The following is a 906096-nucleotide window of genomic DNA, read 5'->3' as shown; positions in this document are numbered from 1 at the left end:
CAAGCGCGTCCGTGGGGCGCTGGAGGCGGAAGGCAAGGGCGGCGCAGGCGAGAAGGCCGTGGCGAAGAACAAGTAGAATGCGAAGGACTGGGGCCGCGTTTTCTCTCGCGCACGCTTGATTACGTCAGGGAAGCGCACTCGTCAGGCTCCCTCCTCCCTTGCGGGTAGGGCAATCGCATATGGCCGTTTGAGGCAATCGGAGTTCCCACAAACTCGTCATGCCCGGGCTTGTCCCGGGCATCCATGTTCTTCGTTTCCACGCAAAGACCGGGCATCCACGTCTTCGTTTCCACGCAAAGAAAAGACGTAGATGGCCGGGACAAGCCCGGCCATGACGGCGCGGAAGAATCGGTTCAATCCATATGCGATTGCCCTGCCCTTGCGGGGGAGGGTGGGGAGAAGAGTGGCCCGGGCGTGAGTGTCAATGAGAAGTTTCTCCGAACACCATCTGCCAGCCCTTGCGGGTATCCATGTATTCCCGCACCTGCTTGATGCGGCCCGCCTCGACCACGAACACGAAGCAGTAGTCATTCTCATAGCGTCGGCCGCCCGGCACCGTCGCGCGCATGCGCTCCTCGACGATCACGCTGTCGCCGTCGGCATGAACGGCGCGGAACGCGATGTCGATCTCGGAGAACAGGCGGTGCATCTCGGTCGAGATGAAGCGGGCGATCGCGTCAGCGCCGATCATGTGGTCGGCGTGATCGAGCGCGACCGCGGTGGCGTTGCCGGCGGGCGCGATCCATTCGGCATCCGGCGCGAACAGCGCGGCAATCAGCTTGGCGTCGCGGGTCCTGAACGTTTGCCAGGCGTTCAGGACAATTTGCTTGCTGGCTTCCCTGGCTGCCGGGTTGGTCATGGCGATGTCTCCGGGTTGATCGATCGGATCGATCTAGGTCAGCGCTGCGGGTCGCGCTGGCCGGAATCGGACCTCATCATCTTGGACCGCTTTCCTTGATCGCGCGACGCGCTAGTCTCCGCCCATGCTCAGCTTCGATGTCTGCAACGCTGCGCGGCTGCGGCGCGACGCGCGCTATGACGGCCGCTTCTTCACGGCGGTGAGGACCACGCGGATCTATTGCCGCCCGGTCTGCCCGGTGAAGCATCCGCTGCCGCGCAACGTCACCTATTACCCGACCGCCGCCGCAGCCGAGGCGGCGGGCTATCGGCCGTGCCTGCGCTGCCGTCCCGAAACCGCGCCGTTCTGTCCGGCCTGGAACGGCACGCGCTCCACGGTTGCGCGCGCGCTGAAGCTGATCGACGGCGGCGCGCTGGAGCGCGGTTCGGTCGCTGCACTGGCCGACCGGCTCGGCATCACCGCGCGCCACCTCGCCCGACTGTTCGAGCGCCATGTCGGCGCCAGCCCGCAACAGGTCGCGACCACGCGTCGCGTGCAGCGCGCCAAGCGCCTGATCGACACCACCGACGACGCTATGACCGAGATCGCCTTCCGCGCCGGCTTCGGCAGCGTCCGCCGTTTCAACGCCGCCTTCGCTGACCTCTACGGCCGCTCGCCGTCGAGCCTGCGCGCGTCTTCGCGCGGGCGGAGGTGAGGGGACGAGAAAGGGGTGGATCGCGCCTAGCCATGCGGCAACGATTAGGTCAACCCACCTGACCATCTTTACCCATTGCGGCAGCTTGCCATAATCGTCTAGAACGACGGCGCACAGCGCGTTCCGGCAACGAACCGTCAACGGTTTTGGCCGAGGATTTGTGGCTCAAAAGGGTCCGGCAATGCTGATTCGCGGCCAAATCGAGGGGATTTCGGGGGAGACGGCTCGGGCCGCCGCCACGATCCCGGCCGCGTTGCTGCCCACCCTCCTTCTTGGCGGCCTTCTTCTTACTTGCCCCTGAGGGCCGGCTGGGCGCCATGCGCCTGGGCGCTCAGGGGTTGGTCGAGATCACCGGACCCTGATATCGCCCAAGTAATTGCTCAAGGAGCAACATGACGGGCGCAAAGCTTAAAGGAATTTCTGACATGGCCACCCAGAACAAGTCCGACAAGGACCGCGTCATCATTTTCGACACCACGTTGCGCGACGGCGAGCAGTGCCCCGGCGCGACCATGACCTTCGAGGAGAAGCTCGAGGTCGCCGAGCTGCTGGACGACATGGGCGTCGACGTCATCGAGGCCGGCTTCCCGATCACCTCCGAAGGCGACTTCCAGGCCGTCAGCGAAATCGCTCGCCGCTCCAAGAACGCCGTGATCGCCGGCCTGTCGCGCGCCCATCCGGCCGACATCGACCGCTGCGCCGAGGCGGTGAAATTCGCCAAGCGCGGCCGGGTCCACACCGTGATCGCGACCTCGCCGCTGCATATGCGGGTGAAGCTGAACAAGACCCCGGAGCAGGTGATCGAGACCTCGGTCGCGATGGTCGCGCGCGCCCGCAACCAGATCGACGACGTCGAATGGTCGGCCGAGGACGGCACCCGCAGCGAGATGGACTTTTTGTGCCGCATCGTCGAGGCCGTGATCAAGGCCGGCGCCACCACGGTGAACATCCCCGACACCGTCGGCTACACGGTGCCGGAGGAATACACCCACTTCATGAGGACGCTGATCGAGCGCGTTCCGAACTCGGACAAGGCGGTGTTCTCCGTGCACTGCCACAACGATCTCGGCATGGCGGTCGCGAACTCGCTGGCCGGCATCGTCGGCGGCGCGCGCCAGGTCGAGTGCACCATCAACGGCATCGGCGAGCGCGCCGGCAACGCTGCGCTCGAAGAGATCGTGATGGCGATCAACGTGCGCAACGACAAATTCCCCTACTGGAACAAGATCGACACCACGCAGCTCACCCGCGCCTCGAAGCTGGTATCGGCGGCGACCTCGTTCCCGGTGCAGTACAACAAGGCCATCGTCGGCCGGAACGCGTTCGCGCATGAGAGCGGCATCCACCAGGACGGCGTGCTGAAGGATGCTTCCACCTACGAGATCATGCGGCCGGAAATGGTCGGCCTGAAGCAGTCCTCGCTGGTGCTCGGCAAGCACTCCGGCCGTCATGCCTTCGTGCACAAGCTGGAGGAGATGGGCTACAAGCTCGGCCCGAACCAGCTGGAAGATGCGTTCACGCGCATGAAGGCGCTGGCCGACCGCAAGAAGGACATCTACGACGAGGACATCGAGGCGCTGGTCGACGAGGAGATGGCGGCGTCCCACGACCGCATCAAGCTGACCTCGCTGACGGTGATCGCCGGCACCCATGGTCCGCAGCGCGCGACCATGAAGCTCGACGTCGACGGCCAGATCAAGATCGAGGAGGCCGAGGGCAACGGTCCCGTCGACGCCGTGTTCAACTGCATCAAGCGCCTGGTGCCGCACGAGGCGAAGCTGGAGCTGTATCAGGTCCACGCCGTCACCGAAGGCACCGACGCGCAGGCCGAAGTCTCGGTGCGGCTGTCGCAGGACGGCCGTTCGATGACGGCACGCGCGGCGGATCCGGATACGCTGGTGGCCTCGGCCAAGGCCTATCTCGGCGCGCTCAACAAGATCGTCATGAAGCGCCAGCGCGATGTCCCGGCCAAGGCTGCGGGCTGACCAGCGAGATCGACCGACAAAGTTGAAACGCGGCGCCTCGGCGCCGCGTTTTTGTCAGGGCCCATCCAACCCCGTCATCCCCGCGCAAAGGCTTCGCCGTTGTCGCTGGGATGACGGTGACGAACTGCGCTCGTAACAACAGCTACGGGTGACCTGTTTGGGATGAAAACCGTCCAATTCAGTCATTCTTGGAATCATTTACCAATATTCCGCTCCATCCCGCACTGCTTTGGAATCTTCCGCGCCATCTCCAGCGCTACGCTGCGTTCTTTCCCGGGGAACGCCGTCCATGCCGATCTCCTCCATCGTGACAGACCTTCCGCGCGCCGCCACGCCGGCGGAGACCGCGCTGACGCGCCGGGTCGACCTGACAACGCTTCGCCTGTTCGTCGCGGTCTGCGACGAGCAGAACCTCACCCGCGCCGCGCAGCGCGAGGGGATCGCGGCGTCGGCGGTGTCGAAGCGGATGAACGATTTCGAGCTGGCGTTCGGCGTCACGCTGTTCAAGCGGCTCGCCAAGGGCATGGCGCTGACGCCGGCCGGCGAGGCGCTGCTGCACCACGCCCGGGTGACGCTGCTCAATGTCGAGAAGATCGCGGTCGAGCTGTCGGAATATTCGCAAGGCGTGCGTGGCCATGTCCGCATGCTCGCCAACCTCTCGGCGATCGTGCAATACCTGCCCGAGGATCTCTCCGCCTTCTTCGCGGCACATGAATTGCTCCGCGTCGATCTGCAGGAGCGGCCGAGCGGGCAGGTGGTGCGCGGCATCGAGGAGGGCGCGGCCGAGATCGGCATCTGCTCGGCCGAGGCCGACAGCCGCGCGCTCGAGGCCTTCCATTATCGCTACGACAATCTGGTGGTGGTGATGCGCGCCGACCATCGGCTGGCCGGCCGCGAGACATTGCTGTTCACCGAGACGCTCGATTTCGACCATATCGGCTTGCACACCGCGAGTTCGATCTATCTGCGCTCGCAATATGCGGCGACGCAAGCCGGCAAGGCGATGCGGCTGCGCATCAATGTGCCCGGCTTCGATGCGGTCTGCCGCATGGTGCAGGCCAATATGGGGCTCGGGCTGATCCCCGACCGCGCCTTCGAGGTGGTCGGCGCCGGCATGGGCCTTCGTGCGATCCCGCTGCGCGACGATTGGGGACGGCGCGAGCTGAAGATCGTGGTCCGCGACACCGCGCATCTGTCGGCAACCAGCCGTCTGATGCTGGACTATCTGCGGGCGATCGAAACGGATCGGGTCGGCCGGGTTGGCGGACGGGCCAGCTAAGCGATCAACGCGAAGCGTTTGCGCGGCGATCATGCTCGAACCTTGAGCCAAGGCGCGATGACGATCCGACCCAATCTCATCGCCCTTGCATGCGAGCGGTGAGATTTCCGGAACGTGAACACGAGCTGCGGCAATCTGTCACACGGATGTTGCGATCGGCCCCGTATGAGGAACCCATTCCAATTTTCAAAAAATGGGGGGCCTTCGCATGTTCAAATCGCAAACAACTCCGCAAACATCTCGCCGCGTCATTGTCCGGCGCCTGATCGCGGGCACGGCGCTCTCACCGGTGCTTTTTGCGGTCCATCCGGCGTTGTCCCAGACCGCGGGCAATCCGCACGAATTGCTGGTCGGCACCGCGGTCTACGCCGGCAACGCATCGACCGTCACCGTAGGCCAGACGCTGCCGACCGGCGCGACGGCTGTGGCGGACGGCAGCTATCCGGGGGTCTTCAACAACGTGGCCGTGGATTCGAATTTCGGCGTGACCGCGCCGGTGGTGATCAAGAAATTTCATCTGGAAGGCCGCCGGCTGCGCGAATTCGGCGCGCTGATCGTCCCGGCGGACGTGGCGGTGACGAGCTTCAGCTCCAAGTCTGAACTGTCGCTGCATTTGTCGCCCGACGGCAAGGCCGTGACGTTCATGGGCTACGACGCGGCGGTGAACCAGCTGGATGTTTCCAACTCCAATTCGCCGAACCACGTCGACCCCACTAATCCGGACACCGGCGTGCATGCGCGCGTGGTCGCGGAGTTGGATTTCGACGGCTCGCTGCATCGGACCAAGGTCAACGTCTACAGCGGCGACAATGGTCGTGGCGCGATCCGCGCAAACAAGGTCAATGGCACCCAGACCGACCAGTATTTCACGGTCGGCAATGCCGGCAACGGCAGCGGCACCCAGCCCGCGCTTGTCGTCAATGACACCGGCGTTCAACTTGCGACGCCCGGTGTCGATGGTTCCGACGCCGTGGTTGGCGTGCAGCAGGGCACGCCCGGCAGCAAGAATGGCTTCCAGTTCGGCTTCTCGGTTGCCCAGCTCGGCTTTGCTGCCGACAAGTCCGGCAAGGACGATAATTTCCGCGGCCTCGCGATCTCCGGCAACACGCTTTACGTCACCAAGGGCAGCGGCAGCAACGGCATCAACACCGTCTATCAGGTCGGCCAGCCGGGCGTGTTGCCGACGAGGGGTACGGCCGCGTCGACGACGTTCAGCATTCTTCCGGGTTTCCCGAACAATCCCTCGGCGAACTCCGGCGCGAGGGGCTTCTATCCCTTCGGCATCTGGTTCGCCAATGCGACGACGCTTTATGTCGCCCAGGAAGGTGATGGCAATCTCGCCGACGCGGCCACGTCGCCGACCGCAGGCCTTCAGAAATGGATCTATGCCAACGGCAGCTGGAGCCTTGCCTACACGCTGCAACAGGGCCTGAACCTCGGCACGCTCTATCATGTCAACGGCTATCCGACTGATCCGGCAACCGGCGGCCTGCGCAACATCACCGGCCGCATCAACCGCGACGGCACCGCGACGCTTTTCGCGGTGACGTCGACCGTGGGCAACTCGGTCGAGCCCGGCGCCGATCCGAATCAAGTCGTCACCATCACGGACAGGGTCGCGGCGACGACGCTTCCGGCGAACGAAGCCTTTGACGTCGTTGTGCCGCCGGCGTTCGGCATGGTCTATCGCGGCGTGTCGTTCGCTCCCGTCAATTGCGATGGCGATCACGGCCGGATGAAGGACAACGGCCGCGGCCACGACGACGGCAACAATGCGCAGGACGACGTCTGCGGCCCGACCCGGATTGCTGCGGGGCACTGATCGCCGCGACCCGGCGGAGCCTGTGCCGGCTACTTCCGGTCAGGCTTCGGCTGGATCAGGCGAGGCACGATCGGCTGAACCCGATCGCGCCTTCCGTATTGCACCAGCCTCACGATCTCACTGCAGAATCTTCATGCAGCAGGGGCCTTCCGGTTGCCGCTTCGCGGGTTAGGTAGTGGGGTGCGATTCACTGCAGCGGAGTGCCGGCGCGCATGATCGTGACGCCATTGGCCGTCCAGTGCATGCATCCGGGACGCTACACAGGGCAGGAGTGCGATGATGGCGGACACGATTTCCGGCATTCGAATCCCGGACAGCAAGATCGCGCGGGAGGCCGCCGAGTTGGTGCGGCAATATGAGACCGAGATGTTGTTCAATCACTCGGTCCGCGTGTTTGTGTTCGGCGCGCTCAAGGGTGCCAGGCAAAATCTGAAGTTCGACGCTGAATTGCTTTATGTTGCCGCGCTGTTTCATGATCTCGGCCTCGTCGATCATTTTCATACCGAGACCAAACGGTTTGAGGTCGACGGCGCCGATGCGGCGCGCAAGTTTCTCAGGAGCCGCGGCGTCGCCGAGCCCAAAGCGGACCTGGTGTGGGAGGCGATCGCCTTGCACACCACGCCCGGCATTCCGCAATACATGCGGCCGGAAATCGCGCTCACCAATGCGGGCGTATTGGTCGATGCCGTCGGCGTCGGATACGATGACTACACGGCTGAGCAGCGCGACGGCGTCCTTGCAGCGTTGCCCCGCGGCGATTTCAAGAACGAGTTCATCGAGGTTCAGACTTGCTCGGCCCTGAAGAAGCCGCAGACCACGTTCGGTACGGTCAATTTTGACTTCGTCGCGGAGCGCGATCCCACATTTCACAGGCCGAATGCCTGCACCCGGATCCGCAATACGCCGTGGCCGAGTTGAGCCGGACGGCGGACATCAGCCGCCGTCGAGCGCCGCCAGGCGCTCGGCTTCGGAGATGTCCTCGACCGTGTTGGCATTGAAGAACGGATCGAGCGGCTCCGCCGGCCACGTCACCGTTGCGAGCGGATAGCGTGCGGTCCAGCGGTCGATCTTGCGGAGGTCCTCGACGACCAGCGCGTGGCGCAACTCCTCACGCAAGGCGACGCGCCACAGGCCGATCACCGGATGCGACTGCCCGCCGGATGAAGCGACCGCGAACTCGGCATTCTGCGCTCGACGCGCTTCTTCGAGGCGCGTGACGAGGTCGCGCGGCAGAAACGGACAGTCGCCCGCGGCGCTCAGCACCCATTTCGCATCCGGCCGATGGGCCGCAACCCAGTCGAGCGCAGCGAGGATGCCGGCGAGGGGGCCGGGAAAGCCGGGCACGTCGTCGGCGACCACTTGCAGGCCGAAGGCAGCAAAGCGTGCGGGATCGCCGTTCGCGTTGAGGATCAGCCCGCTGCACTGCGGAGCGAGACGGTCGATCACCCGCTGCAGAATGGTGCGGCCCGCGATCTTGCGCATCGGCTTGTCGCCGCCGCCCATGCGCCGTGCGAGGCCGCCGGCGAGCAGCACGCCCGGGATGTTAGTCCCCGGAATGTCAGTCATGGTCGGTCTCGCCCTTGCGCTTGTGCCTGGCCGATTCCTCCTCGACGTAAGCGAGGTTCTGGTCGTAGACGATGCGCTCCTCGCCCGCGAGCGCGATGAAGCGCTTTCCGCGGGTGCGTCCCACCAGCGTCAGCCCGACCTGCCTTGCGAGATCGACGCCCCAGGCGGTGAAGCCGGAGCGCGACACCAGAATCGGAATGCCCATGCGGACGGTCTTGATCACCATCTCCGAGGTGAGACGCCCGGTGGTGTAGAGGATCTTGTCGCCAGGCTCGACGCCGTGGCGGTACATCCAGCCCGCGATCTTGTCGACGGCGTTGTGGCGGCCGACGTCCTCGGTGTAGCAGAGTGGTTCTCCCGCCTTGCACAGCACACAGCCGTGGATCGCGCCGGCCTCGAGATAGAGCGAAGGCATGGTGTTGATGGTCTGCGTCATCTGGTAGAGCCAGGAGGTGCGCAGCTCGGCCTTCGGCAGCGCGACGCTCTCGACGGCCTCTAGCAGATCACCGAAGGCGGTTCCTTGCGCGCAGCCCGAGGTCTGCGTGCGCTTCTTCAGCTTGGCCTCGAAATTGGTGTGATGTGCGGTCCGCACCACGACCACCTGGAGGTCGTCGTCGTATTCGACCTCGGTGACCACGTCGTTGAATTTCAGCATGTTCTGGTTCAGCAGATAGCCGAGCGCCAGATATTCGGGATAGTCGCCGATCGTCATCATCGTGACGATCTCCTGCGCGTTGAGGTACAGCGTCAGCGGCCGCTCGACCGGCACCTTGATCTCGGTCCGCACGCCGGTCTGATCGACGCCGACCACGCGCTCCGTCAGGCGCGGATCGTCCGGATCAGGAACAATGACGGGAGCTGTGGTTTTCTCGGGCACTACTTGACGTCCAGATGGGTTCACATGGCAACGCAGCTAGGGATATAAGCACGTTCGGAGACTGACTGGCGACTCTCCGCCGCGTCGCGGGAACTGCCATCGATCGGTCCGGCTTTGAGGATAACGCCGCAGTTCGCGATCCGGGTCGAACAAATCTTGTCGATGGCCGAGGACCGAGGGAGATCATGGCGCAACTATCGGACGATTGCTTTGCCTTCGGCGGCCCGATGATGTCGGTCGACGAAGCCGTCGCGATCATCGCCGCGCGGGTCAAGCCTGTCGGCGAGACCGAAACCGTTGCCCTGGTGGATGCGGATGGACGCATCCTGGCCGGCGACATTGTCGCGCCGCTTGCGCTGCCGCCGTTCAAGAATTCCGCCGTCGACGGCTACGCGGTATCCGGCGCGGAGCTGCCGGCGAGCGGCGAGCGCGCGTTCCCCGTTGCCGGACGGGTGCAGGCGGGCGCGTCGGCGCAGCCGGCGCAGCCCGGACAGGCGGTGCGGATCTTCACCGGCGCGCCGATGCCCGATGGCACCGACACCGTGTTCATGCAGGAAGACGTGCGGATCGACGATGCGGGAAACGTGATCCTGCCGTCCGGCCTGAAGGCCGGCGCCAATGTGCGCCCGAGCGGCGAGGACATTCCGCGCGGCCACGTCGCGCTGGCATCGGGACGGCGGCTGCGCCCGCAGGATATCGCGGTCGCCGCCGCCTTCGGGCTCATTACGCTCGATGTGGTGCGTCGGCTTCGCGTCGGGGTGTTCTCGACCGGCGACGAACTGGCCGCGCCCGGCAGCGCGCGCACCGAAGCGCAACTGTTCGATTCCAACCGCTTCATGCTGATGGCGATGTTGCGGCGGCTCGGTTGCGAGGTCGGCGATCTCGGCATCCTGCGCGACGAGCGGGCCGAGCTCGCCGCGGCGCTCAAGCAGGCCGCGCGGCGCTACGACCTGATCCTGACCACCGGCGGGGTCTCTACCGGCGAAGAGGACCACGTCAGGGCCGGCATCGAACAGGCGGGCTCGCTGGTGCTGTGGCGGATGGCGATCAAGCCCGGCCGTCCCGTGGCGATGGGCATCATCGGCGGCACGCCGCTGATCGGATTGCCCGGCAATCCCGTCGCGAGCTTCGTGACGTTCGTCCATGTGGTGCGACCGACGGTGTTGGCGCTGTCGGGCGCTGCGCCGTCCCCCTTGCTGCCGATGCCGGTGCGGGCCGCCTTCAGCTACAAGAAGAAGAGTGGGCGGCGCGAATATGTCCGGGTCTCGCTGCGACGGGCGGCGGACGGTACGCTGGAAGCGAACAAGTTTCCTCGCGAAGGAGCTGGCCTGCTGTCGTCGCTGATCGAGACCGATGGATTGGTCGAACTCGGCGAGTCGGTGGTGCGGGTTGAACCGGGCGATGTCGTCGGCTTTCTCGGCTACGCCGACCTGCTTTGAGAGCTGAAACGCGGTCGAGACCGTGCAGCGCGACGAGCGCGTGATAGCAAAATCAGATCGCCCGATAGGCAAACATTAACAATGGCCTACGCGGCAACCCGACGCTGCTAGAGGCGTTCTAAAATTGCTTGCCTCTGGCATACCAGAGAATAGAGTTCGTCGAAGCAGCGCAATTCGCGCAAAGCGTGGTTCCCAAGGCGAGGCTTTATGAGTGGAGACGACGTTCACAAGGTTCGTGCATTCGAGCATCCCGGACAGGGCAGGAAGCGAGCGAAGGCCACGCCCAAGGGACGCCAGGTCGACCCAGTGGCCGCCCATGAGATCGAGACGCTGCTCGGCGACCGCCCGCGTCGGCGCGACCTGCTCATCGAATATCTGCACCTGATCCAGGACAGGTATCACCAGATCTCGGCCGCGCATCTGGCCGCCCTCGCCGACGAGATGAAGCTCTCCTTCGCCGAGGTGTTCGAGACCGCGACCTTCTACGCCCATTTCGACGTGGTGAAGGAGGGCGAGCAGGATATTGCGCCGCTCACCATCCGCGTCTGCGACTCCCTCACTTGCGCGATGCTCGGCGGTGAACAGCTGTTGAAGGATCTGCAGAACCGCGCCGGCCCCGGCATCCGCGTGGTGCGCGCACCGTGCGTCGGCCGCTGCGACACCGCCCCCGCCGCCGAGGTCGGCCACAACTTCGTCGATCATGCGACCGTCACCAATGTGCTGGCGGCGGCGAAGAACGGCGACACCCATGTGCACCTTCCGCCATATGTCGACTACGACACCTATGTCGCCGGCGGCGGCTACAAGCTGCTGGGCCGCGTGCGCTCGGGCGAGCTGCCGAAGGACGATCTCCTGAAGGCGCTCGACGACGCCTCGCTGCGCGGCCTCGGCGGTGCCGGCTTCCCGACGGGGCGCAAATGGCGCGCGGTGCTCGGGGAGCCCGGCCCGCGGCTGATGGCGATCAACGGCGACGAGGGCGAGCCCGGCACGTTCAAGGACCGCTATTATCTCGAGACCGATCCGCATCGTTTCATCGAGGGCATGCTGATCGGCGCGCATGTGGTGCATGCCTCCGACGTCTATATCTATCTGCGCGACGAGTATCCGGCCGCGCGCGAGATCCTCGAGCGCGAGATCGCAAAGCTGCCGCCGGGCGGCCCGACGCTGCACATGCGGCGCGGCGCCGGCGCCTATATCTGCGGCGAGGAATCTTCGCTGCTGGAGAGCATCGAAGGCAAGCGCGGCCTGCCCAGGCACAAGCCGCCTTACCCGTTCCAGGTCGGCCTGTTCGGCCTGCCGACGCTGATCAACAACATCGAGACGCTGTGGTGGGTGCGCGACATCGTCGAGAAGGGCGCCGACTGGTGGAAGGGCAACGGCCGGCACGAGCGTCACGGGCTGCGCAGCTTCTCGGTCTCGGGCCGCGTCAAGAATCCCGGCATGAAGCTGGCGCCCGCCGGCATCACCGTGCGCGAGCTGATCGACGAATATTGCGGCGGCATGGCCGATGGCCATCAGTTCTACGCTTATCTGCCGGGCGGCGCGTCCGGCGGCATCCTGCCGGCGTCGATGGACGACATTCCGCTCGATTTCGGCACGCTGGAGAAATACGGCTGCTTCATCGGATCGGCCGCCGTGGTCGTGCTCTCGCAGGTCGATGACGTCAGGGACGCCGCGCTGAACCTGATGAAGTTCTTCGAGGACGAGAGCTGCGGCCAGTGCACGCCGTGCCGGGTCGGAACCCAGAAGGCAGCGCTGCTGATGCAACAGCCAGTCTGGAACCGGGCCTTGCTGGACGAATTGAGCCAGGCGATGCGCGATGCCTCGATCTGCGGGCTCGGACAGGCGGCATCGAATCCGCTGTCCTCCGTGATCAAATATTTCCCTGACGGCTTTCGTCCGCAGCAAGCCGCCGAGTAGGCGAGGCCGAGCAGACGAATTTCGACGAGGATTTGAATGAGCAACAATCAGAACTCAGGCCTGACGATTCCGTTCGAGCTCGACGGCAAGCAGGTCGAGGCCAATCCCGGCGAGACGATCTGGCAAGTCGCAAAGCGCCAGGGACGAGAGATTCCGCATCTGTGCTATTCGCCGGCACCGGACTATCGCCCCGACGGCAATTGCCGCGCCTGCATGGTCGAGATCGAGGGCGAGCGTGTGCTGGCGGCGTCCTGCAAGCGCACCCCATCGGTCGGCATGAAGGTGAAAACCGAGTCCGCGCGCGCGGTGTCGGCGCAAAAGATGGTGATGGAGCTGCTGGTCGCCGACCAGCCGGCGCGCGAGACCAGCCACGATCCGGATTCGAAGTTCTGGCACTGGGCCGAGACGACGGGCGTGACCGAGAGCCGCTTTCCCGCCGCCGAGCGCTGGGCGACCGACGCCAGCCATCCGGCGATGCGCGTCAATCTCGACGCCTGCATCCAGTGCGGCCTATGCGTGCGTGCCTGCCGCGAGGTTCAGGTCAACGACGTCATCGGCATGGCCTATCGCAATCACGATTCCAAGATCGTGTTCGACTTCGACGATCCCATGGGCGAGTCCACTTGCGTTGCCTGCGGCGAATGCGTGCAGGCCTGCCCGACCGGCGCCTTGATGCCGGCCGTGATGCTGGACGAGAAGCAGACCCGCGTGACCTATGCCGACAGGAAGGTCGACTCGCTCTGCCCGTTCTGCGGCGTCGGCTGCCAGGTGACCTATGAGGTCAAGGACGAGAAGGTGATCTATGCGGAAGGCCGCGACGGCCCCGCCAATCACAACCGTCTTTGCGTCAAGGGCCGCTTCGGCTTCGACTACATCCACCATCCGCATCGCCTGACCAGGCCGCTGGTGCGGTTGCCGAACGAAGAAAGATGCCAACGACCAGGTCGATCCGGCCAACCCCTTCACTCATTTCCGCGAGGCGAGCTGGGAGGAAGCGCTCGACATCGCGGCCAGGGGGCTCGTCAAGATCCGCGACGAGAAGGGCGTGAAGGCGCTGGCCGGCTTCGGCTCGGCCAAGGGTTCGAACGAAGAGGCCTATCTGTTCCAGAAGCTGGTGCGCACCGGCTTCGGTTCGAACAACGTGGATCATTGCACCCGGCTGTGCCACGCCTCGTCCGTGGCGGCGCTGTTCGAAGGCCTGAGCTCGGGCGCGGTTTCGGCGCCGTTCTCGGCCGCGGCCGACGCCGAAGTGATCTGGGTGATCGGCGCCAATCCGACCGTCAACCATCCGGTCGCCGCCACCTACATCAAGAACGCCGCCAAGCGCGGCGCCAAGCTCTATGTGATGGACCCGCGCCGGCAGACGCTGTCGCGCCACGCCACCAAGCACCTGCAATTCAAGCCGGGCAGCGACGTCGCGATGCTGAACGCGATGATCCACACGATCATCACCGAAGGCCTGACCGACGAGCAGTACATCGCCGGCTACACCGAGGGGTTCGAGGAGCTCAAGGAGAAGATCGAGGAGTTCACGCCGGAGAAGATGGAGCCGATCTGCGGCATCCCGGCGCAGACGCTGCGCGAGGTGGCGCGAACCTATGCGCGGGCGAAATCGTCGATCATCTTCTGGGGCATGGGCATCAGCCAGCATGTGCACGGCACCGACAACGCGCGCTGCCTGATTGCGCTCGCGCTGATCACCGGCCAGGTCGGCCGTCCCGGCACCGGCCTGCATCCGCTGCGCGGCCAGAACAACGTGCAGGGCGCCTCCGACGCCGGCCTGATTCCGATGTTCCTGCCGGACTATCAGCCGGTCGGGCGCGACGACATGCGCGGCGCTTTCGAAAAGCTCTGGCAGCAGGATCTCGATCCCGTCCGCGGCCTGACCGTGGTCGAGATCATGAACGCGATCCATGCCGGCGAGATCAAGGGCATGTATATCGAGGGCGAGAACCCCGCGATGTCCGATCCCGACCTCCAGCATGCCCGTCAGGCGCTGGTCATGCTCGATCATCTCGTGGTGCAGGATCTCTTCGTCACCGAGACCGCGTTCCACGCCGACGTCATCCTGCCGGCCTCGGCCTTCGCCGAGAAGGAGGGTTCGTTCACCAACACCGACCGCCGCGTCCAGCTCGCGCGCCAGGTGATCAAGCCGCCCGGCGATGCGCGGCAGGATCTCTGGATCATCCAGGAGATCGGCAAGCGCATGGACCTGCCGTGGAATTATGCCGGCGCCGGCGACGTCTTCGCCGAGATGGCGCAGCTGATGCCCTCGCTGAAGAACATCACCTGGGAGCGGCTGCTGCGTGAAGGCGCGGTGACCTATCCGGTCGACGCTCCGGACCAGCCCGGCAACGAGATCATCTTCACCACGGGCTTCCCGACCGCGAGCGGCCGCGGCAAGATCGTGCCGGCCAAGGTGATCCCGCCGGACGAGTTGCCTGACGCCGAATACCCGATGGTGCTCTCGACCGGCCGCGTGCTGGAGCACTGGCACACCGGCTCGATGACGCGCCGTGCGCAGGTGCTCGACCAGATCGAGCCGGAGGCGGTGGCCTTCATGTCGCCGAAGGACATGCGCAGGAAGCAGCTCGCGCCGGGCGATTTCATTCGCCTGGAGACCCGCCGCGGCGCCGTCGAGGTCAAGGTCCGATCCGACCGCGACGTGCCGGAGAACATGGTGTTCATGCCGTTCTGCTATGCGGAAGCGGCGGCGAACCTGTTGACCAACCCGGCGCTCGATCCGTTCGGCAAGATCCCGGAGTTCAAGTTCTGCGCGGTCAGAGCCGAGAAGATCGATATCCGGACCGCTGCGGAGTAGCGGTCCTGGGACGAAGCGTTGAGGACGAGCCGGCCGCGCCGGCTACTCGCTCGCCCGACACGGCACCGCAAGCACCGTCGATCGACGTCCGCTCAGAGCATAAGAGCGGGTGTCGCTGCGGTGGGCCCATGTTGCCCTTTGCCCCAAAGCGGACGGGTTTGAGAGTCCGGAAGTTGCCAATTCTACGAGAACTCGCGTATGCATGACATGCAGGATCGCAGTGTGAGAAATTCAAATGACGATGGAGCTGAGGGGCGCGAGAGGCGAGGGATTTGCGACAATTGCCGCTGATGGTCGCGTGCTGGATTCCTGGTTTCTTCGGCTACACCTGGTCGCGGAGGCCGACAAGACGGCAACGGTGCGGCTGGCAAGCGACGAGATCATCAGATCGTTGGGAGAGTCGGCGGACGGATATGCACGACACGACGACATTCGCAGTGTCGACATCGTTCCAATCCGTACAGAAATTGGCTCCCTTGCATCTGCGCCGACTGACGTGCACGACGCGTATCTTCGACTCCATCTGCTGAGCCACCGGCTCGTCCAGCCGAATTGCCTGAACCTCGAGGGAGTTTTCGGTCTTTTACCTAACGTTGCCTGGACGACCCTCGGTCCCTGTGAGTGCTCTCGTGTACCGGACGCGCGAATGGAAGCACGAAAGCATGGCCTCGCGTTCGAGGTGACAGGCGTGGATAAGTTTCCGCGCATGACTGATTATGTGACGCCTGCAGACGTGAGAATTGCAGATGCGGATCGCGTAAGGCTCGGAGCCCATTTGGCTCCGGGCACGACCGTCATGCATGAAGGCTTTTGCAATTTTAACGCAGGCACGCTCGGTCCCTGCATGGTCGAAGGCCGGATCAGCGCCGGCGTCGTTGTGGGAAGCGGCAGCGACGTTGGCGGCGGAGCCTCGATCATGGGTACTCTGTCCGGAGGAGGGAAAGAGAGGATTACAGTTGGCGAGCGCTGCCTGATCGGAGCCAATGCCGGTATCGGCATTTCATTGGGTGACGATTGTATCGTCGAAGCGGGCTGTTATGTCACGGCAGGCGCGCGCATCCTTTTGGAAGATGGCCGAGTGCTGAAAGCCAAAGAACTCTCGGGCCAGAAGGGCCTTCTTTTTCGTCGGAATTCCCAGAGCGGTGCTCTTGAGGCAACCAGACGCACGCCAAATTGGGACGGCCTCAACGCGCAACTTCACGGCTAAAGCATGATCCGGAAAAGTGCGAAGCGGTTTTCCGAAAAGATCATGCTCAAACAAAGAGCTAAGGCGCGATGACAATTCAACCTAATCTCATCGCGCTCTAGTCCCCGTCCGTCAGGGGACGATCGCCACTCGGAATGCGATCTGTTTGGCGTGATCGCTGTTCACCACCAGTATGGCCACCGCCACCCCTCATAGAGGCGCCACAACAACACCACGGGTGGGCCGTATGGATCGACCCGGTCGTCTTCAGGGCGATAACGATATCGTGGAACAATATAATAATCCCACGGAGTTGGCCTTATTACGGGCGTCGGGATAATAACCCTCCTTGGTTCATGAACGACTTGTGCCTTCCGCGCCCGGGCTTCAGCACCGGACGTCCCGAGGTTGCACAGCACGAGGGCCGCTCCGAGAGCGCACGCGACGGTCATTATCTTCATGCATCGGCCTCCTTGCCTGAGAGTGCAAAAGGACTCAAGGCAAGGCAAGCTAATTCGCTCTCGGCTGGCTTGAATGACCGCTTATGGCCCGTAGCTGACCTTTGCTCAGAAGGCTGCAATGCCCGCTTTCGGGAACGAAGCCGTCCAAGCGGCCACCGCGGCTCGGCCGCTGCCTTGCTGCACCCGCGGCAACCCATCCGAACGATCGGCCCGTGACCGGGATATGCTCGGATCGCGATTCATCTCGCGGAAGCCGGGGCGCGCACCCATGATCGATAGGAGTACGCGCCCCGGTTCGGCTCTAACTCGACAGGGTCTCAATAGTCCCAGGACACGGGCACCCAGCGGAAAGCGTCGCCGGCAACAGCGACATGACCAACGGACGGGAACGGCATATGCGTGGCCACCAGCAGTTCGCGGTTCACCGCAAGCTCCCGCAAAAGGTTGATCCGGACGCGGGCGGCTTCCTCGGGGTCGTGCTCGAAGCCGTTGTGCCAATCCGGGTGCTCGAACCCGACCGTGAACACGAGGTCACCGGCGAATGTCAGCCGGTCGCCGCCGGATGCCACGCGAACCACGCTATGTCCGGGAGTGTGGCCACCGGTGCGGCGGACTACGACGCCCGGCGCAACTTCGTGCTCATCTTCGAACGTCCGCAGCTGGTTGTGGTACTCGTTTGCGAACCGCTTGGCGGTGGCCCGAAGCGCGTCCGGGAATCCCGGCGGCATGGAGACGCGGGAGAAATCGGGCGCCTCCCAGAACTTGACCTCGGCGGCCGCCACATGGATCCGCAGGTCCGGACGCAGCCGGTCCTTCACGCCCTCGACGAGCAGCCCGCCAACGTGGTCCATGTGCATGTGGGTCAGCACCACGTCGGTCACGGATGCCAGATCGATGCCGGCGGCCTCCAGTCGCTTGACCGTCTGCCCGGCTCGCGGCAGGTGCAGGTCCGGGTCCAATCCGAGCCCGGCGTCGATCAGAATGGTCTGCCCGCCGCTTCGCACCACGACCACGTTCAGCGCCCAGTCGAACGCGTCCGGCGGCAGGAACATGTCGTCCAGCCAGGCCGCGCGGACGGCCGGGTCGGCATTGTGCGCCAACATCTTGGCGGGTAGCGGCAGCACGCCGTCGCTGACCACCAGCACGTCGATGTCGCCGACCTTCAGCGCGTAGCGCGACGGTACCAATTCGTCGGGCCCGGGCTGACCGGCGTGCGATGCGTTGTCGCGGTTCATGCTTGTCTCCTGAGTATTGCGGATCATCTGGTTCATCGTTGAAAACTCCTGCGTTCGATCCTGATGTTCGATCCCGGCGGGCCGCACCTTGTTTCCGCCCGTGGATTGGACATGGTGATGATCTAGCGGATCAGGTGTGGCGCTGCCCCAGAGCGGTTGCCGTCGCTGTAGAGCGATTGCTGCCAACGCATGCGCGCCGCCGCACGCGAGCGCCGGGGACGAAACGGGAGGCAGCAGGCCATCGCCATGCCCCTAGCCACATGCGACACTTCGGATTGGCGAAGCCGGTTCAACCCAGGACTAATATTTCCTCGTCGAGACCCCGGAATACGAACGTTCGGAGCAATTCATGGCCAAGCATCGGATCTATGCAACGAGCTTCGCAAGCGTCTACCCGCTCTATGTCGCGAAAGCGGAAGAAGGGACGCACCAAAGCGGAGGTTGATCAGGTGATCTCCTGGTTGACCGGCTACGGTCCGAAGGAGCTGGAAGCTCAGTTGGAAAAACAAACCGACTTCGAAACGTTCTTCGCAAAGGCGCCTGAAATGAATCCTTCGCGGGCCTTGATCAAGGGCGTGGTGTGCGGTGTCAGGGGTTGAGGAAATCAAAGAGCCGACCATGCGGGAAATTCGCTACCTGGATAAACTGATCGATGAGCTGGCGCGTGGAAAGGCCATGGATAAAATCCTGCGGAAGGAATGACGCCTGATCGACCGGATCCTGTCCGCGCGGCGAGACGACACTGGACTCTGATGCGTCGCCCGCAATGACGAAAGGACCGGTGAGGGCCGCTACCACTGAGTTGCCCGACGGCGCAAGCCTCCGCAGCAAAATATTTCGCTTTATCAGAAGCGCGGCTCGGTGTATGGTTTGTCCGTCTCACCCGATAGAGGGGCGCTTCGCGGTCGTCACGAACGTGGGTCGAGATGCGGTGGACGCCGATTGCGCAACTGACGAGTGCGCATGAAGCGGACGGTGAAGTCGTGTGGTCCTGACGCCCTAGCGGCAGGTGTCTCGTCGCAAAATGCGAATGCGCTTTGCGAAGGCGGTGACAAACAAGCCCAGTCTCGCCGGGGAGAGCACGAAATAAGCCGTAGCCCATCGCGCAGGGAAAGCCGGGTTGTTTCCGGTTACACCTGTGGTCCTACCCCAGAGCTTTCTACCCATTGCTCGGGGCCCATGGGTGCGATCGGCACCCGGCTTTCCCTGCGCCCTCTGCAAGCAAGAGGGCGAGACGAAAAGCAAAGCTCGGACGATTCATGTCGCGAGAATGCAAAGCTATGAGCACTGACAGCGCAACACACTCAGTGTCGTCCCGGCGAAGGCCGGGACCCATAACCACAAATGGGAATTGTCTTGCGCGACGTCGGAACCACGAGTCCCATTCACAACACCCGCTGCGGAGTATGGGTCCCGGCCTTCGCCGGGACGACAGCGGAGGACGCACCCCCCTCGGCACAAGCACGGGCGTCTCTGGAAAACCGGATCACCCGCATGCGCATGCGCGGGTGATGACACCGCGCTGTTTGACAGCTTGAATCGAGAACCATCCCCACCGTCGTCCTGGCGAAGGCCAGGACCCATTACCCCAAATCTCAATCATTGCGCGACGCTGGGGCCCCAATCCCTCTTACAATCACATGCGGTGGTTATGGGTCCTGGCCGTCGCCAGGACGACGATAAGTCCCGCCCGAAAGATCCGCCGCGCCATACGGTTCCTGTTTTCGCAGCGACGACAGCTGGCAAGAAACGCGCAGCATTCGCGCGCGGCGAACCCGCCATTGCCAAACCTCGCATTGACCTCATTACCGTGGCCGGGCACAGCGTGCAGGCGGTGTCATTGAACGGTCGCAAGAGCCGAAGGGAATACCGCCGCATCGGATTTTGCAGTGCAGCAATAGCGCAATTAGCCCCTGCTAAAGGGGCAATGGCAATGCTCGTTGCTTGTCTGTAATGGTGCGCACAGATCTCTCGGGGCCGGTGTTCGTGCTCCGCAATTACGCGGGAGGAAACATGCGTAAACTCATTTTGGCTGCGGCTTCGATCGCAGCCTTGACCTTTGTCGGGCCGGCGTCGGCGCAGTCACCGATCGTTCTCAAGTTCAGCCACGTAGTGGCCACCAACACGCCGAAGGGGCAGGCGGCCGAGAAATTCAAGGAGCTCGCCGAGAAATACACCGACGGCAAGGTCAAGGTCGAAGTCTACCCGAACTCCACGCTCTACAAGGACAAGGAGGAGATCGAGGCGCTGCAGCTCGGCTCGGTGCAGATGCTTGCGCCGTCCAACTCCAAGTTCGGGCCGCTCGGCATTCGCGAGTTCGAGGTGTTCGATCTGCCCTATATCCTGCCCGACCTGAAGACGCTGCGGAAGGTGACGGAAGGCCCGCTCGGCACGAAGCTGCTCAAGCTGCTGGATGCCAAGGGCATCACCGGCCTCGCCTATTGGGACAACGGCTTCAAGCAGATGAGCGCCAACAAGAAGCTGATCACGCCCGCCGACTACAAGGGTCTTAAGTTCCGCATCCAGTCGTCCAAGGTGCTGGAAGCCCAGTTCCGCTCACTCGGCGCGATTCCGCAGGTGATGGCGTTCTCGGAAGTCTACCAGGCACTCCAGACCGGCGTGGTCGACGGCCAGGAGAACACTTGGTCGAACATCTATACCCAGAAGATGCACGAGGTGCAGAAGTACATCACCGAGACCAACCACGGCTACATCGGCTACGTCGTGATCGTGAACAAGAAGTTCTGGGACGATCTGCCGGCCGACATCCGCGACCAGCTTTCCAAGGCGATGAAGGAGGCGACCGCCTTCAGCAACACGCAGTCGCAGAAGGAGAACGAGGACGCGCTGGCCGAGATCAAGAAGAGCGGCAAGAGCGAGATCATCAAGCTCACGCCGGAGCAGGACGAGGCGATGCGCAAGGCGATGGAGCCGGTCTACAAGGACGTGGCCTCACGCGTCGGTCAGCCTCTGATCGACGAGTTTCTCAAAGAAACAGGCCGCGGCCCGATGAACTGAGCGGCGGTCAGAAACCGCAAATGAGATGGAGCCGGCGGCCGGAGCGGCCGCTGGAAGGGGGCACGGCGCGGCGCATCCGCCCGGCCGTGAGGGGAGATTGATGCTGCTGCGTATACTTGACCGGCTCGAAGAGATATTGATCGCGACATTGATGGCGGCGGCGACCTTGCTGATCTTCATCGCCGTCATGCATCGCTACCTGATCGGCATCCCGTTCCTTTATCCGATCCTGTTCCCGATCGACCTGTCCTGGGCACAGGAACTCTGCATCTACATGTTCATCTGGATGGCGAAGTTCGGGGCCGCCTATGGCGTGCGGACCGGCATCCATGTCGGCGTCGACGTCGTGGTCAACCAGCTTAGATCGCCGTGGAAGAACGCAGTCGTCCTGTTCGGTCTGTTCTGCGGCGCGTTCTTCACGGCGGTGATCGGCACCATGGGCGCCAAGTTCGTGTGGGGGCTGATGCACACCGACCAGGTTTCGCCCGATCTCGAGATCCCGAGCTGGATCGTCTATCTCTGCATTCCGCTCGGCTCCTATTTGATGTGCTTCCGCTTTCTGCAAGTCGCGTACGCCTATTTCCGCACCGGCGAGCTGCCGCATCACGACCATGCCCATGTCGAGGGCGTTGAGGTCGATGCGCCAGGTGCTGGCGTCGCGGAGGTGACGCGATGACCAGCCTCATCATCTTCGGTCTCCTGATCTCGCTGATGCTGACGGGCATGCCGATCTCGATCGCGCTGGGTCTGACCGTGCTCAGCTTCATGTTCACGCTGACCGACGTGCGAACGGAATCGGTGGCGCTGAAGCTGTTCACCGGCATCGAGAATTTCGAGATCATGGCGATCCCGTTCTTCATCCTCGCCGGCAACTTCCTGACCCATGGCGGCGTGGCGCGGCGGATGATCAACTTCGCGACCTCCATGGTCGGACACTGGTATGGCGGGCTGGGACTTGCCGGCGTAATGGCCTGCGCGCTGTTTGCCGCGGTGTCGGGATCCTCGCCCGCGACCGTCATCGCGATCGGCTCGATCATGATGCCGGCGATGGTGAAGCAGGGATTTCCCAAGCGCTTCGGCGCCGGCGTGATTACCACGTCGGGCGCGCTCGGCATCTTGATTCCACCGTCGATCGTGATGGTGATCTATTGCGTCGCCACCGGCGGCAGTATCGCGCTCGATCCCGCCGGCCATCGGGTGTCGTCGGCGTCGGTTGGACAGATGTTCATCGCCGGCGTGATACCCGGCCTGATGCTGGCGACGCTGCTCGGGTTCACCACGTTCTACCGCGCCTGGCGCAACGACTATCCGCGGCTGCCGAAGGCGAGCTGGGCGGAGCGGGTCACTGCTTTCCGCAAATGCATGTGGGGATTGCTGCTGATCCTGATCGTGCTCGGCGGCATCTATACCGGCATGTTCACGCCGACCGAGGCGGCTGCGGTCAGCGCAGTCTATGCGTTCGTCATTGCCGTGTTCGTCTACCGCGACATGTCGCTGAAGGACGTGCCGAAGGTGCTGCTCGGCTCGGCCAACATGAGTGCGATGCTGCTCTACATCATCACCAACGCGGTGCTGTTCTCGTTCCTGATGACCTACGAGAATATCCCGCAGCAGATCGCGACCTGGATCACCTCGGTCGGTGTCGACTGGATCGTCTTCCTGCTGATCGTCAACCTGCTGCTGCTGATAGCGGGTAACGTGATGGAGCCGTCCTCCATCATCCTGATCATGGCGCCGATCCTGTTTCCGGTCGCGATCAAGCTCGGAATCGATCCGATTCATTTCGGCATCCTGATGACGGTCAACATGGAGGTCGGGCTGTGCCATCCGCCCGTCGGCCTCAACCTCTACGTCGCCTCCGGCATCGCCAAGATGGGGATCACCGAGCTGACGGTCGCGGTGTGGCCGTGGCTCCTGACCATGCTGATCTTCCTCGGCGTCGTCACCTACGTGCCGGAGATCTCGCTGTGGCTGCCGCGCTTGCTCGGAATGATCTAGCGCAAACAACAGGCATCCAAGGCGCGACCTCGCGCTTGGATGTTTCTGCGGTGCAATGAAAGCGGATTACATCTTGGTAACAGAGCTCTCTCTGTCCAATCCGTAAGTTGAAGGCGCGGGCGGGCGGCATCATCTTCGAGCAACCTTCAAAGGAGGTTCGTATGAAGAAAGTTCTGCTCGCCGGCATCGCGGCGCTCACGATTGCCGGTTCGACCGCGGTCTATGCCCAGCATCGTCCCTGGTTCCACCGCCACATGCGCATGAACCCCGAGGACCGCGCCGCCTTCGTCGATGCGCGGATCGCCGCCGTCCATGCCGGGCTGAAGCTCAACGCCGATCAGGAGAAGCTGTGGCCGCCGGTCGAGACCGCAGTGCGGGAATTCGCCAAGCTGCGCATCGATCGCGCCAATGCGCGGATGGCCGCCGAGAAGACCGATGCGGACAAGTCGCAGAAGCCGGATGATCCGGTCGCCCGCCTGCGCGAGCGGGCCGGCAACATGGCGGCGACCGCGACGTCGCTGAAGAAGATCGCCGATGCCGCCGATCCGCTCTACAAGACCCTGGACGACAACCAGAAGCGGCGGCTGAGCATGCTGACCCATATGGAAGGGCGCGGCTTCGGCGCCGAAGGCTGGCGCCGCCACCGCCTCGAGCGCGGCATGGATCGCTGGGAGCGCGGCGGCCGCGGCTTCGATCACGACCGTTTCGACCGCGACGACGGCCCTGATCAGGAGCGCTCCGGCCGGCTCTGAGCGCCGTCCGCCGGCACCTTCGCCAAGCCTATGAAAGGCCGCCGGATTCCGGCGGCCTTTCGGTTGTCAGAAAGTCGGGAAAACTTGCTTGAGCTTGCTGGACATCGGGGAATCGCTTTGCTAAACGACCGCTCTCTTGCGAGGGTCATTTCCGGACAAGTTCCGGGCGCATAGCTCAGTTGGTAGAGCAGCTGACTCTTAATCAGCGGGTCCCAGGTTCGAGCCCTGGTGCGCCCACCAATCTTTCATAGCTTAGGTTCGCCCTCGTAACGGTCATCCCGGCCAGCGGTCGCGTCTGTTCCGACAACCGCTATTGCCTGCTTCCTCACGCCGCTCCCTGATCCCTGCTCTCATGCTAGCGCGTGCGCTTCGCACCGGCTGGCGAATTGTCGGGGCATGTCCGCTATCTCGCGCGGAATTTCGATCGCCGCTCGGCCGCGGTCTGAATTTGACGAAGTTCACCACGACGGATCCGCGATCACTGCGCTGACAGGCGTTGGGGTGAAGGTGCGGGCTGAGCGCGGGGCGCCCTGCGGCGAGGGCGGTTGACAGGGGAGAGCGCCCACTTTAATCACCTGACTAATTAATCAATTAATTAAAGCCCAAAACCTAGGGAAAGAATCCGCCTGATGCTGGCCGGCCAGAGACATCCGAAGCTGCTTGCCCCGCGCGGCCGCGGCTTCACTTGGCTGGAAAACCAGGTGTTCGTGCATTCCGTGCGCAGCGGTCTCGAACAGGCTGAGCATGACCTTGCCGAGCCCGCCGCGCGCTTCGCCGAGCGCAACGTCGGTGTGATCACCGCGGGCAGACCGAACGCCGGAGCGACCGGCCATCGCGTCAGACCGTCGATCCCGGAACAAGCTGTGCAGCACCGCTGCAATCGCCCACGCGGTGCGCGCCGCGGACCCCTGCCGCCAAATCCCGCACATCAGTTCGGGCGCGCGAGCGATGCGCGCCTGGCCGTGATGTCGCGGATCGGCGTCTGCCGTCCGAAGCAGAGTGGGCTTCGTTCATCCGTATGGAAAATGAGGAGTGAGGCGTAAACGATGGGACGTCGATCTGAGGTACTGATGGCGCAAGAGACCGCCGGCACGGACAACCGGCGCGTGATCCAGGTGGTGTCGCGCGCATTCGACATCGTGCGTTGCTTCGAAGGTCGAAGCATACGCCTGGGAAATCGCGAAATCGCCGATCGCTGTGGTCTTCCGCGATCGACGGTCTCGCGTCTCACGCTGACCCTCACCCAGATCGGCCAGCTGATCTATCTGCCGCAAGAGCAGAAATATGCTCTCGGTCCCCACGCCGCCGCGCCCGGCGCGCCGTTGTTTGCGCAGGGTTGCGACAAGCCTGTCTGCGCCGACGAGCAGCAACTCCGGCAGGTGCCGCGCTTCGGGTACTTCGAAGATCAGCGCAACTCAATTGCCGAGCCGCTTGCAGTGACGCCACACCGTTGACGCCTCGCGGAAACGGTTGGGACTATCGGTACGAGCGCAAGCTAACGAAACATCCGAAGCAAAGGGAAACGCATGTCTGAAGCATACATTATTGACGCTGTTCGCACGCCGCGCGGCATCGGCAAGCCGGGCAAGGGGGCGCTGTCGCACCTGCATCCGCAGCATCTGGCCGCGACGGTGCTCGGCGCGCTCAAGGAGCGCAACAAGCTCGATACGTCGACCGTCGACGACATCATCTGGTCGACATCGACTCAGGAAGGCAAGCAGGGCGGCGATCTCGGACGCATGTCGGCGCTCGCGGCGGGCTACGATATCAACGCCAGCGGCACGACGCTGGATCGTTTCTGCGGCGGCGGCATCACGTCGGTGAACCTCGCGGCAGCGTCCGTGATGTCGGGGATGGAAGATTGCGTCATCGCCGGCGGCACCGAGATGATGAGCTATCAACAGACCCTCGCAGCCGAGCGCTCCAAGGCCGGGCAGCCGGCGCGGATGATGGGGTCGGGCAATCCGGCGCTCGACGAGATTCATCCGCAGTCGCACCAGGGCGTGTGCGGCGACGCCATCGCCACGCGCGAGGGAATCAGCCGCGAGGCCTGCGATGCCCTGGCGCTGACGAGCCAGCAGCGCGCCAAGCGGGCCATCGATGAAGGCCGCTTTGCCAAGTCTGTGATCCCCGTCCTCAACGACGACGGCAGCGTTGCCCTCAATCGCGAAGAATTCCCGCGCCCCGAGACCACGGCCGAAGGACTGGCTTCGCTGAAGCCGAGCTTCGAGCAGCTTGCCGATTTCGATCTCGGCAACGGCGTGACCTTCAAGAAACAGATCCAGCGCCGCTATCCGGACCTCGAGTGGAAGGGCGTGCATCATGCCGGCAACAGCTCGGGCGTGGTGGACGGCGCCGCCGCGGTGCTGATCACGTCGAAGGCATATGCCGAGAAGCACGGCCTCAAGCCGCGCGGCCGCATCGTAGCTTATGCCAATCAGGGTGACGATCCGACCTTGATGCTCAACGCGCCGGTTCCGGCGGCCAAGAAGGTTTTGGCCAAGGCCGGCCTGGCCAAGGACGACATCGACGTCTGGGAGATCAACGAGGCCTTTGCGGTGGTGGCGGAGAAATATATCCGCGACCTCCAGCTCGACCGCGCCAAGGTCAACGTCAATGGCGGCTCGATCGCGCTCGGCCATCCCATCGGCGCCACCGGCTCGATCCTGATCGGCACCGTGCTCGACGAGCTCGAGCGGCGCGACCTCAAGCGTGGTCTCGTCACCATGTGCGCCGCCGGCGGCATGGCGCCCGCCATCATCATCGAGCGCGTCTGATCGCGAAAGGATATTGCCATGAAACTCGATTCATCGGTCGCTGCCGTCGTCACCGGCGGCGCTTCCGGCCTGGGTGCTGCCACCTCGCGCGCGCTGGCTGCGCAAGGCGTGAAAGTCGCGATCTTCGACTTCAACGAAGAGAAAGGTGAGGCCATCGCCAAGGAAATCGGCGGTGTGTTCTGCAAGGTCGATGTCACCTCGGACGAGCAGGTCGATGCGGGCTTCGCCAAGGCCCGCGCTGCGCATGGCCAGGAGCGCATCCTGGTGAACTGCGCCGGCACCGGCAACGCGGTGAAGACCGCCGGCCGCGACAAGAAGACCGGCGAGCCCACCCACTTCCCGATCGACGCCTTCAACCGCATCATCCAGATCAACCTCGTCGGCACCTTCCGTTGCATCGCCAAGTCGGCGCAGGGCATGCTGTCGCTGGCTCCGCTGGAGCACGGCGAGCGCGGTGCGGTCGTCAACACAGCGTCGGTCGCGGCCGAGGATGGCCAGATGGGGCAGGCGGCTTATTCTGCCTCGAAGGCCGGCGTGGTCGGCATGACCCTGCCGATCGCGCGCGACCTGATGGCCGAAGGCATCCGCGTTAACACCATCCTGCCGGGCATCTTCAACACCCCGCTGCTGCAGGGCGCCCCGGAGAACGTCAAGGCCGCGCTCAGCGCGTCGGTGCCGTTCCCGAAGCGTCTCGGCATGCCCGAGGAATATGCGCATTTGGCGCTGACCATGATCACCAATGGCTACTTCAACGGTGAAGACGTCCGTCTCGACGGCGCCATCCGCATGGCCCCGCGCTAGGCAATTGCGCACGGCAACAGGAGACCAACGATGTCCGAAGAAACCCCGGTCCTCACTGAAGTCCGCGGACCGATACTGATCATCACCCTGAACCGGCCGGAAGCGAAGAACGCGGCCAACCTCGCCCTCTCCAAGGGTGTGGCCGCGGCGATCGACCGGCTTGACGCCGACGATTCCCTGAGCGTCGGCATCATCACCGGCGCCGGCGGCACATTCTGCTCGGGCATGGACCTCAAGGGGTTCCTGAAAGGCGAGCGGCCGTCGATCCCCGGCCGCGGCTTCGCCGGCCTTAGCGAGGCGCCACCGAAGAAGCCGCTGATCGCGGCCGTCGACGGCTACGCGCTCGCCGGCGGGATGGAGATCGCGCTGTCGTGCGACATGATCGTCGCCAACCGCAACGCCAAGTTCGGCATCCCCGAGGTGAAGCGCGGGCTGGCGGCCGCGGCCGGCGGGCTGATCCGCATGCCGCGCCAGATGCCGTTCCGTGTGGCGATGGAGTTCGCATTGACGGGCGAGTTCTTCGGCGCCGAACGCGCCTATCAACTCGGCATCATCAATCGCGTGACCGATGGCCCGGCGCTCGACGCCGCGCTTGAGCTCGCGGCAGCGATCGGTGCCAACGGCCCGCTCGCCGTCAAGGCATCCAAGCAGGTGATCGTCGAATCACGGCTCTGGCCGGAAGATGAGATGTGGAAGAGGCAGCAGGAGATCGTCGGTCCTGTCTTCGTATCCGAGGATGCCCGCGAGGGCGCGGCTGCCTTTGCGGAAAAACGCGCGCCGAATTGGAAGGGCAAGTAGGGCATCGCCTGTTTCGATGACGGAGCGTCGGTTTTGATTGCAGCAGAACCGGCGCTCTAAACTTTTTACCGATGCTTCGCCGCGCGCCGGCGGGGTTCCATGAGAGCGCTATTGGGTGATTGATGCGCAGCTTTACCGAAGACCAGGTCATTTTCCGCGACTCCTACCGCAAGTTCCTCGCCAGCGAGATCACGCCTCACATGGAGGAGTGGCGGGAAGCCGGCATCGTCGACCGCAGCGCGTTCAAGAAGGCCGGTGACCTCGGCTTCCTGATGATCTGGCCCGAGGAAAAATACGGCGGAATGGGCGACGAGGATTTCCGCTATGAGCAGATCATCATCGAGGAGACCGCGCGCTCGGGCTGCAAGGGCTGGTTCAACACGCTGCACAGCCGCTTGGTCGGTTCTTACTTCAAACGCTTCGGCACCGAGGAGCAGCGCGACCGGTTCCTGCCCAAATGCGTCAGCGGCGAGACCATCCTGGCCATCGCGATGACCGAGCCCGGCGCGGGCTCGGACCTCGCCGGCATGCGGACGACGGCGGAAGACAAGGGCGATCATTTCCTGCTCAATGGCTCGAAGACCTATATTTCCAACGGCATCAATTCCGACGTGGTGATCGTCGCGGCCAAGCTCGCGGGCGCCGAGAAGAAGCATGCCATGGTGCTCCTGATCGTCGAGCGCGGCATGGAAGGTTTTGAGCGCGGCCGCAATCTCAAGAAGATGGGCATGCCGGCGCAGGACACTGCCGAACTCTTCTTCAACAATGTGAAGGTGCCCAAGGCCAATGTGCTGGGATAACCCGGCAGGGGCTTTTACTATCTCATGGAAGGCCTTGCCGAGGAGCGGCTGATCTCCGCGGTCGGATCGATCGCCAATGGCCGCAAGGCGTTCGACATCACGCGCACTTACGTGATGGACCGCAAATTGTTCGGCCGGCCGCTCGCCGAACAGCAGAACACCCAGTTCCGCATGGCGGAGATGGATGCCGAAATTGATCTCGTGCAGGTCTATGTCGATCACTGCGTGGCCGAGCACAATGCCGGACGCCTGACCAGCAACATGGGCGTCAAGGCCAAGATGATGTCGTCGGAGGTCGAGTGGAAGATGCTCGATCTTGGCGTCCAGTTGCGCGGCGGCGCAGGTTACATGGATGAATATCCGATCAGCCGCATGTTTACCGACGCGCGCGTCAATCGAATACTGGCAGGAAGCTCCGAGGTGATGCGGCTGATCATCGGCCGCGATGTCTTCTCGGAGCACTACAAGAGCATTCTGGACTAGCCGGTCATCACGACCGGCTATCTGCCTCCGCTCCGCATCAGCCGCGGGCCTGCCGCAGGGGCTCGCGCGCATGCTCTTTCGAGCGCAGCAATGCATCGACGAAGATCGGCTCCCAGGAGCGGATGTGCGTGCGGAGCAGGGCGGTCAGCGCCTCGGTCTCGCCGGCGAGCGCGAGCTCGATCAACCGGTAATGTTCGGGCACTGACGCTTGCTGCCGCTCGTGGCCCGCGCGGGAGCTGATGCCGTAGAGCCGCATCTTGTCGCGCAGGCCCATCACCGTGTCGGTCAGCAGGTCATTGCCGGCGGCCGCGATGAACTCGCGATGATAGTTGCGGTCGGCTTCCAGATAGAGCTGGACGTCGTCGGTCTCGACGGCCTTGGCGATCTGGTCGGCCCAGCCGCGCACGACTGCCAGATCCTTTGGCGGATTGGCGGCGACCAGCACGGCGGCGTGCAGCTCGAGCACTTCGCGCATGTCGAACAGGTTGCGCAACTCGGTCAGCGTCGGCTCGACCACCTTGAAGCCGCGGTTGCGCATCGGCTCGACCAGGCCGCCGCGGCTGAGCTCGAGCAGCGCCTCGCGCACTGGCGTCGAGGAGACGCCGAGGCTCGCCGCGAGACTCGGCACCGAATACATCGTGCCCGGAAGGCTTTGCCCGGAAATGATCTCGGCCCGCACCCGCTGCAGCACCTGTTCTCGCAAATTCTGGTCCATGGGTGGTCGTGGCCGCCTCTCGTTGGGAACTCCGATTCGTCCCTGATTATTACTTAGCCTTGACGCGGCTGGTAGCGTATGACGTAAATGTGTAACGCATTACAAAAATGCGTCACATTGGGCGATCGGAAAGTGAGACGGCGGTGAAACAGCGGCTACCCGGCTATTGCACGCTTTGTCGCTCGCGCTGCGGTGCCGTCACCGTGGTCGAGGACGGGCGTCTTGTCGGTGTAGAGGTATTGAATAACCACCCGACCGGCGGCGCGCTTTGCGCTAAGGGCAGAGCGGCGCCGGAAATCGTCGCCAGCCCGCGCCGGCTGACCGTTCCGCTCAAGCGGACCCGGCCGCGCGGTGCCGCCGATCCGGGTTGGATCGAGGTGTCGTGGGACGAGGCGTTGACCGAGATCGCCGCTCGGCTCGGTACGATCCGCGCCGAGAGCGGCGCCGAAGCGGTGGCGTTCGGCGTCACCACGCCGAGCGGCACGCCGATGGTCGACAGTTTCGAGTGGGTCGAGCGCTTCATCCGCGGCTTCGGCAGCCCGAACCTGATCTATGCGGTCGAGATCTGCGGCTGGCACAAGGACTATGCGCACGCGCTGACCTTCGGCCGCGGCATCGGCTTTCCCGATTACGACAATGCGGATGCGATTATCCTGTGGGGCCACAATCCGGCGCGCACCTGGCTCGCGCAGGCAACGCGGATCGCCGATGCGCGGCGTCGCGGCGCCAAGGTCGTGGTGGTCGATCCCAAGCCGAACGGCTCGGGGCAGCAGGCCGATCTGTGGCTGCGCATTCGCCCGGGCGCCGATGGCGCGCTCGCGATGGGGGCGATCCGTCACCTCATCGTAACCGGCAGCTTCGATGCGGATTTCGTCAGCGCGTGGACCAATGGATCGCTGCTGGTCGATCGTGCCACGGGACGCTTCCTGCGCGCCGACGCGTTGTGGCCGGATGGCGCGCCGGAGGCTTTCGTTCGTCTCGATGCGTCGGGCGCGCCCGTGCCTTGCGACACGCGTTACGCGCCGGAGAGCTGTGGCCAGCTGCGTGGCGCGCTGCAGGTCCGCACACGCGACGGCGGGCTGATAGTGGCGGCTACCGCGTTCGAACTGCTCGTCGAGCGAGCCGCGCCTTACACGCCGTCGCGCGTCGCGGAGCTGACTTGGCTTCCTGTCGAGGACGTCGACGCGTTCAACACGCTGCTCGCTCGCCGGCCGCGGCTCGCCTATCATTCCTGGACCGGCGTCGGCCAGCACACCAACGCGACCGCGATCGAGCGCACGATCGCAACCTTGTATGCGCTGACCGGCGCTTGCGATCGGCTCGGTGGCAATCGCTGGCCGGTGCCGCCGCCGACCCGTGCCCTCAACGACTACAACATCCTGTCGCCGGAGCAGCAGGCAAAGGCGCTGGGCATTGCTGAGCTGCCGCTCGGCCCGCCGGCCAAGGGCTGGATCACGGCGCGCGATTTCAGCCGCGCCGTGCTCGACGGCGAGCCCTACCGGGTGCGCGCGCTGGTCGCCTTCGGCACCAACTTCGTCGTCTCGCAGGGCCACTCCGAGCGCAACCGCGCCGCGCTGAACGCGCTGGAATTCCAGGTTCATATCGACATGTTCATGAACCCGACCGCGGAGAGCGCCGATTTCGTGCTGCCGGCCAGCACGCCGTGGGAGCGCGATGCGCTCAAGATCGGATTCGAGATCACGCAGGAAGCTGTCGAGACGGTGCAGTTTCGCCCGCGCATGGTCGAGCCGGTCGGTGAGGTGAAGGCCGATTACGAGATCGCCGCCGCGCTCGCGCTCAAGCTCGGGATGGACGACTTGTTCTTCGGCGGCGACATCACGGCCGGCTGGAACTACCAGCTGGCGCCGCTCGGCATCGGTGTCGAGGATCTGCGCGACTATCCGGAAGGCCGCCGCTTCCCGCAGATCTTCCGCGACGAAAAATACGCCGCGGCGCGCGAGGACCGAACGGTTGCCGGATTCGCGACGCCGACGCGCCGCGTCGAGCTTTATTCCGAGCTGATGCTGGGACACGGGTATGATCCCTTGCCCGACCACGTCGAGCCGGTCGGCAGCCCGCTCACGGTAGCGCCGGACGCACGCTTTCCGCTCGCGCTTTCCACCGCCAAGAGCGGCTGGTTCGTTCACTCCTCTTATCGGCACGTCGCCTCGTTGCGGCGCAAGTCGCCCGATCCGGCCGTCGAGATCAGTCTGCAGCTCGCCGCGCGGCGCGGCCTTGCGGAAGGCGACTGGGCCGTGGTGGAGACGCATGGCGGTGCCGTACGCCTGAAGGTGCGCCTCAATGCGGCGCTCGACGATCGGGTCGTCGTCGCCGAATTCGGCTGGTGGGAAGACTGTCCGCCGCTCGGCCGCGAGCGTTCCGCGACGGCAGGCATCCACACTCGCAACATCAATGCCGTGCTGCATGACGATGCGCGCGATCCGGTCAGCGGCTCCGTCCCGCTGCGCGCGATCGTCTGCGACATCAGGCGCGACGGCGTTGCCAGTCGCGGCCTGTGGAGCGGTCAGCGGCGGTTCACGGTCGGCGCGCGTCGCACCGAGGCAGCTAACGTCATCGCGCTCAACCTGCTGCCGCTTGACGGCGGTCCGCTGCCCGACTTCCTGCCGGGCCAGCACGTGATGGTCTCGCTGCCCGGCGCAACGGAGGCGCGGGCCTATTCGCTGACCGGATCGGGTGATCTGCCGCATGCACTGTCGATTGCGGTGAAGGGACGCTTCTTCAATGAGGCACCGAGCGGCGACGCGCCGTTCTTCATGCCGGATCGTCTGCATCGCCTGGCCCTCGGCGACGAGGTCATGCTGGAGCCGCCGGGCGGCATCTTCACGCCGCCATTGAAGGGGCCGCGGCCGCTGATCTTCCTCGCCGCCGGCATCGGCATCACGCCGTTCATCAGCCATCTTGAAACACTGCAACGGATCGCCCCACAAGATCGCGTTGGCGAAATCCTGCTGCTCCACGGCTGCCGCAGCAGCGCGGAGCATCCGTTTGCCGAGCGGCTTGGGGAGTTGGAAGCCGGCATTCCGGGGCTGAAGCGTGTGACGTTCTATTCCGCGCCGTTCGCGCAGGACCCGATTGACTCGCATTCGTTGCGCAAGGGAAGGGTTGATCTCGGACAGGTCAAACCGCTGTTGGCGCGCCGGCCGCTGGTCTACATCTGCGGCTCGCCGGACTTCGTCGCGGCGCAGATCGAGGCTGCGGTGGCGCTCGGTATGCCGCGCTTCGACATTTTTGCCGAGAGCTTCGTGTCGCCGCCGTCGGTGCCGAGCGATCTTGCGCCGCGGACCGTCCGGCTTGCGGGCAGCAGGCAGAGTTTTTCCTGGCGGCCGGAGCAGGGGACGCTGCTTGATGCGGCCGGTGCGGCGGGCGTCGCGCTGCCGAGCGGCTGCCGTGTCGGGCAATGCGAAAGCTGCGCGGTTCAGGTCGTCGACGGCGAGTTCACCCATCTCGGCCCTGTCGATGGCAGCGAGGGACAGTGCCTCGCTTGCCAGGCCGTGCCGCTGACCGATCTCACGCTCGCGCTTTGATGACCAAACACAATTGAAGGCAGTAACCGCGTTACCGGAAGGGGATCAGATTGATGACGAATGCAACGCACGATCAAGCCGTGAGCTTACGAAAACCTGTCGCGGACAACATCATCGCGCGGTTTTCGCAAGCCCTGGTGGCGTTTGCGGAGCGCTGGTTTCCGGATGCCTACGTCTTCGTCCTGATCGCGGTGATTGCGGTCGCAATCGGCGCGATCCTGCATGGCGGTTCGCCGCTTGCAGTCAGCCGCGCCTTTGGTGACGGGTTCTGGAACCTGATTCCCTTCACGATGCAGATGGCGCTGGTCGCGATCGGCGGCTATGTCGTGGCGATGTCGCCGCCGGTGGCGGCCGTGCTGGCGCGGCTCGCCAGCGTGCCGAAGACCGGGCGCGGCGCCGTGGTTTTTGTCGGCGTGCTCAGCATCTTCCTGTCGCTGCTGAACTGGGGCCTGAGCCTGATCTTCTCGGGTCTTCTGGTGCGGGAGATCGCACGGCGAACCGACATCAGGCTCGACTACCGGGCGGCCGGCGCCGCAGGCTATCTCGGGCTCGGCTGCGGCTTCACGCTCGGTATCACCTCCTCGGCCGCGCAGCTGCAGGCCAATGCCGGCAGCATTCCGGCATCCCTCCTGCCGATCACCGGCGTGATCGGTTTCTCGGAAACCATCCTGACCTGGCAGAATATGGTCACCGTCGTGATGGTGACCGTGGTCTCTGCTGCGATCTGCTATTTCACGACGCCTGCGCCCGAGAAGGCCAGGACGGCGGAAGACCTCGGCGTTGCGCTCGGCGATGATCGCATCGAGGCCAGGAAGCCGGCGCGTCCGGGCGACTGGCTGGAGTTCAGCCCGCTGTTGACGATCCTGATCGCGCTCCTTGCCGCCGGCTGGTTGTGGCAGACGTTCCAGTCGGGCAATCCGTTGATCACGCTGTCGGGCCTCAACACCTATAATTTCGTCTTCCTCATCCTCGGCATCGTGCTGCACTGGCGTCCGCGCAGCCTCGTCGAGTCGTTCTCAAAGGCGATGCCGAGTGTCTCCGGCGTGCTGTTGCAGTTTCCGTTCTACGCCGGCATTGCGCAGATTCTGACCAAGGTCCCAAACGGCAGCGGCACCACGCTGTCGGACACGATCGCACACTGGTTCGTCGGTGCCTCCAGCAATTCCACCGTGTTCTCGTTCTTGGTCGGAATCTATTCGGCGCTACTCGGCTTCTTCGTGCCGTCGGCCGGCGGAAAGTGGATCATCGAGGCGCCCTACATCATGAAGGCGGCCAACGACATCGGCGCGCATCTCGGTTGGACGGTGATGGTCTACAACATCGCCGAGACGCTGCCGAACTTCATCAACCCGTTCTGGATGTTGCCGCTGCTCGGCATCCTCGGCCTGAAGTCGAAGGATCTGATCGGCTACACCTCGGTGCAGTTCTTCATCCATTTCCCGATCGTGATGCTGCTGGCCGCGATCCTGATGGCGACCTTCGCCTATCACCCGCCGATCCTGCCCTGAGCGACCATGGCCGGGCATCGGGATGCACGGTGCCCGGCCAATTCAGCGCTCCACGACCGTCACCACCAAAACTGTGCTGTTTTCTCGCTGGCCGCGAATGAGGCGTCGCGCCGGGCTCTTATCTTTGGTCAGCCATTTCATTGACCGCCGCGCGGTTCGGCCGGATATTGATGCGCGATATCCGTGTTGTCCAAGGTCACCGCAATGAGACACGACCACTGCAGCTTGATGTGCGACATGCGAAGCCGCATGCAGCATCGCTGCGTCTCGGCGGCGACCGGCGTCTGTTGTTGATCGCTTCAGTAAATCAAAGCACCCGACAATCAGATAGGAGCGCCGTAGTCCGGCGATCGAACACGCATGTCCCAAGCCCAAACCTCTCAAGCCTATGTCATCGAAGTATCGGATCGCACTGCCGGTATCGTCGTCAGCGACAACCGCGGCTTCTGCTTCTTCTCCTCTGACCGCGCCTTTGACGGCCTCGACGGTGGCTATTTCGGCTCCGCGCGCGCCGCGGAGCGCGCGGTGAGGGCGCACTTGCAGCGGCACCGCGAGGTCCGGGGCCGTGCGACGCGCGGTTGAGGCCGTTGCTCAGGAGGCCGCGGCGAGCGGCGGCGAGACCACCTGTGGCGCCTCGGGCGGCTGCGTGGCAGTCGTCGAGAGCTGGAAGCGGATGCCGTGCAACGAGCAGGTCAGCGGGATGCCGCGGAAATCGTCATGGAAGGCGCGGATCCGGCGCGCCAGTTCGCCGGCGCTGATGCCGGCGGGAAGCTCGCACATCTCGCGGTACATCTGTCGGGTGCTCTTGATTCCGCACCAGGCGATCTCCAATTCCGCCAGCGGCGTGGGATCGCAGGCGAGATCGCGCGACATCCGCCAGAACAGATGGGCAAGCCGCACATAGGCGATCTGTTCGAGCCCGCGCACGCTGATCTTGTCGGGAATGATGAAGGACTCGACCCCGACGATCGGGCCGGAATCGACGCGCGCGGCCATCACATGGGCCGTCGCGCCGAAGGTGCGGGCACCGTCATAGAGCGCGAAATGCGCCGGGGCCCAGCCGGGATATTGCGGCGGGCCGGGGTGGAAATTGTAGGCGCCATGGCCGAGCGTCGCCAGAATGTGCTCCGGCACGATGACGCTGGTGGTGAAGGCCAGCAGCCGGGCCTCGCGCAAGACCTCCGGCTCGATCGCCGCGAGCTCCTCGGCGGTCACCGCGCAGCGGAAGGACAGCGCCGGATTGTGCGCCTTCAACAGTTCGGTGAGCGCGAACTGCTGATTGGCGACGCCGGTAAGAAGGATGATTGTCTTCATGATGTCGATGTCCTTCCCTGGCTCTGTCTTCCCGGCGTCATCAGCCGTGCTGCCCGGCCATCACGACGACGCTGCCGGCATCGCGGGATTGGCCCACGGTGCGGAACAGGTCGGCCGGCAGCGTCTGCCACGGCGCGATCTCGATGATGCGGTTGTTCGCGCTTTTCGCGGCCGATTTCGCCGCGCGGATATCGTCCTGCCAGGGGCAGAGTGCGAGCTCGAGCCGGCCGAACCCGCCGCAATCGGCTGCGAACGCGCCGGTGACCGCCTCGATGCTGGCAGCCATTTCGCGTGCGTCGCTGGTCGCGATATCGCGCATGATCACGGTGATCGCATCATGCGAGGCCGCCTGCGACCGGATCACGATCATGGCGTCACGGCCGCTGCTGCGGCTGGCGCGCCGCGCGGCCCGCATCGCGACGCCGAATTCGGCGTCCGGTCCAAGATCGCTGCTGTCGGTGGGCAGGTTGTGAACGACTGTGGTGTGGCGGGGCGTGCCGGCGTCTTCGGCCGGAGCGTGGTAGGAGCGTGGCAGCCAGACGGTGTCGAGGGGCGCTTGCGAGGACGTCAGGCTCCAGGCCTGGTCGAGCAGATAGCCTTCCCAGATCGCAGGATAGGCGCTCGCGATGTGATGCCAGTTGCGCAGCACCGCTTCGGCGGCGGGCGAACGGCCGAGATAGAGGGTGCGCGCCGACATTTCCCACCGGTTCCATTTGTGGAGCGCGATGTCGCAATCAAGGTATGACGGCAGCACTGGCGGCTCGCTGAGGACTGCGTCGGCCTCGATGAAGAGCAGCGGCTCGCGATGCTGTTGCCACATCCGCAGCATGAAGCCGGATTTCTCGGCTGCGCGCATCTGCGCGCCGTCTGCGGTGTCGATCGGTGCGATATCGCAGGCGATCCGGAATTCGGCCAACTTGTCGCGGAGGGCGCGGGCATGATCGTCGCCGCAAGCGTGAGGGTAGCAGGAGACCACGCGCAGCGATGCCCCGGACCTCGAGCCTTGCTCGGGCGCGATCGGGCGCCAATTGAGGCCGCCCCACCACATCTCATGCGGGCCATCGAAGCTCGGCCCGATCGTTCCGAAGTCGGTCAGCTTGGATTTCAGGAAGTCGAAGGCGGGATTCTCGCCGAAGGGGACGACGACCGCGCAGTCGGCGCGAAGCGACCGGTAAAGCATCTCGGCGGCGGGGCCGCTCGGCGGCTCGACGAGAATGATGACGCCATGGCCCCTCGCGGGCACCGAGCCGGCCTGATGGACGACCGCGGGTCCGAGCCGCTCCGACAGCCATGCGAGCCGCCGGCGCTGCGCCGCGCTCATCCGGATGCCGTTCGCCGCCAGCAATTGGTCGAAGTTCGTCTGCAAGCCGTTCGCTTGCGCCGTGTCAGCCGAAATCATGCCCGCACTTCCCCTCGTTAACCTTCTACGTGCGGGGCGGCCAGATCAGGCGGACAAATCAGCTGTCGTTGCTCGTTGCCGACATCCCTTTGGCGTTGCGCCAGGTCAGCGTGGCCGAGGGGGCGCCGTTGCCGTCGCGGTCCGCGACCGCAAGGATGCGGTCATGGTCGAAGGCTGTCAGCGCGACCGTGTAGATGGCGACGTCGTCTTCGAAGCCGTCGACAGGGATGAGCAGCATGCCGTCGTCACTGCTAGCGCGGAAGTGACGGCCGCGCCGTTCGAGGCCGGCGTCGATGAGCCGTCCCTCGGCGATCGCTGTCACGTTCGAACCCTCGGCGGCTTTCGCGGCGCTCTCGCCGTATTGGACCGTGATGCCGTGGAGCATCCCGTCGCGGGTGAGCTTGGCCAGCGGCAGTGCGATGGTCGCGATTGCCATCCGGCGCGACAGCGGGATCCGCAGGCGAAGGTCGCCGAGCCCGGTATGATAGACGCTGATCGCCTCCAGCGACGCCCGGCCGTTTCGATCGAACAGACCGACCTGCAGCGTCCCGCACAGCGCTTCGCCGAACACATTCGCGGGCAGGCGGTTGGCGCCGAACAGCGTGTAGAGATAGGAGTGAGACGCCGATAGGCGCGCAAAGCAGCCCGCGAGCCACATCGGCGGTGCCGGAGCCGTGCAGGCGGTCATGAGGCCGCGGGCGATGATGCTATGATTGACGAAGTCGGCATCGAGCAATGGCGCCAGCGCCTGGGTGCCGAGATTGACGTCATGCTTGATGCCGCCGAGCAGCGCGAGCTCATCATCGTCCGGCAACAGCAGGAGGCGTCCGAGCACGGCGGCCGTCCAGCGCGCCGCGACCGCGAGGTCGGCATCGGGCTGCAATCCGTAGCGTGGTGCCAGCTCGCGGGCGCGCGAAACATAGGCCAGCGTCCCGGATTGCACCTCGGTCGCCAGCGCCAGCTGGGCGGCCGGGCGCTGATCGCCCTCGCGCAACACGTCGCCGTCGCGATAATCCCGCGCCGATCCTTCCGTAGAACAGCACAGCTGCTCCAGCAAAGCGACGTTGCGGATCAGCATGCGCTTGACGTGCGGCGTGACGACGCGATCCGAGATCAGGCCCTCCGCGGTGTCGTCATCGGCGATGTCGTCGAAGGCATCGTCAAGCGTCAGCAGATAGGCGCCGTGCAGGCGGATGCGGATGCCCTCGCGATCGAAAATTCGCCGCAGCGATTTCTGCACGCTTGCGGAATAGCCGAGGTCGGCCAGGATCAGATCGGTGCAGCCGTCGAAATCCCGGATATGCGCGCGAAGATAGGTCAGCAAACGGCCACGGACGCCGGCAGCGATATCGGTGATTTCGCGCGGCTCCATCAAATCGGGCAGGGCGTCGGCGAGTTCGCGGCCGCTCGCAATGCCGTCGGGAGACTGCGCGAAGAACTTCATCACGGCGGGCGGCCGCACCTTGACGATGTCGACAAAGGTCGCCGCGTCGATCCTGACGACCCGGCGTAGCAGTTCACACAGTGGTTCGAGCGTATCGGCGGACCCGACCAGGCTGACGCGACGATTGATCTCGATATAGGCGCCGGTCTCGCCGTGGTTTGCCTGCCAGACCCGATACGGCAGCAGGCCGTCGCGGCCGAGGAATCCGACCGCAACGCGCGCGCCCTCGCGAGCAAGCGCGGTGCGCCGCGCGGCAATGAATGCATCGAACGCCGCCATCACGGGGCCGAGCACGGTCACGCCGAGATCGAAAACGGGAGAATGCTCCTCGCTCTTCGCCGTCACCGCACGCCGCAGCGTGCGGGCGCCGCAATCGAGCCGCGACAGCTGATTGGGGCACAGCAATTCGAAGATCGATGTCTCGCGTTGAAACTTGGAGGCCAATGCCGCGCCGGCCTGCGGGTAGTAGCGCGGACGGATGCCGTGACGGCGCGCGCCCTTGATATCGGCGGCGTGGTTGTCGCCGACATGGAACGAGCTTGCCGCATCGATGCCTTGCTCGGCGAGATAGGCCTTAAACAACGCCTCGCTCTTGCTGCTGCCGTGATCGCAGGACGCATAGAGGAAATCCCAGCTCAGCCCGGGACTGCAGCAACGCAGCAGCTGCGCGAGCTGGTCGGTGCTCCAGTAGGTGTCGGAAATGAAGCCGACGCGAAAGCCGCCGCGCTTCATGTCCAGATATTGCTCGAGCATTTCGGGATTGGCGCGGCACAGTTCGAGTTCGGTCTCGAACTCGAGCTGTGCAAGATCCTGCAACGTATCGCGGCTCAGGCCGAACAGCCTGAACGGAAAGTAGTTGTAGATGTCGGCGATGCGCACTTCAGTTGAGCCGCACCGCTCCTGCGATACTTTGCGCGCCCGCGCTTCCGCCTGGATTCGATGCTGAACGAAACTGGCGGACATGTTCGGAAATTTTCCAGCAATGCAGGAACGCTGAAAAGCCCTTTCAAACACGCCATCTGGCGTCGTGCAGGCGCGAAGCAGAAATGTATCGAAAACATCGAACGACCAAGCAGAAACAATTTGCGCGCGGCGCGTCGCGTCGACCGTCATGATCGTCATGCGCAAAATTCCCGCCAGTCCTCAAGCGTTGAACGCGCGCGTGAGACAAATCAGGCGCGACAGTTCAAAAAAGTTGACGCGGGATTCGAAAACGCGCGCTTCGCGACTGACAGATTCAAAAAATCCGATAACGTCGAAACAGTGATTCGGAAAAAATTGCCTAGTCGCAATCGTCGAATGCAAGATGGCGACCAACGGCGATGAATCACTCGCATGCTCCGCGCATGCAGGTGTTCGCGTGGCGTTAGTTGGTGTGACAACAGCGTTTTCCGACGCGACGATCTCTTCCGCGGAAATGCGAGGCGATGCTGAACGACTGCTCCAAACTCCGTCGAACTTTTCCCTGCGCCTCCGCGCAGCGGCAGCTTTTGCCGGGCGGTCGGCAAAAAACATCCAGCTAAGCATTTGAAAAATAACGAAAAAAGTTCGCCTGGTTTGCGGGCCCCCTCCGTTCAACGCTCAGAAGCCGCATGGAATGTGTGCCAGCGGCGTTGGTTGGAGAGCGGCGGATGAGTTACGCGCTTGATATGAGGGCACCGGCCGAAGTGGAGGCCACGCCAGCCGCGGTTGCGCCGGCCGAAGCGGCTGCTCCCTGGAGCAACGTCCCCACCGTTGCCGATGCGGGCCCGCTCGACACCGTGGAGATCCACGACGAAGACAAGGAGTTGCTCGACCGCCTCGCCGCCGGCGACGAGACGGCGTTTCGTGCTCTGGTCGAACGTCACGTCGATCGCGCCTACGCGATCGCGCTGCGCATCGTCGGCAACGCCGCCGATGCCGAAGACGTCGTGCAGGACACGATGCTGAAGGTGTGGACGCATCGCGGACGATGGCAGCACGGCCGCGCCAAATTCTCGACCTGGCTCTACCGTGTCATCTCCAACCGCTGCATCGATCTGCGTCGCAAGCCGCGCACCGAGAACGTCGAGGCCGTGCCGGAAGTCGCCGACACCCAGCTCGATGCCTCCGCCGTGATCGAGCGCAACGAGATCGGCAATCTGCTGGAACTCGCGATGCAGCGCCTGCCCGAGCAGCAGCGCGTCGCGGTGATCCTGTCCTACCACGAAAACATGAGCAACGGCGAGATTGCCCAGGTGATGGATACAACCGTCGCCGCCGTCGAGTCGCTGCTCAAGCGCGGCCGCCAGCAGCTGCGCGAGATGCTGAAGCGGCACGAGCGCGACCTGCGCGGCGCGTTTACTGACTGCTAACCATAAATTCCGGCTTCTGAAGATTTTGCGCCTGACCACCGGCGGCCGACCCGTTTGATCGGGCGGACGGGGGCTGGATCCGCGTCACCTCTCTTCTTCACGATGCGGCATGCCATGCCCCATCAGCACAGGAGCTACTCATGCCGGCAATCTCCACCAACACCGCCGCGAACTCCGCGGTCCGCTACCTCAACATCAACTCGCAGCAGGAAACCAGCGCGCTGTCGAAGCTGTCGAGTGGATCGCGCATCACCTCGGCATCCGACGACGCCGCGGGCCTTGCGATCTCCACGCGCATCTCCTCGGACGTCACCACGCTGCAGCAGGCTGCGACCAACGCCTCGCAGGCGACCGCGATTCTCCAGACCGCCGACGGCGGCGCGTCGAACATCTCGGACATTCTCGCCCGTATGAAGTCGCTGGCGTCCGAATCCGCGTCGGGCACCGTGACCGACTCCAGTCGCGCCTATATCCAATCGGAATTCTCGCAACTCAACTCCGAAATCGACTCGATCGCGACCGGCACCCGGTATTCCGGCCAGAGCTTGCTCGATGGATCCAGCGTGTTCTCCTCTGGCGTCTCGGTGCTGGTCGGTTCGACCTCGGCCGACACCATCACGATCACGCTGACGAGCCTCACGGCCTCTTCGCTGTCCGTGACGTCGCTCGACGTGTCCAGCCTGTCGAGCGCCACCAGCGCGATGACGGCTCTCGACACCGCGATCGACAAGGTTTCGTCCGCACGCGCCGAGATCGGTGCTCAGGAATCCCGCTTCAACTTCAGCGCTGACTCGATCTCGACCCAGACCCAAAATCTGCAATCGGCCAACTCGGCGATCAAAGACGTTGATATCGCCTCCGAGCAGGCGACGCTGTCCTCGGCCGAAGTGAAGACCCAGGCCGCGGTCTCGGCTGAAACCGCGGCGAACCAGATGCCGCAGTACCTGCTGAAGCTGCTCGGCTAATTCGAAAGACCGATCGGGCCGGCATGATGCCGGCCCGATTCCTATTGCGGCGGAAGTGTCGACATGACGGTTAGTAGCGCCACCTCGAGCACATCAAGCACGACGTCGACCAGTTCTGCCAGCACGGTGACAACGACCGGCACGACCAATTCGACCAGCATCGATTGGGATGCCCTGATCGAGGCCGAGGTCAACGCCAAACTCGCAGCGGCGACCTCGATCACCACGACGATCACCGCGAACCAGGCCAAGATCACGGCCTATCAATCGCTGCAGACCGAGCTGTCGACGCTGGCGACCGGGTTGTCGTCGCTCAGCACCTCGATCATCAATTCGATCGCCACCAACGCGTTCGCCACCCGCGCAGCGACGATCTCGTCCACAGGTGACGTCAGCGCCTCGTCGGCGCTCAACATGAGCGTCAACAGCGGCTCGGCGACCGGCGATCACACGCTCCAGATCACCCAGCTCGCGACCGCGCAGAAGGTGATCGGCTCCTCGCAGTCGAGCAGCTCGACGGCGCTGGGCCTCTCCGGCACTTTCTCGCTCGGCCTGTCCGGCGGCACCAGCACGGCGATCTCGATCACCAGCGGCATGTCCATGCAGGATATCGTCGACACCATCAACGCCCAGACCTCGACCACCAACGTACAGGCTTCCATTGTGCAGGTCTCCAGCACGTCCTTCCAGATGGTGCTGACAGGCACGGAGGATGCCGCCGACATCACTTATTCGAGCACGTCCGGCGACGATATCCTGAACAAGCTCGGCGTGACCGACACGTCCGGAGCGTTCACCGACGTGCTGCAGAAGTCGCAGTCCGCGGAATTCACCCTCGACGGCATCGCGCTCAAGCGCAACACCAACGACATTTCCGACGTCCTGTCCGGCGTCACGTTCGACCTGCTGCAACCGACGCCGAGCGGCACTAGCCTGAACATCAGTATCGAGACCGACACCAGCCAGATCCAATCGGCCCTGGAGACCTTCGTCACGAACTACAATGCGTTTCGCGACGAGGTCATCGCCCAGTCGGCGCAGAATTCCGACGGCACAGCCGCATCGAGCGCGGTGCTGTTCGGCGACAGCACGATGCGCGATATCATGACCCAGCTGCAGCAGGTGCTCAGCGGCGCGGTCGGCGGCATGACGATGGCCGATCTCGGCCTGTCCTTCAACGAGAAGAACGAACTGGAGCTCGACACCAGCACGCTGTCGACGGTGCTGACGCAAAATCTCGCCGGCGTCACCCAGCTGCTGTCGGCGCAGACTACCACTTCGTCCAGCCAGCTCAGCGTGGTCAACACCGGCACATCGCCGCAATCCTTCACGCTCGACCTCACGGTGGACTCCACCGGTATGCTGACCGGAGCCTCGGTCGGCGGCGACAGCTCCGGCTTTTCGGTGGTCGGCAACACCATCATCGGCAATTCAGGCACGATCTACGCCGGCATGGCATTCACCTATACGGGCTCGACCTCGCAGTCGATCACGGTGACATCGTCGTCGGGTTTGGCGACGCAGCTCTACCAGCTCGCGCACACCAGTTCCGGCACCAGCGGTCAACTCCAGACCATGATCACCAACTTGCAGTCGCGCGACACCGACCTACAGTCCCAGGTCAGCGACATTCAGAGCAATGCGGCGACGTTCAAGGCTCAGCTGCAGGTTCAATACGCCAATTACCAGGCGGCCATCGAAAGCGCGAACAACACGCTGGGCTACCTGAAAGCACTCCTAGACGCATCATCGAGTAACTAATGACCCAGAACGCGACCGCCTACCAGGCCAACAACGCCTATCGATCCGCCGCGGTGGCGGTGCCGCCGCTGAAGGCGGTGGTGATGCTGTGCGACGGCGCGATCACGCTGTTGCAGAAGGCGCTGGACGCGCACGAGGCGAAGCGCTTCGAGGAAGGGCACAACTATCTGACGCGGGCGACCGCGATCCTGCGCGGGCTGAGCCACAATCTCGACTTCACCCGCGGCGGCGCGATGGCCGATCGTCTCTACCGCACCTATAACGCCCTGATCATGGCGTGCCTGCGATCCTACGGCCGGCCGCAGGCCAGGGAGAATTTTCGGCGCATCATCGCGAGCCTGGCGGAACTGCGCGACGCCTGGAAGTTCGTCGAGGCGACCGCCGGCAAGGCCGCCAAGGCCAGGGCACTCGACAAGACGCTCGAATCAGCCGCCGGCCGCTGAGCCCGGAGAGGCCAGCGAATCACCCGGCGAGGGCGGTTGGCCGGCGCAACAAGGGGCCTGGGCGGGCGCCCTGGTTGGGGAAAATAGCCGCCCGGCGAGCACCATGCTGGACCTGATGCGACAGCGGCGGAAATTGATTTCCGCCGTCCCGCGAATGCTTTATGACTGCCTTGGCGACGAGGCTGGATCTGCGCGCGCGATGGACGTTGCGACATTCGAAGACCTGATCGACCGGCTGGGGGAGGATCTGTCCCGCTGGCCCGACGATCAACGTCTTGGCGCCGCCCAGCTCCTGGCATCCTCGGCCGAGGCGCGGACGCTCTTTGAGGAGGCGAGCGCGGTACGCCGCGCGCTCGCGGCGCCGCCGGTTCGCGCACCCAAGGGTCTTGCCGACCGCATCGTGACCGCGGCGGCGAACTTGCGCCAGAAGCCCGCTTCGGGGCCTGCCTCGGCTGACGATCAGCCGGACGATGCCCAAGCACCGGACCAATCCGCACAGCAAGGCAAGGTGCTGCCTGCGCTGCTGCTGGCCCTCTGCCTGTTGCCCGCATTGACGCCGCCGGCATTGATGCTCGGTGAGGCGTATCTGCCGATCAGCCTTTCGCTCTAAAACGCTCCGCATTGCCGTTGCAGCTCCCCGCGGGCTTTCGCGGCGAGATGCTTGCGCACGCCTGCGAGCCATGAACCCGCCACGGACACGGCAATTTCTGCCGATTCATCAAGTGATTCCGGGTGGATGAATCCGCGCCTGAAATCGGCGCGTCATCCGTTTTATCTGCGAACGACATCACGACCCCAATGTTCCACCGCGTTCCGTCGCGCATTCCGCGGCGAAGAGAGCCTTGTCATGACCGTTTCCTCGGCAACCTCTGCTGCAACCTCTACCACGTCGAGCGCGTCGTCGAGTGCGTCGATGGGGATGAGCTCGACCGATTTCCTCAACCTGCTGGTCAGCGAGCTGCAGAACCAGAATCCGCTGGATGCGACCTCGACCACCGACCTCGTCAATCAGCTCACCTCCTACGCCAATTTCACCTCGCAGCAGTCGATCAACTCCAACTTGTCGTCGCTCGCGAGTTCGTTCTCGAGCCTCGTGACGCTGAACTCGGTGAACTACATCGGCCACACTGTCGAGGCGAAGTCGAACACGGCGGAGCTGACCAACGGCTCGGCGACGTTCGGCTACTCGCTAACCTCGGCCGCGTCCAACGTCGCGATCACGATCCAGGACTCCTCGGGCAACACGGTGTGGAGCGGCAAGGGGACCGGAACCGCCGGCTCCAACACCTTCACCTGGAACGGTCAGACCTCCGACGGCACCCAGCTCAAGGACGGCGGCCAGTACACGATTCAGGTGACTGCGACCGACTCCGCCGGAAACTCGCTGCTTAGCTACACCACGATGACGGGAACGGTGACCGGCATCGATGCCTCCGGCTCGACGCCCTCGCTGCTCGTGAACGGCGTCCCCGTCAGCGCCGCCAACATTATCGGCGTCACGTCCTGATTGCTTCCGGAGTAATATCATGAGTCTCACTGGTGCTCTTTCCTCGGCGATCTCGGCGCTCAATGCGCAGAGCCAGTCGCTGGCGATGATTTCTGACAACATTTCCAACGCCGACACCACGGGCTACAAGACCACGTCGGCGATGTTCCAGGATCTGGTGACCGCGTCGAACAGCGCCACCTCATACGCTTCCGGCGGCGTCACCGTCTCGGGCCGCGCCAACATCACCCAGCAGGGCCTGCTCGCCGCGACCTCCAACGCCACGGACGTCGCAATCCAGGGCTCCGGCTTCTTCGTCACCACCAACGCGACGTCCGGCGGCACCACCTCCTATACGCGTAACGGCGCGTTCACCACTGACAATCTGGGCTACCTCGTCAACAACGGAAATTACCTTGAGGGTTGGCGCACCGACGCCGACGGCAACATCATCGGCAATGCCTCCGCCGCGAGCCTTGGTCCCATCAACACCCAGGTCGCCTCGACCAGCGGCAGCGCCACCACCAAGACCACGATCGAAGCGAACCTGCCGTCGGATGCCGCGACCGGCGCCACCTACACCAGCTCGATGACGGTCTACGATTCGCTGGGTACGGCGAGCACGATCCAGATCGATTGGGAAAAGACCGGTGACAACACATGGAAGGCCAGCTTCGAGCAGCCCAAGCTCGCATCGGACTCCACGACGGCCAGCGCCGGCGCGATCACCGATACGGTGGCGATCACCTTCAATAGCGATGGTTCACTCAAATCGACGGTGCCGAGCCCGCCGACGATCTCGGTGACCGGTTGGACAGATGGCGCGGCCGACAGCTCCATTACGCTCAATCTCGGTACGGCCGGCAAGACCGATGGCCTCACGCAGTATTCGTCAGGCGAGACCACGCCGGCCGTCGACCTTACGAGCATCACGTCGGACGGTCTGCCCTATGGCAAGCTGAGCAGCATTTCGATCGGCAAGGGCGGCGTGGTCGACGCGACCTACTCCAACGGGCAGACGATCGCAATCTACAAGATCGCGGTCGCGACCTTCAGCGACCCCAACGGATTGAGCGCGGCCAGCGACGGCATGTACTCCGCGACGGCAGCGTCCGGCAACGCCACGCTGCAGACGTCGGGCAGCAACGGCGCTGGTACGATCTACGGCAGCGAACTGGAATCGAGCACCACCGACACCAGCGGTCAGTTCTCCAACATGATCTCGGCGCAGCAGGCCTATTCGGCGGCATCGCAGGTGATCACCACCGTCGATAAGATGTTCGATACGCTGATCTCGGCGGTGTCGCGATGATGACCGAGAAGTGGAATGACCGCTTGCTGGTCAAGCTTCAGCGGCTGCAGGCGAAGGCCGCCTCGGTCCGGCCGGACGACCGGGCGCAGCTCCGTGCGTTGCTCGACGATGTCGGAACGTTGCGGGACCAGCTGATGCGCGAATGCGCGCGGCTCGACCAGGAACTCAACCGGGCCGCGGTCCGGGTTACGGCAATCACCGCGTATGGACGCAGCGCACAATCGGTTCGCGCCCTGCGTCGCGGACACTAGCTTGAACGGGAGCGATGACATGACACCGGAACGCAACATCAAGATCAATCCCGCGGGCAATGACGAGCGCGCAAGGTCGTTGATCGCGCTGATCGACAATCTGATCGCGATCGTGAACGAGGAGAATGTCGAGCTCGCCAAGGGCTTGCCGGCCTCGCGGCTGAAGCAGGTCGACGAGAAGCACCGACTTGCCACCCTGTTCGAGCAATGTGTGGCGGAGGCGGTCGGCAAGACGGCAAATCTCAACGTCCAGGATCGCGTGCTGCGCGAGCAGCTCCTGGAGCGGATCCTAAGGCTGCGGGCAGCGATGGACGAGAATCTGGTGCGCCTGCGCGCGGCGATCGAGGCCAGCAACCGCCGGATCGAGGCCGTCATGCAGGCGATCCGCGAGCAGATCGCCGACGTGTCGCCTTATGGCGCCGGCGGCCGTCGCGTCACGCCGGCGATGTCCTATGGCACCAATGTGCGGGCCTGATCGGGCCGGCGCCGGAGGGAGTAGGCCGTGTCCTCGCTCGATATTGCACGAAGCATCGCATTCAGCGGGCTGTCGGCCACGCAGGTGCAGATCAGCGTAGCCTCGGCCAATATTTCCAATGCCGACACCAAGGGCTATACCGCGAAGACCGCCAATCAGAGCAGCAGCGTCACTTCCGGTGTCGGTACTGGCGTCACGATCACGGGGATCAGCAGCGCGGTCGACAAGCTGCTCCTGAAGTCGCTGGTCGGGGCCGATTCCGATCTCGGCGCCGCCGACACCACCAACAGCTTTCTGACCGAGCTCCAGCAGCTCTATGGCAGCACATCGAGCTCGGACAGCTCCACGACGGGAACCTCGCTGGCCAACACGATCGCGGCGTTGGAGTCGGCGCTGTCGTCGCTGGCGAGCACGCCGAGCAGCGCCTCGCTGCAATCCAACGTCGTCAGTGCGCTTGCGGCGGTGACGACGCAGCTGCAACAGACCTCGAGCGGCATCCAGACGCTGCGCTCCAATGCCGACCAGGACATCGCGTCGTCGGTTACCGACATCAACTCCGACCTGCAGCAAATCTCCGACCTCAACAAGCAGATCAAGCAGCAGGCGGCGGCCGGACAATCGACGGCTGATCTGGAGGACCAGCGCAACAGCGCGCTGCAGGATCTCGCGTCGATGATGAATGTGAGCTATTTCACCACGTCGACCGGCGATCTGCAGGTCTATACCGGATCGGGACAGGCGCTGGTCGATAGCACGGCGCATCCGCTGAACTATACGGCGCTGCCCAGCGTCACGGCGTCGACGACTTACAGCGCGGGATCGTTAAGCGGTTTCAGCGGCATCACCGTCAACGGCGTCGACATCACCTCGCAGATCTCCTCGGGCAAGGTCAGCGCGCTGATCACGCTGCGTGACCAGACGCTGCCGGCGGCGCAGTCGCAACTCGACGAGTTGGCTCAGCAGTTGACCGCGGCCGTCAACGCTGTGTCCAACCAGGGCACATCGGTGCCGCCGCCATCGAGCCTGACCGGAACCGGCACCGTGAGCAGCACGACGCCGCTGTCGGCGACCGGCACGGTGCGCATCGCGGTTGCGGACAAGAGCGGCAATCTGGTGTCCTACCAGGACCTCGATCTGTCGTCCTACGCCACGGTCGGTGATCTCGCCACCGCGATCAACGGTATCTCGGGTCTGTCAGCTACGGTCGATGCCAACGGACACTTGTCGATCTCGACGAGCACATCCGGCAACGGCGTCGCCATCAACGAGCTGACGAGTTCGGTCGGCAGTTCCGGCGAAGGCTTTTCGGATTACTTCGGGTTCAACGACCTGATCACCGGGACCGGCGCGTCCGACATCGCCGTGCGCAGCGACATTCTGAACGGCACGGCGGGGCTGCCAACGGCGACGCTCGATGCGTCATCCACTCTGACCGTCGGAACTTCGGTGCTGTCGCCGGGCTCGGCGACGGTGGTGAACGCGCTCTCGAGCGCCCTGACGGGGGCGACCAATTTCGGTATGGCGGGCAGTCTTGGCGCGACCACCGGCTCTTTCACGGACTACGCGGCCGCCATCGTCGCCAACGTCGCCGGCAAGGCGACCCAGGCGTCGGCGGCCTACACGGCCAAGGATACCGCTCAGTCGACCTACGCGAACTCGCTGGCGTCGCAGTCCGGCGTCAACCTCGACGAAGAGTCAGCCAATCTGAGTGCGTTGCAGAACAAATACGCCGCCGCGTCCCAGATCATTACCGCGATCAACGCCATGTTCTCGGCGCTGATGACCGCGATGAGTGCCAGCTGAGCCCGAGGCCGTCGTCATGATGATGCGTGTTGCCACCTTTGCTCAGTCGGACCAGATGATATCAAGCGCGCTGCGGGTGCAAGCGGTGATGGCCAACGAGCAGGTGCAGGAGTCCTCCGGGCTGCAATCCGAGGATTTCGGCGGCTATGGTTCCGGCGCCGGGCGCGTCATCAATTTGCAGGTTTCGGTGACGCGCGCGCAATCCTATATCGATGCCGCCACGCTCGCCGACAGCAAGGTCCAGGTGATGTATTCGGCGGTCGGCTCGGTGACGGACATCCTCACCCAGCTCCGGTCCCAGCTCAGCGCGGCCACCACCGGCAGCAGCACGGCGACGGCATCGGTGATCAACTATGCCCGGCAGGCCATGGCGCAGATGCAGGGGCTGCTCAACACTCAGTATGACGGCGAATATGTCTTCAGCGGCGCCCGCACCGACACCGCGCCTGCGGATTTGTCGAGCTTTGACACCGGCACCGGATCGCTGACGACATCAGACACCAGCTATTACAAGGGCGACAGCGAGATCGCGTCCGTGCGCGTGTCGGACAGCCAGTCGATCTCCTACGGCGTCACCGCGGACAATTCGGCATTCGAGGAGGTGATGCGCGTGCTGAAGTTCGTGGCCAACAGCACGACGCTGTCGTCGAGCGACGTCTCGCAGGCGCTCGACCTTGCGAGCAGTGCGCTGGATGCCACATCCACCGTGCAGGCAAAGCTGTCGACCGCGGCGTCGCAGATCGAGACCGCCAGCACCAACCAGAGCGATTATCAGAATTTTGCGAAGACGCTGTCGAACGACCTCACCAGCGTCGACGTCGCTGCCATCACCGCGCAGCTTTCGACCTACGAGGCGCAGCTCACGGCGTCCTATTCGGCGATCTCCAAGATCCAGAGCATGAATCTGGCAAGCTATTTGCGATAGCTATCGCCGGCATCACCGGTTCAGGATCTTCAGCCAGACATCGCCGAGGATGATCGGCTCGCGCGGCGGAAGCCAGGTGAGGCCGGCGGCCTTGCCGAGCTCCGCGATGGTGCCCTTGGCCTGCAGATCGGTGAGGACCTTGTTGACCGATTCCAGCAGTCCTTTGTCGGTTTCGAGCGCAACGTAGCCGCGGTTGGCGCCGATCGGATAATAGTAGCCCGAGGCCGTGATCCTGGTGTCGGGATGTTCAGCGCGGTAGGCATCGAAGCGGCGCAGGTCGAGCAGCGTGGCGTCGAATTCGCCGCGTTCCAGTTCTCCGAACAGGTCGCTGCGCCCCGGAACGAGGTGCGTGATGTCGTCGATCAGCTTTCCCTTGTCGAAGGTCATCAGGATGGCGTCGCCGAGCGATCCGCTTTCGATGACGAGACGAAGGCCGGCGAGGTCGCCGATGTCGGCGATCTTGCGCTCCTTGATCTTGTCCTTGGCCTTGGGACCGAGGACAACGGTCATCGGCGAATAGATGTAGGGTTGGCTTGGCGCCAGCACGCCGATCGGAATCCGCCGGCGGCGATCCTCGCGGGTAGCGCCGTCGAAGTCCGGCAGCTTGGCCGTCGTGACGCCGGGTGCCTTCAGCGAGTCCGTGGTAAGCGCGTAGCCGCCGACCAGCGAGCAGCGCCCGTCCGACAGCAGAGCATTGGCTTCGAGCGCGGGGCTCGAATCTTCATCGAGCTTGCTCTCGAACCACTGAATCTTGAGCGGCCGTCCGAGCCGCTCGGCAATGGCCTGCGCGAGCGCGACGTCGAAGCCGGCATCGGGCTTGCCGCGATGATGCGCCGACAGCGGCGGCAAATCCTCGTCGAGGCATACCTTGAGCGGTTCGTCGGCGGCATGCGCTGCCGCCGACATGGCAAGAAGCAGGGCTGACGCCGCGGCCGCGAGCAGGGCCCTCATGGGGTCCTCCGGCTGGACACGAAGGCCCAGACGTCGGCGATCTCCTGCTCGTTCAGGATGTCGCCCCAGGGCGGCATCTTGTTGTTCTTGCCGTTCTTCACCGTGGTGACGAAGCGCGCCTTGTCGTCGGGAATGGCGCGCAGGTCCGGCGTGATGGTGCCGGAGTTCATCAGATTGGGGCCGTGGCAGTGCGAGCATTTCTTGGCGTAGGTGACCTTGCCCTGGTCGGCCTGACCCTGAAGGTCGATTGCGGTTGATTGTTGTGCGGCGGCGGGGATCAGCATAATCACCGCCGCAGCGACGGCGGCGAAGATCGCCGCCGTCAACAGGGTTACTCGTTCAGTCACGTGTGCTCCGCGCTCAGTTCTTGACCGCAAAGACCCAGAGCGAGCCACCGGGCGGCACCTTGGCAAGCCGCTCGTCGCCGGAGAACAACGAGTAGACGCCGCCGTAGCCGCTCGTCACAGCAACATACTGCACGCCATCCTGCTGCCAGGTCACCGGCTGTCCCTCGATGCCGGACCCGGTCTGGAATTGCCAGAGCTTCTTGCCGGTATCGGCGTCGAAGGCCTCGAACTCGCCGGTCAGTGCGCCTGAGAACACGACGCCTCCGGCCGTCGACAGCACGCCCGAGAAGCGCGGAATGTCGCTCGGCGCTTCCCACTTCGATTTGCCGGTCATGGGATCGATGGCCTTGAGATGACCGCGCGGCCCGTCCCCGAACTCCCAGAGGTCGCTCAGATCCATGCCGAGATACCATTCACCCTGCTTGTAGGTGACGGGCTCGGTCTTGTACCTGCCGCCGAAGGCGAGCGTATTGGCATAGGCAAGGCCAGTTTGCGGATTGAACGACATCGGCTCCCAATTCTTGCCGCCGAGGATGGACGGATAGACCGTCACTTTCTTGCCCTCGCGGGCGTCCTTGGAAATGTCGGTCTCGATCGGACGTCCGGTCTTCATGTCGATCCCGGTCGCCCAGTTGACCTTCACGTACGGATTGGCCGCGAGCAGCTTCCCGTTGGTGCGGTCGAGCACGTAGAAGAAGCCGTTGCGGTTGGCATTCATCAGCGTCTTGGTCGGCTTGCCCTCGACGTTCACATCGGCGAGCACCATCTCGGCCACGGCGTCGTAATCGAACGGATTGTTCGGCGAGAACTGGTAGTGCCACTTGATCTTGCCGGTCTTGGGATCCATCGCCAGCACGGAGCAGGTGTAGAGATTGTCGCCGGGGCGCACCGCCGAATTGAACGGGCCGGGATTGCCGATGCCCCAATAGACCGTATTCAGCTCGGGGTCGTAAGAACCCGTGATCCAGGTCGAGCCGCCGCCGAGCTTCCAGGTGTCGCCCTTCCAGGTGTCGCCGCCGGGCTCGTCCGGCGAGGGGATCGAGTGGGTGCGCCAGAGGTGCTTGCCGGTCGCCGGATCCCAGCCGTCGATGAAGCCGCGGGTGCCGAACTCGGCGCCGGAGACGCCGGTGATGACGACGCCGTCGGCAACCAGCGGGGCCACCGTCATCGAATAGCCTTCCTTGATGTCGGCCGCCTTCTGCCGCCACAGCTCCTTGCCGTTCTTCGCGTCGATTGCAATCACGTTGGCATCGAGCGTCGTACGGAACAACTTACCTTCATGAATCGCGACGCCGCGGTTGATGATGCCGCAGCAGACGATTCTCGGCGTCTCGGCGGGATACTCGATCTTGCTCTTCCAGATCTGCTTGCCGGTCTTGGCATCGACTGCCATGGTGGCATTGTGCGAGGTCACGTAGATGACGCCCTGATAGACGATGGGCTGGGATTCCTCGCTGCGATCGTCATTGAAGCTGTAATTCCAGATCGGGACGAGGTTCTTGACCGTATCCTTGTTGATCTGGTTCAGCGTCGAGAACCGCTGGAGATTGTAGCCCATTCCATAATTGAGAACGTTCGACGTGTCGGTCGCACCCTTGACCAGCTGCTCGGTGGTTTGGGCGCTTGCACCATACGATGCAAGAATCACGAGGCTTGCGGCCAGCGCAATGCGTCTCATCCTATCCTCCCAATGAACTTTTTTCCGCACGCCTATTCCTGACGTTGCGGACGGAACCATCCGCCTGAAACCAAAACGGGTCAATACGAAAACGTGAACGAGCGCCCGCTAACCGCAAAAGACCGATCGGAAGCGTCAGGTCTTTCGCAGATGCGTTCGTGGCTTGCCGTCGCGTGGAATACGCTACACCAGCGCTCCGTCGGTATGCCGCGGCGCGAACGGTCAGCTGGACGGCGTAGGGGGACAGACACTCGGCCGCGGTTTCGCGCCCCGCTTGTCCGGCGGCACATTGCAATTATCGATACGCTGCTCGTCGGTCCATTTGCGGCCGAGCCGCTCCTTACCGGTGAGCACGCGCTGCTGCACCGCCTCCGCCGATGGGGCAGGGTGCCGGGTCTGCGCTGACACGGGCGTAAGCAGACCGAGCACAACCAGACAGCCCAATACGCTTCTGCAAATGTCGCTCATGATTCACCTCGATCATCCTGGTGCTATACGTCGGAGCTCCACAGGTGACCGGTCGGGAGGTCTCTTTCCACCCGAAAACCGACGAGGGCTCGCCCGTTGCGCCAGCTGTCGAACGTTCGCCAAGGCTGTTATGATGCGCTTTTCGTGGCGCGCTTCGCCCCGTCGCCGGAGCGGCACGCAAGGGAGATGAATGATGATTTCGCGCCGATCGCTTGCTCTGACTTTGGCCATGGCCGTTCTGTCGGCGCCCGCCCTGGCGGCATCCGGCCGCAAGGGCGCGCTGAAGATGCTCGATCCTGATAATGACGGTACGGTCGATCTCGCCGAAGCCAAGAAGGCTGCTGCCGACCTGTTCGCAAAGCTCGATCCCGATCGTGACGGCACGCTTGATGCGCGCGAATTGCGCGGACGGTTGTCGGCGAAAGAGCTCGCCGCCGCCGATCCTGACCGTGACGGGACGCTTACGCTGGACGAATATCTGTCCGTGGTCGAGCAACGCTTCAACGCGGCGAATCCCGACAAGGACGGAACGCTGGATGCGAAGGAGCTGAACTCGCGCGCCGGCCGGGCCCTGCTGCGCCTGCTCAAATAGCTTGCCTAGCGGGCGCATTCCGGGCGGATTGCCGGATATTGACGCAGGAATCCGCGCATAACAAAAAAAGTTGCGATTTCGCTCTTGGGCAAGACGCGGCTGGATGAATCGGGTCTCCTTGCCGTTGCGTCGCCGCCCGGCAGCCGGAAAATGCCCGACAGATCAGTGTCGGAGTTCCCGATGCCGGGCAGATGTTAGCGAGCCGTCGTCCGCTTCGGCATGTCCAGCAGCGAAGTCGGGTCCTTACCCGGCCGGCTTGCGCGCTGGAAAAGGCAGTCCTAGCTTGCCGCGCGGCGCGAGGCTTGCGCCAACTTATGACTTGGGAGAAGGAAATGGCTTGGAAAGCTCCGAAGATCGTGGAAGTGCCGGTCGGCATGGAAATCAACATGTACGCCTGCGCTTCGCGCAAGTAATCTTAAGACAAGTAACGCGAGACAGCCTGCCCGGCTCGTGCAGCCCGCTGCATCGAGCCGGGCAGGCGTCTTTTGTGGAAAGTGTCTTTTGCGGGCGCTGATGCGGCCGCTCGGCCAGCTTCCCTCATACCCTTCCCACAAGACCTTGAGACCGACACCACCTGCGCGATTGGCGGGCCTTGCTGCTTTGTCCTACAGTGTGGCCTGAGGCGGTGGTGCGGGGACGATGAATCCAAAACTCAGGACCGGGCGTTGGGCGGGGACGTTGTGCGCGGCGATTGCCGGCATCACGGCGGTGTTGCCGCCTGGCGCCTATGCCGAGGACTTTGATACCGAGCACATCTTCGGCTTCATGATCGGCTCCGACGTGGGCAATGTCGGCGAGCGTGAATTCCAGAGCCAGACCACCGGGCGCTTCGCCAAGGACGGCGGCCGGTATCGCACGCTCAATCAGGAAATGGAGCTCGAGCTCGTGCCCGCGCCGAATTTTCGTGTCGAGCTCGGAACGTCATTCAGCGCATACGACATCAACCGCGTTCCGGGTCTCGACGATCGGCGCCAGCTGTCGTGGCAGAGCGTCTCGGTCGATTTCCGCTATCGCTTTCTGAATCGCGAGGCGGCGCCCTTTGGCATGACGGTCGCGCTGGAGACGCGTGCCGATCGCGTCGACGAGACGACGGCCGCAGCCGTCCGTAGTTATGGCACCGAACTCACGGTCGCGTTCGACCGCGAGGTGATCCCGAATTTTGTCATCGCGGCCCTCAACCTAAGCTATGAGCCGGAATGGACGCGCACGCCGCGCACCGGCGCTGCGGATCAGGATGCCACCATCGGTGCCGCATTCGGCCTGATGGCCAGGGTGAAGCCGGATATCCTGATCGGCGGCGAAGCGCGCTATTTCAGGAAGTACGAGGGAATCGGCCTGGATGAATTGTCCGGGCAGGCGCTGTTCATCGGGCCGACCGCCTATTTCCAGCTCTCCGAACGTTCACGCCTGACCGCGACCTGGAGCGTCCAGGCGTGGGGGCAGCGGGCGGGGAGCAATGCCGCTCTCGACCTCGTCAATTTCGAGCGCCATCAGGCGCGGCTGGTGTACGGTTTGAACTTCTAGAGCGTGAAGCCTCTGGGACCGGGTTCCCCAACCTGTCACGGGGCTGTGAAACCAGGACGTGGCCGATTACGTATTTCGCCGTGTTATCTATTGCATGAGCACGCTTAGGGATCGCGCATGAACCCGATTGATCTGATCGTCACGGTATGTGCCGTGCTGTCGCCCGCCACCTGCGAGGAGCAGCATCTGGTGTTCAACTGGAACGGCTCTCTGCAGCAATGCGCCATGGCCGCGCCGCCTTACATCGCGCGGTGGGTTGGCGAACATCCGAAATGGACAGCGGTGCGCTGGCGTTGCGAATATCCGCACAGCAACGATCGGGCCGGCGCGGGCGGCGAGCTGCCGGCGGGTTAGCCTTTCTATTTGTTGCAGTCCTTCAGATCCTTGTCGGCGATCGAGAACACGGCGTCCGCCTTGATCTCGATGTCACGGGCGATGCACTGCCGCGCGTCGGGATAGCTGACCTTGGCGTCATAGCGGCCGGGCTCGACACCGGTGATGCGCAGCCGCTCGTCGTGGTCGACTTCCTTGTCCTTGTCGTTGAGCGTCTGGTTGGGACCCCACTCGTTCTTGCCTGCCGGCGACAACTCAAAGCTCGAAATCGTGGCGCTGGTCAGATTCCACAGCCGAATGCCTTTGCCCTTGCTTTGAGCGAACACTGTCACCGGCAGCACAAGCAACGCAACACCAACAGCGATCAACGCGCGCGACATCCAGCCTCTCCTTTATGCTTCGTCCAAGGATGACGGCGTCTCACATATTTGCAAGGTCCAACTGTGAGAGTTGCCGCTTGATTTCGTCGATCTCGGGCTCGCCGCGCGTCGCGCGTGGTGCGGCGATGGTCTCGACGTGAAGGATTCGGGCCGGCCGCGACGACAGGAAGAACAGGCGATCGCCGAGGCGAACCGCGTCGTCGAGATCGTGGGTGACGAGCAAGGTCATCATTTTCCGGCTGGCCACCAGCGTTGCGACCTGGTCGCGCAGCCGCCCCGCGAGCGCATTGTCGAGCGAGGCCAGCGGCTCATCGAGGATCAGGAAATCGGGCTCGATGGCGAAGGCGCGGGCCAGCGCGACGCGGCGGGCGAGGCCGAGCGACAGCTCCGCGGGAAAATGGTTGCGGTGCGCGCCCAGTTCGAGCACCTCGAACAGCGCAGAGAGCGTGCTGTCGCCGACATGCGGCGCGGCCAGCCGCACATTCTCCTCGACCGTGCGCCAGGGCAGCAGCCGCGGCTCCTGGAAGACCATGCCAAGGCGCATGCCCGGCGATCGCGTGACATGGCCCTGGTAGTTGGCGTCGAGCCCGGCGAGGATCCGGAGCAGGGTGCTCTTGCCGCAGCCTGACGGGCCGAACAGCACGCCGACCTCGCCGGCGTTCAGCGTGAAGGTGACGTTGTCGAGCACGTCGTGCCGCTTCCCGGCCGCGCTCGCAAAGCTCTTGCCGGTGATCTCGACCTCAAGCCGCACGGGGCCGCCACCGGTTTGCGCGGGCTTCGAACGGCTGCACCAGCAAGGTTTCGATGACGAGCACGACGGCGGCGAAGGTCAGGGAATAGGCCAGCAGCCGCGGCGTGTCGAACAGCTGGAAGGCGATGCCGATCTCGAAGCCGACGCCGTTCGGACGACCCAGGAGCTCGGCGACCAGCACGATCTTCCACACCAGCGACAGCCCGGAGCGCGCGGAGGCCGCGATATAGGGCGCAAGCTGCGGCAGCACGACGTGGCGGAAGGCGCGCCAGCGCGGCATCGCGAACACGCTCGCCATCTCGTCGAGCGAGCGGTCGAGCGCGCGCGCGCCCTCGCGCAAGGTGACGATGGCGGTCGGCAGCTTGTTGATGGCGATCGCCGCGATCGCGGCGGTCTCGGTGAGCCCGGCCCAGATATAGGCCAGTACGATCACGACCAGCGCCGGCAAATTGAGCAGCAGGATCAGCCAGGGATCGCCGAGGCGATTGGCAAGCGAGACGCGGCCCATCAGATAGCCGATCGCCGAGCCGAGCGCCATGGCAAGGGTGAAGGCCAGCGCGACCCGGGCCAGGGTTGCGCCGAGATTGATGAACAACGCGCCCGATCGGGCTTCGGCGACGAGCACCGACAGCACCGCCGGCGGCGCCGGCAGTTTCGCATCGCCGATCAGCAGCGAGGCGATCCACCAGGTCGCGATGAACAGCGTGAATGACAGGAGACGCAGCACCGCTAGTCTCCCGGAATCGCTTGATAGAAGGTGCCGGGATCGAGCTCGGTTGCGGAGCCGACCAGATCGCGGCCGCCGAGCTGCGCCAGCACGCGGTAGAGCACGCGCGCATCCGCCTCTTCGTCCGCGATAGGACGGCGCGGGATGCCTTCGCGGTAGCGCTCACGATAGGCATGCAGGGTTGCGGCATCCTGCGCACCGGTCAGCGGCGCGATCGCGTCCCATTCGGCATCCGAGGTCGCCAGAATCTCTTTCGCGGCGCGCGTCACGGCGATGAAGCGGGCCACCAGATCCTTGTTGGCGTTCGCCCAGGCTTCGTCGAACACGTAGCCAATCATGGCGATGCGGCCCTTGCTGCCGAGCTTCGGCAGGATGTCCTCGATACCGGCGAGGCGACGAAAACCCTTGGCTTCGAGCTGGGCGCAGAAATTCCAGAAATTGAGGCTCGCATCCATCTCGCCGTCGAGCGCCTTCGCGGCGATCAGGGGCGGTGCGCCATAGACGATGGTTGCCTCGGACTTCAGGTCGATCCCGTCCTGTTTCATGCGCGCCTGGAGCAGCAGCCAGCTCTTGTCGATCGCCCCGCCCGCGACGGCGAGCTTGCGGCCCTTCAGGTCTGCGAGCGTCTTGATTGGAGAAGCCGCCGGAACCATCACCGCGCCCAACGCGCTCGAATAGGGATAGAAAGTGAGCTTGGCGCCCAGCGCACGCTCGCGCGACACCCACAGCCAGTCCGACAGGATGATGTCGGCGCTGCCGGCGCGCATCGCGATCTTGCCAGCCTCGGTGCTGGCCAGCTCGACGACGTCGATCGACAGATTGGCCTTCTTGTCGAGACCATGGGAGCGAATGACGGCCAGTTCCCAGGCCAGCGTTCCGGTCTTCTGCGCTGCAACGCGGATGGTCTGCGCGTAGCACGAGGTGCCGAACTGCATGACCGCCAGAACTGCCGCAGCCAACACCGTGCGTACAGAGATGATCATCGTTTCTTGAGCCACTTCCCCGAATGTTTTCTTTTCTGATCAACATCCATAGCATAGCTTGCGGAAAGAGAAGAGGAAGCAGGACCATGGCAGGAGCTGGCATGCTACGACCGATTGTCGCCATCCTGGTGCTCGCCGGGACGGCCGTCAGCGTGCAGGCCCAGGAGATCAACGACTATCCGACCTCGGCGCGGGCTGAATATGTGTTCGGCTGCATGAAGGCAAATGGCGAATCCCGGCAGTCGATCGAGCAATGTTCCTGCTCGATCGACGTGGTGGCTTCGATCATACCCTACGAGCGCTATGTTACCGCCGAGACCGCGCTCAGCATGTCGCAGGTGCGCGGCAATCTCGGCGTCCAGTTCCGCACCTCGGAGCAGGCCGCGAACGCGCTCAACGACCTCAGGCGCGCCCAGGCCGAAGCCGAAGTCAGGTGCTTCTAGAGCATGATCCGGAAAAGTGCGCAGCGGTTTTCCGGAAAGATCATGCTTAAATGCCGGCTAAGGCGCGATAGCGATCCAACCTGATCTCATCGCATTTTTTGCGTCCGTCGTGAGATCGCGAGGCGTCAAGTGCCGGGATTCTCGACCTTCCATTCGTGCTCGAAAATATGCCCTTCGGTATCCTTGGCTTCGGCGCGGAAGCGCTTGGCTCCGTTCGAGACGTAGGTGAAGCGGACATTAGGATCCTCGGAAATCGAGATTCCGCCCTCCATCGCCAGCACCGGACTGTCGTCCTGCCAGATGTACAGCTCATTGACGAAGAAGGCCGGGATATAGAGCTGCGTGACCTGGTCCATCTGCAGGCCTGAATTATTCGGATGCCCGATCATGATCTGGGCTTCCCGCGTGCTGGTCGCAGGTCCCTGTTCGGACTTGGTGAATTGCCGATAGCGCATCTGGCCGAGCCGGTTCCTGGCTTCCTCGACGTTCTTGCCCGCCGGTGCCGAGCAGCCGCCGGAGGCTTTCACGTACGTCTTGGACACATAGAGCTGACCGTCGCTGAGCTCGGCGACCGCGTGGACATCGGTGTAGTTGTTGACGCGCACGCGTGTCGAGATCTCCGTGACGTTGGCGTCCGGCCCCAGCGTGAACTTCGTAGCCATCGGCGCCGGGTTCTCGTCGATCACAAGCGTGATCGCGACGACGCGGCGGCTGTCGCTCGGTTGCAGCTTGCTGCGCAAGGTCACCGGCACGATCGCCGCGTCCTCGGCGCGATACGGCATCTCGATGCCGATGACGGCGCTGCCGTCATTCATCGGACGGTTGCTGAAGATGTCCTGCACCAGGCCGGGCCAGGGATCATAGGCCTCTTCCGCGAGTGCAGCCGGTGTGCCCAGCGCGATCGTGAGCAGGCTTGCGATGCAAAGCAGGCGGGCGCGATGTCCGGTCATGTTCGCGAAATCCTATGCAGCCGCGTCATTATAGGACGATCCGCTACTCCCATTCAATTTCAGAGAATGCTGCAGTTGCGTTGCGGGCGTTGTAGTCGTCGAACAATTGCCAGCGCGGCCGCTCGGCGGCTGCGGCGTGCTCGGCCGCGGCGGTGATCGGCTTGCCGCTTGCGACCAGCGCGCGCACGTCCGCGGCCAACACCCCAAGGTAACGCCGCTCATCGGCAAGCGCTGCCGGCCATGCGCTCACGGGTCCGTGACCGGGAACCACGCGCTCGGCGGAGATCGCCGCGAGTGCGTTAAGCGCACGCAACCAGCCCTTGAGGCTGCCGTCGACCACGGGAATATGGATGAGAAACACCATATCGCCGGCGAACAGGGTCCTGGTTTGCTCGTCGAGGACCGTGAGGTTGTTGTCGCTATGGGCGGGCGGCCACGCCTTCAGGGTGAGGGCCCGTCCGCCGAGGTCGAGCTTCTGCGTGTCCGCGACCAGCACGGTCGGGGGGATGATCTTCACCTCGTCGATCAACGCGTCGCCTATGCTCCGGCGAAACCCGTCGAGGTAGAATTGTCCGCGCGCGGCCAGCGCGCGTGGCAGAGACTTATGGCCGACGAAGCTGGTCCCATCGCCGACGAAAGCCGCATTGCCGAAGCTGTGGTCGGGATGCGCGTGGGTGTTGATCACGTAGCGGATCGGCTTGTCGGTACGGCTGCGGACCGCGGCGAGCAGCTGTCGTCCTTCGCGGACGCTGCCGCCGGTGTCGATGACGGCGACGGCGCTGTCGCCGATCACGAATCCCACATTGGCGATGGCGCCTTCGTTCTCGCGCGTCATCAATGCGGTGACCCCGGTGTGAACGAATATTCCGGGAGCGACTTCGCTTACAGGCAATTCTGCCTCTTGCGCCCGCGCTATGGTCGGCGCCCAAAGCATCAGGAGCAGCGCAAGCACCGAACCGCCATGAGCCATGTTTCCGCCTCAGTTACTCCGGGACGCGCGATCGATGTCGTCGCGTTCCAGTTTGCGCTGCAGCAAGCAACGCGGCGTGGTCGCGATCATTATTCCTGTTGCACGTCATGGTGCGCCGGGCAATTGCTGGATGGCGGCGATCGATCCGATCAAGAGGAGACCGCGTAATGAGAATTGTCGGATGTCGTCCTGTTCTGCTCGCGCTTGTCGGCTTCATCGCCTGTCTGGCCGGCCGCGACATTGCGCGCGCGCAGGTCAATGATCAGGGCGAACTTTCCATCGAGCTCATCGATGCCCGCGTGCTGCGCGTCTGCGCTGATCCGCGCAATCTGCCGTTCTCCAACGAGAAGGGCGAGGGGTTTGAGAACAAGCTCGCGGAGTTTCTTGCGGACAAGCTCCAGAAGAAGCTCGACTACGTCTTCTTTCCGCAGGCCAGCGGTTTCGTGCGGATGACGCTGGGTGCGCATCGCTGCGACGTCATCATGGGCTTCCCGCAAGGCGACGATCTCGTGCAGGGCACCAATCCCTACTACCGCACAGCCTATGCGATCGTTGCCAAGCCGGGCAGCGGGCTCGACGAGGTCACGACGCTCGAGGACCAGCGGCTGAAGGGCAAGCATATCGGCATCGTGGCGGGAACGCCGCCCGCGACCAACATGGCCATCAACGGCCTGATGACCAATGCGAAGCCTTATCCGCTGATGATCGATACGCGCTACGATTCGTCGGCCGAGGCGATGATGAACGATCTCGCCAAGGGTGAGATCGACGCCGGCATCCTGTGGGGACCGATGGCGGGCTTTTACGCCAAGAAGGCCAACCCGCCGCTGCACATCACGCCGCTGGTGAAAGAAACCAGCGGGCCGAAGCTGGTCTATCGCATCGGCATGGGCGTGCGCCCTGCCGACCAGAACTGGAAGCGGCAGCTCAACAAGCTGATTCAGGAGAACCAGGGCGAGATCAACAAGATCCTGTTCGATTTCGGCGTCCCGCTGCTGGACGAGAGCGACCGGCCGATCGGGCCGGAGACCGCGACCAAATCACCATGATCAGGCTCGCGGCCATGCTTGCGGTGATGTTCGTCGCCGCTTCGCCTGTCCGCGCGCAGGACCCACCCGCAGAGCCGGAGAGCTATCGCACCGAGGACTACCGCGCGCCGGTGCCGGTGACGCTTGCCGGCGCACGGGTGCTCACGACCGCGGAAGCGGAAGCGATATGGCGCGACAAGTCCGCCGCGTTCGTCGACGTGATGCCGCGCCCGCCGAAACCGAACAACCTTCCCGCGGGCACGGTGTGGCGCGATGCGCCGCGCCGGAACATTCCGGGCAGCATCTGGCTGCCTGACACCGGCTACGGCACGCTGCCGCCGCGCCCACGGAGGATTATCTGCGACGCGGGCTCGTCCGCGCCTCAGGCGGCGACGCGACCAGATTGCTCGTGATCTACTGCCAGGAGAATTGCTGGATGTCGTGGAACGCCGCCAAGCGCGTGCTGTCCTACGGCTACCGCAACGTGGCGTGGTATCCGGAGGGAACCGACGGATGGGAGCGTGCCAAATTGCCGCTGGCGGACGCCGAGCCCGAGCCGCGCGAGGGAGAGCAGTAAGCCCGTCCTCGCGCGCCACGCGGGCCGTTACTTCTGCTTGTCGAGCTTGTTGATGGTCTTGCCGCCGTCGCTGTCCGTTGTGGTGAACGAGACCTTGTCACCGGCGTGGAATGCCTCCAGCGACTGTCCCTTCGGCACCTTGTATTCCTGGATCGCGCCGCCGGACGCGCCCACCGTGCCGCTTTGCATCTGCTGGATCGAGATGGTTCCACTCAGTCGGTCAATCTTGGTGACCATTCCCGACATGGATTGCTGGGCCAAAGCCGCTGTGGTGACCAGGCTCGCGGCGGCAAGGCTGGTCATGACGATCTTGGCTGCTTTCATGGAGGTCTCCCAACTTCAGATATAGTTGGGGACAACGAGCGGGCAGCGCAGTTTGTTCCGTGTCGGTGTGGCCCAAGAGATTGTTACCCAAAAGACCGTCAAAGCGGCGCGTTAACGATCCCGGGGCGATCGGTCGCAGGCCTCAATCGAGCTCCTGCTGGATGGTACGGCCGAGCGCGAACAGGCGCTGATCGATGGCGGTCGGCACCTCGCAGACGAATTTCACCACGCGCCCGCGGTCCTCGAAGATGCGGGTCTCCCAGACCAGTTGGTTGCCGAGCTCGTCGACCTTGGCCTGGTCCGGCGGTGTCGCGTCCTGCAGCGCCTGCAGCTTGAGCGTGTCGTCGCGGATCTTCTCCGCGGCCTCGCGCTGCTTGCGCATCACGCGCTCGAGCCCGTTCATCACCGAGGCGCGCTGTCCGTTCAGCGTATCGAACAGACCGGCAAACAGCAGTTTTCCCGCATTGGCCTTGTCGGCCGCGGCAGCTGACAGGAATTCGGTGATCTCCTTCTGCGCCTCCTCGAGCGGAACGCGGCGCGCCGCGAGCTTGATCGCGAGCGCGCTGACCTTGGCGTCGTCCTTCCATTTGTTCTGGACATCGTCGAGCGGCGGACCGGCCCACACGGCGGCCAGCGAGATCTCCGGCACCTTGGCCTGGGTACAGGGCCAGTCCGGATAGCGCGGATCGGCCGCCGATGCGACCTGGGTCGACAGAGCCATCGCGAGCAGCGCGCCCAGTCCTGTTCGCCAGCCCGTCATGCCTCGCCTCCGCCGGGTCCGCGGCGCACCAGGCCGCGCGATGGATCGTAAGCCAGGATCGCGCCGATCATGAACACGACGGTGCAGCCGCCGACCACCGCGAGCGAAACCCAGTTCATCCTGCCGTACAGCGCGAAGCGGATCAGCTCGACCGCATGGGTGAACGGATTGGCCTCGCAGAGATAGTACAGATAAGGGCTGCCCTCCTGCACCCGCCAGAGCGGGTAGAGCGCGGAGGAGGCGAAGAACATCGGGAAGATCACGAAGTTCATCACCCCGGCGAAGTTTTCCAGCTGCTTGATGCCCGAGGAGATCAGCATGCCGAGCGAGCCCAGCATCAGCCCGGACAGGATCAGCGCCGGCAGCACGGTGAGGTAGCCCCAGGGCGGCGGGGTGATGTCCCAGAGCCAGGCGATCAGCAGGAATGCGTAGACCTGGAGCAGCGACACTGCGGTGCCTGCGAGCAGCTTGCAGAACAACAGGAACCCGCGCGGCAGCGGGCTCACCAGGAGCGTGCGCATGTTGCCCATCTCGCGGTCATAGACCATCGAGAGCGAGGATTGCATGCCGTTGAAGAGCTGGATCATCGCCATCAGCCCAGGTGCGATATAGACCTCGTAGAGGATGTAGGTCTCGTAGGGCGGGATGATGGAGATGCCGAGCACCTGGCGGAAGCCGGCGGCAAAGATGAACAGCCACACCAGCGGGCGCACCAGCGCCGAAACGAAGCGCTCGCGCTGATGCAGGAAGCGCAGCCCCTCGCGCCAGACGATGCCGGTGAGGCAGACGATGTATTCCGACAGCGAGAAGCCGCTTCGCTCAGGCGTAACCGTCGTGCTGGTCATGACGGCGGTCTCCCCGCGAGTGTTGCCGTTCCGGTCAGGCGCATGAACGCGGTGTTGACGTCCTGAGCGCCTGCGTCCGCGATCACGCGTGACATCGGGCCGTGCGCCAGCATTCGGCCCTGATGCAGCACGACGAGGTCGTCGTTTGGCATGATTTCGTCGAACAGATGCGTCGCCCAGAGCACGCCGATGCCCTGATCGGTCACGAGCTGGCGGACATGGCTGATGATGTCGGCGCGCGCCTTGACGTCCAGGCCGACCGTAGGCTCGTCCAGCAACAGCAGCCGCGGCCGGTGCAGCAGCGCCCGCGCAATCTCCAGCCGCCGCATCTGGCCGCCCGAGAGATCGCGGACCTTGCTGCCGGCGCGCTCTTCGAGCCCGATGCGGCCGAGCAGTTCGGCGCTGCGCGCGGCGGCCTCACGGCGGCTGATGCCGTGCAGCGCGGCGTGATAGAGCAGGTTCTGCGTCAGCGACAAATCGAGATCGAGCGTACGCGGCTGGAACACGACGCCGAGCAGCCGCAGCGCCTCACCCGGCGTCCGGCTGACGTCGTGGCCGAAGATCTTGATCTGGCCGTTCTGGATGCCGAACAGGCGCGTGACGAGCGAGAACAGCGTGCTCTTGCCGGCGCCGTTCAGCCCAAGCAGCGCAGTGAAGCTCGCAGACTGAACCGTGAAACTGACATCGATCAAGGCGCGGCGCGGACCGTAGCTGTGGCTGACATTGCCGATCGACAGCGCCGGCTGCACGGCCGCGGCTGTTCCAGGGCCTGCATCCGGCGAGAGCTGGCTCGCGATATGGGCGTCGGTTGCGGTCATGGCTGCGCGATCGTGACGCCCCAGGGCAGTTCGCCCACCTGAATGGTCTTGATCACTTTTTGTGCGGCCACGTCGATGACCGAGACGTCGTTGGAGACACCGTTGGTAACCAGCAGATATTTTTCGTCCGGAGTGAAATCCATGTGCCAGACCCGCTGGCCGACCAGGAGATATTTGAGGACCTTGTGGCTCGTGCCGTCGACCACGGCGATGCGATTGGCGGGGCCGAGCGCGATGAAGGCGGTCTTGTCGTCCTTGGTCATGCCGATGCCGACGGGCTGGATCGCCTCTTTCCGCAGGCCGGGGATCTCGAAGGTGACCTTGCCGATCACCTCGTGCTTCCTGGGATCGATGATCGACACGGTCCCGCCGATCTCCGAGGATACCCACACTTCCGAACTGTCATGCTTGAACTCGGCGAAGCGCGGGCGGGCGTCGACCAGCACGTTGGCGACGATCTGGCGCGTGGCGGTGTCGATGAAGTGCGCCATGTTGGTCGTCTCGGACGTGTTGATCAGCGTCTTGCCGTCGGGGCTGATGGTCATGCCCTCGGGCTCGACGCCGACCTGGATGTCGCCGAGGCGTGCGCGCTTCTCGAGATCGATCACGGTGACCGTGTTGTCGTTCTCGTTGGCGACATAGAGGATCTTGCCGGCGGCATCCTGCGCGAACAGCTCGGGATCCGGCCCGGATGGCAAGCTGTCCACCACGCTTTGCGTCTTGGTGTCGATCACCTGGATGGTGTCGTCGTCGCCGACCGCGACCAGCACGAACTTGCCGTCGCGCGTGAAATCGATGCCGCGCGGGCGCTGGCCGACCTTGATGGTCTTGGTCACCGTCCAGCTGTCGGTGTCGATCACCGAGACCGTGTTGCTCTTTTCGTTCGAGACGTAGGCAACGAAGGCGGACGCCGGTGTCGCGGCAAGCCAAACGAGCATCCCGGTCAACAGACAGCGGCGCCACATGCGTTTCATCTCCCTCACTGCAGCTTGCACTTCGTTTCAGGCCGGTCAACTCCGAGCGTGTCTAGCTCGGAGACCTGGTGCAGGAATCCCTCCTGCGGCGACACCGACACCACCATGCGGCCGTCGACCAGCAGGATCGGCTGGCGCAGCTGCAAGTTCCAGTCGCGCAAGGTGAGCCGCGTGCCCTTGAACGCGGCGACCGAGAAGTCCTTGCCCTTGAGGAAGGCGATGACCTTCTTGGGGTCCCCCGAATTGGTGCGGGATGTGGCTTCCCCGATCATGCGCGCGGCGGTCCACGCCTGCATGTCGAGCGCGGTCATGCGGCGCATGTTCAGCTTGACGAAACGGTTCTGCATCTGGATCGCGCCCCACTGGTCCTGCGCGGCGTCCCAGCTGCGCGGCACCAGTCCGGCCGAGCCCGCGACGGGCCGCGCATCCCAGGTGCGATAGGGCAAATAGGCGCCGAACACCTCGCTCTCGTCGGCGGCGACCAGCACGTCATAGGCCGGCGCCTGCTGAGTGAAGACAGGCATCTGGCGCTGTATCAGTGTCACGCCGCTATCGGTACGGCGTGCACCGCCTTTGTCTTCGAAGGTGCGCTCCTGCACGATCTTGGCGCCGAACCGCGTGGCGGTGCGCCGGAGCGCATCGGCGAACAGCTTGTCCTCGTCATGGGAGCCGACCACGAGCAGCCAGCGCTTCCACTGCTTCCACACCAGGTATTGCCCGAGCGCGTCGGCGAGCATTGCCCGGGTAGGGGCGGTATGGATGACGTTGGCGCGGCAATCGGCCTCGCGCAGCCGCTCGTCGATGGCGCCGACGTTGAACAGCAGCGTGCCGCGGTCGCGCAGCACGTCGGCGACCTTGAGCAGGGCATCGGCGGGCAGGTCGGTGATGATATAGTCGTTGCGGCCGGCGAGGTCGGTCGCGACCTTGGCGACATCATCGCTGTCCTTGACCTTGACCTCGTCGAGCACAAAGCGCTGGTTGAGGAATTTCCCGGTGGTGTTGTTGTCTTCGATGGCGAGGCGCGCACCGGCAACGCCGTCATTTTCGGCCGGCTGCTCGACCAGCGACAGCGTCGATCTGGTGCCGGCGATGCCGAGATAGCCGATATGAACCTCGACGGGATCAGCCGCCAGCGCGCCGGTCGCTACCATGCTGAGCGCGATCGTGCCGATCAGCCATCGCAACATAACTCCTCCCGCAGTCTTTTTTCACTCGACATGGCGCGCGGAAATCCGGCCTCCGTGCCGTTGGCTTGCAAGATGCCGGAATTGGCCTAGCTTGCAACCCCGCTTTTTGTTGTTGCGACGTTACAAATTACGATTGGTTCACAATCATGAGATCAGCGTTTGCCTTCGCCGTTTCTTTGCTGGTGGTGTCTGCGGCGGTGGCGCGCGCCGAGCCGCCCAAGCTCGCGGTGTTCGACCTCGAGATGATCGACACCAGCCTGCAGGGGGAAGTGAGCGGGCCACGCAGTGATGAGCAGGCGCGGCTGCTCCGGGTCGGCGACCAGGTGCGCAAGGAGCTCGCGGACTCCGGCAAGTTCCGCGTGCTCGACATCGCGCCGGTCAATGCCGCGGCGCATGGCAGCAATCTTCAGGCCTGCGGCGGCTGCGATGTGAAGCTGGCCGGCGAACTGGGCGCTGATCTCGTGATGACGGGCGTGGTGCAGAAGGTCTCCAACCTCATCCTCAACATCAATCTCTATCTGCGCGACGTGCATAGCGGGCAATTGCTGGCAGCGGCGAGCGCCGACATGCGCGGCAACACCGACGAATCCTGGTCGCGTGCCACCGACTACCTCGTGCGCAACCGCCTGCTCGCGCCGAACTACGGCGCGCCGCAGACGCGATAGCCTGCGCGCACGAATGGACCTCCGTCATCCTGAGGTGCGAGCCTTGCGGCGCATTTGCGCCGCTGGGCGAGCCTCGAAGGATGAATCGGCCCGGTTACAGCCACACGTTGAAATTCGGGCCGTGCATCCTTCGAGACGGCCGCTTCGCGGCCTCCTCGGGATGACGGGATGAACAGACTGCGTGACGCTCAAGCCTTTAGCCGTGCCGCGTGCCAGCGCAGATGATCGGCCATGAAGGTCGAGATGAAGTAGTAGCTGTGGTCGTAGCCCGGCTGACGGCGCAGGGTGAGGGGGATGTTGGCCTTCTCGCAGGCGGCCTTCAGCAATTCGGGCCGCAACTGCTCGGTGAGAAAGCCGTCGGCATCGCCGTAGTCGACCAGCAGATCTGAGAAGCGGGCACCGTCCTCGATCAGGGCAACGGCGTCGTGCTTGCGCCACGCCTGCTTGTTGCTGCCGAGATACCCGCCGAGCGCCTTGATGCCCCAGGGCACCTGCGAAGGCGCCACGATCGGCGCGAAAGCGCTTGCCGCGCGAAACCGGTGTGGGTTGCGCAGCGCAACCGTCAGCGCACCGTGGCCGCCCATCGAGTGACCGAGGATCGACTGCCGCGTCGTGTCGACCGGGAACTGCGCGGCGATCAGCTTGGGCAATTCCTCGGTGACGTAGCTCCACATCCGGTAATTGGTCGCGAACGGCTGCTCCGTCGCATCGACGTAGAAGCCGGCGCCGAGTTCGAAATCGTATGAGTTGGCGGGATCGCCGGGGACGCCTTCGCCGCGCGGGCTGGTGTCCGGCGCGACGAAGATCAGGCCGAGCTCGGCGCAGGCTTTGCGGAATTCGCCCTTCTCGGTGACATTGGCATGCGTGCAGGTCAGGCCCGACAGATAGGTGACGACGGGCAGCTTGGTGCCGGCCGCATGCTCAGGGACGAACACCGAGAAGGTCATGTCGGTCTTGGTCTCGCGGCTTGGATGCCGATAGACGCCTTGCGTGCCGCCATGCGACTTGTTCTGGGAAACCGTCTGCATTGTCGTATTCCTTTTGGTTGGAGCGCTGCGTCAGGCGACGCCGCTGTCGATCGCCAGCCGCACCAGCTCGACGGAGGTTTTCACCCCGAGCTTCTGGCGCATGATGGACGAGGTATTGGCAACCGTCTTGTAGGACGATTGCACCAGCCAGGCGATCTCGGACAGGCTCTTGCCGGCGCTGAGCAGCCGCAGGATCTCCATCTCGCGCGAGGTGAGCTTGGAGAGCGGATTTTGCGCAAAGCCCGGCCGCGCAAACGCCACGTTGCGCGCGATCGCCGGCGGCAGATAGACGCCGCCATTGCCGACCTCGCGCACCGCTTCCACCAGATCGTTGGGATCGCCGGTCTTCGAAACGTAACCCTTGGCGCCGATGTCGATGGCGCGGGCGGCGAACACCGGGTCGTCGTTCATGCTGAACATGATGAGGCGCGCAGATGCATCATGCGTCAGGATGCGGCGCGCCAACTCGAAGCCGGAAACCGTCGGCAGGTTGATGTCGATCACGCAGAGATCGGGCTTCTCCGCAACGAACGTCCGTTCGCCGCTTTCGGCATCCGCCGCTTCCAGCAGCGTGATCTCGGGGTCGTCGGCGAACACGGTGCGGCAACCGGAGGCAACGATGGGATGATCATCAACGATCAGAATGCGCATGGCGTTGTTCCGGCGACCTGCTTCGATTCACTCATCATCACGTCGGTTTGCGCGAAGGACGGGTCGGTTCCGACCGGTTGTGCACCTCGTGCGGGATTGCGATAGGGTGCGATTAGATAGCCAGGCAAATTTGGCTGTCAACGATCCTCTCGGAGGAGGGATCGCGGTCGGGGGCAACGTCATGTGGCAAAAGCTATCTTTGCGCGCGCGGATCAACCTGCTGCTGGCGCTGATCCTGGCGCTTGGCCTCGGCATCAATATTGCGCGGCTCGTGCTGGAAGCCGGGCCGCGCGTGCAGGCCGAGGACCAGAGCGTGATCCGCCTTGCGCGTGAATTCGTTGCGACGATCGTGGCCGGTCTCGACGAGGCGCCGGATCCCGATGCGCGGCTCGATCAGATCGTCCACGACCTGAGCCGGTTGCGTCACGTCAGCATCACGCGGCAGGATGGCGCGACCGCAAAATCTCCTGACCGCCCCGAGGGCGCCGGCGATCCGCGCGCTCCGCCGCAGTGGTTCGTCGCCCTGGTTCATCCCGAGCAGACCGCGGTCAGCGTGCCGGTCTCGATCCAGGGCAAGCCCGGCTCGCTATTGATCACCTCGCATCCCGATGACGAGATCGCCGAGATCTGGGACGGCATCGTGACCCAGCTCGAGGTCGGCTCGGTGATCGCGCTCGCGCTGCTTCTGGTCACCATGCTGGTGGTCGGCCGCGCGCTGGCGCCGCTGGAGGCACTGTCGCAAGCCATGACCGGCATCGAGGCCGGGGACTACGACGCACGCGTCGAGCCCGGCGGATCGCCGGAATTGGCCGCGATCTGTGCCAAACTGAACCATTTGGCGGTGACCCTTGGCGATGCCGTGGAGGGCAAGCGGCAGCTCGCGGAGCGCGCGGTCTCGCTGCAGGATTCCGAGCGCAAGGAGATCGCGCGCGAGTTGCACGATGAGTTCGGGCCCTATCTGTTTGCCCTGCGCGCGCATGCCGGTGCGCTGACCCGGCTGTCGGAAGTCGAAAAGCCGGACCCTGCGGCCTTGCGCAAGCACGGCAATGCCATCCTCGAGCAGGTCAACGCGCTCCAGCAGTTCACGCGCCGGATCCTGGAGCGATTGCGGCCGGCCGGACTGGCCGAGCTCGGGCTGGCGGAAGCGCTCGGCGCGCTGGTGCGGCTATGGAGCGAAACGCACCCGGAGGTGGAGATCGAGAGCCGCATCTCGCCGGCGCTCGGCGGCACCGGCGAGATGGCCGACCTCACGATCTATCGCATCGTCCAGGAGGCGCTCACCAACGTGTTCCGCCATGCCGGCGCGACAGCGGTCGATATCACGATCGAACCGGCGGACCGGCAGGCCGGCCTACGCGGCAGCCGCGACTGCGCGCTCGTGCGGGTTCGCGACAATGGCCGCGGCCTGCTGAGGGATCACAGGCTTGGCCGCGGTTTGACCGGGATGCAGGAGCGGATCCTCGCGCTTGGCGGCACGCTTAACATCAATTCCAGCGATGATGGCGTGACGGTCGAGGCGCTCGTGCCAAAGGCCGCACAGTCCTAGACGATTGGCTGTTGCCAATATCTGAAAGCCGCCCAAGCCAGCGCCACTGCGCCGGCAATCCAGAGTACGACGATCGCGATCATTCCCGCCCGGCTGGTCGGACGCTGCAAGACGGCGCCGGCCTTGGCACGGCATTCCGCCATCACCTCGTCCGGCACGAGCGAGATCGCAAGCCAGATGCCGAGCGGCAGCAGGATCAGATCATCGAGATAGCCGATCACCGGAATGAAATCCGGGATCAGATCGATGGGAGACAGCGCATAGGCCGCGACGGCGACGGCAAGGGCCTTGGCATACCAGGGCACGCGCGGATCATGCGATGCGAGATACAGCGCAACGCTGTCCCGTTTGAGGTTGCGTGCCCAAACCTTGATCGAGGACAGCCTGGTTGAGGACAACTTGATTGGAGAAAGTCTGTTGGCGGACGGCATGGCGCAACGCCTGCACGTCGGACGGAACCGCTATTCCAGCACCACATCGGCCGGCATGCCGCCGTGCAGGCCCTTGTGGACGGAGGAGGGCGCGATGCCGAAGTATTTCCGGAACACCCGGCTGAAATGCGATGAGCTGGAGAAGCCCCACGAGAACGCGACGTCGGTGATGGTCTTGCCGGCGTGGGCCTCGAGCTCCTGGCGGCAGTTCTGCAACCGCGCCTGCCAGATGTAGTCGCTGACCGTGGTGCCGCGCTCCGAGAACAGCATGTGCAGGTAGCGCTTGGAGCAGCCGAGCTCGGCCGAGATCTGGTCGATGCACAGATCCGGATCGCGCAAGTGCTCGCGGATGAAGCCCTGGGCCCGTACATAGGTAGCCTCGGCGCTGCCGCGATCGAACATCGCGCCGGTCTCGCGCAGCGGCAACAGCAGCAAGTCGATCAGCGCATCAGCCACGCCGACGGCGTTGACCGGCGTCAGCGTCGGTGCCTCGCCGAAGGCGGCATGGACGAAATCATAGGCGATGCGGCCGGTGCCGTTGCGCGCCGACAGCTTGCACGGTGCCATCTTGGAGAGCTGGAAGCCGCGCTCCTTGAGCAGGTCCTTCGGCACGATGACAACCTCGTGCCGCGTCAGCGACGGGCTGATGATGGTGTGCGGACACGACACGTCATAGGCGAAGCAGTCGCCCGGCATGATGTCGAAGTGCAGGCCGTCCTGCTCGAAATGCGAGACGCCGTGGGTCTGGAACACGATCTTGATGTAGGGGTGCTCGCTCAGCTTGATCCGCGAGATGGTATGCGCGATCCGGTGCTGGCTTGCCTCGATCTGACACAGCTTCAGGCGCGATACCGTCGTGAAATTGACCCGGGCTTCGAGCGAGGATCCTTCCAGCGCATCGACGTCGAACTGGCCGCAAAGGTCAGTGAGCGCATCCGACCAGCGCTGAATTTGCCGCTTGGGCGTCAATCCGTTCGTGCTGAGAGAATGGACTGTATCGGACATCTTTCCAGCCACCGATTCGATCCCCACGTGACTGCTCACCGAGCTTAAGTCTGGCCCGGGATGATGCGCCTTCTCCCTGATTCTGAATAGCTTAGGGAGGCGGCGGGATTTCTTCCCGGTTAATGTCGGGTGATCCTCCGACTTAGTTCTGGGCTCGTCAAGCGCAACCTTAGCACGCGTCAATCTGGCATCCGGATCGCGCCGGCCGCGATTGATGCCCTGCAACATGAAGCAAGCTTTCCAGCCAATTCAGGGCCGGGCGACAAAAATCTGACGAAGCTTCGCTTTTGAGCAAACGGCTCTTCTCTTTTGGGCAAGTCAGCGCGCTTCAAGAGGACTACGACTGGGGCACCAAAATGGAAGAAGTGGGGCCGTTTCGGCGGAAACCCTTGAGCTCTTGAACCTGGGAGGAAATCCACGATGCGCAAGATGCTTTACGCGACCGGTCTTGGGGCAATGGCGGTATTTGCCGCCGGAGCGGCCAACGCCAATGACGAACTCCTCAAGATGTCGCAGAACCCGAAGGACTGGGTGATGCCGGCGGGTGACTATGCCAACACCCGCTATTCCAAACTGAACCAGATCAACGCTCAGAACGTCGGCAAGCTCCAGGTCGCCTGGACCTTCTCGACCGGCGTGCTGCGCGGCCATGAAGGCGGCCCGCTGATCATCGGCAACATGATGTACGTCCACACGCCGTTCCCGAACAAGGTCTACGCCATTGACCTTTCCAACGAGAACAAGATCGTCTGGAGGTACGAACCGAAGCAGGATCCGAACGTCATCCCGGTGATGTGCTGCGACACGGTCAATCGCGGCCTGTCCTACGGGGACGGCAAGATCATCCTGCATCAGGCCGACACCAACCTCGTCGCGCTCGACGCCAAGACCGGTCAGGTCGAATGGACGGTGAAGAACGGCGATCCCAGCAAGGGCTCGACCGGCACCTCCGCGCCTCTGGTCGTCAAGGACAAGGTCATGGTCGGCATCTCCGGCGGCGAGTTCGGCGTGCAGGCTCATGTGACCGCTTACGACATCAAGACCGGCAAGCAGGTTTGGCGCGGCTTCTCGGAAGGCCCGGATGACCAGCTCCTGGTCGACGACAAGACCACCGAGCTTGGCAAGCCGATCGGCAAGGATTCGAGCTTGAAGACCTGGCAGGGCGACCAGTGGAAGATCGGCGGCGGCTGCACCTGGGGCTGGATCTCCTACGATCCCGCTCTGAACCTCGTCTATTACGGGTCGGGCAATCCCTCGACCTGGAACCCGAAGCAGCGTCCCGGCGACAACAAGTGGTCGATGACGATCTTCGCGCGCGATGCCGACACCGGCATGGCGAAGTGGGTCTACCAGATGACGCCCCATGACGAGTGGGACTATGACGGCGTCAACGAAATGATCCTCACCGATCAGCAGATCAACGGTCAGCCCCGCAAGCTGCTGACGCACTTCGACCGCAACGGCCTCGCCTACACCATGGACCGCGAGACCGGCGAGCTGCTGGTCGCCGAGAAGTACGACCCGAAGGTGAACTGGACCAGCGGCGTCGACATGGACAAGAACTCGCCGACCTACGGCCGTCCGAAGGTTCTCGATGCCGCGTCGACCGACAAGGCCGGCGAGGACGTCAACGCGAAGGGCATCTGCCCGGCCGCGCTCGGCACCAAGGACGAGCAGCCGGCAGCCTACTCGCCGGACACGCAGCTGTTCTACGTCCCGACCAACCACGTCTGCATGGACTACGAGCCGTTCAAGGTGAGCTACACCGCGGGCCAGCCCTATGTGGGCGCGACGCTCTCGATGTACCCGCCCCCGGGTGAAACCCACATGGGCAACTTCATCGCCTGGGACAACAAGACCGGCAAGATCGTCTGGTCGAACAAGGAGCAGTTCTCGGTCTGGTCGGGTGCGCTCGCAACGGCAGGCGGCGTGGTGTTCTACGGCACGCTCGAAGGCTACCTGAAGGCGGTCGACGCCAAGTCCGGCAAGGAGCTCTACAAGTTCAAGACTCCCTCCGGCATCATCGGCAACGTCACCACCTATGAGAACAATGGCAAGCAGTACGTTGCCGTGCTCTCCGGCGTCGGTGGCTGGGCCGGCATCGGCCTGGCGGCAGGTCTGACCGATCCGACCGCAGGTCTCGGCGCAGTCGGCGGCTACGCGGCCCTCAGCAACTACACGGCACTCGGCGGTACGCTGACCGTGTTCTCGCTGCCGCAGCAGTGAGCTGAGCAACCTCGTTCCGGCGCATGGAGCGATCTCCATGCGCCGGTCCGTCTTCAATCTGCACGCGAGGATATGCTTTTGCGTAAGATCTGGTTTGTGAGTGCTGCGATCTTTGTCGTGGCAATGGGTGGAGTTGCCTCCGCCGAGGACGCTGGCGACCCGACCGCCGTCAAGTCCGAGGACGGCAAGTATCTCGACAAGGATGGAAACCCGACGTTCAAGGTTACGGCCGACGGCACGACGGACTGGTACACCTACTCCGGCTATCGCCGCTATCATTCGGAGTGCCATGTCTGCCACGGCCCCGACGGCATGGGATCGACCTATGCTCCGGCGCTGGCGAATTCGCTGAAGACCATGAGCTACGCGGATTTCATGGGCGTGGTCGCGAGCGGCCGCAAGAACATCTCGACCGCGCAGGAGAACGTCATGCCTGCTTTCGGCGACAACCCGAACGTCGCCTGCTACATGGACGACCTGTACGTCTATCTGCGCGCCCGCGCCAACGACGCGGTTGGGCGTGTTCGGCCGGCCAAGCACGAAGACAAATCGGAAGCCTATGGAAAGGCGGAAGACGCCTGCATGGGCTACAACGACAAGAAGTGAGCCCGTCCGGTGCGAACGAGAAACCTGTTTGACGTTTTGTGGAGACCAAGATGAAAACACGCGCCGCCGTCGCCTTCGAGGCCAAGAAGCCGCTCGAAATCGTCGAAGTCGATCTGGAAGGCCCAAAGGCCGGCGAGGTCCTGGTCGAGATCAAGGCCACGGGCATCTGCCATACCGACGCCTACACGCTCGACGGCTTCGACAGCGAGGGCATCTTCCCGTCGATCCTGGGGCATGAGGGTGCGGGCATCATCCGCGAGATCGGCCCTGGCGTGACCTCGGTGAAGCCGGGCGACCACGTCATCCCGCTCTACACGCCGGAATGCCGGCAGTGCAAAAGCTGCCTCAGCCAGAAGACCAATCTCTGCACCGCGATCCGCGCGACGCAGGGCAAGGGTGTGATGCCCGACGGCACCAGCCGCTTTTCCTACAAGGGCAAGCCGGTCTACCACTACATGGGCTGCTCGACCTTCTCGAACTTCACCGTGCTGCCCGAGATCGCGGTCGCCAAGATCCGCGAGGACGCCCCCTTCGACAAGAGCTGCTACATCGGCTGCGGCGTCACCACCGGCGTCGGCGCCGTCGTCAACACCGCGAAGGTCACGCCGGGCTCCAACGTGGTCGTGTTCGGCCTCGGGGGCATCGGCCTCAACGTGATCCAGGGCGCCAAGATGGCCGGCGCCGACAAGATCATCGGCGTCGACATCAACGACGCCAAGGAAGCCTGGGGCAAGCAGTTCGGCATGACGCATTTCGTCAATCCGACCAAGGTGGGCGGCGACATCGTCCAGCATCTCGTCGGCCTCACCGATGGCGGCGCCGACTACACGTTCGATTGCACCGGCAACACCACGGTGATGCGACAGGCGCTGGAAGCCTGCCATCGCGGCTGGGGCACCTCGATCATCATCGGCGTTGCCGAATCCGGCAAGGAGATCGCCACCCGCCCGTTCCAGCTCGTCACCGGACGCAACTGGCGCGGCACCGCCTTCGGCGGCGCGCGCGGCCGCACCGACGTGCCGAAGATCGTCGACTGGTACATGAACGGAAAGATCCAGATCGATCCGATGATCACCCACGTGCTCAAGCTCGAAGAGATCAACAAAGGCTTCGATCTCATGCACGAGGGCAAATCCATCCGTTCAGTCGTCGTATTCTGAAATCAAAACACCAAGCACTAGGAGGATAGGTCAATGACTGTTCATATCCACCCGTCGATCGACAACGGCATCAAGCAAGGCAGCGGCAACTTCGCCGGCGGCACGCTGGTCTGCAAATGCACGGACCATCCGGTCAAGGTCGGCATCAAGGGCGACGTCGCCCACAACCACGCCTGCGGCTGCACCAAGTGCTGGAAGCCGCAGGGCGCGAACTTCTCCGTCGTCGCCGTGGTGCCGCGCCAGAACGTCACCGTGCTCGAGAACGGCGACAAGCTCCAGATCGTCGATGCGGCGGCGGTGATCCAGCGCCATGCCTGCACCGGATGCGGCACCCACATGTACGGCCGGATCGAGAACAAGGGCCATCCGTTCTATGGCCTCGATTTCATCCATCCCGAGTTGTTCCAGGAGTCCGGCTCGGCAGCGCCCGGATTTGCCGCCTTCGTGTCGTCGGTGATCGAGTCCGGCGTCAAGCCGGCCGATATGGCCGGGATCAGGTCGCGGCTCAAGGAGCTTGGACTCGAGCCCTATGATTGCCTGTCGCCGCCGTTGATGGACGCGATCGCCACCCACGTGGCGAAGTCCAAGGCGGCCTGACGACGGCACCGTGCCAAAGGCGGCCTGACCGACTCGCCTTGACGAGATCCTGCGCCGGCAGAGGGTCTGCCGGCGAGGGATATGCTGGTAGTACCCGTGACCTTGAACCTTGCATGCCCTGCGGACGACCACAGGGCATGCATTTTATTTTCCGCTTTGCCCTCGTCCTTTCCCCGATCCTGCTGCTTTCGCCGGCTCGCGCCGCATCGCCGGAAGACCGCTATATCGCCGCGCGTGACGCCGCGATCGCCAAATTCGCCAAGCTGTCGAACGACAACAAGATCAATGAGGCCGTCGACAAGGCCGAGGCGGCCGCGCGCGACGAGCTGAAGGGGCAGCTGACGGCCATCCTGTCCCAGCCCGCCCGGCCGGGCTTTGCTCCCGCCCAGCTCAACCTCGACACTCTATATAAAGGCGATATGGGGTTCGGCATGCTGGACGGCCTGCGCTTCGATGCCGACACCGGCAGGGACGGGGCAAAGATCGGAGAAAAGCGTGCCGACGGCAGCTTCGTCGAGCCGAAAGCCCATATCATCGTCACCACCGAGTTCTCTGTTCACGCGCTGGCTGCACGAACACAAGACCTGGTGGGACAAGGGCAGCAAGAACCTGCCGCAGCAGGTCGATGCCGCCCTGAAGTTCGAGGGTCTCTACACCCAGGCGATCTCGACCGATGCTGCGGTGGTCAATTTCGACGACTTGCCGATCGCCAAGCCGGCGTCGGCCACCCTGGCTTACGGCTTCCTGGCCGGCCGCACCCAGGATTCGTTCCCCGACAGGGCCGACGAGGTGTTCGTGTCGGCGCTCGCCGGCGGCAAGATGTATGTCGCCTATGCCGAGATCGAGCCGGCGGTGCAAGTGCCGGCCTGCACCGCGATCCGCACCGACTACAACAAGAAGGCCGATGCGGCGGCCGAGAAGCTCGAGCGCAAGCAGATCAGCAGGCAGGCCTATGACAAGCTCGGCGACCTGCACCAACAGGGCGAGGATGCGTTCAAGCGCTGCTTCACCGAGCGCGCGCCGCAACAGCCGGCCTTCGCCGCGGCCACCAGGCAGGCCCAGGCACTGCTCGAGGCGGCGATCGGCAAATAGCCCGGCAAGCTATTCCCACTCGCCGAACAGCAGACACATCCACGCCACCTGCAGGATCGGCCAGGCAGCAAATGCGATACACAGCAGCCCATTGCCGAGCGGCTTGCCTTGCCGGCGCATCCGGATCAGGGAAGCGACCCCGAACGGAACGAGCAGAAGAAATGTCGGTGCGAAAATCGCGCCGTATAAAATGACGAGCTCCGCATGCGCGGCAATGCCGTCCTGCATGCTGGATTGCAGCAAGCAGAAGTAGATGACGAGGAGAACGGGGGCGAACAGGGCCGCCGATGCGGCCGGCGAAAATCCTGACGCAGCGATGCCGGGCATCAGCATCCATCGCCGGATGATGATCCACCCCGCTGAGAACATGATGATCAGCGGCAATCCCAGCTTCAACAGAACGTCTTGCGCGTTCAGGATGCTCGTCAGATAGAGTGCCAGAGGAATCTCCGTGAGATGCGATATGCGTGCCTCGATCGTGCGCGATTCACGCCGAGCCATCGCCGCCTCTCTTAACAAGATGGCGGCGGCCGTGATGGACTTTGTCGTGCAGGGTTTGTGCAGACGACGGAGAGAGGCGCCGCAAATTACGGCTGCGGATTTGATCGGCAGGCTTCGCGAGCCTATCTTCCCCGAAAGTTCAGCATCCCCGGGGAGACGCCATGACCGCCATCAGCCCGTTCCGCATCGCCGTCAGCGACGATGTCCTCGAGGATCTGCGTAGTCGGCTGCGCCGGACCCGCTGGCCGGATTCCGAGCTGGTCGACGACTGGAGCCAGGGCGCGCCGCTGCAATGGATCAAGGACGTCTGCCATTATTGGGCCGAGACCTATGACTGGCAGCAGCGCGAGGCGCGGCTCAACCGCTTCAGCCAGTTCACCACCGAGATCGACGGGCTCGACATTCATTTCATCCATGTGCGCTCGAAGGAGCGGTCCGCGCTGCCGCTGATCATCACCCATGGCTGGCCGGGCTCGATCGTTGAGTTCCAGAAGGTGATCGCGCCGCTCACCGATCCCGCCGCGCATGGCGGCAATCCTGCCGATGCCTTCCACGTGATCTGTCCGTCGCTGCCGGGCTTCGGCTTCTCCGCCAAGCCGAAGACCACCGGCTGGGGCGTCGACCGCATCGCCAAATCCTGGGCCGTCCTGATGCAGCGGCTCGGCTACGCCAGCTATTTCGCGCAAGGCGGCGACTGGGCTCCGCGGTCACGACTGCGATCGGCGGACAGGATGCGGCGCACTGCGCCGGCATCCACATCACGCTTGCGATGTCGACCCGGCCCAATGTCGAGGGGCAGCCGACGCCGGAGGAGACGAGGGCACTCAACGGCATCAAATATTATGCCGACTGGGATTCCGGCTACTCCAAGCAGCAGTCGACGCGCCCGCAGACGCTCGGCTATGGCCTCACGGATTCGCCGAGCGGGCAGGCGGCCTGGATCCTGGAAAAATTCTGGGCCTGGACCGACTGCAACGGCCATCCGGAAAACATCCTCGGCCGCGACGAACTGCTCGACAACGTCATGCTGTACTGGGTCACCGCGACCGCTGCGTCGTCGGCGCGGCTCTATTGGGAAAGTTTTGGGCCGGGCAAGCGAACCCCGCACAAGGTGAGCGTGCCGACCGGCGTTGCCGTGTTCCCCAAGGAGATCGTCACGCCGGTCCGCAAATGGATGGAGACAAACTTCACCAACATCCAGCACTGGAGCGAGATGCCGAAAGGCGGACATTTCTCGGCGTTCGAGCAACCCGAGCTGTTCATCGGCGAGGTGCGCGAGTTCTTCGGGAAGCTGCGCTAAGGCTGACGCGTATGTTGGTCTGAAGCGGTTTGTGACAGAATGCGCCGTGTAACGGAGGACGTCGGCGTGCTGCTTGATCCCCGCCACGGCGACTTTGAGGACAATGCCGCCAGCCCGGAACAGCGTTCGTTGTTCGCGATCTTGGGTAGCCTTCTGGTTGAGATAAGCCCGGCGAAACTGTTGTTCGCCTGGACGGTTTCGCTTCTGCTTCCGGGCGTGCTGCTCGGCCTTGCGCCACTGGTCGCATCCGCCTGGATTTCGAGCGTTTCGCAACACGCTCTTGCCCTGTCCGAAGTGGGCGCCGTGCTGGCGCTGATTGCGATCGCGGCGTTGGGATGGCTCGGCGGGCGACCGCTGCTTCAAATCGCGGAAACAAGCTTCTGGTCGCTGAACGCGCTCGCGGTTCAACCGAGTTATGCCTTCACGCGCGAGGCACTGGGCCATCTGGCGGAGCTGCTTTGGCGCACCGGCGCAACTCCTGCCTCTCGCACGAGGCTGCGCCGCGGTTGCTCGATCGGCGCCGGCATACTGCTCTCCGCGGGGGCGGCATTGATCGCGGCCCTGGTCTGGCCTGCCTCGCAATGGGCTGCGACCGTCAATGACCTTGTTCTGATCCATCGTCTGGTGTTGCCGACGTTCGCGAACGCCGTGGTGCTGGTGTCCTGCTATCTTGCGGTCGCGTCACTGGCCTGGAGCGTGGCCGATGCCAGTATGGAACAACCGGCCGACCTGGCCGGATTCGACGCGACGCCGTCCGGAGGCCGCTGCTGGCGCCTTGCACATCTATCCGATCTTCACGTGGTCGGCGAGCGGTACGGCTTCCGCATCGAAAGCGGGACCGCCGGTCCGCGGGGAAACGAACACTTCAATCGCGTGTTGGCTCGCCTTGCCGAAATTCACACCGTTGATCCGCTCGACCATGTGCTGATCAGCGGCGATATGACGGACGCCGGCCGGCCCGGCGAATGGGCGGAATTTCTCGATGCATTGGCAGGTCATCCCGAGCTCGCAGCACGCATCATCATGCTTCCGGGCAATCATGACGTTAACGTCGTGGATCGTGCCAATCCCGCGCGCCTCGACCTGCCGTTCAGCCCTGGCAAGCGGTTACGGCAGATGCGTGCCCTGTCGGCGATCGCGGCCGTCCAGGGCGATCGCGTGCGCGTCATTGACGGTTCCGGCAAACCGTCGGCCACGCTGAACCAGGCGCTGGCCCCTTATCGTGATCGGATAACACAGTTTGCGCAGCACGGGGGCGTGCGCCGCGCAGCGGCACTCCGCGGCCTGTTCGATGATCAATTCCCAATGATCCTGCCGCCGGACCAGGACGGTGGCCTCGGGATCGCCATTCTCAACTCCAACGCCGAAACCCACTTCTCCTTCACCAACGCGCTCGGTTTGGTTTCGGAAGCGCAAACGCGGCGGTTGGAGGCTGCGATCCGTCATTTTCCGACGGCATGCTGGACCATCGCGTTACATCATCACGTGATGGAATATCCCATGCCGGTGAAGACATTTGCCGAGCGCATTGGGACAGCCTTGATCAACGGCAGCTGGTTTGTACGCAGGTTGCAAAGGTTTTCCGATCGCTCGGTGGTGATGCACGGTCACAGGCATATCGATTGGATCGGTACATGTGGTGCGTCGAGGATCGTCTCGGCCCCGTCGCCGGTGATGGGGGCCGACGATGCAGCCAGCTATTTCTATATCCACAAAATGATGGTCGGCCCGGACCGGAAGCTCTGCCTCGCCGAGCCCGAGCGGGTTGAGATTGCCGCAGGCTAGGACGCTTCCGGCTTGTCTTGGTGCGATCCGCCACACAGATCGGCTATCCATGCGGCCGACGGACTCTCGGCACAGAAGGTCAGAATAGCGAGCGTGATCGGCACACCGATGAAGGTCCCGAACAGGCCCCAAAGCGAGCTCCAGAAGAAGATTGCAAACAGCACCAGAAACGGCGAGATCGACAATGTCGAGCCGGCCACCCGCGGTTCGACATAGCTGCCTACCACGAACTGGATGACGTTGAGACAGGCGAACACGCCAAACACCGCGGGCCAGCTCTCGAACTGCGTCATGGCCAGCAGCGTGGGGAACAGCGTCGCGATGAAAGGGCCGATGAAAGGAACGTAGTTGAGGACAAAGGCGATCACGCCCCATTCGAATGCGAATGGCAACCCGGTTACAGCGGCGAACAGGCCGACCAGGAGACCCGTGACCGCGCTCATCTGCGTCCGCACCAGCATATATTTGCGAAACTTGGCGGCCGTCGCTTTGCTGCCCTTGAGCAGGACGCGCGCAGCTGTGGGATTCTCCAACCGCTGGATTCGTCGACCAGCGTCCTCGACCTCGAGAAGTCCCAGCACGACATAGACCAGCGCGATGAGCCAGAAACTCAATGTGGTGTTGACGCGGCCCGTGACGTATTGCGTGGTGCGCAACAGCCAGCCGACATTGAAATGCTCCGCCCAGACGCCGGCGAACGAGACGCCATGGCCGTCGAGCCAGATCACCGCGGCATCGTAGAAGGCCTGATACCGCGCCGCATCCGCGATCAAGGAGCGCCCGACGCGGCCGAACCCCCATCCTGCCAGCGAGGCAAACGCGATGCAGGTGGCAACCGTAACAACGATGGTAATGGCGAGCGCGAGCAGTTTCGGCAGCCACGACTGCAGCCGTTGCTGAACGGGCCAGACGATCGCGATGATGAACAGAGCGGCCGCAAGCGGGGCGAGCACGCTGCGCACCTGAGCCACCGCTGCAATGACCAGCACCGCGGCGATGATGCCGGTCGTGATTTTCAACCCGCCAGCCATCCTTGGGTTACCCGATCTCCGTGAACGCAGACATTGTCAGTCTGTCTCGTAGCGCGACAAGACCGGGAAAATGGACCTGCGGCACAGCTACAGCAATCCTCGATAGATTCCCGGCGCGGAGCCTTCGATGGCCACCGCGCCGACAGCTTTCGTATAGAATTCCGCCGGCCCGACGCCGCCGATGATCGCGTAGCCGAAGCCCTGGTGCTTCATGTCCTCGAGGCAGGCGAACAGCAGCGCCTTGCCGATTCCGCCCTGCTGCGCCTTCGGCGCGACGCCGGTCGGACCGAAGAAGTTGCGACAGGCCGCGTCGTGGCAGGCGAATCCGAGGATCTTCTTTTGCTGGATCGCGATGAAGCAGGAGACCGGTTGGCGGCTGAACGCGACCTCGGTTTCGCTGGCCCACGCCTCGCTGAATGTCTCCCGCACCCAGGCCACAACCCTGTGCTTTTCCGGGGCGAGCGCGCGGCGCATGACAATTCCGGCCTTGAGCAATCGATCGTAGGCGGGCCGCGAATTGGGCAGGGCGTAGAGCTTGACGAGCATGTCCATCCGGCGAGCTTAGTTGAAAACGCGCCCCGCGGGCAAATCACGGGAGCAAGGTGGAGGCGCCGGACTACCATTTGCGTTGTTGCTTGTTCGCGGCCTTGTTCGAGGACATGGCTTCACGTGCAATCGCCCAGAAATACCCGCCGCAGAACGCAACAAATCGCGACAATCACGCCGGCGGCGATCAACTCTTGCATATCAGCGGTTCTCCAAGTAGCTGTATCTCGGATACGTGGGAAATATACCCACGAATATGCCGACGAAAAGGCAGACCGGTTTCGGGACGTAACGAGGCGGAGCGAATGCAATGGTGATGGTCAGCGCAGCAGACAGGCGTCTTCGGGCGATCGTCGCTCTCGTCGTCATGGCCGGCGTCGGTTCGGCGCAAGCCGCCCGAACTCCCGATGCTTCGGATGCCAGTGGGAGCACCGTCTCCATGCAGATCGATACGCGGAGCCAGACGTCCGCGATGGATGGCGTTGTCCGCGCCGTCCAGATTCCCAAGGGTGCTTCCGCGATCAGCGAAACCTACGGAGACTGGATCGTCAAATGCCAGCTCGACGGCGGGGCCAAGCTGTGTACCCTCGGACAGACACAACTCGCCAAGGAGACCAATCAGCAAATCTTCGCCATCGAACTGATTCCCAGGGACGGAAAGGCCGAAGGCAACATATTGATGCCGTTCGGGCTGAAGTTCGACGCCGGCGCCGTCCTCAGGCTGGACGGCAGGGATCTGGAGCAGACACGCTTTTCCACCTGCACGGCGCAAGGTTGCTTGCTGCCGGTATCCTTTCCCACGGTCGTGACCGACACTATCAGCAAGGCCAAAACGCTCACCGTTGCCGCGCAGAACATCAGCAACGGGCAGGCCGTCGTCTTTAACGTCCCCCTTAACGGCTTCGCCGCGGCGCTGGAGCGCACCATTCAGCTCGGAAGCTGAGCGGCGCGACGCTCCGTGCCCACCGCACGATGGCTGCGACAAATCACCCCGACGGGCAAAATCCCGCTTCCGTCGTCGGGCAAATCAGTGATCCAATTCCGCCCGTCTCACCCGATTGAGGGGCGCTTCGCGGTCGTCACGAACGTGGGTCGAGATGCGGTGGACGCCGATTGCGCAACTGACGAGTGCGCATGAAGCGGACGGTGAAGTCGTGTGGTTCTGACGCCCTAGCGGCAGGTGTCTCGTCGCGAAATGCGAATGCGTTTTGCGAAGGCGGTGACAAACAAGCCCAGTCTCGCCGGGGAGAGCACGAAGTAAGCCGTAACCCATCGCGCAGGGAAAGCCGGGTTGTTTCCGGTTACACCTGTGGTCCTACCCCCGAGCTTTCTACCCATTGCTCGGGGCCCATGGGTGCGATCGGCACCCGGCTTTCCCTGCGCCCTCTGCAAGCAAGAGGGCGAGACGAAGAGCAAAGCTCGGACGATTCATGTCGCGAGAATGCGAAGCTATGAGCACTGACAGCGCAACACACTCAGTGTCGTCCCGGCGAAGGCCGGGACGACGAATGGAGAAAGCCTGCGCCGGCTTTCGCTCTCAATCCCGATACGACGGATCTGCCCGGTCGAGCTTGCGCAGCAGCGCGGGCCAGGCGAGTTCGCCGTTGCGGGCGGCGCGGCCGGGCTTCGGCAGCATCCGCTCATAGGTGTCTTCGAGGATATTTTGCGGCGGATAGATCAGCTTGGTGTTGCAGGACAGCGCCATCACCTGGGTCTGGCAGGCGCGCTCAAGGCGGAACAGCACGTTGAAGGCGGCTGGCACGGTGCGGCCGACGACCAAGAGGCCATGGTTGCGCAGGATCATCGCCTCGTTGTCGCCGAGGTCGCGGACCAGGCGTTCGCGCTCGTCGACATTGTCGGCGATGCCCTCGAAGTCGTGATAGGCGATGTGCAGGAAGCGCATCGAGGTCTGTGCCAGCGGCAGCAGGCCGCATTCCATCGCCGAGACCGCCATGCCGGCCGGGGTGTGGGTGTGCGCGACGCAATCCATGTCGTGCTTGGCCATGTGGATGGCGCTGTGAATGACGAAGCCGGCCACATTGACGTCGTAGTCGGTCGCGTTGAGCAGCGTGTTGCCCTCGACGTCGACCTTGATCAGGCTGGAGGCGTCGATCTCCTCATACAGCATGCCGTAGGCATTGATCAGGAACTGGTCGGTGGTGCCGGGCACGCGGCAGGAGATGTGGTTCGCGATCATCTCGGTCATGCCGTACATCGCCGTCAGCCGATAACAGGCGGCAAGATCGACGCGGGCCTGCCACTCCTCGGCGCTCACCTGCTCGCGAACCGATTTGACGACCTTGATCGCGGGCGAGCTGACGGGGGGATTTATGGCGCTCTCTCCTTGAGAAATCTGCGGGGCCGCGGCCCGATCGTTGCGGCGGACCATAGCAGAATCCGCGCGGCGGCAAGCTGCGCTGCGCCTGCGTATTTGCAGGTCTGGCGGGCAAAAACCGAATGCGGATTGGCGCGCCGCGCGTTCAATGCCACAATGCGGAAAACAGCCGAGGCGCACCAAATGAGCGATCGCAAGATACGTATCGCCGTCCTGCATTTCTCCCACGAAACCGTCTCGTTCCTGCCGAACGAGACCACGCTCGACGACTTCATCTATCCGGGCTCGCCGGCCAGGGGCGAGGCGCTGCTGCAGTTCGATCCCAAGAACTATATGGGCGGCTTCGTGCAGGTGGCGCGCGAGTTCTCCGAGGTCGAGCTGGTCGGCATCGAATCCCCGCTCTGGCCGAAGACCTACACCGGATCCGGCTGGATCACCGAGGAAGCCTATCGCACCTTCACCGGCAAGATGATCGCCGGATTGAAGGAGGAGGGACCGTTCGACGGCGTCTATCTGTGCCTGCATGGCGCGATGGCCGTGCGCGGCGTGCCGCGTCCCGAAGCCGATCTGGCGCGGCAGGTCCGCGACGTGGTCGGCCGCTCCGCCTTCATTGCGGCGACGTTCGATCCTCACGGCAACGAGGATGAGGCGTTCCTCGAGCAGGCGGACATGGCGTTCGCTGTCAAATATTTCCCGCATTATGACGCGCATCTGCAGGGTGAACGCGCAGCGCGCATGCTGGTGCGAGCGATCCGCGGCGACTACAAGCCGGCGCACAGGACGATCAAGGTTCCTGTGATCTCGCCCACTGTGCTGCAATGGACCGGGGCGCGTCCGTGGATGGACCTCGTGCAGCGCGCGCTGATCTGGGAGGCGCGCGAGGTCGACGTCTACGTCAACATCTTCTTCGGCTTCCCGTTCGCCGACGTTCCCGATGTCGGCATGACCGTGCAGGTTCTGACCAACGACAATCCAAAGCTCGCCGAGCAGGTCGCGCGCGATCTCGCCGGCACGATCTGGCGGCTGCGCGAAGCCTTGCTGCAATCGACCAGGCTGTACGGCATCACCGAGGGTGTTGCGCTGGCCAAGCAGGCCGTCGCCGCTGGCAACACACCGGTGGTGCTGGCCGATCACAGCGACCGGTCGGGGTCGGCGACCTGGCTGCTGCGTGAGATCATCGCGCAGGACCTCGCCAACACCGTGATCGCGACCATTACCGACGCCAGGGCGACCGCAAGCCTGAAGGCCGCCGGCGCCAAGGCCGGCGATGCCTTCGACATGGAGATCGGCGGCCGCGCTGACGAGTTGGCGGGCGATCCGGTTTGGATTCAGGGCACGGTTTCGGCGGCGGGCGAGGGCTATGGCCAGTTCTGGGTCTGCGTGCGCTTCGGCCGCAACAATGTGCTGATCCTGTCCACCTATCTGGTGCAGGTTATGGAGCCGTTCTCGCTGAAGGCGCTGGTGCCCGACATCGGCGCCTTCGACGTGATGGCGATCAAGTCTCGGGTCCATTTCCGGCGCGGCTTCGACGACAATGGATTTGCCAAGACGATCCTCGTGGTCGAACCCGACGAGCCGTTCCTCGGCACGACGCGGCTGGACAAGCTGCCGTACAAGAACGTCGATCTCGCGCAGTTCTATCCGTACGGCAAACCGGCGTTTTTGGAGCCATCGTCATGACAGGGGAACGCTATCGCCTGATCGGCTCGACCGCCTCGCCCTATGCGATCAAGTTGCGCGCGCTGATGCGCTACCGGCGGATTCCGCACGATTGGGTGATCATGACCAAGGCGCTGCGCGAGGCGACCGCGCATCTGAAGCCGATGCTGATCCCGGTGCTGCAATATCCCGACGGCAGCTACCGCGGCGAGACCACGACGCTGGCCTATGATCTGGAAGTGCGCCACCAGGGACGCTCGGTGATCCCGGAGGACAAGGCGGTCGCATTCGTCTGCGACCTGCTTGAGGACCTCGCCGACGAATGGGCGGTGAAGCCGCTGTTTCTTTATCGCTGGTGGGATCCGGAAGATCAGGCCTATGTCTCGCGCTGGGCCGGCGAGGAGTGGTCGACATCGGAGGCCGAGGCCGGCAGCCGCGAGGAGATCGAAGAGTTCCGGCAGCGGCAGATTTCGCGCATGGTCATTCTCGGCGCGACGGATGAGAACAGGCCGCTGCTGGAGGAGAGCTACCGGCGCACGCTTGCGGCGTTCGAGCCGCATGTCGGCATGAAGAGCTATCTGTTCGGCAGCCGGCCGTCGCTGGCGGATTTCGCCTGGTTCGGCCAACTCAGCGAGATGGCGACCGACCCGACCCCGATGCGGATCATGCGCGAGCGTGCGCCGTTCAGCGATCACTGGGTGCGGCGGCTCGACGATGCGTCAGGTGTCGAGGGCGACTGGTATCGGCGTGAGCAGGCGCTTGGCGGGTTCGCCGAGGCGCTGCTGCGGATCGCCGGCGAACTTTATCTACCGTTCCTGGCCGCCAATGCGGATGCGTTTGCGAAGGGCCTCGAGCGGCTCGAGATCAATGTCTGGGGACTGCCCTATGCACTGGCGCCGTTCAAATATCAGGTCAAGTGCCTGCAGCAGTTGCGCGAGAAGTTTGCCGCGCTCGATGCCGGCGATCGCGCGGCGTTGCAGCCGGTGCTGGAACGCACCGGGTGCTGGGCCATTCTGGTTGGAGGCTGATCGATCAGCGACGATAGGCAGATTCGAAACGATCGGCGTCTACGTCTGGTGCCGGCTGCCAAGCGCGATCGCGATCGTCTCCGGCTGCTTGATCCGCTCGATCAGCATGTCGATGCGGTCGCCGCCCCAGAACAGCTCGCCGTTGAACACCATGCTGGGCACGCCGAACACGCCGAGCGCTTCGGCCTCGTCGATGATGCGATCATGTTCGGCGCGGGCAGGGCCGCGAACATAGGCCTCGAAGGTGTCGGCAGAACCACCGACCGCGGCGATCACGCCGGCAATCTCAGTCAGGTCGTCGATTTCCAGCTCGTGATTCCAGAACTTCCGGAACACCGTATCGTGATAAGGCCCGAACAGCCCGTGACGCTGCGCGAACAGCATCCCGGCGCTGGCGTAGAAGGCGTCGTATATCCGGCGCGGGCCCTTCATGGTCAGTCCCTGCGCGTTGGCGAACCGGCGCGCATCCATGTAGGCGTAGCGCACCTTGCGCCAGAAGTGCGGTGTACGCTCCTCGACCGTGCCCATGAATTCCGGAATGCGCAGCGTGTAGGGCAGCCATTCCAGCTCGACGCCGTATGTCTCCTCGAGTTCGAACAGCCCCTTGTTGGCGACATAGGCATAGGGAGACTTGTAGTCGGTGTAGATTCGGACCCGCGGCTTTTCCATCATCATTCCTCATCTCGTCGCGACAATTGTTCCCGATCCCGTGCGGGGGCGCAATGCGGCGTGATGAAGGGGAGGTCGCGGGCAAACGAACGGGCCCCGGTGCAGTCAAGCATCGCGGGGCCCTGCTACTTCGTTTTAGCGAAGGATGTCTGGTATCGACCAGTCGTGTTTCGGGACCTAAAAGCGCGTGGCCTTTGCGCTCCTGTCCTGCGGATATGTTCAGATTGTCGGTGGCGCACGCGGCTAGCAGCTGCTGTTTGCCTCAACGTGCACCGAGACCTTGCCGCTGAGCAAGGTCGCTGGCTTGCGCCGGTGGCGTCATGCTCCTCTCCAAGGGTGGGCCGACGGACATCTGTCCGCTTCAGCTGCCTGACGGCCGATCCCATAATCGTCCGTCAATTCCTGCGACGCGAGGAGCAAGCGCTCCAGCACCCCAACAGGTGCAGTCAGCGAAATGCTGCGGCAGTTATGGCCATCTGTCAAGTTAACGAGCGAGGGAATTCAGGTCAGGAGTCCTGTCGCGACTTGGTCTTTCGATATTGGGTGAAATCCGGATCGTGCGTCATCTTCCAATAATCGACGAAACGCCACGGCATCGCCGAGAACACGCGGCCACTGCTGTTGCGGTAGTAGGTGCTCATGCCTGGATGGGTCCAGATCATTTGCTCATGCTCGGCGTCGACGTCGCGGATATACGCGTCATGCGCGTCGGGATGCACGTCGATCGCGGCGATGTCTCGTTCGATCATGTCGACGAGACACGCCGAGATGTAGCGGCTCTGGCATTCCGACTGGAAAATGACGCTGCCGCCATGGGCCGGCCCTGAATTGGGACCGAGCATCAGAAAGAGATTGGGGAAATCAGGCACGGTGAGGCCGAGATAGGCGGTCGGATTGTCGTCGCGCCACGCCTGCTTGAGGTTCTTGCCGTCACGCCCGGTGATATTGAGACGCGCCGCCATCTCGGAGACTTTGAAACCGGTCGAGATCACGATGACGTCGTGCTGCCGCGATGTGCCGTCGGCGGTGACAATTCCGTCTGCAGCGAAATGGTCGATCTTGTCGGTGACCAGCTCGACATTCGGCCTGGTCAGCGTCTTGAACCAGTTGTTGTCGAGCAGGATGCGCTTGCCATAGGGCGGATAGGTCGGCACGCATTTCTCGATCAGGTCGGGTCGTCCCTGCAGTTCCGACAGGATGAAGTCGGTCAGCTCCTGGCGGTGCCGGTCGTTGCCCTTGTTGACGGCGCGCTCGGGATGCGGCCAGGCCGGGTCCTTGCGGAGGAAGGGCAGGAGGCCATCGCCGTAGCGCCAGAACATGTTGAAGCGATACCACTGCACATAGAATGGCAGATGCGCCAGCAGCCAGCGTGCGCCCTCGCTGATCGGGTCGGCATAGCCCTTCACCGGCCGAGCCCATTGCGCGCTGCGCTGGTAGACCGTGACCGAGGCTGCACGGCCGGCGATCGCGGGCACGAGCTGCATCGAGGTGGCACCGGTGCCGATCACGGCGACGTGCTTGCCCTCGACGTTGACGTCGTCGGACCACAATGCCGAATGCACCTTCAAACCCCTGAAGTTCTCGTCTCCCTCAAAGCGGGCCGGCAGAGGGTCATTGAGCTGGCCGATCGCGCTGACCAGCGCGGTGGATTCGAAGGTCTCTTCGCCGCGCGCGGTTTTCAGCGTGGAGATCCAGCGTCGCCTGCCTTCGTCCCAGCGCGAGGCGACGAGCTCGGTATTGAGGCGGACGTGCTGGCGGATGTCGTATTCGCGCACGACCTTCAGCAAATAGCCGAGCAGCTCCTCGCGCTGGCAGAAGTAGCGCGTCCAGGCATTGCGCGATCCGAACGAATACGAATAGGAGTGGTTCGGCGTATCGACGCCGCAGCCGGGATAGCGGTTGATCCACCAGGTGCCGCCGAGTTCTTCGTTCTTCTCGACGATGGTGTAGGGGATGCCGAGATGGCCGAGCGCCACGCCGAGCGCGATGGCACAGACGCCGGCGCCGACGATCAGCACGTGCTGGTCCGCAAGCTTCTCGTCGGAAGGGCGCGCCGTCCAGCGTGCCTCGCGCGCCACGAAGCCCATCTCTTCGCGCATCAGGGGCGCATATTCCGGCGCGACGTTCTCGCCGAGGCAGGCGCGCATCATCCTCAGCAGCAATTCCTCGCCGGGGTCGGTGATGACGGGCTTGGGGGTGCCGTTCGCGCACAGGTTCAGGACCGCGGCGCGGATCTCGTCCTGGATCTCCCGGGTAACCCCGGCCTCGGGATCGGGGATCAGGCGGATATCGCGCTTGGGCAGGTAGGGCGGTTCCAGCCACTTCTCGTCGCCGGTCATGTGCACCAGCACCATCAGCAGGCAACGGATATCGCCCTCGGCGATCGCGGAGGACAGATCGAGGTGTTTGCGCGGAAGCTCGATATTCATGCGTTGTCCTTAGCTGCGTGGGGCTTCCGGCAGGCCGCCATAGGCGGCCCAGGTGGTGCCTGCGATGTAGCCGGCATCGACCGGCAGGTTGATGCCGGTGACGCCGCTGCTCTGCGGGGAGAGCAGCCAGGCGATCGCCTGCGCCACTTCGATCGGCTCGACCAGCCGGTTCATCGCGGTCGGCCGCGCCAGCAGATCCTTGTTCAGGGCGCCCGATGCGATGCCGGCCTCGAGCGCTGCCGTGCGGGTGAAGCCGGGCGACACCGCGTTGACGCGGACGCCGGAACGGCCCCATTCGGCGGCGAGCGTCTGCGTGATCTGGATGACGCCGGCCTTGGCCGCGGTATAGGCGTGGATCGGGCCCGACGTCATGCCGGCCACCGAGGCGACGTTGACGATCGCGCCATGCCGACGCTTCGCCATGGCGATGCCGACGCTGCGCGCGACCAGGAAGGTGCCGCGCAGGTCGATATTGACCTCGCGGTCCCATTGCTCCATCCGCACCCGTTCGATCGAGTGCATCTTGCCGAACACGCCGGCGGCGTTGACGAGGCCGCTGATCGGACCATGCGCGGTCTCGATATCGGCAATGCCTGCGACAACGGCGCTCTCGCTCGCGACGTCGAACGGCGCCGGCCACAGGACGGCGGCTGTTCCAACCAACGGCTCGGGCGCGATGTCGACGATGACGACGCGATGCCCCTGATCGGCGAGCAGCGTTGCGGTCGCCGCGCCGATGCCGCGGCTGCCGCCGGTGACCAGGATGGTGCCCTCAGCGCTCATGATTTTCTTCCCTTGTCGCTGGTGGTGAACAGGCCGCGGGTGACCAGCTTGTGGTAAGCCGTGATCACATGATCGGGAACGGCGGTGACGCCGCTTTCCGAATAGGAATAGCGGCGGCTGAGATAGCCGCGCGCACCCATCAGCATATGGACGATCGCCTCGAATTCCTCATCGCTGTAGGCGTTGGTCGCACCCGCGGCCCGTGCGCGTTGCAGGATCCGCACATAGGCACTGGAGATGTTGTCGAGATGCTTCTGATACCCGGTCGGAGCGAAGAACTCGGCCTCGTTGAGGATGCGCAGAAATTCCGGCACCTCGCGGATGAAGTCGAAGAAGGCGGAGAAGCGCGCGATCTCCTGCCGTGCCGCATCCGCCGTGCCGGTGCGAGCGCGGATGAATTCGACCATGTCGAGACCGATCTTGGGCAGGAGCTGGTCGAGCAATTCCTGGCGGTTCTCGAAATGGTTGTAGAAGGTGCCCTGCGCGACGCCGGCCTGTTCGGTGATGCGGGCGACCGAGGCTTCGGCATAGCCGTATCTGCCCACGACCTTGGTGGCGGCCTCGAAGATCTTCTGCTTGGTCCAGGCGTTGCGCTCGACGCGGTTGAGCTTCGTCACCTTGGCGTTCACTTGCGTCATTCAGACGTCTCCAGCTCGGCGCGCAGCACGCGCTTGAGGATCTTTCCGCTTGGATTGCGTGGCAGGCTGTCGCGGACGACGAGCTGCCGCGGCACCTTGAAGCCGGCGAGCCGTGTCCGGCAGTGGTCGGTGAGACTGGGCAGGTCGAGCTTGGCGCCGTCAGCCAGCACGACGATGGCGACCGGCCGCTCGCCCCAGCGCGCATCGCGCAGGCCGATCACGGCGACCTCGCGCACCTCGGGCAGATCGTAGATGACGCGCTCGACCTCGGAGGAGGCGATGTTCTCGCCGCCGGAGATGATCATGTCCTTCTTGCGGTCGGTCAGGTACAGAAAGCCCTCGTCGTCGATATAGCCGACGTCGCCGCTGCGGAACCAGTCGCCGAAGAAGGCCGAGGCCGTCTTGTCCGGATCCTTCCAGTAGCCGCGCGTGATTTTCGGCCCCCGCAAGCAGATCTCGCCGTTGTGGCCGGCCGGCAGGCGCTTGCCGTCCTCGTCGCGGATCTCGATCTCGACATGGGCAATGGCGCGGCCGGTGGAGCCGATCTTCCCGATCTCGCGGCCGGCTTCCATAAAGGTGTCGCCGCCGACGGTCTCGGTGAGGCCATAGGCGTCGATATAGCGCGCGTTGCAGAAGTATTCGGAGAAGGCGCGGATGCGCAACTCCGGCGTCTTCTCGCCGCCGCCGATCGCCCATGTCAGGCTGGAGACGTCGTAGCGATCGCGGGTGGGACAGGTGAGCATCGCCGTGGTCATGACCGGCGCGAACCAGGCGGCGTTGAGCCTCTCGCGCTCGATCGCGGCGAGTGCAGGTTCAGGCTCGAAGGCGCGATGAATGCACAGCAAGCCGCCATGCCAGAGCACGGCGATGCCCGGCAGGTCGAGTGCACCGACATGATAGAGCGGGCCGACCACGAGAAGCCGCGTCTCGGCACTGAGGCCGAGCGCAATCGTCTGGTCGGCGGACTTCCAGTAGAAATTATCGTAAGAGAGCATCACGCCCTTGGGGCGGTCGGTCGTGCCCGAGGTGTACATCAGCCGCATCAGGTCGCGCGGCCGGCGCACGTGGATCGGCGCCGGCGCGATGTCGGGCGCAAGGTTGGCGACGCTGGACTGAGCGACCTCATCGAGCAGCACGACCGGTGCGCCGCCGGTTGCGATCGCGGCAAACTCCTCGTCGGCGACCAAGAGGCGCGCGCCGGCATTGCCGACGATGTAGCCGACCTCATCGCGCGAGAGGCGGAAGTTGATCGGCAAGAACACTGCGCCGAGATGACTGGTGGCAAACACCAGTTCGAGGAATGCCGCGCTGTTCTTCATCAATACGGCCACGACGTCGCCGGGCGCGATCCCGCGCGCCGCGAGCCAGCCGCCGACCTGCCGGATCCGCAGATCAAAGTCGGCGTAGGAGACGTCCTCGCCGCGATATTTCAGCGCACAGCAGTCCGGAGTCCGCCGGGCATGAAATGCGATGAAGCTGGAAAGGTTGATCATTTGCCGCCCGCGGGGCCGATTCCGGCGCCGTTTTCTCCCTGGATGAATTCTGACTCGTAATTCATCTTTGGCTTGACGTCACCCCCCTACCTCTGAAAACATCGTGGTCATGGAGACGGAACGATCTCCGGCAGGGATTTTGGGAACGCGAACCCGACAGGGAGGGGAATGATGAAGAGGACCCGGAAACCGGGCATCACCCGGCGCTCGACGCTGGCGCTGATGGGCGCCGGTGCGATGAGTGTTGCCGCGCCCTGGGTGGCGCGTGCGCAAGCCAAGACCATCAAGATCGGAATGCCGACGATCCTGTCGGGCCGCGTCGCGCAGCTCGGCACGTCCTCGCGCAATGCGGTGATGCTCGAGGTCGAGAAGGTCAACGCTGCCGGCGGTCTCGCCGGCCGGCAGATCGAGATGGTGATCCGCGACTCCAAGGGCCAGCCGCAGGAAGCGGCCCGCGTCGCGCGCGAGCTCGTCAACACCGACGGCTGCGAGATGCTGCTCGACGGCGAAGCGTCGTCGGGATCGTTCGCTGTTCACGAAGTGGCGCGCGATCTCGGCGTGCTCTGCATCCATACCTGCTCGGAAGCGTCATCGCTGACCGCCGATCCCAAGCAGCGCATTCCCAACGCGTTCCGTACCGCGCGGCAGGGCGTGCACGACTCCATCGTCGGCGGCAGCTATGCCGCGGCGATCGCCAAGGCGAAGGGCTTGAAGAAATGGGCGACCTGCTCGCCGGATTATGCCTATGGCCGCGACACCACGGCGGAGTTCACGCTGTACCTGAAGCGCTTCGCGCCCGAGGTCGAGATCATCAGCGAGTCCTGGCCGAAGCTGTTCCAGCCTGACTACACCGAGGTGGTGACGAAGATCCTGCAAGCCAAACCCCAGGCGCTCTATTCCTGCCTGTGGGGCGGCGATCTCACCTCCTATATCGACCAGGCCAACATCTACGCGATGTTCGGCCAGATGGAAGTGTTCGCGGTCAATATGGCTGACTACACTGCGCTCACCGTGGTGAAGAACCTGCCCAAGGGCATCCACTCCGGCAACCGTTACATCAAGACCTTCCCGACCACGCCGGAGAATGCTGCCTGGGGCGATGCCTACAAGGCAAAGTTCAATGAATATCCGACCAACTGGTCGTGGGAGAATGCCACCGCAATCATGTTCCTCAACGAGGCCGTCAAGAAGGCGAACTCGGCCGACGGCAAGAAGATCGCAGAGGTGCTGAAGGGCCTCACGATCAAGTGCCCGTTCGGTGCCGACGGCACCGTGACCATGCGCGGCGACGATCACACCCTCGTCGGCTACGCCATCGGCTGGGGCACGACGATCCCACAGGAGCCGTACGTGCCCGAAGTCAAGGCCGGGGACTGGAAGACCATCTTCGAGCTGGAAGCCGAGTGGAAGAAGAGCAAGGGCTATACCTGATCGGCATGTCGGGCGGCGGCGGCAATTTGCTGCCTCCGCCTCGCATCTGATGTTTGTCGCGCGCCGACGTTGCGGCCCGCCGTAATGGATGATTCTCCGTGGATCTCGATGCGCTTGCCGGCTGTCTCTCCAGTTCCGCATGCCTAGTGACGCAAACCACCAGCGGCCTCATCATCGGCATGCTGCTGTTCCTCGTCGCCGTCGGGCTGACGCTGATCTTCGGCGTGCTCAAGGTGGTCAATTTCAGCCACGGCGCCTTCTACATGTTCGGCGCCTATTTCGCGATGACGGCCTATCAGCTCACCGGCAGTTTTGCGCTGGCGATGCTCGCGGGCGCGGCCGGCACCGCGGTTCTCGGCCTGATCTTCGAGCGTGTCTTCATGAGCCGCGTCTATGGCGCCGACGTCCTGATGCAGCTCCTCGTCTGCTACGCCTTCGTGCTGATCTTCGACGACATCGTGCGCATCATCTGGGGGCCCGAGTTCAAGGCGATGGGCATGCCGGCGGCCTTCCAGGTGATGCCGCTGTTCATCGCCGGCGGCGTGGTGCCGCCTTATTATCTGTTCTTGATCGGGGTGGCGCTCGCCGCGGCGGTTGTTCTTGGCCTGGGGCTGGCGCGCTCCAGGATCGGCAAGGTGATCCGCGCGGCCGCGCACAATCCCGGCATGGTCTCGGCGCTCGGCATCAACACCGGCCTGATCTATGGCGGCGTGTTCGCGCTCGGCGGCATGCTGGCGGGGCTTGCCGGTGCGCTCGCAGCGCCGGTGCGCTCGCTGACTCCCGGCATGGGCTTTTCGGTGTTGATCGAGTCCTTCATCGTCACGGTGATCGGCGGCATGGGCTCGATCCTGGGCGCGCTGATCGGCGCGCTGCTGCTCGGCCTGATCCGTTCCTTCGGGTCGCTCGGATTTCCCCTGTTCACGGAAGGCCTGATGTATCTGTTCATGGTGATCGTGCTGGTCTCAAAGCCCACCGGCCTGTTCGGCAAGGAGGCGGCATGACCGAGCTGGAGGCCGGGCAGGGCACGCAGCCCCTCGATGTTGCCCGGATCGACGCCAGGCCGCAGCGTTACCGCGATGTCCTGATCGCGCTGGTGGCCTTTGTCGTGCTCGCGCTGCTGCCGTTCATCTTCGGCAGCAAGCAGCTGCTCGACTTCGTGATCCGCTGCGCGGCCTATGGATTGTTCGCGACGTCGCTCAACCTTCTGGTCGGCTATACCGGTTTGATCTCGTTCGGCCACGGTATGTTCTTCGGCCTCGGTGCCTATGGTTTCGGGCTGATGATGCAGAAGACCGGCGTGCCGATCCCGGTGGCTTTCGTCGCCACGCTGGCGATGACCCTGGTCGTCGCCGTAGTCATCGGCGCGATCTGCGTGCGGCTGAAGGAGATCTATTTCGCCTTTGTCACGCTCGCCTTCCAGATGCTGATCCACTCGACCATCCTGTCCTGGGCCTCGTTCACTGGCGGCGATCAGGGCCTGCGCGGCGGCATCCCGCGGCCCGTCTTTCTCGGCATCGATCTGTCCAATCATGTCCATCTCTATGTCACGAGCTGCGCGCTGCTCATCCTCGGCCTGCTCGCGATGCGCCAGATCGCGCAGTCGCCGTTCGGCTACACGCTGCGCATGATCCGCGACAACGCCGCGCGCGCGAGCTTCCTCGGCATCGACGTCTGGCGCGCAAAACTCACCGTGTTCGTGCTGGCCGCGCTGTTCGCCTCGATGGGCGGCATGGTGATGGCGCTGTTCGTGTCGGGTGCCTATCCGGAGTTCGCCTATTGGACGATCTCGGGCGAGGGCATTTTCATCAACATGCTCGGCGGCGTCTCGACGTTCCTCGGCCCGATGGTCGGCACCGTGTTGCTGCTTCTGCTCAACGACACCGTGACGCGGTTCACCGAGTATCATGGCATCGTGCTCGGCGTGGTTATCCTGTTCTTCGCCATTGGCCTGCGAAAAGGCCTGATGGACTTTGTCGTCGAATGGTTCGCGCAGCGTCGCGGAGAAGTCGGGGAGCGGGCGCCATGACTGCACAGATGCGGATCAGCGTCGTTACCGGCGGCGCCAGCGGCATCGGCGCGGCGTGCGTGCGTGAGCTCGCAGCGGCCGGTGATCTCGTCGCCGTCGTCGACCGCGACATCGCCAAGGCGCAGACGGTTGCGGCGGAAGTCGGTGGCAAGGCGTTTGCGGCCGACGTGGCGGACGAGCGCAGCGTCGAGGCCTGTGCGGCCGCGATCGAGCGCGACTGCGGCCCGGTCGCGGTGCTGGTCAACAGCGCCGGCATCATCCAGGTGCCGGCCCGTCCGCACGAGCTGCCGATGACCTCCTGGGACGACGTCGTGCGCGTCGACCAGCGCGGCACCTATGTCGCCTGTGTTGCCTTTGCGCGGCAGATGATCGCGCGCAAGCGCGGCAGCATCGTCAACATCGCCTCGATCGCCGGCATGCGCTCGATGCCGTTGCATGCCTATGCGCCCGCCAAGGCGGCGGTGATCGCCATTACCGAGTGCCTCGCTGCCGAATGGGGGACCTCCGGCATCCGCGTCAATGCCGTGTCACCCGGTTACACGCTGACGCCGGCCTTGAAGAATGCCATCGATCGCGGAGAGCGGGATGTTTCCGCGCTAGCAGCCAATGCCGCACTTCGTCGCCTCGTCGACCCCTCGGAAATTGGCCGCGTCGTCGCATTCTTGGCCTCCGATGCGGCTTCGGCGATGACCGGCGCCAATGTGCCGGTCGATTGCGGCTGGCTTGCCGGCACGTCGTGGAGCACCTATGGCGGCCTGCGGGAGGCGAGCGGCTAGCCATGCTGGAGATTCGCGGACTCTCGAAATCCTTTGGCGGCGTCAAGGCGACCGACAACGTCTCGCTCGACTTCGCCGACGGTTCGCTCACCGCCGTGATCGGTCCCAACGGCGCCGGCAAGAGCACATTCTTCAACCTGATCACGGGCGCGCTGCAACCTGATGCCGGGCAGATTTTGCTCAACGGCGTCGACATGGCGGGCAAGGCCCCGCCCGAGATCGTGCGGTACGGCATCGGCCGCGCCTTCCAGGTCGCGAGCATCTTCAAGTCGCTGACGGTAGAGGAAACCATGCTCGCCGCCGTCAGCGCCGATCAGCGCCGCGCCGGCGTGATGCATCGCCGGTTTCCGCTGGCCGAGACCCGCGACCGCGCCGAGCATGCGATGGAACTGCTCGGCCTTGCCGGTAAGCGCAACCGGACCGCGGCGACGCTGTCGCATGGCGACCAGAAGCTGCTCGACATTGCGCTCGCGCTCGTGCTCGAACCGAAGGTGCTGCTCCTTGACGAGCCGACCGCGGGCATGGGGCCGGAAGAGCGCTGGCGCATGATCGACAAGGTGCGCGAGCTCTGGGAGATCCAGAAGATCACCGTCGTCTTCATCGAGCACGACATGGATATCGTGTTCAAGATCGCACCCAAGATCGTCGTGCTGTGCTACGGCCGCATCCTCGCCACCGGCACGCCCGACGAGATCCGCAGGAATGATGCCGTAATCGAGGCCTATCTCGGCAGCGACGACCATTCGGGAGCGGTGGCATGAGCGCGCAGCCGGTGGTGCAGGTCGCCGATCTCGATGTCTATTACGGCACCAGCCAGATCCTGTTCGGCGTCGCGCTGTCGGTGCGGCAGGGCGAGACGATGGCGCTGCTCGGCCGCAATGGCGCCGGCAAGTCGACGACGATGAAGGCGATCATGGGGCTGGCGCCGCCGCGGCGGGGCAGGGTGAGCCTGCGCGGCCAGGTGGTCTCGGGAATGAGGCCGTATCACATCGCGCGCGCCGGCCTCGGCTTCGTGCCGGAGGATCGCCAGATTTTTCCGGAGCACACGGTGGAGGACAATCTCGTCATCGGGAAGAAGAAGGGACCGGACGGCCAGGACGAATGGCCGATCCGCCGCGTCTATGACGTGTTCCCGCTGCTCGAGCCGCTGCGGCACCGGATCGCCGGAAGGCTGTCCGGCGGCGAGCAGCAGATGCTGGCGATCGCGCGCACGCTGATGGGTAATCCGGCGCTGCTGCTGCTGGACGAGCCGAGCGAGGGGCTCGCGCCGATCATCGTGCAGCGGATCGGCGAGCTGTTGCGGCAGCTCCGCGGCACCGGTGCCACAGTATTGATCGCCGAGCAGAACATGCATTTCTGCCTGGGGCTCGCAAGCCACGCCACCGTCATCGACAAGGGCCAGATCGTCTACACATCCTCCATCGAAGAGCTGAAGGCCAACAACAATGTCCGGCAGCGCTATCTGGCGCTGTAGGGCATGATCCGGGAAAAGCGCGCAGCGGTTTTCCCTCGCGACAAGCGCGCAGCGTTTGCGCGGGGATCATGCCCAAAGGACAGGGCTCTTCGGCAGCGATGGGAGGACAAATGGCGGGCAAGCTGACGCCGACGCATGAAGCGCCGTATCGCGGGCTGAAGGTACTCGATTTCGGGCAGGGGATTGCCTCGCCCTATTGCGCGATGCTGCTCGGTGTCTACGGCGCCGACGTCATCAAGGTCGAACCGCCGGAGGGCGACTGGTCGCGCTATCTCGGCACGACCTACGGCAATCATACAACGCTGTCGGCAGTCTACAACCGCGGCAAGCGCAGCCTGTGCCTCGACATGAAGCACAAGGACGGGATCGCGATCGCGCAGCGGTTGGCGCGCGAGGCCGACGTGCTCATCGAAGGATTTCGTCCCGGCGTCGCGGAGCGGCTCGGGCTCGGCTATGAGGGCCTGTCGCGCGACAATCCCGGCCTGGTCTACCTGTCGGTCAGCGGCTTCGGGCAGAGCGGGCCGTATGCCAAGCGGCCCGGCTCGGATTCGGTGGCGCAGGCGTTCTCGGGGCTGGTCTCGGTCAATCTCGGCGCCGATGGCGTGCCGCATCGGGTCGGTACCACGATTTCCGACGTCGTCACCGGCGTCTATGCGTTCCAGGCCATCGCCACGACGCTATTCGCGCGTGCGACCGTCGGCACCGGCCGCTGGATCGACGTCAATCTCTGCCAGTCGACGTCGGCGCTGCTCGGCCACAAGGTGGCGGAGTTCATCCTCGAGGGCGGCGCGCCGCGCGCGCTGAACGTTCCGGCCGGCACCTACCAGACCCGGGACGGCTGGATGATGGTCACCCTGGTGAACGAGCCGCAATACAAGCGGCTATGCGGTGCGATCGGCCGTGAGGACCTCGCCGGCGACCCGCGTTTTGCCGACTTCGCCCGGCGCGCCGATGCTGCCGATGCGCTGATCCCGCAATTGCGCGAGGTGTTCCTGACCCAGGCGACGGACGCCTGGCTGACCCGGCTGCATGCGGCCGATATCATCGCAGAGCGGATCCTCGATCCCGGCGAATGGCTGCGCAACGCCCATGTCGAGGCGACCAGCGCGTCGGTGCGCCAGGACACACCCGGCGTCGGCGCGGTCTATTCGCCGCGCACGCCGGGGATCGCGAGCCTGTCCGAGGATCACCTTTGCCCCGCGCCTGACGTCGGGCAGGATAGCCGCGCCGTGCTGACGGAGGCTGGCTTCGGTTCCGCCGAGATCGATGGCCTGCTGCTCTCGGGCGCCGTGCGACAGGCCAAGAGCTAGGGAGGCAATACATCATGAGCACCGACCTCGTTCGTTACTCGGTCACCGACCAGATTGCGGAGATCGTGCTGGATCGGGCGCCGGTGAATGCGCTCAGCATTCCCCTGATCGACGCGCTGCTGGCAGCGCTGGCGAAGGCGCGCGAGGACGACGCGGTGCGCGCCGTCATCATCAGCAGCGCCTACAAGGTGTTTTGCGCCGGCCTCGATCTCGACATCGTCAGGGGCAAGCCCGCGATCGAGACCAAGACATTCCTCGAGCGGCTGTATTTCGCGCTGAACGATACGCAGTACCGCATGGGCAAGCCGACGATTGCGGCGATCGATGGCGCGGTGCGCGCCGGCGGCATGACGATCGCGATCTCCTGCGACATGATCGTCGCGGGCGATGGCTCGACCTTCGGCTATCCCGAGATCGATGTCGGCCTGATCCCGGCGATCCATTTCGTGCAGTTGCCGCGGCTGGTCGGAAAGCACCAGGCATTCGGCCCGCTGTTCCTTGGCGAGCCCTTCGATGCCGCGACCGCCTTTCGCATGGGCCTGCTCAGCGAGGTGGTGCCGAAGGGCACTGCGCTCGCGCGCGCCCGCGAGATCGCACGCAAGCTCGCGGCGAAATCGCCGATCGTGATGAAGATCGGCCGCGACGCCTTCATGCGTGCGGTCGATGCCGATTTCCGCCGCTCGGTGGAAAACACGGCGGAAAGCTTCGTTGTGGTCGCATCGACGGAAGATTGCCAGGAAGGGCTGAATGCGTTCGTCGAGAAGCGGACGCCCAACTACAAGGGACGGTAAATGGCAGGATTGTATTTCGAGGAGTTCGAGATCGGACAGGAATTCCATCACGAGTTCAGCCGCACCGTCACGGAGATGGACAACACCATGTTCAGCCTGCTGACGCTCAACCCGCAGCCGCTCCACATCGACGCGCATTTCGCCGAGAAGACCGAGTTCGGCCAGCGCATTTTCAACAGCCTTTACACCCTCGGCATCATGATCGGCATGACGGTCTATGATACGACCATGGGGACCACCGTCGCCAATCTCGGCATGACCGACGTCAAGTTCCCGAAGCCGGTGTTTCACGGCGACACGCTGAAGGCGCACACCAGAATCATCGGCAAGCGCGCCAGCAAGTCGCGGCCCACCCAGGGCATCGTCGAGTTCGAGCACACCATGACCAACCAGCGCGGCGAGGTGGTGGCGAGCTGCCGCCGCACCGGCCTGATGCACTGCAAGCCGAAGGCGTAAGCGATGCGATCGTTCCTGTTCGTTCCCGGCGACAGCACCCGGAAGTATGAAAGCGCGAAGAAGACCGCAGCCGATGCACTGATCCTCGACCTCGAGGATTCCATCGCGCCGGACCAGAAGGTGGTTGCGCGGGGCATCACGCGCCAGATGCTCGATGCGCGCAATCCGGAGCAGAAGCTTTATATCCGCGTCAACGCGCTCGACACCGATCTGACGCTCGGCGATCTCGCCGCCGTGATGCCCGGTAAACCCGATGGAATCGTGCTGCCGAAATGCGCCGGTGCCGCCGACGTCAACCGGCTCGCACTCTATCTCGACGCATTCGAGGCCGCCTCTGATATCGCGCAGGGCACCACGCGGATCGTGACGGTCGCGACCGAGACGGCGCGGGCGGTGCTGAAAATCCTCGATTTCGAGAACATGAGCCCGCGGCTGTGGGGCATGATGTGGGGCGCGGAGGATCTCGCGGCCTCGCTCGGGGCAACGCGCAACCGCAGTGACGGCCGCTATCACTCGCCCTTCATCCTGGCGCGCGATCTCTGCCTGATCGGCGCGGCCGCCGCCGGCGTCGTCGCGATCGACACCATCGCGACCGACATCAACGATCTCGATGCTTTGAAGGCCGAGGCGGTCGCCGCGCGCCAGGATGGCTTCCTCGCCAAGGCGCTGATCCATCCCAAGCATGTCGACATCGTCAACGCGGCCTTCGAGCCGACGGATGAGGAAATCGCATGGTCGGAGCGGGTGATCGCCGCGTTCGCCAATAATCCATCGGGGGTCGCCAAGATGGACGGCAAGATGCTGGACAAGCCGCATCTGCGCGCCGCCGAGAAGATCCTGGCGTCGCGCCGGAAATAATCGGGGAGGCCGGCTCGATACCGCGATGTTGCGCGATAGCGAGGCGCGGCTGCGGCGGTCGTTGACGATCGACTGAACCGCAGGAATCAAGAATGAGCGACGGCCGACTTGCCGTCCTGCTGCTTCGACCACGAGACGTAGTAGGCGACGGCCGTCATCGCCGCGATGCCGGCGATGCTGACCGCGACCTGCCTTGCCAGTGAGTATGGACCCGTAATCAGGATCAGGTGCGCAGCGAAGGAGAGGAAGACGCCTGCACAGAACACGGCCAGCCATTCCTCGCCACACTTGATGATCGGCTGCAAGGCGTGAGATCGCAAGTAATCCCAGTCGCGAGGCACTAGCCAGCTGAACAGGAATGTCAGGACCAGGAAATGCAGGATGCGATGAGGCGCGACATCCTCCCGGTCGTTTGGCAGCAGCACATCGCTCAGCCCGCTCGGCATCATTTGCGCGAGTGCCGGGATATCGCTGCTCGAGACAATCGTCAGGGCGAACAGCAGATACAGCAACGCCATGGCGCGCAGCGCGGGAGCAGCCTGCATCGCGCGGATCGCGGGCGCATATCGCGCGCCGATCAGCGCGAGCCAGCCGCCCATCATGAACAGCAATTGCCAGCAGAACGGATTGAGGTACCAGTCGCCATACGGATATGACGACAGGTTCCAGTCGAGCAGCCGACCGGCCGCATAGAGGGTCACGGATGCGACGACCGTCGCGTTCGGCACGTACAACAGCCCGAACACGATGATGGGCTGGAACGCCATCAGGGCAATAGTGAGTTGCAGTACGTCGAGGTTGAGCGGCTTGGCTTGCAGGAACAGGCCGTAGATCAACGTCCGGATCGGGTGATCGATGAAGCCGGTGATGTTGAACTCGCTGATGATCTCGGGCGCCGCGGTCCGGGTAGCGACATAGCTGATCAACTCGACATAGATCACGAACAGAACGATATAGGCGGCATAGAGTTGCCATACGCGCTTGAAGATGCGAGTTGCGGCGACCAGGAATCCACGTTCCAGCGTCATCCTGGCGTAGATGAGCGTCACTGCGTAGCCGCCGACGAATACAAAAAGGTCGGTTGCGCCGCTGAAGCCGAAGTTGCGCATGGTCAGCGCGCCGACGACGTTGTGCGGAATATGGTCCAGAAACAGAAACCAGTTTGCGATGCCGAGCAGCAGCGCGATCCTGAGATCGCCATCGGCTTTCGCGATCTCGGCGTTTGTTGTCGAAGTCATCTGAAGCTGAAATTTTGCCGGCCCGAGAAACGAATCGCCAATCTAGAGGGAACCCGCGCCTGGTCCGAATAGACTTTGCGTGAACCCTATCTAGTCTGTTTCGGGTTCCGGCCAAGTGGCCGGCTCAAGAAAGATCACGTTTTCGCAATCAACTCGTGAGCGGTGTCAGACCGGCTCGTGTTTGCGCAGGTCGCGGGCGTGATCCAGCGTATTGGCTTGCAGGTTCGCGCCGGTCAGGGGGAACTCAGGCAAGGCGGCCTCGGCCAGCAGGTCGTCCGTGACATCCTCGACCGAACGCTCGGCAATCTCGTGAATGAAGCTGATGTTCGTATATTCGCCCGAGGCGATTCGTGAGACGACGTCGCGTCGTGTGATTTCGGGATCGACGACCGCCTCGCGGCCGCGCCGCCCATATTCGATCATCACGACGAAATAATGCATTGCCTGATCGTTCGATGTTCTGACTGTCACCCATTATTTCCGATAATCGGAAGTATGTCAAGGTGAATTGTCGAAAACCGAAATTCAGGCATGCATGGCCGGACCGATTCATCCCGAAGGCGTCCGAATCGGTCCGGCCGGTCCCTGGAGCGGCGCGGTTACTTCTCGGACGATCGCCCGCCCTGCGTCCGGGCGGATTTGCGACCCTTCGCCGCCGATTTGCCGCGCAGCCTGTCGATCTGGCCGCGGGGCAGGGTGACGCAGATTTCGCCGATCCATTCGAGCTTTACGCCGTTGATCGGCTTGGCGTTAAAGCTCTTGAGGTTGACGGTGCCGGACGAACTGCCCCGCTCGATGGTCTTCAGATAGCGCTCGCCGGTCTTGAGGCGGACCACCGCCTCTTCGCCGTAGAAGCTCGACAGCGGATGGCGCTGGTCCTTGTAGACCACGATCACGTCGCCGCTCTCGTATTTGGGCAGCATCGAATCGCCCACGATCTCGAAAGCGACGGTCTCCTCCGTCATCGGGAACGGAAGCTCGATTTCGCCGAGACCCTCCGGCGGGACCTGCTCGAGCTCCGGCTGGATCGAGGCGCCGGCGCCGACCCGGCCCACGATCGGCACCGAATTCAGCTCCAAATACTCCATGATCGGGGCAATCTCGGATGCCTTGATCAACCTTATTCCGGACAGGATTTCGGAGACCGCCCCGGCCCGAACCCCCATCGCGCGGGCAAGCCCGCCTTTGCTCTTCCCAGTCTTTTCCAGTGCTCGTTCGATCAGCGCCGCGTCCAGCATGTTTCATCCTTTCCCAAACCCGGACACATTATATCCGTTACGATTATCAGAAACAAGCTTGACTTTTTCTTCGGAATATCGGAAGGTATGCGAGGCGCCGGCGGAATGACAGAAATGGGAATTTGGAATGGAAATGATGAACTGGCTGCCGGAGCATTCGGCAGCCCTGCAGGATCTCCGCGCCCGCGGCTTGTCCTATTCGGAAATCGCTGACACGATCAACGCTACCTTCAATACGGCCTATACGCGCAACGCGGCGCTCAGCCGAGCGCAGCGCATGGGGTTGGTGGGCCTCGAAAGGCTCGAGCCGTCCCTGCCGGGGCACCTCGATCCGCCCAAACCGTCCCTGCCGGAGCTCCCAAGGATCGGGCGGCTTCGTGAAGGGCGCGCCGAACTGACGCCGGATCTACTTCGCGGGCCAAAGATCTTCACTGAAACGGTGGAGATGCCGCAGCTTCGTTGCGCGGCGGTCGTGCCGCGGCATCTTTCGCTGCTCGACCTCAAGCCCGGAGACTGCCGCTATCCCTATGGTGGGGATAGCGACGGCGAGACAATGACCTTCTGCGGTCATCTGTGCCGGTCCGGTTCGAGCTACTGCACCCCGCATTTTCACCTGAGTCGCGATCCTGAGGCCACGGCGAGGCCGGTATTGAGCGCCGCCTGGCTTCAAGCCATCGGGGCCGGCTGAGGCAATTCATCCTTTGACCGACGGACGTCGGTCCGCAACCGCGACCGCGCGGAAGCCTCCGCGCGCCCATCATCAGACATTTTGGAGGTTACCAATGCCGGGAGGCAAGCGCCGGAAGCCATACGATCCCGCCGGGGCGCACGATCGACGTGCCCAGGATCTGCCCTTTAATGCCGAAGTGGCGACCGTCGAGGTCGACGATCCCCTTGCGCTCGACCGGGGTGAGAAGATCGTTGCCTTTCGCTCGATCCGCAACGATCCGCTTGGCCGGTTGCATGCGCATCGCCAGATCGACGATACGCAATATCGGAGTGGCCGGGCGTTCCAAAACGACTGGGAAAAGGCCGAGCGTGGGCCTCGCGCGGTGGATACGACGCGCGAATTCGTCGATGGCGGCCTGCGACGCGAGCCGATCACCGAGGGGCAGCGTCAGGCGACGCTGCGCCTCAATCGCGCTGAGTATGAGCTCGGCGCCGATGGTTCGGCGCTGGTGCACGATGTCCTGATCCTCGGCATGACCATGGAGCAGGTTGGACAGCGGCGCGGACTTTGTACGCAGCGCTGGCAGGACTATTTTGCGCGGCGTCTCAAGGAGTGCCTTGATCGGCTGGCGCTGATGTACGGGCTTGCGACGGCAAGCAGGGTTCCGGTGAAGGACCGTCCACGCTGATCTGACGTGATTACTGACGTGCCGGTTTGCCGCGCAGGAATCCGGCACGGCAGCAATTCATCGCATGACTGTGCCTTGCCTCACACTGAACTCCTTCCTTATGTGCGGTCGGGATTGGGCCCGGCCAAGGCTGTGAAGATGGTCGACATCGGCGCGGACTCTCATGTAACTTCCGTCGCGTCGACGACCTGCCTGCATTCGAGGCCTCTCGCGCAAGAAAGGGTCTGGTACGTCCACGCAAGGGAGTTCGCCGCGGCTACGCACCTGTCTACATCTTCTCTGCATCACGAACACCACGAGCAACGTGGATCGATGCCGACGCGGAGCCCAATCAAAATAACCCAAGGGAGAAACGACCGATGAATCACACTGGAAACTGCTTTTGTGGCGCCGTCGAACTCAAGGTCAGCGGGGAGCCTGAGGCAATGGGCTATTGCCACTGCCGTTCATGCCGTTCCTGGTCCGGTGGTCCGGTGAATGCGTTCAGCCTCTGGAGGCCCGAGGCGGTCGAGGTTACCAAGGGCGCCGACCACATCGCGACATTCGAGAAGACCGCGATGAGCCAGCGCAAATATTGCACAAAGTGCGGCGGTCACCTGATGACCAACCACCCGACGCTCGGGCTCGTCGACGTGTTCACCGCAACGATCCCGACGCTGAAATTCAGCCCAGGCGTTCACGTCAACTATTCCGAGGCAGTGCTGCAGATACGCGACGGCCTGCCGAAGTTGAAGGATTTTCCGGCTGAGTTCGGCGGCTCCGGCGAAATGATCGCCGAATAGCTCGAAGGCTCCCCATTACGAAAGCGGGTGGCGGCGGCGTGTCGCCACCCGCCTGCGTATGGGCTCCGCGCCCCACAGTTCGGTATCCGGCAGGCTTGCTTCGTATGCAAGGCGTCCGACCATGTCGGCGGCCGTCGGGTCGTCTTTGGCCATTGACAGCCATGTCGGACGAAGGTCCCGCTCTGCAAAATCCGGGTTTGGTTTTGCTGACGAGCTTCCGCTAAAAGGCGAGCAGTGCCGGTCTTGGCAGGGACCGTCGTATTTCGCCTGATAAAATAACAGAGGAAGCGTCAGATCATGACCAGACCAGAATTGCCGGGGCGCACGCCGCGCGGGGAGGGAGTTCCGACCGCGCTCGATGGTCTGCTGGTCGTCGATTTCACGCGCGTGGTCGCCGGCCCGGCCTGCACCCAGACGCTCGCCGATTATGGCGCCCACGTCATCAAGATCGAGAACCCCGACGGTGGCGACGACACGCGCGCCTATGAGCATGCCGAGATTGGCGGCGAAAGCGCTGCCTATCTCAGCCTGAACCGCAACAAGCGCGGCATTGCGCTCGATTTCAACAATCCGGCGGCGCTCGAGGTCGCGCGCGCGTTGATTGCCAAGGCCGACGTCGTGGTGGAGAATTTCTCCGGCGGGGTGATGAAGAAGTTCGGGCTCGACTATGAGTCGGTCGCGCCGCTCAACCCGCGGCTGGTCTATTGCTCGATCTCCGCCTATGGACGCAAAGGCGATTTCGCGCTGCGCCCCGGCTTCGATCCCATCACCCAGGCGGAAAGCGGCTTCATGTCGCTCAACGGATTTGCCGACGGCCCGGCGGTCCGTACCGGCCCGCCCATCGTCGACATGGCGACGGGGATGTCCGCCTGCAATGCCATCCTGATGGCGCTGCTGGCGCGGGACCGGCTCGGCCGCGGCCAGCATGTCGAAGTCGCTCTGTTCGACGTTGCGATGGGGATGACCGGCTTCTACGGCATGGCCTATCTCATCAACGGCGAAAACCCCGGCCGGTTCGGCAATTCGCCGAGCGGGTCTCCCACCGTCGGCGTCTATGAGGCCTCCGACGGGCCTCTCTACATGGCCTGCGCCAACGACCGGCTCTACCGCCGGCTCGTCACCGACGTGCTGGAACGCCCGGATCTCGTCACCGACCCCGAGTTTGCTCACCGCAAGGCGCGCACGGCCAACAAGGAGAAGCTGCGCGCGATCATTGCCAGCGTGTTTGCAAGCGATACGCTCGAGAACTGGATGGCGAAGATGAAGCTGGCCAATATTCCGGTCGGCTACCTCCGCACGGTCGAGGAGGGGTTCAATGCGCCTGAGGCGCGCGAGCGCCATCGCTTGAACCGGATTGCGCATCCAACCGCCGGCTCGGTGCCGAACATCGAGTCGCCGGTCAATATGAGCCTGACGCCGACCGTTGATCCTGTTGCGGCTCCGCTGCTCGGTCAGCATACCAAGGACGTGTTGAGCAAGACGCTCGGCTACGACGACCGGCGCATCGCCGCGCTGGCCGAGGCCGGCGCGTTCGGCAAGGCAGACAACACCGGCTAGGCCCTTTTCCGTTCCGATGGAATCGGAACGGGGCTCTGGCTTCTAGTTTGACGCGTTTCCTTGACGCGAACTAGGATCCGCTTCGCTCGAAAACGCTCCAGCGTGCTCAGCCTGCGCAAAAGATCAACTATTCGCAAAACAACCTGACAGCAGGCGAGAGGAAAGCCGCTCGCCTGGCGAGATGTCTTTCAGGCGTCGCAGGCCCCGGCGCGTCGCCGGCGGCCTTGGAGCTGGTCCGTTTCGGGAACTCAGTTCGGCTTGCTGCGCAAGTTGTTCCTTGGCATACTTTCAACTTCCTCGGGTTCCGCCCGATCAATCTCGAGGCGTGCCATCCGGAGGATGAGGGTTGCCGTGGTGAGGCCGAGGCGTTCGGCCTCTTGTGCTGCGGTGTCGACCTTCTGGGCCAAGCCTTCACGTTTACCTGGGTATGCCATTCGTAATCCTCACTTAAGGTGCGAGATGAAAAATCCCACATACGTTGCGGAGCTGCAGAAGAAGCTCGGAGCTCCATCGAGCGAAACACTGGAAAGCCTGCGACTGTTGAAGGCTTTCCTTCGACTTGCGCCCGACCAGCGTTCCGAGGTCATCGAGCTGGTCGAACGTTTGGCGGTTGAGCCGCCGCGCGATCCCTCACTGTCCTGAGGTGCTCGCAAATCCTTCCTGTGCGTCAGTTGTTCATCGGCTTGGCGGGTGTTTGCGTCGCGATCACGTAGATTGCGCCGCCCTCGAGCGCTTCGGATTGATGCCGGGTGCCGGCTGGCAGCAGGATGGTATCGCCGGCGCCGACCACCCGCTCGCCGCCATCCCAGATGAAGTTCAGCCGGCCGCTGATGATCATCAGGATCTCGTCGACTGGATGGGTATGAAACTGATGCACCTTGCCGGCCGCATCATGCTGCAGCTCGACCGAGCCCTGGGCCGGGAGCAAGTTCAGGATCTCCGGGTCGATAGCAAATTCAGTCTTCGTGCCTGCGATGATCTGGGTCATGCTGCCTGTTCCTTGTTCGCGATCGGTGGTGTCTTGTTCTGCGCGAGCTTGGCGAAGGGGCAGCCCGAGCTCGCGTTGTTGTCGTCGTGCAGGAAGTACTGCAGATACTCGCGGCCGTCGGTTGCGCCGTAGCGGCCAAGAAGCGGAGAGGGGCTCGCGCTGTCGTACGGGATCAGGCGCTTGCGCACCTCCGCGAACGCGGCGCTCGCAGCCTTCTCAGTCCCGAGGATCTTCTCGAACACCCAGCGCGGCTGGAACGTGAGCATGAAGGCGCTGGACCGGCGGCTCTGCCGCATCACATGCGCGGGCGTCGTGCAGACCACGAAGATCGGCTCGCCCGCAAATGAGAACTCCCACATCGGGTGGTCAATCTGTTCCGGAATCTCTGTTGGCCACGGGTTCTTGTCCAACCGCGCGAGCTGATCGAGCGTCAGCCACATCTTGCGATAATAGGCATCGAGCGTCTGCACCGGACGAGGCCGCGTGAACACGATCAACGAGGTATTGGGACCGAACGAGCGCGCCTGCGAGACATATTGCCCGAGTTGTTCGCCCAGCACCGCCACATCATACGGATCGAGGAAAAGGTAGCGGAGCTGATCCTGGCGATGTCCGGTCACACCGAACACGCAAGGGAACGGCCTTGCCTCGCTGCTCATCTGCGCTTCAAACTCGGAGAACATCACGCTCTGCCAGCTGCTGACCGGAAACTTTGACGCGACTTCGCCTTTTCTCAAGAACAAGCGCTCCATAACACCCCCTACACTCATAACGACACTAACGAGCTATCAACTTGCTTCTCATCAACAGCGGCCCGGCAATGCCCGGCAGCGACATGAGAAGCAGAATGACAATCAAGGCGCTGTAGCCGCCGTCGCCGATCGCGGCCGTGTTGTGTGCGGCGTCGGTCCCCGAGGCGTTGCTGGCGGCGAGCATCGCGAAGCCGATGATGGGCTGCGAGATGCCGGCGAAGATTCCGGCGGCAGTGGTGTTCACGGATGCACCCACACCGATCAGATCGGCGGTGTAGAGCTTCTTGACGCATTTCAACACCAGCGGGACGGTGCCGCCGGCGACGAGCCCCAAGGCAGTGAACACGACGGTGACATAGGCGAGACCAAACGTCTGGGCAATCGGCGGCAGCAGCATCGCGATCAGCAGCATGCGCAGCACGCAAATGCCGATCAGCGCGCGGTCAAGCGCCGCCGCGGCGCGATCGGCGGCGTGACCCAGGAAGATCGAGCCGAGCGCATTGCCGATCATGAAGGCGAGCAGGGGCGTGCCGGCCGCTGTCGGGGAGATGTGGAAGAAGTGCGCGACCATCGGAATGCCCCAGACGCCCGACAGCGTCGTCACCACCGCGAAATGCGACGCAAATGTCATTGCGCAACCCCAGTTCGCGACATGGGCCAGCGATCGCCGCGCGGCGATCACCACGCCCTTCAGCGTCTTGTTGCTGTGCGAGGCCGGATCGGGCTTGAGCGCGAGCTTGGCGAAAGCGAGGTTGGCGAGGCCAATGCAGGCGATGAACAGGAAGCAGGCCCGCCAGCCGAAGCCTGAGACCGCAGCTGCAAGGGGCGTGGTCGCGATCACGCCCCCGACATAGCCGGAGACCTGCGAGATGCCCGACATCATGCCGAACCGCTCATCCGCGAAGCTCTGTGCCACGAGCTTCAGGAGTGCGGTGAAGACCAGCGCATCGCCGCAGGCGACGATCAGGCGTGCAACAAAAACGTCGAGCAGGTTCGGTGCCAGCGCGAACGCGGCGCTGCCGAGCGAGGAGGCAATCATGCTGACGAGGACGACGCGCTTGACGCCGTAACGGTCGACCAGAAGGCCTGCCGGAATCTGCATCAAGGTGTAGCCCCAGAAGTAGCTTGAGGCGAGCATCGCAACGCCGGCAGCGTCGGTGTTGAAGTCGTGCATGAAACTGAGGCTGACCGACTGCGGCGATACGCGCTGCAGGAAGGCGATGGCGTAGGCGATGGCCACCGCCGTCCACGCGAGATAGGCGCGATCGGTGAAGCGCGACGTCGGGGCATAAACAGCTTGTTGTCCGAGCATCGACATCACACCCTCGCGTAACCCACCGAGAAAAGGGCATCCGCAGAATTCGGAATCTTCCGCGACATCGCGGCATCGACCAGCGACGCGGTGCCATGATAGGCCTGCCGATGGTGCTTAATGTGGCCGTAAGCGCCACGCATGATCATGTCGGGCAGTTCGAGCGGCTTGCCCGGATAGAGCGAGGTGCACATCTCGATACAGGCCGCCTGCAGGGCGAGATCCTGCGTATCGTCGAGCAAAGACGGAGTCACTTTTTCGCAAATCTTAGCGTTCGCTGCCCAGACGATCGGGTTGCGGGTTCGCCAGCCGTAGAGCACGTTGCCCTCGGCTCTCGCGGCGGCGCCGGAGCATTTCAGGACTTCCGATGTGAAGAAGCCGTAGAAGCCGCGGCCCTGGTGCGCCGGGAGTACTTCCGTGCCGCTGCGATAGATTCCAAGTCCGGCCGACATCTCCAGGATGCGGTAGACCGAGAAGGCAATGAGGCCGGACCGATCGTAGACAAGGATCAGGCTATACTTCTTGTCGAAGGGCGAGGAGGTCGTTGTCCAGTGCGGCTCGGTGGCCTGCCAGTTGACGGCAATGATGCCGTTCATGGCGTCCATCAGCGGCTGACGGTCGCAGGCTTCGACCCGGGAGGCATCGGGTAGACTGTAGATCGCGTAATCCGTCCAAGGCGATTTGATCGCCTCGTATCCGCTGCCCAGATTTCGCGACATGGCAGAACTCCAGAATTCCAATGCGAGCTATACAGGGCAGCCTCGAATGGCTTAAAGGACAATATGCCCTCGAAAACTGCCAAAGCGCCCCGGCCTGAGCCGCGCGACAAGAAAGCAACGCGGCGGATCGCGATCGTTGCCTTTCCCGGTGTGACCTTGCTCGACATCTCGGGACCGGCGCAGGTGTTTGCAGAACTGGAAGCGATCGAACTGCCGGGACCGGACTACTCGCTGTCCTACCTGTCGACCTCCGGCGGGTTGGTGCCGACCGATGTCGGCATGATGATCGACACGGCGCCGATCGACAGTATTGCGCCCGCCGAGGTCGACACGCTGGTGATCCCTGGCGGACCCGGCATCTGGAAGATCCGCAACGACGCGAAGTTGATGAACTGGATCGCGGAGGCGCTGCCGAAGGCGCGCCGTATCGCGTCGGTTTGCCTTGGCGCATTTGCGTTGGCCTGGACCGGGATTCTGGACGGCAAGCGGGCAGCAACGCACTGGCGTTATTGTCCCCGTCTGCAGGATAGCTTTCCCAATATCCGGGTTGAGCCCAACGCGATCTTCGTCAAGGACGGACGGGTCTGGTCATCGGCCGGGGTCAGCGCCGGCATCGATCTGGCGCTCGCCATGATCGAGGAGGATTTCGGCCACACCATCGCGCTCGATGTTGCGCGGAGACTTGTGGTGTTTCTGAAGCGACCGGGCGGTCAGAGCCAGTTCTCGACCGTCCTTGCCGCCCAGGCATCGGACGTCGAGGGACGCTTCAGCGCGCTGCACGCCTGGATCATCGAGAACATCACGAGCGACCTCAAGGTCGAGACCCTCGCGGAAAAGGCGGGGATGACGCCACGCACCTTTGCGCGGACCTATGTCAGCCGCACCGGCATGACACCCGCAAGCGGCGTCGAGGCGCTGCGCGTGGAGACGGCGCGCTTGCTGCTCGAAAGCCGCCAGATCGGCGGTGTGATCGAGGTCGCCAAGCGCGCGGGATTTGGCGATGACGAGCGAATGCGGCGGGCGTTCCTGCGCCACCTCGGCGTATCGCCGACCGAGTACCGAAACCGGTTTTCGGGCAGCTAGCTCGCCTCGGGCGAGGCGGACCGCTTCGCGTCGAAAGCCGATCTATCTCACGAGCGAATAGCTGGCCTTCGCTGGCAGGATTCGTGGCTCAAGGTGGTAGCTTTTCCGGTTTGTCTGCGGCTAATGTGCCGGCCAAATCGGGAGAAGAAACACCATGAATGACGGGACCCCCATTCGACAGGCGCGCAATGTCGAACTCGGCGCCAGCGGCGAGGAATTCCAGAACCTGCACGAGTTCATCCGGAAAGCGCGCGCCAACCTGAACCAGAACGCCTGGGACTACATCGTCGGCGCGGCCGAGACCGAGACCACGATGCGCCGCAACCGCATGGCGCTGGACGAGATCGCCTTCCGCCCGCGCGTGCTGCGCGACGTCATCAACGTCGATCCTTCCACCGAGGTATTCGGACGCAAGCTCCGGCTTCCCGTGGTGCTCGCCCCGGTCGGCGCTCTCGAGATCTTCGATCCGGATGGCGCGGCAAGCGTGGCACGCGCCGCCGGCACTTTCGGTGCGGCGCACATGCTGAGCTCGGTATCCGAGCCAGGACTGGAGAATACCGCCAAGGCGGCACCGGATGCGCTTCGCATCTTCCAGCTCTATGTGCGTGGCGACGATGCCTTTGTAGAGGATGTGGTCAGCCGCAGCATCGACAACGGTTATGCCGCCTTCTGCCTGACCGTCGACACCGCCCATTACAGCCGTCGTGAACGCGACATCGCCAAGCGCTACGTTCGCGAGAGCCGCCTGCGTGCCACCGGCGGCGATTTCCAGAAGGGCCTGGAGTGGCGGACCGTGAAGATGATCAAGGACAAGTTCAAAATACCGCTGATCCTCAAGGGCATTGCCACCGCAGAGGACGCGCTGATCGCGCTCGATCACGGCGTCGAGTGGATTTACGTCTCCAACCATGGCGGCCGCCAGCTCGACCACGGCCGTGGGTCCATGCATGTCCTGCCCGAAATCGTTCAGGCGGTCGCCGGCCGTGCCAAGATCATGGTCGACGGCTCGTTCTGCCGCGGCACCGATATTGTGAAGGCTATCATTTCGGGCGCTGATCTTGTCGGCATCGGCCGGCTGCAGTGCTGGGCGCTCGCCGCGGCCGGCGAGGCCGGCATTGTCCGGATGCTTGAACTGCTGGAGGACGAGGTGATCCGCTGCCTCGGTTTGCTCGGTGTCACCGGCTTTTCCGAACTGGACAAATCCTACCTGCATCCCGCGATGCCGACCAATCTTCCGAGCGTGTTCAGCGCATTCCCGCTTCTCGATATCGATCCCTACCGCTACTGAGACGCTGCGAGCGATGCATGGAGCGTCGGCGCGGTCGAGGCATTGTGCGCCTCGATCGCGCCAGCGGCCATCTATCTGTGGTGTCCATGAAGGCGCCGCGGCAACGACAAAGTCTGATCCAAATGCCGCACTAGTCGAGGCGGATGGCAGATAATCCATTCGCGGAATTTTCACTCGAGCGCGCGATCGGCTTGCGCTGGACCTTGCGGGATATCCAGGCCGGCAGGCTCAAATTGTCACCGGTCAGCGACGAGGATCTGCACATCCTCGCTGAACTCGGTCTGGTCGAACTGCATGACGACGAGCCCGGGCTGACGGAGGCGGGAGTCGCTGTGCTGAGCGATTGAACAGGCGCGCAGCCTAGCGCGCGTTCAGGAAGCTTTCACCGGAATTGCAAGGCGTGCACTGATAGGTCAGCACGTCGTAGACTTGATCGCGCGGCTCGATCAAGGCAAGCCGCATTTGCGTGCCGCACTTCATGCACGGCATCTCTATGCTGGTCTTGAACCGGGTGCAGGTCGGTGTCGGACGAACGGCGCGCAGCATCGGATCCCTTATTCCCCAGAGACGCGAACGCGACCGACGAAGAAGCCGAATCACTATGCCACAGTGCTGACATGATTGGAATCGGTTGTCGGTCGCGGCTAGGTAATTTTTCCTCAATCGGCCGGAGCGGGTGGGGTCTTCATAGCTCGCGATCCGGCGCTGACGCCGTCACAATCTATGCTAACGTCGTCGGACGCTTATTTCAGGGGGCGCGATCATGATTGAGCCGAAGCTTGAAGTTCCCGCCGAGTTGCGCGATCTCGCGGAAAAGACCATCGACCAGGCCGAACAGGCCTTCAGCCTGTTCTTTGATGCCGCGAGCAAGTCGATGACGTCGATGCCGGGCGCCGGTACCGAGATCTCCAAACAGGCGCTGGCTTTCACCGAGCAGAACATGAAGTCGGCGTTCGAGCATGCACGCAAGCTGGTGCATGCCACCGATCTCCAGGAAGCGATGCGAATCCAGTCGGATTTCCTGCGCAGTCAGTTCACCAGCGCCGGAGATCACATGCGGCAGATCAGCGGTAGCGTGATGTCGGCGACCAAGGACGCGACGAAGGGCAAGTTCTAGGACGGCGTTCGCGACCCCATCGACGCTTTAGCGCCGGCGCGCGACGGCAACGCCGAACAGAAACGCGACGAACAGGCTTGCGAGCGGCGCTTCGCGCGTGACCGCACTCACGGTGGCCAGGGCTCCGCCCGGTCGGCGCGAGGTCGCGATTGCATCGCTGAGGCGATCGGCGGCGGCTCGAAGTCCATCCGACACCTCCGTGATCGTACGCGAGACGTCCGTCGCGGTGTCGATCGCTCGTTCACCGAGTGTGGGTTGAAGCGGGAACTCAGGTGTTTCGGAGCTCATGTGCCGTGCCGCGATTTTACTTGAAAGCCAGGTGACAGACGCCTTTGCTATCCGCACGTCCTGAACGGCGGTGGCGGCCACATATCCGGGAAATTCCGCAGCGGCGGATTGGTTCCACCGACATGCCTCGCTTTCACATCGGGGAACCGGAAACTTACGCGCGCGTCGCGGCTTGTTTCCGTGGAGGAGGCGATGATGACAATGCAGGCGCATGGCATTGCGGACGGCGGTTCGGTCAAGCATCGAAATCGGCATGGTGGCACGCCGCTGTTGGTCGCGGCCGTGGTTGCGATCCTCGGCGTGCTCGGCATGCTGATCGTGGATCACGGTCCGTGGAACAAGCCGAACGTGCAGTCGGCCGCTTCGGCGAACTACTCAACGACCGGCGAGGCGGCGCGCGCGGCCGGCGCAAAGGTCATACCGACCGAGCCCAAGGCACCGATCGAGCCTGATCCACCCGGCCCAAAGCCCGCTCATCCGGCAAATCCGGGCACGCCGCGATAGATGCGGGCGTTCGTGGGATCACATCCCGACGCAGGGCGGAGGAATTTGACTCGTCGGGCAAATCAGCGGCACAAAATCATCGTCGGAAACATCGCGGGATGATCAGCGAACGCTGACCAGCACGCCCCACGCTGCTGCAAATCCCGCACCGACGAGAACCAGCACTGGACTATCGCAGAAGATGCCGCCATACTGGCACATGGTGGCACCGAGAGAGCCGATCTGATGGTGGCCCGCGGCGTAGAACAGGCCGGACAGGACCGCGAGCACGGCAGCAACGAAATACATCGACGCTTCCTCCTTGCAATCAAATGCGGCGCGGGTCAGTTCGACCGACGCAAGCCAAAAACTGTATTGATGTCGATCCAAATATTGTGATCCAAATATTGTGAGCTGTCCGCTTGACGCGTCGGGCAACTCAACGGCACACTGACATCATCGCAGCAAGCATAGGCGCTTGGCGCCGGCTCGCGTTGCGATTCCGGATCAATGCCCAAGCTTTTCGCTCAAGGCGGTTTCTCACCGTCGAAGCCGACGCATCGCATTTTACCGATCGCATTCAGCCCGAAAAAAGGGTTTGACACGTCGGGCAACTCAGGGGCATAATCCGAAAATCAGAAATTGTTGAGCCCGCGCGGAGCAATCCGCGGCGGGCTTTTTGTTTGCCGTTTCACCAATCGGACGGCGGCCGCACCGTCACGACGCCACATCCTCCCAGCCCGTCGCCTGAGCGTCGCAAGCGCGCCGCCGTCCGAACCCGTAGAAGCGACCACGAATTGACCGGCGCGCGCGAACGCGCCGGTCCTGCGGCGCGGCGCAAGCCGGCGCCGCCCGCGGCCCCGCTCGTCAGGGATAAGGTTCGCGCCCCAAAGATCGCCGCCCGTGCGCGATCTGCCGCACATTCATTCCACGGCCGCATCGCGCGCTGCCGGCCGATCAACGAGGTTTGCATGACCGCCTATCTGATATCGCTCGCGCTCGCGGGTCTGGTTGCCGTCGCGTTGTGGGAGCTTGCATGAGCGCCGAGATCATCCAGTTCATTCCGCGCCCGCATCCCAAACGCGAGCAGACGGACTTTCCCACGATCGCATTTCGCGCGGTGTTGCCTGATCCTGATCCGGATTGCGACACGGCTCCGAGCGAGTATCTCCCGTCCGATTGGCAGGAGAAGTGAGTGGCAAGAACGATTACGCAGATGCGCGCCGATTTTCAGCACCTCCGGCGCTGGCGACGAAGTGTCGAGCAGGCACAAAACTATACATTCAAGGCGGTGATCACTATGCTTGCCACGGGTTTTCTCGGAGCCGTTTGGTTGGGCATCAAGGCCACGCTCGGAAAATGACTCGCGGAGCGCGGAGCGGATTGATGTCCTTGGACATAGATCTGGGCGCCTTGGCGGACAACAGAATCATTGAGGCGCAGAAATGTATCGGATACGCGAGGTCGAAGCCCTGGACGAAGCGGTGGCGGACTCGCTCGCCGAGCTTCATCAGCTGATATTCTCCGACGGGACCCGTGTACCGGACTTCGAGCAAGGATATTGGTGGATTGCGTTCCGTGGCGCGAAGCCAATCGCATTCGCGGGTGTCGTTCCTTCAACCCATGTTACAAATGCTGGATATCTGTGCCGCGTTGGCGTCGTGATGCCGCACTGCGGCCACGGCCTGCAGCTGCGGCTTACTCGCGCGTTGGAAGCACGAGCGCGCCGTGCCGGCTGGAAGGCGATCGTTTCTGATACCACCGACAACATCTTCTCGGCCAATAATTTTATCCGGCAGGGGTATCGGCTCTTCGAACCTGGCTCGCCCTGGGCATGGCAGCACACGCTGTATTGGCGGAAAGAGCTCGTCTAGATCCTGCGACGTGGTTCGGGTCGTTGCGAACAATCGATGACGTGGAGCGCCCGGTGGCTTCGGTCACCGGGCTTTTTTGCGTTTCTGGCCATGGGTAACCCCCTTTGGCAAGCCGCGGTCGTAGCCGGCATCGAATCTTGGGCGTGGGGATGCTAGAATGGGCATGTGCAGTGCGAACGAAGCATCGCTGGAAGCGTTTCCTAAAATGGGCGCCCGGCGGCAGTCGTGGGATCCTGAGCCTTGAATTGAGGGAATGCAGGCTTGCGCGTCTTGATCTCTGGTGATCGATCGATAAACTGAGTTGACGGCTCGATCGCACGCGCAAATCTCTTGGAGATCGAACGAAGGAAGAGACCATGGTTGAGGTTGGCCGCGGGCTCGATACGAAGGCACAGTCAGGCTCGGATATGGATCGTTATTCGATCATGGTCGCACGAGCCAGGGCGCTAGTTCCGGCTTTGCGCGAACGGGCATCGCGGACCGAAGAGCTGCGCAGATTGCCGTCGGAGACCGAGCGGGATCTACTTGACAGCGGCCTTTTCCGGATACTGCAGCCCAAGCGCGTCGGAGGCAGCGAGCTCGACTATGTTGCGCTGGTCGACTGCGCCGATGCCCTCGGGCAGGGGGATGCCTCGGTCTCCTGGAATTTTGCCAACCTTGCAAGTCACCACTGGATGCTGGCTATGTTCGCGCCCGAAGCGCAGAGCGCGGTGTGGGAAGAGGATCCGGATGCGTTGATCGCGTCTTCCTTTGTCTTCCCGGCGGGTCGCGCGAGGAAGGCCGGCGGCGGATATGTTCTGAGTGGTCATTGGCCGTTTTCGTCCGGGGTGGAATCCTGCGGATGGAACATGCTCGCGAGCGTGGTCGCCTCGGATGATGAGGCCGATGGTGTCGAGTATCGGCTATTCCTGTTGAACAGGCGAGACTACAGCATCGACGACACTTGGAATGCGGCTGGCTTGCGCGGAACGGGATCGAACGACGTGCGGGTCACCGACGCATTCGTTGCCGAGCATATGACCGTTGCCGTCAGCGATCTTGCGGGAGGTGCGACGCCGGGCAGTATCGTCAATCCAAATGCGCTCTACATGCTTCCGGTCTTTTCGTTGTTTCCCTATGTGTTGTCCGGGGTTGGTTTGGGAAATGCGCAGGCTTGCCTTGATGACTATGTCGAGATCGCGCGACACCGCGCTTCGACATATAACCGGGCCAAGATCGGGGACCTGCAAAGCACACAGATCAAGATTGCCGAGGCGTCGGCGAAGATAGATGCCGCGCGGCTGATCATGCGCACGAACTGCGTTGAGGCACTTGCGGAGGTCCGGCGTGGCGATATCCCGGGCATTGCAGCGAAGACGAAGCTTCGGCGCGACGGTGCGTTCGCGGTCAATTTGTGCACCGAGGCGGTGTCTCTTCTATTTGCGGCGGGCGGCGCACGCAGCCTGTTCACCTCGGGAGCGTTGCAGCGCCAATTCCGCGACGCGCATGCGGTGAATTCGCATCTCGCGTTCAATTTCGACGCGGCGGGCACCAATTACGGGCGGGTGGCTCTGGGGCTGCCGTCTGAAAACCTGACGCTTTGAGGTTAGCCGGATGTCCGACTCACCCAAACATCCGCTGGATCCCGCCAGTGAGCTCGCAAGCGATAGTTCGGCGATCGACCCCCGTGATTTCCGCAATGCGCTCGGTACGTTCGCAACAGGTGTGACGATAGTCACCGCGATGTCGGCTGAAGGACGGCCCTATGGAATTACTTGCAATTCCTTTGCATCGGTGTCGCTCAACCCGCCACTGGTGTTGTGGAGCTTGGGCATGTTTTCGCAGGGACTGCCGATCTTCCAGAATGCCAGCCATTTTACGGTCAACGTTCTAGACGCGTCGCAACAGGCGCTGGCGATGCAGTTTGCCAGATCGTCGGGGGACAAGTTCGCGGGTGTGAGCTGGACGCCGGGTCTCGGGAATGCTCCCGTGCTTGCTGATGTGGTCGCGAATTTCCAATGCCGTGCCGCCAACCGCTACTATGGCGGGGATCACGTCATTTTCCTAGGCGCGGTGGAAGCCTACGCCTATAACCGGAACAGTCCGCTGTTGTTCGCGCGCGGAGGTTTTGGCCGGTTTTTGGCTGACGGTGGTGGCAAGACATCATGAATCGAAAGACGCCCGTCAAGCGTGTTCGTGCCAAGCAGAGGCGACTATCAGCTGTCGATCGTCGCAGTGAATTCGTTACCAAGGCAACCGAGCTATTTGCGGAGGAGGGATTTGGCGGCGGCACGCGCGCCCTTGCTCACAAGCTCGGCGTGACGCAGCCGCTGCTTTACCGCTATTTTCCGAGCAAGGACGATCTCATCAAGGAGGTCTACCGCAAGGTATATCTCGAACCACTTGAAATAGGCTGGGAGAAGGTGCTCTCGGATCGGTCACGTCCGCTCCGCGTGCGGCTCCAGGAGTTTTACGAAATCTATACCGACGCGATCTTCAACCGAAGATGGCTCCGAATCTATCTCTACTCCGGCCTGAAGGGCCTCGATATCAATCGCTGGTATGTTGGCATGGTCAAGGACAAGATCCTGACGCGCATTCTCCGGGAATGCCGCCACGACGCCGGCCTCGCGACACAGGGCAGGCCCAGCGCAGAAGAACTCGAGCTGGCCTGGGTGTTTCACGGCGGCATTTTCTATTATGGCGTACGCAAGTACATCTACGAAGCGCCTGTCCTCGAGGACAAGGCGCAGATGATCAGTGACGCGCTGGATATCTTCCTCGCAGGATTTGAGAGAATGGCGGAGAGCGCGACCGATCGTCGACGGGCGCCGATCAAGGTCGCCGGCTGAGCGCGCTACATTGTCGCCATCTGACCCCGATACCAATCCCCGATCTCGCTTGCCGTCATGAGGGCGACGCCGTCATGGCCGATGACGTAATCGAGCAGGGCCTCCAGGTACTTGATACGGTGCGGCACGCCCGTGATGTAGGGATGCACCGAGATGGCCATGATCCGCGCATTCTCTGCGCCCTCAAGGTACAGCCGATCGAATTGGTCAGTGCAGCGCGTCAGGAACTGTTCCGACGGAAGGTGTTGCAGCGCGTGAATGACGATGTCGTTGGTCTCGACCGAATAGGGAATCGTCGTCACGGTGCCGTGCGGCGTGGCGATGTCCTGAGGGAGATCGTCGATCACCCAATCGGCCACGTATTCGATCCCGTTGAGGCGCAGGAGATCGAGCGTGTCTTCGGTTTCGGTCAGGCCCGGGCTTTCCCATGATCGCGGCGGCTTGCCACTAAATCCAGCAATCGTGTCGACCGCGCGCTTGATTGCATCCGCCTGGTTCTCGACCTTGTGCATGGGGCCCTGAACAAACCCGTGTCCCATGAATTCGAAGCCCGCCTCGCGCGCCGCCGACGCCACACGCGGATAGCTGTTGCAGACGTTGGCGTTCGCAGCCAGCGTCACCGGTATCTTTCGATCGGTCAGAGCTTTGAACTGCCGCCAGAAGCCGGTGCGCATGCCGTATTCATGCCACGACCAGTTCGGCACGTCGGGCAGCAGGGGCTGGCCCATCGGTGGGCTCAGCACGGTGCGTGGCATTGCATTCTCGATGCGCCATTCCTCGACATTGAGGATAACCCACACGGCGAGCTTCTTGCCGTCGGGCAGTGTCAGTTTCGGTCGGTCGACCTGCGCCTGGTACGGAATGCGATCAGTAAAGGCCATGTCGAACCTCCTTCACGTCGATGATCCGGCGGCGGTGGCATTGATCCGCGGCAGGACCTTCTCGGCCATCAGGATCATCGATTGACGGCCAAGCTCCCGATCTTTCCAGTCCTTGCCGGCATAAAGCAGGGTTCCGAAGGTGCCAATCTCTTCCTGGAACGCCAGCAACTGGTCAGCCACACTTTCGGGCGTGCCGTAGATGATCAATTTGTCGCAGATCGATTCCAGTGTGACCTCAGCGTCAGGTTGATCCCGTCGTGTCTTGAACAACTCGAGCCGGCCACTGCGCTTCAGCTTCGTGAACAACTGGTGATAATAGTACACGTACGGACTGTCGGGCGACGTGGTATACGCCTTCGCGGTTGCTGCATCTTTTGCCACGAACACGCTCTTGGCGACGCGCCAATTGGCGGGCTCGGGTGCCCGGTTCACGCGCGCACAACCCTCAACATATTTCGGCCAGTGGCTCTTCACCCAGGCCGGCATCAGGAAGTTTGCCGAGATCGGATCCCAGCCGCGCGCCGCCGCCTCCGTGACGCCTTTTGAGAATGGCGCCACCGCGGTTACCACGATTGGCGGGTGAGGAGCCTGCAAAGGGCGAGCGACGATTCCCTGGCCAATGTCCTCGATCAGGGTCCGTTTGACCGAGACATTCCAATATTTGCCCTGCAAATCATAGGGCGGTTTGCCAGCCCAGATATCAAGAACCTGATTGATGGCTTCGAGGAACATGGCATTGCGGTCGGCATCGAGATTGCCAAAAACCTCCGCGTCGGACAGCAATCCACCCGGGCTGATTCCAAGGATGAAACGGCCATCAAGCATGTGATCAAGCATGGCGACAGACGCTGCGATGGCTGCCGGATGCGTGTTTGGCATGTTGATGGTGCCGGTTCCAAGCTTGATGTGCTTGGTTGCGGCTGCGAGCCAGGCAATGAAGGCGATGCTGGAGGTGATGTTCTCGGCCTTGTCGGTGACGTGCTCGCCGACATACGCCTCGGTGAAGCCGAGCTCGTCCGCGAGCAGAAAGGCCTCGCGATCCTCCCGGAGCGATTGCCGCCAATCCTTGTCGAGAGGATGGATCGGCATCGTAAAAAAACCGAGCTTCATGATCCGCCTCCCCGCGATTTGAACTTTAGTTGGCAAGGAACCTGCGGCCTTCCCGAGGCGAAGACAAGCCCCGCCGCACAAATAATCACTCGATAAACAAGCTTGACCTTTGAAGAGGGCGGCCCTCTAATCGGGCAAACCAAAATTGGGCCCGGGAGGCCACGCCCACATGAAAGCTGCGGCTTTCGCCTACGCCCGCGCGACCAGCGTCGTGAACGCGCTGGAGTTGCTCGCCATGCACGGCGACAAGGCGAAGGTTCTGTCGGGTGGTCAGAGCCTGATGCCGGCGATGAACCTGCGGCTCCTGTCTCCGGACATTCTGGTCGATATCGGCGGCCTCGCCGAGTTGCGCGGCATCACCGTGAGGGGAGACCTGCTGGTCATCGGCGCGCTGACCCGGCACGTCGATCTGCTCAGATCGCCGGAGGTTGCACTGCACGCGCGGCTGTTGCGCGATGCCGTTGCCCACGTTGCCCATCCCGCAATTCGCAATCGCGGAACGATCGGCGGTAGCCTCGCTCACGCCGATCCTGCGTCGGAGCTGCCGGCCTGTGTTGTGGCGCTTGACGCCACGATCGTTGTTCGGGGCTCGGCCGGCGAGCGCCGGATTACTGCGACGGAGTTTTTCAGGGGAATTTACGAAACGGCGCTGTTGCCGGACGAGTTGCTTGTCGCGGTCGAGGTGCCGGTCGCAGGCCAAGCCTCGACATTTTTCTTTCAGGAATATGCCCGGCGGCATGGCGACTACGCTGTCGTTGGTCTCGCCGCCCGTGCCGTTGTTGCAGCCGGCAGGTTCTCAGCTCTTCGGCTCGGCTTCTTTGCTGTTGGCGACCGGCCATTGCTCGCGGCGGCCGCCGGCAAACTGATCGATGCCACGGTAACGCCCGCCTTGCTCGCAGAGGCGGCGGCCGCATTGGCCGATGAACTCGATCCACAGGAGGACCAGCAGGCGACCGCGGCCATGCGTCGACACCTCGCGACGGTCTTGCTCCGGCGCTGCGTGGCGGCATTGCTCGCACGGCCAGAACTGGAAACGGGAGTCGGTAAGTGAACGCTCCGGTACCGGTCTCGCTTCTGGTCAACGGCGAACCCATCGACGCCTTCGTCTTGCCGCGGCTCAATCTTGCTGATTTCCTCCGGGAAAATCTCAAGCTGACCGGAACCCACATTGGGTGCGAGCACGGCGTTTGCGGCGCCTGCACGGTCCGGATCGATGGCGAGATCGTTCGCTCCTGTCTGGTGCTGACGGTCCAGGCGCAGGGCGCGTCAGTTGAGACAATCGAGGGGCTGTCTGACAGCGGTGAAATAGCCGATCTTCAGGCGGCATTTCGCGAGCGCAATGCATTGCAGTGTGGCTATTGCACGCCTGGGATGCTGATCACGGCGCAGGACCTGCTGAAGCACGTGTCGGTGCCTGATCGTCGAGCAATCCGTGAGCATCTTTCCGGCAACTATTGCCGCTGCACAGGCTATCAGGCCATCGTGGATGCGGTTGAGGCGACAGCCATGACGCGCGCGGAGCGGGGCGCATGACGGTGACGCGGGCGCCAGCAGACGCGCTTTCGGTGCTTGATCGCCCGAATTCCTACATCGGCAAGACCGTACCGCGGCCGAACCTCGACAGGTTGCTGCAGGGGCGGGGCCAATATGTCAGTGATCTCGAATTGCCGCGGATGGCGCATGTGGTTTTTCTACGGTCGCCACATGCCCACGCCAAAATCGCAGCGATCGACGCCGACGCGGCAAGGCGCATGCCCGGTGTCGTTTCCATCGTCACGGGTCGTGAACTTGAAGCGGTCATCACGCCGTGGGTTGGGGTGCTCTCGCACCTGAAGGGACTGAAGTCTGCGCCACAACACGCGATCGCGGTCGACCGCGTGTGCTGGCAGGGCGAGGCCGTTGCAGCGATTGTGGCGACCAGCCGTGCTGCAGCCGAAGATGCCATGGAGCATATTTCGGTCGACTACGAGGAGCTTGAGGCAGTCACGGACATGCGTGCTGCGCTCGATCCGGCAGCTCTCGTCATTCATGCTGCGCTCGGCGACAATCTTGCCTTTGAGCGGACGCTCGACGCCGGCGACGTCGATCATGCATTGTCGGGGTCCGAACTCGTCGAGGCCGACTTTGTATTCGGGCGCCACACCGGCGTGACACTTGAGTCGCGGGCCGTCGTTGCCGATTGGAATGCGGCCGAGGCACGGCTCACGATCTATCAGGGCACGCAGGCGCCCCATATGGTGCAGAACATCGCGGCGCTGCATCTTGGGTTAAGGGAAGCGCAGGTCCGAGTGGTCTGCAAGGATGTCGGCGGCTCGTTCGGCATCAAGGTCCATATCTACGCCGACGAAATGGCGACCTACGCGCTGTCTAAGCTGTTGCGTCGGCCAGTCAAGTTCGTGGCGGACCGCGTCGAGAGTTTCAACACGGACATCCACGCCCGCGATCATCGATGCAGGGGGCGGATCGGCGTCAGGCCGGACGGCACCATCACAGCCTTCGAGATCGACGACCTGACGGGGATCGGCCCGTATTCGATGTATCCGCGCACCAGCGCCATCGAGGCAAATCAGGTGGTCAATCTGGTCGGTGGGCCCTATGCCACGGCGAACTATCGGGCGCGGGCGCGCGTCGTTTTCCAGAACAAGAACGTGATGTGCCAGTACCGGGCGGTTGGACACCCGATCGCCTGTTCGGTCACCGAAGGTCTGGTCGATCTGGCGGCAGCGAAGATCGGCATGGACCCCGTCGAAATCCGGCGGCGCAATCTGATCGCCGACGATGCCTATCCGTGTGCATCACCCTCGGGCATGAAGTTCGAGCAGCTGTCGCATCACGCCTCGTTGACCAAGCTGCTTCAGATGATGGATTACGACGCGCTGCGCGCTGAGCAAGCGGCCTTGCGCGCCAGAAACGTCCATCGGGGCATCGGAATCGCGAGCTTCATCGAGGTGACCAATCCCAGCGCTGCCTTTTATGGCGTGGGCGGCGCGAAAATTTCATCGCAGGATGGCGTTGCGGTCCGGCTCGACGCGCAAGGGTCGGTGATCTGCCAGACCAGCATCACGGAACAGGGGCAAGGGTCGGAATCGCTGACGGCCCAGATCGTCGGCAGCGTGCTTGGCGTTTCGATGGAACGCGTTCGCGTCATCCTGGGCGACACCGACCACACGCCCTATGGCGGTGGCACCTGGGCCTCGCGCGGCGCCGGCATCGGCGGCGAAGCTGCATTGCAGGCGGCCAAGGCCCTGCGCCAGAATATCCTGAACGTCGCCGCGGCCATCCTGCAATCGACGCCGGCCGAGCTCGATATCGTCGACAACGGTATCGTCAACGCCGCCGACGGCGCGCCGCGCATCGAACTGAACGAGCTTGCGCGGATCGTCTATTTTCGACCGGACACCCTGCCGCCCGGTATCCAGCCCGAATTGATGGCGACCCGGCATTTCGTTCCGCGCCAATATCCCTTTGCATTCACCAACGGCGTTCAGGCCTCATGGCTCGAGGTCGATACCGAGACCGGGTTCGTTAAGCTGCTGAAGCATTGGGTTGTCGAAGACTGCGGCACCATCATCAACCCGCAACTGGTCGACGAGCAGATCCGGGGCGGGGTCGTGCAGGGGCTCGGCGCGGCGCTGTTCGAGAAGTGCATCTACGACGAACGCGGTCAGCTGACCAATGCCAATATGGCGGACTATCTGGTCCCGATGTCCGGCGAGATGCCCGATATCGAGGTCGGCCACGTGGTGTCTCCGACGCAGGAATCGGAGCTGGGAGCCAAAGGGGCTGGGGAGGCGGGGACAGCCGGCGCGGCAGCTGCGGTTGCCAACGCGGTCAATGACGCGCTCCGGCCGCTTGACGCAACAATTACCGAGATTCCGCTCACGCCTCAGGTTATCCTGTCCGCCCTGGGACGGATCTGAGTGGAGACGTCCGGGCAACGATAATACGATAAGCAAAACGCAGACAGTTCTTGGGGAGGAATAGTCATGACGAAGAAGGTGACCAAAGCTGGATCGATATCACGGCGTCGTCTGCTGACGACGGCAAGCGCCGGCGCCGTTCTCGCCGTCTCGCCTTTTCGCATCAATCTGCTTCAGGCCCAGGAAGCGCCCATCAAGATCGGCTTCCCGGTTCCTTTGACCGGTCCATACGGCGCCGAGGCCCAGGACCAGGTGCGGGCGGGTCAGCTTGCTGTCGCCCAGTTCAATGATGCCGGCGGTCTCAACGGCCGCAAGGCCGAGCTCGTCGTGCGTGACGACAAGCTGAATCCCGGTGAGGCGGCGACGCGGACCCTGGAATTGGTCGAGAAGGAGAAGGTGAATTTCGTTGTCGGCAGTCTGTCCGCGGCGGTTCAGCTCGCGATCAACAACGTCACCAAGGAACGCGGGGTCATCTTCAATTCGATCAGCCAGTCCGACACCATCAATGAGGCCAAGGATTTCAGCAAATTCACCTTCCACGAGGCGCTGAACCCGCACATGACGTCAGGGGCGGTCGGTCGCTACGCCTTCACCAAATTCGGCAAGAAGGTGGCGTTTCTCACGGCGGACTATGCTTACGGTCACGAGATGGTTCGCGGCTTTCTCGAGGTCGGCAAGGAGTTCAACATCGAGAATCTTGGTGACATCCGTCATCCGCTTGGAACGACTGATTTCTCGACCCTGCTGCCGCGTCTCCAGGCGCTGAAGCCCGATATTCTATGCATCAGCAATTTCGGCCGGGACCAGCAAATCGCACTGAAACAGGCAACTGACTTCGGCATCAAGAAATCGATCCAGATCATCGCGCCGCTGCTGTCGCATGCCAGTCGCGTTGCGGCGGGCCCCCAGGCATTCGAAGGCGTTGTCGGCGGCTGCTCGTTCTTCTGGGGCATCGAGGACAAGTTCGCCTCGACCAAGGCGTTCAACAACGCGTTCCGCAAGATGTACGACGGCAAGTTGCCTACCGACTACGGTGCGCTCGGCTATGGCGGTGTTCGGACGGTGCTCGAGGCGGTCAGGGGCGCGGGCAGCGTGGAGACCGACAAGGTCGTCGCGGCATTGGAGGCTCTGAAGTACGACTACTACAAGGGGCCGCAATACTATCGCAAATGCGATCACCAGTCGGTGCAATCGGTGCTCGTGATCAAGTCGAAGTCCAAGGACATGAAGAACGAGTCAGATGTGTTCGAGGTTCTATCGACCGAAGAGCCTAACGAGAAGAACCTGCGTACCTGCGACGCGCTTGGTCACAAGAGCTGAGCCATGCGCCGACGCGCACCGCGGGGCGGTGCGCGTCGTGCTGAGGGGGACAAATGGCGGGCCTGAGCTTTGACCTGATTGCACTGCAACTATTCGCCGGGCTGGCGCTCGGCGCCATCTACGTGCTGTTTGCGATCGGCCTCTCGCTGATCTTCGGGATGTTGACCGTCGTCAACTTCGCCCATGGCGCGTTCTACATGGTCGGCGCCTATGTCGGGCTGTACCTCATTTCGATCGGCGGCAATTTCTGGCTCTGCTTGCTGGCGGTGCCGCTTCTGATCGGGCTGTTCGGCCTTGCCGTCGAGCGCGTGCTGATCCGGCCGCTTTACGGCCGCGGCATCGATTATCCGCTGCTGCTGACCTTCGGGTTGAGTTATGTCATGGTCGAGTGCGTGCGCATTGCCTTCGGCAAGACCGGTTATCCCTTCGACACGCCCGAGCTTCTGCAAGGGGCCGTCAACATCGGTGTCGGATATTTTCCACTCTACCGCCTGTTCGTGATCGGTGCGACGGCCGTCGTCTTGTTGGCGCTCTGGCTGTTTCTGGAGAAGACCAGCTTCGAACTCATTATCCGCGCCGGCGCGCGCGATCCGCAAATCGTCCGCGTCCTTGGGGTCGACGTTTCCAGGGTCTGGTTGATCGTGTTCGGGATAGGCACCGCGATTGCTGGCTTTGCCGGGCTGTTGGCTGCCCCGCTTCAAGGCGTCATTCCCGAGATGGGCGGCACGATTCTCGCCGAGGCTTTCGTGGTTACGGTCGTAGGAGGCATGGGCTCGATCGGTGGCGCCGTACTGGCGGGCCTCCTCGTTGGTGTGGTGGTCAGCATGACGTCGCTGTTTGCGCCCGAGATGGCCAAGGTTTCGATCTTTGCGCTGATGGCGATCGTCCTGATCGTTCGTCCCCAAGGCTTCTTCGGCCGCGCCGGATTGATGAGCTGAGAGCCAAGGATGACCGGAGCCACCGAATCCATCAAACAGCCTCGTGCCACGACGGGCAGTTGGTACGAATTCGCAACGCGGCATCGCGCCAGCATTGTGGCCGCGGTGATCCTGATTTTCCCGTTGGTGATGCCGTTCACGGCCCTCGCGGTGAACATCCTGATCTATGGATTGTACGCCGTCGGCTTCAACCTCGTGTTTGGTTATCTCGGTCTGCTGTCATTTGGTCACGCGGCGCTGTTTGGAACCGGTGCCTACCTCTGTGGCATCGCCATCGTGCATTTTGGCTGTCCATGGTATGCGGCCATCGCGGCCGGGATCGCCGGCGGCCTGTTGATGGCATCGTTGATTGGCGTGCTCGCGATCAGGACCCGCGGCATCTACTTCGCGATGGTGACGATGGCGCTGTCGCAATGTGTCTACTACCTGTTCTATCAGGCGGTTGACCTGACCGGTGGCGAAAACGGCCTCCGCGGCATCAACGTCCGCACCATCGATCTGTTCGGCTTGCGGCTCGACTTCATCAATCCGATGATCCGTTACTATGTCATCGCGGCTTTTGTGATTGCCGCGTTTTTCGTGATGTCGCGCATTCTTGCCTCGCCATTTGGCGCCGTCATTGAGGCCGTGCGGGAGAATGAGATGCGCGCCCGCGCGTCAGGCTATGACGTCACCAAGACCCGATTGCTGACCTTCGTTTTGTCTGGCGGCTTCTGCGGTCTCGCGGGAGCCTTGCAGGCGCTGCATCTGTCGATCGTTCCGATCGAGATCCTGCACTACGAGACGTCGGGCCTAGTCGTGATGATCGCATTGCTGGGCGGTATGGGAACGTTCTTCGGGCCGATGATCGGCGCCGCCGTCTTCCTGATCCTGGAGAATGTGGTCTCCGTGTGGACGGTTCACTGGCAACTGATCGTTGGCGCCATTTTCATTGCATGCGTGCTGTTCTTCCCCGCCGGCATCTGGGGCACGCTGATCGCGCGAGGCAGGCGATGAGCGCCGCGGAAGGCCAAACCAAGGAAATCATTCTGCGCACCAGGGGCGTCGGCAAGACGTTCGGGAAGTTTGTCGCGCTGAACGATATCTCGGCGGAGTTTTCCCGAGGAGCGATCACCTCCATTATTGGTCCGAACGGGGCCGGCAAGAGCACCTATTTCAATTTGCTGTGCGGCGCGTTTGCGCCCACCAAAGGCAGCGTTGAATTCGAGGGCAAAGATGTCACCGGCCTGCCGCAGCACCGCTTTGCGCATATGGGCATCGCAAAGTCCTTTCAGATCACCAGCGTGTTTCCGCAGCTCACGACCCGTGAAAACATCCGCGTCGGTCTGCAGGCGCTGGTGTCGAGATACGACATCTGGCGTCCCCGCGCGCGCCTGACCGAGCTGGTCGAGCGGGCGGACGAGCTGCTTGCCCTGGTCGGATTGTGGGAATCTCGCGAACGTGCCGCCAAGACGCTGGCCCATGGCGAGCAGCGCGCGCTGGAAATCGGCATGGCGCTTGCCAGCCAACCCCGGTTGCTGTTGCTGGACGAACCGACGGCCGGCATGAGTCCGGAGGAAACCCGGACCATGATGGATCTGATCGTGAAGCTCGCAAAAGAGCGTACGGTCATTCTCGTCGAGCACAAGATGAAGCTGGTGCTCGGGATCAGCGATCGCATCCTCGTGCTGCATCACGGAGAACTTCTCGCCGAAGGAACGCCGCAGGAGGTCCGGCAGAACGAGGCGGTGAAGCGGGTCTATCTCGGCCAGCGGGAGCATTGACTAATGCTGCAGATCGGCAAGCTCAATGCCTGGTACGGCGCAAGTCACGCGCTGCAGGACATAACGCTCGAAGTGACCAAAGGCGAGATAGTCTGCCTCATCGGTCGCAATGGAGCCGGCAAGACGACGACGCTGAAATCGATCATGGGGTTGATGGGACGAACGCGCGGCTCGGTCACCTTCAAGGGCAAGGAGCTGCTGAGCCGGCCGGCGCATGTGCGCTTCGCGCTGGGACTTGCCTATGTTCCCGAAGAGCGGCGGATTGTGCAGGGATTGTCGGTCCGGGAAAACTTGCGGCTCGGGCTGGTGGCGTCGCCGGCGAAGAAGCGGGAAGCCGAGCGGATCGACGAGATCGCGGTGATATTCCCACGGCTGGCCGAGCGGATGGACCAGGAGGCGGTCACGATGTCGGGCGGAGAACAGCAGATGCTGGCGATTGCGCGCGCGCTGATCGCAAAGCCAAAAATGATCCTGCTCGACGAGCCCTCGGAGGGCATCATGCCGGTCCTCGTCGAGGAGATGGGCGTGCTGTTCCGCAACATGAAGGCGCAGGGAACGACGGTGCTGCTGGTTGAGCAGAATGTCGAGCTCGCGCTCGGCATCGCCGATCGTGCCTACGTCCTTGATCAGGGGGCGGTGGTGCACCAGGCGTCGGCGCAGGCCCTGCTGGCCGACGACGAGATCAAGGAACGATATTGTTCGGTGTGAGCGGGCTGTCCGGTCTCCCGCCGGCGCGAACGGACCTTACTCCGCAGCGGCGCGCGATCGCGTCGGCCTTGCTTGTGGTGACGACGACCTTGATCGCGTCATCCACGCGATCCCGTGCATATCTGAGCGCCGTCGGCAGGTCTTCCAGCGGAAACGTATGCGTGTGGATCCTTGTCGCGTCGAACCGCTTCGCCGCCATCAATTCCATGGCGCGGCGCGTGGCGCTGCGGCCCTCGCCGCGGATCCCGTAAGCGTAGATGTTGTTTCGCACGAGATGCGCGATGTCCAGCGTCGCAGCTTCGTGCGGGAAGGCGGCCAGACAAATCTTGCCGCCACGATTGGTCATGTGAATGGCCTGGTTGAGTGTCGCTTCGGTGCCGGCGCATTCGACGACATAGTCCGCGCCGATCCCCCCTGTTAGTTGCTTCACGACCGCAACGGCGTCTTCGTCGTTGATGTTGATGACGCGGTCGGCCCCCAGTTCCTGGCCGATCGCCAGCCGCTTGTTGCGCGTGCCGGTCAAAATCACCGGACTTGCGCCAAGCGCCTTGGCCACAGCAACTGCGAGAAGTCCGATCGGCCCCGGGCCGATCACCACGACGCTCTCGCCGGCCACCAATCCTCCCAATTCCGTCAAGCCGTACATCGACGTGCCCGCGGTCACCACGAGCGTCGCCTCCGCGTCGCTCATGCTATCCGGTACGCGCGCCAGCGTATTGATGTGGTTGACTGCGTACTCCGCGAAACCGCCGTCGGTCGTGAAGCCGTTGGCGCGGTGGCCCTTCTCCGGCCTTCCATAGTTGAGACAGGAGGTGTACATGCCCTGGCGGCAGCGTTTGCATTGACCACAGCCGGCGTGGATTTCGACGCTGACCCGCTCACCGATCCTGAATTCGTCAACGTCCGGTCCGAGTGCAGCGACCGAGCCCATATACTCGTGGCCTGGCGTGAAGTTCTTGTTGAAGGGCAGACCGCCCTGAATGCTTGCCGGCGACCCGGCATGGATAATTTCGAGATCGGTGGCGCAGATCGCAACCGCGTCGATGCGCACCAGCACCTCGGCGCGCGAGGGGACCGGCGTCGGCTTTTCGCAAAGCAGGAGCTGGCCGGGCTCACCAAGGACCCAGGCCTGCATCAGGCCGGGAACGGGAAGATCGGGCGATGTGCTGACGCCGGGCGGCCGGTACATGGGCGCTTTCTCTTTTGGTTGACAGCATAGCGCGAAACGACTGGCTGCCGCGAGCACCCGATGGTCGGCATCGGAGCCGTTGCATTTGCTGCACGGCAGCAAGCGCGTCGCAAAACATTCATACGCGGCCTATACTTGGTCCCCCGGTTGATGTTGAAATCCTCATTGCATCCTCTCCCAGACCGGAGCCTCCCATGAAGACCGTCCGCCTTGTCCTTGCGTTGCTGGCGCTGATGCTGATCGCGCCGTGGCAATCAGCCAGGGCGGCCGACGTTATCTGCTACAATTGTCCGCCGGAATGGGCGGATTGGGCGTCGATGCTGAAGGCGATCAAGGCGGATCTCAAGTACGATATCCCGCACGACAACAAGAATTCCGGCCAGGCGCTGGCCCAGATCCTGGCCGAGAAGAGCAATCCGGTCGGTGATATCGGCTATTTCGGCGTGACCTTCGGCATGAAGGCCAAGGCCCAGGATGCGCTCGAGCCCTACAAGCCGGCGCATTGGGATCAGGTCCCCGCCGGCCTCAAGGACCCCGAAGGCTACTGGACCACGATCCACTCCGGCACGCTCGGCCTGTTCGTGAACAAGGATGCGCTTGGCGGCAAGCCGGTGCCGGCCTGCTGGAAGGACCTCCTGAAGCCCGACTACAAGGGGATGGTCGGCTATCTCGATCCGTCGTCGGCGGCGGTCGGCTATGTCGGCGCGGTCGCCGTCAATCTGGCGCTCGGAGGCTCGCCAGGCAACTTCGATCCGGCGATCAGCTTCTTCAAGGAGCTGCGCAAGAACGATCCTATCGTACCCAAGCAGACATCGTATGCCCGCGTCGTCTCCGGTGAGATGCCGATCCTGTTCGACTACGACTTCAATGCCTATCGCGCAAAGTACTCGGAGAAGGGCAACTTCGAGTTTGTGATTCCCTGCGAGGGATCGGTGGTGTTTCCCTATGTCGTTGGTCTCGTGAAGAACGCGCCCGACAAGGAGAAGGCCAAGAAGGTGATGGACTATCTCTTGTCCGACAAAGGGCAGGCGATCTGGACCAATGCCTATCTGCGTCCGGCCCGCCCGATCGAGCTGCCGGCTTCCGTGAAGGTGAAATTCCTCCCCGACAGCGACTATGCCCGCGCCAAGAGCGTCGACTGGGGCGAGATGGAAAACGTGCAAAAAGCCTTCGTCGACCGCTATCTCGCCGAGGTTCGCTGAGGCAATATGGTGCCCTTCGCCGGGGCACCATTCTTCTGATGTCGCAAAAATCCTTCGTTTGGTTCTGCCTGCTGCCGCTCGCGGTCGTGACCACGGCATTCTTCCTGCTGCCGATGGCACGGCTGGTGGTTGCGGGTGCCGAAGGTCCGCACGGGCTCGCCGGATATCTCGCCATCCTGACCGAAGCTCGTTATCGCGCGACGCTGATCAATACCGTGTTGCTGGCCGCGGCAACAACGGTCGTCACGCTGATCGTGGCGACGATTGCCGGAATGTTTCTGCAGCGGCACCGCTTTCCAGGGCGGGCCGTGCTGATCGCGATGCTGACCTTTCCGCTGGCGTTTCCCGGCGTGGTGGTCGGCTTCATGATCATTCTGCTGGCGGGGCGGCAGGGGCTGATCGGCGATCTGTCGAACCGGATCTTCGGCGAGAAGTTCGTCTTCGCCTATTCGATCTACGGGCTGTTCCTCGGATATCTCTACTTCTCGATCCCGCGCGTGATCCTGACCATCATGGCGGCCGTGCAAAAGCTCGATGTCGGTCTGGAAGAAGCCGCGCGTTCGCTCGGCGCCAGCCCCTGGGCGGTCCAGCGTGACGTCGTGCTGCCGGCGCTGGCGCCGGCCTTCGTTGCGTCCGGCGCGATCGCATTTGCGACCGCGATGGGGGCCTTCGGGACTGCGTTTACGCTGGCGACGAATATCGACGTGCTGCCGATGCTGATCTATACCGAGTTCACGCTGGCCGCCAATTTCGCGACCTCGGCCGCGCTGTCGGTGGGACTTGGTCTGATCACCTGGCTCATCCTCGCGCTCGCCCGCTCGTTCAGCGGCAGCGCGGTCGCGGCGGCCGGGTGAACGCATGCGCGATCGCTTGATCTTCACCGGCCAGTTCATCTTCACGCTGCTCGTTGCCGCCTTCCTGGTGGTCCCCGCAGGGCTGTCGATCTCCGCCGGCGTCACCGTGAACTACTTCCGGGGCATCCAGTCCGGCGTGACCCTGCAATGGGTCGCGCAGGTCTGGGAGCTCTATGCCGGTACCATCCTGCTCTCCTTCGTGATCGCATTCGCGACCCTTGCCGTCACGCTGCTTGCCGGCGTTCCCGCAGCCTATGCGTTGCATGCGCGGGGAGGCCGGCTTGCGCGCATCGTCGAGGAGATCATCACGTTGCCTTTGGCGATCCCCGGGCTTGCGATTGCGCTCGCACTGCTGCTCGCCTACGGCAGCTTCGGCGACTTTCGCCGCTCCTGGCTGTTCATCCTGGTCGGGCACGTGATCTTCACCATGCCGTTCATGGTGCGGTCGGTGATGGCGGTGTTCGCGACCGTGGACATCAAGACGCTGGATGAGGGGGCGGCTTCGCTGGGGGCGTCGCCATGGCGACGCTTCCGCGACGTCATCGTGCCGAACGCACTGCCGGGAATTCTTGCCGGCGCATTGATGGTGGTCACGCTGTCGCTCGGTGAATTCAACCTGACCTGGATGCTGCATACGCCGTTGACGAAGACACTACCGATCGGGCTCGCCGACAGCTACGCCTCGATGCGGCTCGAGGTGGCGTCGGCCTATACGTTGATCTTCTTCGTGATGATCATTCCGCTGCTGGTCGCGATGCAGCTGCTGGCCGACAGGGATCACAAGCGATGAGCACGGCCGGGCATGGCGCAGCGGTGCGGATCGAGGCGTGCGGCAAGACCTTTGCCGACGGCACGCGCGCGCTCGATCCCGCAACCCTCGACATTGCGCGTGGCGAGACGCTGGTGCTGATCGGGCCGTCCGGCTGCGGCAAGACCACGATGCTGCGCATCATCGCGGGCCTCGAGCTGCCGGATGTCGGCGGCAAGGTCCTGTTCGACGGCAAGGACATGACCTCGGTCCCGATCGAGCGGCGCAATGTCGGGATGGTGTTCCAGTCCTACGCCCTGTTCCCCAACATGACGGTGGCGGACAATATCGCCTACGGGTTGAAGATCCGCGGTGTTGCCAGAGGCGAGCGTGCCGCGCGCGTCGCCGAGCTGGTTGCTCTGACGAACATCACGGGATTGGAGAATCGCCGCATCGACCAGCTTTCGGGCGGCCAGCGTCAGCGCGTCGCACTGGCGCGCGCCGTCGCGATCCGGCCCGGCATCTTGCTGCTCGACGAGCCCTTGACCGCGCTCGACGCCGCGCTGCGGGACCGGCTGCGCAGCGAGCTCAACCGGCTGTTGCGCGCGCTTGGGATCACGACGATCTATGTTACCCATGATCAGGCCGAAGCCATGGAATTGGGCGACCGGATTGTCGTGATGCGGAAAGGCGCAATCGCCCAGATCGGCACGCCGCGCGAGGTCTACTTCGCGCCGAAGGACCGGTTTGTGGCGGAGTTCATCGGAGCGGCGAACATTGTGGAGGCTCCGGTCGAGAACGGCGTGTTGATCCTGCCCGGCGGGCGGCTGCCGATCGAGTGTGGCGCGACGACCGCGAACGCGACCGTTATGATCCGCCCCGAAACCATTCGCGTGACGGAGGCGGGCGAGGGGATACTCTCGGGAATCGTCGATTCCGTCAGCTTCATCGGCGACCGGCAGCGGCTCGTCGTGAGTGATGCATCGAGCAAGCCGCTCAATGTCGACGCTCCCAACACGATTCAAGCCAGGATCGGCGATCGCATCGGGCTTTCGATTGCGCCCGACGCTGTCCGTCTGCTTCCCTCCGAACCACGAGATTGATCGATGCCGTCGAAACCGGTTCTCATCGCCCAGATTTCCGACCTCCACATCAAGCCGCCGGGAGCGTTGGCCTATGGTCGGGTCGATACCGCAAAGGCGCTTGAACGCTGCGTGGCGGCGATCAATGGATTCGAGCCGGCGCCCGATTTCGTCGTTATCTCGGGCGACCTTGTCGATACGCCGTCGGTCGAGGAATACGACCATCTCAAGCGACTGCTCGCGCCGCTGCGCGTTCCGTTTGCCGGAATTCCCGGCAATCACGACTCGCGTGCGTGGATGCGTGCCGCGTTTCCTGCCGCACCCTATGTTCACGCCACAGGCCCGCTCGACCAGAAGATCGAGGTGAATGGCCTCGATCTGCTGCTGCTTGATTCAAGCGTTGCCGGGAAGCCTCATGGCATGCTCGAACCGTCGACGCTGCAATGGCTGGACGCGACACTTGCGGCAGCAGACCGGCCCGCGCTGCTTTTCCTGCATCACCCGCCGTTCAAGGGCGGCATCTGGCACATGGACCGCCAGGACCTTTTCAATGCCGCAGAGCTGGCAGCAATCGTCAGGCGTCACCCGCGGGTGCGTTTGATCGGCTGCGGGCACGTCCATCGTGCCATGCTGACCAGCTTCGCCGGGATTCCCGTGACATTGTGCCCCGCGCCGAACCATGCAGTGGACCTGGACCTCGGACAGCTCCGCGAACCATCGTTCAAGGTGGAACCGCCGGCATTTCACCTGCACACGTGGTTTCCCGGGCCGGATTTTGGACAGTTGGTCACGCACCAGGTCCCGATCGGTCAGTTTGACGGGCCGCATCCGTTCTTTGGGCCAGACGGCAAGCTGCTGTGAGCTGGCCGCGTTGACCCCTCGCACAGACGGGATCTTGTCAGGCGAGATTGTCGCGGATGGGCCGGGCATGTCAGATCAAGGGCAGCCCGCAGCCCGCAATTGAGCGTTGCATCGACGCAGATTTATTCCAAATTGTACCTTGGTGCCTTCCATCCCAACTGCGCCGGCTCGGACCTTTGTTGCTGTAGGGCCCCGGGGGGGCTATACTTCTGTCTACTTTCATTGATCGATGGCTTTGTCGGCGTCCGCTGTGCTGGCGGGCCGATTGAACGCAACACAATCAGTCTGGATCACGATGACCGGTGCGTCGCCCATAGAACGAACTTCCGGCGCGCTGTTGTTTTCGAACAACAAGCTGTCGGTGTTGCGCAAGCATCCCTATTTCGCCGATCTCGAGCCCGAGGCACTCGATCAGCTCTGCCGCTACGCCAAGCACACCACGCTGAAGCGGGGTACGACGATCTTTTCCAAGGGTGATCCGGGCACTAGCCTGATTGCGGTGATCTCGGGCACGGTCAAGATCAGCATCTCGTCGCCGGATGGTCGCAACGCGATTTTGAACCTGATCGAGGCCGGCGAGATCTTCGGTGAGATCGCGCTGCTCGACGGCTTGTCGCGGACGGCCGATGCCACCGCCAACACCAATTGCGAGCTGTTCGTCATTGACCGGCGCGAGTTCATTCCGTTCGTGCGCAGCCAGCCGACGCTTGCGATGAAGTTCATCGAGCTGCTTTGCGAAAGACTGCGCCGGACCAGCGATCAGGTCGAGCAGGTCATCCTGCAGAACCTGCCCGGCCGTCTGGCCAGCGCGCTGCTGCGCCTGAGCGACAAGCACAAGCCGCAGGGGCGCACCATCTCGATCACGCAGCAGGAAATCAGCGAGATGGTGGGGATGACGCGCGAGAGCATCAACAAGCAGCTTCGCGCGTGGGCGATACGCGGTTGGGTCAGGCTCGAGCATGGCGCGATCGTCGTGTTGAAGCCCGAGACCCTCCAGGAGCTGGTCGACGCCGGGGCGAACGACGGCGAGTAGTCGCGTCGGCCGCCCGGTCGGTCGCGCATTTCACGAAGCGGTGAGCTGAACAAGGCCTGTGAAGCCATTCACATCGGCCTTGCGTGCGCTGCGGTAAGTGACGCGTCAGGGGAGCACAATATGGAGGAATCCATGCAGAGCTCTTTCGACAAGCGGCGGCAGGACCCACAGCACAATTACCAGAGCTTCAGCATCAAGCTTGTCGCGTTGCCGCTGCTCGTCGTCGTTGCCTTGATCGGGATGCTGGTCAGTCATCCGGCGGCAGTCAGATGGATATCGGACGCGGCGCAAGCGGAGTTCGTCGGAACCGACACCGTCTACACCGATCCGATACCCAATATCGCGCAGGTGGCACCAACGGTCCGGCCGGGCAGCGAGATCCGGACGGTGAAGGCCTACTGATCGTTGATGCCGTCGTCGCGCGGCAAGGCGCGACGACAGCCGCTTGTCCAGCAGCAAGCCGTCCTCACGCGGCTACTCCAAGCAGCTTTGCTGCGGTCCGCCCGAGAATATTGGCCTTGTCATCGTCGCTTAGCGACGACGAGGCGAAGATGTGGTCGACCGGTGCCAGTTGCCATGGATAGGGATAGTCGCTTCCCAGCACGATCTGGCCGGCGCCAACCTGGGCGGCGAGGTGCCTGATCGCCTCAGGCGTGAAGATCAGAGAGTCGAAGTAAATCTGTTTGAGGTACTCCGCCGGCGTTCTCTGGAGCTTGATCTCCGGATTGCATCCCTTGGGTCCAACCAGACAGGCATGGTCCGAGCGGTCGGCGTACGAGCCGAGATAACCGCCGCCATGTGCAGCGATGATTTTCAGTCCCGGGAAGCGGTCGAGCGTGCCCTCGAAGATCAAATGGGAGAGTGCGATCGTCGTCTCGAGCGGATTGCCGATCGTGTTGCCAAGCCACCCATTGCCGGAGAGCCGCTTGTTGAGCTCGGGCACGCCCTGCGGATGGATGAACAGGGGAACGCTGAGTTCCTCGGCCTTGGCCCATACCGGATGAAACTTCGGATTCGAGAATTCGGCGCCGTCGACGACACCGCCGATCGCCGCGCCCTTCAGCCCCTGCTTCTTCACCGCCGTCTCCAGCTCCTGCACCGCAAGGTCCGGTGCCTGCAGCGTCAGCGAGGCGAAAGCTGCGAACCGGTCAGGCTTCGAGGCACAGAGTTCGGCGAGCTTTTCATTCTGGATTTTCACGATCTGCGCAGCAAGGTCGCGATCGCGGTCGTACCAGAACGGATTGATCGAAAGCACCTCCATGTCGACGGCCTGCGCATCCATCGCAGCCAGCCGTTTGTCGATCTCGACGAAGGCTTCCGCGGCGCCGTTGACCGGCGGCAGTTGATATTTTCCGGCGTCCGCGCCGAGCAGCGCGCCCGCCTCGCGGAAATGGCAATGCGCGTGGATGTCGATCGTCTTGACACGTTTGCCGTTGACCGTGACCGGCAACTGTTGGCGCGATTGCTGTGCATTTGCGTTGTGGACGTGCCCGCAGCCGCAGAACACGATGCCTGCCGCCGCCGTTGCTCCCGCTTTCAGGAAATCCCGCCTTGTGGTCATGACGATCGCCTCCCTGGTTGTTTTGTTATGGATGGGGAGCCTAGGGATGCTGGCTAGTGCTCGCAAGATCACACGCTGTGCGTGTCGCGCAATGTTGATCTGCTCAGACCGGCTTGATCCCCGCCTTTGCGATGATGTTGCGCCATTTCGGCACTTCGTCTGCAATACGCCCGCGCATGCCATCGGGCCCGTTTGCAAGCACCTCGAAGCCGTCGTTGCGCAGCTGTTCCGCGATCTTCGGTGTCTTTAGAATCTCGATCGATTTCGCCGACAGCAACGCGACAACGGAGGAGGGCGTATTCGCAGGCGCGAGAAAGCCCTGAAAGGTGTCGGACACGAAATCCCTGTAGCCGAGCTCGATCATGGTCGGCACATCAGGCAAATCGAACCATCGATGGGTTCCGGTGAGGGCCAATGCTTTCAACGCCCCTGACTCGATGTGCGGATGGGCAGGCGGAAGCGCCGCAAAAGCGACCTGGGTCGTTCCGCTCAGGATTGCCTGGATGGCAGGGCCGGCGCCCGAGAACGGCACGTGTGTCATCTGGATCTGACCCATGATCTTGAACAGCTCGCCGGCGAGATGTGGCGTCGTCCCGAGGCCTGGGCTGGCATAGTTCAGTTCGTCCGGGTGGGCCTTTGCGCGTGCGATCAGCTCGGCGACTGAATTGATCCCGAGCTTCGGATTGACCAGGATCACGTTCGGTGATGTGCCAAGCTCGGCGATCGGCGCGAAGTCCCTGACCGGATCGTACGGGACTTTTGCGTAGAGGCCGGGATTGACGACATAGGCGCTCGACGTGATCAGAAGCGTATAGCCGTCGGGCTCGGCATGTGCCGCAATGCCGATCCCGATATTGCCACCTCCACCGGGGCGGTTCTCAACTACGATGGTGCCGCCGAGCGCTTCGCCAAGATGGGTGCCGAGGATGCGGGCCATGATGTCGGTCGGTCCGCCCGGCGCAAACGGCACGATGACCTTGATCGGGCGTTCCGGGTAGCCCGCGGCCTTGGCCTGCCCGGCGAGGCCAGCGATCGCAAGCGCGCTGCATCCTTTCAGGATCGAACGACGCGAGGGACCGGCTGATCTACCTGTCATCGGGTATGCCCCCGCATCGCGATTCTAAAGGTCGAATACCGCTACGGCGCGGATCGGCGACGCCGTCCCGTCGCGCCATTTCATCGGCAGACCGATGAAGGTGAACTGCCCCTGGCCGAGCAGGGTTTCCAGATTGCACAGGCTTTCGATGTGGGTGATGTTGAGATCGAGGCAGGCTTTGTGAACGAGCAGGTTCTCGTCGCCATCGGGACCGGGGCGCATCGAGTCGATGCCGAAATGAACGATGCCTTGTTGCGCCAGCCATTCGGTGGCCGCGACATTCACGCCGGGATTGTCGGTCGCGTATTCCTTGCGCGGAAACGTCCGGGCATGGTGGCCGGTGCAGAGCAGGACGGTGCCGCCCATCGGAATTGGCCGTCCGGCCTTCGTCACGGCAGTCTCGAGGTCGGAAGGGGTGATCTCGGCACGCGGCGCAATGTGGCGAAGGTCGAGACAGATGCCCGGTACAATGCACTTTTCCAGCGGATATTCATTGATCGGTATGCCGCTCGGGCCGAAATGCCGGGGCGCATCGATGTGGGTTCCACCGTGGTCGGGCATCGAGATGAACATCGATGCCAGGCCATAGACGTTTCGAGATTCCGCAAGGGCTTCCTCGTGGTTCTTCCACTTCCCGTGCATGATGGGCGGATGGCCGGGATAGCTCGGCGTGCGGTGATAGAGCTCTCGGCTCAGGTCGACGATCCTCACGACGGGTGCCCTTTCTTGACGGAGCTGGCGCAGGCGCGCTTCTGCCCACAATGCTGACGTGTTTGCCGCGCTTGTGCAAGATGGCGCTTGCCCTCGGTGTCGAACCCGAAGCAAATCGGGAAAGTGCTGCATTCCCGCATGCGTCGCCGAACGGAGGATTCACGTGACCGACTATCGCAAGCTCTTCGATCTCACCGGCAAGACGGCCGTGGTGCTCGGCGCCGCCTCGGGCATCGGCAAATCGTCGGCCGAGGCGCTGGCCGGGCTCGGCGCCCGCGTCGTCTGCGCCGATCGAGCACAGGAAGGCGCGGAGGCAACGGCCGCTGCGGTCCGGCAGCAGGGCGGATCGGCAACGTCAGCCAGTTGCGATGCGGCCGATCGTGCCGACGTCGAGGCATTGGCGGGAAAAGCGCTGGCGGAATTCCAGCGCATCGACATCGCCGTGACGACGCCCGGGCTCAACATTCGCAAGACCATCCTCGACTACACCGAGGAGGATCTCGACCGCGTCCTCAACCTCAACGTCAAGGGCACGGTCTGGTTCTTTCAGGCCTTTGGCCGCATCATGGTCGAGCAGAAGGGCGGCAGCATTATCGCCTGCTCCTCGGTTCGCGCGGTCACCATCGAGCCGGGCCTCGGCGTCTACGGTTCGACCAAGGCAGCGATCGGCCTGCTGGTGAAGGGCTTCGCCTCCGAGGTGGGCCACGCCGGCGTGCGCGTCAACGCGATCGCGCCGAGCATCGCCGAGACCGCGCTGACCGGCCCGTTCAAGCAGCGTCCCGACATCTACGATCTCTACGCCCGCCACACCGTGTTCAACCGCTGGAGCAGCGCCGACGAGGTCGCCACCGCAGTGGCCTATCTCGCCTCGGATGCTGCGAGCTATGTCAGCGGCAGCACGCTGTTCGTCGACGGCGGCTGGACGGCGGTCGACGGCCCACCGACTGGTCTCACCCAACTGGCGCGCTAGGTTGCGTCGGAAACAAAGCCAGCCTGGCTGCGTAGCGCAGACGTTTCCGGCGACGTCAGCAGTGCGATCAGGCGTTGTGCCTGCGATGCCGATGATGCATGCGTTGGGATCGCAGCCGTATACATTGTCGCGAGCCCGCATCCCGGGGGCAAAGTGCCCGACAGCACGACACCCCTGGTGCTGATGATCTCGGTCGATTGCGTGCAACCGATCGGCCGCCGGTCTCTGGACTCCGCCAGATGTCGCATGGCCGTCGCACCGTTCGGAAAGATCTTCAGGCGATCGGCGACGACATCAGCGATGTCGAGCTGCGCGAGCACCTTGGCGACATGAATTCCTGCGGTCGATGCCTTGGTATCCGGCACGAAGATCGCGTCCGCGGCGAGCAATGCCGCGCGCAGGCTAGCCGCGTCGTCGGCGCTGACCGACGGATCGCCGGCCCGAACGGCAAGGGCGGTTTCAACGCGGCCGAGGTCCGTGATCGAGCTGCGCAAAACCAGCCCTTCGCCGGCAAGCTTCGCGATCAGAGCGGCGGTCAGGATGACGATGTCGGTCGGTACGCCGGCGCGCAATCTGTCGGCCATGGCGCCGACCGCGCCAAAATCGCCGGCAATGCCGAGGCTGGTTTCGGCTTCAAACGCGGGCGCAAGGCTGCGCACCAGGCCCTGCGCCGCCCCGCCGCTCAGGATGTTCAACGTCTTCATGCGCACTGTTCCTTCGTTCGCGGTCTGCCGCTGCGTGCTTACTGGGCCTTGTCCAGCCTTTTGACTGCGTCTGCCCACTTCACGATATCGGCGCGCAGGAATGCGCCGAACGCCTCCGGCGTCATGGTCATCGGCACCGCGCCCTGCTCGGCCCAGAGCTTCTCGACCTCGGGCCGCCTGATCGCCGCATTCACCGCCGCGTTGAGCTTGTCGACGATCGGCTTCGGCGTGCCCGCCGGGGCCATCAGGCCGAGCCAGATCGTCGCCTCGTAGCCGGACACGCCCGCCTCGATCACCGTCGGAACGTTGGGCAGCACCGTCGAACGAGTCTTGCCGGTCGTTGCGAGCGCTCGCACCTGTTTTTCGGCGACATTCGGCGCCATCGCGGGAACGGCATCGATCATCATCTGGACCTGGCCGCCGATGACGCCGCCGCGGGCTTCGCCGCTATTGCGGTAGGGCACGTGCACGACGTCGATCCCGGCCATGGCTTTGAACAGCTCGCCCGCCATGTGGTACGGCGTGCCCTGACCAGACGACGCATAGTTCAGCTTTCCGGGCTGGGCCTTTGCCAGGGCGATGAATTCCGGCAAGGTCTTTGCCTGTACGGCGGGGTGGACCACGATCACGAGATCCGAAGTGTTCAACGACGCGATCGGCGTCAGGTCGCGCATCAGCTCATATTTGCGCTGCGGTACCAGCGATTCGTTCGCGGTCTGGGTGTTCGACATCATCAGGAGGGTGTAGCCGTCGGCCGGTGCCTTTGCGGCCTCGAGCGTGCCGATCACGCCACCGGCGCCGGTGCGGTTCTCCACCACGAAGGGCTGGCCGAGGCTTTCCTGCAGGATGCCGCCGATCCGTCGCGCGACGACGTCGGCCGGACCGCCGGGACCGAAGGGAACGATGATCCTGACCGGCCGTGCAGGATAGTCTTCGGCGTCAGCATATGAGCCTGACATGGACTCGGTCAGCAACGCCGCGACAAACACCAAGGCGTATCGCAGGCTCGCCATTGACTGAATCCCCCAACTTTAGTCTTGTTTCTTGATCAGAAGTCTAGCTGCAACCTGAAGCATCTGTCGACGACAAACTCCGTTTTCGCGCATCGGAATAAGAGCGGGAGGACGGTGTACTCAAACTTCGCCATCGCGTGCGGGGAATCATATGAGGAAACATCCTGGGCTATCGCGCCGCGACATGCTGAAGGGCTCGGGCGCCGTGCTCGCTGGGGCCGCCCTTTCAACGCGCGTGATGGCTGCTGCGCCACCAGCCGAACCGGTGACGCCGACGCTGATCGAGGCGGCGAAGAAAGAGGGACAGGTCGTCTACTACACCTCGACCGATCTGCCGGTTGCCGAGAAGCTGGCGAGGGCATTTGAAGCGAAATACCCCGATATCAGCGTGCGCGTCGAACGCACCGGCGCGGAGCGTGTGTTCCAGCGGGTCGGCCAGGAATATTCCAGCAACATTCATGCCGTCGACGTCGTCAATTCCTCCGACGCCGCACATTTCATCGTGTGGAAGCGCGACGGCATTCTCGCGCCCTATGTTCCGGAGGAGGTCGCAAAATACTACCCCGAGGAGCATCGCGACGCGGACGGGCAATTCGCAAGCTTCCGGGTCTGGTTGTCGATCATTGCCTACAACACCAATCTCGTGAAGGCCGAGGAGGCGCCCAGGAGCTTTGCCGATCTGCTGGATCCGAAATGGAAGGGCAAGATCGTCAAGGCGCATCCCGGCTATAGCGGCACCATCATGACCGCGACCTATCAGATGCAGCGCGATCTCGGCTGGAGCTTTTTCGAGCAGCTTGCCAAGCAGAACATCATGCAGGTGCAGTCCTCGACGGATCCACCCAAGAAGCTCGATCTCGGCGAGCGTGCTGTCATGGCCGACGGCAACGAATACAACATCTTCCAGATGAAGGAGGCCGGCCGCCCGGTCGAGCCGGTCTACGCCACCGAGGGGTCACCGATCATCGTCGGCCCCAACGGGATCTTCAAGGACTGTCCGCATCCGAATGCCGCCAGGCTGTTCCAGTCCTTCGCGCTCGGGCGTGAGGGCCAGCAGCTCAATGTCGAGATCGGCGGCCTCAGATCGGTGCACGCGCAGGCCAAGGAGAAGGCTGGACGCAGGCCGCTAAGGGACATCAAGACGATGAAGGACGATCCGGTGGCAGTCGAGCGGGAAGGGGAATCGATCAAATCGCGATACACGCGTATCTTCCGCGTCTGATGGGACGGCTCAGGCCAACAGCTGACCGTCCGGGCGCCTGCCGCATGGCACGTGCCCGGATTTCGCGCCGGCTGGGTCAATAATGCCCCTCGGCGGGGGAGATATTTGATGTTACCAATTTGGCCATGAACCAGCATGCCAAGGTCGACATCCGCCATTCCACCTGTCCGCACGACTGCCCCTCGGCATGTGCGCTCGACGTCGAGGTGATCGAGGGACGCTCGATCGGCCGCGTCCGCGGCTCGAAGCAGCAGACCTACACGGCCGGCGTCGTCTGCGCCAAGGTCGCCCGCTATGCCGAGCGCATCCATCACCCCGAACGGCTGATGTATCCGATGCGCCGAACGGGTGCGAAGGGCTCAGGGCAATTCGCGCGGATCTCCTGGGACGAGGCGCTGGACGAGATCGCGGACCGCTTCAACGAGGCCGAGCGCGAGTTCGGCGCGGAATCGATCTGGCCCTATTACTACGCCGGCACGATGGGCCTCGTGATGCGCGACGGCCTCAACCGCCTCACCCATGTGAAGAAATATTCGCGCTTCTATCAAACCATCTGCGCCAACGTCGCGCGCATTGGCTACGCGATCGGCACCGGCAAGATCGCCGGCGTCGATCCGCGCGAGATGGCGCTGTCCGACCTCGTCGTGATCTGGGGCACCAATCCCGTCAACACCCAGGTCAACGTGATGACGCACGCCGCCCGTGCGCGCAAGGAGCGCGGCGCGAAGATCGCCGCGGTCGACATCTACGACAACGAGACCATGAAGCAGGCTGACATCAAGATCATCCTGCGCCCCGGCACCGACGGCGCATTTGCCTGCGGCGTGATGCATGTCCTGTTTCGCGACGGTTATGCCGATCGCGATTATCTTGCGCGCTATACTGACTGCCCGGACGAGCTGGAGGCGCATCTGAAGACCCGCACGCCGGAATGGGCCTCGGTGATCTCGGGCGTTCCGGTCGAGGAGATCGAGGCATTTGCGCGGCTGGTCGGACAGACCAAGCGCTCGTTCTTGCGCCTCGGTTACGGCTTCACCCGCTCGCGCAACGGCGCGACGCAGATGCATGCGGCGCTGTGCATTCCCGCGGTGACGGGCGCCTGGCAATATGAAGGCGGCGGCGCGTTCTTCAACAATGCCGGAATCTGGCGTTTCGACGAATCCATCATCGAAGGCCACGACGCGATCGACAAGTCGACGCGCGCGCTCGACCAGTCGCAAATCGGCCGCATCCTCACCGGCGATGCCGAAGCCCTGCAAGGCAAGGGCCCGGTCAAGGCGATGCTGATCCAGAACACCAACCCGATGACGGTCGCGCCGGAGCAGGCGCTGGTGCGGCAGGGCTTTGCGCGCGAGGATCTGTTCGTGGCGGTGCACGAGCAATTCATGACCGAGACGGCCCAGATGGCCGACATCGTGCTGCCGGCGACCATGTTCATGGAGCACGACGATCTCTACTACGGCGGCGGCCACCAGCACATCTCGGTCGGACCGAAGCTGATCGATCCGCCCGGCGAATGCCGCTCCAACCACGAGGTTTTGCAGGGGCTCGGCCGCCGGCTCAACGCCGTGCATCCGGGCTTCGAGATGACGCCGCGCGAATTGATCGATGCGACCTTGAGGTTGAGCGATCACGGCGACATCGCCGGCCTCGAAGCCGATCTCTGGCGCGACCTGCAGCCGGATTTCCGCACCTCGCACTATCTCGATGGCTTTGCTCATGCCGACAAGAAGTTCCACTTCAAGGCCGACTGGGGCAAGGTGCCGGTCGGCACCGGCGGGCTGATGGGCGCATGGGACAAGATGCCTTCGCTGCCCGACCACTGGACCATCATCGAGGAGGCGGACGCGCAGCATCCGTTCCGTCTTGCGACCTCGCCGTCCCGCAGCTTCCTCAACACCAGTTTCAACGAAACGCCGTCGTCGCAGGCCCGCGAGGGCGCGCCGACCGTGATGATCCATCCCGACGACGCAGCCAGCCTGTCGATCGCCGACGGCGACGCCGTGACGCTCGGCAACAGCCGCGGCGAGACCACGCTGGTCGCAACGCTGTTCGAGGGCGTGCGGCGCGGTGTGCTGATCGCAGAGTCCGTTCATCCCAACAAGAACCACATCGGCGGCCGCGGCATCAACATGCTGACGGGCGCGGACACGATCGCGCCGATCGGCGGGGCCGCGTTCCACGACAACAAGGTCTGGATCAGGAAGGCATCGGCCGCCGCATAAATCCTGCTTGCAGTCGGCGCCGATCCTGCCGCAAATGTGCGCTGACAACAGCGCACAGGCAAGAAAACAGGCAGGAAACATGACCGACAACAGCGTTCTTCTCGAAAAGCGCGGGCAGGCGTTCTGGATCATCATCAACCGGCCGGAGAAGCGCAACGCGCTGAACGGCGACGTGATCGCCGGCATCAGCAAAGGATATCGCGACGCGCATGAGGACAAGGACGTCCGCGTCATCGTGCTGACGGGCGCCGGCGACAAGGCGTTCTGCGCCGGCGCCGATTTGCAGAATTCCGGCGCGGCTTTCGCGATGGATCATTCTCGCGCCCAAATGTCGACTATGCCGATCTGTTGCGTCTCTCACAGAACGCCACCAAGCCGGCGATTGCGCGGGTCGGTGGTGTCTGCATGGCCGGCGGCATGGGCCTTTTGTGCATGACCGATATGGCGGTCGCGGCCGATCACGTCGTCTTCGGCCTGCCGGAAGTGAAGGTCGGCGTCTTCCCGATGCAGGTGCTGAGCCTGCTCCAGAGCATCGCGCCGCCGCGCCTCGTGAATGAATGGGCACTCACGGGCGAGCCGTTCGACGCCAAGGCCGCACAGGCCGCGGGCCTTCTCAACTACGTCGTGCCCACCGCCGAGCTCGACGCCAAGGTCGATTGGCTGATCGGCCGCATCGTCGACAAATCGCCGACCGCGATCCGCCGCGGCAAATACGCCATGCGGGCGATCGCCTCGATGTCGTTCGACGAGAGCATCGCCTATACCGAAAGCCAGATCGCACTGCTGGCGATGACCGAGGACGCCAAGGAGGGGCTGAAGGCGTTCAGCGAGAAGCGCAAGCCGACCTGGACCGGACGCTGAGACATCGCTGTGCCGCTTCACCTCGCGCTGCCTGCGGCCGCCGCAGGCGCGCACTGGCAAAATATCGAAAACAACCCCATGCAAAGGGGCCGACGCCTGCCGGCGTTCGACAAGGCAACTTGACACGTCGGGCAAATCAGGAATACATTTCTAATATTCCGAAATTGTGCTCCCGGCCCGCCTCGCTCGCGGAGACGCCGGAACGCGTCGTGAGATGCGCTCCGGGCGAAGTGGAAACTGGTTTGCGTAAAGAAAATGCGCGAAAACGGGAATCTAGACCCTCGTTCCGATTCCATCGGAACGGAGGGGACGCTAGGCCGTGTACCCATAAGCCCTGCGGCGTGGCGCGACGAACGCGATGTCCGCTTTGCCACTATAGCGGCCGTGGTAGTGCGGCAGCGCAATATGTCGCGATGGGCCAAACGCAAACTCGTGCGCCGCCGCAATGGGTCGTTATTCGATCGACTGGTTAGAACAACCACCCTTCTCACTGATTGCAAAAAAAAACGTTGGAATGCCGACGGCTGGTGACTGCGTTGATCTATGTCAAGCTTACCTGCGGTTGTTTGCGCACCCTGTGCGGCGGTCCATTCCCTCTCCTCGATCAGGGGTGATTATCATGCAATTCTCCCGGCGTAACGCACTCAGTCGGCGCCTCGTACTTGGTGCATTCACAACGCTGCCAGTGCTCTCCGTGCCGCTTGCTCCCAATGCGCAGGCGCAAACAACGACCGCGCAAGCACCGTCTACCGAAGGGGCCGGGTTTTCGTTCGCAGCGGTCGGGGACACCCGCCCGATGATGTACCTCCCGCTGAAGGAAGGGCAGCCGGACCTCAGCAAGTTCTTCGTCGAGATGTTCGGGTTGGTCATGCCGGAAAAGGTCGCCGAGGCCGTCGTAGCGAAGGATGTGAAGATGATCTTCGATCCGGTCACCAAGGACCTTATCAAGGTAGTCATGCCGTTCGCATCTAAGACGGAAGTGATGACCCTGACGCTAGATAAAGGCTGGGTCACTGAGGCATCCGTAGAAGACTTGAAACTGCTTCCTGGAGTGCATCGGACGATGTTCCGGCTTCAGGGCGGCGAATGGGTGACCCGTGAAATCGTGAAGGACGTTCAATCAGGTCGCGCCAAATTCGTGGTCAATAGTGGTGACGCCGTCTGGTGGGGCAATCAGGGCTTGACCGTCACTGACAGCCCATACTGGAAGCGCGTGAACGATACGATGTTGAAGAAGCTACCCCCGCCGGATGACGAGCTGCGCGCAGCCGGTCTGGATGGACGTTTTTTCATGAGTGTAGGCAATCATGAGGTGTGGGCCGACCCAAAGATTGAGGGCGTTCTTTCGGCTGTCCCGTATCTGAAAAAATTCGGCGTCACGCCGGAAAACCTCATCTACAAATTCGACTTCAAGGGCACCCGCTTCATCTATCTCTGGAGTGGCAAGTACGACTACCGTTCGCCGTCGCTGTGGGACGCTGATCGGCCAAAATATGCCGAGCAGATGACCCAGCTTCAAAAGTGGATGGACGAGGCGAAGGCCAACGGTATTCGGAAGGTGTTTATCGTCTTCCATTATCCCGTGTTTGCGCGGTCGGGCTTAGGCCCGATCCCGGCTCCCGATAACCCACACAAGGCGATTGCGTCGTATGCCAAGGACATGGAGGTGGTCGTATTGAACGGGCACGTCCACACCACGGAAATCTACGACGTAGATGGGGTAAAGTATCTGATGTTGGGCGGTGGAGGCGCAGAACAAGACCCAATCCTGCCGGGGCGAACCAGCATCAAGGTGCCCGCTGACTATCCGCAGGACCTCTACTGGAAGGGCCAGCCTCCGCAAGAGGAATACAATTACGTCCTGGTGGACGTTGAACCCGGCCAGAAGACGAAATTCACCCTCAATCGCTTCCGTCCGTGGTCGGCGGAGCCATTCAGGACTGAGGAACTCTTCAAGTGAGCAGGATGCCGGTTTTTACGGGAGCGAGGTCCTGGCGACAGCTATTCTGATCATTCACGGCTTGGTCGCGGTCGCACTGCTTGGCGCGATAACACACCAGACTTTAGCGGCATGGGGATCGGCGGACGCGCGACCCGGCTCTTTCTTTGGCCGCTTTCGCTCCATACCGTCGGCCTCGTTCGCCAATGCCGTGGTAGTCCTGTATGCCATTTCCACCCTGCTGGGTGGGATCATTTACCTTTTTTTCCGTGTAGATGTCAGGCCCGAATTGGAGCGTGCGGGTCACTGGTATGTCCTCGGCTTCTTCGACATCAAGGAACATTTCGCCGCTATCGGATTGGCGTTGTTGCCCGCCTACTGGGTTTGCTGGCGACGGCCGGTTGCCGATGAGCCTACCCAAATGCGCGTCGCGCTCACCTCGATACTTGCCTTCATCGTTTGGTGGGGCTTTCTGTCCGGTCACGTCGCCAACAACATCATGGGTTTTGGCTCATGACATCTTCAGCCCCGTTCCGCCGCTTTGCATTTGCATTCGGGACCACGTTCGCCGTCCTCTACGTGGTCGCACTCGCAAAGGACCTTGCTCTTTTCACCGTTTTTCCGTCGCTTGGCATCGTGCTCGCGGGCACGCATCATTCGCGAGACGTTGCTGACCCTGCGATGGGATTTCTGGCTCCCGCGACGTACTGGTACGGGTGGGCCGCGACCGCCGCGCTCGGGGCACTGATGGTCGGCCTTGTTGCTGCTTCGCTGCCCGGAGGTTCGGCGCGATACGTTTGGTCGGGATGGGTGTGGCTAATTCCTACACTCTCGATGATCGCGTGCGTCTATCTCACTCTGCCTTGGTTTCGGCTCTGACTTGAGTGCGACTTCTGCAATGGGTCAAAAGGCGACATCCAGCGGCGTCGCCCGAATGTCAGCAAAGGGCCACGAGCAGACGTAGCCACTTCAGAGGCTCGGTCTTGAGCCAGGAACGGAGAGGTCGATCGAGCGCGAGTGCGGCGCAACCGGCCCTATTGCTGCGCCACATTCGTGGTGAGGTCCTGCAAGGGTCAGGTGCCAAGATGGCGCAGCAAAAAAGCTGACATGCGGTGGACCGCATCGAGATAGCGAACGGAGCTCTCGAAGATGTCGTTGTGTCGGCCCCCCTCGTAGTACGCGGTCTCCACTACCTTTCCAGATGCGCGCGCTGCCTGCTCGAAATCACGCGCCATCCTTATGTTGGTAAACTCGGTCCCGCCGTCCGCGACGCTGTCCGCTGTGCCGTGCAATATTAAGAGAGGCGTGTTCAAGTCGGAAACGAGCGCTGTCAGCTGGCTTGGGTACCTTGCCGAGTTAAGGACGGCGGCTCGCACGCCACCTGCTCGAAGAGTGTAGTTCAGGGCAGCGCCGCCACCTCGTGAGTGCCCAAAGAGCCCAATCTGATCCGGGCATGCATCCGGCAGAGTACGTAGCGCTTGCATCAGCGCATCCACTGTTCGCATGGCCTGCGGACTCAGTGGATCGGGAGCTGGAGGCATCTCCGGGCATGCGATCGGGGTTATGAACCGCACCCCGTTGCCGATGCCTTCTCGAAACCAACCGGCTGCCACAGCGAGCAGACCGGTGCGGGCGAGATCCCGAGCCAAACGCACATATTCGTGCGCGAAGCCATGGCTACCATGCAACAGAAGAAGTGAAGGAAATGGGCCTGCGCCATCAGGTCGAGCCACCGCTGCCGACGTGATGCCCAGTCCCGGAGCATCTATCGAGATCCACGAGACCGCGAGTGTTTCAGCCCCGGACGGCGCGTTAGCAATCGATACTGTCAGGTTCGCCATTAGCCCAAATCTTAACTGGATGCATCATTGAAGCGTCCAAACAGCAAACGCGCAAGGTGTCGTCGCTCGACGAGTAAGGCATTGTGGTCAGGAAGGTCGTCGAGGGCCTCACCGAAGATGCGAGGTCGGCTTCGGGTCATTTTCGACGGATCCAACGGGGTTGTCGGCAAGTTAATGTCCGCTTCTACGCTATGAGCGCCGAACCGGGGCCCGGGCAGAAGCATTGCCGCGGTAGTCGATAGCAATGGTCTGCCGGTACGACTGGCGCTGAGCCCCGGTGAGGCCCACGACGTTCGACTTGCCTGAAAACTGTTGTCTCGTCTGAAATCCGGATCGATGCTGCTTGCCGATCGTGGTTATGACGCCGACTGGATCAGAGAGCTGGCCATGAAAAGAGGCGCGTGGGCCAACATCCGCCGAAAAGCGATCGCAGCGATCCGATCTGCTTCAGCCCCTATCTCTACCGCGCTCGCAATCGGGTCGAGCGGTTCTTCAACCGGATCAAACAGTGTCGTCGGGTGGCGACACGCTATGACAGGCTCGCCGCCAACTACCTTGCCTTCGTTCAATTCGCGTCAACCAGGCTTTGGCCGCGCCTTAATGAGTCCGCGTCCTAGCCCGCGTTGGCCTTGAGGCCGGCGGCTTCGATGCCGGCCACGGCGCAGATCTCGTCATTGTCCGAGGTGTCGCCGCTGACGCCGACCGCGCCGAGCAGCGTCGTGCCGTCCATGATCAGCACGCCGCCGGGGACCGGCACCAGCGCACCCTTGGCCATGGTGTTCACGGCATCGATGAAATAGGCCTGCTCCTGCGCACGCTGGAACAGGGCCCGCGAACCCATGCCCATGGCGAGCGCGCCATAGGCCTTGCCGTGGGCGATCTCGGCGCGCATCAGGCTGGTGCCGTCCTGCGCGGCTGCGAGCTTGAGCACGCCGCGCGCGTCCAGGATGGTGACGACCAGCGGCTTGAACTTCTTCTCGACCCCCTTGGCCAGCGCGGCATCCAGAATCTTGCGGGCAGTTTCGAGAGTGAGCTCAGCCATGGGCCTCTTCCTTTGTCGGTAACAATCTGTCGGAATTCGATTTCGCACGTTTCAGGCTCATCGCCAATACGCTGGCGACATGCAGCGGCGTGCGCCCGCTGCCGTCCTTGATCTGGTGCCGGCATGAGGTCCCGTCGGCCACGATCAGCGTGTCCTGATCGGCGCCTCTGACAGCCGGCAGCAGCGACAGCTCGGCCATCTCGATCGAGGCGTCATAAGTGTCCGCGCCGTAACCGAAGGCGCCCGCCATGCCGCAGCAACTGGACTCGATGGTCTCGACCTCCAGGCCGGGGACGAGGCGCAGCACCTGCTCGACCGGCTTGAAGGCGCCGAAGGACTTTTGGTGGCAATGACCATGCACCACGGCCTTGCCGGGGACGGCGCCGAGCGGCAACGCCAGTCGTCCGGCTTCCGCTTCGCGCGCCAGAAATTCCTCGAACAGCAGCGCGTGCGCGCTGACGGTCTTGGCGGCCTCATCCGAGCGCAGCGACAGCAGCTCGTCGCGCAACGTGAGAAGGCAGCTTGGCTCGAGACCGATGATCGGCACGCCGCGGGCCGCGAACGGGACGTAGGTCGCAACCAGCCGGTCGAGTTCGGCGCGGGCCTGCTCAACCAGTCCGGCCGACAGGAACGTTCGCCCGCAGCACGGCGGCCGTCCGCCGTCCGATGGCCTCGGCAGATGCACGCGATAGCCGCCGGCCACCAGAACGCGTAGCGCCGCGTCGAGATTCTCGCGCTCATAGATGCGGTTGAACGTGTCGGCGAACAGAACGACTTCGCGGCCATCCGCCGGACCCAGCACCGTGGCGTCGGGCCGGAACGTGTCGCTGCGAAATTCCGGCAATGCGCGCTTGGCGCTGATCCCTGCGAGTTTCTCGAACAGCGCGCGCAGCAGCGGGCTCCGGTTACGCCAGTTCGCGATCGGGGCAAAGCGCGACGCGAGACCGGCATAGCGCGGGAGGTAGCCCACGAGCCGATCCCGCAGAGTCAGGCCGTGCGCGGTAGCGCGCGCGGCCAGCACCTCGATCTTCATCTTGGCCATGTCGACGCCGGTCGGGCACTCATGGCGGCAGGCCTTGCAGGAGACGCAGAGCTTCAGCGTTTCCATCATCTTGTCGGAGGCAAGTGCGCGGGGGCCGAGCTGGCCGGAGATCGCGAGGCGCAAGGTGTTCGCACGCCCTCGCGTGACGTCCTTCTCGTTGCGCGTCGCGCGGTAGGACGGGCACATCACGCCGCCCTCGAGCTTGCGGCAGGCGCCGTTGTTGTTGCACATCTCGACCGCGCCCTGGAAACCGCCGCCGGCGCCGGGATAAGCCGACCAGTCGAGCCTGGTCTTCAGCTCAGTGACGCGATAGTCCGGCCGGTAGCGGAACAGCGAACGGTCGTCCATTTTGGGCGCATCGACGATCTTCCCGGGGTTGAGCGTGTTGCCGGGATCGAAGCGCTCCTTGACTTCCTTGAAATCGGCGACGAGGCGCTCGCCGAACATGGTCTCGTGGAATTCCGAGCGCACCAGCCCATCGCCATGCTCGCCGGAATGCGAGCCCTTGTACTCGCGCACCAGCGCGAAGGCTTCCTCGGCGATGGAGCGCATCGTCTTGACGTCTTTCTCCAGTTTCAGGTTCAGCACCGGACGTACATGCAGGCAGCCCTCCGAGGCGTGCGCATACATCGTGCCGCTGGTGCCGTGCCTGGCGAACACCTCGTTCAGCCGCGCGGTGTAATCGGCCAGATGCGGCAGCGGCACCGCGCAGTCCTCGACGAAGGAGACCGGCTTGCCCTCCTGCTTCATCGACATCATGACGTTGAGGCCGGCGGCGCGGAAGTCGGCAATGCCGCTCTGCAGCGCGGGCTCGGTGACCTCCACCACGCCGCCCCATTTGCGCTTGTCGTTATTCCAGCCGAAGCCGAGATCGCCCATCAGCTCGTCGAGCTGCCTGAGCCGCGCCAGATTATCAGCCTGGTCGTCTTCCGCGAATTCGACCACCAGCACGGCGTCCGGATCGCCCTTGATGGCGGCGGAGATGATCGGGCGGAACATCGCGATGTCGCGGCCGAGCGCGATCATGGTGCGGTCGACCAGCTCGACCGCGATCGGCTTCAGCTTCACCAGATGCTGGGCCGCATCCATCGCTTCGTAGAAGCTGCCGAAATGGCAGACGCCGAGCACCTTGTTGCGGATCACGGGCCACAGCTTCAGCTCGACCTTGGTGGTGAAGGCGAGGGTGCCTTCGGAGCCGACCAGGAGATGTGCCATGTTGTTCGGTGCATTGCGCGGCACCAAGGCGTCGAGATTGTAGCCGCCGACGCGGCGCTGCACTCTTGGGGAATTTGTCGGCGATCTCGAGCGCCTCGCGCTCGCCGAGATCGAGCATGTCGCGAAACAGCTTCAGTCCGCTGTCGGACGAATTGACCCGCGTCAGGTCGCGCGGCACCTCGCCGAAATGCAGCAGCGTGCCGTCGGCGAGGGCGGCCTCCATCGACAACGTGTTGTCGCGCATGGTGCCGTAGCGAAGCGAGCGGCCGCCGCAGGAATTGTTGCCGGCCATGCCGCCGATGGTGGCGCGCGAGGCGGTGGAGACGTCGACCGGAAACCACAGGCCGTGCTTCCTGAGCTGGCGGTTGAGGTCGTCGAGCACGATGCCGGGCTCGACCACGCAGGTGCGGTTCTCGACGTCGAGCGACAGGATCCGGTTGAGATGCTTGGAGAGATCGACCATCAGGCCGTCGTTGACGGTCTGGCCGCATTGCGAGGTGCCGCCGCCGCGGGGGGTGACCTTCAGCCCCTCGTCGCGGGCGATCGCCAGTGCCCGCAGCGCCTCGTCCATGCTGCGCGGCACCACCACGCCGGCCGGCATGATCTGGTAGAACGAGGCATCGGTGGCGTAGCGGCCGCGGCTGAAGGGGTCGAACAGGACGTCGCCGGCCAGTTCGGACCGCAGGCGCTGTTCGAGCGAGGTGGCGTTCTTCATCCCAGATCCGATGTGATCCATGACGCAACAAAGGGTTGCGCATGGATTATGCATTCTCTCGACGTGAGAATTACATTATGAATTCATAATGGGCAAGGATGGCTGCCCTCCAGCCATCCTTGTGCCGGCCCCTTTTAGTCGTTCCGGGGCGTCGTCTCCAGGCCGCTGTCCGGCCCCTCCGCGAGGTGATCGATGGCGGCGGCCCGCTTGTTGCGCAGGTGCTGGAACAGGATGTCGCTGAGCTCGCTTGCCGCGCGCCGGCGCAGCGCATCGAGGATCGCCTCGTGCTCGCGCATCGCCTCGGCCCAGCGCTGCCGCTTGCGGGCGAAATTGGCGGAATAGCGCACGCGACGGATCCGGCCGGCGAAGTTGGCGTAGGTCGCCTTCAGCGCCTCGTTGCGCGCGGCCGCAACGATGCTCTCGTGGATTTGCTGGTTGGTCTGGAAATAGCCGTGCATGTCGCGGTGCAGATAATGGCCGTACATCTCGTAGTGCAGGCGCTCGATCGCGACGATTTCCTCGTCGGTGATGATCTCGCATGCCAGTCGTCCGGCGAGGCTCTCGAGCCCGGCCATGACGTCGAACAGCTCCTCGAGGTCGCGCGGGCTGAGCCGGCGCACCCGCGCGCCGCGGTTGGGCAAGAGCTCGATCAGGCCTTCGGCGGCCAGCACCTTGAGCGCTTCGCGCAGCGGCGTCCTGGAGATGCCCAGCATCTCGCAGAGCTGCCGCTCTGGAACGCGGGCGCCCTCGGGAATGTTGCCTTCCACCACATAGTCGCGGAGCCGCAGCAGGATCTCGCCGTGAAGCGAGGCCTCCTGGCGGTCGCCGCCGTTGCCGGCGGCGGGCGGGCTGATCGGAACCCCGGCTTCGGGAATCGCGGATTTCATATTCTGAACAATAATTTGCCGGCGCGGTCGCGTCGATGCTTTCAATCGAATACCAAAATTGGATTGAAAAGACAAAAAATGAATGCAAAATAACTCGCCGAGGAGTCGAAATCCGGCGATTGGGAGGTTCTCATGCATCAAGGGCGCCATTTTCTGCAGATTCCAGGGCCGAGCCCGGTCCCGGATCGCATTCTTCGGGCGATGGACATGCCGGTCATCGACCACCGCAGCGCCGAATTCGCCGCGCTCGGCCGTGCCGTGCTCGAGGGCAGCCAGAAGGTGTTTCAGACCAGGGGTCCGGTGGTGATCTTCCCGTCATCCGGGACCGGCGCCTGGGAGGCCGCGATCGTCAATACCCTGTCGCCGGGCGACAAGGTCCTGATGGTCGAGACCGGCCACTTCGCCACCCTGTGGCGGCAGATGGCCGGCCGCTTTGGCATCGAGGTGGATTTCATGCCCGGCGACTGGCGCCGTGGCGCCGACCCGATCCAGATTGAAGCCAGGCTTGCCGCCGACACCGCGCACAGCATCAAGGCGGTGATGGTCGTCCACAACGAGACCTCGACCGGCGCGACCAGCCGGATCTCGGACATCCGTGCCGCCATCGACCGCACCGCGCATCCGGCGCTCCTGATGGTCGACACCATTTCCTCGCTGGGCTCGGTCGATTACCGGCACGACGAGTGGAAGGTCGACGTCAGCGTCAGCTGCTCGCAGAAGGGCTTCATGCTGCCGCCTGGCCTCGGCTTCAACGCCATCTCGGAGAAGGCGCGCGCCGCGTCGCGCACCAACCGGATGCCGCGCTCCTATTTCGACTGGGAGGAAATGCTGAAGCCGAACGCCAAGGGCTTCTTCCCCTATACGCCGGCGACGAACCTGCTCTACGGGCTGCGCGAGGCGATCGCGATGCTGTTGGAGGAGGGGCTCGACAACGTGTTCGCCCGCCATCAGCGGCTGGCCGCCGCCACGCGCGCCGCCGTCAATCAGTGGGGGCTCGAGGTGCTGTGCCAGGAGCCCTCGGAATTCTCGCCGGTGCTGACCGCGGTGATGATGCCGCCCGGCCATGATGCCGATCAGTTCCGCAAGGTCGTGCTCGACAATTTCAACATGTCGCTCGGCGCCGGCCTGTCGAAGGTCGCGGGCAAGGTGTTCCGCATCGGTCATCTCGGCGAGTGCAACGAGCTGACGCTGCTTGGCGCGCTGACCGGCGTCGAGATGGGGCTGTCGGTCGCCGGCGTCCCGCATCGCCCGGGAGGCGTCGAGGCCGCGATGCGGCTTCTCGAGCAGCGCGACCAGCGCAACGCGTCGTCGCATCTGAAGGTGGTCAGCACCTAGCAGCCACGGCATCCGCAGCACAACGAACTCAGAACAATCGCGGATCGGGGGAGGGGATGATATGAGGCTTCGGTTCAAGGCCACCCATGTCGTGTTGGCCATGCTCTGCGTGATGTACTTCATCACCTATGTGGACCGGGTGAACATCGGCACCGCGGCCGGCGAGATCCAGAAGGAGCTCGGCCTGTCCAACACCGAGCTCGGTCTGGTGTTCTCGGCCTTCGCCTATCCGTACCTGCTGTTCCAGGTGATCGGCGGCTGGGTCGGCGATCGCTTCGGGCCGCGCCAGACCTTGTTCTGGTGCGGCATGATCTGGGCCGCGGCGACCATCATGACCGGCTTTGTCCATGGCCTTGCCGCGCTGTTCGTCGCGCGTTTCGCGCTGGGGTTCGGCGAAGGCGCGACATTTCCGACCGCGACGCGCGCGATGCAGTACTGGACGCCTGCGAACCGCCGCGGCTTCGCGCAAGGCCTGACGCATTCGTTCGCACGGCTCGGCAATGCGATCACTCCGCCGGTGGTCGCGCTCCTGATCCTCTGGCTGACCTGGCGCGGCGCGTTCGTCGTGCTCGGCGTTGTCAGCCTGATCTGGGGCATCGCGTGGGTCTGGTATTTCCGCAACGAGCCGCGGGACCATGGCTCGATCACCGCGGCCGAGCTTGCGACCTTGCCGCCGCGTCCGCAGGGCGAGCGGCCGAAGGTGCCGTGGGGACCGCTGCTGCAGCGGATGTGGCCGGTGACGCTGACCTATTTCTGCTACGGCTGGTGCCTGTGGCTCTATCTCAACTGGCTGCCGCTGTTCTTCAAGAACAACTACAGCCTCGATCTGAAGAACTCGGCGCTGTTCGCATCCGGCGTGTTCTTTGCCGGCGTCGTCGGCGACAGCGTCGGCGGCGTCATCTCCGACCGCATTCTCGAGCGCACCGGCAATGTACGGCTGGCGCGGCTCAGCGTGACGGTCGTGGGCTTCGCCGGCGCGCTGCTGTCGCTGATGCCGATCCTGTTCGTTCACGACATCACGGTGGTGGCGCTCTGCCTGTCGGCCGGATTCTTCTGTGCCGAGCTCGTGATCGGGCCCATGTGGTCGATCCCGATGGACATCGCGGCGAAATATTCCGGCACCGCCGCGGGGATCATGAACACCGGCTCGGCTTTCGCGGCCATCGTCTCGCCGCTGGTCGCCGGCTTCGTCATCGACGCCACCGGAAACTGGTACCTGCCGTTCCTGATGTCGATGGGCCTGCTGCTGGTCGGCGGTTTCTCGGCGTTCCTGATGCATCCCGAGCGGCCGTTCGAGGAGACGAACGAATTGGTGGTGCCGGGCAAGGTGGTGGCCGCCGAATGAGGCGCTGCCGGCCCGGCGGAGCGCCGTCAGATATGCATGACCGACCCCCGCCGGGCGAGGGACAAGCCCGGCGAATAGTGATATGCGAGCGGCTCGCCACGACCAAGACGAGACCGGGAAGGACGCCGATGACCGTGCATACTGGAAGGCATTTCTTACAGATTCCAGGACCGACCAACGTGCCCGACCGGGTGCTGCGGGCGATGGACATGCCGACGCTGGACCACCGCGGTCCGGAGTTCGCCGAGCTCGGTTTCGCCGTTCTCGCTGCGATGCAGCGCGTGTTCCGCACCAAGCAGCCCGTGATCATCTTCCCCTCGTCGGGCACCGGCGCCTGGGAAGCGGCGATGGTCAATGTGTTCGCGCCCGGCGACAAGGTCGTGATGTGCGAGACCGGCCAGTTTGCCGTGCTGTGGCGCGGCATCGCCGACAAGTTCAAGCTCGACGTCGACTTCATCCCGGGCGACTGGCGCCATGGCGCCGATCTCGCCGAGATCGAGAAGCGCCTCGCCGCCGACAAGCAGCACAAGATCAAGGCGGTCTGCGTCGTCCACAACGAGACCTCGACCGGCTGCGTGACGCCGCCTGCGGACGTGCGCAAGCTGCTCGACCGCGTCAAGCATCCGGCGCTGTTGATGGTCGACACCATCTCCGGTCTCGGCTCGATGGAATATGAACACGATGCCTGGGGCATCGACGTCTCGGTCGCGGGCTCGCAGAAGGGCCTGATGCTGCCGCCCGGCCTCGGCTTCAACGCCGTCTCGGAGAAGGCGCTTGCCGCGGCCAAGGCCAACCCGGGCATGCGTTCCTACTGGGATTGGCAGGAGGTGATCAACTTCAACAAGCTCGGCACCTTCCCCTACACGCCCGCCACCAACCTGCTCTACGGCCTGCGCGAGGCCGTGAAGATGCTGGAGGAGGAGGGCCTCGAGAACGTCTTCGCCCGCCACAAGCGCCACAGCGAAGCGACGCGCGCGGCGATCAAGGTCTGGGGCCTCGAGACACAATGCCAGGAGCAGGGCGCACACTCGCCGGCGCTGACCGCGGTGCGGGTACCCGACGGCCACGATGCCGATCATTTCCGCAAGGTCGTGCTGGAAAACTTCGACATGTCGCTCGGCACCGGCCTGAACAAGGTCAAGGGCAAGGTGTTCCGCATCGGCCATATCGGCCATTTCAACGATCTGATGCTGATGGGCACGCTTGCCGGCGTCGAGATGGGCCTGGATCTTGCAAAGATCCCGCACCGGAGCGGCGGCGTGCTCGCGGCCATGGACGTCCTGAAGGGACGTGACGCCGCACAGTCGAGGGCTGTCGCTTAAAGGGCTGTCGCCTGAAATCGAATCGCAAACAACAGAAAGAGCGAGACATGAACGCGCCCGTCACTTCGACCGAAGACCTGCTCTACTCCGTCGAGGACGGCATCGCGCGGATCACCTTCAACCGCCCGCAGGCGCGCAACGCGCTGACCTTTGCGATGTACGAGCAGATGGCCGCGATATGCGAGAACATCAATCAGGATCGCTCGATCAAGGCGCTGATCCTGACCGGTGCCGGCGACAAGGCGTTCGCCTCCGGCACCGACATCTCGCAATTCCGTGCCTTCAAGACCGCGCAGGATGCGCTCGACTACGAGGCGCGGATCGACCGCGTGCTCGGCACGCTCGAGCAGTGCCGCGTTCCGGTGATCGCGGCCATTGCCGGCGCCTGCACCGGCGGCGGCGCCGGCATCGCCGCCTGCTGCGACCTGCGCATCGGCACCGAGACGACGCGGATGGGCTTTCCGATCGCGCGCACGCTCGGCAACTGCCTGTCGATGTCGAACATCAGCCGCATCGTCGCGCTGGTCGGCCCCGCCCGCACCAAGGACATGATCTTCAAGGCGCGCCTCGTCGAGGCGCAGGAAGCGCTGGCGCTCGGCCTGCTCAACGAGGTCGTGCCCGACGTCGAGACGCTGCAACGCCGCGCCGACGAGACCGCAAAGCTCGTCGCCGGCCACGCGCCGCTCACGCTGGAAGCGACCAAGGAAGCGGTGCGCCGCATCCGTCGCACGCTGTCGCGCGAGGAGGGCGAGGACCTGATCCTCAAGGCCTATATGAGCGAAGATTTCCGCGAGGGCATGGACGCCTTCCTGAACAAGCGGGCGCCCAACTTCAAAGGCAAGTAACGGGGGCTGGGTGACAGAAGGCCGCGGGCTCGCCGAACCGAGGTCTCCGTCGTCATTCCGGGCTCTCGCGGAGCCTGTCATCGGGCGGCGCTCTGCGCCGACCCGTTGGCGAACCCCGGAATGACGGATGGGCTAGGGGTTCGCGCGCGTGCCACTGAGTTGCCCGACGGCGCAAGCCCCCCTTTGAAAAAATATTTCGGTTTACCGGAAGATCAACTCAGTGTTATGAATTGCCCGTCTCACCCGATCGAGGGGCGCTTCGCGGTCGTCACGAACGTGGGTTGAGATGCGGTGGACGCTGTGCGTGGTACTGACGAGAGCACGCAAGGCGGACGGCGAAATCGTGCAGGCCTGACGCCCTAGCGGCAGGTGTCCTCTTGCAAGAGGCGAAAGCGTCTTTGCGAGGGCGGTGGTGACAAAAAAGCCCGGTCTCGCCGGGGAGAGCACGTATAAGCCGTAACCCATCGCGCAGGGAAAGCCGGATTGCTCCGGTTACACCTGTGGTCCTACCCCCGAGCTTACCACCCATTGCTCGGGGCCCATGGGTGCGATCGGCACCCGGCTTTCCCTGCGCCCTCTTCAAGAGAGAGGGCGGAACGAAGAGCAAAGCTCGGACAGATCATGTCGCGAGAGCGCGGATGTGTGACTCGCAAATCGCTCCACAAATTAGGTGTCGTCCCGGGCAAGCGAAGCGCGACCCGGCAACTGTTATGTCGGCTTGGTCTGCAGGTAGGGCTTTCTGTCGCGCATCATGGCGTTGAGGACCGTTAGGAGCTTCCTGGCGACGGCAATGAGAGCGAGCTTGGCTGGTTTGCCGACCTGTCGCAGCCGCGCGTAGAAGGCCTTGAATGGATCGGCCCGACGAACCGCGTTCAGAGCCGCCATATAGAGGGCGTCACGAACGCGCTTTCGGCCGCCGGCGATCTTGCGTTTTCCACGGAAGGCGCCGCTGTCGACGTTGAAGGGGGCAAGGCCCGCGAGCGCGGCGATCTGCTTCGCTCCAACATGTCCAAGTTCCGGCATCTTCGCGATCAGCTGCATGCAAGCCACGGGACCCACGCCCGGCAGTGAGCGCATCAACCGCGCATCGTCCGCGATCTCCGGCTCGGCCTTGGTCAATGCGTTGATATCGGCCTCGATCTCGGCGATCTCGCCGTCGAGAACCTCAATGAGCCGACTGATCCGTTCGGCCATGGCGCAGTCGTCGGCCTCGCTGCGCCGGTTCTTCTCCTGCGCGCGCATGAGAACCAGTTGGTCCCGCCGTTTTGCAAGCCCTGCCAAAGCGTTGCGGGCGGGATTGGCGGCCCGCTCGGCTGCCGGCTGCATGACCCGGCCAAAGGCCGCCAGCATCCGTGCATCGATCGGATCGGTTTTGGCAAGTTGGCCGCTGGCCCGCGCAAAATCGCGAGCTCGAGCCGGATTGATCCGAGCGAAGCGGACACCGGCCTGGCTTAGGGCCTCGCGAAGCGCGAGGTCATAGGCGCCCGTGGCCTCGAAGACGACCAGCGCATCGCATCGCCAACGCGCCACCTGCTGTGTGATGGCCTGTGCCGCGTTGGCGATGCGCCTGGACACGCCGTCAGCTTCATCAAAGATATCGAGATGCTTCTTGGAGACGTCGATTCCGACATAACGAGGGGGTATGATCACGGTGCCTGTCCCTGTGATGCGAGGTCTGTTGGCGCAGCCTCGTGCAACTGTTCAGGTTGGTAATGGAACGGGCGGGAGGCCGAGCCGGCTCACGGCGTCAAGCGCCAAGGACCCAACGGCTTCCCGCCCAACCCATCATGACAGACTTCCAAGACACAGGGACCCATAACCACCGAAGGTCATTGTCGCATACGCTGGAGCCACAGCTCGCTTCAACAACGAACGTCTGTGGTTATGGGTCCCTGCTTTTGCAGGGACGACAGCGAACAAGCGGCGCGCCTCTGGCCACCCTACACGGTCTGCTCCATTGGCAAACGACGCCCACCTCATTCCAAAGTCATAGGCCATGCGGCAGTTCGCGGCTTGAACTCAGCGGCATTCTCGGCACAATGATGGCGCCCGCCACCTCGCAGGTTTTGCCAAGCCGAACAAATAGATAGGGAAGAAACACGTGGGACAGATTGTAAAAACCACGGCTGCAATCGCGGCCCTCTTGTTGAGCACGCCGGCCTTCGCCGGCTGGGAACCGACGAAGCCCGTCGAGATCGTGGTGGCCGCGGGCGCGGGTGGCGCCTCCGACCAGATGGCGCGGATGATGCAGGCCGCGATCCAGAAGAACAATCTGATGAAGCAGCCGATGGTCGTCTCGCTCAAGGGCGGTGCTTCGGGCGCGGAAGCGCTGATGTACATGAAATCCAGCGAGGGCGACCCGAACAAGGTGTTGATCGCCTATTCGCTGATCTACATGCTTCCGCTGTCGGCCAAGATCCCGTTCAACTGGCGTGAGCTGACCCCGGTCTCCGTGGTCGCGCTCGATCAGTTCGTGTTGTGGGACAATGCGTCGGGCCCCAAGACCGTCAAGGACTTCATCGCGGCCGCGAAGACAGCGAGTTCGCCGTTCAAGATGGGCGGCACCGGCTCCAAGCGCGAGGATCACGTGCTGACCGTGTTCCTCGAGCAGAAGACCGGCGCGAAATTCTCTTTTCTGCCCTACAAGTCCGGCGGTGAGGCCGCGACCCAGCTGGTCGGCAACCACACCGAGGCCAACGTCAACAACCCTTCGGAAAATCTCGAAGTCTGGCGCGCGGGCCAGGTGCGTCCGCTCTGCGTGTTCGACAAGGAGCGCATCTCGTACACCGGTAAGGTGACGGAGACGCAGTCCTGGTCCGACATCCCGACCTGCAAAGAGGAGGGCGTCGACGTGCAGTATCTGATGCTGCGGGCGATGTTCCTGCCCGGCAAGGTGACGCCGGAACAGCAGGCGTTCTATGTCGATCTGTTCCACAAGGTGACGCAGACCACGGAATACAAGGAGTACATGGAGAAGCAGGCGCTGAAGCCGATCTTCCTCACCGGCAAGGACATGGTGCAGTTTCTCGAGGAGGACGATAAGCAGAATGCCTCGCTGATGAACGCGGCAGGGTTCGTCGCAAAATAGCGGATCCGCCGTCATTCCGGGGCGATGCGAAGCATCGAACCCGGAATCTCGAGATTCCGGGTTCACCCTTCGAGTGCCCCGGAATGACTGGGCCTGTTAGCTTGGAATTGCCTTGCAAGCGGCAGCGGCGCAGTGATTACTGCGCCGCAGTATGGCCGAACGTCCGGCGAGCCCGATCGGGCTGGGTCACCCCTCCGGCGCCGTTGCGGGACCGTGAGGAGCGATCATGAGCAAAGCCGTGTTGGGGATCATCGGTGGATCCGGCATCTACGATCTGCCGGGCCTGGAAAATGTCCGCGAGGAGGCGATCACAAGCCCCTGGGGCGAGCCGTCCGCGCCGCTCCGCCGCGGCGAGATGGCGGGACTCCCGATCGTGTTCTTGCCGCGCCACGGCCATGGACACGCGCTGTCCCCCTCCGACATCAACTATCGCGCCAATATCGACGTGCTGAAGCGGGCCGGCGTCACCGACCTGATCTCGCTCTCGGCCTGCGGCTCCTTCAGGGAGGAACTGCCGCCCGGCACTTTCGTTCTCGTCGACCAGTTCGTCGACCGTACCTACAAGCGGGAGAGCTCGTTCTTCGGCAGGGGCTGCGTCGCACATGTCTCGATGGCGCATCCGGTGTCGCCGTTGCTGGCGAGGCATCTGGCGGCTGCTGCCGAGGCCGAAGATATCGCGTTCGCCCGCGGCGGCACTTACCTCTGCATGGAGGGGCCGCAGTTCTCCTCGCTCGCCGAAAGCCTGACCTACAAGGCGCAGGGCTATTCGGTGATTGGCATGACCAACATGCCGGAAGCCAAGCTCGCCCGCGAGGCCGAGATCTGCTACGCCAGCGTGGCGATGGTGACTGATTTCGACTGCTGGCATCCCGATCACGATGCCGTCACCGTTCAGGACATCATCCGCGTGCTGACCTCGAACGCCGACAAGGCGAAGGCGCTGGTGGCGCGGCTGGCAAAGGATTTTCCGCGCGAGCACGAGCCGTGCCCGATTGGCTCGGACCGTGCGCTCGACACCGCGCTGATCACGGCGCCGGAGGCGCGCGATCCTCAATTGCTTGCGAAGCTCGATGCCGTGGCTGGAAGGGTGTTGCGGTCGTGAAGAAGTCCTCCAGGGAGCGCGCGACGCGAAGGGCGTAGGCATGAAGGTCGATGGACGACATTTCCGCAGCATCTGGCGCGAGCGTGACGGCTGGTCGGTCGGCGCGATCGACCAGCGCCGATTGCCGCACGAGTTCATCGTCGCCAAACTCACCACCGCGGACGAGGCCGGCGAGGCGATCCGCTCGATGCTGGTGCGCGGCGCGCCGCTGATCGGCGCGACTGCCGCTTATGGAATGGCACTCGCGATGCGCGAGGATGCCTCCGACGCGGCACTCGAGCGCGCCGGCAAGATGCTGCTGGCGACCCGGCCGACCGCGATCAATCTGAAATGGGCGATCGACGAGATGCAGCGCGCGCTCGTGCCGCTCGCGGCCTCGGCGCGCGCCGAGGCGGCCTACGCCCGTGCCCGCGAGATCGCCGACGAGGATGTCGAGATCAATCGCGAGATCGGCCGCCACGGGCTCGGCCTGATCGAGACGGTTGCCGCGACCAAGAAGTCGGGCGAGGTGGTCAACGTGCTGACCCATTGCAACGCCGGCTGGCTCGCCACCGTCGATTGGGGCACGGCGACGGCGCCGATCTATCTCGCGCATGAGCGCGGCATCAAGATCCATGTCTGGGTCGACGAAACCCGGCCACGCAACCAGGGCGCCTCGCTGACGGCCTGGGAGCTCGGCCATCACGGCGTGCCGCACACCGTGATCCCGGACAATACCGGCGGACACCTGATGCAGCACGGCATGGTCGATCTCGCCATCGTCGGCACCGACCGCGTCGCCGCCAATGGCGATGTCTGCAACAAGATCGGCACCTATCTGAAGGCGCTCGCTGCGCATGACAATGGCGTGCCGTTCTACGTCGCGCTGCCGTCGCCGACGATCGACTTTAGCATCGATGACGGCGTCAGGCAGATTCCGATCGAGCAGCGCGCGGCCGCCGAGGTGACGCACCTCACGGGACGCACGGCGGATGGCCGGATCGAGACCGTGCGCGTGGTTCCGGACGGCTCGTCGGTGGCCAATTTCGGCTTCGACGTCACGCCGGCGCGGCTGGTGACCGGATTGATCACCGAGCGCGGCGTTCTCAAGCCGGAGCGTGCTGCACTTGCGAGCGCCTTTCCCGAACGTTCCACCGTTTAGCTGAAGGCTGCATTGACGGTGGTTGCATCAGCACGCTATCCCAATCGTTGCCCTCGCAACCCAGACCGTCTCATCCATGTCCCAAACCGAACTTGAAATCGTCGTCGACGATCCGACCGCGCCTGAAGATAACTCGCCGGCGGTCGTCAGCACCGGCGTCGTCGACGTCGTCGTGTCGCTGCTCTTGCTTGCGCTCGCCGTAGTGCTCGGCTGGGACAATTGGCGCACCGGCGCGTCGTGGGACTCGACCGGGCCGCAGCCGGGCTATTTTCCGTTCTACCTCTCGGTCATCCTCGGCGGCGCCAGCCTCTATGGCCTCGGCGCGGCCTTTCTTTCGCGCCGGGAAGCCGCCGAGACCTTTGTCACCCGGGCCCAGCTTCGCCGCGTGATGGCAGTGTTCGTGCCGACGCTGCTGTTCTGCGCGGCGACACAGTTCCTCGGCCTCTATGTAGCGAGCTTCCTCCTGATCTCCGGCTTCATGCGCCTCGTCGGCAAGATCGCGCTGTGGAAGTCGCTGCTCACCGCCTTCGTGTTCACGGCGATCATGTTCGTCACCTTCGACATCGCCTTCGACGTCATCATGCCGAAAGGGCCGCTCGAAGCGGCCCTCGGCCGCTAGGCGGGCCGGCGCGATTTCGAAACATGGAAGCTTTCGGGCTCCTGCTCCACGGTTTTGCCGTCCTGCTGACGTGGAAGACGCTCGTGCTGATGATGGTCGGGCTGGTGCTCGGCATCTTCGTCGGCGTGCTGCCGGGGCTCGGCGGCCCCAACGGCGTCGCGATCCTGCTGCCGCTGACCTTCACGATGGATCCGACCTCGGCGATCGTGATGCTGTCCTGCATCTATTGGGGTGCGCTGTTCGGTGGTGCCATCACCTCGATCCTGTTCAACATCCCGGGCGAAGCCTGGTCGGTCGCGACCACCTTCGACGGCTATCCGATGGCGCAGCAGGGCAGGGCGGCGGAGGCGCTGACCGCGGCGTTCACCTCCTCCTTCATCGGCTCGCTGGTCGCCGTGCTGCTGATCACCTTCCTCGCGCCGATGATCTCGTCCTTCGCATTGAAGTTCGGCCCGCCCGAGTTCTTCGCGGTCTATCTCTTGACCTTCTGCTCCTTCGTCGGCCTCGGGCGCGAGGCCAAGCACAAGACGGTCATCTCGATGTCGCTGGGGCTGCTGCTCGCCGGCATCGGCATGGATACCGTGTCCGGCAATCTCCGCATGACCTTCGGCTCGCCGGAGCTGCTTCGCGGCATCAACTTCCTGGTCGCCGTCATCGGCCTGTTCGGCATCAGCGAGATCCTGCTGACGATGGAGGAGCGGCTGGCGCTGCGGGGACATGCGGCGGGCATTTCGCTGCGCGTCGTGCTCAGCGTCTGGAAGGACCTGCCGAAATACTGGGTGACGCTGCTGCGCTCCTCCTTCATCGGCTGCTGGCTCGGCATCACCCCCGGCGGCGCGATCGCGGCCTCCTTCATGGGCTACAATCTCGCCAAGCGCTTCGCCAAGGAGCCCGAAAGCTTCGGCAAGGGCCGCATCGAGGGTGTGTTCGCGCCGGAGACGGCTGCGCATGCCTCCGGCACCTCGGCCCTGCTGCCGATGCTGGCGCTCGGCATCCCCGGCTCGGGCACTGCGGCGATCCTGCTCGGCGGCCTGATGGTGTGGGGGCTCAATCCGGGGCCGCTGCTGTTCGTCGAACACAAGGACTTCGTCTGGGGCCTGATCGCCTCGATGTATCTCGGCAACGTCGTCGGCCTCGTCCTGGTGCTGACGACAGTGCCGATCTTCGCCTCGATCCTGCGCGTGCCCTTTGCCGCGGTGGCGCCGATGATCGTGGTGTCCTGCGCGATCGGCGCCTATGCGATCCAGAACGCGATGTTCGACATCTGGCTGATGCTCGGCTTCGGAATCGTCGGCTACGTCTTCAAGAAGATCGGCATTCCCCTGGCGCCGTTCACCCTCGCGCTCGTGCTGGGCAACCGCGCCGAGGATGCCTTTCGCCTGTCGATGATCGGCGCCGGCGGCGACCTCAAGGTGTTCTGGTCGAACGGTCTGGTCGGCTCGATCACGACGCTTGCAATCGTGCTGCTGTTCTGGCCGGTGATCGACAAGGCGTTCGTCGGGCTCGGACGAATGCTGCGGCCTGCACGGGCGTAGTCGCGGTCCGGGATCTGGCGACCTCGAACCGCTAGGCATTGGTGGTTTGATACCGTCAAACCACCTTGCGCTGACGGAGCTCGGCGATCTCTTCCTTGCCGAAGCCGAATTCGGCCAGCAGCTCCTCGGTCTGCTCGCCGAACTCCGGCGGGCGGGCGGCCATCCTGCTCGGCGTGCGCGACAGCGTCACGGGCTGGCCAACCAGGCGGATATGGCGGCCCTCGTCGTTCGGCACGTCCTGCGCAATGCCGAGATGCTTCACCTGCGCGTCCTCGAACATCTGGTCGATCGAGTAGATCGGCCCGCACGGCACGCCGGCGGCGTTCAGCTCCTGCACCCAGGTCTCGGTCGATTTCTTCTCGGTCAGCGCGCCGATCCTCGCATTCAGCGCGTCGCGGTTCTTCGAGCGTGCCGGCGCGGTCGCGTAGTCGGGGTCGGTGATCAGCTCCGGCGCGCCGATCGCCTGCGCACAGCGCTCCCAGATCCGGCCGCCGGTGGTAGCGATATTGATGTAGCCGTCCGAGGTCTTGAACACGCCGGTCGGAATGCTGGTCGGGTGGTTGTTGCCGGCCTGCCTGGCGACCTCCTTCTCCATCAGCCAGCGCGCGGCCTGGAAGTCGAGCATAAAGATCTGGGCCTGGAGCAGCGAGGTCTGCACCCACTGACCCTTGCCGGAGACCTCGCGTTCGAGCAGTGCGGTGAGGATGCCCATGGCGCAGAACAGGCCGGCGGTGAGGTCGGCGACGGGAATGCCGACCCGCATCGGGCCTCCGCCCGGCGCGCCGGTGATCGACATCAGCCCGCCCATGCCTTGCGCGATTTGATCGAAACCGGGGCGCTTATGGTAGGGGCCGTCCTGGCCGAAGCCGGAGATGCTGCCATAGACGATGCGCGGGTTGATCTTGCGGATGCTCTCGTAATCGATGCCGAGCTTGGCCTTGACGTCCGGCCGGAAGTTTTCGACCACGACATCAGCCTGTTCGGCCAGCCGCTTGAACACCTCGAGCCCCCTGGGGTCCTTGAGGTTCAGCGTCATCGCCCGCTTGTTGCGGTGCAAATTCTGGAAGTCGGAACCCCGCCGGGGGCCGCCCGGCTGCTCGCCGCCGGCATCCTCAGTCAACGCGTCGATCTTGACGACGTTGGCGCCCCAGTCCGCGAGCTGCCGCACGCAGGTCGGCCCAGACCGGACCCGGGTCAAATCCAGCACGGTGAAACGGGACAGGGCTTGGGATGCGCGGGGAAAGGGCATTGAGACACCTCTTGTTGGGCGGGCTGCCCGGGGGCTTGAGCCCATCTGCCATAGACAATTTGGCAGGCCTTTCCAACTGTTACCCGGATCACAAACAGGGCCGAAAACAACCAGCCATGGTTCCGTGGAGATCGGCTCCTGTATTTTGCGGCCCTGGTCTGGCCTCACGCCTCCCCGCCGTCCGCCAACTCTCGACAATCACCGCGCCGGCTGCTAGCCCGTCGCCATGCCGAATGGGTTTTGCCCTTACGGAAGAGGCACTTGAGGCGTATCGGAGCGATGGACCGAAAGCGGGCATGGCGGTGAGAAAGGGTCCATCCCATCTGCTCGGTAACTCGGCATGGAACGCGACCGCCTTCGCGGTCGCGGTGCTGCTCAATCTCGCGATCCTGCCGTTCGTGATTTTCCGGCTCGGTCTCGCCGCGTTCGGCGTTGCGGGTCTGGTGACGGCCTGTGTCGCGCCGGCGCTGATGTTCAGCAATGCGCTCGGCCTTTCGACGGCGCGCGAGCTCGCGCAAAGGTTGGAACCGTCCGACCGCGATCAGGCGCAGCGATTTTTCGCGACCGCTCTCGTGCTTGCCATCGTCCTTGGCGGCCTGATCGCGGCGTTGCTTGCCTTTGCCGGCGCGCCGCTCGCACGACTGGGATTCCACCTCGGCGGCCCGGCCGCCGACGATCTCGGACTCGCCTTCGCATTCGCCGGCGCCGGTTGGCTGTTCCAGTGCCTGTTCGCCGTCTTCCTCTCGCTGTTCACGGCGCGTCAGGACTATCGGCGGATCGCGTCGATCAGCATCACCGGCACGGTGGTGACGACGATGTCGATGCTGCTGCTGATCCCCTACGCGCCGCGTGCCTCGACCTTCCTCGGCTGTCAGGCCTTGGGCTTTGCAACAAATCTCGTGATGGCCTTTGCCTGGTCGCGCCACGCCATCAGTGACTGGCTGGCACGGCCGGCGCTCGATCGCGGTGCGCTGCGTGCGCTGGTCAAGCTTGGCGGTTGGCAGTTCGCGGCGCAAAGCGGCGCGCTGTTCGCCGGGCAGGCGGACCGCTATCTGCTCGGCGCGCTGTTGCAGCCGCAATTCGTCGGCTTCTACAGCGTCGCGCAGCGGCTGGAGGAGGCTGTCTATATCGGTGTGCTGAAGATCGGCGAGATCTTGTTCCCGTTCTTCAGCACCCTGCAGAGGGAGGATGACGATCGCAAGGTCGACCTCCTGCTTCGCTCGTCCTGGATTCTCAATGTGCTTGCCGCGAGCGCGCTGGGCGGCCTGATCCCGGCCGCAGGCGCATTGCTGCATCGATGGACCGGCGCCGAGATCGCCGCCGAGGCCCAGCTGGTGCTGGTGGTGCTCGCGATCAGCGGAATATTGGGGTCCAGCGCCAATGTGTTTGCGTTCTATCTGCTGTCGCAGGGGCGCTCCAGTTCCAACGCGCTGATCTCGCTCGTCACGGGCATCTTCACGCTGGCGACCAGCGCCGTCGCGTTGCCGTATTTCGGCTGGCAGGCGGCCGGTTGGAGCTCCTGCGTCGGGATGGTCGCCCAGATGGTGATCACCGTGCTGTTGCTGCAGCGAACCTTCCGCCTTTCAGATATGTGGTCACGGATGTTGCATTTCGTATTGATCCCGCTCGGCACGGGAGTAGCCATCGCGCTGGCGCTGCGTTCGCAGCTCGGCCACGCGTCATTCGACCACGCGCCGTCATGGTGGTATGTGGTGTCACTCTACGGCGTGTCGGCGGCGGCCATCTTTGTCGCCGCCGTTGCCGCGTCGCAGCTCGGTCCCTACCGCGCCGTGTGCTGGCGGGATCTCCGCGTCATCAGCAGTCGCTTCCTGCCCTTCAAGGCCATCTAGACATGTGCGGCATCGCAGGCATCGTCAATCTGCGCGGCGCTCCCGTGGAGCCGGCCGACATCTCGCGGCTCACCAAATTGATCGCGCATCGCGGTCCGTTCGGCGAGGGCACCTGGTTCAATGCCAAGCGAAACGTCGCCTTCGGCCATCGTCGGCTCGCCATCATCGACCCCGGCGAGGGCGGCTATCAGCCGATGGCATCGGGCGATGGCCGCCATGTGATCGTCTACAACGGCGAGATCTACAACTTCCTCGAATTGCGCCGCGAGCTCGAGGCGAAGGGCGCGGTTTTCCGCAGCCAGTCCGATACCGAAGTGATCCTTGCCGCCTGGCAGGCATGGGGCGAGGACATGCTGCTGCGCTTCAACGGCATGTGGGCGCTGGCGATCTACGACACGGCCACCGATGATCTGTTCCTGGCGCGCGATCGCTTCGGCATCAAACCGATGTTGTATGCGCTGTCGTCCGAGCGGTTCGTTTTCGCGTCCGAGCAGCGGGCGCTGGCGCGGAGCGGGCTGGTTGAGGCGTCGCTCGATGTCGACGTGGCGCGGCGGCTGTTGCTTGACCCGTTCGGGATCGAAGGCAGCGAGCGGACGCTGTTCGCGCAACTGCGCCGCCTGCAGGGCGGCCACTGCATGTGGTTGCGCCAGGGGCGTGTGCAGGTGCGCCGCTGGTGGCGAACCGTGGACCATCTGCCGGCAATCCCGGATACCGAGAGCGAACGCGTCGAGCGCTTTCGTGACCTGTTTCAGGATTCCGTCGCGCTGCGGATGCGCAGCGACGTTCCGATCGGGACCTGTCTGTCCGGCGGCTTCGATTCGTCCGCGGTGATCTGCGCCATGGCGACCCATGAGAAAGCCGGCATGGGGCCGCGTGACTCGACCGCCTGGCGGCACGCCTTTGTCGCGACCTTTCCCGGCGCCAGCAATGACGAGCGGCCGATGGCGGAGGAAGCGGCCGCGTGGGCCGAGGTGGCACCGAGCTTTCTCGAGATCGGCCGCTCCGACGCGCTCACCGACCTTGACCGCATTCTCGACGACAATGACGACGTCTATATCGGGCTGCCGAGCGCGCCTTGGCTGATCTATCGCGAGCTCCGGCGCCAGAACGTCACCGTGTCACTCGACGGCCACGGCGCGGACGAATTGATGGGCGCCTACCTGCAGGAGGGACAGTCGGCCGCATTCCGGATCCGGAACGCAGCAGCCGCGCTCACCTCACGATCGCAGCTGGCGCAGCGCGGCATCGACTTCCTGCGCGCGCAGATGATCAGGCGCGAGGGGCACTACTTCCTGCGCGGAGGTGCTGCGGCCGCGCCCGCGCCGCTGCCGCTGGTCGCCGAGGACGACGAATTGCCTGATACATGGGGTGCGTTGAACCGGCGCCTCTACCGCATGTTCCATTCGACCACGCTGCCTACCATTCTGCGCAATTTCGACCGACTCTCGATGGCGCACGGGATCGAGGTCCGCATGCCGTTCATGGATTGGCGGCTGGTCACCTACACGATGGCGCTGCCGGAAACGAGCAAGTCGGCGGATGGCCTGACCAAGGTGGTGGCGCGGCAGGCGATGGCGAACCTGATGCCCGAAACCATCCGCACCGCGCGCCGCAAGGTAGGCTTCAACTCGCCGATGCCGGAATGGCTGAATGGGCCATTGGCGGGGTGGACGGCACAGCTGCTCGATCGGAATGTTCCGGCTTTCGCCGAGTTCGTCGACGAAACGCCCCTTCGAAAGGCGGTCGGCCGCTTGACGGCGTCGCAGAGCTGGGATTGGAAGAGTGTCGGCCGGATCTGGCCTTATTTGAACATGAAATGGATGTTGGCAAGGTCCGCGTAACCAATGCGTCTGTTCCAGAATAGCGGTCTCTATCCGTCCTATTTGCCGAGGCTGAACCAGCTCGCGGCAAAAGCGTCAAGTTTCGACGCGCGCCGCGACGTGTTCCTGCATGATCGGTTTGGCGCCGCGCATTTTCTCAAGCCTGTGCTCGACGGCGCAGTTGAAGCCTTCTTCACGAATGGCGACGATGAGGTGCTGCAGCGCCAGTGGGCACGTGAGCAGGGCCTGAAGGAAGCGCCGACGCTCGAGGCCATTCTGCTCGCGCAGATCGAGCATCACAGAACCGAGGTGTTCTACAATCTCGATCCGGTGCGCTATCCGAGTGCGTTCGTCGCCAAGCTTCCCGGCTGTGTGAAGAAGACGCTGTGCTGGCGCGCCGCGCCTTCCGGAAATGCCGATCTCACCGCCTATGGCGCGGTGCTTGGAAACTTCCCCTCGATCCTCGAGGCGTGGCGCAGCAAGGGGTGCCGGGCGGAGCTCTTCTTTCCCGCGATCGACCCTGTCATGGAGCAGTACGGCCACGGCGAACGACCGATCGACGTGGCGTTTGTCGGTGGATATTCGCGGCATCATAGCGCGCGGGGCAGGACGCTCGAACAGGTCGCCGCGCTGGCAGCTGACCACAAGATCGTATTCTGCCTCGATGCGTCGCGGCTGACACGGCTTGCCGAAAGCGCGGTCGGTCGATTGCTGCCGCTGCGCAAGCACCGCCGCCCCGACGCCATCGCGCGAATCGCGAGGTTGCCGCTGTTCGGCAGGGACCTCTACGAGTTGTTCGGATCGGCGAAGATCGTGCTCAACGGCGCAATCGACATGGCCGGCAACGATCGCGGCAATATGCGCTGCTTCGAGGCGATGGGTTGCGGCTCGCTGCTCGTGTCGGATGCCGGCAACTATCCGGAGGCGATGCAGGACGGCGTCACGATGCGCAGCTACGACGCTCCCGAGCGGGCCGCCGAGGCGATCTCACGCAGCCTGCGGGATTGGCCTCAATGGGCTGCGATCGCCGCCTCCGGCAGGAGCCGCGTGCAGGAGACCTACAGCAAGGCCTCGCAATGGGCGCAGTTTATCGACCTCGTCGCGCGGATTGAGCCGTGATAGAGCGTTTTCGAGCGAAGTGGGCGCCGGTTCGCGCAGGGAAAATGCGTCAAAACAACAATCTGGAGCCCCGTTCCGATTCCATCGGAACGGAAAAGGCTCTAGACGGTGCACAGGGCCGGCCAGCGGGCGGGCGATCGGGCCGAGATGATGTCTGCAACTGACTTGATCCATCAGCTGAAATGGGCGGCCGACGGGCTCGCTGTGCCGCTGTTCAGGCTGCGGCCGCGGCCGTTCGGCCCGGGCTATCAGACGGTCAAGCGCGATACCATCACCGCGGCGATCGACGCAGGCCTGCTACAGGCAGGAAAGGAGCTTCCGCCCGGCTACGGCGTCGCCATGGACGAGCGCGTGGTGGAATATCCCTGGGTCTATGCCCGATTGAACAATGTCGGCAAGATGCTGGACGCGGGATCGACGTTCAACCACGATTTCCTGCTGCAGCGTCCGCCGCTGCGCGGCGCGGATCTCACCATCATGACGCTGGCGCCGGAGAAGCGATGCTATTGGCATGACGGCTACTCCTATGTGTTCGGCGATCTTCGCAACACGATGTTCGGCGATCAGGTTTTCGACACCGTCGCCAGCATTTCGACGATCGAGCACATCGGCCTCGACAATCAGATGCTGTACACGGGCGATCCGCGCGACGCCGAGACCGATCGCGACGGCTTTGTTCCGGCGGTGCGGGAGTTCAAGCGCATTCTCAAGCCCGGCGGGACCTGCTTGATCTCGGTGCCGTTCGGCAAACGCGACAATCTCGGTTGGTATCAGGTGTTCGATCTCGCCATGATCGAGCGGATCATCGAGGCATTCGGCGCGGCATCCTCTCATGTCGACTATTTCGGCTATTCGCGGCAGGGCTGGTCGCGCCAGAGCGCCGAGGCGCTCGCCGGCGCGACCGTTTTCGACGTCCACACCGGCAAAGGGCAGGGCAATGACCTTGCGGCGTCGTCGCGCGCCGTTGCTTGCCTGCAGTTGACGGCATGAATGTCGATTACCTGATCCAGCGCCTGATCGGTCGCGCGACGTGCCGGCTGCAGCCGGACGCGGCGCTCGGCCGCTATGCCAGGATCAGAAATATCAGCGGCGATTCCGACAAGATCGTCGTGGGCCGCAATAGCCGCATCCTGGGTGAACTCCTGACCTTCGCGCATGGTGGCGAGATCAAGATCGGCGAATGGTGCTACGTCGGAGAAGGAACCCGGATCTGGTCGGCGGCGTCGATCGAGATCGGCAACCGCGTCCTGATCTCGCATTCGGCGAATGTCTTCGACAATCTCACGCACCCGCTGCGGGCGGCCGAGCGGCACAAACAGGTCCAGCAGATTTTCACCCGCGGGCATCCGAACGATATCTCGCTTGATGAGAGTCCAGTCAAAATCTGCGATGATGCCTGGATCGGCGCGGGTGCGATGGTCTTGCGCGGTGTGACGGTGGGCCAGGGCGCTATCGTCGCGGCCGGCGCGGTCGTAACCAGGGATGTCGCGGCGTTTTCGATCGTGGCGGGCAATCCGGCCGTATTGGTGAGGGAGCTTGGGCCCGATGAACGGTGAGCGCAAGTTTACCACCTGGGAGGACGCGGTGGTCTGGCTGCGCAATCAGCCGGATCAGCGCCAGCTTGTGCTCGATGCATTCTACGACGATCCGCTGGCCGGCGCTGCCGAACGCTATTTCCGGAGCTCCGAGTGGCAGGCGGTCGCTTCGCTGCTGGCCGGCCGGTCCGGCGCCGCGCTCGATGTCGGCGCCGGCCGCGGCATTGCGAGCTACGCGCTCGCCCGAACCGGCTTTGCCGTGACGGCGCTCGAGCCGGATCCCAGCGCGATCGTGGGAGCGGCGGCGATCCGCGATCTGGCAGCGCAGTCGCAACAGCCGATCCGGGTGGTCGAAGAGTTTTCCGAGCGGCTGCCGTTCGCCGATGCGGCGTTCGATGTCGTCTTTGCCCGCGCCGTGCTGCACCACACGCGCGATCTCGAGGGAGCATGCCGGGAGATGTTTCGCGTGCTGCGGCCCGGCGGCATGCTGATCGCTGCGCGCGAGCATGTCATCAGCAAGGAGGCGGACCTCCCCCAGTTCCTCGCGCAGCATCCGTTGCATCATCTTTACGGGGGCGAGCATGCCTACCTGCTCGATCGCTACACCGGCGCGCTGACCGCCGCAGGCTTTTCCGCGATCGACGCGCTGGCGCCGCTGCAAAGCCCGATCAACCTGTTTCCCTATACGCTGGAGACCCTGAAATCGGCGATCGTGACCAGGTTGACGCAAAAGGTTCCGGTGGCGCCGCTGTGGCGAACCGCGTTTGCGTCGCGTCTTGTGTTCGGCTCGTTGCTGTCGATGGCCGAACGTTTCGACAATCGGCCGGGCCGGCTCTACTCTTTTGTCTGTCACAAGGCCTGATCGATGATCGTCTGGGTCACAGGCGCGAATGGGTTCATCGGCCGTCATCTCGTGCATGAGCTGGCGGGAGCGGGCCAAGCGGTGCACGGCGTCGGGCACGGCGCACTCGATGCAGCGGAATCCCGGCGGCTTGGTTTGCAGAGCTGGATCAACGGTGAAATCGACGCGGCCAATCTCAATGCGCTCGCGGCCGCGCACGGGCTACCGGCGCAGATCTTTCATCTGGCCGGCGGATCGTCGGTCGGCATCTCGATCGAGCGGCCGTTCGAGGACTTTTCGCGCACCGTGGCGAGCACCGCGCGGCTGCTCGAATGGCTGCGCGGATCCGCGCCGAACTGCGCCGTGATCGCGGCGTCAAGTGCGGCCGTCTATGGAGCCGACCATGTCGGCCCGATCGCTGAAAGCGCGATCGCAACTCCGATGTCGCCCTATGGGAAGCACAAGTTGATGATGGAGCAATTGTGCGGGAGCTACGCGCAGTCGTTTGGCATCCGCTGCACGATCGTGCGGCTGTTCTCGGTCTATGGACCCAATTTGCGCAAGCAGCTGCTCTGGGACATCTGCTCGCGGCTGGCGGCCAAGGAGCAGGTGCTCACGCTTGGCGGGACGGGCAACGAAATCCGCGACTGGATCGACGTGCGTGATGTCGCAAGGCTGCTCGCAAGCGTCGCAACACCGTCGTCGCAGGCGGCCTTCCGGGTCATCAATGGCGGGTCGGGCCGTGGGACCAGCGTTGCCGATATCGCAGCCGGTCTCATCCGGCAGTGGGGCGGCAATACCGTTGTGCGGCACTCGGGCGTAAGCCGGCCCGGCGATCCCGTGAGCCTGTTGGCCGACGATGCCGTGCTGCGCCAGATCGGGTTCGATTGGCGCATTCCGCTCGATCGAGGCCTTGCCGATTACGTGGCCTGGTTCAAGGGGCAGGCTTCGTGACGCCCCGCCCATTGCGGTTCGCGTTCGGTCACATTTCGCGACGGCTTTGGGCCGGCGGCTACAATTATCAGCGCAATCTGTTTGCGGCGCTTGCCAGGTTTCTGCCCGGCGAATTCGTTCCGATTGTCTTTGCCGGGAACAGGGCCGAAGAGAATGAACTCGCGGAGCTTGCCGCGATACCGGGTGTCGAGGTCGTTCGATCGGAGACTTTCGATGGACAGCCAGGGTTGGCCGCGGCACTCGGGCTTGGTCTGGATCGCGGAGCCGCGGCGGCGTTTCGAGGCGCCGGGATCGATGTCGTCGTCGAATCGGCACGTTTCTTTGGTTGGCGGCTCGCGCATCCGGCAGTGGCATGGATTCCGGATTTGCAGCACCGCTCTCTGCCGCAACTGTTTCCAACGACGGCACGCTGGCGCCGCGAGCTTGGCTTTCGCATGCAAATCGCCTCGGGCCGAACCATCATGCTGAGCAGCGAGAGCGCGCTGCGTGATTTCAGGGCCTACTATCCAGGCGCAAGAAACCAGGTCTGCGTCGTTCGCTTCGCGACCCAGCCGCCGGCCGCGTTCCTGAACACGGACCCGGCCGAAGTGATCGGGGCATATCATCTGCCGGCGAACTATTTCTATCTGCCCAATCAGTTCTATCGCCACAAGAACCACAAGCTCGTCGTCGACGCCTTGACGATCCTGAAGGGGCGGGCGATCGACGTGGTGATCTGTGCATCCGGCAGCAAGGAAGACCGGCGCGAGCCGGGCTATTATGATCTGGTCAACTCCGAGATCCAGAAGCGCGGCCTTGAAGCGCAGTTCCGCCACCTAGGCGTTATCCCGCTGCCGCATGTCTACGCGCTGCTGCGCGCTTCAACGGCGCTGATCAACCCATCGCGCTTCGAGGGCTGGAGCACGACCGTCGAGGAGGCGAAATCGTTTGGCGTTCCGATGATCCTGTCCGACATCGACGTGCATCGGGAGCAGACCGCGGGTAGCGCCCGCTATTTCGGCGTCGACGATCCGGTCGCGTTGGCAGACCACCTGATGCAGGCCGTGCAGGAAGCTCACGGGCCCACCATTCGGAACGTCGTCCCGCACCAGGACGACAATGTCAGCGCGTTCGCAGCGAGTTTTGCGGCGACAATGCGACAGGCGGCAGGTCAGGATGTCGGTGAACCGATCGAAAGATAGACGGCAAGTCAGCTCGCGCGATCGCTCCTTCACCCGGTGAGGTTGACGTTCATCGCGTGAACGGGTTAGAGGTGAGCTCAGGCGCCGGATGGGATTTCAAGCCATAGCGGCTCGAATGCGTTTCCTGTCGCATTGTCCACGAAACCCAAGCGGATATAGGTCAGTCACTCGTGTGCGGCATATTCGGCCTAGTCGCCAAGAACGGGCTCGTTGATGCTGATCAAGTCGATCGACTGACCGATCTCGTCGCTCACCGCGGTCCGGACGGGCGCGGAGTGCGGGTCAATGGCGCGGTCGGGTTGGGGCACCGGCGGTTGGCCATCATCGACTTGACCGACGACGGCGCGCAGCCGATGCGCGATCGACTGCTCCCGATCTGGATCACCTACAACGGTGAGATTTACAACTATCTCGAGCTTCGTACAGAACTCGAAGCGCTCGGTCACGTCTTTCATACCGCCTCCGACACCGAGGTCTTGCTGGCGGCCTATGTCCGCTGGGGCGAGAAGTGCCTCGACCGTTTCAACGGCATGTGGTCGTTCGCGATTCACGACGAGCGCGACAATACGCTGTTCTGCGCGCGCGATCGCTTTGGCGTAAAGCCGTTCTACTTCGCAAACACGGCGACGCAGTTCGCGTTCGGTTCGGAAATTCGCCAGCTGCTTCCCCTGATCGGGCGTTCGATCGCGGACGACGACCTCGTCAGGGATTTTCTTGTCTGCGGTTTGAGCGATCACACCAGCCGGACCTTCTTCAAGGGTGTCGAGAAGCTGCCGCCCGGACACAAGATGCGCGTCGACGTGTCGACAGGCCGGATCGAGATCGAACGCTATTATTCGCTGGCGCCTCGTTTGGCCGTGGCGAACGAACAGGATGCGGCCAGGTTACTGGCGGAGCTGCTCGACGATGCGACGCGCCTGCGCCTGCGCTCGGATGTTCGCGTCGGAACCTGCTTGTCGGGAGGTTTGGACAGTTCGAGCGTCGCGACGCTGGCCGCAAGGCACTACGCGTCGTCCTCCAATGGTCGCTTCTTTGCCATCACTGCGGTGAGCGAGCAGGCGGCGAACAACGAGGAAGCCTACGCGGCCGACGTCGTGGAAAAGGCCGAGCTGAACTGGTTGCGCACCAAGCCGAGCTATGAGGATTTCGCATCGACTGCGGAAGCCTTGCTCGAGGTGCAGGAAGAGCCGTTCGCTGGCCCCTCGATCATGATGCAATACGAGGTGATGAAGACGGCGCGCGCGAACGGCGTGATTGTGCTGCTCGATGGTCAGGGGGGCGATGAGACGCTGCTGGGCTATCATCGCTATTATGCGGCGTGGCTCCGCGACCAGCTGGACCGCTCCGGTGTAAGGGGATTTTTCTCCGCCTTCCGCGCGGCCACACAGGCCGGCGTATCAGCTCAACGCTTGCTGATGTACCTGTTTGGCGCCAGCTCGGCAGTGCTAAGAGCCACATTCTACCGTTGGCGATATGCCTTCCTGAAGAACCCGGACTTGCCGGAGTGTCTTCGCCGTTTTGCGCGGGAGACGAGGGACGCGCAGGAAATGCAGGTACTCGAGATCACGGAAACCAACCTGCCGATGCTGCTCCGTTTCGAGGACAAGAACTCGATGCGGTTTGGGATCGAGACGCGATTGCCGTTCCTGGATTACCGATTTGTTGAGTTTGCGTTGAGCTTGCCGACGCGCATCAAGTTGAACAATGGATGGACGAAGTGGCCGCTTCGTGCGGCCATGCAGGAGGTTCTTCCGGCCAGCATCTCCTGGCGCAAGGACAAGATCGGTTTCGCCGCGCCCGATCAGCTATGGCTCAATCGACACTCGCCTGCGATGTATGAAAAGGTGGCCGGCAGCGCACTGCTTGCCCGGTACGTGAACATGGCTGCGGTGAAGAGGAAATTTCACCGGCTCGACCTCGGGATGCGCTGGCGGCTTTATTGCGTGGCGCTTTGGGCTGAACGCTTCGGGGTTGAAGCCCCATGAAGATTTGCATGTTGTCGAGTGTCCATTCGGCCGATGACATTCGAATTGTCGAGAAGGAGGCGCGGAGCCTCTCCGAAGCCGGTCACGACGTGACTGTCGTGGCGCGATCACCCCGTCCGAGCGATCCAGGTCGCATTGAATTCAAGTTGATCGAGGTGCCGCCGGTTCCCCGTTGGAAGCGCCCGTGGGTCGCGGGACGAGCGGCGCTTGCGCTTGCCCGCGCGACCGGCGCGGATGTCGTGCAATTTCACGATCCTGAACTGATACCGTTCGCGCTGCAGCTGAAGAGCCGACGTTGCAGGGTGATCTACGACGTCCACGAGGACGTGCCGGCGGACATTTATTCCAAGCGGTGGATTTGGTCCTGGATGCGGCCGGCTGTGGCGCGCACGATGGAAGTTGTGGAGCGGAGCGCCGCGCGCCGCTTTGATGCGATCGTGGCTGCGACACCGGCCATTGCCGATCGCTTTCGCGCCTATGGTGCGGCCGTCACGCTGGTGCGAAACACCGTGCGACTGGACGAATTCATCGAGCCGACGCCGACGACGAGACGCCGGCGGCAGGCGGTTTACGTGGGCCGGACGAGTTTCGATCGCGGGTTGGTCGAAATGGTGGAGGCATGTGCCGCGGTGCGTTTGCCGCTCGTGCTCGCCGGGAGCATCGGCCGCGAAGAAGAAGCCTGGCTCGCGAAATCTTCCGCCGACGTATCATACAGGGGCAGGCTGGGACGCGGTGAGATCGCGGCGCTGCTGAACGAAAGCCTCATCGGTCTCAATCTGCTGTTGCCCGAACCGAATTATCTGCTGTCACTTCCAACCAAGCTTTTTGAATACATGGCCGCCGGGCTGCCCGTCATTTCAAGTGACTTGCCGAAATCAAAAGAGATCGTCGACGCGGCGGGGTGCGGATTCGTCGTGTCGCTCAACGATCGCGCGGCGCTGCTGAACAGCCTGTCCATGCTCGCGGATGATCCGGAACGGGCGATCCGATTGGGGCTGGCGGGACGGGCAGCGGTCGCCGGGAATTTCAACTGGCAGCATGACGCGGCGGAGCTCAACGAACTCTACCGACGATTTGCTTCGCTCGGGGCCGCGGCATGAATATCTGGCTGCTGCATCCCTTTGCAGGAGGTCCGGGCCTGGGCCGCCATTATCGTCCGTTCTGGCTTGCCGATGCCTGGAGACAGATGGGGCACCGGGTGCTGGTGGTCAGCGCAGCCTTCCATCATCTGCACAGGCAGCCGCGCGTTCCGGGGCCGCAGCGGATCAACGACGTCGACTTCTGGTTTCTCGATACGCCGCGTTATGCCGGCGGCAGCCTGGGGCGGCTTCGGAACAATTTGAGCTTCGGGCCGGCTTTCCGCTCGGCAGCGTCTGCAATCGCCGCGCAGTTCGGCAAACCGGATCTGATGATAGCGTCGAGCCCGCATCTGTTCTTCATCTCGGCGGCGGATCAGATCGCGCGGCAGTTCGGTGCCAGGTTCTGGCTGGAGGTCCGTGACCTCTGGCCGGAGAGCATCGTGGCGCTTGGAATGACTCCCGCCTGGCATCCGCTGATGAAGGTGCTCGGCTGGAAGGAGCGCTCGGCCTATCGCGCGGCCGATCGCGTGATCTGTCTGCTGGCCGGGGCTGAAGCGCATATGCGCGCGCGTGGCTTGCCGTCCGGCAAGTTCACGTGGATCCCCAACGGAGTGTCCGACGGTGAAATACAGAGCGCGCTGACGATCGAAAATCTGGGTCACCCTCTGATCGATCGCATCAATCTGTTGAAGCGGCAGGGCAGGCGCGTCGTTCTCTACGCCGGCGGCATGGGCCCTCCAAATGCCGTGGAGGCCATTCTCGACGCGGCTTCTATCATCGGCAAGGCAAACCCCGAGATCCATTTCGTGATGATCGGTTCAGGCACCTCGAGGGACGCGTTGAGACAGCGGGCGGCCACGCTTGCCAATGTGGAGTTTCACGATGAAGTCGATCGATCGGTCGTGCACGGCATGCTGCATGCCTCCGATTGCGCGGTCGTGGCCTTCCACAACAATGCGCTCTATCACCATGGCATCAGCCCGAACAAACTCTTCGACTACTGTCTCTTCGCACCGCGCAGCGTCATCGCGTGCGAGGGCAGGGCGCTCGCGGGGCTTGAAAAGCTGGTGACGTCTCGATGCGCACCGGACGATCCGCCGGCGCTCGCCAAGTCCCTGGTCGCGGCGCTGAATGGCCCGGAGCGCTCGCGGGACGATCGGATCGCCATAGCCCGGCAGTACAGTTACTCGGTGCTGGCAGCGCGATACTTGACGCCATCGGGCGACCACGCCTGACATTTGGTGGGGACGAGATGTCGGCTCCTCCGATAAATTTCTTTTAAAAACAATTACTTGTGTTGTTCATCGCGTGAACGATTTGGCTTGACGTTCATCGCATGAACGCGCTAATGCACGCATTGCAGGAATGGGCGCATGGCAAACACACTCCCGACGGACGACAGAGACAGCGATCGACTTGTGCTCGGTCTGCTGACCTCCGTTGAAATCGACGGGGCGCGCTCGCAGCGGCGCATCGCGGCGGAGCTTGGAATCGCGCTTGGCTTGGTCAATGCCTATTTGAGGCGAGCCATCAAGAAGGGGTTCGTCAAGGTTGGTCAGGCGCCGGCCCGTCGATATGCCTATTATCTCACGCCCCAGGGCTTTTCCGAGAAATCAAGGCTCACGGTTGAGTTCCTCTCTTCGTCGTTTTCGCTCTTTCGAAGAGCCAAGGAAGAGTATTCGCGCGTGTTCGATCGCGCTCAGGTGCTGGGCTTCAAGCGAATTGTTTTTGCCGGGAAATCCGATCTTTGCGAAATAGCCATCTTGTGCGCCGTGGACAGCCCGGTGTCCATCGTTGCTGTTGTCGATGCCGATGAAGCCGCGTCACACTTCTTCGGGATCGAGGTGGTGCCGTCCTATGCTGAAGTGGCCGAGCCGTTCGACGCGGTCGTCGTTACGCATCTCAACAAGGCCAGGGATGTGTTCGATCAGGCTGTCGATATGTTTGGGCCGGAAAGAGTGTTGACGCCTGACCTGCTGGGCTTGCGTCCGCCTGGCGTGCAGAGGGTGGAATGATGGCAACGGAAGCGCAACTCGGCCTCAGCTGGTATGTCGTGCAGACGCACGTCAATGCCGAAGTGAAGGCGGCGGCCAATCTGGTCCGCCAGGGATTTGGTGTCTATCTTCCGCGCTACCAAAAGCGCCGCAGTCACGCGCGCCGGGTCGACGTCGTCGCGCGGCCGCTGTTTCCGCGCTATCTGTTTGTCGCCATCGATCTCGCAACGCAGCGGTGGCGCGCTATTCAATCGACGCTCGGTGTTTCCCATCTGGTCTGCTTGCACGGCAGGCCGGCGTCGGTGGAGAACGCTGTGGTCGGGGCGTTGAAAGCACGTGAGGACGAAGCCGGTTTCATCGCGCTTTCGCGTCGGTCTCCCTTTTCGCCCGGAGACAAAGTGCGGATCACCGAGGGAGCGTTCGCTGATAGCCTCGCGCTGGTGGAGGGCGTCAGCGATCATGAGCGTGTCGCGGTCTTGCTCGACCTATTGGGGCGCAAGGTGCGTGTGATGGTCGGCGCCAATCTGATTGCCGCGGCCTGACGGCGTCTGCTGCTCGCAGGCGTGGTGGTAGAGAAATCCGGCTCGGGGTGGTGCTCGATTCACCCCGAGTGCGGTAGCTTGGAAAAATTGAACTTCGTTGGGAGGCGTGAGAAGTCAGATGCATTCGTTTGCGTTGATAGGAGCAGCCGGTTATGTGGCGCCGCGTCACATGCGGGCGATACACGCGGTAGGCGGAGATCTGAAGATCGCCTACGATCCAAATGACTCAGTCGGCATTCTGGATAGTTATTTTCCCAATGCCCACTTCTTTACCGAGTTCGAGCGATTTGACCGCCACGTCGACAAGCTGCGGCGGCGCGGCGAGAAAATCGACTACGCGTCGATCTGCTCACCCAATCATCTGCATGATGCGCATTGCCGCTTTGCCCTGCGATCAGGAGCCGACGCAATTTGCGAGAAGCCGCTGGTTTTGAATCCATGGAACATCGACGGTCTCGCTGAGATAGAGCAGGATACCGGCCGTCGCATCTCGACAATCCTGCAGCTGAGGCTTCATCCCGCTATCATCAACCTGCGGGAGAAGTTCGGGACGAGCAACAAGCGACACAAGGTCGAGCTCACTTATATCGCCTCACGAGGCCGCTGGTATTACACATCCTGGAAAGGCGAGGATGCCAAGTCGGGAGGGGTCGCCACCAATATCGGTGTGCACTTCTTCGACATGCTGAGCTTCGTGTTCGGTTCGGTCAAGCGCAACGAGGCGCATCTGCGCCAGCGCGAACGGGCGGCCGGATTTCTCGAATGCGAGCGGGCCGACATCAGCTGGTTTCTATCGGTAGACAGCAATGATCTGCCGCCTGACGTCCAAGGCAAGAAGACGACGTTCCGCTCGATCACCGTGGATGGCGAGGAGGTCGAGTTCTCGGAGGGCTTCACGGATCTCCATACGCGGAGCTACCAGGAGATTCTCGCAGGGCGCGGTTTCGGCCTCGACGACGTGCGGGCTTCGATCGAGATCGTGTCTGCCTTCCGCCAGGCGCCACTGACCACCGGGCATGAATGGCAGCATCCGTCCGCGCGTGGGGCGTCGTCCAAATGAGCGAGATGAAGGATGATCCGCGATTTCCGGGTGTGCTGATCCACGCATCCAGCTACGTGGACGATGGCGTGATCATCGGGCGAGGCACCAAGATCTGGCACTTCTGTCACGTGCTTCCCGGCACCGTCATCGGTCAGAATTGTTCGATCGGACAAAATGTCATGATCGGGCCGCGCGTGAAGATCGGCGATGGATGCAAGATCCAGAATAATGTGTCGCTCTACGATGGTGTCGAGCTCGCAGACGACGTGTTTTGCGGTCCGAGTTGCGTGTTCACCAACGTCAACAATCCGCGTGCCGATGTGTCGCGCAAGGACGAGTTTCGCAGCACACCCGTCGGGCGTGGCGCCAGCATCGGTGCCAACGCCACCATCGTGTGCGGCCATTCGCTCGGCGAATACTGCTTCATCGGCGCCGGCTCTGTCGTGACGAAGAATGTGCCGGCATTCGCCTTGATGATCGGCAATCCGGCGCGACGGGCCGGCTGGATGAGCCGAAGCGGAGAGCGGCTGGGCGCAGATCTGGTCTGTCCGCGAACCGGCGAGAAATACAAGCTCGATTCGTCAGGGGCGCTCGGCGCTGACGCCGGCTAGCGTCGTGCAATTCGAGGAAGTCGATCGACGGGTCAGATCGAGGCCCAAGGAGCTTCTTCTCCACCGCATCGATGAAGCTGATGGAAAATGAAATACTCATCAAATCTGAACGTTTTTCGACTTCTTTCGATCTACGGAGGACGCGTCATTGAGGGGGTGGCTCACGACGTCCGCCAACGTTATCTTGGATCGGTGGTCGGCATCGGTTGGGCAGTCCTTCTGCCCGCGATGCAGCTAAGCATCTACGCCGGATTGTATGCCTTCGTATTCAAGGTCCGCCCCAGCGGTCTCAATGAGTGGGGCTACATCCTGCTGGTCTTCTCCGGGCTCGTTCCGATTATGGCCTTCAACGAAGCGCTCACGAGCTCAATTTCTTCGGTCTCCGCAAACAAGAATCTGCTGCTCAACACCGTGTTTCCCGCGGAGTTGATCCCGCTGCGATCCGTGGTGGCGGCGCACTTTCCTCATCTGTTCGGTCTCGCAATCACGCTCTGCCTGGGCTTCGCTCTTGGGCGAACCGACTGGAAGGCCATCGTGCTCGTTCCCGTGTGCTGGCTCCTCCTGTTGATGTTTGCGACTGGAATTGGATGGATACTTTCGCTTGTCTCGTTAATTGCGAAAGACATTCAGCAGGTCATCGGACTGGTTCTTATGGTCATGATGATCATCAGTCCGTTCGCCTATACTCCGGAGATGGTTCCGGGGGCCATGAAGCCGCTGCTTCTCCTGAATCCGCTTTCCTACTTCGTGCTGACGTTTCAGCAGCTCATCTGCTACGGCAACTGGCCCGACCCCCGCATTTTTGGCGGCGCAGCACTGATAGCGATTACGAGCTTTTTGGTGGGATATTCGTTCTTCCAGCGCGCAAAGGGTGTGTTCTTTGACTACGCTTGAGCAGTTCGCGATCAAGTTCGAAGCGGTTTCCAAGATCTACAAGCTCTATGGAAGTCAAGGCGACCAGCTGGTCGACGTCCTTGGGCTGCAGCGCTTCGGATTTCGAACCCGCCAACAGCCGAAGATTTTTCCTGCGCTCAGCGACATTTCCATCGCGGTGCCGCGTGGCCACAGGATCGGGATCATCGGGCGGAACGGGGCGGGAAAGACCACGCTGTTGAAGCTGGTCTGCGGAAATTTCTCGCCGACACATGGATCGGTGTTGGTGAATGGGGAAGTTCAGGCGCTGATGGCCGCAGGCCTCGGGTTTCATCCGGAGCATACCGGGCGGGAAAACGTCGAAGCTTCATTGCAGTACAACGGTCTTCGCAAGGACGAGTATCGGGACGCAGTCGAGGGAATCATCGAGTTCTGCGAACTCGGCGACTTCTTCGATCAGCCGATCAAGACCTACTCGTTGGGCATGCTGGCGCGCCTGATGTTTGCCGCCGCAACCGCGATCCGGCCGGAGATATTGATCGTCGATGAAGTCCTCGGCGCCGGAGATGCCTACTTCGTTGCCAAATCGAAGGCCAGGGTGGAAACCCTTGTGCGAAGTGGCTGCACGATGCTGCTTGTTTCCCACTCAATGCCGCAGGTACTCGAGCTGTGCAGCGAAGTGATCTGGCTTCACGAGGGCAAGATCCGCATGCAGGGGGATGCCTTCGCAGTGGTGAAGGCCTATGAGGAGTTCGTGCACGGAGGGGGCGATCAGCGCCTTCAGGCGCCCGTGGTTTCGTCTGCCGCCGGCGACGATGGCGCACCGGCAAAGGCTGCTGGTTCAGTGTCGCTTCCGGCGCGGTCGGAAAAGCCCGCCGATGGCAAAACAACATTCGATCGGGAGGTCCTGTTGCAGGAGCCGCATTTCGCTCCGCACGCGACGGCAGCTGTTTTTCCGGCGATCGAGCCGCCCCGGGATTTCAAGTTTGTCGCGCGTGGTGGGCTATCGAGATGGGCATCAAGCGGCGATTTGAAGCTGTCCGGATTTACGATGGTCACGGAGCGCGGAGAGACCAACAGATTAATGGCGCTGGCGCCGGCCAAGATGATGCTGAATGTGGTTGCCTGCGTGGATGGGGACTTTGAGTGCCGATACGGCATCGTCGTGCTCGACTATCTGGGAGCATGCCGGGCAAAGCTGATAAGTCCCCCCGACAAGTTTTCCGCGACGAAAGGACAAGAACGCTGTGTGGAAATGCTGTTTAATCCAGTGCAGCTCGGGCCGGGTGAATACGTTGTAAGTCTCAGTATCCATGGAGCCGATCACCTGGCAAGATTCAACGGCACCGTGCGTCATGACTTGTTGTCGCGAAGCTTCGATCTGATAGTTGAGGTTCAGGAATCTCTGGTTGACGTTTCCGCGGACTTCTTTCATTCGGCGGAGTGGCAGTTCGCTCCCGATCAGGACTCTGGTTCGAGCTTGAATCCGGAGGCTCGGCATTTGCTGGATACCGAGATTCGATGACAGGTCGAGTGATGCGGGTTCTGGTAGCCTATTCGGCTGCCGCGAATGTTGTCCCAACGACATTGGAATACCTTACCGCGCTGAAGGACCTTCCCGGCTGCGAAGTCCAATTCGTTCATTGCACGGATGATGCGCGGCTGAATTTCGACATCAATGAATTCGATGTCCTGATCAACAGCTACAGTGCGCGGCTCTGTTTTGATTGGTACTTGAACCCCGATTACGTGCGAGCCGTTCTGTCGTTTCGTGGCCTGAAGATCGCAATAGCGCAGGACGAGTACGATCGGACAGGTGTGCTGCGGAGTGCGATCAGGCGCCTCGGCTTTCATGTTCTGCTTACGAGCGTTCAGAAGGAGTTCTGGCCGCTTGTGTACCCCGCGATGCAACTGCCGGGTGTTGCCTTGAGGCAGGTGCTGACGGGATACGCGCCGGCCGCACATCCGGATCGCCGGATCAAGCCGCTGGCTGATCGAGCTTTTCCGATCGGTTATCGCGGCCGCCAAATCGGCGCGAGGTACGGACGGCTCGGCTTTGAGAAATTCGAGATTGGCCGCTACATGGCCGCGCTTTGCGATGAGCTGGGCCAGCCGCACAACATCAGGACTGATGAAGCCAGTCGAATCTACGGCGAGGACTGGTTCAACTTCATCGGTGACTGCCGAACTATGCTTGGCAGCGAAAGCGGAAGCAACGCCTTCGATTTCGACCAGGAGCTCGAGCGGGAGATCGAGCGATTCCGGGCCCTGCACGGCCGTGCGCCTGAATATCCAGAGCTGACTGACTTCCTGGCGCCTTTCGAGCGGCCATTTGATACCGGACAGGTCTCTCCGCGTGTGTTCGAATGCGCAGCGATGATGACGCCGATGATTCTCTTTCGGGGACGCTATTCCGATGCGATCGTCCCGGATGTTCACTACATCCCGTTGGAGAAGGATTTCTCGAACGCCCGCGATGTTCTGGCAAGGCTTGACAATTTTGAGTCCTTGCAGGGCTATGTGGAACGAGCTCATGAACATCTGATTGCATCTGGTAACTACAGCTACCGCGCGCTCACTTCGGTGATCGCTTCCGCGATCGAAGAGCTCTATCCAAACGTTGTCGGAGATCCCGAAAGGCAACATTGGCGGTCGGTTGCGCAGCCGTGGCGATCTCCCCATGATCCGCAGGATCCCTACACGGTCGCGTTGTCGGAGGTGCCCACCGACGCACCCCAGTTATCGGCCTATCTCTCTGCCAAGCAGGAACATCTAAGGCAGCTACTCGAACCGAGGAGCGAGCCGCAAAATGATGATGTGCCTCAAGCCGTGGATGATATTCCGCAGGCTGAAGGTGCGGCGGCGCCGGTCGAGCCGGATATGAGTCCGGTTGGGCCGATAGGGAAAATGTGGAGAGCGGTGCCTGGGAGGGTCAGAAGCCGGGTCAGTCCGCTATTGGCCTGGTTGGCGAGGTAATCTCTCTGATCGCCACCGGCAAATGCCGAAAGGCGCTCATGTCCGAGCCGTCTGAGCTTCGTTGGCGTCGAGGTGAGTGTGGATCTCGTGGCCGGTAATTTCGCTGAAGGACCAACCAAAGTGACACGGCAGGCGTTTGACGTTTTGGGTCTCTACGTCAATTCGGTAGGAGCTTAGATCAATGTTGAGGCGAATAGGAGCATCTTTGGCGAACAAATTTAAGGGCGGCCGCACGGTGCTTGCAGCTGCGACCTCGCCTCACACCGAGGCCGATCCTTCCTCTGAATCTTACTGGAGCGACTTCAACGTCACGCTCCATAAGAAATTCTCGTCGCCGGCGGAGTCTCTCGACTATATGCATTGGCGAAACGACCAATATGTCGACTACATCAAGTTTCTGCCGGTTTCGTCCCACGATGGCGAGGTGATCGTCGACTACGGTTGCGGTCCGGGTCACGACTTGGTTGGGTTTCTAACGTATTCCCGCCCTGCGGCCGTATATGGCATGGACATTTCCCGTCCGTCGCTGGCGGAGTTGGCGGATCGCCTGCGCGTTCACGGGTATGATTGCAAGCTTGTCCACGTATCGGAAACTGACGATCGCATCCCCCTTGATGATGGAACGGTCGATTACGTCCACTGCTCCGGAGTGCTCAATCACGTCCCGAGCCCGGAGAAAATTCTGAAGGAGTTTCGACGAATCCTGAAGCCGTCGGGATACGCGCGGCTGATGGTCTACAATCGCAACAGCATCTGGGTTCATCTGTTCGTTTCTCACGTCTTGCCGGCGAGCGACCCAAAATATCGCGGTCTTTCGCGTGAGGAAGCCTTCAGGCGATCTACCGATACCTTCGACTGTCCGATAAGCCGAAATTGGACGACGCAAGAGATGAATGAGCTTGCGGGCATTTCGGGGTTCAGTGCCAAGCACCTCGGGAATGCGGTTTCCATCTTCGAAATGTCGTTGCTGCCGCAGCGGTTCACGCCGATGATGGATCGATCCTTCGACGCTGAAAGTCGTCAGTTTCTTTCCAGGCTGGAATTTGATGCCAGAGGTGTGCCGTATGTCGACGGACAGGCCGCCGGAATTGACGGCTGCTACGAACTTCGGAAAGTGGGATGACATACTCCGTGTATTCGAAGACCCTTTCCATGGCGCGCTGCGGTAGTTGCGCGAGTGGGCCGAGTGTCCTGGTCCAGATGTCGTATCGCTGATGTGCGGCATATTCGGCGTGTTTGATCGCGGTGGCTTCCGCATGCCACCGAGGGATCTCCTCAAGGGGTTGTCCGTTGCTGCGCACCGCGGTCCTGACGGAGAGGGGGCCGTCTGGTTCGATACGCGACAGGGCAGGGGGAAAGTCATTCCCGACGGTGATTTGTCTGCAAATGGAGATGAGGCCAATCTCCTTCTTGCGCACCGGAGGCTCGCCATCATCGACCTGTCGGAATCCGGCCATCAGCCGATGGCCTCCGATGACGGGCGACTCTGGATCACCTACAACGGCGAGATCTATAACTATCTTGAGTTGCGCGCCGAATTGGAGGGGCGCGGGGCTGTATTCCGCTCTCATTCCGACACGGAAGTCATTCTTCGAGCCTATGAGGCATGGGGACCTGATGCTTTCACCCGCTTCGTCGGAATGTGGGCGCTCGCAATCCTCGATCTTCGCCAACGTCACCTGATTTTGTCGCGCGATCGTTTCGGGATCAAGCCGCTTCACTATGCTGCGGTCGGCGACCGCTTTGCGTTTGGTTCGGAAATCAAGCAACTGCTTGAAGTCCCGTGGGTGCCACGCACGCTCAACGCCCGGGCGGTGTACGATTATCTTCAGTACGAGATTTCAGACGTCAGTGACGAGACGTTTTTTGCCGGTATCAGCAAGCTTCGTCCTGGAAGGACGCTCGTATTGCGCCTGGATCAGGGCGGGCCGGACGAGCGGCGGTACTACACCCCCGCCGCGGGTCCCGTGCTCGAGGGCATCTCGCCGGAGGAGGCGGCCCGACAATTCCGCGAACTGCTTCGCGAAAGCGTTCGCATCCATCTACGTGCCGATGTGCCGGTGGGCACCTGTCTTTCGGGCGGACTGGACAGCGGCGCCATTGCGGTGCTGATGCGGGATATTTCACGAGAATCGCAATTGCCGGTCGAGAGGCACGCGTTTAGCTGCCACTTCGACATTGCCGTAGCGAATGAGTTGGAATTCACCCGGCAGAACATGGCTGCAGCCGAGGTGCAGCCGCATTTCATTGAGCCGGGCGACAGGGACATTGAGGCGGACCTGCAAGCTCTCATATGGCACCAGGACGAACCCTTTGGGTCGACCTCCATCTTCGCACAATGGTCGGTGTTTCGCTTGATACGCGATACGGGCGTGAAAGTGGTGCTCGACGGGCAGGGGTCGGATGAGATGCTCGGAGGCTACGCGAGCACCGTACCGCACTTCTTGCTGGAGATGGCTGCGAAGGGGCGGTTCCTGAAGGTATTGCTTGAGAGCTGGCAATGGTCCCGCATGCAAGGAAAACCTTGGCATACGACTCTTCCATGGAGCCGGCTGCGCGGCATATTCGCCGCCCTGGCTGGCGAGAAATCCCCACCGGCGAGCGCGCCTCAGCTCCCCTGGATGCGGGCGGATTTCGAACGAGGATGTGCTGACGCATCGCGGACCAGATTGCAGTCTTTTGAGACCGAGTGGGACGCCAAGGCGCCATTCGCGAGTGTGCTTCGCCGCTTCTTCTTCGAGAGCAACCTGCCGGCGCTGCTGCGTTTCGAGGATCGGAATTCCATGGCTTTCTCGGTTGAATCCAGGGTCCCGTTCCTCGATCATCGTTTGGTTGATTTTGCATTTGCGCTTCCGTCTGACATCAAATTCCGCGGCGGCTACGCGAAGCGTGTGCTGCGTGACGCGATGGATGGAATTCTGCCGGAACCTGTCAGGATGCGCGCTCGAAAGATGGGCTTCGCAACGCCGGAGCTGCACTGGCAGACAACCGTGTTGAGTCCTCTCATCTCGGATGCCGTAAACTCGGATGCTCTTGCCGATTTCATCGACCGCGACGGCGCCCGCGCCGCTTTCTCGAATATCAAGGAAGCCGGCCGTCTCGACTTTTTGCCTTGGCGTTGGCTCAATCTCTATATGTGGCGGAAGCAGTTCAATGTCTGATCGCTCTCACGTATTTTCGTTTCTTGTATCGTGGAAGCCTGGACTCCCGAACTGCCTGATTGCTGGGTGAAGGATGAAGGACGTGGACCGCAGGCCCGTTGTTGTTTCGCTAACGCCGCTGCCATTGTCGGCTGACAGCCGGACGCTCAAACAAGTCACCTCGGTGCATCGGTTTGGATTCAAATCGATTGTTATCGAGGGGGCGCCGAGCCGCCTTGCCGATGAGCCAATCCCGTTCGAGATCATTTCGATCGGCGCGCGCGTTCAGCCTCAAACGTCCACTGCTACTGCGCCAGTCGCGTCCGAAGTGGTCGCAGCTCCACATCCCGAGGCTGAGGAGAAATTAGCTGCCGCTGCTCCAGATCCCGTTGGAATTCAGGATATCAAGAGCCTGTCGATACTACAGCGATGGCCTGTTGGCCGGCTTGCCCTTCGTATTCCAGGCTTGAGGCGTGTCGCACGCGCCCTACAGCGCAATCTCCTTCGAGCAATTGTTTCCCTGAAGGGAGGCAAGCCGCTCCAGCAGCGTCCCTCTATCGCGCAGATCATTTTTGCTCTTCCCTACGCGATGATCCTGCTTGCCAGGGAAGTCGTGGGGTGGTTGCCGACTCGAATTCTTCCTGCTGGAATCTCCCAATCACTCCGTGCTGCTGCCATCAACCCTCTGGCCTTCGCTAACTATCTTGCGACGTACCTTGATCAACACGTCTTTAAGGTCCTTTCCGTCACTCCTCGTGCCGATCTCTACTATCTTCACTCATTTTATCAATTTCCTGCGGTTTTCCTGCTCTGCCTTCGGTATCGAGCCAGGATGATCTACGACGCACATGATTTCTATCAGCATCAAAAGGAAGACCCCACTGTCTCCTCCTATTGGAAGAAGTGGGTGATCCCGTTCGAAGGCGCGATTGAAGCCGCATGTATCCGGTTCGCCTCCGACGTCGTGACGGTCAATGAGGGGATCGCAGCCTTGATGCGCGAACGGTTCGGATGCGAGCCGGTGATCCTGCGCAACGCGCATGATTTCCGGTTGGATCGTCAGGTTCCCCGGACAATCCGCGACGCGATTGGTCTCGCGCCGGAAGCGTTCCTCGTCGTGTTTATCGGAAACTATAAATCAGGCATGACCCTCGAAGGCGCCTTCGACGCCTTGGTATCCCTGCCGAAGCACGTTCATCTCGCATTCCTTGGCGGACGCTATCCTGATTGCAATGACGCGCTCGCGACGCGTGGCCTGGAAGGCCGCGTGCACTTCGTTCCGCCGGTGCTGCCGCAGGAAATCGTTCCCGTCGCGGCGTCAGCCGACGTCGCGGTCCTGCTCTATTTCAAGAGGACTATCCAATATCCCAACATCCTGCCGAACGGCTTCTTTCAGTCGGTGGCGGCAGGGTTGCCGCTGATTTATCCCGATCTCGAGCAGATCCGACGCGTTGCCGAGCGGCACAAGCTTGGAATCATGGCCAATGCACAGGATGCCAACGAGATCAGATCAGCGCTCCAGTTGCTGGTCGAGAATGACGAAGTTCGCGAGACCTTCCGGGAGAATGTTCGGGTAAGCCGTCAGGAGCTTTGCTGGGCGTATGAAGAGCGAACGCTCGAGCCGCTACTTAATCGACATCTCAGCAAGTCGGCTCAAAATGTGTCGCGCATTGAAGACAAAGTTGCGCACTGACCGAGAAGTAACAAGGTGACAAAGAAGAAAGTTCTTTTCCTCGACCAAAACGGAACCGGGAAGGTCGTCCTGACGGCTGCGACGGTGCTGCGTGGTGTTTTTGGCGTAAAGGCAGGTGCTCAGCCTCCCGGCCCGCTCCAGCGCAGTGCACTGGTACGCAACCTCTATGCGCATTTGTATGATTTCAACCAGCGCCTCTCATACGTTAGGGACTGGCGCGATGCGTTTTGCCGGTCTCCCAAGCTCGATGTAACGGTTTGCGACATCAACAACCTGGTCGATCTTGGACGCCATCTGCTGCGCATTCGATCTTACGATCTCATCATCGTGTCTCATGTCGCGGCCGGCGACGACTTGTCGCTGATTAGCCGAGCGGCTCCATTCCTGGCCCGCCGCGCTTGTCCCATCATAGTATTCCTTGGCAACGAGTATGATCTGCTCGATCAGAAGCTCGAGTTTTGCCGGGAGGTGAAAGCTGAATTCCTCTGCAGTCAGCTCCCCATTGCGGCGGCCGAATATCTCTATGGCGGGTTGGAAGGAACGCGCATCCTTGCGACGCCGCACGCGCTCAATCCTTCCGTATATTCACCGCAGCCTGAGGCGCGTCGTGATATCGACGTGGGATTTGTCGGTGACATCTATTGGCCCTTTGTCGGAGATCGAGAACGAACCGATCTGATTGCGTATTTTGAAAAGCACGGCCAGGAACTGGGCATTCGATGTGACATTCGAGGCGGCCGCTCGTCGCGAATGCCGCGCGACGATTGGGCTGCCTTTCTCAATCGCTGCCGCACCTTGATCGGCGCGGAATCCGGGACCTACTACCTCAATGAAAAAGGCGCGCTTCTCGATCGAGCCAGAACCTACAACCTGAAGCAGAACCAGGATGCCAGCTTCGAGGAAGTGTTCGAGAAGTTCTTTATGGGCGTCCCCCGCGGCGTGTCGGGCAAGAGCATCTCGTCAAGGCACTTCGAGGCGATCGGTACCAAGACCTGCCAAGTCCTGATCGAAGGAGGCTATAACGGCATTCTCAGGGCCAATGAGCACTATATCCCCGTGCGGTCCGACCTGTCGAACGTCGACGAGGCTGTCCGTGCGCTCCGGGACGAGGCGCATTGCCGCGAGATTGCGGAACGTGCCTATGATTTGGCGATGTCGGGGCACACCTACGATCATCGCGTGGCCGACATTTTGGCACGCGCTCTTTAGCCAATGGGCAGATAATTCAAGATGTGCGGAATCGCGGGAATCCTGAATTTTGATCGGCAAAGGCCGGTTGATCGCGAGCTGGTCGTGGCGATGACAAGAGCTGTCGCCCATCGAGGTCCGGACGCCGAGGGCATATGGGTGAACGGCCCTGTGGGGCTGGGTCACCGTCGCCTTTCGATCATCGACCTCTCGGTGGCCGCCGAACAGCCGATGGTTTCCGACGACGGACAGGTCCGCATTGTCTACAACGGCGAAGTCTACAACTTCGTCGAACTGAGGCGCGAACTGCAAAAGAGAGGCTATGCCTTCCGAACCTCGTCCGACACCGAGGTTATTTTGCAAGCCTATCGATGCTACGGCTTGGACTTCCTGACGCGGTTGCGAGGCATGTTCGCGCTAGCGATCTGGGATGCCGGGCAAAGGACGCTGCTGCTCGCGCGCGACCGGATCGGGATCAAGCCGCTCTACTATCATGTTGGCCAGGAATCCGTATCGTTCGCATCGGAGTTGAAGTCACTTCTGGCGGACCCGCGCACGCCGCGTGAGGTCGATCAGGCGGCGCTGGCGGACTTCCTTCATCTCCTCAGCATTCCGGATCCGCAATCAATTCTGAAGGGAATTCGGCGGCTCGAGGCCGGTCACGTGCTTATCGTTCGCGGACGCGATGTGCAGGACCGCGAGTACTGGCGCGTTCCCTTGCCGGCCGCTCCGCGCGCTCTTTCACTCGCCGACGCTTGCGTTGAATTCGATGAGCGTTTTGGAAACGCCGTTCGAAGCCATCTTGTCGCGGATGTACCGGTGGGGGCCTTCCTCAGCGGTGGGGTCGACTCGAGTTCGGTCGTCGCCTTGGTAGGGCCGCAGGCCAGCGCCGGCATGCAAACCTTTTCTGTCGTATTTCGCGGAGATGAGGTTTTCGACGAGGGACCTTATGCCAGGGTCGTGGCGGAGCGCTATGGTACCGCGCACCGGGAGATAGACCTCGGCGCGGAGGCGGGCGACTTTCTTCCCGCGATGGCGTGGCATTGCGATGAACCCTTTGCCGTGTCATCGGCGCTCGGGATCTACTTTCTGGCCAAAGCGGCGAGGGACGACGGAATCAAGGTCGTTCTGACGGGCGACGGCGGCGACGAGGTGTTTGCCGGATACACCTGGAGGCACCAAGACTTCGTCCCGCTGCTCGGGCAAAAATACGGCCCCCTGCAGCGGCTTCTCGCTCGGACTGGAGCCATCGGCAATCGAATTGCTCCGGGCCACCGGTTGTGGCGCGCAATGAGCAGGGATCAGCGAGAGTCGGGGCGCTATATCGACAGTTATGCGTGCTTCCGAGACATGGACCTCGTGGATTTTGTGCACCCTGATCTCTGGCCTCATCTAAAGGAAGCGTGGTCGAACAATGTCACGGCCCAACACTACGATGCGACGATCGGTCAGCCGGAGCTGACGCGCAAGCTCTACACCGATATGAAGTCATCGCTGATCAGCGAGATGCTAACCAAGGTCGATAGGCTCACAATGGCCGCTGGCGTTGAGGCGCGCGTTCCTTTTCTGGATCACGAGCTGGTCGAATGGGCATTCTCATTGCCGGGCGATCTCAAGATCAAGGGAAGCGAGGGCAAATTGATCGTGAAGAAAGCCATGGAGTCGCGTCTGCCAACCGACATTCTCTACCGCCCCAAGGCAGGCTTCAATCTGCCGCTCGGCAAGTGGCTGCGGACTGGTCTGAAGGACATGGTGTATGATCTGCTTTCGCCGGCAAGCGTCGCACGCCGGGGATATTTCAGGCCCGATGTTGTCTCGACCATGGTGGATCGTCACATGAAAGGCGGCGACGATATCGGCAACCGGCTGTTCGTGCTGCTCATGCTCGAGCTTTGGCACCGGCAAGTTCTTGATCCCGGCCATTCTGCAATGGCCGTCGGTTCGGCGGCCTAGCGGGACGAATGTGGCAGCCTCGATGACCCGTCCGTTGAAGATCCTGGCGATTGGTTACGCTACGAGCACCCACGTCGTGAACCGGGTGCGCTGTTTCTCGCCCTTGGGGCACAAGGTCTACCTGCTCAGTGCGCCTCCCGCCGCCGGACTGACCGAAATCACAGAACTCACGCCGTCGGTTCGCCCTGGACAAGATGAATGGATCTCGCGCCTTGTGCGTTTGGGCGGCAAGCTGGCCCGGCGGGATCTGAGCGGACTGTCCGATATGGCGCGGCTGTTCTTCGATTTCCGTCGTCTCGTCAGGACGACAAACCCGGACGTCATCCATGTGCATTACGCATATAGCACCTGGGCGTGGCTGGCAGGCGCCTTGGGATTTCGACCTCTGGTGGTCAGCGTCATGGGGGGCGACGTCCTCTTCGAAGAGCAGGGGGCGCCGACGCGACGCGGAATTGCGTTGACCAAGAGGCTCTTTGCGGTAGCCGACTGCATAACGGCAAAATCCGACTTCCTGATCAGCAAGCTCAATGAGCTCGGCGGCTATGGCAGCAAAGCGACGCGCGTAGTGTGGGGAGTTGATCCGCAGCAGTTCCGGCCGCTGGATGCGTCAGCGCTTCGTGCCGAATGCGGAATTCCGGAAGGCGCCCGGGTCGTGCTCAGCCCGAAGATCCTTCAGCCGTTCTATAATATCGATGTCCTTGTCGAAGCCATGGCGTTGGTGGTCAAGCGGGTTCCGTCGGCGCATCTGGTCGTCACGGAATATGCCGCCGATCCGCAGTACCGCGCAGGACTCATGGCGCGGATTGAGGCGCTCGGCCTCGCACTCCATGTCAGCTTTGTTGGCCGCATCCCCCATGACAAGATGCCGATGTTCTATTCCATTGCGGAAGTTGCTGTCGGAATCCCGCGCTCGGATGGCCTGCCGCAGACGCTTCTTGAGGCGATGGCCTGTGGGGTCCCAAACGTTGTCGGTCGGCTCGATCGCTATGGCGAGATCGTCAAGGACGGCGAAAGCGTGCTGTTTGCCGACATCGATCCCGCGGACGTCGGCGACGCAATCCTTCGCCTGCTCGAGGACGAGGCTTTGCGTGAGCGTATCGCTGCCAGGGGGCGGGCTATCGTGGTCGAACAGGCCAACTTCCCCATCGACGTGAAGCGCGTCGAGGCGATGTATCGGGAATTGGCCTCGAAGCCTCGAAGGCGCGCCTTCTATCGTCCGCTCATGCTGGTCGATGTGGTCCGCTATTGGCTACGCGTCTGACATGAACTTGCGCCCCCACTCCTGGACTCCCGACCTTATTTTCAATTGGATAACTCGCCAGCATGAAGCCGATCGTTCCACTCATCTGCCCTGAGACGGGTGAATCACTGCAGCCATTGCCGATGTCCGACGACATCTCCAACCAGACAACGGCGCTAAAGGCATCCGGTGGTCGTACGTATCCCGTCGTCGGAGGTATTCCGCGCTTTGTTGCGCCGGAGAACTACGCCGCAGCTTTTGGGCTGCAATGGAAGACTTTCCGCAAGACCCAGTTGGACTCCTTTACGGGAACGTCGATCAGCCGGGATCGGCTGGAGCGATGTCTTGGCGGCTTCGATGCTGTTCGTGGTAAGAAAGTCCTGGAGGCAGGTTGCGGCGCGGGGCGGTTTACCGAGGTGCTGCTGTCGGAGGGCGCGGAGGTGTTTGCGTGCGACCTTTCGACCGCCGTCGAGGCAAACCTGGAGAACTGTGGGGGAAGGCCGGGCTATTTCGTTTGTCAGGCCGATATCCGCGCTCTTCCGGTTGCACCTCAATCATTCGATGTCGTGATCTGTCTTGGAGTCATCCAGCATACCCCCGACCCCGATGAGACAATCAGGGCCCTTGCGGCTCACGTTGCGCCGGGCGGGCTTCTGGTAATCGATCACTATCGATACAGTCACGAGGACATGACCAAGACGCGCCAGCGGCTGCGCAAATTCCTTATTCGGCAAGATGCAAAGCTTGCGATGAATTTCATCAAGACGCTCGTTGCGGTCCTGTGGCCCTTGCACCGCCTGAGTTGGCGCTACCGGAAGCTTCCGCTCGGCAGCAAATTTCGGCAGGCCGTCCTGTACTACTCGCCCGTTCTTGACTATCACGACTATTATGGACAACTGGGACCCAAGCTGCTCTATGCTTGGGCTGTCCTGGATACTCATGACGCGCTCACCGACCGGTACAAGCACAAGAGGTCGACGGAGCAGATTGCGCAAGCGCTCGATGCCATCGGACTGCTTGGAGTCGAAGCGAGCTACGGTGGGAACGGCGTAGAGGCGCGAGCTCGCGCTCCCGAGCTGTCTCCCGGAAGAAGTTGAGCTATCGAGTGTGGCCGCCGCGCCAAGCACGGAGGTAGCTTTCGAATCTCAGGACACTGCTTTCACGGCGTGGGATTGAACGGTCCGGCGCGACCGTGTGATTGCGCGCATTTCCTGAATTCGAAATAGCTTAGGGTTATCGTATGTGTGGAATTGCCGGCTTCCTGTCGCTAGGCTCCGATCCCTTTCCCAAGGGAGAGGCAGCGCTGCGCGCAATGTCCTCGTTGATCAGTCATCGCGGTCCCGATGGGGCCGGCGAGTGGACATCGAGGGACAAGCGCGTGGGCTTCGTCCACCGACGGCTCGCCATCATCGATCTGTCGACGAGCGGCGCGCAGCCGATGATTGCGCCAAACGGCACCGTCATTACGTATAACGGTGAGATCTACAACTACATCGAACTGCGCAACGAGCTGGCGTCCGGATGGGCGTTTCGCTCGACGTCAGATACGGAAGTGATCCTTGCCGCCTATGACAAGTGGGGAGACGATTGCGTTTCTCATCTGAGGGGAATGTTCGCATTCGCGATCTGGGACGAGAGAAGGCAAAGACTGTTCGCCGCACGAGACCGTTTCGGGATCAAGCCCTTCTACTATACGGAGCAGGACGGCACTCTATTCTTTGCATCAGAGGCCAAGGCCTTGTTGCCCCTGCTGCCGGAGATTCGCACTGACTCGACCGCGCTCGCGGAATATCTGACGTTCCAGTATACGATCGGTGCGAAGACGCTCTTTGCGCATGTCAATGCACTGCTGCCTGGGCATGTGTTCACCGTCGACAACGGAAATGTTCACGTTCAACGTTACTGGGACGTGCAGTATGTCGTCGATTTCGACCACAGCCCGAGATATTTCGAGGAACGCTTCAGGGAGTTGATCGCCAACTCCATGAATGTCCATTTGCGGGCTGATGTCCCGATCGGCGGCTACGTTTCGGGAGGGCTCGACTCGAGCCTCGTCGCCCTTCTGGCTTCGAGTCACGATCATCGCAATCGTCTCGCTTTCCACGGCCGCTTCACGGAATACCCGGGGTACGACGAGAGCCACTATGCGCAGGAAGTGGCCAACCGGGCCGACATGACGGTGCATATTGCGGATATCACCGCGGAGGATTTCAGACGCTCGCTGCACGATGTCATCTACCACCTTGATTTCCCGGTTGCCGGCCCGGGATCCTTTCCGCAATTCATGGTCTCCGCGCTCGCCGCGAAGCATGTGAAAGTCGTGCTCGGTGGGCAGGGCGGGGATGAGCTTCTTGGTGGTTACGCGAGATATCTCGTCGCCTACTTTGAGCAATGCATCAAGGCCGCCATGGACGGTACGTACCGGGAGGGAAATTACGTCGTTACGATCGAGTCCATCGTTCCGAATCTCGGGCTGCTGCGCGAATACAAGCCGATGATCAAGGAGTTCTGGCGCGAGGGATTGTTCGACGATCTGGACAAGCGATATTTCAGGCTCGTTGACCGCTCCACCGACATGGTCGGTGAAGTCGATTGGAAGTCGCTCGACAAGCCGCGTGTCTTTGAGGCGTTCCGCGAAATCTTTAACAACAAGGACAATGTGAGGAAGGAAGCCTATTTCGACAAGATGACTCACTTCGACTTCAAGTGTCTCTTGCCGGCATTGCTGCAGGTCGAAGATCGAATGAGTATGGCGCACGGGCTCGAGAGCCGGGTGCCTCTACTCGATCATCCCCTGGTCGAGTTTCTGGCGACTGTGCCCGCCGACGTGAAGTTCAAGGGCGGGCAGATGAAGCAACTGATGAAGACCGTCTATCGAGATATCTTGCCCGAGGGCATCTTGAGGCGGCGAGACAAAATGGGCTTTCCGGTCCCGCTGAAGGAGTGGTTTGAAGGGACGCTTCAGGAGTTCGTGACGGATATCTTCGATCAGCAGCGAGCGCGCCAGCGCGACCACTTCAACAGCGGCGTGGTGCTTGCGAACTTTCAGAGTGCTTCCCGCTTCTCGCGCAAGACCTGGGGCCTGTTGTCGCTGGAATTGTGGCACCAGCGCTTCCATGACCGGGCTGCCGAATTCAGAGCCATGGTTCGATCGTAGCCAGACCGACGCAGACACCCCGGGTGATGTTTGACAAAGGCGACTGCCATGTTATCGCATCATGCCGAATGCTCTCCATAGGCTTGGGGCCGCGCCAAGCTTAAATCAGGATCGAAAATGAGACACGGACGCAACATCGCTGTAATTGGGTTGGGCTATGTCGGTTTGCCTGTAGCCGTGTCGTTCGCACGATCGGGCGTGCCGGTAATCGGGTTCGATATTGACCAAAGACGCGTTGCCGAGCTCACGGCTGGTAACGACAGAACGCGAGAGGTTGAGGCGCGCGATCTGCGTCAGCCGTCGCTTGTCTTTTCATCCGATCTCGAGGCAATGGCGGGCTCCGATTTCTATATCGTGACGGTGCCCACGCCGATCGACGAGGCGAGACGCCCAGACCTGGGCGCCATGATCTCCGCATCGCGATCAATCGGCCGCGTGCTGAAGAAGGGCGATATCGTCGTCTATGAGTCAACGGTCTATCCCGGCGCCGTGGAAGAGGAGTGCATTCCGGTCCTGCAGGCGGTATCGGGGCTCAAGGCGGGCGAGGACTTCACGGTCGGCTATTCGCCGGAACGAATAAACCCGGGCGACAAGCAGCACCGGTTCGAAACAATCGCCAAGGTGGTTTCGGCGCAGGATCAGCGAACGCTTGATGTCGTTGCCGAAGTTTACGGATCGGTCGTAACGGCCGGCATTCATCGCGCGCCGACCATCAAGGTGGCAGAGGCAGCGAAGGTCATCGAAAACACCCAGCGCGATTTGAACATCGCCTTCATGAACGAACTGTCGCTGATCTTTCAGGCTCTCAACATCGATACTGCGGATGTGTTGTCCGCCGCACGGACCAAATGGAATTTTCTGCCGTTCCAGCCAGGGCTCGTCGGTGGTCATTGCATCGGTGTTGACCCGTACTATCTGACTTATCGCGCAGAGAAGGCCGGCTATCATCCGGAGGTCATTCTCGCGGGTCGGCGGATCAATGACGGCATGGGGCAGCGGGTGGCGCGAGAGTGCGTCAGGGGGCTGCTGCGACGCAAGGCGCAAAGCGGTGTAGTCACGGTCCTTGGACTCACATTCAAGGAGGACGTTCCGGACACACGGAACTCGCGGGTCGTCGATATTGTGCGCGAGCTGCAGTCGTTCGGCTTGGTGGTGCAGCTGCATGATCCTCTCGCAGATGCAGCCGATGCTGAGGAAGAATACGGAGTCAAACTCCTGCCGCTCAACGAGCTGCAATCGGCGGATGCCGTCGTTCTGGCGGTGGCCCACAACGAATACGCGACCGGCGGGTGGCCGCTGATCCAGCGGTTGCTGACCGATGGCAATGGTCTGGTCTACGATGTGAAGTCGACGCTTGATCGTGGCTCCAGGCCGGCCGGCATTGAGCTGTTGCGACTTTGAGTGCGAGCATGTCCAGCAAGGCAGTTCTTGTCACCGGGGCAGCCGGCTTCATCGGTTTCCACGTCAGTCAGCGCCTCCTGTCGGAAGGCCATGACGTGGTTGGCGTTGATAGTATCAACGACTACTACGATCCCAGTCTCAAGCTGGCGCGCCTGGATCTGCTCAAAAGCAATTCCCGTTTCAGTTTTGAAAAGCTCGATCTCGCTGATCGAGGGAAGGCGAAAGCGCTGTTCGATCGGTGTCGCTTTGCCAAGGTGATTCATCTGGCTGCGCAGGCCGGCGTCCGATATTCAATCCAAGATCCGCACGCGTATGTCGACGCGAATATGCAGGGCTTCCTTAACATTCTGGAGGGATGCCGGCACAACGGATGTCAACACCTGGTTTACGCGTCGTCATCCTCGGTCTATGGCGCAAACTCCAAGCTCCCGTTCTCGACCGAAGATGGCGTCGATCACCCGATCAGTCTCTACGCAGCTTCCAAGAGGGCAAACGAGTTGATGGCTCATTCCTATAGCCATCTTTACCGCCTTCCCACGACGGGGCTGCGTTTTTTCACGGTCTATGGCCCGTGGGGCCGTCCTGATATGGCGATGTTCATCTTTGCCAGATCCATTCTGGCTGGAGAGCCGATCCGGCTCTTCAATCACGGTCGAATGCGTCGGGACTTCACCTATGTCGACGACGTTAGCCAGGGCGTCGTTCGTCTCATCGATCGAGCGCCGCAAGGCCTCCAGAATTGGAACAGCGACAAACCCGACCGAGCGACCAGCAGCGCCCCGTGGAAGATCTACAATATCGGGAACAACAAGCCCGAGGAACTGACACATGTCATCTCGCTCCTCGAGAAGGAGTTGGGTAAGGTGGCGGTGAGGGAGATGCTGCCGATGCAGCCCGGCGATGTCGAGGCGACCTACGCCGAGGTCAAGGACCTTGAGCGGGATATCGGCTTTCGCCCGGCGACACCAATCGAGGAAGGTGTCGCGCGCTTCGTCAAATGGTACCGGGACTACTACCGGATTTAGCAACAGTACCTGACTCTCTCAAATCTGGGTAATCGGATGAAAATCTTTGTCACCGGCGGCGCCGGCCAGGTCGGATCAACCGTCATCGATATGTTCTTGTCGCGCGGCGACGAGGTGGTTGCGATCGATAACTATACGACCGGCCGGGCCGACAATCTGACCAAACATGAAAACCTGACCTTGGTCGAAGACACGATCGCGAATGCCGACGTGATCAATCGACTGTTTTCAGATTTTCGGCCCGAGATCGTCGTTCATACAGCGGCCTCCTACAAGGACCCGGAGGATTGGGGAACCGATGCTCTGGTGAATGCTGTCGGCACGGCAAACGTCGCGAAGGCCTGCAAGACCTTCGGCGTATCTCGCCTGATCTACTTTCAGACGGCGCTTTGCTATGGCACCAAGCCGCTACAGTCCCCGATCCCGCTCGATCATCCGATCAATCCCGTCAATTCGAGCTATGCCATCTCGAAGACGGCTGGCGAGAACTACGTGCAGTTTTCTGGCGTGGATTGGGTCACTTTCAGGCTGGCCAACGTAATCGGGCCAAGAAACGTATCCGGTCCGCTGCCGATCTTCTATGGCCGCTTGGCGAAGGGACAGAAGTGCTTCGTTACGCCGGCCCGGCGGGACTTTTGTTACGCGGGTGATTTGGCAAAGGTTGTTGTCAGGGCCGCCGATGGCGTCGGTCGCGGCACCTATCATTTTTCCTCGGGCAAGGACGTTGCGATCAAGGAGCTCTACGACGCAGTCGTGCGGGCAATGAAGATCAATGACTATCCGGAGCCCGAGGTTAAGCCGCTTGGTCCGGATGATGCCGCTTCCATCCTTCTGGACCCCGAACGCACGTTCAAGGACTTCGGCGCAGTTGAGTTCACTTCGCTCGATGAGATCGCCCGTCTGTCGGTTGAGCGCTGGCAGCGGGAGGGCGTCGTCGGCGGATACACACACCTGAAGGAAGCGCGTGCGGAAATCCGCACCTGATCGGATCAAGTTCGATGCGCATCATTATCACCGGCGGGGCGGGGTGCCTCGGCTCGAAATCTTATCGAGCACTGGTTGCCGCAGGGTCACGACATTCTTGTCATCGACAATTTCGCGACCGGCAAGCGTGAGGTCGTGCCCGCGCTTCCGGGCCTACATCTCGTCGAAGGTTCGATTGCCGATCGTGATCTGGTAGCGAAGGCCTTTGCCGACTTTGCCCCAACTCACCTGGTACATTCGGCCGCTTCCTACAAGGATCCGGCAAACTGGCGCGAGGACATCGCGACGAACGTCGAGGGGACCGCGAATCTCATTGAATTCGCGCGGACCGCGGGTATTCGCCGGATCATAAATTTCCAGACCGTCTTGTGCTACGGGCGCCCCGAGAGCACGCCTATTGCCGTCGAGCATCCGCTGCGGCCGTTCACGAGCTACGGCATTTCAAAGGTTGCCGGCGAGCAATATCTGGCCATGAGCGGTCTGCCTTTCGTTTCCTTGCGCCTTGCGAACGTCGCCGGCCCGCGCCTCGCAATCGGTCCGATCCCGACCTTCTACAAGCGACTGAAGGCGGGACAGGCATGCTTCTGCACGGCTGCCTACCGGGATTTCCTCGATATGTCCGATTTCGTCGCCGCAGTAGACATTGCGATGGGCGACGGCGCGCCGACCGGCATCTTCAACGTATCCAGCGGGACGGGACATTCCATCAAGGACGTATACGATCTGGTCCGATCGCATCTTCAGTTGCCGGCCGATCCGGATGTCAAGGTGGTGCCTGTCGGAGAGGACGATGTTCCGTCCGTGGTGCCGGATCCTACCAGGACGCGAGAGATCCTCGGGTGGAAAGCAAGGGTTTCGTTTCAAGAGACAATTCGGCGGCAGCTCTCGTGGTACGACGCCCACGGAGTGACGGACGTCTACAGTCACCTGGCTGCACCTAAGGGGTGAAGATGAGTTCTTTCAATGGAGCCACCGTCCTGGTCGTTGGCGGGGCTGGATTTGTCGGATCAAATCTCGTCAAGAAGTTGCTCGAGCAGGCACCAGCTCGAGTCGTCATAGTCGACAACCTGTTGTCGGCTGACATTTCAAATGTACCAGACGATCCACGGGTCGAATTCATTCGGAGCTCCATCACGGATGACGCAGTTCTTGCGGCGTTGCCGGGAAATCTGGACTACGTCTTTCACCTCGCCTGCTATCACGGCAATCAGTCGTCGATCGCCGATCCGCTCGCGGATCACGAGAACAATACGCTCACAAGCCTGAAGCTCTTTGAAAGGCTCAAGAGCATTGGCTCGTTACGGAAGGTTGTGTACGCCGCCGCAGGCTGTGCCGTGGCCGAGAAGACCTTCCAGGGGGCCGAAGCGACGAGAGAGGATGCGCCGGTTTCTCTGTTTCACGACAGTCCGTACTCGATTTCGAAGTTGATCGGCGAGATGTACGGTAACTACTACTTTGCGCGATACAAGCTGCCTTTCGTGAAGGCGCGGTTTCAGAATGTTTACGGTCCCGGCGAGATCCTTGGCGCCGGCCGCTGGCGTGGAACGGTGCATACCGTCTGGAGAAACGTTACGCCGACTTTCATATGGAGAGCGCTGCACGACGAGGCCTTGCCGGTTGAGAACGGCGGGATTGCATCTCGTGACTTCATCTATGTGGAAGACATGGCGAGAGGATTGATGGCGTGCGCGCTTTCGGGCGAGCCCGGCGAAATCTACAATCTCGCCTCTGGCGTCGAAACCAGCATTCTTGAACTGGCGACCCGCGTGAATTCGATCGTCGGCAATGTGACGCCGATTGCGCTGACGCCGGCGCGGGATTGGGACAGGTCCGGGCAGCGCTTCGGCGATCCGGCCAAGGCGCGCGAGAAACTCGGCTTCGTCGCGACGGTGGCCCACGAGGATGGTCTTCGGAGAACCATCGATTGGACGCGCGCAAATCACGAGCGCATCATCGGCTGCATGCGAAATCACGTTGCGCAGCTGCCCGATGTCGCAAGGTATTCCTGAATGCTGAAGATTCTCACGGTTGTCGGCGCCCGTCCGCAATTCATCAAGGCGGCGGCTGTCAGTCGTGCGATCCGCGAGACCGACGGACTCACGGAAGTCATGGTGCATACCGGTCAGCATTTCGACCCGAACATGTCCGACGTGTTCTTCGAGGAACTGGATATTCCAAAGCCGCAGCATCATCTCGATATCCATGGCGGTGGTCACGCCGACATGACGGGACGTATGCTGATTGCGATCGAGCCTATCCTGCTCACGGAAAAGCCCGACTGGGTTGTCGTCTATGGTGACACCAATTCGACTTTGGCCGGCTCGCTCGCGGCGTCGAAGTTGCACATTCCGGTCGCGCACGTCGAAGCGGGGCTTCGTTCGTTCAATCGCAGGATGCCAGAGGAAATCAATCGGCTGGTAACCGACCATCTTGCCACGTTGAATTTCTGTCCGACGGCCGTGGCTGTTGCCAATCTCGCCGCCGAGGGCGTAACCAAAGGCGTACATCACGTCGGGGACGTGATGTACGATGCGACCTTGTTCGTAACGGATAAGGCCGAAGAAAGTTCGACCATACTCACCAGCCTGGGGCTGGTCCCGAAGACATATTCACTTGCCACGATTCATCGCGCTGAAAACACCGACGACCGGGAGCAGCTTCTGGCCGTCGTACGGTTTCTGCAGGATCAGTCGCAGAAATACCCCGTTGTTCTACCGCTGCACCCGCGCACCCGACAGGCGGCTTTGCGTATGGGAGTTGCTCTCGACGGCTTGAAGATCATCGATCCGGTCGGTTACTTCGATATGGCCAAGCTTCTGCACAACGCAATTGAAGTCTATACGGACTCGGGAGGCGTCCAGAAGGAGGCCTATTTCCATCGCGTGCCATGCACTACGCTGCGTGACGAAACCGAATGGACGGAAACGATTTCCCACGGCTGGAATCGGCTCTGGATGCAGCCGGCGCAGGCCGTTCGGCGCGAGATAGAGGAATATGGGACCGGTCGCGCGGCTTACAATGTCACGCGCTTGTTGAGTTCTGGCGGCTTGCCTTAGGTTGGTCGAGGCGGACTGCTGAAGCTTCGTAGCCTCCGCTGCTCGATTCAGTTCAGAACCACCGGCTGCAAGCTCGCATCCTGGTTGGCACCTTCACTTTGCAGACGTTCGCTTGACGCAGTCGTCGACGCTGCCGTCTGGTCGAATGCTGACCGCGGCGTAATGTACCAGAGCAGGAACAGCAGACCGGTGCCGTTCGTCAGCAGGGCGGTTGAAAGCGGCACATTGAGGAGAACCTGGGGGAGCAGCCCCGCGGAGAGCAGAACGAATTGCGACGGCAAGCCGGACGACAGGCGATTGCCGAGGGCAATGATCAAGCCGCAGCCCAGCGCGGATACCGGGGCGAGCACGAGGCCGACCGAAGCGACGCCTTCGGTGGCGAACAGCGAAGCGTTGAAGGCGCCGAGATCGTAGGCCTTGGCCATGACGGCCCATATCGGCTCGTCATAGGCGCAGGCAACCAGGAGCTTCAACGCGTTGATCTGGCAGAAATGGGTCAGCGGGTGCGCCGAGAAGTAGTTGTTGTAGACTTCAAGGGCGAGCGACGGGATCGCAACCATCCTGGTGTTGACGGTGCCGAAATAAACCAATGCGGGCTTGATTGGCAGCACCTCGGCCTTGACCAGGAAGAACAGGATAGTGCCGATCAGAATCGGCAGGAAAAACGACAGGATCGTCGTGACCCTGGCCTCAGCGAGGTTGCAGATCAGCGCTAGAAACAGCAGCCAGACCGGAGCAAACAGCGCCATCTTGGTCAGCATGATCGGGTAGAACATAAGCATGAGAAGCAGAGCGGCCCCTGCCTGCCAGATCCGCTTGCTGGCGACGAAGCAGGCGAAGGCGAAAGGCAACAGCGCGTTCGAGACGATCCAGACCGCATATCGCAGGACGCCCGGCAACGCGAGCTCCGCGCGATATTTGTAGATCTCGGCGAGATCGACCAGCTTGAGGTTGTAGAGAGACCCGATGCCGATGATCGCGACTGAGGCAATCAGGATGACGGAAGGCATCACGTGAAAGGCGCGCGCCGGCATGACGATAGCCTGCCGTACCGGCGCGGTGATGAACAGCACGGGGGCGAGGAATGCGAGCGCCGAAAGCACGATCGAGGCGAGCGCCAGGCGATGATCGTAATCGAGCACCGAAAATTCGATCAGCCAGAGATACCCCAGGACCATGATGTAGAAGTAGAAGCCGACGAGATAGCCAAAGCTGAAGCGACTGATTGCGAACAGGATGACGAGGGAACTGAACGCCAATACGTTGACGATCGCGGATGCCAGGTGTGCCTTGTCGAAGGCGATGACACCCGGGAAGGAATCGATGATCGTAATGCAATACAGCGAGATGCAGCAAACCACGACGTGGGCGTAGGCAAGCAGGGCAAGCTTGGCCTGGCGCCATCCGAAACCCGGCTCCAGCTGAATAACGCGATCGTTCATTCTCACCTACCGCCGTCTCGGGCTGCGCTTTTGGACTGTCTCGTGGATAGTCATCGTATTCGGCAGACTAACCCGCGATCGCCAACCGATGCCGCCTTTTGAGCCAGGGGCATGGCACGACGACGATAAGACGACAAGAACTATGCTGATCCTTCATTCTATTATTCCTGGTTAATAACGCAAATGCCGCTTGTTGCTCCGGGGGCTGGGGAGCGGTTGTCCCTGATCGGATCGCCGTTGCCCGGCGAGGCTTGTCGCAAGGACCTTTGCCATGCTCACAGAGGCCAAGCGCGCCGAGGCCGCGTGAAATCGTGGTGCCGCGGCCGCGCCGCCTGACTGGTGCATGGCCTTGCCTTACCCCGAGTTTTCTGGGTAATGGACGTTGTCGCGCGGCTCGCAAGGCCGCTTGTTCCCTCGGCTCTTCGGCAGGTTGCAATGGCCGGCCACGAGACAAGACAGGGCCTGTTGCATGATCAGATTTGGCCTGCTCGGATGCGGGCGTATCGCCAAGCGTCACTCCGATCTCCTGGGTGGCAATCACATCGAGGGAGCGAGCCTGGTCGCGGTCTGCGATCCGATCCGCGCACGCGCCGATGCGGTTGCCGGGAAGTTCGGCGTTGCGGCCCATTACGACATGGACGAATTCCTGGCGCGGAAGGACATCGATGCCGTCGCCGTGCTGACGCCGAGCGGGCTGCATCCCGCGCATGTGATCGCCTGCGCCAAGGCCGGCAAGCACACCGTGGTCGAGAAGCCCATGGCGCTGCGGCTGCAGGACGCCGACGACATGATCCGGGCCTGTGACCAGGCCGGCGTCAAGATGTTCATCGTCAAGCAGAACCGCTTCAACGTGCCCGTGGTCAAGGCGCGCGAGGCGCTCGACGCCGGCCGCTTCGGTAAGCTCATCCTGGGGACGGTCCGGGTGCGCTGGTGCCGCGACCAGGCCTATTACGACCAGGACGATTGGCGCGGCACCTGGGCCTATGACGGCGGCGTGCTGACCAATCAGGCGAGCCACCATGTCGACATGCTGGAGTGGTTCTTCGGCGACGTGGTGAGCGTGCATGCGCGCGCGGCAACGGCGCTGGCCAATATCGAAACCGAGGATACGGCCGTCGCAACGCTGAAGTTCCGCAACGGCGCGCTCGGGATCATCGAGGCGACCACCGCGGCGCGCCCGACCGATCTCGAGGGTTCGCTCTCGATCCTGGGCGAAAAGGGCACCGTCGAGATTTCGGGCTTCGCGGTCAACCAGATCCGGCACTGGCGCTTTGTCGACGAGCTGCCGTCCGACAAGGACGTCGTGGAGAAGTTCTCGGTCAACCCGCCCAACGTCTACGGCTTCGGCCATCAGGCCTATTATCACCACGTGGTCGATTGCCTCGAGAACCAGCGCGCCGCGCTGGTCGACGGGCTCGAGGGCCGCAAGAGCCTTGAACTGATCTCGGCCCTCTACGAGTTGATCGAGACCGGCGAGGAAGTCGCGCTGCGCTTCACGCCACGGCTGAGCCGGCTGGGCGTCGTTTCGTGAACCGGCCGGAGGTGCATCGGGCCAGCGTGCGCGATGTCGCGTTCGGCGAACGCGTCAAGATCGTCGAGCCGTGCAACCTCTATGGCTGCAAGCTCGGCGACGACTGCTTCGTCGGCCCCTTCACCGAAATCCAGCAGGGCGTGATCGTCGGGGCGCGCACCCGCGTGCAGTCGCATGCCTTCGTCTGCGAGCTCGTCACCATCGGCGAGGACTGTTTCGTCGGGCACGGTGTGATGTTCGTCAACGACACGTTCTCCACCGGCGGCCCGGCACGTGGACGCAAGGAGCTGTGGCGCGAGACGGTGATCGGCAACCGGGTGTCGATCGGCTCCAATGCGACGATCATGCCGGTCAGGATCGTCGACGACGTCGTCATCGGCGCCGGATCGGTGGTGACCAAGGACATCACGACGCCAGGCACCTATGCCGGCAATCCGGCGCGCCGGCTGCTGACGAGCCAATAGGCAACAGGGGAATATCGATGGCGGTGCCGTATGCCGACCTGCAACTGCAATACCAGTCCATCAAGGGCGAGATCGACGCTGCGATCGCCGGCGTGATCGGCGACAACGCCTTCATTCGCGGCAGCTATGTCGACGCCTTCGAGTGCGAATTTGCGGCGGCGGCCGAGGTCGCTCATTGCGTGTCCTGCGCCAACGGCACCGACGCGCTTTACCTTGCCATGCGGGCGCTGAAGGTGAAGCCGGGCGACGAGGTGATCACCACGGCGCATTCCTGGATCTCGACCGCGGCGATGATCACTCATTCCGGTGCCACCGTCGTCTTCTGCGACACCGACGAGGCGACGTTCACGATCGATCCGGCGGCCATCGAGGCCGCGATCACGCCGCGCACGGTCGGCATCATCCCGGTGCATCTCTATGGCCAGCCCGCGGATATGGACGCGATCATGGCGATCGCGCAGAAGCACAAGCTGTGGGTGATCGAGGATTGCGCCCAAGCTCATCTCGCGCGTTACAAGGGCCGCATGGTCGGCACCTTCGGCGAGGCCGCGACCTATTCATTCTATCCCGGCAAGAATCTCGGCGCGATGGGCGATGCCGGCGCGGTCGTCACCAACGACGCGGCGCTCGCCGAGCAGATGGCCATGCTGGCGCGCCACGGTGGACTGGTGAAGCACCAGCACCACATCGAAGGCATCAACAGCCGGCTTGACGGCATGCAGGCCGCGATCCTCTCCGCCAAGCTGCCGCATCTTGCCGCCTGGACCGCGGCCCGGCAGGCGGCGGCCGAGGTCTATGATGCCGGCCTCAACCAGATCGAGGATGTCGTGGTGCCCGAGGTCGCGCCGGCGCGCAGCCACGTCTATCACCTCTACACGATCAGGCATCCGCGCCGTGACGCGCTCGCCGCCCATCTCAACGCCAACGGCGTGCAGACCGCCATCAACTATCCCACCGCGCTGCCGTTCCTGCCGGCCTATGCGCGGTTCGATCACCGGCCTGAGCAGTTCCTCAATGCGCATCGCGATCAGGGCCGGATTCTCTCGCTGCCGATGTTCGCCGAAATCACGCGCCAGCAGCAGGACGAGGTCATCGAGCTGATCCGGAAGTTCTGATCGCGATCGCGGCCTCGCGCCTGACGCTGGGGTCTTCAGCTCCCGAGCAGCAGAGGCCTCAGGAACTTTTCCAGATTGGAGCCTGAGAACAGGTAGCCCTTCAGCCCGGCCGCACGTGCCGCCTCGAGATCCGTCGGCTGATCGCCGACCAGAAAGCTGCGTTCGACGTCGACCGGAAAGCGTTCCAGCAGATCATTGATCATGCCCGGCGACGGTTTGCGCCGGTGGCTGACCTGCCGATATCGTTCGACCGTCCCTTCAGGATGGAACGGGCAGTATTCAAAGGCGTCGATATGCGCGCCGATCCTGCCGAGCTCATCGGCCATCCAGTTGTGAAGCTGCCGGACGTGTGTCTCCTCGTAGAGACCCCTTGCGACGCCTGACTGGTTGGTCACGACGAACGCAAAATACCCCATGTCGTTGACGGCCTTGACCGCCTCGCGTGCGCCGTCGATCCAGACCAGCCTGTGGCTTTCGAACAGATAACCGATGTCCTGGTTCAGGACGCCGTCCCGATCGAAGAAGACGGCCGGCCTTCGCGGCTGATCTCCGGAAGCGCTGCTCATGAGGTGATGATCCGTCCGTCTCCACGGGGCACGAGCTAGCTCAATAGTTCACAACGCCGCGCGCGACAAATGCGGACTGATCAAACGCCGGGTGATCTCAAGGCCTAACGCTCGTCTGCAATCACCTTGCCGTCGTTCGGCAGCGAGCCGGTGCCGACCAGCTCGACGGTGCCGCCGAGCTTTGTCACGGCACGCAGCGTTGCCGCGACGTCGCTCTGCAGGGCATCCGCCGCCGAGGCGCATTCGGCCCTCAGCGTCATCGCGTCGGCCTCGCCCTGGCGTGTGACGACGAGGCGCAGTCGTCCGAGTGCGGAATGGCGGTTGCCGATCTCGGCGATCTGCTCAGGCCGGACGAACATGCCCTTGACCTTGGTGGTCTGGTCGGCGCGGCCCATCCAGCCCTTGATGCGCATGTTCGTGCGCCCGCATGGGCTCGTGCCGGGTAGGGCCGCGGTGAGGTCGCCGAGGGCGAGCCGGATCCAGGGATGGTGCGGATCGAGCGAGGTCACGACGATCTCGCCGACGTCGCCCGGCGCAACCGGATCTCCGGTGCCGGGCTTGACGATCTCCAGGATCAGGTCCTCGTTCACGACCATGCCCTCGCGCGCCTCGGTCTCGAACGCGATGAGGCCGAGATCGGCGGTGCCGAAGGCCTGGTAGGCGTCGATGCCGCGCGCCTTGATCTCGGCCTGGAGCGAAGGCGGGAACGCGGCGCCCGAGACCAGCGCGCGCTTGATCGAGGAGATGTCGCGCCCGGAGCTTGCTGCGGTGTCGAGCAGGATCTTCAGGAAATCCGGCGTGCCGCTGTAGCCAACCGGCCGGTAGGCCTCGATCAGCTCGAATTGCTGTTCCGTATTGCCGGGGCCGGCCGGGATGACCGCGCAGCCGAGCGCGCGTGCGGAGGCGTCGAAGATGAAGCCGCCGGGGGTGAGATGGTAGCTGAAGGTATTCAGCACCACGTCCCCCTCGCGAAAGCCCGCCGCAAACAGCGCCCGGGCGCCGCGCCAGGGGTCCGCCTGGCGGCCCTCGGGCTCGAAGATCGGTCCGGGCGAGGTGAACAGCCGGGCGAACGAGCCGGGCGTGTCGGCCACGAAGCCGCCGAACGGCGGGACGGCCTTGTGCAGGGCCGGCAGTTCCGACTTGCGCAGCACCGGCAGCCCCGCCAGCGCCTCCCGGCTGGTGATGGAGGCGGGATCGGTGCCCCTCAACAGGTTGGCATAGGCGGGCGCCGCCATTGCCTTGCGCAGCACCTCAGGCAGCCGGGCGAACAACGCGGCCTCGCGCTCGGCCGGATCGCGCGTTTCAAGGGCGTCGTAATGGTCGGTCATGGCAGGTCCTTGAGAGGAAGTGCGCGGGTTGCGTGCCGGTCCGCCCGTGCTATCAGACGGTGACCGCTGACATTGGGACGGTTCCAGGGAGCACGATGGCTGAGGCAGAGAGCGTTGCGGCGGACGGGGCCGCCGACGTCGTAGCGAGGCTGAAGCGCCGCATCATCGACCAGGCCCTGCCGTTGTGGTCGACCGCGGGCTGGGACAGCACCGCCGGCGGCTTTGTCGACCGGTTGCACCGGGCTGGGACAGCCGATCGCGCCGCCCCGCGCCGGATCATGGTGCAGGCGCGCCAGATCTGGTGCTACGCCAAGGCGGCGCAGATGGGATGGTATCCTGAGGGGCGTGGCATCGCGCTGAAGGGGCTGGACTACCTGCTGGCCAAGGCCAGGGCGCCGGACGGCCGGCCCGGCTTCGTCTACAGCCTGACCGCGGAGGGCGGCGTGCACGACCCGCTGCGCGACACCTACGGCCACGCCTTCGTGTTGCTTGCGCTCGCGGCCGTCTACGCCCTCGACCAGGACGCGCAGGTTCGCGCCGAGATCGATGCGCTGCTCGCCTTCCTCGACGGCCATCTGCGCTCGCCGCATGGCGGCGTTCACGAAGGCCTTCCGGTCTCGCTGCCGCGCCGGCAGAACCCGCACATGCATCTGTTCGAGGCGATGATCGCGTGCTTCGAGGCGACCCACGATCTGTCGTTTCAGAACCGCGCCGGAGAATTCTTCGCACTGTTCCTGGCCAATCTCTACGACAAGCAGAAGCGCATCCTGACCGAGTACTTCGAGGAAGACTGGTCGAAGATCGAGCCGGTCAGCGTCGAGCCCGGTCACCAGGCGGAATGGGTCTGGCTGCTGAAGGGTTTCGAGCGCATCACGGGCTGCCCGACCGCGCCGCGGCGTGCCGAACTGCTGTCGACCGCGCTGCGCTATCGCGACGAGGCCACGGGCTGCCTGATCGACGAGGGGGACGACGTCGGCAACATCCGCCGCAGCACGCGCCGGCTGTGGCCGCAGACCGAGATCGCGAAGGCGTGGATCGCGCAAGCCGAGTCCGGCGAGGCGGGGGCGGCGGATGAGGCGCGCGCGGCGCTGGTGCGGCTCGAACGGCACTATCTCAGCCATCCCGTGAAGGGCGGCTGGTACGACCAGTTCGATCGCGACGGCAAATCGCTGATCGACATCATTCCTGCGTCGTCGTTCTATCATGTTCTCTGCGCGGTCACGGAAGCGGAGCAGGTGCTCGGATAGAACCGCCTTCCTGGTCTGACGCGTTTTCTGCACACGCAACTCCGGCCCGAAAACGCTCGATATCCTCACAGCCAGCGCTTGCGCCGCTTGAAGCTCTTGAGGTTCTTGAAGCTCTTGCGCTGGTCGCCGGCGCCGCCGAGGTAGAACTCCTTGACGTCCTCGTTGTCGCGCAAATCGTCCGCGCTGCCGTCGAGCACGACCTTGCCCTGTTCCATGATGTAGCCGTGGCTTGCGACCGAGAGCGCAGCGCGCGCGTTCTGTTCGACCAGCAAGATGGTGACGCCGAGGTCGCGGTTGATCTTCTGGATGATCGAGAACACCTCTTTCACCAGCAGCGGCGACAAGCCCATCGAAGGCTCATCCATCAAGATCATCTTGGGGCGCGCCATCAGGGCCCGGCCGATCGCGAGCATCTGCTGCTCACCGCCGGAGAGATAGCCGGCAAGGCCAGTGCGCTCCTTCAGGCGCGGAAAGTAGTTGAAGACCATGTCGAGGTCGGAATCGACCTCGCGGTCCCTGCGGGTGAAGGCGCCGAGCTTGAGGTTCTCCAGCGACGTCATGTCGGCGACGATGCGCCGGCCCTCCATCACCTGGAAGATGCCGCGGCGCACGATCTTGTCGGGGTCGATGCCGTTGATCCGCTCGCCTTCGAACAGGATCTCGCCGCGCGTGACCTCGCCGTCCTCGGTCTTGAGCAACCCGGAGATTGCCTTCAGCGTCGTCGACTTGCCGGCGCCGTTGGCGCCCAGCAGCGCCACGATCGCACCTTTCGGCACGTCGAGGCTGAGGCCGCGCAGCACCAGGATGACGTCGTCGTAGACGACCTCGATGTTGTTGATGCTGAGGAGCGGCGGCGGCGGGACTGCCGTCGGCCCCGGGCGGGTGGCTTCGAGGGTTTCGTTCATGGTCTGTGTTACCCTTCGATGCCATTGCCGGGCTCGAGCCGGCAATCCATCGATCGGAATACGTCTTCGCTTGATGGATGCGCGGGCCGGGCCCGCGCATGACGATGTGTGGACCTGTTCGGCTGCCGCCTCACCAGCCAAACAATTCCGGCTTGCGCGGCAGCTCGACGGTCTTGACCTTCTCGAGCTTGATCGTGCCCTTGGCCATGAGGTCGTTGAGGTCGCCGTCGGTCGCGCCTGAGACCTTGGTGCGATAGAGGTCGACCTTGAGCGTGCCGCGATGGTCCTTCTCGGTCCAGGTCGAGGCATTGCAGACGCCTTCCATCCCGGCCGGCACCCAGTCTTTCTTCTGGTGGAAGCCCTTGGCGACGTTCTCGCCGGTGGCGCCGCCGTTCTTGGCGGCCCACTCGATCGCCTCCTTCATGTAGAGCGACGAGCAGACGGCCGCGACGTAATGCACGGGGCGATAGACCTTGCCGGTGGGATCGGACATCTTCGAGATCTCCATCACCGTCTTCATGCCGGGCGCATCGCCGCCCCAGCTCACCGCGGTGCGCAGCGGGAAGATCACGCCATTGGCCGCATCGCCCGCGGTCTTGGCCGCATTCTCGTCCATGCCCCAGACGTTGCCGAGGAACTGGATCTCGACGCCGGCGGTCTTGCAGGCCTTCATCACCGAGATGTTGGAGGCGGCGGTGTTGCCGAGATAGGCGTAGTTGGCGCCCGAGGATTTCAGGCTCAGGCACTGTGCGCTGTAGTCACCCGGCGTGAGCGCGAACACCAGCGGCGGAAGCACCTCGAAGCCGAGCTCCTGCGCCATGGCTTCACCGGCGGCCTTCGGCGCGTTGGGATAGGGATGGTTGGCGCCCATGTGCACGAATTTCGGCTTGCCGGGCTTGCCCTTGGCCTTCCAGTCCTCGGCCGCCCACATCAGCATCGCGCGCAGCGCGTCCGAATAGCTCGGGCCATAGAAGAAATTGTAGGGCGCGGGCTTGGCCTTGCCGCTGACGCCCTCGGGATCGGTGAGTGCGGCGGCATAGGAGGCGGACATGTCGGGGATCTTGTCCTGAGCGAGGAAGCCGGTCAGCGCCTCGGTGTCGGCGGTGCCCCAACCCATGATCGCGGCGACCTTGTTGTCGGGCGCCGACCACTTCTTGTAGAGCGCAATCGCGCGCGGCACTTGGTAGCCATAGTCGTTGGTGTCGAGATTGAGCTGCTTGCCGCCGACGCCGCCGTTCTTGTTGACCCAGGCGAAGGTGTCGGCGACCGCCTGGCCAAAGGGCGTGCCGACGTCGGAGGTGCCGCCGGAGAGGTCCTGCAGATGGCCGATGGCGATCTGCGCCTGCGCGGTGGCGGCCGCGCTGCTGATCAGCAGCGCAACGGAGACCGAGCTCAAAAGGGATCTAATCGTCATTTTTGCGTTCCTCCTGCTTATTCGTTGAACCGAATTTTGAGTTGCGTTCCGTGCCTTGCGTCAATGCGAGAACGGGTAGAGTTTCCAATACGCCTTGATCTGCCGCCAGCGATGCGCGAGCCCGTCAGGCTCGAACATCAGGAATGCGATGATGATCACCCCGATCGCGATCTCGCGCAGGAAGGTGATGTTGTTGTTGAGCGAGAGCGCCTGGTCGATCGCGCCGCCCTTCAGATGATGGCTCAGCCACTCCATCGATTCCGGCAGCAGCACCACGAAGGCGGTACCCATCAGCGTACCCATGATCGAGCCGGTGCCGCCGATGATGATCATGGCGAGGAACAGGATCGAACGCTCGATGCCGAATCCCTCCTGCGACACCACGAGCTGGTAGTGCGCATAGAGCGCGCCGGCGATGCCGGCGAAGAAGGCGGCAAGCCCGAACGACAGCGTCCGGTACTTGGTGAGGTTGATGCCCATGATTTCGGCGGAGAGATAATGGTCGCGGATCGCCACCAGCGCGCGGCCGTCACGGGTGCGCATCAGATTGGTGACGAGGACGTAGCTCACGAGCACATAGGCCAGCACGACGTAGAAGTACTGTCGGTCGCCGCGCAGCGTATAGCCGAAGATCGAGAAAGGCGCGGCGCTCGCCGGCACCGAGCCGCCGGAAAACCATTCGGCGCGCGAGAAGAAGTCGAGCAGGATGTACTGCGCAGCCAGCGTCGCAATGACGAGGTAAAGACCCTTCAGCCGCGCCGCCGGAATGCCGAAGATCAGCCCGACCAGCGCGGTGACGACGCCGGCGAGCGGGATTGCGAAGAACACCGGGATCGGCGCGTTGTTGGAAATGTAGGCGGAGGTAAATGCGCCGAGCAGGAAGAAGGCGGCATGGCCGATCGAGATCTGGCCGGTGAAGCCAACCAGGATATTGAGCCCGAGCGCCGCGATCGAGAAGATGCCGATCTGAATCGCGATCGAGAGCAGGTAGTTGGACAGCAGCATCGGCGCGAAGCAGGCGAGCACGATGCCGATGATGGCGAAGTTGCGGCTCGTCGCGGTCGGGAAGATCGTGGTGTCGGCCGCGTAGGAGGTGCGGAAATCGCCCGAGGGGATGAGTGTGCTTGTCGCCATTGATCAGACCCGCTCAATATCCTTGGTGCCGAACAGCCCGTAGGGCTTGATCATCAGCACGATGATGAGGACGTAGAACGGCGCGATCTCGTAGAGATTGCCCCAGTGCAGGTACTCGCTGTCGATATATTGCGCGACGTTCTCGAGCAGTCCGATGATGATGCCGCCAAGCACGGCGCCGCCAACGGAATCCAGTCCGCCAAGGATCGCCGCCGGGAACACCTTGATGCCGTAGGCGGCAAGGCCCGAGGACACGCCGTTCACGACTGCGACGACGACGCCGGCGACCGCCGAGACCGTTGCCGAGATCGCCCAGGCCATCGCGAACACGCTCTTGACGGAGATGCCGAGCGACTGCGCAACCTGCTGGTTGAACGCGGTGGCGCGCATCGCCAGGCCGTATTTGGAGGCGCGGAAGAACCAGGCCATGCCGATCATCATCGCGACCGAGACGACGAGGCTCATGACATAGACGGTCTGGATCTGGAGCCCGAACAGGCTGACGGACTGGCTTTCGAACACCCGCGGGAACGGCTGCGGATTGACGCCGAACAGCCACTTCAGCGTCGCCTGCAACACTGTCGACAGGCCGATCGTGACCATGATCACCGAGATGATGGGCTCGCCGATCATCGGACGCAGGATGAGCACCTGGATCGCGATGCCGAACACGAACATGAACACCAGCGTGATCGGCATGCCGATCCAGAACGGCAGCTGGTATTTCGCCAGCAGCGCCCAGCACACCCATGCGCCGACCAGCAGCAGTTCCCCTTGCGCGAAATTGACAACCTGCGTCGCCTTGTAGATCAGCACGAACGACATCGCGACAACGCCGTAGAGCGTGCCGACGACGAGGCCGTTGACCATCAGCTGGATCAGGAACTGGGTGTTCATGGGGTGCGGTCGCTCCGGACTGCGGCGCCAGCACCCTCTCCCCTTGTGGGAGAGGGTGGCTTCGCAAAGCGAAGCCGGGTGAGGGGTTGTCTCCGCAACGGGATCGTGGAGAGGGTACCCCTCACCCAAGCGAGTCGACTAGCGGTGTAGCCTTCTCCCACAAGGGGAGAGGGCATATTCATGAGCACCGCGCTCTGGTCGCGCAACACAGTCATTCCGCGGCCTCCGCAATCACGGCGCGGCCGAGATCGACGACCTCGAGCGTGGTGCGCACCCGCTGCGTGGTGCCGTCCTGGAAGCGGATCACGGTGTCGACGGGAATATCCGCGACGCCGCGGTAGATGGCGTCGATGATGCCTTCGTATTTCTCGTTGATGACGCTGCGGCGGACCTTTCTGGTCCGGGTAAGCTCGCCGTCGTCGGCATCCAGCTCCTTGTAGAGCAGCATGAAGCGCGAGATGCGCTGGGCCGGCGGCAGCGTGGCATTGACGGTCTCGACCTCCTTCTGCAGCAGCGCGTAAACCTCGGGCCGCGAGGCGAGGTCGCTGTAGGTCGTGAACGAGAGCCGGTTCTTTTCCGCCCATTTCGAGATGATGGAATAGCGGATGCAGATCATTGCCGCGAGCGCGTCTCGGCCGGCGCCCAGCACCACGGCCTCCGCGATATAGGGCGAGAACTTCAGCTTGTTCTCGATGAATTGCGGCGAGAAGCGTTCGCCGCGCGAGGTCTCGGCGAGATCCTTGATGCGGTCGATGACGACGAGCTGCTGGTCGGCATTGAAATAGCCGGCATCGCCGGAGCACATCCAGCCGTCCTTGATGTCGGCGACGCTCGCCTCGGGGTTCTTGTAGTAGCCGAGGAACATGTTGGGATGCCGCACCACAATCTCACCGACGCCGTGGACGTCGGCATTGTCGATGCGGATCTCGATGCTGTCGGCCATCGGCACGCCGGTCGTATCAGGGTCGACCCTGCCTTGGGGATGCAGCGTATAGGCCCCCAGCAGCTCGGTCTGGCCGTACAGCGTGCGCAGCGGCACGCCCATGGCCTGGAAGAATTTGAAGGTTTCCGGGCCGAGCGCTGCGCCGCCGGTCGCGGCCGACCGCAGGCGGGTGAAGCCGAGGCGGTCGCGCAGCGCGCGGAACAAGAGCTGGTCGGCGAACACAGAACGCTTGCCCTCGGCGAGCGCCGCAAGGCCGGTCCTCATGCCGAGGTCATAGAGCCGCTGCTTGAAGGGCGTCGCATCCATCACCTTGGCGCGGACGTCGGCAGCGATCGATTCCCAGACACGTGGGGCAAAGAGCACGAAGGTCGGTGCGATCTCGCGCAGATCGTTCATCATGGTGTCGGGCTCTTCGACGAAGTTGATCTTCATCCGGCACAAGAGGCCTTTGCCGAGCACGTAGACCTGCTCCATGATCCAGGGCAGCGGCAGCACCGATACGTATTCGTCATCGGGTCCCTTCGGATCGAAGGCGAGATAGGTCGCGCAATGGCCGAGCACGCGCCCGGCCGCGAGCATCGCGAGTTTCGGATGCGAGGTAGTACCTGACGTCGTGCAGAGGATCGCGACGTCCTCGCCCTTGGTGGCATCGACCAGCCTGTCGTAGAGCTCCGGCTCGCGCGCGGCGCGATCGCGGCCCAGCGCAACGAGCTTGCTCGCCTCCATCAATCGCGGGTCGTCATATTTCCGCATCCCGCGCGGATCGGAATAGATGATGTGCTTCAGCTTGGGCGCGCGCTCGGCAAGGGTGAGAAGCTTGTCGACTTGCTCCTCGTCCTCGGCGAAGACGAGTTGCGCCTCGCCATAGTTGAGAAGATAGGAGGCCTCCTCGTCGAGCACGTCGCGATAGAGCCCGAGGCTCATCGCGCCAATCGCGTGGGCAGCGATCTCGGCGGCGACCCAGTCCGGCCGGTTGTCGCCGATAATGCCGATCACGTCACCGCGGCCAAGCCCGAGCTCGACCATGCCGAGCGCGAAATCATGGGTGCGGGTCTGGTAGTCGTTCCAGGTGAAAATGCGCCAGAGCCCGAGATCCTTCTCCCGCAAAGCGATCTCGTTGCCGTGCTCCCTGGCATTGAGCCGTAGCATCTTCGGATAAGTGTCGGCCTGCGCGACGCGGCCTGCATAATCCATCATGCCGCACTCTCCCGCACCGCCGGCTTGTCGTCGGGATCGACCAGCACCTCGTCCTCCTCGCCGAGATAGGCGCGCTTGACGTGGGGATCGGCGAGCACGGTGGCCGGATCGCCTTCGGCGATCTTCTTGCCGAAATCCAGCACCATGACGCGATGGGAGATGTCCATCACCACGCCCATGTCGTGCTCGATCATCACCACCGTCATCCCGAACTCCTCGTTGAGATCGACGATGTAGCGGGCCATGTCCTCCTTCTCCTCGAAGTTCATGCCGGCCATGGGCTCGTCGAGGAGAATGAGACGCGGCTCCAGCGCCATGGCGCGCGCGAGCTCGACACGCTTGCGCAGGCCGTAGGAGAGCGTGCCCGCGGTCGCCTTGCGCACCGACTGCAGGTCGAGGAAGTCGATGATCTCCTCGACCTTGCGGCGGTGCTCGAGCTCTTCCTTACGCGCGCCGGTGAGCCAATACAGCGAGCCCGTGAGAAAGTTGTTCTTCAGGAGGTGATGGCGGCCGACCATGATGTTGTCGAGCACGCTCATATGGTGGAACAGCGCCAGGTTCTGGAAGGTGCGGCCGATGCCGAGCCGGGGCCGCGCGTTCGGGTTGAGGCCGGTAATGTCCTGGCCGCGATAGAAGAGCTGGCCTTCGGTCGGCTTGTAGCGGCCGGAAATACAGTTCACGATCGAGGTCTTGCCGGCGCCGTTGGGGCCGATGATCGAGAACAGCTCGCCCTCGTTGACGCCGAAGCTCACTTCGGTCAGCGCGCGGACGCCGCCAAAGCGCAATGAGACTCCGCGCACCTCGAGACTATTAGCCACCCTGTTCCCTCCAGATACGGGCGCTTTGGCGCGCTCTTTATCTTCGCTTCGATCTTGCTTCGATCTTACATGGGCCGCCGAAGGGAGACCATCCGACTAATGATGCCGGCGTTCGGGAGCATCGCTTGACCCGATCGCCTGCGTCATGCGCGGTAACGCCGCACCCGCCTGCAAGCCCGTCCCTCGCGTCGTCCGCGTTCAGCGATCCATCAAGGCGCTGCGCGACGTTACGCGAGGTGGCTCTGAATACGAGAAAGCGATAGGTTGAATTGTCATGTGCCCGACATTTGGTCAGGAATTTTCGCTGGCATTCCAGGCCTCGGGTCCCTGGCTTCGCGCACGGCGTTGCTGCGGTGCAATATCGTTGCAGTATCTTGGGGTAGGACGCCGTCGCTAGAATGATTGCTGCTGATTACCTGAGGCGCATCGCGGCCTGGTCGCGCGAACTGAGCGAGCAAGAAATCGAAATCGCGCGCGCCGGCATTTCCGAGAAATCCTATCGCGCCAACGAATTCATCTTCATGCGCGGCGACAACTTCCAGTATTGGACCGGCATCGTCACCGGGTTGGCGCGCATGGGCATCGTCTCGCGCGGCGGCAAGGCGGCGAGTTTCGCGGGCCTCACCGCAGGCGCGTGGTTCGGCGAGGGGACCGTGCTCAAGAATGAGCCCCGGCGCTACGATGTGGTTGCGCTGCGCGACACGCGACTGGCGATGATGGATCGCCGGACCTTCGTCTGGCTGTTCGAGAACAGCGTCGGCTTCAACCGCTTTCTGGTGCGCCAGCTCAACGAGCGGCTCGGCCAGTTCATCGCGCTGCTCGAATATGGCCGCACGCTGGACGCCACGGCGCGGCTGGCGCGCTCGATCGCCTCGCTGTTCAATCCGATTCTCTATCCCGACCTGACGCTGCACCTTGAGATCACCCAGGAGGAGATCGGGGCGCTGTCGGGAATCTCCCGGCAGAATGCCAACCAGTGCCTGAAGCGGCTCGAGCGGGAAGGGCTGTTGCGGCTCGAATATGGCGGGGTGACCATCCTCAACCTCGACCGGCTGCGGCACTATGGCGAGTGACGGGTTCCGGGCGCATTGAGCCGTTTTCGCAGACCTAAAGTCCTGATTTCAAACGATTAAGCCATTAGACTTGGGGCAGGCTGGATGCTACAGACCGGCCTCGTCGGGATCGCGCGGTTTTCGCGCTCTCTGGAGATGACATGGCGGTTAAGGATTCGGCGGCTCAGGACTCAAAGCGGCGCGTTGCGCTGATCACCGGCGTGACCGGGCAGGACGGCGCGTATCTCGCCGAATATCTGCTCGGTCTCGGCTACACCGTGCACGGCATCAAGCGCCGCTCGTCCTCGTTCAACACAGCGCGCGTCGATCACCTTTACCAGGATCCGCATGTCGGCAAGGTGCCGTTCCTGATGCACTACGGCGACATGACCGATTCGACCAATCTGATCCGCCTGGTGCAGCAGATCCGGCCGACCGAGATCTACAATCTCGCCGCCCAAAGCCACGTCCGTCAGCTTCGAGAGCCCCGAATACACGGCCAATGCCGATGCCATCGGCGTGCTGCGGCTGCTCGAAGCGATCCGCATCCTTGGCATGGAGAAAGAGACGCGGTTCTACCAGGCCTCGACCTCGGAGCTTTATGGCCTGGTGCAGGAGATTCCGCAGAAGGAAACGACGCCATTCTATCCGCGCTCGCCTTATGGCGTCGCAAAGCTGTACGGCTACTGGATCACGGTGAACTACCGTGAAGCCTATGGCATGTTCGCCTCGAACGGCATCCTGTTCAACCATGAGAGCCCGATCCGTGGCGAGACCTTCGTGACCCGCAAGATCACGCGCGCCGTCGCCCGCATCGAGGTCGGCCTCGAAGACACGCTCTACCTGGGCAATCTCGAAGCCAAACGCGACTGGGGTCATGCCAAGGATTATGTCGAAGGCATGCATATGATCCTGCAGGCTGACAAGCCCGACGACTTCGTGCTTGCAACCGGCGAGACGCGGTCGGTCCGCGAGTTCGTCGAGCTGGCGTTTGCCGAGGTCGGCCGCAGCATCGAATGGCGCGGCAAGGGCGTCGAGGAGGTCGGTGTCGACAAGGTGTCCGGCAACACCCTGGTGCAGATCGATCCGACCTATTTCCGCCCGACCGAGGTCGATCTTCTGATCGGCGACGCCAGCAAGGCGCGCGCCAAGCTCGGCTGGACGCCGAAGACGCCGTTCGCGCAGCTGGTGAAGGAAATGGTCGCCAGCGATCTCGTCGAGGCCAGGCAGGACGCAGCGAATGGCAAGCGCTCCGTTTGAGCTGAAGGGCAAAACCGTCTACGTCGCTGGCCATCGCGGCATGGTCGGCTCGGCGCTGATGCGCCGGCTGGCGCGCGAGGAGGCCGATCTCCTGACGGTGTCGCGCAGCGAGGTCGATTTGCGCGACCAAACCGCGGTCAACGCCTGGTTTGCCGCGAAGCGGCCGCAGGTCGTTTTCCTGGCTGCGGCAAAGGTCGGCGGCATCGTCGCCAACAACACGCTTCGGGCCGAATTCATCTACGACAATCTGGCGATCTCGAGCAACGTGATCCAGGCAGCCCACGCCAATGGCTGCGAGAAGCTGATGTTTCTTGGCTCCTCCTGCATCTATCCGAAGCTGGCGCCACAGCCGCTTCGCGAGGACTCACAGGCCCGCTGGAGCCGACCAACGAGCCTTATGCCATCGCCAAGATCGCCGGCATCAAGATGGCGGAAGCTTATCGCAGCCAATACGGCAGCGACTTCATCAGCGTGATGCCGACCAATCTCTATGGTCCAGGCGACAATTATCACCCCGAATACAGCCACGTCGTAGCCGCGCTGATCCGGCGCTTTCACGAGGCCAAGGTTTCGGGTGCCGGCAACGTCGCGGTGTGGGGCACCGGCACGCCGCGCCGCGAATTCCTCTACGTCGACGATCTCGCCGACGCCTGCGTCTATCTGATGAAGACCTATTCCTCGCCCGAACTGGTCAATATCGGCACCGGCGAGGACATCACCATCGCCGAGTTCGCCCGCGTCGTCGCGGAGGTCGTCGGCTATCGAGGCGAGATCAGCTTCGACACCTCGCGTCCCGGCGGCATGCCACGCAAGCTGCTCGACGTCAGCCGGCTGGCGAGGCTCGGCTGGCGCGCCACCACCTCGCTCGAGGATGGCATCGCCCTCGCGTACCAGGCCTATCTGCGCGAGACGAAGTGACGCGGTGAACCTCCCGCCCTCTGACTGAGAATATCTGTCGGCTTGGCGACGCCACGCGGCTAGGATGCCCGTGCCCAAGCGTGCCGCAAGAGCCGCCAGTGCGTCGGAGGAGACATCATGAAGGTTCTACGCCGCCAGTTCCTGCAACTTGCAGCCGCTACGGCTGCGCTTCCGCTCACATTTGGAAATGCAATTGCCGAGACCTATCCGGCGCGGCCGGTTCGCCTCGTGATCGGCTATACGCCCGGCGGTTCGGCGGACCTGACGGCGCGCCTGATGGGACAGTGGCTGTCGGAAAAGCTCGGGCAATCCTTCATTGTCGAGAACCGGCCGGGCGGCGGGACCAACATCGCCACGGAGCAGGCGCTGCGCGCGGCGCCCGACGGCTACACGCTGCTGCTGGTCGCGCCGGCCAATGCGATCAACGCGACGCTCTACCAGAAGCTGCCGTTCGACTTCATGCGCGAGATGGAGCCGATCGCGGGCATCATTCGCTTTCCCAACGTCGTGGTGGTGCACCCCTCGCTGCCAATCAAGTCGATTCCCGAATTGATCGCCTATGCAAAGGCCAATCCCGGCAAGCTCAACATGGCGTCCTCGGGCAACGGCTCGACGATCCACATGTCGGGCGAACTGTTCAAGATGCTGACCGGCATCAACATGCAGCACGTGCCCTACCGGGGCGGGGCGCCGGCGCTCACCGACATGCTGTCCGGCGTGATGCAGGTGATGTTCGACAATCTTCCGACCTGCGCCGAGCACGTCAAATCCGGCAAGCTGCGCGGACTTGCGATCACCAGCACGACCCGTTCGGACGTGCTTCCGGACCTGCCGCCGGTTGCCGACTTCCTGCCGGGTTACGAGGCGAGCGCTTGGTACGGCCTTGCGGCGCCGAAGAATACGCCGCCTGAAATCGTCGACAGGCTCAACAAGGCCGTCAATGAAATCCTCGCCGATCCCAAGGCCAAGGCGCGCTTTACCGAGATCGGCGCGATCATGCTGCCGGGCTCGGCTGCCGACTTCGGCAGACTGGTGGCCGACGAGACCGAGAAATGGGGCAAGGTGGTCAAGTTCGCCGGCGCCAAGGTTGATTAGCTTCGCGCTGCCGCTCGTGGCGGATTTTTTGAAAGCGCCGCCGCCATCGCCGATATCAGCGGCCGCATGAAGAAGGCGTCTTCGGCCGGGTAGATGTCGGTGCGCAGGCCGTGGGACTTGAGCTCGTCCGACACCGCCGGTCCGACGGAAGCGATCGGTGTACGCTCGAATCCCTGGCGTAGCCTGTCCTCGCAACCGCGCGCCCGTGCCACCTCGATCAGGCGGCGGACCTGGCCGAGATTGGTCAGCGCGATGGAATCGATCCGCCCCTGCGCCATTTCCTCGATCGCGGTGACGATGTTGGCGTCGGCGGCTTGTGCATCATAGACATAGGGCAGCACCGTATCGACCTCGGCGCCCTGTGCCTTGATCGCCCCGATCAGGGTGGCGTGATCTTTGTCCGGATAGAGCTGCAGCCCGAGCCGATGGCCGGTCAGGTCGAGCTTCGACAGCATTTCGGCGACGCCTTCCGACGTCGGCTTCTCGGTCGTCATTTGCGGCTCCAGGCCGATCTCGCGCAGCGCGCGGCCGGGCTTGGGGCCGCGGGCGAATTTGCGCGCCTTGGCGAGGCTGCCGACAAACTCCGCCTCGACCCCGAGCCGGCGCACGACCTTCATCAGCCGCCGCAGGCCTTCACCGGTCATCAGCACGAGGTCGTCGAGCGGCCGCTCGATGGCGCGGCGAATCCAGGCCTCGATCGGCGCCGGATCGGGCGCATCGTGGATGGTGAAGGCTGGGCATTGCAGCACGTCGGCGCCCTGCTCGGCGAGCAGGCGGGAAAACTGCGCTTCCTCGCGCGTTTCGAGGATCAGGATGCGGTAGCCGTTCAGCCGTTCAGCCATGATGGTCCCTAACAAACATTGTCGTCATTTGTTCGATTTGACCCCCGCGCCGGGATTGGCGCAAGGCCGCCTGCGGTGTAGACGGGGGCCGAAAATGACCGTTCCACCAGTCTGCTCAAGCTTTGGTCAATTGGCATGCCCGACCATCAATATGTCCTGACCCTGTCCTGTCCGGATCGCCCCGGCATCGTCTCGGCGGTGTCGACGTTCCTTGCCCACAACGGACAGAACATCCTCGACGCCCAGCAGTTCGACGACGTCGAGACCGAGAAGTTCTTCATGCGGGTGGTGTTCACAGCGGCCGATCTTGCCGTGGAACTGTCGGCGCTGCAGACCGGCTTTGCCGCGATCGCCGAGCGTTTCGGCATGGAGTGGCAGATGCGCGACCGCGCCGCGCATCGCAAGGTGATGCTGCTGGTGTCGAAATCCGACCATTGCCTGGTCGACATCCTCTATCGCTGGCGCACCGGCGAATTGCCGATGATTCCGACCGCGATCGTCTCCAACCATCCGCGCGAAGTCTATGCCGGGCTCGATTTCGGCGGCATCCCGTTCCACCATCTGCCTGTGACCAAGGAGACCAAGCGGCAACAGGAAGACGCGGTGTGGAAGCTCGCCCAGGACACCAGGACCGATCTGGTGGTGCTCGCCCGCTACATGCAGATTCTGTCGGACGATCTCTCTGCAAAGCTGTCGGGGCGCTGCATCAACATCCACCACTCGTTCCTGCCGGGCTTCAAGGGCGCCAAGCCCTATCACCAGGCCCATGAGCGCGGCGTCAAGCTGATCGGCGCCACCGCGCATTACGTCACGCGCGACCTCGACGAGGGCCCGATCATCGATCAGGACGTCGAGCGCATCAGCCATCGCGACACGCCTGAGGATCTGGTCCGGAAGGGCCGGGACATCGAGCGCCGCGTGCTGGCACGGGCCATCCGCTACCATCTCCACGATCGCGTCATCCTCAACGGCCGCAAGACGGTGGTGTTCGTGGATTGATCCGCGCTTCACTCGGCCCGCACAAGGCGATGCGCGCTCTGCGGCCGGCCGACCGTGCGCTCAGCGGGCCGCGTCCTGCGGTGCGGTTGCCGGCTTCGCTTCGTCACCGCGCTGGGCCGCAGGCATCAGCCGCTTGCGTTCCCGATCCTGCATGAACTTGTCGTATTCGGGGGTGCCCGGCCGCGGCGGCGCATCCGCCGGCAGGCCGCCGGCCCAGGATGGAATGGTATCGGCCATGCCGGCCGAGAGCTTCTGGTTCATGGAGCTGCATCCCCCGAGCGCGCCGGCCGCGAGCGCGAGGGCAGTCAGGACAGCGATGGGACGCGAGACGATTGGCATGGGAAGCAGGATACAGCCCTGGTCTTTATGGATGATGATCTCGGGCGCGACCGTTCGGCTGCAATTGTGCTTGTTTGTTGACATTGCCGCTGCGTTTGTACGATCGTACAAATGAATCGAGGCCGGCGGCGGTCTTGAATGCGCGAGACCGCTTCTCACGGATTGAGTCTTGTGGAGCGATGTTGGTATCCTGATACTTGGTCTCTGCAGCCAATCCCGATCGCGTCGCGCGCGGCACGCGTCCATCGTCCGATTGACAGAGGGCACGGGGAGACGCCTTGTCGCGTTGCGGCTTGGCCGTGACATGCTTGGGTTAGAACAAGGCAAGAGCCGGGGACCAAGGCTCGATGCAGAACAGCGGAAGGGGGAGGGACGTCGATGTTCAATCGTCGCAAAATGTTGCTGTGGGGCGCCGCTTCGGCCGTGCTTCCCGGGTTGTGCACCAGCATGCCGGCGTGGGCGGACGACACCGTCAAGATCGGTCTGATCCTGCCGATGACCGGCGGCCAGGCCTCGACCGGCAAGCAGATCGAGAACGCGATCAAGCTCTACATGCAGCAGAAGGGCGATACCGTCGCCGGCAAGAAGATCGAGATCATCGTCAAGGACGATGCTGCGATCCCGGACAAGACCAAGACCGCCGCGCAGGAGCTGATCGTCAACGACAAGGTCAACTTCATTGCCGGCTTCGGCGTGACGCCGGCCGCGCTTGCCGCCGCGCCGCTCGCCACGCAGGCCAAGATTCCGGAGATCGTGATGGCAGCCGGCACTTCCATCATCACCGAGCGCTCGCCCTATATCGTGCGCACGAGCTTCACGCTGGCGCAGTCCTCGACCATCATCGGCGACTGGGCGGTGAAGAACGGCATCAAAAAGGTCGCGACCCTGACTTCGGACTACGCACCGGGCAATGACGCGCTCAACTTCTTCAAGCAGCATTTCACGGCCGGCGGCGGCGAGGTGGTCGAAGAGGTCAAGGTGCCACTGCAAAATCCTGACTTCGCGCCGTTCCTCCAGCGCATGAAGGACGCCAAGCCCGACGCGATCTTCGTGTTCGTGCCGGCGGGCCAGGGCGGCAACTTCATGAAGCAGTATGCCGAGCGCGGCCTCGACAAGGCCGGCATCAAGGTGATCGGGCCCGGCGACGTCACCGACGACGACCTGCTCAACAACATGGGCGATGCCGTGCTCGGCACCGTCACCGCGCACCTCTATTCTGCGGCGCATCCCTCGCAGATGAACAAGGATTTCGTCGCAGCCTACAAGAAGGCCTTCGGCAACCGTCCCGGCTTCATGGCCGTGGGCGGCTATGACGGCATCCATCTGATCTACGAGGCGCTGAAGAAGACCGGCGGCGATACCAACGGCGACAAGCTGATCGAAGCCATGAAGGGCCAGAAGTGGGAGAGCCCGCGCGGCCCGATCTCGATTGATCCCGAGACCCGTGACATCGTGCAGAACATCTACATCCGCAAGGTCGAGAAGGTCGACGGCGAACTCTACAACGTCGAGTTCGCAACCTTCGAAGCCGTCAAGGACCTCGGCAAGACCAAGAAGTGACGCGCGAAAGCGCGAACCTCAGATGCGCGATTGCGCATCGGGGGTTCTCGAGAGAATTGAAGACGATTCCGGGTTCAGCGCAAGTGCTGTCCCGGAATGACGAGTCACCATCAGGTTTACCGTCACTCCATGGCCGCTATCCTCACCAACCTGTTCGACGGCGTTGCCTACGGCATGCTGCTGTTCGTGCTCGCCTGCGGGCTTGCGGTCACGCTCGGCCTGATGAATTTCGTCAATCTCGCCCACGGCGCCTTCGCCATGGCCGGCGGCTATATCTGTGCCGTGCTGGTGAATAATTCCGGCTGGCCGTTCTTCGCAGGCCTGCCGCTCGCCTTTGTCGGTAGCGCGGTGATCGGCATCGCGCTGGAGCGCACGCTGTACCGCCATCTCTATAGCCGCAGCCATCTCGACCAGGTTCTGTTCACGATCGGCCTGACCTTCATGTCGGTGGCGGCCGTGGACTACATCCAGGGCTCCTCGCGCGTCTTCATCAATTTGCCGGCCGCGCTCCAGGGCCAGTTCGACCTGTTCGGCGTCGGTATCGGCCGCTACCGGCTGATGATCATCGTGATCTGCGGCCTGCTCACCATCGCGCTTCAGATGGTGCTGGCCAAGACGCGCTTCGGCAGCCGCCTGCGCGCCGCGGTCGATGACCCGCGCGCCGCCAGCGGCCTCGGCATCAACGTGCCGCAGGTGTTTGCCTTCACGTTCGCATTCGGATGCGGGCTTGCCGGCCTCGGCGGCGCACTCAGCGCCGAGATCCTCGGCCTCGACCCGTATTTTCCGCTGAAGTTCATGATCTACTTCCTGATCGTGGTCACCGTGGGCGGCTCCTCTTCGATCACCGGCCCGTTCCTGGCCTCGCTCCTGCTCGGCATCGGCGACGTCGCCGGCAAATATTACGTGCCGAAGATGGGGCCGTTCGTGATCTACACCATGATGATCGTGATCCTGATCTGGCGTCCGAACGGCCTGTTCGGCCGCACGGCGGCACGGTGAGGCGGTCATGACGGCGCTATCAGACGTTTCCACTCACGCGATGGCCAGCGCGCGCTGGCGGGTCAGCGAGGTCGCGTTCTGGGCGCTGGCGCTCGCCTGCGCCTTCCTGTTCCCGTCGCGCTATCTGATCATGACCGACATCCTGCGGCTGGCGCTGTTTGCGATGTCGCTCGATCTCATCCTCGGTTATGCCGGCATCGTCTCGCTCGGCCATGCCGCCTTCTTCGGCGTCGGCGCCTATGCGGCGGGGCTTCTTGCGCTGCACGGCATCGTCAACGAGCCCGTGCTGGCGCTGATCGTCGCCGGTCTTGCCGCGATGGTGCTCGGCTTTGACCAGCTTCCTGGTGATCCGCGGCGTCGACCTGACGCGCCTGATGGTCACGCTCGGCATCGCGCTGCTGCTGGAAGCGCTCGCCGAACGCTTCTCCAACATCACGGGCGGCACCGACGGCCTGCAGGGCATCGAGATGCAGCCGATCTTCGGCGCGATCCCGTTCGACATGTTCGGCAAGGCCGGCTTCTTCTATTCGCTGGCCGTTCTGTTCCTGCTGTTCCTGTTCGCCCGCCGCGTCGTGCATTCGCCGTTCGGCCTGTCGCTGCGCGCGATCAAGAACAATCCGCTCCGGGCCGCCGCCATCGGCATTCCGGTCAACCGCCGCCTGATCGCGATCTACACGCTGGCTGCGTTCTATGCCGGCATCGCGGGTGCGCTGTTCACCCAGACCACTGCGATCGCCTCGCTCGATGTGTTCGCCTTCGAGCGATCCGCCGATTTGATGCTGGTGCTCGTCATCGGTGGCACCGGCTATCTCTATGGCGGGCTGATCGGCGCGGTGGTGTTCCGCATGCTCCAGGAGTTGTTCTCGACCATCACCCCGCAATACTGGCAGTTCTGGATCGGGCTCGTGCTGGTCGTGATCGTTCTGGTCGGCCGTGCGCGCATCCATCGCTGGGTGCTGTTCGTGCCCAACCTGATCATCCGCCAGTTCGCCGGCCGCAAGGCCGCCGTTGCCGTGCCGGAGAGCGACGCGTCATGACGATCGCACTGGAAACACGTGGCCTCGAAAAATCCTTCGGCGCCCTTCGCGTCACCCGCGATCTTTCGCTCAAGGTGATGCAGGGCGCCCGCCACGCGTTGATCGGCCCGAACGGCGCGGGCAAGACCACGGTCATCAACCAGCTCACCGGGGTGCTCAAGCCGAACTCGGGCCGCATCCTGCTCGAAGGCCAGGACATCACCGATCTGCCGGTGCACAAGCGCGTGCTGCGCGGCCTGTCGCGTACCTTCCAGATCAACCAGCTCTATCCCGACCTGACCCCGCTCGAGACCATTGGCCTTGCCGTTTCCGAGCGTCTCGGCCATGGCGGCGACTGGTGGCGACGGATGGGCACGCGCAATGACGTCAACACCGAGATCGCCGAGATCCTGTCGCGCTTCCATCTGCTCGACGTGATGACGGAGCTCACCTCGACCTTGCCCTACGGCAAGCAGCGCCTGCTCGAGATTGCGGTTGCCATTGCCGCCAAGCCGCGCGTTCTGCTGCTCGACGAGCCCGCCGCCGGCGTGCCCGAGAGCGAGCGCCATGACATTCTCGCCGTCGTCGGCGCGCTGCCGCGCGACGTCACCGTGCTCTTGATCGAACACGACATGGATCTCGTATTCTCCTTCGCCGACCGCATCTCGGTGCTGGTCTCGGGCGCGCTGCTCACCGAGGGGCCGCCCGAGCAGGTCGCACGCGATCCGCAGGTGAAGGCTGTCTATCTCGGCGAGGCCGCCGATGCCTGACCTTCTTTCCATCCAGGGCCTGCGTGCCGGATACGGCGACGCGGTGGTGTTGCCCGACATGTCGCTGGCGCTTGCCGAGGGCCAGGTGCTGGCGCTGCTCGGCCGCAACGGCACCGGCAAGACCACGCTGATCAACTCCATCGTCGGCATCGTCAGGCGCTTCGGCGGCAGCATCGCGCTCGCCGGCGCCGACGTCACGACGCTGCGTCCCGACCAGCGGGCCCGTGCCGGCATCGGCTGGGTGCCGCAGGAGCGCAACATCTTCCGCTCGCTGACGGTGGAAGAGAACATGACGGCGGTGGCGCAGCCCGGCCCCTGGACGGTCGAGAAGGTCTACGAGATGTTCCCGCGGCTGAAGGAGCGGCGAAGCAATTTCGGCAACCAGCTGTCCGGTGGCGAGCAGCAGATGCTGGCGATCGGCCGCGCGCTGACCCTCAATCCGAAGGTCCTGCTGCTGGACGAGCCGACCGAGGGCCTCGCCCCCATCATCGTCGAGGAGCTGCTCAAGGCGATCGGGACCATCACCCGGGCGGGCGGCATCTGCTCGATCATCGTCGAGCAGAATGCCCAAAAGATTCTGGGGCTCGCCGATCGCGTTGTGATATTGGAACGCGGAACGATCGTCCACGACGCCCCGAGTGCCGCGCTGAAGGCCGACCCCTCGGTCCTGGAACGCCACCTCGGCGTCTCCGGGGCCAAGGCACATTAGAAGGCACATGAGAAACGTCCGGGAGTTGACCATGCAGCGAACCAGAGCCCCCTTCCGTGCCGACGAGGTCGGCAGTCTCCTGCGTCCGGCCAAGATCAAGGAGGCGCGCGCCAGGCTCGAGAAGGGCGAGATCTCGGCCGACGATCTGCGCAAGATCGAGGATTTGGAGATCGAGAAGGTCGTGCACAAGCAGGCCTCGATTGGCCTGAAGCTCGCGACCGACGGCGAATTCCGCCGCTCCTGGTGGCATTTCGATTTCCTGGCCAAGCTCACCGGCTGCGAGCTGTTCCACCCCGACACCGGCATCCAGTTCGCGGGCGTGCAGACCCGCCACGATGCGGTCCGCGTCATCGGCAAGCTCGACTTCCCCGACAACCACCCGATGCTGGATCACTTCCGCTTCCTGAAGAAATACGCCGACCAGGCCCACGTCACCGCCAAGATGACGATCCCGTCGCCGGCGGTGCTCCACTTCCGCGGCGGCCGCAAGTCGATCTCCAAGGACGTCTACCCCGATCTCGATGCGTTCTACGAGGATCTCGGCAAGACCTATCGCAAGGCGGTTAAGGCGTTCTACGACGCCGGTTGCCGCTATTTGCAGTTCGACGACACGGTGTGGGCCTATCTGTGCTCGCAGGAGGAATTGCAGAAGTCGCGCGACCGCGGCGACAATCCGGACGGCCTGCAGGAGATCTACGCCCGCGTCATCAACTATGCGATCGCCGACCGTCCGTCCGACATGGTGGTGACGACGCATGTCTGCCGCGGTAATTTCCGCTCCACCTGGATCTCCTCGGGCGGCTACGAGCCGGTCGCCGAGACCATGCTCGCCGGCACCAACTACGACGGCTACTTCCTCGAATACGACAGCGACCGCGCCGGCGGCTTCGAGCCGCTGCGCTTCCTGCCCAAGGGCAACAAGGTCGTCGTGGTCGGCGTCATCACCTCGAAGTTCGGTGAGCTCGAGAAGAAGGACGATATCAAGCGCCGCCTGGAAGAAGCCGCCAAGTTCGCCCCGCTGGAGCAGCTCGCGCTCTCGCCGCAATGCGGCTTTGCCTCGACGGAAGAAGGTAACGTCCTCTCCGAGGAGGAGCAATGGGCCAAGCTGCGGCTCGCGGTCGAGGTCGCGAATGAGGTGTGGGGGAAGTGACGCGCTAGCGTCATTCCGGGATGGTGCGCGAGCACCAGACCCGGAATCTCGAAATTCCCCGGGGCGCAATTGCGCCCCTGAGGTTCGACGCTGCGCGTCGCCCCGGAATGACGCTGTCCCGTCGCACCATCACCGCTCCGCCAGATAGACCTCGCCGAGCAGCGACGAATTCGACCACGGCACCTGCTTGCCCTTGGTCGCGGCGACGACCTCGGCGCGGACCCGGGTCAGCATCTGCTGCACCTCGAGGCCGGGCGTGCCGACATGGCGCGACAGCGCCGCCGAGAACGGGCTGTTGGCGCCTTCGCGGTCGAGGGCGACCTGGCCCGGCGCGGTCGCAAACGCGATCAGCGTGCCGGCGCCGAGCGTCGAGCCCGATCCGAGCGAGGCGGGCGCGGCAAGGCCGGAGCCCGCTTCGATGCCGCGGCTTGGACCTGCGGAGGCCAGCTGCGGCGCCATCGGATTGTTGCGGCAGGCATCGAGGATCAGGATGTTGGTGCGGATCTGGTCGTCGAGCCCGGCCATGATGGTGTCCATGTCGACCATCGCGTCGGTCATGCGCGCGCCCGCCCTGAACTCGATGTCGACCGGCACGAGATAGTTGCGGCCATCGACCTGCACGCCGTGACCGGCATAGTAGACCACGGCGATCTGCGATCGCGCCGCCTCGCGCAGGAAATCGTGGATCGTCTTCTGCATCGTGTCGCGATCGAGATCGAGCCCCTCGGAGACGGTGAAGCCGATGTCGCGCAGGCTCCTGGCGATGGCGCGCGCATCGTTGGACGGATTGGGCAGCGCCTTGACATGCGCATAGGCGCCGTTACCGATCACCAGCGCGAGGCGCCGGCCGGTTGCTGCCGCCGGGGCCGCGCGGCGGGCGGCGCCGGTGCCGGTGTCTTGACGGAAGCGGCCGGTGGCGCGGCCGGGCTGCTCTCGGCGGCCGGCGCCGCCGCGGTCTTGCGCGGTGCCGCGTCGGCTTCCTTGAGCAGCGCGAGCCGCACCTTCGCGGTGGCCTGGTTGGCCTTGCTGCCGGCATCGGACGCCACGCCTACGAGCACCGCGGCGTAATCTTCCTTGGCATGCGCAGCATCACCCTTCGCTTCATAGCTCAGGCCGCGCTGGGTATAGGCCGAGATCAGCACGCTGCCGGGCGGCGTCATGATGTTGACGGGCGCCTTGGCTTTGGCGAGCCGGATGGCCTCCGACGTGTCCGCAATCGCGCGCTCGATCTCGCCCTTGGCGCGCCAGATCACGGCGCGGCTGATCAGCGGCTGCGGCAGCGACGGGTCGATCCTGACCGCCTCGTTGATGTCGGCGAGCGCGCCGTCGAGATCGCCGAGCGCACGCTTCGAGGCGCCGCGGTTCTGATAGGAGAAGGCTGACTTCGGAGCGGCCTTGATCGCGGCGTCATAGTCGGCGATCGCCTTGGCATAGTCGCCCTTGCTGCGATAGGCGTTGCCGCGGTTGTGGAAGATGATGCCGCTCGGCGGCCCCATGCGCAGCGCATCGTTGAAGTCGGCGATCGCGATGTCGTACTCGCCTTTGTCGAAATAGGCTGAGCCGCGCAAATTGTAGACGGCGGTGCTGGGCTTGAGGCGCAGCGCCTCGGTGGCGTCGGATATCACCTGGGCGTAGTTGCCCTTCTTGTTCCAGCCGACCGCGCGCCAGAAATAGATGGTCGCGAGCTTCTCGCCGGAAAACACCTTCAGCGCGATGATCTTGGTGCAGGCGTCGATCATCTGGTCGGCCGGCGTGGTCTCGGTCGTGCAGAGCGGACCGAGCTGGGAGTGCGCCTGGGCGAAACAGGGCGCCGACGAGAGCAAAGCGGCAAGGAGGGCGGGGATCAGGAGCAGGCGGCGCATCGGTCATCCGGGGTAAGGCCGTCATGGCGATCGATGACGGCAGGGCGGTCCAAGAGACCGGTCCAGGGGGCGGTCCATGACTGTTTGGTGATCGGGCAGCAGAGGGGGTTCAACTGGTGGGAAAATGGTGATAAGACGCTGCCAGTCATCATTTCTGCCCACTCTTGTCCCACTCGCCGTTGCCCACCCAAGGCGCCATGAAGAACGACGAAATCCTGAGCCAGATCACGGAGTTCTGCCGCAAGGCGGACATGGCGGAATCGACGTTCGGCCGGCGCGCGGTCAATGATGGGAAGCTCGTGCACCGCCTGCGCGAGGGAAAACGCATCACCATCGACACGCTGGACCGCATCAACGGCTTCATCGCGACCTCGACGCCGGGCGGCGTGGCGCCGCCGCGCGGCCTCGTGGTGCCGCCCGAGAAGCGCGATCCACGCGGCAATTTCCGGTTCTTCGAGAACCGCCAGAAATACCTGCTGTTCGTCCACACCTGCAGCGAAAAGCGAGTGATCGCAGATAGGGTCGCGCTGGAACTGGCCTCCATCCATCCGCGCCCGCCGGCCTTGCGCCTGTTCGATGCCGGCGTCGGCGACGGCACGGTGCTGGCGCGGGTGCTGCGCGCAACGCATCAGCGCTTTCCGCACATGCCGTTCTATGTCGCCGGCAAGGAGCTCAGTCTGGAGGACCTGCGCCTGACCCTCGAAAAGGTGCCCGACCGCCTGTTCGAGCATCCGGCCAGCGTCTTCGTGTTCACCAACATGTATTACGCCGAGGCGCCGTGGCTGACGCCCAAGAACTCCGCGGCGGCCGCCAGCATGATCTGGCACGAGGTGGCGCTGCGGGGCGCGTCCTCGGGTGAGTTCGAGGCCCAGATCGCCGAACTCGGTCCGTTCCTGGAGCAGAACTGGCGCGCCAATCTCAGCCCCGGCAATGCGATGCCGATCTATGAGCGGCCGGTGGCGCTGGTCCTGTACCGGGACGATCACCGGTTCCTGCTCGATTCCATCATTCCGCGGGCCGGCCGCACCGAAGCCAATTTCGATCTTGTGATCGCCTCGCAGCCCTACCGTGCCAAATCCTCGGTGAACTTCCGCGCCAAGCGGATCATCGCGCCGCTGGCCCGCGCGCTGCGCGGCGGCGGACGGCTGATAGGAATCCACTCCCACGGCGGCGATCCCGGACTTGAAATGATTCAAGCCGTCTGGCCCGGAGAAAATCCTTTCGCCGTCAGCCGTCATGAGATACTGCGCGCGGTGAAATACGAGTTGGGCTCCGCCGGCCGCGAGCTGAACTTCAATGCCTACGCGGACAACCGTTCGATCTTCAGGTATGATATGGAAGCTCTGCCCAACGAGGTCACGGGCACTATCGGAACCTCGACGGCCTTTGCAGCGTGGAATGCGGCAGTGTATGTCGCTCAGATTGAGGACGACCGGTTGACGGAAACGACCGAAAACGGACGAGCTCTCGAGGCCACGCGCGAAGTTCTCCGCAAACACAACGGGCTGTGGTTCTACGACGAATCCTACGTCATCTCGCGGCGACGAGACTGACATGCCGGGGACATATTCACCAACCAACGTCGGACTTCGACTTAACAAGGGGTTTGCTTGATGCGCGCGTCCTATCTCTTCACCAGCGAGTCCGTGTCCGAGGGCCATCCGGACAAGGTCTGTGACCGGATCTCCGACGAGATCGTCGACCTGTTCTATCGTGAAGGGCCGAAGGCGGGCATCGATCCGTGGGCCATCCGCGCCGCCTGCGAGACGCTCGCAACCACCAACAAGGTGGTGATCGCCGGCGAGACCCGCGGTCCGAAGTCGGTGACCAACGAGCAGATCGAGAGCGTCGTCCGGGGCGCGATCAAGGACATCGGCTACGAGCAGGAGGGCTTCCACTGGAAGACCTGCGACATCGAGATCCTCCTGCATCCGCAGTCGGCCGACATCGCCCAGGGCGTCGATGCGCTCCAGCCGGGCGAGGTCAAGGAAGAAGGCGCGGGCGACCAGGGCATCATGTTCGGTTACGCCACCAACGAGACGCCCGACCTGATGCCGGCGCCGATCTTCTACGCCCACAAGATCCTGCGCCTGATCTCCGAAGCCCGTCACTCCGGCAAGGAGAAGGTGCTCGGTCCGGATTCCAAGAGCCAGGTCACCGTGCAGTACGAGAACGGCAAGCCGGTCGGCGTGCGCGAGATCGTGGTCTCGCACCAGCATCTGGTCGAGGACCTCACCTCCAAGCAAATCCGCGACATCATCGAGCCCTATGTGCGCGAGGCGCTGCCGAGTGACTGGATCACGCCAAAGACGATCTGGCACATCAATCCGACCGGCAAGTTCTTCATCGGCGGTCCCGACGGCGACACTGGCCTGACCGGCCGCAAGATCATCGTCGACACCTATGGCGGCGCGGCCCCGCACGGCGGCGGCGCGTTCTCCGGCAAGGATCCGACCAAGGTCGACCGCTCGGCGGCCTACGCTGCGCGCTACGTCGCCAAGAACATCGTCGCGGCCGGTCTTGCCGACCGCTGCACGCTCCAGCTCGCCTACGCCATCGGCGTCGCGCGTCCGCTGTCGATCTACATCGACACCCACGGCACCGGCAAGGTGCCGGAGGATCAGCTCGAGAAGGCGGCGGCACAGGCGATGGATCTCACGCCCCGCGGCATCCGCACCCATCTCGACCTCAACCGCCCGATCTACGCGCGGACGTCTGCCTACGGCCATTTCGGCCGCACGCCCGACAACGAGGGCGGCTTCTCCTGGGAGAAGACCGATCTCGTCGAGCCGCTCAAGCGCGCGCTCTGATACTCTTACCTCGCCCCGCTTGCGGGGAGAGGTCGCCGCGAAGCGGCGGGTGAGGGGGACTCTCCGCGAACTCAACGCGCGGATGGAGCCCCTCACCCCGACCCTCTCCCCGTAAGAACGGGGAGAGGGAGAAGGCCGCGCCGCAGGCGTTCGGCTCGCTTTGTTACTGACACACTGGATTCACCGATTAGGAAACAGACATGAACGCCCCCACGAAGCCCGGCTTCACCGATTACATCGTCAAGGACATTTCGCTCGCCGATTTCGGCCGCAAGGAGCTCTCGCTGGCCGAGACCGAGATGCCCGGCCTGATGGCCACCCGCGAGGAGTACGGCCCGAAGCAGCCGCTGAAGGGCGCGCGGATCGCCGGCTCGCTGCACATGACGATCCAGACCGGCGTGCTGATCGAGACGTTGGCCGCGCTCGGCGCCGACATCCGCTGGGTCTCCTGCAACATCTATTCGACGCAGGACCACGCTGCCGCCGCGATCGCGGCCGCCGGCATTCCAGTCTTTGCCGTCAAGGGCGAGACGCTGACCGAGTACTGGGACTACACCGCGAAGCTGTTCGACTGGCACGGCGGCGGTCACCCGAACATGATCCTCGACGACGGCGGTGACGCCACCATGTACGTCCATCTCGGTCTGCGCGCCGAGAACGGCGACGCCGCCTTCCTCGACAAGCCCGGCTCCGAGGAAGAGGAAGTCTTCTTCGCGCTTTTGAAGAAGCAGCTCAAGGAGAAGCCGAAGGGTTACTTCGCCGCCATCGCCAAGAGCATCAAGGGCGTGTCCGAGGAGACCACCACGGGCGTGCATCGTCTCTATGACATGCAGAAGGCGGGCACGCTGCTGTGGCCGGCCATCAACGTCAACGACAGCGTCACCAAGTCGAAGTTCGACAACCTCTATGGCTGCCGTGAATCGCTCGTCGACGGCATCCGCCGTGGTACCGACGTGATGCTGTCGGGCAAGGTCGCGATGGTCGCGGGCTTCGGCGACGTCGGCAAGGGCTCGGCCGCCTCGCTGCGCCAGGCCGGCTGCCGCGTCATGGTGTCGGAAGTCGATCCGATCTGCGCGCTGCAGGCCGCGATGGAGGGCTACGAGGTCGTGACCATGGAAGACGCCGCGCCCCGCGCCGACATCTTCGTCACGGCCACCGGCAACAAGGACATCATCACGATCGAGCACATGCGCGCGATGAAGGATCGCGCCATCGTCTGCAACATCGGTCACTTCGACAACGAGATCCAGATCGCGGCGCTCCGCAATCTGAAGTGGACCAACATCAAGCCGCAGGTCGACGAGATCGAATTCCCCGACAAGCATCGCATCATCATGCTGTCGGAAGGCCGCCTCGTGAACCTCGGCAATGCCATGGGCCATCCGTCCTTCGTGATGTCGGCATCCTTCACCAACCAGACGCTGGCGCAGATCGAGCTGTTCGCCAACAACAAGGACGGCAAGTACGAGAAGAAGGTCTACGTGCTGCCGAAGACGCTCGACGAGAAGGTCGCCCGCCTGCACCTCGCCAAGATCGGCGTCAAGCTCACCGAGCTGCGCAAGGACCAGGCCGACTATATCGGCGTGAAGCAGGAAGGTCCGTACAAGTCGGATCACTACCGGTACTGATCCGCGCCCGCAGCGATCGATCACGTGAAGAGCCCCGGCATCGCCCGGGGCTTTTTGCTGGGGTGACGCGGGTGACAGATGGGCCGTCTTCGCGGCGGAACGACTCTCTGACGTCGCCAAATACCCGTCGTCGTCCCTGCGAAAGCAGGGACCCATACGCCGCAGCGGGTGTTGGGAGCGGGACTCATCGTCCCAGCATCGTTCAACAATCAGCATTTGTGGTTATGCATGCGCACTCGTCGGTCGCGCACGCGGCGTCCACCGCATCTCACCACAACACCCGTGACGATGCGCAGGCGCCCCTCGATCGGGTGAGACGGGGAAACCATACACCGAGTTGTGCTTCGGGCTTGCGCCGTCGGGCAACTCAGTGGCACGCGCGCGCGAGGAGGGAGCCGGACGAGCGGGCTTACCTCACGGTCTTTCGGTCGCCCGCACCGTGCCGTGCCCCAGTTGCCATGAGATCTCGCCCGCACAATCGCGCAGCGCGGCGGCGATCGGGCTGTCCCAGCGCGCGTCGAAAGTGCCTTCCGGCCCCATCGCGGTGATGACCAGCGCGACATGGCCGGAATGGTCGAACACCGGCGCCGAGAATGCGTTGACGCCGGGCAGGGGATCGCCGAGCGCACGGGCAAGGCCGTGCTTGCGGACCTCGGCGAGTATCTCGGCCGTCTTCGCGTCCGCCGGCGGACGTTTCGGATTGTAGCCGACGCCGAGGCGGTCGAGGCCGCTCTCGAGCGCGGTCCTGATCGCGTTCGGCGGCATGAAGGCGGCGAAGGCGCGGCCGGTCGCGGTCTCGAGCAGCGCCACCACCGATCCGACGCGCATCGCGATATGCACCGGATGGCTCGGCTCCTCGAGCCGCACCACCGTCGCGCCGTGGGTGCCCCAGACCGACAGCGACACCGCGTGATTGATGCTGTCGGCGAGCGCTGCGATCCGCGGCGTTGCGATCCGTACCGCCGACTGCCGGCGCAGGCTGATCAGGCCGAGCTCGAGCGCCAGCGCGCCGATCTCGTAGCGGCCGGTGGTCTCGTCCTGCTCGATCAGGCCGATGCGGGAGAAGCTGGCGAGATAGGGATGCGCCTTGGCCGGCGTCATGCCGGCTTCGCGGGCGAGATCGCGCAGCATCATCGGCTCGCCGCATCTTGCGAGCGCGCGGAGCAATTCTCCGCCGACCTCGATCGACTGGATGCCGCGGCTTTCTCTCTTCATGTGGCCCTGCCAGCTCCCACAATGTGCTTATACGGCGAGAAACCCTCCGTCGACCGGCATGGTCACGCCGTTCACATAAGATGCCAGCTCCGATGCGAGGAACACCACCGGGCCGACCAGCTCCTCCGGCTGCCCGACGCGGCCGAGCGGCGTGCGGCCGAGAAATCCGGCGAGCCGGGCAGGGTCGTTGCGGGTCGCTTCGGTCATCGCCGTTTCGATCACGCCGGGCGCGATCGCATTGACGCGAATGCCGTCGGCGGCAAGCTCGCGGGCGAGCGCCTGGGTGAGGAGCTTGACGCCCCCCTTGGACGGCGCATAGCCCAGCGTATCGGCAACGCCGAGGAAGGACGCGATCGAGCCGAGATTGATGATCGCGCCGCGCGTCTCGCGCAATGCCGGCAGGAAGGCGTGGGTGACGTTGAACGTGCCGGTCAGGTTGACGTCGAGCACCCTCCGCCAATTCTCGCCTGCACGGGGCGAGTCGATGCCCTCACGGATGATGATGCCGGCATTGTTGACCAGGATCGCGATCGGCCCGACCTCACGCGCCGCACGCTGCGCCAGCGCAGAGCACGCCGCCGCATCGGTGACATCGAGCTCGAACGGCCACGCCGCGCGGCCGCGCTGGCCAATGTCGGCCGCGGTCTGCTCGGCGCCGGCGCGATCGATGTCGGTCACAACAACGTCCGCGCCATGCGCCGCGAGGCCAAGTGCGATGGCGCGACCGTTGCCGTGCGCAGCGCCGGTCACCAGCGCGCGCTTGCCGGCGAGCAGGGTCGCCATCGCGCTCATGCCGCGCTTCTTTCCGCCGCCACGCCGGCAATGTGCTTGCCCGCAATGTAGCCGAAGGTCAGCGCCGGCCCAAGCGTGATGCCGGCGCCTGGATAATTGCCGCCCATGATGCTCGCCATGTCGTTGCCGGCGGCATAAAGGCCGGGAATCACCCGGCCCTCGGCGTCGAGCGCCCGCGCGTTCTCGTCGGTGACGATGCCGGCATAGGTGCCGAGATCGCCGATCACCATCTTGATAGCGTAGAACGGTCCGTCCTCGATCGGCGCGACGCAGGGATTCGGGCCGTGCAGTGCATCGCCCTGGTAGCGGTTATAGGCTTTCGAGCCCTTGCCGAAGGCGGCATCGCGGCCCTCCGCAGCGGTGGTGTTGAACTCCGCGACGGTCGCCTCGAGCGCCTTGGCGTCGATGCCGGCCTGCGCGGCGAGCTCCGCCAGAGTCGCGCCGCGCTTGAGATAGCCGGTCTTCAGATGATGGCCGAGCGGCATCGGGCGCGGCGGCACGCAGCCAAGGCCGTATTTGCGCAACGTCTTGTGGTCGCAGACGAGGAACGCGGCGATCTCCTCGCCCGGCTTGGCCGCCTTGACCATGGCCTGGACGAAGTCGTGATAGGAATTGCCTTCATTGGCAAAGCGCTTGCCGTCGCCCATCACCGCGATCACGCCGGGCTTGGCGCGATCGATGAAATGCGGCATCACGCCCTTCGATCCGTCCTTGCGCGTGGTCAGCGACACCGGCACCCAGGCTGCCGCGTTTGGCAGCGAGTCGTCGACGCGGCCGCCGGCGGATTCCGCAAGGCGCAGGCCATCGCCGGTGTTGCCGGTCGGGCCCGGCGAATAATGCTCTTTTCCGGTCGGGGCGTGCGGGAACATCTTCTGTCGTCGCGCGACGTCATGCGGAAAACCGCCGCAGGCGAGCACCACGCCACGCTTGGCGTTGACGCGGATCGCGCGCCCTTCACGCACGACGACCGCGCCGCGCACCGTGCCGTTCTCGACGATCAATTCGCGTACCGGCGAGTTGAGCCAGAGCGGGATCTTGAGGTCGAAGGCGGATTTCGCCAGCCGGCCGGCGAGCGCGTTGCCGTTGGTCAGCGTCATGCCGCGGCCGTTGCGGATCACATCGATGGCGTGTTTCGACAGGCGCTTGGCGACGTAGACCGCGGAGGTCAGCGACTTCGTCACCCGCATGAAATGGATGATCTCCTTGCCGGAGCCAAGCATCATGCCGAACACGGTCAGCTCGGGCAGCGGCATGCCCAGCGTCTTGATCTGATCACCGAGCTCGCGCCCGTCGAACGGCCGCGTCACCATGGAGCGGCCGCCCTGGGCGCCGCCGGGCGCCTCCGCGTGATAATCCGGAAACACCAGCGGCATGTCGAAGCGCAACGCGGTCCTGGTCGTGAAGAAATCGACCGCCTCGGGGCCGGCGCTCAGGAAGGCATCGACCCGCGCGGCGTCGTAATTGTTGCCGGCCTCGTGGCGCAAATAGGTGCGGGCCTGTTCCGGCGTCTCCTCGATGCCGTAGGCCTTCGCCAGCGACGTCCCGGGAATCCAGAGCCAGCCGCCGGAGCGCGCGGTGGTGCCGCCGAAGCGCGGCTCCTTCTCGACGACCAGGACCTTGAGGCCGTGATGGCCGGCGGTGACCGCCGCCGACAGCCCGGCGCAGCCGGAGCCGACGACCAGCGCGTCGCAATCATAAGCTTCTTCGTTGGCCACGCGATCGATCCTATTTCTTGAGCAGCGGACACTTCGACTCGGAGACCGGACGAAAGGCGTCCTCGCCCTTCACGGTCTTGACGATATCCAGATAGTCCCACGGCTCCTTCGATTGCTCGGGCGTCTTCACCTTGGCGAGATACATGTCGCGGATGACGCGGCCGTCCTCGCGCAATTTGCCGCCGTGAACGAAGATATCCTCGATCGGCAGCTCGCGCATCCTGGCCATCACCTTGGCGGAATCGTCGGTGCCGGCGGCCTTGATGGCCTTGAGATAATGCAGCACCGACCCGTAAACGCCGGTCTGGATCATGGTCGGCATCACCTTGGTGCGCTCGTAGAACTTCTTCGACCAGGCGCGCGTGGCCTCGTCCATGTTCCAGTAGGAAGCCGTGGTCATGTAGGTGCCCTGCGCGGCCTTCAGGCCGATCGCGTGCACATCGGTGTCGAACATCAGGAGGCCGACCAGCTTCTGGCCGCCCTGGACCAGGCCGAACTCGCCGGACTGCTTGATGGCGTTGTCGGTGTCCTGGCCGGCATTGGCGAAGGCGACCACGTCGGATTTCGAGCTCTGCGCCTGGAGCGCGAAGGAGGAGAAGTCGGCGGTGTTGGTCGGATGCTTCACGCCGCCGAGCACCTTGCCGCCCATCTCGTTGATGAAGCGGGTGGCGTCCTTCTCGAGCTGCTGGCCGAAAGCGTAGTCGGCGGTGATGAAGTACCAGGACTTGCCGCCTTCCTTGATGACGGCCGAGGCCGTCACCTTCGACAGCGCGTAGGTGTCATAAGTGAAGTGCACGGTGTTCGGGCTGCACAGCTCGTCCGTCAGCGAGCTCGCGCCGGGACCGGACAGCAGCGCGATCTTGCCCCGCTCGCGCACCATGTTGTGCACGGCGATCGCGATGCCGGAATTGGGGATGTCGACGACGGCGTCGACCTTGCCGTTGTCGAACCAGCCGCGCACGATCTGCACGCCGACGTCGGTCTTCATCTGATGGTCGGCGCCGATGACCTCGATCGGCTTGCCGAGCACGGTCGGCCCGAACTCCTCCACCGCCATCTTCGCGGCTTCCACCGAGCCCGGCCCGCTATTGTCCCGGCCCCAGCTGGACAGATCCGTCAGCACGCCGATCCGCACCACGTCGTCGGAAACCTGGGCGTGAGCGGCCGTGGTCATCGCCGCGACAATGGCTGCCGCCAGAAACTGTCTCATCATTCCTCCCTTTGGGCGTCCGCGCTCTTCGGCGGGTCACTCAGGATTAGGAATTGTATAATCAGTTTGTCAATGGCGAATTAGATGTGTGAATAGTGTCACAAAGTTGGCGCCCGTGCGGCGCGATGCTTCACATTTGGTGAGCGAACGCTTACATGGCTCGTCCGGGACGGCACCGCGGCAACGATTCCGGCTCATTTGCCAGACCGCGCCGCAGTGCCAAGTCACTATGAAACAGGGGAATTTTCGCGGACGCCGACGCGTTTCGCCGCCCGGACTGGGCCACCCGTGAAGGGCAAGGCTCCTCCGGGGCGGGGCATGAAGAGCGTCGGCGGACAGCGATCATAGACGGATCATGTTGAGACAGCTCTTCGCGCCGCAGCTCGTTATTCTCTACGTGCTGGTGGCCTCTACGCTCTACGTTCACTTCCGCGGCAAGCAGCGGCTGCGCTTCGCGCGCCAGCTCGGCGATCACTCGACCTATCTCGCGCCCTACAACGTGCTGATGTACGCCGGCTCGGCCGTGCCAAACAAGCCGGTGATCTCGGTCGATCAGTTTCCCGAGCTGAAGAAGCTCTCCGAGAATTGGGAGACCATCCGCGACGAGGCGGTGCGCCTGTTCGACGAAGGTTTCATTCGCGCCGCCGCGAAGAACAACGATTGGGGCTTCTACTCGTTCTTCAAGAGCGGCTGGAAGCGGTTTTACCTGAAATGGTACGACGACTTCCTGCCCTCGGCACGCACGCTGTGCCCGAAGACGGTAGAGCTCCTGAACGCGATCCCGAGCGTGCACGGCGCGATGTTCGCAATGCTGCCCCCGGGCGGCAGGCTCGGTGCCCACCGCGATCCCTTCGCGGGCTCGCTGCGCTACCATCTCGGCTTGGTCACCCCGAACTCGAACAAGTGTCGGATTATCGTCGACGGCGTCGAATGCGTCTGGCGCGATGGCGAGGCCTTCATGTTCGACGAGACCTTCATCCACAGCGCCGAGAATGCGACCGACGTCAACCGCATCATCCTGTTCTGCGACGTCGAGCGTCCGATGAAGTACGGCTTCATGACCGCGATCAACCGCTGGGTCAGCCATCACATCGTCAAGGCGTCGGCGACCCAGAACGTCGACGGCGAGAATGTCGGCGTGCTCAACAAGATGTTCGGCAAGCTCTACGAGATCCATCTCGCCAGCCGCAAGGTCAAGGAGTGGAACCGCAACGTCTACTACACGCTGAAATACTCGCTGACGGCGCTGATCCTCGGCCTCATCGTGTGGTCCGCGCTGCACTGATCGCAGCGGCGTTGCCGCGTTGAAAGCAAAAGCCCCGGAGCATGCTCCGGGGCTTTTTGTCTGGGACGAGAGCTGTGAGGCGCAACAGCGTCAGTCGCGCTCGAAAACCTTGGCGCCGGGGTAGATTCGCCTGGCGTAGGCGACGACCCACTCCCGGTCCTGGGTCTCCAGGAACGGAGTTCGGATCTTGCACGACCCGACGATAAGGTGCCACAGGCCGTTCAGCTTCTGAATGTTGACGATCATCTGAGTGGTCCTCGAAACCCGCGTTCCAGTCGACACCTGCTACGCGTGACAGTCTTGTGATTGACGGCTCGGAGCAGTGATCCTGATCACGTTGGAGTAGACGCGAATGTAAAAATCTCTCGCCATCGCTCAACTGTACGGGCGTAAGCACGGGCCATCACAAGGAATCAGGCGGGCTATACCAAGGTATGTTGGCGTCGGTCCGCAGGTGCAGCCGCAGCGTCGGGGCCGTTCAACTTTGCGCGGCGGCGCGCCTTCGCGCTCCGATCCGTTACATGGGCGTGATAACGTCCCTTCTGGCGTTTCGCATTGAGGGGATCTTGCCATGTCGGAGTCATCAGGAGCTTTTGCGACCACTGCGCTGAGCGGCTACGAGCTGCTGGCCGATCCGCAGCTGAACAAGGGCACGGCGTTCTCCGAGGCCGAGCGCGAGGCGTTCGACCTGCACGGCCTGTTGCCGCCCAATATCCTGACGCTGGACGAGCAGGTCTCGCGCCGCCTCGAGGCGCTGCGCGGCTTTGAGACCGACATCGAGCGCTATGCCTTTCTGCGCGAGCTGCAGGACACCAACGAGACGCTGTTCTACGCGCTCCTGGTCGGCAACCTGGAAGAGCTGTTGCCGATCGTCTACACGCCGACCGTCGGCGAGGGCTGCCAAAAATTCAGTCGGCTGTTCCGCAAGCCGCGCGGGCTATTCCTCAGCATCCCGCATCAGCACCGGATCGACCGCATTTTCGCCCATCCGCGCTTCGATCACGTCGAGGCTGATCGTCGTCACCGACGGCGAGCGCATCCTCGGCCTCGGCGATCTCGGTGCCAACGGCATGGGCATTCCGGTCGGCAAGCTCTCGCTCTATTCCGGCTGCGGTGGCCTGCATCCGGCAACGACGCTACCGATCATGCTCGACGTCGGCACCGACAATCCCGATTGCCTGGCCGATCCGCTCTATGTTGGCTGGCGCAACGAGCGCGTCCGCGGCCAGGCCTATGACGACTTCATTGAGGCGTTCGTCGCGGCGGTGGTGAAGCGCTGGCCGCGCGTCCTGCTGCAGTGGGAGGATTTCGCCAAGAACAATGCGACGCGCATGCTCGAGCGCTATCGCGACCGGCTCCTGACCTTCAATGACGACATTCAGGGCACCGCGGCGGTGGCGACCGGCGCCTTGCTTTCCGCGATCAACGTCACCGGCGTGCCGCTCACCGAGCAGCGCGTCGCCGTGCTCGGCGCAGGCTCGGCCGGCTGCGGCATCGCCAGCCTGATCCGCGCCGCGATGGTCGATGCCGGCCTGTCGGAGAGCGAGGCGGCGAAGCGCTTCTTCATGGTCGACCGCGACGGGCTGCTGCTCGAGGGTATGAGCGGGCTCGCCCCGTTCCAGCTTCCGTTCGTGCAGGACAGGCAGGCGATCGCAGGCTGGCAGCTCAGCCATCCCGACAAGATCGCGCTGCTCGACGTCGTGCGCAATGCCAGGCCGACCGTGCTGATCGGCGTTTCCGGCCAGGCCGGCGCGTTCTCCGAGCCGATCGTCCGCGCGATGGCCGAATGCAACAAGCGGCCGGTAATCTTTCCGCTGTCCAACCCGACCTCGCGCGAGGAGGCGACGCCGGTCGATATCGAGGCGTGGACCGAGGGGCGGGCGCTGATCGGCGTCGGCAGCCCGTTCCCGCCGATCATGCGCAACGGCGCGCGCTTCAAGGTCGACCAGACCAACAACTCGTACATCTTCCCGGGTGTCGGCGTCGGCGCGCTCGCGGTCGGTGCCAGCCGGGTCAGCGACGGCATGTTCATGGCGGCCGCCAAGGCGCTGGCCAGCGTCTCGCCGGCGCGCGACAACCCGAAGCACAATCTGCTGCCGCCGGTCAGCGCGTTGCGCGAGGTCTCGCAGACGGTGGCGCTTGCGGTCGCGCTGCAGGCGCACAAGGAGGGATTGGCGAGGGACGTTCCGATCGACCAGGTCGAGGCGCGGATTCACGCCAAGGTCTGGACGCCGCGCTACGTGCCGTACCGCCGCAGCGATCGGGCTTAGAGCTCGGCGCGTCGGCGGCGCGATCCTCCGGGCCGCGCGCGGCCCCGCATCGATTTTATGACCATCATGATCGGGTGAGGGTGGGCTCGACCTCGCTTGCGCCTTCTCAACGGGCTTGACCGAAGTAAGAATTTTCTTCAATCTTGGCATGCCAAATGCCAGTGGCGGTCCTTCGGGGATTTGGACGTCGCGGTGTCCGCAGCCCGCGATCGCACAACATCGACACAACGAGGAAACGGGGAGGGAAGTCGAATGGCCAATCTTGGCATGTCGCGCAGGGAGTTGCTGGTCGGGTCCATGCTCACGGCGGTCGCCGCGGCGGCGCCGCGACCGCTCTGGGCCCTCGACAACACGGGCGCGCTGGCGCGATCGAAGACCGGCATGGTGACGAGCCCGCACGAGCTCGCCACGCAGGCGGGACTCGAGGTGCTGCGCAAGGGCGGCAATGCGATCGAGGCGGTCATTGCCATCGGTGCCACGCTGTGCGTGACCTATCCGCATTTCAGCGGCCTCGGCGGCGACAGCTTCATGGTGATCAGTGACCGCAAGGGAAATGTCCGGACGCTGTCCGGCGCAGGTCAGGCCGCGCTCAACCTGCCGAACTACAGCGGCTCGGTCCCGATCCGGGGGCCGGGGTCGGCGCTGACCGCGGCCACGACCGTCGACGTCTGGGACCAGGCGTTCGATTTCAGCCGCAAGTCCTGGGCCGGAAAGCAGAGCTGGGCGTCGCTGTTCGAGCGCCCGATCGAATACGCCGGCAAGGGCTTCCCGGTCACGCCGTCGCAGCGCTTCTGGCAGGACATGGAAGCGAAGAACCTGAAGGACTGGCCCGACATCCAGCGCATCTTCATGCCCGCCGGCCGGATGCCTGAAATCGGCGAGCCGCTGGTCCAGGCCGAGCTCGCGAAATCGCTGGAGATGCTGGCGGCGAATGGCGGGCGCGATTTCTATGAAGGAAAGCTCGCCGCGCGCATTGCGGCCGGACTGAAGCAGATCGGCTCGCCGCTGACCGCCGACGATCTGGCGCGCTGCCGCGCTCGCGACGAGACGCCGTTGCGCGTCGGCTATCGCGGCGGCGAGCTGCTCGGGCTGCGCCCGCCGACGCAGGGTCTCACGACGCTCGAGATCATGGGCATCCTCGACCGCTTCGAGCTCGCAAAATATCCGGAAGGGAGCGTGGACTACTATCACCTCCTGGTCGAAGCGGTGAAGCAGGCCTTCATCGACCGCAGCCGCTACATCGGCGATCCGGAATTCGTCGACGTCCCGGTCAATCAGCTGCTCTCGGCGAGCTACCTCGACGCGCGCGCGAAGGCGATTAACGTGGCGAGGGCGATGCCATGGCCTCACGTGTTCCAGAAGGGCGACACGGTTTATCTCGCCGCGACCGACCGGGACGGCAATTGCGTCAGCATGCTGCAAACCGTCTACTACGATTGGGGAAGCGGCACGGTGGCCGGCGACACCGGCATCATCTGGCACAACCGCGGTGCGTCGTTCAACCTCGACCCGGCCAGCCCCAACTGCCTCAAGCCGGGCAAGCGGCCGTTCCACACGCTCAATCCGGGAATCTATCTCAAGGGCGGACGGCCGCATCTGCTGTACGGCACGCAGGGAGCCGACGGCCAGCCGCAGACGCTCGCGGCGGTGCTGACCAGGCTGATCGACTACAACATGGATCCGCTCACCGCGCTGGCGCGGCCGCGCTTCCTGCTCGGCAAAACGTTCTCCGATGCGCGCGACAGCCTGAAGCTGGAGAAGGATGCCGGTGAAGCGGTCTTCAAGGCGCTCGCCGAGCGCGGCCACGAGATAAGTCCGATACCAGCCCAGAGCCCGCTCGCGGGACATCCGGGTGCGATCCGGATCGACGCTGACGGAAGCATCACCGGGGCGCATGATCCGCGCAGCGACGGACGGGCGCTCGGGTTGTCATGAAACGAAGCGCGGCAGATTGACGGAGCCGCGCGGCGACTGCCGGGCGCATCCGGCAGCCATCTGCGAAGCATGGTCCCCCGGTGGGCGAGCGGTGGCGGACGACGCCCTCGACGCGTTGCGATCTGTCGCTCGCCATGGCCGACTGAAGGCCGACTAAAGTTCAAGCCTCGACGGTCCGTTCCGGTGGAACTTTCCGGGGCGCGTTATCGTTCGTACTCAAACGAACCACAGTCAATATCCGTCCGGGGGCCTGCGAGGGAGACACCCCCATGGCAACATTTGGCTCAACGCTTCGTCGACCCCCCGGCCTCGACGCCAACCAGCTCACACCATCCGAGCATCAGCTGCAGATGCGCCGTGCGGTGATCGCCTCCACCGTCGGGACCGCGATCGAGTGGTATGACTTCTTTCTCTACAGCACCGTCACCGGCCTGGTTTTCGCAAAACTGTTCTTTCCGCATTCCGATCCCTGGGTCGGCACGCTGGAAGCCTTCGCCATCTATGCGGTCGGCTTCGTCGCGCGGCCGATCGGGGCTGCGATCTTCGGGCACTATGGCGACCGAATCGGCCGCAAGTCGACGCTGATCGCGACGCTGCTGTTGATGGGCCTTGCCACCGCTGCGGTCGCATTGGTGCCGACCTATTCCAGCATCGGCATCTGGGGCGCGGTGATCCTGACCGTGCTGCGCTTCATCCAGGGCGTCGGCGTCGGCGGCGAATGGGGTGGCTCGGTGCTGATGTCGATGGAATGGGCTCGCAACGATCGCTCCCGCGGCCTGATCGCGTCATGGCCGCAATTCGGCGTGCCCTGCGGGCTGTTCCTCGCCAATCTCGCTGTGCTGGCCTTCAGCCAGATGTCGGGCGACCAGTTCCTTTCGTGGGGCTGGCGCGTTCCGTTCGCGCTCAGCATCGTCCTGGTCGGCGTCGGCCTCTACATCCGGCTCGGCATTCTGGAAACGCCTGTGTTCAGCAAGCTGCTGGCCGAGCGTCAGCTCGACCGCACGCCGATGCTGACGGTGATCCGGGACCATCCGAAGGAGATCCTGCTGTCCGCCTTCGCGCGGATGTCCGAGCAGGCGCCGTTCTACATCTTCACCGCCTTCGTGTTCTCCTACGGCACCGGCACGCTGCACGTCTCGCGCGATTTCCTGCTCACTGCGGTGCTCGCGGCCTCGGTGCTGTCGTTTGTCTCGATCCCGGTGTTCGGGCACCTGTCCGACCAGATCGGCCGCAAGAACATGTACATGATCGGCGCGTTGGTGACCGGCATCTTCGGCTTCATCTACTTCGCGATGCTCAATACCGGCTCGGCGTCGATCATCCTCCTCGCGATCATTCTCTCGCTCATTCCGCACGATATGCAGTACGGGCCGCAGGCTGCGCTGATCGCCGAAAGCTTTACCGGGCGCTTGCGCTACAGCGGCGCCTCGCTCGGCTATCAGCTCGCATCCGTCATCGCCGGCGGTCCGGCGCCGCTGATCGCGGCGTGGCTGTTCGGCACCTATCATTCGTGGGTCGCGATCGCGATCTACATCGCCATCTGCGCCGTCATCACGCTGGTCGCGACCGCGCTGATGACCGACTTCACCGGCAAGGACATCAATGCGGCCGGCGCGCACGAACGTCTGGCTTGAGGCAGCAATGGAGCAGCAGATGATGAAATGGCGAAAAGAATCGGCGCTCGATCTCTATAACCTCGTCGCCGCGATCTTCCTGCTTGCTGCGCCGTGGCTGTTCGTGCAGGCCAATCCGACCGCGGCGATCGATCTCAGGATCAGCGGCGCGGCGATCGCGATCATGTCGCTGGCGGCGATCGTCGCGTTCTCGATCTGGGAAGAATGGATCAACCTGGTCGTCGGGTGCTGGCTGATCGTCTCGCCCTGGCTGCTCGGCTTCGCGCATACCCGCGCGATGCATTTTGCCATCGCCGCAGGCGCGGTGGTGGCGTTCATGGCGCTGCTCGAGCTATGGCTCGAATACGAGAAGACGCATTTCGGCCCGGATACGCCGCAGGCTGCCGAAAGGCAGTAAGCTCCGCCGCCGGAGAGACCGAGGTGTGGCTCTTCGTCTTTGAGCATGGTCTTCTCGGAAAACCGCTTCGCGCTTTTCAGGATCATGCTCTAGCAGCCGCGGCAAATCCCCTTGATCTTGCGGTCGACGATCGCGTCCTCCTGATCGATGACCTGCTGCGATGTCGATGTCGTCGCCGGAATATCGGCGGCGCGCGGCTGGCGATGGCCGACCGGCGCCGACCACGGCCTGCTCGCGGTTTCGTTTGACGCGTAGGCGCGGGGCTGCTGGACCGCCGCCGCCTGTGCAAAGCAAGCGGTCGCCATTGCCGCGGACATAATCGCAGCCAAGCCCAGTCGTACGCCGGGTTGTCGAAGATCGATCATGAAAGTCTCCATGCCGTCATCGCCGCGTTTGCGCGCGGCCTTGATGACATGGAGTGCCTCGGTCGTTCCGGTATTCCTCGCTCCATCCGATGTGATCGGGCGCTCGCGGCGCGGTGATCGCGCGTGATGAAATAATTTCCGGGCACTCGCGGTCCTTGATCACAGGAGCCGAGCTAGGTCGGCTTCACCCACCGTACGGAGAAATCCCATGACCAGATTGACCCTCGCAGCGCTTGCGCTGATTGCGGCAGCCGCCTATTCGGCCCAGGTGTCCGCCGCCGGCAACAACGCTGCGGTGCGGCGCGCCAATGCTTCGATGACGACAACGACGGTCAGCAGCAAGACCACCGATTGCGTGCGCGCGCCGAAGGTTGGATCGTTCGCGACCGCTCCCTTCACCGAGCCGCCCTGCATGCCCGGCACGATGCGCTGACCGCGCACAGCAAAAAGCCCCGGACCTGAGGTCCGGGGCTTTGGGCCTTGCCTCGTCTCCCGAGGCGGTTATTCCGGCTTGCCGATCGTCACCGCGAGCTTGCCGACACCGTCGACGCCGCATTCGAGCTTGTCGCCGGGTTGGAGCTGCGACACGCCGGCGGGCGTGCCGGTCATGATGATGTCGCCGGCGGCGAGCTTCACCTGCTGCGAGAGTTGCCAGATGATTTCGGGCACGTTCCAGATCAGCTCGGTGAGGTCGCCCTTCTGCGCTTCCTTGCCGTTGACCGTCAGCCAGATCTTGCCCTTGGAAGGATGGCCGATTTTCGAGGCCGGCTGAATCGCGGAGCAGGGCGCGGAATAGTCGAACGACTTGCCGATCTCCCAGGGACGCTCCTTCTTGCGCGAGGCGATCTGGAGATCGCGGCGGGTGAGATCGATGCCGACGGCGTAGCCGTAAACGTGGTCCAGCGCCTTGTCGGCGGGGATGTTGAGGCCGCCGCTCTTCATCGCGACGATCAGTTCGACCTCGTGATGCAGGTCCTTGGTCAGCGGCGGATAGGGAATGGTGGCGCCATCGGGCACCAGCATGTCGGCGTGCTTGGCGAAGAAGAACGGCGGGGCGCGCTCGTCATTGCCCATTTCGCGGATGTGCTCGAGATAGTTGCGGCCGACGCACCAGATGCGGCGCACCGGATAACGGCCACTCTCGCCGACGACGGGAAGCGAAGCCTGGGGCGGAAGCGGGATGACGTAGGAGGCGGCGTTCATGAAGCGGTCCCGGAGGGTTGAAGGAGGGAGCGCGGGCGGTATTTACGCGCTTACGCCGCTCAGGGCTAGTGGCCGCGGCTGCATCCGGCGCAGAGGTGAGGCCAGTTTTCCGCCGAGCGCGACCGCCTTTGGTCGACAAAGGCGGTGCTGCCCATGAGGAAATGGCTTTCGATCGGCCTGGGGCTGATCGTTGTGGCCCTGATCGCCGCCGTTTGGTTTTTCACGGTCGTCCCGGAGCGGATCGACCGGGCGCAGAACAGGGTCCAGCACGTGGCGCTGGATATCACGCCCGCCGCAAGGGACTTGCAGGCGACGCTCGACGTGGCGGACATGCATGCGGACAGCCTGTTGTGGAAGCGCGACCTGATCGCGCGATCCGATCGCGGCCATATCGATCTGCCGCGCCTGATCGAGGGGCACTACGCGCTACAGGTGTTCTCGTCGGTCACCAAGTCGCCCAAGGGCCAGAACTATGATGCCAACGGTGCCGATACCGACACCATCACGAACCTCGCCATCATCGATCTGCAGCCGCCGCGGACGTGGTTCTCGTTGCTGCAGCGCTCGCTGTGGCATGCCGAGAAACTGCGGAGCTTCGCCGAACACTCCGCCGGGCGGCTGCGCCTGATCGCAACCCCGGCCGACCTCGACCGCCTGCTCGCCGACCGCAAGAGCGGTGCGACGGTGGTTGGCGGCATGCTGTCGATCGAGGGTTTGCAGGATATCGAGGGCAATATCGCCAATCTCGACGTGCTCTACGGCGCCGGATTCAGAATGGCCGGTCTCGCGCATTTCTTCGACAATGATGTCGCCGGCTCGATGCACGGCGTCGCAAGGGGCGGGCTGACGCCGCTCGGCCGGCAGGTGGTGCAGCGGATGGAGGCGATGGGCATGATCGTCGACCTCGCGCATGCGAGCCACGCGGCGGTCGCCGAGGTGCTGGCGATGGCGACGCGCCCGGTGGTGTCGAGCCACGGCGGCGTTCAGGCGACGTGCAAGGTCAACCGCAACCTCACCGACGACGAAGTCCGGGGTGTCGCGCGGACCGGCGGCGTGGTCGGCATCGGTTTCTGGCAAGGCGCGGTCTGCTCGCTCGATCCGAAGGACGTCGCGCGGGCGATCGCCCATGTGCGCGACCTGGTCGGGATCGACCATGTCGGCCTCGGCTCCGATTTCGACGGCTCGACCACGACGGGCTTCGATGCCAGCGAGATCGTCGCCGTGACCCAGGCGCTGATGTCGCGCGGGTTCTCGGAGGACGACATCCGCAAGGTCATGGGCGGCAATGTCCTGCGCGTGCTGCGCGCAGGCATTGCCCCGAGGGGATGACAGGCCCTAGCCGGTGGCGCTGATCGGCGCCAGCGCCAGCGGCGACGGGTCGTGGTGGTGCTGCAACCGGAAGAACGAGGCATAGCGCCCGCCGCGCCGGAGCAGCTCGTCATGCCGGCCCTGCTCGACGATCTCGCCGCCCTCGACCACCAGGATGGCGTCGGCGTGCATGATGGTGTGCAGGCGGTGGGCGATCACGATGGTGGTACGGTTTCGGCAGAGATGCTCGATCGCCTCCTGTACCTGCCGCTCAGATTCGGAATCGAGCGCGGCGGTGGCTTCGTCCAACAGGATGATCGGCGCGTTCTTGATCAGCGCGCGCGCCACCGCGATGCGCTGGCGCTGGCCGCCGGAGAGCTGCGTGCCGTGCTCGCCGACCGGCGTGTCGTAGCCGAGCGGGAAGCCCATGATGAAATCATGCGCGCAGGCGGCCTTGGCGGCGTCGACGATCTCGTCCTCGCTCGCGCCCGGCCGGCCGAAGGCGATGTTGCTGCGGATGGTGTCGCGGAACAGATAGACGTCCTGGCCGACATAGGCGGTCTGTGCCCGCAGCGATTTGCGCGACACTGACGAGATCGGCTGTCCGTCGATCAGGATGTCGCCCTCGCGCGTCTCGTAGAAGCGAAGCAGCAAGGCCAGCACGGTCGACTTGCCGCCGCCTGAGGGACCGACCAGCGCGGTGACCTTGCCGGGCTCGGCCGTGAAGCTCATGCGGTTGAGCACGGTCTCGCCGTCGCGATAGGAGAAGCTGACGTCGCGCAGCTCGATGCGGGCATCTGACAGCTTCAGCGACGGCTTGTCGTCGTCGGACTGCTCACTCGCCGGGCTGTCGACGACTTCGAGCAGCATGCGCGCGCCGACCAGCTGGCTGTTGAGGTCGATGTTGAGCCGCGCCAGCCGCTTGGCCGGCTCGGTCGCCATCAGGAACGCGGTCATGAAGGAGAAGAACGCGCCGGGCGTGGCGTTGAGCGCGACCACGGCATAGCCGCCGTACATCAGGCAGCCGGCGACCGCGAAGCCGCCGAGCATCTCCATCAGCGGGTTGGAGCGGTTGGCGACGCGGGCCATCTTGTTGGCGTTGCGCTCGACGACCGCGATGTTCTCGTCGATCCGCTTCTGCATGGTCTCTTCGAGCGTGAACGCCTTGACGGTGCGGATGCCTTGCAGCGATTCCTGCATCGTCTCCATGATGTCGGCGGTGCCGGTGAACTGGTTGAAGGCGAGGCCCTTGATCCGCTTGACCAGCTTGCGCAGCACCAGCATTGCCGGCGGCACCGCGACGAGGCCGATGAACGACATCAGCGGATCCTGCCATACCATCACGCCGATCATGGCGAGCAGCATCAGGAGGTCGCGCCCGATGGCGTTGACCAGCATGTTGAGCACGTCGGTGATGGATTTGGCGCCCGCCGTCAGCCGGGCCAGGAACTCGGACGAATGCCGCTCGGAGAAGAAGCCGACGCTCTCGCGCATCAGCTTGGCGAACAGCTGGCGCTGGTTGGTGGCAAGAATCGCGTTACTGATCTTGGTCAGGATCACCATGTGGCCGTAGGTCGCCACGCCCTTGATGAACAGCAACGCGACGGTGATGCCCGAGAACATCGCGATGCCCGGGATGTTCTTGTCGACATAGGCCTGGTTGATGACCTGGCCGAGCACATACGTGGCGCCGGCCGTCGAGCCGGCCGCAACGGCCATCAGCGCGAACGCCGTCAGATAGCGCCGCCAATAGGTAATCCCCTGTTCCGTGACCAGGCGGCGAATCAGGACCGCTGCCGCGTAGGGATCGTCGGTGATTTTCTTCGGAAACTGGGCCATCCGGTGTCCATTGACGGCGGGCAGCGCCGGCCGTCAGGGTTGCGGGACCTCCTTGCCCGCTTGGCGGGGCTTTTTCAAGCACAATAACTGCTTGATAACGGTTTGTTTTTTAGGCCGATTCCGCCTGTCGCGCGGAGCCGGCGCGCTCCCGGAACAGCTTGTCCTCCCAGGCCAGGGCGTGCGCTGCAATGGTCTCGAGATCGTCATATTGCGGCCGCCAGTCGAGCAGGCTGCGGATGCGGCTGGTGTCTGCGACCATGGTCATGATGTCGCCGGGCCGGCGCGGGGCGTAGGCGACCGCGAAATTGCGCATCGAGACCCGGCGCACCGCCTCGATGGTTTCGAGCACGGAATAGCCGCGGCCATAACCGCAATTCATCGTCACCGATTGCCCGCCGGCGCGCAGATAGGACAGCGCCGAGCGATGCGCCTCGACGAGGTCGCTGACGTGGATGAAGTCGCGGATGCAGCTGCCGTCCGGGGTCGGATAGTCGGTGCCGAACACGTCGATCTTGGCGCGCTGGCCGGTCGCGGCTTCCACCGCGATCTTGAGCAGATGCGTAGCGCCGACGGTGGCGAGCCCGATGCGCGCCTGCGGGTCGGCGCCGGCGACGTTGAAGTAACGCAACGTCACATATTGCATGCCGTAGGCGGCGGCGACGTCGTGCAGCATGATCTCGGTCATCAGCTTCGACGAGCCGTAGGGCGACAGCGGCCGCGTCGGCGCGTGCTCGGGCACCGGCACCTGGTCCGGATTGCCGTAGACGGCGGCGGTCGAGGAGAAGATGAAGCGACCGATGCCGCGCTTGACCGCGACGTTGAGCAGGTTGCGCGCGGTCGTGAAGTTGTTGCGGTAGTAGCCGAGCGGATCGCGCATCGAATCCGGCACGACGACCGAGCCCGCAAAATGGATGATGCTCTCGACGTCGTGCTGGGCGATCACGCCTTCGAGCAGGTTTTCATCGCCGGCATCGCCGATGAACAGCGGCACGCCTTCCGGCAGGTAAGCGGAGAAACCGGTGGAGAGATCGTCGATCACGACGACGTCCTCGCCGGCTTCCGCCAGCGCCAGGACCGTGTGACTTCCGATGTAGCCGGCGCCGCCGGTGACTAGCACAGTCATGAATAGAGCTCTCCCGATGTTCTTTAACCGGTGATGCTAGCGGGAGTGCGGTGAAGAGGGGGTATCGGCGCGGCTGAACTGGTCACTATGCTTAATGTTGCGTATAGGGACTGGCACGAAACGGAGACTTGAGTGCCGATCGAGAACACACCTGCCGGCGAGCTCGAGCTCATCGTGCCCAATCTGCACCGACGCTATTCGGGTGTCACCGCGACCAACCGCATGGTCGCGCCGAAGCTCGCAAAGATGTTTCGCGCAGCCTGGCTCGGCTCGCATCGGCCCGACGGCATCGACGCGATGGGGTTTGCCGATCTCCTGCGGCTGTGGCGGCGCGCATCGCCGCTGATCTGGCATGCGCGCCGCAACAACGAGATGATGGCAGGCGTCGCGTTGCGCGCGCTCGGCTGGCCGCTGAAACTCGTGTTCACCTCGGCGGCGCAGCGGCATCACAGCTGGATCACGCGCTGGCTGATCCGCAACATGGATGCGATCATTGCCACCAGTCCGCTGTCGGCCTCCTATCTGAAGCGTGACGCGACCGTGGTGATGCACGGCGTCGACACCGATCGTTATGCGCCGCCGGCCGATCGCGCGGCAGCCTTTGCCGAGAGCGGATTGCCGGGACGTGATGCGATCGGCTGCTTCGGCCGCGTGCGGGCGCAGAAGGGCACCGACCTGTTCGTCGATGCGATGTGCCGCCTCTTGCCGCGCTATCCCGATTTCACCGCCGTCATCGTCGGCGCCGTGGTGCCGGAGCAGCTGGCCTTTGCCAACGAGCTGAAGCGAAAGATCGAGGCCGCCGGCCTGCAATCGCGCATCGTCATCACAGGCGAGCTGCCGATCGAGGCGGTGCAGCGCTGGTATCAGCGGCTGACGATCTACGCCTTCACCTCGCGCAACGAAGGCTTTGGCCTGACGCTGATCGAGGCGATGGCGGCGGGCAGCGCGCTCGTCGCGTCACGCGCCGGCGCGGCCGAGCTCGTGGTGGAGGATGGTGCCACCGGCGTGCTGACGCCGCCCGGCGACGCCGACGCGCTGGCGGCCGCGCTGGAGCCCTTGATGCGCGATCCGGCATCGGCCGCGGCGATGGGCGCGCGGGCGCGGCAACGAGTTGTGGATAAGTTCAGCCTCGATGCCGAGGCAAACGCGATCGCGGCGGTCTACCGCGCGCTGACCTGAGCCAGCACGCGCTGCGCAATCTCCACGACCTCTTCGGCGGCGATATCGCGCATGCAGCGATGGTCGTTCATGGTGCAGACCGTGCGCTGGCACGGCTGGCACGACAACTTGCTCCTGGTCTGCAGCACGGTCGCGGCGAGGCTGTTGAGGGGGGCCCAGAGGTAGGGGCTGGTGGGGCCGAAGATGCCCATGGTCGGCGTGTCCAGGGCGGCGGCGACGTGCATCAGGCCGGAATCGTTGGAGATGGCCACGCCGGCGGCGGCCATGGCGAGGACGCCGTTGCGCAGATCGGTGCCGGTAAGGTCCCGGACCCCGGGGCCGCCGGCTGCCGTGATCTCCTGCGCCAGCGCCTTCTCGCCGGGGCCGCCGACCACCCAGACGTCGAAGCCGCGTTCGGCGAACAGGCGCGCGGCCTCCGGATAATAGGTCCAGCGTTTCGAGGCGCCGACCGAGCCGGGTCCGAGCGCGATGGCGGGACCGCGGCCGAGGCCGTTGGCCTGCCGCCAGCGTTCGATTTCGTCCGCGGGAACCCGAAGCTGCGGCACCGGCCATTCCGGCGGGCGGGCGGTGCCGTCGGGCAGCGCCAGGATCGCATTCTTGTCGATGAAGCGGGGCAGTCTCTTCTCGCCCCAGCGCCAGCGGTTGATCAGGCCGAACCGAAACTCGCCGACGAAGCCGACCCGTTCGGGAATACCGGCCAGCGCCGGCGCGATCGCCGCCTTCCAGGTCCGGGGCAGCACCAGGGCGGTGGCGTAGTTCCGTCGGCGAAGCTCGGCCGCGAGGGCCTGCTGCTGGGCCAGCGCCAGCCGGCTGCGCGGCAGGTCGGACACGATCCCGGCGCGAACATCGGGCATATAATCGACCAAAGGGGCGCAAAGCCTGGATGTCAGAAGGTCGATCGGCCGGTTCGGCCAGCGCTTGCGGAGCACCCTGACCACGGTGTGGCCGCGCACGAAATCGCCGATCCAAACATAGGGTACCACGAGGATAGGTCTGGTATCCTCGGCATCCTGTGTTTCGATGTCAGATATTGAATCAATATTCATTTCTAACTAGGCCAAGGCCGATCGGGCGCGGCCAAGTCGGTAACCGGTTCGCGATGAGAGGTAAAGCCGTCGTTGCCTGCGGCGCGGGAGTGGGGCAAAGCTGACGGCTGCAAAGGAATCTGGCGGGATTTCATCATGTTGCTGGTGACCGGCGGGGCCGGTTTTATCGGATCGAATGTCGTGGCCGCGCTGAACGAGGCCGGCCGCAGCGACGTCGTGGTCTGCGACCTGCTCGGCAGCGAGGGCAAGTGGCGCAACCTCGCCAAGCGGCAGCTTGTGGATATCGTTCCCCCGGCCGAGCTTGGCGACTGGCTGAAGGGGCGGCGGCTTACCGCCGTGATCCATCTCGGCGCCATTTCCGAGACCACGGCAACCGACGGCGACCTGGTGATCGAGACCAATTTCCGTCTCTCGATGCGGCTGCTCGACTGGTGCACGGTAAATGCCACGCCGTTCATCTATGCCTCCTCGGCCGCGACCTACGGCGACGGCGAACAGGGGTTCGACGACGACGCATCGGTCGAGGCGCTGAAGCGGTTGCGGCCGATGAATCTCTACGGCTGGAGCAAGCACATGTTCGATCTCGCGGTCGCCGGGCGCGTGGCGAACGGCGATCCGCTGCCGCCGCAATGGGCCGGGCTGAAATTCTTCAACGTGTTCGGCCCCAACGAATACCACAAGGGCTCGATGATGAGCGTGCTGGCGCGGCGCTTCGACGACGTCAAGGCGGGCCGCGTCGTGCAGCTGTTCAAGTCGCATCGCGAGGGCATCGAAGACGGCGACCAGCGCCGCGATTTCATCTATGTCGACGACGTCGTGCGGGTCGTCATGTGGCTGCTGGCGACGCCGTCGGTGTCCGGCCTGTTCAACGTCGGCACCGGCAAGGCGCGCAGCTTCAAGGATCTGATCGTCTCGGCCTATGGCGCGCTCGGGCTGGAGCTGAACATCCAGTATGTCGACATGCCCGAGCAGATTCGCGGCAGTTACCAGTACTTCACCCAGAGCGTCGTCGATCGTCTCGGACGCGCCGGATACAATGGCGGTTTCACTCGCCTGGAAGACGCAGTCGGGGCCTATGTGAAGGGCTTTCTCGATCGCGCGGATCGCTATCGCTAGAGCGGATGACGGTGACTGATGTTCGATTTTGAAGCGATCTCGCGTGCCATGTCCGGCCAGACCGTGCTGTGCATCGGCGACATCATGCTGGACGAGTTCGTCTATGGCGAGGTGTCGCGGATCTCGCCGGAAGCGCCGACGCCGGTCATCACCGCCCAGCGCAGCGAGATTCACATCGGCGGCGCCGGCAACGTCGCGCGCAACGTCGCGTCGCTCGGCGCGCGTTGCATCTTCGTCGGCCTCGTCGGCGAGGACGATGCCGGCGCGGTGCTGGCCGAAGCGCTGGCGAAGGAGCCCGCTATCGAGACCGTGCTGCTGCGCGACGCCGCGCGTCCGACCACGCGCAAGGTGCGCTTCGTCTCCGAGCAATTCTCGACCCACATGCTGCGCTCCGACTGGGAGCTCGCCGCGCCGGCCGCACCGGCCATCGAGCAGCAACTGATCGACGCGATCCTGCCGCAGATCGCGCGCGCCGACATCGTGCTGCTGTCCGACTATGCCAAGGGCGTGCTGACCGCGCGCGTGATCCGCAACGTGATCGACGCGGCGCGCCAGGCGAAAAAGCGCGTCATCGTCGACCCCAAGAGCGCCAATCTCGCGATCTATCGCGGCGCGACCGTGCTGACGCCGAACCGAAAGGAATTCGCCGAGGCGACCCGCAGCCGCGCCGACAGCCAGGACAGCATTGCGCAGGCCGCGCCCGATGCGATGTACCTCGCGGATTGCGAGGCGATGCTGGTGACGCAGGGCGAGCGCGGCATGACGCTGGTGACGCGGGGCGGCGAGTTGATCCATGTGCCGGCGCTGCCGGTCAAGGTGCGCGACGTCTCCGGCGCCGGCGATACCGTTGCCGCGGCGCTGGCGCTGGCGCTGGCGGGCGGCGCCGACTGGGAAGGTGCGCTGCGGATCGCGAGCGCGGCGGCGGCGGTAGCAGTCGGCAAGACCGGTACCGCGATCGTCAAGTCCGCCGAATTGCGCCGAAGGATCCTGCCGCACGCTTCGCTGGCGGCCGAGGAGAAGATCGTCCCGGCCGGCGGCGACATCGATGCATGCCTCGAGGAGTGGCGCAGGCAGGATCAGCGCGTCGGCTTCACCAATGGCTGTTTCGACATCCTTCATCCCGGTCACGTCAAGGTGCTGACCGCGGCGCGCGCCGCCTGTGATCGCCTGATCGTGGGGCTCAACAGCGACGCCTCGGTGCGGCGGCTGAAGGGCGCCGATCGTCCGGTGCAGGACGAGCGCGCGCGTGCCGAGGTGCTCGCGGCGTTGGAAGCCGTCGACCTCGTCGCGATCTTCGAGGAGGACACGCCGATCAATCTGATCACGCAGGTGCGGCCGAGCGTGCTGGTCAAGGGCGGCGACTATACCCGCGAGCAGGTGGTCGGCCACGAGATCGTCGAAGCCGCCGGCGGCGAGGTGGTGCTGGTCGAGATCCTGCCCGGCCACAGCACGACGTCGCTCGTTGCGCGGGCCCGTGAGGGCAAGGCGTGAGCGCCAGCATGGCATCCCCGGCAGCCGCCGCGGCGTGTCCGGCCTGGCGCGATCCGGCGCGCTGGCAGACCGCGACCGATGTAGTCGCGGTCCTGATTGCGCTGTCGCTGCCGTGGTCGACCTCGCTGGTCGGCATCTTCGGCGTGGTGCTGCTGATCGCGATTGCGCCGACGGTCGATCTGAAGGCGTTCTGGGCGCTGCTGAAGCGGCCGATCTGCCTGGCGCCGGTCGCGTTGTTTTGCCTCGCGCTTGTCGGCACGCTCTGGTCGGACGCGGCCTGGGGCTTGCGATTCTACGCGGTCGGGCCGACCGTCAAGCTGCTCGTGCTGCCGGTCCTGCTGTATCATTTCGAGCGCTCGCCGCGCGGACACTGGGTCTTCATCGCCTTCCTGGTGTCCTGCGCCCTGTTGTCGGTGATGTCCTGGCTGGTGCTTGCCTATCCGCACCTCGCGCTGAGGGCGCCCGCTCCGGGCGAGCAGGGAATCTTCGTCAAGAACTACATCGACCAGAGCCAGGAATTCACGCTCTGCGCGGTCGCGCTCGCCTATCCGATCGTGATGCTGCTGCGGGCCAAACGCATCCTGCCGGCCATGTTGCTGATTGCGATTGCGCTCAGCCTGTTCGCCAACATGGCGATGGTGGTGGTGTCGCGGACTGCATTGGTGACGGTTCCGATTATGTTCGCGGTGTTTGCGCTGCTCCATCTGCGCTGGCGCAGCATCGTCCTGATCCTTTGCGCGGCCGCCGCGTTAGCCGTCGTGGCGTGGTATGGCTCGCCGCAATTGCGCTCGACGGCGGAGTCGTTCGAGCGCGACTACAAGCTCTACATGCAGCGCAACGAGCCGACCTCGCTGGGCCTGCGGCTCGAATTCTGGCGAAAGTCGCTCGACTTCTTCGCGGAGGCGCCGGTCATCGGCCATGGCACCGGCGCGACGCGGGGCCTGTTCGAGCGCGTCGCGAAGGGCGGTGCGACCCAGGCTTCCGGCGAAGTGATCGGAAACCCCCACAATCAAACGTTGAACGTCGCCGTGCAGTGGGGCATTGTGGGTGTAGCGATACTGTACGCAATGTGGCTCCTGCACCTTTTGCTGTTCCGCGGCGACGGTCTCGTCAACTGGATCGGGCTTCTCGTCGTGGTACAGAATATTTCTAGTTCGTTGTTTAATTCACACATCTTCGACTTTCACGAGGGCTGGATGTATGTGCTGGGCGTCGGAGTTGCGGGCGGCATGGCGTTGAAGGGGCAATTGCGGGCCGATATGGAACCCGAACCTCCTGCTCGTCCATGATCGCTGGCAAGGGCTCTGCAGATACGCTATCAGCCTGCCAATGTCCCATCGCGAACTCCCAGTTGCCGGCAACCCGTCCGTTAGATGACGCGCCTTTCACAACTCACCCTGCGCAATTTCCTGATTTTGGTGCATGACGCGCTCGCGACGACGTTCGCGTTGCTGGCGAGCTTCTATCTGCGTTTCGAGGGCAGCCTTCTCACCGATCGACTCCCGCATCTGCTGCTCATTCTGCCCTGGTTCGTGCTGTTCAGCGTTTTCGTCAGCTATTTCTCCAATCTGACCACGGCGAAATGGCGCTTCACCTCGCTGCCGGACGCGCTGAACATCCTGCGGGTCGCAGCCGTGCTGACGCTGGCACTGGTCGTGCTGGACTACGTCTACTTCTTCACCGGAACGAATTCGCAAAGCCCGGTGTTCCTCGGCCGGGTCACGATCATCCTGTTCTTCTTCCTCGAGGTGTTCGCGCTGAGCGCGTTGCGCCTCGGCTACCGCTATTTCCGTTATTCACGCACGCGACTGCATGCCCGATCCGACAACGCCGCGCCGGCGCTGCTGGTCGGACGTACGGCCGATGCCGAAGTCGTGCTGCGTGGCATCGAGAATGGCGCCATCAAGCGGCTCTGGCCGGTCGGCGTGCTCTCGCCGTCGGACGCGGACCGCGGCCAGATGATCCGCAACATTCCCGTGGTCGGCGGCGTCGACGACATCGAGGCCGTGATTTGGGATTTCGAGACCCGCCAGCGGCCGATCAAGCGCGTGGTCATGACACCGTCGGCCTTCGAACCCGAAGCGCATCCGGAGAGCGTGCTGATGCGCGCCCGGCGGCTCGGCGTGATGGTCAGTCGCATGCCCTCGCTGGAGAGCGGCGACACGCCGCGGCTCACCGCGGTCGCGGTCGAGGACCTCCTGCTGCGGCCGAGCGAGACGATCGACTATGGGCGCCTGGAAGCGCTGATCAGGGGCAAGGCCGTCATCGTCACCGGCGGCGGCGGCTCGATTGGTGCAGAAATCTGCGAGCGCGTCGTCGCCTTCGGCGCCGCGCGGCTCCTGATCGCGGAAAACTCCGAGCCGGCGCTCTACGCGATCACGGAGGCGCTGTCCGCGCGCGACTCCGGGCCCGAGATCGAAGGGCGGATCGCCGACATTCGCGACCGCGAGCGCATCATGCGCCTGATGGCGGAGTTCAGGCCGGACATCGTGTTCCACGCCGCGGCGCTCAAGCACGTTCCGATCCTCGAACGCGACTGGAGCGAAGGCGTCAAGACCAACATCTTCGGCTCGATCAACGTTGCGGATGCCGCCGTGGCGGCCGGCGCCGGGGCGATGGTGATGATCTCGACCGACAAGGCGATCGAGCCGGTGTCGATGCTCGGCCTGACCAAGCGCTTTGCGGAGATGTACTGCCAGGCGCTCGATCATGACCTGATGACCGAGGCAAAGGCCAAGCCGCCGATGCGGCTGATCTCGGTCCGGTTCGGCAACGTGCTGGCCTCGAACGGCTCGGTGGTTCCGAAGTTCAAGGCGCAGATCGAGGCCGGCGGCCCGGTGACGGTGACGCATCCCGACATGGTCCGCTACTTCATGACCATCCGCGAGGCCTGCGATCTCGTCATTACCGCGGCCACGCACGCGCTCGGAACGCAGCGCCCTGACGTCTCGGTCTACGTGCTCAACATGGGCCAGCCGGTAAAGATCGTCGATCTCGCCGAGCGCATGATCCGCCTTTCCGGACTGCAGCCGGGCTACGACATCGAGATCGTGTTCACCGGCATGCGGCCGGGCGAGCGGCTGCACGAGATCCTGTTCGCAAGCCAGGAGCCGACGCTCGAAATCGGCGTCGCCGGCGTCATGGCGGCCAAGCCGAACCAGCCTCCGATGTCGACGCTGCGCAAGTGGCTCGCGGCGCTGGAGGATGCGATCGAGAGAGATGACCGTGTGACCATCCGCGCCGTCCTTCAGGACGCCGTGCCCGAGTTCGGATCGAATGCCGCCTGACCGCGCCGTTCTGCGGACGCCGAGACAGGACCGTTTCGAAAGCCATTGATGCGTAGTTCTCGAAAAGTCGTGGTCGTCAGCCAGCACTATCCGCCGGACCACAGCACGACCGCCGCGATCATGTCCGCGATCGCCGAACGGATCGCGCAGGAGTTGGAGGTGATGGTGATCTCCGGGATGCCGGGCTCGGCGCGGGCGCCGGCGCCCGGGCGGCCCGCCGTCATCGAGATCAGGAACTGGCTGCCGGGAAAGGCGGCGCTGATCAAGCGCGCGCTGGCCGAGGCGCTGTTCACCGGCCGGATCTTCTTTGCGCTGTTGTCGCGGCTGAAGCGGGGCGACGTGGCGCTGACGGTGACCGCTCCCTTCGCGCTGCCCTATGCGGTTGCCGCCGCGGCCAGGTTGAAGGGGGCCAAGTCGGCGCTGATCCTGCACGACCTGTTTCCCGACGTGCTCGTGATGGCCGGGCTGCTGCGGCCGTCCTCGCTGGTGGCGCGGGCGATGCGGGCGATCAACGCGCTGATGTTCCGGGCCCTGAACGCTGTCATCGTGATCGGCCGCGACGCCGAGAAGCTGCTGCTGCGATATGGCGGAATGACACAGGACAAGATCAGGTTCATCCCGAACTGGGCCACGCTCGCCCCCGGCAACCGTCCCGTGAGCCCCGACAATCCGTTTCGCAAGGCCATCGCCGCCCGCTTCGTCGTCGGGCTGTCCGGCAATCTCGGCTTCACCCACGATCCGGACATCGTCTTCCAGGCCGCGCGGCTGCTGCGTGACGAAGGCGAGATCCATTTCCTGCTCTCGGGATGGGGCATCGGCTTCGCGCGGCTCAAGGAGCTGCAGGCCGCCGCGCGGCTTGCCAACGTCACGCTGGTCGAGCGCGTCGCGGACAGCGAGCTCGATGCGCTGCTCTCCAGCGCGGACGTTTGGCTCATTCCCTATCGCAAGGACGTCGCCGGCGTGTCGGTGCCGAGCCGGTTCTACAATCTGCTCGCGGCCGGCCGTCCCGTCATTCTCGTCTCCGAGCCCGAGGCCGAGGCCGCGCTCACAGTCAGCGAAAACCGGCTCGGCTGGGTCGTCACGCCGGCAAGGCCCGATCAACTCGCCGATGCCATTCGCCAGGCGTCGCGATCACAGGACGCCGCGATGGCCGAGCGCGCGGTCGCGACCGCGCAGACCTTCAGTCCCGAGCGGGCGCTGGCGGGCTACGCTGCGCTGGTCCGGGAGCTGCTATCCAATCGCGATGTGGAGCGGACGGTATGAATGATGGTCGCCGGACGGTTCTGGTCACAGGCGCCAGCGGCTTTGTCGGCCGCCATGTGGTGCCCGTATTGGCGCGCAACGGCTGGGCGGTGCGACGCGCGGTGCGAACGGCGCCGCAAGATGCCAACGACGTGACGATCGGCTCGCTCAGCCCGGTCACCAATTGGGGCGCGGCGCTCGATGGCGTGGACGCGGTTGTTCATCTTGCGGCCCGCGTTCACCAGCAGTCCGACGAACAGGCGATCGAGCTCTACCGCAACGTCAATATCGAGGGCACGCTGCATCTGGCGCGTTCCGCGGCCGCTGCCGGCGTGCGCGATTTCATTTTCGTCAGCACGATCCTGGTGCATGGGCGCAGCAATTACGGGCGTCCTCCGTTTCGCGAGGACGACGTCCTGACACCGCGCGGCCTCTACGGAAACTCGAAGGCGGCCGCCGAGGTTGGCTTGAAGGAAATTGTGCCGGGCAGCGGCATGAGGGTGACCGTCATCAGGCCGCCGCTGATCTACGGCGCCGGCGCGAAGGGAAATTTCGCGTTGCTCAAGCGTGCCGTGATCAATCGCATGCCGCTACCGCTCGCTTATGTGAAGAATCGCCGCGCGTTCGTGTCGGCGGAAAACCTCGCGTCGTTCATCTTGCACCGCTTGTCGCACCCGGGAGATGATTTCGACGTGTTCCTGGTGGCTGACCGCGAGCAGGTCTCGACGCGGGAATTCGTCGAGCGCCTGGCCCGGGCGGCGGACACCTCGCCGCGTCTGTTCTGGCTGCCGGCGCCGCTGTTGAAGATTGCGCTCGGGATCAGCGGCCGCAGGGAAGCCTATGACAGCCTGTTCGCCTCGCTCGAGCTTGATCTTTCCAAGATCGCGGGCACCGGATGGCAGCAGCCGATCAGCCTCGACGAGGGGCTGCGGCGCGCGCTGCGTCAAACGGACAGCTGAGGCGATCAGAGCGGTCGCGAGAACCGCCGCAGCTGCCAGGCGACGGCGAGCGCGCCGGCCAGCAGCAGTGCGATGTCCGCAGTGAGCGAATTGAGGGCGACCGAGGCGAATGCGAGCAGCGCCAGCACTGCGTTGAGCGCAAACACCTCGCCGACGACGCGCCACACCGTGAATCCGTTGTCGGTCGCGCGCTGGTAGAAGTGCGAGCGATGCGCGGCCCAGAAAGGTTCGCGCCGCGCCATGCGGCGAAACAGCGTGACCGTTGCGTCCGTCAAATAGTACAGCGGCAGCAGCAGCGCGGCGGCGAACTGTCGATGCAGGGCGAGCTCCAGCAGGCACCAGCCGAGCAAGAGGCCGATCGGCAGGCTGCCAACATCGCCCAGGAAGACCCTTGCGACCGGACGGTTGAACGGCGCAAAGCCGAGCATGGCGCCGCACAGCGCGGCGGCGATCAGCACGGGAGCTGCGGGGAGATAGCCGAAGCTGCCGAGCAGCGCGATCGCCACGGTGACCGGCACGACTTCCGCCACCGTCATCAGGTCGAGCCCGTCCATGAAGTTGACGAGGTTCACGAACCAGACGCCGGCGATCAGCAGCAGGCCGCGTTCGAGCCAGACCGGACCGGCCGGAACCAGCCTGAGACCATCAGGCGCGGAAAACACCACGGCCGCAACGGCGGCGGCCTGTAGCAGCAGCCGCGGTACGACGGGCAGCGAGCGGATGTCGTCGGCAAAGCCCACCACTGCGATGAACAGGCAGGCTGCGAAGACGATGAAGGGAATTGTCAGGTCCTGCGATCCGGCCAGGACGATGACGATGCCGCCCGCCAGCAGCGTCGCCGCCGTGACCGCGATGCCGGCACCCTGCGGCGTTGGAATACGGTGCGACGAGCGCGCATTCGGCTTCGCCAGCGCCACACGCAGCAGCAGCGGCCGGGTCGCCTGGATCAGGACAGCCGAGATCGACGCAGCCAGAACCGCCGCGATCAATGACAGGAGGATTTCGAAAGCGCTCATTCTGGTCCGACTATTGCGATCCCGGGACTTCGATCGGTTCGGTGCCCTTGGCGGCCTTTTCCGGGCTCAGGATCCACACCAAGCCGCCAAACACGCCAACCACGAACGATACCGCGCCGAACAACAGCGAGATGTTGACGCCCTCATTGGCGATCAATCCGGCGTAGCCGAAGGCCAGCGCCATCGTGGCTTCGCGCACGCCCCAGCCGGCGATCGAGATCGGCATCATCGTGATCAGCATCACCGGCGGCAACAACTGGAAGATCTCGCCGAAGGTGACGGGCGCGGTGATCGATTTCACCACGCACCAGGCGATCACGACGGTCACCACGTGAATGGCGATCGAGAGCGTTGCGACCCTCAATCCGTGCTTGCGGCTGAACAACACCCGGTTCGCGATGACGGCGCAGGCGTGGATGTGATGCGTCGCCCACCATTGCTTCAGCCAGGCCCATGGCAACACGCCGATCAGCAGGAAGCCAAATCCGGCCGCGAGTGCAGCGAGGTCGAGAAGCAGCAATGCCATCCAGCCGTGGGAATCGGAAATCAGCCGATAGCTCCAGGGCAGGCTGGCGACGATGAGAACCGCGAGCGCGATCAGGCCGATCGCGCGGTCGACGAAGATCGAGTAGGTCGCCGCACGCCAGCCGGCGCCGGCGCGCGCGACCAGCCAGAGCCGGACCGCATCGCCGCCGATCGCCGACGGCAGGGTCTGGTTGAAGAACGAGCCGATCACGTTGTAGCGCATGGCCTGGCCGGTCTCCAGCGGGGCGCCGCACTCCACGCTGATCTCCCGCCAGCGCAACACCCCGAGGAAGATCTGCAGGAACGTGACCGCGATCGCGAGGCCGAGCCAGCCCAGGCTCTCGACCTGGATACGGGAGGCAAGGTCGTACAGATTGACCTTGCGCAGCGAGAAATAGAGCAGCGCGGCCGAGATCAGGATCTTGACGGTCGAAAGCAGGATTCGGCGCATTTCCGTTCGCGCTGCCAGGTTTCAGAATGTGTCAAAAACAGCGCAAAACGCTTTCGCGCGCCCAAATTCGTCGCCTTGGTATGGTTTCCGCGCCGATCTGGCAATACCCGTACTGGTCCCTATTGCGGCAGGCGCGAAGGGGTGGCTAAAGAGGCCGGAACGGGGGACGGCCGGCCACTCACCGGGGGTTTACGTTACCGGTAAAATCCGACCAGACGCGCGGGGGCGCGTGCTACTGCTTGGATAGTGCTTCCGAGGCAACAGGGCCGCCGGCCGCGACGGCCCGGGCCGATTTGGTGTGTCATCCGCAGGCGGATACGACAGGACTTGCACGACAGGACTTGAGGCATCGATGGATCGACGAATTATTCCCCTGATCATGTGCGGCGGTGCCGGCACGCGGCTGTGGCCCGCTTCGCGCGAGGTTCGCCCCAAGCAGTTCCTGCCGCTGTTCGGCACGCGCTCGACCTTCCAGGACACGCTGCTGCGCGTGTCCGATCCCTCGCTGTTCGATCGCCCGATCGTCATCACCAATGCGGCCTATCGCTTCATGGTGCTGGAGCAGCTCGCCGAGATCGGCATCGAGGCCGACGTGATCCTCGAGCCGATGCGGCGCGATTCCGGCCCCGCGATCGCGGCGGGCGCGGTGTTCGCGCAGAACCGCGACAGTGAAGCGATCGTGCTCGCGCTCGCCGCCGACCATCTGGTGCGGGACACCGCGGCCTTCGTCGCCGCGTGCCGCGGCGGATTGGTGGCTGCGGACGCCGGGCGCATCGTCACCTTCGGCGTCAAGCCGGAGCGGCCGGCGACCGAATACGGCTACATCAATCCGGGTGAGGTGATTTCCGGCGAGGTGCATGCGGTTGCGCGCTTCGTCGAGAAGCCGGACGCGGTGAAGGCGTCCGACTACGTCAATTCGGGTTATCTCTGGAACAGCGGCAACTTCATGTTCCGCGCAAGCGTGCTGCTCGACGAGTACCGCAATGTCGATTCGGACAGCGTGGCCTCGGTGGAGCTGTCGGTTGCGTCGGCGGGCCGCGATCTCGGCTTCGTCACGCTGGAGCCCGAGGCGTTCGGCGCGGCGAAGGCGATCTCGATCGACTATGCGGTGATGGAGAAGACCTCGCGCGCGGCCGTGGTGCCGGTGTCGTGCGGCTGGTCCGACGTCGGCTCCTGGCGCCAGGTCTGGGAGCTCGCCGACAAGGACAGCCTCGGCAACGCGGCGCATGGCACCGCCGTGTTCGAGGATTCCCGCAACTGCAACGTCACCACCGATTCCGCGCTGGTCGCGCTCGAAGGCGTCGACGATCTCGTCGTGGTCGCCACCGCCGACGCGATCCTGGTCTCGCGCCAGAAGGATGCCAACGGCCTGAAGCGGCTGGTCGCGAAATTGAAAGTGGCGGCGCCGGAGGTGACCGAGAACCACATCAAGGTGCATCGGCCCTGGGGCAGCTATCAGTCCGTCGACAATGGCGAGCGCCACCAGGTCAAGCGCATCGTGGTGAAGCCGGGTGGGCGCCTGTCGCTGCAGAAGCACCATCATCGCGCCGAGCACTGGATCGTGGTGCGGGGCACGGCCCAGGTCACCGTCAACGAGACCGTGAAGACGGTGCATGAGAACGAGTCGATCTACATCCCGATGGGCGCCGTCCACCGGATGGAGAACCCCGGCAAGATCCAGCTGGAGCTGATCGAGGTGCAGACCGGCAGCTATCTCGGCGAGGACGACATCATCCGCATCGAGGATGACTATCGGCGCACCTGAGGCGAACGGGGCCCGCGCTCAAGATCGAGTCGCGGGCGATGTAACTCTTTGAATCAAAACGTGTCCGGATATCGCCGTTGGCATTCGCCACATTTGTGACGCCGTGCTATAGCGGCTGCCAACGAAGCGGGTCGTGATTTGCGCCAAAGGCGCGGATCGGGCAGAGGGGCCTTGGTGCTGATTCCCTCGGAGCCGGGATGGCTCCCTGAGAAGCCGGGACAACCGCCAGAACGTTACTTGGGGTCTACGATATGAATGCAAAAGTGTCCGCAGCCGGCGCGAAGGCCGATATCGGCCGCGCATTGCGCGTCGGCGTCATTGGTGCCGGCGTGATGGGCAGCAACCACGCGCGCGTGCTTGCCGGACTGCCCGGGGTGCTGTTGATCGGCATCGTCGATCCGCTGCCGGAACATCGCACGCGCGCCGTCGACCTGGTCGGCTGCCGCGCCTTCGAAAGCCTCGACCAGCTCTTCGCCGAAGGCGTCGACGCCGTGACCATCGCCGCGCCCACCCATCTGCATCACGAGGTCGCGCTCGCCTGCATCGCCAAGAACATCCACGTGCTGGTCGAGAAGCCGATCGCCTCCACCGTGGAAGAGGGCCGCGAGATCGTCGCCGCGGCACAGAAGGCCGGCGTGACGCTGATGGTCGGCCATGTCGAGCGCTTCAATCCCGCGGTCGCCGCGGTCAAGCAGGCCATCGCGGGCGAGGACATTCTCTCCATCGCCATCACGCGCGTCGGCCCGTTCCCGCCGCGCATGTCCAATGTCGGCGTCGTCATCGACCTTGCCGTGCACGACATCGATCTGATCCGCTGGTTCACCGAATCCGACATCGTCGAGGTGCAGCCGCAATTGTCGAGCGCCGTCGCCGAGCGCGAGGACATCGCGCTCCTGCAGTTCCGCACCGCCAACGGCGTGCTCGCCCACATCAACACCAACTGGCTGACGCCGTTCAAGGCGCGCAGCGTCACGGTCGCCACGCGCGGCAAATACGTGATGGGCGATCTGCTCACGCGCCAGGTCACCGAGTGCTTCGGCTTCAAGCCCGACGGCAGCTACTCGATGCGGCATCTGCCGGTCGGCCACGATGAGCCGCTGCGCGCCGAGCTGATCGCGTTCCTCGATGCCGTACGCGGCGGCAAGCTGCCGGCCGTGTCCGGCGACGAGGGCGTGGCGAGCCTCGAGATCGCGATCCGCTGCCTGGAATCGCCCGCACGGCCCGCCGCCTCGACGATGCGCAAGGGACCGCGCCGCATCGCCGGCTGATTGTCATTCATTAACACGTGCAAAGAGCTTCCATGAACCAGCATATGCAGCTTGAGCCCATTCCCTTCATCGATATCGCCGCGCAGCGCCGGCGGCTCGGCAAGTCGATCGATGACGCGGTCGCGCGCGTGCTCGACCATTGCCAGTTCATCAACGGTCCCGAAGTGACCGCGCTGGAGAAGGCGCTGGCGGCCTATTGCGGCGCCAAGCACGTGATCGGCTGCGCCAGCGGCACCGACGCTATCCTGATGGTGATGATGGCGAAGAATGTCGGGCCCGGCGATGCCGTGCTGTGTCCATCCTTCACCTTCAGTGCGACCGGCGAGGTCGTGACGCTGACCGGAGCGACGCCGGTTTTCGTCGATGTCGATAAGGAGACCTTCAACATCGACGTCAACTCGCTGAAGCGCGGCATCGCGACGGCGCGCGCGCGCGGGCTGAAGCCGGTTGCGGTGATTCCGGTCGACCTGTTCGGCCAGCCGGCCGATCACGATTCCATCGCCGAGATCGCCAAGGCCGAGGGCCTGTTCGTGCTCGACGACGCCGCGCAAGCGTTCGGCGCGAGCTACAAGGGCCGCAAGCTCGGCACGCTCGCGCATGCCACGGCGACCAGCTTCTTCCCGGCAAAGCCGCTCGGCTGTTTCGGCGACGGCGGCGCGATCTTCACCGATGACGACGAGCTCGCGGCCACGCTGCGCAGCATCCGCGTGCACGGGCAGGGCGTGGACAAGTACGACAATGTCCGTCTCGGCCTGACCGGCCGGATCGACACCATGCAGGCCGCGGTCCTGATCGAGAAGCTGAAGATCTTTGACGACGAGATCGCCGCCCGCAACAAGGTGGCGGAGCGCTATTCGCGCGCGCTCGGCAACCTCGTCGCGGTGCCGCGCCTTGCCCCGGGCTGTACCTCGGTGTGGGCGCAGTACACCATCCGTCTGTCCGACGGCATCGATCGCGACACCTTCGCGGCTGCCCTGAAGGCGCAGGGCGTCCCGACCATGATCTACTATCCCAAATCGGTGCACCAGCAGACGGCCTACAGCCACTATCCGGTTGCCGACGGCGGCCTGCCGGTCAGCGAGCGGCTGTCGAAGGACGTCATCGCCCTGCCGATGCACCCCTATCTCGACGAGGCGACGCAGGACCGCGTCATCGCGGCTGTGCGCAGCGCGCTTTCGGCCTGACAGGAACTTTTTCAGACCGCAATCATGCGCTAGAAGCAGCGCATGCTCGGACGCATCTTCACGGTTGGCGGATACACGCTGCTCTCGCGGGTGACGGGATTTGCCCGCGACATCATGCTTGCGGCGATCCTCGGCGCCGGCCCCGTCGCCGACGCCTTTTTCGTGGCGCTGCGGCTGCCCAACCATTTCCGCGCGATCTTCGCCGAGGGTGCCTTCAACGCGGCCTGGGTGCCGGCCTATGCCCATGTCCATGGCGAGAAGGGGGAGGCGGCGGCAAGCCTGTTCGCCGACCGCATCTTCACGCTGCTCTTGGCTTCGCAGGTGGTGCTGCTGATCGTCGCCTGGCTGTTCATGCCGCAGGCCATGAGCATCCTCGCGCCGGGCTTCAGCGACGACGCCGAGCAGCGCAAGCTCGCGATCGAGCTGACCCGGATCACCTTTCCCTATCTGCTGCTGATCACGCTGGTGACGCTCTACGGCGGCATGCTCAACGTGATGCAGCGCTTCGCCAGCGCAGCGGCGGCGTCGATCTTCCTCAATGTCGCGATGATGATGACGCTGGCGCTCGCCGCGTGGTTTCCGACCGCGGGCCATGCCGCAGCCTGGGGCGTGCTCATCTCCGGCTTCCTGCAATATTTCCTGCTGGCAGGCGATCTCGCCCGCCATGGCGGCCTGCCGCGCTTCGCGCCGCTGAAGCTCGACGAAGACGTCCGCGGCTTCTTCAAGGCGCTTGGACCTGCGACGCTGGGCTCGATGGGCACGCAGGTCGCGCTGTTCGCCGACACCATCATCGCGACGTTCCTGCCCGCGGGCGCGCTGTCGGCGCTCTATTATGCCGACCGGCTCAACCAGCTGCCGATCGGCGTCATCGGCATTGCCATCGGCACGGTGCTGCTGCCGGAGATGTCGCGGCGGATCACCGCCAACGACCATGACGGCGCGATGAAGGCGCAGCGTCGCGCCTTCGATTTCACGCTGCTGTTCTCGATCCCGTTCGTGGCGGCCTTCCTCACCGTGCCCGACGAGATCATGCGTGCGCTGTTCGCCCGCGGCGCCTTCTCGAAGGCCGATGCCGCAAGCGCCGGGGCCACGCTCGCGGCCTATGCGGTGGGGCTCATTCCCTTCGTGATGATCCGCAGCGCGGTCGCGACCTTCTACGCTCGCAAGGACACCGCAACGCCGGTGAAAGCGGCGCTGACCGGGGTCGCGGTCAACGTCGCGCTGAAGATCGCGCTGGTCGGCTCGCTGGCGCAGGTCGGGCTCGCGCTCGCGACCGCAATCGGGGCCTGGGTCAATCTGCTGCTGGTGCTGATGTTTGCCGTGCGCCGCGGCTACCTCGCGCTCGATCGCGCGCTGATCCGCTCCTTCGGCACTTTCGCGCTATGCGGCGTCCTGCTCGCGGTCGCGCTGTGGCTGACCTCGCATTTCGCCTATGTGTGGTTCGCGCCGATGCAGATCTTTCGCGACGAGCTGATCCTGCTGCTGCTGATTGCGGTCGGCGTCTTCGTCTATGCCCTCTCGATCCTCACTCTGTTCGGCCGCGGCTGGCTGTTCGCGCTCCGGCGCGTATAGTTTTACCTGTCAAATCAAAAACATAGGAGGCCGCTGTGTGATAGCGCCGCGCGCGGCGGAAAGCGGTTTGCGCTTCGCCGACAACCACGCCAATATGCGCAAAACACACCAAGGCAATTGGAGAGACGATGGCAGCTCCCATCAAATTCGGCGTCGGACAAAGTGTGCGCCGCAAGGAGGACGACACGCTGGTGCGCGGCAAGGGCCGCTACACCGACGACGTCGCACCGTCTCCCGCATTGCACGCGCTGATGCTGCGCTCGCCGCATGCGCACGCGACCTACACGATCGATGCCGGCAGGGCCCGCGGCATGCCCGGCGTCGCGCTGATCCTCACCGCCGAGGACGTCGCGGATCTCGGCAATCTGCCGTGCCTGTTCAATCTCGAGACCGATCCGTTCACCGGCCCGCCTTACCCGATCCTCGCCAAGGACGAGGTGCGCCATGTCGGTGATGCCATCGCCTTCGTCGTCGCCGAGACCATCGACCAGGCCCGCGACGCCATCGAGGCGATCGAGGTCAAATGGAGCCCGCTGCCGGCGGTGACCGGGGTCGTCAACGCCGTGAAGAAGGGCGCAGCCCAGGTCTGGCCGGACAAGCCCGGCAACGTGCTGTTCGACGTCTCGATCGGCGACAAGGCTGCGACGGAAGCCGCCTTCGCCAAGGCGCATGCGGTGGCCGAGATCTCGATCGTCAATCCGCGCGTGGTCGCGAGCTTCATGGAGACGCGCGCGGCGGTCTGCGAATACGATGCCAAGCGCGATCACCTGACGCTCACCATCGGCAGCCAGGGCAGCCACCGGCTGCGCGACATCCTGTGCGACATGATCCTGAAGATGCCGAAGGAGAACATGCGGGTGATCTGCCCGGATGTCGGCGGCGGCTTCGGCACCAAGCTGTTTCCCTATCGCGAATATGCGCTGATCTCGGTCGCCGCGCGCAAGCTCAAGAAGAGCATCAAATGGGCGGCCGACCGCACCGAGCATTTCATGGGCGACGCGCAGGGCCGCGACAACGTCACCACCGCGAAGATGGCGCTGGCCGAGGACGGCAAGTTCCTGGCGATGGATTGCGACCTGATGGGCGACATGGGCGCGTATCTGTCCACCTTCGGGCCCTACATTCCCCATGGTGGCGCCGGCATGCTGCCGGGCCTCTATGACATCCAGGCCTTCCACTGCCGGGTGCGCACCATCTTCACCAACAGCGTGCCGGTCGACGCCTATCGCGGCGCGGGCCGGCCTGAGGCGGCCTATGTCATCGAGCGTCTGGTCGATGCCTGCGCGCGAAAACTCGACATGACGCCGGACGCGGTCCGTCGCAAGAACTTCATCCAGCCGAAGGCGCTGCCCTACAAGACAGCGACCGGCAAGGTCTACGACTCCGGCGACTTCGTCGCGCATCTGAAGCGTGCGATGGAGATCGCCGAGTGGAAGGAGTTTCCCAAGCGCGCGAAGCTCGCCAAGAAGCATGGCCTGATCCGCGGCATCGGCCTCGCGAGCTATGTCGAGGTGTGCGGCACCATGGGCGAGGAGACCGCCAATGTGCGGCTCGATCCCAATGGCGACGTCACCGTCCTGATCGGAACGCAATCGAGCGGACAGGGACACCAGACCGCTTATGCGCAGATCGTCGCCGAGCAGTTCGGCGTCGCGCCCGAGCGCGTCCACATCCACCAGGGCGACACCGACGAGATCGCAACGGGCCTCGGCACCGGCGGCTCGGCCTCGATCCCCTCGGGCGGCGTCAGCGTCGAGCGCGCCACGCGCGAGCTCGGCCAAAAGCTGAAGGAGATCGCGGCGCAGGCGCTGGAAGCCAGCGCGGGCGACCTCGAGATCTCCGAGGGCCGCATCCGCATCGCCGGCACCGACCGCTCGATCTCGTTCGCCGATCTCGCCAAGCGGCCGGGCGTCGATCCATCGAAGCTGAACGGCAGCGCGACCTTTGCCAGCGCCGACGGCACCTATCCGAACGGCACCCACGTCGCGGAGGTCGAGATCGATCCGGCCACCGGCATCATCAAGATCGTCAACTACGTGATCGTCGACGATTTCGGCAAGACGCTCAATCCGCTGCTGCTGGCGGGACAGGTCCATGGCGGCGCCATGCAGGGCATCGGCCAGGCGCTGATGGAGCAGGTGGTGTATGGCGCCACCGACGGCCAGCTTATCACCGCGACCTTCATGGACTACGCGCTGCCGCGCGCGGCTGACGGGCCGGCCTTCGTGTTCGAGACCAACAACATCCCCTGCAAGACCAATCCGATGGGGGTGAAGGGAGCGGGCGAGGCCGGCGCGATCGGCTCCTGCCCGGCGATCGTCAACGCCATCGTCGACGCGCTCTGGCGCGAATACAAGATCGACCACATCGACATGCCGGCAACACCGGAGCGGGTGTGGATCGCAATCCGCGAGGCGCAGCGCCGCCATAATCTCTGATAAATTGTCGCAGGCGGAATGAAGATTCCGCCTGCGGTGTTTTGCAAACCAGGCCGGCTGCAGATCGCGGACCGGGACAGAGCGGAATTGAGGGGTTTTGCCGATGAAGCGGATTGTCGTCGTTGCTGCAATGCTTGCGTTGAGTGCTGGTGCTGTCGTGGCCGACCAGAATCAGGTCAAGCAGACCCAGGCCCAGATGAAGGAGACCGGCAAGAACGCGGGCGCGATCGCGGCAATGATCAAGGGCGAGAAGCCCTACGACCAGGCGGCGGTCGATGCTGCGCTGGTGAAGTTCGAAGACACCGCCAAGAAGCTGCCGACGCTGTTCCCGGCAAGCAGCAAGGGCCTCAAGCCGGATGGCGACTATTCCGCCGCGCCGAAGATCTGGGAAGACAAGGCCGGCTTCGAGCAGCACATCGCGAGCTTCGCCAAGGCCGTCGCCGATACCAAAGGCAAGGTCAAGGACCTCGACACGCTGAAGGCGGAAATGCCGCCGCTGTTCAAGCAGTGCGGCGGCTGCCACGAGACCTATCGCCTCAAGAAGGGCTGATCGCCGTTCGGCTCATCGTCGTTCGATCAATGAAAAGGGCGGACGCTTCGAGGCGTCCGCCCTTTTTTGTGTCGGCCGTTTCTTGTTGGAGCGCGTTCGCGACGATTGCTTGGTCAGGATTGCTTGGTGACGGATTACTTCGTCACTTGCTATTTGGTTACTTGGCCGCGGATCTCGCCGCCCGGATTGGCTGCAGTATGGATGTTGATGTAGTACTTGCCGCCGAGCAGATCGGCGGCCTGCGCGTCGGTCAATGTTGCGCTGCCTTCGACCGGGCTCGACGTCGCGTTTGGGATGGCGACCGCGACACCGGAATTCTTGCCGGCCTCGGCGGGGCCGTGGAAATGCGCGGCGGTGGCCGGACCCGAGAGGCCGGAATAGGTCAGCTTCCAGCTCAGCTTCTTGCTGGCGGCATCGTAGTCGATGTCGGCGGTGCCGGTGGCGGTGCTGGTATTCGGCGGCACTTCGCTCTTGCTGTCCAGCTTCGCCGTGAACTTCTCGGCAAAGGCCGGACCGGCGAGGGCGATCGCGGCGCCGAGCGTCAGCGTGGCAAGCAAGGTCTTGTTCGACATGGTTCTCTCCCCTTTGACGTCACAGGATGGTTGCAATCTTCAAACAGCAGCTTTTCGGATTTATTCCCCAAATGATCGTGGGTGCGGCAAATTTGATGCGAGCTTGTCCGACTGGTTGCCATCATACTGGTCCATGGACTGACGCGACCAATGACGGATCGGTGAATGCTGCGACGAATTTTCCTCCTGGCGATTCTGGCCGGCGTAATCGGCTTTGGCGTGTTCTGGTGGCTGACGATCCCCGCGACCGTTGCCGCCGGCGCGCTGCCTGCCTATCAGCCTGACCTGGCCAACGGCCTCACAACGTTCAATGCCGGGGGATGTTCCTCCTGCCATGCCGTGCCGAAGCAGGACGACCGCACGCGGCTCGGCGGCGGGCTCGCGATCCCCTCGCCATTCGGCACCTTCTATGCGCCGAACATCTCGCCCGACCCGAACGACGGCATCGGCCGCTGGAGCGAGGCCGATTTCGTCACCGCGGTCATGAAAGGTACTTCGCCATCGGGCGCGCACTATTTCCCGGCGTTTCCGTATCCGTCCTATCAGCACGCCAAGGTCAGCGATGTGCGCGACCTGTTCGCCTATCTGAAGACCTTGCCGCCGGTCGCCGGCAAGGTGCGCGACCACGATTTGCCGTTTCCGTTCAACGTCAGGCGCAATGTCGGCATCTGGAAGTTCCTGTTCATGGACGGCAAGCCCTTCGTCGCCGACACCAGCAAGTCGCCGCAGTGGAATCGCGGTGCCTATCTCGTCAACAGCTTCGGCCATTGCGCCGAGTGCCACAGCCCGCGCAATGCGCTCGGCGGCATCATCTCCGGCCAGCGCTTTGCCGGCGGTCCGAATCCGGAAGGCGAGGGATGGGTTCCGAACATCACGCCGAGGGGGATCTCGGACTGGAGTGTGAAGGATATCGCCTATTTCCTCGAGAGCGGCCAGACGCCGGACGGCGACTCCGCCGGTGGGTCGATGGTGCGTGTGATCCGCAACACCTCGCAACTGTCGTCGTCCGACCGCGACGCGATCGCCGAGTACATCAAGTCGCTGCTGCCGGTCGAGGGGCCGCCGAAGCCGGTGAAGAAGGAGAAGGAGTCGTAAAGCGGGATGGGTTTTGGTTGAATCGGCTCGCCGCGGTTTCGGTTCACCTCTCCCAAGGGAGAGGTGAACTTTCGACGCCGTTCAAGCTCGACCTGATCTCATCATGCTCTCGCGGGCGCGTCCTACTTCGCGCCGAACGCCTTGAAGGTGATGATGGTGAGGGTGTCCTGGATGCCCGGCAGCACCTGCACCTTCTCGTTCACGAAATGGCCGATGTCGGTGTCCTTGTCGACGTAGAACTTTACCAGCAGGTCGTATTGGCCGGCCGTGGAGTAGATCTCGGAGGCGATCTCGGCTTCGGCGAGCGCGTTGGCGACCACATAGGACTGGCCGAGCTTGCATTTGATCTGGACGAAGAAAGGAACCATCGAAGTCGTCTCCGGGGATTTCCGCGACTATAGGCCCAAAACGGGCGGCCAAGGCAAGGGGGCGAGGCGAGGGGTCAAGGCGAGGCCAACTTGCGGTAAAGTCAGGCGAACTTGCTGCCGATCGGCGGCCGGGCTAGGACAGGCCATGGTCTTGTTCGTGATGGTCTCATTCGTATCAACCGCTGGTGCTGCAAGATGACGCCGGTCGCGCTCACCATTGCCGGCTCGGACTCCTCGGGCGGGGCGGGCATCCAGGCCGACCTCAAGAGCTTTGCGGCGCTCGGGGTCTATGGCGCCTCCGCGATCACGGCGCTGACCGCGCAGAACACCACCGGGGTGAGTGGCATCCATCCGGTGCCCGCGCCATTCGTCACCGCACAGATCGATGCGGTGTTCTCCGACCTCGAGGTCGGCGCGGTCAAGATCGGCATGGTGGCGCAGGCCGAGACAATTGCAGCGATCGCCGATGGGCTGAGGCGCTGGGCGCCGCGCCATGTCGTGCTCGATCCGGTGATGGTCGCTACCTCCGGCGATCGGCTGCTTGCCGCCGAGGCGGTCGATGCGCTGAAGACCCTGCTGTTTCCGCTGGCCTCGCTGATCACGCCGAACCTGCCGGAAGCGGCGGCGCTCTTGAACGAGCCGGTCGCCTCAAGCGAGGCCGACGTCGAGCGACAAGGCAACCGATTGCTGGCGATGGGGTGTCGTGCGGTGCTGGTCAAGGGCGGCCACGGCCACGGCGCCGACAGCATCGACTATCTGATCGACGCCGAGCGCAGCATCGCGCTGGCTGCGCCGCGGATTGCGACCGCCAATACGCATGGCACCGGCTGCTCGTTGTCCTCGGCAATCGCAGCAGGGCTCGCGAAGGGCGAGAGCATGGAGACCTCCGTGCGCAACGCCAAGGCCTGGATCACCGAAGCAATCGCCGCCGCCGATCGTTTTGCCGTCGGCCACGGCCATGGGCCGGTGCATCACTTTCACAAATATTATTGAAGCCCGGAGCTGCGTAGCCCGGATGGAGCGCAGCGAAATCCGGGAACAGATCATCCGCGGACGCAGAACCCCGGATTACGCTGCGCTTCATCCGGGCTACGTCGTCTTCGTTCACTGAAGATGGAGCTCGTCATTGCGAGGAGCGATAGCGACGAAGCAATCCATCTCCCCGCTTGCGGCGCAATGGATTGGTTCGCGTCGCTCGCAATGACGGTAGATCAGCGTTCCTGTGCATTTCAGTGCCTCTTCCACACAGTCGCGACCGCCGATGTCGCCAGATTGTCGCACGCTGCTGTTATCCGCAGGGAAGCGGCGTACTGCTGATTCTCGTTAACTGTTTGTGGGGCCTTGGGTCGCGGGGATCGTCATCGCCTTGTCACAGGAATCTGTTAGGTGCACAGGCATGGGAAGCGACTCCTTGAGTGAAGAAAGCCCGGAGCGGCGCTTTCGCACCTTGTTCATCTCCGACGTCCATCTCGGAGCCCGCGGTTCTCAAGCCGATCTACTGCTCGACTTCCTGCGCTACCACGATGCCGACACGATCTATCTCGTCGGCGACATCGTCGATGGCTGGGCGCTGAAATCGAACTGGCATTGGCCGCAATCGCATAACGATCTCGTCCAGAAGCTGCTGCGCAAGGCGCGCAAGGGCGCCAAGATCATCTACATCCCCGGCAATCACGACGAGTTCCTGCGCAACTATTACGGCACGCATTTCGGCGGCATCGACGTCGTCGAGAACACGGTTCACGCCGGCGCCGACGGCAAGCGCTATCTCGTCATCCACGGCGACATCTTCGATCTCGTGGTGCAGAACGCGCGCTGGCTCGCCCATCTCGGCGACAAGGCCTACGATTTCGCGATCCAGATGAATCGCCTCGTCAACTTCTTCCGCCGCCTGTTCGGTGTGCCCTACTGGTCGCTGTCGCAATGGGCCAAGCAGAAGGTCAAGAACGCCGTCAACTATATCGGCGCGTTCGAGCAGGCGCTCGCCGCCGAGGCGCGGCGCCACGAAGCGGACGGCGTGATCTGCGGCCACATCCACTACGCCGTGATCCGCGACGAGGCCGGCATCCGCTACATGAATTGCGGCGACTGGGTTGAGAGCTGCACCGCCCTGGTCGAGCATGACGACGGCCATTTCGAGATCATCACCTGGGCCGACCCGGTGCGCCGGATCGCGCCGGTTCCGCGAGTGACGGCACGCGCTGCATGACGCATATCCTGGTCGCGACCGATGCGTGGCATCCCCAGGTCAACGGGGTTGTCCGCACGCTGACCATGATGGCACAGGCGGCGAAATCGCTCGGCGTCGAGGTGAGCTTCCTGACGCCGGACGAATTCCGCACCTTCGCGATGCCGAGCTACCGCGATCTGAGGCTGGCGCTGCCGTACCGGGCCAAGGTCGCAAGTCTGATCGAGGCGGCGAGGCCCGAGAGCATCCATATCGCGACCGAGGGCCCGATCGGGCTTGCGGTCCGCCGCTATTGCCGCCAGCGCAAGCTGCCGTTCACGACCAGCTTCCACACCCGCTTCCCCGAATATGTCTCGGCGCGGACGCCTGTCCCGGAAGCCTGGGTGTGGCGGGCGCTGCGCTGGTTCCACAGGCCGAGCCGGGCGGTGATGGCGGCGACTCCGGCGCTGGCGGCCGAGTTGCGTCAGCGCGGCTTCCGCAACGTGGTGCTGTGGTCGCGCGGCGTCGATACCGCGCTGTTCCATCCGCGCGACGTCGATCTCTGCCTGCCGCAGCCGGTCTATCTCAGCGTGGGCCGGGTCGCGGTGGAGAAGAATCTCGAGGCTTTCCTCGACCTCGATCTGCCCGGCACCAAGGTCATCGTCGGTGACGGCCCGGCGCGGGCCTCGCTGGAGCGGAAATATCCGGACGCTGTGTTCCTCGGCGCCCGCCATGGGGAAGAATTGGCTGAGATCTACGCCGCGGCCGATGTGTTCGTTTTCCCGAGCCGTACGGATACGTTTGGTCTGGTGCTGCTGGAAGCGTTGGCCAGCGGCCTGCCGGTTGCCGCTTTTCCGGTCACCGGTCCCCGCGACGTGATCGGCGCGGCGCCGGTCGGCGTGCTCGACGCGGATCTGCGCCATGCCTGCCTGGAGGCGCTCAGCATCCCGCGGCAGGCCTGCGTCGATTTTGCCGCGCTTCACACCTGGCAAGCCTCAGCCCGGGTGTTCATCGACCGCTGCATGAACGTCCGCCCCGCGCCGCCAGACGGCGAGGGGGAGGCGCTCGAATTCGGTGCCGAAGAGCACCATTTTGTGGCGCTGCCGGCGACCCAGCCGACCTCACGCTAGTCAGGTCACGCTAAAGCGTCTTGCCCGCCAGCCCGGCGCCGCGATACAAATCGCGAATGACGGACACCGTTCTCAATCCACCCGTCGCTGCCGCGGACATCGATGCCGCCGCAAGGGTGGTCGCGCCGTTCGCGGTGCGCACGCCGCTCCTGACCTTCCCCGTTCTCAACGAACGCGTCGGCAGCCAGATTTTCCTGAAGCCGGAGATGCTCCAGCGCACCGGCTCGTTCAAGTTCCGCGGCGCCTTCAACAAGGTGTTCTCGATCCCGCAGGACAAGCGCGCCGGCGGCGTGGTTGCGTTCTCCTCGGGCAACCATGCCCAGGGCGTGGCAGCCGCGGCAAAGATCCTCGACATGCAGGCCACCATCGTGATGCCGGCGGACGCGCCGCTGTCGAAGCGCGAGCGCACCAGATCCTACGGCGCCGAGGTCGTGCTGTACGATCGCGACAAGGACGACCGCGAGGCGATCTCGCGCGGCATCGCCGAGAAGCGCGGCGCGACGCTGGTGAAGCCCTATGACGATCCCTTCGTGATCGCGGGGCAGGGCACCGCCGGCCGCGAGATCGCCGAGGACATGGCCGCGCTCGGACTGACGCCCGACATCGTGGTCGCGCCCGCTTCGGGTGGCGGATTGATCGCGGGTGTTGCGACCGCGGTGAAGGCGAAATATCCGCAAGCCCAGGTGATCGTCGCCGAGCCCGCGGGCTATGACGATCACGCCCTGTCGCTCAAGGTCGGGCATCGCCAGGCGCATCCGGTCGCGGCGCGCACCATCTGCGATGCGCTGATGGCCTTGATGCCCGGCGAGATGACCTTTGCGATCAACAGCAAGCTGCTCGCGCGCGGCGTCACAGCATCGGACAAGGAAGTCGGCGCGGCCGTCGCGTTCGCCTATCGCGAGCTCAAGCTCGTGGTGGAGCCCGGCGGCGCCGTCGGCCTCGCCGCGCTGCTCGCGGGGCGTCTCGACGTCGCTGGGAAGAACGTCGTCATCGTGCTCTCGGGCGGGAACGTCGACGCGGACCTGTTCGCGAAACTCGTCGCCTGACATCGGGTTAGGCGCAGATGCTGCCGCGGTACATGAGCTGGCTCGCGTTGCGCGTGCGGTTCATGGGACATGAATGCTTCGCGCGCCGGTCGTCATGCGCGGGCCTGCCGCCTCCGCTCAAGCTTCGGCGCGCCTTCGCAGCAAAGCCTTGGCGAAGCCGGGACCCGCGCATCCATCTCGAAGGAAGCTTTTTGATCGATGGATTGCCGGGTCAGGCGGCAATGACAGGATATGAATAGGCCGGCGCTTACGAGAAGAACGCGATCTTCTCGGCCTGGGTCATGCGGCGGATCGGCGCGAGCGGGTCGTTGGCCGGCGCGCGCGGCTTCTGCAGGATGCCGCTGGCGAGGATGGTCGAACCGAGTGAGATCTCTGCTGCGGGAGCAGGGGCAGGCTCAACGGCGGGCGGGAGAGGCGGCGGCATCACCAGAGTTTCGGCAATCGGCGCCACAGCCACTGGCGGCGGCTCGATCTTGACCTCGAGTTTCGGTGCGGGCGCCAGTGCAGGCTCCGGCTGAATGGCCGGCGCGGCTACTTCGGGTTCGGCCGCCATCGCCTCGGCGACTCGCATCTCCTCGGCGGCGCGCATTTCCTCGGCGATCGCCTCCTCGTCGATCGGATCGGCCGCGCCCATCTCCATCGCGATCAGGTCGAGTACCGCTTCGTCGTGGGCGTCGGCCGCCGCTTCGTCGGTGACGCGGGCGAGTTCCGCGGCTTCGGCTTCGGCCAGCGCGGCTTCAGCCTTGAGCCATGCTTCGCTCGGCTGCGGCATGACGGCCGTAGCGGCCTCAGCGGCGGGAATCGCGGCTTCGACGTTCGACGCCGCAGCGGCCTCCTGAGGCGGCGCTGGCGGCGTAGCGGCCATATCGGGGGCTGCACTTTCGGCCATCGGTGGCGGCGCGGAGGCCGCCGCCGGCGGCTCCGCAACCGGCGCCTCGGCCACAGCAGGCTCGGCCGCAGGCGTCGCCATCTTGTCCGGATCGAACTCGCTGAGGCGGCGGGCCAGCGCAGCGAAGGCGGCATCCAGCACGGCCTTGGCATCGTCCATCGAGACCTCGGCAGCACCGGCCTCGATCGCGCTGACCTGGGAATCGATGATGTCGCAGATCCGGCCGTCATTGCCGATCTCGCGCAGCCGCCAGGAGATCTCCCTGATCACCCGCACGCCCTTGCGCACCGGCGCGAGGTTCTGCTCGAAGCTGACGCCGTCGAGCGCGGCGATGGCGGAGGCCTGGGTGGCCTCGATTGCGCCGCGCAGGGCGGCCAGCGCCTGCGCCAGCTGTTCGTCCCTGATCGCCGCTGCGGCGGCTTGCCGCTGTGCGCTGAGGCTTTCCTCGATCCGCGCCACGGCATCGAGCACCATGCTTGTGTCGGCATTGCGGTTGCGCTTGGCGTATTCGCCGAGGAACCAGCGGCCGCGCGCGGTCTCCATGAAGGCTTCGCGGATCGCGTCGTAATCCTGCTCGTTCGGCTCGGCCGCGCGGGCAGACATGGGCGAGAGGGCGAATGCTTCGTTGGCCATGACAATCTCGTCGCGCAAATCACCGCGCGTTACTGTAACGATCACCACGATATCGACCGAATCGCAATTGGTTTGATGGCGCCCGACTCACAAATCCCCATCGCAGCAAAGGTTGCATCGCGGCGATTCGCGCGCAGCCTGGCGGCATTCTATGCCACGCTGTTCGGCATGACCGGGGTTCACTTGCCATTCTTCACGGTGTGGCTGAAGGCGGTCGGCATCGACGCCACCTGGATCGGCATCATCACCGCGGTGCCGCCGGTGACGCGCTTCACCGTGCTGCCGCTTGTCACCGCGGCGGCGGAGCGGCGTCAGATGCTACGCGGGGCGATCATCGCCACCGGATTCGCCACGGCGTTCGGCTTTGCCGTGATCGGCACCCAGCACCAGCCGTTCGTGCTGCTCGCGATCTATGCGCTGACCTGCTGCGTCTGGACCCCAATGGTGCCGCTGACCGATGCCTATGCGCTGCGCGGCGTCAGGCAATTCGGCCTCAGCTACGGACCGCTGCGGCTCTGGGGCTCGGCCGCCTTCGCGGTCTGCGCGCTGCTGAGCGGCTTCCTGCTCCGCTATGTCGCGGAGGTCGACCTGATCCGGATCATCACGGCCGTGACGGTGCTCGGCGCGCTGGTCGGGCTGACGCTGCGGCCGCTGGGCCGCCCGGTGGCAGCCGCCACACCTGCAGCCGGCGCGCCAAAACTGCTGCGCAATCCTACCTTCCTTGCCATCATCGTCTCCTCGGCGCTGATCCAGGGCAGCCACGGCGCCTATTACATCTTCGCATCGATTGCCTGGCAGCAGGCCGGCTTCAGTGGCCTGACGATCGCTTGTCTCTGGGTGCTCGGCGTGATCGCCGAGATCGTGCTGTTTGCGGCCTCGCCGCGTTTCACGCTGCCGTCGGCTGTGCTGGTGATGATCGCGGCGTCCAGTGCTGCGGCGCGCTGGGCGATCACCGCGCAGGACCCGCCGCTTGCGGTGCTTGCAGTTGTGCAACTCGGACACGGGCTGAGCTTCGGCCTGACCCAGGTCGGCATCATGGGCCTGATGGTGCATCACGTGCCGGTTCACGTGATGGCGCGCGCGCAGGGCTATCTCACCGCCTGCGGCGGCATTGTCGCGAGCACCACGGCGATCGTCAGCGGCATGGTCTATGCGCGCTTCGGGCTCGGCGTCTACGACATGATGGCCGCAATGGCGGCCACGGGCGGGCTCGTGATGTGGCTGGCGCGTAGGCGCCTCACCGATTAGCCCCAGAGCGCGGCATCCGGCGGATAAACCAGACTGCCGTCGTAACGCAGGCCGTGGTCACGGTCGCGCGCCAGCAGCAGCGGTCCGTCGAGATCGACGAAGCGCGCCTGCGGGGTGATCAGCATCGCCGGCGCCATCGACAGCGAGGTCGCGACCATGCAGCCGATCATGATCTCGAAGCCGAGCGCCTGTGCGGCATCGGCCATGGCAAGCGCCTCGGTGAGGCCGCCGGTCTTGTCGAGCTTGATGTTCACGGCATCGTAGCGTTCGCGCAAAGGCGCGAGCGAGGAGCGGTCATGCACGCTCTCGTCGGCGCAGACCGCGAGCGGCCGCCTGATCCGCGCCAGCGCCTCGTCCTTGCCTGCCGGCAGCGGCTGTTCGATCAGGGTGACGCCGGCATCAGCGCAGGCCGCGAGATTGGCGGCGAGGTTGTCCTCGGTCCAGGCCTCGTTGGCGTCGACGATCAGCTCGGATTCGGGGGCGGCCTTGCGCACCGCTGCGATCCGCTCCGGATCGCCGTCGCCGCCGAGCTTGATCTTGAGCAGCTGACGATGCGCAGCCTTCGCGGTGGCCTCCGCCATCGCCTCGGGCGTCCCGAGCGAGATCGTATAGGCGGTGGTGCGCGGCTCCGGTGCCGGCCGGCCGAGCAGGTTCCAGATCCGCCTGCCGGCGCGTTTGGCCTCAAGGTCCGCCAGCGCGCAATCCAGCGCATTGCGGGCGGCGCCGGCGGGCATCCGGGCCTGCAAGGCGATGCGGTCCATCCCGCCGGCGAGCGGCGCCTGCATCGCCTGGATCGCCTGCAGCGTCGCCTCGGGCGTTTCGGCATAGCGCGGGTAGGGTACGCATTCGCCGCAGCCGGTGAGGCCGCCCTGGCTTACCTCGGCGACCACGACGACGGCCTCGGTCTTGGTGCCGCGGCTGATCGTGAAGGTCCCCGCGATCGGCCAGCGCTCGATCCGGCTGCTCAGGGAAATCGCTCCGGGAGGGGTGGAAGTCATTTTAAAGTCTACTATTTCCTGAACCGTAGCTTGCGACGCGCAACCAACTATGGCTGTTTAGCGACAGATTCGACAAGCCGATCCGGCAGCGCCGGAGATCAGCGTTAGCGGCAGCCAGCCGGCTTGAGGGGTGGGTTAGAGGTGAGCGGCGACCCGACACTGGAGCGGATAGCCCAAGGCGAAGGACTAGCGTTGTGCGCGACGGGCAACTGGACGGCCCGCTTTGCTCCTGCGCTCGAGCGGATCGTCTCCGACGCGGAGAAGCTGCGCGGCAGCCGGCCGCACATCTTCATCGACGTCTCCGAGGTCGCCAAGCTCGACACCTTCGGCGCCTGGCTGATCGAGCGGCTGCGCCGCAGCCTGACCCAGGGCGCTGTCGAGGCGCAGATCGCGGGCCTCTCCGCCAATTATTCCAGCCTCGTGGACGAGGTGCGCCGGGTCGGCCCCGCGCCCAGGGTCGTCAGCGACCCGCTGTCGATATCGGGCATGCTCGAGCAGATCGGGCGCACCGTGGCCGGGATCGGCGGCACCATCATCGGCCTCGTCGACATGCTCGGCGCGGTGCTGGTGGCCGCCGGCAAGGTGCTGATCCATCCGCGCAGCTTCCGCCTGACCTCGACCGTGCACCACATGGAGCAGGTCTGCTGGCGCGCGGTGCCGATCATCGTGCTGATCACCTTCCTGATCGGCTGCATCATCGCGCAACAAGGCATCTTCCATTTCCGCCGCTTCGGCGCCGACATCTTCGTCGTCGACATGCTGGGCGTCCTGGTGCTGCGCGAGATCGGCGTGCTGCTGGTCGCGATCATGGTCGCGGGCCGCTCCGGCAGCGCCTACACCGCCGAGCTCGGTTCGATGAAGATGCGCGAGGAGATCGACGCGCTGCGCACCATGGGCTTCGATCCGATCGAGGTCCTGGTGCTGCCGCGCATGCTGGCGCTGGTGCTGGCGCTGCCGATCCTTGCTTTCCTCGGTGCGATGGCCGCGCTCTATGGCGGCGGTCTGGTTGCCTGGCTCTATGGCGGCGTCGAGCCCGAGGCCTTCCTGCTGCGCCTGCGCGACGCCATCTCGATCGATCATTTCATCGTCGGCATGGTGAAGGCGCCCGTCATGGCCGCGGTGATCGGCATCGTCGCCTGCGTCGAAGGGCTCGCCGTGCAGGGCAGCGCGGAATCGCTCGGTCAGCACACCACCGCATCGGTGGTGAAGGGCATCTTCTTCGTCATCGTCATGGACGGCGTGTTCGCCATCTTCTTCGCCTCGATCGGGATGTGATCATGGCGGAAGAGGACAACGACGCCATCATCCGGGTCCGCGACATCACGGTTCAATTCGGCAACACGCGGGTGCTCGACGGCCTCAACCTCGACGTCAGGCGCGGCGAGATCCTCGGCTTCGTCGGGCCCTCGGGCGCCGGCAAGTCGGTGTTGACGCGCACGATCATCGGCCTGGTGCCGAAAATTGCCGGCTCGATCGAGGTGTTCGGCGTCGACCTCGATTCCTCCAGCACGTCGCAGCGGCGCAACGTCGAGCGGCGCTGGGGCATCCTGTTCCAGCAGGGCGCGCTGTTCTCCTCGCTGACCGTGCGCCAGAACATCCAGTTTCCGATGCGCGAATATCTGCGCGTCTCGCAGCGGCTGATGGACGAGATCACGGTGGCGAAACTGGTGATGGTCGGGCTGAAGCCGGAAGTCGCCGATCGTTATCCGTCGGAATTGTCGGGCGGAATGATCAAGCGCGTGGCGCTGGCACGCGCATTGTCGCTCGATCCGGACCTCGTCTTCCTGGACGAGCCGACCTCGGGTCTCGACCCGATCGGCGCCGGCGATTTCGACGAGCTGGTCAGGACCCTCCAGCGCACTTTGGGGCTGACGGTTTTCATGGTAACCCACGATCTCGACAGCCTTTACACCGCATGTGACCGCATCGCCGTTTTAGGGAACGGTAAGATCATTGCGGCAGGGTCGATCGCCGACATGCAGGCCTCGCAACATCCCTGGCTGAGGCAGTATTTTCATGGCAAGCGCGCCCGTGCCGTTGTGGCCTAGCCTATGATCCCGAAACCTGGAGCCGATTTTCGGACGAGATCATGCGCCAACAGGAATTCGACGGGCTCGAACGCAGCTGGCTGCGCGAGGGCCCAAGAGTGATCAACGCGAGTAATTGATGGAAACGCGGGCGAATTACGTATTGATCGGCTCGTTCACGCTGGCGGTGATCGCCGCGGCGATCGGCTTCGTGCTGTGGTTCCAGTCTCTGCACACCACCAAGCAGCGCAGCCCCCTGCGCGTCGTGTTCGAAGGGCCTGCAGCGGGCCTGCGCAACGGCGGCAGCGTCAACTTCAACGGTATCAGGGTGGGCGAGGTGGTCTCGGTGAAGCTGGACAACCCGCGGCGGGTTGTCGCACTCGCCATGATCGAGAACAACGCACCGATCCGCAAGGACACCCTGGTCGGCCTCGAATTCCAGGGCCTCACCGGGGTCGCCGCAATCTCGCTCAAGGGCGGCGACGAGGCCGCGGCCCCGCCGCCGCTCGACCAGGACGGCATCCCGACGCTCACCGCCGATCCCAACAAGCTGCAGGACGTCACCGAGGCGATCCGCGGCACGCTGCAGAACATCAACAAGATCGTCGCCGACAATCAGGAGTCGGTGAAGAACTCGCTCAAGAACCTCGAGACCTTCACCAACTCGCTGGCGCGCAATTCCGAGAAGATCGACGCCGTGATGGCCAAGGTCGACGGCGTCATGCTCAAGGCCGACAGTCTCATGCTCGGCCTCAATGCGATCGCGGGCGGCAACAATGGCAGCGAGCTGAACCTGATGGTGAAATCGATCCGCGAGCTCGCCGACGATTTCGACAAGCGCTCCAATCTCCTGATCAACGACGGCCGCAGGACGCTGTCCGACATCAGCCGCGCCGTGAACAATTTCGACCGCAACCCGACCCGCGTGCTGTTCGGCGCCAGCAACAACGCCGCACCCGAGCCCGCGCCGGCACCAGCGGCACCCGGGCCGCGGCGGCGGCAATAAAGGGCGAATGGCGAGTGACGAATAGGGCGTCGCCCCAAAATAAAACGGAGGCCTTCGGCCTCCGTTTCCATTTGCTATTCGCTACTCGCTTACTTCGCCTGCTTACCCCAGCCGGCCCGCCGCGTGCGCGAGCAGCGTGTACACCAGCCCCGTCTCCGAGGTCAGGTGGCCGCGCAGCTCCTGCGGGCCGCGGCCGTCGCGGGCGACTTCGTCGAGCAAGCGCTCGAACTCGGCGACGTAGCGGTCGACCGTGCCCTTGAAGTTGCGGTCGGCGCGGTACTTGCGGGCGACCTCGTCGAACGCCTTCTGGCCGGCGGGCGTGTAGAGGCGCTTGGTGAAGGCCTTGTTCTCGCCGCGCTGGTAGCGGTCCCACATCTCGGCGGCGAGGTTGCGGTCCATCAGCCGGCCGATGTCGAGCGACAGCGATTCCAGCGGATTGCCGGGCTGCTGCTGCGGACGCGGGCGCTGCTGGGCGTCGCGGCTCTGCGGGGCAGGCGGCGGTGCGTCGCTGCGGTTGAGCAGGTCGGACAGCCAGCCGTCGCCGTTGTTGTCGGAGCCTGCCGGGCTGACCGACGGGGCCTCGGTGCGGCGCGAGCTCGTCATGCCGAGGTCCGGCGGCGGCAGCGTCGAGGCGCTGTTGCCGTTGTCCCGCATGCGCACATCGCCGCGGCCGCCGGCGGCAGCCACCACCGGCTCCTCGTGGCGAACGCTGGCGCGGTTGGTCGAGACCACGTCGAGGCCGCGGCCATGCTGGGCCACGATGCGGTTGAGCTCGGCGAGGGCCTCGATCTGGTCGACGATCACCTTGCGCATCTGCGCGGTGCTCTCGGCAGCCTCCTGCGGCATCTCGAGCACGCCGCGGCGCAGCTCGTTGCGGGTGGCTTCGAGCTCGTTGTGCATCTCGAAGGCCATCTGCTTCATCGCCGTGACCATCGCGGAGAACTTCTCCGTCGATTCCCTGAACATCGCATCGGTCTCGGCGTTGCTCTGCTGGTAGAGGTCGTTCATGGCGTCGACGGTCTGCTGACGCTCGTTCTCGGCCGCCAGGCGCACCGCCTCGAACTGGCGGGTGATCGCGGCCGAGCCTGCGCCGGCGGTCTCGGCGACGACGCGGGCGATGTCGCGGGCGCGCTCTTCGGCGGCCGCAAGGGATTCATCGAGCAGTCCGGTGAAGCGCGACAGCCGCTGGTCGAGATCGGCGGTGCGCAGGTCGATGGTGGTGACGAGCGATTCCAGCGCCTGCTTGCGCTCGCTGACGGAGGCCGTCGTCGAGCGGTTGGCCTGCTCGACCACGGCAGCCGCCTCGACCAGCGCCTGGCCGTGCTTGTCGAACTGGATCGACAGCTCGCCGAGATCCTGGAGCGCCTTCGTGGTCTTGCTGTTGAAGACGTTGAGCTGCTCTTCCAGGTTCTGCGTCGCATCGCCGTTGCGCGAGGTGACGTCGTTCATCGCCGAGACGAAGTCGGCGACGCGCGTCACCAGCGCCCGCTCGAGCGAGTTGAGGTTGTCGTGCGCACCGGTCAGCACCTCCTGGAGCAGGATGTTGCCTTCGCGCAGACGCTCGAACAGGGCCACCGTGTCGGTGCGCAGGATCTTGCTGGTCTCCTGCATCTCGGTGACGGCCGCGATCGAGACCTGGCGCGACTGGTCGATCGCGGAACGCGAGGCCTGCTCGAGGTCCTTGAGCGACTTCGCCACCGCGCCGGTCGCCTGATCGCCGGCCGAGGTGATGTTGCGCGCGACATCGCTGCCATGGGCCGCCATCGACTGCGAGAAGGCGAGGCCGCGGGTTTCGATCGCCTTCAGCGCATCCGCGGTGGCGCGATCCATGTCGCTCGACAGCTGCGTGGTCTTGGCGGTCAGCGCCTCGACCAGCGAGCCGCGGCGGCCGTCGATCATGTTCGACAGGCGGTCGGCCTGCTGCTGCACATAGGTGACGATCTCGTCGGTCTTGCCGGTCATCGCGGAGCCGAAGGCGCTGGAGGCCGACAGCACCGAACGTTCGATGTCGGCGGAGGTCGTCTTGACCTTGGTCGAGACCTCGTTGGACATGGTGATCAGCGCAGCCTGCGCGTTCTGCGCCGAGGTCTGGATATTGTCGGTGGTCTTGACCGTGACCGCTCCCAGCGCGCGCTCGATATCGGTCGAGAGCGTGCGGATCTGGGCGGCGGCATCGGCGGAGGTCGCCGCAAACGAGCTCTGGGCCTCGCGGGCGCTGCCCAGGATGGTCTGCGCAGTCTCCGCGCTGGCCGTGGTCAGCGAGCGCTCGATCTCGGCGGAGATCTCGCGGATCTGGCTTGCGGCCTCGCTGGAGGTTGCCACGAACGAGCTCTGGGCATCGCGGGCGCTGCCGAGGATCGCCTGCGCGGTGTTGGTGCCGACCGAGGTCAGGGTGCGCTCGACATCGACGGCCAGCGACTTGACGTGGTCGGCTGCTTCCGTCGACGCGGTGACGAGGGTGTTCTGCGCCTCGCGGGCGCCGGCTGTCAGCACCTCGACGGTACCGGAGCCGGCCATCGACAGCGCACGCTGGATGTCGGCGGCAAGCGCCGACACCTTGGTTGCAGCCTCGGTCGACGCGTTGACCAGGGTGCTCTGGGCCTCACGCGCACCTGATGTAATCGATTCCGCGGTGGCCGAGCCGGCCATCGACAGCGAACGCTCCATATCGGCCGCCAGCGAGCGGACCAGATCGGTGGCCTCGGTGGATGCGCCGGCCAGCGTGCTCTGGGCCTCGCGGGCGGAGGCGACGACGGCTTCCGCGGTGGCGGAGCCCGCCATCGACAGCGAGCGCTCGATGTCGGCCGACAGTGTCCGGACCAGATTGGTGGCGTCGGTCGACGCGCCGGCCAGCGTGCTCTGGGCCTCGCGGGCCGAGGCGACGACGGCTTCCGCGGTGGCGGAGCCCGCCATCGACAGCGAGCGCTCGATGTCCGCCGACAGTGTCCGGACCAGATTGGTGGCGTCGGTCGACGCGCCGGCCAGCGTGCTCTGGGCCTCGCGAGCGGAGGCGACGATGGATTCCGCGGTGGCGGTGCCGGCGGTCGAGAGCGAGTGCTGCACGTCGGCCGCGAGCGTGCGGACCAGGGTGGCGGCTTCGGTGGATGCACCGGCAAGCGTGCTCTGGGCCTCGCGAGCGGAGGCGACGACGGCTTCCGCGGTCGCGGTGCCGGCCATCGTGAGCGAGCGCTCGACGTCGCTGGCGAGCGACTTGACCTGGCCGGTGACGTCGGTCGACGTCGAGATCAGCGTGGTCTGGGCCTCGCGGGCACCGGTCATGATCGCCTCGGCGGCGGCTGAGCCGGCCATCGACAGCGACTGCTCGACATCGGTGGCCAGCGACTTGACCTGGCTTGCGGCCTCGACCGAGGCGCTGACCAGCGTGGTCTGCGCGTCGCGGGCGCCGGACAGCACGGAGGCTGCGGTGGCGCTGCCGGCCGCCTGCAGCGTGCGCTCGACATCCTCGGACAGCGCCTTGATCTGCGAGGCGACGTCGCCGGAGGCCGAGACCAGCGACACCTGGGCGTCGCGGGCACTGGTGAGGATCGAGTTGGCGGCGCTGGTGCCGACGGCGGTCAGCACGCTCTCGACCTCGGCCGAGCTCAGCTTGAGCTGGTTGCCGACGTCCGCGGACACCGTCAGCAGCGACTGCTGAGCGGTGCGCGCGCCGGTCTGGATCGTCTCGCTGGTGTTGACGACGAGGTTGGTGAGCGAGCGCTCGGCGTCCTCGACATGCGAGCGGATCGCGGTCGAGATCATCTCGGCGCGGGACATCATGTCCTCGCTGGCCTGGCGTCCGCTGCTCTCGATGCGGCCGGCGACGGCCTCGACGCGCGAGCCGAGCAGGTCCTCGAACTGCGCCACGCGCACGTCGATGTCGCTGGCGATGACGCCGACGCGGCTCTCGATGCCCTGCTGGATGTCGGCGAAGCGTGCCGAGATGGTGTCGGTCAGGTTCGCGCTGTGACCATTGATGGTGTCGGCGAGACGGGTGCTGTGGCCGTTGAGGGTGTCGACCAGGCGGATGCTGTGACCGTCGATGGTCTCGGTGACGCCGTTGATGCGATGGTCGACCGCGGCGATCGCCTGCACGGTGCCTTCGGTCAGGGTGGTGGTGAGCAGGCCAAGCCGCGAGTTCGATCGACTGGATCGCCTGGGAGGCGCCGTCGGTCAGCTGGCTCGCGAGCGTGCCGAGATGGCCGTCGATGGTCTCGGTGACCGACTTGGCGCGGCTCTCGAACGTGACTTCGAGGGACTTCATGCGGCCGTCGATCGCGTCATCGAGCGATTGCAGACGGCCGTCGAACGAACCGATCTTGCTGGCGAGCGAACTATCGAACGACGACAGCTTGCCGTTCAGCGAGGCGTCGAGATTGCTGACGCGTTCGCCGACCGTGGTCTCGAACTGCACGAGGCGCTGGTCGAGCGAGGCGGTGATCTCGCCGCTGTTGGTGGTGACGCGATGGTCGAAGGTGTCGACATAGGTCTTCAGCGTCTCGGCGATGTCCTGCGTGCGCTGGCCCATGCGCTCGACGATCTCGCCGCCGAAGGTCTTCACGGTGCGATCGAACTCGGAGATGTGGCGCGTGATCAGCGCGCCCAGCGTGCCGGAGTCGCGGGCGAACTTCTCGACCAGCTCGGTGCCCTGGTTCCTCACCAGCTCGTCGAAGGCGCTCATCTGCAGCGACAGCGAGTCGTGCGCGGTCTCGGTCTGGCTGACGACCTTGGCGACCAGGGTGTTGACGGTGGCGTCGAGCGCCTCGCTCGCCTTGTCGCCGCTCGTCATGATGTGGTTGGCGAGCCGGTTGCCGGCGTCGTCGATCTTGGCCGAGAGGTCGTTGGAGCGCAGCTCGAGCTCGAGCAGCAGCGAGTCCGACGAATTCTTCAGGGAATCGTGCACCTGCTCGGTACGCTCGGAGATGCCGTCGACGATCGCGGCGGAGCGCTGCTCGAATTCGCCGGTGATGCGGTCGATGCGCTCGTTCAGCATCTCGTGGACGCGGTCGGCGAGGTCGACGAACTCGTCGTGGACGTGGCCGGTCTTGAAGTTGAGGCTGGTGGTCAGCCGCTCGCTGGCGTCGAGCACCGCGCGCGTGGTCTCGTTGCTGGCTTCCTCGAGACGGTCGAGCAGGTCGCCGCCGCGCTCGCCGAGCGCCAGGATCATGTTGTCGCCGGCATTGCTCAGCGCCTGGGTGATGTGGGCCCCGCGCTCTTCGAGCGCGCCGGTGATCGACTTCGCAACCTCGTCGACGCGGGAGGCGATCGCATCCGAGATCAGCGCGATGTCGTGGCGCAGATCGATCTGCACGCCGGAGATGGCGCTGCGGACCTGCTCGGCCTGGCCGACCAGATTGTCGCGCTGATGCGCGATGTCCTGGAGCAGGGCGCGGATGCGCACCTCGTTGTCGCTATAGGCGCGCTCCAACGCGGCGACCTCGTTGGCGACCAGCGTCTCGAGCTCGCCGGCGCGCGCAATCGCGCGCTCGATGCCGTCGCCCATCGCCGCGACCTCGCGGCGGATGGCCTGGCCGACGGTGACCATGGAATCGGAGGCCGAGCCTTCGGGCTCGGAGAAGCGGATCGCGACCTGCGCCATCGCCTGCGCGATCATCTGCATGCGCTGACCATGCGAGGCGAGGCTGGCGAGATAGTAGAACAGCAGGATCGGCACGGCGAACAGCGCGGCAAGGCCGGCGAGCACCAGGACGCCGGTGCCCTGGGCCATCGAGGCCTGCAGGGCTGGCCAGAACGCGATGGTGAGGATGACGCCGCCCAGCAGCCATGCGCCGGAGCAGACAAAGAACAGCGTGAAGGCGTTGCGCGCGCGTTCTCCCTGCAGCGTCTGCAGCATCTGGCCGATGGTTTCGCGATCATCATTGGCGGCGCGGCGCGGCGCGCGCGGTTCCTCGATCGGCTCGAACGCCGAACGATCGGAATTACTCGGACGGGACTCGAACGATGTGGCCGAAAAATCGGCAGCGGGCGGCAGGTTCGGCGGCGCGGCGCCTTCGTTGAGGGGGCTGCGATTCTCCGCGCCCTGTTCACTGATGTTCAGGGCTTCCTGGATCGCAGAAAGCGCAACTTCTGTGGGGTCTTTGACCTTTTTCGGAGTGTTCGCCATGTTCAGTCCGAGCCCTCTCACTATTTTACGCGTCGGCGAGCCTGCGATCGTCCCCACGCAAGCTCGAAGCCGGTGCCCACAAGCGGAGCGCAAGCCGGCCCCCTCGGCGGCTTGTCCGCTACATCCGCAAACATCCTATTGGCAGAGCGTCGCGAATGAAATGCCTGCGATTAAGACAATCTTAATCATCGTTAACAGCTTTGCGCCATAAGGCCTTATGGGCACTCGAAATTCCCGCTGTAGAGCGTCGATTGTGTCCGGAAATTGTCCAGAATCGGGCGGTTTTGCCGATCATCCCAACAACAATCCGTTAACCAGTTTCGTGATTGGCTGGGGCAACGATCCGCCGGCGAGGGCCCGGCGGAGACGACAGGGACAGGCCATGCCGCTTCACCTCGAACGGGTCGAATGGACGCAATCGCCGCCGCTGGCGCCCGGCGCCGGGCCGATCGACGTCGATCATCTTCAGCGCATGACGCTGGGCGATCCGGGCCTCGAGCGGGAAGTGCTGGCCATGTTCTCGACCCAGTCGGCCCGGATCCTCGGTGAACTGGCCGCCTTGCCGCCCGAGGCGGCGACCCATGCCCACACCCTGAAAGGATCGGCGCGGGCGATCGGCGCGTTCGGCGTCGCCGAGGCTGCTGCCCAGCTGGAGACCGCGCTGACCGGCGGTTCCGATGCAGCCCAGCCGCTTGCCGCGCTCGGCGCCGCGATCGCCGAGGCGCGCACCGCGATCGAACTGATCCTGGGCCGCTCCTAGGCATCCGGCGTCTCGGCGGCCCGCCGCGAGGGCTTGGGCGGCTTCCCAACCGGCGGGCAGGTTTTCGGTCTCCGCGCTAGCGCTGTGCGGATCGACCCGTTATACGACTGCCCGGGACCTTTCCATCCATCGTCCGGCGCATTCCGGCAGCACGAGCAATCATGGCCAAAATCCACTTTATCGACCATTCCGGCGAGAAACGCACAGTTGAAATCGAGAACGGCGCAACCGTGATGGAAGCCGCGATCCGCAACAGCATTCCCGGTATCGAAGCCGAATGTGGCGGCGCCTGCGCCTGCGCTACCTGCCATGTCTATGTCGACGAAGCCTGGCGCGAGAAGGTCGGCAGCCCGACGCCGATGGAAGAGGACATGCTCGACTTCGGCTTCGACGTGCGCCCGAATTCGCGCCTGTCTTGCCAGATCAAGGTTTCCGACGACCTCGACGGTCTCGTGGTGGCGACGCCGGAACGTCAGGCCTGATCTCTTATTCGCCGTCCGGATTCACTCCGCGACGGACCCAGCGGCGGAAGTTCTGCTTGACCTCCGCCGGCAGCGGCGTCGGCCTGCGGGTGACCTCATCGATCATCACCGTGACCGCCTTCGCCGACGCCACGCATCTGCCTTCCGAAAACACCACCTGGTCGAAGGTGGTCGATGTGCGTCCAAACTTGACGAGACCGAGCCCGAGCTCGATCTGACCCGGCCAGTGCAGCTCGGCGCGAAAGTGCATGTCGAGCCGCACCATGATCCAGGCGAGGCCTGCCGGCATCAGCCCCATGCTGAGGTCCTTCACCAGCGTGACGCGGCCGGTTTCAAAATAGCTCGCATAGACGGCGTTGTTGACGTGCCCGTTGGGGTCGAGATCGGCAAAGCGCACATTGTCGGACAGGCGATAGGGAAAGTCTTCCAGGCGCGGCGCATCGTCAGCACGAACAGGGGCATTCACGAGGGGGATCTCCGTCGGTTTCCCCGCCCATACAGCCGAGTTGCGCAGGCTCGGCAAGGGGTTGCCGCGCCAGCCGCTGTCCCTATTATGCATGTCCCGATCCGGCCATACTTGGCTGGGCAGGCGAGAGCCGTCCAGTCGATTTCAACTGAAAAGAAACGGACATGAGCGACGTGATCAAAACCGATGTGCTGATTATTGGCGCCGGCCCTTGCGGTCTGTTCGCCGCCTTCGAGCTCGGCCTTCTCGACATGAAGACGCATTTTGTCGACATCCTCGACAAGGTCGGCGGCCAGTGTGCCGAGCTCTATCCGGAAAAGCCGATCTACGACATTCCCGGCATTCCGCATGTCTCCGGGCAGGGACTCACCGACGCGCTGATGGAGCAGATCAAGCCGTTTCACCCCACCTTCCATCTCGGCGAGATGATCGAGACCGTGGAGAAGATCGGCGATCCCCTGTTCCGGGTGAAGACCGATGCCGGCAAGGTGTTCGAATGCAAGGTGGTGGTGATCGCGGCCGGCGGCGGCTCGTTCCAGCCCAAGCGTCCGCCGGTGCCGGGCATCGAGGCCTATGAAGGCACTTCAGTCCATTACGCCGTGCGCAAGATGGAGACGTTCCGCGACAAGAACGTGCTGATCGTCGGCGGCGGCGATTCAGCGCTCGACTGGACGCTCAACCTGCATCCCTTGGCCAAGCGCATCACGCTGTTGCACCGACGCGACGAATTTCGCGCCGCGCCCCATAGCGTCGAGCAGATGCGCGCGCTGGTTGCCGGCGGCAAGATGGATCTGCGGCTCGGCCAGGTCACGGGGCTCGAAGGCGCCAACGGCCAGCTCTCGGGTGCCGCGCTCAAGGGCAACGACAATGCGGTCTCGACGATCGCCTGCGATACCATGCTGCCGTTCTTCGGGCTGACGATGAAGCTCGGCCCGGTCGCGAACTGGGGCATTGCGCTGGAGAACAATCTGGTGCCGGTCGAGACCTCCGCGTTCGAGACCAACGTATCAGGCATCTTCGCCATCGGCGACATCAACACCTATCCGGGCAAGCTCAAGTTGATCCTGTGCGGTTTCCACGAGGGCGCGCTGATGTCGCAAAAAGCCCATCGTTACGTCTATCCGGAGAAGCGGCTCGTGTTCCAGTACACGACTTCGTCCTCCAGCCTGCAAAAGAAGCTCGGTGTGAACTGATTCCACTCGAGCAGCGACCAATGCCGGAGGCATGGGCCATTTCCTGCGCGGCGCGGGTACTGGAACACTCCGTCAAATGGCCGTAGTCTTCTGCTTGTACTCGAGTTGGTCGATTGATCAGGTGATGATGATGCGGAACACGCTATCCAGACTTCGGCTGATCCTCGCGATCGCCACGGCCTTTGCGCTAGCTGCTCCGCTTGCGGCCTCGGCGGCCGACCCGTCGGCTGCCGGCCTGTGGCAAAAGGTCGAAGACGGCAAGCCCGAGGGCTGGTTCCTGGTGATCGAGCGCAATGGTCTGTTCGAAGGCATGATCGCAAAGATGTTCTCGTCGCCCGGAGATCCGCCCAATCCGGTCTGCTCGAAATGCACCGACGATCGCAAGGACATGCCGTGGCTCGGCATTCCCCTCATCCGCGACATGAAGCGCAACGGGCTCGCCTATGAAGGCGGCAACGTGCTCGATCCGCGCAACGGCAAGGTCTACAAGGCCAAGATGACGTTGAGCGCCGATGGTCAGACGCTGACGATGCGCGGCTTTCTCGGCATCTCGCTGTTCGGCAAGGATGAGGTCTGGACCCGGCTGCCTGACACCGCGGTGGCCCAGCTCGATCCCGCGATCGTCGCCAAATATCTGCCGGCGCAAGCCGCGGTGGCGAAGCCGGCGGCGCCAGTGCCCGCGACGAAGCGGCACTAACACTTCTCTCCGGCTAACGCTCCGATCTGCGCACGCTCATGCTCCGCTCTTGCGTGGCAGCGTAAGCGTTCAGCGCTGTCCCGTCGGTGCAATCGGCATCGGCAGTGGCGCGACCGGCTCGGTAATCACCTCGGGCACAGCGGTGTTCAGCTGCAGCACGGTGGCGGCCGCGGGGACCGCGGCATCCGCCATCGCGGCGTGGCCTTCGGCGCTCGGATGCACGGCGCCGCCGTAGACGGCGGAGAGCACGCCCCAGGTCGCGTCGTGAATGTCGGTCGGCTGGCTCGCGGCCGGCAAGCCCTGCGGATAGGTCATCGCTGCGAAATAGCTGTCATTGGCGTCGCGGATCCAGCGCGCGCGGGGCAGGTAGGCGCGATATTCGCCGGCGCTGCGGCCGCATTTGAGCGGCTGGTTGGCGGCGGCGACGATGTCCGACACGAAGCTGTCGCCATTGGCTGCAAAGCAGTCGCGGTCGAATTCCGGATCGGTCGAGGCGCGTGCGCAGAAGCCATGGCTCGCAAACGCGTCCTGATGCGCGTCGACGAAGGTCATGCGGTCGGCCTGCGGATTGCGGCAGATGATGCCGGACTGGCACTGCGCGATCGCCTTGAGCTGCGGCAGGAACTCGTTCTGCACGAAGCTCGAGACCGACGCGAGGCGGCTGGGATCGGCGTTGAAGGACGGATGGATGTCGAAGCCGGCGCGGCCGCCGCGGCAGGGAACGCCGCCGTCGGCGAGCGCAGGATTGGCGTAGGAGACATAGACGACGCGCGAGAGGTCGCCGCCGACGAGCGGCTTCAGCGCCTCGCGCAGCTTGGCAAAATCGGCCGGCAGGTCGCGCGCCAGCGCCGAACGGGCATCGTCGACGCTGGCCATTGAGCCGCCGCGGCGGAATAGCGTCCGCTCGGTCGAGGTGTCGACGATGACGTCGGCGACGAGGCCGGAGAAGTAGACGTCGTTGGCGCCGACCGAAAGCAGCACGAGATCGAGCGTCCGATCGGGCTGGCGGCGCTTGGCGGCGGCGAGTGCCGTGCGCAGCTCCGCGATCTGGCCGTTGACGGTGCCCGAGCAGGTGTTGGCTGTCTTCGTCGGCAGGCATTCCCGCGCCTGCTGCGAGCCGAGCAGGCCGTCGGCGATGGTGGCGCCGGTGCACGCCAGCGGCAGATAGGTCACCGCGATGTGCGGATATTGCACGGCGAGCGCGAGCGCGGTGCGGGTCTGATAGCTGTACAGCGACCGGTGACAGGCCGAGTTGAGCCAGAGCGCGCTCTGGCGCTGCCAGTTGGTCAGGGTGTCCGGCGCTTCGCAGGCGCGGCCGCCTTTGTAGCCGGCGCGGCTCGGCCGGTAATATTGCGCCCCGCCGAGATAGGAGCGGAAGCAAAATCCTTCGTCCGAGAGTGCCAGCGGCCGGTCCGGATTGCCCTCGCCGGAGGCGATGCTGTCCCCGAGGCCGGCGATCAGCAAGTCGCGCACCTCGATCTGAGTCGTCACGCGCTGGTTGGCCTCCGAGCCGCTTGCGACATCGACGGTCGCGACCGTCTGCCTGCCGTAGCGGACGCGCAGATTGATCGGCTCGGCGCAGTCGAAGGTCGATTGTTGCGGCCCGTCGCCGTCGTCGAACGACCAGGCGCAGGTGGCGCCGACCGGAACCGGCCCGGTGAGCCGTACGACGATCGGATGATCGATCGGCGTCAGATAGCTTTCCTTGACGTTGTCGCGGGTACAGGGCTGGTTGACCCGGCCCTGGAGGTCGATGCAGAGCCGGTTGACCATGTTGCGGGCCCAGCCGCGGCCCTCGCTCTGCAGCTCCAGCGATTGTTCCGAGGCCAGCACGCTGCGGCCAAGCCCGCTTTCGACATGCAGGCGGAAGTCGCGTTCCTCGCGGAACAGGCGAAAGCGGTTGCGGACCTCCCAGGAGATCTGCAGCTGGTTGTCCTGCGCGTCCGCGGCCGATGCGAATACCGCGGCCAGCGCGCTGCCGAGCAGCACGCTGCAGACCGTCACCCGAAACGAAAATCGAACCAAAAAGCCAATCATGGCGCGGTTTGACGCGAGCGGTACGGCGAAAATAAGAGAAGCGGCCGCGAGGATCGAAAATCCGGGATCGAGGGGCCCGCACAGGGGCCGATAACGTTGTCCGTTACCGTTTCAGCTGCCTGACCCGCTGCTGCCGGCTTTCGATCGGTTGCCGCACGGTCGCCGAAGCCGTGCAGGCTTGGCTTAGTCGTTTCCGCTCTTGCCAAGGCTGCACCACGTTGAGCCAGAGCTCGCGCGTGCCCATGATGGAGATGGCGAGGCCGAACGGGATCACGAAATAGAGGATGCGGAACACCAGCAGCGTCGCCAGAAGCTCCTCGCGGCCGAATTGAGGCAGCGCCACCAGCATGGCGGCATCGAACACGCCGATCGAGCCGGGCGCATGGCTGGCAAAGCCGATCAGGGTCGCCAGGATGAACACGACGGCGAGCGACATGAAGTCGATCGGCGGATTGGCCGGCATCAGCAGGTACATGGCCATGGCGCAGAAGCCGAGATCGACCACACCGATCAGGATCTGCACCAGCGTCAGCGGGGCCGAGGGCAGCACCACTTTCCAACCCTTCTGGCCGAGCTCGCGCCGCTTCTCGCCCATGCACAGCCAGATGAGATAGGCCCCGATCGAGGCAAGGCCGCCGAGCGCGATCAGCCGGTTGATCGCCGGCGGCAGCAGGTCCATCGCCGACGCTGCCGCCGGGTGCCAGGCCATGCCGAAGCCGAGCACGAACAAATTGCCGAGCCAGAAGGTCAGGCCCGACAGGAAGCAGATTTTCGCGACGTCGATCGCGTTCAGCCCGTAATCCGAATAGATCCGGAAACGGATCGCGCCACCGGTGAATACCGTCGCGCCGATGTTGTGGCCGATCGAATAGGACGTGAAGCTGGAGAGCGCCGCGATGCGATAGGGCACGTTCTTCTTGCCGATCGTTCGCAATGCAAAAAAGTCGTAGAAGGTCAGCGTGCAGAACGCCCCGACCACACAGAGCGCCGCCAGCGCGATCCGGTGCGGCGCGATGTTGGTGAGCGCGGTGAGAATGATGCCGGTATCGACGCCCTTCAGGGTGTGAACAAGCGACGTGATCGCGAACGCGATGATCAACACACTCGCGGCGATCCCGAGCCGTTTCCAGCCGATCTTTTCCTTGAAACCACGCCCAAGCGTGGTCAGCAGCCGAAGCATTCATCCTCCCGGCGGGGCGGCAAATTTCAGTGGGACCCGGTCACGGACGGCGACGGGTGACGGGCAAACGCACCGTACGCGATGACCCATAAGGCAAAACCGATGCGTTGTGCAGCCCTTGACAAGCCAAGCTTCGGCCCTCGTCCAGCGTCATTGTCATATTGCCTACATATGTTCTCGCTCTGCGGAATGTGAGTCGCACGACCGCGACGGGGCCGCTACGTGTTCCGCCGTTCCAAGCGGTTTCGTCGGCTTTTTTGCCGATTTTGCGGCGGTCCCGGCCTCGATGCGGGTTAGTTGGCGCGGGGCGAATAGACGATATGCATCAGCATGGGGACGCCTGAGCCCGCTGTGACGTTTACCAAAGTGTGAAGTCGACGCGCGGATGCACATGATCCGCCCTGCGCTCGGGCCGGGTCAGGCGCGCGAAGGCGGTCCGTAGGTCTATTGAGGCAAAACGCCGCGCAAGCGCGCCGCCGTCGGACAGATCGGCCAGGCACGCGATTTCACACTTCGATCCGTGCCGAAGTGTTACGGCGAAACGAAGGCCTATGTCTCGCATTGGTTGCCGAGAGCAAGGACGAGACCATGCAACAGACATCCCTGAACGTCCGGCACATGCCGGACCGCCGCGCAACGTCGCATCAGCAAACGAGCGGGCTCGCGGCGACGTTGACGCTCGCCGCGATGAGTCTCGGCTATGGCGTCGTGCAGCTCGACGTCACCATCGTCAACACGGCGCTCAATGCGATCGGCGCCTCGCTCGGCGGCGGCGTTGCCGAACTGCAATGGGTGGTCAGCGCCTACACGATTGCCTTTGCGGCCTTCATCCTGACCGCGGGCGCGCTCGGCGACCGGATCGGCGCCAAGCGCATCTTCATGGCCGGGTTTGCGATCTTCACCGCGGCATCGGTTGGCTGCGCAGTCGCGCCTGATGCGGCGACGCTGATAGCCGCCCGCTGCGTGCAGGGGCTGGCCGCGGCCATCCTGGTGCCGAACTCGCTGGCGCTGCTCCGCCATGCCTATGAAGACGAGAAGGCGCGGGGACGCGCGGTCGGGGTCTGGGCCGCGGGCGCGAGCCTTGCGCTCACCGCCGGTCCGTTCGTCGGCGGCGGACTGATCGCGCTGGTCGGCTGGCGCGCGATCTTTATGGTCAACCTGCCGATCGGCCTGGCCGGCCTGTGGCTCGCCTGGCGCTTTGCCAGCGAAACCACGCGTCATCAGCAACACCGGCTCGATCTGCCGGGGCAGCTCGCTGCGATCGCCGCGCTCGGCACGCTGGCCGGCGGGCTGATCGAAGGCGGCGCGCTCGGCTGGAGCAGCCCGTTTGTGGTCGCAGGCTTCGTTCTCGCCGCCGTCTTCTCCGTGCTGTTCGTCTGGCGTGAGGCGCGCGCGCCGCAGCCGATGCTGCCGCTCTCGCTGTTCCGCCACCGGATGTTTGCCCTGACCTCGCTGGTCGGCCTCCTGGTCAATGTCGCGTTCTACGGCCTGATCTTCGTGCTCAGCCTCTACTTCCAGCAGGTCAACGGGCTGTCGGCGTTCGCCACCGGCCTGGCGTTCGTGCCGATGCTCGGCGCCGTGCTGCCCGCCAACCTGATCGCGCCGCGTGTCGCGGAGCGGATCGGCGCGCCGGAGACAATCGCGCTCGGCGCCGCGCTCTCGGCCGCCGGATGTCTGGCGCTGCTGTTCATCGGCCCCGGCACGAGCTATCTCGCGATCTGCCTGCAATTGCTGGCCATGAGCGGCGGCCTCGGCCTGCTGGTGCCGCCCCTGACATCGGCGTTGCTCGGCAGTGCCGAGCCGCAGCATGCCGGCATCGCGGCCGGAGTGTTGAACGCGACCCGGCAGACCGGCAGCGTGCTTGGTGTCGCGCTGTTCGGCTCGATGGTCAGCCGGTCCGCGGCCTTCATCGCCGGCCTGCATGCGGCCCTCGTCATCTCCGCCGGCGCGTTGCTTGCGGCCGCTGCGCTGATCTGGATCGGCGCTTGGTCACGGACTCGGCGTTGAGACGAACCGCAGCGAGGGATCTCCGCTCGCCCTGACCCGATCGCTTGCATTCAAGGCTTCTTCACCATGGGTGGAACCTTGCTGCAATGCGGTTACCGTTCGTACACGAATGCGTCTGTTCTTATGGGTCCATAAAGGGGGCCTATATGTATCGCGTTCTGACCTGTCTCACTTTGGAACATGACTGGCGTTTGGTTGTCCTTGGCGGGGTGATCTGCCTGCTCGCCAGCGCCGTCGCGATCAGCCTGTTTCACCGCGCCCGCGCCGCACAGGGGCGTGCCCGCGAGATCTGGATCGGCCTCGATGCGGCGGTCGGCGGTTGCGGTATCTGGGCCACCCATTTCGTCGCCATGCTGGCGTACGATCCCGGCATCGAGGCCGGATACAACATTCCCATCACGCTGCTGTCGCTGGTGCTCGCGGTTGCGATCCTGGCCGTCGGATTGGCCGTCGCCACGCTCGATGGACGCTGGCGGACGGTTGCGGCCGGTGGCGCGATCGTCGGCGCCGGCGTCGCGGCGATGCATTACACCGGCATGCTCGGGCTGGAGCTGCCCGCGCGCATCGTCTGGTCGCCCGGCATCGTCGCCTCATCGATCGCGTTCGGAAGTCTGTTCGGCGCGCTCGCGCTCGTCGTTGCCACCCGTGGCGAACGTTTCGGCACCACGGCCGCCGCGACCGGCCTTCTGACCGTCGCGATCGTCTCGCATCATTTCACCGCAATGGGCGCGGTGACGCTCGTTCCGGATCCGACGATCGTTTCCGGCGGACTCACGGTCTCGCCGCGCGTGCTCTCATTCATGACCGCCGTTGCGGCCTTCGCGATCCTCGGCCTCTCGCTGATCGCCTCGATCCTCGACCGTCGCGCCAAGACCGAGCTTCACAAGCAGAAGGTGGTGCTCGATACCGCGCTCGAGAACATGTCGCAGGGGCTTTGCATGTTCGATGCCGACGGCCGCATCATGCTGTTCAACGAGCGCTACAGCGAGATGATGGGGCGCAGTCGCGTGCCGCTGCAGGGACGTCTGCTGATCGACGTCCTGCAGGACCTCCATTCCATCGGCGAGTGGGACGGCGATCCCGAGGAGTTCTGCAATGCTCTCGTCGCCGAGGCAAAGGCCGGCCACAGCGCGACACGGATCGTCAGCCGCAACGCGCGCGCGATCCGTGTCGTCGACCAGCCGATGAAGGGCGGCGGCTGGGTTGCGACCTTCGAAGACATCACCGAATGGCAGCAGGCCCAGGAACAGATTTCACACATGGCGCGGCATGACGCGCTGACCAATTTGCCGAACCGGACGCTGTTCCGCGAGCAGCTCGAGAAGGCCTCGAGACTGGCCAAGCGCTCCGACCAGCTGGCCGTGCTCTGTCTCGATCTCGATCATTTCAAGGAAATCAACGACACGCTCGGACATCCGATCGGCGACGCGCTGCTCCGCGAAGTCGCGCGCCGGCTCGGCGAATGCGTGACCGAGCACGACACCGTGGCGCGGCTTGGCGGCGACGAATTCGCCATCGTGCAGTTCTGCAGCAACTGCGATCCGTCGGTGGTGTCGTCGCTGGCAAGTCTCGTGGTCGAGCGGATCGCCGCGCCCTACGAGATCGGCGGCCATCAGCTCGTGATCGGCGTCAGCATCGGCATCTCGCTCGCGCCTGAGGATGGCAAGGATCCCGACGAATTGCTGCAGAAGGCCGATCTTGCGCTATACCGCGCCAAGGCCGACGGCCGCGGCACCTATCGCTTCTTCGAGACCGGGATGGATGCGCGTGCGCAGGCACGCCGCCTGCTGGAGCGCGACTTGCGGCTCGCGCTCGAGCATGACGAGTTCGAGGTCTACTACCAGCCGATCCGTGATGTCGCGGGCGATCAGATCGTCGCCTTCGAGGCGCTGGCGCGCTGGAACCATTCGCTGCGTGGCCTGATCGCGCCGAACAATTTCATTCCTGTCGCCGAGGAGACCGGGCTGATCGTTCCGCTTGGCGACATCGTGTTGCGCAAGGCCTGCGTGGATGCCGCGGGCTGGCCCGTGGCCGTCGCGGTTGCCGTCAATCTCTCGCCGGTGCAGTTCAAGAACCCCAACCTGGTGTCGTCGGTGAAGGCGGCGCTGGAAGCATCCGGCCTGTCGGCGGACCGGCTTGAGCTCGAGATCACCGAATCGGTGCTGCTGCAGAACAGCGAGGCGACGCTCGCGGTGCTGCATGAGCTGCGCGGCTTCGGCGTACGCATCGCGCTCGACGATTTCGGCGTCGGCTATTCCTCGCTGAGCTATCTGCGCAGCTTCCCGTTCGACAAGATCAAGATCGACCGGTCCTTCGTCACCGACCTTGCGACGCGCGAGGACTCGATGGCGATCGTGCGCGCGGTCACCGGCCTCGGCAAGAGCCTCGGCATCGTCACGACAGCCGAAGGGGTCGAGACCGATACCCAGTTCGACCTGCTGCGTCGGGAGGGCTGCACGCAGGCGCAGGGCTATCTGTTCAGTCCGCCGCGGCCGGCGGCCGACGTCGCCAAGATGTTGCGCAGGGTGCCGGAACGGTCGGTCGCCTGAGGGAAGGCCGGCGAGCTGGATTCTGGTTTGGACGCGTTTTCTTCACGCGAACCGCGTCCACTTCGCTCGAAAACGTTCTAGCTCTTGCGCAGGGCAAAATAGGCACCGCAGAACGCCATCACTGCGCCGAGGCACAGGGCGGCAAGGCCCGCGAGCACGGCGGAAATGGTCGAGACCGTGCTCGGCGCCGACGCGGCCTGGCCGGCGCCGGCCAGCATCAGCACGCCGACGACGATCAGGAAGTTACGCATCCGGTGCGGGATCTGGCCGGCCACAGCGCTGTGCATCAGATTGGCGGTGAAGTAGCCGCCCGAAAATCCGACGGTCGCGATCAGCCACCAGGCGATCGCCGCGCCTGCCGGCATGAACTCGTGGCTATCGGAGCGCCACAGGCCGCCGAGGTCGAGCCCGTAACGCGCGCCGAGCATGTGCACGGCAAGCGCCAGCAGCACGCCGGATATCATCGCGCCGCCGAGGATGAGGTAACGCGGAAAATAGGTCGTCTCGGGCATGGCTCGCTTGTAGGATAGGCGCGACAGGCTGCGCAAGCTTGCGCGTACGTTTGAACAGGTGGAACGGCGAATTGCCAACAACGTTGCAGGACCGGTCGGAGGCAGGCGAGGGCACGGCGGTGCGCTACGCCTACAAGGCCTCCTTGATCGGCTCGGCGCACCAGTTCGAGCTGACCGAGGACGGGCTGTCGTGGCGGATCGCCGGCCGGTCCGGCGTGTGGGATTATGCCGACATCTCCGCGGTGAAGCTGTCCTATCGCCCGGTCTCGATGCAGCAGCAGCGATTTCGCGCCGACATCGACAACGCCAAGGGCGGGCGGATCGCGATCCTCTCGACCACCTGGCAGACCGCGACGCTGGTGGCGCCGCAGGGCCATCTCTACCGCGACTTCATCGTCGAGCTGCATCGGCGGATGCAGGCGGCGGGCAGCAACGCCAGGCTGGTCGGAGGCCTCGGACCGAAGACGTACACCGCCGCGCTGGCGCTGCTGGCCTGCCTTGCGGTGGCAATGATCGGATTGCTGCTAACGGCGCTGCTGACGTCGAACTGGATGGGCGCGCTGTTCCTGGTCGGCTTTGCGGCGCTGTTCACATGGCAGGTCGGCGGTTTCGTCACGCGCAACCGGCCGCGGCGCTACAGCTTCGATCAATTGCCCGATGCGCTGCTGCCGAAGGCAGTTCGCAATCAAGCCCGATGACGTGCGACGGCGTCGCACTCACTCGGTCGAGTCAAAATCCTCTTCGGTCGCGCTCAGCATTCCCGCCAGCGTCCGCAGGCCGAGGTCGAGCTGCTCCATCGGCGGTGCCGCCAGTGCGAGCCGCACCGCATTGGGCGCGTGCCCCGGCGTGGCGGCAAAGGTGGTCGACGGCGTCAGCGCGATGTCGCGGCGCGCCGCGGCCGCGACCAGGGTCTGCGAGCGCCAATGCGGCGGCAAGGCCAGCCAGAGATGATACGACTTCGGATTGGTCTGGATTTCGAAATCGGCCAGATGCTTCGCCGCCAGAAGCTGGCGGCGGCCGGCATCGATCCGCTTCAGCCGTGACAATTCGGCAGCGGTGCCGTCGGCCATCAGCCGCTGCCCCGCGGCGAAGGCGTAGCCCGACGCGGTCCAGCCGCCCGAGCGCACCGCGGCCATGATGCTCTCGCGCAGCCGCGGCGGCGACACCAGGATGCCGAGCGCGAGGCCGGGCGCGACCTTCTTGGACAGGCTGTCGATCACGATGCAGCGGTCCGGCCCGAGCGCGGCCAGCGGCGTATCGTCGGCGAGGAAGCCGTAGACGGTGTCCTCGATGATGACGAGGCCGAGCTTCTCCACCACGCGCAACAGCTCGGCGCGGCGCTCGGGCGGCATGGTGATGCTGAGCGGGTTCTGGATCGTCGGCTGGACGTAGAGCGCCGACAGGTGCGCCTCGCGATGCGCCTTCTGGATCGCATCCGGCCGCGCGCCGTGCTCGTCCATCGGAATCGGGACCAGCGTCACGCCGAGCCGCGCGGCGATGCTCTTGACGTATGGATAGGTCAGCGCCTCGACGCCGCAGCGGCCGCCGGGCGGCACCACGGCGGCGAGCGCGGCGGCGATGCATTGCCGGCCGTTGGCGGTGAACACGATCTGGTCGGGATTCGGCGTCCAGCCCTTGCGCGCCAGGAATTCGGAGGAGATGGTTCGTGCCGCCCGCGTGCCAAAACTGGTCGCCGGCCGCAGCGCGCCCTCGAGCACCTCGGGCCGCTCCAGTCCTTCGAGGCTCTTGGCGATCATCGTCGCCTGGTGCGGCAGCAGCGGATAGTTGAACTCGAGGTCGATGCGGGCGCCGCGCGGCTCGGTCGGGGCCGCGATGCCGCGGCGTGCCTCGCCGGAGATGAAGGTGCCGCGGCCGACCTCGCCGACCACGAGGCCGCGGCGGAGCAATTCCGTATAAACCCGGCTCGCGGTCGAGACCGCGATGCCACGGTCATAGGCAAAATTGCGCTGCGGCGGCAGCCGGTCGCCTGCCTTCAGCGCGCCGCTGGCGATCTCGGCGGCCACCGCATCCGCCAGCTTCACGTACTCGAACTTGGACATTATTGCACCGAGAGCAATGTTTTGCTTGCTCCGAGAAATGTACCGGAGCATTTAAGAGGGAACAAGCCCATGATTGCACCGAGGAGCGCGCAAGCAATCCGAGGTCCCGACGGCGCAGCCGCTGAAACAGTATTTGCGTCAATGGCGTAGCTTTGCCTATGGGCAGCGAAGGAGATGACAATGTCAGCGATATCTTCAGCCGCTGCAGTGCCCGCGCGGTTTGGTACATTAGGCAGATTGCTCCGATTGCTCCGAGTGTGGGGCGATGCGCTCGCGACCTATTGGGTGCGCCGCGAGGCGATCAAGACGCTGCGCCAGCTCGATGACCGGGCGCTGCGTGATATCGGACTCTCGCGCTGCCAGATCGAGACCGCCGTCACCGGCGACTTCGACCTGGAGCTGGTGCGGATCCGTTAAGATGCCGGTGCGGCGCTCGAGCCGGGCGCCGACTGCCGGTTGCAGAATTCACCGAAACTACACCAAAGAAGCGGAAGAGCCCCGTCTCGTCACCGTCGTCGCTCCAAGGTTGTGACGCTCTATGCTAGCGTATTAGCTGCGTACGCTAGCGTTGAGTTGGGGACCGATGGCCGCTCGCAAATTGTCGCAAGGGCAGGCCCCGACCCGGGAAGCGCGTCGCCGCTGGCATGAGGAGCGATCGCTGCGCTGTGCGATCCGGTTGGCCCGCATGGGCTACTGGGAGTCGCAGAGTGCCGGCGCGACCGATCTCTGGATATCGCCCGAGCTCGCCGCATTCTACGAATTCGAGACCGCCGACGGCTACATCCCCATCGCCACGGTGCGCGAGCGCTATTTGCCCGAAAGCCGGAAGCTCCTGGAGGCGCATTACGCGGCCTGCTGGGCGGAGGGGCGGCCCTATGCGGTGCGGACGAGACTCCGCGGTTCCGATGGCAGCCTGCTCGACTGCGTGGTGCATGGCGAGCCGGAATTCGACGCGGACGGCCAGGTCCGGCGCGTGTCCGGCATCGTCCGCGACGTCACGGAGGAGACCTCCGCGCTGCGGCGCCTGGCGGAGAGCGAGCAACGGCTGGCCGATTTTGTCAGCACCGCCTCGGACTGGTGCTGGGAGAGCGACGCCGAACATCGGCTGCTGCCCTATCCCAAATCGCTTGCCGGCAATGCGGCGTTCCAGACGGTCGCCGCTGGCAGGAAGGCGCGCTGGGAACTGACTTATGCGCCCGAGGACGGGGAGGCGATGGCGCGGCACCGGGCCGATATGCAGGCCCATCGCCCTTTTCGCGACTTCACCTACACGCTGATCGGCAAGGACGGCTCGCGCGTCAGTATCTGCACCAGCGGCAAGCCGATCTTCGCCGATGACGGCAGCTTTCTCGGCTATCGCGGCACCTCCAGCGACATCACCCAGCTCAGGGCGGCCAAGGCGCTGCTCGACCAGCGCACGCGGGCGCTGGAGGAGGCCCACCGCCTCGGCAAGATCGGCACCTGGAGCTTTCGGCTGGACAGCGGCCGCACGATCTGGGCGCCCGAGCTCTACCAGCTTCTCGGCTTGCCCGACACGTTCGAGCCGACCGATGAGAACATGGGACCCTATTTCCTGCACGGCGACGCCGACCGCTTCCGGGACGTGCAGAAACGGGTGCTGCGCACCCGCAGGACCGAGGCCACGGATCTACGCATCCTGCACGCGGACGGCATGCCCCGCGATCTGGCCGTGATCTGCAAGGCGGAGGTTGCCCACGACAAGGTCATCGGCATCATCGGTACCGTGCAGGATGTCACCGAGCGCAAGGAGGCCGAGCGCCAGCTCGAGCAGCTCGCCTACAGCGATCCGCTGACCGGCCTTGCCAATCGCGCGCTGTTCACGCGCCAGCTCGCCGCCCTGACCGAAGGCTGCTCCCGGGGAGGCCGGACCGGTGCGCTGCTGCTCATCGACCTCGATCGCTTCAAGGAGGTCAATGATTCCCTCGGCCATGCCGCCGGTGACGAATTGCTGATCAAGGTGGCGACTGCGTTGCGGCAGGACTTGGGGCCGCGCGCCTTCATCGCCCGGCTCGGCGGCGACGAATTCGCCGTGCTGGCGGATGGATGCGACACGTCCGACGCCGCGCTGACCGGGCTTGCCGATCGGCTCGTCGGCAAACTGTCCGGCCCCGTCGATCTCGCCGAGGGCGAGGCCTCGGTCGGCGCCACCATCGGCATCGCCCGCCTGCCGGAGCACGGCGCGACGGCGGAGACCGCCGTGCGCAACGCGGACCTCGCGCTCTACATGGCCAAGGAGGCCGGGCGCGGCCGGGCGCAACTGTTCGAGCCGGTCTATGCGCAGGCGGTCGATGAAAGGCTCGATCTCGGCCGCCATCTGCGCCACGCCGTGGAGGCCGGTTCCCTCGAGGCGCATTACCAGCCGCAGGTGGATCTGAAGACCGGCCGCGTCACCGGCTTCGAGGCGCTGCTGCGCTGGACCCATCCCGAGCGCGGGCCGATCTCGCCGGCGGAGTTCATCCCGATCGCCGAAAGCTCCGGCCTCATCGTCGATCTCGGCCTGTGGGTGCTGCGCGAGGCCTGCCGGCAGGGCCGCGCCTGGCTGGATGCCGGGCTGCCGCCGCGCTCCATCTCGGTCAATGTCTCGCCGGCGCAGATCTGGAGCGTGGATTTCGAGACCGCGGTCTCGGCCATCCTGGCCGAGACCGGCTTTCCGGCGCAGCTGCTCTGCCTGGAGCTGACCGAAAGCCTGTTTGTGGATCATACCGAGCAGCGGATCAGTCGCACGCTGACGGCGCTGTCCGGCTTGGGCGCCCGGCTGGCGCTGGACGATTTCGGTTCGGGCTATTCCTCGCTCGGCTACCTGACGCGCCTGCCTTTCGACTGCCTGAAAGTGGACCGCGCCTTCGTGGACGGCATTTCCACCGCGCCGGAGAAGCGCAAGCTGCTGGGCGGCATCATCGCCCTGTCGCACGGGTTGGGCATGACGGTCGTGGCGGAGGGCGCCGAATTGTCCGCCGAACTGGACGTGCTCGGCGGGCTCGATTGCGATTTGGTGCAGGGCTTCGTGTTTTCCCCGCCCATCGCCGCCGACAAGGCGCCGCTGGTGGCCGCCAGCATCGAGCGCGAGGCACGCCGGATGCAGCCGCAACGGAATCGCCTCTAGAGTCTGATGAGGTTAGGTTGAACTGGAACGGCGTCGAAAGTTCACCTCCCCCTTGGGAGAGGTCGATTTGCGCAGCAAATCGGGTGAGGGGCACGGTCTATCGAGAGAGCAAGAGCCCTCACCCGGATTGCTCTGGACGATGCTTCGCATCGCCAGGCGCAATCCGACCTCTCCCCGTCGGGGAGAGGTGAACCGAGATCGCGCCAAGCCGATTCTATCAAAACTCATCGCGCGCGCTAGGCGAACACCGCTTTGGTGGCATTCATTGCCCGCGGCTTTGCCTCGATGGTGGCCGCTGACCAATCAGCTGGACCGTGTACTCACAAATCGGAGCTGGATGAGGGGCGCTTGATGTCCGTTCTCACCCTGACAGCCGCGAGAAAGCGGACCTTGCTGGAGGTTCGAGAAGGGCCAACAAGCGGACTTCGGACGAGCACCACCGCGCAGGACGGCGAGCTGCTGTCTTGCCCGCGCATTCGCCGAGACTATGCTGGAAGGCCGGCCTTTCGCAGCCCGTCAACCAGGTGCTCCAAATCTTCGGCGCGTTTGAGAATGGATACCTGCTGCTGGGTGCCGCTGATGCTGTATCTTGGATTCAAGCGTAGAACTTCGTTTGCCTCTGCACGAGCATCTTCCATTCGTCCCAGCTGAGCGTACGTCGCAGCCAAGAAGGCGTGGCCATACTGGTGATTGGGCGCGCGGCCAATGGCTTCAGTCAACCAATGTTGGGCATCGTGGTATTCTTTGAGGTGGTAGTGAGCTACGCCGACCATCAACGGCGCAAAATGCGGATGGAATGGATCTAGGCGCATTTGCAACTTGGCGATGGCAATAGCTCTGGTCGGGTCTCCCACCGAGTAGAATATTTGCGCGAGGCGGTAATCCGCGAAATTGGGGTTTAGCGCCAGCGCTCTTTCGGCGGCGCCAGTCGCTGCGTCGAAGTCACGCTTCCGGATGATGTTATAACCCAACTCGGCATAGGCTTCGGGCAGGCCCGGATTGTGGGCAATTGCCGTGCGCGCCAATTTGATGGCCAGGTCAAGGATAGTCGGGCTCAAATATTCATCATTCAGGGGATTGAGCCAAGCCACCCGGTGCGTGCTGGCCAGCATTGTATAGCAACGGGCATATTTCGGATCGATGGCCAGCGAATCTGCGAGGTGCCCTCGTGTCCTCAATAATTCCGCCATTTGCCACGAGGACTGGAACGATATCCACGCCGCAGCTGCGCGCATGTAGTGATCGTAGGCCTGCCAAGTCGCGGGCGGCTTGAGCAAGGTGCGTTCAGCTTCCGCCATGTTCACATGCGCGACCAGAATTGCGGCGATCGTACGCGCCACGTCGTCCTGGATCGCAAATACATCCTTCAACTTCTGGTCATAGCGCTCGGCCCAGCGGTGGACGCCACTTGCAGCATCAATCAGCTGTGCCGTGATCCGAACTCGGTCATTGCCCCGACGAACGCTACCCTCCAGAACATAGCGCACGCCGAGTTCTCGACCCACCTGACGCAAATCAACCGCTCTGCCCTTGTATCGAAAACTCGAATTGCGTGCGATCACGAACAAGTCCGAGAAGCGGGACAACTCGGTGATGATGTCTTCCGAAATTCCATCCGCAAAGTACTCCTGTTCCGAGTCGCGACTCATATTCTCAAAAGCCAGGACGGCGACCGATGGCTTGTCGGGAAGCGCAAGCGCCGGTCGCGCCGGAGCGTTGCCGAACGACACGCGATAGACCCGCACCGGCCGTGCAATGTTCTTCAGTTGATGCTCGCCACTATCTTCGAATTCGATGTCAAGCTTATCCTGCGTATCTTCTCGTACGCGTTGCGATACACAGATGCCGCCCGGCTCACAAAGCGCCTCGAGCCGAGCCGCAACATTTACCCCGTCCCCAAAGATATCGCCGCCTTCTGTGATGATGTCGCCGGCGTTGATGCCGATGCGGAACTCGATCCGCTTTTCAATTCGCACATCGGTGTTTCGAGTGATCATGCCGCGCTGTATCGCAACGGCGCATCGCATAGCGCTGACCACGCTGGCAAACTCCACCAACACTCCGTCGCCGGCGCTCCTGATAAGCCGCCCGCCGTGCTTTTCGATCTCGGGATGGAGGAGCGCAGACAGATGTTCGTTCAGCCGGGCGTGCGTACCCTCCTCATCAGCACCCATTAGGCGGCTATAGCCAGCCACATCGGCCACGAAAACAGCACTCAGTCGCCGTTCCACACGGTCTGCGGCCATAAAAGCTCGCCCTGATCCGATCCGATCTTTAGTCAAAGTCTATTGTCAGAAGAAGGAGGTGTCTATCGGGCTCCGAACACCGGTGTCATTCAGATAGTGCCAGCCCGCGTACGAGCTCGGGGAGATCGACCTCAGTATCGGATTCTGCCCGCTTCGATGGCGAACCGCGTGCGAGGTACGGACGGATGGACGCGCCCGCAGCGCGCCGGAGAGCCGAGCCGGCCAAATGACGTTCTTTCGGAGGTTGCGCCCTCGAAGGGAACGTGGTCCAGCTGTCCTTGAAAATCGCGATACTCGTTGAAGAGGGCATCAGCGAATGACGAGATTCACGCCACTTTTTCTTGCTGCGCTTGTGATGCTCTCCAGTCCCGCACTTCCGAATGATGGACAGATTACATTGGTTGTGGGATTTGCGGCAGGGGGAACCTCTTCAACCGCAGCCAGAATCGTTGCTGAAGCAGCGGAGCAGATCGCGCGAACGTCGACGATCGTGGAAAATCGACCTGGCGCGGGAGGAGCAATAGCGGCAGATTGGGTACTTCGGCAAAAGGGGACTCAGACACTCTTGTTCATGTCCTCCACGTCGTCGCTCAGAACGTCTCCTCAAAGCGAGCTCGTGCCCATCGGAATTTTGGCGACCTTCTCATACGTTGCCGTCGCGAGAAAAGACGCTGCCGCGCAGCTTGCCGAATACATGCTGGAGGCCTCGCGCGAGGAGAAATATCGCACCGTGGCCACGGCAGGCGCCGGGAGCATTCCCCATCTCATAGGTACAACGCTTTTCAACGACTACGGAGTGCCGATGGTGCACGTACCTTATCAAGGGTCGGCGCCAGCGATCCTCAGTGTCCTTGGGGGGCATGTCGCGGTTGCGATTGTTCCTTTTCCGGACTTTCTCCCGTTTCAAGATTCACTTCACGTTCTTGCACAAACCGGCAGCGGGATTGAGACGGAAGGATGGATCGGCATCTTCGCTCCGCCGGGAACATCAGCGGAGGAAGTCTCCCGACTCTCCGAGATTTTTCGGCAAGCATCGCAACGTTCTCAGGAGAAACTGCAGAATGTCGGATTTAAGCAAGTATGGCGATCCGGTGCAGAGGCGCGAGCGATGCATGAGAAAGATTACACCCGGTGGACGCCGATACTTAAGGTGCTCGGAATTCAACCCTGACGCGGCCGCAACGGTGGCCATGACGTGACCGGGGGCTTCACACCCCGCCGTCCGGAGCCGCGTCGATTTTACGTGCCCTTTGGTCAGGCCCTCCGCTGTCTTTTCCGCATTCGGCGGAAGCCCCTGCACGGCTGAAGCGCGGAGACCAGACTACAGCCTGTTCGGGCGCTGACGGCCCGGGCGCTAACGGCGCTTTGATACTTTCTGGACCGTCTTGAGCGCTTGATTGACGCCCTTCAGCGATTCATTGACCCCCTCCAGCTGCGCTTGCAGAGCATCCCTGCGCTTCTGTAGGTCCTTCAGCAGTGCTTTCCTTTGCGCCGCGGTCAATTCCTCAAAATCGATGAGATCCACTGCAAATCTACACATCGCCGCCTCCAAGTGGCAAAATTAGATTTGATCAATCCCTCGTCCAATGCACCCCTGAATTGTCGACAATTTCTAGTGGATAATCAAGCTGGATGAACCTCGGATCGGACGAATTTTGGACGACCTTGCGCGTGGCAGGACACCGGCACAGGCGTTGCACTTTATTTCACCGGCTTGGTGCGACTGACCTGATCGTTTCAGGGATCAATCAATCGGCCAAGCTGCTCGTTGGGGTTTGCGGCCGCATTGACCAAGATTGCCGTGTAATCGGCAATCCAATTCTGGACGGTGTTTGGCTCGAACAAGTCGTCCTTGCGCCCGCATATGCCGGTCATTCCCGACGGGGTGTCCTTAAGGGTAATCGAGAGCCAAGCGCGATCAATCGGCATGGCAGACCGTTCTTCCTGGTAGCCGAACGGGCGAACCGTCAGATCGGGCAACTGGAGCGCTCGGCGGAACGCAACTTGGAGAACGAAATAAACTTGGACGAGTGATGCCGGGCACAAGCCGGTCTCTTCCGCCAGTCGGCTGGCAATTATATCGAAGGGAAGTTCTTGTCTGGCGTAAGCCTCCAAGACGGCCCTGCGCACGCGTTCAAGCGCTTCGCTAAAGGTCAGATCAGCATCAAGTTGGGTGCGGATGATCGTTGTGTTCGCGAACGGACCGATCACGCGTTCTGTCCTGAGTTGAGGCCGATTGGCCATCAAAGTCGCGACACAAATGTCGTTGCGTTCGCTCCGGAGCAACAGCAGGGTCTTGAAACCGGCGAGTAAACTCATGAACAGAGTTACGCCCCGGTCGCGGCTCATGGCGCTCAGCTGCGTCACCAGATTGTTCGATATTTGAAATGATTCCTGGAGAGCGCGCGAAGTCAATTCGCCTCCAACGCTGCTTTTCGGGGCTGCAAATGGAGGTGAGGCTTTGTCGAGGCATCGCTTCCAGTAAGCGAACTGCCTGTTTGCTTCCTCGGTGCTGGACCACAAACGCTGCCAGCGAGCGAAATCGGAAAACTGAAGCGATGGTTTGGGCAGCTGCGCCTTCGCACCGGAAATCGCAGCGGCATAGATCTCCAGAAGTTCTTCCATGAAGATTGCCATCGACCAGCCATCGATGATGATATCATGCATGACCAGGAGCAAAACATGGTCCCTGGCATCGAGCCTGAAGAGATAGGCCCGGAACAGTGGCGCATTGTTCATGTCGATCGGCGCCAGGGAGCTCCGTTCGGCTTCCAGCTTCGCCTTTACCAGCAGAAGTTCCTTGGCACGGGTATCTCCGGCATGCACCGGGACTGCATAATCCTTCACAGCCAGGATTGATCTGACATCGACGTCCGGCACGACGCGAGCGAGGGGGACCTCATCCTGCCAGATAAACGCCGTGCGCAGCATGTCATGCCGACGCACGACCTCGGCAAGGCTCCGCTCGAGCACGGGAATGCTTAGTCGGCCCTGCAATCGATAAGCGAACGGCAGGTTGAACTGGGGTAGCCCGGGTAATTTTCGCTCGATGCGTAGCATGCGCTCCTGCACGATGGAGATTGACTGTGCGCCATCTGCATCAGCGCGCGAGATCTGCGATGGCGGATCGTGCGGGCGCGCCAACGAGCCGGCGCTCTCTTTTGATGATTCAAGGCGAAGCGCAAGCGCTGCAACGGTCGACGAATTGAAGATATCCTCGAACGACAGCATGACGCCGAAGTACTCTTCCACACGCAAGATCAACTGGGTCATGGCAAGTGAATCCACGCCGAGCGCGAAGACATCCTGATCAACGCTGATCCGATCGATGTCCAGGATGTCCTTCCAGATACCGGCCAGTTGACGCTCCAATTCCGAGCTGGGCGCAACTCCTTTGCCGTCGTCCTGGATTGGTCGAGTCTTTGAAAGGCCGGCCGCAAGTTCATTGCGCTTGATCTTCCCGCCGGAGCCTTTCGGAATCTCTGTTACAATCACGATGAGGCCAGGGACCTTAAACCCGGCCAGGCGTCCTCGGGCAAAGTCTCGGAGACTTTGTACGCTCACCTTTGCGTCCTGACGCAGCACAATAGCGGCGGCGACGTCCGCGCCCAGTCGCTCATGGGGGACAGGGAAAACAGCGGCTTCGATCACAGCCGGGTGGCTCAGCAATGCGCTCTCTACCTCGGCGGGGGCAATCTTCTGCCCGCCCTTATGGATGATCTCCTTGATGCGACCGACGATAAAGAGATACCGGTCGGCGTCCAGGTATCCGAGGTCGCCGGTCCGGAACCAGCCGTCCTGAAATGCGGACGCTGTAGCGGCGGCATCATTGTCGTACCTTCTGGTTATGGTGGGACCTCGCAGCGCGATCTCTCCACGTTTGCCGGATGGCAAGCGACGGCCTCTCCTGTCCAGTATCCCGATCTCGGGGCCGGCCGGCCGGCCGACGGAACCGCGCTTTCGCCGCTGCAAGGGATTAGCAGCGATCTGGGTCGCGGCCTCCGTCATGCCGTAGGTGTCTATAACGGGAACACCAAACAGCGCTTCTAGTCCGTCGAGCACTTCCGACGACAGAGACGTCGAAGCCGAACGAACGAGCCGCAAGGAGGACCGCTGCGCAGCCTGCCTGTAGGGATCCGCCGCCGCCAATACTGCGCGATGGATTGCTGGTACCGCCGTGTACCAGGTTGGTCGGAACTCCATCAGCCAGCCGAAGAACGCTGTTGCATCGAAGCCAGGCGGACAGACCGTACTGGAGCCTGCCGCAAGCGCGGCCAGAAGTCCCGAGATCAAGCCATGCCCATGAAAGAGAGGCAGTACGCTTAGCAATCGGTCGCGAGCCTCCAGCTCCAAGACGGCGCCAACGTTGTCGGCCGACAGACAGACGCTCGCATGGGTCAGAGGGACCGTTTTGGGCCGCGACGTGCTGCCAGATGTCATCAGGATGAACGCGTCGTCAGCGCTGGACGCAAACTCGTCGTCAACCAGGAGCTGCGGTGCCCGACCGGCAACACTGAACGCGCCGGCTCCCTCGTTCGGCCGCATCGACACATCGATCACGGGCACGCCCTGGATTTGGGCGGCGCGTCGGCTGGCCGAATTCAAGTCAGCGTGCGTCAATAGCGCCGCCAGCTGCAATTCGCCGAAATAACGCAGGTATTCATCACAGGTGAAACCCGGATTGAGAGGTACACAAACCGCGCCGGCCGCAACCGTGATCGCCGCTACTGCAGCCTCTGGTCCGTCCGACAACACGACCGCGACCCTGTCAGTTCGGCGCACGCCGACGTTCCGCAACCCGAAAACCACTTCATTTGCCTGCGTCCATAGCGCGCCATACGTCATCGGGCGGCGCGCCGGGGCCAGAATGGCATAGCGCTCCGGCGCAGTTTCCGCGTGGTCGGCGAGGAGGTCTCGAACGCACGGAAAGGGGCGTCTTCCGGCGCCCTTGCGTGCGTTACCTTTCCGCAATTCCTTGACAATATTCGACAACGCCGCCCCTCATCGTCAATGTCGCTCCGTATCCTGAGCTGGTGAAGTCAATTCCCAGAACCCTCAAACACATCGAAGGACGAGAATACGCGGATAGCATCGTCGGGCAATCGACCGCGGGCGCCTCGGCTGCGCTCAGGCAAGTTGCCTGTTCTGACAGCATCTTGGGAAGCTCAACGCTTATAGCAGTATGTTGAGCCACTGTCCGGCATGGCCGACGACCGCTTCGGGTCAAGAGGTGAAGAGCTCAACGTGAGCACAATGCGTCCGCTTTCGGGTGCATAGCGACCAATCGCCGTCGGTCAGTGCCTCATTGAGCTGACTGCCGAGCCGTGGTTCCAGCGCCTGACCGAAGGGGCCGAATCATGCGCTACGAACTCTCCGACGACGAATGGACTGCCATCGAGCCGATGCTGCCCAACAAGCCGCGCGGCGTGCCACGAGCGAATGACCGCCGCGTCCTCAACGGCATCTTCGTGCGCAATTTCGGAATACTAGAAGAATATCCCTGAGTTGCCCGACGTGTCAAGTCGCCTGGTCGAACGCCGGCCGCCGCCGGCTACTTTGCATGGGGTTGTTTTCGATATTTTGGCAGCGCCGCCTGCGACGGCCATGACTCACCCAGCTTTAATGCCTCACCACCAGCACCGAGCATTTGGCGTAGCGCACGACGTGCCCGGCGTTGGAGCCGAGGAAATAGGTGCGCATCGCCGGCCGGTGCGAGGTCATCACGATCAGGTCGGCCTTCATCTGCGCGGCTTCCTCCAGGATTTCGTGGTAGATGCCGCCCTGGCGCACGACGCCCGAGATGCGGGAGGGCGCGATGCCGGACTCGCGCGCGACGATGGCGAGGGCCTCCTCCGAGGTCTGGCGCTGCTGCTCGTCGAAATCGGCCGGGACGTATTCGGCCAGCATCACCGGCGTCATCGGCAGTACGTTGAGCAGGCGTACCGTGCCGCTCCAGGTCTGGGACAGCGTCGCCGCGGTTGCGATCGCCGGCTTGGCGAGATCGGTGTCGGCGAGGTCGATGGGCACGAGGATGGACTTGAACATCTGCGCCTCCTGTCCGCGATTGGTCTGGAGCCGTTTGGTCCCTGTGCCCGGGACGCGCGCCTTCTTTTTCTTGAAGTCGTTCTGGTCTCGACGCGAACCGGTCCCCCTGTCGCGCAGAGGCCAATATAGCATGGCGGCGCGGCGCTGTCCGCTTGCGTCAGCTGCGCGAGGCCTGCTTCAACAGCTTAGGGCTGACGAACAGGACGAGCTTGCCGCGCCGAAACGAGACGTCGTTCCAGTCGTCGGTCGCAAAGTCGAAGACGGCGAGCCCCGAGGTCGGCAGATTGTCGCCGAGCGCGCGCTTTGCGGCCTCGTCGCCGCTGCCGGTCAGCGTCAGCGCGAGCTCGTGCATGCCGGGATTATGGCCGACCAGCATCAGCCGCTTCGGATCGCTGACCGAAGCCATCCGGATCGCGGTCAGCAATTGCACCGGGTCGGCGCCGTAGAGGTCCGGCACGAATTCGACCTTCGGCGCAGGCCCGGCGCCCTTCAGCGCCTCGCGCACGATCTCCCAGGTCTGCCTGGTGCGGACCGCCGGCGAGACCAGCGCCAGATTGGGCAGGGGCGGATGACGGGCGATCCAGCCGCCGATCTCCGCTGCGTCGCGGTGGCCGCGCTCGTCGAGCCGGCGGTCCTGGTCACGGCCGCTCGGCGCGTCGGTCTCGGTCTTGGCGTGACGCAGCAGCATCAAACGGCGCATGGCATTCTCGAATCGGTCAGGTCGAATTAATTCTACAGGCTCATGCCCTGGACAAGGTGACAAGCGCCGCAGCGGTTCGTAAGAAACGCCATGAGCGAGAGTTCCACAAGTGCGGCAGACGGCCCCGATCAGGCGGCCTCGCCGTTCCGCGACCGTCTGGCGTTCGACCTCGACGTCGATATTTGCGTGGTCGGGGCCGGGCTGGCCGGCCTGACCGTGGCGCGTGAGGCGGCGCGGCTCGGTGCGAGCGTCGCGGTGCTCGAAGGCCGCCAGATCGGCTGGAACGCCTCCGGTCATCATCTCGGCACCGTAATGCCGGGATTCGGCCTGCCGATAACAGATGTGATCGAGCGCGTCGGCCTCGACGATGCCCGCGAATTGTGGGCGCTGTCGAAGGAGGGCGCCGACTATGTCCGCGCCACCGCTACCGAAGATTTGATCCCGGGCATCAAGCCGAGCGATGGCGCGCTGGAGGTCTCCAATGTCGATGTCGGCGAGGCGCTGATCAGCCGCCTGCAGACGCTGGGTGAGGATTTGGCGACCGAGATCGAGGGCTGGCAGGTCGATCGCGTGCGCAGCGTGCTCAAGACCGATCGCTACTTCCACGGCGTGTATTATCCTAGGGCGTTCCAGGTCGACGGCCGGAAATATGTGCACGGCCTTGCGGCGCTGGCACGGCGGGCAGGCGCCCGCATCTTCGAGGACACGCCGGTCGTCAGCATCGATCATTCCGGCATCCGCAAGCGCATCGTCACGCCCTCGGCGCGGCTGCGCGCGACCCACATCGTGCTCGCCGGCAACATTCATCTCGGCGCGCCCCTGAAGCGCCTTTCGGAGACGCTGCTGCCGGTCTGGCGCTACGCGGCATTGACCGAGCCGCTCGGGGAGCGGCTGGCCGAGACCATCGTCTTTCCCGGCTCGGTCGTCGACAGCGACGGCATCGACCATTTCCGTGTTGTCGATGGCGATCGGCTGTTGTGGGCGAGCCCCGAAGCCACCTGGGACGCACGGCCGAAGCGGCTTGGCGGGGCGGTGCAGCGCCGCATCGCCACGGTGTTTCCGCAACTCGGCAAGGTTCCGATCGCCGAGATGTTCGGCGGCGCGGTCGGCGTCACCGTGCACGGCATGCCGCAGATCGGCCAGTTGCGCAAAGGCCTGTGGGTGGCGAGCGGGTTCGGCCGCCAGGGCATGAACACCTCCGCCATGGCCGGACAGATGATCGCGCGCAGCATTCTGTGGGGCGATGAGCGCTGGCGGCTGTTCTCGCCGTTCGAGCTGGTCTGGGCGGGCGGCGCCACGGGACGCGTCGCCGGTCATTTCGTCGGCCTGTGGGCGAGGGGGGCCTCGTCCGTGGCGGGTGTTCTGGCGCGCTACCGCGAGGGTGCACGTGCGAAGGAGCGCCTGCGCGAGGCACGGCTCGCCGAGGCCAATCTCAGGGCGGGAACCAGGGGACCCGCACCCCGCCGTCCGCCCCCGTCGGCAGTGCGGCCGGCGCGTCCGCCCGCGCCCAGGCAGATCGAGGACGGCGAGGCGCCGTATCCGGATGCCTCGCAAGAAAGTGAGCGGATCTCCGACGGGCGGATGTAACGTCCGCCGGCGGGGTTCGTATTTGTTGACGAACCTCGGGCACGCCCCCCGAGCCGCCCGCACCGGAGATGATTAATGATCGATCGCCGCATCCTGCTTGCTTCCGTCGCCGGCCTGTTCGGCTTCGCCGCCTTCCGCTGGCTGCGCGCCTCGCCGGCGCAGGCCGCCGAGAAATTCGAGATCGAGAAGACCGACGCCGAATGGCGCGCGCAGCTGACGCCGCAGCAATACGAGATCCTGCGCAACCAGGGCACCGAGCGGCCGGGATCCAGCCCGCTGCTCAAGGAGCACCGCAAGGGCATCTTCGCCTGCGCCGGCTGTGACCTGCCGCTGTTTGCGTCCGAGACCAAGTTCGAGAGCGGCACGGGATGGCCGAGCTTCTACCAGCCGATCGAGGGCAATGTCGGCAAGACCGAGGACCGCACCTACGGCATGGTCCGCACCGAGGTGCATTGCCGCCGCTGCGGCGGCCACCTCGGCCACGTCTTCGACGACGGTCCGAAGCCGACCGGCTTGCGCTATTGCATCGACGGTTTCGGGCTGGTCTTTCACCCGGCGGCGCCATCGGCGACCTGACATTCCTTCCCGGCAATTGTTGCCGCTCCCGGCAAATGTGCCCCGGTCGAACGACCGGGGCATTTTTTTCAAGCGGATGATTTTGTTACGTTTTGTTTCGTGGCACGACCTTTGCGACATGCTCCGCCGATGCGGCCATTCCTGTGATTGCCAGCCGCCGGGAATCGAATTGGAGAACATGTCATGGGTATCTTCGGCGCTCTCACGACGGCTGTCGGTGGCTTGCGCGCGGGGTCGTACGCGCTTGAAAACATCTCCGGCAACATCGCCAACTCGCAGACCACCGCCTTCAAGCGCATCGATACCTCGTTCCTTGACCTCGTCCCGCAGACCGCGCTGACCGCGCAGCTTGCCGGCGGCGTCACCGCGCAGTCCCGTTCGACCAACTCGGTACAGGGCGACGTCCAGTCGGCATCGGTCGCGACCTTCATGGCGATCAACGGCAACGGTTTCTTCGCGGTGCAGAAGCCCGGCAGCTTCACCGACGGTGCGCCGGTGTTCGATGGCGTCGACCGCTACACCCGCCGCGGCGATTTCCAGCTCAACAAGGACGGCTATCTCGTCAACGGCGCCGGCTACTATCTCGAGGGCGTGCCGATCGACCCGACCACCGGCAACCCGGCAGGCTCATCGCCGCAGGTGCTGCAATTCAAGAACGACTTCCTGCCGGCGCAGCAGACCACCAAGATAGACTATCGCGCCAACCTCGCGTCCTATCCCTTGACCACCGCGCACGACACTTCGGTTCCCGGTTCCGAGCTGATCCGGCCGGGCGCGTTCAGCAGTGGAAACAATCCGTTGGTGCTGGGCACGCCGGCTGCGCCGTATACCGATTCCGCTATCACCGGCACCGAGCAGAAGAACAAGGCGACGCCATCGGTGGACAATACCATCGCGACCTTGCTTTCGGGCGGTACAGGCACCGACTCGATCAACGCCAGCTTCAGCGCCGGCTCGGCCGGCCCGCCCGTCGTGCCCGCCGACACGATCACGGTCAACGGCACCGTCATCACCTTCGTGGCGTCGGGGGCGACTGGCAACCAGCTCAACGTCACCGACAGCATCGGAACGCTGCTCGCGAAGATCGACGCGATTACCGGCACCACGACGCCATCGACGATCAGCGGCGGCAAGATCACCTTGCACTCCGGCAAATTGGCCGATCTCAACGTGACGAGCTCGAACTCGACCGCCTTCGCGGCGCTCGGCTTCACCGGCTCGGCGGTTGCGGTTCGCGGCGGCGGCGGCACGGTCGGCACCGGCCAGGTTATCGGCAACGATAACTCGACCTTCCTGAACGAATCCGTCTCAGGCGGCGCGGTGACCGCCTACAACGCCGCCGGCACGCCGGTGAACCTGCAATTGCGCTGGGCCAAGACCGACAGTGCCTCGCTGGGTGGCACACATACCGACACCTGGAACCTGTTCTATCAGGTCAATCCCAATGCGACCGGCACACAGGTCTCCTGGCAGAACGTCAACGTCAACTTCACCTTCGCCTCGAACGGGCAGATGTCGCCGGCGATCTCCTCGGTGGCGCTCACCAATGCCGTCGTCAACGGCGTGTCGCTCGGCAGCCCCGTGATCAATTTCGGCTCCGGTGGCGTGACCCAGTTCGCCGACGCCAACGGCAACGTTCAGGTCAACCAGATCCAGCAGGACGGTTTCCCCGCAGGCCAGCTGCAGTCGGTCAGCGTCTCCACCAACGGCCGCATCGTCGGCAACTACACCAACGGCCGCAACATCGACCTCGCCGAAATCTCGGTGGCGACCTTCAACGGCACCAACTTCCTCAAGCGCATCGACGGCGGTGCGTTCGAGGCGACCGACGAGTCCGGCGCGGCGTTGTTCGGCAAGGCCGGCACCATCGTCGGTTCCTCGCTCGAGAGCTCCAACACCGACATCGCCGATGAATTCACAAAGCTGATCGTGACCCAGCAGGCCTATTCGGCCAACACCAAGGTGATCACGACCGCGAATTCGATGGTGCAGGATCTCTTGAACGTATTGCGCTGATCGCATCGTTGCTGCACGTGTGAAGAAGTAAAGGCGAGTACACATCATGGGTTTGAGCCAAGCCCTTTCCACCGCGATGTCGGGCCTGCGCGCCACGCAGGCCTCGCTCTCGCTCGTGTCGTCGAACGTCGCCAACGCGGAGACGCCCGGCTACGTCAGGAAGACGCTCAATCAGGTCACCGGCACCACCGGCCAGTACGGTTCGAGCGTCCTCATCACCGGCGTCAACCGCCAGCTCGACGAATTCCTGCAGACCCAGCTCCGCACCGAGACCTCGGGCGCGGCCTACGCCGATGTCCGCTCGGATTTCATGGCCAATCTGCAGGGCGTGTACGGCAATCCCGACTCCACCGGCACGATCGAGGACGCCTACAACAAGTTCCTGACCGCGCTGCAGGGGCTGTCGACCAGCCCGGAATCGCAGTCGGCCCGCATCGGCGTGATCAATGCCGCGCAATCGATGGCGCAGCAGCTCAACGCGACGTCGCAGGGAATCCAGACGCTGCGCGCCAACGCCGAGGCCGGCATCAGCGACTCCATCAACAGCGCCAACAATGCGTTGCAGCAGATTGCGCGCCTCAATGTCCAGCTGGCGGCCAATGGCGGCACGACCGATGCCTCGACCGCGGCATTGCTCGATCAGCGCGACCGCTACGTCACGCAGCTCTCGCAGCTGATGGACATCCGCACCGTCACCAACAGCCAGAACCAAGTGAGCGTGTTCACCAATTCCGGCGTGCAGCTGGTCGGCACCGAGGCCGCGACGCTCAGCTTCAACGCCCAGGGCACGATGACGTCCAACACGTTGTACAATACCGACCCGACCAAGAGCACGGTCGGGACCATCACCATCACGTTCCCGCATGGCGGCACCTATGACATGGTGTCGACCAATTCGATTCGCTCCGGCAAGATCGCCGCCTATCTCGAGTTGCGCGACAACACGCTGGCGCAGGCCCAGACCCAGATCGATCAGTTCGCCGCCGCGATGTCGAGCGCGCTGTCGGACAAGACCACCGCGGGCACCGCGGCGACGGCGGGAGCGCAGTCCGGCTTCGACCTCGATCTCTCGGGGCTGCAGAACGGCAACACCATCCACGTCTCCTACAAGGACAACACCACCGGCCTCACGCATAATCTGTCGATCATCCGCGTCGACGATCCGAGCGTGCTGCCGCTGAGCAATACCGCGACCGTCGATCCCAACGACGAGGTGCTGGGCATCGATTTCTCCGGTGGCATGAGCTCGGTGCTGTCGCAGCTCAACGGCGCGCTCGGTGGAACCGGCCTGCAATTCTCCAATCCGTCCGGGTCGACGCTGCGCGTGCTCGACGACGGCGCCGCCAACAAGGCCGATGTGACCGCGGCGTCGGTCACCACGACGGTTTCGTCGCTGACCTCGGGCAATCCGCAGCTGCCGCTGTTCACCGACGGCGGCCAGGCGCTCTACACCGGCGCGATCACGTCGTCCGGCTCGCAGACCACCGGCCTTGCCGCACGCATCAGCGTCAACACCGCCTTGATCGGCGATCCCTCGCGCATGGTGGTGTACTCGACCAATCCGCAGACGCCGGCCGGCGACACCACGCGCGCCAACCTCGTTCTGAACCAGCTGTCGAATGCCTCATACAGCTATTCGCCGCAGACCGGCCTTGGCACCACCGGCGCGCCGTTCACCGGCACGCTGCTCAACTTTGCCAAGCAGTTCATCAGCCAGCAGGGCGAGTCGGCGACCGCTGCCAAGCAACTCGCTGACGGCCAGGACGTCGTGCTGAACACGCTGCAGACCAAGATGGACTCGACCTCCGGCGTCAACATGGACGAGGAGATGGCGCATCTGCTTTCGCTGCAGAACGCCTATTCCGCCAATGCGCGCGTGATGTCGTCGATCAAGCAGATGTACGACGCGCTGCTGCAGCTCACGTGAGGGTAACATGTCGATCGACGGCGTAAGCGGCAGAACTTCCTATATCGGCACCACGATCCTCAACCTGCGGAATCAGCTCAATGACCTGACCACGCAGCTTGCGACCGGCAAGGTATCGACAACTTATGCGGGGCAGGGACTCGATCGCGGTTTCGCGCTCAGCCTGCGCGCGCAGATCAGCGGCATCAACGCGTTCTCCGATACCGCCACCAACCTCAACACGCGCCTGAGTGTCGCGAACCTCACCTTGCAGGGCCTGTCCGACGTCGGGGCCCAGGTGAAGAACGCCGCGACGACGGCGACGCTGACGCTCAACGACAGCGGCCAGACCTCGGGCCAGATCACGGCGCAGGCGGCCTTCGCTAACGCGGTCGCGATGCTGAACAGCCAGTCGGGCGACCGCTATCTGTTTTCCGGCCGCGCGATGGATACGCCGGCCACGGTATCCGCCGATACCATGCTCAAGGGTACGGCAACCCAGGCCGGCCTCACGCAGCTCATCAATGAGCGCAAGCAGGCCGATCAGGGCGCCGGCATGATGGGGCGCCTGAGCGTCTCGTCGCCGCCGGCGACCACGACGGTCACGAGTATCGCCGAGGACGGCTCGCCGTTCGGCCTGAAGCTTTTGTCGGTGCAGTCGTCGTTGACGGGTGGCGCCACGGTGACGCAGCCGACCGGCACGCCGAAATCGGCCTCGGTCGATCTCGGCGCCGTCAATCCGAAGGACGGCGACAAGATCAAGTTCAACTTCACGCTGCCCGACGGCACCACCGAAGCGATCGAACTCACGGCGACCACGACGAACCCGCCGCCCGCCGGCTCGTTCCTGATCGGCGCCGACACCGCGGCGACGACGGCCAACCTGCAATCGACCCTGACCTCGTCGATCAAGACGTTGAGCGACACGTCGCTGGTCGCGGCGTCCGCGGTTGCGGCGTCGAACAATTTCTTCAATCCGGTCGCGACCGTGTCGGGCGCCGCGGTCAACAACCGGAACACGCCGCCGGCGCCGATCAACGGCGCCACGGCGCTGTCGGGGGCGGCGGGCACCGACTCGCTGTCGGCGAGCTTTGCCGCCGGCGATACCATCACGGTGAACGGCACGCCGATCACCTTCGTGGCCTCGGGCGCCACCGGCAACCAGGTCAACGTCACCGACAGCGTGCAGACGCTGATGGCCAAGATCGACCAGATCAGCGGCACCAAGAACCCGTCGACCATCGGCAACGGCGCGATCACCCTGCACGGCGCCGATGGCGAGAGCCTGTCGATCTCGAGCTCCAACACGGCCGCACTTGGCGCGCTCGGCATCGCCAACAACACCACCGCAGCGCCGGCGCCGCTGAGGGTAGGGGGACCGCCGTTCGACACCGCCACCAACCTGGTCGCGGGCACGCCCGACAACACCGTCTACTGGTACACCGGCGAGAATGGCCCGGGGTCGGCGCGCGGCACCGCGGTCGCGCAGGTCGATCAGTCCATCACCGTGCAGTATGGCGCGCGCGCCAACGAACAGGCCTTCCGCTATTTGCTGCAGAACGTCGCGGTGTACGCAGCCGTCACAACCAATGCCAGCAATCCGAATGCGAGTGCGCAGGTGACGGCGCTCGCGCAGCGCGTGAGCGCCAACCTCGCCCCGCAAAACGGTCAGCAGCAGATCCAGGACGTGCAGGCCGAATTCGCCGGTGCCCAGACCGCGACCAAGGCGGCCACCGATCGGCAGACCCAGCTCAAGGGGATGGCGGAAACGATGCTCGACTCGGTCGAGGGCGTCAATCAGGACGAGGTCGCGACCAAGATCCTGGCGCTGCAAACCAGCTTGCAGGCGTCGTACCAGACCACGTCGATGCTGTATCAGACGACGCTGCTGAAATATCTGCCGATCGGCTGATCGCGCGCCCCTCATCTCCAGCCAGCAAAAAGGCCTCCGCGCGGAGGCCTTTTTCGTTGAGGCGAGTGGGGCTAGAGCGTTTTCAAGCGAAGTGGACGCCGGGCCGCGCGAAAACGCGTCAAAACAAGGAGCTCTACGCGCTCTTGCGTGTGTCGTCCCGCTCGGCGTTCTGCTGGTCGCGCGCGGTTTCCAGCAACTTCTCTTCGTGTGCGATCAGCTTCTTGGATTCCTTCAGCGCGTGATAGAGGTCGCCGTTGAGGATGAAGTTGTTGACGCTTTCGATGAAGGGCCAGGCGCTCGGCATCGCGGTGATGATGTCGCGCACCAGACTGAAATAGGTCGGGTGGTGCGCCATCGGGTCCGGCGACAGATACATCAGCTGCACAGCGAGATAGATCAGCTTTGCCGGCGTGTCCGCGGTCTCGGGCGTCAGGATATCCTTCTCGCGCAGGATCGGGATGCGGTCACCGTCGATCAGCAGGCGGGCGCGCTGGTCGGTGTTGGTGATCACGCAATTGCCGACGATGATGCGCTCGTTCGGTTTGAGTTCGACCTTCAGGGCCATAACCGTTCTCCTTTGCCGGCAGTCGCGCGACGTCTTCGCTCGCGGAACGACGTGGTTCGGCACTGCTTAGCAGCCGCCGTTGCGGCCCGGGGCCGATGCGACAGTGATCCTTTCCCATGATGGTTAATGCTTGGTGAATGGGGTGAGGGCGCAGGGGTCGCTATCTGGCCGGAATTGTCAGTCGCCCCAGTAGTTTTCGGGACGAACCTCGCCCAATGGCGACAATTTTATTCTTCGGCCTTTGTCTCAAATGCCGTGCTGGAGATTTCTTTTTCCTTCGCGGCTTGACCGCAGGATCGGCCATCCGCCCGATCAGAAAGGATTGGAGCGGCTTTTTCCTCAGTTTCACACCAGAAAGGTATGAAAATGTCCGGTATCGTTCTCTCCGCATCGGTTCGTCAGAACCTGCTCTCCCTCCAGTCCACCGCCGACCTCCTCGCCACCACACAGAACCGTCTGTCGACCGGCAAGAGCGTCAACTCGGCGCTGGACAATCCCACCAACTTCTTCACCGCCCAGTCGCTCGACAACCGCGCCAGCGACATCAACAATCTGCTCGACGGCATCGCCAACGGCGTGCAGGTGCTGCAGGCCGCCAACACCGGCCTGACCTCGCTGCAGAAGCTGATCGACAGCGCCAAGTCGATCGCCAACCAGGCGCTGCAGAGCCCGACCGGCTACACCACCAGGTCGCAGGTCACCTCCACCGCGGCGCTCGGCGGCACGTCTGCCAACCTCGTCGACGGCACCACGATCAAGAGCGGCGACGTGCTGGCGATCGCGGCTTCGGCCGGCCAACCCGCCTTCAGCTTCACCTTCGGGGCCAGCACGTCGCTGGCGCAGCTGAACACGTCGCTGGCGGCCAGCAACCTGACGGCGAGCCTCGACAGCTCCAACAAGCTCGTCATCACCACGACCAATGACGCGGCGTCCTCGACGATCGGTGCGGTGACCTTCACCAACACCGGCGGCGGCACCGCGACGTTCAGCGCGGCCGGCACGGCCCCGGTCGCCGACCAGGCCTCGCAGTCGGCGCGCGCCGCTCTGGTGACGCAGTACAACAACACCATCGCGCAGATCACGACCACAGCGCAGGACGCCTCGTTCAACGGCATCAACCTGTTGAACGGCGACAGCCTGAAGCTGACTTTCAACGAGACCGGCAAGTCGACGCTCAGCATCACCGGCGTCACCTTCAATGCCAGCGGCCTCGGTCTGAAGGCGCTGACCGCCGGCACCGACTTCCTCGACAACAACTCGGCGAACAGCGTCATCTCGTCGCTGAGCTCGGCGAGCTCCGCGTTGCGCAGCGAAGCCTCGACGCTCGGTTCGAACCTGTCGATCGTGCAGGTGCGTCAGGACTTCTCCAAGAACCTGATCAACGTGCTGCAGACCGGCTCGTCCAATCTGACGCTCGCCGACACCAATGAGGAAGCGGCGAACAGCCAGGCGCTTTCGACTCGCCAGTCGATCGCGGTCTCCGCGCTGTCGCTGGCCAACCAGTCGCAACAGAGCGTGTTGCAGCTGCTCCGCTAAGCGCGCCGGCAAGTGCTTCGAGAACGGCGGGGGAAACCCCGCCGTTTTCTTTTGTCTCCGGGATATTACGGTGTCTGTCCATGCCGTCAGAACGACGCATTTCGTAACGGCTGCTAACCATATTTAAAGGCGCCGGATGCATAAATATCGGGCGCTAGAATTGCGTCTTCGCGGCTCGAGAAATCCGCATCCCATCGAGGTCATTGAATGTCGAATGCAGCCCAGGCCTACGCTCGTACCTCCACGACGACGGCTTCCCCACGTGAAATCGAAGCGCAGGCGCTGTTGAAGGCCGCGCGGCAGCTGCAGGAAGTCCAGACGAACTGGAACGGTCCCGACAAGGCGCTCGATCACGCGTTGCTGTTCAACCGCCGGCTGTGGTCGATCTTTCTGAGCGCCGCGCAGGGCGACGACAATCCGCAGCCGCTCGAGATTCGCCAGAACATCGCCAATATCGGCGTGTTCGTGATGAAGCAGACTGTCGATATCCAGATGAATCCGGATCCGGCGAAACTGAAGTCGCTGATCGATATCAACTGCAATATCGCCGCCGGCCTTTCGGGCCGCGGCTGATCGATCGATTCCTGACGGAGCCCTCGGCATGGCCGACGTGTTGAGCATCCTGTCGGCCAACTACAAGGCCGCCGGCCTGACGGTCCCGTCGAAGACGCCCTATGTGGCTGTCGATCCGAACCTCTATGAGGGAAGCTGGAGCGGCAAGTATGCCAACAACAAGTCGTTCAACATCTCGGTGTCGAACGTCGATGGCTTCCGCGCCAAGGTCCACTACCAGAGCGACGGCACCAGCAAGTATCAGGACGTGCTGATCAAGGATGGCGGGTTCCGGATCGGCGATACCAAGTTCGCGCTGGTGCAGCAGGGGACGGCGTTGATCGCCAATGTCGTCACCGATCCCGCCACCGGGGCGACCTATCTCGACAAGGCCTATGCCACGCAGAAGACCTGAGCGGTCGTTGCTCCGCGCTAGAGCGCGATGAGATTAGGTTGAATCGTCATCGCGCCTTAGCTCTTTGTTTGAGCATGATCTTTTCGGAAAACCGCTTCGCACTTTTCCGGATCATGCTTTAGGCGCGGCGATCGGTGGCGCGCACCCGCGTCGGCGCGTCCTTGCTGAGATCGAGCGCGTGGAAATAGGCGCGGCGGCGCAATACGGCTTCTTCCGGAAACTGCCTCACCACCAAATTCGTGCGATTATCGACCACCTGATAGACCACGGCGCGCGCGGCGCGGTCGATGATGACCTGGTCGCTGACCGACGGAGCCTGATTTGAAATCGATGCGTTGACGGCGTTGGGATCGATGGTGACGCGCACGCTCGGCTCCGGAGCGGTGACGCTCTGGCTCGCCGGCAGTTCAGTCTTCACCGCCTTCTGCGCCGTATCGCTCGTGGGAGAGACCATCGGCGCCGCGACCGGTGTCCCCACCGGCCTGATGCTGAAATCTGTACTCATGGCAGCCTCGTAGTGCACAGGCACTAGTTCGCTTGAGTCAAATCCCAACCCCTCACGATCCGCAACTCTACGGGGAACCTCTCAATAGGCTGTTAGAAAACACGCTGAATGCCGCGCTGCCGGGGCGGCGTCGAATTGAGCTAAATTGTAAGCGTAGGCGTCAGAGCGTGCGGCTGATCGCGATCGGCGTCATGTTGCGCGGGCCCGGCGCGGCGCGCTGTCCGCTTGCGGTATAGGTGTTCGGAATGTTGCGGCGCTGCACCTCGGCATTGACGCCGCGCACGATCCCCTCGGAGACGGCATGCGCCGTTGCAAGCACGGTCAAATTCACCTGCAGCATGGCGCGGAACGTCTCGTGATGACGGCGCAGTGTCGCGAGCAGCTCGGGATCGGTCTGCGACAGCATCTTCTGCATCGATTTCAGATGCTCCACCGCGAGCATGTAGCGCCGCGACAGCTCGGACTTCTGCGGCTCGAGCCGCATGCCTTCGCGGATATTGCCGGCGCGGACGAACTCGGTCTCCTGCTCGATGACGGCAAGCAGGCCGCTCATCACATCGGTCAGCTCGTTGGCGAGACGCGCGACGTCCGGCGGCGTCGACGTCGCCGACCGCGCGGCGGAGGCGGATGCTACTGGCCGCGGCTGCTGTGGACGCTGGTTCATCGCGCTGCTCCTTGAAACCCTAGCTCTTGTTCGCCTGCTGCAGGATCAGCGAGCGGAACACTTCGTTGGAAATGCCGACGCCGCCGGCCTTGGCGAAATTCTTCGAGTATTCGTCGGTCAGCATCGACCGCCATGCGCCGGTGCCGACGGTGTCGCCGTACGGGCCGTCGCCCTTCAGGCCGGTCGTCATCTGCGAGAACATCGAATTCAGGAACATCGATTCGAAATCGGTCGCGGTCGCCTTCGCCTTGGCGGCCTGCTGCGGCGTCACCTTCTTCAGCGCGTCCTGCAGCACGGGATCGGGGCGGCCGTTGAACATCGGCATCAACGCCTTGTTCGGCATGCTGCCGGTGGTGCTGTTGATCAGGCTCGGCATCACATCACCTCGATGTCGGCTTCGATCGCTCCGGCGGCCTTGATCGCCTGGAGGATGCTGATCATGTCGCGGGGACCGATGCCGAGGCCGTTGAGGCCGTCGACGAGCTGCTGGAGCGAGACGCCGTCCTTGACGACGGCGAGCTTCTTGCCGTCCTCGGTGACGGTGACGCTGCTGCGCGGCGCGACCACGGTGCGGCCGCGCGACAGCGGGTTGGGCTGGCTGACCTGCGGGCTCTCGGAGATGGTGACGGTGAGGTTGCCCTGCGCCACAGCGACGGTGGCGACGCGGACGTCGCGGCCCATCACGATGATGCCGCTCCGTTCGTCGATGATGATCTTGGCGGCGAGATCGGGATCGACCTGGAGCTGCTCGATCTCGGTGAGGAATGCGACGACGTTGCCCTTGAACTCCGGCGGGACCGACAGCTGCACCGTCGAGGGGTCGATCGGCTCGGCGGTCTTGACGCCGAGATAGTCGTTGACCGCAGCCGCAATGCGCTTGGCGGTGGTGAAGTCGGCGTTGCGCAGCGCCAGGCGCACGTTCGGCAGCCGATTGAGCGCGAACTCGATCTCGCGCTCGATGATGGCGCCGTTGGCGATGCGTCCGACGGTCGGAACGCCGCGCACGATCTTGGCCGCCTCGCCCTCGGCCTGGAAGCCGGAGATCGCGAGCGACCCCTGTGCCACCGCATAGACGTTGCCGTCGGCGCCCAGGAGAGGGGTCACGAGCAGGGTGCCGCCCTGGAGGTTCTTGGCGTCGCCGAGCGCGGAGACGGTGACATCCATGCGCGTGCCCTGGGTGGCGAAGGCCGGCAGGTTGCCGGTCACCATCACGGCGGCGACGTTGCCGGTGCGGATGGTGGCGCCTCGGATGTTGACGCCCATGCGCTCGAGCATCGCCTGCAGCGATTGCTTGGTGAAGGGGATGTTGTTGAGCGTGTCGCCGGTGCCGTTGAGGCCGACTACGAGGCCGTAGCCGATGAGCTGGTTCTGCCGCACGCCCTCGATGTTGGCGAGGTCCTTGATGCGCGATGTCGCGGCCGCGGGCATGACGGAGGCCGCCAGCGCCAGCAGCGCGGCGCAAGCCACTCCGAACAGATTTGCGATGCGGATGCCGGGCATCCCGATGCTCCCCTCGAACTGAACTCGCGGATCACACGACACTCCCATGACGGCGATCCGCCATTAACCATGCGAGCTGCGTGCCACTCCGCCTCGCTTGGGCAATGCGTTGATATATTTATCGAAATTGTCGGGTCGTCGTTTTGCTCCGGTTCGCCAGGGAGCGCGAAACTGCCGCGCGGCGGCAGAAATTGCCGGGTCGTTTACGCGCCGTTAACCATAAAACAGCGATGCTCGGCCCATTCAGGCCTGCGGGATCACGACGATGCGCATCTACGGACCGAACGGCACCACGCTTGGCACGTCCACCAGCTCCACGCGGCGCACCTCGTCGAGCGGCTTCTCGCTGCCGGATGCGACGACCGCGCAGGAGGAGGTGCGCTCTACCGCGGCGCCGAAGGCCGCCGCCAGCCTCGATGCGCTGCTCGCGCTGCAGGGCGTCGAAGACCCGACCGAGCGCCGCAAGCGGTCGGTGGCCCGCGGCAAGGGCGCGCTCGACGTGCTCGATGCGCTCAAGCTCGGCCTGCTGTCCGGCAATTTCGATTCCTCGACAGTGAACCGGCTGCGTGACGCCGCGGCGAGCCTGAAGGAATCCTCCGGCGACCCCGGCCTCGATGCCGTGCTCGGCGAGATCCAACTGCGCGTCGAGGTCGAGCTCGCCAAGGCCGGGCGATACTAGGCTCCTCTCGATCAACTCACCTGTCCTACGCCGCCGGTGCCTTCGGGCCGCAGTGCCTCAGGCCGCCAGCGCCTTGCGCTGCGCGTCGTAGCGGCGCTGCGCGGCCAGCACGTCCTTCAGATTCCGTTCGGCCCAGTCGCGCAGCGGATCGACGGCTTCGGCGAGCGTCGATCCGAGCGGCGTGATTGAATACTCCACCGTCACCGGCACCGTTGCGATCGCCCGGCGGCGCAGCAGCCCGTCGCGCTCCAGGCTTTTCAGCACCTGCGACAGCATCTTCTGCGAGATGCCTTCAATCGTGCGCCGCAACTGATTGAAGCGCATCGGCTCCTCGCGCAGGAGCAAAAGGATCAGCACCGCCCATTTGTCGCCGACGCGATCGAGGATCTGGCGGGTAGGGCAGTTGGCGGCATAGGCGTCCGGCTTGAGGCTCGTGGCTTTCATCGCGGTTACTCCGGCGTGATCAGGTGAGGCGAGAGTGCCTTCTTCACACCTACATCCTTTTCGCTATCTAGTCACCATTGGAAACTATCAATCGGAGACTTGAGATGAAGATCGCCATCGCCGGCGCGTCCGGCCAGGCCGGCTCGCGCATCGCCGCGGAACTGTCCCGCCGCGGCCACGCCGTCACAGCCATCGCCCGGAACCCCGAGAAGATCGCAGCCCTGCCCAATGTCACTGCCCGCAAGGGTGACGCGAACGACCAGGCCGCCCTGGCCGCGCTGTGGGCCGGCCACGATGCCGCGATCAGTTCGATCCATTTCCTGGTCAGCGACCCCGCCAAGCTGATCGGGGCTGCCAAGGCATCCGGGGTCGGCCGCTATCTCGTGGTCGGCGGCGCCGGCAGCCTTGAGGTGGCGCCGGGCGTCCGCCTGGTGACCACCCCCAATTTTCCGCCCCAATACAAGGCCGAGGCCTCCAAGGGGGCTGAATTCCTCGACCTGCTGCGCCAGGAAAAGGACCTGAACTGGACCTTTTTGTCGCCCTCGGCACTGTTCGTGGTGGGCGAGCGGACCGGCAAGTTCCGCCTAGGAACCGACCAGCTCCTGACCGCCGCCGACGGCAAAAGCTCGATCTCGTTCGAGGATTTCGCAGTTGCACTCGCCGACGAAATCGAGCGTCCGGCCTATATCCGCCGGCGTTTCACGGTCGGCTATTGAGGGGGGCAGGGCCGTCCCCGGGCAGGGCGGATAAGTTTGCCTGTGCAAGGCCTTGGGGGCGGCCCGCCTTTCGCGGTGGCAGATATTGTCTGTCACATGACGTGGCTATATAAGGCGCCGCGCGGAGGGGTTGTGTTCCCTCCGCCTGACAGGGACATGGCTGCCTTTGGAAAAGCTGAAGAACTACCGGCCGACTGAAAAAGAGCCTTTCATGAATGAGCGGCAGCGCGACTATTTCCGCGCCAAGCTGCTGGCCTGGAAGGATGAGATCCTCCGCGAATCGAAGGTCACGTTGCAGACGTTGCAGGAAGAGAACGTCAATCATCCCGACCTCGCGGACCGAGCGTCCTCGGAAACCGACCGTGCCATCGAACTCCGCGCCCGCGACCGCCAGCGCAAGTTGATCGCCAAGATCGACGCCGCGCTCCAGCGCATCGAGGACAACACCTACGGCTATTGCGAGGAAACCGGCGAGCCGATCTCGTTGAAGCGGCTCGAAGCCCGGCCCATCGCAACGCTCTCGGTGGAAGCGCAGGAGCGCCACGAGAAACGCGAGAAGGTCTATCGCGACGAATAGTGGCGACGGATCGCCACGGATTGGCTACCGGCGCGTACCGGTTGTACGTTCGCGCCGCCATGATGACACGCACTCTCAACATCGCTTCGGTGTTTTTCCTGGGCTGATCCCGCTTCCTCCTGGAGGCGCTGAGCGGCCCCGCGAGCTTTCGCTCCTGGGATTCCAGTGAAACCGAATGAGCCGGTCAGGTTCCGCGCATCGCGGAGCATCGATGGCTGGCGACAGTTTGAGAGACAATCATGACCCATCGAAACGAGGCGCCTGCGCTTGACGGCGCGCAGATCGAGCAATTCATCCAACAGGGCTTTGTCAGGATCGACAGCGCCTTTCCCCGGGAACTCGCCGACCGGGGACGCGCCATCATGTGGCGTGACCTGCCATGCAGCGAGCACGATCCCTTGACTTGGACCCAACCCGTGATCCGGCTGCCGGGGTACGGCGGTACGCCGTTTCGCGAAGCGATCAACGCGCCGCTGCTGCACCGGGCGTTCGACCAGATCGCCGGTCCCGGCCGCTGGCGCCCGCGCGACAACATCGGAACCTTTCCGGTGCGCTTCCCGCATCCGGACGATCCCGGCGATGCCGGCTGGCATATCGACGTCAGCTTCCCCGGCGAGGATTGCGACCCGAACGAGCGCAGCGACTTCTCCGCCTGGCGGGCCAATGTCGTCTCTCGTGGCCGGGCGCTGTTGCTGCTGTTCCTGTTCTCCGACGTCGGCGAGGACGACGCGCCGACCCGGATCAGGGTCGGCTCGCATTGGCCGATGGCCCGCTACCTCGCGCCCGCGGGCGAGGCCGGGCGCGCACGGATGGTGCTCGACGATGTCGGCGCCGACTGCGAGGTCGCGCTCGCGACGGGCGAGGCCGGCACGGTCTATCTGTGCCATCCGTTGCTGGTGCATGCCGCGCAGAAGCATCGGGGCACGACGCCGCGCTTCATGGCCCAGCCGTCGCTCGCTGCCGGCGAACCGTACCGGCTGGAACGCGCGGACGGTGCGTATTCGCCGGTCGAGATCGCGATCCGAAAGGCGCTCGGCATGGGGTGAGGCGCGATGTGCGTGCTCAAGCCTGGCCACGCATTCGCTGCACCTCCCCCGCAAGCGGGAGAGGGAATGTCGTTCCTATGCCGAAACGGTTTAAGGCGAGGCGATATTTCAGGCCAACCCGGCTCCGAGTATCGCCTCGCTTGCCTCCGCCTGACGGCGCGGGCCGAACGTCTTCGACCATGCCAGCAATTCGCGGAAAGCCGGCGTCAGGCTCCAGGCCGAATCCGTCAGCTCGTATTCGACCTGCAGCGGCTTCTCGGCGAGCACCTTGCGCGCCACCAGGCCGTCGCGCTCGAGCTCGCGAAGCTGCGTGGTCAGCATGTGCTGGGTGATCGGCGCGAGCGCGCGGCGCAGCGCGCCGAACCGCACGCCGCCATTCATCAGCGTGAACAGGATCTCGAGCTTCCATTTTCCCCCGAGCGCGTGGATCGCGTGCTTGAATTCGATCAGCACATTGGGGTCGGTGGGGCAGCTCTCGCATTCACCGCCGTCACACATATCGCTGGTATTGTTTTCCATACCGGTCTCGAATTTCATCCTACTTGTCCAAGGTCAGATAGTGACCAGATGCGGCCTGTGCAGGGCGGGCAGTGCAATGTTGGGCCCATCCGCCGAACCATGAAAAGGGCAGCGACATGAGCACGGTTTTGGTCACGGGCGGATCGGGATTCATCGGCGTGCATACCATCCTGCAGCTGCTCGCGGACGGGCATGCGGTGCGAACGACGGTGCGCAATCCGGGTCGCAGCAACAACGTGATCGCGATGCTGCGCCAGGGCGGTGCGTCGGCGCCCGACCAGGTCGGCTTCGTCATCGCCGACCTGCTGCGCGACGACGGTTGGCGCGAGGCGGCCGCCGGGTGCGACTACGTGCTGCATGTCGCATCGCCGCTCGGCGCCCATGTGCCCGAGGACGAGAACGAGCTGATCGTGCCGGCGCGGGAAGGCACGCTGCGGGTGTTGCGCGCCGCGCGTGACGCAGGCGTCAGGCGCGTCGTCGTGACGTCGTCGTTCGCGGCAATCGGTTACGGCCATCCGCCGCAGGCGGCGCCGTTCAACGAGACGGTGTGGTCCAATCTCGATGGCGAGGGCGTGCAGGCCTATACGAAATCCAAGACGCTTGCCGAGCGCGCCGCCTGGGATTTCGTCGCGCGCGAAGGCAATGGCCTCGAGCTTGCCGTGGTCAACCCCACCGCGGTGTTCGGCCCGGCGCTCGGTGCCGATTTCTCCGAGTCGATCGGCATCATCAAGGCGCTGCTCGACGGCGCGATGCCGGCGGTGCCGCGGATCCATTTCGGCCTCGTCGACGTCCGCGATGTCGCCGACCTGCATCTGCGCGCCATGACGTCGCCCGAGGCGAGCGGTGAGCGCTTCCTGGCGGTCGCCGGCGAGACCATGTCGATCCTCGCGATCGCCCGGGTGCTGCGCGCAAAACTCGGCAGCAAGGCGCGGCGCGTGCCGCGGTTCCAGGCGCCGGACTGGATGATGCGGCTCGCCGCACGGCGCAACCCGATGGCCCGTGCCGCGCTGCCGCTGCTCGGCAAGGTGCGCCGCTCGACCAGCGCCAAGGCGCAACACCTGCTCGGCTGGCGCCCGCGCGGCAATGAGGAGATGATCGTCGCGACCGCGGAGAGCCTGATCCGGCTCGGTCTCGTCAAGGGCTGACGGCAGCTCCCGTCCAGCGTGCTTGCCAGACGCGTCGGCGAGTGCTGAATTGCAGCGAGCAGACGGAGGCGCCACCGCGCCGCCGAGAACATCAGGGAGGCTGCGCAGATGGATCGGGTCCTCGCGGCCGCAAAGGCGATCGCCAGCGCGCGTCGCAGCCGCGCGCCGCTCAAGGCGCTTCCGAAGGACGTCGCGCCGCGCGACGAGGCCGAAGGCTATCAGGTGCAGTATGCGCTGCACGATCTGATGCAGCCACACGTGGGCAGCCTCGTCGGCTACAAGATCGGCTGCACCAGCCAGGTGATGCAGGACTACATCGGCATTCCGCACCCCTGCGGCGGTGGCGTGTTCCAGAAAGTCGTGCATGAAAGCGGCGTGCGGCTGCCGGCGGCCGAGTTCGTCCAGGTCGGCGTCGAGTGCGAGATCGCGGTGCGGCTCAAGCGGGACCTTGCGGCCGGCGAGGCGCCGTTCACGGCCGAATGGGTCGGCGAGGCGGTCGATGCCTATCCCCGCAATCGAGATCGTCGACGATCGCTACGTGAAGTGGGAAACGATGGGCGCGCCGACCTTGATCGCCGACGATTTCTTCGCCGCCGGCTGCGTGCTGGGGGAGGCGGTGCCGCGCATCACCGTGCCTGATCTGCGCGCGGTCGCGGGACGCGCGATCGTCAACGGCGAGGAGGTGAGCCAGGGCACCGGCGCCGACGTGCTCGGCCATCCCCACAACGCGCTCGCCTGGCTCGCCAACCATCTCGCCGCCGAGGGCAAGGGTCTCCATGCGGGGCAGCTCGTGCTGACGGGCAGCCTGGTCAAGACGCTGTGGCTGAAAGCCGGCGATACGGTCGTGATGGAGCTCGACGGCCTCGGCAAGGTGGAAGCGACCTTTACGTGAGGTGACGTTGTGCGAGCCTGCCTCCACATAAAGATGTCGTCCCTGCGAAAGCAGGGACCCATACCCCGCGGCGGCCGTCGTGAACCGTGCTCGTCGTTCCGGCGCCGTGCAACAATTAGCATTCGTGGTTATGGGTCCCTGCTTTCGCAGGGACGACACCGAGTTGCGACGTTCACCTGACTTTCATATCGCCGGCCGTCTTGGCGTCGGTGACCAGTTCGACCTTGCCATCGGTCAGCCGGTAGACCGCGCCGACCACCCTGAGCTTGCCCTGATCGACCGCGGCGCTGAGGATCGGCGTCGCCGATTTCAGCTTCGCGACGTTGTCGATGACATTCTGCCTGATGGCGTTGGCGAGGCGGTCGCCTGACTTGCCCTCGGTCGCCTTCACCGCCGGTGCGATCGCATTGACCAGCGAGGGCAGATGGCCGGGCAGGGTGGTGTTGTCCTTCAGCGACTTGATGGCGGCGTCGACTGCCCCGCAGCTGTCGTGGCCGAGCACCATGAACAGCGGCACGTTCAGCACGACCGATGCATATTCCATGCTCGCAACGGTCTCGTCGCCGGCGAAATTGCCGGCGACGCGGCACACGAACAGGTCGCCGCGGCCGGTGTCGAAGGCGTATTCCGGTGCGATCCGGGAGTCCGCGCAACTCAGGATACCGGCGAACGGATTCTGTCCGCCGGCCAGCGCCTCGCGCTCGTGCTTGAAATCATGCCGCCGCGAGACGCCTTCGACATAGCGCAGATTGCCCTTCACCAGCCGCTCCAGCGCCGCGTCCGGCGCCAGCACATTCTGCGGCTTCGGTGGCGATTTGGTCTCCTTGGCGGAAACCGGCGGTGCAAGGGCGAGGCCGGCTGCGGTGCAAGCCGCGGCAGCGAGGAAGCGGCGCCGGGAGGTCTGGGTGGGAGCTGTGATTTCGCAAAGCTGGCACATCAAAAATCTCCGTAAAATTATCCGAGAATAGCAATCGCGTCCGTGCAAAGGTTGTAGATCATGCGCAGTGCCACCGCAACGACACGGTTTCATGCGCTCGGATGTTGGAGGCGGGACTCGTCGTTGCAATAGTGCATGACAATTCGCATCGGCGGTTATGGGTCCCTGTGTCTTGGAAGTCTGTCATGATGGGTTGGGCGGGAAGCCGTTGGGTCCTTGGCGCTTGACGCCGTGAGCCGGCTCGGCCTCCCGCCCGTTCCATTACCAACCTGAACAGTTGCACGAGGCTGCGCCAACAGACCTCGCATCACAGGGACAGGCACCGTGATCATACCCCCTCGTTATGTCGGAATCAGAAGCATCTCGATATCTTTGATGAAGCTGACGGCGTGTCCAGGCGCATCGCCAACGCGGCACAGGCCATCACACAGCAGGTGGCGCGTTGGCGATGCGATGCGCTGGTCGTCTTCGAGGCCACGGGCGCCTATGACCTCGCGCTTCGCGAGGCCCTAAGCCAGGCCGGTGTCCGCTTCGCTCGGATCAATCCGGCTCGAGCTCGCGATTTTGCGCGGGCCAGCGGCCAACTTGCCAAAACCGATCCGATCGATGCACGGATGCTGGCGGCCTTTGGCCGGGTCATGCAGCCGGCAACCGAGCGGGCCGCCAATCCCGCCCGCAACGCTTTGGCAGGGCTTGCAAAACGGCGGGACCAACTGGTTCTCATGCGCGCGCAGGAGAAGAACCGGCGCAGCGAGGCCGACGACCGCGCCATGGCCGAACGGATCAGTCGGCTCATTGAGGTTCTCGACGGCGAGATCGCCGAGATCGAGGCCGATATCAACGCATTGACCAAGGCCGAGCCGGAGATCGCGGACGATGCGCGGTTGATGCGCTCACTGCCGGGCGTGGGTCCCGTGGCTTGCATGCAGCTGATCGCGAAGATGCCGGAACTTGGACATGTTGGAGCGAAGCAGATCGCCGCGCTCGCGGGCCTTGCCCCCTTCAACGTCGACAGCGGCGCCTTCCGTGGAAAACGCAAGATCGCCGGCGGCCGAAAGCGCGTTCGTGACGCCCTCTATATGGCGGCTCTGAACGCGGTTCGTCGGGCCGATCCATTCAAGGCCTTCTACGCGCGGCTGCGACAGGTCGGCAAACCAGCCAAGCTCGCTCTCATTGCCGTTGCCAGGAAGCTCCTAACGGTCCTCAACGCCATGATGCGCGACAGAAAGCCCTACCTGCAGACCAAGCCGACATAACAGTTGCCGGCCTGCGCCGGGACGACGATGCGGATGGTTCTCGAATCAAGATGACAAACACGCGGTGTCATCATCCGCGAATGCGGGTGATCCAGTATTCCAGAGACGCCAGTGCTTGACCCGAGAGGCCGCGGCGTACTGGATCGCCCGGTCAAGCCGGGCGACGACACTGCGGATGCCACACACACGATCGTCCTGGCGAAGGCCAGGACCCATTACCACCGCACTTGATGGATGAACGGGATCGTGGCCCCAGCATCGCGCAACAACTCTCATTTGGGGTAATGGGTCCTGGCTTTCGCCAGGACGACATGGAATGTGTTGCGCGCGTTGTGAGTCAAACTTCCGCATTCTCGCGACATGATTTGCCCGAGCTGCTCTTCGTTCCGCCCTCTCTTGAGCAGAGGGCGCAGGGAAAGCCGGGTGCCGATCGCACCCATGGGCCCCGTGCAAAAGGTAGAAAGCACGGGGGTAGGACCACGGGTGTAACCGGAAACAACCCGGCTTTCCCTGCGCGACGGGCTACGGCCCGACGGGCCGATCGGCGCCACCGGATAACCTGTGGGTTATGAAAGGCGCGGGCGGTCTTGTTGCGCCATCGCGCCGGAAAACCTCAGGTAGCGCGGCCGCTGTCGAGCCGCCGAAGTTTGCGGTTGACTTATCCATAGCTGGCTGGTTATACGTTAATCCATAACCAATGAGTTATTGATCGCAAATGCCTGACGCTCACGACATCCTGTTTCGAACCCTCGCAGACCCGACCCGCCGGGCCATCTTCGAGCGCCTGTGCCGCGAGGGTGAGCAGACCGTCGGCGCGCTGACGGCCCGTGCCAGGATCTCGCAGCCGGCCGTGTCGAAACATCTCGGCGCCTTGAAGCAGGCTGGCCTGGTGCGCGACCGCCATGAAGGAAGGCAGACCCATTACAGCGCGCGGCCCGGTGCGCTCAATCCACTGATCGACTGGACCGGCCAGATGGCCGGCTTCTGGCAGAACCGGCTCGACGCGCTCGACGATCTCCTGAAGAGGATGGACCAATGAACAAGACCACCGCTGAAACGCGCTCCGCGATCGTCGAGCGTGAATTTCCGCATCCGCCGGAAAAGCTCTGGCGCGCGCTGACGCAGCCGCATCTGATCGAGGAATGGCTGATGAAGAACGACTTCAAGCCGACCGTCGGTCATCGCTTCAACCTGCGCGGCGAATGGGGCGGCGTGCTGGACTGCGAGGTGCTCACCATCGAGCCGCAGAAGACGCTCGCCTACACCTGGAATTTTGCGCATGCGGATGCCGGCTACAATCTCGAGAGCGTCGTGGTCTTCACGCTGACGCCGACGGCGACCGGCACCCATCTGCGCGTCGTGCAGTCCGGCTTCCAGCCGCATCAGAAGCAGGCCTATGGCGGCGCCCATGCCGGATGGAAGCAGTTCCTCGAGAATCTCGATCAGCTGATGGCGCGGCCGGAGTGAGGCGCGTTCGCGAACCCGCAACATTCATCCAACAGGAGGTCACATTGAACTGGAACAACTGGATCCGGCAATCGCACCGCTGGCTCTCGATCGCCTTCACGGTTGCCGTCATCATCAACATCGTCGCCATGATCCTGCAGCAGCAGGCGGTCTGGATCGGCCTGCTGGCGCTGTTCCCGCTGATCTTCATGCTGCTCAGCGGCCTCTATCTGTTCGCGTTGCCTTATCTGTCGCCGCGGCGTCAGCATGGGGGATCGACGTCCGCGTCCCAAGTGTGATTGCATGACGTGACGGCTTGGGGCGGATGAGGCGCGAGAGACAGCAATGACGGCATCGGAACGTATCGACCGGATGATCGAGGACCTCACCGACTGGCGCGGCAAGACGCTCGCCAACCTGCGCAAGAGCATCCTCGCCGCCGATCCTGAGATCATCGAGGAGTGGAAGTGGATGGGCAGCCCGGTGTGGTCGCGCGACGGCATCATCGCGGTCGGCAATGCCCACAAGGGCAAGGTCAAGCTGACCTTCATGTATGGCGCGCAGCTGCCGGACCCCGACAGACTGTTCAACACCGGCTTCGAGGGCAACGCGCGGCGCGCGATCGATCTGTTCGAGGGCGACAAGATCAACGATCGCGCGCTCAAAGCGCTTATTCGTGCCGCGATCGAACTCAACCAGGCCAAGTCAAAGAAGCCGTCAAGGAAGCCGGCGAACAAGCCAGTGACGAAGACCGCGGGTACCCGCGCGACCGCAAAGAAGAAGGCGTGAGCTGCGCCGGCATGGTGCTCGCGATCCATCCGCGATGATCAAGACCAGGCTAGCCACATGGTCCGATGCGGACGCCACCTCCGCGCTGTTGACGGCCGAGAGCGGGGAGCACGGCGGCATGTTGCTCGGGCGATGGCCGCGCGAGGTGATCGAGACGCGCATTGCAAACGGACAGCCGATCGTTATCGCGACCGATGATGAGGGCAGGCTGCTCGGCGCGCTCCTGACGTCGGAGAAGGGATATGGCGAGGCGCCGCCGGTGCAGGCCATGCTGACGGCCTGGCCAGGCAGTCCCGATGCATATGTCTACGGCCCGGTGTGCGTCTCCCGAAACGCGCGCGTCCTTGGCGTGCTGGAGGCGTTGTACGCGAAGCTTCAAGCGGCGTTCCGCGGCCGCGAGGCAATCCTGTTCATCAGGGAAGACAATCCGCGCTCGCTGAAGGCGCATCTGCGGCTCGGCATGCGCGAGGTCGCGCGATACGACTTCGGCGGCAAGGTCTTCATTGTCCTGAGCGACAGGCCGGATCTCCGTCAGTAGCCGGCTCTTCGGGCATTTGGGAACCCAACTCCCCCTTTCAGAGATATAGCGAAATAAACCGTTCACCATTGGACATGAAGGTTGTCCGGTTGTAGCTGTGTACCGACGCAACTTAACGAGTGACTGCTAAACCTGTGGCTGTGGAATGAGCGGGTCTCGTGTCGAGGCGCCCGCTGGAATGGCAGTCGGAATGCTCAGTCAGTTGCTTGGTCCGTCACGGATCGCGTCGTCGGCGGATCTCCCTGCCCCGCGAAGGGTCTCTCCAGAGGCGAAAGCTGCGGCAGAGGCACTTCAGGGAACCCATCCCTACAAATGGAGCATGCTCGGCTCATGGCTTGTTGCCCTCGCGGCGAGCGGTTTCACCGGCTTCCTGCTTTGGAGATTTCGGATCGCGATCGACGCCAGGGATCTGGCGCTGTTTTCCGGCATGATGGCGTTCCTCATCATCGTCCATGTCGTCTACGGCAGATGGCGCACCGCGCCGACACTCTCTCATTTGGGGGGCGCCGTCGCTGCGACTTGCTGGTCGATCGTGGCGGCCGCGGTCATCAGCCTGGTCGGCTTGCGGTACAAGTTCCCCTTGATCGATGACGTTCTCGGCAACGCCGATCGTGCGGTCGGGGTCGATTTGCCGTCCATGATCCGGTGGTTTGCGGATCATCCCTTGCTGTCCCATCTGCTATCCGTGGCTTACGACAGCTGGCTGCTCCAGCTTGCCGCACTGCTGCCGTTCCTGGCCATGATGGGACGCTTCGACAAGCTCTGGCAGCTGGTATTCGTGTTCAGCCTGACCGTGGTTGTCGCTGCGACGTTTTCAGTGTTCTGGCCCGCCAGGGGAGCTTTTGCCTATTTCCACCATCCGATAGAGGTGCTTGAGCAGCTTCCCGACGGCGCAGGAATCTATCATCTCGCCAAGTTCGAGTATTTTCGCAATGCTCTGTCTCCGAACGTGTCATTCGAAAATCTGCAAGGCGTGGTGACATTCCCGTCGTTTCACACCTGCCTCGTCCTGATGACGATTTGTGCGACGACAGGGACGAGATGGCTGCTCGCCGTCACGTTGATCTGGAATGCGCTTGTGCTGATCGCGACCGTTCCGATCGGCGGGCATTACGTCATCGATCTGTCCTGCGGTGCACTGCTATGGCTGGCTGCGATGGCGATCGAGGCGATCCTCGGCAGATCATACGCCACCATGCGCGGAATGCCGGTGCCGGAGGCAGCGTCCGCCTAGTGTGCTGAATGCGAAGTTCGTGCGATTTCGCGGCAGCCACTTTCACGAACTTCGCATTCATAAAGCACACTAGAATCATAAGTTTGCTAGTGTCCTTATCGAATCCGAAGTTCGCTCCGAAGGTGCGGCAAATGATGCGAACTTCGGATTCGGGACACTAGGGGCTCGCGCTCGCGGTGTCCGATCTGGCGATCAGCTCGGCGATGCCATCGTCGATGGTCGGCGTGCTAGGCCGAGATGTCGACCGCCTGGCCGGCCTTGCCGGCGTTCTTCTGGAACGCCTGCTCGATCAGCTCCTTGATCTTCTGCTCGACCGCGGCGCGCTGATCCGGCGTCATGTTCTTGAGGTCTTCTTCCGACATGCCCATGCTTTTGAGGATGTTCGCGCGCATCCGGTCCATCGGGCTCATCTGCGCGTATTTGAGAAACTTCTGCTCGACGGTATCGCCGAGCGAGCTGCCGCCGGTGGCGTCGGCGGTCAGCGGTTTCTTCAATGTGCCAGTCGTCATGCTGGCGGTGACCGATCCAAGGGCCGAGATCGACGTCATCTGCGCGCAGTCCCCATTGCAATGCTGCAATCGTGGAGCAAATGGCGTGCCATACGTTGCAGCCGTGATTTCAAGGGGATCGCGATGCCGCCACGCGCGCACGACTGGCAGCGGGCAGCTTCTGCCGGGCGAAGTTTGCCGGGCGCGGCCGTCAGGCCTTCGTATGGACGATCACGGGACCTGCGACTGCGGTGGCCTGGCCGACCAGCAATGGGCCGAGATTGTCGTCGATCCAGGCCAGCGCGCGGCGATTGGCCTCTTCGGCGCCGGCATGGTTGTTGAAGACGCTGATCGCGGTGACCGTGTCGTCGCCGGCATAGACGACGTAGTAGGCGCGAAAACCATCGACGTCGCTGATGATCGGAACGGCGCCGTCCTTGATGCGGCGCGCCAGCTCTTCCGCGCTTCCGCTCTTCGCCTTGGCCTGACGGATGGCGGCATACATTCGTTCCTCCTTCCGGCTGCATCGATCGGGCTGCGCTTCGCGCATGCGCGATCGTACGCCGGACCGGGTGGCGACGCCATCGGGATTGCGGACGGTTTAGCTGAAACGCCTGCTCACGACCGTCGTGCGCCGGCCGGGGAGCTTCGGCAGCCTCGCCACACCCGCGCGCGTTGTCGTGGTCCTTGGGCCGGGGGCGGGCTCCGGCTCCTGCTGCTGCAGAAACAGCGTGGCTTCGAACAGCACGCCGGGGGCCTGCTTGGCCGTGCCCGAGCACACCGCCCGGTTGCCGTTGAACGAGCCCGTCAGCTGCGCCTCGACCTCGTCGCATCCGAACACGGTGGTGAACGGACCGTCGGCATAGCGGTGCGTCGTCAGCGTCGCCGTGAAGCGGTCCTCATCGAGCTGATAGGTGCCGCCATAAATGAACATGGCGTCGCCGCCCGAGATCCTGCCATTTGCGAGCTGGACTATTCCGGTGCCTTCGCCCCGCGGCGTCCGGAACCACGCCGCATATCGTCCGTCTCTTTGCATGACCGTCATACAAACAGAAAACCCTGCGTTGTCGTCTCCCTACGTTGCAAGCGCCGGGACTTCTACTGTGCGCTGCTGCGAGGGTTAACGAACCGACAAGGCGATGGCGCGACTTTCGTGAAGCGGTATCGGACTGATGCGCGGCGATCGCGCCGGCGCACGCCACCGGTCACAAAAAGCCACGACCCTCGCCAGGGGAGCTAGCGAGGGCCGTGTTGGTACACCGCGCCGCGCCTAGGTTCGCGACGAGATGTGGGAGCTCGTAAAAGTCCTACTCGGGCATGATCCGTTTCCGTAAACCGGTTTCCGCTTTGCGGGATCATGCCGTTAGAAGGGCAGCAGCACGTCCATGACTTGCTGGCCGTAGCGCGGCTGCTGCACGTCGGTGATCTGGCCGCGGCCGCCATAGGCGATGCGGGCCTGGGCGATCTTGGTGGAGTCGATGGTGTTGTCGCTCTGGATGTCCTCGGGGCGCACGATGCCGGCCACGATCAGCTCGCGGATCTCGAAGTTGACGCGGATCTCCTGCTTGCCTTCGACGACCAGGTTGCCGTTCGGCAGCACCTGGGTCACCACGGCGGCGACGTTGGTCTGCAGGGCTTCCTTGCGGTCGACGCTGCCCTTGCCCTCGCTGGACGAGGTCGAGTCGGCTGTCAGGATACGGCCGGGCAGGATCTTGTTGGCCTGGGTGATCGTTTGCGAGCCGATGAAGTCCGTGACGCCCGAGTCTTCCGAATTGGTGCGGCTGCGCTGGGTCTCGTTGGCGATCGCGGCCTTGTCCGTGATGTTCACGGTCACGGTCAGGAGGTCGCCGACCTGGCGCGCGGCGCGCTGGTCCTTGAAGAAGGCGCGGCTGCCGTTGCGCCACAGCGAGTTCGGATTGTAGGAGGCAACTTCCGGCTTCGGCATCGGCATCTGCACCGGCTTGTAGCCGGGCTGCGTCGTCGGATTGTCGATCGCCGACAGCTTCGGCTGCTCGCCGATCTGCGACAGGCGGTCGATCGAGGAGCAGCCGCTGGCGATCGTTCCGAGCGCGAGCAGCGCACCGGTCAGGACGAGGCGGTTGATGCGGTACTGGGACATGAACTTTACTCGGCGTTTGGTGCGACTGAACTCAGCTTGACGGAAGCGGAATTGGATTCGGTGGCGTCGGCGGTCGGCGCCGGGCGCGGGGTCGCGACTGAGATCGAGACCTGGCCGCGGCCGGTGACGACGCCGGTCAGCGTGCGCTTGGAATGCAGATTGAGCACGCTGACGGTGTCGCCCTCGGCGCCGCCATCCATCGCCTTGCCGCGGATCGTCAGGTAGAGGCCGGCGGTGCGATAGATCAGCGTGACGTTCTGGTCGCGGGTGACGAGATCGGGCTTCGCGAGGTCGGCGACGCGAAGCGCCTGGCCGGGGCGGAGCTGGCGGCGGACCTGCATGCCGACGGCGCTGTCGCGCACCGCCGCGTTGTTGCCGATTTCGGCTTTCGGACGGCGTTCGACGATCACGTCGGAAGCCTTCAGCACATCGCCGCGCTCGACATTGCGCGTCAGCACGGCGGCCTCGATGGTCTCGATCGCGGTTCCGGTGAAGCGCAGCTTCGATGGCGCGGCGCCGGCATCGTTGCCGATCTCGAAGGTCAGGTCGAAACGCGTCGAGCGCGGGTCGTAGCGCACGGCGATCGGCTGCATCACGCCGGTATTGGTCGCCTCGAGGCGGATGTCGCCGGGATCGCGGTCGAAGGTCAGCGCGATGTTGCCGGCCCTGCCGAGCCCGTGGCGACCCTCCAGCGCGCGCGACACCTGCTGCTCGATCTCCTTGCTGTCGATGGTGCGCGCCAGCCGGGTGACGGTGATCTCCTTCAGCTCGCGGGTATCGACGCCGATCACCTGGTGCGAGCGCAACACGTTCAGCACCTGCGCGACCGGCAGCGTGCCTGTCGTGCCGAGGTCCGGCGCGCGGTAGACCGCGACGCTGCCGGCGCTGCCGGCATTGTCGATGAGGTCGCCGACCCGCACGATGTCGTCGGCGACCGTGATGCTGGCGCGCAGCGTCGGCACCGCGATGGTCTCGCGGCGGCTTTGCGCGGCCGACGGCGCCACGGCGACGGCGAGGAGCGCGGCTGCGATCAGGAGTGGGCGGGCGATCATCGTCATCACCTCAGCGGAACAGCGCCGTTGGAGGTCGACTGCATCATCTGGTCGGCCGCGCTGATGACCTTGGCGTTCATCTCGTAGGCGCGCTGCGCGGCGATCAGGTCGCTCATCTCCGAGACGACGTCGATATTGGCCTGTTCGAGGTTGCTCTGCTGCATGTCGCCATAGCCGTCGGTGTTGGCGGTGCCGTCCTGCGGCTGGCCGGAGGCCGGCGTTTCCTGGAACAGGTTGTCGCCGATCGGCATCAGGCCGGCCTTGTTGATGAAGCGGGTCAGGCCGATCTGGCCGATGTTGGTCGATGCGGTCTGTCCCGGCAGCGTCACCGAGACCTGGCCCTGCGCATTGATGGTGAGGCCGGATGCGTTCTGCGGGATCGTGATCGTCGGCTGCAGCAAATTGCCCTGCGCGGTGACGACGCGGCCCTGATTGTCCATCTGGAAGGTGCCGTCGCGGGTGTACTGGTAGGTGCCGTCGGGCATCAGGATCTTGAAGAAGCCATCGCCCGAGATCGCGAGATCGAGGTCGTTGCCGGTCTGCGACAGCGTTCCCTGCGTCATGCTGCGCGGCGTGCCGACGGTCTTGACGCCGCCGCCGATGTCGACGCCGACCGGCAGGATGGTGCCCTGGTCGGACGACTGGGCGCCAACGCGGCGGACGTGCTCATAGATCAAGTCCTGGAACGCCGCGGTCTGCTTCTTGAAGCCGGTGGTGCGCAGGTTGGCGATGTTGTTGGAGATCACCTGAACGTTGAGTTCCTGTGCCGCCATTCCGGTCGCAGCGGTGTGAAGTGCGCGCATCGGTCAATCCCCCGGATCAGTTCGGCACGTCGGCGAGCTTTTCGATCGCCGATTTGTGCAGGTCGCTCTCCTGCTGCAGCAGCGAGGCGATTTGGGTGTAGGTCCGCGTGATCTCGATCATGCGGCTCATCTCGACGACGGAATTGACGTTCGACTTCTCGATGAAGCCCTGGCGGATCTGGGCCTTGGTGTCCGGCAGCGCCTGCGTGCCTTCGCCCGGCGCGTAGAGGTTGGAGCCTTCCTTCAGCAGGCGCTGGGCCTGCGCGAACGAGACGAGGCGCAGCTTGCCGCGGATCGAATCGAGACGGGAGGTGCCCTCGAGCACGGTGATGTTGCCGTCGGCGGCGATCGAGATGTCGTGGTCGGTCGGCTGGAAGGTGATCGGGCCGGCATTGCCGAGCACCTGGTAGCCGGAGGCGGTGACCAGCTGGCCGCGATTGTTGATCTGCAGGCTGCCTTCGCGGGTGTAGCGCTCGCCGCCCGGCGTCTGCACCACCAGGAAGGCGTTGCCGTCGATCGCGACGTCGAGCGGGTTCTTGGTCTCTTCGGTCGGACCCTGCGAGAAATCGTGGAAGGTCGCGCGGTCCTGCACGAAGGAGACGCGGCGGTCGGAGGACGCGAAATTGTCCTCATGCGCGTTCGAGGACAGATATTCCTGGAACAGCGACCGGTCGGCCTTGTAGCCGTTGGTGTTCATGTTCGCGATGTTGTTGGAGACGACATCCATCTGCCGTTCCAGCACCATCTGCTTCGATAGGCCGACCAGAAGCGTATTCTGCATCGGTGGTTCTCCCCTGTGAGGCGATCCGAATGCAGGTTCTCCCAAACCTTCACGCCGGATCCGTCGGTAACCATTGGATTCTCCCAAACCCGCGGGTTACGCCGTCCTCTCAGCGAAAGCCGTGCCAACTTAAAATGGTGTGTTATTTGAATGGCTTAGTTGTTTTACCGGGTACGGCCCGGGGCGGCAGAAAGGTCTTGTTGACCATGTTTGCCCGGCAGTTTTTTCCTAGTGGAAGGTAAATCCTAAGCTTCCGTTAACCATTATGACCCCAGTGTTGCCGGCATTGGGGCGCGTGTGCGCCGGCGGCATTTGTATCGCGTCTTCAGGCCAAAGCTGGGGCAAATCGCGTTCGCATCCTTCGGGTTGAAGCGAGCGGACGATGGCGGACGAGGAAAAGACGGAGACCGGCGAGGGCGCGGCCGCTCCGAAGAAGGGCAAGCTCAAGCTGATCATTGCCGTCGTCGGCTTCCTCGTCGTGCTCGGCGCGGGCGCCGGCGGCTGGTTCTTCTTCATGCGCGGCCACGGTGAGGAGCAGCACGCCGAAGCGCCGCCGCCGAAGCCGCCGGCCTTCGTCGACGTCCCCGACCTGATGGTCAACCTCGCCGGCTCGCCCGGCGAGCGCGTGCAATATCTGCGGCTGAAGATCGTGCTGGAGCTGAAGGAAGAGAAGCAGATCGAGGCGATCAAGCCGACGATGCCGCGCGTCACCGACATCTTCCAGACCTATGTGCGCGAGCTGCGCCCCTCCGACCTCAACGGTTCCGCCGGCATCTTCCGCCTCAAGGAGGAGTTGACCAAGCGCGTCAACGCGGCGGTCGCCCCGATCCAGGTCAGCGCGGTGCTGTTCAAGGAAGTCGTGGTCCAGTGAGCATGACGGACTAGGGATGTAAAGCCATGGCGGGCAACGACCAGGTCGACCAGGATGCAATTGCCGCCCAGTGGGAGGCCTCGCTCGATTCCGAGGATCCCGCCGAGGCCGCAAAGGCTGCCGCCGAGAACGAGCTGTCGGAAACCATGGCCCTGCAATGGGCGGCCATGGTCGAGGACGGCAGTCGTGATCTCGGCACCGGCAAGAACTCCGGCGAGCGGGTGCTGTCGCAGGAGGAGATCGACAATCTCCTCGGCTTCACCGTCGGCGACGTCACGCTCGACGATCATTCCGGCATTCGCGCGATCATCGATTCTGCGATGGTCTCCTACGAGCGTCTGCCGATGCTCGAAATCGTCTTCGACCGCCTGGTGCGGCTAATGACGACGTCCCTGCGCAACTTCACCTCCGACAACGTCGAAGTCTCGCTCGACCGCATCACCTCGGTGCGTTTCGGCGACTACATGAACTCGATCCCGCTGCCCGCCGTCCTCACCGTCTTCAAGGCCGAGGAGTGGGAGAACTTCGGCATGGCGACGGTCGATTCCAACCTGATCTATTCGATGATCGACGTGCTGCTCGGCGGCCGCCGCGGCACCAGCCAGCTCCGCATCGAGGGCCGGCCCTACACCACGATCGAGACCGAGCTGGTCAAGCGGCTGGTCGAGGTGGTGCTGGCCGATGCCGAGCAGGCGTTCCGGCCGCTGTCGCCGGTGACCTTCACGATCGACCGGCTCGAGACCAATCCGCGTTTCGCCGCGATCAGTCGTCCCGCCAACGCCGCGATCCTGGTCCGCCTGCGCATCGACATGGAAGACCGCGGCGGCAATATCGAGCTGCTGCTGCCCTACGCGACCATCGAGCCGATCCGGGGCGTCCTGCTCCAGATGTTCATGGGCGAAAAGTTCGGTCGCGACCCGGTCTGGGAAGGCCACTTCGCCACCGAGATCGTGCAGGCCGAGATCTCGGTCGACGCGGTGCTCTATGAGGCCGACATTCCGCTCAAGCAGCTGATGCGGCTCAAGGTCGGCGACACGCTGCCGCTGGACATGCGCGCCGACGCCAACGTCACCGTGCGCTGCGGCGACGTCACGCTGACCGAGGGGCGGATGGGCCGGGTCGGCGACCGCGTCGCGATCCGCGTGACCAAGAATTTGCGTAAACCCCAAACCACCTTCGCGATGTTCGAGAAGGCGGACGAGCGGACCAAGATGATGGAGGCACCATGAGTCATGTGCTTGGATTAGCGATCGAGAGTCTGGTAGCCGTGCTGCTGATGCTGACGATCGTCTACTGCGTCATGCTCAACAAGCGGCTGACGCGGCTGAAGGCGGACGAGCATTCGCTGAAGGCGGTCATCGGCGAGCTGATCACGGCGACGGAGATCGCCGAGCGCGCGATCGGCGGGCTGAAGCTGGCCGTGCGCGACGTCAACGAGAACCTGGGCAGCCAGCTCGCGGCCGCGACGCAGATGTCGGCGCTGCTCAAGGACCAGCTGGCGGAAGGCGACCACGTGGTGCGCCGCCTGTCCAAGATCGCGCTGGCCGCGCGGCCGTCCGAGCCCGTGCAGGCACCGGCACAAGCAGCCGCGCCAGTGGCGCCGGCGCCCAGGGTCTCGGCCGCGCACGCGGTCGCCGCGGCGGCTGAAGCCTTCACCGAGCGCAGGAGGGCCGGCGGCCTCGCTGCATGAAGTTGCTTCGTGACATCAGAGTGATGCCCGTGGTGCTGGTCGCGATCTTCGGCCTGATGGTGCTGAAGGTCGCGGGCCTCGTGCTCGATGGCGGTTACGTGTTTGCCGACGATACGCCGCCGGCCGGCCCGGCCGGTCCGTCTTGGGCGCAGCAGAACTTCAACTTCCCCGGCGGCGGCAAGGCGGTGGTTGACAGCAAGATCAAGGCCGATCCCGGCGACATCACGGGATCGGTCGAGCACAAGGACGCCAAGAAGGACGAGAAGAAGGACGAGGCGCCGAAGCCGGCCGCACCGGCCGCGGAGCCGTCCAAGCCCGATGGCGTTGTCGTCAATCTGGATGCCCCGGCGCCGGTGTCGGCGTCGGAGCGCGCGATCCTGGAACGGTTGCAGTCGCGCCGCCAGGAGCTCGAGACGCGCGCGCGCGAGGTCGAGATCCGCGAAAGCCTGTTGAAGGCTGCTGAGAAGCGCATCGAGGCCAAGGTCGAGGAGGCCAAGGCCAATGACGCCAAGGCGAATGCCGATGCCGCGGCAAAGGCGGAAGCCGATGCCGCGCGTTTCAAGGGCATCGTCACCATGTACGAGAACATGAAGCCGAAGGACGCCGCAAAAGTGTTCGATCGTCTGGAAATGAACGTGCTCTACCAGATCGCCTCGCAGATCCAGCCGCGCAAGATGTCCGATATCCTCGGCCTGATGCAGCCGGAAGCCGCCGAACGGCTCACGGTCGAACTCGCCCGCCGCGCCGGCGGCGACAAGTCGGCCTCGACCGACGATCTTCCCAAGATCGAAGGCAAGATGCTCACGCCGAAGACGAACTGACGGGGGCTATCGGGAAGTCCGCCAATTGGCGGTGGACTCCTCAGCCGTAAGCTAGATCCGACTTAACGCCGGGTTGCCTGCATCGCATCCAGATCATCGCGATGAGGGTCGCGCACATGAACGGACCGACCGGCACGAGTGCGACCGGGTAGGTGAACCCCGCCAGGACAAGCACGCCGAACCCGATCCGGAGTTCGGAGCGATTCGAAAGAAGCGAGCCAGGTTCGGCCATGGGCGCGTTCATGAGAAAGACGAGCGCGAGAGCCAGTAGCGCCGTATCGTAGATCGCGAAGTAGGGAGATACGAGCAATGTCGCGACGAGCAGGCTCGCGGCCTTGACGGCGAAGTTGACGTTGCGGCGCCAGATGATCAGCGTCCACGTCGCGGCTGCCGCAGCGACCGCGACGTGCAGTGCCATGGCCGATCCATAGCCAAAACCGGCAAACCGAAGCACGCCGTAGACGCTCTGCAGCTTGTACCAGGCCAGCGTGCCGGTGAGATGGAACTGCGTCGTCGCGAAGACGGCGGCCTCACGGAACCCCTCAAAAGTATCCCAGCCGAAGGTAAGCCCGGTGAGCAGCAAGAGCACCGGTGTCACCAAACTGGCTGTGATGAAGACGGTCCAGCGTCCAGTAGCGATCAGAATGAGCGGAAGCAGGACGCCATATTGCGGCTTGAAGATCAGCAGCGCGATCAGGAAGCCGCTGACGATCGGGCGCCGGTCCAGCGTCAGCAGAATCGCGCCGAGCAGCGATGCCGCGAGCAGGGAGCTTTGGCCGACGATGAAATCGTACAGGACGGCCGGCACGGCGAACGCCAGCAGCAGTACGGCGAAGCGTGGCCGGATGGCGGAAATAACGAGCCCCCAGCACAGCAGCTTTGCGGTGCTCCAGACCCAGAACGCGGTCGGAAACGGCAGCAGTGCCAGCAGTGCCGCCGCAAAGAAAAAAAACGGCGGGTAGAAAAACGGTATCGGCACCTCGTAAACGGGGAACGGAGCATCGTTCAAGCTGGGATGTATTTGAATGATCGCTTGCCGCAACTGCGGCCAATCGTAGGCGGTGGCGGCATGGCCATCGAGCGCCATCTTCCCCGCGCTCCAAAAGCATGAAAAGTCGAGCCCGGTCGCGCCGGTACCGTCAACGACTTTCGGTACCACGCAGTAAAGGGTAAAGCCCAACACGATGAGGCAGGCAATGGCCAATGCACGGTCGTATCCGCTGCGCTCCGCACGGGCGCGCACCATTCCAAATCCGTTCATGAAACTGCCAGAAACTAAGAATTGCTTGAAATGTAAGCGGTTGTATACCGCAACTGGCGGTGGCGCAAGCGAGTGGCCGATCTCCATTGGGCGTTCGGTTAATCGCTGAGAGTTCCGCGCATGTCCGGCGGACCGGGGGTAATCCTCTCGATGCAGACGCGGATGTTCGCCGCCTCCGATGGTGTGGGCTCGACGGGGTCTCCGCGAAGCCAAACGCCTATCGACGCCGAGAAGTGTACGCCGGTTATGGTAGCCTTAAACGGTAGCGTTAAGTTGCAACCGATTTGTCATTCTGGAATTGAAGTCGCTATGTCTCAAGGTGGTGCTTTAGGAATTGCCAATGCTGAAAGACATGCCATGGCTCACCGCGCCGCGCGCCCGATTGTACGTGAGTGGCGTCGCAATTGTGCTGGTGCTGACTCTCGCGAGGTCGCTTTTGCTATTTTACCGCGATGGCGGCTATGGCGCGAATAATTTTCTGCTCGGCTCGGACTTTCTGACGTTCTGGGCGGCCTCGCTTCAGGTTCTGGCCGGCCATCCCGCCGAGGTTTATGTGCCCGAATTGCATCTGCTCGCGGAAGCTCCATACCTGCGAGAGGGCTACGAGGCGTTCTTCTATCCGCCGACGATGCTGCTTGTGTGCCTGCCGCTCGCGCTCGCGCCGTATTTCGCCTCGCTGTTCGTGTTCATTGGTATGACGGCGGCGGCGTTCGCCGCGGTGATCTGGCGCATCTTGCGAACGCCTTGGTGCCTGGTCGCGATCCTCGCCTATGCGCCGGTCTATCTTAATGCCGTGGCAGGGCAGAACGCCTTTCTGACGGCATCGATCCTTGGGTGCGGTCTCAACATCATGGACCGGAGGCCAAAGCTCGCGGGCGCGATCCTCGGGCTGATGGTGATCAAGCCGCACCTGGCGCTGGCCGTGCCGATCGCCCTGATCGTCACAGGTCGCTGGCGCACGCTGATCTGGGCAGGCATGTCGTCGATCTCGCTCGTCGTGCTGTCCGCGCTGCTGTTCGGCCTGAATACATGGCTCAACTTCCTCGACGTCTCTCACTCGGCCCGTCAGGCTCTCGAGAACGGCGACGTCGAGTTTTCATTGCTGCAGAGCGTGTACGCGACAGCGCGCCTGCTCGGCGCCGGCGTCAACACGGCCTTTATCATTCACGGCCTCGTGGCGCTGGGCATGACGTGTGTGCTGATCTGGATGTTGCGTCAGAAGATCACTGCTGCGACTGAACGCTCGATCATCGTGCTCACCTGCCTTCTGGTTACGCCGTTCTGCCTGTTCTACGACATGCTCATCATGGCGCTGCCGCTGGCCTGGATGCTCCGCGAATGGTTGAGGGGCGGCTTTCCGGCCTGGTCGAAAATGGTGCTTGGCGTGACGTTTCTCGCGCCGATGGTCTTCTACCTACCTGTCCTCTATCAACTGTCGGTCGTGAAGCCGCTGCCTTTTGGTTCTCCGGTCATCATCCTGTTCTGCTGGTTGCTGGTTCGGGAGAGCACGCAGACGCGGCAAGCGGCGCATAGCGAGCGAGAGGTCGCGACGGTCTGAATTCGGAGCACCTCACTCGAGCCTCCGTAATATCGCGGGAGTGTCCAGTTTCTCGGGTTTTGCCATCGGCGCGGGAGCAAAGGAGCAGAACCGCTCGGTCGCCAATTGCCGTGCCGGCGGCGACAAATCGGCCTCGACCGACGATCTTCCCAAGATCGAAGGCAAGATGCTCACGCCGAAGACGAACTGACGGGGTCTGTCGTCAGGTTTTCGGGAGTGGAGACCGGTGCAGATGGACAATCTTCCAATCCGAGCCTTGCTTCGCGATCACGAATGTGACGCGGCCGAGGCTGCTATAAGGCTGGCCATCCTTCATGACGCCGGAGATGGTGTCGAACCCGGCAAGCACCACCGTCCTCTCGTCGATCAGGAGAAGTCTCTGCGCTTTGCAGCGCCACGGTGTTGGGGGCGAATTGAGGATTGTCGCTTCGAAGTATTTGCGGATTTGCTCCGGCTTCGTCATGACGACCTTGCCGAACGTCCCGATCACGGTCGCTTCCGGGGCATAGAAACTGACGATACCGTCAAGGTCGGCGTCAGCGAAGGCTTTGCTCCAGCGTTCAACGAGCTGCGCTGCGTCCTCCTTCGGACCGGCTTGGGCAATCGAGACACTCATTAAAAGAGCAAGAATTGATAGTGGCTTTCGCATGGGTGATCCTCAAAAGAAATTATTGCCGAACAATCGGAAATCGAGTGAGGCAGCAGTGCTGCTTCCGCGTTGCGATAAATCATCATTACCAATCAACAGGGCGGCTTGACCGCTTCGATGTCCGTCCGGCCGAGTTCGCCAAGTCGCCCCGATCCGGTGCAATGGACAAGCAGGCCACAAGCCTTCCGCAAATCGCCGGCCTGATGGTCACGATCCTTCGCCGGCATAAGCGGAGCAGGGCGGCTTGTGGCCCCCTCTTGTGGCGCCTCGGCGCACATCCGCGCCGAACGGCGCCAAGACCGTTGCAACAGAGCCATCGCAGACATTGCCAAAGTGCTTGATGCGAGTCTAGCATTGGCGCGAGGAAGGCGAGCGCGATTTCGCTACTTTTGGCCTTCCGTGATTGCGGTCGCATGGACCGCCGCTTGAGTTGATTGATTGAATTGCTCTTGTGCCGGACGCGAAGCTGCGCCCGATCAGAAATTGAATTTTTGATCACCAAGAAATTTCAAGGAAACCGATATGCGTAACCTGTTCATGATGCTTGTCGTCATCGCCACCACCAATCTGGCATGGGCCCAATCCGAACTGGTCAAACGGGGCGATTACCTTGTCAACGGCATTCTGGCTTGCGGCAATTGCCACACGCCCAAGGGACCGAACGGCGATGTTTTGGAGAAGGCATTCTCGGGCGGAGGTTACTGGGACGAGCCGCCGTTCACAGTGCATGCCGCCAACATTACACAAGACAAGGAAACAGGCATCGGAAGCTGGAGCGATGCCGATATCAAGAAACTGCTGCGGACCGGGCAGACCCCAAAGGGAGTGCATACCGCGATGGTCATGCCGACCAGCTTCTATCACATCCTGACGGAAAATGATCTCGATGCGGTCGTCGCATATTTGCGTACGATCACGCCGGTCCACAACAAGGTGCCCGATCCGATCTACAAGGTGCCTCAGGTCGAGAACGTTCCGCCGGGCGGCGAGAACCCATTCGCCGAACCGATGATGAGCGACAAGGTGCAGAAGGGATTCTATCTCGTCACGATCGCGCATTGCATGGCGTGCCATACGCCGATTGGACCGAGGGGACGAGAATACAAGAGCAGTCTTGGTGCGGGTGGCGTCAAATTTTCCGGGCCGTGGGGAATCTCGGTTTCACGCAACATCACGCAGAACAAGACCAATGGGATCGGCGCATGGAGCGACGACGAGATCAAGCGTGCGATCACCGACGGCGTCAGCCGCGACGGCAGCCGTCTCGGTCGACCGATGGGATACCACTACTACGCCCGGATCAGTCCCGATGACCTCGACGCCATCGTGGCGTATTTGCGCACGGTACCCGGCAGCGCCGAGTAAGGCTCGTTGCAAGGACAAATCCTGTCCGGTCACAGTCGCGCAGCGGGCTCCCGGCTGACTCCAAAGGATAGCGCGCGCCGCCAGCTGTGGCGCTCGGCGGCGCTCGGAACAAGCTTCAGCTTCAAACCGAGCGCTTTTGGTCGCCATTCGGTGGCCGGGGCCGGTCCGAAACAATCCGTTGACGTTAACAGGTCCTTAACGCCGCCCGATCCAAGATCGGGAGGCGTGGGCGAGGGCGCTTCGCGCTTGGTATGGCTGGGGTCCCGAGAAAACGTTTCGAGATGGCGCGAACGGCTGCCGCTGGAACATGGTCGCTAGGCCGCGCCTGGGCGCGGACCGCGCGTCTGTGCCTGCTTGCCAGCGGCCTCGCGCTCACAACCCTTACATTTTCGACCGCGGCGCATGCCGAAGACCCGGTACCCGGCGAGGCGACATTCTCTGCCGCGAACGGCTATGCCCGGCTGGTGCTGAGGCTGAAGGAGGATGTCGAGTCCGAGGTCACGACCGCCGGCTCGATCATCGTGATCCGCTTCAAACGTCCGGTCGATATCCCCGTCGAGAAACTGCAGGATGCCGTGCCCGATTATGTCGGCGCCGCGCGCCGCGATCCCGACGGCTCGGCGATCCGTCTGTCGCTGGCGCGCCGCGTCTCCATCAACACCATGACCGCCGGCGAGCGCATCTTCATCGACTTCCTGCCCGACAGCTGGACCGGCCCGCCGCCATCGCTGCCGCAGGAGGTGATCCGCGAGCTTGCCGAGCGCGCCCGCGCCGCCGAGCGCCTGCTGCGCATGCAGCGTGCCGCCGACGCCGCCAAGAAGAAGCCGCCGGTGCGCGTTCGGGCGCTGGTGCAACCCACCTTCGTCCGCTTCGTGTTCGAGGTGCCCGACGGGGTCAGCGTCTCCTCGGTGCTGAACGAGCAGAAGTTGACGTTGTCCTTCAATTCGGTCCTGACCTTCGACCTTGCCGATGCCAAGGTCGCCGCCCCGCCGAATGTCGCGTCGATCAGCGCGCGCGCCGACACGGATACCTCGGCAGTCGATGTATCGCTGATTGGCGATGTCGACGTGCATTCGTTCCGCGACGAGAAGAACTACGTCGTCGACGTCGCCTTCCAGCAGAGCGAGCAGCAGGCGGCGAAGCCCTCGCTGAGCTCATTGTTGCCGACGCCGCGCGCCAAACCGAAAGGCGCCGCGGCGATCGCGCCGGTGACATCGGAAAGCATCGCCCAGCAGGCCAAGATCGAGATCAAGTCTGAACAGTCCAAATCCGAACCGGCGAAGTCCGAGCCTGCCAAGTCGGAGCCTGCCAAGTCCGAACCGCAGCGCTCCGAACCGCTCAAACCCGAACAAGCCACGAGCGAGCAACCGGCGGCCGCGCCCGTCAAAACGGAGCAGCCCCGATCGGAACTGTCCGATCCGGAGCTGCCGAAAATCGCGGCCGCACCTGCGGCCAACGCCGAGAACGCTGCTGTGCCGAACCCGCCGCACGAGGGTGGCGCCGGCTCCGCGGCGGAACAGAACACGGCGCCGGTGACCGACGCGCCGAAGCCGGTGCCCGCCGTCGCCGCCGCGCCGGCGATGGAAACGCCGAAGGCGGCTGCAGCGCCATCGCCGCCTGCTGTGGACGCCCGTACCGTCGGCAAACCTGCGGTCGAAGCCCAGCGCGACAGCGACGGCTTGCGGGTGACGTTCTCATTCCCCGCCGCGACGCCGGCGGCGCTGTTTCGCCGCGCCGACACGGTGTGGATGGTGTTCGACACGGCTGAGCCGATCGATGTCGATCCGATCCGTGCCAAGGGCGGCGCGCTGATCTCGGATGTCAGCCGGATCGCGCTGGAGAAGGGCCAGGCGGTGCGCTTCCGCCTCAACCGGCCGCAGATGCCGTCGCTCGAGAGCGACGACCGCTCGCGCGGCGTGAGCTGGACGCTGACCTTTGCCGACCGGGTGCAGAAGCCGCCGCTGCCGCTCAGCGTGGTGCGCAACATCTCGGAGCCCTCGCTCGCCAATGTCAGCGTGCCGCTCGCCAATCCCGGGCAGCTGCACAAACTGGTCGATCCCGACGCCGGCGATACGCTCTGGGTGGTGACCGCACCGCCGCCGACCCGCGGCATCATCAAGCGGCAGGATTTCGTCGAGCTTTCGCTGCTGGAATCGATCCACGGCGTCGTGGTTCATCCCAACGCCGACGACGTCAAGGCGGAGGTCGGCGCCGACAAGGTGATGCTGGGCCGGCCCGGCGGCCTGACGCTGTCGTCGGCCGACGTCGCCGCCGAGCGCGCGACCGCGGCGGTGAAGCCGTTGTTCGATCCGGACGAGTGGCGCAAGAACCAGTCGGACACGTTCCTCAAGCAGCTCGACGGCCTGATTGCGGCGGCTTCGATGGCCAATGCGGAGCAGCTGCCGCAGGCACGGCTCGATCTCGCCGATTTCTACATGGCGCGCGGCATGTACCAGGAAGCCCATGGTGTCGCCAATCTGATCCTGTCCGAGAGCAAGCGCGGCAGCGAGACGGCGTCGGTGGTGATGGTGCATGCGATCGCCAGCATCCTGATCGGCCGGCCGGCGCAGGGCCTCAAGGACCTCGCCAATCCCGTGATCGGCAACAGCCATGATTCCCAGCTCTGGAAGGCGCTCGCCTATGCGCGTCAGGGCAAATGGGCGGACGCGCGCGAGAAGTTCAAGAACGTCGAATTCGCCATCGCCTCTCTGCCGCTCGACATCCAGCGTATCGTGACGATGGACGCGATGCGCGCCTCGCTCGAGGTCAAGGACTATGCCGGCGCCGCGCGGCGCAAGAGCGATCTCGACGTGGTCGGCGTTCCCGGTGAGCTCAAGCCCGCGGTTGCCGTGCTGCGCGGCCGGCTCGCCGAGGCGCTCGGCCACGACAAGGATGCGCTGGACGACTATCGCTTCGCCGCCAATTCGGCCGATCGCCAAGCTGCCGCCGAGGGCAGGTTGCTGGAGACGCTGCTCAAGCAGAAGCGCGGCGAGATCGGCCGCGACGATGTGCTGAAGGAGCTCGAACTTCTGTCGATGCTGTGGCGCGGCGACAATATCGAGCTGAAGACGCTGTATGTGCTGTCGAAGATCTACGCCGAGACGGCGCGCTATGCCGACGCGTTCGCGGTGACGCGTGCCGCGACCCGGCTGCAACCGAACGCGCCGGAATCGCGCCAGGCGCAGGATGCCGCCTCGGCCTTGTTCGTGCAGCTCTACCTCGGCCCCAAGGGCGACGAGATGTCGCCGATCGATGCGCTCGGCACCTTCTACGAATATCGCGAGCTGACGCCGATCGGCCGCCGCGGCGACGAGCTGATCCGCCGGCTCGCCGACCGCCTCGCCTCGGTCGACTTGCTCGACCAGGCCGCCGAGCTCCTGCAATACCAGGTCGATCATCGCCTTGAAGGCGCGGCACGCGCCCAGGTCGCCGCGCGCCTCGCGATGGTCTATCTGATGAACCGCAAGCCCGACCGCGCCATTGCCGCGCTGCGCTCGACCCGGATCGCCGATCTCTCCGGCGAGCTCCGGCAGCAGCGCCTGCTCCTGGAAGCGCGCGCGCAGAGCGACGTCGGCCGCCACGATCTCGCGCTCGACATCGTCTCCAACGTCTCCGGGCGCGAAGTGCTCCGCCTTCGCTCCGACATCTTCTGGGCGGCGCGGCGCTGGCGCGAGTCCGCCGAGCAGATCGAGCTCTATTACGGCGACCGTTTCCGCGACTTCAAGCCGCTCAACGCGGTCGAGAAGAGCGACATCATCCGCGCCGCCGTCGGCTATGCGCTCGCGGACGATTCGATCGGCCTGTCGCGCTTCCGCGAGAAATACGCGCCGCTGATGTCCGGCGATGCCGACAAGCTCGCCTTCGACTCGGCCAGCAAGCCGGTCGCGACGTCCAGCGCCGAATTCGCCCAGATCGCGCGAATGGCCGCCAGCGTCGACACGCTCGACGGCTTCATCCGCGAGATGAAGACCCGCTTCCCCGACGCCAGCGCCCGCGCGCCGTTGCCCGATCCGGTCGCCACCGGATCGGTGGCTGACAAGCCAAAGGTCGCGCCGGTGAGCGCGCTGCCGGTCATCAAGGGCGAGCGCCGCGCCAGCGCGGCGCCGTAGCAACGCAGGGCTCACGGCCCGGCAGACACCCACGCGGTCGAGATGATCCCATTCGCGTCGAGCGCGATCCGCCAATGCGAGGCACCGTCGGCGTGCCGCACACTGTAGACATCCTCGCCCTGCGCGCCGACGCCGAGAAAGCGGGTCGATTCGATCGCGCCGAGGTCGGCGAGGAAAGGCTGCAGGTGTGGCAATTGCTCGCGGGTCGCCGCGGCGAGCGCGGGGGCCATGTCCGCATAGTCGGGCTGTCCCGAGGCGACCCCCTCGATCAGGCGGCGGAGCGCGGCCTCGGTTCCGGGAGCCGGCGACTGGTTCTTCACACGCTCCGCGGTGCGATTCGCAATCTGCTTCGCGATTGCAGCGCTAATGCGAGGCATCGGCTTGTCGCCATTTTGATGCAGGATCAGTGACGTCGCCTGACCGTCAGCCGCGATGACGAAGCTGATCTGCGCGTCGACCTCCCTGGCTAAAAACTCGGTCTGGCTCTCCGCAAAGAACGGTACGGCACGCTGCCCGGTGAGCTGTACAGCCAAGTGGTGATCCTCGCGCATCACACTGAGGACGGCCTGCTCGCTGAGCTGGTAGAAGCCCGCATAGCGGTCGAGCACCGCCGCAGCGACTGCGATCTCTTGCCGCACCGCGGCCGGCGGCGATCTCGGAGCGGAAGCCGGCACATCGGCAGATCCGCCGGCGGCCTGTATCCGCGCCGCCAGCGTGTTCCAGTCGCGCTGGCCGAACAGTTTGGCGATCAGCTCCAGGCTGTCGCTGTGGGTGAGGGGGATCGATTTGGCGCCGAGCGCATCGCGTAGCGTCTGCGCCATGGTCTTGGCATCACGAAAGTCGCGCATGGGATCAACCTTTGCATCGACGAACGGAAAGCGTCAGGGGCTTGCGTTGCTGACCCGTTCGTGCGGGCAAAGGAAGCCTGAAACATGGCTTGATACCTTCACCGTCCCCGGGGCGGGGTGCAAGCGGCGGGTGGTATCGACCCTGCCAAATGTTCGCCGGGGACGAGCATTTTGTCAATTGCAACTGGTTGTGATCGCACGCGTGCTCTCGACATCCTGCCGTCAAATCGGCAACCATGGCGTCCGTTGCACAGCGCCGGGAGGACGTCGTTACATGAGCAAGCCGATCAAGACCGAAGCCGAACTCATCGCGATGGCGCGGGCCGAGCTGAGGGCCCATGCCGACTGCCCCGACGGCATCGATATCTCCGTGCTGCGCGACGGCGACAGCTGGGAGTTTCGCGCCAGCGCCAATGACGCCACGGCGGCGAGGCCCGGCTATCCCGAATGCGTCGCGATGCTGGTGCAGATCGGCGACCACCTCAGCAAGCAATATGACGTGAAGGAGTAACGGCGACCGCGAAGCGGGGGGATCGATGGACCGCATCGACGCCATGAAGGTCTTCGTTGCGGCGGTCGACGAGGGCAGCCTCGCCGGTGCCGGGCGGAAGTTGCGGCGCTCGCCGGCAGCGGTCAGCCGGGCGATCGCTTTCCTTGAGCATCATGTCGGCGCCGAGCTGTTACATCGCACGACGCGCTCGCTGAAGCTGAGCGATGCCGGCCAGCGCTATGCAGCCGCATGCCGTCGTATCCTCAGCGAGCTCGAGGAGGCCGATATCTCGGCGGGCGGCGAGCGGTCGGTGCCGCGCGGCACGCTGACCGTCACCGCGCCCGTCGTGGTCGGCGAGGACGTGCTGCGGCCGGTGCTCGATGCCTTCATGACGGACTATCCGGCGGTGTCGGCAAGGCTCCTGCTGTTCGATCGCGCGGTCAATCTGATCGAGGAGGGGATCGACGTCGCGCTTCGCATCGCCCATCTCGCCGATTCCAGTTTCATCGCGATCAAGCTCGGCGAGGTGCGCCGCGTGGTCGCGGCATCGCCCGGCTATCTCGCGCAGCATCCGCTGATCGCCGAGCCGGCTGATCTGGCGAAGCACCAGATCATCGCCATGACGCATTTCGGGCTCGACTCCTGGAGCTTCCCGCCGGCCGCGAAGTCGAAGATCGCGCGCGCGGTCCAGTTCACGCCGCGGCTGGTCGTCAACACGGTGCGCGCGGCGGTGGCCTCGGCCAGCGAAGGACACGGCGTCACCCGGCTGTTCTCGTATCACATCGCCGAGGAAATCCGTGACGGGCGGTTGCAGATCCTGCTCGCCGGCGACGAGCATCCTCCGCTGCCGGTGCATCTTTTGGCGCCGCAGGGCCGCTTCGACGTGCCCAAGGTGCGCGCCTTCGTCGATTTCGCGACGCCTCGGCTGAAACGCTATTTCGAGCGGCTGTCGCGCGAGGCCAGCAAGGCCGGCGCCATTCGTTCGCGCCGCGGAAGGGTGTCTGCCGAATAGCGGGCATTCGCGCGGAAAGCGGATGTATCTAGCTTACTCTCCATCGAAGCGGCACTGGGTCGCTTCAGCAACAGATGGAGAGAGATCATGGGTGCAGAGCAGAAGGTTGCCATCATCACCGGTGCGTCGCAGGGCCTCGGCGAGGCCATCGTCAAGGGCTATCGCGACCGCAACTGGCGCGTCGTCGCCAATTCCCGCAGCATCAAGCCGTCGACCGACAGCGACGTTCTGACCGTCGCAGGCGACATCGGCGATCCCGAAATCGCCGACCGCATCGTCAAGCAGGCGATCGCCCGCTTCGGCCGGGTCGACACGCTGGTCAACAACGCCGGCATCTTCGTCGCAAAGCCGTTCACGGACTACACCGACCAGGACTACGCGCAGGTGCTGGCGACCAATCTCAACGGCTTCTTCTACATCACCCGCCGCGCCGCCAGGGAGATGGTGAAGCAGGGATCCGGACACATCGTGCAGATCACGACCACGCTGGCGGATCAGGCCAATTCCAACGTGCCATCCGTGCTGGCCTCGCTGAGCAAGGGCGGGCTGAACGCTGCGACCAGATCGCTCGCGATCGAGTACGCCAAGCGCGGCATCCGCGTGAACGCGGTCTCACCCGGTGTGATCAGGACACCGATGCACGCGCCGGCAACGCACGACTTCCTCGCCAAGCAGCATCCGGTCGGACGCATGGGTGAAGCCAAGGACATCGTCGACGCCGTGCTGTTCCTGGAAGGCGCGGGCTTCGTCACCGGCGAGATCCTGCATGTCGACGGCGGCCAGAGCGCCGGCCATTAACGAGCACGATCCGGAGAGTGCCATGCCTATCGTCACCATCCAGGTCACGCGTGAGGTGACGGCGCCGGGTGCGTCGTCCACCACGCCGGAGCAGAAGGCTGCATTGATCAAGGGCGCCAGCGAGCTGCTGCGCGACGTGCTCGGCAAGCCCATGGAGTCGACGTTCGTCGTCATCGAGGAAGTCGACACCGACAATTGGGGTTGGGGCGGGCTGCCCGCGCTGGACTATCGCAAGAAGCTCGCTGCAGCTGCGGCGTCCAAATCTTCCCACTGAAGGCTTTCCCCAAACCGAATGTGCACCTCTCCCCGATCGGGAGAGGTGAGCCGTGATCGCTGCGAGCGATTGCTGCGATCGCAACTAATCATTTTTCATGAACGGCCGGAGGGCCTACTGCGATGTCCATGTCAGCCAATGTCGATCACCACCGGCGCCATCACGCCGAGCCGCGCCGCGATGCCGGCGGGCCGCTGTGGCTGTCCGCGGCCGCGGGGCTGTGCGCCTCGCTGGTCGGGCTCGGACTGGCGCGCTTCGCCTACACGCCGTTGATCCCGGCATTGATCGCCGCAAAGTGGTTCACGCCGGCGGAAGCGGTCTATCTCGGTGCCGCCAACCTTGCCGGCTATCTCGCCGGCGCGCTGATCGCCCGCGATGTCGGCGCGCGGATCGGCTCGGTGTGGGCGCTGCGCGGCATGATGGTGCTCGCCGCGATCACCTGCTTTGCCTGCGCGGTGCCGATCTCCTTCATCTGGTTCTTCGGCTTCCGCTTCCTCGCCGGCGTCAGTGGCGGCGTGATCATGGTGCTGGCGGCAACGGCGATCCTGCCGCATACCGCGCAGAGCAAGCGCGGCCTGATCGGCGGCGTGATCTTCGCCGGCGTTGGCCTCGGCGTCGCCGCGTCCGGCACGCTGGTGCCGCTGTTGCTTCAGCAGGGCGTCAAGCAAGCCTGGTACGGTCTTGGCGCGTTGTCGGCGGTGCTGACACTGATCAGCTGGAAGGCGTGGCCCGCCGAAGCTCCCGCCGCGCGAGGCGTTGCGGAGCAGTCCGTCGTGTCGCACGGCGTGCGCTCGCCGCTGGTGATCGCGCTGTGCCTGGAATATGGTCTCAACGCCGTGGCGCTGGTGCCGCACATGGTGTTCATCGTCGACTTCGTGGCGCGCGGCCTTGGCCAGGGCATTGCCGCGGGATCGCGCTATTGGGTGCTGTATGGCCTCGGCGCCGTGGTCGGACCGTTGCTCACAGGACACCTCGCCGATCGCGCCGGCTTCGCCGCAGCACTGCGCGCGGCGTTCCTGATCGAGGCCGTTGCGGTTGCGCTGCCTGCCGTGACGAATTCGCCCGCCGCGTTGATCGTGTCGAGCCTGATCGTCGGCGGCTTCACGCCCGGCATCGTACCGCTGGTGCTGGGTCGCATCCATGAGCTGATCCCGCATTCCGCGGCGAGCCAGCGTTCAGCCTGGGCGCAGGCCACCACGACCTTCGCGCTGTTCCAGGCGGCGGGCGCCTACGGCCTGTCCTGGCTGTTCGCGCGCAGCGGCGGCGACTATGCGCTGCTGTTCGTGATCGGCGCGGCCGGAGTGGCCGTCGCGTTAGCGATCGAACTGTTCGGCGTCGTCGGACTGCGGCACAAGTCCAGCTAACCGCGCAACGTTTTGGTCAAGGCCGCGACGAGGCGATCGACATCGGCCTCGTCGTTGAAAACGTGCGGCGAGATCCGCATCCGGCCGAGCCGCAGCGCGACATGGATGTTCTCGGCGGCGAGGCGCGCGATCAGTTCTTTCGGGATGCCGCCCGCCATGCCGAGGCTCAGGATGTGCGGCGCACGTACGCTGCGCGCCGGCACGTTGAGCCCGAGGTCACGCACGCCGCCCGCGATCCGCTCGTTGAGCATCGCGAGCCGCGCGCTGACGGCAGCGGCGCCCCATTCCGCCATCATCTCCATGCCGATCGAGGCCATCTCCAGCGTGATGAAATGATCGCGCTCGCCCATGTCGTAACGCGTGGCGTTGTCGACATAGGCGAGATCGCCGAAATAGACCGGGTTCTCGGAATTCACGTTGCGGCGGCCGCTGGAGGTCTGCTCCAGCGGCACGCCGTTCTGGTGGCGTTTTGCAATGTAGAGGAAGGCGCGGCCGTAGGGGCCGATCAGCCATTTGTAGGTCGGAAACATCACGGCGTCGGGGTCGAGCCTTGTCACGTCCATCGCCACGACACCCACGCTCTGCGTCGCGTCGATCACGAACATTGCGCCGTGCCGCCGCAGCGCGGCCTGCACCTTGTCGACGTCGATCATGCCGCCGTCCGACCAGTGCACCGAGGAGATCGAGGCGAGGCCGACCGGCGGCGCGCCTGGCCGCTCGATCGTTGCAAGCATTGCCGATGTCCAGTCGCCATCGGCGGGCTGGCGCACGGTGTCGACGACGAAGCCCTGCGCCTCGGCGCGGGCGTGCCATTCGAGGACCGGCGAGGAATGGTCATTCTCAAGCACGATGACGCGTGAGCCGCGCGGAATGCTCAGCGCCTTTGCTACCGTCGCGACGCCGTAGCTGATCGCGGGGATCAGCGCGACATCGTCAGGTGCGGCGTTGATCAGGCGGGCCGCCGCGCTACGGGCGCGCTCATGCTGGCGGCCGGCGAAGCCGGGATCGATGGTCCAGGGCTGGCCCTTGCGTCCGACCGCTGCGCGGCCGGCCTCGAGCGTCTTCAGCGGCAGCGGGCTGTAGGACGCCGAATTCAGGTAGCAGACCTCGCGTGGAATCTCGAACAGATGGCGCTGGGAGGGAAGCATGTCGTCTCGCGGCTGGAATTTGCGGATCATGACGTGACGCGGAAGAGCGCGCGCTCGGCCGTCGTACTGGTCCGGCCCCATCGCCCAAGGCGCCTGGTCGTAGCCGTTGGCGAAGGTGCGGTTGGTCTGCGCCGGGTTGCGATTGACCAGCGGCCGCAGATACATCGGGTGGGTAGCGCTGCGCACCTCGTGCTCGACGGTGAACAGATGCCGGCCGTCGGCCGGATCGACGATGTCGCAGAAGCGGTACTGGTACTGGTTGTCCTCGCGGGAGACCAGATTGCGTTCGCGCAGTCGCTGGTAGGGGCCCGAGAAGTCCGTGATGTAGATCTGGATGTGATGGCCGTCGAATTCGCCCTGCGCCGCGTCGCTCTCACGGAAATGCAGATACTGATCCTTGCCGACTTTTGCGCGCGCGACGACGTCGTCGCCGTTCAGAACGCTGGCAGGGATGCCCATGATCTCAGGATAGAACCTGCTGATCGCCTCGGCCGTGCCGCGCGGCACCTTGAACTCGACATAGGGCATGCCGAGCGCGATGCGACCGAACCGTTCGGCGTCCGGTTCAAAGCAGCGTAGCCGGTTGCCCCAGGGGCAGATGGCCTCGACGTGATCATTGCGCTCGCGATAGCTGAACGCGGTGCCCTCGAGCTTGGGCGCGACGGCGGCGAGCCGCTGCAGCAGGGCCTGCCGCCCGGCGATCACGATGCCGGTGTGGCCGCGCAGCACCTGCTGGCGGCCGCTCGGCAGATGAAACTGGCTGCGGCCGACATTCACCCACATGTTGCTGTCGGAGACCATCAGATAGGGATCGCGGGTCAGCCCGGTGCCGGCGACGTAGAACAGCGTGGCGAGGCGCTGGTCCGGCACCTGCACGTTGACATGTTCGAGATGGATGGCGTTGCCGAGATCTTCTGCGGCGCGGTCGAATGGCTGCTGCACGACGCGGCTCCCTGGATGCGGTGCGGCGCATGATAGTGCAACGGTGTGGCCGATCCAGCTGACGGGCCATGAATGTTTCGCAGGGCGTTACCCCCCGTAGCTCTGCACCAGGCTTCCCGCGACCAGCGACCAGCCGTCGACCAGCACGAAGAAGATCAGCTTGAACGGCAGCGAGATCGTCGCCGGCGGCAGCATCATCATGCCCATCGACATCAGCACCGAGGCGACGACGAGGTCGATGATCAGGAAGGGGAGAAACAACAGGAAGCCGATCTCGAAGGCGCGCTTCAGCTCGGAGATCATGAAGGCGGGAACGAGGATACGCAGCGACATCTCCTCCGGCGTGGCCGGCGGCGGTTCGCCCGACAGATCCAGGAACAGCTTGAGGTCTTTCTCGCGCACGTTCTTCTGCATGAAGCCGCGCAAGGGGACGGAGGCGCGCTGGAGCGCATCCTCGACGCCGATCTGGTTGGCGACAAGCGGGCGGATGCCTTCGTCGTAGGATTTTTGCAGCACCGGGCCCATCACGAAGAAGGTGAGGAACATCGCGAGCGCGATGATCACCGAGTTCGGCGGGGCGGTCGCGGTGCCCAACGCGGTGCGCAGCAGCGACAGCACCACCACGATGCGCGTGAACGAGGTCATCATGATCAGGATCGACGGCGCGATCGACAGCACCGTGAGCAGCGCGATCAGCTGGATCGCGCGCTCGGTGACGCCGCCGCCGCCAGCGCCGCCGCCGAGATTGATGCTGATGTCCTGCGCCATCGCCGGATCAGCGAGGGATCCGGCGGCGATCAGGACAGCGATGAAAAAAACTCTACGCGGGACTGCCCCTGGCCTCACGAAGGATTCTTCGGTCGGCCGAGCAGCGAGGCCATCTCGTCCTCGAGATTTTCGAACCCGCTCTTCTGTCCGCCGGCGGGCGGGGCGGGCGGCTCGCTGCGCTGCGGGCGCGCCGGCGGCGCCTCGGGCGCAACCGGCGGCGCGACGGTCTCGCCGGCGCCGGTCGGGCGGCGCAGCGCCGCTTCGAGCCGTTGCGCCATCTCGGCGAGATTGGCGTCGGCGTTCGATGGAGGCGGCGGAGCTGGAGGCCCCTGCGTTGCAGCCGGCGGCGGTGCCTGGGGAGGCGGTGGCGGCGGCGTCACGGCGCGCTCGGTTGTGCGCAGCGGCGGCGGCGCCTTCGGCGGCTCGGCGGCGCGCGGCGGACGCGGGACGACCGGCTCGGAGCGCGGCGGCAGGCGTGGCGGCATCGGATCGGGCCGCGGCTCGCCGCGTTCGGGCGTGAAGCCCGCGAGCGGATCGCTGCGACGCTCGGCGATCGGCGGCGGGGGCCGGCGCAGCTCGTCGGCGAAGGAGGGCCGCGTCTGACGCGGCGGCAGCTCCGGCTCGGGAAGGTCGAAATTGTCGGAGCGGGCGGCTTCGCTCTCGTTCCAGGCTGCATCCGGAAGCGGCGCCACGCGCGGCGGCGCGGCATCGGCTGCGACCGCGGGCCGGGTCGACATTTGATCGCGCGCGGGCATCGCGCGAACGATATTGGGCTCGACGACGATGTCGGTGGGGCCGCCGATCATCAGGAGATGCTCGACATTGTCGCGCCGGACCAGCACCAGACGGCGCCGGCCGTCGACCGCGGCGGCGTCGATCACGGCCAGGCGCGGCATGCGCCCGCGGTTGGCGTTGGCCCCGAGGCGGTTTCCGGCGAAGCGGCGGACGAGCCATGCGGTCACGCCGATCAGCGCCAGCACGACAACGAATGCCAAGACGAATGTAATGACCTGCATATTGGAGTCCCCGGCCATCTTGGCCTTCCTCAGCTTTCGCCATCAACGAGCGCGGATTGATAGGTGCGGTTTGCGCAGCGAATCGCGCCCGAGATTCGCCTTATTTCTTAATTCCCAGCGGCTTGCAGCCCACTGTTCTATTAATAAACCAAGAATCGCTTGTCCCAAAACGACTTCTCAGTGCCCCACACTGTCTTGGTTTGTGCTGGTTAACGCAGCATTCGTGGCGAAAATGCGCTCGCAGGCTGCAGTTGCGGCGTTCTCCACGGATCCGTCCGGCATTTTAACCACCCGTTAACCATACACCGGGCAAATTCTGCCTACCTCGGAAGAGCCCAGAGGTTAACGGAGCCGCGACGATGTCCATCAACGACCTCCCGGTGCTGTCGGCGCTTCGCACCAAGATGCAGTGGCACCAGGAGCGCCAGCGCGTCCTGTCGGAGAACGTCTCCAATTCCGACACGCCCAAATTCCGGCCGCGCGACCTGGTCGAGCCGAAGCTCGACAGGACCGGCGCCACGGTTGGCGGCGGCGTGGGGACGCTGCCGATGATGCAGACCAGCGCCACCCACATGGCGGCGTCCGGGGCGCCCGACAGCTTCGACAACGATCGCGGCAAGAGCGGGTTCCAGACCCGCCCGGCCGGCAACGCGGTCAATCTCGAGGAGCAGATGCTGAAAGTGTCGGCCAACCAGATGGACTATGCGGCCGTCACCTCGCTCTACAGCCGTAGCCTGCATCTGCTGAAGGCTGCGATCGGCAAGGGCTAGAGCAAGGGTTAGCCCGCCTGACGGCGGCAGGAGGATCCCATGGCAGATGGAACAAGCGATTTCGCCCGCTCGATGAGCATCGCAACCTCAGGCCTGCGCGCGCAGGCGGGACGCATGCGGGTGATCTCGGAAAATATCGCCAATGCCGATTCGACGGCGCAGACCGCGGGCGGCGACCCCTACCGCCGCAAGGTGCCGACCTTCTCATCCACGCTCGATCGCACGCTCGACGCCCAGGTCGTGGCGCTGGGCCGGATCCGCCCCGACCAGTCTTCGTTCCGTGTCAAGCACGAGCCGGGCAATCCGGCGGCGGACGCCTCGGGCAACGTCAAATATCCCAACGTGAACTCGGTGGTCGAGATAACCGACATGCGCGACGCGCAGCGGTCCTACGAGGCCAATCTCAACATCATCAGTGCGACGCGCCGGATGATCCAGCGCACGCTCGACATCCTCAAGTCCTGACGCAACAAGAACAGGGAACATAAATCATGGCTTCACCGACAGTTGCCGCCAACGCCTACGCCAACCTCGCCAAGATGATGGAGCGCGGCGGCGCCGAGAAGGCCGGGCAGGCCGTCGCCGGCCCGTCCTTCAGCTCGCTGCTGAAGGACGCCGTCGGCAGCGTCATGGAGTCCGGCCGCAAATCCGATGCGCAGACGGTGGCGATGGCCGCCGGCAAGGCCAACGTGATGGACGTGGTGACGGCGGTCGCGGACACCGACGTCGCGGTATCCACGCTGGTCTCGGTCCGCGATCGCGTGATCGCGGCCTATGAAGACATCATGAAGATGCCTATCTGACGTCCCTTGCGACGCCATCCCGGGGCGATGCGCAGCATCGAGTTCGGGATCTCGAGGTTCCGGGTTCGATGCTTTGCATCGCCCCGGGAACGACGGTGCAAACAACTGACAGCGAGAACTCAACAATGACCGGACCCGAGACCCTCGACGTCGCACGCGATGCGATCTGGACCATCGTGATCGTGTCCTCCCCCCTGATGGTGGTCGGCCTCGTGGTCGGCGTCATCGTATCGCTGTTCCAGGCGCTGACGCAGATCCAGGAGCAGACGCTGATCTATGTGCCGAAGATCCTGGCCATCTTCGCCACGATGCTATTGGCGCTGCCGTTCATGGCCGACTCGCTCCACGCCCACATGATGCGTATATCGTCGCGAATCATCGGCGGCTGATGCACTAATGCCGCGGTCATGCGCATCGACGTCTCGCTGCTGCCAGCGCTCGCCGCTTCCTTCATGCTCGCCTTCGCCCGGGTCGGCGCGATGGTGATGCTGCTGCCAGGGCTGGGCGAGACCAATATCCCGACGCGGATAAAGCTGTCGATCGCGCTGATGCTCACGCTGATCATCCTGCCGCTGCATCGAAACGCCTACCAGGTCGATCTGACGTCGATCTCCTCGCTCGGCGTCCTGATGGTGCATGAGCTCATCATCGGCATCGTGCTGGGCGCGACAGCGCGCGTGACGCTGTCGGCGCTCCAGGTTGCGGGATCCGTGATCGCGCAGCAGATGGGGCTTGGCTTCGTCACCTCGGTCGATCCGACGCAGGGACAGCAGGGCGTGCTGGTCGGCAACTTCCTCACCATTCTCGGCGTGACGCTGCTGTTTGCCACCGACAGCCACCATCTGGTGATCGCCGCGCTGAGCGAGAGCTACCGCATCTTCTCGCCGGGCGAGATCATGCCGACCGGCGATGTCGCCGCGCTTGCGACGTCGGCCTTCTCCGCTGCCTTCAAGATCGGCCTGCAGCTGTCCGCGCCGTTCCTGGTGTTCGGCCTCGTCTTCAACATCGGGCTCGGCGTGCTGGCGCGGTTGATGCCGCAGATGCAGGTCTATTTCGTCGGCGTGCCGCTGTCGATCATGGTCGGGTTCCTGATCTTCGGCGTCGTGCTCGCCGCGATGATGAACACCTATCTCGACTATTTCCTCGGCGTCATGCGCCAGCTCGCTCCGATGAATTAGGAGGAGAAGAAGTGGCGGACGATACCGAGGACAAAACAGAAGACCCTACGCAAAAACGTCTCGATGAAGCCCTCGAGAAAGGTGACGTCGTCAAGAGCCAGGAGGTCAACACCTGGTTCGTGATCGCCGGCGGCACCTTGGTGCTGTCGACCTTTTCGGGCTCGATCGGCAGCGGCATCTTGATGCCGCTGCGCAACCTGATCGCCAATTCATGGATGATCCGCACCGACGGCGCCGGCCTGCTGGCGCTGACCCAGTCGCTCGGTTACGCGGTGGTCGCCGCGATCGGCGTGCCGTTCCTGATGCTGGCGCTGGCCGCGATCGCGGGCAACATGGTGCAGCACCAGCTGGTGTGGTCGGGCGAGCAGCTGAAGCCGAAATTCTCCAAGATCTCGCCGGCCGCCGGCTTCAAGCGGTTGTTCGGCAAGCAGGCGGTGGCGAATTTCCTGAAGGGCCTGTTCAAGCTGATCGCGCTCGGCGCCGTGATGGTCGCGGTGCTGTGGCCCGACCGGATGCGGATGGAATCCTTCCTGCGGGTCGATCCGGCCGAGCTGCTGCCCGCCATCACCGGCATGACGGTGCACCTGCTGGCGGCGGTGGTGGCCATCCTCGCTGCGGTCGCGATCGCCGATTATTTCTTCCAGTACCGAAGCTGGTTCCAGCGGCAGAAGATGTCGCTCCAGGAGATCAAGGAAGAGTACAAGCAATCCGAAGGTGATCCGCACATCAAGGGCAAGATCAGGCAGTTGCGGCAGCAGCGCGCCAAGAAGCGCATGATGGCGGCGGTTCCCAAGGCCTCCGTGATCATCACCAACCCGACCCACTATTCGGTGGCGCTGTCCTACGAGCGGGGCATGTCGGCGCCGATCTGCGTCGCCAAGGGCGTCGACAATCTCGCCTTCAAGATCCGGGAGATCGCGCGCGAGCACGACATCCCGATCGTGGAGAACGTTCCGCTGGCCCGGGCGCTCTACGCCACGGTCGACATCGACCAGGAAATCCCGACCGAGCACTATCATGCGGTCGCCGAAGTCATCGGCTACGTCATGCGGCTGAAGCGCGGCCTGTCCGGCCTGCGGCAGTAAGGGGCGGAAAACCCGCTTGAAATGCGCGTAACTTGCGAAATTGACGCCTGATGGACTTGCGTTTTCGGGTCCGATTCAGGCACTCAGGGGCGAGGTGGCCGGCCGGTCGCCTTCGTGATGCAGACGAGCCATGTCTCTCCAGATGACCGCCGATAGCAACGATCCTTCCGTGACCGAGCCGTTCGTGGCCCACGGGCCAGCGCGGCGGAACGGCAGCATCCTGCTGGTGGTCCTGATCGCCGCCGGCATCGTCGCGGTGGCGGTCTGGCTGATGACCATCGGCCGCACCGAGGCGCAGCCCTATATCCTCGGCGTGCTGGCGCTGCTCGCCACCGTCGGCCTGTTCAACCTGTTCGCCTTCGCCGCCGGCATCATCCGCTTCGCGGACCGTGCCACCGATGATCCGGTGATGGCGCGGATCGCCGACCAGGCCCAGGAAGGGCTCGTCGTCACTGACTCCCGCGGCCACGTGGTCTATTCCAACGCCGCCTATCTCACGCTGACCGGCGCGGCCGGGCCGCAGGACGTCCGTCCGGTCGAGCGCGTCTTCATCGGCAACCCCGACGTCTCCGAGGCCGTATTCCGCCTCTTGAAGGCCGCCCGCGAAGGCAAGCGGCAGCAGGAAGAGGTGCGCATCTCCGGCCATGACGGCAGCCAGGGCCGCTGGTTGCGCATGCGGGTGCGCCCGCTCGGCACCGGAAAGCGCGAGGCGAAATACGCGGTGTGGTCGATCGCCGACATCACCCGGGACCGCGAACGCCAGGAGGACGTGTTCCAGGAGCTCCAGCACGCGATCGAATATCTCGATCACGCGCCGTGCGGCTTCTTCTCGGTCAATCCGGCCGGAGAGCTCGCCTATGTCAATGCGACGCTGGCGAACTGGCTCGACTACGATCTCGCCGAGATCGGTTCGGGCGGCCTCAAGCTCACCGACATCGTCTCCGGCGACGGCGCCTCGCTGCTCACCTCCATCGTGGCGGTGCCGGGCGAGGTGAAGACCGAAGTCTTCGACATCGACCTGCGCATGCGCAGCGGCAAGACCATGCCGGTGCGGCTCTATCACAAGCTCGCCTTCGGCGCCGACGGCGCTCCGGGGCCGTCGCGCACGCTCGTGATCAGCCGCGCCCGCGACGAGCGCAGCGACCCCGACCGCGCCGCCGAAGTGCGCTTCATGCGCTTCTTCGACCACACGCCGATGGCGATCGCGACCGTCGATCGCGCCGGCAATGTCGTGCGGGCCAATGCGCGCTATGCCAAGCTCGCGCAGGGCCTGAACGGCGACGACAGCGCCGGCAAGTCGATCTTCCGCGCGGTCAGCTCGCGCGACCGGCAGCTTCTGATCGCGGCCATCAACCAGGCCGCCGAGGGCAAGGCCGACATCGCGCCGGTCGAGGTGGCGCTGGAAGGGGCCAAGGAGCGCTGGGGCCAGTTCTTCGTCACCACCGTCGAGAAGGACGAGCGCGACGCCGAGACCGCGATCGTGCACATGCTCGAGACCACCGAGCGGCGCGCGCTGGAGAACCAGATCAACCAGTCCCAGAAGATGGAGACGGTCGGCCAACTCGCCGGCGGCATCGCCCACGACTTCAACAACGTGCTGTCCGCCATCATGATGGCGAACGACTTCCTGCTGAACGCGCACAAGCCGACCGACCCGTCGTTCCAGGACATCATGCAGATCAAGCAGAACGCGACACGCGCCGCGACGCTGGTGCGGCAGCTGCTCGCATTCTCGCGCCGCCAGACGCTGCGGCCGCAGGTGCTCGATCTCGGCGATGCGCTTTCCGATCTCACCATGCTGCTGCGCCGGCTGATCGGCGAGAAGGTCAAGCTCGACCTCGTCCACGGTCGCGACCTCTGGCCGGTGAAGGTCGACGTCTCCCAGTTCGAGCAGGTGATCGTCAACCTGGCGGTCAACGCGCGCGATGCGATGCCCGACGGCGGCAAGCTGATTATCCGGACCGCAAACGTCACCACCGAGGACGCGGGCAAGCTCGCCTACAAGGGCATGCCGGCTGCGGACTATGTCCGGATCGAGGTCGCCGACACCGGCACCGGCATTCCCGCCGACATCCGCGACAAGATCTTCGAGCCGTTCTTCTCGACGAAGGAAGTGGGCAAGGGCACCGGCCTCGGGCTCTCCACCGTCTACGGCATCGTCAAACAGACCGGCGGCTTCATCTATGTCGATTCCGAGCCGGGGGGCGGCACCACGTTCCGGATCTACCTGCCGCGGCATCGCCAGGAGCAGGAGGTCGCACCGGAGGCCCAGGTCGGCAACGGTGCGGCCAAGGAAACCGCCGCCGCCACGGAGGCCGCCAAGCCGAAGCCCGATCTCACCGGGCAGGGCACCATCCTGCTGGTCGAGGACGAGGAGGGCCTGCGCGCGCTCAACGCCCGCGGCCTGCGCTCGCGGGGCTACACCGTGGTAGAGGCCGAGAACGGCGTCGAAGCGCTGGAGGCGTTCGAGGAGAAGAACGGCGCCGTCGATCTCGTCGTCTCCGACGTCGTCATGCCCGAGATGGACGGCCCGACACTTCTGAAGGCGATGCGCAGCCGCAACGCGGAGCTGAAGATCATCTTCGTCTCCGGCTATGCCGAGGACGCGTTCGAGAAGAGCCTGCCCGAAGGCCAGCAGTTCGACTTCCTGCCGAAGCCCTTCACGCTCACGCAGCTGGTCGCCGCGGTGAAGGAAACCATGACGGCGAATTAGCCGCGCGGCGAAGCGGGTTGCGGATTCACCTGTTCCAGGGAGGTGGCGGGCGGGTGCTGTTCCGGTTGAATCTCGACGGCATCTCGGGGTAGGACGCGGCGTCGCATCCACAAGGACCATAGTGTCACATCTCCGCGACCGAGGGCCGCAGCCGTGGTTCCCGTTTCCCGCTTCACTTTTAACCGGCCCTGCCCATCTTAGGGGCGTTTCCCCATGCCGGGGAATCCTTTGAGGAAACCAACATGAATTTCTCGCAACGCACGCGTGGAATTGTTCGGGCGATCGCCGTCGCGATGGCGCTGGCGCTGCCCGTGATGATGACCGTTTCGGCGGCCGACGCCCGCGTTGGCGGCGGCGGCTCGCGCGGCTCGCGGACATTCTCCGCGCCGCCCTCGACCAACACGGCGCCGGGCTCGGTTGCGCCGATGAACCGCACCTTCAGCCAGCCTGGTAGCCCGAACATGGGCTCGCCGGCGGCGGCGAATTCCGGCGGCCTGTTCGGTCGCGGCGGAATGGGCCGCGGCCTGCTCGGCGGCCTTGCGGCCGGCTTCCTCGGCGCAGGCCTGCTCGGCATGCTGTTCGGCGGCGGCCTGTTCGGCGGCCTCGGCGGCCTGTCCTCGATCCTCGGCCTCTTGCTGCAGATCGGTCTGATCGTGCTCGTGGTTCGCCTTGCGATGTCGTGGTGGCAGCGCCGCAACACGCCGGCGGCCGCCTATGCGGGTGGCCCCGACGTCGGCCCCGGTCCGCAGGCGAACGCCCGCTCGGGCTTCGGCTTCGGCCTCGGCGGCGGATCGAATGCGCCGGTCGAGATCGCGCCGGGCGACTATGAGACGTTCGAACGGCTGCTCGGCGACATCCAGACCGCGTGGTCGAACGAGGACATCGCGAAGCTGCATACGCTCGCGACGCCGGAGATGGTGTCGTACTTCTCGAAGGATCTCGAGGAGAACAAGGCGCGCAACGTCACCAACAAGGTGACCAATGTGAAGCTGCTGCAGGGCGATCTGGCGGAAGCCTGGCGCGAAGGCGACAGCGAGTATGCGACGGTCGCGATGCGCTACTCGCTGGTCGACACCGTGCTCGAGCGCGGCACCGGCCGACAGGTCGGCGGCAGCACGCAGCCGGAGGAGGTCACGGAGGTCTGGACCTTCGTGCGCCAGCGCGGCGGCAATTGGGAGCTTTCGGCGATCCAGCAGACCAACTGATCGGTTGCCGGAGACGACAGATACAAGGCGCCGCGGCCTGGTCCGCGGCGCCTTTGCTTTGTGCCTTCATTCACATGTCGCGGCGCCGGAATATCCGGAGGGCCTGCGGGTTGATCTCAGCGGACCATAACAACCATCGGGAGGATTGAGATGAAGATCGTTGCGCATATTGCGGTTCCGGCCTGTCTTGCGTTCGTCGTCGTGGCGGCGCCGCCGGCGGCGGCGCAGACCGCCGACACCAGCTTCTTCCTGACCAGCAACGGCATCGGCAACGGCGGCAATCTCGGCGGGCTCGCCGGCGCCGACAATCATTGCCAGACGCTGGCTCAGGCCTCCGGCGCCGGCGCCGAAGACCTGGCGCGCCTATCTCTCGACGCAGGCCGCCGACGGCAAGCCGGCCGTCAACGCGCGCGACCGCATCGGCAAGGGACCGTGGCAGAATGCCAAGGGTGCCGTGATTGCCAAGGACGTCGCCGAGCTGCACGGCGCCGGCAACAATCTCACCAAGCAGACCGCCCTGTCCGAGAAGGGCGAGGTCGTCAACGGTGCCGGCGACACGCCGAACCGCCACGACGTGCTGACGGGATCGCAAGCAGACGGTACGGCGTTTGCGGCCGGCGAGGACCGCACCTGCAAGAACTGGACAAGCAGCACGCAAGGCGCCGCGATGCTCGGGCATTTCGATCGCAAGGGCCTGCGCGACGACGAACCGTCAAAGTCCTGGAACAGCTCGCACCCCTCGCGCGGTCCCGATGGTGGCTGCTCGCAGGCCGATCTGAGGAGCACCGGCGGCGACGGGCTACTGTATTGTTTCGCTGCGAATTGAGGGAGCGCATCTGCTGCAAGCGCAGCGAAGCAAAGCAATCCATCCTGCCGTGGGTGCGGAGCGATGGATTGCTTCGTCGCTCCGCTCCTCGCAATGACGGGATAGTGCGATCGCGCTCAGCTCTTCCTGCGCTTGACGGTCTTCTTTGCGGTCTTCTTGGCAGCCTTCTTTTTCTTCGCGGTTTTTTTCTTGGCCGCGAAATAGGCTTCGACCTTCTTCGAGGAATGTCCGACGGCTGCGACCGCGGTCTTGAGCCGGGCAGGGGTCACCTTGAACTTCTTCGACCAGTAGCGGACCTCGTAGGGCTCGCTGATCGCGATCCGCGCGCGGTCGGCGGCCTTGTGGCGCTGCTCCTTGAAATGGGCTTCCACCTTCTTGGCGGAATGCCCGACCTTCTTGACGGCGGCTTTCAGCTTCGCCGGCGTGACCTTGAACTTCTTGGACCAGTACGCAACTTCGTAGGACTCGCTCAACGCGATCAGAGCGCGATCCGCCGCGCCCCGCTTCTTCTTGCTGTCCGCCATCAGATGATCCTTCATCGAAGATTCGACGTTGGAACCTTAGCAGCCTCTGTGCGGTTCGCACAGGCAGCGGTGCGCGATGGACGATCTGATCGCGGCGTGGCTACGATCGAGGTGAAGCGAACCGATGCGGCGAAGTTTTCGGAGGTAAGTGCATGCACTATCAGCTTTACTACTGGCCGATGATCCAGGGCCGCGGCGAATATGTCCGCCTCGCGCTCGAGGATGCGGGCGCCGGCTACACCGATGTCGCGCGCGCCAAGGGCGGCATGGGTGCCATGATGAGGATGATGGATGCGCACGAGGGCACGCCGCCCTTTGCGCCGCCGTTCCTGAAGGCAGGCAAGCTCGTCATCGGCCAGACCGCCAACATCCTGCTCTATCTCGGCGCCCGCCATGGGCTTGCGCCGAAGACGGAAGCCGGCAGGCTCTGGGTGCACCAGCTTCAGCTCACGATCACGGACTTCGTCGTCGAGATCCACGACACCCATCATCCGCTCGGACCCTCGCTCTATTATGAGGACCAGAAGGCACCGGCGAAGAAGCGCACGGCCGACTTCTGGGACGAGCGCGTGCCGAAATATCTCGGCTATTTCGAGGACCTCGTGCAAGCCAACCGCGGTGCGTTCGTCACCGGCCGCCGGCTGACCTACGCCGACCTGTCGCTGTTCCAGATCGTGGAAGGCCTGCGCTATGCATTTCCGAAGCGGATGGCGGCGTTCGAGAAGAATATCCCGCGGCTGATCGCGCTGCGCGATCGCGTTGCCGAGCGGCCGAACATCAAGGCGTATCTGTCGAGCGAGCGGCGGATTCCCTTCAACGAAGAGGGCATTTTCCGGCGCTACAAGGCGCTGGATTTGTAGGCCCCGTCATTCCGGGGCGCGCGAAGCGTGAACTCTGGTGCGCAATTGCGCACCAGGGAATCTCGAGATTCCGGGTTCGGTCCTGCGGACCGCCCCGGAATGACTGTCGACATCGGCTCCGCCCATCCACCGGCGTCATCGCGATCTTCGACAGATCGATGCCATCGATGCAGCTGACATTCAGCGCCACGATGTCGGTGCCGTCGGGCTTCTTGCCGCGCGCGAACACGTCGACGCCGCAATCGACGCAAAGTTGATGGCGGATCGCATGGCGGTTGAAGAGATATTCCTTGAGGTTCTCGGCGCCGGCGCGAAGCTGGAAGCTCGACGGCGGCATGAACACGAAGTGCAGGCCCTTCTTGGTGCAGATCGAGCAGTTGCAGGCCGTCACCATGGCCATATCGGTGGTGCATTCGAAGCGGACCTGTCCGCAATGGCAACCGCCGGTGTAGGTCTTGCTCTCCGCCATGATGATCCCTCACCACAGCCCGGGCACGAGGCGGTAGCGCACCCGTGCCGCATAATCGGCGTAGCCTGACAATCCCGTCGCCAGCGTGCGCTCCTCGATCCCTGTGCGGATCGCAAACATCACGAAGAACACCGGCACGAAGGCGAGGCCCCACCAGGAGCCGAGCGTCAGCGGCACGCCGATGAAGAACAGCATCACGCTCGTATACATCGGATGGCGGACCAGCGCGTAGGGACCGGTCGAGATGACGTGATGGTCGCGCTCGGTCTGCACCTTCACGACCGGGGCGGCGAACGAGTTGGTGCGGAACACCCACAGGATCGCCACGGTCGAGACCAGATACAGCGCAAGGCCGAGCACGATCAGCGTCACGCCGTCATTGACGCCGCCAAAGCGCCGGTCGAGCCCCATCGCGACGAACCACAGCACCGCAACGACCAGGAACACCAGCATGAACCGCTTGTCCTCGGTTGGCTGGCCCTCGCGCGCGGTGAGGCGCATGCGCTCGGCCAGCAGCCCGGGATCGACCTTGGCGAGCCACAGCCCGCAGGCCGGGCCGATCACGGCCGAGGCGATCAGATAGGCCCATGCGCCGGGCCAGTGCAGCGTACCTGCGAAGGCAAACAGCAGCACGGCCATGGCGATGACGAAGAAGGTATTCTGCAGAAGGAGCTTTGCGATCATGAGCGGCTCCGCGCGATTCCAGTCGATATTATCGCACCCTTTTCCCGGCAAACATGCGACCGCAGCGATCAACTTTCGGAGCAGGCGAGGCGTTCCTGCGTCGCGACTGTATTGACAATCATATAAGCAATTGCTTATATATTTTCATGCCCGCCGCCACGCAGCTGACCGACGTGTTGAAGACCCTCGCGGACCCGACGCGGCGGGCGGTGTTCGAGCGGATTGCGCGGGAAGGCGAGATCGCCGCGACCGGCCTGGTGCAGGGTTCAAAGGTGTCGCAGCCGGCGGTGTCGCAACATCTGCGCGCGCTGCGCGATGCCGGGCTGGTCGCCGAGCGGCGCGAGGGCCGGCACATCCATTATCGCATCGCGCCGAAGGGGCTCGGTCCGCTGATCGACTGGCTTGGCCACTACGAGACGTTCTGGGCCGAGCGCTTCGCAAATCTGGAACGGCTGTTGAAGGAGAGTGAGTGATGGGTGAGACGCACGCGATCACGGTCGAGAAGGTGCTGCCTTACGCGGCCGAGAAGATCTGGCGGACGCTGACGACGAGCGATCGGATCGCGAAATGGCTGATGCCGAACGATTTCGTGCCGGCCGTTGGCCATCGCTTCAATTTCCACACCAAGCCGATGGGCGACTGGGACGGTGTCGTGCATTGCGAGGTGCTGGATTGCGATCCGCCGCGCCTGTTGCGCTACTCCTGGAAGGGCGGCGCTGATACCAATCCGGAATACGGCTCGAAGCTCGACACGATCGTCACCTGGACGCTGACGCCGGTCGAAGGCGGTACCCATCTGCGGATGGTGCATGACGGCTTCGTGCTGCCGGGCAACCGCTTCGCCTTCGACATGATGAGCCCGGGATGGGGCCGGGTGCTCGACGCCATCGCGCGCATCACCGGCGAGGGCTGATCACTCGTTGTTGCCGCGGCGAACAGTGATCGAGGCGTCGGTCTTGTTGCGGGTGCATTCGAGGTTGAGGCGGCGATAGCGCATCGTGATGGTGTTGCCGCGCAAGATGCCCATGCGCTTCAGGCAGCGCGAGGTGCCGGTGACGGCGTCGTCCTTCGGCACGGTGAAGATCAGCGCCGTGGCGGAGCCCACCAGGTTGAAGAACTCCGGCTTCATCTTGCGATCGGTCTTGGCGTAGAGCTCGATCGAATAATCCTTGCCGCGGCAGCCGAGCGACAATTCCTTCGCCGCCGGGTGCGTGAGGTAGGTGATGTTGGCGGCGCTGAAATTGACCTTCAGCCCGTCGATCTGGCCGGCGAGCTGCTTGGCGATGTCCACGCAGGGATCGGCATGCGCAGGCGCTGCGACGAAAACCGCCGCCAGCGCGAACAGCGCGGCCGGCAGAGTGGAGCGGATGCTCAAAGGCAAGCGTCGGCGCAACGATGCTGTCACGAAATACCCCCCGCGGTATGAAAGTACGCGAAGTTACATGCAGGCTCCCGCGGAGCGCGTCAATACGGCGACGTCAGGACGCGCACCTGCCGTCCGGCGCTTTGGAAGCCCCGGCGGCCCGGCGTTCGCAATCGTTGCCATACGTCTTGCCGTCGCAGCCGCATACCGGCTTGAAGATCTTGTTGCAAATCGTCGGGCGGAACGCGCAGGTGCCGGTCTGGTCGAAGCGGCCGCAGGTCCCGGGCTTGAACTGGCAGAACTGGGTCCAGCAAGGCCGCCGCACGGCTTGCCGAGGCGGGCGGCATCGGCGCCGGTCGGGATCGCGATCAACATGGCCAGCGCCGCGAGCCAGACGAAAAGCGCTGTCTTCATGAAGGTCTCCTGATGGCTTCCTGATGGTTTCCCTGGCCGTTCCGCGGCTTGCCGGCGTTGTGGCAACCTGGGATTACGATGGCATGAAACATAGCACGTGGATTGCCAGTCCCGCGCATGGCTGGAAGGCGGCCCGCTTCCCTTTCCTTTGTCGGAAAAAGGCTTAGAACGGCTCTACATTGCCGGCGGCCCCGCGGCCGGCACCGGCCTTTCGAAACCGACGAGCAGCTCATGAACGCCCCCTCAGCCTTTCCCGACCAGCAGAAGCCCGTTCCGCCCTACAAGCACACGCCTCTGTTCCCGCTTGGTGCCGACACCACGCCCTACAAGAAGGTCACGAGCGATGGCGTCCGGGTCGAGAAGGTGTTGGGCAAGGACATGCTCGTGGTGTCGCGGGAGGCGCTGCGCGCGCTCTCCGAGGCCGCCTTCGGCGACATCAACCACTATCTGCGGCCGGGCCACCTGAAGCAGCTGCGTTCGATCCTCGAGGACAAGGAAGCCAGCGAGAACGACAAGTTCGTGGCGCTCGACTTCCTGAAGAACGCCAACATCGCGGCCGGCGGCGTGCTGCCGATGTGCCAGGACACCGGCACCGCGATCATCATGGGCAAGAAGGGCTGCAACGTCATCACCGACGGTGACGACGAGGCCGCGCTGTCGGAAGGCGCGCGCGATGCGTATCTCCGCCGCAACCTGCGTTACTCGCAGGTCGCGCCGCTCTCGATGTACGAGGAGAAGAACACCGCCAACAACATGCCGGCGCAGTGCGAGATCTACGCCGAAGGTGATGACGCCTACAAGTTCATGTTCATGGCGAAGGGCGGCGGCTCGGCCAACAAGAGCTTTCTGTTCCAGGCGACGCCATCGGTGCTGACCAAGGACCGGCTGCTCGCTTTCCTCAAGGAGAAGATCCTCACGCTCGGCACCGCGGCGTGCCCGCCTTATCACCTCGCCATCGTGATCGGCGGCACCTCGGCCGAGCTGTGCATGAAGACGGTGAAGCTCGCCTCGGCGCGCTATCTCGATGCGCTACCGACGCATGGCTCGCCCGATGGCAACGCCTTCCGCGACGTCGAGATGGAGAAGGAAATCCATGAGATGACGCAGTCGCTCGGCGTCGGCGCGCAGTTCGGCGGGAAATATTTCTGCCACGACGTGCGCGTGATCCGCATGCCGCGCCACGGCGCATCGCTCCCCATCGGGCTTGGCGTGTCCTGCTCGGCCGACCGCCAGGTGCTCGGCAAGATCACCAGGGACGGCATCTATCTCGAGGAGCTCGAGCACAACCCGGCGCAGTACCTGCCCCAGGTCGAGCAGTCGCTCGGCGGCGAGGTCGTCAAGATCGACCTCAACCAGCCGATGAAGGACATTCTGGCGACGTTCTCGAAATATCCGATCAAGACCCGCGTCTCGATGACCGGCACCATGATCGTCGCGCGCGATAGCGCGCATGCCAAGCTGCGCGAGCGGCTGGAGAAGGGCGAGCCGCTGCCGGACTATTTCAAGAGCCACCCGGTCTACTATGCCGGCCCCGCCAAGACGCCCGAAGGCTACGCCTCCGGCGCGTTCGGGCCGACCACGGCAGGCCGCATGGACTCCTTCGTCGACCAGTTCCAGGCCGCCGGCGGCTCGATGGTGATGGTGGCCAAGGGCAATCGCGCCCCCGCCGTGCGCGAGGCCTGCAAGAAGTACGGCGGCTTCTACCTCGGCTCGATCGGCGGCGCCGCCGCGAATCTCGCCGAGCACTGCATCAAGAAGGTCGAGGTGCTCGAATATCCCGAGCTCGGCATGGAAGCGATCTGGCGCATCGAGGTCGTCGACTTCCCGGCGTTCATCATCATCGACGACAAGGGCAACGACTTCTTCAAGGAGTTGAATTTCGGTTGAGGATCGGGGTTGATTGCGGTCGGCCTCGACGGATTTTCCAAAGGCTGGGTCGCCGTTACCATCGACGGCGACCGGCGTACGATTTCCTTTCACACCGACATTGCGGACGCGCTTTCGCGTCCGTTCGATCGCGCCGGGATCGATATCCCGATCGGTCTGACCGATGACGGCGAGCGCGATTGCGACCTTCTCGCGCGCGTGAGATTGCGCCCGCACACCTCGCGCGTCTTCACCGGCGCGCGGCGCTGGCTGTGGCAGCAGTTTGACGATCCCGATCTCGCGAATGCGGAAGCACTGCGCCGCGGCCAGACCCGCGTGTCGCGCCAGCTCTGGCATCTCGGCAAGAAGATCATGGAGGTCGACGCGTTCGTGCGCGCGAACGCCGCGCGCGATATCCGCGAGGTGCATCCCGAACTGGTGTTCTTGCAGCTGAACGGCGGCGAGCCGTTGCCGCGCAAGAAGTCGGAGGAGGGCGATGCGCTGCGCTGCAGGCTGCTGAAGCGATCAGGCTTCCGCGAGATCGATCGCTGGCTCACCGAGGTGCGCATCGGCACCGGCGCGAAGCGCGACGATGTGCTGGATGCGTGTGCAGTGGCGCTGGCTGCGCGCGAACCATGCGGAAGCGTTCCCGAAGCGCCGCCGCGTGACGCGCACGATCTGCCCATGCAGATCTGGTTCTAACTGCAGTTCGTCACCTGGTTGGAGCACAGGCTGCGCCACCAGCCGCGCACGCCGTCATGGCTCTCCACCAGCGCCCAGTGCCCGCTGCAGGCGAGGATGCGTTTCGGACCATCGTCGGTATCGAACTCTCCGCCGAGCTCGCGCTGCGCCGGCATCCATTTCGCATCGACAAAGGGCGCCTGGAACAGCCCGCCCATGCGCGTGGCGCCATTGGCATAGGCCGCACCCACCTTGTTGGATGCGACCCAGCCGCGCCCGCCATAGGGCTTCGGCGCACTGCGCGGATAGCGCTTGTCATCCTCGTAGGCTTTGCCCGGCGGCATCGCGCCCTCGATCAGAAACCAGCCGTCCTTGAAGCCGATGATACGAAACTCGGTGAGCCAGCCGCTCTCCGGCGTGTTCTCGGCCCCGCCCATCTTGAGATGGTAGGGTGGCGGCAGCTTGCCGAGCACGCGTGCCTTCACCGACGGCTCAGCGCGCACGTTGAGGCCCGCGAGGTCCTTATCCTCCGACCAGGCGCCGAGGTCGCATGGCTCGGTGCCAGCGGGCAATGCGTTTCGGTTCGCGTCAAGTTCAGCCTGGCGCGCGGCAAAGTCATTGTCCGCCCCGTCCGCGTTTCCGGCAGCGATGTCGCTCGGACCGCGCGGCTTCAGTTCGGCCGACAGCGCGCGCGTGCCATCCTTGCTTAGCGTCACGACCATCATCTGACGCGGCGCGAAGACGCTTGCCGGCGTCTTCGGGTCGTCTGCGCTCGCGGTATAGACCGCGAGGTAGCCGGTGGTGCCGGCGGCATCCGTGCTGGAAGAGGTGCCCGCAACATATCCGGCCGGCACCAGCGCGACCGCGCTCGCGCGCCACGCCGGTTCGGCTTCGCTTGCCTGCTGTGCGGAAGCCGTCGTGGCTGATAACGCCATGACGGCAACGGATGCCAGGATGCGCATGCGTAGTGCGCGTGCTGCGGTTACGCTCGCGTGCCGGTGAAGGGAAAGCTGCCCATCGGGCCGATGCCCATCTCGCCGCTCATGCTGTCGCCGGAGACCTTTCCGATGAACTCGAGTGTCAACGGCATCGGATTGGTGATGGAAACCTTCCAGTTGACGGCGTCGCCACTGATGGTGCCGTCGAAGATCTCTGCGGTGTTGCCCTCTGCGCCCTGCGTGCCCGTCAGCGTGCCGCCGGAACTCAGCAGGGTCAGCGTCGCCTGGCGCTCGCCCATCGGCGTCGTCATCGTCAGATTCCAGTTGCCGTCTACGGCCATTGATATCTCCCCTCCAGGTAAGGCGCTTTCAAGCGAAATGGCTACCGTTCGCGCGAAGAAAACGCGTGCGCGGGTATAGCCCATCTTGCTGCGCGCGCCTAGTTCGCGGCTGCGGCGATCAGGCGCGGGCGGCGGCGCGCAGCCGGCTTCCGACCAGGACGCGGAAGGCGACATACTGGATCGCGAAGGCGGCGATCTTGGCGCCGACCAGCACCACCGACACGTAGAACGCCCAGAGCTTCATGTCGCCGGTCGCCGCGACCGCAATGGTGCCGGCGGCGAGAATGAACATCAGCCCGGCCCAGGCGTAGCCGGCGAGGGTGGCGTATTCCGGAACGGTCTCGGTGACGATCGGCGGCATGTAGCGCAGCATCCAGCCGCGTTTGAGCATGATGAGGCCGATCGCGAAATGCGCGATCGCGGGCTTCGCCAGCATGAAGCGGGGATCATTGGTCAAAAGCGTCGCGCCGCCGAGCACGATCACCAGCCCAAGGCTCGCCCAGGTCATGTAGCCGAGCGACTGTCCCTTGACGCGCGCATAGACCACTTGCGCAATCGCGCCCGCGATCGCAACGCCGGTGGCGATCAGGACATTGTCGGTGGCGAAATAGACCACCAGGAAGACGATGGTGGAGAGGAAGTCGCTCGCAAGCCTGGCAAATACGCTCTTCATCGTCGTGGTTTCCGTTTCCTCGGGATGATGGTTGCGATGGTGGCAGCGTCTAGCGTAAGGGCAGCGCGCCGGCCGGCGGCGTCGCGTCCTTGGCCGCGCGATGGTGCGGATACCAGTGGGTAAAGCCGACCGCGGCATTGCGTGCGGCGAAGGCGATCAACAGGCCGGTCCACAGCGGCAGCGCCGGCACGTAAAGCACCGCAATGTTGCCGATCAGCATGAGCAGCATCGCGACGATCCAGGCGCCGGTGATCAGGTAGTTGGCATGGAGGAAGCCGGGCAGCTTCGCGGTCTCGGCATCGACCTGCTCCAGCGCATATTGCCGCGTGAAGGGGTGGCCGATCATGATCGAGCCGAGCGACACCAGCAGAATGCCGGCATCGACCGCGATCTTCACCGCGGTGTTGCTCAGCGTCGCATCGACGAAGGTCAGGTAGGAGCCGATCGCGGCGAATATGACGACCGAACCGACGCCGAGGATCTTGATGCTGCGGCCGCGTGCGATGTCGAATGCGATGACGGCAAGGCAGATCAGTGCGGCACAGAGCAGGCTCACCGTGGCCGAGGTCACCAGCATCAGCATGGCGAAGGCGCCGTAGGGAGCGAGGATCAGGAAGATCGTCATGGTGAGCCTCATCGGCTTATCTTTACAGTGTAAAGATACACTAACGGTGAGCAACGGAAGCGTCAAGTGAAATCTTTACAGTGTCAAAATCGTGAAGTGATGGAAAAAAATCAAGTTTCGGCAAGGACATAAGCGTCTCGCGCTTGGCGTCCGCCGTCCCGCATTGTCATGGCCGGTCTGAAGGACGGCGTCGCTTCTGCTCGCCGATGTCCGGGCCATCCACGTCTTTCCCGCAACTGGCGATAAAGACGTGGATGCCCGGCACGAGGCCGGGCATGACGAGCGGAGGAATTGCTGCTCTGACGCGTGGGAAGATCGGCGATTACTCCGCCCCTACCCAATTGCCGTGGAATCCATCGGGCACGCGGTGGCCGAGATGGACCAGCGCGGTCGGGCCCGCTTCGACATCTTGCGCGTTGAACACGGCGAGGTCGCTGCGGTTTTCGCGGGCGCGCCAGACCACCGCGAGCAGCCAGCCGTCGCCTTCCGCGGCGTCAGCGCTGCGCTCGACGAACACCGGTTCGGAGATGGTGTCGCCGGCCGGCAGCAGGTAATGGCCGAGCCTTCGGCCGTTGCCGTCGACATGCACGATGCCCGACAGCGCGCCGAACATCGGCAGTTTTGGATTGGCGCAGGCGTACCAGCCGTGATTGCTGGCAAATCCGGCACGGCGATCGTCGACGCGGGGAAATTCGCCGGTGAGGTCGTCGAGATAGGTTTGCGTGAAGCGGTCGGTGTTGCCGGAGAGGTCGAAGGTCCAGCGGCAATAGCGCGCGCGGTTCTTCCGCGGGTCCGTCGGCGAGCCGTCGGGATGATTGAACAGCGGCGCTTCCTCGAACTGCATCACGTCGGCGACGATGCGGTCACCGTTTTCCCACGCATTCATGACGTGGAAGACGTAACAGGCCTCGCTGCGAAACCAGACGATGTCCTTGGCGGTGCCACTGCGCTTCATCACGCCGACATAGGCGCCCTTGTCCGGCTCCCAGGCATAGGGCGGCCGTCCGCTCATCGCGCGCTCCATGCTGCCCGTGATCGGCAGGATCGGGAACAGCACATGGTTTTCGGTGACGATGAAATCGTGCACCATGCTGGCATAGGGCGCCTCGAAGCGCTCGAAGCGCGTCACCACGCCTGACGAACTCACCGCGCCGAACGACAGCGCCGGCGTCAGCGGGCCCGCGGCGTTGTAACCGAAGAACACCATCTCGCCGGTCGCCGGATCGATCTTGGGATGCGCCGTGAAGGGGCCCGTGATTGCGCCCTTGTAGTCGCAATAGCCGAGGCGATTGAGCGTGCCCGGCTCGATCTCCGTGGGCAGGTGCGCTTCTTCCAGCGCGAGCAGCTTGCCGGCATGGAAGATGATGTTGGTGTTGGCGACGCCACCATCGGTGAGGTTGGCCGGTGCATCCGGCAGCTTGCGGCCGAAGCCGCCGAACAGGGCCCGGCCGGCATCGTGCTCGGCGAGCCATTTCGGCGTGCGGACCCAGCGGTTGCGATAGCTTGCGCGGCCGTTTTCGAGATGGAAGGCGTGCAGCATGCCGTCGCCCACGAACCAGTGCGCGCCGGGCGATTCGAACTGCGGATTGGGACCGTTGCGGTACAGCGTGCCGTTCAGCTCGCGCGGCAATTCGCCGATGATCTCGAGGAAGGGCGCGTCGGCCTCGAACGGGATCGGCGCCAGATTGGTTCGCGGCGCATTGGATGTGACCTGGTCGAGCATTCCGCATCTCCCTGCATTATGATCTTTACATCGTAAAGATATCAGTAGGGATGACGCCGCCGATCGTCAAGCAAAATCTTTACAGTGTAAAAATTGCGACCTATAAGGGCCGCATGGCAAGAATCTCCAAAGAAAACAAGGCGACTCGCCCGGCACGGGCTCCGACCCGCCGGGTTGCGCGGACTGCGGCAGCTCGTCCGGTCCGACGGCGCCGCGCCAACGACACACCGTATCATCACGGCGATCTGCATGAGGCGCTATTGAAGGCCGCCGAGCGCGTGCTCGAGCGTGATGGATTGGCGGGGCTGACATTGCGTGCGGTGGCGCGCGAGGCCGGCGTGTCGCACGCCGCGCCGACGCATCATTTCGGCGATCTCACCGGTTTGCTCAGCGAACTTGCGGCGATCGGTTTCCGGCAATTTGGCCTCGCGATGGCGGCTGCGGATGCTTCGGCGGCCACGACGCCCGAAAAGGGCGTGGCGAGCGCCAAGGCTTATGTTGCCTATGCGCAGGCACATCCCGGCATGTACGGGCTGATGTTCCGCAGCGAGCGGCTCGATCATTCGCGGCCGTCGCTGCACGAGGCGTCCGAGGCTTCGTTCGCAGGGCTGACCCGCGGCGTCGGCGCCAGCCGGCACGAGCAGATTTCCAAGGAGCAGCTTACGCTGGATCAGGCCGCCGCGATCGCGTCCGCCTGGTCGCTGGTGCATGGTTTCACCATGCTGCTGCTCGACGGACGCCTCAAGACGATTCTGGATCGGTCACCGGAGGGCACGTCCGCGGAAACGCTGTTGACCGCGATGCTGCGATTGTCCGCGGGCCGCTCGGCGCGGCCGTAACGAAGCAACCCTTGTCGTGCCGGCGCGTTGACGCGGCATGGCACGATCACCGCGCGTTCCCTGGAAACGTCCGAACCCGCGCAAGCGGGCGGGCAAGGCGTCCGAGCATTTGTCGTCGCGGAAGAAGGCGGCCGCCAAGGCCGCCGCGCAGCGTGCTGGACGGCGTTATCCCAACCTCGTGGACAACATGCGCATGGCAGCAAAGACGAAGCGCAGGACGAAGACGTCCGGACGCAAGCGGGCGGCGTACAAGCGCCCGGCCGCGAAGAAGAGCACAGCGAAAAAGCGCAAGGCGGCTAAAGCCAAGGCGACAACAACAACAACCTCGACGCGGAAGCGCGCCGGCCGTGCACGCGAAAAGGATCCGCGCGGCGGGCTCACTGCGGCGGGACGCAAGGCATTCGCCGAGAAGCAGGGGGCGCATCTGAAGCCCGGCGTCATGAAGAAAGAGTCCGAGATGACGTCGCAGGACATGCGCCGCAAGGGCAGCTGGGCGGTGCGTTTCTATGGCCGCAAGAAGCTGCCGCCGCTGGTCGACGACCGGGGACGGCCGACGCGGCATGCGCTGTCGGCTCATGCATGGGGTGAACCCGTTCCCAAGACAGTGGCCGCCGCGCGCCGCATCGCGGCCAAGGGCGAACGGCTGCTGCAACGCTACAAGCGCGCGAGGCAGAAGGGCTGAGATTCTCTTCACCTCGCCCCGCCTGCGGGGAGAGGTCGGAACGCATCGCTAGATGCGTTCCGGGTGAGGGGAGAGGGAGCGCAACGCCGTGCGCGCTAAAGCATGATCCGGAAAGGTGCGCAGCGGTTTTCCGAAAAGATCATGCTTCAACAACGACCTAGAGCGCAATGACGATTCATCCTCATCGCATCGCGCTTTAGCGTTTGGTCAGCGACGTGGTCCGGCCGCTTTGTCCGATCGTCTTCACCGTATCCGTGCCGCATTTGAAATCGCGGGCGAAATCGTCGGCGGCCCGCCGCGCCAGCTCGTTGGCGTTGGGATTGGCCGCGACGTCGACATAGGCGACATGACAGACATCGCCCGGCGGCAGCCGGGTCACGGCGAGCATTGCCCGCGAGACTGGGCCGCCGCGCTTGTCCTGCTCGCTGTTGTCCGCGATGTGCCAGCGCTGGATGATCGCAAACGGCTTTTCGCCGGCAGCGCGCCATTCGACCCTATCGCCGGTCGAGCTGAACGGGCCGAACCAGGCCTGCGCCGCCGGTTCCCTGGCTGCCGCCTCGCGGTTTCGGCCCACCGAGACCACTTCGCGCAGGTCGCCCTCGTTGATCAGCACCACAAGTCCGGATTTTCCCGGACAGACCCTGGTGGTGCTGCCGTCCTCCTCGCTGGGCTTGCCGATCATGCGGCAGGCCTTCGGCGCGGTCGATGTGTAGCTGCTGCTGATCGTCTCAGAGCCGGCATGACCGGGATTTGCGCCGGCAACCGCCATAACGACTGTTGCAAAAGCAAGGTATTTCATCGGGGGAAACCTGCGATCCGGACGTTACTTTGTGTCTGACATATGCAATCTGGGGAAGGTTCAATAGACACGCGGGAAACACCTGACAGGCGCGCGGAATCGTCCTAGAAGGGCGGCTTCGCAACTTCTGTCGCGTGCACCCAGCGTGCCGTAACCTCGATCGTCATGCCCACGATATCATCGAACAAACCCTATCGCGTCGGCCGTTCCAAGACCGGGCTCGGCCTCTTCGCCACCAAGCCGATCAAGAAGGGCACCCGGATCATCCGCTATTTCGGACCGATGCTCGACTCGAAGAAGAAGGATGACGACGAGATCGAGAACAAATATCTGTTCGAGCTCAACGGCCGCTGGACCATCGACGGGTCGGTGCGCAAGAACCTCGCCCGCTACATCAACCATTCCTGCCGGCCCAACGCCGAATCCGACGTCCGGCCGCGCGAGCGCAAGGTCTTCATCCGCGCGATCAAGAACATCGAGCCGGGCGAGGAGATCAACTACGACTACGGCACCGACTATTTCAAAGCCTATCTGAAGCCGATCGGCTGCAAGTGCGACTCCTGCGAGAGGAAGCGCAAGAAGAAGCGTGCGGAGGCTAGGGCGGAGCGGGTGCGGCTGAAGGAAAGGGCCGAGCGGAAGGCACAGCGCAAGGCCGAGAAGCTCGCCGAGGAGCGGGCCAGGCAGAGGAAGGCGAAGAAGGCTGCCAAAGCCAACGGCAAGCTCGCCAACGGCACGGCGCTGAACGGCAAGCACCTCAATGGCCACAGCCTGATCAACACGGCGGGCAGGAAGGCTGCCTCGTCGAAGCGCGGCACCGCCCGGGCGCTGCAGGCCTGATACCAACGTCGATCGAAAACGCTCTAGCCGCCCGGCCGGTGCGCCGCGCGTGGCAACGGGGAATTGCCGAAATCCAGCGTCGAACGCTGGATGATCGTGCCGTGCTCGTCGATGACGAGACGGAAACGCTTGCTCTCCGAGAAGAATGTGAGGCGATGGCGCCCCTGATCGGCGTCGAACCCGCGCTCCGAGCGCGTCGTGATCGCGCCCGAGCGCATCCCGGCCTGCAGCAGCGGGACCGCGATGCCGAGGCCTTCGGCGACGATACTGGCGTCGACCTCGAACGCGCCGTTCGCGAATGCGATCGTCGTCATGATGCCCTCGCGGGGTGGCGGACGGAACGCGGCAGGTAGGCGCATTCGGCGAGCGTCGTACCGTCGAGCTCGCGCATGAAGGCCTCGCGTGCGGCGGCAAGCTTCGCCTTCAGCCGGCAGCGCGGCAGCAGCAGGCAATCTCCGCCATCATCCCTGAAACATTCGACCAGCGCGCTGCCGCCTTCCAGCGCACGGACCACCTGGCCGAGGGTGATGGTCTCCGCCGGCCGCGCCAGCGAGAACCCGCCGCCGGCGCCGCGCTGGGTGGCAATGAAGCCGGCGTCGGCCAGGTCGCGCACCACCTTGGCAAGGTGATTGCGGGAAATGTCGAACTCGGCCGCGATCTCGCTGGTCGCAAACGACCGGTCCGGCTCGCCGGCCAGCCGCATCAGGGCGCGGAGCGCAAAATCCGTGAATGATGTCAGGCGCATGGAAGCCCTTCGAAATCAGCACTTGGCGGATCAGCTATAGCAGGCTAAATAGGCATTTGAAATACCTATTTAGGATGTGAGCCATGACAGCAGCAGAGCGCCGCGAGCAGATCACCGCCGGGATTGTCGCGCGGACCGGGATCACCGAGGCCATGATCGAGCAGCTGGTGCACGCCTTTTACGCTGAGGTCCGCAAGGACCCGATGATCGGACCGGTGTTCGAGACCAGGATCAGCAATTGGGAGTCGCATCTGGCCCAGATGTGCGCGTTCTGGTCCTCGGTCGCGCTGATGACCGGGCGCTATCACGGCACACCGATGGTCAAGCATATGCCGCTGCCGATCGACGCCGCGCATTTCGACCGCTGGCTCGAGCTGTTCGAGGCGACCGCGGCCGAGCTGTGCCCGCCTGACGCGGCGGCGCATTTCATCGATCGCGCGCGGCGCATCGCCTCGAGCCTCGAGATGGGCGTCGCCAGCGGACAGGGCGTGATGCTGGCGGTCGGCGAGCGTTACAGGCGAAGCGAAGCAGGAGCAGTGCAATGAGGAACAGGGCGAAGGCAATTGCGCGCGCCATCGACGGCGCGTGGTTTCATCAGAATCAGGCCGATCCGTTTTCCGGCAGCAGCCTGGTGCCGATGTTGATCATCGGCCTGGCGCTGACCTTCGCTGGCATGATCGTCGCGGTGGTGCTGAGCTGACGGAAACGGCCGCCGCGTTTGCCGCGACGGCCGCTCGTCACGTCCGGCATTCGGTCTACGCCGCGACCGCCTCACCGCTGCGGCGCAGCCCCACATATTGCAGCTCGGCGAACACGCCGGTCGCGATCGCCTGGGCGAGGATCACGATGGTCCCGAAAAGATTCGGTGACACCGCGCCCGAGAGCAGCAGGGCGATGCTGCCGACCGTCCAGGCCGCATTGCCGACGACGACCAGCAGGACGAGCAGTCTCGGCACGGAGGCGCGCGAGGCGAGCCAGCCGACCAGCGCGGTGTAGGCGATCAGGAACAGGCCGGTCTCCCGCAGCAGCGCTTCCGGCAGGCCGAGCAGCGATGCCAGCGCGCCGGCGTCGAGCACCATAGCTATGGCCGATATGCCGCTGAAGACGGCGTCGGCAAGCAGAGCGCGGCGCAGCAGCTGGGACGAATGGATCATGGCAGTGTCTCCTCGTTGGGATTGGGATGGTCAGTGGAACAGGGACTGCAGCTGACGCCACAGCCGGAGCGGACACAGCGCCTTGCCGACCCTCATTTCGACCGCATAAACCTGAGCGAACACGAACACGCCGGTCGCGTGCACGAGCGGCTGCGGCATGTTGAGCGAGCGCGCCAGCAGCCAGGTGACCAGATGGATCAGCCACGGGAGCAGGACGGCGAGGGCGCGGACAAGGGACAGCATCAGCATGGTCATCTCCTGTGCCGTGGAAGATGAGCCGGCCGGCGCGCCAATTCGATTACCTCAGGCGTAATGGAACGGGCGAATTCCGCATGGTAGGTTTTGCACCATGAACGCACATGCATCCCTGGCGCGGGCCGAGCCCGCAAAACCCGTCCTGATCGGCGACCATCTGCGCGAATGGCGGCAGCGCCGCCGCATGAGCCAGCTCGATCTCGCGGGCGAAGCCGAGATCTCGGCGCGGCATCTGAGCTTCGTCGAGACCGGCCGCGCCGCGCCCTCGCGCGACATGGTACTGAGGCTCGCCGAGCGCCTCGACGTGCCCTTGCGCGAACGCAACGTGCTGCTGGTCGCCGCCGGTTATGCGCCGGCGTTCCCGCAGCGCACGCTGGACGATCCCGCACTGAGATCGGCGCGCGAGGCGATCAACCTCGTGCTGAAGGCGCATGAGCCCAATCCGGCGCTGGCCTATGACAGGCACTGGAATCTGGTCTCCGCCAATCGCATGGTGGCACCGCTGCTCGCAGGCGTCCCGCCGTATCTGCTCGGCCAGCCCCTCAACGTGCTGCGGCTCGCCTTCCATCCCGAGGGCCTCGCCCCGCGCACCGTGAACCTCGCGGAATGGGCCGCGCATCTTCTGGAGCGGCTGCATCGGCAATGCGAGGCAACGGCCGATCCGGAGCTGCTCAAGCTCTATCAGGATCTGAAGTCCTATCCGATTCCGGCGCGGTCGGCCCCGATCACCACCGACAACAACGTCGCGCTTCCCTTCAAGCTCCGCCTCAAGGGCGAGATACTTAGTTTCTTCTCCACCACCATGGTGTTCGGCACGCCCGTGGACATCACCCTGTCGGAGCTGGCGCTGGAGACGTTCTTTCCGGCGGATGAGCTGACCGCCGAGCGGATGCGGCAGATGGCAGCCAGTATGAAATAGCGGCTTGTCTTGGGGCGCGTTCGGCCTACCTTTGGGGTTCCATTTCTGCCGGGAACCCCGCCATGAGCGATTTGAAGCCGCTTCGCCTCGACGTCGTCTCCGACGTGGTGTGCCCCTGGTGCTATATCGGCAAGCACCGGATCGAGGATGCGCTCAAGCTGGTGCCCGATGTGCCGGTCGAGGTGCACTGGCGGCCCTTCTTCCTCAATCCCTGGGTGCCGCGCGAGGGCATCAGCCGCGAAGACTATCTCACCCAGAAGTTCGGCTCGGTCGAGGCCTATAAGGGCATTGCCGGGCGTGTGGTCGCAGCGGCCAGCGAGGAGGGGCTGACCTACCATCCCGAGCTCGTCAAGCGGCAGCCCAACACGACCGACTGCCATCGCCTCATCCTGTGGGCCGAAGCGATCGGCAAGGCGCCAGAGATGAAGCAGCGCCTGATGGAGCTGTACTTCCGCGATGGCGGCGATCTCACCGACGTGAACGTGCTGGTGCAGGCGGCCGCCGATGTCGGTCTCGATGCCGACGACGTGCGCAAGCGCCTCGCCACCGACGAGGACGTGGCGCGCGTCTCGGCGGATGCACAGGAAGCCGCCGAGAAGGGCATCTCCGGCGTTCCGACTTATGTCTTCGCGCAGAAATACGCCGTCTCCGGCGCGCAGCCGGCCGAGCAGCTCGCGCGCGCCATCCGCCAGGTCTCGGCGGAGATCAACGCGCAGGCGGCGGAGTAGCCCGCAATCCCTATCGAAAGCCCGGCTCATGCCGGGCTTTTCGTTTGCCCACATCATCCATCGGAAACAATCAGGGAGACCATCATGATCTATGAGCTGCGCACCTATACGGTCCGTCCAGGAGTTGTCGGCGAGATGGTGAAGGCGGCGAGCACGATCTCGCGCGATATCCGCGCCGACAATTTCGGCAAGCTCGAAGGCTACTGGATCACCGAGATCGGTCCGCTCAATCAGGTCATGCACATGTGGAGCTACGCCGATCTCAACGAGCGGACCCGGTTGCGCGCCGAGCTCGCCAAGAATCCGCGCTGGACCGGCGAGTATATTCCGGTGATCCGTCCGCTGCTGGTGCGCCAAGAGGTGCGGCTGCTCAATGCAATCATCCCGCCGGTGGCGCCGGCGACATCAGGCAACATCTACGAATTCCGCAACTATCGCGCCAAGCCGGTCGGCGGCGCCAAGCAATGGCTCGATCTGATCACCGGCGTGATGCCGGAGCGCGAGAAATACTCCAAGATCGTCGGCCTCTGGACCACCGAAGCCGGGCAGCCCAATGAGGTCTGCCACATCTGGGCCTATCCCGATCTCAACGCCCGTGCCACCGCACGCGGCAACGCGATGAAGGACCCGGCCTGGCTGGAATTTTTGAGCAAGGGTACGCAAGTGCTCGAGGAGATGCACTCGACCATCATGCTGCCGGCACCGCATTCGCCGTTGCAGTAAGGGGAGGCGCTGGTCGCGCCGCGTTTCCCAATGATGCGCCGAGCGCAAGACAGAGAGGCCGCCGGTTGAGGCGGCCTTTTCGTTTGGCGTCAGGACGTCGCGAACGCCGGCAAAAGCCTCATCCGATGCTTCCATCAGATGAGGCTTTCGAAGCAAGGGCGCGCGCCGTCTGAGAACCAGCGCGCCGCAACGCTAGTCGGGCCAGCTGACACCAACCTGACGGCAGCGGCCCGTTGTTTCCCGATGTGTCTGCATGCCTACGAAAGGGTAAACCGCATCATCCGAGCTTGCCGCGCCGGCTGCGGATGAAGCGGACGGCGCCGCGCGCGGCTTCGTAGGCGAATTTGTTCAAGGTCAGCGCGGCGTGAATGGCCGGCACCAGCGGATCGCGGCGCCGCAGCGGCAGCAAGACGTCGCCGATCGCGAAGCGTCCGCGCCAGATCGGATTGATCATGGGGTGATCCGGCGCCGCGGTGGAATCGGCCGAATTGATCGCGGGATCGGCGCAGAGATGGCGCGTCAGCTCGAGCGTCAACTGCGTGCCGGGCGAATGTTTCGCAAAGCGCTCGTCGACGCCGATCTTGAAGAAGAAGGCGCGGTCCTGGTGGCGCACCACGATGCCGCCCGCGACCGGCGTGCCGCCCGCATGCAGCGTGACGATCTCGCAGCGGCCGGCTTCGGCCATTGCCGACGTCGCGCGGCGGATGAAGGCCGCATCGCCGGCATGCTGGCTCAGCGCCGTGCCGCGCTTTCCCTTCCAGCCACCGGCTTCGAGGACAAGGAAAGTCTCGAGCGCCGTTGCAACCTCGCGCGGCGTGCGGGCGACATCAAAGCGCACCGCGCCATGGTCGGATAGGCGATGATGCTGGCGGCGCAGCTCCTTCAGCTTCTTGGGCCCGAGCGCGTCGCGCAACAATTCGTCGGCATCGCGCGTCGCATCCAGCTGGGCGCGCTGGTAGGCGCTTAGTATGCGCGGCTGCAACCCGTCTCGCGCCAGCACCGCGCAGATCGCCGCCATGGCCGGGCCCTCGAGCGACATGGTGCGCAGGATCAGCGCATGCGCGCCCGCATTGCGTGCCTGCCGCAGTATCTTGCCCGCCGCTTCCTCGGCGGCGTCGCGGTCGAGCAGCGGCGTGCACAGCGTGCCATAGGGTTCGGCACCGACCAAAGCGGGCAGGGCGATGCTGTAGATCCGCCGCATCGGAACGACCGGCAACAGGCCGATCAATTGCCCGGCATCGCCGGCGGCGCTGAGCAGCGCCGCGCCGGTGCGGCCGCGCGCGGAGGCATCGACCGCCAATTCCCAGTCGGGCTGGTAGTAGCCATTGGCCTCGATCGCGCGCGCGGCAAGCGCACGCCATGCATTGAGCGGCGCGGCCGACAGCGGCGGCAAGGTGCGATCGTCCGTGGCATCCTTGCGCGATGCACGGTGGATCATTGCCTGGTCAGCAATATCGGCCACGTCCCTGTTTCCCCACTCCGCGAGGCTGATTGGGCCTTGCGTTCGTCAGGGCAACGCTAGCGGAAAGAAATGGAAAATGCCGTTGAGGCCACCGCGCAATTTGAGCGGTCGCGTTAACGGGCCGTTCAGCATACCGGTGCGCGGCGGCCTACCGGCTCAAGCGCTAGGGTTTGACGCTCCGTTGCGCTTCCGCCGCAACGGTGCTCTCGACCGGTTCGTACATCTCCGTCACGCAATTATCGTCGGCCCCGACCTGCCGGCGATCGAAGATCGAGCCTTCATTGATGAACACGCGATAGGTCTGCGTCCCCAGCGGCTTGCCGATCACCGATGTCAGCTCGGCGCGCACGCAGGCCGTCCAGCCGGTGCCGCGCGGGTCGTGCAGCGGGGCGGAGACCCGCACATGGGTCGGCTGTGAACCGGCCGTGAACACCGAATCCAGCTTGCCCGCGACCAGCCGTTTGACGTCCGGAGGCGTCTCGAGCGGCGCCGGCTCTGTAGCCTTGACCTTCAAGGCCTCCGGCCACACCGCGTGGCTGTCCGCCAGCCCGCAGCCACTCAATATGAAGGCGGCGCCGGCCAGCAGCGCCGCCAGATGTACTTGTCCCTGTCCCATTCAGCGCATTTAATGTGCCGCCGCCAGGATTGCGCCCCCTGGTGGCGCTGAATTCGCATCAGGCGGCGCTTTGTCGATCAACAAATGTCGAGCGACAAGTTATCGTTGGGGTAGAGGTATTACCGGATGTTGCTGCGGCGGCGGGGGAGACAGACTGACATGAAACGCTTCACGGTTGCTGCCGTCATTCTGGCGCTGCTCGCGACACCCACCCTGGCCCAGGGCCGGCGAGGGGGCGGTGGAGGCGATACCAAGACGGAGCAGAAGCCCAAGGTCGACGAGAAGGCCTACAAGGCCGCGCTCGAGCGCATTCCCGAGCCCAAGGACAAGTACGATCCCTGGGGCGTCACCAAGCCGGCCGCGGATCCGGCCAAGAAGCCGAAATAGCCGGGCTCGCGAGATCTCTGCGGCCATTCGACATCCGAACCGGCGTCGGTCGGCAGCACATTGCCGCACGGCATGAACCTTGGCCTGACGGCCTCCGACCCATCTTCGATGTCATTGTCGGAGGCCGTCATGCTTCGCCGTTCGCTCCTCAGCCTGATCGTTCCGGCAGCGATCCTGCTCGGCGCCGTGCCGGCGTTGGCGGAAAACCGGCTGGCGCTGGTGATCGGGCAGTCGGCCTACAAGTCGGTGCCCGCGCTGCCGAATCCGGCCAACGACGCCAGGGCGGTGTCGCAGATGCTGACCGATGCCGGATTTGCGGTGACAGCCGCATCGGACCTATCGCAGGACGAGATGCGCGCACGGCTCAGCGATTTCGCCAGCCAGGTGGCGGCGAACGGCGCCGATACCGTCGCACTGGTGTTCTATGCCGGCCATGGCCTGCAGATCGACGGCGAGAATTATCTGGTGCCGGTTGATCTCGACCCCAAGCGCGAGGCCGACATTCCGCTCCAGGGCGTGCGGCTGAACGACATCCTGAATACCTTGACCTCGGTGCCGAGCCGGATGCGCATCGTGCTGCTCGATGCCTGCCGCAACAATCCATTCCCGGAACTCAGCAAGACCGCGGGGCATGGCCTCGCCATCGTCGATGCCAGGGTCGGCGCACCCGGCACGTTCGTCTCGTTCTCGACCTCGCCCGGCGCCGAAGCCGAGGACGGCAACGGCATCGACAGCCCCTACACCACCGCGTTGCTGGCCTCGGCCAAGGAGCCGGGCATCCCGATCGAGGACACCTTCAAGCGCGTTCGCCTCGCGGTGAACAAGGCAACCGACGGCCGCCAGACGCCGTGGGACTCTTCATCACTGACCGACGATTTCCGTTTCATGGCGGGTGCTGCAGCGTCGCCCGCAGCGACGCCGCCGCCGGCCGCGGCCAAGCGCACCGTCGACGAATGGAAGCGCGAGTTGCAGGGCAAGCCGATCGAGGCCGCGAATGAGTTGATGGTGATCGATGGCTCCGACGAATCCTATGAGGCCTTCGCCGCGATCTTCGCCGGCACGCCGCGCGGCCTGCAGGCGCGCGACTGGCTCGACCGGCATCGCCGCATGGTGGCGTGGAATAGCGCTGTTCTCGCCAACACGGCGGCGGCCTATCGCGGCTTCCTCGCGCAATATCCTGACACCGACCTGACAGCGACCGCGCGCAAGATGATCGAACGGCTGCGCTACCGTCCCGATCCGGCGCCCGCCGTTGCGCTCAGCGTGCCCGCGACCAACGTCGCGCTGGCGGCGCCGACCTGCCCGTGCAACGCCACGCCGCAGCCGCCGCCGCAGCAGAGGGTCAACGCGCCGGTGAAAAAGCGCGCCGATCCCGATCCTCCGCGGCGCGCGGGCAAGCGCCCGCCGCGCGTGGTGGTCGAGGACGACGTCGTGGTGGTGCGCCGTCCGCCTCCAACCGTGGTCTATGAACCTGCCGGACCGCCGATCGGAATCGGGATCGGCATCGGCATCGGTGGCGGCGGTGGTTATCGCGGCAACGACGGCGGCGGCTATCGCCGGGGTGGATACTGACGCGCCGATCGCGTAAATGCTTTCCCGCATGAGATGCGGCGCCTGGTGATCGCATCCTGGGGGAGGACGCGATGCGGTCGCTGTTTTGCCTGCTTGCCGCGCTGCTGCTGTATGGTCAGCCGGCGCGCGCCTGGGAGTATTGGGGCGGCGACCGCGGCGGACAGCGCTTCTCGCCCCTGGCGCAGATCACATCAGACAATGTCGGCACGCTGCTGCGCGGCTGGGAATTCCGCACCGGCGATCTCGATACGCGCCCGCCCGAGGTGATGAAGCGCACCAAGTTCGAGGTGACGCCGCTGTTCGTCGAGGACAGCCTGATCCTCTGCACGCCGTTCAACGAAGTGATCGCGCTCGATCCCGGCAGCGGTGCGCAGAAATGGCGTTTCGATCCGAAGATCAGCATGGCGCAGCGGCCGGCCAATCGTTTTGTCTGCCGCGGCGTCGCGCACTGGACGGATGATCGTGCGGCGGAAGGCGCCGCCTGCAAGTCACGCATCTTCACCGGCACCAACGACAGGCGCCTGATCGCGCTCGATGCCAGAACCGGCAAGCCCTGCGCCGATTTCGGCAACGGTGGCGAGATCAGGATCGACGTCGGCATGAAGCTGGAATGGCCGGGCGAGTTTCAGATCACGTCGGCGCCGGTGACGGGACGCGGCGTGGTCGTGGTCGGGTCCGCGATCGGTGACGGCCGGCGCGTCGATGCGCCGCTCGGCGCGGTGCGTGCTTTCGATGCGCGGACCGGCCAGCCGCGGTGGAGCTTCGATCCGCTCGTGCATGACGGGATCGAGGCCGGCCACAGCAACGTCTGGGCGCCGATGTCGGTGGACGAGGAGCGCGGCCTGGTGTTCTTGCCGACGACATCGCCCAGTCCCGACTTCTGGGGCGGCAAGCGCGCCGGCAATGACGAGCACGTTAATTCCGTGGTCGCGCTGCGGATCGAGACCGGCGAACTCGCATGGGCATTCCAGACCGTGCATCACGACGTCTGGGACTATGACCTGCCGGCGCAGCCGACGCTGGCGCGGATCGATACCGGCAACGGCATGCGCGACGTCGTGATCCAGCCGACCAAGCAGGGTTTTGTGTTCGTGCTCGATCGCGACACTGGCAAGCCGGTGTGGCCGGTCGAGGAGCGCGCGGTGCCGCAGAACGGCGCCGAGGGCGAGCAGCTGTCGCCGACGCAGCCATTCCCGACCCATGTGCCGCCGCTGCTGACACAGCGCATGACGGCCGATGATATCGCCGGCCTGTTGCCGGGCACCGGAAGCTCGGCTTGCGAGGAGCTGTTCGCGCAATCCCGCAATGAGGGTCTATACACGCCGCCGTCGACGCAAGGCACGGTGATCTATCCGATGACCGGAGGTGGCGTGAACTGGGGCGGCGCGGCGTTCGATCCGGTCAATCAGATACTCTACGCCAATGTCAGTCACGCGGCGCACATCGTCACACTGATTCCGCGCGACCAGGCCAAGGGCTTCAACCCGCCGCCCGGCCATGAATTCGGCCAGCAGCAGGGTGCGCCGTTTGCGATGTCGCGGGCGCTGGCGATGACGTCGGTTGGGACGCCCTGCAACAAGCCGCCATGGGGCGAGACGGTCGCGGTCGATCTCAAGGCCGGCAACATGCGTCGGTCGGCACCAGCGAGGATCTCGCGCCGCTCGGCATCGCGCTCGATACCGGCACGCCGCTGGTCAACGGCGTCGCGATCACCGCGGGCGGCCTGGTGTTCACCGGCGCGATGGATGCCTACTTGCGCGCGTTCGATGCGAGATCGGGAAAGCAGTTGTGGCTCGGCCGGCTTCCGGTGCCGGGTGTCGCCAATCCGATGACCTATCTCTGGAAGGGCGAGCAGTACGTCGTGATCGGCGCCGGCGGCCATTCCGAAGCCGGCACGTCGATCGGCGACAGCGTGGTGGCGTTTCGCCTGCCGCGCCAGGGCGAGAGCGTGTCGTTGATGGCCCGGCTGATCGATCGCCCGGGCGGACGGTTCGTCGCCAAGGCTGTGGCCGGCGGTCTCGTGCTCGTCGCCCTCGTCGCGCTGTTGTGGCGCTGGCGGCGGAGCCGCCGCTTGCGATCCGCTTAGGTGCTCCCTGCAGCAGGTGCGCGCCGCCAAAATATCGAAAACAACCCCATGCAAAGTAGCCGGCGGCTGCCGGCGTTCGAAAAGCAACCTGACACGTCGGGCAAGTCAGGGGTATATTTCCACTATTCAGAAATTATGCAAGCGTCGCCTCGCTCCGCTAAAGCACGATGAAGTCGGGTTGAATCGGCTTGGCGGCATTCGCTGCATCTCCTCCCGCAACCGGAGAGGGAGCGCAGGTTGTTCGCGGATGCATTGAACCTGGGGCGTGGACGCGTAAATCCGGGATATCGCTTCCGAGAGGAAATGCGGACCCGCGGCGCAGACCGCGGGGATGTCGACTTGTGGACCAACTTCGCCGCTTCCGATTGCGATCGGGGACCACATCATCGTCGGCAAGCAAGGTCACGCCAGTCTGAAAGAACTGAAGCTGATCTAAACGAGTCGCTTCTTTGGGCCAAAGCGGACCTTATCCCCAGACCCAAAGAGAACACACGCGCGTTCATCCGCAGAGCGATCAGCGGATGCGCGCACCGCGGTTGTACCCGCGCATCTTCCCGTCGCTCGCAACGACGCGGTGGCACGGTATCGACGGATCGTAATTTGATCGCATAACGGCTCCGACAGCCCGTGCGGCGTTCGGATTTCCAGCTTTTGAAGCGACCTCTTTGTACGTCATCGTCTTGCTTTTCGGTATTTTCCGGACGATATCGCGCACTTTGTCGGAGAACGTCTTTTTCATATGCCAAGCGTAGCCTTCTTCCGGTTGACCGCCAGGAGTGTTCCTTGTGTTTGTATGGAACGTAATTCCTTGCCAACCGTTCCACCGGCGGCGTCCGGTAACGCGTCACTGTCCAGGCACTCTTTTATTTTCTTGAGCTTTCCTTCCTCCCATGAATCGTCACCGGTGTACGGAACGAGGGTAAGGTCGAATTCTAATTTCCAGTCAAAAGCGGTCTTATCTTGCTAGCGTTCGCATACACCCAATACCCGGTGTCGGAGACGCAACACCACCGATAGATCTCGATCTGGCGCTTGTGTCCGTCCTGCCATTCTTCGTCGAGCGATTCGATCTTGCCGGCCTTACTGGCGGTCACGGCGGCGAAGTTGTTGATCGACGTGAGCATGCCGAAGGCGTGAGGTAGATGAGAGCCCAACGGCAACGCTGGCCACGTCAGGACTGCAATGGAAGCCGACCAAGGTCGAGCGGACCGCCGCAGTCGGCATTTGACCCGACTGCGACATGTGCGGTTCAAGATTGTTGCGCCGCAAATTGACCTTTGAACCCGATTTCCATAGTCGCAATTTCCTGATGTGATCCTCAATATTGCGAGCCAATTTGCTGTGATCCAGCGCGGGGCGCTGTGTCGATCACTATCATGTCGTGACTAAAACTATAGAACAGGAAGGACATCACATGCCTTCACGCCGTAGTTTTCTGACCGGCACCGTCGCAACCGGCGTCGCGCTGTCAATGCAGCGTGCCGCGACAACGGTCGCGCAGCAAAAACGAGTGATCGTTGATTCGCAGGTCCACCTGTGGCCGGCGAGCACTCCGGAAAGACCCTGGCTCCCCGGTGCCAAACCGCAGCTTCCGGAGCCCTTCACCATCGAGCGAATAATTCCACTGATGGACGAGGCCGGCGTCGATCGCGTCGTCATCGTTCCGCCGGTGTCGCTCGAAGGCGAGCGCATCGACTATGCCCAGGAGGCGGTCAAACCGTACCCCGGCCGCTTCGCAATCATGGCGCGTGTAGCCCTCGACAAGCCCGACCGCGCGGCACGGCTTGCGACCTGGCGCGACCAGGCCGGTGTGCTGGGCGTGAGGTTGAACTTCGGCCCCGGCGAAGCGGCATGGCTGACAGACGGAACCGCGGACTGGTTCTGGCCGGCGGCGGAGAAGGCCCGCCTGCCTGTGATGTTTCTCACATCGGGCCAGACGTCGCTGTTCGCCCGTATCGCCGAGCGACACCCGCAACTTACGCTCATCATCGACCACATGGGCGTCGGCGCGGGCCTGCGCCCTCGTTCTGATTCATCGGATTCCATAAGAAACAACGCGGTGCCGGAAGCTATTGCCCAGTCGGTCGCGCTCGCAAAATTTGCGAATGTGTCGGTGAAGTTGTCGTCGGTACCGCTGATTTCGACTGAGCCCTATCCATTCCGTGACGTGACCCCGCATATCCACCGCCTATTCGACGCCTACGGCCCGGAGCGCTGCCACTGGGGAACCGATCTAACCAATTCGTTCGCCCGGGCCACCTACCGGCAGCGCGTGACGGAATTCACAGAGGAGCTTCCGTTCCTCACCGACAGCGACAAGGACTGGATCATGGGCCGCGCGATCCTGGCGCGGCTTCGCTGGACGTGAACCGGGCTTGCGGCGATGCATGAATCCGCTTTAGCGCGGCGCCGTCACAGATCAGAAACACGAATTCTCAATGCGTGCACCGAAACGACGTGCGGGCTGATCCGCGCGATGCCGTGCTTGCGTTCGATGTAACGCATCGCTTACGGGTCGCGGGCGGACACGCTGGCTTTTCCGGCGACCGGTTCATTTCAGATCGTTGCCCATGGAGATTGCGATGAAGATCACTGCCTCGATCATGCTTGCCGCCGCGCTCGCGCTGTCGTCGGCACCGGCCAGCGCCACCGTCCTCGATCTCTCGACCATGACCTGCAAGCAGTTCGTCGACGGCGGCGACGACACCATCAAGATGGTGTTGGTCTGGATGGACGGCTGGTACAAGGGCGATTCCGACGAGGCGATCATCGACACCGACGTGTTCACCGAGAACGCCAAGAAGTTCGGCACCTATTGCGGAAAGAATCCGACGATCAGCATCGTCAACGCCGCGGAGGCCGTGCTCGGCAAGTAAATCTTGCAGCGTGATTAGCCTGAACCCTCATGGTGAGAAGCGCGGAACGCGCGTCTCGAACGATGAGGCCGGCCTGGTGGCCTCGTCCTTCGAGACGCTTGCTGCGCAAGCTCCTCAGGATGAGGAGATACACCGTCTATGATGAGAGAGGCCTATCCCGGCAGCATCGCGAACGCGCTCGACACCATCGCGACCGGCTTGCTGTCGGCAGCGGAGAGCAGCGTGACGCGGCCGAAGCTCATGGTGCGCCCGAGCCGCACCACGCGCGCATCCGCCAGCACGTCCATTGAGGAGACCGCGCGCATGAAATGCGTGGTCTGGTCGACCGTCGTCATGGGGCGGTAGCCGCGGTTGGCAGCGAGGATCGCGATCACCATGGCGGTGTCGGCAAGCGCCATCAGGGCCTGGCCGCAGACCACGCCGCCGTTCCGGCACAGCCGCTCCGAAAACGGCATGCGCAGGATGGCGCCGGGCTGCCAGTCGGCATCGCCGACGGCCGGGGCTGCGATGTCGAACTGCTCGATCGACAGATTGAGGTCCTGCACCCACGGCGCAAAGACGTCGCCGAGCACCCGTCGCGCGTCCTCGATCCCGAATTCACTGGCCTGCTGCATGACGTCCTGCTTCCTCCGTTGATTGTTCTCGATCTATGTCTCAATTCGGGGCGACATGCACGCCCGGCCTCTTGCCGTCGTTCCACTTGCCGTCGAGCGCGCGCTCGATCTGGGCGGCGAGTTGCAGCAAGAGGCCGTCATTGGCCTGCTTGGCGATGGCCTGGATGCCGAGCGGCAGGCCGTGGTCCTGGGTTGCCATCGGCATCGAGATCGCCGGCATGCCGCAGAGATTGGCGAGCGGCGTGAAGGCGAAGTTGCGCCAGAGATTGCCGAACCAGTCGAGTACGTCGGGATTATCGGAGATCGTGAGGTATTCCCTGGTGCCGACCTTCGGCGTCGGCAGCGCCGTGATCGGCGTCAGGATCACGTCCCACTGCTCGAAGAAGGCGCCGAAGCCGCGCGAGGTCGTGTTGAACACGCCCTGCATGCGGGCGCGATCGGCGAAGCTGAAGTCGCGGCCATGCTCCCAGATGCGGATGTTGATCGGCTCGATCAGCTGCGCCGGCGGCCGTTCGAGGCCGCGCGCGGCGAGCATGTTGCCGATCACGACGGCGAAATTGCTGATGTAGCAGGTGGTCTGTGCCGCGAAGGCTTCCCGATAGTCGATCTCCGGCAGCGCGTAGTCGACGTGATGGCCGAGGCCTTCGAGGAAGCGGCCGGCCTTCTCCAGCTCGGCGGCGATCTCCGGCGTTGCGGTGTAATCGCCCCATGTGTGCGACAGCGCAATGCGGAGCTTGCCGGGATCGCGCTTGATCATCTCGGAATAGGGTTGCGCCGTGGTCCAGAACGGCATGAACTCGCCGGGCGCGGGTCCCCTTGCGTGGTCGACGAAGGCGGCGGTGTCGCGTACCGAGCGCGACTGGCAGCCCTGGATCGAGACGAGGCCGGTGAGGTCGGACATGTGCGGGGCGAGCGAGAATACGCCGCGCGACACCTTCAGCCCGATATTGCCATTGACGCCGGCGGGAATGCGGATCGAGCCGCCGCCGTCGGTGGCGTGTGCAATCGGCACCACGCCCGCGGCGACCATCGCGGCGCTGCCTGCGGACGAGCCGCAGGTGGTGTAGTCGGTGTTCCAGGGATTGCACGTGACGTAGACGGCGGGATTATCGGCCGAGCTGCACACACCGAACTCCGGCGTCGTGGTGCGGCCGATCAGGTTGAGGCCGGCCTGGCGGAATTTTCCGGTCAGGAACGTGTCGGCGCTGGCGCGATTGCCGCGCATCAACAGCGAGCCCATCTCCTGGAGCCGGCCCTTCATGGTCGGCCCGAGATCCTTCATCAGGAAGGGCAGGCCGGCGAACGGGCCGGAGAGGTTGGCGCCATCCTTGGCGGGGTCGGCGATCACGTCCTCGAACAGCTCGACCACGCCCGACAGCGCCGGATCGACCTTGGCCACGGCGCTGGCTGCCTGCGACGCCAGCTCACGGGGCGTCAGCTCGCCGTTGCGGACGCGCTCCGCGAGCGCCGTCCCGTCGTGCTGCGTCCACTCGTCCCAGCTCATCGCCAAAGTCATTTGATCGATTCCTTTTCTGCTTTGTTGCGCACTGTAATTTGCGCGGCCGCCCGGTCAAACCAGTGCGCGCCGGCAGCCCGTCCGACGCGCGCTTGCGCTCCGACGCGCACTTGCGCTGCGCTCCGACGCGCACTTGCGCTGCGCTGCAAGCGCCGTGCCCGGCTTGAAAATGCCCCAGTTTCGGCGCCCAGTCGCCTCCTCACGAGTGGTGGGGGTGTACATGTTCCGCAGGTTGGTGTTGCTGGGCGGCGTGGTTGCGATCGGGCTTGCGCTCAGCGGTTGCACGCGCTGCGGTCCGATCTGGGACGACTGGATGCAGTCGCCGAAATCCTGCAAGTCAGACCATCTCTAGAGCATGATCCTAAAAAAGTGGAAACCGGTTTTCCGAAAAGATCATGCTCAAACAAAGAGATGATGCGATTCCGTGGAAACGCACCATGATCCAGGGCCGGGCAGGCGCGCTTGGCGGCGGCTTTCTTGGGGTGATATACCGCCGACGAAAATGCAGGGAGTATTCTCATGAGAGTTTTGTGCGCAGTTGCGGTTGCGGTGCTGCTGTCGGCACCGGCCTATGCGCAGATGATGCCGAACGTCAACCTGATGCCTGAGGTCAAGAGCAAGACCCAGGAGGAGAAGGAACAGGACGCGGTCAGGGACAAGGCCTACAAGGACTCGCTCAGCAAGATTCCCGATTCCAAGGGATCGTCCGATCCCTGGGGCGTCGTGCGCAGCGATCCGCCGAAGGCGGCCGCCCATCCTGCCAAGCCGAAGACCAAGACCGGAAGCTCGGCGCAGCCCGGAAGCGCCGCGCCGCGCAGCCAGTAACGCCCATTCGGGGCGACGCCGTCCATCTCCCGCAGACTCGGATTCTCCTGCCGCCGCCCCTATATTGGGGTGTCGTCAGTTGGTCCGGAGTTGCGGCATGGTGTCTCGTCCGCGCGATCTCGCCAGCCGGATGGCCGAGCGGCGAAAGCCGGACGACGGCTATCTGCGCGAGACCTTCAGCCTGCCACGCGATCAGGCCCGCGTGAGGGCGCGTGACTTTCTCAAGCGCTACCCGAAGGCGGCCTATATGAGCGCCGTCGAGACCTGGCGCGAACTGCCCGGCGGCGACATCGAGTTCACCATGCGGCGGCTGCCCAGCGCGGATTGAAGCGTTTTCGAGCGAAGCGCGCAGGCCAGCCCGTCAGGGCACCGGAGCGTGCACGATAGACTGTGCCTCAGTCCCCATTGCTGCCGCGGGTCCGTTCCCGCCCCAGATTGTTCAGCTCGCGATCGATCCGCAGCTGCACGCGGCGGATCGCCAGAAGATCGAGCTTCGCTTCGGTCTTGCCCGTGAAGACGCGATCGCCGATCTGGAAGCGCCATTTCCAGACGCCGGCCATCAGCTGAGTGACGCTGAACTCGATGCCCCTGTGGATCATCTGTAACGGTTCCGCGAATGAAGGGCGGTCGTCGACATTTAAACCATTAGTTGTAATAATGATCGGCACCCGTAAAAAGATCGTATGAAAGGCCGCGTCCGTTCGAACTGTCGTTGTGGATTTCGGATAAGGATTCGTCCGCCGGCAGCGTCGCCACGGAACGGTCGCCAGCCGTGTTGCCTGCGCAGCGCCGCGCATCCGCGCTGGTTGAGCAGGCCAATGTTACGAACACTGGCGGAACCCGAGTCTTCCATCGAAGGCTACGGAGTTTTTCCAGGGCTCAGGAGGGGTACGAAGGTAGTATGCAGATTGTGCCAGCCGCTATCGGACGCCGTCGCGCCTGTCAGGTTAACTTGTTGATTATCAGGGGAACTTCGGGCGCGAGGTGCATCGCACGGCCCGGAACTTTGTTCTTGGCCGGAGAACTACGGAATTTTAAACGGCCCCGACAGGGGGCCGCCAACCCGTCCCGGAGGCGGGTTTTCCTCCAGCAGTCGGGGGGCTACCTGTCTGGCTGGGGGCCCCCAAATAAGGGCACTGCCGGGTCAATTGTTCCAGTAAACATTCCGCGAGAACAGATCGCGACCCGCAGGAAGTTATGGGGCAAGAACATCTGAGGGGCCTTCTCGGTAGTCCTACCGAGAACATCGGCTAACCCTTGGTTGCGTCGGGGTTAATGGCAAACCAGGCCACGCCAAAAATTAAAGCGGGCCACTGTGGATGGAAACAGGCCGGCGCCGGTCTGCTGGTGCTGTCCTAGTTAGGACACTCGTCACGGGGAATTAGGACAACCCGGAAAACACCGGACAGACGCGGCTATCGAAATTTGCAATTCCTGCTGGCATTTCCAAAATGAAACAATTCGGAGAACTGTTTTGCCAGCTTGGGCCGAAGAAGAAGAACAGCTCCTGCTACGGATGATGCGCGAAACCGAGCTAACCCAGCGCGAGATCGCGCAGAAGCTAGGCCGCACCGAGGCGGCCGTGAGTGCGCGGCTAACGATAATCAGGAAGCGCCCAGCAGCGGGAACTAAGACCCGTTAAGCATCCGGGAAAGAGTAGCAACTGATTTACTTTTGATTCACCCAAGTTGGTTGACTAACTCCGGCGTTGATTTGATGATCCAAACCCTGGGCAGGGCTGTTTCATTAAGATCGATTTTCAGAGCCCAGAGGGGCCGTCTATTACCGAAAAGCGGCGGTTCGGCGTGAGAATGGAAATATAGAACGGCCCCAGCATTGCCCTCCAAGGGTGCTGGGGCCGTTTCTTTTGGAGCAGGGCGCGGGCGGGTGCTGTCCTAGTTAGGACACTGGCAGAGGGGAATTAGGACACCTGATGCCGGCGCACTTCTCCGACCGCCATGTTGAGAATTGGGATGTGATCGGCGGCGAGCTGTCGCTGAATGAGGCTAACGGCCCATCCCTCCGGGATAGCGTCGAGCACTCGGTCAACAGCTTCTTCGCGCGAAGTCGCAGCGAGCCAGATTTGGACCTCACCGTCATCGGTCGTCACGCGGACTAGATGAACCTCGGTCGCCTGTTGCATGAGCAATAAAAGCGGCATCGAGGGAATTGTTTCAAAAATCTTCGCTTAAGTTAAGCCTGGAACCGCAATTAGGGCGCCATCGCTGACATGCCTACTTTAATGCGGACACTAAGGCCGGAGCGCAAGCTCTCTGTATGTTCAGGCTCAGTCACCACGACGGCGTCGAGTACAGCTTCATGGCGTTGGCGGCAATATCGCTCGTAGCGCTCATCGTAGGCGTCGGCGCTCTGTTGATCGGATGAGCCTGTCTACTCATGGATGATCCAACCGCCTTGGCCTCAGCGTGTACCACCTCGCTGGGGCCGTTTCTTTTGGGCAAAGAAAAAAGCCTGGCTCGCGCCGGGCTTCGTTGTTCAGGCTGACTTGTGAGATAGCGCCGCTTTTCGGCTGCCGCGATGTCGAGAGCCCTTCAGCACCTCATTCACGCGACCGGGATTCACGTCATACGCCGCGATTCGATGTTGAAATTCGCCGTTCCAATGACGAATCCAGATATCCACAGCGTCATCGAATGTCAGCTTGCTGCCCTTGGCGTTGCCAGCACGTTGACCGACACGGCGCGCCGTGTGATGGAGCGCTCGGCTGAGCAGGCCGGATTTTATGAGGCTGGACGAGATCGACGCGTTCTACCCGGCTTCGTCCCAACCGAAGCCACGCCCGCCGACGTGAGCAACGATTCAAACGGTGGTGGGCTGGCGGTGGCGGCGGAGGAAGCGGCGGAGAGGATGACTTGCAACTTGATCCTCTGTTGCTTGCGCTCTTTGAAAAAGATTCCGGACCCTGAGAAGGGCTGGCCCGCTGCGCAACGGGTGCGTTGGTTCAAGACATTCACAATGAACGTCTCCCAAATCTATGATGGAGACGACGAGCCCGTCTAAATGAAGATTGAAGGACAGGGCCGCCAACTGAGGCAACCTTACTTCCTCTTGAGCAGATCGGCCAAGTCCGTCTCGAATATCAGTTGGGTGCGCTCAAAGAGGTCGAGAAGGTCGATTGAGTCTGGCAATCCGCTGCGGGCCACGATTTCCCGCTGGCGCTCGACGATGCGCCGGCCACCATCAACGTGGCGCTGTGCCTGAGCTATCTTTTCATCCAGCGTCATTGCCGGTTCCTGGCTGGAACCAGAGTGCGCCCAGAAACCAGAATACGCCAGTTACAAAATGCGGCCCAGCGGAGAGCGGACCTACTGTTCATCGTCAGGCGGAATGGGTTCGCGGGTTTTCCGGCCCAAGAATGTATCCGGCGGCGGATGGGTTTCGAGGACTTGGGTTGATGCATCGATGACCCGGCGGGACTCATCGATGGTTCTCTTATCGATGAAGACATTCGGCCGATGAATCAATGATCCGCGCACCACTGATCGCCTCCACGATCAACCTTGTTGAACTCCTCAATAACCCCTTAATACGCACTTCGTTCTCACACCGAGAAGCGAGGGCATAAGCTTTGATGTGCCTCAAAGCTTTGGGTCAAACGGAGAACACCGCCGGCCCACGCTCGGTAGTCCTACCGAGAACATCGGCTAAGCCATGGTTTCCGTTCGCTTAATCCGAACTAGGGCACTCTGGAATTCAAATTCGGACACGGGGGCTTAAATACGGACAGCACCGGGTCTGCCCGAAAGAACATATTGCGAACCTAGAACAAACGTGGTACGAGGTTCCAGTCAACAACGCATCTGATCTCGCCCGTTTGTCCCTCACGCGAATCCTCGCCATAAGGAGCACGACCCAATGTCCGCCACTGCGCTGCGTATCGTCGAAGGATCTTCCATGGACAAGAGTAAAGCTCTGGCCGCCGCGCTCTCCCAGATCGAGCGCCAGTTCGGCAAGGGCTCGGTGATGAAGCTCGGCAAGAACGACCGGTCCATGGACATCGAGGCGGTGTCCTCCGGCTCGCTCGGGCTCGACATCGCGCTCGGCATCGGCGGCCTGCCCAAGGGGCGCATCGTCGAGATCTACGGGCCGGAATCCTCGGGCAAAACCACGCTGGCGCTGCATACGGTGGCGGAAGCGCAGAAGAAGGGCGGCATCTGCGCCTTCATCGACGCCGAGCATGCGCTCGATCCGGTCTATGCCCGTAAGCTCGGGGTCAACATCGACGAGCTCCTGATCTCGCAGCCCGACACCGGCGAGCAGGCGCTGGAGATCTGCGACACGCTGGTGCGCTCGGGCGCGGTCGATGTGCTGGTGATCGATTCGGTTGCGGCGCTGGTGCCGAAGGCCGAACTCGAGGGCGAGATGGGCGATGCGCTGCCGGGTCTGCAGGCCCGCCTGATGAGCCAGGCGCTGCGCAAGCTCACGGCCTCCATCAACAAGTCCAACACCATGGTGATCTTCATCAACCAGATCCGCATGAAGATCGGTGTGATGTACGGCTCGCCGGAAACGACGACCGGCGGCAATGCGCTGAAGTTCTACGCCTCCGTCCGCCTCGACATCCGCCGCATCGGCGCGATCAAGGAGCGCGACGAGGTGGTCGGCAACACCACGCGCGTCAAGGTGGTGAAGAACAAGCTGGCGCCGCCCTTCAAGCAGGTCGAGTTCGACATCATGTACGGCGAGGGCGTCTCCAAGATGGGCGAGATCCTCGATCTCGGCGTCAAGGCCGGCATCGTCGAGAAGTCGGGCGCCTGGTTCTCCTATGACAGCCAGCGCCTCGGCCAGGGCCGTGAGAACTCGAAAGCATTCCTGAAGGCCAATCCCGACATCACCGCCAAGATCGAGACCTCGATCCGCCAGAACTCCGGCCTGATCGCCGAGCAGATTCTCGCCGGCACGCCCGAGCGCGACGCCGACGGCGAGGAGCCGGCGGAAGAGTAAGCCTTACCGCGAAGAGTTTTCGCGAGGAGCGGGCGCTGAGGACGTTGAGTTGCCGACGTCATCGGTGCCCGTTTCGTTTTGTGTGTCTTTCGTGAAGCAGTTGATCCTCAGCTTGCGGTGCTGATGCCACCGTGCGTAGCCGGAGAGCGTCGTGACGAGTCTGATCCTGGCGACAAGCGATCTCGCGAGCTATCGCCTGAGGCAGGCGGGAAGGGCGGATATCGTCGTCGGCTTGAGGCCGCGCTTCGTTTGGAGGAAAATGCCCTCGTCGGCTGACCTCACGACCCTGCTGGAACCGCGTTCTGCAAAGCATGTCGATTTCGACACGCACTGGCTCGACTTCGCCAGTTCAAGATGGACCGGCTCGAACGGTCGGGACGTCGGGCTTGTCGAGCTGTGTGAGCGTTGCGACAGGGTCGAGCTATGGGCCGATCCTCAGCCAAATGACCAGCTGGTGCTGGCCTGGTTGCTCGTGCTCCGCCCGCACCGCCACATCGTAGCGAAGCTCAAGCTGGTCCAGACCGATGTCGAGATCGGCAGGTACCGAAGTGAGAGCTCGGCGAAATGGCGATTGCCTGCACTTGCGGTGACGGATGATCGGTTGGAATTGGCCAGTCGCGCCTGGAACGCCTATCGCGCCCCGACGCCCGAGCCCTGTTTCGACCTTCTCATGCAGGATCTGTCGGCCATCCCGCAGCTCCGCGCGGCGCTGATTGCGTTGCTCGAGGAGCTGCCCGGGCGAGACACCGGCCTCGGCGCGTCCGAACTGCGGATGCTGGATCTAGTCGCCGACGGCAAGACAAGCCCACAGGTCCTTTCGAGCGAGCTGAACAGGGAGCGCGGCGTGTTCGATTTTCAGGAAGCGGAGCTGATCCTGGATCGGCTCGCCGATTGTCCATCACCGGTCCTGACCGGATTCCCCGCCGAGATCGAGGGGGCCGACGATTTGAAGGCCCGACGAGAACGACTCCTGTACAGTCGGTTGTCGCTCACCGATTTCGGCCAGGAAGTGTCGGATCGCGAGCTCGACTTCAGCCAGTACAACACGATCCATCGCTGGTGGGGCGGCACCGAATTGACCAATGAGCGGCTGTGGCGCTGGGATGCCGAGAGCCGCACCTTGGTCGCTCCATAGGTCTGTTCATTGGATCGAGGTGGAGCGCGCAAGCTGTCGTTCAACTGAACCAATGAATTGGCCTGACCCGAAAATGAACCCGTTATGAGCCGGCTCATCTTCACATTCACCGATAGCGGGGCGGGCGGCCTGAAGGCCGCACGGCTTGCCGATTGCGTAATTAGCATCGAGCATCGGTTTGTTTGCGGAAGATTGCCGGCCTCGGGCGATTTCGACGCCTTGTTCGCGCCCCGCGCAGCTGCGCACGGTACCGGGCCCCACTGGCTGGATAATCTCACCGGCAGATCGATTGAGGCCGCGCATCGTCAGGGTCTTGGATTGATCGAATTTTGCGAGCGCTTCGACGCCGTCGATCTGTGGGTCGGTCCCGATCCGAATTCACAACTGCAGTTGATTTGGCTGCTGGATTACTTGCGCCCGCATGCGAACGTCACATCCAGGCTTGCTGTATTCCAGACAAATCACATCATCGGCGAGCAGCAGCCGGCCGAGTTGGCCGCCTGGCAGCTGCAGCTCGTCCCCATCCGTGGCGACCACCTCGAAGCCGCCGGCGTTGCGTGGACAGCCTGGCGCGCATCGACGCCGGAAGCCTGGTTCAATCTGTTGAGGCAGGATCTCGGCGCACTTCCGCGATTGCGGAGTTCAGTCGTCGCGCTCCTGGAAGAACTCCCCTCGCGCGGCTCCGGGCTTGGCGCGACGGAAATGCGATTGCTCGAGTTGATATCCGCAGGCCATGTCCATCCGTACGAATTGTTTCCGGGGCACCAGAAGCTCAACGACCAGAAGACGTTTGACTATTGGGAGGCTGGAGCCTTGCTGGATGGTCTGGCCCATTGTCCTGTGCCTGTCATATCAGGCCTCGTTGAGGGGCCATTTGATCTTGCCATGCACGAAGATCCTGACCGGCACCAACGCTACAAGCGAAGCCGGCTTGCGCTGACCGCCCTCGGACAGGCAATCGTGGCAGGCGCCGGCGACTTCAGCCAGCACAACCCGATCGATCGCTGGTGGGGTGGTACGAAGCTTACCAACGACCGGCTGTGGCGCTGGGATGCCGAGAGCCGCACCTTGGTCGCTCCATAGGTTTGATCGACACCGCGCCGCCGGCAGGGCCGCGTTACGCCAGCGCCTTTTCGCGGCTCGCGATCAGTGCCCGCAAATCCTCGGTCACGGCGACCGACTGGTGCGTCTTCTGGTCGGTCGCGACCCAGATGATCTCGCCGGTGGCGCGCAGGTCATCGGAGCCCTTGGCGAAGATCGCGAGCGCAAGATTGATCGAGGAGCGACCGATCCGCGCGACCCGGACGCAGACCTCGATGTTCTCGTCGAACCGGATCGGCGCCTTGTACTCGACGACCGATTTCACGGTGTGGAAGTCGATCCCGGTCCGCGCCACCTCGCCGAGATAATCGTAGCCCAGCGCGCGGAAATATTCGGTGATGGCGGTGTCGAAATAGGTGAGGTAGTGCGCGTTGAACACCACGGCCTGCGCGTCGACCTCCGAATAGCGGACGCGAAACGGGAAATGGAACCAGAATTCCTCGCGCATGTTTCCTCCTGCCGCGGGCGGGCCAGTCCGTCATTCCGGGGCGCGACGAAGTCGCGAACCCGGAATCCAGAGGTCGTGGCGCGAGATTCCGGGTTCTCGCTTCGCGAGCCCCGGAATGACACCGAGTGAATCAGGCGTCAGAGACGCAACGCCACATAGCTGCAGTAGCTCCTTACTCCGCGGCTTGCGCGTAATCGCTCACCGGCGGGCAGGAGCAGACGAGGTTGCGGTCGCCGTAGACGTTGTCGACGCGGCCCACGGGGCACCAATACTTGTCGGTGCGCGAGACGCCGTCGGGGAAGCAGCCTTCGCTGCGGGTATAGGCCCTGTTCCAGGCATCGTCGGCGATGTCGTGGACGGTATGCGGCGCGTGGCGCAGCGGCGAGGCCTCGACCTTCCAGCGGCCCTTCTCGATCTCAGCGATTTCGTCGCGGATCGCGATCATGGCGTCGCAGAAGCGGTCGATCTCGAACTTCGATTCCGACTCGGTCGGCTCGATCATCAGCGTGCCCGGCACCGGGAAGCTCATGGTCGGCGCGTGGAAGCCGTAGTCGATCAGGCGCTTGGCGATGTCGTCGACGGTGACGCCGGAGGTGGTCTTCAGCGCGCGCGGATCGACGACGCATTCATGCGCGACGCGGCCCTTCTCGTTCCTGTAGAGCACCGGGAAGTGCGCATCGAGCCGTGCTGCGATGTAGTTGGCGTTGAGGATCGCGATCTCGGTGGCGCGCTTCAGGCCATCGCCGCCCATCATCAGGATGTAGATGTAGGAGATGGTCAGGATCGAGGCCGAGCCGAACGGCGCGGCCGAGACCGGGCCGACCGGTGCTTCGCCGTCTGTTGCGGGATGTCCCGGCAGAAACGGCGCGAGATGCGCCTTGACGCCGATCGGGCCCATGCCGGGACCGCCGCCGCCATGCGGGATGCAGAAGGTCTTGTGCAAGTTGAGATGGCTGACATCGGCGCCGTAGTCGCCCGGCCTGCTCAGGCCAACCTGGGCGTTGAGATTGGCGCCGTCGAGATACACCTGGCCGCCATGGGCGTGGACGATGTCGCAGATCTCGCGGATGTGCTCCTCGAACACGCCGTGGGTCGAGGGATAGGTGATCATGACCGCGGCGAGGTCGTTCGAATGCCTCTCCGCCTTGGCGCGGAGATCATTGACGTCGACGTCGCCGTTCTTCTCGCAGGCGACCACCACCACGTCCATGCCGGCCATCGCGGCCGAAGCCGGATTGGTGCCGTGGGCAGAGGAGGGGATCAGGCAGATCTTGCGGTGGCTCTGCCCGCGCGCGGCGTGATAGCCGCGGATCGCGAGCAGCCCGGCATATTCGCCCTGCGCGCCGGAATTCGGCTGCAGCGAGATCGCGTCATAGCCGGTGATGTCGCACAGCCATTTCTCCAGCCGCGCGAACAGCGCGTGATAGCCGTTGGCCTGATCCGCGGGCGCGAACGGATGCAGGTTGCCGAACTCCGGCCAGGTCAGCGGCATCATCTCCGTCGTCGCATTCAGCTTCATGGTGCAGGAGCCGAGCGGGATCATGGCGCGGTCGAGCGCGAGATCGCGATCGCTGAGCTTGCGCATGTAGCGCAGCATCTCGGTCTCCGAGCGGTGCGCGTGGAAGACCGGATGGGTGAGGAACGGGGTGGTGCGCTTCAGCGTCTCCGGCAGCGCCTCGCGCGTCCCGGCGTCGATCTCCGCATAGCTGAGCTTGCCGCCGAACACGCGCCACACCGCCTCGACGGTCTCCGGCGTCGTGGTCTCGTCGAGCGCGATGCCGAGCGTGGTCGCGCCGATGCGCAGATTGATCCGCTCCGCCTGCGCGCGGGTGACGAGCTCGATCTGCTTGCTGCCCGCCTCGACCGTCACGGTATCGAAGAACCCTTCGCTGGTCGGCGCAAAGCCGAGCTTGCGCAGGCCGCTCGCGAGCACGGCGGTGCGGCGGTGGACGTTGCGCGCGATCTGCGAGAGCCCCTCGGGGCCGTGATAGACCGCATACATCGAGGCGATCACGGCGAGCAGCACCTGCGCGGTGCAGATGTTGGAGGTCGCCTTCTCGCGGCGGATGTGCTGCTCGCGCGTCTGCAGCGCGAGGCGGTAGGCCGGCATGCCGCGGGAATCGACGGAGAGGCCGACGATGCGGCCGGGCAGCGAGCGCTTCAGCGCATCGCGCACCGCCATATAGGCCGCATGCGGTCCGCCATAGCCCATCGGCACGCCGAAGCGCTGCGCCGAGCCGATCGCGATGTCGGCGCCGAGCTCGCCGGGCGAGGCCAGCAGCGTCAGGGCCAGCAGGTCGGCCGCGACGATCGCGAGCGCGCCCTTGGCCTTCAGCGCTGCGATCGCAGGCCTGAGATCGCGCAATGCGCCCGACGTTCCCGGATATTGCAGCAGCGCGCCGAGCACGTCACTCTCGGTGAGATCGGTCAGGGGATCGCCGACGATCAGGGTCCAGCCCAGCGGCTCGGCGCGGGTCCGCATCACGGCCAGCGTCTGCGGATGGACGTCCTTGTCGACGAAGAAGGCCTTCGCCTTGACCTGCGAGTGCCGCTCCGCGAGCGCCATGGCTTCGGCGGCGGCGGTGGCTTCGTCGAGCAGCGAGGCGTTGGCGACGTCGAGCCCGGTGAGGTCGCAGATCATGGTCTGGAAGTTGAACAGCGCCTCCAGCCGGCCCTGGCTGATCTCGGGCTGGTAGGGCGTATAGGCCGTGTACCAGGCCGGATTCTCCAGGATGTTGCGCTGGATCACCGCGGGCAGGATCGTGCCGGAATAGCCTTGGCCGATCAGCGAGGTGAAGACCTGGTTCTGGGCTGCGAGCTCGCCCATATGCGCGATCGCCTCGGTTTCGCTGAGCGGCTTGCCGAGATCGAGCGGAGCGGCCTGCCGGATCGACGCCGGCAGCGTCTCGTCCATGAGCGCCTCGACGCTTTTCGCGCCGACCGTTTCGAGCATTGCGGTGACATCGCGCGCCGACGGGCCGATGTGGCGGCGGACGAAATCGGTGGCGGCTTCGTTGATCGGCTTGAAGGGCGCGTTCATGACGTGATCCTCGGGGTGATCCTTTAGGCGGTGTGCGCGGCGTAGGCGGCCTCGTCCATCAGGCCGCCGAGCTCGCCCTTGTCGGCAATCTTCAGCTTGAAGAACCAGGCCTTGCCGCCGGCGTCCGAATTGACCAGCGCGGGCTCGGCGGCGAGCGCGTCGTTGACCTCGACCACCTCGCCGGTGATCGGCGCGTAGACGTCGGAAGCGGCCTTGACGGATTCCACCACAGCGGCGGCCTCGGCCTTCTTCAGGCTGCGGCCGACCTTGGGCAGTTCGACGAACACCACGTCGCCGAGCTGCGACTGCGCATAGTCGGTGATCCCGATCGTGGCGACGTCGCCCTCGATGCGGAGCCATTCGTGGTCGGACGTGTACAGCGTCGTCATGGGGATCGATCCTTTGGCGTTCAGCGTTTGTAGGTGTTTTTCACGAAGGGCATGGCGGCGACTGCGAGCGGCAGGCGCTGGCCGCGCACTTCGGCGAAAACGGTGGTGCCGACGGCGGAAAGGGCGGTGGGCACATAGCCCATCGCGACCGGCGCGTTCAGGCTCGGGCCGAAACCGCCCGAGGTGACCTTGCCGATCGGCTCGGTCGAGCCGGCATCGGCGAACAGTGCGGCGCCTTCGCGCACGGGTGCGCGGCCGTCGGGCTTCAGGCCGACCCGCCGGCGCGCGGCGCCATCTGCGAATTGCACGAGAATCTTCTCGGCGCCGGGAAAGCCGCCGGCGCGCATCCCGCCGCTGCGGCGGCTCTTCTGCACCGACCATTCCAGCGCGGCCTCGACCGGCGTCGTCGCGGTGTCGATGTCGTGGCCGTAGAGGCAAAGCCCGGCTTCGAGCCGCAGGCTGTCGCGGGCGCCGAGGCCGATCGGCAGCACGTCCGGGTTTTCGAGCAGCGTCCTGGTGAGGCGCTCGGCGTCGGCGGCGGGAACGGAGATTTCGAAGCCGTCCTCGCCGGTATAGCCGGAGCGCGAGACGAAGCATTCGACGTCGCCGACGCGGCGCGGACCGGCGTCCATGAATTTCATCGAACCGACCTCTGCACACAATTTCGCCAGCGCCGCTTCCGCCTTCGGGCCCTGCAGCGCGATCAGCGCGCGGTCGGCAAGAGAATCGATGACGCAGTCGTCCGCGAGGTGCGCGCGCAGATGCGCCTCGTCCGCGTCCTTGCAGGCGGCGTTGACGACCAGGAACAGGTGATCGCCGAAATTGGCGACCATGAGATCGTCGAGGATGCCGCCGTCCGCATTGGTGAACTGGGCGTAGCGCTGCCGTCCCGGTGCGACACCGACGATGTCCTGCGGCACCAGTTTTTCCAGCGCGAGCGCGGCGTCGGCGACCTTACCGGATTTGGCCTTCAGCGCGAGCTGGCCCATGTGGGAGACGTCGAACAGGCCGGCCGCGGCGCGCGTATGGAGGTGCTCCTTCAGCACGCCCGCAGGGTACTGCACGGGCATGTCATAGCCGGCGAACGGCACCATCTTGCCGCCGCGCGCCAGGTGCAGCGCGTGCAGCGGGGTCTGTTTCAGCGGGGAGGTTTCGTGCGCAAGCATCACAGGGCCCTCGCGGTTCCCGCGGGGACCCATTTCCCCTTGAGAAACCTGCAGAAAGCCCCATCTGTCGCTGTGCCTGAGAGTATTATCCCGTCGGCGGACGCATCGGGGCGAACCCCAGCATCTCTTTCCAGATGTCAGACGCCACGCGGTCCTTTTGCCTGAGAGTTTCCGGGGCGGTTGCTCCTTCGGCGCCGGCAGTAAAGCCGGTCTCTCCCGACGTGACTAGGTATAGGTAGGTAGAAAACACGGCGCCACCAAGACTGTCAACGCAGCTGCAGCAACTATCCAATGGGCTTTGTGCTGCCGCGGCAAGCCCATGATCCGCCTGCACAGTTTCTGGACACCGCAGCTGGCAATGTCTAAAAGCGTTCGGCCGGAAAATGACGCCTTTTTGCGGCTGGCCGGCCCCTTTTTCCGATTGGATGAACATGAGCGGCGTCAACGAGATCAGGTCGACCTTTCTGAACTTCTTTGCCGAGAACGGCCACGAGATCGTGCCGTCCTCGCCATTGGTGCCGCGCAACGACCCCACGTTGATGTTCACCAATGCCGGCATGGTGCAGTTCAAGAACGTCTTCACCGGCATGGAGAAGCGGCCCTATCAGCGCGCCACCACCTCGCAGAAATGCGTGCGCGCCGGCGGCAAGCACAACGACCTCGACAATGTCGGCTACACCGCGCGCCATCTCACCTTCTTCGAGATGCTCGGCAATTTCTCGTTCGGCGACTATTTCAAGGAGCGCGCGATCGAGCTTGCCTGGAAGCTGATCACCACCGAGTTCGGGCTGAAGAAGGACAAGCTGCTCGTCACGGTCTATCACACCGACGACGAGGCGGCGGGCCTGTGGAAGAAGATCGCCGGCTTCTCCGAAGACCGCATCATCCGCATCCCGACCTCGGACAATTTCTGGGCGATGGGCGACACCGGACCGTGCGGCCCGTGCTCGGAGATCTTCATCGACCGCGGCGAGCACATCTGGGGCGGGCCTCCGGGCTCGCCGGAGGAGGACGGCGACCGCTTCCTCGAATTCTGGAATCTCGTGTTCATGCAGTTCGAGCAGGTGACGAAGGAGGAGCGCCAGCCGCTGCCGCGTCCCTCGATCGACACCGGCATGGGCCTGGAGCGCATGGCCTGCATCCTCCAGGGCGTCGAGAGCGTGTTCGAGACCGACCTGTTCCGCAATTTGATCGATGCCGCCGCGTCGACCCTCGGCCACGGGCCGAACGAGCAGACCGTGGCCTCGTTCCGCGTCATCGCCGACCATCTGCGCTCCTCCGCGTTCCTCGTCGCCGACGGCGTGCTGCCCTCGAACGAGGGCCGCGGCTACGTGCTGCGCCGGATCATGCGCCGTGCCATGCGCCATGCGCAGCTACTGGGCGCCAAGGAGCCGCTGATGCACCGGCTGGTCTGGGCGCTGGTGCGCGAGATGGGCCAGGCCTATCCCGACCTGATGCGCGCGGAGAATCTGATCGAGGAAACGCTGCGGCTGGAAGAGACCCGCTTCCGCAAGACGCTGTCGCGCGGCCTTGCCATCCTCGACGAGAAGTCGGCCGGCCTGAAGAAGGGCGACATGTTCGACGGCGACGTCGCCTTCACGCTCTACGACACCTACGGCTTCCCGCTGGACCTGACGCAGGACGCGCTGAAGTCGCGCGGCATCGGCGTCGACCAGGCGGCGTTCACGGATGCGATGGAGCGCCAGAAGGTGAAGGCGCGCGAGTCCTGGAAGGGCTCGGGCGAGGCGGCTTCCGAGGCGATCTGGTTCCCGCTGCGCGAGAAGCTGGGTGCGACCGAATTCCTGGGCTACGAGACCGAGAGTGCCGAAGGCGTGGTGTCCGCGCTGGTCAGGGACGGCCACGAAGTTGCCAGCCTCAAGGCCGGCGAGACGGGCGCGATCGTGCTCAACCAGACGCCGTTCTATGCGGAGTCCGGCGGCCAGGTCGGCGACACCGGCGTGCTGACGGGTGAGGGCGGCGTCAAGTTCCGCGTCACCGACACGCAGAAGAAGCTCGGCGATTTCTTCGTCCATATCGGCACGGTCGAGCAGGGCACGCTCGGCGTCGGCACCGCGCTGCAGCTCGAGGTCGATCATTCGCGTCGCTCCTCGATCCGCGCCCATCACTCGGCGACGCATCTCATCCACGAGGCGCTGCGCCAGGTGCTCGGCGACCACATCGCCCAGCGCGGCTCGATGGTCGCACCCGACCGCCTGCGTTTCGACTTCGTGCATCCGAAGCCAATCACGGCGGAGGAGCTCGCCCGCGTCGAGGACATCGCCAACGACGTTGTGCTGGAGAACGACGAGGTCACCACGCGGATCATGGGCGTGGACGAGGCCCGCGAGGCCGGTGCACGCGCGCTGTTCGGCGAGAAATACGGTGACGAGGTCCGCGTCGTCTCGATGGGCAGGACCGCGCGCGAGCGCGGCGCCAACGCGCTCGGCTGGTCGGTCGAGCTCTGCGGCGGCACCCACGTGAAGCGCACCGGCGACATCGGCCTTATCACGCTGACGGGCGAAGGCGCGGTCGCTTCGGGCGTGCGCCGCATCGAGGCGCTGACCGGCAATTACGCGCGCAGGCACGCCAACGACACCATGGCGCTGGCGAAGACCGCGGCGAACGAGCTGCGCACCTCCCTCGACGACGTGCCCGCCCGCATTGCCGCGCTGATGGAGGAGCGCAAGAAGCTCGAGCGCGAGCTCTCCGACGCCCGCAAGAAGCTCGCGATGGGCGGCGGCGCCTCCGCCAGCAACGGCGCAGCCTCAAGCGTGCGCGAGGTCGGCGACGTCAAGCTGATGGCGCGCGCGGTGGAAGGCATCGAGATGAAGGATCTCAAGAGCCTTGCCGACGACGGCAAGAAGCAGATCGGCTCGGGCGTCGTCGCCATCGTCGGCGTCACCGAGGACGGCAAGGCCGGTGTGGTCGTCGGCGTCACGCAGGACCTCACCGCGCGCTTCAACGCCGTGAACCTCGTGCGCATCGCCTCCGAGGCGCTCGGCGGCAAGGGCGGCGGCGGCCGGCCCGACATGGCCCAGGCCGGCGGCCCCGACGGCGCCAAGGCAGACGCCGCGCTGTCGGCGATCGAACAGGCCATGACTCAACAGGCATCGGCCGGCGCCTGACGGAGAGTCTGATCGTGGCGACGGCTCCGGGTAGGCCCACGATCAGCGATCCCGGGCTGCGCGACCGTCTCTACGAGCTGCTCGAACGCGATGATCTGCCGCATTCGGGCGGCTTGCGGTTTGCCCGGGTCATCGTCGCCATCATCGCCGTCGATGTGCTGGCGACGATTCTGGCCTCCGTCCCCGAGATCGACGCGCAGTTCGGCTGGCTGCTGACGACCATCGAGATTGCGGCGGTCATCGCCTTCGCGCTGGAATATGCCGCGCGGCTCTGGAGCGTGGTCGGCCACTCCTTGCGCGACATGACGCCGGCGCGGGCGCGGCTGGAATACGCCTTCTCGGCGCTCGGCGTGATCGACCTGCTCGCCTTCCTGCCGTCGGCCGTCGCGCTTGCGATCGGCGACAAGACCGCGCTGGTGCTGTTCGGCATGCTGCCGTTCCTCAAGCTGGTGCGCTATTCGACCGCGATGCGCTCGCTGCTGGCGGCGCTGCATGCCGAGCGGCGGGCGCTGGTCGGCTGCATCGTCATCCTGATCGGCGCGGTGCTGACCTTCGCCTCGCTGCTCTACGCCATCGAGCGCGACGTGCAGCCGGACAAGCTCGGCACCATTCCGCAGGCGATGTGGTGGGCGATCGTCACGCTCGGCACCGTCGGCTATGGCGACGTCGTGCCGGTGACGCCGCTCGGCCGGACCGTCACGGTGGTCGCGATCGTGGTCGGCTTCGCCATGATCGCGCTGCCGGTCGCGATCATCTCGACCGCATTCGCGGAAGAGGTGAAGCGGCGCGATTTCGTCGTCACCTGGGGCATGCTGGCGCGGGTGCCGCTGTTCTCGCATCTTGGCGCCGCCGATATTTCCGACATCATGCGCCTGCTGCGGTCGCAGACCATCGAGGCCGGCGAGATCCTGGTGCGGCGGGGCGATGTCGCCTCGTCGATGTATTTCATCACCGCCGGCGAGGTCGAGATCGCGCTGCCGAGCCAGCATGTGCGGCTCGCCGACGGTACCTTCTTCGGCGAGATCGCGCTGCTGCGGCGGACCAGCCGTTCGGGGACGGTGACGGCGACGCGCAAGACCAAGCTGCTGGTGCTCGATGCGCAGGACTTCCATGCCCTGATCGAGCGCATGCCGGCGCTCGCCGCCCATGTCCGGGAGACCGCGGAGGCGCGGCTTGCCGATCCGCTCGCGGCCGGCGGCGACCTGGCCGCCGCGGAGATCGCCCAGGCGCCGCGCGAGACCGACGGCGGCATCCGCGATTAAAGCATGATCCGGAAAAGTGCGAAGCGGTTTTCCGGAAAGATCATGCTCAAACAAAACCTAAAGCGCGATGACGATTCATCCAAATCTCATCGCGCTTTAGCCTCAGTCCCGTCGCAGGAACACGTAATCCGCCGAGTAGGCCGCGCCTTTCAGCGCGCCTGATTTGTCGCAGGCGCCGCTGAGCTCGCCGCCCGAGGTGTTGATCCGCTGCACGGTTGCGACGCCCGAGAGCAGGCCGTTGCCGCGGTGGGCGATCACCTCGAGCTTCAGCCAGGGAATATCGGCGGCGGTGGTGCCGGGTATGCTGCCGGCGGTGCGGGCGGTCACGGCGCTGCCGTCGACATGCTCCCAGTTCGGACCCGCATAATGCCGGCCGACCGTGCGGCCGTCGGCGATCAGGGTGGCGACCGGTTCGCGGAACGACCAGGCGAGCTTGCCGTCGCTGACCGGCTTGCACTCATAGACCTGCACGCCCTCCGCATGGACCGACAGAACCGGGGACTCGCCGGGCGCCGCGACGGCGTCGGGCAGGGGATCGGCAGCGAATGCTGCCGACCCGGTGAGCGAGAACGATGCGAGCACGACGGCTCTGACAAGGGCCATGGTCATGCTCGCACCTGTCTTCCAAAGACGGCGGCCTCAGGCCGCGATCGCCTTCACGAGGTTGTCGGACACCTTGTCGAGGAAGCCGGTGGTCGAGAGCCAGCGCTGGTCGGCGCCGACCAGGAGTGCGAGGTCCTTGGTCATGTAGCCGGCCTCGACGGTGTCGACGCAGACCTTCTCCAGCGTGTTGGCGAACTTCGCCAGCTCGGCATTGTTGTCGAGCTTGGCGCGGTGGGCGAGGCCACGGGTCCAGGCGAAGATCGAGGCGATGGAGTTGGTCGAGGTCTCCTTGCCCTTCTGGTGCTCGCGGTAGTGTCGGGTCACCGTGCCGTGGGCGGCTTCGGCTTCCACCGTCTTGCCGTCGGGGGTGAGCAGCACCGAGGTCATCAGGCCGAGCGAGCCGTAGCCCTGCGCGACGGTGTCGGACTGCACGTCGCCGTCGTAGTTCTTGCAGGCCCAGACATAGCCGCCGGACCATTTCAGCGCCGAGGCCACCATGTCGTCGATCAGGCGGTGCTCGTAGGTCAGGCCCTTGGCGTCGAACTCCTTCTTGAACTCGCGGTCGAAGATGTCCTGGAAGATGTCCTTGAAGCGGCCGTCATAGACCTTGAGGATCGTGTTCTTGGTCGACAGGTACACCGGGTAGTTACGGAGCAGGCCGTAATTGAGCGAGGCGCGGGCGAAGTCGATGATGGAGTCGTCGAGATTGTACATCTCCATGGCGACGCCGGCGCCGGGCGCCTTGAACACTTCCTTCTCGATCACGGTGCCGTCCTCGCCGACGAACTTCATCGAGAGGGTGCCCTTGCCCGGGAACTTGATGTCGGTGGCACGGTACTGGTCGCCATAGGCATGGCGGCCGATGATGATCGGCTTGGACCAGCCGGGAACCAGGCGCGGCACGTTCTTGCAGATGATCGGCTCCCGGAAGATCACGCCGCCGAGGATGTTGCGGATGGTGCCGTTCGGCGACTTCCACATCTGCTTGAGGTTGAACTCCTTCACCCGGGCCTCGTCCGGGGTGATGGTGGCGCACTTGACGCCGACGCCGACCTTCTTGATCGCCTCGGCGGCGTCGATGGTGACCTGATCGTTGGTGTGGTCGCGGTATTCCATCCCCAGGTCGAAATAGAGCAGCTCGACATCCAGGAACGGGTTGATCAGCTTGTCCTTGATGTACTGCCAGATGATCCGGGTCATCTCGTCGCCATCGAGTTCGACGACGGGATTGGATACCTTGATTTTTGCCATGATCGGGGAAGCCTCTTGGGAACGGCGCGCTTTTGACGGCGGGGGTGGAAAATACGCCTGCGCTATAGCACCGCCCGGGGGCGGGCGGAAGCGGAGGGGGTATGCACTTTAAGCCCATCTTTTCAGCTAAAACGCCGCCTGCGTCGCCGTCCCGGCCACGATGTACCAGGTCACGAACAGGCCCGCGATCAGGGCCCCCGGCAGGCTCGATCCGGTCCGCCGCCAGGTGAAGGTCGCGATCACGGCGACGATCGCGAGCAGGGGCACGAACTGGATCGCGACGATGGTCGAGAGCGGCACGAAACCGGGGTCCGGGACCGGGTTGAACAGCTTCCCCGTCAGCCACAGCGTGCCGTATTGCAGCACCAGCAACACGATGAAACCGAACGTCAGTGCCAGGATGTTGGTCAGGTATAGCGCCCCGCGCGGCGCATCCATGGTCGAGAAATTCCGGTGCATCACGTGCAGCGCCACGACGAAAAACGCCGTGAACGGAATCAGATAGATCAGGAAGATGAGGAATTGCTTCGCGCTCATCAACTTGAGTGCGACGATCCAGAAGCGGAAGTCGATCTTGAAGGCGAGGTCGGCGAGCCACAGCGCGGCGTAGCCGACCGCGACCGAAGCCAGCGCGATCACGACGGATTGACCGACGAGGCCGGTCCGGCTGGCCCGCGTCGGGGCGAACCGCATCAGGGCGAGCGTGATCAGCCCGTTGATGATGGCCCAGACCAGGATCTGGTTGGTGATGCCCTGCGGCAGGAACGCGCTCGGGGTGACGAAGGTGCCGCCCAGTGCAAAGGCCGGGTAATAGGTCAGGGCCGGGATGAAGGCGGACAGGATGAACGCCGCGGTCCAGCGCCGGCCGCTCGCGGCCCGATGCGGCGGCATGGTGCCGTCGGCAACCGCGGGCAGCCGCAGGCGGGAGAACATCGGCGCCTCCAGCAGCCCGTCGAACGTCCCGATGACCAGGGCAATGAAACCGATCAGGGCGATGAGCGTGCCGATCTCCTTGCGGAACCAGATCTGGTCGTCGACCGGCCGCGCCGTGCCGCCCTTCAATGTCTTTGCGAACCAGTCGAGGCTGTAGCCGATCGCCTCATGCGAGATGTGCTCGGCCGGATGGGTCATCGCCGGGGTGTACAGCACCCGCGCGGTGCCGTTGGCCGGATCGCCATAGACCTTGCCCGGCTCGACCGCGCCTTGGGTGCCGAACAGCGCCCAGAGCTTTGGGCTCTTGGTGACGTCGCGCGCGAGCGGGACGCTCCACATCAGGTCGGGGAATTCCTCGTACTGCGCGAACACCAGCGCGGTGTTGCGCGGCCAGCTCGCGGTGCCCTCGGCGGCGAACGGCTTGCCGGTGGACGAGCCTTCCAGCACCATCGATTTGTAGTCGTTGGGCTGAGCTGCGGCAGCCGCCAGCACGGTCCAGCCGCCCATCGAGTGGCCCTCGAGCCCGATATTCTCTTTGTCGACGAACGGCAGGCTGCGGAGATAGGCAAGGCCGTCAGGTCCGCCAAAACCGTTGGCGAAGGAGGGCGGGTCGCTGTAGCCGTGGCCGGTCTGGTCGAGCGCGAGCACCACATAGCCGCGGCGGGCGAACTCGATGGCGAAGCCGTCCTGGGTCTCGCGCGAATTGATATAGCCGTGGACAGCGAGGATGCCGGGTGCCGGGATCTGCGGCGTGGCATTCGGCGGGATGTAGAGCAGGGCGCTCATGGTATTGCCCTTGGCGCCCTTGAAGCGCACATCCTCGATCCGGATGCCGCCGGCGGTCTGCGTGAAGTGGGCGAGCAGGCCCCCCGCCACGATCAAGATCAGGCCCACAATCGCCAGCGTCCATCTGCCCCGCATCCTCGTCCCCCCAAGTGCTTCGACTCACGTGCTTCGACTCACATGCTTCGACCCAAGCGTTTCGATCCAAGTGTTTCGCCGTTGAAACCGGCATCTCGAGCGTGCCTTTACAGCTTCGCTTTGGTTGTGGTTGATAGCCTATCCGAAGGCCAAGTGCGCGCAAGCGGCAGCCTTCGCTTCGTGCGATTGGGACTCCGATTGAGGATTCGCAAACGCCGCTAACCCTGTTATCTCCTTGGAGAAAATGGTCCCGCGCAAAACCGGTGCAAAGCTGGTCGGTGCGGTCTTGGGTCCCTGCATGAGATTTTGAATCAGCGTCCTCGGAAGCTGATTCAAAATCTTCAGACGTTGAATCAGAAAGTGAAGTGAGATGTCCGGTACCGACAAGACCAAGGCAGGGCACGACCTTGACGGTCCCATCGTGATCCTGGTCGAGCCGCAGCTCGGCGAGAACATCGGCATGGCCGCGCGCGCCATGGGCAACTTTGCGCTCGGCCGGCTTCGCATCGTCAACCCCAGGGACGGCTGGCCCAACATCGCGGCCCAGCGCGCCGCGGCCGGCGCCGACCACATCATCGGTTCCGTCGAGCTGTTCGACACCGTCGAGCAGGCGATCGCCGATCTCACGCTGGTGTTTGCGACCACCGCCCGGGCCCACGACCAGGCCAAGCCCGTGGTCGGGCCGGAAGCCGCAGCCAGCGAGATCGCCGGGCACGTCGCGACCGGCGGCAGGTGCGGCATTCTGTTCGGCCGCGAGCGCTGGGGCCTGACCAACGAGGAGGTCGGGCTTTCCAACCGGATCATCACCTTCCCGGTGAATCCAGGCTTCGCCTCGCTCAACCTCGCCCAGGCCGTGCTGCTGGTCGGCTACGAATGGTTCAAGCGCGCGACCTCGGGCGCGCTGCCCCACGCCATGCCGGAGCGCTCCGAGCGCGCCTCGCAGCACCAGATGCAGGCCTTCTTCGACAACCTCGTGCGCGAGCTCGACAAGGTCGAATTCCTGCGCCCGGCCGAGAAGCGCGACACCATGCTGGTGAACCTGCGCAACATCTTCACCCGGATGGAGCCGACCAAGCAGGACATGCACACCCTGCACGGCGTGGTGATGGCGATCGCGGAGGGACGCAAGGGCCCGGCCAAGGGCGGCGTGCTCGACGGCGAGCAGGCCACGCGCCTGCGCGCGCTGCTGGCGGAGCACGGGCAGGGCGGCGGCGTGCCCGACAGCGGCTCGACCGTGCGCGGCCTCGCCCGCCTGCTTCGCCGCAATCCGACCGACGCCGAGCGCCTGCTGTGGCAGGCGCTGACGCGCGACCGCCGTTTCGCCGGCCAGTTCAAGCGCCAGACCCCGGTCGGCCGCCACATCCCGGACTTCGTCTCGTTCCCGCACCGGATCGCGATCGAGCTGGTGAACCCGGGCGAGGGCGAGGCGATTGCGGCCGACCGCGCGGGCCGGCGGACCTGGCTCGAGGCGCGGGACTATCGGGTGGTCGACATGCAGGTGGCCGATGTCGAGCGCGACCTCGACGCCGAGCTCGCGCGGCTGGAGGCGGGGCTGCGGCAGGAGCGGTAGCTTACGCTGCCGTTCCGTCCGCGTGGCAAGCGCGCATTTGGGCGCGTAGCTTCTTCCACGTGTCGTCCCTGCGAAAGCAGGGACCCATACGCCGCGGCTTGTGTTGTTGAAGGAACTCGTCGTTCCACCATCGCAAGATAATCAGCATTTGTGGTTATGGGTCCTGGCTTTCGCCAGGACGACACTGTGTTTGTTGCGCGGCCGGCGAGTCACACATACGCATTCTCGCGACTCGCTTCGCCCGAGCTTTGCATCTCGTTTCGCCGCTCTGATGACAGAAGGCGCACGGAAAGCCGGGTGCCGACCGCAGGCGCGGCGCGGATGGCGTGGTATCTGACATCACAATCCAGAAGGCAGCATCTCGCTAGGCTCGTGCCGACACGAGCCACAGGCCCACATGCAGATCGCGCCCATCCGCTCCGAGGCTTGCGGCGAGCGCGTTGCGTACCGCTTCCATGGCGCGATGCCGTTGATCGTCCGTGGCATTCTCGAGCAGCGCAGGCAGCGGGCCGGCCTGCGTGATGAAGGCCATGCTTTGCGCGATGTCGCCGCCGTGGATCGGCACGTCGGTGGCCTTGAGCGCAATCTCGTGAAACCCGGCCTCGGTCAGGATGCCGCGAACACGCTCCTCGCGCGCGAACGAAAACATCCCGGGCGCCGATGGATCGAGCGGCGGCTGTGGAGGCACATGCGGCCGGGCCGCCTCGATCGGCACGCGAAACCAAGGCGACTCCTGCATGGTGCGAAAACAGACGAACACCAGCCGCCCGCCCGCTTTCATGCCGCTACGGATGTTGGTGAAGGCCTTGACCGGGTCATCGAAGAACATCAGGCCAAAGCGCGAATACACCAGATCCGCCCAGCGCGGTTCGAAGCCGTAGATCGTTGCGTCGGCCAGCGCACAGGTCACGTTGGCAAGTCCCGCGTCGGCGACACGATGCTTGGCCAGATCCAGCATCGGGACCGAGATATCGACACCCACCACAGCACCCGACGGACCGACAACCTTGGCGAACGCCAGCAGTGTGTCACCGGTGCCGCATCCGATATCGATGACACGCTCGCCCGGCTTTGCCGCCGCAGCACCCAGGCTGACGCTGGTGACCGAGGTGAAGACATCGCTGATCACGGCTTGCTGCGAAACCCATGAGTGCCCCATGGTGCTGTTCCAGAACTCTGCTCCTCGGGGGTTTTGCGTGGGCGTCTGCATTTGATCAATCTCCTGGTGCTGAAAACGGAGTGTCGTCTGAAATAAACTGCACAAAATTCCGGATCGAACGCGAGGCTGAAATGTTCGTGCCGGGCATTAGCGAACCGCAGCCGACGCGCTTCCCATGTCGGCTCTAGGCCATCATTATGTCTTCGCACGATCCGCATCTGATCGATGCCGGATGGCGCTCAGGTGGTGGATTCATTGCCGCCGCCCTTCGGCTTGGAAATCGGAGGGATGCAGCTACCGAAGCGTGGATCGAGCGGATCGTAGCGCGACCTCATTCTCGCAAAAATATAGAGCGCCGCCAGTGCGAAGGCGCCGAGCAACAGCAGGCCCCATGCAGGTGGCGGACCTGCGATCAAGAGCACGGCTGCTCCAACGAGGACTAACGCGAAAACGCCCGAAGACAGTTTTGAAGCCATGACCGGCTCCGCAGTTAGCGCAGGGACGGGATACTATCCCTGAAATCGATCTATTTGTGAGAGGCCGGCTGCGACACGCCAGCGCAGATTTATCCACCTGCCCCGTGAACGGAGCGACGGCCTGTGCGCTCACCGTCGCGAACGTCGCTATTGCGAGTTAGAGGTTGAGTTCGCCCAGGCTCACTTGCTCACTGCCGCGTGGATGGCGCGGCAATGTCGTACCAAGGCATCGTGCGAGGCCACGAATTGCTTCAACGGCGTATTGATGTCGTAGAAGTAGATGTTGGCCACGAAGCCATAGATGCCGGCGTCGATGGTCGTCGGTCTGTCGCCGTGCACATAGCCTTGGCTCGGGATCAAGCTCGCCAGCGCGGCGAGATCGGCGAGCCCGCGGGCCATCGCGGCGTCGGGCTCGAAGCGGCCGATGCCCTGGTAGTAATAGCGCTGGGCGTTGAACTCCTTGGCCTTCATCAAGCCGTCGTCGGTGAGGCCCGGATGCTCGCGCTTGAGCGCATCGCGGAATTGGGGCCAATAGCGCGCATCCTGCCAGCGTGAATAGGACATCACCCAGTAGAGATCGTCGAGCGTCCGTGTGACGAGGAGGTTGGTTGTGCGCTGCGCCGGCGTCAGCGCGGCATCCAGCGTCACGTCATATCTTCCGTTGACATAGGTGAGGATGGTCTCGCTGTCGCCGACAGTGTCGTCTCCGTCGACGATATAGGGTAGTTGCTGGCGCGGCGCCTTCGATGCATCGAAGATGTGCTCGTGCCGGAACGGCACGCCGGCCAGCTTCAGGAAAGCGAATACCTTCAGACCATAGCCATTGTTATCGGCGACGCCGAACAACGGCGGATAGGAATAGAGCGTGAGCATGGCGGCCCGTCGCGTTCAAGGTCGCTACAGGCTACCTCAGAATCTTTCGGTTGGATATGCCAGGCAGGCCCGCGTGTTGCGTCGCAACGCCTGAAACGATTGCCTACAATCCGTAGTTGATGTCTTATTGTCGTCCTTGTCCCTGGTCGGGCGATTTTTTTTACGGATATTTTTCAGGGAGGAATTGCGATGCTGCGCACGTGTTTCTCATGCCTGTTCGTGACGGCCTTTTCGCTGTCTGCAATGGCCGCCGACGGTGATCCAAAGCAAAAGGCCGAAGCGATTGCTTCCGAATATGCGGCGAGTTTCAACAAGCAGGATGGTGCGGGAATTGCCGCGCTGTTCGCGGCCGGTGGCGTTCACGTCAACCCCGCGGGGCCGCGGTCCGACATTGCGGAATTTTATCAAGGCGCCTTCAAGGCCGGGTTCGACCATGAGGAAATAACGGTCGACCAGGCATGGCCATTGGGCTCGGACATGGCGCTCGCCATCGGCGGGTATCGTCTCTCGGGCAAGAACCAGAGCGGCGCGCCTATCGAGACAGGGGGCATCTGGACGGCAACTTACGTGACCGAGGGAGGCAAGCTCAAAATTCGCCTGCTGTCGGCGATGCCCAAGCCGCCGCCTCCGAAGTAGGAGGGGCATCCGGATGGACGATACCGCCGCGCGCTTCGGCGCGCGGTTTGTTGTCCTTCTCTCTCCTCAAACCGCAAGGCGATCCAGAGGAACCTTCATCCTGAGCCTAAGGCCGTTCTGCCGCCAGTCGTATTCGATCTTGCCCCCGAGTTGACCAGCAACACTACGCTGCGTGAGCACGCTGCCAAAGCCGGCGGCTTGCGGCGGGGCGACGATCACGGGACCGCCTGTCTCATCCCACTCAAAATTCAAGTCGCCGTCTTGCGTTTCCCATTTGATACGGATTGCCCCGCTCGGCTCCGAGAGTGCCCCGTATTTGGCTGCGTTCGTCGTAATTTCGTGCAGCGCAAGGGCGAAGCTTGTTACGGCCATCACGCCTACAGGCACATCGGGTCCGCTGACCACGATGCGGTCGCGAGAGCCATCATCATAGGGTTGCAAGACAGTTCGCACGACCTCGTCCACCGTCGTCCGTTCGCTATGCGCTTCCGTGCCCATAATCCCCGGACGTATGAGGTCCTTGGCCCGCATAAGGGCATCCAGCCGCCCGCGAAGCGACTGAGCCATTTCCTGCGGCGTTCGAGCTGATCGAGCGCTAAGGCTAATGATGCCGTGGAAGATCGCGAACAGGTTTTTCACCCGGTGGTTCGCCTCTCGCGCAAGCAACCGTTGATGCTCCTGCGCTTCCTTCTGAGTGGTGATGTCCACCACCACGCCGACGAAGTTGGTAAGCTCGCCGTTTTCGTCTCTCAGGCACTCGCCACGCGCCTCGACCCAGCGGATGGTCTCGTCCTGCTGCAGCAGCCGATATTCCTGGATGTACTTTTCCCCGCTGGCGACCGCAAGATTCACGGCCGCAATAGTCCGCTCCACGTCCTCCGGATGGATACCGGCAACATAGTCCAAAAAAGGTGCGCCTTCTTGGCCCTTGGCGGGATCGACTGAGAACATTTGCGCCAGATGCGCATCCGAATAGAACGTGTCCGTCGGCACATGCCAGTCGAACGTGCCTATCATTCCGGCGGCGCTTAGGGCTTGGGTGAGCCGTTTCTCCGTTCGGGCCAGTTTTCGCTGCGCCACAACCCGATCAGTTGTCTCGTTCACGATGCAGAGGACGCCGCCAATGTCGCCCGCCTCGTTCCGAACCGGGGAGTAGGAGATGTCGAAATAGACGTTCTCCGGATAGCCGTGCCGCTCGATGTAGAACGGACGATCCTTGGCGAAGACGGTCTCACCAGTGTCGAGGACACGCCTTAGCAGAGGTTCAAGATCGTCCCAGAGTTCCGCCCAGTTCTCTCGCGCGGGCCGCCCAAGTGCCCTCGGATGCTTCTCACCGATGGTTGGTGCGTAGGCGTCGTTGTACAGGGCCACGAAGTCCGCGCCCCAGAACAGCACGATTTGTGCGTTGGCAGGCAGCATAAGGCTGACCGCGCTCTTGAGATGTGCAGGCCATCCGTCAATGGGTCCCAAACTGGTCGTGGACCAATCGAGCGCGCGAATGAGCGCACTCAATTCGCTCCCGCTCGGCAGGAAGTCAGTTTTGCATTTGCCGCTGGGACTCGTCTCGCGAGTGGTGCTCATTGCATTGAATCAAACAGGACTTTGCGACCGGAGACAAGAGCCGCATTCCCCTGCCGGTCCTTTAGTCAACTGAGCCAGTTGAGCCAAATGAGCTAACAATGGCTATTCGGGTCAGATCCGGTCCTGGTCATATGAGCCGGCGATGACGCCCAAGCCGGCGACTTCCGCTTTGCCAGCGGAAGCCGACGTTGACGGTGCACGCCCCAGGCGGTCAGGCCTTCGAAATGCCGCCGTCGATCACCGGTCCCATCGGCTCGTAGCGCTCGCCGCTGAATCGCACCAGTTGCAACTGCTCGAGCGGATAATAGTCTGATGGCGAGGTGTTGATCCTGATGCCCGGCAGCAGCATGTCGGATTCGAAATCCTTCAGGTTGGCGGCCTGCTTGATGATGCTTTCGGACGAGACGTCGTCGCCACACTGCTTGAGCACCTGGACGAGGATCTGGCTGGTGAGATAGCCGGTGACGGCGTAGATGTCGTTCTTGGCCGCCGCCGGATCGTATTTGTCGAGGAAGGCGCGCCATTTCTGGATGGCGGGATCGCTGTCCCAGGCGGCGTCGACGGGATCCTTCAGATAGGCGCTCGAAATAATTCCCTTGGAGACGTCGAAGCCCGCGGCCTTCAGCGTCGAGCCGGCGGAGGAGGCGTTGTTGCCGATGTAATGCGCCGGCTGCCAGCCGAGCTCGGCGATCTTCTTGATGCCTTGGGCGGCGAATTTCGGCGTGGTCATGCTCATGAACACGTTGGCGCCGGCGGATTTGCAGCGGACCACCTGGCTGTCGATGGTCGGGTCGGCGGTCTCATAGGACAGCTCCGCAACGATTGCGGATGTCCTGGCTCCAAGTCCGTCCTTGAAACCCTTCAGCACGTCGCGGCCGAAATCGTCGTTCTGGTAGACGATGCCGATTTTGGGGTCGTTCTGTGTCGACAGCACATGCTGCGCGAAGGCGCGGCCCTCGATCTGGTAGCAGGGCTGGAACCCCATGGTGTAGGGGAAATTCTTGTAGTCGCCGAACTTGGTCGCGCCCGAAGCGATGAAGAGGTGCGGGACCTTCTTCTGGTTCATGTACTTCATGATTGCCGCGTTGGTCGGCGCGCCGAGCGGCGCAAACAGCACATCGATCTCGTCGCCTTCGACCAGCTTGCGCGCCTGCTCGACGGTCTTGGCCGGGCTGTAGGCATCGTCATAGGTGATGTACTTGATCATGCGGCCGTTGATGCCGCCTTGCTCGTTGATCATCTTGAAATAGCCGCCGGGGGTGCGGCCGATCGACGAATAGACCGCGGCCGGTCCCGAATAGGCGTCGATGTTGCCGATGACGATTTCGGTCTTGCCCTCCGTCTTGCCTCTGGCGATCGCGGGCCTGCCGAGCAGCAGCGTGGCTGACGTAGCGGCGGCGCCCTTGATGAGATGACGGCGCGATAGCCGGGGCGAACGGTTCCTTGTCATTGCAGTCCTCCGCTTCTTCTTGTTGGCCGTTTTGGCATTATTGGCCGTTTGGCAGCCTCTGACGGGCATGTCGGCGCGCAGCATTCCACAGCGGTGCTTTGGGACTTGTGTGCAGTCGCTACCATCCGAAATTTTCGTGCGGTGTCAGCCGCGGAAGCCGCGTTCCCCATCCTCGGTTACCGACATGCCACCGGGATTGCTATACTGCGGCGGATGTCGTGATGATAGAGCAGGGTGGACCGATGGCGAAAGCACTGGAAGGCAAGGTGGCGGCCGTGACCGGCGCAGCGTCGGGCATTGGACTGGCGAGCAGCGAGGCGATGCTGGCCGCGGGCGCGCGCGTCGTGATGGTCGACCGCGATGCCGCCGCGCTGCAAGCGCTCGCCCGCAAGCACCGCGATGCGGTGATCCCGCTGGTGATCGACCTGCTCGATCCCGGGGAGTGTGCAAGCTTGCTGCCCAAGGTGCTCGAGAAGACCGGCCAGCTCGACATCCTGCACGCCAATGCCGGCATCTATGTGGGCGGCGACCTCGTCGATGCGGATGCGATTGCGATCGACCGGATGCTGAACCTCAACGTCAACGTCGTGATGAAGAACGTACACGACGTGCTGCCGCACATGATCGCGCGCGGCACCGGCGACATCATCGTCACAAGCTCGCTCGCCGCGCATTTCCCGACACCGTGGGAGCCGGTCTATGCGTCGTCGAAATGGGCGGTCAACTGCTTCGTCCAGACGGTGCGGCGCCAGGTGTTCAAGCACGGCATCCGCGTCGGCTCGATCTCGCCGGGGCCCGTGATCAGCGCGCTGCTGGCGGACTGGCCGGCGGAGAAGCTTGCGGAGGCCAAGGCGGCCGGAAGCCTGCTGGAGGCCAACGAAATCGCGGAGGTCGTGATGTTCATGCTGACCCGGCCGCGCGGCATGACGATCCGCGACGTCGTGATGCTGCCGACGAATTTCGACCTGTAGGGCTTGGCTCCGACGTCGTTCGGAAGTGCGATTCTGGCACACTTCGTGCACGAACAGTCCGTTTGCAAACCTGATTTCGCGCAGAGCGCTGCGCGCTGAAGCCCAAGGAGGAAGCCTGATGAAACGCGAAGACCTCACCGAGAAGCTGCTCGACATCAAGCGCGAGAAGGGCTGGAGCTGGAAGCACATCTGCGAGCAGATCGGCGGCTATTCCGAAGTGCTGATCGTCGGCGCGATCCTCGGCCAGATGAAATTGACGAAGCCGCAGGCGGCCAATGCGGGCGAGCTGTTCGGCCTGTCGAAGGCCGAAGTCGCGATGCTCAACGAGGTGCCGATGCGCGGCACCGGCACGCCGATGCCGCCGACCGATCCGCTGATCTACCGTTTCTACGAGATGGTGATGGTGAACGGCCCGGCCTGGAAGGCGCTGATCGAGGAGGAGTTCGGCGACGGCATCATGTCGGCGATCGACTTCGACATGGGAATCGAACGCGTCGCCAACCCGAAGGGCGACCGCGTCAAGATCACCATGAGCGGCAAGTTCCTGCCGTACAAATATTACGGCGCCAGCGGCAACGTGCCGGAATACGGCTTCAAGGAAGAGTGAGGCGAGGGGGCGAATGGCGAGTAGCGAATGGATTCTTGCCCATTCGCTATTCGCACCTCACCATTCGCTACAGGATCGTGCCCGGGTTGTAGCGCGCCGCCTCAGGCTTGGCCTTGGCCAGAGCCTCGACCTGCTCGGCGAAGAAATCGACCTGGGCGCCGGCGTCGCCGGAGTTGGCGCGACCCTGGTCGAGCACGTGCTGCAACTCGGCTGCGCTCAAGCCAAGACGCTTGTCGGCGGCGAGGCGCTGCAGCAGATCGTTCTGCACGATCTTGCCGGTGCGCAGGTCGCCGATGGCCGCGACGGCATGCTCCTTGATCGCCTCGTGGGCGCCTTCACGGCCCGCGCCCCTCTTGACCGCCTCCATCATGACAGTGGTGGTCAGCAGGAAGGGCAGATAGCGGTTGAGCTCGGTCTCGACCACGGCTTCGAACACCTCCATCTGGTCAAGCACCGTGAGCAGGGTTTCGAGCAGGCCATCCATGGCGAGGAAGGCATCGGGCAGCATGACGCGGCGGACGACCGAGCAGGAGACGTCGCCTTCGTTCCACTGATCGCCGGCAAGGCCGGCGGCCATCGCTAGATAGCCCTTCAGGATCACATGCAGGCCGTTGATGCGCTCGCAGGAGCGGCTGTTCATCTTGTGCGGCATTGCCGAGGAGCCGACCTGGCCCTTGGCAAAACCTTCGCTGGCGAGTTCATGGCCTGCCATCAGGCGGATGGTCTTGGCAAAATTGCCGGGTCCGCTGGCGAGCTCGGTGAGCACGCTGACCGCACGGAAGTCGAGGCTGCGCGGATACACCTGGCCGACGGCGTCGAGCGCCTTCGGCAGGCCGAGGTGGACGAGGACGCGCTGCTCGAGCGCGCGCGCCTTGCCGGCATCGCCATTGAACAGCGTGATCTGGTCGAGACGGGTGCCCACCGCGCCCTTCAGGCCGCGCGCGGGATAGGTTTGCAGCACATTGACCAGGCTCTGATGCGCCAGCAGCATCTCCTCGCCGGACATGGCGATGCGCTTGCCGAGCGTGGTGACCTGCGCGGCCACGTTGTGGGTGCGCGCGGTGAACGGGACGTCGCGCAATTGCTTCGCGCGCGTGGCAAAGCGGATGAGCGCGGCGATGCTCTTGGTCTCGATGAGCTGCAGCGCGCGGTAGACCTGCAATTGCTCGACGTTCTCGGTGAGGTCGCGGCTGGTCATGCCCTTGTGCAGGTGCTCGTGACCGGCGAGCTCGCAGAACTCCTCGATCCGCGCCTTGACGTCGTGGCGGGTGACGCGCTCCCGCTTCATGATGGAGGCGAGGTTGATCTGGTCCTTGACGCGCTCGTAGCTTTCGATCACGCCATCCGGCACCGCGATGCCGAGATCGCGTTGGGCCTTCAGCACGGCGATCCAGTAGTCGCGTTCGAGGCGGACCTTGCCTTCGCCACTCCAGATGGCGCGCATGGCGGGCGAGGCGTAACGTTCGGCGAGGACGTTGGAAATGTGATCTTGGGACATCCCGCTCTCTTGGCATTGCCGGAGGCTGGCTGCAAGCCGCGACCTGTCATGAATCGTCAGGTCTGGTAACGCCCCGGCCGGGCTTGCGGTGCTGGCGCCAGCATACCAGATTCTAGAAGGCGCCGCCTCGGGCAATCCGGGGCGGCGCAGGCGTGCGCCGCGCTGGCCGGCGGTGCACCTCGCGGTGAAGGGGCGATCAGTTGAATGCCGCGCGGACCTCCTTCACCGGCGCCATGTCGCGGACGAAGCTGAACGCGCCGTTGTCCTTCATCTCGCGGGCACAGCGCAGGAACGCAGCCAGCGCGTGGCGCTGCATCGCGCCGCCGACGCTGATGCGCTTGACGCCGGCGGCGGCGAGCTGGTCGACGGTCAGGGTCGGATCGGCATAGCCCATCACGAGGTTGAAGGGCTTGTTGATCGATGACACCACGGTCTTGATGGTGGCGAGATCGTAGAGGCCCGGCGAATACAGCACGTCGGCGCCGGCGGCCTCGAACGCCTGCAGCCGCTTGATGGTGTCGTCGAGGTCCTTGCGGCCGTGCAGGAAGTTTTCCGCCCGCGCCGTCAGCGTGAACGGGAAGGGCAGCGCCCGTGCGGCTTCAACCGCCGCCTGGACCCGCTCGACCGCCAGCGAGAAGTCATAGATCGGGCGCTGCGGGTCGCCGGTCGAGTCCTCGATCGAGCCGCCGACCGCGCCGGCCTCGGCGGCGAAGCGGATCGCCTCGGCCGCGAGCTTCGGCATGTCGGCGCCGCATTTTTCCAGATCGGCATTGACGGGCAGGTCGGTGGCCTCGGCGATCACCCGGCAATTCTCGATGATCTCGTCGAGGCTGACGGTCGAACGGCCGAGCGTGTCGGCGAGCCCGAGGCTGGTGGTCGCCAGCGCCTCGAAACCCATCGATGCGAGCAGCTTCGCCGTCCCGGCGTCCCACGGATTTGGAATGATGAAGGCGCCGGGCCGCTGATGCAGCTCGCGAAACCGTGCTGCCTTGTCCGCCTGGGTGCGCATGTGAACTCCTGCTGTTGTCAAAAGCGACTGAAAGCAGCGATAGGGCGGTTTCGCCCATCAGACAAATTTGTTATTTCTCTCAATATCATCAGCTTTTTGCATGAGGAGAGCGATGGACAGCGACGCGCTCAACACGTTCCTGGTGGTGCATCGGCGCGGCGGGATCTCGCATGCCGCCAAGGCGCTGCATCGCTCGCAGCCGGCGATTTCGCGGCGCATCGCGCTGCTTGAGCAGGAGCTCGGCGTGCCCCTGTTCGAGCGGATCGCGGGCAAGACGCGACTGAGTGATGCCGGGCGGGTGATGGTGCCCTATGCCGAACGGGCGGTGGCGGCGGCGCAGGATGCCGAGAACGCGGTGCGCGCGCTGCTGCGCGACAATTCCGGCCCGGTGGCGCTGGCGGTGACCGGCACCCTCGCCGGCGAGCGGCTCTCGAACGTGTTGAAGCGCTTTGCCCGCCGGCACCCGGACGTTGCGCTGACGCTGCGCACCGCGACCAGCGCCGAGGTCAGCGACCTGATCCGGCGCGGCGAGGCGACGATCGGGTTGCGTTACGACCGCGACCGCTCGCGTGACCTCGATTGCGAGGTGCTGTTTGCAGAGCCGCTCGGGGTGGTCTGCGCGCCGGACCATCCGCTGGCGGGACGCCGGGTCGGCAAGCTTGCCGATCTCAGGGATGAGCGGTGGATCGCCTTCCCAGAGGTGCCGGGACGCCGCGAAATCACCGCATCGCACGTCTTCGCCCTGTTCCTGACGCACGGGCTCGGCGAGGTCGCCTGGACGCCGGTCGACAGCCTGACGGCGCAGAAGCGCCTGGTCGAGGCCGGGCTCGGGATCGCGCTGCTGTCACAAAGCAATGCGGCGGAGGAATTGGGTAGCTCCAGGATCGCGACGATCCGCGTCGGCGATCTCGCCGCAAGTCACGAGGTCGTCGCCGTGACGCGGCATGGCGGTTTCCTCAGCGCCGCCTCACGCCGCCTGCTCGACATCCTCCGTGCCGACTTCACCAAGGCGAGGGGCACAAACGCGTCGCGCCGGAACGGTGTCCGGCGCGCGTAAAAGTCGACTTGGTAGGGTGTCTCGGGAACTCAGCTTCCCGCCTTGACCTGCGCTGCGGCCACCGCCAGCAGCTCGTCCATCTTGGCGCGGATATCGCGCTCGGTGGCGGGCTGACCCTTGGCGGTGAGGTCCTTCAGAACCTTGTGCAGCACGTCATTGTCCCCGGCTTCCTCGAAGTCGGCGGCGACCACTTCCTTGGCATAGGCAGTGGCGGCATCACCGGTAATGCCGAGCTTTTCCGCCGCCCACAGGCCGAGCAGCCGGTTGCGGCGGGCCTCTGCCTTGAACTTCTGCTCCTCGTCGAGGGCGAACCTCTTCTCGAAACCTTCCTGGCGCTTGTCGAACTCGCTCATGGCTGAAGTTCCAATTCCCTTGCTGAATGAGGGCCGCCGCGCGTTGCGGCAGCCCCGATGCCTGCCTAGATAGGTGGGAGGAATCGGCAAGACAACGAGCCGTTAAGCCGCAGGCAAAACTGGCGGAATCGGCCCTTTATGATAGGGCGGTATAAGTGCCCTCAAGGGGGCACTATCGATTGTGCTGGATGGGCCAATCGGATAGGTTGCCAACAGGCATGGTTCTTGTTCTGTTTCCAGTTGGATTGCCCAGGTTCCAGGCCTCCGCGGCAGCTCCGCTGTGGGTCGTAATCCTAGTCAACCGGAGCACACCAAATTCATGGATTTCAACAAAACACGGTACATCCCCATGAGCCGTCGGCGTCGCATTTATGAAGGCAAGGCAAAGGTTCTTTACGAAGGTCCGGAGCCCGGTACCCTGATCCAGCACTTCAAGGACGACGCCACCGCGTTCAATGCGAAAAAGCATCAGGTGATCGAGGGCAAGGGTGTCCTCAACAACCGGATCTCGGAGTACCTGTTTCAGCACCTCAACGACATCGGGGTGCCGACCCATTTCATCCGCCGGCTCAACATGCGCGAGCAGCTGATTCGCGAGGTCGAGATCGTGCCGCTCGAGGTGGTGGTGCGGAACGTCGCCGCCGGTTCGCTGTCGCAGCGCCTGGGCATCGAGGAGGGCACGCAGCTGCCCCGTTCGATCATCGAATTCTACTACAAGAACGACCAGCTCAACGACCCCATGGTGTCGGAAGAGCACATCACCGCGTTCGGCTGGGCCACGCCGCAGGAGATCGACGACATCATGGCGCTCGCCATCCGCGTCAATGATTTCCTCACCGGCCTCTTCCTCGGCATCGGCATCCGCCTCGTCGACTTCAAGATGGAGTGCGGGCGCCTGTTCGAGAACGAGATGATGCGCATCATCGTCGCCGACGAGATCTCGCCGGATAGCTGCCGTCTGTGGGACATCAAGTCGAACGAGAAGCTCGACAAGGATCGTTTCCGCAGGGATCTCGGCGGTCTGCTCGAGGCCTATACCGAGGTCGCAAAGCGTCTCGGCATCCTCATGGAGAACGAGCGTCCGCAGGGCTCCGGCCCGGTGCTGGTGAAGAGTTAAGCTGAAGGGACGACCGTGAAGGCACGTGTCACCGTTACCTTGAAGACGGGCATCCTCGATCCGCAAGGCAAGGCCATCGAAGGCGCGCTGAAGTCGCTTGGCGTCGACGGCGTCGCCAGCGTTCGCCAGGGCAAGGTGTTCGACATCGAGCTCGCCGGCGCCGACAAGGCCAAGGCGGAAGCCGCGCTGAAGGATGCCGCCGACAAGCTGCTGGCGAATACCGTGATCGAAAACTATCGGGTCGAACTGCTCTAGGCCGCATCGCACATGAAAGCCGCCATCCTCGTCTTTCCCGGAATCAACCGCGAGCGCGACATGGCGCGTGCGCTCAAGCTCGCATCCGGCAATGAGCCCGCGATGGTGTGGCACGCCGAAACGTCGCTGCCGCCGGGCACCGATCTCGTGGTGGTGCCGGGTGGATTCTCCTACGGTGACTATCTGCGCTGCGGCGCGATCGCGGCGCGGGCCCCGGTGATGGATGCGGTGCGCGACTATGCCGCCAACGGCGGGCTGGTGCTCGGCGTCTGCAACGGTTTTCAGATCCTCTGCGAATCCGGCCTGCTGCCGGGCGTGCTGATGCGCAACGCGCGGCTGAAATTCATCTGCCATGACGTGCATCTGCGCGTCGAGCGTTCCGACACGCCGTTCACCCGCGGCTACAATGCCGGGCAGGTGATCCGCGTGCCGGTCGCCCACGGCGAAGGCAATTACGAGGCGGACGAAGAGACCATCAAGCGGCTCGAAGGTGAGGGGCGGGTGCTCTATCGTTATTGTTCGCCTGAAGGTGTGGTCGACGAGGCCCACAACATCAACGGCGCGGCGCATTCCATCGCCGGCATCGTCAACGACAAGGGCAACGTGCTCGGCATGATGCCGCATCCGGAAAACCACGTCGAAGACATCATGGGCTGCACCGATGGCCGCGGCCTGTTCGCCGGCCTCGTCCAGCAATTCGAAAGGGCGGCGTAACGATCATGCTGCGGCGGTGGTGCGTTGCCGCGGCTGCGGCGCTTCTGCTTGCGACGTCGGCCTACGCCCAGGACTTCCCGAAGCGTCCGATCACCATGATCGTGCCGTTCACGGCCGGCGGCACCTCCGACGTCATCGCCCGCGCGGTGGCCGACCAGATGGGCGCTGCGCTCGGCCAGAGCATCATCATCGAGAATGTCGGCGGCGCCGGCGGCTCGACCGCACTCGCCCGCGCCGCGCGCGCCGAGCCGGACGGCTACACCATCGCGATCGGCAATGCCGGCACCAACGCCGCGACCTACACGATCTATCCGAAGTTGTCGTTCACGCCTGACTCCTTTACCCCGATCGCCGTGGTCGCCAAGACCTTCGGCATCGTCGCGCTGCGCAAGGATTTTCCGGCGAAGGACCTCAAGGAATTCATCGACTACGCCAGGAAGAACCCGGGCAAGGTCAATCTCGGCCATGCCGGCGTCGGCTCCTCGAATTACCTGATCTGCAAGAGTTTCGTGCATGCCGCCGGCATCGACGTGCAGCTGGTCGGCTATCGCGGCGCGGCGCTGGCGCTGACGGACGCGATCGGCAGCCAGATCGACGGGGTCTGCGATGCCGCAGCCTCGGTGTCGCAGGCGATCGACGACAAATTGGTGAAGGCGGTAGTGGTCGGCTCGACGGTACGGCTTGCGTCGTTGCCCGAACTGCCGACCTCGGCCGAGGCCGGACTGCCCGAATTCGAGGCGCAGGGCTGGAACGGCCTGTTCGCCCCCAAGGGCACTCCGCCCGAGATCATCGCCAAGCTCAACGCCGCCGTGCGCACCGCGGTTGCGAGCGAGGCGGTGAAGAAGCGTTTCGCCGACCTGTCGACCGTCGCCCCCGACGCCAATGAGCTCGCGCCCGAAGTGCTGCAGCAGCTTGTGACCCGCGACGTCGCGAAATACCGCGCCCTGCTGGCGGACGACAAAAAGTAATTCTTGTTGGTCATTCCGGGGGCGTCGTTAGACGCGAACCCGGAATCTCGAGATTCCGGGTTCGATGCTAAAGCGCGATGAGATTAGGTTGAATCGTCATCGCGGCTTAGCTCTTTGTTCGAGCATGATCATTTCGGAAAAGCGCTGCACACTTTTCCGGATCATGCCTTAGTACATCCCCCCGGAATGACGTGGCTTGCTGAGACTGCTATGGTGCTCACGGCCGCCTGAGCCAACGCTTCACGGCCTCGGCCGGCACCGTCATCGCGGCGACGCCGGCCATGACAAGCAAGAGGCCGAGCGCGAGATTCGACGGCACGGATTCCCCGAGCAGGATCACCGACAGCGCAACGCCGATCGGAATACGCAAATAGCCCTGCGCATTGGTTGTGAGCGTGCCGAGCCGGGTCAGGCACATGTAGAACAGCATCAGGCCGAACGCGCTGGAGAATATGCCCATCGTGACCGTGGCGACCAGCGCCTGCGGCGTCGGGTGCAGCGTCCAGGGATGGTCGACGATCAGCGCGACCGGCAGCAGCACGGTGCCGCCGAACAGCAGCGAGCCGGCCGCCACCACCATCGGGTCGTAGTCCGACAATCTGAGGCCGAAGATCGTCGCGCAGGCAAAGGAGATGGTGGCGAGCAGGATCGCGATCTCCGCGATGATCTCGCTGCCGAAGCCGCGCAGCGCATCGAGGCCGACGATGACGATGGTTCCGGCAAGTCCGAGGATCGCGCCGGCGAGCTTGAGCAGCGTTGCCGGCTCGTGCCGCGTGATCAGCGAGGTGATCAGGAAGGCGAAGATCGGCGTCGTCGAGGCCAGCACCACCGTGTTCGAGGCCGGCACATATTGCTGCGACCAGGTGATCACCAAAAACGGGATCGTGGAGTTGATGGTCTGCTGGAAGGCGAACAGCTTCCAGGCCTTGAGGTCGGTCGGGATGCGGATGCCGCGAACGCACAGTACGATGAGCAGGAAGGCGGCGGCCACCAGCGAGCGCGCGGAAATGAAGGTCACCGGCGGGATCGAGCCGAGCCCGATCTTGGTCAGCGGATAGGTGGAACTCCAGCAGCAGGCCAGCGCCAGCAGCAGCGCGTAGTCGCGCCAGCTGCGCGCGCCCGGCGCTGGCGTGAGCGAGGTGGGCACTTTCGCGGGAGCCGTCACGCCCGTCCTGGCTCTTCGCTTGAGCATGATCTCCGCGTCAACGCGTTCCGCGTTTGTCGCGAGAGGGAACCGCTTCGAACTTTTCCGGATGATTCTCTGGCTGTGCTCTGCGGCACCTTGATTGGCTCCCTTCGCGCATTGGCGCGCGATGGAGCGAATGTAGCTTGGTGGTGGGGCGAAAGGCTAGGGGCGACGGATCAGGCGCGCAATCCCGCGCCGGATATGTGCAAGCATGGAGAAAGCGACGGACGCCGGTGTGCGTCCGTCGCGCGGAATTTGCCCGGAATCCTAGCGCAGGACCTGGCCCAGCACCTCGCCGTCGACCAGCTGCGGTGCCGAGCCGAGGATCCGCATGATGGTCGGCGCCACGTCGATATTGCGCATGTGCCGCACCACGGTGTCCTTGCGGATCTGCGGCCCCGCGGCGATGAACGTCGCGCTCATCACGGAAAGCTCCGGGTCGTGACCGTGGGCGCCGTAGAAGTTCGGCATCGACAGCATGGTGGTTGCCGCGTTGAACGGCGCGTCGCCCTGGCGCGCGACGCCGGGGTTCTGGATGCCGTCGAAGTTGTACCCGGGCGCCATCAGCGCGAACACGTCGCCATAGTCCTGGCCGATGGTCTTGCTGATGCATTGTCCGGTTCCGGCGTCGCATTGCAGCGGCCGGGTCTCGACGACGGTGAAGATGCGCTGGTCCTTGAGTGAGTAGTTGAAGCGGGCATTGGGATCGACCGCGTTCTTCACCGCGTCGGTGATCTGCGCCACCAGTGTGCGATAGGTCGCCAGATCAACGGTGCCGCCGAGCTCGCGGTTCTGCAGGTTGATGTAGATGTCGGCGGCGGGGCCGGAGGTGCGGATCCCGACCTTGTTGGTGTCGATCCCGGCGTTGCGCAGGATGTTGGTGAGATTGACCGAGGTGTGGAACGGCGCGAAGCCGTGGTCCGACACCACGATCACGTTGCTGTCGCGGCCCGCCGCATCGGCGATCTGCTTCACCGCCTTGTCGGCCGTCTGGTAGGCGAAACGGATGTAGGACGCGTATCGCTTGACCTTGGCGGCATCCTGGTTGGCGCCGATCGAATTCGGGTCGGTCGGGTTGGTGCCCTGGCGGGGATCGGTCAGCAGGAACTGATGCTCGGAGCCGTCGGGCTGCTCGATATAGACCATGACGAGGTCGGCGTCAGGATGAGTCTTGATCGCGCGCTCGCCGATATTGGCCTGGTAGCGCACGAAGGTCTTCACCATGTCCTCGAACATGGTCTCGATCTCGACGTCGGGGAAATTGGTGAAGCCCGGGCTCAGCCGCTCCGGAATGCGGAAGTCGGCCTGCGGACGCCAGAACCCGATGTTGTTGTTGATGTCGTCGACGTCGGCGAGAACAGGCGTATTGCGCGGGATGTAGTTGGCGCCGTAGCGGGCGAAGCGCACCACCGAGAGATCGGGAGACAGCGCAGAGACGAAGTACGCGGCACCAACCTTCGCCCCGCTGCCTTCAAAGAAGAACGGGTGCGTTCTCGCCGCCGAACTTGACATAGGCCGGTCCGGTCGACGGCGCGTGGAACGGTCCTGCGGTGATGCCGCGGTTGGCATCGAAGAACACCAGCGTGTCGTAGTTCACCTTGCGATCGTTGGTGGTGTCGATCGCGGCCACGCGGATCGAATATTTGACGTCGAGCGTCGAGGCGTTGGTGCAGGTCGCGGTTGCCGCGGCGGAGCAGGAGAACGTCTCGATCGGTGCCGAGGTCACCAGCACCGGGCTGAACGAGAAATGGCCGGCAGCCTGCAGCGCCGCCACGATGCTCGGGTCGGCCGTGAAATCGCCTCGCGACAGCGAGAAGCCCTGGGCCCCGATGCCGCCGAACGCGCCGAACGGGACCGTGAAGTCGGTGATGCGGGTCGGCTGGGCCGGCTGCACCACGGTCTTGTTGATGGAGATATCGGCGCCGTCGCCGCCGGGCCAGGTCGCCGTGACGACCTTCTTGCCCTGCTGGCGCAGCTGCACCCACAACGGCACCGCCGTCGGATGCGGCGATGGCCCGAGCGGGTTCTCGCTGTAGCCGCCGATCGGCGCCGCAAAGCCGCTGATGCTGCCGGAGATCGGCCCGACGATCGGCTCGAACGTGTTCGAGGGGATGTCGTTGTGGACTGCCGTCGAACCGGTCGCGATCGCGATATGCGACACCGCGGTGAGCGACGGTGACGCCGTCACGTTCTGCAACGCCACTGCGCCGCGGCGGCTGAGCCGGGCGAGGCCGCCGTCGCGCGGCAGCACGCCCTCCTCGATGAACTTCTGGATGAAATCGGGCTTGGCACCGTCGAGCGAGATCATCACCACGCGCGGCTTGCGGCCGTGATGACCACCGTCATGGTCCTGGTCCTGATCCTGATCCGCATCGTGACCGCGAGAGTCGCCGAAGCCGCGATCGCCATTGTCGCCGCCCTGACCGGCGCGTGCCGGAGTTGCAGTCGCAGTCCATGCTATCGACGCGACAAGCGACATCGCCGATGTGACGGAAACGAAAGTCTTCAAATTCATGAGAATGCCCCAACATCGCTGCGCGAATGCACAAACGGAAACGTCGAGCAATCTTCGGGGGCTTGGCTGACGGGCATGTGACGCGCGCGCGACGAGGCAACAACAGTGCGTCGATGCGTCACAAGGCAAGCTTGTCTTGCTTCACGCGAAGAACGCGCGTGAACACAACGCGCTAGAGCTGTGCTGTCGATTCAATCCGTGCCGATGTAACGGCTGGATGACGGCGTGCGTCCACAGCCGCCACACGCTTCACGCCGTTGCCTGCGCCGGCGTCCTCCGCTTCACCCGCTTGATCGTGCCGGAGAAGGTGAACAGCGGCCGTCCGCCGGAGGTCAGCCTGCCGCGCAGGAAGATCAGCGACATGCCGGCGCGGGTGACCTCGCCGGTGCACTCGATCAGGTCGCCCTCGCGGGCGGCGTCGAGGAATTCCGAGGCGAACGACACCGTGACGCCGGGGCCCTGCAGCACCGAGCCGGCGAGCGCGAACAGGCAATAGTCGGCGAACGCCATGAAGCAGCCGCCATGGACGTTGCCGGAGCCGTTGAGATGCTTTTTCTCGACCCGGAAGGCGCAGCGGACGCGGCCGTTCTCGTCCATGCGGTGGTAGAACGGGCCGGTATGGGTCTCGAAATTGTCCCGGGTCCAGGTTCGCCAGCCGGCGAATTCGCCCTCGGTTTCGACGTGCAGGTCGGGGCGGCGGTTGAATGCGGTTTTGGCGAGCTCGTTCACGAAATATGGCCTTCAATTATCGGGTTCGGGTCCTTAAATCCGATCCATCCCCATTGTGCAAATCCCGGGACCAAATCCCGGGGCGCGGCCAGCTGCCGCAAAGCTCTGGACAGGCCGGAAATGGGCCCTAAAAGGCCTTTTCGCCCCCGTTCTATCTACCTATTAAGGGTCCCATGAACGCGCCCAAGAACGACCCCAAGAACGAGCCCCAAATCACCCCCGAACTGGTTGCCGCCCACGGGCTCAAGCCCGACGAATATGAGCGCATCCTGAAGCTGATCGGGCGGGAGCCGACCTTCACCGAGCTCGGCATCTTCTCGGCGATGTGGAACGAGCATTGCTCGTACAAGTCCTCGCGCATCCATTTGCGCGGCTTGCCAACCAAGGCGCCCTGGGTGATCCAGGGCCCCGGCGAGAACGCCGGCGTCATCGATATCGGCGACGGGCAGGCCGTGGTCTTCAAGATGGAGAGCCACAACCACCCGAGCTATATCGAGCCGTATCAGGGTGCGACCACCGGCGTCGGCGGCATCCTGCGTGACGTCTTCACCATGGGCGCGCGCCCCATCGCCTGCCTCAATGCGCTCAGCTTCGGCGCGCCCGAGCACCCGAAGACGCGGCATCTCGTTTCCGGCGTCGTCGCGGGGGTCGGCGGCTACGGCAATTCCTTCGGGGTGCCGACGGTCGGCGGCCAGGTGCGCTTCCACACCCGCTATGACGGCAACATCCTGGTCAACGCGATGGCGGTCGGCCTCGCCGATGCCGACAAGATCTTCTATGCGGCCGCCTCCGGCGTGAACATGCCGATCGTCTATCTGGGCTCCAAGACCGGCCGCGACGGCATTCACGGCGCCTCGATGGCCTCCGCCGAATTCGACGACAAGTCCGAGGAGAAGCGCCCGACCGTGCAGGTCGGCGATCCCTTCGCCGAGAAGCTGCTGCTGGAAGCCTGCCTCGAGATCATGGAGAAGGGCTGCGTCATCGCGATCCAGGACATGGGCGCGGCGGGCCTGACCTGCTCGGCGGTGGAGATGGGCGCCAAGGGCGATCTCGGCGTCGACCTCGATCTCGATGCGGTGCCGACCCGCGAGACCGGCATGAGCGCCTATGAGATGATGCTCTCGGAGAGCCAGGAGCGCATGCTCATGGTGCTCAAGCCCGAGAAGGAGAAGGAAGCCGAGGCGATCTTCAGGAAATGGGGCCTCGACTTCGCCGTCGTCGGCTACACAACGCCGAGCAAGCGTTTCGTGGTCAAGCATGGCGGCGACGTGATGGCCGACCTGCCGATCAAGGAGCTCGGCGACGAGGCGCCGCTCTATGACCGCCCGCATGTCCCCTCGAATGCGCTGCCGGTGATCCGCGGGCAGGACGTCAAGCCGCCGCTCGGCATCGCGGAGGCGCTGGAGAGGCTGATCGGCACGCCCGACATGTGCAGCAAGCGCTGGGTCTGGGAGCAGTACGACCACGTCATCCTCGGCAACACCATGCAGCGCCCCGGCGGCGATGCCGCCGTGGTGCGCGTGCAGGACGGGCCGAAGGGCCTCGCGCTGACCGTCGACGTCACGCCGCGCTATTGCGAGGCGGACCCGTTCGAGGGCGGCAAGCAGGCGGTCGCCGAGGCCTGGCGCAACATCACCGCGGTCGGCGGCAAGCCGCTCGCGATCACCGACAATCTCAACTTCGGCAATCCTGAAAGGCCCGAGATCATGGGCCAGTTCGTCGGCTGCCTGAAGGGCATCTCGGAAGCCTGCCGCACGCTCGACTTCCCGGTCGTCTCCGGCAACGTCTCGCTCTACAACGAGACCAACGGCCGTGCGATCCTGCCGACGCCCTCGATCGGCGGCGTCGGCCTGCTCGACGATTTCACCAAGTCAGCTTCGCTGGCCTTCAAGGCCGAGGGCGAGGCGATCCTGTTGATCGGCGAGTCCCATGGCTGGCTCGGCCAGTCCGTGTACCTGCGCGACATCTGCGGTCGCGAGGAGGGCGCGCCGCCGCCGGTGGATCTCGCCGCCGAGAAGCGCAACGGCGATTGCGTGCGCGGCATGATCCATGCGGGCACCGCGACTGCCGTGCACGACCTCTCCGACGGCGGCCTCCTGATCGCGCTTGCCGAGATGGCGATGGCAAGCGGCATCGGCGCGCAGCTCCTGGCCGCACCGTCCTCGATCGTGCCGCATGCCTATTGGTACGGCGAGGATCAGGCCCGCTACATCGTCACCGTACCGGCCGCCGACGCAGGCCTCGTGCTGGCCAAGATGAAGGGCGCCGGTGTGCCCTGCGCGCGCATCGGCACCACCGGCGGCGACGCGATTGCGGTGGCTGGCGAGCAGCCGGTTGCGGTCGAAAGCCTGTCGCGCGCCTTCGAGCGCTGGCTGCCGAACTACATGCACAGCACCGCCGCCTGATCCGGCTGGACCAGGCGCTGCGAAGCAACGATCTCAATAGCGCGATGACCCCGTCATCGCGCTATTGCTTTTTGTTCAAGCATGATCGCTTCAGGTCGCGCCGCGGACCGCGCGCCAGGCAAAGATGATGATGCAGGCGCCGATGAAGCCGGCGACGAGATAGCTGAGCCAGCCTCCGCCGAGCGATACGCCGAGCAGACCCAACAGCCAGTTCGCCAGCGCGGCGCCGACGATGCCGAGGATGATATTCATGAAGATGCCGGTTCCGGACTTCATGAACATCTCGGCGAGCCAGCCCGCCAGTCCGCCGACGATGATGGCGGCGATCCATCCAACTTGAGGGTCGTTCATCTCAGGACTCTCCTTGAGGTCAGGCAGTCCGGCCAGCATACCTGAGAATCACCTGGTGGGATGTGACCAAAGGCAGGTTGTGCGCAACTTGTCGGCCGCGAAAATGCCGTCAGCCCCGCCGCTTGCGCCGTGCCCGGCGTTCGGCTGCGGTGATCAGGATGCGCGGGCCGGGCCCCTGGGCGCCGAGCTTGTCGTCGCAATTGCGCAGCGGGCAATCGGTCACCGACAGGCAGCCGCAACCGATGCAGTTGAACAGCTTGTCGCGGAGGTCGGTGAGATCGTTGATGCGCTGCTCCAGCGTCTCGGTCCAGGCGCGCATCGCGCGCTCCCATTCGCGCACGGTCGGCGCGCGATCGAGCGGGATTGCGGCGAAGGTCTGCCTGATCTCTTTCAGCGGGATCCCGGCGCGCTGCGCGATCCTGATCACCGCGATCCGCCGCAGCACGCCGCGCATGTAGCGCCGCTGGTTGCCGCCGGTGCGGCGGCTCGCGATCAGTCCCTTGCTCTCGTAGAAGTGAAGGGTGGAGACGGCAAGTCCGCTGCGCCGCGCCACCTCGCCGACCGAAAGCTCCTGCGCAAACGTCATTGACCAAGCAATCCCGGATCAGAGGTCCTGCATTGGAAGCCTTGCGCTAGAAGTCTTGCAAGCTGCCAGCCTTGACCTCAACCATACTTGAGGTTCTATATCAGTTGCGGGCTTGCAGGGGCAAGCTTCCGGCCGACACGCCGGGGTTCGTTCTTGGAAGCGATATGCCGTCCGCATCATTTTCGTCGCGCCGCTGGCTCGGGCTTCGTGCCAGGCCGCTCGGCATCACCGTTCTGTTGCTCGGCTGTGCCGCGGCCGGCTTGTTTGCCTGGCGCGCAGGCGGATCCAGCGCCTCGGCCAAGCCCACCGCCGAAGCCCCGCCGACGCCGGTCGCGGCGATGGTGGTGCGGACCGAAACCTTGCCGCGCTCGATCGAGGCGATCGGCTCGCTGCAGGCGGTGCGGCAGGTGATTCTGGCGCCGGAGGTTGCCGGCCGCGTCACCGCGATCAATTTCGATGCCGGCACCGATGTCGCCGAGGGCGCGCCGCTGGTGCAACTCTATGACGCCCCGCTGCGCGCCGCGCGTGCGGTTGCGGTCTCCAAGGGACGCTTTGCGCAGCTGCAGGAGAAGCGTTCGCAGGGGCTGGCGCCGTCCGGCTTCGTGACCCAGGAGACGCTGCAGCAGCGGCAGGAGGATCTGAAGCAGGCCGACGCCTCGCTCGACCAGCTCGATGCGCAGATCGCGCAGATGACGATCCGCGCGCCGTTCGCGGGCCAGATCGGCCTGCGCAAGGTCAATCTCGGCCAATACGTCAATGCCGGCGATGCGCTCGCGACGCTGACCGCGCTGGACCAGCTCTATGCCAATTTCACCGTTCCGCAGCAGCGCCTGTCAAATCTGAAGGTGGGAGGCGCGGTGACGATCCGTACCGACGCTTTCCCCGATCGGGTGTTCGAGGCCAAGATCAACGCCATCGAGCCGCAGGTCGCCGAGGACACCCGCAATGTCCTCGTTCAAGCCCTGTTTCCTAATCCCGACCGGCTGCTGCGGCCGGGCCTCTTCGTGATGGTGAACGTCGTGCTGCCGCCGCAGGCGGACGCGATCGTGGTGCCGGTTACCGCGATCCAGACCAGCGCATCCGGCGAGAGCGTGCTTGTGGTGCGCGACAACAAGGCGGTCGGCGTCGCGGTGAAGACCGGGCAACGGATCGGCGAGCGTGTCGTGGTGGAGCAGGGGCTTGCGCCCGGCGATCACATTGTCACCGCGGGCCAGCTCCGCGTCATGCCCGGCGCGGCCGTCCAGACGACCATGGCGGAGACGCCGGAGAAGGGACGCTGACCCGCGAGCGGCGCGCCCAAAGGCAAGCATCATGCATTTCACCGACATCTTCATCCGCCGGCCGATCCTGGCGACGGTCGTCAGCCTGCTGATCCTGTTGATCGGCACTGCAGCGATGGTCTCGCTGCCGGTGCGGCAATATCCCAACATGGAGAGCGCGACGATCCAGGTCGACGTCTCGTTCCCCGGTGCGACCCAGGACGTGATGCAGGGCTTCGTCACGTCCGTCATCGCGCAGTCGATCGCGACCGCCAACGGCATCGAATACATGACCTCGAACTCGACGCTCGGTCTCAGCCAGATCAAGGCCAAGCTGGTGCTCAACGCCAATGCCGACCGCGCCATGACCGAGGTGCTCGCCAAGGTGCAGCAGGTCAAGTACCGGATGCCGGCCGGCGTGTTCGACCCTGTCATCACCAAGATCACCGACGGCGCGTCGGCGGTGCAGTACATCGCCTTCACCAGCGACACGCTGACGCCGGCGCAGATCACCGACTTCGCGACCCGCGTGGCGCAGCCGCTGCTCACCTCGGTGCCCGGCGTGGCGTCGGCCGACACCTCGGGCGGATCGTCGCTGGCGATGCGGGTGTGGATCGATCCGTTCAAGCTCGCGGCACGCGGGCTGACCGCGGCCGATATCTCCGCCGCGCTGCGGTCCAACAACGTGCAGGCGGCGCCGGGGCGGCTGCGCGGCGAGATGACCGTCACCAACATCACCGCGGCGACCGATCTGCGCAATCTCGACGATTTCCGCAAGATGGTGATCAAGACCGGCGCCGGTGGCGGGGGCCTGGTGCGGCTCGGCGACGTCGCCACCCTCGAGATCGGCGGCGAGAATTACGATTCCAACGCGCGCGACAGCGGCAGGCCCACCGTCTACATCGCGGTGCAGCCGACCCCCGACGGCAATCCGCTGGAGATCGTCGCCGCCACTGCCAAGGTGATCGAGGACCTCAACCGTGTGGCGCCGCCCGGTTTGAGGGTCGCCGACGTCTTCAACATCGTGCACTTCGTCAAGGCCTCGATATCGGAGGTGCAGCATTCGCTGGCCGAGGCCATCGCGATCGTGGTGGTGGTGATCCTGCTGTTCCTGGGCTCGTTCCGCTCCGTGCTGATTCCTGTGGTCACCGTGCCGCTGTCGCTGGTCGGCACCGCCGCGATGATGCTGGCGCTCGGCTTCTCGATCAACCTCCTGACCCTGCTTGCGATGGTGCTGGCGATCGGCCTCGTCGTCGACGACGCCATCGTCGTGGTGGAGAACATCCATCGCCACATCGAGGAAGGACGGAGCCCGGGCGACGCGGCCCTGATCGGCGCGCGCGAGATCATCGGTCCCGTGATCGCGATGACGATCACGCTCGCCGCGGTCTATGCGCCGATCGGCCTGATGGGCGGCCTGACCGGCAGCCTGTTCCGCGAATTCGCCTTCACGCTGGCGGGCTCGGTGGTGGTCTCGGGCGTCATCGCTCTGACCTTGTCTCCGATGATGAGCGCGCAGCTGCTCGGCGAAGCCACCTCGCACGGCCGGTTTGCCCGCTTTGTCGAGCATCAGTTCTCAGGGCTGTCGCGCGGCTATGGCCGGCTGCTGGCCGCGACGCTCAAGATGCGCGCCGCAGTGCTGCTGGTGGCATTCGGCGTGCTGGCGGCGATCGTGGTGCTGTTCCTCGGCAGCCAGCGCGAGCTCGCGCCCTCCGAGGACCAGGGCTATGTGTTCACCGTGCTCCGCGCGCCGCAATATGCCAGCGTCGACTACACCACGCGCTCCTCCGACCAGATCGAGCAGCTGTTTCGCTCGTTTCCCGAATACCACGCGAGTTGGTTTATCAACGGTACCGACGGGCAGAACCATGCCTTCGGCGGCATCACCCTGACCGATTGGGACAAGCGCAAGCGCTCGGCCAACGACATCCAGAACCAGCTCTACGGCATGTCCTACGGCGTGCTCGGCGCCAGCGTGACGCCGTTCCAGCCAGCGGCGCTGCCGGCGGCGACCGGCGGCCTGCCGTTCCAGATGGTGGTGCGCTCGGCCGGCGATTTCGCCACCATCTATCAGGAGGTCGAGACACTGAAGGGGGCCGCCTGGAAGAGCGGGCTGTTCGCCTTCGTCGACAGCGATCTCGCCTTCGACAGCCCGACCGCACGGATCACCATCGATCACGCCAAGGCGGCCGAGGCCGGCGTCAGCATGCAGACCATCGCCGACACCCTCGCGGTGCTGGTCGGCGAGAATTATGTCAACCGCTTCAATTTCTTTGAACGCTCCTACGAGGTGATCCCGCAGGTGCGCCAGGCCGACCGGGTCACGCCGGAAGGGCTGGGAAACTTCAACGTCCGCTCGAGCTCGGGGCAGATGTTTCCGCTGTCGACGGTGATCAAGGTCAACGTCAAGCCGGAGCCGAACCGGCTGCCGCAGTTCAATCAGATGAACGCGGCGACGATCTCGGCGGTGCTGAAGCCCGGCGTCACCATGGGGCAGGCGGTGTCGTTCATGCAGGCGCAAAAGCTGTCGCCGGGCATGACCGTCGACTGGCTGTCGGACAGCCGGCAATATATCCAGGAGGGCAACCGCCTCATCGTCACCTTCGGCATGGCGCTGATCGTAATCTTCCTGGTGCTGGCGGCGCAGTTCGAAAGTTTCCGCGATCCGCTGGTGATCATGGTCACGGTGCCGCTCGCGGTCTGCGGCGCGCTGCTGCCGCTGTATTTCGGCTTCACCACGCTGAACATCTACACCCAGATAGGCCTCGTCACCCTGATCGGGCTGATCTCCAAGCACGGCATCCTGATGGTGAGCTTCGCCAACGAGATCCAGCACCGTGAAGGGCTCGACCGGGTCGCCGCGATCCAGAAGGCGGCCGCGGTGCGGATGCGGCCGGTGCTGATGACGACAGCCGCGATGGTCGCGGGCCTTGCGCCGCTGCTCTATGCCGACGGCGCCGGCGCGGCGAGCCGCTTCGCCATCGGCATCGTCGTGGTGATGGGCATGCTGATCGGCACGCTGTTCACGCTGTTCGTGCTGCCGACCTTCTACATCCTGATCGCCCGCGACCATCGCGCCGCGGCCGCTCCGCGGCTGGAAAGCGTGGCGGCGAGGGGCGAAATTGCGGCGTAGGGTGAAGTAGAGCGCAGCGAAACCCACCATCTCGATGCACGGCACGGAGGTGATGGGTTTCGCGGCGCTCTACCCATCCTACGGCTTCATCGCGCTACAGCACGTACTTTGAACCAGGAATCTTGCGCAGCACGGCCGTGGCGGCCCAGCTCAGCGCCACGGTGGCGAAGAACGCAATCGCGGCCTTGACGATCGCCGGCAGGTCATATCGAACAGCCAGTATTGCAGCCACAGGGCGATCGGATAGTGCACCAGGAACATGCCGAACGCGTCGCCCTGCATGCGGTCGAGCAGCGTCGGGCCCGACGATTTCGATTGCAGGAAGTAGGCCAGGATCGCGAACAGGATCGAGGCGCTGAACAGGACGTAGAAGCTGCCATAGATCGCGAGATACCAGCCGGGCAGCGGATCGGGGTTACCGATGATCATGCGCTTGATGTAGATCATCACCCACATCAAACAGTAGGGGATCAGCGTGATGCCGGTCCAGAACCAGCGCCGCTCGGTCAGCCGTCCGTGCGCGCTGAGCACGCCGCCCTCGAGGTTTGCCGCCCCGATTCCCGCGCCGATGAAGAAATAGGACGCGTACAGCAGCACGCGGCTCGCCTGCACCGAAAACGGTCCGAACTCGAACCAGTAGTTCTGGCCGTAATGGACCAGCATCGGCAGGTAGGCGGCGGCACTGACGACGACGAGGAACAGCCAGAACTTCGAGGGACGTTGAAATCCCTTGATCGACAGACGGTTGATCGGATCGAGCAGACGCGGCGACACCCGGTACAGCAGGCTCGCCGTCAGGTCGAAGGCCATCAGGACATAGACGAACCAGATCGGGCCGCTCGGCCACGGCCCGACCGTCATGGTTTTCCACCAGAATTCGGAGAAGCTTAGCCCCGGCGTCGCGCGCAGCGCGATGGCGTAATAGGCGACCGGAATGACCGTGAAAGCGCAGATCACGAATGGCAGCGCGAGCCGAAGCAGGCGGTCGCGCAGGAAGATCAGCCACGGCTTGTGGCCGAGCCCCGACCAGGCGAACAGTCCCGACAGGAAGAAGAACATCGCCATGAAGAAACTGTCGGTGGCGAGCACGATTATGTCGAAGCCGAAGAAATAGGTCGGATCGGTATGACCGAAATAAGTATAGGGGATCACCGCGTGATGCAGCAGCACCACGAGGGTCAGGAAGGTGCGGGCGCGATCGAGGGCGACATTGCGCTTGTGGAGCTTCGGTGCTGCCTGGATGTCGACGGCCGGAGCCGCGTGAGCAATCGATTTCATGGTGCCACCAGCCGGGTCTGCACCCTGATGTTGCAGTCGGGAACCTGATTCAGCAAGGCCCAATTGGCCGGATGGGGGAGTATCGAGGTCGGTCATCTCGGCGAAGCTGTTTCGTCTTTGGAACTGCGGTCGGGTGCGGGCGTTCTCGTCCGACCTGGCGGACACGCGCGGTTATGAGGAGCTGGCGATGACGATCCTGAAATGGGCGCTGATCTTCCTGCTTGTCTCGATCGTGGCCGGCGTGCTCGGCTTCACCGACATTTCGGCCGCCTCCGCCGATATTGCCCGCTTCCTGTTCTACGTCTTTGTGGTGATCTTCCTGGTGCTCCTGATCCTCGGGCTCACGGTCTTCAGGGTATAGCTGGGATCGGGCCCGAACGCTCCCGACGTCATGCCCGGGACTCGCCCGGGCATTGCCGTTCTGCAGGCTGGGCCAGCGCGCAACCAAAGGCCGGGCGAGGCCCGGCGCTTGCGGCAGGCGACGATGCCCCTAGGCGACTTGTTCGATCTTAACCTTGTCCGGATAGAAGGCGAGATGTCCGGCAATCTCGGTCATTGCGGGGAAGGGCGTCTCATAAGTCCAGATTGCGTTGTCCAGCATCTTGCCATCGGCCTTGACGCTGAAATAGCTCGCGTCCCCCTTGTACGGGCAGTGCGTGGTCCGCTCGGTGCGGGTCAACAGCTCCATGTTGGCGTCCTGCCGGGGGACGTATTGCACGGCCGGATAGCTCGCTTCCTTCAAGGTCAGCGCATGGGTGGTCTCGGCGATCACGACGCCGTCGGCGGTGACGCGGACGCGCCTGGCATTGGGCGTGATCGTAATGGGATGATCGGGGCCGGGGAGCTTCATGATTCTGCGCCTCTTCTGGTCATTTCGGCGTGATGGCTTGTGACCGATTGATGCAGGTTTAAATCGCTGGGAATGGGAATATAGTGAGCCCGGGATGACCTAGAAGACCCCAAGCGCTAGGTTTTCTCCTTGGGTATATCTTTGGGTTTTATCCTTTGGCTTTATCCTTGGGCTTTACTTGGCCGATCTGGCCCTGATTCGAACGACCTGACGGAGGTGGACTGGGATGCCCATGGACGCCCACGATATCGAGGCGATGATCAAGGCAGCGATCCCCGATGCCGAGGTGACCATCCGTGACCTCGCCGGCGACGGCGACCACTATGCCGCGACCGTGATCTCGGAATCCTTCCGCGGCAAGTCGCGCGTCCAGCAGCACCAGATCGTCTACCAGTCCCTGCAGGGCCAGATGGGGGGCGTCCTGCACGCGCTGGCGCTGCAAACCGGCGTGCCGGAAGGCTAGGCCCGGCAAAGCTGCGGGCGGGGGCCTCGAGCGATGGTGGACAATCCTCGCGGCGCGATGTTTCGCGTTATCGTGCCGAGCCAGCACAGCCGCGTCACCTTTGTCGAGCTGTTCTTCGACCTCGTCTTCGTCTTTGCCGTCACGCAAGTCTCGCACTCGCTGCTGCATCATTTCACGCCGCTCGGCGCGGTGCAGGTCGCGGTGCTGTTTCTCGCGGTGTGGTGGGTGTGGGTCTACACCGCCTGGGTCACCAACTGGCTCAATCCCGAGCTGACGCCGGTCCGCCTCCTGCTCTTTTCGATGATGCTGGGCGGCCTCGTGCTGTCGACGACGATCCCGACCGCGTTCGAGGGGCGCGGCCTGTGGTTCGCCGGGACCTATGCGGCAATGCAGGTCGGCCGTACCGCGTTCTGGCTGCTGGCGACGCCGCGGCGCCGGACGGCGGTGCGCCACAACGCCATCCGCATCCTGACCTGGCTGTCCTGCTCGGCCGTGCTGTGGATTCTCGGCGGATTCGCCGAGCACGAGACGCGGATGTGGCTCTGGATTGCGGCGCTGACCATCGAATATATCGCGCCGGCCGCGCGGTTCTGGACCCCTGGACTCGGGTTTTCCTCGATCGAGGCGTGGGCCGTCGAAGGCGGCCACATGGCCGAGCGCTGCGCGCTGTTCGTCATCATCGCGCTCGGCGAAGCCATCGTCGTCAACGGCGCCACCTTCGCCGAGCTCACCTGGACACCGGAGAACGTCGCCGCGTTCATCTCGGCGCTGGTCGGCAGCATCGCGATGTGGTGGATCTATTTCCACAAGGGCGCCGAGGCCGGCTCGGACATGATCTCCAAGTCAGAGGAATCCGGCCGCGTGGCGCGGATCGCGTATACCTATCTGCACATGCCGATCGTCGGCGGCATCATCCTCACCGCGGTGGCGGACGAGCTGGTGCTGAAGCACCCGACCGGCCATTCCGACACCCGCACCATCGTGAGCACGGTCGGCGGGCCCCTGGTGTTCCTGGTCGGCACCATCCTCTTCAAGTACGCGATCCGCGGCTTCCTCCAGCTCTCGCACGGGATCGGCATCACCGCGCTGGCGATCACGGCCTATTTCGCCCGCGAGATGTCGCCGCTGGTGCTCTCGATCGTCACCACCGCGATCATGATCGTGGTCGCGGCGTGGGAGTCGATCTCGCTGCGCTCGACGGGGGAAGAGGAATAGCGGCCGCCGCTACTTGCGGCCGGCCGTTGCCACCAGGTGCTGCCAATAGACAAACAGCGGTGCGCCGATCACTTCGAGCGCGGTGAAGCCCACGAAGGGCAGCGGCGGCAAGCCGACCATCAGCATCGACAGCAGCCTGCCGATGCCGCCGAGGAAGATGCCGCCCCAGACCGCCCGAAACAGCACGCTCTCGCTTTCGATCCGCGGCACCAGCCAGAGCAGCGCGAGGCCGAGACCGAGCCAGACCCCACCGAAGAAGCGCAGATTGCTGTCGAGCACCGGCAGCGCTGGAACCCCCGCGGAGGCGTAGAGCGGATCGCTGACGCCCAGCATGGTGATGATGCCGGTCAGGATCGGGACCAGGGCGAGCAACGCCGTCGCGACCTGCAGCGGACGCCTGCCCATGATCGTGCCCCGTCTCTTGGTTTGGGCGCTAGTCCGCGACCAGCGCGTGCACCGAGAACATCGTGTTGGCGTCGGTCCAGCTCTCGCGCACCGTCCAGCCCGCGCTGCGGGCGAGCGCGGCGAAACGCTCGATGCTGTATTTGTAGCTGTTCTCGGTGTGGATGCTCTCGCCCGGACGGAACGAGAAGCTGGTGCCGAGCAGCCGCACGGTCTGGCTCTTCTTGCTGATCAGGTGCATCTCGATCCGGTGCCGCTCGCGATTGTAGATCGCGCGATGGGTGAAGGCGGAGAGATCGAAATTGCCGCCGAGCTCGCGATTGATGCGCACCAGCACATTCAGGTTGAAGCGCGCGGTGACGCCGGCGGCGTCGTTGTAGGCGTCAAAGAGGATGCGCTCGTCCTTCTCGAGATCGGCGCCGATGATCATCTGCGCGCCCTTGCCGAGAATCTTGCGGGCGCTCCTCAGGAAGGCCTGGGCCTCTTGCGGCTCGAAATTGCCGATGGTCGAACCGGGGAAGAAGCCGACCTTCGGCATGGATGCGACCGCGGCCGGCAGCTCGAACGGCGTGGTGAAGTCGGCGGCGACCGGATAGATGCCGAGGCCGGGGAAATCCTTCCGCAGCCCGTCGGCCTGGGCTTTCAGGAAATCGCCTGAGATATCGACCGGCACATAGGCTGCGAATTCGCAATGCTCGAGCAGCAGGCGCACCTTGGTGGTCGCGCCGGCGCCGAACTCGACCAGTGCCGCGCCGTCAGGGATGATTGCGGCGATCTCGTCGCCGCGGTCGCGCAGGATCGCAAGCTCTGTGCGCGTCGGATAATATTCCGGCAGGCGTGTGATCGCCTCGAACAGCTCCGATCCCGTCGCGTCATAGAAGTATTTCGGCGACAGCCGCTTCGGGTGACGGGCGAGATCGCCAATCACGTCGCCGGCAAACACCGATGTCGCTTCGTCGAACGGATACGCTTTGGCCAAAGCGGCGGCATGCACATTCATGATACTCTCCCGAACGCGCTTACCGACGCGTTATTGATGTCGACAGGACTCAATCAGGCATAGTCTGCGAGGCGTAACCCCGTGAACTGCCAGCGATGGTGCGGATAGAAGAAGTTGCGATAGGTGATACGGCAGTGGCCTTGCGGAGTTGCAAGCGAAGAACCGCGCAGCACCAGCTGGTTGACCATGAACTTGCCGTTGTACTCGCCGAGCGCGCCTTCGACGGCGCGGTAACCGGGATAGGGTGAATAGGAGCTGCGGGTCCATTGCCAGACGATGCCGAAGGCGTCGTTGAGCTGGCCAGCGCGGGCCGCGACCTCCCATTCCATCTCGGTCGGCAGGTGTTTTCCGGACCAGCGCGCAAAGGCGTCGGCCTCGTAGTAGCTGATGTGGCAGACGGGCGCGTCCGGATCGACCGGCTGCAGGCCGCCCAACGTCATGATCCTCCATCCGCCGTCGATCTCGCGCCAATGGCCGGGTGCCTGCCAGCCCTCGTTGCTCACGGTACCAAAGCCATCCATCAGCCACAGCGTGGCGGTGGAATAGCCGCCGTCCTTCATGAAGGCGAGCCACTCAGCATTGGTGACGAGGTTCTTCGCGAGCTTGACCGGGCCGACCAAAGCCCGGTGCGCCGGCTTCTCGTTGTCGAAATGGAAGCTGTCGTCGACATGGCCGACGGTGTGGATGCCCTCGTTGAGCGTCACCCATTCCTCAGGCCCGTGCTGCGACGCCGGAAAGCGCCAGTCCGGATCGTAGGCCGGTGAGACCGGATTCTGCGCGAAGGCATGCAGGATGTCGGTGAACATCAATTCCTGATGCTGCTGCTCGTGGTTGAGCCCGACCTCGACCAGCGGCACCAGCGCCTCGAGCTTTTCCAGCGTGGCGGTCTGGAAGAATTTCACGACCTCGGCGTCGACATGGCGGCGGTAGGCGGTGACTTCGTCGGCGGTCGGGCGGGTCAAATGGCCGCGCTGGTGGCGGGCGTGCCGCGGACCGGCGCTGACGTAATACGAATTGAACAGATAAGCGTAGTCCGGATGGAACGGCGTGTAGCCCTTGACGTGCTCGCCGAGCAGAAACTGCTCGAAGAACCAGGTGGTATGGGCGCGGTGCCACTTGGCGGGGCTCGCATCCGGCATCGACTGGATCAGCTGGTCTTCGGGCGACAGCGGTGCGGCCCGGCGCTCGGTCTCGTCACGGACGGCGCGATAGGCCTCCACCAGCCGCTGGGCGAGCGGGCCGGATTCGGAGGACAGTGACGGGGAGGCGGCGGGAAGGGCGGCCGCGGCAGAGGCTGGTTTCGTCACAGGGGTCTCCGAATTCAGGGGAGAGAACGTTGCTTCGGCAAACTGGTTCCTGACGGACAGTTCGTCCTAGATAGGGGCTCCGTTACGGGAAAAAAGCCTCCCCCCGCGATGATATTGGGGCCGTCAGATAATCCCGGCCCATTTTGGGCGCCCGCAGCGCCCGGTGCATGCCAGATTTCCGCCATTTTGCTTTGGATGCACAATGGTTTGAGCTACATATATAGTCAGTCACGGGTTAGAAGGGCGGGCCGGCCGGTCAAGGCCTGAGAGCGTCGCCCCCGAAGGAAGCGAATATGAGCATCGAGGAATTCATCGCCAACGAAGTGAAGTCGAACGACGTGGTCCTGTTCATGAAGGGCACGCCGCAATTTCCGCAGTGCGGATTCTCCGGCCAGGTCGTCCAGATCCTCGATCATCTCGGCGTCGGCTATAAGGGCCTCAACGTCCTTGAATCCGCCGAACTGCGCAACGGCATCAAGACCTTCTCCAACTGGCCGACCATTCCGCAGCTCTACGTGAAGGGCGAGTTCGTCGGCGGCTGCGACATCGTCCGCGAGATGTTCCAGGCCGGCGAATTGCAGCAGCTCTTTGCCGACAAGGGCATCCCGGTCGACGTGGCTGCCTGACCTTGACGGCGCGCCAGATCGGCAAGGCGCGGCTCGAAGTCATCGTCACCGACATCACGACCCTGCGCGTTGACGCCATCGTCAACGCGGCCAATTCGTCGCTGCTGGGCGGTGGCGGCGTCGATGGCGCGATCCATCGTGCCGCTGGCCCCGAGCTGCTCGCCGAGTGCCGCACCCTGCACGGCTGCAAGACCGGCGACGCCAAGATCACCAAAGGCTATCGGCTCCCGGCGAAGCACGTGATCCACGCCGTCGGCCCGATCTGGCACGGCGGCACCCAAAGCGAGGATGCGCTGCTCGCATCCTGCTATCGCCGCGGCATCGAGCTGTGCCACGCCAACCAGCTTGGCTCCATTGCATTTCCCGCCATCTCGACCGGCGTCTATCACTTCCCGCCGGACCGCGCCGCCGGCATCGCGGTCAAGGCCGTCGTCGATGCCCTGGCCGCCGCACCCGGCCTCACGCAGGTGATCTTTTGCTGCTTTTCTGCCCAAAGCGGCGAGCTTCATCAGAAGGTCCTGGACACCTTTGGCAGCCCTTGTGCCTGATGATACCGCCGCTACACTTCCTCGTGATTTCCGGGGAGGGATAATCCAAATGCATTCATTTCGTCTGACGTGCGCGGCCGCAGCCGCCGCGGTGGTGCTGGCGGCGCCGGCGTATCCGCACACCGAGGGCACCTACGAGATTCCGGCGGGTGCGCATTTCAACCGCGACAAGCTCGCCAAGATCAGCGAGTTCTTCAAGAACGAAGTCGCGACGGGGAAAATTCCCGGAGCGATCCTGCTCATCCAACAGCACGGCAAGCCGGTCTATCACCAATCCTTCGGCGTGCAGGACGTAGCCAGCAAGGTGCCGATCACGGACAAGACCATCTTCCGGCTGGCTTCGATGTCCAAGTCGATCACCGCCGTGGTGTCGATGCAGCTGCTGCAGGAGGGCAAATACAAGCTCGACGATCCCGTCTCGAAGTACATCCCGTCCTTTGCCAACGTGAAGGTCGGGGTCGAGAAGAAGGCCGAGGACGGCACCAAGACGCTCGAGCTGGTGCCGCCAAAGCGGCCGATCACGATCCTCGATCTGATGACGCATACGTCGGGTATCACCTACGGCTTCTACGGCGACAGCCTGGTCCGCAAGGCCTACAAGGCTGCCGATATCTATGCCGGCGATTTCGACCTCGCCGAGTTCGCCGAGCGGATCGCAAAACTGCCGCTGCACAATCAACCCGGCGCGCTCTGGCAGTATGGCCATTCCACCGACATCCTGGCGCGCGTGATGGAGGTGGCCACCGGCGAGAAGCTCTCGGCGATCGAGCACGAAAGGCTGCTCGATCCGCTCGGCATGAAGGACACCGGCTTCTTCGTCGGCGCCCCCGAAAAGCAGAAGCTGCTCGCCAAGCCGATGCCGAATGACAGCGATTTCCGGGTGGGCCGCGAAAACGATCCGACCAAGGTCAAGAAATGGGAGTCCGCCAGCGGCGGCATGGTCTCGACCATGGCGGATTATTCGCGCTTCGCGCAGATGTTGCTTAACGGCGGCACCCTCGACGGCAAGACCATCCTGAAGCCCGAGACGTTCAAGGAGCTGACGACCGACCGCGTCGGGCCCGGATCGGGCGTCGAGCGGGACTTCTTCTACTTTCCGGGCGACGGCTTCGGCTTTGGGCTCGGCCTCGCGGTACGCACCGATCCGGGCAATGCCAAACCGCCGCCGCCGGGCAATCTGGGCGAACTGAAATGGGACGGCGCCAGCGGCTGCTATTTCGTGATCGACCCCAAGCAGGACATGTTCTTCGTCTTGCTCGAGCAGACACCGACCGAGCGTCAGCGCATCCAGCGGACGCTGAAGCAACTCGTCTATGAAGCTATGGAAAACTAGAGCGCTTTCGAGCGAAGTGGATACCGGTTCGCGTGAAGAAACGCGTTGAAAAGAAGGGAATGACGGCATGATCCGATTCAGGCGGATCGGCTCATGCGCTCGCATGCGTGGGGGCCGCGCGTTCGTCGCGGCATTCGCGTTCGCGTTGGTCGCAACGGTTGCGAAGGCCGGCTCCGCGCGGCCGGCCGCGCACAGCTTCTCGGCGGAAGGCCTCGCCAAGGTTTCCGACTATGTCAGGAACGAGGTCGCGACTGGAAAGATCCCGGGCGCGATCCTGCTGCTGCAGCAACATGGCAAGCCGGTCTACTACGAGAAGTTCGGGGTTCGCGACGTCGCCACCGAATTCTCGATGAGCGCCGATACCATCTTCCGCCTCTATTCGATGTCGAAGCCGATCACCACGGTCATCGCGATGATGCTGGTCGAGGAAGGCAAGCTCGCGCTCGGCGATCCCGTGTCGAAATATATCCCGGCCTTTGCCGACATGAAGGTCGGGGTGGAAAAGCGCGGCGATGAGGGCAAGATGGCGATGACGCTGGAGCCGCCGAGGCGCCCCATCACCATCGAAGACCTGATGCGCCACACCGCCGGCCTGCCTTACGGCTATTACGGCGGTGGTATCGTGAACAAGACCTACGCGGATGCCGGACTGTTCAACAACGATCCCGACAATGCTGAATTCGTGGCGCGGCTCACGTCGCTGCCGCTCGCCGAACAACCCGGCACGCAATGGGACTACGGCCATTCCACCGACGTGCTCGGCAGCATCATCGAGGTGATCACGGGGAAATCGCTGTTTCAGGTCGAGAAGGAACGGCTGCTCGGCCCGCTCGGGATGAACGAGACTGCGTTTTATGTCGCCGACCGGGCGAAATGGCCGCTGATCGCCGAGCCGATGCCGAAGGATCGCACCATCAGTCCGGTCGCCGACGTCCGCAATCCGCGCAAGCCGCTGCGATGGGAATCCGGCGGCGGCGGCATGGTCGGCACCATCGGCGACTATGCGCGCTTCTCGCAGATGCTGCTGAATGGCGGCAGCTATGAGGGCAGGCGCTATCTGAAGCCGGAGACCATCGCGCTGATGGCGAGGGACCATATCGGTCCGGAGACCGGCGTCGTGCGCGACCAGAACTACTATCCCGGTCCGAACTCCGGCTTCGGCCTCGGCTTCGCGGTCCGCACTTCGGTGCCGGCGAACACAGACTGGCCGCTGGGCGAGTATCGCTGGGACGGCGTCGGCGGTACCTTCTTCTTCATCGATCCCGCGGATGACCTGTTCGGGATCTTCATGGTGCAGACGCCGTCGCAGCGCGGCCGGATCCAGCAGGAGCTGAAGACGCTGATCTACCAGGCGATGGGACGGTAGACGCTTATCTTGTCGTTTCGTAGCCCGGATGCAGCGAAGCGCAATCCGGGGCGGTCCTGCTGTCGGATCGTGCTGTCCCGGATTTCGCTACGCTGCATCCGGGCTACGATTGCCGAGGTTGCTACGCCGCGCGCACGATGTCCCTGACGTGTCCGACCGCTTCCTCGATCATCGCCGCTGACACATCGAGATGGGTGCAGGCGCGGATGCGGCCGTCCATCATCGCAAGCGTCACGCCGCGTTGACGGAGCGCGGCGACCATCTTGTCGCCGGGAATGCCGGCGCCGTCCGGCTTGAAGAACACGAGATTGGTCTCGGGCTCCTGCACCTCGATGCCTGAGATCTGCGACAGCCCGCGGGCGAGCGCCCGCGCATTGGCGTGGTCGTCCGCCAGGCGCTCGACGTGATGGTCGAGCGCGTAGATGCAGGCCGCCGCGCAGATCCCGGCCTGCCGCATCGAGCCGCCGAGGCGCTGCTTCCACTGCCACACCGCGTCGATGAAGGCGCGTGAGCCCGCGAGCACGCCGCCGATCGGCGCACCGAGGCCCTTGGAGAAATCGATCCAGGCCGAATCCCAGCCCGCGGTCATGTCGCGCGGAGAGATGCCGCTTGCCACGGTGGCGTTGAGCAGGCGCGCGCCGTCCATGTGGGTGACGAGGCCGTGTTGCCTGGCGATCGCGACGATCTCGTCGAGCGCGGTCTTCTTCCAGATCGTGCCGCCGCCGATATTGGCGGTCTGCTCGACGCTGACGACGGTCTGCGGCGGCTGGTAGCGCGTGCGCGGATGAAGCGCCTTGCGAAGAGTCTCCGGCGTGAACTGGCCGTCATCTCCCGGCAGCTGCGTGACCTGGAAACCGCCGATCGCCGCATGCGCGCCGCCCTCGCGCGCGATGATGTGCGCGGTCTCATGGGCGAGGATCTCGTCGCCGAGACGGCAATGCACCAGCGTCGCGGTGACGTTGCACATCGTGCCGGAGGGCATGTAGACCGCCGCTTCCTTGCCCAGCAGATCAGCGACGCGCTCGCACAGCGTATTGACGGTCGGATCGTCGCCGACCTGCTCATCGCCGACCTCCGCCCGCGCCATCGCCTCGCGCATCGCGGCCGTCGGCCTGGTCTGTGTGTCCGAGAGCAGGTTGATTCGGACAGCGGGTGCCTTGGGATCGGGACGGGCAGGGGTGTAGTGCATGGGCTTTCCTCATCGCTCCGCTGGCGTGCGGAGTCGCCGCTAGCGTATAGGCCTCCGGGCAGCGTGACGAAACCGCATAATGATGATCTCGGTGGGCGTCACACGATAGTCGATCAAGTAGGGGTATGGCGTGGCCGAAAGCCGGCGGACGCCGGGGCGGCTTGTCGGGCGCCCCGCACGCGGCTGCTCATGCAGCAGCGTGACAAGGGTCAGGATACGGTCGCGAACATGGACCGCCCCTTGAGGCGATCTTGCTTCGATGTAGGCGAGCGCTCGATCGATCTTGACAAGAGCCCGTCGCGTGTAACGGAGGTCCACAGCCCGTGCTTTGCCCACATCGCACGGACTTCCTCGGCCGTTGCCAGCTCGCCGCGTGCAATCTCGGCGTCGGCTTCAGCCAGATCGGCGTCTTCTTCCGGCGTGAGCTGGAGCGGTGGTTGGTCGACGCCGGCAAGCTGCAGCATGATGCGCGCGAGTTCGTCCTGCTCTGTGTCAGGCAAGTTTGAAACTGTCTCGAAGGCCTGTTCGAGTAACCGGGTCATCGGCAAGAAACCTCAACGGGCAACCATCTGCCAGGTCCCGCGTATGATAGTCATCTTGTGGGCAAACAAAAAGGCCCCGGCAAAACCGGGGCCTTTCGGATCTCGCATGCGTGCTGTGATCAGCGCGAATAGAATTCGACCACCAGATGGGGCTCCATCTGCACCGGGAACGGCACGTCGGAGAGGTTGGGGATGCGCGTGTACTTCGCGGTCATCTTGCCGTGGTCGACTTCGAGATAGTCGGGCACGTCGCGCTCCGGGAGCTGGCTGGCTTCGAGCACGTGGGCGAGCTGCTTGGAGGCTTCCTTGACCTCGACGACGTCGCCGACCTTGAGCTGGTAGCTCGAGATGTTGACCTTGCGGCCGTTCACCTTGACGTGGCCGTGGTTGATGAACTGGCGTGCGGCGAAGATCGTCGAGACGAACTTGGCGCGGTACACGACCGCGTCGAGACGGCGCTCGAGCAGGCCGATCAGGTTCTCGCCGGTATCACCCTTGAGGCGGCTCGCCTCGACATAGATACCGTGGAACTGACGCTCGCTGATGTTGGCGTAGTAGCCCTTCAGCTTCTGCTTGGCGCGCAGCTGCACGCCGAAGTCGGAGAGCTTGCCCTTGCGGCGCTGGCCGTGCTGGCCGGGGCCATATTCGCGGCGGTTCACGGGGCTCTTCGGGCGGCCCCAGATGTTCTGGCCCATACGGCGATCGATCTTGTACTTCGCCTCACTGCGCTTAGTCATCGCGTCCTCTTCGGTTGCATAGCCGTCGCACCCTGGCGGCCGGCGTTTGTCAGTTTCAGGTTTGAGGAGACGCGCCCTCCTGTGTACCGGCCAAAAGACCTGTACCGACAGGTCCGCCTCGAAAGCTCGGGGAGGACCACGGGTCGCGAAACGCTTCGCGGGCCGAAATCGGCCCGCGAGCAACGTGGTCTTAAGGAGAAAGTCCGGTTCTGTCAAACAAAACGCAGGGCATTTTGGGCCGAATCGGCGTCAAAATTGGCCGATTCTGCCCCTCAGAGACGGCTTCCGGCCGCCCGGACCAGCCGGGCATCGGCTTGCGGCCGGCCCGCGCCCAGTTCGGCGGCGATTTCGCCGCCCAGCACCTGCTCGAGGCGGATCAAGGTCTGCGCGATCAGGGCGGCGTCGCAGACCAGATGGTCCCAGCGCAGCACAACGTCGACAGTGTGGTCCGGCCTGATCACCCCATAGCTCAACAGGAATGGCCCCGGGCTCAGTGCGTGCAACTCGCCCGGGCCATAGGCCGCGACCGAGGTCACGCCAAAGCTGCCGCAGAAATTGGCGCGCTGCCGGCCAAAATTCATCCCGATCGCCCACGCCAGGCGGCGGAGCGGAAGCGGCAGGCGGGTCACGCAGAGCATCTTGCGGAACGAGGGGATTTCGTGCAGCGGCGCGGTCTTGGCGCGGCGGATCAGCGCGTCGACCTCGGCGAGCGGCATCTCGTCGGCGGCACAGACGCGCTCGAACAGCACGCAGTCCTCGCCCTTCTCAACGCGCGCAATCGCCACCATGCCGACGCTGCGCGGCAGCTCGTAGAGGCAAGGCCACGGCCATTTGACGTGCAGCGTGCGCAGCGTCGGCTCGGTCCTGGCGACCAGCGCGAATGCCTTGACGAAGATGGCGGCCCAGCCCGGTGCCTGCGCCGCGCGTGCACGGGCCTCGACGATTGCACGCACGTTCAGGGTGCGCTTCAGGGAGACCAGCGGTACGCCGGCCGATGCATGCATCAGATCGGCGACGAGACGGCGCGGCAATGAAATCTGACGAAATTTACCGCGCATCGGTTCGATTCAGTTCCTTAGCAAACAGGCAAAAAATCAAAGGCCCGGCGAGCTCAAATGGTTGCTCGCCGCACCTGAAGCTCAGATGAACCAAGTGGTCGGAGACCAGGGGGTTCTGCTCACGGCGCTGGTTTTGCCAACGGCTCGCCGGCCTTGACCACGTAGACGCCGAGCACCTTGAGCGGCTTGTCGCCGGACGTCTTGGCGTCGTGCACCGCGCCTTCCGGGATCTGGTAGGAATCGCCCGCCTTCAGCTTCAACGGCGGTTTGCCGTCGATCAGAAGCTCGAGCTCGCCTTCGAGCACATAGCCGGTTTCAGCGCCGGGATGGGTGTGACGCCCCGACGCACCCCCGGCCGGAACCTCGGCGATCGCGGTGACCGTGTTGTAGCCCGGTGGAAAATCGACCTTCTGCAGCGGCGTCCGCTTGATGCCGCTCTGCTGCGCCAAGGCAGCGCCGGCACCGGCAAGGGCAATCACGGTGAGACCAAGCAGTAATTTCCTGAACATGGATTTTCCTCCCAACCCGCAAAACTCTAGCAGCGCGGAATCGCGGCGGAAAGCGTGCGATGTGTGATGTGCACTTGCGACGTTGGGATTAGTCCGTTCATCCAACAGCGGGGGTTTGTGCCGCTTATTCATGAGCTACTCAGGCGAACGAGCTGTACCGGCGACACGCATCGTTCACTCCGCGGTTCCTTCACGACGTGACTGGAACCTGCTCGCCGGCAGCTGTGAACTAGCGGCGGCCGCGTTTGACGCCTACCGCTTGATGCCCTCGAACGCCGCCATGATGCCGCGCTGGAACAGCGACCAGTCGAAGCCGAGCGCGATCGCGCGGTAGCCGCGGTCGATCAGGGCGTTGGCCTGCTCGGCGGTGCGCGCCACGCCCCCGATCGGCACGCCGCTCTTCATGATGCCGTGTTCGGCGCGCTGCATCAGCGCGACCACTTCGGGATCGTCGGGCAGACCGCGCTTGTTGATGGAGGTGGCGAGATCGCCGGGGCCGATGACGGCGACGTCGATGCCCGGCGTCGCCATGATCTCGTCGATGCGATTGACCGCATCGACATGCTCGATGGTGATCATGCAGATCATCTCGTCGTCGGCGCTCGCCATGTAGTCCGGCATCGACTGGCCCCAGCGGAACGGGGCGTGGAACGGACCCCAGAGCCGGTCCCCGCGCGGCGGGTAGCGCACGCTACGGACCGCCTTCACCGCATCGCTTGCGTTGCAGATCATCGGAAAATTGATGCCGAGCGCGCCGATGTCCATCGGTGCCTTGGCGAAATGCGGCTCGTTGGCGGCGATCCGCACCATCGGCACGCACGGCGTGCCGGAGGTGGCCACGATCATCGCATGGGCGGTGCCGAGACCGATCGGGCCGTGTTCGAGATCGACGATGATCCAGTCGAGCGAGCGCGCCATGATCTGCACAGTCTGCACGCTCGGGATCGTCGCAATGGCGCCAAAGGTCGGGCGCTTGTCGCGCCACGCCTCGCGCAGGCGGTTGAGCGGTGTCAGCGGGGCTGCGGTCAAATTCGGTCCTCCCTCGAAGGAGAGCAGAGGCTAAAGCATGATCCGGAAAAGTGTGAAGCGGTTTTCCGAAAAGATCATGCTCAAACAAGAACCTGGTGCGCGATGATGATTCAACCCGATCTCATCGCGCTCCAGCGGCGTTGTGACGGCGAAAGGGATCAGGCCGGGACGCGGCCGCCGAAGAATGGCGTCAGCGCTTCCGTCAGAGCGTGCGGGCGCTTCGAGGTGAAGATCATCTCTGCGCCGGCTTGGTCACTCTCCGAGCCTGCCGGGCCAAGCAGATCGGAGACGCGGCGGGCGATCGCCGGGGCCGGATCGATCCAATCGACCGGCCAGGGTGCGAGCCGCCGCAGCCGATCGAGCAGCAGCGGATAATGCGTGCAGGCGAGCACCACCGTGTCGGTGCGGGCAGGGTCGTGGGCGCCATCGCCGACGAAGCAGGGCGCGAGCTCGGCCGCGATATCCTCGTCGCGCACGCTCGCGCCGCTGAGGGCGGCCTCCGCCAGCGAGGCGAGCTCGCCGGAGCCGACCAGCGTCACCTCGCAGCCCTGCGCAAAGTCCGAGATCAGCTTGCGGGTATATTCACGCTTCACGGTGCCCCTTGTGCCGAGCACCGAGACGCGCCTTGTTTTCGAGGAGACGCAGGCCGGCTTGATCGCCGGCACCGTGCCGACGAAGGGCAGGGAATATGCGGCGCGCAAGTGAGACAGGACCAGGGTGGAGGCCGTGTTGCAGGCGATGACGACGAGGTCGGGATCATGCGTGCCGATCAACTCGCCCATCAGCGGCACCACGCGGGCGATGATCTCAGCCTCGTCATGGTGCCCATAGGGGAAGAAGGCGTCGTCGGCGACATAGACGTAATGGGCACCCGGGCGCGCGGCCACGACCTCACGGAGCACCGTGAGCCCGCCAAGGCCGGAATCGAACACCAGGATGGTCGGGGGAGTGGACACGCGAAAACTCTATCCGAAGCAGGGTTACCATTCAGTTGTTTTTGGCTATCCGGCCGCTGCGGCCGACAAAAGGCGGTGAGGCCGGGAATTTCATATGGCCTTGACCGATAGTTGCAAGTATCACGGCAAACTATTGCTGCGACGTGTGAAATCCAAAAATGCGGCCGCAAGGGGGCCACGCGACATGATCCGCAATACCGCCGCGAGCTGGGGCTCGCTCGCCCGCGCGTTCCACTGGGTGCTCGGCATCGCCATCATCGGCATGCTGGCCTATGGCTGGTGGATGAACCACGTCCCGGTGCGGGCGGACAAGTTCTTCTACCGCTCGATCCACGCCGATATCGGCTACCTGGTGCTGCTGCTCACCGTGCTGCGGCTGCTCTGGCGCGGCCTTAACCCGACGCCGGCGCTGCCGGCCGAGATGCCCTCCTGGCAGCGGATCGCCGCCCGGGTCAGCCACGGCGCGCTTTACGCCGCCACCATCCTGGTGGCGATGCTGGGCTGGGCGCATTCCGGCGCCCGCGCCCAGGATTATTCGAGCTTCTTCGGCCTGTTTCACGTTCCCCAGATCACCTCGCCCGACAAGGCGGCGGCGGATGCCTATGAGGATCGCCACATCTTCTTCGCCTATGTGCTGCTGGCGTTGATCGTGCTGCACCTCGCCGCGGTCGCCTTTCATTATTTCGTCAGGCGCGATCGCGTTGCCGCGCGGATGATCGGGGCGAATCCCGCCGATCGCGCGGCTTGACGCAAGGTCTACCTTTCCCCGAAGGGGAGAGGTCGATTTGCGCAGCAAATCGGGTGAGGGGCTGTTGCATCGATGACCGTAACCTCTCACCCGGCGCTACGCGCCGACCTCTCCCGATGGGAGAGGTGAAGACCACGTCCGTGCGGGTCTAGAGCATGATCCGGAAAAGTGCGAAGCGGTTTTCCGAAAAGATCATGATCAAACAAAGAGCTAAAGCGCGATGACGATTCGACCCAATCTCATCGCGCTTTAGCCCGCCGGCATCTGCTTCTCGACCAGGCGCACCCAGTAGGAGGCGCCGTGCCCGAGGATGTTGTCGTTGAACTTGTAGGCGGGGTGATGGCACATTGGCCCGTCGCCCATGCCGAGGAAGACGAACGCGCCGGGGCGCGCCTCCAGCATGAAGGCGAAATCCTCGGCACCCATCACCGGCACCAGATTGTCGTTGACGCGTTCGGCGCCGACGATGTCGCGGGCGACGTCGGCGGCGATGCCGGCCTCGCGCGCATGGTTCATCGTCACCGGATACATCCGCGTGTACTTCGTTTCGGCCGAGCCGCCATAGGCGCGGGCGATGCTGTCGGCGACTTCGCCGATGCGGCGCTCGACGAGATCGCGCACGGCGGGATCAAGCGTGCGCACCGTGCCGCCCAACGTTACGGTCTCCGGAATCACGTTGAACGCGGTGCCGGCCTCGAACATGGTGACCGAGATCACCGCCGATTTCAGCGGATCGACGTTGCGCGCGACGATCGATTGCAGCGCATTCACGATCTGCGAGCCGATCAGCACGCTGTCGACGGATTTGTGCGGGCCTGCGCCGGCGTGGCCGCCCTTGCCATGGACGACGATCTTCAACGTGTCCGACGAGGCGAGCATCGGGCCGGGCGTGGTCGCGAAATGACCCTCGGGCAGCCCCGGCATGTTGTGCATGCCGTAGACCTCCTGGATGTTCCAGCGCGTCATCAGCCCGTCCTCGACCATCGCCTTGCCGCCGCCGCCGCCTTCCTCGGCGGGTTGGAAGATCATGATCGCGGTCCCGTCGAAATTGCGCGTCTCGGCGAGATATTTGGCGGCGCCCAGCAGCATGGCGGTGTGGCCGTCATGCCCGCAGGCGTGCATCTTGCCGGGGACCTTGGAGGCATAAGGCACGCCCGACGTCTCCATGATCGGCAGCGCGTCCATGTCGGCGCGCAGGCCGATGGCCTTGCCGGAGGCCGACTTGCGGCCGCGGATCACGCCGACCACGCCGGTGCGGCCGATCCCGGTCACCACCTCGTCGCAGCCGAACTCGCGAAGCTTGTCTGCGACGATGCCGGCGGTGCGGTGGACTTCGTAGAGCAACTCGGGGTTCTCGTGGAAGTCATGGCGCCAGGCGGCCATTTCGTCGGAGAGGGCGGCAACGCGGTTGACGATGGGCATGAGGAGCGTCCGTTTCTTGTGAGCTTGGTGGGTGGCGCAGCGTAGCGTAACCCGCCGAATTGTCCCGGGGCAATGACGTCGGTAGCCCGGATGGAGCGAAGCGCAGTCCGGGGATCGAGCGCGCGGGAAGATCCCGGATTTCGCTTCGCTCCATCCGGGCTACGAGCTCTACAAATTCGCCAGCCCGCATTCGACGGCGAGTCGGACCAGCTGGGCGTCGGTCCGCATGCCGGTCTTGGTCTTGATCAGGTAGTGATAGTTCTGCACCGTCTTGGTGCTGAGGTGGAGGTTGGCGGCGATCTGCTCCTTGGTGCTGCCGGCCGCCAGCTGCCGGAGGATTTCGATCTCGCGCTCGCCGAGCTGGTCGAGCGCCGATCGGGTCGGCACCAGGCTTTCCATCGCAAGCACGCGGGCGACGTCGTCGCTCATCGCATGCTCGCCGCGCGCCACCGAGCGGATCGCCGCGATCAGCTCGGCCGGCTCGCTGCCCTTGGTGACGAAGCCACTGGCGCCGGCGCCGAATGCCGCTTTCACCTGGGCCGCCTCGCTGTGCATGCTGAAGACGAGGATGCGCGCGTCGGCGTCGCGCGCGCGGATGTTGCGGATCGCCTCCAGCCCGCTCGCGCCGGGCATCGAGATGTCCATCACCACCACATCGGGCTGGTGCGACTTGAACGCGCGATAAGCACTGGCGGCGTTGTCGGCTTCGGCGACCACGCTGAAATCGTCCTGATGCTCGAGCACGCGCCGGTAGCCCTGGCGGACGACCGGATGATCGTCAACCAGCAGGATCGAGATGCCCCGAATCTTCGCCGTTGTCGTCGTCACGGTTGTCATCTCAGGCGGCGAGCGGGATCGTGGCGGCGACCGACAGGCCGCGGCTGGCGCGCTCGATCGACAGCGAGCCGCCGAGGGCTGTGACGCGCTCGCTGACGCCGGTGAGGCCGAAGCCCGCAGATTGCGCCACCTTGGCCGCATCGCCGCCGCCATCGTCCTCGACGCGCACCAGCAGGGCGTTCTCGCTGCCGGTCCGCCGCTCGATCCGCAGCACGATCTCGCGCGCCGAGCTGTGGCGCAGCGCGTTGGTCAGGCATTCCTGTGCCACGCGATAGGCCGTGTTGGCGGCCGGACCGCTGATGTCGGTGAGGTCACCCCTGAGATCGAGCTGGATCGTCGGCCGCGCCGCGCTCTGCGATCGCCAGCTGTCGACGAGATTGACGAGGCTTGCCTCGAGCCCGAGCTCCTCGGGCAGCGGATTGCGCAGCCGGTTCAACGTATCGCGCAGGCACGCCATGATGCGGCGCGTCGCCTGCGAGATCATCCGCGCGTCCTGCGCAATTTCGGTGCCGGCGGCGTACTTGTCCCCGGCGCTTGCCTCGATCGTGTTGGCGAAGGCGAGGATCGCGGTGAGATTCTGGCCGAACTCATCGTGCAGCTCGCGCGCCAGCGTGCGGCGTTCGTCGTTGCGAATCTCGAGCAGCCGCCTGGTCAGCACCGTGCGTTCCTCCTCGGCAAGCGCGAGGCGGTCGCCGAGATCGCTGACGGCGCGCCCGATCATCGCGAGCTCCATCGAGCGGACGCGCGGCAGTGGCGTGCGGTACTCGCCGTCGGCCATCCGCCGCAGCGCCGACACGATCGAGTGGGCGGGTGCCAGCGTGTGCGCGATCGCAAGCGAAGCGAGCAGCGCGATGGCGAGCGCCATCAACAGCGCGACATGGATGTTGTCGAGAATGTGCTGCCAGGCGAGCGCGATCGCTGCGTCCGGATCGGCGATGGCGCGGACGGTTCCCGCGGTCGCGGCGCGGGCGCTGATCGGCCGCTCCACGGTGGCGTGATCGCCGAGCACCATCTGCACAGCGGCGGCGAACCAGCGCGGCGGCGCCTTGCCCAGCCCCTCGCTCTGGCCGCAGAGCGGCTTCTCGAAGGCGCCGGCCGGTTCGAACTGCACGCAGATCCCCGGCGCAATCAGGCCCATGGTTTCGATGGTGCGCCAGTCCGGTGCCGGCAGCAATTGCTCGCGCATCCGGTTGCTGCGCAGCAGCAATTCGCGCCAGTACAGCGCTTCGAGCGATTGCGAAACCCGCTCGGCGGACGCCTGCGTGGCACGATCGACGCTGCGATAGGCGTCGATCGTGGCCCAGACGGTGGCTGCGCCGAGGCATAACGCGACGATCACGAGCAGGCGGGCGACCAGTTGAAGCACGAGGCGCATGCGATCACTCCACGGCCAGAGCATGATCCGGAACGGAGAGAAGCGGCTGGTCATGCTCAAACGAGAGGTGCGATGCTAACAGCACCGCTGTTCCCCGCCAATCGCAAGCATGCGAGGCTGTGCAGGTCGGGAAATTTGCCCGACGAAATCTGGGCAGATGTCTTTGGACGGCGCAGGCCGGCTCTGCTCTAACGGAAAGTGAGGCCCGCACGGAGCCTCGTGGAACACAGGGAGCTCACGCAGCATGGATGCCAAGGTCGACGTCGCGGCCGCATCGGCCGGCACGGACGCGGCGGAGCGCAGCGCCCTGCTGCTCTGGATGATCTTCACCGGCCTTTCGGTGTTCGCCGCCTTCCTGCTGTGGCGCTACGGGCTGATCCGCCTCATGATCAGTTCCGACCGCACCTACATTTCCAGCGTCATCGCCGTCCTCTACATCGTCACCTGCATTCATTGCTTCTGGCGGACGCGGGCGATCGCGCGGGAAGGCGAGGTGGCGCGCTCCTGCCGCACCATCCTCGCCGCGCCCGATGGCGCCAAGATCCTTGCATCAGGGGCGCTTGCATCAGATGCGCGCGGCCTGCCCGGCGGGCTCGTCACCGATCACATCAAAAGCCTGGTGCAGAAGGCCGAGGCGCAGGCCAAGGGCCGCATCGACCAGACCCTGCTGCTGCGCACGCTGGCGGACCGGCTGCGCGGGTCCAACGGCTTCGGTGCTTTCGTCTCCGATACGCTGATGAAGCTCGGCCTGCTCGGCACCATCATCGGCTTCATCATCATGCTGGCGCCGATCGCGGGGCTGGATGCCGCCGACAAGGTCGCGATGCGCTCCTCGATGGGCCTGATGAGCGACGGCATGGCGGTCGCGATGTATACGACGCTCGCCGGCCTCGTCGGCTCGATCCTGGTCCGCATCCAGTACTACATGCTCGACGCCGCGACCCAGCGGGTGTTCTCCGACGCCGTCGTGCTCACCGAGACGCACGTCACGCCGGCCCTGGAACGTCGCCTTGGTGCGCCGTCATGATGGATGATTTCGGTCTCTATCCGCGCGAGGAGCCGTTCGATCCGCTCGGCGTGATGCTGTTCAAGGCGCTCCAGGTGATCGCGTTCCTGTTCTTCCTGGCGCTGCTCGCCGTCTCGCCGGACGCCAAGGAAGGCAAGATCGACTCCAAGGCGGAGTTCATCATCACGATGGACTGGCCGGACAATCATCCCGATGATCTCGACCTCTTCGTGCAGGATCCGGCCGGCAACATCGCCTGGTATCGACACCGGGAGGCCGGCTTCCTGACGCTCGACCGCGATGATCGCGGCGGAGCCAACGACTTCATCATGGTCGCCGGCAAGAAGATCGCCTCGCCGATCCGCGAGGAGATCGTCACCGTGCGCGGCATCGTCGCCGGCGAATACACCGTCAACATCTCGCATTTCGTGGCGACGACCGGCGAGCCCGTCACGGCGAGCGTGAAGGTGCAGAAGCTCAACCCGACTGCGCAGGTGGTGTTCGACAACAAGTTCACGCTCGACCACACCGGCGACGAGAAGACCGCGGTGCGGTTCCGGATCGATGAGGAGGGCAAGGTGGTCAACGTCGACCAGCGGCCGAAATCGCTGCTGGAGACGTTCCGCAGCGGCTGGCGCAACGGCGCCGATCTCGATCCGAACACCGGCGTCCCGAAATCCGGCGTCAGGGTGCTCCGCAATGATTAGCTTGCAGACGGTCATCCTGACGCTGTCGGTCGCCTACGCCGTGATCGGCGCGCTGCTGCTGGTCGTGCTGGTCTATGCGCGGCTGCACTGGTCGCTGAAGGCGGTCGCGGTGATCGTGACCAGCGCCTTCTATGTCGTCAGCTTCACCGAGATGCGCGGGCTGCTCGGCTGGGCGTCCGCGGAAAGATTGCCGGCGAACTTCAAGCTGCTGTCGACGCGGATCGTGGAGCCGCATTCGCTGGAGGGCGACCCGGGCTCGATCTATCTCTGGGTCGAGGAGCTTGACGAGGACAACAGGCCGAGCGCGATCCCGCGCGCTTTCCGCATTCCTTATAGCGACGCAATGGCCGAGCAGACCCACACCGCCGAGAACGAGATCAAGGCCGGGCATCCGCAGGGCGGACGGGCAGCGGATTTCGGCGGTGGCGACGGCACCATCATGGACTTCGTCAGGGAGTACATCACGCCGAAGACGATCGTGGAGACGACGGGCGGCGATTCCACTACGGGGACGTTCGTGGCGCCGCCGGCCGGCGCGCAAGGCGCCGTGTTCACGCCGCTGCCGCCGCCCCGGATGCCGCCCAAGGACGAGCAGCGATAGCCGGATGCCTACCCGGGAGGATGGCACAAAAATAGGGATCGGCAATAATCAGTCAGCGAAATGGACAGTAATCATCCGGAATTCCTCAATTCCCCGAAGCGTGTAGTCTTGGGGGTAACCGGGGCTAGATTTTATCCCCAAGACATTTTCCCGGCAAAGGGGCCGCTGCGTGAAGCGGCCCCTTTCGATTCCGGCGCCAAGGCCCGGCGAGGGGCCGGCGCGGTGAGGCGGGCTCACAGCACCGTCAGGAATGCGATCGCAAGAACCATCAGCCACCCGACAATGACGAGCGAGACCACCGCGCCCGCGGTGATCTTCGCGATCTCCTTCAAGGTCATTGGCCGGTCCATGCAAGTCTCTCCCAGGTAGCCCCGAGCGAGACATAGGCGCGGCTTGGCAGATCGCCCCGGCTGCTCACGGAACGTTGTAGGCCGGGGCTTTCCGAGGGGGGCAGCTGTCATTTCACAAAATATTGTCTGACAGATATTGAAATCTGTCAGCGGGATGGTGTATATACTCACCAGCCCAAGGGAGGAGGGCGCCCAGTAGCTATTCCGGCGTTTGGCCGGGGAGCCGGACTTAATTTGACTACCTCGAAGGACTACCTCCATGACCATAGAAATCTTTCAATTGACCGCCCAGATCCAACAGTGGCTCAATCTTCGTGTCGCCCGCCACTTGGCCGCCCAGGCCGCCAAGTTCACCCGCGGGCAGGACAGCGATAACCAGACGGTAAACGCATGAACGAGGCGGTGGTTTTGACACCCGAGCGGATCCTTGAGGCAACTGAGGATGTCTTGAGGCGCTTCGGGTTGACCAAGGCCACCGTTGTCGACGTTGCCCGTGCGCTGGATGTCAGCCACGGCAGCGTCTACCGTCACTTCCCCAGCAAGGCCTCGTTGCGCGATGCCGTCGCCAAGCGCTGGCTCGACCGCGCCAATGAGCCGCTGTGCAAGATCGCAGCCGGCGACGGCCCGGCGCCGGAGCGGCTGGAGCAATGGCTGCGCACCGCCTTCACGATCAAGCAGAAGAAGGTCTGTGACGATCCCGAGATGTTCGCGACCTACCTGGCGCTGGCGCAGGACGCGCGCGAGGTGGTGGAAGCCTATAAGGACAAGCAGGTCGACCTGATCGCGAAAATCCTGTCCGACGGTGTCGCGCAGGGCGTGTTCGAGATCGACAATGTGAAGGCGACCGCGCGTGCCGTGTTCGACGCCACCGTCCGCTACCATCACCCGGCGCATGCCGAGGAATGGGCCAAGCCGGAATGCCCGGGGCGGATCGATGCGCTGCTGGCCCTGCTGTTGAAGGGCCTGCGGGTCTGCAAGCCCTAGCCGAGCTTTCTGCCGACATCCCTCTGACCACCTGATGCCTTTGGCCCGATTGCGAGCCCGGGGCCGCGTGTGCTTGATATCGGACAGGGATCAGCAACGCGAACCACGATGCGGCTTGCACTGTTCGCCGATATTCACGCCAACCGGCAGGCCTTCGCCGCCTGCCTCGACGCTGCGCGTGCGCGCGGCGCCGAGCGGCTGAACTGCCTCGGCGATATCGTCGGCTACGGCGCCGATCCCGAATGGGCCGTCGATACGGTGATGGACCTGGTCGCGAAGGGCGCGGTCGCGGTGCGCGGCAATCATGACAATGCGATCGGCGTGCCGAGCGACAGCATGAATGCCGAGGCGCAGGCCGCGATCGACTGGACCCGCGGCCGGCTCAGCGGCGAGCAGAAGCAGTTCCTCGCCGAGCTTCCGATGTCGCGGGAGGAGGACAATCGGCTCTACGTGCACTCCGAAGCTTCGGAGCCCACGAAGTGGCGCTATGTCCGCGACACCGCCGACGCCGCGCGCAGCATGATGGCAACCGGGCTGCAGGTCACGTTCTGCGGCCACATCCATCGCCCCGCGCTCTATTCGATGTCGGTGACGGCCAAGATGACGAGCTTCGTGCCGAACTCGGGCATCGCCGTTCAGTTGCTGCCGGGGCGGCGCTGGCTCGCCGTGCTCGGCTCGGTCGGCCAGCCTCGCGACGGCGATCCCTCGGCGTCCTTCGTGCTGTTCGACACCGTAAGCCGCGAGATCACCTTTCATCGCGTGCCCTACGACGTCGCAACCGCGGCGGCGCGGATCAAGGCGAACGGCCTGCCGCACTGGCTCGCCGACCGCCTGCCGCTCGGCCGGTGACGCCGATGGCGACGCTGGCGATGCAGGCGGGCGCCGAGATCGATGGCTTCACCATCGGCGAACGCGTGCACCGCGGCGGCATGGCAACGCTGTGGAGCGTCACCCATCCCGGCATCACCGTGCCGCTGCTGATGAAAGTGCCGCTCACCTCGGAGGGCGAGGATCCGGCCGCGATCGTCAGCTTCGAGATGGAGCAGATGATCCTGCCGCGGCTGTCTGGGCCGCACGTGCCGGCCTGTTTCGGCACCGGCGACTTCGAACGCCAGGCCTATGTGGTGATGGAGCGCATCCCCGGGCAGACGCTCTACAAGCGGCTCGGCGAGCTGCCGATGCCGTATGAGGAGGTGAGGGTGATCGGCGGCAAGGTCGCCACCGCGCTCGCCAGCCTGCACCGGCAGAACGTGATCCATCACGATATCAAGCCGAGCAGCATCATGTTCCGCGATTCCGGCGAGGCGGTGCTGATCGACTACGGGCTGTCGCATCACAACCACCTGCCGGATCTCCTGCAGGAGGAATTCCGCCTGCCTTACGGCACCGCGCCCTACATGGCGCCCGAGCGGCTGTCAGGGGTGCGCGACGATCCGCGCAGCGACCTGTTCTCGCTCGGCGTGCTGCTCTATTTCTTCACGACCGGCGAGCGGCCGTTCGGCGAGACCGAAAGCCTGCGCGGCATGCGTCGGCGGCTGTGGCGCGATCCCTATCCGCCGCGCGAGCTGAAGCCAGACTATCCGCTATGGCTGCAGGAGATCGTGCTGCGCTGCCTGGAGATCGACCCCGTGGCGCGCTATCCGACCGCGGCGCAGCTTGCATTCGATCTCGGCCATCCCGATCAGGTGAAGCTGACGGCGCGGGCGCAGCGGCTGAGCCGCGACCCGCTCACCACGGTCTGGCGCCGCCGCTTCAATCTCGGCGCGGTGCCGCCGCGACCGAAGTCTGATGTCGCGGCCCAGCTCGCCTCGAGCCCGATCATGGCCGTCGCGCTCGATATCGGCGAGGGTGCCGAGGCACTGAACGACACCATCCGCGTCACCGCCGAGCGCGTGCTGTCGACCTCGCCGTCGGCGCGACTCGCCTGCGTGAACGTGCTCAAGCTCAATCGCCTGGCGATCGACCGCACCCATGATGAGCAGGGCCAGAACAAGCATGTCGACCGCCTGGTGGCGCTGCAGCACTGGGCGCGGCCGTTCGGGCTCGAGGAAGGGCGGCTGACGGCTCATGTGCTGGAGTCGGTCGATCCCGCCGCCGCGATCCTGGAATTCGCCGAGCTCAATCTGGTCGATCACATCATCATCGGCGCGCGGCAGAACTCGCTGCGGCGCGCGCTGCTCGGCAGCGTGTCCGCCAGGGTCGCGGGGGAAGCGCCGTGCACGGTGACCGTGGTGCGGCCGTCGCGGCTGGCGTCGCAAGCGGACGGCGGCGAGGGCGATGAGGCGGCGGAGCAAGCGGCGAACGCCGCGGCCACGCCGCCGGTAGTGTTCTAGCTCCCCCGGCTCATCAGATCGCCTCGCCGCGAGCCTCGGCTGCCGCATGGCGGATCGCGGCGATGTTGGCCTTGTAGGCGTCCTGCGTGCCGCCCCTGAACACGGAGGTGCCGGCGACGAAGGCGTTGGCGCCGGCCGCCGCGAGCGCGCCGGCAACGTCGGGGCCGACGCCGCCGTCGACCTCGATGTCGATCGGACGGCCCGCCGTCATCGCGCGGATGTCGCGGATCTTGCCGATCGCGGAGGGGATGAAAGCCTGACCGCCGAAGCCGGGATTGACCGACATCACCAGCACGAGGTCGACGAGGTCGAGGACGTATTCGAGCGCGCTGATCGGCGTCGCCGGATTGAGCGAGACGCCGGCCTTCTTGCCGAGCGCGCGGATCGCCTGCAGCGAGCGGTGCAGGTGCGGACCGGCCTCCGCATGCACGGTGATGTGGTCGCAGCCGGCTTTCGCGAAGGCCTCGAGATAGGGATCGCAGGGCGAGATCATCAGATGCGCGTCGAAGATCTTCTTGGTATGGGGACGCATCGCCTTGATGACGTCGGGACCGTAGGAGATGTTCGGAACGAAGTGCCCGTCCATCACGTCGAGATGGATCCAGTCGGCACCGGCGGCATCCACCGCGCGCACCTCCTCGCCGAGCTTGGAGAAGTCCGAGGCCAGGATCGATGGAGCGATAACGAGGGGACGAGGGGTGAATGACTGAGTCATGTCAGCTGTTCCGGAACACTTCAGGGGGCGACGGGTGAGTCCGCCTAACATGCGGACGCGTGGCGGGCAATGCGAGCGGACGGCGCTCCGCGACCGGAAAATTCTTCCGCCGGCGGCAGCTCTTGCCGGGCGCGCGGAACCCGCTTCGATGCGGGAACGCCTGGTTTTGCTGGGTTTTTGCCATGGCACGCCCTTTGCTCAGCCACTGACCAGCGTTTGAGCCGCCAGGCGCGGCCCTGTTGGAGTATTGCCATGCTGTTCGCCCTTGGCGCTGCGTCGTCGGCCATTGACCTCTTGAGCTCGCTGATGTCGTCGAAGTCGACGACCCGGACCGGCAGCTCCAGTCAGGGGAGCCAGACCACCGGCCTGTTCGCCCCTTCGACCGGTACATCGACGTCGACCGGCAGCAGCACAGGCACCGGCTCGGGCAGCGGCTCTCCGCAGATTTCGCCGCTGACGATGGGCGCGCTGATTTCCGCGCAAAGCCAGTCGCAGACCGCGGTTTCAAACAGCCCGACGGCGGCCAGCCGGTCGGATGCGCTGAAGGACCTGTTCTCGCAGATCGATGGGGACGGTGACGGCAAGATCACCAAGTCCGAATTCGAGGACGCCCTCGGCGCGGGCGGCACCAACCTGGCCAAGGCCGACGAGGTGTTCTCCAAGCTCGACAGCAACGGCGACGGTAACGTCAGCCTCGACGAGATGTCCCAGGCCTTGCAGGGCCACAAGGGCGGTGGCCATCATCGCCATCACATGGCCAGCGGCTCGACCGATGGATCCGGCTCCGGCAGCGGCGCGGGCGGATCGAGCTCCGATCCCTTGATGCAGGCGCTGGACGGCGCGACCTCGACGTCGGTGACCAACAGCGACGGCTCGACCACCACGACGACGACCTACGCCGACGGCTCGAAGGTGTCGATGACGACGCCGGCCGCGTCCTCCGCGACCCTCAACGCGGCCTCGTCCTACAATATCGTCGAGCAGCTGATCCAGCGCCAGGCGAAGGCGATCTCGGCGCAGGACTTCGCTGCGATTTCTGTCAGCGCGTAGCTCGACACACTGGGCATCGAATAGCGCAGGCTGCGTCTGCTTCGCCTCGCTCCGCGTTCCGGGCGAGGGAGAGTCTCCGCGAGCGCGTCGCTTCAACTCGAACTAACCGAATCTGTCCCGCCAGCTCGGCAGCGCGCCGACGAATGGCAGCGCGGTCGCCGAATGGACGCCGCGGGCGATGGCGCGCGCCACCGTGTTGGCGGCGAGCGCGCCGAGCCTGGTGAGGCCGAACAGCGGCTCGATCGGCTTCTCGCAGGTGGCCGCGGCAAACAGCACGTCGCCGTCGAGCGGAGCGTGCACCGGATAGATCGCGCGGGCAAATCCGGTCTGCGCGATCATCGCGAGCCGCCGCGCCTGCGGCTTCGTCAGCTGCGCATCGGTCACCACCACGACGAGGGTGGTGTTCTCGGCGGCGCTGGCGTCCGCGCCGCCCTTCAGCCGCGCCTTCAGCATGTCGGGCGTGAACGCAGGCGGCAGGCCCCGTCCGCCGAACTCGCCGTTTTCCTCGAACGGCGCGGCCCAGAACCAGGGACCGTTGCCGACGGTGACGCTGCCGACCGCGTTCACCACCGCGAGCGCCGCGACCGTCACGCCGTCATCGGTTAGTGCCGACGCCGAGCCGAGGCCGCCCTTCAGGTTGGCCGTGGTCGCGCCCATGCCGGCGCCGACGCTGCCGAGCTCGAAGTCATCGGACGCGGCATTGGCCGCAGCATAGCCGAGATCGCGATAGGGCGAGAAGCGGCCCCAGGCCTTGTTGCCGCCGTTGAGCAGGTCGAACACGATCGCGCCCGGAACGAGCGGGACCACGGCCTCCCGGACCCTGAAGCCGCGGCCCTGTTCGGCGAGCCAGGCCTGCACGCCACCGCCGGCATCGAGACCGAAGGCGGAGCCGCCGGAGAGCGCGATCGCGTCGATTGCCTCGACGACGTTGTGCGGCGAAAGCAGCGCTTCCTCGCGGGTGCCGGGACCGCCGCCGCGGACATCGATCGAGGCGACCGCCGGCCGCTCGAACAGGATGGCGGTGACGCCGGAGGCGACCGTTGGATCGTCGGCATGGCCGACGGCAACGCCGACAATATCGGTGAGAAGGTTTTTCATGATGGGTCCATCCGCCTGCTGTCCGATCGATCCGGTATAGCAGCCGCGACGGATGCATCAACCGTCGGGCACGGGCGGGCGGAGACGTGCGGTAAGACTTGCAGGCATCAGGTCAAAAAAACGCCCCGGCGGACCGGGGCGTTCTCGTATCTCTGATCAGACGCGCGAGAGGCTCAGGAGCCCTTCGGATTGATCTCGGCGTAGCCGCCCTTGGCGTCCCACTTGTAGACGACGTAGTCGATCTGCTTGATGTCGCCCTTGGCGTCATATTCGACCGGGCCGATCACGGTGTCCCACTTGCCGGCCTTCATCGCCGCCATGACCTTCTTGGCGTCGGTGGTGCCGGCCTTCTTGGCCGCCTGCGACCACACCTGCATCGCCGCGTAGGTGTAGAGGGTGTAGCCCTCGGGGTCGATGTTCTTGGCCTTGAATGCCTCGACGATCTTCTTGGCGGTCGGCTTGTTGCGCGGGTCGGGGCCGAAGGTGAACAGCGTGCCTTCGCCGGCGGGGCCGGTGATGGAGGCGTACTCCTTGTCGGCGAGCGCGTCGCCGGCCATCAGCACGGTCTTGAGGCCCTGGTCCCGCATCTGACGCAGGATCAGGCCGCTTTCCTGATGATAGCCGCCGACATAGACGAGGTCGATGTTGTCGCGCTTCAGGCGGGAGACGATTGCGTTGAAGTCCTTGTCGCCCTTGTTGTACGACTCGTACATCTTCTCGGTGACGCCGGCCTTGTTGAGCGCCTTCTTGGTCTCGTCGGCAAGACCTTTGCCGTAGGTGGTCTTGTCGTTGAGAATCGCGATGTTCTTGCCCTTGTAGTTCTTGGCGATGTACTGCGCGGCGATCAGGCCCTGCTGATCGTCACGGCCGCAGACGCGAGCCACGTTCCAGAGCTTGCGCTCGGTGAACAGCGGGTTGGTCGAGGCCGGCGTGATCTGGAGCACGTTGCCGTCGGCATAGGCTTCCGAAGCCGGGATCGACGACGACGAGCAATAGTGCCCGGCCACGAACGGGATTTTCGCGCCGGCGATCTTCTCGGCGATCGAACGCGCCTGTTTCGGATCGCAAGCGTCGTCTTCGACGGAGAGCGCGAGTTTCTTGCCGTTGACGCCGCCGGCGGCATTGATATCGGCCACGGCCATCTCGGCGCCGTTCTTCATCTGGCGGCCGAAGGCGGACTCGCCGCCGGTCATCGGGCCTGCGACTGCGACGGTGACATCCTGCGCGAATGCGCTCGCCGATAATGCGAACGAAGCGCCAAGTGCCAGGCCGATCAGCTTCAGTGATTTCATGAGACGTCCCTCGTGGTCGTTGCCTCTTGCGGAAGGGCCCGGCACGCCGGGCCCCAAAACCGCGCGCATTCTCAGCTGATTTCGCGGCGAAGTCACCGGCAATTTTCAGGCAAATCGACGTTGCATCCGCCGCGTCTTGCTTGCGGGGGCGGCACGGAACGTCAAGCCAGCCGTGGCGGCCGCCTTCCAGATAGGCGGCGCGAATCTCCGGGCGCTGCAGCAATTCGGTGCCGGTCCCGGCCAAAGTGATCAGGCCATTGACCATGACGTAACCGCGATGGGCGAGCTTGAGCGCATGGTTGGCGTTCTGCTCGACGATCAGGACGGTCAGACCGTCCTGCCGGTTCAGGGTGCGGATCGCATCGAAGATCTGGCGTGCGATCAGCGGTGCGAGGCCGAGCGATGGCTCGTCGAGCAGGAGCAGGCGGGGGCGGCTCATCAGTGCGCGGCCGATCGCCAGCATCTGCTGCTCGCCGCCCGACAGCGTTCCACCGCGCTGGGCATAGCGTTCCTTCAGCCGCGGAAACAGCGCGAACACCCGCTCCAGCCCGGCTGCGCGCTCGGCCTCGCTGCATTCGGTGGCATCGGCGCCCATCTGCAGGTTTTCCGCGACGCTCATGCGCGGAAAGATCCGCCGGCCCTCCGGCGATTGCGCGATGCGCAAATGCGCGATCTCGTGGGTGGGAACGTCGGTGATGTCGCGGCCTTCATAGAGGATCTGGCCGGCGCGGGCGCGCGGCTTGCCGAAGATCGTCATCATCAGTGTCGACTTGCCGGCGCCGTTGGCGCCGATCAGCGCGACGATCTCGCCGGCATTGATCTCGATGTCGACGCCCTTCAGCGCCTCGATCTTGCCGTAGGCCGCGCGCACGCCGCGCACCGCGAGCAGGGGCGTCGTTGCCTGTGCCGCGCTCACGTCCCGTTCTCCATCACGGCCACGGCCTCGTCCTCGTCGGCGCCGAGATAGGCGGCGATCACCTTCGGATCGTCGCGGACCTCGCGCGGCGTGCCTTCCGCGATCTTCACGCCATGGTCCATCACCACGATATGGTCGGAGATCTCCATCACCACCGACATGTCGTGCTCGATCAGCAGGATCGAGGTGCCGAGTTCGTCCCGGATCGAGAGCAGGAGCTCGTTGAGCCCGCCGCTCTCGCGCGCGTTCAGACCCGCCGCCGGCTCGTCGAGACAGAGCAGCACAGGTTCAGTGCACATTGCGCGCGCGATTTCCAGCCGGCGCTGGTCGCCATAGGCGAAATTGCCGGCGGCGTCGTCGGCGCGGTCGAGCAGGCCGACGCGCGTGAGCCAGGTCCGCGCCAGATCGATGGCGCGCTGCTCGGCCTCGCGCCAGGACGGCAGGCCGAGCAGCCCGAGCAGGGTCAGGCCGGAGGCGCGCATCAGCGCGTTGTGCTGCGCCACCATCAGGTTCTCCAGCGCGGTCATGCCGGGAAACAGGCGGATGTTCTGGAAGGTGCGCGCGACCTTGGCCTGCTTGGCGATGCGGAAATCGTTCAGCCGCTCCAGCGCCATCACCCTGCCGTCGTCGTGGGTGAGGCGAATGGTGCCGCCGCTCGGCTTGTAGAACCCGGTGATGCAGTTGAAGACCGTGGTCTTGCCGGCGCCGTTCGGCCCGATCAGCGCGGTGATGTTGCGCCGCTCGGCGGCAAAGGACAGCTCGTTGACCGCGACGATGCCGCCGAAGCGCATGACGAGCCGGTCGACGCTCAGAATCTGGTCGGCGCTCATCCGTGCCCTTCCTTGACGAGGTCGGACGAGATCGTCTTCGCCTTGGTCAGATACACGGTGGGTGCGCGATGGCCGATCAGGCCGCGCGGCCGCCAGACCATGATCAGCACCATCGACATGCCGAACACCAGCATGCGGTAGTTCTCGAGGCCGCGGAACAGCTCGAAGCCGCCGATCATGGCGAGCGCGGCAAGCGCCACGCCGAGCTGCGAGCCCATGCCGCCGAGAACGACGATCGCGAGCACCAGCGCAGATTCCTGGAAGGTGAAGGATTCCGGGCTGATGAAGCCCTGGCGGGTGGCGAAGAACGCGCCGGCGAAGCCGCCGAACATGGCGCCGGTCGCGAACGCCGTGAGCTTGGTGGTCGTGGTGTTGATGCCGAGCGCGCGGCAGGCGACCTCGTCCTCGCGCAAGGCCTCCCAGGCGCGCCCGATCGGCAGGCGGCGCAGCCGGATCGTCGCCCAGTTGGTGAGCAGCGCCAGCGCCAGGATCAGGTAGAACAGGAAGATGATGCGGTGCGTCGGCGAATATTCGATGCCGAGCTTGGCGGCGAGGCCGTCGTCGCTGTTGTCGAGCGGGATGCCGAAGAAGGAGGGGCGGGGAATGCCCGAGACGCCGTTCGGGCCGCCGGTGAGCTCCTGCCAGTTGATGATGACGAGGCGGATGATCTCGCCGAAGGCGAGCGTCACGATGGCGAGATAGTCGCCGCGCAGCCGGAGCACGGGGAAGCCGAGCAGCACGCCCCAGAACGCCGCGAGGATGCCGGCGAGTGGCAGGCAGATCCAGAACGACCAGCCGAAATTGGTCGCAAGCAGCCCGTAGGAATAGGCACCGACCGCATAGAAGGCGACGTAGCCGAGATCGAGCAGGCCGGCGAGCCCGACCACGACGTTCAACCCCCAGCCCAGCATCACATAGGTGAGCACGAGGATCGCGAGGTCGAGAATGTAGCGCTGGTTGTAGAAGATGACCGGCACGAGGAAGGTGAACACCAGCAGCGCCGGCGCCAGCCAGCGGCCGGCGAACGACATCGCCGATTGCACCGGCTTCGGCACGACGCGGTCCTTGTCAACCGGCCCCCACCATTGCCGCAGCAGCTCGACGACGATGCTGCCGCCGAACACCGCGCCGACGAGGGCCGCGAGGTCGCCGAACCGCGTCCAGTAGATCAGGCCGCCCTGCGGCCCGGCCTCGGTGCGAATGCCGATCATCAGCGAGAACAGCACCAGCGCGACAAGGGCGCTGATCAGGGCTTTCTTGAGAATGAAGGCGCTGCCCGAGGGCTGCGCGGCGTGCGAGGGGCGGGCTGAGGTCGCGCTCACGAAGTGCCTGTCAGACTTTTTCGACTTCGGGACGACCGAGCAGGCCGGTCGGCATGAAGATCAGCACGACGATCAGGATCGAGAACGCCGCGACGTCCTTGTACTCGACCGAGAAATAGGCCGACCAGAACGTCTCGATCAGGCCGATCGCAAGCCCTCCGAGCATGGCGCCGGGCAACGAGCCGATGCCGCCGAGCACGGCAGCGGTGAACGCCTTGATGCCGGCGACGAAGCCCATGAAGAAGTCGACGAGGCCGTAATAGAGCAGGTACATCAGGCCGGCCACCGCAGCGAGCGCGGCGCCGATCACGAAGGTCATGGAGATGGTGCGGTCGACGTCGACGCCGAGCAGGGCCGCCATGGTCTGGTCCTGCTCGCAGGCGCGCATGTCGCGCCCGAGCCGGGTGCGGGAGACCAGCCAGGTGAAGATCGCCAGCAGCACGATGGTCGTGACGACCACCATGATCTGGATGTTGGAGAGCTGGATCACGAAGCCGTCCGCGCTCTCATGCAGCGTGTAGCCGCCGGTGATGAAGGGCGGGATCGGCTTGACGCGCGCGCCTTGCGCCACCTGCGAATAGTTGGTGAGCACGAAGGACATGCCGATCGCCGACAGCATCGGGGCGAGACGGAAGGAATGGCGCAGCGGCCTGTAGGCGATGCGCTCGATGGTCCAGCCATAGAGCGCGGTGATCGCCATCGAGACCAGCAGCACGACGAGCAGGATCACGGGGATGGCGGTCAGCCCGAGCGAGATCAGGATCACGAAGGTGATGAGTGCGATGAAGCCGCCGATCATGAAGACGTCGCCATGGGCGAAGTTGATCATGCCGACGATGCCGTAGACCATCGTGTAGCCGATCGCGATCAGGCCGTAGATCGAGCCCAGGACGAGACCGTTGATGAGCTGCTGGGCGAAATAATCCATGGGCTGCCGTCAGAGCCCGTTCGGTTGAGAACCGACCAGGCTCTCGTGTTGATCTGGACGCGTTTTCTTCACGCGAACCGGTTCCCGCTTCGCTTGAAAACGCTTGGCCGAGGGTGACGCGGCGAGGGCCCCGGCAGCCTGATCCGTCGCGTCGTGTCGTTTTCTAACAGTGGAACCCCGGCCGCGGCAACAGCGTGGCAGTAGCAGAAAGGGCTTGTACATAACTAGTTTGGCGGATGCGGTTCCGATGTCACAGGGCCGACATGGCTTTGCCCTGCAATGATCACGCCGGAACCCGTGTTCCCCGAGCAACTGCGCTTGCGACGCGCGCGTTGTCCCCAGCTTCATGAAAGCAAAGGGAGTAGCTGAATGAGCAACCCAAATCAGAATCCGGGCCAGCCGAACCAGAACCCGAGTCAGAAGCCCGGCCAGCAGCAGCAGGGCGGCGGCCAGAAGCCCGGCCAGCAACAGCAGGATCCGGGCCGGCAGGGCCAGAAGCCCAATCCGGAGCGCTAATTCGGACAATTGAGCCGAACTCGCAGGGAGGCCTCGCCGAAAGGCGGGGCCTTCCTTGTTCGGGCTGAAACCTTTTTCGCTTGGGCTGTCTTGTTCAGGCCAACTGGTCGGCGAAGCGGCCGCGGAAGGCGTACGAACCGAAATGCGTAAGCTCGCTTCGAAGGTCGAGCCAGATTTCGCCGCCGAGATCGATCCAGCGCCGGCAGAACGCGTAATCTTCGGACAAATACTCGCCGGTCGTCTTGTCGATCATGCATTCGAACAGCGACACGCGGTCGAGGTCGGCGCGCACGAGGTCGCCGGTGTTCAAGTCGTTGGACTTGTGGTTCGCCCGATATTTGAGTTCGGGGTGGGCGTCGCACAGCCTGACGAGGGCGGATCGCTTCATCATGAGAAAGCCGGTTCCGGCATAGCGGACCTTGGCGAAGCCGTCGCCGCGCGCCGTGATCTGGTCGCCCTCCCATGTGACGACATAGTCGAGCGAGGATGACGCGAGGTTCTTGCGCTTGGCGTCCGCGGCCCGCTGCACCTTTGCCCAATCGATGTGCTTGAGCGGATAGGCCGCGGCCGAAACGTCGGCGCCGCAATCCAGCAGCCGGAAGACGGACTCGGGTTCGAACCCGATATCGGCATCGATGAACAGGAGATGGCTGGCGCCGGATGCAAGGAATTGGTGGGCCAGTTCATTCCGGGCGCGCACGATCAGCGATTCGTTTCCGATCAGATGGAACTGGATGTCGATGCCCCGGGTCGTGGCCGCAGCCTGAAGCTTCAGGGCGGACAACACATAGGCCATCTTCAGATCGCCGCCGTAGCAGGGCGTTGCGACGAAAACGCGCGTTCTTTCGGTCATTTTACCCCCCTTTATCCCCGGCCGGCGCCGATCTTGCGCAGATCCCGGCCGGGCCCGATCGCATCGATCCGGAACCATCGCATCGTGCTTAACCTTAACAAAGGGTTTAAATTGCTGCCGGCAATTGATCGGCGTTAGCTCGCGCCCTGAACCGTCGCCGGTCTGAAAGGCGCCGGATGCACGGGAAGCGGCAATGTCGAACAACTGGCGGATCAGCTCCTTCAACGGCGCGCTGCTGGCGGCCTATTTCATTCCGGCCTGGGGCATCATCGCCTTCAGCATCATGGTGTCGCCGATCCACGGCCTCTATGAGCGGCCGAGCGTGTCGATCGCGTTCTATGCCAGCGACTATCTGCACCTCGGCAAGATGGCGACGGTGCGCCTCGCATGGCTGCTCGCGCTGGCGCGGATCACCGTGGTGGCGTTCTTCGCGGTCTTCCTCGCGATGGCCGCCTTCTCGCCGCTGCGCAAGAACAGCAGCGGCGCCGATGAGGCACTTGCGGTGGCGCTCTGCCTCGGCAGCGTGCTGAGCTTCGCCAGCATGATGATGGCTTCCAAGGTCGGCGAGGTCGAAGCGATGCGCATGCATGCGTCCGAGCTTCTGATGCTGCTCGGGACCGCGATCGTGATGTTGTTCGAGACCGCGCCGAAGCGAGCTCAAGCATCTGCCAATGCAGCAACAACCACCGAAACGCCCGCAGGCCAGCTATCCCTTCAGCAGCCCTAGGCGGTGTGGACTCTAGGGATTCCCTTTTGAGGCCAAATCAGATTCAAGGCTTCTTTTGGGAGGCGGCCTTGGGTGTGATGGATCGTTTGGTGTTGAGCGACGCGGCTTGGGAGCGCATGGCGCCGCTCATCATTGGCCGGCCCGACCAGAAAGGTTCGACCGGACGCGACAACCGGATGTTCGTGGAAGGGGTGCTCTGGATCGTTCGCACGGGCTCTCCCTGGCGTGATCTTCCGGAGGCGTTTGGGGATTGGAACAGCGTGTTCCGGCGCTTCAGTCGATGGAGCACCAAGGGTGTCTGGTTGCGGATCTTCGAGGCGATGTCCGATGATCCGGACTTCGAATATTTGATCGTCGATTCCACCATCGTCCGGGCGCATCAGCACGCCGCCGGGTCAAAAAAAGGGGGTCTGAAGATCAAGCGATCGGGCGCTCGCGCGGCGGCTTGAGCACCAAGATACATATGGCCGTTCGAGGTTTGGGATGTCCCGTGCGGTTCACCCTCACCGCAGGCCAGAAGGGCGATGCCCCGCAAGCCGCCACGTTGATCGAGGGATTGCCCGCCGAGGTCGTCATGGCCGATGCAGCCTATGACGCCGATCATTTGCGCCAGGCCATCGCAGCCAAAGGCGCGATCGCCGTAATCCCCAACAACCCCTCGCGAGCCCTCAAACATCCGCTCGACAAGCATCTCTATGCCCAGCGCCACCTCGTGGAATGCTGCTTCAGCAAGCTCAAGCAGTTCCGTCGCGTCGCAACCCGCTTCGAAAAGACCGCCCGAAATTACCGAGCCATCGTCACGCTCGCTGCAATCGTCCTATGGATGCGATAAGTGTCAACACCACCTAAAGCGCTATCGTCATCGCGCTTTAGGTAGTTGTTTGAGCATGATCTCCGCGCAAACGCGTTCCGCGTTTGTCGCGAGGGAAAACCGCTGCGCACTTTTCCGGATCATGCTTCTAGCTCGGCAATGATCGCGCCGGCTTCCTTGACGGCGTGGTTCACCGCCGGCACGCCGCAATAGATCGCCTGCTGAAGCAGGATTTCCTTGATGTCGTCAGGCGTGAAGCCACCCTCGGCGAGCGCGGCGCGCACGTGCAGGCGAAACTCGTCCCATTGCCCGAGCGCGACCATGGTGCCGATCACCAGCACGCGCCGCGTGCGCTCGTCGAAATGCGGCCGCGTCCAGATCTCGCCCCAGGCATAGCGCGTGATCATGTCCTGGAAGTCGGTGTTGAATGCGTTGCGGTTCGCGATCGACTTGTCGACCCAGGCATTGCCGAGCACTTTGCGGCGCTGCGTCATGCCGTCGTCGCGGCGCTGATTGTCGTCCATGGATGTCTCCTCATGAAATCGTAGCCCGGATAAAGCGCAGCGCAATCCGGGGGGCAGCGTCTGCCGAAGACTTGTCCCGGATTTCACTTCGCTGCATCCGGGCTACACACTGATTGTCGCCAATAGAGCATCCTTCCCGGTTACGTCATTCCGGGGCGGTCCGCAGGACCGAACCCGGAATCTCGAAGTTATGAATGCCGATCGAGATTCCGGGTTCGATGCTGCGCATCGCCCCCGGAATGACGAAGGTCGTTGCTAGCGCTGCGTCAAGAAGCCGACCACCGCATCGGTGAATGCGTGCGGCTGCTCGACGTTGGAAATGTGCGCGGCGTCGAGCAGCGTCATGCTGGCGCCGGGAATGCCGCTGCGGATCATTTCGCCTGCCGACACCGGCGTTGCCATGTCCTGCTTTCCGGCGATCACCAGCGTCGGGCTCTTGATCCTGGGCAGCAGCGCGCGCTGGTCGAGCGTCGACAGCGCCTCGCAGCAGGCGAGGTAGCCCTCGACGGGAGAGGCGAGCAGCATCGCCTTCATCTTCGCGGTGATCTCCGGCTCGCGTTCACGGAAATCCTGGGTCAGCCAGCCCGCGATCACGGCATCGGCGACGGCGGTGATGCCGCCCTCCTTCACCGCCTTGATGCGGTTATGCCAGTTTGTAGGATCGGGATAGTAGCAGGACGTATTGGCAAGGATGAGCTTGCCGAACCTTTCAGGCGCGTTGGCGCCGAGCCATTGCCCGACCATGCCGCCCATCGACAGGCCGCACCAATGCACCTTCTCGATGTTGAGATCGTCGAGGATCGCCAGCACGTCGCGGCCGAAACGCTCCATCGTGTAGGGGCCGGGCGGGACGCCGGACTTGCCATGGCCGCGGCGGTCGTAGCGGATGACGCGGAACACCTGCGTCAGCGCCTTCATCTGCGGCTCCCACATCTGCAGCGTGCAGCCCAGCGAGTTGGACAGCATCAGGGTGGGCCCGCCGTCGCGACCGTCCACCTGGACGTTGAGCATGCACCCGTCGGCGTTGATCATCGGCATCGTCTTGTCCCTCTCGTCATGCGCTTGCCGGGCCATCTGCGCGAAGACGCGCTTCGCTGCTTTTTGCCCGGCAACAACATCGTCGCTATTTGTCATCCAGTGAAGCCAGCAGCCGGTCGATCAGGGCTTGGGAGGCTCCTTGATAGGCCATCGGCTCGAACAATGCCGCGATTCGTTTCGCGTCGAGATGTACGGCGACCTTGGCATCCTCCGACAGCACCTCGCGCAGATGCTTCCTCTCGGCGACCGCGCGCTTGCTCGCGGTCTCGATCAGATGATGCGCATCGCTCTTGCCGATCTTTTCGGCCAGCGCGAAGGTGACAGCTTCGGCCATGATCAGCCCCTGCGTCGCATCGAGATTGGCGCGCATGCGCACCGCATCGACCTCGAGTCCCTCGGCGATGTCGACGACGGCCGCAAGCGCGCCGGAGGTGACCAGCATCAGTTGCGGCAGCGTCGGCCATTCCGCGTGCCAGGGGCCGGCGCTGCGCTCGTGGTCCTGCACCTGCGCGGCCAAGATCGTGGCGGCGAGCTGCGGGGCCATGGTGGCGGCGCCCAGCGCGGTCGCAGCCGCGACCGGATTGCGTTTGTGCGGCATGGTCGAGGAGCCGCCGCGGCCCTCGCCGGCGGGCTCGAACGCTTCGGCGACGTCGGTCTGCATCATCAGCGAGACGTCGCGCGCGATCTTGCCGCAGCTGCCGGCGAGAATTGCGAGGCAGGATGCAGCCTCGGCGATGCGGTCGCGATGGGTGTGCCAGGGCGCCTCCGGCAGCGGCAGACCGAGCTCCTGCGCCAGCCGTTCGGTCACCGCGATCCCCTTGTCGCCGAGCGCGGCGAGCGTGCCGGCGGCGCCGCCGAATTGCAGCGCCAGCGTCTCGCGGCGCAGGCGCATCAAGCGCTTGCGGGAGCGATGCAGCGCCGCGCCGTATTCGGCGAGCTTGAGCCCGAACGGCATCGGCAGCGCATGCTGGAGCCAGGTCCGCGCCACCATCGCGGTGTTGCGATGGCTGCGCGCGCAAGCCCGGCGAAGCCCGCAACGGCGCGGTCGAGGTCGGTCAGCAGCGCGTCGATCCCCGCGCGCAACGACAGCACGGTCGCGGTGTCGATGACGTCCTGGCTGGTCGCGCCCCAATGCACGTAGCGCGCGGCCTCCGCATCCGCCTGGGCGACGTTGGCAGTCAGGGCCTTCACCAGCGGGATCGCCAGATTGCCGGACCGCGTCGCGGCCTCTGCCAGCGCGGCCAGGTCGAATGATTCGCCCTTGCAGGCGGCGCCGATTGGTCCTGCGCTCGCTGCGGGAATCACCCCGCAGGCCACCTCGGCGCGTGCCAGGGCTGCCTCGAAATCGAGCATGTTCTGCAGGGTAGACCGGTCGTCGCAGACCGCGCGCATGGCGGCGCTCGACAGCATCGGCGCGAGCAGGGGGGAGAGGGATGTGCTCATGGCCGGCGACCTAACCACTGTCGCGCGTCGATGCCAATGCCCTGGGGCTGCCTGCATTTTCAACAGCGGGGATTGCGCAATTTCGTGAACAATGGGCTTGGCTTGCTGCGGTTGCGAATATGCATCGCTCATCCTCCGAAGGTGCCCTTTCCTTTGTGTCCCGGCTGCTTTACTTGGGGGAAAAGGTTCTAGCGATCGAGGAGATCCCCCATGGCCATGACGATGAACGGCGAAGTCCAGCTTGCGGCGCCGCGCGAGGCCGTGTGGGCCAAGCTCAACGACCCCGAGGTGCTGAAGGCCTGCATCCCCGGCTGCGAAGAGCTGGAGAAGACCGACGATGGCGGCTTCCGCGCAACGGCTAAAATGAAGGTCGGCCCGGTGTCGGCGCGCTTCAAGGGCAAGGTCACGCTGTCCGATCTCGACCCGCCGAACGGTTACAAGATCTCCGGTGAGGGCGAGGGCGGGGTGGCCGGATTCGCCAAGGGCGGCGCCACGGTGGGCCTCGCCGACAAGGATGGCGGCACGCTTCTGAGCTACAATGTCGAGGCGCAGATCGGCGGCAAGTTGGCGCAGCTCGGCCAGCGCCTGATCAACGGCGCCGCCAAGAAACTGGCCGACGAATTTTTCGCGAACTTCGCCAAGGCGGTACAAGGTTAGCCCCGCCTTTCGGCTGGATTATTCAGGTCCGGCCATGTCCTGGATGGGTGGCTCGAAAGGTTGCCCATCGCGGGGCGCGCCCATATTATGCCGTCTGGAATGATTTAAAACCGCCTGCTTCGCCGATATGCGGTGGCGCAGATAAGAGAGTGCTGATGGCCAAGATTTCAATGATCGTGAACGGCAATCCTGTGACGGCCAATGTCGATCCCCGCACGCTTCTGGTGCAGTTTCTGCGCGAGAATCTGAAGCTGACCGGCACCCATGTCGGCTGCGACACCTCGCAGTGCGGCGCCTGCGTCGTGCATCTCGACGGCAAGGCCGTGAAGTCCTGCACCACGCTTGCGGTGATGGCCGATGGCCACGAGGTCAAGACGATCGAGGGGCTGGCCGCCGACGGCGCGCCGCTGCATCCGATGCAGGAGGCCTTTCGCGAGCATCACGGCCTGCAGTGCGGCTTCTGTACGCCGGGCATGATCATGACCGCGATCGACATCGTGCATCGCAAGGGCCACGAACTCGACGACCACACGATTCGCGAGGAGCTCGAAGGCAATCTCTGCCGCTGCACGGGCTATCAGAACATCGTCGCCTCGATTTCCGCCGGCGCAAAGGCGATGGCGAAGTCGGACCTCGCTTAACAAGTCGGACCTCGCCTAGTCAGCAATTCATCGCGACCGCGATCAGGACATCCAGATGTACGAATTCAAATATCATCGCCCTGGGACGGTTCGCCAGGCGGCCAACCTCCTGGTGAAGAACGAAGACGCCAAGGTGATCGCCGGCGGCCACACGCTGATTCCCGTCATGAAGCAGCGCCTTGCAAGCCCTCCGCATCTGGTCGATCTCTCCCATATCGAGGGGCTCAACGCGATCGAGATGAAGGGCCGCGCGCTGGTGATCGGCGCCACCGCCAGGCACGCCGAGGTCGCGACCTCCGCCATCGTCGGTGAGGCGATCCCGGCGCTGGCGGATCTCGCCAGCCAGATCGGCGATCCCGCGGTGCGCCACCGCGGCACCATCGGCGGCTCGCTCGCCAACAACGATCCGACCGCCGACTATCCGGCCGCGGTGCTGGCGCTGGGCGCCACCATCGTCACCAACAAGCGCCGCTTGAAGGCCGAAGAGTTCTTCCAGGGTCTGTTCACCACGGCGCTCGAAGCCGATGAGATCATCACCAAGGTGATGTTTCCGTTGCCGAAAAAGGCGGCCTACATCAAGTTCCGCAACCAGGCCTCTCGTTATGCGCTGGTCGGCGTGTTCGTGGCGCGGCGTCCTTCGGACGTGCGCGTTGCCGTCACCGGCGCCGGCTCCGAAGGCGTGTTCCGCGTCGCCGCATTCGAGGAGGCCCTGAAGAAGCGCTTCTCGCACAAGGTGCTCGACGGCATCGCGGTTTCGGCCGACGGGCTGAACAGCGACCTGCATGGCAGTGCGGAATACCGCGCGCATCTGATCGGCGTTTTGACGCGCAGGGCGGTGGAAGCCGCGAACGCCAAGGACTAAGTACCAAGGCGTGACTTTGCTGACCTCTGTTCGAAGACTGGCTGTTCCATGAGTGTATCGGCGTTACCCACTTCCGTCGATGCGCTCGAGGATCTTCTGACGTCGCGGGGCTACCTCGCCGAGCGGTCGCTTGCGACGGTGACCTACCTCTCCTTGCGCATGGGCCGGCCGCTGTTCCTGGAGGGCGAGGCCGGCGTCGGCAAGACCGAGATCGCCAAGGTGCTCTCGGCGGCGCTGGGGCGGAAGCTGATCCGCCTCCAATGCTATGAAGGCCTCGACGTTTCCTCCGCGGTCTACGAGTGGAACAGCGCCGCGCAGATGATCGCGATCCGGATGGCGGAAGCCGCCGGCGACACCGATCGCGACCAGCTCTCGAGCGATATCTTCGCCGACCGCTACATGATCAAGCGGCCGCTGCTTCAGGCGCTGGAGCCCGACGTCGCCGGTCCGCCGGTGCTGCTGATCGACGAGCTCGACCGCGCCGACGAGGCGTTCGAGGCCTACCTGCTCGAGATCCTCAGCGACTTCCAGGTGACCATCCCCGAATTCGGCACCGTGAAGGCGCCGCATCCGCCGATCGTCATCATCACCTCCAACCGCACCCGCGAGATCCACGACGCGCTGAAGCGGCGCTGCCTCTATCACTGGGTGGATTATCCTGCCGCCGAGCGTGAGCTTGCGATCGTCAAGACGCGCGTGCCCGGAATCTCCGCCAAGCTCTCGCAGCAGGTCGTGCGCTTCGTGCAGGCGCTGCGCAACCAGGATTTCTACAAGTCGCCGGGTGTCGCCGAGACCATCGACTGGGCCACCGCCCTGTCCGAGCTCGATGCCCGGTCGCTGACCCCGCAAGTGGTCGGCGACACGCTGGGTGCGCTGCTCAAGTATCAGGACGACATCACCCGGATGCAGGGCGATGCCTTGCAGAAGGTGCTGAAGGAAGCGACGAGCGACTAGCCGTCATTCCGGGGCACGCGAAGCGTGAACCCGGAGTCTCGCGCCGCAATCTCCAGATTTCGGATCCGCACTTCGTGCGGTCCGGAATGACGAGGCCAAACAACAATGGCGATCAACCACCTCGCGCCTCCGACCGGCCACATGGCCGACAACGTGATCGGCTTTGCCCGCGCGCTGCGGGCGGCCGGGCTCCCGGTCGGGCCGGGCTCGGTGATCGACGCGCTCGACGCGCTGCAGCTGATCGAGGTCGGCCATCGCTCGGATTTCTATGCCACGCTGGAGGCGATCTTCGTCAAGCGCCACGAGCATGCGCTGATCTTCAAGCAGGCCTTCAACCTGTTCTTCCGCGCCTCGGAGGAATGGAAGCACATGCTGGATTCGGTGCCGCTGCCGGAGCAGGCCAAGAAGAAGCCGCAGGCGGGTGCGCGCCGCGTGCAGGAGGCGATGTCCCAGCCGGCGCGGAGCGAGGAGCGGCCGCAGGCCCAGGAGCAGGAGCTGAAGCTCTCGGTGTCCGACAAGGAGATCCTGCAGAAGAAGGATTTTGCGCAGATGACCGCGGCGGAGATCGCCGAGGTGACGCGCGAGATCGCCAAGATGCGGCTGCCGCAGGCCGAGCTTGTGACACGCCGCTACCAGCCGGATGCGCGGGGCCTGCGGCTCGACATGCGCCGCACCGTGCGCAACTCGCTGCGCACCGGCGGCGAGATCATCGACATCCGAAAGCTCGGCCGGATCGAGAAACCGGCGCCGATCGTGGCGCTGCTCGATATCTCTGGCTCGATGAGCGAGTACACCCGCCTGTTCCTGCATTTCCTGCACGCCATCACCGACTACCGCAAGCGGGTCTCGGTATTCCTGTTCGGCACCCGCCTGACCAATGTGACGCGGGCGTTACGGGCCCGTGACCCCGACGAGGCGCTGGCGAGCTGCTCGGCCTCGGTCGAGGACTGGGCCGGCGGCACCCGGATCTCGGCCTCGCTGCACAACTTCAACAAATTGTGGGCGCGGCGGGTGCTGAGCCAGGGCGCCATCGTGCTGCTGATCTCCGACGGGCTGGAACGGGAGGCCGATTCCAAGCTGGCCTTCGAGATGGACCGGCTGCACCGGTCCTGCCGGCGGCTGATCTGGCTCAACCCGCTGTTGCGGTTCGGCGGTTTCGAGGCCAAGGCGCAGGGCATCAAAATGATGCTTCCCCACGTTGACGAATTCCGCCCGGTACATAATTTGACCTCCATCAAGGGCTTGATCGGGGCGCTGTCATCCCCGCCGCCGGCGCACCACCGCAGCCTGATCCGTTCTGTTGCTTGAGGAGACGCTCTCATGCTCAACCGCGACGAAGACATCCTGCAGGCCGCCGAGACCTGGCAGAAAGAGGGCCATGGCGTCGCGCTCGCTACCGTTGTCGAGACCTGGGGCTCGGCCCCGCGCCCGGCGGGCTCGAGCCTCGTCATCAATGACGAAGGCACCTTCCTCGGCTCGGTCTCCGGCGGCTGCGTCGAGGGCGCCGTGGTGACCGAGGCCATGGACGTGATCCAGAGCGGCAAACCGAGGATGCTGGAGTTCGGCGTGGCCGACGAGACCGCCTGGAATGTCGGGCTGTCCTGTGGCGGCACCATCCGCGTCTTCGTCGAGAAGGTCGGTTAGCCGTGAAGCTCGAGATCCTGCACGAACTCAATGCCGAGCGCGCCGCGCGCCGGCCGGTGATCCTGGTGACCGACACCGCCAATGGCGATCAGCGCCTGGTCAAGGCCGCGGACATCGCCGCCGATCCGCTGCGCACCGAGCTGGAGAAACAGCTTCGCATGGGCAAGAGCGCCAGTGTCGAGGCCGGCGGCAAGAAGCTGTTCCTCAACGTCTACGCGCCGACGGCAAAGCTCGTCATCGTCGGCGCGGTCCATATCAGCCAGGCGCTCGCGCCGCTGGCGCGCTCGCTCGGCTACGACGTCACCGTGGTCGATCCGCGCACGGCCTTCGCAAGCCCGGAGCGCTTCCCGGACATTCCGCTGATCGCCGAATGGCCCGACACGGCGCTGCCGCCGCTCAACGTCGATGCCTACACCGCCTTCGTCGCGGTGACGCACGATCCCAAGATCGACGACCCCGCGCTGCTGCACGCCTTCGAGCGCAACTGCTTCTATATCGGCGCGCTCGGCTCGCGGAAGACGCATGCCAAGCGGGCCGACCGGTTGCGGGCGCAGGGCGCCAGGGAAAGCGACATCGCGCGCATCCACGCGCCCATTGGCCTTCCGATCGGCGCGGTGTCGCCGTCCGAGATCGCGGTGGCGATCATGGCCGAGATCACGGCCGTGCTTCGGCTGCCTCCGAAAGAAAAAGAAGAGGCGGCATGAAATTCGGTCCCGCCAGTCCGGCCGACGCGATTGGCGGCGTCACCGTGCATACCCTGCGCCAGGGGCCGCTGGTGCTGAAGAAAGGCACGAAGATCGGCGCCGCCGAGGTCGAGGCGCTGGAGCGTGCCGGCATCAAGGACATCGTCGTGGTGCGGATGGAGGCGGGCGACGTCTCCGAGGACGTCGCGGCTGCCAGCATCGCGCTCGCCGTCGGCGGCGAGGGTATCCATGTCGAACGCGCCTTCACCGGGCGCGCCAATCTGTTCGCCGCGCGCCCGGGCGTGCTGGTGATCGATCGCGCCGCGGTCGACCGCATCAACAATGTCGACGAGGCCATCACCTTCGCGACGCTCACCGCCTACAAGCCGGTGGTCGAGGGCGAGATGGTCGGTACCGTCAAGATCATCCCGTTCGGCGTCGAGGGCGCTTTGCGCGATGCGGCCGTCGCGGTGGCCGGCAAGGATACGCTGCGGATCGCGCCCTATGTGATCCAGAAGGTCGGCGTGGTCTCGACGCTGCTGCCGGGCCTGTCCTCCAAGGTGATCGACAAGACCCTGCGCGTCACCGCCGAGCGGCTGGCGCCGGCCGGCGCCGGCATCATCGCCGAGCGGCGTGTCCCGCATGACGAGACGGTGCTCGCCGCCTCGATCAAGGAATTGCTCGGGTTAGGGGCCGAACTCGTCATCGTGTTCGGCGCCTCTGCGATCGCCGATCGCCGCGACGTGATCCCCGCGGCCGTTACCGGCATCGGCGGCGAGATCGAGCATTTCGGCATGCCGGTCGATCCCGGCAATCTGCTGCTGATCGCCCGCGCCGGCAGCGTCCCGGTGCTGGGCGCGCCGGGTTGTGCGCGCTCGCCGGTCGAGAACGGTTTTGACTGGGTCTTGATGCGGCTCCTCGCCGGCATCAAGGTGACGCGGTCCGAGCTGATGGGCATGGGCGTCGGCGGTCTCCTGATGGAGATCGTGACGCGGCCGCAGCCGCGCACACAGCCGGAGACGGAGGGCAACAGCCAGGTCGCGGCCATCGTGCTCGCGGCGGGCCGTTCGACCCGCATGGGCGGCCCGAACAAGCTGCTCGCCGAGCTCGACGGCAAGAAGCTGGTGCGCCTTGCGACCGAGCAGGCGCTGGCCTCGAAGGCATCAGAGGTGATCGTCGTGACCGGGCACCAGGCAGAGCTCGTCGAGCAGGCGCTGCAAGGCCTGAACGTGAAATTCGTCCGCAATCCGGATTTCGCCGGCGGCCTCGCCAGCTCGGTGAAGGCGGGCATTGCGGCGGTCTCCGACAGCGCCGACGGCGCGATCGTCTGCCTCGGCGACATGCCGCTGATCGATGCCGGCCTGATCGACCGCCTCATCGACAGCTTTGCGCCCGACCGCGGCAATCTCATCGTCGTGCCGGTCAGCGAAGGTCGCCGCGGCAATCCCGTGCTGTGGTCGCGCCGCTTCTTCAAGGAGCTGATGACGCTCGACGGCGACGTCGGCGCGCGGCATCTGATTGCCAAGCACACCGAGGCGGTCGCTGAAGTGCCCGTCGACGGCGAGAGCGCCTTCCTCGACATCGACACGCCGCAGGCGCTGGAAGCGGCAAGACGGGGATAAGCACGCTTGCAATCGTCTCGTCCAAACGAAATGTCAGACCTCATCCTGAGGAGCCGCGCAGCGGCGTCGCGAAGGATGAATGGCACCAGCGGGGCCTCGTGGTTCGAGACGGCGCTTCGCGCCTCCTCACCATGAGGGTTTGACGGTTCATCAACCCGTCATTCACCATCTGGAAACGACCCCTGCGTACAGTCCGCGCCGGGCTTTGGGGGATTTCCGCTTGATCATTTCGACTGCCGTCGCGCAGCGTCGCGCGCTGACGATTCTCGTCCTGACACTGCTGCTCGGCGCCACGCGTTTCTCCGTGGAAACCTTCGTGCCCAAGGCGCGCGCGGCCGGCGCGTTCGCGGTCGGCAAGTGCGGGGCGTATGGCCAGGCCTACGACTATCCGGCGGAGGGTGCGGCGCGCGCCGCGGCGCAGAAGCAGTGCAAGGGCGATTGCACGACCGTCACGATGAAGCGCGCCTGCGCCGCGATGTCGGTCGACATGAAGAATCCCTGCGGCGCCCATGGCTATGCCGTGGCGCCGAAGATCTCGAGCTCGCTCAATGCCGCGACCAAGAAGTGCTACAAGTACGGCGGCAAGGAATGCGTGATCCGCGCCTGGGCCTGCGACGCCAAGGGTTAGGGCGGTCGCCGCAATCCGCCTGGTGGGCAAAGCGCGCTGCCGCGCTCAGACGGCGCCATAGAAGTGTCGGTATTGCCAGGCGGCGTCGCGCTCCAATTGGTCTTCAGACCACGATTGGTCTTTGAACCGCATGACCGACATCGGCGATAGATCGACGGGCGGCTTGCCGTCCACGATCCAGGCCGCGAGCGCCTCGCCGACGGTCGGCGAGATCGACAGACCGGCGACGTTGCACCCGCTCGCAAAATAGAAGCCGGTCACTCCGGCGGCCGGGCCAAGAATATGATGGCCGTCGGCGGTCATCGTCGGAATGCCGCCGCGAAACTCCCGCACCTTGGCGGTTTGCAGGAACGGGAGCTGGTCCTTGACCTCATCGGCGGCGGCATGAAGCACGCCGATGTCGAGCGGCATGTCCTTGACGTCGAAGCCGGCCCCAAGCGATTGCATATCGAAGAAGCGCGGCGTTTCCTCGTAGACACCCCACAGGAAGCCGCCCTGACACGGGCGGACATACACCGCAGCATCCATGATGCGGATCATCGGCAGGTCGGCCCGCGCGCCATCCAAAGGCTCGGTGACGATCAATTGCTGCCGGGTCGGCACCAGCGGCACGCGAATTCCACTTGCCTCCGCGACCTGCCGCGTCCACGCACCGGCCGCATCGACGACAACCGGACTTTCAATGACGCCGTTTGCGGTGGTCACGCCGATCACGGTGCCGCCGACGATGTTGACGGCGCGCACGTCGGTCTTCGGCAGCAAGGTCGCACCGTTGGCCGCGGCGGCCGTGGCGAAACCGACGGCAACCTGCGCCGGGTCGAAATACCGGTCGTCGCCTATCCGCATCGCCGCAACGACGCCCGCCGGCTGCAGGAACGGATTGAGACCGCTCGCCTCTTCCGGAGAGATCAGCTCGACGTCGAGGCCGGTGCGGCGTCCGCGCGCGAAGTCGTCCTCGATCACTTCGGCGTCCTGCGGCCGGCGCGCAATCTTGAGGCTGCCCGAATGCACCCAGTCGAGCGGCTGGCCGGTTTCTTCAGTGAACGCCTCGATCTTGCGGCATGCGTCCTTGATGAGGCCAATCATCAGGTCGCTCTTGCGCGCGCAACTCACCATGCCTGCCGCGCGGGGCGAGGTTTGCGATCCGATCTCATGCTTGTCGACAAGGGCGACGCTGAGACCTCCACGCTTGCTCAGGTAATAGGCTGTGGCCGCGCCCAATCCGCCCGAACCAATAACAACAACATCGGCCTTGCTGATCATGATGCAATGCCCTGAAATATGCTGATGGTCATCGAACGCCCGAAGCCTACTACGCGGCGCAGGACCTGACTATCGCTTTCCGTCCCGGCACGGATCGGGCCTTTGCGACGTCGCCCTGCTGCCAATGATAAGACTTCATCACAAGTCCTTCTCGCCGGCGCGGAATGGCAGGTTCAGGTCGGCAGGATGCGCCGGCGGGTCTCCCGGGAATCTAACGTCAGCGCCTCGCTGGCAGATGTGGTCTGCACCTGTAGAACTGGCGTTTGCCGCCTGCCTGCCGCTAGACTTGCATCATGCAGTTCGACACCAAGATCGCGGTCGTGATCCGCACCGATCTTCAGACCTGGCAGAAGCTCAACGTCGCGTCGTTTCTTGCCGGTGGCATCGCGGCTTCCTTCCCCGAATGTATCGGCGGGAATTACGAGGACGGCTCGGGGACCAGATATCTCTCTTTGATCGGCCAGCCGATCCTGATCTACGGCGCCGACGGGCCTGCGCTGTCGCGGGCGCTGGAGCGCGCGCTGGCGCGCAACGTGCAGCCGGCGCTCTACACCGAGGACATGTTCAAGACCACGCATGACGCCGCCAACCGCGAGGTGGTGAAGGCGGTCGTGCGCAGCGAGCTCAACCTGGTCGGCCTCGCCATTCGCGCCGAGCGCAAGGTGGTCGACAAGATCCTCGATGGACTGAAGTTTCACACGTAGCGGACAGCGCGCGTAGTGCGGTCCGGCGCTTATCGGCTCGTCTCCTTGTCCGGCATGATCTGCAGCAACGGCGTCGGCGCAATCGATATCTGGCCGGTGAATGGTCGATCATGCGCGGCAATCAGCAGAACCGATGTGGCCACGCCGGTCGCGAACAGTCCCATCGCGATGGCGGATCCCAACCGGTTGTCGCAGTGAACAAGCGCAATGACCAATAGCTCGCAGATGGCCTGAAGGTAGAGGCACCACCATTTTATCGAGTCGACTTCGGTCTGACTGACGATGATCCGTTGTCGTCGCGCATCGAGTGCCGAATTCAGATTGGTGATGATCTCGTGCTGCGTCGTCTGCTGGCCCGGGTTTTGCGCGGGCGTTGATACGACAAAGCGCAACGCCGCGGTCAGCGCGGGAGGAGCTGCCTTGAGCGATGCAGCCTGGCGCGCCATCATCGGCCATTCCACGGCGACCGTTTCCTCGACGTAGTCGCGAACGAGACCGCGCAGGCGCGCCTCCTGCTCCGGCGGCAGGCCGCCGGCGAGCAAGATGACCGCCCGCAACGAACTGGCTTCGCGGCTCACCGCCGCGGTGGCGCGATCACTGTCACTCCAGACCTGTGCCGCGGTGAATGCAACAAACAGGCCGAAAAGGATGCCGAGCACCGGCAACATGCCGGGCGAGATCGATTTGAAAGACGTTGCGCGCTCCTTGGTCGACAGGATCGCAACGCCTGCGAAAATGAGAATGGCAACAAGATAGGTGAAGCCGAAGACAATGAAGGCCATCCACGGCACAGACAGGTTGTGTAACCAATCGCTCATAGGTGTTTCCCCCCAGCCGATCGCTTGTATCAAAATCCCCCCAATCTCGCCGGGTTGAGTACGAGGTGAGCCGTAGCCCATCGCGCAGGGAAAGCCGGATGCTCCGGTTACACCTGTGATGCCACCCCTGCGCCTTTTTGTTGCACAGGGCCCCTGGGTGCGATCGGCACCCGGCATTCCCTGCGTCCTCTGTTCTCCAGAGGGGCAGAAATAAGCAGCAAATTCGGGCATTTGCACCGCGAGATCGCGAATCTATGCGCACCCGGGAAGGCCAACAGGAACGCTTCCGGCCGGTAGGCGTTTTCTCTGAACGCATTGACGATGACTGACTGGTCAGTCATATTATGGCCATGACAAAGCGCATCGAAGAAACGAACCGCTCCCGGCCCGCCAAGCGCCGGACCACCACGATCCGGGCTGCGGCGACGAGGATCCCGAAGGTGGCCTCGGCAAAGCTGCCCGAGCCGAAGCCTGCCGCGAACCGCGCCGAGAAATCCGCGGAGCGGCGCGCAGCGATCGTCGAGGCGGCGATGGACGAGTTCATCGCACGCGGCTTTGCCGCGACGCGGCTCGACGATGTCGCCAAGCGGGCGGGCGTCGCCAAGGGCACGCTCTATCTGTACTTCAAGGACAAGGAGTCGATGTTCGAGGAGCTGATCCGCACCGCAGTGGTGCCTCTGGTCAATCGCATGGCCGCGCCGCCCACCATCACCGGCCCGGTGCGCGATGCGGTGGAGAGATTCGCCGAGACCTTCATCCGCGAGATCGTGTCGACCCGGCGCGGCGACATCGTCCGCCTGATCGTCTCCGAAGGGCCGCGCTTCCCGACGATCGCCGACTTCTATTTCCGCGAGGTGGTGTCGAAGGGGATGGCCGCGATGCAGGCGCTGATCCAGCTCGCGATCACGCGCGGCGAGATCAGGCAGCGCCAGCTCGCGCAGTTTCCCCAGCTTGTCGTGGCACCCGCGATGATCGCGGTGATCTGGCAGAGCCTGTTTGCGAGGCACGCGCCGCTGGATGCCCTCGCGATGTTCAAGGTTCATCTCGATCTGATCTTCGGCGAACGGAGCAAGCCATGACCCGCTCGCGCATGATGAAGCTCGTGACGACAGTCGTGCTGGCGGCGACGCTGGCCGGTTGCCAGGAGAAGCGCGATCCCGGCTTCCAGGGCTGGGTCGAGGCCGACATGATCTTCGTCAGCCCGGACGAAGCGGGGCGGATCACCAAGCTCAACGTCCGCGAAGGCGACGAGGTCAAGGTCGGTGATGCCCTCTATTCCGTCGACGACGATCTCCAACGCGCCGATCTCAATCAGAACAAGGCGACACTGGCGAACGCGCAGCAGACCTACGACCGGGCGGCCTCGCTGAGCGGCACCGGCGCCGGCACCCAGGCCAATCTGGATTCCGCGGTCTCGGCGCTGCGCGTTGCGGAGGCGCGGGTCAACACCTCGCAGACCCGGCTCGACCGCCGCAAGGGCTTTGCGCCGATCGCAGGATCGATTCAGCAGATCTATTTCCGCGAGGGCGAGATGGTGGCGGCGCAGCGTCCGGTGCTGTCGATCATGCCGCCCGGAAACATGAAGCTGCGTTTCTTCGTGCCGGAAGCCGAATTGCCCAAGCTCGCGATCGGCGACACGGTGCGCGTCTCGTGCGACAATTGCGCGGCCGACCTCACCGCAAAGATCTACTTCATCGCAACCTCGGCCGAATACACCCCGCCTGTCATCTACAGCCTCGATGAGCGCAACAAGCTCGTCTACCTGATCCAGGCGCGGCCGAGCCGGCCCGATGTGCTGCGCGTCGGTCAGCCGATCAGCATCTACCTCAATCCCAAGACCACCCCTAAGACGCCGGTGGCGGATCGCAGATGAACGGCGGCTCCACCAGCGCGCGGTCCAACGCACCCTCCATCGCGATCGACGTCAAGGGCCTGACCAAGTCGTTCGGCGGCCGCGAGGTCGTGCACGATCTGTCGATGCAGGTGAAACGCGGCTCGATCTACGGTTTCCTCGGACCCAACGGCTCGGGCAAGACCACGACCATCCGCATCCTCTGCGGGCTGCTCACCCCTGATAGCGGCGAGGGCACCTGCCTAGGCTACGACATCCGTCGCGATGCCGAGAAGATCAAGCGTCAGGTCGGCTACATGACCCAACGCTTCAGCCTGTACCAGGACCTGTCGGTGCGCGAGAATCTGGAATTCGTGGCGCGGCTCTATGGCATGCCGGACGCGCGCGGGGCTGCGGCCGACATGATCGCGCGGATCGGGCTGAAGGGGCGCGAGGAGCAGCTTGCGGGCGAGCTCTCCGGCGGCTGGAAACAGCGGCTGGCGCTGGGGGCCTGCACGCTGCCCAATCCGCAATTATTGCTGCTCGACGAGCCTACCGCCGGCGTCGATCCCAAGGCGCGGCGCGATTTCTGGAACGAGATCCACGCACTCGCCGCCGAAGGCCTCACAGTGCTGGTCTCGACCCATTACATGGACGAGGCCGAGCGCTGCCACGAGATCGCCTACATCGCCTACGGCTATCTGCTGGCGCACGGCACGGTGGAGGAGGTGATCGCCGCCTCCGCGCTGTCGACCTGGACGGTGACGGGCGAGGATTTCAACGGCCTGATGGCCGAGCTCACGGATAAGCCCGGCGTCGACATGGTGGCGCCGTTCGGCACCAGCCTGCACGTCTCCGGCCGCGACAAGGCGGCGCTCGAGGCCGCGATCGCGCCCTATCGGGACAATTCGAAATGGCATTGGCAGGCCAGCGAACCGTCGCTCGAAGACGTGTTCATCGAGCTGATGGGGCGCTCCAAGGACAACTTCCAAGGATAATTTCCAGGGATAATTGCGATGAGCGCAGCGGAAACGATCCAGAACAGCGAGGCGAGGGAGCCGGCATTCGGCTTCTGGCGGCGCAGCTACGCGATGCTCGTCAAGGAGTTCATTCAGCTTCGCCGCGACCGCGTCTCGTTCGCCATGATCATCATGCTGCCGGTGATGCAGCTGACGTTGTTCGGCTACGCCATCAATACCACGCCGCGCAATCTGCCGACCGCGGTGCTGACCCAGGAGGACAGCGATCTCGGCCGTTCGATCCTGAAGGCGATGGAGAACACCGCCTATTTCCATTTTGTCCGCGAGGTCCACACCGTCGAGGAGTTCGACGAGTTGCTGAAATCCGGCAAGGTGCTGTTCGGTGTCGAGATCCCGCGCGGCTTCGAGCGGGCGGTGCGGCGCGGCGACAAGCCGGCGCTGCTGGTCGCCGCCGATGCCACGGACCCGGTCGCGTCGGGCTCGGCGCTCGGCGCACTCGGGCCGCTGGTGCAATCGGCGCTGGCGCATGATCTGCACGTCGGCGATCCCCCGGAGATGCCGTTCGAGATCCGCGCGCACGCGCGCTACAATCCGGCCGCGGCCTCCAGCCTCAACATCGTGCCGGGACTGGTCGGCACCATCCTGACCATGACCATGCTGATCTTCACCGCGCTGTCGGTCACGCGCGAGGTCGAGCGCGGCACCATGGAGAGCCTGCTGTCGATGCCGATCAGGCCGGTCGAGGTGATGCTCGGCAAGATCATCCCTTACGTGCTGGTTGGCTTCGTCCAGGCCTTCCTGATCATCAGCATCGGCGTCGGCCTGTTCGGCGTGCCCGTGCTCGGCAATCTCGTCCTGCTGGCGCTGCTCTCGACGCTGTTCATCACCACCAATCTGTCGATCGGCTACACCATATCGACACTGGTGCAGAACCAGCTCCAGGCGATGCAGATGTCGATGATGTTCTTCCTGCCCAGCATCTTGCTCTCCGGCTTCATGTTCCCGTTCGCGGGCATGCCGGCGTGGGCGCAATATCTCGGCGAGGGCCTGCCGCTGACCCACTATCTGCGCATCGTCCGTGCCATCATGCTGAAGGGCGCGACCATGCAGAACCTGCACTACGACACCGCCGCATTGGTCGCCCTGATGCTGTTCGCCATGACGATCGCGGTGACGCGCTTCCGCCGCACGCTCGATTGAGGCTAATATGGATCCCATCAACGATCGTCATTCCGGGGCGATGCGCAGCATCGAACTCTGGTGCGCAATTGCGCACCAGGGAATCTCGAGATTCCGGGTCTGGTCCTTCGGACCATCCCGGAATGACGGGGTGGAGGGCATGGCTGAAATCTTGGCGACGAAAGGCGAGGCGGCGCAAGGCGCGACCGTATCCGCGGACTTCCATCACGCCCTGATGCGCGAGGTGATGACCACCGAGCTGCTCCGCATCAAGGTGCTGATCGCTACCGCCGCTGCCCTCGCGGCGATCAGTCTGCTGGTGTATTTCTTTGCGCCCGAGGCGGTCAGCCGCGTCTGGCACGGCAACCTCAGTCCCGTCTACGTCTTCTACGTCACCATTCCGCTGATCCTGTTCGAGATCTGGGTGCACGGGGCGATCAGCTGGCACATGCGCAAGGGGCGCGACCTGCCGGTGGTCCGGCGTTACATCGGCGTGCTGGTCGAGACGTCGCTGCCGACCGTCGTGCTGGCGCTGCACATGAACAGCATGGGGCCGCAGGAGGCGCTCGGCTTCGTGGCGCCGCTGATCTATTTCGTCTTCATCATCCTGTCGACGCTGCGGCTCGACTTCTGGCTCTCGACCTTCACCGGCTTCGTCGCGGCGGTCGAGCTGTTCTACATGGCGGTGTTCTTCCATCCCTCGGGCGGCGGCGCGGCCGAGACCAGCATCTACTATCACGCCGCGCGGAGCTCGATCATCCTGATCTGCGGCATGCTGGCCGGCGCGGTCGGCATGCAGCTGCGCCGGCAGTTCGCGGCCAGCATCGCGGCCGCCACCGCGCGCGATCGCATCACCAATCTGTTCGGCCAGCACGTCTCGCCGCAGGTGGTCGAACGTCTGATGACGGAGGGTGCCGGCACCGGCAGCGACATCCGCCGTGTCGCGGTGATGTTCGTCGATTTCCGCGGCTTCACCGCCGGCGCGCAGTCGCGCACCCCGCAGGAGGTGGTCGATCGGCTCGACGGCGCCTTTGCGGTCCTGGTCGATATTCTCGACCGTCACGGCGGCATCGTGAACAAGTTTCTGGGCGACGGTTTCCTCGCGCTGTTTGGGGCGCCGTTCGAGACCGGCGACGCCGCGCATCAGGCGGTCGCCGCCGCACGTGAAATGCTCGCGGCTAACGACCGCATCAACGCGCAGACGAGCTGGCCGCTTCGCATCGGCATCGGCATCCATTTCGGCGAGGTCGTTGCCGGCAACATCGGCTCGCCCCGGCGCAAGGAATACACCGTCATCGGCGATACCGTGAACTTCGCCTCGCGCCTGGAGGCGCTGAACAAGGAGTTCGGCTCGCAGTTTTTGATATCCTCCGCGGTCCGTGAGGCGCTCGGCGACGACTGCAAGGACGCGGTGTCGCGCGGCGAGATCCCGGTGCGGGGCTACGAGCACCCGGTGCACGTCTGGCAGCTGGGATAGGCGGCGACGCTCAGATGATCCGAGGCAATCACGCACGTCTCCTCAAGCCGCGCGAGCTGCCTGCATGTGACTTGCCCGCGATTGTACCGAGTGCTCTGAAGGGCATTGCGCGGACCGTGCTACGATGACGTCATCGGAATGACCGGAGCACAAGGACAAGCAAGATGCAGCGCCGCTACATCACCGTCGACGTGTTCACCGATCGCGCCTTCGGCGGCAACCAGCTCGCCGTGGTGCTCGATGCCGGCGGGCTCTCGACCGCGCAGATGCAGTCGATCGCTACCGAGTTCAACTATTCCGAGACGACATTCGTGCTGCCGCCGCGCGACAAGGCCAACGACGCCGAGGTGCGCATCTTCACCCCGGTCCGGGAGCTGCCGTTTGCGGGCCATCCCAATGTCGGCACGGCCTTCGTGCTGGCAAGCCGGGCGGCGAAGGCGCCGGCGCGCTTGAGGTTCGAGGAGAAGGCGGGTCTCGTGCCGGTCGAGATCCTGTCCGATGGCGGCAGGGTGATCGGGGCCGAGCTGACCGCGCCGCAGGCGTTGCAGCGGACCAACGAGGTCAGTGCAGCCGCGGCCGCCGCGTGCCTGTCGCTGACGGCGGCTGATGTGAAGACCGATCGGCACGCCCCGCAAGTCGTCTCGGTCGGGCTGCCGTTCCTGGTGGTGGAGATCGCCTCGCGCGAGGCGCTGAAGCGCGCCCGGCCCGATGCGGCGGCGTTCGCCAGGACGCTGGCCGAGATCGGCCGCGACGTCGTCTATTTCTACACAAGCGACGTGCCGGCGAGCGAGCAGCCGCTCGACCTGCAGGCGCGCATGTTCCATCCGGGTGCCAGCGGCCTGTCCGAGGACCCTGCCACCGGCAGCGCGACCGCGGCTTGCGCGGCGCTGCTCGCCGATATCGATCCCGCGCGTGATGGCGAATTGCGGCTGCGGATCGGGCAGGGCGTCGACATGGGCCGGCCGAGCCTGTTGCTGACGCGGGTGCGCAAGCAGGCCGGTGCGATCAATTCGGTGCATGTCGGCGGCGGCTGCGTGAAGATGATGGAGGGGACACTGAACGTGCCGGGCCGGGCAGGCTAGACCTGCGGCGCCGCCAGGTTCTCGATCCTGACGCCGTCGCGCTCCTCGATGATCTCCGCGATCATCTGGCGGTGGCAGTGGGTGTGGTCGCGCTCGTAGCAGAGCAGGCAGACGGGGCCGGCCTTCTTCACCAGCGCCGAGAGCTCGTCCATCTCTTCCCGCGCCTGCGGCGTTTTCAGGTGTGCCGAATAGATCTTGTGCAGCAGCGCATATTGCCCGCTGCGCGCCGCCTCCCGTCCGCTCTTCGGGGTGCCGAGGCCGCGCAAATGGACATAGGCGATGCCGCGCTCGTCGAGGCCTGCCGACAGCTGCTTCTTGGAAAAGCCCGGCCGGCGCGATGACGTCACTGCGCGCACGTCGACCACGAGCTTGACGCCGGCCTGCTCGAGTTCTTCGAGCACCGCCTTCGACGGCGTCTGCTCGTAGCCGATGGTGAACAGCTTCGATGCCTTCGTCTTGGCCTTCGCCATCGGTTCTCGCTCACTTCACCCGTTCGATCAGCTCCATCGCGCCCGCCGGCGCGCGGATCTTGCCCTCGTGGATGACATAGGCGAACACGTCCCGCGGCTCTTTCTTCGGCTTGCCCTTGTCGACCTTCTGGAGGTCGTCGGGTTCACCGCCCGAAGCCCAGTCCTGCAAGCGCTTGGCCCAGGCATCGAGCTGCTTCGGCGGATAGCAGGTCTTGATCTCGTCATTGCCCTTCTGGAGCCGCGCATAGACGAAATCGCCGGCAACGTCTGCGATGGCCGGATATTTGCCGTGCTCGGCGAACACCACGGGCACCTCGTGCTCGCGAATGAGGGCAACGAATTCGGGCACGCAAAAACTGTCGTGCCGGACCTCCACGACATGGCGTAGCGCGCGCCCGTCGAGCTTGCGCGGCAACAGCTCGAGGAATTTTCCAAAATCGGCGCCGTCGAATTTCTTGGTCGGGGCGAACTGCCAGAGCACCGGCCCGAGATGGTCGCCGAGTTCCAGCACGCCGGAATCATAGAACCGCTTGATGGAATCGCCGGCCTCGGCGAGCACGCGCCGGTTGGTGGCGAAGCGCGGTCCCTTCACCGAGAACACGAAACCATCAGGGACTTCGCTCGCCCATTTGCGAAAGCTCTCCGGCTTCTGCGAGCCGTAATAGGTGCCGTTGATTTCGATCGAGGTGAGCTTCGAGGCGGCGTAGGACAGTTCCTTCGCCTGCGCCAGCTTCTCCGGATAGAACACGCCGCGCCAGGGCTCGAAGGTCCAGCCGCCGATGCCGATGAAGATGTTGCCTGCGTCTGTCTTGGTCGCCTTGGTGGGAGCTTTGGCCACGACTGCACTCATCGTGAGGGAGGGAACAGGAAGCAAGACTAGTCAAAATAATCGTGATTGGCCAGTTTGCCAGATCGGCGCGGCAGTGCTTATCGTCGCCGTCGCTCTTCGCTACGATGCGCCAAAATGGAGAACAACAATGCGCATGCTGGTCGCGGCCGCCCTCTTGATCATGTCCTCCGCCGCCATATCGTCCGCTGCAATGGCCGACGAGGTCGACGATGCGCACAAGCTCGCGATCACCGGCCGCGACGCCTACTGGAATTGTCTCGCCCGCGAATATCCCCGCGACAGCAACAAGGCGATGTCCGACCAGGAATTCACCTCGCTGATCGCCAATGTCTGTCCCTCGGAGCGGCAGAACTTCCGGGTGTCGCTGATCGACTTCCTGTCGCTGCAATTTCCGAAGCAGGACGCCGACGCGAATCTGACGACCGCCAACCGCGCGATCGAGCTCGCGCAGAAGGACATTGTAACCGCCTTCACCCGGCGCAAGGCCGCGTCCAAATAGGTTCCCAAATCCTGTTGCGGCCGGCCGATTTTTGATATCAATCCGTGCAGGCGAGGGATGATCGGCATGGGCTCACAATCGACGGCAGGCTTCCTGGGCGCACTGGTCGCAGCCATCGCGCTGGCAGCGGCGTTCATCTACGGGCCGTCGCCGAGCCAGCTCCGTAACCCGACCCGGTCCGCCGCGCAGCCGCAGGCGGCTCCCGCCGCCGAGGCCGCGCCGGCAGCCCCGGCGCCACGCGGCCCGGTGATCCGGGAAGTCCCGAACAACTAGCGCCTCCTGCGCCCCTTGCGGACCGCCTGGGGCCTTCCTATGTTGCTTCCAACAGCGACGTTGCAGCTTCAGGGCTCCGGCGCTGGGACGACCACGACATTGATTGGCTGCGCCGGATGTACGCGCGCCCCTTGTTCGTGGTCGTTGGCATTTTCAGGGGTGTTTTGCCCCGTTTTCCCGCTTTCCGAGCGCGCGTTTGGGTTGGCCTGCCTTGGCAGCGGGAGAGGCTGCGGCTATACGCTGGCGCTCATGAACGAAGCCATCAAGCCGAGCCCCGAAACCTCATCGCAGGCAGCAAGCTTGCCGCTGCTTTCGGTCATCGTCCCGACCTTCAACGAGCGCGACAACGTCACGGTGCTGTACCGGCGGCTGGAGGCGACGCTCGCCAATATCGCGTGGGAAGTCGTGTTCGTCGACGACAACTCGCCCGACGGCACCTGGGACGTCGTGCGCGCGCTGGCGCAGCGCGACAGCCGCGTGCGCTGTGTCCGCCGCATCGGCCGTCGCGGCCTCTCGGGCGCCTGCATCGAGGGCATCCTCGCCTCGAGCGCTCCCTATGTGGCCGTGATCGATGCCGACCTCCAGCACGACGAGACGCAGCTGCCGAAGATGCTGGCGCTGCTGCAGAGCGGCGAGGCCGACCTCGTGGTCGGCAGCCGCTACATCGAGGGCTACAAGAGCGAAGGCTTCAACAAGCAGCGCGCCGGAGCCAGTGCGCTCGCGACCGAGGTCGCCAGGAAGATGCTGCGGGTCGAGATCGCAGATCCCATGAGCGGCTTCTTCATGATTCGACGCGACCGTTTCGAGCAGCTCGCGCCGAAGCTCTCCGTGCACGGCTTCAAGATCCTGCTCGACGTCGTCGCGAGCGCGCACGGCAGCTTGCGCGCCGTCGAGATCCCCTACACTTTCGGCGCCCGCCAGCACGGCGAGAGCAAGCTCGATTCCATGGTCGCACTCGACTTCCTCGGTCTCGTGCTGGCCAAGCTGACCAACGACATCGTCTCGCTGCGCTTCATCCTGTTCGCGGCCGTCGGCGGGCTCGGCCTGGTGGTGCACCTCACCGTGCTGTTCATCGCGCTTCAGCTGTTCAACGCGCCGTTCGCGGAGGCGCAGGCCGCCGGCGCCATCGTCGCCATGACCAGCAATTTCATCCTCAACAACTTCCTCACCTATCGCGACCAGCGGCTGAAGGGCTTTGCGCTGCTGCGCGGCCTCATCGCCTTCTACATCGTGTGCAGCGTCGGCCTGCTCGCCAATGTCGGCGTCGCCTTCTCGGTGTACGACCAGGAGCCGATCTGGTGGCTGGCCGGCATGGCCGGCGCGCTGATGGGCGTGGTGTGGAACTACGCGATGTCCGGACTGTTCGTCTGGCGCAAGCGATGACGGTGGCATGAACGCGAACGAGGCGCGGCTGGCCCGAAACACCGCGCTTGCGGTGTGCGCGCTGGTCGTGTTGCGGCTGGCCGCCGCGGCATGGACGCCGCTGACGTTCGACGAAGCCTATTATTGGATGTGGTCGAAGAATCTGGCGGGCGGTTACTACGACCATCCGCCGATGGTCGCGGTGGTGATCCGACTCGGCACCATGATCGCGGGCGATACGCCGTTCGGCGTGCGGCTGGTGTCGATCCTGCTGGCGCTGCCGATGAGCTATGCGGTCTATCGCTCTGCCGCGATCCTGTTCGGCGGCGCGCGCGTGGCCGCGACCAGCGCCACCATCCTGCTCAACGTGACGCTGCTGGCTTCCGTCGGCACGCTGATCGTCACGCCCGATGCGCCGCTGCTGGTCGCCTCCAGCTTCGTGCTGTTCTTCCTCGCCAAGGTGCTGGAGACCGGCCGGGGCGCCTGGTGGCTCGCGGTCGGCGCGGCGGTCGGCGCGGCGCTGCTGTCGAAATACACCGCGATGTTCTTTGGGCCGGCCATCCTGATCTGGCTCGCGGCCGTGCCGAAGCTCAGGCGCTGGTTTCTCTCGCCCTGGCCCTATCTCGGCGGCCTCGTCGCGCTCGGCCTGTTCAGCCCGGTCATCCGCTGGAATGCCGAGCATCACTGGGTGTCGTTCATCAAGCAGATGGGACGCGCCCGGATCGAGGATTTCCGGCCGACCTTCATCGCCGAGCTGATCCCGACCCAGATCGCGTTCGCGACGCCGCTGGTCTTCATCCTCGGCGCGATGGGCCTGCACGCGCTGACGTGGCGGCGCGCCGGCGCGCTGGCCTCGCGCGTGCTGATCGAGACGATGTTCTGGACCATCGTCGTCTACTTCATCTGGCATTCGCTGCATGCCCGCGTCGAAGCCAACTGGTTCGCGCCGGTCTATCCGCCTTTGCCGTGGCCGCCGCGGTCGCGGCAGTCCAGGTGCAGTGGGCGCCGCGCGAGCAGCGCACGATCGATTTCTGCCGCCGCTGGGCCGCGCCCGTCGGCGTCGTGCTGTTCGCGCTGCTGATCGTGCAGGCCAACACCGGTTTGCTCTCGGGCTATCGCCGCGACGCCACCGTGCGCAGCGTCGGTGTCGGCTGGCAGGAGCTTGCGGACGAGATCGAGGCGACCCGCGTGCGGACCGGCGCGAGCTGCGTGCTGGCGGCGGATTACGGCACCACCGGCTGGCTCGCCTTCTATCTCCCCAAGGGCACCTGCGTCGCCCAGCAGGGCCAGCGCATTCGCTGGGTCAACATGCAGGAGCCGAGCCCGGCGGAACTGGCCGGCAAGCTGATCTATGTGCACGAGGTCGAGCAGGCGATGCCGGCCTCGCTGCGCGACAATTTCGCCCGTGTCGAAACGGTGGCCGAGGCCAAACGCATGCGGGGGCCGTTGACCATCGAGACCTACGCGCTCGACCTGCTGGAAGGTGCAAAGGGCGAGGTCCTCGACCGTTCCCCGCCGCCGGAACTGCAATAAAATCCTCGCCGTTGAGTGTCGGATCGTCCGGGTCCGGGTCGTCTTCCAGACAGCCCGTCAACCATGCGAGGTTCCAACATGACCAGTTCCGTTCTCAAGCCTGCCGCCGAGCTCGCCACGACCAATGTCAGGCGCTTTCCCAATGAGAGCGCCGAGTATCGCAGCGCCCGCCAGGAATTGCTCGTCGAAGAGATCGAGCTGCGCCGGCATATCGAGCGCGTCGCCGCGCTGCGCCGCGCCTTGCCGCCGGGCGGCGAGGTGATCAAGCCCTATGAGTTCACCGGAGAAGCCGGTGCGGCATCGCTCGCCGATCTGTTCGGCAGCAAGCCGACGCTGATCGTCTACAGCTACATGTACGGCCCGCAGCGCGAGAAGCCGTGTCCGATGTGCACATCGTTCATGGGCACCTGGGAGGAGAAGCTGCCCGATATCGAGCAGCGCGTGTCGTTCGTGTTCGTGGCGCGCTCGCCGATCGCTCGATTGATCGAGGCGAAGAAGGCGCGCGGCTGGACGCGCCACAGGATCTACTCGGATGCGTCGGGCGACTACACGCGCGACTATGTCAGCAAGGATGACAGCGATCTGCCGGGATACAATGTCTTCACGCGCCACAACGGCACGATCCGTCATTTCTGGGCCGGCGAAATGGGGGCGGGCACGATGGACCCCGGCCAGGACCCGCGCGGCGCGCCGGACATGGATCCGCTCTGGACCTTGCTCGACACGACGCCTGAAGGGCGCGGCAAGGACTGGTATCCGAAGCTCAGCTACTGAGAGATGGTTTTTGCTCGATCCCCGCGCGATTACGGGGCGATCGGCAAGGAAATTCTCCCCTGAATATATTCCGGCATGCTGCGCTGGAGCGGCATGCCGGAATGTCCCATGATGGGACAGAAAAGCCGCTTTGGCGGTCCAATGTCATCTTAAAAAAGCCCTACGCCACAGGCACTTCCCGCGCTGCAGGGGATCGCATCCGGTTAAGTCGCATTTAACTAAAAGTCGCCTTAATGGCCGTCTGTGCCCCCGCGCGACGTTGAGCCGAACTCCGTTCGACCCCGCGTCGAGTGAGGGACAAAGGTGGACCTGTTTTGAGCGCCGGGCGTATGGGTACGAGTGCGAGTGCGTATGTTCTTGGGGCGCCAAGCCGCAAGAAATCCTCCCGAAAAATCCTCCCACAGCATTTCCTCGGCAGCGCCGCGGTGGCGGGGCTGGTGCTTGGCTGCGCCTGGACCGTCTACGCCAACATTTTTGCGGCGAGCGTCTATCCCTCCGTGGGCAATGCGTCGTTCGATGCGCCGGTGATCAAGCGGCCCGTCGCGGTCGCTGCGCGGCCGACGCCTGCCTTCAACGAGGTGTTCGCCTCCTTGACGCCGGCACCAGCGGCGCCCGCGAAGACCGAGGTCGCGAAGTCGGAAGCCGCGGCATCGTCGCTTATGTTTAACGATCGGTTTGCGGCCGCCTCGCCCGAGGGCGTCGCGTCCAGCGTCGTGGCTGACGCCGCATCGCAGATCGACCCGATCAAGCAGGCCGCTGCGCCAAAGGTCGCCGAAGCGGCGAGGGCGGTCGCCTCCGCGGAGCTCGCCGAGACATCGAAGCCGTTGCCGGCGCCGAAGTCGGTCGAGACCGCCAAGAAGCAGGCCGCCGCCAATCTGAAGGTGGCGCTCAACGATCCCGCTGCGGACGTTCAGCCCAAGGGGGCCGACAAGGCAGCCGAGGCGAAGCCTGCCGAGGCCAGGCAGGTGACCAAATCCGGCGGCGTTCGCGACATGGCCGCGCGCGCCAAGGCCGCGGTGATGTCGATCGCATCGAACGAACGGCAGACCATGGTCGAGAAGCTGTGGGGCAAGCGGGAGTCGAGCGGCGGATTGCTCTCCTTCGCTTCAGCCGATGCGAACGTGACCGGCAGCATTCCTTCGACGCTGGACCAGAACCCGATGTTCGGCGGCGCGCCGCCCTATGAGCGCGACACTGCGGTGTACGACATCACCGCCAAGGCGGTGTATCTGCCCGACGGTACCAAGCTCGAGGCGCATTCGGGCCTCGGCTCCAATCTCGACGATCCCAGGTCCTCGCACCTGAAGATGGTCGGCGTGACGCCGCCGCACATCTACACGCTGAAGCCGCGCGAGGCGCTGTTCCACGGCGTGCCGGCGCTGCGCCTGACCCCGATCGGCGGCGAGAGCGCGATCCACGGCCGTGACGGCCTGCTCGCGCACACTTTCATGCTCGGGCCGAACGGCGACTCCAACGGCTGCGTGTCGTTCAAGGACTATTACGCGTTCCTCGACGCCTACCGCAACAAGGGCATCCGCAAGCTCGCGGTGCTGGCGCGGATTCAGTAGGCAGAGCGGGCAGCGGCCCACCGCTGCGGCCTGATCGACGTCTGGAATTGGATGCCATAGTCGCTATACTGCACTGATCCAGAGCGAGTCCAAGCTCGGCAACGGATCTGGCGCAACGCGAACATGTCTCCCACACCCTCCATCGAAACCCCGCCGCCGATCACGACCGAAGCGTTCGTCGATGCCGCAGCCGCGGTTGTCCGTCTCGAAGAGATCTACGAGCGTAACACCGGCTTCCTGCGCAATCGTTTCGAGGCCTACGTCAACGGCGTGCCGTTCACGACGCGGGTGCGGGCGCATTATCCGTTCGTCCGCATCACGACCTCGTCACATGCGCGGCTCGAACTCGCGGCTTGCCTACGGCTTCGTCGCCGGGCCCGGCGTACATGAAACCAGCGTGACGCGGCCGGATCTGTTCCGCAGCTATCTCACCGAGCAGATCGGATTGCTGATCCAGAACCACGGCGTACCGGTCGAGATCGGCGAATCCACCGAGCCGATCCCGATCCACTTCGCCTATCGCCGCGACATCAACATCGAGGCGGCGCTGACCATCGCCGACAGTTCGGCGTTCACAAGGTCGCTGCGCGACATCTTCGATACGCCTGATCTCGCGACGATGGACGATGCGATTGCCGACGGCACCTTCGAGCTGCAGCCGGGGACGCCCAAGCCGCTGTCCCTGTTCCGCGCGGCCCGCATCGATTACTCGCTGCGCCGGCTCTATCACTACACCGGCACCGATTCCGAATATTTCCAGAACTTCGTGATCTTCACCAATTACCAGTTCTATGTCGACGCCTTCGCGCAGCTCTGCCAGCAGCGGCTTGCGTCGGGCGAGGCCGGTCTCGAGGCCTTCGTCGCGCCCGGCAATGTGACCACGCACAATGCGCGGCTCGGCGGCGGCACCACCGGGACCCCGTCCGAACGCGTACCGCAGATGCCGGCCTTCCATCTGGTCGCGCCGGGTTATCGCGGCATCACGCTGATCAACATCGGTACCGGTCCGTCCAATGCGCGCAACGTCACCGACCATGTGGCCGTGCTGCGGCCGCATGCCTGGCTCATGCTCGGCCATTGCGCGGGCCTGCGCAACACGCAGCGGCTCGGCGACTACGTGCTCGCGCATGGCTATGTGCGCGAGGACCATGTGCTCGACCGCGAGCTGCCGCTGTGGGTGCCGATTCCCGCGCTCGCCGAGATGCAGGTCGCGCTCGAGGAGGCGGTCGAGGATGTCACCGGGCTCGAAGGTTTCGAGCTGAAGCGCCTGATGCGCACGGGGACGGTGGCGAGCGTCGACAACCGCAACTGGGAGATTTCCGGGCCTGAAGTGATCCGCCGCCTGTCGCAATCGCGCGCGGTCGCGCTCGACATGGAATCCGCCGCCATCGCCGCCAACGGCTACCGCTTCCGCGTCCCCTATGGCACGCTGCTCTGCGTCTCGGACAAGCCGCTGCACGGCGAGATCAAGCTCGCCGGCATGGCCAGCGAATTCTACCGCCGCCGTGTCGGCCAGCATCTCGAGATCGGCCTGAAGGCGCTGGAGCGGCTCAAGCAGCAGGAATCGGAGCGCCTGCATTCGCGAAAGCTCCGCAGTTTCGCCGAAGTCGCGTTCCAGTAGCGCAACGCTGGGCGGAACGGCCCTCAGGCGAGCGCGTTGCCGCGGGCGATGATCGCGAAGCGGTCCGAGAGTTCGGCCAGCGCGACCTCGTGAATGGTCCGGGCGTCCAGCGTGCCGCCGCGGCCGTCGGGCAGGTCGCGGGTGGCGCAGGCGTCGGCCGCGATCGTCGTGCGCAGGCCGAGATCGAGCGCGGCGCGGGCGGTCGAGGAGACGCACATGTGGGTCATGAAGCCGGCCAGCACCAGCTCCTTGCGGCCGGTCGCGGCAAGCTGCGCGTTGAGGTCGGTGCCGGCGAATGCGTTCGGCAATTGCTTCTCGATCACGATCTCGCCCGGCCGCGGCGCCAGCGGCGCGACGATCGCGCCACGCTCCCCGCTGCGGTCGAACAGGCTGCCCGGCTGGCCCTTGTGCGCGATGTGGATGATCGCGACGCCGCTTTCCCGGGCGCGGGCGAGCAATGCCGTCGCGCGCGCAATCGCCGGGTTGGCGTCGGGCAGGGCCAGCGGACCGGCGCAATATTCGTTCTGGATGTCGATCAACACGAGGCAGCTGTCGCCGAGGCGGGGCGGGGTGAGGTCGATACCGGCAAGCTGCATCAATGTCTTGGCTGATGTCATGGTCGTTCTCCAGCGGATGTGCCCCCGAAAACATAGCCTGGGATCGGCCTGCTGTTATGCAGGGATATTGCAGCCGGTGGCTGCGTTATTGGCGGCCGCGCGATGTAGCCTGGCGCCATGAACTGGGACGACCTGCGCATCATCGCCGCGGTCAGGGACGAGGGCACCTATGCCGGCGCCAGCGCGCGGCTGCGCATCGACGAGACCACCGTCGGCCGCAGGCTGGCGCGGATCGAGCGCGCGCTCGGCCTGCGCCTGTTCGAGGCCGTCGATGGCGTCCGCAAGCCGACCCGGCAGTGCGACATGGTGCTCGCGCATATTGAGGCGATGGCCGCGCGTGCCGAGGAGATCGGCCGGATCGGCGAAAGCCTGCCCGGTCCGGTCGGGCGGCTGCGCATCGCCTCCACCAGCGCGATCGCCGAGGAGGTGCTGGCGCCGCGCGCAAGCGAATTCCTGCGCGCCCATCCGGGCCTGACGCTGCAGTTTCTGACCTCGAGCGACAATGTAAAATTCTCGCGCTGGGAGGCCGATCTCGCGATCCGCTTGCGCAAGCCCGACAAGGGCGACTTTGCGATCTCGAAGCTCGCCGAGGTCCGCTCGTATTTCTTCGAGCCGGCCACGACGACAGCCGGCGAAGCGATGCTGTGCGCCTATCCCGACGAGCTCGGAGGGATTCCGGAAATGCAGTTCCTGCGCGCGAAGCGGCTTCGCGCGCGCTGCGTCACCGACAATGTCCGCGTCATCCGCACCATGATCCAGTCGCATCAGGCCATCGGCGTGCTGCCCGAGCACAGCTGCGGGCCGCTGCTCGCCGACCGCAGCCTGCGCGCCACGCTGCTGCCGAGGCGCCGCGACGTCTGGCTCCTGGTGCAGAACCATCTGAAGCGCGATCCGGCGACGCGCGTGACGATCGAGTGGCTGCGCGCCTGCTTCCAGGATGCCGCGCAGAGGGGATGAGGTGCCCACGCAATGACGGGACCTGCTGCGACGCTTGGGTCACAGCACCGCCGCGTCATGAAAAATCACACGCAGCCCTCTTGCAACCCGGACGTGCTTCGTCTATTAGCCCGCTCCTTCGTTTCGGCCACGGGTTCGGGCTCGTTGAGATCCCGACCGGCGCGGGCCGCTTTGCGGTGTCGTGTTCCGCCGAAATGAAGATCGCGAGATGAAGCTCATGGGCGAGCGTCGGGGATGAAATCCCGAAGGTATCGGTTCGAATCCGGTCTCTCACAAAGGATAGCTCAGTTGGTTAGAGCAGGTGAATGATACTCATCGGGTCGCGGGTTCGATTCCCGCTCCAAGCGCTCCGTTTCAGCCTGTAAAGCTGATACCTCTGAAGGGGACCGGACGCGCGCTTCAGTCGCAGTCCGGCCGTCTCGCCACAAGGCTTTTCGTCCGAACATCGACACTGTGAGACCGGCTTTGCGCCGCGGTGGATACCGCTTGCGCTGATGCCGGGTGGCTCCGCACGGCCGCGCGACATTCGTCGCGCGAACGCGCGCGTGCGCCCGTCATCGCGTAAGCTCTAAGCCACGGCCCGCTTGGCTGACAGGAAGCCGCGTTCGCGTCCTCACGTCCTTTGCAAAATGAAACCCGCTCTCAGGCCCATGGGCCTGACGGCAAACGATGGAGGCGTGTCGTGACCCTGAAGAGGACCTGGCACTTCCTGACGACCAATTTGACGGTGAAGGATGGCGAGCGCGCGTTGCTGATGCGCGACGGCCGGCTCGAGCAGGTGCTCGCGCCCGGACGTCACCGCCTGTTCGATCCCCTGCATCAGCTCAAGGCCGAGCTGTTCAGCGTCGTGCGGACCGAATTCCCCGCGGATCGCTTCGCGGTGATCAAGGCCGCGCGCCCTGATCTGGCCGACGAGCTGTTCGAGGCGGTCGAGACCCGCGCGAACGAGATCGCGATCGTCAGCCTCGACGGCCGTCCCGTGCAGCTGATGACGCCCTGGCAGACGCGCGTGTACTGGAAGATCGCGACGTCGGTCGAGGTCGAGCGCATCGACGTCACCAGCGATCCCAGGGTCACGGCACGCCATCTCGCGATGATCCAGCCCAACCGGGCCGGCGTCATCACCGAGGCGGTGGTCGAGAACCACGAGGCCGGTCTGCTCACGGTCGAGGGCAAGCTGGTCGAGCGGCTCGCGCCCGGCCGGCACGCGTTCTGGATCGCGGGCCGCAAGATCGAGGTCAGGCGCCTCGATTTGCGTCCCCAGGCGGTCGAGATCACGGCGCAGGAGATGCTGACCAAGGATCGCATCGCGCTGCGCGTGACGCTGACCGCGTTCCGCCGGATCGTCGATCCCGAGCGGGTCGTGGCAACGGTGCCCGACGTGGATGCGTGGCTGTACCGCCTGGTGCAGTTCGCGATCCGCGAGGCGGTGGCTGGCCGCACGCTGGACGAGGTGCTGTCTGCGAAGACGGCGCTCGATACGGAGCTTCGCGACTTCGTCCGCGATCGTGTCGCGGACGGCGGCGTCGAGGTCACCGAGCTCGGCGTGAAGGACGTGATCCTGCCCGGCGAGATCCGCGAGCTGGTCAACAAGGTGGTGGAGGCGGAGCGGGTGGCGAAGGCCAACCTGATCCGCCGCCAGGAGGAGACCGCGGCGACGCGTTCGCTCCTGAACACCGCCAGGCTGATGGAGGAGAACCCTCTGCTGCTGCGGCTCAAGGAGCTGGAGTCGCTCGAGCGTCTGGTCGAGAAGGTCGGCCGCATCGACCTGCATGCGGGCGAGGGCCAGGGCCTCGATGCGCTGCTGACCAAGCTGGTGCGTCTCAAGGCGCCCGAGAGCGCGTAAGACAGGAAGGGCCGCCCACGGGCGGCCCTTCGACTTTTTCGCCGGGACGGACCGCCGGCACTCGTACGAATGTTAGCGTGCAGACGGCTGTAATGGGACACCGCCACGGCACAATTCGCATGTCCTGCGCCACGTCGCAAAACAGAGGTGCCACTCCGGTCAGATTGCGATAACGTTCGTGTACCGTGGTCCATTCGGCCAGCCGTCAACCCGCCGGTGAAGCCAGTGCAGCAGATTGCGGAATGGCTCGAGAAGCTGGGACTTGGGCAATACGCGCTGCGTTTTGCCGAGAATGGGATCGACCTCGGCGTTCTTCCCGAATTGACGGATGAAGACTTCGACAGGCTCGGCGTCCTGCTCGGCCATCGCCGCAAGATGCTGCGCGCGATCGCCGATCTCAATCAAGCCGGACTGATCGCCGCGCCGGTTTCACCGCACGATGCCGAGCGCCGCCACCTCACTGTGATGTTCTGCGACCTGGTCGGCTCGACGGCGTTATCGGCACGTCTCGATCCCGAGGACATGTGGGAGGTGATCCGCGCCTATCGCGCAGCCTGTGCGCAGGTGATCACGACATACGACGGCGCCGTTGCCAGATTTATCGGCGACGGGATCCTTGCTTATTTCGGCTATCCCCGCGCCCACGAGGATGATGCGGAGCGCGCGGTGCGCGCCGGCCTCGACGTCATCGCCGCAATCGGCAAGCTCGAGACCCGCGCGAAAGAGGGAGTTGCGGTGCGGATCGCGATCGCGAGCGGGCTCGTCGTGGTCGGCGACCTCGTCTCCGGCGGCGCGTCGGAGGAGCAGGCGCTGGTCGGCGATGCACCGAACATCGCGGCGCGGCTGCAAAGCCTGGCGGAACCGGGCGTGGTCGTCGTGGCTGCCTCGACCCGCCGGCTGCTCGGCAACCTGTTCACGCTGCGCAACCTCGGCCGCCGCGAGGTCAAGGGCATCTCCGAGCCGATCGCGGTGTGGGCCGTCGAAGGCGAGCCGGCATCGGAAAGCCGTTTCGAGGCGGTGCGCACCGCGCGCTCGATCGGCTTCGTCGGCCGCAAGGCGGAGATCGAATTTGCGCTGTCGCGCCAGCAACTGGCGTGGCAAGGCCAGGGCCAGGCGGTGCTGATATCGGGCGAAGCGGGTATCGGCAAATCGCGCATCGTGGCGATGCTCTCCGACAGCCTGGCGCCCGGGGCACACCGCCGTGTGCGGTATCAATGCTCGCCCTATCACACCAACAGCGCGCTGCACCCCTTTGTCGCCCAGCTCGAGCGTGCCGCCGGCATCAGGTCGGAAGATGCGCCGGAGCAGAAGCTGGACAAGCTCGAAGCCATGCTGGCGCTCGGCACGCAGCACGTGCCCAGCGTGACACCGCTGATCGCGGCGCTGCTGTCGATCCCGACCGGCGACCGCTATCCGCCGCTCGGCCTCAGCCCGGCGCAGCAGCGGCGGCAGACATTCGCAGCGCTGCTCGACCAGCTCGAAGGCCTCGCCCGGCAGCAGCCGGTGCTTGTCGTCTGCGAAGACGTGCATTGGGCCGATGCCACGTCGCTCGAACTGCTCGACCTCGCGGTCGACCGGATCAGGGGGCTGCCGATCCTCATGCTCATGACGTTCAGGCCGGAGTTCGAGCCGCCATGGGCCGGGCTCGCCAATGTCAGCCTGCTGCGGCTCGATCGGCTCGACCGGCAGGATACGCGCGCGCTGATCGAGCAGGTGACCGTCGGCCGGTTGCTGCCCGGCGAGATGATGGCGCAGATCATCGAGCGGACGGATGGTGTCCCGCTGTTCGTCGAGGAGCTGACCAAGATGGTCATGGAGTCGGGGCTGCTGGTCGAGAATGCCGGGCGCTATCGCCTCGACAATCCGCTGCCGCCGCTGGCGATCCCGGCGACGCTGCAGGACTCGCTGATGGCACGGCTCGACCGGCTGGCGCCGGTCAAGGAGGTGGCGCAGATCGGTGCGGCGATCGGCCGCGAGTTCTCATATGCGCTGCTGCGCAGCGTGGCCGGGCGCGATGATCTGACGCTTGGCGCGGCGCTTGCCCAGCTCGAAGAGGCCGAGCTGCTGCTGCGCCGGGGCGTGCCGCCGGACGCAAGCTACAGTTTCAAGCACGCGCTGGTCCAGGAAGCGGCTTACGAGAGCCTGCTCAAGAGCCGCCGGCAGTTGCTTCACAAGCATATCGGCGATGTGTTGCGCGACAAGTTTGCCGAGATGGCCGAGATCGAGCCGGAAGTCGTCGCCTACCATTTCACCGAGGCAGGGCTCGGCGAGACCGCGCTGGCGTGGTGGCGCAAGGCCGGTCAGCAGGCGCTGAAGCGCTCGGCCTATTGCGAGGCGATCGCGCATCTCGGCAAGGCGGTCGCCATCGCCGATGAGCTGCCCGACGAGCCGGATCGGATGATCGGCCGGCTCCATCTGCAAATCGCCTACGGCCGCGCGCTGCGGGGCAGTCTCGGGCACAGCGCCCCCGAGACGGTCGCCGCCTGGACGCGCGCCCGGCAGTTCGCCTCCGACATCGATGATCCGATCGAACTGGCGCCGATCCAGTCGGGTCTCTTCAACGCCTGCTTGACCCACGGCGAGCTCGCGCCGATGCGGGAACTGGCGGAGGCGATCATGGGCGCAGCGGAGCGGCATCCGGATTCGCCGGTGGCGACCATCGTCGCGCGCTGGGCCAGCGGGGTAACCTCCTGGTTCGCGGGCGAGTACCTGAACGCGGGCATCCATCTCGAGCAGGCCTTCGCGGCCTATGCGACCGAGCCGGATCCGGCAACCTTCAAGTCGTCGACGCTCGACTTGCCGTTCGTCATCATGAGATTTCTCGCCCTGGTGCTTTGGCCGCGCGGCGAAATCGATCGGGCCCGGCAGCTCGCGGGCGCCGCGGTGGACGTCGGAAAACAGCGCGCGCTCGCGCGCGCCAATGCGCTAGTTCACAAGGCCGTCTTCGACGGGCTGTGCGGCAGCAGGTTGCGCCAGACCGAGACGATCCTGGCCCTGGGCCTGGCGCGGGACCACACGATGCCGTTGTATGTCGCCGCCGGCACCTATCTCAATGGTCTGGAGAAGTGGCGTGCCGGCGATCGCGCCGCAGGTCTCGCGGAGATGCAGCGTGGCTGGTCGTTGCTTCACGAGAACGACTGCTACCTCTGTGAACCGTTCTGGGGATTACAGATTGCCGTGGCCAATGCGGAGGCCGGGCATGTCGATGCCGGGCTCGACATCATCAATGAGCTGATCGAGGCGACGGAGCAGTCCGGGCAGCACTGGCTCGATGCCGAGCTGTACCGCGTGCAGGGTGGGCTGCTGTCGCGTCGTCACAGCCCCGACATTTCAGGCGCGGAGGATGCGTTCCATCGCGCCCTCGAGATCGCGCGAAGGCAGCAGACCAGGACGTTCGAATTGCGCAGCGCGCTGGGACTTGCACGTCTTTACAGCCGCAGCGGCCGGGCAGAGGAGATATCTCAATTGCTGGCGCCGGTGCTCGCCGGTTTCGATTCGGCGCTCGATCTTGCCGAGGTCAAGGACGCGCAGGAACTGCTCACGCAGGCGCGTCGGTGGCCGGACCACCACTCGCGCGCATCGTGACGGGTGCCGCAGCGGAGCGGTCACACCGCGTCCGCCCACCTTCCTGCGCCCGCGCAAGTGGTGAAAGAGCAGGCTCGGATGTCGCGCAAGACGCTAGCGGTGCGAAACTGGAGCTGTTGGGTTCCCGAAGTTCTACGGTGCGACGATGCGCATTTTGCTATTGCGTCCGCTGGCGCATTTGCATCTACTTTAAAAACGCCGCTGCGGAGAATTCCGCCTTGCGGTCAAGCGTTTGGAATTTGTTTTTCATCCTGTGTTTGAGTGAGTATGCTGTGCGACCCTTGACGTTCCCGCAGGTGAGCATTTCCGGTGGAACTTGTAATCGCCTTCTCGCGACATTGTCGCCGGCGGATCTGGACCTCCTGAGACCCGAACTTGAGACCGTTGCGCTCGAACAGGATGCAGTCCTGGCGCGCGCCGGTGACGAGATCGACTACGTCTTCTTTCCTCACAGCGGCGCGATCCTGTTGATGATCGACATGGCGGATGGGCAGACGGTCGCGACCGGTGTGGTCGGATGCGAAGGGGCCGTGGGCAGTCTTTCGGTTCTCGGAGCCTCGCCGTCAGGCATTACCGCCGTCGTTCGTGCGGCTGGTACCGCTTCGCGGGTCCCGGCGGCGCGCTTTCATGCCGCTTTCGGCCGCAGTCCGGGGATTCGGCAGGCGATCCAGAAGCACGTCAGATCGATGCTGATCCAGTTTCAGCTCGGCTCCGCGTGCAATGCGCTCCACCCGGTCGAGGCGCGGATGGCGCGCTGGCTGCTTCAACTTCGCGACCGCGTCGACAGCGACGTCCTCCCGCTGACCCAGCAAGCGCTGTCGCAAATCCTCGGCGTACGACGAACGACGGTGACCTTGCTGATGGGTAATCTGCGCAAGCGCGGAGCGATCAGGTCAGATCAGCGAGGCCAGATCGAGATCGACCGGGCGCGGCTATTGGCGGCGGCGTGCGAATGCCATCGCGTCATGCGTCTCGAGGCCGAGGAGATCTTCTCGGGTAGCAAGATTCGAACGCGAGGAATGGCGCCGGCCAACGATCCGCGCATCCCGGAAATCGAGGCTGATGACGCCGTGTAAGCGCGTTCAGCTTCCTGGCCGCCGATCAAGCTCCCGCGTGGGGGAGGATACCCTTTCGAGCTTCGCAATCTCGCGCAGCACCTTTGCGGTCTCGCGCAACTCATTGCGCTTCGGGCCGGGCTTCAGCCGTCGTGCCTCATCGAGAAAGTCCTTGGCCTGCAGCAGCCAGGCAGACGTTTCGGTCGAGATCTGTACCTGCGCCATGGTGTCCCTCCATCGCGGTCGTCAAAAGTGGTGGCCATTTTCAGGCCGGTGAACCGCCGCCGCGGCGTCGCCGCACGCGGATGCTCGGCTCATCGACCCAGGCGTCCCGCGCAAACCAGGCGTGATCCGCGCGGCAAAATGGACAGGGCGTGCGCGAGAAGAACACGGTACTGCGTCGAAAGCTCTCGCGATCGGTTTTGATTCCGGTGGAAATCGCGTGTCCGGTTTGCGGACATCTGACCATCACCATGCCCATGAGCGCCTCCCTCCCATATTGCCTTTTGCTTTTTGCCGTTTGCCTTGCAGAATAGTCCGGCCGGTTGGATTGGCCCCAGATCGGTGCGCGGGGTAGTTGGGGGGGCATCGCGCACCTGCGGCGGTTGACGGAGCATCGGGCAGTGGGGGCTGCATGCTCTCGTCACGGGGCTTCTTCCAACCGGCCAGGTCCCTCCTTGAACGAATCCTCGATGTGACTTCAACGCCGCTTCTTCAGGCGGCTCGGCTGAGAACCTTGTCGCTTTCGCTCACTGCACTGCCTCCCTCGCAAGTGAACGCATTCTCCGCAACGCTTGCTCGCGTCACGGGAGCTGACGCTCCGTGCTCAATTCAGATTTTTGAGTGAACTTCGATCTCGTCCCGAGCTTACTGTGCGGGACGCTGACGACACTGTCGGTTCGGTTTGCGACTCTCGCACGAAATTTTTTTTGAAATTGTCAACTCAGACCAACGTATATTTACGGAGAGTGTTGTGCATAACGTGCATGCTGTGAGCAGCGTAAGGCTCTGCATCAGTGCGAGGTTGTGGACGTATTCGCATCGGCCGCGCTGCGGTAAGTCGCCCGGCGAGCCTGCCACAAACAAAAACCCCGGCATCGCTGCCGGGGTTTTGCATTTCGTAGATTGCCTTGGATGGCTGGATTAGAAGTCCATGCCGCCCATGCCGCCGCCCGGGGGCATCGCGGGGCCGGCGGCGCCCTTCTTCGGCAGCTCGGCGACCATGGCTTCCGTGGTGATCAGCAGAGCCGCAACCGAGGCTGCGTTCTGGATCGCGGTGCGGACCACCTTGGTCGGGTCGATGATGCCCTTCTTGACGAGGTCGGCATATTCGCCGGTCTGGGAGTCGAAGCCGTAATTGTAGGCCTTGTTCTCCAGGATCTTGCCGACGATCACCGAGCCGTCTTCACCGGCGTTGATCGCGATCTGGCGAGCGGGAGCCGACAGCGCCTTGCGCACGATCTCGACGCCGGTCTTCTGGTCGTCGTTCTTGGTGCGCAGGCCCTTGAGCTGCTCGGAGGCACGGAGCAGGGCGACGCCGCCGCCCGGGACGATGCCTTCCTCGACAGCCGCGCGGGTCGCATGCATCGCGTCATCAACGCGATCCTTGCGCTCCTTCACCTCGACCTCGGTCGCGCCGCCGACGCGGATCACCGCGACGCCGCCTGCGAGCTTGGCGAGACGCTCCTGGAGCTTCTCACGGTCGTAGTCCGAGGTGGTCTCCTCGATCTGCGCCTTGATCTGGGCCACGCGCGCCTCGATGTCGGCCTTCTTGCCGGCGCCGTTGACGATCGTGGTGTTCTCCTTGTCGATCATCACCTTCTTGGCGCGACCGAGCATGTTGAGCGTGACGTTCTCGAGCTTGATGCCGAGATCTTCCGAGATCGCCTGGCCGCCGGTCAGGATCGCGATGTCCTGCAGCATGGCCTTGCGGCGATCGCCGAAGCCCGGAGCCTTGACGGCCGCGACCTTCAGGCCGCCACGCAGGCGGTTCACGACGAGCGTGGCCAGGGCTTCGCCTTCGACGTCCTCGGCGACGATGACCAGCGGCTTGCCGGTCTGCACCACGGCCTCGAGCAGCGGCAGCAGCTCGTTCAGCGAGGAGAGCTTCTTCTCGTTGATGAGGATGTAGGCGTCGTCCATCTCAACGCGCATCTTGTCGGCGTTGGTGACGAAGTAGGGCGAGATGTAGCCGCGGTCGAACTGCATGCCCTCGACGACGTCGAGCTCGGTCTCGAGCGACTTGGCTTCCTCGACGGTGATGACACCCTCGTTGCCGACCTTCTTCATGGCGTCGGAGAGGAACTTGCCGATCTCCTGGTCGCCGTTGGCCGAGATGGTGCCGACCTGGGCGATCTCGTCGTTCGAGGTGACCTTCTTGGAGTTCTTCTGGAGGTCCGCAACGACAGCCTCGACCGCGAGGTCGATACCGCGCTTGAGGTCCATCGGGTTCATGCCGGCGGCGACCGACTTGGCGCCTTCCTTCACGATCGCCTGGGCCAGCACGGTGGCGGTGGTGGTGCCGTCGCCGGCCGCGTCAGCGGACTTGGAGGCGACTTCGCGCACCATCTGGGCGCCCATGTTCTCGAACTTGTCCTCGAGCTCGATCTCCTTGGCGACGGTGACGCCGTCCTTGGTGATGCGGGGAGCGCCGAACGACTTGTCGAGCACGACGTTGCGGCCCTTCGGGCCGAGCGTGACCTTCACCGCGTTGGCGAGGATGTCGACGCCGCGCAGCATCTTGTCGCGCGCATCAACCGAGAATTTGACTTCTTTGGCTGCCATCTGGATCTTTCCTTGGAATGATTTGACTGGAGGGAGAGGGGGCTCTTAGGCCGCCTTCTTCTTGGACTCGCTGACTTCGAGAACGCCCATCACGTCGCTCTCCTTCATGATCAGCAGGTCCTGGCCGTCGATCTTGACCTCGGTGCCGGACCACTTGCCGAACAGCACGCGGTCGCCGACCTTCAGGTCGATCGGGATCAGCTTGCCGGCTTCGTCGCGGCCACCCGGGCCAACGGCGACGACTTCGCCCTGGGAGGGCTTTTCCTTGGCAGTGTCGGGAATGATGATGCCGCCAGCGGTCTTCTCTTCTGCGTCGATGCGCTTGACCACGACGCGGTCGTGAAGCGGACGGAATTTCATGCAGTCCTCCTAAGCAATTGTAGATGCTGTAGATTTTTGGAGAGTTAGCAGTCCAGTCCAGCGAGTGCCAGACTGGTTGGGCAGGAGATAGGCCAAGCCTTGGCGGCGGGCAAGTGCCTCTAGCAGAAAAATTGGCACTCGTGAGTGCGGTCTGCCAGAAGGATGCCGAGATCATTTCGGCATCCTTAATGCCGCCCGAGAGGGGGCGCCGGGGCTATTAGCAGATGCGGTAAGCTGCTGCCAACGCAAGAAATTTCAACAACCTATTAAACATTTAGGCTTGAGATGGGTTAGTCGCGTGCGTCACATTTCTCTCATGTGAGCGCATCCATTGCCGGTGGTCCGGCGGGGGAGGTCGGCCACCACGTGAATGCGCTCCGTCACAGGAGGTTGGCATGGTCTCGCGAGTTGGTGGGGTCGTTTCCGAGGATTTCCGGAAACAGATGCTGGGCTACGGACTGACGACGGCGCAAATTCTCTATCGGATGCCGGATCATCCTTCGCTGCTCCAGACCTACGTCTGGCAGAACTACGACATGTTTCCGAAATTTCCGGCGCTGAAGGATTTCCTGGCGTTCTGGCAGGAAAAGCTCGACGGCCCCCTGCATTCGGTCACGGTGGCGCATTCCAAGCTGATCAAGCCGGCCGAGCTGCGCGCCGTGGATGGCGTGTTCCGGCTGCATTGAGCGGGCAAGGGGGCAAAAGCGCGCTGTGCGCCTTTGCTCGCCTCGCGGCGCGCGACTTGTGTTAGCCTCTCTCCGTCACAAAAAGACGGGAGGCGAAACAATGGCCAAGAAGACGGCATCAAGATCGGCAGCCAAGACCGCAGTGAAGAAGAAATGGTCGGGGCTCGGCGCCGGCACCAGGAAATCGTCCGCGAAATCGTCCGCGCGCAAGACCATTAAGTCGAAAGGCCGCGTCCCGGCGGCGAAGAAGAGCGCGCCGAAACCTGCGACCAAGGCGCGGCCGAAACAGCGCGTTGCGATCAGCCATCACCGCGAAGACGACTTCAAGGCCGACGGGCTGCGCGCTTACGCCAAGTACCGCGACCTCGGCATCGCTGCCGCCTCGCATGGCCTCGCGCAGGCGCACGTCATCCGGCTTCAGGGACCGTGCAACCCCGATGAAGTGTCGAAGTTGCACTATCACGACGTCGAATTCCAGATGGTCTACGTGCTCAAGGGCTGGGTGAAGACCTATATGGACGGGCAGGGCGAGACCCTGATGAAGCAAGGCAGCGCCTGGACGCAGCCGCCGAAGATCAGGCACATGATCCTGGATTATTCGGACGACGTGGAGTTGCTTGAGGTGATCCTGCCGGCGGAGTTCAAGACGGTGGAGTTGAAGACGTAGGCTTTTCGCGGCCGTCATGGCCGGGCTTGACCCGCCATCCATCCTGCTTCGAAAGATTCTCCTTGGCCGGTGGATGGCCGGGACATAGGCGAGCGGAAGCGACGCCGTCCTTCGGACGGCTATGCCCGGCCATGACGACCTGGTCGAAATTACGTAGCCCGGATGCAGCGAAGCGAAATCCGGGGCTTCCATACGCGGCCGAACCGTCCCGGATTGCGCTGCGCTGCATCCGGGCTACTGCGGCTACGGCTGCGTCAGCATCCCCACGATCGCGCCCATCAGGCAGGTCGTCAGCGTGCCCGAGACGATCGACTTCAGCCCGAGCGCGTTGATCTCGTCGCGTCGTACACAGCGCGTCCGGAGAACGTCCCGAAGGGCGGACGCCTCGTCCGCAACATCTATTGGAACGACTCAGAAATCCATGCCACTCGCCAAGACGATTGACCAATCCGCGTGATTGTTGCCGCTTGCGCCGAAGGAGTGCAGGGGCCGGAGATTGCTACTGCTCCTGACACGGCATGATGCCTGCTACGGGTCTTAGTTGAGCGCTTTGCGAAGATCGATTTTGTTGCCGCCGATGAATGAGGTGGGGCTATTCTGTGCAAGCATCAAAACAAAACTGCGGGAAAGAACAGAATTAATCCGAAAGACATTTTGAGTGAAAAAGGCTTCCCCAATGTGCATTTCGTTTTCGGCAATCGTTTTGCTTTTGCCGGCCTTCAAATTGCCGAATGCAATCACGTCCTCCTTTAGGTTTTTGACCGGTTGGCTGTTGTACCTACGTGAGAAGCACGTCAACCAAAACCATCGAAGAATCTCTTTTCTCTGCGCATTGCTGATCCGATGCTGCTTGTTCTCATCGTTTGCAAAAAATACAGCGAGCGGAACTAGCATATTGTCATAGGGCAGGGTCCCAGACAAACCCGCGTTGAAAGTTTGGAACGCGCATCCTGCCTGAGAGCAGTTCTTCAATAATTTTCCGGATGTTTATCGGTTCGGACACGGCCCACCCCAAAAACGCGCGAATCGCGGTTGCCGAGTATAGGCGGTTAGTTGCACGCAGGGGTCAACCGGAGTTCGGCAGTCGGCCGTCTGGTTAGTCACCATTGGTCAGTCAAAACGCCCAAGCGTTGGAAATGTTGGAGTTTTGGCCTTGACTGGCGGAAGGGGTGGGATTCGAACCCACGGTACCCTTGCGGGCACGCCGGTTTCGTAGTCCGCATGGAGCGAAGCGCAATCCGGGAATCGCGCACGCGGGCCGAGCGGCTCCGGATTGCGCTTCGCTTCATCCGGGCTACGGTCACGTCATCGCCCCCACGATGGCGCCCATCAAGCACGTCGTCAGCGTGCCCGATACGATCGACTTCAGTCCGAGCGCGTTGATCTCCTCGCGCCGTTCCGGGGCCATCACCCCTAAGCCGCCGATCATGATGCCGAGGCTGGCGAAATTGGCGAAGCCGCACATCGCATAGAGCATGATCAGGCGCGAGCGCGGGTCGAGCGCGTCGTGTGGCAGCTTCGAAAAGTCGACATAGGCGATCAATTCGTTGAGCACGGTCTTGGTGCCCATCAGGCTGCCGGCGGTGATCGCCTGATCCCACGGCAATCCCATCAGCCAGCACACCGGCGCCATGAAGAGGCCGAGCAGGCGCTGCAGCGAGATCGCGGCGCCGCCAATGTTCGGCAGGAGGCCGAGCATGGCGTTGACGAGATAGACCAGCGCCACCAGCACCAGCAGCATGGCGACGATGTTCATCAAGAGCTCGAGCCCGGCCGCCGTGCCCTTCACGATGGCGTCCATCGTCGACGACACCTGGATATCGGGATTGTCGAGCGATCCGCCGGTGCGCTTGTCGGAGGTCTCGGGCACCATGATCAGGCTGACCAGGATCGCAGCCGGCGCGCCCAGCACGGAAGCGATGACGAAATGCGCGGCGGCGTCGGGGATGAGGGGAGCAAGCAGCGTCGCATAGAGCACCAGCACCGTGCCGGCGATGCCCGCCATGCCGCCGGTCATCACCAGGAACAGCTCGCTGCGGGTCATCTGTGCCAGATAGGGCCGCACGAACAGCGGTGCCTCGACCATGCCGAGGAAGACATTGGCGGCGGTCGACAGCCCGACCGCGCCGCCGACGCCGAGCGTGCGCTCGAGCAGCCAGGCCAGGCCACGCACGATCGGTGGCAGCACGTGCCAATAGAACAGCAGCGTCGTCAACACGCTCATCACCAGCACGATCGGCAGCGCCTGGAACGCCAGGATGAAATCGGCGCCGGGTACCTTCAGATCGAATGGCAGGGCGCCGCCGCCGATATAGCCGAACACGAAGGCGGAGCCGGCGCGGGAGGCCGCCGAGATCGCGCCGACCGCGTCGTTGATGGTGCCGAAGGCCTGCGTCACCAGCGGCACCTTGATCAGCACAAGCGCGGTCGCGATCGTGACGACGAGCCCGATCGCCGCCTGGCGCAGCGACACCTTCAGGCGATTCTCGCTCAGCGCCCAGGCGATCAAGAGCAATGCCACCACGCCGAACGCCGATTGCAACTGCAGCATCACGCCCCCAAGAACTCTCGCGGGATTATGGGCAGGGGCCCCGCGCAGCGCAATGCTGTTGCGCGTTCATCTCGTATCCATTGACAAGTTGCAGGCGCTCGGCCACGCAATCATCCATGTCCTCCGCCACGCCGGCCGGCGCCCGCGATCTGCTCGGCCACAGACCGTTCCTGTTCTTCTTGTCGTCGCGCAGCCTGTCGCGCTTCTCCAGCCAGATCGGCGCGGTGGCGATCGGCTGGCAGATCTACGATCTGACCGGCAGCGCGTTCGACCTCGGCATGGTCGGACTGGTGCAGTTTCTGCCGACGGCGCTCTTGGTGTTCGTCGCCGGCCACGCCGCTGACCGCTTCGAGCGCAAGCGCGTGGTGCAGGCCTGCCAGATCGCGGAGGCGCTGACCGCATTGTTTCTCGCCGGAAGCACTTTTGCCGGCACCATCTCGGAGATCCAGATCTTCGTCGCGACCTTCGTGCTCGGGATCGCCGGCGCGTTCGAGAGTCCGGCGACCGCCGCGCTGTTGCCGCTGATCGCGCCGCAAGGCTCGCTGCAGCGGGCGACCGCGATCTCGAGCGGCGCGGCGCAGGTTGCGACCATCACCGGACCCGCGCTTGGCGGCTTCGCCTATGCCCTGATGCCGAGCGCGCCCTACGGCATCATGATGGTGTTCTGGCTGTTCGGCGCCCTCCTGACCGGCGGCATCGGCCGGCTGCAACAGGCGCCGGTGAAGAACGGTGGGTCGTCGGACGATCTGTTTGCCGGCGTCACCTTCGTTCGCAGCAATCCGGCGATCCTCGGCACCATCTCGCTCGATTTGTTCGCGGTGCTGTTCGGCGGCGTCACCGCGCTGCTGCCGATCTATGCGCGCGATATCCTGCAAGCCGGCCCGCTCGGCCTCGGCATCCTGCGCGCCGCGCCCGCGGTCGGTGCGCTGTTGATGACGATGGTGCTGGCGCGGCACACCATCAACCGCCGCGTCGGCATGCGCATGTTCCAGGCGGTGATCGTGTTCGGCGTCGCGACGGTGGTGTTCGCGCTGTCGCACTGGATGTGGCTGTCGGCGCTGGCGCTCGCGGTGCTCGGCGCTGCGGACACGATCAGCGTCGTGATCCGTTTCTCGCTGGTGCAGCTCGCTACCCCCGACGAGATGCGCGGCCGTGTCGGCGCGGTGAACTTCCTGTTCATCAACGCGTCGAACCAGCTCGGCCAGTTCGAGAGCGGCGTCACCGCGGCGCTGCTCGGCACCGTGCCGTCGGCCGTGCTCGGCGGCGTCGCCACCGTTGCGGTCGCGCTGCTCTGGATGAAGCTGTTCCCGACGCTGCGGGACGTGGAGAAGCTGGAGTAGGGCGCTTCCCTTACCTCGTCCCGCTTGCGGGAGAGGTCGCCGCGCAGCGGCGGGTGAGGGGAACTCTCTCCGCGAGCTTGTCTCTCACCATCCTCGTGGAGACTCCCCTCATCCCGACCTTCTCCCTGCGCGCGGGGAGAAGGGGAGGATCAGCCCCGGGGCAAGCTTTCATGATTTCGGAATAATGGAAAAATACTGCTGATTTGCCCGACGTGTCAAGCTGCGGTGTCGAACGCCGCTAAAGCATGATCCGGAAAAGTGCGTAGCGGTTTTTCGAAAAGATCATGCTTGAACAACAACCTAAAGCGCGATGACGATTCAGCCTTATCGCATCGCGCTTTAGCTGCCGGCTCCTTTGCATGGGGTTGTTTTCGATATTTTGGCAGGGCGTCCGGCGACGGCCGGCCGGGACAAGCCCGGCCGGGCATCGTGATGGTCCTGCCGCAAGCAGGGAGGAGAAGATCAGCCCCGCCCGACGAACGGCATCTTGGTCGCCATCACCGTCATCGTCAGCACGTTGGCGTCGAGCGGCAGGCTGGCCATGTAGGCGACGGCGTCGCCGACCGCCTTGGCGTCCATGCGCGGCTCGTGCTTGGTGGTGCCGTCGGGCTGCAGCACGCCGGGGCCGTTGACCATGCGGTCCGTCATCGGCGTCGCCGCATTGCCGATATCGACCTGGCCGACCGCGATGTCATACATGCGGCCGTCAAGATTGCTGGCCTTGGTCAGGCCGGTGATGGCGTGCTTGGTCGAGGTGTAGGCGGCCGAGAACGGCCGCGGCGCATGCGCCGAGATCGAGCCGTTGTTGATGATGCGGCCGCCGCGCGGGGTCTGGTCCTTCATGATGCGGAAGGCGTGCTGGGTGCACAGGAACGGGCCGGTGAGGTTGGTGTTCACCACCGCCTGCCACTGCTCGAGGCTGAGGTCCTCGAAGTTCACGGCCGGCGCGCCCATGCCGGCATTGTTGAACAGCACGTCGAGGCGGCCATAGGTTGCCTTCACCTTGTCGAACAGCGCGGCGATCTGCTCCGGCTTGGTCATGTCGGCGGTGACGCAGAGGCTCTTTCCGGCGGGGCCGAGCTTCGCCGTCTCCTCGAGCATGTCGAGCCGGCGCCCTGCGAGCACCACGGTGAAGCCGGTGTTCATCAGCGCCAGCGACGCTGCGCGCCCGACACCGGTGCCGGCGCCGGTCACCAATGCGATCTTGCTGGTTGCCTCAGTCATGCGAGTTTCCTCTTACTTGGTTTTTGCTTCGGTTTCGTTCTTGTAGGGCGGGCGCGGAATGTTCTGGTGCGCGGCGCGCAACGCCGCCGACCAGCGCGAGCGCAAATCGTGGAAATAGGGTTCGCCCGCCTCGATGCGGTGGTTGAGATCGGCTTCGCAGGCGTCCGTGCGCACCACCAGCACGTCGATCGGCAGGCCGACGCCGAGATTCGAGCGCATGGTCGAGTCCATCGAGATCAGGCCGGTCTTCAGCGCCTCGTAGAGCTCGACGTCGTAATGCATGGCGCGGTCGAGCACCGGCTTGCCGTATTTGTGCTCGCCGATCTGCAGGTAGGGCGTGTCGGTGGTGCACTCGATGAAATTGCCGGCGGTGTAGACCATGAACAGACGCATGCGCGCGCCCTTGATCTGGCCGCCGAACAGGAAGGAGACGTCGAAGGAGACGTCCTCGGATTTCAGCGCCGGTCCTTCGGTGGCATGCACCGCCCGGATCGCCCGGCCGATGCGCTGGGCGGCCTGGAACATGGTCGGCGCGTTCATAAGCGTCTCGATCTCGCCCGTGTTGGGATCCTCCAGGCCTTCGGTCAGGGTGGAGAGCACCGACTGGCTGATCGCGAGGTTGCCGGCGCTGGCGATCGCCATGATGCGCTCGCCGGGCTTGGAGAAGATGTGCAGCTTGCGGAAGGTCGAGACGTTGTCGAGGCCGGCATTGGTGCGGGTGTCGGCGATCATCACCAGACCGTCCCGAACCAGGATTCCGCAACAATAGGTCATTTAAAGCCCTCAGACGGTCCGAGTTTCTCGGCGGGAAACTAGTAGCCAATTTCGAGGATGCATCCAACCCCAATTCCCCGTGACGGGAGATGCAGTGGCCCGTCAAAGAGGGGCGGGACGACCGAGCGACGGCCGGGCGCCTGTTCCAGCCGTCCAGGTTGCGGGGCGCATCCCGGTCTCGCTCTGCGTTGCGCGCAGCCGGCAATGATCTTGGCCTCGCGTCGTTGCGGGGGGCGGGGTGTTGTGCTCGACTGCCTGCAACCGACGACAACAAGAAATTTCGGGAGGCGGGAATGTCGTTCAAACTGGCCGCGTGCATTGTGGCATTGGGTATCGCGGCGACGGCCGCGAGCCCTGCATCGGCGCAGAAGAAGGGCGGCACCCTGCGGCTCTATCACAACGACAATCCGCCCTCGACCTCGCTGCTCGAGGAATCCACCATCGCCTCGGTGATGCCGTTCGCGGCCGTCTTCAACAACCTCGTGGTGTTCGATCCGGCCAAGGTGCACGAAAGCATCGACACCGTGATCCCCGATCTCGCCGAGAGCTGGTCGTGGGATCAGACCAATACAAAGCTCACTTTCAAGCTGCGGCACGGCGTGAAGTGGCATGACGGGCAGCCGTTCACGGCTAAGGACGTGCAGTGCACCTGGCGGATGCTGATCGGCAAGAGCGAGACCCAGGACTTCAAGCGCAACCCGCGCAAGGTCTGGTACTCGAAGCTCAAGGATGTCGGCATCAATGGCGACGATGAGGCGACCTTCGAGCTGACCGAGCCGCAGCCCGGCCTGCTGGCGCTGCTCGCGAGCGCCTTCTCCGTGGTTTATCCCTGCCACGTTCCGCAGCAGGTGATGCGCACCAAGCCGGTCGGCACCGGGCCGTTCAAGTTCGTCGAGTTTAGGCGCGGTGATTCGATCCGTCTGGTCCGTAACCCCGATTACTTCAAGAAGGACCGGCCGTATCTCGACGAGATCACGGTGCGCTCGATCGACAGCCGCGCCACGCGGATGCTGGCATTCGCGACCGGCGACTATGACATCACCTTTCCGTCCGACGTCAGCATTCCCCTGATGAAGGACGTCAAGTCGCAGGCGCCGAACGCGATCTGCGAGATGACCTCGACCAATTTGCAGATCAATCTCCTGGTCAACCGCGTCAATCCGCCGTTCGACAATCCGGATATCCGCAAGGCGATGTCGCTGGCGCTGGATCGCAAGGCCTTCAACAGCATCCTGTTCGAGGGCAGCGGCCGGCTCGGCGGCGCGATGCAGGCGAAGCCCGAAGGCGAGTGGGGCATGCCGCCGGAGATCCTGTCGACGCTGATGGGTTACGGCCCCGATACCGGGAAGAACCTCGCCGAGGCGCAGGCGATCATGCAGAAGCTCGGCTACAGTGACGCCAAGCCGCTGTCGATCAAGATCCAGACCCGCAATCTGCCGACCTATCGCGACCCGGCGGTGATCCTCGCCGACCAGCTCAAGAAGATCTACATCACAGCGGAGCTCGACATCCTGGATACGCCGCGCTGGTACTCGCGGCTGCAGCGCAAGGACTATACCATCGGCCTCAACGTCACCGGCGTCAGCGTCGACGATCCCGACGGCAATCTGGTCGAGAACTATTCCTGCAACTCCGAGCGCAACTACACCCAGTATTGCAACGCCGAGGTCGACAAGCTGCTGGCGGCACAGTCGCGCGAGGTCGACAAGGACAAGCGCCGCAAGATCGTGTTCGACATCGAGCACCTGCTGGTCGACGACGCCGCGCGGCCGGTCATCCTGCACTCATCGGCCGGCAATTGCTGGCAGCCTTACGTGAAGAATTTCCACCCGCACGACAACAGCCAGTACAACAATCTGCGTTTCGAGGATGTCTGGCTGGATAAATAGGGCATGTGCGGCCCTGCCGGCGACGACGTCCGCCGTCGCCCTCGTGCGCCTCGTACTTTACTCGTTCACACGACGAGGAGCAGTCTCGGTTCCTGCGCACACACGCTGGCGCCGATCGCAGGGTATCAAGATCGACGGCGCCCGTCAGTCAGACCGCGCAGAGATCCATAGGGACGTCCCGAAGCCGCTACGGAAGCTCGGATATCAGCTTGGTCCACTCGGCCTCGGGCCAGGCCCGTGATGTGCAGGTCCGTATGTTTCCCTGAGAACTGAGGGCAAGCGCGAGTTTCGTGATGTTGTCGCCAAGAGGCGCTTCGGCGATGAGAAGGATGTCATGCTCGCCGGAGGTGAGATAGACCTCCTTGATCTCGACACCGAGCGTCTTGGCGAGTTCTTTCGCCGCTCGGCTGCGCTTGGGAGCGTCCTTGACACTTCGAATTCCCTGGTCGGTCCAGTCGATCCTCACTATGAATGTCGCCATGTCGTCCTCCAAGGGTTAAGCACTGCCCTTGTCTGCCGCGCGTGCGGCAGGCCAACCTGCTTCATGTTGAAGTTGAGGGAGCGCCACATAAGGCAGGCGCTGCTTTCAGACTGCGATGCCTGCCGACGGCCTGACCGCTGCCCGTTCCTTCAAACGGCGACGTCGGCCCGTCCCGTCTAAGGGCAACTCGCCGCAGATTACGCCATGTCCCTTGCTTGAGAAAGAGGGCTCCCCGCGTTGTGATCGGGACCGCGTAAGCGAGGGCGCCGCGTCAAGATCACACTCTCTGCGCAAGGATGTGGCCGCGGACCTTCGCGCGCCGGACAGCTATCCGATGCAAGTCAGGTGTGGGTGTAGTCACCGGGTTTCAACCCGAGCGCTTTCACAGCCGCTTCGGGAAGCGGCCCCAACGCTTCGACCGTTTCATTCGGGGCCATCATGTCCGCAATAATTGCCGTGGCCTTTGCCGCGTCTCCTTCAGCCACGAAGAAGACCGAGCGAACCGGCGGGCCGCCGTCCAACGGCGCAGTTGTTACGAGGACAACCTGACCATGTGCCATGCTCTCTTATACAGCAGTCGCGGCGCTGTTCCACGGATACTGTCGATCGATCCTCGCGACCCGGCCGCCGACGCGTGCGCCAAGAGCGATGCTGCCACGGTATTGCATCGTCGCGGCCCGAACACCAAATAGTTGAACGTGGGAGGCAGAACCGCTCCTGGAGTGAGCGCGTGGCCAGCAAAAGAGCGAACGAAGAGCTCCCCGTCATTGCGCGCTTTGAGGTGCGCCGCCGCAATTACCTCGCGCCCGACGGCTCGATAGAACGGCCGCTTCCTGCCTTCGCCACCGATGCCAAGCTGCTGGTCGAACTCTACCGGTCGATGGTGCTGTTGCGTCTGTTCGACCGAAAGGCTGTTGCATTGCAGCGCACTGGTCGGCTGGGAACCTATGCCATTTCGCTCGGCCAGGAGGCGGTGTCGGTCGGCATCGCGAGTGCGATGCGGGAGGATGACGTTCTGTTGCCCTCCTATCGCGACAACGGCGCGTTGCTCTGGCGTGGCGTCGCGCTGGAGGAGATCCTGCTGTTCTGGGGCGGCGATGAACGCGGCAATCAATTCTCCGGTCCGGTGCACGATTTCCCGTTCTGCGTTCCCGTCGGATCACAGGCGCCGCATGCGGCCGGCGTTGCCTACGCCCTGAAGTTGCGCAAGGAGCCGCGCGTGGCCGTCTGCATGTTCGGCGACGGCGCCACCTCGAAAGGCGATGTGTACGAGGCAATGAATTTCGCCGGCGTTCACAAGTTGCCGCTCGTGTTCGTCGCCACCAACAATCAATGGGCCATATCGGTGCCGTTGCGTCTGCAGACGGGTTCCGAGACGCTAGCGCAGAAGGCCATCGGCGCCGGGTTCAGCGGCGAGCAGGTGGACGGGAGTGACGTCGTGGCGATGCGCGCCGCGGCCGAGGAGGCCATCGCCGCTGCCCGCGACGGCAAGGGCCCTCACTTCATCGAAGCGGTCACCTATCGGCTCGGCGATCACACGACGTCAGATGATGCATTGCGCTATCGTTCGGCCGAAGAAGTCCAGGCGCATTGGAAGGAAGAGCCGATCGCGCGCCTCAGGTCCTATCTTGTGGGTCAGAAGATGTGGACCAAGGCGGACGAGGAGCGGCTTGTCGCCGAGTGCCATGAGCGCATCGAGGCGGCGGTGGAGCGCTATCTGAAGACACCGCCACGCCGAGCAGAAACCATGTTCGACAACCTCTATGCTGATCTGCCCGCGGCGTACGCCGCGCAGCGTCGCGAACTTGCGGGAGAGGACGATGCCTGAAGTCACGTTGGTCGAAGCCATCAATCGGGCGCTCGGCCGCGCGATGGTGGATGATCCCGATGTGGTCGTGCTCGGCGAGGATGTCGGCGTCAATGGCGGCGTCTTCCGCGCGACCGTCGGCTTGCAGGAGCGCTTCGGTCCGGAGCGCGTCCTCGATACGCCGCTTGCCGAACTCCTGATCAGCGGGCTTTGCGTCGGCATGGCCGCGCAGGGACTGAAGCCGGTCGGCGAAATCCAGTTCATGGGATTTATCTATCCCTGTCTCGATCAGCTCGTGAACCACGCATCACGGATGCGCAACCGTACCCAGGGACGGCTCACTTGTCCGATGGTTCTGCGCACGCCGCATGGCGCCGGCATTCGCGCACCCGAGCATCATTCCGAGAGCACTGAGGCGATGCTGGCCCACATTCCGGGCTTGCGTGTCGTGATACCTTCGTCGCCGGAGCGCGCCTATGGACTTCTCCTCGCCGCGATCCGCGATCCCGATCCGGTGGTGTTCCTGGAGCCGACGCGGTTGTACCGCGCCGTGAAAGGCGAGGTCGAGGACAACGGCGAAGCCCTGCCGATGGATCGCGCCTTTGTCGAGAGGGAAGGTCGCGACGTCACGCTGATCAGCTGGGGTGCGATGCTGAAGGAAACGATGGCCGCAGCGGACGCGCTCGCCGACGAGAGCATCGCTGCCGAGGTTATCGACCTCGCCACGCTCAAGCCCTACGATGAAAACACCGTGCTCAGGTCGGTCGCAAAGACCGGGCGCTGCGTCATCGTGCACGAGGCCGCACACACCGGCGGATTTGGCGCGGAGATCGCAGCCATGATCGCCGAGCGCGGACTATCCTCGCTGCTCGCACCCGTGACCCGCGTCACCGGCTACGACACGATCATCCCGATGGCCCGCCTTGAGCAACGCTACATGCCGTCGGTCGAACGCATCGTGACCGCAGCCCGAAAGGCGCACCAGTACAACTGAACACCAACGGACCTTGTGCCATGCGCCAGTTCACGTTGCCGGACCTTGGTGAAGGTCTTGAAGAAGCCGAGATCGTCACCTGGTACGTCAACGAGGGCGATCACGTCGTGACCGATCAGCCGCTCGTTTCGGTCGAGACCGACAAGGCAGTGGTCGAGATACCGGCGCCGTCGAGCGGACGCATCGCGCGCCTGTTCGGTGCCAAGGGCGATATCGTGAAGGTCGGCGCGCCGCTCGTCGAGTTTGCCGAGGACGCCGGGCAGGACACCGGCACGATTGTGGGCGAACTCGACACTGGCGAGCAGCGGCCGGCGCCAGCAACTGCTTCGCCGCCCAGCGGGCGGGGAGCCCAAGTGTTTCCGGCAGTGCGCGCACTTGCGCGCAAGCTTGACGTCGCGCTCGATCTCGTCGAGGCGACCGGGCCCGGCGGCACCATCACGCGGGCCGATGTCGAGAGGGCGGCGAAGCGGATGTCTCACAGCGGACCCGCCGAGCCGCTGCGCGGCTTGCGCCGCGCGATGGCCCAACGCATGGCGGCAGCGCATGCGGAAATCGTCCCCGCGACGGTCACCGATGAAGCCGACATCGACGATTGGCGGCAGGGCGAGGACGTGACAATCCGCCTCGCGCGGGCGATCGCCGCTGCTTGCAAGGCAGAGCCCGCGCTCAATGCCTGGTATCATTCCGGTACGGGAGAACGGCGCCTGATCGAGCGCATCGATCTCGGCATCGCCGTCGACACGGGCGGCGGCCTGATCGTTCCCGTGTTGCGCAATGTCGCGGAGCGGAGCGTATCGGACCTGCGGGCCGGACTCGACCGCCTGCGAGCCGACGCAATCGCGCGCGCGATACCCCCGGAGGAACTGCGCGGTGCGACGATCACGTTGTCGAACTTCGGCATGATCGGAGGCCGGTTTGCTAATCTCATCATCGTGCCGCCGCAGACGGCGATCGTCGGCGCCGGGCGGATTTCGGAGCGCGTGGTCGCGCTTCGGGGGCAGGTTGCGGTCCGACGCACGCTGCCGCTATCGCTGACCTTCGATCATCGGGTGGTGACGGGCGGCGAAGCTGCCCGTTTCCTGGTTGTCCTCAAATCCGACGTTGAGCGCATTTCGTGACATCACTCATTCGCGAGACAGGCAGGAGCGTCACGGCTCCTGGCTTCGTCCCGCAGGTGCATCGACCAGAAACGCCTCGTCGACGGGCACGCCAAGCGCCGTGACCAGCCGGTTCGTCTCCGCGGCCATGCCGACGATGGCGAGCAGCTCGCCATATTCGGCCTCGGTCATGCCCTTGGCCCGTGCCGCGGTGTGCGAATGGATGCAGTAGCTGCAGCCATGGGCGATCGAAACCGCGACGTAGAGCATTTCCTTGGTCTTGGGGTCGAGCGCACCCGGAGCCATCACTTCCTTGATGCTCTCCCAGGTCCGCCGCAGCGTCTTCGGATCATGCGCCAGCGCCCGCCAGAAATTGTTGACGAAATCCGACTTCCGCACCATCCGGATGTCGTCGAAGACGGCGCGCGCGTCGGCGGAGAGTTCGTCATCCGAAAGCAGTTTTACAGTCGCCATGGCTTGTCTCGCTGGTTCGGTTTGCAGCAGCGATCATAGCACCCCTGCCGTCATTGCGAGGAGCGAAGCGACGAAGCAATCCATGCCTCCGCAAGCGGTCAGATGGATTGCTTCGCGGAGCCTGTCATCGGGCCGCGCGCGCGGACCCGTTGGCTCGCAATGACGGACGCGGAGAGGGACCAGCCTACGACTGCGTCTGGCTCTGCCACTGGCCGGGACGGCCGGCCTGGTCGACCTTGACCGCGACCGTCAGCGTTTCCGTGCCGCCGCCATAGCGCGTGCCACGCACCGGGGCCGCGCCGAGATAGTCGAGCCCGATCGCAACGCGCACATGGGCGTCGGTGGCGCAGATGCTGTTGGCGGGATCGAAGCCGACCCAGCCGAGATCGGGCACGTAGGCCTCCGCCCAGGCATGGCCGGCCTCCTGATGCGCCGTGTCGTCCGATCGCAGAAAGTGCCCGGAGACGAAGCGCGCCGGCACGCCGCCGGCGCGGGCGCAGGCGATGAAGATGTGCGCGTAATCCTGGCAAACTCCGCGCTTGAGCGCGAACGCCTCCACCGCGGACGTGCCACTGTTGGTGGGGTCTTCGTCGAACGTCATGTGATCGGCAATCTGCGTCATCAGCGCGTGCAGGAAGCCCAGCGTGTCGCCGCCGGCCTCGGTGCGCAGCTCGCGCACGATGGCCGTCATCGCCGGGTTGAGGTCGGTCAGCGGTGTGGTGCGCAGGAACAGGCTCGGCGGAAACCGCTCGTCGGTGCCCTTCAGTACGCCGCCGGTGTCGTGGGTCTCGATCAGGCCTTCGCAATGGATCGTGAGGTCACTGATCGAACCATGCGTCAGCACATGGGTGACGTTGCCGAAGGCGTCCTCATGGGTGTCGAGCCGGGAGTCGGTCGAGACGTCGATCTGCCAATCCGCGACATACTGGCCGTCATGGCTGCCGGGCGTCATCCGCAAAATCTGGATCACGCCCGAGGCCGCCGGCTCGTAGCGATACGTGGTGGTATGGGCTATCCGCAGGCGCATGGCTCAACCGGTGTTCAATCGGTTTTTTCAGGGCAGGACTGTCATGCCCGGACCCTTCCCGGGCACCCACGTCTTTCTTCCTAATCGGCCGCGAAAGCAAGATGTGGATGGCCGGGTCACCTATGTTACGAAAGACGCGCTTCGCGTTTTTGCCCGGCCATGACGAGATTTTGCCTCAAAACCGGTCAGATCAGGTACTGCTTGGTGATGATCTCACCCAGCCGTGAATTGTCCGTGATGAATTCCTGAATGAATTCATGCACGCCATGCTGGAAAATGTCGTTCATATTACTGTGTTCCAGCCGGTTTCGGATGCCGCGGGCGTGGCGCTGGGCCGGGCCCTGGCGGCCATAGGCGACGCCGATCTGGTCGAGGTTGCGCACGAGGTTGCCGTAGCAGCTGGCGAGCGAGCGCGGCAGGGTGTCGTTGAGGATGAGCAGATCCGCGATCAGCCACGGCTTCAGCGTCTCGCGATAGACCCAGTGATAGGCCGTCAGTGCCGAGACCGAGCGCAGGATCGAGCTCCATTGATAAAAGTCGAGCGGGCCGCCGACATGCTCCTCCTCGGGCAACAGCACATGGTACTTCACGTCGAGAATGCGCGCGGTGTTGTCGGCGCGCTCCAGATGCACGCCCATGCGCGAGAACCAGTACGCGTCGTTGCGCAGCATGGTCCGGTAGGCGGAGCCGTCGAAGCGCAGCGAGGTCTCCTGCACGAAGCGCAGGAACTTGGCGAGGTCCTCGCGCGTCGAGGTGCCCTTGCTCCACACCGCCTGAAGCTCGATCCAGGCCGAGTTGATGGTGTCCCACATCTCGCTGGTGAGCGCGGTGCGCACCGAGCGCGAGTTCAGCCGCGCCGCCTCGATACAGTTCCTGATCGAGGACGGATTGTTCGGCGAGAACGAGAGATACTCGACGACGTTGTGCTCGTTGGCCTCCTCGTAGTGATCGTAGAAGCTGGCGGCGACCCCGGCGGTGAGCAGCGCCGAATCCCATTCATTGGTCTTGCCGATATAGGCGGCGGGAAGCGCGGTGACGCGCAGCGTCGCATCGATGGTGCGCGCGAGATATTCGGCCCGTTCGACGTAGCGGGCGAGCCAGTAGAGGTTTTCGGCGGTACGCGACAGCATCCGATAGTCCCTACAAGACGAAACGTGTTTCACCTCCCCCTGAAAGGGGGAGGTCGACGCGCAGCGGCGGGTGGGGATCTTCTCTCCATTCGGCGTATGCGGCCGACCCCCACCCCGACCCTCCCCCTTGCAGGGGGAGGGAGGGCTCGCGCAGCGCGTTTGGCTTCAAATCACTCACTCAGGATCCAGGTGTCTTTGGTGCCGCCGCCCTGGCTCGAATTCACCACCAGGGAGCCTTCCTTGAGCGCGACCCGTGTGAGCCCGCCCGGCACGATGGTGGTGCTCTTGCTGCCCGTGAGCACGAAGGGGCGCAAGTCGACATGGCGCGGCGCGAGGCCGGATGCGGTGCAGGTCGGGCAGGTCGAGAGCGCCAGCGTCGGCTGCGCGATGAAACCTTCCGGCTCGCGCTTGAGCTTGTCGCGGAAGGCTTCGATCGTCGCTTTGGTCGCAGCGGGGCCGATCAGCATGCCGTAGCCGCCGGAGCCGTGCACTTCCTTGACGACGAGCTCGCTCAGATTGTCCAGCACATAGGCGAGGTCCTTCGGCTCGCGGCAGCGCCAGGTCGGCACGTTCTTCAGGATCGGCTCCTCGCCGAGATAGAACTTCACGATGTCGGGCATGTAGGAGTAGATCGCCTTGTCGTCGGCGATGCCGGTGCCGACGGCGTTGGCGAGCGTGATGTTGCCGGCCGCGTAGGCCGACATCAGGCCGGGCACGCCGAGCACGGAGTCGGGACGGAACGTGAGCGGATCGAGGAAATCGTCGTCGACACGGCGGTAGATCACGTCGACCCGCTTCAGCCCTTCCGTCGTCCGCATGAAGACTTCGTTGTTCTTGACGATGAGGTCACGGCCTTCGACCAGCTCGATGCCGAGCTTGTCTGCGAGGAACGAGTGCTCGTAATAGGCCGAGTTGTAGACGCCGGGCGTGAGCAGGGCGACGGTCGGCTCGCTGGAGGCGCTTAGCGGCGCGACCGAGCGCAGGGCTGAGAGCAGCTCGTCCGGGTAGCGCTCGACCGGCGCGACCTTGTGGCGGGCGAACAGATCCGGAAACAGCCGCATCATGATCTCGCGGTTTTCCAGCATGTAGGATACGCCCGACGGCGTGCGAGCGTTGTCCTCGAGCACGATGAAGTCCTCGGCGTCGACCCGGACGATGTCGATGCCGGCGATGTGCACGTAGACGTCGTGCGGCACCTGCTGGCCGTTCATCTCGGGACGGAACACCGGGTTCTGGAAGATCAGATCGCCGGGCACGATCTCGGCGCGGAGGATGTCGCGGCCGTGATAGATGTCGCGCAGGAACATGTTGAGCGCGCGCACGCGCTGCTTCAGGCCCTTCTCCAGCAGCGCCCATTCCTTGCCGGACATGATCCGCGGGATCACGTCGAAGGGGATCAGGCGCTCGGTGGACTCGGAATCGCCGTAGACCGCGAAGGTAATGCCGATCCGGCGGAACAGGAGCTCAGCCTCCTGGCGCCGATATTCGAGGGCTTCGGGGGGCGTTTCCTTGAGCCAGCGGGAGAGCTCCTGGTAGGCCGGGCGGAGATCCTCGCCGAGGCCGTTCATCTCATCGAACGCGACTGCCATATAGCCCGACTGCCCTCCAAAGCCATGTGACACAGTGCATGACTTGATGGGATGGTAGCAAGGGGCGGGCCAGCGCGATATGCATTGGCTTGCGGCATTTGCTATGGGTGAGGTGGAAGGCCTGCCCGAAAAACCGGCTGAGGTCTGCTTAATTCGGCGGCAAAACCCCGTGACATCAAGGCATTGGATCGGCAATGTCCGGGGATCAAGTTAGGGAATGAGACCATGAGCGACATCGTCACGGCGGGCATCCTGGTCATTGGGGACGAAATCCTGTCCGGCCGGACCAAGGACAAGAATATCGGCTTCATCGCCGAATACCTGACCAATATCGGCATCGACCTGAAAGAGGTCCGGATCGTTTCCGACGACGAGGCCGACATCATCGCCGCCCTGGACGCGCTGCGGCATCGCTACAGCTACGTCTTCACCACGGGTGGCATCGGACCGACGCATGACGACATCACCGCCGATGCCGTCGCCAAGGCGTTCGGCGTCGGTATCGACCACCATCCGGAGGTCGTCGCCCGCTTCCGCGAGCGCTGGAGCGAGCAGGATCTCAACGAGGCCCGCCTGCGCATGGCCCGTATCCCCGACGGTGCCGAGCTGATCCAGAGCGCGACCATCCTCGCTCCCGGCTTCAAGATCGGCAACGTCATCGTCATGGCCGGTGTGCCGTCGATCATGCAGGCGATGATGGATATCGTCTCGCCCAAGCTGAAATCGGGCGTGCGCATGCTGTCCGAATCGGTCCGCGCCAACGCGCGCGAGGGCGACATCGGCGGTCCGTTGCGGGCGATCGCCGCCGCCCATCCCGACACCATCATCGGCAGCTATCCCTTCATGGACGAGGAGCAGAAGCCGAACACCAATCTGGTGGTGCGCTCGCGCGATCCGGAGAAGCTCGCCGCGGCGATGGCGGCGGTGAAGGAAATGCTGAAGCAAGTGCAGGCCGCGCAGAAGAAGCCGGCGGGTTGAGACGATATGGTTGAACGAAATTCCGAACCGAGTGCACAGGAGCGCGCGGGCAGGCCTTTTCCGGTTTCGTGGGACCAGTTCCACCGGGATTGCCGGGCGCTGACCTGGCGATTGAACGAGGTCGGCCCGTTCCATGCGGTGATTGCGATCACACGCGGCGGCCTGGTGCCGGCGGCGATCGTGGCACGCGAGCTCGGCGTGCGCGTCATCGATACCGTCTGCATCGCCAGCTACGACCACACCAAGCAGGGCGAGCTGAAGGTGCTCAAGGGCATCTCGGAGCAGACCGCCAAGCTCGGCGGCGGCACCGGCAGGGGTCTCCTGATCGTCGATGATCTCGTCGACACCGGCAAGACCGGCAAGCTGGTGCGCGAGATGCTGCCGGAGGCCCATTTCGCCACCGTCTACGCCAAGCCGATGGGACGCCCGCTGGTCGACACTTTCATCACGGAAGTGTCGCAGGACACCTGGATCTTCTTCCCCTGGGATACCGCTCTGTCTTTCCAGCCGCCGATCCGCGACGGCGCGGCGTGACGTCGTCGTCATTCCGGGGCGCGACGAAGCCGCGAACCGGAATCTCGAGATTCCGGGTTCGATGCTTCGCATCGTCCCGGAATGACAGCGACGAACAATCGGATTTCCCATGCCCCTGCAAAACCGCATCACACCGACTGGCGACATCATCGCCACCCCGCATCGCGGCCTGTTCACAGGCAATCGCGGCATCATCCACGATCCCGCGACGAAGACGCTTCTGAAGAAGCGCTGGTCGTCGCCGGCGTGGATCACCTGCCTGTGCGAATTCCGCGGCTGGCGGCGGCCGGTGATGGCGCGGCGGAGCTGGACCGAGCTGTTCTTCCTGGACGAGGCCACCGCCTTCGCGGCCGGACACCGGCCGTGCTTCTACTGCCGGCGAGACGATGCCAAGCGGTTTCGCGGCTGCTGGGAGCAGGGCAACGGTGTAAGCGATCTCAGCGCCAAGGCGATGGATGCGGTGCTGCACGCCGAGCGGCTCGACCGCGGCAAGAAGCGGCTGCATCCGCCGCCGACGCGATTGCGCGACTTGCCCGACGGGACGATGGTGCAGGCGAGCGGGGACAGCTACCTCGTCGCCGACGGCGCCACGCTGCGCTGGTCGTTCGCCGGTTACAGCCGGGCCGACGTACCCGAGCCGGCCATGCTGCTGACGCCGCCATCGACGGTGCGCGCCTTCCAGGCCGGCTACCGGCCCGTGTTGCATCCGAGCGCGATGGCCGTTCTGGGTTGATCTACCGGCGGAGTCCTTACGCCAGCCGCTGCCGCGCCAGCGCGGCGCCGGCGCCGAGCGCCATCAGCTTGGCCTCGGCGATCTCCCGCCGCATCGGCGCCATGCCGCAATTGGTGGTCGCGATGATGTTGCTCTTGGGCACGAATTTCGATACCGCGTCGATCACCTTCACGACGTCCTCGGCGGTCTCCACCGTGTCGCTGGCGACGTCGATCACGCCGGCCTGTACGATCTTGGTCTTGAGCAGCGCCAGCAGGTCGAGCGGCACCTTCGAATTGCGGCACTCGATCGCAACCTGCTGGATCGGGCTCGCGTCGATTGCCGGGAAGATTTGCTCGTACTGCCGCCATTGGCTGCCGAGCGTTTCCTTCCAGTCGGTGTTGGCCTTGATGCCGTAGCCGTAGCAGATGTGAACGGCGGTTGCGCAGGTGAGGCCTTGCGCGGCGCGCTCCAGCGCCTTGATGCCCCAATCGTTGACCTCGTCCATGTAGACGTTGAAGGCCGGCTCGTCGAACTGCACGAGATCGACGCCGTCGGCCTGCAAGGCCTTGGCCTCCTCGTTGAGCAACTCGGCGAAGGCAAAGGCCATCTTCACGCGGTCGCCATAGTAGCGATCCGCGATGGTGTCGATGATGGTCATTGGGCCGGGCAGGGTGAACTTCAGCTTCTTCCTGGTGTGGGCGCGCGCCGCACGCGCTTCGCCTTCATGGACGCGCCCCTTGAGCTGCAACGGGGCGACCACCTGCGGCACCATTGCCTTGTAGCGGTCCTTGCGGATGCCCATCTCGACCTTGTGGGCGAAATCGATGCCTTCGATCTTCTCCAGGAAGCCGTGGACGAAATGCTGCCGGGCCTGCTCGCCCTCGGTGACGATGTCGATGCCGGCGTCCTCCTGGATCTTCAGCCAGATCAGGGTCGCGTCGCGCTTGGCCCGGAGAAGCTCGTCGCCCTGCGACTTCCAGGGCGCCCACAGCATGTTGGGCTCGGCCAGCCATTCCGGCTTCGGCAAAGAGCCGGCGATCGTGGTTGGAAACAGCATGGGTGCCTCCCGTTGGGTTCTGATTGAGGGCCTGTGTGCCATGTCCTAAAGTGGAGGTACAGAACAACAAAAGTCTTTGTGATGGGGAATAGAACGCCGATGATCGATCTCTATTACGCGCCGACGCCGAACGGCTGGAAAATCTCGATCATGCTGGAGGAACTCGGGCTCCCCTACAGCGTGAAGCCCGTGAACATCCGCGCCGGCGAGCAGTTCAGCCCCGACTTTCTCGCGATCTCCCCGAATAACCGTATCCCGGCCATCGTCGATCGCGATCCTGCCGACGGCGGGCCTCCGTTCTCGGCCTTCGAGACCGGCGCCATCCTGATCTATCTCGCGGAAAAGACCGGCCGTTTTCTGTCGCGGGAGTTGCGTGCGCGGTCGAACGTGATCCAATGGGTGATGTGGCAGATGGCCGGGCTCGGACCGATGCTCGGCCAGCATGGACATTTTGCGCTCTACGCGGCGGAGAAGATCCCCTATGCGATCGAGCGCTATCGCGACGAGGCAGCGCGGCTCTACGGCGTGCTCGATCGCCAGCTCGGCAAGACCGGAGCCTTTGTCGCCGGCGACTATTCCATCGCCGATATCGCCTGCTTCCCCTGGACCATGACCCACAAGGCGCAAGGCTTTACGCTCGACGACTATCCGAACGTGAAACGCTGGTATGCCACCGTGCGCGGCAGGCCGCAGGTGCAGGCCGGGCTCGCGATCGGCAAGTTCGTGAAAGAGCCATTCGACGAGGAATCACGCAAGATCATGTTCGGCCAGCGTGCGAAGGAGCTGGTCGAGAAGAAATGATGCCCGTTATTCCGCGGCGCGACACGGTCGCGAGCCCTGCGCCTTGCGGCGCATCCCGGAATGACGAGAATGAACGTGGAAATGACAAAGGAAACGCCATGATCGAATTCTTCTTCGACTGTTCCAGCCCCTGGACCTATCTCGCCTTCCACAACATCCAGCCGCTAGCGAAGGAACTAGGCGCCGAGATCGTCTGGCGACCGATCCTGGTCGGCGGCATCTTCAACACGGTCAACCCGAGCGTCTACGCCCAGCGCGAAAAGCCGGTGCCGCTGAAGGCGCGCTACATGACGAAGGATCTTCAGGACTGGGCGCGCTCGGCGGGGCTTGCGATCAAGATGCCGCCGACGGTGTTCCCCGTGAACAGCGTCAAGGCGATGCGCGGCTGCATCCTTCTCGGCAACGAGAAGATGGTGCCGTTCGCGCGCGCGGTGTTCGAGGCCTATTGGGGTGACGACAAGGACATCTCGCAGGATGCGGTGCTGACCGAGATCTGCACCAAGCTCGGGATCGATCCGGCGAAATTCCTTGCCGGCATTTCGGAGCAGGGGATCAAGGATCAGCTCAAGGCCAATACCGAGGAGGTCGTCGCCCGTGGCGGCTTCGGCTCGCCGACGATCTTCGTGAACAAGACCGACATGTACTTCGGCAATGATCGCCTGCCGTTGATCCGCGAGGCGCTGGCACGCCTCAAGGCGCGGGCCGCCTGATGCCGAAAGCCGTCGTTTGCCGCGAACTCGGCCCGCCCGAGCGCCTGCAGCTCGAGAACTTTGTGTCGGCGCCTTTGCAGCCGGGCCAGGTGCGGGTTGCGATCCGGGCCGCCGGGATCAACTTCCCCGACATCCTGATGGCCGCCGGCGAGTATCAGCTCAAGCCCCCGCTGCCGTTCACGCCGGGTTCGGAAGCCGCCGGCGATGTCGTTGAGGTCAATGCAGCATCCGGTGTCGCCGTCGGCGACAAGGTGATCGTCAAGATGCGCTTCGGCGCCTATTGCGACGAGACGGTTGCAACGCCGTCGCAGCTCGTGCCGGTGCCGTCGACCTTCGACTACGCGGAAGGCGCGACTTTCCTGGCCGCGCACGGCACGGCCTATCACGCGCTGATCGACCGCGGCCGGGTCGCGCCCGGTGAGGTGCTGCTGGTGCATGGCGCCGGCGGCGGTGTCGGTCTTGCCGCCGTCGAGATCGGCAAGATGCTGGGCGCGATCGTGATCGCGACAGCCTCGAGCGACGAGAAGCTTGCGATTGCGAAATCGCGCGGCGCCGATCATCTCGTGCGCTACGATCAAGAACCGTTTCGCGACGCGGTCAAGCGGATCACCGACGGCCGCGGCGCGGACGTCGTGTTCGATCCGGTCGGAGGCCAGGTCTTTGAAGATTCCATGCGCTGCATCGCCTGGGGCGCCCGGCTGCTGGTGATCGGCTTCACCGGCGGCATCGGTCTTGCCCGCACCAATCTGTTGATGATCAAGGGCGCGAGCGTGCTCGGCGTCCGTGCCGGCGAGGCGGTGCGCAAGGATCCCGCGCTCGGCGAGGTCAGGTTCAAGGCGCTGAGCGAATGGGCCGAGGCCGGCCGGGTGCGGCCGAATATCTCGCACCGCCTGCCGCTGGAGGATTACGCGAAGGCGATGCGGCTGTTGCTCGATCGCAAGGCGATCGGGCGGGTGGCGCTACTGACGAGGCCGTGAAACCACAGCGCCCAAATTCCGCGGTGCAGCCAAATGACGCCAAGGGCCCGGCGTTCAGGGAATCGAACCCGGGTCCGTCGCGTGATATCCTCTGCCGGCTGAACGTCGCTACAGGGGGAGGATGACATGCGTATCGCTGTGATGGCGGCCGGTGCTCTCGGCGGTTATTTCGGAGCACGTATGGCGGCGGCAGGGCACGACGTGTTCTTCATCGCACGGGGCTCCAACCTCGAGGCGATCAGAAAAAACGGTCTCAAGGTCGAGAGCGTGCTTGGCAATCTTCATTTGCCTGAGCCCAAGGTGACCGATGATCCTGCCACGGTCGGCCCCGTCGATATCGTTCTGTTCGCGGTCAAGCTTTGGGACAGCGAGACGGCAGCCAGGTTGTCTCTGCCTCTGATCGGACCCCGCACCCGGGTGATCCCGTTGCAGAACGGTGTCGATAGCGCGGAGAGGATTGCCCCGATTCTCGGCGCCGACAACGTGGTCGCCGGAAGTGCCTACATTGCTACGGTGCTGTCCGCGCCTGGCGTCGTCACCCACACGAGCCAGTTCGCGCGCATGGTCTGCGGCAGAACCGACGGTAAGCCCGATGAGGGCCTCAAGGCCTTTGCCGACGCCGCTCATGCGGCCGGCATCGATATCTCGGTGTCCGACGGGATTGACCGGGAGCGCTGGCAGAAATTTGTATTCCTCGTCGGACTATCAGGCGCGACCGCAACGACCCGCCAGCCGCTGGGGCCGATCCTGGCCGACCCTGATACGCGAGCGTTCTTTTACAGCCTGATGAGCGAGGTGGTCGCGGTCGGCCGTGCCAGGGGCGTTCCGATTCCGGAGGATTTTGCCGAGGATCGAATGAAATTCGCGGAAGCCTCGCCGCCCACCTTCAAGGCTTCCATGCTGCACGATCTCGAACGCGGCCACCGGCTCGAACTCGACTGGCTCGCCGGAAAGGTCGTGGAGTTCGCCCGCCCGCTTGGCATTCCTACGCCAGCCAACAATGCCGTCTATGCCATGCTCAAGCTGCACAGGATGGGTAACGCCCACGCCTAGGCCGTGTACCCATAAACCCAGCGACGCGATGCGACGAACGCAATGTCCGCTTTGCCCCTGCAGCGACCGAGTTCGTGCGGCAGCGCAATACGTTGCGATGGGCCAGAAGCTGACTCGTGGTTTCGAACGTTTCAGTGGCACACCAGTCCGTGGGACACAGGGAACGGCGCGTGGCGAGTCGAGCTAATGACCCGCCATCGCTTACAGGCAATCCGTCGGCCGTTTGATGCAGCCTCCACTCTGAACGAGTGGCGAACTAGTCAGCTCCGATCGCTTTAACTCGCTGGGGTTTTTTCATATCCAGCAACGGCACTGGATTGTCTGGGCGTTGGAGATTGGGCCTCCAATCGTTCGAGCCGCCGCCGGGAGCACGCTTCATGCTGGGATAGTCAACGATGGACTTGTTGAACTCCATCACGACTGGCACGATTAGCGCCCCGAGCCAGCTGTTGTCCTGTCCAGCATATCTGCCCGGTGAGGTCTGAGGCAGACGCGACGGTACAGCACCATTGAACACCATATCGTACTTCTCGAACGGATCCATGGTCAAATTGTAGGCTGCTCCAATTGAGCCGAGGTTTTGTTCCGGTCCCAACCACGTATCCTTTGCAGTCCACAGATACTTCCACGCGATGCTGAGGTCTGGATTGGTTGGATCACCGGCGATGTCGGTACGTGCTCCCATAAAGTTCTCGCCGTCGATATAAACCCACGACCGTCGTGCTGAGTGCTTCGATCGACCGAGGATGTACTCGCTGTTGTCTATGCTATCAAAGTAAATGGGCTTGCCGTTGTTGTCGGTCCAGGCGCCGTGCGGCGGCGCGGTCAGGCCGACCATTTTGGCGAGCGTCGCCCAGCAGTCGATATGCGACATCATTTCATGGTACTGCGCGCCCGCCGGGATGTGTGCGGGCCACCACATCAACCCGGGTACCCGCCAACCGCCTTCAAATGCAGTACCTTTTTCGCCGCGGAAAGGCGTGGTGCCGGCGTCGGGATAGGCATCCTGCCACGCGCCGTTATCTGCTGTCACGATGACGATGGTGTCAGGCGCTTCGGCACGGATCGCATCCATTATCCGCCCGATATTATCATCAAGTTCAAGGAGCGAATCCGAGTAGTCGCCAAGACGCGACTTGCCAGCAAATTTCGCTGAGGCGTTGGTCGGATTGTGCATCTTCATGAAGTTTACATCCATGAAGAACGGCTTGGAGTCCTTGGCGTGTTTCTTGATGTAGTCGATTGCATAGTCGGCCTGGCGGACATCGAAGTCGGCAAGACGGTCGTATGTGATGTATTCGTCTCGCTTCGCCGGCTGCCCCGCCGCTCCCTCCCATTCGTACATGTTCACAATCTCAAAATATTCTTTTGCGAACTCCGGGTTGTAGGAGGGGAACCACGGATGAAACCACTTCGAGGTATCGGCATAAGTGTAGACGCCTGGATAATATGCCGCGAAAGCCTTCATCTCATCGAAGCCATGCTCAATCGGATAAGCCTCAGGTTTGTCGCCGAGATGCCATTTGCCGGAAAAGTAAGTCGAGTAGCCATTCCTACTGAAGAACTCGGCGATGGTTAGCGTCTCCTTCTTAAGCGCATTTTCGTCGCCCGGGACGACCACGATCGACAGCGCGGTGCGGATCGGAATCCGCCCAGTCATGAACGAGGCGCGCCCTGCGGTGCAGCTTGCTTGACCGTACCAACTGGTGAACGTCGCGCCTTCCTTTGCGATGCGATCGATGTTCGGCGTCGGATGGCCAAGTGCAGAGCCGCCGCCACTATAGGCGCCGAAATCGTTCCAACCAGTGTCGTCAGTCATCAGCATGACGATATTGGGCCGTTTTTGCTGTTGCGCGGTAGCCGGCATGGTAACCATCGTTGCCGCAGCGACGCCCACAAACAGACCACCACATAACGTGAGTCCGACCTTCATAGGAATCCTCCGTTTAACCTAGCGCTTGACGGCGGGCAGAAAAGCGACGTCGGCCTGCCCGTCCAAATTCTGTCGTTGGAGAGTTTGTGCGATACTCTGGGACAAGCGGCCGGTCCTTAGGCTGGCCGCTTGCTCTGGCGATCTCGGATCGCGGTGCGGGCATGCGACTAGTCGCTGGCGCCGGCCGTCCTCATGTCCTTTACTCGCTGCATGACCTGTTCCAGGTTGTAGCTGGCAGGGTCCTGTAGCGGCGGGAATTTGATGAAAGTCTCAAGGTGCCTCAACCACAACTGCTGCCCGATGGGCAGCATGTTCCAGTCATAGACATAGGCGGTCGACGGAGACGCGATCGCCCCGGCCATGCCGAACAGCGTCTTCTGCTGTTCGCCAACGGAGGTCTCGAAGGGATCACGCTTGATGTTGACGACCTGGGTCCAGGAATAGGGCCGCACACCATTGATGAAGCCCGACGGTGCGTCGGAGACCATCGCGAAGTACATCTTCCAGTTCTTGTAGCGGACCGCCGACGGCTCCTTGCCGGAGTAATACAAGAAGTGGTCGCGAGGCGACTTGTCGGACTTGCCGCTTAGGTAATCGGTCTGATTAATACCGTCGAGGGTGGTCTTGACCATATTGGGATAGCCGGCCTCGACCTGTTGCTTCAGTGCGTCGCCTTTGGGCCCGCCGCAGATCTCGACGAAAGTCGGGAGCCAGTCGAGGGCGGAAAACATATCGTTCTTGATCGTGCCGGGCTTGATGACGCCAGGCCAACGGACCACCATCGGAGCGCGCATGCCGCCTTCCCAGGTGCTGAGCTTGCCGCCCTTGAACGGCGTGGTGCCGCCGTCCGGGAAGGTGATGGTCTCGGCGCCGTTGTCGGTGGTGAATACGACGATCGTGTTGTTGAGTTGGCCCATGTCTTCGAGCTTCTTCAGCACGACGCCGATGTTGTCATCCATCTGCTTCATGCCGGCTTCGTTGACGCCCCAATCCTTGCCGCCGGGCTCGCCCACCATCGCCAGGTACTTGTCCGGCAGCACGGTCGTGATGTGCATGCGCGCCGGGTTGTACCAGACGAAGAAAGGCTTGTTGGTCTTCTTCGGGTCATTGCGATCGAGGAAGTCTACGACCTTCGCCGAGATTTCCTCATCCACGGTCTTCGACCGCTCGAGGGTCAGCGGGCCCTCATCCTTGCACATCATGTTTTTTGCAGTGCCGTCGGAGGACTTGCACGCCAACATTGGCCGCGGCGGCGTCAGGCAGATCGTGGTCTTCGGATCCACAGCGCCAGGGACCTCGGCGACGCCCGGGATCGGTGTGTTCTGGCATGGCGGGGCAAGGGTCTGCAGGGTCGGGGTTTTGTTGATGTCCGGGAAGCTCACGCCTTGCATGGCGTCGAGGTGATAGAGATAGCCCCAGTACTCCTGGAAGCCTTGCGCGGTCGGCAGCGACTCGGTGTGGTCGCCGAGATGGTTCTTGCCGAATTCGCCGGTGGTGTAGCCGAGATCGAGCAGGAACTTGGGAAGCGTCGGCGTCCCCGTCCGCAGATAAGATGGACTGCCGGGAATTTCTGGCAAAACCATGCCGACGCGAACCGGCTGCATGCCGGTGATGAAGGCTGTACGCCCTGCCGTGCAGCTCTGTTCGGCGTAATAGTTCGTGAACATCGCGCCTTCATTGGCGATGCGGTCGATGTTCGGCGTCTCTCCGACCATCAATCCGCGGTGGTAGATGCTTGGCTGCATCCACCCGATATCGTCACCCATGATGAAAAGGATGTTGGGCTTCTGCTGCTGCTGCTGCTGCTGTGCCGCAGCGGGCATACTCGTCAGCCCCGTCAACGACAATGACACCAGCGTCGTCACTCCAAGGAATGTAGTGGTGGCCCGCTTGTGCCAACCAGTCGTCTTCGGCACGTTCGCTTTAGCTCGTGACTTGTTCTTGAGAATGCAATCAAACATGGTCACTCTCCCGGTTGCAGTGCACGTCATCCACCGGAAGCAAACTTCTAGTTCTCGAAAGTTTCTGCTCTTGATCCAGATCAAGCCGAACAACCACAGAATGCAGGTTGCGACGCGGTGTTCGCGCTTCCGTCAGTGATGCTGACGTTGAAGGGCATTTCGCTCATCCGTCGTTTTCGACCTGACAATTGTCGGAGCTGACATCCAAAGTCTCCCACCCGATGTCCGGCTCGGGTCATTTTCGACGGATTCAGCGGGGTTGTCGGCAGGTTGATGTCCGCTTCTACCCCGTGAGGGCCGAACCGGGGCCGGGCCGGAAGCGTTGCGCTTGGACGGACCCTGTGATTCAAACTCCCAAACTGGGGGGCGAATGATACGCTACGAATTCGCCGACTATGAATGGGTTGCCATCAAGCCCCTGCTGCCGAACAAGCCGCGTGGCGTTCCTCGGGTAAACGACCGGCGGCATCTTCTGGGTCCTGCGATCCAAGGCACCTTGGCGCGATTTGCCGGATCATTTTTGCCCCAACACGACCTGCTATAACCGTTTCGTCCGCTGGCGGCGGGCTGGTGTCTGGGGCCGCATCATAGACGCACTTGCCGTTGCCCACGCCGCCGCTGTCCAGATGATCGACACCTCCATTGTCCGTGTCCATCAGCATGGAGCCTGCATCACACGAAACCTGCGCCAATCGATGGGGAGGTCACGCTGCGGCTTAACGAGCAAAATTCAACTCGCGTCAATCAGGTTATGGCTGCGCCTTAATGAGTCCGCGTCCTAGTCCACCTGACGATTTGTGCTGAATTTCCTATCTTGCAGGAACGCGATGGTCTGCGCGATCGCTTCGGCGTTGCGCACTAGCCAGGGATGCGAGGTGCGGATTACGATGTGATCGGCCATGCCGTCGAGCCTGGTGTTGGCGACCGACACCCGTCCGTCATGCGGCCGCGGCAGGCCGATGGAGGTGATCGGATAGACCGAGCGGTTGCCGGCAATGATGCCGGTGGAGTAATCGATCGGCGGCAGCAGCGCGCTGGTCGCGGCGTCGCGGCGGGTGACGAGCTGCTGGCCGGCCGGACCGAAATAGGCGCGATAGGCCGCGAGGTTCTTCAGGCGGTCGGCGATCTCGCTGCCGCCGTTCGGTGTCCCCAGCATCACGACGCGGCCGAGCCGCGCCGGGCGATGCCTTGCCAGATAGACGCGTGCCAGAAGACCGCCCATCGAATGGCAAACGACATGCACGGAGCCGTCGAGGCTCTGCGCGAACCGATCGAGCGAGGAGTGGATGTCCTCGGCCAGCGCGTCGAGCGGCTTGCGCCGGCTGTCATAGTCGAGATTCAGGGTGGCAAAGCCGGCCGCCCTCAGCGCCAGCTCCATCCTGCGAAACGAGCGCGCCGTCCTGCTGATGCCGTGCAACAGGACGACGCCGTCACGTGTGGACGCCGCGGGGCGCCGTTCGCTCACTTATAGTCGCGCTCGTGCCACCACGGGAAGTAATCCGGCATGTCGGTCGAGACCTTGTTCTTGAACTGCGCCGGACGCTTCTCCAGGAACGACACCACGCCTTCCTTGACGTCGTCGGAGCGGCCGCGGGCGTAGATGCCGCGGCTGTCGACCTTGTGGGCCTCCATCGGATCGTCGGCGCCCATCATGCGCCACATCATCTGGCGGATCAGCGCGACCGAGACCGGCGCGGTCTTCGCGGCGAATTCCTTGGCGAGCGCGCGGGCGGTTGGCAGGAGATCATCCGGCGGCACCACCTTGCTGACGAGGCGCCCCGCAAGCGCCTCCTGCGCCGGGAAGACGCGGCCCGAATAGCACCATTCCAGCGCCTGCGAGATGCCGACGATGCGCGGCAGGAACCAGCTCGAGGCGGCCTCGGGCACGATGCCGCGCTGGGAGAACACGAAGCCGAAACGTGCAGCCTCCGAGGCAATGCGGACATCCATCGCGAGCTGCATGGTGACGCCGATGCCGACCGCGGGCCCGTTCACCGCGGCGATGACGGGCTTGAGGCACTTGAAGATCCGCAAGGTGACCTGGCCGCCGCCGTCGCGCACCTGCGGATCGCTGTAATCGACCCTGCCGTCGGCGAGACGCTTTACAGGTCCGCGCCGCGCGTCGCGATCGAACGTGTCGGCACCGGACGAAAGATCCGCGCCCGCGCAAAAACCGCGGCCGGCGCCGGTGACGATGATGGCGCGGACGTTGTCGTCCTTGTCGGCGGCGTCGAACGCGTCGATCAGCTCTGCTTGCATCTGCGCATTGAAGGCATTGAGCTTGTCGGGCCGGTTCAGCGTGATGGTGAGGATCTGTTCGGCGACCTCGTATTTGATCGTCTCATACGCCATGGGGATGATTTCCTCTCGGTTTTCTTGAATGAACGGCGCTGGCGCGCGTCTCCATCCAGTTAACCCGGCAATCATCCCTTGTGAAGAAGAGGGATGCGCAGGCTTGGCCCCGCGCATCCTGACTTGCGTTGAGGCGCTGCTTCACTTCTTCGGCGGCGCGGGCCACGGCTTCTGCGGGTCGCGCAGGCCCTCGAACGCCTTGGCCATGCCGAGCACGCCGATGTCGTCGAAGCGTCGGCCGACGATCTGCACGCCGATCGGAAAGCCCTTGGCATCGAAGCCGCCATTGACGGAGATCGCGGGGTTCTCCGACATATTCCATGGCACGGTATAGGCGATGTGCTCGAACGGCTTTGCGGGGTCGTTGAGCGGCGCTGCGAACTCCGCCGGGAAGTTCACCACCGGCGATACCGGCGAGATCACGTAGTCGACCTCGCAGAACAATTTCGCGGCGGCCGCGCGGATCGCCATCGTCATGTTGAAGCCGCGCACCACATCGACGCCGGAGAGCTTTGCGCCGGCCTCGGCCCAGTTGAGGATGTAGGGCAGGGTCTTGCCGCGGTCGGCCTGCGACAGTTTCGACAGGTCGTCCCACATCCGCGCGCGCCAGAAATTGTCGAGGCCGTCGAGCATCTCGCGCGTGAGGATGCCGTCGACCTCGGTGACGACGGCGCCCGCGGATTCGAACGCCTTCGCCGCCTTTACCGCGACCTCGCGAACCTCCTTCTCGACCTTCTGGCCGGAACCGGCGTCGAGCATCAGCCCGATGCGCAGCTTGCGCGGCGACTTCTCCAGCGCCTTCCAGTTCACCTCGAGCGCCGGCAGGCTCATGCCGTCGCGGCGATCGGGACGCGACAATACGCTCATCATCAGCGCGCAGTCGTCGACCGTGCGCGTCATCGGGCCGGCAACGCGGCCGACATAGGTGGGATCGATCGGCACGCGGCCGAAGCTCGGCTTCAGGCCGACCAGCCCGCACCAGCCGGCTGGCAGCCGCACCGAGCCGCCGATATCGGTGCCGAGATGCAAGGGACCATAGCCGGCCGCTGCGGCAGCGCCTGCGCCTGCGCTGGAGCCGCCGGGGTTCTTGGTGAGGTCCCAGGGATTGCGCGTCAGGGGATGGAACGACGACAGGCCGGAGGACAGCATGCCGTAATCGGGCATGGTGGTCTTGGCGAAGATGATCGCGCCGGCCTCGCGCAGCCGCGCAGCCGGCGGGGCGTCCCTCTCGGCCGGCACGAGCTTGACACTGGCTGCGCCCAGCGGCACCGGCTGCCCCTTGGTTGCGACATTGTCCTTGATGGTGGCGGGAACGCCATCCAGCGTGCCGGCCGGCTCGGCCTGCTGCCAGCGCTCGGTCGAGGTCCTGGCGACCTTCCGCGCCCCTTCCGGGTCGTACAGATACAGCGCCTTGATGTGCGGCTCCCAGGTTGCGACCTGGGAGATGATGTCCTCCAGCACCTCGGACGGCGAGAACTGCTTGGCACGATAGCCGGCGAGCAGGTCGACGGCGGAGAGATCGTGCAGCGACGTAATGGCGTCCCCTTTGGGCTTATGCATGGGCCCCCGCCGGCATGCGCGTCTCGATGATGCGGGCGAACATGCTGGCGCCAATCGGCAGGATCTTGTCGTCGAGCACGAAGCCGGGATTGTGCACGGGCACCGAGCCGTCATGGCCGACCCAGAAATACGCGCCGGGGATGGTCTGCAGCATGTCGGCGAAATCCTCACTGCCCATCTTCGGCTGGGTGCGGGTGATCACGTTGGCGGGATCGACGATGGTGCGCGCGACCTCCTCGACCACGCGGGACTGCTCTTCCTGATTCACCAGCACGCTGAAGCCGTCGCGGATCTCGACCGAGATTTCGGCGTCATATGCCGCCGCAAAGCCGGCGGAGATTTCGCGCATGCGCTTGCGGATCAGCTCACGAATCTCGTCGGAGAAGCAGCGCACCGTGCCGCACATCCAGGCTTCGCCGGGAATCACGTTGTACGCCGACCCGGAATGGATCTGGGTGATCGAGATCACGGCGGACTGCAGCGGGTCGACGTTGCGGCTGACGATGGTCTGAATCGCCTGAGCCAGCGTGGTGGCGATGATCACCGCGTCCTTGGAGCGCTCGGGCATCGCGCCATGCGCGCCGTAGCCGGTGATGCGGAGGTCGAAGAAGTCGGCGCTCGCCATCGCAGGGCCGGGCAGGATCGCGATCTCGCCATGGTTGAGATCGGGTGCGTTGTGCAGGCCGTAGAGCTCGTCGCAGGGAAACTTCTCGAACAGGCCGTCCTTGATCATTGCGCGGGCGCCGCCGAGGCCTTCCTCGGCGGGCTGGAAGATCAGGTGCACGGTGCCGTCGAAATTCCTGGTCTCGGCGAGGTAGCGCGCGGTTCCGAGCAGCATGGTGGTGTGGCCGTCATGGCCGCAACCGTGGAAGCGGCCGGGGATCTTCGAGCTCCACTTCAGGTTGGTGTTCTCCTCCATCGGCAGCGCGTCCATGTCGGCGCGCAGGCCGATGTTCTTGGTGCCGCTCGAACCCTTGCCCTTGATGACGCCGATCACGCCGGTGCCGCCGAGGCCGCGATGCACCTCGATGCCCCAGCTCTTCAGCTTGTCGGCGACGATGCCGGACGTGCGCACTTCCTCGAAGCCGATCTCGGGATGGGCGTGGAGGTCGCGCCTGATAGCGGTGAGTTCGTCGGCAAAACTGTCGATGCGCTCAATGGTCGGCATGGCTCTCTATCCGTTTGTGCGTGATGGGGAGGTGGGTGTGAAAGTGGGGCCGTTCGGCTTGATACGAATGCCGGCACGCAAATGTTTCCACGGCAGCGTGGCGGTATCGGCCGGCATCGCGCCGGGCGCGGCGCAGATCATCAGCTTCTCCGCGATCGGCTCGAAATCGGCGCGGAAGTGTACCGAGCTCTTGTTGACCAGGATCTTCTCTCGCGTCGGCTCGATGCCGACATAGCGATACATCGCCTGGTCGGCGAGCTGCGCCTTGTGCGAAGAAACGACCACGCGGACGTCGCCGATGCGCAGGCAGGCAGAGGGACCCATCTCCATCTCGCGGCCGCCGTAATAGGGACCCGGCGCCACGAATTTTCCATCCGAGAGCTGCTCGACGACAAAAGTCTCCCGGTACGGCGCGTCGCCGGGAATGCCGGACTTACCGCCGAGCTCGAGCGTGACTGATGCCCCGACACCGGCGGTGTGCGCGGCCTTCGCGGATTGCGGATCGTAGATCGCGCCGGTGGCGGCGCTCGCCTTGTTGCGCACCAATGCGCGCAGCATGCCCGTCGTGTCGGAATCGCCGCCGGCGCCGGGATTGTCCTGGGTGTCCGCGATGATGATCGGCTTGCTGGCCGATTTCGCCAGTTCCATCGCCAGCCGCACGCCTTCGTCGGGCGAATAGATCCGGCCGTCGAAATCATCCTCATGGCCTTCGACCAGGGCGACGACCCTGTCGGCGGCGGCATCCGCATCGGCCTGGGTCCGGCCGTAGGCGAATACGCTCGGCCCGCAATCGCGGAAATCCGCGGCCGGGAAGCCGGGCGCGAAAGAGAGTGTCGGAACCGAATCGCCCTCCAGCGCGGCGAGCTTCTCGTAGATGCCTTTGGTCGGCTGGTCGTTGGTGCATTGCCAGCTGATCGGGATCAGGAACGGCAATTGCCGGAACGCCTTTGCGAAGCGCTGCTTCGTCTGCAGCAGCAGCGCCAGATGCCTTGCGCAGGCGCGGCCGGTCTCGGCCATGTCGACATGCGGATAGGTGCGGTAGGCGATCAGCGCGTCGGCATGCTCGATCATCTCGGGCGTGACGTTGGCATGGAGATCGAGGCTGGCCACCAGCGGCAGGTTGTTGCCGATCGCCTTGCGCACGCGGGCCAGCGTTTCGCCTTCACCATCGTCATAATGCTCGGTCACCATGGCGCCGTGCAGGTCGAGATAGACCGCATCGATCGGCCCGGCGGCTGCGATTCCGTCGACCATCACCTTCACGATGCGTTCGAAGGCGTCCTTGGTGACATGGGCGGAGGGGCTCGCCGCGGCGAAGATCGTCGGCACCAGTTCCCAGCCATTGGCTTCCGCCGCCTCGACGAAGCCGGCGAGGCCGACATTGATGCGCCGCATCACCTTCAGCACGTCGGCGCCTTCCGTCATCGCCGGCCAGCCGCCGCCATGCTGGAAGTCCGCGAATGTCGCCTTGGTCGGAGCGAACGTGTTGGTCTCGTGCAGGAAGCCGCCAACGGCAATGCGGGTCATCAAGTCGGTCTCGATACGTTTCTTCGATCATGATGCGATCGTGACGACGCGCGTCATGATCTCACCTCGTTGGTTGGAGCGTGATCTCCGGGGAAGACCGGTGTCCGCCTTCAGAGCCACGCTCTAGCGCGCGACGTTAAGCGTGTCGTCACGCCAAGCGCAAGCCGGGGAGCACCAGCGGATTTGCATGCCCTGTGGGCGGAAAGGCTTGAGGCTAAAGACCTAGGCCGTCGCCACAATGCCTTCCGAAACGGGGCGGAAGTTGGCGAAGTCCCAGCCGCGTCCGGGCGCCGCATCGAGCAGTGCGCGGGTATAGGCCTGCTGCGGATTGGTCAGCACCTCGGCGGCCGGTCCCTGTTCCACGACGCGGCCATGTTGCATCACGGCGACGTCGTCGCAGATTTGTGCGGCGACGCGCAAATCATGCGTGATGAAGAGCAGCGCGATGCCGAGCCGCTTCTGGATCTCGTCGAGCAGTTCCAGCACCTGCGCCTGCACCGAGACGTCGAGCGCGGAGACCGCCTCGTCCGCGACGAGCACGTCCGGATCGAGCGCGAGCGCGCGCGCGATGGCGATGCGCTGGCGCTGGCCGCCGGAGAACTGGTGCGGATAGCGCGACATCGCGTCGGGCGGCAAATGGACGAGCTCGAGCAGCTCGCGCGCGCGCGCCAGCGCATCCTTGCGCGGCATGCCGTAGTTGATCGGGCCTTCCGCGATGCTGTCGCCAACGGTCACGCGCGGGTTCAGCGAGCGGTAGGGATCCTGGAACACGATCTGGATCTTCTGCCGGTGCGGCTGGAGCAGGCGGCGCGAGATGTCGGCGATTTCGCGGCCGGCGAGGCGCACGCCACCGGAGGTCGGATCGATCAGGCGGACGATGCAGCGTGCCACCGTGGACTTGCCCGAACCGCTTTCGCCGACGATGCCGAGGGTGCGGCCCTTGCGCAGCGTCAGCGTGACCTTGTCGGCGGCGACGACCTCGCGGCCTTTGCCGAAGAAGGCGCGCTCTTTATAGACCTTGCTGAGCTCGTTGGCTTCCAGCACCACGGGCTCGCGGCTGTCCTCGCGCGGCGCCCGCGGCACCAGGCTCGGTACCGAGGCGAGCAGGTTGCGGGTGTATTCCATGGTCGGATTGCGCAGCACGGTGTCGAGCGGGCCGGTCTCGACCAGGCGGCCCTGCCGCATCACCGCGACGCGGTCGGCGATCTCGGCGACCACGCCCATGTCGTGGGTGATGAACAGCACGGCGGTGCCGTGATCGCGCTGCAGCTCGCGGATCAGCGTGAGGATCTGCTTCTGCGTGGTGACGTCGAGCGCGGTGGTCGGCTCGTCGGCGATGAGGAGCTTCGGCTCCAGCACCAGCGCCATCGCGATCATGATGCGCTGGCGCTGGCCTCCGGAGAGGCGGTGCGGATAGGAGGCGAAGATGCGCTCCACATCCGGCAGCCGCACATGCTCCATCATCGCCAGGATTTTCTGACGCCGCGCGCGGGAGTCGAGATCGGTATGCGCGCGCAGCACTTCGTCGATCTGGCGGCCGACCGGCACCACCGGATTCAGCGCGGTCATCGGCTCCTGGAAGATCATGGCCATCTTGGTCGCGCGAAGCTGGCGCAGGCGGCGGTCGGTCGCGGTGAGCAACTCCTCGCCGACCAGCTTGATGCTGCCGCCGGTGGGAACCAGCGTGCCCTTCGGCAGAAGGCCCATCGTGGTGAGCGACGTCACCGACTTGCCCGAGCCGCTTTCGCCGACGAGGCATAGCGTCTCGCCTTCACGGACCTGCAGCGAGAGGTCGTCGATGATGCGATGTGCATCCGCCTTGCGGCCGAGGCCGACGACGAGATTGCTGATGTCGAGGACGACGTTGGTCATAGGACTGATTCCACCGGCAATACGAGGAGCGACCGTGATGTTTTTCGTCTTGCGTCATTCCGGGGCGATGCGAAGCATCGAACCCGGAATCTCGAGATTCCGGGTCTGGTGCTCACGCACCATCCCGGAATGACGGCTTCAATTGGCATTGAAGCCGTCACTTGCCTTCCCGCTGCTTCATGCGCGGATCGAGTGCGTCGCGGGCGGCGTCGCCGATCAGGTTGATGCTGAGGATGGCGATCGAGAGCAAGAGGCCCGGCCAGAAGATCAGCGACGGCTTGATCTGGAAATACTGGCGGCCCTCGGCCATGATGTTGCCCCAGGTCGGCGTCTCCGGCGAGATGCCGGCGCCGAGGAAGGAGAGGATGGCCTCGGTCAGAATGGCGCTCGCGCAGACATAGGTGCCCTGAACGATCAGCGGCGCGATCGTGTTCGGCATCAAATGGCGCCACATGATCTTCGGCAGGCTGGAGCCGACCGAGATCGCGGCCTCGACGTAAGGCTCCTCGCGCGCCGACAGCACGACCGAGCGCACCAGGCGCGCCACCCGCGGAATCTCGGGAATGGTGATCGCGATCAGCACGGTCCAGAGGCTGGCGCCGGACAGCGACACCACGGCGATCGCGAGCAGGATACTCGGCATCGCCATCAGGCCGTCCATGACGCGCATCAGCACGGCGTCGACCAGCTTGAAGAAGCCGGAGACGAGGCCGATCGCGAGGCCGATGACGATCGACAGACGGCGGCGCCGAGCCCAATCACCAGCGAGATCCGTGCGCCGTAGACGATGCGCGACAACAGGTCGCGGCCATAGGCGTCGGTGCCGAGCAGATATTGCGCGCTCGACGGCTTCAGCCGCTGCGACGGCGTCAGCAGCAGAGGATCATGCGGCGCAAGCAGCGGCGCGAAGATCGCCATCAGGATGATGAGGGCGAGGCAGATCGTCGCAACCGCGATGATCGGCGTCGACGTCAGGAAGCCGAACTTGACGCGGAACGGCCGGGTGACGGGAAGCGAGGATTCGGGAAGGGTTTCGATCGCCATTGCTCAGTACCGGATCCGGGGATCGAGCAGGGTGTAGGCGACGTCGATGAGAAGATTGACGACGACATAGATCAGCGACGTCAGCAGGATCATCGCCTGGATCACCGGATAGTCGCGCGCCAGCACCGCATCAACGGTGAGGCGGCCGATGCCGGGGATGTTGAACACGCTCTCGGTGACGACGACGCCGGAGATCAGGAGCGCGAAGCCGGTGCCGATCACGGTGATCACGGGGACCGCGGCGTTGCGCAGCGCATGGCGCATCATCACGCCGGTCTCGCCGATGCCCTTGGCTCGCGCGGTGCGCACGTAATCCTCGCCGAGCACATCGAGCATCGAGGCTCGCGTCATGCGTGCGATCAGCGCGACATAGATGAAGGAGAGCGCGCAGGTCGGCAGGATGATGCGCTCGAAGAACGGCCCGAAGCCGTTCGAGATGCTGCGGAAGCCCTGCACCGGCACCCAGCGCAGGTCGATGGCGAAGATCTGGATCAGGAGATAGCCGACCACGAACACCGGCACCGAGAAGCCGAGCACGGACAGGCCCATCACGAAGCGGTCGATCCAGGTGCCGTGCTTCCAGGCCGCGATCACGCCGAGCGGCACCGCCACCAGGATCGAGAGGATGATGGTGGCCAGCGCGACCGAGATCGAGGGCTCGAGGCGCGGGACGATCATTTCGAGGATCGGCTTATTCGAGATCAGGGAGACGCCGAGGTCGCCGTGCAGCAGCTTGGCGATCCAGGTGTAGAACTGGATGTAGATCGGCTCGTTCAGACCAAGCGAGGTCCTGATACGCTCGAGCCGTTCCGGTGTCGCGTTGTCGCCGGCGAGAATCGCGGCGGGATCCCCCGGCGTCAGCCGCAGAAGCAGGAACACGAACAGCGCGACGACGCCCATCACGGGAATGGCGGCGAGGATGCGGCGAAGCAGATATCCGAGCAAATTTGATCCGTTGGGTTGTGGTCGATGAAGTCCCCAGCGGGACCGTTGCACACCAGACCGTAGCACAGATGGTAGCAGACTCACGGTAGAACTTGAGCAAGTCCCATGCCATCGGTGCTGCGGTTTTTGCGGTGCAGCTAATCAGTCCTGTTGGCCGCGATTATTCCTCCGGTGAAGTTCGAAGCAGTCCACTGGAAGGTGGATTGATTTCAGCTTTGCGCGCGTTGGAATCCACGTCGAGCCCGGCACCGATCGACGGCGCCATCGGCGGCGTGTCGAGGTCGCGCCAGCCGTCGATGGTCTGGGCGATCATCTGCGCCGTCGCGGCCGACAGAGTCCAGCCGAGATGGCCGTGGCCGGTGTTGAAGAACACGCCCGGTATCCGCCCTGCGCGCACGACCGGCATCATGTTCGGCATCATCGGGCGCAGCCCCGCCCACGGCACGACTTTCGACGTATCGATCTCTGGGAAATGATGCCGCACCCAGTCGATCAGCGGCTGCACGCGGTCGGCGCGGATGTCGCGGTTGAAGTCGTTGAATTCGGCGGTGCCGGCGACGCGAAAACGATCGGCGCCGAGCCGGCTGGTGACGATCTTGGCGGCCTCGTCGAGCAGGCTCACCGTCGGGGTGGCGTTGCGGCTTTCGGCGCTGTCGAGCTGCACGGTGATCGAGTAGCCCTTCACCGGATAGACGTTGACGCGCTCGTCGAGCAGGGCGGCGAAGTGACGGCTCGCAACGCCCGCGCAGACCACGATCCCGTCCGCCTGCAACTGCCGTCGCGTCGCGACCGCAGCATCATGTGAAGCAGCTTCGTTCCAGCCGATGCGGAAGCCGTCATCGCCGCGCGCGATCGTGTCGACGTCGGCTTCATGGACAAAGGTCGCGCCACGCCGCTTGCAGGCTTCCGCCAGGCCGCGGGTGAACTTGTGGATATCGCCGGTCGCATCCGACGGCGTGTAGAAGCCACCATAGCAGGCCGTCTGCAACGCGGGTTCGATGACGCGGATCTCGTCCGGGGTCACCGGCCGGCGGTCGAGCCCGCCCTGCTGCAGCAGCGTGTTGACCTTGAGGCCGGCTTCGAAGCCGGCCCTGTCGTGATAGACGTGCAGGATGCCGCGGCGCTCGAGATCGAAGGCGATGTTCTCGCGCTCTGCGATCGAGAACAGATGCTTGCGCGCTTCGATGGCGAGCTTTGTGGTCTCGATGGTGTTGCCGCGATAGCGCGTGATGTGACCGACGAACTCGCTCATCCACGAATATTTGTGCCAGTTCGGCCGCGGGTTCATCAGCAGCGGCGCGTCGCGCCGAAACATCCAGCGCAAGCCCTTCAGGATCGTCGCCGTGCTGTTCCACACTTCGGCGTTCGATGCGGAGAGCTGCCCGCCATTGGCGAAGGACGTCTCCATCGCGGCGTAGCGGTGCTTGTCGAGCACCGTCACCTTGTAGCCGCGTTCGAGCAGGGCATAGGCGGTCGTGACGCCGGTGATGCCGGCGCCGATGATGGCGATGTGTGGCATGATGGTTTTCAGGCTCCCGTGGGTTAGAGTCGCCGAACCGCCGGTGAAACCGGCATCGGCGCCCCATCTGTCACGGTTACCTGAGAGCTTGATCCGCATCGGGCCGGGGCCGGAAGCGAACTATCCCCTTCGGTGGACGTCATGGCCCTTGATGTGCGGCCATGTTCGTCTCTCTCCAGATCGTCCTGACGAAACGGTCCTTTTGCCTGAGAGTTTCCGGGGCGGTTGCTCCGTCGGCGCCGAAGGCAACAACACGAATGTTGTCGCTTCGATCTCTCCCGCATCGTCGCGTTGGACGGCCGGACCGTAGGCGAAGCCTTAAAAATGGACAAGGCTAAATTTCGATCCGGCAGTGCCAACGTGTTGTGCAGTGCAATCGATGTCAGTCCAGCGTCGCCAGCAGCGCCGCCATCAGGCGGCCGCGTTCGGCAAGGCTGTCGACCTCGATATGCTCGTTGAGCGTATGTGCATCGGCGCCGCGTACGCCCAGGCCGTCGAGCGTGGGGATTCCCATCGCGCCAGTGAAGTTGCCGTCGGAGCCGCCGCCGGCGCTGCCGTGCGGCAGATCGAGACCCATCGCTGCCGCAAGGCCTTTTGCCTTCTCATACAGCGCCATGGTACCGGCATCCGGCTCCCACACCGGACGCGTCACGCCACGCGTGACCTTGAACGTGACGTCGTTGGTGGTGCCCGACAGCGCCAGCATCCTCTCGACACCGCGGTCGAGATCGGCCTGACGCTTGGCCATGGAGAGCGCTTCGCCGGTTGCGGTCGTCGCAACGCAATTGACCCATTGTCCGCCGTGGACGACGCCGACCGAGAAGGTGCAGTCCTCCGTCGTCATCGCGTCGATCGCGAGGATCTGCCGCGCCATCTCCCGGATCGCGGAGCGGCCGGAAGACAGCGTCGCGCCGGCATGGCTGGGCTTGCCGGTGGCTTCCAGATTGAAGCGCGCGATGGCGTAGCGTCCGGTCGTGACGCCGTTGTCGGCGCGGCCGGGCTCCGGCACCAGCACGTATTTGTTGCGCGCCGCTTCCGCCTCGATGATGTCCCGCGTCGAAGGCGTGCCGACTTCCTCATCCGGCGTGAACAGCACGGTGATCGGCAGCGGTGTGGTGAACGAGGCGCGCGCCAGTTGCCGTATCGCTTCCAGCGAGAGGTAATTGCCGCCCTTCATATCGTAGATGCCGGGGCCATAGCACTTGTTGCCCTCGCGCCGCCATTTCAGCTTCTCGATGGTGCCGACCGGATGAACGGTATCCATGTGTCCGGCGATCAGGATGCCCGGCTCGCCCTGCTTGGGATGAGGAAAGCGCGCGCGGATGACGCCACCAAAGCCCTGGCGGCCGGCGATGCGCTCGATCGTCGCACCCATGATCGCCATATCCCGCGCCGCGATATCGAGCATGCGGTCCACGGCGCCTGCATCCCAGGTCGGACTCTCGCATTCAACCCAGCCGCGCAGGCCCTCGAGCATCGCCTCGGAATCAAAGGGAAGATTGGCAGGATTCATCGTTGTTCTCTCTTGTTGTTCTGACGGCGCCGGCATCGCGCGCGCGTTACGAAAATCTCAGCCGACGATTTTGTAAAGCCAAAATCTGGCGCGCGGCCTCATTCGTTTGTGTACGTCCGATGCGACCTGAAACCGATTGACGCGCTTGGCGCTTGGTGCAAGTCTCGATTTCACAAGCCATACAGCATGTTAGTTCGCCTAAATAACGAACCGCGTGCATAACGAATAAGCCGGCTTTGACCAGTTACACGTCAGGAGAGATTGCATGTTCCCTATCTCGCGTTGGAAACACCGCACGCTAGCGGCCGCGTTGACGGCGCTCGCGCTGTCGTTCGCGCCGCAGGAATTGTCATTCGCACCGCAGGCGATGGCCGCGGGCAAGACCATCACCGCGGTGATGCATTCGGATCTGCGCATCATCGACCCGATCTTCACCACGGCCTACATCACGCGCGATCATGGCTACATGATCTTCGACACGCTGATGGCGACGGATTCGAACTTCAAGATCCAGCCGCAGATGGCGGATTGGAAGATTTCCGACGACAAGCTGACCTACACCTTCACGCTGCGCGACGGCCTGAAGTGGCATGACGGCGCGCCGGTGACGGCGGAAGACTGCGTCGCTTCGCTGAAGCGCTGGGCCGCGGTCGACGGCATGGGCCAGAAGCTCATGGACTTCACCGCGAGCATCGAGGCGACCGACGCCAAGACCATCACGCTGAAGCTGAAGGAGCCCTACGGCCTCGTGCTCGATTCCATCGGCAAGCCGTCCTCGCGCGTTGCCTTCATGATGCCGAAGCGTCTCGCCGAGACGCCGCCGGACAAGCCGATCCCCGAGCAGATCGGCTCCGGTCCCTTCAAGTTCGTGGCGTCGGAATTCCAGCCCGGCGTGAAGGCGGTCTATGTCAAGAACACCGACTACGTGCCGCGCAAGGAGCCGGCGAGCTGGACCGCCGGCGGCAAGGTGGTGAAGGTGGACCGCGTCGAGTGGATCACCATGCCGGACGCGCAGACCGCGGTGAACGCGCTGCAGTCGGGCGACATCGATTTCATGGAGAACCTGCCGTTCGACATGCTGCCGGTGCTGGAATCGAACAAGGAGCTCACGATCGAGGTCTCCAACAAGTTCGGTTTCCAGACGCTCGGCCGCATGAACTTCCTGCATCCGCCGTTCGACAACGTGAAGGTGCGGCGAGCTGCCCTGCTGGCGATGAACCAGAAGGACGTTCTCGATGCACTCGTCGGCAACGCCAAATATCAGAAGATCTGCGGCGCCTTCTTCGTGTGCGATACGCCGCTCGCGACCGACGTCGGCGCCGAGACTCTCATCAAGGGCAACGGCATGGCTGCAGCCAAGAAGGCGCTCGCCGAGTCCGGCTATGACGGCACACCCGTCGTGATCATGGCGCCGGGCGACGTCACGACATTGAAGGCGCAGCCGATCGTTGCGGCCCAGCTGCTGCGCGAAGCCGGCTTCAAGGTCGACCTGCAGGCCACCGACTGGCAGACGGTGGTGAGCCGCCGCGCCAGCCAGAAGCCGCCGAAGGAGGGCGGCTGGAACATGTTCTTCACCAACTGGGTCGCGGCCGACGTTTCCGATCCGATCGTCAACGCGTCGATCACCGGTCGCGGCAAGAATGGCGGCTGGTTCGGCTGGGCCGAAGACCCGAAGATCGAGGAGCTGCGTGACAAGTTCGCGCGCGCCGGCTCGGCTGAGGAAAAGAAGAAGATCGCCACGGAAATCCAGACCGAGGCCTACGATCAGGTGATCTACGTTCCGCTCGGCCAGTACACCATTCCGAGCGCGTGGCGGAAGTCGCTGACCGGCGTGCTCGACGGCCCGGCGACGCCGATCTTCTGGAACATCGACAAGTCCGAGTAAGCCTGCGGCTTGGCGCAAAACAAATGGCCGGGACGTGTCCCGGCCATTTTCTTTTCGCGCTGTCGCGTGTCAGGTGTGGCTGTCGCGGAGCTGCTCCAGTCCGTCGCTGAGCGGTGGCCCGCCTTGTGGTGCGTTCTGCGGCGGGGAGGGACGCTCCTTGCGCTGATCGCATTGGTCGGTTGCGCGCTGCGCGGATGGATCGTCGTTCGTCATCGTCATGCTCCAATTGCGGCATGACAACGAATATGCAGTGCACGGGTTCCGAACCGGCGACCGCTAATCGCCGTGCTCTGGTCTCATGCTGCTCGGGCTCGACAGGCTCGTGAGCTGCGTCGGTCCGATACCGGTTCCGTTCATCCAGACCACCGCTCCAGCGGCAAACGCGAGCAGTCCGTACAGCATGATCGCGGCGCGGATCCATCGCCGCGCGCGGTCGTCGGGCGTAGCGTCGATCCGATTGCAGTTTGCAATCTCCATCGCCGATCTCCGACCAAAATTGATTTCGAAATGCGACGGCCGCGAACTGCGCGGCCGGAATTTCCAATGCGGGAAGAGTAAGACAGTCAGCGATTGCGGCGTGTGAACCACGCCACCGCCGGAAGACACGACGCGGCGAGCACCGCGACACTGGCCCTCCCGAGTAGTGGGTCCGCGCACGGCATGCGAAGGCTGGTGCGGGCGGTGGGAGTCGAACCCACACGACGTTGCCATCGAGGGATTTTAAGTCCCTTGCGTCTACCAATTCCGCCACGTCCGCGTTGCGCCAGGCGCGCCGATTTTTAGCGCGTTTGGGCGCCGAGTGGAATTGTCATTATCCGGTGCTAACAAGTGAGCTTTCAAAGGCTTAAGCGGCGGCCCGCAATTCCATTTGCCTCGGAGGCCGAGCATTGGGATAAGCGGCGCGCCGCCGCGATTGAGCCTCAATCCGGACACCGGTGGCTGCTTTAGGCAATCTCAACACTGTCCGGTTAAGAAAGCTGAATGTCTGTTCGTTTCCCACGCCGCCTGATGCTGTCGCGCGCGGCGGCCGTCATCGCGCTGCTCGCCTCGGCCGCGGGCGTTTCCGGCTGCGCGCAGATCGGCGACACCGTGCCGTCGGCATTCGCCGACCCCGCCAAGTACGAGCTTTATGATTGCAAGCAGCTCGAGAACGAGCGCAGCAATCTCAAGACCCGCGCGGCGGATCAGGAAAAATTGATGGCCAAGGCGGAGACCGGCGTCGGCGGTACTGTCGTCTCCGAGATGGTCTATCGCAACGAGCTGATCTCGATCCACTCTCAGCAGAAGCTGGCGGATGAGGCCTGGCGCAAAGGCAAGTGCCATGAAAGCCCGCCGGACACGCCTGCGGCCGCTGCCCCCGCTGCTCCCACGCCGGCGGCGAAGGGCCCGCGCGCGCCACGGGGCCTCGTCCACTAAGCCTGCGTTGTTGCGATTGGCCGAGCTCAGGCGCGCCAGTCGTAGATCCAGTCCTGCCGCGCCAGCATGCGCTCCGGGCCGAGCGCGCGGATCGCCAGGTCGCGCGCGATCGCCGCCGGCCCGCGCAAATGATAGATGCGGCCCTGCTGCCGCGCCAGGCGCTGCACTTTCAGCACGCGCCCGCGCCGCACCCGTGCGTAGCGCTTCAACGCGGCGGGAATACCTGCGGTGTTTTCCCCGGTGCTGTCCCTCAACGCCTTGGCGAGCACGGCCGCATCCTCGATCGCCATGCCGGCGCCTTGCGCGGCGAACGGCAGCATCGCATGCGCGGCATCGCCGAGCAGCGTCACCGCGCCTTCGCTCCAGCGGCCGATGTCGGGCAGGGTGAACAGTGCCCATTTGCGCCAGCCGTCGACCGCGCCGATCAGCATCCGCGCTGTCGCGGGCCAGCGCGCGGTGGCGAATGCACCCTTGATCTCGTTGATGTCGCCGGGCGTGCTCCAGCCCGGCCGGTTCCAGGTGCCGGGCAGCACCGCGACCACGTTGATCTGGCGTCCGCCGGCAATCGGATAGGCGACCAGATGCGCGTTCGGGCCCATCCAGAGCTGCACGCGCGGTGCGGTGTATTCATGCGGCAGGGCGGTGGCATCGAGCGTGCCGCGCCAGGCGATCAGCCCGGAGAAGCGCGGCTGCACCTCGGGGAACAGATGCTGGCGGACCGTCGACCAGATGCCGTCGGCGCCGATCAGGGCAACGGCCAATTCCTCCTGCCGTGAATTGCCGCGGCGTTGGACGACCGTGAGGCCTCGCGCATGCTTGGTCACATCCTCGAACTGGCAGCCGAGCCGCAGATCGATATCGGGATGGTCGCTCGCGGCGGCCTGCAGCGCGGCCTGCAAATCGGCGCGGTGGATCACCCAATAGGGTGCGCCGGCGCGGAACTCGGCGGCCTGGCCAAGCGGCATCCGTGCGATCTCGCCACCGGCTCGTGCGCTCAGGATGTTGACGGATTCAGGCGTGACCGCGCGCCGCGCAAGCGGTTCCTTCAGCCCGAGCTCGACCAGGATGCGGCTCGCATTGGGAGAGAGCTGGATGCCGGCGCCGGCTTCCTCGAGCCGTTCGGCCTTCTCCAGCACGACGACGCGAAAGCCCTGTGCCGCCAGTGTCAGCGACGCCGTCAGTCCTCCGATCCCGGCGCCTGCAACGATGACGGTTCGCGTCAGCGCCACGGAGCGGTCAGGCGACCTTGTCTTTCAGCACGCATTCCGGCGGCCGCGCTTCGCCGGCCGCGAGGTCGGACGCGAAGCGATAGAACGTCGAGCAATAGGGGCAGATGATCTCGTTGTCGTTGCCGAGGTCGAGGAAGACGTGCGGATGGTCGAACGGAGGGTTGGCGCCCACACACATGAACTCTTGCGAGCCGATCTCGATGACGGGGACACCGGCATCGTTATGGAAGTGCGGGACGACATGATCGGACATATTCTCACCTTGATGGCAACGATGGGCAGACGCAATCAACAGCATGCGGCATCGCGAAATGCCGCGCACCATACTGGCGGGAACAGTTGATTCCTAGAGCCCCGATTGCTCATTTGCTCATGCAAATTCGACACAATCTTGAGGCCTGAGAGAAGCCCTTCTTTCGTCGGGGACGTTGTGTCGCAAAAACGGCACACTATCTCCAAGGCGAATAAAACTAGAGGTTTTAGCGGAATAAATCGGGTGCGCGTCAGCTTGGCGGTGGTCGGCGTGGCAGCAAGTGCTGCCGTGGGCGCGGCTATTTGGCCGCACGCCCGTGATGCCGGCACCGTGCTGGCGGCGCGGGACGATCCCGCTGCGCTCGCCGACATCAGGCTCAATTCCGTGCTGCGCAACAACCCGGCGTTGATCTCCGACAATATCGAGGCGGCGCTGGCCTCCGGCGATGCCGACCTTGCGGCCAGCTTTGTCGAACTCGCCGGCGAGAAGAACATCGCGCTCAGTGATGATCTCACCAAGCGCGTCGATGATGCGCGCGCCGAGCAATCATCCGGCGTGCATTTCGCCAAGGGCTTCGCCACCGGTCTCGTCACCGGCAACGCCGACGACGTCGCGAGCCTGTCGGGAACGGTCGCCGGCGATCTGTTCGTGTTCGGCGACATCAGGGACGTGGTGCGCGAGAGCAAGCATCTTGCCATGGGCGAGGACACCGACCGTCTCGTGCTCGGGCTTGCGGCTGCCGGCCTTGCGGTGACGGCGGCAACCTACGTGTCCGTCGGCGGTGCCGCGCCGGTGCGCGCCGGACTGACGCTGGTGAAGGATGCGCGCAAAGCGGGACGGCTGAGCGAGGGGATGATCGAATGGGCCGGGCGTTCGACCCGCGAGGTCGTCGACCAGCCGGCGCTGCGCGAGGCGGTCGCATCCGGCTCGGTGCTGCGGCCGGTGGAAACCGCAACCGCGATCCGCGCGGCCTTCCGCGCCGAGAAGGCCGGCGCCCTGGTGCGCGTCGCCAAGGACGTCGGGCGCATCGGCGAGGCGGCCGGGGTTCGCGCTGCGCGGGATACGCTCAAGGTCGCCGAGAACCCGAAGGAGATCGCGCGGGCGGCGCGGATCGCCGAGGTCAAAGGCGGACAGACCCGCGCGATCCTGAAGCTGCTCGGCCGCGGCGCGCTGCTGCTGGCGGCCGGGGCATTCAATCTCACCATGTGGCTGTTCGGCGCCCTGCTGGCGCTGTTCGGCTTCCTGTCGTCGATCAAGGCCACCACCGAACGGGCCACCGCCTGGTGGCTCAGACGAAGCAAGGTGCTGCGCCTGAAGCGGCAGATGGCCGCTCAGGCTACCTTGGCGAGTATGCCCGCCTAGGGTTAGGCTTGCGGTCGCCGGTCGATCGCCAATCGCAAATCCCAAGAACAAACGGAATGGATGATGCCGAGTTTCCATCACGGCGATGTTGAAATTGCCTATCTCGACGAAGGCGAGGGCGATCCGATCATCCTGGTGCACGGCTTTGCCTCCAGCAAGAACGTGAACTGGGTCTATCCGACCTGGGTTTCGGAGCTGCGCAAGAACGGCCGCCGCGTGATTGCGCTCGACAATCGCGGCCACGGCGAAAGCGCGAAGCTCTACGAGCCCGAACAGTACTCGATCCCGACCATGGCCGGCGACGTGCTCGCGCTGATGGATCACCTCGCCATCCCGCAGGCCGACATCATGGGCTATTCGCTCGGCTCGCGGATGACGGCGATCCTGGCGCGAGAGAATTCCGATCGGGTGCGCTCGGCGATCCTCGGTGGGATCGGCATCGGACTGATCGAGGGCGGCGGCCCCGGCGAGGCGGTCGCGCTGGCGCTGGAAGCGCCGGAGCTCGAGGACGTCACCGATCCCGTCGGCCGCACGTTCCGCGCGTTTGCCGATCAGACGCGCTCCGACCGCCGCGCACTCGCCGCCTGCCTGCGCGGCTCGCGCCGCCTGATGACGCGCGATGAGGCGGCCGGCATCCGCGTGCCGGTTCTGATCGCGGTCGGCAGCAAGGACGAGATCGCGGGCTCGGCGTCAGCGCTCGGCCCGATCATCCCGGGCTCGGAAGTGCTTGATATTCCCAATCGCGACCACATGCGTGCGGTCGGCGACAAGGTCTACAAGACCGGCGTGCTCGATTTCCTGTCGCGGCGAAAATAGATCGTCGGCTTCATCCCTGGCGAAGGCGCGCACGGCCGCAATCAGCACCACGAACGTGGCAACCCACACCATCCGCGCGCCGTAGCGGTCGTGGGGGCCGGAGATCACGCCGCAGATGAAGGCGTTGCCGAGCAGGGCCAGCGTCACCGTCGCGGCCAGCAGTGTCAGGTCGTCCAGCCGGCGCTGCCACAGGCCGCGGCCGAACAGGATGACGACCAGGAGCATCGAGCCCAGCGCGACCGGCACGTGGATGCGGTTGACCGCGGTGAAGTCGAGGTGCCCGCGCTGCTGCCGCGCCGCCCGCATCGGCGCGACCTGGGAGGGGATGTAGCGCTCGATGATGCCGTAGGTGTGCGGGATCCAGCCATTGGTGCCTTCGCCGGTCGCCACATGCACGAGCTGGTCGGCGGTTGCGGCCAGTGCCGCCTTGGCCTGCCATTCCGGATATTCGGCCAGCGAGCGCAGCACGATGGTGCCCATCTCCTCGTTCATGCCTTCGAAGCGGCCGAGCGTGTTGAACATGCTCTTGCCCCACAGGAATTCGTCGGCGCTCGCCGGCAGCTCGTTGCGATAGGGGCAGAGCTTCAGCTGCTCCGTCGCGCAATGATCGTGCAGGTATTGCGCGACGATGCCATCCTGCAGCATGCGGCCGAAGGCGACGCCATAGCCGCCGGGCGTCCAGGCCAACTTGCCGGACAGCGCAAAGTTCGCGGCCAGCAGCATCGCCGCGCCGGCGACGGTGGTCAGGCTGCCTTGCACCAAGCCCGCGACCGGGATGCGCCGGCCGAGCCACGGACGCAGCATCCAGCCGACGCAGCACAGGCCGAGCAGCACCGCCAGCGTCGCGCTGTGCGTGGCGGCCGAAAACGCGATGAACGCGAACAGCACCGCCTTCTCCAGCGTCGAGATCCGTTCGCCGTGCAGGATGAGGATGAAGAGCGCGAGCACCGAAAGGCCGGCGAAGATGTCGGTCAGCAGCATGCTGGCCAGCCAGGGCAGGGCGGTGGTTGCGATCAGCGCGAGGCTGATCGCAATCAGCCGGACCGGCCGGGCGAGGTCGAGCACGCGCAGCGTCAGTTGCAGGATCCACAGCGTCGCCAGGGTCTGGATGCCGAGGTTGAGCCAGAAATCCGATGTCTCGCCGACATGGAGGTAGATGCCGAACACCGTGGAGCGGCTTGGGACGAGATAGCCCTCGTACCAGCGCGCCAGATAGCCGCCGGTATCCCATTGCAACAGCGGATAGCCGTTCCAGAACGCCGGCGCGATCATCAGGAGGGGGATGGCAATGGTCGCGATCCAGACCGACCGTGCGTCGGTCAGGCGGGCACCTAAACTCTGGGTATTGATGATGTTTCCCCCTTTTATTGGGGCCGACCATGCCCAAAACCACACTGGGGACGAAATCCGCCAATAGTTGCAGAAGCACGGCTTGATTTCGGCAAAATCCCGACCAATTCCCCTAGACGCCGGCCCCGGGGGTGTTCGGCTGGGGTTTACCGTACTGAGCCATCCCGGGACGCGCTGGGTCCATCGTGCTATAACGCACATCAGAACAACCGAATTGCGAGAGCAGCTATGGCAGTGCATCAGGTCAATCCGGGGGGAAAGCTCGCATCGCTCGATCCGATCTGGGATCGGATCCGGGGCGAGGCGGAGGACATCGTGCGGCGCGAGCCGGAACTCGCATCCTTCATCTATGCGACCGTGCTGCATCATGAGCGGCTGGAAGATTCGGTGGTCCATCGCATCGCCGACCGCCTCGATCACTCCGCGCTGTCGGGCGATCTGGTGCGCCAGACCTTTGACGAAGCGCTGCGCGACGATCCCGATCTCGGCAACGCCTTCCGCGCCGATCTCGTCGCCGTCTACGATCGCGATCCCGCGACCTCGCGCTTCATCGATCCCTTGCTCTACTTCAAGGGCTTCCACGCCATCCAGACCCATCGCCTCGCGCACTGGCTCTATCTGAAGGGCCGCAAGGACTTTGCGTATTATCTGCAGAGCCGCGCTTCCGCGGTGTTCCAGACCGACATCAATCCCGCCGCGCGCATCGGCCGCGGCATCTTCCTCGACCACGCCACCGGTTTCGTCTGCGGCGAGACCGCGGTGATCGAGGACGACGTCTCGATCCTGCACGGCGTCACGCTCGGCGGCACCGGCAAGGAGAATGAAGATCGTCATCCGAAGATCCGTCACGGTGTCCTGATCGGCGCCGGCGCGAAGATCCTCGGCAACATCGAGATCGGCCACTGCGCCCGCATCGCTGCCGGCTCGGTCGTGGTCAAGCCGGTGCCGCACAACGTCACGGTCGCAGGCGTGCCCGCCAAGATCGTCGGCGAAGCCGGCTGCGCCGAGCCTTCGCGCACCATGGATCAGATGATCAACGCCATGGGGCTTTGATTTCATTCGCTTTCTGATCGCGGCGAAAACGCGCCCAAACAAGAGTCGTGTGCGCAACATCACGTCGCCAAAGCCTGAAAAGGCTCTGGCGATCTTGGCCGTCTCGTCCTAAAACTCCCCCGAAAATCATCGACCCGATTGGAGACGGCCGTGGACGTCAAGGAAGTAAGGAAGCTCGACGCGTATCTGAAGCGCGTATTCGGCAATCCCAAGATCCGCGTCGTGCCGCGGCCCAAGAAGGATGATTCCGCCGAAGTCTATATCGGCGAGGAGTTCATCGGCGTGCTCTTCGTCGACGACGAGGACGACGATCGCTCGTTCCAGTTCCAGATGGCGATCCTCGAGGACGATCTGGCTGAATAGGGCCGAACAGCCTCGCTGCCGGCCAAGCCGTCGTATGACCGCTGGCGCCGGTGGCCATTCGCGCACCGCCGCGCGGATCAGCGGTCCGACAAGCCCGGGGCTTCGCGATGGCGAAGCGCACCGGTCGCCGGGTCCAGGGAACGCGACCAGGGAACGCGACTCAGGCGCCGCGTGAAAGCAATGCCGGCACAATCAACGACAGGCCCGCGAGCAGTAGCAACGCAAGCACGACCTTGCGGAATATCTCGTCGTCGATCTTTCCGTATAGCTTGAAACCGCTCCAGAGGCCGGCGAGCAGAAATGGCAGACCCAGCCCGTACAATTTGAAGGTTTCCGTCGTGAAGGCGCCGGTGATCCCCATCGAAATCGAGATCACGACGAAGGCGGCGAACAGGACCGGCTGGAACACCGCGCGCTGCGCGTCCCTCGTCCAGCCGCGCCATTGGCAGGAGATGGTCGAGATGATGCCGCCAAGTCCGGTGAGTCCGCCGACCAGCCCGTTGACGAGGCCGATGGCGATGTCCGGCGCGATGCCGATCTTCATCGGCCTGAACGCCGGTCGTGCCAGGCTGTAGATCGCATAAAGCACCAGCAATGTCCCGACGCCAAATCGTAAGTGGACCGGGCTGAGATAGGTGAGCAGGACCACTCCAGTCGGGATGCCAATCGTCGTGCCAAGCGACAACGGCCAGATGGCGTGCCAATTCAGCGCCTGACGCAATTTCAGGATGCCGTACCCCTGCGTGAGCAGGCCGTAGCCCGCGATCAGCGCCGCTGTCTGGATCGGTGTGATGATGTGCAGCCACACACCTGACACCACGAGGCCCATCGCAAACCCCGAAAGCCCGCTGACGAACCCGCCGGCAAGAGAGGCGAGAACAAAAAGAACGAGACCCACTCCATCCATCGGTCACTCCCCAAAAGCGAGGTGACGCACACTTGGATGTCAATTCCATCTGACGGGGAGGATGCGGATCCCCGAGTTTGCTAACCGGCTGTTGCCGGCTGATCGCCGGCTTACCTATCTGCTTCTCCGTAGGTGATTTGATCAAACAGTGTCACACTGTCGGCCTTGGTCCACAGCCCCACTTTGCCCGCATCGCCGAACGTGGAATCCTCGACCTCGAACAGTTGCTTGCCGTTGAAAGATACAATGAAGCGCGAGGCTTTGAAGTCGATCCGCAGCGTGTGCCAGGTATTGGACGGCACCTTGATATCGATTCCATAGCCTCCCTTGCGGCCGACAATGTCGAGCGGGCTCCGCACGCCGTTCACAGTCTTGTAGAGGACGACATTGTCCTCAAGTGCGTTGGCGCGGGTCACGTAGTAGTTGTTCGCGTCCTTCGCTCGCCAGACAATACCGGCGGCGCGGTCCTGGGATCCTGCGAGAGCCTTGAACCTGACCTCGACGAAGCCGTCCTTGATGCTGGTGTCGTCCTTCAACAGCAGCGGGTAGGTCGCTCGGCCAGATTGCTTGAGCACCTTCGATTTCGACGGCGCCGTCGCATCGTTTTCGACCGTCCATCTCGATTCGCCCGATCCCGTGACGGTGGCAGTCCAGCCGTCGGGCGCGACGCCGATCTGGGTACTCTCAAAACCGACTGCGTAACTTGACATGTCGTTCACTCCCAAGACGAGCAGTGTAGCTGCGACGATGGCCATGAGCCGTTGGGGATGGGGCATTTCCCGGCTCCCATCAGGTCGAGAATTCCGGCATGCGGACGTGTTGTGAAATGCGTACTGACCGAGCGCTAAATCATTCGAGCCTGGACCCTTAAACGGGAGGCTCCGCCGGGGCGGGAAGTTGGTCGAGTCCCGCGATTCCCATTGCGCGTAATGCAATGTGGAATCCTTGGCAAATTGATCAGGGAGAGTTGGAGGCTTGCTCTTGTCCATGTGCGCATGACCTCGACAAGTCGAGCGTTGCACAGTTCTTGGACCGAAGCCTCAAGGGGAGACCGTAATTCCCCTGCGAATGTTTTAGTCCAGCGAAGCGACAAAGGCAATACGCGCCGACCGGTACCGCCATGGAATGCGTCACGGAGCTTGTCATCCGGCGGCGCTGCGCGTCGACCAAATGGCACGCGTTGACGGCGTTACCCCTTCGCGCTGTGCATCTGCGCGGAGAGACGGTTCATCGCGGTGGCGATGTCGCGCCACTGCGCAAGCCAGCTGCGCGGAAAGCGAAAGATCAGGTCGGCGCCGTCGATGCGCCGCTCACTCAGGCACATGCCGGGCGTCGAGGTATCGCGCGTGCAGCGCGCGGTCAGCTGCGGCGCGCTCGCGGTGAACAGGTCCTCGCCGCCATAGGGCGTGCCGTCGCGGAACGCGCGCGCCGTCAGGCCGTCATCAATGTTTGCGCGCTCGTCGAGATAGCGCGGATAGATCGTGCGCAGCCGCATGTCCGGCGCGAGTGAATCGTGATGCGCCGCGATCGACACGAAGATCCTGTCGATCGGCTGTACCTTGTCCTCGACCGTATCGGCGCTGTAGTGCTTCGGCGCGCCGGGCGGCTCCAGCGAGGGATAGAGGAAGTCGAGATCGATGCGCTCCTGCGGCCCCGAGTGCCGCTGGATCTTCATGCGGATCGCAGCGGTCGGCAGGTTGAACAGCGTGCCGCCGATGCTCACCGGCAGCCGCGACGGATCGCTCGGCGGGATGGTCGTGTAGGTCGGCCACAGCAGATAGGCGACAAGCGCGACCGCGCCGGCCGCGATCATCGCCGAGGCGATGATCGGAACGAGATGCGCGCGCGGGTTGCGGCGGGTGTCGCGGGCGAGATGCTGGGCCGTCGAGAGAAGCGTCATGAGCGAGGCTGAGATCAGGTCGGGAGTGGCCGAAATCATCTGCCGAATATGCCACGTGGCGGGGAATTTCCGTACGATTCCAATGGAATCCGGGACCGAATGGCCATGCGCAAACGCCGCGTCTGACGTGTCCGGTTAACCTTTCCTTAAGGATGATGTGGCGGCAGGCTGCCAATTCTGCGAAGCAGGGCGGGTGGCCTGTTGCGTAGCGGAAGTTCCGATGTCGCCCGATACCTTGAATTCCCTGTTCTCGCTCTTGATCGGTTTCGCGCTCGCGGGCGCGCTGGCCAACGGTTACCAGGCGATGGCGGAGCGCCCGGCCGGTTTCGGTCTGCTGCAGGATGGCGTGGCGCCGAAAACTTTTGCGGCGGTTCCGTTCCTGGTGTTCGCCGCGCCCTTCATCATCATGCGCAACACGCTGCGCGGCGTGCAGGTGGAAAGCCGCCGCGTCGAATTCGTGATGATGGCGACCGTCATCGCCGGCTTCTGGAGCATGATGAGCGGCACCTTCTTTCTGATGACGCTGCGCGCTGCGGGCGTGCTGGCCTGATCCGATCGTGATCCGCGGCCGATCACGGTCGCGCTTGCTTGAAACCATGTCGGCGGTCGTGCCAAGGTCTCCTGCGATCAGAGCTTCGGTTCTGATTAAATCAGAAACCGAAGCTCTGGATTTTCGTTTTGACGCGTTTTCTTGACGCGAACCGGTGTCCACTTCGCTCGAAAACGCTCCAGGGAGACCTTGATGGCGATCTACGAGCTCGACGGGCAGGCGCCCGATCTTCCCGCCGACGGCAACTATTTCATCGCGGAGACCGCGACCGTGATCGGCCGCGTGCGCCTGAAGCCCGGTGCGAGCGTCTGGTTCGGCGCCGTGCTGCGCGGCGACAACGAGTGGATCGAGATCGGCGAGGGCGCCAACGTGCAGGACAATTCCACCCTGCACGTCGATCCCGGCTTTCCCCTCAGCATCGGCAACAACGTCACCATCGGCCACAATGCGATCGTGCACGGCTGCACGCTGGAAGACGGCGTGCTGATCGGGATGGGATCGATCGTGATGAACGGTGCGCGGATCCGGCGCGGCAGCGTGGTCGGTGCCGGCTCCGTCATCACCGAGGGCAAGGAGTTTCCGGAAAATTCCCTGATCATCGGTGCACCGGCCCGCGTGGTACGTACGCTTGACGCTGCGCAGGCCGAGGCGTTGTCGCGGCCGGCGAAGTCCTACGCGATCAGGAGTCCGCAATACAAGGCGGGACTGAAGAAGATCGGCTGAGGCCTCAGCGCTTGCGGCCGCGCTTGCGCGCGGCGTTCGCTGCCGTGGTGCGAGGCTTCGCTGCGTCCTGCGGTCTCGTTGCCTCCTGAAGTCTTGCGCTCTTGCGCAGCGCATCCTTCAGGTCGATCGGAATGCCGTGCTTCTTGAGCAGGTCGGCGAAAGCCTCGTCCGCGAGCTCCTGCAAGGTCGCCATCCGGTCGCGCCCGAGCTGCTTCAGCTTGTCGAAAGTGTCGTCGTCAAACTCGATCAGCTTGCGCAAATTGCATTGCTCCCAAACTGTATTGCTCCAACGCCTGTCGGAACCGGCGTTTTGCGGACTCGTTGACGTCCGCAAAGGAGAATTGCCATGCGCAAACTATCTGTCACCACCGCGCTTGCGACAATCGCGATTGTGCTGGCGCCGGCGGTTACCGTCGCCCAAGGTACCGGTAGCGGCGCCGGGACCGGCAGCCCCTCGTCAGCCAGCCCGACATCGCCGCAAGCCACTTCACCGCCGGCCGGGACCAACAGCGCCGGGACCGCGCAATCCTCCGGCGGCCCCAACGCCGGCAGGGGCGTTACCACCGGATCGGCAACGACGACCGAGAGCGTCGACAAGGCCATCGCCGACGAGAACAAGGCGGTCGAGCGCCGTACGAAAGGTATCTGCCGCGGCTGTTAACTTCTGACGGCCGCGCTTCGATGAACGCGGGTCGCGCAGATGTGAGCGCGACATAGGCGCGCGGTGGAAGCCGCGGTCCTAGATTGGGTTAGCATGCGCGGGACGCGGCGGAGGAGGCTTGAAAACAAAGCCTTTGAAAAAAGGAGTAACGGGTGATGTTGCGTAAAACGATGATTGCCTTGCTGGCGACGGCCTCGGTCGGTCTGTTCACCGTCGATGCTGCGTCGGCACGCGGTGGCTTCGGTGGCGGCGGCTTTCATGGTGGTGGCGGCTTCCGCGGCGGTGGCGGATTTGGCGGCTTCCACGGCGGCGGCGCTGCATTCCGGGCGATGGGCGGAGGCGGTGGCTTCCGGTCGGCTGCGATCGGCGGCGGCGGTTGGGCCGGCCGCGGCTGGCACGGCGGCGGCTGGCGTGGTGGCGGCTGGAACGGTGGCTACTATCGGCGCGGCTGGGGCGGCTGGGGCTATCCGCTCGCGGCGGCAGCGGTCGGCTTCGGGCTGGGCTATGGCGCCTACGATTACTATGACGGCTACTACGGCAATCCATACTACGCGGGCTACGGCTACGACGATGGCTACGGCTACGGTTACGGCGGCTGTTACGTCGTGCGCCGCGGCGTGATGACACCGTATGGCTGGCGCGTTCGGCCGGTGCAGGTTTGCAATTGAGCCATTCGCTCGCGCATGGCCGGTCCATTCGGTCGCCATGCTGATGGTCTTGCAATGATCGGCGCGGCCGGCGCTTCGATGCCCGGCCGCCGCGCTGGGTCCCGCACTGGTATGCAGCTTGCACCGCCTTGCGGCAGTCCGTGCATGAGCGCGCCGCGAAAACAAATGGCCCGGCTGCGATTGAAGCCGGGCCCAGAGGACAACAAAGATGCTGACCATTCCTGACCTGACATTGCTGCTCATGGTGGTTGTTGCGAGCCTTGCCGTTGCGCTGATCTACATGCTCCGCGAGCTCGAGCCGAAGCTTGCGCGGTTGCGACTGCGAGGTGGTCGCGCCTTGCGCGATCGCACCGAATAGCGCGCAATTCCGTTCGCCGCAGCTTTGGCCGCGGTGGTGCTGCGCATCCAGAGTCGTCAGCCGAGCACGCCGTATTTCTTCAGCTGGTCTGCATCTTTCGCGCGGCGAGGGCCGCCTTCGGGATCTCGAGCCGGAGCTTTCCTGCTGGGCGGTCCCGAGCGGGATTCAAGGACCCCAAAGAACAAGGCCGTTGACGCAGTATACCGTCAACGACCTTGCCAGCCCCGGATATTGAAATCGGCTCACGCCATCCGGTCATTCGAAGATGACTCGGATTCGAAGGCCGATGTGTGAACCAGTTCACAAAGTCAGGATTAATTCACGGTAACGGGCACTCATGATCGGCCGCCGCCGGCCGCCCTCGAGCCCGAAAGTTCCCCATTAGATGATGATCTTGCTGGGGATTTGGCGCATTTTTATAACTCGTCACCTCGCCGGGCAGGGGCTTTTCCGGGAGGCGTCAACCGCGCGACCTGTGGCGCTTCCGGTTGGCGCTACGGGTGGCCTTCGAGCGCTTGCGCGGCGACGGCTCGGCCGCCGGCTCGTTGGCCTGCGCGCTCGCCAGCGACTGGCGCAAACCCTCGACCTGTTCGGTCAGCGCGGCGACCTGGTCGGAGAGCTTCTTCGCATCGGCCGCCTGCAAGGCGAACTGCTTGCTCATGGTCAGGAGCTGATCCTGCACCACCTGGAGCTGGTCGATCGACTCCTGCTGGGTCGCCTCCAGACCCTTGGTCTTCTCGACCAGGGCCTCGGAGACCTGCGCGGTCCGCGCCTGCAACTGCCGCGCAGCCACCATGCGGTCGGTCTCCGGCACGTTGCCGGTGTAGGCGCGCCACAGCGCGATCGAGCCGATCCCGAACAGCACGAGCACCAGCGCCACGGCGCCGATCGCGATCGGCTGCACGCCAATCAGGCTGCTGGCTTGTGAATTCCGGGGGGCAAGTTCGACCATGCGACCAACAACCGGACGTCAATTGAAAGGTTCGAAATAGCACAAACCCCGGCGCGGGCAAAACCGGGGGGTGTGTAGACCACTGCGGCAGCAGCGAAATTTGTATCATATGTTAGTCTTCGGCCGTGCTGCCCGGCCCGCTCGAGGCACGATCGGCTCTGGCCGACCCGAACTCAAGCTCCCCGAATTCAGCCTCTGGGTGCGACCAGGCCGACCCGCATGTCCTTTGCCAGATAGACGCAAGCGCCGTCGGCGAGCACCCGGCCGTCGGCAATGCCCAGCACCAGCCGGCCGCGCCTGGCCTGGCGTATGTCGACCTCATAGCGCACCAGCCTGACATCCGGCGTGATGTGCCCCCTGAACTTGACCTCGCCGACGCCGATGGCGCGGCCCTTGCCCGGCGAGCCTGACCAGCCGAGCCAGTAGCCGATCATCTGCCACATGGCGTCGAGGCCGAGGCATCCGGGCATCACGGGGTCGGCGGCAAAGTGACAGGCGAAGAACCAGTGGTCCGGTGCAATCTCGAGTTCGCCGGCGATATGGCCCTTGCCGTACGCGCCACCATCCATGCTGATCTCGGTGATGCGGTCCATCATCAGCATCGGTGGCGCCGGCAATTGCGCATTGCCTGGGCCGAAATAGCCGCCTTCGCTCGATCGCAGCAAATCCTGCTTGCTGTAGGACGATTGCGGAGCGTGAAAATCGTGCGGATTGAACAGGTTGGCCATCGATGTTTGGGTTCTGGCTGAAGCTTAGCTGCGGCTGCGCCGCGTGGCCCTTGGCCGCGCGGACAGGGGTTTGGCAGGCAGGCGCAGCGCGGCGGCCATGAAGGCCCAGATGTCGCCGGTCAGCCTCGCCGGATCAGGCCGTCTTTCGCTCATGAGCGCGCCGATCAGCGCCTGCCGGACGCCGCCGATCATCAGCGCGATGGTGAGGTGAGGGTCGATGCCGCCGGGCACGATCCCGTCGCGCTGGGCCGCCTCGAGCATGCGGGCGCCGGCCGCAAGCTGGCGGCCGGTGAAGGCGGTCTCGACATCGAGCACCTCGGGCGCGCGGCTGAGCGGTCCGATCACGAGGGGCGCAAACGGGTGATCGTAGTGAAAGGCGACATAGGCGCCGATCCGCGCCTTCTCCCGGTCGGCCCAGTCCGTGGCGGACAGCTTGGCACCGCCGAATGCCGCCGCATCGAGTTGTTCATAGAAGCCTTCGACCACGGCGGCGATCAGGCCGGCTTTCGATCCGAAGTGATGGTAGGCGAGCCCGGCCGAGACCTGCGCCCGCCTTGCGACGGCCTGCATCTCGAGGTGCCCGTGGCCCTCGATGAGCTCGGCCTGCGCTGCCGAGAGCAATCGTTCCCGTGTCCCCAAGCTCGCCGCGTCCATCATGGGCCCATTTTCTGAATTGAATTCAATTTAATATGGTCGATGCTAGGATGTCAAGCCGCCGACGCGGATGGCAGAGCGAGCCGGTGAAGGGATGCGATGGCGTTTGCAATCAAGACCGAGATCCGAAATCCGCGGGCGAAGGTGTTCACCTTCACTGCGCAGAAGACCATGTATGGCGGCAAGCACATCGCGGCCGACGATGTCGTGTTCGTGTTCGCGAGCGAGAACGAGGGCGGCAGCGGCCTGATCGCCCGCGCGATCGTCGCGTCGGCCGACGCGACACCGCGCAAGATCGGCGTCATCAGGCAGACGCCGCGCGTCAGCATCACGGTCAGACGCACCGCATCCGCGGCGCGGCTGTTCGGGCGCGACCAACTCAAGCGCTTCAAGGATTGGGGCGATGGCCGGCCCGAGACTGAGCTGAATTTCAAATTCTATCGCCAGGCCACCAACAAGATCGTCGGCATCTCAGACGAGACCGCGGCGTTTCTCGAGCGGTTCTTCTAGGCGTCGATCGACGCCGCTCAAAAAGGGTGCGCCCAGCCATTGGGGGATGGCTGGGCGCGCGCGAACCGGTCTGGGACGGGGAGGGGTGGGGATGTGACCGGGCCGCGAACTCGAAATTTCCTGTTCTGCTCAGCGCGAGCTTGCCGTTGCAACGGCCGGGCGGTTGTCACCGAGCGAGACCCAGACGTTGGGATCGCTCTGCGACTGGCGCTTGACGAAGCGGTAGCCGGTCTCCGTCCAGGCAACGACGTTCTCGTTCTGATTGTCGAGAACGAACTCGCCCTTGTCGGACTTCACCGTCAGCACCGCGTGGCCTTCGCCCTTCTTGTCGCGCACGACGGTGATCAGCAGGGCCTGGCGCGGCCATCCGGCGTCGATCAGCATCTTGCGCTTCAACAGCACGTAGTCTTCACAGTCGCCGTAGCCGTCTGATGGCAGCGACCACTTCTCGATCACGCCCCAGTGATCCATGTCGGTCATCGGCTTGATGGATTCGTTGACCCACTTGTTGACACGTACGAGGTCCCGCCAAGCGGTCTGCGACAACACGATGTCGCGTGGTTGCGTCGCGCCGCCGCGGCATTCGCCCGGATTGTCGGCACAGAATTCGACCCAGCCGATCGGCGAACGCGCAACGTCACCCAGGCTGGCGTAGACCACGTCGCCGGCCTTGGCCGACACGCACGTCGCAAACAGAATGGCGGCAACCGCCAAACCTTTCCCCTGTCCCCTGAACCCAAACATCGTGGCCCCCGTTCTTCTTGTTGGGACCACGTTTCGCACAAAGCTTTTGCGCCGCCGCTAAGTACGCAAAGTAGATTTGACGCGAATACTGGTAAAACCTGCGGCGAATTCGAACTGTACTTGAATCGAATTCGCGTAAAATTTGAAACAACTGCAATTGATTCAAATTTTATGCATTAACGCGGCGAGCGCTGCGCCAGCGCGGCTTGTTGCGTCAAACGCTGCGGCCGTTAACCGCCGATTTTCACCGGGCCAAACGCGCCGAAGGCGGCCACCAGTGCACCGGTGGCCGCCTTCGCGGGCCAAAACAGGGGTCTTGAGCGCTTTTTCGCTTTACCGCGCGGTAACGCTCTCTTCGAGTGTCTCGATCGGCTGCTCGTGCAGGAACTCCAGCGCGAAGCCGTCCTCGATGTTTCGGACCACGCGGCCCTGGACCCGGCCGAGCAGCACCGTCGATTTCAGCGGCGGGCGATTCTCCGCGGCGATCGCGGCGCCCGACAGCGAGAGGTCGATGATGCGGCACGTCATCTTTGTGCCGTCCTCGAGCGTCAGCACCGCGATGGGGTTGCGCGGCACGATACGGTCGTGGCGGCGGTCCTCCGGCAGGTTGAGGATGTCGCGGTTGGCGAGCCAGGTCAGCTGGGCCGCAAGCTTGTCGCGCTTCCTCGGCGTCGCGCCGATCGTCATGGCGAAACCGTTGTCGATGATGCGGGTGATCTTGCCCTCGACGCGGCCAATATGGTCGAGATAGGCGACGACGCGGTCGCCGACATTGCCGATGCCGGGGGCGAGCAAAGCGAGGCCGCCCGGCGACATGTTGATCACCTGGCAGGGGAATTCCCGTCGGTCCGGCAGCATGTAACGGCCGAGCAGGTGCACCTTCACCCGCTGGAAGCGCCTGCGCTCCTCGGCTACGGGGACGACGGTAGTTTTCTTCTGTGCAAACGACATCACGACAAACCCGGCCACCGTCCATTCGGAGCCCCGACGACCCTAAGGCTGATAGGGTTAACGGGGCGTTACGGTTGAGGCGGGGAACCCGCACACGGTGCAAGAGAAGCGTGAGTGGATCCCGCATGGCCCCGAAGGGGGCAGGGCCGCGCATCAGGTTCGCCGAACCACCGCGACATGACCTGAGCGGCTTCATCGAGATGGGGGGCGGTGTCGGCGGCCCATGCCACGAAGCCGTCGGGGCGTACAAGCACGGCATTGAGGCCCAGCCGATCCCGCGCGTCGCTTGCGACATAGCCGATCCGGCCACGCCAGCGATCGGCAAGTGCTTGCAGAGGAGAGTGCGGATCGAGGTCCAGCAGCAGGCCGCGCCCGTTCCTGAGCAGTTCGCCGAGCTTCGTGCCGCAGGCGAGCTCGAAGTCGGGGGCGCTGCGTCCCGCCAGCGGATGGTTGCCGCCAAGATCGTAGCGCAGCGAAACGCCCCACACGCGCTCGGCAAAGTAGGTCGTGCCGTCTGATGTCGCGATCAGGTCGCGGATGATGGTCTCGAGCGCGCGCGAACTTCGGCTTGGCCGCATCAGCGCGACCTGGGCGCGCGACCAGTCCAGCACCTGCGCGCCCACCGGATGCCGCTCACGCGAATAGCTGTCGAGCAGATCCGCTGGGGCGTCGCCGCGGATCGTGGCCGCGAGCTTCCAGCCGAGGTTCATCGCATCGCCCAGCCCGAGATTGAGCCCCTGGCCGCCGAGCGGAGAATGAATATGCGCGGCATCGCCCGCGAGCAGCACGCGCCCCTTGCGGTAATCCGTCGCCTGACAGGCGCGATCCGTCCAGGTGGTGGCAAGCCGGAGCGCCGTCAACGTGATGTCCGTGCCGGAGACGCGGCGCAGCACCGCCTGCACATGCTCGCGCGTGATCGGCCGGGTTCGGTGGAAGGCGCCGCCGTCGAACTCCACCATCGCGATCGTGCCGGGCCGTGCGTAGGTATACATGCCCGTCGGCGTGTAGTGACGGCCCGCGCGGAGCTTGTCCGGATCGGCGATCTCGACCTCGACCGAATAGCCGGTGAACTCGGGATCGGTGCCGACGAATTCAAAGCCGCCGGCCTTGCGCACCATGCTGCGGCCGCTGTCGCAGCCGACCAGCCAGCGTCCGTGGAACGTCTCGCCACCGGCGCGAACGGTGACGCCGTCGTCCGACTGATCGAACGCATCGACACTCAGGCCGCGCCTGATCTCAACTCCCAGCGCGGTTGCGCGCGCGGAGAGGGCGGATTCGAGCGCCACTATCTCGACCGCCATGCTGGTGCCCGCCGGGCTCGGCAGGCGAAACGGCCATTTCGACGTGTCGATATCATCGTGATAAAACTGGATGCCGGCAAAATGGCCGGCCGGACGCGGCCGTTGCATCCAATGCGCGCCATTCGATGCGCTGCTGCCCGAGCCATCCTTTGCGTGCTGTCGTGCCGCGATGTCTTCCAGCATCCCGCGACGATAGAACGCCTCGATGCTTGGCGCCGAAAGGCCTCGCATCCCGAAGGGCAGCCGCTTCAGCGGCGAATGCGGGTCGGCGGCCTGCTCCAGCACCAGCACCGAGCACCCTGCGAGCCGCAGCTCGCAGGCGAGCATCAAGCCGACGGGGCCGGCGCCGGCAATCAAGACATCATGGGGGATGGGGTGGTGGTTGTGCATGAACCGCTCCTTTGTCGGTGTTCGACCGGAGCGGTTCGTCGGGTTGAGAACCACACGGACGAACACAATGGGCGCCTGGGTAGCGTCCGGTGTTCGTCGTGGGGATCTCATGCACGAGGCGCGAGACCAGAGCTTTCGTTCGAAAGGACTTCGATCCGAAAGGACCTTCGTTTTCGAAAGGACTTGGGCTTACCAAACCAAGTCTGCCTTTTCCGACGCGGCGTATATAGCTGCGTGGTGTTCGATCCGCAACGGAAGATGCGCGGCTGCGGATTACTGGAACAATGCGCGGCCGCGATGTCGCGGCGCGACCGCGCCGGCGTTGCCCGGTTCGTCGACGCGGCGCGAGCCCCGGGCGTGGCGCAAGATTATCCGGCGTCTTGATGTTGCTCGCGAGCCCTGCGGCTTCGAATGCCTTGATCAACCACCAGCCGAGGTCGATCTGACCCGGCAGCAGCCCGAGCTTCGCGGAGCCAGGATAGGCGTGGTGATTGTTGTGCCAGCTTTCGCCCATGCTGATCAGGCCCGCGATGCCGACATTGTAGCCCTGGGCCGCGACGCCTTCGATGATCCAGGTCTGTCCGCCCTTGCGATGCGAGTAATGATCGATCAGATGCCCCAGACCGGCCAGCTCCACGGTGGCGGCGCCCGGCGGATCCGGGCGTGCGGAAGCGGCGCGATGAGGTTATTTGGCCTCGGCGTCCATTTCCGGTTCGACAGCCGTTTCCGGTTCGACAGCCGCCGCTGGTGGTTCAACAGCCACGGCTTTCAGCACCTTTCGCTTCGCGGCGCGGACCTCAATCTGGAGCGGCGGCTGATAGGACCCGCTCGGCGGCACGAAGACGAAGGCATGGTGTCCATCGCCCTTGTTGAGCTTGAGAAGATCGTTGCGGAACTCATCGGCGACGACTTCGCCAACGAGGTTGCCGTTGAAGTAGATATCGATCGCGACCCTTTTGTCGGGGTGTTGGTTGTACAGGGCCCAGCCGGCAATCCTTTTCTCGTTGACGACGTCGACATGACCGGTGATCTCGCCATACAGGCTCTCGATGCCCGCCTCGATCACCTCGAGGTCGCTCCTGTAGATCGATCTCGTCACATCGAAGCTGAAATTCGCCGTATCGACGCATTGGTCGAGCAAGCCCTGTCGATGCTCCTTCATTCGTTGCAGCGTGTCCAGTTCGCCCAACTTGACGTACATGCCGACGATGCCTTCGATACCAGGATTCATGGTGTCGTTCCCCGCAATGCTACCAGCCAATTCGCCTTCGGCTGCCTTCACAATCGATGCCTCCTTGCGGAAAATACTCCGCCAGGACTCGAAGCGCCTCGTTCCGCCAAGGTCTTTCATGAAGACCTTCATGACAGGCCTTCATGACATCCCAATCGTCCTGACCTAAAGTCGGCTCGGCCGAACCCGGCCCAACGACAAGGACAGGGAGAGCGAACCGATGGAGCAGATCCGCGTCTGCACGCATGATGGACCTGGAGCCAAGCCGGTAATCCGGACAGTGCCATGGCCGGAAATCGGCAAAAAGGCGGCCTTGATCAAGGTCGGCGCCTGCGGGGTCTGCGGCACCGATTTGCATATTCTCAAAGGGCATTGGCCGAAGCCGCTGCCCTGGCCGTTCACGCTGGGCCACGAACTCGGTGGTGTCATCGTCGAATGCGGCGATGAGTTCACCGAGGATTTCATGAGCAAGCCGCTGAAGGTCGGCTCGAAGGTGATGATCCCGCCCTTGATGCCCTGCGGCCGCTGCTATTACTGCATCCATTATCCGCAGACCGCCAACAAGTGTCTGACGCCGGTCTATTACGGCCGCTATCTCGGCTTCGACAAGGCGCCCCACCTGTGGGGCGGCTGGGCTGAATATGTCTATGTCGATCTCGAGATGCTGCCGGGCACCAAGATCTACAAGCTGCCCGACGACATGTCGCTGCGGTTAGGTGCGCTATCCGAGCCGCTGACCTCCTGCATCCGCGCCTTCAATCGCGCGACCCGCGCCGGCGGTTTCAGCTGGGGCGATACGGTGGTGATCCAGGGCTCCGGCCCGATCGGCATTCTCGCGGTCGCAGCCGCGAGGGAGATGGGGGCAGGGCGCGTCGTCTGCGTCGGTGCGCCGGAGACACCGCGCCTTGCGCTGGCGCGCAAGTTCGGCGCCGAGGCGACGGTCGATATCGAGCAGCTCAAGACGCCGGAGCAGCGCATCAAGGCGGTGCGTGACATCGTCGGCGGCTTCGGCGCCGATCTCGTGATGGACTGCTCGGGTCATCCCACCGCCGGCCCCGAAGGCATCGAGATGCTGCGCGACGGCGGCACCTATGTCGAGATGGGCCAGTTCACCGACGCCGGCTCGATCGACACCTCCTGGCACCGCATCTGCACCAAGGATCTCAACGTGCTGGGATCCTGGGGTTTTACCGGCAACGATCTGCCGCTCGGCGTGGACATGCTCTACCGGACGCGCGACAAATACCCGTGGCTGAAGATGCAGACGATCTATCCGTTCACGGAAGAGGGCGTCGCGCAGGCGGTGAGGGATGCGATGGCGATGAAGACGGTGAAATCGACCATCCTGCCGTGGCCGGAGCTGGTCGGGTGAAACAGATCGCGGATGCTGCAAATCCTGTTGCAGTGCTCCCAAGGATTTGTGGCTAGAGTGTTTTCGAGCGAAGTGGACGCCGGTTCGCGTCACGAAAACGCGTCGAAACAAGAATCCAGAGCCCCGTTCCGATTCCATCGGAACGGAAAAAGGCTCCAGGGTGCGGCCGATTGGGCCCTGATATCGCTCGCCGGGACGACGGCCCGGCGCTAACATCGGATCATGCATTCGAACCGTGTGCCGCCGAGCGCGACGTTTGCGTGGGGAAACGTGTCCGAGGACTTCGCGCTGTTCAGAACCCTCAGCGCGGAGCAGCGGCTGATCGCCTTTGGCGCCATGACCCGGCGCGACCTCGTGCGCGGCGAGCTGCTGGTCGAGCAGGGCGGCGCCTCCGACGCGCTGTTCCTGGTGCTGCATGGCGCGCTCGCGGTGTACCGGACCAGTCATCCCGAACCGATCGCGGAACTTCGCGCCGGCGAACTGGTCGGCGAGATCGGGTTCTTTGCCAATATCCCGCGCACGGCCAATGTGATTGCGATCCGCGATACCAGCGTGCTGGTGTTGACGCGCGCCGCCTATACGACGCTGGCGCGGGAAACGCCCGAGATCGTCGAGGCGCTGCTGGCTGCGCTTGCACGGCGGTTTGCCACCGAGACCGCGCGCCTGTTGCCGCTCCGGGCGTCGCCAAAGGCGCGCACCGTCGCGCTGATCCCAGGCGGACGGGAACCGGTGCCTGCCGCCTTTGAGCACAGGTTGCGCGAAGGCCTTGCCGCTGCGGGTGCCGAGATCGTCGACCTCGCGCGGGTTCAGGCGATGTTTCCCGGCCGCGCGCTGGACGCATCCGAGGTCGCCGACTGGCTCAACAGGATCGAGTACGACGCGCCGCTGGTGGCCTATTTCGGTGGTCCTGACGCATCGGAGTGGGCGCGGAAAACCATCCGCCAGGCCGATCTGGTCGTGTTCGCCTGCCGTGGCCATGCGCCCACGCCCGATCTGACGGAGATCGAACGCTTCGCCTGCGCCGTGCATCCGGCGTCGACGCGGCGCCTCGTCCGGGTTCATGACGTCAGGCGCCACGAGGTCAGCGGCACCGCGGCGTGGCTGGCGCGGCTGCCCTGCTTCATGCATCATCACGTCGCGCTCGAGGACCAGCTCGACATCGACAGCCTGGTTCGCTTCCTGTGCGGTCGCGCCGTCGGATTTGTCGCCGGCGGCGGCGGCAGCCTCGGCACCGCGCATGTCGGCGTCTACAAGGCGTTTCGCGAGCGCGGCGCGATGTTCGACATCTTTGTCGGCACCAGCGTCGGCTCGGCGATGGCGGCGGGCTTTGCCAAGAACTACGACGCCGAGCATCTCGAGCGCGGCACGCATGAGATCTTCGTCTCCAGCCGCAGCTTCCGCCGCCCGACCTGGCCACGCTACGCCTTGCTGGACCACAAGGCGTTCGATGCCGCGCTCGCCGATCAGTACGGCCACAATTGCCGGATCGAGGACTGCTGGCGGCCGTTCGCGGCGGTCGCGACCAATCTGTCGACGCACAATCTCGAATTGATCCGCACCGGTCTGCTGTGGCAGGCGGTGCGGGCGTCGAGCGCCATCCCCGGTCTGCTGCCGCCGTTCTATACGAGGGACGGCTCGATGCTGGTCGACGGATGCCTCGTCGACAACGTTCCGCTGGCGCAGATGCACCAGATGAAGAGCGGACCGAATCTGGTGGTCCATTTCGGCGACCCGGCAACCGAGATGTTCGACGTCGACTACGCCGCACTGCCGGGGCGGCTTGAGCTGCTTGCATCGCTGCTGACGCCGTTCCGCAAGAAATTGCTTCCGGCCGCGCCGAGCGCCGTCAACGTGCTGTGGCGAAGCCTCGTCGCGCATCAGCGCTATGATACGCTGCCGACCACGCCGCTCGACATGGTGATGCGTCCGCCGACGCCCGACGGCATCGACGTCACCGATTTCGACCGCCATCAGGAAATCTTCGAATCTTCGTACCGCTGGGCCCGCGAGATCATTGCTGCCTCGGAGGCGGCGCATAATCCCGCCATTGCGGCCATCGTCGCGTCGGCCAGCGGAGCGGACAAGGGATCGGACATGGTCGCTGACAAGGGCGCGGATCGCGCGACAGCGACCGCGCCGGTTTCTTAGCAGGCCTGCGTCGGTTGAGCGGCTTGCAGGCGCCGGCGAAGTCGACCATCGTGCCGGACCGAATCCGGAGACCATGATGCCTTTCGACTTGATCCTGCGCGGAGGGCGGGTGATCGACCCGTCCCAGAAACTCGATGCCGTGACCGATGTCGCCTTTGCCGGCGGCAAGGTCGCTGCGATCGGCAGCGGGTTGCAAGCCGATCCAGCCACCGAGGTCCGCGACGTCTCGGGGCTGATCGTCTCACCAGGCATCATCGATCTGCACACCCATGTCTATTGGGGCGGCACCTCGCTCGGCATCGACGCCGAGGAATTCTGCCGTCTCTCCGGCGTCACCACGGCGGTCGACACCGGCAGCGCAGGTCCCGGCAACTTCGCCGGCTTCCGCAAGCATGTCATCGAGCCGAGTCAGGTTCGCATCCTCGCTTACCTGCACGTCTCGCATGCCGGCATCTTTGGTTTCTCGCACCGGATCATGGTCGGCGAGAGCGAGGAGCTGCGGCTGATGAATCCGATCGAGGCGGCCAAGGTGGCCGATGCCAACCGCGACCTCATCGTCGGCATCAAGGTGCGCGTGGGCTTGCACTCCTCGGGCACATCGGGCGCCGTCCCGCTCGACATTGCGCTGGAGGTCGCGAACGAGGTCGGCATGCCCCTGATGGCGCATATCGACCACCCGCCGCCGAGCTATGAGGAGGTGCTGGCCCGCCTGCGGCCCGGCGACGTGCTGACCCACGCGTTCCGCCCGTTCCCGAACACGCCGGCGACCGCGCAAGGTACGGTGAAGAAGGCGGTGATGGACGCGCGCGAGCGCGGCGTGCTGTTCGACATCGGCCACGGCAAGGGCTCGTTCGCCTTCAAGACCGCGCGCGCCATGCTCGCCAACGATTTCTATCCGGACACCATCTCCTCCGACATCCACCAGCTCTGCATCGACGGCCCGGCCTACGACCAGGTCACGACCATGTCGAAGTTCCTGTGCATGGGCATGGAGCTGCCGGACGTGATCGCGGCCTCGACCGTGAACGCGGCGATGGCGCTGCGCCGCCCCGAGCTCGGCAGCCTCAAGCCGGGCAGCATCGGCGACGCCACGCTGATCTCGGTCAGGCAGGGGCAGTTCGACTATGAAGACGTCGTCGGCGAGCACCTGATCGGCGATCGCAAGATCGTCTCGGAAGGCGTCGTCATCGGCGGCCGCTGGTGGCATCCGCGTTAGGATTGATGGACGCGCCGCCGAGGGCAGGTGACTGACATGATCTTCTGGATCGCGGGTGTGGCTGGATTGGCGATCGCCTATCTGCTCGGTTCGACGCCGACGGGGTATCTGGCGGGGAAGCTGCTGAGGGGCATCGATATCCGCCAGCATGGCTCCAAATCCACCGGGGCAACGAACGTATTGCGAACCCTGGGGAAGTGGCCCGCATTGGCGGTGCTCCTTGTCGACGTGCTGAAAGGCGTAGCGGCAATCCTGTTCGCCCGCTGGTTTTATCCCTGGTTGTACACCTTGCCATCCGTCACGCCGCCGGCAGCGCTTGATCCGCAAACGTGCGTGTCCTGGGCTGTCTGCCTGGCCGGGCTTACTGTGTTGCTAGGGCACGGCCGTTCGATCTGGCTGAATTTCACCGGCGGCAAATCCGCTGCGACCGGGCTCGGCGTGTTGCTGGCGATGTCCTGGCCGGTAGGCCTGGGCGCCGCGGCGGCCTTTGGCGCTGTGGTGGCTGTCTTTCGGATTGTCTCCCTCGGCTCGATGGTGGCGGCATTGACGGCGATCGTCCTCGTCTGCGGCCTGGAGCAACCGTTGCCCTATCGCTTGCTGGTGATCGCAGGCGGCATCTACGTGATCGTGCGCCATCGTGCCAACATTCAGCGGCTGCTGGCCGGCACGGAGGCGCGGCTCGGGCATTGATAAAAGGTTTCCTCAGGGAAGGCTGATCGATCAATCCGATGATCCGACCTTGAGCGCTCCTGAGCGAAGTCGGTACCGGCGTGCCTGAGGAAAACGCGTTTGAACCATGGATATGGAATCCCGTTCCGATTCCATCGGAACGGCGTTCTAAAGCATGATCCGGAAAAGTGCGAAGCGGTTTTCCGAAAAGATCATGCTCAAACAAAGAGCTAAGGCGCGATGACGATTCAACCTAATCTCATCGCGCTTTAGTCGGCGACGACCGGCCCGAAAGGCTGCCATCGCTCACCGGTGAAGCGCATCATCCGGAACTCCTTCACCACGCGATAGTCGGCGCGGCTGGTATTGATGGCGAGGCCGGGCAACAGCAGATCGAGTCTGACATCCTTCAGGCTGGCGGCCTGGCGCATGATGTTGTCGCGCGAGAGATCGTCGCCACATTGGTGCAGCACGCGCACCAGCAGCTCGGCGGCGCTGTAGCCGTAGGTCGTGAAGAGGCTGTTCCGGTCGCCTTCCGGGTAATAGGAGGCCATGAAGGCGCTCCATCGTTTCATGCCGGCATCGTCGGCCCAGGTCGGGTCGCTGGCTTCCTTGAAAGAACTCGCCGAAATCAGCCCGCGGGCGTGCTCGATCCCCGCCGGCGCAAGCGCCGCGTCGATCGAGGACGAGCCGACACCCAGCAAATGCAGCGGCTTCCAACCGAGCTCGGCGGTCTTGCGGATGGCTTGCGCGGCGAATTTCGGCGCGGCCATGTCGATCAGCACGTCGACATCAGCAGCCTTGAGCCGGACCACCTGCGAGTTGATGGTCGGGTCAGTCATATCATAGGGGGCTTCGGACGCCAGCATGGCCGGCGCCCGCGCGCCGAGCGCGTCCTTCAGCCCCGCGAGATATTCCTTTCCGCTCTCGTCATTCTGATAGAGCAGGCCGATCCTGGCGTTCGGGTAATTGTCGAGAATGAAACGCGCATAGACGCGGATCTCGGTCTGCAGGTTCGGCGCGAATCCCATGGTCCAGGGAAAGTTGACGGGATCCTCGAACCGCATCGACCGCCCGCCCGCGAAGAGTTGGGGAACGTGGCGGTCGTTGAGATATTTCTGGATCGCGATGTTGGGGGCGTTGCCCACCGACTGGAACATGAACAGGACTTCGTCACTTTCGACGAGCTTGCGGACCTGCTCGACCGTCTTCGCCGGCGTCGCGGCATCGTCGTAGGAGATCAGGTTGATCCGGCGGCCGTTGATGCCGCCCCGCTCGTTGATCATCCGGAAGTAGGCGGCCTGGACCTTGCCGATGACGGAGAATGCCGACACCGGGCCGCTATAGGGCATTGTCTGTCCTATCCTGATCTCGGTATCACTGGCACCGGGATCGTATTTGCGGCCTTCGGCAAACAGGTCGGCCGCAGCAAGCAGACCGAGGCTGATGATCGCAACTCCGATTGTCGGCCTGAACCAGCCCTTGCGCATCGCGTGGCTCCACGGTCGGCAGTCATGATGGCGAGTCATCCACGCACCGGGTTGTGGCAGGCGTGGTACGACCGTCGAGGAGGCGCCGGCGCTTGGCTGCCTGCTGCCGCGCAAGCATTCCCTCGTAACACACTCCTAGCATTCGCGCGTGCAGGCGGTCTCGCAATGTCATCGGGCGTTTTGCCCGAAGCAGCGTGGAAATACTCCCGACTGATCGGCGAGCCACGTTCCTGTGCGGCGTGAGTTCTTCGTCCGGGAACATTGCGCTCCTTGCGCTCCATCGCCGCGTGAAGACGGCGCGCGCGATGCTCGCCAACGGCTTCTACCCCGACACCATCTGCTCCGGCATCCATCAGCTCTGCATCGACGGATCGGCATTCGACCAGGTGACGACGATGTCGAAATTCCTCTGTCCGGCAGGGGGACGTTCGACTATGTCGATGTGGTCGGCGAACATCTACGGGCGATCGCAAGATCGCATCCGAAGGCGTCGTGATCGGCGGACGCTGGTGGCATCCGAAATAGGGCACGTACTCACAAAACCGCGTCCGCTTCGTTCTCAAGCAGGCGATAGCGAAGCCGGTCTGGATGCCAAGGGCCGACGGGCGACGTCGTCCCTTGCCAAACTTCAACTAGGGCGCGGCCTCGTCAGGCCCCCTCGCGAGCGACCCATATCTTGGCGATCGTTGTCCGCGATGCAGGCTCCGTGCTGGTGCACGCGCACGACGGAACGTGCTCGGGCGAACTACTCGGGATAAGACTCCATGCCCTCCCGCGTCGGCTTCTCGAAAAGAATAAACAGCAGAGGATTGCCCGGCTCAGATGTCACGTCAGTACGCAGTGCAAAGACCTCCCCCGTGACGCTGCTCATATATTCGGCAACAATCTCGCCAAAGCTGTTGCGCTGTACAGCGACCTTCTGCCCAGGGTTGACCCTGTCGTGAAGCTTAACCAGAGGTTCGACGAAGCCGGCTTCGGTCGCAACAATCGGGAAGCCACTGTTGCCAATGAAAACAGTCACGTCCTTGCCGGTTTTGCCCATCGGGCCGGATACGATACCGTGGTGTTTGAGTACGTTCATCGTACCCTCAACGAACAGATCGATCATATCAGGAGTGAGTACCCGAGCGGGGCCAATCTCAGAGCAGAACGCAGGAATGCCCACGTCAATCAGAGCGTTATGGAGAACAACCGGATACACCGGATTATTGAAGATCTGGGTAACGGGAAAGAGTTCCAGCATCGCCTTGACCTCCGGAATATTCATATCGCCGATATTGAAGGCACTGGCACTAAAGCCGGTTGCTCCGGTGTGGAAATCGATGGCGAAGTCGGCGTTCGGCCGCAGCAGACGATTGAACAGCAACCCCGCATGTCGGCTGGTCGGGGTGGGGCCGTTTTCGTCTCCCGGCCATACTCGGTTCATGTCTATGAGGTCGGCACCCAACCCCACGTTGGGCCATCGCCGCTGCATGCTTTCCAAGGCGGGGCGAGACACATCGGTGACCGCCATCACCGTGCCCGACATACTTTTGGGGTCGAGCTGGTTCATCACGGTCATGACCGTATGGATCGAGCTCATCTCGTCGCCGTGCACACCACTGATCAGAAGGACGCGCTTGCCTGGCCTTACCCCCTTCGCGACCACTACCGACACATTCCAGTGTTTGCCCGTAGGCATCTGCACGCCCTGAAAATAGAAGAGATGCTTCTGCCCGGGCTCAAGGTCGTTGACGTCCAGCGCGCTGATGACCTTCTTCCCCTGGATCACATCGCCGGTATAGACGGTCCCCGCCGACGCAGCCGACGCTTCGCCAGCAGCGTTAGCGTTGACAGCGAAGGCGGCCGAGGCTCCAGCGGTGGCGATAGATGCAACCAAGAAGTTGCGGCGATCGAGACCTTTTTCGGAATCGTCCGGCATGGTGTCAATTCTCCCTTTTTTATGATGGTACGATCAGAGAATGAAACGCATAATGGTCGCGACATCCCGCGACTGCAGGGCACCGAAGTGTGTTACTGATCTCATGAGGGTGCAAGATTGTTGCGCGAGCTATGTTGGAATTGGCTCGGACTAGGGACTTTGCAGCGTTGTTCGCCAAGCTGCTGTGCAACAATGCGTGGGCTATCGGGGCACAGCGGACACTGACAATGCGTCAGCGCGGCGCGTTTATGGGTTCATGGCCTAGATCAGCGAGTGCAAAGCCATGACCGCGGCCTCACGGCTCTCCACCGGAACAAAGAAGCTTACCGAATGCGATGACAAAACATACTTGTCGGCGATGATTCCGTGACGTTGCAGAATCTGAACCGCCCTGTATGGCAGGTCCGAGGAAATGCCGCCGAAGCAAGTGAGGCTCACCGAACTCAGCGTCTCGCGCTGTTTGCGCAGGTCTTTGCTCCGTTCCAGTGTGCGCAGCAACGCGTCGAGTGCCTCAGAATCGCAAGTCATCATGATGCGGGTTTTTTCGGCGGTGAAAGCCGAGGCGAGGAGTTGCGGCCAAGGCAAGCCATTTTGCTCGAGATGCTGCGCGAACTTCTCAAAGCCTTGATTGAGGTCCGCCGAATTGATCTCCACATGCTCAATGCGGGCCATCGAGTTGACGGCCAGGACTTTTCCGTTCTCCATGTCTGCGACCTCCTTCATCACTTGCGTGCTGTGTCGAGCGCCGCCCCACTTTCTCAGGACCAAAGGCACGTTTTGGCTGTGGGCCAGCTCCACGCTGCGAAAGTGCAGGACTTTGGCGCCCCAGAAGCACATTTCGGATAGGGATGCGAAATCCAGCTGACGCAAGGGTTTTGCGTCCGCGACGATGCGCGGGTCAGCCGAGCAGACTCCGTCGACCTCCTTGATAATCTCGCAGCACTCCGCCTTGAGCGCCGCAGCCATGGCGACCGCGGTGGTATCGCTGCCACCCCGGCCAAGCGTCGTGATTTCCTTGGTCAGCGGGTTCACGCCCTGAAAGCCCGCCAAAACCACGATCCGTCCACGATCGAGTTCTTCGCGCACGCGAATGGGCCGCACGTCCAGAATGCGTGCGGAGGAATGGGAGCCGTCGGTCATGACACCGGCCTGACTGCCGGTAAAGCTGATCGCCGGCACGCCGAGATCAGCCAGCGCCATGCTCATCAAGGCCATGCTGATGCGCTCGCCGGTGGTCAAAAGCATATCGAGTTCGCGGCGATTGGGATGCGGGCTGACCTGATAGGCCATCCTGACGAGTTCATCGGTGGTCTTGCCCATCGCTGAAACGATCGCCACGACACGATGACCACGGCCATGCAAATCGGCGACACGGCTTGCGGCCGCGCGGATTCTTGCCGGTGTTTCGAGACAGACGCCGCCGTATTTTTGCACGATGATGGGATTGCTAGGCATTCTTGCCCGCGTCGTGTTGGAAGGCGCAGCCGAACCCGATCAGATCGTTCTCCCCTTCGACGCTTTTGCGGTCTTCGATCGTTTTGCCACGACCCGCACAGCGCCCCGGTCGCGCTTCTTGCGATCCGCTTCCGCGTGCTGAGCTTTCGTCCCGCCGCGGTGAGCGGCGTATTCCTTGCCGTCTATCGGCGCGACATGCGGTGGATCTCGATCGAGATACGGTCGCCCGATTCCAAAATCCGGTCCACGCGCATCGATCCATTTCCAAAGGGCATCGGTGGAGACCCAACGCTCCGCCCGCGTCGCGCCTTTGACGCTCACGACATCGACGGCAAGCCCGTGGCCATAGCCGCCGCGGAAGCTCCCTCCATGGTATGACTTGTCGGACGCCGCCTTCAGACCGCTCGCGATCGATTGACGGTAGTCATCGCGGAACGCGCTGGTGATGCCGGGCGCCAACCCGGCCTGCTCCGCCGCGTAAAGCGCGTGAAACAGCTTGAGTTTGAAGCTCCGATCCACCCCTCCAATCACGTAGTCGATCATCGGCATGCCCATTCGTTCCGCCGCCTTCGGATCCTTCCACGTGAAATCGTTATTGACGCGCCGGGTGAACGTCCTGGTGACAGTCACCGTCTTGCGCTTCTTCTTGACGGTCACTTTCCGCTGCTCTTGTACGCTGATCGTGTCTTCCTTCGGCGTCCGCTGGTAGAGCGCCCACAGGTACCGGTCGATGCAGACATCGACGACGAGGCACTCCTCGAAAATATCCAGGGGTCTCGCGGCCTCCTCGGTGTCGCTCGACACTGGAGGCGGGCTCGCCGTCGCCGCTTGCACCGGCGATGTTTCGGCCGGCAGCGTCTGCGACGGATCGGGCAACGCAGCCACGACGATTGACTTCGGCTCGTTCGAGGTCGCTGTCGCATCAGGGGGTGTCGCCGGCGCCGATTCAACCGCTATCGCCGCATCGGCGTTGGCGACGGCGTTACCCATGACGCCTGCCTGCGGCGGGGCCGTCGTGTCGGACGCCGGCCCCGCTACGGGCTCTGCAGCCATCGCTGCTTCAGCATTCACTTTGGTGACGTTGTCGACTGCCGTGGCCTGTCGCGTATCAGCCAGTTCGGCGTTGGCGGCGAGAGATGGTGCGAGGTCCTTGATGGACACCGCGCCGCTGTTCCCGATGCCGGCAGAGCCGGCAAGCCAGGCAAGGAGCCAACCTGCGAGAATGACCGTCCCGCACAACTCCGGAGTCGCAATTCGCCGCGGGTTCATCACCCCGTAGCCTCCAAAGGCTCGATCCGAGCCCTGTTGCACCGCCCAGCACGCGACGGCATCGATCATTCGGATCAAAATGAAAACGCGCAATGGGGGAAGCAGTTGGCGCCACGCTTTTTCCAGAAAGTGTTGCCCGACCGCAACGCGCGGCCGCCAGCAACCCGGCACGGCGCGTGCTGCTGCGTTCGGTGATTTTCACCAGCGATCGAGCTCTGATTTCCGTTCTAGGTCAAAAGCAGTCGACGACGGTCGAGCACGGCAATTACTGCGCCGCCGTCAGAAGCGGACCTCTATGAGTCCACGCCCTCGTTATCGGCAACGCTGGGGTGCTGCGAATGACGCGCAATCGCAGCCAATGGTTCGGCCGATTTCGGAATATTGGAAATGTATTCCTGATTTGCCCGACGTGTCAAGTTGCTCTGTCGAACGCCGGTGGCCGCCGGCTCCTTTGCATGGGGTTGTTTTCGATATTTTGCAGGGCCCGCAAGCGGGAGAGGTGAAGCGCCTCGGTGGCTGAACCGATGAACATTCCGACGTGCCTCGGCTGGCCCAAAGATGATCGGCGGCGCGTCGATCGCGTCGCCAATCCTATTCGGTCTTGTCGACGTTCCAGAACACCGGCGGCGCCGGGCCTTCCAGCACGCCGGTGAGCGATTTGCGCCAGGCGCTCGGCAAGCGGAACTGGCCGAGCGGGATATAGATCACCTGCTCGTAGGCTTGCTTTTGAATCTCGACCGCGACCTTCTTCTGCTCCTCGGGCGAAGTGGCGCGCGCATAGGCGTCGCGCATCTGCTCGAGCTTGGCGTCTTCGGGCCAGCCGAACCACGCCCGCTTGCCGTTCGCAGCGATCTGGTTGTTGACGATCGGGTTCATCACCTCGGTCGCGCCGGTGAAGGTGAAGAACAAATTCCAGCCGCCTTCCTTGGGCGGCTTCTGGCTGGCGCGGCGGCTCACCACGGTCTGCCAGTCCGTCACCTGCGCGTCGACGTTGAAGCCGGCCGCGCGCAACAGCTGCGCCGCGACCGTCGGCGGTCCTTTCAGCGTCTGCACGTCGCCGGGGATCATGATCACCACGGGCGTGCCGTCATAGCCCGAGGCGGCGAGCGCCTTCCTCGCCTCGGCCATGCCGCTGCCCTTGATCAGCGTCTCGGCGCCGGCGTCGCTGGCGAGCGGCGTATCGCAGGCGAAATAGGAGCCGCAAATCTCGTAATATTTCGCGTTGCCGACGGTGGCATCGAGCACGTCCTTCTGCTTGACCGCCAGGAGTGCTGCGCGGCGGACCTTGACGTTGTCGAATGGCGGATGGAGGAAGTTCATCCGCGCACCCGTCTGGAATCCGAACTTGTTCAGCACGGCCACGGCGAGATCGGAGTTCGCCTCCAGCGCGGGCAGCAGGTCGACCGACGGCTGTTCCAGGAAGTCGATCTCGCCGGATTGCAGCGCGTTGATCGCGGTCTGCGCGTCGGGCATCGTGACCCATTCGACGCGATCGACCTTCGCGACCTTGCCGCCCGACAGCCAATCCGGCTTGTCCTTGCGCGGCACGTAGTCGGCGTTGCGCTCATAGACCGCTTTCACGCCCGGCTGGAATTCCGCCTGTATAAATTTAAACGGTCCGCAACCGATCTGCTCGGGGATCTGCTTATCCGGCGGCGTCTCGGCGAGGCGCTTCGGCATCATGAAGGCGACGTAGGAGGAGGGCTTTGCCAGCGACTCCAGCACGAGGCCGTACGGCTCCTTGAGCTTGAGCACGATCGTCTTCGGCCCGCTGGCCTCGAGGGAAGCGGTGAATTCGGCCAGCTTCTGCGCCATGCCGTCGACCGCGGCCCAGCGCTTCAGCGAAGCGACGCAGTCTTCCGCCGTCACCGGCGCACCGTCATGCCATTTCAGGCCGTCGCGCAGCGTGAAGGTGTAGGTGAGCTTGTCGTCCGAGATCGTCCAGTCCGCCATTTGTGGGCGGACCTTGAAGCTCGAATCGATGCCGAGCAGCGTGTCGTAAACCATGTAGCCATGGTCGCGCGTGATGTAGGCCGTGGTGAAGATCGGGTCGATGATGCGCAGATCCGAATGCATCACCGCCGTGATGGTCTTGCCCTTGCCCGCGGCAAAGGCGCGCGATGACAGGATGGCCGGCGCCGCGATCGCCGGCGGCACGCCGGCCGCAAATTTGAGGAGCGTTCTGCGCGAGAATTCGACCATTCGCCGTCTCCCGATCTGCCGTTGCGCCGGCATGCTTCACCAATCCGTTGTTGAAAGCAAGCAAGAGCCGCGCCATCGCGTTCGGTCCGGTTGCGCGGTTGCGCAGCCGTGTGCGCTCGCGGCTTGAGCACATCGCCGAGCAGGCATTGGTTCCGGGCTTCGCCGCGCTCAGCACGTCCCGACGAGGTTGAGGAGGACTTAACCGGCTGCTGACACTTGTATTGCCTGGGTTAGCCGGGGTTGGACACCTTTCCGGTAGCTTGCTCGATGAACGTGCGGCGGTCGAACCGCCGCGTCCCTTTGAGAGGCAAGACGCCATGCGCCGCGGTCTGCTCGTTCTTCTCGTGTTCGCCGCCATGGCGGTGTCCGGTCAGGACGTGCGCGCCGCGGAGTTCGGCACGCGATACAGCTACCAGCAGCTGCAGGACCTGACCGAGAAGGGTCCCAAGGGCGAAGCCCTCGCGCTAGGCTATGTGAGCCTCACGCACTCCTTCATCCTGCCCTACAAGATGACGGGCTATTATGCCCTCATGGTCAAGGGCTCCGGCAAGGACCTCAACGGCCGCCCGCTCAACGTTTACCACGAGCTGTCGCAGGAGAAGATCGAGCAGATGCAGCGTGCCGGCGCGCTGCCCAATCCGCTTCCCCCTTACCGGCGCACGATCTTCGAATACATGTTCGGCTATGTGTTGTGGTGGTGCATTCCGGCGGCGCTGCTCGTCATCGGGATGTTCTCGATGCTTGGGATCGGCTCCGGCAAACGCGGTCGGGCCTGACCGATCTGTCGGCGGCCTCGTCGCGGCGGGTCGCGAGCGCGCCGCAAAGCGAAGGTCGCGCGGTGCCGCCGGCACCGCACAAGTCCGCATCCTGCATAGGAGCCTGCGCTTCCTGCCGCACCTCGCAGGCTGTTCGGACCCCGATCCGCCGTGTAGGCTCGCGGTCTGCCGGCCAGCAATAAGGCCACATCCCGCAAATCTTAAGGGAACAAGCAGTCGAGGGAGACCGAAAGAACCGTCATGACCGATATCCGATACGTAGCACCGCGCACGCTTGACGAAGCGATTGGCGCATTTGCTGCCGCCGGGAGTGCCGCCCGCATTATGGCAGGGGGCACCGACTTATTGGTGCAAATGCGCTCCGGCCTGGTGCGGCCGGGACTGATCGTCGACATCAAGAAGATCGGCGAGATGACCGAGATCAGCGAAACCGCCGATGGCGGTTTCCGCGTGGGTGCCGCCGTCTCCGGCATGGAGCTCGCCGAGCATGCGCGCTTTGGCAAGGTGTGGCCCGGCGTGCTCGAGGCCGTGAACCTGATCGGCTCCAAGCAGGTGCAGGGCCGCGCCTCCGCCGGCGGCAATCTCTGCAACGGCTCGCCGGCCGGCGACAGCGTGCCGGCGATGATCGCAGCGGGCGCCGTCGTCACCGTGCAGGGGCCGGATGGCCGGCGGGACATCAAGGTTGAGGATGTGCCGGCCGGACCTGGCCGCACCAACCTCAAGCCGGGCGAGATCCTGGTCAGCTTCACCTTGCCGCCGCGGCCGAAAGGCTCGGGTGACGCCTACCTGCGGATGATCCCGCGCACCGAGATGGATATCGCGGTGGTCGGCATCGGCGTCAGCCTGACCTTGAAGGATGGCGTCTGCACCGCGGCCCGTGTCGGCCTCGGCGCGGTGGCGCCGACCGCGCTGCTGGTTCAGCCTGCCGCGCAGGCGCTGATCGGCTCGAAGCTCGACGATGCCGCGCTCGAAGCAGCCGCCGCCGCGTGTCGCGCCGCCTGCCGTCCGATCGACGACAAGCGCGGCACCATCGCCTACAGGACCAAAACCGCCGGCGTGCTGCTCAAGCGCACCGCCGCGATCGCCGCCCAGCGCGCGGGAGGACACTAGCACCATGGCGAAACTGCACGTCATCACCTCAGTCAACGGCGAGCCGGTCGAATTCCTGTGCGAGCCCTACGAGACCATGCTCGACGCGCTGCGTGGGCAATTGGGGCTCACCGGCTCCAAGGAGGGCTGCGCGTCCGGCGATTGCGGGGCCTGCTCGATCACGCTCGACGGCCGCCTGGTCTGCTCCTGCCTGATGCTCGCGGCCGAAGCCGAAGGCCACGAGATCAGGACCATCGAGGGCATGGCGAGGGGCGAGAAGCTGCATCCGTTGCAGCAGAAGTTCCTCGAGCACGCCGCGCTTCAGTGCGGTATCTGCACCTCGGGCATGCTGGTCGCCTCCGAGGCGCTGCTCGCCAGGAATTCAAACCCGACCGAAGAGGAAGTCCGCTTCTGGCTTGCCGGCAATCTCTGCCGGTGCACCGGTTACGACAAGATCGTCCGCGCGGTGATGGAGACCGCTGCCGAAATGCGGGAGATGCGCCCATGAACGTCGTCAACAACAAATGGATCGGCCAGCGCACCATCCGGCCCGATGGCGTCGACAAGGTGACCGGCCGCGCGGCGTTTGCCGCCGACACCACTATGCCCGGCATGATCTGGGGCAAGGTGCTGCGCAGCCCGCATCCCCACGCCCGCATCAGGTCGATCAACACCGCCAAGGCCGAGGCGCTGCCCGGCGTCAAGGCGGTGGTCACCTCGCGCGACATCGTCGACTTCACGATCGAGAAGGGCGCGGTGATGCTCGGCATCCAGGACATGCGCTGGATGTGCCGCAACGTGATGGCGCGCGACAAGGCGCTGTTCCCCGGCCATCCCGTCGCCGCCGTCGCCGCGACCACGGAGGCGATCGCGGCGGAAGCCTGCAAGCTGATCGAGGTCGACTACGAGGTGTTGCCCTGGGCGATCGAGATCGACGACGCGCTGAAGGCGGATGCGCCGATCCTGCACGAGTTCAACAGATTCGACGGCAAGCCCTCGAACATCATGGGCCGTCTCGAATCCAGGAAGGGCGACATCGCGCAGGGCTTCAAGGATGCTGAAGTCGTCATCGAGCGCTCCTTCACCACGCGCCCGGTGCATCAGGGCTATATCGAGCCGCATGCCTGCCTGATCTCGGTCGCGGCCGACGGCAAGACCACGATCTGGTCGTCGAGCCAGGGCCAGTTCATGGTGCGCGCGATGACCTCGATGCTGACCGGCATCCCGCAGAGCGACATCCGCGCCATCCCCGCCGAGATCGGCGGCGGCTTTGGCGGCAAGACCATCGTCTATCTCGAGCCGCTCGCGACCTTGCTCGCCAGGAAATCCGGTCGCCCGGTGAAGATGGTGATGACCCGCGAGGAGGTGATGCGCGCCACGGGGCCGACCTCGGGCTCGAAGAGCACGGTGAAGATCGGCGCCAAGAAGGACGGCACCATCGTCGCCGCCCATGGCAGCTTCTATCTGCAGGCCGGCGCCTTCCCGGGTTCGCCGATCCGCGGTGCAGTCGGATGCAGCTTCGCGCCCTACGACATCCCGCATGTGCTGTCGGAGGGGTTCGACGTCTGCTCCAACCGCTCCAAGGTCGCGGCCTATCGCGCGCCGGGCGCGCCGATCGGCGCCTATGCGGTGGAGTGCGTGCTCGACGAGCTTGCCGAGGCGCTCAAGATGGACCCCTTAGCGCTGCGGCTGAAGAATGCGGCGAAGGAAGGCACCAAGGCGGCGCACGGCCCGGTGTTCCCGCGGATCGGCTATATCGAGACGCTGGAAGCCGCGAAGAACCATCCGCATTATGCCGCGCCGCTCGGCAAGCTGCAGGGCAGGGGCGTCGCGTCCGGCTTCTGGTTCAACGCCGGCGGTAAATCCTCCGCGCAGGTCAACATCACCGAGGACGGCAACGTCGTCGTCACGACCGGGCATCCCGATATCGGCGGCTCGCGCGCCGGCATCGCCAATATCTGCGCCGAACTGCTCGGCATCGACTACAAGCGCGTCTCCGTCATCATCGGCGACACCCAGACGGTCGGCTTCTCCAACCTGACCGGCGGCAGCCGGGTGCTGTTCGCCTCCTCGATGGTGGTGACGCAGGCGGCCGACAAGGTGATCGCGACCTTGCGCGAGCGCGCGGCGAAGCTCTGGGAGATCGACCCTGAAGCCGTGAAGTGGGAGAACGGTGCCGCGCATCCGGTGAGCCCGAATGCCGGCCAGTTCGAGCCGTTGACGCTCGCCGACCTCGCCGAGAAGGCGCCGTCGCAGGGCGGCCCGATCGGCGCCAGCGTGCAGCTCAACACGCAAGGCGCGGAGGGTGGCTTCGGCACACATATCTGCGACGTCGAGGTCGATGTCGATCTCGGCATCGTCCGCGTCATTCGCTACACCGCCGTGCAGGATGTCGGCCGCGCCGTGCATCCGAGCTATGTCGAGGGCCAGCTGCAGGGCGGCGTCGCGCAGGGCATCGGCTGGGCGCTGAACGAGGAGTACATCTACAACAAGGACGGCAAGGTCGATAATCCGGGCTTCCTCGATTATCGCATGCCGGTCTGCTCCGACCTGCCGATGCTCGATTGCGCGCTGGTCGAGGTGCCGAACCCGAAGCATCCGCAGGGCGTCAAGGGCGTCGGCGAGGTGCCGCTGGTGCCTGTGATGGCCGCGGTCGCCAACGCCGTCCACAACGCGCTCGGCAAACGCTTCTACAGCCTGCCGATGTCGCCGCCGAAAGTGTCGGAGGCGTTGGATGCGCCGGCGCAGCAGGCCGCGGAGTAGGGAACGTAGGGCGGGTTGCGGTTGCGGTTCGCAAGCCGCCCTACGGTTCTATAGCGGTTGCCGGGTAGCCCGGATGAGCGAAGCGATATCCGGGGAGGTGATCCCGCATGTTGCGGAGCCCGTCATCGGGCCCACGTTCGTGCGACCCGTTGGCTCATCCGGACAACAGAACAGTTCCGTTCACCGCAGCTCCTTCCCCAACTGCGCCAACACCGTCTCGCAGGTCATCAGATCCAGGTGCCCGCCGCCGGCGTTCTTGAAGAAGGTGATGTCGCTATCCGACAGCCGGCCGGCGACGGTGCCGCGGGCAAGATCGTAGTGGTCGCCGAGCACGTCGCTCTCGGTGATCGCGCCGCTCGCGATCGGTTGCAGGATGTCGCCGACGCCGTCGAAGGCGGATTCGCGGCGGTCGACGAAGATGCGCGAACGCCGCGCCGCCTCGTCGTCGGACTCGCGGGTCTCCGGGGTGAAGCCGCCGACCAGGTCGAGATGGGTGCCGGGCCTTAAATTGGCGCCCTTGACCAGCGGCTCGCGCGAGCGGGTGCAGGTGGTGATGATGTCGGCCTCGCGGGTCGCGGCGTCGAGGTCGGTGACGGCCTCGGCCGCGATGCCGTCGGCTTCCAGCAGCGCGGCGAGCTCCTGGGCGCGGTCCACGGTCCGGTTCCAGACCCGCACCCGCTTCAGCTGCGGCCGCACGGTGCGGTGGCCGCGCACCAGCCAGCGCGCCATCTCGCCGGCGCCGACCACCAGCAGCGTCTCGGCATCCGGCCGCGCCAGGTGCTTGGCGCCGAGTGCGGAATCCGCGGCGGTCTTCCAATGGGTGATCTCGGCGGCGTCCATCACCGCGAGCGGACGCCCGTCATTGCCGTCGAACAGCACGCAGACCGCCTGCACCGCCGGCAGCTTGCCGTGGGCGAGGTTGCCGGGAAAGCTGGTGTAGAGCTTGGTCATCATGAAGCGGCCGGCATCGACCGCGCTGCGCGTCACCAGCTGCTGGCCTTTGTCGTCGCCGAGATAACCGTCGTGCACCGCGATCTTCGGCCGCCGGTGCGCGGCCTCGATCGCCTCGATCAGGACCGGAAAGCTCAGGACGCGGTTGACCTCGCTGTCGTCGACGATATGCACGTGGTATCTCCTCTGGAGCGCCCCTCGCGCTCTCGCCGGACGTCCCCCCAAACCTGTGCGGACTGGATAGCGCGTGGGGACGGCTAGTCAACCGGACATGCACCGCCGGGCGTCCCTTGCTATCCTGCGGACCTGATTCTCTCGCAGGTTCTCGCAAGCCGTGGTCGCATTCATCGTCGCTGTCCTGATCTTCATCCTGCTCGGCGGCGCCGCGCTTGCGACCATGGCGATCCATGCCCGGCTCGCCGATCATCACCGCAGCGACGAAACCAATACCTCGGTACGCTTGGTCGCGACGCTGTTCGTCACCATGCCGTCGCTGCTGCTCGGCCTGATGATGAACAGTGCCGCCAACACTTATGTCGCGGTCGACCGCAATTTGCATGTGTTCGCCACCGACATTATCCTGCTCGACCGCAGCATGCGGCCGCTCGGCCCGAGCGCCGACGAGCCGCGCAAGCGGCTGCTCGCCTATGTCGAGCAGGTGCTCAAGGATGTCCCGATCTCGCGGGCGAACGAGGTGTCCGAACATCTGCTCGACGAGGTCGGCAACAGCCTCCGTGAGCTCAGGTTCGACGACGAGCAGAAGGTCGCGCTGTGGAACGACGCGCGGTCGGTCTACCGGCAGGCGGTGCAGCAGCGCTGGACCTTTGTCGAGCAGTCCGACGGCTCGTTTCCGTCACCGCTGATCTGCATCCTGGTCGGGTGGCTGACGCTGATGTTCGCAACCCTCGGCTTTCGCGCGCCGCGCAACGCGGTGGTGATCTCGACCACCGTCGCTGCCGCGGCGCTGATCTCGGCCGCGATCTACTTGATCCTCGAAATGAGCACGCCGTTCTCCGGCCCGATCCAGCTCTCCGACCGCCCGCTGGTCCGCGCGGTCGAGGAAATCAAGCGGTAATGTAGCCCGGATGAGCGAAGCGACATCCGGGGCGGAGTCTCCCGCATGTCGCTGCGCTCATGCGGGCTACGGGAAGGTATCGGCACGCGCCTGCGGCTTTATTCCCCTCGCATTGACGGCTGTTTCGAAAATTCTTCGCGCGCCATCAGCGGAATAGTGCGCGCCCTCCGGCGTCCTAACGCATGCAAGCCATTTGCATTCGAACAGGAGACATCATGAAGACGTCGATCTCGCTCGCGCTCGCCACCGCCGTGTCGTTTGTGTTCGCCTCAGCCGCCTTTGCCGCGCCGCCGACCAAGACCGGAACCACCGCGAAAGGCTCCGTCCTCACCGACGCCAAGGGCATGACGCTCTACACTTTCGACAAGGATGCGGACGGCAAGTCGGCCTGCAACGGTCCATGTGCGACGAACTGGCCGGTACTGAAGGCCGAGGCGGGCGACGCCGCCGGCGACGGCTACACCATCATCACCCGCGACGATGGCTCGAAGCAGTGGGCCTACAAGGGCAAGCCGCTCTACACTTTCGCCAAGGACCAGAAGCCCGGCGACATCACCGGCGACGGATTCTTGAACGGCGCCTGGCACCTCGCACAGCCCTGAGGCTTGCAGGTGGATTGAGGGTAGGGCGGGTTAGCGCAAGCGTAACCCGCCATCTCTCCGCGCGCGAAACATGCGGCGGGTTGCGCGGAGCCTGCCATCGGGCCGCCCTGCGGGCGGACCCGTTGGCTAACCCACCCGTCGATCGTGCCTGAGGCGACGATCGCGCCTCACGTCCTGCGCTTCAGCGCCATGCCCATGCTGATCCAGCTCACGCCGGCGCAGATCAGATCGACGCTGAGGAAGATGCCGAGCACGTAGAGGCTCGAGACCGGCCAGCGCGCCAGGATCATGGCGCCGAGCACCAGCGTGATCAGGCCGGAGATCGCGACCATTCCCCAGGGCGCTTCCGAGTTCATGCCGAAGGCGAGGAAGATGCGGACGATGCCCGACACCACCAGCGCGATGCCGAGGAACAGCGTCAGCGTCGCCGCGGCGAGCAGCGGGTTCTCGAAGGTGATGAAGCCCGCCACGACATAGAGCGCGCCGAGCAGCAGCCAGAACAGGAATTTGCCCCAGGTCTTGAACTGGAACGCGTTGATGATCTCGGCGACGCCGGCGACGATCATCATGGCGCCGACGAACAGCACGCTGACGACGGTGGCGAAGAAGACGCTGCCGAAGGCGAGCACGCCGGCGATCAGGTAGATCACCCCGAGGGCGACGATCCAGCCCCACTTGGCGCGGAGGTTGGAAAGCCCGGATCCGAGGCTGTGAGGAGGTGTGGCGGGTGAGCTGGACGCAGTGGACATCGTATCGCTCCCGAATACTTGATGAAACCATGCTACCATAGGTCAAGGCACGGACAAGGGCGGGTGCGCAGCTGGCACGAACTGCATGCTGGCACCAAAGGCGCCGCGACACGTTGATTCAGTTCGTCCGCTGTGTTGCCGCGCAGCATTCGTCGGTTTGACGACGGCCGGCCCGCATCGGACGATGGACTGTCCGGACCGCAGCGCAAGCGGTCCGGATCGCGCATCCACAGAGGAGGTCGACATGCCCGCCACGCACGACAAGGATCACGTCTACAAAATCCTGGAACTGGTCGGATCATCGGACAAGAGCATCGAGGCGGCGATCGAGAACGCCGTCAGCCGCGCGTCAAAGACGATCCGGGAAATGAAGTGGTTCGAGGTGGTGCAGACGCGGGGCCATATCGAGGACGGCAAGATCCGGCACTACCAGGTGGCGCTCCGGGTCGGCTTTACGCTGGAGTAGCGCGTTCAGGTCGCTTGCGCCTTGCAGCCTGTAAGATGGGTAGAGCCAACGGCGTACTTCGCTCGCGGTACGGGGAGAGGTGCGACAAATTAGCCCGACGGGCAACCCAGCATCATGTCGCGAGAACGCGAAGCTGTGTCCCCGTTTTCATCTGTCATCGCCCGGCTCGCCGCCTCCGCTAAAGCTTCGGCGCGCCATGGATGCATGGCCTCGTCGAAGCCTTGGCGTAGACGGGACGGGGCGATCCAGTACGCCGCGGCTTCTCGGTGACGCACCGACGTCTCTGGAATACTGGATCATCCGCTTTCGCGCATGCGCGGGTGATGACGCCGCGTTGCCTGAATCGAGAACCATACTCATCGTCGTCCTGGCGAAAGCCAGGACCCATTACCCCGAATCTCGATTGTTGCGCGACGCTGGGGCCGCGACTCCGTTCGTCACCGAATTCGGTGGTTATGGGTCCCCTGAGTTCGCAAACGAAGTGCAACACTTCCTTGAGGAGGTGTTGCCATGGGGCGGACTTACAAGCAGCTCTCTCTGGACGACCGATGCGAGATTGCCTGCCTATCGGCCAATGGCAGCTCGGTCCGGCAAATCGCGGCAGCTCTGGATCGCTCGCCATCAACGGTCTCTCGGGAACTGAGGCGCAATCGGGGGAGCCAGGTCGGCTACAAGCCAAACTATGCCCAGCACCAGATGCGAGCGCGGCGCTGGACGGGCGGACGCCTCGAACGGGAGCCCGGCCTGCGCCGCGCGGTGTTGGAACGCCTTCGCCGGGGCTGGTCGCCCGAGCAGGTCGCCGGCCGGCTGGCCCGCGAGTCCGGGCGCAAGGTGATCTCGCACGAGACCATCTACCGCTTCATCTATGCCCAACTCAGGCGCACCACGGATTTCAACTGGCGGCGCTATCTGCCGCGCGCCAAGAGCAAGCGCGGCCGCCGCGGCAAGAGGGGCGGCAGCCCCGCAAGCTTCATCGAAGGCCGTGTTTCCTTGGCAAATCGGCCGATCGAAGTGGCCGACCGCAGCGTGCCCGGACACTGGGAGGCCGACCTGATGATGTTCTCGAAATACGGTCAGGCCGTGCTGACCGTGCACGAGCGCACCTCGCGTCTGCTGCTCGGCATCCGCCTTGCCAGCAAGGTCGCGCGCGGTGTCGCCCGCCATCTCGTGGGCTTCTTCGCGACCCTGCCACAGGAGCTGCGCCAGACCGTGACCTTCGACAACGGCACCGAGTTCGCCGGTCACCTGGCGCTGCACCGCCTCTCGATCGAGACCTTCTTCTGCGATCCCCACGCCCCCTGGCAGAAGGGCGGCATCGAGAACGCTATCGGCAGGATGCGCCGCTTTATTCCCCGCAAGACCGATCTCGTAACCCTCTCGACCGCCAGATTCCGCCAGTTCATCGCCGCCTACAACAACACCCCGCGCAAATGCCTTGACTACCGCACGCCTGCCGAGGCCTTTGCTCAAGTGTTGCACTTCGAATGTGAATCTACCTCCTGGCTTTCGCCAGGACGACGAATGTGGAAAGAGCGGTGCCGCCAACTCCCATCACCGTCGCGACAGTGGCGCGGGGGGCGGCGGGACGGTGGCCCCGGCGCCGAGCGATCGCTGCACCATCACGGTGTCGGACCAGCGGCCGTAGCGATAGGCGACACCGGGCAAATGCCCGACGCGGGCGAAGCCGAAGCGGTCGTGCAGCGCGAGCGAGGCGGCGTTGTCGCTGTCGATGTAGCCGATCATCTGGCGGAAGCCGGCGGCGGCGCAGGTGTCGATCAACTCCTGCAGCAGCCGGCCGCCGACCCGCTGGCCGGTGAAGCGGTGATGCACATAGATCGAATGCTTCACCGTGTAGCGGTAGGCCGGACGCTTGCGAAACAGCACGACATAGGCATAGCCGACCACCTCGCCGTCACAGATTGCGACGAGGTGGGGCAGGCGGGTGTTGCGCAGATTCTTGCGGCGGTCGCGCAGATCGTCGGGCTCCGGCGTGCCGCTGTCGTCGACGCTCTCCTCGACGCCGCGGCGGATGTGGTGGCGGTAGATCGACAGCATGGCGTCGACGTCGCCGTCGCGGGACGGACGGACGGTAATCTTGTGATCATTCTCCATTGTGTTGCGTCCGTTCGCCTACTCGGACACGACATAGGTGTAGAAGCGGACGCGGCCGGAGTTGTCGATCTCCTTGTAGACCCCCTGGATCTCGACGTCGAAGCCCGGGAACGTGTTGAAGCAGGTCTCGAACATCTTGAGATAATCGATCATGGGTTTGGCCCGCTCCGTCAGCCGCTCGCCGGGCACGATGGTGGCGATGCCGGGCGGATAGACCACGAAGGGTGTGGTGGCGATGCGGCCGGCGATCGCCTCGATCGGCAGGTAGTCGACATCGTTGCGGAACAGATAGCGCGCGGCGTCGCGGGGCGACATCGCGATCTCGGGCATGTGCTCGGGCATGAACTGCCGAGCCTGGAGCGCACTGACGTCGGCGGCTCGGAAGAAGCGGTGCATCTCGCCGCAGAGGTCGCGCAGACGCACGCCTGCGTAGCGGCCCGGACGGCGGCGGTAGAATTCCGGGATGACGTCCTCGAGCAGCGCGTTGTCGTCGTGCAGCTTCTTGAACGCGACGAGGCCGGAGATCAGCGTGCCGGCCTTGCTCGCCTCGACGCCGGGCGTGAGCAGGAAGAGCAGGGAGTTGAGGTCGTTCTTCTCGGGGACGATGCGGTTCTCGCGCAAGTATTGCGCGACCACCGGTGCGGGGATGCCGTGCTCGGCATAGGCGCCGCTCGCACGATCGAATCCGGGGGTGAGCAAGGTCAGCTTGTTCGGATCGGTCATGGCAAAGCCCGCGGTCAGCTCGGGGAAGCCGTGCCAGGTCTCGCCGGGATTGAGCTGCCAGTAGGACGGGTTGGTCGCGAGCTGGTCTGTCGAAATCGTCTCCCAGGCGACATTGTGCACGCCGTTCTCGCGCGCGACGTCGGGGATCATGACGCGATCCGGCACGAACGGCTCGAAGAACCAGCGCCGCTCGGGCCGCGTCTCCTTCTCCTCGAATTCCCGGCGCATCGCCCGGATCTTCTTGCGCAATTCGATGCCGAGCCGGATCGTGTCGTCCCACAGCACTTCGCCGGAGCGACCCTTCATCATCTGCGCACCGACGTCGAGCGAGGCGAACAGCGGATAGAAGGGGGACGTCGATGCGTGCTGCATGAAGCTCTCGTTGAAGCGGCGGTGCTCGACGCGCCGCTTCTGGCCGCGGATGTGACGATCCTTGATGTGGATCTGCGAGGCCTGCGAGAAGCTCGCCAGCTGCTTGTGGGTCGACTGCGTCGCGATGATGCCGGGGGCCTCAGGAGGGAGATTGGCCAGGCCCATGGCGAAGCGCCCGGCATAGAGCGGATGGAATTTCATGAAGCCGGCCCAGGCCTCGTCGAACAGGATGTATTCGCAGAGATGGCCGATGCGCTTCAGGATCATCTCGGCGCTGTGGATCGAGCCGTCATAAGTGCACTGCTCGACCACGGCGACGCGGAACGGACGCTCCTTGCGCCAGGCGTCGCGGTCCCCGACCAGCGGATGGTTGCGGATGGCCTCGCGCAGGCCTTCTCGTCGAGCATGTCCCAGCGCATCGGGCCGATCAGGCCCCAGGCATTGCGGACGGTCGGGACGTAGATGGGGACGCCGCCACTGATCATCAGAGCGCCGTGATGGGCGGCCTTGTGGTTGTTGCGGTCGAACAGCACGAGGTCACCGTCGGTGACGAGGGCGCCGAGTGCGACCTTGTTCGACGTCGAGGTGCCGTTGAGCACGAAATAGGTCTTTTCGGCGCCGAAGATCTGGGCCGCTTCCTTCTGCGCCTTCAGCGCCGGGCCTTCATGGGTGAGGAGGTCGCCGAGATCGAGCACGGAATTGTCGAGGTCGTCACGGAACACGGATTCGCCGAGATGCTCGACGAACACGCGCCCGATCGGGCTGCGGTTGTAGAACACGCCGCCGTTATGGCCTGGACAGGTCCAGAGCTGGTTGCCTTCCTCGGCATAGTCGACCAGCGCGCCGAAGAACGGGGTCTTCAGCGTCTCGGCATATTGCTTGAGACGGCTGATCAGGTTCTTGGCGATGAAGGGCGGCGTCTCCTCGGACAGAAAGACATAGCCGTCGATGAAATCGAGCACCTCGACCGGCAGATCCTCGAACCGCTTGCGACGGATCAGGAGGATGATGGGGAAGTCGAGGCCCCGGCGGCGCATCAGATTGATCAGCGCCGAGGTCTTGCCTTCGAGGCCCTTCTTGCCCCAGTCGACCACCATGCAGCCGATCGCCGCATCGGTCTGCACGGCCATCTCGGCATCCTCCAGCTTGCGGGCCCGGACCACCTCGAATCCGGAGCGCTGGATCTCCTCGATGATCTGGTTGAAGCGAACGCCTTCGAGGTCGTCGGCGTCGAACACGGGTGCTGCGAACAGGAAGTTGAAGCGCTTGAAATAGTCCATGCGTGTCCCCGAACTGGTCCGGCGCTGACGTGTCGGCACAATTCATGACAGGCAGATGACAATGGGGCGGATGGAGGATCGAATACGTTGTTGGGGACGCAATCCCTCACTGCACGGCGTCAGCCCGTGGATATTCGAGCTGCATGGCGACGAAATCGGCCGTATCACGGCCATAGCGTGTTTCGATCCCGGCAAGCGCCCGGTTGAGCGCCTGCGCAGGCGGCGCGGTGCCGACCGCGGGCAGCAGACGATCTGCGGACCAATCCGGCGCCACGACTTGCGGATAGACGCGCAGGCCGTTGCGTGTCGTCACGACGTCGCCGGTCGCGGCGAACGTCACGGCATGCGAGTGGTAGGTCCGCGACCAGCTGTCGGCGACCAGCGCCAGCGAGACCTCGTCGACGCCGCCGGCCAGCGCGAGGCCGAGCTGTTCCCGGTTCCAGAACGCCAGCGTGTTCCGGATGGCGGTCAGCGCGAAAGGACGCGTGAACTTGAAGGCGTTGCTGTCATGTCGCGCATCCCAACCCGGCAGGCCGATCTCGCGCGCGACGGCCTCGGCCCTGGCGCGGCCGGCAATGGCCTCGACCAGGGTCAGGGCCATCGGCATGGACGCCGTGATGCCGGTCGTCGTCACGACGCCGCGGTCGACCACCATGCGGCGGTCGGCGATGTACTGGATCTCGGGATGTTTGTTGCGCCAGTTCTTCACGTAAAACCAGTGCGTGGTGGCGCGCCTGCCGTCGAGCAAGCCGGTCGAGGCGAGCACCTTGGCGCCGGCGCAGATGGCGACGATCACAGCGCCCTTCTCCGCCTGCTGCCGGATCCATTGCATGACCGCCGGATCGTCTTCGCGGCTCATCGCCGGCACGATGACGTAGTCCGCGCCGTCGGGATGCGCAGCATCGAACTCGGCGATCGTCGCATCAGGCTCGACCTTCAGCACCGGGAACAGCGCGACCGGACCGGGTCCCGTCGCCAGCGTGACGACATCGGCAACATCGGCGCGCTTGAGGATGCCGTAGGGCATCAGATAGTCCGTGGTCTCGGTCATGTTGTTGATGCCGAGCATTGCGATCAGCGGTCGCGCCCGCTTCGGCGGCGTCAGCGCCGCGAGCGTTGCATCCTGCTCGGCCTTGGCGATCGGAGGCGGAAGGCGGAACGCCGATGTGGCGGGCAGGCTGAAGAGCCAGATGCCGCCGATGATTGGAACCAGCGCGGCAACGGCGATGCCGCTCCACGCGAGAAGCCGCCAGGTCATGATGATCGATCTCAAAATATCCGCGTGCGTCGCCCGGCACGCAAGCTACTCGCCGGTCACGTCGACCAAAACGGCGAAATTCCCGCAAAAACGGACACGCGAACAAAGCGGCTCAAAGGCATCGCCCGGACGAGCGACAGCGACATCCGGGGCGGTCCTTCCCCGCATGTCGCTCCGCTCATGCGGGCTACGCGACGCGCTCAGTAGACGAGGTTCGTACCCGGCGGCTTTTCCAGTGCCGCCGCCAGCGTCCGATACTCCTCGCAGTCGGTGCCACAGATCTCGGCGATCCGCTGCAGATGATACTGCGCCTGATCGCGGTTTCCCTGTTCGATCTGCCACAGGCCGTAGTAGTTCCACGTCAGGACGTGGTTCGGATCGGCCTTGAGCGCACGTTCGTACCAGACTTGCGATTGCTTGTAGTCGCCGAGCTTGCGATAGGAATAGCCGATCAGGTTCGCGACGTTCGGCTGATCATCGCGGCCGAGTGCGTGCAACTGATCGATCGCGGCGGCGTAGTTGTTGCGTTCGTAGATTGTCGCATAGGCCGCGCGATAGCCGTCGCGGAATGCCGGGTCTTCGAAGCCGGACTGCTTGACGGGTTTCTTGACCTTGTGCGTGGTCTTTCTGTCCTTCTGCTGGGGATAGGACGGCGCGGGAGTGCCGTAGCTCGACCCGTATGGATCGCCACCACCACCACCACCGCCGCCACCTCCGCCAGCCGCGATGGCGGTCTGCGGTGGGAACAGAATGATCGGCGCTGTCAGAAATGCCGCAAGCATCATCGGTGACTTGATCATGTACGCCTCCCGATTTGACAAGGACAGTTATTGACCTGAAGCACTAACTCCCGATCGCGGGAGACATTCCGCGCGTTTTGAGAAATTGTTTGCCGAAGCGGCAATCGCACTGTCTCATCGGGACGTCGCGCTTTCACGTGCACGCCGGCTGAGCGTTTTGTTCACGCCATCGATATCGGAGTCGAAACTGACATCGGTGTCAGAATCAAACTCAAATGCCCAATGGCCAGCTGGACCCGCGGCAAGGAGGACGATCGATGATGAAAACGGACCTCGCCGAGATCTACCGCAACTACATTGCCTGTTTGAATCGCCAGGACTGGCCGCAACTCGGTCAGTTCGTTGACGAGGACGTGTGCCACAACGGCCGGCGGCTCGGGTTATCCGGCTATCGCGAGATGCTGGAAGGGGACTTTCGCGACATCCCGGACCTTCGCTTCAACATCGTTCTGCTGGTGTCGGATGCGTCCCATGTCGCAAGCCGGCTGGCGTTCGACTGTTCGCCGAACGGCGCATTCCTCGGTCTCGGCGTCAACGGCAAGCGCGTCTCGTTTGCCGAGAACGTGTTCTACGAGTTTCGCGACGGAAAGATCCGGCAGGTCTGGTCGGTGATCGACAAGGCCGCGATCGAGGCGCAGCTATAGCGGCGGAGCCTGGATGAGCGTGACGCCGCTACTTCCGCTCCGGATGCCAGGCGCCGTCCCAATCCGCCGCCGGCGGGTTCTGCACAAAAGCTGCGACGCGCGCCTTCATAGCGATCGACGGGCCGTCGCCAGGCGCCGCCGCCAGCGCCGCGGCGAAGGCTTGCTCGGCGTCATCCCAGCGGCGGTCGCGATAGGCGGCGAGGCCGTCCGCGTAACGCTGCCGCAACTCGGTCTGCGCCGGCGTCAGTTCGTCCTTCTTGCCGAGGATTTCGAACACCGCGACCGGCTGGGTCTGCCCCATCACGACGAGACGGTCGATCTCGCGCAGCTCGATGGTTGCGGCGCAGGCCGCGGCGGTGGCCTCCGAGATCAGGCTGCGGCTGCCGTAAAACTTGTTGGCGCCTTCCAGCCGCGAGGCGAGGTTCACGGTGTCGCCGAGCACGGTGTAGCTCATCATGAACTCCGAGCCGATGCTGCCGACCAGGGCCTCGCCGGTGGCGATCCCGATCCGGATGTCGCAATCGGCCGGGATCACGCGCACGCCGAGCAGTTCCGGCAGATCCTTGCGCAGCTGGTTGACCTGGCCGATCATGTCGATGGCGGCAAGCGCGGCCAGATGGGTCTGCTCGGCTTCCTCGACGAAGGGCGGTCCCCAATAGGACATGATGGCGTCGCCGATATATTTGTCGATGACGCCGCGATGCGCATGGACCGGCGCCGACATCGTCGACAGATAGAGGTTCATGATCTTGACGAGGCCGCTCGGCGTCACGCCCTCGCTCAGGCTGGTGAAGCCCTTCATGTCGCAGAACATCACCGTCATGACGCGGCGCTGTCCTTCGGTCGCGGCGATCGCCGGCTGTTCGAGCAGGCCCTCGGCGATCCGCGGATTGATGTAGCGGCCAAACGTCTCGCGGATGCGCTGGTTGTGGCGCAGCGTCTCGATCATGCGGTTGAAGGCGGCCGACAGCTGGCCGATCTCGTCCTGGGTCGTGATGGTGATGGCGCCGTCGAGGCGGCCGGCCTCGACCTCGCGGGTGCTTTCGAGCAGGCGCATCACCGGACGCGTGATGCCGCTGCCGACCAGCATCGCGAACACGAAGCCGAGGATCGCGGCTATGGCGGTCACGACGCCGGAGATGATGATCGCCCGCTGCTGGGCACTCATCACCTTCGCGGCGGCCGAAGCGACCTGCGCCAGCATGTCGGCACGGATGCCCTCGATCCTGGTGTTGAAGTCGTCGCGCAGGGCGTCGGCGCGGAGCGTGGTCGCTTTCGCCGCCGCAAAGTCCTTGGCCTCGATTTGCTCGAGCAGCGTCTTGTTCTCTGCGTTCAGGCGCATCAACAGGTCGTTGACGGCATTGTCGATGCGGTCATCGAGGCGTCCGAGCGCGGCGTTGTCGGATGGCGTCGATGGATCGGCGATGATCGCATCGATCAGCACGCGTGCGGCGTCGGCCTCGCGCTTGATCAGGGGCTCGATCTCCTCGAAGGCCTTGCGCGCGCTTTCGTAGCCGGAGTCTTCGCCCGACGCCTGCATCTTCGCCATCATCATCCGGCGCATGGCGAGCGACCGCTCCAGCGCGCGGATGTTGACACGGGCGAGGTGGCCGTAGGCGGGGATGTAGCGGTTGGTGAGCTCGTCGAGGAGATGGCCGACCTGGCCCGCCATCACCATCGACAGCAGCGAGGTGATCACCGCGAGGATGATGAGTCCCGCGGCAATGCCGACGATCTTCTGCCTGATCGAATTCCGAAACATGCCCAGCCCGGCCGCAGCTGCAATGAGCGGGTCCACCCCGCCGTGACGGCCAGACAGCTAATAGAGTTCCGCGGGGCGGGGTGCAAGCGACCGGCGCCTGCCATCCCGTCCCGAGGCGGGCGCCGGCGGCTAGCGGAGGCCTTCGTAGACCATCAAGCCGCGCGCGATGGCGAGCTTGCGCAGGGTCCGAGGCATGAACCGCTCCTGGGGATGCAGGTAACGCCACGAGGTCAGCACCAGGTCGTGCAGCCGGCTGACGTCGTCCTCGAACGGGGCGAGCAGGCCGGTGAGGCTCGCCGGCATATGGACGCGGGTCTTGAAGGGGAGCAGCAGCAGTTCGAGATGCGCCTTGGCGCCGCTCTCGGTCGTGGCGGTGATGCCGGCGATGGCCGGCAGGGTCTCTTCGACGACGCAGGTGATGATGTCTTCGATCTCGCCGCGGCTCGCACCTGTGAACAGGGCGGAAAAGCTCCGGTTCTTGAGGTCGCAGCCGAGCAGGGCGGAGGTGCGGGTGCCGGCCACGCGGAACGGAAAGCGGGTCTCGCCGTCATAGGACAGTACGAAGATGTCGGACAGCAGTTCGCGTATCGCGGACGGCTCGAACTCACTCCGGTCAGGTGCACGTGCGGTGCCGCGCTTCGCATTCCAATATGCGAAGAACTCGCGGCTTGAGCTGTGTTTCATCTAAACCTTGCCCGGCACCTGTCTCGGCGGGACACATCTGTCCCGGTTTTGCTCAGGCGCCTTCCCTTCTCTGTTGTGCAGGGAAGGCTGTGCAGCGTCCATGCCGTGGCCGCGCTTTGGGCGGCTTATCGGCAGCTTTGTGTTGTTAACGTAAATTTAACTATGTCCTTGGCCCCCGCGGAACCAGTGGGTAGGGTCCGCGCGTTCCTGTTCGCGCCGGCTGCCCCAAGCGCCGGCGCCGTTGGTACACAGGTGGCGTCAAACAGTTTGGTCACCGTGCGGGGAGGGGTGGGGACGTTCTCCCGATCCCTCCGGGGCACGAGAAGACCAGCCGATCAGGGAGGGCGTTCTCAGCGCCCTCCCTTTTCTTTTGTCCCGATTCCGGGCTGCGCGAGACTCGGTGTCCGATTTTGGGATTGTGCACTTGCACAGGGGTGCGAAAGCCGCCTATCTCTGATCCACCGCCGCATCGAGGTCGCCGACCCCTTGGACTCCCATCCCGAATCCCCGCTCGCGCCGCCGCCGGAGGCTCCGCGGGAGCCGATCCTGACGCTGCCCGCGGCGCTGACCGCCTATATCCTGCTTTTGGCGGTGATCCATCTGCGGGTGTTGCTGCCGCCGGAGCTCGAGAACTGGACCATCGACGTGTTCGGCTTCATCCCGAAGCGCTACGATTCCTCGCTGCTCAATCTGCAGATCCCGGGCGGGGCGGGTGCGAAGGTCTGGACTTTCGTCACCTATTCGCTGCTGCACGCCAATCTGACCCATCTCGGCTTCAACGTGCTGTGGCTGCTGCCGTTCGGCAGCGCGCTGGCGCGGCGCTTCGGCGCGGTCAGGTTCTTCGTCTTCCTGGCGGTGACGGCGGCGGCCGGCGCGCTGGCCCATCTCATCACCCATGAGCATGCGGTGGCGCCGATGATCGGCGCCTCGGCCTCGGTGTCGGGTGCGATGGCAGCCGCAATCCGCTTCGCCTTCGTCCGCGGCAGCTTCCTGTCGTTCAGCCGTGGCGATGCCGAGGCGGCGGCCAAGGTGCCTGCGCTGTCGCTGTGGCGGGCGCTGCGCAACGGACGGGTGCTCGCTTTCCTGGCGATCTGGTTCGGCGTCAACATCCTGTTCGGCGCCACCTCGCTGTCGCTCGGCGGCGAGGGCGCGAGCGTCGCCTGGCAGGCGCATATCGGCGGCTTCTTTGCCGGCCTGCTGCTGTTCGCCCTGTTCGATCCCGTGCCGCGCGTTCGAGGCGATGCTGCGGATGCGTCATCGGTGGATCAGTCGGGGCGCGTCTGATCGCCGCTTGCGGCCTGGATCGAATTCCTCCATCATCTTTGCGACGCAGAAACAAAGCGGGCAGACAATCGAGCCCTGCTACTCGCCGCGCCCCGGAACCGAAATCGGCGCGGAACTGTTGATTGAAGACTCTGGCGAACAGGCTCGACCCGCCCAAGGCGCGGGGCACGAGCGGATTCAGGGAGGCCGACAATGACGGTACGTTCCATTCTCGATGCAAAAGGCCATCAGGTCATGAGCGTCGCGCCCGGCGCGAAGCTCTCGGCCGCGGTCAAGCTGCTCGGCGAGCGCAAGATCGGCGCGGTGCTGGTGATGAACCAGAGCCGGCTCGAGGGCATCCTGTCGGAGCGCGACATTGTGCGCGCGCTGGGCGAGCGCGGCGCCGGCGTGCTGGACGAACCGGTCAGCGCGGTCATGACCAAGAAAGTCGTGAGCTGCCGCGAGTCCGATACGGTCAGCGGCATCATGGAGATGATGACCACGGGAAAATTCCGCCATCTTCCTGTCGTCGAGGACGGCAAGGTGGTCGGCCTGATCTCGATCGGCGACATCGTCAAGCGCCGGGTCCAGGAATACGAGTCGGAGCAGGAAGCGCTGCGCGACTACATCAAGACGGCCTGAGCGCTACTTGCCGGTGCTGCCCGCGCTGCTCGACGGCGGCACCAGGATGTCGATCGCCTCCTCGATTGCGCTGATGGAGCGTTCGGCGGCGCGGATGCCGTGCGCGATCAGGTCATCGGCGCGGTGAAAGTCGAACCAGCCGATCTGGCCGACCCGTGGCGTGATCAGCATGTCAGGCGGATCGCCGGCGAGGCGGGCGCGGGTGATGCGGTCCTGCATGATGTTGAAGGCATCGACCATCACCGAGGAGATGCCGGGCCGGCCGCCGCTGCCGAAGAACTCGCGCTTCACGGTACGTTCGGCGGAGAAGAAGCGGCCAAACCGGCGCTTCGGCGGCTCCGGCTCGAGCTCGGCCTCGGCGGTCACGGCAACCGTCACTTCGGGCGCGGCGGACGGGCCGTGATTGTAGATCGTGGTCGAGTGCGCGAACACGTCGCTGGAGAGGTTCGCCGCGATGACGATTTCGGCGCCGAGCGCCCGGGCGGCCGAAACCGGTACCGGATTGACCAGCGCGCCGTCGACCAGCCAGCGGTCGCCGATCAGCACCGGCGCGAAGATGCCCGGCAGCGCATAGGAGGCGCGCATCGCGTTGACCACGCGGCCGCGCGTCAGCCAGATCTCGTGGCCGGTGCGAACCTCGGTGGCGACGCTGGCGAACTTGACCGTGAGGTCCTCGATCATGACCTGGCCAAGCGCGGCCTCGATCTCGGCGGCCAGCTTCTCGCCGCCGATCAGGCCGGAGCCGTTGAGGCGGATGTCGAGATAGCCGAGGATGTTGCGCATGCCTTGCAGGCTGCGGCCCCATTCTTCCAGCGTGTCGAGCTGGCCGGCCGCATAGAGGCCGCCGACCACGGCGCCGATCGAGGTGCCGACCACGACGTCAGGCACGATGCCGTTGGCGAGCAGGGTCTTGATGATGCCGATATGGGCGAACCCGCGCGCCGCGCCGCCGCCGAGGGCGAGGCCGATGACCGGCCGGCGGACCGTTCCCAGGCCTACCTTGTCGGGGCCGTCGGAGCTCTTGTGGCCTCGGCCCATCCAGCTATCCAACACGACAAATCTCCTGCCAGCGCGAGACTAGGCTGCGCAGCATGGCTGCGCCAGCGTCGTCCGTCTTCATGGTTAGTCCCACAGGCATGATTCATGCCCCGGGTAGTCCGCGGTAGGCAGGGAATGTGACTGGACCGCGACGATAGGGCTAACATCGGCTTGATCGCGCGGTTCCAAATGGCGGAGGGCGCCCGCCCGGACTGTGACAAAGCCTTGGACGCACCTTGGACGAAGGCTTGAATTTGCCGCGTTTTCGTTGAAAAGCATGGTGATGACTTCGAGGGGCAACGGCATCGGCGGATGCGGGCGGGGCATGCGGCTCCTTCCGCTGTTGACGCTTGCGGCATTTTTGCTCGCCCTGATCCCCGGTTCCGTATCTGCACAGTTCTTCAGCGACCGGCCGCCGCCGATTCCGCCCGCCTCGGTCCCGGAGGTGCCGTCCGGTCCGGCGCTCAACCTGGCGCCGCCATCGGGCGGTGGTTCAGGGCCCGTTCTGCCCGGCCCGCTGAACCAGCCGACCATCGTCCAGCCCTCGACTGCGACGGTGCCGCCGGTGTTAGCAGCGCCGCCGGCCGGGTCGCCGGCCGCGGGGCAGGCGGTGCTGTCGCTGACGGCGCGGTACGGCAAGGACCTGCCGGTCATCAATGCCGGGCTGGTGTGGCGGGTGTTCGCCGACAAGCCTGACGACAACGGCACCTACAAGCTGATCCGCGAAGAGCGCGGGGCGACGCCCAACGTCGTGCTGCCGCCCGGCAATTACGTCGTGCATGTTGCCTTCGGCCTCGTCAGCGCGGTGCGCACCGTCGCCCTGAAGGCGGAGACGGACCGCGAATCCTTCGTGCTGCCGGCGGGCGGCCTGCGCATCGAGGGCCGCGTCGGCACCAGCCGCATTCCGCAGAACCAGATCTCGTTCGCGATCTACAAGGGCAGCCAGTTCGAATCCGGCGAGCGCGCATCGCTGGTGCCGAACGTCGCCGCCGGTGACGTCGTGCTGATTCCGGAGGGCACCTACTACATCGTCTCCAACTACGGCGACGCCAATTCGGTGGTGCGCTCGGACATCCGCGTCCAGGCCGGCAAGCTCACCGACGTCACCATCACCCACCGTGCCGCCGTCATCACCCTCAAGCTGGTCAGCGACAGGGGCGGCGAGGCGCTCGCCAACACCGCCTGGTCGGTGCTGACCCCCGGCGGCGACGTCATCAAGGAATCGATCGGCGCCTTCCCGCGCGTCGTGCTCTCCGAAGGCGAATACCGCGCCATCGCCAAGAACGAGGGCAAGGTCTACGAGCGCGGTTTCAACGTCGTCAACGGCGTCGACGGCGAAGTCGAGGTCGTCGCGCGCTGACGTCCGACTGGCCCGCATTTCATGCAGCTGTCATAGTCTCTAATGTGAACTAACCATCGCGCGAATTTGAGCCGTCATAATCGCTCGCGGCGATGCCGGGCCTGCCTAATTTTTACATGACGTTAAGCCGCGGCATGACTTGGATGTCGTGGGGACTAGTGTTTGCGTGGGGCGCGCCATGGTCATGGCCAACAAGAAATCAGCAAAAGCATCGGCCAAATTCAATTCCGAGATGTTCGCCGACGTACCGGTTCTGCAACGCAAGTGGCAGGCCGCGGTCCGTCCCGGCGAAAAGCTGCCGCACTATGAAGACGTGATGCTCGGCAGTCTCGGCCGGCTCGCGGATCATATCGTGCTGTTGCGGAGCGTCGATGGCGTGCTCAGCGTCTCGCACGCCGGCCGCTATGTCCAGACATGGCTGAACGACGAGCGCTGGGACATTCCGCTCAGCGCCCTGCCGCCGGATTGCGCCACCGCGTTGACCGAAGCCGCCGCAAACGCGCGCGAGAACTGCCGGCCCTATCTGGCGTCGGCACATTGCGTCCGCGACGGGTTGGTGCGTACCTTCGACGTGCTGGCGCTGCCGACGCGGTCGCGCTGGGGCGGTATCCTGGTCGGCGTCTACGTCAACGAGCGCAATGCGCAGTACAATCTGCTCGATACGATTTTCTCGGCCACCGACGAGGGCGTGCTGTCGCTCGCCGCGATCCGCGATGCGCGCGGCGAGCCGGCCGACTTCCAGATCGTGCATCTCAACCAGGGCGCCGCAAGGCTGCTGATGCAGCCTGCGACCGAATTGCTGTGGCGTCGGCTCAGCGCCGGCGGCAACCCGCTTGCGGCGTCATCGGTGATGAGCCGTCTGCGTGGATTTGTCGGCGGCGGCCCGGGCGGGCAGTTCGAGATCGACAGCGGCGATCGCTGCCTGCGGCTCGGCGTCACGGCGTTCGGCGACATGCTGTCGCTGACGATCTCCGATGTCACCGCGCTGAAGCGGCGCGACGCCTCGTTCCGCCTGCTGTTCGACAACAATCCGATGCCGATGTGGGTGTTCGACGCCGGCACGATGGAATTTCTCAGCGTCAACGACGCCGCCGTTCAGCACTATGGCTACAGCCGGGAAATGTTTCTCGGCATGACGCTGCGCCAGATCTGGCCGGTGGATGAGTGGAGCGTGCACAGCGCCGCGTTGCGCGAGATCGGCGACGTCTATCAATCGAGCCGCGACTGGCGGCACATCAGGGCCGATGGCAGTGAGATCCATGTGCTGACCTTCGGACGCAAGGTGGCGTTCGAGGGCCGCGACGGCTACCTGGTGGCGGTGGTCGACATCACCGAGCGGCGCAAGGCCGAGGCCCGCATCGCCCATATGGCGCACCATGACGGGCTCACCGACCTGCCGAACCGCGAGTTCTTCCAGGAGCGCCTGCGCGAGGCGCTGGAGCGCGGCCGCAGCGGCAACAGGCGCGTCGCGGTGATGTGCATCGACCTCGACCTGTTCAAGAACGTCAACGACTCCTTCGGGCATCCGATGGGCGACCGGCTGCTCAAGCTGGTGGCGGAGCGGCTGCGCGAGGTGGTCCGCGACGACAACGTGGCGGCCCGCCTCGGCGGCGACGAATTCGCGATCGTGCTTGCGGCCGACGTTTCGCCGAACGAGGCGAGCGCTTTCGCCGAACGGCTGATCGAAGCGCTGAGCGCGCCCTACAACATCGACGGGCTCGAGGTCGTGATCGGCGCCAGCATCGGCATCGCGCTGTCGCCGGGCGACGGCACGACGCCGGAAGAGTTGATGCGCAATGCCGACATGGCGTTGTACCGGGCGAAGTCCGATGGCGGTGGCGTGCACCGCTTCTTCGAGCGCGAGATGGACCTCCAGGCGCAGAGGCGCCGTGACATGGAGCGAGATCTGCGCGCGGCCTTCAGCAATGGCGAGTTCGAGCTGCACTATCAGCCGCTGGTGTCGATCGCCTCCGACCGCATCTCCGGCTTCGAGTCGCTGCTGCGCTGGCATCATCCCGACAAGGGCATGATCTCGCCGGCGGAGTTCATCCCAGTTGCCGAGGACATCGGCCTCATCATCCAGCTCGGCGAGTGGGTGTTGCGTGAAGCCTGCGCCGAGGCCGTCAAATGGCCCGCCGATGTGAAAGTGGCCGTCAATCTGTCGCCGGTGCAGTTCCGCAGCCGCAATCTGGTCCAGGCCGTGATCTCGGCCTTGGCGCAGTCCGGCCTGTCGCCGAAGCGGCTCGAGCTCGAAATCACCGAGTCGATCTTTCTGGCCGAGACCGAGGCCAATCTCGCGACCCTGCATCAGTTGCGCGAGCTCGGCGTCGGTATTTCCATGGACGATTTCGGCACCGGCTATTCCAGCCTGAGCTATCTGCGCAGCTTCCCCTTCGACAAGATCAAGATCGACCGCTCCTTCGTCAAGGATCTGGCGCAGCGGCCCGACTGCGGCGCGATCGTGCGCGCGATCTCCGGGCTCGGCCGCAGCCTCAACATCACCACGACCGCGGAGGGCGTGGAGACTGAAGATCAGCTCGACTGGCTGCGCGCCGAAGGCTGCAACGAGGTGCAGGGATTCCTGTTCAGTGCGGCGAGGCCGGCCGGCGAGATCGCGGCCTTGCTGAGCGGCTTTGCCGAGCGTGCGTCGAAGGCGGCTTGAGTCGCTTCTGCGATTGCCAAGCCCGAGGACCCTCGTAGCCCGGGTGAGCGCAGCGATACCCGGGACGACCAGCAACCACTGTCCCGCATGTCGCTGCGCTCATGCGGGCTACAAGGCTGTAACCCTAGAACCGCGTCACGATATCCGATAGCGCCGGTCGCGGACGGTCTTCGCTCGGCTTGGTCGGCGTGCCGATATGGACGAGGCCGGCGAGCTTCTCGTCCGGCTTGAGGCCGAGCCCGTCAAGCACGTCGCGATCGAAGGCGAACCAGCCGGTCAGCCAGCAGGCGCCGTAGCCGAGCGCGGTGGCGGCCGTGACGATGTTCATGGCGCTGGCGCCTGCCGACAACTCCTGCTCGAACGCCGGCACCTTCGGATGCGGCTTGGTGAAGCTGACGATGCCGATCACCAACGGCGCATCGGTGAGGCGCTTGCGCTCGATCTCGACGTCGGCCGCCGGCGCGCCGGGATTCTTCCGGGTAAAGACCCTCGCGATCACCTCGCCGGCACGCTGGCGGGCATCGCCCTCGAAGATGATGAAGCGCCAGGGCGCGAGCTTGCCGTGATCGGGCACGCGCGCTCCGATAGTCAGGATCGTCTCGAGTTCGGCCGGCGAGGGGCCGGGGCCGGTCATTTCGCGCGGCTTGACCGAGCGGCGGGTCTTCAGGAGTTCGATGGCGTCGGGCACTGAATTGTCCTTCAAGGGGAGTCGTGCCCCCAAGATGGGGGCACGACCAAGCCAATGAAAGCCAGTTTAGACCGATTTTGAAGATCAGGCGACGGATCGCGCCCGCTTCACGTCCGGCGGGGTCGCCTCGTCGACGAGGGCGGCGATCGCCTCGGCGGTCGTCATCACCTTCTGGCCGTCGCTGCCGAGCCGGCGGACCGAGACCGAATGCGTCTCGGCTTCCTTCTTGCCGACCACGAGCAGCGCCGGGATCTTGGCCAGCGAATGCTCGCGGACCTTGTAGTTGATCTTTTCGTTGCGCAGATCGATCTCGACCCGAAGCCCGGCGCGCCGCGCGGCGGCCGCCACCTGCTTGGCGTATTCGTCGCCTTCCGAGGTGATGGTCGTGACCACCGCCTGCACCGGCGAGAGCCAGAGCGGGAAGTTGCCGGCATAGTGCTCGATCAGGATGCCGATGTAGCGCTCCATCGAGCCGCAGATCGCACGGTGCACCATCACGGGCGGCTTCTTGCCGCCGTCATGATCGATGTAGAATGCGCCGAACCGCTCCGGCAGGTTGAAGTCCACCTGCGTGGTGCCGCACTGCCAGTCGCGCCCGATGGCATCGCGCAGCACGTACTCGAACTTCGGTCCGTAGAACGCGCCTTCGCCCGGATTGATCTCGGTCTTGATGTGATTGTTCTGCGACTGGATCTCGCGCAGCACGGTGGCCATCACGCGCTCGGCGTGATCCCACATCGCATCGGTGCCGACGCGTTTCTCCGGCCGGGTCGAGAGCTTCACCGTGAGATCGCCGGTGAAGCCGAAGTCCGCATAGGTCGACAGGATCAGATCGTTGATCTTCAGGCATTCCTCGGCGAGCTGGTCCTCGGTGCAGAAGATGTGCGCGTCGTCCTGGGTGAAGCCGCGCACGCGCATCAAGCCGTGCATGGCGCCCGACGGTTCATAGCGATGCACCACGCCGAACTCCGCAAGACGCAAGGGCAGGTCGCGGTAGCTCTTCAGGCCATGCTTGAAGATCTGCACGTGACCCGGGCAGTTCATCGGCTTGAGCGCGAACCAGCGCTTGTCCTCGGCCTCGTCGCCGGCCGACTGTGCCGCGAACATGTTCTCGCGATACCAGCCCCAATGGCCCGAGGTCTCCCACAGCACCTTGTCGAGGATCTGCGGCGCGTTGACCTCGTTGTAGTCGCCGGTGAGGCGGCGGCGCATGTAGGCGATCAGCTGCTGGAAGATGGTCCAGCCCTTCGGATGCCAGAACACGACGCCCGGACCTTCCTCCTGGAAGTGGAAGAGGTCGAGCTCGCGCCCGAGCTTGCGATGGTCGCGCTTCTCGGCTTCCTCGATCTGCTTGAGGTAGGCGTCGAGATCGTCCTGCTTGGCGAACGCCGTGCCGTAGATGCGGGTCAGCATCGGGTTGTTGCTGTCGCCGCGCCAATAGGCGCCGGCCACCTTCATCAATTTGAAGGCATTGCCGACCTTGCCGGTCGAGGTCATGTGCGGGCCGCGGCAGAGATCGAACCAGTCGCCCTGGTAGTAGATCTTGATCGGCTCGTTGCCGGGAATGGCATCGACCAGCTCGACCTTGAAGGCCTCGCCCTTGTCGCGGAACACCTGCTTGGTCTTCTCGCGATCCCAGACCTCCTTCGTGAACGGTTTGTCGCGCGCGATGATCTCGCGCATCTTCTTCTCGATCGCGGCAAAGTCTTCCGGAGTGAACGGCTCGTTGCGGAAAAAGTCGTAGTAGAAGCCGTTCTCGATCACGGGACCGATGGTGACCTGGGTGCCCGGCCACAGCGTCTGCACGGCTTCCGCCAGCACATGCGCGCAATCGTGGCGGATCAATTCCAGCGCGCGCGGATCGTCGCGATTGACGAGTTCGATCTTGGCGTCGGCCTCGATCGGGTCGTTGAGATCGGCGAGCGCACCGTCGAGCGCCATCGCAACCGTGCGCTTGGCCAGCGACGGCGAGATGCCCTTGGCGATATCGAGGCCGGTGATCCCTCTCGGGAAATCGCGCCTCGCTCCATCAGGGAAGGTGAGGGCGATCTTGTTCACGGGTTCTGCGGGTTTGAGGTTGGAGAGGCTGTACTGGAAGCCGGACTCGGATTTGGGCTGGTCGGTCATTGCTTTTCTCCTGAGGCTCACTCCTGCGAACGAGCGCAGGTAAGCGGGAAGCAGCGGTATAGCAGGGGATTTGACGCCTGCAATCCGGCAATATCAAGAAAATGGGCCTCCGGCCGCACGGATTTGAACAAGGCTCGGCCGCAGCTGACGCCACGGATCGTTGCGACGCTGCTGATCATCGTCTAACGTCCGGCGTCCGTTTTCCGCCATCGCGCGATCCGCAAGGTTCATGTTTTCCCGTCTCCTGTTTTTCGTGGCGTTGCTTCTGATCCCGGGCGTGTTGCGGGCGGAAGAAACACCGGTCCAGAAGGCCGGATTTGCGAAAAAGCTGACCATCTATCTCGCCCATGGGCCGGCGAACGCCTGCGGCGCCGGCTGCGATCGCTGGATCGCGATCGAAGGCGAGATCGATCGGGAAGCCGCGCAGCGGATTCGCACCTTCCTGTTTGCCAACAAGGACAGGCAGCTTCCGATCTACCTTCATTCGCCGGGCGGAAACGTCGAGCAGTCCTATGGGATCGCGCGGTTCCTGCGCGCGCACAAGGCAATCGCCCGGGTCGGCCGTACCATCGTGCCGGCCTGTTCCACCGGCACGCAGATCGACGCCGCCTGCCTGAAGATCAAGGCCGCCAAGGGAGAGGTCGAGGCCGAACTCACCACGCGCAACGCGATGTGCGTCTCGGCCTGCGCCTATCTGTTCCTGGGCGCGACCAGCCGCGAAGTGGCGCCCGATTCGGTGCTCGCGGTGCATAACTCCAAGCTGATGTTCGTCGTCCACGGGCATCCGCCTGCGCAGGTCGTCGCGGACTTCAGGCGGCGCGAGATGGTGAGCGCCGATCGCGACCGCAATGTATTCCTCGCGGCGATGGGCATCAGCCATGAGCTCAGCGACCTCATCAAGTCCGTGAAGTTCGAGGACCTGCACGTGCTGACGCGGCCGGAGCTCTATCGATTTCGGCATCGATACGCGGCCGCTGCCGGAAACCCTTTGGGCGGTGGAGAAGGAGACACGGCCCTATGTTCGCAAGATCGTGCAGCAGAAAAGAGCCGACGGCAGCGCGTTCCGCATGATGGAGTGGCGGCTGTTCTGCGAGAGCAAGGATCGCGGGCGGCTGATGTTCGTGCGCGAGTTCGAGGAGGGGGCAGCCGGCAAGGGCACGGTGGTGATGATGGCCGGCGCGACCAGAACCGTCGCATTCGGCCGGTCGGCGCGGTTCGGCAAATACGAGGTCTGGAGCGAGGCGGTGACCTCGGACACCGTCAAGGCGATGCTCGCGGCCCCGCATCTGCAGATCGGCGAAAGCCCGCCGGCAGCCGACGCCAAGCTTGACGCCAAGCTTGACGCCAAGTCTGACGTCAAGTCTGACACCAAGTCCGGCCTTGCGACATTCGATATCGGCACCACCGGGCTGGAGCGGGGCTGGACGCAGCTTCTGGCATCATGCCCGGCGGCGACCGCTGGTCCGAAGCCTGCGAGCCCGTTGCCGGCCGCCGTGTCGCCGAGCGTCAGTGCGGTGCCGGCGGCATCGCCGTCGCCATGAGCGCAAGAGGCGCCGTTCGATCAGGTGCCATGCATTTAGATGCAGTTGCATCGATCTCGGCGTCTGCTAACAACGCGGCGTGAAACGCTTCGCTCCCACCGCATTGATGCTCGGCAATCTCGTCACCGGCTGCTCGGTGCTGGCGCCGGCGGGCATGCTGCCGGAGTTGTCCGACGGACTAGGCGTCACGATCCACACCGCGGGTCTCCTGATCACCTTCGGCGCGATCGTGCTGTGCGTGGGCTCGCCGGTGACGGCGTGGTTGACCAGCCGGACCGAGCGGCGGGCCTTGCTGACGGCGACGCTGCTGGTGCTGACCCTGACCAATGCTGCTTCTGCCTTCGTGCCGAACTACGCCAGCCTCCTCGTCATTCGCCTCGTGATGCTCGCGGTCGGCGCGCTCTACACGCCGCAGGCCGCCGGCACGGCAGCGCTGATCGTGCCGGCGGAACGGCGCGGCAGCACCATTGCATACATTTTCCTTGGCTGGTCGTTGGCGGCCGCCGTCGGCCTGCCGCTGATCACCTTCATCGCCAGCCGCTATGGCTGGCGCTCGGCCTATGGCGCGATCGCGCTGACCGGGCTCGTCAGCTCCCTACTGCTGTGGTGGCGGCTGCCAGGCGGATTGCACGGCGCGCCGGTTGATTTCCGAACCTGGGTCGATCTCGGCCGCAATCCGATGGTCATTCTGCTGCTGTCGATCACGACGCTGCAGATGTCCGGCCAGTTCGTGGTGTTCACCTTCATGGGGCCGCTGCTCGCCAAACTGACCGGCGCCAATGCGGACGCCGTCGGGATCGTGTTCGCGCTCTACGGCATCTTCGGGTTCGTCGGCATCGTGATCGCAACGCGCGTGGTGGATTCCTGGGGCGCCTGGAAGACCTCGGTCCTGTTCACCGTGCTGCTGCTCGCAGGCGTCGCCGGCTGGGCGCTGAGCGCCGGCGCCTACGCCCTGATGGCCGCCTCCGTCGCGGTGTGGGGCCTCGGCTTTGCATCGACCAATTCGATGCAGCAGGTACGCCTGGTCGGTGCGGCACCGGCGCTCGCTTCAGCGTCGGTCTCGCTCAATACCTCGGTGCTGTATATCGGCCAGGCCATCGGCTCCGCGATCGGTGGCTTGCTGTTCGCCCGCGAATGGCTGCACAGCGCGGGCTACGTGGCCACGGCCTTCGTCGCGGCGGCGCTTGCGGTCGTGGTCATCACGCGGCCGCGACGGACGGCCGCCACCGCCGCGGCCGAGTGAACGGTTGGCTTTCACGCTTGTGTTCGCGAGAGCATCCCAAGCAACGATCCGCGCGAGGAACATCCGGGAACTCGACTGCGCGTCACCACCTCACGCTTTGACTGGGCACGATGAACGCCGTCGTGCTCGGCTTGTTCGGATTGTGGGTGAAGTAGCCGTAGGCGGCGACGATCACGACGAGCAAGGCAAGCACGGCCAGCAAGTCGATCTGCCGGGGATCATGACCGTTGGGGCTGATTTTCCAGCGCATTGTTGTTTCCTCCCCAAAGGGGGCAATGAAACAATGCGCCAACTATCGCCACAGTTCCGCCGGGCAGCAATGCGCGCCGCGCTTGGACGTGCCGCAGCAATCGATCAATTGTCGTTGACGCCGCGTCAGCCTTCGTTGACGCCGCGCCAGCGGCCATAGCGCCAGGGCAGGTACCAGCGTGCCCCGGGCGGCTTCGTCAGCGGGACATTATCGATCCCGGATGTGCCCCAGGGCTGGCAGCGCAGCAGCCTTGCCAGCGTCATCCAGCCGCCGCCCCACAGGCCGAAGCGTTCGATCGCCTCGTCGCCATAGATGGAGCAGGTCGGCAGATGCCGGCAGTTGTAGCCGACCAGCGGCGACAGCGTGTGCCGGTAGATCCAGATCAGGGCGCGGCCGAGGTTGCGCGGCAAGCGGCGCATGGTGCTGGCACAGTCCATGCATCGTGGATGGTGTGTTGTTGAATGGTCTGTCGGCGGCATACGCAAGTATGTACGTAGTCTTGCGGGGGTTCCAAGCCAAGGAACTGTTTTGTTGCAGATATTTACGCCACAGTTCGTTATTATTGCACAGCACCGATGGCGCTGCAGCAAGGGCTCTATGGACGGTCCGGGTCAGCAACGCTACCGTTCCCATCACGCGCCGCTGACAGAATCGTGGCGCATTGCCATGGGGCCATTGCCACCGCTCGCATCACCAAGGGCTTGGGGGAAGGAACCAAATTGAGGCTCGTCAAGTCGCTCTCGTTGCGCAGTTGGGCGCTTACCGGCGCCGTTGCTCTTTGCTTCGCGGTTTCCGGCACCGCCGCCATGGCGGGCGGTTCCGCGCAGGCCAATTCGACCCTCGAAGAGCGCAAGCTGCCGATGAAGTTCAGCTGGGTCGCCTGCGAGCCGAACTGCCGCGGCTGGGTCAGCGCGGTCGGCATCATCACCGCCGACACGCCCAGGGAATTCGAAGAGTTTTCGCGCGGACGTCAGCTCGGCGGCGCGACCGTCGTGCTCGATTCGAGCGGCGGCTCGGTCAACGACGCGATCGCGCTCGGCCGCCGCTTCCGCGGTCTCGGCGTGCTGACCACGGTCGGCACCAGCGTCGTCAATCAGGCCGCGCAGAGCGGCCGCGCGAGCGTTCTGCCGGATGCCTATTGCGAGTCGATGTGCGTGTTCCTGCTGTTGTCGGGCAAGACGCGCTATGTTCCGCCGGCCGCCCATGTCCGTGTGCATCAGATCTGGATGGGCGATCGCGCTGACGACGCCAAGGCCGCGAGCTACACCGCGCAGGACCTGATGATCGTCGAGCGCGATATCGGCCGTCTTGCCAAGTACACCTTCGATATGGGCGGCGCGGGGGATCTGCTGGCGCTCTCGCTGAGCGTGCCGCCATGGGAAGACCTGCACGAATTGTCGGCGGCGGAATTGCGGCTGACCAATCTCATCACCACCGAGGCGGTTGCCGACGTGCTGCCACGGCAGGACAACACCAAGGACAACGCAATTCCCGTCGCCGAGGCGAAGCCGAAGAACAACGATCGCTTCGTGAGCAGCGCGATGGAGGGCGAGGCGTCGCAGGCGGCGAGGGCGACCAAGACCGCCGAGGCCGTGGTGCCGACCGGTGGCAGCGCAGCGCCGGCGCTGGCGCCGGTCCAGCCCGCGCAGTAAGCTTCGTCTCGTTCGTGGATGCGTAAGCGGACCTCTGATGCGCAATTGCGCATCGGGGACCTCGAGGTGGAATCCTACGCCGGCTGCGAGGCCTTGGCTTCGATCTGGCCGATGGCATCGACCACGGCATCGAAGGTCAGAAGCGTCGAGGCATGGCGTGCCTTGTAGTCGCGGACCGGCTCGAGCAGCGCGATATCGGCCCATTTGCCGTCCTGCGGGGGCTGGCCATTTTCCTTCAGCATCTTGCGGACAGTCTCGCGCAATTCGCGCAGCTCGTCCGCGGTCGAGCCCACCACCCGGCTCGCCATGATCGAGGAGGAGGCCTGGCCGAGCGCACAAGCCTTCACGTCATGGGCGAAGTCCGTCACCACGGGACCGTCCATCTTGAGGTCGACCTTCACGGTCGATCCGCACAGTTTGGAGTGGGCAGTGGCGGAGGCGTCGGGGTCCGACAGCCGCCCGAGGCGCGGAATATTCCCGGCCAGTTCGATGATCCGCTTGTTGTAGATGTCGTTCAGCATGTGGACAGATGCCTGGTTCCGGCCGTGCCGGGCGCTCTTGGCGGCTGGGTTGCACCGTCCTATATATGGACGGCAACGCCGGAAACATAGCCCGGCCATGCAGCCACCGCGGCCCACCTCCGCCGCGGCGGTGCTACAATTGTGGGACTCAGGCGTCCGGCGGTCGAACCATCCGCCCCGTCTGCCCGGTGACACATCCGGACCAAGGTCAAATCCGAGGGCCGGTCGAACGGAGAAGACATGGACGCCTTGATCAAATCGATTCGCCCCAGCAAGCCGGCCGACGCCAAGCCTGGCGAGCTCGACCCCTCAGAATTCATGACGGCCGCCGTTCGCGCTGACCAGCCGCGCCCGGCACGCGCCGAGGCGGAAGCCGCGGTGAAGACGTTGCTCGCCTATATCGGCGAGAACACCGAGCGGGAGGGCCTGCTCGACACGCCGCGCCGTGTCGTCGAAGCTTTCGATGAACTCTATCAGGGCTACCACCAGTGCCCGGCCGAGGTGCTCGACCGGACCTTTGGCGAGACCGCCGGCTATGACGATTTCGTCCTGGTGCGCGATATCGAATTCACCTCGCAGTGCGAGCATCACATGATGCCGTTCTACGGCAAGGCGCACATCGCCTATACGCCGGTGGAACGTGTCGTCGGCCTGTCCAAGCTTGCGCGCCTGACCGACATCTTCGCCCGCAGGCTCCAGACCCAGGAGCACCTGACCGCGCAGATCGCAGCGGCCATCGACGAGATCCTCAAGCCGCGCGGCGTCGCGGTGCTGATCGAGGCCGAGCATACCTGCATGTCGGTGCGTGGCGTCGCCAAGCATGGTGCCTCCACCTTCACCAGCCGCTTCACCGGCATGTTCCGCGACAATCCGGCGGAGCAGGCCCGTTTCCTGTCCCTGGTGCGAGGACCGAACCGGTAACCTCGCATTTTCCCGAGCGAGGTTTTCCGTGTCCGCAGCGACCCACGATCACGACCGCGAGGAGGGGCTGGCCTTCCAGCCCAAATTCGACGCGGCCGGCCTCGTGACCTGCGTCGCGACCGACGTCGCCACCGGCGACGTGCTCATGGTCGCGCACATGAACGAGGAGGCGCTGCGCAAGACGATCGCGACCGGCGATGCCTGGTACTTCAGCCGCTCGCGCAATGCCTTGTGGCGAAAAGGTGAGACCTCAGGTCAGACCCAGCGCGTGGTCGAGATGCGCACCGATTGCGACCAGGACGCGGTCTGGATCCGCGTCGAGCAGGTCGGCGCGGCCTGCCATACCGGGCGCCGGTCTTGCTTCTATCGCGCGGTGAAGGACGAGGGTGGCAATGTCAGCCTGTCCTTTGTCGACGCCGAGAAGCTGTTCGATCCGGCGCAGGTCTATCGCAAATAGATCATTGATCTGAATCAAGTACAGCGCGGCCAAGTCGTGTACTTCGTGGCCCTTGTTACGCCATGCGCAAGCCGTTGCGCATGGTCGTCACTGGGGGTGAACTGTGGCGCGTCGCCTGATACCGCTTCTTGGATTTTTTGCCTGGGCTGTGTGGCCGATCGGCGCGGCGCAATCGCAAACGACCGAGCGTGCGCCCGATACTATGGCCGCGCGCGTCCTTGCCTGTGCGCCGTGTCACGGCGCCGAAGGCGAAGGCACCAGCGACGTCTATTTCCCGCGGCTTGCCGGCAAGCCGGCCGGCTATCTCTACAACCAGCTCATCGCATTCCGGGATGGACGGCGGAAATATCCGCCGATGAACTACCTGCTGGAGTTTCAGACCGACGATTACCTGAAGAAGATCGCCGAATATTTCGCCTCGCTCAGGCCGGCATTTCCGCCGCCGGTCCCGCCGGTCGACAGCAAGGAGATTTTGGCGCGCGGCGAGACGATCGTGAAGAACGGCGATCCGCAGCACGGCATTCCGCCCTGTTCAGCCTGCCATGGTCCCACATTGGGCGGCATGGAGCCCGGCATTCCCGGCCTACTTGGCCTGCGCGCGGCCTATATCAGCGGCCAGCTCGGTGGCTGGCGCTACGGCACGCGGACCGCGTTCGCTCCCGATTGCATGCAGATCGTCGCGAGCCTGCTGACGGAGGACGACGTGAAGGCGGTGGCAGCCTACCTGTCCTCGCGTCCGGCGCCGGCGGATCCATCCTTCGCGCCGCGAGGCAGTCTTCCGATGCCGCTCGAATGCGGCAGCGAACCGCATTGAAGGGATCGTGCCGATGTCGCGAACCTTAACAGGACTGCTTGTCGGATTGATGCTGGCATTGTCGCCAATTGGGGCTTCGGCGCAGCAGAAGGCGGCCGATCCGGCCGTCCTCGCCAAGGGCGAGTATCTCGCACGCGCCGGCGATTGCATCGCCTGCCACACCGCGCGCGAAGGCAAGACCTTCGCCGGCGGCCTCCCGATGAAGACGCCATTCGGCACGCTCTACACGTCGAACATCACGCCCGACCCGCAGACCGGGATCGGCACGTGGACCTCCGATCAGTTCTACCAGATGATGCATAACGGCCGCTTTCCCGATGGCGGCCTGGTCTATCCGGCGATGCCGTTCGCGTCCTACACCAAGGTGACGCGCGAGGACAGCGACGCGATCTACGCCTATTTGCGCACGGTACCGCCGGTCAGGCAGCTCAACAAGCCGCACGACCTGACATTCCCGTTCAACAACCGCTCGCTGATCCTCGGCTGGCGCACGCTGTTCTTCAGGGAAGGCGAGTTCAAGCCTGATCCAACGAAGTCGGCAGAGTGGAACAGAGGTAACTATCTGGTCGAGGGGCTGGGTCATTGCGGGATGTGTCACACCCCGATCAACGCGCTCGGCGGCACCTCGCAATCGGAAGCCTTCAAGGGCGGCCTGATCCCGATGCAGAACTGGTACGCGCCATCGCTCACCTCCAACAAGGAGACCGGGCTCGGCGACTGGACGATCGAGGAGATCGTCGACTATCTGCGCAAGGGCGTGTCCGCCAAGGGCGCCGTGTACGGGCCGATGGCCGAGGTCGTCTACAACAGCCTGCAATTTCTCAATGATGATGATGCGCGCGCGATGGCGGTCTACCTGAAGGGCCTTGCGCAGGGCGGTCCTCCGGAGAAGGCGTCGACTTCGCTGCCGTCGGCCGAGAGCAGCCTGCTGCTGTCCTTTGGCAAGTCGATCTATGACCGCGACTGCGCAAGCTGTCATGGCGCGACCGGGCAGGGCATGCCGCCGGATTATCCGCCGCTTGCCGGCAATCAGTCGATCCAGATGGTCTCCGCGGTGAACCCGATCCGGATGGTGCTCAATGGCGGGTATCCGCCGGGGACGTCGGGCAATCCGATGCCCCACGGCATGCCGCCGTTCGCGCAGAAGCTGTCGGATGACGAGGTCGCGGCTGTCGTGACCTACATTCGAACGGCCTGGGGCAATCGCGGCGAGCCGGTGTCGGCGCGGCAGGCCAACGAACTGCGGGCAGCAACGCTGAACTAGGGGTGCGATCATGATCAACTCGTCTTCGCCGCAACCGCCGGCATCGGGCTCGGAAGACGATGATGTCGAGACCATTGTGCGCGCCGGTCCGGGCGGCGCGGTCGCGGTCGCGGGTATTGCGACGGCGGTCGTGGTCGGGTTGTGGTTTGCCTTCTATCTGCTGGTCTTCCTGCCGCGGAGCGTTCCCTGATGGCGAGCGAGACCGATCACAGCCTCGGCGAGGCCGTTGCCGCACGGATCGAGCGGCGCTGGGCGACGCTGTCGATCGTCATTGTCGGCGTCCTGGTCGGCATGGCGACCTATATCGGCATCCATCAGGCGACGATGCCGCAGGGCCGGGTCGAAACCGCCGATCCCAAGACGCTGCATCTGTCGGGCGAATTCGTCGAGAGCAATCTCGGCAGCGAAATGCAGGCCGACGGATCGGTGACCGTGCGTGCGATCGGCCAGCAATATTCCTTCACGCCAGCCTGCATCCTTGTGCCCGCGGACACGCCGATCACGCTCCGCGCCACCAGCGCCGATGTCGTGCACGGCATCCTGATCCAGGGCACCAACGTCAACACGATGCTCGTGCCGGGTTACGTCACCGACCTGCCGGTGCGCTTCAAGGCGCCGGGCGATCACGTGATGCCCTGCCAGGAATTTTGCAGTTTCGGCCACGAGGGCATGTGGGGCAAGGTCAAGGTGATCGACAAGGCTGCGTTCCGTGACATGGCGGCAGCGAAGCGGAGGCTGACCTGTGTTGATTAACAAGCGGCTGATCGCGGCCCATTTCTGGCTGGCCTTTGCCGTGTTCGGCATCGCGCTCGCGCTCGGCGCCTGGCAGATGTTCATCCGCAGCCCGATGAACGCCTGGCATTTCAATCCGGAGTTCTATTATCGCTCGGTTACCGCCCATGGCTCGGCGATGGGATACGTATTCCCGACACTGATTGCGATGGGATTCGGCTACGCGATCACCGAAGCCTCACTCGAGAAAGAGCTGGTTGGACGGCGCTGGGCCTGGGTGGGCTTCTTCCTGGTCGCCGTCGGTGCCGTCGTCGCGATGATCCCGGTGTCGCTCGGGCTCGCCTCGGTGCTCTACACCTTCTATCCGCCGCTGATCGGCAACGTCTTCTACTATCTCGGCGTCGTGCTGGTCGTGGTCGGCTCCTGGTTCTGGGTCGCGCTGATGGTGACCAATTTCGTGATCTGGAAGCGCGAGAACCCGGGCAAGCCGGTGCCGCTTGCGATGTACGCCAACGTCGCGGGCTCTTTGCTCTGGGGCTGGACCGCGGTCGGCGCGGCGCTGGAGATCCTGTTCCAGATCCTGCCCGTGGCGCTTGGGCTGAAGAGCACGATCGATGCCGGCCTCGCCCGCGTGTTCTTCTCCTGGACTCTGCACGCCATCGTCTATTTCTGGCTGATGCCGACCTACATCGCTTATTACACCATCGTGCCGCGCGCGATCGGCGGCCGCGTCTATTCCGACACCATGGCGCGGATCTCCTTCATCCTGTTCCTGGTGGTGGCGATGCCGATCGGCATGCACCACACCTTTGCCGACCCGCAAGTCGGCGCCGGCTTCAAGTTCATCCATTCGGTGTTCACCGGCCTCGTCGCGCTGCCGACGCTGCTCACGGTGTTCACGATCTGCGCGTCGGCGGAGATTGCCAGCCGCCTGCGTGGCGGCCGCGGCGCCTTCGGCTGGATCGGCGCGCTGCCGTGGTCCAATCCGATCATGCTGGCGACGGCGCTGTCGCTGGTCATGCTCGGTTTTGGCGGCGCCGGGGGCCTCATCAACATGAGCTATCAGCTCGATGCGTCCATCCACAACACGCAGTGGATCACCGGCCATTTCCACCTGATCTTCGGCGGCGCCATCGTGATCATGTATTTCGCGATCGCCTATGATCTGTGGCCGCATCTGACCGGCCGCGAGCTGATCGATCTCCGGCTGATCCGCACCCAGCTCTGGCTGTGGTTCGTCGGCATGATGGTCACCACGTTCCCGTGGCACTGGGTCGGCATTCTGGGCATGCCGCGCCGCATGGCTTATTATGACTATGCCAACCCGGCGATCTCGCCGCAGGCCCTGTCGGTCACGATGTCGGCAATCGGCGGCTTCATCCTGCTTCTGTCGGGCCTGCTGTTCCTGCTGGTGCTGATCCGCGGGCAGTTCGGCGCGCGAGGCGAGGCGGGTGCGTACCGCTTCGCGGTGCCGTTGCACATGCCCGAGCGAATTCCGGTCGCGCTCAACTCATTCGGCCTGTGGCTCGCATTGATGGTCGGTCTCACCGTGGTGAACTATGGTTTCCCGATCGCGCAGCTGATGGCGCTGAACGAGACCAGCGTGCCCGCGGTCTATGTCGGAGCAGGCCGATGAGCGACCAGCCGCTGTTCTCGCTGCGCAATCCGTGGTTCGGCGCCAGCGTCGGCATCACGGCCGCGATCGCCGTGTTGTCGGCCGTCGCAGGCCTGATCTGGTTGCCGCTGGCGCAACCCAATTTGAAGCTTGCTGGGGTCTGGGATGCCATCTGCAGCGCGGCCGGCGTTCCGCGTGCCGCCGTGCAGGAGACCGGCATCAAGCCGGATTTCAAGACGTCCAATGTCGTCATGACGTCGGAAATGCTGACCAAGGTGAATCAGGTCTCGATCGGGCGGGGCGCGACGCTGGCGCAGCGCTGCGCGATCTGCCATGGACCGCAGGGCGTCAGCGACGCCCATTCACCGAACCTCGCCGGGCAGTTTGCCGCGGTGACCTACAAGGAACTGAACGACTTCAAGACCGGCGCGCGGGTCAGCGTGGTGATGAGCCCGTTCGCCGCGGCGATGAGCGATCAGGACATGAAGGACGTTGCGGCCTATTACGCCTATCTGCCGCGGGTGCCTTCGAACAATCTGGATACCGGGCGTCCCGCGCCGGTGATCGTGGTGACGGGCGCCCCGATGCGCAACATCGCGCCTTGCGGCTCCTGCCACGGCGATGTCGACAACAAGGCGGGAAGCCCCTGGCTCGGCGGCCAGTCGGCGGTCTACATCAAGGCACAGCTCGAGGCCTTTGCATCCGGAGCCCGCCGCAATGACATCAGCCAGCAGATGCGCAACATCGCGCGCCAGATGACGGCCGACGAGATCGACCAGGTCGCGCATTACTACGAGGCCCAGCCCTGAACCGACGCTATTAACGCGCCATTAACCATAATTACGGCACCTTGACGGGACATGGGTGCCGATTGCCGGCGCCCGGCAAGGCACCCGGACAGATGGCGGTCGACCTCTTCAACGCGACGGCTTCGGCAGGTGTCGATTCCTCGCGCCTGAAGGTCGCGAGCTCGATCAAGCAGGCGGCCGCGACCACCGGCACGAGCTTCGAATACCTGCTCACGACCGCGAAGATGGAATCCAATTTCAATCCGCGGGCCGGCGCCACGACCTCGTCGGCGCATGGACTTTATCAATTCATCGACCAGACCTGGCTCGGCACCGTCAAGGAGGCCGGAAGCCAGCTCGGCTATGGCCAGTATGCCGACGCCATCACCAGGAATTCCGACGGCAGCTATTCGGTCAGCGATCCCTCGGCGCGCGCTGCGGTCATGAAGCTGCGCGACGATCCAGACGCGGCGTCCTCGATGGCGGCGGCGCTGACGCAGTCGAACAGCTTCAAGCTCACCGGCCTGCTCGGCCGCAGGCCGTCCGACAGCGAGCTCTACATGGCGCATTTCATGGGCGTCGGCGGCGCGGCCAGGCTGATCTCGAGCGCCGAGGACAGCCCGAGCGCCAATGCGGCCGCGATGTTTCCGAAGGCGGCGGCCGCCAACCAGTCGATCTTCTACGACAGGTCGGGCAGCGCGCGCAGCGTCAGTCAGGTCTATTCGGTGCTGACCACGCGGTACGCCGCGGCCGCAAACTCCAAGGACACGCGCACCGCCTTCGCGGCGGCGGGCGGCGACGCCATGTCGCCTTACGCGATCGCAAGCGCCGCGCCGACCACGGCGCTGACCATGGATACCGCGTCCTATCTCTCGACCTTCCCGGACTCCCGGTCGGCCGCGCCCGTCGCTGCGACCTCGGCTGTGGCATCGGCGCAGCCGGCGCCGACCTTCCGCTCGCTCTATCAGGCCGGCGACCGCTCGGAGCCGATCTCGCCGGCGGTGCAGGAGCTGTGGGGCAATTCCGCTTCGCTGACCGCGTCGGCGACGCCGAAGGTCCGCGCGCCCGGGCTGCTTGACCTGTTCAGCGATCCGAGCGGCACCTACAGCAACGGCTAGCGCTGCCTTGCTGCGCGCGCGAAGCCGCGCGTCGTTACGGCTTTAACGAAACGTCAATAATCCCAAACGTTTATGGTGAACGCTTTGTTAAGCGTCATGGTTTATTTTTCCTTGCAGTGGCGTCGTATGTCGATGCCGTTTCGTTGCGTAAGCCGGAAGGACCATGATCGTTCGGCAGTTTATTAGTTGGATTAGGACCGCTCCAGCAGGTGAGCGAGCAGAGGCGACACGGGCGCTGGCGCGGGCCTGGCTGATCTCAGACCTTTCTGCAGACGACCGCATCGCCGCCGAAGGCGCGCTTCTGATGCTGCTCGACGATCCCTCTCCCCTGGTGCGGCAGGCGATGGCCGAGGCCTTTGCCCGCAGCGCCGAGGCGCCGGCCGCAATCGTGCGGGCGCTGTCAACGGATCAGCCGACCGTCGCGCTGCCGGTGCTCGAACATTCCCCGCTGCTGATCGACGCCGACCTCGTCGACATCGTCGCGACCGGCAACGAGGAGGTGCAATGCGCGATCGCGCGCCGCATCAATCTGCCGGCCTCCGTCGCCGCCGCGATTGCCGAGGTCGGCTCGGCGGCCGCCGCATTGGAGCTGATCGAGAATCCCCACGCCGAGCTCGCCCCGTTCTCCTGGGACCGCATCGTCGAGCGCCACGGCCATCTCGCCGCGATCCGCGAGGCGATGCTGGTGCTGGAGGATCTGCCGGCCGCAACGCGCGCGGCGCTGGTGGCAAAGCTCTCGCAGACGCTGGCGCAATTCGTCGTTGCGCGAAACTGGCTCGGCAGCGAACGGGCCGACCGGATCGCCGGCGAGGCCAGGGAACGCTCCACGGTGAACATCGCCGCGCGCGCCTTCGGCGACGACATGCAGAACCTGATCACGCATCTGCGCGCCACCGGGCAATTGACGGCCGGGCTGATCCTGCGCGCGCTGCTGTCGGGCAATCTCGATCTGTTCGGGGCGGCGCTCGCCGAACTGTCCGGGCTGCCATATGGCCGCGTCTCCGCACTGTTGAACGACCGCGGCGGCAACGGCCTGCAGGCGCTGCTGCGCCGCGCCGGCCTGCCTGAATCCACCTACGCCGCGTTCCGCGTCGCGCTCGAGGCCAGCCACGAGGTCGGCTATGTCGACAGCGGTGACGGCGCGGCGCGGCTGCATCGCCGCATGGTGGAGCGGGTGCTGACGCATTGCGAGACCGATCATTCGGCGGCCGAGCCGCTTCTGATCCTGCTGCGCCGCTTCGCGACGGAATCGGCCCGCGAGGACGCGCGGATGTTCTGCGAGGAGATCGCCGCGGAAGACGCGATCGCGGTGCTGCCCTACGACGACGATCTCATCGCGGCCTGAAGGCCGCGTTTCCTTCCCATTGATGGATGCTTGAGTGGCTGCCGCAGTGCGAGCAGCCGGCCGCGCAGCTATTCGCCTGGCACGATGCTCGGAGCGAGGATCGCCTCGAGGTGCTCGGGACGGTCGCGGTTGGCGTGGGTCAGGAATTCATCGGCGATGCCGCGGAGCTGCTTGCTCAGCACGCCGGCGACGACCGCGGTGTCGAGCTTGGTGCGGTTGCGCACGATCGCCTGCACGGCGTTGATGTGGTGCGCAATCAGCTGCGGCGGCACGGCGCCGAGATCAGGCGCGTGCTCGATGACGCGGCACAGGCTCTCCGCGATTCCCGCTGCCGAAGGAAAGCCGAACGTCGCCGCATCGCCCTTGATGTCGTGTGCGGCGTGGAACAGCTCGTCGCGCGTCTTGTCGCTGAAGCCCTCGCGCAGCACGGTGGCGTGTGCGGCGGAGAGGCGGTCGGCTTCGATCGCCATCCAGTCCTTGAACTCACCGGAGAGGCTCGCGAGCGCTTGTTCGGCGCGGCCGACCGGATCGTCGAGATCGCTCTCGGGGACGCGCAGCAGCATCTTGCGCAGCGGATTGGGTTGCGTGATGACGTGGTGCGTGCCGAAACTCTTGACCTCGATCGTCCCGGGTTTGTCTTTCGCCATGGCGATGTCCTAGATGGACGAGCGGGCCTTGTCGAGCAGCGAGGGCTGCTGCAGCACCTCGTGCTTTTCGCCGACGCGGCGCTCGGGGCCCATATAGGCGGAGTTGGTGTTGCGGCGCCGGTCCGGCCCGAAATAGGTCTTGGTCTTGATGAAGGGGCGGGGATTGGCGACCACGTTGAGGATGCGCTGATAGAGGCCCTTGGCCGAGATCGGCTTGGCCAGGAATTCGGTGACGCCGGCATCGCGCGCGACCGTGACGCGACGCTTCTCGGAATGGCCGGTCAGCATGATGATCGGTGCGTAGGGGTTGCCCTTCGATTCGGGCTGCCGGATCATCTGCGCAAGCTCGAGCCCGTCGAAGATCGGCATGGCCCAGTCGGTGATGACGATGTCGGGCACGTAATGGCTGTACATTTCGAGGGCCGTGGCGCCGTCCTCGGCTTCATAGACCTCGCGCGCGCCGAAGGAATGCAGCAGCGTCCGCAGGATGCGGCGCATGTGCGGATTGTCGTCGCAGACGAGGAAGCGAAGCTTGTTGAAGTCGATGCGAAACATGGTCCGGCCCTGATAGGGCATACCGGGCCAATGCGGTATTACCCGACGTTAACCATATCCCGTCCGGGGTTAATGATTGGTTGCCGGGCAGGGGCAGGCGCCGTCAGTAGCCGAACTGCTCGCGCAGGATACGTTCTTCGAGGCTGTGTCCTGGATCGAACAGCATCCGCATCGAGATGGTCCTGTCGGAGAGCACCTCGACGCGGCGGACGTCGCGGACCTCGTCGTGGTCGGCGACCGCCGCTACGGGACGCTTCTCGCCCTCCAGCACCTCGATCACGACATAGGCCGTGTTGGGCAGCAGCGCGCCGCGCCAGCGGCGCGGGCGGAAGGCGCTGATCGGTGTCAGTGCCAGCAGCGCGGCGTTGATCGGCAGGATCGGTCCCTGGGCGGAGAGATTATAGGCGGTGGAGCCCGCCGGCGTCGCCACCATGATGCCGTCGGCGATCAGCTCGGACATGCGCTCGCGCTCGTCGATCAGGATCCTCAGGCGCGCCGCCTGGTAGGTCTGCCGGAACAGGGCGACCTCGTTGATGGCGTGGTGCAGATGCACCCGGTCATGCATGTCGGTCGCGCGCATCAGGAGCGGGTTGATCAGCGACTCCCGCGCGGCGGCAAGCCGGGTGCGCAGATCGTGCGTCGAGTACTCGTTCATCAGGAAGCCGACCGTGCCGCGGTGCATGCCGTAGATCGGCTTTCCCGTGTGCATGTTCTGGTGCAGCGTCTGGAGCATCAACCCGTCGCCGCCGAGCGCGACGACGACGTCGGCATCCGCGGGTAGATGGTTGCCGTACATTTCCGTCAGCTGCTCGAGCGCCGACTGCGCTTCCACGCTCGCGCTGGCGACGAAGGCGATCTTGTCATACCGCTTGGAGCTGGCCATTCGCTCACGAACTCGTTTGGCACGGAACACGCCGCGCTCGTCTATACATCCCGGGCGGCCTTGTCGAGATGGTCCGGGAACGGACCGCATGCCACGCCGGCGCCGCCAAACTAGCGCAGTTTGCTGCTGGATTGCGTAAATCGGGGCGCAGGGAGTGAACGATATGGCTAACAGTCTTGCGACACGGCTCGCCGCGGCGTTGCTGGTGGCCTGCCTTGCGACCGCGGCGCGAGCCGACGATGACGTCCCGCAGCCATCGCCGTCGCCGAGCGCGCAGACCCCAGGCGGCCAGAACCCAAGCGGCCAGAACCCAGGTGGTCAGAACCCGAGCGGCCAGAAGGGGCGGGCAGGGCGCGGAGGCGAGGCCGGCGCCGGCACTGCTGCCAATGCGGCTGCCGCCGAACAGCACCGCCTGCCGCCGGACTCCACGACCAAGCAATCGGTCGCGCTGCCTTCCCGCACGCTGAACTTCAGCGCGACCGCGGGTTCGATCCGCGTGTTCGACGACAAGGGCGAGCCGCTCGCCGACATCGCCTATACGTCCTACCAGCTCGACGGCGCCGAGAAGGCGAACCGGCCGGTGACCTTCCTGTTCAACGGCGGTCCGGGCTCCGCGTCGGCCTGGCTGCAATTCGGCAATGTCGGGCCGTGGCGGCTGCCGTTCGACGGCGCGGTGTCCTCGGCCGCGCCCGAGCTGCAGGCCAATGCCGACACCTGGCTCGATTTCACCGATCTTGTCTTCATCGATCCGGTCGGCACCGGCTACAGCCGCTTCGTCACGACGTCGGAGGAGGCGCGCAAGCGCTTCTACTCCGTCGACGGTGACGCCAATTCGATCGCGCTCGTGATCCGCCGCTGGCTGGAGAAACATGATCGGCTGACCTCGCCGAAATACGTCGCCGGCGAAAGCTATGGCGGCATTCGCGGCCCGAAGGTCGTGCGCAATCTGCAAATGCAGCAGGGCGTCGGCGTCCGCGGCCTGGTGCTGATCTCGCCGGTGCTCGATTTCCGCGAATATACCGGCTCCAGCCTCCTGCAATATGTCGCAAGCCTGCCGACCATGGCGGCGGTGGCGCGACAGACGAAGGGGCCGGTGACGCGCGAGGATCTCGCCGACGTCGAGGCTTACGCGCGCGGCGAATTCCTGACCGACCTCGTCAAGGGCGAGGCGGACAAGGAAGCCACCAATCGCCTGGCCGACAAGGTCGCCGTACTCACCGGCATCGACCAGGCGGTGAGCCGCAGGCTCGCCGGCCGCTTCGACGTCGGCGAATTCCGCCGCGAGTTCGACCGCAAGAACGGCAAGGTGACGGGGCGCTACGACGCCTCCGTGCGTGGCTTCGATCCCTATCCGGACTCCAGCTATTTCCGTTTCAACGATCCGTCCGGCGATCCGCTGATGGCGCCCTTGACCAGTGCCGCCGTCGACCTCACCACGCGCAAGCTGAACTGGCGGCCGGACGGCTCCTATCACCTGCTCAGCGAAAGCGTGAACAAGGCCTGGGAGTTCGGTCACGGCATCAGTCCGGCGGAGTTGGTGACGCAGCTTCGCCAGGCGCTGGCGCTCGACCCCAACCTGAAACTCCTGGTCGGCCACGGCCTGTTCGATCTCGCCACGCCGTACTTCGCCTCGAAGATCATCCTCGATCAGTTGCCGGCCTTCGCGGGCCCGAGCCGCACCAGGCTCGCGGTCTATCCCGGCGGCCACATGTTCTACTCGCGCGACGGATCGCGGCAGGCGTTCCGCAGCGAGGTCGAGGCGCTGATGAAGTGAGGGGGCGTGGCAGTTCGGATAAAGTCACCCGCGCCACGCCCGCAGCCGTCGTCCCTGCGAAAGCCGGGACTCATGCGCCGCGGCTCGTGTTGTGATCGGGACTCGTCGTCCCAACGTCGCGCAACAATCAACATTTGTGATTATGGGTCCCTGCTTTCGCAGGGACGACAGTGAGTTTGTTGGGATGCCCGGGGCAAATATTCTCGTCGTCCTGGCGAAAGCCAGGACGACATCGATTGTGTGGCACGGCCGACATCCACATTCGTCGTCCCGGCCCCCCGTGCGCAATTGCGCACTGGGCCGGGACGACGCTGAATTGTTGCGGCATTGGTGCCATGCACCCGCATTCTCGCGACATGATTCGCGCGAAACCGCTTAGCGCTCACGGCTCCACGGGAAGAGATTGGCCGGGAAATCCGCCGCGTAGCGGTGACCGATCGGCGGGCGGGGCTCTTCTTGCGGAGGATTCCGGTCGGGCTCGACCACCTTCCTGTAAAGATGCCAGGTCGCATGACCAAGCACCGGCAGAACGACGCAGAGACCGACGAAGAATGGCAGTGAGCCCACCGCCAGCAATACCGCAACGATCAATCCCCACGCGGCCATCTCAATTGGATTCATCATCACGGCCCGTATCGAGGTGCGGATCGCATCGATCGCGGTCGCATGTCGGTCGAGCATCAGTGGAAATGAGACGACGCTGACGCACAGGGCAACCAGGGCGAAAAGGAAGCCGACGCCGCATCCGACGATGATGAGCGACCAGCCTTCGGGCGTCGTCAACACGCGCTTTGCGAAATCAGGGATGCTCGCAGCAGGCGCATAGCCGAACGTCATGATGTAGATCGCGTCCGCGGTGGCGATCCAGACCCCGAACAGAACGAGCAGGAGAACGCCAAGTTCGAACATGGCGCCGAACGACGGCGCGCGCAGCACCTGCATTGCATCCCAGGCTCCCGGCTCCTCTCCGCGTTCGCGTCGGCGGCTCAGTTCGTAGAGGCCGAGGCCGGCGAAAGGACCGATCAGGGCGAAGCCGGCGGCGAACGGAAACAGCAGCGGCAGTACCGAATAGCCAAGGACCATCCTGAACAGGGCAATACCGAGCACGGGATAAATCACGCACACGACTACCGCGTGACTTGGCATGGCCTTGAAGTCTTCCCAGCCGAGGCGCAGCGCCTCGCCGAGGTCGGAAAGGCTGATCTTGCGAACGACGAAGGCGGTAGAGACGCCAAACAATTGCAGTTTGGGTCGTGCGAACACCGTGGTCATGGCTCCGGTCTCCTTGCTTGTGGCCGCAGGGGAACGGAGCGCCATCAATACACGCACATCCGCCTCATGCGCGAAAATCGCGACTGAGTCCGGCAAATCAAATTCAACCAGAAGGAGCTTGCCGGACGACATCGGTCGCAACCGGTCCAGTAAAACTAGTCCGATGCGCGGCAGAAGCAAGGTGACGAATGCGGTCGGGAGAATTGTGCAGATGCACAAACGAGATCTTGCGATGCACCATGCGATAGGGGAGGACCGATCAGTGTTCGCGGCATCCAATGCATTCCCGCCAACACGTGCCCGACAGCGGCGGGCATTACTCCTCTATTGACGTCTGGCTCGATGGGTACCATGTTGATGCTTGACGCCCCCAGCTCCGATGAGGTTGCGGCCGTGACGTTGAGTTTTTGTCATGTCCCAGCATCGCGACCGGCAGAATGGGCGAGGCAAAAGCCACGGTGATGGTGAACGTGAGACCATCCCTCTGACGTGAGCTCCGCCCTTTCGTTCGTCTCCGCAGCCTTCAATGGCAAGGAGGAATGAGGGATGGTTGTAGCGATCTTACTGCTCCTGGTCGCGGTCGGCTCGGTGCTGTTTCACATCTACAGCCCGTGGTGGTGGACGCCGATCGCCACCAACTGGCGTTACATTGACGACACCATCAGCATAACCTTCTGGATCACCGGAGCGGTTTTCTTCGCGGTCATCGCGTTCATGGCCTATTGCGTCTTCCGCTTCCATCACAAGGAAGGAAGGCAGGCGGCCTACAATCCCGAAAACAAAAAGCTCGAATGGTGGCTCACCATAGCGACCGCGATCGGCGTTGGAGCCATGTTGGCTCCCGGCCTGGTGGTTTGGCACCAGTTCGTCACCGTTCCCGCCGACGCGACCGACGTCGAGGTCGTTGGACAACAGTGGATGTGGAGTTATCGGCTTCCGGGAAAGGACGGCCGGCTCGGCACGTCAGATGCGCGCCTGATCAGCTCCGACAATCCACTCGGGTTGAATCCCAATGATCCGAACGGGCAGGACGACATCGTCGTGCAAAACGAGGATCTGCATCTGCCGGTCGGGAAGCCGGTGAAGGTGCTGCTCCGCTCGATCGACGTCCTGCATGATTTCTACGTGCCCGAGTTCCGGGCGAAGATGGATATGATCCCTGGCTCGGTGACCTACTACTGGCTCACGCCGACCCGCACCGGAACCTTCGACGTCCTCTGCGCGGAGCTTTGCGGTGCCGCGCACGCACAGATGCGCAGCAAGGTCGTCGTGGAAGAAGAGAAGGAATATCACGCGTGGCTGGACAAGCAGCACACGTTCGCCGCCTTGTCCGGCCAGCGCAACGTCGCGAAGGCCGCGTACAAGACTGGCAGTGAATGAACATGCCGACGAGGATCGGCCGGATGTTCTGCCGGATATGAAGTGAACTCGTCGCTGAGCGGAAGACCAAGGAGGGTATTCCGATGGTCGATATCCCGTTTGATCAGGTCGCAGGCATTCCGCCCGCCGAAGTCGCTGAGGTCGAGCTCTATCATCCGCACAGCTGGTGGACGAGGTACGTCTTTTCGCAAGACGCCAAAGTCATCGCCATCCAGTACTCGCTGACGGCGATGGCAATTGGATTGGTGGCCCTCGTGCTGTCATGGCTGATGCGGCTGCAATTGGGATTTCCCGGCACATTCTCTTTTATCGATGCAAATCAATATCTCCAGTTCATCACCATGCACGGCATGATCATGGTGATCTACCTGCTCACGGCATTGTTTCTGGGCGGCTTCGGCAACTACCTTATCCCGCTGATGGTCGGCGCCCGGGACATGGTGTTCCCCTATGTGAACATGCTGAGCTACTGGGTCTACCTGCTCGCAGTGTTGGTGCTGGCGTCGACCTTCTTCGTGCCAGGCGGGCCGACCGGCGCCGGCTGGACGCTGTACCCGCCGCAGGCGATCCTTTCCGGCACCCCCGGGCAGGATTGGGGCATCGTTCTGATGCTGGCGTCGCTGATCCTGTTCATCATCGGCTTCACTATGGGCGGGCTGAACTACGTGGTGACCGTGCTGCAGGCGCGCACACGCGGCATGACGTTGATGCGTTTGCCCCTGACGGTGTGGGGCATTTTCACAGCCACGGTGATGGCATTGCTGGCTTTCCCGGCGCTGTTCGTCGCCTCCGTCATGATGCTGTTCGACCGCTTGCTGGGAACCAGCTTCTTCATGCCCGCACTCGTCGAGATGGGCCAGCAGATGAAATACGGCGGCGGCAGCCCGATCCTATTCCAGCACCTGTTCTGGTTCTTCGGCCATCCTGAGGTCTACATCGTCGCGCTTCCGGCCTTCGGCATCGTTTCCGATCTGATCAGCACCCACGCGCGAAAGAACATTTTCGGCTATCGCATGATGGTCTGGGCCATCGTCGGAATCGGCGCGCTCAGTTTCATCGTATGGGCGCACCACATGTATGTGAGCGGCATGCACCCGCATTTCGGGTTCTTCTTCGCCACCACGACGCTCATCATCGCCATCCCGACCGCCATCAAGGTCTACAACTGGGTGCTGACCCTGTGGCGCGGCGACATTCATCTCACCGTCCCGATGCTGTTCGCGCTCGGCTTCATCGTCACGTTCGTGAACGGCGGGCTCACGGGCCTCTTCCTCGGCAACGTTGTCGTGGATGTCCCGCTTTCGGATACCATGTTCGTCGTCGCGCATTTCCACATGGTGATGGGGATTGCGCCGATCATGGCCGTGTTCGGCGGAATTTATCATTGGTATCCGAAGGTCACCGGGCGGATGCTCAATGACGCGCTCGGACGCTTCCACTTCTGGGTGACGTTCATCGGGGCCTATGCGGTGTTCTTCCCGATGCACTATCTCGGCCTGCTCGGGATGCCGCGCCGCTATCACGACATCGGCGAGACCACCTTCGTCCCGGCATCCGCCCATGACCTCAATGCGTTCATGAGCGTGGCGGCGCTGATTGTCGGCTTCGCTCAGCTCGTCTTCCTGTTCAATCTGGTCTGGAGCCTGTTCAAAGGAAAAGAGGCGGGCGGCAATCCCTGGGGCGCCACCTCACTGGAGTGGCAGACGCCGGAGACCCCGCCCGGGCACGGCAACTGGGGCAAGGAGCTCCCGGTGGTCTATCGCTGGGCGTATGACTACAGCGTACCAGGCGCCGCGCAGGACTTCATTCCGCAGAACGAACCGCCGGCCAAGGTGCTGGCCCAGGGAGCCCATCCGTGAGTGCCATCGTCCTGTTCATTGCTACGATTGCAGCGATCGCGGGGTGGTGGCTCTCGCAGCAACGGCTGGCCGCCAAGCCGTGGCTGGAGCAGGGCATTGCCGTCGATCTTCGCGGCGAGCGCGGCTCTTCGGTGCCGGCGGCGAAAATCGGCCTCGGTGTTTTCCTCGCGGTGGTCGGCTCGCTGTTCGCGCTCCTGATTAGCGCCTATTCGATGCGCACCACCATGGTGGACTGGCGCGAGCTGCCGCTGCCGAGGCTGGTGTGGTTCAACACCGGCGTCCTCGTCATCAGCAGCGTGGCGCTACAATGGGCGCTGACGGCCGCTCGCCACGACGACCATGACGGCCTGATCGCGGGCCTGTTGGTCGGCGGTGCATCGGCCGTGATGTTCCTGATCGGGCAGCTCGTGGTGTGGCAGCAGCTCAACATCGCCGGCTATGTCATGGCGTCGAATCCGGCCAATTCCTTCTTCTATCTGATCACCGCGCTCCATGGGCTGCACGTGACCGGCGGCCTGGTAGCGCTCGGCAGGGCGACCGTAAAGCTGTGGCGCGGTGCGCCGATGACGCAGATGCGCCTGAGCGTCGAGCTTTGTACCATCTACTGGCATTTTCTGTTGCTGGTGTGGCTGGTCCTGCTCGGTCTGCTGACGGGCTGGACCGACAATTTCGTCGACATCTGTCGCCAGTTGCTCACCTAGCGAGGCAGGAAGCGATGACCGAAACCACACTCGCAACCCCCAAGGCGCGGCCCGGAACGATACCCGGATTGCGAGGCATCGCCGCCGATTGGTCCTCGGATCAGCGCGCATTCAAGAATGTCTCCTGGGGGAAGGCCATGATGTGGATCTTCCTCCTCAGCGACACCTTCATCTTCAGCTGTTTTCTGCTGTCCTATATGACCGCGCGAATGTCCACGACGGTGCCATGGCCGAATCCGAGCGAGGTATTCGCCCTCGAGATTGCGGGGCACCATATCCCCCTCATCCTGATCGCCATCATGACCTTCGTCCTGATCAGCAGCAGCGGGACCATGGCGATGGCCGTCAATTTCGGTTACCGCCGCGATCGCGTCAAAACCGCAGTCTTGATGCTGGTCACAGCGGCACTCGGCGCAACGTTCGTCGGAATGCAGGCCTTCGAATGGACCAAGCTGATCATGGAGGGCGTGCGGCCCTGGGAAAACCCCTGGGGCGCGGCGCAGTTCGGCTCCAGCTTCTTCATGATCACGGGCTTCCACGGTACTCACGTGACAATCGGCGTGATTTTCCTGATCGCCATCGCGCGAAAGGTCTGGCGGGGGGACTTCGACGTCGAGAGGCGCGGCTTTTTCACGAGCAGGAAGGGGAATTACGAGATCGTCGAAATCACCGGCCTTTACTGGCACTTCGTCGATCTGGTGTGGGTGTTCATCTTTGCCTTCTTTTATCTGTGGTGAGGTCGCGCATGACAGAAGCAGCGGTACATGTGGAAGGGCAGGCAGCACAGCATGCGCTACACAGCTATGTGCATGGTGCGGTGGCATCGGGCGCCGCGCATGCGGAGGGACAACAGCATCCGATCAAGCTCTATCTCGTGGTCTGGGGATGGTTGTTCGTCCTCAGCACGTTCTCCTATCTCGTCGACTACTTTCGGTATCCACGGCTATCTCAGATGGTCGCTGATCCTGCTGTTCATGGTGTTGAAGGCCGGCTTGATCGTCGCCGTCTTCATGCATATGGCCTGGGAGCGGCTGGCGCTGGTCTATGCCATCCTGCTGCCGCCGGTGGCGGTGCTGGTTTTTGTCGGGATCATGATGTTCGAATCCGACTATACGCATCTGCTTCGGGTCATGTTCTTCGCGTCAGCAAGCTAAGAACGGGACGGCCATGACCGCGTGGGTCATGCCGGATAAGGCAAGGTGTCCCGAAGGCGGAGGACACGCCACATCGTCCGGAACCCTGCGAAGCAGGCCTTCAACCGATGGCATTTTCGAACCGACGAGGAATTAATCTCATGCAAATCAATCGTTCAATTCTCGTTCGCGGGAGCTATGCCAGCATCGGGGACTATGTCGCGCTGACGAAACCGCGCGTTATGTCGCTGGTCGTCTTTACCGCACTCGTCGGTCTCATGGTCGCGCCGGGCGGCATCGATCCCTTCGCCGCTATCGTTGCTCTTTTTTGCATAGCTGCCGGAGCTGGCGCCGCAGCTGCGCTCAACATGTGGTACGACGCCGACATCGATGCGTTGATGGCGCGTACCGCCATGCGTCCAATTCCCAGCGGCCGTGTATCGCGCTCGGACGCATTGGTTTTCGGATTGATGCTTGGCACGTGCGCCGTTCTGAGCCTCGGCACCTTCCTGAACGTGGCCGCGGCTGCGCTGCTTGCTTTCACAATTTTCTTCTATGTCGTCGTCTACACGATGTGGCTCAAACGCCGAACACCGCAAAATATCGTCATTGGCGGTGCGGCTGGCGCACTCCCTCCGGTGATCGGCTGGGTTGCGGCCGCCGGAAGTGTTGGGCTCGAACCGCTCATCCTGTTCCTGATCATTTTCCTCTGGACGCCACCCCACTTCTGGGCACTGTCGCTCAATCTTGCCGGAGAATATGCTCGCGCCGGGGTGCCGATGTTGCCGGTCGTAGCCGGCAAGGCCGAAACAAAGCGCCAGATTCTTCTCTATAGCGTTCTTCTGGTTCCGATCTCACTGATACCCTGGGCGCTGGGGTTTGCGGGAGCCATCTATGGCTCGGCTGCAGTGATGCTTGGAGCGATCATGATTTTTCTCTCATGGCAAGTACGTCGGAGCGATGACAAGGAAAGACGCCCCGCTCGTCGCCTGTTCGTGTTTTCGATGCTCTATCTGGTCCTTCTTTTTGGTCTGTTGCTGATGAATGCTGCACCCTACGCTCAGTCCCACTGACTGAACGCATTCGAATCGACAGCCCGCAGGACAATATTCGGAAAAAGCGAGTATTGTTGCCGAGCGGGCCTGCGCCGTTGGGCAACTCAGTGATTGAATTTCGCGAAGCACCTGCCAGGGACGCCCCTAGCGCTCGTCCCGCATATATGGACTTCGCTGGGAGACGAGTCTCAAGTCTTGATCTGCCGACATCGTCTGGAGCCCGTGCATATGTGGCCCGGTCGCCGGGTTGCCCAACAGGATCCAGGCGATAGCGCCCGTGGCCAGCATTCCGCCGCAAATAACCAAAAGGTCCCGCCTCATCGCGCGTCCTCCGCATGCGGTCATTTCCAAGCATAAATCAGGCCAATCCATTCGGGCACGGAGAGGTGCGGCGCACAGGATAGCGTTGGACAAGCAGGACAGGCTCGCCCTAAGCTTCGCCCATTGCAGCAACCAGGCGCGGTTCAAGAATGGACTGGTCCTACTATCTCGGGGGCACTGCTATTGTCCTGCTCCTTCTTGCCTATCGGCTGCATGGCGGGCTGTTTAGGAAGAATTCACTGCGGGACGAGAAGCTAAATCGACTGATTGATGAACGCATCGGACGCTTGGACCTGAAGCGCCGCAACGATTGAACCGCCCTGAGGCGGCACCTCGAGGCCAACGCAACGCCACTCTCCGGAATCACCCTTACGGCGACGGCAGAGCTACCTTGGTCTCCCGAGATGACCATCTCGGCAGATGATACTTTTTTGTGGTTTGAAAAGAGATATTTGAGCAATCGTATGAAAGTCTGGGTCTATACCGACACAAGCAAGCCCGTTGGCGAGCCGGAGCATCTGAAGATTTTCGCGACCAATGACGCCGCGCAGTCGTGGTTCAAGCGAAACGTACCGGAGGGCGTCGCATTTGCTTACGAGATTATTCTGGGGCCACGTTACCTGGCCAAGACGCTCCTCGTGCTGTCCGTGCTGCTTCTTGGCATCGCCGATCTCTACACCACCAACACGATCCTGAATCTCGGCCTCGGCGAGTTGAACCCGTTCATGCATGTCGCTCAGACATGGCTCGGCCCCTGGTGGCTGATCCCGAAGCTCGGTTTGACCTATTTCATGATGTGGCTGCTTTGGCGCAGCAACAACCCTTACAATATCGCGATCGTGGCGGCGTTTTGCTGCACGCCCGTACTCAATAATCTTCTCATCATAGCAAGCACGAAGTAGGGCGCGTCATAGCCGGCACGAGGTCGCCGCGAGAGCGCCGGGTAGGCTTGACCGGTGGCTTACATTTTCCTCACCTGCAGCTTATTCTGCGATTTCCGGCCAGCCCAAGGCGCTACCCAATTATCGGGGGCTCTTATCCAGGGGGATTCGCATCTTGCGCTATCTCTTCGAGGATTACGCGTTCGACCTTGACCGGCGCGAGTTGTATCGCGGGGCGGACGTCGTCCGCATCGCACCGCAGGTGTTCGATCTGCTCGATTATCTGATCCGCAACAGGGAGCGCGTCGTCAGCAAGGACGACCTCATCAATGCCGTTTGGAACGGGCGCAGCGTTTCGGATGCGGCACTGACGACCCGGCTGAATGTCGCCCGAAGCGCAATCGGCGATACCGGGGAGGAGCAGCGGCTGATCAAGACGTTGCCACGCAAGGGATTCCGTTTCGTCGGACAGGTGCAGGAGGCGCGAGAGGTTGCAGGTCCGGATCCGGGCGATGCGCCCGAGAGCGCCCCTGCGGTACCCGACAAGCCCTCCATCGCCGTGCTGCCGTTCGCGAACATGTCCGGCGATCCCGAGCAGGAGTACTTCGCGGACGGGATGGTTGAGGAGATCACGACCGCGCTTTCGCGGTTCAAATGGTTGTTCGTGATCGCGCGCAATTCGAGCTTCACCTTTAAGGGCAAGGCCGTCGACATCAAGGAAGTCGGGCGCCGGCTTGGCGTGCGCTATGTCCTTCAGGGGGCAGTGCGCAACGCGTCGGGGAAGGTCCGCATCACCGGCCAGTTGATTGAAGCGGCTACGGGCGCACACATCTGGGCGGACAAGTTCGAGCGTGACATGACGGATATTTTCGCGTTGCAGGACGAAGTCACGGCCGCCGTTGTCTCAGCCATTCAGCCAAAGCTGTTTCAAGCAGAAATTGCGATGGCAACGCGGCGGCGACCGGAAGACCTCACCGCATATGATTTCTATCTGCGGGCTATACAGCAGGTGCGGCCAGCGACCCGCGAAGGGTTGGCCAAGGCGGTCCGACTGGTCCAGCGGGCCTTGGAGCTTGACCCTGGGTTTGCCGAGGCCGCTGTCCTGGCAGGAGCCTCTCACACGGAAAACGTGGTTAGGGGCTATGCTATCGATCCTCAATTCGACCGCAAGGAAGCCATTCGGCTGATGCGCTTGGCATTGAGCCTCGACGATGGTGATCCAAGCACGTTGGCAAGTGCTGCCTTGACCTCGGCACTTTTGGTCGGCGATCGTGAGACTGAGATCGAGATGTCCGACCAGGCGGTTAAGCTCAACCCGAATTCATATCGCGCGTGGAACTGCAGAGGCTGGGTCTACAAGATTGCGGGGCAGCCAGAGGAAGCGATCCGGAGTTTTGAACGTGCGATGCGCATGAGCCCGGTAGACCCGCAACTATACACGGCGTTTACCGGGATGGGATTTGCCCTTATCGAGCTTCGTCGCTTTGACGAGGCCATCATTGCAGGGAAGAAAGCCCTCCGTCAGAACCCTTCCTATCCAGGGCCATACCGCTGCCTCGCATCCGCTTTCGCCCATCTCGGACGGGACGCTGAAGCCCGTGAGGCGGCGGCTCGCATGCTTGAGATCGATCCTGCGTTCACGATATCGGCGTGGATCGCCCGGAGCCAGCTATCGAAAACGGCGAAGCTGATGATCGAGGGTTTTCGGAAAGCGGGATTGACCGAGTGAGCCGTGCTCGTCTGCATCGACAGGCTGATCTATAGGGCGCGCATTCGCGAGAGCCGAATGTTCGTGACCCAACCAGTGGTGCCTCCGCCAGGGCAGGCGCGAGACATCACTGGCGCAACATCGGCTCGCCCGCTGCGGCGATTACCGGCAGTAGTCCCAGAACCCCTGCGTCCGGGACGGATCGGTATAGTACCAGCACATGCCGGGTGCCGGCGCGGCACCGGCCCACGCCGCAGCCGTTGCCGCCGACACGACCCCGATGGCAGCGCCGGCCGCGATTGCGCCGCCCCTTGGCCAGTAATACCGGCCCGGACGCGCCCATCCGCCACCTCCTACCACCGTTCGGCCGCGAACCGCGACGTTGCCGCGCGGCCCGACGACGGCGGTGCGGCCGCGATAGGCGCCACCGCGCGGCCCAACGGCCGCGCCGCCACGGTGAACGACGGCACCTCCGCGGGGACCGACCGCTGCGCCGCCACGGCGGCCGGCCGCGCGGACTGCAACGACGTCGGATGACTGCGCGACGTGATTACCGATCGGCATCGCGCCGAGCAGCGTTGCGGACGCCGATTCAAGCGGCATCGTCGCAATGATCGAGGCGGTCAGGATGGACGCTGCAAGCATCGTAGTACGCTTCAAGTCAAGCATCAGTGTATCTCCTGCTAAATTCGGCTACGTCCACCGATCGATCCGGTGGGCGCGGCACTGTCCCCCGTCGATCAGCCCGCTGCTGGACTCGATGCCGTCCGAGTTCGAAAAGACGAGACTGCCCGAGAGATGACCGCTGGACATCTGGGGCGCGTCAAGGCGCGCGCCGCGAACGGCGTCGCTTAGATCTTCAATTCTCGAGCTGGGAAGGCGCGTCCAAACCTCGGCAGGCAGCATGTCGCGCCTCACTTGAACGGAAGCCGCCCGGCATCGGCGCGACGGCCTCATTGCACATTCTCATCCTACGCGCTCCGTCGCGATGTCACAACCTTGGCCAGTCGCGTTGAGCGGTTTGGCCGCGGCGATCTGTCTCACCCGTACGTCTCCACGATGAAGTCGATCAGCGCGCGCAGCTTCGGTGTCATCTTGCGGTGCTTCGGCCACAGGATCTGGCGTGCGCGGGTCTGCGTCGTGTAGTTTGGCAGCAGGACCTGCAGCCGCCCCGCGGCGATATCGTCGGCCAGCAGCTCGTCGCGCATCAGCACGATGCCGGCGCCCGCCAGCGCCGCATAGCGGATGCCGAACGCGCTGTTGATGAAGAGGCGGCTCGCGACATCGACATGCACTTCGCCCTCCGGCCCCGAGAATGTCCATCGCTGCCCGTCCGACCAGCCCGGGTAGCGCAGGCATTCATGGCGGGCGAGATCTGCCGGATGGGTCGGCGTGCCGCGTTCGGCGAGATAGCTCGGCGCTGCGCAAACCACGCCGGTATAGGGCGACAGCGAGCGCGACATCATGGTGGAGTCGGTCAGCGTGCCGACCCGGATCGCTGCATCCAGCCCTTCCTCGAGCAGATCGACCATCCTGTCGCTGAGGATGAGGTCGACCGAGACTTCCGGATATTTCTTCATGAAGCGGACCAGCGCGGGCGCCAGGCTATACGACCCGAAGGCGACCGAGGTCGCGACCCGGAGCTTGCCGCGCGGCGCGCTCAGGGCCTCCTCGACCAGCGCGTCGCCGGCCTCGGCCTGTTCAAGCAATTGCTTGCAGTGATCGAGATAGCTGCGGCCGAGCTCGGTGAGGCCCTGCCGTCGGGTCGACCGGTTGATCAATTGCGAGCCGAGCCGGTCCTCGAGAAAGCGGATATGCTTGCCGATCATGGTCGGCGACATCCGCAACTCCTTGGCGGCGGCGGTGAAGGAGCCGAGATCGGCGACGCGGGCGAACACGGACATGCTGGTCAGTCGGTCCATGATTATAAACCAATGGTTATTTCACTGCGGATGAAAGCGCCACTTATAGGGCGTGGGAACTGCATTTATTACCATGAGTGAGCAATTGGCGCGATCCTGCGCCATGCCCTTGGAATCTGGCCCGGACGCGCCCGGAGGGGCGTCGTCCGCGCACGTCTCGAACCAGGACAGGAGTGTCACGATGCCCTTCCAGATCACGATCAATGGGACCAGTCATTCGGTCGATGCCGACGGCGACACGCCGCTGCTGTGGGTGCTGCGCGACGTGCTGGGCATGACCGGCACCAAGTTCGGCTGCGGCATGGCGCTGTGCGGCGCCTGCACGGTGCATCTCGACGGCAGCGCGGTGCGCTCCTGCATCACCAGCATCGACAGCATCGGGGAGTCCAGGATCACCACCATTGAGGCGGTCGGCAAAACGCCGGCGGGCAAGAAGATCCAGGACGCCTGGCTCGCGCATGAGGTGCCGCAATGCGGCTACTGCCAGTCGGGGCAGATCATGTCGGCGTCCGCGCTGCTCGCGGGCAAGGCGAAGCCGACCGATGCCGATATCGACGAAGCGATGTCCGGCAACATCTGCCGCTGCGGCACCTATGTGCGCATCCGCGAGGCCATCAAGCAGGCCGCGCAGTCGGGAGGTTGAGCCATGACGCTGATCGACAATCTGTCCGAGCGCGCCGCCGACCTGTCGCGGCGCAACTTCCTCCGCGCCGGCGCGATCGCGGGCGGCGGCCTGCTGCTCAGCGTGAGCCTGCCGTTCGCGAGCCGCGAGAGCGAGGCGGCGGCCTCCGACGGCTTCGCGCCGAACGCCTTTGTCCGGATCGGCGGCGACGGCAAGGTCGTGCTGACCATGCCTTATGTCGAGATGGGGCAGGGCACCTACACCTCGATCCCGATGCTGATCGCCGAAGAGCTAGAGATCGGCCTGACGCAGGTCCGGCTCGAACACGCGCCGCCGAGTGACAAGCTCTACGCCAACCCGCTGCTCGGCGTGCAGGCCACCGGCAATTCGAACGCAATGCGCGGCGCCTGGCAGCCGATGCGCAAGGCCGGCGCCACCGCGAAAGCGATGCTGGTCGCGGCCGCGGCGAAGCGCTGGAACGTCGAGCCTGGGACATGCCGCGCCGAGAACGGCGAGGTGCATCATGCAGCCTCGGGACGCAAGCTGGGTTACGGCGAACTGGCGACTGACGCGGCGCAGATGCCGGTGCCGGAGAATGTCACGCTGAAGAGCCCGTCCGAGTTCAAGCTGATCGGCACGCCGGCCAAGCGGCTCGATACGCCCTCCAAGATCAACGGCACGGCGGTCTACGGCATCGACGCGCGGCCGCCCGGGGTGAAGGTCGCGACGCTGGCGCAGTCGCCGGTGTTCGGCGGGCGGGTGAAGCGCGTCGATGATGCGGCGGCAAAAGCCGTCAAGGGCGTGCGCCAGATCGTGACGCTCGACGACGCAGTCGCGGTGGTGGCCGACCACATGGGGGCGGCGAAGAAGGGTCTGGCGGCGCTCACGATCGAGTGGGACGAGGGCCCTCACGCGAAGCTCGCCACATCGGATATCGCGCGCGAGCTCGAAGCCGCCACCACGAAGCCGGGCGCGGTCGCGCAAAATATCGGCGACGCCGACAAGGCGATGGCGGGCGCAGCGACGAAAGTCGAGGCGACCTATCAACTGCCGTTCCTCGCCCATGCCACCATGGAGCCGATGAACTGCACCGTGCACGTGCGTTCCGACAGTTGCGAGATCTGGGTCGGCAGCCAGGCGCTCTCGCGTGCGCAGGCGGTGGCCGCAAAGGTGCTGAACATGCCGCCGGAGAAGGTGGTGGTGCACAATCATCTGCTCGGCGGCGGCTTCGGCCGCAGGCTCGAGGTCGATGGTGTCATTCGCGCGGTGCAGATCGCCAAACAGGTCGACGGGCCGGTCAAGGTGGTGTGGACCCGCGAGGAAGACATTCAGCACGATATCTACCGGCCCTACTGGTGCGACCGGATTGCGGTCGGCCTCGATGCATCCGGCAAGCCGGTCGCCTGGAACAACCGCTTCGCCGGCTCGTCGGTGCTGGCGCGATGGGCGCCGCCGGCGTTCCGCAACGGGCTCGACCCCGACACGACCGAGGGCGCGATCGATCTCGTCTACGACATCCCCAACTTCCACGTCGAATATGTCCGGGTCGAGCCGCCGGGCATTCCGACCGCGTTCTGGCGCAGCGTCGGGCCCTCGCACAACGTGTTCGTCACCGAAAGCGTGATCGACGAGCTGGCGGCGGCGGCGAAGCAGGATCCGGTCGACTACCGCCGCGCGCTGCTCGGCAAGTCGCCGCGCGCCAAGGCGGCGCTCGAGCTCGCGGCGGCCAAGGCCGGCTGGGGCGGCAAGCTGCCGGCCGGGCGCGGACGCGGCGTGTCGCTGCAATTCGTGTTCGGCAGCTACCTCGTTCAGGTTGCCGAGGTGGAAGTCGCCAAGGACGGCTCCGTCCGGGTTCACCGCGTGGTTTGCGCGATGGATTGCGGCACCGTCATCAATCCCGACACCGTCGAAGCTCAGATCCAGAGCGGGGTCATGTTCGGCGTAACCGCCGCGCTCTACGGCGAAATCACGCTGAAGAATGGGCGCGTCGAGCAGGGAAATTTCGACAGCTACCAGATGCTGCGCATCGATCAGGCGCCGGCGATCGAGGTCCATATCGTGCCGAGCAGCGAGCCGCCCGGCGGCATGGGCGAGACCGGAACCTCGGGCATCGTGCCGGCGATCAGCAACGCGATCTTCGCGGCGACCGGCAAGCGGCTGCGCAAGATGCCGGTCGATCCGGCGCTGTTGAAGCAGACCTAGGGGCGAGTGAGAGCTCCCCCGGGTGCTGGCGCGATCGTGAAGCCGGACGGATTTGCGCCGTGCGCTGATCCGTGCGAGAAGCGGGCATGCATCTGAGGCGGCTCGCCAATCCCTGGATTCTGCTGCTCGTCGCGGTCGGGCTGTTGCTCGCGCCCGTGGCGCCGGCATTTGCCCGGACGATGCCGGATGCCTCGGCCGCTGCGATGCAGGCGATGCCGGACGATCACGCCATGTCTGGACAGGCGATGTCCGAGCAGGCGACGGCCGACGACATGCCGTGCTGTCCGGAGCAGGGCAAGAGCAAGGGCTGCGACGACTGCCCGTTCCTCGCGCTCTGCATGTTGAGCGTTTCGCTGCCGGTGCCCGCCGGCGCCATGTCGCTGATCGAGCGCGATCCGCTGCGCAGCCGGATCGCTGCCCATGACGACCGTCTGCTCGACGGCCTTGGCGCCAAACCTCCCGATCATCCGCCTCGAACCAACGTCTGACGGGCGCGCCAGCGCCTGATCGCTGACGCGTGCGCCAATGGCGCGCGTGCCTTTGCATGCCGCTCACGCGGTTCATCAGACGTATCGAGGATCATAACGATGAAGACTTTCCACCTGGCGCGCGCCACTGCCGCCGCGCTGATCGGCGTTGCCGTGACGGGCATGTCTGCCCACGCCGAGATCAAGAACTACGAATTCCAGCTCGTGCAGCCGACCGTCAAGGCGGGTGCCGATCGCATCGTCACGGTGCGGCTGGTCGACAAGACGAGCGGGAAAGCCGTGCCCGACGCGGTCATCTTCTCGACCCGGCTCGACATGGCGCCCGACGGCATGCAGGAGATGGCTACCAAGGTGACGCCGATACCGGGCACCGAACGGGGCACCTACCGGTTCAAGGCGACCTTCGGCATGGCCGGCCGCTGGCAATTGTCGCTCGGCGCCAAGGTGCAGGGCGAGACCGGCGCGGTCGAGAACAAGCTCGTCGTCACGGCCGAGCAATGAGCCGCCGGGCAATGGGCGCCTTGACATGGGCCGGCGCTGCCGCTGCGATCGCGGCGGCGGCAGGCGCCGCATGGATCGGCCGCAACCTGCCGCCGCGGCCAGTGACCGCTGCCATCGTCTCCGCCGCGCGGGCGGCGGAGACTGCTGCGCCGATCTACTACCGCGATCCCGACGGCAAGTCGTTCTATTCGGCGACACCGAAGAAGACGCCTGACGGGCGCGACTATCTGCCGGTGTTTGCCGATGACGAGGGAGGTGCCGGCGGGCCCGGGCAATCGGCAGACGTGAGCGCGCCTGCCGCGAAAGGCGAGCGCAAGGTCAAATATTACCGCAATCCCATGGGGCTGCCCGACACCTCGCCGGTGCCGAAGAAGGATCCATGGGGATGGATTACATCGCCGTCTATGACGGCGATGATAGCGACGACGGCTCGATCACGCTGTCGCCCGGCAGGATCCAGCGCAGCGGCGTCAAGTCCGAACCCGCGCAGATGCGCCGCATCCGTACGCTGGTCCGCGCACCCGGCACGATCCAGCTCGACGAACGGCGGGTGTCGGTGATTGCAATGCGCGCCGAGAGCTACGTGCAGAAAGTCGCCGACGTCACGACCGGCAGCCGGGTGACCAAGGGCCAGCCGTTGATGGAGATCTACAGCCCGGCAATATCGTCCGCTGCGGCCGAATATGTCGCGACCATCACGTCGAAGGCGACTGCCAACATCGAGCCCTACGGACGCGGCTCCAAGCAGCGGCTGACCAATCTCGACGTTCCCGAACCGGTTATCGTCGAGATGGAGAAGAGCCGAACGGTTCCGATCGCGATCCAGTGGCTGTCACCGCGCGACGGGATCGTGCTCGAGCGCAACGCGATCGAAGGCATGCGTGCCAATCCCGGCGACGTGCTGTTCCGGATCGCTGACACCTCGCTGGTCTGGGCGCTGGTCGACGTCGCCGAGCGCGATCTCGGCAATATCGCGGTGGGGCAGTCCGTTGCGGTGCGCGCGCGCAGCTTTCCCGGCCGCGCGTTCACCGGCAAGATCGCCGTGATCTATCCGCAGGTCAACAAGGAGACGCGCACCGCGCGGGTGCGGATCGAATTGCAGAATGCCGACCTCGCGCTGCTGCCGGACATGTATGTCGACGCGGAGATCGACACCGGCGGCGCGGCGTCGGTACTTACGGTAGCTGATAATTCCATCCTCGACACCGGAAGCCGCCAGAGCGTGCTGATCGACCGCGGCAACGGGCGGTTCGAGCCGCGCGAGGTCAAGCTCGGGCGGCGCGGCGAGGGCTATGTCGAAATCCGCGACGGCATCGCCGAGGGCGATGCGGTCGTGACCTCCGCGACGTTTCTGATCGATGCCGAAAGCAATTTGAAGGCGGCGATCAAGGGTTTTGCCGAGGCCGGTGCTGCGCAGGCGGGCGAGGGCGACAAGACGGGGGAGCGGCGATGATCGCCCGCATCATCGCCTGGTCGGCGCGCAATCTGCTGCTGGTGCTGTTCGGCTCCGGTTTTGCGGCCGCCGCCGGCCTCTACGCGCTGCTGCACCTGCCGCTGGATGCGATCCCCGACCTCTCGGACACGCAGGTCATCGTCTACACAGAATATCCCGGCCAGGCGCCGCAGGTGATCGAGGACCAGGTCACCTATCCCTTGACGACCGCGATGCTGACGGTGCCGAAATCGAAGGTGGTGCGCGGCTTCTCCTTCTTCGGCGTGTCGTTCGTCTACGTCATCTTCGAGGACGGCACCGACATCTACTGGGCGCGCTCGCGCGTCATGGAATTCCTGAACGGCGCGTCGTCCAGGCTTCCCGCCGGCGTCACCCCGACCATCGGGCCCGACGCGACCGGCGTCGGCTGGGTCTACCAGTACGCCGTGATATCGAGGGAATTGAACCTCGCCGATACGCGCACGATCCAGGACTGGAATCTGAAGTTCGCGCTGGCCAAGGCGGAAGGCGTCGCCGAGGTCGCCAGCATCGGCGGCTTCGTCAAGCAATACAACGTTGTCCTCGATCCGCAGCGGATGCGCGATCGCGGCATCAGCATGCAGAAGATCCGTGAAGCCATCCGCGCCAGCAATGCCGATGTCGGCGGGCGCACCGTCGAGCTGTCGGAGTTCGAATACGTCATTCGCGGCAAGGGCTACGTCAAGAGCGTCAACGATCTCGGCAACATCGTCTTGAAGACGAGCAACGGCACGCCGGTGCTGCTTCGGGACGTCGCCAATGTCGAGCTCGGGCCGGATGAGCGGCGCGGCATCGCCGAGCTGAACGGCGAAGGCGAGGTCGCAAGCGGCATCGTATTGCAGCGTTTCGGCGTCAACGCCCTCGACGTGATCGAGAACGTCAAGAAGCGCTTCAAGGAGATCGCGAGCAGCCTGCCGAAGTCGATCGAAATCGTCCCGGTCTACGATCGATCCAACCTGATCTACGCGGCCATCGACACGCTCAAGCACACGCTGGTCGAGGAGAGCATCGTCGTCGCGCTGGTCTGCATCGTGTTCCTGCTCCATGTCCGCAGCGCGCTGGTCGCCATCCTGATGCTGCCGGTCGGCGTGCTGATGGCGTTCGGCGCCATGAAGTTGCTGGGGCTGGGATCGAACATCATGAGCCTGGGGGGCATCGCGATTGCGATCGGTGCCATGGTGGATGCCGCGATCGTCATGATCGAGAACGCCCACAAGCACCTCGAACGCGCCAAGCCCGATCAGTCGCGCGTCCAGATCCTGATCGACGCGGCCTCCGAGGTCGGCCCTGCGCTGTTCTTCAGCCTGCTGATCATCACCGTGTCGTTCATGCCGATCTTCACGCTGGAATCGCAGGAGGGGCGGCTGTTCAGCCCGCTGGCGTTCACGAAAACCTTCGCGATGGCTGCTGCGGCGCTGCTGTCCGTCACCCTGGTGCCGGCGCTGATGGTGATCTTCGTCCGCGGCAGGATCGTGCCGGAGCACAAAAATCCGATCAACCGCTTCCTGATCTGGATCTACCGGCCGGTCATCAAGGGCGTGCTGCGTGCCAAGACGCTGGTGATCCTGGCCTCGCTTGTCGTGCTCGCCGTCACGATCTGGCCGGCGCGGCAGCTCGGTACCGAGTTCATGCCGACGCTGAACGAGGGCACGCTGCTCTACATGCCGACGACGCTACCCGGCATCTCGGTCACCAAGGCGGCCGAGCTGATGCAGACGCAGGACCGCATCATCAAGTCGTTCCCGGAGGTCGCGTCCGTCTACGGCAAGGCGGGACGGGCGGCGACCGCGACAGATCCGGCGCCGACCGAGATGTTTGAGACCATCGTCAACCTGAAGCCGAAGGAGCAGTGGCGTCCCGGCGTCACGGTCGACAGCCTGGTCGCGGAGATGGACAAGGCGCTGCAGTTTCCGGGCGTCTCCAACGCCTGGACCATGCCGATCAAGGCGCGCATCGACATGCTGTCCACCGGCATCCGCACGCCTGTCGGCGTCAAGGTGATGGGTCCCGATCTCGCCGTGATCGACAAGCTCGCCCGACAGGTCGAGCAGGTGGTGCGGGGCGTGCCCGGCACCTCGTCGGCCTATGCCGAGCGCAGCGTCGGCGGCTACTACCTCGAGATCACGCCGAACCGTGAGGCCTTGTCGCGCTACGGCATCGCGGTGCAGGACGTTCAGGACACCATCGCGACCGCGCTCGGCGGCCAGACGGTCACGACGACGGTCGAAGGCCGGCAGCGGTTCACGGTGAACATGCGCTATCCGCGCGATCTGCGCGACAATCCGAAGGCCATCGCCAGCGATATCCTGGTGCCGATGCCGGCGGGCGGCGCGGTGCCGCTCGGCGAGGTCGCGAAGGTCGAGCCGGCGCGGGGGCCGACCTCGATCCGGACGGAGAACGGCCAACTCGCGACCTACGTCTATGTGGACATCCGCGACCGCGATCTCGGCGGCTATGTCGCGGACGCGCAGCGCGCGGTGCAGGCCGGCGTGCAGTTTCCGCCCGGAACCTACGTGGTCTGGAGCGGGCAGTACGAATATCTGGAACGCGCCGCCGCGCGGCTCAGGATCGTGGTGCCGGTGACGCTGTCGATCATCTTCCTGCTGCTCTACCTCAATTTCCGCTCGGTGGCGGAGACGCTCATCGTCATGCTGTCGCTGCCCTTCGCGCTGGTCGGCGGCATCTGGATGATGTGGTGGCTCGGCTTCAACCTGTCGGTCGCCGTCGCCGTCGGCTTCATTGCGCTCGCCGGTGTCGCCGCCGAGACCGGCGTCGTGATGCTGATCTATCTCAACCAGGCGCTGGGCGAGATCACGGCGCGCCGCGCCGCCGAGGGACGCACGATCGATCGTGACGATCTCAATCGCGCGATCATCGAGGGCGCCGTCGAGCGCGTCCGTCCCAAGATGATGACGGTGGTCGCCATCATGGCGGGCCTGTTGCCGATCATGTGGAGCACCGGCACCGGGTCGGAGATCATGCAGCGCATCGCGGTGCCGATGATCGGCGGGATGACGTCGTCGACGCTGCTGACGCTGATCGTGATCCCGGCGATCTTCGGCGTCGTGAAGGGCATCAAGATAAAAGCGGAAGTGTCGGTACGCGAAGTTGCTTCCTGTGCCGCACGCCGTGAGGCAAGGATGTGATGGAAACATGACGTCTGTTCGTGGAGTCAAACCGGATTGAATGATACCCCAAGGGGGTATATAGGACGGTTTGCGGCAGGCTGATTTGCGGTCAGCTTGCGGGTGGTTGGAGACGCGAGGCGGGTGTTGGTGCGATTGACGAGGGCAGGGCGGGTGCGGGCAGGATGTTCCATCATCCTGGCCTATCTGTTTTGCGTGCTCGCGCCGTCCTTAGCGCTCGCATTCGGGGCGCCGTTTCCGTGCCTGACCGATGAGGTGCAGCCCGCCGCCGCGGCGCATGTGCATGCGATGCCGATGGCGCATGCCGAAGGCGTCGTGCACGATCATGCCGTCCACGATCATGGCGGCATGCATATGCATCGCGCGGCCGATGCCGCTGAACCACCTGCGAAGCACAGCCACGACGGCAAGAATCCGCCGGGGCCGTGCTGCGCGTTGATGTGCGTATCGGCGCTGCCGGCTGATCTTCCATTCGTCGCCGGTCCCCAGCATCCGATCGCCACGCGCCTTTCCGAGGCCCGTCAGAGTCTGCGAAGCGAGGCGCCGGCGCGGCTCTATCGTCCCCCCATCGCCTGATCTTTCGTTGACATCGTGGCTGCGCCGCGCGCTTGCGTGGGCACGCCTGTTATTCATCGGATGATCGGACAGATCCATGTATTCGCATCTCGGGGCGAGGCTCGCCGCCGTGGCCACCAGGCTTGGCAACAGGCTGGGCCGGCGCGCGCCATCGATATTCTTGTCGCGGATGGCCGCCGTCATCCTCACATCTGCGCCGCTCGCCGGCTGCATGGCCGACGGCCGGCCGGTCGCCGTCGCAGGTGACCCGGCAAATCCGGCGGCGGGGACGGCCGGGGTCGGCTACCGCTCGACGATCGCGCCCTACAGCAGCCTGCGTCCGTCGACGCCGCTGCCCTGGCGCGAGCGCAATGACGGCGTGACGCCGCCGGCCAATTCGAAGTCGGACAGGTAGGAGGGCGCCATGCGATATCTGGCCATCACGCCGATCCTGCTGCTGACATCCGCGCTCGCGGGATGCGCGTCGTTCTCGCCCGACACCGGCATGGGCGTCGTCTCCGAGGTGACCGAGCAGGCGATCGGCAAGGACGTCGCCTTTGTGCGGTCTGCGGATGAGGCCGCGACCGTCGACGCCGCGGTGAAGCGGCTGCTCGCGCATATTTTGACGGCGGATGCCGCCGTGCAGGTTGCGCTCTTCAACAACAAGGGACTGCAAGCCGCCTATAACGAGCTGGCGCTGGCCGAGACCGATCTGGTCGAGCAGAGCCTGCCGCCCAACCCCGTTTTCGCGATCTCCCGCATATCGGGCAATGGCGCCAGCGAGATCGAGCGCCAGGTGGTCGGCGACATTCTCGCGCTGGCGACCGTTCCGGCCCGCTCCGAGATCGCGCGCGAGCGCTTCCGCCAGGCGCAGCTCAAGGCCGCACTCGCTACCTTGCGGCTTGCCGCCGAGGTGCGGCGCAGCCACGTCGCGGCGGTGGCCGCGAACGAGACGGTCGCACTGCTGACCGACGCGAAGGCGACGGCGGAATCGACCGCGCAGCTCGCGGTCAAGCTTGGCGAGACCGGCTCGCTCAACAAGCTCGACCAGGCCCGCGAGCAGGTGTTTTATGCCGAAACCACCGCCGACCTCGCAAGCGCGCGGCAGAATGCGGCGAGTTCGCGCGAGCGGCTGGCGCGTCTGCTCGGATTGTGGGATGACGATCTCGGCTTCCGGATTCCCGGCAAGTTGCCATTGCTGCCGAAGCGGCCATTGGAACAGCCGTCGATCGAGATCGCCGCGGTCGGCCATCGCGTCGACCTGCAGATCGCGCGGATGGAGATCGTCGCGCTCGCCAAGGCGCTCGATCTCACCGAGGCGACGCGCTTCGTGACGCTACTCGATCTCGCCGGCATCTCCCGCCGCACCCAGGATCCGGAAGGGCCGCCGTTCCGTGAACGCGGCTTCGACGTGCAGTTCCAGATTCCGATCTTCGACGGCGGCGAGGTGCGGGTGCGGCAGGCCGCCGAGACCTACCGCCAGGCGATGAACCGCCTGACCGAGAAGGCGATCAATGTGCGCTCCGAGGCGCGCGATGCCTATCGCGTCTATCGTTCCACCTACGACATCGCCGGCCATTACCAGCGCGAGATCATCCCCTTGCGGAAGATCATCACCGAGGAGATGCAGCTGCGTTTCTCCAGCATGCAGGTCGACATTTTCGCGCTGCTCACCGAGGCGCGACAGCGTTTGGCGTCGCTGCGCGGCGCGATCGACGCCAGGCGCGACTTCCTTCTGGCGCAGTCCGAGCTGCAGACCGCGATCAACGGCGGCGGCTCGGCCGGCGCAGCATCGACACCGTCTTCCATCGCCTCGGCCGCGCAGCCCGCGGCCGGCGGCGGTCACTGAATGGAGCAGCACATGTTTTCGCGACGAGGATTTCTGGGCAGCGCGGCGCTGGTCACGGCAAGCGCGGTCAGCGGCCGCGTCCAGGCCGCTTCGATTCCGGAAGCCCCCACCATGGACAAGGTGGTGATGCAGCCGCCGCTGCATCCGATCAGCGGCCCGGACTATCGCCCCGTGGTCACGCTGAACGGCTGGTCGCTGCCGTTCCGCATGAACGGCGACTGGAAGGAATTCCATCTCGTCGCCGAACCCGTGGTGCGCGAATTCGCCGAGGGCATGAAGGTGAATTTGTGGGGCTACAACGGGCAATCGCCGGGCCCGACCATCGAAGCCGTCGAGGGCGACAAGGTCCGCGTCTTCGTCACCAACAGACTACCCGAATACACCACCGTGCACTGGCACGGCATGATCATTCCGAGCGGAATGGACGGCGTCGGCGGGCTGACCCAGCCGCACATCCAGCCGGGCAAGACCTTCGTCTACGAGTTCGAGATGAAGAAGAGCGGCACCTTCATGTACCACCCGCATTCCGACGAGATGGTGCAGATGGCGATGGGCATGATGGGCATGGTCGTCGTGCATCCGCGCGACCAGAGCTTTCGGCCCGTGGACCGCGACTTCGTCTTCGTGATGAGCACCTATCGTGTCGACCCCGGCACCTATCTGCCGCATGTCAACGAGATGACCGACTTCAACATGTGGACCTGGAATGCGCGGGTATTTCCCGGCATCGATCCGCTCCCGGTCAGGCTCGGCGACAAGGTGCGCGTGCGCATCGGCAATCTCAGCATGACCAACCATCCGATTCATGTGCACGGGCATAATTTCGCGGTGACCTGCACCGACGGCGGCTGGGTGCCGGTGTCAGCGCAGTATCCAGAGACCACCACCGACGTCCCGGTCGGCGCTGTCAGGGTGTTCGACGTGCTCGCCGACAATCCGGGCGACTGGGCGTTCCACTGCCACAAATCGCATCACACGATGAACGCGATGGGACACGACGTGCGCAATCTCATCGGCGTGTCGCGCAAGGATCTCGCCAGGGCCGTCGGCAAGCTTGCGCCTGACGGCATGGCCATGGGCTCGACCGGCATGGCGATGGGCAACATGGAGATGCCTGCGCCAGACAACACGCTGCCGATGATGACCGGCACCGGCCAGTTCGGGCCGATCGAGATGGGCGGCATGTTCACGGTGATGAAGATCCGCGAGGACCTCGCGCGCGACGATTACCGCGATCCCGGGCCGTACAAATATCCGCCGGGCACGGTTGCCTATGAGGTCGAGGCGCCCGCCGCCGAGCCCGCGCGCCGGCCGCCGGCGGCGCCCAGGCAAAAAGCCAAGCCATCGATGAAGGGAATGAAGATGTAGCGGATCCGGCTCACTCACCAACGACAAGCATCAAACACAGAATGGAGAATCCAGTGAAGCAACTCACCAGCATAGGCATCGTGCTGATTGCGCTGTCCGTCACCGCCGTGCCGTCGCGCGGCCACGAGAAGCACGGCCACGAATCCTATTCGGCCGGCGAGCCCGGCGATCCGAGCAAGCCCTCGCGCACGGTCGAGGTCGAGATGAAGGAGATGGAGTTCACGCCGTTCCGGATCGAGGTCAAACGCGGCGAGCAGATCCGCTTCGTGCTGCGCAACGTCGGCAAGGAGGACCACGAATTCCTGCTCGCCACCACCGAAGAGAATCTGAAGCATGCCGAAGTGATGAAGAAGCATCCGCACATGGAGCATGACGATCCGAACGGCGTTCGCCTCGCACCGAAGAAGAGTGCGGAGATCGTCTGGAAGTTCACCAAGGCCGGAACGTTTGAATATTCCTGCCTGATCCCGGATCACCGCGACTACGGCATGACCGGCCGCGTCATCGTGAAATGAAACCAGCAGCGAAAGAAAGCACAACAATGATGAACAGGATGATCCAACTTGCCGGCGCCGGCGCGTTCGCGCTGGCTCTGACCCTGGGCGCGGCGCTCGCGCAGGCCGCCGCGATCAGCGGCGAGGTGAAGAAGATCGACGAAGGCGCCGGCAAGATCACGCTCAAGCACGGACCGGCCAAGAGTCTCGGCATGGAGGACCCCATGACCATGGTCTACCGCGTCAAGGACCCCGGCATGCTCAAGCAGGTGAAGGTCGGCGACAAGGTCCAGTTCGAGGCCCAGGAGGGCGACGGCGGCTACACCGTCACCGCGATCCAGAAGGCGAAGTGAGGCGACGGCCCGCATCAGCAGATTGGGCTGCCGCCTAAACGCAGCCGGCAGCCCTTGAACCGGCGACGCATGATCGCCGGAGCTGTTCGAGATGGATCGGCTTGAATGCGTTACGTGGCCGGCGTTATCCTGTCGCCTGGAAGGACGAGCAATGAACGATTGCTGCGGGCAGAAGACCGCCGAATGCTGCGCACCACCGCCGCTGGCGCTGCCGATCAAGGCCGGCGTGAGGGCAGGGGACCGCGATCGCGCGGCCGATATGTGCGGCTGCTCGGGCGGCGTTCCAGTCTTTGACGGTCTCGATCCGCGCTACAAGCGCGTGCTCTGGACGGTCATCGGCATCAATGGCGCGATGTTCCTGACCGAGATGATCGCGGGTCAGCTTGCCGGATCGCAGGCGCTCAAGGCCGATGCGCTCGACTTCCTTGCCGATACGGTCACCTATGGACTGAGCCTTGCGGTGATTGGCGCCAGCCTGCGCGTGCGCGCCTCCGCCGCGCTGTTGAAGGGCGCGTCGCTGAGCCTGATGGCGCTGTGGGTGTTCGGCTCGACCGTCTACCAGACGTTCGTGCTCGGCGTGCCGAAGGCCGAGGTGATGGGCGCCATCGGCGCGTTGGCACTCGCGGCCAATCTAGGCTCGGTTCTGCTTCTGCTGCCGTACAAGGACGGCGATGCCAATGTCCGCTCGGTCTGGCTCTGCTCGCGCAACGACGCGATCGGAAACCTCATCGTGATGGCGGCCGCCCTCGGCGTGTGGGGATCGGTCTCGGCCTGGCCTGACCTTGCCGTCGCCGCCGTGATGGCGGTGATATTCCTCACCTCGTCGGTACAAATCCTGCGGCAGGCATGGGCCGAATATCGCGAGGCGGCACTACGCAGCCCGTCAGCGGCGCATGGCTGAGGAAGCCGCAAGCGCCCGGTGCTTCCTGCGACAGGCCGCGCCAGGGCGGAAATTTGCCGCGCATTTACCTTAAATGATGGCTCCGTGGGAACGTCCGTGGCAGCGGCGCGTTGCTGTGCATCATTCGCGCACAGAAGGCCCCCTCCATGACAATCAACGCGGCAATACTGATGGCGGCATTGGTGCTATCGGGAACCGTGTTGGCGCAAAGCTCCGGCCCTTCGGCCGGCTCGGCGGGGGCCGGGCAGGCCGCCAACGTGACCACCACCGGCGAGGCGCTGAACAGCGCCAAGAAGACCGGCGACAGCGGGCCGCCGGTGGAGAAGGCCGCGCGTCCGGCCAAGCCGGATGCCGGCGCTGCGGGCAACACGGTGGGGGCGAGCCGCCCGCAAAAGCCCGATCGTCGCCTCGAGCATTATCCGTAAGTCGCCCCGTAATCCTGGGGAGCTCGCCGGGTCCGAGCCGGTTCGGCCGGATCAATCATGATATCTCACGCCGCATCGGTTAGCCAAAGCGTTTGGCTGAAACGCGGTGGACAGGTTCATGGCGGGGAAGAACCGGGCCCAATTCCCGGGAATGGATCGGCAGATCGCCGGAGTGCTCCTTGTCCTTGCCGTGGCGCAAGTGTTCGGCTGGGGGACCCTCGGCCTGCCGGCCATTGCCGGTAACCGGATTGCGGCCGATCTCCACATCTCGCTTCCGATGGTGTTTGCCGGCACGTCGACCCTGTATGTGACAATGGGTCTGTGCGGGCCGGTGCTGGCGGAACCGTTCCGGCGCGTCGGCGCGCGGCGCGTCATGATGATCGGCAGCGTGATTGCCGCGCTCGGTTTCGTTGTGCTGGCCTGCGCGCATCAGGCCGCGCTCTATTTCGTCGCGTGGGCGGTCCTCGGTATTGAACGAGGTGGCCGGGCGGAACGCGAAGGGGGCGATTGGCGCGCTGATGCTGGTCACCGGACTTTCCAGCAGCATCTTCTGGCCGACGACCGCGTTCCTCACTGGAGCCGTCGGCTGGCGCAGCACCTGTCTGCTCTATGCCGCGGCGATGGTCCTTGTCTGCCTGCCGCTCTACACATTCGGACTGCCGCGCCGGGTGGCGAGCGAGGCTGAAACAGCATCGGCGTCGGACCGGTCGGTGGCGACGCCTCCGGCCGGGGGCACGTTCTGTCTGGTGGTCGCAGCAATCGCGCTCAACGCCTTTGTTAGCTTCGGGTTCAGCGCTGTGCTGGTCGAACTGTTGAAAGCGCAGGGGCTGTCGACAACCGAGGCGGTCGCGTTCGGTTCCATGCTCGGCATCGTGCAGGTGGCGGCACGCGCGATCGACTTTTTGGGCGGCGGCCGCTGGGACGGCATCACCACGGGGCTCGTCGCCGGCACGCTGCTGCCAGTCGCGATGCTGCTTCTGATCGTCGGCCACGGCAGCCATCTGGCGATCGCGGCCTTCATCCTGATCTACGGCCTCGGCAGCGGCGCGCTTGCGGTCGCTCGCGCGACGATTCCGCTGGTGTTCTACGACAAGAGTGCGTTCGCCAAGGCGACGTCGCATATCGCGTTGCCGCTCAACCTGATCTCGGCGGCATCGCCGCCCATTCTGGCCGGTCTGCTGACGCGGGTCGGCAGCAACGCCGTGCTCGAACTCGCATTCGCCTGCTCGGTCGGCGCGCTGGTGTTGCTTGCGATTCTCGGCCGCCGAAGGCGTGAGGTCGGGATCATCGCCACGCCGTGACGTCACGATGATCCGGACAGGTCGGTCCACTCTTTGTACAATCCGTGAGGCCAGGCACGACTTTTGCTTGCTTTTGATTGTGATGCGTTGGGCGTGATCGCGCGCTCGAAACATGGCACGGGGCATTGGCATGACCCAGCAGGTGATCGGCTTTGTCGGCTTCGGAGAGGCGGCGCAATGTTTCGCGACACATCTCGCAGGCAAGGGCGGTCCCGCGCCGCTGGTGTTCTGCGAGGGCAAGACCAATCGTCCGCCGTATTCGGACGCGTTTCAGGATATGGCGTCCGCATGCGGGGTGGAACTGGTGGACAGCCTCCCAGCGCTGATGGCGCGCGCCGACATCGTGTTCTCCGCCGTCGTGGTGGCGACCGCCGCGCCGGTCGGCCAAGCCATCGCCGGCCTGGTTCGGCCGGGAATGCTGGTGGTCGATGTCAACGCCTCAACGCCCCGAGCCAAGCGCTTGGTGGGCGATGCCGTGACGGGGAGCGGTGGTGCCTTCGTCGATGCCAACCTGATGGGCGCGGTCAGCATCTATGGTGCGGCGGTGCCGCTGTACTGCTCGGGCGACGGCGCCGCGCGCTTCGCCGAGTGGTTTGCGCCGTTGGGCTTCACGATCGAACTCGCCGGCCCCGACGCCGGCACGGCGGCGGCGGTGAAGATGCTGCGCAGCGTGGTGACCAAGGGCATGGAGGCGCTGATCGTGGAGGCGCTGACCGCCGCCTCGCTCGCGGGGGTGCGCAGCGAAGCGCTGCGCGGCATCTGTGAACCGATGGACGCGACGCGCTACAGCAAATTCGTCGACATGTGCGTGCGCACCGACGTGCTGCACGCCGAGCGCCGCGCCGTCGAGATGGATGGTGTCGCGGAGGGGCTGCGCGAGATCGGCCTGCAACCGATCATGACGGAAGCCACCGCCGCACGGCTCAGGACATCGGCGCGGCCCGGCCTGGGCGATGATTTCGCGGGTCGCCAGGCCTACAGCGCCGATGACGTGCTCGATGCGTATGCTGCACGGATGGCCGATCTCGCTCGCGATTCGTAAATTCGTAGAGCGAAGCGAAACCCATCGACTTCGTGCCACGGTGACGGTGCCCCGTTCCAGACCAAACGTAGGGCGCCGGGCGCTCTTTGTCAGCTGGGCCTTCGCCCAGCGGTTCGCATTCGCCGCCTTGAGGGCAACGAGGTCAGTCATTGGATTTCCAAAGAAAAAGCCGCTCGAAGGCGGCTTGGGTTGGTCTATTATGGGTTGCAGTAGATTGAGCCGGGGTGGTAGCACCACACCCGCAGGGCTCAATGAACAAACACTCCTACCGTCCAGACATCGATGGACTTCGCGCGATCGCGATCGGCACCGTGGTGCTTTACCACGCGTTTCCAACCGCGCTTCCGGGGGGATTCATCGGCGTCGACGTCTTCTTCGTCATTTCCGGGTTCCTCATCTCCGGCATCGTGTTCTCCGAGATGGAGGCCTACCGGTTCTCGTTCCTGCGCTTCTACATCCGCAGGATCTGTCGAATTTTTCCAGCGCTCGCGCTCGTCCTCATCACGACGTGCGCCGTAGGCTGGTTGTGGCTCTTGCCGGCGGAGTGGCTGCGCCTCGGTCAGGAGATACGCGGTGGCGCATTCTTCTTCGCGAATTTCGTCTTTCTTGGTCAGGCCGGCTACTTCGACCAGGCCTCGATCCAAAAGCCTCTGCTGCATCTTTGGTCGCTTGCCATCGAAGAGCAGTTCTATCTGGCGTGGCCGGTCATCGTCCTCCTGTTCTATCGCAGCCGGTTCGCGCTCGGCACCCTGATCTGGGTCGCGCTGATCGCGTCTCTTGCCCTCAATCTCGCGACCGTCGCTGGCGACCCGGTCAAGACGTTCTACATGCCGACCACACGAGCATGGGAGCTGCTGATCGGCTGTCTCCTCGCTTTTCGTGACGTCTCGTCGGAGACCGCGACCGCCCGACTGTTTGCCGCCATTGAGCGGGTATTTTCGTCCAATCTGCGCGCCCTCTCTGGACTCGCCCTCATCGCTGTCGCCGCAACGCAGTTTGACAGTCACCAGCTTTTCCCCGGCTGGCGCGCCATCTTTCCGACCGTCGGCGCCGCGCTGCTCATTTCCGCGGGCCCGGCGACACTCATCAACCGTATCCTGCTGGCCAATCCCGCCGCGGTCTTCGTTGGCCTGATCAGCTATCCGCTTTACCTGTGGCATTGGCCGCTCTTGTCCCTAGCGACCATCTATCGAGGTTCCCTCGGCACAGCCGAGACCTGGACCCTTGTCGCTGCCGCGGTCGCTTGCGCAACGGCTACCTATTATCTGATCGAACGCCCAATTCGGTTCGGAACGTCCCTCACCAAGCGCTCGGCAGCAGCCGTCTTGGCAACGCTGTGCATCGTGATCGGTCTCACCGGACAGTTGATCTCGTCAGACCACTTCACCTCAAATGCCCAGAGGTATGGCCTCGATCGCATCATCAACGCCGCAAGCGAATGGTCCTATCCAACCGACGACCTTGAAGCCTTGGGGTGGAAGGGCTTCGTACTGCGAAAATACAAATCCTCCAATGGCCCGCACTCGGTGCTGTTCTTCGGGGACAGCAATATGGAGATGTACTGGCCTCGGGTGCAGTTCCTTGCGTCGCAGGACCGCCTCAACAGGGACAGCGTTTACTTCTTCACTTACGGCGGCTGTCCACCCATGCCTGACCTGACGGATGTCCAGCATCCCTATTGCGCCGGCTTCGTCGATGCAGCCAAAGCCGCAATCCGCGACAAGGACATCAAGACCGTCGTGCTCGGCGCGCATTGGTGGGGCTACCTCAACTCCGCTTCGCCGTATCGATACAAAGATCAGGGCGCATCAAAACCCGATGGCCGCACCGGCGCTATCAACGCGCTGGCGGCGATGGCAAAAAAGTTCACCCAAGAAGGGCGAACCGTCTATGCCATCATGAACATCCCTCTCTCCGGGTTGATGAGCCCGCCGAGCATGATCCGACGCAAGCTGACCTCCTTCGAGATCGTCCCCAGCCCAATCGAACTCACAACCCAACGCGAGGGCCTGAGCCTGACAGAAACACTACGCGCAGCACTCGAGGCCGCCGGTGTGAAGATCATCGACCCCATTCCTAGCCTTTGTGACAGGGAAAGCTGCCCGACCCTGACGCTGGCCGGCGATCCGATCTATCGAGACGCCATGCACCTTCGGCCGACATTTGTACGATCTAGCGCCTCCTACATCGACCAGGTCCTGCAATAGAGCGAAGCGAAACCTATCGTCTGTGCCCATCGCGCGAAGGATGGGTTTCGCGGAGTCCATCGTCGGGCCGCGCTTTGCGCGGACCCGTTGGCTCTACCCATCCTACACAGCAAAAAGCCGGCGCAGTCGTCGCGACCACGCCGGCTCGATGTAGCGGTTGCCTTAACTCAGTAAACCAGGCCGGTGCCCGGGGGCTTCTCCAGCGCTGCGGCGAGCGAGCGATATTCGTCACTGTTGGTGCCGGCGAGCTGGGCGATGCTGTTCAGATGATACTGCGCCTGTTCGCGGTTGCCCTGTTCGAGCTGCCAGAGGCCGTAATATTGCCAGGTGCGGACGTGGTTCGGATCGTCCTTCAGCGCCAGCTCGTAATAGACCTTCGAGGACTGGTAGTCGCCGAGCTTGCGATAGGAGTAGCCGATCAGATTGGCGACGTCGGCGCGATCATCCTGGCCGAGCGCCTTCAGCTGCTCGATCGCGGCGGTATAGTCGTGCTTGTCGTAGATCGTGGTGTAGGCGGCGCGATAGCCGGCCAGGAACTTCTGATCGTCGATCGCGGAGCTCTTGTTCTTCTTCGCCTTCTTGCCCTTGCTGCTGCCGCTGTCGGAAGCCGGCGGCGAGGGATTGTCGCTGCCCGCGGCATAGGCCGAGATGACCGGCCCGGAGGCGAGCGTCATCGAGAGCACTGCGAGGCCCAAAAACTTCGTCTTCCTGCTCATTCCTGGTTGCTCCTGATCGTTCCTGATCGTGCTCGGTAATCCTACACCGAAGCCTGATGACTTGAACACCCAGGGGTGCAGAACATTCCCGGCCGATCCCACGATTGCGTGATCCTGCTTTTCCGGCGGTAGAGGAGAACATGACAGAGATGTCATGCACATGAATGAAGTCCGTCAGGGTCCTTCAGAACGGGTTCAGTGCGCGACCCATAAGGTCACGTGCATTGATCGGTGAGGCCGACCATCCGGCCGGAGACCTCTCGATCCCGACGAGGAGGACCATCATGCTGAAGACGATTTCCGCCGCGCTGCTCGCCATGTCCGTGATCGCAGCGCCCGCGCTCGCCGCCGAGACCGGCAAGGCCGCAACGCCCGCGCCGGCGACCACGACTGCCCCGGCGACCAAGGCCGCTCCCGTGATCAAGAGCGAGCAGCTGCCGTCGAAGGTGCGCAACGCCAACGCCAAGATGCACCACAAGCACTATCGCCATCACCGCCACCACAAGCACATGGGCATGCTGAAGGTGAAGGCTCCGAAGCATGCGACCAAGCACGTCCACGCAAAGGTCGCGACCAAGCACGTCGCGCCAGCCAAACGCGGCTGACCCAGGCGCGGTTGAATCTGATCCGAAGGGCGTAGTTTCGATCCACATTGCCCCGCTGCGCTCTTTGGATACAGACCCGGCCCGTCCGTCCATTGCTTCCCCAATGGCGACGGGCCGGAGTGCGTCCGGCTCCGGTTGTGAACCCGGGCGAAGAATAACCGAGTTGCGAATTCCCTTTGGCCGCCCGGCAGTTTATGAGACGCCTCCGGGGACTCAGGGAACAGCGTCGTTTGCGGATTTCATCACAACTGGCAGCCATCCTGCTGCTCTCGCTTCCGCTCGCCGGCTGCCTCACCAGCGACGACGGCGGCGGGCCCACCACCTTCACCGATGACCGGGGCGTCGCCAACCAGCCATTCCCGGACCGCTACCGCGACCAGATCCTCGCCTTCATGCGGACCTACCTGAACAATCCGGTCGGGGTCCGCGAGGCTGCTATCGCCGAGCCGGTGCAGCGCACGGTCGGCGGCCGACTGCGCTACGTCGTATGCCTGCGCTACAGCGCGAAGGATACCGACGGCAATTATCGCGCCGCCCGCGAGCGCGGTGTCCTGTTTGTCGACGGCCGGCTCGACCGCATCCTCGACAACCCCGCCGAGCCCTGCGCCGGCGCGTCCTACGCGGCATTTCCGGAACTGGAAAAGATGTCGCGCTAAGGCATGATCCGGAAAAGTGTGAAGCGGTTTCTCCGAAAAGATCACGCCCGAACAAGTGGCAGAAGCGCGATCTGATTGCGCTTCTGCGCGGCCGCTTGTCGCAAGCCTGATCGAAACGTTAGCGAACTCCGATCACTTTTCGGGGAGCGTTGAACTTCACTTTAGCCGTCTGCGACTTACATCCAGCCGAGATGCGGCTTCTTAACCGGTGAAAAAACCTTCTGTGCCAGGGAACAAACGGGCGTTGTTGCGACCCTGTCACAGCTCGGAAACATCACGGGTGCGGCATTGCCCCAAAGCAACCTAATTGAGGTCACGTTGTTTGGCTTAACAGCGCAGCGTTAGTAACGGGGATCAGAAATGAAGAAGTTTTTGCTCGGCACAGTCGCGCTGGCCGCTCTTGCGGGCCCTGCGTTTGCGGCTGACATGCCGGCCCGCACCTATACCAAGGCACCGCCGCCCTATACCGCCCCCGCTGTCGTTTACAACTGGACCGGTTTCTACATCGGCGGCCATGTCGGCGGCGCGTTCACCGACGGCAACAACCTGATGGGCAGCGACGCTCGCTTCATGGGCGGCGTGCAGGGCGGCTTCGACTACCAGTTCGCGCCCAATTGGGTGGTGGGCGCCGAGGCGCAGTATTCTTGGCTGCCCAGCTCCTCGAACAATGGCGTGCTGCTCCCGGGCGGAACGCTGGTGACCGGCAACACCGACCAGATCGGTTCGGTGACCGGCCGCCTCGGCTACACCTGGGGTCCGGCGCTGCTCTACGCCAAGGGCGGTTATGCCTGGCGCGACAGCAACAACATCACTGCGTCGGTCGGCGGCGTGCCGGCGTCCTTCACCACCGATGGCGGCCACAAGGACGGCTATACCGTCGGCGCCGGCCTCGAATACATGTTCGCCCCGAGCTGGTCGGCCAAGGCCGAGTACCAGTACTACAATTTCGGCAGTACCACCTTTACCTCCGGCCCGGCCGACATCGTCGGCGCTCGCGGCCGGGAGGACGAACATACCGTCAAGGTCGGGGTGAACTACCGCTTCGGCTGGGGCGGTCCGGCAGGCTCCCGCTACTGATCGCGGCTTCATCGCATCAATCGAAAGGCCGGCCTTCGGGTCGGCCTTTTTGTTGGCCGGCCGCTCGCCCCCCAATGACGACGGATGCGGTGACCCGTGGCCCGGATGGAGCGCAGCGCAATCCGGGGCAGCCGATCCGACGAACGAAGTCCCGGGATTTCGCTCCGCTCCATCCGGGTTACGACCCCACATTCACCTGATGTTCAGGCCTGATCGTGCAATGCAAAAAATAATTCCTGCATTGCACGGAACTTTCATCGTGCTGCGCTATTATGCGATCGCCGGGCTGGTGGACAAACGAACATGCGTAGTTTTGCGTTAGGGCTGATCCTCTCTGCGGTCTCCGTGCCGTGCCTTGCCCAGACCATCCTCAAATCCGAACCCCTGGCGCTCGCGCCCTATGAGGTTGTCTTCGTGCAGGACGCGTCCTGCTCGGCTGGCAAGGTGCTCAAGGTGACCGGCGCGATCCGGGGTCTGCATCGGCGGAAGATTTGCGTTTCGCTCGCCGCCGAACAGGCCTCGCTGGCGACGGCAATGCCGTAGGCGCGGGGCGACCGCACCCATTGCATCCCCGGCCCGCCGCTGCGCGCCGGCCAGCCCACCGTCTGATTAGTTCAACCGCGGCTCCAGACGCGCTTCGCGATCGGCATCGGCCTTGTTCTTGGCCGGATCCTCGTTCGGCTCTAGCTGACAGGGCCGGATTTCGTAGTCGTTATCCAGCACCGGGCGCGGCGCGGACTTCTCCTCCCCGGAGATGGCATCCACCACCAGGCCGGATTTCCTGGCCAGCGTCCAGACATCCGCCTCGGTCGGATAGGCCTTGCTCAGCTTGGCGTCCTGATAAAACAGCGCGTACGGCATTCGTCGTTCCCCAAACAACCGACAACGCCAGCCCCCGTTTTGGGTTTCAGGCAATATCGCCGTTCCGGTCACGGAACCGTGAGCGAGCATCCGCGGCAAGCATCTGAAAATATGAGTCAATTCGACCCTTTCGCGGAAGGGTTTTGAGTCCTTAACGGGTGGTAAACCCCCGAAAAAAGAATCCCCGGGACTCTCCGGGTAGAATCGCCGGATGCTCCGGCCCATGAGAGCGATCCACCAGTCCCCTTACGAACGCGTGCAACTCGCGCTTGCGGTTGCGCTGCTCGCGGCCTGCGCCGCCAACGTGGCGCTGGTCTGGTCCTGGCTTTAGATATCCTGGCTTTAGATCTCCCGGCTCTCGCCAAAATTCGTATGTGGCGGCCACGCGAAAACGCCGGAGCCACGCGCCGCCGCTGGCGATTGACGGCTACCCCATTCCTTCCATCATTGCCGGCAGAACAAGCGTCCGCTGCGCCGTGCGCGGACGGGCCGCGATCGGGGAGCTGATATGATCGACACGCTGAAGGAACGGGTCAACGGCGACGCCGGCCTGGTGCGGCGCGGCCGTTACCTCACCACGACATTCCTGCTCGAGATCGGCGCGGCCGCCTGGCTGATCGCGATCCATGAGGGCCGGATCGTCGCGGTGACGAAGGGCCCGTTCGTGATGCCCTCGTCGTCGTTCGCGCTGCGCACCTCGCAGGCGGAGTGGGAACGGTTCTGCGAAAAGCGGCCGCCGCCGGGCTCGAACGACCTGATGGCACTGATCAAGCGCCGCGTGCTGAAGGCCGAGGGCGAGCTGCAGATCTTCATGGCGAACCTGCGCTACTTCAAGGAGGCGCTCGGCAAGCTGCGCCGCGAGGGAGTGGCCGCATGAGCGCCAGATTCGAACCGATCATCGGCCGCTACATGCATCTGGAGCTGTTCGGCCGGGCCCACCGCGTCTATGTCGAGGAGGCGGGCGAGGGCACGCCGCTGCTCTGCCTGCACACCGCGGGCGCCGACGGGCGGCAATATCGCGGCCTGATGAACGATGCGCGCGTCACGCGCAACCATCGCGTCATCGCCTTCGACATGCCCTGGCACGGCAAGTCGTCGCCGCCGCAGGGCTGGCACGACGAGGAGTACCAGCTCACCTCCGCGCAATACACGACCATGATCCTGACGGTGATGGACGCGCTCGACCTCGACAGGCCGATCGTGATCGGCTGCTCGATCGGCGGCCGGATCGCGCTGCATCTCGCGCTCGAGCATCCCGAACGTTTCCGCGCCATCATCGGCCTGCAGGCGGGCGCGCATGTCGATCCCTATTACGACCTGAACTTCCTGCACCGGCCGGACGTGCATGGCGGCGAGGTCGCCTCCGCCATCGTCTCGGGCCTCGTCGGCCCTGACGCGCCCGACAAGGAGCGGTGGGAGACGCTGTGGCATTACATGCAGAGCGGGCCCGGCGTGTTCAAGGGCGACCTCTATTTCTACAAGGTCGACGGCGACATCCGCGCCCGCGTCGCCGAGATCGACACCAGACGTTGCCCGCTGTTTCTGTTGTCGGGCGAGTACGACTATTCCTGCACGCCGGAAGAGACGCTGGCGGTGGCGAACAGCATTGCCGGAGCCGAGGCCACCATCATGAAGGGCCTCGGCCATTTCCCGATGAGCGAGAATCCGGGCGAGTTTCTCACCCACCTGCTGCCGGTGCTGGAGAAGATCGGCGGCCGCTAGCGCACGCCCCGGGTTGCTTTGGTCCTCGACCTCGGGCGGCGCGGTATGACAGACTGCGCATCCGCACGATTGGGCGTGAACCGGTTGCGCAGGAGGTCCCCATGCTTCCGAAGGCTGAAGCGGCCTATTTCGCGATTGCCGACATCTCCGGCTATACCAATTTCCTCGCGGCGGTCGAGCTCGACCATGCGCAGGACATCATCGCCGATTTCATGGATACGGTGGTGAAAGCGCTGCGCCCGCCATTCCGCCTCGCCAAGTTCGAAGGCGACGCCGCGTTCGTCTACACCACCGCCGAAAAGATCGACGGCTCGCTGCTGCAGGACGCGATCGAGGGCGCCTATTTCAAGTTCCGCCGGCGCCTGCGCAACGTGCGCCAGGCCTCGACTTGCGAGTGTCAGGCCTGCGTCGCGATGGGCGATCTCGATTTCAAGTTCGTGGTCCATCATGGCGAGATGGTGAAGCAGAAGATGGGCGGGAGAGAGGAGCTCGCCGGGCGCGACGTCATTCTGGTCCACCGGCTGCTCAAGAACACGGTTGGTGAGAAGGTTGGCGGACGCGCCTACGCGCTCTACAGCGACGCGGCCATCCGCGCGATGGGCGTCGATCCGGTCGCGCAGGGTTTCATCGCCCATCGGGAAACCATCGACGTCATCGGCGACGTGACGCTGTGGGCGCGCGATCTCGAAGCGGCGTGGCGGCAGGAAGACGCGCAAACCCGGATGCAGGTGACGCGCGACGATGCCTACATCATGCTGGAATTCGACATCGCCGCGCCGCGGCAGACGGTTTGGGAGTTTTTCACCGTGCCCGGGCAATGGCAGAAATGGTGGGACGCCGACACCATCGTCGAGGATTCCGGCAGGGGACGACGCGGTCCCGGCACCAGGAACCACTGTATGCACGGCAACCATACTGTCGTTGAGGAGATGCTCGATTGGCGCCCGACCGATTATTTCACGGTGGGCATCACGCTTCCGATTCCCGGCGCGCCGCGGATCGTGATGACTCGCGCCGTTCTGGACGGTCCAAACGGAATGACGCATCTGGAGCTGCGGGTCGCCAAACCTAAGCCAAAGGATCGAGAGTTCGTCGACGGCGCCGCGGTGAAATACGCCGAACGCATGACCAAGGCGATCGCCGGCTTGCGATCCATGCTGGAAGGAAAGCAGCCTGCGCTCGATGCAGTGGAGGAGCCGGCGTTGACGCGATCGAGCGGGCGCTTCCTGACCGAGCCGGTGAAATCGGGCGCGCGCAGCTGATGCCCAACGCACGGTCCGGGGTCTAATGGGGCTGCGTTACTTGCCCGAGCGCGGTAGCTCGTTGATCGCGGCGCGGACCTTGGCCATGGTCGTGGTGCAATATTCCTCGCGCTCCTTCAGGAAGCGCTGCTGCTGTGCGCGGAAATTGGCAACCCGCTCCCGCACCTCGGATCCGAAGTCGCCGCTGATGTCGAGCCTGGCAAAGTGCGGCAGCTGCGCCGGTTGAGGCGGGACTTCGACGGCCGTCACCGCCAAAGGCGACGGAGCGGGGGGCAGGCCCTCGATCACGGTCGGCACCGGAAGCGGAGGCGGCACGACCGCAGCCCGCACCTCGGCCGCAGGCTTGACGCTGAACGTGGCGATTGCCTCGGCCAGGGCCTGTTCAGCGGCGATCGGCAACGCGGCGGGGGCAGGTGTAGCGGCAGGCGCCGTGGCGGTCGGCTTTGCGGCAGGCGGCACCGCCGTCTGCGGGGCAGACACCAGCGGCTCGGCGTCGGGCAGCTTGCCCTTCACCGACTGTACGAAAGCCATTGTCTGCGCGATCAGGAGATCGCGTTCTTTCATCCACTTCATGGCGCACCCTGAGCGCGCGGATTCCAGCAAAGCAACCGCGCGGAATCAAGCGCTCGCCATCATGATGGTTGACGAAGACGCCTGTTTGGTGGGCGCGGTGACATAATTGTGACACGCCCCGCGGGCGTGGACGGTCAGCGTTGACGGGGATTGGTGTTCGGGACGAACGGGGTACCGACGATCCGGACCGGGGTCTGGGCCCGTCCCTGATCCGATGCCGCCGCGCGATTCGCGGCCGGCCGAGGCGCGGCATTCGCCGGCGCGGGCGCCGGATCAAGCAGGGCGACGAGGCCGGCAGCGACCATGCCGAGCAGCGTGAACGTGCCCAGAAGCAGCAAATTGCGGTCGGATTCGCGGACCCTCATGCGAGGAAAATCGCGTGAGAAGGCATCATGTTCCAAACAAATCCTCAGGCGTTGTCGAGCGGATTTGGCCTCACCTTGAGAACGAGCGTCAGGAGAGGACGAACCGGTGAGCCGGCCGGAACGGGGCGGGGTTCAGCCTAATGGGCCGCCATCGCGGCGGGCATCTGTTCGGCGCTGCGCGCCTCGATCAGGTCGGCGTAGCGGCCATATTCCTCGGCCATTTCGAGCAGCTTCTCGCGCACCGCGGCGTCGGTCACCTGCCTGGCCAGCCGTCGCGCCTGATCGGATTGGAAGCGGTAATGTGCTGTGTCGGACATGGTGGCGGCTCCTCACATATCTGTAAGGGCCACCCGGCAAAGGTTCATCAAGGCGTCATTGCAGCGTCGGTGGACGATCCGCCGGGGGAGCCGACGTGACGGGCGCCGTCTTGTCCTCGCGGACCTCGACTTCGAACCAGCCCATCTCCTTCAGCTCGCGCGCCTTCTTCTCGGCCGCGTCTTCGCTGTCGCGCTTCAGCACGATTTGGCTGGTGCCATCTCGGGCAAGGATCAAATAGGTCATTGGCTGAGTCCCACCCCGCATTCTGCATACCCTGTTTGGGGCCGCAAGAACAGAAGCAAGGCGAGGGATGGGTGATCCTACGGGAAGGATCCCACAATTCCTGCCACGGGAGTGTCGCAACGGCCTTCCGTACCGGCCCTGCGGCGCGGCATCGGTCCGGACGGGCGAGCTGTCTCAGCGCGTCACCACCACGTCGACGTGGCGGTTCCTGTCGTCCCGCCGATGTGCCCTAGCGTTGCGTGCAGACGAAGCGGGTGCCGTTCTTCGTCGTGCCGGTGGCCCGGCTGCCCTTCTTGGCGACAGGATAGTTGTTGCCGTTCGGGAAACCGGTGAGATGGATGTAGGCGCTATCGCCGCCATCATACGACCCGAGATCAGACCCGCGGCGGAGCAGGTCCAGCCTGCGGCGCTTGCCGGGATGCAGCCGCTGGCAAGCAAGGCGAGGGCGCGTCCGATTTTCGCGTCACCCTCAAGGCTCATCGATAGCCCGCGCTGAAGTTATGGTCGCGGATGCCGATCGCCTTGGCCTGTGCTGCGGACACCCGATCCCGACACTGAATGTACCTCAGGACCTGCGCGTCGGTGCCCGCGGAGTGAGCGCGCCACATATCGAGATTGAAGCCGTTCTTGGCCATGCAGGCCTGGGAGTGAGGGCTGTCATTGCGCTCCCTGGCGCTCGCCGGAGCGACGGCCAGCGTGGACAGGACAATCGCGGTGCAGAAAACAATCTTCATTTTGAAATTCCCGAAGGTGAAAGTGCGGGAACAATAGCCAGCGGGAACAAAATCACAAGTAGTCGTCGCGAGAGGACTCAACGTTCTCGCTAGGGCTTCATGCAAGACATTGCGAGCGCAGAGGTCGTTGCATGGCTATCGGTGAACGCGATCGACGATGTGGCACGCCCGACACCCGGAATACTACGGCTCACTCCGTACATTGTGGGCAATCAAGCGAAGCGCTTTGATTGAATCGCGACGACGTGTTCGAAATCGCAGCCGGGAAAGACGCGCGGCGCAAAGCCGCGCATATCTGAATGGAGGACGCGATGCCCAGGCACTTCGGTTTGAAGGCAGCATCGGCCGCAGGACGGTCGGCGTTCACGGGGTCATCAAGGGATTTGCAGCAGCGGACTGCTTCGGCGTCGGCATCGAAGAAGCATGCTCTGGACAGCTCTGCAGCGTCGAAGCACGCTTCCCCATGCTCGGAACTGCCGTATTCGCCTGCGAGTTGGAGGGGCTGCCGCGGTCGACGGTCGATCTCGGCAGACTGAAGCTGTGTCGCGGCGGCAAGGATGGCGGAAATCCAAGCCAATTGGTGCCGGCTGAGGGGATTGAACCCCCGACCTTCGGTTTACAAAACCGCTGCTCTACCGCTGAGCTAAGCCGGCGAATTGGCAATGATTTGCGCGCTCGCATAGCAGACTTGGCGCGCCAGAGCCAGAACCAAGGCTTGAACCGAGCAGGCGAGAAGCGATCGCGTCCCCGTGTCGGCCCGACAGCAAAAAGGCGGCCCGCACGCCTTCTGCGCCGTCGGCCTAATCAGCTGAGCTACTGGCAGGGATGCCGGCGGCCGTCGCTGCCGCGGAACCGGGTGCCGGGGGTGCAGACAAAGCCATTCTGCCGCGCGTATTCGGCGCCGCCGATCGGGGCGCGGGCATAGTCGGGGCCGCCAAACGGGGCGGTGGCGACCGCAGCCGCCGTGCCGACCGCGCCGCCGGCCACGCGGGCCGCGGCGTCGACGGGCGCGAACGGGCCGGGATCATAGCGGTTGTAGCTGCCCTGCCAGCCTTGGTCCCGCCGATCGATGCGCTGGTGATAGGCGGTGCGGGTGGTGCCCGGTGCCATCGCCTGGCATGGGGCGTCCGGCCAGGCATTCGAGCAGCGCGCGGCGGTGCCGATCGTCTGTTGCGCCATCGCCGGGCCCGCCAGTGCCGAGGCGAGCAGGGCTGCCACGCCGAGGATCTTGAATTGTGTCATGCGAGATCTCCTCTCGTCGTCGTCGAGAGCTAATCTCGCGGTGCCGTGCCTGTTCCAGCGCGGCCTTGCCCCGTGTTCAAAGCAGTGTGAAGTTCTGCAGGTTCGTGCGCATGATGCGTTCCGGAGCATGCTGCCTTTGACGAGAATTGCGTGTACAGCGGTGAACGGACTGATGTCGGTGCCGACGCGGGGGATTGATGTTCGGAATCTTGAGTCTTGGCTTTCTGCTCGGCATGCAGCATGCGCTGGAGCCGGATCATATCGCGGCGGTATCGAGCATCGCGGCCCGCCGCACCCATGTCGGTGACATCGTCAAGCACGGGCTGACCTGGGGGCTTGGCCACACGCTTACTTTGTTCGTCTTTGCCGGCGCCGCGATCCTGCTCGGGCGCGCGATTCCCGAGACGGTATCGCAGCCGATCGAGACCGCGGTCGGTATCATGCTGGTCGGCCTCGGTGTGCATGTGTGGTGGCGGCTGTGGCGTGACCGCGTGCACTTCCACACCCATTCGCATGGCGACGGCACCACGCACTTCCACGCCCACAGCCATGCCGGTGAAGCCGTGGCGCTTGCGTCCACCGTGGCGCGTGCGTCCACCATGGCGCGTGCGTCCACCGTGCCGCACGTCCGCGCCGCGCACAGCCATGCGCACGGCTTCCGCTGGCGCACGCTCCTGGTCGGCCTGATGCACGGCATGGCCGGCTCGGCGGCGCTCCTGGTGCTGACGGTGTCGCAGGCCCCAAGTCCGGTGATCGGGCTCGGCTATGTCGCGCTGTTCGGCATCGGCTCGATGATCGGCATGGGCGTGCTGTCCAGCGTGATCGCGGTGCCGCTCGCAGCCTCGGCGCGCTGGCTGACCTGGGCCAATCGCGGCCTGCAAGTGGCGGTCGGCGCGGTCACGATCGCGATCGGCGTCCACTCGATCGTCGAGAACGCCTTCACCTGACGGGGAGGCGGCTCTTTGTTTGAGCATGATCTTTTCGGAAGTCCGCTTCGCACTTTTCCGGCTCATGCTCCCGGGCGCCCGTTAACGATTTCTGATTCCGCACGGCCGCATTGACCGGATGCCGATGCTTACGCGTTAGGCTTACCGGCAGTTTGGCCGGCGTCCTTAACCCTTCCGCCAAGCCGTTGGATTAGGTTGTGGTGGAACAATTCGGGACGCTGGGTGAACATGCGCGCAAGTCTTGCGCTGGCGATATTGGCTGCGATGAGCTCGACGGCGCTGGCCGGCGGCGGCTTCGACATTGTCGTGCCGGTGCGGCCCGGCGTGCCGATCATCATTAACGGCGTCGACGCCTCCTACGCCGTGGTCGAAAGCGCGATGGGGCTCGCCCGCAACGAGTCGATGGTGCCGACCGTTTATGGCGGCCGCCCGATCGATCCCCAGCCGAATGTCGGCCACTATTATCCGAGCCTCGGCCGCATGCCGGGTTACGGCCGTCTCGAGATCGAGCCGCCGGCCAACCGCCGCCTGCCCAAGCCGGCCGAGAGCTATCATCAATCGTGGGGCGCGGAATCGGCTCCGCTGCCGGCACAGTCCAACGTGCCGGTCGATCCGCCGCCGGTGATCTACGCGCCCGAGATCAACGGGCCGCGGCCGTTGCCGGGCCCGTTCCCGCGGCCACCGCGACCTCGACGATTCTAAAGTCAACTGCCCGAAATCAAGAGCCCCTCGAACGGGGATCCTGAATAGCCATCAAGAGCTACGCGACGAACAGAGAGACCTACAGGAGAGAGTAATGCGTCAAATGATCAAAGGACTGATTGCGGCGGTGGCCGTCATGGTGGCCGCGCCCGCAATGGCGTGCGGCTTCAACCCTTGCGGCTATTCCGCGCCCGTCGTGAATTACGGCTGCGGTGGTTGCGGCGGTGGCTACTATGGCGGTTACGGCTACGGCGCAGTCGAACGTCTGCCCGACCCGGATGCCGCTTATCCCGGCGCGGCGCAGCAGTACTATTACGTCAACCAGGGACCGACCTACACCGGTCCGGGCAACTGGGCACCGCGTCCGTACTACCGCGAAGGCTACGGCCGCCCGTATTACGGCTATCGCCACTATGGCTACCGTCGCTACGGCTACCGCCAGCACTACGGCTATCGTTCGCACTACGGCTATCGCTACGGCCGCTACGGCCACCCGGTGCTGCGCCGCTACTACTGATCCGATCGTCAGTTCGAGACATCAACGCCCGTTCGCGCCACGCGAGCGGGCGTTTGTCGTTCACATCAGCCCCAGCCGGCTCGCGCCGACGTAGAGCGCGAGCACGGAGGCGTTCGAGACGTTGAGGCTCTTGATCTCGCCGGGCATGTCGAGCCGCGCCACGACGCTGCAGGTCTCGCGGGTCAATTGCCTAAGGCCCTTGCCTTCGGCGCCGAGCACGAGTGCAAGCGGCTCGCGCAGCGCGACATCGCTGATATCCTCGCTGCCTTCGCTGTCGAGGCCGACGGTCTGGAAGCCGCGCTCGTTCAGCGCCGTCAGCGCGCGGGCGAGGTTCTGCACCGTGACCATCGGGACCAGCTCGAGCGCGCCGGAGGCGGCCTTGGCCAGCACGCCGGTCGCTTCCGGACTGTGCCGCGCTGTGGTCACGATCGCCTTCACCGCGAACGCTGCGGCCGAGCGCAGGATGGCGCCGACATTGTGGGGATCGGTGATCTGGTCGAGCACCAGCACCATGCCTTCCTGCTCCAGGGTCTCGATATCCGGCGAGGGCAGGGGATCGGCCTCGGCCAAGAGGCCCTGGTGCACGGCGTCGGGGGTGAGGCGCCGGTCGATCTCGCTGGGCCGGACGATCTCGGGGGCGACGCGGGTCGCGATGTTTTCGTCGGCGAGGCGCTTCGCCGCGTTCTCGGTGAGGTAAAGCTTGCGGATATGGCGGTCGGGGTTGGCGAGCGCGGCCGACACCGTGTGCCAGCCATACAGAATCACCGGCCCGTCGGAACCGGATTCGCGTTCCCGCCGGGCCGGCGGGCGGCCGAATTTCGGCCCTTTTTGGAAGGGTTTGCCGCCCTTGCCTCGGAAATTGGGTTTGCGGTCGCGATCGCTCATGTGAGGCTTGTGTCACGGCTCCCGAATATTGGCAATTTTACACAGCGTTTTCGAGCGAAGTGGGGTCCGGTTCGCGTGAGGAAAACGCGACAAAACAAGAATCTAGCCGCAACACTCACTACTTTGGAACAGAGATCGCCAGAGCCTGCAAAAGTATCCCAAATAGACGGCCGGCTTGGTTGACTTTGGGGACCGCCTTCCCCCATAAACGCGCCCGACCGCGCACCCGCTTCGGGTCGGCCGGTTATCAGCGTCATTTCGATGACCGGTCCGCCGCCACTCGCGCGGCCGGTCTGATGCTGTTGGACGGGGGAGTGTCCCGAGTGGCAAAGGGAGCTGACTGTAAATCAGCCGCCTCATGGCTTCGCAGGTTCGAGTCCTGCCTCCCCCACCAGGCTTCGCCCTGACGGGCTATGCGTGGCGGAGCCGCGCCGGGGCCCGTCAGGGCGAAGCGTGTCCGGCGTAGCTTGAGCGACAGCGAAAGCGTAGACGGACTGACATCCGCGACCCACGGCTCGGCGAGCCCGGAAAACTCCATCGTAGCGAAGCGAGCCAAGGCGGCCCACAGCCCGCTCATCCATTCGACGCCTGCGTCTTCACCCTATCCGCGCAAACATCTCCAGCCGCCGCCGGCGTTCCATTGCTCGGCCCGCGAGCGCAATGGTAGATTGCGCCATTTCATGATTGAGCCGTTTCAGACGACATGAAGAGAATTTTGCACTGGGACGCTTCTGCAGGAGACGACCCGGCGCTGATGGTTGCCTGCGCGGTCTTGCTCGGCGTCTCGATCCTGGTTTCGATACCGGCATTTTTCGGTGGTGCCGGCCAGGCCGGAATCGATTTTTCGTGTTTCTGGGGCGCGGGCACGATGGCGCTCGAAGGCCATGCGGCGGCGGCCTACGATTGGGAGCTGCTGCATCAGCAACTTGTTCTCCGGCTGCAATCCCTCAATCACGCTCCATATCCTTACGATCAGGTACCGGTTCCGTTCTTTTATCCGCCGGTGTTTTTCCTGGTTGTGGCGCCGCTGGCGCTGCTGCCGTTTCCGATCGCGTTCTGGGTCTGGAGCGCGGCAAAGCTGTCTTGCTGGCTGCTCGTCGTTCATGCCATCCGGCCACGCTCCGGCGCGCTGCTGCTGGCACTCGCTGCTCCGCCCGTATTCTACGATTTCATCTCCGGCCAAAGCGCGCTGCTCGCCGCATCGTTGCTCGGCGGCATCCTGTTGACATTGGACAGGCGTCCGCTTCTCAGTGGAATCCTGATCGCGCTGCTCATCTTCAAACCTCAATATGGCGTGCTGCTTCCCTTCGTGTTGATCGCCACCGGGCGTTGGCGCATCGTTATCACCGCCGCTTTGGTGATTCCGGTCCTCCTGCTGCTCGCCGGGCTGATCTTCGGTTGGGATACCTTCGATGGATTCCGCGCGGCCGCCACCTTCGCCACGACGCAATTCCACCTCAGTGGCGCGCTGCCATGGTACAAACTGCAGAGCATCTATGGGCTCTTGAGAGACGCCGGCCTTGGCTATGGTTTGGCGATGGCGTTCCACGTCGCCATCGCATCGGTGGTTGCGATTGGGGTGCTGATCCTGTGGCGCGGCCATGTCAGCTTCGCCGTAAAGGCCGCAAGCCTGCTGGCGGCGACGCCGCTGATTTCTCCTTACTTCGCGATCTACGATATGCCGGTCCTGGTGGTCGCGCTGGTGTTTCTCATGAACGCCGGCGCGGGCCGCCTCGCGTCGCGTTCAAGTCGAAGCGCCTTCCGGAACGCTGTCAGCGTCGTCTTCGTATTGGGATACGCTTTCCCGTTCGTGCGCACGCCTCTCGGCCCCATGATGTGCGCAACCGTGATCGCGCTGATCTGGATGAGATACCGGCAAGAGGCCGGCGAGACGGCTACAGGCGAGGGGTTGCGAAAATCTGCGACCGTCGGCGGCTAAAGCATGATCCGGCGCGATGAGGATTCAACCCGATCTCATCGCGCTTTAGTGTGCTGATCGCGAACAGTCTACGGCGAAGATCATCACGATCAGCCGTCTTGGTGCGCCGGCGGCGTTGCCGTGCCGGGCACGGCCTCCGCGCCAGCCGGGCGCCCGGTGCCCGATGGATCGTCGCGCTTGAGCATCGAGGCCCAGGCGAAAAATGGATAGGCCAAAAGCGCCAGGTATCTCGTGGGCATCGGATGATCGACGCCGAATGCCGTCGGCTTCTGCCCTTCCGGAAGATAGAGGCTGCCGAACAGCACATCGTAGAACGAGAACAGCCCGGCGTAGTTCTTGTCCCTGGCTTCCCGCTCGCTGCTGTGGTGCCAGTGATGAAACTCCGGCGACACCAGGATGCGGCGTAGCGGGCCGTAGCCCAGGCGCACGTTGGCGTGCGCGAGCCAGGACTGCCAGTAGTAGATCGCAAGATAGGTCCCGATCGCCTCAGCGGAGAAACCGAGCGCGAACAGCGGAAACAGCGAACCAACCTTCATGAAGGTCACGTCAAGCGGGTGCTGGTGGATCGCGGCGAGCCAGTCCAGTTCCTCGACGGCGTGATGAACGGCATGGATGCGCCACATGGCGGGCACGACGTGCAGGATGCGGTGGGTCCAGTAGACGCCGAGGTCCCCGATCACGATCGCGATGGGCGCCTGAGCCCAATACGGGAGATCGCTGACCGCCTGCTTGACTGCCGAGGGCAGGATCGATTGATTGACCAGCGTCGCCACCGCGATGATCGCGATCACGCCGATGAACACCAGCCAGCCGTTGAGAAACAGGAAGGCCATATCGGTCAGCAGACCACGCCTGAAGATCTTCTGCTGCCTCGCTGCAAAAAGTTGCTCGAACGGCACGAAGATCAAGGGCGCCAGCAAAAGCTGGTATTGTTCCAATAACTCGCGCATTCAAATGGCCACGTGAAATGGCGACAGCCTACCACCCCGGTCCCCGATGGCGTCAATCGGAAACCAAACCCGAGTTGTGGGAGCGTTAATCAGCATCCCCGTGCCGCTACGGGGATCAGGGGTGTCCGGGAGCCGGGTTAGTCCGCATGCGCCAATCCACCCGCTCACTCCATCCTTGCGAACATCTCCACCAGCGTCTCGCGCAGCCAGCGTTGCCCGGGAACGGTGTCGTTGCGCTGGTGCCAGAACAGGCTGACGATGCGCGGCGGCGCCGGCAGCGGCACCGGCATGGCGTGCAGATGGGGCGCGTGGCGGGACTGCGCGCTGAGATCGCGCGGCAGCACGGCGATCAGGTCGGACTGGCGCACGATCTCGTAGGCGGCGTTGTAATGGTTGACGGTCGCGACCAGATTGCGCGACAGCCCGCGCGAGGCGAGAAACTGGTCGTAGGTCGGCAGCGTCTTGCCGGCGAGGCTGACGTCGACATGCTTGGCGGCAAGGAAGCTCCGGGTGTTGAGCCGCTTCTGCCTGGCCAGCGGATGGTCCCGCCGCATCATGCAGGCATATTCGACGGTCCACAGCGAGCGGGAGCGAATCACGGCCGGCGGCTGCTGCGCCTCGTTGACATAGACGCTCAGCACGCAATCGACCCGGTTGTCCTCGAGCCGGTCGCCGATCTCCAGGATGGTGTTGGGCACGGTGTGGATGCGCGCCGACGGCGCCACTTCACTGAAGCGGTTGAGTAGCCGCGGCATCACCAGCGAGGCAACGTAGTCGGACATCGACAGGATGAATTCGGCCTGGGTCTGTCGCGGATCGAAGGCATCCTCGTCGAGGGCGTGGCGGACATGTTCCAGGGCATCGCCGATCGGCTGCCACAGCGCCACGGCGCGTTGCGTCGGGCGGATCCCGCTCGCGGTGCGCACGAACAGGGGATCCCCGAGCGCGTCGCGCAGCCGCGCGAGCGCGTTGCTGACCGCGGGCTGCGTCATGGTCAGCGCGCTGGCGGCGCGCGTGACGCTGCCCTCGGTCATCAGCGCCTCGAAGACTTTCAGCAGGTTGAGGTCGAGCGTGCGGAAGGACACGAGCAATATTCACAAGGGTGATGTGCTAGATAACGATTATAAATTATTCGGATAATATTGGTTTGTCTATCATTCCCGCCTGACCCTGTGGCGCGTGCCGCCGCGGGGCGAGGGGGGACTTTCATGTCGATGATCTCGGCGCGCATCGAGCGCCTGCCGTTCGCGCGGTTCCATGTGCACCTGCTGCTGATGGGCGGCCTCGGCTATCTCTTCGACGCGATGGATGCCGCGGTGCTGGCATTCATCCTGCCGGTGCTGCGCACCGCCTGGGGGCTGACCAATGTCGAGACCGGCGTGCTCGGCAGCAGCACCTTCGTCGGCTATCTGTTCGGCGCGCTGCTCGCGGGGACGCTGGGCGACCTGATCGGCCGCCGCGCGGTGATGATGTCGGCGCTCGCGCTCTACAGCGCGGCCTCGCTGGTCAGCGCGGCGGTGGACAGCTGGCCGGCGTTCTTTGCCGCCCGCGTCGTCGCCGGCATGGGCACCGGCGCGGAGAGCGCGATCATCGCGCCGTACCTCGCGGAGTTCGTGGCGCGGCGTTACCGCGGCGCCTTCACCGGCGCGCTGGCGGGCTTTTTCTCGTTCGGCTTCGTCGCTGCTGCCTTGCTCGGCTATTTCATCGTGCCCGCCTACGAGAACGGCTGGCGCATCGTGCTGGTCATCACGGCCGTGCCTGTCGTGATGCTGCTGTGGTGGCGGAGATCGCTGCCGGAATCGCCGCGCTGGCTGGAGAGCCGGGGCAGGGCGAAGGAGGCCGAAGCGGTGCTCGACAGGATCGAGGCCGGCTTCGCGCGCGAGGGCCGCGCGCTGCCGCCTGCGGTCGCCGAGCCGGCCGCGCCAGTCGCCTCGTCGGGAACGCTGTTGAGCAATTTTGCCGCGCTGCTGGCCGGCCGGCAGGCGCGGATCACCACCATGACCTGGATCATGTGGCTGTCGATCACCTTCAGCTACTATTCCTTCTTCGTCTGGATTCCCGGCCTCTTGGTGCAGAACGGCATGAGCATCACCAAGAGTTTCGGCTATTCGCTCGCGATGTATTGCGCGCAGGTGCCAGGCTATTTCACCGCCGCCTTTTTCAATGAGCGGATCGGACGGCAGGCGACGATCGCGACCTATATGCTGCTCGGCGGCGTCAGCGCGCTCGGGCTGGCCTTTGCCAAGAGCGATGCGGAGATCATGACGGCCGGCCTGCTGCTGTCGTTCTTCATGAACGGCACCTATGCCGGCGTCTATGCCTACACGGCCGAAGTGTTTCCGACATCGATCCGGACCACGGGGGCGGGGCTCGCATCCGCGATCGGCCGCATCGGCGCGATCGCAGCGCCGATCCTGGTCGGCTACCTCTATCCGAATTTCGGCTTTGCCGGCGTGTTCGGCGTCACCACGTCCGTCCTCCTGATTGGCGCGCTGACCGTCGTGCTGATGGGCGTGCCGACGCGCGGCCGGTCGCTGGAAGACATCGCAAGCGAAGCCGCGTGATCGCGGCGCTCAGGAGACCATCATGGCTACGACCCTCTTCAAGAACGCCGCGCTGCTCGATCCCCTGCGCTCCGATCTGCTCGAAGGCCACCACGTGCTGGTCGAGGATCGCCTGATCAAGGAGGTCTCGGACCGGCCGATCGAGACCTCGGCCGATCGCGTCATCGACCTCAAGGGCAAGACGCTGATGCCCGGCCTGATCGATCTGCACGTGCATGCGGTCGCGGTCGAGCTCGATCTGTCGCAGCAGGCCCGCATGGCCAACGTGCTGGTGACGCTACGCTCGACCATGCTGTTGCGCGCCATGCTGAAGCGCGGCTTCACCACCGTGCGCGATGCCGGCGGCGCCGGCTATGCGCTGAAGCAGGCGATCGACACCGGCCTGACCGACGGTCCGCGGCTGTTCGTCTCCGGCCGCGCGCTGAGCCAGACCGGTGGGCATGGCGACGGGCGCGCCCGCTCCGACTATCTGGCCGACCCGACCTGCTCCTGCTGCGTGCGGGTCGGTGCGATCGCGCGCGTCGTCGACGGCGTCGACGCGGTGCGCAAGGCGGTGCGCGAGGAGCTGCAGATGGGCGCCGACCAGATCAAGATCATGGCGTCCGGCGGCGTCGCGTCGCCCACCGATCCGATCGGCGCCTACGGCTATTCCGAGGACGAGATCCGCGCCATCGTCGCCGAGGCGAGGGCGCGGCACACCTATGTGCTGGCGCACGCCTACACCGCGGAGGCGATCGAGCGGGCGATCCGCTGCGGCGTGCGCACCATCGAGCACGGCAATCTGGTCGATCTGCCGACCGCGCGGCTGATGGCCGAGCAGGGCGCCTATGTGGTGCCGACGCTGGTCACCTATGAGGCGCTGGCCAATGAGGGCGCGAAATACGGCCTGCCGGCGGCGAGCGTCGCCAAGATCGCCGACGTGCGCGACGCCGGACTGCGCTCGCTCGCGATCTATCGCGAGGCCGGCGTCAAGATGGGGTACGGCTCCGACCTGCTCGGACCGTCGCAGCGCCTGCAGAGCGAGGAGTTCCGGATCCGCGCCGAATTGTTGGGCCCGCAGGCGGTGATCGCGAGCGCGACCGTTGTCGGCGCCGAGGTGCTCGGCATGGAAGGCAAGCTCGGCCGCATCGCGCCGGAGGCGTTCGCCGATCTACTGGTGGTCGAGGGCAACCCGCTGCGCGACGTGAGTTGTCTGCTCGGCCAGGGCGAGCACATCCCGCTGGTGATGAAGGCCGGCAAGGCCGAGGTCGATCGGTTGGGCGGGTAGGCTTGGTCACCTCGCCCCGCGTGCGGGGAGAGGCATAGGCCGCCTTCGGCGGCCGTTCTCAAGAACGCCGAAGCAGAGCTTCGGCTATGTCGCATCGCCAGATGCGATGCGGGTGAGGGGGAGTCTCCGCGGACGCAGCTATCACCGTATGTGCGAAGCGAGCCGCTCACCCCAACCCTCCAAGAGCAAGCTTCGCTGGTCTCGACCCCGTAAGAACGGGGCGAGGGAGCAAACTGCCGTCGCCTTACGACCCAATCTCATCGCGCCTTGACCTTCCGTCCTCACCACACCACGCGCAAACCGGCGGTGCCCTTGTAGCTGTGGTTGTCGCCGGCATCCTGCAGGCTGGCGCGGTAGGTAGCTTCGCCGAACACGGTGTAACGCCCGCCCGCCCAGCTGTAGCTGCCGCCGCCGCCGATCGAGCCCCAGAGCCGATCGTTGGCGCTGGCGAAGCCGGTGCCCGCAACATCGACGTTGGTGCCGTCGAGGAATTCGTAGTGCAGGTTGCCGATCGCGTAGAGGTCGGAGCGGGCGCCGTCGCTCCAGTTCTTCCGATGATTGAGCGACAGCCCGACGCGGCCGAGCAGGCTCTCGGCATCCTGCATTGAGACCAGCGCGCCGAAGCGATCGGCGAAGGCATCGAAACCGACTTTTGCATACGAAAGCTGCGCCTGCGGCGTCAGCGAAAAGCCGTTGCCGACCGCAATCCGCTTGCCGGTCTCGATGCTGAACGTGTAGCCGAAGCCTTCATTGCCATGCGTCATGCTGCCGACGAGATCGGAGGTGAGATCGCCGCGATAGAACATGGTCTGCATCTGGCCGTCGATGTAGACGCCGTTGTCGCCATACCAGGTCGCGGTGGCGCCGACGCCGGTGCCCTCGGCGCGGATGCGGCCGTTGCCGAATAACGAATTCACGTAAGCCGTGGTCAGGCCGTATTGCAGCGTGAGGCCGACGATCAGGCGGCCGTAGGTGTTCTCGAGCGCGAGGCCGTCGAGCCCGGCCTGCGCCTTGAAGTCATCGCTGTTCATGCTCGAGCCCGTGGTGTTCGACGGCCGCAACTCGGCCTGACCGCCCTCAATGCGGCCCCAGAATGCCGATTGCGTCCATGAACTGTCTGTCTGCGCCGCCGGCGTGACGCCCATCCGCGCCATCGCCTCGCTCGGGCCGCCGCTGCCGCCCCAATAGCGGTTGCCGACACGCTCCTGCAGCGACGGCAGCGCGTTCATGCCGAGCAGCACCTGGGCGTAGTTCTCGTAAAGCGGCACGCCGGGCTGGTACAGCGGGCCCGCGGGCTTGGCCGGTGCGGCCGGATCACCAGGCGGATTGACCAGGCTGGAACGCAGATACCAGTCGCCATCCGTCGGCGTGCCGAGGCCGTTCTTCTGCAGCGTATAGGCGTAGGCGCCGGCGACGATCGCCTGCTGGCCCTGCAGCGAATAGTCGCCCGCCAGCGCGAAGACGCCGTTGGAGGCGCCGGTGACGTCGATCAGCTTGATTCCGTCGGCGGTCTGCGCGCCGCCGCCGCCGGCATTGTTGACCCGCACGGTCGAGGTGCCCGACGTGCTTCCCGCGACGAGGCGGTCGGTCGCCGAGCCTTCGCCGCCGAGCACGGTGTTGAACAGCAGCGTGCCGCCGTTGCCGGCATAATTGCCGGCGACCGTCAGCGTCGTTCCGGGCGCCGCGCCGAACCGCACCGTGCCGGCATTGCTGAGCGCGCCCATGGTCTGGTTGAAGCCGTTGAGGTCGATCGTGGTGCCGGCGCCGGCGGTGATGGCGGAGGCGGCGCTGAACGCATTGACCGCGCCGGCTTGCAGCGTGCCGCCGTTCACCGTGGTCGCGCCGCTATAGGTGTTGACGCCGGACAGGATTTGCGTGCCGCCGGTCAGGGCGAGCCCGCCGGTGCCGCCGATCGCGCCCGCGAAATTGTCGCTGGCATTGGTCAGCGTCAGCGTCTTGGCGCCGAGCGTGACGCTGCCAGAGCCGGCGAGACTCTGGACGCTGGTGCCGGCACCCGTGAGGCCGGAGATATCGAACGCTGCATTCGCGACCACGCGGGAATTGCTGATCGCGCCAGCCCCTGCAAGCGCCAGCGTGCCCGCGGAAATCGTGGTCACGCCGCTATAGGTGTTGGCGCCGGACAGTGTCTGTGTGCCGCCGGCAAGCGTCAGGGCGCCGCTGCCGCCGATCACGCCGGCGAACGTGTCGTTCGCGGCGGTCAGCGTCAGCGTCTTGGCGCCGAGATCGACGCTGCCTGAGCCCGACAGCCGCTGGATGCTGGTGCCTGCGCCGGAGAGGCCGGCGATGCTAAACGTGCCGTTCGCGATCACCTGGCTGGAAGCTGCGATCGAGCCCGCATCTGATAGCGCCAAGGTGCCGCCTGCGATAAAGGTCACGCCGCTATAGCTGTTGACGCCGGACAGCAATTGCGTGCCGGCGGTGAGGCCCAGCCCGCCGCTGCCGTTGATGGTGCCGGCGAAATTGTCGCTCGCATTGATGATGCCCAGCGTCCTGGTGCCGAGCGTGACGGTGCCGGTGCCCGCGAGGCTTTGAATGCCGGCTATACCTGGCACGGCGGATATTGCCGAGATATCGAAGGTTGCGTTGTCGACCACTCGGCTGAGACTGATCGCGCCTGCGCCCGTCAGTGCCAGCGTGCCTTGCTGGATCAGCGTGTCGCCGATGTAGGTGCTGGCGCCACTGAGCCGCAAGGTCCCAGCGCCGATCTTGGTCAATCCGCCGACGCCGCTGAAGCCGTTCGCCTGGAGGACGAGGAACCCGTTGCTATCGACGGTCAGTCCGCCCGCGGCGATGTTGTTCTGGTCGGCCGTTCCGTTGGAGATGTTGGAGGTGTTAATGGCCGCACGGAAGGTGGCGTTGTCAAAATTGACCTGGCCCCGTGCGTTGCCAACGCTGATGCCGAAGCCGCGATTCTCCACCGTGGCGTTGCTGATGTTGAGGGTGGCCGTGCTAGTGCCGGCCGGCGTGCCGACGATGAGCCTGCTTGTGACGGAGACGGTCGCGCCGTCCGTAACGTTGAGCACGCTTGTGGCGCCAGCGAACAGGTTGATCGTACTGGCGTTCCACCGGGAGCCGGCCCCTGTCACGGTGACCGTGGCGATGCCACCTGCGACATCGCCGATCGAAGCGGTAGTGCTCGTCAGCGTGCTGCCGTTTTGAATCGTGAGATTTGTCGTGCCTCCGACCAGGTCGCGAACATTCAGCGTGCTGGTCGTGCCGGTCGCCCCTGGGCTCACGCCGAGGACGACGTTTGAGCCGGGCACAATATTGACCGCACCGCCGGCCGGGGCCGTGCCGGTGTTCCAGTTCGAGCCCACCGTCCAGTTGTTGCTGGTTGCGCCGGTCCAGGTCTGCGCCGCCGCTGAGCCCGGCATCAGCGCCGAGAGCGCGACTACCGAGGCGCTCATCAGCAGCAGGCGGTGGAAGTGCGCACGCGTGCGGGACGTCAGGCGTGGATTGGGTGGATTGTCACCAACGTGTCGTGCGATCGTCGTAGCCCCGATGCATTCGCGCATGGTGCTCAGCCCCTTGTTCTTGCCGCCGCCAGGCAGGTTGCATTCCGGCAAACCTTCGCCAGCCGCGGATGTGCGTCACGCTATGTGACTCACTGTGAGCAAACAAATGAAGCTTGGTGTTCCCCATGCGAAACAGCAAGCAGTGTGCCCGCGATGCAACGTCCGCGCGCTGCAATTAATCGATCGCTAACCAGTTGAGTGCGTGCGGGGCGCGGTTTCGTGCTCAAGCGGCGTCTGGCTCCGCCCTGAAAGGCAGGGCTATCGCATGTGGCTGTTGGCCATGACGACGTGGAAACGTCTGGTTACAGAAGCACGCAAATGCCATATGCCTGCCGGGGCCGAGCGTGCGTCCGCGGAATTTCGGAATATTGGAAAAGTACCCGTGAGTTGCCCGACGTGTCAAGGAGCCTGGTCGAGGGCCGGCCATCGCCGGCTACTTTGCATGGGGTTGTTTTCGATATTTTGGCAACGCGCCCCGCAGTGGTCGGGCTACCGCCTGGGCCACCCGGGCGCCCGATCACGTTACCGCTGGCGGCGTTGACGTTGCCGGGCAGAAGCACGACATATCGCGTGCCAATCCCACCCGCCGCTCCGGAGCAAGCCATGAACGCCCCCAACATCGAGTCCGTCACGCCGCAGTCTGGCGGCGACGTTGTGGCCTGGCTGACCAACGAGACCCGCGACGAGCGCTTCATCGACAATATCTTCGCCGAGCTGTGCATCCGGTTGCAGCAAACGGGTATTCCCCTCAAGCGGGCGACGATGAATCTGCTGATCCAGCATCCGCAATGGCTCGGCGCCCGGATCATCTGGGGCGACGGCAAGCGCGAGGCCGAGATCACGCGGGTCGACTACGAGGTGAGGGAGCGCTCGGAATATATCGGCAGCCCGGTCTACGAAATCCACCAGGGCGCCGGCGAAGTGCGCGAGCGGCTCGAACGGGCGCCTGGCCGCAAGCACGCCCTCTATGACGAGATGCGCGCCAAGGGCCTCACCGACTATGTCGCCTGGCCGCTCTACCATACGCTCGGCAAGCGGCACATCGTCACCTTCGCGACCGACCGTCCCGGCGGTTTCGACGCTGCGCATATCGCCGGCCTGAAGAAGGTGCTGCCGGTGCTGGCGCTGGTCAGCGAGATCCGCATCAAGAACCGCCTGGCCCGCACGCTGCTGGAGACCTATGTCGGCTCCCATGCCGGCGAGCTGATCCTGGCCGGCGCCACCAGGCGCGGCACCGGCACGACGGTGCGCGCCGCGATCATGATCTGCGATTTGCGCGATTTCACCAAGATCTCCGACAACTGGCCACGCGACGATGTCATCGACCTGCTCAACGACTATTTCGACGCGATGTCGGAGCCGATTGCGCGGCACGGCGGCGAGATCCTGAAATTCATCGGCGACGGGCTGCTCGCCATCTTCCCGCTCAGCGCGCCCGACGCCTGCGCGAACCTGCTGCATGCCGTGGCCGAGGCCCGGCAGGCCATGGCCGCGCTGAACGAAAAGAACAGCATGATGGGCCGCGCGCCGCTGAACTACGGCATCGGCGTCCATGTCGGCGACGTCATGTACGGCAACATCGGATCGACCAGCCGGCTCGACTTCACCGTGATCGGCCCGGCCGTCAACATGGCCTCCCGCCTCGAGGCGCTGACCAAGACGATCGGCAAGAAGGTGCTGCTGTCGCGCGCCTTCGCCGAGCTGGTGGAGAAAGAGTTCGCGCTGGAGCATGTCGGCCAGCACGCGGTGCGCGGCTTCAACGAGCCGATCGATCTGTTTGCGTATCGGGGCTGAGGCTCGATTGGCCGAAAGCAGCGTAACGTGCGGCGCACGTCCCGGCTGAGACGGCCCAATGTCCAAAAGGCTCCTGCCTTAAGGAGACTGGCCGGACAGGTTCACCGTCGGTGCGCGCAGCAATTGCTGCTCGGCATAGTTGGCCAGACGGTCGTACTCTTCGGCGATCTTCAGAAGGTTCGCGCGTGAGTTTTGATATCTGAACAAATCCGCCTTGGCACGTGTCTTGGCGGCTCGGTCCCGCCAATAAGTGGCGTTGGTCATGACGTTCTCGACCATGGCGCTTCCCCCTTTCTCAGGGATTGCCCATAGACCAACGTCGCCGCGACAAGTCCGCTCCCCGAGGAACCCCGGAACTCCGTTCACGCATGAAGAGTCACTGAAACATTCCGTTTGTTTCGGGCTTAAATTTATTCAGGCTGGATTCACACGCGTTATTTTCCGGAACGCCGGATCGCGCGAATCATTCGGGCGCTGGGCAGGCTTTTTCATTAAGGAAATTTTCAAGGCCCAGAGGGTCCGCCTGATTATCGGCACCGGCGGTTCGGCGTGAGTGAGCATGGAATAGGACGGCCCCGGCAACGCGAGATGCCGGGGCCGTTTTCCCGTGGTGCCCGGAATTCAGATCGAGGTGATCTTCTGCGCCGGCGCAGCGCGCTCGACGAAGCCCTTGGCGAGGGCGTGATAGACGCCTTCCTTGCAGATCATTCGCGAGGTCACGTGCGCGATCAGCGCGGCCGCCATCAACGGCACGACCATGCCGTGATTGTCCGTCATCTCGGTCACGATCACGAACGCGGTGATGGGCGCCTGCACGACGCCGGCAAAGTACGAGACCATGCCGAGCAGCATGATCGCCGACAGCGGCGCGCCGTGAAACAGCGGCGCGATGTTGGAGCCGAGCCCGGCGCCGACCGCGAGCGAGGGCGCGAAGATGCCGCCCGGCATGCCGCTGATCGAGGCGAACGTGGTCGCCAGGAATTTCCAGACGCTGAAGCTCGCCGGCAATTGTGTTCCGGCTTCGAGCGCGGATTTGACCTGCTGATATCCCGTGCCATAGATCGCGCCGTCGGACGCAATCCCGCAAATCGCAGCCGCAAATCCGCAGATCGCGGCAAAGCCGATTGGATAACGCTTGATCGCGCGTCCGACCGGATTGGCAAATCCGCGCGCCATCGCGATCAGGATGCGACTGAACAGGCCGCCCGCAAGACCTCCGGCAACGCCGCAGAGCGGCACTGCGAGCCAGTCGGTGCCGTTGCGCAGGGCCGTCGCGCTGGTGCCGAAATACGTATAGTTGCCCATCAGCGCGAGCGAGGTCAGGCCGGCAGCGATCACCGCGCCGATGATCAGGCTGCTGGTTCTCGTCTCGAAGGCACGGCTCATTTCCTCGATGCCGAACACGATTCCTGCCAGCGGGGTGTTGAAGGCGGCCGCGACACCTGCTGCCGCGCCGGCAAGGATCAGGCCGGGTTGGCGCCGCGGCGAGAAGCGGCCGAGCGCAAACATGATCGAGGCGCCGATCTGCACCGTCGGTCCCTCGCGCCCGACCGACGCGCCACACAACAGGCCGAACAGCGTGAGCAGGATCTTGCCGGCCGCAACGCGCAGCGAAACCAGGCTTTCGCGCGCGGTCTGGTCGGTCAGATGGCGTGCGGCGATCGCCTGCGGGATTCCGCTGCCTTGCGCGTTCTGAAAGAAGCGGTTGGTCAGAAACACCGACAGCGCGAACCCGGCCGGCGTCAGCAGCAGCGAGGCATAATGGAAACGGGATACCACCGCGCCAAACGCAATCTGCGCCAGATCGGCGAGCTGTGCCAGCGCGACGGCCGCAGCACCGACCGCAATGCCGCCCAGCAAGAACAGGGCGCGGCGCTGCCAACGCGCGGAGACTAGTCTGAGCAGCCGCCTCTGGCGGTTGGAGGGGAAGGTCATTTTGGACGAATTCTTAGCTCATGTCGTGGTCCGATACGAAGCGGATCGCGTCATTCCTAGCACGCGTCGGCGGTAGGCGAAGCTGAAGAAATCAGCACGGTGTGCCGGCGCAGCCGCCAAACTCCAGGGCCGAAATCCGCGATACCGCCTGAGGCCTCACTCTTCGGCGATCTCCAGGAGGCTCGCGCGTGAGTTTTGGTGTCTCAACGACTCCGCCTTGGCGCGTCCTTTCCCGCCGTGACGCATGATTGAGGGACGCGGAAAATCTGGCACAAACTGCACTTTGCGCGGCTTCCGCCGCGGCGTATTTTGACCGCCCCATTGAAGGGCGCATGTCATGTCCGAAGTGATTGTTCGAGCGGGCATCGTCGTATTGGGACTTTGCCCAATCGCAATGGTTGCCGTTGCTCTATTCATTTGATGGAAGCTCACCTGGCCCGACCGCGCCAACCGGGCCGGTAGACGGCCCCAGCGCCTGCCCTCCCAGGCCCCCATAGGTTGCTGGGGCCACTCAATTAAGGAGACCGCCGGTTCGCGGCCTCATTCTTTGCCCGGTACCGAGTTGGGTAGAACAGATATTCCCGGAGTATGGCTGTCGTCACCGGGATTGATGCCGCCCGAAAGACACGGGCGCTGAATCGAAAAGGGCCGTCGCATCGACGGCCCTTTTCTGCCGGTTACAATAGGTCTGTAACAACTCAGTCGTGAAAAAATGCTCTGCAAAGAACGGCAACGCCGGCAGGGTTGTATTACGGCCGTCCTATCTTTTCAGAAATCCGGATCAGTACGGTGTTGCTGACTAACCTGTGTTATTTTTCCGGGGGCTTCAGACCGCGCAGATATCCGTCCGCCGTGTGATCCTTCAGAGGGTCCGGGCCTCCGCAATTGAAGCACCGATAGAGGCGGTCGCCTTTGCCGCCCGGAGGCAATGCCAATTCCAGTTTGTGCCCGCACTTCGGGCAAATCTCGGTCTTCGGTTCCATGACTCCACGCAACGATTAAACAAACTTACGTCGCGTCAAATTGCAGGTCAGCGAGCGCGGATAAATAACGTGTGATGTCGCCCGGATAAAAAGCCCAGGCCCTCCGTCCAGGAACCGACGCCGCGGAGCATGATTGTCACAGGTTCGGTGCTGTCCCTGCCGGCAGCGCCCGGACGATCACAGTAACTCGCGGCCCCAGCTTGTGCCCCCTCGCTGGGGCCGTTTCTTTGGGGTGGAAGCGCGGCCTTTCAAGCCGCGATGATCCCGCCGCCTATCTCCGGCGCCGCCGCTTTCGCGGAAACAGGCGGTCGCGGATGTAGCGCGAGGTCGGCGTCAGGCGGATGCCGCGGGGTTTCTGCCAGGCGGCGCGGTCGATCTCCTTCTTGTCGCCGATCGCCAGCCTGCCCTTGGCGGACTTGGCGATGAAGATCGCGTCATTCATCTTGCGGCCGGAGCGCTTGTTCCTCGTCTTCACTTCCTTCCAGAGGGTGATCCTGCCGAGCTTCAGCTTTGGAAGCTCCTCCTTGATCTCCCGCTTGAGGCAATCCTTCCCGGTCTCTCGCGCACGCCTGCGCCCGCCGGGGAACATCCACAGCCCGTCAGATCGGCGTCTAACCAGAAGAACCTTGCCGCGCTTCGCGGCTACCAGCTTGGAGGACTTTGGCATTCGAGGACTTGGGCATTTGCTGCGCAATGATCGAAATAGAATCGACCCATTTTAACTTGTCTATTTGTGTAGACAAGTTCGATGCCGCATTGTTCCACAGTCGTGTGTCGGCCGTTTGTCTCTGACGGCGGCGATCCTCGCTGCGCGCGCTTCGCCGTAGCTTCCTTGATCTCGCTTGATGTCCGGCACCTTACGTTGAATTCGTGAAGCTGTTACGGCCGTGACCGGAACTCACCCGGTTGCGTCGTGATCACGATACCCCAGGACGGGTGCACCGCTTGACTCAATGTTCTTGTTTTGTTCTAATTGTCCTCCACCGGAATAGGAGGACGCCATGGACAACCGTATCAGCGAAATTCGCAGGCAGATCAGGGCGCTGCGCGTCAGCATGCTCGAGGCCGAAGCCATCATGCGCCAGCAGATCAACCGCGATGAGGACTGCGCCTTCGTCGCCGGGGACCTCTTGAAGATGCGGTTGGTCATGAGCCGCCTGGTCGAGGAGCGGGGCGTCCTGGGCGACCGCGATCCGATCATCGTGCATGCGAGCGTTGCACCGCGCCGTCGCGCCGCGACCCCGGCCTTCATTCGCCCAGTGAAGCAAGAGCTCGTCGCCGGCGAAGCGCGTGCATGACCGAGTGCTCGGGATGCGGCGGCTGCGCGCCGAGCTGCAAGACGTGATGTGCCGGAGGAAAGATGAGAGAGCCGCTTCGGTATTTCCACGACAGCGATGATCACGCGCCCTGGATCAAGGCGCTGGCCGAGGTCCGGCACATGGCGACGCGGGAAGGCTGGTGCTTTCACCACGTGCAGGCGATCATCGTGGCGATCGACCAGTATGCCGAGGCCGCGCTCGGCAACCGCGAGTTCTTCCTCAACCGGCCGCAGACTGTCGGCCCGGTGAGGCGAGGCGACGTGCCTTAACACGCGGATCGGCAGGCACGCGTGTTCGACGCCGCGGCAGCTCAACGCGCTGTCCGCGCCGGCGAAAGGCCTCGCTCAGGAAATAAGGCCTCGCTCAGGAAGTGCCGGCTATTTCGTGTAGCCTTGACTGCTGCAGTACCACCAGGATTCGGCGGGCGATGCGCCATGCTCGATCACGTACTTCCGGCAGGCTTCGTAGCTGACCGCATACCGCTTTCCGCACGGTACCGCAGAGATGCCGAAATTGCTGGTCGAGCATGTGGATGCGGCGTGGCCCGTCGACATCGACAGGACGCCGATAAAGGGCAGGACCGCTAGAAGTGACAGGGTCTTCATCATAGCCATCGCCTCCCAAGTTGGAGGACAGCGGGGCCGCCGTCCCCGCGGAGAACCTACTACATCGCACGCCATTCACCACCGGATTTCGCACTTCTCACGCGCGATCTGCATCGTCACACATCGTCACGCACGCCGTGTTCGTCGTCATGCCCGGCGCATGACACCTTCCGGGCGCAGGGGCCAAATGTCCCGGCCTGCCTGAGGCGGCCGGGATGGCCAATCCGCTGCCGGCGACATATCGTGACGGTTCGCGGCCGAATCTGAGGCGGATCGTTCATCGCCGGGTCATGTCAATCCGGCCATCGTCAGCGCCGCGCCCGCGAGGGCGGCGGCATATTTGCGGAGGAGGTCTTGGATGATAAGGGGCTGGCAGGTTGCGACGTCGGCGCTCGCCATCGTCGTGATGGTTGCGACGCTGGGGGCTGAGGCGAACGCGGCGCAGTGCGGCAACGGGCCCGGCGGGTTCGAAGCCTGGAAGCAGCAGTTCTCGGGCGAGGCGAGCGCCAAGGGCATCGGCGCCACCGCGATCGCCGCGCTGATGCAGACCCATTATGCCAGTGCGACGATTGCCGCGGATCGCGGCCAGCGCAGCTTCGGCCTGTCGCTCGAGCAGTTCATGGCCAAGCGGGGATCTGCGACCATCGTAGCGCGCGGCCGATCGCTGAAGCAGTCGCATGCCGCCTTGTTCGCCTCGATCGAGCAGCGCTATGGCGTCCCGCCGGGACCCTTGATCGCGATCTGGGGCATGGAGACCGGCTTCGGCAGCCAGCGCGGCAATCAGAACATGCTGTCGTCGATCGCGACCCTTGCCTATGACTGCCGCCGGCCCGAATTCTTCACCGACCAGCTCTATGCAGCCTTGAAGCTGATCGACCGCGGTACGCTGTCGGGATCAACCCGCGGCTCCATGCATGGCGAGGTCGGTCAGACCCAGTTCATGCCCAAGAGCATTCTGGCCTACGGCACCGGCAACCTCGAAGTCGCGGCCAACGCGCTGAGCTCGACGGCGAACTTCCTGCGCGCCCATGGCTGGCGCGCCGGCGCCGGCTATCAGCCCGGGGAACCCAACTTCGCCGCGATCGAGGCGTGGAACGCGGCAGGCGTCTACCAGAAGGCGATCGCCATCATGGGACGGCAGATCGACGGCCAATGAGCGCAGGCGCGAGTTCCTTCATCGCCTGTTAACGCAACGGTGCCCAGATCGTGCGCTGTGAAACGGGAGCAGATGGAGACCGGCTCCGTGCTCAAGAATGGCACCTACGCGGCGTGGTTTCGAACGTCGCTTGCGGACGGCACCGGCATCGTGCACGTCGCCGATGGCAGGCTGTGGGGCAGCGACGCGGTCATGCTCTACAGTGGCACCTATGAGGTCGACGGCGAGCGCTTCTCCGCCGTGCTCACCACGCAGCGGCATTCCAGGGACGGCACGACCGTGTTCGGCACCGACGACCTCGTGGTGCGGCTCGAGGGCATCTGGACCGGCGCGATCGCGACCTGCACGGGCAGGGCGGACGCCGTACCCGATCTCGCCTTCGAGGTGACGCTGATTCCGAGCCAGGAGGTGGCACCCGAGCCGCCGCCGGATCTGCCGCTGCCGAAATTCGACCCGAGCAAGCTTCCGAAGCTGCCGAAACGCTCCAGCCGCTAAGGCATGATCCGGAAGAGTGCGAAGCGGTTTCCCTCGCGACAAACGCCAAAGCCGTTTGCGCGGGGATCACGCGCGCTACGCGTCGCGCGGGCCCGCAGTCTCCGGAAACGGCGCACCGGGGATGTAGAGCTTCAGCGCGCGGATCTCGTAGACCGCCGACGGGTTGACGCTGCGCAGATCGCGCGCCGCGGCGATCGCCTCCGCCTCATCGGCGCAATCGATCACGTAGAAGCCGAGCAATTGCTCTTTGGTTTCGGAGAACGGCCCGTCGATCACCATGCCGTGGCCGGGCCCACGCAGCGTGCTGGCGTTGCGGGTATCGCCGAGCCGCGCAGCCGGGCCGAGCTTGCCCTTCAGCCGTTGATGGACCTCGCGCAGACCCGTCATCACGGCAGCGTCCTCCTCGGCGTTCCACGACTTGACCTCGGCTTCGACGTGATAGGCCAGGATGGCATAAAGCATCTGATGGGCTCCTTATTTCTGATGCGACTGGCCCAAGGACGTCTCGCGGCGATCCGAGCCGACATTTCATCTGTAGCGGATCGGACGGTCTTTGTGTTGCGACAAGGTATCCCGCCGTCCGGCATGGCGGCGGCGAATCGCGCAGGCCAAAACAGCAAAAAAGGCGCGGCGGATTAGCTTCCGCCGCGCCCCCGATTTTGATGGCTCGCTGGTCCAGGGCTGAGAGCGCCCCGATGCCAAGCTTTAGTCAAAGCTCAGCGGGCGATCCCAGCGAGGTGACAGCGCTTGAGATAAGACACTGGATCACCTCCTTTCGTTGTTGATGGGACTTCGAATATAGGTGCCGAATCCGCCGCTGTTAAGGCCGCATCCGGCCCGTCCGCGCCGGGAAACCGGCCGGATTGCGGCGAAATGGTTTCGTTTACCGGAGAACAGAACGCACCCCGGGGCAGTTGAGACCGCCGCCCGGCCGTGTTAGGGGATCGGCCGACGCGGGTGTAGCTCAATGGTAGAGCAGCAGCCTTCCAAGCTGAATACGAGGGTTCGATTCCCTTCACCCGCTCCAAAGTGCCGAAAAAATAAGAGTCAAATCAAGTGATTGGGCGCTATACCGTTGCTTGATTACACAGTTGCTTCCACAGTTCGCGGCGCGATGGACTGGCCTGCCATAAGACTGCCGACCGCTCTGTGGGGATAACAGGTATGGCTGCGCAAATTATGCGGCATCCGAACCGCCAGCACGCCATCTTGCTGATCCGATGACTGCACTATGGTTTTTGGCAGTGTGATGAGCGCCTTGATACGGCGGCTTGGCGTCGCCGCAAGGCAGCAGCATGGGCACTCGTGACCCAACTTCGGGTAGTTGTCTCAGTTTGAATTTTCAGCGGCGTTTTCCCAAGCTTGGCAATCCCCCTGAAACTGTTCGAATGCTGCCCTTCTGCTGCTTTCGCTTCTTCTTCAAGCCGCGCGGCCGCCACACGGCGCTCCTCCTAGTCACGGATACCCCCGTGAGCTAGGGACCAGCCTCGATTTCCGCTTGTGGCGTTTGCGCCATAGTGCCGCATGAGGTGTCGATCATCTGCACAGCGGCGTCGTGGGCAGTTGCAAGTGCGTCTATGATGCGGCCCCAGACGCCAGCTCGCCGCCAGCGGATAAATCGGTTGTAGCACGTGGTGTACGGACCAAACGCCTCGGGCAGATCACGCCAGGGTGCTCCGGAGCGTAAGACCCAGAAAATGCCATTGAGGACACGGCGGTCGTTCACCCGAGGGACGCCTCGCGGCTTATTCGGCAGCATCGGCTCGATAGTACTCCATTCATAATCGGCGAGTTCGTAGCGCATGATTCGAGCCCCCAGTTTGGGAGCTTAAATCACGGGGCTCTGGCCGAACGCAACGGTCTCTCGGGCCGGCCAGCCCGGGCTTCAGCGCTTATGGACAGAAGCGGACATCAACCAACCGACAATCCGTCGAAAATGACCCGGAGCCGACATCGGCCGCCATTTGGCAAGGGGTAATTCTGGTTATACCTGCCCTTCCATAATTGTGGCCTGACCCGATAGGATGCGCCTCCGGACCCCCGGGGGAGATATGGCGCGGCCATCAAAAACGAGAGGCAAGAGGGGCGCGGCGAAAACCCGCCAGGCGAACTCCACGGGCGGCCGCAAAAAGCCCATTAAAAATGGGCGCCGCATTTCTCCGATCTCCGATGTGACCAAAGAGTTGCAGGAGGCCCGCGAGCAGCAAGCGGCTACGGCCGAGATATTGAAGGTCATCGCGAGTTCGCCTGGCGAGCTTGGGCCGGTGTTCGAGGCCATGCTGGAAAATGCCGTGCGCATCTGCCGCGCCAGTTTTGGGACGCTGCTCCTGTACGAAGGCGACAGGTTGCGGCGAGTGGCGCGAATGGCCGCGCAAAACGTGCCGCAATTGTATGCGCCCGACCAAGAAACGCCGCCACACTTCATCGCGCCGTTTGATGGGGTGCCTTCGCTGCGGCGCCTCGTCGAGATCAAGGCGCTGGTTCACATTGCCGATATTGCGACAGAGCATCCCGACGATCTGATCTACAAGGTCGCCGCAGCCCGCACCGTTCTGATTGTGCCGATGCTCAAGGAGAGCGAGCTTGTCGGCGCCTTTGCCGTCTACCGCAGGGAGGTGCAAGAGTTCAGCGACAAGCAGGTCAAGTTGCTGGAAAATTTTGCTGCACAGGCGGTGATCGCGATCGAGAACACGCGGCTGCTCAAGGAACTGCGCGCCCGGACCGATCAAGTGGCGGAGCTTAATCGGGGACTCGAAGCGCGTGTCGCCGAGCAAGTCGAGGAATTGGGCCGGGTCGGACGTCTGAAGCGCTTCCTCGCTCCGCAACTGGCCGAACTGATCGTCTCGCAGGGAAATGAGAAGATCCTCGAAAGCCACCGCAGCGAGATCGTCGTCGTGTTCTGCGATTTGCGCGGCTATACCGCCTTCACAGAGAAAGCCGAGCCCGAGGAGGTGTTGGGTTTCCTGCGCGAGTATCACGGCGCGCTAGGTCCGCTCGTCAGCCAGTTCGAGGGGACGCTCGACCAGTTCTCCGGCGATGGGATCATGGTGTTCTTCAACGACCCCGTACCGATCCCCGACCCGGCCGAGCGCGCGGTCAAGATGGCCATCGCGATGCGCGAGGCTGCGTCGTCGCTGACCGCGGCCTGGCGCGAGCGAGGTCGTGAGTTGGGCTTTGGCGCTGGCATCGCCCAAGGTTACGCGACCCTGGGCCAGATCGGATTTTCCGAGCGCTCCGGATACACTGCGATTGGCACCGTGTGCAATGTGGCGGCGCGGCTGTGCGGCGAGGCCAAGGACGGCCAAATTCTGCTCAGTCAGCGCGTCAATGTGGCACTCAAAGGAAGCGTTGCGACTGAACCTTTTGGCGCGCTTGCTTTGAAGGGTCTCACCCAGCCGGTCGTTACCTACAACGTGCCGCTCACGGCAGGCCAACCGGCTCTCCGCGTTATCGACGGTGGTAATCATTGAATGGCCAGTCAGCGGGTGGAGTCCGGAATTGGCCCAACGTGTCATTTGCTGCGATTGCACAAAGGCCGTCGGTAGCGGAGCGAAGCGGACATTGGCAAAGCTTTATGAGTACGCGCCCTAGGTCTTCCTGCTCTTGCGCTATTGGTGGCTCTCATCCAGACCTACCTTCAGTACGATAGCAACAAATCATCAGGTGATGATGCAAAGAAACTGCTGGAAGCCGTCACACAGCAGACATTCACGCTCAAGCAAATACAGGAACAGAAGGTTCAGAACGCCAGCAGTGATGTATCCGCTAAAAAAAGCCGATGTAAAAGCGTCTGCGGTTAAAAGCCCATCCGGCCGCCGCGCCAATGTCCATAAGAACCGTCGCGCCGCACTTAAGAAGTACCGAGAGGCATTTGGGCAATCTCGCACCCGCTAAGTTTTAGCTGCAATTTCTTCGTCAGGCAGGACCCTCGAGAGCCCGATACGCAGTCACGCAAGGCCGAAACGCCAGCGGCGATTGCCTCAACGGTGAATGCGGCCGCCAGCGCGGCCTTTCGGCAGCGCGGCGGTTCTCACTACGGGTCGAGGGCTACCCCGTCAGGTTACAATCCTCCTCTACGCGCCTATCCTCAGCAACGTCGCAAGCGACGCCAGCGTCACGGGGCGGTCGGAGATTGCTCGGCAGCCTCGAGCTTCTTGGCACCGATCGCGCGGGCCTGGTCGAAGCGGCGCACGCTGGCAACGTTGACCGGGTTATAGGTCTTGCGCAGCTGCTTGTTGCGGTCGACCGTGTTGGCCATCTTGTTGGACTGATCCTCGACCGTGCCGCCGCCGGCGTCGCCTTCGACCGCGCCCGAGCGGCGCATGTCTTGCAGCTGGCGGATCTCGGCCTTGGCGAAGGCGAGCTCGCGCACGGCGCGGAAATCCTGGTTGAGCGAGCTCTTGGTGTAGGGGCGGGGCACGATATGCCGGCCGCCGCCATGATCGCCGCCCCATTGTCCCGACGCACCGTTACGGCTAACGGGTCGTCCGCCACGGGTCCAGAAGGCGCGCTGCGCCGCGTTGCTATCGGCGCCTAACTCGATGCGGGAAGCAGCTTAGTCACGGCGAGAAGCAGACACTGACAGACGGCTAGGACCACGGCGAGCCGTTGACGTTCCCGAGCCCGGTCGAGTTTTTCCTAATCGAAGTCGAGATAGCTCAAATCGCGATCGAGCCGAGATCGGGCAGATGATTTGTCGGTTGACGCGGGACGTTGACCAAGACGTGCATTTTTTTGCTGGCCCATAGGGTTATTGCAAAGTCTGATCGAGGAATGTAGCGCTCGATCTCACAAATGCGGGCCGCAAGTGCATAGCGTCTCGATAGATGGGGTCTCCAGCCTGCGTGAGGGTCGGGCAGCGTTCCTTGTCACAAAGGCTAGGAATGGGGTCGATGATCTTGACCCCAGCGGCGTCGAGCGCGTTGCGAAGTGTTTCTGTGAGGCTCAGGCCCTCGCGTTGCGTTGTTAGTTCGACCGGGCTCGGAACGATCTCAAAGGACGTAAGCTTGCGTCGGATCATGCTCGGAGGGCTCATCAACCCAGAGTACGGGATGTTCATGATCGCAAAAACCGTTCGCCCTTCTTGCGTGAACTCCTTTGCCATCGCCGCCAGCGCGTTGATGGCGCCAGTGCGGCCATCGGGCTTTGATGCGCTCTGATCTTTGTATCGATACGGCGAAGCGGAGTTGAGGTACCCCCACCAATGCGCGCCGAGTACGACGGTCTTGATGTCCTTGTCGCGAATCGCGGCTTTGGCTGCATCGACGAAGCCGGCGCAATAGGGATGCTGGACATCCGTCAGGTCAGGTATGGGTGGACAGCCGCCGTAAGTGAAGAAGTAGATACTGTCTTGCTTGAGGTGATCCCGCGCACCGATCGCCTGAACGCGCGGCCAGTACATCTCCATGTTGCTGTCCCCGAAGAACAGCACGGAATGCGGCCCGTTCAGGGGTTCGTATTTGCGTAGAACGAAGCCCTTCCATCCGAGGGATTCAAGGTCGTCGGTCGGATAGGACCATTCGCTTGCGGCGTTGACGATGCGATCGAGGCCATACCTCTGGGAATTCGAGGTGAAGTGATCCGACGCGATCAGCTGCCCGGCGAGTCCGATCGCGATGCACAGTGTAGCGAGCACGGCTGCTGCGGATCGCTTGGTGTCGGACGTTCCAAATCGAATTGGCCGCTCAATCAGATAGTAAGTAGCGGTAGCACAGACGACCGCGGCGGCGACGAGCGCCCAGGTCTCGGCAGTGCCGGGGGTGCCGCCTCGATAGATGGCCGCGAGCGACAAGATTGGCCAATGCCAGAGATAGAGCGGGTAACTGATCAAGCCGATGAATACCGCGGCGGGATTTGCCAAGAGGACGCGGTTAACGAAGGCGGTCGGCCCGGCCGAAATCAGCAGCGCGGCGCCGACGGTCGGGAAAATGGCGCGCCAGCCGGGAAAGAGCTGGTGACTGTCAAATTGAGTTGCGGCAATGGCGATGAGGGCGAGGCCAGAGAGAGCGCGCAGATCGGGCGAATAGACCCGCTCAACGGCCGCAAACAATCGCGCTGTGGCGGTTCCCGACGACACGGAACGAAAGGCGAGGAGACAGCCGATCAGCAGTTCCCATGCTCGGGTGGTCGGCATGTAGAACGTCTTCACCGGGTCGCTCGCGACACTCGTAAGATTCAGCACAAGAGACGCGATCAGCGCGACCCAGATCAGGGCGCCGAGCGCGAACCGGCTACGATAGAACAGAAGGACGATGACCGGCCACGCCAGATAGAACTGCTCCTCGATGGCAAGAGACCAGAGATGCAGCAAAGGTTTCTGGATCGAAGCCTGGTCGAAGTAACCGGCCTGCCCGAGAAAGACGAAATTTGCGAAGAAGAACGCGCCGCCGCGTATCTCTTGGCCGAGGCGTTGCCATTCTGCGGGCAGCAGCCACAGCCATCCGACGGCGCAGGTCGCGATCAGTACGAGCGCGAGTGCTGGGAAAATTCGACATATCCTGCGGATGTAGAAGCGCAGGAACGAAAACCGGTAGGCCTCCATCTCGGAGAACACTATGCCGGAGATGAGGAACCCGGAAATAACGAAGAAGACGTCGACGCCGATGAATCCGCCCGGGAGCGCGGTTGGAAACGCGTGGTAGAGGACCACCGTGCCGATCGCGATCGCGCGCAGCCCATCGATGTCTGGACGGTAGGAGTGTTTATTCATTGAGCCCTGCGGGGGTGGTGCTACCACCCCCGCTCAACCCACCGCAACCCATATTAGAGCCACCCAAAAGGCTCTTGGTCACAATTGAGCCGGGCGGAACGACGATGTTTTCTCCGATCCTTACCCCTCGGAGAATGATGGCGCCGGCGCCGATCTGCGCGCCACGGCCGATCGATACGGGGCGTTCGTCCAAGTTGATTTCGGTGGGATGGCCGACTGTGAAAATGCTTCGGATCTGGGCATGCCGCTCGGCGGCGGATAAGGGGTGCGTCAGGTTGTCGAAGATATTAACGCCCGGCCCAATCACGACCCGGTCGCCTATCTTGATTGAAGCGGCTGACCAGATGCGTGCGTCTCTGTCGATAAAGCAGTCTCGGCCAATCTCGATATCGCCGCCATGCGCAAAGACAAACAATTCGCCGCTGACAAACGATCCCGCTCCTATGCGGATATGTTCGCTGCTTTTGCGAGCATTCAGTATCCGAGCATGGCGGCTTAGTTTGGCTCCTCGGTCGAGTAGGCAGGTTGGGCGACCCAACAGCGTTCGGGCCAAAAAGCCTAAGTTGACCTGAACCATCGCCTGATATCGGCCTTGAGGAATAGCCACGTCGATTTCAGGACAACCTTCCAGTACGGGAGGATGCGCGGGTCTCGCGGGAAGCGTGAGGTGTCGGCCTGCATAATTCCTTCGTACCACCATACCCCTTAGTAGAGCAACCAGCCGCCTCCGGGCGGCTTTTTCTATGGAGATCCAATGACCGGCCTCGTTGCCCTCAAGGCGCCTTAGCCCGCGTCGGGCTTCTTTTCGTCTTGTGATCGTTCAGTGGATAGCAGTCTCGGTAGCGGCGCCATGCGTGGCCGCGGCGGACTCGACAGTTCCTCGTCCTGGACTTCCTCATCGCGGCGATGTCGGATTGCGCCTATGAGCCCGATAAGCACCAGCAGGAAGCCAACGGCAATCATGAGAGCCGGGGCGATGGTTGCCCGATCGATGAATAAAGCACTCAACGTGGTGTCTACTTGACGATCTTCACAGAAGTGGCTGCATCGCGAGCCACGTCACATAAATGAAATTGAGCGGCGGCAAGAATACGGCAGCACTCATTGCGACAACTCCGGTGCAGGCAACGGTGCCGACACATTCGCCCCAGCCGCTCGACAGGCAATGGCCACCTGCGAAAAGGCCGATCGCCAATGAGATCATCTTCCTTCCATCTGTGGCGAGCGCCACATGATCGATTGCGTCAAATATTCCAGCTAAACCTTTTGCGATTGGCCACCAAACAGGCCATGCGATCGTGGCAACGAGTTGCTTTCGACCTAACGGGACTTGCTGTTGGTCACGATAGAAAATACCAAACGTGCAAATAGCACCGATGGCGTAGGCAAGCAGATAAGGCAGGAAAGTTCTAACGCTCACGGCGTTCCCTAGGCATTAATTAATGGTTGCAGTGCAGAAAATACTCAACCAATTTAGCGCCTAAGAAAGGGGCATGGAATTCCCTGAGCGGCCTAGCGCAAGATTTATTTCTAATCATTTCAGTTGATGCTGCGAAGTGTCGCAGGTTCAGCCGGGCTCCTTGTGCCTCGCCACGGCTTCATTGACCTTCTGCCGGTCAAGTCGATCCTCAGGTGAGAGCTCGGAAACAGGGCGCCAGATCTCGACCGGGATTGCGAGATAGCTATCCAGCGGCTTTCCGGCCCATTCCCACCATGTGTCGAAGGCATCTTTCATCGCATCAGCTCGAACAGTTCGAGGACATCGGCAAGCCGCAGCATGGCGCCTTTCGGCATATGCTCAAGGAGCAGGTGCCTCGTGTCCGCGGCGATCTCGTCCCGCTGAGCGGGCTGTACTCGGCGTGAAACCGACGCATGTTGGCCGCGAACGTCCGGGCGACCTCCGGCGGGATTTCCAGCGGCTTGCGGGTGATCGGCATGCCCGGAAGATAGGTATCCAGGGCGGGTATCGCGAATCGCCGGTCAGGCGGCGACCTGATCTTCCTTGTCCGGCCCTCGCATCACGATCCCAAGTGCATTGTCCGGCAAAGGTCGCTGCCGCGCCTTCGCCTCGTCCCATGGCGCACGTATCCAGACGTCCCGCTCCGCGTCGGTCGTCAGAATTACGGGCATCGCGTTGGGGCGCAGCCTTTCCCGCCGTCACTTTCTCGCTCGGACGTCCGGCGCTATACTTCGTGGGGCTCCCAATCCGGATGCCGGACTATGGCCAACTCGCTTGTCGTTCGCAAGGGCACGAGTTTGGCGGAGCGCAACCGAGCGCTACGCGCGGCGCAATACGTTCGAATGTCTACCGAACGGCAGCAATATTCGATCCAGAACCAGGCTGCTGTGATCGCCACATTCGCGCACGCCCACAACCTGACGATTGTCGAAACCTATCGTGATGAAGGGGAGAGCGGTCTCCAACTAAAAAACAGGTCCGGTCTGATCAGGCTCATAGAAGACGTGCAGTCTGGGAAAGCCGATTTCGGTCACATCTTAGTCTACGACGTGAGTCGGTGGGGGCGATTTCAGGATACCGACGAAAGCGCGCACTACGAGTTCATTTGCAAGCAGGCCGGCATCAAAGTCGCATACTGCGCCGAGCAGTTCGACAACAACGGTAGCATGCTCTCCACCATCGTAAAGAACATCAAGAGGGTGATGGCGGCTGAGTATAGTCGCGAACTCTCAGCAAAGATTTTCGCCGGACAGTGTCGCTTTGCGCGCCTTGGATACATGCCTGGGGGCCTCCCAAGTTATGGGCTGGCGCGCGAGCTGGTTGACCAGGAGCGGCGATCGAAAGGCCTGCTCAAGAAGGGTGATCTAAAGTATCTCACTACGGACCACATCCGGGTCCGACCAGGACCACCTGAGGAAGTCGCCATTGTGAGGTGGATGTTTCAACGGTTCCTGGAAGTCAAATCCGAATCGTTGATCGCGTGGGAGCTGAACAACAAAAATATCCCGGCAGGCAAGGGCGGTCGTTGGGCCTGTTCATCAGTTACGAGGATTCTGAAGAACGAGCGCTACATTGGCAATCTCATCTTTAACCAAAGATCCAATAAACTGCGGCGCGGTCTCAAGAAAAATCCACCGGAGGAGTGGATTAGGGCGGACGGCTGTATTGAGCCGATCATCGACCACGACACCTTCCGGAAAGTTGGAAAGATCATCGAAGAACGACGCGTTGATCTCACTGAAGAAGAGATGCTGAAAAGGTTTCGGAAGGTCTTGCACAAGGAAGGTCGATTGAGCCCTAAGTTGATCGACAGGACCGTCGGCCTGCCCTGTATTGCCACCGTCCGCGCGCACTTCGGCACAGTGAGAAATCTCTATCGTTTGATTGGTTACACCCCGAAGCGCAATTACGGATATTTAGACACCCGTGCCTTATGGGCAGAGGCGAGAAGCAAGCTCACATCAAAAATTGCCTATGCGATAGCCAAGGCAGGATGTCGCACCGTTCCGGGCGGCTGGACCAACTGTCTGCGTGTCGTGGGCTCCGAGAGCATCTCCATTCGAACAGCGCGTTGGATTCCGAAGCCCGAAGAACAGTATTCGGAACGCTGGTCGATTGAGCGAGAAGTGCACCTTCCTGCGGGCTGGATTGCTGCCATCAGACTATCGAAATCCAACACGTCCGTGCTTGACTACGTGTTAGTGCCAACTGATGGCAGGATCGGACAAACTATAAGATTTTCAGACAGTACGCGCGAGCGTCGCGGGATATTGCGCTTCAAGACTGAAGACGCGATTATACGAGCGATCACCAGACGCGTAGCCAAGAAGGGCGCTCTTCCCGAGCAGGGCCGAAACGGTTGCCGACGGAGAGAAGCCGCTAGGACTATCAGGCGCCCTGCGCGCGCCTACAACGAGTAGGTCAAGGGTCGCCGGCTATGATGGTCGGCCGGAGCGCGCATCTCGAGCAAGCGGGTCGTTTCCTGCCGGCGTCTTCCGCACGAACGTCCCGCTCTCATGGTATTCGAGCCAGCCTTGACCGATCGCATGCTGTAAGCCGGCCCAGTATTCGGCTGGCGACGCCTTCCTGGTTAGAGCATCGGATAGTTGATCTTCTCGATGTAGATCCGGCCTTGCTGGATTGGCTCGAACGCTCGCGCGTGCTCCATGATCCTGCGAGCGGCTTTCTCGGGGTTGGAGTAGGGCGGTCACCCTTCGTCTTCATCGGACGGTTTCCCAATTTCGCTGAGCTACGGCCCTACATCGGTCCCGGCGCATCTAGCGGTCCCCACCCGCAAAATTTTTTCGACCGGGTTCTTGACAAGGCATCTCCGATTTTTATTTTTTGTCGCACCAGCCCCATCGCGGAGGCTGGGGCTTGGTCGCCCTCGGGGCCAGGCGAGACGGGCACCGGTCGTGTCCGGTGCCGTTCATATCCATCTTGCTCTATGGAGGATTTGGCTATGCGCACGTACGACTTCTCTCCCTTGTTCCGGTCGACCATCGGATTCGACCGGCTCTTTGATCTCGCCGAAGCAGCCCATCGGGCCGGCGAAGATCACTACCCGCCCTACAACATCGAACGTCTGTCCGAAGACCGGTACCAGATCGTGCTCGCGATCGCCGGTTTTGCCCCCGACGAAATTTCCGTCACGGCGGAGCAGAATGTTCTGACTGTCGAAGGCGTCAAGGTCGAAAAGGCCGAGCGCGAATACATCTACCAGGGCATCTCGACGCGCAGGTTCAAGCGCCAGTTCAGCTTGGCGGACTACGTCGAGGTCAAGAGCGCGGCGTTCGACAACGGGCTTCTCAGGATCGAGCTGGCGCGCGAAGTGCCGGAGACGATGAAGCCGCGACGCATCGCAATCAATGCGGCGTCGAACACGGCGCCCCGACAGCTGGAAAGCGTCGCCGCCTGACCGAAATGGCGAAGCCGCGTCCGACGAACAGGTCGCGGCTCCGCCTCCTCAGCATCTCGTCTTTCGAACGGAGGCATCCATGCGGCCGACGACCGCGCCTGCTCATAACGTTATTGGCTTTCATCTGCCGATTTGCGATTACCACCAATATGAGACCCCGCGCGATGTGGTGCGGGATTCTCGCCTGAGCCTCGCCGAGAAGCGCGCTCTCCTGGCATCCTGGGCCTCGGACGCCAGCGCCGTAGCGTCCAATCCCGCCTTGCGGGCGCCCAAGGGGCTCAAAGCACCCGTTCCTGTCCGCGACATCCTCGAAGCGCTTCGCGCGCTCGACAGCGATCCGCGCCATCCGCCAGGCGGCCGGCCTGCGCGCCTGCGCTCCGTCGACCGCTGCCTGGCTGCATAGGAGCACGAGATGACAGATAGGCTACCGAAGCAGGTCATCGATCGGCTCGAGGAACGCTGGCGGTCAAGATTTGGACAGGCAAGGCACCGGAGCTCACAACTGTTCGACCGCCGGCTTGAACAGCTGCGCGCTCATCGCAACAACATTCATCGGTATCGGCGACTGCTGCAGACCCGGCTCTCCGACCTCGAGCGCGAATTCATCGAAAGACGGCTCGCCGAAGAAGTCACAGCGATGCAAGGCGTCGTGGCCGACATTCCGCCACTGCCCTCGATCGATCGCGCAGCTTGCGAGGAGATCACGCCATGACTGGGCTGCAGCGGTTGCTCATAAGAGGCAGCGAAAAAGTCATCGGTCACTATCAATTCCTGCTGGACAGCGCGACCTCGGAACAAGAGCGCGAGCGCTATCGACGGAGGATCGAGGAAGAACGCCGACTACTAAGCCAGTTGCTCGATCACGGCGATCAATCGACACGCGCTGCGTGAGGCATCACCTTAGCCCGCTTTGCGGCGCGGCTTGGCGGGCGCCTTCTTCGCCTTGGTGGATTTCGCTGGCGCCGCCTTGCCGCCGCCCTGGATGCTCTGCTTCAGGGCGTCCATCAGGTTGAACACGTTGCTCGGCGCGGGCTTTCGTGTCGCCGCGATCGGTTGGCCCTTCCGCTTCTGGTCGAGCAGCTCCTGCAACGCCTGCTCGTAGTGGTCTTCAAATTTCTCCGGTTCGAAGTGGCCGGACTTCTGCTCGACGATATGCTTGGCCAGCTCCAGCATGTCCTTCGTGATCTTCACATCCTGGATGTCGTCGAAATATTCCGCGGCGTCGCGAACTTCATAGGGATAGCGCAGCAGCATGCCCATCAGCCCGTTGTCGCGCGCCTCGAGCGAAATGACGTGCTCGCGGTTGGTCAGAACCACGCGGGCGAGGGCGACCTTATCGAGCGATCGGATGGTTTCGCGGATCACGGCGTAGGCGTCGTGGCCGACCTTGCCATCGGGGACGATGTAGTAGGGCCGCACGAGATACAAATCGTCGATCTCACTCCTGGGCACGAACTCGTCGATCTCGATGGTTCGCGTCGATTCCAGGGCGATGTTCTCGAGCTCGTCCTTGGTGACTTCGAGGTATCGGTCGGTGTCGACCTTGTAGCCCTTGATGATGTCGTCGGAGTCAACTTCTTCGCCGGTGTCGGCGTCGACCTTCAGATATTTGATCCGGTGGCCGGTCTTCCTGTTGATCTGATTGAAGCTGATCTTGTCGGATTCAGACGTCGCCGGGAACAGTGCGATCGGGCACGTCACCAGGGATAACCGCAAAAAGCCCTTCCAATTGGCGCGCGGGGCCATACTCAAAACTCCCTACACTGAATGGTATCAATATAGGAGGCCGGTCAGCGAAGTGGAGTCTCGGCTAGCAGTCGGGGCAGGTATCACCGATTCCGCGCAGGACGTCATCGATCGCGGCCTGGCGTTCTTCCGGCGTGGCGCCCGGGAAGGGCTGGTTCCACGCCGCTTCACGAGCCCGGTTCCGCGCATCGGGGTCGCTGCGATCGAGGGCATGACCGTGGTGTTCGCACTCCCTCACGGCGTGGTGCTCGATCAGCATGCCGAGCGCCCAGCCTTCGAGGCTCCGATAAGCCGGACGGGTGGCCCGCAGCGGCAGGCGACGTTGCGCATTGTTCTTCATGACGTGGTCTCGAATCAATCGACGTCACCAGTTATAGCACCTGCGTCAACGGTCCCTTCCTCATGCTGCACTTATGCCCGTTATGCAGGCTAGGAACCGAAGTGGCTGAGTCGTTGTTCCCGAATTGCCGCAAAGGCACTGCGGCGCGATTGGGAGGCCTGAATGGCAAAGAAAGCGAAGAAGCAGACCGCGCGCGGTCGCAAGCAGGACCGTGCACGCGTCGCCGGCGGGCAGGATTACGAGGTGAGCTACGAGGCGAGAAAAACCCGGAAGTCGGCAGCGTCGGTGAAGAAGGCCGTCAAGAAGGTCGGCAATAGCCGCAAGCGAATTGAGCGCCGGCTCGGATCGGCGATGAAAAAGTCGTTAGGAACAGCACCGTCAAAGCGTCGTTAGCAATAGTCCGCTCCTCGGCAGAGCGGCATTGGACGAATGAACGTGCCCCGGGTCTTGCCCCCGAAGACCCGGGGCACGTTCGCGATCATCTCCATTGGGACCGTCGGCGTGGACCGGATGAAGCGCAGCTTTTTCTGCCCAAGATTCACACGAGTTATTTTCGGAACGGATCGTCGTTTGGGATGATCCGGGCGACAGGGCAGGTAATTTTCATTTCGTGTTTTTTCGGCCCTAGCAACGACGACCGCTGCTTCTCGGCGGACAGCGGTTCGGCGATTCAACTCGGCCCCAGCATGATCCGGATGCTGGGGCCTTTTTGACTAGGAACGAAGCGGATGCAGCGGGCATTGATTGCCCTGTTCGGTGCCGCATCGCTACCGGCATTGAGAACGCCCAGCCACTGGCCTCAGCTTCACAGCTGAGGCCTCTTTCTTATTACGCGAATAGGGGGCATGCGTCAGCCTGGCTACAGGCCGGCCAACTGAGGCGTCCTGTCACATAAGAATGCTCGTCATCAGTGCAGCGAGCATCGTGGCGCTAAAGACCGCAACTCCGAGACAGACGCGCGCAGCCGTCGAATAGGAATCGAATTGGGGCCGGTTGATCACGGCGCGGCCTAGATCGGCGCTCGTGAACGTGGGGTCGTCAGCCACGCCGTCAGATCGGCTGCGGTCTCGTCTTGCCGGGCTCTCCTAAGCAGGGCTTCTCTTTTCGCTGATAGAGGGAGCGCGTTGGCCTGCGAACGCAGGCGCATGGCCTCGTCGGCCAGGCGTTCTTTCAGTGAGTGGATTTGCTTGAAACGTCGCCGCTTGCTGGTCATGGCGTTGCTCCCCTGCTGGTGTTGGGCGGGAGCGCTAATCCGGGCGATCTCATCACCGATAGATACCACTGGCCGCGCGGTGATGTTCCGCTAACGAACGGAAAGACGCGGCGTTCTTACGGAGCGGAACCCCGCGCAGTTGCTACCGGCTGGGTGCTGTCCTGGTGAGGGCGCTCGCTGCGACAAACTATAACACCGGAAGAAACCGGACAGACAGGCTCGCCAGTCTCTGCAATCCTCGCTAGCATTTCAGAACGTAGCGATTCTTGGGAGTTCCAATGGCAGCGTGGTCCGCAGAGGACGAGCAGCGACTGTTGCAGTTCGTTCGAGAAACAGGCCTCACGCAACGCGAGATCGCGCAGAAAATGGGACGCACCGAGGCTGCTGTCAGCCTTCGCCTGGCTCTCATAAGACGGCGAATGATCGAGGAGTCGGCTTAGCGACTTAGGACACGCTCACTGACTTGCCTATGCAAATGCGGGGAGAGCTTGTCCGGTGCATCCTGTCAGCATGTTCCAGGCTCACCACACGGACCGGGTGGAGTGGGGGCTTCTTGGCTTCGCTGCAATGTCGTTCGTGGCCCTCGTCGTCGGCGTTGGGCTCCTTCTCCTCGAATAGCCGATCCCCTCGGGGATGACGTCGAACTCGGCCCCAGCGGGAAACCCCCTCGCTGGGGCCGTTTTCTAGGAAGCCGAAATTCGCGGGGCGCCCTTACTCTCTCGCTTTTTTTGCGGAACGGGGCGACTTTCGGACTTTCTCGCCTCCAAGTTGATCAGCTTTAGTCTGGCACTCAACCGGCGTAACCTGACTCTCGCCCGCTTGGCTGGGGTATCTAGTTGGGCGCCCACGGTCCTGCGTTTCGCCATATTTGCTTTCCTCTTGCGGGAAAGGCTCTTGTGTCTTGCGGCCGATGAATGTGTCCGGTCGCGGGTTGTCCTTAAGCACCCGCCGCGATCGTGCGGACGTTTGCTGCGCGCGCTCGATTGTCTGAGCGTCCCCGTCGTGCGCCCTGTAAATGCGATTGATAATGCGCCGTTCCACCATGGCCGCGCTCCCTCTCCTGCAGGCGGGAGCACTCTCTCGGTCTTTCAGCCACCGACGCCTACGGACAGAGCCTTGGCCGGTGATGACGCTTTAACGCGCCGGGCTAACATAGGTTGCTAGGCGGCCGACCGATCCTCCTTGTCCGGCCCGCGTCCGACTACCTTGAGCAGCTCGTCGGGCAAGGGGCGCTGCAGCGCCTTCGCCTCGTCCCACGGCGCGCGCATCCAGACGTCGCGCTCTTCCTCGGTCGTCAGGATCACCGGCATCGCCTTGGGATGGATCGGTGCCACGACCGCATTCGGCTCCGTTGTCAGGAAGCCGTACACCAGGTGCGGACCGGGCACTGGCTTGGCCTTGGTGCCGCGATCGCCGGCGTACTCGGTCCAGATCCCGGCGAATGCGGTGAGCGGCCGGTCGCCGCCCAGCGCAAACCAGACGACGTCCTTCTTCCCGGTCTCAGGGTTCGGCTCCGGCGCGTACTCTGAGAAGCTGTTGAACGGCACCAGGCAGCGGCTCTCCGGTTTCAGCCAGCGCTTCCAGTGCGGCGACTTGACGTTGCGGATGTTGGTCACCGGCGGGCCGCCATATTGCGGCGGCGACGGCATGCCCCAGCGCATCAGCACCATCTCGCGGCCGCCGGCGCCATCGCGAATGACGGGCGCCGGATAATCCGGAAACACGCTCGGCATCGCCGGCAGGTTCCCGACATAGCGGTTGACGAGGCGGAACAGTCCGGCGATCGCCGCCTGGTTGGTGGTGATCGAATAGAGATTGCACATCAGGCGAACAGGTCCTTGCCGGCCTGCGTCATTCTCACGAAGGTGCCGCTCTCGTGGTACTCGAGCCACTTCATTGTTTCCTCGGCATATTTCAGGCCAGCCCAATACTCCGCCGGCGTCGCCTTGTCCTGGTCGAGCATCGGATAGTTGATCTTTTCGATGTAGATCCGGCCATCCTGGACCGGCTCAAAGGCGCGGGCGTGCTCCATGATCCGGCGGGCGGCTTTCTCCGGGTCCGCCCAGCGGCGGTCTTCCTTCATCGTCATCGTCGAATTCCATCGCGCCTTTGCGCAGCGTAGATGTGGGGGGTGTGAATTTGGCTTTCGGCCGGTCGGTGGCTATCAAAAGTGGCGCCGCAGGGACAGCGCATCAGTGACGACGGCCGCTCTGAAGGCAGCTTCTCGCCGCGTGTCCACATGGCCTGCTTGCGCGCAATCCAGTCGCGCTGATCGCGCCAGGTCTGGAAGTGCGCCTCGGTCAGTTTCGGCAGCAACTCGCCCCACGCCGCTTCGAACGCCGCGCGCGCTTCATCAAAGGTCGCGGCCGGGCCTCCGGTCGACCGATCGCAGCCCGGGTGGAAGCCGCATTTCCATTCCCACTGATCGGCGTGGTTCGGCACGCCGGAGCGCAGCCCGATCGAGCCAACGACGACGTCGCCATAGAGGATGTTCCATTTCTCCCCAGCCGCTTCCTTATCGCGCCGGCGCGTCAGCTCGGTCACGGCTCGTCCCCGATCGGGCAGCGCTGCCACAGCTGCAGCAGTTCGGCGGCTGGCCGCTTGCCGGCCTTGCTGCATTTCACGCGGCGGAGGCGGCCGGCGAGGTCATGCAGGTGGGTGGTCGGCACGTGTCGCAAGGCGGCCAGGTCGACCGCGCGCGGCGTCTTGCAACGGGTGCATTTGATCTCGAGCCACGGATAGCCGGCATTGATGGCCTGATCGATCGGGGGCGAGGGGTCAACAGGGCCGCCGTCGAGGCCGACGATCTGCTCCTGCCAGAGGGCGGCGCGCTTCTCGGGCGATCGCGTGGCGAGGATTGTCGTCACCGCGCCAGCGCCTTGCGATCGCCGCCGAAGAGCGGGCGAGGGGTGATGTTTCGGGGCCATGACAGCGGTTCGACTATCTTGGTGGTCGTGCGTCAGGGGGCGGCCGCCCCTTGCGACGATGCATGTTGACAATGATGTCCGGATAGCCCGCCGGCCAAGACATCAGAAAATGATGGCTTCTCCGGTTCCCTGAAAGCACAAGTTCAGAAGGTCGGCGGATGTATCCAGGCCACGGCCAAGCGCTCAAGGCCTGATCGTCGAAAAGCAGCGAAAACATGTAGCCGAGCAGCGACATCTGAACGCCGCAGAACCGGTTTGTCCGGTCCTCGAGCAACGGCGCTAGCATGATGTCGGGCGACATGACGAAGGACTGGCCAGTGTCGCCCATGAAATACATTCCCGCGCGGTCGTCCCACCGATTCTCGAAGAGCGCGCGTGTGGCTTTGCCAAGGTCGACATCGCTGATCGTCCGGAGCAGCTGACGATCGTTTGCCGCTCCGACGGAATGAAATAGCCCGCACGCGACCTTGAGCATCCAGAGCTCGATCATTTGGCCGCTAGCGAGGTGAAACGTCGGCTTCCGGGACAAGCTTTTGCGATCGAGATCATGCCCCCCATCGCGAAGCTGGGTGAAGAAGATTTTGGCCTCCTGATCAAGCGGCGAGAGCGCTTCGTTGTGGCGCCTGCATAGGATCGTTGCGGTCAGACTGGCGGCCGATGTCTCAAGCGCCTCCCCGGGGGACAAAAATGGTAAGCCCTCAACCCTCAGCTTTTTGCCGAATTCACCCAGTATGGCTTTCGACATATAGTGCTCGCGCGAGATCTCCACCGAACAGTTTTGGGTGCCTCGTAGATAACATTTCTGGTGTGCGTATCCTGTCGTGGGGCCGGGAGGTTCTAACGACGGAACAACCTTCCTAAATCGGCCATCTGGGTCTACGTGGCACTCCAGCGCTGGCGTGCCGCTTCCGCAGATGCAGGGGCGCGTGACATCAAACCTCGGCGACTTGGGGGGCGGTTTTGGAGCCATGGGAATGCGAGTTTAATGAAGAACGTGCCGTGAACAAATCCCAGCGATCGTCTATGACACTTTCGGCGTTATAGACCGCCGGTCCTAGCGCGGCCGAATTTGTCATTTGACGTTGAGTTGATTGCGAATTTTTCGCCCGATGACAGCGGCGCGAGGCTGGCGCGCAACAGAATCACGCGCCGGAAATGCAATATGTAAACTCAAAACGCGGTCGCGGCGACTCGCTCAGGTGTACTTCCTGAAGTCGGGCGAAATACCCAAAGAGCCGCAGCCGGTCATTGGCTGGAGCCCGCTTTACTCTCCTGAGGGGCAGGACAAATTTCGCGAGGAGCGGCAGCGCAAGATTGAGCAACCTTCATCAATGTTGGCGCAGCAACCAGAGAGGAGGGGAGATCGAGCGAGAACTAGCCAAAGTCAAAGCCACCGGCATCGGCTACACGCCTCGATCTTCGCAGCGCCATCGCTAGCCCAAATAGCGCCCACCATTGGCGAGCGCTTGACCAAAAGCAAAGTCCGGCGCTCGGCTGGGGTCTGTCGATTGCAGTTGCGCTTTCCTAACGCCTTCCCGCGATCTGGTCGCATTCCTTCCGGGCCGCCTCATGCCGGGCGTCGATCCAGCGGGCGAGGTCGGTCAGGTAGACGCCCTTGGCCGCCTTCTGGCTCGCCTCGATCCGGACAACCGGCAAATCGATCTGCCCATTGGTAGCCTTCCGCACGAACTCGACCGGCGTCAAATGGGAGAAGTAGTCACGGCACACCGCCTCCAGCGGGATCACGGCCGCGGCGTTGTACTGCGCCATGAGGAGGAAAGCGGTGTTCATGCCGCCATTCTCGCGGGCTCCAGGAGGCAGTCCCAGCCACCACCAGTCAGCCAAGCCGACGCGCGCTTTTTCATTGTTGCGCCGATCTTGGTCGATGACGAAGCCAGCCGCAGTGATCTTGCGAGGCGCTCGACTGGCGCAAGCGCAAATTCGATCATCTCGCGCTCTTCCTCTGCTCCAGTGGTTTCCGGAATGGCGCTGATCTCCGCACGCGCGAACAACGCTGCTTCCTGGAGCTTACCATATTTGGAAATCAGGTATTGGTCGTTGCGAGTAACCGAGTTGGCGATGAGCTTCATGGCATTCCATCCTTTCAAGGTTGCTTGACTGCGCATGATATGTATCATACATATGATGACACGATGCGCAAGATGGTGATAAGAGAAATCATCAAAATCTTTTGGATGGTGCAAATGCCTCCTAAGTTGGAAAACGAAACCAAGCGACTAAACATGGTCGCCCCGGCCAGTTGGGTGAAGAAAATCGACGACTGGCGACGTCATCAGCCTGATTTACCGAACATCTCGGAAGCGATCAGGCGGCTAGTCGATCTAGGGCTAGAGACCTCAAAGAAGTTGAGCAAACCGGGGCGCTGATAATCTCTAGCCGAGTCGATGAGCATCTGACTGCAGGCAAGATCACAACAGCGCGTTGCGACTATCGCACCGGGCGCTCAGTTCGAAGCCGGCGACTAGCCGGCTTCAAGCTTCTCGACACGAGCCTTGATCTCGTCGCGGTCACCCTGCAGGATTTGCAGCATGGCCCAGATGACAGGGACCAGCGCCGTGTCGTTACGACCCCAAGGCCTGTATCCCTCATCACCCGGCAGGAGGTCCGGGTTGTCGTCGCCGACGGTCGGGATCATGCGCGGATAAATCCGGTGGGCGTCCTGGGCGATAAAGCCATGGTCCCATTGCTCGCTATCGGACCACCAGAACCGCAGGGCCTTCAACTCGCGGACGATCTGTTCGACGTCGATCGCCTCTTGCAAAAGCGTCCGCTTGTCTTCCGGCTTGAGCCGTCCATCCGACCCTGTATCGACCGACGTCGCCGTGTCATTGAAGGTCAGGCCGCCCTTGTACGACCCGCTGTACCAATGGCTGATCGTGGAAGTCGCGCCCGAGGCCGTCTTTGTGTTCAGGAACGTGGAGCCCAGGGTCGTAGAGTTGGAAATGTATCCGCCGCTGGTTACCTGATCGACCGTATCCTTGCCGAAGAACGTGATGCCGTTGTGCAGCACGTTCTGAAGGAACTTGATGTTGTAGTTCGAATTGAGCGTACGTCCAAGTTCGGACATGCACTGAACAGACGTCGCATCGAACGCCGTTGTCCCGTTCTCGACAGGGCTTCGCACTACGCAGTTCGCAGCGTTCGGCCCGAATAGAACAGCTTGTCCAGCCTTAGCGCCAACGATGCCGTCAACGATCACGCTCTGTGCGTTCTCGATCCGGACGTTTGCAAGCTGGTTGCCGCGCACTTCGATGCTTCGGCTGTCGTTGTTCGGCACTGGAGCGTGGTTGCCGCCGATGTAGACGCCAGCCACCGCGAAGCCGGCCGCGTTCACGTCCACGATGTTGATGTTGTTGCACGACACAGACTGACCGGCCAAGATCTGCAGGCCGGCATTGTATGCCGTGCTAACCGTCAGGCCATTGATGACGACGGCTCGCGCGCCCTGCGGCGCGATCACACGGTTAAAGCCGTTGATAATGCAGCCATTGCGCCAGTAGTGGCCGACGCCGCCGGGCGCGTACACCTGGCAGTCCTCGATCCGCGTGTTGAAGATCGGAGCCGCTGCGGTAGCGGTAATGCCAATAGCGGTGCCGTCGGACTGGTTCGCAGCCAGATATACGAGCATGCTTCGAATGCTGCATTCATTGAGACCAAGCTCAATGAAAATCTCGTCGGTGTTCGTGCCTGTGACGGCGTAGTTCCGCAGCCACACCGAGCTAGCAGCTTCCGCTTCGCCTCGCAGCGTGCAGCCGTCTACCAGGAGCGCCGGCTTGCTGTTGAAGTAGGAGATGCGCTCCGAAGGCGCGCCGGTCGGGCTGACGAACACGTCGCCATAGGTGGCATGCGACATCGCGTCATTCCACGCGGGCGCGCAGTCAGGGCCATTGACGGCCCACCCGGACAGATCAGCAAGGCGGCAGATTTGACCGCGCGCCGGCTGCGCAGCGATGCGCAAGTTCTTGCCGTCAATCCCGCGCATGGCGGCGAGGAGATCGGCAGACCTTGCGATCATCTGCTGCTGCGTCCGCAGAGGCGTCATCAAAGCAGTATTGACCGCCCCGCCTTCTGCCTCCGTTTGCGTCGCCACCATGTAGCTGTTCGGCGGAAGCGTGACCTCTCCGGAATTCTCCAGGCCCGTCAGGTCTTGCTTCCATTTGAGGTATTTCCCGGCAGCCGGATCAGGAACAGTCATGCCAAGAAACGACGACGATTCAGAGACTCGCAACGAGCGATCAAAACCCCCCTTCAATTGCTGGTCACGCATGGCGGCGAGATCAAACGACGCCTCGACCGTCTCAGCGAAATAGGCCCCCTGGTTCTCAAGATCGGTTTCTTGCGTAAAGGGCACGTCGCGGAGGTTCGTGATCGTCTGCGCAGACGTGGGCGCAACACTGGTTGTGACTGATCCGCCTGCGTCGTCGCCGACCCCGGACACGGTGTAGTCAGCCCCAAGCGTCAGCGTCGTCTCAGCGCCGTTCTCGGTGCGGACAACCTTGATATGAGCTTGGTCAAGAATACGAAACTCATATGGAAATACGGTCGTTACACCGTTGCCGATGTAGGGTCCGGAACGGTTTACTTCGCTTGGAACAGTCATGGAGGTCTCGCCGATTTGAGGTGTTGGCGAGACCGTGGACGGCAGATAGTTGTTTCTTAAATTTGCAGCGCTATCAGTTTAGGTGCGCCTCCACCGCATCGATGGCCCGATCGTAGAACTTCGCCGCGATGCGGGAGTACCACGCGCCGTACATCACCCCAGGGCCATCGCCGCTGCCGCCAGCGGCCACCACGTATGCCATCAGCATCGCGTCTGTGAATGAAAGTTCACCGGCAATGGCGTCGGTGAGACGCCACTGCAAAGCCAGGGCCGGCGAGCCCGGCAACGGGCCACATTCCTTCGGCCAAACCCTTCAACTTGCAGGTTTGCTGTTGGTCGCGCTTGGTTTTCGCGGCTTGCCGGGCGCGACCGGCGGCGCTGCCTCTTGCTGGCGCTTCTGTTCGGCGATCGCGGCAAGTTCAGCCTGCTTCGCTGAGGCCTGATCCTCAGGCACGTAAAGATAGCCCTTCTCGGCCATGCATCCTCGCTGCACCGTGTCGGCAGCCGCCGAACGGTCGGCGGCCGCCGCTAGTCCCGCCAATCCGCCGCCTGCAACTGTCACACCCGATTGGCATGCCTCAGCGCGACCCCATCCTCGCCTGCGGAAAGTGCGGCGACACATCGAATGCGCTCGACAGGCGGGCATCGACGTCATCCAAGATCGCCGCGCCGATCAGGTCTTTGTTGGTGAAGCTCGGCAGGAAAGGCGGCGGCTCGATCATCGGAGTGCCCAGCCTTGAACGCCTTTTGCAGCGCGACCGCGCCATCCGGATCGCCCTTCAGTTCCACACGCCCCAGCAGCTTGGCCTTGCGCGAGTGCAACTCGGCGGGTTCGTCATGACAGCCTTGTGTCTGAGGATCACCACGTAGCGGTGTCCTGGTGTTCCGTTGCAACTAATTAATGAGTCATCCGACAGGCGAATCGAGCCCAGACCGCAACTTAGACGTTGCAGATGTCTAGCCAGCAACGTACCGTTCGGCCAGACTAACTAAGAAACCATTCGCAAAGTGCGAGTGGGAGGGGTTTGCGAAATTTGCCTTGACTGCAATTCACGACCTTCGGCCGATTTCCGGCGCTGAGGCGGTTTCTGTCGCCGACGCGCGCTCCAAGAATGTTGCCGCGGCGCCTCACTTAAAATACCGCCCCGACATCGACGGTCTTAGGGCCATTGCTGTTGTTTCTGTTGTCTTCTTCCATGCATTTCCAGAAGCGATCCCGGGTGGATACGTCGGAGTAGACATATTCTTTGTCATCTCTGGCTGCTTGATTTCATCCATACTGTTCGCCGAGCTCGCAGAGGGCCGATTTTCGATCGTTGCGTTTTACGCGCGACGTATCCGACGCATTTTCCCCGCTCTTGCGGGCTGCCTGGCAGCGGTGCTTGCTTACGGTTTCATCGCTCTAACTCCCGCGGAACTAGCGCAGCTAAGCAAGCACGCCTTTTTCGGCGCGGCGTTTTTGGCGAATATCTCGTTCTGGCTGCAGAGCGGGTACTTTGACGGAGCTGCTACGACCAAGCCGCTGCTGCACTTGTGGTCGCTTGGCGTCGAGGAGCAATTCTACATAGTCTGGCCCATCTTGTTGTGGCTGGGCTATCGAGCTCGGCTTAAGATCAGCATCTCCATTGCTGTGCTGTTCGCGCTTTCTTTCGCGACCAACATCGCACTCTCGCGGACGAACATATCGGACGCCTTTTACCTTCCGATGCCGAGGTTTTGGGAGCTGCTTGCCGGGGCGGCTCTAGCCGTTGCGAGTCCCGCGATCATCTCGCCTCGAGCGCGTTCGGTAATCTCAGGTTTGGGCTTATTAGCTCTGATAGCCGCATTCACACTACTTGCTCCATCGACAAGATTCCCGGGTTGGTTCGCGTTGCTGCCGGTGCTCGGCGCGAGCGCGATCATCCTCGCCGGGCCCCATGCCATACTGAATCGAGCGCTGTCGCATCCCGCGCTCGTCAAAATTGGACTGATCAGTTACCCGCTCTACCTTTGGCATTGGCCGCTGATCTCCTACGCTTACATCATACGGCTTGGAAAGCCCCCGACATTGCTGATGGCCGCCGGCCTCGTCGTTCTCAGTGTACTGCTGGCTTGGCTGACCTATCGCTTTATCGAAACTCCGATCCGCTTTGGCCCTCGGAAAAACAAGGCAACGTGGCTTGCTGCGGGCATGTTGAGCGGAGTTGGCATTGCTGCGCTTGTCATCTGGCTCTTTAACGGGTTCCCACAACGGTCCCCCGATATTGATTTGCAGGAAATAGCGGCAGCGAAAGCGGACGGGAGCTTTAAGCCGACCCCGGGCATGGTCGTGACCGATCGTGATTGGATCCTCACTGCTCGGTTGGGTGAGGGAAGCAAGAGCGTCATATTCGCTGGTGACAGTCTGCTTTTCCAGTACGGGCCCCGCGTTCAGGAATTGTCAGACCAAGGGAAGTTAACAGCGAAGACCATCTTTGTGGCTGGCCCGCGCTGTCCCCCGGTTCCTGGCGTTATTCAGATTGATCAATTTGCGCGGTGCGCGAAGTTGCCTGACGTGGTGGCTAAGTTGGTCCTCTCGGAGGCGATCAAGGTAGTGGTCCTCGGAGCAGCCTGGAGCGGATATAGCGAAGACTGGATGTCAGCAGAGCGCGATGGCGTCACAGCAAAGCTGAATACGGCTCTTGGCCAAGATCTCTTCTACCGGAACCTCGAGCAGTATGTGAAGTCACTGCAGGCCGCGGGCGCTAAGGTGTACTTGATCCTTGGGCAGCCCATCAACATGCGGTTCGATCCGGATAAGATGGTTAAGCGAAGCATCACTGGGGTGTCGTTCCCCCCAGATGTGGAGAAGCCTGTCTTAGTGTCCGAGTTGCGATCCACTCAGAATTATTCTGATAGCAGGCTTCGCGAGGTCGTGGATTTAACGGGTGCCGAACTTCTCAATCCCTTCCCAGACATATGCGGTTCAAGCGAACAATGTTCGCCGTTCTTCGAAAACCGCCGGCCGAAATATACAGACTTTACCCACCTGCGCCCGACATTCGTTCGAGACCACATCCACTTTCTCGATCAAATATTGACCGCTCCGTAAGGCTACGCATCTTGCGGTCAAGACGACGTGTCGATGCTCATGTCGAGCCGTTCACTTCCATTCGCGACGGTGATTTGCTCCGTTCGGACTGTCGCCGTCCAGCACGGCATCATAAGTCTGAGCGCTCGGTTAGCCAGAACTCCGCAAGAGATGGCTCAATCGTTACTAGGCCGTCTTGACGCTCCAATGCAGGCCAAGGACCTAATCCGTCCTGGAATCATGGGTACGGAGGCGCGTAGCGAGCGAACGACGGTGGGAGGCGTGGTGCGAACGGTCTTGCGTCCGTATGAAGATGACGCTTGCCGCGCAACTGGGCGGCAAGGTGGAATATGATTGGTTACCGAGCGGGCTCAGGTTAAGGGTTTCGATTCCTTTGGATCCTCTTGCAATCTGAGTGCGGGGATAGTCTGTTTCGGTCTACTTGACGCCGCTCCTCTAATAGCGCCGACAGAATAACTGTTGGTGGTCTCATTCACTTTGGAACGTCGGCAGTTGGCCCTTTGCTGACATTCGGGCGACGCCGCTGGATGTCGCCTTTTGACCCAAATACGACATCAGCCTCTTCCACCAATCTGCCGATGCGCATATCATGCGTGTCTGACCAGAGGGTCGGCAATGAGACGGCGCGAGTTCATCATCTTGGCCGGAGCGGCTGCTGCCACTTGGCTGCCACCAACAGCCCTGCGTTCCGAAGAACGGGTAATCAAAATCGTCGCACTCGGCGATGCTCTGGCTACCAGCTACTATCTTCCCGTTGGGCGCAGGTTCTCCGACAGACTTGAATTTGCATTGAAGGCCAAAGGTCAATCGGTCACGGTTGTTGATGCAGGCAAGGGTAATGACACAGCAGCAAGGGGCCTTGCCCGCTTGAATCGCTCGGTTCCCGAGGATACCGATGCGGTGATCTTGGTACTCGGTGCGGTTGATATGGTCTTTGCCGTCGAGCCAAACATCACGCGCAAGTCCCTGGCAGCAATTATTGAAAACCTAAAAGCGCGGCGGATCGCCGTGCTTCTTTGCGGAGCAGCGCCTCACACCAGATTGGACGACCAACACAAGAGTGCCTTTGCGACCATGTTCTCCGGTCTTGCCGGCGAGTACGATGTGCTATTCTACCCTGCATTTGATGACGCGTTTATAAGCGATCCGTCGCTGAAGGAGATCGGCGACTTCAAGCCAAACGCGGCAGGGATCGAAGCTGTTGTTGCGCGCATATTGCCGAAGGTCGAGGCGCTGATCGATCAAGCACGTCACAGAGCCCATTGACTAACCATCATCGCCGCCGAGGCAATGAATAGCGCTGGGCCACTTCCCGTATTGGCCCATAGCTGACGGTCTGATGACCGTCGGGAACGTCGGCTCGTCGAGGTGAACCGGAAGTCCCCGTTTCGGTCGCTACGGGCGGCTTTTGACCCGCAGCGGACAAAATCAATGTTGAGGCAAGTTCTTAAATCTCCTGCGAACGGAGGAGGTGTTACAATAGCGGTGGCACTATCCCTATAGCCCCTCACGCAGCCCGCACCGGTCTCATGTCCAAGAATAGATACATCGTTAGAGCCGGACCGCAGATCTATCAGGCTGCGACAGCGGAAGACGCGCTTGCGCTGGGCGAACAGATGGCGGCCGAAGGAATCGAAAACGTGTGGATCATTGATCAGGATCGCCCAGGCTATATGCCCCTCGAATTCTTGCATACGCGCTCAAAGGCACCAGCCCCGTCAAGCGAACCGGCAGTCGGTGGCACTACCCCTCGCAGTAAACCTGACTGACGGAAGGTGATGACCGCTTCTGGCCCACAGCCGAACTGCCTGTGATCGGCCGCAAAGACCGCTCTCAGAGGAGAACCGGACCTGACGAGATGAGCGGCCGGACCGCCGCTTGTGACCCAAACCGACTATTCCGGCTGATGTTGCAGATGCTATGGATGTGGAATGTCGCTACTTTTGTGCGCGCTTGCCATCGTACTCCTCGGCATTGCCGGATGGGGTTTCATGTCCGTGATGGCAGAGCTGGCTAGGTCGTATCCTCAGGAGCCGTTGGACACCTTGTCTCGCAGATTTGAGGTCAATGAATTCATCTGGGGTCCCCGTGCGCCGCCGCGATTGCGGAAACAATACATCGTTACACAAGCTTGTGCGGTCCCGGCGTTCCTCTGCCTGGCGGCGCTGGTATGGATTAATGAGCCACGTCCCGATGTCCGCACATTGGGGGCTATTGCCTTTTGTGCCGTTTCAGTTCTCGCAGCCGTTTTGCTGGCTTGGAAGACCCTTCGGCGAGCGGGATGACATGTTCAGGAGCGGCAAGGCTGCTTTTGGCCCATCGCGACATTTGCTGCAACTGCACAAAGGTGGCCGGTGTCGGGGCAAACCGGACATCGAGTAAATTTATGAGTACGCGGCCTTAGGTATGACGGAGATTTTAGCAGAGTCATCGGACGCTAGCTGCTGACGAGAGCACAACGCTTATCGATGCTGTTGCGATCTCGGCATCGCCAGCTACTGCACCATGCCGGCCCCGACTGCCGCGCGCGCCTCACGCTCAAGCGCTGCCGCGTCGTAGGCCCGGCAGAACAGCGCCACGGCGCTTTCGCGATACCAGGCTCCGAACGATTGCAGCGCGGCGGCATCAGCAACCATCAGCGCGGCATGGGCAAGCGTCGTCGCATCGTCGAAACTGATCGTCTCGGCCATTCCTGCGGCCTCAAGCCGCTTCTGAAATGACCCCTCGTCGTGCAACGCCGCTTCGAGCCACTTGCGCGCGCTTGCCATCATGGCGTCGGAGGGATGATCGTATATTCTGGTCATTGATACAGTCTCATTGTTTGACTTTTGATGGTGCGGCGACGACTTGCCTACATTCCAGGAAGGCGGTCGCCGGTCACATCCTTAATCGCTTTCTGTCCCTCATGGAGCGCGTCGGCTACACCCAGAACAGCCCGAACCGGTAACCCAACGACAACTTCGGCTGCTCCGTTGAGGGTCGAACGAACCAAGCGATCAACCGGTCCGTGATCCACCGGCCGAATTGGTATTGGGTCCCGATTTTGGGTGAAGTCGCCGTAGCGCTGAGTTACCTCCGCCTCGCTGGGCTTCCGGCCAAGCTCGCGCTCCAGATCGCTCGCGATGCCACGCCGAAGGTCGATCGGGATGTCCGAATACTTGACCGTCACGTCCACCGTCGAGTTGTCCGGGCGGTTCGCGCTATCGAACGCGAACGTCTTGGGAGCGCCGAAGATGCCGCCACCGTCGACGCCGGGCGGCGTCCAGGTGTTCGAGCCCCACAGCGTGCCGGGCGTCTTGACGATCACCGGCAGGAGCAACCGGTTGATCATCGACTGAATATCGGCCTGCGTCGGCTGCTTGTTCGAGTTGCTGCGTCTAAACTCGTCCATCTGCGCAGACAGCGCATTGTTGAATTGCGCGATGCGCTTGTTGGTTTCCTCAAGCTGCGAACCCTTCTTGCCAGCCGTCGAGATGCCGACAGCGGCCAACTGCTGCGTGGCCTGGGAAAATGCTTCCGTCAGCTTCAAGCCGTCATCCTTCGCCTTGCGTTGGTCGCTCAACGCGCTGGTCTGGAGCGACGACAGTTCCTTGATGTCGGCGCGAGACAGCTTGTCGCGGTAATCGTTCAAATCGACTTGCGAGAAGAACTCCGGGTCCATCGCCGCAGCGCGCCGCATGCCATAGAGCATCTGCTCATCGCTCTGGATGTCGCGGCCCTTGCGCACCGTGTCCATGTAGCTCCAGGCCGACGATACCGCTTCCATGCCCGCCTGCTGCCGCACTTCCATCGGGATTTGGTCCGGCGTCTTGCCCTGGTCGATGTACTGCCACAGCGTAGCCTTGGCCGCCTGCTGCTGCGCCTGCTGCGCCTTGTGCTGCGTTTCGAGCATGCCGTTGATCCGCTTGCGCGTGAGTTCTTGAACCTGCGGGTCCTTGATCGTCGCGAGATAGCTCTCCATGTCGGTGAAGAACGATTGCGTGTCGCGGCCGGCCTGCGCCATGTTCACGCCGAGTACGGCATCCGCCTCCTGGTTGCGCCGCTTCTTGTTCACGCCGTCGTTGTGATCCTGGAGACCACGGATCGCCGTCGCGATCTCGGCCGGGCCGCCCGTGCGGATCGCGTCCGCTACCGAGTTCGGCAGCGTGCCATAGTTGTAAGCAACCGACGTGACCGCCGCCTTGGCCGGCGCGGACAACGCGTCCCACTTGTCCTGTCCCACGGACCCGGCGATCCGGCCCTGCGTCCCGACGATGCGCCGTTGCAGATCGCGCGCGGCGTCGGTCTCCGTCACGGTCATGCCGGGCTTGACCTCAAGGACCGTGCCGTCCTCTTTCGTCACCGTGTCGGAGCCAAAGCCAAGACGCCAGTGGTTCACGTCCCAATAAGGCGCGGTCTTGAAACCCTCGAACCGCTTGATCATGTCGAAGGCCGAATTGCCGGGAGCTGACTGGCGACCAGCAATGAAGTCGGCCGCCGCTTTCTGGGATTGAGTTTCCCTCAGCGGCACCTTGAGACCCTGCTCCAACGAGTACTTGTCATCGGCGGTCAAATGGTCCGCTTTGTCCTTCATGTACTTCTCAGCCGCCATCGGATCGGACTGCGCGATCCGCAGCGCGGTTTTCTTCACCGTGTCGGAGACGAAGTTTTGCTGTTCCTGCTGGCGCTTCTCAGGTGACCACCCGAGCTTGTCGCCAAGCGTGTGAAGTTCGAGTTGTCCCGCTGCGGTATATTTTTGCCACTGCGCTGCGTCCTGATAATGCAACAGCGCTTGGTTTTGAAAATTCTCGGCACCGCTCTTGGTTTCTTCGATCACGAACGATTTCAGCGCATTGCCTTTGTGGATCAAGCCGGTCCGGCGAGCATCGACATCGAGGCCATCGACGGCGCGATCGAACGTTCGCCTCTGCGAGGGCGTCAACCCAGACGAGGCGTCGCGCCGCAGCTTGTCGAGATCGCGCTGGTACTGCGGAAACGCATCAATCGCAGCCTGACCGCTTTTTTGCAGGTAGCCGCTTTCAGGATCGTATTGGAGCGTATCCTTGTCGCGAAGGTAGTTGTTCCGCGCCTGACGGACAACAGTTTCGTCCTCAAGCTGCCGCACGCGGGCCAGGGCATCGCTCGCCGTGTCCAAGCCCCTGCCGAGCGCATCAAGACCAGTTCCGACGTCCGCGCCGGCCGTGCTTGGCGTGGCCCGTACGTCAAGGTCTTGACGGAATTCGGGCCTCGGATCGACCGTGCGCTGATACTCAGGAACTTTGACCACGATTGCCTCCAAGAGAAAGTCCGGCCGGCGCGGACTGTTCTGCCGGGGCAGCTACCGACACGGGCGCCGCATCGGCGGGGAATGAGACGGACGGTGCGGCCAAAGCCGCTGTGGTCTCGATCGCAAGCTGAACAGCGGCGCGAGCCTGGGCGCGATTGAGCCGATCTCCCAAGCCTTCTAAGCTGAGTGCAACCTGTTCCTGGAATGCATTCACGCGGACGTGCTTGCCGATCAGTTCGAGGCGACGTAGGCGATCACTGAGTCTGATTTTTTTGACGTGACCGACTTGCCGACGCTCCTCGCCCGAGCCCTCATACAGCGCGTCGATTTCGACACCGGCAACGAGGCCCTGCCGCCAGATTTCCGGCCATTCCTCTATGGGTTTGAGATCGCCGCGCTTGTCATAGAGGTCAGCGAGATCAGCCTCGGCCTCTGCGACAAGACGATGGAGGACCCATACGGCGTCAACGCCTGTTCGCTCCGAGCGCGCTGCTTTCGCAGCGTCGATTGCGGCCCTGATATCGGGATGGCTCAAGAGCCGTGGGCCTTGCTTGTCAGCCGTTCCCCTCGAATATCCCGCACGGACAGCCGCCTGAGTGGCGTTCAGATCCAGTAGAAATTCTTGGACGAATAGCTGCTGCTTCGCGGTCAAAACCATGTCGCGAGACGTGCCACGCGAATGGTTGCCGCGAAAAACAACTACTGCATTTCCCCACATGGCGGAGGCACACATGGCACACTAGTGCAGCATCGAAAACGATAATTTGCGTGTGCAATCATAGGTTTAGGATAAAGTGACACGCATTTCTTTGAAAGGCCCCTAACACGTGAAGATTATGCCGGCTTTTATATCGGCGTACTGACGCATCTAATAAGAAGATGCCGGCATGTGTGCCACTTGACCCTAAAGCGTTGATATCTGCGCGTCTTAGACGAATTGGTTGCTACACTCGTGCACCACTGGTGTGCAATTGGTGACGTGCGGCGCGGCAATGCGACCGGATGAATGGGGCAGGGGCCTGGAATGAGTGGCGCGGATCGAATCCCACGGTGGGTTTGGCTCATCCCGGCCGCACTCTTAATCATAGCTCCGTTTGACTTGCCCTATGGCTACTACACGGTTCTTCGAATTGTGGTCTGCGGCTTTGCGGTAGCCGTTTTCTCTCAAACTTGGGAGAACAACGCGCCCACTCGCCCGTGGCCGTTGGCCTTCGTGGGTATCGCGATCCTGTTCAATCCGCTCGTTCCGGCACATCTTGACCGCGGTACCTGGTTGTATTTGGACATAGGAGCAGCGATCGCAATCGTTGCGCACCTCCTAACCGTGCGCGCCAAATCGAAAAACTATTCAGACCAATAAGAGACTTTAGAAATCTGATTGGTGTGAGTAGTCGCGTTCACGGCGAACGCGGACGCCAAACGCCTGATTGTTGTCGCATCGCCGGCAGTCGAACCAGTCTTGGCCTTCGGTCCTATGCGAAAATTGCAGGATGTTGATCTGTCCTTCGTTGAAGCACTTTGCACACGCTCGATGGAGCGGTTCTCCGCGAGATTCGGCAGGCTTTAGTTCGTAGGCAAAGGTACCGGCACCATAGTCCTTGAGCTGGTACCGATTACGTTCGTCAGCCTTGCTCTTTATGACGGCAAGTTGCTTCTCCAGTTCGTCAACTCGTTTCGACATCTCGAATTGCGCTTGCTGGGCAGACAGGATTTTCTCCTGCAACTCGATCACGGCAGCGTTCCGTGTCGCAGCGTTGTTGATGTCCTTCAGCGCTTTGGCCATGTCGAATGCAGTCTTCAGCGCGCTCGCACCTGCCATTGCCTCACTGATCATCTGATACCTTCCTCTACGTTCTGAGAAAGACGAGGCGAGTTTGATCGCCTCGTCGAGCCACGGTTATTTCCGGTACAGGGCCGGCTTGGCCTTGATGCCGGGCCACAACTCGCGGATTTGCTGGCAAGCTCCGCGGATGTCTCGCATTCGTACACTGTGGTCCGACGCTGCCCCGATGCGCTCACCAAGACGCACGTCGGCGACAAAGAGCAGGTCGCGACTTATTGCGCCAAGATTTCCATCTTGCTGATCGAGCAGCACCTGCATCATTGCAACGAGATACCGCGCCATCTCTCGACGGTTTTCACCGCGCCGGGCCTTGGTCTCGTCCCGCTTGCAGGCTCCGGGATCAGGAGCCTTCGCGACGCGCAGGAGGCCTGCTCCAACACGCGCGCCGCCCCGGCCGCCGCCGACAAGGAAATCGGGCTGGATCGAGACGGTAACGCCTTCGATGTTGATTGCGGGGAAATCTGGCGCTTCGCTCAGGGCCATGCTGCGCATGCCGAGAGCATTCTCGCGCTGATTGAACAGATCGATGATTTCGAGGCAGCGCAGGGCATCTTCGCGCCCCTTCGGCTTGATGGTTCGATCCTGGGCTTTTATGGTTAACACTTCCTTTACCCGAACCAGGGTTTCCTGAGGACGTCGAGGGTCGGCATTGTATGCGCGTAGCGCCCGCAAGGCGTCACCGTTCGCTGTCACGATCGGTGGTCGCGAAAATTTGCAGTCGTGCAGTACGTTCTGCTGCCCGTTGGGACGCATTATCAGATACTCGGCGAGCGCAGCAGCAGACATCCTTGGTTCCCGCCGCTCGCGGACGGAAGGATGAAGAAGAGGACCTAACGACATGGACGAAGACCTTTCTGTCGCAATCGACAACCATCGAACTCTATGGCTGACCGAAATTTCGCGCGCCACGTTCGACGATCAAGCTCTTGACGAGCTGGGTGGAGATGGAGGCGTGTTTGTCGTTCTGGAGGATTGCGCTGAGGGAAGGTTCGACGTGCTGGCCAAAGCGGCATCGGCTTGGGCCGGACAGAATTTGCTGAACCTTTTCGCTGCGAGCCTTCGCCGAACGCAAACTCACCTCTCAGTGGTTTCGTAATCGTCGGCGTCGAACGCCCTATGCGGACCGAGTGTGCAAGACAGCCTCCGGCGGTAGGGCCTCTTGACCTTTCAGAATCAGGCGTGCAGTGATACTGCACACGTGCTGGAGAAAGGCCGAGACGGCCACAGTCGTGATCAAGATGAAAAGCCGGGCTGCCTGGGGAGGATGTGCCCGGTTTTTCATTGCCGAATCAGCGGAGCCGATTTACCTGTATGTTGGTGCGGATGACTTCCGGAGTCTATGGAAGTTCCGCCCGTTTCCCACATTTCAGTGCAAAAAACTGCCCCTCGGAGGTGTTATCCACCAAGAGGCCGGGATTTCCCGTTGATCAAACCGGGCGAATCGGAGGCCGGACGCGATAACACGCCTGCGTCGCTACCAAGCGAGGCCTGCCAGCTTGATCCCCATTGCAACTGAACCAGTTGATCGACGGCTTATTTGAACGCCGGATGCCTTGAGCCTCTGCGAGAACGTATTCACAGGTGGCAGGAAGCGTTCGCTGTGCCCTTCCTCCAACGCCCAGCCCTTGAAGGCGGCATAGAGCTTGCCCGTACTGAGCCACCCATCGGGAGGTTCATTGTCGGTCCTGACCGTCTGTCCCGCCAGCCATTCGTTGACTGGATCGAGCATGAGCCAGCTTTGCAGTGCCTCCTTTGATGAAGCGGGTATCGTGTAGGCTTTGCGCTGGATCAGCCTTTGCGCGCCAGCGACGGCGAACTGGAGCAACAGATGCAATTCGGCGCTCCTGATGCGATCCGCGATGTCGGGAATGATCTCATCCCGTGGGATGGATCGATTAAACCTGACAACTACGAGCCGTCGCTGCAATCCTCGGTCTAGACCACCGTTGAAGCGCGGTAACGTGTTTGTGGTGAAGCAATGCAGCGCCCTGGGCCGGAAAGTGACGGCTGACCGGTAAAGGTCGCGCCCCTCTAACGGATCGCCAGTCACGGCCGCTTTGAACGCCTCGCCAGCAATGGCGCTGGCGGAAAGCTCGTCCGCAACGTTCGCGGCCTTGCCGGCAAGGTTGACGATGCGTCGTTCATCGCCGAAAGCGGCGGGTGGGATCGACGAGACCGCGCCGGCCGGCAGGAGAGACGAGAGCAGGCGCGCGATTGTGCTCTTGCCGTTGCTGGCGGTCTCGCCCAGGAATACGAAAGCTTTCGGTTGAGGCAGACGCGTTGCCAAACCGAGCGCCGCCGCGCCCAACATCTCGCCGATCAGCTGCTGTTTCTCGTGGGCGTCGCCATCGCCACGGAATGCACCGGAAAGGAGATGGTGCAAGTAGGAGCCGTCAGGCGGCTCCATATCGTCGTGCACCTTGAAATCAGCGGGTATCGTAAAGCGGAACCTATCGTCGGCGCTATGCGGTCGGAGGGCAGGGGTGCCCGCCTCATCAAACACGACGACACCGTTTGCAGCATTGATCCCGACCGTGGCGCATTCAAAAAAGTCAGACTTGCCAAGCTTTGCGCCCAACTCCGATAGTACACCGTCGATCATGCGTCTGCCGACTTTCAATGGCGTGCCCTTATCGCCGACGCGCGCACCATCGAACATGTGCACCATAAGGCGCATTCGTTGTTCCGGTATCTCGGACCACTGGCTTCCCTCAAAGGCCCAAAATCCGCCTTCGGCGCGCACCACGTACCCGCCGCGATCTCCCGACAACTCGCGAGCCAGAATGCCCGCGATTTCAACTTCGCTTCCCCATACGACATGATGCGCTGGCACCATACGATCCAGTTGACCGCCTGAATTAACTTCGGAGGCGGGCTGCGGCAGCACGCCGACAACGTCGAGCTGTCTGCTGGTGATATCTTGTTCTCGCCGTTTAAACTCGTCCGCACCGGCGACGCGGACAGGCTTGGCTGGCGAAACCTGCGCGACTAGACCGGCAGACGGAGCGGGCTTCTGGGCGGCCGCGAGCGGTGCTGATGGCGACCACGGCCGCACCGTCTCGCGCATGAACCCATCAAGCCGCCCCTTGCCCCAGCCGTCGCGGATCGCGTCCGCGGCATCCCAGCCTTTCGGCGGATCGTCGCGCATGACGTCCATCACGCGCACTGTACAGCCGAGACCGACGAGGATCGCGGCAATCTCGTTCGCGGTGCTGAGGCTCGGCCCGTCGGCGTCCGGCCAGATCACCACGTTGCGGCCGGCGAGCGGCGACCAGTCGGTGATGCTCGTCCAAGACACGACGGTCCGTTCGGTCGCGGTCTCCAATGCATCGCGGCAATCTTCACCGCCGACGATGATTACCTGCCGAGCAGTTCCGATCCGGTCTAGGCGGACATGTTGATTTATACCGCGCGCCGCCGCGAATATTTCCGGCGCAGCGACCACTGACGGTCCGCAGCCTCACGTCGTCGAATAATCTCGTCGGCAAGGCCGAGGCGCTGAACCACACCGAGCACGCGCAACCGAGACAGTTCGTCGCGAGCAGGATGGGTCACTCCGGTATAGAGCCAGCGTTGGTCAACCCAATCGATCCACAAATCATCTGCCCTCCGACTGAAATTGGCAGTGCAAGCGAAGGGCAGAATTTCGACCGAACCGCTCGTGTGCTTGCGGCAGATTAGGCGATAGCCACGATCGAAGATGACGAACGAACCGTCCGCCTCGGTCCACCACCCGTAAGGCAGGGGTGCCCAGCGTCGTTCTCGTTGCATTCCGCGCAACAGATTGGCGATGCCAGGATCAACATATTCAACGTCCTCGACGTCGAGAGCGCGAGCAACCGCGTTCATGTCCGTGCTCCCGTCCCTAAATGTCGTCGCCGGGATCTACGGCTGGATGCTTGTGAAGGCTATCCAACCCGTTCGGCGGACGCTTACGCGGCTCACGCGGGAATGGAACGACGTTGGGGGGGCGATTGTTTGAAATCAGCGCGCCGGTCTCAGCGCAAAAAATAGGTTCGTCGTCGCGAACGCGCTGGCCCGGAATTCTTGCACGCTTCATGGTTCAGCCCTCGTGGGGTTGCGAAGGTGGCCAGATCGTTGTATGAAGCGAAACAGTCACGATACGCCTATACGATTGGTCCGCCCGGTTCAGAGATGAGCCGGGCGTTTTCTTTTGCCCGGCATGGCAGATCAGGCGGCAATCTGGCGCGCGGCCTTAGCGCGCTTGATCACATCGACGATTTCAGAGCGCGGCCAGCGGCTCAGGTGGCCGAGTTTAACGGGCTTGGGAATAAGACCCCTTCGTACCCATTTGTGCCAAGTCGGTTTGGCGATTCCGAGGATCGCGCACCCCTCGATATCAGTCAGCAGGGGATCATGATGTTCGTACGTAGTAGACATGCTGCCTCCATTGATCTGAGGCAATCCTGCGTTATACGAATCTATATGTCATCGAAATCGCAGGGTACTTAATTGGACGATTACTTACCCAAGCTAGCCGCGTGTCGCTTGTACGCTTGCAAAACCGTTTCCGATTTGCGTGATCGGCCTTCCTTCATGTCTGATTTTTCGCTTACCATCTCGGCGACAGCCGCCGCAGCAGCGTCACGGGAAAGCCCGTCATTCATGTTGGCCCTGACGTTCAGCGCCAATAACTCGTCTCGCATTGTGATGAGCGGATCGTATCGCTTGCCGGCTTTGGCTGGCAATCTGCGCCTGGACACGAGATCGAAAGGCAGGGCAGCGGCAATCTCTGCCGGCACTGATGTCGCCGTCATGAATGCGAGGGCGCGCATGACCTCTGTCCCTGGCTGATGGCCGGCAAGGACGAAATAAGAAAACACGGTAGCATCACCCGCTTGTAGGCAGCGTATGATAACTAGATCGCGCGCCTGCTCTATCGGCATGTCAGCATCGGCGTAGCTGCGGGCGATCCATTCTGCCGGACTGACGTACTCATCCATCACCGCACACCAGCCCGCATCTCGATAAGCTCGCCGGTGGTCGGTACGTCGGCTTTGGCTTCATCCTTGCCCGTCGTCACGAACCTCGACCATCGATCCATCCAGCCGCGCCGGATGTCCAGGAGGTCTGACCTCATATAGCTGGCCTCGACCTTGCCCATGACCGAATGCGCCAGGATCATCTCGGCGATATCGCGTGGGCATCCTTTTTCCGCCAAGAAGATACGCAGGCTCGACCTGAAACCGTGCGGGCGCGCTTTCATCTCGCGACGCTGCATCAGCCGTGAGAGCGTCATATCGCTCATTGCTACGCCGCGTGGACTTGAGAAGATCAGGCCGTTGCGCGACTGAGGCTTTGCTTCTTCGATGATGGCCAGCACCTCAGGTGAGAGCGGAACACGGAAATCATTCGCCTTGCCCTTTTGTCCCTTCATCAGCTCTGCGGGCACGGTCATCACGTCGTCGACGATGTGATCGCGGCGAGCTAATCGCACGGGCGCAGATCGTAAGCCGCTGAGGATCAGGAAGCGAAGTGCTAGATGCGTTGCCGATCCATCGCTGAGCGATGCATAGAAAGCTGGCACGTCCTGCCAAGGCACCGATGGGATATTTTGGACCTCATGCCCCTGCGCGCCAAGCAATGCCTGTGCCTTCGCACACGCCTGTAGATCGACGGCATATCCAAGCGCGGCAGCGTGCTTCATGACAATGTTTAGGCGTTGAATTGCCTTCTCAGCCGTCGAGGCCTTCTCTTTCCAGATTGGCCGCAGAGTGTCACGGATCGCGATCTGATCGATATCGGCTACCGGCGTCTTGCCGAGCTTAGGCAGCACATGGTTTTCGAGCGGCCCATACCAGCGGCCCGCTTTCCCTTCACCTCGTAGGCCGGCTTTGCGCGCCTCGAAAGCGTCCTTCGCGACGTCCTCCAGCAGGTGAAGATTTCTCGCCGCATCCCTTCGGTGCCGCTCCCGCTCTCGTATCGGGTCTCGACCGTCACGCGCAACCGATCGCCACTTGGCCGCAGAAAGGCGGGCGTCGGCAAGCGACACATCCGCGATTGATCCGAGCCCCATGTGGCGTAGCCGGCCATGAACTGCCACACGGAGCATCCAGCTTCCCGTGTCCTTGCTCGACTTCAGCAGCCATAATCCGCCGCCGTCTCCGTACTTACCAGCGGGTGATTGCCTGACATGAACCGCGCTCAGCTTCTCTCGTGCCATCCCCAAAATCCATTACACACTTTGCTCCACACAGAAGATGTAGATGGCGAGATAACGGATGACAATGGAATATCATGAAAACACTCAGGATTTCAGGATTCCTGAATTTCAGAGTGGTAAAAGACAATAGCAGATAACGGAGGGGAATTGCCGATTGTTCTAGTCTGTGCGCTTCACCCGCTCCAATAATTTCAGGTACTTATCGAAATATTTGATCTTCATTCCGACAAGACGGCTGAATCCATTCCGACAAATGTTCACTTTCTGGCCGCCTGCTTGCGCCGCTTGATGCGCTTCATCTGTGCATCTTGCTTGGCCTCGTCGTCATGATGAAGGTAATGCGCCATCGCTTTGGTCGATGACCATTGGCCCTTCTTCATCAGTTGCGCTTCTGTGAGGCCGGACGTGCTCGCCTCGGTGGTCCCGCCATGCCGGCCAAACGACGTGAAGGTCAGCTCAGTACGCAAGCCTGCGGCCAGAATGATCTTCTTCGAAATGCGCTCGACTTGAGTCAGCATTTCGCCCTTGCTGCTCAACGACACCAAGCGAAATCAACTGCCTCGCAAGGCCAATTTCCGCTATCTTGCTCGCTCAACCGGACACGATGATCCCGGATGGATATGCTCGGCGCGATGGACCGGGCGAGATCCCGTCCGTGGTTAGGGGTGGGGGAAGCCATGCCGAGCTTCGTTCAGTTCCTGCAGAATTCGGGTGTGTACACTGCGCAAAATTTCATGATCGTTCCTCGGGGAGGCTTCAACCTGGTCTGTCTCCGCGACAGCAAGGACGTTGGCCTGTCGTATGATCGCAATCGACTACTGGTCGAGGATGTGCGGCTCGATGACGTCGAACGTGTCGCTCAGGAATACATCAAGACCCGCTTCAGGGAGCAGAAAGGCCAGGAGCGCGACGACCAGTTGCTGCGTCTACGTACAGCGCTGTATGCCACCGCACGGCCGGACGGCCCTGCGCGCGGCCTCAAGGTCTCGCCCAAAGATAAAGGCATTCCCGAGCTTAAAGCCGTACGCGGCAGCACAAGCATCAAGTTGGATGTCGCCATTCTGCCGCGCAAAGATTTCACGATCGCGTTCAAATTCCTCAAGCACCTCGATCAATCCGGCAATCTGATCAACGCCACGAGATGGACGCCGGACGACGTGCCCTGGTTCCTCACCAAGCTGAACTGGACGTTCGGGGCTCAGGCAAATATCTTTTTCACCCCGGCAGAGGCGACTTGGATTACGGTCCAGAAAGCCCTTGGACCAAAAATCTCGCGGGATGTTTTCCGTAAGGAAATCGTCCCGTTCAAGGTGCGCGGCGCCGATCTCACGTGCTTTCTCGTCGGCGACTATGACGCAATGGATAACGAGGCGGCTGGAGAGTATCTGCCCGACGAGCAGGTCTTCGTAGTTGTCGATCAGGGCAATCCACCCGTGTTCGATTATGGCGAGGCGTTCATTGGCGTCATGGCGCACGAGGTGGGTCACTTCCTGCACCACAAGCGGAACATTCCCGGAAGTGGGCACCATAACCGAAGCGGCATTTTGCTTTCCAGCGGCATGGAAAGCTTGTCCCTGGACAAGCAACTCGTCACCGACCTCAACGCGTGGTGAGAGCGCTTGTTCTCCGCTCACGCTTTGGCAGCAATGTACCCGTAATAATTCATAAGGAAGTCCCCAATCGAGAGAGGCTTCTGAGCGCCACCCTTGCCCGGATGCGGGATCGCGTAATCTCCTTTGCCCCATGTGAAGATCGTTGTCGTCACGTTTCCGCTCGACACTTGTATCCTGTCACGCAAGACGACCCAGTGCCGCGTTAGCACCGAGCCTTCATCCGACTGGTCGTCATATTCGATCATATTGGCGCTTATGAAGAGGCATACGCGATACCCCTTGTCGAGCAGGGTGTTGGCTTCGTTTACATCGGCGATGCCTTTGTTGAATCGCGAAATGTTGGTATTCTCGCGCACGTCCCGGTATCCGGCCTTGCGGAACCATTGCTCCATCTCGCTCGGCAGGGTGACGCCGGCAAGATCGCTGATTCTGCCCGTGTCGTCGAAATCGAGGAACCAATTCTCTGAATCGCGTATGGAGGCGCACGTCAGCCAATCGACGTGGTCCAGCGACCAGGGCGGCGTGTAGTTCCTCACATCCTTTCCCGGCTTGATCAGCAGGCGGCCAAGAGGCGCCTGTCCCTTCTGATACAGGTCGATCGCGAACCGCGCGTAGTGCCCTGGCCTATCGGATGCGTAGCTGAACATCAGCGCGGAGGGCCCGCACAGACTTCCCTGATCCTGATCGATGAGGCTCGGCTTCGCGATGCGCCTGAGAATACCTATGCCGACGCGGTGCGGATCGAGCTTCGGAAAGAACGTGGTCCTCGTGTTCTTGAGGAAATCGCAGACCATTTCTGCGGCGAGTTTCTTGTGATCCGAATTGAGGTCGTACGGTCCGATCCCAAGCCACTTCTTCTGTTCGTCGCCGACGAAGAGGTTGATGAGCTTTTTCGAAGTAGCGGAGAGCGTTCTGGAGGTGTTCGCAATGGTGAGGAGGTCGTCCAGCTCGTATGCGGTGACCATGCCGTCCGTGACGGTGGCCCGGATGATATCGACCACCTCCGCGTAATCCAGCCTGGAATCGTCAAGCAGACCCCTGCGAAGCGCGGCATCGACGGATGGCGTCGCGATCCCGTCCCATTGACCCTTTGGAGGAGGAGGCTTGGCGGCTGCCTTTGTCGCGAGGTCGACGAGCCGAGTGAATGTCGGCCCGCCGGGCCGGATATAGCCGTCCGGCGTGCCCGGGAAGTTCTTTTTCTGGAAATACAGGATCGAGTTGTAGAGGCTGTCGCTGGCGTGACCCGTCACGACCATTTGCGGTTTGAGCGTGGTCTCGGCTCCTCCGTCGGAAATGGCGATCTTGTTGAGCAGCGAGATGACCAGCTCCTGGTCTTGCTTCCAGTTCTGGAAGCTGCGACCCGTCGCGGCAAACCGACCGACTTTGTCTTTCAATTGCGGCATGAGCAATCACCAGCAATATGATCGTTTTCAGTGGCGGATTGCGGGCTCTACTATCGCGTTGGTGGTCGGCTGAAGTGTCCAAGCAAGCTTGTCGATGAACTCGTACTCAAATAGCGCCTGCGGATCGGTTCCGAAATAATATCCATACTGATGCAGAATCTTGGAGCCCTTGGCGACCATCTCGCGCTTCCATTTCAGGTCCTTGGCAGAGCTGAACTGAAATCCAATCACCACCGCATAGTTTTCGTACGCTTCGGCCACTTGCAGAATGGTCGCGCGCGTCAGGATGCCAGCAGGGTCTTCCAGACCTTGAACTCTGAACGCGGTGATGCGGTTCATCAGATTTGATGCAACCTCCTCCTCGGACCAACCCATGACGCCCGCTGCAACGCCCTTTGCGAAGCCCTCCTTGATGAACTTGACTTGAATGTTCTTGAACGCCTCCCGAGCCGCGACCTTGTCGGCCACCATGAGGACCAGATCAGGAATCATCGCAGCGATATTCTCGGCCTTGAAAGCCTCCTTTAAACCCGCCTTGAAGCCAGCTTTGGCCGCGCTCCAAAATCCTTCGCCGGCGACGGAGCCTGCCGGCGGCGGCGGGACCTCTGGCGGAGTTGGTGTGTTCCGCGGGACCTTCAGTCTCACCTCCGGTGCCCGGAAGTCGAGCGCTTGAACGCCTCTCCTGCGCATCGCAACGAGCGTTCCTCCGCTGTCCCTGGTCAGAAACACCGGATTCTTGATGCCGCGAGCCACTCCGCCTGCCCTGACCTGGGCGACCACATCGGAATCGAACGCGGAAAGCCCGTGATTCAAACCCTCATTGCCCCACTTCCAAACTTGCGCCCGAGGGACCTGGGTCATCATTCTGTCTTCGACGATCCGCAAGTCGGTGAGCAATTTTTCGCCGGACTGAGCGCGCGCTCCCTTCAAGAATTCAAACTTGACGCGTGGTGAGATCAGAACCTCGTGACCGTCCTTGGCCAGATTGAGAATTTCATTCTCAAAACGTCGGCTGAGCGCTTTCTCGGCGGCGCTCGCCGCAGCTCTTTGTCCGTTCTGTATGTCTATAAGAATGTTGGTATCGAGCCAGACGGGGGGCTTTAAAGGCGCCATTGCGACAACACCATTGGCATAAACCGGCCTAGGACGCATTTGCGTCGGCGAGCCTATCCCTCAGTCGCATCTGCCGAAGTGCCGGTTCAAGCGGCTTTCGATATCGCCATGCAAGTTCGACCTTGCTTTGGTGCTGGCGCGATCCCACGACTTCGGCGATGCATCGACAATGTCGGCGCGCTCTTCGCCACCCTTGCAGGGCTCGTGGGTAGAACGGCCGGCGGCTTCCGATCGGCTTCACCAACGGTGAGATTCCATCGCAGGTCAGACGTCTGCCGCACCCTCGATCGCAGACATGCGATCGTCAGCGCGCGCCCTTCGGCTTGGAGCCAAGCAGATTATGCGTCCCACTGACGCTTAGCGTTCCCGAGCACTCGAATCCCCCGAAAATTCCACAGGAGCCGGTGACGGTGACGCGCAAGTTCTTGCGTTGATACAGGTCGACCGAAACGCCAAATCGCGAAAAATCATTCGCGCTGTTCGGCAGGATCAGGTCGATGTGATCGATCGCCCAGCGCGGCAGGTGAGGATTGCTCTTCCAGAACAGTTCATTGACGGCGTGGTGTCCGAAATTCGGTCCGACCGTGAGGGCGCCGTCTGCGCCCTCGAACACGAAGCCGGTCTCGTCGATGTGAACATTGACCCGGTCCGGCGCTACCGCGAAATGCAGCGACGTGATGTCTTGCGGCTGCGGGTCCTTGCCGAACTGCGCACTATAGTCGTCGCTCCATTGCCCCCGGCCGCGCCCCAGCCCGAAGCCGTGCCGGCCCGGAAGGTCCCGCGTCGAGAGCGGCCGGTCGGATAGCTTTGGGCGCCAGATCTCCCGGAATCCCTTGCCGATTGTGGCTGCCATCGACAGATCGAGGGCCCAATGCGACGGCTTCTCCGGGCTTTTGCCTTCGGCGAAGGCGTCGAATCCGTCCGACGTCTTGGCAATGCGCAGCGTCTTGATCAGGTCTTCCCAGTCCTTGGGCAGGAACGTGACGCCGTCGAGCGTGCTCGTCGCGGCCGCGACGCCATACTTCTCCAATTGGCGTCGGATATAGGCCTTCTCGTCATAGAGGCGGACATTGGGATTCGGCCCCGCGAAATATTTCGACAGATCGATCTGCGGCCGGAGCATGGTCAGCCGCGCCGCGATCTTGCGGTAAGTGTCGGTTGTGGTCGGGTCGGTGGTCGTCACGGGGCTGCCCTCCGAGTGAAAGCCAGTCCCCGATTTGTCTGGTCTGGCCGGGGCCGGGTTCAACTGAACCTCCCAACCGGAAACGCCGACCACCATTCGTGGAGCAGTGTAAAGAGCAAGGACGGTCCGATGTCGCTTCGGAGCAGGGTGCTAGACGTACTCAACGGCCCGGCGGTCGCGCGCATTCGCTTCCGGTTTCCGATCCGTGGCAGCCACGTGACGATTGCACCGCAAACGTTCCATCACGTCGCTCGCGCGATCCGGTTGGGACAGGTCAGCGTCAGAGTTCCGACGGACCTCGCGGCAAATGTTGCGGCACAATATAACGACGTCGCGCGGACCCGGGCGGACGGTACGGTCGTTGCGGCGAATACGCTGGAGGTCGTGTCGGCGACGGGGCGAATGGACGAAGCCTATATCGTCCACGAGGCCTTGCATGCGGCTTACGATCTGCTGCGTACCGGCCTTGACGGCAATGCGGAGGAGGCGTCCGCCTATGTCTGCACAGCGCTCTACTGCCGCATGACAGGCCTGCCGCGACCCCGCTGGGCGAACGGTCCGATCTACGCCAATGCCGCCGAGGTCGCCCGAACGCTGCTGTCGCAATATCAGAAGGGTGATCCCGGCATTCCCTGGGTCGGCGAGCATGAATGGCGGATGCTGCGCGCCGGTGTCGGCCTTAGTACGGTCTATGCCAGCGGACCCGGCGGCATTGTCACCGGGTGGCTGCTCGGCCAACAATACACCCACGACGGCTGATCGCTGAGACTGTGTCCGCTCCGCAGAAGGACGGGCCGGCTCCTTGCCGCCCGTCCTCAGGCCACCAGCAGACCCAGCTTGCCGACCGTCGCCAGCGAACGGTCAACGCTTTGTCGGGTTGACAGCAGCAACGGCTCGGCGGGCTGCCCGGCATCATCCATTTGCTTGACCTGGACGGTCGGTCCGAAGGTTTCGGTCATTTCGGCTGTGATCTGCTCGATCGTCCGGGAGCCGTCGAGCAACTGCAGGAAGTGGCGCGTCCTGTCGTCCTCCAACTGCACGGTCTGGTGAAGCAGATTGGTGACCAGCGGGCCGCTCTGCGCCTGCCTGCGGGCGAGCAGACTCGCCTGCGGACAATCCGTGACTTCCTTCACGAGAAAGGGCTGTGATTTCAGAAAGGAGACCTCGCCGCTGCAGGCCAGGATATAGAGCGCTTCCGTCAATATCCGCTGGTCATCGGCCGTTTGCCGGCCTTCCAGCAGCGTCCGGGCGCCATCGAGCAGTTCAGTGAATGAGAGTGCGCGCGGCCAAGCCCGGCCGAGACAAAGATGTGCAGCCTTCAGGAGCGGATTGGTCACCGTGATTCGGCTGCCATCCTGATTTTCAAATTCCATCTCGGAATCGTCGGTCAGGCAGGCATCGGGGCGACGTGGGCTGGCGGTGCTCAGCAGATAGAAGGCGGTGATGAAGTCGAGATCGACCTGGCGGTCAAGAGAGATGCCCTCGTGACAGAACAAGGTACGACGGAAGCCGTTGCCGTCGACAAAGTCCTGATACTGGTCGCGCGCCATGAACTCGCTCTCCGGGAAGCGCTGCAGCGTGGCGCGGACCTCCTCGGAATGGCCGGCGAGATAGTGGCGTGCGAAATGGGAGTCGCCGAGATACTGCAGGCCATGGCGGGCGGCATCCTCGGCGACCTCGTGCAGCAGGAAGGCTGTCGCGCCAGAATCGAGATCGTCGTGAAAAAGCAACTCGTCCGGAGCCTTGAGGACGCGGTTGCACTGATCGCGCATGACTGTACCGTGCACCGAGTTGGACTTCGATCCTTCGCTGAGAAATTTCAGGATCGCGCGGGCCTGTCCGACCTTCTCCTTCATGCCGGTGAGGCGGCGGGTGTGATACCGCATCATGTCGCGGACCATGTCGCGAAGATGCGAGAATGGGTGCGCATTGTAGCTGACATAGCAGACCCCGCGCGGCGCCAGATTCTGCTTGAAGATCGCCATCATCTTCTCGCGCACGATCGGTGGTACCCATGAATACACGCCGTGGGCGATGATGTAGTCGAACTGTCCGAAGGCCGCGTCGACATTCATGATGTCGCAGTGCAGAAGCTTGATGTTGCTCAGACCCAAGGTCGCGATATTCTGCTGGCCGCGCTCGATCGTCACGCCGCTCAGGTCGACGCCGACGAATTCACTGTCCGGATATTGAAAGGCCATCGGCAACAGGTTGCCGCCAACGCCGCAGCCGAGCTCCAGCACCCGACAATGCTCGACCGGAGCAGGCTGCATGCCGTAAACGGTGGCGATCGTTGCGAGATGATTGGGGTGGGTGAGCCCGTAGACGTGGCCGGGATAATACACCTCATCGTATGGTGTGGTGCCGGTGGTCGGCTGGCGGTGCTCGGTCTGGATGTTCATCGCAGTCAGTTCCACGAATATGCAAACTTGTCGTTCACGATCGAGACGCGCGTCTGCTTGATCTCTTCCTTGGCAAGCGATTTGCTGAGGAATTCGCGCGAGAGCTCCGGCAGCAGGGTATTGGTGATGATGTTGTCGATCATGCGCCCGCCGGAATCCGGATCGTTGCAGCGTGACACGATGTGCTCCACGACTGCATCGTCGTAGCTGAAGGCCGCGTTGTGATTGTCGCGCAGTCGCCGTCCGATGCGGTCGAGCTGCAGCCGGGCGATGCCGGCGAGCATCTCGTCCGAGAGCGGGAAGTAGGGGATCGAGACGATGCGCCCCAGCAGTGCGGCAGGAAATACCTTGAGCAATTCCGGCCTCAGCATCTTGGCGAGTTCTTCCGGCTCATTGCGATACTTCGGATCGCGCGAAAGCCCCATGATCAGATCGGTGCCGACATTGGTGGTCAGGATGATCAATGTGTTCTTGAAGTCGATCCGTCGCCCGTTGCCGTCCTCCATGACTCCTTTATCGAACACCTGGAAGAAGATCTCGTGGACGTCGGGATGGGCCTTCTCCACTTCGTCGAGCAGGATGACACTGTAGGGCTTGCGCCGGACGGCCTCCGTGAGGCGACCGCCTTCGCCATACCCGACATAGCCGGGAGGCGCTCCCTTGAGGGTCGAGACGGTATGCGCCTCCTGGAACTCCGACATGTTGATCGTAATCATGTTCTGCTCGCCGCCGTAGAGGGTTTCGGCGAGCGCCAGGGCGGTTTCGGTTTTACCAACCCCGGACGGTCCGGCCAGCATGAACACGCCGATCGGTTTCGACGGGTTGTCCAGCTTGGCACGGCTGGTCTCAACTCGCTTGGCGATCATCGTCAAGCCATGGGACTGGCCGACGACGCGGCGGTTGAGGATCTCCGGCAGCTTCAGCACGGTTTCGATCTCGTCCCGCATCATCCGGCCGACCGGGATGCCGGTCCAGTCGGACACCACGGACGCCACCGACTGCTGGTCCACATGGGCGTAGACCATCCGTTTTTCCGGATTGATGCCCTCCAGCGTCTCGAACTTGCCGCGCAGCTCCGCGCGCTTGGCAGCCGGATCTTGATCTTCCCTGGGTTCGGACAGGATGTCACGAATGCTGCGGATGTCCTTGACTAGCTCCTGCTCCTTGGCCCAGTCGGCCTCGAGCCCGGTCAGCTTGTCCTTCAGCGCCGCTATGTCGCCGTCGATCGCGGTGATGCGCTCGCTGTTCTCGTCCCCGAGATCGCCGTCGCTGACCAGCGCCGATCGTTCGGCCTCGCGGGCCGCGATGGCGACGCGAGCGTCCTCGATCAGGGCGGGCGTCGCGCTCTGACTGATGGCTACCCGCGCCGAGGCTGTGTCCAGCAGGCTGACCGCCTTGTCCGGCAGCTGTCGAGACGGAATGTAGCGATGCGACAGGTTGACCGCGGTCACGATCGCGGCGTCCGAAATGCGAACACCGTGGTGCTTTTCCATCGGGCCGAGAAGGCCCCGTAGCATCACGCAGCAGGTCTCGACGTCAGGCTCATCGATCTGGATCGGCTGGAAGCGCCGCGTGAGCGCGGGATCCTTCTCGATGTACTGGCGATACTCCGCCCACGTGGTGGCGGCGATCGTGCGCAGCGTGCCACGGGCGAGGGGAGGCTTCAGGAGGTTGGCCGCATCACCGGTGCCGGCTGTGCCGCCGGCGCCGATCAAGGTGTGGGCTTCATCGATGAACAGGATGATAGGGGTCGGTGAACTCTGCACCTCATCGATCACCGAGCGCAGGCGCTGCTCGAATTCGCCCTTCATCGAGGCGCCGGCCTGCATCAGACCGATGTCGAGCGCGCAGAGCCTGACACCGCGTAGCGGTGGCGGCACGTCGCCGGCGGCAATTCGCTGGGCGAATCCCTCGACCACGGCCGTCTTGCCGACGCCGGCTTCGCCCGTGAGGATCGGATTGTTCTGCCGCCGCCGCATCAGAACGTCGATCAGCTGGCGGATCTCTTCGTCCCGACCCAGGATCGGGTCCATCTCGCCCGACTTGGCCTTGGCCGTGAGATCCTGCGAGAACCGGTCGAGCGGCGTCGTCCCCTTGGGGCTCGCCTGATCCGCGCCCTCCGTGCCGGCGCCGACCAGCCCCGAGCCGTCCATCGGACGCATGGACTCCTCGTCGGAGCCGGCCCAGACGGCGCGGCGCTCCGCGGCCAATGCGTCGACGTTCACCTTTGCAAATTCCTGGGAGAGGTTGTTCAGCGTGCGACGGATGTCATTCGACTTCAATCCTGCGACCAGCAGATGGCCGGTGCGGATCTGGGTTTCCCCGAAGAAGAGCGTGGCGTAGTGCCAGCCGCGATCGAGAAGATCGATGACCGGATTGGCGACACCCGGCATATCGGTTTCGTTCTTGCGGAAGCCGTTGATGACGCCAGCAAGGTCCGACAGCAACCGTGACCGGTCGAGCTTATAGTGGTCGACCGAGAGGCTGAGGTCGGTGCGATCCTGCTGCAGGATATGAAAGAGCCAGTGCGCAAGCTCGACGTTACGGTTGCTGGCGCTCTTGGCGTGGCGCAGGGCCTGTATGAAGGCGTCGTAGCCGGCCCGGTTCAGTTTGCCAGTCACGGCCTCAAGGCTGATATCGGTCACGATGGCGCCTCCTGCTCAATCACCGGGCGATGCCGGGTCGTCGCGGAAATCGGCTCGAATTCCCATGATGTTAGGACAATCGGAGCGATGCTTAGGTTCAAATCGGCTGCTGATCAGCGGCAGCGCTTCGCCGGGCTCTGAGACGCTCGGCAAGGTGAAAGCGTGCATCGCGCCGATACTCCTCGGTCGAGGCCCAGTTCGGCGAAACCCAGCTGGTCCATCCAAGGCGTCCGCTCTGCCCCAGCTTCATCGGGACAACCGCTCCCGCTGGAATGGCGAGTTCAACCTCCCACTCCAGTTCGTCGCCGATATAAAAGAAGACGGCGTCCGCCAGCGGTTCCGACAAGTTGCGGCTTTCGGTCGGTAGAAACTGCTCGTATTGAGCAAAATTCTTGACGAAGACCCGAACCCTGATCTTGTCCTCGACGCTGAACACCCGTGAGCCCAGGAGCGCGTCGTGACCAAGCTTGGCGTGCGTCCCGCCGAGCCGGCTGCAGTGGCTTGGGTCGAACGGGAGCCAGGTGCCAACGAACTCGTCGATCTCGACCCGGACATCGAACAGCCCTTGCAGCAGTCGCGCCAGTCGCGACGCGGATTTCGCTCTCGGTGAAACCAGTCCGGCGAAGCTTAGCTTCGCCATGTCAGGCACGGTATCCCGATTGGCAAAAATATCGGAGCCGAGGCCAGCGAAGGAGCCGACATAGGCGATGAAGCGGTCGTCGGATGGCCGATCATGCTGGGCGATCGGCCGCGCATCGGCCCAGGCGCGAAAGAACAGCTGCAGGAAGCGCCCGTTGAGCAGGTCGAGAAATCGCGGGAAAGCGTCATCCCGCATCAGCCACCAGCCGAGACTTTCATCGGTGGTGGCAAGCGGCAGCGCGCCCTGCGGCCCGAGCAGACCCAGGAATTTGACCAGAATTTTGAGCCTGCCATCACGATCGTCGACTGAGCTAAGATTGGAGGCGGGGAACTCCAAATAGGGGACTTGGCCGAGGTCGACATACTCCTCGCGGCGCGCGGCGCTGTCACCGATCCGCGGTCGATCCCGGTTGGCTCGCTCCAGCTGGCGCAGCGTATTGAAGAAATCGAACCGCCAGGGTTCGGACTTCATCTGGTCGATCAGCGTCACAACGGTCTCCGCGTGCCCATGCGCGGTTGCCACCGCATGATCTCGCCGCGCTCCGGCGTGGAGATGACTGTCTGGGTAAACGTGTTGAAGCCCGAATAGTCGGCGAAGAATCGCTCCAGTACGGCTCCGAGCAAGAACACGCCGCTCCCCTCGAAAGCCTTCTCGTCGAGTACGACGGTGATCTCCAGCCCGCGCGCTGCGCCGCTACCCGTGCGCTCTCGCACCCGCCGCACCACGGGTCTGCTCTCGACGCTGCGTACGCCACGAATCTTTCGTTCCGTCGCGTCGTCGAACTGGTCGGCGAACAATGACAGCATCTCCCGCAGTGCCCCGGCGTTCTTGCCGCCGCTGCGCTCCACGAGGCCGAGATAGTTCAAACTCAGCATGTTGATCAGGCGCCAGCTGACGACGCCGCTATTGGCGATTTCGCTGCGACTGCGCAACTGAGCCACCACCGGCTCCCGTGGACGTGTGGGACCGGCGACGCACACCAGATCGAGGGACGTATCATCCAGCAGGCGGAAGTCGGCGCCGCCGTGGCCAACCGGCAGGTGTTCCGTGAGGTGCCGATTGGAGCACAGCGCGCGGACGCTGAGTTCGGCGGCGGATCCGCCGCCGCTCGGGTCGCCGGGCTCGAGCAGCGAGAGGAACATGTCCGTCCCGGTATAGTCCGAGGCCGCGCCATAGGTCTTCTCTTCGACGGTGCGCCGCCGCGGCAGCCGACGAACCGTATAATAAAGTCCCTCGACCGATCCGGCCGTCCGGTCGACGGCGGCGGAGTACAACGGACGCACGCGCCGCTTGTCCTTCTCCGCCGGAAGGTGCGCGTAGACTTCGATCACTTGGTGCGGTTCGTATTCGAGATAGCGACTACGATCGGGCACCACGTGGTATTCGTGAGTATTCGATTTGACGGGGATGCGATCGCTCGTCTTCTCGAACAGATTGATCGCCGGCGCGGTGTAGAGACTGAAAGTCTCTGCCCGGACCGAGGCGGCGAGCCGCGAGTTGTGCTCATCGAACGCGAAGACGATATCGATGGATTTGCTACGTAACCGCGGCATCACAGCGCGAAGCTGGGTCAGATTGATGCCAAGGAACTTGCGCGGAAACACGAAATATTCCCGCAATAACTCCGAGCCGCGAAAGACCCGGTTGTCGTTCGGAAACAGGGATTCGTTCTCGCTGAAGCCGACCTGCTGCACACAGTCGTTCGGAGCCCGGATGACGACCGGATCGCCGAAATCGTCGAGATAGCGAAAATAGAGCCCGACGCAGTTCGAGGTCAGTTGTTCGTAGAGTGCGATGGCATCCGACTCGGCGCCGGTCAGGTAGATGGGCAGTTCGCTGGCGCGGCAGCCGGCGAACCAGGTCTCCGGTTTGTTGCGAGTCTCCGCGTCCGCCGGCTCCTCGTCGAGCCGCGCGGCGGTACGGTGCGTCAAGGAGAGCCTGAGCCCGGCGATGACCTCTCCGCCGACTGGAATCCCGAGCGCCTGCAACGCGCCCGCGGTCGCAAAAGTATTCGGCGCCGCTGAGGTCGAACGGCCAGAGCACGATATCGCGGCAAAGTCGAAATCGGCAGGCGAGGCTTCGTTCTCTCTCGCGGTACGTGGCGTCGAAATACGCGCCGCGCGCGATCTTCTTGCCGTCGCGCAGCGCCGGATCGGCATAGGGTGGCCGCGCCGCGACCAGCATGGCCGACGGAGTCGGGGCAAGATAGTTCGGAACCAGCTGTTCGAGCAGGTTTGCGGTGAATTCCGGAAATTCGTGCTTGAGCTTGAGCTGAACACGCGCGGCGAGAAATGCAGCGCCTTCCAGCAGGCCTGAGATCATCGGATCCGAGCGGTCGCGGACCAGGCCGCCGAGGCGCTCGGCGATACCAGGATATTCCTCGGCAAAACCCTCCGCGTGCTCGTACAGCAGCGACAGTTCACGATTGTAAAAGTCGAGGAACTCGCGGTTCATGCTATAATCGGTTGATCTGTATATCGCCGCTGTCGAGGTCGACGTCTGCGACGAATTCCACGGGCACGTTGAGCGGTTCGCATTTCAGGTCGGAATGCACGACAAAGCGCAGCTTGAGCTGCTCGGGCCCCACGGAGGTGTCGCGCCGCACCCGGATGGACTTGCGATCGAAGTCTTGGCTCGTAGGTCGTCAGCGACATGCGCAGGGCATCGCTGAGCTCCTCGTCGGTGACTTCGTCGATCGAACGGTTTGCGATATCGGGGAAACCATAGTTCAGGATCGAGGTGCGGACGCAGCCGCGACCGGTCAGGTCAAGCGTCGACTCGAGGGCAATGGTATTGAGGAGTGTTTCGACGTCCTGCGAAACCTCGCGCCTTAGCAGCGTCTCCGAGATCGGGAAACGACCAGCGCTGCGCCGTCCCGCTATCACTCGCTCACCGAACTGATCCCGCAATTCGAGCGCTTTGCGGGCATCGCGAGCGTCATGAGCCGCACGAAAGGCCAGCATCAATGGCGGAGAGAGCCGGTCCTTCCTTGGCGTAACGGTCATTGACGGTCCCCGTACAGCCGGCGCCGATTGCCGCTATGGGCAACCGACGCCGGGCAGGAAGCTTGCGATCAGGCCCATTCCTTGTTGGCCGCAACGTCCCATCCGAACACCGGAGACGCCCCGGCGGCGCCCTTCTCCGTCTGGGTCTTGTAAGTCATCTTGACCTTCGCAAAGTTCAGACTCACGTTCTCGGTGAGACGATCTTCGCCGTGCGACCCGCCGGTCGACACGCTGGTGACCAAAACCTGCTTCATCTCGATCTTGAGATATTCCAGCGGGTTCTCGCCGGCCTTGCGAACGGTGAGGATCGCGGTATCAATGTGCTTGCCGTTCGCGCAGACCTTGAACAGTTCCGGCGTGGCCTTGTCGACGAAGTGCGTGAAGTGGAGATCCTGGACGCTGACCTTGCCGGCGCCGCCGCCGGATCCGCTGTGGAATGTACCGGTCTGGCTTTCGCCGAAAGACCAGCTCAAGATATCGATTTCGTCAGGATGTTTGTCGTCCTTCGATTCGCCCTTGATCGGATCGAGTTTCAAGAAAATATCGACAGCCATAGCATAATCCTCTCAAAAATCTTGATATTGACGGTCGCGATGACGTGACGTCAGGAGCTCGGGCCTGGCAGGCGCGAGACGAGGCTGAGGCCGACGTCCATCGCTTCAAGTTGAAAGTGGGGACGGAGAAAGAAGCGTGCGTTGTAGTATCCCGGGTTCTCCTCGTTTGCTATGACCTCAACCTTCGCAGCGGCCAGCGGCTTGCGCGCTTTCTGAGCCTCTGACGACAGGGCTGGATTGGCATCAACGTATTCGTTGATCCAGGTCTGCAGCCAGACCGTCAGCTCATCCTTCTCCTTCATGGATCCGATCTTGTCGCGAACCATGCACTTCAGATAGTGCGCAAAGCGAGACACTGCGAACATGTAGGGTAGACGTGACGATAGGTTGTCGGACGCGGTTGCATCCACGCCTTTCTCGCCGAAATACTTCTTCGGCTTGTAGAGCGACTGCGCACCGATGAAGGCCGCCTTGTCGGTGTTCTTGCGATGGATCAGCGGGATAAGGCCCGCCTTTGCAAGTTCGTGCTCGCGACGATCGCTAATGGCGATCTCGGTCGGGCATTTCAGGTCGACGCCGCCGTCGTCGGTCGGGAACGTGTGCGTCGGCAGGTTGATGACCTCGCCGCCGGACTGCACACCGCGGATGCGCGTACACCAGCCGAACTCCTTGAAGGCGCGGTTGATATTGACTGCCATCGCGTAGGCGGCGTTGATCCAGCCGTATTTGTCGCCGGTATGCCCGTCGGTTTCTTCCTCGAAGGCGAACTCCTCCACAGGCTCGGACTTGGCGCCGTAGGGGAGGCGACCCAGTACCCGCGGCATGCAGAGACCGAGATAGCGTGAATCATCCTGGTCGCGCAGACCCTTCCATGCCGCATATTCCGGCGTGTCGAACACCTTGCCGATGTCGCGCGGATTGGACAGTTCGGTCCACGAATCCATTCCCATCAGCGTGGGTTCGGCCCCGGCGAAGAAGGGGGCGTGTGCCGCGCCGGCAATCTTGCTGAGATCGCGCATCAACTGCACGTCGGTGGGCAGATGGCTGAAGTAGTAGTCTCCGATCAGGCAGCCAAACGGCTCGCCACCCAACTGGCCGAATTCGTACTCGTAGACCTGCTTGAACAGCGGGCTCTGATCCCAGCGGGCGTCCGGGTAAAGCCGGAGGTTGCGATAGAGCTCACTCTTGGAGACGTTCATCACGCGAATTTTGAGATTGGCGTCCGTCTCGGAATTGAAGACGAGGTAATGCAGACCGCGCCAGGCGCTTTCGATCGCCTGGAACTCCGGTGCGTGGAGGATCTCATTCATCTGCGCGGTGAGCTTCTGGTCGATCCGCGCGATCATCTCCTCGATGGTGTCGAGGACGTCGGATTTGATGACGCTGGTGTCCTTCAACGCTTCCTGGACGAGCGTTGATACCGCGTTCTCGACTTCGGTCGCCGCGCGTTCAGTGCGAGGCTTGAAGCTTTGCTTCAGCAGGGTCGCGAACTCGTCAGCCTCGACGGTCCCGAGCTTGGTGGTGGTCTCTTTGTGGATTGCTTCTTTTGCCATGGTCCCCATTCCTTCCCTTAGCTGTTGCTGTCGGCTTCGGTGGACTGGCTGCGCGCTCCTGCAGCGCGGCCATCAGTTGCGGATCGCTGAGAAGCTTCTTCAACTGATCCTCGGCGGCCACCTTGCCGTCCATGTAGCGCAGCAGGTTGGCGAGCTGTTCGCGGGCCTCCAGCAGCTTGGCCGTGGCTGGAACTTGCCGGGCGACCGCCACCGGTGAGAAGTCGGCCATCTTGTTGAAGCGCAGGGCGACGGAAATCTTCTCGTCGGGCGCATCGCCCAGACGATTGGCCACGCGTGTCGTCACGCCGGGCTGAATTGCCGCCATGCGGTTGTCGAAATTGTCCATGTCGAACTCGAGGAATTTGCGCTCCTCGACCTTGGACTTCTCGACGCCGGCGTTGTTGCCGGAAAGGTCGGAGAGGACGCCCATGACAAACGGCAGCTCGATCAGCCGCTCGGCGTCGTAGGGATCTTCGTATGTGATGTGCACGCGCGGTGCGCGGTTTCGCCGGATGAATTTTTGACCGCTGTCCGTAGCCATTGGGTTGCCCTCTTCACAAAAAAATCTCTGCGGAAGCCGACTTGCGCGACGCAGGCAGGGAAGTGCCTCGGTCTTTCGTCGGCGGAGCTTCCTTCCGTTCAGTTAGTCCCCTCGAACGGAAGGCGGGTTCAATTCGATTTATCGATCGCCTTCAGAGCGCCCTCTGGCAGCACTTCGTTCAGCAGGCTGAGGAAGTCTCGCTGCGCGAGATCGCGCGCGCGATCGACCAAGAAAGGGATCGGGCTGGACGGCTCTGCGGCTCGAAAGAATGCCGCCACCTTGCTCAGCAAGTCCAACGCCTGGGCTCTGTTTTCGGCTGAAAAAACAGCATCTTGAGCCTCGCTTTCGGTCGCGGATGGGAGCGCGGTGGCGAACTCCGCCATCCGTTCGATCGGCAGGTCGAAAACCTTGTCGCGCCCGATGTTGATCGCGGCGCTCTCCACGTGGGTGGGCACCAACATCCGCATCACCTCGATGAATGACTTGCCGACCATCTCCTGCGCCTGGCGCACCAGCAACAGCGCCGGGTTGGACGGTTCCATCCGAGCGAAGTAGTCGGCAGCCGCCGCCAGTGCCGCGGATGCCTGTCCGGGTGACGTCACTGCGCCGGCGATTTCGATCGGAGGCTGCCGGTCGTCTTGGGCGGTTTCCTCCGGGGATGAGGCAACTGCGGCCGGATCGCGTGCAGTGACCAGAGTCGCGAGCCAGCCGGCCATGCCGTTCGCGACACCCGCCAGCCTGTCGAGGCTGATGGGTTGACCCGTGTTCAACTTTTCGTGCCAGATCGCTTTGATGCCTGAAATTTCAGCCGCGACCGCCGAGCACCGGGCACTCACGGCCTTGAGGGTGTCGAGATCCGTATCGCCGATGATGCGCTCGATGGTTCCGAGATCTGGCATGTCGACGTCAGCATCGCCGGCGGGAATTTCGCCCTTGGCAATCTGATAGGCTCGGTAGTTGAGGCTGCCGTGCCGTCGATTTTCGATCAGGGGAAGGAATTGGAGCGGGTTGATCACCGTCGGAAACACGTCGATCGCCTCGATGGTGACGGCCCGAAAGGCATAGTCGCCGTCCTCGCCCCTTGGGTGAACCGCTTCCCATTGTTCGCGGAGCAGCAGGGTGGTTGCCCGCAGGCAGCTGAGGAAGCCGTCGAGATCGCGGTTCAGGATGGAAAACTTGGCCAGCAGCATGTTCAGGCGCAGATCGCGCGTGCGCGCCAGAAGGGGCCGTACGGCCTCGAACTGACCCGCGATATCGACGGCCTTTGGATCGAATCGTCCGCGCTCTCCATTGGCGTTGACGACCTCAAAATACGACATCGGCAGCAGGGATTCCGCACCTGCGAAGAAGTTGAGGTACTGGATGTCGCCGGCGGCGTCGAGATCCGGCCCGCAGGGATCATCGGCCGCTATGGCCTGGGTGAGGGATGCGACGTCGAGCATGCGAGGATCCGTCTGCGGGGCCCTGGCCCCTCTACCAGGTCCGTGACATCTGGCGGATCACGCGGGGGATCATGATCCGATTGACTGTTAGGTCAGATCAACGCTGGCCTCGGTTCATTCCCGCGATGACGGCGGTTTCCCGTGAACCAGCAAGCGCTTGGAACCGACTACATGAGTGCCGCAGTGGCTTCCCCGGGCGGGTGCGTTGCCGAGCCAGGAGAGGTGACACCGAGCGGACCTGTCGGCCATCCCACCGATGGACGGCTCGGATTTCGATCGTTCGTGCTTGACCGCCCGATGCGCCGGTTGCGCAGTTCGTGCGGTCAACGAGGGAGTTTAACGCCCACATGGGCCAGCTTACCCAGGATACCCGCCTCTGCGAGCTCAAGACGCCTCTCGGCAAAGACGTTCTGGTTTTCGTCGGATACGAGGCTTCCGAAGGACTTAGCGAACTCTTCGAATATCGCATCGAGTGTCTCAGCGAGGATGCCGATCTCGACTTCGACCGCGCGATCGGCAAGCAATGTACGCTGACCATCAAGCTGCATGAAAAGGAACGCGAGTTCAGCGGCATTCTCACGGAAGCCCAATGGCTGGGAGTGAAGAACGACTACTTCAGCTATCGGATCGTGCTGAGGCCTTGGCTATGGCTGTTGTCGCGAACCACCGATTGCCGGATCTGGCAGGACAAGAAGGCGCCCGACATCATCAAGGAGGTCTTCAACGATCGCGGCTTCACCGATTATGAATCCAAGCTGACCGAAGAGGGCTCCTGTCCGAAGCTCGAATATTGCGTTCAGTACCGGGAGACCGATCTGAATTTCGTTTGCCGGCTGATGGAACAGCACGGCATCTACTACTATTTCAAGCACGAGGGCGGCAAGCACACGCTGGTGTTGGCGGACTCCAAATCGTCGCACAGCCCGATCAACGGTCTTGCCACGATACCCTACATTCCGCTGACGGGAGCCGATCGGCGCGGCGAGCAACACATCTACGAATGGGCTTCCGAACGCCGGTTTCGGACCGGCAAGGTCGAGCTCAACGACTACAACTACCAGAAGCCCAACGCGCAGATGATCAGCGACGCCAAGGGTAACGAGCACTACACGCGGTCGGAGATGGAATTCTACGACTATCCAGGCAAGTTCAAGGAGAAATCGGACGGCGAGCGTTACGCGAAGATCCAGCTCCAGTCCGAACAGGCCATGGACCGGCGGCGGCGCGGCAACGGCGACGCGGTCAACCTGTTCCCCGGCGGACTGACCAAGCTCGAAAAGCACCACAAGGACTCGCAGAACATCGAATATCTCGTGGTGCGAGCCACCCATTCGTTCTCGATCGAATCCTATCGCACTGGCGGCCCGAGCGACGCCGGCCAGCACGTCTATTTCGGCAGCTACGAGTTTCTGCCGAGCGATCGGCCGTTCCGCGCGCCGATGCTGACGCCGAAGCCGAGGATCAACGGCGTCCAGACCGCCAAGGTGGTGACCAAGGACGACAATTCCAGCGAGGAGATCGACGTCGAAAATCTCGGCGAAATCTATGTCCGGTTCTTCTGGGACCGGAAGAAAAAGCGGTCATGCCGGTTGCGCGTGGCGCAAGTCTGGTCCGGCAAGAAATGGGGCGGTCAGATCATTCCGCGCGTCGGACAGGAGGTGGTCGTCGAATTCCTGGAAGGAGATCCGGACCGGCCGCTGGTGATCGGCACAGTGTATAACGACGAATACAAGCTGCCTTACGACCTGCCGTCCAAGAAGACGATCGCGGGATTGAAATCGGACTCCACCAAGGGGGGCGGCGGCTACAACGAGTGGAACTTCGAGGACAAGAAGGGCTCCGAGAAGATCACGGTGCACGCCGAGAAGGACCACGACGTGACGGTCCGCGACACCGAGACGCGGACCATCGGCGAAGCCGCGCTCGGTGGTGACACCCGCAAGACCACACTCGTCAACGGCAATGACAAGCTTGATATCGAATTGGGCGGTCAGCACGTCAAGCTGACGATGGATCAGTCCGTCACCGCAGGCCTGACCATCACGCTCATGGCGAACGTCAACATCACCCTGCAGGTTGGTCCCAGCCAGATCATCCTGACCCCTGCGGGTATCGTCATCAACGCGCCGACGATCGCGATGACGGCGCAGGGCGCCATGGCACTTGCAGCCGGGGGCCCGCTGGGCGCCCACGGCCTGCCAACTCTTGTCGGCTGACAGCCATGAATCAGGTTCGGTTCAGCACAGTCCACGATCTCTTTGAAGCCTATCCGCTGGCGCGCTACGACGTCGGCAAGGCCGCTCCGGACAAGCTGTCGTTGGATTTCCTGCAGGAGGCGGCCGATGCGGGCAGCTGGCACCAGGCTGTATCCTTCTGCGCGTATCTGCTCCCCAGGCGCGTGGCCGTTGCCTGGGGATGCCGCTCGTTGCGACGGATGTTCGACCAGTTCGACGCCAACGACAGCAGGTCGCTGAATTTCGTGGAGACCTGGGTCCGGCAGCCGGACGAGCAATCCCGGAACAAGGCGCTGGCAGTCGGCAATGCCAACGATCCCGAGCAGCCGGCGACATGGCTGGCGCTGGCGGCCGGATGGTCCGGCGGAAGCGTGGTTCCGGCAGAATTTGCGCCGGTCGAGGCCAAGCCCGACCAGGCCGCGCGCGCGGTGCGGGCGGCCCTGCTGATCGCCCTTTGCCGGCTGCCCCGCGAGTCCCGGGACCGGATAATGACGGCATGCCTGGAGGATGGTATTCAATTGGCACGCGGCGAACCGCGCCCTCCGCGCTGATGAGACGATGAGATGGTGCTTCGCTTCAATATCGAGAACGAACCGAACCTTCCGGACGGCGGCCCTGTCTCATTTTCGGTCACGGGCAGGCGTTCGGTCGATATTGGCCGGGACCGTCACCTCGACTGGACGTTGCCCGATCCGACGCGGATGATTTCCGGAAAGCATTGCGAGGTGCATTTTCGCGACGGCGCCTATTGGCTGCACGACGTCTCGACCAACGGCACCTTTCTCAATGGTGCCGACCAGCGTATGCGGGGAGCGCATCGGCTGCGCAACGGCGATCGGCTTGTCATCGGCCACTATGTCATTGGCGTTTCGCTGGACCTGGATGAGCCTGCCGAGGGCACTCCGAGCCATGGTGCGCAGCAGCAAGCTCCGCTCGCTCAGCAGCACGCCGACTACCACGAACTGTGGGCTCCCGGTCGCGACGTGCCGCCGCCAATCGACCCGCAGCAGTTGCGAAAACCGCGCGAGGCCGCGCGGCCCGTCAATCCGGAATTCCTGGACTGGGCAGCGAGCGTTCCCGCGGCGGGTGTGGATCCCGTCCGGCATTCGCCGCAGATGCCTCAACGCGAGCCGCCGCTGCACGACGACATGAGCTGGGCAGCCGGTCCGGTTGCCACGCCAAAACCGCCGGTCGACGTGCTGCACGCGATGCCGACGCCGCGCCGACCGTCGGTATGGGCCGACGACGAAGCGGCTGCCCCGCCGCCGCCGCCTTCACCGACAGGGCATGTGGGAGCGCCGCGGCCGCAACTGGCCGAGCCGGTACCGGCCACGGCGGCGTTGACCGGCAATTCCGAACTTGCGCGCCTGGTCGCCCGTGCTGCCGGGCTGCCGGACGGTTTCTTTGCCGACAAGACCGAAGCTGAACTTGCGGAACAGCTCGGCATGATCTTGCGCATGACCGTAGACAATCTGATGGCGCTGCTGCAGGCGCGAACTCAGGCCAAGCAGCTGACCCGCAGCACCAGCCAGACGACTGTCCAGGCCGTGGAGAACAACCCGCTGAAATTCTCGCCGACCTCGGAAGAGGCCATGCGCATATTGTTCGGGCCGCGGACACGCAGCTATCTCGACGCGCAACGAGCCTTCGCGCAGGGCTTCGGCGACCTCAAATCGCATCAGTTGAAGACCTATGCGGCAATGCAACATGCCGTCCGGGGACTGATCGCCGGCATCGATCCGACGCTCATGGCGCGTGAGCTCGAGCTTCAGCGCGGCGCAAACTCCTGGTTCGGCTCGAACAAGGGCAAACTCTGGGACGAATTCCTGACGCGCTGGAAGGCGCATCTCGGCCGCGACAACAGCGCGCCGATCGATACTTTCATGTTGCATTTTTCGGACTATTACGACCGCGCTGACAAGTCGGGTTCAAAGTGAACTGTCGGTGACGATGCAGTCGCCGATCATTGCCAAGTGGATGTAGGAATGTCTTGGTACAGCAAGGTTTTCTGGTCAGAAGGACTGTTTCTGCGGCCGCACCATCTGCAGCAGAACGATCGCTATATCGAACATTTGCTGGAAAAGCGCGTTCGCTACACAACGCCATACCCCTGGGGATTCGCCCAGCTCGAGATCGACAAGGACCTCACCGAACAGAGCAAGTTCGCGGTGCGCAACGCGTCCGGCGTCATGCCGGACGGAACGCCGTTCGACATCCCCGCGGACAGCCCGATTCCGGAAGCGATCGAGGTGCCGGATTCTGCTGCCGGCCAGATCGTTTGGCTGATGATGCCGATCGCAGCGCCAAACACCCGCGAGGTCGATGAGGATCGCACCGACAGCGCCAGTCGCTATGTTCGCACGTCCGAGACCTTCATCGATTCGACCTCGGCGCTGCGCATCGAGGAAGAGATCGACATCGCTTATCCGCGGTTGTCGTTCGAACTGCGCAAGACCAGCAAGCCGGGATACATGGGACTCGGCATCGCGCGCATTCTGGAAGTGCGCGACAAGAACATCCTGTTCGACGACAAGTTCGTGCCGCCGATGCTGGTCTGCGCCGCACATCCGATCATCGACGGCTGGCTCAATCGCATCATCGGCTGGGTCGAGACCAAGCTCGACGAGCTGGCACGTTACGCGGTCGATCCGTCGTCCGGGGGCGGGTTGCAGAGCGTCGACTATCTGGTGCTGCAGGTGCTGAACCGGACCATTCCCGTACTGACCCATTTCCAGCGTTCGGGCAGCGTTCACCCGGAACGGCTGTACGAGGAGCTGCTGAGGCTTGCCGGTGAGCTTGCGACCTTCGCGACCACCGAGCGACGCGCACGTGACTATCCGGCGTACGATCACGACGATCTCGAGAACATCTTCACACCCCTGGTGAGCGACATCCAGGACTTCCTGAGCGCGCGGCTGGGCCGGCGGGCGATCCGCCTGGAGATCATCGAGCGCGCCCAGAATGCGTTCGTGTCGCCGATCCGCGATCGGGCGCTGTTCCGGAATGCGACCCTGGTGCTGGAGGTCGCCGCACGGCGGCCGCTCGTGGAGATCCAGAACGACTTCCCGCATCTGTTCAAGGTCGGCCCGAACACCAAGATGAACGAGATCGTGCACGCCAACTTGCCAGGGTTGACGCTGGTGCACCTGCCGACCCCGCCGCCGCACATCCGGGCCATCACCGATCACGTCTATTTCTATCTCGATCGCAAGTCGCCGCTATGGCCGGAGTTCAGCACGGCGGCCTCGATCGGGATGCATTTCTCCGGCGACTGGCCGGAGCTCGAGCTGTACCTTTGGGCTATCCTGGAAGACAGGCCATGAGCGATAGGGACAAGCCGGTCAATCCTTTCGGTCGGGGCGAGCGGACGATCATTCGTCCCAATCCCGGCGGGAGGTTGCCGCCGGCTCCGGCTCCTCAACCTCCGGCAGGCGAGGGACCTGCCAGCCGTCCAGCGTACTCGCCATCGCCCATGGCTTCGCCTGGTGCCCCTTCGCCGCCGCCCTCATTTTCTCCCACACCGCAGGGCGCGAGCTACGCCGCTGCGCCGACCAGCCAGCCGGCCGAGGAATGGATATCGACACCCGCGCAGGCACCGGTGCAGCAGGGGATGCTGCCGCCCGGACCGCCGTTGCGCATCGACGATCTGGTGGCGCCAAACGCCAATCCGGTGATGCGTGCGGCCGGCCCTTTGCTGCAATTGCTTGGCCGGTTGCGCGTGGCGCTCATGCGCGCGTCATTCGCAAGTCTGATGGAGCAGGTCGCCGACGCGATCAAATTCTTCGAGAAGGATATCCGTTCGGCGGGGATCTCCGAGCATCAGGCCAACACGGCGAAATACATCCTATGCGCTACCGCCGACGATATCGTGCAGCACATCCCGACCGATGAGCGCCACGTCTGGACGCAATATTCCATGCTGAGCCGGTTCTTCGGCGAACGCGTGGGCGGCGTACGCTTCTTCGAGATCCTCGACCATTTGAAGGTTGATCCGCTGATCAACTATCCAGTGCTCGAACTGCAGCATGCCTGCCTCGCGCTCGGCTTCCAGGGCATCCACCGTACGTCGGCAGGCGGGCTTGCGAACCTGCAGGTGATCCAGCGCAACCTCTACGAATTGTTGCGCCGGGTCCGGCCCAAGCCGACCAACGATTTGTCGCCGCACTGGCGCGGACAGGCCTTGGCCGGTCGGCGGAAGCACTTGCGCGTTCCGGTCTGGCTGGTGGCAGCCGTGGCCGCCGCGCTGTTGACGGGGTCCTATTTCGTCCTGCGGACGCTGCTGGCCGGCCGGGCGGAGAACGCTGCCGAAGTCGCTCTGGCGCTGCATCCCAGCGATCCGATCGAGCTCAAGCGCAAGGTCATTGCACCCCCGCCACCACCACCTCCGCCGCCACCGCCGGACCGTATCACTCAGCTGCAGCGCATCCGCAACGCGCTCGCCAAGGAGAACACCGCCTGTGCCATGACTGCGGACCAGACCGCGAGCTTTATCGTGATCAGGGTCTGTGACCTCGCGTTGTTTGCCTCGGGCCAGGCAACCATCCTGGATGGCTTCAAGCCGGTTGCGGCCCGCGTCGCGGCAACCCTCGACAAGGAGCCGGGACGAATCCGGGTCGTCGGTCACACCGATAGCTCGCCGATCCGCACAGTGCGCTTCCCTTCGAACTTCGAGCTGTCGGTCGAGCGCGCCAAGGCGGTTGCCGCCGCGCTGAAGCCCGGCCTGACCGATGGTTCGCGCGTCGACGTTGACGGCAAGGGATCGGATTCACCAATTGCCAGCAATTCGACACCCGAGGGGCGTGCCAAAAACCGTCGGGTCGAAATCTTCATCGAACGTAGCGAATAGGCGGACGCCAGAAGCTCACGCGATAAGCGACAGGTACCGGTCAATATGCTCGCCAAGGACATTCTACGCATCGTTCTCTATGGAGTCGGGCTCAGCTCGCTTGGGGCGGTGATCTACCTTGCCGGTCCCTTCGTTGCGTTCGGCGACTGGCATCCGTTGGAAAATCACATCGTTCGCCAGATCGCGATCCTGCTGCTCGGCGCTGCGGCAGCAGGCATCACCGGCCTTCATTTCTTCAAGCGGCGCAAGAATGCCAAGGAGATCGCCGACGGGATCAGTGCGGCAGATCAGCCCGTCAGCGACGAGCCGGTTCTCAAGGAGCGCATGAAGGATGCGCTCGCCACGCTGAAGACCGCCAGCGGCAACAAATCGAGCTATCTCTACGATCTGCCCTGGTACGTCATCATCGGCCCGCCGGGCGCCGGCAAGACCACCGCGCTGGTCAATTCCGGGCTCAAATTTCCGCTCGCGCGCGGGGCGACGCCGGCTGCGGTCGCGGGGGTCGGCGGCACCCGCTATTGCGATTGGTGGTTTACCGAGGAGGCCGTGCTGATCGATACGGCCGGCCGCTATACCACTCAGGATTCCAACGCCAAGGCCGACAAGGAAAGCTGGCTGGCCTTCCTCGACATCCTCAAGAAGAGCCGGTCACGCCAGCCGATCAACGGCGTCCTGGTCGCCATCAGCATCGAGGACGTGCTGACGCTGCCGAAGCAGGAGCTCGCGCTTCACGCCGACGCCATCAGAATGCGCCTGCTCGAGCTGCATCAGAAGCTCAAGGTCAGCTTCCCCGTCTACGCGCTTTTTACCAAGACCGATCTCGTTGCCGGCTTCACCGAATATTTCGCCTATCTCGGCGAGGCCGGCCGTCGCCAGGTCTGGGGTGCGACATTCCAAACCGCTGACAAGACCCAGAATCTGGTGGGGCAGATACCGGTCGAGTTCGACCGCCTGCTGGAGCGCCTGAGCGAGGAGACACTCGACCGCCTGCAGGACGAGCCGACGCCGCAGCACCGCGTGCAACTGTTCGGCTTCCCGGCACAGATGGCGCGGCTCAAGCCCCAGATCCACGACTTCCTCAACCAGATCTTCGAGCCAACGCGCTACCACGTGAACGCGAACCTGCGCGGATTCTACTTCACCTCGGGTACGCAGCAGGGGACGCCCATCGACCAACTGATCGGGTCGCTGGCGCGCACGTTCGGCGCGGAGGAGGTCGGTTCCGGATCCTATTCAGGGACGGGCAAGAGCTATTTCCTCGCCGATCTCATTTCGAAGGTCATCATCGGCGAGGCCGACTGGGTCTCGACCGACCGTGCGGCGGTGCGCCGCGCACTGATTCTGAAAACCGCAGCGCTATCCTTGATCGGTCTGGTCTCGATCGGGCTGATCGCGGGATGGCTGACCAGCTACAAGCGCAATTCCGACTTGATCGCGCAGAGTGTGCAGGCGGACAACGAATATGCAGCCGCCGGAGCGCCTCTCATCAAGCAGACGCTGATCGACGATCATGATCTCGACAAGGTGTTGCCACTGCTCTATCGGCTGCGCAACGCCCCGGCAGGCTATGCCTCACGGAATGAGCCGGTAGCACTGTCGGCGCGCTACGGGCTCAGTCAGCACGCGCGCCTGTTGTCGCCCGCCAAGGCGGCCTATCATGCGGCGCTCGAGCGCATGTTCAGGCCACGCCTGCTGTATCGCTTGGAGGAGCAGCTCAACGCGCGCATCAACGAATCTGCGTTCGTCTACGAGGCGCTGAAGGTCTATCTGATGCTCGGCGGCCTGCAGTCGCCGGACCGCGAGCTGATCCGCTCCTGGATGCAGCGCGACTGGCAGGACAACCTCTATCCCGGCGCAACCAACGCAGAAGGACGGCGCCTGCTCGATGAGAACCTCACGGCGATGTTCGACCTCGAGACGGAGCAGCCCCCGCTGGTCGAGCTGGACGGCCGGCTGATCAAGCAGGCGCAGAATTCGCTCGCGCGCCTGAGCGTGTCGCAGCGCGCCTACGAATTCCTGAAATCCGAGGCTCGCTCATCGACTGCAGGCGACTGGATCGCCAGCCGCCGAGGTGGTCCGGACGTGACAGTTGTCTTCGAAACCACGACTGGGCAGCCCTTGGACAACGTGCGGGTACCCGAGTTCTTCACCTACAACGGCTTCAATCAGAAGTTCATCGCTCGACTGCCCGGATTGTCGGAGCTCATGAAGCGGGAGCGGTGGGTCTTGGGTGACGCCGGCCAGCAATCGGCAATCGACCAGCAGTACGACAACCTCGCCGGCGACCTCTTGAACATCTATTCCAACGAGTTTGTCACGACCTGGCGAACCGCGCTGGGCAGCTTGCGTCTGAAGAAACTGCTCGCCGACAAGCCGAAATACGAGGTGCTAAGGGCGGTTTCAGCGCCGACCTCACCGATGCGGCAAATCCTGGAATCGGTGCGCGACGAGACGATGCTGACCAAGGAACGGCCGAAGCCGGCGAACGGCGGCACGCCGGCCGCGCCGCCTGCGGTGACCACGCCAGCGCTGTTCAACAATGCCCAGGATGGTACGCCCGGCGCGGCGATCGAAGCGCAGTTCAAGCCATATCATGCGGTGCTGGAAGGCGACAGCACGCGCCGGCCGATCGACTCGACCATCGCCAACCTGAACGACATCGCGCAGAATCTGACGCTGATCGTCGAGAATCCGCAACTGACCGCGCAGGCGACCGCTTCGCTTCAGAGCCAGGTTGCGGCCCTGCGCAACAATGCCTCGCGCATGCCGCCGCCGTTCTCCGACATGCTGCGCGCGGCCGCCGCGGAGTTCGAGGGCAGCATTGCCGCCTCGACTGCCGGACAGATCCTGCAGGCGCTGCGCGATCAGGTCACGCCGGTTTGCCAGCAGACGGTGACCAACCGGTATCCGTTCGTCCGCGGCAGCAATCAGGAGGTGCCACTCGCCGATTTCGCCAAGCTTTTCAGCCCGAACGGCGTCATGGACAAATTCTTCACCCAGTTCCTGGCATCTTACGCCGACACTTCGCGATCAGATTGGACGTGGCGGAAGGAGAGTCCCGTCGGCCGATCGTTCTCGCCCGACACGCTGAAGCAGTTCCAGAATGCGGCTTATGTCCGCGACGCCTTCTTCCAGACCGGCGGTGGCGTGCCGGCGGTGTCGTTCGCGATCCGGCCGCCCGGGGCGTCCGGACCGGGCGTGACGGTCAAGACCGAGATTGGCGGCACGACGATCACCAGCCCGACCACACCAGGACCAGCCGCAACCCCCTCCATGTTTGGCGCGCCGCAACCCGCTCCTCCGCCGCCGCAGCCTCAGAGCAACACACCGACCACCGTCCTCTGGCCGGGTCCGTCGCCGCGGACGGCAATTTCGGTCAGCAACGATTTCGGGCCGCCATCCGTGCTCGAGCGCATCGGTCCCTGGTCGTTGTTCCGGATGCTGGAGGCTGGATCCTTGGTGGTGAAAGCGGAAACCGCCAGCGCGACTTTCATCGTCGCGGGGCGCGAGCTCAACTATCAGATTTCGACCGGGTCGTTGCGCAATCCCCTCAACCTGTCGGTGCTCCGCGAATTTCGTTGCCCGACCGGAATATGACCATGCGTTGTGGGCTATTCGGCAAGATCGGCGCGAAGCGTGATTTCATCGCGATCGCCACCCCGCGCAGCTTCCTGGAAGCCTGGGAGCCATGGGTGCAGGCAGCCATCTCCGCGAGCCGCCACCAACTCGGCGCCGCCTGGCAGGAAGCTTTCCTGACCGCACCGGTCTGGCGATTCTGGCTTGGCGCCGCCATCTGCGGCACCGCCGTCGCAGGAGCGATCATGCCGTCGCTTGACGGCGTGGGGCGATACTATCCGTTGACGCTGCATGCAGTGCCGGATGGCGACGCTGCGCTGTCGCCGCCGCACATCGATCCGCAGGACGAGTGGTATGGGCAAGTGGAGACGTTCCTGCTCTCGACCCTGGACCGGGCTGCGACGTTCGAGCAGATCTCCGATGCACTGGATCGTCTCGCGCTTCCGCGTCTGCGGACGCCGGGGACTGATGGACCGCCGGTCGTGTCGCTGGGTGACGCGACGCTGGGAATGGTTTCGACGGTCGACGGGTTTGCCGGGGCGTTCGGCACGCTCTGCGGCGCCAACCCTCAAGTCTATGCCGCGGCCAGTTTCTGGTGGACCGCGGGGGGCGAAGGGTTCTCGCCGATCGCACTCTGATGCCGCGGATTGCCGGATCCATTTCACTATTCCACAATGCTGACCGGCGATCTCGGCCGTTCAGCATCCGGGACGGGGTGACGCGCGATGGTGCATGTCCCTTCCTTGTTCGATGTCGGCAGCGTCACTCATGCCGGACGGGTGCGGACGCGCAACGAAGATTCGTGCCTGGTCCGGACCGATGTCGGCCTGTGGGCCGTCGCCGACGGTATGGGCGGTCACGAGGCCGGCGACCTCGCCAGCCGCATCGTCGTGCAGTCGCTTGACACGATCGGCTTGCCGGACTCGGCCGCCGACTTGCTGGCGCAGTGCGAGGAGCGGCTGTTCAGCGCCAACCAGCAAATCCTGGCACTCAGCCATGAAAGGCAAGGTGCCATTGTCGGGACCACAACGGCAGTCCTGCTGGTGCGCGACGGCCATTATGCCTGCATATGGGCGGGCGACAGCCGGGTTTACCTGGTCAACCGGGGCAGCATCAATCAGGTATCGCATGATCACAGCGAGCTGGAGGAACTGATTGCCGGCGGCGCGGTGTCGCGCGAAGACGTCAAGGACTGGCCGAGCAATGCCATTACCCGGGCCGTTGGCGTCGCCGATGATCCGGAGTTCGAGGTCGTGACAGGTCCGGCCGAGCCGGAAGACGTCTTCGTGATCTGCAGCGACGGCTTGACCCGACACGTGCGGGACGACGAGATCGAGCAGCATGTGGCTACTCGCCTTGCCCAGACCGCCTGCGACGACATGCTCGCGCTCGCGCTTGATCGCGGCGGACTCGACAACGTCACGATCGTGATCGTGCGATTGCTCGCGCCACGACCCTCAGAGCCGACGAGGACACCGCTTGATCGGGAGCCGCGACCATGACCGCGAACGATCCGTCTCGGTCATCCTACCGCGGTGTGCCGCCCGGCACCCGCCTCAACGGCATCTACGAGATCGAAGCGGTGATCGGCGCGGGCGGCATGGGCGAGGTCTACAAGTGCCGTGAGATCCAGACCGGATCGCCGGTTGCGGTGAAAATGCTGCTGCCCGACATGGTCGACAACGAGGCCGCGCTCGCGCTGTTCCGGCGGGAGGCCGCGGCGCTTCACAATCTCCCGCACGACGCGATCGTTCGCTACTTCCTGTTCACCGTGGAGCCAGTGCTGCAGCGACCGTATCTCGCGATGGAGTTCGTGAACGGCCGTTCGCTCTCGAACATGCTCGACGAAGGGCCGTTGACTTTCGAGGCGCTGGTCAAGCTGATGCAGCGCGTTGCATCGGGACTGGAGGCCGCCCACGAGCACGGCATCATCCATCGCGACGTTTCTCCGGACAACATCATCGTGCCGCTCGACGATGTGAGACGCGCCAAGATCATCGATTTCGGCATCGCCCGATCGACCCAGATGGGTGACAAGACCATCATCGGTTCGGGCTTCGCCGGCAAGGACAACTACGCGTCTCCGGAACAGGTCGGCCTGTACGGCAACGAGATCACAGCGAAGTCCGACGTCTACAGCTTCGGCCTCGTGCTGTTCCATGCGCTGACCGGACAGAAGCTCGACATGGGCGGAAGCCAGTTTCAACTGGTGGAGAAGCGCCGGCGTGTGCCCGATCTCGGTGCGGTAGACATGCGCATCAGGCCTTTGCTGGAGCGGATGCTGCAGCCCGATCCGGCGTTGCGTGCGACCATGGCGGAGGTCGCCAAATGGACGCCGACGGGGTCGGCGCAGCCGCCCGCGGCACCGCTCTACGGCTTCGATCCATTGGCGAAGTCGCAGGCTGGTACGTCTGCTCCGCAGGAGCGGGCGCCATCAACCACGCGGGGCTCCCGCCGCATCTGGCTCGGCGCCTGCGTCGCGGGGCTGCTGCTTCTGCTGGGGGGCGGTGGGTACACCTTCTATAGATTTGTCTGGAAGGCACCAGGCTTGGAGGCCTTGCCGCCACCTCCGAAACTCGCCGGGACATCCACACCGCCGAGCGAGCCTGCTCCGCCACCGCCAGCACGTCAGGAGCCGGCGAAGCTGCCGTCTCAGCCGACGGTGACGCCGTCTCCGTCCCCCGACGGGCAGGGACGAGCCGAGCGCATCCGCAAATATGTAACCCAATATTCCGGCGGCGATTGCTTCTTCATTTTGCCGGTTGCGGTCAGTCAAACCGCCGCCGTGATCGAAGGCTACGGCGCCTCGACGGCCCCGTTCGATACGTTCGACAAGGCGTTTCGAAAGGAGCAGGGATTTGAGGCTTCGGTCGGCGTCAGGCAGGTGAATCAGGCGCAATGTCCGGCCGTCAAGTTCCTCAGTCAGGTCGGAAGCGATCAAGCGCGTGCGCCCCGCATCAACCTGTCGGCGACGGAGCTGAAGGCTGGTGAGACCCTCAATGGGACCGTCGAGAATTTTGCCAACCGTGTGGTGGAACTGCTCATGGTCTCGGATCGCGGCGAGGTGCGCAGCTTGTCTTATCTCCTGAAGCCGGGCGTCGACTCGCTTTCCTTTGCCCTGCCGATGGAGCGTACGACCGGCCCGCAACTCCTGTTGGCCGTCGCAGCCCCGCAGGTTCTGGACTCGTTGCGCCAGCCGCGACCGACCGCTGCCGACACGTTCTTCCTGCAGGCGACGAGCGAAGCACAACGCGGCAACGTGGCCATCACCGCGGCTGGACGCTATGTGATGCTCACCAATTGAGCTGCCGTTCAGAACCTGCCGATCATCAGGATCTTCAGGTCGGCATCCGGCTTGAAGTCGCTTGCCGTGAACTGCCGCGCGTTGTCGGCAGATGACGGCTTGAGCCGCCCCGGACAAAAACTGACCAGACGGTCGTCGCCGCCCGGATCGATCGTCAACGTGAAGGACCGGATTGGACCCGCCCAGTTCGCGCCCGTCTTGAGCACGTAGGAAATGCGCCGCTCCTGCAGCTTTGCGGTATTGGCCTTGCTGTCACCTGTGCGCTTGTCCAATTCGGCAAGGAACGCATCCGTAATGCAATAGTCTCTCCGGTATCGCTCGACCTCCGGACCTAGCGCCGCGCTGCGACGCAGGCCCGAGCGAAGGACGGTGTCAGGGCTGGAGCCGACGCTCGGGCGATATTGATGTTCGACCGTGACGGTATGCGCCGCTGGAAACACTTGCTCGCGAACGGCGGACGTCTTGGTTATCCAGCCGGGCGTGTATTGCTGGCGACCGTTGTCGCTCATGCCGGCAGGTATCAGAAGGCCATCATCGATCAGCTTCGTGCGGGTTGTCGCCGGCAGGTCGGCCACCCGGATCTCCCGATCACCGAGTGGCAGCAGGGACAGCGTGAACTGACGGAGGAGAGCCCTGACATCCTTGTCGCCAATCATGGCGCGCTGATCAATCGTCAGCGGCGCCGGGCTGCCGTCGATCCTGGTCTCGAAGTCGACGAAGTTCACCGGGTCGTTCGACGGCAGCGCAATGTTATCGGCCTCCGAGAGGTCGATGTCGGGCAGCGGAAAGGCCACAGTCAGCGTAACCGGCTTGCTTGTCTGGTTGACGAATTGGTAGCGCACGCTGACCCGGTCCAGCCCGATATGAAGCTCCTCGCTCGCCATGGCCACGTCCTTGGTGCGGACGAATTGTAGCCCGCCGATGGACAATTCGGCCGCGGAATTGTTTGCCCGCGCAGGCCAGCCGGTTGCGGCCAACAGGACGATCATCAAGGCTCGAGACCTCAACGACAGCCCGCTTAACACTCCAATTGCCATGCCGGCCTCCATGCGGCGCCGCAGCGTCTGCCCGTGTGGGTCAATCGAGGGCCTGGTAAAGATCGCCCCATTCGGGCTTCCAGACGCCGTCCGGATCGCACACCACGATCGCGAGCTTCACGTCATTGGCCAGCCGGATCGCGCCGCGAAAGGCGTCCTGGGCCGGCAATGGGGCGCTGACCTGGTCGCTGCTCAGGCGTCCCCCGCTTGCGGCGGCCGGCAACACGATTGACCCGGAGGCGCCGGCATTGTCGCTCCTCAAAACCAGAGTGATCGCGTCGGGCTGGATTTCGCTGACTTGCTCAAATCTGTTTCTGGCCATGATTTTGCACTGCAAGCTGAAGGAGTTCGGACTATCACCGTCCAGTGAAAGAGTTGAACGGGATCGGGGTTGCTCGCCACTAATTGACGCTGCATTCGCGCAGTCTTGGATTAGGCAGTCTTGGATTAGGCAGTCTTGGATTAGTCGGACTGACGCCGCATTCGGTTCGGTTACATTGAGGCGGATATGCTTCGTCGATCTAGCTGGATCTGGCTCTCTATCGTCGGCGCGGTCATAGCTGCCACCGGGGCACGGGCCGACGATGCGGTTGTGCGAAGCTTTGCCGGCGGTTCGGCTGCATCCATGGTGGGGATCGTCGCGGCCAGCCAGGACGTCGAGCTCGCGGGCCCGCAAGCGCTCAGCGCTGACGGACAGGGAAACCTGTTCGTGCTCGATCAAGTCAACGGACGCATACTCCAGTTCGATCCCAAGCAACCGAATTCCGATCCTGACGTCCTCAAGATGCCGAGGGATGTACAGCCGACCGATCTCGTCGTTCATAACGGCGACATCATGGTTTGGGACGGCGGCGTCCGCACATTGAAGGCGGCGCCAGACCAGTCCACGCGCGGGCTCGGCGGCGACGAAATCCAGCTCGAGGAAGTCTCGAGCCGCGGCACGGACGACCAGGTCGCCATCTCCGCCTTCGCCCAGATGGGATCGCAGGCGCTGAGCAGCCCCACCGACTTGCTGGATCAGAATACGCGCGCGGCCATCGTGAGGACGACGCGACAGCCCGACCGGCAATATATCGCCTCGCGCAGCAAGGGATCAGTGATCGCCGATATCATTCCCGACAAGGGCAATGCCGGCGTTCGGGTCGAAATCCAGACCATGGTCTCCAACGAGACCATCGGTCAGCTCGGCCTGCGCGTCCGCAACCAACTCGGCGCCGTGGAGTTTCTCGAGATCGACAACAGCGACCGCTTCTACGTGCTGGCCGAGGACATTCCTTCGTCGGGCAAGAATGCCTCCACCTTCGTCGCACGCTATGCCGCGAACGGACGCCTTGAGGGCATCTACGAGCTGCCGCTGGAGAACACGCCCGTGACCCGGCGGTTCGTCACCGTCTCCGGCGATGGCGACGTCTATTTTCTGCGCACCAAGCCGGATGGTGTCGAGGTGGTCGGTGTCGGCTTCCGCCCCCTGGGCAAGGTATCCGTCATTGACGTCAGGCCGTCGCGCACGGCGGCCGAGCCGGCGGCGCGGCCGGATATCAGGTTCAATGCGACCGCCGCCGTGCGGCCGTCCAATCGTCAGCAGGCGATTGAGACGGCCTTCGCCTTTGAGGGCATTCAGTGGAAGCTGACACCGGCGAACTACGGCAGCGATCCCGACAGCCAATGCTCCGGTTTCAGCCGTATTCGCCGGCCGTGGTACCTGCAGGGCAAGGTAAACCAGGAAGTGCGGGGCGTGCCCTATTGCTGGGGCTGCCACGGTTCGCTCGCGAATTTCCGGCAGCGCATCGAAAGCGGGACGCTGGCGGGGAATGTCTGCACCCGCAACGCGCCGCGGCCGGATGTGGCGGGCGTCGACTGCTCGGCGTTCGTCAGCGCCACGTGGGGACTCTCGGTCCACTACACGACCGCCGCCATTCCCGCGATCGCCGCGCCCGTGACTAACCCCTGGGAGTTGAAGCCCGGCGATGCACTCAACAAGCCGGGCTCCCATGTGATGTTGTTCCTGCGGTTCACGCCGGATCGCAAGGCGGAGGTGATGGAATCCTCAACCGGCGGCTGCAACGGACGCGTTTGCCGCAACATCTATCCGTTGGCGAGCCTGCTTGCGCGCGGCTACGTTCCCGTCCGCTTTCGGGCGTTCGCAGATGATCAGACGACCGTTTCCGCGAACGCCTATCAGGAGACCGAGGCGCCGACAGGCCGCAAGACGGCGAATAAACGGCGCTGAACCTGAGGTCTTGCCAAGGCTACAGATGAACAAAGGCTACAGATGAACATGGATTACCGCCTGCGCGCTGGTTTCCGGAGGCCTGAACGGCATTCCTGCCGCTCTGCCTTACCGGTGCGGTTCCAGGGCGGACCTGCTTGATATCGAGGTGGATCGCGATGCGAACGCTCAGGGGCTTTGATCGAAGGACCGGTTGGCTGTGTGCAGCCCTCCTGTTCGCTGCGTTGATCGGCCTGCCGCTCCAGCCCGCGCATGCGGCGGCTGAACTGTCGATAAGCAATCCCGACGGTGCGGCTCTCCGGGCGCTCGTCATCGGGATCGACGACTACCAGCATGTGCGCAAATTGAAGGGCGCGGTCGCCGACGCCAATGACATCGTGTCCAGCTTGAGGACCATGGGCGTCAGCGATGTGGTCGAGCTGACCAATGCACAGGCCGACAGGGCAAGCGTGCTGCGCGAGATCAGCTCACTGGTGGAGCGGACAAAAAACAACGATCTCGTCTTCCTGTCGATCGCAGGTCACGGCACGCAGGAGCCGGAGCGGATCAAGGGCTCGGAACCGGACGGGATGGAGAACGTGTTCCTGCTGCCCGGCTTCGAAACCACGTCGAAGGGGTCCGTCGAGCGCATTCTGGGGAGCGAATTCAACCATTTCATCCGGCAGCTCGAGCTACGCGGCGCGAAGGTGATCTTCGTTGCGGATACCTGCCATGGCGGCGGAATGGTGCGCGATATCGACCCGCGGGCTGCGGAGATGAGCTTCCGGCAGGTGCCGCGCTACACGTTGCTTGTCGATGAATTGAAACCGGTATCGGACAGCAACGGTCCGAAGTCCGAGCTCGATCTCGACCACACGGCGTTCCTCGCCGCTGTTGATCGCTACACCAAGGCGCCCGAAGTACGGATTCCCGGGATCGATGGGCTGCGCGGGGCTCTCAGCTACGCGGTGGCGCGGGCAGTGGAGGGCAGTGCGGACATCGATCGCGATGGCAAGGTGACGCTCAAGGAGCTCTTCGCCAATGTCCGGCAGGTGGTCTATCAACTGTCCGACCAGCGCCAAAACATCGTGACGGTATCGTCGCCGGCACAGATGCCGGAAACCGAGGTCGCCTTCGAATTGACCCGCGGCGTGGTCCTGATCCAGGGGACGGCCGCGAGAGCTGCCTCCGGTCAGGTTGCTACCGTCGCGTCCGCCGAGAAGCAGAATCCTGCGCCGCCGGCCGTTACGGCCAAGTCGCAAACCGCTCCAACCAGTGCCGCCGCGACCGCCCCGGCCGCGCCCAGTGCCGCATTGCCGCCCTTCCGCCTCACCACACCGATCCGTCTGGCGGCGCTCGACGGCAAGATGAACTATTTCGCCGGCGTGACGCCGAAGGACGCCACCGTGCAGGCCGTTCAGCCGACGGACAATCCCGACCTGATCTGGGACCCCGTCTCTCATGACGTGATCGCCTGGGGCGATGTCGTCGCCTATGGCGTCGACGTTGGCGGCTTGACGACAGTGGTCAACCGCACCGCAGCAATGCGCGAGCTCAAGCGAATGGCGACCCGATCGCCGCAGATCATGCGCATTTGGCCGGATGATCGACAGCAGCGCGCTGGTCAGACCATCGAAGTCGAACTGTCCGACGTGGCTTCAAGGGCATTGCTGCTGTTCAATGTATCCGGCGACGGTACCATCCAGATGTTGTACCCGGTGGGATCCGATGCCGCGATGGCTCGATCAGCAAATCTGCGGCTGCCTCTTCGTGTAGGCGAGCCGTTCGGCGCCGAGCAGATCGTCGCGGTGACCTCGCAGCAGCGGATGGTCGATCTGGAGACGGTCCTGATGCAGCTCAACCGGCGCCGTGCCTCGGGGCAGGTGATCAAGAGTTTGGAGCGCTACCTGCCGGCGGATGCGCGGATCGCGTCAATCGGCTTCTTCAGCGTTCCCTGACAATCCTGGGGCAGCGGACCATGTCGCCAGCGGAACTGGTTTGCCGCAAGCAATCATGGTTCGCGATCGTGCTGCTGCTGGCGGGAAGCGGGGCCGCGCCCGCGGCGCCGCCGCCATCGGCCTCTCCATCGGCGGGTGCGACGAATGCTCCGTTGCTCTGGCGCGTACAGGCCCCGCGCGGCCCGGCAAATGCTGCCGGCGTGTCGCTTGAGATCCTGCCGGGTCCAACTGTCAACGTTGGCGGCAAGGTGTCATTCGGCGTGACGGCGAAGAAGGCAGGCTATCTCATTCTGGTGGATGTCGATGCGGACGGACGGATGTCCCAGATCTTTCCGACTCCCGAATTGTTGGAGCAGTCGGATGGCCGCGACATCAATCTCGTCAAGCCCGGCGTGCAATTCATCGTTCCGACCCCGGCGGCACAGCAACGTGGCTTTGAATATGTCGTCGCACCGCCGACCGGCTCGGCCGTCATGGTTGCGATCCTGAGTGAACGGCGCGTGCAATTGCTCGATTTGCCGGACATTCAGCGCAAGCTTCAGGGGCCGGCCGACACGTTGAGCTATCTGTCGGATTGGACCAGTCAGCTGCGGATACCGGACAGCGGCGGCGGAAGACTGTTGCCGAACAATTGGTCGTTCGACATCAAATCATACTCCATCAAGTAGGTAAGCGATCGCGTTGCACCGGCTACCCGGGCGGTTGAGGAGACCGTCCCGAGCGATCATGTGGTGAATATCCGTGTGGCGGAGGCTGCTGTTCGGTGTCTTGCGTGCAGGGCCCTGCGGTTTGGCTCCCTTGCCCCGGCATTGCCGATTGCGGGGAGGAGACGGCGGCCCGTACACGATCTCGAGCGCGCCGCCGTGCATACCGTCCTAGTTGCAGACCTCAACATTGCCGGTACCGCCGCCGGGACCTCCGCCGCCACGGTAATCGAGATGACATCCGCGACGGACCGGGCGGCATAGATAAGCATCACACACGATCTGGCCGCTGCCACCCGAGGGTCTCGCCGTCGCCTGTCGGCGGGGAGTGTCGGCTTGCGGCTCAGGCCTCTCGCGAACCGGACGATCGGCGCGCGACGGGCGCTCATCCATGTAACGCTTCGCCATCGGCTTCTTGCCGCGCCGCTTCTCGCATTCATTGTCGCCATTGAGGAACGAGCCCTCGGCGCAGGTGATCTTGCTGCACTGGTCGCCGTCAGCCTTGTAGCCATGCTCGCAGATCAGTGGGCAAACCCGGGCCGGTTTCAGCTTGATTGCATCGAGCGCATCGAGGCTTGCAAGCTTGACGTCAAATTTGGTTCCGGCGTGCCGGTTGAACAGGGTCAGGGAGCGACGCGAGGCCGCGTTCCACTCACCGTCGATGGAGCCTGTGAAACAGCCAACCCGGCTCAACTCGCTCTGCACCGATTTGGCAAGATCCTCCTGCGGCGGCGCCGTGTTCAAGGCGGCCACCTTCGCGCCCTCGCTATTCAGCGATGGGGTAGCGGTTGCAATACTATCCGGCTTGGCGCTGTCGGGCGCGGGTCCGTTCGCGGAAAGCATGGCGACCGTCGAGGTCTGCGATGCGGTCCGCTTCCGTTCAGCCTCAGCAGCTTGGTCCTGCGCCGCCTGCTTTGTTCTTTCTGCCGCGATACGGGCGTCCTCCGCGGCCTTGAAATCTGCGGCCGCCTTTTCCTGCTCCGCTCGCTGCGCACCTTCGGACGCAAGCCGAGCCTTCTGCTGCTCCGCTTCCTGCGCTTTCCTGGTGGCGGTAACGCGCGCGTCCTCCGCGTCGATCTGATTGAGCTGAAGCTTGGCCAGGTTTGCGTAATAGCCGTCGGGATGCTGGGCGAGGAACGCGCTCATGGCGGCTTTGTTGCCGACCTGCAGGGCCAATTCGTAGTCGCGACGAATCTCCGACGAGGCGTTAGCCGGCGGCGGCGCCGGCTCTTCTGCCTTTGGCACGAGCGCAACGTCCTCGCCGCCCAACGAGCCGTAGACGTAAGGCTCCTGCCGGTTGCCCGTGGCTTGCAAGACGTCGTCGCGGACGAACCCAAAGGCCCTGCGCAGGTCGAGGCCCGGCTTTGCGATATACTTGACCAGAGCGGCCGCGTACGGGCTGTTCTGGCTGTTGCCGTCGAGCGCCGTCAACCCGGCCTTCGCGGCGAAGGCGATCAACGTATTGGAGACCGTTGGCTCGACCCTGGCGAGCCCGCGGCTGATCGATCGCGAGGCGACCGTTCGCTTCATCGTGTCGGCAAAAGGATTGTTGCGGCACGCGTCGACGATCACGACCCGTAGCTGCCTTGCAGGCTCGATCGCCATCAAGACACGGTCGAGCGAGAACGCCTCGTCATAGATATCGGTGTCGCGTTCAAGTCTGGCATCCGTCGGGATCAGATAATTCGTCCCGTCGATCTCGATTCCGTGACCTGCATAATAGACGATGGCGATGTCTGCATCGCGAGCTTGATCGGCGAAATCCCTCAGTGCCCGCCGCATGTCGCTCGAGGTCAGGTTCAGCCGAGACTCCACCAAATCGAACCCGGCGCCCTTCAAGGTCGCGGCGATAGCGGTGGCATCATTGGCAGGATTCGGAAGTAGTGGCGCATTTTGATAGTTCGAATTTCCGACCACCAAAGCCACTCGCTTCGTTGCCCAGGCTGGCTGAGACGCCAGGAGAACTGAAGCAGCAACAACAACAAGAACTCGGAGGAGCGTGTACAAGCGCATGGCGAACGTCCAAAAATCGGCTCGAAACAACCGCAGCTTTATCGAAGGTGGCCGCGCGCAAACTCCACTGCATCAAGCGTGACGGGCGCCGGCATACCTCCGTAGAGAACAAATCTGAGTCCAATCCATTCCTGATGTTGTCGTCCGGGGCAGCGAGATTGTTCAAGGATACACCGAAGCGTGTAGGGCCGATGGTACACGGCCGAACAAATGTCAGTCGACATGTAAGATATTGAAATTGCTGTATTTTATCCTTAGCGCCGGAATGGCCGGCAGTGCCGGCATTCGGCTGGGCTTCGCCAGGCGAAGTTCCATCTCTCGATAGTGATCTCGGAATTGAACTCGCATGCTCAGGCGATGCTCGTGCAGGATCGTCAGGGTGTGACGGCCACGTCGTTAGTCTCGGTGGCATCGACAAGGTTCAGCCCGTCCGTCTCGGCTGTTTGTCGCAGCCGCGGGCCACTTCCATAGGAGCGCGAACTGCGTCTATCTGGAAGCAACGCCGGTCCGTTCGAGCTGAGACGTGCGAGTCCCGAAGGAACCGAAATCTGCGTACTCGGGATCTAGCCGTCGACGTGTGGACGCCCACCGCAGGTGTCGTCGAAATCTATAGCGTTGGAGACGCACATGTCTATTCCGCTGAAAATCTACATTACGCCATTTGCCGAGAAAGGTGTCGCCGAGCCGCAAAAATGGAGTGGCGAGACAGCCAAAAAGGCACTGGATGTAGTCAATAAGATCTGGGCGAAGGCCAAGATCGCGTTCGTGATCAATGATTACGTGGAAGATAAGCCGCTCGATATGGCGAAGAGCGCGCGCAACAATGATCAGCGCGTGCTGGATGTTCTCAGTTTCCGGCATGCTCCCGACAATGCAGTCCACATCTATCTCGTCAATCCGATAGTCAATCTCTCGGCCGGTGGCGGCTCCTACCTTCATAGCGATCCCGAGCCGGCAAGTTTTGTCCAATGGTATGGCAATGATTTTGCCAACGGACGCGCGTGGGCGCATGAACTGGGGCATTTGATGAGTTTAGACCACGTCGACGTAGATTACGCCGATGAGAAGCAGGCCGCCCTGCGCAGCAACTTGATGACGAAGGGATTGAGCGTGGGAAGCGATTTGACCAGTCAGCAGATCAGCACGGCCAAAAGTTCAAAACTGGTGAAGCGATTTGGCGGCTGACCTTGGAACCTCCTGCTGCAGACTTCCATGAAACCGTTTACAGCCGGCCCGATCGCTCGTTCGCCCGCCACCCGCCGGAGAGACGCCATGCCCAGGATCGATCTTGCAAACGTGCCGGAGCGCAAGGGGACCGGCTATCCGGCGGAGTTCGCCGCGCCGTGCGCCGAGCGGGTGCGGCAGCGTCTCGGTGATGCCGGCGGGCTGGCCGACTTCGGCGTCAACCTGATGCGCCTGCCGGCGGGCGGCTGGTCGAGCCAGCGGCACTGGCATTCGCACGAGGACGAATTCGTCTATGTGCTCGCGGGCAAAGTGGTGCTGGTGGAGGACGGCGGCGAGACGGTGCTGCGCGCCGGCGATTGCGCGGCGTTTCCGAAGAACTCCGGCAACGGGCATCATCTGATCAACAGGTCGCAGATGACGGCGACCTATCTCGAGGTCGGCTCGCGCTCGCAAGCCGACCTGATCACCTGCTCCGACATCGACATGATGAGCCCGGCATCCAACGGCCGCTTCCTGCACAAGGACGGCACGCCGTACGAATAGCCCCGCCTGTCGCGCCGCGCACGAAATCGGGCGTTGCGGATTGGCCGGCGAAGGACCAATGTTCCGGCGAGGAGCTTTGGTCGCGTCCATGCCGGAATGGTATTTCATCTGGGTCGACGGTCCGCGCGGACCCGAGCCGCAGAAATGGTCGTCGGACGCGCTGTGGGGCCAGCTGGCGCGTCAGGATGTGATCGTGCGTTTTCCCCTGAGCGATCGCGAGGCCGAATTGTCGCTCGACCAGCTCGCAAGGCTGCACCCGGTGCCGCAGTGAGCTGCGCCGCAGTTCTTTCCGTCGACGTTCAATCCGCCGGGTTGAACGTCAGACCGAAGATCGAAGCCGGGCGTTGCGACCTCGGTCAGGAACGCGGCGACGAACATCTTGCCCAGCACGTGCTTGGCCGCCGGCGTACCGGCCTTGAGCCGGCCGGCGCGTGTGGCTTCTGCGAGCTCGGCAAGCGTCGGTGCCGCAAGGCTCGTGTCGGGTGTGATGCGCGGCGCCGTCGCCGATGCGCTGAGCAGCACGCCGGCATAGTAGAGCCGGGTGAGCGCGCGGACATGTGCGAGCCGTGCGCGCAGCGCCTCGTCGAGCGGGCGGCCGAGCCAGGTACGATGTAAGATGTGCTCCAGCTCCGGCGTCCTCGCCAGGCTGTCGCCGACAATCGCAAGGTCGACCAGCGGATCTGTGCGATAGGCGGATTCCCAGTCGACCATCCAGAGCCTGTTGCCGTCGAACAGGATGTTGGCGGGGAGCAAGTCGTTGTGGCTCGACACCGAGTTGGCCTCATCCCAGGCATAGGCAGCGCGGATCCGCGCGAGATGCGCGTCGCAGCGGTCGAGCACGCCGGGTGCGAACAGACCGGTGCGGCCGACATGGGCCCATAGCCGGGCCACGATGTCGGGGTAGCGCACGAAGGCGGGAAAGGCCGGCGTCGCCTGCAGGCGCGCCAGCAATTCGCCGAGCGCCTTCGCCAGGGCCGGCAGGCCGCCGGGATAGCGGCCGAGCGGCTGCCGCTGCACAAAATCCATCACCGCGACGCGCGAGGCCTCGTCGACATAATGGAGTCGCGGCGCGATGCCGGCCTCGGCGGCGATCCTGAGCGACACATACTGAAACGGATTGCGCAGCGGACTCGGCATTCCTTCGATTCGGAGCAAATAATTCTCGCCACCTGAACCGATCCGGAACAATTGCGCCGACGTTGCGCCGCCCGAGACCGATGTGACGGCCTCGATCGCGGCGGTGCCGATCACCTGATGCAGTGCGGCATGTGCTGCGTCGCGCTGTGCCGGCGGAAGTTTATCGAGAGCACTCATGCGCAAGAAGTTAGCATGGCCGCTATGCGTGCCCAAAATCGCGTTGATGCAGCGTTCGCGATCTATTGCTGGAAGCGCACGACGAAGCGTGAAACAATGCTGCAAAAATCATGTTGGGAGAGAACTTGATGTCGTTCGAGCGGGAGTTGCATTGCGCCGTTGCGTGCCGATCATCGATCGCGTTGCCATTATTCTGCCTGATCAGCACGTTCGGAGTGATGCATAACGCCGCCGCGAACGAGTCCTTGCAGATTGTGGACGCGCGCGTGCCGGCGGTCGACAAAGCGGGCGGGGACCTTCCGTTGACGATGACGATCAAGAACGAGGCCGACAGCGCCGATGCGCTGCTTCGTGTCCGCTGCCCGGTTGCGAATTTTTCCGAGCGTCATACTGTGGATCGCGGCGAGGGCGCACCGGCGATGCGCTCGATATCCAATATACCAGTGCCGGCAAAGGCAATGCTCGAGCTGAAGCGTGACGGTTATCACGTCATGCTGCTGCAGATGCGTCAGGCGCTCACGCCGGGCGAGACCTTCAAATGCGCGATCGTTTTTCAGAAAGCAGGCACCATCGAGACGGAGGTACAGGTCCAGAAGTGACCTCACACAAGTGACTCAAGAAGACGGCGGGTGGTGCACAGCCATGCGCCGGGACTCAAGGCTTCTCGCGTGATCGCCCGTGTGTGACGGGCGGTTCGATCAATGAAGAATGCTAGATCCGGAGGAAATGAACTCATGACAAGGTTGAATTGGGTAAAGTCACATATGCTCGCCGCGGCAGTAGCATCCGCAGCGACCTTCGCGGGCTCTTTCGCGCTCGCCGACGATGTCGGCCAGGACCGTCTGCTCAATGCTGACAAGGAAGCAGGCAACTGGCTGCACCACCACAAGAACTATGCGGCGACGCGCTTCTCGTCGTTGGCCGATATCAACAAGGACAACGTCAAAAACCTCAAGGTCGCCTGGACCATGCATCTCGGCGGCGTCGAGGGCGGCGGAATCTGGTCGCATGGCGGCCTGGAGGGGACGCCGATCGTCGAGAACGGCTTCATGTATGTCACCGACGGCTGGGGTTCGGTCTACAAGATCGATGCGCATGGCGGCAAAGGCGTGCTGCTCTGGAAGATGGATCCGAAGACCGACCACGACTGGGCCGGCGCGGTCGCCTGCTGCGGCGTCGACAACCGCGGCGTTGCATTGTGGGGCAACCTCGTCGTCTCGCACACGCTCGACGGTCGCCTGATCGCGACCAACAAGGAGACCGGACAGGTCGCCTGGCAGCGCCAGGTCGCCGATCCCGACAAGGGCGAGGTGATCACCGGCGCACCGCTGATCGTCAAGGACATGGCGATTACAGGCGTGGCGGGCGCCGAATACGGCATTCGCGGCTGGATCGCCGCGACCGACCTGAAGAGCCAGAAGGAAGTGTGGCGCACCCACACCATCCCGGGCAAGGACGAGGCCGGCCACGAGACCTGGAAGGACGACAAGGACGCCAAGGCAAGCGGCGGCGGATCGACCTGGGTCACCGGCAGCTTCGACCCGTCGACCAACACCATCGTCTGGGGCGTCGGCAATCCCGGACCGGACTGGGATAATGAATACCGGCCCGGCGACAACCTCTACACCGATAGTTCGCTTGGTCTCGATGCCGACACCGGCAAGATCAAGTGGCACTACCAGCACACGCCGAACGATCCCTACGACTATGACAGCGTGGCGGAGAACGTGCTGGTCGACGTCCCCGGTCCGAACAACACGACGCAGAAGCTCGCGCTCGAGGCCGACCGCAACGGCTTTGCCTATGCGATCGACCGCAACAGCGGCAAGTTCATCTGGGGTCTGCCGTTCGTCAAGAAGGTGACCTGGACCAAGGGGCTCGATCCCGAATCCGGCAAGCCGGTGGAGTATGATCCGAAGCAAGGCGTGCAGCGCTACAACGCTGCGGTGACGCCAAGCCGCACCAACAAGGTGACGGACATCTGCCCCGGCAACATGGGCGGCAAGAACTGGCCGCCGACCGCGTATAATCCGAACCTGAAGCTCTGGTACATCCCGGTGATCGAGAGCTGCAACCGGATCACGGTCGAGGAGACGACGCCTGACAAGTTGAAGAAGCGCGAGTTCTTCACGGGCGGCGGACCGAGCCAGCCGGTCAAGATCACCGGCAGCGTCACCGCGATCGACGTCACCACCGGCAAGGTGGCAGGGAAGGCGGAGACCGAATTCCCGAACCTCGGCGGCATCCTGGCAACGCCCGACCTCGTGTTCTCCGGACAGCCGTCCGGCGAGGTGATCGCCTATGACGCGAAATCGCTGCAGCAACTCTGGCAGTTCAACACCGGCGGCGGCGTCAATGCGCCTCCGATGACGTTCTCGGTGGACGGCAAGCAGTACGTCGCGATCCTGGTCGGCCTCGGCGGAGCCTGGGACAAGTGGTTCATCGATGCCACGCCCGAGCTGAAGCGGATGCAGCCGGGCTCGATGCTCTACGTGTTCGCCCTCTGACGTCGCAAGCGCGGGAGGTCTCTCACCGAGGCCTCCCGCGTCGAGTTGGCCGAGAAAGACAAGAAACAAAACAAATGAAAAAAAATTGGCTGGTTGGCGCGTGGCTCGGCTGCGCGCTGGTGATGGGATTTATCGGTACCGCGCAAGCTCAGTCGGCGAGCGATCCCACCGATGCGGGCAAGGCGGTGTTCAAGCGCGGCAATTGCGTCGGCTGCCACAAATGGCACGGCAATGGCGGCGGCGGCTATGGCGGCGACGCGCTGTCGCTGCGCAAGACCGAGCTGACCCGCGAGCAGATCATCGAGACCGTGACGTGCGGGCGGCCGGGCACCGGCATGCCGTTCTTCGTGCGCGGCTCCTACGATACCACGAAATGCTATGAGATGACCCGGCAGGACGTCGCGGACCGCATGCCGCCCGAAGCGAATGTGTTCCTGCGTCCGAACGAGATCGAGGCCGTCGCCGACTACGTGCTCGCCCGCGTCAAGGGCAAGGGCGAGCCGACCTACGATGAATGCATCGCGTTCTTCGGCGATGGCTCGCGGGTCTGCAACATCTACAAGGAGGCCGGCCACGCCGCCGCGCCGTCCGACCAGAGCGAGAAGGCAAAGCCATGAGCAAGCAAGGATCGGCAATCCGTGGCTTGGTCTTCGCTGTCACCGTCACGGCAGCGGTGCCGGCGATGGCGACCGCGGGAGACCTGCGCGACATCAGCGTCGGAATGGCGATCAGCAGCGTGCCGGACGCGGGCTACATCAACCTGACCTGCGTCGGCGAGAAGACCCACAGACTGGCCGACTGGGCGCAGTGGCAGGCTTGCCAGGCCGGACCGGACCGGCTGCGCAGCATCCGCTTCGAGTATGATCGCGAGAGCGGGCGGGAAGGCACCATGGTCGGCGGCCATCCCGCGATCCTCACCGTCATGATCGACAAGGACGCCAAGATCGCGGCGCTGATGATCGAGACCGATCCGAAGGCGCGGCTCTATCTGCGCAAGAAGGCCTTCCTGCTCGGCCTGCAGGCGAGATCGCGCTATGGCGAGGACGGCTGGACCTGTTCGAAGGCACAGCCGGGCGCCGACAAGCAGGAGGTCGGCGGCGTATTTGTCGACGAGAAATGCACCAAGACGATCGACGGCCGCACGGTCGAGATCGAGCGTCATCTCTATCGCGAGCCGAACAAGGAGTTGAAGGACATGACCGACGAGACCCGGATCACGATCCGCCGCGCCGGGTCCTGAGCGTGATGAGCGATGCGTTCCGACCTCTCCCCGCAGGCGGGGCGAGGTGAAGCGGAGTCCGGTGCTCGCGACTCGAAGCAAGATCATCCTGCTTCAGTGCCGCGCCAGCAGCACCACGATGATCAGGGCCAGGATCGCGCACAGCACCTTCCAGAAGGTCACGGGATCGCGGTCGTGCAGCGATTTGCGGGTCGTGACGGCGGGGCCGGCCCAGGTCGCGCCGTTTTCCAGTTCGTGCGCGAACTCGATGGCATCGCCGAAGCGTTGTGCCGGGTCGACGCTGAGCGCCTTGCCGATCACCGCGTCGAGCCAGGCCGGCAGGTCCGGCCGGTAGCGCGACAGCGGCGCGGGCTTGCCGAAGCGCGGCCGCGAGAACGGCTCGATCTCGCCGAACGGATAGTTCGCGGTGAACATGCGATAGACCGTGACGCCGAGCGCGAACAGGTCGGAGGCCTCGTCGCCGGCCTTGCCGCCGAATAGCTCGGGCGCCATGTAGCTCGCGGTGCCCGGAATGTCCTCGGCGGGAAAATCCTCGAGCAGCGGCACCCGCGCGACGCCGAGGTCGACAAGGCGCAACCCGCCGTCCTTCAACAGGATCACGTTGTCGGGCTTGATGTCGCGATGGATGATGCCGGCGCGGTGCAGCGCGGTGACCGCGCGCACCAGTTTGGTCGCGATCGCGATGCCGTCGGTGAGCGACAGCCGCGGCGCGCGGCCAAGCCGCTGCTCGAGCGTTTCGCCCTCGTAGAGCGGCATCGCCGAATAGAGCCTGGTCTGCCGCTCCGCCGGCACCTCGATGATTTCGCCGATCCAGAGGCTGCGCACGCGCGCGGCGACCCACGCCTCGCGCACGAAGGCGAGGCGGTAGGAGCCTTCGCTCGCGACCCGCGGATGTGGAAACTTCAGCACCACTTCGCGGCCGGCGCGCTTGTCGGTCGCCTTGAACAGGCGGCTGTAGCGTCCGTCGGACAGGACGTCGCCGAGGCTGAAATCGTCGATCGTATCGCCGGTCACCGGCAGATCGAGGATCGGCAGCGTCGCGATCGCGTGCGTAAGATCGTCGCGATCCGCCGGTGGCAGGTCGACGACGTCGAGCACCAGCGCGGTCGTGTTGTCGCTGCTGCCGGCCGCGAGCGCGGCATCGACGATGCTGCGCGCCGACTCGTCGGGCGGCGTGCGCTCCTCCAGCAATTGCTGGAGGCGCAAATCGCCGAGCGTGCCGTGAACCCCGTCGCTGCAGATCAGCAGGCGGTCGTGCTGACGGAGCCCGAGGGACGTGTAGTCGAAGCGGGCGAACTCCTCGAAACCGATGGCGCGGCTCAGCATGTGGGCGAGGTCGCCGCGGCCGGCGATATGGTCCTGCGTCAGGCGTTCCAGTCGGCCGTCGCTCAGGCGATAGGCACGGGTGTCGCCGATATGGATCACATGGCATTGCCGCCGCGACAGGATGATCGAGGAGAACGCGCAGGCCATGCCGCTGCGCGCGGCATCGACGCGGCCCTGGCCGTAGATCCAGCTATTGGCGGCTTCCAGCGCCCGCGCTGCGCGGCGGCGGACGCCGAGCGTCTCGGGCAACGAATAATAGGCGTCGATGAAGCTGCGGACCGCGACCTCCGCGGCCTCGCGTCCGCCCTTGTGGCCGCCGACGCCGTCGGCGACCGCGGCCACGACATCGCGATGCAGCGTGCCCGGCTGGCCCAAGCAGGCCGCGACATAATCCTCATTGGCGGCGCGCTTGCCGGTCTCGCTCGCGAAGCCGACGCGCACCCCCAAGTCCCGTTGCGAACCGTTCGCCACGTCCGAGCCCCGTCACGTTGCGGAGCGGGGTCCTCAGACGCGCGCTCCCGATACCGCGCCCCAGGTGGTGCGCCAACGGACCTTGACCATGGCAAGTCCGATGAAGCCAAGCAACGCCAGCCCGCCGAAGAAGAGGAAGCCGGCGCCGAAGCCGCCGGTCATGCCCTTGGCGGCGCCGAGCGTCTGGGCAAGGAAGAAGCCGCCGACGCCGCCGGCGCAGCCGACCAGCCCGGTCATCAGGCCGATCTCGTGACGGAAGCGCAGCGGGATCAGCTGGAACACCGCGCCGTTGCCCATGCCGAGCGCCAGCACGCCGATCGAGAACAGCAGCACCGAGATCCAGGCAATGCGCGGCAATTCGGTCAATGCCCAGCCGGCCTGCGTCGGCGCCGTCGGGCCCTCCGGCATGAAGGCGATGACGAGATAGGCGGCGACCACGACACCGAACAGGATCGACAGCGAACGAATGCCGCCGATCCGGTCGGCGATCATGCCGCCGACGGGACGGAATCCCGAGCCGAACGCGACGATCAGCGCGACCAGCATGCCCGCCGCGACGCCGGAGACATGATACTGCACGGTGAAATAGAGCGGCAGCGCGTTGGCGAGGCCGACGAAGCCGCCGAAGGTGATGAAGTAGAAGAACATGAACCAGCGGCTGTCGGAATCCTTCAGCAGTGCGCCGTAGGCTTGCAGCGAGACCTTCTTACGCTCGCCCGGCGCGTCCTTGGCTGCAAACGCGTAATAGGCGAGCACCATCAGCATCGGAATAAGCAGGCAGCCGAATACGGCCTGCCAGCCCCAATGCTCGGCAATGGTCGGCGCAAGCAGCGTGTCGAGCACGACGCCCATATTGCCGGCACCGGCGATGCCCATCACCACGCCCTGATATTGCGGCGGATACCAGCGGCTCGCCTGGGGCAGGGCGACGGCAAACGAGGCGCCGCCGACGCCGAGCGCAAGCCCGAACAGCTCGATCGCGAGCTTGCTGGTCAGCCCGAAGTGCCACACTGCAGCAGTCGCGGCGATCACGACGAGCTGGGCGATGATGCCGGTGCGCTTGGCGCCGATGATGTCGGCGAGAATGCCCATCGGCACCCGCAACAGCGCGCCGGCGAGCACGGGAATGGCAACGAGGGTGAACTTCTCGTTCACGGCCAGATTCATGTCGCGCGCGATGTAGACGATCAGCGGTCCAAGAGCGACCCACGCCATGAAACTGATGTCGAAGTACAGGAACGCGGCAAGCAGTGTCGGCCAGTGACCTGCCTTCTTGAACTCGGCTAGCTTCATCGCAAGCATCTCGCGTTGATGCGGCGGAGGCAGCCGCAAAAGCGCGGCCATCTCGGGCGCAGACAAATGGAATGTTGGTGAATGGTGAGTGCGCTCGTCGTTGAGACGCACTCCGTCAACAGCTGTGGTCAGCAATTACCGTGCCATCGATCCGGCCGCGTCGCTTTGCCGTGCAGTCGCAAGACGTTGCCACGCAATCGCGGACAGCGTTCCGCCGCCGCGCGTGCCGTGGCTTGCGGCAGGTGCCGCCGCGCAAACGCGCAGGCTGGTGCTTTTTTGTGCGATGCGCCAAGTCCGTGCGATCGCGCATCAAATGCGATTTCGCGATTGCCATCACGGCCCGCGATGCTGTGATGCACAAGAGATCATCGGCGTGGCTAAAATTTCGGCCGGCTGTCGGCGCAGCGCGCGGACTGACGGATTTTGATCGGCCGGAAACCTCTTGATTTTGCAGCCGGATTCGCCCGTCACGAGTTGGCACGCGTTTTGAATATCAATCAATAACGGAACATCGGTCGTCATCGAAGACGGTCTGCGCCCGCGGCTGGGCTTCCTACAACTCCAAACCTTTATCGGTGCCCATCAACGACGCACGCCGCGTCGCTGCGCAGCGCCGTCGGAATTGAAAGGCGGACCATGCTCGACAAAGTGACCAAGCAGAAGCTCGTGGTGATCGGCAACGGGATGGCCGGCATCCGGACGGTCGAGGCGCTGCTGGAGCGCGCCCCCGATCTCTACGACATCACGGTGTTCGGCTCCGAGCCCTACGGCAATTACAACCGCATCCTGCTGTCGCCGGTGCTCGCCGGCGAGAAGACCGTCGACGACATCATGCTCAACACCGTCGACTGGTACGAGGACAACAACATCACGCTGCGCAAGGGCGAGACGATCACCATGATCGATCGCCGCACCTGCGAAGTCGTCACCGAAGCCGGCGAGCGGGTGCCCTATGACCGCCTGCTGATCGCGACGGGCTCAAACCCGATCATGCTGCCGCTGCCGGGCAAGGACCTGCCGGGCGTGATCGGCTTCCGCGACATCTATGACGTCGATCGCATGATCAAGGCCTCGACCGACTATCGCAACGCGGTGGTGATCGGCGGCGGCCTGTTGGGCCTCGAAGCCGCCAACGGGCTGATGAAGCGCGGCATGAACGTCACGGTCGTGCATCTGCTCGACACGCTGATGGAGCGTCAGCTCGATCCGGTGGCCGGCGGCCTGTTGCGCAAGTCGCTGGAAGAGCGCGGCATGGTGTTCAAGATGCCGGCGCAGACCCAGGCCATCCTGGGCGAGGACCGCGTCACCGGCGTGCGGTTCGGCGACGGCACCGAGCTGCCGGCCGATCTCGTGGTGATGGCGGTCGGCATCCGCCCGAATTTCGAGCTCGCCAAGAAGGCCGGGCTGTACTGCGAGCGCGGCATCGTCGTCTCCGACACCATGCAGACCTATGACGGCCGCATCTACGCGGTCGGCGAGTGCGTGCAGCACCGCCGCCAGACCTACGGTCTCGTCGCGCCGCTGTTCGACCAGGCCAAGGTCTGCGCCAACCACCTCGCGATGAAGGGCTTTGCCACCTATGACGGCTCGGTCACCTCGACCAAGCTGAAGGTCACCGGCATCGACCTGTTCTCGGCCGGCGACTTCGCGCCGGGGCCGGACAAGGAGGAGATCGTGCTGCAGGACGCCAACCGCGGCGTCTACAAGCGCATCATCCTGAAGGACAAGAAGATCGTCGGCGCCGTGCTCTATGGCGACACCATCGACGGCCCCTGGTACTTCCAGCATCTGCGCGACGGCACCGACGTCTCGCATATGCGCGAGCGCCTGGTGTTCGGCGCCGCCAATCTCGGCGATGGCGGCGTCAGCGGCCAGAGCTCGGTTGCCGCGATGAGCGACGAGACCGAGATCTGCGGCTGCAACGGCGTCTGCAAGGGCGCCATCGTCAAGGCGATCAGCGAGAAGAAACTGTTCACGCTCGACGACGTCCGCGCCCATACCAAGGCATCGTCGTCCTGCGGCTCCTGCACCGGGCTCGTCGAGCAGGTGCTGGCGTTCACGCTCGGCGGCGACTATTCGGCGGCGCCGAAGGTCAAGCCGCTGTGCAAATGCACCGATCACAGCCACGACGACGTTCGCCGCGTGATCGTCGAGCAGCAGCTCAAGACCATTCCCGCGGTCATGCGCTTCATGGAGTGGAAGACCCTGAACGGCTGCCACTCCTGCCGCCCGGCGCTGAACTACTATCTGCTTGCGACCTGGCCGGGCGAATATCGCGACGACCAGCAGTCGCGCTTCATCAACGAGCGCGTCCACGCCAACATCCAGAAGGACGGCACCTATTCGGTCGTGCCGCGGATGTGGGGCGGCGTCACGACGCCGAGCGAGCTGCGCGCAATCGCCGACGTCGCCGAGAAGTTCAACATCCCGACCGTGAAGGTCACCGGCGGCCAGCGCATCGACCTGCTCGGCGTCAAGAAGGAAGACCTGCCGGCGGTGTGGGCCGACCTCAACGACGCCGGCATGGTGTCGGGCCACGCCTACGCCAAGGGCCTGCGCACGGTGAAGACCTGCGTCGGCTCCGAATGGTGCCGCTTCGGCACCCAGGATTCCACCGGCCTCGGCGTCAAGCTCGAGAAGTTCATGTGGGGCTCGTGGACGCCGGCCAAGGTCAAGCTCGGCGTCTCCGGCTGCCCGCGCAACTGCGCGGAGGCGACCTGCAAGGACGTCGGCGTGGTCTGCGTCGATTCCGGTTACGAGATCCATTTCGCCGGCGCCGCCGGCTTGCACATCAAGGGCACCGAGTTCCTGACCAAGGTCGAGACCGAGGACGAATGCCTCGAGGTGATCGTGGCGCTGACCCAGCTCTACCGCGAGGAGGGCTGGTATCTCGAGCGCATGTACAAATGGTGCGACCGCGTCGGTCTCGAGCAGATCAGGAAGCGGGTGGTCGACGACGTTGCGAACCGCAAGGCGCTGTTCGCCCGCTTTGGCTATTCGCAGCAGTTCGCGCAGACCGATCCGTGGGCCGAGCGTGCCAGCCGCGGCGTGGACCGCAACGAGTTCGCGCCTCTCGCCGAATTGGAGCTCGCATGACCCAGTGGATCGAAATCGGCGCATTGACCGACATTCCGCGGCTCGGCTCGCGCGTGGTACGCACGCCGGGCGGCAACATCGCGGTGTTCCGGACCGAGAGCGACGAGGTGTTCGCGCTCGACGACCGCTGCCCGCACAAGGGCGGGCCGCTGTCGCAGGGCATCGTGCACAACAAGCGCGTGACCTGTCCGCTGCATAATTTCGTCATCGAGCTGGCGAGCGGGCAGGCGGTCGCGCCCGACGAAGGCTGCACCCATACCCATCCGGCCAAGGTCGAGAACGGCGTTGTCTGGCTGTCGGTGCGGCAGGCGGCTGCGGTGAGCTGAGCGGCCGGGCATGTCCGTCAAGACCACGTGTCCCTATTGCGGTGTCGGCTGTGGCGTCATCGCGTCGAAGGACGCGGCGGGTGCCGTCACGGTCGAGGGCGACAAGCAGCACCCGGCGAATTTCGGCCGGCTCTGCAGCAAGGGCTCGGCGCTCGCCGAGACCATCGATCTCGACGGACGCCTGCTTGAGCCTGTTGTCGACGGCGCGCCGGCGGCGTGGGACGATGCGCTCGGTCGCGTCGCCGATGGCTTTAGCAGGATCATACGCGAGCACGGCGCCGACGCGGTCGCGTTCTATCTCTCCGGCCAGCTCCTCACCGAGGACTATTACGTCGCCAACAAGCTGATGAAGGGGTTTGTCGGCACGGCGAATGTCGACACCAATTCGCGGCTCTGCATGTCCTCCTCGGTCGCCGGTCACCGCCGTGCTTTCGGCGCCGACACCGTGCCCGGCTGCTACGAGGATCTCGACCAGGCCGACCTGCTCGTCCTGGTGGGTTCCAACGCCGCCTGGTGCCATCCGATCCTGCACCAGCGAATGCTGGCGGCGAAGGAGAAGAATCCGGCCTGCAAGATCGTGGTGATCGATCCGCGCCGCACCGCGACCTGCGAGGGCGCCGATCTGCATCTGCCGCTGCGCTCGGGCAGCGACTCCGTGCTGTTCAACGGGCTGTTCGCCTTCCTCGCCGGCAGCAACGCGGTCGACCGCGGCTTTGTCGGCAATTGCACGACGGGGATCGTCGACGCGCTCAAGCAAATCGGCGGCCAGACCGTCGCGCAGACCGCGGCGACCTGTGGCCTGACCGAAGGCGCGGTCGGGCTGTTCTTCGACTGGTTCACGCGCACCGAGCGCGTCGTCACGCTGTATTCGCAAGGCATCAACCAGTCGTCGAGCGGCGTCGACAAGGTCAACGCCATCATCAATTGCCACCTCCTGACTGGACGCATCGGCCGTCCCGGCATGGGGCCGTTTTCGCTGACCGGCCAGCCCAACGCGATGGGCGGCCGCGAGGTCGGCGGGCTCGCCAACCAGCTCGCCGCGCATATGGAGATCGAGAATCCCGCGCACCGCGAGCTGGTGCAGCGGTTCTGGCGTGCGCCAGTGATCGCGGAGAAGGCCGGGCTGAAAGCGGTCGACATGTTCGACGCGATCGCCGACGGCCGCATCAAAGCGGTGTGGATCATCTCGACGAATCCGGTGGTGAGCCTGCCGGATGCCGATCGCGCCCGCGCTGCACTCGACGCCTGCGAACTCGTCGTGGTGACGGATTGCATGCGCGACACCGACACCACGCGCCATGCCGACGTGCTGCTGCCGGCGCTGGCCTGGGGCGAGAAGTCCGGCACGGTGACCAATTCCGAGCGGCGGATCTCGCGTCAGCGCTCGTTCCTGCCGGCGCCGGGCGAGGCGCGCCCCGATTGGCGCATCATCTGCGACGTCGCCGGTCGGATGGGATATTCGGGCTTCGACTACGCCTCGGTGGCCGAGGTGTTCCGCGAGCACGCCGAGCTGTCGGGCTTCGAGAACAGCGGCCGGCGCGATTTCGATATCTCGGCGCTGGCGGCGCTCGACGACGGCGCTTATGACGCGCTGGCGCCGGTGCAGTGGCCGGTGACATCAGACCATCCGGCCGGCACGCCGCGGATGTTCGAGAGCCAGCAATTCTTCACCCCGGACCGCAAGGCGCGCTTCGTCCCGGTGGCGCCGCGCGCGGCGCGCCACGCCACCAGCCGCGACTTTCCGCTGGTGCTCAACACCGGCCGTGTGCGCGATCAGTGGCACACCATGACCCGGACCGGCAAAACCGGCCGGCTGCTGGCGCACGTCTTCGAGCCCTATGCCGAGTTTCACCCGGAGGATGCGCGGCAGGCCGGGCTGCAAAACGAAGGTCTGGTGCGGCTGACCAGCAGCTGGGGCGAGATGATCGCGCGTGTCGTGGTCAGCGCCGACCAGCGCCGCGGCTGCGTGTTCGTGCCGATGCACTGGAACGCGGAGTTCGCCGGCGAGGGACGCGTCAACGCGCTGGTCAATCCGGCGACGGATCCGCTGTCCGGCCAGCCTGAGTCCAAGCACACGCCGGTCAAGGCCGATCCTTACGCGCCGAAATGGCACGCCTTCATCCTGAGCCGTGACGCGATCAGGCGTCCGGCAAGCGGCTATTGGGTTTACGGCAAGGCCGGCGATTGCACGCGGCTGGAGCTCGCGCTCGACACTCGCCCGGAGAGCTGGCGCGACTGGGCGAGGGCACAGCTCGGCCTCGAAGGTGTCGAGATCGAATGGCTCGCCTATCGCGATCCGGCGGCGGGACGCTTCCGCTACGCGGCGGTGCGCGACGGCCGGCTCGAGGGCTGCGTGTTCATCGCGCCCGATCACACGCTGCCGTCGCGGGCCTGGCTGACAGGGCTGTTCGCCGAACAGCAATTGTCGGCCAATGCGCGGATGTCGCTGCTGGCCGGACGGCCGTTCGGCGCGGGCGAGGATGTCGGTCCGATCGTCTGCTCCTGCTTCAGCGTCGGACGGCACCAGATCACCGCCGAGATCAGGAATGGCGCCGACAGCGTCGATGCGATCGGCCGCTGCCTCAAGGCCGGCACCAATTGCGGCGGCTGCAAGCCCGAGATCGGCAAGCTGATTGGCGCTACCGCACAGCCGCGGCAGGCGATCGCATCCTGAGCTGCCCTATCCGCTCGATGTCCGAGGCCTCTTTGAGCATGATCTTCTCGGAAAACCGCTTCGCACTTTTCCGGATCATGCTCTAGCAGCCGCGGCAGATGCCCTTCAGCTTGCTGTTGAGCAGGCGGTCCTCCTCATCCGAGGCTGCCTTGGTATAGGCATCGTTGCCGCGGCGTCTGTCCTCAGCAAATCCGCCGGCGCTATCGGCGCCGCCCGCGTGCATGCCGTGACTGTGCCCACCGCCATGGCCATGGCCGCCGTGCGCGTCCACCGGCGGCATTGCGGCCGCAAGCAGCGTCAGCAGCAGCCCGACCGTCGTGATCGTCCGCATGGTTTCTTCCTCGTCGCGGCAAAATACCGCTGACGCTGCGGCAAATCGGTGTCGGCCATCTTCACAATTTCGCGTGGCGGCAATCGCCCGATTCTCGCAGCCGGTTCCCCGGGGGTGCCCCCCGGTGCGTCGCACATAGGCCGTCCGGGGATGGCTTCATGCCGACAATGCAGTGCTCGCGACACTAAAATGGTGTATCGGCAGGCTCTGGCGCGCTCAAGAAACGGGCAGGACGCGGTCCGGCGCCGAATAATCAAGATATCGCAAGATTTGGAGGAAGGTTCATGTCGGCCTTGCCGCTCTCAGGCATCAAGATCCTTGACCTCACCCGCGTGCTGGCCGGGCCCCTGTCGGCCCAGATGCTGGGCGATCTCGGCGCGGAGGTGATCAAGATCGAGCGGCCGGGCACCGGCGACGACGCGCGCGCCTTCGGCCCCCCTTACCTGACCGACCCCGAGGGCAAGGCCAACAACAACAATTCGTTCTATCTCTGCGCCAACCGCAACAAGAAGTCCGTCACCGTCAACATCGCCAAGCCGGAAGGGCAGGCGATCGTCCGGGAGCTCGCCAAGGACGCCGACGTCTTCATGGAGAACTACAAGGTCGGCGATCTCAAGCGCTACGGCCTCGACTACGAGACCATCAAGGCGATCAATCCCGGCATCATCTATTGCTCGGTGACCGGCTTCGGCCAGACCGGGCCGTATGCGCCGCGTGCCGGCTATGATGCCATCCTGCAGGCGATGGGCGGATTGATGAGCGTCACCGGCCATATCGACGGCGAGCCGGGCGAGGGCCCGATGAAGGTCGGCCCGTCGATCGTCGACTACATGACCGGCATGAACTCCTCGATCGGGATTCTCTCGGCGCTCTACCATCGTGATGCCAATGGCGGGCAGGGACAGCACATTGACGTCTGCCTGTTCGATACCGTCATCGCGTCCTTGTCGCACTGGCTGCAGATCTATCTCGTCAACGGCAAGACGCCGCCGCGCCGCGGCACCTGGGGCAATGGCGGCATGCCGGCCGGCGTGTTCCGCTGCGCCGACGGCGAATTGATGCTGGTGGTCGGCAATGACGGCCAGTTTCAGCGCACCTGCGCGGTCCTCGGCGAGCCCGAGCTCGCGAACGATCCGCGCTTCGTCAAGAACAACGATCGCGTCGTGCACGGCAAGGAGATCATGGCGATCTTCGCCGGCCTGTTCCTGAAGAAGCCGGTGGCCTACTGGCTGGAAAAGCTGGAGGAGGCCGGCGTGCCGTCAGGTCCGATCAACAATTTCGAGCAGGTGTTTTCCGATCCGCACGTCCAGTCGCGCGGCATGCGGGTGAAGGTCGACCACCCCTTCAAGCCCGATCTTTCGCTGGTCCGCAACGCGCTGACCCTCTCGGAGACGCCGATCCAGACCTACCGCGCCCCGCCGCTGCTCGGCGCCGACACCAAGGAAGTCCTGGCGACCATCGGCTATGACGACGCCAAGGTCGAGGGACTGAAGGCGCAGGGGATTCTGTAGGCGCTGACGTCGAGGCCGCGGGCGGTGGAGTTTCTCCGTCATCCTGAGGTGCGAGCCCTTGCGAGCCTCGAAGGATGAACAGCCCCGCTGGTGGCCGTCGACCCTTCGAGACGCGCGCAAAGGGCGCGCTCCTCAGGGTGACGGGACCAGGGTCGTCATTCCGCAGCAACACTTCGGCCGATGTCGAACCATCATTGACATCCGCCTGTTAGATTGGCGCCATCGATCCCTCATCGAAGGTGCCAATCATGAAACGCGAAGTGCTCCGCGTCGAACCGATCTCGTCCTTTCTCGATCGCTGGAAGGCGCCGACCTCGCCGGTCACGCGCGCCGGCAACATGATCTTCGTCGCCGGCCTGCCGCCGTTCGACCCCGCAACCGGCGAGATCGCCGCCGGCGCGTCGATCGAGCGGCAGAGCGAGCTGGTGATGGAGCAGCTCAAGCAATGCCTCGAGGCTGCGGGTGCCACGCTCGACAATGTGATGAAGTGCAACGTGTTCTGCACCTCGGCAAAGCACTTCACAACCTTCAACGCAGTCTATGCAAGGTACTTCCCGCACCAGCCGCCGGCGCGCATCTTCGTCTGCACGCCGGAATGGTTCGGTCCGTTCGACGTCGAGATCGATTGCATCGCGATGATCTAGGGGCAGGGCGCCGTAGCGGCATCCTCGCTTCAGAGATCCTGCCGCGTCAGCCGCCCGTGCATCGCGACCGTTCGCGGCGCCGGCTTGCTCGGGACGTCGCCCATCGTCAGTGCCATCACCGAGACCGTGACCACGCGGTCGATGATGCCGCGGACGTCGTCGAGGTCGCATTTGCCTTCCGACAGCTTCGTCAGCCGTTCGCTCTCGCGGATGGTGTGGTGCGCCATCGCGAGCGCGAAGTTGAGGCCCCAGTAGATATCGACCTCGCTGCGCTCGGGCAGGGCGCGGCGCATCGCGCCGGCGAATTTCCGCAAATGGTCGATCTCGCGGTTCTTGATGCGGCGGATCGGCGGCACGGATTCGATCGAGGCGCGGATCATGAAGCGCGCTGCGGTGGAGCGCTGGTTCGCCGGGCCGAGGCAGCCGCGCAAGGTCGGCCCGACCAGCGCGCGCAAGATCACCTCGATCGGCGCGCGGCCGCCGCCGTTTTCCTCCGCCGCCCGCAGTTCGTTGAGACGCTCGCGGTTGGTCTGGATGCTGCGGGTGACGAACAGCTCCGCGATCAGCTCGTCCTTCGAGCCGAAATGATAGTTCACCGCCGCCAGGTTGACATTGGCCTCCGCGACGATGTCGCGCAGCGTCACGTCGCCGAAGCCGCGATCGGCATAAAGCCGTTCGGCGGCGGCGAGAATGGCAGACCTCGTATGATCGCTGGCCATGGCTGAGAGCCTCCGGTCATTCCGGGGCGATGCGCCGGCGTCGAACCCGGAATCTCGCGCCACAACTTCGAGATCCGGGTTCAGCCCTGCAGGCTGCCCCGGAATGACGAACGCGAGGGAGTTGCAATTCAAACAGTTGTATGAAACTATCGTTTGAAGGCCGGGAAAGTCAATCCGCTGATCACGGGCGGTCTTCCGGCACACCACCGCCGCCCTTCCGCGAACGCCCTTGCGAGCCGCGGGGGCGGGGTCAACAATGTCGACAAATGGCTACGGCCCAGGTCATCGGCCCAGGTCAGCGGCCCAAGTCTAGGAAACGAGGAGCGTCCCATGGATTTCACGATGTCGCCCAAGCAGAAGGAGTGGCTGGAGCGCGTTCAGGCCTTCATGAAAACGCATGTCCGCCCGGCCGTGCCGATCTACGAGAAGCAGGACGCCGAGGGCCCGCGCTGGAAGGTGATCCCGATCCTGGAAGACCTCAAGAAGAAGGCGAAGGCCGAAGGCCTCTGGAACATGTTCATGCCGCCGAACGAGCATGAAGATGATGAATTCCGCGGTGCGGGATTGACCAATCTCGAATACGCGCTCTTGTCCGAAGAGATGGGCCGCATCACCTGGGCCTCCGAGGTGTTCAACTGCTCCGCGCCGGACACTGGCAACATGGAAGTGTTCATGCGCTACGGCACCAAGGAGCAGAAGCGCAAATGGCTGCGCCCGTTGATGGATGGTGAGATCCGCTCCGCCTTCCTGATGACGGAACCGGCGGTCGCCTCGTCCGACGCCACCAACATCGAGACCCGCATCGAGCGCGACGGCGACCACTACGTTATCAACGGCCGCAAATGGTGGTCATCCGGTGTCGGCGATCCCCGCTGCAAGATCGCGATCCTGATGGGCAAGACCGATTTCAAGGCGGCCAAGCACCAGCAGCAGTCGCAGATCCTGGTTCCGCTCGACACATCAGGCATCAAGGTCGAGAAGATGCTGCCCGTGTTCGGCTTCGACGATGCGCCGCACGGCCATGCCCAGGTGCTGCTCGACAACGTGCGGGTGCCGAAGGAGAACATCCTGCTCGGCGAAGGCCGCGGCTTCGAGATCGCGCAGGGCCGCCTCGGTCCGGGTCGCATCCACCACTGCATGCGGACCATCGGCAAGGCCGAGGAGGCGCTGGAGAAGATGGTGAAGCGGCTCACCTCGCGCACCGCCTTCGGCAAGAAGATCGTCGAGCATTCGGTGTGGGAGCAGCGCATCGGCGAAGCCCGTACCAACATCGAGATGACGCGCCTTCTGTGCCTCAAGGCCGCCGACATGATGGACAAGGTCGGCAACAAGACCGCGCAGGCCGAGATCGCCATGATCAAGGTCGCGGCGCCCAACATGGCGCTGAAGATCATCGACGAGGCGATCCAGGCGTTTGGCGGTGCTGGCGTGTCGGACGAGGCGGGCCTCGCCAAGGACTACGCCCACATCCGCACGCTGCGGCTCGCCGACGGCCCGGACGAGGTGCACAACCGCGCCATTGCCAGGCTTGAACTTCGGAAGTATGCAAACACGTCGCACTGAGCATGATGCGGAACGCATGGCGTTCGCGCGCACATCGTGCTCAGAATGAAAAAGAGAGATCAGGCTGGCGTGCCAGCCTGATTGAGGGAGCGCCCCGACGCGCTCCTTGAAAAATCGAGTTGAGGGAGCGTCACCGTGGCTGACGGCGTCAGGAAAGACGAAGAATTCTCGGGCACAAGGGAAGTCGAGGAGCGCCATCGTATCAACGAGGCCAGTCTCGACGCCTGGATGAGGGAACACGTCGAAGGCTATCGGGGCCCGCTCACGGTCCTGCAGTTCAAGGGCGGCCAATCCAACCCGACCTACCGGCTCGACACCCCGAAGCGCTCCTACGTGATGCGCAGAAAGCCGTTCGGCAAATTGCTGCCGTCGGCGCATGCGGTCGATCGCGAGTATCGCGTGATCGCCGCGCTCGGCAAGCAGAATTTCCCGGTCGCAAAAGCCTACGCGCTGTGCACCGACGACGCGGTGATCGGCTCGGCCTTCTACATCATGTCGATGGAGGAGGGCCGGGTGTTCTGGGATCCGACGCTGCCGAGCCAGGCGCCGGACGACCGGCGCAAGATTTTCACCAGCAAGATCGAGACGCTGGCGAAGCTCCACATGTTCGATCCTGTTACGATCGGCCTCGGCGATTTTGGCAAGCCTGGAAACTATTTCGCGCGCCAGATCGACCGCTGGACCAAGCAGTACCGGGCCTCCGAGACCCAGCACATTCCCGAGTTCGAAAAGGTCGCCGAATGGCTGCCGCGGACGGTGCCGGAACAGGCGCGCGTGTCAGTCGTCCATGGTGACTATCGCCTCGACAACATGATCTTCCACGCGACGGAACCGCGCGTGCAGGCGGTGCTGGACTGGGAGCTGTCGACGCTCGGCGATCCCATGGCCGACTTCACCTATCTCCTGATGCAGTGGATCATGCCGGGCCTCGACGGCGCGGACCTCAAGGCGCTCAACATCCCGAGCGTGGAAGAGGCCGCGCAGATCTACTGCGACGTGACCGGCATCCCGGTGCCGGATCTCAACTGGTACTTCGCCTACAACCTGTTCCGTCTCGCCGGCATCACCCAGGGCATTGCCGGCCGCGTCCGCGACGGCACCGCCGCCAACGCCAAGGCGCTCGAATCCGCCAAGCGCACCGTGCCGCTGTCGAAGGCGTCGTGGGAATATGCGCAGAAGGCGGGCGCTACCTGATCCGAATGCGGCGCGGTCCCACAGGGTTCGCGCCGCTTCTCTTTCTACCTCGCCCCGCTTGCGGGGAGAGGTCGGACCGCATGCAGCGAAGCGAAATGCGATCCGGGTGAGGGGGTACCGGACTATCCACGCACATCGCTTGCGGAGAGAGCCCCTCACCGAAATCCCCGAAGAGCGGCCTTCGCTCGTCTCGGCCCCCGCAAGAGCGGGGCGAGGGAGCACTAGGCCGATCGCGATTCCAAAAGTTCGCGCCACTGCTGCAAGGTGCGGCATGTTTCCGCATTGTAGCCATCTGTGACTTGAGTTCGCGCTGCCGCTTTGGCAAGTCAGTCCGGTCAACGCCCGCCCTGGTCCTGATCGGACATTTTCATTTTGACCCTCTCCTCGAATCTTCGCGGCAGCCTGTTCATGGCTGCGGCCATGGCCAGCTTCACGGTCAACGACACCATCACCAAGGCGGTGTCGGCGGAGCTCAACATCGGCGAGATCCTGTTGGTGCGCGGCCTGGTTGCGATGGTGCTGGTCGCGGCGCTCGCCTGGTACCATGACGCGCTGCGCAGTTTCAGCGTGCTCCTGATCTGGCCGGTCGGGCTGCGCGTCCTTGGCGAGATCGGCGGCACGCTGACCTATCTCTCCGCGATCGCGCAAATCCCGCTCGCCAACGCCTCGGCGATCTTCCAGGCGCTGCCGCTGGTCATCACGCTGGGCGCGGCGCTGGTGTTCGGCGAGCCGGTCGGCTGGCGGCGATGGCTTGCGATCGCCGCCGGCTTCATCGGCGTGCTCGTCATCGTTCGGCCCGGCGCGGAAGGTTTCAGCCAGGCTGCGCTGCTGGCGCTGGCGTCGGTCGGGTTCTGCGCGGTGCGCGATCTCGCGACCCGCCGCATCCCGAAGCATCTGCCGACGGTGTTCATCACGCTGCTCACCACCGTGACCGTGACGACGGCAGGTGCTGTCGTCCTTGTCCCGCTCGGCGGCTGGCGGGCGCCGTCCGGCAATGCGCTCGGCCTGCTCACATTGGCCGCGGTCCTGATCCTGATCGGTTATCAGTGCATCATCGTGTCACTGCGCACCGGCGACATCTCGGCGGTGGCGCCGTTCCGCTACACCGCGCTGCCGTGGGCGATGCTGACGGGCTATCTCGCCTTCGGCCACAAGCCCGACGGTCCAATGCTCGCGGGTGCCGCGATCATCGTCGCTTCCGGCCTCTATGCCTTCTACCGCGAGCGCAAGCGCGATAAGCTCCGTCCCGCCGCGACCGGACCGGGCCTGCCGCCGGATGGGCTGTGAGGCATCCGTGATCCGTAGGATGGGTGGAGCGCAGCGATACCCATCATGACGCCGCTGATACGAGGTGATGGGTTTCGCTTCGCTCTACCCATCCTACGCAATCATTTGCGAATCACTTCGCACAATGTGCGATCAGCCGTGCGACGAATGCGCCGCAAGCCTCGAGCTGCGACATTTCCACGAACTCGTCCGGCGTATGCGCCTGCGCGATCGAGCCGGGGCCGATCACCACCGACGGGATATCGGCCATGCTGGAGAACAGGCTCGCCTCGGTGCCGAAGGCGACCTTGGCATGGTCGTTCCGTCCCGCCAGGCTTTTGGCGAGCGTGACGATCGCGGCGTCGGCGGCCGTGTCGAGGGCGGGGTAGTCGAGGATCTCCTCGAAATCGATGCCGCACTCCGGATGCCGCTTGCGCATGTCAGGCTCGAGCTCGGCCTTGGCCCAGGCGACGATTGCATCCGTGACCTCGCGCGACTCCGTGATGCCGATGCCGCGGCATTCGAAATCCACCGTGCAGGTGTCGGGCACGATGTTGAGCGCGGCGCCGCCGTGGACGATGCTGGTGAGCAGCGTCGAGTGCGGAACGTCGTAGAGACTGTCTTGTTCGGCATCCGCGGCCAGCAACTCGGCGCGGCGGCGGATCTCGACAATCAGCTCGGCGGCATATTCGATCGCGTTGACGCCGTCGGGCGCGATCGAGGAATGCCGAGCGAGGCCGCGAAAGGTGGCGCGCACGCCGTGCTTGCCCTTGTGGCCGATGATGACCTGCATCTGGGTGGGCTCGCCGATGAAGGCGCCGAGCGGTTTGATCCTCTTCTTCGCGACCTCGCGCAGCATCGGGCGGACGCCGACGCAGCCGATCTCCTCATCATAGGAGATCGCGAGATGGATCGGGGTCTTGAGCCCGGCCTCTCGCATCTCCGGCACCATGGCAAGGCACACCGCGACAAATCCCTTCATGTCGGTGGTGCCGCGGCCGTACAGCCGGCGATCGCGCTCGACGAACTCGAACGGGTTGTGGTTCCAGTCCTGTCCGACAACCGGCACGACATCGGTATGCCCCGACAGCACCAGCCCGGCCTTGTCCTCGGGGCCGATCGTGACCCACAACGAGGATTTCTGACCGGTTTCATCGACGATGCGCTGTCCCGTGAGGCCAAGCGAGGCGAGGTAGCGCTCGATGTAGTCGATCAGGGGCAGATTGCTGCGGTCGCTGACGGTGTCGAAGGCGACGAGGTCGGCCAATAGCTTGCGGATGCGGTCGGAACGTTGATTTTGCATTGCCTGTTCGTTTGCGAGGGGATTGTGCGAGGAACTACGCGTGTGCGGACGATCCTGCCAGCGAAGTATAGCAGCTGGTTGGCCTGCCGAGGCCAAGCAATATTCGGACCGTTGCCGGCGGTTATTGGAGGTCCAGGCCTGTAGGATGGGAGAGCGAAGCGAAACCCATCGAATATATCCGCGCGGCGAGATGATGGGTTTCGTGGAGTTTATCATCGGGTCGCGCGTTGCGCGGACCTGGGGCGGAACGAAAGGCAAGACTTGGGCGATTCAAGACTCGGGCGATTCATGTCGCGAGAATGCGAAACTGTATCCCCATTCTCGGGTGTCATCGCCCGGCTCGGACCGGGCGACCCAGTATGCCGCGGCCTCTCGGCTCAATCACATCCTTCTCGGGAATACTGGATCGCCCGCGCGTGCGCGGGTGATGACACCGCGCATTTGTCATCATGAATCGGAGACCATCCACTGCCGTCGTCCCAGCGAAGGCCGGGACCCATAACCACCAATGCTGCTTGTTGCGCGACGTCGGAACGACGAGTCCCGCTCACAACTCCGGCTGCGGAGTATGGGTCCCTGCTTTCGCAGGGACGACAGTGGTGGATGTGGCCGCGTCACCGCGCCATTCGGACTTCACCGGCCCAGCGAACGGAGAGCGCCCTTGCTAGATCGGCTTGCCCGTGTACGGCATCGATGCCGTCAGACCGCCGTCCACCGGGAATGCCTGGCCGTTGACATACGAGGCTTCGTCGCTCGCCAGGAACAGTCCCATCGCTGCGAGCTCGTGCGGCTGGCCGGGGCGCTTGAGCGGATTGAGCTGGCCGATCTTGTCCTGGGTGCCGCGTTCCTTGGCGCGGTCGAAGATCGGTTTTGTCATGCCCGTCTCGATCAGGCCGGGGCAGACCGCATTGATGCGCACGCCGGTGCCGGTGAGCGAATAGGCCGTGGTCTGCACCAGGCTGATCACGCCGGCCTTGCTCGCGGCATAGGGATGTCCGCTCGCGCCGGCCTTGAGGCCCGCGACGGAGGCAGTGCAGACGATCGAGCCAAAGCCTTGCCTGGTCATGTGCGGGATCGAATGCTTGATCGCGAGGAACGGGCCGATCAAATTGACGCGCAGCACTTCCTGCCAGTGTTCGACGGTCTGGTCGGCGAGCGGGACGAGGCCGCCGCTGACACCGGCATTGGCCCAGATCGCATCGAGCTTGCCGTACTTCGAAACCGCCTTCTCGATGAAGGCCTTCACGTCGCTCTCCGAGCCGGCATCGGCGGTGACGGCCTCGACGGTGCCGCCGGCGTCGCGCACCAGCTTGACGGTCTCCTTCACGGCCTCGGTGCGATCGACCGCGATCAGCTTGGCCCCTTCCTTGGTGAACAGCAGCGCAGCCGCGCGACCGATGCCGCTGCCGGCGCCGGTGATGATGACGGATTTGCCTTGCAGGCGGCCCATGCGTTTCTCCCTTTTCACGTGATCCGTGGCGCCTCTGCCGCGCGACGGAATTCAAACAAAATTTCAAACGTCCGAAGCACTTGAGACGATGTGCGGCGTGACGTACAGCGAGACGGGACACTATTGAAGGGCTCATCCGATGTCCAATCCAGACAAGCCTGACGTGAAGGTGACGCGGTGGTGGTGGGTTCGCCACGCGCCGGTGCGCAGCGACGGCGGCAACATTTACGGACAGGAGGATATCGACTGCGACACCGGCGATGTCGAAGTGTTCGAGGCGGTCGCCAAAATGCTGCCGCGCGATGCGGTCTGGTATTCGAGCAATTTGAAGCGCACGCACAAGACCGCGGACGCGATCTGGGCTGCCGGGTTTCCAAAGCCGGAAAGCATGACGCAGGAACGCGACTTCGCCGAGCAGCATCTCGGCCAGTGGCAGGGTATGAACCGCGCCGCGTTTCTCGCCAGTCGTCCGCCGGGTACGGCCTGGTTCGCCGATGTCAACGAGCCCGCGCCCGGCGGCGAGAGCTTCATGGACCTCTACAACCGCGTCTGCCGCACCATTGTGCGGATCACCGCCGCGGAAGCGGGCAGGAATATCATCGCCGTCGGCCATGGCGGCGTCATCAAGGCCGCGGTCGGGCTGGCGCTCGGCGGCCAGCCGGACAGGGGGCTGTCGTTCGATATCGATAATGTCTCGGTGACGCGACTTGATCACATCGCGAGCGCAGGCCTGTCGACCTGGCGGCTGCCGATGGTGAACCAGCAGCCGTGGATTGCGGATGCGCGCCACGCCGCGATGCATCAGCCATCCGGGCCTGAAGTCAGGCCGGCGAGCAAGCTTGCGTGATTGCTGCTATCGCAACCCCACGACGCTGCTTAAGCTCACCGCAGAATTCAAACACCGTAACATCAGGGAGAGACACATGACCTTGTTCGACATGAAGGGGAAAGTCGCCGTCATCACGGGATCGACGCGCGGCATCGGGCTTGCGATCGCCGAGCGCATGGCCGAGCACGGCGCCAAGGTGGTGATCTCCTCGCGCAAGGCCGATGTCTGCGAGCAGGTCGCCAAGGGGATCAACGACAAGTTCGGCAAGGGCATCGCCGTCGCGGTCGCGGCCAACATCTCGTCGAAAGAGAACCTGCAGAACCTCGTCGACGAGAGCAACCGTGCCTTCGGCAAGATCGACGTGCTGGTCTGCAACGCCGCCTCGAACCCGTATTACGGTCCGCTCGCCGGCATCTCCGACGATCAGTTCAGGAAGATCCTCGACAACAACATCGTCGCCAACAACTGGCTGATCTCGATGGTGGTGCCGCAGATGATCGAGCGCAAGGACGGCTCCATCATCATCGTCTCCTCGATCGGCGGCCTCAAAGGTTCGACCATCCTCGGTGCCTACGCGATCTCGAAAGCCGCCGACATGCAGCTCGCGCGCAACCTCGCCTGTGAATACGGCCCGCACAACATCCGCGTGAACTGCATCGCGCCGGGCCTGATCAAGACGGACTTCGCCAAGGCGCTGTGGGACAATCCGGAGAACCTGAAAGCCTCGACCTCGCGCTCGCCGCTGCTGCGCATCGGCATTCCCGACGAGATCGCGGGCGCTGCGGTGTTCCTGGGCTCTGCGGCCGGCGACTTCATGACCGGCCAGACCATGGTGATCGACGGCGGCGCGACGATCAGTTGACGGTTTCGTTGGCGCGCAAAGCGCGCCACGCACTCAAGATGTCATCACCCGCGAAAGCGGGTGATCCAGTACGCCGAGGCCTCTCGATTCATCACGACTGCCGCGGCGTACTGGATGCCCCGCATGCGCGGGGCATGACAGTGTTGAGGACGAGGGGAGCGCGGCGATTACTCCACCGCCGCGTACACGCCGTTGCGCACCAGCGAGCGGGTATATTCGCGCTGGCCCGGGCCCTGGCTCATGAACACCGCGAACAGATCCTCCTTCGGGTCGATCCAGAAGAACGTGCCGGCAATGCCGCTCCAGAAATACTGGCCGACGCTGCCGGGGAAGGGCGCAATGCCGGCCTCCTTGCGCACGGCGAAGCCGAGGCCGAAGCCGTGGCCGGGCGAGAGCAGGGTGCCGTTGACCGCAACGCCTGGCCCGAGGTGATCGGAGGCCATCAGCTCGAGCGTCTTGCGGCCGATGACCCTGTTGCCGTCGAGCGTGCCGCCATTGCGCAGCATCAGGCAGAAGCGGGCATAGTCCATCGTGGTCGAGACCAGGCCGCCGCCGCCGGACTCCATCACCGGCTGCTCGAGCATGTTGAACAGCTGCACCTTCTCGCTGGTCCAGGGATCGTTGGCAAACGCCTCGGCGAGGCGGCCGGCATTGGCTTCCCCGGTATGTAGAGAAGCCGGTCTCGGCCATCTGGAGCGGTGCGAGCACGCGCTCGGTGAGGAAGGCGCCGAGCGTCTTGCCGCTGACGACCTCGATGATACGGCCCAGAATGTCGGTGGAGCGGCTGTAGTTGAACGCCGCGCCGGGCTGGCAGACCAGCGGCATGCCGGCGAGCATGGTGGCGTGCTCGGCATTGGTGATCTTGCGGCTGCGCAGCCGCGACTGCTGATAGAGCTGCTGCACCGGGCCGTTGCCGGTGTGGTCATAAGTAAGTCCAGACGTGTGGCGGAGCAGGTCCTGGATCGTCATCTGCCGCTGCACGGGTACCAGCTCGAGCTTGCCGTTGTTCTCGACGCCGACCTTGGTCTCGGCGAATTCCGGGATGAATTTTGCGACGGCGTCGCCGAGCAGGAGCTGGCCATCCTCGACCAGCGCCATGATGCCGACCGAGACGATCGGCTTGGTCATCGAGAAGATGCGGAAGATCGAATCGCGCGCCATCGGTGCGGCGTCGGCCGGGCTTTGCTTGCCGAGCGCCTCGAACCAGCCGATCTGGCCGCGCCGGGCCACCAGCACGGTGACGCCGGGGACGGTTCCCTTGTCGATCTCGCGGCGGAAGGTGTCGGACATCGCCTGCAGCCGCGCGCTCGACAATCCGATCGATTCGGGCTTGGCGAGGGGGAGGGAGGGGGTGGTCGGGCTGGCGGCGTGCTTGGTGGCGGTTTGGGCGTTCATGGTCTCTCCCTGGTTCTTGATTCTTGCGGCGAGGTGCCGGCATGGCGTGATCTTGGGGTGATCGCTGAAGTCTGGCGCAGAAGTTTTGCAATGAACAGAAGCTTCGCTGCTTCGCCCTTGCAAACCGGCCATGCCCTGTGCTTGAAACGGCGCGAACCGGCGGCGACGCGGGTTCGTAGGAGTGTAGCTCAATTGGTAGAGCACCGGTCTCCAAAACCGGGGGTCGCAGGTTCGAGCCCTGCCACTCCTGCCAGCTTTTACCCAATCATTTGAAGGTGTTGGCCGAGGTCCCCGACCCCGGCCATGATCATGTTTGCCTACTTGATGAGCGGGCAGCCGCCGTCCTTCAGCGGCCGGAAGGCCTGGTCGGCGGGAACTTCGGCGAGCAGCTTGTAATAATCCCACGGTCCCTTCGATTCCTCCGGCTTCTTCACCTGGAACAGGTACATGCTGTGCACCATGCGGCCGTCCTCGCGCAGCACGCCGTTGTCGGTGAAGGCATCCCGCACCGGAAGCTCGCGCATCTTGGCCATCACGGTCTTGGTGTCGCGGGTGCCGGCGGCCTGCACCGCCTTGAGATAGTGCAGCGTGGCGCTGTAGGTCGCGGCCTGGTTCATGGTCGGCATGCGCTTGACCCGCTCCAGGAAGCGCTTGCCGAAAGCGCGGGTCCTGTCGTTGAGGTCCCAATAATAGGCCTCGGTGACGATGAGGCCTTGCGCCAGCTTGAGCCCGAGGCTGTGGATATCCGAGATGAACATCACGATGCCGGCGAGGTTCTGCCCGCCCGCGACGATGCCGAATTCGGAGGCCTGCTTGATGGTGTTGATGGTGTCGGCGCCGCCGTTGGCCATGCCGATGATCTTGGCCTTCGAAGCCTGCGCCTGCAGCAGGAACGAGGAGAAGTCCGCCGTGTTGAGGGGATGCTTGACGCTGCCCAGCACCTTGCCGCCGGAGGCCTTCACGACGTCACCGGTGTCGCGCTCGACCGAATGGCCGAACACGTAGTCCGCGGTCAGGAAGAACCAGGTATCGCCGCCGTTCTTGACGATGGCGCTGCCCACGGTGTGCGCGTTGGCATAGGTGTCGTAGGTCCAATGCGCGGTGTAGGGCGAGCAGGACTTTCCGGTGATGTCGGAGCTCGCCGCATCCGTCACGATCATGATCTTCTCGTACTGCTTCGACAGCTCCATCACCGCGAGCGCGGTGGCCGAAGTCGGCAGATCGATGATCATGTCGACGCCTTCGGTCTCCCACCATTTGCGGGCGATGGTGGAGGCGACGTCGGGCTTGTTGAGCACGTCGGCACTCAGCATCTCGATCGGCTTGCCGAACATCTGCCCGCCAAAGTCCTCGATCGCCATTTTGGTGGCCTCGACATTGCCCATGCCGCCGATGTCTGAATAGACGGACGAGAAGTCGGAGAGCACGCCGATCTTGAGCGGTGCCTGCTGGGCGAGCGCCGGCCCTGCCAGCACAGCCGCGATCAGGCCGGCGGCGGACAAATTCGTGACGATGGATTTCATGATGGCGTGCCTCCCCGAAGGTGTTCTTATCAGTTTGTCCGACAAAGCTAGATTTGCCCGGTTCCGGTGTCAATTCCGGCCGCTTGGGTGCGACAATCAGGCCGGATATTACTCATTTGACGCCCCAAGGGCCTTCGCCTATCCTTTGTCGGACAAACGACAATCGGGCCGGGGGAGCTGAAGATGCCCACCACGCCGCTGTTCCGGCGCATCGATGTCGCGCCGGCCTATCAGAAGGTCGCCGACGCGATCGAACGCGAGATCATCAACGGCCGGATCAAGCCGGGCGAGCCGATCGGCACCGAGCAGCAGCTGGTTGCGCAGTTCGGCGTCAACCGCTCGACGGTGCGCGAAGGCATTCGCGTACTCGAGGAGGGCGGGCTGATCCGCCGCGATTCCAGCCGCCGGCTGCAGGCCTGCCTGCCGCGCTACAACAAGCTCGCGACGCGACTGTCCCGTGCGCTGATCCTGCACGAGGTGACGTTCCGCGAACTGTTCGAGACCTCGATGACGCTGGAGGTCGCGAGCGTCGAGGGCGCGGTGGAGCGCGCGACCGAGGAGAACATCGCCGAGCTCGCCGGCAATCTCGAGCGCAGCGCAGCTGTCGTCGGCAATCCCGCTGCGCTTGCCGAGCTCGATGCGGAATTCCATGTGCTGATGGCCAAGGCCTCGCAGAACCGCGTGCTGCAGCTGGCGCGCGAGCCCGCCGCACAACTGTTCTTTCCGACCACCGAGATGATCGTGGGCGGCGTGCCCGAGGGCGGCACGCGGCTGGTCGAGGCGCACCATCATCTGCTCGACGCGATCAAGCGGCGCGACAAGGAGGCCGGCGTGCTGTGGACGCGGCGGCACCTGCAGGACTGGCGGCGTGGCTTCGAGAAGATCGCCTCGCTCGATCGCTCGGTCGAGCACACCTACATGGAACACGCTTACGCCGCGCGGCAATAGGGACGGCGCGGCCAAACAAGACGAAAACAAGACAACAACAACAAAGCACATTCGGGAGGGACAAATGAGCGGAGACATCGCAGCAACCATCCAGCGCGCCCGCGAGCACAGCATCGGCGATCTGCTGCGCCGGTCGGCGAAGCGCTACCCCGGCAAGACCGCGCTGATCTGCGGCGCGGTGAGCTGGAGCTTTGCGGAGATGGACGCGATCTGCAACCGGCTCGGCCGCGGCCTGCTCGGGCTCGGCGTCAGGAAGGGCGACCGTATCGCCGTGCTGTCGCGCAACTCGCACGCCTTCGCCGCGCTGCGCTTCGCGGTGGCGCGGATCGGCGCGGTGCTGGTGCCGATCAACTTCATGCTCAATCCCGACGAGATCAATTTCATCCTGAAAAGCTCCGGCGCCAGGCTGCTCGCGACCGGCCCCGATTTCGTCGAGACGGCGCACGCTGCCGCCGCCAAGGGCTCGGCGGTCGAGACCCTGATCTGGCTGCCGGGCGAGGATCCGGCCACCGCGCCCGACGGCATCACGACGTTCGACAGCCTGCTGCACAGCGACGCGTCGGCGCCGGAGGCATCGGTCGACAGCCGCGATCTCGCGCAGATCGTCTACACCAGCGGCACGGAATCTCTGCCCAAGGGCGCGATGCTGACCCACGAAGCCGTGATGTGGCAGTATGTCAGCTGCATCATCGACGGCGGCATGAGCGCCGACGACAAAGTGCTGCACGCGCTGCCGCTCTATCATTGCGCTCAGCTCGACGTCTTCCTGGGACCGCAGATCTATCTCGGCGCCACAAGTCTCATTACCGGCAAGCCGGTGCCTGACAATGTCCTGGCGCTGATCCAGGCCCACAAGATCACGTCCTTCTTCGCGCCGCCGACGATCTGGATCGCGATGCTGCGCTCGCCGAATTTCGACGAGACGGATCTGTCGACGCTTCAAAAGGGCTACTACGGCGCTTCGATCATGCCGGTGGAGGTGCTGCTCGAGCTCCAGCGCCGCCTGCCCAACGTCAAGTTCTGGAATTTCTACGGCCAGACCGAGATCGCGCCGCTCGCGACCGTGCTGACGCCGGAGGACCAGCTGCGCAAGGCGGGCTCGGCCGGCAAGCCCGCGATCAATGTCGAGACGCGCGTGGTCAACACGGCAATGGAGGATGTCGGGGTCGGCGAGGTCGGCGAGATCGTGCACCGCTCGCCGCATCTGTTGTCCGGCTATTACAACGATCCCGTCAAGACCGCGGCCGCGTTCGCCGGCGGCTGGTTTCACTCCGGCGATCTCGCCACCGTCGATGCCGAGGGCTACATCACCGTTGTCGACCGCGTGAAGGACATGATCAAGTCCGGCGGCGAGAATGTCGCCAGCCGCGAGGTCGAGGAGATGATCTACCGCATCCCCGCCGTCTCCGAAGTCGCCGTGGTCGGCCTGCCCGATCCGCGCTGGATTGAGGCGGTGACTGCGATCGTGGTGGTCAGGGCCGGCGAAAGCCTCGATGCCGATATGGTGATCAAGCATTGCGCGGCGTCGATGGCTCATTTCAAGGTGCCGAAGCAGGTCATCTTCGTGGATGCCCTGCCGAAGAATCCGAGCGGCAAGTTGTTGAAGCGCGAGCTGCGCCAGCGCTTCGTCGGCGGTGAGACGCTCGACAAGGCGGTCCAGAAGAGCTTCGCCGGCTAGGCGGTCTACTGGCCAGCCGTCGCCGGCGCCTTGTCCGACCATTCCGGCGGCAAGCCAAGCTTGCCGGCGGCCATTCCGACCAGGCCGGGACTGCGGCCGAACGCCTCGCAGGCCGCGTATTTCGGTTTGCCGCCGAGCGTGGCGCCAATCTTGTCGAACGATGGCAGCTCTGGCGCCTTTCCGAACGGCGTGCTGCCGGTGACGACGAGCTTGCTGAAATCGTCGCTGAAGGAAGGGGCGAGATCGTAGGCGTCACCGGCGCTCGAGACCATGGGCGAGTTGGTGAACGAATTCGCCCCGCGGGCCCAAATCATCGCCGCCTGCTGGCGGCTGGCCTGATCGCGCACCTCGGCTTCGACGGTCAGGCTGCCAAGTCCGACCGGCAACCGCGGCACCGGCACCGGCACGCCTGCGCCGAGCGCGCTCGGCAGGAAGCTGACCACCTTGGAAGTGCCCGCCGCGACCTCGTCGGTGGGCGCCGCCTGGGTGACAAGCGCATGCAACAACAGATCCGCAGGCTGATCGGCACCAACGACCTGAAGCCGCTCGCTCAGGCCGACGCACAGCGAACGATCGATCGCGTTGGCCACCAGGTGCCGCTGCTCCTGCGACAGCGTCGGCGACGCTGCCTGCGAGAAGGTCGTCGGGACGATCCGCACCGTCTTCGCAGCGAGGACCTCGTCCTTGTTGACGCGAACCAGCGATTTCGCCAGCACTCCGTCGGACGGCGTGAGATTGTCGTAGGATGCCAATGACCCGCCCCGCGTCATCGGTGCGCTGGCACAGCCCGACAACAACGCCACCACTACCGCAGCGGTGGCAAGCAGGGACGGCCGATTGGGCTGACCATTGCGCGACGCCCGGCCCGTGCTCTGCGCATCAGTCGCAGCGCCCGGCAGAAATTCGAATTCTCATGTACCCCTCGAACGACCGCTCACCCCACGAACGATCGGACGTCACGATAGGGCAGGGCCGCCCGGGTCGGGATTAAGAGATATTAAGTCAGATGTAGCTCGCGAAAACCGCGCGACCTATTTGAGCCACATTTGGCCGTGCAGGCTTAACAAAACGCTATATTTGCGCGCTGCGCATCCGGGGCCGAGGCCTCTAAAATGCCGTGATGCAAATCCTGGAATACGACCTCGTGGCTTTCCCCGTCACCAACGCACGCATCCTCTGCGTCGAGGACGATGCCGATATCGCGCGCATGTTGGCTGAGGTGCTTGAGGACAACGGCTTCCGACCGGTGCTGGTCGGCTCGGCCGTGGAGATGGACGCGCTGCTCAAGCGCGAGAGCTTTGATCTCGTCGTACTCGACGTGATGCTGCCGGGCGAGGATGGGCTGAGCATCTGCCGGCGCCTGCGCATGTCGTCTTCGATTCCGATCATCATGGTCACCGCCCGCGACGAGGAGATCGACCGCATCCTCGGCCTCGAGATCGGCGGCGACGACTACGTGACCAAGCCGTTCAGCCCGCGCGAGCTGGTGGCCCGCATCCGGGCATTGCTGCGCCGCGTCGAGAGCGGCGCCTCGTCGCGGTCACGGCCGCGTCCGCTGACCTTTGCCGGATGGCGCATCAACCCCACCACCCGCGAGCTGCATGACCCCGCGGGCGTTCGGATCACGCTGACCGGTGCCGAGTTCGATCTGCTGCTGGCGTTCTGCCGCAATCCTGGGCAGGTGCTGTCACGTGAGCAATTGATCGAGCAGGCCTTCGGTGGCCTGATCGCATCGGTCGAGCGAAGCGTCGACGTTCACATCAGCCGCATCAGGCAGAAGATCGAACCGGATCCGAAGGACCGCTCGATGATCAAGACGGTGCGGCTCGGCGGCTACGTGTTCACGCCCGCGGTCGAGCCGCTCTGATGGGATGGGCGCAGCGGCTGATGCCGCGCAGCATCGCCGCGCAGCTCATGAGCCTCGTCGCGCTCTCGGAATTGATCGGCATCATGCTCGCAGCTGTGACCGTCATCTTTCTGTTCGATTCTCCCTCGGTCAACGACACGCAGAAGTTTCTTGCCGGGCGGGTCGCGGAGCTCACGCAGCTTCTGCGTTTCACGAAGACGCCCGTCGACGCCGAAGAACTGCTGGCGGCAGCCAGGCGCGGCGGTCTCGACGCCAGGCGCGTCGCGTTGAGCGAACTCGTGCCTCGGACGGTCGGTGAGACGCGGCCGTTTTCCATAAGAGCGTTTCGGCAGCTGGCGGCCGAGTCCGGAATTGAGTTGCTGGAAGAACTGCGCCATCCGGCGGGCTCGTCGTCACAGGTGCTCGTGAAGCTCGACGACGGCCACGCGTTGATGGCCGACGTTGCGGTCAAGGGCGGCTTCTGGTCCTTTTTGCTCCGCCCGGTGGCAGGAGGCGGGATCATCGTGCTGATCTCGATGCTGCTGCTGTCGGTCTATGCGGTGCGTTGGGTGATTGCGCCGCTGGCCGATGTCGCGCGTGCCGCGACCTCGTTCGGCCGCTCGCCGCGGGCTCCCGAGGTGTTGCGCCGGCGCGGTCCGCTCGAAATCGCCCAGGTCGCCGACGCGCTGAACGACATGCGCACGCGTATCGCAGCGCTGCTCGACGACCGCACCCGCATGCTCGCCGCCATCAGTCATGACCTGCGGACGCCGCTGACCCGGCTCAGGCTGCGTACCGAGCGCGTCGGCGACGACACCCTGCGCCCTGCGATGCTGGGCGATATCGCCAAGATGACGCGCATGATCAACGAGACCCTGGAGTATCTGCGCGAGGATGCTCGCTCGGAGGCGGCGTCGTTCATCGACCTGCCGAGCTTCCTGCAGACCATCTGTTCGGACTTCGCCGACATGGGCCACGCGGTATCCTATGTCGGGCCGGCGCGTCTGCCTTATGCCTGCCGGCCCCGCGCGCTGTCGCGCGCCGTCACCAATATCGTGGAGAATGCGGTCAAGCACGGCAGCAAGGTCGCGGTGACGCTTCGCCCCATGGAGGCCGGCCACATCGAGATCGAGGTGGCCGACGACGGTCCGGGCATTCCGCCGGCGCTGCACGACAAGGTATTCGAGCCCTTCTTCAAGGCCGACAGCGCCCGGCAGGAGGGGGGCTTCGGGCTGGGGCTATCGATCGCGCAGGATATCGCCAAGCGCCATGGCGGCAGCATCGCGTTGAGGCTGCGGGAGCCGAGCGGACTGCTCGTATCGATGCTGCTGCCGCCAAAACCCGGCCTGGCCTAGAGGAGGCGAGACGGACGACGCTGATCGCGCCAGGACGCCAGGGGATTGCAGGGCGCCGGCTAAGCCCTTGATTTGGAGAGACCAATGCCCGATCTGCCCGAACCGGGCGGGCGCCGGGTCGGACCCCGTCGACCTTGACGTTTGGCCGGTCTCGCAGTAGATACCCGGCACTCGCAGCCGGCCCGCTTTGATGGCGGATATCCGGCGCGGCCTAATTCCCCGAACATTCGAGCTCGTTTATCGGCTCAACCTTCCAAACGAGGGCTGGGTCCGCAAGGTCGGCTGTTCGGATTCCTTGAAACGTTGCAATCGTCCGGAGACGGACGCGGATCTCACGATGGCAGTCAGCCCGTTCAAGTTCTTGCAGGAAGTGCGTTCGGAGACCGCCAAGGTCACTTGGCCGACCCGTCGTGAGACCACGATCACCACCATCATGGTGTTCGTCATGGTCGCCGTCGCCTCGATCTTCTTCTTCGCCGCCGACCAGATCATCCGTTATCTGATTACCCTGATACTGGGCATCCACTGATGAGCATGGGAACTCAATTGATGGACAAGCGCTGGTACATCGTTCACGCCTATTCGAACTTCGAGAAGAAGGTCGCCGAATCGATCCGCGAGCAGGCCAAGCAGCGCGGCCTCGAGGATTTGTTCGAGCTGGTGCTGGTTCCGACCGAGAAGGTCACGGAAGTGCGCCGCGGCCGCAAGATCGATGCCGAGCGCAAGTTCTTCCCAGGCTATGTGCTGGTGAAGATGAAGCTGACCGACGAGGCGTTCCATCTGATCAAGAACACGCCGAAGGTGACGGGCTTCCTCGGCGCGGAAAACAAGCCAATGCCGATCTCTGAAGCCGAGGCCATGCGCATCCTGCACCAGGTGCAGGAGGGCGTGGAACGGCCGAAGGCGTCGGTGTCGTTCGAGATCGGCGAGAACGTGCGCGTGGCCGACGGCCCGTTCGCCTCGTTCTCGGGCGTCGTCGAGGAAATCGACGAGGCGCGCTCGCGCGTGAAGGTCGCGGTGTCGATCTTCGGCCGCGCAACGCCGGTCGAGCTGGAATTCGGTCAGGTCGAGAAGGTCTGACCGGACGGCGCGGGGTATATGCCTCGCGTCAAGTAGAGAGGCCGTGGGAGGGAGGAGGCGGTCGCCAGCCCCTTCAACCGAACCACGGAACCTGAAACCGCCGGCGACATGCCGGCACAACAGGAGTGATACATGGCAAAGAAAGTGACCGGATACCTGAAGCTTCAGGTCCCGGCCGGCGCGGCGAATCCTTCGCCCCCGATCGGTCCCGCGCTCGGTCAGCGCGGTCTCAACATCATGGAGTTCTGCAAGGCGTTCAACGCCCAGACCCAGAAGGAAGAGAAGAACACCCCGATCCCGGTGATCATCACCATCTATGCGGACCGTTCCTTCACCTTCGAGATGAAGACGCCGCCGATGTCCTACTTCCTCAAGCAGGCCGCCAAGATCCAGTCCGGCTCGAAGGCGCCGGGCCGCGACAAGGCCGGCAAGGTGACCAAGGCGCAGGTGCGCGAGATCGCCGAGAAGAAGATGAAGGACCTGAATTGTGACACCATCGAATCGGCCATGAAGATGGTCGAGGGCTCTGCCCGTTCGATGGGTCTGGAAGTTGCGGGGTAAGCGGTCATGGCAATCGGAAAGCGTTTGAACAAAGCCCGCGAAGGCATTGATCGCGAAAAGCTTTACCCGCTCGCGGACGCCATCAAGATGGTCAAGGAGCGTGCGAAGGCAAAGTTCGACGAGACCATTGAGGTCGCGATCAATCTCGGTGTCGATCCGCGTCACGCCGACCAGATGGTCCGCGGCGTCGTGACCCTGCCGAACGGCACCGGCCGTACGCTCCGCGTCGGCGTGTTTGCCCGGGGCGCCAAGGCCGATGAGGCCAAGGCGGCCGGTGCCGACGTCGTCGGCGCCGAGGATCTGGTCGAGAAGGTCCAGAACGGCACGATCGATTTCGACCGCTGCATCGCCACCCCTGACATGATGCCGCTGGTCGGCCGTCTGGGTAAGGTGCTCGGCCCGCGCGGTCTGATGCCGAACCCGAAGATCGGCACCGTGACCATGGACGTCACCGGCGCGGTGAAGGGTGCCAAGGGCGGCTCGGTCGAGTTCCGCGTCGAGAAGGCCGGCATCCTGCAGGCCGGCGTCGGCAAGGCCTCGTTCTCCGAGGAGAAGCTGGTCGAGAACATCAAGGCCCTGGCGGATGCCGTCTCCAAGGCGAAGCCGGCTGGTTCCAAGGGTACCTACATCCAGCGCGTTGCGGTGTCCTCGACCATGGGCCCGGGCGTGAAGGTCGAGCCGGGCACCATTCTCGGCTGAGATCCTTGGCCGTGACGAGATAAAGAGGGGCGGGACCGGGCAACCGGTTCCGCCCTTTGTTTTTGCCAAAGCGTTTTCAAGCGAAGTGGCTACCGGTTCGCGTGAAGAAAACGCGCCAAGACAAGATCTGAAGCCTCTCGCAAGAAAGAACAACAATGCCCGATAAGGTCCTGGTTTATTCACGCTTTCCCAAGGCCCAGCTGATCCGCTTCGGCGAGCGCTATGAGCTGCTGAACGCGGCGGGCAAGCGATTGGACGAAGCGTTCCCGGCGGCCGAGCTCGCCGATATCAGCGCCATGATCACCGCGGGCGGCACGGCGCTCGGCACGGAGGCCATGGACATGCTGCCGAAGCTCGGCGCGATCGTCTGCTACGGCACTGGCTATGACGGCGTCGATCTCGCCGCTGCCGCCAGACGCGGCATCGCGGTCGGCCACAGCCCGGGGGCCAATGCGGCCTCCGTCGCCGACACCGCGGTCACCTTGATGCTGGCGTCGGTGCGGCGGCTGCTGGTGGCTGACGATTACGTGCGGGGCGGCGACTGGGCCGGTGCAAAGCCCTCGCCAATGATGCGGCCTCAGGCCGGCATGCCCGGCCGCCGCATCGGCGTCTACGGCATGGGCGAGATCGGCCGCAAGATCGCCGCGCGCTGCGCGGCTTTCGAGAGCGAGGTCGGCTATTTCAGCCGCTCGAAGCACGAGGTGCCCTATCAATACTTTCCGACGCTGGAGGCGCTCGCCGATTGGTGCAGCGTGCTGCTGGTGGCCGTCCGCGCCGGCGCCGAGACCGAGCATGCGGTCAATGCCGACATCCTGCGCCGGCTCGGCAGCGACGGGTTCGTCGTCAACATCGCGCGCGGCTCGGTCATCGACGAGAAGGCGCTGGTCGCAGCGTTGACCGACGGCGTGATCGCCGGAGCCGGCCTCGACGTCTTCGCGAGGGAGCCACATGCGCCCGATGCGCTGACCGCGTTGCCGAACGTGGTGCTGTCGCCGCATCTCGGCGGCCACACGCTGGAATCGCACGTCGCCATGCAGGATTGCGTGCTGGCCAATCTCGACGCGTTCTTTGCCGGCAAGCCGCTCGCCTATCCGGTGGCGACGGCGTCCTGACCGCAGCTTCAGCTCCGGCGCGGCGCGTGGCGCAGCTTGTCCGGGTTGCGGACGATGTAGATCGCCGCAATCCGGCCAGTCTCGCCGTCGATCGCCATGCTCAGCGTGTGGTCGACTTCGCCATCGAGGAAGATCAGCGCGCCCGCGCTGCCATTGACCAGCATCGGTTCGACGCGAACCTCGCTGCCGGCGTTCTTGCCGGCGATACCGATGATGAAGCGGACGATCTTCTCTGCCCCCTTGATCGGCTTCAGCGCCGCCAGCTTGCGGCCGCCGCCGTCGGTGATCGCGATGGCATCCGCGCGCAGCAGGTTGGCGAGGGCGGAGACGTCGCCGCTGGCCGCGGCCTTGCAGAATGCCGTCAGCAGCCGTGCGTGGCCTTCGGGTGGCTCGACGGGAACAGGGCGGTTGTCGCGGACCGATCGGCGGGCGCGCGCGGCGAGCTGCCGGCAGGCCGCCTCGCTGCGCTCGAGGGTGCGGGCAACTTCCGCGAATGGCCGGTCGAACACGTCGTGCAGCAGGAACGCGGCGCGCTCGAGCGGCGTCAGGGCGTCGAGCGCCAGCATCAGCGCGAAGGAGAGATCGTCGGCGAGTTCGGTCGCCGCCTCGGCCGACAGCGTCTCGTCGAACACCGGCTCGGGCAACCAGGCGCCGACATAGACTTCGCGCTGGGCGCGGGCGCTCTTCAGCCGGTCGAGGCAAAGCCGGGTCACCACGGTGACGAGGAACGCCTCGGGATTGCGGACGTCGTCCGCCGCGGCGAAGCGCAGCCAGGCGTCCTGGACCACATCGTCGGCATCGCCGCGGCTGCCGAGCATGCGATAGGCAAGCCCGGTCAGCCGCGCCCGATACGGCGCCAGCGGGTCGCGCTCAGGCGGCCTGCTTGATGACATCGATCTGATGGCCGGCCACGGTCACGCGGCGACACTCCCTGGCATATCCCAGCGCCAGCTTCATCATGGGGAAGATGCGGCCGATTTGTAGGGCCATGGCGAGGTCGATCACGCCTTTTTCGCCCCAGCGCGCGCGAACCGCGTCGCGGCAGGCGTCATCGTCGGCCGAGCGTTGCACGATCGCGTCGGCGAAGTGGAAGCCGAGCGCGGTGTCCGCGGTCATGGCGGCAACATCGCGCCGGAGCACGGCGGTGACCTGCCGCTCCGCCACTCCTGCCTCGATCGCCATGTCGACGACCAGTTGCGCGCAGGGACCGCAATCTTCCGCCAGCGCGCCGGTGAGCTTGGCGGCGTAGAAGGCCTCAACCGGCGCGACCGCGCGGTAGGCGGCGGCCTTCATCGCGCCGGCGAATTTGAAGAACGCGGCGGGCGATTCCTTCAGCATGATCTCGAGATAGGTGGTGTCGTAGCCGTAGCGCCTGGAATAGGCGCGCAGCATGCGGCGCGCGATGAAGCTACGCATGTCGTTCTCCTTGATTTGGCAGGGCGGAATAGAGGGCGAGCGCCGCGGGCAGGACGACCGCCACCAGATCGGATGCGGCATGGCGGTCGTGGCCGCCGGCGATCATCACGAGATGCAGCAGGCCGTGGCCGGCCAGGAACGCGGCGCCCGCGACCGCTGCCGGCCACCAGGCCGGCCACAAGGCTCGCGCCGCCAGGCCGAGCCCGGCCACGATGAATGCAATGCCGACGTCCTGGACCAAATGAGGGTTGAAAGAACCGGTATCGGCGGCGCCGGGCACCAGCGACCACCAGAGGGAACCGGCCGACAGCATCACCAGCCCATTGGCGAGGTTGAAGAGGGCGAGAATTCCTGCAATCCATCGTTTCATGCGAGCCTCCAGCGCCCAGACGAGCGACGGCATTGGAGCGTGACGCCGTCCGGCAAGAAATTTTTCGCTGGGCCAGCAGGTCGCCGAACTGGTCTGAAATTTGCTCTTGGCAAGCAGGGCAGGACCGGCTACATAGCGCCTTCCGGGCGTGCTGGCACTTGCTGGCATGTCCGTGCTCGCAATCCGAAAACCTGAGATGATAGGAGATCATTCCTTTCCGCATGCCCGCAAGGATGCTCGAAAGGAAGGAGACCCGTCGCCTTCAGAGGAATGAGAGCAGGGGCCTTCAGCGTGCTGAAGTGCCTCGATCCTGTCCAAGACTGCAGGCGCCCGCGAGAACCTGGTGTTCTCAACGGCTTAATCGCATGGCCTGCATAGACGGGTGAAGACCGGATTTTGCACTCCACGTCGCGATCAGTTCGCGGCCGGGAGGCTGGTTTGGTTCGAACCTCGACAGCCCATGGCCGCAAGGCTCTGGGAGGGCAGGCTTTGAATTGTCGTCTTGCCCGGCGCGTGTCCGAAGGGTTTTGGCCCCGAGGTTCAGGTTTTGGGTGGGACGATGGGTGCAACCCGGCGGTCCCGCTTCTCGCGATGACCGCCAACCGGAGAGAGCTTGCTGTGGAACGAGCGGCAAAAAAAGAAGCGGTCGAACAGCTCAATGAGGTCTTCAAGACCACGAGCGTCGCGGTCGTTGCTCAATATTCCGGCCTCACCGTCGCCCAGATGCAGAAGCTGCGCCAGCAGATGAAGCAGGCGGGTGCTGCGGTGAAGGTCTCGAAGAACCGTCTCGCCAAAATTGCTCTTGAAGGCACTGACGTCGTTGCCATCGGCCCCATGCTGAAGGGACCGACCGTGATCGCCACTTCGAACGATCCGGTAGCGGCGCCAAAGGTCGCCATCGAATTCGCCAAGGCGAACGAAAAGTTCGTCATCGTTGGCGGATCGATGGGAAAGACCGTCCTGAATGTCGACGGCGTGAAGGCGCTTGCCTCGCTGCCGTCGCTTGATGAACTGCGCGGCAAGATCGTCGGCCTCATCGTGGCCCCGGCGACCAAGATCGCTCAGCTCGCCAATGCGCCCGCGGGCAAGCTCGCGCGCGTCATCCAGGCTCATGCCTCAAAGGGCGAAGCGGCCTGACGCCCTTCGCAAAACTCAAACCCGAACCAGACTTACACGTAAGGAAACTGAACAATGGCTGACTTGCAGAAGATCGTTGACGACCTCTCGAGCCTCACCGTGCTCGAAGCTGCCGAACTGGCGAAGCTCCTCGAAGAGAAGTGGGGCGTTTCGGCCGCCGCGGCTGTCGCCGTGGCCGGCCCGGCTGCTGGTGGCGCCGCTGCCGCTCCGGCGGAAGAGAAGACCGAGTTCACGGTCGTTCTCGCCAGCGCCGGCGACAAGAAGATCGAGGTCATCAAGGAAGTCCGCGCCATCACCGGTCTCGGCCTGAAGGAAGCAAAGGACCTCGTCGAGGGGGCTCCGAAGCCGGTGAAGGAAGGCGTGAACAAGGAAGAAGCCGACAAGATCAAGGCCCAGCTCGAGAAGGCTGGCGCCAAGGTCGAGCTCAAGTAATGCGCGATCCGGGAGCGCCGCAGGGCGCTCCCGGGCCATGCAAACGCCGTGCGACAGGTTGTCGCGTGGCGCGCCGGACACAAAAAAGTGTGGGGATCCGTGGACTTAACCCTCGAATCTCCTTTATTGCCATCCCATATCGGGTTGGCAGCGGAAAAACACGGTAGGCGGCGGGGACGGCAGGGTCCTCGGCGGAAGCCGTTGGGAGACAGTCAGATTTCGGGCTTTTTCAGTCCGTAAAGCGGAGCGTTTGGACGAGCGGGTGCAGTGATGCGCCCCGCGCGTTGTTTTGCGTTTTGGAGGTGGTCGGGGCCGGGACGGGGATTTAATTCCTGACTTTGCGCTTCGTTCCTTCGAGACGATTCGAAATTCAACCCGGGGCCGATGGCAGTCGCTCCCGGAAGGTTCGCCCCACAAAGGCGACGAAAATGAGAGGCCACGATGGCGCAGCAGACATTCACCGGTCGCAAACGTGTTCGCAAGTTCTTCGGACACATCAAGGAAGTCGCCGAGATGCCGAACCTCATCGAGGTTCAGAAGGCGTCCTATGACCAGTTCCTGATGGTCGACGAACCCCCGGGCGGCCGTCTCGACGAGGGTCTGCAGGCGGTGTTCCGCTCGGTGTTTCCGATCTCCGACTTTTCGGGCACCTCGATGCTGGAATTCGTCCGCTACGAGTTCGAGCAGCCCAAATACGATGTCGACGAGTGCCGCCAGCGCGGCATGACCTTCGCTGCACCCCTCAAGGTGACGTTGCGCCTCATCGTGTTCGATATCGACGAGGAAACCGGCGCGAAGTCGGTGAAGGACATCAAGGAGCAGGACGTCTACATGGGCGACATCCCGCTCATGACGATGAACGGCACCTTCATCGTCAACGGCACCGAGCGCGTCATCGTCTCGCAGATGCACCGGTCGCCCGGCGTGTTCTTCGACCACGACAAGGGCAAGACCCATTCCTCGGGCAAGCTGCTGTTCGCCGCCCGCGTCATCCCGTATCGCGGCTCCTGGCTCGACATCGAGTTCGACGCCAAGGACATCGTCTATGCGCGTATCGACCGTCGCCGCAAGATTCCGGTGACGTCGCTGATGTTCGCCCTCGGCCTCGACGGCGAGGCGATCCTGTCCACGTTCTACAAGAAGATTCTCTACAAGCGGACCAAGGAAGGCTGGCGCGTTCCGTTCGACGCCAACCGTTTCCGCGGCTACTCGACCGTCAACGACCTGATCGACGCCGACACCGGCAAGGTCGTGCTCGAGGCGGGCAAGAAGCTCACCGTCCGCGCCGCCCGCCAGCTCCAGGAGAAGGGGCTGAAGGCGCTGCGCATGGCCGACGAGGAGCTGGTCGGCAACTACGTCGCCGAGGATCTCGTCAACCCGAAGACCGGTGAGATCCACGCCGAGGCCGGTGAGGAAATCACCGACAAGCTGATGAAGGCGCTCAACGAGCAGGGCTACAAGGAGCTGCCGCTGCTCGACATCGACCACGTCAATGTCGGCCCCTACATCCGCAACACGCTGTCGGCCGACAAGAACATGACGCGCGAGGACGCGCTGTTCGACATCTACCGCGTGATGCGTCCGGGCGAGCCGCCGACGCTGGAATCGGCGCAGGCCATGTTCCAGTCGCTGTTCTTCGACGCCGAACGCTACGACCTGTCCGCGGTCGGCCGCGTCAAGATGAACATGCGCCTCGACCTCGATGCGCCCGACACCCAGCGCACGCTGCGCAAGGAGGACATCCTCTCCGTCATCAAGACGCTGGTGGATCTGCGCGACGGCAAGGGCGAGATCGACGACATCGACCATCTCGGCAACCGCCGTGTGCGCTCGGTCGGCGAGCTCATGGAAAACCAGTACCGCATCGGCCTGCTGCGCATGGAGCGCGCCATCAAGGAGCGCATGTCCTCGGTCGATATCGACACGGTCATGCCGCAGGACCTGATCAACGCCAAGCCGGCGGCCGCCGCCGTGCGCGAGTTCTTCGGTTCCTCGCAGCTCTCGCAGTTCATGGACCAGACCAACCCGCTGTCGGAGATCACCCACAAGCGTCGCCTGTCGGCGCTCGGACCGGGCGGTCTGACCCGCGAGCGCGCCGGCTTCGAGGTGCGCGACGTGCATCCGACGCATTACGGCCGCATCTGCCCGATCGAAACGCCGGAAGGTCCGAACATCGGCCTGATCAACTCGCTCGCGACCTTCGCGCGCGTGAACAAGTACGGCTTCGTCGAGACGCCGTACCGCAAGGTCAAGGACGGCCGCGTCACCGACGAGGTGGTGTACCTGTCGGCGATGGAAGAAGGGCGCTATTCGGTGGCCCAGGCCAACGTGCCGGTCGACGCCAAGGGCCGCTTCACCGAAGACCTGGTGGTCTGCCGCTCGAGCGGAACCCGCGACGTCGTGCCGATGACGCCCGACAAGGTCGACTACATGGACGTGTCGCCGAAGCAGCTCGTTTCGGTCGCCGCGGCGCTGATCCCGTTCCTCGAGAACGACGACGCCAACCGCGCGCTGATGGGCTCGAACATGCAGCGCCAGGCGGTGCCGCTGGTTCGCGCCGAGGCGCCGTTCGTCGGCACCGGCATGGAGGGCGTGGTTGCCCGTGACTCGGGTGCCGCGATCGCGGCGCGCCGTTCGGGCGTGATCGACCAGATCGATGCGACCCGCGTCGTCATCCGCGCGACGGAAGATCTCGATCCGACCAAGTCGGGCGTCGATATCTACCGTCTCATGAAGTACCAGCGCTCGAACCAGTCGACTTGCATCAACCAGCGTCCGCTGGTGAAGGTCGGCGACATCGTCAAGAAGGGCGACATCATCGCTGACGGTCCGTCGACCGATCTCGGCGAGCTCGCGCTCGGCCGCAACGTGCTGGTCGCGTTCATGCCGTGGAACGGCTACAACTTCGAAGACTCGATCCTGCTGTCGGAGCGGATCGTGAAGGAAGACGTCTTCACCTCGATCCACATCGAGGAGTTCGAGGTGATGGCCCGCGACACCAAGCTCGGACCTGAGGAAATCACCCGCGACATTCCGAACGTCTCGGAAGAAGCGCTGAAGAACCTCGACGAAGCCGGTATCGTCTACATCGGTGCGGAAGTGCGCGCCGGTGACATCCTGGTCGGCAAGATCACGCCGAAGGGCGAAAGCCCGATGACGCCGGAAGAGAAGCTCCTGCGCGCCATCTTCGGCGAGAAGGCCTCCGACGTCCGCGACACCTCGCTGCGCGTTCCCCCGGGCGTGCAGGGCACGATCGTCGAAGTGCGCGTGTTCAACCGTCACGGCGTCGACAAGGACGAGCGTGCGCTGGCGATCGAGCGGGAAGAGATCGAGCGCCTTGCCAAGGACCGCGACGACGAGCAGGCGATCCTGGACCGCAACGTCTACAACCGTCTCGCCGAGCTCCTCGAGGGGCGGCAGGGCATTGCGGGTCCGAAGGGCTTCAAGAAGGACACCAAGATCACCCGTGCGGTGCTCGAGGAGTACCCGAAGTCGCAGTGGTGGCTGTTCGCTTCGCCCAACGACAAGCTGATGGCCGAAATCGAGGCCATGCGGAAGCAGTACGACGAGTCGAAGAAGGGGCTGGAACAGCGCTTCCTCGACAAGGTCGAGAAGCTTCAGCGCGGCGACGAATTGCCGCCCGGCGTGATGAAGATGGTCAAGGTCTTCGTCGCGGTGAAGCGCAAGATCCAGCCCGGCGACAAGATGGCCGGCCGCCACGGCAACAAGGGCGTGGTGTCGAAGATCGTGCCGATCGAGGACATGCCGTTCCTCGAAGACGGCACGCATGCCGACATCGTGCTCAACCCGCTCGGCGTGCCCTCGCGCATGAACGTCGGACAGATCCTCGAGACCCATCTCGGCTGGGCCTGCGCCGGCCTCGGCAAGCGTATCGGCCAGACGGTCGACGCCTACTATCAGAAGCAGGATCTCAAGCCGCTGCGCGAGACCTTGAAGAAGGTCTACGGCGAGGACGAGACGATCAAGTCGCTCAACGACAACGAGCTGCTTGAACTCGGCCACAACCTCAGCCGCGGCGTGCCGATCGCGACGCCGGTGTTCGACGGTGCCAAGGAAGCCGACATCGAGGAGATGCTGAAGCTTGCCGGTCTCGACGCTTCGGGTCAGTCGACCGTCTATGACGGCCGTACCGGCGATCCGTTCGATCGCAAGGTGACGGTGGGCTACATCTACATGCTCAAGCTGCACCATCTGGTCGACGACAAGATCCATGCGCGTTCGATCGGTCCGTACTCGCTCGTCACCCAGCAGCCGCTGGGCGGCAAGGCGCAGTTCGGCGGCCAGCGCTTCGGCGAAATGGAGGTGTGGGCGCTCGAGGCTTACGGCGCGGCGTACACGCTCCAGGAGATGCTGACGGTGAAGTCGGACGACGTCGCCGGCCGTACCAAGGTGTACGAGGCGATCGTGCGCGGCGACGACACGTTCGAGGCCGGTATTCCGGAATCGTTCAACGTGCTGGTCAAGGAAATGCGCTCGCTCGGCCTGAACGTCGACCTGCACAACTCCAAGATGGGACCGGCGCCGACGTCGGAAGCGGCCGAGTAACGCTGTGATCATGCCCGGCGCGAGACGCGCCGGGCCTCCGCACTCCGCTCGGACGTTGGGTGGGGGCGCGGGCTGAATAGAAGTTTCGAATTTGCGGCCGGAGGCGACCGGCACGCGAGGAGAAGACGATGAACCAAGAAATTATGAATCTCTTCAATCCGACGACGCCGGCTCAGGTCTTCGACCAGATCCGGATCTCGATCGCGTCCCCAGAGAAGATTCTGTCCTGGTCCTACGGCGAGATCAAGAAGCCGGAGACCATCAACTACCGCACCTTCAAGCCCGAGCGCGACGGCCTGTTCTGCGCCCGCATCTTCGGGCCGATCAAGGACTACGAGTGCTTGTGCGGCAAGTACAAGCGCATGAAGTACAAGGGCATCATCTGCGAGAAGTGCTCGGTCGAGGTCACGCTGTCGCGCGTCCGGCGCGAGCGCATGGGCCATATCGAGCTCGCAGCTCCCGTCGCCCACATCTGGTTCCTGAAGTCGCTGCCCTCGCGCATCGGCCTCCTGCTCGACATGACGCTGAAGGATCTCGAGCGGATCCTCTACTTCGAGTATTACGTCGTGCTGGAGCCGGGCCTCACCGCGCTGAAGGACCGTCAGCTGCTGTCGGAAGACGAGTATCTGAAGGCGCAGGACGAGTACGGCCAGGATTCCTTCACCGCCATGATCGGCGCCGAAGCGATCCGCGAGCTGCTCAAGGGCATGGACCTCGAGAAGCTCGAGGCTTCCCTGCGTGTCGAGATGCAGGAGACCGACTCCGACATCAAGCACAAGAAGCTCGCCAAGCGCCTGAAGATCGTGGAAGCGTTCCGCCACTCCGGCAACAAGCCGGAATGGATGATCATGACCGTGGTGCCGGTGATCCCGCCGGACCTGCGTCCGCTGGTGCCGCTCGACGGCGGCCGCTTCGCGACCTCGGACCTCAACGACCTCTACCGCCGCGTCATCAACCGCAACAATCGCTTGAAGCGGCTGATGGAGCTGCGCGCGCCCGACATCATCATCCGCAACGAGAAGCGCATGCTTCAGGAGGCCGTCGACGCGCTGTTCGACAACGGCCGCCGCGGCCGCGTCATCACGGGCGCCAACAAGCGCCCGCTGAAGTCGCTCGCCGACATGCTCAAGGGCAAGCAGGGCCGCTTCCGTCAGAACCTGCTCGGCAAGCGCGTCGACTATTCGGGTCGTTCGGTGATCGTGGTCGGTCCCGAGCTGCGCCTGCACCAGTGCGGCCTGCCGAAGAAGATGGCGCTCGAGCTGTTCAAGCCGTTCATCTACTCGCGGCTTGACGCCAAGGGCCTGTCCACCACGGTGAAGCAGGCCAAGAAGCTGGTCGAGAAGGAGCGGCCCGAGGTCTGGGACATCCTGGACGAGGTGATCCGCGAGCATCCGGTGCTGCTCAACCGCGCGCCGACGCTGCATCGCCTCGGCATCCAGGCGTTCGAGCCCGTGCTGATCGAGGGCAAGGCGATCCAGCTCCACCCGCTGGTCTGCTCCGCGTTCAACGCCGACTTCGACGGCGACCAGATGGCCGTGCACGTTCCGCTGTCGCTCGAAGCGCAGCTGGAAGCGCGCGTCCTGATGATGTCGACGAACAACATCCTGCATCCGGCGAACGGCCAGCCGATCATCGTGCCGTCGCAGGACATCGTGCTCGGTCTGTACTACGTCTCGATCATGCGCGAAGGCCTGCCCGGCGAGGGCAAGGTGTTCGGCGACATGGCCGAGCTCGAGCACGCGCTGCACGCGAAGGTCATCCACCTCCACACCAAGATCAAGTACCGGTGGGAAGGCATGGACGAGACCGGCAAGGTCTCCAGGCGCTGGATCGAGACCACCGCCGGCCGCGTCATGCTCGGCAATTTGCTGCCGAAGAACCCGCGCATCTCGTACGAGATCATCAACAAGCTGATGACCAAGCGCGAGATCTCCGGCGTCATCGACCAGGTCTACCGTCACTGCGGACAGAAGGAGACGGTGATCTTCTGCGACCGCATCATGGCGCTCGGCTTCTACAACGCGTTCAAGGCCGGCATCTCGTTCGGCAAGGACGACATGGTCGTGCCGCACGGCAAGTGGAAGATCGTCGACACCACCCGTACGCTGGCGAAGGATTTCGAGCAGCAGTACAACGACGGTCTGATCACGCATGGCGAGAAGTACAACAAGGTCGTCGACGCCTGGTCGAAGGCCACGGAAGAAATCGCCAAGGCGATGATGAAGGAGATCTCCGCCACCAAGAAGACGGCGAGCGGAGCCGATGCCGACATCAACTCGATCTACATGATGGCCCACTCCGGTGCCCGCGGTTCGCCGGCCCAGATGCGCCAGCTCGCTGGCATGCGCGGCCTGATGGCCAAGCCGTCGGGCGAGATCATCGAGACGCCGATCATCTCGAACTTCAAGGAAGGCCTCTCGGTGCTCGAGTACTTCAACTCGACCCACGGCGCCCGCAAGGGCCTCGCGGACACCGCGTTGAAGACCGCGAACTCCGGCTACCTGACGCGTCGTCTCGTCGACGTGGCGCAGGACTGCATCATCACGCAGAGCGACTGCGGCACCAAGCTCGGCATCAAGATGCGCGCCATCGTCGATGCCGGCACCGTGGTCGCTTCGCTCGGCTCGCGCATCCTCGGACGCACGGCCTGCGAAGACGTGCGCGATCCCGCCACCAACGAGGTGATCATCAAGCGCGATACGCTGATGGAAGAGAGCCATCTGGAGGCCATTCAGCAGGGTGGCGTGCAGGAGGTGAAGATCCGCTCGGCGCTGACCTGCGAGCTCGTCAACGGCATCTGCGGCAAGTGCTACGGCCGCGACCTCGCCCGCGGCACGCCGGTCAACCACGGCGAAGCGGTCGGCGTCATCGCGGCGCAGTCGATCGGCGAGCCGGGGACCCAGCTCACCATGCGCACCTTCCACATCGGTGGTGCGGCGCAGCTCAACGAGCAGTCGTTCGTCGAAGCCAATTTCGACGGCAAGATCGTGATCCGGAACAAGGCCATCGCCCGCAACAGCGAAGGCCACCTGATCGCGATGGTGCGCAACATGGTTGTCGCGATCGTCGATGCCGACGGCACCGAGCGTGCGACGCACCGTATCCAGTACGGTTCGCGCCTGCACGTCGACGAGGGCGACATGGTCAAGCGCGGCCAGCGCATCGTCGAGTGGGATCCCTACACCCGGCCGCTGCTCACCGAAGTCGAAGGCACGATCGGCTTCGAGGATCTGGTCGAGGGACAGTCGATCTCGGAAACGCTCGACGAAGCCACCGGTATCGCCAAGCGCGTGGTCATCGACTGGCGCTCGACGCGCGGCGGCGCGGACCTGCGTCCGGCCATCGTGGTGAAGGGCAAGGACGGCAAGGTGCTCAAGCTCGCCCGTGGCGGCGATGCCCGCTACATGCTGTCGGTCGATGCCATTCTCTCGGTCGACATCGGAGCCAAGGTACAGCCGGGCGACATCCTCGCCCGTGTCTCGACCGAAAGCGCCAAGACGCGTGACATCACCGGCGGTCTGCCGCGGGTGGCGGAACTGTTCGAGGCTCGGCGTCCGAAGGATGCGGCGATCATTGCCGAAATCGCGGGCACCATCCGGTTCGGGCGCGACTACAAGAACAAGCGCCGCATCTCGATCGAGCCGATGGACAAGACCGACGAGCCGCGCGAGTACCTGATCCCGAAGGGCAAGCACATCCACCTTCAGGACGGCGACGTCGTCGAAAAGGGCGACTTCATCGTGGAGGGCAATCCGGCACCGCACGACATCCTAGCGGTGAAGGGCATCGAGGAGCTCGCGGCCTATCTGGTCAACGAGATCCAGGAGGTCTACCGGCTGCAGGGCGTGCTCATCAACGACAAGCACATCGAGGTGATTGTCCGTCAGATGCTCCAGAAGGTGGAAATCACCGATCAGGGCGATACGGACATGATCTCCGGCGAGCAGGTCGACAAGATCGAGTTCGACGCGCTGAACGTGAAGGCCAAGGAAGAGGGCAAGAAGCCCGCTACGGGAACGCCGGTTCTGCTCGGCATCACCAAGGCGAGCCTCCAGACCCGGTCCTTCTTCTCGGCGGCATCGTTCCAGGAGACCACGCGCGTCCTCACCGAGGCGGCGGTCAACGGCAAGATCGATCCGCTCGAAGGCCTCAAGGAGAACGTCATCGTCGGCCGGCTGATCCCGGCGGGCACCGGCGCCTCCATGGCCAAGATCCGCGAAGTCGCCATGAAGCGCGACAAGCTGATCCTGGACGAGCGCGAGAAGCAGCAGGCGGCGATCGTGCCGACGGCTCCGGAAGCGGAGCCGCTGGCGCTGCCGCCCGCGGAATAGGCATCCGCAAGACTACGGGTATGGCGAGAAGGCCGGCGTTTAGCCGGCCTTTTTGCTGCTTTCTTTGCTTGCTGCGGTGCAGGGACGCAGTTTGTTCATCTTTCCTTCAGGCAAAAAAGTGCCTTTGCTAGGGTGACTTAGACCGGCTGTTTGGCTCGCGCCGGAGACGACGGAATCCATATGCTCGACTTGGCTATCGTAGGCGGCGGCCCCGGCGGGCTGATGAGCGCCTGGTATCTGAAGCGTAAGCTCGGCGATCTCTGCCGCGTCACCATCTACGAGGCCTCCGACCGGCTGGGCGGCAAGATCGTCACGCGCAAATTCGATTCGGCGCCCGCGATGTACGAGGCCGGCGTTGCCGAGATCTACGACTACTCGATGACGGGGCCGGACCCGCTGCGCGAGCTGATCCAGCATTTCGGCCTCCAGACCATTCCGATGGATGCCGAGCAGGTGCATTTCGGCGGCGAGCTCCTCAATGACGTGCCCGGCATGCGCCGCAAATACGGCGCCAAGACCGCGGCCGCGATCGAGGCATTCCGCGAGCGCTGCACCGAGATGTTGTCGCCGGTCGAATATTACGAAGGCGTCGGCGCGCACGACAACGAGAATCCCTGGGCCTACAAGACCGCCGAGCAGGTGCTCGACGAGGAGGTCGAGGACGAGACGGCAAAGCGTTTCTTCAAGGTGATGGCCCGCTCCGACATCGCGACTGAGAGCCACAACACCAACGGTCTCAACGCGCTCAAGAACTATCTGATGGATGTCGACGGCTATATCGGCCTCTATTCCATCCAGAACGGCAACGAGCAGCTGATCGAATGCCTGCAGTCGGAGGTCAATGCCGACATCCAGCTCAATCACCGCGTGCTCACCGTCGGCAAGGCGCCGACCGGCCGCTATCAGCTCAAGATGATGAACGGCAAGGGACCGGAGACGCGCGACTTCGATCTCGTCCTGGTCTGCCTGCCGCATTCCTGGCTCGCCACCCTCAGCTGGGAGGGTGAGCAGCTGCGCAAATCGATGGTCAAGCACGTCGCCTATTTCGACCGCCCCGCGCACTATCTGCGCGTCTCGATCCTGTTCGACGAGCCGTTCTGGGGCGAGAAGATTCCGGGCGCCTGGTTCATGTCGGAGGCTTTTGGCGGCTGCTGCGTCTACAACGAGGGCGCGCGCCACGACGTCGGCAAGCATGGTGTTCTGAACTGGCTCATTCCCGGCTCCGACGCGCTGGCTTTCGCCAATCTGTCGGACCAGGAGCTGATCGATGCCGCCCTGAAATCGCTGCCGGCTTCTCTCGGCGACGCGCGCGAGCATTTCATGGAAGGCAAGATCCACCGCTGGCTGTCGTCCGTGAACGCGCTGCCGGGTGGCTTGCCCATACGCGACGTCATGACCAATCACCGGCCCGAGCCGAAGGAGCATCCCGGCATCGTGGTGGTCGGCGACTATCTGTTCGACTCGACGCTGAACGGCCTGCTGGATTCTTCGGATGCGGCGACTGACATCATCCTGACCGAGATGATGCGCCTGCGCCGCGCCCGCGCGCAGGACGAGGGCGCGCTGTCCGACAAGATCGATCGCAGCTATTTCGACAATTATCGCGGCGCCGGGCCCTACAGCGAGGTCTGGCGCAACTTCACCGACCCCGTCTATCTGACGGACCTGATCAAGACGGTCTGGGGCAAGGCGACGGGCGCCAAGCTGCTGGTCGCGGGCTCCGCCAGCGGCGAACTGGTCGGCGCGCTGCGTGATCGCGGCATCGATGCATGGGGAATCGAGAACAACCGCGCCATTCATGCCAAGACGCCGACAGCGCTGAAAAAGTACAACAAGCTCGGCTCGATCACCGACATGCCGTTCAAGGCCAACGAGTTCGACTTCGTGTTCGAGACCTCGCTGTGCCATCTCGGCGAGAAGCAGGTCGTGCGCGGGGTCCGCGAGCTCAACCGCGTGGTCAAGACCGGCCTCGTGTTCGGCTCGATCACCTCGGACATGGCGCCGGCGTTGATCGACCGCTACGACCTGCTGCGCGGGGTCAAGAAGCTCGGCACCTGGTGGGAATGGTCCGAACTGTTCTTCGGCAACGGTTTCGACCTCTCGATGCACCGCAAGGATTGCACCGATGCGCTCTGGGAAGCGACGCTCGCCGCCAACAAGGGGCCGGGGCAGTGGTACGCCGACGCCGACAGCTTGCGCTATTCCTTCTTCGACAAGGTCGAGGCCGACCTCGACGACTAGCGGGACCGACCGGAAGCTCTTGCCGCCAGCCGACCGGCCTCGTGTCAACCAGCTGTCAAACGGCGGCAATGCTTTGCTCCGCAACTCCGCGCGAGCGTGCGGCGACGCGTCGGCCGTTCCAAACGCTTTGCCGAATTCGTCGTGATCGCATAGGATTACGGCCGCAGTGTTATCAGCTGCGGTTTCGATTTGCGGTCATGCCGGCCGTGGAGCATCGGTTGGTTTCATGGCGCCAAGACCTCCTGCATCAGACGATCCGACGAGACCGGGGGCCGACGATCCCGAGCTGAAGAAGAAGCCCGCGTCCGGTCCGCCCGCGGCGGCCGCCTCCACAAAGCCGGCCGCGGCGCCGGCTGACGATGAAGAGGAAGACGAGGGGGACGACGAGCTGGAGCTCGACGAGGACGATGAGGACGAGGACCTCGTCGTCTATACCGCGAGCGAAGCCGCCGGCGCGCTCTCCACGATCTTTGGCTTCGTCAGGCCGATCCTGGCGAACTACAAGAAGCCGTTCGCCTGCGTCGCCTTCGGCGTGCTGGTCGAGACGCTGTTCAACGTCATCATGCCGCTAAGTCTCAAGTTCCTGATCGACGAAGCGCTCGGCGAGGAGGATTTCCAGGCGCTGTATAAGATCCTCGGCGTGCTTGCGGTCGCCGGCATCTTCACCTCGATCGTTGCGGTCTGGTACGAGCGCTGGGATGCGCGGCTCGCCGCCTGCATCATCTCCGACGTCCGCAAGCGCCTGTTCGAGCACGTCCAGGACCTGCCGGCGGCTTATTTTGGCCGCACCAGGCGCGGCGAGATCCTGTCGCGCTTTTCGGTCGATCTCTCGGCCTTTGAAGGCTCGGTCAAGACCTTTGCCAACAGTGCCGCGCTGCCATTCCTGGAACTGGTGGCCGGCATCATCCTGATGCTGTTCCTGAACTGGCAGCTCGCCGTCGTCGCGCTGCTGGTGTTTCCGATCACGCTGATCGGCCCGCGGATCCTGACGTCCAAGGCGGTGCAGGCCAACTACGAGCAGAAGCTCAACGAGTCGGCGCTGCTCGGCATGGTGCAGGAGAACGTGGCCGCCCAGGCCGTGATCAAGGCGTTCAATCTGCAGCGCCGGGCGCTCGGCTGGTTCACGATGCGCAACCGCGACGTCCGGGCCAAGGCCGCGTCAGCCATGTTTCTCTCGACCATGGTGGAGCGGACGGTCACCATCTCGGTGCTCCTCCTGCACCTCGTGGTGCTCGCGATCGGCGCGTATCTCGCGACCAAGGGCCAGATCACCATCGGCACCTTCGTCACCTTCGAGAGCGCGTTCTGGGAGGTTTCCTACAACATCGCTCACGTGATGCATTTCATCCCGGTGTCGATCTCCTCGGCCGCCGCGATTCGCCACATCCAGGAACTGCTCGACGAGCCGACCCGCGGCGCCGATCGCCCCGGCGCGCCCGATCTGCCGCGTATCGCCAACGACATCACTTTCGATCACGTCACCTTCCGGTACGAGGGCAGTCAGACGCCGGTGCTGGACAATCTCAGCCTCAAGCTCAATGTCGGCAAGCGCATCGCGATCGTCGGTCCGAGCGGCTCCGGCAAGAGCACGCTGCTCAATCTGATCCTGCGGCTCTACGTGCCCGACGAAGGCCGCGTCACCATCGACGGCGTCGACGTTCGCAAGGTGACGCTGGATTCGCTGCGCCGGAGCATGGCGGTCGTGTTCCAGGAGAACATGCTGTTCAACATGTCGATCCGCGAGAACATCCGGCTCGGCAAGGAGGGGGCGACCGATGCGGAGGTGGAGGAGGCGGCCAAGAAGGCCGAGATCCACCGCTACATCATGAGCCTGCCACAGCGATACGACACGCCGGTCGGCGAGCGTGGAGACACGCTGTCTGGCGGCCAGCGCCAGCGCATCGCAATCGCACGCGCAATCATCCGCAACCCCTCGGTATTGCTGCTGGACGAGGCCACCTCGGCGCTCGACCAGACCACGGAAGCCGCGATCAACCGCACGCTGCTCAAGATCGCCAAGGGCCGCACCATGATCTGGTCGACTCACCGCCTGACCTCGGTGGTCGAGATGGACGAGATCATCGTGATTTCAGGGGGCAGGGCGATCGAGCGCGGCTCCCACGAGGAACTGCTGGCCCGTAATGGCGTCTATCGCAAGCTGTGGGACGACCAGGGACATCTGACTCACGACGAGGACGACGCCGACGCGGATGATGACGATGATGAAGATGAGGACGAAGACGAGGATGAGGAGGCGTGAGGCCCGCGCCGCGTCGCGGGCGATGGCCGAGCGCTAAATTCTACTTTACGCCCGGTCCGCGGCGTGCGGACGTTGCCGGAAGTGGTTGGCCGGCTGCGTCGTTGACGCCGCCGCCGCGGGGTTGTGCAGCCGGCGCAGCCAGCCGCGGCCGAGATAGCCGAAAAAGCGTGCCCAGCGCTGGGCCTGCCAGGTGGGCCCGCTGCCGACCGACACCTCGCGGAAGCTGAATGCCTTGCCATTCGACCAGGCGTCGCAGGCGGTCTTGACCGGATCGTCGTAGAACGCGGTGATCTTCTCCTCGCCCATGCCGTCGGTCGACAGCCAGGCCGGGATGTGGACGTTGCAGAGCTGGGCGACGTCGGTGAACACCTTGTCGGTCCCGGTGCCGGTGACGGGGCAGGTGCTGGCGAAGGCATCGCCGACCAGCACGATGCCGGCCTGCCGATAGCCGGTGCTGACATAGATGTCGGCGGGCCTGATCTTGATATCGCCGGCGATGTCGAATTCGCCGGTGAGCCGGCGCAGCCGCGGCAGCGCGGCGTTCAGCGTCTCGACCGGATTGCGCCGCATCGCCCGCAGCCAGGGATCGTCGGCCTTGCGATAGGTGAAGAGGTTGGCGCGCATCCGGTTTCCGACCGGAAACAGCGTGATGTAGGGGATGCGGTCGCTCGGCCGCTCCGAGAAATAGGTCATGGCCGCGAACGGGAAGGCGGGGCGGCCGACAGGGACGAAATCGAAGCCGAGCGAGATAGAGTGGCAGAAGCTCGTAACCAGCCGCTCGATGCCGAGCATCCGGCGCAACCCGACGTTCAGGCCGTTGGCGAGCACCACAAGGCGCGCCGAGATCTCCTCGCCATTGGCAAGCACGAGCCGCTGCCGCTCGGAACTGGTCGCGACATTGATCACCTTGTCGCAGATGAATTCCGCCGGCCCGGCGATTTCGTTCCGAATCGCCGCGATCAGCGCGTCGTACATGCTGCCGTATTGCCGGCTCGGCTGCCGGTCAAGCAACCGGCCGAATCGCGCGATCCAGTTCTCGCCGTCCAGCGTCGCCGAGCGGAGCACCAACTCGGCGAGGCCGGTCCTGGCGAATCGCTCGAGCTGGAGGTCGCCGCCGATCTTTTCGACCCGGAAATCGAACGGATAGACCGGGTGGGGGTCGATCAGGACCGTCGGTATCCCGGCACGGCCGAGCATGGCGGCTGCGGTCGAGCCCGCAAGACCGCCGCCGATGATCGCGATGTCGGTGTACCGCATGAGAATTCCGTGGCTGTGACCCCGATTTTTGCGCTGCGAATGGCAAATAAAGGCTTAGTTTCGAAGTTTGCCTTCGAGACTAACTTGGGGAGAGTTGTTTCTATTCGTATTTTACCCGGATATAATATGATTCCGCACGCGCCCGAAGATTCGGATGAGGGCGCGGGGAGGTTGGTCGGCCGTCACATTTCGCCTTGCCCGAACCGCGGCGAAATGCGAAATCCGCAAGTGCCAGAGGCGTTTCTTTGCTTGTCGTTTTGCTTGACTTCACTATCTCTCGATTATACAAGGCGCCCACTTAACGACAGGCGGTGAGCATCGCCAGCGTCGGAACGGGCCACCCGAAGGCCCTTTTTGAGGAGCCGGACGGGCACCAACCTCGACGAATGCCGCTCAAACGCTGTCGATCATAGCTAGGCAATGCCAGTGCGACTTTAGGTCTCTTGAGCACGTTCTCTTGAGATCGAATTCGGATGCATGACCTCGGTGGCGGACCGAACAGCGAACGCTGAACGGTTCGGGATCGCGGTCCTCTGTGGCGTCGAAGCGCTTTCCGCTCGTTGATGGAGCGGTTGGCGCAATTTCGCTTTGTGCGGGTATTTGTCCCGTGCCGAGCGGGCCGTACGGGACGGCTTTTCCCGAGAAGAATTGGCGGACCGATTCAAGGTTTCGCGCGAACTAAAGGGTGAAGGCTAGATGCCGACGATCAACCAGCTGATCGCTCAACCGCGTGAAGTGCAGAAGTCGCGCAAGAAGGTGCCGGCGCTGCAGCAGTCGCCGCAGAAGCGTGGTGTTTGCACCCGCGTCTACACCACGACTCCGAAGAAGCCGAACTCGGCGCTTCGTAAGGTCGCCAAGGTGCGCCTGACCAACGGCTTCGAGGTGATCGGCTACATCCCCGGCGAGGGCCATAACCTCCAGGAGCACTCGGTGGTCATGATCCGCGGCGGCCGCGTCAAGGACTTGCCGGGCGTGCGCTACCACATCCTCCGCGGCGTTCTGGATACCCAGGGCGTCAAGAACCGTAAGCAGCGTCGTTCGAAGTACGGCGCCAAGCGTCCGAAGTAAGCGGGAACCAGGTCCATGTCTCGTCGCCATTCTGCTGAAAAGCGTGAAGTCCTTCCCGATCCGAAGTTCGGGAACATCATCGTCACGAAGTTCATGAACTCGGTGATGTACGCCGGCAAGAAGTCGGTCGCCGAAGGTATCGTCTACGGCGCGTTCGGCATCATCGAAAGCAAGACCAAGCAGAGCCCGCTCGGCGTGTTCGAGCAGGCGCTCGAGAACGTCATGCCGACCATCGAGGTGCGCTCCCGCCGCGTCGGCGGCGCGACCTACCAGGTTCCGGTCGAGGTTCGCTCGACCCGCCGTCAGGCCCTGGGCATCCGCTGGCTGATCGCGGCTGCGCGCGAGCGCAACGAGAAGACGATGACCGAGCGGCTCTCGGCGGAGCTCTTGGATGCATCGAATAATCGGGGGAACGCCGTCAAGAAGCGCGAAGACGTGCACCGCATGGCGGAAGCCAACCGCGCCTTCTCGCACTATCGCTGGTAACGGCGCCACACTCGGACTCGCAAGGAACGACCCATGCCCCGCCAACATGCCATCGAGGATTACCGTAACTTCGGTATCATGGCGCATATCGACGCCGGCAAGACCACGACGACCGAGCGCATCCTCTATTACACCGGCAAGAGCCACAAGATCGGCGAAGTGCACGAAGGTGCCGCGACGATGGACTGGATGGAGCAGGAGCAGGAGCGTGGCATCACGATCACTTCGGCTGCCACCACCGCGTTCTGGAACGGCAAGCGCCTGAACATCATCGACACGCCTGGCCACGTCGACTTCACCATCGAGGTCGAGCGCAGCTTGCGCGTGCTCGACGGCGCCGTCTGCGTGCTCGACTCGAACCAGGGCGTCGAGCCCCAGACCGAGACCGTCTGGCGCCAGGGCGACAAGTACAAGGTTCCGCGCATCGTCTTCGCCAACAAGATGGACAAGATCGGTGCGGACTTCTTCAAGTGCCTGTCCGACATCGTCGACCGTCTGGGCGCGAAGCCCGTCGCGATCCAGCTTCCGATCGGTGCCGAGAACAACTTCAAGGGTCTCGTCGACCTCGTGAAGATGAAGGGCGTCGTCTGGAACGATGAAGCGCTCGGCGCCAAGTTCGACTATGTCGACATTCCGGAAGATCTCGTCGACCAGGCCAAGGAATACCGCGAGAAGATGGTGGAAGCCGCCGTCGAGCTCGACGACGACGCCATGGCCGCCTATCTCGACGGCAAGGAGCCGGACGAGGCGACGCTGAAGCGGCTGATCCGCAAGGCGGTGCTGACTGGCGCGTTCTATCCGGTGCTGTGCGGCTCGGCCTTCAAGAACAAGGGCGTGCAGCCGCTGCTCGACGCCGTCGTCGATTATCTGCCGTCGCCGCTCGACGTGCCTGCGATCAAGGGCACCGATGACAAGGGCAACGAAGTCGTGCGCAAGGCGGACGACAAGGAGCCCCTGGCGCTGCTCGCGTTCAAGATCATGGACGACCCGTTCGTCGGCACCATCACCTTCTGCCGCATCTACTCCGGCGTTCTGCAGAGCGGCACCGGCGTCGTGAACTCGACCCGCGAGAAGAAGGAGCGGATCGGGCGCATGCTCTTGATGCATGCGAACAACCGCGAGGACATCAAGGAAGCCTATGCGGGCGACATCGTCGCGCTGGCGGGTCTGAAGGAAGCGCGCACCGGTGACACGCTGTGCGATCCCGACAAGCAGGTGATCCTGGAGAAGATGGAATTCCCCGAGCCGGTCATCGAGATCGCGATCGAGCCGAAGTCCAAGGCCGACCAGGAGAAACTGGGCGTGGCGCTGGCCAAGCTCGCTGCGGAGGATCCGTCCTTCCGCGTGTCGACCGACCACGAGTCCGGCCAGACCATCCTCAAGGGCATGGGCGAACTCCACCTCGACATCAAGGTCGACATCCTGAAGCGCACCTACAAGGTCGACGCCAATATCGGCGCGCCGCAGGTGGCTTTCCGTGAGCGCGTCACCAAGCGGGTGGAGCACAGCTACACCCACAAGAAGCAGACCGGCGGTACTGGCCAGTTCGCGGCCGTCTCGTTCATCGTCGAGCCGAACGAGCCCGGCAAGGGCTACGAGTTCGAATCGAAGATCGTCGGCGGCGCGGTGCCGAAGGAATACATCCCCGGCGTCGAGAAGGGCCTGGAGAGCGTGCTGTCGTCGGGCGTGGTCGCGGGCTTCCCCGTGGTCGACGTCAAGGTGACGCTCGTCGACGGCAAGTACCACGACGTCGACTCGTCGGCGCTCGCCTTCGAAATCGCTTCGCGCGCCTGCTTCCGCGAAGCGCTGCAGATGGGCAAGTCCGTCCTGCTCGAGCCGATCATGAAGGTCGAAGTGGTGACCCCGGAAGACTACACCGGCTCGGTCATCGGCGATCTGAATTCCCGGCGCGGTCAGATCCAGGGACAGGACATGCGCGGCAACGCCAACGTCATCAACGCGATGGTGCCGCTCATGAACATGTTCGGTTACGTGAACAATCTGCGCTCGATGAGCCAGGGTCGCGCGACCTTCACCATGCAGTTCGACCACTACGCAGAAGCGCCGGCCAACGTGTCGGCAGAAGTCCAGAAGAAGTTTGCCTGATTGTCGTCGGTCTCAAGCTGACGATTGAACGGAGAGTCAAATGGCCAAAGCAAAGTTTGAACGTAACAAGCCGCACTGCAACATCGGCACCATCGGTCACGTCGACCATGGCAAGACGTCGCTGACCGCGGCGATCACCAAGATCCTCGCCGAGACCGGCGGTGCGACGTTCACCGCGTACGACCAGATCGACAAGGCGCCGGAAGAGAAGGCCCGCGGCATCACGATCTCGACCGCGCACGTCGAGTACGAGACCCAGAATCGCCACTACGCCCACGTCGACTGCCCCGGCCACGCCGACTACGTGAAGAACATGATCACCGGCGCCGCCCAGATGGACGGTGCGATCCTGGTCGTGTCCGCCGCTGACGGCCCGATGCCGCAGACCCGCGAGCACATCCTGCTCGCCCGCCAGGTCGGCGTCCCCGCGCTCGTCGTGTTCCTCAACAAGTGCGACATGGTCGACGATCCGGAGCTGCTCGAACTCGTCGAGCTCGAGGTCCGCGAACTGCTCTCGAAGTACGAATTCCCGGGCGACAAGATCCCGATCATCAAGGGTTCGGCGCTCGCCGCTCTCGAAGACTCCGACAAGAAGCTCGGCCACGACGCCATCCTCGAGCTGATGCGCAACGTCGACGAGTACATCCCGCAGCCGGAGCGTCCGATCGACCAGCCGTTCCTGATGCCGGTTGAAGACGTGTTCTCGATCTCTGGCCGCGGCACCGTGGTGACCGGCCGTGTCGAGCGCGGCGTCGTCAAGGTCGGCGAGGAAATCGAGATCGTCGGTCTCCGCGCCACCCAGAAGACCACCGTCACCGGCGTTGAAATGTTCCGCAAGCTGCTCGATCAGGGCCAGGCCGGCGACAACATCGGCGCGCTGCTCCGCGGCACCAAGCGCGAGGACGTCGAGCGCGGCCAGGTTCTGGCCAAGCCCGGTTCGGTCAAGCCGCACACCAAGTTCAAGGCTGAGGCCTACATCCTCACCAAGGAAGAGGGCGGTCGCCACACTCCGTTCTTCACCAACTACCGTCCGCAGTTCTACTTCCGCACCACCGACGTGACCGGTGTCGTGCACCTGCCGGAAGGCACCGAGATGGTGATGCCGGGCGACAACATTGCGATGGAAGTGCACCTGATCGTGCCGATCGCGATGGAAGAGAAGCTCCGCTTCGCGATCCGCGAAGGTGGCCGCACCGTCGGCGCCGGCGTCGTCGCCTCGATCATCGAGTAACAAGCGAATAGGGAATGGTGAGTGGCGAATAGGGGATTCTATTCGCTACTCGCTACTCGCCACTCACTAGAGAAAGCACGGCAATGAACGGCCAAAACATTCGTATCCGTCTCAAGGCGTTCGACCATCGTATCCTCGATACGTCGACCCGCGAGATCGTGAACACGGCGAAGCGCACCGGCGCGCAGGTCCGCGGACCCATTCCGCTGCCCACGCGCATCGAGAAGTTCACCGTCAACCGTTCGCCCCACGTGGACAAGAAGAGCCGCGAACAGTTCGAGATGCGCACCCACAAGCGCCTGCTCGACATCGTCGATCCGACCCCGCAGACCGTCGATGCTTTGATGAAGCTCGACCTGGCCGCCGGTGTCGACGTCGAGATCAAGCTCTGAGGTTTTGGATTTTTACGTCCGCCGCTTGAGGACAGAAAGAACAGGAAGCAAGCCGATGCGCTCCGGAGTGATCGCACAAAAGGTCGGGATGACGCGGGTCTTCACGGAGGCCGGCGAACATATCCCCGTGACCGTGCTGAAGCTCGGCAATTGCCAGGTCGTAGGCCACCGCACCGAAGAGAAGAACGGTTACGTCGCGCTCCAGCTCGGTTCTGGCGGCCGCAAGACCGTTTACATGCCGAAGGCCGAGCGCGGCCAGTTCGCGGTCGCCAAGGTCGAGCCGAAGCGCCGGGTCGAGGAATTCCGGGTCAGCGCGGATGCGATGATCCCGGTCGGCGCCGAGATCCAGGCGGATCACTTCGTCGTCGGCCAGTTCGTCGACGTCACCGGCACCTCGGTCGGTAAGGGCTTCGCCGGCGGCATGAAGCGCTGGAACTTCGGCGGTCTGCGCGCCACGCACGGTGTGTCGATCTCGCACCGCTCGATCGGTTCGACCGGTGGCCGTCAGGACCCCGGCAAGACCTGGAAGAACAAGAAGATGCCCGGCCACATGGGTGTCGACCGCATCACCACGCTCAACCTTCGCGTCGTCCAGACCGATGTCGAGCGCGGCCTGATCCTCGTCGAAGGCGCCGTTCCCGGCTCCAAGGGCGGTTGGATCCGCGTGCGCGACGCCGTCAAGAAGCCGCTGCCGAAGGAAGCCCCGAAGCCCGGCAAGTTCAAGGTTGCTGGCGGCGAAGCTGCCGAGGCTGTGGCCGAGAAGGAGGGCGCGTGAGATGGAATTGAAGGTCACCACCCTCGAAGGTAAGGAAGCCGGCTCGGTCCAGCTCTCCGACGCCATTTTCGGCCTCGAGCCGCGCGAGGACATCATCGCGCGCTGCGTGCAGTGGCAGCTCAACAAGCGCCAGGCCGGCACGCACAAGGCCAAGGGTCGCGCCGAGATCTGGCGCACAGGCAAGAAGATGTACAAGCAGAAGGGCACCGGCGGTGCTCGTCACGGCTCGGCCCGCGTGCCGCAGTTCCGCGGCGGCGGCCGTGCCTTCGGTCCGGTGGTGCGTTCGCACGCCACCGACCTGCCGAAGAAGGTCCGCGCGCTCGCCCTCAAGCATGCGCTCTCGGCCAAGGCCAAGGACGGCGATCTCGTCGTGATCGAGAAGGCCGCGCTGGAAGCCGCCAAGACCAAGGCGCTGCTCGGTCACTTCTCGGGTCTGGGCTTGACCAACGCGCTGATCATCGACGGCGCCGAGCTCAACAACGGTTTTGCCGCCGCGGCCCGCAACATCCCGAACATGGACGTGCTGCCGATCCAGGGCATCAACGTCTATGACATCCTGCGCCGTCAGAAGCTCGTTCTGACCAAGGCCGCCATCGATGCGCTGGAGGCGCGCTTCAAATGACGAAGAACATCGAGCCTCGCCACTACGACGTGATCCTGTCGCCGGTCGTGACCGAGAAGGCGACGATCGCCTCGGAGCACAACAAGGTGCTGTTCAAGGTGGCCGCAAAGGCGACCAAGCCGCAGATCAAGGAAGCGATCGAGAAGCTGTTCGACGTCAAGGTCAAGAGCGTCAACACGTTGGTCCGGAAGGGCAAGACGAAGATCTTCCGCGGCAATCTCGGCTCGCAGTCGAATTCCAAGCGCGCGATCGTGACCCTCGAAGAGGGTCACCGGATCGACGTGACCACCGGTCTGTAAGGTCGTACGACGATGGCACTGAAGACATTCAATCCCACGACGCCGGGCCAGCGCCAGCTGGTCATGGTCGATCGTTCGGCCCTGTACAAGGGCAAGCCGGTCAAGGCGCTCACCGAGGGCAAGCACTCCGCGGGCGGTCGCAACAACACCGGTCGCATCACCGTGCGCTTCCGCGGCGGCGGTCACAAGAAGGCCTACCGCACCGTCGACTTCCGCCGTGACAAGGTGGACATGCCGGCGGTCGTCGAGCGTCTCGAGTACGATCCCAACCGCACCGGCTTCATCGCGCTGATCAAGTATCAGGACGGCGAGCAGGCCTACATCCTGGCGCCTCAGCGCCTGGCCGTGGGTGACACGATCGTCGCCGGCAACTATGTCGACGTGAAGCCGGGCAACGTCATGCCGCTCGGCAACATGCCGGTCGGCACGATCATCCACAACATCGAGGTCAAGATCGGGAAGGGCGGCCAGCTCGCCCGTTCCGCCGGCACCTACGCCCAGCTCGTCGGCCGCGACCAGGACTACGTCATCATCCGCCTGAACTCGGGCGAGCAGCGCCTGGTGCACGGCCGTTGCCGCGGCACGATCGGCGCGGTGTCGAACCCCGATCATATGAACACCTCGATCGGTAAGGCCGGCCGTAACCGTTGGCTGGGCCGCAAGCCGCACAACCGCGGTGTTTCGATGAACCCGATCGACCATCCGCACGGCGGTGGTGAAGGTCGTACCTCGGGCGGCCGTCATCCGGTCACTCCGTGGGGCAAGCCGACCAAGGGCAAGAAGACCCGCACCAACAAGTCGACCAACAAATTCATTCTCCTAAGCCGCCACAAGCGGAAGAAGTAAGGAACGCCGGACATGGTTCGTTCAGTCTGGAAAGGCCCGTTCGTCGAGGGTTCTCTGCTCAAGAAGGCAGATGCCGCGCGCGCGTCCGGCCGTCACGACGTCATCAAGATCTGGAGCCGTCGCTCGACGATCCTGCCGCAGTTCGTCGGCCTGACCTTCGGCGTCTACAACGGTCAGAAGCACGTGCCGGTGGCCGTCAACGAGGAAATGGTGGGTCACAAGTTCGGCGAGTTCTCGCCGACCCGGACCTTCCATGGCCACTCCGGCGACAAGAAAGCCAAGAAGGCTTGAGGATCAAACGATGAGCAAACCTAAGCGCGAACGGAGCCTCGCCGAGAACGAGGCCAAGGCGGTCGCCCGGATGCTGCGGGTGAGCCCGCAGAAGCTCAACCTGGTTGCCCAGCTCATTCGCGGCCGGAAGGCAGCTGCTGCGCTCGCCGACCTGCAGTTTTCGCGCAAGCGGATCGCGGTCGATGTCAAGAAGTGCCTGGAATCGGCTATCGCCAATGCCGAGAACAACCACGACCTCGACGTCGACGATCTCGTCGTGGCGCAGGCCTTCGTGGGCAACGGCCTCGTGATGAAGCGTTTCGCCGCTCGCGGCCGCGGCCGCTCGGGCCGTGTCTACAAACCATTTTCGCAGCTGACGATCATCGTTCGTCAGGTCGAAGCCGAAGCAGCCGCTTAAGGGCGCAGGAGAACACGATGGGTCAAAAGATCAATCCGATCGGTCTGCGTCTCGGCATCAACCGGACCTGGGATTCCCGCTGGTTCGCCGGCAAGCAGGAATACGGCAAGCTGCTGCACGAGGACGTCAAGATCCGCGAGATCCTGCACAAGGAGCTGAAGCAGGCGGCCGTCGCCCGCATCGTGATCGAGCGTCCGCACAAGAAGTGCCGCGTCACCATTCACTCGGCCCGTCCGGGCGTGGTGATCGGCAAGAAGGGCGCGGACATCGACAAGCTGCGCAAGAAGGTCGCGGACATCACCTCGTCCGACGTCGTCATCAACATCGTCGAGATCCGCAAGCCGGAGCTCGATGCGACGCTGGTGGCCGAGTCGATCGCGCAGCAGCTGGAGCGCCGCGTGGCGTTCCGCCGCGCCATGAAGCGCGCCGTGCAGTCGGCGATGCGTCTCGGCGCGGAAGGCATCCGCATCAACTGCTCGGGACGTCTGGGCGGTGCGGAAATCGCGCGCATGGAGTGGTATCGTGAAGGTCGCGTGCCGCTGCACACGCTGCGCGCCGACATCGACTACGGCGTTGCGACCGCGTTCACGACCTTCGGCACCTGCGGCGTCAAGGTCTGGATCTTCAAGGGCGAGATCCTCGAGCACGATCCGATGGCCCAGGACAAGAGAATGGCCGAGGGCGACAGCACGCCGCGTTCGCGCCGCGACGCCGCTTGAGGCAAAGCAGGAATTTGAGGGCTTGAAGCCATGATGCAACCTAAGAAAACGAAGTTCCGGAAGGCGCATAAGGGCCGCATCCACGGCGTTGCGTCTTCGGGCGCGACGTTGGCGTTCGGCCAGTTCGGCCTGAAGGCGACCGAGCCTGAGCGCGTCACCGCGCGCCAGATCGAAGCCGCCCGTCGCGCGCTGACCCGCCACATGAAGCGCGCCGGCCGCGTCTGGATCCGCGTGTTCCCCGACGTTCCGGTGTCGAAGAAGCCGGCCGAAGTCCGCATGGGCTCCGGCAAGGGTTCGCCGGAATTGTGGGTCGCGCGCGTCAAGCCGGGCCGGGTGCTGTTCGAGATCGACGGCGTCCCGGTGCAGACCGCGAAGGAAGCGCTGTCGCTCGCGGCAGCCAAGCTGCCGATCAAGACGCGCTTCGTCGAGCGCATTGCGGAGTAATGGCCATGGCCCAGATGAAGATCGAAGACATCCGCGCGATGAGCCCCGACCAGCAGGATGACGCCATCCTGAACCTGAAGAAGGAGCGCTTCAACCTGCGCTTCCAGCGCGCCACCGGGCAGCTCGAGAACACCTCGCGCCTGCGCGAGGCCCGCCGTGACATCGCCCGGATCAAGACCGTCGCCGCGCAGACGCGCGCCAAGAAGAAGTAAGAGGCTTACGAAGATGCCGAAACGTACTTTGCAGGGCGTGGTCGTCAGCGACAAGCAAGCCAAGACCATTGTGGTGCGTGTCGATCGCCGCTTCACGCACCCGATCTACAAGAAGACCATCCGCCGGTCGAAGAACTACCACGCGCACGACGAGAGCAACGAGTTCAAGCCGGGCGACATGGTGTGGATCGAGGAAACGAAGCCGATTTCGAAGTTGAAGCGCTGGGTCGTGATCCGGGGCGAACACAAGAAAAGCGCCTGATTACTTCGGCCTGGCCGGGGAAATTCAGGGAAATTTTGAGCGCGCTAAAGCGCAGAAAGAGGACGAGGTGCATCAATGATTCAGATGCAGACCAACCTCGACGTGGCCGACAATTCTGGCGCACGCCGTGTCATGTGTATCAAGGTGCTCGGAGGCTCCAAGCGCCGCTACGCCACGATCGGCGACATCATCGTCGTGTCGATCAAGGAAGCGATTCCGCGTGGCAAGGTGAAGAAGGGCGACGTGATGAAGGCCGTCGTGGTGCGCGTCCGCAAGGACATCCGCCGCGCCGACGGTTCGGTCATCCGCTTCGACCGCAACGCCGCCGTGCTGATCAACAACCAGTCCGAGCCGGTCGGCACCCGTATCTTCGGGCCGGTGCCGCGCGAGCTGCGCGCCAAGAACCACATGAAGATCATCTCGCTCGCGCCGGAGGTGCTGTGATGGCTGCGAAGATCCGCAAGGGCGACAAGGTCGTGGTGCTGACCGGCCGCGACAAGGGCCGTACCGGCGAAGTGTTCGAGGTGCGTCCCGACGCCGGGACCGCGCTCGTGCGCGGCATCAATGTGGTCAAGCGTCACCAGAAGCAGACGCAGGCCCAGGAGGGCGGCATCATCTCGAAAGAGGCGCCGATCCAACTGTCCAACATTGCGTATGTCGGCAAGGACGGAAAGCCGACCCGCGTCGGATTCAAGATTCTGGCGGACGGCAAGAAGGTCCGCATCGCCAAGAGCTCGGGAGCTGAGATCGATGGCTGAGGCCGCTTACACGCCGCGCCTGCGCGCGGAATATGATGCGAAGATCCGCACGGCTCTGACCGAGAAGTTCGGTTATGAGAACGTGATGCAGGTTCCGCGCCTGGACAAGGTCGTGCTGAACATGGGCGTTGGCGATTCCGTCAACGACCGCAAGAAGGCCGAGACCGCCGCTGCCGAGCTGACCCAGATCGCCGGCCAGAAGGCGATCGTGACCTATTCGCGTATCGCGATCGCGACCTTCAAGCTGCGTGAGAATCAGCCGATCGGCTGCAAGGTCACGCTGCGCAAGGCTCGCATGTACGAGTTCATCGATCGCCTGGTGACGGTCGCGCTGCCGCGCGTCCGCGACTTCCGCGGCCTGAACCCGAAGAGCTTCGACGGCCGCGGCAACTACTCGCTCGGCATCAAGGAACACATCATTTTCCCCGAGATCGACTTCGACAAGGTCACGGAAGCCCGCGGTATGGACATCACCGTCTGCACCACGGCCAAGACCGACGAAGAGGCGAGGGCCTTGTTGACCGCTTTCAATTTCCCGTTCCGGCAGTGAGACGCTGACCTAGAGCCTCTCAAACGCGGATACCCAGGAGCCAAGCATGGCAAAGAAGAGTTCAGTCGAGAAGAACAACAGGCGCAAGCGGATGGTGAAGAACGCCGCCGCCAAGCGTGAGCGGTTGAAGGCGATCATCGCCGACAAGACGCTGCCGATGGAGGAGCGGTTCGCCGCGACCCTGAAGCTGGCGGAAATGCCGCGCAATTCGTCGGCGACCCGCATCCGCCTGCGCTGCGAGCTGTCGGGCCGCCCGCGGTCGAACTACCGCAAGAACAAGCTGTCCCGTATCGCGCTGCGCGACCTTGGCTCCAAGGGCATGGTCCCGGGCCTCGTGAAGTCCAGCTGGTAAGGAGGGTCGTTTAGATGTCAACGCACGATCCAATCAGCGATCTGATCACCCGTATCCGCAACGCGCAGATGCGTTCGAAGTCCAAGGTTTCCACGCCTGGCTCGAAGATGCGCGAGAACGTGCTCGAGGTTCTGAAGGCCGAGGGCTACATCCGCGGTTACGCCACGCTCGAGCATTCCTCGGGCCGCAGCGAGATCGAGATCGAGTTGAAGTATTTCGACGGCGAGCCCGTCATCCGCGAGATTGAGCGCGTTTCCAAGCCCGGGCGTCGCGTCTACGCCTCGGTGAAGAACCTGCCGCGGGTGAACAACGGACTCGGCATTTCGGTGTTGTCGACGCCGAAGGGGATCATGGCCGACCACAGCGCGCGCGACGCGAATGTGGGCGGTGAAGTCCTCTTCACGGTGTTCTGAGAAGGATTTTTGATCCATGTCACGTGTTGGCAAAAAGCCTGTGGCGGTGCCGTCGGGCGTTACCGCGACCGTCGACGGCCAGACCGTCAAGATGAAGGGGCCGAAGGGCCAGCTTCAGTTCATCGTCCATGACGACGTCGAGGTGAAGCTCGAGAACGGCCAGGTCAAGGTCAAGCCGCGGACCGAGACCAACCGCGCGCGGGCGCTGTACGGTACCGCTCGCGCCCAGGTCGCGAATCTGGTCGAAGGCGTCACCAAGGGCTTCGAGAAGAAGCTCGAGATCACCGGCGTCGGCTATCGCGCCGCGATGCAGGGCAAGAACCTGCAGCTCGCGCTCGGCTACAGCCACGACGTGATCTATCCGATCCCCGAGGGGATCACGATCACGGTGCCGAAGCCGACCGAGATCACGGTGGCGGGCAGCGACGTCCAGCGCGTCGGCCAGGTCGCCGCCGAGATCCGCTCCTATCGTCCGCCGGAGCCCTACAAGGGCAAGGGCGTGAAGTATGTGGGCGAATTCATCTTCCGCAAGGAAGGCAAGAAGAAGTAACGGAGCCGGTCATGTCGAAAGCCAAGGTTACGAATGCCCGGCGCAAGCGGAGTGTGCGGCTGAAGCTGCGCCGTTCCGCCGGCGGCCGTCCGCGCCTGTCAGTGTTCCGCTCGTCCAAGCACATCTACGCCCAGGTCATCGACGACCTGAAGGGCGAGACGCTGGCCTCCGCCTCCTCGCTCGAGAAGTCGATGCGCGACGGCGGCAAGACCGGCGCCGACATCGATGCGGCGAAGGCGGTCGGCAAGCTGCTGGCCGAGCGCGCGGCCGAGAAGGGCGTCAAGGAAGTCGTGTTCGATCGCGGCAGCTATCTCTACCACGGGCGCGTCAAGGCTCTGGCCGACGCGGCGCGCGAGGGCGGATTGAGCTTCTAAACTTTACGAACGATTACGAGGAAAGAGGCGCAAGGCCTCCTAGAGATTGGAAAACACCATGGCAGGTGAACGCGAACGCGGCGGACGTGAACGCAGGGAGCGCGAGGAGCGCGACAGCGAGTTCGTCGACAAGCTCGTCCACATCAACCGCGTGGCCAAGGTCGTCAAGGGCGGCAAGCGCTTCGGTTTCGCAGCGCTGGTCGTGATCGGCGACCAGAAGGGTCGTGCCGGCTTCGGTCACGGCAAGGCGCGCGAGGTGCCCGAGGCGATCCGCAAGGCGACCGAGTCCGCCAAGCGCAACCTGACGCGCGTGTCGCTGCGCGAGGGCCGCACGCTCCATCACGACATCGCCGGCCGTCATGGCGCGGGCCGTGTCTACCTGCGTGCAGCTCCGGCCGGTACCGGCATCATCGCCGGCGGTCCGATGCGCGCCGTGTTCGAAACGCTCGGCGTCCAGGACGTGGTGGCGAAGTCGATCGGCTCGTCGAACCCGTACAACATGGTGCGCGCGACCTTTGACGCGCTGAAGCATCAGGATTCGCCGCGCTCGGTCGCTGCCCGCCGCAACATCAAGGTATCCACCCTCCAGTCCCGCCGTATCGGTGGCGACGCCGAAGTGGTGGCGGAATAACAACGCGCGCTTCTCGAAGCGCTATTCGGAGTTACTGTCATGGCCAAGGCCGCAAAGACGATCAAGCTCGAGCAGACCGGCAGCGCGATCCGCCGCCATCACTCGCAGCGTTCGACGCTGATCGGGCTCAAGCTCAACAAGATCGGCCGGGTTGCCGAGCTGCAGGATACCCCTGAAGTTCGCGGCATGATCAGCAAGGTTCAGCATCTCGTCCGCGTCGTCGGCGAGTAAGCAGAGATAAGGAGAAGGGCGATGAAGCTCAGCGATATCGCCGACAACGCCGGCTCGCGCAAGAAGCGTATGCGCGTCGGCCGCGGCATCGGTTCCGGCAAGGGCAAGCAGTCCGGCCGCGGCGGCAAGGGCCAGACCGCGCGTTCGGGCGTGCGCATCAAGGGTTTCGAAGGCGGCCAGATGCCGATGCATCGCCGTCTGCCCAAGCGCGGCTTCAACAACATCTTCCGCATCGAGTTCGCCGAGATCAATCTCGACCGGCTCCAGGAAGCGGTCGATGCCAAGAAGATCGACGCCGGCAGCGTCGTGAACGTCGAGGCCCTGGTGAAGGGCGGCGTGCTGCGCCGCGCCAAGGGCGGCTTGCGGCTGCTCGGCCGCGGCGAGCTCAAGTCCAAGCTCAACATCGAAGTGCATGGCGCCACCAAGACCGCAATCGCGGCGGTCGAGAAGGCCGGCGGCTCGGTGAAGATCCTCGCCCCTGCCAAGGAAGAAGGCGAGGCGGCGTAACAACTGCGTCATTGGCCCGCGGCTCGCGGGCAATCCGCAGATCGAATGATGGACTTATCGAGGCCGAGCACCAGATAATGTCCGGTGTCTGCCGGCGCCCAGGGAATTGATCTCTTTGGGGGCGCCGGCGAATGGGGCTCCGGGAGAAAGCCGAAACATGGTCTCTGCAGCGGAACAACTGGCAGCCAATCTCAATTTCGGCGCGTTCGCCAAGGCCGACGAACTGAAGAAGCGCATCTGGTTCACCCTGGGTGCGCTGCTCGTTTATCGGCTCGGGACCTACATCCCGCTGCCCGGGATTGATCCGAACATCTGGGAGCAGGTGTTCCGCTCGCAGGCGGGCGGCATCCTCGGCATGTTCAACATGTTCGCCGGCGGCGGCATCCACCGCATGGCGATCTTTGCGCTGAACATCATGCCGTACATCTCGGCCTCGATCATCATCCAGCTCCTCACCACCGTCTCGCCGCAGCTCGAAGCGCTGAAGAAGGAAGGCGAGGCCGGCCGCAAGACGCTGAATCAGTACACCCGCTATCTGACGGTCATCCTGGCCGCGTTCCAGTCCTACGGGATCGCGGTAGGTCTCGAAGGCGCCGGCAACGTCGTCAGCGAGCCCGGCCTGTTCTTCCGCCTGTCCACGGCGATCACGCTGACCGGCGGCACCATGTTCCTGATGTGGCTGGGCGAGCAGATCACTTCGCGTGGCATCGGCAACGGCATCTCGCTGATCATTCTCGCCGGCATCGTCGCCGAGCTGCCCGCGGCGCTCGCCAGCATGCTCGAGCTCGGCCGTCAGGGCGCGATGTCGACCGGCCTGATCCTGGTCGTCATCATCATGGCCGTCGCCGTGATCGCCTTCATCGTGTTCATGGAGCGCGCGCAGCGCCGCCTCCTGATCCAGTATCCGAAGCGCCAGGTCGGCAACAAGATGTTCGAGGGCCAGTCCTCGCATCTGCCGCTCAAGCTCAACACGTCGGGCGTGATCCCGCCGATCTTCGCGTCCTCGCTGCTCTTGCTGCCGACCACGGTGGCGAACTTCAATGCGGGCAGCGGGCCGGAATGGTTCCAGTGGATCAACACCCAGCTCGGCCATGGCCGCCCGCTGTTCCTGATCATGTATCTGGCGCTGATCGTGTTCTTCGCCTTCTTCTACACAGCGATCGTGTTCAACCCGACCGAGACCGCGGACAATCTGAAGAAGCACGGCGGCTTCATTCCGGGCATCCGTCCTGGCGAGCGCACTGCGGAGTATATCGACTACGTGCTGTCGCGCATTACCGTGCTCGGCGCGATTTATCTGGCGATCGTCTGCCTGATTCCCGAGATCCTGATCTCCTACGCGTCGGTGCCGTTCTATTTCGGCGGCACCTCGCTGCTGATCGTCGTCAGTGTCACCATGGATACGGTGGCGCAGGTCCAGGGCTATCTTCTGGCCCATCAGTATGAAGGGCTGATCAGGAAGTCGAAGCTCAGGGGGGGCCGCCGCCGCTGATCGCGGCTCGGCTTCGAACTCAAAACACAGGTGTGCGGACGTCGCCCACCTAGCCGGGGGGCGAAACAGATATGAGATTGATCCTTTTGGGGCCGCCGGGCTCGGGCAAGGGAACCCAGGCGCAGCGGCTGGTGCACAGGCATGGCATCGTCCAGCTCTCGACCGGCGAGATGCTACGCGCGGCGGTTGCGGCCGGAACGCCGGTCGGGCTGAAGGCCAAGGAGATCATGGCCGGTGGCGGCCTCGTTCCGGACGAGGTCGTGGTCGGAATCATCTCCGACCGGATCGACCAGCCGGACGCCAGGAACGGTTTCATCCTCGACGGTTTCCCGCGCACCGTGCCGCAGGCCGAGGCGCTGGATGAGCTGCTCAAGCAGAAGCATCTCAAGCTCGACGCCGTGATCGAGCTCCGCGTCAACGAGAGCGCGCTGCTCGCCCGCGTTGAGAAGCGTGCCGAGGAAACCCGCGCGCGCGGCGAGGAAGTCCGCCTCGACGACACGCCGGAAGTGCTGACCAAGCGCCTGGCGCAGTACCGTTCGCTGACGGAGCCGCTGATTCACTATTATTCGGAGCGGCGGAAGCTGCTGACGGTCGATGGCATGATGACCATCGAGCACGTCACCCGCGAGATCAACCGGATCCTGACCGCGCTCGGCGCGCTGGAACCGAAGGATCATGAGGATCACGCCCCCAAGGCGGCTAAAAAGGCCGCCAAGGCGACCATGAAGGCCAGCAAGAAGCCGGCCAAGAAGGTAGCTAAATCAGCCAAAAAGGCCGCCAAACCCGCCAGGAAAGCTGCCAAGGCGCCCTCCAAGACCAAGGCGCCCAAGAAAACCGTGAAGAAGGCCGCGAAGAAGGCGGTAAAGAATGCCGCCAGCGCCGCGAAAGCCCGCAAGGGAGCAAAGACCGCCAAAAAGACCGCAAAAAAGGTCACGAAAAAGCGAGCCAAGCGCTAGCAGCGGTTGACGAAAGCCCCTGGAATCCCCTAATAAGCCCCGCATCCAAGTCGGATAGTTTCAGACGATGCCGGGCCCCAGGAAGACCGGGGGTGGGCGTCGTGTTCGCGTTTGTGAACACCTGCCCGAGAGAGCAAGAACTTGAGAAGCCCGAATCCGTGATGGATCGGCGACAGGAGAGAAGGCCGTGGCCCGTATTGCCGGCGTGAACATTCCCACCAACAAGCGCGTGCTGATCGCGCTCCAGTACATCCATGGCATCGGTCAGAAGATCGCCGGTGAGATCCTGGAGAAGGTGAAGATCCCCGTGGATCGTCGCGTCAATCAGCTCAGCGACGCCGAAGTGCTCCAGATCCGCGAAGTCATCGACCGCGACTATCTCGTCGAGGGCGATCTGCGTCGCGAGGTCGGTATCAACATCAAGCGTCTGATGGACCTCGGCTGCTATCGCGGCCTGCGTCATCGTCGCGGTCTGCCGGTGCGCGGCCAGCGCACCCACACCAATGCGCGCACGCGCAAGGGGCCGGCCAAGGCGATCGCCGGCAAGAAGAAGTAAGTTTTGCGAATTGCAGGTGGGGAGTAGCGAATGGAAATTCGCTACTCGCCATTTGCGTTTTGAGGTGTAGCCGCTGGCATTACGGCGGCGTTTGAGATCTTCAGGAAAGGGACTCAATGGGCAAGGAAGCCACCCGCGTTCGTCGTCGTGAGCGCAAGAACATCGCCTCCGGCGTCGCGCATGTGAACTCGTCGTTCAACAACACGACCATCACCATCACCGACGCGCAGGGCAACACGATTGCCTGGTCCTCGGCCGGCACGATGGGTTTCAAGGGCTCACGCAAGTCGACCCCGTACGCCGCGCAGGTCGCCGCCGAAGACGTCTCCAAGAAGGCGCAGGAGCACGGCATGCGCACGTTGGAAGTCGAAGTCGCCGGCCCCGGTTCGGGCCGCGAGTCGGCGCTCCGGGCGCTTCAGGCCGCCGGCTTCACCGTCACCTCGATCCGCGACGTGACCACGATCCCGCACAACGGTTGCCGTCCCCGCAAGCGTCGTCGCGTTTGATCTGTAAGTCGCGGGCGGCCTCTGGCCGCCCTGCGATGGTTTTTGGAATTGACCGCGCGGACTGATCCGCGATCTCCAACGCCGGGTTCGGCCATTCGATTTGGCCCTATGACCGGCAAATGGGTGAAACAGTGACGATCCAGAAAAATTGGCAAGAACTGATTCGGCCGAACAAGCTCCAGGTGACGCCCGGCAGCGATTCCTCGCGTTTCGCGACGATCGTCGCCGAGCCGCTCGAGCGCGGCTTCGGCCAGACGCTCGGCAATGCCCTGCGCCGCATCCTGCTCTCCTCGCTCCAGGGCGCGGCGGTGCAGTCGGTGCACATCGACGGCGTGCTGCACGAGTTCTCCTCGATCGCCGGCGTCCGTGAAGACGTCACCGACATCGTGCTCAACATCAAGGACATCTCGATCAAGATGCAGGGCGAAGGCCCCAAGCGCATGGTCGTGAAGAAGCAGGGCCCCGGCGTCGTCACCGCCGGTGACATCCAGACCGTCGGCGACGTCGTCGTGCTCAACCCCGATCTGCAGATCTGCACCCTCGACGAGGGCGCCGAGATCCGCATGGAGTTCACGGTCGCCACCGGCAAGGGCTACGTGCCCGCCGAGCGCAACCGTCCCGAGGATGCGCCGATCGGCCTGATCCCGGTCGACAGCCTGTACTCGCCGGTCCGCAAGGTCTCCTACAAGGTCGAGAACACCCGCGAGGGCCAGATCCTCGACTACGACAAGCTGACCATGACGATCGAGACCAACGGCGCGCTCACGCCGGACGATTCAGTGGCCTACGCTGCGCGCATCCTGCAGGATCAGCTCAACGTGTTCGTCAACTTCGAAGAGCCGCGCAAGGAAGTCGCCCAGGAGATCATCCCGGACCTCGCCTTCAACCCGGCCTTCCTCAAGAAGGTGGACGAGCTCGAGCTGTCGGTGCGTTCGGCCAACTGCCTGAAGAACGACAACATCGTCTACATCGGCGACCTCGTGCAGAAGAGCGAAGCGGAAATGCTTCGCACCCCGAATTTCGGTCGCAAGTCGCTGAACGAGATCAAGGAAGTGCTGGCCCAGATGGGTCTGCACCTCGGCATGGAAGTGCCGGGCTGGCCGCCGGAGAACATCGACGAGCTCGCCAAGCGCTTCGAGGATCATTACTGAGTATTCGTCGTTCCGGGGCGATGCGAAGCATCGAACCCGGAATCTCGAGATTCCGGGTTCGGCTCTTCGAGCCGCCCCGGAATGACGACCGGGCGAACGCAGGAAGCCCACCTGAAAACCAGTCGCTGAACCACCGCGACACAAGCGAAGAAGGACTACACACATGCGTCACGGCAAGGTTCATCGGAAACTCAACCGCACGGCCGAGCATCGCAAGGCGATGTTCGCCAACATGGCGGCCTCGCTGATCAAGCACGAGCAGATCGTCACCACGCTGCCCAAGGCCAAGGAGCTTCGCCCGATCGTCGAGAAGCTCGTTACCCTCGGCAAGAAGGGCGGCCTGTCGCTGCGCCGCCAGGCGATCGCGGAGCTGCGCGACGTCGATATGGTCAAGAAGCTCTTCGACACGCTCGCGACCCGCTACAAGGACCGGCAGGGCGGCTACACCCGCATCATCAAGGCCGGCTTCCGCTACGGCGACAACGCCGCGATGGCCGTGATCGAGTTCGTCGATCGCGACGTCGATGCCAAGGGCCAGGATTCCGGCCCGGTGCAAGAGAAGGAAGCCGAGGCGGCGTAAGCCGCTCTCGCTGAGGCGGCGCAGGCCGCTCTCACTGAGGCGGCGCAGGCTGCTCTCGAGCCAGGTTTTGAAAGCGGCGCCTTCGGGCGCCGTTTTTGTTTTGGTGGCGTCGCTCTATCCCCGTCGTCGTCCTGGCGAAAGCCAGGACCCACACCACGGGATCTATCAAGCCGGCACGGTGGCCGACGCCGGCTTCATCATCAACGCAGGTGGTAATGGGTCCTGGCTTTCGCCAGGACGACGAGGCGTGTTCTACTTCCTCACGCGTCGGTGAGATGCAATTGCGGCGCTGCATGCAGCGCCCGATATGTCCGTCGACATCAATGGAGATGACAGATGAACATCGACCTTTCCGGAAAGACCGCCCTCGTCACCGGCTCGACCGCCGGCATCGGCCACGCCGTTGCCAAGGGCCTCGCCGCCTCGGGCGCGAGTGTCGTGATCAACGGGCGCGGTAAGGACAAGGTCGATGCCGCGATTACGGCGATCGCCAAAGCGGTGCCCGAGGCGAAGGTGCGCGGCATCGCCGCCGACGTCTTGACCGCGGCGGGCTGCAAGGCGCTCGTTGCGGCGCTGCCGGACGTCGACATCCTCATCAACAATGCCGGCATCTTCGAACCCAAGGACTTCTTCGACATCCCGGACGAGGACTGGACCCGCTTCTTCGAGATCAACGTGATGAGCGGCGTGCGGCTGTCGCGCGCGTACATGAAGGGCATGCTCGAGCGCAACTGGGGCCGCATCGTCTTCATCTCCTCGGAGTCGGGTCTCAACATTCCCATCGAGATGATCCATTACGGCATGACCAAGACGGCCCAGCTGTCTGTCGCGCGCGGCCTGGCGCAGCTCACCCGCGGCACCGGCGTCACGGTCAACTCCGTGCTGCCGGGCCCGACCATGTCGGAGGGCGTCGAGACGTTCGTCAAGGATCTCGCCAAGCAGAATGGACAGTCGGTGGACGAGGCTGCTGCGAACTTCGTCAAGCAGCATCGGCCGAGCTCGCTGATCCAGCGCTTTGCCAGCGTCGACGAGATCGCCAACATGGTGGTCTATGTCGCATCCAAGGAAGCGTCCGCGACCAACGGTGCAGCGCTGCGCGCCGAGGGCGGCATCGTCAACACGATCGCCTGAGGCGGCGCGCATGGCGGCCTATGTGATCTCCGAGGTCGAGGTGCGCGATGGAGCCGCGATGGAGGCCTACCGCACGCTCGCGGCTCAGACCATTGCCCAATATGGCGGCCGCTACCTCGCGCGCGGCGGCGCCGTCGAGGTAGTGGAGGGCGGTCCACCACCGAACGCGATCGTCATCGTCGAATTTTCGACCATGGCGCGCCTGCGCGAATGGTACGCGTCACCGGAATACGCCGAGGCGTTGAAGCTGCGCGCAACCGCGCTGGAGCGACGCCTGCTGTTCGTCGAGGGCGTGCCGCCGATCTAAAGCGCGATGCGATTAGGATCAATCGTCATTGCGCTTTAGGTTGTTGTTTGAGCATGATCTTTGCGGAAGACCGCTTCGCACTTTTCCGGATCATGCTCTAGCTATCCCTTCGCGCCGTCCAGGAATTCGCTGAAGCCTGCGGGACGGTAGGGACCGAAGCAAATCTGCTCCAGCACGCCAATTCCGGTCTGGCCGCCCTGGCGGGCGCGAACCACCTGCTGCACGTGCACATTCTCGCGGGCCAGCGGGTCGAGCGTCGATGGATCGAACAACTCGCCGCCGATCTCGAGCTCGCCCTTCCACATGCCCTGGCCCCACTGCGGATGGCCGTAGCCGAGGCCCTTCATCTGGAATTTGAGGATCGGGTCGAGCGCGATGGTCGTGGTGTGGCCGTCGATATCGACGAGGTCGATTTCAGCCGACTGCGCGAGCCGGGTGTTCGGCACGTATTTGACGCGATGCCGCGCGGTCGCCATGCGGCGGTCGAGGCCGTCGACCACGCCGGGGATCTCGGCCTCGCTTCGGTAGAGCGGCGCGGTAATGCCCTCGCGGACCAGCGCCTCGCCCTGCGTCCCGTCGAAGAAGATCGCGTGCGAGATGTGGTCGTCCCAGACCAGCGGCGCCCAGAGGAAGAACACGCTCGGCGGCGGCATCGGCGCGCCTCCGACGTCGCGTTCGCCGACATTGCGCACGCCCCAGGAGCGATCCTTGGTGCCGTAGCATGTGCGATCGTCGACCTTGATCCCGCCATCCGGGTGGTTGATGACGCCGCTCCAGCGGCCGAACTGGTCGAACCGGGTCGAATCCATCGCGCGGCGGTCGCCCGACCAAAGCGTCTGGCGCGCTTCCTGGATCGCGGCGGTGCGCGCGGAGAAGGTCAGGTCGCAGGCGAGGCCCGTCGCATTGTCGTCGAGCACCACCCGGGTCCGCAGCATCGGCTCGAGCACTTCGAGCCTGAACGGACCGACCTGCATCTCGGTGCGCTCGATCGGAGCCCGCCGCGAGCCGTAAAAGCAGTGCTGCCGTCCGCCGCGTTCCACGACGCTGAAGGCGCAATCGAGGATCTTGCGGTGCGGGTAGATCGCAATGCCGATCCCGAAATAATACGCGCCGTCGGCGGTGTAGCCGTTGAACCAGGTCCGGTCATAGACATTGCGGTCGCTGGTCGAGGGAACCGCGATCGGCTCCGGCGTCTGGTGGATGGGGAAATCGTCCAGTTTGTTGAGCACGCCGATTCCTTTCGATGCCTGACGCGTTGTATCCACTTCGCTCGAAAGCGCGTTAGTCCTGCCAGTATGAAAAACTGTCGTGGTCCAGCGCTTGCGCGCAGGCGCCGCGGGTCATTTTCAGGAACAGCGCGTCGCCTCGCTCGGAGCGCTGGACGCTGAGCGCGGAGACGACGCCCATCATGATGCCGTGCAGCGTGTAGCGCCGATAATCCCGCCAGCAACGATCCCAGTCATAGTCCCGCACGCCGCGCCGGATCAGTTCCGAGTGATAGAGCCGCACCAGCTCGGCCTCATGAAGCCGCCGTTCGGATGGATCGATGCCGGCCGAGAGGAAATAGGCGACGTCGACGATTCCCGGGCCCACTGTCAGCGTCTGCCAGTCCAGCGTCGCCATCGGCCGGGTGTTGCCGCGCACATCGAACAGCATGTTGTCGAGCCGGAAGTCCGCATGCTGCAAGGTTCGCAGCGCCGACCGATCGGACTGATAGCGCAATAGGGCGTCCGGAAGCCGGTCGATCAGATCAAGGAATTCCGGCTCGATCACGCCGCGATATCGCTCCTTGTAGTGACCGATGATGCCGGGCAGCACCGCGCGAAGGTCTCTGCGCCGGCTTGCGGCCACCACGAAGCATTGCACCGCATCGAGGCTCGGGTCATTCCATCGCGGCGCATGCAACGCCGCGGCCTCGGTCATGGCCATCTGGCTGTCGGCGATCGAGCATCCGGCGAGTTGATCGCCCGGACGTGCGGGCGCGAGGTCTTCCAGGATCAGCGTGAAGTCGTCGGTCGCCGGATCGATTTCGGCAATAATCGGCCGGGGCGTGTGAATGGCGACGGTGGCGGCCAGTTCGCGATAGAACGCGACCTCGCGGACGTAAAGCGTGTGCGCGGAGCCGGAGCGGCGGCTGTCGGGATCTGCAGCAGGGAATTTGCCGACGACGCTCAAGGGAGCGTTCGGCTCGTCACCGTCATAGGTCAGACGAAATCGATAACTGTCGCCGACGAGGCCGTTGCCGACCGGCTTGCAGGCGAGATCGACAACTCTGACCCGATCGATCAGACCGGCTTCGCGCAGCGCCCGCGTCATCCACTCCGGATCGATCCGCGACGGATCGGCCGTGAGCAAACTCATCGGTTTCCTCCCATCCCCGTAGGCGTCACCACCGCTCCGGCCGCGTCCTGCGCGGCCGGATTGAGGACGGGGTGATCGTTACGCAAATCATACAGGCGATGCCGTGGCTTTGGCAAAGCCACTCCCCGGGCCTGTGGGGATATCATGCCCGGGATGTTGCCCGGGCATGAGGAAGCAGACGTGAGGAGCCTCTACCACCCCTCCAGCACGATCTTGCCGCGCGACTTGCCGCTCTCCAAGAGCGCATGGGCGCGCTTGAGGTTGGCGGCGTTGATCGTGCCGAAGGTCTGGTCGAGCGTGGTGCGCAAAACGCCCTTGTCGATGAGGTCGGCGACATCATTGAGCAGATGATGCTGCGCGATCATGTCTGGCGTCTGGAACGAGGAGCGCGTGAACATCGATTCCCAGTGCACCGAGATGGCCTTGCCCTTGAACGTGCTCATGGCAAATTCCGGGGGATCGTCGATCAGGCCGAACCTTCCCTGCGGGGCCATGAACTCCGCAATCGCCTTGTAGTGCTGGTCGGTGAAGGTCAGGCTGGCCACCAGCCCGACCGGCGGCAGCTTCAGCTTCTCGATCTGCTCCTTCATCGGCTTGCCGTGGTCGATCACCGCATGAGCGCCGAGATCGAGGCACCATTTCTGCGACTCCGGCCGCGTCGCGGTGGCAAGTACGGTCAGCCCGGTGAGGCGGCGGGCAAGTTGGATCAGGATCGAGCCGACGCCGCCGGCGCCGCCCGTGATCAGGAGCGTGCGCGGATCGACGCTCTTGCCGGGCACCGCGCCGAGCCGGTCGAACAGCAATTCCCAGGCGGTGATGGACGTGAGGGGGAGAGCGGCGGCCTGCGCGAACGACAGGCTCTTCGGCTTGTTGCCGACGATGCGCTCGTCGACCAGGTGGAATTCGGCGTTGGTGCCCTGGCGCAGGATCGAGCCGGCGTAGAACACCTCGTCGCCCGGCTTGAAGAGAGTCACGTCGGGCCCGACGGCATCGACCACGCCGGCCGCGTCATAGCCGAGGATCTTCGTCTCGCCCTCGGGCGGAGCTGCGCGCTTGCGCACCTTGTAATCGACCGGATTGGCCGAGATCGCCTTCACGGCGACGCGGATGTCGCGCCCTTTGGGTTCGGGCTTGGCGGTCTCGAAATCGATCAGTGAATCCGCATCCTCGATCGGAAGCGATTTTTTGTAGCCGACGGCCTTCATGGCTTGTCTCCGTGGTGGGCGATTGCCTGCGGATTAACTGTCGCGCTGGCGTCCATTTGGCAAGTACTGTAAATTCGGGGATATAGTCCCTGTTTGGATACTATTGGGAAAACACGCATGAAGCGGCGCAATTTTGCCCGTCGTCCCGGCTGCTCTGTCGAGGCGACGCTGGACCTGATCGACGGCAAGTGGAAGGGCGTGATCCTCTACCACCTCCAGAGCGGCACCCAGCGCTTCGGCGAATTGCGCCGCCGGATGCCCGGCATCACCCAGCGCATGCTCACGAAGCAGCTGCGCGCGCTGGAGGAGGACAAGCTGGTCATCCGCAAGGTCTATGCCGAGGTGCCGCCGCGCGTGGAATACACGCTTTCCGAACTCGGCGAGAGCCTGCGCCCCGTGATCGATATTCTGAAAGCCTGGGGCGAGGGCCATCAGGAGCGGCTGTCCTGCGCACCGGCGCCCGAGGTCGTCGTGAAGAAGAAGCGCGCGGCGTAGCTCAAGTTTGAATTGAATCAGGCCGGCCACGCGCCGAGGGGCAGGTCACTCGCAAATGAAAAGTTCGGTGTCGTCCCGGCGTAGGCCGGGACCCATAACCCCAGGGAGCGGTTGCGGCGCGGGCGAGCGACCACGAGTCTTCGTCAAACCAGATCCTGTGGTTATGGGTCCCGGATCAGCGCTCCGCTTCGCTGCGCTTGTCCGGGACGACAAAGTTCTTTTGCCGCCGGCTCCTTTGCATGGGTTGTTTTCGATATTTCGGCGGCGCGTAACGGCCGGGAGCGGTGTCGCTCCCGGCCGTTGGTCTTGACGGCCGCTCCGATCAGCTCAGAACGCGAACTGCGTGCGCATCGCGACCGCGTCGAACTTCGAGCCGACATCCGCAGCCGAGGTCGCCGAGGCCTGCTTGGCGATATCGCCGTGCAGATAGTTCAGCATGAAGCGGACGTTGTTGTTGACGTACCAGTTCAGCGCGGCGGTGTAGACGGTCTGCCGTCCGCCCGCGATGCCGACCGCCTGCGCGATCTGATCGTTGAGGTCCATCGTGCTGACGCGGCCGGCGATTTCCCAGGCGCCCCAGCCGCCGCCGGCGAGCGAGAACGGATCATGCGGCTTGATACCGCTGTAGGAGGCTGTCGCCGGGTTGTAGGCGTGGTTCTCGCCGGTCAGCACGTAGCCGACCTGCGCGTAACCGCCGTCGAATTTCAGGCTCGGCGCGCCGAATGGCGGCAGCCCCGTGTTCGCCGAGCGGTCGACATTGAACCAGTAATATTCGCCCTGCGCGATGAACGGGCCATAGGTCGCTGCCGCCTCGACGCCGTAGACCTGCGCGCCGGAGACGTTGGCGATCGCACCGGTCGAGATCAGCGTGGTCGGATCGATGCGCAGCTCGGGCCGGTCGCTGAGCGTGAGCGTCTGCGCCTGCGTGAGCTGGTTGCGCGGCGGCTGCACCAGCCATTCCGCATCGGCGCCGATGTGTACCGAATAGTTCTTGCCGCTGATCGGATTGCCGGCGACGCGGATGACGCCGCCATACTGCTCGGACGTGCCGGCCGGCGAGGCGGAGGATGCGGAGTGGATGGCGCCCGACGTTGGTCCCGTGACATAGCCGCCGATCCAGAGCTGGTCGTTGAACCAGCGCGCACCGGCCGCGGAGCGGAAGTCGCCGGCGGCGATGTTGGTCGCGATCACACCGGGTGAGGCGCGTTCCATGAACATGATGTCGTTTGAGCTCGTCGCTTCGTCGAGCGTGTATGGCAGATCCATGATGCCGGCCTCGATCGCCATCTTGCCGCCGAACGGCTTCAGGCCGGTGTAGCTGACATAGGCGTTCTCGACGCCGGAGAGGCCGCCGCCCGGCAACGATCCTGGCGCGGCGCCGCCAAATCCGTCGGAGGAGCCGCCGAAATCGTAGACCAGCGCGAAGTTCCAGTCGTTGAAGAACTTACCGGCGACCCCGATGCGCGCGCGTCGGACGTTCTGGCCGCTGTCGAGCTTCTGCGGCACGGTGGCCGCGGTGTTGGGACGATAGTCATAGCCGCCGACATCCCAATGCAGGCGGCTGGTGATGGCGACGCAATTGGCCTGGTCGGCGGTGCAGATCGTCGGGCGGTTGTTCGGCATCGTCACGACGACGCCGGACGGCGCGACCGGGCCTTTCACCGGGATCGCGGCGTTGGCGCTCGCCACCCGCGCGGCCTTGGCATCCGCCGCCTTCGCATTGGCATTTGCGCTGGCGGCGGTTGCGGTATTGGCGTTGGTCTGCTTCTGCAGTCTGTCGAGCTTCTGCTCCAGCATCTTCAACTGCTGCTTCAGCAGCGCGATCTCCGCATCGCTGCCGCCTCCGGCCGATTGTGAATAGGCCGGCGAGGCGGCGAGCGCCCCTGCCAGGCCGATGGCGATTGCACCAACTTTTGTCGCACTCATCGTGCACCCCTGTTGTGTTTGAAGTCCCCACTCACTGAACGGTCCTAGGAGCGTATCGTGACTGACGCACGACAGTGCTTCCGGGCATCGCAGTTCCGCTTGTGGTCCGCAGGCAACAAGCGGAGCGGCGCAGTGAGATGACAGCCATCATAGAAGCTTGGCGGCGCGCTTCAACGCGGCTGCCGCGGGTTGTGCACCGGTCCGGCGGGGGGCCAGTTATCCGGCCGGGCGCCCTTCAATTGCCCGGCGAACACGCCTATATTCCGGCGTTTCCACGAGAGGTGAGAATGCTCCGACCTGTCCGCTTTGCTGCCGTATCCGCTCTGTGCACGTTGGCCTTCATGGCGAATCTTTCCGCAGCCGCGGCGCAGGACCGCCGCGTCCCGTCATCGCCGGCCGAGCTGCGGCTGTCCTATGCGCCGATCGTGCAACGGGTGCAGCCCGCGGTCGTCAACGTCTATGCCGCCAAGGTGGTGCAGAACCGCAATCCGCTGCTGGACGACCCGATCTTCCGCCGCTTCTTCGGCGTGCCGGGTCAGCAGCCCGAGCAGATGCAGCGCTCGCTCGGCTCCGGCGTCATCGTCGATGCCTCCGGTCTCGTGGTCACCAACGTCCACGTCATCGAAGGGGCGGACCAAGTGAAGGTGTCGCTGTCGGACAAGCGCGAGTTCGAGGCCGAGATCCTGCTGAAGGATAGCCGCACCGACCTTGCGGTGCTGCGGCTGAAGAACACCAACAAGGAAAAATTCGCAACGCTCGACTTCGCCAACTCCGACCAGCTTCAGGTCGGCGACGTCGTGCTGGCGATCGGCAATCCCTTCGGTGTCGGCCAGACCGTGACCCACGGCATCATCTCGGCGCTGGCACGCACGCAAGTCGGCATCACCGACTACCAGTTCTTCATCCAGACCGATGCGCCGATCAATCCCGGCAATTCCGGCGGCGCGCTGGTCGACATGAGCGGCAAGCTCGCCGGTATCAACACCGCGATCTATTCGCGCTCCGGCGGCTCGCAGGGCATCGGCTTTGCGATTCCCGCCAACATGGTGCGCGTCGTCGTCGCATCAGCCAAGAGCGGCGGCAAGGCAGTGAAGCGCCCGTGGCTCGGGGCAAAATTGCAGGCGGTGACTCCGGAGATCGCGGAGACGCTGGGACTGAAGCTGCCGAGCGGCGCGCTGGTCGCCAATGTCGCGCCGAACAGCCCGGCGGCGAAGGCCGGGCTCAAGCTCTCCGACCTGATCATCGGGATCGACGGCACGCCGATCGATGATCCCAACGCCTTCGACTACCGTTTCGCAACCCGTCCGCTCGGCGGCACCGCGCAGATCGACGTGCAGCGCGGCAGCAAGCCGGTCAAGCTGACCGTGGCGCTGGAGACCGCGCCCGATACCAATCGCGACGAGATCGTGCTGACTGCGCGCTCGCCGTTCCAGGGCGCCAGGGTCGCCAATATCTCGCCGGCGCTGGCCGATGAGCTGCATCTCGACGCGGGCGCCGAGGGCGTCGTGGTGACCGAGCTGGCCGATGACGGCACCGCCGCCAATGTCGGCTTCCAGAAAGGCGACATCATCCTGGCCGTCAACAACCAGAAGATTGCGCAAGACCGGCGATCTCGAGAAGGCCGCAGGCGAGCGGTCGCGGATCTGGCGCATCACGCTGGTGCGCGGCGGCCAGCAGATCAACGTCACGTTGGGCGGATGAGTCCGAAGCGACCGCACGAAGCCAGCAATCTCTTTGCCGCGGCGGGGCTCGACCACGAGGCGCCGCATCCGCTGCCGGACCGGCTGCGGCCGCGCGCGCTGTCGGAGGTCGTCGGTCAGGACCATATCCTCGGCCCCGACGGTGCGCTGACGCGCATGCTGGAAACGCGCACGCTCGGCTCGCTGGTGTTCTGGGGCCCGCCGGGCACCGGCAAGACAACGGTGGCGCGGCTGCTGGCGGATGCCACCGATCTGCATTTTGAACAGATCTCCGCGGTGTTCTCCGGCGTCGCCGATCTCAAGAAGGCTTTCGATGCCGCGCGCGCCCGCCGCGAGATGGGCAAGGGCACGCTGCTCTTCGTGGACGAGGTGCATCGCTTCAACCGCGCCCAGCAGGATTCCTTTCTGCCCGTGATGGAAGACGGCACGGTGGTCATGGTCGGCGCCACCACCGAGAACCCGTCCTTCGAGCTCAACGCGGCGCTCCTGTCCCGCGCGCGCGTGCTGGTGTTTCGTTCGCTCGATGCCGCCGCGATCGAAAAGCTGTTCGCGCATGCCGAGGCGGTCGAGGGCAGGAAGCTGCCGCTGGATGCGGAGGCGCGCGCGGTGCTGGTGCGCATGGCCGACGGCGACGGCCGCGCCTCGCTGACGCTTGCCGAAGAGGTATGGCGTTCGGCGCGGGCGGACGAGATTTTCAATGCCGCGCAGTTGCAGGACATCCTGCAGCGCCGCGCGCCGATCTACGACAAGTCGGCCGACGGCCATTACAACCTGATTTCTGCGCTGCATAAGTCGGTGCGCGGCTCCGATCCCGATGCCGCGCTGTATTACCTCGCCCGCATGCTCGATGCCGGTGAGGATCCGCTGTTCCTGGCCCGTCGTGTCGTGCGCATGGCGGTCGAGGACATCGGGCTGGCCGATCCGCAGGCGCTCGTCATCGCCAATGCCGCCAAGGATGCCTTCGACTTCCTCGGCCATCCCGAAGGCGAACTCGCGATCGCGCAGGCCGTCGTCTATCTCGCCACCGCGCCGAAATCGAACGCGGTCTACGCCGCCTTCGGCACGGCGATGCAGGTCGCCAAGCAGGCCGGCTCGCTGCTGCCGCCGAAGCACATCCTCAATTCCCCGACCAAGCTGATGAAGTCGGAAGGCTACGGTGCAGCGTACGAATACGACCACGACGCCCCCGACGCCTTCTCCGGCCAGGACTACTTCCCGGAGGCTCTCGGCCGCCAGACCTTCTACGATCCACCCGACCGCGGCTTCGAGCGCGAGATCCGCAAGCGGCTGGATTACTGGCAGCGGCTGCGCAAGGAACGGGGCGGGAGCTAGAGCAAGAGATTTGGGCGAGCAACACTTGTATAATTTCGGAATATTAGAAGAGTATCCCTGAGTTGCCCGACGTGTCAAGTTGCTTGATGCAACGCCGGCCGCCGCCGGCTGCTTTGCATGGGGTTGTTTTCGATATTTTGGCAGCGCGCGCTGCAACAGCCCATAACTTCGTATTGCTCTGGCGCGTCACTTCACGCTCTTTGCGAATTCCAGGATCTCGTCCGTCAGCCGCGTGTCCGGCGTGTTGATGGCATAGACCTCCGACATGTGGCTGTGCTGCGGCAGCATGAAGCTGCGCGCGCAGCCGCTTGGCCGCTTGCAGCTGGCCTGCTTCATGAGCTCGAACTGCTCGACGAAGCGCGGCGGGTCGAGCTCGGCCGCGGTGATCAGGAACGGGATCGGGCTTCCGACCAGGCCTTGCAGCGAGGAGCGCTCGGCATAGCGCGAGGGGTCGGAGCCGTAATAGGCGAGCTCGGCGTCGCCGGCCGGCGAGGCCGTCAGATCATAGATGCCCGACACCATGATCGCGCCGGCAAGGCCGCCGCCCTTCACCTTGTGAAATTCTGGATGCGAGACATAGCTCGCGACATGGATCGCGCCGGCCGACTGGCCCATCAGGAAGATGCGCCCGGGCTCGCCGCCGCGGGAGGCGATGTTTTCCGCAACCCACTGCACGAGCGCACCCATGTCCTCCGCGCCTGCCGGCCATGGAAAGGCCGGCGCCAAGCGATAGGTGGCATTGACGCCGACGAAGCCGTTCTTCACCGCCCACAGCATGATGTTGTCGTAGAACGGGCTGC

The 906096-nt window shown here is 64.0% G+C and carries 847 protein-coding genes, 8 tRNA genes, 38 pseudogenes and 3 riboswitches (2 of these 896 running past the window's edge); of the genes and pseudogenes, 538 read left to right on the top strand and 355 right to left on the bottom strand.

Annotation, left to right across the window (positions count from 1 at the left end; translation table 11 throughout):
• On the top strand, nt 1-76 hold the 3' end of the coding sequence (locus RX327_RS28055) for a polyphosphate kinase 2 family protein (protein ID WP_317247743.1). It extends 869 nt beyond the left edge of the window; 76 of the gene's 945 nt are visible here — the last part of the coding sequence; its start codon lies beyond the left edge, outside the window; the stop codon is at nt 74-76.
• A gap of 345 nt (nt 77-421) precedes the next feature.
• Here RX327_RS28055 and RX327_RS28050 read toward each other — a convergent pair whose 3' ends face one another.
• Nucleotides 422-859: a nuclear transport factor 2 family protein gene (locus tag RX327_RS28050; RefSeq protein WP_028332437.1), complete on the bottom strand. Its 438-nt coding sequence runs from the start codon at nt 857-859 to the stop codon at nt 422-424.
• Between the two features lie 124 nt (nt 860-983).
• Between RX327_RS28050 and RX327_RS28045 the strand changes: the two genes are divergently transcribed.
• The 5 genes from RX327_RS28045 (at nt 984) to RX327_RS28025 (ending at nt 7557) form a co-directional block, all read left to right on the top strand.
• Entirely contained in the window at nt 984-1553 is a 570-nt protein-coding gene (locus RX327_RS28045; protein WP_157348185.1) for a bifunctional transcriptional activator/DNA repair enzyme AdaA, read from the top strand.
• Nucleotides 1554-1978: 425 nt separating this feature from the next.
• Nucleotides 1979-3538: a 2-isopropylmalate synthase gene (locus tag RX327_RS28040; protein ID WP_317247742.1), complete on the top strand. Its 1560-nt coding sequence runs from the start codon at nt 1979-1981 to the stop codon at nt 3536-3538.
• Between the two features lie 289 nt (nt 3539-3827).
• Nucleotides 3828-4817 carry a LysR substrate-binding domain-containing protein gene (locus tag RX327_RS28035; protein ID WP_050385465.1) on the top strand — a complete coding sequence of 330 codons (990 nt, stop codon included), beginning with the start codon at nt 3828-3830 and terminating at the stop codon, nt 4815-4817.
• A 208-nt stretch (nt 4818-5025) separates the two neighbouring features.
• Entirely contained in the window at nt 5026-6639 is a 1614-nt protein-coding gene (locus RX327_RS28030; RefSeq protein ID WP_050385466.1) for a hypothetical protein, read from the top strand.
• A gap of 279 nt (nt 6640-6918) precedes the next feature.
• Nucleotides 6919-7557 carry an HD domain-containing protein gene (locus RX327_RS28025; RefSeq protein WP_050385504.1) on the top strand — a complete coding sequence of 213 codons (639 nt, stop codon included), beginning with the start codon at nt 6919-6921 and terminating at the stop codon, nt 7555-7557.
• A gap of 15 nt (nt 7558-7572) precedes the next feature.
• Here the strand turns inward: RX327_RS28025 and mobA are convergent, their stop codons facing one another.
• Both mobA and fdhD read right to left on the bottom strand, forming a co-directional pair.
• Nucleotides 7573-8205, bottom strand: a complete 633-nt coding sequence (gene mobA, locus RX327_RS28020) for a molybdenum cofactor guanylyltransferase MobA (RefSeq protein ID WP_317247740.1) — start codon at nt 8203-8205, stop codon at nt 7573-7575.
• A complete protein-coding gene (fdhD, locus tag RX327_RS28015) occupies nt 8198-9082 on the bottom strand; it encodes a formate dehydrogenase accessory sulfurtransferase FdhD (RefSeq protein WP_317247739.1) in 885 nt (294 codons plus the stop codon). The genes mobA and fdhD overlap by 8 nt, the downstream gene beginning before the upstream one ends.
• Nucleotides 9083-9267: 185 nt before the next feature.
• On the opposite strand from fdhD, the gene glp reads away from it, so the two are divergent.
• The 4 genes and pseudogenes from glp to dapD all read left to right on the top strand — a co-directional run bounded on the left by glp (nt 9268) and on the right by dapD (nt 16469).
• Nucleotides 9268-10521, top strand: coding sequence for a gephyrin-like molybdotransferase Glp (gene glp, locus RX327_RS28010; protein ID WP_317247738.1), 1254 nt, complete (start codon nt 9268-9270; stop codon nt 10519-10521).
• Between the two features lie 207 nt (nt 10522-10728).
• Nucleotides 10729-12441 carry an NADH-ubiquinone oxidoreductase-F iron-sulfur binding region domain-containing protein gene (locus tag RX327_RS28005; protein ID WP_317247737.1) on the top strand — a complete coding sequence of 571 codons (1713 nt, stop codon included), beginning with the start codon at nt 10729-10731 and terminating at the stop codon, nt 12439-12441.
• 36 nt (nt 12442-12477) lie between these two features.
• Nucleotides 12478-15262 (top strand): annotated as a pseudogene (gene fdhF, locus RX327_RS28000) (formate dehydrogenase subunit alpha).
• A gap of 235 nt (nt 15263-15497) precedes the next feature.
• The gene (dapD, locus tag RX327_RS27995; RefSeq protein WP_050385471.1) at nt 15498-16469 is read left to right on the top strand and encodes a 2,3,4,5-tetrahydropyridine-2,6-dicarboxylate N-succinyltransferase; all 972 of its coding nucleotides are present in this window, start codon (nt 15498-15500) and stop codon (nt 16467-16469) included.
• Between the two features lie 757 nt (nt 16470-17226).
• Here the strand turns inward: dapD and RX327_RS27990 are convergent.
• The gene (locus RX327_RS27990; RefSeq protein ID WP_317247736.1) at nt 17227-18180 is read right to left on the bottom strand and encodes an MBL fold metallo-hydrolase; all 954 of its coding nucleotides are present in this window, start codon (nt 18178-18180) and stop codon (nt 17227-17229) included.
• Between the two features lie 313 nt (nt 18181-18493).
• On the opposite strand from RX327_RS27990, the pseudogene RX327_RS27985 reads away from it, so the two are divergent.
• The 13 genes and pseudogenes from RX327_RS27985 (at nt 18494) to RX327_RS27925 (ending at nt 29571) form a co-directional block, all read left to right on the top strand.
• Nucleotides 18494-18846 (top strand): annotated as a pseudogene (locus tag RX327_RS27985) (DUF2200 domain-containing protein).
• A 1311-nt stretch (nt 18847-20157) separates the two neighbouring features.
• A complete protein-coding gene (locus RX327_RS27980) occupies nt 20158-21162 on the top strand; it encodes a TRAP transporter substrate-binding protein (RefSeq protein ID WP_317247735.1) in 1005 nt (334 codons plus the stop codon).
• Nucleotides 21163-21262: 100 nt separating this feature from the next.
• Nucleotides 21263-21838, top strand: a complete 576-nt coding sequence (locus RX327_RS27975) for a TRAP transporter small permease (protein ID WP_317247734.1) — start codon at nt 21263-21265, stop codon at nt 21836-21838.
• Entirely contained in the window at nt 21835-23160 is a 1326-nt protein-coding gene (locus RX327_RS27970; protein WP_317247733.1) for a TRAP transporter large permease subunit, read from the top strand. The genes RX327_RS27975 and RX327_RS27970 overlap by 4 nt, the downstream gene beginning before the upstream one ends.
• Nucleotides 23161-23321: 161 nt before the next feature.
• Nucleotides 23322-23912, top strand: coding sequence for a Spy/CpxP family protein refolding chaperone (locus RX327_RS27965; protein WP_317247732.1), 591 nt, complete (start codon nt 23322-23324; stop codon nt 23910-23912).
• A 164-nt stretch (nt 23913-24076) separates the two neighbouring features.
• A tRNA-Lys gene (locus RX327_RS27960) sits at nt 24077-24152 on the top strand.
• A 389-nt stretch (nt 24153-24541) separates the two neighbouring features.
• On the top strand, nt 24542-24955 hold the full coding sequence (locus RX327_RS27955; protein WP_050383943.1) for a hypothetical protein: 414 nt from the start codon (nt 24542-24544) through the stop codon (nt 24953-24955).
• A 3-nt stretch (nt 24956-24958) separates the two neighbouring features.
• Nucleotides 24959-25222, top strand: a pseudogene (locus tag RX327_RS27950) (helix-turn-helix domain-containing protein); the annotation flags it as partial.
• Between the two features lie 216 nt (nt 25223-25438).
• Nucleotides 25439-26689, top strand: coding sequence for an acetyl-CoA C-acetyltransferase (locus tag RX327_RS27945; protein WP_317247731.1), 1251 nt, complete (start codon nt 25439-25441; stop codon nt 26687-26689).
• A gap of 18 nt (nt 26690-26707) precedes the next feature.
• Entirely contained in the window at nt 26708-27490 is a 783-nt protein-coding gene (locus RX327_RS27940) for an SDR family NAD(P)-dependent oxidoreductase (protein WP_028336964.1), read from the top strand.
• A 30-nt stretch (nt 27491-27520) separates the two neighbouring features.
• The gene (locus tag RX327_RS27935) at nt 27521-28288 is read left to right on the top strand and encodes a crotonase/enoyl-CoA hydratase family protein (protein ID WP_050383941.1); all 768 of its coding nucleotides are present in this window, start codon (nt 27521-27523) and stop codon (nt 28286-28288) included.
• A 122-nt stretch (nt 28289-28410) separates the two neighbouring features.
• Nucleotides 28411-29088, top strand: coding sequence for an acyl-CoA dehydrogenase family protein (locus tag RX327_RS27930; protein ID WP_202814538.1), 678 nt, complete (start codon nt 28411-28413; stop codon nt 29086-29088).
• A 24-nt stretch (nt 29089-29112) separates the two neighbouring features.
• Nucleotides 29113-29571, top strand: a complete 459-nt coding sequence (locus RX327_RS27925; RefSeq protein WP_202814536.1) for an acyl-CoA dehydrogenase family protein — start codon at nt 29113-29115, stop codon at nt 29569-29571.
• Between the two features lie 37 nt (nt 29572-29608).
• Here the strand turns inward: RX327_RS27925 and RX327_RS27920 are convergent, their stop codons facing one another.
• Nucleotides 29609-30286: a GntR family transcriptional regulator gene (locus tag RX327_RS27920; RefSeq protein WP_018272919.1), complete on the bottom strand. Its 678-nt coding sequence runs from the start codon at nt 30284-30286 to the stop codon at nt 29609-29611.
• A gap of 143 nt (nt 30287-30429) precedes the next feature.
• Between RX327_RS27920 and RX327_RS27915 the strand changes: the two genes are divergently transcribed.
• The 3 genes from RX327_RS27915 to RX327_RS27905 all read left to right on the top strand — a co-directional run bounded on the left by RX327_RS27915 (nt 30430) and on the right by RX327_RS27905 (nt 35921).
• Nucleotides 30430-33831, top strand: coding sequence for a molybdopterin-dependent oxidoreductase (locus tag RX327_RS27915; RefSeq protein ID WP_082190522.1), 3402 nt, complete (start codon nt 30430-30432; stop codon nt 33829-33831).
• A gap of 53 nt (nt 33832-33884) precedes the next feature.
• Entirely contained in the window at nt 33885-35339 is a 1455-nt protein-coding gene (locus RX327_RS27910; protein ID WP_050383974.1) for a short-chain fatty acid transporter, read from the top strand.
• Nucleotides 35340-35699: 360 nt separating this feature from the next.
• Nucleotides 35700-35921: a hypothetical protein gene (locus tag RX327_RS27905; protein WP_028336959.1), complete on the top strand. Its 222-nt coding sequence runs from the start codon at nt 35700-35702 to the stop codon at nt 35919-35921.
• A gap of 9 nt (nt 35922-35930) precedes the next feature.
• Here the strand turns inward: RX327_RS27905 and RX327_RS27900 are convergent, their stop codons facing one another.
• From RX327_RS27900 to RX327_RS27890, 3 genes are read right to left on the bottom strand one after another with little or no spacing between them, the layout of a single operon-like run.
• The gene (locus tag RX327_RS27900; RefSeq protein WP_050383939.1) at nt 35931-36656 is read right to left on the bottom strand and encodes a formyltransferase family protein; all 726 of its coding nucleotides are present in this window, start codon (nt 36654-36656) and stop codon (nt 35931-35933) included.
• 37 nt (nt 36657-36693) lie between these two features.
• Nucleotides 36694-38052 carry a hypothetical protein gene (locus RX327_RS27895; protein WP_317247730.1) on the bottom strand — a complete coding sequence of 453 codons (1359 nt, stop codon included), beginning with the start codon at nt 38050-38052 and terminating at the stop codon, nt 36694-36696.
• Nucleotides 38053-38110: 58 nt separating this feature from the next.
• Nucleotides 38111-40459, bottom strand: a complete 2349-nt coding sequence (locus tag RX327_RS27890) for a hypothetical protein (protein ID WP_317247729.1) — start codon at nt 40457-40459, stop codon at nt 38111-38113.
• Between RX327_RS27890 and RX327_RS27885 the strand changes: the two genes are divergently transcribed.
• The 12 genes from RX327_RS27885 to RX327_RS27830 all read left to right on the top strand — a co-directional run bounded on the left by RX327_RS27885 (nt 40436) and on the right by RX327_RS27830 (nt 51250).
• Nucleotides 40436-40822 (top strand): hypothetical protein, encoded by a 387-nt coding sequence (locus RX327_RS27885; protein WP_317247728.1) that lies wholly within the window; start codon nt 40436-40438, stop codon nt 40820-40822. The genes RX327_RS27890 and RX327_RS27885 overlap by 24 nt on opposite strands.
• 305 nt (nt 40823-41127) lie before the next feature.
• Nucleotides 41128-41829, top strand: a complete 702-nt coding sequence (locus tag RX327_RS27880) for an RNA polymerase sigma factor (RefSeq protein WP_317247727.1) — start codon at nt 41128-41130, stop codon at nt 41827-41829.
• A gap of 140 nt (nt 41830-41969) precedes the next feature.
• Nucleotides 41970-42794, top strand: a complete 825-nt coding sequence (locus RX327_RS27875; RefSeq protein WP_317247726.1) for a flagellin — start codon at nt 41970-41972, stop codon at nt 42792-42794.
• A gap of 63 nt (nt 42795-42857) precedes the next feature.
• Entirely contained in the window at nt 42858-44555 is a 1698-nt protein-coding gene (fliD, locus tag RX327_RS27870) for a flagellar filament capping protein FliD (protein ID WP_317247725.1), read from the top strand.
• A complete protein-coding gene (gene fliS / locus RX327_RS27865) occupies nt 44555-44998 on the top strand; it encodes a flagellar export chaperone FliS (RefSeq protein ID WP_050383935.1) in 444 nt (147 codons plus the stop codon). The genes fliD and fliS overlap by 1 nt, the downstream gene beginning before the upstream one ends.
• 103 nt (nt 44999-45101) lie before the next feature.
• Complete coding sequence (locus tag RX327_RS39315) at nt 45102-45608, top strand: hypothetical protein (RefSeq protein WP_410712089.1); 507 nt, start codon at nt 45102-45104, stop codon at nt 45606-45608.
• Nucleotides 45609-45845: 237 nt separating this feature from the next.
• Nucleotides 45846-46505 carry a flagellar hook assembly protein FlgD gene (locus tag RX327_RS27855; RefSeq protein WP_317247724.1) on the top strand — a complete coding sequence of 220 codons (660 nt, stop codon included), beginning with the start codon at nt 45846-45848 and terminating at the stop codon, nt 46503-46505.
• A gap of 19 nt (nt 46506-46524) precedes the next feature.
• A complete protein-coding gene (flgE, locus tag RX327_RS27850; RefSeq protein ID WP_317247723.1) occupies nt 46525-47796 on the top strand; it encodes a flagellar hook protein FlgE in 1272 nt (423 codons plus the stop codon).
• The gene (locus RX327_RS27845; protein WP_028336949.1) at nt 47793-48047 is read left to right on the top strand and encodes a hypothetical protein; all 255 of its coding nucleotides are present in this window, start codon (nt 47793-47795) and stop codon (nt 48045-48047) included. The genes flgE and RX327_RS27845 overlap by 4 nt, the downstream gene beginning before the upstream one ends.
• A gap of 19 nt (nt 48048-48066) precedes the next feature.
• Nucleotides 48067-48522, top strand: a complete 456-nt coding sequence (locus RX327_RS27840) for a flagellar protein FlgN (protein ID WP_317247722.1) — start codon at nt 48067-48069, stop codon at nt 48520-48522.
• Between the two features lie 27 nt (nt 48523-48549).
• Nucleotides 48550-50325 carry a flagellar hook-associated protein FlgK gene (gene flgK, locus RX327_RS27835; RefSeq protein WP_317247721.1) on the top strand — a complete coding sequence of 592 codons (1776 nt, stop codon included), beginning with the start codon at nt 48550-48552 and terminating at the stop codon, nt 50323-50325.
• 16 nt (nt 50326-50341) lie between these two features.
• Nucleotides 50342-51250: a flagellin gene (locus RX327_RS27830; RefSeq protein ID WP_317247720.1), complete on the top strand. Its 909-nt coding sequence runs from the start codon at nt 50342-50344 to the stop codon at nt 51248-51250.
• Between the two features lie 12 nt (nt 51251-51262).
• Here RX327_RS27830 and RX327_RS27825 read toward each other — a convergent pair whose 3' ends face one another.
• The 3 genes from RX327_RS27825 to RX327_RS27815 all read right to left on the bottom strand — a co-directional run bounded on the left by RX327_RS27825 (nt 51263) and on the right by RX327_RS27815 (nt 54226).
• Entirely contained in the window at nt 51263-52201 is a 939-nt protein-coding gene (locus tag RX327_RS27825; protein ID WP_317247719.1) for a transporter substrate-binding domain-containing protein, read from the bottom strand.
• A complete protein-coding gene (locus tag RX327_RS27820; RefSeq protein ID WP_317251340.1) occupies nt 52198-52485 on the bottom strand; it encodes a cytochrome c in 288 nt (95 codons plus the stop codon). Before RX327_RS27820 ends, RX327_RS27825 begins: the two co-directional genes overlap by 4 nt.
• A 76-nt stretch (nt 52486-52561) precedes the next feature.
• The gene (locus tag RX327_RS27815) at nt 52562-54226 is read right to left on the bottom strand and encodes a methanol/ethanol family PQQ-dependent dehydrogenase (RefSeq protein ID WP_317247718.1); all 1665 of its coding nucleotides are present in this window, start codon (nt 54224-54226) and stop codon (nt 52562-52564) included.
• A gap of 661 nt (nt 54227-54887) precedes the next feature.
• Here RX327_RS27815 and RX327_RS27810 point away from each other — a divergent pair.
• The 4 genes from RX327_RS27810 to RX327_RS27795 all read left to right on the top strand — a co-directional run bounded on the left by RX327_RS27810 (nt 54888) and on the right by RX327_RS27795 (nt 57164).
• Entirely contained in the window at nt 54888-55286 is a 399-nt protein-coding gene (locus RX327_RS27810) for a calcium-binding protein (RefSeq protein ID WP_317247717.1), read from the top strand.
• 332 nt (nt 55287-55618) lie between these two features.
• Entirely contained in the window at nt 55619-55699 is an 81-nt protein-coding gene (gene pqqA / locus RX327_RS27805; protein ID WP_008562446.1) for a pyrroloquinoline quinone precursor peptide PqqA, read from the top strand.
• A gap of 226 nt (nt 55700-55925) precedes the next feature.
• Nucleotides 55926-56810, top strand: a complete 885-nt coding sequence (locus RX327_RS27800; RefSeq protein WP_050383931.1) for a hypothetical protein — start codon at nt 55926-55928, stop codon at nt 56808-56810.
• Nucleotides 56811-56927: 117 nt separating this feature from the next.
• On the top strand, nt 56928-57164 hold the full coding sequence (locus tag RX327_RS27795) for a hypothetical protein (protein WP_028336941.1): 237 nt from the start codon (nt 56928-56930) through the stop codon (nt 57162-57164).
• 5 nt (nt 57165-57169) lie between these two features.
• On the opposite strand, the gene RX327_RS27790 is transcribed toward RX327_RS27795, so the two are convergent.
• From RX327_RS27790 to RX327_RS27775, 4 genes are read right to left on the bottom strand one after another with little or no spacing between them, the layout of a single operon-like run.
• A complete protein-coding gene (locus tag RX327_RS27790) occupies nt 57170-57523 on the bottom strand; it encodes a hypothetical protein (RefSeq protein ID WP_317247716.1) in 354 nt (117 codons plus the stop codon).
• Between the two features lie 40 nt (nt 57524-57563).
• Entirely contained in the window at nt 57564-58274 is a 711-nt protein-coding gene (locus tag RX327_RS27785) for an ABC transporter ATP-binding protein (RefSeq protein ID WP_317247715.1), read from the bottom strand.
• Nucleotides 58264-59001, bottom strand: a complete 738-nt coding sequence (locus tag RX327_RS27780) for an ABC transporter permease (RefSeq protein ID WP_317247714.1) — start codon at nt 58999-59001, stop codon at nt 58264-58266. The genes RX327_RS27785 and RX327_RS27780 overlap by 11 nt, the downstream gene beginning before the upstream one ends.
• A gap of 2 nt (nt 59002-59003) precedes the next feature.
• A complete protein-coding gene (locus RX327_RS27775) occupies nt 59004-59936 on the bottom strand; it encodes an ABC transporter substrate-binding protein (RefSeq protein ID WP_317251339.1) in 933 nt (310 codons plus the stop codon).
• 149 nt (nt 59937-60085) lie between these two features.
• Here RX327_RS27775 and RX327_RS27770 point away from each other — a divergent pair, with 149 nt between their 5' ends.
• A complete protein-coding gene (locus RX327_RS27770) occupies nt 60086-60427 on the top strand; it encodes a hypothetical protein (RefSeq protein ID WP_410712088.1) in 342 nt (113 codons plus the stop codon).
• A gap of 125 nt (nt 60428-60552) precedes the next feature.
• Here RX327_RS27770 and RX327_RS27765 read toward each other — a convergent pair whose 3' ends face one another.
• Together RX327_RS27765 and RX327_RS27760 are read right to left on the bottom strand one after the other, a co-directional pair.
• Nucleotides 60553-61377 carry a quinoprotein dehydrogenase-associated SoxYZ-like carrier gene (locus RX327_RS27765; RefSeq protein ID WP_317247712.1) on the bottom strand — a complete coding sequence of 275 codons (825 nt, stop codon included), beginning with the start codon at nt 61375-61377 and terminating at the stop codon, nt 60553-60555.
• Nucleotides 61378-61420: 43 nt separating this feature from the next.
• Nucleotides 61421-62347, bottom strand: coding sequence for a quinoprotein relay system zinc metallohydrolase 2 (locus RX327_RS27760; protein WP_317247711.1), 927 nt, complete (start codon nt 62345-62347; stop codon nt 61421-61423).
• A gap of 167 nt (nt 62348-62514) precedes the next feature.
• Between RX327_RS27760 and RX327_RS27755 the strand changes: the two genes are divergently transcribed.
• Together RX327_RS27755 and RX327_RS27750 are read left to right on the top strand one after the other, a co-directional pair.
• The gene (locus RX327_RS27755; RefSeq protein ID WP_317247710.1) at nt 62515-63396 is read left to right on the top strand and encodes a substrate-binding domain-containing protein; all 882 of its coding nucleotides are present in this window, start codon (nt 62515-62517) and stop codon (nt 63394-63396) included.
• Nucleotides 63393-63952, top strand: a pseudogene (locus tag RX327_RS27750) (PQQ-dependent catabolism-associated CXXCW motif protein). The gene RX327_RS27755 and the pseudogene RX327_RS27750 overlap by 4 nt, the downstream one beginning before the upstream one ends.
• A gap of 27 nt (nt 63953-63979) precedes the next feature.
• Here RX327_RS27750 and RX327_RS27745 read toward each other — a convergent pair.
• The 6 genes from RX327_RS27745 to RX327_RS27720 all read right to left on the bottom strand — a co-directional run bounded on the left by RX327_RS27745 (nt 63980) and on the right by RX327_RS27720 (nt 68860).
• The gene (locus RX327_RS27745) at nt 63980-64276 is read right to left on the bottom strand and encodes a copper-binding protein (protein ID WP_050383925.1); all 297 of its coding nucleotides are present in this window, start codon (nt 64274-64276) and stop codon (nt 63980-63982) included.
• 142 nt (nt 64277-64418) lie between these two features.
• Entirely contained in the window at nt 64419-65036 is a 618-nt protein-coding gene (locus tag RX327_RS27740) for a hypothetical protein (RefSeq protein WP_410712087.1), read from the bottom strand.
• Nucleotides 65033-65881 carry an ABC transporter permease gene (locus RX327_RS27735; protein WP_317247709.1) on the bottom strand — a complete coding sequence of 283 codons (849 nt, stop codon included), beginning with the start codon at nt 65879-65881 and terminating at the stop codon, nt 65033-65035. The genes RX327_RS27740 and RX327_RS27735 overlap by 4 nt, the downstream gene beginning before the upstream one ends.
• Entirely contained in the window at nt 65878-66699 is an 822-nt protein-coding gene (locus RX327_RS27730; protein ID WP_317247708.1) for an ABC transporter ATP-binding protein, read from the bottom strand. The genes RX327_RS27735 and RX327_RS27730 overlap by 4 nt, the downstream gene beginning before the upstream one ends.
• Nucleotides 66696-67673: a YVTN family beta-propeller repeat protein gene (locus tag RX327_RS27725; protein WP_317247707.1), complete on the bottom strand. Its 978-nt coding sequence runs from the start codon at nt 67671-67673 to the stop codon at nt 66696-66698. Before RX327_RS27725 ends, RX327_RS27730 begins: the two co-directional genes overlap by 4 nt.
• 5 nt (nt 67674-67678) lie before the next feature.
• Nucleotides 67679-68860, bottom strand: a complete 1182-nt coding sequence (locus RX327_RS27720; RefSeq protein ID WP_317247706.1) for an ABC transporter substrate-binding protein — start codon at nt 68858-68860, stop codon at nt 67679-67681.
• 146 nt (nt 68861-69006) lie between these two features.
• On the opposite strand from RX327_RS27720, the gene RX327_RS27715 reads away from it, so the two are divergent.
• Nucleotides 69007-69525: a DUF3280 domain-containing protein gene (locus RX327_RS27715; RefSeq protein WP_152977484.1), complete on the top strand. Its 519-nt coding sequence runs from the start codon at nt 69007-69009 to the stop codon at nt 69523-69525.
• 188 nt (nt 69526-69713) lie between these two features.
• On the opposite strand, the gene fghA is transcribed toward RX327_RS27715, so the two are convergent.
• Nucleotides 69714-70553 (bottom strand): S-formylglutathione hydrolase, encoded by an 840-nt coding sequence (fghA, locus tag RX327_RS27710; RefSeq protein ID WP_317247705.1) that lies wholly within the window; start codon nt 70551-70553, stop codon nt 69714-69716.
• A gap of 30 nt (nt 70554-70583) precedes the next feature.
• Nucleotides 70584-71204: a response regulator transcription factor gene (locus RX327_RS27705; RefSeq protein WP_317247704.1), complete on the bottom strand. Its 621-nt coding sequence runs from the start codon at nt 71202-71204 to the stop codon at nt 70584-70586.
• Nucleotides 71205-71385: 181 nt separating this feature from the next.
• On the opposite strand from RX327_RS27705, the gene RX327_RS27700 reads away from it, so the two are divergent.
• Complete coding sequence (locus RX327_RS27700; protein ID WP_317247703.1) at nt 71386-72750, top strand: histidine kinase; 1365 nt, start codon at nt 71386-71388, stop codon at nt 72748-72750.
• Here the strand turns inward: RX327_RS27700 and RX327_RS27695 are convergent.
• Entirely contained in the window at nt 72747-73181 is a 435-nt protein-coding gene (locus RX327_RS27695) for a YkvA family protein (RefSeq protein ID WP_050383917.1), read from the bottom strand. The two genes, RX327_RS27700 and RX327_RS27695, sit on opposite strands and share 4 nt — an antisense overlap.
• Nucleotides 73182-73211: 30 nt before the next feature.
• The gene (locus RX327_RS27690) at nt 73212-74186 is read right to left on the bottom strand and encodes a helix-turn-helix domain-containing protein (RefSeq protein ID WP_317247702.1); all 975 of its coding nucleotides are present in this window, start codon (nt 74184-74186) and stop codon (nt 73212-73214) included.
• A gap of 420 nt (nt 74187-74606) precedes the next feature.
• Here RX327_RS27690 and xoxF5 point away from each other — a divergent pair, with 420 nt between their 5' ends.
• The 5 genes from xoxF5 to RX327_RS27665 all read left to right on the top strand — a co-directional run bounded on the left by xoxF5 (nt 74607) and on the right by RX327_RS27665 (nt 79867).
• On the top strand, nt 74607-76412 hold the full coding sequence (gene xoxF5, locus RX327_RS27685) for a lanthanide-dependent methanol dehydrogenase XoxF5 (protein ID WP_317247701.1): 1806 nt from the start codon (nt 74607-74609) through the stop codon (nt 76410-76412).
• A 123-nt stretch (nt 76413-76535) separates the two neighbouring features.
• A complete protein-coding gene (locus tag RX327_RS27680; protein ID WP_317251337.1) occupies nt 76536-77018 on the top strand; it encodes a c-type cytochrome, methanol metabolism-related in 483 nt (160 codons plus the stop codon).
• 50 nt (nt 77019-77068) lie between these two features.
• Nucleotides 77069-78178, top strand: coding sequence for an S-(hydroxymethyl)glutathione dehydrogenase/class III alcohol dehydrogenase (locus RX327_RS27675; protein ID WP_317247700.1), 1110 nt, complete (start codon nt 77069-77071; stop codon nt 78176-78178).
• A gap of 33 nt (nt 78179-78211) precedes the next feature.
• Nucleotides 78212-78775: an S-(hydroxymethyl)glutathione synthase gene (gene gfa, locus RX327_RS27670; RefSeq protein ID WP_317247699.1), complete on the top strand. Its 564-nt coding sequence runs from the start codon at nt 78212-78214 to the stop codon at nt 78773-78775.
• 495 nt (nt 78776-79270) lie between these two features.
• Nucleotides 79271-79867 (top strand): hypothetical protein, encoded by a 597-nt coding sequence (locus RX327_RS27665; protein WP_317247698.1) that lies wholly within the window; start codon nt 79271-79273, stop codon nt 79865-79867.
• Nucleotides 79868-79876: 9 nt separating this feature from the next.
• Here the strand turns inward: RX327_RS27665 and RX327_RS27660 are convergent, their stop codons facing one another.
• A complete protein-coding gene (locus tag RX327_RS27660) occupies nt 79877-80251 on the bottom strand; it encodes a hypothetical protein (RefSeq protein ID WP_317247697.1) in 375 nt (124 codons plus the stop codon).
• A gap of 278 nt (nt 80252-80529) precedes the next feature.
• Here RX327_RS27660 and RX327_RS27655 point away from each other — a divergent pair.
• Both RX327_RS27655 and RX327_RS27650 read left to right on the top strand, forming a co-directional pair.
• Nucleotides 80530-81668, top strand: a pseudogene (locus RX327_RS27655) (epoxide hydrolase family protein).
• 66 nt (nt 81669-81734) lie between these two features.
• Nucleotides 81735-83453, top strand: coding sequence for a metallophosphoesterase (locus RX327_RS27650; RefSeq protein WP_317247696.1), 1719 nt, complete (start codon nt 81735-81737; stop codon nt 83451-83453).
• Here the strand turns inward: RX327_RS27650 and RX327_RS27645 are convergent.
• Both RX327_RS27645 and RX327_RS27640 read right to left on the bottom strand, forming a co-directional pair.
• Nucleotides 83450-84484, bottom strand: coding sequence for an AI-2E family transporter (locus RX327_RS27645; RefSeq protein WP_050383913.1), 1035 nt, complete (start codon nt 84482-84484; stop codon nt 83450-83452). The two genes, RX327_RS27650 and RX327_RS27645, sit on opposite strands and share 4 nt — an antisense overlap.
• A gap of 87 nt (nt 84485-84571) precedes the next feature.
• The gene (locus RX327_RS27640) at nt 84572-85036 is read right to left on the bottom strand and encodes a GNAT family N-acetyltransferase (RefSeq protein WP_317247695.1); all 465 of its coding nucleotides are present in this window, start codon (nt 85034-85036) and stop codon (nt 84572-84574) included.
• Nucleotides 85037-85340: 304 nt separating this feature from the next.
• Between RX327_RS27640 and RX327_RS27635 the strand changes: the two genes are divergently transcribed.
• Nucleotides 85341-85973 (top strand): invasion associated locus B family protein, encoded by a 633-nt coding sequence (locus tag RX327_RS27635; RefSeq protein ID WP_050383911.1) that lies wholly within the window; start codon nt 85341-85343, stop codon nt 85971-85973.
• 594 nt (nt 85974-86567) lie between these two features.
• Here the strand turns inward: RX327_RS27635 and RX327_RS27630 are convergent.
• Nucleotides 86568-87419, bottom strand: a complete 852-nt coding sequence (locus RX327_RS27630) for a class II aldolase/adducin family protein (RefSeq protein WP_317247694.1) — start codon at nt 87417-87419, stop codon at nt 86568-86570.
• A 129-nt stretch (nt 87420-87548) separates the two neighbouring features.
• On the opposite strand from RX327_RS27630, the gene RX327_RS27625 reads away from it, so the two are divergent.
• Both RX327_RS27625 and RX327_RS27620 read left to right on the top strand, forming a co-directional pair.
• Complete coding sequence (locus RX327_RS27625) at nt 87549-89045, top strand: M81 family metallopeptidase (RefSeq protein ID WP_317247693.1); 1497 nt, start codon at nt 87549-87551, stop codon at nt 89043-89045.
• Nucleotides 89042-90052: a glutathione S-transferase N-terminal domain-containing protein gene (locus RX327_RS27620; RefSeq protein WP_050383910.1), complete on the top strand. Its 1011-nt coding sequence runs from the start codon at nt 89042-89044 to the stop codon at nt 90050-90052. The genes RX327_RS27625 and RX327_RS27620 overlap by 4 nt, the downstream gene beginning before the upstream one ends.
• 39 nt (nt 90053-90091) lie before the next feature.
• Here RX327_RS27620 and RX327_RS27615 read toward each other — a convergent pair whose 3' ends face one another.
• The 5 genes from RX327_RS27615 to RX327_RS27595 form a co-directional block, all read right to left on the bottom strand.
• Complete coding sequence (locus RX327_RS27615; protein WP_050383968.1) at nt 90092-90721, bottom strand: 2-hydroxychromene-2-carboxylate isomerase; 630 nt, start codon at nt 90719-90721, stop codon at nt 90092-90094.
• A 506-nt stretch (nt 90722-91227) separates the two neighbouring features.
• Nucleotides 91228-93150: an NAD(P)/FAD-dependent oxidoreductase gene (locus tag RX327_RS27610; protein WP_317247692.1), complete on the bottom strand. Its 1923-nt coding sequence runs from the start codon at nt 93148-93150 to the stop codon at nt 91228-91230.
• A 9-nt stretch (nt 93151-93159) separates the two neighbouring features.
• The gene (locus RX327_RS27605; protein WP_050383908.1) at nt 93160-93933 is read right to left on the bottom strand and encodes an SDR family NAD(P)-dependent oxidoreductase; all 774 of its coding nucleotides are present in this window, start codon (nt 93931-93933) and stop codon (nt 93160-93162) included.
• Entirely contained in the window at nt 93930-94571 is a 642-nt protein-coding gene (locus tag RX327_RS27600; RefSeq protein ID WP_317247691.1) for a TetR/AcrR family transcriptional regulator, read from the bottom strand. Before RX327_RS27600 ends, RX327_RS27605 begins: the two co-directional genes overlap by 4 nt.
• Nucleotides 94568-96064, bottom strand: a complete 1497-nt coding sequence (locus RX327_RS27595) for an AMP-binding protein (RefSeq protein WP_317247690.1) — start codon at nt 96062-96064, stop codon at nt 94568-94570. Before RX327_RS27595 ends, RX327_RS27600 begins: the two co-directional genes overlap by 4 nt.
• Before the next feature lie 171 nt (nt 96065-96235).
• On the opposite strand from RX327_RS27595, the gene RX327_RS27590 reads away from it, so the two are divergent.
• The 10 genes from RX327_RS27590 to RX327_RS27545 all read left to right on the top strand — a co-directional run bounded on the left by RX327_RS27590 (nt 96236) and on the right by RX327_RS27545 (nt 105186).
• On the top strand, nt 96236-97495 hold the full coding sequence (locus RX327_RS27590) for an ABC transporter substrate-binding protein (RefSeq protein WP_317247689.1): 1260 nt from the start codon (nt 96236-96238) through the stop codon (nt 97493-97495).
• A 98-nt stretch (nt 97496-97593) separates the two neighbouring features.
• Nucleotides 97594-98496, top strand: a complete 903-nt coding sequence (locus RX327_RS27585) for a branched-chain amino acid ABC transporter permease (RefSeq protein ID WP_317247688.1) — start codon at nt 97594-97596, stop codon at nt 98494-98496.
• Complete coding sequence (locus tag RX327_RS27580; RefSeq protein WP_317247687.1) at nt 98493-99521, top strand: branched-chain amino acid ABC transporter permease; 1029 nt, start codon at nt 98493-98495, stop codon at nt 99519-99521. The genes RX327_RS27585 and RX327_RS27580 overlap by 4 nt, the downstream gene beginning before the upstream one ends.
• Nucleotides 99518-100297, top strand: a complete 780-nt coding sequence (locus tag RX327_RS27575; protein ID WP_028336901.1) for an SDR family NAD(P)-dependent oxidoreductase — start codon at nt 99518-99520, stop codon at nt 100295-100297. The genes RX327_RS27580 and RX327_RS27575 overlap by 4 nt, the downstream gene beginning before the upstream one ends.
• Nucleotides 100298-100299: 2 nt before the next feature.
• Nucleotides 100300-101058 (top strand): ABC transporter ATP-binding protein, encoded by a 759-nt coding sequence (locus tag RX327_RS27570; protein ID WP_317247686.1) that lies wholly within the window; start codon nt 100300-100302, stop codon nt 101056-101058.
• Nucleotides 101055-101771: an ABC transporter ATP-binding protein gene (locus RX327_RS27565; RefSeq protein ID WP_317247685.1), complete on the top strand. Its 717-nt coding sequence runs from the start codon at nt 101055-101057 to the stop codon at nt 101769-101771. The genes RX327_RS27570 and RX327_RS27565 overlap by 4 nt, the downstream gene beginning before the upstream one ends.
• Nucleotides 101772-101881: 110 nt before the next feature.
• Nucleotides 101882-103081, top strand: coding sequence for a CaiB/BaiF CoA transferase family protein (locus RX327_RS27560; RefSeq protein ID WP_050383902.1), 1200 nt, complete (start codon nt 101882-101884; stop codon nt 103079-103081).
• Between the two features lie 14 nt (nt 103082-103095).
• Nucleotides 103096-103872: an enoyl-CoA hydratase/isomerase family protein gene (locus RX327_RS27555; RefSeq protein WP_050383901.1), complete on the top strand. Its 777-nt coding sequence runs from the start codon at nt 103096-103098 to the stop codon at nt 103870-103872.
• The gene (locus RX327_RS27550) at nt 103873-104328 is read left to right on the top strand and encodes a MaoC family dehydratase (RefSeq protein ID WP_317247684.1); all 456 of its coding nucleotides are present in this window, start codon (nt 103873-103875) and stop codon (nt 104326-104328) included.
• Between the two features lie 3 nt (nt 104329-104331).
• The gene (locus tag RX327_RS27545) at nt 104332-105186 is read left to right on the top strand and encodes a CoA ester lyase (protein WP_317247683.1); all 855 of its coding nucleotides are present in this window, start codon (nt 104332-104334) and stop codon (nt 105184-105186) included.
• A gap of 86 nt (nt 105187-105272) precedes the next feature.
• On the opposite strand, the gene RX327_RS27540 is transcribed toward RX327_RS27545, so the two are convergent.
• The 3 genes from RX327_RS27540 to RX327_RS27530 all read right to left on the bottom strand — a co-directional run bounded on the left by RX327_RS27540 (nt 105273) and on the right by RX327_RS27530 (nt 107662).
• Nucleotides 105273-106424 (bottom strand): OpgC domain-containing protein, encoded by a 1152-nt coding sequence (locus tag RX327_RS27540; RefSeq protein ID WP_028336894.1) that lies wholly within the window; start codon nt 106422-106424, stop codon nt 105273-105275.
• Nucleotides 106425-106589: 165 nt separating this feature from the next.
• The gene (locus RX327_RS27535; protein WP_317247682.1) at nt 106590-106865 is read right to left on the bottom strand and encodes a hypothetical protein; all 276 of its coding nucleotides are present in this window, start codon (nt 106863-106865) and stop codon (nt 106590-106592) included.
• Nucleotides 106866-107023: 158 nt separating this feature from the next.
• Nucleotides 107024-107662: an XRE family transcriptional regulator gene (locus RX327_RS27530; RefSeq protein WP_317247681.1), complete on the bottom strand. Its 639-nt coding sequence runs from the start codon at nt 107660-107662 to the stop codon at nt 107024-107026.
• Between the two features lie 127 nt (nt 107663-107789).
• On the opposite strand from RX327_RS27530, the gene RX327_RS27525 reads away from it, so the two are divergent.
• The 4 genes from RX327_RS27525 to RX327_RS27510 all read left to right on the top strand — a co-directional run bounded on the left by RX327_RS27525 (nt 107790) and on the right by RX327_RS27510 (nt 111359).
• Nucleotides 107790-108350 carry a GcrA family cell cycle regulator gene (locus RX327_RS27525; protein ID WP_050383898.1) on the top strand — a complete coding sequence of 187 codons (561 nt, stop codon included), beginning with the start codon at nt 107790-107792 and terminating at the stop codon, nt 108348-108350.
• A 94-nt stretch (nt 108351-108444) separates the two neighbouring features.
• Nucleotides 108445-109020, top strand: a complete 576-nt coding sequence (locus RX327_RS27520; protein ID WP_050383897.1) for a DUF6456 domain-containing protein — start codon at nt 108445-108447, stop codon at nt 109018-109020.
• A gap of 359 nt (nt 109021-109379) precedes the next feature.
• Nucleotides 109380-109802: a GFA family protein gene (locus RX327_RS27515; RefSeq protein WP_050383896.1), complete on the top strand. Its 423-nt coding sequence runs from the start codon at nt 109380-109382 to the stop codon at nt 109800-109802.
• Between the two features lie 294 nt (nt 109803-110096).
• The gene (locus tag RX327_RS27510) at nt 110097-111359 is read left to right on the top strand and encodes a CoA transferase (RefSeq protein WP_317251336.1); all 1263 of its coding nucleotides are present in this window, start codon (nt 110097-110099) and stop codon (nt 111357-111359) included.
• A gap of 248 nt (nt 111360-111607) precedes the next feature.
• On the opposite strand, the gene RX327_RS27505 is transcribed toward RX327_RS27510, so the two are convergent.
• On the bottom strand, nt 111608-111793 hold the full coding sequence (locus RX327_RS27505; protein WP_016847356.1) for a hypothetical protein: 186 nt from the start codon (nt 111791-111793) through the stop codon (nt 111608-111610).
• 25 nt (nt 111794-111818) lie between these two features.
• Here RX327_RS27505 and RX327_RS27500 point away from each other — a divergent pair, with 25 nt between their 5' ends.
• Nucleotides 111819-112001 (top strand): hypothetical protein, encoded by a 183-nt coding sequence (locus tag RX327_RS27500; protein ID WP_016847357.1) that lies wholly within the window; start codon nt 111819-111821, stop codon nt 111999-112001.
• Between the two features lie 25 nt (nt 112002-112026).
• Here RX327_RS27500 and RX327_RS27495 read toward each other — a convergent pair whose 3' ends face one another.
• The 4 genes from RX327_RS27495 to RX327_RS27480 are packed head-to-tail and all read right to left on the bottom strand — an operon-like array spanning nt 112027 to nt 115130.
• Nucleotides 112027-112347 (bottom strand): cupin domain-containing protein, encoded by a 321-nt coding sequence (locus RX327_RS27495; protein ID WP_050383894.1) that lies wholly within the window; start codon nt 112345-112347, stop codon nt 112027-112029.
• Nucleotides 112344-113084: a YqcI/YcgG family protein gene (locus RX327_RS27490; RefSeq protein ID WP_317247680.1), complete on the bottom strand. Its 741-nt coding sequence runs from the start codon at nt 113082-113084 to the stop codon at nt 112344-112346. Before RX327_RS27490 ends, RX327_RS27495 begins: the two co-directional genes overlap by 4 nt.
• Before the next feature lie 40 nt (nt 113085-113124).
• The gene (locus RX327_RS27485; protein ID WP_050383892.1) at nt 113125-114417 is read right to left on the bottom strand and encodes an MFS transporter; all 1293 of its coding nucleotides are present in this window, start codon (nt 114415-114417) and stop codon (nt 113125-113127) included.
• Entirely contained in the window at nt 114417-115130 is a 714-nt protein-coding gene (locus tag RX327_RS27480) for a hypothetical protein (RefSeq protein ID WP_050383891.1), read from the bottom strand. Before RX327_RS27480 ends, RX327_RS27485 begins: the two co-directional genes overlap by 1 nt.
• A 63-nt stretch (nt 115131-115193) precedes the next feature.
• On the opposite strand from RX327_RS27480, the gene RX327_RS27475 reads away from it, so the two are divergent.
• The 3 genes from RX327_RS27475 (at nt 115194) to RX327_RS27465 (ending at nt 117848) form a co-directional block, all read left to right on the top strand.
• Nucleotides 115194-116213: a GlxA family transcriptional regulator gene (locus RX327_RS27475; RefSeq protein WP_050383890.1), complete on the top strand. Its 1020-nt coding sequence runs from the start codon at nt 115194-115196 to the stop codon at nt 116211-116213.
• 154 nt (nt 116214-116367) lie between these two features.
• On the top strand, nt 116368-117501 hold the full coding sequence (locus RX327_RS27470; protein WP_317247679.1) for an alpha-hydroxy acid oxidase: 1134 nt from the start codon (nt 116368-116370) through the stop codon (nt 117499-117501).
• 143 nt (nt 117502-117644) lie between these two features.
• Nucleotides 117645-117848 (top strand): hypothetical protein, encoded by a 204-nt coding sequence (locus RX327_RS27465; RefSeq protein WP_050383888.1) that lies wholly within the window; start codon nt 117645-117647, stop codon nt 117846-117848.
• 13 nt (nt 117849-117861) lie between these two features.
• Here RX327_RS27465 and RX327_RS27460 read toward each other — a convergent pair whose 3' ends face one another.
• Nucleotides 117862-118047: a hypothetical protein gene (locus RX327_RS27460; protein WP_018272817.1), complete on the bottom strand. Its 186-nt coding sequence runs from the start codon at nt 118045-118047 to the stop codon at nt 117862-117864.
• 217 nt (nt 118048-118264) lie between these two features.
• Here RX327_RS27460 and RX327_RS27455 point away from each other — a divergent pair, with 217 nt between their 5' ends.
• Nucleotides 118265-118618 carry a phasin gene (locus RX327_RS27455; protein ID WP_317247678.1) on the top strand — a complete coding sequence of 118 codons (354 nt, stop codon included), beginning with the start codon at nt 118265-118267 and terminating at the stop codon, nt 118616-118618.
• A gap of 27 nt (nt 118619-118645) precedes the next feature.
• Here the strand turns inward: RX327_RS27455 and RX327_RS27450 are convergent, their stop codons facing one another.
• Nucleotides 118646-118906 (bottom strand): hypothetical protein, encoded by a 261-nt coding sequence (locus RX327_RS27450; protein WP_317251335.1) that lies wholly within the window; start codon nt 118904-118906, stop codon nt 118646-118648.
• A gap of 201 nt (nt 118907-119107) precedes the next feature.
• Between RX327_RS27450 and RX327_RS27445 the strand changes: the two genes are divergently transcribed.
• A complete protein-coding gene (locus RX327_RS27445) occupies nt 119108-119410 on the top strand; it encodes a hypothetical protein (RefSeq protein WP_050383967.1) in 303 nt (100 codons plus the stop codon).
• Between the two features lie 102 nt (nt 119411-119512).
• Here RX327_RS27445 and RX327_RS27440 read toward each other — a convergent pair whose 3' ends face one another.
• Complete coding sequence (locus RX327_RS27440) at nt 119513-119698, bottom strand: hypothetical protein (protein WP_050383966.1); 186 nt, start codon at nt 119696-119698, stop codon at nt 119513-119515.
• Between the two features lie 727 nt (nt 119699-120425).
• On the opposite strand from RX327_RS27440, the gene RX327_RS27435 reads away from it, so the two are divergent.
• The 6 genes from RX327_RS27435 (at nt 120426) to RX327_RS27410 (ending at nt 124094) form a co-directional block, all read left to right on the top strand.
• Nucleotides 120426-120584, top strand: coding sequence for a hypothetical protein (locus RX327_RS27435; RefSeq protein WP_157345204.1), 159 nt, complete (start codon nt 120426-120428; stop codon nt 120582-120584).
• Nucleotides 120585-120752 carry a hypothetical protein gene (locus RX327_RS27430; protein WP_317251450.1) on the top strand — a complete coding sequence of 56 codons (168 nt, stop codon included), beginning with the start codon at nt 120585-120587 and terminating at the stop codon, nt 120750-120752.
• Between the two features lie 82 nt (nt 120753-120834).
• Nucleotides 120835-121263, top strand: a complete 429-nt coding sequence (locus RX327_RS27425) for a GNAT family N-acetyltransferase (RefSeq protein WP_050383858.1) — start codon at nt 120835-120837, stop codon at nt 121261-121263.
• A 407-nt stretch (nt 121264-121670) separates the two neighbouring features.
• Entirely contained in the window at nt 121671-122846 is a 1176-nt protein-coding gene (locus RX327_RS27420) for an acyl-CoA dehydrogenase family protein (protein ID WP_152977491.1), read from the top strand.
• A gap of 10 nt (nt 122847-122856) precedes the next feature.
• Nucleotides 122857-123411 (top strand): flavin reductase family protein, encoded by a 555-nt coding sequence (locus RX327_RS27415; RefSeq protein WP_050383856.1) that lies wholly within the window; start codon nt 122857-122859, stop codon nt 123409-123411.
• On the top strand, nt 123408-124094 hold the full coding sequence (locus RX327_RS27410; RefSeq protein ID WP_028336872.1) for a TetR/AcrR family transcriptional regulator: 687 nt from the start codon (nt 123408-123410) through the stop codon (nt 124092-124094). Before RX327_RS27415 ends, RX327_RS27410 begins: the two co-directional genes overlap by 4 nt.
• A 5-nt stretch (nt 124095-124099) precedes the next feature.
• On the opposite strand, the gene RX327_RS27405 is transcribed toward RX327_RS27410, so the two are convergent.
• Entirely contained in the window at nt 124100-124975 is an 876-nt protein-coding gene (locus RX327_RS27405; RefSeq protein WP_050383855.1) for a polysaccharide deacetylase family protein, read from the bottom strand.
• Between the two features lie 12 nt (nt 124976-124987).
• On the bottom strand, nt 124988-126085 hold the full coding sequence (locus RX327_RS27400) for an LLM class flavin-dependent oxidoreductase (protein ID WP_050383854.1): 1098 nt from the start codon (nt 126083-126085) through the stop codon (nt 124988-124990).
• 169 nt (nt 126086-126254) lie between these two features.
• On the opposite strand from RX327_RS27400, the gene RX327_RS27395 reads away from it, so the two are divergent.
• The 8 genes from RX327_RS27395 (at nt 126255) to RX327_RS27360 (ending at nt 134734) form a co-directional block, all read left to right on the top strand.
• Complete coding sequence (locus RX327_RS27395) at nt 126255-127136, top strand: FAD binding domain-containing protein (protein ID WP_028336869.1); 882 nt, start codon at nt 126255-126257, stop codon at nt 127134-127136.
• Entirely contained in the window at nt 127133-127618 is a 486-nt protein-coding gene (locus RX327_RS27390; protein WP_028336868.1) for a (2Fe-2S)-binding protein, read from the top strand. The genes RX327_RS27395 and RX327_RS27390 overlap by 4 nt, the downstream gene beginning before the upstream one ends.
• The gene (locus RX327_RS27385) at nt 127615-130005 is read left to right on the top strand and encodes a xanthine dehydrogenase family protein molybdopterin-binding subunit (RefSeq protein ID WP_050383853.1); all 2391 of its coding nucleotides are present in this window, start codon (nt 127615-127617) and stop codon (nt 130003-130005) included. The genes RX327_RS27390 and RX327_RS27385 overlap by 4 nt, the downstream gene beginning before the upstream one ends.
• Nucleotides 130006-130071: 66 nt before the next feature.
• On the top strand, nt 130072-131325 hold the full coding sequence (locus tag RX327_RS27380) for an ABC transporter substrate-binding protein (RefSeq protein ID WP_317247677.1): 1254 nt from the start codon (nt 130072-130074) through the stop codon (nt 131323-131325).
• A 53-nt stretch (nt 131326-131378) separates the two neighbouring features.
• A complete protein-coding gene (locus RX327_RS27375; protein ID WP_317247676.1) occupies nt 131379-132263 on the top strand; it encodes a branched-chain amino acid ABC transporter permease in 885 nt (294 codons plus the stop codon).
• Nucleotides 132264-132272: 9 nt separating this feature from the next.
• Entirely contained in the window at nt 132273-133259 is a 987-nt protein-coding gene (locus tag RX327_RS27370; protein WP_050383851.1) for a branched-chain amino acid ABC transporter permease, read from the top strand.
• Nucleotides 133256-134026 (top strand): ABC transporter ATP-binding protein, encoded by a 771-nt coding sequence (locus RX327_RS27365; protein WP_050383850.1) that lies wholly within the window; start codon nt 133256-133258, stop codon nt 134024-134026. Before RX327_RS27370 ends, RX327_RS27365 begins: the two co-directional genes overlap by 4 nt.
• Nucleotides 134027-134029: 3 nt before the next feature.
• Nucleotides 134030-134734: an ABC transporter ATP-binding protein gene (locus tag RX327_RS27360; RefSeq protein WP_317247675.1), complete on the top strand. Its 705-nt coding sequence runs from the start codon at nt 134030-134032 to the stop codon at nt 134732-134734.
• Here RX327_RS27360 and RX327_RS27355 read toward each other — a convergent pair.
• A complete protein-coding gene (locus RX327_RS27355) occupies nt 134709-135980 on the bottom strand; it encodes a zinc-dependent alcohol dehydrogenase (protein WP_244481852.1) in 1272 nt (423 codons plus the stop codon). The genes RX327_RS27360 and RX327_RS27355 overlap by 26 nt on opposite strands.
• A 137-nt stretch (nt 135981-136117) precedes the next feature.
• On the opposite strand from RX327_RS27355, the gene RX327_RS27350 reads away from it, so the two are divergent.
• The 7 genes from RX327_RS27350 to RX327_RS27320 all read left to right on the top strand — a co-directional run bounded on the left by RX327_RS27350 (nt 136118) and on the right by RX327_RS27320 (nt 142105).
• Nucleotides 136118-137125, top strand: coding sequence for an ABC transporter substrate-binding protein (locus RX327_RS27350; RefSeq protein ID WP_050383848.1), 1008 nt, complete (start codon nt 136118-136120; stop codon nt 137123-137125).
• Between the two features lie 38 nt (nt 137126-137163).
• The gene (locus RX327_RS27345) at nt 137164-137979 is read left to right on the top strand and encodes an ABC transporter permease (RefSeq protein ID WP_050383847.1); all 816 of its coding nucleotides are present in this window, start codon (nt 137164-137166) and stop codon (nt 137977-137979) included.
• 4 nt (nt 137980-137983) lie between these two features.
• On the top strand, nt 137984-138769 hold the full coding sequence (locus tag RX327_RS27340; protein ID WP_028336858.1) for an ABC transporter permease: 786 nt from the start codon (nt 137984-137986) through the stop codon (nt 138767-138769).
• Nucleotides 138766-139830 carry an ABC transporter ATP-binding protein gene (locus RX327_RS27335; protein ID WP_317247674.1) on the top strand — a complete coding sequence of 355 codons (1065 nt, stop codon included), beginning with the start codon at nt 138766-138768 and terminating at the stop codon, nt 139828-139830. The genes RX327_RS27340 and RX327_RS27335 overlap by 4 nt, the downstream gene beginning before the upstream one ends.
• A gap of 3 nt (nt 139831-139833) precedes the next feature.
• Entirely contained in the window at nt 139834-140670 is an 837-nt protein-coding gene (locus RX327_RS27330) for a phosphodiesterase (RefSeq protein ID WP_050383846.1), read from the top strand.
• 295 nt (nt 140671-140965) lie between these two features.
• Nucleotides 140966-141703, top strand: coding sequence for a Crp/Fnr family transcriptional regulator (locus tag RX327_RS27325; RefSeq protein WP_317251334.1), 738 nt, complete (start codon nt 140966-140968; stop codon nt 141701-141703).
• A gap of 132 nt (nt 141704-141835) precedes the next feature.
• Entirely contained in the window at nt 141836-142105 is a 270-nt protein-coding gene (locus RX327_RS27320) for a hypothetical protein (RefSeq protein WP_028352146.1), read from the top strand.
• A 64-nt stretch (nt 142106-142169) separates the two neighbouring features.
• Here the strand turns inward: RX327_RS27320 and RX327_RS27315 are convergent, their stop codons facing one another.
• From RX327_RS27315 to RX327_RS27305, 3 genes are read right to left on the bottom strand one after another with little or no spacing between them, the layout of a single operon-like run.
• Nucleotides 142170-143447, bottom strand: coding sequence for an amidohydrolase family protein (locus tag RX327_RS27315; protein ID WP_244978610.1), 1278 nt, complete (start codon nt 143445-143447; stop codon nt 142170-142172).
• Nucleotides 143368-144360 carry a tripartite tricarboxylate transporter substrate binding protein gene (locus RX327_RS27310; RefSeq protein ID WP_317247673.1) on the bottom strand — a complete coding sequence of 331 codons (993 nt, stop codon included), beginning with the start codon at nt 144358-144360 and terminating at the stop codon, nt 143368-143370. Before RX327_RS27310 ends, RX327_RS27315 begins: the two co-directional genes overlap by 80 nt.
• Nucleotides 144361-144384: 24 nt before the next feature.
• Nucleotides 144385-145071, bottom strand: coding sequence for a cyclase family protein (locus RX327_RS27305; RefSeq protein WP_063779898.1), 687 nt, complete (start codon nt 145069-145071; stop codon nt 144385-144387).
• 163 nt (nt 145072-145234) lie between these two features.
• Between RX327_RS27305 and RX327_RS27300 the strand changes: the two genes are divergently transcribed.
• Nucleotides 145235-146041: a glucose 1-dehydrogenase gene (locus tag RX327_RS27300; RefSeq protein WP_317247672.1), complete on the top strand. Its 807-nt coding sequence runs from the start codon at nt 145235-145237 to the stop codon at nt 146039-146041.
• On the opposite strand, the gene RX327_RS27295 is transcribed toward RX327_RS27300, so the two are convergent.
• Both RX327_RS27295 and RX327_RS27290 read right to left on the bottom strand, forming a co-directional pair.
• Nucleotides 146038-146745 carry a molybdate ABC transporter substrate-binding protein gene (locus RX327_RS27295; RefSeq protein WP_050383840.1) on the bottom strand — a complete coding sequence of 236 codons (708 nt, stop codon included), beginning with the start codon at nt 146743-146745 and terminating at the stop codon, nt 146038-146040. The genes RX327_RS27300 and RX327_RS27295 overlap by 4 nt on opposite strands.
• Nucleotides 146746-146783: 38 nt before the next feature.
• Nucleotides 146784-147704 (bottom strand): tripartite tricarboxylate transporter substrate binding protein, encoded by a 921-nt coding sequence (locus RX327_RS27290; RefSeq protein ID WP_410712199.1) that lies wholly within the window; start codon nt 147702-147704, stop codon nt 146784-146786.
• A gap of 205 nt (nt 147705-147909) precedes the next feature.
• Between RX327_RS27290 and RX327_RS27285 the strand changes: the two genes are divergently transcribed.
• From RX327_RS27285 to RX327_RS27260, 6 genes and pseudogenes are all read left to right on the top strand, one after another.
• Nucleotides 147910-148980 (top strand): substrate-binding domain-containing protein, encoded by a 1071-nt coding sequence (locus RX327_RS27285; RefSeq protein ID WP_244978609.1) that lies wholly within the window; start codon nt 147910-147912, stop codon nt 148978-148980.
• Between the two features lie 125 nt (nt 148981-149105).
• Nucleotides 149106-151205 (top strand): molybdopterin oxidoreductase family protein, encoded by a 2100-nt coding sequence (locus tag RX327_RS27280; RefSeq protein WP_317247671.1) that lies wholly within the window; start codon nt 149106-149108, stop codon nt 151203-151205.
• A 79-nt stretch (nt 151206-151284) separates the two neighbouring features.
• Nucleotides 151285-152066 (top strand): annotated as a pseudogene (locus tag RX327_RS27275) (enoyl-CoA hydratase/isomerase family protein).
• Nucleotides 152067-152685: 619 nt separating this feature from the next.
• A complete protein-coding gene (locus tag RX327_RS27270; protein WP_244481850.1) occupies nt 152686-154026 on the top strand; it encodes a metallophosphoesterase family protein in 1341 nt (446 codons plus the stop codon).
• A gap of 61 nt (nt 154027-154087) precedes the next feature.
• Nucleotides 154088-154522 (top strand): hypothetical protein, encoded by a 435-nt coding sequence (locus RX327_RS27265; RefSeq protein WP_050383836.1) that lies wholly within the window; start codon nt 154088-154090, stop codon nt 154520-154522.
• Nucleotides 154519-154884, top strand: a complete 366-nt coding sequence (locus RX327_RS27260) for a hypothetical protein (protein ID WP_050383835.1) — start codon at nt 154519-154521, stop codon at nt 154882-154884. The genes RX327_RS27265 and RX327_RS27260 overlap by 4 nt, the downstream gene beginning before the upstream one ends.
• Before the next feature lie 194 nt (nt 154885-155078).
• Here the strand turns inward: RX327_RS27260 and RX327_RS27255 are convergent, their stop codons facing one another.
• Entirely contained in the window at nt 155079-155846 is a 768-nt protein-coding gene (locus RX327_RS27255) for a dienelactone hydrolase family protein (protein WP_082190514.1), read from the bottom strand.
• Between the two features lie 222 nt (nt 155847-156068).
• Here RX327_RS27255 and RX327_RS27250 point away from each other — a divergent pair.
• Nucleotides 156069-156463 (top strand): annotated as a pseudogene (locus tag RX327_RS27250) (IS5 family transposase); the annotation flags it as partial.
• On the opposite strand, the gene RX327_RS27245 reads toward RX327_RS27250, so the two are convergent.
• The 3 genes and pseudogenes from RX327_RS27245 to RX327_RS27235 form a co-directional block, all read right to left on the bottom strand.
• A complete protein-coding gene (locus RX327_RS27245; protein ID WP_317247670.1) occupies nt 156460-156888 on the bottom strand; it encodes a GlcG/HbpS family heme-binding protein in 429 nt (142 codons plus the stop codon). The pseudogene RX327_RS27250 and the gene RX327_RS27245 overlap by 4 nt on opposite strands.
• A pseudogene (locus RX327_RS27240) lies at nt 156881-159860 on the bottom strand (FAD-binding and (Fe-S)-binding domain-containing protein). Before RX327_RS27240 ends, RX327_RS27245 begins: the two are co-directional and overlap by 8 nt.
• A 134-nt stretch (nt 159861-159994) precedes the next feature.
• A complete protein-coding gene (locus tag RX327_RS27235) occupies nt 159995-160747 on the bottom strand; it encodes a GntR family transcriptional regulator (RefSeq protein WP_317247669.1) in 753 nt (250 codons plus the stop codon).
• Between the two features lie 132 nt (nt 160748-160879).
• Between RX327_RS27235 and RX327_RS27230 the strand changes: the two genes are divergently transcribed.
• From RX327_RS27230 to RX327_RS27215, 4 genes are all read left to right on the top strand, one after another.
• Nucleotides 160880-162082 (top strand): pyridoxal-phosphate-dependent aminotransferase family protein, encoded by a 1203-nt coding sequence (locus RX327_RS27230; protein ID WP_050383830.1) that lies wholly within the window; start codon nt 160880-160882, stop codon nt 162080-162082.
• A gap of 61 nt (nt 162083-162143) precedes the next feature.
• Complete coding sequence (locus tag RX327_RS27225) at nt 162144-163427, top strand: MFS transporter (RefSeq protein WP_317247668.1); 1284 nt, start codon at nt 162144-162146, stop codon at nt 163425-163427.
• A 128-nt stretch (nt 163428-163555) separates the two neighbouring features.
• Nucleotides 163556-164749 carry a pyridoxal-phosphate-dependent aminotransferase family protein gene (locus tag RX327_RS27220; protein WP_317247667.1) on the top strand — a complete coding sequence of 398 codons (1194 nt, stop codon included), beginning with the start codon at nt 163556-163558 and terminating at the stop codon, nt 164747-164749.
• Between the two features lie 47 nt (nt 164750-164796).
• The gene (locus RX327_RS27215) at nt 164797-165594 is read left to right on the top strand and encodes an enoyl-CoA hydratase/isomerase family protein (RefSeq protein WP_317247666.1); all 798 of its coding nucleotides are present in this window, start codon (nt 164797-164799) and stop codon (nt 165592-165594) included.
• Between the two features lie 708 nt (nt 165595-166302).
• On the opposite strand, the gene RX327_RS27210 is transcribed toward RX327_RS27215, so the two are convergent.
• A complete protein-coding gene (locus RX327_RS27210) occupies nt 166303-167244 on the bottom strand; it encodes an IS110 family transposase (protein ID WP_317247665.1) in 942 nt (313 codons plus the stop codon).
• Nucleotides 167245-167704: 460 nt separating this feature from the next.
• Between RX327_RS27210 and RX327_RS27205 the strand changes: the two genes are divergently transcribed.
• From RX327_RS27205 to RX327_RS27185, 5 genes are all read left to right on the top strand, one after another.
• Nucleotides 167705-168682, top strand: coding sequence for a Bug family tripartite tricarboxylate transporter substrate binding protein (locus tag RX327_RS27205; protein WP_410712198.1), 978 nt, complete (start codon nt 167705-167707; stop codon nt 168680-168682).
• A gap of 226 nt (nt 168683-168908) precedes the next feature.
• A complete protein-coding gene (locus RX327_RS27200) occupies nt 168909-169784 on the top strand; it encodes an S-methyl-5'-thioadenosine phosphorylase (RefSeq protein WP_317247663.1) in 876 nt (291 codons plus the stop codon).
• A 40-nt stretch (nt 169785-169824) separates the two neighbouring features.
• Nucleotides 169825-170925: an S-methyl-5-thioribose-1-phosphate isomerase gene (gene mtnA / locus RX327_RS27195; protein ID WP_317247662.1), complete on the top strand. Its 1101-nt coding sequence runs from the start codon at nt 169825-169827 to the stop codon at nt 170923-170925.
• A 76-nt stretch (nt 170926-171001) separates the two neighbouring features.
• Nucleotides 171002-171544, top strand: coding sequence for a tripartite tricarboxylate transporter TctB family protein (locus tag RX327_RS27190; RefSeq protein WP_317247661.1), 543 nt, complete (start codon nt 171002-171004; stop codon nt 171542-171544).
• 23 nt (nt 171545-171567) lie between these two features.
• Nucleotides 171568-173079 (top strand): tripartite tricarboxylate transporter permease, encoded by a 1512-nt coding sequence (locus RX327_RS27185; protein ID WP_317247660.1) that lies wholly within the window; start codon nt 171568-171570, stop codon nt 173077-173079.
• A gap of 55 nt (nt 173080-173134) precedes the next feature.
• Here the strand turns inward: RX327_RS27185 and RX327_RS27180 are convergent, their stop codons facing one another.
• On the bottom strand, nt 173135-174328 hold the full coding sequence (locus RX327_RS27180) for a CoA transferase (protein ID WP_317247659.1): 1194 nt from the start codon (nt 174326-174328) through the stop codon (nt 173135-173137).
• 296 nt (nt 174329-174624) lie between these two features.
• Here RX327_RS27180 and RX327_RS27175 point away from each other — a divergent pair, with 296 nt between their 5' ends.
• The 32 genes from RX327_RS27175 (at nt 174625) to wecB (ending at nt 213567) form a co-directional block, all read left to right on the top strand.
• Entirely contained in the window at nt 174625-176178 is a 1554-nt protein-coding gene (locus RX327_RS27175; protein ID WP_050383821.1) for a lipopolysaccharide biosynthesis protein, read from the top strand.
• A 2-nt stretch (nt 176179-176180) separates the two neighbouring features.
• On the top strand, nt 176181-178019 hold the full coding sequence (gene asnB, locus RX327_RS27170) for an asparagine synthase (glutamine-hydrolyzing) (RefSeq protein ID WP_050383820.1): 1839 nt from the start codon (nt 176181-176183) through the stop codon (nt 178017-178019).
• Nucleotides 178020-178022: 3 nt separating this feature from the next.
• The gene (locus RX327_RS27165) at nt 178023-179117 is read left to right on the top strand and encodes a glycosyltransferase (protein WP_050383819.1); all 1095 of its coding nucleotides are present in this window, start codon (nt 178023-178025) and stop codon (nt 179115-179117) included.
• Between the two features lie 150 nt (nt 179118-179267).
• Nucleotides 179268-180107 carry a methyltransferase domain-containing protein gene (locus tag RX327_RS27160; RefSeq protein ID WP_063779897.1) on the top strand — a complete coding sequence of 280 codons (840 nt, stop codon included), beginning with the start codon at nt 179268-179270 and terminating at the stop codon, nt 180105-180107.
• Nucleotides 180104-180673, top strand: a complete 570-nt coding sequence (locus RX327_RS27155; protein ID WP_050383817.1) for an acyltransferase — start codon at nt 180104-180106, stop codon at nt 180671-180673. Before RX327_RS27160 ends, RX327_RS27155 begins: the two co-directional genes overlap by 4 nt.
• On the top strand, nt 180663-181514 hold the full coding sequence (locus RX327_RS27150) for a class I SAM-dependent methyltransferase (RefSeq protein WP_157345140.1): 852 nt from the start codon (nt 180663-180665) through the stop codon (nt 181512-181514). Before RX327_RS27155 ends, RX327_RS27150 begins: the two co-directional genes overlap by 11 nt.
• Before the next feature lie 3 nt (nt 181515-181517).
• Nucleotides 181518-182447, top strand: coding sequence for an NAD-dependent epimerase/dehydratase family protein (locus tag RX327_RS27145; protein ID WP_050383816.1), 930 nt, complete (start codon nt 181518-181520; stop codon nt 182445-182447).
• Nucleotides 182444-183628 (top strand): glycosyltransferase family 4 protein, encoded by a 1185-nt coding sequence (locus tag RX327_RS27140; RefSeq protein WP_050383815.1) that lies wholly within the window; start codon nt 182444-182446, stop codon nt 183626-183628. The genes RX327_RS27145 and RX327_RS27140 overlap by 4 nt, the downstream gene beginning before the upstream one ends.
• Before the next feature lie 170 nt (nt 183629-183798).
• Entirely contained in the window at nt 183799-185613 is a 1815-nt protein-coding gene (gene asnB, locus RX327_RS27135) for an asparagine synthase (glutamine-hydrolyzing) (protein ID WP_050383814.1), read from the top strand.
• An 8-nt stretch (nt 185614-185621) separates the two neighbouring features.
• The gene (locus RX327_RS27130; RefSeq protein WP_160321718.1) at nt 185622-186713 is read left to right on the top strand and encodes a glycosyltransferase family 4 protein; all 1092 of its coding nucleotides are present in this window, start codon (nt 185622-185624) and stop codon (nt 186711-186713) included.
• Nucleotides 186710-187927: a glycosyltransferase family 4 protein gene (locus RX327_RS27125; protein WP_050383812.1), complete on the top strand. Its 1218-nt coding sequence runs from the start codon at nt 186710-186712 to the stop codon at nt 187925-187927. Before RX327_RS27130 ends, RX327_RS27125 begins: the two co-directional genes overlap by 4 nt.
• Nucleotides 187928-188065: 138 nt before the next feature.
• The gene (locus RX327_RS27120) at nt 188066-188707 is read left to right on the top strand and encodes a winged helix-turn-helix transcriptional regulator (protein ID WP_028343100.1); all 642 of its coding nucleotides are present in this window, start codon (nt 188066-188068) and stop codon (nt 188705-188707) included.
• Nucleotides 188704-189228, top strand: coding sequence for a transcription termination/antitermination protein NusG (locus tag RX327_RS27115; protein ID WP_244481844.1), 525 nt, complete (start codon nt 188704-188706; stop codon nt 189226-189228). The genes RX327_RS27120 and RX327_RS27115 overlap by 4 nt, the downstream gene beginning before the upstream one ends.
• A gap of 118 nt (nt 189229-189346) precedes the next feature.
• Nucleotides 189347-190288, top strand: a complete 942-nt coding sequence (locus RX327_RS27110) for a Gfo/Idh/MocA family oxidoreductase (protein WP_050383810.1) — start codon at nt 189347-189349, stop codon at nt 190286-190288.
• Nucleotides 190285-190881 carry an acyltransferase gene (locus RX327_RS27105; RefSeq protein ID WP_082190511.1) on the top strand — a complete coding sequence of 199 codons (597 nt, stop codon included), beginning with the start codon at nt 190285-190287 and terminating at the stop codon, nt 190879-190881. Before RX327_RS27110 ends, RX327_RS27105 begins: the two co-directional genes overlap by 4 nt.
• 87 nt (nt 190882-190968) lie before the next feature.
• Nucleotides 190969-191775: an ABC transporter permease gene (locus tag RX327_RS27100; protein ID WP_050383809.1), complete on the top strand. Its 807-nt coding sequence runs from the start codon at nt 190969-190971 to the stop codon at nt 191773-191775.
• Nucleotides 191762-193279: an ABC transporter ATP-binding protein gene (locus RX327_RS27095; RefSeq protein WP_063779894.1), complete on the top strand. Its 1518-nt coding sequence runs from the start codon at nt 191762-191764 to the stop codon at nt 193277-193279. Before RX327_RS27100 ends, RX327_RS27095 begins: the two co-directional genes overlap by 14 nt.
• Nucleotides 193276-194730 carry a hypothetical protein gene (locus RX327_RS27090; RefSeq protein ID WP_152977480.1) on the top strand — a complete coding sequence of 485 codons (1455 nt, stop codon included), beginning with the start codon at nt 193276-193278 and terminating at the stop codon, nt 194728-194730. The genes RX327_RS27095 and RX327_RS27090 overlap by 4 nt, the downstream gene beginning before the upstream one ends.
• A 205-nt stretch (nt 194731-194935) precedes the next feature.
• On the top strand, nt 194936-195853 hold the full coding sequence (locus tag RX327_RS27085) for a class I SAM-dependent methyltransferase (protein ID WP_317247658.1): 918 nt from the start codon (nt 194936-194938) through the stop codon (nt 195851-195853).
• A 91-nt stretch (nt 195854-195944) separates the two neighbouring features.
• A complete protein-coding gene (gene asnB, locus RX327_RS27080; protein ID WP_317247657.1) occupies nt 195945-197891 on the top strand; it encodes an asparagine synthase (glutamine-hydrolyzing) in 1947 nt (648 codons plus the stop codon).
• 73 nt (nt 197892-197964) lie between these two features.
• The gene (locus RX327_RS27075) at nt 197965-199563 is read left to right on the top strand and encodes a glycosyltransferase (protein WP_082190509.1); all 1599 of its coding nucleotides are present in this window, start codon (nt 197965-197967) and stop codon (nt 199561-199563) included.
• A gap of 15 nt (nt 199564-199578) precedes the next feature.
• Entirely contained in the window at nt 199579-200772 is a 1194-nt protein-coding gene (locus RX327_RS27070) for a glycosyltransferase (RefSeq protein WP_152977479.1), read from the top strand.
• A gap of 21 nt (nt 200773-200793) precedes the next feature.
• On the top strand, nt 200794-202704 hold the full coding sequence (gene asnB, locus RX327_RS27065) for an asparagine synthase (glutamine-hydrolyzing) (RefSeq protein WP_317247656.1): 1911 nt from the start codon (nt 200794-200796) through the stop codon (nt 202702-202704).
• 34 nt (nt 202705-202738) lie between these two features.
• Nucleotides 202739-203965, top strand: a complete 1227-nt coding sequence (locus RX327_RS27060) for a glycosyltransferase (RefSeq protein WP_317247655.1) — start codon at nt 202739-202741, stop codon at nt 203963-203965.
• A gap of 62 nt (nt 203966-204027) precedes the next feature.
• Nucleotides 204028-205041, top strand: a complete 1014-nt coding sequence (locus RX327_RS27055) for a class I SAM-dependent methyltransferase (protein ID WP_050383800.1) — start codon at nt 204028-204030, stop codon at nt 205039-205041.
• Nucleotides 205042-205184: 143 nt separating this feature from the next.
• Nucleotides 205185-207101, top strand: a complete 1917-nt coding sequence (asnB, locus tag RX327_RS27050; RefSeq protein ID WP_317247654.1) for an asparagine synthase (glutamine-hydrolyzing) — start codon at nt 205185-205187, stop codon at nt 207099-207101.
• Between the two features lie 117 nt (nt 207102-207218).
• Nucleotides 207219-208502, top strand: coding sequence for a nucleotide sugar dehydrogenase (locus tag RX327_RS27045; protein WP_050383798.1), 1284 nt, complete (start codon nt 207219-207221; stop codon nt 208500-208502).
• Nucleotides 208503-208510: 8 nt separating this feature from the next.
• Nucleotides 208511-209527 (top strand): NAD-dependent epimerase, encoded by a 1017-nt coding sequence (locus RX327_RS27040; protein ID WP_050383797.1) that lies wholly within the window; start codon nt 208511-208513, stop codon nt 209525-209527.
• A 36-nt stretch (nt 209528-209563) separates the two neighbouring features.
• Nucleotides 209564-210511, top strand: a complete 948-nt coding sequence (locus RX327_RS27035) for an NAD-dependent epimerase/dehydratase family protein (RefSeq protein WP_028343083.1) — start codon at nt 209564-209566, stop codon at nt 210509-210511.
• Between the two features lie 75 nt (nt 210512-210586).
• Nucleotides 210587-211459 (top strand): NAD-dependent epimerase/dehydratase family protein, encoded by an 873-nt coding sequence (locus RX327_RS27030; RefSeq protein ID WP_317247653.1) that lies wholly within the window; start codon nt 210587-210589, stop codon nt 211457-211459.
• Nucleotides 211460-211461: 2 nt separating this feature from the next.
• Nucleotides 211462-212520 (top strand): NAD-dependent epimerase/dehydratase family protein, encoded by a 1059-nt coding sequence (locus RX327_RS27025; protein WP_050383795.1) that lies wholly within the window; start codon nt 211462-211464, stop codon nt 212518-212520.
• On the top strand, nt 212521-213567 hold the full coding sequence (wecB, locus tag RX327_RS27020; RefSeq protein ID WP_050383794.1) for a non-hydrolyzing UDP-N-acetylglucosamine 2-epimerase: 1047 nt from the start codon (nt 212521-212523) through the stop codon (nt 213565-213567).
• A gap of 47 nt (nt 213568-213614) precedes the next feature.
• Here the strand turns inward: wecB and RX327_RS27015 are convergent, their stop codons facing one another.
• A complete protein-coding gene (locus RX327_RS27015) occupies nt 213615-215009 on the bottom strand; it encodes a hypothetical protein (protein ID WP_050383793.1) in 1395 nt (464 codons plus the stop codon).
• 469 nt (nt 215010-215478) lie between these two features.
• Here RX327_RS27015 and RX327_RS27010 point away from each other — a divergent pair, with 469 nt between their 5' ends.
• Genes RX327_RS27010 through RX327_RS27000 form a run of 3 tightly spaced genes read left to right on the top strand, consistent with a single transcriptional unit; the run spans nt 215479 to nt 218119 of the window.
• Complete coding sequence (locus RX327_RS27010) at nt 215479-216540, top strand: Gfo/Idh/MocA family oxidoreductase (RefSeq protein ID WP_317247651.1); 1062 nt, start codon at nt 215479-215481, stop codon at nt 216538-216540.
• Entirely contained in the window at nt 216537-217004 is a 468-nt protein-coding gene (locus RX327_RS27005) for an acyltransferase (protein ID WP_050383791.1), read from the top strand. The genes RX327_RS27010 and RX327_RS27005 overlap by 4 nt, the downstream gene beginning before the upstream one ends.
• Nucleotides 217005-217021: 17 nt before the next feature.
• A complete protein-coding gene (locus RX327_RS27000; RefSeq protein ID WP_050383790.1) occupies nt 217022-218119 on the top strand; it encodes a DegT/DnrJ/EryC1/StrS family aminotransferase in 1098 nt (365 codons plus the stop codon).
• Nucleotides 218120-218154: 35 nt separating this feature from the next.
• Here RX327_RS27000 and RX327_RS26995 read toward each other — a convergent pair whose 3' ends face one another.
• Both RX327_RS26995 and RX327_RS26990 read right to left on the bottom strand, forming a co-directional pair.
• Nucleotides 218155-218685: an HAD family hydrolase gene (locus tag RX327_RS26995; protein WP_050383789.1), complete on the bottom strand. Its 531-nt coding sequence runs from the start codon at nt 218683-218685 to the stop codon at nt 218155-218157.
• 104 nt (nt 218686-218789) lie between these two features.
• On the bottom strand, nt 218790-220013 hold the full coding sequence (locus tag RX327_RS26990) for a phenylacetate--CoA ligase family protein (protein WP_317247650.1): 1224 nt from the start codon (nt 220011-220013) through the stop codon (nt 218790-218792).
• A 95-nt stretch (nt 220014-220108) separates the two neighbouring features.
• Here RX327_RS26990 and RX327_RS26985 point away from each other — a divergent pair, with 95 nt between their 5' ends.
• Nucleotides 220109-221260, top strand: coding sequence for an AGE family epimerase/isomerase (locus RX327_RS26985; RefSeq protein ID WP_317247649.1), 1152 nt, complete (start codon nt 220109-220111; stop codon nt 221258-221260).
• A gap of 65 nt (nt 221261-221325) precedes the next feature.
• Here the strand turns inward: RX327_RS26985 and RX327_RS26980 are convergent, their stop codons facing one another.
• From RX327_RS26980 to RX327_RS26955, 6 genes are all read right to left on the bottom strand, one after another.
• A complete protein-coding gene (locus RX327_RS26980) occupies nt 221326-222165 on the bottom strand; it encodes an ABC transporter ATP-binding protein (RefSeq protein WP_317247648.1) in 840 nt (279 codons plus the stop codon).
• A gap of 130 nt (nt 222166-222295) precedes the next feature.
• Nucleotides 222296-223579 carry an ABC transporter substrate-binding protein gene (locus tag RX327_RS26975; RefSeq protein WP_317247647.1) on the bottom strand — a complete coding sequence of 428 codons (1284 nt, stop codon included), beginning with the start codon at nt 223577-223579 and terminating at the stop codon, nt 222296-222298.
• A 60-nt stretch (nt 223580-223639) separates the two neighbouring features.
• Entirely contained in the window at nt 223640-224713 is a 1074-nt protein-coding gene (locus RX327_RS26970; RefSeq protein ID WP_317247646.1) for a branched-chain amino acid ABC transporter permease, read from the bottom strand.
• A gap of 3 nt (nt 224714-224716) precedes the next feature.
• Nucleotides 224717-225610 carry a branched-chain amino acid ABC transporter permease gene (locus RX327_RS26965; protein WP_317247645.1) on the bottom strand — a complete coding sequence of 298 codons (894 nt, stop codon included), beginning with the start codon at nt 225608-225610 and terminating at the stop codon, nt 224717-224719.
• Nucleotides 225611-225821: 211 nt separating this feature from the next.
• The gene (locus RX327_RS26960) at nt 225822-227750 is read right to left on the bottom strand and encodes a long-chain fatty acid--CoA ligase (RefSeq protein WP_317247644.1); all 1929 of its coding nucleotides are present in this window, start codon (nt 227748-227750) and stop codon (nt 225822-225824) included.
• Complete coding sequence (locus RX327_RS26955) at nt 227747-228568, bottom strand: ABC transporter ATP-binding protein (RefSeq protein ID WP_317247643.1); 822 nt, start codon at nt 228566-228568, stop codon at nt 227747-227749. The genes RX327_RS26960 and RX327_RS26955 overlap by 4 nt, the downstream gene beginning before the upstream one ends.
• Nucleotides 228569-228966: 398 nt before the next feature.
• On the opposite strand from RX327_RS26955, the gene RX327_RS26950 reads away from it, so the two are divergent.
• The 4 genes and pseudogenes from RX327_RS26950 (at nt 228967) to RX327_RS26935 (ending at nt 232893) form a co-directional block, all read left to right on the top strand.
• Nucleotides 228967-229641: a Crp/Fnr family transcriptional regulator gene (locus RX327_RS26950; RefSeq protein ID WP_317247642.1), complete on the top strand. Its 675-nt coding sequence runs from the start codon at nt 228967-228969 to the stop codon at nt 229639-229641.
• Between the two features lie 140 nt (nt 229642-229781).
• Nucleotides 229782-230880: pseudogene (gene gmd / locus RX327_RS26945) on the top strand (GDP-mannose 4,6-dehydratase).
• Nucleotides 230861-231798 (top strand): annotated as a pseudogene (locus RX327_RS26940) (GDP-L-fucose synthase family protein). Before gmd ends, RX327_RS26940 begins: the two co-directional pseudogenes overlap by 20 nt.
• Nucleotides 231799-231915: 117 nt before the next feature.
• Entirely contained in the window at nt 231916-232893 is a 978-nt protein-coding gene (locus RX327_RS26935) for a tripartite tricarboxylate transporter substrate binding protein (RefSeq protein ID WP_050384603.1), read from the top strand.
• Here the strand turns inward: RX327_RS26935 and RX327_RS26930 are convergent.
• The gene (locus RX327_RS26930) at nt 232890-233735 is read right to left on the bottom strand and encodes a uroporphyrinogen-III synthase (protein WP_317247641.1); all 846 of its coding nucleotides are present in this window, start codon (nt 233733-233735) and stop codon (nt 232890-232892) included. The two genes, RX327_RS26935 and RX327_RS26930, sit on opposite strands and share 4 nt — an antisense overlap.
• A 135-nt stretch (nt 233736-233870) precedes the next feature.
• Between RX327_RS26930 and purU the strand changes: the two genes are divergently transcribed.
• Nucleotides 233871-234734: a formyltetrahydrofolate deformylase gene (gene purU / locus RX327_RS26925; protein ID WP_317247640.1), complete on the top strand. Its 864-nt coding sequence runs from the start codon at nt 233871-233873 to the stop codon at nt 234732-234734.
• A 60-nt stretch (nt 234735-234794) separates the two neighbouring features.
• Here the strand turns inward: purU and RX327_RS26920 are convergent, their stop codons facing one another.
• Nucleotides 234795-235073, bottom strand: coding sequence for a hypothetical protein (locus tag RX327_RS26920; RefSeq protein WP_050384639.1), 279 nt, complete (start codon nt 235071-235073; stop codon nt 234795-234797).
• 378 nt (nt 235074-235451) lie between these two features.
• Between RX327_RS26920 and RX327_RS26915 the strand changes: the two genes are divergently transcribed.
• The 6 genes and pseudogenes from RX327_RS26915 to RX327_RS26890 all read left to right on the top strand — a co-directional run bounded on the left by RX327_RS26915 (nt 235452) and on the right by RX327_RS26890 (nt 241277).
• Nucleotides 235452-236633, top strand: coding sequence for an ABC transporter substrate-binding protein (locus RX327_RS26915; protein ID WP_317247639.1), 1182 nt, complete (start codon nt 235452-235454; stop codon nt 236631-236633).
• Nucleotides 236634-236762: 129 nt separating this feature from the next.
• Complete coding sequence (locus RX327_RS26910) at nt 236763-237632, top strand: branched-chain amino acid ABC transporter permease (RefSeq protein ID WP_317247638.1); 870 nt, start codon at nt 236763-236765, stop codon at nt 237630-237632.
• Nucleotides 237633-237639: 7 nt separating this feature from the next.
• Nucleotides 237640-238669: pseudogene (locus tag RX327_RS26905) on the top strand (branched-chain amino acid ABC transporter permease).
• The gene (locus tag RX327_RS26900; protein WP_317247637.1) at nt 238666-239418 is read left to right on the top strand and encodes an ABC transporter ATP-binding protein; all 753 of its coding nucleotides are present in this window, start codon (nt 238666-238668) and stop codon (nt 239416-239418) included. The pseudogene RX327_RS26905 and the gene RX327_RS26900 overlap by 4 nt, the downstream one beginning before the upstream one ends.
• A complete protein-coding gene (locus tag RX327_RS26895) occupies nt 239411-240127 on the top strand; it encodes an ABC transporter ATP-binding protein (protein WP_317247636.1) in 717 nt (238 codons plus the stop codon). Before RX327_RS26900 ends, RX327_RS26895 begins: the two co-directional genes overlap by 8 nt.
• 31 nt (nt 240128-240158) lie before the next feature.
• Nucleotides 240159-241277: a cobalamin-independent methionine synthase II family protein gene (locus tag RX327_RS26890; RefSeq protein WP_317247635.1), complete on the top strand. Its 1119-nt coding sequence runs from the start codon at nt 240159-240161 to the stop codon at nt 241275-241277.
• 129 nt (nt 241278-241406) lie between these two features.
• Here RX327_RS26890 and RX327_RS26885 read toward each other — a convergent pair.
• Nucleotides 241407-243139: pseudogene (locus tag RX327_RS26885) on the bottom strand (caspase family protein).
• Between the two features lie 197 nt (nt 243140-243336).
• Between RX327_RS26885 and RX327_RS26880 the strand changes: the two are divergent.
• The 3 genes from RX327_RS26880 (at nt 243337) to ahcY (ending at nt 247577) form a co-directional block, all read left to right on the top strand.
• Nucleotides 243337-244692 (top strand): hypothetical protein, encoded by a 1356-nt coding sequence (locus RX327_RS26880; protein WP_317247634.1) that lies wholly within the window; start codon nt 243337-243339, stop codon nt 244690-244692.
• A 60-nt stretch (nt 244693-244752) separates the two neighbouring features.
• Complete coding sequence (metK, locus tag RX327_RS26875; RefSeq protein WP_317247633.1) at nt 244753-245949, top strand: methionine adenosyltransferase; 1197 nt, start codon at nt 244753-244755, stop codon at nt 245947-245949.
• A 200-nt stretch (nt 245950-246149) separates the two neighbouring features.
• Nucleotides 246150-247577 carry an adenosylhomocysteinase gene (gene ahcY / locus RX327_RS26870; RefSeq protein ID WP_317247632.1) on the top strand — a complete coding sequence of 476 codons (1428 nt, stop codon included), beginning with the start codon at nt 246150-246152 and terminating at the stop codon, nt 247575-247577.
• A gap of 414 nt (nt 247578-247991) precedes the next feature.
• Here the strand turns inward: ahcY and RX327_RS26865 are convergent, their stop codons facing one another.
• The 4 genes from RX327_RS26865 to RX327_RS26850 are packed head-to-tail and all read right to left on the bottom strand — an operon-like array spanning nt 247992 to nt 252512.
• Nucleotides 247992-248792, bottom strand: coding sequence for an IclR family transcriptional regulator (locus RX327_RS26865; protein WP_317247631.1), 801 nt, complete (start codon nt 248790-248792; stop codon nt 247992-247994).
• A gap of 27 nt (nt 248793-248819) precedes the next feature.
• Nucleotides 248820-249584 carry an SDR family NAD(P)-dependent oxidoreductase gene (locus RX327_RS26860; protein WP_082190594.1) on the bottom strand — a complete coding sequence of 255 codons (765 nt, stop codon included), beginning with the start codon at nt 249582-249584 and terminating at the stop codon, nt 248820-248822.
• Nucleotides 249581-251299, bottom strand: coding sequence for an FAD-dependent oxidoreductase (locus RX327_RS26855; protein ID WP_317247630.1), 1719 nt, complete (start codon nt 251297-251299; stop codon nt 249581-249583). Before RX327_RS26855 ends, RX327_RS26860 begins: the two co-directional genes overlap by 4 nt.
• 10 nt (nt 251300-251309) lie before the next feature.
• On the bottom strand, nt 251310-252512 hold the full coding sequence (locus RX327_RS26850) for an ABC transporter substrate-binding protein (RefSeq protein ID WP_410712086.1): 1203 nt from the start codon (nt 252510-252512) through the stop codon (nt 251310-251312).
• Nucleotides 252513-252864: 352 nt separating this feature from the next.
• Here RX327_RS26850 and RX327_RS26845 point away from each other — a divergent pair, with 352 nt between their 5' ends.
• Nucleotides 252865-253794: an aspartyl/asparaginyl beta-hydroxylase domain-containing protein gene (locus RX327_RS26845; protein ID WP_317247628.1), complete on the top strand. Its 930-nt coding sequence runs from the start codon at nt 252865-252867 to the stop codon at nt 253792-253794.
• A gap of 90 nt (nt 253795-253884) precedes the next feature.
• Here RX327_RS26845 and RX327_RS26840 read toward each other — a convergent pair whose 3' ends face one another.
• A complete protein-coding gene (locus tag RX327_RS26840) occupies nt 253885-254040 on the bottom strand; it encodes a hypothetical protein (protein WP_016843659.1) in 156 nt (51 codons plus the stop codon).
• Nucleotides 254041-254365: 325 nt separating this feature from the next.
• Here RX327_RS26840 and RX327_RS26835 point away from each other — a divergent pair.
• The 5 genes and pseudogenes from RX327_RS26835 to RX327_RS26815 form a co-directional block, all read left to right on the top strand.
• Nucleotides 254366-254728: pseudogene (locus tag RX327_RS26835) on the top strand (NAD-dependent malic enzyme); the annotation flags it as partial.
• A 64-nt stretch (nt 254729-254792) separates the two neighbouring features.
• Nucleotides 254793-256064: an NAD-dependent malic enzyme gene (locus tag RX327_RS26830; protein ID WP_317251333.1), complete on the top strand. Its 1272-nt coding sequence runs from the start codon at nt 254793-254795 to the stop codon at nt 256062-256064.
• 252 nt (nt 256065-256316) lie between these two features.
• Complete coding sequence (ggt, locus tag RX327_RS26825) at nt 256317-257999, top strand: gamma-glutamyltransferase (protein ID WP_050384618.1); 1683 nt, start codon at nt 256317-256319, stop codon at nt 257997-257999.
• 269 nt (nt 258000-258268) lie between these two features.
• Nucleotides 258269-259633, top strand: a complete 1365-nt coding sequence (locus RX327_RS26820) for an MFS transporter (RefSeq protein WP_050384619.1) — start codon at nt 258269-258271, stop codon at nt 259631-259633.
• 22 nt (nt 259634-259655) lie between these two features.
• A complete protein-coding gene (locus tag RX327_RS26815) occupies nt 259656-260030 on the top strand; it encodes an SPW repeat protein (protein ID WP_244482022.1) in 375 nt (124 codons plus the stop codon).
• A gap of 89 nt (nt 260031-260119) precedes the next feature.
• On the opposite strand, the gene RX327_RS26810 is transcribed toward RX327_RS26815, so the two are convergent.
• Nucleotides 260120-260395, bottom strand: coding sequence for a hypothetical protein (locus RX327_RS26810; protein ID WP_244482024.1), 276 nt, complete (start codon nt 260393-260395; stop codon nt 260120-260122).
• A 208-nt stretch (nt 260396-260603) separates the two neighbouring features.
• Here RX327_RS26810 and RX327_RS26805 point away from each other — a divergent pair, with 208 nt between their 5' ends.
• Entirely contained in the window at nt 260604-260828 is a 225-nt protein-coding gene (locus RX327_RS26805; protein ID WP_028338306.1) for a hypothetical protein, read from the top strand.
• Between the two features lie 68 nt (nt 260829-260896).
• Here RX327_RS26805 and RX327_RS26800 read toward each other — a convergent pair whose 3' ends face one another.
• Nucleotides 260897-261598 (bottom strand): fumarylacetoacetate hydrolase family protein, encoded by a 702-nt coding sequence (locus tag RX327_RS26800; protein WP_317247627.1) that lies wholly within the window; start codon nt 261596-261598, stop codon nt 260897-260899.
• A 153-nt stretch (nt 261599-261751) separates the two neighbouring features.
• On the opposite strand from RX327_RS26800, the gene RX327_RS26795 reads away from it, so the two are divergent.
• Nucleotides 261752-262927 (top strand): dipeptidase, encoded by a 1176-nt coding sequence (locus tag RX327_RS26795; RefSeq protein WP_050384623.1) that lies wholly within the window; start codon nt 261752-261754, stop codon nt 262925-262927.
• A 6-nt stretch (nt 262928-262933) separates the two neighbouring features.
• Here RX327_RS26795 and RX327_RS26790 read toward each other — a convergent pair whose 3' ends face one another.
• Entirely contained in the window at nt 262934-264745 is a 1812-nt protein-coding gene (locus RX327_RS26790; protein ID WP_317247626.1) for an ABC transporter ATP-binding protein, read from the bottom strand.
• A gap of 109 nt (nt 264746-264854) precedes the next feature.
• Nucleotides 264855-265868 carry a UDP-glucose 4-epimerase GalE gene (gene galE / locus RX327_RS26785; RefSeq protein ID WP_317247625.1) on the bottom strand — a complete coding sequence of 338 codons (1014 nt, stop codon included), beginning with the start codon at nt 265866-265868 and terminating at the stop codon, nt 264855-264857.
• 138 nt (nt 265869-266006) lie between these two features.
• On the opposite strand from galE, the gene RX327_RS26780 reads away from it, so the two are divergent.
• Nucleotides 266007-267047: a glycosyltransferase family 4 protein gene (locus RX327_RS26780; protein WP_317251332.1), complete on the top strand. Its 1041-nt coding sequence runs from the start codon at nt 266007-266009 to the stop codon at nt 267045-267047.
• Here the strand turns inward: RX327_RS26780 and waaF are convergent.
• Nucleotides 267029-268093, bottom strand: a complete 1065-nt coding sequence (gene waaF, locus RX327_RS26775) for a lipopolysaccharide heptosyltransferase II (protein WP_317247624.1) — start codon at nt 268091-268093, stop codon at nt 267029-267031. The genes RX327_RS26780 and waaF overlap by 19 nt on opposite strands.
• A gap of 135 nt (nt 268094-268228) precedes the next feature.
• Here waaF and rfaD point away from each other — a divergent pair, with 135 nt between their 5' ends.
• The 6 genes from rfaD (at nt 268229) to RX327_RS26745 (ending at nt 276188) form a co-directional block, all read left to right on the top strand.
• The gene (gene rfaD, locus RX327_RS26770; RefSeq protein ID WP_317247623.1) at nt 268229-269209 is read left to right on the top strand and encodes an ADP-glyceromanno-heptose 6-epimerase; all 981 of its coding nucleotides are present in this window, start codon (nt 268229-268231) and stop codon (nt 269207-269209) included.
• A gap of 18 nt (nt 269210-269227) precedes the next feature.
• Nucleotides 269228-270700 carry a D-glycero-beta-D-manno-heptose-7-phosphate kinase gene (gene rfaE1 / locus RX327_RS26765; protein ID WP_317247622.1) on the top strand — a complete coding sequence of 491 codons (1473 nt, stop codon included), beginning with the start codon at nt 269228-269230 and terminating at the stop codon, nt 270698-270700.
• 8 nt (nt 270701-270708) lie between these two features.
• Nucleotides 270709-271989, top strand: a complete 1281-nt coding sequence (locus tag RX327_RS26760; protein WP_317247621.1) for an O-antigen ligase family protein — start codon at nt 270709-270711, stop codon at nt 271987-271989.
• 84 nt (nt 271990-272073) lie between these two features.
• Complete coding sequence (locus RX327_RS26755; protein ID WP_317247620.1) at nt 272074-273987, top strand: nucleoside-diphosphate sugar epimerase/dehydratase; 1914 nt, start codon at nt 272074-272076, stop codon at nt 273985-273987.
• 48 nt (nt 273988-274035) lie between these two features.
• Nucleotides 274036-275250 (top strand): glycosyltransferase family 4 protein, encoded by a 1215-nt coding sequence (locus RX327_RS26750; RefSeq protein WP_317247619.1) that lies wholly within the window; start codon nt 274036-274038, stop codon nt 275248-275250.
• Nucleotides 275247-276188: an NAD-dependent epimerase/dehydratase family protein gene (locus tag RX327_RS26745; RefSeq protein ID WP_050384631.1), complete on the top strand. Its 942-nt coding sequence runs from the start codon at nt 275247-275249 to the stop codon at nt 276186-276188. Before RX327_RS26750 ends, RX327_RS26745 begins: the two co-directional genes overlap by 4 nt.
• A gap of 5 nt (nt 276189-276193) precedes the next feature.
• Here the strand turns inward: RX327_RS26745 and RX327_RS26740 are convergent, their stop codons facing one another.
• Nucleotides 276194-277204 (bottom strand): glycosyltransferase family 4 protein, encoded by a 1011-nt coding sequence (locus RX327_RS26740; protein WP_317247618.1) that lies wholly within the window; start codon nt 277202-277204, stop codon nt 276194-276196.
• A gap of 10 nt (nt 277205-277214) precedes the next feature.
• Nucleotides 277215-278180 (bottom strand): lysylphosphatidylglycerol synthase transmembrane domain-containing protein, encoded by a 966-nt coding sequence (locus tag RX327_RS26735; RefSeq protein WP_317247617.1) that lies wholly within the window; start codon nt 278178-278180, stop codon nt 277215-277217.
• A 352-nt stretch (nt 278181-278532) separates the two neighbouring features.
• Between RX327_RS26735 and RX327_RS26730 the strand changes: the two genes are divergently transcribed.
• From RX327_RS26730 to RX327_RS26705, 6 genes are all read left to right on the top strand, one after another.
• On the top strand, nt 278533-279945 hold the full coding sequence (locus tag RX327_RS26730; protein WP_317247616.1) for a mannose-1-phosphate guanylyltransferase/mannose-6-phosphate isomerase: 1413 nt from the start codon (nt 278533-278535) through the stop codon (nt 279943-279945).
• A gap of 251 nt (nt 279946-280196) precedes the next feature.
• Nucleotides 280197-281213, top strand: a complete 1017-nt coding sequence (locus RX327_RS26725) for a Gfo/Idh/MocA family oxidoreductase (protein ID WP_317247615.1) — start codon at nt 280197-280199, stop codon at nt 281211-281213.
• A 32-nt stretch (nt 281214-281245) separates the two neighbouring features.
• A complete protein-coding gene (locus tag RX327_RS26720) occupies nt 281246-282397 on the top strand; it encodes a DegT/DnrJ/EryC1/StrS family aminotransferase (RefSeq protein ID WP_317247614.1) in 1152 nt (383 codons plus the stop codon).
• 42 nt (nt 282398-282439) lie between these two features.
• Nucleotides 282440-283969 (top strand): murein biosynthesis integral membrane protein MurJ, encoded by a 1530-nt coding sequence (murJ, locus tag RX327_RS26715; protein WP_317247613.1) that lies wholly within the window; start codon nt 282440-282442, stop codon nt 283967-283969.
• Between the two features lie 128 nt (nt 283970-284097).
• Nucleotides 284098-286407: a xanthine dehydrogenase family protein molybdopterin-binding subunit gene (locus tag RX327_RS26710; protein WP_317247612.1), complete on the top strand. Its 2310-nt coding sequence runs from the start codon at nt 284098-284100 to the stop codon at nt 286405-286407.
• A 103-nt stretch (nt 286408-286510) separates the two neighbouring features.
• Nucleotides 286511-286957, top strand: coding sequence for a c-type cytochrome (locus tag RX327_RS26705; RefSeq protein WP_028338286.1), 447 nt, complete (start codon nt 286511-286513; stop codon nt 286955-286957).
• A gap of 149 nt (nt 286958-287106) precedes the next feature.
• On the opposite strand, the gene RX327_RS26700 is transcribed toward RX327_RS26705, so the two are convergent.
• On the bottom strand, nt 287107-287529 hold the full coding sequence (locus RX327_RS26700; protein ID WP_317247611.1) for a CHRD domain-containing protein: 423 nt from the start codon (nt 287527-287529) through the stop codon (nt 287107-287109).
• Between the two features lie 165 nt (nt 287530-287694).
• Here RX327_RS26700 and RX327_RS26695 point away from each other — a divergent pair, with 165 nt between their 5' ends.
• Nucleotides 287695-288624: a cytochrome c gene (locus RX327_RS26695; RefSeq protein WP_317247610.1), complete on the top strand. Its 930-nt coding sequence runs from the start codon at nt 287695-287697 to the stop codon at nt 288622-288624.
• Nucleotides 288625-288746: 122 nt separating this feature from the next.
• On the opposite strand, the gene RX327_RS26690 is transcribed toward RX327_RS26695, so the two are convergent.
• A complete protein-coding gene (locus RX327_RS26690; RefSeq protein ID WP_317247609.1) occupies nt 288747-288992 on the bottom strand; it encodes an Lrp/AsnC family transcriptional regulator in 246 nt (81 codons plus the stop codon).
• Nucleotides 288993-289187: 195 nt separating this feature from the next.
• On the opposite strand from RX327_RS26690, the gene thiD reads away from it, so the two are divergent.
• The 4 genes from thiD (at nt 289188) to RX327_RS26670 (ending at nt 293335) form a co-directional block, all read left to right on the top strand.
• Complete coding sequence (gene thiD, locus RX327_RS26685; RefSeq protein ID WP_050384638.1) at nt 289188-289985, top strand: bifunctional hydroxymethylpyrimidine kinase/phosphomethylpyrimidine kinase; 798 nt, start codon at nt 289188-289190, stop codon at nt 289983-289985.
• A 403-nt stretch (nt 289986-290388) separates the two neighbouring features.
• Entirely contained in the window at nt 290389-291201 is an 813-nt protein-coding gene (locus tag RX327_RS26680; protein ID WP_317247608.1) for a UDP-2,3-diacylglucosamine diphosphatase, read from the top strand.
• Nucleotides 291198-292289, top strand: a complete 1092-nt coding sequence (locus tag RX327_RS26675; RefSeq protein ID WP_317247607.1) for a glycosyltransferase family 1 protein — start codon at nt 291198-291200, stop codon at nt 292287-292289. Before RX327_RS26680 ends, RX327_RS26675 begins: the two co-directional genes overlap by 4 nt.
• Nucleotides 292290-292345: 56 nt before the next feature.
• The gene (locus tag RX327_RS26670; RefSeq protein ID WP_317247606.1) at nt 292346-293335 is read left to right on the top strand and encodes a threonine/serine dehydratase; all 990 of its coding nucleotides are present in this window, start codon (nt 292346-292348) and stop codon (nt 293333-293335) included.
• A gap of 247 nt (nt 293336-293582) precedes the next feature.
• On the opposite strand, the gene RX327_RS26665 is transcribed toward RX327_RS26670, so the two are convergent.
• Entirely contained in the window at nt 293583-294857 is a 1275-nt protein-coding gene (locus tag RX327_RS26665) for a hypothetical protein (RefSeq protein WP_317247605.1), read from the bottom strand.
• Between the two features lie 75 nt (nt 294858-294932).
• On the opposite strand from RX327_RS26665, the gene RX327_RS26660 reads away from it, so the two are divergent.
• A complete protein-coding gene (locus RX327_RS26660) occupies nt 294933-296105 on the top strand; it encodes an MFS transporter (RefSeq protein ID WP_317247604.1) in 1173 nt (390 codons plus the stop codon).
• Here the strand turns inward: RX327_RS26660 and dgcA are convergent.
• Complete coding sequence (gene dgcA, locus RX327_RS26655; RefSeq protein WP_317247603.1) at nt 296102-297103, bottom strand: N-acetyl-D-Glu racemase DgcA; 1002 nt, start codon at nt 297101-297103, stop codon at nt 296102-296104. The genes RX327_RS26660 and dgcA overlap by 4 nt on opposite strands.
• Nucleotides 297104-297244: 141 nt before the next feature.
• On the opposite strand from dgcA, the gene RX327_RS26650 reads away from it, so the two are divergent.
• From RX327_RS26650 to RX327_RS26640, 3 genes are all read left to right on the top strand, one after another.
• On the top strand, nt 297245-298378 hold the full coding sequence (locus tag RX327_RS26650) for an ABC transporter permease (RefSeq protein WP_317247602.1): 1134 nt from the start codon (nt 297245-297247) through the stop codon (nt 298376-298378).
• Nucleotides 298379-298380: 2 nt separating this feature from the next.
• Nucleotides 298381-299151, top strand: coding sequence for an ABC transporter ATP-binding protein (locus tag RX327_RS26645; RefSeq protein WP_317247601.1), 771 nt, complete (start codon nt 298381-298383; stop codon nt 299149-299151).
• Between the two features lie 118 nt (nt 299152-299269).
• Entirely contained in the window at nt 299270-300136 is an 867-nt protein-coding gene (locus tag RX327_RS26640) for an MlaD family protein (RefSeq protein ID WP_317247600.1), read from the top strand.
• 102 nt (nt 300137-300238) lie between these two features.
• Here the strand turns inward: RX327_RS26640 and RX327_RS26635 are convergent, their stop codons facing one another.
• Nucleotides 300239-304228 (bottom strand): hypothetical protein, encoded by a 3990-nt coding sequence (locus RX327_RS26635; protein WP_410712085.1) that lies wholly within the window; start codon nt 304226-304228, stop codon nt 300239-300241.
• On the opposite strand from RX327_RS26635, the gene RX327_RS39310 reads away from it, so the two are divergent.
• From RX327_RS39310 to RX327_RS26625, 3 genes are all read left to right on the top strand, one after another.
• Nucleotides 304176-306416 (top strand): hypothetical protein, encoded by a 2241-nt coding sequence (locus tag RX327_RS39310; RefSeq protein ID WP_410712084.1) that lies wholly within the window; start codon nt 304176-304178, stop codon nt 306414-306416. The genes RX327_RS26635 and RX327_RS39310 overlap by 53 nt on opposite strands.
• A 223-nt stretch (nt 306417-306639) precedes the next feature.
• A complete protein-coding gene (locus RX327_RS26630) occupies nt 306640-307017 on the top strand; it encodes an Hpt domain-containing protein (RefSeq protein WP_028338273.1) in 378 nt (125 codons plus the stop codon).
• Nucleotides 307018-307178: 161 nt separating this feature from the next.
• Entirely contained in the window at nt 307179-307499 is a 321-nt protein-coding gene (locus RX327_RS26625) for a 2Fe-2S iron-sulfur cluster-binding protein (RefSeq protein ID WP_317247599.1), read from the top strand.
• Nucleotides 307500-307503: 4 nt separating this feature from the next.
• Here the strand turns inward: RX327_RS26625 and RX327_RS26620 are convergent, their stop codons facing one another.
• Nucleotides 307504-307965, bottom strand: a complete 462-nt coding sequence (locus RX327_RS26620; RefSeq protein ID WP_317247598.1) for a thioesterase family protein — start codon at nt 307963-307965, stop codon at nt 307504-307506.
• Between the two features lie 164 nt (nt 307966-308129).
• Here RX327_RS26620 and RX327_RS26615 point away from each other — a divergent pair, with 164 nt between their 5' ends.
• Both RX327_RS26615 and RX327_RS26610 read left to right on the top strand, forming a co-directional pair.
• Nucleotides 308130-309158, top strand: coding sequence for an NAD(P)/FAD-dependent oxidoreductase (locus RX327_RS26615; RefSeq protein ID WP_317247597.1), 1029 nt, complete (start codon nt 308130-308132; stop codon nt 309156-309158).
• Nucleotides 309159-309288: 130 nt separating this feature from the next.
• On the top strand, nt 309289-309855 hold the full coding sequence (locus RX327_RS26610) for a DUF2147 domain-containing protein (protein ID WP_026193022.1): 567 nt from the start codon (nt 309289-309291) through the stop codon (nt 309853-309855).
• 69 nt (nt 309856-309924) lie between these two features.
• Here the strand turns inward: RX327_RS26610 and RX327_RS26605 are convergent, their stop codons facing one another.
• Both RX327_RS26605 and RX327_RS26600 read right to left on the bottom strand, forming a co-directional pair.
• The gene (locus RX327_RS26605; protein WP_410712083.1) at nt 309925-311892 is read right to left on the bottom strand and encodes a hypothetical protein; all 1968 of its coding nucleotides are present in this window, start codon (nt 311890-311892) and stop codon (nt 309925-309927) included.
• A gap of 103 nt (nt 311893-311995) precedes the next feature.
• Nucleotides 311996-313072, bottom strand: coding sequence for a YbhN family protein (locus tag RX327_RS26600; protein ID WP_317247596.1), 1077 nt, complete (start codon nt 313070-313072; stop codon nt 311996-311998).
• 618 nt (nt 313073-313690) lie between these two features.
• Here RX327_RS26600 and RX327_RS26595 point away from each other — a divergent pair.
• Both RX327_RS26595 and RX327_RS26590 read left to right on the top strand, forming a co-directional pair.
• Nucleotides 313691-315079, top strand: coding sequence for an MFS transporter (locus RX327_RS26595; RefSeq protein WP_050386501.1), 1389 nt, complete (start codon nt 313691-313693; stop codon nt 315077-315079).
• Nucleotides 315080-315225: 146 nt separating this feature from the next.
• Nucleotides 315226-317628 carry an EAL domain-containing protein gene (locus tag RX327_RS26590; RefSeq protein ID WP_317247595.1) on the top strand — a complete coding sequence of 801 codons (2403 nt, stop codon included), beginning with the start codon at nt 315226-315228 and terminating at the stop codon, nt 317626-317628.
• A gap of 77 nt (nt 317629-317705) precedes the next feature.
• On the opposite strand, the gene RX327_RS26585 is transcribed toward RX327_RS26590, so the two are convergent.
• Nucleotides 317706-318140 (bottom strand): hypothetical protein, encoded by a 435-nt coding sequence (locus tag RX327_RS26585; protein ID WP_028337713.1) that lies wholly within the window; start codon nt 318138-318140, stop codon nt 317706-317708.
• Between the two features lie 83 nt (nt 318141-318223).
• On the opposite strand from RX327_RS26585, the gene RX327_RS26580 reads away from it, so the two are divergent.
• Nucleotides 318224-318838, top strand: coding sequence for a hypothetical protein (locus RX327_RS26580; RefSeq protein WP_050386416.1), 615 nt, complete (start codon nt 318224-318226; stop codon nt 318836-318838).
• A gap of 18 nt (nt 318839-318856) precedes the next feature.
• Here the strand turns inward: RX327_RS26580 and RX327_RS26575 are convergent, their stop codons facing one another.
• Nucleotides 318857-320200, bottom strand: coding sequence for a PLP-dependent aminotransferase family protein (locus RX327_RS26575; protein WP_317247594.1), 1344 nt, complete (start codon nt 320198-320200; stop codon nt 318857-318859).
• A gap of 255 nt (nt 320201-320455) precedes the next feature.
• On the opposite strand from RX327_RS26575, the gene RX327_RS26570 reads away from it, so the two are divergent.
• On the top strand, nt 320456-320617 hold the full coding sequence (locus RX327_RS26570) for a DUF1127 domain-containing protein (protein ID WP_080583391.1): 162 nt from the start codon (nt 320456-320458) through the stop codon (nt 320615-320617).
• Nucleotides 320618-320885: 268 nt separating this feature from the next.
• Nucleotides 320886-323324: a bifunctional diguanylate cyclase/phosphodiesterase gene (locus RX327_RS26565; protein ID WP_082190741.1), complete on the top strand. Its 2439-nt coding sequence runs from the start codon at nt 320886-320888 to the stop codon at nt 323322-323324.
• Between the two features lie 485 nt (nt 323325-323809).
• Here the strand turns inward: RX327_RS26565 and RX327_RS26560 are convergent, their stop codons facing one another.
• Nucleotides 323810-325570, bottom strand: coding sequence for an adenylate/guanylate cyclase domain-containing protein (locus tag RX327_RS26560; RefSeq protein ID WP_063779961.1), 1761 nt, complete (start codon nt 325568-325570; stop codon nt 323810-323812).
• A gap of 316 nt (nt 325571-325886) precedes the next feature.
• Between RX327_RS26560 and RX327_RS26555 the strand changes: the two genes are divergently transcribed.
• Nucleotides 325887-326741, top strand: a complete 855-nt coding sequence (locus RX327_RS26555) for a Bug family tripartite tricarboxylate transporter substrate binding protein (protein ID WP_082190740.1) — start codon at nt 325887-325889, stop codon at nt 326739-326741.
• Between the two features lie 183 nt (nt 326742-326924).
• On the opposite strand, the gene RX327_RS26550 is transcribed toward RX327_RS26555, so the two are convergent.
• On the bottom strand, nt 326925-327110 hold the full coding sequence (locus tag RX327_RS26550; protein ID WP_155258570.1) for a hypothetical protein: 186 nt from the start codon (nt 327108-327110) through the stop codon (nt 326925-326927).
• A 197-nt stretch (nt 327111-327307) separates the two neighbouring features.
• Nucleotides 327308-330562 carry an AMP-binding protein gene (locus RX327_RS26545; RefSeq protein WP_082190739.1) on the bottom strand — a complete coding sequence of 1085 codons (3255 nt, stop codon included), beginning with the start codon at nt 330560-330562 and terminating at the stop codon, nt 327308-327310.
• Nucleotides 330563-330927: 365 nt separating this feature from the next.
• Here RX327_RS26545 and RX327_RS26540 point away from each other — a divergent pair.
• Nucleotides 330928-331044, top strand: a pseudogene (locus RX327_RS26540) (transposase); the annotation flags it as partial.
• Nucleotides 331045-331189: 145 nt separating this feature from the next.
• On the opposite strand, the gene RX327_RS26535 reads toward RX327_RS26540, so the two are convergent.
• Together RX327_RS26535 and RX327_RS26530 are read right to left on the bottom strand one after the other, a co-directional pair.
• Nucleotides 331190-331615: a universal stress protein gene (locus tag RX327_RS26535; RefSeq protein WP_317247593.1), complete on the bottom strand. Its 426-nt coding sequence runs from the start codon at nt 331613-331615 to the stop codon at nt 331190-331192.
• Nucleotides 331616-331772: 157 nt separating this feature from the next.
• Complete coding sequence (locus tag RX327_RS26530) at nt 331773-332315, bottom strand: histidine phosphatase family protein (RefSeq protein ID WP_317247592.1); 543 nt, start codon at nt 332313-332315, stop codon at nt 331773-331775.
• 90 nt (nt 332316-332405) lie between these two features.
• Here RX327_RS26530 and RX327_RS26525 point away from each other — a divergent pair, with 90 nt between their 5' ends.
• From RX327_RS26525 to RX327_RS26505, 5 genes are all read left to right on the top strand, one after another.
• Complete coding sequence (locus RX327_RS26525) at nt 332406-333902, top strand: FAD-binding oxidoreductase (RefSeq protein ID WP_317247591.1); 1497 nt, start codon at nt 332406-332408, stop codon at nt 333900-333902.
• Nucleotides 333903-333977: 75 nt separating this feature from the next.
• The gene (gene msrB / locus RX327_RS26520; protein WP_317247590.1) at nt 333978-334478 is read left to right on the top strand and encodes a peptide-methionine (R)-S-oxide reductase MsrB; all 501 of its coding nucleotides are present in this window, start codon (nt 333978-333980) and stop codon (nt 334476-334478) included.
• 183 nt (nt 334479-334661) lie between these two features.
• A complete protein-coding gene (locus RX327_RS26515; RefSeq protein WP_317247589.1) occupies nt 334662-336494 on the top strand; it encodes a flagellar hook-basal body complex protein in 1833 nt (610 codons plus the stop codon).
• Nucleotides 336495-336540: 46 nt separating this feature from the next.
• Entirely contained in the window at nt 336541-338421 is a 1881-nt protein-coding gene (gene flgK / locus RX327_RS26510) for a flagellar hook-associated protein FlgK (protein ID WP_317247588.1), read from the top strand.
• Nucleotides 338422-338428: 7 nt separating this feature from the next.
• Nucleotides 338429-340312 (top strand): flagellar protein, encoded by a 1884-nt coding sequence (locus RX327_RS26505; RefSeq protein ID WP_050386408.1) that lies wholly within the window; start codon nt 338429-338431, stop codon nt 340310-340312.
• 133 nt (nt 340313-340445) lie between these two features.
• Here RX327_RS26505 and flbT read toward each other — a convergent pair whose 3' ends face one another.
• Nucleotides 340446-340877, bottom strand: coding sequence for a flagellar biosynthesis repressor FlbT (gene flbT, locus RX327_RS26500; RefSeq protein WP_028337700.1), 432 nt, complete (start codon nt 340875-340877; stop codon nt 340446-340448).
• A gap of 366 nt (nt 340878-341243) precedes the next feature.
• Here flbT and RX327_RS26495 point away from each other — a divergent pair, with 366 nt between their 5' ends.
• From RX327_RS26495 to RX327_RS26485, 3 genes are all read left to right on the top strand, one after another.
• Nucleotides 341244-342413, top strand: coding sequence for a flagellin (locus RX327_RS26495; protein WP_317247587.1), 1170 nt, complete (start codon nt 341244-341246; stop codon nt 342411-342413).
• 207 nt (nt 342414-342620) lie between these two features.
• Nucleotides 342621-342986 carry a flagellar biosynthesis regulator FlaF gene (flaF, locus tag RX327_RS26490; RefSeq protein WP_016846762.1) on the top strand — a complete coding sequence of 122 codons (366 nt, stop codon included), beginning with the start codon at nt 342621-342623 and terminating at the stop codon, nt 342984-342986.
• Nucleotides 342987-343014: 28 nt separating this feature from the next.
• Nucleotides 343015-343380: a hypothetical protein gene (locus RX327_RS26485; RefSeq protein ID WP_016846761.1), complete on the top strand. Its 366-nt coding sequence runs from the start codon at nt 343015-343017 to the stop codon at nt 343378-343380.
• Nucleotides 343381-343498: 118 nt separating this feature from the next.
• On the opposite strand, the gene RX327_RS26480 is transcribed toward RX327_RS26485, so the two are convergent.
• The 4 genes from RX327_RS26480 to RX327_RS26465 form a co-directional block, all read right to left on the bottom strand.
• On the bottom strand, nt 343499-343885 hold the full coding sequence (locus tag RX327_RS26480; RefSeq protein WP_317247586.1) for a hypothetical protein: 387 nt from the start codon (nt 343883-343885) through the stop codon (nt 343499-343501).
• Nucleotides 343886-344045: 160 nt separating this feature from the next.
• A complete protein-coding gene (locus RX327_RS26475) occupies nt 344046-344549 on the bottom strand; it encodes a hypothetical protein (RefSeq protein ID WP_317247585.1) in 504 nt (167 codons plus the stop codon).
• Nucleotides 344550-344568: 19 nt separating this feature from the next.
• Nucleotides 344569-344925: a flagellar assembly peptidoglycan hydrolase FlgJ gene (gene flgJ / locus RX327_RS26470; RefSeq protein ID WP_410712082.1), complete on the bottom strand. Its 357-nt coding sequence runs from the start codon at nt 344923-344925 to the stop codon at nt 344569-344571.
• Nucleotides 344925-346049, bottom strand: a complete 1125-nt coding sequence (locus RX327_RS26465) for a flagellar basal body P-ring protein FlgI (RefSeq protein ID WP_410712081.1) — start codon at nt 346047-346049, stop codon at nt 344925-344927. The genes flgJ and RX327_RS26465 overlap by 1 nt, the downstream gene beginning before the upstream one ends.
• 265 nt (nt 346050-346314) lie before the next feature.
• On the opposite strand from RX327_RS26465, the gene RX327_RS26460 reads away from it, so the two are divergent.
• Nucleotides 346315-346728 carry a flagellar assembly protein FliX gene (locus RX327_RS26460; protein ID WP_050386400.1) on the top strand — a complete coding sequence of 138 codons (414 nt, stop codon included), beginning with the start codon at nt 346315-346317 and terminating at the stop codon, nt 346726-346728.
• A gap of 57 nt (nt 346729-346785) precedes the next feature.
• Here RX327_RS26460 and RX327_RS26455 read toward each other — a convergent pair whose 3' ends face one another.
• Nucleotides 346786-347172, bottom strand: a complete 387-nt coding sequence (locus RX327_RS26455; RefSeq protein WP_317247584.1) for a helix-turn-helix domain-containing protein — start codon at nt 347170-347172, stop codon at nt 346786-346788.
• Between the two features lie 104 nt (nt 347173-347276).
• On the opposite strand from RX327_RS26455, the gene RX327_RS26450 reads away from it, so the two are divergent.
• From RX327_RS26450 to RX327_RS26440, 3 genes are all read left to right on the top strand, one after another.
• Nucleotides 347277-347888, top strand: a complete 612-nt coding sequence (locus tag RX327_RS26450; RefSeq protein WP_317247583.1) for an NAD(P)-dependent oxidoreductase — start codon at nt 347277-347279, stop codon at nt 347886-347888.
• 211 nt (nt 347889-348099) lie between these two features.
• A complete protein-coding gene (gene dksA / locus RX327_RS26445) occupies nt 348100-348465 on the top strand; it encodes an RNA polymerase-binding protein DksA (protein WP_317247582.1) in 366 nt (121 codons plus the stop codon).
• Nucleotides 348466-348704: 239 nt separating this feature from the next.
• Nucleotides 348705-349511, top strand: coding sequence for a hypothetical protein (locus tag RX327_RS26440; protein WP_050386398.1), 807 nt, complete (start codon nt 348705-348707; stop codon nt 349509-349511).
• A gap of 108 nt (nt 349512-349619) precedes the next feature.
• Here the strand turns inward: RX327_RS26440 and RX327_RS26435 are convergent, their stop codons facing one another.
• Nucleotides 349620-350048, bottom strand: coding sequence for a helix-turn-helix domain-containing protein (locus RX327_RS26435; protein ID WP_317247581.1), 429 nt, complete (start codon nt 350046-350048; stop codon nt 349620-349622).
• A gap of 98 nt (nt 350049-350146) precedes the next feature.
• Between RX327_RS26435 and RX327_RS26430 the strand changes: the two genes are divergently transcribed.
• On the top strand, nt 350147-351175 hold the full coding sequence (locus RX327_RS26430; RefSeq protein ID WP_317247580.1) for an aldehyde reductase: 1029 nt from the start codon (nt 350147-350149) through the stop codon (nt 351173-351175).
• A gap of 108 nt (nt 351176-351283) precedes the next feature.
• Nucleotides 351284-352067: pseudogene (locus RX327_RS26425) on the top strand (2-keto-4-pentenoate hydratase).
• A 172-nt stretch (nt 352068-352239) separates the two neighbouring features.
• Here the strand turns inward: RX327_RS26425 and RX327_RS26420 are convergent.
• Nucleotides 352240-353004: a carbonic anhydrase gene (locus tag RX327_RS26420; protein WP_317247579.1), complete on the bottom strand. Its 765-nt coding sequence runs from the start codon at nt 353002-353004 to the stop codon at nt 352240-352242.
• Nucleotides 353005-353393: 389 nt separating this feature from the next.
• On the opposite strand from RX327_RS26420, the gene RX327_RS26415 reads away from it, so the two are divergent.
• The 7 genes from RX327_RS26415 (at nt 353394) to RX327_RS26385 (ending at nt 358267) form a co-directional block, all read left to right on the top strand.
• A complete protein-coding gene (locus RX327_RS26415; protein WP_317247578.1) occupies nt 353394-354260 on the top strand; it encodes a transposase in 867 nt (288 codons plus the stop codon).
• Nucleotides 354261-354975: 715 nt separating this feature from the next.
• Nucleotides 354976-355299, top strand: a complete 324-nt coding sequence (locus RX327_RS26410) for a metalloregulator ArsR/SmtB family transcription factor (RefSeq protein ID WP_317247577.1) — start codon at nt 354976-354978, stop codon at nt 355297-355299.
• Entirely contained in the window at nt 355296-355727 is a 432-nt protein-coding gene (locus RX327_RS26405; protein WP_317247576.1) for an SRPBCC domain-containing protein, read from the top strand. Before RX327_RS26410 ends, RX327_RS26405 begins: the two co-directional genes overlap by 4 nt.
• Nucleotides 355728-355771: 44 nt before the next feature.
• Nucleotides 355772-356005, top strand: a complete 234-nt coding sequence (locus RX327_RS26400) for a hypothetical protein (protein ID WP_028337181.1) — start codon at nt 355772-355774, stop codon at nt 356003-356005.
• A 46-nt stretch (nt 356006-356051) separates the two neighbouring features.
• Nucleotides 356052-356495, top strand: a complete 444-nt coding sequence (locus tag RX327_RS26395; protein WP_050387607.1) for a DUF1801 domain-containing protein — start codon at nt 356052-356054, stop codon at nt 356493-356495.
• Between the two features lie 34 nt (nt 356496-356529).
• Complete coding sequence (locus RX327_RS26390) at nt 356530-357033, top strand: N-acetyltransferase (protein WP_317247575.1); 504 nt, start codon at nt 356530-356532, stop codon at nt 357031-357033.
• A gap of 319 nt (nt 357034-357352) precedes the next feature.
• The gene (locus RX327_RS26385) at nt 357353-358267 is read left to right on the top strand and encodes a phosphatase PAP2 family protein (RefSeq protein WP_050387609.1); all 915 of its coding nucleotides are present in this window, start codon (nt 357353-357355) and stop codon (nt 358265-358267) included.
• A gap of 227 nt (nt 358268-358494) precedes the next feature.
• Here the strand turns inward: RX327_RS26385 and RX327_RS26380 are convergent, their stop codons facing one another.
• From RX327_RS26380 to flgF, 7 genes are all read right to left on the bottom strand, one after another.
• Nucleotides 358495-358815, bottom strand: coding sequence for a hypothetical protein (locus tag RX327_RS26380; RefSeq protein ID WP_050387610.1), 321 nt, complete (start codon nt 358813-358815; stop codon nt 358495-358497).
• A gap of 151 nt (nt 358816-358966) precedes the next feature.
• Nucleotides 358967-359260, bottom strand: a complete 294-nt coding sequence (locus tag RX327_RS26375) for an antibiotic biosynthesis monooxygenase (RefSeq protein ID WP_317247573.1) — start codon at nt 359258-359260, stop codon at nt 358967-358969.
• A 96-nt stretch (nt 359261-359356) separates the two neighbouring features.
• Nucleotides 359357-359689 (bottom strand): hypothetical protein, encoded by a 333-nt coding sequence (locus RX327_RS26370; protein WP_410712080.1) that lies wholly within the window; start codon nt 359687-359689, stop codon nt 359357-359359.
• Nucleotides 359690-360118: 429 nt separating this feature from the next.
• Nucleotides 360119-360874 (bottom strand): flagellar basal body L-ring protein FlgH, encoded by a 756-nt coding sequence (flgH, locus tag RX327_RS26365; RefSeq protein WP_317247572.1) that lies wholly within the window; start codon nt 360872-360874, stop codon nt 360119-360121.
• Nucleotides 360875-360879: 5 nt separating this feature from the next.
• On the bottom strand, nt 360880-361932 hold the full coding sequence (gene flgA / locus RX327_RS26360; protein WP_317247571.1) for a flagellar basal body P-ring formation chaperone FlgA: 1053 nt from the start codon (nt 361930-361932) through the stop codon (nt 360880-360882).
• A complete protein-coding gene (flgG, locus tag RX327_RS26355; protein ID WP_317247570.1) occupies nt 361932-362729 on the bottom strand; it encodes a flagellar basal-body rod protein FlgG in 798 nt (265 codons plus the stop codon). Before flgG ends, flgA begins: the two co-directional genes overlap by 1 nt.
• A gap of 16 nt (nt 362730-362745) precedes the next feature.
• Nucleotides 362746-363510 carry a flagellar basal-body rod protein FlgF gene (gene flgF / locus RX327_RS26350; RefSeq protein ID WP_317247569.1) on the bottom strand — a complete coding sequence of 255 codons (765 nt, stop codon included), beginning with the start codon at nt 363508-363510 and terminating at the stop codon, nt 362746-362748.
• A 382-nt stretch (nt 363511-363892) separates the two neighbouring features.
• Between flgF and fliL the strand changes: the two genes are divergently transcribed.
• Genes fliL through RX327_RS26330 form a run of 4 tightly spaced genes read left to right on the top strand, consistent with a single transcriptional unit; the run spans nt 363893 to nt 366892 of the window.
• Nucleotides 363893-364381, top strand: coding sequence for a flagellar basal body-associated protein FliL (gene fliL / locus RX327_RS26345; RefSeq protein WP_317247568.1), 489 nt, complete (start codon nt 363893-363895; stop codon nt 364379-364381).
• Nucleotides 364382-364407: 26 nt separating this feature from the next.
• The gene (fliM, locus tag RX327_RS26340; RefSeq protein WP_317247567.1) at nt 364408-365610 is read left to right on the top strand and encodes a flagellar motor switch protein FliM; all 1203 of its coding nucleotides are present in this window, start codon (nt 364408-364410) and stop codon (nt 365608-365610) included.
• Nucleotides 365607-366071: a DUF6468 domain-containing protein gene (locus RX327_RS26335; RefSeq protein WP_317247566.1), complete on the top strand. Its 465-nt coding sequence runs from the start codon at nt 365607-365609 to the stop codon at nt 366069-366071. The genes fliM and RX327_RS26335 overlap by 4 nt, the downstream gene beginning before the upstream one ends.
• Nucleotides 366068-366892 (top strand): MotE family protein, encoded by an 825-nt coding sequence (locus RX327_RS26330; RefSeq protein ID WP_050387616.1) that lies wholly within the window; start codon nt 366068-366070, stop codon nt 366890-366892. Before RX327_RS26335 ends, RX327_RS26330 begins: the two co-directional genes overlap by 4 nt.
• 40 nt (nt 366893-366932) lie before the next feature.
• On the opposite strand, the gene RX327_RS26325 is transcribed toward RX327_RS26330, so the two are convergent.
• The gene (locus RX327_RS26325) at nt 366933-368240 is read right to left on the bottom strand and encodes a glycosyltransferase family 87 protein (RefSeq protein ID WP_244482637.1); all 1308 of its coding nucleotides are present in this window, start codon (nt 368238-368240) and stop codon (nt 366933-366935) included.
• Nucleotides 368241-368493: 253 nt separating this feature from the next.
• Here RX327_RS26325 and RX327_RS26320 point away from each other — a divergent pair, with 253 nt between their 5' ends.
• Both RX327_RS26320 and RX327_RS26315 read left to right on the top strand, forming a co-directional pair.
• Nucleotides 368494-369711, top strand: a complete 1218-nt coding sequence (locus RX327_RS26320) for a glycosyltransferase family 87 protein (RefSeq protein ID WP_317247565.1) — start codon at nt 368494-368496, stop codon at nt 369709-369711.
• A 40-nt stretch (nt 369712-369751) separates the two neighbouring features.
• Nucleotides 369752-369901, top strand: coding sequence for a hypothetical protein (locus RX327_RS26315; RefSeq protein WP_160321822.1), 150 nt, complete (start codon nt 369752-369754; stop codon nt 369899-369901).
• A 12-nt stretch (nt 369902-369913) separates the two neighbouring features.
• Here the strand turns inward: RX327_RS26315 and RX327_RS26310 are convergent, their stop codons facing one another.
• The gene (locus RX327_RS26310) at nt 369914-370360 is read right to left on the bottom strand and encodes an SgcJ/EcaC family oxidoreductase (RefSeq protein ID WP_317247564.1); all 447 of its coding nucleotides are present in this window, start codon (nt 370358-370360) and stop codon (nt 369914-369916) included.
• Nucleotides 370361-370882: 522 nt separating this feature from the next.
• Here RX327_RS26310 and RX327_RS26305 point away from each other — a divergent pair.
• Entirely contained in the window at nt 370883-371725 is an 843-nt protein-coding gene (locus RX327_RS26305) for a c-type cytochrome (RefSeq protein ID WP_050387619.1), read from the top strand.
• Nucleotides 371726-372006: 281 nt separating this feature from the next.
• Nucleotides 372007-375834 carry a tetratricopeptide repeat protein gene (locus tag RX327_RS26300; RefSeq protein ID WP_317247563.1) on the top strand — a complete coding sequence of 1276 codons (3828 nt, stop codon included), beginning with the start codon at nt 372007-372009 and terminating at the stop codon, nt 375832-375834.
• An 11-nt stretch (nt 375835-375845) separates the two neighbouring features.
• On the opposite strand, the gene RX327_RS26295 is transcribed toward RX327_RS26300, so the two are convergent.
• A complete protein-coding gene (locus RX327_RS26295; protein ID WP_028337162.1) occupies nt 375846-376682 on the bottom strand; it encodes a glyoxalase superfamily protein in 837 nt (278 codons plus the stop codon).
• Between the two features lie 274 nt (nt 376683-376956).
• Between RX327_RS26295 and RX327_RS26290 the strand changes: the two genes are divergently transcribed.
• The 5 genes from RX327_RS26290 (at nt 376957) to RX327_RS26270 (ending at nt 380620) form a co-directional block, all read left to right on the top strand.
• Entirely contained in the window at nt 376957-377193 is a 237-nt protein-coding gene (locus RX327_RS26290) for a hypothetical protein (protein WP_050387620.1), read from the top strand.
• A 25-nt stretch (nt 377194-377218) separates the two neighbouring features.
• On the top strand, nt 377219-378184 hold the full coding sequence (locus tag RX327_RS26285; RefSeq protein WP_317247562.1) for a LysR family transcriptional regulator: 966 nt from the start codon (nt 377219-377221) through the stop codon (nt 378182-378184).
• Between the two features lie 87 nt (nt 378185-378271).
• Entirely contained in the window at nt 378272-378982 is a 711-nt protein-coding gene (locus RX327_RS26280; RefSeq protein ID WP_317247561.1) for an SDR family oxidoreductase, read from the top strand.
• Nucleotides 378983-379004: 22 nt separating this feature from the next.
• Complete coding sequence (locus RX327_RS26275) at nt 379005-379256, top strand: tautomerase family protein (RefSeq protein WP_050387622.1); 252 nt, start codon at nt 379005-379007, stop codon at nt 379254-379256.
• Between the two features lie 122 nt (nt 379257-379378).
• Nucleotides 379379-380620, top strand: a complete 1242-nt coding sequence (locus RX327_RS26270) for a YbfB/YjiJ family MFS transporter (RefSeq protein ID WP_317247560.1) — start codon at nt 379379-379381, stop codon at nt 380618-380620.
• Here RX327_RS26270 and RX327_RS26265 read toward each other — a convergent pair.
• From RX327_RS26265 to RX327_RS26255, 3 genes are all read right to left on the bottom strand, one after another.
• On the bottom strand, nt 380617-382710 hold the full coding sequence (locus RX327_RS26265) for an aminotransferase class V-fold PLP-dependent enzyme (protein WP_082190808.1): 2094 nt from the start codon (nt 382708-382710) through the stop codon (nt 380617-380619). The genes RX327_RS26270 and RX327_RS26265 overlap by 4 nt on opposite strands.
• 87 nt (nt 382711-382797) lie before the next feature.
• Nucleotides 382798-383556: a flagellar type III secretion system pore protein FliP gene (gene fliP, locus RX327_RS26260; RefSeq protein ID WP_317247559.1), complete on the bottom strand. Its 759-nt coding sequence runs from the start codon at nt 383554-383556 to the stop codon at nt 382798-382800.
• Complete coding sequence (locus RX327_RS26255; RefSeq protein WP_317247558.1) at nt 383553-384494, bottom strand: flagellar biosynthetic protein FliO; 942 nt, start codon at nt 384492-384494, stop codon at nt 383553-383555. Before RX327_RS26255 ends, fliP begins: the two co-directional genes overlap by 4 nt.
• Before the next feature lie 359 nt (nt 384495-384853).
• On the opposite strand from RX327_RS26255, the gene flgB reads away from it, so the two are divergent.
• From flgB to RX327_RS26215, 8 genes are all read left to right on the top strand, one after another.
• Nucleotides 384854-385264 (top strand): flagellar basal body rod protein FlgB, encoded by a 411-nt coding sequence (flgB, locus tag RX327_RS26250; RefSeq protein WP_317247557.1) that lies wholly within the window; start codon nt 384854-384856, stop codon nt 385262-385264.
• A gap of 39 nt (nt 385265-385303) precedes the next feature.
• Nucleotides 385304-385729, top strand: a complete 426-nt coding sequence (flgC, locus tag RX327_RS26245; protein ID WP_317247556.1) for a flagellar basal body rod protein FlgC — start codon at nt 385304-385306, stop codon at nt 385727-385729.
• A 26-nt stretch (nt 385730-385755) separates the two neighbouring features.
• Nucleotides 385756-386067, top strand: a complete 312-nt coding sequence (gene fliE / locus RX327_RS26240; RefSeq protein WP_317247555.1) for a flagellar hook-basal body complex protein FliE — start codon at nt 385756-385758, stop codon at nt 386065-386067.
• Between the two features lie 125 nt (nt 386068-386192).
• A complete protein-coding gene (gene fliQ / locus RX327_RS26235; RefSeq protein WP_028180904.1) occupies nt 386193-386456 on the top strand; it encodes a flagellar biosynthesis protein FliQ in 264 nt (87 codons plus the stop codon).
• Nucleotides 386457-386474: 18 nt separating this feature from the next.
• Nucleotides 386475-387245 carry a flagellar biosynthetic protein FliR gene (gene fliR, locus RX327_RS26230; RefSeq protein ID WP_317247554.1) on the top strand — a complete coding sequence of 257 codons (771 nt, stop codon included), beginning with the start codon at nt 386475-386477 and terminating at the stop codon, nt 387243-387245.
• A gap of 11 nt (nt 387246-387256) precedes the next feature.
• Nucleotides 387257-388330, top strand: coding sequence for a flagellar biosynthesis protein FlhB (gene flhB, locus RX327_RS26225; protein WP_317247553.1), 1074 nt, complete (start codon nt 387257-387259; stop codon nt 388328-388330).
• Between the two features lie 142 nt (nt 388331-388472).
• Entirely contained in the window at nt 388473-391043 is a 2571-nt protein-coding gene (cckA, locus tag RX327_RS26220; protein WP_317251329.1) for a cell cycle histidine kinase CckA, read from the top strand.
• A gap of 242 nt (nt 391044-391285) precedes the next feature.
• Nucleotides 391286-392248, top strand: a complete 963-nt coding sequence (locus RX327_RS26215) for a Tim44-like domain-containing protein (protein WP_317247552.1) — start codon at nt 391286-391288, stop codon at nt 392246-392248.
• A 66-nt stretch (nt 392249-392314) separates the two neighbouring features.
• Here RX327_RS26215 and RX327_RS26210 read toward each other — a convergent pair whose 3' ends face one another.
• Nucleotides 392315-392560 carry a hypothetical protein gene (locus RX327_RS26210; RefSeq protein WP_317251449.1) on the bottom strand — a complete coding sequence of 82 codons (246 nt, stop codon included), beginning with the start codon at nt 392558-392560 and terminating at the stop codon, nt 392315-392317.
• Here RX327_RS26210 and RX327_RS26205 point away from each other — a divergent pair.
• Nucleotides 392450-393074, top strand: a pseudogene (locus RX327_RS26205) (lectin). The gene RX327_RS26210 and the pseudogene RX327_RS26205 overlap by 111 nt on opposite strands.
• Before the next feature lie 116 nt (nt 393075-393190).
• On the opposite strand, the gene RX327_RS26200 reads toward RX327_RS26205, so the two are convergent.
• Nucleotides 393191-393598: a DUF3606 domain-containing protein gene (locus tag RX327_RS26200; RefSeq protein WP_050387701.1), complete on the bottom strand. Its 408-nt coding sequence runs from the start codon at nt 393596-393598 to the stop codon at nt 393191-393193.
• Between the two features lie 152 nt (nt 393599-393750).
• On the opposite strand from RX327_RS26200, the gene RX327_RS26195 reads away from it, so the two are divergent.
• A complete protein-coding gene (locus RX327_RS26195; RefSeq protein ID WP_317247551.1) occupies nt 393751-394458 on the top strand; it encodes a glutathione S-transferase in 708 nt (235 codons plus the stop codon).
• A gap of 112 nt (nt 394459-394570) precedes the next feature.
• On the opposite strand, the pseudogene RX327_RS26190 reads toward RX327_RS26195, so the two are convergent.
• Nucleotides 394571-394927 (bottom strand): annotated as a pseudogene (locus RX327_RS26190) (GFA family protein); the annotation flags it as partial.
• A gap of 9 nt (nt 394928-394936) precedes the next feature.
• Nucleotides 394937-395611 carry a methyltransferase family protein gene (locus RX327_RS26185; protein WP_050387629.1) on the bottom strand — a complete coding sequence of 225 codons (675 nt, stop codon included), beginning with the start codon at nt 395609-395611 and terminating at the stop codon, nt 394937-394939.
• 146 nt (nt 395612-395757) lie between these two features.
• On the opposite strand from RX327_RS26185, the gene RX327_RS26180 reads away from it, so the two are divergent.
• The gene (locus tag RX327_RS26180; RefSeq protein WP_028339820.1) at nt 395758-396084 is read left to right on the top strand and encodes an ArsR/SmtB family transcription factor; all 327 of its coding nucleotides are present in this window, start codon (nt 395758-395760) and stop codon (nt 396082-396084) included.
• Nucleotides 396084-396524, top strand: coding sequence for an SRPBCC family protein (locus tag RX327_RS26175; protein ID WP_050387630.1), 441 nt, complete (start codon nt 396084-396086; stop codon nt 396522-396524). The genes RX327_RS26180 and RX327_RS26175 overlap by 1 nt, the downstream gene beginning before the upstream one ends.
• Here the strand turns inward: RX327_RS26175 and RX327_RS26170 are convergent, their stop codons facing one another.
• Both RX327_RS26170 and RX327_RS26165 read right to left on the bottom strand, forming a co-directional pair.
• A complete protein-coding gene (locus RX327_RS26170; RefSeq protein ID WP_050387631.1) occupies nt 396525-396986 on the bottom strand; it encodes a hypothetical protein in 462 nt (153 codons plus the stop codon).
• A 103-nt stretch (nt 396987-397089) separates the two neighbouring features.
• Nucleotides 397090-397299, bottom strand: coding sequence for a Kazal-type serine protease inhibitor domain-containing protein (locus tag RX327_RS26165; RefSeq protein WP_244482640.1), 210 nt, complete (start codon nt 397297-397299; stop codon nt 397090-397092).
• Between the two features lie 320 nt (nt 397300-397619).
• Between RX327_RS26165 and RX327_RS26160 the strand changes: the two genes are divergently transcribed.
• Both RX327_RS26160 and RX327_RS26155 read left to right on the top strand, forming a co-directional pair.
• The gene (locus tag RX327_RS26160; RefSeq protein WP_317247550.1) at nt 397620-399275 is read left to right on the top strand and encodes a fumarate hydratase; all 1656 of its coding nucleotides are present in this window, start codon (nt 397620-397622) and stop codon (nt 399273-399275) included.
• A 9-nt stretch (nt 399276-399284) separates the two neighbouring features.
• Nucleotides 399285-399956, top strand: a complete 672-nt coding sequence (locus tag RX327_RS26155; protein ID WP_082190809.1) for a DUF429 domain-containing protein — start codon at nt 399285-399287, stop codon at nt 399954-399956.
• On the opposite strand, the gene RX327_RS26150 is transcribed toward RX327_RS26155, so the two are convergent.
• From RX327_RS26150 to RX327_RS26130, 5 genes are all read right to left on the bottom strand, one after another.
• Nucleotides 399953-400897, bottom strand: coding sequence for an SH3 domain-containing protein (locus RX327_RS26150; protein WP_317247549.1), 945 nt, complete (start codon nt 400895-400897; stop codon nt 399953-399955). The two genes, RX327_RS26155 and RX327_RS26150, sit on opposite strands and share 4 nt — an antisense overlap.
• A 20-nt stretch (nt 400898-400917) precedes the next feature.
• Nucleotides 400918-401214, bottom strand: coding sequence for a hypothetical protein (locus tag RX327_RS26145; protein ID WP_317247548.1), 297 nt, complete (start codon nt 401212-401214; stop codon nt 400918-400920).
• 118 nt (nt 401215-401332) lie between these two features.
• On the bottom strand, nt 401333-401887 hold the full coding sequence (locus RX327_RS26140; RefSeq protein ID WP_317247547.1) for an inner membrane-spanning protein YciB: 555 nt from the start codon (nt 401885-401887) through the stop codon (nt 401333-401335).
• A gap of 49 nt (nt 401888-401936) precedes the next feature.
• Nucleotides 401937-402524, bottom strand: coding sequence for a hypothetical protein (locus RX327_RS26135; protein ID WP_152977930.1), 588 nt, complete (start codon nt 402522-402524; stop codon nt 401937-401939).
• A gap of 310 nt (nt 402525-402834) precedes the next feature.
• Entirely contained in the window at nt 402835-404235 is a 1401-nt protein-coding gene (locus RX327_RS26130) for a carotenoid oxygenase family protein (protein ID WP_317247546.1), read from the bottom strand.
• A 113-nt stretch (nt 404236-404348) separates the two neighbouring features.
• Here RX327_RS26130 and RX327_RS26125 point away from each other — a divergent pair, with 113 nt between their 5' ends.
• Nucleotides 404349-405074 carry a TetR/AcrR family transcriptional regulator gene (locus tag RX327_RS26125; protein ID WP_193395279.1) on the top strand — a complete coding sequence of 242 codons (726 nt, stop codon included), beginning with the start codon at nt 404349-404351 and terminating at the stop codon, nt 405072-405074.
• Between the two features lie 37 nt (nt 405075-405111).
• Nucleotides 405112-405756 carry a DUF6321 domain-containing protein gene (locus tag RX327_RS26120; protein WP_050387637.1) on the top strand — a complete coding sequence of 215 codons (645 nt, stop codon included), beginning with the start codon at nt 405112-405114 and terminating at the stop codon, nt 405754-405756.
• Nucleotides 405757-405952: 196 nt separating this feature from the next.
• Here the strand turns inward: RX327_RS26120 and RX327_RS26115 are convergent, their stop codons facing one another.
• Nucleotides 405953-406555: a hypothetical protein gene (locus RX327_RS26115; RefSeq protein ID WP_317247545.1), complete on the bottom strand. Its 603-nt coding sequence runs from the start codon at nt 406553-406555 to the stop codon at nt 405953-405955.
• 165 nt (nt 406556-406720) lie between these two features.
• Here RX327_RS26115 and RX327_RS26110 point away from each other — a divergent pair, with 165 nt between their 5' ends.
• Entirely contained in the window at nt 406721-407392 is a 672-nt protein-coding gene (locus RX327_RS26110; RefSeq protein WP_317247544.1) for an SET domain-containing protein, read from the top strand.
• Between the two features lie 23 nt (nt 407393-407415).
• Here the strand turns inward: RX327_RS26110 and RX327_RS26105 are convergent, their stop codons facing one another.
• Both RX327_RS26105 and RX327_RS26100 read right to left on the bottom strand, forming a co-directional pair.
• A complete protein-coding gene (locus RX327_RS26105) occupies nt 407416-407706 on the bottom strand; it encodes a DUF6522 family protein (protein WP_028337130.1) in 291 nt (96 codons plus the stop codon).
• Complete coding sequence (locus tag RX327_RS26100; RefSeq protein ID WP_028337129.1) at nt 407703-408137, bottom strand: RrF2 family transcriptional regulator; 435 nt, start codon at nt 408135-408137, stop codon at nt 407703-407705. Before RX327_RS26100 ends, RX327_RS26105 begins: the two co-directional genes overlap by 4 nt.
• A gap of 83 nt (nt 408138-408220) precedes the next feature.
• On the opposite strand from RX327_RS26100, the gene RX327_RS26095 reads away from it, so the two are divergent.
• On the top strand, nt 408221-408682 hold the full coding sequence (locus RX327_RS26095; RefSeq protein ID WP_050387641.1) for a group III truncated hemoglobin: 462 nt from the start codon (nt 408221-408223) through the stop codon (nt 408680-408682).
• Nucleotides 408679-408837: a hypothetical protein gene (locus RX327_RS26090; RefSeq protein WP_167350463.1), complete on the top strand. Its 159-nt coding sequence runs from the start codon at nt 408679-408681 to the stop codon at nt 408835-408837. The genes RX327_RS26095 and RX327_RS26090 overlap by 4 nt, the downstream gene beginning before the upstream one ends.
• 55 nt (nt 408838-408892) lie before the next feature.
• On the opposite strand, the gene RX327_RS26085 is transcribed toward RX327_RS26090, so the two are convergent.
• Together RX327_RS26085 and RX327_RS26080 are read right to left on the bottom strand one after the other, a co-directional pair.
• Entirely contained in the window at nt 408893-409291 is a 399-nt protein-coding gene (locus RX327_RS26085; RefSeq protein WP_317247542.1) for a hypothetical protein, read from the bottom strand.
• Nucleotides 409292-409321: 30 nt separating this feature from the next.
• Nucleotides 409322-409546 carry a hypothetical protein gene (locus tag RX327_RS26080; protein WP_050387642.1) on the bottom strand — a complete coding sequence of 75 codons (225 nt, stop codon included), beginning with the start codon at nt 409544-409546 and terminating at the stop codon, nt 409322-409324.
• A gap of 94 nt (nt 409547-409640) precedes the next feature.
• On the opposite strand from RX327_RS26080, the gene RX327_RS26075 reads away from it, so the two are divergent.
• From RX327_RS26075 to RX327_RS26065, 3 genes are all read left to right on the top strand, one after another.
• Entirely contained in the window at nt 409641-410465 is an 825-nt protein-coding gene (locus RX327_RS26075) for a helix-turn-helix transcriptional regulator (protein WP_317247541.1), read from the top strand.
• 62 nt (nt 410466-410527) lie between these two features.
• Nucleotides 410528-411193, top strand: a complete 666-nt coding sequence (locus RX327_RS26070; RefSeq protein WP_317247540.1) for a DsbA family oxidoreductase — start codon at nt 410528-410530, stop codon at nt 411191-411193.
• A gap of 84 nt (nt 411194-411277) precedes the next feature.
• On the top strand, nt 411278-411916 hold the full coding sequence (locus RX327_RS26065) for an NIPSNAP family protein (protein WP_050387644.1): 639 nt from the start codon (nt 411278-411280) through the stop codon (nt 411914-411916).
• 277 nt (nt 411917-412193) lie between these two features.
• Here RX327_RS26065 and RX327_RS26060 read toward each other — a convergent pair whose 3' ends face one another.
• Together RX327_RS26060 and RX327_RS26055 are read right to left on the bottom strand one after the other, a co-directional pair.
• Nucleotides 412194-413378 (bottom strand): GNAT family N-acetyltransferase, encoded by a 1185-nt coding sequence (locus RX327_RS26060; protein ID WP_317247539.1) that lies wholly within the window; start codon nt 413376-413378, stop codon nt 412194-412196.
• Nucleotides 413379-413541: 163 nt separating this feature from the next.
• On the bottom strand, nt 413542-413994 hold the full coding sequence (locus RX327_RS26055) for a hypothetical protein (RefSeq protein WP_028337121.1): 453 nt from the start codon (nt 413992-413994) through the stop codon (nt 413542-413544).
• Nucleotides 413995-414153: 159 nt separating this feature from the next.
• Here RX327_RS26055 and RX327_RS26050 point away from each other — a divergent pair, with 159 nt between their 5' ends.
• The 3 genes and pseudogenes from RX327_RS26050 (at nt 414154) to RX327_RS26040 (ending at nt 418039) form a co-directional block, all read left to right on the top strand.
• On the top strand, nt 414154-414381 hold the full coding sequence (locus RX327_RS26050) for a hypothetical protein (protein WP_317247538.1): 228 nt from the start codon (nt 414154-414156) through the stop codon (nt 414379-414381).
• A 129-nt stretch (nt 414382-414510) separates the two neighbouring features.
• Nucleotides 414511-415953, top strand: a complete 1443-nt coding sequence (locus tag RX327_RS26045; protein ID WP_317247537.1) for a caspase family protein — start codon at nt 414511-414513, stop codon at nt 415951-415953.
• A gap of 71 nt (nt 415954-416024) precedes the next feature.
• Nucleotides 416025-418039, top strand: a pseudogene (locus RX327_RS26040) (pyrroloquinoline quinone-dependent dehydrogenase).
• Nucleotides 418040-418553: 514 nt separating this feature from the next.
• On the opposite strand, the gene RX327_RS39305 reads toward RX327_RS26040, so the two are convergent.
• Both RX327_RS39305 and RX327_RS26035 read right to left on the bottom strand, forming a co-directional pair.
• Nucleotides 418554-418778: an MGMT family protein gene (locus RX327_RS39305; RefSeq protein WP_080667252.1), complete on the bottom strand. Its 225-nt coding sequence runs from the start codon at nt 418776-418778 to the stop codon at nt 418554-418556.
• 193 nt (nt 418779-418971) lie between these two features.
• Nucleotides 418972-419163: a hypothetical protein gene (locus RX327_RS26035; protein WP_050387646.1), complete on the bottom strand. Its 192-nt coding sequence runs from the start codon at nt 419161-419163 to the stop codon at nt 418972-418974.
• 290 nt (nt 419164-419453) lie between these two features.
• Here RX327_RS26035 and RX327_RS26030 point away from each other — a divergent pair, with 290 nt between their 5' ends.
• Nucleotides 419454-420407, top strand: coding sequence for an amidohydrolase family protein (locus RX327_RS26030; protein WP_317247536.1), 954 nt, complete (start codon nt 419454-419456; stop codon nt 420405-420407).
• Between the two features lie 214 nt (nt 420408-420621).
• Entirely contained in the window at nt 420622-420915 is a 294-nt protein-coding gene (locus RX327_RS26025; protein WP_050387706.1) for an HdeA/HdeB family chaperone, read from the top strand.
• Between the two features lie 152 nt (nt 420916-421067).
• Here RX327_RS26025 and RX327_RS26020 read toward each other — a convergent pair whose 3' ends face one another.
• Complete coding sequence (locus tag RX327_RS26020; protein ID WP_317247535.1) at nt 421068-421529, bottom strand: PaaI family thioesterase; 462 nt, start codon at nt 421527-421529, stop codon at nt 421068-421070.
• Nucleotides 421530-421569: 40 nt separating this feature from the next.
• Nucleotides 421570-423045, bottom strand: coding sequence for an amidase (locus tag RX327_RS26015; RefSeq protein ID WP_317247534.1), 1476 nt, complete (start codon nt 423043-423045; stop codon nt 421570-421572).
• A gap of 220 nt (nt 423046-423265) precedes the next feature.
• Here RX327_RS26015 and RX327_RS26010 point away from each other — a divergent pair, with 220 nt between their 5' ends.
• The 3 genes from RX327_RS26010 (at nt 423266) to RX327_RS26000 (ending at nt 424198) form a co-directional block, all read left to right on the top strand.
• Nucleotides 423266-423397 (top strand): hypothetical protein, encoded by a 132-nt coding sequence (locus tag RX327_RS26010; RefSeq protein ID WP_050387707.1) that lies wholly within the window; start codon nt 423266-423268, stop codon nt 423395-423397.
• Between the two features lie 167 nt (nt 423398-423564).
• Nucleotides 423565-423870 carry a hypothetical protein gene (locus RX327_RS26005; RefSeq protein WP_028337112.1) on the top strand — a complete coding sequence of 102 codons (306 nt, stop codon included), beginning with the start codon at nt 423565-423567 and terminating at the stop codon, nt 423868-423870.
• 97 nt (nt 423871-423967) lie between these two features.
• Complete coding sequence (locus tag RX327_RS26000; protein ID WP_317247533.1) at nt 423968-424198, top strand: hypothetical protein; 231 nt, start codon at nt 423968-423970, stop codon at nt 424196-424198.
• 67 nt (nt 424199-424265) lie between these two features.
• Here the strand turns inward: RX327_RS26000 and RX327_RS25995 are convergent, their stop codons facing one another.
• On the bottom strand, nt 424266-424469 hold the full coding sequence (locus RX327_RS25995) for a hypothetical protein (protein ID WP_028337111.1): 204 nt from the start codon (nt 424467-424469) through the stop codon (nt 424266-424268).
• 1334 nt (nt 424470-425803) lie between these two features.
• Between RX327_RS25995 and RX327_RS25990 the strand changes: the two genes are divergently transcribed.
• Together RX327_RS25990 and RX327_RS25985 are read left to right on the top strand one after the other, a co-directional pair.
• Nucleotides 425804-425989: a hypothetical protein gene (locus RX327_RS25990; RefSeq protein WP_317247532.1), complete on the top strand. Its 186-nt coding sequence runs from the start codon at nt 425804-425806 to the stop codon at nt 425987-425989.
• A gap of 419 nt (nt 425990-426408) precedes the next feature.
• Nucleotides 426409-426891 (top strand): hypothetical protein, encoded by a 483-nt coding sequence (locus tag RX327_RS25985; protein WP_050387650.1) that lies wholly within the window; start codon nt 426409-426411, stop codon nt 426889-426891.
• Between the two features lie 38 nt (nt 426892-426929).
• Here RX327_RS25985 and RX327_RS25980 read toward each other — a convergent pair whose 3' ends face one another.
• Nucleotides 426930-427115, bottom strand: a complete 186-nt coding sequence (locus RX327_RS25980; protein WP_050387651.1) for a hypothetical protein — start codon at nt 427113-427115, stop codon at nt 426930-426932.
• A gap of 631 nt (nt 427116-427746) precedes the next feature.
• Between RX327_RS25980 and recA the strand changes: the two genes are divergently transcribed.
• From recA to RX327_RS25965, 3 genes are all read left to right on the top strand, one after another.
• The gene (gene recA / locus RX327_RS25975; protein WP_100176636.1) at nt 427747-428835 is read left to right on the top strand and encodes a recombinase RecA; all 1089 of its coding nucleotides are present in this window, start codon (nt 427747-427749) and stop codon (nt 428833-428835) included.
• A 232-nt stretch (nt 428836-429067) separates the two neighbouring features.
• Nucleotides 429068-429970, top strand: coding sequence for a hypothetical protein (locus RX327_RS25970; RefSeq protein ID WP_317247531.1), 903 nt, complete (start codon nt 429068-429070; stop codon nt 429968-429970).
• Nucleotides 429971-430054: 84 nt separating this feature from the next.
• Nucleotides 430055-431053, top strand: coding sequence for a hypothetical protein (locus tag RX327_RS25965; RefSeq protein WP_050387653.1), 999 nt, complete (start codon nt 430055-430057; stop codon nt 431051-431053).
• Between the two features lie 34 nt (nt 431054-431087).
• Here RX327_RS25965 and RX327_RS25960 read toward each other — a convergent pair whose 3' ends face one another.
• The 4 genes from RX327_RS25960 to gcvT form a co-directional block, all read right to left on the bottom strand.
• Nucleotides 431088-431519, bottom strand: a complete 432-nt coding sequence (locus tag RX327_RS25960) for an acyl-CoA thioesterase (protein ID WP_050387654.1) — start codon at nt 431517-431519, stop codon at nt 431088-431090.
• A gap of 172 nt (nt 431520-431691) precedes the next feature.
• Nucleotides 431692-434559, bottom strand: a complete 2868-nt coding sequence (gene gcvP / locus RX327_RS25955) for an aminomethyl-transferring glycine dehydrogenase (protein ID WP_317247530.1) — start codon at nt 434557-434559, stop codon at nt 431692-431694.
• Between the two features lie 23 nt (nt 434560-434582).
• A complete protein-coding gene (gcvH, locus tag RX327_RS25950) occupies nt 434583-434948 on the bottom strand; it encodes a glycine cleavage system protein GcvH (RefSeq protein WP_028337770.1) in 366 nt (121 codons plus the stop codon).
• Between the two features lie 20 nt (nt 434949-434968).
• A complete protein-coding gene (gcvT, locus tag RX327_RS25945; protein ID WP_317247529.1) occupies nt 434969-436114 on the bottom strand; it encodes a glycine cleavage system aminomethyltransferase GcvT in 1146 nt (381 codons plus the stop codon).
• Between the two features lie 140 nt (nt 436115-436254).
• A riboswitch (glycine riboswitch) is annotated at nt 436255-436343 on the bottom strand.
• A gap of 202 nt (nt 436344-436545) precedes the next feature.
• On the opposite strand from gcvT, the gene alaS reads away from it, so the two are divergent.
• Nucleotides 436546-439239 carry an alanine--tRNA ligase gene (gene alaS, locus RX327_RS25940; protein ID WP_317247528.1) on the top strand — a complete coding sequence of 898 codons (2694 nt, stop codon included), beginning with the start codon at nt 436546-436548 and terminating at the stop codon, nt 439237-439239.
• 11 nt (nt 439240-439250) lie between these two features.
• Entirely contained in the window at nt 439251-440501 is a 1251-nt protein-coding gene (locus RX327_RS25935) for a cyclic nucleotide-gated ion channel (RefSeq protein ID WP_317251328.1), read from the top strand.
• 102 nt (nt 440502-440603) lie between these two features.
• Here RX327_RS25935 and RX327_RS25930 read toward each other — a convergent pair whose 3' ends face one another.
• The 3 genes from RX327_RS25930 to RX327_RS25920 all read right to left on the bottom strand — a co-directional run bounded on the left by RX327_RS25930 (nt 440604) and on the right by RX327_RS25920 (nt 444209).
• Entirely contained in the window at nt 440604-441104 is a 501-nt protein-coding gene (locus RX327_RS25930; RefSeq protein ID WP_050387710.1) for a DUF3455 domain-containing protein, read from the bottom strand.
• A 36-nt stretch (nt 441105-441140) separates the two neighbouring features.
• Nucleotides 441141-442355 carry an NADP-dependent isocitrate dehydrogenase gene (locus RX327_RS25925; protein WP_317247527.1) on the bottom strand — a complete coding sequence of 405 codons (1215 nt, stop codon included), beginning with the start codon at nt 442353-442355 and terminating at the stop codon, nt 441141-441143.
• Between the two features lie 126 nt (nt 442356-442481).
• Nucleotides 442482-444209, bottom strand: a complete 1728-nt coding sequence (locus RX327_RS25920) for an alpha/beta hydrolase family protein (protein WP_050387658.1) — start codon at nt 444207-444209, stop codon at nt 442482-442484.
• A gap of 370 nt (nt 444210-444579) precedes the next feature.
• Between RX327_RS25920 and RX327_RS25915 the strand changes: the two genes are divergently transcribed.
• Nucleotides 444580-445779 (top strand): TrmJ/YjtD family RNA methyltransferase, encoded by a 1200-nt coding sequence (locus RX327_RS25915; RefSeq protein WP_317247526.1) that lies wholly within the window; start codon nt 444580-444582, stop codon nt 445777-445779.
• Between the two features lie 364 nt (nt 445780-446143).
• Here the strand turns inward: RX327_RS25915 and RX327_RS25910 are convergent, their stop codons facing one another.
• The 3 genes from RX327_RS25910 to RX327_RS25900 all read right to left on the bottom strand — a co-directional run bounded on the left by RX327_RS25910 (nt 446144) and on the right by RX327_RS25900 (nt 448287).
• Entirely contained in the window at nt 446144-446989 is an 846-nt protein-coding gene (locus RX327_RS25910) for a class I SAM-dependent methyltransferase (protein WP_063779997.1), read from the bottom strand.
• Between the two features lie 188 nt (nt 446990-447177).
• Nucleotides 447178-447414, bottom strand: a complete 237-nt coding sequence (locus RX327_RS25905) for a hypothetical protein (protein ID WP_152977935.1) — start codon at nt 447412-447414, stop codon at nt 447178-447180.
• Nucleotides 447415-447594: 180 nt separating this feature from the next.
• A complete protein-coding gene (locus RX327_RS25900; protein WP_050387661.1) occupies nt 447595-448287 on the bottom strand; it encodes a glutathione S-transferase family protein in 693 nt (230 codons plus the stop codon).
• A gap of 189 nt (nt 448288-448476) precedes the next feature.
• On the opposite strand from RX327_RS25900, the gene RX327_RS25895 reads away from it, so the two are divergent.
• Nucleotides 448477-448923 (top strand): YybH family protein, encoded by a 447-nt coding sequence (locus tag RX327_RS25895; protein ID WP_050387662.1) that lies wholly within the window; start codon nt 448477-448479, stop codon nt 448921-448923.
• A gap of 66 nt (nt 448924-448989) precedes the next feature.
• Here the strand turns inward: RX327_RS25895 and RX327_RS25890 are convergent, their stop codons facing one another.
• Both RX327_RS25890 and RX327_RS25885 read right to left on the bottom strand, forming a co-directional pair.
• On the bottom strand, nt 448990-450504 hold the full coding sequence (locus RX327_RS25890; RefSeq protein WP_050387663.1) for a sensor histidine kinase: 1515 nt from the start codon (nt 450502-450504) through the stop codon (nt 448990-448992).
• Nucleotides 450505-450715: 211 nt separating this feature from the next.
• The gene (locus RX327_RS25885; protein WP_028337761.1) at nt 450716-451954 is read right to left on the bottom strand and encodes an ABC transporter substrate-binding protein; all 1239 of its coding nucleotides are present in this window, start codon (nt 451952-451954) and stop codon (nt 450716-450718) included.
• 242 nt (nt 451955-452196) lie between these two features.
• On the opposite strand from RX327_RS25885, the gene RX327_RS25880 reads away from it, so the two are divergent.
• Together RX327_RS25880 and cynS are read left to right on the top strand one after the other, a co-directional pair.
• On the top strand, nt 452197-452925 hold the full coding sequence (locus RX327_RS25880; protein WP_050387664.1) for an SDR family oxidoreductase: 729 nt from the start codon (nt 452197-452199) through the stop codon (nt 452923-452925).
• Between the two features lie 118 nt (nt 452926-453043).
• Nucleotides 453044-453532 (top strand): cyanase, encoded by a 489-nt coding sequence (cynS, locus tag RX327_RS25875; protein WP_239624999.1) that lies wholly within the window; start codon nt 453044-453046, stop codon nt 453530-453532.
• Nucleotides 453533-453599: 67 nt separating this feature from the next.
• Here the strand turns inward: cynS and purB are convergent, their stop codons facing one another.
• Complete coding sequence (gene purB, locus RX327_RS25870; protein ID WP_082190813.1) at nt 453600-455030, bottom strand: adenylosuccinate lyase; 1431 nt, start codon at nt 455028-455030, stop codon at nt 453600-453602.
• A gap of 196 nt (nt 455031-455226) precedes the next feature.
• Nucleotides 455227-456039, bottom strand: a complete 813-nt coding sequence (locus tag RX327_RS25865; protein ID WP_050387667.1) for an oxaloacetate decarboxylase — start codon at nt 456037-456039, stop codon at nt 455227-455229.
• Nucleotides 456040-456151: 112 nt separating this feature from the next.
• Here RX327_RS25865 and RX327_RS25860 point away from each other — a divergent pair, with 112 nt between their 5' ends.
• Nucleotides 456152-457096: a LysR family transcriptional regulator gene (locus RX327_RS25860; protein ID WP_317247525.1), complete on the top strand. Its 945-nt coding sequence runs from the start codon at nt 456152-456154 to the stop codon at nt 457094-457096.
• 29 nt (nt 457097-457125) lie between these two features.
• On the opposite strand, the gene RX327_RS25855 is transcribed toward RX327_RS25860, so the two are convergent.
• Nucleotides 457126-457449, bottom strand: a complete 324-nt coding sequence (locus tag RX327_RS25855) for a DUF1476 domain-containing protein (RefSeq protein ID WP_317247524.1) — start codon at nt 457447-457449, stop codon at nt 457126-457128.
• Between the two features lie 349 nt (nt 457450-457798).
• Here RX327_RS25855 and purC point away from each other — a divergent pair, with 349 nt between their 5' ends.
• The 4 genes from purC to RX327_RS25835 are packed head-to-tail and all read left to right on the top strand — an operon-like array spanning nt 457799 to nt 460503.
• Entirely contained in the window at nt 457799-458566 is a 768-nt protein-coding gene (gene purC / locus RX327_RS25850; RefSeq protein ID WP_173015815.1) for a phosphoribosylaminoimidazolesuccinocarboxamide synthase, read from the top strand.
• A gap of 15 nt (nt 458567-458581) precedes the next feature.
• A complete protein-coding gene (gene purS / locus RX327_RS25845) occupies nt 458582-458821 on the top strand; it encodes a phosphoribosylformylglycinamidine synthase subunit PurS (RefSeq protein WP_015685059.1) in 240 nt (79 codons plus the stop codon).
• A 12-nt stretch (nt 458822-458833) separates the two neighbouring features.
• Nucleotides 458834-459535, top strand: a complete 702-nt coding sequence (purQ, locus tag RX327_RS25840) for a phosphoribosylformylglycinamidine synthase subunit PurQ (protein ID WP_317247523.1) — start codon at nt 458834-458836, stop codon at nt 459533-459535.
• 5 nt (nt 459536-459540) lie between these two features.
• The gene (locus tag RX327_RS25835) at nt 459541-460503 is read left to right on the top strand and encodes a tripartite tricarboxylate transporter substrate-binding protein (RefSeq protein ID WP_050387670.1); all 963 of its coding nucleotides are present in this window, start codon (nt 459541-459543) and stop codon (nt 460501-460503) included.
• Nucleotides 460504-460720: 217 nt separating this feature from the next.
• On the opposite strand, the gene RX327_RS25830 is transcribed toward RX327_RS25835, so the two are convergent.
• From RX327_RS25830 to RX327_RS25815, 4 genes are all read right to left on the bottom strand, one after another.
• Nucleotides 460721-461695 (bottom strand): DMT family transporter, encoded by a 975-nt coding sequence (locus RX327_RS25830; protein WP_317247522.1) that lies wholly within the window; start codon nt 461693-461695, stop codon nt 460721-460723.
• 261 nt (nt 461696-461956) lie between these two features.
• The gene (locus tag RX327_RS25825; protein WP_317247521.1) at nt 461957-463201 is read right to left on the bottom strand and encodes an alkaline phosphatase family protein; all 1245 of its coding nucleotides are present in this window, start codon (nt 463199-463201) and stop codon (nt 461957-461959) included.
• Entirely contained in the window at nt 463161-464204 is a 1044-nt protein-coding gene (locus RX327_RS25820) for an alkaline phosphatase family protein (RefSeq protein ID WP_317247520.1), read from the bottom strand. The genes RX327_RS25825 and RX327_RS25820 overlap by 41 nt, the downstream gene beginning before the upstream one ends.
• A gap of 249 nt (nt 464205-464453) precedes the next feature.
• Nucleotides 464454-464933 carry a PaaI family thioesterase gene (locus RX327_RS25815; protein ID WP_317247519.1) on the bottom strand — a complete coding sequence of 160 codons (480 nt, stop codon included), beginning with the start codon at nt 464931-464933 and terminating at the stop codon, nt 464454-464456.
• Nucleotides 464934-465106: 173 nt separating this feature from the next.
• Between RX327_RS25815 and purL the strand changes: the two genes are divergently transcribed.
• Nucleotides 465107-467338, top strand: a complete 2232-nt coding sequence (purL, locus tag RX327_RS25810; protein ID WP_317247518.1) for a phosphoribosylformylglycinamidine synthase subunit PurL — start codon at nt 465107-465109, stop codon at nt 467336-467338.
• A 90-nt stretch (nt 467339-467428) separates the two neighbouring features.
• Here purL and RX327_RS25805 read toward each other — a convergent pair whose 3' ends face one another.
• Together RX327_RS25805 and soxR are read right to left on the bottom strand one after the other, a co-directional pair.
• The gene (locus RX327_RS25805) at nt 467429-467689 is read right to left on the bottom strand and encodes a GlsB/YeaQ/YmgE family stress response membrane protein (RefSeq protein ID WP_016843463.1); all 261 of its coding nucleotides are present in this window, start codon (nt 467687-467689) and stop codon (nt 467429-467431) included.
• A 109-nt stretch (nt 467690-467798) separates the two neighbouring features.
• Nucleotides 467799-468275 (bottom strand): redox-sensitive transcriptional activator SoxR, encoded by a 477-nt coding sequence (soxR, locus tag RX327_RS25800; RefSeq protein ID WP_050387675.1) that lies wholly within the window; start codon nt 468273-468275, stop codon nt 467799-467801.
• 164 nt (nt 468276-468439) lie between these two features.
• Here soxR and RX327_RS25795 point away from each other — a divergent pair, with 164 nt between their 5' ends.
• A complete protein-coding gene (locus RX327_RS25795) occupies nt 468440-469555 on the top strand; it encodes an efflux RND transporter periplasmic adaptor subunit (protein ID WP_050387676.1) in 1116 nt (371 codons plus the stop codon).
• A gap of 31 nt (nt 469556-469586) precedes the next feature.
• On the top strand, nt 469587-472667 hold the full coding sequence (locus RX327_RS25790) for an efflux RND transporter permease subunit (RefSeq protein ID WP_050387677.1): 3081 nt from the start codon (nt 469587-469589) through the stop codon (nt 472665-472667).
• A gap of 94 nt (nt 472668-472761) precedes the next feature.
• Here RX327_RS25790 and RX327_RS25785 read toward each other — a convergent pair.
• Nucleotides 472762-473945 (bottom strand): annotated as a pseudogene (locus RX327_RS25785) (acyltransferase family protein).
• Between the two features lie 187 nt (nt 473946-474132).
• Here RX327_RS25785 and RX327_RS25780 point away from each other — a divergent pair.
• Nucleotides 474133-474306: a DUF1328 domain-containing protein gene (locus RX327_RS25780; RefSeq protein WP_317247517.1), complete on the top strand. Its 174-nt coding sequence runs from the start codon at nt 474133-474135 to the stop codon at nt 474304-474306.
• A 129-nt stretch (nt 474307-474435) separates the two neighbouring features.
• Here the strand turns inward: RX327_RS25780 and RX327_RS25775 are convergent, their stop codons facing one another.
• Nucleotides 474436-474795: a DUF427 domain-containing protein gene (locus tag RX327_RS25775; RefSeq protein WP_317247516.1), complete on the bottom strand. Its 360-nt coding sequence runs from the start codon at nt 474793-474795 to the stop codon at nt 474436-474438.
• A 226-nt stretch (nt 474796-475021) separates the two neighbouring features.
• Here RX327_RS25775 and RX327_RS25770 point away from each other — a divergent pair, with 226 nt between their 5' ends.
• Both RX327_RS25770 and RX327_RS25765 read left to right on the top strand, forming a co-directional pair.
• Nucleotides 475022-475258, top strand: a complete 237-nt coding sequence (locus RX327_RS25770) for a BolA family transcriptional regulator (RefSeq protein ID WP_317247515.1) — start codon at nt 475022-475024, stop codon at nt 475256-475258.
• A 33-nt stretch (nt 475259-475291) separates the two neighbouring features.
• The gene (locus RX327_RS25765) at nt 475292-476473 is read left to right on the top strand and encodes a low temperature requirement protein A (RefSeq protein ID WP_317247514.1); all 1182 of its coding nucleotides are present in this window, start codon (nt 475292-475294) and stop codon (nt 476471-476473) included.
• 9 nt (nt 476474-476482) lie between these two features.
• On the opposite strand, the gene RX327_RS25760 is transcribed toward RX327_RS25765, so the two are convergent.
• From RX327_RS25760 to egtB, 3 genes are read right to left on the bottom strand one after another with little or no spacing between them, the layout of a single operon-like run.
• Entirely contained in the window at nt 476483-476878 is a 396-nt protein-coding gene (locus RX327_RS25760; RefSeq protein ID WP_028336762.1) for a DUF4345 domain-containing protein, read from the bottom strand.
• A 28-nt stretch (nt 476879-476906) separates the two neighbouring features.
• Complete coding sequence (egtD, locus tag RX327_RS25755; protein WP_317247513.1) at nt 476907-477875, bottom strand: L-histidine N(alpha)-methyltransferase; 969 nt, start codon at nt 477873-477875, stop codon at nt 476907-476909.
• Between the two features lie 53 nt (nt 477876-477928).
• Nucleotides 477929-479182 (bottom strand): ergothioneine biosynthesis protein EgtB, encoded by a 1254-nt coding sequence (gene egtB / locus RX327_RS25750; RefSeq protein WP_317247512.1) that lies wholly within the window; start codon nt 479180-479182, stop codon nt 477929-477931.
• Between the two features lie 293 nt (nt 479183-479475).
• Between egtB and grxD the strand changes: the two genes are divergently transcribed.
• The 4 genes from grxD (at nt 479476) to RX327_RS25730 (ending at nt 483055) form a co-directional block, all read left to right on the top strand.
• Entirely contained in the window at nt 479476-479808 is a 333-nt protein-coding gene (gene grxD / locus RX327_RS25745) for a Grx4 family monothiol glutaredoxin (protein WP_317247511.1), read from the top strand.
• Complete coding sequence (locus RX327_RS25740) at nt 479805-480356, top strand: O-acetyl-ADP-ribose deacetylase (RefSeq protein WP_050387711.1); 552 nt, start codon at nt 479805-479807, stop codon at nt 480354-480356. Before grxD ends, RX327_RS25740 begins: the two co-directional genes overlap by 4 nt.
• Nucleotides 480357-480405: 49 nt before the next feature.
• The gene (locus tag RX327_RS25735; RefSeq protein ID WP_317247510.1) at nt 480406-481689 is read left to right on the top strand and encodes a serine hydrolase domain-containing protein; all 1284 of its coding nucleotides are present in this window, start codon (nt 480406-480408) and stop codon (nt 481687-481689) included.
• 103 nt (nt 481690-481792) lie between these two features.
• Nucleotides 481793-483055, top strand: coding sequence for a serine hydrolase domain-containing protein (locus RX327_RS25730; protein WP_317247509.1), 1263 nt, complete (start codon nt 481793-481795; stop codon nt 483053-483055).
• A gap of 121 nt (nt 483056-483176) precedes the next feature.
• Here the strand turns inward: RX327_RS25730 and RX327_RS25725 are convergent, their stop codons facing one another.
• The 8 genes from RX327_RS25725 to murI form a co-directional block, all read right to left on the bottom strand.
• Entirely contained in the window at nt 483177-484244 is a 1068-nt protein-coding gene (locus tag RX327_RS25725; RefSeq protein WP_317247508.1) for a threonine aldolase family protein, read from the bottom strand.
• A gap of 39 nt (nt 484245-484283) precedes the next feature.
• A complete protein-coding gene (locus tag RX327_RS25720; protein ID WP_082190814.1) occupies nt 484284-484562 on the bottom strand; it encodes a type II toxin-antitoxin system RelE/ParE family toxin in 279 nt (92 codons plus the stop codon).
• Nucleotides 484454-484786 (bottom strand): hypothetical protein, encoded by a 333-nt coding sequence (locus RX327_RS25715; RefSeq protein WP_410712232.1) that lies wholly within the window; start codon nt 484784-484786, stop codon nt 484454-484456. The genes RX327_RS25720 and RX327_RS25715 overlap by 109 nt, the downstream gene beginning before the upstream one ends.
• A 119-nt stretch (nt 484787-484905) precedes the next feature.
• Nucleotides 484906-485523, bottom strand: coding sequence for a 30S ribosomal protein S4 (gene rpsD, locus RX327_RS25710; RefSeq protein WP_239624967.1), 618 nt, complete (start codon nt 485521-485523; stop codon nt 484906-484908).
• A gap of 272 nt (nt 485524-485795) precedes the next feature.
• Nucleotides 485796-486581 carry a hypothetical protein gene (locus tag RX327_RS25705; RefSeq protein ID WP_028336772.1) on the bottom strand — a complete coding sequence of 262 codons (786 nt, stop codon included), beginning with the start codon at nt 486579-486581 and terminating at the stop codon, nt 485796-485798.
• Nucleotides 486582-486700: 119 nt separating this feature from the next.
• Nucleotides 486701-487090 (bottom strand): cupin domain-containing protein, encoded by a 390-nt coding sequence (locus RX327_RS25700; protein ID WP_028336773.1) that lies wholly within the window; start codon nt 487088-487090, stop codon nt 486701-486703.
• Nucleotides 487091-487342: 252 nt separating this feature from the next.
• Nucleotides 487343-488119 (bottom strand): HpcH/HpaI aldolase family protein, encoded by a 777-nt coding sequence (locus RX327_RS25695; protein WP_317247507.1) that lies wholly within the window; start codon nt 488117-488119, stop codon nt 487343-487345.
• A 158-nt stretch (nt 488120-488277) separates the two neighbouring features.
• Nucleotides 488278-489075 carry a glutamate racemase gene (gene murI / locus RX327_RS25690; protein ID WP_317247506.1) on the bottom strand — a complete coding sequence of 266 codons (798 nt, stop codon included), beginning with the start codon at nt 489073-489075 and terminating at the stop codon, nt 488278-488280.
• A 184-nt stretch (nt 489076-489259) separates the two neighbouring features.
• Between murI and RX327_RS25685 the strand changes: the two genes are divergently transcribed.
• On the top strand, nt 489260-489823 hold the full coding sequence (locus RX327_RS25685; protein ID WP_050387686.1) for a cytochrome b: 564 nt from the start codon (nt 489260-489262) through the stop codon (nt 489821-489823).
• Between the two features lie 249 nt (nt 489824-490072).
• On the opposite strand, the gene RX327_RS25680 is transcribed toward RX327_RS25685, so the two are convergent.
• From RX327_RS25680 to RX327_RS25670, 3 genes are all read right to left on the bottom strand, one after another.
• Nucleotides 490073-491245 carry a M20 aminoacylase family protein gene (locus tag RX327_RS25680; RefSeq protein WP_317247505.1) on the bottom strand — a complete coding sequence of 391 codons (1173 nt, stop codon included), beginning with the start codon at nt 491243-491245 and terminating at the stop codon, nt 490073-490075.
• Between the two features lie 168 nt (nt 491246-491413).
• Complete coding sequence (locus tag RX327_RS25675; protein WP_317247504.1) at nt 491414-492082, bottom strand: response regulator transcription factor; 669 nt, start codon at nt 492080-492082, stop codon at nt 491414-491416.
• A 1-nt stretch (nt 492083) separates the two neighbouring features.
• Nucleotides 492084-493457: a histidine kinase gene (locus tag RX327_RS25670; protein ID WP_317247503.1), complete on the bottom strand. Its 1374-nt coding sequence runs from the start codon at nt 493455-493457 to the stop codon at nt 492084-492086.
• 244 nt (nt 493458-493701) lie between these two features.
• Here RX327_RS25670 and RX327_RS25665 point away from each other — a divergent pair, with 244 nt between their 5' ends.
• From RX327_RS25665 to RX327_RS25635, 7 genes are all read left to right on the top strand, one after another.
• On the top strand, nt 493702-494484 hold the full coding sequence (locus tag RX327_RS25665) for a MotA/TolQ/ExbB proton channel family protein (RefSeq protein WP_317247502.1): 783 nt from the start codon (nt 493702-493704) through the stop codon (nt 494482-494484).
• Entirely contained in the window at nt 494481-495170 is a 690-nt protein-coding gene (locus RX327_RS25660) for a hypothetical protein (protein WP_317247501.1), read from the top strand. The genes RX327_RS25665 and RX327_RS25660 overlap by 4 nt, the downstream gene beginning before the upstream one ends.
• The gene (locus RX327_RS25655; RefSeq protein WP_317247500.1) at nt 495163-495771 is read left to right on the top strand and encodes a hypothetical protein; all 609 of its coding nucleotides are present in this window, start codon (nt 495163-495165) and stop codon (nt 495769-495771) included. Before RX327_RS25660 ends, RX327_RS25655 begins: the two co-directional genes overlap by 8 nt.
• Before the next feature lie 609 nt (nt 495772-496380).
• On the top strand, nt 496381-496515 hold the full coding sequence (locus tag RX327_RS25650) for a hypothetical protein (RefSeq protein WP_016843141.1): 135 nt from the start codon (nt 496381-496383) through the stop codon (nt 496513-496515).
• Nucleotides 496512-497105 (top strand): TetR family transcriptional regulator, encoded by a 594-nt coding sequence (locus RX327_RS25645; protein ID WP_028336783.1) that lies wholly within the window; start codon nt 496512-496514, stop codon nt 497103-497105. Before RX327_RS25650 ends, RX327_RS25645 begins: the two co-directional genes overlap by 4 nt.
• A gap of 108 nt (nt 497106-497213) precedes the next feature.
• Nucleotides 497214-497954, top strand: a complete 741-nt coding sequence (locus RX327_RS25640; protein ID WP_317247499.1) for a metallophosphoesterase family protein — start codon at nt 497214-497216, stop codon at nt 497952-497954.
• A gap of 5 nt (nt 497955-497959) precedes the next feature.
• Entirely contained in the window at nt 497960-499438 is a 1479-nt protein-coding gene (locus tag RX327_RS25635; RefSeq protein ID WP_317247498.1) for a bifunctional serine/threonine-protein kinase/universal stress protein, read from the top strand.
• Nucleotides 499439-499451: 13 nt separating this feature from the next.
• Here RX327_RS25635 and rpe read toward each other — a convergent pair whose 3' ends face one another.
• Nucleotides 499452-500153 (bottom strand): ribulose-phosphate 3-epimerase, encoded by a 702-nt coding sequence (gene rpe, locus RX327_RS25630; RefSeq protein ID WP_317247497.1) that lies wholly within the window; start codon nt 500151-500153, stop codon nt 499452-499454.
• Between the two features lie 252 nt (nt 500154-500405).
• On the opposite strand from rpe, the gene RX327_RS25625 reads away from it, so the two are divergent.
• Complete coding sequence (locus RX327_RS25625; RefSeq protein ID WP_317247496.1) at nt 500406-501203, top strand: EF-hand domain-containing protein; 798 nt, start codon at nt 500406-500408, stop codon at nt 501201-501203.
• Between the two features lie 102 nt (nt 501204-501305).
• Here the strand turns inward: RX327_RS25625 and RX327_RS25620 are convergent, their stop codons facing one another.
• From RX327_RS25620 to RX327_RS25595, 6 genes and pseudogenes are all read right to left on the bottom strand, one after another.
• Nucleotides 501306-502301, bottom strand: coding sequence for a P1 family peptidase (locus tag RX327_RS25620; RefSeq protein ID WP_317247495.1), 996 nt, complete (start codon nt 502299-502301; stop codon nt 501306-501308).
• A gap of 173 nt (nt 502302-502474) precedes the next feature.
• Nucleotides 502475-503593 (bottom strand): branched-chain amino acid ABC transporter substrate-binding protein, encoded by a 1119-nt coding sequence (locus tag RX327_RS25615; RefSeq protein WP_317247494.1) that lies wholly within the window; start codon nt 503591-503593, stop codon nt 502475-502477.
• 169 nt (nt 503594-503762) lie between these two features.
• Nucleotides 503763-504509 (bottom strand): annotated as a pseudogene (locus tag RX327_RS25610) (ABC transporter ATP-binding protein); the annotation flags it as partial.
• Nucleotides 504506-505339 carry an ABC transporter ATP-binding protein gene (locus RX327_RS25605; protein WP_317247493.1) on the bottom strand — a complete coding sequence of 278 codons (834 nt, stop codon included), beginning with the start codon at nt 505337-505339 and terminating at the stop codon, nt 504506-504508. The pseudogene RX327_RS25610 and the gene RX327_RS25605, both read right to left, overlap by 4 nt.
• On the bottom strand, nt 505336-506661 hold the full coding sequence (gene livM / locus RX327_RS25600) for a high-affinity branched-chain amino acid ABC transporter permease LivM (RefSeq protein WP_317247492.1): 1326 nt from the start codon (nt 506659-506661) through the stop codon (nt 505336-505338). The genes RX327_RS25605 and livM overlap by 4 nt, the downstream gene beginning before the upstream one ends.
• A 10-nt stretch (nt 506662-506671) precedes the next feature.
• Nucleotides 506672-507589: an ABC transporter permease subunit gene (locus tag RX327_RS25595; RefSeq protein WP_194393152.1), complete on the bottom strand. Its 918-nt coding sequence runs from the start codon at nt 507587-507589 to the stop codon at nt 506672-506674.
• Between the two features lie 369 nt (nt 507590-507958).
• Here RX327_RS25595 and RX327_RS25590 point away from each other — a divergent pair, with 369 nt between their 5' ends.
• Nucleotides 507959-508105 (top strand): hypothetical protein, encoded by a 147-nt coding sequence (locus RX327_RS25590; RefSeq protein ID WP_016840407.1) that lies wholly within the window; start codon nt 507959-507961, stop codon nt 508103-508105.
• Between the two features lie 94 nt (nt 508106-508199).
• Here RX327_RS25590 and RX327_RS25585 read toward each other — a convergent pair whose 3' ends face one another.
• The gene (locus tag RX327_RS25585) at nt 508200-509183 is read right to left on the bottom strand and encodes a hypothetical protein (RefSeq protein ID WP_317247491.1); all 984 of its coding nucleotides are present in this window, start codon (nt 509181-509183) and stop codon (nt 508200-508202) included.
• On the opposite strand from RX327_RS25585, the gene RX327_RS25580 reads away from it, so the two are divergent.
• From RX327_RS25580 to RX327_RS25570, 3 genes are all read left to right on the top strand, one after another.
• Nucleotides 509152-509685 (top strand): hypothetical protein, encoded by a 534-nt coding sequence (locus tag RX327_RS25580; protein ID WP_317247490.1) that lies wholly within the window; start codon nt 509152-509154, stop codon nt 509683-509685. The genes RX327_RS25585 and RX327_RS25580 overlap by 32 nt on opposite strands.
• A gap of 77 nt (nt 509686-509762) precedes the next feature.
• Nucleotides 509763-510134 (top strand): IS5 family transposase, encoded by a 372-nt coding sequence (locus RX327_RS25575; protein WP_317251327.1) that lies wholly within the window; start codon nt 509763-509765, stop codon nt 510132-510134.
• Nucleotides 510029-510517 (top strand): IS5 family transposase, encoded by a 489-nt coding sequence (locus RX327_RS25570; protein ID WP_317251326.1) that lies wholly within the window; start codon nt 510029-510031, stop codon nt 510515-510517. The genes RX327_RS25575 and RX327_RS25570 overlap by 106 nt, the downstream gene beginning before the upstream one ends.
• A gap of 119 nt (nt 510518-510636) precedes the next feature.
• On the opposite strand, the gene RX327_RS25565 is transcribed toward RX327_RS25570, so the two are convergent.
• From RX327_RS25565 to RX327_RS25555, 3 genes and pseudogenes are all read right to left on the bottom strand, one after another.
• Nucleotides 510637-511020: a carboxymuconolactone decarboxylase family protein gene (locus RX327_RS25565; protein WP_317247489.1), complete on the bottom strand. Its 384-nt coding sequence runs from the start codon at nt 511018-511020 to the stop codon at nt 510637-510639.
• A gap of 255 nt (nt 511021-511275) precedes the next feature.
• Entirely contained in the window at nt 511276-512058 is a 783-nt protein-coding gene (pcaD, locus tag RX327_RS25560; RefSeq protein WP_317247488.1) for a 3-oxoadipate enol-lactonase, read from the bottom strand.
• An 85-nt stretch (nt 512059-512143) separates the two neighbouring features.
• Nucleotides 512144-513501: pseudogene (locus RX327_RS25555) on the bottom strand (3-carboxy-cis,cis-muconate cycloisomerase).
• 210 nt (nt 513502-513711) lie between these two features.
• Between RX327_RS25555 and RX327_RS25550 the strand changes: the two are divergent.
• The 9 genes from RX327_RS25550 (at nt 513712) to RX327_RS25510 (ending at nt 521192) form a co-directional block, all read left to right on the top strand.
• The gene (locus RX327_RS25550) at nt 513712-514158 is read left to right on the top strand and encodes a carbon monoxide dehydrogenase subunit G (protein WP_317247487.1); all 447 of its coding nucleotides are present in this window, start codon (nt 513712-513714) and stop codon (nt 514156-514158) included.
• A 155-nt stretch (nt 514159-514313) separates the two neighbouring features.
• Nucleotides 514314-514799, top strand: coding sequence for a (2Fe-2S)-binding protein (locus tag RX327_RS25545; RefSeq protein ID WP_317247486.1), 486 nt, complete (start codon nt 514314-514316; stop codon nt 514797-514799).
• Nucleotides 514800-514854: 55 nt separating this feature from the next.
• Nucleotides 514855-515661 (top strand): xanthine dehydrogenase family protein subunit M, encoded by an 807-nt coding sequence (locus tag RX327_RS25540; RefSeq protein WP_317247485.1) that lies wholly within the window; start codon nt 514855-514857, stop codon nt 515659-515661.
• 48 nt (nt 515662-515709) lie between these two features.
• Nucleotides 515710-516615 carry a MoxR family ATPase gene (locus tag RX327_RS25535; protein ID WP_317247484.1) on the top strand — a complete coding sequence of 302 codons (906 nt, stop codon included), beginning with the start codon at nt 515710-515712 and terminating at the stop codon, nt 516613-516615.
• A 105-nt stretch (nt 516616-516720) separates the two neighbouring features.
• A complete protein-coding gene (locus RX327_RS25530) occupies nt 516721-517923 on the top strand; it encodes a VWA domain-containing protein (RefSeq protein ID WP_317247483.1) in 1203 nt (400 codons plus the stop codon).
• Between the two features lie 12 nt (nt 517924-517935).
• Nucleotides 517936-518259 (top strand): XdhC family protein, encoded by a 324-nt coding sequence (locus tag RX327_RS25525; protein ID WP_317247482.1) that lies wholly within the window; start codon nt 517936-517938, stop codon nt 518257-518259.
• Nucleotides 518260-518261: 2 nt separating this feature from the next.
• Complete coding sequence (locus RX327_RS25520) at nt 518262-518963, top strand: XdhC family protein (protein ID WP_317247481.1); 702 nt, start codon at nt 518262-518264, stop codon at nt 518961-518963.
• On the top strand, nt 518960-520564 hold the full coding sequence (locus tag RX327_RS25515; protein ID WP_317247480.1) for a molybdopterin-binding/glycosyltransferase family 2 protein: 1605 nt from the start codon (nt 518960-518962) through the stop codon (nt 520562-520564). Before RX327_RS25520 ends, RX327_RS25515 begins: the two co-directional genes overlap by 4 nt.
• Nucleotides 520565-520841: 277 nt before the next feature.
• The gene (locus RX327_RS25510) at nt 520842-521192 is read left to right on the top strand and encodes a DUF4189 domain-containing protein (protein WP_317251325.1); all 351 of its coding nucleotides are present in this window, start codon (nt 520842-520844) and stop codon (nt 521190-521192) included.
• Between the two features lie 45 nt (nt 521193-521237).
• Here RX327_RS25510 and RX327_RS25505 read toward each other — a convergent pair whose 3' ends face one another.
• On the bottom strand, nt 521238-522455 hold the full coding sequence (locus RX327_RS25505) for an NAD(P)/FAD-dependent oxidoreductase (RefSeq protein ID WP_050383293.1): 1218 nt from the start codon (nt 522453-522455) through the stop codon (nt 521238-521240).
• Between the two features lie 293 nt (nt 522456-522748).
• Between RX327_RS25505 and RX327_RS25500 the strand changes: the two genes are divergently transcribed.
• Nucleotides 522749-523159 (top strand): DUF2000 family protein, encoded by a 411-nt coding sequence (locus RX327_RS25500; RefSeq protein WP_317247479.1) that lies wholly within the window; start codon nt 522749-522751, stop codon nt 523157-523159.
• A gap of 29 nt (nt 523160-523188) precedes the next feature.
• Here the strand turns inward: RX327_RS25500 and RX327_RS25495 are convergent, their stop codons facing one another.
• Entirely contained in the window at nt 523189-524154 is a 966-nt protein-coding gene (locus tag RX327_RS25495) for a DUF4239 domain-containing protein (RefSeq protein WP_244481756.1), read from the bottom strand.
• A 160-nt stretch (nt 524155-524314) separates the two neighbouring features.
• Nucleotides 524315-524521: a hypothetical protein gene (locus RX327_RS25490; RefSeq protein ID WP_244481758.1), complete on the bottom strand. Its 207-nt coding sequence runs from the start codon at nt 524519-524521 to the stop codon at nt 524315-524317.
• Here RX327_RS25490 and RX327_RS25485 point away from each other — a divergent pair.
• The 6 genes from RX327_RS25485 (at nt 524433) to RX327_RS25460 (ending at nt 530526) form a co-directional block, all read left to right on the top strand.
• Nucleotides 524433-525056, top strand: a complete 624-nt coding sequence (locus tag RX327_RS25485) for a TetR/AcrR family transcriptional regulator (RefSeq protein WP_317251324.1) — start codon at nt 524433-524435, stop codon at nt 525054-525056. The two genes, RX327_RS25490 and RX327_RS25485, sit on opposite strands and share 89 nt — an antisense overlap.
• Entirely contained in the window at nt 525053-525850 is a 798-nt protein-coding gene (locus tag RX327_RS25480; protein WP_317247478.1) for an efflux RND transporter periplasmic adaptor subunit, read from the top strand. The genes RX327_RS25485 and RX327_RS25480 overlap by 4 nt, the downstream gene beginning before the upstream one ends.
• Entirely contained in the window at nt 525847-526806 is a 960-nt protein-coding gene (locus tag RX327_RS25475) for an ABC transporter ATP-binding protein (protein WP_317247477.1), read from the top strand. Before RX327_RS25480 ends, RX327_RS25475 begins: the two co-directional genes overlap by 4 nt.
• 18 nt (nt 526807-526824) lie before the next feature.
• Nucleotides 526825-527988, top strand: a complete 1164-nt coding sequence (locus RX327_RS25470; protein ID WP_317247476.1) for an ABC transporter permease — start codon at nt 526825-526827, stop codon at nt 527986-527988.
• Nucleotides 527989-528127: 139 nt separating this feature from the next.
• A complete protein-coding gene (locus tag RX327_RS25465) occupies nt 528128-529444 on the top strand; it encodes an adenylate/guanylate cyclase domain-containing protein (protein ID WP_317247475.1) in 1317 nt (438 codons plus the stop codon).
• Nucleotides 529445-529608: 164 nt separating this feature from the next.
• Complete coding sequence (locus RX327_RS25460; protein ID WP_317247474.1) at nt 529609-530526, top strand: PhzF family phenazine biosynthesis protein; 918 nt, start codon at nt 529609-529611, stop codon at nt 530524-530526.
• On the opposite strand, the gene RX327_RS25455 is transcribed toward RX327_RS25460, so the two are convergent.
• Nucleotides 530523-530996: a DUF488 domain-containing protein gene (locus RX327_RS25455; protein WP_317247473.1), complete on the bottom strand. Its 474-nt coding sequence runs from the start codon at nt 530994-530996 to the stop codon at nt 530523-530525. The genes RX327_RS25460 and RX327_RS25455 overlap by 4 nt on opposite strands.
• A 10-nt stretch (nt 530997-531006) precedes the next feature.
• Nucleotides 531007-531834 (bottom strand): DUF72 domain-containing protein, encoded by an 828-nt coding sequence (locus RX327_RS25450; RefSeq protein ID WP_317247472.1) that lies wholly within the window; start codon nt 531832-531834, stop codon nt 531007-531009.
• A 139-nt stretch (nt 531835-531973) separates the two neighbouring features.
• Here RX327_RS25450 and RX327_RS25445 point away from each other — a divergent pair, with 139 nt between their 5' ends.
• The 7 genes and pseudogenes from RX327_RS25445 to RX327_RS25415 all read left to right on the top strand — a co-directional run bounded on the left by RX327_RS25445 (nt 531974) and on the right by RX327_RS25415 (nt 539476).
• Entirely contained in the window at nt 531974-532345 is a 372-nt protein-coding gene (locus tag RX327_RS25445) for a hypothetical protein (RefSeq protein WP_050383285.1), read from the top strand.
• A gap of 66 nt (nt 532346-532411) precedes the next feature.
• Entirely contained in the window at nt 532412-532618 is a 207-nt protein-coding gene (locus tag RX327_RS25440) for a hypothetical protein (protein WP_028336817.1), read from the top strand.
• Between the two features lie 249 nt (nt 532619-532867).
• On the top strand, nt 532868-534001 hold the full coding sequence (locus RX327_RS25435; protein WP_317247471.1) for a glycosyltransferase family 2 protein: 1134 nt from the start codon (nt 532868-532870) through the stop codon (nt 533999-534001).
• A gap of 7 nt (nt 534002-534008) precedes the next feature.
• A pseudogene (locus RX327_RS25430) lies at nt 534009-535513 on the top strand (glycosyltransferase family 39 protein).
• 78 nt (nt 535514-535591) lie between these two features.
• Nucleotides 535592-536287 (top strand): DUF899 family protein, encoded by a 696-nt coding sequence (locus RX327_RS25425; RefSeq protein ID WP_317247470.1) that lies wholly within the window; start codon nt 535592-535594, stop codon nt 536285-536287.
• Between the two features lie 425 nt (nt 536288-536712).
• The gene (locus tag RX327_RS25420; protein WP_410712079.1) at nt 536713-537855 is read left to right on the top strand and encodes a DUF2778 domain-containing protein; all 1143 of its coding nucleotides are present in this window, start codon (nt 536713-536715) and stop codon (nt 537853-537855) included.
• 123 nt (nt 537856-537978) lie between these two features.
• A pseudogene (locus tag RX327_RS25415) lies at nt 537979-539476 on the top strand (AMP nucleosidase).
• 23 nt (nt 539477-539499) lie between these two features.
• Here the strand turns inward: RX327_RS25415 and RX327_RS25410 are convergent.
• Nucleotides 539500-540093: a cysteine hydrolase family protein gene (locus tag RX327_RS25410; protein WP_317247469.1), complete on the bottom strand. Its 594-nt coding sequence runs from the start codon at nt 540091-540093 to the stop codon at nt 539500-539502.
• 117 nt (nt 540094-540210) lie between these two features.
• Here RX327_RS25410 and RX327_RS25405 point away from each other — a divergent pair, with 117 nt between their 5' ends.
• The 6 genes from RX327_RS25405 (at nt 540211) to RX327_RS25380 (ending at nt 547557) form a co-directional block, all read left to right on the top strand.
• Complete coding sequence (locus tag RX327_RS25405) at nt 540211-541050, top strand: LysR family transcriptional regulator (protein WP_317247468.1); 840 nt, start codon at nt 540211-540213, stop codon at nt 541048-541050.
• Between the two features lie 203 nt (nt 541051-541253).
• A tRNA-Phe gene (locus RX327_RS25400) sits at nt 541254-541325 on the top strand.
• Between the two features lie 2 nt (nt 541326-541327).
• Nucleotides 541328-541394, top strand: a tRNA-Ile gene (locus RX327_RS25395).
• A gap of 410 nt (nt 541395-541804) precedes the next feature.
• A complete protein-coding gene (locus tag RX327_RS25390) occupies nt 541805-542896 on the top strand; it encodes a slipin family protein (RefSeq protein ID WP_050383299.1) in 1092 nt (363 codons plus the stop codon).
• 225 nt (nt 542897-543121) lie between these two features.
• Entirely contained in the window at nt 543122-546481 is a 3360-nt protein-coding gene (locus RX327_RS25385; RefSeq protein WP_028352347.1) for an adenylate/guanylate cyclase domain-containing protein, read from the top strand.
• Between the two features lie 281 nt (nt 546482-546762).
• Entirely contained in the window at nt 546763-547557 is a 795-nt protein-coding gene (locus RX327_RS25380) for a Crp/Fnr family transcriptional regulator (RefSeq protein ID WP_244481753.1), read from the top strand.
• A gap of 6 nt (nt 547558-547563) precedes the next feature.
• Here the strand turns inward: RX327_RS25380 and RX327_RS25375 are convergent, their stop codons facing one another.
• The 4 genes from RX327_RS25375 to RX327_RS25360 all read right to left on the bottom strand — a co-directional run bounded on the left by RX327_RS25375 (nt 547564) and on the right by RX327_RS25360 (nt 550680).
• The gene (locus RX327_RS25375) at nt 547564-547761 is read right to left on the bottom strand and encodes a hypothetical protein (protein ID WP_028336829.1); all 198 of its coding nucleotides are present in this window, start codon (nt 547759-547761) and stop codon (nt 547564-547566) included.
• A gap of 40 nt (nt 547762-547801) precedes the next feature.
• Nucleotides 547802-548017, bottom strand: coding sequence for a hypothetical protein (locus RX327_RS25370; RefSeq protein ID WP_028352345.1), 216 nt, complete (start codon nt 548015-548017; stop codon nt 547802-547804).
• Between the two features lie 662 nt (nt 548018-548679).
• Nucleotides 548680-550320, bottom strand: a complete 1641-nt coding sequence (gene groL, locus RX327_RS25365) for a chaperonin GroEL (RefSeq protein WP_317247467.1) — start codon at nt 550318-550320, stop codon at nt 548680-548682.
• A 45-nt stretch (nt 550321-550365) separates the two neighbouring features.
• On the bottom strand, nt 550366-550680 hold the full coding sequence (locus tag RX327_RS25360) for a co-chaperone GroES (RefSeq protein WP_025037205.1): 315 nt from the start codon (nt 550678-550680) through the stop codon (nt 550366-550368).
• A gap of 395 nt (nt 550681-551075) precedes the next feature.
• Here RX327_RS25360 and RX327_RS25355 point away from each other — a divergent pair, with 395 nt between their 5' ends.
• Both RX327_RS25355 and RX327_RS25350 read left to right on the top strand, forming a co-directional pair.
• Nucleotides 551076-551366, top strand: coding sequence for an usg protein (locus RX327_RS25355; RefSeq protein ID WP_317247466.1), 291 nt, complete (start codon nt 551076-551078; stop codon nt 551364-551366).
• A gap of 100 nt (nt 551367-551466) precedes the next feature.
• The gene (locus RX327_RS25350) at nt 551467-552033 is read left to right on the top strand and encodes a cupin domain-containing protein (protein ID WP_317247465.1); all 567 of its coding nucleotides are present in this window, start codon (nt 551467-551469) and stop codon (nt 552031-552033) included.
• Between the two features lie 537 nt (nt 552034-552570).
• Here RX327_RS25350 and RX327_RS25345 read toward each other — a convergent pair.
• Nucleotides 552571-553005 carry a hypothetical protein gene (locus RX327_RS25345; RefSeq protein ID WP_317247464.1) on the bottom strand — a complete coding sequence of 145 codons (435 nt, stop codon included), beginning with the start codon at nt 553003-553005 and terminating at the stop codon, nt 552571-552573.
• 328 nt (nt 553006-553333) lie between these two features.
• Nucleotides 553334-554584, bottom strand: a complete 1251-nt coding sequence (locus RX327_RS25340; RefSeq protein WP_317247463.1) for a NupC/NupG family nucleoside CNT transporter — start codon at nt 554582-554584, stop codon at nt 553334-553336.
• 116 nt (nt 554585-554700) lie between these two features.
• On the opposite strand from RX327_RS25340, the gene RX327_RS25335 reads away from it, so the two are divergent.
• Entirely contained in the window at nt 554701-555924 is a 1224-nt protein-coding gene (locus RX327_RS25335; RefSeq protein WP_050385903.1) for an MFS transporter, read from the top strand.
• 462 nt (nt 555925-556386) lie between these two features.
• Here the strand turns inward: RX327_RS25335 and RX327_RS25330 are convergent, their stop codons facing one another.
• Complete coding sequence (locus RX327_RS25330) at nt 556387-557148, bottom strand: SDR family oxidoreductase (protein ID WP_317247462.1); 762 nt, start codon at nt 557146-557148, stop codon at nt 556387-556389.
• Between the two features lie 12 nt (nt 557149-557160).
• Nucleotides 557161-557922 carry a proteasome-type protease gene (locus RX327_RS25325; RefSeq protein WP_317247461.1) on the bottom strand — a complete coding sequence of 254 codons (762 nt, stop codon included), beginning with the start codon at nt 557920-557922 and terminating at the stop codon, nt 557161-557163.
• 293 nt (nt 557923-558215) lie between these two features.
• Here RX327_RS25325 and RX327_RS25320 point away from each other — a divergent pair, with 293 nt between their 5' ends.
• A complete protein-coding gene (locus tag RX327_RS25320; protein WP_317247460.1) occupies nt 558216-559811 on the top strand; it encodes an ABC transporter substrate-binding protein in 1596 nt (531 codons plus the stop codon).
• A 187-nt stretch (nt 559812-559998) separates the two neighbouring features.
• On the opposite strand, the gene RX327_RS25315 is transcribed toward RX327_RS25320, so the two are convergent.
• On the bottom strand, nt 559999-560292 hold the full coding sequence (locus tag RX327_RS25315; protein ID WP_028336081.1) for a GYD domain-containing protein: 294 nt from the start codon (nt 560290-560292) through the stop codon (nt 559999-560001).
• Nucleotides 560293-560633: 341 nt separating this feature from the next.
• Nucleotides 560634-560852 carry a hypothetical protein gene (locus tag RX327_RS25310; RefSeq protein WP_028336082.1) on the bottom strand — a complete coding sequence of 73 codons (219 nt, stop codon included), beginning with the start codon at nt 560850-560852 and terminating at the stop codon, nt 560634-560636.
• 221 nt (nt 560853-561073) lie between these two features.
• On the opposite strand from RX327_RS25310, the gene pdhA reads away from it, so the two are divergent.
• From pdhA to RX327_RS25295, 3 genes are read left to right on the top strand one after another with little or no spacing between them, the layout of a single operon-like run.
• A complete protein-coding gene (gene pdhA, locus RX327_RS25305; protein WP_317247459.1) occupies nt 561074-562120 on the top strand; it encodes a pyruvate dehydrogenase (acetyl-transferring) E1 component subunit alpha in 1047 nt (348 codons plus the stop codon).
• Nucleotides 562113-563093 carry an alpha-ketoacid dehydrogenase subunit beta gene (locus RX327_RS25300; protein WP_050385900.1) on the top strand — a complete coding sequence of 327 codons (981 nt, stop codon included), beginning with the start codon at nt 562113-562115 and terminating at the stop codon, nt 563091-563093. The genes pdhA and RX327_RS25300 overlap by 8 nt, the downstream gene beginning before the upstream one ends.
• Nucleotides 563094-563113: 20 nt before the next feature.
• Complete coding sequence (locus RX327_RS25295; protein WP_317247458.1) at nt 563114-564211, top strand: dihydrolipoamide acetyltransferase family protein; 1098 nt, start codon at nt 563114-563116, stop codon at nt 564209-564211.
• A 30-nt stretch (nt 564212-564241) separates the two neighbouring features.
• Here RX327_RS25295 and RX327_RS25290 read toward each other — a convergent pair whose 3' ends face one another.
• From RX327_RS25290 to RX327_RS25275, 4 genes are all read right to left on the bottom strand, one after another.
• A complete protein-coding gene (locus RX327_RS25290; protein WP_317247457.1) occupies nt 564242-564664 on the bottom strand; it encodes a carboxymuconolactone decarboxylase family protein in 423 nt (140 codons plus the stop codon).
• Between the two features lie 184 nt (nt 564665-564848).
• A complete protein-coding gene (locus RX327_RS25285) occupies nt 564849-565691 on the bottom strand; it encodes a transglutaminase family protein (RefSeq protein WP_317247456.1) in 843 nt (280 codons plus the stop codon).
• Between the two features lie 185 nt (nt 565692-565876).
• Nucleotides 565877-566821 carry an alpha-E domain-containing protein gene (locus RX327_RS25280; RefSeq protein WP_317247455.1) on the bottom strand — a complete coding sequence of 315 codons (945 nt, stop codon included), beginning with the start codon at nt 566819-566821 and terminating at the stop codon, nt 565877-565879.
• A gap of 170 nt (nt 566822-566991) precedes the next feature.
• A complete protein-coding gene (locus tag RX327_RS25275; RefSeq protein WP_317247454.1) occupies nt 566992-568410 on the bottom strand; it encodes a circularly permuted type 2 ATP-grasp protein in 1419 nt (472 codons plus the stop codon).
• Between the two features lie 225 nt (nt 568411-568635).
• Here RX327_RS25275 and RX327_RS25270 point away from each other — a divergent pair, with 225 nt between their 5' ends.
• The 3 genes from RX327_RS25270 (at nt 568636) to RX327_RS25260 (ending at nt 570655) form a co-directional block, all read left to right on the top strand.
• Entirely contained in the window at nt 568636-569388 is a 753-nt protein-coding gene (locus RX327_RS25270) for a competence/damage-inducible protein A (RefSeq protein ID WP_317247453.1), read from the top strand.
• Nucleotides 569389-569394: 6 nt separating this feature from the next.
• Nucleotides 569395-569922, top strand: coding sequence for a xanthine phosphoribosyltransferase (gene gpt / locus RX327_RS25265; RefSeq protein ID WP_317247452.1), 528 nt, complete (start codon nt 569395-569397; stop codon nt 569920-569922).
• Between the two features lie 109 nt (nt 569923-570031).
• A complete protein-coding gene (locus RX327_RS25260) occupies nt 570032-570655 on the top strand; it encodes a hypothetical protein (protein WP_317247451.1) in 624 nt (207 codons plus the stop codon).
• A 16-nt stretch (nt 570656-570671) separates the two neighbouring features.
• Here RX327_RS25260 and RX327_RS25255 read toward each other — a convergent pair whose 3' ends face one another.
• Nucleotides 570672-571694, bottom strand: coding sequence for a methionine synthase (locus RX327_RS25255; RefSeq protein ID WP_317247450.1), 1023 nt, complete (start codon nt 571692-571694; stop codon nt 570672-570674).
• 99 nt (nt 571695-571793) lie between these two features.
• Here RX327_RS25255 and RX327_RS25250 point away from each other — a divergent pair, with 99 nt between their 5' ends.
• The 4 genes from RX327_RS25250 to RX327_RS25235 all read left to right on the top strand — a co-directional run bounded on the left by RX327_RS25250 (nt 571794) and on the right by RX327_RS25235 (nt 575235).
• Entirely contained in the window at nt 571794-572495 is a 702-nt protein-coding gene (locus RX327_RS25250; protein ID WP_317247449.1) for a glutathione S-transferase N-terminal domain-containing protein, read from the top strand.
• A 98-nt stretch (nt 572496-572593) separates the two neighbouring features.
• A complete protein-coding gene (locus tag RX327_RS25245; RefSeq protein WP_317247448.1) occupies nt 572594-573205 on the top strand; it encodes a 2-hydroxychromene-2-carboxylate isomerase in 612 nt (203 codons plus the stop codon).
• Nucleotides 573205-574182 carry an NADPH:quinone oxidoreductase family protein gene (locus RX327_RS25240; RefSeq protein WP_317247447.1) on the top strand — a complete coding sequence of 326 codons (978 nt, stop codon included), beginning with the start codon at nt 573205-573207 and terminating at the stop codon, nt 574180-574182. The genes RX327_RS25245 and RX327_RS25240 overlap by 1 nt, the downstream gene beginning before the upstream one ends.
• Before the next feature lie 126 nt (nt 574183-574308).
• Nucleotides 574309-575235: a ketopantoate reductase family protein gene (locus tag RX327_RS25235; protein ID WP_050385893.1), complete on the top strand. Its 927-nt coding sequence runs from the start codon at nt 574309-574311 to the stop codon at nt 575233-575235.
• A 256-nt stretch (nt 575236-575491) separates the two neighbouring features.
• Here RX327_RS25235 and RX327_RS25230 read toward each other — a convergent pair whose 3' ends face one another.
• Together RX327_RS25230 and RX327_RS25225 are read right to left on the bottom strand one after the other, a co-directional pair.
• Nucleotides 575492-577168, bottom strand: coding sequence for an arylsulfatase (locus RX327_RS25230; RefSeq protein WP_317247446.1), 1677 nt, complete (start codon nt 577166-577168; stop codon nt 575492-575494).
• Nucleotides 577169-577335: 167 nt separating this feature from the next.
• Nucleotides 577336-578991 carry an arylsulfatase gene (locus RX327_RS25225; RefSeq protein ID WP_050385891.1) on the bottom strand — a complete coding sequence of 552 codons (1656 nt, stop codon included), beginning with the start codon at nt 578989-578991 and terminating at the stop codon, nt 577336-577338.
• A 511-nt stretch (nt 578992-579502) separates the two neighbouring features.
• Here RX327_RS25225 and RX327_RS25220 point away from each other — a divergent pair.
• Nucleotides 579503-579860, top strand: a pseudogene (locus RX327_RS25220) (transposase); the annotation flags it as partial.
• A gap of 47 nt (nt 579861-579907) precedes the next feature.
• Here RX327_RS25220 and RX327_RS25215 read toward each other — a convergent pair.
• From RX327_RS25215 to RX327_RS25170, 10 genes and pseudogenes are all read right to left on the bottom strand, one after another.
• Nucleotides 579908-580594, bottom strand: coding sequence for an alpha/beta fold hydrolase (locus RX327_RS25215; RefSeq protein ID WP_050385890.1), 687 nt, complete (start codon nt 580592-580594; stop codon nt 579908-579910).
• Entirely contained in the window at nt 580591-581481 is an 891-nt protein-coding gene (locus tag RX327_RS25210) for a crotonase/enoyl-CoA hydratase family protein (protein WP_317247445.1), read from the bottom strand. Before RX327_RS25210 ends, RX327_RS25215 begins: the two co-directional genes overlap by 4 nt.
• A 141-nt stretch (nt 581482-581622) precedes the next feature.
• The gene (locus RX327_RS25205; RefSeq protein WP_317247444.1) at nt 581623-583041 is read right to left on the bottom strand and encodes an amidase; all 1419 of its coding nucleotides are present in this window, start codon (nt 583039-583041) and stop codon (nt 581623-581625) included.
• The gene (locus RX327_RS25200; protein WP_317247443.1) at nt 583034-584209 is read right to left on the bottom strand and encodes a M20 aminoacylase family protein; all 1176 of its coding nucleotides are present in this window, start codon (nt 584207-584209) and stop codon (nt 583034-583036) included. The genes RX327_RS25205 and RX327_RS25200 overlap by 8 nt, the downstream gene beginning before the upstream one ends.
• 6 nt (nt 584210-584215) lie before the next feature.
• Nucleotides 584216-585736, bottom strand: coding sequence for a M81 family metallopeptidase (locus RX327_RS25195; protein WP_317247442.1), 1521 nt, complete (start codon nt 585734-585736; stop codon nt 584216-584218).
• Between the two features lie 222 nt (nt 585737-585958).
• The gene (locus RX327_RS25190) at nt 585959-587608 is read right to left on the bottom strand and encodes an ABC transporter ATP-binding protein (protein ID WP_317247441.1); all 1650 of its coding nucleotides are present in this window, start codon (nt 587606-587608) and stop codon (nt 585959-585961) included.
• A 157-nt stretch (nt 587609-587765) separates the two neighbouring features.
• Nucleotides 587766-588652, bottom strand: a pseudogene (locus RX327_RS25185) (ABC transporter permease).
• A gap of 3 nt (nt 588653-588655) precedes the next feature.
• Nucleotides 588656-589597, bottom strand: coding sequence for an ABC transporter permease (locus RX327_RS25180; RefSeq protein ID WP_317247440.1), 942 nt, complete (start codon nt 589595-589597; stop codon nt 588656-588658).
• 160 nt (nt 589598-589757) lie between these two features.
• A complete protein-coding gene (locus RX327_RS25175; RefSeq protein WP_317247438.1) occupies nt 589758-591116 on the bottom strand; it encodes a D-amino acid dehydrogenase in 1359 nt (452 codons plus the stop codon).
• A 65-nt stretch (nt 591117-591181) separates the two neighbouring features.
• Nucleotides 591182-591297, bottom strand: a riboswitch (glycine riboswitch).
• A gap of 3 nt (nt 591298-591300) precedes the next feature.
• Nucleotides 591301-591407, bottom strand: a riboswitch (glycine riboswitch).
• A 91-nt stretch (nt 591408-591498) separates the two neighbouring features.
• Complete coding sequence (locus RX327_RS25170) at nt 591499-592629, bottom strand: M20/M25/M40 family metallo-hydrolase (RefSeq protein ID WP_317247437.1); 1131 nt, start codon at nt 592627-592629, stop codon at nt 591499-591501.
• Nucleotides 592630-592894: 265 nt separating this feature from the next.
• Here RX327_RS25170 and RX327_RS25165 point away from each other — a divergent pair, with 265 nt between their 5' ends.
• Nucleotides 592895-594514 (top strand): ABC transporter substrate-binding protein, encoded by a 1620-nt coding sequence (locus RX327_RS25165; protein ID WP_317247436.1) that lies wholly within the window; start codon nt 592895-592897, stop codon nt 594512-594514.
• A gap of 69 nt (nt 594515-594583) precedes the next feature.
• Here the strand turns inward: RX327_RS25165 and RX327_RS25160 are convergent, their stop codons facing one another.
• From RX327_RS25160 to RX327_RS25150, 3 genes are all read right to left on the bottom strand, one after another.
• On the bottom strand, nt 594584-594727 hold the full coding sequence (locus RX327_RS25160) for a hypothetical protein (RefSeq protein WP_157346371.1): 144 nt from the start codon (nt 594725-594727) through the stop codon (nt 594584-594586).
• 63 nt (nt 594728-594790) lie between these two features.
• Nucleotides 594791-594991, bottom strand: coding sequence for a hypothetical protein (locus RX327_RS25155; protein WP_028336109.1), 201 nt, complete (start codon nt 594989-594991; stop codon nt 594791-594793).
• 193 nt (nt 594992-595184) lie between these two features.
• Nucleotides 595185-595271 (bottom strand) — tRNA-Leu (locus RX327_RS25150).
• A 224-nt stretch (nt 595272-595495) separates the two neighbouring features.
• Here RX327_RS25150 and RX327_RS25145 point away from each other — a divergent pair.
• Nucleotides 595496-595930 carry a hypothetical protein gene (locus RX327_RS25145; RefSeq protein WP_028336110.1) on the top strand — a complete coding sequence of 145 codons (435 nt, stop codon included), beginning with the start codon at nt 595496-595498 and terminating at the stop codon, nt 595928-595930.
• A 26-nt stretch (nt 595931-595956) separates the two neighbouring features.
• On the opposite strand, the gene RX327_RS25140 is transcribed toward RX327_RS25145, so the two are convergent.
• On the bottom strand, nt 595957-597159 hold the full coding sequence (locus RX327_RS25140; protein WP_317247435.1) for an FAD-dependent monooxygenase: 1203 nt from the start codon (nt 597157-597159) through the stop codon (nt 595957-595959).
• A 7-nt stretch (nt 597160-597166) separates the two neighbouring features.
• Nucleotides 597167-597412, bottom strand: coding sequence for a zinc-finger domain-containing protein (locus RX327_RS25135; RefSeq protein ID WP_317247434.1), 246 nt, complete (start codon nt 597410-597412; stop codon nt 597167-597169).
• A gap of 234 nt (nt 597413-597646) precedes the next feature.
• Between RX327_RS25135 and RX327_RS25130 the strand changes: the two genes are divergently transcribed.
• Nucleotides 597647-598774 (top strand): hypothetical protein, encoded by a 1128-nt coding sequence (locus RX327_RS25130; protein WP_317251322.1) that lies wholly within the window; start codon nt 597647-597649, stop codon nt 598772-598774.
• Nucleotides 598775-598837: 63 nt separating this feature from the next.
• Nucleotides 598838-599590, top strand: a complete 753-nt coding sequence (locus RX327_RS25125; protein WP_317247433.1) for an alpha/beta fold hydrolase — start codon at nt 598838-598840, stop codon at nt 599588-599590.
• A gap of 3 nt (nt 599591-599593) precedes the next feature.
• On the opposite strand, the pseudogene RX327_RS25120 reads toward RX327_RS25125, so the two are convergent.
• Nucleotides 599594-600985: pseudogene (locus RX327_RS25120) on the bottom strand (hypothetical protein); the annotation flags it as partial.
• Nucleotides 600986-601168: 183 nt separating this feature from the next.
• On the opposite strand from RX327_RS25120, the gene cysE reads away from it, so the two are divergent.
• Nucleotides 601169-601993 carry a serine O-acetyltransferase gene (gene cysE / locus RX327_RS25115; RefSeq protein WP_317247432.1) on the top strand — a complete coding sequence of 275 codons (825 nt, stop codon included), beginning with the start codon at nt 601169-601171 and terminating at the stop codon, nt 601991-601993.
• A 150-nt stretch (nt 601994-602143) separates the two neighbouring features.
• On the top strand, nt 602144-602356 hold the full coding sequence (locus RX327_RS25110) for a DUF3126 family protein (RefSeq protein WP_317247431.1): 213 nt from the start codon (nt 602144-602146) through the stop codon (nt 602354-602356).
• A 160-nt stretch (nt 602357-602516) separates the two neighbouring features.
• Here the strand turns inward: RX327_RS25110 and RX327_RS25105 are convergent, their stop codons facing one another.
• The 3 genes from RX327_RS25105 to RX327_RS25095 all read right to left on the bottom strand — a co-directional run bounded on the left by RX327_RS25105 (nt 602517) and on the right by RX327_RS25095 (nt 605163).
• The gene (locus RX327_RS25105; protein ID WP_050385828.1) at nt 602517-603263 is read right to left on the bottom strand and encodes a sulfite exporter TauE/SafE family protein; all 747 of its coding nucleotides are present in this window, start codon (nt 603261-603263) and stop codon (nt 602517-602519) included.
• Nucleotides 603264-603373: 110 nt separating this feature from the next.
• The gene (locus RX327_RS25100; RefSeq protein ID WP_244482344.1) at nt 603374-604039 is read right to left on the bottom strand and encodes a family 16 glycoside hydrolase; all 666 of its coding nucleotides are present in this window, start codon (nt 604037-604039) and stop codon (nt 603374-603376) included.
• Between the two features lie 413 nt (nt 604040-604452).
• Entirely contained in the window at nt 604453-605163 is a 711-nt protein-coding gene (locus RX327_RS25095) for a hypothetical protein (protein WP_317251320.1), read from the bottom strand.
• Nucleotides 605164-605383: 220 nt separating this feature from the next.
• On the opposite strand from RX327_RS25095, the gene RX327_RS25090 reads away from it, so the two are divergent.
• Nucleotides 605384-605713, top strand: coding sequence for a DUF6949 family protein (locus RX327_RS25090; protein ID WP_317247430.1), 330 nt, complete (start codon nt 605384-605386; stop codon nt 605711-605713).
• Nucleotides 605714-605905: 192 nt separating this feature from the next.
• Nucleotides 605906-606436, top strand: coding sequence for a gamma carbonic anhydrase family protein (locus RX327_RS25085; protein WP_317247429.1), 531 nt, complete (start codon nt 605906-605908; stop codon nt 606434-606436).
• A 4-nt stretch (nt 606437-606440) separates the two neighbouring features.
• Here RX327_RS25085 and RX327_RS25080 read toward each other — a convergent pair whose 3' ends face one another.
• The gene (locus RX327_RS25080; protein WP_018272329.1) at nt 606441-606695 is read right to left on the bottom strand and encodes a hypothetical protein; all 255 of its coding nucleotides are present in this window, start codon (nt 606693-606695) and stop codon (nt 606441-606443) included.
• Nucleotides 606696-606782: 87 nt separating this feature from the next.
• On the opposite strand from RX327_RS25080, the gene RX327_RS25075 reads away from it, so the two are divergent.
• From RX327_RS25075 to RX327_RS25065, 3 genes are all read left to right on the top strand, one after another.
• Nucleotides 606783-607097 (top strand): hypothetical protein, encoded by a 315-nt coding sequence (locus tag RX327_RS25075; protein WP_028336119.1) that lies wholly within the window; start codon nt 606783-606785, stop codon nt 607095-607097.
• A 155-nt stretch (nt 607098-607252) separates the two neighbouring features.
• The gene (locus RX327_RS25070) at nt 607253-607765 is read left to right on the top strand and encodes a hypothetical protein (RefSeq protein WP_028336120.1); all 513 of its coding nucleotides are present in this window, start codon (nt 607253-607255) and stop codon (nt 607763-607765) included.
• Between the two features lie 208 nt (nt 607766-607973).
• Nucleotides 607974-608123, top strand: a complete 150-nt coding sequence (locus RX327_RS25065) for a hypothetical protein (RefSeq protein WP_167350419.1) — start codon at nt 607974-607976, stop codon at nt 608121-608123.
• A 460-nt stretch (nt 608124-608583) separates the two neighbouring features.
• Here RX327_RS25065 and RX327_RS25060 read toward each other — a convergent pair whose 3' ends face one another.
• The 3 genes from RX327_RS25060 to RX327_RS25050 all read right to left on the bottom strand — a co-directional run bounded on the left by RX327_RS25060 (nt 608584) and on the right by RX327_RS25050 (nt 610460).
• The gene (locus tag RX327_RS25060) at nt 608584-609075 is read right to left on the bottom strand and encodes a hypothetical protein (RefSeq protein WP_317247428.1); all 492 of its coding nucleotides are present in this window, start codon (nt 609073-609075) and stop codon (nt 608584-608586) included.
• A gap of 188 nt (nt 609076-609263) precedes the next feature.
• On the bottom strand, nt 609264-609794 hold the full coding sequence (gene fabA, locus RX327_RS25055; RefSeq protein ID WP_317251319.1) for a bifunctional 3-hydroxydecanoyl-ACP dehydratase/trans-2-decenoyl-ACP isomerase: 531 nt from the start codon (nt 609792-609794) through the stop codon (nt 609264-609266).
• 33 nt (nt 609795-609827) lie between these two features.
• Nucleotides 609828-610460: a TetR/AcrR family transcriptional regulator gene (locus RX327_RS25050; RefSeq protein WP_050385826.1), complete on the bottom strand. Its 633-nt coding sequence runs from the start codon at nt 610458-610460 to the stop codon at nt 609828-609830.
• 96 nt (nt 610461-610556) lie between these two features.
• Here RX327_RS25050 and RX327_RS25045 point away from each other — a divergent pair, with 96 nt between their 5' ends.
• Complete coding sequence (locus RX327_RS25045) at nt 610557-610967, top strand: hypothetical protein (RefSeq protein ID WP_028336123.1); 411 nt, start codon at nt 610557-610559, stop codon at nt 610965-610967.
• Between the two features lie 129 nt (nt 610968-611096).
• Here the strand turns inward: RX327_RS25045 and RX327_RS25040 are convergent, their stop codons facing one another.
• The 5 genes from RX327_RS25040 to RX327_RS25020 all read right to left on the bottom strand — a co-directional run bounded on the left by RX327_RS25040 (nt 611097) and on the right by RX327_RS25020 (nt 615716).
• Nucleotides 611097-611711, bottom strand: coding sequence for a transglutaminase-like cysteine peptidase (locus RX327_RS25040; protein ID WP_317247427.1), 615 nt, complete (start codon nt 611709-611711; stop codon nt 611097-611099).
• 333 nt (nt 611712-612044) lie between these two features.
• The gene (locus RX327_RS25035) at nt 612045-612662 is read right to left on the bottom strand and encodes a PilZ domain-containing protein (RefSeq protein WP_317247426.1); all 618 of its coding nucleotides are present in this window, start codon (nt 612660-612662) and stop codon (nt 612045-612047) included.
• A gap of 68 nt (nt 612663-612730) precedes the next feature.
• On the bottom strand, nt 612731-614353 hold the full coding sequence (locus tag RX327_RS25030; protein WP_317247425.1) for an FAD-dependent monooxygenase: 1623 nt from the start codon (nt 614351-614353) through the stop codon (nt 612731-612733).
• Entirely contained in the window at nt 614325-614990 is a 666-nt protein-coding gene (locus RX327_RS25025) for a hypothetical protein (RefSeq protein WP_160321775.1), read from the bottom strand. The genes RX327_RS25030 and RX327_RS25025 overlap by 29 nt, the downstream gene beginning before the upstream one ends.
• 48 nt (nt 614991-615038) lie before the next feature.
• A complete protein-coding gene (locus RX327_RS25020; RefSeq protein WP_317247424.1) occupies nt 615039-615716 on the bottom strand; it encodes a hypothetical protein in 678 nt (225 codons plus the stop codon).
• 88 nt (nt 615717-615804) lie between these two features.
• On the opposite strand from RX327_RS25020, the gene RX327_RS25015 reads away from it, so the two are divergent.
• The 4 genes from RX327_RS25015 to plsY all read left to right on the top strand — a co-directional run bounded on the left by RX327_RS25015 (nt 615805) and on the right by plsY (nt 621010).
• Entirely contained in the window at nt 615805-616956 is a 1152-nt protein-coding gene (locus RX327_RS25015) for a zinc-binding dehydrogenase (RefSeq protein WP_317247423.1), read from the top strand.
• Nucleotides 616957-617226: 270 nt separating this feature from the next.
• The gene (locus RX327_RS25010) at nt 617227-619104 is read left to right on the top strand and encodes a cyclic nucleotide-binding and patatin-like phospholipase domain-containing protein (RefSeq protein WP_317247422.1); all 1878 of its coding nucleotides are present in this window, start codon (nt 617227-617229) and stop codon (nt 619102-619104) included.
• 76 nt (nt 619105-619180) lie between these two features.
• Nucleotides 619181-620320, top strand: a complete 1140-nt coding sequence (locus RX327_RS25005) for an amidohydrolase/deacetylase family metallohydrolase (RefSeq protein ID WP_317247421.1) — start codon at nt 619181-619183, stop codon at nt 620318-620320.
• Nucleotides 620321-620356: 36 nt separating this feature from the next.
• Nucleotides 620357-621010: a glycerol-3-phosphate 1-O-acyltransferase PlsY gene (gene plsY, locus RX327_RS25000; protein WP_317247420.1), complete on the top strand. Its 654-nt coding sequence runs from the start codon at nt 620357-620359 to the stop codon at nt 621008-621010.
• A 248-nt stretch (nt 621011-621258) separates the two neighbouring features.
• Here the strand turns inward: plsY and RX327_RS24995 are convergent, their stop codons facing one another.
• Nucleotides 621259-622479 (bottom strand): ABC transporter substrate-binding protein, encoded by a 1221-nt coding sequence (locus RX327_RS24995; RefSeq protein ID WP_317247419.1) that lies wholly within the window; start codon nt 622477-622479, stop codon nt 621259-621261.
• Between the two features lie 290 nt (nt 622480-622769).
• Here RX327_RS24995 and RX327_RS24990 point away from each other — a divergent pair.
• Nucleotides 622770-623004: pseudogene (locus RX327_RS24990) on the top strand (amidohydrolase/deacetylase family metallohydrolase); the annotation flags it as partial.
• Between the two features lie 121 nt (nt 623005-623125).
• Here the strand turns inward: RX327_RS24990 and RX327_RS24985 are convergent.
• The 5 genes and pseudogenes from RX327_RS24985 to RX327_RS24965 form a co-directional block, all read right to left on the bottom strand.
• Nucleotides 623126-623209 (bottom strand): annotated as a pseudogene (locus RX327_RS24985) (IS5/IS1182 family transposase); the annotation flags it as partial.
• Between the two features lie 15 nt (nt 623210-623224).
• Nucleotides 623225-624400 carry a succinylglutamate desuccinylase/aspartoacylase family protein gene (locus tag RX327_RS24980; protein ID WP_050385819.1) on the bottom strand — a complete coding sequence of 392 codons (1176 nt, stop codon included), beginning with the start codon at nt 624398-624400 and terminating at the stop codon, nt 623225-623227.
• Nucleotides 624401-624661: 261 nt separating this feature from the next.
• Nucleotides 624662-625855 carry an aspartate kinase gene (locus RX327_RS24975; protein ID WP_317247418.1) on the bottom strand — a complete coding sequence of 398 codons (1194 nt, stop codon included), beginning with the start codon at nt 625853-625855 and terminating at the stop codon, nt 624662-624664.
• A gap of 39 nt (nt 625856-625894) precedes the next feature.
• Complete coding sequence (locus tag RX327_RS24970) at nt 625895-627193, bottom strand: peptidase M15 (protein WP_157346336.1); 1299 nt, start codon at nt 627191-627193, stop codon at nt 625895-625897.
• A 522-nt stretch (nt 627194-627715) separates the two neighbouring features.
• Nucleotides 627716-629200, bottom strand: a complete 1485-nt coding sequence (locus RX327_RS24965; protein ID WP_317251318.1) for an ABC transporter substrate-binding protein — start codon at nt 629198-629200, stop codon at nt 627716-627718.
• 443 nt (nt 629201-629643) lie between these two features.
• Between RX327_RS24965 and RX327_RS24960 the strand changes: the two genes are divergently transcribed.
• From RX327_RS24960 to RX327_RS24945, 4 genes are all read left to right on the top strand, one after another.
• Entirely contained in the window at nt 629644-630102 is a 459-nt protein-coding gene (locus RX327_RS24960; protein ID WP_152977731.1) for a hypothetical protein, read from the top strand.
• Nucleotides 630103-630351: 249 nt separating this feature from the next.
• Complete coding sequence (locus RX327_RS24955) at nt 630352-631212, top strand: xanthine dehydrogenase family protein subunit M (RefSeq protein ID WP_317251317.1); 861 nt, start codon at nt 630352-630354, stop codon at nt 631210-631212.
• 4 nt (nt 631213-631216) lie between these two features.
• Entirely contained in the window at nt 631217-631699 is a 483-nt protein-coding gene (locus RX327_RS24950) for a (2Fe-2S)-binding protein (protein ID WP_028336138.1), read from the top strand.
• Complete coding sequence (locus tag RX327_RS24945; protein WP_317247417.1) at nt 631696-633954, top strand: xanthine dehydrogenase family protein molybdopterin-binding subunit; 2259 nt, start codon at nt 631696-631698, stop codon at nt 633952-633954. The genes RX327_RS24950 and RX327_RS24945 overlap by 4 nt, the downstream gene beginning before the upstream one ends.
• 180 nt (nt 633955-634134) lie before the next feature.
• Here RX327_RS24945 and RX327_RS24940 read toward each other — a convergent pair whose 3' ends face one another.
• Nucleotides 634135-635079 (bottom strand): ornithine cyclodeaminase family protein, encoded by a 945-nt coding sequence (locus tag RX327_RS24940; RefSeq protein ID WP_028336140.1) that lies wholly within the window; start codon nt 635077-635079, stop codon nt 634135-634137.
• 160 nt (nt 635080-635239) lie between these two features.
• On the opposite strand from RX327_RS24940, the gene RX327_RS24935 reads away from it, so the two are divergent.
• Both RX327_RS24935 and RX327_RS24930 read left to right on the top strand, forming a co-directional pair.
• Nucleotides 635240-635980 carry a DUF4239 domain-containing protein gene (locus RX327_RS24935; RefSeq protein WP_028336141.1) on the top strand — a complete coding sequence of 247 codons (741 nt, stop codon included), beginning with the start codon at nt 635240-635242 and terminating at the stop codon, nt 635978-635980.
• Nucleotides 635981-636195: 215 nt separating this feature from the next.
• Nucleotides 636196-636582 (top strand): hypothetical protein, encoded by a 387-nt coding sequence (locus RX327_RS24930; RefSeq protein ID WP_317247416.1) that lies wholly within the window; start codon nt 636196-636198, stop codon nt 636580-636582.
• A 167-nt stretch (nt 636583-636749) separates the two neighbouring features.
• On the opposite strand, the gene RX327_RS24925 is transcribed toward RX327_RS24930, so the two are convergent.
• Nucleotides 636750-637331, bottom strand: a complete 582-nt coding sequence (locus tag RX327_RS24925) for an HdeD family acid-resistance protein (RefSeq protein ID WP_028336143.1) — start codon at nt 637329-637331, stop codon at nt 636750-636752.
• Between the two features lie 244 nt (nt 637332-637575).
• On the opposite strand from RX327_RS24925, the gene RX327_RS24920 reads away from it, so the two are divergent.
• Both RX327_RS24920 and RX327_RS24915 read left to right on the top strand, forming a co-directional pair.
• Nucleotides 637576-637797, top strand: a complete 222-nt coding sequence (locus tag RX327_RS24920; RefSeq protein ID WP_026192947.1) for a dodecin — start codon at nt 637576-637578, stop codon at nt 637795-637797.
• 510 nt (nt 637798-638307) lie between these two features.
• A pseudogene (locus tag RX327_RS24915) lies at nt 638308-639168 on the top strand (IS30 family transposase); the annotation flags it as partial.
• Between the two features lie 180 nt (nt 639169-639348).
• Here RX327_RS24915 and RX327_RS24910 read toward each other — a convergent pair.
• The 4 genes and pseudogenes from RX327_RS24910 to RX327_RS24895 all read right to left on the bottom strand — a co-directional run bounded on the left by RX327_RS24910 (nt 639349) and on the right by RX327_RS24895 (nt 644342).
• The gene (locus tag RX327_RS24910) at nt 639349-639909 is read right to left on the bottom strand and encodes an N-acetyltransferase family protein (protein ID WP_317247415.1); all 561 of its coding nucleotides are present in this window, start codon (nt 639907-639909) and stop codon (nt 639349-639351) included.
• Between the two features lie 18 nt (nt 639910-639927).
• Nucleotides 639928-642284, bottom strand: a pseudogene (locus tag RX327_RS24905) (Orn/Lys/Arg decarboxylase N-terminal domain-containing protein).
• Nucleotides 642285-642390: 106 nt separating this feature from the next.
• A complete protein-coding gene (locus RX327_RS24900; RefSeq protein ID WP_317247414.1) occupies nt 642391-643542 on the bottom strand; it encodes a DJ-1/PfpI family protein in 1152 nt (383 codons plus the stop codon).
• Between the two features lie 200 nt (nt 643543-643742).
• On the bottom strand, nt 643743-644342 hold the full coding sequence (locus RX327_RS24895) for a tetratricopeptide repeat protein (protein ID WP_317247413.1): 600 nt from the start codon (nt 644340-644342) through the stop codon (nt 643743-643745).
• A 257-nt stretch (nt 644343-644599) separates the two neighbouring features.
• Between RX327_RS24895 and RX327_RS24890 the strand changes: the two genes are divergently transcribed.
• Nucleotides 644600-644986, top strand: coding sequence for an ester cyclase (locus RX327_RS24890; RefSeq protein ID WP_317247412.1), 387 nt, complete (start codon nt 644600-644602; stop codon nt 644984-644986).
• Nucleotides 644987-645014: 28 nt separating this feature from the next.
• Here RX327_RS24890 and RX327_RS24885 read toward each other — a convergent pair whose 3' ends face one another.
• A complete protein-coding gene (locus RX327_RS24885; RefSeq protein WP_317247411.1) occupies nt 645015-646748 on the bottom strand; it encodes an adenylate/guanylate cyclase domain-containing protein in 1734 nt (577 codons plus the stop codon).
• 129 nt (nt 646749-646877) lie between these two features.
• Nucleotides 646878-647432, bottom strand: coding sequence for a PAS domain-containing protein (locus RX327_RS24880; protein WP_317247410.1), 555 nt, complete (start codon nt 647430-647432; stop codon nt 646878-646880).
• Between the two features lie 486 nt (nt 647433-647918).
• Between RX327_RS24880 and RX327_RS24875 the strand changes: the two genes are divergently transcribed.
• Both RX327_RS24875 and RX327_RS24870 read left to right on the top strand, forming a co-directional pair.
• Nucleotides 647919-648716, top strand: coding sequence for a rhomboid family intramembrane serine protease (locus RX327_RS24875; protein ID WP_317247409.1), 798 nt, complete (start codon nt 647919-647921; stop codon nt 648714-648716).
• A gap of 192 nt (nt 648717-648908) precedes the next feature.
• Nucleotides 648909-649337, top strand: coding sequence for a CBS domain-containing protein (locus RX327_RS24870; protein ID WP_317247408.1), 429 nt, complete (start codon nt 648909-648911; stop codon nt 649335-649337).
• 3 nt (nt 649338-649340) lie between these two features.
• On the opposite strand, the gene RX327_RS24865 is transcribed toward RX327_RS24870, so the two are convergent.
• A complete protein-coding gene (locus tag RX327_RS24865; protein ID WP_410712078.1) occupies nt 649341-650390 on the bottom strand; it encodes a patatin-like phospholipase family protein in 1050 nt (349 codons plus the stop codon).
• A gap of 268 nt (nt 650391-650658) precedes the next feature.
• Here RX327_RS24865 and RX327_RS24860 point away from each other — a divergent pair, with 268 nt between their 5' ends.
• Entirely contained in the window at nt 650659-651735 is a 1077-nt protein-coding gene (locus tag RX327_RS24860; protein ID WP_317247407.1) for a hypothetical protein, read from the top strand.
• 178 nt (nt 651736-651913) lie between these two features.
• Complete coding sequence (locus RX327_RS24855; RefSeq protein WP_317247406.1) at nt 651914-654397, top strand: putative bifunctional diguanylate cyclase/phosphodiesterase; 2484 nt, start codon at nt 651914-651916, stop codon at nt 654395-654397.
• Nucleotides 654398-654521: 124 nt separating this feature from the next.
• Here RX327_RS24855 and RX327_RS24850 read toward each other — a convergent pair whose 3' ends face one another.
• Nucleotides 654522-655085: a nitroreductase gene (locus tag RX327_RS24850; protein ID WP_317247405.1), complete on the bottom strand. Its 564-nt coding sequence runs from the start codon at nt 655083-655085 to the stop codon at nt 654522-654524.
• Nucleotides 655086-655169: 84 nt separating this feature from the next.
• Nucleotides 655170-657212 carry a threonine--tRNA ligase gene (thrS, locus tag RX327_RS24845; RefSeq protein WP_317247404.1) on the bottom strand — a complete coding sequence of 681 codons (2043 nt, stop codon included), beginning with the start codon at nt 657210-657212 and terminating at the stop codon, nt 655170-655172.
• Between the two features lie 229 nt (nt 657213-657441).
• Here thrS and RX327_RS24840 point away from each other — a divergent pair.
• The 3 genes and pseudogenes from RX327_RS24840 to RX327_RS24830 form a co-directional block, all read left to right on the top strand.
• Nucleotides 657442-657762 (top strand): annotated as a pseudogene (locus RX327_RS24840) (ATP-dependent Clp protease proteolytic subunit); the annotation flags it as partial.
• A gap of 445 nt (nt 657763-658207) precedes the next feature.
• On the top strand, nt 658208-658753 hold the full coding sequence (locus RX327_RS24835) for a hypothetical protein (protein WP_317251448.1): 546 nt from the start codon (nt 658208-658210) through the stop codon (nt 658751-658753).
• Between the two features lie 106 nt (nt 658754-658859).
• Complete coding sequence (locus RX327_RS24830) at nt 658860-659996, top strand: MFS transporter (RefSeq protein ID WP_317251315.1); 1137 nt, start codon at nt 658860-658862, stop codon at nt 659994-659996.
• Between the two features lie 82 nt (nt 659997-660078).
• Here the strand turns inward: RX327_RS24830 and RX327_RS24825 are convergent, their stop codons facing one another.
• Together RX327_RS24825 and yidD are read right to left on the bottom strand one after the other, a co-directional pair.
• Nucleotides 660079-660246: a hypothetical protein gene (locus RX327_RS24825; RefSeq protein WP_317247403.1), complete on the bottom strand. Its 168-nt coding sequence runs from the start codon at nt 660244-660246 to the stop codon at nt 660079-660081.
• Between the two features lie 125 nt (nt 660247-660371).
• Nucleotides 660372-660683 (bottom strand): membrane protein insertion efficiency factor YidD, encoded by a 312-nt coding sequence (gene yidD, locus RX327_RS24820; RefSeq protein WP_028336159.1) that lies wholly within the window; start codon nt 660681-660683, stop codon nt 660372-660374.
• A 282-nt stretch (nt 660684-660965) separates the two neighbouring features.
• Here yidD and RX327_RS24815 point away from each other — a divergent pair, with 282 nt between their 5' ends.
• The gene (locus tag RX327_RS24815) at nt 660966-661898 is read left to right on the top strand and encodes a hypothetical protein (protein WP_317247402.1); all 933 of its coding nucleotides are present in this window, start codon (nt 660966-660968) and stop codon (nt 661896-661898) included.
• Nucleotides 661899-661972: 74 nt separating this feature from the next.
• Here RX327_RS24815 and RX327_RS24810 read toward each other — a convergent pair whose 3' ends face one another.
• Nucleotides 661973-662419: an iron-sulfur cluster assembly scaffold protein gene (locus RX327_RS24810; protein WP_317247401.1), complete on the bottom strand. Its 447-nt coding sequence runs from the start codon at nt 662417-662419 to the stop codon at nt 661973-661975.
• A 240-nt stretch (nt 662420-662659) separates the two neighbouring features.
• On the opposite strand from RX327_RS24810, the gene folE reads away from it, so the two are divergent.
• The 10 genes from folE to RX327_RS24760 all read left to right on the top strand — a co-directional run bounded on the left by folE (nt 662660) and on the right by RX327_RS24760 (nt 671473).
• Nucleotides 662660-663340, top strand: a complete 681-nt coding sequence (gene folE / locus RX327_RS24805) for a GTP cyclohydrolase I FolE (RefSeq protein ID WP_317247400.1) — start codon at nt 662660-662662, stop codon at nt 663338-663340.
• A 28-nt stretch (nt 663341-663368) separates the two neighbouring features.
• The gene (gene hisI, locus RX327_RS24800; RefSeq protein ID WP_317247399.1) at nt 663369-663797 is read left to right on the top strand and encodes a phosphoribosyl-AMP cyclohydrolase; all 429 of its coding nucleotides are present in this window, start codon (nt 663369-663371) and stop codon (nt 663795-663797) included.
• Between the two features lie 202 nt (nt 663798-663999).
• Nucleotides 664000-664611 carry a c-type cytochrome gene (locus RX327_RS24795; RefSeq protein ID WP_317247398.1) on the top strand — a complete coding sequence of 204 codons (612 nt, stop codon included), beginning with the start codon at nt 664000-664002 and terminating at the stop codon, nt 664609-664611.
• Between the two features lie 13 nt (nt 664612-664624).
• Nucleotides 664625-665875 (top strand): c-type cytochrome, encoded by a 1251-nt coding sequence (locus RX327_RS24790; RefSeq protein ID WP_410712077.1) that lies wholly within the window; start codon nt 664625-664627, stop codon nt 665873-665875.
• 10 nt (nt 665876-665885) lie between these two features.
• Nucleotides 665886-666065: a hypothetical protein gene (locus RX327_RS24785; RefSeq protein WP_016843914.1), complete on the top strand. Its 180-nt coding sequence runs from the start codon at nt 665886-665888 to the stop codon at nt 666063-666065.
• A complete protein-coding gene (locus RX327_RS24780) occupies nt 666065-666628 on the top strand; it encodes a cytochrome C oxidase subunit II (RefSeq protein WP_317247397.1) in 564 nt (187 codons plus the stop codon). Before RX327_RS24785 ends, RX327_RS24780 begins: the two co-directional genes overlap by 1 nt.
• Complete coding sequence (locus RX327_RS24775) at nt 666618-668243, top strand: cbb3-type cytochrome c oxidase subunit I (RefSeq protein WP_317247396.1); 1626 nt, start codon at nt 666618-666620, stop codon at nt 668241-668243. The genes RX327_RS24780 and RX327_RS24775 overlap by 11 nt, the downstream gene beginning before the upstream one ends.
• Entirely contained in the window at nt 668240-669031 is a 792-nt protein-coding gene (locus RX327_RS24770; RefSeq protein WP_028336169.1) for a c-type cytochrome, read from the top strand. The genes RX327_RS24775 and RX327_RS24770 overlap by 4 nt, the downstream gene beginning before the upstream one ends.
• Nucleotides 669032-669123: 92 nt before the next feature.
• Complete coding sequence (locus tag RX327_RS24765; protein ID WP_317247395.1) at nt 669124-670128, top strand: transglycosylase SLT domain-containing protein; 1005 nt, start codon at nt 669124-669126, stop codon at nt 670126-670128.
• Nucleotides 670129-670291: 163 nt separating this feature from the next.
• Nucleotides 670292-671473, top strand: a complete 1182-nt coding sequence (locus RX327_RS24760) for a DUF2336 domain-containing protein (protein WP_317247394.1) — start codon at nt 670292-670294, stop codon at nt 671471-671473.
• 68 nt (nt 671474-671541) lie between these two features.
• Here RX327_RS24760 and RX327_RS24755 read toward each other — a convergent pair whose 3' ends face one another.
• The 3 genes from RX327_RS24755 to RX327_RS24745 form a co-directional block, all read right to left on the bottom strand.
• Nucleotides 671542-672120, bottom strand: coding sequence for an Hpt domain-containing protein (locus tag RX327_RS24755; RefSeq protein ID WP_317247393.1), 579 nt, complete (start codon nt 672118-672120; stop codon nt 671542-671544).
• 9 nt (nt 672121-672129) lie between these two features.
• A complete protein-coding gene (locus RX327_RS24750; protein ID WP_008549760.1) occupies nt 672130-672675 on the bottom strand; it encodes a response regulator in 546 nt (181 codons plus the stop codon).
• Nucleotides 672676-672778: 103 nt separating this feature from the next.
• Nucleotides 672779-673558 carry an NAD kinase gene (locus RX327_RS24745; RefSeq protein ID WP_317247392.1) on the bottom strand — a complete coding sequence of 260 codons (780 nt, stop codon included), beginning with the start codon at nt 673556-673558 and terminating at the stop codon, nt 672779-672781.
• A 163-nt stretch (nt 673559-673721) separates the two neighbouring features.
• Here RX327_RS24745 and RX327_RS24740 point away from each other — a divergent pair, with 163 nt between their 5' ends.
• On the top strand, nt 673722-675332 hold the full coding sequence (locus tag RX327_RS24740) for a S10 family serine carboxypeptidase-like protein (RefSeq protein ID WP_317247391.1): 1611 nt from the start codon (nt 673722-673724) through the stop codon (nt 675330-675332).
• 375 nt (nt 675333-675707) lie between these two features.
• Here the strand turns inward: RX327_RS24740 and RX327_RS24735 are convergent, their stop codons facing one another.
• Nucleotides 675708-676604: a DUF2189 domain-containing protein gene (locus RX327_RS24735; protein ID WP_317247390.1), complete on the bottom strand. Its 897-nt coding sequence runs from the start codon at nt 676602-676604 to the stop codon at nt 675708-675710.
• A gap of 546 nt (nt 676605-677150) precedes the next feature.
• On the opposite strand from RX327_RS24735, the gene coxB reads away from it, so the two are divergent.
• From coxB to RX327_RS24690, 9 genes and pseudogenes are all read left to right on the top strand, one after another.
• Complete coding sequence (gene coxB / locus RX327_RS24730) at nt 677151-677984, top strand: cytochrome c oxidase subunit II (protein WP_317247389.1); 834 nt, start codon at nt 677151-677153, stop codon at nt 677982-677984.
• Between the two features lie 83 nt (nt 677985-678067).
• Nucleotides 678068-679843, top strand: coding sequence for a cytochrome c oxidase subunit I (ctaD, locus tag RX327_RS24725; RefSeq protein WP_317247388.1), 1776 nt, complete (start codon nt 678068-678070; stop codon nt 679841-679843).
• A complete protein-coding gene (locus RX327_RS24720; RefSeq protein ID WP_050384758.1) occupies nt 679840-680544 on the top strand; it encodes a cytochrome c oxidase subunit 3 in 705 nt (234 codons plus the stop codon). Before ctaD ends, RX327_RS24720 begins: the two co-directional genes overlap by 4 nt.
• A 14-nt stretch (nt 680545-680558) precedes the next feature.
• Nucleotides 680559-681281, top strand: a complete 723-nt coding sequence (locus tag RX327_RS24715; protein ID WP_317251313.1) for a heme-copper oxidase subunit III family protein — start codon at nt 680559-680561, stop codon at nt 681279-681281.
• Nucleotides 681282-681289: 8 nt separating this feature from the next.
• A pseudogene (locus RX327_RS24710) lies at nt 681290-681698 on the top strand (cytochrome C oxidase subunit IV family protein).
• Nucleotides 681699-681838: 140 nt separating this feature from the next.
• Complete coding sequence (locus RX327_RS24705; protein WP_317247387.1) at nt 681839-682750, top strand: heme o synthase; 912 nt, start codon at nt 681839-681841, stop codon at nt 682748-682750.
• 452 nt (nt 682751-683202) lie between these two features.
• A complete protein-coding gene (locus tag RX327_RS24700) occupies nt 683203-683367 on the top strand; it encodes a hypothetical protein (RefSeq protein WP_167350399.1) in 165 nt (54 codons plus the stop codon).
• Nucleotides 683368-683517: 150 nt separating this feature from the next.
• Nucleotides 683518-683955 (top strand): DUF5658 family protein, encoded by a 438-nt coding sequence (locus RX327_RS24695; protein ID WP_028335342.1) that lies wholly within the window; start codon nt 683518-683520, stop codon nt 683953-683955.
• A gap of 154 nt (nt 683956-684109) precedes the next feature.
• Nucleotides 684110-685663 carry a winged helix-turn-helix domain-containing tetratricopeptide repeat protein gene (locus RX327_RS24690; RefSeq protein WP_050384762.1) on the top strand — a complete coding sequence of 518 codons (1554 nt, stop codon included), beginning with the start codon at nt 684110-684112 and terminating at the stop codon, nt 685661-685663.
• Nucleotides 685664-685804: 141 nt separating this feature from the next.
• Here the strand turns inward: RX327_RS24690 and RX327_RS24685 are convergent, their stop codons facing one another.
• Both RX327_RS24685 and RX327_RS24680 read right to left on the bottom strand, forming a co-directional pair.
• Entirely contained in the window at nt 685805-686311 is a 507-nt protein-coding gene (locus RX327_RS24685) for a hypothetical protein (protein ID WP_244482053.1), read from the bottom strand.
• Between the two features lie 371 nt (nt 686312-686682).
• The gene (locus tag RX327_RS24680) at nt 686683-687564 is read right to left on the bottom strand and encodes a LysR substrate-binding domain-containing protein (protein WP_028335346.1); all 882 of its coding nucleotides are present in this window, start codon (nt 687562-687564) and stop codon (nt 686683-686685) included.
• Between the two features lie 181 nt (nt 687565-687745).
• On the opposite strand from RX327_RS24680, the gene RX327_RS24675 reads away from it, so the two are divergent.
• The 6 genes and pseudogenes from RX327_RS24675 (at nt 687746) to RX327_RS24650 (ending at nt 695994) form a co-directional block, all read left to right on the top strand.
• Nucleotides 687746-688207 carry a (2Fe-2S)-binding protein gene (locus RX327_RS24675; protein WP_317247386.1) on the top strand — a complete coding sequence of 154 codons (462 nt, stop codon included), beginning with the start codon at nt 687746-687748 and terminating at the stop codon, nt 688205-688207.
• 3 nt (nt 688208-688210) lie between these two features.
• Nucleotides 688211-690388: a xanthine dehydrogenase family protein molybdopterin-binding subunit gene (locus RX327_RS24670; protein WP_317247385.1), complete on the top strand. Its 2178-nt coding sequence runs from the start codon at nt 688211-688213 to the stop codon at nt 690386-690388.
• Nucleotides 690389-690474: 86 nt separating this feature from the next.
• Nucleotides 690475-690876, top strand: a complete 402-nt coding sequence (locus tag RX327_RS24665) for a hypothetical protein (protein WP_050384765.1) — start codon at nt 690475-690477, stop codon at nt 690874-690876.
• A 99-nt stretch (nt 690877-690975) separates the two neighbouring features.
• Nucleotides 690976-691377, top strand: coding sequence for a FixH family protein (locus RX327_RS24660; protein ID WP_050384766.1), 402 nt, complete (start codon nt 690976-690978; stop codon nt 691375-691377).
• An 11-nt stretch (nt 691378-691388) separates the two neighbouring features.
• Nucleotides 691389-692830 (top strand): annotated as a pseudogene (locus RX327_RS24655) (efflux RND transporter periplasmic adaptor subunit).
• The gene (locus tag RX327_RS24650; RefSeq protein ID WP_317247384.1) at nt 692827-695994 is read left to right on the top strand and encodes an efflux RND transporter permease subunit; all 3168 of its coding nucleotides are present in this window, start codon (nt 692827-692829) and stop codon (nt 695992-695994) included. The pseudogene RX327_RS24655 and the gene RX327_RS24650 overlap by 4 nt, the downstream one beginning before the upstream one ends.
• 210 nt (nt 695995-696204) lie before the next feature.
• Here RX327_RS24650 and RX327_RS24645 read toward each other — a convergent pair whose 3' ends face one another.
• Nucleotides 696205-696753 carry a hypothetical protein gene (locus tag RX327_RS24645; protein ID WP_193395220.1) on the bottom strand — a complete coding sequence of 183 codons (549 nt, stop codon included), beginning with the start codon at nt 696751-696753 and terminating at the stop codon, nt 696205-696207.
• On the opposite strand from RX327_RS24645, the gene RX327_RS24640 reads away from it, so the two are divergent.
• The 10 genes and pseudogenes from RX327_RS24640 (at nt 696740) to RX327_RS24595 (ending at nt 706489) form a co-directional block, all read left to right on the top strand.
• Entirely contained in the window at nt 696740-696964 is a 225-nt protein-coding gene (locus RX327_RS24640; RefSeq protein WP_317247383.1) for a hypothetical protein, read from the top strand. The two genes, RX327_RS24645 and RX327_RS24640, sit on opposite strands and share 14 nt — an antisense overlap.
• 9 nt (nt 696965-696973) lie before the next feature.
• A complete protein-coding gene (locus RX327_RS24635; RefSeq protein ID WP_317247382.1) occupies nt 696974-698398 on the top strand; it encodes a TolC family protein in 1425 nt (474 codons plus the stop codon).
• Between the two features lie 12 nt (nt 698399-698410).
• Entirely contained in the window at nt 698411-699766 is a 1356-nt protein-coding gene (locus RX327_RS24630; RefSeq protein ID WP_317247381.1) for a copper oxidase, read from the top strand.
• A gap of 41 nt (nt 699767-699807) precedes the next feature.
• On the top strand, nt 699808-700281 hold the full coding sequence (locus tag RX327_RS24625) for a cupredoxin family protein (protein WP_317247380.1): 474 nt from the start codon (nt 699808-699810) through the stop codon (nt 700279-700281).
• Nucleotides 700282-700310: 29 nt separating this feature from the next.
• Nucleotides 700311-700613 (top strand): copper-binding protein, encoded by a 303-nt coding sequence (locus RX327_RS24620; RefSeq protein WP_317247379.1) that lies wholly within the window; start codon nt 700311-700313, stop codon nt 700611-700613.
• 151 nt (nt 700614-700764) lie between these two features.
• On the top strand, nt 700765-701514 hold the full coding sequence (locus RX327_RS24615; protein WP_050384771.1) for a cation transporter: 750 nt from the start codon (nt 700765-700767) through the stop codon (nt 701512-701514).
• A 146-nt stretch (nt 701515-701660) separates the two neighbouring features.
• Nucleotides 701661-701939 carry a hypothetical protein gene (locus RX327_RS24610; protein WP_038381721.1) on the top strand — a complete coding sequence of 93 codons (279 nt, stop codon included), beginning with the start codon at nt 701661-701663 and terminating at the stop codon, nt 701937-701939.
• 118 nt (nt 701940-702057) lie between these two features.
• Nucleotides 702058-703240: pseudogene (locus tag RX327_RS24605) on the top strand (MFS transporter).
• A 130-nt stretch (nt 703241-703370) separates the two neighbouring features.
• Nucleotides 703371-704282: an NAD(P)-dependent oxidoreductase gene (locus RX327_RS24600; protein WP_050384772.1), complete on the top strand. Its 912-nt coding sequence runs from the start codon at nt 703371-703373 to the stop codon at nt 704280-704282.
• Between the two features lie 251 nt (nt 704283-704533).
• A complete protein-coding gene (locus tag RX327_RS24595; RefSeq protein WP_317247378.1) occupies nt 704534-706489 on the top strand; it encodes an acyltransferase family protein in 1956 nt (651 codons plus the stop codon).
• A gap of 167 nt (nt 706490-706656) precedes the next feature.
• Here RX327_RS24595 and RX327_RS24590 read toward each other — a convergent pair whose 3' ends face one another.
• On the bottom strand, nt 706657-707205 hold the full coding sequence (locus tag RX327_RS24590; RefSeq protein WP_317247377.1) for a tetratricopeptide repeat protein: 549 nt from the start codon (nt 707203-707205) through the stop codon (nt 706657-706659).
• Between the two features lie 284 nt (nt 707206-707489).
• Here RX327_RS24590 and RX327_RS24585 point away from each other — a divergent pair, with 284 nt between their 5' ends.
• The 4 genes from RX327_RS24585 to RX327_RS24570 all read left to right on the top strand — a co-directional run bounded on the left by RX327_RS24585 (nt 707490) and on the right by RX327_RS24570 (nt 710086).
• Entirely contained in the window at nt 707490-707810 is a 321-nt protein-coding gene (locus RX327_RS24585; protein WP_038377671.1) for a His-rich protein BRANT, read from the top strand.
• Nucleotides 707811-708040: 230 nt separating this feature from the next.
• The gene (locus RX327_RS24580) at nt 708041-708466 is read left to right on the top strand and encodes a hypothetical protein (protein ID WP_050384775.1); all 426 of its coding nucleotides are present in this window, start codon (nt 708041-708043) and stop codon (nt 708464-708466) included.
• 360 nt (nt 708467-708826) lie between these two features.
• The gene (locus tag RX327_RS24575) at nt 708827-709543 is read left to right on the top strand and encodes a porin family protein (protein ID WP_317247376.1); all 717 of its coding nucleotides are present in this window, start codon (nt 708827-708829) and stop codon (nt 709541-709543) included.
• A 303-nt stretch (nt 709544-709846) separates the two neighbouring features.
• Nucleotides 709847-710086, top strand: a complete 240-nt coding sequence (locus tag RX327_RS24570) for a DUF6719 family protein (protein ID WP_028342644.1) — start codon at nt 709847-709849, stop codon at nt 710084-710086.
• A gap of 66 nt (nt 710087-710152) precedes the next feature.
• Here the strand turns inward: RX327_RS24570 and RX327_RS24565 are convergent, their stop codons facing one another.
• Entirely contained in the window at nt 710153-710404 is a 252-nt protein-coding gene (locus RX327_RS24565) for a hypothetical protein (RefSeq protein ID WP_028335364.1), read from the bottom strand.
• A gap of 508 nt (nt 710405-710912) precedes the next feature.
• Between RX327_RS24565 and RX327_RS24560 the strand changes: the two genes are divergently transcribed.
• The 3 genes from RX327_RS24560 (at nt 710913) to RX327_RS24550 (ending at nt 713388) form a co-directional block, all read left to right on the top strand.
• Nucleotides 710913-711281 (top strand): hypothetical protein, encoded by a 369-nt coding sequence (locus tag RX327_RS24560; RefSeq protein ID WP_050384776.1) that lies wholly within the window; start codon nt 710913-710915, stop codon nt 711279-711281.
• Nucleotides 711278-712126: an alpha/beta fold hydrolase gene (locus RX327_RS24555; RefSeq protein ID WP_050384777.1), complete on the top strand. Its 849-nt coding sequence runs from the start codon at nt 711278-711280 to the stop codon at nt 712124-712126. Before RX327_RS24560 ends, RX327_RS24555 begins: the two co-directional genes overlap by 4 nt.
• Nucleotides 712127-712227: 101 nt before the next feature.
• Nucleotides 712228-713388, top strand: a complete 1161-nt coding sequence (locus RX327_RS24550) for a DUF2652 domain-containing protein (RefSeq protein ID WP_050384778.1) — start codon at nt 712228-712230, stop codon at nt 713386-713388.
• A 36-nt stretch (nt 713389-713424) separates the two neighbouring features.
• On the opposite strand, the gene RX327_RS24545 is transcribed toward RX327_RS24550, so the two are convergent.
• From RX327_RS24545 to RX327_RS24515, 7 genes are all read right to left on the bottom strand, one after another.
• Nucleotides 713425-713961: a hypothetical protein gene (locus tag RX327_RS24545; protein WP_050384779.1), complete on the bottom strand. Its 537-nt coding sequence runs from the start codon at nt 713959-713961 to the stop codon at nt 713425-713427.
• Between the two features lie 134 nt (nt 713962-714095).
• Nucleotides 714096-714326, bottom strand: coding sequence for a hypothetical protein (locus tag RX327_RS24540; RefSeq protein ID WP_050384780.1), 231 nt, complete (start codon nt 714324-714326; stop codon nt 714096-714098).
• A gap of 137 nt (nt 714327-714463) precedes the next feature.
• Nucleotides 714464-714643, bottom strand: a complete 180-nt coding sequence (locus RX327_RS24535) for a hypothetical protein (RefSeq protein ID WP_050384781.1) — start codon at nt 714641-714643, stop codon at nt 714464-714466.
• A 55-nt stretch (nt 714644-714698) separates the two neighbouring features.
• Nucleotides 714699-714887 carry a hypothetical protein gene (locus RX327_RS24530; protein WP_050384782.1) on the bottom strand — a complete coding sequence of 63 codons (189 nt, stop codon included), beginning with the start codon at nt 714885-714887 and terminating at the stop codon, nt 714699-714701.
• A gap of 476 nt (nt 714888-715363) precedes the next feature.
• A complete protein-coding gene (locus RX327_RS24525; protein WP_028335372.1) occupies nt 715364-715621 on the bottom strand; it encodes a hypothetical protein in 258 nt (85 codons plus the stop codon).
• 578 nt (nt 715622-716199) lie between these two features.
• A tRNA-Thr gene (locus tag RX327_RS24520) sits at nt 716200-716274 on the bottom strand.
• 160 nt (nt 716275-716434) lie between these two features.
• The gene (locus RX327_RS24515; protein ID WP_050384783.1) at nt 716435-716863 is read right to left on the bottom strand and encodes a hypothetical protein; all 429 of its coding nucleotides are present in this window, start codon (nt 716861-716863) and stop codon (nt 716435-716437) included.
• 197 nt (nt 716864-717060) lie between these two features.
• Between RX327_RS24515 and RX327_RS24510 the strand changes: the two genes are divergently transcribed.
• The 3 genes from RX327_RS24510 (at nt 717061) to RX327_RS24500 (ending at nt 719029) form a co-directional block, all read left to right on the top strand.
• On the top strand, nt 717061-717810 hold the full coding sequence (locus RX327_RS24510) for an urease accessory protein (protein ID WP_050384784.1): 750 nt from the start codon (nt 717061-717063) through the stop codon (nt 717808-717810).
• A 228-nt stretch (nt 717811-718038) separates the two neighbouring features.
• Entirely contained in the window at nt 718039-718512 is a 474-nt protein-coding gene (locus tag RX327_RS24505) for a hypothetical protein (protein ID WP_317247375.1), read from the top strand.
• Nucleotides 718513-718606: 94 nt separating this feature from the next.
• Nucleotides 718607-719029, top strand: a complete 423-nt coding sequence (locus tag RX327_RS24500) for a hypothetical protein (protein ID WP_028335376.1) — start codon at nt 718607-718609, stop codon at nt 719027-719029.
• Nucleotides 719030-719089: 60 nt separating this feature from the next.
• Here RX327_RS24500 and rlmB read toward each other — a convergent pair whose 3' ends face one another.
• Nucleotides 719090-719914, bottom strand: coding sequence for a 23S rRNA (guanosine(2251)-2'-O)-methyltransferase RlmB (gene rlmB, locus RX327_RS24495; RefSeq protein ID WP_317247374.1), 825 nt, complete (start codon nt 719912-719914; stop codon nt 719090-719092).
• 308 nt (nt 719915-720222) lie between these two features.
• Here rlmB and RX327_RS24490 point away from each other — a divergent pair.
• Together RX327_RS24490 and RX327_RS24485 are read left to right on the top strand one after the other, a co-directional pair.
• Nucleotides 720223-720308 (top strand) — tRNA-Tyr (locus RX327_RS24490).
• A gap of 321 nt (nt 720309-720629) precedes the next feature.
• Entirely contained in the window at nt 720630-721853 is a 1224-nt protein-coding gene (locus tag RX327_RS24485) for a glycosyltransferase family 87 protein (protein WP_317247373.1), read from the top strand.
• An 89-nt stretch (nt 721854-721942) separates the two neighbouring features.
• Here RX327_RS24485 and RX327_RS24480 read toward each other — a convergent pair whose 3' ends face one another.
• Together RX327_RS24480 and RX327_RS24475 are read right to left on the bottom strand one after the other, a co-directional pair.
• Nucleotides 721943-722803: a sterol desaturase family protein gene (locus tag RX327_RS24480; RefSeq protein WP_244482057.1), complete on the bottom strand. Its 861-nt coding sequence runs from the start codon at nt 722801-722803 to the stop codon at nt 721943-721945.
• Nucleotides 722804-722967: 164 nt separating this feature from the next.
• Complete coding sequence (locus tag RX327_RS24475) at nt 722968-723894, bottom strand: LysR family transcriptional regulator (RefSeq protein ID WP_157348435.1); 927 nt, start codon at nt 723892-723894, stop codon at nt 722968-722970.
• A 117-nt stretch (nt 723895-724011) separates the two neighbouring features.
• On the opposite strand from RX327_RS24475, the gene RX327_RS24470 reads away from it, so the two are divergent.
• Nucleotides 724012-725367, top strand: a complete 1356-nt coding sequence (locus tag RX327_RS24470; protein WP_050384788.1) for an MFS transporter — start codon at nt 724012-724014, stop codon at nt 725365-725367.
• A 22-nt stretch (nt 725368-725389) separates the two neighbouring features.
• Nucleotides 725390-726634, top strand: coding sequence for a metal-dependent hydrolase family protein (locus tag RX327_RS24465; protein ID WP_050384789.1), 1245 nt, complete (start codon nt 725390-725392; stop codon nt 726632-726634).
• A 281-nt stretch (nt 726635-726915) separates the two neighbouring features.
• Here RX327_RS24465 and RX327_RS24460 read toward each other — a convergent pair whose 3' ends face one another.
• On the bottom strand, nt 726916-730170 hold the full coding sequence (locus RX327_RS24460) for an autotransporter outer membrane beta-barrel domain-containing protein (RefSeq protein ID WP_317247372.1): 3255 nt from the start codon (nt 730168-730170) through the stop codon (nt 726916-726918).
• Between the two features lie 603 nt (nt 730171-730773).
• Between RX327_RS24460 and RX327_RS24455 the strand changes: the two genes are divergently transcribed.
• Nucleotides 730774-731964 carry an adenylate/guanylate cyclase domain-containing protein gene (locus RX327_RS24455; protein WP_317247371.1) on the top strand — a complete coding sequence of 397 codons (1191 nt, stop codon included), beginning with the start codon at nt 730774-730776 and terminating at the stop codon, nt 731962-731964.
• A gap of 78 nt (nt 731965-732042) precedes the next feature.
• Here RX327_RS24455 and RX327_RS24450 read toward each other — a convergent pair whose 3' ends face one another.
• From RX327_RS24450 to RX327_RS24440, 3 genes are all read right to left on the bottom strand, one after another.
• Nucleotides 732043-732243, bottom strand: a complete 201-nt coding sequence (locus RX327_RS24450; protein WP_050384791.1) for a hypothetical protein — start codon at nt 732241-732243, stop codon at nt 732043-732045.
• Between the two features lie 342 nt (nt 732244-732585).
• Nucleotides 732586-733899 (bottom strand): chloride channel protein, encoded by a 1314-nt coding sequence (locus RX327_RS24445; protein WP_317247370.1) that lies wholly within the window; start codon nt 733897-733899, stop codon nt 732586-732588.
• Nucleotides 733900-735153: 1254 nt separating this feature from the next.
• Nucleotides 735154-735549 carry an NUDIX hydrolase gene (locus RX327_RS24440; protein ID WP_317247369.1) on the bottom strand — a complete coding sequence of 132 codons (396 nt, stop codon included), beginning with the start codon at nt 735547-735549 and terminating at the stop codon, nt 735154-735156.
• A gap of 334 nt (nt 735550-735883) precedes the next feature.
• Here RX327_RS24440 and RX327_RS24435 point away from each other — a divergent pair, with 334 nt between their 5' ends.
• Together RX327_RS24435 and RX327_RS24430 are read left to right on the top strand one after the other, a co-directional pair.
• Nucleotides 735884-736180 (top strand): hypothetical protein, encoded by a 297-nt coding sequence (locus RX327_RS24435; RefSeq protein ID WP_050384793.1) that lies wholly within the window; start codon nt 735884-735886, stop codon nt 736178-736180.
• Nucleotides 736181-736242: 62 nt separating this feature from the next.
• Nucleotides 736243-736470, top strand: coding sequence for a hypothetical protein (locus tag RX327_RS24430; RefSeq protein WP_016843397.1), 228 nt, complete (start codon nt 736243-736245; stop codon nt 736468-736470).
• 108 nt (nt 736471-736578) lie between these two features.
• Here RX327_RS24430 and RX327_RS24425 read toward each other — a convergent pair whose 3' ends face one another.
• On the bottom strand, nt 736579-736809 hold the full coding sequence (locus RX327_RS24425) for a hypothetical protein (protein WP_225160192.1): 231 nt from the start codon (nt 736807-736809) through the stop codon (nt 736579-736581).
• A 355-nt stretch (nt 736810-737164) separates the two neighbouring features.
• On the opposite strand from RX327_RS24425, the gene RX327_RS24420 reads away from it, so the two are divergent.
• Together RX327_RS24420 and RX327_RS24415 are read left to right on the top strand one after the other, a co-directional pair.
• Complete coding sequence (locus tag RX327_RS24420; protein ID WP_317247368.1) at nt 737165-737962, top strand: lytic murein transglycosylase; 798 nt, start codon at nt 737165-737167, stop codon at nt 737960-737962.
• Between the two features lie 72 nt (nt 737963-738034).
• Nucleotides 738035-738457, top strand: a complete 423-nt coding sequence (locus RX327_RS24415) for a hypothetical protein (protein WP_082190602.1) — start codon at nt 738035-738037, stop codon at nt 738455-738457.
• A gap of 75 nt (nt 738458-738532) precedes the next feature.
• Here RX327_RS24415 and RX327_RS24410 read toward each other — a convergent pair whose 3' ends face one another.
• Nucleotides 738533-738919 (bottom strand): YciI family protein, encoded by a 387-nt coding sequence (locus RX327_RS24410; RefSeq protein WP_028335390.1) that lies wholly within the window; start codon nt 738917-738919, stop codon nt 738533-738535.
• Nucleotides 738920-739410: 491 nt separating this feature from the next.
• On the opposite strand from RX327_RS24410, the gene RX327_RS24405 reads away from it, so the two are divergent.
• A tRNA-Gly gene (locus RX327_RS24405) sits at nt 739411-739484 on the top strand.
• Nucleotides 739485-739931: 447 nt separating this feature from the next.
• On the opposite strand, the gene RX327_RS24400 is transcribed toward RX327_RS24405, so the two are convergent.
• Complete coding sequence (locus tag RX327_RS24400) at nt 739932-740261, bottom strand: IS5 family transposase (RefSeq protein ID WP_317247367.1); 330 nt, start codon at nt 740259-740261, stop codon at nt 739932-739934.
• Between the two features lie 247 nt (nt 740262-740508).
• On the opposite strand from RX327_RS24400, the gene RX327_RS24395 reads away from it, so the two are divergent.
• Nucleotides 740509-741927, top strand: coding sequence for an adenylate/guanylate cyclase domain-containing protein (locus RX327_RS24395; protein ID WP_317247366.1), 1419 nt, complete (start codon nt 740509-740511; stop codon nt 741925-741927).
• 644 nt (nt 741928-742571) lie between these two features.
• Here RX327_RS24395 and RX327_RS24390 read toward each other — a convergent pair.
• The 5 genes from RX327_RS24390 to RX327_RS24370 all read right to left on the bottom strand — a co-directional run bounded on the left by RX327_RS24390 (nt 742572) and on the right by RX327_RS24370 (nt 746901).
• Complete coding sequence (locus RX327_RS24390; protein ID WP_317247365.1) at nt 742572-742877, bottom strand: hypothetical protein; 306 nt, start codon at nt 742875-742877, stop codon at nt 742572-742574.
• A gap of 330 nt (nt 742878-743207) precedes the next feature.
• Entirely contained in the window at nt 743208-745166 is a 1959-nt protein-coding gene (locus RX327_RS24385; protein WP_317247364.1) for an acyltransferase family protein, read from the bottom strand.
• Nucleotides 745159-745743 carry an acyltransferase gene (locus tag RX327_RS24380; protein ID WP_317247363.1) on the bottom strand — a complete coding sequence of 195 codons (585 nt, stop codon included), beginning with the start codon at nt 745741-745743 and terminating at the stop codon, nt 745159-745161. Before RX327_RS24380 ends, RX327_RS24385 begins: the two co-directional genes overlap by 8 nt.
• A 453-nt stretch (nt 745744-746196) precedes the next feature.
• Entirely contained in the window at nt 746197-746586 is a 390-nt protein-coding gene (locus RX327_RS24375) for a hypothetical protein (RefSeq protein WP_317247362.1), read from the bottom strand.
• A gap of 147 nt (nt 746587-746733) precedes the next feature.
• Nucleotides 746734-746901, bottom strand: a complete 168-nt coding sequence (locus RX327_RS24370) for a hypothetical protein (RefSeq protein ID WP_317247361.1) — start codon at nt 746899-746901, stop codon at nt 746734-746736.
• 485 nt (nt 746902-747386) lie between these two features.
• Here RX327_RS24370 and RX327_RS24365 point away from each other — a divergent pair, with 485 nt between their 5' ends.
• The 5 genes from RX327_RS24365 (at nt 747387) to RX327_RS24345 (ending at nt 750934) form a co-directional block, all read left to right on the top strand.
• Nucleotides 747387-749045, top strand: a complete 1659-nt coding sequence (locus RX327_RS24365; protein ID WP_317247360.1) for a recombinase family protein — start codon at nt 747387-747389, stop codon at nt 749043-749045.
• 542 nt (nt 749046-749587) lie between these two features.
• Nucleotides 749588-750043 (top strand): Hsp20 family protein, encoded by a 456-nt coding sequence (locus tag RX327_RS24360; protein ID WP_317251312.1) that lies wholly within the window; start codon nt 749588-749590, stop codon nt 750041-750043.
• Nucleotides 750044-750122: 79 nt separating this feature from the next.
• Nucleotides 750123-750446 carry a hypothetical protein gene (locus tag RX327_RS24355; protein WP_317247359.1) on the top strand — a complete coding sequence of 108 codons (324 nt, stop codon included), beginning with the start codon at nt 750123-750125 and terminating at the stop codon, nt 750444-750446.
• Nucleotides 750447-750455: 9 nt separating this feature from the next.
• Nucleotides 750456-750755 (top strand): hypothetical protein, encoded by a 300-nt coding sequence (locus tag RX327_RS24350; protein ID WP_317247358.1) that lies wholly within the window; start codon nt 750456-750458, stop codon nt 750753-750755.
• A complete protein-coding gene (locus RX327_RS24345) occupies nt 750752-750934 on the top strand; it encodes a hypothetical protein (RefSeq protein ID WP_317247357.1) in 183 nt (60 codons plus the stop codon). Before RX327_RS24350 ends, RX327_RS24345 begins: the two co-directional genes overlap by 4 nt.
• Before the next feature lie 9 nt (nt 750935-750943).
• On the opposite strand, the gene RX327_RS24340 is transcribed toward RX327_RS24345, so the two are convergent.
• Both RX327_RS24340 and RX327_RS24335 read right to left on the bottom strand, forming a co-directional pair.
• Complete coding sequence (locus tag RX327_RS24340) at nt 750944-751789, bottom strand: Ku protein (RefSeq protein WP_317247356.1); 846 nt, start codon at nt 751787-751789, stop codon at nt 750944-750946.
• A 64-nt stretch (nt 751790-751853) separates the two neighbouring features.
• Nucleotides 751854-752129, bottom strand: a complete 276-nt coding sequence (locus tag RX327_RS24335) for a hypothetical protein (protein WP_317247355.1) — start codon at nt 752127-752129, stop codon at nt 751854-751856.
• 162 nt (nt 752130-752291) lie between these two features.
• Between RX327_RS24335 and RX327_RS24330 the strand changes: the two genes are divergently transcribed.
• On the top strand, nt 752292-752522 hold the full coding sequence (locus RX327_RS24330) for a DUF3606 domain-containing protein (protein WP_317247354.1): 231 nt from the start codon (nt 752292-752294) through the stop codon (nt 752520-752522).
• A 616-nt stretch (nt 752523-753138) separates the two neighbouring features.
• Here the strand turns inward: RX327_RS24330 and RX327_RS24325 are convergent.
• From RX327_RS24325 to RX327_RS24290, 8 genes are all read right to left on the bottom strand, one after another.
• Nucleotides 753139-753342, bottom strand: coding sequence for a hypothetical protein (locus RX327_RS24325; protein WP_317247353.1), 204 nt, complete (start codon nt 753340-753342; stop codon nt 753139-753141).
• Nucleotides 753343-754502: 1160 nt separating this feature from the next.
• Entirely contained in the window at nt 754503-755165 is a 663-nt protein-coding gene (locus RX327_RS24320; protein ID WP_317247352.1) for an SOS response-associated peptidase, read from the bottom strand.
• Nucleotides 755165-755431: a hypothetical protein gene (locus tag RX327_RS24315; RefSeq protein ID WP_317247351.1), complete on the bottom strand. Its 267-nt coding sequence runs from the start codon at nt 755429-755431 to the stop codon at nt 755165-755167. The genes RX327_RS24320 and RX327_RS24315 overlap by 1 nt, the downstream gene beginning before the upstream one ends.
• Nucleotides 755428-755886, bottom strand: coding sequence for a hypothetical protein (locus tag RX327_RS24310; RefSeq protein ID WP_317247350.1), 459 nt, complete (start codon nt 755884-755886; stop codon nt 755428-755430). Before RX327_RS24310 ends, RX327_RS24315 begins: the two co-directional genes overlap by 4 nt.
• On the bottom strand, nt 755883-756269 hold the full coding sequence (locus tag RX327_RS24305) for a hypothetical protein (protein ID WP_317247349.1): 387 nt from the start codon (nt 756267-756269) through the stop codon (nt 755883-755885). The genes RX327_RS24310 and RX327_RS24305 overlap by 4 nt, the downstream gene beginning before the upstream one ends.
• 13 nt (nt 756270-756282) lie before the next feature.
• Nucleotides 756283-757014 (bottom strand): hypothetical protein, encoded by a 732-nt coding sequence (locus RX327_RS24300; RefSeq protein WP_317247348.1) that lies wholly within the window; start codon nt 757012-757014, stop codon nt 756283-756285.
• 779 nt (nt 757015-757793) lie between these two features.
• Entirely contained in the window at nt 757794-758060 is a 267-nt protein-coding gene (locus RX327_RS24295) for a pyocin activator PrtN family protein (protein ID WP_317247347.1), read from the bottom strand.
• Nucleotides 758057-758359, bottom strand: a complete 303-nt coding sequence (locus RX327_RS24290) for a hypothetical protein (RefSeq protein ID WP_317247346.1) — start codon at nt 758357-758359, stop codon at nt 758057-758059. Before RX327_RS24290 ends, RX327_RS24295 begins: the two co-directional genes overlap by 4 nt.
• A gap of 63 nt (nt 758360-758422) precedes the next feature.
• Here RX327_RS24290 and RX327_RS24285 point away from each other — a divergent pair, with 63 nt between their 5' ends.
• Complete coding sequence (locus tag RX327_RS24285) at nt 758423-758656, top strand: hypothetical protein (RefSeq protein ID WP_317247345.1); 234 nt, start codon at nt 758423-758425, stop codon at nt 758654-758656.
• 95 nt (nt 758657-758751) lie between these two features.
• Here the strand turns inward: RX327_RS24285 and RX327_RS24280 are convergent, their stop codons facing one another.
• From RX327_RS24280 to RX327_RS24265, 4 genes are all read right to left on the bottom strand, one after another.
• Entirely contained in the window at nt 758752-760890 is a 2139-nt protein-coding gene (locus RX327_RS24280; RefSeq protein WP_317247344.1) for a hypothetical protein, read from the bottom strand.
• A 73-nt stretch (nt 760891-760963) separates the two neighbouring features.
• Nucleotides 760964-761176 (bottom strand): hypothetical protein, encoded by a 213-nt coding sequence (locus RX327_RS24275; protein ID WP_317247343.1) that lies wholly within the window; start codon nt 761174-761176, stop codon nt 760964-760966.
• Nucleotides 761177-761203: 27 nt separating this feature from the next.
• Entirely contained in the window at nt 761204-761368 is a 165-nt protein-coding gene (locus RX327_RS24270) for a hypothetical protein (protein WP_317247342.1), read from the bottom strand.
• Between the two features lie 100 nt (nt 761369-761468).
• Entirely contained in the window at nt 761469-761612 is a 144-nt protein-coding gene (locus tag RX327_RS24265; RefSeq protein WP_317247341.1) for a hypothetical protein, read from the bottom strand.
• Between the two features lie 317 nt (nt 761613-761929).
• Between RX327_RS24265 and RX327_RS24260 the strand changes: the two genes are divergently transcribed.
• Both RX327_RS24260 and RX327_RS24255 read left to right on the top strand, forming a co-directional pair.
• Complete coding sequence (locus RX327_RS24260; RefSeq protein WP_317247340.1) at nt 761930-763960, top strand: acyltransferase family protein; 2031 nt, start codon at nt 761930-761932, stop codon at nt 763958-763960.
• A gap of 615 nt (nt 763961-764575) precedes the next feature.
• Nucleotides 764576-765226: a GDSL-type esterase/lipase family protein gene (locus RX327_RS24255; RefSeq protein ID WP_317247339.1), complete on the top strand. Its 651-nt coding sequence runs from the start codon at nt 764576-764578 to the stop codon at nt 765224-765226.
• Between the two features lie 1229 nt (nt 765227-766455).
• Here RX327_RS24255 and RX327_RS24250 read toward each other — a convergent pair.
• The 3 genes from RX327_RS24250 to RX327_RS24240 are packed head-to-tail and all read right to left on the bottom strand — an operon-like array spanning nt 766456 to nt 769884.
• Nucleotides 766456-766764: a hypothetical protein gene (locus tag RX327_RS24250; RefSeq protein WP_317247338.1), complete on the bottom strand. Its 309-nt coding sequence runs from the start codon at nt 766762-766764 to the stop codon at nt 766456-766458.
• Nucleotides 766765-766811: 47 nt separating this feature from the next.
• The gene (locus RX327_RS24245; protein WP_317247337.1) at nt 766812-769226 is read right to left on the bottom strand and encodes a lysozyme; all 2415 of its coding nucleotides are present in this window, start codon (nt 769224-769226) and stop codon (nt 766812-766814) included.
• Nucleotides 769210-769884 carry a terminase small subunit gene (locus RX327_RS24240; RefSeq protein ID WP_317247336.1) on the bottom strand — a complete coding sequence of 225 codons (675 nt, stop codon included), beginning with the start codon at nt 769882-769884 and terminating at the stop codon, nt 769210-769212. The genes RX327_RS24245 and RX327_RS24240 overlap by 17 nt, the downstream gene beginning before the upstream one ends.
• Nucleotides 769885-770232: 348 nt before the next feature.
• Between RX327_RS24240 and RX327_RS39300 the strand changes: the two genes are divergently transcribed.
• Nucleotides 770233-770586, top strand: coding sequence for a DUF6804 family protein (locus RX327_RS39300; RefSeq protein ID WP_410712076.1), 354 nt, complete (start codon nt 770233-770235; stop codon nt 770584-770586).
• A 6-nt stretch (nt 770587-770592) separates the two neighbouring features.
• Here the strand turns inward: RX327_RS39300 and RX327_RS24235 are convergent, their stop codons facing one another.
• Together RX327_RS24235 and RX327_RS24230 are read right to left on the bottom strand one after the other, a co-directional pair.
• Nucleotides 770593-771060, bottom strand: a complete 468-nt coding sequence (locus RX327_RS24235; protein WP_317247335.1) for a hypothetical protein — start codon at nt 771058-771060, stop codon at nt 770593-770595.
• A gap of 63 nt (nt 771061-771123) precedes the next feature.
• The gene (locus RX327_RS24230; RefSeq protein WP_317247334.1) at nt 771124-771855 is read right to left on the bottom strand and encodes a hypothetical protein; all 732 of its coding nucleotides are present in this window, start codon (nt 771853-771855) and stop codon (nt 771124-771126) included.
• A 52-nt stretch (nt 771856-771907) separates the two neighbouring features.
• Here RX327_RS24230 and RX327_RS24225 point away from each other — a divergent pair, with 52 nt between their 5' ends.
• On the top strand, nt 771908-772165 hold the full coding sequence (locus RX327_RS24225; protein WP_317247333.1) for a hypothetical protein: 258 nt from the start codon (nt 771908-771910) through the stop codon (nt 772163-772165).
• A 378-nt stretch (nt 772166-772543) separates the two neighbouring features.
• On the opposite strand, the gene RX327_RS24220 is transcribed toward RX327_RS24225, so the two are convergent.
• From RX327_RS24220 to RX327_RS24195, 6 genes are all read right to left on the bottom strand, one after another.
• Nucleotides 772544-774514 (bottom strand): DUF5906 domain-containing protein, encoded by a 1971-nt coding sequence (locus RX327_RS24220; RefSeq protein WP_317247332.1) that lies wholly within the window; start codon nt 774512-774514, stop codon nt 772544-772546.
• Nucleotides 774472-774918, bottom strand: coding sequence for a hypothetical protein (locus tag RX327_RS24215; protein WP_317247331.1), 447 nt, complete (start codon nt 774916-774918; stop codon nt 774472-774474). The genes RX327_RS24220 and RX327_RS24215 overlap by 43 nt, the downstream gene beginning before the upstream one ends.
• A gap of 342 nt (nt 774919-775260) precedes the next feature.
• A complete protein-coding gene (locus tag RX327_RS24210; RefSeq protein ID WP_317247330.1) occupies nt 775261-775470 on the bottom strand; it encodes a helix-turn-helix transcriptional regulator in 210 nt (69 codons plus the stop codon).
• A gap of 80 nt (nt 775471-775550) precedes the next feature.
• Complete coding sequence (locus RX327_RS24205; protein ID WP_317247329.1) at nt 775551-776033, bottom strand: hypothetical protein; 483 nt, start codon at nt 776031-776033, stop codon at nt 775551-775553.
• A complete protein-coding gene (locus RX327_RS24200; protein WP_317247328.1) occupies nt 776033-777253 on the bottom strand; it encodes a tyrosine-type recombinase/integrase in 1221 nt (406 codons plus the stop codon). The genes RX327_RS24205 and RX327_RS24200 overlap by 1 nt, the downstream gene beginning before the upstream one ends.
• A 257-nt stretch (nt 777254-777510) precedes the next feature.
• Nucleotides 777511-777771: a hypothetical protein gene (locus RX327_RS24195; protein WP_317247327.1), complete on the bottom strand. Its 261-nt coding sequence runs from the start codon at nt 777769-777771 to the stop codon at nt 777511-777513.
• Between the two features lie 96 nt (nt 777772-777867).
• Here RX327_RS24195 and RX327_RS24190 point away from each other — a divergent pair, with 96 nt between their 5' ends.
• Nucleotides 777868-778866, top strand: a complete 999-nt coding sequence (locus RX327_RS24190) for a hypothetical protein (protein WP_050384794.1) — start codon at nt 777868-777870, stop codon at nt 778864-778866.
• A gap of 17 nt (nt 778867-778883) precedes the next feature.
• Here the strand turns inward: RX327_RS24190 and RX327_RS24185 are convergent, their stop codons facing one another.
• From RX327_RS24185 to RX327_RS24175, 3 genes are all read right to left on the bottom strand, one after another.
• Nucleotides 778884-780269 carry a hypothetical protein gene (locus tag RX327_RS24185; RefSeq protein WP_317247326.1) on the bottom strand — a complete coding sequence of 462 codons (1386 nt, stop codon included), beginning with the start codon at nt 780267-780269 and terminating at the stop codon, nt 778884-778886.
• Nucleotides 780270-780296: 27 nt separating this feature from the next.
• A complete protein-coding gene (locus tag RX327_RS24180; RefSeq protein WP_028335393.1) occupies nt 780297-781382 on the bottom strand; it encodes a hypothetical protein in 1086 nt (361 codons plus the stop codon).
• Between the two features lie 304 nt (nt 781383-781686).
• A complete protein-coding gene (locus RX327_RS24175) occupies nt 781687-782565 on the bottom strand; it encodes a hypothetical protein (protein ID WP_283089570.1) in 879 nt (292 codons plus the stop codon).
• 129 nt (nt 782566-782694) lie between these two features.
• On the opposite strand from RX327_RS24175, the gene RX327_RS24170 reads away from it, so the two are divergent.
• A complete protein-coding gene (locus tag RX327_RS24170) occupies nt 782695-783324 on the top strand; it encodes a hypothetical protein (RefSeq protein ID WP_157347089.1) in 630 nt (209 codons plus the stop codon).
• A 56-nt stretch (nt 783325-783380) separates the two neighbouring features.
• Here the strand turns inward: RX327_RS24170 and RX327_RS24165 are convergent, their stop codons facing one another.
• From RX327_RS24165 to RX327_RS24125, 9 genes and pseudogenes are all read right to left on the bottom strand, one after another.
• Nucleotides 783381-784967 (bottom strand): class I SAM-dependent methyltransferase, encoded by a 1587-nt coding sequence (locus tag RX327_RS24165; protein WP_317247325.1) that lies wholly within the window; start codon nt 784965-784967, stop codon nt 783381-783383.
• A 5-nt stretch (nt 784968-784972) separates the two neighbouring features.
• The gene (gene tssH / locus RX327_RS24160; protein WP_317247324.1) at nt 784973-787612 is read right to left on the bottom strand and encodes a type VI secretion system ATPase TssH; all 2640 of its coding nucleotides are present in this window, start codon (nt 787610-787612) and stop codon (nt 784973-784975) included.
• A gap of 97 nt (nt 787613-787709) precedes the next feature.
• Nucleotides 787710-788774 carry a type VI secretion system baseplate subunit TssG gene (tssG, locus tag RX327_RS24155; RefSeq protein ID WP_317247323.1) on the bottom strand — a complete coding sequence of 355 codons (1065 nt, stop codon included), beginning with the start codon at nt 788772-788774 and terminating at the stop codon, nt 787710-787712.
• Nucleotides 788738-790706 (bottom strand): annotated as a pseudogene (gene tssF / locus RX327_RS24150) (type VI secretion system baseplate subunit TssF). The gene tssG and the pseudogene tssF overlap by 37 nt, the downstream one beginning before the upstream one ends.
• 1 nt (nt 790707) lies before the next feature.
• Nucleotides 790708-791257 (bottom strand): annotated as a pseudogene (gene tssE, locus RX327_RS24145) (type VI secretion system baseplate subunit TssE).
• A 68-nt stretch (nt 791258-791325) separates the two neighbouring features.
• Nucleotides 791326-791811: a type VI secretion system tube protein Hcp gene (locus RX327_RS24140; RefSeq protein ID WP_317247322.1), complete on the bottom strand. Its 486-nt coding sequence runs from the start codon at nt 791809-791811 to the stop codon at nt 791326-791328.
• 50 nt (nt 791812-791861) lie between these two features.
• Nucleotides 791862-793364 (bottom strand): type VI secretion system contractile sheath large subunit, encoded by a 1503-nt coding sequence (gene tssC / locus RX327_RS24135; protein ID WP_317247321.1) that lies wholly within the window; start codon nt 793362-793364, stop codon nt 791862-791864.
• On the bottom strand, nt 793306-793905 hold the full coding sequence (tssB, locus tag RX327_RS24130; RefSeq protein WP_317247320.1) for a type VI secretion system contractile sheath small subunit: 600 nt from the start codon (nt 793903-793905) through the stop codon (nt 793306-793308). Before tssB ends, tssC begins: the two co-directional genes overlap by 59 nt.
• Before the next feature lie 128 nt (nt 793906-794033).
• Nucleotides 794034-795347, bottom strand: coding sequence for a type VI secretion system ImpA family N-terminal domain-containing protein (locus RX327_RS24125; RefSeq protein ID WP_317247319.1), 1314 nt, complete (start codon nt 795345-795347; stop codon nt 794034-794036).
• Between the two features lie 347 nt (nt 795348-795694).
• On the opposite strand from RX327_RS24125, the gene RX327_RS24120 reads away from it, so the two are divergent.
• The 9 genes from RX327_RS24120 to RX327_RS24080 all read left to right on the top strand — a co-directional run bounded on the left by RX327_RS24120 (nt 795695) and on the right by RX327_RS24080 (nt 809307).
• Nucleotides 795695-797563 carry a type VI secretion system Vgr family protein gene (locus tag RX327_RS24120; protein WP_317247318.1) on the top strand — a complete coding sequence of 623 codons (1869 nt, stop codon included), beginning with the start codon at nt 795695-795697 and terminating at the stop codon, nt 797561-797563.
• A gap of 5 nt (nt 797564-797568) precedes the next feature.
• Nucleotides 797569-798132, top strand: coding sequence for a DUF6931 family protein (locus RX327_RS24115; protein ID WP_317247317.1), 564 nt, complete (start codon nt 797569-797571; stop codon nt 798130-798132).
• Nucleotides 798133-798144: 12 nt separating this feature from the next.
• Complete coding sequence (gene tagH / locus RX327_RS24110; RefSeq protein ID WP_317247316.1) at nt 798145-799518, top strand: type VI secretion system-associated FHA domain protein TagH; 1374 nt, start codon at nt 798145-798147, stop codon at nt 799516-799518.
• 48 nt (nt 799519-799566) lie between these two features.
• Nucleotides 799567-800904: a type VI secretion system baseplate subunit TssK gene (tssK, locus tag RX327_RS24105; RefSeq protein WP_317247315.1), complete on the top strand. Its 1338-nt coding sequence runs from the start codon at nt 799567-799569 to the stop codon at nt 800902-800904.
• A gap of 149 nt (nt 800905-801053) precedes the next feature.
• Complete coding sequence (tssL, locus tag RX327_RS24100) at nt 801054-802427, top strand: type VI secretion system protein TssL, long form (RefSeq protein ID WP_317247314.1); 1374 nt, start codon at nt 801054-801056, stop codon at nt 802425-802427.
• Nucleotides 802428-802472: 45 nt separating this feature from the next.
• The gene (gene tssM / locus RX327_RS24095) at nt 802473-806024 is read left to right on the top strand and encodes a type VI secretion system membrane subunit TssM (protein WP_317247313.1); all 3552 of its coding nucleotides are present in this window, start codon (nt 802473-802475) and stop codon (nt 806022-806024) included.
• On the top strand, nt 806021-806641 hold the full coding sequence (gene tagF, locus RX327_RS24090; protein ID WP_317247312.1) for a type VI secretion system-associated protein TagF: 621 nt from the start codon (nt 806021-806023) through the stop codon (nt 806639-806641). Before tssM ends, tagF begins: the two co-directional genes overlap by 4 nt.
• 87 nt (nt 806642-806728) lie before the next feature.
• Nucleotides 806729-807505, top strand: a complete 777-nt coding sequence (locus RX327_RS24085; protein WP_317247311.1) for a PP2C family protein-serine/threonine phosphatase — start codon at nt 806729-806731, stop codon at nt 807503-807505.
• Nucleotides 807502-809307 (top strand): serine/threonine-protein kinase, encoded by a 1806-nt coding sequence (locus tag RX327_RS24080; RefSeq protein WP_317247310.1) that lies wholly within the window; start codon nt 807502-807504, stop codon nt 809305-809307. The genes RX327_RS24085 and RX327_RS24080 overlap by 4 nt, the downstream gene beginning before the upstream one ends.
• An 8-nt stretch (nt 809308-809315) precedes the next feature.
• On the opposite strand, the gene RX327_RS24075 is transcribed toward RX327_RS24080, so the two are convergent.
• Together RX327_RS24075 and RX327_RS24070 are read right to left on the bottom strand one after the other, a co-directional pair.
• The gene (locus tag RX327_RS24075) at nt 809316-810296 is read right to left on the bottom strand and encodes a DUF4424 domain-containing protein (RefSeq protein WP_317247309.1); all 981 of its coding nucleotides are present in this window, start codon (nt 810294-810296) and stop codon (nt 809316-809318) included.
• An 88-nt stretch (nt 810297-810384) separates the two neighbouring features.
• Nucleotides 810385-810666 carry a hypothetical protein gene (locus RX327_RS24070; protein WP_317247308.1) on the bottom strand — a complete coding sequence of 94 codons (282 nt, stop codon included), beginning with the start codon at nt 810664-810666 and terminating at the stop codon, nt 810385-810387.
• A 186-nt stretch (nt 810667-810852) separates the two neighbouring features.
• Between RX327_RS24070 and RX327_RS24065 the strand changes: the two genes are divergently transcribed.
• The 3 genes from RX327_RS24065 to RX327_RS24055 all read left to right on the top strand — a co-directional run bounded on the left by RX327_RS24065 (nt 810853) and on the right by RX327_RS24055 (nt 815179).
• The gene (locus tag RX327_RS24065; protein WP_317247307.1) at nt 810853-812574 is read left to right on the top strand and encodes a hypothetical protein; all 1722 of its coding nucleotides are present in this window, start codon (nt 810853-810855) and stop codon (nt 812572-812574) included.
• Between the two features lie 158 nt (nt 812575-812732).
• Nucleotides 812733-814511 carry a caspase domain-containing protein gene (locus RX327_RS24060; protein ID WP_317247306.1) on the top strand — a complete coding sequence of 593 codons (1779 nt, stop codon included), beginning with the start codon at nt 812733-812735 and terminating at the stop codon, nt 814509-814511.
• 20 nt (nt 814512-814531) lie between these two features.
• Complete coding sequence (locus tag RX327_RS24055) at nt 814532-815179, top strand: DUF4384 domain-containing protein (RefSeq protein ID WP_317247305.1); 648 nt, start codon at nt 814532-814534, stop codon at nt 815177-815179.
• Nucleotides 815180-815386: 207 nt separating this feature from the next.
• Here the strand turns inward: RX327_RS24055 and RX327_RS24050 are convergent, their stop codons facing one another.
• Nucleotides 815387-817228 (bottom strand): caspase domain-containing protein, encoded by a 1842-nt coding sequence (locus tag RX327_RS24050; RefSeq protein ID WP_317247304.1) that lies wholly within the window; start codon nt 817226-817228, stop codon nt 815387-815389.
• Between the two features lie 627 nt (nt 817229-817855).
• Between RX327_RS24050 and RX327_RS24045 the strand changes: the two genes are divergently transcribed.
• The gene (locus tag RX327_RS24045) at nt 817856-818413 is read left to right on the top strand and encodes a hypothetical protein (protein ID WP_028335418.1); all 558 of its coding nucleotides are present in this window, start codon (nt 817856-817858) and stop codon (nt 818411-818413) included.
• 87 nt (nt 818414-818500) lie between these two features.
• The gene (locus RX327_RS24040; protein WP_317247303.1) at nt 818501-818956 is read left to right on the top strand and encodes a cupin domain-containing protein; all 456 of its coding nucleotides are present in this window, start codon (nt 818501-818503) and stop codon (nt 818954-818956) included.
• A 180-nt stretch (nt 818957-819136) separates the two neighbouring features.
• Here the strand turns inward: RX327_RS24040 and RX327_RS24035 are convergent, their stop codons facing one another.
• Nucleotides 819137-820270, bottom strand: a complete 1134-nt coding sequence (locus tag RX327_RS24035) for a phosphotransferase (RefSeq protein WP_317247302.1) — start codon at nt 820268-820270, stop codon at nt 819137-819139.
• Between the two features lie 128 nt (nt 820271-820398).
• Here RX327_RS24035 and RX327_RS24030 point away from each other — a divergent pair, with 128 nt between their 5' ends.
• The 4 genes from RX327_RS24030 to RX327_RS24015 all read left to right on the top strand — a co-directional run bounded on the left by RX327_RS24030 (nt 820399) and on the right by RX327_RS24015 (nt 824017).
• Nucleotides 820399-820869 carry a copper chaperone PCu(A)C gene (locus RX327_RS24030; protein ID WP_317247301.1) on the top strand — a complete coding sequence of 157 codons (471 nt, stop codon included), beginning with the start codon at nt 820399-820401 and terminating at the stop codon, nt 820867-820869.
• 135 nt (nt 820870-821004) lie between these two features.
• On the top strand, nt 821005-822777 hold the full coding sequence (locus RX327_RS24025) for a PQQ-dependent dehydrogenase, methanol/ethanol family (protein ID WP_244482069.1): 1773 nt from the start codon (nt 821005-821007) through the stop codon (nt 822775-822777).
• A 122-nt stretch (nt 822778-822899) separates the two neighbouring features.
• Nucleotides 822900-823394, top strand: a complete 495-nt coding sequence (locus tag RX327_RS24020) for a c-type cytochrome (RefSeq protein ID WP_035631104.1) — start codon at nt 822900-822902, stop codon at nt 823392-823394.
• Nucleotides 823391-824017: a hypothetical protein gene (locus RX327_RS24015; RefSeq protein WP_063779914.1), complete on the top strand. Its 627-nt coding sequence runs from the start codon at nt 823391-823393 to the stop codon at nt 824015-824017. The genes RX327_RS24020 and RX327_RS24015 overlap by 4 nt, the downstream gene beginning before the upstream one ends.
• 93 nt (nt 824018-824110) lie before the next feature.
• Here RX327_RS24015 and RX327_RS24010 read toward each other — a convergent pair whose 3' ends face one another.
• From RX327_RS24010 to RX327_RS24000, 3 genes are all read right to left on the bottom strand, one after another.
• Nucleotides 824111-825784 carry a bifunctional protein-serine/threonine kinase/phosphatase gene (locus RX327_RS24010; RefSeq protein ID WP_317247300.1) on the bottom strand — a complete coding sequence of 558 codons (1674 nt, stop codon included), beginning with the start codon at nt 825782-825784 and terminating at the stop codon, nt 824111-824113.
• Nucleotides 825785-825847: 63 nt separating this feature from the next.
• Nucleotides 825848-827107, bottom strand: a complete 1260-nt coding sequence (locus tag RX327_RS24005) for an MFS transporter (protein ID WP_028335426.1) — start codon at nt 827105-827107, stop codon at nt 825848-825850.
• A gap of 333 nt (nt 827108-827440) precedes the next feature.
• Entirely contained in the window at nt 827441-827629 is a 189-nt protein-coding gene (locus RX327_RS24000; RefSeq protein ID WP_152977619.1) for a hypothetical protein, read from the bottom strand.
• Nucleotides 827630-827743: 114 nt separating this feature from the next.
• On the opposite strand from RX327_RS24000, the gene nirB reads away from it, so the two are divergent.
• The 3 genes from nirB to RX327_RS23985 are packed head-to-tail and all read left to right on the top strand — an operon-like array spanning nt 827744 to nt 833203.
• Entirely contained in the window at nt 827744-830203 is a 2460-nt protein-coding gene (gene nirB / locus RX327_RS23995; protein ID WP_050384819.1) for a nitrite reductase large subunit NirB, read from the top strand.
• Nucleotides 830200-830529, top strand: a complete 330-nt coding sequence (nirD, locus tag RX327_RS23990; RefSeq protein WP_028335429.1) for a nitrite reductase small subunit NirD — start codon at nt 830200-830202, stop codon at nt 830527-830529. The genes nirB and nirD overlap by 4 nt, the downstream gene beginning before the upstream one ends.
• A 10-nt stretch (nt 830530-830539) precedes the next feature.
• Nucleotides 830540-833203, top strand: coding sequence for a molybdopterin-dependent oxidoreductase (locus RX327_RS23985; protein WP_317247299.1), 2664 nt, complete (start codon nt 830540-830542; stop codon nt 833201-833203).
• 82 nt (nt 833204-833285) lie between these two features.
• Here RX327_RS23985 and RX327_RS23980 read toward each other — a convergent pair whose 3' ends face one another.
• Nucleotides 833286-833534 carry a hypothetical protein gene (locus RX327_RS23980; RefSeq protein ID WP_050384821.1) on the bottom strand — a complete coding sequence of 83 codons (249 nt, stop codon included), beginning with the start codon at nt 833532-833534 and terminating at the stop codon, nt 833286-833288.
• Between the two features lie 284 nt (nt 833535-833818).
• Here RX327_RS23980 and RX327_RS23975 point away from each other — a divergent pair, with 284 nt between their 5' ends.
• Both RX327_RS23975 and RX327_RS23970 read left to right on the top strand, forming a co-directional pair.
• On the top strand, nt 833819-835045 hold the full coding sequence (locus RX327_RS23975; protein ID WP_317247298.1) for a CaiB/BaiF CoA-transferase family protein: 1227 nt from the start codon (nt 833819-833821) through the stop codon (nt 835043-835045).
• A 248-nt stretch (nt 835046-835293) separates the two neighbouring features.
• Nucleotides 835294-835689 (top strand): RidA family protein, encoded by a 396-nt coding sequence (locus RX327_RS23970; protein ID WP_317247297.1) that lies wholly within the window; start codon nt 835294-835296, stop codon nt 835687-835689.
• A gap of 29 nt (nt 835690-835718) precedes the next feature.
• On the opposite strand, the gene RX327_RS23965 is transcribed toward RX327_RS23970, so the two are convergent.
• Complete coding sequence (locus RX327_RS23965) at nt 835719-836408, bottom strand: TetR/AcrR family transcriptional regulator (RefSeq protein ID WP_317247296.1); 690 nt, start codon at nt 836406-836408, stop codon at nt 835719-835721.
• Between the two features lie 330 nt (nt 836409-836738).
• Here RX327_RS23965 and RX327_RS23960 point away from each other — a divergent pair, with 330 nt between their 5' ends.
• From RX327_RS23960 to RX327_RS23950, 3 genes are all read left to right on the top strand, one after another.
• The gene (locus RX327_RS23960) at nt 836739-837971 is read left to right on the top strand and encodes an acyl-CoA dehydrogenase family protein (RefSeq protein WP_317247295.1); all 1233 of its coding nucleotides are present in this window, start codon (nt 836739-836741) and stop codon (nt 837969-837971) included.
• A gap of 135 nt (nt 837972-838106) precedes the next feature.
• Nucleotides 838107-839165 carry a phosphotransferase family protein gene (locus RX327_RS23955; RefSeq protein WP_317247294.1) on the top strand — a complete coding sequence of 353 codons (1059 nt, stop codon included), beginning with the start codon at nt 838107-838109 and terminating at the stop codon, nt 839163-839165.
• Nucleotides 839166-839537: 372 nt separating this feature from the next.
• The gene (locus RX327_RS23950; RefSeq protein ID WP_410712075.1) at nt 839538-840452 is read left to right on the top strand and encodes a DMT family transporter; all 915 of its coding nucleotides are present in this window, start codon (nt 839538-839540) and stop codon (nt 840450-840452) included.
• A 112-nt stretch (nt 840453-840564) separates the two neighbouring features.
• On the opposite strand, the gene argE is transcribed toward RX327_RS23950, so the two are convergent.
• Together argE and RX327_RS23940 are read right to left on the bottom strand one after the other, a co-directional pair.
• Nucleotides 840565-841734 (bottom strand): acetylornithine deacetylase, encoded by a 1170-nt coding sequence (gene argE, locus RX327_RS23945; RefSeq protein WP_317247292.1) that lies wholly within the window; start codon nt 841732-841734, stop codon nt 840565-840567.
• Between the two features lie 664 nt (nt 841735-842398).
• A complete protein-coding gene (locus tag RX327_RS23940; RefSeq protein ID WP_317247291.1) occupies nt 842399-843184 on the bottom strand; it encodes an SDR family oxidoreductase in 786 nt (261 codons plus the stop codon).
• Between the two features lie 139 nt (nt 843185-843323).
• On the opposite strand from RX327_RS23940, the gene RX327_RS23935 reads away from it, so the two are divergent.
• Together RX327_RS23935 and RX327_RS23930 are read left to right on the top strand one after the other, a co-directional pair.
• Nucleotides 843324-844031 (top strand): histidine phosphatase family protein, encoded by a 708-nt coding sequence (locus RX327_RS23935; RefSeq protein WP_317247290.1) that lies wholly within the window; start codon nt 843324-843326, stop codon nt 844029-844031.
• A gap of 76 nt (nt 844032-844107) precedes the next feature.
• Entirely contained in the window at nt 844108-844875 is a 768-nt protein-coding gene (locus RX327_RS23930; protein WP_317247289.1) for an SDR family oxidoreductase, read from the top strand.
• Nucleotides 844876-845042: 167 nt separating this feature from the next.
• Here the strand turns inward: RX327_RS23930 and RX327_RS23925 are convergent.
• Nucleotides 845043-846165 (bottom strand): annotated as a pseudogene (locus tag RX327_RS23925) (serine hydrolase domain-containing protein).
• Between the two features lie 282 nt (nt 846166-846447).
• Between RX327_RS23925 and RX327_RS23920 the strand changes: the two are divergent.
• A tRNA-Trp gene (locus RX327_RS23920) sits at nt 846448-846523 on the top strand.
• 64 nt (nt 846524-846587) lie between these two features.
• On the opposite strand, the gene RX327_RS23915 is transcribed toward RX327_RS23920, so the two are convergent.
• Nucleotides 846588-847793 (bottom strand): ABC transporter substrate-binding protein, encoded by a 1206-nt coding sequence (locus RX327_RS23915; protein WP_317247288.1) that lies wholly within the window; start codon nt 847791-847793, stop codon nt 846588-846590.
• A 183-nt stretch (nt 847794-847976) separates the two neighbouring features.
• Between RX327_RS23915 and RX327_RS23910 the strand changes: the two genes are divergently transcribed.
• Together RX327_RS23910 and RX327_RS23905 are read left to right on the top strand one after the other, a co-directional pair.
• On the top strand, nt 847977-848741 hold the full coding sequence (locus RX327_RS23910; RefSeq protein WP_050384829.1) for a FadR/GntR family transcriptional regulator: 765 nt from the start codon (nt 847977-847979) through the stop codon (nt 848739-848741).
• 64 nt (nt 848742-848805) lie between these two features.
• A complete protein-coding gene (locus tag RX327_RS23905; protein ID WP_317247287.1) occupies nt 848806-850419 on the top strand; it encodes an acyl-CoA synthetase in 1614 nt (537 codons plus the stop codon).
• Between the two features lie 5 nt (nt 850420-850424).
• Here the strand turns inward: RX327_RS23905 and RX327_RS23900 are convergent, their stop codons facing one another.
• Nucleotides 850425-851189, bottom strand: coding sequence for a DUF3313 domain-containing protein (locus RX327_RS23900; RefSeq protein ID WP_410712074.1), 765 nt, complete (start codon nt 851187-851189; stop codon nt 850425-850427).
• A gap of 350 nt (nt 851190-851539) precedes the next feature.
• Between RX327_RS23900 and RX327_RS23895 the strand changes: the two genes are divergently transcribed.
• From RX327_RS23895 to RX327_RS23865, 7 genes are all read left to right on the top strand, one after another.
• Nucleotides 851540-852286 (top strand): response regulator transcription factor, encoded by a 747-nt coding sequence (locus RX327_RS23895; RefSeq protein WP_317247286.1) that lies wholly within the window; start codon nt 851540-851542, stop codon nt 852284-852286.
• Nucleotides 852286-853620, top strand: a complete 1335-nt coding sequence (locus tag RX327_RS23890) for an ATP-binding protein (protein ID WP_028335447.1) — start codon at nt 852286-852288, stop codon at nt 853618-853620. The genes RX327_RS23895 and RX327_RS23890 overlap by 1 nt, the downstream gene beginning before the upstream one ends.
• A gap of 337 nt (nt 853621-853957) precedes the next feature.
• A complete protein-coding gene (gene secE, locus RX327_RS23885) occupies nt 853958-854149 on the top strand; it encodes a preprotein translocase subunit SecE (protein WP_317247285.1) in 192 nt (63 codons plus the stop codon).
• A 20-nt stretch (nt 854150-854169) separates the two neighbouring features.
• Nucleotides 854170-854700 carry a transcription termination/antitermination protein NusG gene (gene nusG, locus RX327_RS23880; RefSeq protein WP_317251310.1) on the top strand — a complete coding sequence of 177 codons (531 nt, stop codon included), beginning with the start codon at nt 854170-854172 and terminating at the stop codon, nt 854698-854700.
• A 132-nt stretch (nt 854701-854832) separates the two neighbouring features.
• Complete coding sequence (gene rplK, locus RX327_RS23875) at nt 854833-855261, top strand: 50S ribosomal protein L11 (protein WP_011088164.1); 429 nt, start codon at nt 854833-854835, stop codon at nt 855259-855261.
• A 6-nt stretch (nt 855262-855267) separates the two neighbouring features.
• Complete coding sequence (gene rplA / locus RX327_RS23870; RefSeq protein WP_025037003.1) at nt 855268-855960, top strand: 50S ribosomal protein L1; 693 nt, start codon at nt 855268-855270, stop codon at nt 855958-855960.
• A gap of 155 nt (nt 855961-856115) precedes the next feature.
• A complete protein-coding gene (locus tag RX327_RS23865) occupies nt 856116-857072 on the top strand; it encodes a 2-hydroxyacid dehydrogenase (RefSeq protein WP_317247284.1) in 957 nt (318 codons plus the stop codon).
• 8 nt (nt 857073-857080) lie between these two features.
• Here RX327_RS23865 and sigJ read toward each other — a convergent pair whose 3' ends face one another.
• Genes sigJ through RX327_RS23850 form a run of 3 tightly spaced genes read right to left on the bottom strand, consistent with a single transcriptional unit; the run spans nt 857081 to nt 859026 of the window.
• On the bottom strand, nt 857081-857965 hold the full coding sequence (gene sigJ, locus RX327_RS23860; protein ID WP_028335450.1) for an RNA polymerase sigma factor SigJ: 885 nt from the start codon (nt 857963-857965) through the stop codon (nt 857081-857083).
• Complete coding sequence (locus RX327_RS23855; protein ID WP_028335451.1) at nt 857943-858488, bottom strand: hypothetical protein; 546 nt, start codon at nt 858486-858488, stop codon at nt 857943-857945. Before RX327_RS23855 ends, sigJ begins: the two co-directional genes overlap by 23 nt.
• On the bottom strand, nt 858481-859026 hold the full coding sequence (locus RX327_RS23850; RefSeq protein WP_317247283.1) for a hypothetical protein: 546 nt from the start codon (nt 859024-859026) through the stop codon (nt 858481-858483). Before RX327_RS23850 ends, RX327_RS23855 begins: the two co-directional genes overlap by 8 nt.
• A 450-nt stretch (nt 859027-859476) precedes the next feature.
• Between RX327_RS23850 and rplJ the strand changes: the two genes are divergently transcribed.
• The 6 genes from rplJ to RX327_RS23820 all read left to right on the top strand — a co-directional run bounded on the left by rplJ (nt 859477) and on the right by RX327_RS23820 (nt 873825).
• Nucleotides 859477-859995: a 50S ribosomal protein L10 gene (gene rplJ / locus RX327_RS23845; RefSeq protein WP_035709556.1), complete on the top strand. Its 519-nt coding sequence runs from the start codon at nt 859477-859479 to the stop codon at nt 859993-859995.
• Nucleotides 859996-860049: 54 nt separating this feature from the next.
• On the top strand, nt 860050-860427 hold the full coding sequence (rplL, locus tag RX327_RS23840) for a 50S ribosomal protein L7/L12 (RefSeq protein WP_028177960.1): 378 nt from the start codon (nt 860050-860052) through the stop codon (nt 860425-860427).
• Nucleotides 860428-860868: 441 nt separating this feature from the next.
• Nucleotides 860869-864993: a DNA-directed RNA polymerase subunit beta gene (rpoB, locus tag RX327_RS23835; protein ID WP_317247282.1), complete on the top strand. Its 4125-nt coding sequence runs from the start codon at nt 860869-860871 to the stop codon at nt 864991-864993.
• 128 nt (nt 864994-865121) lie between these two features.
• Nucleotides 865122-869324: a DNA-directed RNA polymerase subunit beta' gene (rpoC, locus tag RX327_RS23830; protein WP_317247281.1), complete on the top strand. Its 4203-nt coding sequence runs from the start codon at nt 865122-865124 to the stop codon at nt 869322-869324.
• Between the two features lie 180 nt (nt 869325-869504).
• Entirely contained in the window at nt 869505-871565 is a 2061-nt protein-coding gene (locus RX327_RS23825; RefSeq protein ID WP_317247280.1) for an FAD-dependent oxidoreductase, read from the top strand.
• A gap of 226 nt (nt 871566-871791) precedes the next feature.
• A complete protein-coding gene (locus RX327_RS23820; RefSeq protein ID WP_317247279.1) occupies nt 871792-873825 on the top strand; it encodes an ABC transporter ATP-binding protein in 2034 nt (677 codons plus the stop codon).
• A gap of 45 nt (nt 873826-873870) precedes the next feature.
• On the opposite strand, the gene RX327_RS23815 is transcribed toward RX327_RS23820, so the two are convergent.
• Nucleotides 873871-875082 carry an NAD(P)/FAD-dependent oxidoreductase gene (locus RX327_RS23815; RefSeq protein ID WP_317247278.1) on the bottom strand — a complete coding sequence of 404 codons (1212 nt, stop codon included), beginning with the start codon at nt 875080-875082 and terminating at the stop codon, nt 873871-873873.
• Between the two features lie 696 nt (nt 875083-875778).
• Here RX327_RS23815 and rpsL point away from each other — a divergent pair.
• The 33 genes from rpsL (at nt 875779) to RX327_RS23650 (ending at nt 896277) form a co-directional block, all read left to right on the top strand.
• Entirely contained in the window at nt 875779-876150 is a 372-nt protein-coding gene (gene rpsL / locus RX327_RS23810; protein WP_007603006.1) for a 30S ribosomal protein S12, read from the top strand.
• 15 nt (nt 876151-876165) lie between these two features.
• A complete protein-coding gene (gene rpsG, locus RX327_RS23805; RefSeq protein WP_317247277.1) occupies nt 876166-876636 on the top strand; it encodes a 30S ribosomal protein S7 in 471 nt (156 codons plus the stop codon).
• A gap of 33 nt (nt 876637-876669) precedes the next feature.
• On the top strand, nt 876670-878742 hold the full coding sequence (gene fusA / locus RX327_RS23800) for an elongation factor G (RefSeq protein WP_239624451.1): 2073 nt from the start codon (nt 876670-876672) through the stop codon (nt 878740-878742).
• Between the two features lie 40 nt (nt 878743-878782).
• Nucleotides 878783-879973, top strand: a complete 1191-nt coding sequence (tuf, locus tag RX327_RS23795) for an elongation factor Tu (protein ID WP_028177965.1) — start codon at nt 878783-878785, stop codon at nt 879971-879973.
• 83 nt (nt 879974-880056) lie between these two features.
• Nucleotides 880057-880365: a 30S ribosomal protein S10 gene (rpsJ, locus tag RX327_RS23790; RefSeq protein ID WP_002712302.1), complete on the top strand. Its 309-nt coding sequence runs from the start codon at nt 880057-880059 to the stop codon at nt 880363-880365.
• Nucleotides 880366-880420: 55 nt separating this feature from the next.
• Complete coding sequence (gene rplC / locus RX327_RS23785) at nt 880421-881140, top strand: 50S ribosomal protein L3 (protein WP_317247276.1); 720 nt, start codon at nt 880421-880423, stop codon at nt 881138-881140.
• A gap of 1 nt (nt 881141) precedes the next feature.
• Nucleotides 881142-881762, top strand: coding sequence for a 50S ribosomal protein L4 (rplD, locus tag RX327_RS23780; RefSeq protein WP_018647243.1), 621 nt, complete (start codon nt 881142-881144; stop codon nt 881760-881762).
• Complete coding sequence (locus RX327_RS23775; RefSeq protein ID WP_007603019.1) at nt 881759-882061, top strand: 50S ribosomal protein L23; 303 nt, start codon at nt 881759-881761, stop codon at nt 882059-882061. Before rplD ends, RX327_RS23775 begins: the two co-directional genes overlap by 4 nt.
• Before the next feature lie 12 nt (nt 882062-882073).
• The gene (gene rplB, locus RX327_RS23770; protein WP_317247275.1) at nt 882074-882907 is read left to right on the top strand and encodes a 50S ribosomal protein L2; all 834 of its coding nucleotides are present in this window, start codon (nt 882074-882076) and stop codon (nt 882905-882907) included.
• A gap of 12 nt (nt 882908-882919) precedes the next feature.
• Nucleotides 882920-883198, top strand: coding sequence for a 30S ribosomal protein S19 (gene rpsS / locus RX327_RS23765; RefSeq protein WP_008136357.1), 279 nt, complete (start codon nt 882920-882922; stop codon nt 883196-883198).
• Between the two features lie 10 nt (nt 883199-883208).
• Nucleotides 883209-883595, top strand: coding sequence for a 50S ribosomal protein L22 (rplV, locus tag RX327_RS23760; RefSeq protein WP_008136353.1), 387 nt, complete (start codon nt 883209-883211; stop codon nt 883593-883595).
• A gap of 17 nt (nt 883596-883612) precedes the next feature.
• Entirely contained in the window at nt 883613-884314 is a 702-nt protein-coding gene (gene rpsC, locus RX327_RS23755; RefSeq protein ID WP_317247274.1) for a 30S ribosomal protein S3, read from the top strand.
• A 30-nt stretch (nt 884315-884344) separates the two neighbouring features.
• Complete coding sequence (rplP, locus tag RX327_RS23750) at nt 884345-884758, top strand: 50S ribosomal protein L16 (RefSeq protein ID WP_317247273.1); 414 nt, start codon at nt 884345-884347, stop codon at nt 884756-884758.
• 5 nt (nt 884759-884763) lie between these two features.
• A complete protein-coding gene (gene rpmC, locus RX327_RS23745; RefSeq protein ID WP_011088144.1) occupies nt 884764-884970 on the top strand; it encodes a 50S ribosomal protein L29 in 207 nt (68 codons plus the stop codon).
• Nucleotides 884971-884983: 13 nt separating this feature from the next.
• On the top strand, nt 884984-885232 hold the full coding sequence (rpsQ, locus tag RX327_RS23740) for a 30S ribosomal protein S17 (protein ID WP_028177969.1): 249 nt from the start codon (nt 884984-884986) through the stop codon (nt 885230-885232).
• 75 nt (nt 885233-885307) lie between these two features.
• The gene (rplN, locus tag RX327_RS23735) at nt 885308-885676 is read left to right on the top strand and encodes a 50S ribosomal protein L14 (protein WP_007603030.1); all 369 of its coding nucleotides are present in this window, start codon (nt 885308-885310) and stop codon (nt 885674-885676) included.
• Nucleotides 885676-885990, top strand: coding sequence for a 50S ribosomal protein L24 (gene rplX / locus RX327_RS23730; RefSeq protein WP_008549245.1), 315 nt, complete (start codon nt 885676-885678; stop codon nt 885988-885990). The genes rplN and rplX overlap by 1 nt, the downstream gene beginning before the upstream one ends.
• Nucleotides 885983-886540, top strand: coding sequence for a 50S ribosomal protein L5 (rplE, locus tag RX327_RS23725; protein WP_018647250.1), 558 nt, complete (start codon nt 885983-885985; stop codon nt 886538-886540). Before rplX ends, rplE begins: the two co-directional genes overlap by 8 nt.
• Nucleotides 886541-886586: 46 nt before the next feature.
• Nucleotides 886587-886892: a 30S ribosomal protein S14 gene (gene rpsN, locus RX327_RS23720; RefSeq protein ID WP_024342455.1), complete on the top strand. Its 306-nt coding sequence runs from the start codon at nt 886587-886589 to the stop codon at nt 886890-886892.
• Between the two features lie 14 nt (nt 886893-886906).
• Nucleotides 886907-887305: a 30S ribosomal protein S8 gene (gene rpsH, locus RX327_RS23715; RefSeq protein ID WP_131867594.1), complete on the top strand. Its 399-nt coding sequence runs from the start codon at nt 886907-886909 to the stop codon at nt 887303-887305.
• A 16-nt stretch (nt 887306-887321) separates the two neighbouring features.
• Entirely contained in the window at nt 887322-887855 is a 534-nt protein-coding gene (gene rplF / locus RX327_RS23710) for a 50S ribosomal protein L6 (RefSeq protein ID WP_239624443.1), read from the top strand.
• An 11-nt stretch (nt 887856-887866) separates the two neighbouring features.
• On the top strand, nt 887867-888229 hold the full coding sequence (rplR, locus tag RX327_RS23705; RefSeq protein WP_317247272.1) for a 50S ribosomal protein L18: 363 nt from the start codon (nt 887867-887869) through the stop codon (nt 888227-888229).
• A gap of 58 nt (nt 888230-888287) precedes the next feature.
• Nucleotides 888288-888860 carry a 30S ribosomal protein S5 gene (gene rpsE / locus RX327_RS23700; protein ID WP_317247271.1) on the top strand — a complete coding sequence of 191 codons (573 nt, stop codon included), beginning with the start codon at nt 888288-888290 and terminating at the stop codon, nt 888858-888860.
• A gap of 39 nt (nt 888861-888899) precedes the next feature.
• The gene (rpmD, locus tag RX327_RS23695; protein WP_317247270.1) at nt 888900-889091 is read left to right on the top strand and encodes a 50S ribosomal protein L30; all 192 of its coding nucleotides are present in this window, start codon (nt 888900-888902) and stop codon (nt 889089-889091) included.
• Between the two features lie 21 nt (nt 889092-889112).
• Entirely contained in the window at nt 889113-889598 is a 486-nt protein-coding gene (gene rplO, locus RX327_RS23690; RefSeq protein ID WP_028177974.1) for a 50S ribosomal protein L15, read from the top strand.
• A gap of 157 nt (nt 889599-889755) precedes the next feature.
• Nucleotides 889756-891090, top strand: a complete 1335-nt coding sequence (secY, locus tag RX327_RS23685; protein WP_317247269.1) for a preprotein translocase subunit SecY — start codon at nt 889756-889758, stop codon at nt 891088-891090.
• 71 nt (nt 891091-891161) lie between these two features.
• A complete protein-coding gene (locus RX327_RS23680) occupies nt 891162-892046 on the top strand; it encodes an adenylate kinase (RefSeq protein ID WP_317247268.1) in 885 nt (294 codons plus the stop codon).
• 187 nt (nt 892047-892233) lie between these two features.
• On the top strand, nt 892234-892602 hold the full coding sequence (rpsM, locus tag RX327_RS23675) for a 30S ribosomal protein S13 (protein ID WP_008549231.1): 369 nt from the start codon (nt 892234-892236) through the stop codon (nt 892600-892602).
• 116 nt (nt 892603-892718) lie between these two features.
• Nucleotides 892719-893108 carry a 30S ribosomal protein S11 gene (gene rpsK, locus RX327_RS23670; protein WP_007603045.1) on the top strand — a complete coding sequence of 130 codons (390 nt, stop codon included), beginning with the start codon at nt 892719-892721 and terminating at the stop codon, nt 893106-893108.
• 119 nt (nt 893109-893227) lie between these two features.
• Complete coding sequence (locus RX327_RS23665; protein ID WP_128919621.1) at nt 893228-894259, top strand: DNA-directed RNA polymerase subunit alpha; 1032 nt, start codon at nt 893228-893230, stop codon at nt 894257-894259.
• Nucleotides 894260-894422: 163 nt separating this feature from the next.
• Nucleotides 894423-894839, top strand: coding sequence for a 50S ribosomal protein L17 (gene rplQ, locus RX327_RS23660; RefSeq protein WP_061876877.1), 417 nt, complete (start codon nt 894423-894425; stop codon nt 894837-894839).
• Between the two features lie 336 nt (nt 894840-895175).
• A complete protein-coding gene (locus tag RX327_RS23655) occupies nt 895176-895970 on the top strand; it encodes an SDR family oxidoreductase (protein ID WP_317247267.1) in 795 nt (264 codons plus the stop codon).
• Between the two features lie 10 nt (nt 895971-895980).
• Nucleotides 895981-896277, top strand: coding sequence for a DUF1330 domain-containing protein (locus tag RX327_RS23650; protein WP_317247266.1), 297 nt, complete (start codon nt 895981-895983; stop codon nt 896275-896277).
• Between the two features lie 101 nt (nt 896278-896378).
• Here RX327_RS23650 and RX327_RS23645 read toward each other — a convergent pair whose 3' ends face one another.
• The 3 genes from RX327_RS23645 to RX327_RS23635 all read right to left on the bottom strand — a co-directional run bounded on the left by RX327_RS23645 (nt 896379) and on the right by RX327_RS23635 (nt 899843).
• A complete protein-coding gene (locus RX327_RS23645; RefSeq protein ID WP_317247265.1) occupies nt 896379-897506 on the bottom strand; it encodes a hypothetical protein in 1128 nt (375 codons plus the stop codon).
• Nucleotides 897507-897558: 52 nt separating this feature from the next.
• Entirely contained in the window at nt 897559-898638 is a 1080-nt protein-coding gene (locus RX327_RS23640; protein WP_050384487.1) for a phosphotransferase, read from the bottom strand.
• A gap of 191 nt (nt 898639-898829) precedes the next feature.
• A complete protein-coding gene (locus RX327_RS23635; RefSeq protein ID WP_317247264.1) occupies nt 898830-899843 on the bottom strand; it encodes a zinc-binding alcohol dehydrogenase family protein in 1014 nt (337 codons plus the stop codon).
• Between the two features lie 117 nt (nt 899844-899960).
• On the opposite strand from RX327_RS23635, the gene RX327_RS23630 reads away from it, so the two are divergent.
• Nucleotides 899961-900338, top strand: a complete 378-nt coding sequence (locus RX327_RS23630) for a helix-turn-helix domain-containing protein (RefSeq protein WP_317247263.1) — start codon at nt 899961-899963, stop codon at nt 900336-900338.
• Nucleotides 900339-900665: 327 nt separating this feature from the next.
• Here the strand turns inward: RX327_RS23630 and RX327_RS23625 are convergent, their stop codons facing one another.
• Complete coding sequence (locus tag RX327_RS23625; protein WP_317247262.1) at nt 900666-902264, bottom strand: OprO/OprP family phosphate-selective porin; 1599 nt, start codon at nt 902262-902264, stop codon at nt 900666-900668.
• 341 nt (nt 902265-902605) lie between these two features.
• On the opposite strand from RX327_RS23625, the pseudogene RX327_RS23620 reads away from it, so the two are divergent.
• Both RX327_RS23620 and RX327_RS23615 read left to right on the top strand, forming a co-directional pair.
• Nucleotides 902606-903965, top strand: a pseudogene (locus RX327_RS23620) (DegQ family serine endoprotease).
• On the top strand, nt 903962-905296 hold the full coding sequence (locus tag RX327_RS23615; RefSeq protein ID WP_317247261.1) for a replication-associated recombination protein A: 1335 nt from the start codon (nt 903962-903964) through the stop codon (nt 905294-905296). Before RX327_RS23620 ends, RX327_RS23615 begins: the two are co-directional and overlap by 4 nt.
• Before the next feature lie 186 nt (nt 905297-905482).
• On the opposite strand, the gene RX327_RS23610 is transcribed toward RX327_RS23615, so the two are convergent.
• Nucleotides 905483-906096: the 3' portion of an alpha/beta hydrolase gene (locus RX327_RS23610; RefSeq protein WP_244481994.1), read on the bottom strand. The gene runs 304 nt beyond the window's last position; 614 of the gene's 918 nt are visible here — the last part of the coding sequence; the start codon falls outside the window, past its right edge — the gene reads right to left on this strand; its stop codon occupies nt 905483-905485.

Origin of the sequence: Bradyrhizobium sp. BEA-2-5 (assembly GCF_032918025.1) — a bacterium.
Classification (GTDB): domain Bacteria; phylum Pseudomonadota; class Alphaproteobacteria; order Rhizobiales; family Xanthobacteraceae; genus Bradyrhizobium; species Bradyrhizobium pachyrhizi.
Note: the sequence above shows the minus strand (reverse complement) of the source record. Positions and strands in the feature narration are given on the sequence as shown.

Bases quoted from the DNA above. Each gene is read 5' to 3' on its own strand.
- RX327_RS28050 (WP_028332437.1), bottom strand. From the start codon at position 859: ATGACCAACCCGGCAGCCAGGGAAGCCAGCAAGCAAATTGTCCTGAAC.
- RX327_RS28045 (WP_157348185.1), top strand. From the start codon at position 984: ATGCTCAGCTTCGATGTCTGCAACGCTGCGCGGCTGCGGCGCGACGCG.
- RX327_RS28040 (WP_317247742.1), top strand. From the start codon at position 1,979: ATGGCCACCCAGAACAAGTCCGACAAGGACCGCGTCATCATTTTCGAC.
- RX327_RS28035 (WP_050385465.1), top strand. From the start codon at position 3,828: ATGCCGATCTCCTCCATCGTGACAGACCTTCCGCGCGCCGCCACGCCG.
- RX327_RS28030 (WP_050385466.1), top strand. From the start codon at position 5,026: ATGTTCAAATCGCAAACAACTCCGCAAACATCTCGCCGCGTCATTGTC.
- RX327_RS28025 (WP_050385504.1), top strand. From the start codon at position 6,919: ATGGCGGACACGATTTCCGGCATTCGAATCCCGGACAGCAAGATCGCG.
- mobA (WP_317247740.1), bottom strand. From the start codon at position 8,205: ATGACTGACATTCCGGGGACTAACATCCCGGGCGTGCTGCTCGCCGGC.
- glp (WP_317247738.1), top strand. From the start codon at position 9,268: ATGGCGCAACTATCGGACGATTGCTTTGCCTTCGGCGGCCCGATGATG.
- RX327_RS28005 (WP_317247737.1), top strand. From the start codon at position 10,729: ATGAGTGGAGACGACGTTCACAAGGTTCGTGCATTCGAGCATCCCGGA.
- dapD (WP_050385471.1), top strand. From the start codon at position 15,498: ATGACGATGGAGCTGAGGGGCGCGAGAGGCGAGGGATTTGCGACAATT.
- RX327_RS27990 (WP_317247736.1), bottom strand. From the start codon at position 18,180: ATGAACCAGATGATCCGCAATACTCAGGAGACAAGCATGAACCGCGAC.
- RX327_RS27980 (WP_317247735.1), top strand. From the start codon at position 20,158: ATGCGTAAACTCATTTTGGCTGCGGCTTCGATCGCAGCCTTGACCTTT.
- RX327_RS27975 (WP_317247734.1), top strand. From the start codon at position 21,263: ATGCTGCTGCGTATACTTGACCGGCTCGAAGAGATATTGATCGCGACA.
- RX327_RS27970 (WP_317247733.1), top strand. From the start codon at position 21,835: ATGACCAGCCTCATCATCTTCGGTCTCCTGATCTCGCTGATGCTGACG.
- RX327_RS27965 (WP_317247732.1), top strand. From the start codon at position 23,322: ATGAAGAAAGTTCTGCTCGCCGGCATCGCGGCGCTCACGATTGCCGGT.
- RX327_RS27955 (WP_050383943.1), top strand. From the start codon at position 24,542: ATGCTGGCCGGCCAGAGACATCCGAAGCTGCTTGCCCCGCGCGGCCGC.
- RX327_RS27945 (WP_317247731.1), top strand. From the start codon at position 25,439: ATGTCTGAAGCATACATTATTGACGCTGTTCGCACGCCGCGCGGCATC.
- RX327_RS27940 (WP_028336964.1), top strand. From the start codon at position 26,708: ATGAAACTCGATTCATCGGTCGCTGCCGTCGTCACCGGCGGCGCTTCC.
- RX327_RS27935 (WP_050383941.1), top strand. From the start codon at position 27,521: ATGTCCGAAGAAACCCCGGTCCTCACTGAAGTCCGCGGACCGATACTG.
- RX327_RS27930 (WP_202814538.1), top strand. From the start codon at position 28,411: ATGCGCAGCTTTACCGAAGACCAGGTCATTTTCCGCGACTCCTACCGC.
- RX327_RS27925 (WP_202814536.1), top strand. From the start codon at position 29,113: ATGGAAGGCCTTGCCGAGGAGCGGCTGATCTCCGCGGTCGGATCGATC.
- RX327_RS27920 (WP_018272919.1), bottom strand. From the start codon at position 30,286: ATGGACCAGAATTTGCGAGAACAGGTGCTGCAGCGGGTGCGGGCCGAG.
- RX327_RS27910 (WP_050383974.1), top strand. From the start codon at position 33,885: ATGACGAATGCAACGCACGATCAAGCCGTGAGCTTACGAAAACCTGTC.
- RX327_RS27905 (WP_028336959.1), top strand. From the start codon at position 35,700: ATGTCCCAAGCCCAAACCTCTCAAGCCTATGTCATCGAAGTATCGGAT.
- RX327_RS27895 (WP_317247730.1), bottom strand. From the start codon at position 38,052: ATGATTTCGGCTGACACGGCGCAAGCGAACGGCTTGCAGACGAACTTC.
- RX327_RS27885 (WP_317247728.1), top strand. From the start codon at position 40,436: ATGCTGAACGAAACTGGCGGACATGTTCGGAAATTTTCCAGCAATGCA.
- RX327_RS27890 (WP_317247729.1), bottom strand. From the start codon at position 40,459: ATGTCCGCCAGTTTCGTTCAGCATCGAATCCAGGCGGAAGCGCGGGCG.
- RX327_RS27880 (WP_317247727.1), top strand. From the start codon at position 41,128: ATGAGTTACGCGCTTGATATGAGGGCACCGGCCGAAGTGGAGGCCACG.
- RX327_RS27875 (WP_317247726.1), top strand. From the start codon at position 41,970: ATGCCGGCAATCTCCACCAACACCGCCGCGAACTCCGCGGTCCGCTAC.
- fliD (WP_317247725.1), top strand. From the start codon at position 42,858: ATGACGGTTAGTAGCGCCACCTCGAGCACATCAAGCACGACGTCGACC.
- fliS (WP_050383935.1), top strand. From the start codon at position 44,555: ATGACCCAGAACGCGACCGCCTACCAGGCCAACAACGCCTATCGATCC.
- RX327_RS39315 (WP_410712089.1), top strand. From the start codon at position 45,102: ATGCTGGACCTGATGCGACAGCGGCGGAAATTGATTTCCGCCGTCCCG.
- RX327_RS27855 (WP_317247724.1), top strand. From the start codon at position 45,846: ATGACCGTTTCCTCGGCAACCTCTGCTGCAACCTCTACCACGTCGAGC.
- flgE (WP_317247723.1), top strand. From the start codon at position 46,525: ATGAGTCTCACTGGTGCTCTTTCCTCGGCGATCTCGGCGCTCAATGCG.
- RX327_RS27845 (WP_028336949.1), top strand. From the start codon at position 47,793: ATGATGACCGAGAAGTGGAATGACCGCTTGCTGGTCAAGCTTCAGCGG.
- RX327_RS27840 (WP_317247722.1), top strand. From the start codon at position 48,067: ATGACACCGGAACGCAACATCAAGATCAATCCCGCGGGCAATGACGAG.
- RX327_RS27830 (WP_317247720.1), top strand. From the start codon at position 50,342: ATGATGATGCGTGTTGCCACCTTTGCTCAGTCGGACCAGATGATATCA.
- RX327_RS27825 (WP_317247719.1), bottom strand. From the start codon at position 52,201: ATGAGGGCCCTGCTCGCGGCCGCGGCGTCAGCCCTGCTTCTTGCCATG.
- RX327_RS27820 (WP_317251340.1), bottom strand. From the start codon at position 52,485: ATGCTGATCCCCGCCGCCGCACAACAATCAACCGCAATCGACCTTCAG.
- RX327_RS27815 (WP_317247718.1), bottom strand. From the start codon at position 54,226: ATGAGACGCATTGCGCTGGCCGCAAGCCTCGTGATTCTTGCATCGTAT.
- RX327_RS27810 (WP_317247717.1), top strand. From the start codon at position 54,888: ATGATTTCGCGCCGATCGCTTGCTCTGACTTTGGCCATGGCCGTTCTG.
- pqqA (WP_008562446.1), top strand. From the start codon at position 55,619: ATGGCTTGGAAAGCTCCGAAGATCGTGGAAGTGCCGGTCGGCATGGAA.
- RX327_RS27800 (WP_050383931.1), top strand. From the start codon at position 55,926: ATGAATCCAAAACTCAGGACCGGGCGTTGGGCGGGGACGTTGTGCGCG.
- RX327_RS27795 (WP_028336941.1), top strand. From the start codon at position 56,928: ATGAACCCGATTGATCTGATCGTCACGGTATGTGCCGTGCTGTCGCCC.
- RX327_RS27790 (WP_317247716.1), bottom strand. From the start codon at position 57,523: ATGTCGCGCGCGTTGATCGCTGTTGGTGTTGCGTTGCTTGTGCTGCCG.
- RX327_RS27775 (WP_317251339.1), bottom strand. From the start codon at position 59,936: ATGCAGTTCGGCACCTCGTGCTACGCGCAGACCATCCGCGTTGCAGCG.
- RX327_RS27770 (WP_410712088.1), top strand. From the start codon at position 60,086: ATGCTACGACCGATTGTCGCCATCCTGGTGCTCGCCGGGACGGCCGTC.
- RX327_RS27765 (WP_317247712.1), bottom strand. From the start codon at position 61,377: ATGACCGGACATCGCGCCCGCCTGCTTTGCATCGCAAGCCTGCTCACG.
- RX327_RS27760 (WP_317247711.1), bottom strand. From the start codon at position 62,347: ATGGCTCATGGCGGTTCGGTGCTTGCGCTGCTCCTGATGCTTTGGGCG.
- RX327_RS27755 (WP_317247710.1), top strand. From the start codon at position 62,515: ATGAGAATTGTCGGATGTCGTCCTGTTCTGCTCGCGCTTGTCGGCTTC.
- RX327_RS27745 (WP_050383925.1), bottom strand. From the start codon at position 64,276: ATGAAAGCAGCCAAGATCGTCATGACCAGCCTTGCCGCCGCGAGCCTG.
- RX327_RS27740 (WP_410712087.1), bottom strand. From the start codon at position 65,036: ATGACGGGCTGGCGAACAGGACTGGGCGCGCTGCTCGCGATGGCTCTG.
- RX327_RS27735 (WP_317247709.1), bottom strand. From the start codon at position 65,881: ATGACCAGCACGACGGTTACGCCTGAGCGAAGCGGCTTCTCGCTGTCG.
- RX327_RS27730 (WP_317247708.1), bottom strand. From the start codon at position 66,699: ATGACCGCAACCGACGCCCATATCGCGAGCCAGCTCTCGCCGGATGCA.
- RX327_RS27725 (WP_317247707.1), bottom strand. From the start codon at position 67,673: ATGAAACGCATGTGGCGCCGCTGTCTGTTGACCGGGATGCTCGTTTGG.
- RX327_RS27720 (WP_317247706.1), bottom strand. From the start codon at position 68,860: ATGTTGCGATGGCTGATCGGCACGATCGCGCTCAGCATGGTAGCGACC.
- RX327_RS27715 (WP_152977484.1), top strand. From the start codon at position 69,007: ATGAGATCAGCGTTTGCCTTCGCCGTTTCTTTGCTGGTGGTGTCTGCG.
- fghA (WP_317247705.1), bottom strand. From the start codon at position 70,553: ATGCAGACGGTTTCCCAGAACAAGTCGCATGGCGGCACGCAAGGCGTC.
- RX327_RS27705 (WP_317247704.1), bottom strand. From the start codon at position 71,204: ATGCGCATTCTGATCGTTGATGATCATCCCATCGTTGCCTCCGGTTGC.
- RX327_RS27700 (WP_317247703.1), top strand. From the start codon at position 71,386: ATGTGGCAAAAGCTATCTTTGCGCGCGCGGATCAACCTGCTGCTGGCG.
- RX327_RS27695 (WP_050383917.1), bottom strand. From the start codon at position 73,181: ATGCCGTCCGCCAACAGACTTTCTCCAATCAAGTTGTCCTCAACCAGG.
- RX327_RS27690 (WP_317247702.1), bottom strand. From the start codon at position 74,186: ATGTCCGATACAGTCCATTCTCTCAGCACGAACGGATTGACGCCCAAG.
- xoxF5 (WP_317247701.1), top strand. From the start codon at position 74,607: ATGCGCAAGATGCTTTACGCGACCGGTCTTGGGGCAATGGCGGTATTT.
- RX327_RS27680 (WP_317251337.1), top strand. From the start codon at position 76,536: ATGGGTGGAGTTGCCTCCGCCGAGGACGCTGGCGACCCGACCGCCGTC.
- RX327_RS27675 (WP_317247700.1), top strand. From the start codon at position 77,069: ATGAAAACACGCGCCGCCGTCGCCTTCGAGGCCAAGAAGCCGCTCGAA.
- gfa (WP_317247699.1), top strand. From the start codon at position 78,212: ATGACTGTTCATATCCACCCGTCGATCGACAACGGCATCAAGCAAGGC.
- RX327_RS27645 (WP_050383913.1), bottom strand. From the start codon at position 84,484: ATGGCTGGCGGGTTGAAAATCACGACCGGCATCATCGCCGCGGTGCTG.
- RX327_RS27640 (WP_317247695.1), bottom strand. From the start codon at position 85,036: ATGGACATGCTCGTCAAGCTCTACGCCCTGCCCAATTCGCGGCCCGCC.
- RX327_RS27635 (WP_050383911.1), top strand. From the start codon at position 85,341: ATGGTGATGGTCAGCGCAGCAGACAGGCGTCTTCGGGCGATCGTCGCT.
- RX327_RS27630 (WP_317247694.1), bottom strand. From the start codon at position 87,419: ATGGTCCGCCGCAACGATCGGGCCGCGGCCCCGCAGATTTCTCAAGGA.
- RX327_RS27625 (WP_317247693.1), top strand. From the start codon at position 87,549: ATGAGCGATCGCAAGATACGTATCGCCGTCCTGCATTTCTCCCACGAA.
- RX327_RS27620 (WP_050383910.1), top strand. From the start codon at position 89,042: ATGACAGGGGAACGCTATCGCCTGATCGGCTCGACCGCCTCGCCCTAT.
- RX327_RS27615 (WP_050383968.1), bottom strand. From the start codon at position 90,721: ATGGAAAAGCCGCGGGTCCGAATCTACACCGACTACAAGTCTCCCTAT.
- RX327_RS27610 (WP_317247692.1), bottom strand. From the start codon at position 93,150: ATGAATATCGAGCTTCCGCGCAAACACCTCGATCTGTCCTCCGCGATC.
- RX327_RS27605 (WP_050383908.1), bottom strand. From the start codon at position 93,933: ATGAGCGCTGAGGGCACCATCCTGGTCACCGGCGGCAGCCGCGGCATC.
- RX327_RS27600 (WP_317247691.1), bottom strand. From the start codon at position 94,571: ATGACGCAAGTGAACGCCAAGGTGACGAAGCTCAACCGCGTCGAGCGC.
- RX327_RS27595 (WP_317247690.1), bottom strand. From the start codon at position 96,064: ATGATCAACCTTTCCAGCTTCATCGCATTTCATGCCCGGCGGACTCCG.
- RX327_RS27590 (WP_317247689.1), top strand. From the start codon at position 96,236: ATGAAGAGGACCCGGAAACCGGGCATCACCCGGCGCTCGACGCTGGCG.
- RX327_RS27580 (WP_317247687.1), top strand. From the start codon at position 98,493: ATGACCGAGCTGGAGGCCGGGCAGGGCACGCAGCCCCTCGATGTTGCC.
- RX327_RS27575 (WP_028336901.1), top strand. From the start codon at position 99,518: ATGACTGCACAGATGCGGATCAGCGTCGTTACCGGCGGCGCCAGCGGC.
- RX327_RS27570 (WP_317247686.1), top strand. From the start codon at position 100,300: ATGCTGGAGATTCGCGGACTCTCGAAATCCTTTGGCGGCGTCAAGGCG.
- RX327_RS27565 (WP_317247685.1), top strand. From the start codon at position 101,055: ATGAGCGCGCAGCCGGTGGTGCAGGTCGCCGATCTCGATGTCTATTAC.
- RX327_RS27560 (WP_050383902.1), top strand. From the start codon at position 101,882: ATGGCGGGCAAGCTGACGCCGACGCATGAAGCGCCGTATCGCGGGCTG.
- RX327_RS27555 (WP_050383901.1), top strand. From the start codon at position 103,096: ATGAGCACCGACCTCGTTCGTTACTCGGTCACCGACCAGATTGCGGAG.
- RX327_RS27550 (WP_317247684.1), top strand. From the start codon at position 103,873: ATGGCAGGATTGTATTTCGAGGAGTTCGAGATCGGACAGGAATTCCAT.
- RX327_RS27545 (WP_317247683.1), top strand. From the start codon at position 104,332: ATGCGATCGTTCCTGTTCGTTCCCGGCGACAGCACCCGGAAGTATGAA.
- RX327_RS27540 (WP_028336894.1), bottom strand. From the start codon at position 106,424: ATGACTTCGACAACAAACGCCGAGATCGCGAAAGCCGATGGCGATCTC.
- RX327_RS27535 (WP_317247682.1), bottom strand. From the start codon at position 106,865: ATGCATTATTTCGTCGTGATGATCGAATATGGGCGGCGCGGCCGCGAG.
- RX327_RS27530 (WP_317247681.1), bottom strand. From the start codon at position 107,662: ATGCTGGACGCGGCGCTGATCGAACGAGCACTGGAAAAGACTGGGAAG.
- RX327_RS27525 (WP_050383898.1), top strand. From the start codon at position 107,790: ATGGAAATGATGAACTGGCTGCCGGAGCATTCGGCAGCCCTGCAGGAT.
- RX327_RS27520 (WP_050383897.1), top strand. From the start codon at position 108,445: ATGCCGGGAGGCAAGCGCCGGAAGCCATACGATCCCGCCGGGGCGCAC.
- RX327_RS27515 (WP_050383896.1), top strand. From the start codon at position 109,380: ATGAATCACACTGGAAACTGCTTTTGTGGCGCCGTCGAACTCAAGGTC.
- RX327_RS27505 (WP_016847356.1), bottom strand. From the start codon at position 111,793: ATGGCATACCCAGGTAAACGTGAAGGCTTGGCCCAGAAGGTCGACACC.
- RX327_RS27500 (WP_016847357.1), top strand. From the start codon at position 111,819: ATGAAAAATCCCACATACGTTGCGGAGCTGCAGAAGAAGCTCGGAGCT.
- RX327_RS27495 (WP_050383894.1), bottom strand. From the start codon at position 112,347: ATGACCCAGATCATCGCAGGCACGAAGACTGAATTTGCTATCGACCCG.
- RX327_RS27485 (WP_050383892.1), bottom strand. From the start codon at position 114,417: ATGTCGATGCTCGGACAACAAGCTGTTTATGCCCCGACGTCGCGCTTC.
- RX327_RS27480 (WP_050383891.1), bottom strand. From the start codon at position 115,130: ATGTCGCGAAATCTGGGCAGCGGATACGAGGCGATCAAATCGCCTTGG.
- RX327_RS27475 (WP_050383890.1), top strand. From the start codon at position 115,194: ATGCCCTCGAAAACTGCCAAAGCGCCCCGGCCTGAGCCGCGCGACAAG.
- RX327_RS27470 (WP_317247679.1), top strand. From the start codon at position 116,368: ATGAATGACGGGACCCCCATTCGACAGGCGCGCAATGTCGAACTCGGC.
- RX327_RS27465 (WP_050383888.1), top strand. From the start codon at position 117,645: ATGGCAGATAATCCATTCGCGGAATTTTCACTCGAGCGCGCGATCGGC.
- RX327_RS27460 (WP_018272817.1), bottom strand. From the start codon at position 118,047: ATGCTGCGCGCCGTTCGTCCGACACCGACCTGCACCCGGTTCAAGACC.
- RX327_RS27455 (WP_317247678.1), top strand. From the start codon at position 118,265: ATGATTGAGCCGAAGCTTGAAGTTCCCGCCGAGTTGCGCGATCTCGCG.
- RX327_RS27450 (WP_317251335.1), bottom strand. From the start codon at position 118,906: ATGAGCTCCGAAACACCTGAGTTCCCGCTTCAACCCACACTCGGTGAA.
- RX327_RS27445 (WP_050383967.1), top strand. From the start codon at position 119,108: ATGCAGGCGCATGGCATTGCGGACGGCGGTTCGGTCAAGCATCGAAAT.
- RX327_RS27440 (WP_050383966.1), bottom strand. From the start codon at position 119,698: ATGTATTTCGTTGCTGCCGTGCTCGCGGTCCTGTCCGGCCTGTTCTAC.
- RX327_RS27435 (WP_157345204.1), top strand. From the start codon at position 120,426: ATGAGCGCCGAGATCATCCAGTTCATTCCGCGCCCGCATCCCAAACGC.
- RX327_RS27425 (WP_050383858.1), top strand. From the start codon at position 120,835: ATGTATCGGATACGCGAGGTCGAAGCCCTGGACGAAGCGGTGGCGGAC.
- RX327_RS27420 (WP_152977491.1), top strand. From the start codon at position 121,671: ATGGATCGTTATTCGATCATGGTCGCACGAGCCAGGGCGCTAGTTCCG.
- RX327_RS27415 (WP_050383856.1), top strand. From the start codon at position 122,857: ATGTCCGACTCACCCAAACATCCGCTGGATCCCGCCAGTGAGCTCGCA.
- RX327_RS27410 (WP_028336872.1), top strand. From the start codon at position 123,408: ATGAATCGAAAGACGCCCGTCAAGCGTGTTCGTGCCAAGCAGAGGCGA.
- RX327_RS27405 (WP_050383855.1), bottom strand. From the start codon at position 124,975: ATGGCCTTTACTGATCGCATTCCGTACCAGGCGCAGGTCGACCGACCG.
- RX327_RS27400 (WP_050383854.1), bottom strand. From the start codon at position 126,085: ATGAAGCTCGGTTTTTTTACGATGCCGATCCATCCTCTCGACAAGGAT.
- RX327_RS27395 (WP_028336869.1), top strand. From the start codon at position 126,255: ATGAAAGCTGCGGCTTTCGCCTACGCCCGCGCGACCAGCGTCGTGAAC.
- RX327_RS27385 (WP_050383853.1), top strand. From the start codon at position 127,615: ATGACGGTGACGCGGGCGCCAGCAGACGCGCTTTCGGTGCTTGATCGC.
- RX327_RS27380 (WP_317247677.1), top strand. From the start codon at position 130,072: ATGACGAAGAAGGTGACCAAAGCTGGATCGATATCACGGCGTCGTCTG.
- RX327_RS27375 (WP_317247676.1), top strand. From the start codon at position 131,379: ATGGCGGGCCTGAGCTTTGACCTGATTGCACTGCAACTATTCGCCGGG.
- RX327_RS27370 (WP_050383851.1), top strand. From the start codon at position 132,273: ATGACCGGAGCCACCGAATCCATCAAACAGCCTCGTGCCACGACGGGC.
- RX327_RS27365 (WP_050383850.1), top strand. From the start codon at position 133,256: ATGAGCGCCGCGGAAGGCCAAACCAAGGAAATCATTCTGCGCACCAGG.
- RX327_RS27360 (WP_317247675.1), top strand. From the start codon at position 134,030: ATGCTGCAGATCGGCAAGCTCAATGCCTGGTACGGCGCAAGTCACGCG.
- RX327_RS27350 (WP_050383848.1), top strand. From the start codon at position 136,118: ATGAAGACCGTCCGCCTTGTCCTTGCGTTGCTGGCGCTGATGCTGATC.
- RX327_RS27345 (WP_050383847.1), top strand. From the start codon at position 137,164: ATGTCGCAAAAATCCTTCGTTTGGTTCTGCCTGCTGCCGCTCGCGGTC.
- RX327_RS27340 (WP_028336858.1), top strand. From the start codon at position 137,984: ATGCGCGATCGCTTGATCTTCACCGGCCAGTTCATCTTCACGCTGCTC.
- RX327_RS27335 (WP_317247674.1), top strand. From the start codon at position 138,766: ATGAGCACGGCCGGGCATGGCGCAGCGGTGCGGATCGAGGCGTGCGGC.
- RX327_RS27330 (WP_050383846.1), top strand. From the start codon at position 139,834: ATGCCGTCGAAACCGGTTCTCATCGCCCAGATTTCCGACCTCCACATC.
- RX327_RS27325 (WP_317251334.1), top strand. From the start codon at position 140,966: ATGACCGGTGCGTCGCCCATAGAACGAACTTCCGGCGCGCTGTTGTTT.
- RX327_RS27320 (WP_028352146.1), top strand. From the start codon at position 141,836: ATGCAGAGCTCTTTCGACAAGCGGCGGCAGGACCCACAGCACAATTAC.
- RX327_RS27315 (WP_244978610.1), bottom strand. From the start codon at position 143,447: ATGGCATGCGCGGGCGTATTGCAGACGAAGTGCCGAAATGGCGCAACA.
- RX327_RS27310 (WP_317247673.1), bottom strand. From the start codon at position 144,360: ATGACAGGTAGATCAGCCGGTCCCTCGCGTCGTTCGATCCTGAAAGGA.
- RX327_RS27295 (WP_050383840.1), bottom strand. From the start codon at position 146,745: ATGAAGACGTTGAACATCCTGAGCGGCGGGGCGGCGCAGGGCCTGGTG.
- RX327_RS27290 (WP_410712199.1), bottom strand. From the start codon at position 147,704: ATGTCAGGCTCATATGCTGACGCCGAAGACTATCCTGCACGGCCGGTC.
- RX327_RS27285 (WP_244978609.1), top strand. From the start codon at position 147,910: ATGAGGAAACATCCTGGGCTATCGCGCCGCGACATGCTGAAGGGCTCG.
- RX327_RS27280 (WP_317247671.1), top strand. From the start codon at position 149,106: ATGAACCAGCATGCCAAGGTCGACATCCGCCATTCCACCTGTCCGCAC.
- RX327_RS27270 (WP_244481850.1), top strand. From the start codon at position 152,686: ATGCAATTCTCCCGGCGTAACGCACTCAGTCGGCGCCTCGTACTTGGT.
- RX327_RS27260 (WP_050383835.1), top strand. From the start codon at position 154,519: ATGACATCTTCAGCCCCGTTCCGCCGCTTTGCATTTGCATTCGGGACC.
- RX327_RS27255 (WP_082190514.1), bottom strand. From the start codon at position 155,846: ATGGCGAACCTGACAGTATCGATTGCTAACGCGCCGTCCGGGGCTGAA.
- RX327_RS27245 (WP_317247670.1), bottom strand. From the start codon at position 156,888: ATGGCTGAGCTCACTCTCGAAACTGCCCGCAAGATTCTGGATGCCGCG.
- RX327_RS27235 (WP_317247669.1), bottom strand. From the start codon at position 160,747: ATGAAATCCGCGATTCCCGAAGCCGGGGTTCCGATCAGCCCGCCCGCC.
- RX327_RS27230 (WP_050383830.1), top strand. From the start codon at position 160,880: ATGCATCAAGGGCGCCATTTTCTGCAGATTCCAGGGCCGAGCCCGGTC.
- RX327_RS27225 (WP_317247668.1), top strand. From the start codon at position 162,144: ATGAGGCTTCGGTTCAAGGCCACCCATGTCGTGTTGGCCATGCTCTGC.
- RX327_RS27220 (WP_317247667.1), top strand. From the start codon at position 163,556: ATGACCGTGCATACTGGAAGGCATTTCTTACAGATTCCAGGACCGACC.
- RX327_RS27215 (WP_317247666.1), top strand. From the start codon at position 164,797: ATGAACGCGCCCGTCACTTCGACCGAAGACCTGCTCTACTCCGTCGAG.
- RX327_RS27200 (WP_317247663.1), top strand. From the start codon at position 168,909: ATGAGCAAAGCCGTGTTGGGGATCATCGGTGGATCCGGCATCTACGAT.
- mtnA (WP_317247662.1), top strand. From the start codon at position 169,825: ATGAAGGTCGATGGACGACATTTCCGCAGCATCTGGCGCGAGCGTGAC.
- RX327_RS27190 (WP_317247661.1), top strand. From the start codon at position 171,002: ATGTCCCAAACCGAACTTGAAATCGTCGTCGACGATCCGACCGCGCCT.
- RX327_RS27185 (WP_317247660.1), top strand. From the start codon at position 171,568: ATGGAAGCTTTCGGGCTCCTGCTCCACGGTTTTGCCGTCCTGCTGACG.
- RX327_RS27180 (WP_317247659.1), bottom strand. From the start codon at position 174,328: ATGCCCTTTCCCCGCGCATCCCAAGCCCTGTCCCGTTTCACCGTGCTG.
- RX327_RS27175 (WP_050383821.1), top strand. From the start codon at position 174,625: ATGGCGGTGAGAAAGGGTCCATCCCATCTGCTCGGTAACTCGGCATGG.
- asnB (WP_050383820.1), top strand. From the start codon at position 176,181: ATGTGCGGCATCGCAGGCATCGTCAATCTGCGCGGCGCTCCCGTGGAG.
- RX327_RS27165 (WP_050383819.1), top strand. From the start codon at position 178,023: ATGCGTCTGTTCCAGAATAGCGGTCTCTATCCGTCCTATTTGCCGAGG.
- RX327_RS27160 (WP_063779897.1), top strand. From the start codon at position 179,268: ATGTCTGCAACTGACTTGATCCATCAGCTGAAATGGGCGGCCGACGGG.
- RX327_RS27155 (WP_050383817.1), top strand. From the start codon at position 180,104: ATGAATGTCGATTACCTGATCCAGCGCCTGATCGGTCGCGCGACGTGC.
- RX327_RS27150 (WP_157345140.1), top strand. From the start codon at position 180,663: ATGAACGGTGAGCGCAAGTTTACCACCTGGGAGGACGCGGTGGTCTGG.
- RX327_RS27145 (WP_050383816.1), top strand. From the start codon at position 181,518: ATGATCGTCTGGGTCACAGGCGCGAATGGGTTCATCGGCCGTCATCTC.
- RX327_RS27130 (WP_160321718.1), top strand. From the start codon at position 185,622: ATGTTGTCGAGTGTCCATTCGGCCGATGACATTCGAATTGTCGAGAAG.
- RX327_RS27125 (WP_050383812.1), top strand. From the start codon at position 186,710: ATGAATATCTGGCTGCTGCATCCCTTTGCAGGAGGTCCGGGCCTGGGC.
- RX327_RS27120 (WP_028343100.1), top strand. From the start codon at position 188,066: ATGGCAAACACACTCCCGACGGACGACAGAGACAGCGATCGACTTGTG.
- RX327_RS27115 (WP_244481844.1), top strand. From the start codon at position 188,704: ATGATGGCAACGGAAGCGCAACTCGGCCTCAGCTGGTATGTCGTGCAG.
- RX327_RS27110 (WP_050383810.1), top strand. From the start codon at position 189,347: ATGCATTCGTTTGCGTTGATAGGAGCAGCCGGTTATGTGGCGCCGCGT.
- RX327_RS27105 (WP_082190511.1), top strand. From the start codon at position 190,285: ATGAGCGAGATGAAGGATGATCCGCGATTTCCGGGTGTGCTGATCCAC.
- RX327_RS27100 (WP_050383809.1), top strand. From the start codon at position 190,969: ATGAAATACTCATCAAATCTGAACGTTTTTCGACTTCTTTCGATCTAC.
- RX327_RS27090 (WP_152977480.1), top strand. From the start codon at position 193,276: ATGACAGGTCGAGTGATGCGGGTTCTGGTAGCCTATTCGGCTGCCGCG.
- asnB (WP_317247657.1), top strand. From the start codon at position 195,945: ATGTGCGGCATATTCGGCGTGTTTGATCGCGGTGGCTTCCGCATGCCA.
- RX327_RS27075 (WP_082190509.1), top strand. From the start codon at position 197,965: ATGAAGGACGTGGACCGCAGGCCCGTTGTTGTTTCGCTAACGCCGCTG.
- asnB (WP_317247656.1), top strand. From the start codon at position 200,794: ATGTGCGGAATCGCGGGAATCCTGAATTTTGATCGGCAAAGGCCGGTT.
- RX327_RS27055 (WP_050383800.1), top strand. From the start codon at position 204,028: ATGAAGCCGATCGTTCCACTCATCTGCCCTGAGACGGGTGAATCACTG.
- asnB (WP_317247654.1), top strand. From the start codon at position 205,185: ATGTGTGGAATTGCCGGCTTCCTGTCGCTAGGCTCCGATCCCTTTCCC.
- RX327_RS27045 (WP_050383798.1), top strand. From the start codon at position 207,219: ATGAGACACGGACGCAACATCGCTGTAATTGGGTTGGGCTATGTCGGT.
- RX327_RS27040 (WP_050383797.1), top strand. From the start codon at position 208,511: ATGTCCAGCAAGGCAGTTCTTGTCACCGGGGCAGCCGGCTTCATCGGT.
- RX327_RS27035 (WP_028343083.1), top strand. From the start codon at position 209,564: ATGAAAATCTTTGTCACCGGCGGCGCCGGCCAGGTCGGATCAACCGTC.
- RX327_RS27025 (WP_050383795.1), top strand. From the start codon at position 211,462: ATGAGTTCTTTCAATGGAGCCACCGTCCTGGTCGTTGGCGGGGCTGGA.
- wecB (WP_050383794.1), top strand. From the start codon at position 212,521: ATGCTGAAGATTCTCACGGTTGTCGGCGCCCGTCCGCAATTCATCAAG.
- RX327_RS27015 (WP_050383793.1), bottom strand. From the start codon at position 215,009: ATGAACGATCGCGTTATTCAGCTGGAGCCGGGTTTCGGATGGCGCCAG.
- RX327_RS27010 (WP_317247651.1), top strand. From the start codon at position 215,479: ATGATCAGATTTGGCCTGCTCGGATGCGGGCGTATCGCCAAGCGTCAC.
- RX327_RS27000 (WP_050383790.1), top strand. From the start codon at position 217,022: ATGGCGGTGCCGTATGCCGACCTGCAACTGCAATACCAGTCCATCAAG.
- RX327_RS26995 (WP_050383789.1), bottom strand. From the start codon at position 218,685: ATGAGCAGCGCTTCCGGAGATCAGCCGCGAAGGCCGGCCGTCTTCTTC.
- RX327_RS26990 (WP_317247650.1), bottom strand. From the start codon at position 220,013: ATGACCGACCATTACGACGCCCTTGAAACGCGCGATCCGGCCGAGCGC.
- RX327_RS26985 (WP_317247649.1), top strand. From the start codon at position 220,109: ATGGCTGAGGCAGAGAGCGTTGCGGCGGACGGGGCCGCCGACGTCGTA.
- RX327_RS26980 (WP_317247648.1), bottom strand. From the start codon at position 222,165: ATGAACGAAACCCTCGAAGCCACCCGCCCGGGGCCGACGGCAGTCCCG.
- RX327_RS26975 (WP_317247647.1), bottom strand. From the start codon at position 223,579: ATGACGATTAGATCCCTTTTGAGCTCGGTCTCCGTTGCGCTGCTGATC.
- RX327_RS26970 (WP_317247646.1), bottom strand. From the start codon at position 224,713: ATGGCGACAAGCACACTCATCCCCTCGGGCGATTTCCGCACCTCCTAC.
- RX327_RS26965 (WP_317247645.1), bottom strand. From the start codon at position 225,610: ATGAACACCCAGTTCCTGATCCAGCTGATGGTCAACGGCCTCGTCGTC.
- RX327_RS26960 (WP_317247644.1), bottom strand. From the start codon at position 227,750: ATGATGGATTATGCAGGCCGCGTCGCGCAGGCCGACACTTATCCGAAG.
- RX327_RS26950 (WP_317247642.1), top strand. From the start codon at position 228,967: ATGATTGCTGCTGATTACCTGAGGCGCATCGCGGCCTGGTCGCGCGAA.
- RX327_RS26935 (WP_050384603.1), top strand. From the start codon at position 231,916: ATGAAGGTTCTACGCCGCCAGTTCCTGCAACTTGCAGCCGCTACGGCT.
- RX327_RS26930 (WP_317247641.1), bottom strand. From the start codon at position 233,735: ATGGCTGAACGGCTGAACGGCTACCGCATCCTGATCCTCGAAACGCGC.
- purU (WP_317247640.1), top strand. From the start codon at position 233,871: ATGCCCGACCATCAATATGTCCTGACCCTGTCCTGTCCGGATCGCCCC.
- RX327_RS26920 (WP_050384639.1), bottom strand. From the start codon at position 235,073: ATGCCAATCGTCTCGCGTCCCATCGCTGTCCTGACTGCCCTCGCGCTC.
- RX327_RS26915 (WP_317247639.1), top strand. From the start codon at position 235,452: ATGTTCAATCGTCGCAAAATGTTGCTGTGGGGCGCCGCTTCGGCCGTG.
- RX327_RS26910 (WP_317247638.1), top strand. From the start codon at position 236,763: ATGGCCGCTATCCTCACCAACCTGTTCGACGGCGTTGCCTACGGCATG.
- RX327_RS26900 (WP_317247637.1), top strand. From the start codon at position 238,666: ATGACGATCGCACTGGAAACACGTGGCCTCGAAAAATCCTTCGGCGCC.
- RX327_RS26895 (WP_317247636.1), top strand. From the start codon at position 239,411: ATGCCTGACCTTCTTTCCATCCAGGGCCTGCGTGCCGGATACGGCGAC.
- RX327_RS26890 (WP_317247635.1), top strand. From the start codon at position 240,159: ATGCAGCGAACCAGAGCCCCCTTCCGTGCCGACGAGGTCGGCAGTCTC.
- RX327_RS26880 (WP_317247634.1), top strand. From the start codon at position 243,337: ATGAAGAACGACGAAATCCTGAGCCAGATCACGGAGTTCTGCCGCAAG.
- metK (WP_317247633.1), top strand. From the start codon at position 244,753: ATGCGCGCGTCCTATCTCTTCACCAGCGAGTCCGTGTCCGAGGGCCAT.
- ahcY (WP_317247632.1), top strand. From the start codon at position 246,150: ATGAACGCCCCCACGAAGCCCGGCTTCACCGATTACATCGTCAAGGAC.
- RX327_RS26865 (WP_317247631.1), bottom strand. From the start codon at position 248,792: ATGAAGAGAGAAAGCCGCGGCATCCAGTCGATCGAGGTCGGCGGAGAA.
- RX327_RS26860 (WP_082190594.1), bottom strand. From the start codon at position 249,584: ATGAGCGCGATGGCGACCCTGCTCGCCGGCAAGCGCGCGCTGGTGACC.
- RX327_RS26850 (WP_410712086.1), bottom strand. From the start codon at position 252,512: ATGATGAGACAGTTTCTGGCGGCAGCCATTGTCGCGGCGATGACCACG.
- RX327_RS26845 (WP_317247628.1), top strand. From the start codon at position 252,865: ATGTTGAGACAGCTCTTCGCGCCGCAGCTCGTTATTCTCTACGTGCTG.
- RX327_RS26840 (WP_016843659.1), bottom strand. From the start codon at position 254,040: ATGATCGTCAACATTCAGAAGCTGAACGGCCTGTGGCACCTTATCGTC.
- ggt (WP_050384618.1), top strand. From the start codon at position 256,317: ATGGCCAATCTTGGCATGTCGCGCAGGGAGTTGCTGGTCGGGTCCATG.
- RX327_RS26820 (WP_050384619.1), top strand. From the start codon at position 258,269: ATGGCAACATTTGGCTCAACGCTTCGTCGACCCCCCGGCCTCGACGCC.
- RX327_RS26815 (WP_244482022.1), top strand. From the start codon at position 259,656: ATGAAATGGCGAAAAGAATCGGCGCTCGATCTCTATAACCTCGTCGCC.
- RX327_RS26810 (WP_244482024.1), bottom strand. From the start codon at position 260,395: ATGATCGATCTTCGACAACCCGGCGTACGACTGGGCTTGGCTGCGATT.
- RX327_RS26805 (WP_028338306.1), top strand. From the start codon at position 260,604: ATGACCAGATTGACCCTCGCAGCGCTTGCGCTGATTGCGGCAGCCGCC.
- RX327_RS26800 (WP_317247627.1), bottom strand. From the start codon at position 261,598: ATGAACGCCGCCTCCTACGTCATCCCGCTTCCGCCCCAGGCTTCGCTT.
- RX327_RS26795 (WP_050384623.1), top strand. From the start codon at position 261,752: ATGAGGAAATGGCTTTCGATCGGCCTGGGGCTGATCGTTGTGGCCCTG.
- RX327_RS26790 (WP_317247626.1), bottom strand. From the start codon at position 264,745: ATGGCCCAGTTTCCGAAGAAAATCACCGACGATCCCTACGCGGCAGCG.
- galE (WP_317247625.1), bottom strand. From the start codon at position 265,868: ATGACTGTGCTAGTCACCGGCGGCGCCGGCTACATCGGAAGTCACACG.
- waaF (WP_317247624.1), bottom strand. From the start codon at position 268,093: ATGAATATTGATTCAATATCTGACATCGAAACACAGGATGCCGAGGAT.
- rfaD (WP_317247623.1), top strand. From the start codon at position 268,229: ATGTTGCTGGTGACCGGCGGGGCCGGTTTTATCGGATCGAATGTCGTG.
- rfaE1 (WP_317247622.1), top strand. From the start codon at position 269,228: ATGTTCGATTTTGAAGCGATCTCGCGTGCCATGTCCGGCCAGACCGTG.
- RX327_RS26760 (WP_317247621.1), top strand. From the start codon at position 270,709: ATGGCATCCCCGGCAGCCGCCGCGGCGTGTCCGGCCTGGCGCGATCCG.
- RX327_RS26755 (WP_317247620.1), top strand. From the start codon at position 272,074: ATGACGCGCCTTTCACAACTCACCCTGCGCAATTTCCTGATTTTGGTG.
- RX327_RS26750 (WP_317247619.1), top strand. From the start codon at position 274,036: ATGCGTAGTTCTCGAAAAGTCGTGGTCGTCAGCCAGCACTATCCGCCG.
- RX327_RS26745 (WP_050384631.1), top strand. From the start codon at position 275,247: ATGAATGATGGTCGCCGGACGGTTCTGGTCACAGGCGCCAGCGGCTTT.
- RX327_RS26740 (WP_317247618.1), bottom strand. From the start codon at position 277,204: ATGAGCGCTTTCGAAATCCTCCTGTCATTGATCGCGGCGGTTCTGGCT.
- RX327_RS26735 (WP_317247617.1), bottom strand. From the start codon at position 278,180: ATGCGCCGAATCCTGCTTTCGACCGTCAAGATCCTGATCTCGGCCGCG.
- RX327_RS26730 (WP_317247616.1), top strand. From the start codon at position 278,533: ATGGATCGACGAATTATTCCCCTGATCATGTGCGGCGGTGCCGGCACG.
- RX327_RS26725 (WP_317247615.1), top strand. From the start codon at position 280,197: ATGAATGCAAAAGTGTCCGCAGCCGGCGCGAAGGCCGATATCGGCCGC.
- RX327_RS26720 (WP_317247614.1), top strand. From the start codon at position 281,246: ATGAACCAGCATATGCAGCTTGAGCCCATTCCCTTCATCGATATCGCC.
- murJ (WP_317247613.1), top strand. From the start codon at position 282,440: ATGCTCGGACGCATCTTCACGGTTGGCGGATACACGCTGCTCTCGCGG.
- RX327_RS26710 (WP_317247612.1), top strand. From the start codon at position 284,098: ATGGCAGCTCCCATCAAATTCGGCGTCGGACAAAGTGTGCGCCGCAAG.
- RX327_RS26705 (WP_028338286.1), top strand. From the start codon at position 286,511: ATGAAGCGGATTGTCGTCGTTGCTGCAATGCTTGCGTTGAGTGCTGGT.
- RX327_RS26700 (WP_317247611.1), bottom strand. From the start codon at position 287,529: ATGTCGAACAAGACCTTGCTTGCCACGCTGACGCTCGGCGCCGCGATC.
- RX327_RS26695 (WP_317247610.1), top strand. From the start codon at position 287,695: ATGCTGCGACGAATTTTCCTCCTGGCGATTCTGGCCGGCGTAATCGGC.
- RX327_RS26690 (WP_317247609.1), bottom strand. From the start codon at position 288,992: ATGGTTCCTTTCTTCGTCCAGATCAAATGCAAGCTCGGCCAGTCCTAT.
- thiD (WP_050384638.1), top strand. From the start codon at position 289,188: ATGACGCCGGTCGCGCTCACCATTGCCGGCTCGGACTCCTCGGGCGGG.
- RX327_RS26680 (WP_317247608.1), top strand. From the start codon at position 290,389: ATGGGAAGCGACTCCTTGAGTGAAGAAAGCCCGGAGCGGCGCTTTCGC.
- RX327_RS26675 (WP_317247607.1), top strand. From the start codon at position 291,198: ATGACGCATATCCTGGTCGCGACCGATGCGTGGCATCCCCAGGTCAAC.
- RX327_RS26670 (WP_317247606.1), top strand. From the start codon at position 292,346: ATGACGGACACCGTTCTCAATCCACCCGTCGCTGCCGCGGACATCGAT.
- RX327_RS26665 (WP_317247605.1), bottom strand. From the start codon at position 294,857: ATGGCCAACGAAGCATTCGCCCTCTCGCCCATGTCTGCCCGCGCGGCC.
- RX327_RS26660 (WP_317247604.1), top strand. From the start codon at position 294,933: ATGGCGCCCGACTCACAAATCCCCATCGCAGCAAAGGTTGCATCGCGG.
- dgcA (WP_317247603.1), bottom strand. From the start codon at position 297,103: ATGACTTCCACCCCTCCCGGAGCGATTTCCCTGAGCAGCCGGATCGAG.
- RX327_RS26645 (WP_317247601.1), top strand. From the start codon at position 298,381: ATGGCGGAAGAGGACAACGACGCCATCATCCGGGTCCGCGACATCACG.
- RX327_RS26640 (WP_317247600.1), top strand. From the start codon at position 299,270: ATGGAAACGCGGGCGAATTACGTATTGATCGGCTCGTTCACGCTGGCG.
- RX327_RS39310 (WP_410712084.1), top strand. From the start codon at position 304,176: ATGGTCTCGGTGACGCCGTTGATGCGATGGTCGACCGCGGCGATCGCC.
- RX327_RS26630 (WP_028338273.1), top strand. From the start codon at position 306,640: ATGCCGCTTCACCTCGAACGGGTCGAATGGACGCAATCGCCGCCGCTG.
- RX327_RS26625 (WP_317247599.1), top strand. From the start codon at position 307,179: ATGGCCAAAATCCACTTTATCGACCATTCCGGCGAGAAACGCACAGTT.
- RX327_RS26615 (WP_317247597.1), top strand. From the start codon at position 308,130: ATGAGCGACGTGATCAAAACCGATGTGCTGATTATTGGCGCCGGCCCT.
- RX327_RS26610 (WP_026193022.1), top strand. From the start codon at position 309,289: ATGCGGAACACGCTATCCAGACTTCGGCTGATCCTCGCGATCGCCACG.
- RX327_RS26605 (WP_410712083.1), bottom strand. From the start codon at position 311,892: ATGATTGGCTTTTTGGTTCGATTTTCGTTTCGGGTGACGGTCTGCAGC.
- RX327_RS26600 (WP_317247596.1), bottom strand. From the start codon at position 313,072: ATGCTTCGGCTGCTGACCACGCTTGGGCGTGGTTTCAAGGAAAAGATC.
- RX327_RS26595 (WP_050386501.1), top strand. From the start codon at position 313,691: ATGCCGGACCGCCGCGCAACGTCGCATCAGCAAACGAGCGGGCTCGCG.
- RX327_RS26590 (WP_317247595.1), top strand. From the start codon at position 315,226: ATGTATCGCGTTCTGACCTGTCTCACTTTGGAACATGACTGGCGTTTG.
- RX327_RS26585 (WP_028337713.1), bottom strand. From the start codon at position 318,140: ATGCCCGAGACGACCTATTTTCCGCGTTACCTCATCCTCGGCGGCGCG.
- RX327_RS26575 (WP_317247594.1), bottom strand. From the start codon at position 320,200: ATGTCCAAGTTCGAGTACGTGAAGCTGGCGGATGCGGTGGCCGCCGAG.
- RX327_RS26565 (WP_082190741.1), top strand. From the start codon at position 320,886: ATGGGCTACTGGGAGTCGCAGAGTGCCGGCGCGACCGATCTCTGGATA.
- RX327_RS26560 (WP_063779961.1), bottom strand. From the start codon at position 325,570: ATGGCCGCAGACCGTGTGGAACGGCGACTGAGTGCTGTTTTCGTGGCC.
- RX327_RS26555 (WP_082190740.1), top strand. From the start codon at position 325,887: ATGACGAGATTCACGCCACTTTTTCTTGCTGCGCTTGTGATGCTCTCC.
- RX327_RS26550 (WP_155258570.1), bottom strand. From the start codon at position 327,110: ATGTGTAGATTTGCAGTGGATCTCATCGATTTTGAGGAATTGACCGCG.
- RX327_RS26535 (WP_317247593.1), bottom strand. From the start codon at position 331,615: ATGTTCAAGTCCATCCTCGTGCCCATCGACCTCGCCGACACCGATCTC.
- RX327_RS26530 (WP_317247592.1), bottom strand. From the start codon at position 332,315: ATGCGCCGTTTGATGCTGCTGCGTCACGCCAAGACCGAGACCGACGCG.
- RX327_RS26525 (WP_317247591.1), top strand. From the start codon at position 332,406: ATGAGCGAGAGTTCCACAAGTGCGGCAGACGGCCCCGATCAGGCGGCC.
- msrB (WP_317247590.1), top strand. From the start codon at position 333,978: ATGATCGATCGCCGCATCCTGCTTGCTTCCGTCGCCGGCCTGTTCGGC.
- RX327_RS26515 (WP_317247589.1), top strand. From the start codon at position 334,662: ATGGGTATCTTCGGCGCTCTCACGACGGCTGTCGGTGGCTTGCGCGCG.
- flgK (WP_317247588.1), top strand. From the start codon at position 336,541: ATGGGTTTGAGCCAAGCCCTTTCCACCGCGATGTCGGGCCTGCGCGCC.
- RX327_RS26505 (WP_050386408.1), top strand. From the start codon at position 338,429: ATGTCGATCGACGGCGTAAGCGGCAGAACTTCCTATATCGGCACCACG.
- flbT (WP_028337700.1), bottom strand. From the start codon at position 340,877: ATGGCCCTGAAGGTCGAACTCAAACCGAACGAGCGCATCATCGTCGGC.
- RX327_RS26495 (WP_317247587.1), top strand. From the start codon at position 341,244: ATGTCCGGTATCGTTCTCTCCGCATCGGTTCGTCAGAACCTGCTCTCC.
- flaF (WP_016846762.1), top strand. From the start codon at position 342,621: ATGTCGAATGCAGCCCAGGCCTACGCTCGTACCTCCACGACGACGGCT.
- RX327_RS26485 (WP_016846761.1), top strand. From the start codon at position 343,015: ATGGCCGACGTGTTGAGCATCCTGTCGGCCAACTACAAGGCCGCCGGC.
- RX327_RS26480 (WP_317247586.1), bottom strand. From the start codon at position 343,885: ATGAGTACAGATTTCAGCATCAGGCCGGTGGGGACACCGGTCGCGGCG.
- RX327_RS26475 (WP_317247585.1), bottom strand. From the start codon at position 344,549: ATGAACCAGCGTCCACAGCAGCCGCGGCCAGTAGCATCCGCCTCCGCC.
- flgJ (WP_410712082.1), bottom strand. From the start codon at position 344,925: ATGCCGAGCCTGATCAACAGCACCACCGGCAGCATGCCGAACAAGGCG.
- RX327_RS26465 (WP_410712081.1), bottom strand. From the start codon at position 346,049: ATGCCCGGCATCCGCATCGCAAATCTGTTCGGAGTGGCTTGCGCCGCG.
- RX327_RS26460 (WP_050386400.1), top strand. From the start codon at position 346,315: ATGCGCATCTACGGACCGAACGGCACCACGCTTGGCACGTCCACCAGC.
- RX327_RS26455 (WP_317247584.1), bottom strand. From the start codon at position 347,172: ATGAAAGCCACGAGCCTCAAGCCGGACGCCTATGCCGCCAACTGCCCT.
- RX327_RS26450 (WP_317247583.1), top strand. From the start codon at position 347,277: ATGAAGATCGCCATCGCCGGCGCGTCCGGCCAGGCCGGCTCGCGCATC.
- dksA (WP_317247582.1), top strand. From the start codon at position 348,100: ATGAATGAGCGGCAGCGCGACTATTTCCGCGCCAAGCTGCTGGCCTGG.
- RX327_RS26440 (WP_050386398.1), top strand. From the start codon at position 348,705: ATGACCCATCGAAACGAGGCGCCTGCGCTTGACGGCGCGCAGATCGAG.
- RX327_RS26435 (WP_317247581.1), bottom strand. From the start codon at position 350,048: ATGAAATTCGAGACCGGTATGGAAAACAATACCAGCGATATGTGTGAC.
- RX327_RS26430 (WP_317247580.1), top strand. From the start codon at position 350,147: ATGAGCACGGTTTTGGTCACGGGCGGATCGGGATTCATCGGCGTGCAT.
- RX327_RS26420 (WP_317247579.1), bottom strand. From the start codon at position 353,004: ATGTGCCAGCTTTGCGAAATCACAGCTCCCACCCAGACCTCCCGGCGC.
- RX327_RS26410 (WP_317247577.1), top strand. From the start codon at position 354,976: ATGCCTGACGCTCACGACATCCTGTTTCGAACCCTCGCAGACCCGACC.
- RX327_RS26405 (WP_317247576.1), top strand. From the start codon at position 355,296: ATGAACAAGACCACCGCTGAAACGCGCTCCGCGATCGTCGAGCGTGAA.
- RX327_RS26395 (WP_050387607.1), top strand. From the start codon at position 356,052: ATGACGGCATCGGAACGTATCGACCGGATGATCGAGGACCTCACCGAC.
- RX327_RS26390 (WP_317247575.1), top strand. From the start codon at position 356,530: ATGATCAAGACCAGGCTAGCCACATGGTCCGATGCGGACGCCACCTCC.
- RX327_RS26385 (WP_050387609.1), top strand. From the start codon at position 357,353: ATGCTCGGCTCATGGCTTGTTGCCCTCGCGGCGAGCGGTTTCACCGGC.
- RX327_RS26380 (WP_050387610.1), bottom strand. From the start codon at position 358,815: ATGACGTCGATCTCGGCCCTTGGATCGGTCACCGCCAGCATGACGACT.
- RX327_RS26375 (WP_317247573.1), bottom strand. From the start codon at position 359,260: ATGTATGCCGCCATCCGTCAGGCCAAGGCGAAGAGCGGAAGCGCGGAA.
- RX327_RS26370 (WP_410712080.1), bottom strand. From the start codon at position 359,689: ATGTTCATTTATGGCGGCACCTATCAGCTCGATGAGGACCGCTTCACG.
- flgH (WP_317247572.1), bottom strand. From the start codon at position 360,874: ATGTCCCAGTACCGCATCAACCGCCTCGTCCTGACCGGTGCGCTGCTC.
- flgA (WP_317247571.1), bottom strand. From the start codon at position 361,932: ATGACGATGATCGCCCGCCCACTCCTGATCGCAGCCGCGCTCCTCGCC.
- flgG (WP_317247570.1), bottom strand. From the start codon at position 362,729: ATGCGCGCACTTCACACCGCTGCGACCGGAATGGCGGCACAGGAACTC.
- flgF (WP_317247569.1), bottom strand. From the start codon at position 363,510: ATGCAGAATACGCTTCTGGTCGGCCTATCGAAGCAGATGGTGCTGGAA.
- fliL (WP_317247568.1), top strand. From the start codon at position 363,893: ATGGCGGACGAGGAAAAGACGGAGACCGGCGAGGGCGCGGCCGCTCCG.
- fliM (WP_317247567.1), top strand. From the start codon at position 364,408: ATGGCGGGCAACGACCAGGTCGACCAGGATGCAATTGCCGCCCAGTGG.
- RX327_RS26335 (WP_317247566.1), top strand. From the start codon at position 365,607: ATGAGTCATGTGCTTGGATTAGCGATCGAGAGTCTGGTAGCCGTGCTG.
- RX327_RS26330 (WP_050387616.1), top strand. From the start codon at position 366,068: ATGAAGTTGCTTCGTGACATCAGAGTGATGCCCGTGGTGCTGGTCGCG.
- RX327_RS26325 (WP_244482637.1), bottom strand. From the start codon at position 368,240: ATGGAGATCGGCCACTCGCTTGCGCCACCGCCAGTTGCGGTATACAAC.
- RX327_RS26320 (WP_317247565.1), top strand. From the start codon at position 368,494: ATGCTGAAAGACATGCCATGGCTCACCGCGCCGCGCGCCCGATTGTAC.
- RX327_RS26310 (WP_317247564.1), bottom strand. From the start codon at position 370,360: ATGCGAAAGCCACTATCAATTCTTGCTCTTTTAATGAGTGTCTCGATT.
- RX327_RS26305 (WP_050387619.1), top strand. From the start codon at position 370,883: ATGCGTAACCTGTTCATGATGCTTGTCGTCATCGCCACCACCAATCTG.
- RX327_RS26300 (WP_317247563.1), top strand. From the start codon at position 372,007: ATGGCGCGAACGGCTGCCGCTGGAACATGGTCGCTAGGCCGCGCCTGG.
- RX327_RS26295 (WP_028337162.1), bottom strand. From the start codon at position 376,682: ATGCGCGACTTTCGTGATGCCAAGACCATGGCGCAGACGCTACGCGAT.
- RX327_RS26290 (WP_050387620.1), top strand. From the start codon at position 376,957: ATGAGCAAGCCGATCAAGACCGAAGCCGAACTCATCGCGATGGCGCGG.
- RX327_RS26285 (WP_317247562.1), top strand. From the start codon at position 377,219: ATGGACCGCATCGACGCCATGAAGGTCTTCGTTGCGGCGGTCGACGAG.
- RX327_RS26280 (WP_317247561.1), top strand. From the start codon at position 378,272: ATGGGTGCAGAGCAGAAGGTTGCCATCATCACCGGTGCGTCGCAGGGC.
- RX327_RS26275 (WP_050387622.1), top strand. From the start codon at position 379,005: ATGCCTATCGTCACCATCCAGGTCACGCGTGAGGTGACGGCGCCGGGT.
- RX327_RS26270 (WP_317247560.1), top strand. From the start codon at position 379,379: ATGTCCATGTCAGCCAATGTCGATCACCACCGGCGCCATCACGCCGAG.
- RX327_RS26255 (WP_317247558.1), bottom strand. From the start codon at position 384,494: ATGCAGGTCATTACATTCGTCTTGGCATTCGTTGTCGTGCTGGCGCTG.
- flgB (WP_317247557.1), top strand. From the start codon at position 384,854: ATGTCCATCAACGACCTCCCGGTGCTGTCGGCGCTTCGCACCAAGATG.
- flgC (WP_317247556.1), top strand. From the start codon at position 385,304: ATGGCAGATGGAACAAGCGATTTCGCCCGCTCGATGAGCATCGCAACC.
- fliE (WP_317247555.1), top strand. From the start codon at position 385,756: ATGGCTTCACCGACAGTTGCCGCCAACGCCTACGCCAACCTCGCCAAG.
- fliQ (WP_028180904.1), top strand. From the start codon at position 386,193: ATGACCGGACCCGAGACCCTCGACGTCGCACGCGATGCGATCTGGACC.
- fliR (WP_317247554.1), top strand. From the start codon at position 386,475: ATGCGCATCGACGTCTCGCTGCTGCCAGCGCTCGCCGCTTCCTTCATG.
- cckA (WP_317251329.1), top strand. From the start codon at position 388,473: ATGACCGCCGATAGCAACGATCCTTCCGTGACCGAGCCGTTCGTGGCC.
- RX327_RS26215 (WP_317247552.1), top strand. From the start codon at position 391,286: ATGAATTTCTCGCAACGCACGCGTGGAATTGTTCGGGCGATCGCCGTC.
- RX327_RS26210 (WP_317251449.1), bottom strand. From the start codon at position 392,560: ATGATTGTCGGCGCCGGCGAGCCCGCCGAGATTGCCGCCGTTGCCGAT.
- RX327_RS26200 (WP_050387701.1), bottom strand. From the start codon at position 393,598: ATGGCGGACAGCAAGAAGAAGCGGGGCGCGGCGGATCGCGCTCTGATC.
- RX327_RS26195 (WP_317247551.1), top strand. From the start codon at position 393,751: ATGCACTATCAGCTTTACTACTGGCCGATGATCCAGGGCCGCGGCGAA.
- RX327_RS26185 (WP_050387629.1), bottom strand. From the start codon at position 395,611: ATGATCGCAAAGCTCCTTCTGCAGAATACCTTCTTCGTCATCGCCATG.
- RX327_RS26180 (WP_028339820.1), top strand. From the start codon at position 395,758: ATGCCCGCCGCCACGCAGCTGACCGACGTGTTGAAGACCCTCGCGGAC.
- RX327_RS26175 (WP_050387630.1), top strand. From the start codon at position 396,084: ATGGGTGAGACGCACGCGATCACGGTCGAGAAGGTGCTGCCTTACGCG.
- RX327_RS26160 (WP_317247550.1), top strand. From the start codon at position 397,620: ATGAACGCCCCCTCAGCCTTTCCCGACCAGCAGAAGCCCGTTCCGCCC.
- RX327_RS26150 (WP_317247549.1), bottom strand. From the start codon at position 400,897: ATGCGCATCCTGGCATCCGTTGCCGTCATGGCGTTATCAGCCACGACG.
- RX327_RS26145 (WP_317247548.1), bottom strand. From the start codon at position 401,214: ATGGCCGTAGACGGCAACTGGAATCTGACGATGACGACGCCGATGGGC.
- RX327_RS26140 (WP_317247547.1), bottom strand. From the start codon at position 401,887: ATGAAGAGCGTATTTGCCAGGCTTGCGAGCGACTTCCTCTCCACCATC.
- RX327_RS26135 (WP_152977930.1), bottom strand. From the start codon at position 402,524: ATGAGGCTCACCATGACGATCTTCCTGATCCTCGCTCCCTACGGCGCC.
- RX327_RS26130 (WP_317247546.1), bottom strand. From the start codon at position 404,235: ATGCTCGACCAGGTCACATCCAATGCGCCGCGAACCAATCTGGCGCCG.
- RX327_RS26125 (WP_193395279.1), top strand. From the start codon at position 404,349: ATGGCAAGAATCTCCAAAGAAAACAAGGCGACTCGCCCGGCACGGGCT.
- RX327_RS26120 (WP_050387637.1), top strand. From the start codon at position 405,112: ATGGCACGATCACCGCGCGTTCCCTGGAAACGTCCGAACCCGCGCAAG.
- RX327_RS26115 (WP_317247545.1), bottom strand. From the start codon at position 406,555: ATGAAATACCTTGCTTTTGCAACAGTCGTTATGGCGGTTGCCGGCGCA.
- RX327_RS26110 (WP_317247544.1), top strand. From the start codon at position 406,721: ATGCCCACGATATCATCGAACAAACCCTATCGCGTCGGCCGTTCCAAG.
- RX327_RS26105 (WP_028337130.1), bottom strand. From the start codon at position 407,706: ATGACGACGATCGCATTCGCGAACGGCGCGTTCGAGGTCGACGCCAGT.
- RX327_RS26100 (WP_028337129.1), bottom strand. From the start codon at position 408,137: ATGCGCCTGACATCATTCACGGATTTTGCGCTCCGCGCCCTGATGCGG.
- RX327_RS26095 (WP_050387641.1), top strand. From the start codon at position 408,221: ATGACAGCAGCAGAGCGCCGCGAGCAGATCACCGCCGGGATTGTCGCG.
- RX327_RS26090 (WP_167350463.1), top strand. From the start codon at position 408,679: ATGAGGAACAGGGCGAAGGCAATTGCGCGCGCCATCGACGGCGCGTGG.
- RX327_RS26085 (WP_317247542.1), bottom strand. From the start codon at position 409,291: ATGATCCATTCGTCCCAGCTGCTGCGCCGCGCTCTGCTTGCCGACGCC.
- RX327_RS26080 (WP_050387642.1), bottom strand. From the start codon at position 409,546: ATGACCATGCTGATGCTGTCCCTTGTCCGCGCCCTCGCCGTCCTGCTC.
- RX327_RS26075 (WP_317247541.1), top strand. From the start codon at position 409,641: ATGAACGCACATGCATCCCTGGCGCGGGCCGAGCCCGCAAAACCCGTC.
- RX327_RS26070 (WP_317247540.1), top strand. From the start codon at position 410,528: ATGAGCGATTTGAAGCCGCTTCGCCTCGACGTCGTCTCCGACGTGGTG.
- RX327_RS26065 (WP_050387644.1), top strand. From the start codon at position 411,278: ATGATCTATGAGCTGCGCACCTATACGGTCCGTCCAGGAGTTGTCGGC.
- RX327_RS26055 (WP_028337121.1), bottom strand. From the start codon at position 413,994: ATGGGACAGGGACAAGTACATCTGGCGGCGCTGCTGGCCGGCGCCGCC.
- RX327_RS26050 (WP_317247538.1), top strand. From the start codon at position 414,154: ATGAAACGCTTCACGGTTGCTGCCGTCATTCTGGCGCTGCTCGCGACA.
- RX327_RS26045 (WP_317247537.1), top strand. From the start codon at position 414,511: ATGCTTCGCCGTTCGCTCCTCAGCCTGATCGTTCCGGCAGCGATCCTG.
- RX327_RS39305 (WP_080667252.1), bottom strand. From the start codon at position 418,778: ATGAAAAAGACGTTCTCCGACAAAGTGCGCGATATCGTCCGGAAAATA.
- RX327_RS26035 (WP_050387646.1), bottom strand. From the start codon at position 419,163: ATGCTCACGTCGATCAACAACTTCGCCGCCGTGACCGCCAGTAAGGCC.
- RX327_RS26030 (WP_317247536.1), top strand. From the start codon at position 419,454: ATGCCTTCACGCCGTAGTTTTCTGACCGGCACCGTCGCAACCGGCGTC.
- RX327_RS26025 (WP_050387706.1), top strand. From the start codon at position 420,622: ATGAAGATCACTGCCTCGATCATGCTTGCCGCCGCGCTCGCGCTGTCG.
- RX327_RS26020 (WP_317247535.1), bottom strand. From the start codon at position 421,529: ATGCAGCAGGCCAGTGAATTCGGGATCGAGGACGCGCGACGGGTGCTC.
- RX327_RS26015 (WP_317247534.1), bottom strand. From the start codon at position 423,045: ATGACTTTGGCGATGAGCTGGGACGAGTGGACGCAGCACGACGGGACG.
- RX327_RS26010 (WP_050387707.1), top strand. From the start codon at position 423,266: ATGTTCCGCAGGTTGGTGTTGCTGGGCGGCGTGGTTGCGATCGGGCTT.
- RX327_RS26005 (WP_028337112.1), top strand. From the start codon at position 423,565: ATGAGAGTTTTGTGCGCAGTTGCGGTTGCGGTGCTGCTGTCGGCACCG.
- RX327_RS26000 (WP_317247533.1), top strand. From the start codon at position 423,968: ATGGTGTCTCGTCCGCGCGATCTCGCCAGCCGGATGGCCGAGCGGCGA.
- RX327_RS25995 (WP_028337111.1), bottom strand. From the start codon at position 424,469: ATGATCCACAGGGGCATCGAGTTCAGCGTCACTCAGCTGATGGCCGGC.
- RX327_RS25990 (WP_317247532.1), top strand. From the start codon at position 425,804: ATGCCGGCGCACTTCTCCGACCGCCATGTTGAGAATTGGGATGTGATC.
- RX327_RS25985 (WP_050387650.1), top strand. From the start codon at position 426,409: ATGTCGAGAGCCCTTCAGCACCTCATTCACGCGACCGGGATTCACGTC.
- RX327_RS25980 (WP_050387651.1), bottom strand. From the start codon at position 427,115: ATGACGCTGGATGAAAAGATAGCTCAGGCACAGCGCCACGTTGATGGT.
- recA (WP_100176636.1), top strand. From the start codon at position 427,747: ATGTCCGCCACTGCGCTGCGTATCGTCGAAGGATCTTCCATGGACAAG.
- RX327_RS25965 (WP_050387653.1), top strand. From the start codon at position 430,055: ATGAGCCGGCTCATCTTCACATTCACCGATAGCGGGGCGGGCGGCCTG.
- RX327_RS25960 (WP_050387654.1), bottom strand. From the start codon at position 431,519: ATGCGCGAGGAATTCTGGTTCCATTTCCCGTTTCGCGTCCGCTATTCG.
- gcvP (WP_317247530.1), bottom strand. From the start codon at position 434,559: ATGAACGCGCCCTTCAAGCCGATCAACGAAGCCGCCACCGATTTCGTC.
- gcvH (WP_028337770.1), bottom strand. From the start codon at position 434,948: ATGACGACGCTGTACACGTCCGACCACGAATGGCTCCGCATCGAGGGC.
- gcvT (WP_317247529.1), bottom strand. From the start codon at position 436,114: ATGCTTGCGCACGAAACCTCCCCGCTGAAACAGACCCCGCTGCACGCG.
- alaS (WP_317247528.1), top strand. From the start codon at position 436,546: ATGAGCGGCGTCAACGAGATCAGGTCGACCTTTCTGAACTTCTTTGCC.
- RX327_RS25930 (WP_050387710.1), bottom strand. From the start codon at position 441,104: ATGGCCCTTGTCAGAGCCGTCGTGCTCGCATCGTTCTCGCTCACCGGG.
- RX327_RS25925 (WP_317247527.1), bottom strand. From the start codon at position 442,355: ATGGCAAAAATCAAGGTATCCAATCCCGTCGTCGAACTCGATGGCGAC.
- RX327_RS25920 (WP_050387658.1), bottom strand. From the start codon at position 444,209: ATGCGGGGCAGATGGACGCTGGCGATTGTGGGCCTGATCTTGATCGTG.
- RX327_RS25915 (WP_317247526.1), top strand. From the start codon at position 444,580: ATGTCCGGTACCGACAAGACCAAGGCAGGGCACGACCTTGACGGTCCC.
- RX327_RS25910 (WP_063779997.1), bottom strand. From the start codon at position 446,989: ATGCAGACGCCCACGCAAAACCCCCGAGGAGCAGAGTTCTGGAACAGC.
- RX327_RS25905 (WP_152977935.1), bottom strand. From the start codon at position 447,414: ATGGCTTCAAAACTGTCTTCGGGCGTTTTCGCGTTAGTCCTCGTTGGA.
- RX327_RS25900 (WP_050387661.1), bottom strand. From the start codon at position 448,287: ATGCTCACGCTCTATTCCTATCCGCCGTTGTTCGGCGTCGCCGATAAC.
- RX327_RS25895 (WP_050387662.1), top strand. From the start codon at position 448,477: ATGCTGCGCACGTGTTTCTCATGCCTGTTCGTGACGGCCTTTTCGCTG.
- RX327_RS25890 (WP_050387663.1), bottom strand. From the start codon at position 450,504: ATGAGCACCACTCGCGAGACGAGTCCCAGCGGCAAATGCAAAACTGAC.
- RX327_RS25885 (WP_028337761.1), bottom strand. From the start codon at position 451,954: ATGACAAGGAACCGTTCGCCCCGGCTATCGCGCCGTCATCTCATCAAG.
- RX327_RS25880 (WP_050387664.1), top strand. From the start codon at position 452,197: ATGGCGAAAGCACTGGAAGGCAAGGTGGCGGCCGTGACCGGCGCAGCG.
- cynS (WP_239624999.1), top strand. From the start codon at position 453,044: ATGAAACGCGAAGACCTCACCGAGAAGCTGCTCGACATCAAGCGCGAG.
- purB (WP_082190813.1), bottom strand. From the start codon at position 455,030: ATGTCCCAAGATCACATTTCCAACGTCCTCGCCGAACGTTACGCCTCG.
- RX327_RS25865 (WP_050387667.1), bottom strand. From the start codon at position 456,039: ATGCGCACCCAGGCGGACAAGGCAGCACGGTTTCGCGAGCTGCATCAG.
- RX327_RS25860 (WP_317247525.1), top strand. From the start codon at position 456,152: ATGGACAGCGACGCGCTCAACACGTTCCTGGTGGTGCATCGGCGCGGC.
- RX327_RS25855 (WP_317247524.1), bottom strand. From the start codon at position 457,449: ATGAGCGAGTTCGACAAGCGCCAGGAAGGTTTCGAGAAGAGGTTCGCC.
- purC (WP_173015815.1), top strand. From the start codon at position 457,799: ATGAGCCGTCGGCGTCGCATTTATGAAGGCAAGGCAAAGGTTCTTTAC.
- purQ (WP_317247523.1), top strand. From the start codon at position 458,834: ATGAAAGCCGCCATCCTCGTCTTTCCCGGAATCAACCGCGAGCGCGAC.
- RX327_RS25835 (WP_050387670.1), top strand. From the start codon at position 459,541: ATGCTGCGGCGGTGGTGCGTTGCCGCGGCTGCGGCGCTTCTGCTTGCG.
- RX327_RS25830 (WP_317247522.1), bottom strand. From the start codon at position 461,695: ATGCTCAAGCGAAGAGCCAGGACGGGCGTGACGGCTCCCGCGAAAGTG.
- RX327_RS25825 (WP_317247521.1), bottom strand. From the start codon at position 463,201: ATGTCAAGTTCGGCGGCGAGAACGCACCCGTTCTTCTTTGAAGGCAGC.
- RX327_RS25820 (WP_317247520.1), bottom strand. From the start codon at position 464,204: ATGAATTTGAAGACTTTCGTTTCCGTCACATCGGCGATGTCGCTTGTC.
- purL (WP_317247518.1), top strand. From the start codon at position 465,107: ATGAACGCGCCCAAGAACGACCCCAAGAACGAGCCCCAAATCACCCCC.
- RX327_RS25805 (WP_016843463.1), bottom strand. From the start codon at position 467,689: ATGAACGACCCTCAAGTTGGATGGATCGCCGCCATCATCGTCGGCGGA.
- soxR (WP_050387675.1), bottom strand. From the start codon at position 468,275: ATGACGTTTGCGCAGGAGCTTTCGGTCGGCGAGGTGGCGCGGCGCAGC.
- RX327_RS25795 (WP_050387676.1), top strand. From the start codon at position 468,440: ATGCCGTCCGCATCATTTTCGTCGCGCCGCTGGCTCGGGCTTCGTGCC.
- RX327_RS25790 (WP_050387677.1), top strand. From the start codon at position 469,587: ATGCATTTCACCGACATCTTCATCCGCCGGCCGATCCTGGCGACGGTC.
- RX327_RS25780 (WP_317247517.1), top strand. From the start codon at position 474,133: ATGACGATCCTGAAATGGGCGCTGATCTTCCTGCTTGTCTCGATCGTG.
- RX327_RS25775 (WP_317247516.1), bottom strand. From the start codon at position 474,795: ATGAAGCTCCCCGGCCCCGATCATCCCATTACGATCACGCCCAATGCC.
- RX327_RS25770 (WP_317247515.1), top strand. From the start codon at position 475,022: ATGCCCATGGACGCCCACGATATCGAGGCGATGATCAAGGCAGCGATC.
- RX327_RS25765 (WP_317247514.1), top strand. From the start codon at position 475,292: ATGGTGGACAATCCTCGCGGCGCGATGTTTCGCGTTATCGTGCCGAGC.
- RX327_RS25760 (WP_028336762.1), bottom strand. From the start codon at position 476,878: ATGGGCAGGCGTCCGCTGCAGGTCGCGACGGCGTTGCTCGCCCTGGTC.
- egtD (WP_317247513.1), bottom strand. From the start codon at position 477,875: ATGAATGTGCATGCCGCCGCTTTGGCCAAAGCGTATCCGTTCGACGAA.
- grxD (WP_317247511.1), top strand. From the start codon at position 479,476: ATGAGCATCGAGGAATTCATCGCCAACGAAGTGAAGTCGAACGACGTG.
- RX327_RS25735 (WP_317247510.1), top strand. From the start codon at position 480,406: ATGCATTCATTTCGTCTGACGTGCGCGGCCGCAGCCGCCGCGGTGGTG.
- RX327_RS25730 (WP_317247509.1), top strand. From the start codon at position 481,793: ATGCGTGGGGGCCGCGCGTTCGTCGCGGCATTCGCGTTCGCGTTGGTC.
- RX327_RS25725 (WP_317247508.1), bottom strand. From the start codon at position 484,244: ATGCACTACACCCCTGCCCGTCCCGATCCCAAGGCACCCGCTGTCCGA.
- RX327_RS25715 (WP_410712232.1), bottom strand. From the start codon at position 484,786: ATGACCCGGTTACTCGAACAGGCCTTCGAGACAGTTTCAAACTTGCCT.
- rpsD (WP_239624967.1), bottom strand. From the start codon at position 485,523: ATGACTAAGCGCAGTGAGGCGAAGTACAAGATCGATCGCCGTATGGGC.
- RX327_RS25705 (WP_028336772.1), bottom strand. From the start codon at position 486,581: ATGCGCGGTAAATTTCGTCAGATTTCATTGCCGCGCCGTCTCGTCGCC.
- RX327_RS25700 (WP_028336773.1), bottom strand. From the start codon at position 487,090: ATGTTCAGGAAATTACTGCTTGGTCTCACCGTGATTGCCCTTGCCGGT.
- RX327_RS25685 (WP_050387686.1), top strand. From the start codon at position 489,260: ATGATCCGCAATACCGCCGCGAGCTGGGGCTCGCTCGCCCGCGCGTTC.
- RX327_RS25680 (WP_317247505.1), bottom strand. From the start codon at position 491,245: ATGCCCATCGTCAACCGCGTTGCCGCCCTCTCCGACGAAATGGCCGCC.
- RX327_RS25675 (WP_317247504.1), bottom strand. From the start codon at position 492,082: ATGACAACCGTGACGACGACAACGGCGAAGATTCGGGGCATCTCGATC.
- RX327_RS25670 (WP_317247503.1), bottom strand. From the start codon at position 493,457: ATGCGCCTCGTGCTTCAACTGGTCGCCCGCCTGCTCGTGATCGTCGCG.
- RX327_RS25665 (WP_317247502.1), top strand. From the start codon at position 493,702: ATGGATGCCAAGGTCGACGTCGCGGCCGCATCGGCCGGCACGGACGCG.
- RX327_RS25660 (WP_317247501.1), top strand. From the start codon at position 494,481: ATGATGGATGATTTCGGTCTCTATCCGCGCGAGGAGCCGTTCGATCCG.
- RX327_RS25655 (WP_317247500.1), top strand. From the start codon at position 495,163: ATGATTAGCTTGCAGACGGTCATCCTGACGCTGTCGGTCGCCTACGCC.
- RX327_RS25650 (WP_016843141.1), top strand. From the start codon at position 496,381: ATGACCATAGAAATCTTTCAATTGACCGCCCAGATCCAACAGTGGCTC.
- RX327_RS25645 (WP_028336783.1), top strand. From the start codon at position 496,512: ATGAACGAGGCGGTGGTTTTGACACCCGAGCGGATCCTTGAGGCAACT.
- RX327_RS25640 (WP_317247499.1), top strand. From the start codon at position 497,214: ATGCGGCTTGCACTGTTCGCCGATATTCACGCCAACCGGCAGGCCTTC.
- RX327_RS25635 (WP_317247498.1), top strand. From the start codon at position 497,960: ATGGCGACGCTGGCGATGCAGGCGGGCGCCGAGATCGATGGCTTCACC.
- rpe (WP_317247497.1), bottom strand. From the start codon at position 500,153: ATGACTCAGTCATTCACCCCTCGTCCCCTCGTTATCGCTCCATCGATC.
- RX327_RS25625 (WP_317247496.1), top strand. From the start codon at position 500,406: ATGCTGTTCGCCCTTGGCGCTGCGTCGTCGGCCATTGACCTCTTGAGC.
- RX327_RS25620 (WP_317247495.1), bottom strand. From the start codon at position 502,301: ATGAAAAACCTTCTCACCGATATTGTCGGCGTTGCCGTCGGCCATGCC.
- RX327_RS25615 (WP_317247494.1), bottom strand. From the start codon at position 503,593: ATGAAATCACTGAAGCTGATCGGCCTGGCACTTGGCGCTTCGTTCGCA.
- RX327_RS25605 (WP_317247493.1), bottom strand. From the start codon at position 505,339: ATGAGCGCCGACCAGATTCTGAGCGTCGACCGGCTCGTCATGCGCTTC.
- RX327_RS25595 (WP_194393152.1), bottom strand. From the start codon at position 507,589: ATGGATTATTTCGCCCAGCAGCTCATCAACGGTCTCGTCCTGGGCTCG.
- RX327_RS25590 (WP_016840407.1), top strand. From the start codon at position 507,959: ATGAGCAACCCAAATCAGAATCCGGGCCAGCCGAACCAGAACCCGAGT.
- RX327_RS25580 (WP_317247490.1), top strand. From the start codon at position 509,152: ATGTCGAACAACTGGCGGATCAGCTCCTTCAACGGCGCGCTGCTGGCG.
- RX327_RS25575 (WP_317251327.1), top strand. From the start codon at position 509,763: ATGGATCGTTTGGTGTTGAGCGACGCGGCTTGGGAGCGCATGGCGCCG.
- RX327_RS25565 (WP_317247489.1), bottom strand. From the start codon at position 511,020: ATGGACGACAATCAGCGCCGCGACGACGGCATGACGCAGCGCCGCAAA.
- pcaD (WP_317247488.1), bottom strand. From the start codon at position 512,058: ATGCCGATGATCAACGCCGACGGGTGCATGCTCAACGTCCAGGTGGAC.
- RX327_RS25550 (WP_317247487.1), top strand. From the start codon at position 513,712: ATGGCCATGACGATGAACGGCGAAGTCCAGCTTGCGGCGCCGCGCGAG.
- RX327_RS25545 (WP_317247486.1), top strand. From the start codon at position 514,314: ATGGCCAAGATTTCAATGATCGTGAACGGCAATCCTGTGACGGCCAAT.
- RX327_RS25540 (WP_317247485.1), top strand. From the start codon at position 514,855: ATGTACGAATTCAAATATCATCGCCCTGGGACGGTTCGCCAGGCGGCC.
- RX327_RS25535 (WP_317247484.1), top strand. From the start codon at position 515,710: ATGAGTGTATCGGCGTTACCCACTTCCGTCGATGCGCTCGAGGATCTT.
- RX327_RS25530 (WP_317247483.1), top strand. From the start codon at position 516,721: ATGGCGATCAACCACCTCGCGCCTCCGACCGGCCACATGGCCGACAAC.
- RX327_RS25525 (WP_317247482.1), top strand. From the start codon at position 517,936: ATGCTCAACCGCGACGAAGACATCCTGCAGGCCGCCGAGACCTGGCAG.
- RX327_RS25515 (WP_317247480.1), top strand. From the start codon at position 518,960: ATGAAATTCGGTCCCGCCAGTCCGGCCGACGCGATTGGCGGCGTCACC.
- RX327_RS25505 (WP_050383293.1), bottom strand. From the start codon at position 522,455: ATGATCAGCAAGGCCGATGTTGTTGTTATTGGTTCGGGCGGATTGGGC.
- RX327_RS25500 (WP_317247479.1), top strand. From the start codon at position 522,749: ATGCAGTTCGACACCAAGATCGCGGTCGTGATCCGCACCGATCTTCAG.
- RX327_RS25495 (WP_244481756.1), bottom strand. From the start codon at position 524,154: ATGCCGGGTGCCGATCGCACCCAGGGGCCCTGTGCAACAAAAAGGCGC.
- RX327_RS25490 (WP_244481758.1), bottom strand. From the start codon at position 524,521: ATGAACTCGTCCATCGCCGCCTCGACGATCGCTGCGCGCCGCTCCGCG.
- RX327_RS25480 (WP_317247478.1), top strand. From the start codon at position 525,053: ATGACCCGCTCGCGCATGATGAAGCTCGTGACGACAGTCGTGCTGGCG.
- RX327_RS25475 (WP_317247477.1), top strand. From the start codon at position 525,847: ATGAACGGCGGCTCCACCAGCGCGCGGTCCAACGCACCCTCCATCGCG.
- RX327_RS25470 (WP_317247476.1), top strand. From the start codon at position 526,825: ATGAGCGCAGCGGAAACGATCCAGAACAGCGAGGCGAGGGAGCCGGCA.
- RX327_RS25465 (WP_317247475.1), top strand. From the start codon at position 528,128: ATGGCTGAAATCTTGGCGACGAAAGGCGAGGCGGCGCAAGGCGCGACC.
- RX327_RS25460 (WP_317247474.1), top strand. From the start codon at position 529,609: ATGCAGCGCCGCTACATCACCGTCGACGTGTTCACCGATCGCGCCTTC.
- RX327_RS25455 (WP_317247473.1), bottom strand. From the start codon at position 530,996: ATGGCGAAGGCCAAGACGAAGGCATCGAAGCTGTTCACCATCGGCTAC.
- RX327_RS25445 (WP_050383285.1), top strand. From the start codon at position 531,974: ATGCGCATGCTGGTCGCGGCCGCCCTCTTGATCATGTCCTCCGCCGCC.
- RX327_RS25440 (WP_028336817.1), top strand. From the start codon at position 532,412: ATGGGCTCACAATCGACGGCAGGCTTCCTGGGCGCACTGGTCGCAGCC.
- RX327_RS25435 (WP_317247471.1), top strand. From the start codon at position 532,868: ATGAACGAAGCCATCAAGCCGAGCCCCGAAACCTCATCGCAGGCAGCA.
- RX327_RS25425 (WP_317247470.1), top strand. From the start codon at position 535,592: ATGACCAGTTCCGTTCTCAAGCCTGCCGCCGAGCTCGCCACGACCAAT.
- RX327_RS25410 (WP_317247469.1), bottom strand. From the start codon at position 540,093: ATGACATCAGCCAAGACATTGATGCAGCTTGCCGGTATCGACCTCACC.
- RX327_RS25405 (WP_317247468.1), top strand. From the start codon at position 540,211: ATGAACTGGGACGACCTGCGCATCATCGCCGCGGTCAGGGACGAGGGC.
- RX327_RS25390 (WP_050383299.1), top strand. From the start codon at position 541,805: ATGCGCGACGGCCGGCTCGAGCAGGTGCTCGCGCCCGGACGTCACCGC.
- RX327_RS25375 (WP_028336829.1), bottom strand. From the start codon at position 547,761: ATGGCGCAGGTACAGATCTCGACCGAAACGTCTGCCTGGCTGCTGCAG.
- RX327_RS25370 (WP_028352345.1), bottom strand. From the start codon at position 548,017: ATGGGCATGGTGATGGTCAGATGTCCGCAAACCGGACACGCGATTTCC.
- groL (WP_317247467.1), bottom strand. From the start codon at position 550,320: ATGGCAGCCAAAGAAGTCAAATTCTCGGTTGATGCGCGCGACAAGATG.
- RX327_RS25360 (WP_025037205.1), bottom strand. From the start codon at position 550,680: ATGAAATTCCGTCCGCTTCACGACCGCGTCGTGGTCAAGCGCATCGAC.
- RX327_RS25355 (WP_317247466.1), top strand. From the start codon at position 551,076: ATGGTCTCGCGAGTTGGTGGGGTCGTTTCCGAGGATTTCCGGAAACAG.
- RX327_RS25350 (WP_317247465.1), top strand. From the start codon at position 551,467: ATGGCCAAGAAGACGGCATCAAGATCGGCAGCCAAGACCGCAGTGAAG.
- RX327_RS25340 (WP_317247463.1), bottom strand. From the start codon at position 554,584: ATGCTGCAGTTGCAATCGGCGTTCGGCGTGGTGGCATTGCTCTTGATC.
- RX327_RS25335 (WP_050385903.1), top strand. From the start codon at position 554,701: ATGTCCTCCGCCACGCCGGCCGGCGCCCGCGATCTGCTCGGCCACAGA.
- RX327_RS25330 (WP_317247462.1), bottom strand. From the start codon at position 557,148: ATGACTGAGGCAACCAGCAAGATCGCATTGGTGACCGGCGCCGGCACC.
- RX327_RS25325 (WP_317247461.1), bottom strand. From the start codon at position 557,922: ATGACCTATTGTTGCGGAATCCTGGTTCGGGACGGTCTGGTGATGATC.
- RX327_RS25320 (WP_317247460.1), top strand. From the start codon at position 558,216: ATGTCGTTCAAACTGGCCGCGTGCATTGTGGCATTGGGTATCGCGGCG.
- RX327_RS25315 (WP_028336081.1), bottom strand. From the start codon at position 560,292: ATGGCGACATTCATAGTGAGGATCGACTGGACCGACCAGGGAATTCGA.
- RX327_RS25310 (WP_028336082.1), bottom strand. From the start codon at position 560,852: ATGGCACATGGTCAGGTTGTCCTCGTAACAACTGCGCCGTTGGACGGC.
- RX327_RS25300 (WP_050385900.1), top strand. From the start codon at position 562,113: ATGCCTGAAGTCACGTTGGTCGAAGCCATCAATCGGGCGCTCGGCCGC.
- RX327_RS25295 (WP_317247458.1), top strand. From the start codon at position 563,114: ATGCGCCAGTTCACGTTGCCGGACCTTGGTGAAGGTCTTGAAGAAGCC.
- RX327_RS25290 (WP_317247457.1), bottom strand. From the start codon at position 564,664: ATGGCGACTGTAAAACTGCTTTCGGATGACGAACTCTCCGCCGACGCG.
- RX327_RS25285 (WP_317247456.1), bottom strand. From the start codon at position 565,691: ATGCGCCTGCGGATAGCCCATACCACCACGTATCGCTACGAGCCGGCG.
- RX327_RS25280 (WP_317247455.1), bottom strand. From the start codon at position 566,821: ATGCTGTCGCGTACCGCCGAAAACCTCTACTGGCTCGCCCGCTACGTC.
- RX327_RS25275 (WP_317247454.1), bottom strand. From the start codon at position 568,410: ATGGCAGTCGCGTTCGATGAGATGAACGGCCTCGGCGAGGATCTCCGC.
- RX327_RS25270 (WP_317247453.1), top strand. From the start codon at position 568,636: ATGAGCGACATCGTCACGGCGGGCATCCTGGTCATTGGGGACGAAATC.
- gpt (WP_317247452.1), top strand. From the start codon at position 569,395: ATGGTTGAACGAAATTCCGAACCGAGTGCACAGGAGCGCGCGGGCAGG.
- RX327_RS25260 (WP_317247451.1), top strand. From the start codon at position 570,032: ATGCCCCTGCAAAACCGCATCACACCGACTGGCGACATCATCGCCACC.
- RX327_RS25255 (WP_317247450.1), bottom strand. From the start codon at position 571,694: ATGCTGTTTCCAACCACGATCGCCGGCTCTTTGCCGAAGCCGGAATGG.
- RX327_RS25250 (WP_317247449.1), top strand. From the start codon at position 571,794: ATGATCGATCTCTATTACGCGCCGACGCCGAACGGCTGGAAAATCTCG.
- RX327_RS25245 (WP_317247448.1), top strand. From the start codon at position 572,594: ATGATCGAATTCTTCTTCGACTGTTCCAGCCCCTGGACCTATCTCGCC.
- RX327_RS25240 (WP_317247447.1), top strand. From the start codon at position 573,205: ATGCCGAAAGCCGTCGTTTGCCGCGAACTCGGCCCGCCCGAGCGCCTG.
- RX327_RS25235 (WP_050385893.1), top strand. From the start codon at position 574,309: ATGCGTATCGCTGTGATGGCGGCCGGTGCTCTCGGCGGTTATTTCGGA.
- RX327_RS25230 (WP_317247446.1), bottom strand. From the start codon at position 577,168: ATGAAGGTCGGACTCACGTTATGTGGTGGTCTGTTTGTGGGCGTCGCT.
- RX327_RS25225 (WP_050385891.1), bottom strand. From the start codon at position 578,991: ATGCCCGCTGCGGCACAGCAGCAGCAGCAGCAGCAGAAGCCCAACATC.
- RX327_RS25210 (WP_317247445.1), bottom strand. From the start codon at position 581,481: ATGGCGTATGAGACGATCAAATACGAGGTCGCCGAACAGATCCTCACC.
- RX327_RS25205 (WP_317247444.1), bottom strand. From the start codon at position 583,041: ATGCATAAGCCCAAAGGGGACGCCATTACGTCGCTGCACGATCTCTCC.
- RX327_RS25200 (WP_317247443.1), bottom strand. From the start codon at position 584,209: ATGCCGACCATTGAGCGCATCGACAGTTTTGCCGACGAACTCACCGCT.
- RX327_RS25195 (WP_317247442.1), bottom strand. From the start codon at position 585,736: ATGACCCGCATTGCCGTTGGCGGCTTCCTGCACGAGACCAACACGTTC.
- RX327_RS25190 (WP_317247441.1), bottom strand. From the start codon at position 587,608: ATGACCAACGTCGTCCTCGACATCAGCAATCTCGTCGTCGGCCTCGGC.
- RX327_RS25175 (WP_317247438.1), bottom strand. From the start codon at position 591,116: ATGCCACACATCGCCATCATCGGCGCCGGCATCACCGGCGTCACGACC.
- RX327_RS25170 (WP_317247437.1), bottom strand. From the start codon at position 592,629: ATGAATCCTGCCAATCTTCCCTTTGATTCCGAGGCGATGCTCGAGGGC.
- RX327_RS25165 (WP_317247436.1), top strand. From the start codon at position 592,895: ATGTTCCCTATCTCGCGTTGGAAACACCGCACGCTAGCGGCCGCGTTG.
- RX327_RS25160 (WP_157346371.1), bottom strand. From the start codon at position 594,727: ATGACGAACGACGATCCATCCGCGCAGCGCGCAACCGACCAATGCGAT.
- RX327_RS25155 (WP_028336109.1), bottom strand. From the start codon at position 594,991: ATGGAGATTGCAAACTGCAATCGGATCGACGCTACGCCCGACGACCGC.
- RX327_RS25145 (WP_028336110.1), top strand. From the start codon at position 595,496: ATGTCTGTTCGTTTCCCACGCCGCCTGATGCTGTCGCGCGCGGCGGCC.
- RX327_RS25135 (WP_317247434.1), bottom strand. From the start codon at position 597,412: ATGTCCGATCATGTCGTCCCGCACTTCCATAACGATGCCGGTGTCCCC.
- RX327_RS25125 (WP_317247433.1), top strand. From the start codon at position 598,838: ATGCCGAGTTTCCATCACGGCGATGTTGAAATTGCCTATCTCGACGAA.
- cysE (WP_317247432.1), top strand. From the start codon at position 601,169: ATGGCAGTGCATCAGGTCAATCCGGGGGGAAAGCTCGCATCGCTCGAT.
- RX327_RS25105 (WP_050385828.1), bottom strand. From the start codon at position 603,263: ATGGATGGAGTGGGTCTCGTTCTTTTTGTTCTCGCCTCTCTTGCCGGC.
- RX327_RS25100 (WP_244482344.1), bottom strand. From the start codon at position 604,039: ATGCCCCATCCCCAACGGCTCATGGCCATCGTCGCAGCTACACTGCTC.
- RX327_RS25095 (WP_317251320.1), bottom strand. From the start codon at position 605,163: ATGACGCTTCTCTCGACGGCCCAGCATCTCGCCCGCGACACCCGCCGC.
- RX327_RS25090 (WP_317247430.1), top strand. From the start codon at position 605,384: ATGTCGCCCGATACCTTGAATTCCCTGTTCTCGCTCTTGATCGGTTTC.
- RX327_RS25085 (WP_317247429.1), top strand. From the start codon at position 605,906: ATGGCGATCTACGAGCTCGACGGGCAGGCGCCCGATCTTCCCGCCGAC.
- RX327_RS25075 (WP_028336119.1), top strand. From the start codon at position 606,783: ATGCGCAAACTATCTGTCACCACCGCGCTTGCGACAATCGCGATTGTG.
- RX327_RS25070 (WP_028336120.1), top strand. From the start codon at position 607,253: ATGTTGCGTAAAACGATGATTGCCTTGCTGGCGACGGCCTCGGTCGGT.
- RX327_RS25065 (WP_167350419.1), top strand. From the start codon at position 607,974: ATGCTGACCATTCCTGACCTGACATTGCTGCTCATGGTGGTTGTTGCG.
- RX327_RS25060 (WP_317247428.1), bottom strand. From the start codon at position 609,075: ATGGTCGAACTTGCCCCCCGGAATTCACAAGCCAGCAGCCTGATTGGC.
- RX327_RS25050 (WP_050385826.1), bottom strand. From the start codon at position 610,460: ATGATGGACGCGGCGAGCTTGGGGACACGGGAACGATTGCTCTCGGCA.
- RX327_RS25045 (WP_028336123.1), top strand. From the start codon at position 610,557: ATGGCGTTTGCAATCAAGACCGAGATCCGAAATCCGCGGGCGAAGGTG.
- RX327_RS25040 (WP_317247427.1), bottom strand. From the start codon at position 611,711: ATGTTTGGGTTCAGGGGACAGGGGAAAGGTTTGGCGGTTGCCGCCATT.
- RX327_RS25035 (WP_317247426.1), bottom strand. From the start codon at position 612,662: ATGTCGTTTGCACAGAAGAAAACTACCGTCGTCCCCGTAGCCGAGGAG.
- RX327_RS25030 (WP_317247425.1), bottom strand. From the start codon at position 614,353: ATGCACAACCACCACCCCATCCCCCATGATGTCTTGATTGCCGGCGCC.
- RX327_RS25020 (WP_317247424.1), bottom strand. From the start codon at position 615,716: ATGAAGGTCTTCATGAAAGACCTTGGCGGAACGAGGCGCTTCGAGTCC.
- RX327_RS25015 (WP_317247423.1), top strand. From the start codon at position 615,805: ATGGAGCAGATCCGCGTCTGCACGCATGATGGACCTGGAGCCAAGCCG.
- RX327_RS25005 (WP_317247421.1), top strand. From the start codon at position 619,181: ATGCCTTTCGACTTGATCCTGCGCGGAGGGCGGGTGATCGACCCGTCC.
- plsY (WP_317247420.1), top strand. From the start codon at position 620,357: ATGATCTTCTGGATCGCGGGTGTGGCTGGATTGGCGATCGCCTATCTG.
- RX327_RS24995 (WP_317247419.1), bottom strand. From the start codon at position 622,479: ATGCGCAAGGGCTGGTTCAGGCCGACAATCGGAGTTGCGATCATCAGC.
- RX327_RS24980 (WP_050385819.1), bottom strand. From the start codon at position 624,400: ATGCCGGACGATTCCGAAAAAGGTCTCGATCGCCGCAACTTCTTGGTT.
- RX327_RS24975 (WP_317247418.1), bottom strand. From the start codon at position 625,855: ATGCCTAGCAATCCCATCATCGTGCAAAAATACGGCGGCGTCTGTCTC.
- RX327_RS24970 (WP_157346336.1), bottom strand. From the start codon at position 627,193: ATGATCGATGCCGTCGCGTGCTGGGCGGTGCAACAGGGCTCGGATCGA.
- RX327_RS24965 (WP_317251318.1), bottom strand. From the start codon at position 629,200: ATGCATTCGGATCTGCGCATCATCGACCCGATCTTCACCACGGCCTAC.
- RX327_RS24960 (WP_152977731.1), top strand. From the start codon at position 629,644: ATGCGCCGCGGTCTGCTCGTTCTTCTCGTGTTCGCCGCCATGGCGGTG.
- RX327_RS24950 (WP_028336138.1), top strand. From the start codon at position 631,217: ATGGCGAAACTGCACGTCATCACCTCAGTCAACGGCGAGCCGGTCGAA.
- RX327_RS24945 (WP_317247417.1), top strand. From the start codon at position 631,696: ATGAACGTCGTCAACAACAAATGGATCGGCCAGCGCACCATCCGGCCC.
- RX327_RS24930 (WP_317247416.1), top strand. From the start codon at position 636,196: ATGAAGACGTCGATCTCGCTCGCGCTCGCCACCGCCGTGTCGTTTGTG.
- RX327_RS24925 (WP_028336143.1), bottom strand. From the start codon at position 637,331: ATGTCCACTGCGTCCAGCTCACCCGCCACACCTCCTCACAGCCTCGGA.
- RX327_RS24920 (WP_026192947.1), top strand. From the start codon at position 637,576: ATGCCCGCCACGCACGACAAGGATCACGTCTACAAAATCCTGGAACTG.
- RX327_RS24910 (WP_317247415.1), bottom strand. From the start codon at position 639,909: ATGGAGAATGATCACAAGATTACCGTCCGTCCGTCCCGCGACGGCGAC.
- RX327_RS24900 (WP_317247414.1), bottom strand. From the start codon at position 643,542: ATGACCTGGCGGCTTCTCGCGTGGAGCGGCATCGCCGTTGCCGCGCTG.
- RX327_RS24895 (WP_317247413.1), bottom strand. From the start codon at position 644,342: ATGATCAAGTCACCGATGATGCTTGCGGCATTTCTGACAGCGCCGATC.
- RX327_RS24890 (WP_317247412.1), top strand. From the start codon at position 644,600: ATGATGAAAACGGACCTCGCCGAGATCTACCGCAACTACATTGCCTGT.
- RX327_RS24885 (WP_317247411.1), bottom strand. From the start codon at position 646,748: ATGTTTCGGAATTCGATCAGGCAGAAGATCGTCGGCATTGCCGCGGGA.
- RX327_RS24880 (WP_317247410.1), bottom strand. From the start codon at position 647,432: ATGAAACACAGCTCAAGCCGCGAGTTCTTCGCATATTGGAATGCGAAG.
- RX327_RS24870 (WP_317247408.1), top strand. From the start codon at position 648,909: ATGACGGTACGTTCCATTCTCGATGCAAAAGGCCATCAGGTCATGAGC.
- RX327_RS24860 (WP_317247407.1), top strand. From the start codon at position 650,659: ATGACTTCGAGGGGCAACGGCATCGGCGGATGCGGGCGGGGCATGCGG.
- RX327_RS24855 (WP_317247406.1), top strand. From the start codon at position 651,914: ATGGTCATGGCCAACAAGAAATCAGCAAAAGCATCGGCCAAATTCAAT.
- thrS (WP_317247404.1), bottom strand. From the start codon at position 657,212: ATGACCGACCAGCCCAAATCCGAGTCCGGCTTCCAGTACAGCCTCTCC.
- RX327_RS24830 (WP_317251315.1), top strand. From the start codon at position 658,860: ATGCTCGGCAATCTCGTCACCGGCTGCTCGGTGCTGGCGCCGGCGGGC.
- RX327_RS24825 (WP_317247403.1), bottom strand. From the start codon at position 660,246: ATGCGCTGGAAAATCAGCCCCAACGGTCATGATCCCCGGCAGATCGAC.
- yidD (WP_028336159.1), bottom strand. From the start codon at position 660,683: ATGGACTGTGCCAGCACCATGCGCCGCTTGCCGCGCAACCTCGGCCGC.
- RX327_RS24810 (WP_317247401.1), bottom strand. From the start codon at position 662,419: ATGCTGAACGACATCTACAACAAGCGGATCATCGAACTGGCCGGGAAT.
- folE (WP_317247400.1), top strand. From the start codon at position 662,660: ATGGACGCCTTGATCAAATCGATTCGCCCCAGCAAGCCGGCCGACGCC.
- RX327_RS24795 (WP_317247398.1), top strand. From the start codon at position 664,000: ATGGCCGCGCGCGTCCTTGCCTGTGCGCCGTGTCACGGCGCCGAAGGC.
- RX327_RS24790 (WP_410712077.1), top strand. From the start codon at position 664,625: ATGTCGCGAACCTTAACAGGACTGCTTGTCGGATTGATGCTGGCATTG.
- RX327_RS24785 (WP_016843914.1), top strand. From the start codon at position 665,886: ATGATCAACTCGTCTTCGCCGCAACCGCCGGCATCGGGCTCGGAAGAC.
- RX327_RS24780 (WP_317247397.1), top strand. From the start codon at position 666,065: ATGGCGAGCGAGACCGATCACAGCCTCGGCGAGGCCGTTGCCGCACGG.
- RX327_RS24770 (WP_028336169.1), top strand. From the start codon at position 668,240: ATGAGCGACCAGCCGCTGTTCTCGCTGCGCAATCCGTGGTTCGGCGCC.
- RX327_RS24765 (WP_317247395.1), top strand. From the start codon at position 669,124: ATGGCGGTCGACCTCTTCAACGCGACGGCTTCGGCAGGTGTCGATTCC.
- RX327_RS24760 (WP_317247394.1), top strand. From the start codon at position 670,292: ATGATCGTTCGGCAGTTTATTAGTTGGATTAGGACCGCTCCAGCAGGT.
- RX327_RS24755 (WP_317247393.1), bottom strand. From the start codon at position 672,120: ATGGCGAAAGACAAACCCGGGACGATCGAGGTCAAGAGTTTCGGCACG.
- RX327_RS24750 (WP_008549760.1), bottom strand. From the start codon at position 672,675: ATGTTTCGCATCGACTTCAACAAGCTTCGCTTCCTCGTCTGCGACGAC.
- RX327_RS24745 (WP_317247392.1), bottom strand. From the start codon at position 673,558: ATGGCCAGCTCCAAGCGGTATGACAAGATCGCCTTCGTCGCCAGCGCG.
- RX327_RS24740 (WP_317247391.1), top strand. From the start codon at position 673,722: ATGGCTAACAGTCTTGCGACACGGCTCGCCGCGGCGTTGCTGGTGGCC.
- RX327_RS24735 (WP_317247390.1), bottom strand. From the start codon at position 676,604: ATGACCACGGTGTTCGCACGACCCAAACTGCAATTGTTTGGCGTCTCT.
- coxB (WP_317247389.1), top strand. From the start codon at position 677,151: ATGGTTGTAGCGATCTTACTGCTCCTGGTCGCGGTCGGCTCGGTGCTG.
- ctaD (WP_317247388.1), top strand. From the start codon at position 678,068: ATGGTCGATATCCCGTTTGATCAGGTCGCAGGCATTCCGCCCGCCGAA.
- RX327_RS24715 (WP_317251313.1), top strand. From the start codon at position 680,559: ATGACCGAAACCACACTCGCAACCCCCAAGGCGCGGCCCGGAACGATA.
- RX327_RS24705 (WP_317247387.1), top strand. From the start codon at position 681,839: ATGCAAATCAATCGTTCAATTCTCGTTCGCGGGAGCTATGCCAGCATC.
- RX327_RS24700 (WP_167350399.1), top strand. From the start codon at position 683,203: ATGGACTGGTCCTACTATCTCGGGGGCACTGCTATTGTCCTGCTCCTT.
- RX327_RS24695 (WP_028335342.1), top strand. From the start codon at position 683,518: ATGAAAGTCTGGGTCTATACCGACACAAGCAAGCCCGTTGGCGAGCCG.
- RX327_RS24685 (WP_244482053.1), bottom strand. From the start codon at position 686,311: ATGCTTGACTTGAAGCGTACTACGATGCTTGCAGCGTCCATCCTGACC.
- RX327_RS24680 (WP_028335346.1), bottom strand. From the start codon at position 687,564: ATGGACCGACTGACCAGCATGTCCGTGTTCGCCCGCGTCGCCGATCTC.
- RX327_RS24675 (WP_317247386.1), top strand. From the start codon at position 687,746: ATGCCCTTCCAGATCACGATCAATGGGACCAGTCATTCGGTCGATGCC.
- RX327_RS24670 (WP_317247385.1), top strand. From the start codon at position 688,211: ATGACGCTGATCGACAATCTGTCCGAGCGCGCCGCCGACCTGTCGCGG.
- RX327_RS24665 (WP_050384765.1), top strand. From the start codon at position 690,475: ATGCATCTGAGGCGGCTCGCCAATCCCTGGATTCTGCTGCTCGTCGCG.
- RX327_RS24660 (WP_050384766.1), top strand. From the start codon at position 690,976: ATGAAGACTTTCCACCTGGCGCGCGCCACTGCCGCCGCGCTGATCGGC.
- RX327_RS24650 (WP_317247384.1), top strand. From the start codon at position 692,827: ATGATCGCCCGCATCATCGCCTGGTCGGCGCGCAATCTGCTGCTGGTG.
- RX327_RS24640 (WP_317247383.1), top strand. From the start codon at position 696,740: ATGGCCGCCGTCATCCTCACATCTGCGCCGCTCGCCGGCTGCATGGCC.
- RX327_RS24645 (WP_193395220.1), bottom strand. From the start codon at position 696,753: ATGACGGCGGCCATCCGCGACAAGAATATCGATGGCGCGCGCCGGCCC.
- RX327_RS24635 (WP_317247382.1), top strand. From the start codon at position 696,974: ATGCGATATCTGGCCATCACGCCGATCCTGCTGCTGACATCCGCGCTC.
- RX327_RS24630 (WP_317247381.1), top strand. From the start codon at position 698,411: ATGTTTTCGCGACGAGGATTTCTGGGCAGCGCGGCGCTGGTCACGGCA.
- RX327_RS24625 (WP_317247380.1), top strand. From the start codon at position 699,808: ATGGAGAATCCAGTGAAGCAACTCACCAGCATAGGCATCGTGCTGATT.
- RX327_RS24620 (WP_317247379.1), top strand. From the start codon at position 700,311: ATGAACAGGATGATCCAACTTGCCGGCGCCGGCGCGTTCGCGCTGGCT.
- RX327_RS24615 (WP_050384771.1), top strand. From the start codon at position 700,765: ATGAACGATTGCTGCGGGCAGAAGACCGCCGAATGCTGCGCACCACCG.
- RX327_RS24610 (WP_038381721.1), top strand. From the start codon at position 701,661: ATGACAATCAACGCGGCAATACTGATGGCGGCATTGGTGCTATCGGGA.
- RX327_RS24600 (WP_050384772.1), top strand. From the start codon at position 703,371: ATGACCCAGCAGGTGATCGGCTTTGTCGGCTTCGGAGAGGCGGCGCAA.
- RX327_RS24595 (WP_317247378.1), top strand. From the start codon at position 704,534: ATGAACAAACACTCCTACCGTCCAGACATCGATGGACTTCGCGCGATC.
- RX327_RS24590 (WP_317247377.1), bottom strand. From the start codon at position 707,205: ATGAGCAGGAAGACGAAGTTTTTGGGCCTCGCAGTGCTCTCGATGACG.
- RX327_RS24585 (WP_038377671.1), top strand. From the start codon at position 707,490: ATGCTGAAGACGATTTCCGCCGCGCTGCTCGCCATGTCCGTGATCGCA.
- RX327_RS24575 (WP_317247376.1), top strand. From the start codon at position 708,827: ATGAAGAAGTTTTTGCTCGGCACAGTCGCGCTGGCCGCTCTTGCGGGC.
- RX327_RS24570 (WP_028342644.1), top strand. From the start codon at position 709,847: ATGCGTAGTTTTGCGTTAGGGCTGATCCTCTCTGCGGTCTCCGTGCCG.
- RX327_RS24565 (WP_028335364.1), bottom strand. From the start codon at position 710,404: ATGCCGTACGCGCTGTTTTATCAGGACGCCAAGCTGAGCAAGGCCTAT.
- RX327_RS24560 (WP_050384776.1), top strand. From the start codon at position 710,913: ATGATCGACACGCTGAAGGAACGGGTCAACGGCGACGCCGGCCTGGTG.
- RX327_RS24555 (WP_050384777.1), top strand. From the start codon at position 711,278: ATGAGCGCCAGATTCGAACCGATCATCGGCCGCTACATGCATCTGGAG.
- RX327_RS24550 (WP_050384778.1), top strand. From the start codon at position 712,228: ATGCTTCCGAAGGCTGAAGCGGCCTATTTCGCGATTGCCGACATCTCC.
- RX327_RS24545 (WP_050384779.1), bottom strand. From the start codon at position 713,961: ATGAAGTGGATGAAAGAACGCGATCTCCTGATCGCGCAGACAATGGCT.
- RX327_RS24540 (WP_050384780.1), bottom strand. From the start codon at position 714,326: ATGAGGGTCCGCGAATCCGACCGCAATTTGCTGCTTCTGGGCACGTTC.
- RX327_RS24535 (WP_050384781.1), bottom strand. From the start codon at position 714,643: ATGTCCGACACAGCACATTACCGCTTCCAATCCGATCAGGCGCGACGG.
- RX327_RS24530 (WP_050384782.1), bottom strand. From the start codon at position 714,887: ATGACCTATTTGATCCTTGCCCGAGATGGCACCAGCCAAATCGTGCTG.
- RX327_RS24525 (WP_028335372.1), bottom strand. From the start codon at position 715,621: ATGAAGATTGTTTTCTGCACCGCGATTGTCCTGTCCACGCTGGCCGTC.
- RX327_RS24515 (WP_050384783.1), bottom strand. From the start codon at position 716,863: ATGACACAATTCAAGATCCTCGGCGTGGCAGCCCTGCTCGCCTCGGCA.
- RX327_RS24510 (WP_050384784.1), top strand. From the start codon at position 717,061: ATGTTCGGAATCTTGAGTCTTGGCTTTCTGCTCGGCATGCAGCATGCG.
- RX327_RS24505 (WP_317247375.1), top strand. From the start codon at position 718,039: ATGCGCGCAAGTCTTGCGCTGGCGATATTGGCTGCGATGAGCTCGACG.
- RX327_RS24500 (WP_028335376.1), top strand. From the start codon at position 718,607: ATGCGTCAAATGATCAAAGGACTGATTGCGGCGGTGGCCGTCATGGTG.
- rlmB (WP_317247374.1), bottom strand. From the start codon at position 719,914: ATGAGCGATCGCGACCGCAAACCCAATTTCCGAGGCAAGGGCGGCAAA.
- RX327_RS24480 (WP_244482057.1), bottom strand. From the start codon at position 722,803: ATGCGCGAGTTATTGGAACAATACCAGCTTTTGCTGGCGCCCTTGATC.
- RX327_RS24470 (WP_050384788.1), top strand. From the start codon at position 724,012: ATGTCGATGATCTCGGCGCGCATCGAGCGCCTGCCGTTCGCGCGGTTC.
- RX327_RS24465 (WP_050384789.1), top strand. From the start codon at position 725,390: ATGGCTACGACCCTCTTCAAGAACGCCGCGCTGCTCGATCCCCTGCGC.
- RX327_RS24460 (WP_317247372.1), bottom strand. From the start codon at position 730,170: ATGCGCGAATGCATCGGGGCTACGACGATCGCACGACACGTTGGTGAC.
- RX327_RS24455 (WP_317247371.1), top strand. From the start codon at position 730,774: ATGAACGCCCCCAACATCGAGTCCGTCACGCCGCAGTCTGGCGGCGAC.
- RX327_RS24450 (WP_050384791.1), bottom strand. From the start codon at position 732,243: ATGGTCGAGAACGTCATGACCAACGCCACTTATTGGCGGGACCGAGCC.
- RX327_RS24445 (WP_317247370.1), bottom strand. From the start codon at position 733,899: ATGACCTTCCCCTCCAACCGCCAGAGGCGGCTGCTCAGACTAGTCTCC.
- RX327_RS24440 (WP_317247369.1), bottom strand. From the start codon at position 735,549: ATGCCAAAGTCCTCCAAGCTGGTAGCCGCGAAGCGCGGCAAGGTTCTT.
- RX327_RS24435 (WP_050384793.1), top strand. From the start codon at position 735,884: ATGGACAACCGTATCAGCGAAATTCGCAGGCAGATCAGGGCGCTGCGC.
- RX327_RS24430 (WP_016843397.1), top strand. From the start codon at position 736,243: ATGAGAGAGCCGCTTCGGTATTTCCACGACAGCGATGATCACGCGCCC.
- RX327_RS24425 (WP_225160192.1), bottom strand. From the start codon at position 736,809: ATGATGAAGACCCTGTCACTTCTAGCGGTCCTGCCCTTTATCGGCGTC.
- RX327_RS24420 (WP_317247368.1), top strand. From the start codon at position 737,165: ATGATAAGGGGCTGGCAGGTTGCGACGTCGGCGCTCGCCATCGTCGTG.
- RX327_RS24415 (WP_082190602.1), top strand. From the start codon at position 738,035: ATGGAGACCGGCTCCGTGCTCAAGAATGGCACCTACGCGGCGTGGTTT.
- RX327_RS24410 (WP_028335390.1), bottom strand. From the start codon at position 738,919: ATGCTTTATGCCATCCTGGCCTATCACGTCGAAGCCGAGGTCAAGTCG.
- RX327_RS24400 (WP_317247367.1), bottom strand. From the start codon at position 740,261: ATGCGCTACGAACTCGCCGATTATGAATGGAGTACTATCGAGCCGATG.
- RX327_RS24395 (WP_317247366.1), top strand. From the start codon at position 740,509: ATGGCGCGGCCATCAAAAACGAGAGGCAAGAGGGGCGCGGCGAAAACC.
- RX327_RS24385 (WP_317247364.1), bottom strand. From the start codon at position 745,166: ATGAATAAACACTCCTACCGTCCAGACATCGATGGGCTGCGCGCGATC.
- RX327_RS24380 (WP_317247363.1), bottom strand. From the start codon at position 745,743: ATGGTTCAGGTCAACTTAGGCTTTTTGGCCCGAACGCTGTTGGGTCGC.
- RX327_RS24370 (WP_317247361.1), bottom strand. From the start codon at position 746,901: ATGAAAGATGCCTTCGACACATGGTGGGAATGGGCCGGAAAGCCGCTG.
- RX327_RS24365 (WP_317247360.1), top strand. From the start codon at position 747,387: ATGGCCAACTCGCTTGTCGTTCGCAAGGGCACGAGTTTGGCGGAGCGC.
- RX327_RS24360 (WP_317251312.1), top strand. From the start codon at position 749,588: ATGCGCACGTACGACTTCTCTCCCTTGTTCCGGTCGACCATCGGATTC.
- RX327_RS24355 (WP_317247359.1), top strand. From the start codon at position 750,123: ATGCGGCCGACGACCGCGCCTGCTCATAACGTTATTGGCTTTCATCTG.
- RX327_RS24350 (WP_317247358.1), top strand. From the start codon at position 750,456: ATGACAGATAGGCTACCGAAGCAGGTCATCGATCGGCTCGAGGAACGC.
- RX327_RS24345 (WP_317247357.1), top strand. From the start codon at position 750,752: ATGACTGGGCTGCAGCGGTTGCTCATAAGAGGCAGCGAAAAAGTCATC.
- RX327_RS24340 (WP_317247356.1), bottom strand. From the start codon at position 751,789: ATGGCCCCGCGCGCCAATTGGAAGGGCTTTTTGCGGTTATCCCTGGTG.
- RX327_RS24335 (WP_317247355.1), bottom strand. From the start codon at position 752,129: ATGAAGAACAATGCGCAACGTCGCCTGCCGCTGCGGGCCACCCGTCCG.
- RX327_RS24330 (WP_317247354.1), top strand. From the start codon at position 752,292: ATGGCAAAGAAAGCGAAGAAGCAGACCGCGCGCGGTCGCAAGCAGGAC.
- RX327_RS24325 (WP_317247353.1), bottom strand. From the start codon at position 753,342: ATGACCAGCAAGCGGCGACGTTTCAAGCAAATCCACTCACTGAAAGAA.
- RX327_RS24320 (WP_317247352.1), bottom strand. From the start codon at position 755,165: ATGTGCAATCTCTATTCGATCACCACCAACCAGGCGGCGATCGCCGGA.
- RX327_RS24315 (WP_317247351.1), bottom strand. From the start codon at position 755,431: ATGACGATGAAGGAAGACCGCCGCTGGGCGGACCCGGAGAAAGCCGCC.
- RX327_RS24305 (WP_317247349.1), bottom strand. From the start codon at position 756,269: ATGGCCCCGAAACATCACCCCTCGCCCGCTCTTCGGCGGCGATCGCAA.
- RX327_RS24300 (WP_317247348.1), bottom strand. From the start codon at position 757,014: ATGTCGAAAGCCATACTGGGTGAATTCGGCAAAAAGCTGAGGGTTGAG.
- RX327_RS24295 (WP_317247347.1), bottom strand. From the start codon at position 758,060: ATGAACACCGCTTTCCTCCTCATGGCGCAGTACAACGCCGCGGCCGTG.
- RX327_RS24290 (WP_317247346.1), bottom strand. From the start codon at position 758,359: ATGAAGCTCATCGCCAACTCGGTTACTCGCAACGACCAATACCTGATT.
- RX327_RS24285 (WP_317247345.1), top strand. From the start codon at position 758,423: ATGCGCAAGATGGTGATAAGAGAAATCATCAAAATCTTTTGGATGGTG.
- RX327_RS24280 (WP_317247344.1), bottom strand. From the start codon at position 760,890: ATGACTGTTCCAAGCGAAGTAAACCGTTCCGGACCCTACATCGGCAAC.
- RX327_RS24270 (WP_317247342.1), bottom strand. From the start codon at position 761,368: ATGGCCGAGAAGGGCTATCTTTACGTGCCTGAGGATCAGGCCTCAGCG.
- RX327_RS24265 (WP_317247341.1), bottom strand. From the start codon at position 761,612: ATGATCGAGCCGCCGCCTTTCCTGCCGAGCTTCACCAACAAAGACCTG.
- RX327_RS24255 (WP_317247339.1), top strand. From the start codon at position 764,576: ATGAGACGGCGCGAGTTCATCATCTTGGCCGGAGCGGCTGCTGCCACT.
- RX327_RS24250 (WP_317247338.1), bottom strand. From the start codon at position 766,764: ATGACCAGAATATACGATCATCCCTCCGACGCCATGATGGCAAGCGCG.
- RX327_RS24240 (WP_317247336.1), bottom strand. From the start codon at position 769,884: ATGGTTTTGACCGCGAAGCAGCAGCTATTCGTCCAAGAATTTCTACTG.
- RX327_RS39300 (WP_410712076.1), top strand. From the start codon at position 770,233: ATGGGGCAGGGGCCTGGAATGAGTGGCGCGGATCGAATCCCACGGTGG.
- RX327_RS24235 (WP_317247335.1), bottom strand. From the start codon at position 771,060: ATGATCAGTGAGGCAATGGCAGGTGCGAGCGCGCTGAAGACTGCATTC.
- RX327_RS24230 (WP_317247334.1), bottom strand. From the start codon at position 771,855: ATGTCTGCTGCTGCGCTCGCCGAGTATCTGATAATGCGTCCCAACGGG.
- RX327_RS24225 (WP_317247333.1), top strand. From the start codon at position 771,908: ATGGACGAAGACCTTTCTGTCGCAATCGACAACCATCGAACTCTATGG.
- RX327_RS24215 (WP_317247331.1), bottom strand. From the start codon at position 774,918: ATGAACGCGGTTGCTCGCGCTCTCGACGTCGAGGACGTTGAATATGTT.
- RX327_RS24210 (WP_317247330.1), bottom strand. From the start codon at position 775,470: ATGTCTACTACGTACGAACATCATGATCCCCTGCTGACTGATATCGAG.
- RX327_RS24205 (WP_317247329.1), bottom strand. From the start codon at position 776,033: ATGGATGAGTACGTCAGTCCGGCAGAATGGATCGCCCGCAGCTACGCC.
- RX327_RS24200 (WP_317247328.1), bottom strand. From the start codon at position 777,253: ATGGCACGAGAGAAGCTGAGCGCGGTTCATGTCAGGCAATCACCCGCT.
- RX327_RS24195 (WP_317247327.1), bottom strand. From the start codon at position 777,771: ATGCTGACTCAAGTCGAGCGCATTTCGAAGAAGATCATTCTGGCCGCA.
- RX327_RS24190 (WP_050384794.1), top strand. From the start codon at position 777,868: ATGGATATGCTCGGCGCGATGGACCGGGCGAGATCCCGTCCGTGGTTA.
- RX327_RS24185 (WP_317247326.1), bottom strand. From the start codon at position 780,269: ATGCCGCAATTGAAAGACAAAGTCGGTCGGTTTGCCGCGACGGGTCGC.
- RX327_RS24180 (WP_028335393.1), bottom strand. From the start codon at position 781,382: ATGGCGCCTTTAAAGCCCCCCGTCTGGCTCGATACCAACATTCTTATA.
- RX327_RS24170 (WP_157347089.1), top strand. From the start codon at position 782,695: ATGTCGCTTCGGAGCAGGGTGCTAGACGTACTCAACGGCCCGGCGGTC.
- RX327_RS24165 (WP_317247325.1), bottom strand. From the start codon at position 784,967: ATGAACATCCAGACCGAGCACCGCCAGCCGACCACCGGCACCACACCA.
- RX327_RS24140 (WP_317247322.1), bottom strand. From the start codon at position 791,811: ATGGCTGTCGATATTTTCTTGAAACTCGATCCGATCAAGGGCGAATCG.
- tssC (WP_317247321.1), bottom strand. From the start codon at position 793,364: ATGGCAAAAGAAGCAATCCACAAAGAGACCACCACCAAGCTCGGGACC.
- tssB (WP_317247320.1), bottom strand. From the start codon at position 793,905: ATGGCTACGGACAGCGGTCAAAAATTCATCCGGCGAAACCGCGCACCG.
- RX327_RS24125 (WP_317247319.1), bottom strand. From the start codon at position 795,347: ATGCTCGACGTCGCATCCCTCACCCAGGCCATAGCGGCCGATGATCCC.
- RX327_RS24120 (WP_317247318.1), top strand. From the start codon at position 795,695: ATGGGCCAGCTTACCCAGGATACCCGCCTCTGCGAGCTCAAGACGCCT.
- RX327_RS24115 (WP_317247317.1), top strand. From the start codon at position 797,569: ATGAATCAGGTTCGGTTCAGCACAGTCCACGATCTCTTTGAAGCCTAT.
- tagH (WP_317247316.1), top strand. From the start codon at position 798,145: ATGGTGCTTCGCTTCAATATCGAGAACGAACCGAACCTTCCGGACGGC.
- tssK (WP_317247315.1), top strand. From the start codon at position 799,567: ATGTCTTGGTACAGCAAGGTTTTCTGGTCAGAAGGACTGTTTCTGCGG.
- tssL (WP_317247314.1), top strand. From the start codon at position 801,054: ATGGCTTCGCCTGGTGCCCCTTCGCCGCCGCCCTCATTTTCTCCCACA.
- tssM (WP_317247313.1), top strand. From the start codon at position 802,473: ATGCTCGCCAAGGACATTCTACGCATCGTTCTCTATGGAGTCGGGCTC.
- tagF (WP_317247312.1), top strand. From the start codon at position 806,021: ATGACCATGCGTTGTGGGCTATTCGGCAAGATCGGCGCGAAGCGTGAT.
- RX327_RS24085 (WP_317247311.1), top strand. From the start codon at position 806,729: ATGGTGCATGTCCCTTCCTTGTTCGATGTCGGCAGCGTCACTCATGCC.
- RX327_RS24080 (WP_317247310.1), top strand. From the start codon at position 807,502: ATGACCGCGAACGATCCGTCTCGGTCATCCTACCGCGGTGTGCCGCCC.
- RX327_RS24075 (WP_317247309.1), bottom strand. From the start codon at position 810,296: ATGATCGTCCTGTTGGCCGCAACCGGCTGGCCTGCGCGGGCAAACAAT.
- RX327_RS24070 (WP_317247308.1), bottom strand. From the start codon at position 810,666: ATGGCCAGAAACAGATTTGAGCAAGTCAGCGAAATCCAGCCCGACGCG.
- RX327_RS24065 (WP_317247307.1), top strand. From the start codon at position 810,853: ATGCTTCGTCGATCTAGCTGGATCTGGCTCTCTATCGTCGGCGCGGTC.
- RX327_RS24060 (WP_317247306.1), top strand. From the start codon at position 812,733: ATGCGAACGCTCAGGGGCTTTGATCGAAGGACCGGTTGGCTGTGTGCA.
- RX327_RS24055 (WP_317247305.1), top strand. From the start codon at position 814,532: ATGTCGCCAGCGGAACTGGTTTGCCGCAAGCAATCATGGTTCGCGATC.
- RX327_RS24050 (WP_317247304.1), bottom strand. From the start codon at position 817,228: ATGCGCTTGTACACGCTCCTCCGAGTTCTTGTTGTTGTTGCTGCTTCA.
- RX327_RS24045 (WP_028335418.1), top strand. From the start codon at position 817,856: ATGTCTATTCCGCTGAAAATCTACATTACGCCATTTGCCGAGAAAGGT.
- RX327_RS24040 (WP_317247303.1), top strand. From the start codon at position 818,501: ATGCCCAGGATCGATCTTGCAAACGTGCCGGAGCGCAAGGGGACCGGC.
- RX327_RS24035 (WP_317247302.1), bottom strand. From the start codon at position 820,270: ATGAGTGCTCTCGATAAACTTCCGCCGGCACAGCGCGACGCAGCACAT.
- RX327_RS24030 (WP_317247301.1), top strand. From the start codon at position 820,399: ATGTCGTTCGAGCGGGAGTTGCATTGCGCCGTTGCGTGCCGATCATCG.
- RX327_RS24025 (WP_244482069.1), top strand. From the start codon at position 821,005: ATGACAAGGTTGAATTGGGTAAAGTCACATATGCTCGCCGCGGCAGTA.
- RX327_RS24020 (WP_035631104.1), top strand. From the start codon at position 822,900: ATGGGATTTATCGGTACCGCGCAAGCTCAGTCGGCGAGCGATCCCACC.
- RX327_RS24015 (WP_063779914.1), top strand. From the start codon at position 823,391: ATGAGCAAGCAAGGATCGGCAATCCGTGGCTTGGTCTTCGCTGTCACC.
- RX327_RS24005 (WP_028335426.1), bottom strand. From the start codon at position 827,107: ATGAAGCTAGCCGAGTTCAAGAAGGCAGGTCACTGGCCGACACTGCTT.
- RX327_RS24000 (WP_152977619.1), bottom strand. From the start codon at position 827,629: ATGACGACCGATGTTCCGTTATTGATTGATATTCAAAACGCGTGCCAA.
- nirB (WP_050384819.1), top strand. From the start codon at position 827,744: ATGCTCGACAAAGTGACCAAGCAGAAGCTCGTGGTGATCGGCAACGGG.
- nirD (WP_028335429.1), top strand. From the start codon at position 830,200: ATGACCCAGTGGATCGAAATCGGCGCATTGACCGACATTCCGCGGCTC.
- RX327_RS23985 (WP_317247299.1), top strand. From the start codon at position 830,540: ATGTCCGTCAAGACCACGTGTCCCTATTGCGGTGTCGGCTGTGGCGTC.
- RX327_RS23980 (WP_050384821.1), bottom strand. From the start codon at position 833,534: ATGCGGACGATCACGACGGTCGGGCTGCTGCTGACGCTGCTTGCGGCC.
- RX327_RS23975 (WP_317247298.1), top strand. From the start codon at position 833,819: ATGTCGGCCTTGCCGCTCTCAGGCATCAAGATCCTTGACCTCACCCGC.
- RX327_RS23970 (WP_317247297.1), top strand. From the start codon at position 835,294: ATGAAACGCGAAGTGCTCCGCGTCGAACCGATCTCGTCCTTTCTCGAT.
- RX327_RS23965 (WP_317247296.1), bottom strand. From the start codon at position 836,408: ATGGCCAGCGATCATACGAGGTCTGCCATTCTCGCCGCCGCCGAACGG.
- RX327_RS23960 (WP_317247295.1), top strand. From the start codon at position 836,739: ATGGATTTCACGATGTCGCCCAAGCAGAAGGAGTGGCTGGAGCGCGTT.
- argE (WP_317247292.1), bottom strand. From the start codon at position 841,734: ATGCAAAATCAACGTTCCGACCGCATCCGCAAGCTATTGGCCGACCTC.
- RX327_RS23940 (WP_317247291.1), bottom strand. From the start codon at position 843,184: ATGGGCCGCCTGCAAGGCAAATCCGTCATCATCACCGGCGCCGGCAGC.
- RX327_RS23935 (WP_317247290.1), top strand. From the start codon at position 843,324: ATGTCCAATCCAGACAAGCCTGACGTGAAGGTGACGCGGTGGTGGTGG.
- RX327_RS23930 (WP_317247289.1), top strand. From the start codon at position 844,108: ATGACCTTGTTCGACATGAAGGGGAAAGTCGCCGTCATCACGGGATCG.
- RX327_RS23915 (WP_317247288.1), bottom strand. From the start codon at position 847,793: ATGAAATCCATCGTCACGAATTTGTCCGCCGCCGGCCTGATCGCGGCT.
- RX327_RS23910 (WP_050384829.1), top strand. From the start codon at position 847,977: ATGCCCACCACGCCGCTGTTCCGGCGCATCGATGTCGCGCCGGCCTAT.
- RX327_RS23905 (WP_317247287.1), top strand. From the start codon at position 848,806: ATGAGCGGAGACATCGCAGCAACCATCCAGCGCGCCCGCGAGCACAGC.
- RX327_RS23900 (WP_410712074.1), bottom strand. From the start codon at position 851,189: ATGACGCGGGGCGGGTCATTGGCATCCTACGACAATCTCACGCCGTCC.
- RX327_RS23895 (WP_317247286.1), top strand. From the start codon at position 851,540: ATGCAAATCCTGGAATACGACCTCGTGGCTTTCCCCGTCACCAACGCA.
- RX327_RS23890 (WP_028335447.1), top strand. From the start codon at position 852,286: ATGGGATGGGCGCAGCGGCTGATGCCGCGCAGCATCGCCGCGCAGCTC.
- secE (WP_317247285.1), top strand. From the start codon at position 853,958: ATGGCAGTCAGCCCGTTCAAGTTCTTGCAGGAAGTGCGTTCGGAGACC.
- nusG (WP_317251310.1), top strand. From the start codon at position 854,170: ATGGACAAGCGCTGGTACATCGTTCACGCCTATTCGAACTTCGAGAAG.
- rplK (WP_011088164.1), top strand. From the start codon at position 854,833: ATGGCAAAGAAAGTGACCGGATACCTGAAGCTTCAGGTCCCGGCCGGC.
- rplA (WP_025037003.1), top strand. From the start codon at position 855,268: ATGGCAATCGGAAAGCGTTTGAACAAAGCCCGCGAAGGCATTGATCGC.
- RX327_RS23865 (WP_317247284.1), top strand. From the start codon at position 856,116: ATGCCCGATAAGGTCCTGGTTTATTCACGCTTTCCCAAGGCCCAGCTG.
- sigJ (WP_028335450.1), bottom strand. From the start codon at position 857,965: ATGTCATCAAGCAGGCCGCCTGAGCGCGACCCGCTGGCGCCGTATCGG.
- RX327_RS23855 (WP_028335451.1), bottom strand. From the start codon at position 858,488: ATGCGTAGCTTCATCGCGCGCCGCATGCTGCGCGCCTATTCCAGGCGC.
- RX327_RS23850 (WP_317247283.1), bottom strand. From the start codon at position 859,026: ATGCCAGCAAGTGCCAGCACGCCCGGAAGGCGCTATGTAGCCGGTCCT.
- rplL (WP_028177960.1), top strand. From the start codon at position 860,050: ATGGCTGACTTGCAGAAGATCGTTGACGACCTCTCGAGCCTCACCGTG.
- rpoB (WP_317247282.1), top strand. From the start codon at position 860,869: ATGGCGCAGCAGACATTCACCGGTCGCAAACGTGTTCGCAAGTTCTTC.
- rpoC (WP_317247281.1), top strand. From the start codon at position 865,122: ATGAACCAAGAAATTATGAATCTCTTCAATCCGACGACGCCGGCTCAG.
- RX327_RS23825 (WP_317247280.1), top strand. From the start codon at position 869,505: ATGCTCGACTTGGCTATCGTAGGCGGCGGCCCCGGCGGGCTGATGAGC.
- RX327_RS23820 (WP_317247279.1), top strand. From the start codon at position 871,792: ATGGCGCCAAGACCTCCTGCATCAGACGATCCGACGAGACCGGGGGCC.
- RX327_RS23815 (WP_317247278.1), bottom strand. From the start codon at position 875,082: ATGCGGTACACCGACATCGCGATCATCGGCGGCGGTCTTGCGGGCTCG.
- rpsL (WP_007603006.1), top strand. From the start codon at position 875,779: ATGCCGACGATCAACCAGCTGATCGCTCAACCGCGTGAAGTGCAGAAG.
- rpsG (WP_317247277.1), top strand. From the start codon at position 876,166: ATGTCTCGTCGCCATTCTGCTGAAAAGCGTGAAGTCCTTCCCGATCCG.
- fusA (WP_239624451.1), top strand. From the start codon at position 876,670: ATGCCCCGCCAACATGCCATCGAGGATTACCGTAACTTCGGTATCATG.
- tuf (WP_028177965.1), top strand. From the start codon at position 878,783: ATGGCCAAAGCAAAGTTTGAACGTAACAAGCCGCACTGCAACATCGGC.
- rpsJ (WP_002712302.1), top strand. From the start codon at position 880,057: ATGAACGGCCAAAACATTCGTATCCGTCTCAAGGCGTTCGACCATCGT.
- rplC (WP_317247276.1), top strand. From the start codon at position 880,421: ATGCGCTCCGGAGTGATCGCACAAAAGGTCGGGATGACGCGGGTCTTC.
- rplD (WP_018647243.1), top strand. From the start codon at position 881,142: ATGGAATTGAAGGTCACCACCCTCGAAGGTAAGGAAGCCGGCTCGGTC.
- RX327_RS23775 (WP_007603019.1), top strand. From the start codon at position 881,759: ATGACGAAGAACATCGAGCCTCGCCACTACGACGTGATCCTGTCGCCG.
- rplB (WP_317247275.1), top strand. From the start codon at position 882,074: ATGGCACTGAAGACATTCAATCCCACGACGCCGGGCCAGCGCCAGCTG.
- rpsS (WP_008136357.1), top strand. From the start codon at position 882,920: ATGGTTCGTTCAGTCTGGAAAGGCCCGTTCGTCGAGGGTTCTCTGCTC.
- rplV (WP_008136353.1), top strand. From the start codon at position 883,209: ATGAGCAAACCTAAGCGCGAACGGAGCCTCGCCGAGAACGAGGCCAAG.
- rpsC (WP_317247274.1), top strand. From the start codon at position 883,613: ATGGGTCAAAAGATCAATCCGATCGGTCTGCGTCTCGGCATCAACCGG.
- rplP (WP_317247273.1), top strand. From the start codon at position 884,345: ATGATGCAACCTAAGAAAACGAAGTTCCGGAAGGCGCATAAGGGCCGC.
- rpmC (WP_011088144.1), top strand. From the start codon at position 884,764: ATGGCCCAGATGAAGATCGAAGACATCCGCGCGATGAGCCCCGACCAG.
- rpsQ (WP_028177969.1), top strand. From the start codon at position 884,984: ATGCCGAAACGTACTTTGCAGGGCGTGGTCGTCAGCGACAAGCAAGCC.
- rplN (WP_007603030.1), top strand. From the start codon at position 885,308: ATGATTCAGATGCAGACCAACCTCGACGTGGCCGACAATTCTGGCGCA.
- rplX (WP_008549245.1), top strand. From the start codon at position 885,676: ATGGCTGCGAAGATCCGCAAGGGCGACAAGGTCGTGGTGCTGACCGGC.
- rplE (WP_018647250.1), top strand. From the start codon at position 885,983: ATGGCTGAGGCCGCTTACACGCCGCGCCTGCGCGCGGAATATGATGCG.
- rpsN (WP_024342455.1), top strand. From the start codon at position 886,587: ATGGCAAAGAAGAGTTCAGTCGAGAAGAACAACAGGCGCAAGCGGATG.
- rpsH (WP_131867594.1), top strand. From the start codon at position 886,907: ATGTCAACGCACGATCCAATCAGCGATCTGATCACCCGTATCCGCAAC.
- rplF (WP_239624443.1), top strand. From the start codon at position 887,322: ATGTCACGTGTTGGCAAAAAGCCTGTGGCGGTGCCGTCGGGCGTTACC.
- rplR (WP_317247272.1), top strand. From the start codon at position 887,867: ATGTCGAAAGCCAAGGTTACGAATGCCCGGCGCAAGCGGAGTGTGCGG.
- rpsE (WP_317247271.1), top strand. From the start codon at position 888,288: ATGGCAGGTGAACGCGAACGCGGCGGACGTGAACGCAGGGAGCGCGAG.
- rpmD (WP_317247270.1), top strand. From the start codon at position 888,900: ATGGCCAAGGCCGCAAAGACGATCAAGCTCGAGCAGACCGGCAGCGCG.
- rplO (WP_028177974.1), top strand. From the start codon at position 889,113: ATGAAGCTCAGCGATATCGCCGACAACGCCGGCTCGCGCAAGAAGCGT.
- secY (WP_317247269.1), top strand. From the start codon at position 889,756: ATGGTCTCTGCAGCGGAACAACTGGCAGCCAATCTCAATTTCGGCGCG.
- RX327_RS23680 (WP_317247268.1), top strand. From the start codon at position 891,162: ATGAGATTGATCCTTTTGGGGCCGCCGGGCTCGGGCAAGGGAACCCAG.
- rpsK (WP_007603045.1), top strand. From the start codon at position 892,719: ATGGGCAAGGAAGCCACCCGCGTTCGTCGTCGTGAGCGCAAGAACATC.
- RX327_RS23665 (WP_128919621.1), top strand. From the start codon at position 893,228: ATGGGTGAAACAGTGACGATCCAGAAAAATTGGCAAGAACTGATTCGG.
- rplQ (WP_061876877.1), top strand. From the start codon at position 894,423: ATGCGTCACGGCAAGGTTCATCGGAAACTCAACCGCACGGCCGAGCAT.
- RX327_RS23655 (WP_317247267.1), top strand. From the start codon at position 895,176: ATGAACATCGACCTTTCCGGAAAGACCGCCCTCGTCACCGGCTCGACC.
- RX327_RS23650 (WP_317247266.1), top strand. From the start codon at position 895,981: ATGGCGGCCTATGTGATCTCCGAGGTCGAGGTGCGCGATGGAGCCGCG.
- RX327_RS23640 (WP_050384487.1), bottom strand. From the start codon at position 898,638: ATGAGTTTGCTCACGGCCGATCCGTCGCGGATCGATCCGGAGTGGATG.
- RX327_RS23635 (WP_317247264.1), bottom strand. From the start codon at position 899,843: ATGAAGGCCGTCGGCTACAAAAAATCGCTTCCGATCGAGGATGCGGAT.
- RX327_RS23630 (WP_317247263.1), top strand. From the start codon at position 899,961: ATGAAGCGGCGCAATTTTGCCCGTCGTCCCGGCTGCTCTGTCGAGGCG.
- RX327_RS23625 (WP_317247262.1), bottom strand. From the start codon at position 902,264: ATGAGTGCGACAAAAGTTGGTGCAATCGCCATCGGCCTGGCAGGGGCG.
- RX327_RS23615 (WP_317247261.1), top strand. From the start codon at position 903,962: ATGAGTCCGAAGCGACCGCACGAAGCCAGCAATCTCTTTGCCGCGGCG.